Source organism: Paenibacillus sp. FSL F4-0125 (assembly GCF_038008565.1).
In the GTDB taxonomy this organism is placed as follows: domain Bacteria; phylum Bacillota; class Bacilli; order Paenibacillales; family Paenibacillaceae; genus Paenibacillus_AQ.
On the sequence record NZ_JBBOZJ010000001.1, the window covers coordinates 2,018,503 to 2,941,248 of the forward strand.

Genomic DNA, 922,746 nt, shown 5'->3' on the forward strand with positions numbered 1-922,746 from the left:
TTCTATGACGAACGCTGCCACTCGCGGCCGGATACGGTGATGGAGATTTATGTTCCTGTGAAAAAATCGACCTAATCATGTGTAAGGGCAAATGCTGCTCGGTGATGATCGTAACTTCAGGGAATGTTTGGACTTTCGGTCGCTGTTGTCTCTGGATTTATTGATTATTCCTTAGCGGATTAAATCCAGAAACAAAGGCGAAGGCTACGCTCCTACAGTTCCAAACTTCCCCTACGTTACTTTTACCTCAGCAGCATTTGCAAAGTTCAATTATTCGGTCGATACGGGGTGTCGACGTAGAAGGTCCGCAGCGGGTTACACGCTGCGGGCTTTCTCATTTATTTAGCTGAAAATGAATTGATTAGGACAGGATTGACGTTTATCCCCTCCCGTAGTCTAATAGATTAAATAGACGTGTAACTTGATAATCTAGGGGAGTAAACAGATGATTAGAGAAGTGCCTGCATTTCCATGCATTACATACCTCAATTAGGGCTCACAGGGGATACTGCAATTATAAGCTATCTTGTGGTAAGCAATGCCATTAGGAGTAAGGGCATTGGACGGATGCTTGAGGAATATTGCACTGATTTAGCTAGAAAAAGAAACTGTGACCGAATTCAAGTTCATTGTCACTCTAGAAGAACTGATGCGCATAGATTTTATGCCCGTCAAGGATTTACTGAGGCTCCGAAATATTTTTCAAAGATGTTAAATGAATCCGAATAATCAACAGACCAAATAAAGAGCGGCAGACCAGGGACGTACTACGCGTCCAGTCCTGCCGCTTTATTTTTCAAGCAATAGAGCACTATTCACTTATTCCTCTTTTAAATAAACTTCCGCTGTACCTTCTTGCCATCATACGAGAACCGCGCCTTTTTGTCCTCCACGACGGTCTGTAGATGAACGGTCCGTCCCCATAACGAATAGATATGCGGGAGCGTGCGCTCCAAATACTTCAGATCCAGCTCGATACTTTCATAGCGGTGGGTGATAAATAACTCGCCATTCTTCTCGAAGTCGGCATCCTCTATGACCAAGTAAGGTGACCCGCCATTGACGCGGGCAAGAACCAGTTGATCCCGTACATTTTCCCATGCTTTGTCGGTGATTTTCCATTCTGGCCCTTTTTTCTCAAAAACATAAAGATCGAGGTCGTTCACCAGTTCTTTGGAAAGATAGCTTCGGATAAAGGAGGTATCAGATTCCAACTCGCGTACCTCAAATATTTTCTCGCGGTCCCAGCGGCGTTCGATGTCTTCAAAGATTTTCAAACCCAGGTAGTACGGATTCAGGCTTTGCCGTGAGGGCTGTACAACGGAGGAATTCAGTTTAGCGTATTCTACGGTTTCTTCAACGGTTAGATCCAGTTCGCGGACGATACGCTGATGCCAGTAGGAAGCCCAGCCTTCGTTCATGATCTTCGTCTCCATCTGTGGCCAGAAGTAGAGCATTTCATCATGAAGCATCGTCATAATGTCGCGCTGCCAATCCTCCAAGACGGTGGAATATTGCTGGATGAACCAGACAATATCTTTTTCCGGCTCAGGTGGGAACGCACGATTTCCGGATGCTGCTTCCTGTGGTCCAGAATTGCTCTTGTCTAGATTCCATAACTCGTCGTACGGATTAGCTGGTTTGGAGCCTCCCGGAGGGGCGTCTTTGAGTTCTCTCATTTTGGCTTCCAGCAGATGGGTCTTACCTAGCTTGCGCGGCTGAATCAGGCTGGGATCTATATGCTCTTGAATGGCCAGCACGGAATCGATGAAGCGCTCCACTGCATCGGTACCGTAGGTTACTGAATAGCCGGCGATCCGATCCGCTGTAGCCGACATGCTCTCGACCATATCCCGGTTGGACATGGAGAAACGCATATTATTTTTGAAAAAATCACAGTGTGCCAGCACGTGTGCGACGATCAACTTATTCTGAATCAGCGAGTTCCCGTCGAGCAAGAAGGCATAACAAGGGTTGGAGTTAATGACGAGCTCATATATTTTACTCAGCCCGAAATCGTATTGGGATTTCATTTTGTGAAACGTCTTTCCGAAGCTCCAGTGACCAAATCGAGTCGGCATTCCATAAGCACCGAATGTATAAATAATATCGGCAGGGCATATCTCATAGCGCATAGGATAAAAATCCAAGCCAAAGCCAGTAGCTATTTCCGTAATTTCAGCAATCGCCCGCTCCAGCGCATTAATTTCTTCGCTTGGCATGATTCTGTGCTCCCTCCTATAATTCTGTAGATCCAACCTGAATAAACCCTCACGAAATGGGGTTTGGCTTCAAATAGATGGGTCGATCAATGTAGTTCATATTATGTATATGGGTAGGGGAGGGGCAATATGACGGGAGGGAGAATCCGTTATATATCTTTATGATTTTCTCAAGGTGATTCGTAAGTAGCTTGCAGTTATCAAAATACCATCATATTAATTATCGTGGAGAATTATTAATTCGATAGAAGAATAGAATGGTTATGGCGCACGAGTAGTGAAAGGTGGTTGCGATATGACATTAAAATATCCGGAACGTGTTACGGCTTCTATGATTCGAGTATTTAATGGTAATGAAGTCTTATTAATACGTCATTCTACAGAAATTCAATTTGGGGACTCTAAGGAACAGCTTGGTATGGTAGTTATGACTAATCCAGGCAGTTTTGAATTTAATAAAAGTCCAGGATGGAAGGCATTTAAAAATGGAGAAAGTTCAGAAGATGAATTTAAAGCCGTTAATACTCCTGACTTAACCATGCGTAATATTATAAAAGCAATAAGGAGCGGGTACGAAGGATTTTCTGAACCGAATGGGATATTGCGTGTGTACAATCTTTCGAATGTCCGTCAATCTAAAGGTGGGAAGGCAGAAGAATGTCATGATCGAGCTAAGAAAGTCCTAGCCCCTGAGAGACTATACTTGCTGGAGGATTCTATAACTCATTCTCGAGAGGCATTTCTGGATGAGTGCAACAGATCGAGTTTTGTTATTATGGGATTTGTAAACAAAGTATTTGACGAAAAGATGAAGCAGATTATGGATTGGTCAGAACAAATAATACATCAACGAGTATGCGCCGTTGATAATAAAGGACGTTTATCACATCCTAGACGATGGATAACGGAGCCCTACTTAATGAACAAGGCAATTGAGTCATTACAATCGGTATTAAAGGATCGAACGAATGGTTAACATTGACATAACAACAAACACAATAAACCGGCGAGATACATTCTCGACCGGTTATTTTTGTTCTCCAAAATTAAGCACTTCATCGCATGAGTCAGTCTTTGTTGAAAACTGTGTATATTACTTTCTGAAATTTCCATTGACGCAGATTTAGTTTTCGAGGTATATTAATCATTGTTTTAAACGCTGTTTAATTGTATGTCGAGATGAGGAGAGTTCTATGACGAAGGAGAAGATTTTAGACGCAACGCTGCATTTGATTAAGTCCGAAGGGATTGATAGTGTCACTATTCGGATGATTGCTAGTGAAGCTGGCACCAATGTGGCGCTAATTAATTATTATTTCGGGTCGAAAGACAAGCTTATGCATGAAGCGATGAAGACAGTCCTGGAAACATTCCGCTCGGCGTTTGACATATTTGATGTTGTGGAATATCCGCCTATCGAACGGCTGAAACAATTTATTTTGAAGTACGCCTCATTTCTTAATGATTATCCTGATTTGCTCAAGCGAATTCTTGGCCATGATCCACTGTTTGAATCGGTAGCCGAATATGTACATTTTATGAAACAACAAGGGTTCGAAAAATTAAGCGCAGTCATGACAGAAGTGACAGGTGTTACAGATCCAAAGACCGTATTGTTGATGACACAGCATATGTTTGCTGCCATTATGTCACCGTTCACCAAAGTGTCTGCTTCTAAATGTCAGCCGAACAATCACATTCAATCGTCGTTACTCGATATCCCTATATCGATTGAGGAGAGTATCGACTTGTTTTTCGAGCATTATTTTCACAAATATTCAGTCAAAACTTAGAAAGAAGAGGTATCACAATGACATCAAATGCTTCAACAAAACCCCTTACGCAGGAAGGCGACACGTTCTCTCTGAAAGCTATTCTGCCTCCACTGCTTGCGATAATCGTCGGTATGATTATGGTTATTCTGGACAGTACAGTTGTTAACAATGCAGTTCCTAAATTAGTGGAATATTTCAATACTGATCTAAAGACAATTCAATGGGCGATAACGGGTTACACATTGGCACTATCCGCAGTAATTCCGCTTGCCGGTTGGATGACCGATAAATTTGGATCAAAGCGTATTTTCCTTGTAACGATTGTGCTGTTTACGTTAGGGTCTGTTCTGTGCGGCTTAGCCCAATCACCTGAACAACTGATTATTTTCCGTATTATTCAAGGTCTAGGCGGAGGTATGGTTGCACCGATCGGGATGGCAATGGTATTCAAATTAGCTCCGCCTGAACGTCGTGGCTCTATTATGGGTGTTCTTGGAATTCCAATGCTGATGGCGCCAGCTTTTGGTCCTGTAATATCCGGTTATCTTGTCGATTACGTGAGTTGGCACTGGATCTTCATTATCAATTTGCCAATTGGTATTGTGGCCTTCATTTTGGGTAAAAAATACTTACCGAAGACTGAACCGCAGAAGTCAACACATCTTGATATTCTCGGGATGTGTCTTGCTCCGATCGCATTCGCTATGCTTGCTTATGGTGTGAGTGAAGGGGGAGCAGATTGGTCTTCAACAGGTGCTATTACAGGCTTAACAATCGGTGGTATCGCATTAATATTGTTCATAGTGGTAGAGCTTAGACAGAAGTATCCTTTGCTTGAACTGAAGGTGTTTAAATCATCTGATTTCACACGTGGTATTATTCTTACTTGGATCGTACAGATGGCATTGTTTGGCGCTACGCTGATGATTCCGTTGTATTTACAGAATATTAAAGGATATACCGCACTTCATACCGGTTGGATCGTGATGCCGCAAGCGTTGTGCGCCGGTCTTATGATGCCGATTAGTGGCAGGTTGTTTGATAAAATTGGAGCTCGTCCACTAGCGTTCTGTGGGTTGAGTGTTATCGCCATCGCGATGTTTATACTATCAACGGTAAACGTGGATACACCGATTTGGATGGTTATCGTGTCGGTGTGTGTGATGGGGTTAGGGATGGGATCAACGATGATGCCACTTAATACACATGTATTAAACTCAGCTCCACGTCATTTGGTTAGCCGTGTGACACCGTTGACTTCAGCAGCGCAACAGGTTGTCGTATCGTTCGCAGTAACAGGTCTTACAGCTTACCTGACTTCTCATACAAATACTCACATGGCGACAATCGGAAAGACAGGTAATCCACAAACTGCCTTAGTAGCTGGCTTTGGAGATACATTTTTCCTGACCGCTTGTATCGTATGTGTTGGTATTGCTATGTCCCTTATCCTTCGCAAGCCGAAGATACAACAAGTCACAAAGAGTGGCGAAGAGGTAGATCCAGCTATGATGATGGGTCACTAGTTAATAAAAAGCCCCCCAAGAAGGTCACTTTATCTAAAGTGTCTCACTTGAGGGGCATTTCTTTACGGTGTCTTCCTATTCCCGCCAACGATCGAGCTGTTTCTGGATCACCATACGTACTTTATTAATCCCTGCTTCATACAGCTCATGGTTGAATTTCGGGAGAATGGTATCGACATCGACACTGCCTGTCATGAGGCTTGGATAATACTTGCGCCAGACAATCTCAATGTTATCAATTTGCTCGCTTATCTCTGACAGATCGGGCGTAAAGCCCAGTACTTTGGACTCCACAACCTTGGAGTTGTAGATGCGGAATTGTTCCCACTTGTTTAGTGGGTCAGGGTAGCTTCCACCTAATGTACTTAAGATAAACCAGTTTCCCTGAGTGTATTGTATGCCAGTGTAGCCACCGTTCGCCTTGGGAAGCGGATTTCCTTGACTGTCTTTTATCGAACTTAGGACAACCTGACCATTCTGATCCAGTGTATAATGAACGCCTTCAATGCCGTATTGAAATAAGTTACGCAGGTCAGGATCGGTATTCAATAGGTTTAGAAATTTGATGCTCTCCACAGGATGCTTCGTATTTGCCTTCACAACCATCATCCCTCCGCGTACAGCTTCTGTAGTTGCCACCTCGGGTGTTACTGGATTGGTTACAATTTTATACCCCAGATCGTTACTCCAGACGCTCTCAGAGAGTGGACCGCCACTACCAGATTCCCAAAATACCTTTACACCATGTTTCAAGCTTCCTGGTTCTCGCAAAGCGGCGTCTTGATTAATGAACCCTAATTGATAGTAACGTCTTAACGTATCCAATATATGTTTGGCTTCACGGGTTTCGAAGATATTGACCACAGGAGCAGCAGGATCCAGAGATTGGATCATTAATGGGAGTCTGTTGTCCCCTATATATTCGTAGCCGTACATCGCAAAAAAATTGTGTGAGTCTCGATCAAGCTCCATGGGCAAATAATCGGGTTCATTTTTTTGTATCATGCGAAGCAGCGGTTCGAGCGATTCCAGTGTGTTATATTGGTTAACTTTAATATTATATTTTTCTACCAGAGAATCAGGATACATCCAATTCTCGCGTACAGCCAATTCTTTGTTGGTGGGGACGCCGTAGATGAACCCGTCATCCATCTTAGCACCTTTCCAAAATATGGGATCAATAGCGAGGTACATATCTTTGGCTAGATTCATGAAATAGTCATCTAACTTCAGCCATACCCCACGTTTGGCATATTTAGCATAATCCGGAGCAAACGCAATATCAAAAGGACTGTCAGAGGAGATCATTGTATTCATGCGATCAGCATATTCCTGCCAACCAATTTTATTATAGGTTATCGTAATTCCAATTTTTTTCATCAATATCTCGTTAATTTTGTCATTAACTAGAGCAAGATCCTTATCAGGATCACCGATGGTATAATAGATCAGATTTACAACGGGTTCTGTATTAAAGCTCGCAGCGTTCATATTCTGCTTGTTGCAGCCAGTTAACAGTGAAATGAACAGCAGAATAATACCACAGATGAAGCAGCTATATCTATTCATGACACGGCCCCCTAAATCACTTTGCAATATACATCCAGCCTTAACTTTTCATCCGTAAACTTGAGGGAGAGGTACCAAAATGATTTTGAAATTGTGTATAAAAATAATTCAGGTTGTTATAACCAACTGAAAGGGCAATCCAGTGTATTTTCTCATTAGTCGTTTGGATGAGCTCTTGTGCACGATGCATGCGATAGCTCATTAGATACTCTGAGAACTTCATACTTGTTTCTTTAATGAAGATTTGTCCAAGATAGGTACTGTTCATTTGAAAGCGGTCTGCGACGGATTTTAACGAAATATTATGAGCGAATTCTGTTTTAATCATAATTAATATACGATTGACCAGCTTGGATAAGGCATCGTAATGAATCCCCAATACTGGATCAATACTCATAGAGTCCGCATTCACATCTCTAATCGTGCCATGTAAATCTTCGATAATTATTTTTTCAATGACCTCCTGCAGCTTGATTCGGTCCACAGGCTTTAACAGGTAATCCTTCACTCCGCAACGAATGGCTTGCTGGGCATATTGAAAGTCACTATAACCGCTTATAATAATATATTTGGTTGGAAGGTTCACTTCATTTAGCTTTTGGATCGCATCATACCCTAGATTTTTGCCGATACACACATCAATAATAGCAATGTCAGGAATTAGATCTACGGCTTTAAATACAGCATCTTCAGTGGAGTCACTTGTTTCGATTTGTTTGAATCCGTAGTGCTCCCAATCCAGAATACGTTTCATACCTTCCAAAATCTGAGGTTCATCATCCACAATCAAAAGTTTGTACATATCTAATCACCTCTTTTAGAAATCTGTACAGAGATTTTGACACCAGCTTCATCATTGTTTTCAATGCTAATCGAGAAATCCTCTTGATAGAAAAATTGTAACCGGGCATAGACATTATATAATCCAATGCTTTTGGTGGTTTGGTCATTATTACTCGAAAGGGTTCGCCTGATAGCAGTTAGCCGTTCTTCATCGATTCGTACTCCGTTGTCAATGAAATCCAGCCTATAGTAGTTCTCATCTTCCCAGCCTGACACGATAAATAAATTAAATTCTTTATTGATATTAAACCCATGGACAAAGAAATTTTCTGCCAAGGGCTGCATCCAGAACTTCACAGTAGGGAGAGCTAGAATAGAATCTTCAACATCCATTTGATAAAAAAAGTGCTCAGGATATTTAAACTCCATTATTTGGAGGTACTTCCGCAACAGTTCTAGTTCGCTACCAATTGAAATGATATTTTCTTTCTTAACAATTTCTCTATATAACGCTCCCAGCGTTGCAATCGCGTCTGCGGTAGGCTCATTCTGATGAACCAATGCAGTAGATCGAATGACTTCTAAGGTGTTATAAAGAAAATGAGGATTGATTTGATGTTGAAGCGCTTTCATTTCTGCTTCCTGCTGTTTTAGTTTAAGCAAGTATTCGTTCCGAATATATTTGTCTAATTGGTGTATCATATCGTCGACTTCGCGAGCAATCATACCATATTCATTCATACGATAACGTGCAGGCTTATTTGGGGTGAAGTCGGCAGTTTTCGCACGTTTGATTGACTGTATAATACGGTGTAGAAATCGTGAGTCATCACGAAGATTGTAGACTACGAGCAGCAGTACACAGATCATAGCGGTAAAGACGATCATAAAAATATTGAGCAAAACCGTGCTGTGCTGACGTATAAGTGCAGCCAAGTCTACTGTACTAACCAATTGATAATTGTATTTGGTGGATGAAAAGGTAACAAAGAAAATGGGAATATATCCTTTATTTAAGATAAAGCCGTGATTTTTATTATTCGCAACCGCTTGTTGGGTGATTTCATCAGTCATGGATTCATTGTTACCAATAATGAATATCTCCCCGGTAGAGTTAATTACAGCCGCATTACCGAGTTGATAATTATTTACGATACTGAATATTCGCTTGCTGCTGATCTGAAAGCGGATTTCCCCTGCTTCCGTAGCACTTTGATTTAGTTTTTTGTGAGAGACGAAGCCCTTCTGTATACTTTCATCGAAAATTTCGTTAGTATTTGGAACGCCAAACTGGAAGCTAGGAATACCAAAACTATTAAAATAAATAACATTTCCGTAATCCTTAGTATGAACGCTGATTTGGGTTATATCTCCCTGTGCCCAGCTGTATAGATAAGTTTTAGTATCCTCAGGAAAAGAGAGCAGTGCTTGTGATGAATAAGGGCTATTCTCCAATCTTTTAGTCAAATACCCTTCGACGGAAGAGCTCATAAAATAACGGACGTCATTCATCAGATCATGATTGGAATACAATCTTTGCATGTAAGCTTCAATCCGATCGGCATCATTCTGAAAGTTGTTCTCAATACGGGAAAAGGCATTCGCAGCTTCAATCCGCGCGTTACCGATCCATTGATTAACAAGTATAGCGCTGGTCATAGTACCCAGTGTTACCCCGATGGTTACAATAAAAATCAGGTAAGCCCAGAATTTATTGCGATATATCTTAATATGAAAAAAAGAACTCCTCCAAAACCTCATTTGTAATGCCCCCTAAGGTCAGACACATAATATAGAGGAATAAGTCTCTCGTTGCTGTGGTTGAGAGAGCATATAATTCACTGTAAATATATATGAAGCGTACCTTTAGTTCAAATAAATTTTTTAGAGGAGTAAAGGAAAACACATGGTATATCAGCGCTGATATACCATGTGCGTTCGATAAGGGTTACTTAAAGTAATTGTTGATTTGTTCTTGAGCCACTTGCATAATTTTGTCCATTCCGGCATTTTTCAGCTCAGACAGCAATTTAGGGATTACCTTCTCAGGATCAGAAGCGCCTGTGAGCAATTCATATCTATATTTATCATATACTGCTTGGCAGTTCGCAACCTCAGTCTGCAACTCGCCAATATCCAGTGCGAATCCCAATATGCTGGAAGATGCTGCTTGCTCGTTCAATTTTTTTACTTGTTCCCACTGGTCTAGAGGAGCTCCTTTCGTAACCGCAAGATTGAAGAAGGTGCCTTGGGAGTATGCTGCTAAAGGCCAGGTATCGCTGATACGCTCGATTGATTTCTCTCCGTCAATGCTCTTATAATCGACGCCTAATTCACCAAACGCAAGCATATTTCGTAATTTGGGATCTGTATTCACTAATTGCAAATATTTCATAGCTTCCACTTTGTATTTGGAATTTGCCGAGATTACATTCATCGAGCCTTGAATTGTACTAGTTGTATACAAAGGACCAAAAATTTGCGTCATGACGTATTTGTCAATCCCTGCGGTGATTTGCCAGCCAGCTTCTGCACCAGGGAAGGCTTGTGCGGAGAAGAACGCTCTGTATTTGTCGCCTTCAGTTTTAGTTGGTGCATCCGGGTTAACAATACCATCTTTATACCACTGATGCAGCAGCTTTAAGTTAGTCATCACTTCCGGTTGTTCAAACACGGACACGACTTTCCGGGAAGCATCCTCCACGTTAACTCCAATAGGATTGAACCCTAAAGTCATATCATCATAATTGTTTAAAATGCCTGGGAAGCCTTCGCCTTGGATCAACTGCAACGGGTAGAAGCTCTTGCCTTCACCAGCTTTCATATCATGGAAGGGTTTGTCTAAATCTTGCATCGTTTTAATGTTTTGGTAATCGATATTATATTTTTGTACAAGCTTGTCATCGAACACCCAATATTGAGTTAATGAAGAATCCTTATACGTCGGTACAGCGAAATATTTTCCACCAATTTTCACACCATCCCATACTTTGGTAGGGATAGACTTGTAAAGTTCAGGAGCTTCACTTTGTACCAGATCTGTAATGTCAGCGAACGCTCCCATAGCGACCTGTTTACTGTACTTTGTATTGTTGGTAAACATCATATCAAAGGGTTCACCCGTATTCACAATGGTGTTGATTTTTGTATCCCATTCGCCCCAGCTAGCCACCTTAATATCCACTTTGACACCGATTTTCTCAGCGGTGTATTCGTTCATCTGCTCAACTGCTTTACTAAAGTTCTCAGGAACCTGTCCGCCGATCAGCCACCATACCAATGTAGGGATTTCTTTGGTGGTTGGTGCATCAGTAGCCGTCGTACCACTCTCGCTTTCATTGGTTGCTGTGGATGCTGGCTTCGAATTCGAGTTCGAGTTGCCACATGCAGCAAGCAGGGACAGCATTAATGCGAGAATACATAATGTTGAGGCGAACTTGAGGGTGTTCTTCACTTTAACTCCTCCTAGTGTTGAATGATGAAATGTACCGTAGTAAAAGTACGGTTATCTATCATAAACCAAGCTGGGCTTGGCTTATTTCGGAACTAGCCTTTCACTGCGCCAATGGTAAGGCCGGTAATAAAGTATCTCTGGAAGAAGGGATATGCGCAGGCAACAGGCAACACGATGAGAATAGCAACTGCCATGCGGGCAGATTCCTTGGGCATTGTTGCGACAAGCTCAGCGAAGCTGATCCCCATACTTATGGAGTTTCTGGCGAGCGCATCAGCATTGGACATCAAGCTGTTAAGCAGCGCTTGGAGCGAATACAGATTCTGATTATCGATATATAGCATCGATTGAAACCAGTCGTTCCAGTAACCGAAGCAAAGGAACAGTCCAATCGTAGCTAGTACAGGCAATGAGATGGGGAGGATGATTGAGAAGAAGGTGCGAAACTGACTAGCCCCGTCAATTTCAGCAGATTCGGTTAAGCCATCAGGGATTGTGCTCCTAAAAAAGGTTTTACAAATAATAACGTTAAACGATGATACTGCGAGCGGCAGAATGAGTGCCCAAACACTATTTTTGAGTCCCAAGAAGTTTGTGTTGATAAAATAACTGGATACAAGACCACCGTTAAATACCATCGGGATAAATACAACCCAGGTGAGGAAGTTCTTCAGCTTGTAACCAGGACGTGAAATGACGTATCCCATCGTTGTGGTGAGCAGCACGCCAAGTACAGTACCTACGACTGTTACAAGCAGGGATACACCTAGCGCACGCAGAATCATCGTTCCCTGTTTGGCGATATAAGCGTATGCGTCTGCGGAAAGTGCGGTTGGAAGAATGCTGTATCCCGTTTCACGAATATAGGACTCATCGGTAAGCGAGATGGATAACACGACGATCACAGGCACAACGCAGGCAATTGCCATCAGAATAAAAATTAGGGTAAACACAGCATTTATACCGTTACTTGTACGGTTGAATTTCTCCAAGCCAGATTGATAGGTTCTCTTTGCCATTGTCTCACCTCCTAAATCATTGCACTGTCGGAATCAATTTTTTTCACGATCCAGTTGGCACTCAGAATTGTAATACAGCCCAGCATGGATTGGACAAAAGCGGCAGCGGATGCCATTCCTACAGTGGCGGTTTTTAACTGTTTATAAACTAGGACATCAACTGTTGTGGCCACATTGTAGAGGGAGTTGGAGTCGCGCGTGACCTGATAGAATAGTCCGAAATCCGTGTAGAAAATACGACCTACCGACAGGATGAACATCATTACAATGACCAGCTTTAGCATGGGTAAGGTAATGAAGCGTGTCTGCTGCCAGATGGATGCTCCATCAATAACTGCAGCCTCATAATAGGTGCTGTCGATTCCTGTAATGGTTGCGAGATAAATAATCATGCCGTAACCAATGCTCTTCCAGATGTTTAAAAAGATAAGAATGTAGGGCCAATATTGCGGTTCCATATACCAATTCACAGCATCATGTCCAAGGCTGGCAAGAAATTGATTGAGGATGCCTTTATCAAAGCTGAAGAAGGCCCAACCTACAGCAGAGACGACTACCCATGACAGAAAGTAGGGCAGAAACATCATGGTCTGATAAACCTTGCTTGCTTTGCGGCTATGCAGCAGGCTGATCATAATGGCGAACATTACTGGTAACACGATGCCAAGAATAATGAAGATGATGTTATACCCTATCGTGTTGCGAAGAATGATCCAGGCATCATTGGATTTGAATAAGAATTCAAAGTTTTTGAAGCCGACCCAAGAACTATTTAGTACGTTGCTAATAAAGTTGCCGCTTATTTTAAAATTTTTAAAAGCGATAACCATACCGAACATCGGTAAGAAAGAAAATAAGATATACCAGATCAATGTCGGCAAGGCGAGCAGGGTTAACTCGGAATCTTGCTTTCGCCAGTGTATGCGCTTTCTAGATTTGTTCCGTTCAAGTTTAGTGCTCATATCATCCACTCCTTCATGTGTTTCATACATGCTGCCTTTGTAACCGCTTTCCCTAAATTAATTTTATAGAAGTACGATGAGAGGCTTCCAGTTAAGAAACATGATACTTCAGTCAACAAACGTTAGATTCAGGATGAATTTCCTTTAAAAACGCAAAAAAAACATGTGCTATGGAGATTTATACACATTGCCTCTTTGAGCAGCTTTGGCATTGTAATGCAACGGAATTATGGGCGAAAAGCGCAAGAATGACACTCTTCTAGAACATCAACATAGCGGTGAAACGTAAATCATCCCGCAGTACAACACGAAATTCTTGATAAGCGAAAATGACATATTTACGATTTGAGCGATTCTATATAGTGTAAATGTAAGCGCTAGCATTAATGCGATTGATAACAATTCGATAGATAATGATGCTCACTCGATGATCAGAATGTTCTCATCATTACCTATAAGGAGGGGATGTCGCGATGCATGAAACAGGAAGCGTACATATGCGAACTGTGAATTCAGCACCGAAAGAAAAGCGTAAGGGCAGAAACGAGACATGGAAGAAGATTTGTCAGAATTGGGAGCTTTACATTTTTATCGCACCCGCATTCTTTTACTTCCTCATTTTCAGCTATGGACCGATGTATGGGATTCAGATTGCTTTTAAGAACTACATTCCGTCAAAAGGCTATTTTGGCAGTGAATGGGTAGGCTTTGATCATTTCATTCGATTTTTTAACTCGTACTATTTCTGGGATTTGCTGTGGAACACGCTCAGTATTAGCTTGTATGAATTAGCCATTGGATTCCCAATCCCAATTATTCTGGCGCTTGCGTTTAACGAAGTGAAGGATGGCTTCTTCAAGCGACTTGTTCAGACCGTTACGTATGCACCTCATTTCATTTCTGTCGTTGTTATGGCGGGGATGATTATTACCTTCTTGTCTCCATCGAACGGTATGATTATTCATGCCATTGAAGGTTTAGGCTTTAGTGCACCGCAGTTTCTGACAAGTCCTGGTTGGTTTAAGACGATGTATGTATTCTCAGGCGTGTGGCAGAGTGCGGGTTGGGGGACGATTATTTATTTGGCGGCTCTCTCGGGTGTAGACCCAGGCTTGCATGAAGCGGCAATCATTGACGGGGCCACTCGCTTTCAACGTGTTCGCCACATCAATATACCAGCGCTTATACCGACCATGACCATTCTATTAATTTTGAATATGGGTGGCTTGTTAAGTGTAGGTTTTGAGAAAATATTACTTCTGCAAAATTCGTTAAATATGTCAAGCTCTGATGTGATTTCAACCTTTGTCTATCGATCTGGTCTTGTCGATGCGCAATATAGCTTCTCAACAGCTGTTGGTTTATTTAACTCCATTGTCAATTGCATCCTGCTCATTACGGTGAATCAGATTGTCCGCCGTACGAGCGAGAACAGTCTATGGTAGAAGGAGGTTGGAATTTATGGTATCAGGTATAAAGCTATCTAAGCGAGACCGAATATTCCTAATTTGCATCTATACGTATGTGGCAATTGCATTGCTGTTAGTCGCATATCCCATCTTATATATTATTAGCGCATCCATCAGTGATCCGAAGATGGTTGCTTCCGGTGAAATGTGGCTCTTTCCAAAAGGAATTACCTTTAAGGGGTATGAGATTGTATTTCAGAACTCGAAGATTTGGACGGGGTATGGAAATACGATTTTGTATACATTGATAGGCACAACGATTAACTTGGTCGTTACGATGCCAGCGGCATATGCACTCAGTCGTAAGGACTTTGTAGGCCGTGGGTTTTTCATGGGGATGTTCATGGTAACGATGTTCATTGGAGGCGGTCTCGTCCCTACATACATGTTGGTAAAGGGGCTAGGCATGGTCAACACGATGTGGGCACTGGTAATTCCTGGCGCAGCGTCAATCTGGAATATTATCGTCTCTCGTACCTTCTTCGCGAACTCCATTCCAGCTGAGCTTCAAGATGCGGCTCAAATCGATGGCGCGACGAATATTCGATTATTCCTGCGGATTGTTCTCCCGTTATCGATGCCAATTATCGCAGTGATGGCCTTATTCTACGGGGTAGGGCATTGGAACAGCTATTTCGGCGCCATGATCTACCTGAATGATGATGCGAAATATCCGTTGCAGCTTGTGCTTCGTCAGATTCTCGTTCTTCAGGAAATGCAATCTCAAGTAGGTGGCATTATCGATGCGACAGCTGCAGCAGCCCAGAACAACAAGGCGGAAATTGCTTCACTTGTGAAGTATGGGGTCATTATCGTATCTACACTTCCGATTATTGCTGTCTATCCATTCTTGCAACGTTATTTCGTGCAAGGTGTCATGATTGGCTCTGTTAAGGGTTGATCTTAAGATACAAGTAAAAAAGGGGAGGTTTTTGTATGATGAATTATCGTAAAACTGGACTCATGTTGTTATGTCTTTCCATGTCAATTTCTATTTTTACTGCATGTGGATCGAGTAGCGATAAGGGGACGGCAAGCACAGAAAGCTCAGACACAGCCGCAGAGGTTCATAAGACGGGCTTTCCTATCGTGGATAATCCGATTGAGCTGTCTATTATGGCACCGGATGTAGGGCGTCAGGATTGGAACAAGATGCCTGTTATTCAGGAATACGAGAAGATGACGAATATTAAGTTAAAGATTCAAAACGCCCCACAAGACAGCTTTGAGACGAAAAAGAATTTGGTATTTGCAAGCGGTACACTTCCCGATATTTTCTATGCGGCGGATCTAAAAGGATCGGATCAAGTTACCTACGGAAGTCAAGGATTGTTGCTTCCTTTAGAAAAATACATTGATGAGGGCTACGCACCTAATTTAAAAAAAATTCTCGATGCAAATCCGGATATTCGCAAATCAATGACAACACCAGATGGACATATCTATGCACTACGCAATATTCAGCCATCTGCGGTGTGGTATCGTGGACCGATGTGGTATAACGGGAAGTTCTTGAAGAAGTTCGGCATGGAAAACAAATTACCGCAGACAACAGAAGAGCTATACAACTATTTGAAGAAGGTTAAAGAGGAAGATGCGAACGGAAACGGTAAAGACGATGAGGTTCCTCTATCCTCTGTGAAATTAGATGATTTACGGATGTTCTTCCTCGGATTCTGGGGGATGTATAACGAGGATATCTACGTAGATAAGGAGAACAAAGTACACTTTCCACAAGCTGAACCAGCCTACAAAGAATATTTAACCTTCTTGAATCGCTTATGGAACGAGAATTTGCTGGATCATGAAACATTCTCTCAAACCGATGAGCAGAAGAAAGCAAAAGGGAAAAACAATCAAGTGGCCTTATTCTCCGATTATTTCCCATACTTCACGCTTGGTGGTGAACCGAGTGAAGATAACCCGATGATGCAGCCTGTATCTAGTGATATTGCTGGAACACCTGTATACGGCAAGCATCCTGGTATTAACACCATTGGCGGTTTCGCGATTTCAAACACGAACCCGAACCCGGAGGCAAGTATGCGCTGGATTGATTACCAATTTAGCGAAGAAGGGTATTCCTTCTGGGCGTATGGACCAGAAGGTACGTTATTTAAATACAAAGATAAAGCAACAGGCGAGAAAGAATGGCTGCCAGTTCCAGATGGTACGGATCGTGAAGAATACCGCGGTACAATCACGCCAAACTACGGGATTAATACACCAGGTTCCTATGAGAACAGCTATGTTTTAGGTCTTCGTACTAGCTTTGATGACTGGATTGACAAAGAAACAGCTACAAAGCTTACGCCTATTGCAAAGGCTCCCTTCCCATCGGTATTCCTGACGGTAGACCAACAGACGGAAATCAAAACACTCCGTTCCGATTTGGATAAATACGTGAAGGAAATGGAAGCGAAATTCGTTACAGGTGCAGAGCCATTATCCAATTGGGACAAATATATCGCTCAAATGAAAAAAATGGGGTATGAGAAGCTCGAATCAACGTATCAACAAGCATACGATACTTGGGCTGCTAGCAAATAATTTGTGAAGCTTATACATTCTCATATGCTGAAAAACTTCCCGGTCATGCTAGGCATGACCGGGAAGTTATGATAAACCCTAGGCGAGGAAGGATTATACGGTATCGTTAGGCTCAGTATTGGGATGATTATTATTCATCTGTCGATATTGGCCCGGGGTATAACCGGTTTCCTTTTTGAATTTTCGAATAAAGTTTGGTGTGTCGAGGTAGCCGACGCGCTGGATAATATCTTTTAACGGATCACTTGTTATTACGAGCTGTTCCTTGACCTTATCTAATCGTTTTTGCCAAATATATTGGACGAAGTTGATGCCGACCTTATCCTTGAATGAACGACTGAGATGAGAAGGTGAAATCGTAAACGCAGCAGAAACAGATTCAAGGCTAAGTGAATGATCATCATAGTGCTGGTCGATAAAAGCAACGATATGATCCATGAGTGAATGTTCTTCTTTTTTATGCGTCTGCTCTACCTGTGTACAAATCTGAGTGGCTAAACGGTAGAAATTCTGCTCTATAAGATGGACGGGACCATTCATGAAGTGGGGAGAAGCAGACTGCATCATGTTATCCATCTTTAGCTCAGCTGCAGTTTTGAGCATGGTATTCAACAGGTCGAACAGTACGCATCGCATCAGCAGGGTAGATCGTTGTTTATTATCAAGCCCATGGATGGCTGTGTGAATAATTTGTTTGGCGACTTCGTAGTTGCCCTGCTTCAAGCTTTGTGCAAGCTTTAATAGCTCGTTACTAGGGAGTAACACCGTTTGATCATGGGCACTGGATAGCTTTTCAAAATACACGGTGGTTCCAAGCTCGGTTGATTTACGTAATTCGAAGGCGGAGCAAGCCTCAACAAAGGATTGATTAAGCTGCTGAGGGCTCTCATAACATTTGCCTACACCGATCATCGGGTGGATATCCATTATGCCTAACGTATAATCACGGATCGCATCGACGATCTGAACGATTTGTGTTGCGAGTGCCTCATCATCTTCGAGCTGTAAGCTCACAATGAGTGCGAGCTGATCCAATTGTGGGAGCTCTACACCGTATACTTGTGCAGCAAGCGCTGGAAATTTAATATACGCAAGCTTGCGATGTACTTCTTGTCGCGCCTGAAGATGCTGCTGTTCTAAGTCATCCCAGCCCATCATCATGACAAAATGATGACTTTGGTCGAAGTGCAGATGAAAGGTATCGAATATTCCATGCGTCATCATTTGTGCATGTCCATGCTTTAATAGCATGGAGAGAACATGGTTGCGTGCATAGGGCTCTTGGAGATCAACCTTGGAGCTATACTGCTGTAATGTTGTTCGTATATACTCGAGCTCATTTCCGGAGGCCGGTGTATCTGTTTTTTTGTTCGTGAAGCGAACGAGCTCAGCAATCGGAAGATATTGCATCCGAGCGAATAATAGAGCGATGGCCGTTCCTACAATGGCGATCACAATGAATAAAATAATGATGAAGCTCCGAACATTAAGTACGCTACTGAAAAATTGATTACTCGCCATTAAAGTCACATATGACCAGCCATTAACATCCGATGTGACGGAAATAACCGAATGATCTTCATTGTTTATCGATAGATTATGTATGCCGGGTGGAAGCTCTGATAACCGTTGGATATCCTGTTGGCGAGCTGTATCTCCATGGCCACTATAGGATAAAACACGTCCATGATTATCAAAAATATACGTTAATCCTCGATAGTTACCGAGAACGGAATCGATCAGATATGCCAACTCTTTCTCTTTAATGAGGTACATGACAGAAGCATATGGATCTGAGGTGTTGGGAATGATCGGCAGGATATAGGTTAATACAGATTTCTCGAGTGGTGAATTTTGATTCAGCATGTTCGTAAGTCGAATGGATGGAAATTTGGACGTGTTTAAAGCAGTCACAAGTTCATCATTCATCCAGCTTCCAAACTGATAGGAGCTACGAAATACATCCAGGCTATACATGCCATGGTTGGAATAAATATTAGGGTCATGATGATAGTACAGAAATATATCCTCCACAATGGAATTGGAAGATTTGTAGCTATCTAGTGCCGCTATCGCGTCACGACTTTCATAAGGATCCAGTATGCGATAATGAGCGAGACGAGCGTCGTATGACATCCGTGACGCCATATCTCTTAAATCATTCATGCGTCCATCCACCACCGTTTTAATTTGGGTGAGCTGATTAAAGTGAGCATTTTCAATCTCTTTTTGTAAATTATCGGTAGCATTTCGGTAAATGAAAACGATTACAAATATAAGCGGAATAAGAAGGATAAGTAGATACGAACCGGTGAATTTCAGAAACAATTTCGATTTGAAATAGTTATAGTTCAAAGTGTTTTCCCCCTTTTTATGGCGTATACATGGAGATGTTCCTATCAAGCTATGAATACAGCAGGTATAGATCGGCGCTTGAATCCTTATTTATATTCAATAATAGGATGTTTATAGCGGATATTTATTTTTATGTCAAATGTTTTTTTGAAAATATATCATACTAAATCAATAGAATCGCAGCCTCAGAAGAGCTGCATGGAGGTCGTGTAAATGAATGACGCTAATGTTGTCGAGGAGCAAATTGTTGTTGAAGGAGTTCATAATTACAGCACAGAGGAGGATTACGTTAAGCCGGAGGATTCGCAGCTATTAGATCAGCTGGAATGGTTCAAGGATCAGAAGCTGGGCTTGATGATGCACTGGGGACCTTATTCGCAGCTTGGACTTGTTGAATCGTGGGCGCTTAGTGATAAAGATGGAGATTGGTCACGGGACGATATTGATTGGGGGGTTGATTCGACGGAGCTGAAGCGGCAATACTTCGGGCTGAATAAAACATTTAATCCGCTTCGTTTTGAGCCTGAGAAGTGGGCAGAGGTTGCGGCAGAAGGTGGCTTTAAATATTTGAACTTCACAACAAAGCATCACGATGGCTTCTGTATGTGGGACACGAAGACAACAGACTATCGTATCACGGGTAAGGATTGTCCTTTCCATGCACATAAGTACGCGGATATCTGTAAGAACGTATTTGATGCATTTCGGGCCAAGGGACTTGGGATCTCCGCCTATTTCTCCAAAGCGGATTGGCACACACCAACATACTGGGCTCCAGGTATGGGGACGGGGACGTTCATGAATCGAGGTCCTTCGTATCCAACACAAGATTATCCGTGGCTATGGGAGCAATTCGTACAATACACACATGATCAGATCATGGAATTGATGACGAAATATGGTCGGATTGAAATGCTCTGGTTGGATGCGGGGTGGGTATGCCCACAGAATAAAAATAATCCACAGGATATTCGGCTGGGTGAAGTGGTGGAAAAAGCACGTCAGCATCAGCCATGGCTGTTAAGTGCAGACCGCACCGTTGGCGGACCATATGAGAATGTCGTTACGCCAGAGCAAACATTGCCTGAGCATCCAATGCATATCCCGTGGGAGAGCTGTATTACGATGGGGACTGCGTTCTCTTATCGGTATGAGGATCATTACAAGACGACACGTCAATTAATTCATTTGCTCGTTGCAGTTGTAGCCAAAGGTGGTAACCTGGCACTTAATGTCGCACCACAACCAGACGGCCGCTTGTCAAGAGCAGCGATGGATCGGATGAAAGGAATGGGCAGTTGGCTCAAAGTCCATGGTGAGGCGATTTATGGAACACGCATATGTGCGCCATACTCCGTTGGAAATACACATTTCACAAAAAAAGGCGATGTCATCTATGCTATCCATCTGTACTCAAAAGAGCAGGAACTTGTGATCAGTGAGATTTATATTCCACTCGTGCAGGCTTTGACGCAAATAGATCTTGTTGGCGGACAAGAAAATCTAACATTCGAACGAACAACAACGGGATTGATCGTTCATTTACCAGAGAGCGAGCTTACGGGAATTGCCCCAATTGCACATGTATTTCGCATAAAATAACGAGTTGAACTATGGGAGGAAGAGCAGATGCAACAATGGTTTATGGACGCAAAGCTAGGAATTTTCATTCACTATGGGATTTATGCGGTACAAGGCGTTGCAGAATCATGGTCTTTCTATAACGGGAGAATGTCTTATGAGGACTATATGAAGCAATTGAATGGTTTTACAGCCTCTAATTTTGATGCGAAGTATTGGGCAGAGCTGATTGCGAAGTCAGGAGCCAAGTATTCTGTTCTAACGACGAAGCATCATGACGGGATAGCATTATTTGATACGAAGTTCAGTGATTTGAGCGTTATGAAGGCGACACCTGCCAAGAGAGATATTATTAAGGAGTGGTCTGAGGCGATTCGAGATCAGGGTCTTCGCGTAGGGATGTATTACTCCCTCATTGACTGGTCTCATCCTGATTATCCTTCAGTCTATGAGAATGGTGTCGTACCAGATGATTTGAGACATGTAAATCGTTATTCAAGTCCGATGGATGGTGTCCAAGATCCAGAGCGATGGGAGAGATTTTTGGCATTTAACCGCAATCAACTAGGAGAAGTGTTAACAGATTATGGTCAGGTTGATCTGTTATGGTTCGATGGAGATTGGGAACGAAGCGCAGAGCAGTGGGGATTGCCAGCATTTAAAGATTATTTAAAATCATTTAATCCTGACCTTATTATAAACTCACGCTTGCAAGGGTATGGGGATTATAAGACTCCCGAGCAAGGTCTTCCCATTACGCGTCCGGAAGGGCCGTGGGAATTCTGCACGACGATAAATACGTCCTGGGGTTATGTGCATACAGACCACAATTATAAATCATTAAATCAAATGATCCGAATGTTCTGTGACTGTATCAGCATGGGCGGGAATATGCTCTTAGATATTGGGCCCATGGAGGATGGAACGATTGATCCTAGGCAGGAAGCGATCTTGCTCGGATTAGGTGATTGGATACGTACACATGAAGAAGCCATCTTTGGAACACAAGAGGGTATTATGACACGCTACTACCTGGGTGGCAGTACATTGTCTCCAGATAAGAAGAACTTGTACCTCTTCGTTTATGATACGCCGAAGGAGAACATTTGCCTCAAAGGGCTGTGTAATCCAATTAGAAAGATTACGGTGCTTCACTCAGGCAAGGAGCTCACCCATGAAATTCACGGTGGTGTGCCATGGTTTCATATACCAGGTACAACTTGGATTCAGATAACACCTGAAGATATGCATGAACAAGTGACAGTACTAAAATTGGAATTCGATGAAGAAATTGAGATGTACGGCGGTTCAGGCGCAGTTGTAACGCACAACTAAAGTACATTAACGGATAAAGGAGCATTCGTATGGTAAATCGAAGTGGAGTACCAGAGCCACACATTGTTTCATACGCCCCCAAACATTATCTGTGCAGACGAGCGACGGAGTCGCTTGTCTTGGATGGGAAGCTAGATAAGCCCTTTTGGCAGCATGCAGCATGGACAGAAAAGTTTGTTGATATTGAAGGGGATTTGCGTCCGATGCCAGGAAAGGATACGAGGGTAAAGATGCTATGGGATGATGAGTATTTTTACTTTGGTGCAGAGCTGATGGAAGATCAGATCTGGGGAACGCTGACAGAACGTGATTCCGTTATTTTTTACGATAATGATTTTGAGATTTTTATAGATCCAACAGGAGATTCCCATCAATATTACGAGTTTGAGATTAACGCCTTGAACACGGTATGGGACTTACTCCTTGTGAAACCTTATCGTGACGGCGGTCCTCCAATTAACGGTTGGGATATCCAAGGCTTGAAGACGGCTGTTCATATCGAAGGTGAGTTAAATAACCCGCACGCTGACAATCGGAAATGGACGGTTGAAGTTGCAATACCATGGAATAGTTTAAAAGAATGTGCCACGGATCGACGATCACCTTACGCTGGGGAATTTTGGCGTGTTAATTTTTCACGTGTTGAATGGCGGACTGAGGTTGTCGATGGCAAGTATCGTAAGCTTCTTAACCCCGACACAGGGAAACCTTATCCTGAGGATAATTGGGTGTGGTCACCACAAGGAATCATTAATATGCATTATCCAGAACTGTGGGGCTATGTTGTATTCGTGAATGAAGCGGGTCCATATCACTTCGACATCCCTCGGGATGAACATATCAAATGGGAATTACGGAAGCTCTATTATCGTGAGCGGAACTATTATGAAACACACGGCATGTTCACAGCCCATTTTAATGCATTGTGTAAAGAAGATACATGGACCATAGAACCAAACATTGAAACGACGACTAAAACTTTTATTATATCTGCACCAACATCAGATGAGACTTCCCGTCTTTACATTCGCGAGGATGGGTTTCTCTGGAAGGAGTGATCAGATATGGAACAGATTGAACGTAAGTTTCAGGAGAAGATGAGTTTGGCTCAGGCACGTGCAACGCAGTTATTTCAAATCTTTGAACAGGACTTGACTGAAGAAGAAATAGTTGCACTTAAGTATCTCTATGCGTACATGCCAGTGAATGATTTGGCGGATTACAATGGTGAGCTTTTCTTGAATCATGTGAGAACGACACTAAAGATTCGCCGAGAAATGCCATGGCAAGTCCCGGATCATATATTTTTACATTTCGTACTGCCCTACCGTGTTAATACCGAAAACATTGAAGAACACCGCCAAATTCTTCATGAACAATTAGCAGAACGAACTAGTAAGTTGTCCATGACGGAAGCCATTCTGGAGACAAATTACTGGTGTCATGAGGTAGCAACGTATATTGGGAGTGATTTGCGGACGATTTCACCATTATCGATGATTCGAAATACACGCGGTCGTTGCGGTGAAGAATCTACACTAGCTGTGGCAGCCCTTCGAAGTATAGGTATACCTGCGCGTCAAGTGTATACGCCACGTTGGGCACATTGTGATGATAACCACGCATGGGTGGAAGCATGGGCAGACGGTGAATGGTATTTTATTGGGGCTTGTGAGCCGGAAGCCCGTCCTAATCAAGGATGGTTTGGACCTCCAGCGCGTAGAGCAATGTTAATTAACACGCGTATTCTCGCTAATTATCAAGGTCCAGAAGATATTACGCTTGCAGATGAGTGGTTCACTGAAATTAATGTTTTGGAAAATTACGCATCCACGCGGGCAATTACGATTCATGTGAAAGATGAATTCGGACAGTCTGTGCAGGATGCAGAAGTACAGTTCCAAGTGTATAACATGGCGGAATTTTTCCCGATTGCCATCCTTCCTACCAATGCTCAAGGAGAAGCAACTTTCAAAACAGGTCTCGGTGACCTCATGATTCGTGCGGCAAAGGGTGGTACTTGGGGGGAACTGAAAATTTCAGTGGCGGACAGTGAATGCGTTGAGCTTGTACTGAATCAAGAAAATCAGCCCGCTGCAGGAACGATGGCCGATTATGATATGGTTCCACCTCCAGCGTGTGAAGGTGAGGTAATAGAGGAACTGTCTGAAATTCGTATCCAGCGACATAATGAACGTTTGGAGGAAGGGATCTCAATCCGTGCGAAATATGAAGCGACTTTTGTGACAGAAGAAGCAGCGAGGAAGCTCGGGGAAACACTGGGTCTCCCGGAAGATCGTGTATGGGCAGTGCTTCAGAAGGCACGTGGTAACAGTGTAGAGATAGCCGCATTTCTGGAGGCAGCCACATCCGTGTATGGAGAATGGGCTTTACGGTTATTGGAATGTAGTAATGACAAGGATTTAATTGACACATTTATTCCTACCCTTACAGATCATGTGGCTGGTGCGCTTGCTGTACGTGGTGAGCTCACAGAGGAAGTGTTCGTTCCCTACATTCTGCGTCCTCGTGTTCACTACGAGATGATTACACCGTATCGTACATTTTTCCAACAAGCTTTTACTTCGGATAAAGTGGCATTGTTCCGTAAGGACCCAACGAAGCTGGTTCAATTCATAGATGAAACGTGGGATATATGGACAGACCTTCCGAATCTGAAAGGGAAGGGAACGGCAGTGGGTACCTTTGAATTGCGCGTAGGCGATCGAAGTTCCCTGGATATCATGTTCGTATCCATTTGTCGTAGTTTAGGAATCCCAGCGCGAATTCATCCCATTGAATCCAAGCCGCAATTTATGGTGGATCATATTTTCGTGGATGCTCAATTTACCAAAGGCGTTGTTGGAGGCGGGATAGAATTAGCGAATGGCACTCTCATACTTCATCGTGATCAGGGTGCAGGGACAGTCCAACCAACGGCTTCATACTATGAGAATTTCACATTAGCTCGGCTGGAGAACGGTTTTTATAAAACCTTATGTTACCCGCATGGCGCAAATGACCTATATGATACACCACTTGAGGTTGAGCAGGGAGCATACCGTCTGACGACAGGCGTACGATTAAAAGATGGTACTGTGCTTATCAAGTTCACTTATTTTCATATTGCAGAAGGGGAAGAGACGAAGCTGGTCATGAAATATCGTCAATCTACATTGGAAATTCCAGTGTACGGCAAGGTGGAACGACTCAAGCAGCTGACCTCATGGGCGGGAGTAGAACAGACTTTCGCAGATCTTATTGGTGGAAAGGGCGCCTATGTCGCTTGGCTGGAGCCGGAACGAGAGCCTTCAAAGCATTTACTTCGTGAACTCTCTGAGTTGAAGCATGAGTTCAATGCGCTAGGTGCTCCCATCATTCTTATTATTGGTGATAAGCAATGGGCAGCTTCGTTTCATCCCGAGGACTATCCAGATCTTCCTGCAAATGCAGTGTTTGTACGTGATTCAACGTATAATCTATTGCCCGAATTATTTGCATCGTCCCAAGCGAGTGAAGCGGGCTTCCCGCATCTTATCATTGTGGACCGTGAAGATCAGATTCGTTACATGTCATCAGGATATAAGATTGCAGCGAGCAAGGAAGCGATTCAAATCTTAACAAGGGTGTGAAAGGATGGATCAACAGATGATTGTAGCAGGCTACGTGAGTGATTCCAAACTATCTGAGTTACCGGGTGACCACTTGATGAAGTTAACGCATCTCAATGTTGCATTTGGTTATGTGATAGATGATCAGATTACAACAGCACATTTGAAATGCACGAACCAGCTACAAGAGATGAAAGCGATGTATCCGAATCTGACACTGATGCTCTCCGTAGGCGGATGGGGGAATGGGGGCTTCTCTGAGGCTGCCTCTACCGAAGAAGGACGTCAGAAATTTGCAGCGTCGGCTGTGCAAGTGGTAACAGATTTCCCGTTCGATGGAATCGATTTGGATTGGGAATACCCTTGTTACAGTGAAGCGGATATTAAATCGTCGCCGGATGATAAATGCAATTTCACACTGCTATTAAAGGCGATTCGAGATGCACTGGATGTAAAAGGTACAGCGGATAGCAGGCATTACTTGCTTACAATTGCGGCAGGTGCTGATCAGTATTATATTGATGGCACCGAGATGGATCAAGTACAGAAATATTTGGATTTTATACAGCTGATGACCTACGATATGCGTGGCGGTTTCCAGATTCTAACGGGACATCATACGAATTTATTTCATACGACAGGAGATTTGTATCGTATCAGTACAGAGGCATCGGTGAATATGTTCATTCAGGCAGGCGTTCCCCGAGAGAAAATCGTCATTGGCGTGGCGTTCTATTCCCGAATGTGGAAGCAGGTGCCGGATAAGAATCATGGATTTCTACAAATGGCGGGCACAACGGGTGGCTATGGCCCAGAATATACAGAGCTGTTTGCTAATTACATCAATCAGAATGGCTACACACGACATTGGGACGATGAGGCCAAAGCACCGTTTTTATTTAATGGAGACACGTTTATTTCCTACGATGACGTGGATTCGATCACACATAAATGTGAGTATGTCAAACGTGAAAAACTTGCGGGTGCCATGTTCTGGGAATATAGCTGTGATAAGACACACAAGTTGCTTGATGCACTGTATGCAGGCTTATATGAGAGCGTGAAGTAAGCTGCCTGTTCAATTAGTTAAGAAACATGATACTTCAGTCAACAAACGTTAGATTCAGGATAAATTCCCTTTTAATGCGCTTTATTATGATTTAAAGTAGGGGTGCAAGTAGGGTTAGATATCCTGAAAACGTTGTTGCAGATCACAATTGTATACATGGAAGGAGTTTATGAAATGAGCAAAATAATTGGTGAAGCACTATCAAATATTCCTTGGCAGGATAAGCCGAGTGGCTATAACGCTCCAGTGTGGCGGTATACCCATAATCCGATTATTCAGCGAGATGCACAGTTAAACTCGAACAGTATTTTTAATTCCGCGGTGATTCCTTTTGAAGAGGGATATGCAGGGGTATTCCGTTGTGACTCCAGATCTGTAAGTATGGACATATTCGCTGGCTTCAGTCAGGACGGGCTTCAATGGGAGATTAATGAGAATCCGATCCACTTCGAGGGCGACGAATATGTAACAAAGCGGGAGTATCGTTACGATCCACGCGTCTGCAAAATCGAGGATAAATATTATGTTTCTTGGTGTAATGGATACCATGGTCCTACAATTGGTCTCGCATATACGTATGATTTCAAAACCTTTCACCAATTAGAAAACGCTTTCCTGCCATACAACCGGAATGGTGTATTATTTCCGCGCAAAATAAATGGCAAATATGCCATGTTAAGCCGTCCAAGTGATACGGGGCATACACCATTTGGAGATATCTTTTTTAGTGAGAGCCCTGACCTGACGTATTGGGGAAAGCATCGTTACGTGATGGGTACGATCAATTCGGACGCTTCTGCATGGCAATCGAAGAAAATTGGTCCAGGGCCGATCCCAATTGAAACAGATCGTGGATGGTTGTTAATCTATCATGGTGTAATAAATACGTGTAACGGGTTCGTATATCGGATGGGTGTTGCTTTATTAGATTTGCATGAGCCATGGAAGGTGTTAGCACGTTCACGAAATTATATTCTCGGACCTGAGACATTGTATGAGTGTGTAGGAGATGTGCCGAATGTCACCTTCCCTTGCGCAGCACTTTCGGATGGTGATACAGGCCGAATTGCAATTTACTATGGCTGTGCTGATACCGTAACAGGCGTAGCCTTCACAACTGTGGATGAGTTGTTCGACTATATGGATAAGTATCCGCTCCAGAATTAGTAGAGAAGGCGAAGCGTCGTGGCAAGTATAAATAACCATAGGGAGAGATCGCAATGTCCGCCAAAAGACCTTGGAAAATATACGCAATCCATCATTCTCATACAGATATCGGATATACAGAGCGTCAAGAGAAAATTCAGCAATATCATGTCAATTTCATTCGCCAGGTCCTGCATATTTTACGGGAAAGCAAATCGGGACGTCATCCGGAATGGCAAGGCTTTAAGTGGGTCTGTGAGACATTTTGGCCGATCGAAACTTTTCTGAAGCAGGCGACAGAGCAAGAGAAGATAGAGTTCGCTGAAGGTGTGAAACAGGGAGATATCGGCTTGTCGGGGACTTATCTAAATATGACAGAATTAATTGGTAAAGAGCTGTTCCAATCGATGATTACGCGGGTATGTGATTACGGACAGTCCATTGAAATTCCTGTAACATCGGCAATGACAGCAGATATTAACGGTTTCAGCTGGGGGTATGGTCAGGTATTGCTGGATGCTGGGATCCAGAATCTGTCCACCTGTATTCATACACATCATGGAATGTTTCCCTGCTGGAAAAAGCAGCAGCCGTTCTGGTGGGAGATGCCTTCTGGGGACCGCCTGTTGACGTGGAGCGGGGAGCATTATGTGTTCGGAAATGATCTGGGGCTGGTACCTGGCATGGGTGGAAAATATACGATTAAAGATGAATTCGATATGAGCAAAGGCGCGGATTTTGAAATAGCTGAACAACGGATCGGGCGTTATATCGATCGTCTGACAGAGGATGGCTATGCATTTGATTTCTTTCCGGCGATGTTCTCAGGCTTGCCTACGGATAATAACCCGCCAAATGCGGCGGCCATAGAGTTTATCCAACAATGGAACACCAAGCATGGGGACCGGATTTTAATTCAAATGGCAACGCTAGATGACTTCTTTGCAGAAGTCCGTGCCCATGCAGCACAGCACCCGGAAGATATTCCTGTCTATCGCGGAGATTGGCCAGATTGGTGGACGGATGGGGTTGGCTCGACACCAAAGCATGTACAAGTATTCCGTGAGGCGCAGCGGGTGTACCAGAAGGTAAGAAGACTAGATCCTAATTATGACATCATTTCCCCGGAAGCTATTAAGGAAATGGAATATCAATTAACGATGTTCGCTGAGCACACATGGGGCTATCATTCTTCCATTTCGGAGCCTTGGAACCCGTTTGTTCAGGAGCTGGGCTTGCGTAAGGAGGCATTTGCTGCAAATGCGAGCACCGCTGCACATCGCGCATTGTACGAAATCCTTGAAGCCAAGGGAGATGCACTGCTTGCACCGGGTCGGCCGATGAAGTTCAAAATTTGCAATCCTTACAGCTATGTTCAGGAGGATCATGCTCATCTTATTCTTGAGGGTTGGTATTACGAGCAGATTAAAGAAGGGTTTGAGGTGCGTGATTTCAATACAGGTGAGGTGCTCCCATCTCAACTGCGTCTTGCGCATCGCGGGGTTATTGTAACCATTCCGGTGATGCTGGAGCCTCAGGAAGAAAAAGTGCTTCATATCGTAGCGGTTAAGCCAACAATCAAAACCGCATATATGAACGATTATGTGGCATCGGATCGTGTATTGGATTTGGATGTTACGCATGAAGTAAAGGACTTCCATGTGACATCCACATATGCTGAAACACCATTTGTACGTATTGAATGGAAGAAGGGTGAAGGAATCACCTCTTGGAAGGATAAGGAGACTGGACAGGAGCTGCTACGTGCAGACCGAAACCATCATGCATTCACACCGGTATATGATGTTACGCCAGCCACAAAGGTGGTCGAAATGACGGAGGTTCGTCGTCTTATGGGCCGTAATCGGAAAGGTCCGAATGCGATTGTATCTACAGGTGTGTTGACAAGTGCAGAAATTGTTGGACAGGGAGAGCTTTATAGCATGATTCAATTGACCTATGAAGTCTCCGGTTGTGAGCATTATTCCTTATTCTTAACCGTGTATGCGGATCGTCCTCGTGTCGACGTGGCGGTACGGATGCATAAGGAAAGTGTATGGAAGCCTGAGAATTTGTATATTTCACTTCCGTTTGGCGGCGCATTGACAACCTCTACGCAGGAGCTGTGGGTAGATAAGATGGATGCACTAACTCGTCTGCGCAAGGATCAATTACCAGGCAGCTTGGCCGATTATACGGCTGTTGGCGAAGGTGCTGCATACATTTCGGAGGAGCAAGGTATTGTGATTGCGATGCCAGACACTCCGTTGATTCAAGTGGGTGCTTTAGGGCATAAATATCGTCTACTTAATGGCGATGCAAGACTGGAACAGGACCCTGCGCACTTGTACGCCTGGGTGATGAATAACTATTGGGAAACCAACTTTGCAGCTACGCTTGGCGGCTTCTATGAGTTCCGCTATTACATTACATGGGGTGAGAAGTTTAACAGCCCTGAAGTATCGTTCGACATGTGTCGGGGGATGAATGCCGGAATCCTGGCGTGGAGACAATTCTAGTTCATGTGAACGGGAGGAATTGTAAGCTATGAGATATAAAGATTCATCCTTGCCGATTCATGAACGTGCTATAGATTTATTGGCTCAAATGACGCTGGAGGAGAAGATCGGGCAGCTCCTCCAGCCCTTTGGCTGGAAGGCGTATGAGAAATCAGAAGGCAAGATTCAATTGACAGAAGTATTTAAGGAAGCAATTGCAAACGGTGGAGTGGGTTCTTTGTATGGTGTGCTGCGTGCAGATCCTTGGACAGAGGTAACATTGGAAACTGGGTTGTCACCTTTGGAAGGCGCAGAAGTAACGAATCTGATCCAGCAATATGCGATTGAGCATACACGTCTGGGTATTCCGATTCTGCTGGGCGAGGAATGCTCACATGGTCACATGGCGATTGGTAACACCGTCTTTCCCGTACCGCTGGCTATCGGAAGTACATGGAATAGGGAATTATTCCGGCAGATCTGCCAAGCAGTGGCTGCGGAGACTCGCGCTCAAGGAGGGGCAGCAACCTACTCCCCAGTGTTAGATATTGTACGTGATCCGCGTTGGGGCCGAACAGAAGAATGCTTTGGAGAAGATCCATATTTAAATAGTGAAATGGCAGTTGCTGCAGTGAGGGGCTTACAAGGTGATTCATTAAATACAGACCATACGATCCTGGCAACATTAAAGCATTTCGTCGCGTATGGCAGCTCGGATGGTGGTCGTAATGCTGACACCGTACGGATGGGAAAACGCGAGTTAATGGAGAAGGATTTGCTGCCATTCCAGAAGGCAATTGAAGCTGGGGCTAAATCTGTTATGACCGCTTACAATGAGATTGACGGCGCTCCGTGTACTTCGAGTAAAGAGTTATTAACAGAGGTGCTTCGTGAGCAATGGGGCTTTGATGGCTTCGTCATTACGGATTGTGGTGCGATCAGCCAGCTTAAACACGGTCACCAGATTTGTGAGACCGAAGAAGAGGCGGCGAGTCTTGCACTTAAAGCTGGTGTGGATATGGAGATGTCTGGTGAAACCTTTGGCAGATGTCTGATAAGCGCATTGCGGCAACAGCTGATTAACATCACCGATATTGATCTCGCAGTTGAACGGATTCTGCATGTGAAGTTCGAATTAGGATTGTTTGAACGTCCATTTGTTGATCCGGCTACAGCACAGCGGGTCGTTGGACAACAATCGCATTTAGATATGGCGCGACAAGCTGCGCGTGAAGGTATCATTCTTTTAAAGAATCATGCACAGGCTCTACCGCTTTCTCCGTCACTTGGTAAGATTGCTGTTATTGGACCGAACGCCAACAATATATACAATCAATTGGGTGACTATACCTCACCACAGGAGCGTCATCACATCGTTACCGTGTTGGACGGGGTACGTGCTAAATGTGCAGGACATAGCGAAGTGCTGTATGCCCCGGGCTGCCGCGTGAAAGATCCATCGAAAGCAGGCTTTAAGATGGCAATGGAGGTGGCGTCAGCAGCGGATACCATTATTGCAGTTGTCGGGGGATCAAGTGCACGTGATTTCGGTGAAGGCACGATTGATTTGAAGACAGGGGCTGCCGTCATAACGGATCAATTTAGTCTTAGTGATATGGAATGTGGAGAAGGCTTCGATCGTGCAGAGCTGAACTTATGCGGTGTACAGCTTGAGCTGATGCAGGAGCTGCACAGCTTGAACAAAAAACTGATTGTTGTTTATATCAACGGTCGGCCCATTGTCGAGCCTTGGGTAGATGAGCATGCGGATGCTATTTTGGAGGCTTGGTATCCGGGACAGATGGGAGGGCATGCAATTGCTGATATTTTATTCGGAGATTATAACCCATCCGGTCGGCTTACGCTGTCCATTCCGAAGCATCTAGGGCAATTGCCAGTTTACTATAATAAGAAGCGCTCCCGAGGTCACCGCTATCTTGAGGTGGACTTTCATCCACAATATGTATTCGGTTATGGCCTTAGCTATACAAGTTATCAATACGATCAAATTCGCTTGGATCAACCGCAAATAGAGTTGGATGATTGTTGCACTGTATCCGTGGAGGTAACGAATATTGGCGATGTAGCCGGTCATGAGGTGGTTCAACTATATATAAAAGATTGCGCCAGCATGATCACACGCCCGGAGCGAGAGCTAAAAGGATTTCAGAAGATTTATATTGAGCCTGGTGAGAAGCGCAGGGTTCAATTTCATATTACTCCGCAGGAACTGCAGTTTGTCGGTCCTGATTTGCAATGGATGGTTGAGCCCGGCAAATTTGAGATCATGATAGGATCGAATGTAAGCGACACCATTTCAACAAGCTTGGAGGTTGTTTCTCGTAGCTTGAGTTAGTTATCACTGGAGGGTTGTCAATCATGAAAGAGCATCGTTTGCCTACTATTGAAATTAAGAGGTTTCCTCTGCCTCAGATTGTTCAACAAGTAATGAAGGACACTAGTGAACGTCTGGCTGATCGTCCGAAGCTTCGTCAATTGTTCCAAAATTGTTTTCCGAATACGTTAGAAACAACTACTAAGCTGCTGGATGACGGAACAACATTTGTGTTAACTGGAGATATTCCGGCGATGTGGCTGCGTGATTCCGTTGAGCAGGTAATCCACTATGTTCCTTTTGCTAAGGAAGATGCTGAGCTTAGGCGGATTCTAGAAGGCTTAATACGCCGTCATATGTTCTATATTCAGATCGATCCCTATGCGAATGCCTTTAACGAGTCTGCAAATGATTGGCACTGGAATGCAACGGATGTGACAGACAGTTCGCCTTGGGTATGGGAGCGTAAATTTGAGCTGGATTCCATGTGCTTCTCCTTCCGCTTGGCATATCTCTATTGGAAGGAAACCGGGCGTACCGGTATCTTTGATGAAGTATTTCGAACATCACTACTGAAGATGCTGAATGTATGGCAGATTGAACAGGAGCACAAGGAGCAGTCAACCTACCGCTTTCAACGTCACAACGGCATCATGATAGATACTTTACGTAAGAACGGTTTGGGGATGCCGGTAAATAATGTTGGATTAATCTGGTCAGGTTTTCGCCCAAGCGACGATGCGTGTGACTTTCACTTCAATATTCCATCGAATATGTTCGCTGCTGTAACGCTTCGACAATTGCAGGAAATTGCTCAATATGTATATAGAGATTCAAATCTCGTAGCCCGAATGTCGGCCATGGAAGAAGAAATCCGGCATGCCATTGAGCTTTATGGAATTATTGACCATTCTAAATACGGCAAAATGTACGCGTTCGAAACGGATGGTTTCGGTAACCACTTACTGATGGACGATGCAGGTACTCCTAGTTTGATGTCAGCGCCTTATCTAGGTTACTGTGCGCCAGACGATCCGGTATATTTGAATACCCGCAAATTTGCTTTGAGTGAGGATAATCCCTATTTTTTCAAAGGGGAGAAGCTGAGCGGCATTGGCAGTCCGCATACAAGCGCAGGATTCGTATGGCATCTTGCTTACACGATGCAGGGTTTAACGGCAGTTGATCCGCAAGAGATTCTTGAGATGATTGAAATCTGTGAATCGACAGATGCGGGTACTGGTTTTATGCATGAAGGCTTTGATGTTAATGATCCAACTAGCTTTACTCGTGAATGGTTCGCTTGGTCGAACAGCCAGTTCGCACAGCTTGTGTGGAAGGCAATAGAATCAGGCATATTGCCCTAAGGTATAGTTACCATGAGCGGGTTAGAACGCATACAACTGTAGAGGAGTGACAACTATGTTCGAAAATAGACCTACAAACCCCATTCGGTTCATTCAACAAATGAAGCCAGATACAGTTAAGCCTTATGCAAAAGACAGGGAACAGCTAGGTTTTGAGGCAATATTGTCCCCTCTACTTCAACAAGCAGCGCTGAATTCCACTAGTGTTATTCACGTTGCTATTGACGGTACGCACGATGCCCAATATCAGCATGTTCTAGCCAGGCTGATAGATGTATTGGAACAAAAAGGGCATAAGACGGTTTTTATCGGCACCGATAGCTTTATGAAGACAAGCGAAGAGCTTCGTACGTACTTTAAAGAGAATATTTCAGAGGACCGTGCATTGGGTTATTTTTCGGATGCCAAGATTGCAGATTATTTTATTCCAGAAGCACAAGCCAAGATAGACAACTTCAAAGACCGCATTCAATTACCAGTTCACCAAACAACCTTCATCATCACGTTCGGACCAGGGTCCTATTGGCTCGGGAAAGGCAACTTCGATATCACCTACTTTCTGGATTCTGCTGAAATATAATGACGTAATAATCGAGGCTCTTCGCCTCATTGTCATCCATTATGAGCATCCGATCATTCTCTGGAATCGTTGTTAAATGAGACTATAAAATAACCAGTTACCGATCAATTTTCGGTGACTGGTTATTTTGTTAGGGGAGAATTGTTATTATTCTTTAACGATTTAGTAAATCTAAAATTCAGCTATGCTATGACCCTATTAATTCTTTACTTTGAGGGTGTCCAAATGATAGAATACTTAGATTATTTCATATACGGTTTAGAGATTATTATTACAAGGAGTGATTTTTTTGCTAACAAATATAAATCTTGCTGGTGAATGGAAGTTGCAATTGGATGGTAGAAAAGAAGGGTTATCTTTACCGTTTATTGATTCTATGGATTTACCTGGTACGACCTCACATGCTAGAAAAGGTCCTAAAAACGTAAGCGCTCTCGTAGAATCATTGACCGATGAATATTTATTGGAAGGATACGCTTGGTTTTCAAGAGAGATTGATATTCCTATGGAGCTAGTAGAGAAAAACTGTTTTCTTTATTTAGAGCGGACAAGAATGACGAGAGTGTGGATAAATGATGTGCAAATTGGATCAAGTCATAGTCTGAATGCTCCACATCTTTATGATCTGACAGGACATCTATCTTGCGGATCGCAGATCCTTACGATCTGTGTGAATAATACCGATTATCCGACGAAAGGTGGGCATATGACCTCTCCGGATACACAGACCAATTGGAACGGAATTACAGGGAGAATGGAGTTGCAGTTCTTTAGCGAATCTTATCTCAGTGGTATTCAAATTTACCCGAATATCTCGGCACGATCCATAGAAGTTATTGCCGATATGATGGGTGAGGTCAAAGGGAAATTATTCGTTTCCGCCTCAAGCCTGAACTCTGCCAATAAACATGATGTAGCTGAACAAGTATATGACATGCCCGATTCAAAGGTTTCTATTACGTATGATATGGGTCCAGCCGCAATGTTGTGGAGTGAGGCGAAACCGAATCTTTATCAATTAAAGGTTGTATTACAGGGGGAATCAGGTGAGGTTCTTGACCGACAAGAGATCACTTTCGGACTTCGGGAATTTAGAGCGGATGGGGATAAATTCACTATTAATGGGGAGAAAACCTTTCTCCGTGGCAAGCACGATGGACTTATCTTTCCGCTTACAGGTTTTGCTCCAACCGATTTGGAGGACTGGATCAGCGTTCTTAGCATTGCTAAATCATATGGTATCAATCATTATCGTTTTCATACTTGCTGTCCTCCAGAAGCAGCTTTTACAGCAGCAGATATGCTTGGCATATACATGGAGCCAGAGCTGCCGTTCTGGGGGACGATCACAGAGGCGTCAGATGAAGGACATAATCCTGCAGAACAGGAATATTTAATCAAAGAAGGATATGCTATTCTAAAAGCGTTTGGGAATCATCCATCTTTTGTCATGATGTCGCTAGGCAATGAGCTATGGGGAAGCAGGTCTACGATAGATGCTATATTGAAGGCTTATAAGTCATTCGATAATAGAAGATTGTACACGCAAGGTTCGAATAATCATCAATTTATTCCGGAAATATTGGAGCATGATGATTTCTTCTGCGGAGTTCGGTTCTCAAAGGATAGGCTGATTCGGGGTTCCTATGCCATGTGCGATGCACCGCTGGGGAATGTTCAGACCTTAGTACCAAATACACTTTGGGATTATGATGAAATGATTAGCCCTGCGAATCTGGAGGTTAGCAACATCGAATCTAATGAGGCGGGCGATACCATTCAAATTCAGTATGGAACAGAAGCAAAAGATGTGAAGGTTGATGATATAAAGGAAGAATGGATTCCTGAAATACCTGTTATCTCTCATGAGATTGGTCAATATGCGACCTTCCCTAATTTTGATGAAATTCAGAAATATACAGGATCGTTGAAGGCAAAAAACTTCGAGATTTTTCGTAAGCGGTTAGAAGAGAAAGGTATGGGACATTTGGCAGCCAAATTCTTTGAATGTTCTGGCCAGCTGGCGGTTGCTTGCTATAAAGAGGAGCTCGAAGCAGCATTTCGTTCGAAGAAACTCGCTGGATTCCAACTTTTAGATCTTCAAGATTTCAGTGGACAAGGAACTGCGTTGGTAGGCATGTTAGATGCATTTATGGATTCAAAAGGATTAATCGAACCTGACGAATGGCGTACCTTCTGTAACGATGCTGTCCTTATGGCTAGGTTCTCAAGCTATAATTGTGTAGCTGAAGAACAATTTCATGCGCATGTTGAGCTTTCCTGGTTCCGCAATGATCCTCCTGAGCAGTTCGATTTAAAGTGGGAGCTGGCTTATGAGAGTGAAGTATGGTCAGACGGGTCAGTAACTGTGACTGTTCCAAGCAAGTCGAATTATTTGGATTTATGTGATCTGAACATCGGTTTGCCACGCGTTAATAAGATGTGTAAGGTGAATTTGAATCTCAGCATCGTAGGGACGGATGTTCGTAAAACCTATCCACTTTGGATTTATCCGAAGCAAGTAGATGTGGATTTTTCAGATATTCATCATTTTGATTCGCTTACGAGTCAAGCGCTGTCCTTACTGGAGGCGGGTGAGAATGTATTATTGATGCCAAAGCCGGAGCATTTATCTAATGCAATTGAAGGTTATTATTGTACTGATTTCTGGTGTTACCCCATGTTTCGCTCCATATCTGAAAGCATGAACCGCCCAGTGCCAGTTGGAACAATGGGATTAGTGATTGCTAAGGATCATCCGGTGTTCGCAAATTTCCCATCCGATGAATTCTCCACGTATCCTTGGTGGAACATCGTAACGAATGCTAAGTCGATTATTATGGATGGTGTGAGTAAAGACTGGAGTCCAATCGTACAATCGATCGATAATTTTGAACGAAATCATAAATTAGGTTTACTCTTCGAATGTCGTGTTGGCAAGGGGAAGCTACTTATAAGTGCGATAGATGCTGAGAAGGTTTGTGAGGTGCCAGAAGGAAGACAGTTTCTTTCCAGTATCATCACTTACATGAAATCGAATGACTTTAATCCTCAGTATGTATGTGACCCAGCTGAGCTGTTACAGATCATTCGATAACCCATTTTGGAGACGATTTGCAGAAGTTATTTTGAGTCTTACACTAGAGCACAGCTGATTGGTTTTTCAATCGGCTTTTTTGCTATCTAGTTTGAATTTCTATTAATCTCTCAATCTTCCGATACCCCCTTAAGGGATACCCAGCCCCCGTAATTATTGGTATACTTTAACAAATGAATCTACTTATGAAGAGTTTAAGGAGGTTATGATCGATGAGATCGAGCGGAATTCTTTTTATTTTTATAGCACTTGTAATAACCGGTTGCTTTAATCAGCTATCTAATGGAGAAGACAAGTTTACAACAACCATTAATGAACAAGAAGATGTGATAAACAGCCATGGAATGATTGTTAAGAATCTTGAGAAGCTGGATGACTTTATCCAAAATAAAACAGGTACACAGCGAGTGGTTCATTACACAATTGAAGGTGATCCGATCTTTAATGACTTGAAATATACTGACCAAGGGATTGAAATGCGGCATGATAATTCTGAAGATACGTTTGGTAGTCCCCAAGTAACCACATACACTTGTCAGAACCTTGTTAGAAACGAAACGGATAAACTTCTGTCGTATACCTTAACGGGCTGCGAGGGCGAACAAGCAAAGATTGAGCTGCTCCAGATTCCTTTTGACGTAACGAAACAAGATAAGTTTGAGTTTGTTTTAAAGTATGGCGTGAACTTAAAGAATGAGATCAACACCATTGATATGAAGCTAGTGAAAGATCTCCAGAATGGGGAAGTTGCCAGTGTTAACGATTTTGAGCTTACTGAACAGGAACGTGGACAAATCTATAAAGAAATGGTTCTGGCGAATTATTTAGATGAAAAAGAAGTATCTACAGAGTGTAATCGAAAACCTGCTGTAAGTTACGATTTAACGGTTCAGATTAATAGTGGAGAGCGTCATTATCAGTGGACAGAATGCCAAAATACTGAGGATGATGGTCAAATGACTGAATTGGCTCAAGCGATCATTAAGATCGTGCAGGCCGGAAGTATTTATAAGCAACTGCCTGAGGTTAAGGGGCATTACGAATAATTTAAATAAGTTGAACTAAAACATTCTAAAAAGGAAGAGTGGCGGAGGGGAAGTTTGGAACTGCAGGAGCGATAGCGTCCGCCTGAAAGCTTTCCGTAGGAAAGCTCGCTTCGGAAGCATAAGCTCACCGGATTTCAACCGCTATAAGCGGTACAAATCAAGAAATTCTTACGACAACAGCGACCGGAAGTCCAAACATTCACCGCAGTCACGTTTACCTTGAAGAAATACCTTAAGTTTTTAACTAATTTTTATTCTCAGATCATTGGAGGCAGCATTCATGCACCGTATATTATTAATTGAAGATGACGAAGCGATAAGTGAAATGGTTAGGGCCTATTTAGTAAAAGAGGGCTATGAAGTGGAAACAGCGTTTGATGGTGAAGTAGCGGAAAGGACATTCCGTATTAGTAATCCTTTTGATCTTGTATTATTAGATCTCATGCTGCCCAAGCGCAGCGGCACTGACATCCTCCAGACGATCCGTGCGACAAGTCTAGTTCCGGTGTTGATCATGTCAGCCAAGGACAGCGATGTGGATAAAGCACTTGGACTTGGCTTTGGAGCGGATGATTATATAACCAAGCCATTTTCGATGATCGAATTAGCCGCAAGAGTGAAGGCTGCGATACGAAGAGCGGGTTATGCTACACCCACCATCCAAGCGGAAGCTTCGATTCCGGTGAAGCAAAAGATTTCCATTGGTGGCCTGACCGTGGACTTGGATAATTTCTCTGCACTAAAGAACGGGGAAGAAGTGAAGTTAACTTCTAAGGAATTTCATATTCTTAAGCTGTTTGTCACGCATCCGGGTAGAGTCTACACCAAAGCGCAGATTTATGCAAGCGTGTGGGCAGATGATTATTTCGGGGATGAGAACGTTATTAATGTACATATGAGAAGATTACGCGAAAAAATAGAGGATGATCCTTCCCATCCAGAGTACATCAAGACGTTATGGGGGATCGGGTATAAGCTGGGAGAGCAGCTATAATGAGCATGGCGCTTAGTGTGGTCATTGTACTCCTGCTCGTCGTCATTGGATGGCAATATCAGAATTCGCGTAAAGCTTCAAGTGATCTGAAATATATTCATGACAAGCTAAGCAGCATCATGGCTGAAGGTTCACATGAAAGACTGCTGTTATTCAGCAGTAATGTGGAGCTGCAAAGTGTGCTGATCGATCTAAACCGGCTGCTCGATGTTAACCATAAAGGAAGCGTTGAGCGCGTGAAGCTGGAGAAGTCCATGCGTAATATGCTGTCGAATATTTCCCACGATCTTAAGACTCCGCTAACGGTAGTACTCGGTTATATTGAAACGATTCAGCAGGATGAGCATATGCCAGCCGAGGAACGGGAACGCATGATGGATACGATTCACCAAAAAGCGAATGAAGTGATCCGTCTGATGAATAAGTTCTTTGATTTGGCCAAGCTGGAATCGGGGGATCGAGAAATCAATCTTACACGTGTTGAGGCAGGCGAAGTATGCAGACGAAATATTCTTTCCTTCTATGATATCCTTAGCGCCAAGGGCAGTGAGGTGGAAATAGAGATCCCTGATGAGTTACTTTACTTCATGGGGAACGAAGAGGCGCTTGACCGGATCTTGTCCAATTTGTTATCGAATGCGATTGCTTATGGCGATGCCGGAGGTGTATTAGGCTTGAAACTCTATAGTGATAAGAACAAAGTATACATAGATGTTTGGGATCGGGGAAAAGGCATTAGCGAAGCACACCAGGATAAAGTATTCGAACGGCTATATACACTGGAGGATTCGAGAAATCGATCGTATCAAGGCAGCGGTCTGGGTCTGACCATCACCAAAAGATTAACGGAGCAGATGAATGGAACCATTACACTGGTTAGTCAACCGTTTGTGAGAACGGTATTTACCCTTTCTTTTCGCAGATTAAGCTTCTAAGGAATGAAATTATGCACAGCTTAAGATTTTCGTAAGAATCGAGTAATAAAAAAGAAAATTCTGCTGTGTACAATAAGAACTAAGGAAGACGAGACGAAAACAAAGGGGAGCGCGGAAATGACTACAATACTTCGAACAAGAAATTTAACAAAAAACTATCAAGGCAAAGAAGCCGTTAGCAATGTAAACATGAATATTAAACAAGGTGAAATCTATGGCTTTCTTGGACCGAACGGTGCCGGCAAAACAACGGTCATGAAAATGATCACGAACCTCGTTAAACCTACGAGTGGCGAGATTGAATTTTTTAATGAAAAAATGACAAATCATTCTTATGAAATGCTCAAACGGATGGGCTGCATCATTGAATATCCAGTGTTCTATGATAAGCTGACGGCCAAAGAAAATCTGATCCTGCATGGAGAATACATGGGCTATTATGATCCGCAAGCGATTGGTGAAGCACTGGAGCTGGTAAAGCTTACGGGTATTGATAAAAAGCCGGTGAAGCAATTTTCGCTTGGGATGAAGCAGCGGCTTGGTATTGCCAGAGCCTTCATGACGAAACCTGAGCTACTCATTCTGGATGAGCCGATTAATGGATTAGACCCCGTGGGAATCAAAGAGATGCGTGAAGTGTTCCGGATGCTTAGTCGTGAATATGGGATGACGTTACTCGTATCTAGCCACATTTTGGGAGAAATCGAACAGATTGCTGATACTATCGGTGTGATCCGGGAGGGTATACTGGTAGAAGAAGTGGCGATGGATTCCATTCGCGGTCAAAATACAGAATATATCGAAGTGGTGACGAATGAGATTAACAAAGCAGTGTACGTGTTGGAGCACAAGCTTGGCCTCAATAATTTTAAAGTGCTGGATCATATTACAGTCAGAATATATGACGGTGGAATCTCACAACGTGATCTGAATAAGGCGCTAGTGCTGGCAGATGTGGAAATTGAGAGCATCAGCAAGAAACAACATACGCTGGAAGATTATTTTTTACAACTGATCGGGGGTGAAGGCGTTGCTTAAATTAATATCCTTGGAGATTCGGAAGAATAAGCTAAAAACGCTTCTTACAGGCGCATCAATCGTCAATCTTGCTATTCTTGCGTTTATGATTATGGTGTTATTCGTTGATCGAAATGAGAGTGAACCGTCGTTCGCTTCTTATGCAGATATGTTTGAGGGTGTGTTCGTTTTTGTAAAGGCTGCTTATATTATTTTCGCTTCGGTTATTATTAGCAAGCTGGTGATTGATGAGTACAAGAACAACACCATCACTCTTCTCTTCATGTATCCTATCTCACGCAAAAAGCTAATGACCGCGAAAATATTGATAGTGTTCGCCTTCACTTTTGTTGCCATCATCGTGTCTGACATTGTGGTTGGCGCCATCCTAATAGGATTCAATTCCTTTGTAGGGCTTATTCCGGGTGAGTTAGACCTTTCAATGATCAGTTCAGAGTTGATCAAGTTAGGTGCAAACGCATTTTATGCAGCGGGTATCGCTCTAATTCCATTGTACTTTGGGATGAAGAAAAAATCAGTCCCTGCTACCATCGTGTCTGCTGTGTTGGTTACTTCCTTAATTTCAGGTGGATTTGATCAAGCTCGCTTAGGTAATTTAGCGGCGGTGTCGATCTCGCTTGGCTTGTTAGGAGCAGGTATTGCCTATATGGCGATTCGTAATATTGACCATAAAGATATAGCCTAAGACAGTTACAGAAATCCCTCTTAAGAATCTCAGTACGATGTGTAAGTCATCGTGGCTGGATTCTATAGGGGGATTTGGTGTTTATCTGCGACTGAACTAAGTAAATTTGCTATAATGGTCAAAATAGAAGAATTTAAAATTTAAGATAATTTCCGTTCATTTTAGGGTAATGATAATGGATGAGAGAGCCTGAGGTGAAATGAATTGTGGATAAAGACTGGACGTCCATTCTAAAACGATTGCTTTCCGAAGAGAGCGCTTATACATCGTTATACAACCATCATCCTAATGTGATATTTGTTTTGGATCGGCAAGGTCGCTGCGTAGGAACGAATCATACATTCTATCTGGAATCCAGTGCAGATGCATCGGTCCAAGATATAGGTCTGACAGCACTTAAGAGAATATACCTTGTTGATATAGCTGATTTTGAGGCTGCCCTCCAAGGAAGTTCCTCTAGCTTTGAGTTGCAAGATGTGAATGATCCCAAAGCGGATGCCGTGAGGGGGAACTTTATTCCTATAACGATAGATGAGGGAATTGTCGGGGTATTTGCGATCATTCAAGTGGATAACGGCAACTATCATCATTATTCGGAAGGGTTACATGACTGGCTAAATGGATTGGCGGATTCTTTTAAAGCTAAATTATTTGGTAAGGCAGAACTGAAGACAACCTTCAAACCAACTTTTACTGCTGTAGTCGAGGAGGAGCGAGCGAGCCTTATACTGAATTCCGTCTCAGCTGGGATATTCGTACTAGATAATATGGGGCGAACGCTCTTTATTAACCGTGAGGGAGCAGATATGCTGGGTTACCAGCCTATAGAATTGATTGGTATGAAGCTGATGGAATATATTCATCAAATCCAAGGTGATGGCTCACGTTATTCAACTCCTGACTGTCAGATCAGTCTTACAATTGCAGATGGTATTATCCGCAGAAAAGATGATGAGATCTTCTGGCGTAAGGATGGAACCAGCTTTTTTGTGAATTATCGGGTGTCTCCTCTTATGGATGGGGGGATGATTGCAGGTGCGGTTATTGCTTTTAGCGATATCACGAATGCGAAAGAGATCATTCGCGCTAAGGAATCTGCAGAGCAGGCGGCGCAAGCCAAATCTGATTTCTTAGCGATGATGAGTCATGAAATCCGGACACCGATGAATGGAATGATTGGCATGTCAGATCTTTTACTTGAAACGGATCTAGGAGAAGAACAGCGAGGGTATGTCGAGATTTTACGAAGCAGTAGTTACACGCTATTACAGATCTTGAATGACATTCTTGATTTCAGCAAGATGGAAGCGGGAAAAATGCCACTACAATGCGAATCATTTGAGCTTCGAGAGATGATGGCGGGCATCATAGATTTATTTACGCCTAAAGCGGAAGAGAAGAAACTGGCATTACGGTGGTGGGCGGATACGAGTGTTCCCACAACATTACTAGCCGATCCGATCCGTTTGCGGCAGATTATTGTCAATCTGGTAGGCAATGCTCTAAAATTCACAGAATATGGAAGCGTGACGCTATCGGTTAAGAACATTCCACTTTCGGATTCAAAAGAATATTTACTGGAATTCTCGGTACGCGATACAGGTGTAGGGATTGCCGATAATAAACTCAACTTATTGTTTCAATCCTTCTCTCAGCTGCACCCAACCATCAACCGTAAATATGGCGGTACAGGATTAGGACTCGCTATTTGTAAGCAGCTTGTTGAGTTGATGGGTGGGACAATCTTTGTAGAAAGCGAAGAGAATATAGGTTCAACGTTCCGGTTTATGCTACCCTTCATAAAAGAAGAGGCTGAGTTAAAACTAACTTCAAATCAAGAGGGGTAAACACAAATCTCCGGTCCATTGACTTACGAAGTAATGGCCGGAGATTTGTGTGTGATTATTAATCTTGAAGCATATACATAAGTCCTACAGTATGCGGGCCGCAATGGCTGCCAATTACACAGCCAGCATGGAGGGTAGCAATTTCGTTCACTTGAGTTTTTTCTCGTAGTGCTGTCTCCAGATAGCGAGCATCCTCTTCCGCCAAGGTATGGACAACGATGAGCAGCTCTTTATCCATTCGATCGACGTTAACCATGGCGTTCTGGAGCATTTGTTCCACGGCTTTTTCTTTTTTACCACGTATTTTACTAGTTGGTACGATGCTGCCGTCTACAAGTCTAAGAACAGGACGAATTTTGAGCAGGCTACCGATGAAATTCTGCATACCTGAACAGCGTCCACCCATATATAAGTAATCTAGCGTATCCACAACGAATTCAGTTTCTACAAGGCTGCGGCTGCGTTCCAGCATCGCTGCAATCTCAACGGCACTTAGACCTTTTTCAGCGGCTCTGACAGCTTTCATAACGAGAAGAGCAATGCCTCCACACAAAGTCTGTGAATCAATAACCTGTACACGCCCCTCAGGAAATTCCCCAGCAGCCAAAAGTGCATTCTGATATGTAGAGGATAGTGACGAGGAGAGGCTGATATATACAATATCATTTCCACTGCTAATTACGGGTTGAAATGCAGCAATGAAATCTGCAGGCGAAGGTGCTGCCGTTTTGGGCAATACACCACTAGCGGCTACACGGCGATACACTTCCTCGGGTGTAATATCTTCACCATCTTTGTAGGTTCCTTCTTCAAATACTACATAAAGCGGAACGATGCCGATGTTATAAGTATCCTTCCAGTTCTGAGGTAAATCGGAAGTGCTGTCTGAAAATATTTTTACATTAGACATGAATTTCTCCTTCACCGATAATCGGACGACAATCGTCATTATTGAATCACATAATCTATTTATTATACCAAGATTGAGCCGATTCTCAAAATGAAATCGTAGAAATTCTGAAAGAAAAAAAGACTATCCGCAATTCCGGATAGTCTAAGTAAGCATTAATTTTTTTTCATAACCGGTATCCAGATCTCACAGCGATAATCATCTGCATCAGGTCTTCCCGGAAGGTATAACTCAAACTCAGGCCCACCTGAATGCTCGTAGCCTGTGGAAGGGAACCACTCTTGGAAAATACGTGCCCATACCTGCTGGATAGCATCCGGCATCGGCCCAACTGAGGTGAACACTGCCCAACTCGCAGCTGGTATCGTCGTAGAAGCGAATCCCTGAGCATCCGTCTCTAGAGAGGCCTCGACAGCAATCCAATAGGAGAAAGTTTCTTTTTCGTGATTAAAATCTTTACAAATACCAAGGATGTCCTTATCAACACCGATCTCAATTAGTTTATCCGACGTACCATTTGCGTTTGCTTCTATCCACAACTGGGGGATGCGGCGCAGATTCTCCCCATTTTTCGTTGTCATTTCCTCAACAAGTCCGATAACATTAAAGGCGTCTCTTGTCTCAATTCTGTAGTCCATTTCTTTATCTCCCTTCAGTGATAGATGGAAGGAGAGTCTTGGGAAAGCTTTGAGCTCTACCCCTGGCTCCCGCGCAGCGGATGGTGTAATTCCATGTGCCTTGCGGAATGCTTTGGCAAACGATTCGGGAGAGTCATATCCGTATTTTAATGCTACATCTAGCACCTTAACTTTAGAAATAGCTAGTTCCTGTGCCGCCAGAGTTAATCTCCGTTTACGGATATAGTCTTTGACTGATACTCCGGTAAGCATGAAGAACATGCGCTGGAAGTGAAAGGGGGAGGAATAAGCTACCTTTGCTATATCTTCTGTATTAAAGGGTTCCTCCATCTTGCTCTCCATATAATCTAAAGCTTCTTTCATGCGGATAAGCCATTCCAAGTCTGCCATCTCCCTTTGAGTTCATACTATCATGCCACCATTTGCAAATCCTGTTATTCCTTGCTCTCTAATGACAGGTTGCTGGTGGAAGAATGATCTTAACAAAATCATCCTATATAGTATAACTCAGGAAGGTGAAGAGAGTCAGCTTTGTAATCTATACACTCTTGCTTCGTATGGACGTAGGATTTCTATTGTTGATGATTCATCCGGGTAATTTCCAATGATTAATTCAGTAACGTTGCTCAGCTCAGCAGAGAGATCAACGGTTTGAAGGACCTCGCTGAAGTTCAGCAGGATTAGCCATTGCTCATCATCTAAAGTTCTAGTGTAGGCATAGATATTTTCATGGTCAGGTAGGAGTAGCTTATACTCCCCATATACCATAATCGGATTCTCTTTGCGTAAAGCAATTAGCTTTTGGTAGTAGTAGAAGATTGAATCAGAATCCGCTAATGCTTGCTCTACGTTAATGTCTTTGTAGATTGGATTCACTTTGAGCCATGGTTCTCCCTCTGAAAATCCAGCATTAAATGATGCATCCCATTGCATTGGAGTACGGGCATTGTCCCGGCCTTTGATATGGATAGCGTTCAGAATTGTATCATGATCTGCGCCACCCTCCGTAACTTTTTCACGGTACATATTCAGAATTTCGATGTCTTTGTAATCTTCCAGCGTTGTGAACTTTACATTCGTCATTCCAATCTCTTCGCCTTGGTAAATATAGGGGGTGCCTTTAAGTGTATGTAGTAAAGTAGCAAGCATTTTGGCAGATATTACGCGGTACTTCCCATCATCACCAAATCGTGAAACCATGCGCGGCTGGTCATGGTTGTTTAAGTATAGACTATTCCAACCCTTGTCAGACAGACCAACCTGCCATTTATGGAGTATGTCGCGCAGCTTGGTTAATGTCCATGGAGCTACGTCCCATTTGCCTCCAGGGCCGGAATCTACGTCCATATGCTCGAATTGGAATACCATCTGAAGCTCTTCGCGATCTTCGTCGGTGTAAAGAACGGCATCCTCTACCGAAGCTCCTGGCGTTTCCCCGACGGTCATAATATCATAGCCTGAAAGCACCTTTTGGTTCATTTCATGTAAAAACTCATGGACCCGGGGTCCATTCATAAAGTAATCGCCGCCCCAAGCCAGTTCCTCTGGTGCTTGGCCTTCGATTTGAAAGGAAGGTAGACCTTCCGCTTTAGAAATCAAATTAATGACGTCCATCCGCAATCCATCCACACCCTTGTCGAGCCAGAAGGTGATCATCTTGTATAGTTCTTCACGCAGCTTTGGATTGTCCCAGTTGAGATCCGGTTGCTTGCGTGAGAACAGATGTAGATAGTATTCACCGGTAGTTTCATCTAGCTCCCAAGCAGGTCCGCTGAATATGGAGCTCCAATTGTTTGGGCGTTCGCCATTTGGTCCACCTGGACGCCAAATATAGTAATCACGGTACGGATTATCTTTTGACGAACGGGACTCTACGAACCATTGATGTTCATCTGAAGAGTGGTTGATTACAAGGTCCATCATTAGTTTAATGCCACGATCATGAAGTCCGGTCAGTAGTTCTTCCCAGTCTTTTAGCGTACCGAATTCATCCATAATGTCTTCATAATCGCTGATGTCATAACCATTATCATCATTTGGCGATTTATATACAGGTGATAACCAAACTACATCGACACCGAGCTTCTGCAAATAATCCAGACGTGAAATGATGCCTTGCAGATCACCAATACCGTCACCATTGCTGTCTTGAAAGCTGCGTGGATAGATTTGGTAGACCACCGCTTCCTTCCAAAAGGTTCTTTTCATTAATAATCACTCCTTAAATTTAAATAAGGTATCCAATTAGGAAAAAAAAGAGACCCTAAAAAGCAATTTGCTTCAAGGGTCTCTTGTGGTGTCGGTTTATACTGTGACGGAATTGCTGTCTGCAGTGATGCTGCTAAGTCCGTTCACGGTATATTCTTTGTCATAGATAGTAATAGAAGCTGGAATATCAGTTTCGTTCGTAACCGTAACCTGTGCGTCCGAAACGCTTACTTTTAGTCGGGAGCCACGGAACATGATTTTGAAAGAGTACGCTGTCCAGTGACCTGGGTTCGATGGGCTAAGAGTCAGTCGGCCATCATGCACACGTAATCCGCCGAAGCCATGTACGATCGACATCCAAGTACCAGCCATACTAGTGCTGTGTAAGCCGTCTTCGGTATCATTGTTATAGTTATCAAGATCCAGTCTTGAAGTACGCAAGTACATTTCATAAGCCTTATCCTTATATCCTAGTTCGCAGGCTAGAATAGAGTGAATACAAGGAGACAGGGAGGACTCATGAACAGTGATCGGCTCATAAAAGTCGAAATTCCGCTTTTTGGTATCAAGATCGTAACGGTCCCCTAGGAAATATAATCCCTGCAGAACGTCTGCTTGTTTAATGAAACAAGAACGCAGGATACGATCCCATGACCATTTTTGGTTTAGTGGCAGGTTCTCAGGTTCCAGGTCCTTGACTTGAATGATCTCTTTGTCTAGGAAACCATCTTGCTGCAAGAAGATACCCAGTTCTTCATCCGCAGGATAATACATCTTGGCGATGATATCATTCCATTTTGCGGTTTCGCTCTCTTGGAGTCCTAGTTTGTCGACTAGTTCTGCATAGCGTGATGTTTCATTCTTTTTAAGATAATCCAGAGCTTCTAGGGTGTATTCCATCGTCCAGGAAGCCATTCGGTTCGTGTACCAGTTATTATTTACGTTGTTTTCATATTCATTAGGTCCGGTTACTCCAAGCATCACATATTTGTCTTTACGGTGTGCATAATGAACACGTTCTTCCCAGAAGCGGGAGATTTCCACTAGAACTTCAAGGCCGTATTGACCAAGATAAGCTTTGTCTCCAGTGTAGTTCACATAGTTGTAAATCGCATAAGCAATGGCACCGTTACGGTGAATTTCTTCAAATGTAATTTCCCACTCATTGTGGCATTCTTCACCGTTCATTGTAACCATTGGGTACAATGCGCCTTTTGCGAAACCAAGCTTACGAGCATTCTCCTTAGCCTTCTCCAAATGCTTGTAACGGTAAATCAACAGGTTGCGAGCAATAGAGGAGTCTGCTGTACTGAGATAGAAGGGAACGCAATACGCCTCTGTATCCCAGTAAGTGCTGCCGCCGTATTTTTCACCTGTAAAGCCTTTAGGTCCGATGTTCAGACGGTCATCTTCACCATTGTAAGTTTGATTCAGCTGGAAAATATTGAAACGAATCGCTTGCTGTGCTGAAACGTCGCCTTCAATAATGATGTCACTTTCTTTCCATTTCTCTCTCCAAGCGTCTATTTGTTCTTTCAGAAGGGTTACAAAACCTGCTTCCTTAGCAGCTTGCAGAGCAGTTTGAGCGGCATCGACCAATTGTCCAAGACCGTGATTACGGGAGGTAACGTTGGCAACATATTTATAGATGACGATTTGATCGCCAGATTGCACGGATACGTTCATTTTACTGGCTACATATTTCTCTTGTTCAATCGCTTCAGCATCAGCGTTGACCTTCTCACCGTTGACAAGGATATCAAAAGCCATAGCAGAGGTTACATGGAAATCAAGTTTTTTAGTCTTAAGGGTGAGGTGTCCACCTTCAGTACCCGCTTGCTTCTCAACTTCATTCCAGAACTTCTCGTCATAGTTGGAATCCTTGTTCTTCACATCACCGTCGAGATAAGGAGTGATCGTAATGTTGCCTGAGAAATTCACAGGAATGATGGAGTAACGAATAGCACCGATTTCTTGACGAGTCATGCTGACAAACCGGATACTTTCAACTTTAACTTCCTTACCATCTTCAAGTGTGGCAGTGAAGCTGCGGGAAAGCGTACCTTCCTTCATGTTAAGGACACGACGGAAATCGGAAACCGTACATTTTGCCAGGTCTAAAGGAGTTCCTTCAATGTCGATGTTAATACCGATCCAGTTCGTGCTGTTCAGTACTTTTGCAAAATATTCAGGATAGCCGTTTTTCCACCAGCCGACCCGTGTTTTATCAGGATAGTACACGCCAGCCATGTAGCTGCCTTGCAGACTACTTCCACTATATTGTTCTTCAAAATTAGCTCGACCACCCATAAATCCGTTGCCAAGGCTAAATACACTTTCAGAGATTTCTTGTGTCTGTGGATCAAAAGATTCTTCAATAATGGACCATTCATCAATTGTTAAATATTGTTTCACGATAACCGGCTCCTTTAAATATGTTGTGGGGATATATAATGAACTCTATCTCTACTTTGGTGCTTGTGAGTCGCTCCGCTGGCGAAAGGTTGTTCCGATCGCTGTTGTCCCCAGATGCTTAAATTTGAAGAATTAAAGGTGAGCAACTGGGGACAAAGGCGAACGCTAACGTTTCTACACAATCCTTTCGCCATCTCCACTTCAAGCGTACCTCTAGATATACATATTTCATTTATAAGTGGAATGTAGCAGGGCGAATCACATTAACACTTTCAGTTGATTAATGTTCGTTAGAATTTAAGCAAAAGATTTTTTGAGCTGTGGCACACTCATATGAGCGAGCGAAGGAACGACGATGTTTGCAGCATTGAGTGTTTCTGGTGAACCAATTCCAACGCTGAACATTCCAGCACGCGACGCAGCTTCAATTCCTGCTTCTGCATCTTCGAAGACAACACAGTGTTTAGGATCAGCACCTAGTGCTTTGGCTCCTAAAAGAAAAACTTCCGGATCAGGTTTAGCAGCACTAGTGTGTGTGCCATCGATGATCGCATCAAAGTAAGGGGTCAATCCTGTATTATTCAATATCGTCATTGCGTTCTTACTAGCAGAACCGAGGGCAACTTTGATGCCATTCTCACGGCATTCTTTTAGAAAATCAAGCGCACCTGGCAAAATCTCTGAGCTATCCATCTTCGCAATATATTCGACATAACGATTATTCTTTTGTTCCGCAAGCTTAGCTTTCTCTTCTTCATCGATAGTTAGTCCGCCGATTTCCAGCAAAATATTTAATGAGGCAGTTCTGCTGACTCCTTTAAGGCGTTCGTTATCTTGTTCTGTGAAGAGAAACCCCAGGCCATCTGCAAGCTCTTTCCATGCGATATAATGGTATTTGGCAGTATCAACGATAACACCATCCAAATCGAACAAGCAGGCTTTAATTTCCGTCATTGTAGTACCTCCTAAAAAGTTGTGACAGTATCGTGATCCGTTGCTAATCGTATCTGAGTTTTATTTCGATCGTATAAGTTTAGCTTAAGATAGTTAAGTTTATCCTAACCTCACAATCGAATATTCACCCTGAAAAGAACTGGATCAAGAAGATTTAAATGATTTAGCGCAAACGTTTGTACACATTTTCAAAAAATAAATGAAGCGTTTAATCGCTTCACTTATTCATTCGGTTTTGTTCTTAGCATGAGAGTACATAGAAGACTCTCTCACGATCAGGCGATGTGGAATAACAAATCGGTTCGTATAACCAGCATCGTGATTCGGACTCTTGATATTCTGAATAAGTACCTGAGATGCAGTGTATCCAAGATGATAAATTCCGATATCAATGCTACTGATCGGAGGGCTGGATAATTCAGATAATGGAATATTGTTAAAGCTTACAATAGCGAGATCGTCAGGAACTTTGTAGTTCAGTTCATTCAATCCGCGTAAAATTCCGAACGACACCATATCATCCACTGCAACAAGAGCAGTAGGCCGGTTAGGCAAATTCATGAAAAAAGACATCGCTCTATATCCGCTATCCTGTAGAAATTCACCTTCTACAATCCATTCATCACGCATTTCAAGACCGCTATTCAGCAATGCTTTACGGTATCCTGCGAGACGATCGCGAGAAACAATTAGATTCGGCGGTCCACTTACGAAGCCAATACGTTCATGACCCATTGAAATGAGGTGGTTTGTAGCATCATATGCTGCCATCACATTATCGTTATCGACAGATAAAATATTCTCATATCGATCACTTCGGCCTACCAGTACGAATGGGTAATCGTTACTCTCTAGAAAATCAATAACAGCATCATCTGTACGAGAGTAAAGCAGAATAACACCATCTACTCGACGACCCTTTAGAAGTCTTGAAACGGCTTCCAATTCTTCCTTCTCGTTTGCTCCGGAGCTAATTAACACATCGTAGCCGGAACGGCTAGCTTGTGTAACGATCCCCCGGATTAATTCCATAAAAAATAGATTTGAGAACAGCTCTTCAGCTGGTTTAGGAAGACTGAAGCATATGCTGTTTGTAGTTTTCGACACTAGACTCTTAGCCATCATGTTAGGTGTATAGCCCATATCTTCCATAATAGCTTTAACCTTGCGGGAAGTTTCCAGGCTGATTCTGGGGTGATTGGACAATACCCGGGATACCGTGGAGGGAGATACTCCCGCTTTCTTGGCCACATCCTTAATGGTAACTGTCATAGAAACCTCCTTATGGAACCGTTTGCTTTACAAAGTAATATTAATCCATGAGTTCTAAATTGTAAATAGATAAAGTCATTTGGAAGGGCAATATTGCAACTTTTGGAAAGAGTATTAGAAATTTATGTGTAAAATTGTTTGTTTTCACCAAAAAAGAATGAATGATTTAGCTAGATTGATCTTAATATGAATAAAAGATATCCATTTTCTTCGAAAGGAGCAATTCGTAAATGCAAACGTGTGGCTTAAATTTTTTTTGTAACAATTCGATTCGAGGAATGGAATTAGAGAGACTTTCAAAAAATCAGATAAATCCTAATGGGATTACCAGGTTAACTTTTCTTTATTTTTACTTTTGTGAGAAATTGAGTTTGTTCAATACAAAAAAATACTGGTTGACAATACCATAAATACAGCATTAGTATGTAAATCAAAATATAGCAAGCGTTTACATTGGCTGAGTTCGGGTTGAATTCGGTGCACTAAAGAATAGTTTTATGTACTTAGGTTTGTGCAAGGCTTTTTGCAAACGTTTGCACTGATTTCATGGTTTTGTGATGATCTTTTACTTTGATAAGGATGGTGATGCTGTTAATCCGGTTTGACGAGCCGCACACATAGACCTTCTTTAACTACAGAAGGAAGACGCATGATTTCATAACCTCAGAATAATTGGCGGGGTTCGAGAAATTATGTATCCGCTTGCACAAAGGGAATTCATAATCATGGGAGGTTTTACAGAATGAAAATAACTTTATGGGGCAAGAGGGCATTCGCGATCTTCATGATCGTTGCTCTTGTGTTCTCCAGTCTCGGGTTACACCCAGTTAAGGTTTCAGCAGAAACGACTAAGGTAGTTTTGGTCGGAGATTTACAGTCCAAGTTTACATCCACTGGGTCAGAAACTCCTGGAAAGGATTGGGATGAGAAATCAGTAGTCACCCAAATGACATACTCGGAAAATGGTCTGTATACATTTACAGGCAATTTGCCAGCAGGGGAATATAACTACAAGGTTACCCTAAATGATAGCTGGACTGAGAACTATGGATTTTCAAAGTACACAAATCCTCAAGGGAAAAATGATGGGGAGAATATCCACATAAAGCTAGAAACAGATTCGACTGTAACCTTTTATTATAATGATATTACTCATAGAATAGCTGATTCTACGTACTATACGCCAATTGCTGCGGGTAAGCTGCCAAGATTGACAGGAAGCCTGCCAGCAGATGCATTATCCACATTATCAGATCCTGATTTTGATGGTGTGTACAGTACAGTTGTTACTGTGCCGCAGGGAGATTACACCTATAAGGTGTTTGTACCGGGAGCTATAGAATCAGAAGATATGTCTTATCCAGAGACCGATCTGACATTGAGTTTACCGTTAGATCTTAAGGTAACCTTCATGTACAATTCTGCAGATCACAGTGTGAGCGCAGAATATAAAATTCCTACTGGACCAGTAGAGGTTACTCCAGTTCCAGCAGGACACATACGTGTTCACTATAAGGCTAGCGATTACACCGATAAGGGATTGTGGCTGTGGGGTGATGTTGTAACTCCTTCTGTTGATTGGGCTATGGGTGCGACTCCTTTCCCTGATGGGCAAATTGATTCTTTTGGAGTTTACGTTGATGTGCCGATTAAGGATGGGGCTAAGAAAATCTCTTTTATTGCACTTAAACGTGCTAGTGGTGCCAAAGACGGTGGAGACAAGAACTTCTCAATTAACACTCCACAAACTAATGAAGTATGGATCACAGAAGGCTCTGATGTAGTTACGCCTTATGAACCGGTTAAGCTTCCGGAAAATACCGTTCGGATCCACTATATGAGATCTGATACTAATCATGATCAGTATGGATTATGGCTGTGGGATGATGTGTCCACACCTTCGGATACACTTGGTTCTTGGCCGACTCCTGCGACGCCTTTCCAAGTGGATCAAAAGGACAATTTCGGTGCTTATGTCGATGTTCCACTCATAGAGGGTGCCAAGAAAATTGGCTTTATTGTAATGAAGCCTTCGAACGGAGATAAAGACGGGGACAATAAAACCTTCAGCTTGTTAGATCGTTATAATCAGCTGTGGGTTAAAGAAGGAGACAACAATGTATATGTTTCACCGTTTGGTGAAACACCTATCGGTTTAGTTTCCGCAGAAGTGTTATCGACAAGCAAAATACTTCTTGGCTTCACGTTAACTGACGGTTTGGATGCAGCAGTATTAAAGAATGAGATTACCGTTAAAGATAAAGACGGTGCTTCTATTCCTGTGTCTGCTGTAACCATTACTAGCAAAACTTCAATAGAAGTGGATACAGAAGCTTTTGATCTGGATAATGTTCCGCTTAGTATTACTTACTCTGGTAAAACAGTTTCAGCCGTTAGTGGCTGGAGAATGCTTGATGAAATGTACAATTATACAGGAGACGATTTAGGGGCTACGTATAACGCTGACAAAACAGCCACATTAAAATTGTGGGCACCTAAAGCAAGTTCGGTCGTTGTTAATGTATACGATAAAAATGACTCCAACGTGCACGTGGGTAGTGTGGATTTAACGAGCGGAGAGAAGGGAGTATGGTCGGTCAATTTGAAGCCGACTGATTTGACTGGCACAAACACGAATGATGTAAGAGGATTCTTTTATCAATATGAAGTAACGAATGACGGTGTAACCAATAACGTGCTTGATCCTTATGCTAAGTCAATGGCGGTATTTACTGTGGATACCACTGGTGCTGCTGGTGCTGGCGGGGATACAGTTGGTAAAGCGGCTATCGTTGATTTAAGCCAGACGAATCCTGATACTTTTGGTTATGCTGACATTGAAGGTTATGAAAAACGCGAGGACGCTATCATTTACGAAGTTCATGTACGAGACTTTACATCGGATGTGTCGATCGTGGATAGCTTGAGTGGCGAAAGATGGGGCTCTTATAGCGCCTTTGAAAAGAAGCTCGATTATATTAAGTCTCTCGGTGTAACTCATATTCAATTGCTTCCTGTAATGGCTTGGTATTATGGGGACGAAACGAAGATGGGTAATAGAGAAACAGATTATTCCGCTAAAAACAATGAATACAACTGGGGATATGATCCTCACAACTACTTCTCCCCAGATGGTGCTTATTCTCAGCATCCTGCTGATCCTGAAGCGCGAATCAAAGAATTAAAAGGTTTGATTGACGCTGTACATGAAGCTGGAATGGGTGTCATTCTGGATGTAGTGTACACACACATGGCTAAAAAAGAATTTTTAAACGACATCGTACCTAATTATTACGCATTCCAAGATGCAAATGGCAACTTTATCGGAGGCTTCGGAAACAATCTGGCCACCAACCACAAAATGGCTGAGAAATTGATGGTAGATTCCGTGAAATACTGGTTTGAAGAGTACAAGATTGATGGAATGCGCTGGGATATGATGGGCGATGCGACAGCAGAGGCTGTGCAGCATGCTTATGATGCCGCGGCAGAAATTAATCCGAAGGCTCTTTTTATCGGTGAAGGGTGGAGAACATTTGGTGGCGCTGCAGCCGATCCTTCCCTTGCTGGGAAAGGTGCGGATCAGGACTGGATGGACAAAACGGATAGCGTCGGTGTTTTCTCTGATGAATTCCGTAATGAATTGAAATCTGGTTATGGCTCTGAAGGTCAACCTAGATTTATTACCGGCGGTGCGCGTCCAATTACGACAATCTTTAACAATATTAAAGCACAACCATCAAATACGCCCGCTGATGATCCAGGGGATATCGTTCCGTACATCGAAGCGCATGACAACTTGACGCTACATGATGTGATCGCACAAACGATCAAGAAGGATCCTACAATTGCAGAGAATGAGCTTGAAATCCAGAAGCGGATTAGACTTGGCAACATGCTTGTTCTAACCTCTCAAGGAACGGCCTTTATTCATGCAGGCCAGGAATATGGTCGTACTAAGCAGTGGAAGGATACTACGGTTCCTCAGGATAAATACACTGAAATGTTTGATAGCGAAGGTAAATCCTTTGGTTATTTCATTCACGATTCGTATGATTCTTCGGATGCGGTCAACATGTTTGACTGGACGAAAGCAACGGATGAATCACAGTTCCCTGTTCAGAATACGACAAGAAAATATACTTCAGGTCTAATGGAACTGAGAAAGTCTACCGACGCATTCCGATTGGGAGACAAGGATCTGGTAGATTCCAATGTTAACCTAATTCCTGCTCCAGAAATGAAGACAGATGATCTTGTTATTGGTTATTCAAACAAAGCTACAGATGGCACAGGTATCTATTATGTTTTCATGAATGGCGATAGCACAGCTAGAACACTGACCCTTTCAGAGGATTTGACGACTGGTCAGGTGCTTGTCGACAATGATGAAGCAGGTGTTGCTGCGATTCCGGTTGGTCAATGGAGTGGCTTCTCCTTAACAGCAAATTCAATTACCCTAGATCCTTTGACTGCTGTGATTATTAAAAAGGAAGCTGCAGCCGCTGCACTTACTTCTTTGGAGACCGATAGCGCGAGCTACACACTGGCAGCAGGCAAGACGCACAATACCTCTGTTTTTGCGAGATATGATGACAATAGTAGAAGAAATGTTACGCAAGTGGCTACTTACACTTCCAATAAACCTGAAGTGGCTACAGTAAACAATAAAGGTCAAGTGAAAGCAATTGGTAAAGGAACGGCCAAAATTACAGTAACTTATGGTGGGATTTCTACAACTGTAACTGTTAACGTTACTGACAAGCGCTATGTCCAATTTACCTATACTCGTAGTGATAAGGACTATACGGGTTGGAATATCTGGGTTTGGAATACGGGAGTTAAAAATGACCAGATTGATTTTACTACCTTTAAGGATGGTAAAGCGAGTGTTCTAATTGAAGTTGCTGAGAATGCGACAAACATGGGATTCGTCATTCGTAAAGGTCAAGGTGATGATTGGTCACATAAGGATGACTATCCGGATGATCGTACAATTCCATTAACGCCAGGAGAAGGGTTCACTAAAGTGAACGTAACTAGTGGGGTTAAGGAGTTTGATATCAGCCCAAGTATTAGCGGCCCAATTCTAAAAGATGGAACAATCACTTTCTTATACCGCGATGATGCCTTGTTCCGTAATGATAATATGACTGCGATTACAGCTGCTAAAGTAAAAGTGAACGGTAAGTCGTATCCAATGGTTTACGATTCCGCTAAGGAGTGGTTCACTTACACGTTGACTGATTTAGTAGAAGGTACGTATAAGTATACGTTCTTGATCACGAAGAACGGTGTCACTACTGAATTAACGGATCCTAAGAATACGGTGAATGATGAATCTGTTGTTGTGTATCATATTCCTGACGTTTCAATTACGACATCCGTAAGTCCGGAAGCAGTTACATCAAATCAGAATGCGGTTGTAACGATCAATGCATCTTCTTTAGAAGATGTAACGTATTCGGAAGGATATATGGATTTAACTAACCTTGAAGGATCAAGCAAAGTTAAGCTGGATACGGAGCTGATGAAACAGACAGTTGCTGTGAAGGACACGGTGTCAGCGGGGATCAAAAATATTCCGATTACGCTCGTGGACCAGTACGGAAATGCACATAAAGAAAACGCTAAACTCGAGGTAAAAGCGAGAACCTACACAGGTGATAAGCTGGATTTTGATTGGGATGAGGCTCGTATATACTTCGCGCTTACAGACCGCTTCAAAGACGGAGATCCAACAAATAATGAGAATGTAGATAAAGATCAACTGGAAGCATACCACGGTGGTGATTTCCGAGGAATGATCGACAATCTCGATTATTTGCAAGAACTTGGTATTAACACGCTTTGGATTACGCCAATTGTAGATAATATTGATTTTAATAAAGGTGATGGCTTCAAACAATACGGATATCATGGATATTGGGCCAAGGACTTTACAAAGCTTGACGAGCATCTTGGTGATATGGAGACCTTCAAGGAATTGATCGAAAAGGCACATGACAAGGGCATCAAGATCATGGTCGACGTTGTACTCAATCATACGGGCTACGGTTTAAAGGCTGAGGATAAAGAGCCGACGATTACAGCTGAGGATAAAGCACGTTTTGAAGGAATGCTTCGTACGGATGGTGTATCCGCGGATACAGATCCAATCAAAGGCGAGCTTGCAGGATTGCCGGATTTCAAAACGGAAGATCCAGCCGTTCGTGAAAAAATTATTGCTTGGCAAACAGGATGGTTAGATAACGCTCGGACGGAACGTGGAGATACGATTGACTATTTCCGTGTGGATACAGTCAAACATGTAGAAGATACAACTTGGAAAGCATTTAAAAATGCACTGACTTCAATTGATCCAAACTTCAAAATGACCGGTGAATACTTTGGCGGAACCATTGATAGCAATGGTGGAATGCTCGAAACAGGCCAGATGGACGGACTGCTTGATTTTGGATTTAATGATGCTGCGAAAGACTTTACTGATGGTAAAGTTAACAGTGTTGATTCCTATTTGCAGGAACGAGAGTTAAAGATTGATAACACGAAGATGATGGCTCAATTCCTGAGTAGTCATGATGAGGATGGCTTCTTGTCTAATTACGTGGACGGAGATAAAGGCAAGCTGAAAATCGCAGCCGCTCTGCAAATCACAGCCAAGGGACAGCCAGTCATTTACTACGGAGAAGAACTGGGGAAATCGGGCAAAAATGCAGGAGACATGTCTAAAGGTGAGTTCAACGAGAATCGTAAAGATATGCCTTGGGATCAGTTGACTGCAGAGAAACCACTTCATGATCATTATCAGAAGCTGTTAAATATTCGTGCAAAATACTCCAAAGTGTATTCCAAAGGTACGCGCACGAAGCTGGCGGGTTCAGATGATTTAGGTTTTCTAGCTTTCAACAAATATTATGGCAATGAGAATGTTGTGACGGCTATCAACACCAACAACAGTGTAGTATCCGCAACGATTCCTGTACCGTTTGTTCCTAACTCATCTGTAACAGATGAATATAGCGGCAAAACCTACACAGTATCCGCTGATCAAAAAGTAATCATTGATCTACCGAGTAGAGATGATGGTGGAACGGTTATTCTATCTGGAGTATCTAAAGTGACACCAACACCTGGTGGAGCTGTTGTTAACCCTACAACTCCTGCTGATACTCAAGTTATCAGTGAAGACAGTTTGAAAAACGGTAAAGATGGTAAGGTACAAATTGAAATTGCCTCTGGTAAGACATCAATCCTCTTACCATTGCATGCTGCACAAACGTTGGGAACTAATGACTTAGTTCTTAAAGTGGGGGATCTATTAGTTACTATCCCTAACAAACTGTTAAGCACAATACCAAGTTTAGCTTCAGGTGTGGATGCGGATGGTGCTCAAATCCTGTTGGAGCTGAAACCATTGATCCAGTCTGCTACAAAAGCATTAATCGATGGTTTAAACAAAGAGATGGGGACCGTAACTTCGCTTTCCGATGTGTTTGAACTGAGACTTAGCATTCTGAAGAAAGATGGTACTCGGATAGTAGTTAAGAAGTTCGATGAGCCAATTACGATATCGTTTAAGATTAAAGGTCAATCGAATAAAGATCTATTGGGGATTTACTATTTAGGCGATAATGGCGAGCTTGAGTACGTAGGTGGACAGCTCAATGGAGACGTGATATCTACACAAGTCACGCACTTTAGTAAATATGCCGTACTTGAGATTGTTAAGTCGTTCAAGGATGTTCCATCTACTTATTGGGCATTCCACGCCATTCAGTCCCTTGCTGCAAAACAAATTGTTTCAGGGGTTACAACAACCGAGTTTGATCCTAAGAGCAATGTTAGCCGTGCGGAATTTACCGCATTGCTAGTTCGCGCACTTGGTTTAAAGGCAGAAGGGCAGGTTCAATTTACGGATATCAAGTCAGATGCATGGTATTTATCATATGTAGCAACAGCTTCTAAGCTGGGTATTGTGAGTGGTCGCAGCAATGATACATTTGCGCCGAATGCTTCCATTACCCGTGAGGAAATGGCTGTCATGGTGATCCGTGCGCTTGAAGTGAAGTCTGTTAAGAAGATCGAACCTGTAGCGGGTTCAAAGGCGTTTGCAGATGCTTCTAGCATAAGCAAGTGGGCAGACGGCTATGTGAAGGCTGCAGCAGAGCTAGGGTTGCTTCAGGGCAGAGGGAATAATCATTTTGCTCCTAAAGGATGGATGACCCGCGCCGAAAGCGCACAAATTATTTATACGCTAATGAGCAAGTAAAACTGGACTTCGGTGTGCTGATGTTAGTGCACCGAAGTATTAGTAGTTGCTAGTAATATGACAGTCATTCTTATTAAGCTCTAATAGAAAACAGGGTATCTCACAGCTATCATAGCTAGTGAGATACCCTGTTTTTGTTATGTTTAATACGATTGGAGGTATTTGTAACTAAACGATTGCCTTAAGTATAGTGAAACCATAAGCAGGCATCTTCATGATTAGCTTGCCTCTTTCTGCACGCACTGTATCGCCAGTGAACAAGTTCTCCCAATTTTTCTCATCTACGTCAATACGAAACGTCTGAGCAGTCTCTTCACTGTTAATCAGTACAACTATAGTCTCAAGATCTAATCGGCGCTCATAGGCTAGCTTACTGCCTTGTCGACCTGCCTCCAAGAAGGTAAATGTCCCCGTACGAAGTGCTGGTTGCTCATGGCGTATTTGAATGAGCTGGCGATAGAATTCGAATAGATTATGATCCTGCTGTTCAGGGTTCCATTCCATGCATTTACGACAACCTGGATCACCATCACCGTCCATTCCGAACTCGTCGCCATAATAGATACAAGGAGTACCCATAAAGGTGAATTGGAATAGTGAAGCTAATCGCATTTTATTTTTATCCCCTGCAGCCAGCGTAAGCAACCGCGGAGTATCATGACTATCTAACAGATTGAAAGCAACTTCACTTGCTTGCAGTGGGTAGCGCGATAACTGCCGGCCAATAGAATTGGCAAATCCTTCAGCATCAAGGCTTCCATGAACAAAGAAGTCGAGGACGGCATCAGTAAAAGGATAATTCATCACGGCATCAAATTTATCACCTTCCAGCCACGGAGCAGATTCATGCCAGATTTCTCCAAGGATGTAGGCCTCAGGATTAGCGCGCTTCACCACTTTTCGGAATTCACGCCAGAAATCATGATCTACTTCATTGGCCACATCGAGGCGCCAACCATCGATTCCAACTTCTGTGATCCAAAATTCTGCGACCTTCAGCAAGTACTCTTTAACCTCAGGATGTTCTGTATTAAGCTTTGGCATATGTGCTTCAAATGCAAAAGTGTCATAAGTAGGAATGCCGTTTACAACCTGAAGTGGGAATTCACGAATATGGAACCAATCTTTGTAGATGGAGTCTTCTCCCTTTTCCTTAACATCCAAAAACGGAGCGAAAGTGCCACCGGAATGATTAAATACAGCGTCTAACAGCACACGAATACCACGTTTATGGCAGTTATCGACGAGTTTTTTTAACGTTGCAATATCCCCGAAATGCGGATCAACTTGCATATAATCTTCTGTATCGTATTTATGATTAGTAGTTGCAGTGAAAATTGGTGTGAAATAAATAGCATTGATGCCAAGCTCGTTTAGATGATCAAGATGATCGATAACCCCTTGCAGGTCACCGCCAAAAAAATTGGTCGGTGTTGGCTCTTCTCCCCATGGCTGAACATTTTCTGGATCAAGACTAGGGTCGCCATTTGCAAAGCGTTCAGGGAAGATCTGATAGAAAACGGCGTCCTTTACCCAGGCTGGTGGAGTGAATACATCAACGGGGTTAATAAATGGGAACTCGAAGAGCTTGTTTGGACTTTCTGGCCGGTTCGTTTGAAAATCATTTTCGGTCATCCAAATTTTTTCGTCATCTTTTTGCAGTAAGAATCCGTATTTTAATCGGCGATAGATGGGAACCGAGGCACATTCCCAATAATCGAACATTGCATCAGAGGTGAAGAGGGTCATAGGAATTAGCTCTTTCGTGGTGTCCCAAGTGTATTTATCTCCTGCAAAAGCAAATACTTCTGTTAAGTCACCTTTTTTAGCGCGTAGACGCAAGTGAATTGTGCTCTCATTATAGGCATAAGACCAATTTAACCGAGGGCGATGATAGACAGCTTCCAGTAACATGAATAAATCCTCCTAAAGTTTTGTAAGCGATACTTCCCTGACCAGCTTCGGCAAAACTACCTCGAAAGCATACGCTTAGTTTTGTAAGCGATACTTCCCTGACCAGCTTCGGCAAAACTACCTCGAAAGCATACGCTTAGTTTTGTAAGCGATACTTCCCTGACCAGCTTCGGCAAAACTACCTCGAAAGCATACGCTTTTTGTAAGCGATACTTCCCTGACCAGCTTCGGCAAAACTACCTCGAAAGCATACGCTTAGTTTTGTAAGCGATACTTCCCTGACCAGCTTCGGCAAGACTACCTCGAAAGCATACGCTTAGTTTTGTAGGCGATACTTCCCTGACCAGCTTCGGCAAAACTACCTTGAAAGCATACGCTTAGTTTTGTAGGCGATACTTCCCTGTACAATCCACCACAGCGCGTGGGTTTTAGAATGTCGCTATTGTTATTGGTTGCACAAATTCTTATGCAACATGCGCAAAAAATGAGGTAAACTTGCACATAACAAAGAAGGCACAACCGCCGCGAAGTAGCTTGTCCGAGGTTGTACCTTTCATAAGTAACATTGCCTTTTAATTATATAAAACAGGAGGCAGTCAATAGATGCAATGATTCATGTTGGATAGCCTCTTAACGATTTGGATTATAGCATGGAATAAAAGGGCTTTCAATACTCTTGTTCAAACCATTGCACAAATTTTCACTTGAGGATATGAGTGTTTCTACTGCCCGATAATTGTAAATCTACTGGAAAAGTGAATTTGTGGTATATCAGGGGGTAATAAAATAGCAATTCCAATTTTAAACACATGAATAATTGATTAATTAAAAGATATCATGTGAAAAATGGAGATAAATGCCTATAGAGTCTATTTATTAATGAAAAATGGTCAAATATGGTATGTGCAAACGTTTTTAAAAACAAACGATACTGTTGTATGATGTATTCATGAATGAAGCGCTTTCTTGCTCTGCCAAGTGCAGCTAAAGAAGGAGCGGGCTAAAAGAATAACTTTTTTTAGCCTTTCTGAAATCGTTTGCGCAAGTTTCTGCTCTACTATTTTACCATCTTACGCTTTTTTAAAATTGGGAGGGGTTAAAGTAATGAAGTTGAAAAAAATGATGGTTATCACTGCTGCTGTCTCCATGGCACTGTCCGTTACAGCATGTGGTTCGAGCAACAACGGTGGGAATAACGGTAACGCAGCAAAAGCTACTAATGCTGCTAATAACACTGCAGAGACTGCTGCGCCAGAGAGTACAGATGCAGCAGCAGTGACAGATGAGATCGTACCTGAAGAAGGCGCAAGTCTAATTGTATGGGAAAGTAAAGAAGAAAGAGCATTTGCAGATGAGATTGCTAAGGAGTTCACTGCGAAATATAACGTTCCAGTCAAGATTGAAGAGTTGGCACCACCGGATCAAGTAACTAAACTTACTCAGGATGGTCCTTCAGGATTAGCAGCAGATGTTATTCTTATCCCTCATGATAACTTAGGTAAAGCGGCAAGCGCGAGCTTGGTTCTTCCTAACGATGTCTTCGGTGAAGAAACAAAGGCTAACAACACTGAAGCATCAATTATCGGATCTTCGTACGATGGTGAATTGTATGGTTACCCAAGAGCAGCAGAAACATATGCATTGTTCTACAATAAATCACTCGTTAAAGAAGCACCTAAATCATTCGATGATGTACTAGCATTCAGCAAAACATTCACGGATAAATCCAAGAACAAATACGGAATTATGTGGGAAGTAGGAAACTTGTACTTCAACTACATGTTTATCGCTTCCGATGGTGGATACCTCTTCGGTAAGAACGGTACAGATAAAGAAGATATCGGACTTGCTAACGATGGAGCTATTGCAGGACTTAAAGAATTTGTGAAAATGAAAGAAGCATTGCCGATTAAGAGCGGAGATATCAATAGTGATATCAAACGCAGCTTGTTCAACACAGGTGATGTTGCCATGGATATCACAGGTCCTTGGGAGCTTGCAGGTTACAAAGCAGCCCTTGGTGACAATCTAGGTATTGCACCGATCCCTACAGTGAATGGCAAAACATCGATTACATTCTCTGGTATCAAAATTTTCGCAGTAAACTCGTTTACTCAATATCCAAATGCTGCTAAATTGTACGCAAACTTTGCTTCTAGCAAAGACGCACAGCTTTTATTGAACAAATTGGTTGGTTCAGTTCCAACTAACAACGATGCACTTGCTGATCCGCAAATCGTTGACGATCCATTCGTATCCGCATTTGCAGCACAAGCTAAGAGCTCCCAGCCAATGCCTTCCATTCCTGAAATGGGTAACGTATGGAGCCCTGTAAATGCAGCACTCCCAGAAATTTGGGATAAGAATGTAGATCCAAAAGCAGCTATGGATAAAGCCGTTCAACAAATCAAAGATTTGAATAACGGTGCTGCTCAATAAGGATCATAAAACACAGTCTTAATAGCATACAGTGAATCAAGCTGCCCGTCGCATGATTAGCGGAGGGCAGCTTCTTATTTTCACTCGGAGAGGAGAACGGAAGCGAAATGCAGCGACATCGCACGAGGGCCGCAGTACTGTCGACGATTTTCATGGGATTGGGACAAATATATAACCGCCAATTCGTCAAAGGAATCATGTTTTTAGTTGTAGAAGCCGCCGCTGTTTTTTATTTTATCGAGAATCTTGCTAATGCATTATGGGGTATTGTCACACTAGGAGAAAACCCTAGCCGTTTGGTAAAAGTAAAAGGCATCGCTAAGATGGTTGCCGGGGATCACTCGATCTACATTATGATTCAAAGCTTAATTACCATTCTAATTCTTATCATAATAATCCTCGCCTGGTATTTGAACATTAAAGACGCTTATAGGACTGGAGAGAAACGCGATAACGGTCTTCAGGCAAACACCTTTAAACAAAGTGTTCGCTATATACTGGATTACAAGTTCGCTCAGACGTTCTTGGTCTTACCGGGTATTGGTGTTCTATTTTTTACGATCATGCCAATCATCTTTATGATCTTGCTAGCGTTTACGAACTATTCTGCACCTGATCATCTCCCGCCCGCTAAATTGGTTGACTGGGTTGGGTTTCAGACCTTTAAGAATTTATTGGTTCTCAAAACATGGAGCCACACTTTTTATGGCGTATTAACATGGACGATCATTTGGGCAGTTCTTTCAACGATTACTACATATTTCGGAGGACTATTGGTAGCTTTATTAGTGAGCCAAAAGGGTATTCGTTTCAAAGGAATGTGGAGAGTTATTCTGATTGTGCCTTATGCAGTGCCACAGTTAATCTCTTTGCTGCTCATGCGCAATCTATTTAACGGTCAATTTGGCCCTATCAACCAATACCTCGGGTATTTTGGAATGGGCGGTTTACCATGGCTGACAGATCCGTTTTGGGCTAAGGTTACCGTAATTATTGTTAACATGTGGGTTGGTATCCCAGTTTCGATGTTACTTATTATGGGCGTACTGACTACAATCCCTCGGGATATGTATGAAGCAGCTGAGGTGGATGGAGCATCAGGTTATCAGAAGTTCCGTATTGTTACGTTACCGATGGTATTGTTCTCCACAGCACCTACTCTAATTACGCAGTTTGCAGGTAATATTAACAACTTTAATGCGATCTTCCTATTAACAGGTGGTAGTCCTGTAAATGGTGATTATCAATATGCCGGTTCTACGGACTTGCTAGTAACATGGCTGTACAAATTAACACTTGATCAGAATAAAAACAACATGGCTTCGGCAATAGGGATTATTATCTTTATCATTGTTGCATCATTCTCCCTGTACAATTACCGCCGGACGAAATCATTCAAAGAGGAGGATATGATCCAATGAGCAAAAAGGTCGCGAACTTTATTCGCTTAAGTGGTAGTTACATCATCTTGATTGCTTTGTCGATAGCGGCACTCTATCCGGCCCTCTGGATTTTATTTGCTTCTTTCCGGCCTGGTAAATCCCTGTACAGTAAGACGTTTATCCCTGAGCAATTCACCTTCGATCACTACAGAGAATTGTTCACATCACCGAGCTATATGTTTGGGACTTGGTATGCCAATACATTGAAAATAGCCGTGTTCTCCATGCTTATCGGTGTAGTTCTTACCTTGTTAACCAGTTATGCTGTATCCAGATTCCGGTTTAAAGCGCGTAAAACAGCGTTATCCACCGTACTAATCCTTGGTATGTTCCCTGGTTTTATGAGTATGATTGCTATTTATATGCTTCTTAAAGAATTTAATTTGCTGGATACACATATTGCTTTGATTATCGTTTATGCAGCCGGAGCGCCGCTCGGAGGGACATTTATCGCCAAAGGCTTCCTCGACACAATTCCTCGTTCTTTGGATGAGGGCAGCCCGGATAGACGGGGCGAGCAATTTTGGGATATTTATGCGGGTTATTCTTCCGTTGTCACGCCCTATGATCACTTACATGGCACTGACTCAGTTTGTTGGTCCTTGGGTGGATTTCATTTTCGCCAGACTTATTTTGCGGACAAAGGAGAACTGGACGGTCGCAGTCGGCATGTGGGATATGGTCAACACGAACCAAAACACGAACTTCACCTTGTTCTCTGCCGGTGCTGTTCTGATCTCAATCCCGATAATGATATTATTTGTATTCTTACAACGTCTGCTAGTCGATGGATTGACTGCAGGAGCTAGTAAGGGGTAAACGATTTCGCTTCATACTAAAGTATGAATAGGGTACAGCCTTTGTACAGTAATGGGGGGCTGTACCCTTATTCCATGATAGGGAGTGAACTTAATGAAAAAGCTATGGACTCTACAATTTAGATCCGTTGGAATGAAATTGTTCGTTATTCTATTTAGCTCCATAGTGCTCTTGTCTTCTGTACTAGGATTAACTTCATATTATGCTGCCAAAGATATCATTACTGATGAGGTTGCCGCGGCCTCTTCACAGTCTGTGGTTCAAGCGGCGGACAAGCTGGATTTTGTCTTAACAGAATACGAAGCGCTTTCAAGACAGTTTGCTCTCGATTCTGCATTAAAAGGTGATTTGGAAAAAATAAATAGTGGTGAACTTACAACAGTAGCCAAAGTCGCCGCAGAAGATCGGATTCGTAGAAAGCTAGACTTAGTTAAAGGATCAGATGAGCGGATGTATGGTGTCAGACTGGTATCTAAGAGTTTAGAAGAAACGGAATCTTATAAATCTGCAGGTATTAGTGGTCTTCGTAGTGATGAAGGTATTGCTGAAAGACTGAAACAAATTGCAGATGCTAAGGGAGAGCCGGTATGGTTTCCCGTTCGTGAGAAGGGTTTTTTTGATGCTTATACAGAGCCATCTTTAACTATGGGAAGATTGCTTCGGAATCTATTACATCCTGAAGCGGAGTACTACATGCTGATCGAAGTTAAAGGGAAGGCTATGACTGAAATGTTGTCCAATCTTCAGATTGGAATTACCGGTGAGATTCGAATATTGAACACAGATGGTAACATTGTTTATGGTGCGGATAAAGCTAAATTGGGTCAACCCTCTTACATAAAAGTATCAAAAGAGCAAGATGTTGAACAGAATCATTCATTTACAGCAGCCGATGAGAATGGAAGTTCTCAACTTGTCGTTTATCAGCCTTTAACAACTGCGAAGTGGACGCTCATGGGATATGCACCGGTCAGTGATTTTACGAAGTCGGCGGACAAGCTTCTTTATATTACGTTCTCTGTGGTGCTGGCAGCTGCCTTGATAGCACTGTTAATTGGCTATATTCTTGTTCGTTTAGTTGGGCGTCCTCTGGGTAAGCTGGCGATCTTAATGGAAGAGGGCGAGCGAGGAAACCTTCGTGTACGAACGAATTTTAAGGGGAAGGATGAGATTGGACGGCTTGGGCATAGCTTTAACAAAATGATGGAGCAAATTTCTCTGCTTGCAAGCCAGAGTGAGAACTCAGCGGATGAGGTGTTTGGAACTTCTGAACAGTTAGTCAAAGCATCAGGTACAACCTCACTTCATGCCAGAGAGGTTGCATCCGCAACGGGTGAGATTGCAATAGGAGCCGCCAGCCTCGCTGTCGAAGCAGAAAGAAGCCATCATAACGTTGAAGTCATTGGCAGAAAAATGAGCGAAGTGACTGAACTAAATACAGTAATGGACGCCTCAGCGGAGCGTGTTATTGAGGTTAGTGATCAGGGGACAGATCTGATGAAGCTGCTAGTAGAGCAGAGTGAATCTACGGTCGAGATGTTCGACCGAATTCAAGAGAACTCTAGTAAGCTCAGAGAGAGTACCCATTTAATTCGCAGTATTCTTAGTCCTATGATTGCCGTAAATAAGCAGACTAATATTTTGGCTCTGAATGCTACCATAGAAGCGGTAAGAGCCGGTGCGGCAGGCAGAGGTTTTATAGTAATTGCGGATGAAATCAGACAGCTCGCTAACCAATCGAATGAGTCAATTCAATCGGTCTCCAAAATTACGGAAGAGATTGGTCTACACATTGAGAACACGGTTAAAGATATCAATGAGGCCGCTCCAAAGTTCCGTGAACAGATTTCTTCTGTACGGGAGTCATCGACGATATTTGCCAGTGTGAAAGAGGAAATGGAGCACTTCATGGTGCATATTAGTGAATCCTCAGCTTCTATCCATGAACTGATAGCGTTTCAGCGTCAATTAGGTGAATCCATGGCGAGTGTCAGTTCCATTGTGCAGCAGACGACGGCTTCGACTGAGGAGGTAGCTTCTATGTCTTCACAGCAATTTACTGTAAGTGAAGAGCTTGTGGCCTTATCTCAAAAGTTAGAAAGTTTAGCAGCAGATCTAAAGCAATCAATGGTTTCTTTTCAAGTATGAGAATTAGATCCTAATAATAAAAATATAAAACGAGTAACTCTCCTGTATATTGGAGTTTTGCTCGTTTTTTCTTATTTAATCACTTCAAGTAGCTCTTCTTGTCTTAGGAGTAGTTTGAGAGATACACTTGGGTTAACAATTTAATAGAAGAAAGGAGTGATCGATTGACGAATTTGCCTCTAAATCTTAGTGGGAGTCTTTTTCAGCAGGCATTAATTGATGGAGATTATAGTCCTCATTTTTTTGCTTACTATTATAAACAATGGAACAACTACAATATGTCCTACCATCAGCACAATTCAACCGAAATCATGTATCTGATCTCTGGAGGCTGTATCGTGGATGTTCATCCGAGGGCGGGTCAAGAAGAGAGATTTAGGTTAAAGCGGGGAGAATTGATCATCCTCGATGCGAATGTACCGCACAGATTGATTGTCGAGGAAGGGGCACCCTGTCGAATGCTGAATGTAGAGTTTGGATTTATGGAATATACAGGGGTTGCTCCATCGATCGGCAAGCTCGCTCGAGAAGAAAAGGTGCTTGCTGAATGGTTACAGGTTCCCTTTTCCAGTCTAGTCATGACTGATCCAGAGGAACTTTATCATGTTCTAAAAGGACTTGTACTGGAGCTCGATCAAAGTGGCGGGAAAGGTGGAAGTATGGTCGACTTATTGTTCTGTGAGCTTATGCTTCGATTATCTAGCTTGCGTCAGGATCAACTTCATGCCAACCAACAGCCTTCACAGCTCTATGTCAGGCGGAGTATCGAATTTTTGCATCAGAACTATGATCAGAGTATCCAGGTTAAGGATATCGCTGCCGCAGTCAATCTGCATCCAGGATATCTGCATCGTATTTTTAAGGCACATACTGGCCGGACACTCAGTGATTATTTGAATATGCTCCGAATGGAAAAAGCCAAAATGCTGCTGGGACAGAGTGATATTCCGATTGCTGAAATTGCCGATTATGTAGGAATTAGCAGCAGACAATACTTTCATCTCCTCTTCAAAAAATACACCGACTGCACACCTGTAGAATATCGCAATTCTATTGAGCGCCATTCCTGGAGCTATGAAGAGAAGGATCTTCAGTAGAAGATAGGTTAGAATTTTTGACACCTTCCTTCAAAAGAGGTCATGATTCTGGTTACGCTTCCCTCAGTTCAATTGCTACAATGGACAGGAACAACCAATTCATTACCGGAGGATGATCAGGATGTCATTTAAAGTGTCTTTTATAGGGGCAGGAAGCATTGGATTTACCCGTGGATTGTTGAGAGACTTACTAACTGTGCCGGAATTTAAAAATATTGAAGTCTCATTTATGGATATTAATAATCACAATTTGGAGATGGTTACCGAGCTGTGCCAACGTGATATTAAAGAGAATGGATTAGATATTCAAATCCAGGCGACGACGGATCGGAGAGAAGCGCTGAAGGATGCAAAGTACGTATTTTGTACTATTCGAATGGGTGGGCTTGAAGCTTTTGCAACGGATGTAGATATTCCATTGAAATACGGAGTTGATCAGTGCGTAGGGGATACTCTTTGTGCGGGAGGCATTATGTACGGGCAGCGCGGGATTGCGGAAATGCTGAATATTTGCCGTGATATTAGGGAGATGGCTGCGCCGGATGTACTCCTGCTTAACTATTCGAACCCTATGGCGATGCTGACTTGGGCTTGCAACAAATACGGTGGTGTGCGGACTATTGGTCTGTGCCATGGAGTACAGCATGGGCATCAACAAATTGCAGATGTGTATGGTTTGAAGAAATCGGAAGTCGATATTATTTGTGCAGGTATCAATCATCAGACCTGGTATATTTCAGCAAGTCATAAGGGGAAGGATTTGACCGAAGGTCTTCTAGAAGCTTTTGAGAATCATCCGGAATTTAGCCGCACGGAAAAAGTCCGAATCGATATGCTGCGCCGCTTTGGTTATTACAGTACAGAATCCAATGGTCACTTAAGTGAATATGTGCCATGGTACCGTAAACGCAGCGATGAAATTATGGATTGGATTGATCTCGGAAGCTGGATTAACGGTGAGACCGGTGGATATCTGCGTGTCTGCACAGAAGGACGGAATTGGTTCGAAACGGATTTTCCGAATTGGATGAAGGACTCGGCATTGGAATATACGGTGGAGAATCGCGGAGAAGAGCATGGTTCTTTCATTATTGAAGGATTGGAAACGGGCAGAGTGTACAGAGGTCACTTTAACACTGTGAATAATGGCGTAATTTCAAATCTGCCAGATGACGCGATCATTGAAGCACCGGGGTATGTGGATCGGAACGGTATATCGATGCCGCTTGTGGGTGAATTGCCTTTAGGAGCAGCCGCAGTGTGCAACGTTAGTATCTCAGTGCAACGTTTAGCCGTCGAAGCTGCTGTACACGGAGATGACAAGCTACTGCGTCAAGCGTTTATGATGGATCCGTTGGTAGGTGCCGTATGTAATCCAAAAGAAATCTGGCAGATGGTCGATGAGATGCTCGTAGCTGGAGAGCAGTGGTTGCCTCAATACAGCGAAGCTATTGCTAAAGCGAAGGAACGCTTAGCTTCAGGTGAGCTTATTCCAACGAATGCCAACAATGAAGGCGCTGCTCGCCTGAAGGTAAAGACAGTGGACGAGATGATGCAAGACCGGGAAGCAGCGAATAAAAATGCCGGAGAATCTGACAAAGGTAAGGATAGAGAGAAGGTACATTAAGCAGTAGAGTTTTCAGTCACTTGGAATATGACTTCTCCTGCATCTATTTTCTGAGTGGTAATAATAGTATTGTGGAACAGTTTAGGACAATTGAATAGATTTCCATTATGAAAAAAAGCCTCCCTTCCCCAGCTGGGACTGACCCCCGTTTGTGAAACAGGGATCAAAACACCTTACAAGTTTAAGTAGCCAGTCGCCGGAAATCCATCGGTGACTGGTTATTTAGTTTCGCTTGAATTCGAAATGAGTTATAGTAAATGATGTAGTCTCGAATGGTCTTTACAACGATTGCAGTCGTTGTAGATGTGAGATCTTCGAGGTAGAACGTTTCAGACTTTAGGGTGGAATGAAACGATTCAATGGGGGCATTATCAGCGGGCGTTCCTTTACGGGACATGCTCATGGTAATGCCTTTTCCTTTTACAGCTTCCTGGTACGCAAAGGACGTATACACGCTGCCCTGGTCGCTATGCAGCAACATCTTTTCCTGCTTGGGAAGTTGATTTAACGTATCCAACACCAAAGAGGTATCTTGTTTATCTGCTATACTGTAAGCCACAATCTCACCATTGTACAAGTCTAGAATGCTGGAGAAGTACAACAACTTCCCGCCAAATGGCAAATAGGTAATGTCCGTGACGAGTTTTTGCAGAGGTGCTTCTGCATGAAACTGTCGCTTGAGCAGATTTTCAAAGGAGTGTACAGATTGCCCAGTCACCTTTCGTTTTTTCATCCTCACGCGGCACTGAAGCCCCTCACACTGCATGATCCGCTGGACTCGCTTGTGATTTATACTCTGCTCTATCCGAAGGAGCGCCGTGATTTTCCGGTACCCGTAGCGGAATTTATGACGGATGCAAAGCTCCCGGATTTTCTCCACCACTTTGTCTGTATGCTTTGTCTCCACAGCTGCTTTCCAGCGGTAGTAAGTCGTTCTTGCGATTCCGAGCCATCTACAAAGCCTCAGACACCGTCACTTCGTTTCGAATGGATTCGATCCAGGCAATAACGGCCTCTGGTTCCACCTCCTCTCCAACTCCTCGTACTTTTTTAGCAGTTCTAATTGTTGTTTTAAGAATCGGTTCTCTGCCTTTACTCTTTCGAGCTCCGAAGAGTCCTCCGGACCTTTTCCATAGCTGTACTGTTTACCCACCGGCTGCTGCAAACGATGCCGTTCACCATTTCGATTCCATCTCATCCATGTCTTTAGCTGTGTCTTATTCCGTATTCCGAGCTGCTCCATAACCTCTTTCACAGGTACGCCTGCTAATCTCATTTCTATAGCTTTCATCTTTATTTCCACGGGATAACTTACTCTGGTTGCCAATGCAAAAACACCTCCAAGATGATCTCCTTATCTTACGACAAGGTTCCATTCTTTTGAAGGTGTTTTGATTTGTCTCACGTTATGGGGTCAGTCCCAAGCTCGGGAAGGGAGGCTTTTATATGGATAGGTCAATATTCCAATGCTGATGCAAGTTTCCCTAATCAAAAACAAGAATCGTGATCCTCCAGCAATGGAAGGGTGTGATCCAGAAATGCGAAACACAAAGCGTTCGAAACATTGCTTACTCTTCAGTTGCCTAAACGCAATTTCTAGCTCATCTCCTGATATTTTCGGATCCAGAAGACGCTTTTTAGCGATGAATCGCCTTTTATGTGGTTTCGGACTCCAGTGCTATTGCATAGAAAGAGGTTAATTTTTGGTGTTTTGTTCAAGGGAGAGAAACGCCAAAAAACACGGGTGTCCAAAAACCATAAAATGGCTGATGGGACATCCGCGTTTTTGAGTGAAGGAGTTATGAATTAACAACACCCTTTTGACTGAAGAAGGTTTTTAGCGCCTGGTACACTTCTTTTTTGTCTTTGATGACATAATGCATGAACTGTTCGTGCTTCAGATGACGATAAGCAGACATTAATGTGCTGCTGCGGTTGTACTGATTTACTTCGCCGTAGCCGAACATATTGCTCCGTTTAAGCAGTTCTCCAATTAGCTTCACACAACGTTCGTTATCAGAAGTAAGGTTATCGCCATCAGAGAAATGAAACGGATAAATGTTGTACTGCGCTGGCGGGTATCGGCTATCGATAATCTCAATCGCTTTTTGATAAGCTGAGGAACAGATGGTTCCCCCACTCTCACCACGAGTGAAGAAATCATGTTCGCTGACCTCTTTAGCCTCCGTGTGGTGGGCAAGGAAGACAATCTCCACCTTTTCATACTGGCGGCGCAGAAAGCGGGTCATCCAGAAAAAGAAGCTGCGGGCGCAATATTTTTCAAAAGAACCCATCGAACCTGACGTATCCATCATCGCAATAATGACCGCATTCGAGTGAGGCGTTCTAATGTCATCCCATGTTTTGTACCGCAGATCATCAGGACTTATGCTGTGTATTCCAGGATTACCCCTGCTTGCATTACGCCGCAGATTCTCCAGAAGGGTACGTTTCTTATCGATGTTAGACATCATACCTTTTTTACGGATATCGTTGAAGATGATAGATTTAACCTCGATCTCTTCCTTATTCTTTGGCTTCAGATGAGGCAGCTCCATATCTTGAAACAAGATGTCCTCCAGATCCTCCAGATTGACCTCTGCTTCCACAGTATCTTGACCGGGTTGGTCGCCTGCTTTTTCCCCTTTACCGGGCTGTGCCGATTGTGAATCGCGCCCAAGGACATCACCGACCTGACTTTCCCCGTCGCCCTGTCCTACATGCTTTTGCTTACGAAAGTTATAGATGATTCGATACTCATCCAGGCTGCGGATCGGAACCTTTACAATCTGCTTACCGCCTGACAAAATAATATTTTCTTCGGTCACGAGATCCGGCAAATTATCCTTGATAGCTTCTCTGACCTTCTGCTGATGACGTTCCTGATCCTGATGGCCTTTGCGGTGAAGGGACCAGTCTTCTTTTGAGACGACAAAGGAAAAGGGACCAGATGATTGCGACAGGATGACCACCTCCCATGGAATATAAATGTTGATTGAAGGAACTTATGCAAAGTTTGAACTTCTTGGGGTGTAACTAAAGTATATTCATGGGGATGGGGGATATGTGATTTCTTATTCACTGATCTCTTCCACGGTCAATGTATAACTGTTCGACTGGCTCTCGCCAGTGTATTCACGTCCATCCAGATTGAAGAAATATTGAGCGGTTACTAAGCCTTTAAGGAAACGACCCAGAACATGTTCATTTACCCTGACAAAATAATGGATGTTTACAGTAGCAGCAGCTTTGACTGTCCCTAGCGACAAAGTGCCATTAAATGATGATTGGGGATGTGGAATTCCGTCAATCACAATGCTGCTAGGATCCAAAAGACATTCCTCTGGCGTCAGCCGATTAAGGGATACTTCAGCTGGCCAATTTCCACTATTCGTTAGGGAGATCCAGAACTGGACGTGTTCTCCTGCTTCCAGAAGGGTAGGCTTTGCATGTGTTTCGAGAGAAATGACAGGTGTGACTATTAAGGTGGTAACAGTATTGGAGCGGGAGGTTTGTCTTACTGTTCGTCCGTCCGGGAGCACAAAGGTATATTGAACACTGCCATGGTTTTGTACAGCTGCAATGGCATGAATATTTATAGCTGCAGGTATGCTCACTTGAAAGACCACGACCGTAGAAGTTCCGCCTCTTAATGTACCAAGCTGAATGCCATCTGCTGGACGGGCTCCTTTTAGCATCACTCCATTTAAAAGAACGCTATCCCATACAAAAAGAGTACCAGAAGGGATAGCATCCGTTAGGATCGCATTTACGGCCAAGGTTCCGCTGTTGGTTACCGTTAGCTCATATCTTAGGTTGTCACCTGGAGCAGCTGTAACATGATCTACTCTTTTGCTAATACTGACACCTGCCAGAACAAGGGAGACAACCACAGAGTTACTCTCGGTCGTATTTGGATCCTCATCGACGGAATAAGTGACCAATGCACGATTTGTCAGGTCCAAGGATGGAGGGATCTCTGTAACTCGGACGCGAAAGGTAATGTCAATGCTTAAGTCTTTATCCAGTTGACCGATTACTATTCCTTGTGTTGGATCTGATTCTGGATAATAGATTCCACCTGCAATGACACTCCCTGGAATGAATATGGCTCCGTTTGGGATAGAAATCGTAGTGGTGATTTGGTTTAATAGGCTGTTGCCTTCGTTCGTGAGCCGCAATGAATAGGTAACAACATCTCCTATAAAAGAAGTTGGAGTGCTTGCAGACAACGAAGTAGAGAGCTGGTACGAACGTAAAGAAACTAGTAAGGAATTAGAATATAAATCTCCATTAATGATTCTTCCCTCCGGTGTAGTAAAAGAAAAGCGGCCTAGCGCTTTATTTTGCAGCATTAACGAAGAGGGCAATGAAATGATGACGACTTGAAAGGCGATGCTCACTTGACTCTGCGGAGCAATAGAACCTAGCGTTATGCCCGAAGACGGTGTAGCCCCTGGGAGAGGCACACCGTCTCTTAGCACACTGTTGGAAATAAAGGAAACACCCTCTGGCAGAATGTCATACACCGTTAGCGCAGCTTCTGTGTTTCCATTATTAGAAGCTGTAATGGTATACACAAGGGTGTCACCTAATGAGGCATGGAGTTTATCTGTACTCTTCAGCAATGAAAGTACCGGGCCCACGACCGGGGTGTTAACGGTATTGGAATAGACAATGCCGTCAACACCCGCTGCCGAGTTGAAGAGTACCATGGATTGATTGGTTACGACAGGCTGGGTACGTGAGCCGGGAATCATAACGCTACTACCTGAACCTGGAAGGTGATGGTTGAAGAAGCACCAGCAGCAATCGTTCCGATGGCAATACCGGAAGCCGGGCTGCCATTAGGTCGTGGGGTTCCGTCTACAGTGATGCTGCCGGTTACAAACTGGCTGCCTGCTGGGATAGGGTCAATCATGATGACGTTATTGACTGGTGAAATCCCCAAGTTGGTGACAACAATCGTATAGGTGATGATATCGCCGACAACGGCATCCACAGAGGTCGTGCTCTTAACGACACTGACATCCGGAGAAGAGACAGGGATAATAAGGACGTTTGAAAGTGAAGTTCCGGTGAGCAGACGACCATCTGGTGGTGTGAATGAGAAAGTTGATGAAGCTTGATTGACTAATTGCTGCGGTGACGGGAGAGAGGCTACAGTAACCTGAAGGGTTATGGTCACTGTTACCGTGCTTCCCGGAGCAACTGCGCCAATACTTAATCCAGCAGAAGGGTCAGAGCCAGGTTGTGGCACTCCGTTAACTAGCACGCTGTTTGGAACAAAGATAGCTCCGTTAGGAATCGTATCAGTTATAACTACATTTGCAATGAGATTACCGGTGTTCGTTACATTTAGGGAGTAAGTAATCGTATCTCCGACAGTTGCTGCAGTCCTATCCGCGCTTTTGACAACAACGATGATAGGCTGATATACCGGAATAACAAGCGTATTAGAGAAGGAGGATCCCGAGAAGGCTCCAGATGTGAAGCTGACGGATGCTTGATCGGTTAGCGTTGCTGGATTAGGCAGTACATTGACGATAGTGCTAAACGAGATATTGACCGTAACGCCCGGTGCAATTGTGCCCAATGTGATACCATTCGCAGGGTTGGCATTAAGATGTGGGATACCATCAACGAGCACACTGCCAGCGACAAACGAAGAGCCCGCCGGTATGGGATCACTGATGTTTACATTGCTGATATTGGCTATTCCACTATTGGTAACTGTCAGGTTGTAGATAATAGTATCGCCTATAACGGCATCTGTAGCTGGTGATGACTTAGTTACAATAACATTCGGTGAGGATACTGAAATCGTCGACGTGTTGGAATTGATCGAGCTGTTAAATGTCCGGCCATCAGGTAAGGTGTAAGCTAAGGCAACAGATGCTTGGTTAATTAGCTGCTGGCTTGCCGGCAGTGTTGTAATGAGTACTGAGAACATGACAGAAAGTGTTGCACCTGCGGATATCACGCCGAGTGGTATGCCAGCTGCAGGATCCGCTCCCGGAGCTGGGGCGCCTTGAATAAGTACGCTGTTAGGCACAAATGTCGTCCCAGAAGGAATGGTATCACTCAGCGTAGCCAAAGCCCCGTAATTACCTGTATTGGTTACGTTAATTGTGTAGGTAATGGTATCACCGACGGTCGCATGAACTGAATTTGAGCTTTTTGCTGCGGCTAGAATCGGTAAGTAAATAGGTGTTGATACAATATTAGAAAAAGCTACATTAGAGAGTACCCCTGAGGTGAAACTAACTGTTGATTGGTTATTTAGCAGGCCTGAAGGTGGCAATGAGACTGTATTCACTGTGAAGGCTACAGTTATGGTTACGCCTGGTGCTATACTGCCCAAAGTTACCCCTGTGGAAGGGCTAACCCCCGTACGAGGCACTCCATCTACTAGCACACTTCCTGATACAAATGTAGTACCTGCAGGGAGTGCATCCGTGAAGACGGCATTATTCACCGCTTCAATTCCGTTATTGGTAATCGTAACCGTATAGGTAATTGTGTCTCCTACAGTAGTTGATGTGGTAGGTGTAGATTTTACTACAGCTAGATTTGGTGAAGAGACGGGGATGGTAATTGTATTAGATAGGATTAACCCACCAAGTGTGCGGCCGTCAGGCAAAGTGAAGCTATACGCTACTGTACCCTGATTGACCAGCTGCTGAGGAGTGGGGAGTGAAGTGATATCAACGGTGAATATTATTGCAGTTGTAGCACCGGGTGCAATAACTCCAGCTGGAATACCCGTAGAAGGATCTGCTTGCGCTAAGGGGAGTCCATTAATGAGCACACTATTCGGAACGAAGGTAGTGCCGGCTGGAATGTTATCTGTCACTACCAAACTTGCGGGATAATTCCCCGTGTTACTCACGGTCAGGGTGTAGCTGACAGCGTCACCTGTAGTGGCGTTATTCGTACTCGCTGTTTTGACAACAGAGATGTTCGGCTGGTACACAGGGATGGTAACGGTATTGGAAAAAGTCGAACCGGAAAAAACACCTGATGTAAAGGTTACAGATGCTTTATTGATGAGTGTAGCTGTGGGAGGAACAGAAGTGACAGTAACGCTGTATGCAACCAGCGCTGACGCTCCAGGTCCCAAGCTACCAATAGAAATTCCGGAAGAAGGGCTCAGGTTTGGGAAAGGCACTCCGTTCACGGATACGCTACCCGTTACAAAAGCAGCACCTGCTGGTGTTGGATCATTAAGTAATACGCTATTAACAGCTTCTAAGCCGTTATTTGTAATATTTACGTTATAAGTGACCGTATCTCCGATCGCTACGGAAGTCGAGCTTGAGCTTTTGACAACGACGATATTAGGAGCTGAGACTTGCAGTGTGACTGTATTAGATACAGCAGTTCCACTTAAAGGTCTACCGTCAGGTGGGGTAAAGGTAAAGCTTGCAGAAGCTTGATTACTGATTTGTTGTGGTGATGGCAGGGAAACGATGTTAACAGAGAAGCTGACAGGGACACTGGTTCCCGGTGCGACACTTCCTACAGCGATGCCGGTATTGGGTGCTGCACCTGGTTGCGGCATGCCCCCTACAATAACACTGTTAGGATTGAAGACAGTACCAGTTGGAATGTTATCGGTTAAGGTTACATTTGCAGCAAGATTACCTGTATTACTTACAACCACCGTGTAGATGACCGTATCACCTACAACCAGAGCATCGAAATCACCGTCGCCATCTACGGCACTTTTGACTAAGGAGATTTGGGGCTGAATGACGGGTGTGCTAGTAATATTAGATGAAGAAGAACCGGAGAATACACCGGATGTAAAACTGACGGATGACTGATTATTAATCTGTGATGGTATCGGCATTGTTATCCTCACCTCGAATGTTACGGTAGCTGTGGCTCCTGGACCCAGACTACCGATTGGAATACCGGCGGACGGAACTGTTAGTGGCTGGGTAATGCCACCTACAATTACGGTTCCGGGAATAAAAACTACATTCTCAGGCAGAGGATCGCTGAGAATGATGTTGCTTACTGTAGCAATGCTGTTGTTTGTCAATACAGAGGTGAATGTAAGGATATCGCCTGTAACGGCGGTAGCAGCATTCACGCTTTTAACGACACTGACGTTAGGGGCGGAAACAGGGACAGAGAGTGTATTCGACAATACATTTCCTCCGAGTTGACGCCCATCAGGGAGGGTGAAGCTATACGTTGCTGAAGCGGAGTTTAGCAACATCTGTGAAGGAGGTAACGCTGTTATCGTGACTAGAAAGCTCACGGATACACTGTCACCTGGTGCCAATGGGCCTATAGGAATTCCTGTTCCTGGATTGTATCCGGGTAAAGGTGTTCCGCCTATGATTACACTATTAGCGTTAAATACAGCTTGGGGTGGAAGCGTATCAGTCAATAATAGCGTAGTTGCAATATTCCCTGTATTGCTAATGAGGATCGAGTAAGACAAAGTTCCTCCAACGGATGCCTGAGCTGTATTCGCACTTTTGACCATATTAATGATCGGTTGATAAACAGGTGTTACTACCGTGTTCGAGAGTGAGGAACCGGTGAAGGCGCCGGATGTGAAAGAGGCGCTGGCTCTATTTGAAAATTGCGCTGGATTTGGTAAAGAAGATACGTTCACTCTAAAAGAAACGGCTGTAGAGCTGCCTGCCAGAATACTACCGATAGATATTCCTGTACCTGGATTAGCGGCTGGTACAGATGAACCGCCAACAATAACGCTGCCTGCTACAAAAGTGCCTCCAGTAGGAATAGGGTCAGAGACTACGACGTTATTCACAGCTACGCTACTTGTGTTGGACACTATGATTGTGTATGTCAGATTCTCTCCGACAGCGACATCTGCAACGCTTGCGGTTTTACTTAGCGTAACGTTTGGAGCAGAGACAGGGATGCTGACGGTGTTTGATTGGCTAGTTCCGGATAAGGATCTACCGCTTGGTAATTGGTAGGTGTAACTGCTACTGGCTAGATTGTTCAGAACAGGTGGTGAAGGCAGAGATTGGACAGTGACCAGAAATGTTACCGGCAGAACAGTTCCTAAGGCTACTGTACCTAGATTAATACCTGTAAGAGGAGAATCTGTAGGTCGTGCGACTCCGTTTACAGTTACACTACCCGATACAAAGACAGCCCCTGAGGGAATATTGTCGGTTAAGGTTACAACAGCCCCAATATTTCCGGAGTTCTGAACATTTAATGTATAAAGAATATTGCCGCCTACTGTTGCGCTAGCGGTGTTCGAGCTTTTAACAATTTGAATGATGGGTTGATATACCGGAGTCGTAGTCGTGTTGGACAGCGAAATACCAGTAAAGGCTCCTGAACTGTAGGACGCTGTAGACTTGTTTAATAGCTGTGCTGGACTAGGTAATGAGATGACATTGACCTGAAAGGTGACGGTAACTGAACTTCCTGCACCGATTGAACCAACAGTAATACCTGTACCTGGATTTGCAGAGGGTTGTGACGTCCCCGCAACTGTAACACTTCCTGAAACCAGTGAAGTCCCTGTGGGAATGGTATCTGTAAGGATAACGTTATTAACTGCTTCGATCCCGTTGTTGGTGATTACGGAAGTATAAAGGAGTGTGTCGCCAACAGCGACATCAGCAAATCCTGCGCTTTTGACCACGGCAACATTGGGGAGTCTAACTGGAATAGACAATGTATTGGATGTGGCTGATCCAGCTATAATTCGCCCATCTGGTACCTGAAAGGTATAAGCAGCACTTGCTTGGTCGACCAGCTGTGGCGGAGACGGAAGGCTGTTCACTAATACACGGAATTGAACAGTAGAGCTGCCTCCAGCAGCGATCGTCCCGATAGCAATTCCTGTAGCAGGATTTCCAGCGACAGGTGATCCATTGACGGTAAAGCTCCCCGCAACATAAGAGCTTCCTGTAGGAATATTATCTGTAAGTGTTGTTAGCGCACCGATATTTCCGGTGTTAGAGATTTGAAGCGTATAGGTGATTTGATTTCCAACGGTCGCATTTGTAGTATTGGCGGATTTTATAATATTAAGGATGGGTGAATATACGGGTAAAGTTACTGTATTGGATGGGATGACCCCTGTCATGATAGGGCCTCCGGCTACACTTTGAAACGTAAAGGCAGCATTAGCGGTATTAGCGATATTTTGCGGACTTGGTGGTAAAGAAGTGACTTTGGCTTGATATGTAACTGTTATTGAAGTGCTCAAAGCCAATGACCCCAAAGAGATTCCTGCTGTAATGTCAAAGGTGGGCCTTGCGACGCCGGCTACTACAACGCTTCCGGTGACAAAGGTTGATCCTGCTGGCAGCGCATCTGATAAAACGACGCTAGCCGCACTCGCTGTACCAGTATTACTGACAATTACAGTGTAAGTTACCGTATCCCCGACAATAGGTCCGGACACGTTGGCACTTTTAGTAACGTTTATTTTGGGTGCATTAATATCGACTTGTATGGCATTTCCATTGAGCACATACGCATCACCAGAGGTAGTTAATTGTAAGATAGCTGAGGACTGGTTATTTGCAAGTCTGGCCGACACGTCAACATTTGTAATATCCCAACCTTGTCGACCTCCGATGATATTGGTGCCCGGGTTTCCATTTGTTTGATTGCGATTGCCAAAGGTACCTGTGGTATCTAGAACACCTAGATCATTGTTGATCTGTGAAGCGAAGAAGTTGTTGGCAAAGTTATTGGGTCCTGATAAAGCTACGAGCGTAGCTGAGGTAGGACCGAACAATGCCTGGTCTCCCGAACGATTCGCATCACCTTCCTGCGCGCTAAATAGGGCCCTACCTCCAAGTGCGCCTGTAATTGGAGTTGCAAAGCCTGTTATTGTCGTAGAGACGGGTGCTGAAGTTGCCTGTACAAGTATTGCACCTGCCCGTAAGGACATATTACGGAAGGGTAAGGATGTATTTTGATAGATTACACCGAGTGTCCAGCCCGCATGGTTAGCTGTGGAATCACTAGGAATAACGATCGTGCCAACTACACCGCCCGTGGTGTAGGTTCCCGCGCCGCCTTGCGAAATAATACTGGTGACATTGGCAGAACGTACATATGCGGAAGCACCACCTCCCAAATCAACAGTATTACTAGTAGTTGCATCAGGAGTTATGCTGAATGTACTTCCGGCTGGAGTAATCAAAGAGACTGGGTTGTTTATAGCCGCACTGAGATTCACCGTTCCATTAATATAGGTACCGCCCCAAATGAGCTCTGCATATAGTACAGTGCTACCTGACGGTAGGACTAGTATGGCTGATGAACTGTTGCTTGTATAAAGACTAGTAGTTCCATTAGGATAGGTGCCAAATACGGATGAAGTGTTAACAGTGGTAAAACCGCCGATGCTGTCCAGTGTCCCTGGCACTCCGACTGTATCAGAGCGACTAAGTCCAAGTGTGTTGCCTGTAAATGTGATAGCACCGGTCGCATTGATCGTTGCCCGTACGACTAGTGGAATGATTCTCACCTCCTTCGAGGTTAATTTGCTTTTAAAAAAGTGAACCGCCCCATATTCAGGACGGCACAGTTAATACCTGTATGTTAGCCTATGACGTAAATCGGGTATAATTGTATGTCCCATCAATATACTATAGGAAATTTTGTCTAACGTGTGATTTTAACCTGCGTTTCGTAAGAACACGGGGTTCAGCATAATGCCCTCTACTCATCAATTCCAGCTCATGAATGGAAATATCTTCTTTGATTACGGTGAAATGGTACATGATTTCATGCACAACATTGGCTTGAAGCGTCTTTAATATTTCTAGTTCTTCTGTTTCGTAAAGAGGGCTTTCATATGGATATTGATAGAATAGCTCCATCCGTAGCAACCGGTAATCAAACGGTGGCACGGGTATGGGATAGTCTGGAATTTCTGGGCATACTGGACCGGATGGGGGCTGAAAAAAAGACCCTGTAAAATAACGCGGAGTATATTCATCAAACTTCTGCTTGAAGGCAGGATTGGACATATGGGCAAAGCTGTGGGCATAAGGAGCCAGAATACAAACAATGGCTTTGTGGATGCTAATTCTGTGAATTTCCGACATAACCGCGTATAAATCCTCCATATAGGGTAATACACGACTAGCCATTACAAACTCGGCGATATTGTCCGGCAAAGGGATGCCTTGGCTAATGTCACAGACAATATCCACATCGGGACCCGCGATACGATCGATCCCGAGATAACCTGCTTCTTTACTGGATCCGCAGCCGATATCGATTCTCAAGGTTACCACTCCTTAGGGATAAATCAGGCTCAACACTATTGTATTAACCCCGCTTCAGCCTGCATCCGGCGGATGCCTATTAAACAATGGAAGTTATTAATAATTAACGTATTATGAAACCTTAGCAGAGTTGATAACGTTTAAAGGAGTAGGCTTGTGGAAAATGACTTTGAAAACAACAGCTAAACATAGAGGAGGCAGTCAACATGAAAAAACAACGTACCTTACCCGCCATAGCTGCAATCGCAGCATTAACACTAGCCTTAACCGCTTGCGGTGCTACTAATAATTCAGCACAGCCATCTGCAGAACCAACTGCAACAGCTTCTCCAGTACCAACAGAGGAGAGCACAAGCACACCTGTACCTACAGAAAGTACGAGTACAACTGCACCAACAGAGAATCCAAGCACACCAGCACCAAAACCAACTGCAAATCCAGAAGCTAAAGTGCTTAAAGGAACAGGCGTTTACGTCGGACAAATAGATAGTCATTCTGTTGAGATTGAGACTAAAGAAGGTCCTACGGCTTTTGAGATTACAGCTGGAATGGAGAGCGTACTTGAAAAGCTGAATACGGATGATTCCGTAGTTTTTGAATATGTAGAAAAAGCAGTCGAAGGCGATGCTACAGTTAAACAACGTGTGCTTTCAAAGCTGTCACTTGCAAAATAAAAGAACTCATTTGTTTGTGAATAACAAAAAGGCTGTTCCTGATAGATTTCAGGAACAGCCTTTTTATCTTTGATTTTGAAATGAACGTTATAGCGTCCCAGCATTGACTAAGAAAATAGTAATAAGAAGCATAAAGAGTAGGATAATCACACCGTTGATGAGGGTGCCTATAACGCCAAACACCTTACGCCGCTTCCGGATAGAGAGTCCTATAATGCCGATGACAACACCAATTACATTTAGAGCTGAAAGAATAATAACAGTCATTCCGAGAAGCATAATGGACTGCGATGATTCGGCTAGTAGATTCGAGTTCTCGTTAACCATTGAAGAAGCCTTCATAATAATGAAGAGAAAGAGAGCTGCATAACCTAAAATGGTCACTAGGCTGATGATGAAAGAAGCAATACCCGGTCCAGAGTGTTGTAAGTCACGATCTACTTTTTGATACGAAGACTGAGAATCCACTTCTGGTTGACTCGGATAAGGTTGGGGATTTCCTACCTCTGCTGTAGGCACATTAGATTTTGAGAGAGAATTAAGGTCCATGGGTTGCACTCCTTGAGAGATAAGAATGAAATGTTGTTAATATCCACTTTTTCATATAGATGCTAAAAAAGCAACCCCTTATTGTGGCTAATTCGTAAATGGCTGCTGGAAAAAGCAACCGGTAATCGTTTATGATAGAGAAAGTCTAAATTAAGGAGTTGGTATCGGATGCAACGGAAACTTATGGCCTGGGGGGCTTTGCTAGCGATGCTGGCAGTAGGAGTAGGTGCCTTTGGCGCTCATTTATTAAAACCTGTGATCAGTGAAGAATATATGAAGGTATATGAGACAGGTGTACAGTATCACTTGGTACATGCGTTAGGAGTAATCCTGATAGCGCTAGCTGTAGGGCAATGGGGAGAAAGCACCCGGTTACGCTGGGCAGGACGTCTGTTAATAGCAGGAACTATTTTGTTCTCAGGTAGCTTGTATGTTCTGAGTATCTCCGGGATTAAAGTGCTTGGAGCGATTACACCTATTGGTGGCGTATGCTTTATTTTGGGTTGGTTATTCCTAGCCATAGAGGCATTCTCCCGTAAAACTACGCTCTAGACGTTAAGAATGACTAGAAGGATTTGGGCATTGCGTAAAATGAAGGGATCGTAGTAAGTGCAAAGAGGTAGCAGCTCCGTTTTAGGGCTATTGCCTCTTTGATAACTGCAAATAAGCACCCATTCTCACTAAGAGAATGGGTGCTTATTTGCATAAAAGGCATGCGCTTACAGAAATTCGTCAATCTCATTTAGATTAAAGCGGTATACCTGTTTCTCATCCACGTGATAGACACTAATAGAGTTGGCTGCTTCATCAAAATTTAAAATCCGACAGGGCATGGACACTTGTTTCCCGTACCGATTCGCTCGTAAACGTACTAATTGGTTGTTCTGAATGTACTGCCGAATCTTCCCGTATGCATCAGCTGGCGTCTCAATAGCTGACTGCTGTGCAGGCAAATCTGCCTGTTTATCTATCGGTTTATCGAGCTGTCTCTTAGAAGTCTTTGGTGGCAGCTTTAATGAAGTGGGAGGAGCAGAACTTTGATTCAAGGCTATTTTGGCAGAACGAAGCAAGCTGTCAATGGTTCTCCCCAATTCAAGACCGGAGTTAATGTTGAAATCAGTGATTTTGTCATTATTGTTCAACATTTCAAGCAGATACTGCAATGCAAGCGGGTTGGTACGGGCATTAATCAGGATGTCGACATTGAATAAATAGTTGCCGTCTGTGTGTTGTAGTTTCTCGTCCATAGATCCCCCAGCTTTTCGTTTGAACATTTCTTTACAATTATAAGAATGTAAATAAACTATAACATTAAACAAGTAATAATCATATACCTGATACTAGAGAAAATGGGACCAAGGTACTGTGTTTTTTTACGAAAAGCCTAGGACTACCAACCGCACATCAGCAGGGCATGGAGCATACATATACAACGTGGATCGTTAATAAAGGAGGTGCTGCTATTGGTTACCATGGAGCCTATTACCGTAGGTGAACATACGCTGATCGGAGTAGAGGTTAAGCTTCCGAAAACAACGCTGCTCTCAATCAGCACAAGCCGAGGTTATATAATGTGCGGTGCGCTGGATGTTGGCCTGCTCAATGAGAAGCTCAGTGATCGGCAAATTATCGCAGCCCGGGCAGTTGGTGTACGAACGCTGTCACAGCTGTTAGCTGCCCCATTGGAGTCTGTAACCTTAGAAGCGGAGCGTTTAGGTATCGTACCAGGCATGACAGGTGCGGATGCATTGCTTCTTATGGTCTGACTGAACAATCTTACGAAATCTAAACACAAGAGGCCTTGGGCCTCTTGTGTTTTTTTGCAAGGATTAGAATTTTAACGTAATCAGGAGTGTCTTTAGTGTTAATAATCTCAACCGAAGGTTTTATGGAAGGGTTCTCCTTGTTTCGTCATACATGCTAAGGGGTAAATTAAGAATAGACAAGTTACTGCCGGACGAAAGATGAAGTGGACCGGTAAATATAAAGGATAAGGATGGGATCATATCATGGCTAAAGCATCTAATAAAGTAAACACAACTTCACTGGAACAAATTTTGAACCGTCAGGTTGCTAACTTAAATGTATTGTACGTTAAAATTCATAATTTTCATTGGTACGTAAAAGGAGAACAATTCTTCTCACTTCACGTGAAATTTGAGGATCTATATAATGAAGTGACCCTCCAAATGGATGAAGTTGCAGAACGTTTGCTGAGCATCAAAGGAAGTCCCGCTGCGACGATGAAAGAATATTTGGAATTGGCAACGATACAAGAAGCTACTGGAAAAGAGGATACGCGGGGAATGGTCCAGTCACTGATTGAAGACTTCGCAACCATTTCCGAAGAATTGACAGAAGGTATTGAGCTTGCCGAGGAAATTAAGGATCAGCCAACATCTGACATGTTTATAAAAATTCGTGGTGATCTTGAGAAACATCAATGGATGCTGCGTTCTTACCTTAGCTAACGATAAAGCGGATGAAATAAGGCTTCCTGCGGGAGGTCTTATTTTTTGCGTTAGGCCGCTCAAAAATCTGTATGGGTGATTAGCGCTGAAAATAGCGGAATTATGCGGTATATCATAGGGGAAATAAAAAGAGATATTTGTAAAAAAACAGGGTTTGTTATAAAATTGTTGAGAATCATTGATAATCATTGTGATTCAATTTATAATAATTATAATGTGATATAGAATCTAATTGTGCTGGGAATCAGGATCATCCTGTTTCAATACAACTTTTGATTTCGCAAATCGATCAATGGAGGGAATAATATTATGGCAGCAGATTTTGTCATTGAGGGACTTAAAGCGACGATTGAGGGAAAAGAGATTTTGAAGGGGATTAACCTTCAGATGAAAGGTGGCGAAATTCACGCCATCATGGGACCAAACGGTACAGGTAAAAGTACCTTGGCGTCTGCTCTTATGGGTCACCCTAAATATGAAGTAACTGAAGGAACGGCAACACTTGAAGGTGAAGACCTTCTGGAGATGGCGGTTGATGAACGCGCACGTGCAGGTCTATTCCTTGCTATGCAGTATCCGAGTGAAATTTCCGGGGTAACGAACTCCGATTTCTTGCGCTCTGCCATTAATGCCCGTCGTGAAGAGGGAAGCGAAATCTCTTTGATTCGTTTTATCCGTCTTATGGAAGCGAAGATGAAGGAACTGGACATGAATCCTGAGTTTCTACACCGTTACCTGAACGAAGGTTTCTCCGGTGGTGAGAAGAAACGTAACGAAATTCTTCAAATGATGATGCTAGATCCAAAAATCGTGATTCTGGACGAAATTGACTCTGGTCTTGATATTGATGCTTTGAAAATTGTAGCTGAAGGCGTAAACTCCATGCGGAGTGAAGATCGCGGCTTCCTAGTTATTACCCACTATCAACGTCTCTTGAACTACATCAAACCTGACTTTGTACATGTTATGATGCAGGGCAGAATTGTGAAATCCGGCGGTCCTGAGCTTGCACAACGTCTGGAAGCTGAAGGCTATGAGTGGATTAAAGAAGAACTTGGAATTGAAGACGAAACAGTAGGGCAAGAAGCGTAAGAAACGCCAGGAAGGAGGAGAACACTTATGACGACACAGACCATTCTTCCGGTGGATGCCGAGCGCTTGAGCGAATTATCGCATAGTAGCGGCGAACCGGGTTGGCTGAAAGAAAGCCGCTTGAAAGCACTTGAACTGGCAGCTACTCTGACACTGCCTAAATTAGAGAAGACACGGATTGATCGTTGGAATGTGAACAATTATGGTAGCTACAAAGCAAGCGAACCTATTGCTTCACTGAAGGATGCACCTGCTTCCATTTCTTCCTTGATCAAGGATCAGGAAGAAGGCAGTCTGATTATTCAACGTAACTCTGGTGCAGTATATACACGACTGGCTCCAGAGCTTGCAGCACAAGGTGTTATTTTTACCGATTTGCAAACGGCTGTTAAAGAGCACGGAGATTTGGTACAACGTTACTTGCATAAGGCAATTCAGCCTGACGAGCATTCTATCGCTGCGATTCATGCAGCATTGTGGAACGGTGGAGTATTCCTCTATGTTCCTAAGAATGTAGTGGTTGAAACTCCACTTCAGGCGGTGCTCTTAACAGATGATGCGGAAGCTTCATTTGTTCCTCACATTCTGATTGTAGCGGATACTAACAGTTCCCTGACATACGTAGACAACTACGTGTCGGATAAAGAGGAAGCTGGATTGCACAATGGTGCTGTAGAAGTATTCGTGGGTGCAGGTGCTAAAGTTCGTTATGCTACAGTACATCAGCTGGGCGTGGATACAACAGATGTAACTTACCGCCGGGCTGTTGTTGAGAATGACGGAACCATCGAATGGATTGTTGGTGAGATGAACTATGGTGATACAGCAAGTGATACCAAGTCTGTACTCAAAGGCAATGGCTCTAGCTCGGATGCTAAAGTAATTGCTGTAGGTACGGGATCACAGAAACTGAACTACACTACTCAAGCTCAGCATTTCGGCAAAAATACCCCAAGTGACATGATCACTCGTGCGGTTATGCGTGATAATGCTACTTCTATCATTAACGGAATTACCAAGATCGAGAAAGGTGCTACAAGAGCCGACGGTCAGCAAACGGAGAAAGTATTGATGCTGAGTCCAAAAGCCCGTGGTGACGCCAATCCGATCCTGCTGATTGATGAAGATGATGTTACAGCAGGCCATGCCGCTTCCGTAGGTCAGGTCAATCACGAGCAAGTCTTTTACCTGATGTCCCGCGGAATTACACGGCATGATGCAGAAACTCTGATCATCTATGGCTTCTTGGCTCCTGTTGTGTCGCAAATTCCACTAGAGGGACTGCGCAATCAGCTCCAATCTCTTGTGGAAAGGAAGTTAGGTCAATGATTAGCAACGCCATCCGGGAGCAATTTCCCATACTGAACCAAAATGTGAACGGGCATCCACTAGTCTATCTAGACAGTGCTGCTACTTCACAGAAGCCTCGCCAAGTGATTGAGGCGGTCAAGTCGTATTATGAGTGGGATAACGCCAACGTTCACCGTGGCGTTCATACTCTAGGCAGCCGTGCAACAGATGCCTACGAGGGAGCCCGGGAGAAGCTAGCTAAGTTTATTAACGCCCGCAGCACTAAAGAAATTATCTTTACGCGCGGTACGACCACTGCTCTAAATCTTGTAGCCTCTTCTTACGGGCCATCTGCAGTGGGTGAAGGCGACGAAATTGTCATCACTCTGATGGAACATCATAGTAATTTGATTCCTTGGCAGCAGCTAGCTAAGAAGACAGGTGCTACATTAAAATATATACCGTTGCAGCCTGACGGAACGATTACACTTGAAGATGCTGAGAAGACGATTACGGATAAAACCAAGATCGTTGCTATCGCTTATGTATCTAACGTTATGGGAGTTACACATCCGATTAAAGAGCTTGCGGCTATTGCTCATCGTCACGGTGCGGTCATTGTCGTAGACGGTGCACAAAGCACGCCTCATATGAAGGTCGATATGCAAGATCTGGATTGTGATTTCTATGCACTTTCCGGACATAAAATGCTAGCACCGACTGGAATTGGAGCTTTGTACGGCAAAAGAGCACTACTCGAAGCTATGGAGCCTGTTGAGTTTGGTGGCGAAATGATTGATGATGTAGGTCTCTATGAATCAACATGGAAAGAACTCCCTTGGAAGTTTGAGGGAGGTACACCGATCATTGCTGGTGCTGTTGGATTAGGTGCAGCCGTAGATTTCTTACAGGAAATCGGCATGGATGAGATTCACAGCCATGAGAAGAAGCTTGCAGCATACGCAGAGCAGCGTCTATCTGAAATTGATGGTTTGACCATTTATGGTCCCATGAGTCGTGAAGTTGGCGTTGTCACTTTTAATCTGGGTGACGTTCACCCGCATGATGTCGCTACAGTGTTAGATGCGGAGGGCATTGCCATCCGTGCTGGCCATCACTGCTGTCAGCCGCTGATGCGCTGGCTGGAAGCTAGCTCTACAGCACGGGCGAGCTTTTACCTGTATAATACAGAGCAGGATGTAGATCGACTGGTGGACGCTTTAATCAAGACAAAGGAGTACTTCGGCTATGAACTTGGATGACTTGTACAGACGCGTAATTATGGATCATTATAAAAGTCCTCGGAATCGTGGTTCATTTGAAGATGATGCTCTGAAAATTGAACTGAATAACCCAACTTGTGGTGACCGTATTACACTTCAGCTTAAGGTAGAAGATGGAATTGTAAAAGATGCCCGTTATAACGGTGAAGGATGTTCGATCAGTATGTCGTCGGCTTCGATGATGACTGAGGCGATCAAAGGACAGACGGTTGAACGTGCGCTTGAACTAGCCGATAACTTCTCCTTACTGATGAAGGGTGAAGACGTGGATTTTGGAGATTATGAAGATATTGAAGCCCTATCGGGTGTGAATAAATTCCCTGCGCGGATCAAATGCGCTACACTGGCTTGGAACGCGCTTCGTAAAGGAATTGACGAAGAAGAGCAACATAAATAACAGTAGAACAAGGAGGCTGACACCATGGCTAAGAAAGCGCCTGATATGGAAGAATACCAGTACGGGTTCCGTGATGAACATAAGTCGATATTCCAGTCTGGTAAAGGTTTGACGGCCGAAATTGTTAAAGAAATTTCAGCAATCAAAAATGAACCACAGTGGATGCTTGACTTCCGCTTAAAATCTCTAGAGCAATTTTACAAAATGCCGATGCCAAAATGGGGCGGCAACTTGGATGATCTCGATTTCGATGATATCCAGTATTATGTAAGACCTTCCGAGAAGCAAGGAAAGACTTGGGAAGAAGTACCTTCTGAAATTAAAGAAACCTTTGATAAGCTGGGTATCCCAGAAGCGGAACAAAAATTCCTCGCTGGTGTCTCGGCACAATATGAATCTGAGGTTGTATACCACAGCATGCAGAAGAGCCTTGAAGATCAAGGGGTAATTTTTACAGATACCGATACTGCACTTCGTGAACATCCGGAATTGTTCAAGAAGTTCTTCGGAACGATCATTCCACCTGCTGACAACAAGTTTGCTGCACTTAACAGTGCCGTTTGGTCAGGCGGAAGCTTCATCTATGTTCCTAAGGGTGTGAAATGCGAGGTTCCTTTGCAGGCGTACTTCCGTATTAACTCCGAGAACATGGGACAATTTGAGCGTACTTTGATCTTAGCGGACGAAGACAGCTTTGTGCATTATGTAGAAGGATGTACAGCTCCAATCTACAGCACGAACTCCCTGCATAGTGCAGTTGTTGAAATCCTGTGTATGAAGAACGCTCGCGTTCGTTATACTACAATCCAGAACTGGGCTCCAAACATCTACAACCTCGTTACTAAACGTGCGGTTGCAGAAGAGAATGCTACGATGGAATGGGTCGATGGCAACATCGGTTCCAAGCTGACTATGAAATACCCTGCGGTGGTTCTTAAAGGCCGTGGCGCTAAAGGTTCAGTACTGTCCATTGCGGTAGCGGGTAAAAATCAGCATCAGGATGCAGGTGCTAAGATGATTCATCTGGCTCCAGACACAACATCCACTATTGTCTCCAAATCGATCAGTAAGCACGGCGGTAAAGTAACTTATCGTGGTCTTGCTTCCTTCGGCCGTCAGGCAGAAGGTGCGAAATCGAATATCAAATGTGATACGCTCATTTTGGATAACGAATCCACTTCGGATACTATTCCTTACAATGAAATTATGAACGATAACATCGTGCTTGAACACGAAGCGACCGTGTCTAAAGTTTCTGAGGAGCAGTTGTTCTACTTGATGAGCCGCGGCCTCACAGAAGCTGAAGCGACTCAAATGATCGTTATGGGCTTCATCGAGCCGTTCACGAAAGAACTGCCGATGGAATATGCGGTCGAAATGAACCGTTTGATCAAATTCGAAATGGAAGGAAGTATCGGTTAACCTTAATTATCAAGGGGTATCGGCTTCACTCTAATAGTTAATATCAAATACGTATTCGCAGTGGTCTTGAGGCTTTTATGCTCAAGTCACTCGGATACGTATTTTTTTTGTGTCAAAATTTACTCAATGAACAGTAAGCTTATGGAAGCAGCAAGAAATGTCCTGTCCTGGACGGAGGTTAAGATTATAATTAAATCAATCGTTGCAACGAGGAAGTGAAGAAGCTGGGTTATCTAGAATGTTTGCAGGAAACTATTGATTACATCGAAGAAAATCTAAAAGGTCCGATTTCCATTGAGGAATGTGCGCAGCGGTCAGGGTTCTCCAAATTTCACTTTCATCGGATCTTTGGTATCCACCTTGATGTCACTCTAATGGAATATGTTCGCAGGAGACGGTTGGGTTATGCGATGGTTGATGTCATTAATGGCAGAAGAATTCTGGACATTGCGCTGGACTACGGCTATAGCTCAGAGAGGTCATTTAGTAGAGCCTTTCAGCAGGAGTTCGGTCAAGTACCCAGTAGTTGCAGAAATGTAAGATATGCCTTGCCTCCAAAACCGCTGCTAAATGAACAAATAAACCAATTACGCGGAGGAATTAAAGTGGACTATTTAAGTGACGTTACGATAGGCAGCTTGGGCGCAATGAAGGTAGTGAGTGGGGTAAGGGTCAGTGATAATCCTGAAGATGAGGTCATTAACTCTGTCACTGAATGGGCTAAGAAGACTGGAATTAAGACAGATGCAAGACAATTTGGTTTTGATATTCCTGTTAGTGATGAGGATCAAGAGGAAGGGCTACGGGGCTACGAATATTGGGTGGTTGTAGAAGAAAAGCCTGATCACCTTGAATCGGGGCTTAAATTTAAAGATGTTGAGGACTGTAAATATGCAATCCTGCGGATTACCGATCCGATGGTTGACCCTTTTGAGCGTATTCCGTTAGGATGGAAAAAGCTTGCCGGATGGGTAAACAGCAGAGGCTACAAAACCTCTTGTGATCAGGAACGCTTCTGGCTGGAAGAGAAACTGGAGATCGACGGTTCGGTCTACATGGATCTTTATTTTCCAATAGAATAGTTACTGCAGGGGCGCCCAAATGTGACCTACAAGTTAAACACTTTGAAAAAGAGTGTCCTTCTTGTGGGTCATTTGTATTTAATCCAACAAGACCGATTCATTTGGGAATCGGAGGGAATTTTTCTATCGATAGGATTTAATCCAAATTTTATGTAAAAAACCTGATAAAGGCTTTCTTTGAGGGACCTGATCTTGACAAGGATCATGATCTTTCTTAATTCAACAGCATTAAGGAGGAAACTCGAGTATTTTAAGACAATGATGGTCGTTTATCACCTATATATGGGTCTTTTTTCCGAAATAACGGGATAAACGCTCAAATCTACCCTTTGCCGCTTTAAATTAGGGATGATACACTGCTTAAAGTCACTAAAATTGTAAGCGCTAAAAAACAGCTTTACTACGTAAAGCTCTAAGGAGGAGAGATATGGATGTTCTCAGGCAACTGCGAGGCTATTACCGAGAGAAGCTGCACTATTTAATTCTTTCGATTGTATGCTTGGCCGCCGCAACTGCAGTGGGGCTAATTACCCCCAATTTGTTAAGAAGACTGATCGATGATGTAATTGTACCCCTAAAGTTTGATGAGGTACCCGTGTTAGCCCTTAGTGTGTTAGCGGTAGTAATTGTAAAAGCATGTCTGCAATTTGCACATGGTTTTTTTGGAGGACGGTTAGGTAATTTTCTAGCATACCGGCTACGTAACGCTTGTTATGAGAAATTGCAATTTCTATCTTTCCGTTATTATGATACCGCGAAAACAGGAGATCTGATGTCCCGGCTGACCGGGGATTTGGAAGCGATCCGGAACTTTATCGGTTTTGGTTTTGCTCAGCTGCTCAATGTGTTTTTTATGGTGTTTTTTGGTTCAATTATGATGTTCTCGCTTAATTGGCAGCTAACCTTAGTAACTCTGATTACGATGCCAATTCTGGCGTTTATAGCATTAAAATTTGAATCGAAGATTCACCCAGCCTTTCAAGAGATGCGTCTTGCGCTCAGTTCTCTAACAACGGCTGTACAAGAGAATATTACCGGTGTGCGTACAGTTAAATCGTTTGCCAGAGAGGCTCACGAGGTAGAAAAATTCTCACACCGTAATGAACGTTATAAGAATAATCAGATTTTTGCGGCAGAGCTCTGGAGTAAGTTTTTCCCGGCGATGGAGTTTTTAGCTTCAATCAGTGCAGCTATTCTGCTTGGAGTTGGCGGGACGTTAGTTATCAAGGGGAAAATGTCACTAGGTGAACTGGTTGCCTTTTTCAGCTTGATTTGGTATATCATTGGACCGATGTGGGGTCTTGGATTCCATATTAATAACTATACACAGTCCAAGGCATCGGGAGAACGTGTATTAGAAGTACTTAATCAGAATATTGATGTGAAGGATAAAGAGAATGCTCGTGAACTGGTATCTTCAGAGGTTAAGGGGGATGTTGCCTTTAATCACGTGACATTTGCATATGGGAACAAATTGCCTGCGGTTACTGATATTCATTTTGAAGCTAAATCAGGTGAAATTATTGGATTTCTTGGAGGTACAGGTTCAGGTAAATCTACAATTACTCAACTGATGATGCGTGCTTATGATGTAAATGAAGGTAGTATTACGCTGGAAGGCATTGATATTAGAGAATACAATGTGCGCAGCCTGCGGTCACAGATTGCCACTGTATTCCAGGAAACATTCCTGTTCTCCTCGTCCATCCGCAACAATATTTCTTATGGCTTGAAAAATGTAAGCATGGAAGAGATTATCCGTGCTGCGCAGTTGGCTAAGGCGCATGATTTCATTATGGAGATGGAAGACGGGTATGACACTGTAGTGGGCGAACGCGGAATGGGGCTCTCTGGTGGACAGAAGCAGCGGATTGCCATCGCAAGAGCATTGCTTAAGAATCCGCGTATTCTTATTCTCGATGATGCAACTAGTGCCGTCGATATGGAAACAGAGCATGAGATTCAAGCTGGTTTCCAAGAGGTCATGAATGGGCGTACAACACTTATTATCGCCCATCGGATATCCTCCTTGCGGCATGCTGACCAAATCATTGTCATGAATGAAGGTCGTGTTCAGCAGCGTGGTACCCATCAAGAGCTAATTGAAGTTCCGGGTCCATACCAAGATGTATACCGGATACAATATGCTGACTATCTGGCCAGAGCTACCGGAAGAGGGGAGGAGTGAGGCATATGAAACTTGAAGCCAAACAGAACACCGCTACGGGAGCAAAGCGTAAAGCAGCCGAGCAGCAGACACTTGATGAACGTTTCGTGTACAAAGATGATGATGTTATCGACAAAGCGTTTGACTGGAAGCAGTTCACCAGATTATTCAGCTATATGAGGCCTTACGCCAAACAGATGCTTCCACTGGTTTCTATCATGATGATTCTGGGAACCATTACGAAGCTGACCGTTCCTTTCTTGACAAGTTTAGCTATCGACCGTGCCATAGCACCTAAGGTTGGGAATCCCAGCTTAACACTTCTTTATTCGCTTACGGCAGGTGTGATTGTCTTATATCTCATTCAATGGATTGCAGGTGTATACCGAATTAAGTACACGAACATCATTGGACAAAGAGTCATTTATGACTTGCGTTCTGACTTGTTCAAGCATATCCAGAAGCTCTCTTTTAACTTCTTCGATAAACGCCCAGCAGGCTCGGTATTAGTCCGTGTGACGAATGATATCAACTCACTGCAGGATTTGTTCACGAACGGGGTAGTCAATCTAATGATTGACTGTGTGCAGCTTCTTGGAATTACCATAATTCTGTTATTGATTAACTGGAAACTTGGTCTTGCAGTAATGGTTACGGTTCCGATCATGTTCTTTATTTCTACTAAGCTGCGTCAGAAGATTCGGATCGCTTGGCAGGATGTGCGGATGAAGAACTCCAGAATTAATTCACACTTGAATGAATCGATTCAGGGGATCAGAGTCACACAGGCTTATACACAAGAACGTGAAAATATGAATTATTTCGATTTTATGAATACAGACAGTAAAAAGTCCTGGAATAAAGCATCTGCGATGAACCAGGCTTTCGGGCCGATGATCGAGATCACTGGTGGTTTTGGAACGATGATCCTCTTTTGGTTAGGAGCTTATCTGATCCAATCTGGTGAACTAACAGTCGGTATGCTGGTCGCATTCAGCTCTTATGTCAGCAACTTCTGGGACCCGATTAACCGTTTGGGGCAGATGTATAATCAGCTGCTTGTAGCGATGGCTTCCTCGGAACGGATCTTTGAATACTTGGATGAGCAGCCTTCGGTTCAAGATAATCCAGGGGCTAAGCCATTAGACACGATTCGTGGAGATATTAACTTTAATAAGGTTGTCTTTGAATATGAAAAAGGTCGTGCGGCTTTAAAAGGCATCGATCTGGATGTAAAAGCGGGGCAATCGATCGCGCTTGTGGGTCATACTGGCTCAGGGAAAAGTACGATTATTAACCTGATTGGCAGGTTCTATGATATTAAGAGCGGACGAATTACGATTGACGGTGAAGATATCCGTGAAGTCACACTGGACAGTCTGAGAAGGCAGATCGGAATCGTGCTGCAGGATACCTTTATTTTCTCAGGAACGATTCGCGATAATATCCGGTTTGGCCGACTGGATGCTACCGATGAAGAAGTGGAAAATGCTGCAAAAGCAGTAGATGCCCATGACTTTATTATGAAGCTTCCGGGAGGATATGAGACAGAGGTAGAAGAACGCGGCAGCGCCTTGTCCATGGGACAGCGTCAGCTGCTCTCCTTTGCCCGCGCACTATTGGCGAATCCACGGATTCTGATCCTTGATGAAGCTACAGCCAGTATCGATACAGAGACGGAGCTTAAGATTCAGGAGGCACTCAAAATCTTGCTTCAGGGCCGGACCTCCTTTATCGTAGCCCATAGACTATCTACCATCCGCCATGCGGATAAAATCGTCGTTCTGGATCACGGTGAAATCAAAGAAGAAGGAACCCACCGAGAACTGACGTCACGTGATGGTGTGTATAACGGCTTGATAGAAGCGCAATTCCGCTTCCTATAGCTCAGAACAACAGCCCATTCCCTTTGCGAAAGCAAATGAGGAATGGGCTGTTTTATATATCGTAGATTCAATTATTTCGGGCGTTTGGGCAGCCTACCCGTTACACGTAGCTCAAACATTTGGGCACAAATATCCTGATGCCAATGTGTATCCGTTGTTTGTTCTGCTAACAGTATTTCATTCTGTAGTCGGGCCATCTCCCAACAGTAAGTGGCATTCACCTGAAGGCATTGCTGTTGTTCCGTTTCTTCGGAGGCTGTAAGCTGGCGTAGACGACTTAGAGTGAAGAGCTCGGCAAGACGTTCATGGACTGGAAGCATACTCTTTTACCTCCTGGAAATAGTTAAGCCACATATTAGTCTAGCCAAGTAAATTGTAATTCAATCATCCATTGCAGTATCTACAGTAGAAAACATTTCTCCCGCTCACCAAATAATATCTGCTGCACTTTGTGCAACAGTATCAGAAAAATGTGTTTCTAAAGAGTTTCTTATTTTTAATTGCAAAAAATACAACAGAAAAAATCCCCCGAAAAAATGGGGGATCATGGATTAAAAGATAGCTTTGAGGAAGAATGAAGCACCCTAGTCCATGTAAATCTCTACAATCGCAACGTTACGCTCACGGGATAAATCCACGAACATTCCGTCAACCTGTACCAGTGGACGGAAAATATCGACCAGATTGTTCATAATAATTACGCCAATATCACCTGTATTCAGCAACACACGCTTGCCGATGAAGTTGGGCATTAAATGCTGGATAAAGGCTTGAACGGTTTTAGCGCTCAGTTTACCAAAACTTAGATTGTTTATTTCACGCAGGACGGAAATCAGCTCTTGCTTCGACTGATAGACTCGTTTAGAAGTCATCGCACTATAGATATCAGCTACAGCTGCAATTTGTGCATAAGGATGAATATCGGTTTTGGTTAGACCGCTCGGATAGCCAGAGCCATCCTCACGCTCATGATGCTGGAGAGCAGCCAAAGCTGTGTAAGAATCGTCCATGGAATTACGTATGATTTCGTAGCCGTACTTAGTATGTAGTTTAATTTCCTCGAACTCATCTGGCGTTAGCTTACCTGGTTTATTCAACAGGGAGGGTGAAATTCGGCATTTTCCAATATCAATCAAATATCCTGCACGACCAATTTCATAACATTCTTGTTTGGAATAACCAAGCCATATCGCAATATAATAAGAGAGCATGCCTACCTGAAGGGAGTGATTATAGGTATAGTTATCTTCCCGATCCAGCAAAAGCAGGAGGGACACTACATCTTTATGCTTGTCCAAAGTTTGAAGCGAAGGCTGAAGAATGTCGTTCACTACGGATTGGTTGAAGCTTCCTTTTAATAACGCTTCCATATAAAGAGACTCGAAGCCGTCAATCATAGTATCAAAACTAGTGGTCACCGTCTGAATGATTGAAGGTCTGCTGAGGGGGGATACCTCTTCTTCTAACGTCTCGATATCAACATAATCAACTCCAAGCTGCATTAGCTTGGCGATATCATTTATTTGGAGCAGTGATCCCTTTGGTAATACATGTAAACCCCTAGAACTATACGCGTCCGCGTTAAGGTGATTACCAGGTTTTAGATCCGAGACGTGTACTCTCAATGCCTATGCCACCTTTTATCCGATTTTATCCAGAATATCAACAAAGTTCAGATTTTTCAATCAAAAAGGAGAAAAGATTATTTGTGGATTGTATCGTTAGCTTTTGGATCAGAGTTCACCCAATGTTGGCCCGATTCATTAATGTCTTTTTTCCAAACGGGAACCGTCTGTTTCAATCGTTCAATGGCATAACGACTGGCTTCGTAGCAGGTATCGCGATGGGGGGTGGAGACGGCAATGATAACACTTGCTTCCTTTAAACCTACAAGCCCAATGCGGTGAGATATGGCGCAGTTTGCGTCCCAGCGGTTCTTGACCTCTATGCCAATCTCCTCCAGCTTACTTAAGGCCATAGGAATATAAGCTTCATAATGAAGTGCGGTTGTCCGTTGTTCTCCGGTCATTTCACGTGTCGTACCGATAAATAATAAGGATGCACCGTGATTGACGTCAAGAACGGCATCTAGAAGCTTCTCCGCATTTAAAGGCTGGTCCGTTATGATATAGAGACCATCAGTAGTAGTTTCATATATAGTGCCGTTCTCACCCCCGGAAACTGGAGGAATAAGTGCGACTTCGGAAGATGCTGTGATGATAGAATCATCAGGAGCATATTCCCGGTCAATGGCAATTAAAGAAGCCCCGATTTGGGATGCTGCAGCCGGATAAGAGACGGATAGAAGCTCCTTAAGCTTGCCGGCTGTTAAGGGAATCTCAGTCGTTTGGAAGGACAGAGAAGAAGAGCCGATGGTCTCAGCCAGACCCGCGAATAGTCGGATAGTAATATGCATTTTTATTCTCCTCTGATGTATGTTCTGATGTCTTCAATATACCATAATGTGTCTGAAAATGTTATGCTAGGCTCTATAAGATCACGCACCGACTGCTTCATTAAAGAGCAGCTCTAGGGTAGGGGGAATGTAGCTTATGGGGCATGTGCCGCAAAGACTGACCATACTTCATACCAATGATATACATAGCCATTTTGAGATGGTAAGTCCGGTGGCAGCGGAAATATTCGCTCAAAGGGCTGCAGCGGGAGAAGAGCCTGTACTGCTGCTGGATATTGGTGATCATATGGATCGTGCAGCTGTCGAGACAGAAGGCACTATGGGTCAGGCTAACATCGACGTATTAAACTTAACAGGATATGATGCTGTAACCATTGGCAATAATGAGGGGCTTACGTTCTCTCAGGAGATGTTGTCATCCATTTTTTCCGGGTTACAGTGTCCGGTAGTATGCTGTAATTTTGTGGAGTCTTCGACTGGGGAGCCACCAAGCTGGATGCAGCGTCATGCGATCTTGGAGAAGGATGGAATTAGAATAGGAGTGACCGGAGCAACAGCGGCATTTACTTCATTCTATTCCCTTTTGGGCTGGGATGCTTTAGATCCTGAGACAGCACTCCGGGAACAATGCCTGCTTTTAGCACCACAGGTGGATATATTAATCGTTCTATCTCATCTTGGACTTCCTACGGATAAAATGTTGGCAGAGCGGCTAGAGGGCGTTCATGCCATTCTTGGTGGACATACGCATCATCTGTTAGAGGAGCCTATTATGATTAATGGGACTGCTGTATGCGGTGCCGGGAAATTCGGTAGGTATCTCGGGCGTCTTCAATTTGAGCGACTAGATCCTCAGTCTGATTTCAGATTAGTGGCGGGTGAATGTATTCCTATTGACCCCCTTTTGAAGGAGGAGGTTATAGGTCCTGCAGGGGCTATTCATTTGAAGCATGGCCAAGAATCTCTTCAGACGATCGTTGCGATTACTGACCGTGAGCTTCCTTTGAGCTTGCGGGGAGAGTCTCCCTTTGGCAATCTTTTGGCACAAGCTGTACGTAGATTTACAGGAACTAGTCTGTCATTAGTCAACACGGGTCAGTTACTAGGACCATTGCCGGAAGGCGAGGTTACGACTGGGATGCTGCACGCACTATGTCCTTCTCCCATCAATACTTGCATCATTAAGCTGAAGGGTATAGATATTCGGACAGCTTTGGAACAGAGTCTTACAGAGGAGTTTTATAATAAGGTCATTTACGGGTACGGCTTCCGAGGGAATCATCTGGGCAGTTTGGCAGTAGATGGATTAAAAATCTTGTACGATCCACGGATGATACCGTATGATAAGAGTGTTGCAGTTTTTGTCGAAGGAAACCCGCTGGAGGATGAAAGAGAGTATAATGTTGGTACGCTAGACATGTTTACTTTCAGAGCCGGCTATGAGACGATCGCGAATGGGAAGGATGCGTTGTTTCTATTGCCTCATTTTTTGCGCGATCTCTTAAGGATGGAGTTACAGCGTCCAAACAGTCTCGATGAATGCATGCTCACTCGCTGGGAGGCTAAGTCTGAATAAGGCCGACAGCTCATAATCTACACTTATAGACTCCATTTAACAGTGCTAGATCCCAAAAATAGGAGGACGTTATGGACACGATTACAGCTATTATTTTAGCAATTGTCGAAGGGATCACTGAATTTATTCCTGTATCTTCGACCGGACACATGATCTTGACTACGAAGCTATTAGGCTTCGCTGAGCAAGATTCAATTATGAAGACTTATGAAATTGTAATTCAACTAGGGGCGATTTTGGCGATTGCACTTGTTTACCGCAAGCGAGTGCTCAATTTGCTAGGGATTGGACGTAGTAGTTCAGGCAGAGGAGGCGTTATGCCGGCAGCCCGTCTGAACTTAATTCATGTGATTCTTGGAATTGCCCCAGCACTTGCTGTGGCATTTTTTGCCCGCGACTTTATCAAAAGCCTCTTTGGAGCTTCGACTGTACTCTGGGCGCTTGTCGCCGGAGGGATTCTAATGATTGTTGCAGAATGGGTGAACAGACGAAAAATACGTATTACTGCCCACGAACTGGATGATTTGTCTTATGGACAGGCGCTGGCGATTGGATTGTATCAGATTATTTCGGTACTTTGGCCGGGCTTCTCCCGTTCCGGGTCTACGATTTCTGGGGGGATGTTAAGCGGAGTCAGCTATAAGGCTTCTGCGGATTTTTCCTTCCTCATAGCCATTCCTATTATGTGTGCGGCTTCCGGGTATGAACTGCTCGATTCGTATAAAAACTTCACAAGTGAGACGATTGGTTATTTTGTAATTGGATTTCTGATTTCCTTTGTAGTGGCATATTTAGTAGTCATTTTGTTTATGAAATGGATTCAAAAGATTCGATTAACGCATTTCGCGATTTATCGATTTATTCTTGCTGCTGTATTCTGGTTGTTTATTATGCGTTAATGCCCGTGGCATAGATCTGGACACATCTGATTTTCTTTAAGGTACACCTGTCTGAATTTCCAAAGAAACGGTATAGACAAAGCGTGTGACCCAAGGATTTCAATACAGAATAGCATTTTACCGTTAAAGGCAGGAGTGAGTTTAGTGCGTTTAGTATCCGTGAATCAACTTCAAGCAGGCATGAAATTAGGTAAAAAAATATATAATGATGAAGGTCTAACTCTACTCGCGGACGGGGTGGAGCTTACGGATGCATTGATCAAGCGTCTCGCTAGAATTGATATCGGCTATATCTACATAGAGGATTCTGTCACGGACGATATTGTGATTACTGGTATACTCCAGGATGAGACGCGCAATCAAGCCCTAAAGGTGATTCGTAATCAATTTCAGCAAATGTCCGGGAATTCAGGAATTACTAAGGGTCTGTATCATTTGGACAAAAAATTTTCTAGGATCATGGACAACATTTTAGACGATATGTCTTTACAAGAAGATCCGATGATCATGCTGATGGATATGCACACTGCTGATAACTATTTATATGTCCATTCCCTGAATGTCTGTTTGTACACTTTGGTGCTTGGCATTGCTCACGGGTATAGTAAAGAAGAACTTCGGGTAATTGGGCTAGGTGCGCTGCTGCATGATATTGGAAAGACACAAATCCCGATAAAAATCGTACAGAAACCCGGCAGACTTAGTGATGAAGAATTCCGCCATATGCAGGCTCATACTGAGATCGGGTTTCAGATTCTAAAGGAGGAGCCGAATATCCCGCTGCTCGCAGCACATTGTGCCTTGCAGCATCATGAACGCATTGACGGTTCAGGATATCCTCGCGGATTAACTGGACCCCAAATCCATGAATATGCCAAGTGGCTGGGTGTAGCGGACTCCTACGATGCCATGACTTCCAATAGAGTCTACAAAAAGGCTATGCTGCCGCATCAAGCCGTGGAGGCACTTTATGTTGGTTCCGGTACTTTGTATGAGCAGAAGCATTTAGAGTTGTTTAGAGATCGCGTAGCTATCTATCCGCTGGGTCTTACGGTGAAGCTCAGTACGGGGGAAAGCGGGGTTGTGGTCAAAATAGATCCAAGTACGCCTCACAGACCCACCGTACGTGTGATTACGGGTCCTGAAGGAGAGAAAGTCGTACCGTTTGAACGAGATCTGAGTAAAGCCCTCTCCGTTGTTATAGTTGACGTCGCAGAACAAGGTGATTCTCTAGGAACGCCAAATTGATAATTTATAGCAGCGTGGAGAGAAGATTAGGCTTGTCCGAAGATATGTCGGAAGCCTATTTTTCGTCTCGCTGCTTTTATTTTTTTGAAATGTGAAGCGAGTAAAGAGTGCCAGAGAGACATCAAAAGTGCAGTTTTTTTGACTATCGTGGTATGATATAGGGTAAGTCATCGTTCTTTCTTCATGATTTTGGGTTAATAATAGGAATAAGATTTAAAGGAGCTAGTACAAATGAATGTTTTTAGACCATTAACATCTTCACCGAGGGAGCTGTCGCCAAGTTACGATCCATGGGATCCAATCACTTCTCTACGTAAGCATGGCCGCCATGTGCTAACGAGTGTGGAATTCACTGTAACCAATTTATGCAACATGCGTTGTGAGCACTGTGCTGTAGGGGATAGTTTAAGCTCCAAAGAAGGAGAAATGCTACCGCTTAAGAATATGCTGGACCGTTTAGAGGAAGTTGAGCATCTCGAGACCATTAGTATTACGGGCGGTGAGCCCATGTTCCGCGCTGGAACGGTGGATAATGTCATTGTACCATTGTTAAAATACGCCAAGGAGCGGGGAATCAGATCACAAATTAATTCAAATCTGACGATGCCGTATTCCCGTTATGAGAAGCTGCTTCCGTATCTGGATGTTATGCATATTTCATTTAATTATGTGAACGGTGACGATTTTCATGAAGTCGGTTTTGCGAACAGTGGTCATGCGGTTGCCAAGGAAGCCGCTTACCGGCTATATAATACAATGATTGAGAACTCTCGCCAACTAAGTGAGGATGGTATGTTAATTTCTGCGGAAACTATGATTAATTACCGTACCCACACTAAGTTGCCTGAAATTCATAAGCTGATTCTCGACATGGGAGCAAAACGGCATGAGGTTCATCCGATGTACAATTCGAGCTTTGCTTCCGCTCTGCCAGTGTTATCTTTAAATGAAATGCGGACAGCGATCCATTCGTTACTGGACCAGCGTGATCCAGAGGTATGGATGCTATTCGGCACGCTTCCGTTTTTTGCTTGTAGCTTCATTGAGGAAGATCAGAAGTTATTAAGAAGAATGCGTACAGAGAAGAATGTTACACTTCGTAATGATCCGGATGGTCGGAATCGTGTGAACGTAAATATGTTTACTGGAGATGTTTTTGTTACAGATTTCGCTGATATCGCAGCCTTTGGCAACATAGACAACCAAAAACTGGATGATATATTTATCGATTGGCAGACCAAGCATCCGCTGAACCAGAAGGTGAACTGTTACTGCGATGCAGCAGGTTGTTGCGGACCTAATCTGTTAGTAGCGGATATGTATTATCCGGAAGTTGATTTCAAAACTAGAAAAGCGATTAATCTGTAGAAATGAGGCGTTGTTAAAGTGGTGCATACGGAATTTGAAGTAGGGAGATTAATGCTTAATCTTTTGCTTGTTCTGGTGCTCGTATTATTGAACGGTATTTTTGTAGCAGCGGAGTTCTCATTAGTTAAGGTCAGGCAGTCTCGTCTGACCCAACTTGTCAGTGAAGGCAATAAAATGGCTGGATATGCGCTCAAGGTAAATAAGAAGCTGGATTCGTACTTATCTGCCACCCAGTTTGGGATTACACTTGCGTCGCTGGGGTTAGGTTGGGTCGGAGAGCCGGCCATTTCGGAGCTGCTCGTCGAACCGTTAATGTACAAGATGGGAATTACCGATGGTACTCTGATTTCTACCGTTTCTGTTGTTATCGGATTTTCGATTATTACATTTTTACATATTGTACTTGGTGAGCTTGCACCGAAATCACTTGCCATTCAAAGAACAGAAGGGTCCGCTTTATTGCTCTCGGCTCCTCTGATGTTCTTCTATAATTTGTTCATGCCTTTTATTTGGGTACTGAATGCATCGGCGAATGCATTGCTTCGTTTAGTGGGTGTTGAGCCTGCAAATGAGAGTGAGGCCGCCCACTCTGAAGAGGAAATTCGCATCCTGATGAATCAGAGTGCTAAGAGTGGTGTCATTGATAAAGATGAGATGAAGCTGATGGATAACATCTTTGAGTTCTCAGATCTTCTCGCTCGTGAAGTCATGTTGCCTCGTACGGATATGGATGTGCTGTACAGCAATCTTTCGCTCGAAGAAAATATGAAGATTATTACCGAAACGAGACATTCACGTTATCCGGTTGCTTTTGAAGATAAGGACCGTATTATTGGTTTTATTCATATTACCGACCTGTTGTTTGCTCCACCTGAGCAGCAGAATGATCTTACGACGCTGGTACGACCGATCCTTAACGTACCGGAGTCGATGGAGATTAGCCATACTCTGCGATTTATGCAGAAGAACAAAGCTCAGCTAACGCTGGTTGTCGATGAATACGGAGGTACAGCTGGTCTACTGACAGCAGAAGAAATTCTGGAAGAAATCGTAGGCGATCTGCATGACGAATTTGAAGATGAGCGTCCTAGTGTGGAACGCAACGGAGAGTATATTTCTGTTGAAGGCCGGATGTTGATTGAAGATGTTAACGATCTTACAGGTGTAGTGATCGAGGATGATGAAGTGGATTCTATCGGAGGCTGGTTGTTTAAGGAGCTGGAAGGGAATCCAAGCAAGGGAAAACGAGTGAAGGTTGAGGATGTTGTTTTTGAAGTTGAGGAATCGACGAGACTGCGGATTACCAGAATTAATATTCATCATGAACCGCGCGCCGAGGATGAAGAAAACTCTTCAGAACAAGATGAGGATAAAGAATAACCTATTGAAATTTGTAACGTATTGTTCCGGGTGATCAAGGATAAAATGAACTCCTCCTGCTAGAGCTGTATAGCTCATGACAGGGGGAGTTTTTTGTGGACACATAAAGGACATAACGCTCGACTATGCTAATGATTATATATGGTTTGAAAGCGGGGTCTAGATTGAAAAAGAAACTTCTTCTCGTTGAGGATGAAATTCGTATTCGTGAACTGGTGTCTGATTATTTCATACAGAATGATTGGGAAGTCCTTGAAGCGGATAATGGAAGAGATGCATTGGTTTGGTTTGACTCACTGTTGCCGGATCTGCTGATTTTGGATATCATGATGCCTGCTAAGAATGGCTTCGAAGTATGCCGTGAAGTTCGTGAAAAATCAGCTGTACCTATCATTTTGTTAACCGCCAAATCCACAGATGACGACAAAATTTACGGATTTGAATTAGGGGCGGATGATTATGTTACAAAGCCATTTAGTCCAAAGGTGCTGGTAGCCCGGGCAAATGCGCTTATGAAGCGAGTTGAAGGCACCCATCAGCCTGAATCTAGCATAATAAAATTTGGTTCCGCGATGTTTAATACCTTGGCTCATCGTTTAGAGGTAGAAGATGCGGAAGTGGAGCTTACCCCTAAGGAATACGATCTTTTATGGCTATTAATACGAAATAAAGGGATTGTCATTTCAAGGGATACAATCCTTAGCCGGATCTGGGGAATTGAATTTGAAGGAGATTCCAGAGTTGTGGACAGTCACATCAAAAAGCTGCGCAGTAAATTGGGTTATGAATCACGTTTTATTCGTACGGTGATTGGCACAGGGTACATGTTCGAGGAAGAGGTATGAGAAGACGGGGGATTACTTTTAAACTGTTTGTGATGACCGTTATCTTTTTCCTTTGCTTCTATGGCATGGTGATTCTAAGCCAATTGCTGTTATTTGACAATTTCTATCAGAAGCAAAAAGAGCACCGTGTAGAGAAACACCTTAAGAGCTTTGCTGCAAGATATATAAGCGAGCCGTGGGGAAGCACTCGGACCTCCCAGGAGCTCGTTCGGTTTATGCTGCGGAATAAAACACAAATGGTTATTTTGAAGCTGGATGGAAAGATGAATTCGGAAGATCCATTTCATATAAAGTTAATCGATGATGATGGGAAGAGTATGCTTGTCTCTTTATCCCTGTTCATGAATCAGTACGGAGATGCGCTTAGAGCAGCGAACATTAAAGTAGATGATCAGTTGAGCGTTGAAGGCGAACTACTGGATGAAGACGATTCTTCACCCGTTATCCTCTACCCCATAAGTATTACGAAAAAAGGGGGCGGAACAATAGGGGATGCGGAAGAGAGTGGGATGATTCATGCATCTGGTACAGTTGCAGAAATTGTTCTGCCTGATCTGAAAATATGGAATCCACGCCAGGGAATATTGTTTGAGGCGCTAGAGGAATGGTTTCCTTTGACACCGGCGCAGATAGACGACTTCGAAAATTTGAAAATGCAGAAGCAAGACTGGATTGCTCCCTGGAGTGGGAGTCGCAATTCTGTGATTATTTTGCCCCTGAAGCAAAGTACCGGAGAAATAGAATTACTATTCACAGTCACCTCATTACAGGAAGTCAAGGATTCGAACGAGGCATTGCGTTGGTTCTTTTTATATCTGGGAATTGGCGGCATTGTTCTAATTCTGGTTCTTTCTCTCTTTTTTTCAAAAATGGTAACACGCCCGCTTATTAAGTTAAACAACATAGCCAAACGGATGGTTTCTCTGGACTTTACAGGGGACACATCGATTCGGCAGAAGGATGAGTTAGGCAGCCTGTCTAACAGCATGTTCACCTTATCGCTAAGTCTGGATGCTGCTTTACGAGAGTTAAGAGAGGCCAATCAGCAGCTAGTTGAGGATATGGAGCAGAAACAAAGAATGGAGATCATGCAGCAGGACTTTTTTGCCAACGCCTCGCATGAATTGAAGACACCGCTCAGTATTATTAAAGGTTTTGCCGAGGGATTGGAAGACGGCGTTAGTGCAGGCAAACAGGATCACTATATTAAGGTGATTATTGAGGAAGCAGATAAAATGGAGTTTCTTGTTAAAAACATGCTAGATCTAGCGCGGTTGGAGTCGGGCACGATTAAACTTCGGAAAACTTCCTTTATGTTAAGTGAACTGACGGAAAAGGTGACGGACAAGCTGGTTCACTTGCTGAGTGAAAAACATTTGGAGGTCATTATTATTCCTGCAAATGAATTACCGGTCTATGCTGATGTGAACTGGATCGAACAAGTGGTACTAAATTTTATGACCAATGCTATCAGACATGCGGAAGAGAGAAGCTCCATCACCGTTAATATTGAGAGTCATGCCCAGACTATTGTATTCACTATTCAAAATATAGGAGAATCAATTCCTGAAGATCAGCTGGAGCAGATCTGGGAACGGTTCTATCGGTCTGAGCCCTCTCGCAGTCGAATGACGGGCGGTACGGGTCTGGGGCTTTCTATTGCGAAGCGAATACTAGATATGCACGCTTGTGTTTATACAGTGAAAAATACGGAGAAAGGTGTCAGCTTTACTGTGACCTTTGAAAGTTAAGTGAATCATTAAAAATACTATATTGAAAGGGGTGAAATCGTATGAAATTGAATTGGTTGCCTTCAATGTGCACACTTGCAAACTTAGGACTCGGATCCCTATCCTTGTATTTCACGATTCAGGAACGATATAGTCTGGCCTTATTGATGATATTACTCGCAGCAATATGTGATGTATTGGATGGATTACTGGCAAGAATACTGCATTGTACCAGCGAATTCGGTAAACAATTGGACTCATTGGCGGATATTATATCCTTTGGTTTAGCGCCAACCTTCCTTATCTTGTTGTATAAGCTAGAAGATGCTCACTGGATTGGACCTGCAGTTTCGGTTTTCTTTTTGATCTGTGGTGCACTTCGTTTGGCCAGATTTAATCTGTCGGCGCCTTCCAAGGGGTTCGTGGGGATGCCGATTACTGCTGCCGGAGTCATTCTGTCGATGATTTCTTTACTAGATGAACGTATGAAACCAGGTCTGGTCATCGTGTTAATGGCATTACTATCCGTAATGATGGTCAGTCGTATCCCTTTTCCGTCCCTTAAAAAATCCTTCAACAGGAAGTGAAACACCCATGCCTTGGATTATTGAGATCATTTCGCAGTACGGATATTTAGCCATATTTGCTCTTATGGCACTTGGGATTATCGGACTTCCTGTACCTGATGAGGTATTAATGCTGTTTGTAGGTTATTTATCCTCCGTTATGGTTTTGGATTTTTCACTTTCGGTATTGGTTTGTTTCATGGGATCTATCACAGGGATGCTTATCAGCTATACTATTGGTTTAAGACTAGGGCAACCTGTGGTAGAAAAATTCGGCAAGTGGGTGGGGCTTACACCCAAGCGTTTTGCCAGTATGAGAAGATGGTTTTTGCGGTTCGGTAACTGGACTCTTTTTATTGCCTATTTTATTCCCGGTCTGAGGCATGTATCAAGCTATATTTCTGGTATCAGTGCTATGTCTTTCAAAAAATATATACTCATAACGACTGCAGGAGCGCTAACCTGGTCACTTCTTTTTGTTTCCATCGGCTTTTTTGTGGGGGCTAGGTTTTCCTTTTTATAGTCATTGGATGATCAGCATCATTAATCGCAATCGAATGGAGCAAGATCAATGAATGTATTCAAGCGATTCTACGCGAACATAACCACCAGACGCTTTTTAATTCTCGCACTTATCGGGCTGCTGCTGTACAGTGTTCGAGGGATGCTTAATCTGGTGTTGCTGACGTTTTTGATTGCTTTTGTCATGAACAGCTTTCAGATCTTGCTTAGTAAAGGAATTGGTAAATTTGTGAAGGTTAACAGTAAGGTGATTATTGTCATTTTATACCTCGCTTTAATCGCTGTGATTGTACTGGCCCTTGCTAAATATCTTCCAAAAGTATTGGAGCAGATTAAGCAATTAACCATCTTCCTTACCAATCTCAAATCAGACGACCTCCCGCAGAACAAGATTACATTGTATTTGTATGATATGTTCAAGGACCTAAACTATCAGATTTACATCAAAAGAGGCATCGATTATGTGCTGAAGGCTAGCAACTGGGGCGCGACTTTCGTTGTATCGACCATTCTAAGCTTTGTGTTTATTCTCGAGAAGAACCGGATCGTCAGTTTTACTTCTAGGATGAGAGAGAGCCGGATTGCCTGGTTTTATATAGAGCTGGAGTATTTCAGCCGACAATTGATCGTTTCCTTTGGGAAAGTAATTGAAGCGCAAATTCTCATTGCCTTGTTCAATACCTGCCTTACTGTTATTGGCTTATGGTTGCTTAACTTCCCATATTTATTTGCCCTGTCGATCTTGATTTTTTTGCTCAGTCTCATTCCAGTGGTTGGTTTTTTGATTTCACTCATTCCGCTCTTAATCATCGGCTACAATATCGGCGGTCTGACAACAGTCACTTATGTGCTGGCGATCATTGCGGTGTTGCATTTTATCGAAGGCTATTTCTTGAATCCCAAGTTGATGTCCACAAAAATGAATTTGCCGATGTTCTACACCTTCAGCGTGTTATTGTTCTCTGAGCATTATATAGGTGTCTGGGGACTTATTCTTGGCATTCCCATCTTTGTATTTATGTTGGATATCCTTGAGATTAAGCACGAGGATTCTTTCAAGGGAGCGAACCCCTAAGCATAATACTAAAAAAAAGGTCCAATTGAAAAGCTGTTTCCGGTATATTTCCGGGGACAGCTTATTTGTCGTGCAAATTACACGAAAAGTTCAAGCCTAGGGGATTTTTTTGTAAATAACGTTTTATATTGTGTTCTGCTGTCATAAGTTAGCTAAGGAAGCAATGTTCAGATTCTTCAAAGAAGGAACAGGAACAAAGGAGGTACGAAAAGATGGAATCACAGGTACGGAGGTACACCCCCTTTAGGGGCCCGTTTGATCCTTGCCCGCCGGTGCCGTTCAAGACTTATGTAGTTCCACCCAATCAGTTCGTTAATTTTCAGCCGCCAGATTTACCTCAGTTTAGTTTGCAGGAGGCTCTAAGGGTTGGCACGTTATGGCCAGCATTTTACAGCCCGTATGAGTCCAAGTGCAAAGGAGGAGGGAAATAGATTATGGAGGCAAATCCATGCGATCAACGTTATTATGAATTGCTTGAGCAGCTGCAGACTCTTGACTTTGCCTTAGTGGAGTTGAACTTATATCTAAATACTCATCCTGATGATTTGAGAAGTATTGAACAATTTAATCAGCTGACTCAGGAACGTACGAAGCTCGCGAATCAATTCCAGGAATTATATGGTCCGCTGCAGAATTTTGGCAGAGCCTATTCGAAATGTCCGTGGGAATGGAATCAGACGCCTTGGCCTTGGCAGGTGTAAGAAGAGTGCAACTGTAAGGAACTAAATTTCTAGAGGAGGGGAAGTTTCCGAATGTGGATCTACGAAAAAAAACTGCAATATCCGGTACGGGTCGGTAAATGTGATATCCGGATGGCGCGTTATTTAAGTGAGCAATATGGAGGAGCGGATGGCGAGCTCGCCGCAGCCCTGCGCTATATGAATCAAAGATACACGATCCCAGATAAAGTGATTGGCGTTTTGAACGATATTTCTACTGAGGAATTCGCCCATTTGGAAATGATAGCCACTATGATTTATAAGCTGACGAAGGACGCTTCGGTATGCGAGCTAGAGGAAGCTGGGCTCGGTCCACATTTTGCGCAGCATGATCACGCGTTGTTCTATTCGAACTCTGCCGGCGTACCTTTTACAGCAGCCTACATTCAAGCTAAGGGTGACCCGCTGGCTGATCTTTATGAGGACATTGCAGCGGAAGAAAAGGCCCGGGCTACATACCAGTGGCTGATTGACATGACAGATGATGTGGATCTGCAGGATAGCCTTAAGTTCCTGAGGGAGCGGGAGATTATCCATGCGATTCGGTTTAAGGAAGCGGTACAGATTATTATTGATGATCGGAATCAGAAGCGGGTATTTTGAGTGATACTAAAAAAGAGTAAAGCGACCAATAGGTCACTTTACTCTTTTTTAAATGTATACAGGTCACAATCCCTTTATATAGAATGAAAAGAGTCTGCATGTAGTTAAGAGTATGCTCGTATACACCAGCACAAAGAAACCAAATAACCACAAGAATGCTTTAATAAAAGGGATTCAAGCAGATGGATCACCCCAAAGTAAACTAGTAACATGAGCTGTGGTGTTGTAGCTGTTTCAATGATTCTAATCGCATAGCTGTAAAATAGTAGCTCCGCACCAACAACGGAACGGAGCTAAACAAATTTAAGACTTATTCAGACTCTGGTCTTTTTACCTGAAGTGGTGGAGGAATTAACCACCCTTTTTTCTTGCTCAAATTGAGGATTTTAACGCCTATCGCTGCTTTAGTTAGGTGATATTTTGCAAATAATGCACCGATATCTTCTCTGATAGAAAGACCCATAACCTGGCTACAAGCTATCAATCCTGCAGCAGTGTCAGCAGCAATTTTAGCAGCAATCTCGGGATCTGTGAATCGTGCACCTACAGGAATATCCTCAAGCTTGGTTTCGGGTCTATTTGGCATCGTTGGTGCTGAAGCAATCCCGTTATCTGCTAGCAACGTATCACATTCACTAACTTCAAGCTCGGCTTGATCAATTAATGCACCTAATACTTTTTTGAGGTCATTATCGCCGGCATGATACAAGTAAGCTCGGTAACACGAAAGGGCACCCTTTGCTACCATCGAAGCTTGCCATACGCCAAAAATCTCTCCATAATGCATCGGTTCATCCTTGGGGTTGCCACCTAAAATTCCTGTCATAAGAAAGCTCCTTTATATTTAAATTTAAACGTATGTAGTATGCCCATAAATGTTCAGATGTTGCAGTTTTCGTCTGCTTCAAGAAAATAAGAGCTATCCCAAAACTATTAAATAGCTCCTTTGGTTAGCTCTTAATTAACAATCAAAGATAAGTTCATGATTTCCTCCCTGAGAAATTATGCAGAAACTGCTCAGCAGAACAAAATGATATAATGAAGAAACGTGGTTAATGGCATAAATGATCAGATTGTTGATCAGCGAAGGAGAGAGCCTGATTTGAAGAATACTATTATCGAATACTGTTTGAAAAAGAAAGGGGCGACTCAGGAGCATCCGTTTGGACCCACTCCATTGGTCATCAAAGTGGCTGATAAAATGTTCGCACTTATTTTTGAGGAAACAGGGAAGGTTGTTCGCTTAAACTTAAAATGTGACCCGATTATTGCGGAGAACTTAAGAGAGCAGCATGATTGCGTACGACCAGGCTTTCATATGAACAAAAAGCACTGGAATTCAATCATGATCGATGGATCCTTGCCGACGTCGGATGTCTTTGACATGATTGACCATTCCTACGATATGGTTGTCAAAAAGCTTCCTAAAAGCCTCCGAGAAGCTATAGTGGAAATGAATTAATGAATAATCAAATGAAGGATCGTTTTGCCAACCAAAGTATACCCAAGCTTATTTTCTTATTGGCTATTCCTGCCGTTATAGCTCAGCTAATCAATGCCATGTACAGTGTAGTTGATCGGATGTTCCTCGGAAGGATGGAGGAGGGGGGAACGCTAGCCTTATCCGCTATAGGAATTTCTTTTCCGATTATTATGTTGATTTCAGCATTTGCCGCTCTAATCGGAGCTGGAGGGGCTCCCCTAGCGTCCATAAAGATGGGCGAAGGTGAACATAAAAAAGCTGAAGAATTACTAGGAAGTTGTTGTACTATGCTACTAATGGCATCCGTAATCCTGACAGCTTTGTTTCTTATCTTTAAGTCCCCATTCTTAACGTTATTCGGAGCGAGCCACGCTACATTGCCGCTAGCCGACGATTTTTTAAGCATATATCTTATTGGTACTGTGGCAGTGCTTATTTCTTTAGGGTTGAATCCATTTATTGCAGCACAAGGATATGCCAAAACAGCCATGCTCACGGTATGCATTGGTGCGGTTGTGAATATCGTCCTTGACGCCATTTTTATTTTTGAGATGAATATGGGAATTAAGGGAGCAGCATTGGCTACTGTCATTGCACAATTTATTTCAGCTACTTGGGTATTGGGGTTCTTAGTCTCTAAACGAGCTCATCTGCGCTTGCGTCTATCGAACATGCGTATTAAACCTAAAGAAGCCGCTAAGGTACTTGCATTGGGACTATCTCCATTTATTATGATGTCGACCGAAAGTTTAATTCAAATCGTGTTCAACACGTCCTTAGCTAAATTTGGAGGCGATATGTACGTTGCTGCCATGGGGATTATGGGAACACTGATGCAGATCTTTGGGACGTTGTTATCTGGTTTTGCGCAAGGGGCACAACCTATTATTAGCTATAATTATGGAGCTCGCGATTTTGCACGTGTAAAATCCACCATTTTATATTGCAGTGTTTTTTGTGCTGCTTTTGGATTGTCGATGTGGAGCATAGCCATTTTTGTTCCGCAGTTGCCCATTATCATTTTTACTAATAATCCTGAGCTTGTGGCTCTGACTGCTAGATTAATGAAAATATTCTTCCTTGGCACCTGTATTTTTGGTATTCAATTAGCTTTTCAACAAGTATTTATTGCTTTGGGACAAGCACGAGTTTCTATTTTTATCGCGATCTTGCGTAAGATTATCTTGCTTATTCCATTAGTACTTTTGCTCCCGACATTTATTAGCCCGAAAACAGATGCAGTGATTATTGCTGAGCCTATTGCTGATTTTTGTGCGGCACTGACTTGCTGTGTTTTATTTGGACTAACGATAAAGAAACTATTTAAAGATAGATCTGATAACGCTGGGATGGTCTGAAAAAATCTATAATAAACGATCGGAAGCAGATGTTCTGAGGGATGTTACGCTTTCCTATCCTATTACAACAGCCTACATTCAAGCTAAAATCATATTTCAAACAAAAGCCGGCAAGCTTCCCTTAGGAGCTTGCCGGCTTAGTTCGTGATTTACATATATGGAGGCTGGGATGCCCAATTATTTAGCTTACTCTATTCTTTGTAGCAACGAATTGCTGGTTTAGCTCGGAGTAGTTAAGTTCAGCAGTGTGGTTCAAGTTCATATCAGCGATGGACAAGTTCTCCTGTAAGGAGATATATACAGCGAACATACCGGCCGCTTTGATCGCTTCTACCCCGGCGACTGCATCTTCTACCCCGACGCAGAATTGCGGATCTAGCCCAAGCGAGGCCGCGGCGGTCAAGAATACTTCCGGGTCTGGTTTGTTGCGGGCAAGCTTGGCTGCATCTACAATAACTCCGAAATCTTTCTCCATACCTAGAAGACGGATAACTGTAAAGGCATTTTTGCTTGCGGAGGCAATGCCGGTCTTTACGCCGTGGGCCTTCAGCTCGGTGAGTAATTCAGAGATGCCAGGCAGCACATCGGCCGGGGTTACCTGCTGAATGAGCTGCTGATAGAACTCATTTTTGCGGGTCGCCATCTTCTCCATCTCTTCGGGAGAGTAAGTGTGCGGAATTGCTGCTTGTCCAAGCAGCAATTCCAGTGAAGCTATGCGTGATACACCTTTCAGGTTCTCATTGAACTCTCGGGTGAACGGAAGTCCCAGTTCTTTCGCGATCATGCCCCAAGCCTGATAATGATATTCTGCGGTATCCGTAATAACGCCGTCTAGATCAAAGATTACGGCTTGAATTTGAGAGGCTGCATTCATTGTGTTGTGCTCCTTATGAATTAGGCTTGTAGTGCCTGAGTTAACGGTTTATCGTTGCCCAGAGTCACTGATTGGCCGTAGAGAATTAGATCAAGTGCTTCACCCTCTAACAATTCCAGCTCCACGCCTTCCTCGCGAATGGTTACAGCAATGAGACGCCCGCGGAAGGTGAGCCGGAAGTTGTATTTCTGCCAGCCAGTTGGTAGGGACGGAGCGAGCGATAGGCCGTTTTCCTTAAGACGTGTTCCGGCAAAACCGTACACAATGGCCATCCACGTTCCACCCATATTGGCGAGATGTAATCCGTCTTTGGTGTTGCCGTGTGTATTATCGAGATCCAGTCGTGCAGTCTCGATAAAGTAGTTATACGCCTTGTCCTTGTACCCGATTTTCGAGGCCATGATGCTAAATATGCAAGAGGACAGAGAAGAGTCATGGGTAGTGATTTGCTCATAATAATCATACGATTTGCGAATCGTTTCTTGCGACTGCTCGTCTTCCAGCAAGTAATGAGCCAGCACGGTATCCGCTTGCTTGCAGACCTGATAACGGTACAGGGTAAGCGGGTGGTAATGCAGCAGCAGCGGATGTTTCTCCGGTGGTGTATTCTCGAAATCCCAGACTGCTTTGCGTAAAAAAGTATCATCCTGCGGGTTAATGCCTAGCTTCTCATCGTAAGGGAGGAACATGGCATTCGCCGCTTTCATCCAGCTATCCGCTTCCTGTTCAGTAACATGCAGTCGGATACACAGTGCTTGGAAGGCAACCTTGTCATACGCCTGAAGCCGAGCGAAACTGCGGGCGGCCCATTTTAAATTATGTTTGGCCATTACATTGGTGTAATAGTTATTGTTCACCAGACAAGTGTACTCATCTGGACCGGTTACTTCGTCAATGTGGAATTTACCTTCGTAAAAATGACCGATTTCCATCCACAACCGCGCGGTCTCAAATAGCACCTCTGCGCCGTATTGGAGCAAAAAGGCGTCATCTTCTTCCGCCAGAAGATATTGGATATAGCTATAGGCTACATCGGCACTGATATGATATTGGGCTGTGCCGGAAGGGAAGAAGGAGGAACATTCTGTACCTGAGATCGTCCGCCATGGGAACAATGCCCCTTGGGCATGGCCCATTTCTTTAGCTCGTTCCCGTGCTTCCCCCAGCTTGGAGTACCGGTATAACAGGAGCTGCCGGGCCAAATCAGGAGAAGTCATTAGGAACACGGGGAACATATAAATTTCCGTATCCCAGAAATAATGGCCTTCGTATCCTTCTCCGGATAAACCTTTGGCAGAGATGTTGCTATGCGCGTCGCGTCCGGCTGATTGCAGCAGTTGATAAAGGTTGAAACGTATACCCTCCTGAAGCGACAAGTCGTTCTCAATGACTACATCGGAACGCTTCCAGAAGTCAGCCAAATAATGCGCCTGCTGTTCCAGCATGTCTTCAAAGGAGAGGGGCTTCAATGATTCCTGTACCTGAATACCGGTATCCACAAGCATTTGTTCATGTCGTAGTGTATCGGTATAGACATTCCATTTGGTCAGCGATAGTGGCCCAGACAAGGAGGAGGTTGCAGTCACTGTAGCATTGGTTTCTCCTGCCTGAGTTTCAACTTGCCAGTCACCTACCCATTCATGACGGGTGACACAGGAGGTTCGCAGACCCGAAGCCATCGTCTCATTCTCCAAGCATACATATTCACCCCGAGCTTCGCACGCTACTACGCTCAGTCGTTTGGAATGTCCTGCAGCTACACGCGGGTCATTCGGATTCGTATAATTGCTAACATCGCCGTTTACACGGGATACAACTTGGATTGGGCCATTGAAATTGACAGGCTCAACAGTCAGATGAATGGCAAAAAGTTCACGGGTAGTGAAAGAAACGAGTCTCCGGAAATGCAGCTTGAGTTCTTTACCGGAGGGGGATTTCCAGTGGATTTTACGCTCCGAGTATCCCTTGTCCAGATGGAGGTTACGCTCATAGGCGAGGACACTCTCTGCTGTAAGTGCAAATGGCTCCATATCTTCGCCTATATAAATATTTATCCCTTGGGAATCTATAATATTAACCAGCTTTTGCTGGGTACCTGGAAAGGCGAATAGCTTCTCCCCATAGGGAATGTCAATCACATCGTGAAAGGCGTTCAAATATGTTCCGCGGATACTGCGGATTTCTTTATCGGAATACCCTTCTTCAAAATTGCCACGCACGCCCAAATATCCATTCCCCAAAGCAAAAATACTTTCTAAATTCAGCAGGGTATCTGCCGACAATCCCTGATTGGCAATGCTCCAGCTCATGCTTATGTTTCCTCCCTTGATGGTTATGATTTGAATTTTAAGTCTGAAAGGGCTAGAATTATACTAAATTATTTAGGATATTATCAAAATTTTTAGGTGAGGTTAACACATATGGATCAACTTAAAGGACAACATAAACTGCCGGAATATTGGTCCACACGTTCTGTGGATCTGTCAGAGGGATTTGTCCATCCTCCGCTGGATTATGAACATGAGCTTTTGGAAGCAATTCGACTCGGTGACGAGAACCGGGCACTGGAAGCACTGCATAGAATTAACGCAATGGAAGCTGCTACGCTAGCCCGATATCCGCTGCGTTCCAAGAAAAACGCTATGATTGCATCCTGCACCTTGTTTACACGTGCGATTATCCGGGGTGGTGTTGACCCTGAGACAGCTTTTCAGCTGAGTGATACGTTCATTCGTGCGGTGGAAGCTACGACGGAGCTTGAGGCACTTCATCGATACGAATATGAAATGGTCCTGCAATTCATTACAGTGATGCGCCAGCAAAAGGAGAATCTTCACTATTCACATATTGTCAATCTATCCGTATATTTTATACGCGAGCATTTGTTTCAAGATTTGAACCTTAGCCTGATCTCTCGGCATGTCGGTGTGCATCCCAGTTATTTGTCCGACCGCTTCAAGCGTGAAACGGGCATGCCGCTCACGGAATTTATCAACCGGCGTAGAATTGAGGAGTCGCAGTCGATCCTCATTCACACGAATCAGTCTATTTCCGAAATCGCTTTGATGTTTAAATTTTGCAGCCAAAGTTACTATACACAGTTATTTAAAAAATACACGGGCTTGACCCCGAAGCAGTTTCGCCGGGACGGTGGAGCAATTACGAAATGAGAGAAATCGAATCATTAATGATCTCTAAAAGTTGCTGTCCATGCTTCCCTGGTTGGGTACTGGATAGCTCTTTTTACGTTTCAGCTTCAATAGCCAAACTCGCCTTTCTCCGCTATAAATGAGATTATAAATCCACTAAATAAGTAAGAGAGATGATCAGATGGCCATTTATTTGGAATTCCCACGACTTGATAAAGCCTTTCCGTACCGCTGTATTGAGAACGATGGCAGTATATTAACTACACCACATTGGCATAAGGAAATGGAAATTATCTGGATTGTCAAAGGGAAAGTGAACCTTGGAGTAAATGACCAGCCGATGCAGCTAAAAGAAAATGAGTTCGTCTTCATCAAAGGTGGAGATATTCATTATGTGATGGCTTCACCTAAAAGTGAGCGGCTGGTCTTCCAATTTGACCTTAGTTTTTTTCAGGACGTGATGGTTCTGAATAACACACCTTTTTCGCTGGAGGAGCTGTTTGCCTCAATTGAACCGTATTCCACGTACTGGAGACCGGATATTCAGAAGAAAATTGTTCAGTTATTGGATAAGCTTTACCAGGAAGGCAAGGAACAACAGATCGGTTACGCATATGCTATCAAAAGCCTCTTGTGTGAGCTGATCACTGTTATGTATCGCGAAATGGATCATTTTAAGCCGCGAATGGTTACCAATAAGCCTTATTCCCGTGAAATTCTCGAGCAGTTGTCTATGGTCTTCCAGTATGTGGAGAAAAACTATACCCATCCTATCAAACTTTCGGATGCTGCGAAAATTCTAGGCTTCACTCCATCGTATTTCACCAAATTCTTCAAGAAGCATACCGGCAAAACCTTCGTCACCTTTTTGAACGAATACCGGATTGATAAGGCGAAGTGGATTCTCCTCAATGAAGATGATCCTGTGACAGAGATTGCCGGTAAGGTAGGCTTCGGAAGTACGAAGACTTTTTATCGTTTGTTTAAGGAAAGTATTGGTATCGCTCCTCTGCAATATAAAAGCTCAACCATCAAAGTTGCTTTTGGACAGGACCAAATATGAGAACAATTTGACAAAATCAAGGGATTCAATCTCCTCCAGCAAGCCTTATTATAGGCATAGGCAACTAAAGAAAACAGGTTGGTGCTTATAAATGAGAGCATTTACAAACTGTTAGCAACTTGGAGGTTTATTATGAAATTATCCCGAGATTTCCTGTGGGGCGGCGCTATTTCGGCAATACAGACCGAGGGTGCGCATTTGGAGGATGGCAAAGGTCTATCCAATTTTGATGTTCTGCCAATGAATGACCGTCGTTTGAAAGACGTAATGATGGACGAGGATAATATTTTTACAGAAGAGGGCCAACATTATCCGAGCCATACGGGGATTCATTTCCGAGAACATTACAAAGAGGATATCGCCATGCTGGCGGAAATGGGTATCAATGCATTCCGATTCTCTATCTCTTGGCCGCGTTTATTTCCGAATGGGGACGAAGCAACTGCGCTGGAGTCAGGCCTCGCATTTTATGAGAGCATTTTGGACGAGCTTGAGAAACATAACATTGAGCCAGTGATTACTATCAGTCACTTCGATTTGCCGATGCATTTAGTTGAGCATTACGGGGGTTGGGCGAGCCGCCAAGTGGTAGGTTTTTACGTCAACTATGCCAAGACGCTACTTAGCCGATTTGGGCACAGAGTGAAATATTGGATTCCATTCAATGAGATGAATATGGTCCTGCATATCCCTTTTATAGGAGGGGGCTTAACCTTCACAGCGGCTGACAACAAGCTGGAGAAAAAATATCAGGCTGCGCATCATCAGCTTCTAGCTAACGCTCTGACTGTGGAAGCGGGCAAGCAAATGGTTCCGGGTATTCAGTTTGGCTGTATGCTAGCGGCTGGAAAGACCTATCCATATACATGTAAACCGGAGGATGTATTCGCTTCTCTGGAAAGTGACAAACATACACTATTCTTCTCTGATGTGCAGGTATACGGCAAATATCCAAATTATATTGCACCGTATTTTGCCAAGCATAAGATCAACATTCACACGGAACCGGGAGATTTTGAAATTCTGAAGAACAATACCGTAGATTTTGTCTCCTTCAGCTATTACTCAAGTGCTTGTACGGCTGCATCCACGGAAGGACTGGAGACTCGTCGTACAAATGGTTTTGAGACGGTAAAAAATCCTTATCTGCCACCTAGTGGGAGTGTGTGGCAAATAGATCCGATCGGACTTCGTATAACAATGAATCAATTGTATGATCGTTACCGAATTCCGTTGTTTATCGTCGAGAATGGCCTTGGGATCGCTGATGAACCGGATAAGGATTTTCATGTTCAGGATGATTACCGGATTGAATACCTGTCCAATCATTTACGCAACATGAAGGATGCTGTGGAACAGGACGGAGTAGAGTTAATTGGCTATCTGTCATGGGGCTGCATCGACTTGGTTAGTGTAAGTGAGGGCAAAATGTCCAAACGTTACGGATATATTTATGTGGACGCTGATGACTATGGTAACGGTACTTTTAAACGTTATAAAAAGGCCAGTTATCACTGGTATAAAAAAGTGATTGAATCAAATGGGGAGTGCCTCTAGAGAGGTCTCTATATTCGGAAGCTGTGGTCCTCTGGAAGAGGACTAACGGCTCTGTGATTTTCAAAGCACTCGAATGAAAACGGTTAAAGGGGAAGAGCATATGAAAAAAGAATACAAGCAAATTGCTGAACAAATCATACATCTGGTCGGCGGGAAGGAAAATATCATTGATCTGGAACATTGCATGACTCGTTTGCGGTTCCGTTTAAAAGACAATGATAAAGCCGACAAGGAAGCATTGAACCGGTTGGAGGCTGTAGCGGGGGTGAACGTAACGTCCGACCAATATCAGGTTATTATCGGCAATGAAGTAAATGCTGTATATAAAGAAATTATTGATCTTAATGTGCAGAGTGTTGATGACAGCGGTTCCGGTAAGCCTTCGGGGAACGGCAAAACCAAGGGAGTAATAGGCCAGGTCATTGACACGATTACCGGTTGTATGACACCAATGATTCCGGCATTAACGGCTGCAGGGATGATCAAGGTCATTCTGTCACTGTTGACCACCTTCGATCTGATGTCTCCAGAAGCAGACACCTATCGAATCTTGGATATTATCGGAGATGCTGCATTCTATTTCATGCCGATTCTGTTAGCGGTTAGTGCTTCCCGGAAATTCAGAGTGAATACTTCAGTTGCAGTTATCGTCGCTGGTGTTCTACTCCATCCTAACTTCTCTTCCTGGGTGGCTTCCAAGGATCCGATATCCTTCCTAGGAATGACGGTTCCATCTGTTATTTATGCAGCATCAGTCATTCCTGTCCTGCTGACAGTATGGATGATGTCCTATATTGAAAAATATATAGACCGAATCGTTCCTAATATGCTGAAAATTCTGTTGAATCCAACGCTGCTGCTGCTGCTCATCAGCGCACCTTTGGCCCTTATCGTTGTCGGACCGCTGGGGAATTATGCAGGACAAGGACTGGCTTATGTGATCGAATTGATGCAAGGAACGCTCGGTTTTGTCATGGTGGCTCTCCTTGCTGCCGCATTCCCGTTCATTGTTATGACCGGGATGCACCATGCGCTCACACCGATTTTTATCTCTGCCTTCGCAGCTACCGGGCAGGAAGCGTTAATTCTGGTCGCTCAGATTTGTGCGAACCTTGCTCAGGGTGGGGCTACACTAGCCGTTGCCATTCGCTCTAAGAGCAAATCGATGAAGCAATTAGCTTCTGCTTCATGGATTTCTTCAACGATGGGTATCACAGAACCAGCTTTGTATGGTGTAACCTTGAAGTTGAAGAGACCGATGATTGCCGCTGCCATCTCAGCGGGCATCGCGGGCTGCTTCGCTGGGATTGTACATGTTACCTTGTATGTACCGCAGAACAACCTTATGGCACTGCTTGCTTTTTCCGGAGAAAAAGGAACTTCAAACATTATATATGGTGTAATTATGATGGTTGTTTCCTTTGTCGCAGCATTTCTGCTATGCCTCATGCTCGGTTTCAAAGATATAGAGGATGATACACTAGTATCAGCTCCGGAGTCGGGTAACAAGTTCGTGCAGGATTCGATAAACCATGAAGTAAACTTCAATGCTGTAGAAATGGACAAGGGTAATGCTACATTGTTGTCCAGTCCGATGTCAGGTAACGTATTGCTGCTCTCTGCGGTGCCGGATGAGGCGTTCGCAAGTGGGGCGATGGGCAAAGGACTGGCGCTGGAGCCTTCTTCAGGCCAGGTAGCTTCACCTATTGACGGTATAGTTGCTACCCTAGCTAAATCGAAACATGCTATCGCTATTGTAGGCCATGATGGTACAGAAGTATTGATTCATGTGGGTATAGATACGGTTAAGCTGAAAGGGAAATACTTTAACACTCGGGTTCAGCCGGGTGACACGGTGAAGGCAGGCGACATCTTGATGGAAGTTGAACTGGAAAGCATCCGCCGTGAAGGCTTCAGCATTATTACACCGATCATCATCACGAATACGACTGAAACGACAGAAGTCATAAATCAGGCGGGTACTTCTGTGAAGATAAAAGAAAAGTTTGCCTTGGTTACACGTTAATAATAGGAAGTGATAGGGCCGATCCTGTTTTTTAGGATCGGCTCTTTGTTTTGTTACTGGAAGAGGTGCCGCTGCTAAAGTTAATCTTTCCGAATACTTCATACGCGAGCACCTGTTTCAGGATTTGACCTTTAGAGTGATCTCTCGGCATTTTAGTGTGCATTCTAGCGGTTTGTCTGAACCCTAAGAGTTTCACTGGTACAGTAGAGCTATTTTAATTGTATAAAGTACAACTAATATGAGAGAGTAGCTACTGATTCGATAAATAAGTGTAATTTGTACAACTAAAAATCCCGATCACACTCAATTTTCTTCATTTTCTATTAAATAAGTGTACATTGTGCAACTAAATGGGTGTTGACGTCAGATAGAGAAATTATAATTGTATAAAGTGCAACTATGGGGGCTGCCTAGACAGTTAGGACTAATCTAACTTTACATAACCTGCCACGAAGAAAAGATCGATATCCGTTAGGCTTGTAAGATAGATGTTTTAACAATAAGTCTTTAAAGCTATGGTTATCCATTAGGTCGGACTCAACCTTTTGTATCGGGATAAATAAGAGGCTGGCCTGTTGTACGGCTTCCACTTGAGATTGGATCATAACCTCTTGCACGAACTCAATATCTCCAAATAAAGACAAGGGGAGCAGAAGCGCAATAACAAGGATTTCTCTGTCCCCACGCTAGAAGAAACCTTAAAGGGAAATGGCGCGTTTATTGCAAAGGATGGAGAGGTAATTTCGACCATACATTTTGACTCGCAGACTTCGGATAGGATCTTGAAGTTAATCGAAGAATTTGAAGCCACTTATTTGATTGACAGTCACTGGGACTATGCGTATTCGGGTTCCCATGACCATCCCATTCGTAAAAATGTAGATCCAGAGCAACGCGCCAAAAATGTTAGTCTATCTGAGCTGGATGAGATTGTGAAAGTAGTTTTTTTGAGTAGTCTGAACAGGTGGGTAACGGAGAAGAGCAGATTGTTAGAAAAATAATGAAGCTGGCGGAAGGGCTGCGATCTACATTTAGTGCTGATCACTAGCTCAAATGCCATTGTTGCATACACCATACGCGTGGGAATGATGGCTTTAAGTATGAATGGACTATGATTGCGGACTGTATAGTGGCTATTACATGATTTTGCTTCTTTTGGCGGAGTATACGGACTCAGGAGCCGTTATGTGGTTAAAAAGTACTCTTTTCTGCGCAAAAATAACTCAATAACGCCCCGGGAGTCAGCAAGGGATCTTCCTCGGTCAATCGCACAATATCTCATTAGCTCGTTTGCTCGGTGACACTTAACTCAGCAGCTCAATAGCTCGGAGTCCATCAGCTGACCTAGCAAGGATAACGAGAACATAGTTCAATAAAAAACCTGCCATTAAATCGGCAGGTTTTGGCTGTATAAGCTGAAATAAGTGCAACAACTATTAGGTTAGATAAGTTCTTGGCGGCGATGTAAATAACGATAGAGAACACAGCCGGATATGGCGCATATCGCCGCACATAATCCGATAAATCCATAGCCAGCTTGAAGTCCGCGCAGCAAGCCTGTTTGCGTCTCCGCACCGTACAGCCGCTTCACACCTTCGATCACAGCACCTATAGCATAGTTGCCGATTACGCTACCCACTCCCATTAACGTGACTGTAAATGTGATGGCGGTGTCGCTGCCGTGAGGGTACCTTTTTGCGATGAAAGCCATAACGGTAGGATAAATCATCGCAATACCGATCCCTGCTGCGGCGAATAGAAAGGCGAACTTTTCTCCACCCAAAATTGCGGCAAAGGTACACAGGGCAGAGAAGGCTGAAAATATAATGAGCGATAGATTAAATCCAATCTTATCTGTAACCGGTCCCAGCAGGAGTCTTGCTAACGAGAAGCAGAGAAAGAAGGTGGACAGCATTCCAGAAGCTGTAACCGTATCCCACTTGTATGCTTTTTCAAGAAAATTTACGAGCCATCCGCCTACGGCAAGCTCCGATACTACACCGAAGGACAGGATTAGAACCATTAGCCATAAAGCCGGATCACGGACCAGTGATTTTAGTGGAATACGGTCCTCATGCGGAAGATCGTCACCCGGAAACGTACTCCGTAAGGCAAATAGAATAGGGAGTAAAGACAAGCTAAGCATTATTAGATACATTCCACGCCAATCAATTGTATGACCGAATATACTTACCGTCATTAGCCCTGTAGCCAGAAGTGGAGCTAACGTGGAACTAAACCCGTAAAAGAAATGGGATAAGTTCATCATGGTCCCGGTATTTTTAACGAAGATACGTGCTCCCAGAATGGCAAGTCCAATCTCAAGCATTCCGTTTCCGATATACATCAGGAAGTAGGAAGCCGAGAAGAGGGGGTAGCTATGTGAGATGTAAATTAGAACGCCAGAGAATATCATGGATGCGAAAGCAATAATACTGACAGCCTTGATCCCCCACTTGCGAACCAATACAGCTGTAAAAGAACAGGCGATCAAATAACCTAGTGCGTTTAGGGATAGCAGGGTACCTAGCTGCTTTTCATCCAAATTAAAGTCAAACTGAATTCTTGGAATGGCCGGCCCTTTAATATTTTCGGATATCCCAAACACAATAAACCCTAAAAAGATCGTTGCCAATTGCATGGCATAAACCTTATTAAATCCGCCAAAGCGCTTTTTCAACGTGAGAACCTCCAGAATCGGGTATCTTTATTGCTCGGTGTCTCTATAGTACTCTTCTTTAAGTTTTTCCCAGTGTTGTTTATCGTCCTCGGTAATTTCTCTTAGCACTCTGCAAGGATTCCCCACGGCAATTACATTGTCAGGGATATCTTTAGTCACGACTGAACCTGCGCCGATGATTACATTGTTGCCGATATTTACTCCAGGATTGATTACGGCATTTCCGCCAACCCACACATTGTTTCCAATGGTAATCGGTGTACCGAATTCGAGCATACTAATACGAACGTCCGCATCAATGGGATGGCCGGCGGTATACACGCCTACTCTGGGTCCAAAAAGAACATTTTCACCAATCGTTACTTTTGCTACGTCCAGGATAATGCAGTCGAAATTAGCATAAAAGTTATTGCCAACGGTAATATTGCTGCCATAATCACAGCGGAAAGGCGGCTCAATATGCAATGATTTACCGGTAGACTCAAATAATTGCTTAAGTAACTCTACTCTATATTCGCCTTGTTCTTCTGTCGTATTGTTAAATAGACGGGTGAGCATTCTGGATCTTTTGCTATCTTTAGCTAATTCTTCTCCGCCCGCCATGTAAAGCTTTCCTGCAATCATATTCTCTTTGTTTGTTGCCATTCGTAATTCCTCCTGAAGTTCTTGTTGTATTAGCGGCGCTTTTCAACCAGTTGCAACGAATAGGTCAAGCTTTCCAGCGTGATCGCAATTAATCCGTTCATGTAATAATCATCAGGACGATCCAGCACAATTAGATGAGGCATATGCTCGTCTGGAATGAATGCCAGGCAATTTTGATAGATATGTGGTATATCCTCTTGTCTAACTTGTTCGCCTGTGAGCGCTATCGTCTCAGGGTTAATAACTGCCGTCAATGAGGCAATGGTGTGAGCTGCTAAGGGGATAAATGTTTCTGTCTGCCCTAAACGAATGAATTGCTCGTCACGCGAGATTCCAAAAGGTAAAAATGAGACTTCGCCCGCGAATCTAGTATTTCCTTTGTGGATATGCCCGTCGATCATCATCCCTGCACCCGGAAAGGCACCTTTGATAAAGGTCAGCACAACTATGGTTTTGTCCTCTTCGTAATCCTGCTGCTTATAGAATCCGTAAACGGTTAGATTCATGTCATTTTCGACTGTGACTTCAACCTCGTATTTCTCTCTGAGGAGTGATTCTAAGGGAGCATGAATTAAAGTCTTGATATCACAAATATTAATGACACCTTGATGAACCAGTCCCGGGATTCCGATACCAACGGCTTTGATGTTGTTATAGGCTTGAATTAGTGTGCCTACTAAACGATCTATGGTCGTAGCATCAATACTCTCAGCTTTGATATATCCGTCATCGACACGTTGACCAACGGAATTCGTTACTGTATAGGTTAAGGATTGTAGCCCATCTTCAATTTTGGCATAGATGCATGCGATGTAGGAGAAATCAACATTATAGATGAATCTTCGAGCCGGCCGACCTCCATTCGAAGCCTCCAGCTCCGTCTCAATGACTTCACCTGTCTCCATAAGTTCATTCAGAATATTTCCGCAAGTGGCAATACTTAATCCGGTGGCGCTAGAAATCGTTGATTTGGTTCCTTCTTTCATCGACTTTAAGGCTTGCTTGATAAGCTCCTGATTTATCTTTTTAACACGAATGGAATTGTTTGCGATTTGGTTTATTTTTTTCACCTCTAGACTTTCGAAAATAGTTATTAAAAGTGTTATCAATACTATAACTTGGTGTTTTATAAATGTCTATATTAGTTGAACTTTAAATTTTTCTATTAAGGTAATTGTGTGACTGCGGTGAATGCTTGGACTTCCAGCCGCTGTTGTCCCCAGATTTCTTGATTATATACCGTTTTTCACGGTTGAAATCCGGTGACAGTCCACGCTTGCTTATTGAATGTTTTTAAGTTCAAAGTGTCTAGCCAATGATTTTATAATAGTAGAACGTCGCATGTAATTCACCGTTAGCTGATATTGCATAGTTTGGTATACGTCCAGCTTGTATGTAGCCCATTGAAGTATAAAGGAGGTTGGAAGGGTCACCTTCTCTTGTATCAAGCACGATTAAAGACCTGTCTTCCTGCGTAGCTCTTTCCTCAGCTTTTTGCATTAGTGAACGAGCAATACCATTCCGGCGATATTTAGGGTGTGTCATCAGCTTTGCGATTTCGGCTCGATGTGTTCCGTTTGCTTTTGTACTTAAATGTAGTTGTACACTCCCCACGATAATCTCATTCATTGTTGCGACAAAAAGGATCACTTCGGGAGCCAAAACATTGTGCCAGTATAAGGCAGAGTCTGACGCATCTAAGGGTGGTAAAAATCCAATGGAGGCTCCATCCTCCACGACCTGTATAAGTAGCTCTGAAAGCTCATCTATAGATTCTTCAATCGAAAATAGTTGTTCAATGCTTACAATATTATTCATGTTTTTTCCTCCAGCACTTTTAAGTTTAAAAATATAGCGAAATCATAACTGAATACATATAATTTGTATAACGAATTTTATAGATCGTAATCATTAATATTTTGAATCATAGAGGGTGCAATCCATGGACTTATCTCAATTAGAAGCTTTTTTGGCGGTATGCAGAATCCGAAATTTCACCAAGGCCGCAGAACATCTACATATCTCCCAGTCAGCCGTTACCGCAAGAATAAAAGCATTAGAAAACGCCGTGGGCAAGGTGCTCCTTACACGTGATAATCGGAATGTTAGCTTAACGCAAGCAGGGATTTCCTTTGTTCCATATGCTGAGCGGATGCTTCGTTTGTTTGAAGAGAGCAAGGTGACTCTATCCGAAGAACTGGAGAACTATATCATTTTAAGTGGGCCTGGGTCCGTATGGCATTATTATTACCTGGAGCATATTCTTTCATTTAGACGTGATCATCCGAAGGTGGCTATCAAATTCCTAAGTTATATTGATTCCAGTTATATGATTCGTGATCTTTTGCTGGATGGAATTGTACAAATTGCGATTAAATATGACCCGCCGGAACACCCCAAGGTAACCAAACACTTCTTGTTTGACGATGAGATTGTTCTGGTTTCCACGCAATTAAGAGAGACATCTGTACGCAAGGAGGATTTTTTTCAGCGTGAGTATTGTCATTTAGAGTGGGGAGGCCCGTTTCCAGAATGGTTTTCCAGTATAGTTGGACCAGGCTATGTGCCTGCACTTCAGACTGATCACTCGATGATTATGCTGGACATGCTGCTACTAGGAGCAGGCTTTGGATTTCTACCCCGATCTATTGCACAACCGTATCTCGATCAACAGAGGCTATTCCAACTTCAATGTGAGTTAGACATGCCGATCACAAGGGCCTACGCGCTTTATTTAACAGAAAATACCGAAGATATTCGTGTATGGCTTGGGCTGGAGATGCTTGGGGTGGGAAGGTAAGAGAGGAGATAGACGCCTACCGAAGTGCCGATTATACTGAGTAACGTCAGCAAATTATTAGAGTGTCAGGAAGTTGCTTACAGGCGGTTTTTTGAGAGATTTTTGTGAGAGCAGCGGAGTAGAATGGTAGAATTACTCGCTGGTGAGAGGAGCCTGAAGCTTGAGGACGATGAAATATCGTGGAATAGTTGGGATGGGGTTGTTTTTTATGCTTGCCTTCTCCCTATTAGTAAGTATATATTCCCCCACGATTCAGGACCAAGATACCCCGGTTGCGAAGCAGGGCGTACTGGATTTGTCGAGATGGGATTTTGAGAAGCAGGGGATCGTTGATCTGGATGGTGAGTGGGAATTTTATGAAGATGAACTGCTCAGTCCCTCTGAGATTCAGCAACGAATAAATACGAAGGCTTCATATCTATCTGTCCCAGGGACATGGAAGGGTAAGGTCATAGAAGGTGGAATGGACCGTAAAGGGGCTGGCACCTATCGACTTAAGGTGTGGGTCAAAGATTCGGAAGAAATTCTTGGTTTGAAAATCAGGAGTATCCGCATGTCCCAAAAACTGTTTATTAATGGTAGACAAGAAGGGGAGGTCGGATTTCCTTCAACAGATAGTGAGTCATTTAAGCCAGGGAATACTCCATATACGGTATTTTTTCATTCTAATGCTAAAGAAATAGAAATTGTAATACAAGTATCTAACTACAATTTTGTTACGGGTGGGATCGTGAATTCAATCCCGTTGGGAGCACATGCGGATATTACCCAAATGAACAGTATTCAGATTGGCACAGATATTGGAATTATTTTGATACTGGGCATGTTTGGGGCATACCATCTCAGCTTCTATTTCGTAGGGCGTAGAGAAAAGGCCTATTTGCTGAGCGGTTTATATCTGCTTATACTCTCGTTGAACAATTCTCTCTATGGTGAGAAGCTGTTTCAGCAGTTGTTACCCAATTCCCCGTTTGAACAAACTTATAAGATGCTGGAAATAAGCCAGTTTATCGGCTCGATTATCATTATTATGTTTTACTGCTCGGTGGAATCTCGGTTGATGTCAAGGAAGAAGATGCGGATCGTATTGTCTCCATTTGTCCTTTACCTGATATCGGTTTTGGTGCTGCCATATGGTGTACATATTCGTGTGAAATATTTGTTTGTAACGTATCTTGGAATCGTTATGCTGACTATTATCGTCAGAATGATTTATCTATATGTTCGCAGCCAGAGCCAAACGACGGATCGAAAAGAACTGTTTTTGTTCATTGGCGGCGCGATTTCACTTCTGATTTTTTTCTTAGACGTAAGTCTTTATTCTGAAAATATGCTGCGGACCGATTTGGTTGGTAAATGCGGTGTGATTGGTTTTATTGTTTTCTTCAATATTATGTTAGCTGTGCGATTCTCAAACACTTATGACAAGACGGAAACGCTGTCCCGTCAGTTGCTAATCTCTAATCAGCTTAAAGATGAATTTCTAATGAACACTTCGCATGAGATCAAGACTCCGCTGCATGGGATAATGAATATGACATCCTTTTTACTAGAAGATGGTGAGGATAATCTGTATCCGATACAGAAGCAGAACCTTTGGCTAATTAAGGATACTTCTACGAAGTTGTCTATGCTTATTCAAGATTTGATAGATGTCAGCCTTTTGAAGCATGGAGAGTTAAGACTACAGCAGACCGTGGTTGATCTAAGGGTGGCTTCGCAAATTGTATTTGATGTATTGCAGTTTGAGCTTGCGGGGAAATCCGTACGATTAGATAATCAAGTGGATTCTGATGTTTGGGTGCTGGCCGATGATAGTCGGCTAAGACAGGTAATGTACAACCTAGTACACAATGCGATTAAACATACGAATAAAGGATTTATTAAGATAAAAGCATATGTGGAGGGAAATACAGTATCTGTTACCGTGGAGGATTCAGGAACGGGGATATCACCCGATATGCATACCGCCATCTTCGAATATTTTGAACAGGTTGATAAACCGCTTCCGCAAGATGGTTATACAGGAATGGGCGTTGGCCTGTACATTAGCAGGAAACTCATCGAACGGATGGGCGGTGAAATTCGGGTGGATTGGTCTGAGGTCGGCCAAGGCACTCGGATGATCTTCACCTTGCCGAAAATCGAGCGGATCCCAGGCTATCGTGAAGTAGCTGCTACGGGGGCGGGTCAGCACGCATTTTTTGAGCAGACCTCGCTGGATATAGTAGATCAGAGTGGATATACGATCCTAATTGTGGATGATGAAGCCTCTAACATTCACATTCTGCTAAATATTCTAAGACGGCATCATTACAATGTGATTACGGCGTTTTCGGCGACTGAAGCCATGGACAAAATGGAGCAATACCCCAATGTAGATCTAGTCATATTAGATGTCATGATGCCGGGTATTTCAGGGATTGAGCTGTGCCGAACCTTACGTGTGCGTTACTCTATTCTGGATTTACCTATTTTGTTTGCAACAGTAAAAGACGCAAGAGCGGATATTGCGCTTGGCTTCAGGGCTGGGGCGAATGATTATATAACCAAGCCATTTGATGGAGAAACGCTGATTGCGAGAATTCAAACGCTGATTGCAATGAAAACATCGATACAGGAAGCGATACGAAATGAGTATGCTTTTCATCAAGCGCAAATTAAGCCTCATTTTCTGTATAACGCGCTGAGCAGTGTGATCTCTTTCTGTTATACCGATGGAGAGAAAGCCGCCTATCTGTTATCTATGCTAAGTCAGTACATTCGATATATTCTCGATATGGACCGCTCCACTTTAGTTGTTCCTTTGCACCGTGAGTTAGAACTGATTCAAGCCTACGTCGAGATCGAAAAAGCTCGGTTTGGCGAGCGGTTTGATTTTATTTTTCATATGGATGAGGGTCTACGTTCGGTTGAGATCCCTTCCTTATGTATTCAGCCATTTGTTGAAAATGCGATCAGACATGGATTGTTTGAAAAAGAAGGTCAGGGCAAAGTGTCGCTTACGGTTCAAGCAGGTGGTACCTATATGAAAGTTATCATCGAAGATGATGGGGTGGGCATGCCAGATGACTTGTTATACCAATTAACCGGAGACGAGCAGCTGGATGGCAGTATTGGTATCCGTAACATAAGAAAGCGTCTGGGTGCGATACCCGGAGCTACCTTAACCATTCATTCCGAACTTGGGCTCGGGACCAAAGTAACGATGTATTTACCAGCAAGCCTTGGGGGCATGGAGGGAGAAACACGATGATTCGTGTAGTGATTGTTGAGGATGAGAAACCGATTTTGAATTTGATGAAGGTACTGATCGGTCGTAATTCAGATTATACCATTAGCGGGGCCTTTTCTAATCCATTGGAGGCACTGGAGTGTATACCTGATTTACAACCGGACGTTGTGTTTATAGATGTTGAAATGCCAAGGATGAACGGGATTGAGCTGGCAAGCAGAATTCATAAGCTGATGTATCAACCGGAAATTGTATTTACAACCGCCTACAAAAATTATGCACTGGAAGCGTTCGAGGTAAGTGCACTAGATTATATTCTTAAGCCGATCACACCCGAAGCAATCCATAGGGTCACTGAACGACTTGTTAAACGAATGAGACCGGCGGTGATACAAGGGCCTAAGAAAACGGAGCCGATGATCCGCTGTTTCGGTGGATTCGAAGTATGTGATTCAGAAGGGAAGCCTATTCATTTTCGAACACGTAGAGCAGAGGAATTATTCGCCTATTTCCTATGTAATGCAGGCCGTTATATCAGTAAGTGGAAGATAATGGATTTATTGTGGCCGGATATGCAGGATGAGAGAGGGGCATCCAATCTGTATAATACGATATACCTCTTGAAGAAAATGCTGAAGGAAAAGGACTTCGGCATGGAAATCCGCAAAATGAACGATGGTTATATGCTGGAGACCGGAAACGAAAGCTATGATGCGCTTGAGTATCAAAGATTTCATTTAGAAATAGTGGAGGGACAACAGAACACTACGCAAATGGAGCGGCTCAGTATCTTATATCAAGGGCCTCTGCTGGACGGAAAGCCTTATCTATGGAAGATATCGCTGGAGGAAGCGTATTGCAAGTTTTTCACAACATGCACTCGTTTGCTGGTTGACAATGATTGTGCTGCTCAGGACTGGCATAAAGCGGAGCAACGACTAGAAAAGTTCTTAAGCTTATATCCGCTGCATGAAGAAATGAACCAGCAAATGATTGATGTTTATGCCAAACTCGGAAATAAAGAAAAGATTGCACGACTTTATGAGAAATTCGAGGGGGCTTATCGTACTGAGCTGGGGCTGGTCCCTTCAGCAGAGTTTAAAGAGCGTGTAGCTGCATATCTAGACTGAAATATTAATAAAAAGAGAAAGCAGAGGGAAAAATCTCACTGCTTTTTTTGTGTTTTTCGGCATTACCCGACAATTTGTGAGATTTTGGTGAGTTAGGGTTGATATGATTTCCTAAACATGGGAGTAATAAAATACATAGGAAAGAAGTTGAGAATGTGCTTCGATTAGTCAGGTCCAAGAAAGCAATTAGCATTCTATTATTTGTATTACTGGTCAACATATGCTCGTCACTATTTATTAGAGGGGGGGAGTTGGCTTATGCAGGCACTGCTGATAAGGATACGACTTCGGTATTTCAAAAGGCGTATGTTACAAGTTTTTCGAGTGGTGTAGTGGATGTAGTAGATTTAACGAATTTAACGGTGGAAAAGGCGAAGATCAAAGTAGGAACAGAGCCTAACAGTGCCGCCATTAATCCGAATAAGACCCAGGTCTTCGTAACCAACAGAGCGGATGGGACTGTTTCTGTTATAGATCCATCCACTGACACTGTAATTTCAACCATTGCAGTGGGGTCGTTTCCTCATGGCGTTGCATTTAACTCAGACGGCAGTAAAGCTTATGTGGCTAATTACTCCAGTAACTCACTTTCGGTGATCGATACAGCTACTTTGAGCGTGATAAATTCGATATCTGTAAATTCTAACCCAGTCGCAATGGTCGTGATTGGAGAAAAGCTGTACTTATCCTACGATTCTGGCAATGAAGTTTCTTTAATTGATATTAATAGTGATACTGTGATTTCTGGAATTTCATTAGCAAGTTCATCCTATGGCCTGTCAGTAAATTCCGAGGGTTCAAAGATCTACGTAGCAGGTAAAGGGAACAATACCATGGTTGTGATCGATACAGTAACGAATAAAGTGGAGGCTACCATTCCTGTTGGTGTAGCTCCTCACGCAACAGAAGTCAGTCCGGATGGGAATAAGGTTTATGTAGCTAATGCTTTTAGTAATTCGGTTTCTGTTGTCAATGCAATAACGAATCAGGTGGAAGCTACAATTCCTGTTGGTTTTAATCCTTATGTAATTGGCCTTTCCCAAGATGGGAGTCAAGCATTTACGGTTAATTATGGTGCTTCAACTATGAGTGTAATAGACACAACAAAAAATACAGTAATACAAACTATAAATCTCAGCCCAGGACCTTTTATGGTAGGTACCTTCATGGTTCCTGTAGCTGTAGCTGTTAATACAGACCCCGGGAATAGTGGTGGTCCAGAGGATACGGAAGCGCCGATAGTATCCACATATTCTCCTGAAAAAAACGAGCAGAATGTAAAGGTCGACTCAGACCTTACGTTGACCTTTAATGAAGGTGTAAAGGCCGTTTCGGGTAAAAATATATCGATTTGGAAACCACAAGTTACTTCTAATGCCAGTGGTTCCGAATATCCGGAGGTGCTTGCAAACTCTACCAAAATAGAGACGATCGCCGCAGATGATACAAGTAAAGTGACGATTTCGAACAATATTGTAAAAATCAACCCAGCTGCTGACCTTGAATATAAAACGAATTATTTCGTAAAGGTCGACCCGGCTGCGTTTAAGGATTCAGCAGGTAATCTTTATGAGGGATTGAATGGAGAGATAGAGATTCTTGATGGCCAAGTCCATGTGCCGGATGGCTTCACGGCTGCTGAGGTATGGGATTTCAAAACAGGCGCCGGTAGTGATACCACTGCACCTATAGCAACAGAGTTCTCTCCTGCGAAGAAAGAATTGAATGTAGCAACAGATGCTAATTTGACTCTAACTTTCAGTGAAAATGTACATGCGGGTAGGGGGAGATTTATAAGGATTATGGTACCGGGAACAATGTTCTCGGATGGATCATCTAACAATTATACAGAGGCTGTCGAGTTCGAAAAGATTTCCACGAGTGATACTACAAAGGTGACGATTTCAGGCAATAAAGTTACGATCAATCCAGCAAAAAACATGGCAAACAATAAATATTATTATGTGACCATGGATAGTGGAGCTTTCCAAGATACCTTCAATAATGATTATGTTGGGATGGTCACTTCGGTACAGTATATTAATAATGTACTAATGGAGATTGGCACAGCTCCGTGGTATTTCAAAACCGGAGCTCCAGCGGATACACTCGCGCCAACGGCAGTGGGATTGACTCCTGCGAATGATGCCAAGGATGTTCCGGTGAATACCAACCTCGTATTGGCGTTCAGCGAAAATGTCAAGGTGACTGGTAAAACGATCAAGATTCTTAACAAGACAGACGACAGTGTTATAGAGACGATAACAGCAAGTGATCCTACGAAAGTTACGGTATCTGGAGACAAAATAACGATTAAGCCTGCTACAGATTTGGCGTATGGTACTGGGTACTACGTGCAGATTGAAGCTGGAGCCTTTCAAGATATCGCAGGTAATAGCTATGCGGGTATCACTGACAAGACGAAATGGAACTTCACAACAGTGGCGCCAGATGAAACTGCTCCAACAGTAACCGATCTGGCACCTGCTATTAATGCAACAAAAGTACCTCTGAACACGGAACTCACTGTCACATTCAGCGAGAAAGTCAAGGCAGTAGTGGGGGAAGATAAATATATTAGGATCATGTCACCGGGTAGCACTATCACTGCTGAGGATTATTATGATTCTGTTCCCCCCCAAGAGATAGAAGTGATTGGAATTGATGATCCTAATAAAGTAACAATCACAGGAAACGTCGTAAAGATTAAGCAAACCAAACTGAGTTATGGTCAAGAATACTATGTAACGATTGATCAGGGTGCTCTGGAAGACTTGGTAGGTAACCTCTATGAAGGTCTGAATGGTCATGTGCAATATGAGCAGTACGCAGGTCAATCTGGGATAATCAAGAATATAATGGAGAATACATGGATTTTTGAAATGGTATCTAGACCAGACACTACACCCCCAATAATAAAGACGTTTACGCCTGTCAATAACGCGTCAGAGGTTGCGGTCGATACGAACCTTGGGTTGACGTTTAGTGAGAAGGTAGTTCCAGTTGCAGGCAAAAACATCTCGATTCGGAAAACGTCCGATGATAGTGTGGTTGAAACTATCGCAGCTGACGATACGACTAAGATAACGTTATTGGATGGGAAAGCAACTTTTAAGTTGTCGTCCAGCCTGGCAGCCGGAACAGGTTATTACGTGCTGATCGAAGCGGGTGCTTTAAAAGATGAAGCTGGTAATTTGTTTACAGGCATTACTTCCAAAACAGGTTGGAGATTTACTACAGCTGCGGAAATTGCAAAAGGACCTACTGTAATATCGCTATCGCCTGCAGATGAGGCAACAAATGTTGGGGTGGACTCCAGTTTGAAGCTTACATTTAGTGAAGATGTACAAGGAGTAGCAGGCAAAAAGGTAGTACTCAAAAAAGAGCTAGATAATAGCGTGCTTTATACATTCGATATGGGCGATATAACTAGTGTTAGCATCTCAGGCAAAACAGTGACGATCAATCCTTATTTGATGCTGTCAGATCATGACGGAAAATATATGGACTACAATACGAAATATTATGTACAGGTTGATGCCGGAGCAATAAAGGATGCGGAAGGTAACGCTTTTGCAGGGATTTCGGATAAGACCACTTGGAACTTCACGACAGGATTAGCTCCAGAAAAGACAGATCTTACGGTTACAGCATATTTTCCGGTAAAAGGGGCTACGAATGTAGCAGCGGATACAAATTTGAAGCTGACATTCAGCTCAGCTATTCAAGATATGCGGGGTAAAAAAGTTGAAATTCGCAAGAAATCTGACGATAGTGTTGTCTACAAGTTCGAAACAGGTGCTATGGGCGTCAACTTATCGGGTAATAGCGTAACATTTACGCCTGAGGATATAATTCCTGTCAACGGTGTAAATGTAGGTTATTTACAACCAAGTACCCAGTATTATGTCCTTGTTCAGCCTGGTGCATTTAAGGATACAGCCGGCAACATGTATGCAGGGATTACGGATAAAACAACTTGGACGTTTACGTCTGAACCAGATACGGATGGAGATAAAATTCCGGACAGTCTAGATCCGTTCCCAACCGACCCGACAAAGCCGGGTAACGGAGGCGGCGGACTGGATACAGACGGAGATGGTATTCCAGATAGCCTAGATCCAGATGATGATAACGACGGTCTGACCGATGAGCAGGAAATCGTGCTCGGCACAGATCCGAAGAAGGCAGATACGGACGGAGACGGAATGAACGATAAGGATGATCCATTTCCAACAGATGCCGCGAAGCCAGGAACAGTAAATGGTGAGTTAGATACGGATGGAGATGGTATTCCAGATAGCCTAGATCCAGATGATGATAACGATGGTCTGACCGATGAAGAGGAAATCGTGCTTGGAACGAATCCGAAGCATCCTGATACAGATCACGATGGAATCAACGATAAAGACGATCCGTTCCCATTGGATGCGACAAAGCCGGGTAACGGAGGCGGCGAACTGGATACAGACGGAGATGGTATTCCAGACAGTCTAGATCCAGATGATGATAACGATGGTCTGACCGATGAAGAGGAAATCGTGCTTGGAACGAATCCGAAGCATCCCGATAGCGATCACGATGGAATTAACGATAAAGACGATCCGTTCCCATTGGATGCGACAAAGCCGGGTAACGGAGGCGGCGAACTGGATACAGACGGCGATGGTATTCCAGATAGTCTAGATCCAGATGATGATAACGATGGTCTGACCGATGAGCAGGAAATCGTGCTCGGCACAGATCCGAAGAAGGCAGATACGGACGGAGACGGAATGAACGATAAGGATGATCCATTTCCAACAGATGCCGCGAAGCCAGGAACAGTAAATGGTGAGTTAGATACGGATGGAGATGGTATTCCAGATAGCCTAGATCCAGATGATGATAACGATGGTCTGACCGATGAAGAGGAAATCGTGCTTGGAACGAATCCGAAGCATCCCGATAGCGATCACGATGGAATTAACGATAAAGACGATCCGTTCCCATTGGATGCGACAAAGCCGGGTAACGGAGGCGGCGAACTGGATACAGACGGCGATGGTATTCCAGATAGCCTAGATCCAGATGATGATAACGACGGTCTGACCGATGAGCAGGAAATCGTGCTCGGCACAGATCCGAAGAAGGCAGATACCGACGGAGACGGAATGAACGATAAGGATGATCCATTTCCAACAGATGCCGCGAAGCCAGGAGCAGTAAATGGTGAGTTAGATACGGATGGAGATGGTATTCCAGATAGCCTAGATCCAGATGATGATAACGATGGTCTGACGGATGAAGAGGAAATCGTGCTTGGAACGAATCCGAAGCATCCCGATAGCGATCACGATGGAATTAACGATAAAGACGATCCGTTCCCATTGGATGCGACAAAGCCATCCTTAAGTCATCTAATAAATGATTATAATAAGTTGGATATTATCTATGGTGCAGGGGATCATGCGAAGCATGTGACCAAAACGATATATTTGACTGAAAAAGGTACTTCCGGAAACACATCAATCACTTGGGCATCAAGTAAACCTGATGTCGTTAGTACAACGGGTAAGGTAGTTCAGCCTGGACCTGATGAGGGTGATATCGAAGTCACTTTAACCGCAACAATTCTCGACAAAGAGACTGGCGAGAAGCGTACTAAGGTATTTATTATGACTGTTATCAGAATGTCAGATGAAGATGCTGTTAGAGATGCTGCTAAAGAATTAGGGGTAGATAAGGCTTTTAAATTTTCGGATGGAGATACTTGGGAGTCTGTTACAAATGAATTCTTGTTGCTTGGTACAGGAAAACATGGAACGAAGATTACATGGACCTCGACCAATATCGATGTTCTTAAGCTATCCAGCAAAAATGGTGAGGAACAGGGTACCGTAAACAGACCTGAAGAGGGTGACAAGAATGTAATTGTTACCGCTACGATCTCTAAGGGTACCGCTAAAGCTACAAAAAGCTTCCTTCTGGTTGTAACAAACAAAAACATAGTGAAGGAAAAAGAAAATACACGCCAAGAGACCGGTAGAACGGCTGATGTAAAAGCCAACTCAAATGACACGATACACACGGAGAGTCTGAACATACTCAGAACAACGCTCAGCAATCAGATAAAGATTGATACTGTTATCGTTGATCCGTCAAAAGTAGAAAGTCTGACGAATTCTATCAATCCTCAGGATGGAAATATTAATAACCGTACGCTAACTGTTGAGATTAAGCAGCAAGCAGAGGATAAGGCAGATGAGATAGCCATTGAAATTCCTGCTGCAGCGGTTTCGGCACTGGCTGACAGAAATGCGGGTATGAATATCTTTACCGATGAAGGCTCAGTAAGGCTGAGTCAGGAAGCTTTAGAAGACGCAGCAGCTAAGGGTACAGATCTTTATTTCCGAATTGTACCGGTTAAGAACGCTCAAGAGGATCGTGAGGCTAAGAAAGCAGCGAATACTGACCCTAAGGTTACGTTAGCAGCTGCTGGGAATCAGATAAACTTACTGGGTCTGCCAAGAAAGATCGAAACTAACTTTGGCGGATTTAACACAAAGGTTGTTCTCCCATTAAGTGGAATTACGATTCCAACTGAGAATAGACAAGCTTTCCTAGACGCTTTGAAGGTGTTCATCGAACATACAGATGGCACGACAGAGCTGGTAGCAGGAACTATACAATATGAGAACGGTGTAGCAAAAGGGATCCAATTTGAGATTTCAAAGTTCAGTCGTTTTCAAATCGTGAGCTTCTCTGCTCAGTCGAATAATGACAATACGCCGGGAGGAACGAACACGCCTGGTGGCTCTACGATCACTAAGCCTACTAACAATAGTGGCACGGATAAGGAACAGCCTAACAATCCAAATGTAGTTCATGAATCACATAAAGGATATATTTTAGGCTATGCGGACGGCAGATTCAACCCGGAACGAATGATTACCCGTGCGGAAATGGCAACGATTTTGGCAAGGTTATGGGGTAAGAATGAAGCACAAGCTGCCTCAGATTATAAAGATGTGAATACAACTTATTGGGCTTTGCAGTCTATTAGTGTAGTTACAGTACAAGGGTTAATGAAGGGGTATGAAGATGGCAGCTTTAAGCCGAATCAGCTAATTACTCGTGCAGAAATGGCTATCATTGTAGAGCGCTTGCTGGATAAGGCTCAAAGTGGGACCAGCAGCTTTAAAGACATTAGTAGTGGCCATTGGGCAAAAAATGCGATTGATGCGGCCAAAGCAGCTGGGATCATTAACGGATATTTGGATGGAACATTCCGTCCGAATCAGACATTAACTCGTGCAGAAGCTGTTGTGATCATTAACAGACTTTTGGGCAGAGGCCCATTGCTTGGAGCACAGCAGAAGTGGAAAGACGTCAGTGATAAACACTGGGCGTACGGACACATTCAGGAAGCTAGTATGAATCATTCCTTTGAGAAACAGCAAATTGGTGGAGAGCAATACATTCCTGAGGTAAAATAAATGAATCTTTTATAAGTGAAGAAATATTTTTTACAAGAGAATCCCCTTACGCTATACGGTATCTATATACTGTTAGCGGTAAGGGGATTTTTTACGAAGCTTTTCTTTTATATGTTTTTTCTCCTACCAGCTAACTTTCCGAGAACTTCACCGTTATATATACGAAGGGAGGTGCAGGATGAAGCCCGGGCAGCTACATCAGATACTTCAACCCAAAATGCTAGAAATCCAAAAATACTTGATTCGTCTCGGGGCACCTGCAGCCGACGCGGAAGATATCGTACAGGATACGGTGTATAAGGCTCTTTTGTATATCGACTCTATTGATGAGAACAAATTCAGTGCATGGCTATATAAAGTAGCGATCAATCGCTACTATGATCTGTGCCGCCGTAGCAAACGTATAATCATTCCTATTGACTATGTCGATGTGCCGGATATGGAACTTCCGGAGGATCATTTGTTGCTAAAAGAAAAACGGGAAGACATTGACCGCGTGCTTGCAGAACTGCAACCGCTCCATAAACAACTCATTATTATGAAGTATGAACTGGAGTTGTCCTATCAGGAGATTGCAGAGCTCCTCGGAATCACGACAGATACAGTCAAATCGGCATTGTTTCGTGCCCGCAGGCAATTCCAAAAAAAGTACAGAGGTGAAGCGGAATGACAGCACCATGGGAACAAAAGGATGATCAAAACCTTTCAAAAATAATTAAGAAAGCAAAACGAAAAACATTGATTCGTAATATGATTATTTCGCTGATTGTGACTGTTATAGTATTACTCGGCGGCATGCTGGGTATCTCTCAACTGACTAGCTGGTTAGCGATGCGCGGGCTGGATGAGGAGAGGATCATGATGGAAATTAGTAGTCCTAATCTTCATGAGCTGAGAACTGAGCTGGATCTAGGATTTTTATCAGGAAAAGTTGAACTGAGTACTTACAAGGTTGTTGAGGGTGTACCTGTCGTATGGGATACTAAAAAGTTGGATTTTAGTATGAGCAGCCGTTTTTCTCTGCTTAGTAGAGGTTATTCTAGTATAAATGTTCCTGATCCAGTAATGACTAGCCAAAATTATGAATACTACCGCGGATATAACAGTCAAAATGGACAGCGGGAAATGATGTTTTATGTACCTGGAGTAAACTATAACGGAAAGGTGCTGAACGACCTGCCTGCACTCGAACAAATGGATCCCGGTAAGCTGGTAGAGATGGCAGTTTCATTTGATAAAAGCTATACGCAGGCTGAAGTTGAAAACATGCTGCCAACAGAACTGACGCAGACTTGGTATTGGGTAGATACGTATGACAATAAGAAGAAGCTTGAGTTTATTACGAATGACAGTAGCCCGGATAAGTATGCCTTACCGGAATCAGCGAGACAAATATACGGTTACGGTGTCAAATGGGAAGGGTTATTTAAACCAAAACCAGAGGATTTTTTACAATCACTAGCCTATGGGCTTCAGAAGGAGGGCAAGTATTACGGAGAATTCCAGCGAATCTCGAATTATTTGAAAAAGGATAAAGCGGCACCGGATGCCAGTGACGTGCAGCTACTGGGAGTTGTTGTTACTGGGACTGCAAAAGAGCTGCAAAGCCTTAAAGGAAAGCCCTATGTAAATACGGCAGTTCTCGGTGCAGTTGTAGATAAATATTGAATCTGAATAGTATAAATTCTGGGATTCCATAATAATCAGGGAATTCCTCCCTAATAATTCCGAGATATCTGGTCATCTAACTAATAATTAGGGAATTCCTCCCTAAAATTAAGCTGATTTGCTAGAAAACAAGAAATTATCTCGATTATTAGGGAGGAATTCCCTATTTTTGCTCATTTATTCCGAATATCGGCTATTTTCAGGGATTTTTTCCCAAATTACTCTCTAGCATACACCGGATACTATGCAGTTAGAGTATGAATCCGTTGTATGAACCTACGTCCATTTGGCTGACCACAGCTTCATTTCCTTCAAAATTTGATGTAAATCCTCACCTTTTGGAGTTAGAGAATATTCCACTGTTACCGGTACGGTAGGAAAAACATGGCGTTCTAGTACACCGTGTTCCTCTAAATGGCGAAGGGTACTAGTCAACGCACGAGGGCTGACATTAGTGATTTTTCGCTGTAGCGCTCCAAAGCGTTGGGTGCCGTCGAATAACTCTCTTAATACAAGAAAAGCCCATTTTCCGCCCAACACTTCAAGGGTTTTTTCTACATTACATTCAATAGTAAGTGGGGTTTTAGGGATATAATTATTGGTAGATTTAGCTGTTGTCAAGGAATCTCCTCCTGTTTGGGTGCCACTATACTCTTGTATAGTAACTACTCTAGGGATCATATAGTAAACTAAATTTCACTTCTTCCTATTATATACAAACTATTCTAGAATTAATATGTTCGTTAGGCAACCTGCCGAAATCATAACACGGAACTATGGAAAGGAGCAGTTATTATGAAATATCGTAGACTAGGTGGCACAGGCCTAAAAGTTAGCGAGATTAGTTTGGGAAGCTGGCTGACATATGGAGGATACGTAGAAAGAGATAATGCTGTCAAAGCCATTGAAACCGCTTACGACCTAGGCGTGAATTTTTTTGATACGGCTAATGTTTACGAAAAGGGTGCTGCTGAGAAAGTGCTAGGCGAGACCTTGCGGAACTATCCGAGAGAATCCTATGTACTCGCAACTAAAGTATTTGGCGAAATGGGGACGGGGCCAAATGATCGTGGTTTATCCCGTAAACATATTACTGAGCAGTGTCACGCAAGTTTAAAACGTCTCGGCGTAGAATACGTGGATATTATGTATTGCCACCGGTTTGATACGGAAACTCCAATTGAAGAGACCTTACGTGCGCTGGATGATCTGGTTCGTCAAGGCAAGGTATATTATGTCGGTGTAAGTGAGTGGACAGCGGCGCAAATGACGGATGCATTAGCTGTAGCAGACCGCTATTTGCTGGATCATATCGTGGTTAACCAACCGATTTATAATATGTTCGAACGTTATATTGAAAAAGAAATCATTCCCCTCGGCGAGCGCCGCGGCATTGGACAGGTCGTATTTTCTCCATTAGCTCAAGGGCTGCTAACAGGAAAGTATAACGCGGATATCCCTGAAGATAGCCGTGCGGCTAAGCTGGATCGGTTGAAGAAGGCGATTACGGAAGAGAAGATTGAAAAGGTTCGCCAACTAAGCGGGGTAGCTGCGGAGCTGAATATTTCTGTGGGAAATCTGGCTTTGGCTTGGATTTTGCGTCAGCCTAATGTAGCAAGTGCGCTAGTGGGTGCCAGTCGTCCGGAGCAGGTTGAAGAGAATGTTAAGGCTTCGGGAATAGAGCTTTCTGAAGATATTCTGAAGAAAATTGAAGAGATTCTTAACTAGAGATAGATTCATAAAAAAGGAGATATGATCATGGCGAAAGTAGTTGTTACTGGCGGAAGCGGAATGCTTGGTAAATGGGTCGTCCGGCATTTTGTAGAACAAGGGTATGAGGTTGTGAATGTGGATACGCAAAAATCTGCAGATTCCTTGTGCCAAACGATCATTGCTGATTTGAATAACTTAGGTGAAGTGTATGGCGTACTTGCAGGCGCTGATGCAGTTGTACATCTGGCTGCAATCCCAGCCGCAAATATAAAGACGAGTGAAGTCACCTTTCAAAATAATGTAGTATCCACCTATAACATTCTGGAGGCTGCTGCTGGACTGGGCATTCGCAAAGCTGTTATTGCTTCCAGTGAATCCTCATATGGCATCTGTTTTGCGGTTAACCCATTGGGTCCGCAGTATGTGCCTATGGATGAGGAACATCCACAATTACCTGAGGATAGTTACGGTCTATCTAAAGTTGTGAATGAACAGACAGCAGAGATGTTCCAGCGCAGAACGGGTATACAAGTCGTTTCCCTAAGAATCGGAAATGTCTTTGACCCATCGACGTATGAACGTTTCCCTTCCTTCATTCATGATCCCGCGCAGCGCGATCGGATTCTGTGGAGTTATATTGATACACGGGATGTAGCGACAGCTTGCCAATTGGCGATTGAAACGGACGGATTGGGCGCAGTTGCTCTTAATATATGCGCAGATGAGACCAGTATGGCTGTTCCTAGCAGAGAGTTAATGGCCGCACGTTATCCTGAGGTGACGGATTTCCGCCAGCCGCTGGAAGGCCATGAGTCGTTACTCAGCAATGCGAAGGCAAAGAAGCTGTTGAATTGGCAGCCAAAGCACTTATGGCGTGATTACGTTAACGAATAAATAACGATTTCGCCTGAATTCAATCTTCGATGTCGAGTACGCTTCTTGTGATCCTTTGTGATCAAAAGCGGACTTTTTGAACATCCTCTATAAGGAGTGTGTGAAATGAAGGTGTTATTTATCGGTGGTACGGGACTGATTAGCCAGGCTGTATCCCCGCTCGCCGTAGAACAAGGAATAGAGCTGTATTTGTTCAACAGAGGACAAAGAGCCGAATTCGTTCCGGACGGGGCAAAGGTGATTCAAGGTGACATTCGTAATCCGGCGGAGGCTGCCGAAGTATTGCGAGATTACGAATTCGACGTAGTGGTAGACTGGATTGCTTTTACACCGGAACATGTGCAGACAGATATTGACCTGTTTACAGGTAAAACGAAGCAGTACATTTTTATCAGCTCGGCCTCGGCTTATCAGAAGCCACAGCGTAATTATATAATCACAGAAGAGACACCCTTGGAGAATCCTTATTGGGAATACTCGAGAAATAAAATTGCCTGTGAGCAATTATTGATGGAGGCACACAAGAGCAGCGGATTCCCGGTTACAATTGTTCGTCCTTCCCATACTTACGGAAATACAGCCATCCCTGCGGCACTCACGAGTGGTCAGCATCCTTGGTCCTTGATTGATCGTATCCGTCGTGGCTTGCCTTTAGTCATCCATGGAGATGGAACATCTTTGTGGACACTGACGCATAACTCAGATTTTGCCAAAGGGTTCGTTGGATTGCTTGGGCATCCGGAAGCGATTGGGGAGGCCATTCATATTACATCTGACGAGGTATTGAACTGGAATCAGATCTATGCGGCCATTGGGCAAGCGGCAGGTGTGGAGCCGAAAGTGGTTCATATCTCTACAGACTTTATCACAGCCTTCTCTCCTCCGGGGGCGGCGGATGGCTTGATCGGTGATCAAGCGGTAAGCAGTGTTTTTGACAATAGTAAAATCAAACGTCTCGTGCCTGATTTCCAGGCAACAGTTCCTTTCTCTGAAGGGATAAAGCAGTCGGTTACTTGGTTCGAGGCTCATCCTGATCATTGCACGGTTGATGCGGAATGGTCTAAGTTACTGGATTCGTTGATTGAGAAACATGGAGTGGAAGCGAAGCCGCTTTCTTACTTCTCATAAGTGTAGGTCTTTAAAAAGGCGGTCTGTTTCCTTCGGGAGCAGCCGTCTTTTTCTGTAAATAGAAGAGCTTATATGCTGCACAAACATACTATCAATATAGTTCTAGCTTAATAGGCTTACCGTCCTGGTAAGGACTCCGAGGGCGTTTATGTCTTTTATTTTTTCGAGAAACATTCATCGTCTTTAATGGTCGACAACATCGTTTCTTCTTGACTATGTAAGGTTATGGCATGAATCAGCAAATCATGAATATACTCTCACTACCTAAAATTCCGTTAAAAAGGAGTCCTGGCCATGCCAACACATCCCTTTGTCTCGCGTTTTTTTGTAAACTCCGATGCCAGTCGTGAGAAGTTAATTTATGATTTGCCAGAATCCTGGTGGAGCCGTCCCTTTGAATATGAGTGGTGTATTAACTTCATTTCTCCTCATGGGGTTGTGCTGGATGCAGCCTGCGGAATTCCTCATCCCTTGAAATTTTATTTAGCCGGGGTTTGTGCAGAAGTCTATGCTTGCGATATGGACAGCAGGGTGATTTACCGGGAGGACATCTTAGATACGATTACAAATGAGATCGGGGAAAAAGCGGCGAAGCAGGTAATAGCGAGAAGAACAAACAACTTGCATCTTGCTCAGGCCAATCTTGCAGATTTGCCTTATGAGGATGAGAGCTTTGATACTATTTTTTGTATCTCGGTCCTGGAGCATTTGACCTTAGAGGATACGGTGGGTACTTTACGGGAGTTTCACCGAACGTTGAACGAAGAAGGGCTATTGGTATTAACGTTTGATTACCCAACGGTAAACTTAAATCTAATGAATGATCTGCTGCTGCAAGCTGGATTTCAGTATTGGGGGGAGACCGACTTTGAGTTGCCTGCGGATGCTGTATATACAGATTTGTGGGGTGGGTTAAATTGCTTCCGAGCTGTTTTGAAAAAAACAAAGGGATAACAGGTCTTCTTACCCTTAAATTAGTAATCTATTTCCAGTATGCTAGATTAATAGCGAATTTAAATAACATGCTGAGGATAGGAGGCTGTATTTTTGAGATTAGGGTCGAATGTATTGCGCAGAATACTACTCACTACACTTTTGTTATCACTGATCCTCCCTTCGACAATTGCAGCTAGTGCAGCTTCGCCATCGTCAGAACCTATCAAGCTTGCTTTTGCTGGTGATATACTCTTGGACGGTTTTGTAGGCGATCAGATCGCTAAATACGGAGTGAACTTTCCGTTTGCGAAAGTTGCACCTACCTTACAAAAGGCTGATATTGCCTTCGCGAATCTGGAAACGCCAGTGTCTATTCGAGGAAAGGCAGCAGAGAAGACCTTTGCCTTTAGATCCAAACCGGCAGTGCTTGGCGGCTTATCCTATGCTGGGATTGATGGCGTATCTTTGGCTAATAATCATATTCTAGATTTCGGAAAAGACGCCATGCTCGACACGCTGGTGCATCTGGATCGAAACAAGATCGGCCATACAGGAGCAGGCAAAGATGTGGACGAAGCGTTCAAACCGTATACAAAGACGGTAAAGGGGAAGAAGATCGCTATTTTAGGTGTAAGCCGAGTGCTTTCAGGTCCTTCTTGGTATGCCGGTGACAATAAGCCTGGAGCAGCCTCAGCGTACACCTCGCAGCCTATGCTTACGGCTATTCAGAAGATGTCTAAGGAGAATGATTACACGATTGTGTATATTCACTGGAATGAAGAGTTTAAGGATTACCCTGAAAAGTATGCCCGAACGCTAGCCAAACAGATGATTGATAGCGGTGCGGATATCATACTCGGCGCACACAGCCATTGCTTGATGGGTATCGAATACTATAAAAACAAACCCATTTATTATTCACTTGGGAATTTTGTATTTAATCGCTCTACACGTGGTGGAGAGAAGACACTTCACTCGATGCTGGTAAACTTTGAGATTAATGAGGGTAAGGTCACAAGTAAGATTACCCCAGTCAAAATTATTGGTGGACAGCCTAACTTTATGGACGATTCTTACAATAGGAAGACGATTAAATTAATGAATAACCTCTCTTATAATGCAGTGATCGATGCGAATGGTAGGGTTACGGAGAAGTAATTATAATGTTATAGCAGATCGACCAGAGAATACTGGTCGGTTTTTTTATAATTAAATTCAATTAATTCTGTTAAATTTATCCAATATTTGATCTTTCTATTAATTATATGTCATACTTATATTAAATCTGAACGCAGTTGTGTATTAGATTGTCGAAAAAAGTAGATGCATAAAGCATAAATAGTCTGTATTAACTCTACTAGATGTATTATCGCACTAATATACGCCGGAGTGTTTCCGGACTTGATGTATGGGGTAAATGAGGATATCAATAGGGTTACTTCGCAAGCTGATTTGTAATCGCAATGTTGGATATTTATTAATTTCAAGCCTAATAAATTGGATCACCTTACAGCATTTTGTCGAAAGCGTACATATTTTTGTCGAATAATTGTCGATAAATATCATATTTTGTAGAAATAAAATTGACAGGGAAAGAATAGCACTTTAATATTAGAGTATAGCGTAATCATTACTATCACATAGAAGCCTACATAAGCTTTTAGCAAAAATGATTATTAATGTAATTTCAAGGGAGGATGTACGATGATGAAAGCAACAGGCATAGTAAGAAAAGTAGATGAATTGGGACGTATCGTAATTCCTATTGAACTACGTAGAACGATGGGAATTGACATAAAAGACCCGCTCGAGATTTTTGTAGATGGAGAAAAGATTATTCTTAGAAAATACGAACCTACTTGTATCTTCTCCGGAAGCGCAGAGAACCTCATCAATTTCAAAGGTAAAATGGTAAGCAAAGATGTTCTCGATGAGCTGATTTCCAGCTTTGACAGAGTATAATCGATAGATTATACATTTTTGCTAAAAAAGAACCGGTACAGCAAGCACTTTTTGTGCATGCTGCCGGTTCTTTTTTATGATAGCACAACAAAAAAACAGCAAATCCCCTAGAATAATAGGAAACTTACTGCCCACACGATCCTTATTCAGACTCCAGCACACTTTGAATTTTTTGGATAAAGGCTTCATATTGCACAAGGCCCAATTCCATACACAGCTTTTGGTAGGGGGACAATTTGCAATCTAGTTGCTTTAATTTCTGATCAAGATCATCGTACATTGCCTGCTTTTCTATCAATGCTTGCCGAAGTAGATTATCTATGTTCTCTTTATCGGTCTTATCTCCGAAATACAGATGCATAAAAAAGTCTGAACGCAGAACTTCCTTTTCAGCCGGTGTTTGCAAGTAAGCATGGAACTGATCCAAGCCGGCACGGGTAATGGTAAATACATTTTTGTCAGGTTTGCCTTCCTGTCGTATGGATTCTTTGGTGATTAGGTCCAGCTTCTCCATCTTGCTCAGGGTTGGGTAGATGGTGCCGTAGCTGGCATCAAAGAAAAAAGAAAAGTATTCCTCGAAATGCCGTTTTATCTCATAACCCGAATGAGGTTTTTCACTTAATATCCCTAGAATGACATCTTGTATATTCATGAATCGTTGTCTCTCCTTTCTTTCACCTCCTACCATATCACAACTGCATTTCGCTCTCAATTTGAAAAGGCATAACCAAGGAGGCTAACTAAATAATTACGCATTTGCTGGTACGGGCTCTTGTTCTTGCGATAACTGAGTTTCCTTGTGAATGAAGGTTAGGATAATACTTAATCCAGTTATTGCTGCACCAATGCAGAGAAGGTGGAACATATCTTTCCATACACCATCACCTCCGATAACCAGGTCGAGCATGCCATTCACCGCGTAGTAAGCAGGTGAAAAGGGAGCGATCCAGCTATAAAAAGGTGAAAGTACATCACGTGGAATCGTTGCTCCAGAAGCTAACATTTGTATGGAAAGAAGCGCGATATTTAGCCAGGCGCCAGCGTCGCCGAGTAACAGCAGACTGAACTGTGCAAGAATCATGCAGGAGAGAATCACAGTGAATTCGAACAGCCACATGAGCAGAAAGCCATGGTTGGAGTGGATCCCGAGTGAGTTAACCATGATAGTCCCCACTAGAGATGTTAGTACAGCCGTTGCACCCATAATGACAAACCGGGCTGCAAAGCGATTCCATTTACCAAATGGACCCGATAAGTTGGAAGCAGCTTTTTGGAGATTCATGGCGAGTAGCATAGCTCCGGTAAAGGAGGCAGTAACAATCATTAACGGAACCATAGTTTGTGCGAAATTAGTTGTGGGGTTGATGAGTTCAACGTTTGCGGAGATTCGGCTGCTTGCCGCACTTTTGATGATCTCTGCTTGTGTTTGCGGCAGCTTCATAGCTTCGAGGGTTTGGCTTAGTGCTGTATCACTGCTTTGAGTGTTCATGGCAGCCGTGACTTTAAGTGCTACAGTCTGCATAACGTTGGTAACCATTTGCGGATTAGATTCATTTATGAGGTAACGAAGTTCAGTCTTTCCGGATGGATTACTAATCGCTCCGGTGAACCCTTGTGGAATATTGATAATCATGCGGATTTCTCTATGCTCAAGGGCTTCCTTGGCAGCTTTTAGTGGAAGATCCTGTCTGGTTACGAACTGAAGGGACTGGGTAATGCCATCGACTACGGGCTGAGCATTCGCACCATCCTCATTCACAATAGCAATGGGCAACCGATCTACCCGATCAGTTACATGGTCATACCCCGTAATCCAGATTAAGCTGAAAAAAACTTGGAACAACAGAGCGGTTATAATCCCGATGATGGTAGCAGGCTGCTTGAGCAAGCGCATGATTAATGACCGTGACATAGTTATCTCTCCTTTATATTTCAATATGTTATATTACAGATTGAAATATAACATATTGAAATATAAACTACAACAAGAAAAGTGGAGAGCATGGACATTCCGAAGTGGTTTCATATATCATAGGGCTTGTACTGGAAATTTCGTGCAGATGAATGTGCTTACCTGAAGCAAAAGAGAATGGGGAGGAACAACAGATGAGTAATGAGGCACAAGGAACAGAACTGAACGCGGTACACTCGAAGTTGAACAAGCCGGAAGCGATTGTTTTTGATATGGATGGAACACTGTTCCAGACTGAAAGTCTTTTATTACCTGCATATCATAAGATGTTCGATATTTTGCGGGAAGAGGGACTATATGTAGGACCAACGCCACCGGAAGAGCGTATTCTAAGCAGTTTAGGGATGCTGCTGGCAGACATTTGGAAGAAGGTTATGCCTGAAGCAGATGAGGCAGTGCACCGCCGTGCAGATGAGCTGCTATTGCAGCTAGAGATCGAAGGACTTGAAGCAGGAGGGACATTACTGTATCCACAGGTGGTCGAAACACTGACTGCGCTAAAAGAGCGTGGAGTTCGGTTGTTTGTGGCTAGTAATGGGCTGGAGGAGTACATTCACAGTATAGTTGTGGTGCATGAGCTTAAAGAGCTATTCGAAGGATTGTATAGTGCAGGGGGTCAAGGCACTGCGACGAAGACTGAATTGCTACGCATTTTGCTGGACAATCATGGAATTAACAGTGCCTGGATGGTGGGCGATCGCTCGTCCGACGTGGAGGCAGGCAAGGGTAATGGCCAAACCGTCATCGGCTGTGCATATGCAGGCTTTGGGCGTCAGGATGAACTGAAGGGCTCTGATGTAATTATTACCTCCTTCGATGAGTTGATTGAGTTGTACGACAACGCATCGGTTAACGAATAGGAATATCGCGATTTATATTTGGAAAACGAAAAAAGGTAACCCTTAACTAAGCTGAGGGTTGCCTTTATTAATGTTAAGGTTCTAAATGCAGATGCAGGAATAGCTCAAAGCTAAAAAGATATACATAAACAAAGGGGATGTTCCGATAGATCATGGAAAGGGGTTATTCCTATGTGATGATAAGGAATCGAGAAGCATGTTAAAGGAGTATAAAAAATGATAATGAGTTTCCTTTTTATTGCTTTAAGCGCTGCACTTGGAGTAGGCATGTGGTTTTTAGTAATAGGTATAGTCTTTTCTATTGTTGGCGGAGACTTATTTATAGCTACTCATTATGATTCCTTATTTTTTTATATTGCTGTTTTTTTGTTGTGTATCGTGAGCTATCTTTTGTTTATAAAACATCTATTAGAGAAGGACTTACAGCTCTTACTCCATATTTGTGTGGGTACCACTATACTCTTCTTTTTTCTAACGCCTTGGCTCAGCTAATCAAAATCTTCAATATAACGAGTTTTTCTAATATAATTTCCTCAGAACATCAGAAGTCATACAACAACCGCACTTTCTGCATATTGCAGAGAGGCGGTCGTTTTGTTGTTGAGTATCATATTATTCCTCAGTAGTCTTAGCTGAGGCTGGGGCACCTTTATTATTATACAGCCATAACGCATATTCCAAAGGACGCACCAGTGCTTTACGATACGTGTTGCCGTCCCCTGTTCGGGCGAACACTTCACGGGCAGGTTTTGGATTAACCTCCAGCACATAGATTTTTCCTTCTCGATCAATGGCGAGATCTAGTGCAAGCTCACATAAGGCTTCAAAGCTGTCTTCCAGGAAGGCTGCGGCATCAAGTCCTAATCGCTCTGCGGTTTTCATAACCTTATCGGTTTTATCCTGACTACCCAGCCATTCCTTCAGCAGCGTTTCCGCTCGAACGGCATGCCCACCCCCATGAAGATTGGAGGTTACGCTTCGGGCCGCACCGACCCTAGCGGCCATACCGGTCAGTTCCCAGATCCCTTGCCCATTCTTTTGAACGAGCATGCGATAATCATGGAAACGTCCGCCAGGCAGACGCAGCGGGATACCCTGCTGGACGAGAAAACGTCCACCGATACACCATTGTCGAACAATGGAATCCAATCTTGTGGAAGAGACCTTTCGGGGTGGAATAATCCGGCGATCTTGGCGACGGCCTTGAATATCAAAGACCCCTTTACTGTTCTTTACCCGCTCAATTCTAAGGATACCGCGTCCACCTGTACCGCTTGCAGGCTTGACATAGAGCACGGGATTCTGTTTTAACATCCGGTGCAGATCGGCAGAGGATTGATATAGCAAAGTTTCGGGCATATGCTGCCGGAACCGGCTTTTTTGTGAGAATGTTTGATGAATGGTCCATTTGTTGCGCAGAGGACGATTCAGAAACAGCAGATGTTTATAGCGTTCACGGAAACGAAGCAATTGTTGAAAGCGAGCGCTGCGCTGGATACGGCAACGATCATAAATCATGTTCGGGAAGGAACGCCATTTGCGAGACCATTTTCCGCTCTTGGGATCATAGATAAGGGCATGGATTTGCTCTTTGCTGGGATGGACATCCATGGGGGTAAACACAAAAACATCCAAACCGATTCGACTACCCTCAATGATCATTCTCCGGTACACGGCCTTTTCTTCAAGCTGCTTGGCTTCATTGATATACAAAGTGAGAATGCCTAAGACGGGCTCTGGCACAGGAGTTCACCTTCTTGTGGAGAAATGGTAGTACTGATGGTATTCTGCGGTGATCGGATCAATAAAGTTGGCTTGCCAGTAGGGCCACTAGTAAGCGCCACTGCGGCAAGGCCAACATTGAAGCACATTTTCAGACTGGCTGTATTATCGCTGGCAACACTGCATTCCAGGCGGCCTAAGCGCTTTAACTGGGCGGTCATCAGGGCGGTGCCGGTATGCTTATTCCGGTATAAGGGATGCACGGCAACGAGACAGGCTTCTTCCCCGAAACCGGATACGAAGCTTACTCCTGCTAGCTGGCGACCATTTTGACCGCGTACGGTAGCGACAAGCAGCGAGACACCCGGCTCTGACAACTGATCTGGTGTTAACTTGGCCAGTACCTTACAAGCTTGGTTTGTAATGCGCCGCTCTCCGTGCTCTCTTATAAACTCAAGCAGTCCGGTTAGCCGCGATTTCCACTTTTTAGTATCAGTGTCGTAGATGGAGGATATATGCATGCTGTGTCACATCCTTTAATGAATTCTACTTGGCATGTCGTGCTAAGTGCTGGCCATAATGAAAGATTCGCTCCAAAGAAAGCTTGCGAATCGCAGGCTCATCAAATTTCATCGGCCTTGAGTTTGCCTCAAAGAACCAGAGTCCTCCGTTCTCATCTACACCGAGATCCATGGACATCTCCCCGAGCATAGTGTCAGAGGCTCTCTCAATTTGTCTGGCGATTAACAGAGCAGTTGTAGGTACGCTTTTTAGAATGGAGGCGGCTCTTTCGGTTCCAAATGTGCTTTCCAGCATACTGGAGGGCTCCTCAATACTGCCGCCGCGTGGTACATGCGTGGTGATACTGCGGGCACCAGCTAGTCGCGCACCTATGCCGGTCATCGCCCAGCCTCCTCTGCTGTTTTTCTGCAGAAGTACACGCAGATCAAATGGTCGTCCTCGGTGAGTCGCCAGCTCAATGGCCTGCTGTACGATGTAACGCGAGGTACCCTTTTCCTTTCCGATCCGTGCCCAGAGGCGCTCTATAGAGGCGGCTTTGTATGTCACATTTTTTTTGCCGCTTTGAATTTGCAGCCGATAGGGCAAAGTGGTCTCAGCACGGTATTTTAAACGCATAATGCCTTTACCGGCTTTGCCGCTCTCCGGTTTTAGGTAGAGGCTGGTGTGATTATTTAGCATGGCAGTAAGCGTGTTTGCGCTGCGTAGACGTCTGGTTTTTGGAACATGCTTAGAGGTAGCATGTGAGCCTTTCAGCCATTCAAAGAGATTCCATTTATTGAAAAAATACGGATTATAAAGCTTAATGCCTGGATGCTCCAGGCATTGAGCTATTTTGCGTACGACAGCAGGTTTCTCCTCATCCTCACGGGTAGGAATTCGGTTATAGATAATTTGTGGAAGAGGTACAGGAATGCTGTACCATATTTTTCCGTTGGATGATGGGACATATCCGTTCACCATCCGTTCCTCAAGCTTCAAGTCACGGACAGTGACGACGTAGACAAGAAATCCCATTTCCTTGCCTGTGCGAATGATGTCCCGGAAGTTATTGCGGTTGCCATTAAAATGTCTTATTTTGTCGCTGGTTGTCAGTATGGCAATAACGGGTTTTGTTTCATCCGGAATATGCGTGCTCACATCTCATCCCTCCTGCGGAATTTGCTGAGGTATAGACAATGCTCCAGAATGTGCTCGATGGAAGCTTTGCCCTCAGCGCGCAGGGAGGGATGACGGAAGATGGAACGTCCTGGTTTGGCGTTGGCCTCGAACATCCAGATGTCTTCATCCTGATCAATGCCGAGATCAAAGCCGATTTCACCGAGCAAATGACGATGCTGGATTTCTAAGGATTCTGCCAGTTTAATGGCTGTACTCTTCGCACGCTGCAAGACTTCATCTGCTCTGCCGCCGAATACACGCCCGAGCGCCTGCCCAGGTGTAAGCAAAGCCCCCCCATTTTTGAGGTGAGTGGTGACGCTGCCTCGGCCGGCTTTTTTAGCGCCTATGCCGACAACAATCCATTGATTACTCCCGTTTTTATGCATATGGAATCGGAAATCAATGGGGCAGCCATCAATTTCAATCAAACGTATTCCTTGTTGGACGATATAATTCTGCAGGCCTTGACCGTGTCGTGATCGAAGCATACGCATGAGGCTTTCAAAGGTAGTGAAGCGCAGAAGTACGTTTTTACCACCCTTGCGGTAGCGGGCAAAATACCCTTTTTTCGGCAGATAGGTGAGTCGGTAAATCCCGTGACCCAGACTGCCTGCGGAAGGTTTGTAATATACAAAATGGTGGTGATCCAGCATTTCTCTCATTTTTTCGGAAGAGGGATTGCTGTGTGTTTCAGGGACGTAACGGTTTGCAGCCCCGTCATTCTCTAGCAGCCGGTAGATATCGGATTTATTGAAAAAGCTCCAGTTGAAGTAAGGGATTTTCTTGCGCATAAAGCGTTCGCGAAGCTGGTTGATATATGGTGAGGTTTCAGCTCTCCGACTTGGCAGCCGATTGTAGACAACATCAGGGAGCGGAACCATTTTACGCTCGAATTTGCCGCCTGCGGTTAGGAAATAACCATAGACTTGCTCCTGCTGCCAGTTGATATCACGCGGCATAAAGGCAAATATATAACATTTGTTACTGCCTTCCCGCAGCAATTGCTTTATAAAGCCAGTGCGGGAACCGAAGGGTTGATTTGAAGATGCTGGCCCATCAGACAATACACCGACTAAAGGTCCAAGCTGTACCTCGTCGTTTTGCAGATTGCGTAAATAGATACCACCAGATTTCGGAACCTTGATAGCACTCTTTACACCAGTGGCGAGGAATAGATGATTTCCGGCGCGCTTGATGGGCTTGATCATGGTCGGGATGGCATCTTTACCGAGTCTAAGGCGAATGTTCTTTTTCCCGGTTAATTTCAAGCTTTTCATCAGTGCACCTGATACATATACAACTCTTTGGGGCTGCTTAGTGAAATGCACATTGCAAAAAGTGAGACTCATTTATGAATCCTCCTTAGGAACCATTGTTATCATTCTCCCGTTTATAACGGAGCTGTCCGTAGATAGGGATGGTATCCGTCGCTGTGTGAGTAGCAGATGGCGCGCATAAGACAGTGGATTCTCGGCGGCGAGCTTAGCAGCCCGGCGGTCGCCCGTCAGCCGGAATACCGTGCGCCCTGGCTTGGAATTTGCTTCTAGTAAATGAATCCGACCGCTCGAATCAATACCGAAATCTAGGCCGAGTTCTCCAAGCCTACCGCATGCGGCCTCCAGAAGAGGAGGCAAGTATGCAGCTTCTGTAGCAAGCTCCTGCATGATGTCTTTTCCGTCCTGACCATATTCTGCAAGCAAAAAGGGTAAAGGAGGAACCGCAGTTCCACCGCCGTGCAGGTTTGAAGTCAGTGAACCATGATTACCCAGCCGAACGGCCATGCCAGTAAGATCCCAGCGGCCGAGGCCATTCTTTTGCATCAATACACGCACATCGAACGGTTGCCCCTTACGATTAGTTAGGTGCAGATAAGGCTGTATAATATAGCGGCGTGTGCCGATAAATTCATGAATCCAGTTCAGTCCTTCATCCTGCGAGCTGAATACATATTGAAAGGGTGTATTTGTCCCATCACGCCCTCGTACTCTTATGCCTCCTCCAGAGCGTCTGTTCTGCAGTATGGCATGCAATGTACGTTTGCCGTGAGAACCAGCTTTGGGTTTTAGGAAGACCCCGTATTCTCTTTCGGCGAGCATATTGCTTAACTTGCGTGTACCGGTATAAAGAACAGTTTCCGGCAGTAAAATAGCTGCTCTTCGGTTGCGCTTCAAGATCTCGTATACGCCCCATTTATCAGGTAAACCTCTTGACCAAGGTAGTGAGCGGTGAAGGAAAGAGAGTGCAGACGAAGCTTCTTTTCTTTCTTTCGGACTGTTGTAAAAACAACGATTATAAATGATATCCGGTGGTGTAGAGGTCGTATTGTGCCAGCTTCCGTCTTTCCATGTATAACCGGTTATAGATGACCCGTCTGCCGCTACTCCGTCCGGATGAAACACGAGGACTTTAAGATTATATCGCGGAGCTGCACGGCATAAATGACTGCAAAATTCTGGCTCGGCAATCGGAGGATTCCCGTGGCGACGGCCCGTCATAATGCCGAGGAACCCCATAGCTGTTTCAGTCATTGTGTCCTCCTTATAAACCGGCCAAATAGCGGCAATACAGAATCATTTGCTTGACGGACGGTCTGATTTTTTGATCGTTTAGCGGTGTGTTATCGTTCTTGGAAGGTTTGGAGTTAACCTCCAAGAGCCATATTCGTCCGGATTGATCCAGTGCCAGATCGATTCCGAGCTCTCCGAAATGAGCAGGGATAAAGGTTTCTACTCCTCTTGCAATGGCAAGTGCTGCTCTTGGAAGCTGAAGCTGTACGCTATCCTTGGTACCTGGAGGAAGGCTGCTCTTGCTAACGGCTTCACGGACAGTACTGAGACTGCCACCTCTTGCTAGATTGGAGACGAAATGATTGCTCCCAGCGGTACGAGCGACAATGGAGGTAACCCCCCATTTTCCGGTACCATTCTTTTGTACAAGTGCTCGAAAATCTACAGGACGCTTACCGAGCTCCATCAAAGGTAATCCTTGTTGAATCTGGTAGCGCGTTGTCTTCATCTTGGGAGCAACAGACTGGTACAGTTTAGCTAAAGTCGGGTAGCTTTGCTTGCGTGTACCTATAGAGGTAGTAGATAACAAACGGTATCCTCCGCCTTCATCTTTGGAGATTCGGAGAATGCCTTTGCCGAGACTGCCTCGTACAGGCTTTAGAAACACGCTTGGGTATTGGCTACACATCTTCTTTACAACAGCAAAACCGTTTAAAGCATGCGATTCCGGTAAATACCGCTTCAATGAAGGGTCTTGCGCTAAAGCTTCAAATACTTCTGTCTTGTCAAGAAATTTTTCGTTGAAGAAATGCGTTCCATACCGTGATTTTACATCCGCCAAAAAATGCTGTACGCTAGGTTTATTCTCCACCTTTCGCGTCGTTAGCCGATTGTTGATTACATCGGCGATGGGCAGACTCATTTTCCTCCAACCCTCGTTGTATACCCAGCCCTGGATGGCAGTGCTGCTTGTTTCGAGCGCTTCCGGGGTAAAGAAATATACATAGGCGCCTTGTACGTGGCAGGCATTTGTTAATTCTCGACAGAACATGGTAATGGGTCCAAAAAGCCTGTCGAGATTATCTGGATGGTCACGACTGACGAGTACACCTATCAACGGTCCAAGCCGTAAGGTACGACTTACGGAGCTGTAAGAGGCGTTGAGGGTTTGCCGATGTTTCCATCCGGTCCGCCGCGCCAGTCCTTCGCTTACACGCAGGCTGTCGGATTTGGGAGCCGGGATGATGGTAACCTCCTGCCGGAAAGAGCCGAAAGCCAGCTGGAGCGTTCCGTGAGCCGGGATTTTGAGTCTTTTCATGGATCGTTCGCCAAGCATTATAGCGTTTTCCTGCAGGATGCCCGAGTGGACCGTATGGACCGGGATCTTGAATTGGGACATCGTGGATCTCCTTCCGGTAGGCAGCATGATGCCGGCAATTTGGTAGCTAAGGGTTACATATCATTCATCATATGGAGACAGATGACCCTTGGTGATTGACCTACTCTTTAAAAACCTTGCCACATCATTTCATAAGTCTGACCCAAGAAGCGAAACAAGCATGGGATGAATCAATATTTGGAAACTTAAGCGTAAGCTTCCGAGGTGAGTTTTGTACGAAGTAAGCCAGGGAGCGAATGCTAACAAAACTTAAGCGTAAGCTTCCGAAGTGAGTTTTGTACGAAGTAAGCCAGGAAGCGAATGCTAACAAAACTTAAGCGTAAGCTTCCGAGGTGAGTTTTGTACGAAGTAAGCCAGGAAGCGAATGCTAACAAAACTTTTAGGAGGAATTATAATGAGTATTCACGACAAAGCATATGAACTGGCGAAAGCCATTAAAGAAAGCACTGAGGTAGCGGATATCACCAATGCGATGAAACTGGTGGAAACAGATCCAGAAGCCAAAGCAATGCTTGACAACTTCCGCAACGGCCAAATGGAGCTTCAACAACGGATGATGAGCGGAGATATGCCTCCACAGGAAGAAATGGAGAAAATGGAGAAATTATTCGAGGTGCTTAACATGAATCTTGGGATTCGCCGTCTGTTCGATGCAGAACGCCGTCTGAGCGTTGTAATTGAGGATGTAAACAAAATTATTACCGAGAGCTTGTCGCAATTGTATGGCGAATAAACGCTTATTGTAAGCGGGTATTTACTTGGAAAGTTTCATCAACGCAATCTAAAGAGGGTGTTCCCGAAGCCGTTTGGCATTGGAAACACCCTCTTTATTCTTGTGACTAGCGTAGGAGTAAACTAACTAATCCTGCTTACCTTCGATTGCGCAAAGAAGAATACCAGCAGCCAAACCCAGGCGGCGATCAAGCATTCCTTTGGGATCTTCGGAGAAGTCAGCCATAATTTTTGTAACGAATGGGTTGAAGTTCTGTTTGAAGGCCGGAATCGTTGTGTCATCCATCTCGATATTGTATTTCTGAGGGATAATAGAGATAAAGCGGCGGAGTAAAGCCATCGCGGTGCTATCTTCCTTGATTTTTCCGATTTCCTGATCATGACGATCGAGAATCATCCATTCATCTTTCAAAATAGATTTGAGTCCCTTACGGCGCAGTGCACCGATGTGCTCGCCAGTCTCCGTATCATGTACATCATAAGTTGCGCTAAAATCGACTACACTGCGGGCTTTGATTCGCAATAGTTCCTTATTCATGCTCTCGTCCGTATACAGCGCAATATCCTCTTTCAGCTTGAATGCTTTCATTTGTGAATAGAGTACAAGTTGCTCCGTATTATCATAAATATGAAGCTTCGCACCCATGATCGAAAATACCTTTTTTCGAATTATGTATTCGGTATGAGTATAAGTTGTATTCAAGTCTAAATCGCCCCCTAAATGAAATTATCATCTCATATATAAGCTTTGCTAGCTACATAAATGCGTACTATTTTATATTTTTTTGAGTAAAAGTATATTTTTGTGGACTTGTCTCATATTAAGGACTTCAAGTTCATAGAGTAGAGATATAGATTCAATCGAATATCTTGTCTGCGAAGGAGTTGTTAGTAATGAGAAAAAGAAACAAGTTTAAACATGGTGTCTATCTGGTGCTGGCGTTGGCCATGCTTTTGTATGCTCTGCCGAAGTTATCGCTAGCGAATGGGCCTAGTTGGGTATTTGGTTTTGGAGTGATCTGGTCACTTTTCGCCTTTATGGTCATTGCGGCACATCTGCATTTCATTATTGGTGTTGATGAGGAGAAAACCAAGCGTTTAGAAGCTGTGCGAAAAGCAAAACTGGAACAATGGCAATCCAAATGGAATGAAGAAACTAGAGTTACACAAAGATCATAGAAGTGGAGTTGTGTCCTTTAGTGACTAGATTTGAGTTTCAGGGGAAAAGCGCCAGGCTGGCAAAAAGAGGTGCATAAATCCCCTGGAATCCCGGAAAAAGCGCCGAATTAGGGTAAAGAGGTGCATAAATGCCCTAGAATCCCGGAAAAATCGCCGAAATGGCGTAAAGAGGTGCATAAATGCCCTAGATTCCTGGAAAAAGCGCCAAATTAGCGTAAAGAGGTGCATAAATGCCCTAGAATCCCGAAAAAAGCCCACTAGCTAAAGCCAGTGGGCTTTAAGAATCCCCCTGCGAACGCAGGGGGATTAAATTTATCGTGCACCTGTAAAAGGATTGATCTCATCTGAGAGATCTTTTTCAGCTTTCTTTTCTTCTGCAGATATTCGTTTACCAAGAGCCGCGTAGTAGCACACCGCAGGAACGAGAACCGCGAGTATAAAAAGAAATTGCATAAAGTCATCCCCTTTCACCCTTACAGTATAACATATTTTTCCTTTTTTTCTTAAGAGTCTATTCTCTATTGTCTATTGCCTACCCAGTTTGTCTAACAAACGGATTAATTTTTACTGACCGATGACGAGCACTCTACTTCAAATACGTAACTGGCGCTCCCCTGAGGCCATCTCGCTTGGATTATATACAGATGTCTGCCGCTACCTGCTGCGAGTTGAAAGCTGTTGTTATCCACGGAAAGGGCTTCGTCTGGTCGTTCCTCACCAGGAAATGAAGCCATAACCTCTATTTCTTTGGGTACAGATGAGAATTTGAGTTCTACCTGATCGCGGCTGATGGCCTTGGGATGTACCTTCTGTTTGGTAACCAATTGATCGTATGAAGCCATATCTACACACACGCCTTTACCATACTCGTTCCAGCAATAAGAGCCTTGAATGGCATCGAACTGCTCACCGCCAACAGTAACTTGAACGGTAGGGGGCTGTGGGTTAATAGGGTCTGCTGGAGAGTTCTTATCTTCTTTAAGAGTCGTTTGAAACAAGTCCAACAGGTCCTTTTTGCTGGTATCTGAAAGACGATAGTGGCCCATTTGTCCGGATTGAATGAGTAATCCACTGTTACTTTCGCCAATCCAAAAAGAGAATTCATAACTTATGCCATCCTTCATGTTCACAGTGGTTCTGTAATCGCTGGGAGCAATATCTAGTTGTCCTTTATCATATTCAGCAGTAGTTATGGCTTGAACGAATCGTTTGAAGGAGGATGCTTCAGAGATAGTCGCCACTGGATGATCTTTTTCTATTAAATTAATGGAAACTATTTTTTCTGCATTCAGCTCTATTTGATCTGTTTGTTTGACTTCGGTTCCCGTATTTCCACAGCCGACCAGTCCTATGAAAAACAAAATAATGGTAAAAAGTATTAAAGCAAACTTGTTCATATTCGCAATTCTCCTTTACGCATGTTCTAACTCTCAGACTATAAAAAAGAGGAAAAGGTTGCTAAATAAAGGAAGTGTATTTCACGTGAAGTTTATAGCCTCTGCAGAATTATCCCATTTGGCAAAGGAGGTGTTTCAAGCGATTATCAGATCTAATATATTGTAATAACTTCCTTGATTATAGATCGTGTGCGGGCAGTTAAATTCGAATCCGATGCTTATGAATCGGTTGTACTGTGCCATTCTCTCCGTGTATAATGAGTACAGTATAGTACAGATCGGAGTACGGGGGTGTAACAGTTGGAAGGTCAAGGCGATGCAATTACTAAACACGAGCAACTGCTGCAGCATATTGAAAGTCTTAAGGTAGGCTCCAAAATATCTGTTCGTAAGCTTGCAAAAGAAATGTTAGTCAGCGAGGGAACTGCATATCGTGCAGTGAAGGAAGCTGAGAATCTTGGAATTGTCATCACGAAGGAACGGATTGGTACAGTACGTGTAGAAAAAAAGCCTCGTAACATTTCTGAACAGCTGACGTTTGGGGACGTGGTTGATATTGTTGAGGGTCATGTTCTTGGCGGGGCTAGCGGACTGAGTAAGCATCTTCATAAATATGTAATCGGTGCGATGAAGGTCGACGCGATGATTCGTTATATAGACGCAGACAGCCTGCTCATTGTAGGTAACCGTGATGATGTTCACTCTTTGGCGCTAGAGCAAGGTGCAGCAGTTCTCGTTACAGGTGGCTTCGGGACAAGCCGTGAAGTTAAGGCGTTAGCGGACGAGCTGGACCTCCCGATCATTTCATCAAGACATGACACGTTTACTGTGGCATCAATGATTAACCGTGCCATTTTTGATAGATTGATTAAGAAAAAAATCATGCTTGTAGAGGATATTGTCGACAGCAAACCGCGTCTGAATACGTTGAAAATTTCAAGCACCGTCGGTGAGCTGCGGCAAATTTCAGAGGAGACTGGAGAGCAACGTTTTCCCGTTACGGATGAATGGAACCGAGTGATTGGCATTATTGGACGACGTGAAGTAGAGGACCTGACAGAAGGGCAAAGTATTGAAAAGGCTATGGTTCGGAGTCCGGTTACCGCTGCACTGCATACTTCACTAGCCTCAGCTGCGCAGATCATGATGTGGGAAGGCGTCGATTTCCTGCCTATTGTAGACCGTAACCGCAAATTAGTGGGCTCCCTAACTCGTAAAGAAGTGCTGCAAAGTTTGCGAGATGTCCGTAACACTCCACAGCTTGGTGAGACCTTCGATCATCTCATCTGGAACGGTTTTGCGGATGAGCGGGATGAAGAGGGACGATTGTTTTTTCATGGCTTCATTACTCCTCAGATGGCGACTGACCTCGGAACCATTTCTGAAGGTGTTTTGTCTACGCTAATGACGCTCTCAGCGTTTAAGGCTGCTAAGGATATTACAGGAAATGACTATGTCTTAGATAATATGTCTACCTATTTTATCCGGCCGGTACAGATCGAACACGCGATCATTGTAATGCCGAGACTGCTCGAGATTAGTCGCCGTACTTGTAAGCTAGAAATAGAGATCAGCTATTCAGATACCCTGGTAGCGAAAGCTGTTCTAATGCTGCAATCTATTGACCACGGCTAAGACACGACGAGTGATAAACATGCTAAATAGACTGCCCTCGAGGTTGATAATGAGGGTAGTCTATTTTATTCTTGCAATCCTATCAAGACTAAAGCCTAGGCTTTCGACTGATGCTGCTCTTGGCTGCGGCTGTAATAACTATAGCTACGCAGTCCTGAGAAGATGTTGAACACACCGATCAGAAGAAAGGCAGCTTCAACAATAATATTAACGGTGGAGCCGCGAAACAGAAACATGGAAATTAGGGACAGCGTTACGAGCATTGCGCCCAGCATCACATTCATAACGGAGCGTTTTAGCCCCTTAACTCGGGGATTTAAGGCACGGCGAGAGGATAAGCTGTACACAGCGGCACCGATTACAAAGACCACCAGCAGGATAAACAATAAATACTTGATAAATAAAACCATGGACAGCCAGCTCCTTTATCATGTCGTGCAAAAGCCTTGAAGTAATTTCCACTTTTGTCTGTCCATTATTGTATCATACGATTGTTGTTAGTTGCGCTTAAAAGGACTGATTTCCACCCAGATTTGCAAAACGCCTTCCATGACGAGCATCGTCCGGATTTTGACAGAGTATTCCTTCTCACGCACAATGTAAAGTTTACCATCCAGCAGCAGCCTAACCAGTTTACTGTCTGTGTCAATATCGAACATGCTGCGGCCGCGCATCGGTTCCAGATCTGATCGTATTTCGCTAAGTATTAATTTTAAAGTTACGGGGTCAACTGGGTTTGAGCCTTCTGATTGGGCTTTGCTTTCCTCCGATCGAATTTTGATTTCTCTGATTACCGTAGAGGTATTATTATATTTTTTGAGTGTTTTAATATCCTCTTGATATTGCTCGATCTGTACACGCAGGTCTGCATTATTCAGCCATAACACATTATATCCAACATGGTATATGGCGTTGTATATGACGGCTCCCACGACGATCCCTAGCATGAATATAGCGGAAATTTGAGTGAATCTACGAAAACGACTGAATGGTGGAACTCTCACTGGCGTTACCCCCTGCCGCACACCCATTTTACTAGCTCACTGCCCATATGGGCTCCGAGAAAAGCGAAGGCAATATACATGATTTGCTTGATGGCAGGGGAAAGGTTGCCCCCAATCATGTTGCTTTCAATGACCCGTAAAGGATCCATAGTGCCTCCTACAGCGGCGGCAAGTGCCCATATTTTAATCCGGTCTGCTACATCTAGCATCGTTTGCGTCGGTGGTTGCAGGGAGACAACGGCGCCGATTCCACCGACCATAGCTCCGCCAAGTACGATGCCGAAGGCGATAAAGAAATCGAGGATCGCTTTGCTCATGAAAATGCTCATAAAGGCCCCTTCCCGGACGAGGCATCTATAAACGTTGCCTGTCCATGTGCTCTTAATCCATTCTATGGGCGGGTCCCCCTTTAATATGATAAAATAGTTTCATCTTATAGTGCGAGTTCAAAAAGTACGGCTTTCAGCACCGAGAAGATTGAAAGAAGGTAGAAAATGAGGAGCGGAAGCTGCGTGAGCACCGGAAGTTCCGCCTGAATTTAATATTCGATGTCGAGTAAGCTTCTTGGGTTACTTCGTGATCAAAAGCGGACTTTGTGAACAACTATTTATGTTTGATTTTTGTAGTAGAAAGGAAGTGGGATGATGAGCCCTTTCGTGCATTTGCATGTGCACAGCGAATACAGTTTACTGGACGGGGCGGCGCGCATTACCGATCTCGTGCGCCGGGCCGGCGAATACGGCATGAAGTCGCTGGCGCTTACGGATCATGGAGTGATGTATGGGGCGATCCCCTTTTATAAAGCGTGTAAAGAGAATGGAATCAAGCCGATTATCGGCTGTGAAGCTTATTTAACCGCAGGCTCTCGCCGAGAGCGAGGCAGTCGTAAAGATCAGCCGATTTATCACCTGATTCTGCTCGTCAAGAATGAAACCGGCTACAAGAATCTGATGAAGCTGATCTCTATCGGCCATCTGGAAGGCCATCACTATAAACCTCGTATTGATATGGAGGTTCTGGCCGCTCATTCGGAGGGGATCATATGCCTCAGTGCATGTCTAGGCGGCGAAGTGCCGCAGCATCTGTTGCATGGAAGAGATGACGAGGCGCGAAAGGCTGCGCTGCGATATAAGGCGATTTTTGGCGAAGACTTCTACCTGGAGCTTCAAGATCACGGAATTTCCGAGCAAAAGCGAGTGAATCCGAAGCTGATCGCTCTTGCCAAGGCCTGTGAGATCCCACTCGTAGCTACGAATGACGTTCATTATTTAGCTAAGGAAGATGCAGAGGTACAGGATGTTCTGATCTGTATTGGAACAGGTAAAACTGTGGATGATGAGGAACGGCTCAAGATCGGAACAGATCAGTTATTTTTAAAAAGCAGTGAACAGATGGCAGCGTTATTCCCCCATGTGCCTGATGCTATTAGTAACACGCTACTGATCGCAGAAAAATGTAATCTGGAGCTTACCTTCGGTCAACATATTCTGCCTGCTTATTCACCGATTCCGGAAGGTATGGACTCTGCTGCATATTTGCGTGAGCTATGCTTTAGGGGGCTTGAAGAACGATATATTGATACACCACTGTGGGTATCGCCTGAGCAAAGAGAGACTGCTGAGAAGCGTCTTGCCTATGAGCTTGGTGTCATCGAGAGTATGGGATTTAGCGATTATTTTTTAATTGTGTGGGATTTTATCGCTTATTGTCATCGTCAGGGGATTGCTACAGGACCGGGCCGGGGTTCCTCCGCGGGTAGTCTTACAGCTTACTCCCTACGAATCACCGATGTGGATCCGCTTAAGTATAATTTGCTCTTTGAACGTTTCTTAAATCCAGAACGAATCACGATGCCGGATATTGATATCGATTTTAGTGATGAACGCCGTGATGAGGTTATCGCTTATGTGGTGGAGAAATACGGCAAAGAACATGTGGCACAGATTATTACATTTGGAACCATGGCTGCACGGGCTGCGGTTCGTGATGTGGGCAGGGTGCTGAATTTACCTTATAACGAGGTAGACAAAGCTGCCAAGCTCATCCCAGGTCAACTAGGTATCAGCCTTGCTAGAGCGCTTGAGACTACTCCAGATCTTAAAGCGCTATATGACAGTAATCCGAAGATCAAGGGCTTGCTGGATATGGCAATGAAGGTGGAAGGGATGCCTCGGCATGCTTCGACACATGCTGCCGGGGTTGTCATTTCCAAAGGTCCGCTAACTGATGCTGTACCCCTCCAGGAAGGTAACGAAAGTACAGCTTTAACTCAGTACTCTATGGAGCATTTGGAGAGTGTCGGGCTGCTGAAGATGGATTTTCTGGGCTTGCGTACTTTGTCGATTATCGAACGCTGTATGAATTCGATTAAAGAAATGAGTGGCAGTGTTCCGAATTTCAAAACGATACCAGACCATGATCCGCTTACGTATGAAATGCTAGGTGCTGGGGAGACGACTGGGGTCTTCCAATTGGAATCGGCGGGTGTAAGACGTGTGCTGAAGGATTTGAAGCCTAACGGTTTTGAAGATATCGTATCCGTTCTTGCGCTGTATCGTCCGGGTCCAATGGAGTTTATCCCGAAATATATAGCAGGTAAGCATGGTCAGATTGAAGTAGAGTACCCACATTCTGATTTGAAATCTATATTAGCGGATACCTATGGGATTATTGTGTACCAGGAACAGATTATGCAGATTGCTTCGCTTATGGCCGGATTCTCGCTTGGTGAAGCGGATCTGCTCCGCCGAGCGGTCTCTAAGAAGAAACGTGAGACGCTGGATAAGGAACGCAGCCATTTTGTACAGGGGAGCTTGCAGCAAGGATATAACGAAGCGGATGCGAATGCCGTTTATGATATGATTGTAAGGTTTGCCGATTATGGTTTCCCTCGTGCGCATGCGGCGGCTTATGGTGTGCTGGCTTTCCAGACGGCATATCTCAAGGCGCATTATCCGGTGCAGTTTATGGCATCTATGCTGACGGCTGTAATGGGCACCCACCGTAAAGTGGCGGAGTATGTGCTGGACTGCCGCCGCACGGGCATCGGCGTTTTACCGCCGGATGTGAACGAGAGCGGCGTGTTGTTTACCCCAGTTCCAGGGGAAGAAACGGGAACTGGGCATATCCGCTTTGGGCTCGCGGCGATTAAGAATGTCGGCACGTTAGCAGTGGAGAATATTATGTCGGTCCGTAAGGAACGGCCGTTCGACAGTCTGCTCGATTTCTGTCGACGTGTCGATCTGCGGGTCTGCAACAAGCGGGTAGTGGAGTCTTTGCTGCAGGCAGGAGCTTTTGACTGTCTGCCGGGTCATAGAGCCCAACTGCTCGCTATGCTGGACGAGACCGTTGACGCCGCGCTGAAATGGCGCAAGGAGCGGGATGAGCTGCAAATCCAGTTGTTCGACGATTTGGTGGAAACGCCAAACTGGGAGATTCGCTATCCGGATATCCCTAAGTTCACAGTAGGACAGCAGCTGGAGATGGAACGTGAGCTGCTGGGGCTGTATCTATCAGGTCACCCGCTCGACGATAGCGCTGAGCTGCTTGAGGAGCCTGGTATACAGCGGCTGATGGACCTCGGTGAAGCCGCAGATGAGAGTCAGACGGTTACGGCCGGCATGGTCGTATCCGTGAAGGAAATTACGACGAAGCAAGGAAAATCGATGGCCTTCATCGAATGGGAAGATCAGATCGAGCGCTGCGAAGTCGTGCTCTTCCCCGAGGTGTGGAAGCGAAGCCGCAGCTTGATTGCCAAGGGCGCGCTGTTAGCCTTGCGCGCTAAGGTGCAGCAGGAGGACGAAGGCTTCAAGCTGCTGGCCGAGGAAGTGGCGCTGCTCTCCGCGGAGACACTCCGCGGCCTGCTGCAGCGCCGTAGTGCCGCCGCGTCCCGCTCATATAGCGCGGGACGCTCGGCCTCAGCAGGAGCACCGCAGCGCGGCGGCACTCCTGCTTCGCGGGCTAGCGGGGCCGCCACTGGCCCCGCGGGCGGCGCAGCTGCGCCTGCAACACCTGCACCGGCCGCTGCGTCAGCGCCGGTCTCAGGCCAGCGTGTCTTTATCAAGATCACGCCGGCCGCCGAGAATGCTGCGCAGCTGTCGCACTTGAAGGAGCTGCTGCAGAATCATCCAGGCCCAGTAGCGACGATTCTGTTCTACGAACGGGATCAGAAGCTCCTGGCCCTTAGCGATAACTACCGGATCAAGCCTACTCAGGAGCTGTTCGCGGCTATCGAGTCTATGCTGGGAGCAGGTACCGTAAGAATAAAATAAGAACAATTCTATCCTTTTCCGCATACATTAGGAAACCACAGGGCGAATCCCTGGGCGGAAAGGGGAATGACATCATGTCCTATCAAATGGCTGTCGATCTGTTGGAACGTAGAGGCGTATCACTTTCTTCTATTGCTGAGATCGTATATATTTTACAATCTGTTTATTATCCTGGTTTATCCAAGGAAGAATGCCTTTCCAGTGTGAAATCTGTTCTGGGAAAAAGAGAAGTGCAGTACACGTTAATGACGGGGATCGCACTTGATGAACTGGCAGAAAAAAGACTGCTTCCGCAGCCGCTCCAGGCAGTTATGGAGGCGGATGAATCACTTTATGGTGCGGACGAGACTCTAGCCCTTGGTATCACAGGGGTATATGGGATGATCGGACTTACAGGATTTGGGTACTTGGACAAAATAAAGCTTGGAATCATCGGTGAATTGAACGATGATAAGGGGAGTATTCATGTGTTCTTGGATGACCTTGTGGCGGGTATCGCTGCAGCTGCTTCTGCTAGAATTGCTCATCGGCATGAAGGAGCAAAAGTATATCCTATAGTCACGGACACGGAATAAATGACTCGATTTATTTCGATTGAACGAGTTCCTCAGTCTTGCTTCCTTTGCCCTACGCCTGTTGCGGGAAAAAAGAAAACTGTGTTATCATAATTCCATTATACGGGATACGGCTGGGAATTAAGATTGGGGAGGCCTTGCAAGGCATGTGGACGGTAATATATATCGCGCCGACCGCCAAAGTGGCGGATATGATTAAGAGTAAGCTGACTGAAGAAGGTTTTTTAGTAAAATGCCGTCCAATCAATATGTCCAAGCAGCAGTTTGAGATATTGGTTCCTTCGGGTGAACTGGAGGAAGTACAGGAAGTCCTTAATCTTATTCTGCATCCCTGAATTTCTATCAAGAGAAAAGTCATGACAGCGGCAAGCTGCATAACGCAAATAAACGGCTGAAGAGGTGCGGGTGTGTTCAAAGATTTATTTCAGAAGAAACGGAAGTACGCGACTATTCCTTCAGAACGTCTGGAGCGAAGCGGCGAGCCTGCAGAAGGCGAACGCCCCAAACGGGAAATTCCAGAAGGATTAATGAGTAAATGTAATAAATGCGGAACGATCCAGTATAGCAAGGAATTGGAAAAGAATCTAAAGGTATGTCCTACTTGTGGTCATCATTTGCGCTTGAATGCTGTTGAGCGTATTGCTATGACGTTAGACCCAGAGGGCTTTATTGAGTTTGACAGTGAAATGTATTCCATAGATCCGCTGAAATTCCCCGGTTATGCTTCTAAACTGGAGCAGCAGCAACTAAAATCGGGACAAACTGATGCCGTGATTACGGGACAGGGATCTATTGGCGGGCATCCAGTGATCGTAGCTGTGATGAATTTCGAATTTTTCTCCGGCAGTATGGGATCTGTGGTAGGTGAGAAGATTACCCGGGCGATTGAAGAAGCCACGGAGAAGCAGCTTCCACTCCTTATTTTCTCTACTTCAGGCGGAGCGAGAATGCAGGAGAGTATTTTAAGCCTTATGCAAATGGCGAAGACCAGTGCAGCCCTTGCTCGTTTTAATGAGGTGGGCGGCCTTTATATTTCTATAATTACGGATCCGACAACCGGCGGAGTCTCTGCAAGCTTTGCTAGTCTTGGGGATATTATTATTGCAGAGCCTGGAGCGGTATTCGGTTTCGCAGGACGTATAGTCATTGAACAGACGATTCGCCAGAAGCTTCCGGATGATTTTCAGACAGCTGAATTTAATCTGCAGCATGGCTTGATTGATATGGTTGTGCACCGTAAAGAAATGCGCGCTACACTGACCAAAATTTTGGAATTGCATGATGTGAAAGGGGGATTTTAGGTTGGCAGGAGAGTTGCCTTTTGAAATGCCTCTAGTTGAAATGCGCAAGAAAATTGCCGAGCTAAAGCAGTTTGGCGAAGAGAAGGGTATTGATTTTACGGATGAGGTAGCAAGGTTGGAAGAACGGTACCGTGTGCTTGAGGAGGAAGTGTATTCTAATATCTCTCCTTCCCAAAAAATGCATCTAGCCAGACATCAAGGTCGTCCGACTTCACTTGATCTTATGGGACAGATCTTCACAGATTTCATTGAGCTGCACGGAGATCGGATGTTTGGGGATGATCTAGCTATTGTAGGCGGTATCGCGAAGCTGAACGGCGTCCCGGTTACGGTCATTGGCCAGCAACGCGGTAAAGATACGAAAGAAAATATTTTACGCTTTTTCGGCAGTGCACACCCTGAAGGCTTCCGTAAAGCGCTACGTCTGATGCAGCAAGCGGACAAGTTCAAACGTCCCATTATTACCTTCGTGGATACGAAAGGCGCATATCCAGGGAATACAGCTGAGGAAAGAGGCCAGTCTGAAGCGATCGCGCGTAATTTGCGTGAAATGTCTCAGTTTGGTGTTCCTGTCATCTGTGTTGTCATCGGAGAAGGCGGAAGTGGCGGCGCACTAGCACTGGCAGTGGGTAACAGAGTGCTTATGCTGGAGCATGCCATCTATTCTGTAATATCTCCTAACGGGGCTGCTTCGATTCTATGGAAGGATGCTTCGAAGGCTGATCAAGCGGCGGAAGCCATGAAGATAACGGCATCTGATCTGCTTGAAATGGAAGTCATTGAAGAGATTGTTCCTGAGCCAAAAGGCGGCGCACATCGTGATTACGAGGCTACAGCAGCTGCAATTAAGGATGCGTTATGGCGTCACTTGCAGGAGCTGATTTCTCTGAATAGTGCGGAGCTAAAAGAAGATCGTTACCGTAAATTCCGTAAAATCGGTGAGTTTGCTGAAGCCCAGCAGGAGCAGATTTTCCTTGAAGAAGAAGTGGAATCTGAAGTGTAAGAAGGGTGTTACCATTTGCACTTTAAGACATATAACCATACTTAGTGGACCATATTGAATTAAGTGTAAATTATACATTTTATTGGAATTAAAATAATCTCGACGTAATGCCGGGATTATTTTAATTTTTTTTGTGCGTTCAGATAATTCGAGCTCAAATTACATCTAAAAGAGCCTACAACATTGATTTTGTGTCTAAGTTGCAGTAATATTCATAAGGGCGTAGTTAAAGGCACATGTGACAAAGTTCCTATTTAATTAGTTAGCCTTGTAGTAGATTTTGTAGTTGGAAAAAGTGAGACAGAGAGAACGAAAAAACGGAGGAAAACCTAATGCGGAAAAGTAAAATTGTATGTACGATCGGACCTGCGAGTGAATCGTTGGAGAATATCAAAAAATTGATTTTGGCTGGTATGAATGTGGCCCGTTTGAATTTCTCCCACGGCGATTTTGAAGAGCATGGTGCTCGGATTAACACGATCCGTCAAGCATCTAAGGAACTGAACAAAACTGTTGCTATCCTGCTCGATACAAAAGGACCGGAGATTCGCACAGGCAAGTTGGAAGTAGAACCGATTGAACTAGTTCAGGACGAGTACCTGACACTAACTACGGAAGAAATCCTTGGCACCCAAGAACGTATTTCCATCACGTACAGCGAGCTTCCTAATGATGTTCAAGTAGGCTCCACCATCCTTATTGATGACGGTCTAATTGGTTTGACAGTTGTCGACATTCAAGGTACAGAAATCAAGACCCGTATTGTAAACGGTGGTACGATCAAGAGCAAAAAGGGCGTTAACGTACCAGGAGTAAACATCTCCTTGCCGGGTATTACGGAAAAAGACACCAACGATATTCTTTTCGGTATCGAACAGGACATCGATTTTATCGCCGCTTCCTTCGTTCGCAAAGCTAGCGACGTTCAGGAAATTCGTGAGCTGCTTGCGAAAAACAACGCTTCTCACATTCAAATCATTTCCAAAATCGAAAACCAACAAGGTGTTGACAACCTTGATGAAATTTTAGAAGCTTCCGACGGCCTGATGGTTGCTCGTGGTGACCTTGGTGTTGAAATCCCAGCTGAAGATGTACCTTTGGCTCAAAAATTAATGATTCAAAAATGTAACGTTGCTGGCAAACCAGTAATCACAGCTACACAAATGCTGGATTCTATGCAACGTAACCCACGTCCTACTCGCGCTGAAGCAAGTGACGTAGCAAACGCTATTTTCGACGGAACAGATGCAATCATGCTATCCGGAGAAACTGCTGCTGGTAAATATCCAGTAGAATCCGTTCTTACAATGTCCCGTATTGCTGAGAAAGCGGAGTCCGCACTGGATCACCATGAAATTTTCTCGAAACAACAAACTGCACAAGAAACTACAGTTACAGAAGCGATCAGCCAATCCGTTGCAATTTCCGCTTTGGATCTGAACGCTAAGGCTATTCTTTCTTCGACGGTTACAGGTCATACTGCACGCGTTGTTTCCAAATACCGTCCTAAAGCACCAATCATTGCTGTTACGACACAAGAAAGAACTATGCGTCAATTGTCCCTCGTTTGGGGCGTAACACCAGTATTCGGTAAAGTAGCTACTTCCACAGATGAATTGCTTGAAACAGCAATCCAAGGTGGTAAGGATTCCGGTCTGGTTCAAGCTGGCGACCTAGTTGTGATTACTGCAGGAATTCCACTTGGACGTTCCGGTTCCACAAACTTGGTAAAAGTAAGCACAATCGAGTAGCACTCGACTGGCTTTGCCTGATTCGTAGTATATATTTTAAAATATAAGAGCTGTCTCAGATGTAGTGAAAACCTACAAATGAGGCAGCTTTTTTTTACTTGAATCATTCAAACTGTTAGTATATACGTTTGACGCTAAAAGAGTCCCCTCGATGGCTTGGACTGGAAGGAACCGCAACGGTAATGTTATTCTGGACCATGATCCCTCCGTTAGAAAGAGTTAACCTAGGCCTCTTTCCGTTAATTCGACAGCAATTGAAATAGGTTGTACAGACGCGGGCCAGCTTTGCGATGGAACCATCGACCTCGGGAGCCTCGATTATCCATTCGCCGGACGTTTGTGGACCGGTATACCGCTGGAGCGTTCGGAAGGCCCAATTTCGGCTTAAATTTCGGAGTGTGATAGACCATTTTGTGTGGCTTATTTTCGTGATAGTACCCTTCATATGATCTCCCGGGTATACTGGAAAAGAGATTACAGTCTCAGCGTCAGGCAGGATTTCCCACCAGGCGTAGTAACGGGCAATCCCATTTACGAATTCATGACCTGTTCCCGTCTGAATAAGGCTGCTGTTCTTGAATCCGTCGATGCCAATCCATGCAGAGGAATAGGTGGATTTGTAGGTTGGTTTAACGTATGGGACGATCCATTCACCGGAAATGCGGTTGAAAGCGCCTTTTCTGCCAGTAACAGTGTAGCCACTCCAGTTCTTAGATGACCAGCCGAAGGCTGAGCTCTGTTTATTGCTCGCATTAGACTTGTCTGTTAGACAGGGATGATTTACCATGAGAGGATTATGATTTATGCTCAACTTGTCCACCGCCTTTATAGTACTGCTATATTAAATGCGATGATTACATAGGAAGTACGGGTATTCTGTTAAAATATAAAAATATAAAGCTCCATACTTTATGAGCCTATAGTTATCGCTTAAACACATACCGTCCTTATAAGTGGCCGAAGGCATTTATACTTAATTAAGAAGTTAGAGAGGACTTTTAGCACAAATGGAAAAACTATCGAAGCTGCGCGGCTTTTATCTATTTTTAGGATTGGCCGGAGGTTCATTTGGCTCCTATCTTTCGCTGCTCTTGATCCACAATGGACTTAATAGCGGACAGATAGGTATACTAATGGCAACGGGTACTCTAATAGCGATCACCATTCAGCCGATGTGGGGGATTATCTCTGATCGGTATAATCAGACACGTTTAGTACTAATCCTAAGTGTGGCGGTTCCGGCTTTATTAGCCGTCTTTTATCGTTCGGAATATTTCATTGTACTTCTTCTGGTGTATACGTGCTCAACGATCTTCTCCTCTACACAGGCTCCTATAGCCGATTCTTACGCGATATCAGCGGCGAATAGAGCTGGGGCCACTTACGGTAGCATCAGGCTTATGATGAGCATTGGAGCGGCTCTGGGAGCTTATGCAGGAGGGGTATACGTATCCACCTTCTCTGTATCCACGATATGGCTACCGTTTCTCTTCTTTAATCTGATTGCAGTCCTTATTGCGTTTACATTGCCGAAGCAGGCGGAAGAGAATCATATGATGAGGCAATCGTTTACTCAGGGGGTAAGACAACTGCTGGGGAATCGGGTTTTCCTTGCGTTTTTGGGTGGCAGCTTTCTTGTGAACCAGACGATGACTGCATTTGGTACATATTTCGTAATTGCTTTTCAATCGGTTGGAGGGTCTACGCGCTATGCAGGGATTGCGCTCTTTCTCGCATCGGTGACGAATGTGCCTTCCATGCTGTTTGCATCTAAGGTGATTAAGAGGTTAGGTCGTGAGCGGACCTTACTCCTTGGAGCCCTTATTTATGTTTTGCGGTGGGGTATTCAGGTTGCTTTTCCTTATCCATCGGTAATGATCGGAGTGCAAGTGCTGCATGGTCTTTCATTTGGGTTCTTTTATATTGCAGCAGTTGAATATGTATCTCAGATCATGTCTAACGAGATGCAGGCCACTGGCCAAAGTGTATTTAATATGGTGTTCGCAGGTTTTTCTGGCATAGTCGGTAATTTACTGAATGGATTCTTGCTCAATCAAGGCGGGGTAGAAGTGATGAATCTGTCTTGTATGTTGAGCTCTATCGCAGGAGCAATGCTGCTGTTCTATGTTGCCAGAAGCTCTCGGCGCAAATTATCGACGACGCTATCTTCAGGCAGGGCCCAGGCTTAAACGCTTCCCTGTTGCTATGCTGAAAGGAGTATTTATAGATGGAATTAGAACGAGCTGGCTTGCCCAGCCGATGGTATAAGTCGACCCTGCGTGTTCGCTATCAGGAAAGTGATCAGATGGGTGTCGTGTATCATGCGAATTATTTGAACTGGTTTGAGTCTGGTCGTACGGAGATGTTTCGTCAGGTTGGTTTTACTTATCGTGAACTTGAGAAACAAGGTGTCTTACTTCCTGTCACTTCAGCAGATTTGCAATTTAAAAGTCCGGCGCGATATGATGATCTTATCACCGTGTATGCGCGAATGATTACTTTCTCAGCGCTAAGAGTCGTATTTGAGTATCAAGTGCGGAGACTTTCGGAAGAAGAAGGTAGAAATTCAGAAGATTTAGTAGCTACTCTAGGGGAGTTGCGGTCGATGGATCCACCTGGGGAGCTGTTAGTTACCGGCACGACAAGTCATGTTTGGGTGAACCGGGAATGGAGGCCTGCCAGGCTGGATAGAGCCCTTCCAGATCTCTTTCACGCAATAAAAGAGGCGCTGCGGGAAGAAGGGAGTTCAGTATGATTAGAAGCAAATGGTTATGGGCTGGACTATTTATTATTCCTGCTGTGGAATTATTCGGTTTTATCTACGTAGCAGATCAACTTGGAGCATTCAAAACACTGCTGCTTATGCTGACCACTTCGGTAATCGGCCTGCTAATGATGCGTTTTGAAGGTAAGAAGGTGCTTCAGGATAGCAAAACACATATGCAGGAGGGCCGTGTTCCTGGTCGGACGATGCTGGACGGCTTATGTATTTTTTTTGGAGGATTGCTGCTGATATTGCCGGGCTTCGTAACCGATATTGTCGGGTTCACGCTAGTTTTTCCATTGACTCGACCTTTGTACCGTATATTTTTGCTGAAGTGGATTGAAAAGAAGATGAAGAATGGCACCTTCACCTTTTACCGTCGTTAGAATCCTGTTCACAACAATAACAGAGCGGACCCCTGTCATTGATGAAGGGTCCGCTCTGTTTGCTATTTTGCGAAGCGATAATTATGGATTCCTATCTTAATCGGCCGCTAACAATGTAGCTGTGTAAAGCTCGGAATACGCCGGCACGGTTAAAGGCAACGAGGATAACAAGAACAACAGGTCCGATGATTAGCCCTAGCATACCGAATAATTGCAGGCCGGCGAACATGCCAATCAACATGGCAAGGGGATCAAGTCCAATGCTGCTCGCGAGCACTTTTGGCTCAAGCACCTGCCGGGTAATAAGGATAACGGCATAGAGTATGGAGAGTCCGATACCCAGTGCCAGATTGTCCGTCATATAAGAATACAGCGCCCAAGGCAGCATCACAATTCCCACACCGAGATAAGGCAGCAGATCCACAAAGCCAATCATTAAGCCGATAGCAAACGCGGACTTCACACCCAGCAGCAACAGCCCGATCACAACAATGATCGCTGTGATGGAGATCAGGATAACCTGAGCGCGGAGATAACCGGAAAGCGCTCTGCGTAAATCTCTCCAGATATCAGAGACAGGCTTTAGGAATGCTGTTGGCAGCCAGCTTGTGAATTTCTCATTATGACGCTCCCAACTTGTACTAATGAAAAAGGCAGCAAGGACAACCACGATAAGAATTGTACCCATACTGGGAAGTGCGGAGATCAGTTTCAAAATCACATTAAAAAATCCCGTGACCACTTGAGTGACTGCGTATCCTACGGTTTCCGTTGTTCTGCTGATATTGCTGTCAATCGTAGCATGATAGTCAGGATTGTCGCGGTAGAATTGATTAATTTGGTTGATGATATTCTGTAAGCTTGCATTCTGGCCTAAGGACATCAGGAGATCTTTCCATTGGTCGGTGTGGAGATTAAAGGTCTGAAGCAGGACGATTAATTCTTTAACGAGTCTTGTAATCATCGCGGTCAGGACCAGTGCGATTCCACCTATGTAAAATAACAGAGCGAGCGATACCGCCAACCAGCCTGGTAATTTGAAGCCTTTCAGAATAAGCACTAATGGATGCATGATATAGGCGAGCAGCCAAGCGAGCAGCAACGGGTATAACAGCGGAAGCAATAGATAGATTGCCAGCAGGAGGATGGAAGTAGCCAGGACGACCCACAGGCCGCGCAGCAGCCTTTTTAATACCAAACGATCCATACTGAGACCACACCTTCTTCATTCCTGCACATACAGGGGAATAAGAGCTCGTCTTCATATATATTCATAGAACCTATTTAAAGACTAGAATGTGGGATAAATATTAGAATGGGCTGGAATCTCTAAACTGAAATGGCAAAATTGAATCAGGGGTTTAGAAGTTTTTTTCTATCTCTCTGATAAAATCATTTGATGCACTGCAAAGCTTCCACATTGTTCACATAACCGACAAAATCCAGTATGATGAATAAAGATACGAGTATGTTGGTCATGCAGCATTCCTGACAGAAATGTTTTTTTACGCACTTTTTAGATTTTATAATGCTTTAAATTGGAAATGTTTTCATTGAAGTGAAGATTGTTTTTATACCTTGTTGGCAAAGGAGAGATATGCTATGACAGCTACCAAAGGCTTGGAAGGTATCGTTGCAACAACTTCATCCATTAGCTCTATTGTGGATGGTGTACTCACTTACCGCGGTTATGATATTGATGAACTTGCAGAACATGCTACCTTCGAAGAAACAGCTTATTTGTTGTGGTTCGGCAGTCTGCCGACGGCGCCAGAGCTGGAAGCGCTCAAGCGGGATCTCAGTGCTTTTGCTCAGATTCCTGAGCAGGTAATCGAGCAAATGAAGCTCTATCCAAAAGACGCCAACACCATGGCAGCGTTGCGGTCGGCTGTATCAAGCCTGGCTCTCTATGATGAAGCGGCTGACGATATGAGCAGAGAAGCGAACGAGATTAAGGCGGTAAAACTGCAGGCACAACTCCCGACAATTGTGGCGGCACTGTCGCGAATTCGCAAAGGGCTTGAACCAGTGGCTCCGAAAGAAGGCGTTTCTATTGCTGAGAACTTCCTGTATATGCTATGGGGAAAAGAGCCGGACAGCGTATCTGTCAAAGCACTTGATACCGCACTTGTTCTTCATGCGGATCATGAGCTGAATGCTTCGACTTTTGCAGGCAGGGTTACGGTTGCGACATTATCGGATATTTATTCTGGGGTTACCTCCGCTATTGGTGCGCTCAAAGGCCCGCTTCACGGTGGGGCGAATGAAGCCGTTATGAAGATGCTAGAGGAGATCGGAAGTTTGGAAGCGGTTGAACCTTATATCCGTAAGAAGCTGGATAACCGTGAGAAGATCATGGGCTTCGGTCATCGAGTATATAAGAATGGTGATCCACGTGCAAAGCATTTGATGAAAATGTCTTTGGAGCTTGGCACGATGAAGAATGATACTACGCTGTACGATATGTCCGTAAATATTGAGGAATTGATTACCGGCCAAAAGGGACTTAAACCGAATGTTGATTTCTATTCGGCGTCAGTTTATACACAGTTGGGTATTGAACGTGAGCTGTTCACTCCTATCTTTGCAATTAGCCGGACTTCAGGCTGGACTGCACATATTCTGGAGCAATATACGGATAACCGGATTATTCGGCCACGTGCAGAATACACAGGTATGATTGAACAGAAATACGTTCCAGTGGACGAAAGATAGAAGGGCAGCCTTGCAGGCTGCTCCTAATGTTTAGTAGAATGAACCCTAGCAATAGTGTTTTAAATTTTTGATTTAATGATGATGAGAGTTTTGTTCGATGCTTGTCAATGCTATTTAAATCCCACAAAACTTTAGGAGGAATACACTCAAATGTTGAAACTAGAAAAATTCGATCTACCTACAGAAGGCGAACAAATCACGATTAAAGAAGGAAAACTACAAGTTCCTAATCATCCAATCATTCCATTTATCGAGGGTGACGGTACAGGTCGAGATATTTGGAAAGCTTCCAAGCGCGTACTTGATGCAGCGGTAACTAAAGCTTATGGTGGCACTAAACAAATCGCTTGGTACGAAGTATTTGCTGGCGAAAAAGCTTTCAATACATATGGTGAATGGCTGCCAAATGATACGTTGGAAGCAATCCGCGAATATTTTGTAGCGATCAAGGGCCCACTTACTACTCCAATCGGAGGCGGTATTCGTTCATTGAATGTAGCTTTGCGTCAAGAATTGGATTTGTACGTATGTCTGCGTCCAGTTCGTTACTTCCAAGGCGTTCCTTCTCCTGTTAAACGTCCTGAGCTGGTGGATATGGTTATTTTCCGTGAGAATACGGAAGATATTTATGCAGGGATTGAATATCAAGAAGGCTCTGCAGAAGTGAAGAAAGTTATCGAATTCCTGCAAAAAGAGATGGGTGTTAACAAAATCCGTTTCCCTGAAACTTCTGGTATTGGTATCAAACCGGTATCCTCCGAAGGCTCGAAGCGTTTGGTGCGTGCTGCAATTGAATATGCGATCAAGCATGGACGTAAGAGCGTAACGCTTGTTCACAAAGGAAACATCATGAAGTTCACTGAAGGAGCCTTTAAAAACTGGGGTTATGAAGTGGCTGAGCAAGAGTTCGGAGATAAGGTCTTCACTTGGAGTCAATATGATGTGATTAAGGAACGTGATGGTGAGGCTGCCGCTAATGCTGCTCAGAAGGATGCTGAAGCTGCTGGCAAAATCATTATCAAGGATGCTATTGCGGATATCGCACTGCAACAAGTTCTGACTCGTCCAACGGATTTCGATGTTATAGCTACGTTGAACTTGAACGGGGATTACCTGTCCGACGCACTTGCTGCACAAATCGGCGGCATCGGAATCGCTCCTGGAGCGAACATTAACTATATTACTGGCCACGCTATCTTTGAAGCTACCCATGGTACAGCTCCTAAATATGCTGACAAAGACGTTGTGAATCCTGGTTCTGTTATTCTGTCCGGCGTAATGCTCTTGGAGCACTTGGGCTGGCAGGAAGCAGCGGACCTGATTTATAAAGGGATGGAAACGGCTATTAACAATAAGACCGTTACTTATGACTTTGCTCGTCTGATGGAAGGTGCAACTGAGCTGAAATGCTCCGCATTTGCAGACGAAATTATTAACCACCTATAAGTTAGATTTTCCAGATCATATTAGCCTTACCTTTATCATTTCTAGGAGGCGAATCTGTGGCAATCAAGCGTTATAAAATTACAGTGGTAGGCGCCGGTTTTACCGGCGCTACTACAGCTCTTATGTTAGCCCAAAAAGAACTTGGTGACGTTGTGCTGCTCGATATTCCGCAAATGGAGAACCCAACCAAGGGTAAGGCGCTGGACATGCAAGAAGCAGGTCCTGTGCAGAGATTCGACAGTCATATTACCGGGACCTCAAGTTATGAAGATGCTGTAGATTCTGATATTGTAATTATCACTGCAGGGATTGCCCGTAAACCTGGGATGAGCCGCGACGATCTTGTGAATATCAATGCAGAAATTGTTAGGTCGGTATGCGAGAACATAAGACAAGTAGCGCCTGAATCTATCGTGATTATTTTGAGTAATCCTGTAGATGCAATGACTTATGCTGCATTTAAAGCGCTTGGCTTTCCGAAGAATCGCGTTATTGGACAATCCGGCGTGCTGGATACAGCCCGTTATTGCACTTTTATTGCACAAGAGTTGAACGTATCCGTTGAAGATGTACGAGGTTTCGTAATAGGCGGACACGGTAATGATATGGTACCGCTCGTACGTTATTCTAGTGTCGGAGGCATTCCAATTGATACATTGATTCCTGCGAATCGTATCGAGGAGATTGTGAAACGAACACGTGTGGGTGGCGGAGAAATCGTTGACCTTCTAGGAAACGGTAGTGCGTATTATGCGCCTGCAGCCTCTTTGGTTCAAATGACGGAAGCTATCTTAAAGGATAAGAAACGAATCATTCCGGTTATTGCCATGCTTGAAGGCGAATATGGTTATGACAATCTGTTTCTGGGTGTTCCAGCTCTTCTTGGTGCGGAAGGGATTGAGAAGATTTTTGAACTGGAGCTTACGGCTGAGGAGAGAGCGGCTTTGGATAAGTCCGCTGAATCCGTACGCGACGTAACAGCTATATTCTCTGTGTAAATTTGTGTAGAAGTAAGGGGAGGGTCCCAAAGGTCGTGAAACGGCTTAAGGACTCTCTCTTTTATTATCAACAACTTCAAAGAATGATCACCTATGTTACTTTTCTTATTCTATTATTATGGGTATAATTAGATGTAACTATTATCACAGTTAAATTGGAGGAGATATGATATGGATTGGAATGTTTTGTTTTTCTTACATATGATCGGGACACTGGCACTAGGATTTTACCTTGTATTGCCTTTCATCATCGGTCGTGCTGAAAAATTGTCGCCTGCAGCAAAAGAAGGTACACTAAGTGCAGTTACTGGATTTAACCGCTTTGCACAGTACGGTTTGGTAATCCAACTACTTACTGGTGGTTATATGATGACCAAGGGTGAGTATTCTGTAGCATGGATGATTATTATTGTTGTATTGCTACTAGCTATGTTTGCACTTGGCGGTATTATGAGCAAGCCACTGCGCCTTGCGGCTGCTGGAATTCGTGAGAACCGCGATGTTAAAGCAGAAACAGGCAAATTGCGTACACTTAGTGCGCTGCTGTCAGTGTCATTGCTGCTCATGGTATTCTTTATGGTTTTTAACGACATCATTTAATCTGAATCACGATGAGCCCGCTCCCGTAATGGAGAGTGGGTTTTTTTGTGTTCAAATGAACTTCAGATTGTTTGATTCTATCTGCAGCGTGGTAAGAACTTATCGAAAAGTGGTTTGAGAAATTGGGCAAGTACGTATAAACATTAATACTTGAGCCATCCTAAGACAATCAGTTAACTATCAGTGGCTAACGAGAGGAGATAGGGATTATGTCAAACAATAAGCAAGCTACCAAAACCTTACCCCCGCAAGAGCAGCATCATCAGCCAGGAATTGAAAGCGAAATGAAGCCGTTGCCGAAATATGAGCCGGCTAATTATAAAGCAGCAGGTAAGCTGGAGGGTAAGGCGGCGCTTATCACTGGAGGAGACAGTGGAATCGGACGGGCTGTTGCTGTTCTTTTTGCTAAAGAAGGCGCTGATGTAGTGATTTCATATCTGAATGAGCACTCTGATGCAGAGGAAACGAAACGTCAGGTGGAGCAGGAAGGTCGCAAATGTATTCTAATTCCCGGAGATATTGGTGTGGAATCCTTCTGTAAGGATCTAATTAAACATACGGTAGAGGGCCTCGGTAAACTGGATATTCTCATCAATAACGCGGCGGAGCAGCATCCGCAAGCTAAGATTGAAGATATTACTTCCGAGCAGCTAGAGCGTACATTCCGTACGAACATATTTGCGATGTTTTATTTGACCAAAGCGGCTATGCCTCATCTAAAAGCAGGATCTGCTATCATCAATACGACTTCGATTACCGCTTATCGCGGTAGCCCACAATTGCTGGACTATTCTTCAACAAAAGGAGCGATTCTGAGCTTCACACGTTCCTTATCTACGAATCTGGCGGAGCAAGGCATTCGAGTAAATGGTGTTGCTCCGGGTCCAATTTGGACACCGCTTATCCCGTCTACCTTTGATGCGAAGCAGGTTAGCGAGTTCGGGGGTACACAGCCTATGAAGCGTCCGGGACAGCCAGAGGAGCTGGCTCCGGCATATGTATACCTAGCCTCCGATGATTCTAGCTATGTGACTGGACAGGTTATTCATGTAAATGGTGGCGAGGTTGTAAACGGGTAGAGGTTACAGCTTAACTAAGATCTATATATAAAATGCTCTAATTCAGGATTAGCTGAACTAGAGCTTTTTTGTATTGATCTTGGGGTTTAGTTTCCGGCAGAGAGCTCATCCAGCGACATTTCAAAGCTCGGAGCCATATGAGTCAGGAAGTAATCTACTTCCTGTAGTCCGAGCCCGCGCAGCTTCGCAGCTGTTTGCTCTTTCGCCGCTGCAAATTCACGGTTGCCCGCAGCAACCTCCCATACACATTTCAAGTAGGCATCCAGCCTATCGGCTGCTTTAACGTAGCTATGCAGCAGGACGTCCTCCGAATCGGGAGTACTATCTTCTGGCTGCATCAGTTGCTTGTAAATGCCCTGAAGCTCGGAAGGAATCATACCGGTTAAGCGTTCCGAAGCAACTCTTTCCATTTCGCGAAAGCTAGTAAGTAGACGAGGGTTATTGTATTTCACTGGCGTGGCAATGTCACCAGTGAACACTTCGCTGGCATCATGAAACAGGGCCATAGTTGCTGCTCTTTCGGCGTTTAATGAACGCCCATAATGAACATTACCAATGGAACAGAGCATATGTGTGAGCAGGGCAACATGAAAAGAATGCTCAGCAACGTTCTCCGGTGCGGTGCTTCGCATTAGGCTCCAACGCTGAATATATTGAAGCCGATATAAATAGGCGGAAAAATGGTAGTTCAATTTTAAAGTAACCCCTTTCATGCGGTGCTAGGTATGATATTATTATATTAATTGTATCAGACTTTAGATAATCTGGATCTGCTGAGAGGAGCTTGAATGAATATGCAGCATTTTGAAGACAGCGTTTATAATCTAATTGTAGAAACGTCCACGAACTTGCCGGGTGATGTACGCCGGGCGGTCGCCAAGGGACGCGCGCTAGAGGACAGAGCTACCCGGTCAGGTCTTGCTTTAACTACGATTGCTCAAAATATCGGAATGGCTGAGGCACAAGTGTCTCCTATCTGTCAGGATACGGGGATGCCTACATTTATCATTCACACACCTGTAGGAATCAATCAGATTGAGATGAAAAAAGATATTCATAACGCCATCGTACGGGCGACCAAGAACGGCAAGCTTCGTCCTAATTCCGTAGATTCACTAACAGGTGAGAACAGCGGAGATAATTTGGGGGCAGGAACACCAGTTATTCATTTCGAGCAGTGGGAAGAAGATAAAATAGACGTTAGACTTATTTTAAAAGGTGGAGGCTGTGAGAATAAGAATATCCAGTACAGCCTTCCGGCAGAATTAGAAGGATTGGGCAAAGCAGGTCGAGATCTGGACGGAATCCGCAAATGCATTCTTCATGCCGTTTATCAGGCACAAGGGCAAGGCTGTAGTGCTGGTTTTATTGGCGTTGGGATCGGCGGCGACCGCACGACAGGGTATGAGCTGGCTAAGAAGCAGTTGTTCCGTAAAGTGGAGGATGTTAATCCGATAGAGGATCTAAGTAAACTGGAAGATTACATCATGGAGAATGCCAATAAGCTGGGCATAGGAACAATGGGCTTTGGTGGAGAAGTATCGCTGCTTGGTTGTAAGGTCGGCGTTATGAATCGTCTGCCAGCCAGCTTTTTCGTATCTGTTGCGTATAACTGCTGGGCGTTCCGTCGCCAAGGCGTACTGGTTGATCCATCGACCGGCAATATTGAGGAGTGGCTATATGAGAGCGGAACAGGGATCTCGGTGGAGGATGGAAGGGATCAGGCATCCGAATCAGAAGTCCCAGATACAGGAGACAACAATGCAGCTACTGAATCTCGCGAAGTACGTCTGACCACACCGATTAGTGAAGAGGATATCCGGAGTTTACGAGTTGGGGATGTAGTCATTTTATCCGGTGAAATGCATACGGGCCGTGACGCACTGCATAAATATCTAATGGATCATGACGCTCCGGTGGATTTGGACGGTGCCGTGATCTATCACTGTGGTCCTGTAATGATGAAGGACGAGGAAGGCTGGCATGTTAAAGCAGCGGGTCCGACTACTAGTATTCGTGAAGAGCCTTATCAAGGCGATATTATCAAAAAATTTGGAATTCGTGCCGTCATCGGAAAAGGTGGAATGGGTCCAAAAACATTAAAAGCCCTTCAGGAGCATGGGGGCGTATATCTCAATGCAATTGGTGGCGCCGCACAGTATTATGCGGAATGCATCAAGAAAGTAAATGCGGTTGATTTCATGGAATTTGGTATTCCTGAGGCGATGTGGCATTTGGATGTGGAGGGCTTCGCTGCTATAGTAACGATGGATGCCCATGGCAACAGTCTGCACGCAGATGTAGAGAAAGATTCCGCAGCCAAGCTGACCCAGTTCAAAGAGCCTGTGTTTAAATAAGATGATTTACAGCTCGGTAATTAAGGTGTAAAGAGGATGACCTTTAATACCGAGCTTGTCTAAAGGAGGTAGATGAATGGTACCGCATTATATTAGAAATGGTCTTCTGAATGTTACCCCGTATTTTATCGTCGAAGGTGCAGATCGATTGATTGAGTTTGTTGTGAACTGCTTTGATGCTAGAATTAATGATATGCTGCGGAATGATGAAGGAAAGATTAGACATGCCGAGCTGAGAATTGGGGATTCAATCATAGAGGTTTCTGAAGCTAACGAGAAATATTCACCAGTACAGCTCGCGATTCATCTCTATGTAAGAAATGTGGATGAGACCTTTCGTAAGTGCTTGGACGCCGGGGCATCTATCATTGAAGAACCTCTGGACAAGTCTTATGGAGAAAGAGGAGCGGGGATTAGAGATATTCAGGGCAATCAGTGGTTTCTTGCAACCTGCATAGAATGATAACACGATTTTTTACAAAAGTAATACAAAGTAACAGTCCAGAGATGATCAAACTGGGCTGTTATTTTTATATAATCTATTATAGTGGGGATTTGTTTCACGAAAATAGTAGCACTGGTTTTTTGATGAAAATGAAGTTAGGATAAAAGATACAACGATAAAGGGAGAGGCACACTTTAGATGAAACCGTTTCGCGCGCGTCTTACGTTTATACTTATGGCCTTAATCGGCATTTCCATGATTGGCACTGGATTTACGATGGCTCATCTGTTTAAGAGCTCCCATATAGCTGCTCTCGAAGAGAACATGTCCCGGGAAATAAATCTACTCGCTGGTACTTTGGAATTTGTAGATATGGACGGCTCTAATGCAATTTCGTATTATACGGAGCAGGCTGAGCATATCGCCAAGCTTCTAGATTCCCGGATTACTTTTATTAGTAAGTCAGGTAAAGTTTTAGGGGATTCAGAGAAAAATCCGCTGGAGATGGACAATCACTCTGATCGTGAAGAGGAGATTGTTGCGGCAAAAGAGGGGACTGGGCGAGCCATTCGTTACAGCGAAACTTTGGATCGCGAGATGCTTTATGTAGCTGAGCGGGTAACCTCGGATCAGGGTTTTGACGGATACATTCGGGTCTCGATGGGACTTGATGCAGTAACGGAAGGGCTTAATCGTGCTTGGATGATAATGGCTGGGGGTCTAGTTGTTTTATTCCTGTTAGCAACTATTGTTAGCTATAAAGTGGCATCGAGCATGACTTCACCGCTTGAACAAATTACGAGAGTCGCAAGGCGTATAACAGATCTTGATTATGATGCAAGAGTCCACTTGAAGCGCAAAGATGAGGTTGGGCAGCTGGCAACAGCGATTAATGCCATGGCTGACAGTCTTCAGGCTCAGCTTAAGACCATTCGTGATAATGAAGATCTGCTGCAAAGCGTACTGGACAATATGACTGGCGGCATCATAATGATCAATGCGGACGAAGAAATTGCCCTGCTAAACCGGGCTTCGGAGCACATGCTGGATGTTAGCAACAGTGAAATGGCGGGACATTCGTACAAAGAGCTAAAGCGTCATTATGAACTGACTCGTCTGCTTGAAGAAGGGGTATCGAGTAAAGAACCGCTTCATGAAGAACGAAGTATTTACAATCCGAGAGAACGAATTATACGTATGGACGCAGTACCAATGATCCAGGATGGGTCCTACAGAGGGATGCTCTTCCTTCTGCAAGAGGTAACAGAGATACGTCGACTTGAGCGGATGCGGAGTGAATTCGTCGCTAACGTATCCCATGAATTGAAGACGCCGGTTGCTGCTGTTAAAGGTTTTGCCGAGACCTTGCTGGGTGGTGGGGTTAAGGATGAGAAGACAGCCCGTTCCTTTTTACAAATTATTTATGATGAGAACGAACGTTTAAATCGATTAATAGGAGATATTTTAGAATTATCTAAAATCGAATCAAAACGTGTACAGCTCGATTGTTCACCTGTTCATATCATTGAATTTTTTGATTCTGTGCTAGGAACCATCAGCAAAGTGGCCGAGAAGAAGAATATTAGTCTTAATGTTGAGGTTCCTGAGGAGCTGTTCATTGAGGCAGACGAGGATAAACTGCGTCAAATTTTTATGAATTTACTCTCCAATGCGATTAATTACACGCATGAAGGGGGTAGCGTAAAAGTCTATGTTAAGAATATACTGAAGCCAGATGGTTCTGAGAATGTTCAATTTACCGTTACCGATACCGGGATGGGCATTCCCAAAAAGGATCTGCCGCGTATTTTTGAACGGTTTTATCGGGTGGATAAGGCAAGATCCAGAAGCTCCGGCGGAACTGGACTGGGGCTGTCTATTGTGAAGCACTTGGTAGATATGCACCATGGTGTGATTTCGGTAAAAAGTGATTTGGGGATCGGAAGCTCATTTATTATTGAGTTGCCGCTCTTGCAGGAAGAAAAGGTGGATTAGATTTCTGTAAATTCACCTTTCGATTTTACACCAAGTTAACATTATGGTGATATGATTGTTTTGTTGTTGTTTTGTAAAAATCAAACTATATGGAAGACGGGGGAACCTATGGCTCAACGATTGCTTGTCATTGAAGACGAACCGACATTGGCCCGGCTGCTGTCCTATAACTTAACGCAGGAAGGTTACGAGGTGACAGTAGAGGATCATGGTACGGCAGGATATGATCGTGCGACGAGGGAACCTTTTGACTTGATCGTATTAGATCTGATGTTGCCAGGTATGAATGGCATTGACATCCTTGATAAATTGCGTGGACAAGGTATCCGTACACCTATTATTGTATTGACCGCCAAAAATGCGGAAGAAGATGTAGTTAGAGGGTTGAAATCAGGTGCTGATGATTATATCACCAAACCATTCGGCGTCTCCGAACTACTTGCAAGAGTAAGTGCTGTCCTTCGGCGGATTTCTGGACTTGCTGAAGAAGCACCGACAGAAACACCTATCTCTGCTTCTACCATTATTTTAGGTCAATTAGAGATATACCCTGAGAGATATGAAGTCTCCCTCGGTGGGCATAGTATTAACTTGCGGCCTAAAGAGTTCGAAGTACTGTTATATTTGGCGCGTAAGCCAGGGGTTGTGTTGACGAGAGATGATCTCATGAATGCTGTATGGGGCTTTGATTACATTGGTGGACAGCGTACAGTGGACGTACACGTGAGTTCACTCCGTAAAAAGCTTGAGCTAGATCCAGAATCGGTTCATATTGATTCGATTCGAGGCGTAGGCTATAAACTGGTTGTTAATAAAAAGAGAGCTCCGGTCATTTAGGATGACTGGAGTTCTATTTTTTCTATACATTTCATAAATAAGAATAGTTTGGAGTACTAGTTAGCTTCTGGGGAAATACTGTGATGTGAATCCATTCATCTCACTGATTTTACATTGCGTTAACATTTCTCTCCAACTGTATTTACACTAAAAGCTTATCATGGAGATCGAAGATGATGAGAAGGAGACGTAAACACTAATGAAATCCATCATTGACATAGAGAATCTTGATCTCTACTATGAGTCGTTCCACGCACTGAAGAATGTGAATCTGCAAATTCCGGAGAAACAGGTTACCGCTTTTATTGGACCTTCCGGTTGCGGCAAATCCACGTTGCTTCGCACATTGAATCGTATGAATGATATGATTCCTGGCACACGTATAGAAGGAACTGTAAACATCGGTGGCAAAAATATTTATAGTGATGAGGTAGAGGTGGAAAGCCTGCGTAAGCAGGTCGGTATGGTGTTTCAACAGCCGAATCCTTTTCCAAAATCGATTTACGACAACGTAGCTTACGGTCCCCGTCTACACGGCATCCGCTCCAAAAGTGAGCTGGATGAGATCGTAGAAAAAAGCTTGCGTCACTCCGCTCTATGGGAGGAAGTGAAAGATTTTCTGAAGAAATCTGCCCTTAGCTTGTCCGGTGGACAGCAGCAACGGCTGTGTATTGCTAGAGCGCTAGCGGTACAGCCTGATATTTTGCTAATGGATGAGGCAACCTCTGCGCTCGATCCTGTATCCACACTCAAGATTGAAGAGCTTGTTCAGGAACTAAGAAGTGAGTATACAATTGTTATGGTTACTCATAACATGCATCAAGCGGCACGTGTTTCAGGTCGAACCGTGTTTTTCTTGAATGGTGTAATCGTAGAGGCGGCGGACACAGAGGTTCTTTTCTCGACCCCTAAAGATTCCCGTACTGAAGATTATATTTCCGGACGTTTCGGCTGATCAGATTTAAAAGGGTGTTCGTCCCTGGAAATGGCAAGCTGACCATACGTTAATGAGGAGGATCGCTCTTATTATGATTCGCAGAAAAGAATTTGATAAAGACTTAGAAGAGCTGCGCAGTCTGCTGCAGCAGATGGGTGAGCATGTTAAAGATGCTCTTGAAGGTGCAATTAATGCATTACAAAATCTTGATACAGCGCTCGCACAGGAAGTCGTTGAGGCGGATCTACAGTTAAATGCCATGGAAGATAAAATCATGGAAATTGGCTCACGCTTAATTATTACTCAGCAGCCTGTAGCCAAGGATTTGCGACGCATTATCGTTGCCTTCAAAATATCAAGCGATTTGGAACGTATGGGTGATCTGGCGCTTGATGTAGCAAAAGCAACCATGCGTCTTCAAGGACAAACGCTGATTAAGCCACTTGTTGACATTCCTCGTATGGCTGAAATCGTGACAATTATGATCGATGAGGCAATCCAGTCCTATCTGGATGAGAACACTGATCTGGCTTATAAAATGGCACAGGATGATGATCAGGTCGATCAATTGTATGGTTCGATGATTAATGAGTTGTATTCTTATATGGTAACAAAGCCGGAGACAGTATCCCAAGCTATGTTATTGACGCTGGTAGGCCGTTATATCGAACGGATTGGCGATCATGCTACTAACATTGGTGAAAGTGTAGTTTACTTGGTTACCGGTAGTCGTCCAGATTTGAATGAATAGCTTTGATTCAAAAGATGTTTGGTACTTGTCGTAACTGCGGAGAATGCTTGGACTTTCGGCCGCTGCTCCTACAGTTCCAAACCTCTCCTCCATTACTTGCACCATCACATCTTTTGTGTTTTTTAGGTAAATTAAGTAGCCGTCCTTATATTAGGACGGCTACTTGTTGTATAGGCGTTTCTACTTAGACAGGCCATATGTTAAGATGTAAGGAGTAAGCATGATAAAGGCGAGGTGCACTATGGACAAGTTGATACTTATAGATGGAAATAACATTATTTACCGCGCTTTCTTCGCGATGCCCCCGTTAACGAATACAGCAGGGCAACAGACGAACGCGGTGTACGGTTTCACAACGATGCTGCTCCGTTTAATTGAAGAACATAAGCCGACACATATGATTGTTGCATTTGATGCAGGGAAAGTCACATTCCGGCATGAAGGTTATGAGGATTATAAAGGCGGTCGGCAAAAGACACCTCCGGAGCTCTCCGAGCAGTTCCCGCTATTGAAAGAATTGCTCACTAATCTAGGGGTACCGCAGTTTGAAATTGGCAATTATGAGGCCGATGATATTATTGGTACCATTTCTCGCCAAGCCGATGAAGCAGGCCGTCAGGTTATGATCGTGTCGGGAGATAAGGATATGCTCCAATTAGCTTCTGAACACACGACTGTTGCGCTAATCCGTAAAGGAGTCACTGAGGTTGAGCTTTATGGACCGGAACAAATTCGTGAGAAATATGACCTAACCCCAGAGCAGATCATAGACCTTAAAGGACTGATGGGCGATGCGAGTGATAACATTCCGGGAGTTCCCGGTGTGGGTGAAAAAACTGCACTCAAGCTGTTGCATCAATTCGGATCGGTTGAAGGTGTATTAGCGGGAACAGGTGAGCTTAAGGGCAAAATGAAAGAAAAGCTCGAGGCTCATGCAGAAGAGGCTGTAATGAGTAAGAAACTGGCGACCATCTATCGTGAAGTGCCTCTGGAGCATTCGTGGGATGATATGGTCTTTAACGGAATTTCTGCGGATACAGCTGGGCCTGCACTCGCTAAATTGGAGTTCAAATCACTTTTGGAGCGCTTAGATCTAAGTGCCTACACTCCTGTTAATGATGGTGAGGAAGGTGCTGCAGAAGTAGAGGCCGCGACCCTTGATATTACGATCGTTAGTGAAAATGAACTGGAGACGCTGAATGAAGCGCTGCCTAGTATTTCTGCATTACATGTGGAGTCCAATGGGGATAATCCGCATCGTGCTGAGGTAATCGGGGTAGGGTTATCTTCTCTGGAGCGGCACTATTATGTACCGTTTGAATTACTGCAGAATCCAGCTGCTGCGAAGCTGCGCGATTGGTTAGGAAATGAAAAGGCTCCGAAGAGCGGCTATGATCTTCACCGTGCAGATTTGGCGCTCCATTGGCAAGGTATTGCTTTTGCAGGTGCGGCTCATGATGTACAGTTGGCGGCTTATTTGCTGGATCCGACGGAAGCAAATCAGAACTTAAATGATCTAGCTACTAAATACGGCTTACCACGCTTATCTCCAGATGAAGAGGTATTCGGAAAAGGCGCTAAATACAAGATTCCTGAGCTTGAAATCTTAGGGAATCACGTCGCACGTAAGAGTGCTGCGGTTCTCGGGATTGCTCAGAAGCAACAACAGGAGCTTGTCGAGACAGCGATGACCGGACTGTTCGAAGATTTGGAAATGCCTTTATCACGTATTCTCGCGGATATGGAGAAACAAGGAATCGCAGTCAACGAAGAGGATCTTAAAGAGCTAGGTAAAGAATTCGAAGCTCAAATTTCTAAGCTGGTCACTGAAATATACGAATTAAGTGGCACGGAGTTCAATTTGAATTCACCAAAGCAACTGGGTGAAATTTTATTCGTTAAGCTAGGTTTGCCTGTTGTTAAAAAGACGAAGACAGGCTATTCCACCGATGCTGAGGTGCTTGAGAAACTAGCGCCTTATCATGACGTGGTACGTTTGATTTTGCAATATCGCACGATTGCGAAGCTCCAGTCTACATACGTAGAAGGACTTCTTAAAGAAATATCTTCGAAAACAGGAAAGGTGCATACCTTCTATCGGCAGACGATTGCGGCTACCGGACGTCTCAGCAGTCAATATCCGAACCTGCAGAACATTCCTATCCGCCTAGAGGAAGGACGCAAAATCCGTAAGGTGTTCGTTCCGTCCGAACCGGGCTGGTCGATCTTGGCAGCGGACTATTCGCAGATCGAACTGCGAGTATTGGCACATATCTCTGGTGATGAGCGGATGAAGGAAGCTTTTCTCCATGATATGGATATTCACACGAAGACAGCGATGGATGTATTTGGAGTTACCGCCGATCAGGTTGATAGCAACATGCGCCGTGCTGCTAAAGCCGTTAACTTTGGGATCGTGTATGGAATCAGTGATTATGGTCTGTCGCAGAACTTGAATATTCCTCGCAAAGAAGCCGCTCAATTTATTGAGCAGTATTTCGAGGTATACCAAGGTGTACGTCGATATATGGATGATATCGTAGTAGAAGCACGGAAACATGGTTATGTAACCACATTACTGGAACGTCGTCGTTACTTGCCTGAGATTAATGCGAAGAACTTTAATCTACGTTCTTTTGCGGAACGTACGGCAATGAATACACCTATCCAAGGAACTGCCGCTGATATTATTAAGCTGGCGATGGTGCATATGGACAAGGCACTTTACGAGCGCGGGCTAAAGAGCCGTATGCTGCTTCAGGTGCACGATGAGCTTGTATTCGAGGTACCAGAGGATGAAATGGAGCTCATGAAGACGCTTTTGCCGGAAGTGATGGGTGGAGCATTGCAGTTATCTGTGCCGCTTAAAGCAGAGGTAAGTTTTGGCAGCAATTGGTACGAAGCGAAATAGGCTCCCTTTAAGGTGTGTATATCAGCTATAATGTAGTTGAGGTGAAGACATCATGCCGGAATTACCGGAAGTAGAGACAGTCAAGAGAACACTGAATGATTTAGTTAATGGAAAGCAGATAGAGAGTGTAACCGTCCGGCTGGCTCGGATAATTCAGCGACCGGATGATATTCAGGCTTTTGCCAACCTGCTCGCAGGTCATAGCATTGTTAATGTTGAACGAAGAGGGAAGTTTTTGCGCATCGTGCTAGACGGTCTGGTGCTCGTATCTCATTTACGGATGGAGGGCCGTTACGGACTTTTTTCGAAAGATGATCCACTGGACAAGCATACACATGTGATATTCCATTTTACCGACGGCACGGAACTGCGTTATACGGATGTTCGTCAGTTTGGTACGATGCATCTTTTTCAGATTGGTGAAGACCTTCAGCTGCCTCCTCTTAATAAGCTAGGGCAGGAACCACTGGAGCCGTCCTTTACGCCGGAGAAATTTAAGCAGATTGTATCAGGCAAAAGCACAAAAATTAAATCGCTGCTGCTAAATCAGGAATATATCGTCGGCATAGGAAATATTTATGTAGATGAGTCCTTACACCGTGCAGGGATTCATCCAGAAGTCAGCGCTAAGGATCTATCGGATGATCAACTCGATCAACTACATCACGCTATTGTCAGCACGCTGACGGAAGCGGTAAACGCTGGGGGTTCATCTGTAAAATCATATGTGAATGGTCAAGGTGAGAGCGGCACTTATCAACAACAGCTGTTGATTTACGGTCGTAAAGATCAGCCGTGTAACAACTGTGGAACAATGATTGAGAAAACAGTTGTAGGTGGCCGTGGCACGCATTATTGTCCAAGCTGTCAGCGCAAGTCAGAAAACTGAAGATGTAATTAGGTTGGCACCCACTACTTGTCCCGCCCATATACTGTGTGAAGAATGCTTAATAGAGAACGGAAGCTGATTGAAGTATATTGTTCAGTGTTCCGGTTCTTCACAGGAGGGATTGCGGGTGCTCAGCCCATTTTTTTCACTGCTATTACTAGCTTTTGCTTTGAGTTTGGATGGTTTTGGTGTTGGTATTACATATGGACTGCGTAAAATGAAAATACCATTGCTCTCCGTTCTGATTATCTCGCTTTGTTCGGGGGTAGTTATCTGTGTATCTATGCAAGTGGGTGTTCTGCTTGCTAAGGTAGTGTCTCCACATGCAGCTTCTGAGGTTGGCGCTGTTATACTCGTGCTAATGGGTTGTTGGTCGCTCATTCAGATGCTAATGCAGAAAGAGAAGGAACAGACTGGTGAACGTAAAGTAGATCGTGAAGAAAATGTGCTATCCACAGAAGCTAGGGCAGAGATAGCTGTTGATACTGAAGATGTCGCAGAACAGGCTGTCACAGCTCCTGAGCAAGTAAAGTCAGCTGTCTTTTCCCTTGAGCTACGGCGGTTGGGGATTGTTGTACAGATCTTGCGTACACCATCATCTGCGGATATGGATGATTCCGGAAGTATTTCTTCGATGGAAGCGATGCTGCTCGGAATTGCCCTCTCACTAGATGCCTTTGGAGCCGGACTAGGCGCAGCACTACTCGGTTTCAATCCAATATGGACATCACTTACAATTGCTCTGTTTAGTGGTACATTTCTATTGCTGGGCATGAAGACTGGATTAAAATTCGCCGGGAACTACTGGATGAAGCATGCTGCTGCACTACCCGCGTTATTATTAATTACAATGGGAATACTGAAGCTATTATGAGGTGAGTACATGATTATTGGCTTAACCGGAGGCATTGCATCCGGAAAAAGCACGGTGTCCGCACTGCTTGTGAGCAAGGGAGCGAGGCTGGTTGACGCGGATGTGATCGCCAGAGAGGTTATGCTCCCCGGTCATGAGGTGCTGGCTGCGGCTGTGAAACAATTCGGAAGCGAGATCCTCTCTCCGGATGGCACACTGAATAGGGGCAAGCTGGGGGACATTGTATTTCAAGACCCGGCGGCCCTGCAAGCCCTGAACAATCTGACGCATCCCGCAATCCGGCGGGAGATTAAAGAACGTATGAACAGCATGGAGGAAGAAGATCCAAAGAAGTTAACAATTGTGGATATCCCTCTTCTTTTCGAATCAGGACTCGAGAACATGTTCCATGAAATACTGGTGGTCTACGTGCCTCGTGAAGTGCAAATCGCTCGATTAATGGAACGTAACGGACTTTCTTTAGAACAAGCAGAAGCACGCTTAAATGCACAGATGGATATTGAAGCAAAGCGTAACAAAGCGGACTATATCATTGACAACAGTGGCGAACTTGCGCACACTGAGCAACAGGTTGCTGTTCTTTGGGACAGGCTGGGCTTATCATGAAATGGTTACGTAAAAAAAGAGTCCTTCTTCTGTTATTCATTGGTTTTACTGCGATATTGTTTCTGAGTACGAACTGGATGTCCTGGTTTTATCCGATCCATTATAAAGATGAGATCCGTAAGCACAGCGTTACGTACGATATTGACCCATTTCTAGTGGCTTCAATTATCCGAGTGGAAACGAACTTCAAAACTGGACGAGAATCCAAAAAAGGTGCTATAGGTTTAATGCAGCTTATGCCGGATACCGCCAAATGGGCCCTTGAAAAGGCCAAGCTCCCTGATGTATCTATGGAGGAGCTAAAGCATGAACCATCAGCAAATATTGAACTAGGTACCTGGTATCTTTCAACATTATCCCGTCAATTCGAAGGTAAACCTACAGCAGTTATCGCTGCATATAATGCTGGACCGGGTAAAGTTCAAAAATGGCTGGATGAGGGGATCTGGGATGGAACGGATGCTACGATTAAGGATATTCCGTTTGGTGAAACCCGCCATTATGTACAGCGCGTCAACTATTACTATGATCAGTACACGGATATTTACAACGAATTCTAAAACCGTGTTATGTATAAAAAGAAGTACTAAACGATCTTGCGATCGTTTAATACTTCTTCAGTAAGCTTATGTGGACAGGTTATTTGTATTGACCTGCCAATTGTTGTTCTGCCAGGGTTACAAGACGTTTAGTGATGTAACCACCGATCGAACCATTTTCATAAGAAGTTTTATTGCCTTGGTAACCATCTGGGGAAAGCGTGATTCCGAGTTCTTGGGCAACTTCATATTTAAGTTGTTCCAAAGCACCGCGGGAATTTGGAGCTACAAGGTTATTGGAGCTGTTGTTTTGGCTCATTGCTGTTCACCTCCTCTGTTGGTAACTGTATTATGTGCCGGACTTGCCATAATCATTACAACAAATAAACGGTGATTTCTGGAAAAAATGAAATAGCCCTTCAAAAGCCGGATGCTTAACATACCGGGACAAAAAAACATTATGTAATAGGAAGTGATGAAGCTTATGAAATGCCCTTACTGCGATCACACAAATACTAAAGTACTCGACTCGCGACCAGCAAATGAGAATAAGTCCATCCGCCGCAGGCGTGAATGCGAGCGTTGCAGCAAACGGTTTACAACCTTTGAAATGATCGAGGAAACACCGTTAATCGTGATCAAAAAAGACGGCAGCCGTGAGGAATTCAGCCGTGATAAAATACTTCGGGGCTTAATACGTGCCTGTGAGAAACGGCCTGTCTCTGTAGAGCGTCTAGAGAAGATTGTCTCTGAGGTAGAGAAATCCCTGCGAGGCATCGCCGTAGCTGAAGTGGAGAGCCAACAGATCGGTGAACTGGTTATGGAACAGCTCTATCCAGTAGATGAAGTCGCATACGTTCGTTTTGCGTCTGTATACCGTCAGTTCAAGGACATTAACATGTTTATGAAGGAACTGAAGGGTCTGTTATCTAAGAGCACTGGGGATCTGGACAGATTGTAGGGTTGTGGCTAGTCTAATGACTAAAAAAAGTGTTGACAGCGAAGGCGATTTTTTATATTATATAGGAGTCGCCTACGGCGCTTGATTTTGTCAGAATGACTTAAATACACCGAACTTGATTCTAAAATGTGTGATTACATACATCTGAAAATTACGTTTGGGGCCATAGCTCAGCTGGGAGAGCGCATCGCTGGCAGCGATGAGGTCAGGGGTTCGATCCCCCTTGGCTCCACCAAACTTCATATGGACTCTTAGCTCAGTTGGTAGAGCAGTAGACTCTTAATCTATTTGTCCAGGGTTCGAGCCCCTGAGAGTCCATCCTAAAGAAACGGCAGAAATGCCGTTTTTTTGTTGTTTGCAACATGGGGAGGCTTTCAGGTATTACGGGCAGAAATAGACCGCATCCATTACGAGAGGGCGGTCTATTTTTTTGTCTTGAGGCAAGATCCAGTTCTCTCTCCCAGACGGAGGTTATGATAATCCGCATCTCAAGACCAGCAAATGCTTTATCAAGTCAACAATAGACTCTAGTCGGGACGTGCGACTTAGGTTATTATGGAAGCGCAAACATCTCTTCTGGGATGTAATGAAAGCTACAATTTAGCTACAGAGCATAAAGGCAATCTGAACGGAGGATTCGATGGAAAACTGGTTGGGTAAATCGTTAAAGCAGAAGCTGAGCTTGTTATTTATTGTTTCGGTACTGGTACCGGTGTTGTCTCTGGGACTGTTCTCCTATTATATTGCTGAAAGCTTAACGGAGGAGAAAGCGAAGAGCTCCGGCATGAATACGCTTCGGCAAATTGGGGCCTATTTAGAAAATATGGTAAGCGATGTTGAGAATCTATCCCTATTCCTTATCGGCCACCCTGATGTCCAAAGCTATTTGAAAACACCGGAACATGATTTGCTAAAGCAAACCTCGATCGTTAATTTACTTACAACATTATCGATTTCCAAACCATATATCGCCAATGTCATGATCGAATCGAATGAAGATAATAAGCCGTCGGTTTCCTTCAGATCCGTCCTCGAATCAGAATGGACCGATATTCAGAGCGAGTATCCCGGTTATTATGAGGAATATCCCAAGTGGTGGTCTCCGGTGCATCATTTCGTTACGTCGGACGGCAAAGAGGATGTCATTACGATGTCGCGGCCGATTCGCAGCACATCAAAATATTACAAGATCGGCATGCTTAAAATTAGCCTGACACAATCGGTTATCTCTAGCCATTTAAAGCAAGCTGGACTAGAGGGTGAAGGCGTCGCCCTGCTGTTGGACGGACAAAACCGGATATTGGCTGGACCAGAAGGGTACGCGACTAACAAGAGCTTGAACGATTATTTTCCCGGAATAGTTGATTTCAAGAGCAAGTCGGGGTCGTTCGATTACGGAGAAGCAGAGGAGCGGAGTACAGTACTGTACTACCAGATGCCAAATGTTAACTGGAGGCTTGTAGGGATCATTCCGGCAAAAGCTTACAGAGCGCAGAACCAGTATTTTTTAACGTTAACTGCAATTGCAGTCAGCATTTCTATGCTCTTTGTTATAGCGTTCGTCCTTGTACTTATTCAAAAGGTGACGAAACCTTTGTCTGCATTAACGAAGTTTCTTAGGAATTCCAGCCCGGACGAGCCGCTGCCGACGCTGCCCGTCACATCGATCGATGAGGTTGGACAACTGATTATTAGCTATAATCGGATGAGCTCGCGAATTATTAATCTAACCGATGAGGTGAAGCTGAGCGAAGCGTTGAAGAAGGAAGCGGATATGTCGGCGCTTCAAGCGCAGATCAATCCGCATTTTCTATACAATACATTATCGTCAGTCCACTGGATGGCGCTAATGAAGGGAGAAGAAAAAATCGCAGATATGGTCGGTTCATTGAGTGATTTTCTTCGTTTCAGCTTAAATAAAGGACAGGAATATTGTGCAATCAGCCAAGAAATTTTGCATGTAGATCACTATGTGAAGATTCAGTCCATTCGATATCCAGATAAATTTGATTACGAGGCGGATATTCCGACGGAGCTGCTGGATCTGAAAATGCTGAAGCTGCTGCTCCAGCCGCTAATTGAAAATGCGATGATTCATGGTATTTTGAAAAGAGAAGGTAAAGGGAGCATTGTCGTGAAAGCGATGTCAGCGGGAGAGCGTATAACGTTTATCGTTCAGGATGACGGTGTTGGCATGAGCAGGGAAAGATTGGAGCTGCTGAGAGAGAAGATAAACACAAACTTGGGCATTGATCCGCTGAAGAATAATGACTCGGCAGGCAGCAGCTACGGATTGCGCAACGTGCATAATCGGCTACAGCTTCATTATGGGCATGAAGCCGGTTTGCGGATCGAAAGCGTAGAAGGAAGCGGCACTAAAGTTAGTTTTACGATTATACCGCTCCAATCAGAAAACTAATAAGCTGCAATCTTTGTGGGAGAGAAGGAGAATCTGCACATGAAGCTTTTGATAGTAGATGACGAAGTCATTATTAGGACCGGTCTTAGCACGGTAATTAAATGGGAAGAGAATGGCATTGAGCTGCTCGCGCCGGCTGCTTCCGGGGAGGAAGCGCTGATGCGCATTCCGTTAGAGTATCCTGACATCATTTTAACCGATATTCGGATGACGGGTATGACGGGATTGGAATTGTCTCGCGAGGTTAAGCGGGATTTTCCTTACATTGAAATTATTATATTGTCTGGATTCGATGATTTTGCATATGCACAGCAAGCGATGCGGGAAGGAATAAGTGATTATTTGCTTAAAAATAGCCGTCCTGGCGATATTATGACTGCGGTTATGCGCGTGAAGCAGCGTATCGTCAGCAGACGTGAGGCTGATCATCAAGGCGCCATCCATCAAACGGCGTTCCGCTGGAAGCAGCTGGATCGCTTTCTTCGCGGGGATAATCTCCTGACGGAGCGTGAAAGTGAGGAACTGTTGATCTATTATCCTGAGCTGAGGCTCGGATCGGATATGGAGAAGCTAGAGCTATGGCTAGTTACATCTGCATCTCCGCTGACCATGAAGGAGGAGAAGGAAGGGGAAATGAATGAGGCGGCTGCGATGATTAGAGATTCACTTGGCTGCGTCATTCTGGAATGGGAATGTGGATGGCTGCTTATTTTCCGCAGAGGGCAGCCGGGTGCGAAGCGATTGGTTAAGGCGTCGATGGAGCGGGCGGAACGCGTCTATCGCCAGCCTTTTTTTGCCGCATGCGGTGTATGGGCCAGCAACGTGGTAGAACTGAGGGAGTCACTTCGCACCGCCGAACAAACCGCCTCGTACCGCTGGTTGGCAGAGGAAGCAAGAATGCTGGCCTATGAGGATATTAAAGACCGGAAAGGAATGCGGGCTGTTTGTACGGAAGAAGTGGAGAATAAGCTAACCGCCGTCCTGAGAAGCGGGAGCCGAGAAGTCATACAGCAGTGGATTAATGATGAACTGGCGAGCATTAGACAGGATGCGGAAGCGACTCCTTCTTCCGTTCAAGCGTATTTACATTCCTTGATTGTTGGGGGGTACCGCTGGCTAGAGCGTGCAGCAGCATCCGTTGGTCAATCGATGCCGAAGCTTCCACAGCTTGAACAGCTGGACATAAAGCTGCTTACTGCGAATCCAGAAGAAACTTTGCAGCAGATGCTGCTTGCAATCCATGCGCAGTATGAACGGTTAAACGGCAGCAGGAATGAAGCTATTGACCGAACGGTAGCCTATATACGCGAGCATCTTGCAGACAGCTTGTCTTTGGCACAGGTAGCGGCATGCGTACATATGAATCCGAACTATTTTAGCAAGCTGTTTAAACAGGGGACAGGTAAAAACTATATTGAGTATGTAACGGAAGCGAGAATGGAATGGGCTAGCCGTTTGTTGAAGGAAACGCCGGCGAAGGTGAGCGAGATCGCTAAGCGGGTAGGTTACGAGGATATGAAGCATTTTAACCAGCTGTTTAAGCGTTACAGTGGCGAAACGCCTTCGCAATATCGTTCAAGATGAATCGATGAAGGTGAAAATATCCCCCGTAAGGGCTTAATTTTCCCCCCTACGACTTCACGTCTGTCTTATCTATACTAGGGTTATCACTAAAGGGGGAATATATGAATGAAGAAGAGATTTGTGTTTATAACGACAATTATCTTAATGATTGCCCTTTTGGCAACCGCTTGCAACAATAGCGGAAACAAGGAACAGAGCAATGAAGGTAACAAAAGCTCTGAAGAAAAAACGAAAATTTCAATATGGCATAACTTCGCGGGAGACGATCTTCGTGCCAAAGCAGTTAGAGACCTGATCGACAAGTATAAAGAGGAGCATCCGGAGGTTGAGGTAGACGCGCAAGCGATCCCGGTTGACGGTTACCGTCAACGCCTAAGCACAGTGGCTGCAGCAAATGAAATGCCAGACGTATTTTTCGTTTATGCGGGCAGCCAATCCCAAGAGTTCTATGATGCCGGCAAGCTTCAACCGATTACAGAGTTGATGGATAAATACCCAGAATGGAAAAACAATTTCTTGGCAGGGGCATTCGACCGCTATGAGTTTGAAAAAGGACAAATCTTCACAGCGCCGCTCGGGATGTCAGCAACTTCCTTCATGTACTATAACAAAGATCTTTTCGAGAAGCACAGTGTAAAGGTGCCGACTACTTGGGAAGAGATGATGGCTGCAATTAAAACATTCAACGACAACGGCATTACGCCGATTGCCCTCGGCAATAAAGCGCCATGGGTTGCACAATCGACGATTATCGGTTCGTTGGCTGACCGGGTGACAGGCACGGAATGGTTCTTGAAAGCTGCAGCTCAAGATGGAGCATCTTTTACAGATCCTGTGTTCATTGACGCTTTGGGCAAGTACAAAGAGCTCGTTGACAATAAAGCGTTTCAAGATGGCGCAAACAGCATCGACAACACGCAAGCAGAGCAATACTTCATTCAAGGCAAGTCAGCTATGATGATTAACGGCGCATGGTCGCTTACGAATCTTGCAGCATCCGCAACTCCTGAGCAGTTGGCACCTATCGAAGTCACAACAATGCCTGGCATAGAAGGTGGAGCAGGCAAACCGAATACGATTTCCGGTGGTGCAGGCGCTGGCTTCGCGCTTAACAAAAATACAAAAGGCGCACAGAAGCAGGCAGCGCTTGATCTGATCTACGCAGTAAGCGGGCCGGACGGTCAAAAGGCGATCGCAGAAAGCAACTCGATGGTTATGTACAAAGTAGAACTGGATAAATCGAAAGTAAGCCCGCTTTACTTCAAAGCTTATGAATTGGCAGTGAATTCTGAAATTACACCGGTATATGACGCCTATTTATCTGCTGAAGCAGGCGAAGTGATCAACAACGGTCTTCAAGAGCTTATGATGGGCGGTAAACCAGAGGATGTAGCTAAAAAACTGCAGGATGCACAAGCACGTTCGACTAAAAAGTAATCAGACAAAAGCTTGTAAAGGAGGCTGTCGCCATGCCTGCATCATTGCGCAGCAGAAGCTTCGTCATCATGGCGCTGCTTCCTGCACTACTCATCTTTATCATCTTTGCGATCATCCCGATTTTTTGGTCAGCTTACTACGGTTTCTTTGAGTGGAAGGGACTCGGTGCTGCCAAGCTTATCGGGTTGGATAATTATCGAATGATCCTAGAGGATCCTGTATTCTGGAGAGCACTGAAAAATAACCTGATCCTTATTGTCTCGGCAGTAATAGGTCAAGTATCGATCGCATTGCTGCTGTCATTGCTCCTGCTTAAGAATACGATGTTCAATCGGTTGATGCGCTCTGCCGTATTTCTCCCGATGGTGCTGTCTACAGTCGTCGTCGGTCTCATCTGGGGTTACATTTATCACCCGCAAATCGGTTTGTTGAATCAATTATTGGAGACGCTGGGACTGGAATCTTGGACTCGATCTTGGCTAGACGATCCTAAAATCAATATGTTTGCCGTATCGATTCCGATAAACTGGGCAAATATTGGGCCATATCTCATCATTTTCATCGCTGCACTCCAAAATATTTCTTCAGAAATTGATGATGCTTCGAAGATCGACGGGGCGATTGGCTGGAGGAAGCTATTTTTTGTGACGCTCCCGATGATTTGGGGAACAGTTGTTGTAACCATCGTACTGTGCATATCTGGCAGTTTGAAGGCTTTCGACCATGTTATCGTCATGACGCGTGGCGGACCTGCACAATCGACAGAATTGCTCGCCACATATATGTACAATAACACCTTTACGGTATACCGATACGGCTACGGCTCTGCGGTATCCACAATGATTATTCTGATTAGCGCCGTGCTCATTGGCCTAAATCATATCATCACGAAGAGACGCGGGTAATGGGCGGTCGGCTAATGTTAGCCCGGCCGATGAAGGAGTGAATCACTATGCAAGCAATGATAAACGCTCGGTCGGAGAAGATGAGAGGCTCGCTGTGGCGTAAGCCGATTTCCGGAATTGCGAAAATCATCCTGTTATTTTATGCCATAATTACATTGTATCCGCTATACTGGTTAGGAATAAGTGCATTCAAGTCGAATCAGGAATTTTTCAATCGTCCCTATTCCTGGCCGCAGCATTGGCAGTTCGACAATATAACCCGGGCATGGGATCTCGGAAATATGGGCCGGGCAGTGCTCAACTCCACAATTGTTACTCTCTCAGCACTGCTGCTGACCATTGTGCTCGGCATGCTTGCAGCTTATGTGCTTGCCCGGTTCCCATTCAAATTGAGCGGAGCTGTAAAAGGCTTGTTCTTGCTCGGCATGCTCATTCCAATTCATAGCACACTCGTTCCATTGTTTATTTTCATGAACAAGCTCGGGATGCTGAATACGTACTGGTCACTCATCCTGCCTTATACGGCATTTGAATTACCAATTGCAATCTTCCTCGGAATGGCTTACATCGTATCTATTCCGAGAGAAGTAGAGGAAGCGGCGATGATCGACGGCAATGGCTGGTGGGGAATCTTCGGACGCATCATTTTCCCATTGTCCTTGCCGATCGTGGCTACGATTACAATTCTTGCATTTTTGAGGTTTTGGAATGATTTCTCCTTCGCGCTCGTCTTTATCAATTCTCAAGCGTTGAAGACGCTGCCCCTCAGCTTGTCGCTCTTCTCCGACGGATTCGGAACGGACTACAGCTTAACGATGGGCGCGATGTTTATTGCTGCAATACCAACCATCGTCATCTTTTTGATCTTCCAAGAGCAGATTATGAAAGGCATGGTTGCAGGCTCGGTCAAAGGTTAACACCCTTGATCGAGTTTTTAGTGTAATTTTATACATATTTCATTCTTGTGGAGGGATTGACAGTGAAGTTACATTTTATAGGAGAAATGAGCGAGCTTCAATCAGGGCTTCAGTTGCTGCTTGCCGAACTTAAGTCAGAATGGTCGGAGGACGGAATTCCTGTGTTGATAGAACCGTCCTCAGGAAAACTGGAAGTTGGCTATGATGGTAAAAGTGCTTATATTCGTTACAGCGCTAAACATCAATTTTTTCGCGGCTTGGGACTGTTGATTCAGAAGATTAGTGGCGGAGAGCAATTTCAAATTACAGAGCAACAACAATTCGATGCGATAGGTCCGATGTTTGATTTGTCGCGCAATGGAGTGCTAACCGTTGAAAGCTTCAAGTTTATGCTGCGCAAAATGGCGCTGATGGGCTTGAATAGCGTCATGCTCTATTTAGAAGATACTTACGAGATAGAAGACGAGCCTTATTTCGGCTACATGCGCGGCCGTTACTCGGCAGCGGAGTTGAAGGAAATCGACGATTACGCCGATCAATTCGGCATTGAAGCGTTCCCGAGCATTCAGACACTGGCTCATTTGGAGGAGTTTCTAAAATGGGAGCCGGTAAAGGAATATAAAGATACAAAAGGTGCATTGCTGGTTGGAGCAGAGAAGACCGATCGTCTGGTCGAAAATATGATTGACAGCATTAGCGCGCCGTTCCGCAGCCGGAAAATCCACATCGGTATGGATGAAGCGGAAGAGCTTGGACGCGGTAAATTTTTGGATCGCAATGGACATATGAGCCGTTTTGATATTATGACAGATCATCTGGAGCGGGTGCTCGCGGTAACTCGACGCTTAGGGCTAAAACCGATGATGTGGAGCGATATGTTCCTGAAGCTGGCTTCAGCAAATGGTGAAGATTATTACGGCCATGAGACGCAAATCCCAGAGGACATGACGAGCCGCATTCCTAAGGACATAGATATGGTTTACTGGGACTATAACCACGTCGAGGAGAAGGACTACGAAACATTGATCGCCAAACACCGGCCGCTCGGTAATAATCTTATTTTTGCGGGTGCGGTATGGGTGTTCAATACGTTCGGCGTCAATTACGGGCTATCCTTGCCGGCGACGGATGCAGCGCTGACGGTATGCAAGAAGGAAGGCATCCGCGAAGTTTATGCGACGATGTGGGGGGACGACGGAATGGAGAGCAATCCATACATCGCTTTGCTCGGCTTGCAGTTTTATGCGGAACATGCCTATTCAACGTCCACGCCGACTGACGAGACGCTGGCCGAGCGCGTTTGGTTCTGCACCGGCATCGAAGCGGATGCTTACATGGGGCTGAAGTATTTGGACGAGACACCGGGAGCTGCACCGAATAATCAGAAGCAGAGCAATCCGTCTAAGTTTCTGTTGTATCAGGATGTACTGCTGGGGCTGTTCGACAAACAGATTGATGGGTTAGATATGGCGGCTCATTATGAATGGGCGGAAGGCGAAATTGCTAGCCGCAGAAAAGCTGAGGCAGAGCTAGATTACTTGTTCGAGGTGCCGCAAAAGCTTTGTGCGGTGCTGAAGCAGAAGAGTGAAATCGGACTTGAGCTGAAGCGGGCTTATGATAGTGGCGACAAGGCATTGCTTAGGCGGATTGCTGAGAACGCTTTGCCTGAAATCTCACAGGCTGTGCAAAAGCTTAGGGTCGCACACCGGAAGCAATGGCTATCGATGTTCAAACCGTTCGGTTGGGAGGTGCTCGATATTCGTTACGGCGGCGTCATAAGCCGGTTGGATACAGCGAGCATGAGGCTGCTAGAATATGCGGACGGCAAGCTCGAGCGGATTGAGGAGCTGGAGCAGGAACGATTGCTGTATAGCACGACGAACCGTTTCACCGACAAAGGTGCAGGCTGGTGCAGCTATTATTACCGTATGGCGTCGCCTAACGTCTTTTTCCATGTGATCAATCCATTCTAGGTTAAAGAATTATCCTCAAGCAAATAGAAATCCATGGTACTGGGATAAGTTACGTGGTGAAGACTGTAAATGAGTAGATATAAAGAAGGCTGCCGAGACATTCTCGACAGCCTGAGCAGCTCGTGTCTCATAGAGAGCGAGCTGTTTTCTTACTATTCGCTATTCGCATTTGTTCCTTACCTCAGTTTACCAATCCTTTAGCGGATTGTTTTTCTTTCCATACCATTGTAATAACAAGGCCGATAAACATTATGACAGCCGCAAAGAGATACGGATAGTTGATGTTTACATCAAATAATACTCCGCCTAATGCAGGTCCGATGATATTACCAAGGCTAGTATAGGTTGAGTTCATGCCAGCGACAAAGCCTTGCTCTTTTTCAGCAGTTTTTGATAAATAGGTCGTTAATGCTGGACGAAGCAGGTCAAACGCGAGAAAGATGAAGCAGGTTACTAGCAGAACAGTTAAATAGTTATTGATCATGGTGGAGGCTACCGCTAAGGCTACTCCAGCAATTAAGCAGAGTTGAATGAGCTTTTTTTCACCGAGCTTATCTACCATTTTACCGAATAAAAAGACCTGCACAACCACCCCAAAGATTGAGCTTATTGTAATGATGGTTGCAATATCTCGTGGAGTGAAGCCAAATTTATGATCAGAAAACAGACTAAATACAGTTTCATATGCCGATAAGCCAAAGGCGAGGACAAACACTATAATAAACGCAATAATATATGCTGGATGAAACGAGCGTTTCAGATCACTGATAAAGTTGGTGTCTTTTTTAAGTTTACTGATTTCCAAAAGCTGCTCTTTGGACAGTGGCTCTTTCAGAATAAATATCGACGAAATACAAGTGATTAAGGCGAAGCCAGCAGCAAAATAGAATGGAGCACGTATACCTAGTTCAGTAATAAATCCTCCGATTCCTGGGCCAATAATAAAACCGATACTAATGGCGGCAGAAACATAACCCATTGCCTTAGGTCTTTCCTCTACTGAGGTGATATCCGCAACATAGGCAGTGACGGCAGGCATAATGAATGCACCAGCAATCCCTCCAAGAATTCTGGCGATATAAAGAACGGATACATGTGTGCCTAAACCAAAGATTAATTCCGATGCACTGAAGAGTACTAAGCCGATAACGATCATTTTTTTTCTGCCGTAAGTATCAATCCATCGCCCTGCCAGAGGTGACATGAGCAGTTGAGCGAACGCAAATGCTGCTACAAGATACCCCATCGTTTTGCCTGACAAATGCATAATGTTCATAAAGGATGGCATAACAGGGACGATAAGCCCAACACCTAGAAAAACAATGAATATATTACTTAGCAGAATGAGTAAGACTGTTTTTTGTTCTTTCAATGGTTTCTTCATGAAGTAATACCTCTCTTTGTAAAAATCATAGCTGTGAAATACCTCTCCAAAATATGGTCCATGAGGCATTCAATTTTTCATTTAAGCGTGTTTCATTATTTCCATACACAAGCTCTAGCATGATCGAATCTACCACACCCAAGAAGGCAAGAGTAGGGATGGAGGCTGTATCTTCCCTAATGACTTTGGCATCGATCCAAGCTTGGAATTTGCTCTCAAGTACGGGTTGAATCTTTTTCTCCGTGTCGATAACTTCTTCATCAATCGCTGTAGCAAGATGGGGCGGTGGAAAAAAAGAGATACGCAGCCAAAACTTTAACTGCTCGTTCTTTTGAAACATATCAATGACCAATTGCAGATATCCTAATAAATCTGTTTTAGGATTTTGGGTATCTACTTTACTCAAATATTGAAGTTTCGATGAGATTTCTGTCTCTTTGGCATCTTGCAATACTTGCAGGAAAAGATCATCTTTCCCTTTGAAATGAGCATAAAGAGATTGTTTTTTCATCCCGACTTGATCAGCAATTTGAGACAAAGAAGCTCCCTCATACCCATGAGTTGTGAAACATTTCAAAGCGATGTCTTTAATTTCTTTTCTTTTCAAAAAAATCACCTCGATATTAACGAACGTTCGTCAGTTATACTAACAAAATTAATTGTTTTATGCAAATGAAATTTAACTTCAGAGCACAGTAAGGCGGCTAAAATCCATTGAATTCCTTAAGCATTTGGGTAAAGGTTTCAAGCTGCTGATTATCCCATTGCGCTATGCGCTCATAAAATACGAACTCCTTATCCTGCAGCGCATGATAGGTTTTTTGTCGTCCAAGATCTGTGAGCGTAAGAAGGATAGCTCGACGATCCTTAGGAGAGTCTTCCCTTGTAACATACCCTAAATTCTCAAGCTGTTTGAGAAGACGACTGACCGAACTACGATCCATAGCTGTTGCTTCCGCCAAAGCAGAGGCGCTAGTCGGACCATAGGAATATAGCCAACGGACGATATGGAAAGCTGCAGGTTGTATAGAGGAATCGAAAGAGGCAGCAGTTCTGACATTAAGCGCATGCGCGGCGCTAATAAGGGCATTCATTTGTTCACCGAGACTTAGCTCCAGTTGTCCTCTTAACGTATCTTTGCGTTCGACATTCATTGTTTTAACCACCTAACCTAGATTTTTATGAAAAAGTTTCCTATTTTTAATTAGTTGACATATATCAATCATCTGCATATAGTTGACATATATCAATTATATATTTTCGACAATTTGTTGTAAAGGAGAATGAAGATGATGACAGAGCCGATTATTGTAATTACTGGAGCTACAAGCGGGTTGGGACAACGCGTTGCCATTGAAATGGCAACGCGTGGGGCTCATCTTGTTCTCACGGCAAGGAGTAAAAGTCGCGCGGAAGCTACTGAGAAATTGATAAGGGAAAGCGTACCTGCTGCCGAAATAAATTTTTTCTACGGGGATTTATCCTTATTGAGGGATGTCAGCCGTTTAGGGCAAGAAATATCTGATGCATATCCGAAGATAGACGTGTTATTAAATAACGCAGGACTTCATGCTTTTGAACAGAGGATCACTTCTGAAGGTTTATCAGAAATGATGGCCGTGAATTATTTTGCCCCATGGATATTGACTCATACTTTACAGCATCCATTGAAGGCAGCGGGATGTGCGAGAATTATAAATGTAGCTTCTGAAGCTTCACGCAATCATGGAGAACTTAAGCTTCCTGAGGATTTGATAAATACATCAGATTTTTCGGCTAGAGGTTCGTCAGAGATCTATGGAAAAACTAAGCTGCTTAATATCATGTTTACCGCTGAACTTGCTCGCCAATTCAAAGGGACCGGAGTTATTGTTCACGCATTAAATCCTGGTTTTAATGTAACAGGTTTGGGGCGTGAGTTATGGTTTGCACCTATGCTTGAACGGGTATTGAAATTACTTCATATTGGGAATCCACGTAAGGGAGCTGATATCATTATTCGTTTAATGATCGATCCAAAATATCAGGAGACCACAGGGGGATATTTTAATGTTGGAACAGGCAATCCAATAGTGCCCGTACATCCAGGTGGAGATAAGGAAATGGAGAATAAATTATGGAATGATACGCGATTAGTAATACATCAGATAACTCAATGACAAAAGGAGCCGATCCTAAAGTAGAGCTTTCTACAATAGTGTCGGCTCTTTTTTTTTTGAATCAGCTCGTAAGCGATGTCGAAAGATGAAAATAAACTCGGATTTATTTGTGAAGTAATTTCGAATGTGTAACATTCTGGGTACTTTTGTCGCCATGCAGGAAGTAGAACAAATTTAAGGGAATATGTTCTTCAATATTCATGGTGAGGTGGAAGTAAGCGTTTATAAGTTATCTTATAAAGGGGAGGGAACTTATGAGAAAAAATTGGCGGATGTCTAGCACATTAAGGCTTTTTTTTATACTTGTAGTCATTCTGCCGATCATCTTATTCTCCATCATTATTCTAAATATTTATAAGCGAGATATTCTTCAGCAGAATACATCAAGATCTCAGCAAACGGCTCAAGCAATCTCTTATTCCGTTAGTCAGGAAATTAGGAGGTTGACGGGTCTATTTGCTTCGATTGGTATGGACAAGGATGTGATGGCAAAGCTTTATGAAATCAATCAAAAGATCGGAGTCCAGAAACAGCAGGCTTATTATGAGCTAAAGGTGTTAATAGAGAAGTACACGGCATCCATCTCAGGACGTGTGCTGTCGGTGAACTTCCTTTTTAAAGATCATAATTCTTATTCGTACTTAAAGAACTTGAATTTGGATGATTCTTATTTTCGGCAGAAAACGTGGTATGAGCAGGTGCTGAATAATCCCGATAGCGTTCATTTTCTAGGGATGATGCCTAATATTTTATATGGTAACTATAATCCTTACAATATGGTTGCTGCCTTATCTCCAAGTGTAATCAATCCTTTATCCAAGCTAGAAATGATTCTTTTTACCTTTGAAAGCAGTGCTTTTGATCATATTTTGCAGTCACGAGATAATACGGAATCCAGCCTTTACATCATCACAGAGGAAGGTCAAATTATCTCATCTAATACCCTTGCCTCAAGAGGAGGGGAATTCCAAATGCACTGGTTCGAGAATCGTGGGCCAGAGGAAAAAGGATACGTTGTGGATGTTAACGGTGAAGATAGAAATCTGATAACCTACGCTAAGATTGAGCAGACCGGATGGTGGCTTGTGCAGTCTATTCCATACGCTGATCTAACAGCCAATTACCTTAGTGTGAATTATATCGTCTGGGTCTTTGCATTGATGATCATCTTAGCATTTATCCTTGTTTCATTTTACTTTGTATCGAATGTTACTAAACCGCTCAATGAGCTTCTTCGGCAAATGGATCTGGTTACTGAAGGGGATTTAAACGCTAAATTTATGAGAACCGGTAGCCTGGAGCTAATTAAGCTTGGGCATTCTTTTAATCACATGACGGAGCGTATTCAGGATTTGTTGCGTGATCACGAAAGACAAGAAATGGAGAAGAGAATGGCAGAGTTTGCAGCACTTCAGTCGCAGATCAATCCACACTTTTTAATCAATACGCTTAATTCAATCAAGTTTATGGCTTTAATCAGTAAAGCAGATAACATACGGAATATGACACATGCGCTAACTCGTCTTCTGGCTTCTTCTTTTAATCGAGGTGGAATACTGACTAGGATTGATGAGGAAATAGATCATTTAAAGCATTATTTGTATATCATGGAGATTCGTTTTGGTAGACCGATTCAAACGAGATGGGAAGTAGATGAGGATTTAGCGGGTTATTATCTATTGAAATTGCTATTACAACCTATTTTAGAAAACAGTATTATTCATGGACTAAAAAATGTTGACTACCCTGGTATCATTCAGATCATAGTGAGCAAACAAGCGGAAGATCTTCTGATAATCATAGCCGATAATGGTGTAGGTATGTTGGATATGGATGCTCAGGAGTATGACAGTGAGGGGATACGTCATCAGCTTTCTTTCAGTGGTATGGGAAACAGTAATGTTAATAAGCGAATCCAGCTGCATTACGGGACGCGTTACGGTTTAAAGTACGAGAAGAATAAACCTCAGGGTACGATAGTGTCGATAAGACTGCCGTTAATTGACACCCCGGAGGAAGAGATACAGGATCAATGGTTAGGCGAAGGAGGATGAAGAAAAATGCTGCAGAGGATCATAAAAGATCATAGTCCAGAGGGAAAACATCATTCATGTGTGACTTTAGAGGAGGTATGATGGTATAAACTTTTTTTCGAAGGCTGTGATTAGTAAACGTGAAAATAATACTCCGTGTGTCCTTGATTGGGATCATTTCTCTTATTTTTATAGGCGGCTTCTTCTCTTTAAGTAAGTTCATGCCCAAAGGAGGGGCCATAGAACAGGAACAGGGAAAGGTGAATCAGGATCAACCGATTAAAATAAAATTCGGCATGTGGGAAACGAAGACGGATATCAAATTTTGGACGGAAAAGGTAAGAGATTACTCTAAAATTAAGCCCAATGTAACGGTTGAGGTTGAGACGATTCCCGATAATAGCGGTCAGTATTTAAAGGTTCGTTTAGCAGCAAATGATTTACCGGATATTTTTTATCTGAAGCCAGATGACCTGCTCACTTACAAAGCAGTACTTCTTCCGCTGGATGGATTAACCGCAGCAAAAAACAATAAATATCCCGCTAAACTAGATCATTCTATTCTTGGTTTACCTCTTGTATCATTCTCTGAATATGTATACTACCATCCAAGTATATTTCAAGAGGTCGGTGTAGAGATTCCACAAACGATTGATGAATTTATGGACGTAATGATGAAGATTAAAGCGCATGGCAAATATATTCCGATTGCAATTGGCGGGAAAGATGATTGGACGTTCTATCCTTTCACGGAGTTCGGGCCGCCTCTCTTATCCAAGGATGAGAATTATTTATCCTCAATCGCACAGACGAATCGTCCTTTCGGAAAAGGTTCTCCATTCGAGAAGGCAGCAGTGATGATCAAGAAAATAGCAGAGAATGAACTTGCCGGACCCGATGCGCTTAGTATCGGTGTGGATCAGGCTACTCAACTGTTTCAGAATAATAAAGCGGCCATGCTTGCACTGGGTCAGTGGTACCTTAGAGATCATTTGTCCAAAATGAAAGATGATAAAGATTTAGATGCATTCACAATGCCCTGGAGAGAGACAACTTCAGAGCGTTTGCAGGCAATCACTATGCCAGATCAATATATGGCCATTAATAAAAATTCAAACAATACGGAAGAAGTTAAAGCATTCTTGGAATGGGTATTTAGCCGGGATGTATACCAAGTGTATATTAATTATTCGCAAAATTCATCGACAGTGATCAATATCGAATCGTTCCTGCCTTTCTTCAACAATGTTAAAGAGAATCACCCCTTTGAACCGTTTATGTACCTGGGGATCGATGAGAAGTTTGAAAAAGTGAAAAATGCTATCCAGTTCGATGAAAAGAAGGCTGCACAAGAAATATTCTCAGGTGCTGACGTGTCCGATATTCAAAAGAAACTTAATGATGATTGGGAGAGAGCGGTTCAGGCTTTGAAGTAGTCCTATAGATCAATTATGGAGGGATTTATAATGAAATTTAAAGCTCTCATTGTTGATGATGAACCATTAGCTAGGTTAGCCCTTCGGGAGTATATATCCATCGCTTCGAACGATTTTGAGATTGCAGGGGAAGCAGGAGATGGCAAGGAGGCATTAAGTATGCTGAAAAGCCATCCGGATGTGGATCTAGTTCTGGCGGATATTCAGATGCCTAATATGAATGGAGTAGAACTGCTTGAAGCACTAAATAACACTACCTTTTCGAATCAACCGCTAACCATTATGTTAAGTGCGTATGGAGATTATTCTTTTGTAAGGGATTCCTTTGTGCTCGGTGCCTTTGATTACATTGTTAAAGCGAAGTTAGATGAATCCTATATTGCACCGGTCCTGACTAAGACTGTGGATGAATTGAAACGACGGCAGAGCTCCTCAAGATCAGAATCAATCTTAGAGGACGTAGAAACCTCGATCTGTTCAGTTCTGCACCGGCTCTGCTTAGCAGATTCCTTCGAATCAACGAATGATGAGGCAGTTTCTTCTTCGTTGGAGCTTGTGCGAAAGCATATGGGGGAGAAGAATCTGGAGGTTGCGCTTATTAGGTTATCGGATACCGTTCAGTTTGAAGATTCACACCGTATGATTATGCAGACGATTCGAACGGTAACGAACCGCAGTAGAAATGAAGGGATCTGCAAAGTATGCAGATATGATGATAGGCATTATGTTTTGTTCTTCTCTTTTCCAGAGCAATGCAGCATCATTGCCATTCGTAGATTGACAGACATCATCTTGTCTGAAGTTAGCATGAGACTAAAGCAATTCATTAATTTGAAGCTATCTATGGGCATTAGTGATATTGTGGATGGTCATCAGCAGTGGAACCGTTTATTCCGTCAAGCTGAACGATTAGCAGGTTTGAGTTTCTATCAAGGGTACAACCGATTATATTATCCGGAAGCTGAAAGGCGTTCATCTATTAAGGAAAATGATTGGAAGGAAGCATGGTATTTGGGTAGGACCGAAATGCTGAAGTCATTAAGTGATCCGGATTTAACGAAATGGCATGTGGTATATGAACACTGCTGTAACCTGTTGATTCAGCGATACCCTTGTTCTCCTGAGCATATCAAATCAGATGTAGTCGATATGATCTGGGAGGCAAGCGCATTAATTTATCAAAAAGGCGTTTCTTGGGAAAAGCTTCATGATCAACTGCCTTATCCCATTACGGATCATATTTATAAGCAGGAAACCTGGGAGAATACGGTGCATTGGTGCCGACTGTTCTTGGATCAACTGCATCAAAAGCTGCATCCGAAAGACCAACCGAAGGAATCTTTCCTTAGTCCTGTTGTCGCTAAAACGAAGGAACTATTAGAGAAAAACTTTAATGAAGATGTTCATTTGTCGAATATTAGTCAGATTGTCGGTGTAAGCGAGAGCTATTTAAGCAAACAGTTTTCCAAAGAAATAGGTGTTAATTTCATTCAGTTTCTGACGAATCTACGAATCGAGAAGGCTAAAAAGGGGCTGGAGAGCGGAATGAAAATATATGAGGTATCTGAGCAAGTGGGGTACGTTAATCCAGAACATTTCAGTCGTATTTTTAAAAAAATTACAGGAATTAGCCCCTTAGCTTATCGCAGAGAGAAAGAATAACAAAAATAATCAATGTTGAACAAAATAAATCATGTGTATCCGATTTCAAAATCCATATGATAGGGGGGAGTTAAAATTCACGGGTGAAGGGATGTTCTTATGAGACGCAAACGATATACATTCGCACTAATCTGTACGTTATGTTCTTCCTTGTGGTTGAGTACAGTCCATGCTGAAAAAGTCTCTGACTTCGAGATGCAGACATCAGCTACTGAATCTGCTAATTCTACGTTCACCGTTACATTAAAAGGTAAAGATATTCAGGACTTATATGCATACGAGGCTAAATTTAATTTTGACCCGAAAGTACTTGAAATTGTAAAAGCGGAAACGAAGATCAAAGGCTTTTCTGTATCACCAATCGTTAAAAATAACGAAATTACGATAGCCCATACCAAGATCGGAAATGTGAATGGCGAAAAGGGTAACCTGGACATTGCCACGATTACCTTTAAAGCTAAAAAGGCTGGTACAACTGCAGTAAAATGGACCGCATTTAAAGTTCTTGATCGTAATCTGAAAGATCAGGAATTCACCCCGAATCAATCCTCAGTATTCACCAAAATTTTCAGCGATATCGCTGGACATTGGGCGAAGCAAGATATTATGGAAATGGTCACTAAAGGAATTGTTGAAGGTATGGATGCCGACAGCTTTGCCCCGAATAACAACATCACTCGCGCTCAATTCGCAGCTCTTATAGCCAGAGCATTAGATCTTACAGAAGGTTCTGGAAGTAATCCGTTTACGGATGTGAAATCAGGAGTTTGGTATGAAGACACTGTGAAGAAAGCTTATGCAGCCGGAATTATTAGCGGTTTGTCCAAGACGAAGTTTGCTCCGGAAAAAAGCATTACCCGTGAAGAAATGACAACGATGCTGATGCGAGCGAAAGCTTATGCTTCCGGCGTAAAGGTCGATAGTATGGCCTCAGATTCTACTACTGCATTTAAAGATGATAGTAAAATAAGCCCGTGGGCTAAAGCATCGGTGGGATTTGCCTTGAAATCGGGATTAATGAAAGGTAGAACTCAGACTACATTTGCACCAAAAGAATCTGCCACAAGAGCGGAATCAGCTGCTGTGATCAAGCGATTGTTAAATTCTAAGTAAAACAATAAAACATATAATGAGACACCTTCTTCTGGAGGAGGGCTCATTATGGCCTTGTTATGTTAAAAATATACAATTTAAGGAAATATGTGAATTGATATTGTTGATTCTACTTATATTTTAGTGAAAAGAGGTCGTAGAGATGAGAAAACGTTACAAAGCGTTTAGCTTGCTATTGACGTTGTTGCTAGGGGTACAGATTGGTTTGCCGCCGGTAGCCGTATTCGCAGCACAAGAGTCGGACGTGTATTTCAAAGACTACAATGATGGTAATATCAGCGGATGGACACCAGCTAAGGGGACGACCACTTTTTCGGCAGATCAAGGTGCTGTTAAGGCGGTGACACAAGGTGCTGTTATTATTGCAGACCAAGAATCACCTCAGGTTGCCAATGCTGAATATGAGGTGAAGTTAAAATTTAATCAGGCTGCAACACGATTTGGATTGGTCTACCGATTCGTCGATAGTAATAATTACAATGTTATTCAGTATGATGCAGGCACCTGGGGCTGGGATGCAATGAAGGGTGGGGCGGAAACGTATGGCAATATTACAGCCCCTAGTTTTACCTTTGCTGCCGGTCAAGTGTATACTCTCAAATTGCGTTATGAGAAAGATAGCGTGAATTTATCAATTGATGGAAATAACGTGCTTACGACGAGTCTTCCCTCCATATCAACTAGTGCAGGGAAGATTGGACTTCGCAGCTGGTACGACAACAAGACGATATGGATTGACGATGTGAAGGTAGCTCCAATTGTATCGACTGATCCTGTTCCAAAGCCGATTACGATTACAGAAGTCTTAAGCTCGGATACCATGAAGGTTGAAATCGATAAGGAATTCCCGCGGGTTAAACAATATACATGGTTGGACAGCGGTGCTGAAATGTACGGACAGTTAAATGGATTTAATGAATTAAAAATCAACGAGAAATCTTATTTCCCTGTCGCTTCTGGTTTTAGTAAGAAAGCAGCGGATGCTACTCATGGTGAGACTGCAACCTACACGCTTCAGATCCCGGAAATAAAGGTGAACCTCAAAGTTGAAATGGAAGTGCAGGATAACATTCTACATTTCAAGGTGGCCAGCATCGAAGAGAATGGTACCGAAAAAGTGAAGACGATTGGATTCCCTAATCATGATCTCGTCTCTGTAATTGGAACCCAGCCTGCAGCGCAGGAAACGGCTGTTAAGATAACTGGTGGCTGGAACATTGTCCAGGACGAATTTACCGACCTTAAGACAGGGGCAGCAGACGTGAGTGGTGGCCGTACGTATGCATTTGTTAACTCCGACGTCTTAGCTGCGAGTGTAATCACCAATGTAGTAAACGGTTTTGATAAGGTTCGTGTTAAGGTAGGCGATGATACAGCGCTCCATACGAAGAAGGCAACATTATCAGGAGGGTCATGGGTTTATCGTGGGAGTACCGTGCTCGATCCGGAGCCTCTGCCTTGGGCTAAGGTTGTCCTGACTCCAGATGCGAATGGTGACCATGTTGTAGACTGGCAAGATGGAGCTATTGCATATCGTCAGAATACAGAAGCTCCAACAGGCAGTGAAATGATTCGTGACAATATTTCCTATATCAGCATGAACATTGGTTCAACTACAACTTCTCCGTTCTTGCGTGCTTTTGATAATGCGAAGAAAATCTCTAATCTCACGGATGGCTTTGGACAGCTGATTCTGTTCAAAGGATACCAAGCGGAAGGACATGATGACTCTCACCCAGATTACGGCGGTCATATTGGTATTCGTCAGGGTGGTGAGAAGGACTTCAATTATATCTTGAGCGAAGGGAAGAAATACAATATCCGCGGCGGTGTACACATTAACGCAACGGAATACGCACTGGATGCTTTCGGTACTAAAATGGAAAATATGAATCAGCCATTAAGCAAAGGCTGGGGCTGGCTCGATCAGACATTCTATGTAAACAAAACCAAGGACGTGGAATCCGGTGAATTAAAAAGACGTCTGGATATGCTGAAAAGCGATACAGGAGATAACCTTTCCTTCGTATATGTAGATGTATATGACGGTGCCGACTACAATGCGAAGAAACTGGCAGATTATATCAACGGTAACGGCTGGATGCTCGGTACAGAATTTGCTGGACCTCTGTTTGAGCAGGCCTCTTGGGTTCACTGGGGAACGGATCCGGGGTACCCTAACCAAGGCGACGATAGTAAGGTTACCCGTTTCCTACGGAATCAATCGCTGGACGGCTTCTTAACCACTCCTTTGCTGAAAGGGAATAAACAGGTAGGCGTAGGGTACTGGCAGAACAGTGCTCCCTTCTACAGCTACCAATCAACAAGCGCGGCATTCTTCAACCACAATCTACCGACAAAATATATGCAGCATTTTCCGATCATTAAGATGACTGATAACCGCATCGATTTTGAGAAGAATGTTGTAGTTGAACGTAAGCAGGACGGTAAGATCCATTTAAGCAAGGATGGTCGTGAAATCGCCATCATGACAGATAGCAGTAACATTAGTGACAGTACGGTCTTTATTCCATGGAGCCCTGAGACAGAAGATAAAATCTATCACTGGAATCCCGCAGGTGGTCAAACGACTTGGAGTCTTCCAGAATCATGGAGCAACGTAACGACTGCACAGTTATACAAGCTGACAGATTTGGGACGTGAGCATGTTGGCAGTGTAGAAGTAATTGGAGGTAAAGTCACACTTACAGCGCAGCCGGGGATTGGTTATGCCCTGTATAAGACAACTGCTGCGGAAGAGCCGGAAATGGTATGGGGTGAAGGCAGTTCGGTTAAGGACCCGGGCTTTGACAGCCAAACATTCGGTAGCTGGAAGAAATCCTCCACAGCTGCAAGCGATGATCACATTAAATTCGTGAAGAACAGTAACGCCGATGATCAGCTTCAGGTGAAGGGTCCCGGTGATGCAGTAATTCAGCAGGAGATTACCGGACTAACACCTGGCAAGACGTATTCTGCATCGGTCTGGGTGAAAGTGGATGGGAAACGCACCGTGGAAATCGGTGTGAAGCAAGGGGCAGACAAAGTTGTCAATACGCTGGATAACACGGAGCATGGCTTTTTAGCCCAGCAGCACAAATATGTGAGCACGAATTTCCAACGGATTAAGGTTACCTTTGATGCGGTTAGTGAGACAGCCAATTTCTATTTAAATGTAGAAGATGGAAGCTCGACTGTAACCTTTGATGATGTAAGAGTATGGGAAAATCCAACCAAAACTGACGCTGGTAATTCTGTATTGTACGAGGATTTCGAGAACGTGGATGAGGGCTGGGGCCCCTTCGTTTATTCCAAAATAGGTCCTGTCCGTACGCATTTAGTTGAAAAAGGCGACAATCAGATTATGACTTATGTTCTGGATGGTAATTGGTCGCTTAAAACAAATGAAGAAGCAACAGGAGAGTGGCTACGTACATTGCCTCACACGCTCCGAATGAAGGAGGATAACCGCTACCATCTGACCATGGACTACAATTCGGATGAGACGGATATGTACACCGTGGCAGTTCGAGTGAAGGAGAATGGGGTAGTTCGTGATCTGGTTAGTGAGAATTTGATAGAAGGACGTAATACGCTGGATCTGTCTTTTGCAACCGAAGGGGTGAAAGATGCCTATCTGGCCATTATCAAAAACAAGCTGAACAATCAGAAGGAGTTAACCGGTACGCTGGTGGTCGATAACATTCGCGTTGATGATGAAGGTGCGATTGTTCCAGAGGAAGGTGTACTTGTATCGACTATTACTCTATCACCAAATAACATGGATCTGAACAAAGGACAGTCAAGCACCGTTAGCGCTCAGGTTAAACCTGCAAATGCTTATGACCGGACACTGCTCTGGACTTCTGACCATCCGGAAATTGTATCCGTGGATCAGACTGGAAAAGTTACTGCACTTCAAGCCGGTACGGCGGTTATTACTGCTACTGCGAAGGATGCAAGTAAAAAAAGTGCAACAGCGACGATTCATGTGTATATGCCTAACACGCAAATTCCACAATCGCAAATGACTGCAACGGCGAGTAGCTTCCAGCCTGGAGGTGAAGCAAGTCTTGCACTCGATGGAGATATGTCTACAATCTGGCATACGAAATGGACCCCGGCACACTTACCGGAATCCATTACACTGGATCTCGGAGGCAAATATAACATTAATCAATTCAATTATTCACCTAGAGTATCTGGTACCAATGGAACGATTACAAGCTATAACCTGTACACGAGTGTTGACGGAACGAATTTCACACCTATCGCGAATGGAGAATGGAAGAATGATCAGACCACAAAAATGGTTCGCTTTACAGCTGTAGAAGCCACACATTTGAGACTTGAGGCTATAGCAGGTGTGGGTAACTTTGCATCTGCTGCAGAACTTAATGTGTTCAAGACGGAGGATGAGGCAGAAGTAGTAAAAGTCACAGGCGTCACTATGGATAAAGAACGGCTGGAAATTAAAGCAGGCAGCACGGGCGAATTAAACGCTGTGATCCAACCTGAGAATGCCACAAACAAAAATGTGGTTTGGAGCAGCAGTGATGAAGCTGTAGCATCCATTGAACAGCAAGACGGTCATACCCTTGTTAAGGGATTGAAGGCAGGCGAAACCGTAATTACGGCAACAACAGTGGACGGGGGGTTCTCTGCAACCAGCCGGGTTATCGTAACGGAAAAAGACGGTGAATTGAAATCAGCTTCCGATTTAACAGCGCCAAATCAAGTTCAGCCAGGAGAAGTGTTCAAAGTGCAATATGGACTGCGGAATCTGTCTGACCAAATATTTGCGCAGGACATCGCCCTAGAGTATGCCGCGGATGTTATGGATTTCGTTGAGGCGCGATCGTTAATTAGTGGCGTAAGTGTTATTGATTCAATCAACAGCACACCAGGTAAACTTCGCTTTATTGTAGCAAGTGAAGGTGCGGCCCATGGAATTAGTAACAGTGCAGATGTCCTAGAACTAACCTTTAAAGCCAAGGAAGTGAACCAAACGGTCAATGGTGTAATTGCCGTTAAAAGCGCAATCATTTCTGATGATCAGGGCAAGGAAATTTCGGCTTCGATCTCTTCCGTAACTGTAGAGATTGGTAAGAAAGGAACGCAAGGCGACATTAACGGTGACGGCAAAATAACGATCGGTGATTTGGCAATGGTTGCAGCGCAGTATGGCAAGACTACAGCAAGCCCGGATTGGGAGAAAGCGAAGAAAGCGGATATTAACGGTGACGGCAAAGTCGGATTGGAAGATTTGGTTATTGTAGCTCGCAAAATTGTAGAGTAAGCAAGGTCATAGGCCAGGTACATGTGTGAGTAACTAACATGATGTACCTGGTCTTTGTTAAATGTATTTGATTAGTAGGAGGATAAAAGATGAAAAAATGGATATACGCCTTTACAGTTTTTTGTCTAGTGCTTTACTCTACTCCACTACAATTTGCAGCAGCAGCTGAAGCAGTGAACGCTAAACCAAAAGTGATACCCAGTTTACAAGAGTGGACTGGGGGAAGTGGCTCTTTCAAGCTGACAGCCAATTCCAGAATCGTAATCCCCACGAATGATTGTTTATGCCAATTGCCAGCTACTGCGGAGGTCTTTCAAGAGGATCTAAAAGAATTAACCGGATACGATTTGCCGATTGTCCAGAATAAGCCTGCTTCAAAAGGTGACTTTCTGCTTAGGCTCGATAAGTCAGCTGATGAATCAATTGGTAAAGAAGGCTACTACTTTGAAGTTGGCGATTACGTGGAAATCCATGCAAATACCGAGACCGGTGTGTTCTATGGAACAAGAACGGCACTGCAAATTTTGGAGCAAGATTCCGAGAAGTCCAGCATTGTAAAAGGGGTAGCGAAAGATTTCCCTAAGTATGGCGAACGCGGTTTTATGCTCGATGTAGGACGTAAATTTTTCACGATTGATTTCCTTAAGGATTACGCCAAATTTATGTCTTATTACAAAATGAATGATTTCCAGCTTCATCTGAATGACAACGAGATTTTTAAAGATAACAGCAGGGAGCATTGGAACAAATATACGGCTTTCCGTTTAGAAAGTACCAAGTACCCCGAATTAACGGCGAAGGATGGACATTACACCAAACAGGATATGCGTGAGCTGCAGGACATTGCCAAAATCCGTGGCCTTAACATTACGCCGGAAATTGATACTCCAAGTCATGCCCTTTCGTTCACAAAGGTCAGACCAGATCTGGTTAAGGATAATTTACCTGTCGACCATCTGGATATTACACGTCAGGAAACGGTCGATTTCATTAAGGATGTATGGGACGAATATTTAGATGGGGATTGGTTTGATTCGGAAACGGTTCATTTTGGAGGCGATGAATTCGCACCTAATGACCGGACTACTTTTGAGAAGTATCGCGAGTTTCTGAACACGATGAATGAACACATGAAGAGTAAGGGGAAGAAAGCAAGAATGTGGGGCAGCTTGAGTGCATTCCCAGGTACAACGGTTGTTGATAAGGATATTGCTGTAAACGCCTGGAATAACGGATGGCAAGATCCAGTGGCATCGGTGAGAGATGGATTCAAAATTATTAATACGGTTGATTCCACGCTCTACATTGTACCGAAAGCTGGATATTACCATGATTATCTGGATTCACAATGGTTGTTTAATAACTGGGACCCTACGAACTTTGGTGGAAGCAAGAAGCTGCAGGAGGGTGATCCGAACCTGCTCGGTGCGATGTTCGGGACTTGGAACGATATGATGGGCAAGAAAGTCAGTGAGGCGGATGTTCACGACCGTGTGAAGAAAGCGATGCCTGTCCTTGCGGAAAAGATGTGGAGAGGCCAATCCACGGACAGCACATTCACCGAGTTCCAGCAGTTATCAGTGAAGCTAGGCGAGGGTCCTGGAACGAATTTATTACATGAAGTGAATTCGGCCACTGATCTTGTTGTTCATTATCCATTTGAAGACGGGGCGCAGACGGTCTCTGATCAGTCCGGAAATTCTTATGATGCTACATTAGGAAATGGCGTTACGCGAGTGGCTGAAGGAAAGACAGGAAAAAGCGTGCGGTTTGCAGGGGCCACAGATCATATTCAAACACCGCTTTCAATAAAGGGCTTCCCTTGGACGGTCTCCACATGGGTTAAGCTTGATGATCAGCAAGAAGCGGATGAGAAGATTCTGATGGAATCCGAATATGGTGCACTTAAGCTGAAGCAGAAAGGGACACCAAATGCCGGATTCACCCGAGAGGGCTATGATTACAGCTTTAATGCAGCGATTCCGGTTGGGCGGTGGGTACATGTTGCCTTCAGAGGAGACCTAAATGGAACCTCCCTGTATATTGACGGGGATTTAAAAGGTTCTGTTGCTGTAACGACCATGCTACCTGCGGCTATGATCGGCAGTTCATCCAATGCATTCACTGGACTATTGGATGAATTTAAGATTTTTAATCGGGTGCTGTCCGGTAAAGAAATTGCAGAGGATGCAGGATCACCTTCTTGGACGATCAATTTGGCTGCTCACAAAACAGCAGTGGCTTCTTCTGTCGAAGTGCCTCAATTCCCGGCTAGTCTTACTGTGGATGAGATTGATACGGGTGCTTCACGCTGGTCCTCTAAATATACCGACAACGAGTGGATCTATGTTGATTTAGGCCAAAGTACAGACATTAGCAAGGTTATTTTCAAGTGGGAAAGTGCTTATGCCAAAGGCTATAAAGTTCAAGTATCCGATAATGCGGAGAATTGGCGGGACGTTTATACGACTAACGCCGGCGTTGGCGGAGTAGAGATTGTCAAATTCCCAACTGAACAAGCGAGATATGTTCGAATGTTAGGAACGAAGCGAGCGGGAACCTACGGTTACTCCATGTATGAATTTGAAGTCTACGCTCCTAACCCAGATGATCCTGTAGAAGTTCCAGCACCTGTGAGATATTCAGCGAGCTTTGAGAATAACTCACTCAAAGGTTGGGAGCATGTTATCGGTAAAGGTGTCGGACGTATGGAGCTTGTGGAAGCACCTGATCAAGCAGGTGAGCATGCCGTTAAGTTCACCTCGAATAGTGTAAATAATCTGTTTATCGATCAGCAATCTCCGGTCATTGGAGATGGTGAGATCGAGTTTAAGATTACACCGCAGAGTGATGTTATCCGAACGGGTGTTATTTTACGCTATGTCAATAATGACGCTTGGGCATCTATAGGCTTTGATCAAGGGGCTTGGTATTGGGTGAACGCTCAGGATTCCTACGGTTTATTAACCAATGCCCAGGACGCACAATTGAAAAAAGGTAAGACATCGACCGTAAAAGTGAAGTTTGAAGGGAAACATGTAACGCTGATTGTCAATGGAACGACCTATTTTGAGGCAATAATTGCACAGATCCCAACAGATGCAGGGAAAATGGGAGCTAGAGTATTTGGTCCATCAGTTACCGTGTTTGATAATTTTATGTACAGCAATAACGTTCCTGAAGTTCCGGTAACCGGTATCAAGCTGGATAAAGCTGAGCTTTCGATGAAGACCGGAGAAACACAAACGTTAAGCGCGACACTTCAACCGGGAAATGCAACGAATAAACAGGTGAATTGGAGCAGCAGCGATGAAGCTGTTGCGACTGTTCAAGTTCAAGGCGGGAAAGCAGTCGTAACAGCCTTAAAGGCAGGAACTGCTGATATTACTGCAAGTACCGTATCCGGAGGATATAAAGCGGTTAGTAAGATTACAGTGATTAAGGAGACTTCAGGTGAAGCAGCAACAAGCTTAGCTGCTCCTCACACCGTTCCATATGGTCAGAACTTTGACATAACGCTGGGCCTTCACAATGTTACAGAGGCGGTGTATGCCCAAGACATCACGATTGAATTCGACGCTTCGCTAATGGATTATGTATCCGCTAATGCGTTGGTGGACGGTGTCGGTATCCTTGAGACGAAGAATACGGAAGGCATTGTGCGTCTAATTCTGGCTAGCCAAGGTTCCGGCAGTGCGATTAAAGGGGATGTAGATGTGGCTGAGATTACCTTTAAAGCTAAGGCTCTGACAGAACCCCAACCCGGTCGTATTGCTGTAAAGAGTGCAACGCTGGGTGATAGCTTGGGACAGGAAACGAACGCGGTGCTTTCCTCGGTTCAAGTGGACTTTACAACAGCAACGGATCCTGAACCTTCTAAGGATTTGAATGGTGATGGCAAGGTCAGCATCGGCGATCTGGCTATTGTCGCTGCTAACTACGGAAAGACTTCTGCAGACCCAGATTGGGATAAAGCGAAACGTGCAGACATCAATGGTGACGGCAAGATCGATCTGACGGACCTGGTGCTTATAGCTAAAGACATTGTTATTGAATAAAGGTTGTATTATCTCTCTAAATAAATGAAGTGGACGGTGAAAAATCATATGAAACTAAGGCGAGCTATGCTGTGCTTATTATTTATATCCATGATTTCCACGAGCTTTACAGGACTTAAAGCGAATGCGGCCGTCTCGGCAGATTATCCCGAATGGAATAACAATCCGGATGTCTTCCAGATCAACCGTGAACCCGCTCATGCTTCATTCATTCCATATGGTGACGTCAAGTCCGCGCTGAAAGGCGCGGATATGATATCGGCTATGCTGGAGAATCCTTCGCCGTATTATCAATCCTTGAATGGACAATGGAAATTTAACATGGCGAAGAATCCAGCTTCCAGGCCGATAGATTTCTACAAAGAAACTTATGATACAAGCGCATGGGAAGAAATTAAAGTTCCTGGGGATTGGCAGCTCCAGGGACATGATTTTCCTATTTATACGAACGTAACCTATCCTTTCTGGGGGAATGGCAATAGCACAAATGTTCAACCTCCGTATGCTCCAACGGAATACAACCCGGTAGGTTCATATCAGCGGACATTTAAAGTTCCTGATAACTGGGACGGCAGACAGGTATTCCTCTCCTTTCAGGGAGTAGAAAGTGCATTTTATGTCTGGGTAAATGGCCAGAAGGTCGGTTACAGTGAGGATAGCTTTACAGCCAAGGACTTTAACATTACCCCTTATTTGAAAGCAGGAGACAATAAACTGTCGGTTGAGGTGTATCGTTGGTCAGATGGAAGTTGGCTTGAAGATCAGGATTTCCTTCGTCTTAGCGGTATCATTCGGGATGTGTTCATGTATAGCACTCCATCCGTTCAGATCAGAGATTTTACGGTAGTGACTGATTTGGATGCACAGTATAAAGACGCCTCACTGAATGTAAAGGTAGATGTTCGTAATTTAATTGATGCAGCACCGGGTAGTCATACCGTTGAAGCCATGCTATACGATGCGAACGAACAACCTGTGTTTCAAGAGCCAATCACTATGGACGCCAAAGTGAATGGAAAGTCTGAGATGGAGATTAGTGGATCGAAACAAGTGATGAATCCGCTGAAATGGTCAGCCGAGGCTCCGAATCTGTACACTCTTGTCTTTAGCCTGAAAGACTCAAGTGGACGTGTGATCGAAGCTGCTGGAACAAAAGTTGGGTTTAGAGAGTTTGAAATTGAGGTTGAGGAAGGCGGTAGCGGTAAGCAGCAGATGAAGCTGAACGGTAAGCCGATCTTGCTCAAAGGTGTGAATCGTCATGAAACTAGCCCAGACACGGGGCGGACGCTCGATCTGGATCTCATGATTAAAGACATCGAATTAATGAAGCAGTTTAATGTGAATAGTGTGCGGACGTCCCATTATCCGAACCATCCGTTTTGGTATGATCTTGCAAACCGTTATGGCATTTATATTTTGAACGAAGTGAACCTTGAAACGCATGGGGTCTGGAGTTCAGTTCCGACGAATAAACCGGAGTGGTTAGAGAATGTCAAGGATCGTTCTGCGAGTCTGGTCGAGCGCGATAAGAATCATCCATCTGTTCTGATCTGGTCACTTGGTAATGAATCTGGTTCGGGATCTAACTTTATCGCACAATCTGAATACATTCGCAGTTTGGACCCCACTCGGCCAATTCATTATGAGGGTTATAACGATCCGAGAGTTACCGATATGGTCAGCCAGATGTACTCTCCGGTTACGACGGTAGAGACGTATGCGAAAAGCAGTGATCCACGCCCATACATTTTGTGTGAATATGCTCACGCAATGGGGAACAGTGTTGGAAATCTGCAAGAATACTGGGATCTTATACGCAAATATCCGAACTTGCAAGGTGGATATATTTGGGACTGGGTAGATCAAGCGGTTCGGGTAAGTACACCATCCGAGCGAACCTATCTAACAGATGCTACTCATTCCTACGAAGCGGATTATACCGGTGTGATCGCTTCTAATGACGGTGATGTGGTTGGTGTTTTAAACCCTGGTAAAAATTCTGTGCCTTCTGTGACACTACCTAATGAGTCCAAGTTTAATCTTACAGGGCCGTTAACGGTGGAAGCGTGGGTTAAACCGCTTGCGAACATTGCGAACAGCCCGATTGTGGCAAAAGGGGATACACAGTTTGCATTAAAGATGAACGGGAATAACAAGCTTGAATTTTTTGTTTACCGAAACGGTGTATGGACAGCTGCTACTGCGGATTTGCCGACAAATTGGCTGAATAACTGGCATCATCTGGCTGGCACGTATAACGGAACAGATCTGAAGCTTTTTGTAGATGGAAAAGTTGTTGCTACAAAGGCATTTACAGGAAATATCGCAGCAAGCACCTATCCGCTTGCGATCGGTAAAGATACGGAAATGGGTAGGTCTTCTAACATGATGTTTGACAAGGTTCGTATCTACAACAGGGGATTAACCCTTGAAGAGCTGAATGATAATGGACGGACTGCGGATAGCAGCACCGTTCTCTGGATGGATTTTAATTCGGAGGATGCTAAATCAGAGACACTTGAATCGACTGAGTATTTTGCCTACGGTGGAGACTTTGGAGATTCCCCGAATGACGGTAATTTCATGGCGAATGGTCTAATTACAGCTGACCGTGTTGTTCAGCCTGAGCTATGGGAAGTAAAGCAGGTCTATCAAGATATTTTGGTAAAAGCCATGGATTTGAGTGCTGGAACGATCGAGCTTAAAAATGAGTTCTTGTTCACAAATCTCAATGAGTACGAAGGAACCTGGGAAGTTAGAGCGGATAATCAGGTGATTGAAGAGGGAGTTATCGATGCGTCATCCCTGAATGTACCGGGCCTTTCCACGAAACAGGTGACCCTTCCGTATAAGCTGCCTTCCTCTAAGCCTGGTGTGGAGTACTGGATAAATATTAGCTTTAAATTGAAGAAGGACACATTATGGGCGAAAAAAGGGCATGAAATTGCTAAACAGCAGTTTAAACTTCCAGTGGATTCAGACCATTCATCGGCACTTGATCTTTCAACAATGTCGGATTTAAATGTGGATGAAACTACGGAACGTATTAGCGTATCTGCGGAAGATATGCAGATTGTATTTAACAAAACAACAGGCACGCTTGATTCATACCGCTACGATGGGACTGACCTGATTAAGAATGGACCTGTGCCGAATTTCTGGAGAGCCCCGATCGACAATGATAAAGGGAACGGCCATGCGGGCAGAACGGCAACGTGGAAAAATGCAGGGAAGAATAGAACCGTCACACGCGTTGATGTAACCAAAATCGGAGAGAAGGCTGTGCGGATCGATGTTGAAGAAACACTTCCGACATCGACCGTATCTACGTATAAGATCTCTTATACAATTTTTGGCAATGGAGATATCAAGGTAGCCAGCGAATTGAAGCCGGGTGCTGCAAGTCTGCCGGAGATTCCTGAAGTCGGTAATCTCATGACGATTCCGGGGCAGTTTGAGCAGATGTCGTGGTACGGACGCGGTCCACAAGAGAATTATCAGGACCGTAATTCAGGCTCGGATGTTGGTCAATATAGCGGTACAGTTAAAGATCAGTTCTTCCCTTATATTGAGCCTTCAGAAACAGGTAATAAAACGGATGTACGCTGGGTTGCATTGACCAATAACGATGGAGCAGGGCTCATGGCCATTGGAAGTCCTACCATTGAAGCCAATGCTTTGCATCATACACCAGAGGACCTTGACGGTCCAAAACATCCACATGAAGTGCCATATCGAGAAGATATTACACTTCGACTGAATTATAAGCAGATGGGACTCGGAGGAGACAACAGCTGGGGAGCTAAACCTCATGCTCCGTATATGCTTCTAGCTAATAAGACGTATAACTACAGCTATACGCTTAGACCTATTCCGTCTAACACAACCGATCTCATGAGCTTGAGTAAGGGGATCTCCACTGTCCATCTTGTTGGGGGGATTAAAATAGACGGGAAAGCTTTAGCGGGATTTGATCCAGAAAAGACCAGTTATACCTACAATGTGCTTCGTGGCACAACGAAGGTGCCTGTCGTTACGGCTGTAGCTGCAGGTGATAACGTCGTGATTGATATCAAACCGGCTAAAGATCTAACCGGAACAACTGTAGTTACTGCAACCTCTGCCGACGGAAAGACTACTAAAACCTATGAAATTAAGTTTAATGTGGTAGATTACTATCTTAGCGATATGGATTGGAAAAGTGCAACGTCAGGATGGATGACGGTACAGAAGGATAAGAGCGTGGAAGGCCAGCCGATCCGCCTTAAGGGATCCTCTGGAGTCGAAACTTATGAAAAAGGGATGGGTACGCATGCGAACTCAGAAATCATTTATGATCTGAGCGGACAACATTTCAAAACCTTTGAGAGCATCGTCGGGGTTGACCAAGAAATCGGCAGCACGGCTGCTGGTAAGAATACGATCGTGTTCCAGGTGTTCCTTGACGGGAAAAAAGCCTATGACAGTGGATTAATGAGAGCCGCTACACCAGCCAAAGAAGTAAGATTAGACGTTAGTAGTGTCAAGGAATTAAAGCTTGTTGTCTTAGATAACGGTGACGGTAACGAGGAGGACCATGGTGACTGGGCGGACGCCAAGTTGATCAAAGAAGATGAACCAGAGCCAGAACCGGATTCTCATCTTACAGGCCCTGATCAAGTTATAGCTGGTAAGACCTTTGACTTGGTCTACAGCCTCGGCAGTACACCAAAGGAAGCATACGCCCAGGATTTGACTTTCACGTATGATCCAGCTCAGCTCGAGTATATATCTGCCGAAAAAGCGGATGAGAATACGATGATCGTCAATGAATTAAAAACTTCGGGTCAAGTTCGCATCATTCTTGCGAATCCAAAGGGTAGCGAAGCTAAGGGAGACACGTTAAAACTTCGATTTAGTGCGAATGCAGCAGAGAAAGAAGGATCTGCGACGATCAGTCTTGCTAAATTGCAGATTGCCAATGGTCTCGGCGAAGAGAAAGAGCTGCCTGGCGGTTCACATCTAGTAGTGATCAAGAAAGGTTCAACCGTTAATAAAGAAGCTCTTATTAGCCTTATTACCAATGCGCAAAATAAACTAGATGCGGCAGAAGAAGGTACCGAGGAAGGGCAGTATCCAGTTGGATCTAAGGCAGTGCTTCAAGATGCGATTCGTAAAGCTCAAGGCGTAGCTGATGATACCCGTGCTGAACAATCCGAAGTAGATCAGTCGATCCTTGACCTGACTACTGCACTGAGCACATTCTTGGAATCCGTTATTAAACCTTCTGGAGAGATCGGTGATCTTAACGGAGATGGTAAATTCTCGATCGGTGACTTGTCCATTGCTGCAGCTGCCTATGGAAAAACATCAGCTGATTCGGACTGGAGCAAGTTCAAGAAATCCGATGTGAACAAGGACGGTAAGGTAGACATTAGTGATCTAGCATTTATCGCCCAGAAAATACTGCAGTAATAAACTTAGCCCAATGGCAACATGAATCCAAGCGGCAAGACGAGGAATTTAAACTACAGTGAAGGCTGTATCCTGTCTTGCCGTTTCATTTGAATGGAGGGAATGGATTGAGAACCATTTATAATCGCTTTGGTATGTGGATGCTTGCACTCATGATCCTTGTGGTTACAGGACTCATGATTCGCCCGGAAACCGCCCACGGTGCTTCTGTTGGCAACATTTCTGACTTCGTAAAAAAAGATAATAACACGTTTGAGATCACGTCAGGCTCTGACAAGATTAAAGTGATTTTTCAGCGGGAGGATATGTTCCGGATTTGGCTTGGTGTGAATGGGCAATTCAAGGAATTGACAGGAAAAAGCGCGGAAAAGCCGATCGAGCCAATCGTCATCAAGGATGATTTCGGACCCGTTAATGTTAAGTGGTCTGATGAAGGCACGTATTACAAGATGGAAACTGGAAAATTCGTGCTGAGAGCCTACAAAAATCCGTTAAAGTTCGCCATGTACAAAAGTGACAATCAAACGGTGGTGTGGGAAGAATCCGCTAGCTTGAACTATAACGGGCAGTCAGCCTCACAACAGCTAATCCGGGGTGAGGATGAATATTTCTACGGCGGCGGTATGCAGAATGGATTCTTCAATCATCGTGATCGCAAAATTACGATCGCTAACAACTATGGGGATTGGGGAAGCGGCACGGTTTCGAATCCTGCACCATTTTACTTGAGTACTGCAGGGTACGGAGTGCTTCGGAACACTTTTCAAAGCGGTACTTATGATTTTGATTCGACCGTCAAGGTGACGCATAACGAAAATCGGTTTGATGCCTATTATTTCTACGGTGAGACAATGAAAGATATTTTGAACGCTTATACAGATCTTACTGGTAAACCGTCCTTGATTCCTCGTTGGGGTATGGGACTTGGTGATGCGGATTGTTACAACAGAGATCCAGAAAAGACCTCCGATGTTGTTAACCTTATTGCTAAAAAATATCGGGAATATGATATGCCAGGAGCCTGGATTTTACCGAATGATGGATACGGTTGCGGTTATACAGATCTAGGCAACACCGTTGACGAACTACATAAGGAAGGTTTCTATACCGGATTATGGACTCAAAATGGTGTTGATAAAATCGCACAAGAAGTCGGCGTAGAGGGTACAAGGCTCGCTAAACTCGACGTTGCCTGGGTGGGACCTGGATACGATTTCGCCCTGGGTGCCAGCAAACAGGCGTTTACAGGAATTGAAGATAACTCTGATGACAGAGGTTATGTCTGGTCCGTTGGTGGCTGGGCAGGTACCCAGCGATATTCTACCGTATGGTCCGGAGACCAGTCGGGCAACTGGGAATACATTCGATTCCATATCCCGTCGATGATCGGGGCAGGGCTATCTGGAATGCCGTACTCAACCGGTGATATTGATGGGATTTTCGGAGGAAGCGCTAAAACCTATGTAAGAGACTTACAGTGGAAGATCTTCACTCCAATCCTGATGAACATGTCTGGTTGGGCAGCCAAAGATAAGCAGCCTTGGGTATGGGGGGAACCTTATACGAGCTATAACAGAGATGCATTGAAGTTAAGACAGCAATTGACACCATATTTGTATACCTATCTCAATGAGTCTTACGAGTCTGGAGCTCCGATCATGCGGGGAATGATCTATTCATATCCGAATGATCCGAACTCGAAGGGAACGTTAACACAGTATCAATTCATGTCCGGGGAATCATTCCTGGTTGCACCAGTATATACCGACACGACAATGCGAAACGGAATATACCTTCCGAAAGGAAAATGGATCGATTACTGGACAGGAGAAGAACATTACGGTTCAAAAATGCTAGACGAATACAATGCTCCACTGAATCGTTTGCCGCTTCTAGTAAAGGGTGGGGCTATCATCCCGATGTATCCTGAATCGTTAAACGACGGTCAGGTTCCTCCTGATCCAATTACTTATGATATTTATCCTTATAAATCGTCAAGCTTTACAATGTATGAAGATGATGGTACATCGAAGGAGCATCGTACAGGCAAATTTGCAAAAACATTAATAACCTCCACCGCTCCTGAGCAAGGGAGTGGAGATTTGATTATCAAGGTTGGAGCAAGCGTAGGGGATTATAAAGGCAAATTGGAGACACGTAAGAATCAGTTTTCGATCCACATGCCAGATCATCCAGAGGCTGTTTCTGTAGATGGAACATCCTATCTTGAATTGCAGTCCAAAGCAGCATGGGATGGAGCAACAAGTGGCTGGTACTATGCTAAGCAAGATAAAGGCGGCATCCTGTACATTACAACGCCATCCATATCAACGGATAAGGAATTTGTTGTGAAAGTCGCAGGCTTTACAGCAGATACGACTCCACTTGTAGATGCTGTCAAAATTGAGCTGCCTCAGGTGGACACAGACCCAAGTCGTATTCCGCAGGAAGATATGATTGCAACTGCAACGAATGCGGCTTCGGATACGCCAGCAGCTAATGTACTGGATGGCAGCTATGAATCGATATGGCTTTCTTCAGCAAATGCTGGAAGTAAGCAGAGCATCACTATAGACCTGGGGATTAAACAGTATGTGAATAAAGTGAAATACTTGCCAAGACAGTACGGTGGCAAAGACGGCACAATTACAGGTTACAAGCTGTATACGAGCATGGATGGAACTAACTATACGCTCGTAAGCAGTGGACAATGGAATGATGACAAGCTAGAGAAGACGGTGAATTTTGATACAGTAGAAGCTGTTTTTGTGAAACTTGAAGCGATAGAAGCTGTTGGGGGTGTCGTATCTGCTGCAGAGATCAATCTTTATCGTGATCTATCACAGCCTTCACCGACAGCGATACCTAAAAATGAGATGACAGCCTCAGCGAAAAGCTTCCAGCCGGGTGCGGAAGCAGCTAAAGCGATTGATGGGGACCGGAATTCCGTATGGCATACGAAATGGGATGGATCTGATAAGCTCCCGCAATCGATCATTCTCGATTTAGGTAAGGTTCGCAATGTTAGCCAATTCCGGTATGCACCGCGACTGGATGCTGGGAACGGGACGATTACTTCATACAACCTTTACGTCAGCACGGATGGAGAAACATATACGAAGGTATCCAGTGGTACATGGCTCAGAAACAACTTGAAGAAATATATCCTTTTCGATAGTGTTTCCGCCCGCTATGTGAAGCTTGAAGCAGCTGTTGCACTTGGAGGATTCGCTTCGGCTTCGGAGGTTGATGTCTATGAGGCACCGAAGGCTACACCTGAAGTTCGATTAATTTCAGAAGGTAAATCTGCTACAGCGGACAGTGCGGATCAAGCGCATTCGGCTGGCCTCGCTAATGATGGGAATATGGACACATTCTGGTCAGCAGTGGATACGAACAATGGTCATAGTTGGACGGTTGATCTCGGAATGATGCATTCTATTAAATCCTCTGAGGTTTCTTTTGAACAGAGTAACAAGGCTTATCAGTACAAGATTGAAGTTCGGGAGACCGCGAGCTCCAATTGGATTACGGTTACGAATCGAACTGATAATCAGGAAACTGGTACGATTAAAGATACATTTGGAAGCCAAGGTAGATACGCTAGAATTACGATCACCGGACTGCCTGATGCTCAATCAAAGGCTGCTATTCGCGAATTCAAGCTGTTCGGCATCCCGTTGGAAGACGGACAGAAGGTTACTGGTATAAAGCTTGATCGTGAGACACTCTCCCTTAAGGTGCTGGATGCACCGGTTCAATTGAAAGCGATCATTGAGCCTGAGAATGCCAGTAATAAGACTGTTAAGTGGGTAAGCAGTGATCCTGGTGTTGCCAGTGTGGACAGTAAGGGAATGGTCACACCAAAAGGGCAGGGTACGACATCAATTACTGCGACGACGGAAGAAGGCGGTTTTACGGCAACAAGTGTGGTGACGGTTATTGGACAGAGTAATCTAACCGAAATTCCGCAAAGTCAAATGAGTGCAGAAGCTACGAGCTCTCAAGCAGGCACAAATGATCCGAATTTGGCATTGGACGGAGATCCGGATACACATTGGCATACGAAGTGGTTTAACGTTGATCCACTTCCACAGTCTATTACGGTGAATCTGGGTGGAGAGTACACCATCAGCATGCTAGGATATTTACCTCGGCCGGATGAAGGTAATGGCACAATTACTGCTTACAACGTGTACACAAGCACCGATGGTGTGAATTACACGCTCATAACAAGCGGGAACTGGCTGCGAAACAAACAGCTCAAAGAAGTGAATTTCGCTCCGGTGAAAGCGGCTCACATTAAGCTGGAAGCTGTAAAAGGTGTTGGTGAATTCGCATCCGCAGCTGAGATTACGGTGTATCAAGTGCAGCAGGAAACGGATCAAGTGCAAGCCGTATTGAGTGCTGATTCATCCGTTACTTCCGGCAAGCCTTTTGTTGTCCGATATGATGTGAACAATATCTCCGGGAAGGTATTTGCTCAGGACATCACCATTCAGTATGATGCTGACCGCATGGATTATGTGTCCGCTAAATCACTGATCCAAGGTGTTTCGATTGTTGAAGAGTCAACCAAAACGCCTGGAAAGCTTCGTTTGATTATGGCGAGTGAAGGTACGGAACACGGATTAAGCGGAAATCAACAAATTGCCGAGCTGACATTCCAGGCAAAAGGAGTATCGGAGACGGTATCCGTTAATATCAGTGTGTCAGATATACTGCTGGGTGATGAAGACGGAACAGAGACCACAGCCGCACCCGCTACAATCGCTGTAAAAGTGAAACCAGAGCAAACAGGAGTATCAGGTGATCTTAACGGTGACGGAAAAATCAGCATTGGTGACCTGGCTATCGTTGCTGCACACTACGGCAAAGATTCATCAAGTCCTGATTGGCAGCAAGCGAAGCGTGCAGATGTGAATGGTGACGGTAAGATCGATATTACAGATCTCGCTCAATTAGCGAGACAGATCGTAAGTCAATAACACACGCTAACATCCTGAACAAAAATTATAAGCTGAGGTGAGAAGAATTTGAACAGTAGTCGATGGCACAAAAAGGCGGTAATGATGACCATTATCGCCGTGATTTTAAGCTGTGTATCTTTTACGAACCCTGTAGTGAACGCAGATGCATCTGATCCTACGCCTTCAGCTACTTTAGTAGGGAGTAAGAAGGTTGTTGCGCCGAGGGAGTCTTTTACCGTGAAGTATGGGATCATCAGTGTCTCCAATGATGTGTATGCGCAGGACATTACCTTTGAATTTGATCCGGCTGTCATGGAATACATTCCAGATTCCATCCGCTCTCTGCAGGAAGGCGTAATTATTATCAATGAACCATCTACAAGTACTCCCGGTAAGCTACGGGTTCTCTTGGCAAGTTTGGGTAGTCAGTATCCGATTACTAGCGATGCTGAGATTTTTGAACTTGGTTTCAAAGCAGCAGATGTAATACAAGACACAGAGGGAGTTATCCGGCTTACTCAAGCGATAATAAGTGACAGTCAAGGGGAAGAATCCGTGCTCCAACCGGCATCCTTAACCATTCAGATCACAGTGAACACGGAATTATCTATTGACGTGAATGGTGATGGTAAAGTGAGTATTGGTGACTTAGCAATTATCGCAGCAAAGTATGGCATAGATTCGAGCAGTTCGGAGTGGGATGCTGTGAAACGTCTTGACCTCGATAGAAGCGGTAAGATTGATGTTTCTGATTTGGCAATAGTAGCGAAAAAAATAGTTGAACAAGAGTAGTCAAGGCGAGTAGATACATGGTTATCCAAACCAAAGGAGGACTAATATTTTGAAGAAATTCGCAATCATTATTCTTTCGATCCTGATGGTGGCCGTTATGTTTCCATTCAATGCGCTAGCCAATCCAGCAGCACAAGACAAACAGACCGATCCAAGACTTGTGCTTAGAGTAGAGAATAAACAAATTCACAATGCTAATTTTACGAATCTGGATGATAAGGTAGATGCGCTTAAAGCCTTAGATGAAGGGACTATCATTGTCCGGTTCCGCTATACGGGTTCTACGATTATGTCCTTATTCTCTTTAAGTAACAATACGTTGCCGAATGGTCATTTTCATCTATATATCACACCTTCTGCCATCGGTAGTGAGAACCGATATGAAGAGCCTGGGAAGACAGCGTCTAATACCCATGTTAAAGCTGATATTACGGTGAAAGAGAATGAAGTGCATACTGTAGCCATGGTTGTAGATAAAGAAGAAGGTTACAAGTATTTCCTTGATGGGAAACTCGTCAAGCAAGACACAACTACAGCCAAAAAGTTTCTGAATAATATTTATGCACCAAACCGTGCCGAGTTAGGTAGAACAGAGAGAAAATCCGGTTCTAATAACTATCCGTTTAATGGAGAGATTGACTTTGCTGAAGTGTATAACGAACCGCTGGCGGATCAAGATTTGATTGCTGTAACGAGTGTAACAAGTAAGACTCCGGTTCAAAATCCGTTGCCTGAGCAGGCGTTAATCACTGAGCCGTATAGCGTTTATTATCCAGGACTGTACGGATCGAATGCATACCGCATACCGTCACTTTTGTACACCGAGGATGGAACACTGATCGCAGGAATTGATAAGCGGATCAATCATGGAGGAGATTCACCAGCTAATATTGACATGATGGTAAGACGAAGTCTGGATAACGGAAAGACTTGGGAGAGTAATGGGATTCTAATCAACAACTATCCCGGCAACGCCTCAAACATAGACCAGTCCTTACTACAGGATAAGGAAACGAAGCGGATTTTCTCTTTAGTTCTTGGATTTCCCGAGGGTGGAGGATTTCCTACCTCGCAAAGAGGTACCGGATACAAAACGATCGATGGAGAGAAATACTTACTTCTGAAGAATTCGAGCAATCAGGAATTTACCGTTCGGGAGAATGGAGAAGTCTATAACAGTTCAAATGTAAAAACTGCCTACAGAGTGGACGCCTTGAGAAATTTATATGAGAACAATACAAATATCGGAAACATTTTCCTCAGTAATTCGCCGCTTAAACCGCTTGTTACTTCTTATCTTGAGCTGTGGCACAGTGATGATGAGGGGGCAACTTGGGAGGGGCCTGTAACTTTAAACCCTTCTGTGAAGGAAGAATGGATGGTATTTCTAGGGGCAGGTCCGGGTACCGGCATTCAATTAACGGAAGGTCCTCATGCTGGAAGACTGGTGTTTCCCGTGTACTTTACGAATGAGAATAACAGGCAAGCAAGTGCAACCATCTACAGCGATGATCATGGTAAAACATGGCATCGCGGAGAGTCTCCGAATCATGGGCGGGTCGTAGATGGGGTTACCCTTGATGAGAGAACCTTTAATGGTTCTAATAATGAGCTTACAGAAGCGCAAGTAGTAGAGTTGCCAGATGGACAGCTAAAGATGTTCATGCGGAATTATTCAGGGTTTGCCCAAATCGCGACCAGCTTTGATGGTGGAGAGACTTGGGACGCTGAAGTTGTGACAGAACGTGATCTGATTGCTGCCTACTGCCAAATGACGGCGATTCGTTACGATGGTCAGATAGATGGGCAGGAAGCAGTTATCTTCGCAAGCCCTGCTAACTCGACGAGTAGAATTAACGGTACGGTGAAGGTAGGGTTAATTAAGGAAGACGGAACCTACGCAAACGGCAGAACGAAATATAAGTTTGATTGGAAGTATTCCCAGCTGGTCAAAGAAGGCTATTATGCCTATTCAAGTTTATCTAATCTGGGTAATGGTGAAATTGGTCTTTTCTATGAAGGAACGGGTAGTGAAGCCATGAGCTTTATTAAATTCAATATGGAATATCTCAAATGGCAGCGTCAAGGAGAAATTCCAGATCCTAAGTTGAAATCTATCAAGCTTGAATCAGCACAACCGGAAGGGTATGCCGTTAAGGATAAAGTCCAGATTAAAGCTGTCTTTAATCACTATGTCATGCTTAATGGTGATCGGACTTTGAAAGGCAAGATTGGGGATAGAGATGTTGTATTTGAATTGAAGAGTTCAAATGCAGCGGGCACAGAATATGTCTTTGAAGCGGAGTTCCCGGAGCTTACTTCAGGCGAATATCCACTGGCAGCGGGCTTTGGTGCGAATCTGGACATTAGAAATGCTTATGGAATAGCATTAGACACGCAGTCCAGTGAGAATAAGCTAAATTCGGTTATAAAGTCCAAAGCTTCTGGAGAGCTAGGTACTTCAGCAACTCTGACAGGTCCAAAACAAGTGAGCGCTGGTGAAGAATTTAAAGTTCAACTGAACTTAAAACAGATCAAGGATCCTGTATATGCACAAGATATTACAGTTCAATTTAATACAGACATTGTCGATTTCATATCTGGAATGTCATTGGTGGATGGTGTGCAAGTTGTAGAAACCGTAACTACAGCTCCTGGACAGAGCCGTTTTCTCCTCGCCAGCGAGGGTGCAGATCATGGGGTATTAGGTAATACTCAGCTAATGGAGCTAAACTTCAAAGCGAAGCCATTACTCGAAGCTAAGTCCGGTGAAGTTCGGATATCTGATGTAACGATAGGTGATGTAAACGGTATAGAGACGAAGGTTACGGGCTCAGCTTTGACTGTTGAAGTTGCCCCTGAGGATACTGGTCTCACAGGAGATCTTAACGGCGATGGTAAAGTGAGTATCGGTGACTTGGCGATTGCAGCTTCGCACTATGGTAAAGATCAAAACAGTGCAGATTGGCAGACAGCTAAACGTGCAGATCTCAATAATGACGGTAAGATCGATATTATGGATTTAGCAGCAATCGCTCAAAAAATACTGAATTGAGAGAAGGACACCTGAGTTTTTACTCAGGTGTCGTTTTTTTTGTAAAAATATAAGAATATATAAGTTTCACGCTATACATTATCCTTATATTTCTCGCATTAACGCTTACCATCCTTATAAGGACGTAGAAGGCATTAATGCTTGATAAAAAAGGTTCTATAGGACAAAAAGTATCAACTCCACATCAAAAGAGATCATGTGGTTACGTTTTTATAGCCTATATAATGGAAAAGTGTTAATGGAATTACAGTCAGATTTGTAAAATCAAGTGCTTATAGAAGTCGAGCAAGTTTATTCGAGGGGGATAGCCAATGAAAAGCAAGGGTAAAAAGAAAGCGGCATTAAGTCTAGTTATGATGTCCATTGTATTGTCTCTGGCAGGATGTGGCGGGGGGACAAATGGGGCTGAAGCTCCAGCTCCTGAGAAAACAACAGCTGCGACGCAGACTGAGCCAGCGAAGACAGACGAACCCAAGCCCGAAGAGCCAAAAGTTGCGGGAGACCTCGAAATTCAATACTTTGTCGGCGGTTATGGAGACGGTTGGTGGAAAGAAGTCATTGGTGAATTCAAGAAGAAGTACCCAGATGTGAACATTAAAGAATCCGCAGGTTCTCAGATCAACGAGCAAATGAAGCCGCGCTGGATCCAAGGTAATCCACCAGATGTCGTATACATCGATGGAGCAGGTTCGAATGAAACACAAATGGTGCTTGATGACCAATTAATGGATATTACAGATTGGGTTAAAGATGCGAAAAATGTGGATGGCGAAGCGCTTACGAGCAACTTGATCGCACCTCCACAAGATTACAGTGGTAAAAACTATACGATTCCACTCGTATTCGGATCATGGGGAACTTTCTATGATGAAACCCTGTTTACTGAAAAGGGCTGGGATGTTCCAAAAGATTGGGACAGTTTCCTTGCCACTAGTGAAAAAATCAAAGCAGATGGCGTATATCCATACATCCATACCGGCAAATACCCATACTACATCGTAGGAGGGCTCTTAAATACAGGCTTTGTATCTGAGAATGGAGACAATCCGCAAATCTTAAAGGATCAAGAAGCAGCTAAAGAGGGTTCTTTTAAAAATGATGCTGTAGCGAATACTTTGAAAAAGATCGTTGATATGAGAGACAAAGGTTACTTCGATAACGCATCGTTCGGGATGAGCCATACAGACTCCCAAATGCTCTTCCTGCAGCATAAAGATGCAATGATTCCTAACGGCTTGTGGCTCGAAAATGAAATGAAAAAAGATGTGCCAGAAGGCTTCAAATTTGGATTCATACCTTCCGTTATGCAGAAGCCAGGCGGTAAATTTGTAGCGATTCCTTACACTAGTAATATTGCTATTGCAAAGAAGGCTAAAAATCCAGATGCAGCAAAAGCATTTATTGAATTTATCTTTACGAAGCAAGCCGCAGTTCGTTGGGCTGAGCTTACAGGCGCTTTGATGAACGTTAAGGCAGACCTGGAATCTTCAGGCGCAAGTGATGTTGTTAAAACGGCAATGAAGTACTTCAACGGAAGTGACACTATCGTTGCTCCTGTATTTAAATTGGCTGCGGACATTGAGCAGGCAGAGAATGATGCAACCATTGCATTGCTTCAAGGTTCCATTACACCAGATGAATGGATGGATCGTATGGAGAAGGCAGCAGCCAAAATCCGGAAGTAAGTTCAGGACTCTTCTTTCTAAGCAATCAGAGGACATAAGTGCCTCTGATTGTTCTTTCAAATTTAAGGGGAGGATGGCTTACGCCCATGAAGAACAATAAATTGTGGAAACGAAATTTGTTTATTGCGAGTTTCTTGCTGCCTACGTTTGCTATCTTTTGTTTATTCACTATTTATCCGCTGTTTCGAGGCTTATACCTGAGCTTCTTTGATTGGTCAGGCGGTTCCGAATCGATGAATTTTATCGGCATTGATAATTATAGACAATTATTCTCGGATGAGATCATACCAAAAGCCATTTCGAATGATTATTTCTTGATTTTTTGGAAGGTCATCTTAATTATGTTGTTTGCAACGTTTTTCGCTGTATCATTGACCCGTCTAAAATTGAAAGAATACGGATTTTACCGAGTGGTGTTTTTCTTTCCGAATATCATTTCCGTAGCCGTTATCGGTGTATTGTGGAGTTTTATATACAATCCCCGTCTTGGATTCCTGAATGCGTTTATTTCGTTATTTACAGGAAAACCTGTGGAAACGAACTGGTTAGGGGACTCAACTCTCGCAATGTGGTCACTTCTACCTCCTAGTGTATGGGCCGGTATCGGATTCTATATGCTGCTCATCATCGCTTCTATCCTAGGTATTCCTTCCTCTCTATATGAAGCAGCCAGTATCGATGGTGCTGGACAATGGCAACAGTTTACTCGAATTACTTTACCGCTGATCTGGGAACAATTCAAAACCTCTATCATTCACATTGTTATTACAACACTAAACGGCTCCTTTATTATCGTTAAGCTGATGACGGATGGTGGCCCGGATAATCAGACACAAGTGCTTGGTTATTATTTGTATCAGATGGGCTTCAAGCAGTTCCATTTAAGCTATGGGGCAACCATTGGGGTACTGATATTACTGTTATCTTTAATCACCACTTTAATTTTGCAACGTATTCTTCACCGGGAGTCCATTGAAATGTAAGGAGGAAAATACTTTGAACGATAGTCCCGCCAAAAAAACACTTCAGCTGATATCAAAAATTGCAGTTCGATTTTTCCTCATCTTGTGGAGCTTGGTTGTCTTATATCCGGTTCTTTGGACATTCCTGACTTCCTTAAAGGATAATCAGCAGGTTATGCTTGGGAAACCGTGGGATTTTCCATCTATTTTTCGTTTTGAAAACTATACAAATGTGTGGAGCAGAGCAAACTTTGGAGATTACTTTTTAAACTCTATTATAGTAACTGTAGCAAGTACACTGTTGTCGCTTATTATGGCTGCTACAACAGCGTATATATTAGCTCGGTTTACCTTTAAATCTAGAGGCCTGTTTTATTTTGTATACGTTGCTTCGATGATGATTCCAACAACACTCGGATTGATACCGTTGTTCTTTCTTCTCGGAGATATGAATTTGTCGAACTCCTTGGTAGGGCTTACGCTTGTTTATTCCGTCGGAACGATTGGTATCCTGCCGTTCGGTATCTTCTTTCTGGTTGGATTCTACAAGACACTTCCCCGTGAGCTTGAAGAAGCCGCAACAATTGATGGATCTTCACTATACGGCGTTTTCTTCAAGATCATGTTGCCATTATCGAAGCCCGGTTTAATCACGGTAGGAATCATGAATGCTTTAACGGTGTGGAATGAATACATTATGGCCACGGTATTGATCAACGATCCAGCGAAATACACTATTCCTGTAGGAATAGCCATTATGCAAGGTGAAATGCAGTACAGAACGGAATGGGGACCCTTGTTTGCGGGCCTTTCCATTTCTATGATTCCCGTCATTGTGATGTACGTGTTGTATCAACGTCAAATTACGGGTGGGTTAACAGCAGGTGCGTTGAAGGGTTAATTGCTGCTTTTAAACGCTTACCGTCCTTAATGGACGCCGAAGGCATTTTAGCTTGTTATAGGAGGGTTAAGGAAATGCCGAAGAAGATTCTCAGTATCTTCATTACACTTATGATGGTGGCCGGCTTGTTCTCCAGTTTTGCAGCTGCAGCGGATGTAGCCTCTGATCTTCCGCAAAAAGATGCAAAACTAACGAAATCCTATGAAATCTATCCATTACCGCAGCAACAAACCGAAGAAGAGACAATCGTAACCATGACACAAAATGTAAACGTTGTTATTGAAGATTCGATTGACCACCCGACAAGAAAGCTGCTTCAAAAGATACTGGATTCCAAGTCACTTCAGGTTACTGAGTCAGGAGCTTTAGTAGCAGGGAAAACAAATATCTTTTTGGGAACTAGAAATTCATCAGGCTATGTAGACAATTACTTCACTCAGAATATTCCTTATAAAGCGGATAACTTCAATGAGCTGGACGCTTATGTTCTTAACGTTAGCACGAAGCAACAGAATAAAGGTGTTATTGCGATACTGGGTAAAAATACGGATGCAGCTTATTATGGCCTGGCAACGCTGAAGATGATTTTTGATCAAATTCCTGATCTGCAGGTTCGTAATCTCACTATCGAAGATTTCTCTGATACTCGCTCGCGGGGATTTATCGAAGGCTTTTATGGCACACCTTGGTCACATGAAGATCGAATGAGCTTGATGCGTTTCGGTGGAGAGCTGAAGATGAACACTTATATTTTTGCACCTAAAGATGACAAGTACCATAACGCGCAATGGAGAACGCCTTATCCTGCAGCTGAGCTTGCCAAGATCAAAGAACTGGTTGATGTCGGTCATGAATCCAAGACGCAGTTTGTATGGGCGATTCATCCAGGGTTCAATATGATCAATTGGAACAATTATGATGTTGAACTCCAAACCTTACTTGCGAAGCTTGAACAATTGTACAGTGTAGGCGTACGTCAATTTGGACTATTTATGGATGATATCAGTACATCACAATCATTAGTAGATAAAGAAAAACATGTGAAGTTAATTACAGATGTTGCGAATTGGGTTACGTCCAAGAAAGACGTCAAATCATTAATTTATTGTCCTCCATTCTACAATAAAAGCTGGACCGGAACGTCTGGCAGACCTTATCTTGAAGCCTTGAGAAATGTACCTGCGAATGTAGATATTATGTGGACCGGAAACGGCGTTGTTGCCTCTGTTAATGCGGCAGATATGCAGTGGCCGAAAGATGCACATGGAAGAAATCCGTATATGTGGTTAAATTGGCCAGTGAATGACTATAAGGATGCAAGACTGCTGCTCGGTAAAGCAGAAGTACTCATTCCAGGTACACATAATATTTCAGGTGTAGTGTCTAATCCAATGAAGCATGCGGAATTATCTAAGATTGGTATTTTCGCGGTAGCGGATTACACATGGAATGTAGATGATTTTGATCAAGAGGAGAGCTGGCTTGATTCATTTAAGCATATAGCCCCTGAAGTTGCCTCTGAGCTTAATACGATTGCCTATCATTTGAGTGACCCATCGCCTAGCGGTCATGGGCTTGTAGTAGGTGAATCGGAAAATATCAAAGCTGAGCTAGCGCAATTCTTAAGTCAATACTCAAGTAGTCAGCCGATAGAAACGACGGGGAATACATTGATTCAAGAATTTGATCTAGTATTGGACGCCATCGCGTCGTTTAGAGTAAATAACAAGAATGAAAATATGGAAGAGGAAATTGATCCATGGCTAAATAGCTTGCAGAATGTCGTTCTTGCTGACAAATCGGCAGTTCTCTCTGCGATAGCGATCCAGAAAGAGAAGGTTGATCAGGCTTGGGAAGAACTTGCTAAGGCCACAAGCGCATTAAGCTTATCCAAAACATTCAAAATTGAGAAGCTTAATTCTCCAGATGTGACGGTTGAGGCAGGCGCAAAGCGGCTAGTTCCTTTTGCTGAGCAGCTCATCAATAAACTGGATGCTCAGATTTACACTTTGGTGGACCCGGAATATGTTAAGCCTCTAGCTGTCAGCTCTTATGGTTCTCCTTCAGGATTAAATCTGATGGTAGACGGAGATTTAGCAACGAACGTCTATATTCAGACCCTTCAACAGAATGGGGACTGGTATGGCGTTGATTTTGGCAAAACCGTTAAAGTGGAAGAAATAGCGATCACACAAGGTAGAACTGATGCGGATCACGATATATTCCAAAGGGGAATTCTTGAGTATTCCGTGAACGGTCAAGAATGGACCGCAATCGGAGAAGAGCGTTCCGGGTATAAGATTTCTGCTTCCGGGCTCAGTGTGAATGCTAGGATGGTTCGATATCGATTGACTCATGCTGGAATACCTGGAGGTAAGCCTGATTTATGGACGGCAGTTCGTGAGTTTTCCGTCAATGCAAGTAAAGATAAGGTGTCGATCTTCACTGATGTGCCAGAGTTGAAGGATACACCTATTACGGTAGCTGACAATGCTGTGCAATTAACGAACCTGAACGGAATCACACTAAAGCCATCCCAATATGTAGGGATTAATTTGAAATCCATTGAAGAGATTACGCAAGTGGCGTTAGAAGCTTCTAACGGAGAAGTCCGGTTAGAATCCTCCAAGAACGGTGTGGAATGGGAACAGGTTAATGAGGGGAATGGGGCGTTTGCTAGTGCTGCCTATTTCCGGATCATGAATAAGGGAACTGAGAATATCACTGTAGATCTGACAAGGCTCATGATCCAGCTGAATAAATTCTCTCCACCTATGATTACTCATAATTACGGAAGCATTTATGAAGGTTCTATCAACAACGTGTACAATGCATCTTTAGAGAACAAGGTTTGGTTCGGTTCGATTCAATCGAAAGGGAAGTATATTCAGATCGACATGGGCGGTGTGGTGAATGTCCAGAATGTAGCTGTTGTGATTGGAGACGGTGAAGGAGATTTCTTCCGTAAGGGAGATTTACAGCTGTCACTAGACGGACAGACATGGGATACGATCCATACGTTTACTAATCCAAATGATCGGAGTTTGAATTTCCCTGAGCATGAGGTGCCTTACCGTTATAAGCGTGTTCAAGTTGACGGCGGCAAGCAAGCCCGATATGTAAGATTGATTTCAACTGAAACCTATGATGCATGGCTCGCGCTTAATGAAATTTTGGTTAATGAAGGGATTGAAAGACCGGGGACTTCCAATCCGGCAATCCAGGCTGAACCTGCTGGAAACATAGGAAATGAAGCCTTGCTGTCCGTTGACAAAAAGCTCTCCACCTTCTATATGCCAGGTGCTGGGAATACGGGTTCCTTAAATTACAAATTGTCGAAGGATACGAAGGTAAAAGAAGTGATTGTTTTGCAAAATCCATCGGATAATTCAAACGCTGCGGTGTCCGTGCGAGATGCGAGTGGATGGCATAAGGTAGGTAACCTGTTCTCATCTTATAATACATTTGATACCTCCAAGTATAGTAATGTGTTTGAAGTGAAGATTCAGTGGGAGGGTTCGACTAAACCTAAAATCCACGAGATCATTACAGTTAAAAAATCCGGAAATGGTGAGGTTGATCCATCAGGTAAGATGACTTCTGTTCTGTCTGGGGTAGACTCTGTAGCTGGCGGAACAGATTTTCAACTGGCGTTTGGAGTGAAGAGTGTAACAGATGCTGTGTATGCAATGGATGTAACTATGAATTACGATCCTAAGCTGTTGGAATTCAAAGCTGCTACTTCCTTGCGGAGTGGAATTCAGGTGCTTGAAACTGCTAATCACACGCCTGGAAAACTGCGGCTGCTGGTGGTGAGTGAAGGGGCGGACAACGCGATAATTGGCAATCTGCAGCTGTTATCTTTGGATTTTGGGACTAAGACAGTAGCGGAAGCTACAGAGAGTACTATTCAGATTGAAAAAGTGATCGTAGCAGATGCGGAAGGCAAGGAGAGCGAAACCGTTACATCGAGTCATAAGCTCAAGATCACTGCAGAGGAGCCGGAGCCTGGTATTTCTGGTGACATTAATAAAGATGGAAAAGTGTCCATCGGCGACTTGGCGATAGTCGCTGCTAATTATGGCAAAGATACCAGCAGCCCAGATTGGGCTGAGGCTAAACGTGCCGATATCAATAAAGATGGCGTGATTGATTTGAAAGACTTGGCGCTCGTAGCCCGTAAGATAACAGAATGATGTAACAAGGATAAGAAAGCCATGCAAGCTATTGCTTGCATGGCATTTTTTGATTGCTTAGCACTGGACAAGCGCTAGTCTAGCTATGCTCCGCTAATTGCACCTCGAAGCCGTCCGGGTCCAGTATATAAAAGAATCGTAAATGTGGATTGGGTGCGATCGGTCCGCGTGCGACGGGAATGCCATGGCTTTTCAAATGCGCTATGGCGTTGTCGAGCGATTCCACTTCGAAACCAACGGAAACGCCGCATTCTGGCTTTAGAGCCGGGTCGCTGCCCTGAATAAGCTCGATTTTCGGCTGCTCTGCAGTGCCTAACATAACAATCTGTTTTCCTCTACTCTCAAATCTGCGATCCATGGGAAGTCCTAGAATACGGTTATAAAAATCAAGAGAAGCCTCCAGATCGCGCACTCTGAGCGTTATCCAATTCATACTCAACTTCATGATTGTAATGTCCTCCTCTATCAAATTCTACGACAAAGCCGTTTCTTCAAATTATACGCTATCTTATTCCCTAAAAGTTCGTAATATTGAACCTAATTCGCGAAGGAATACATAATTGTTAAACGATTAGTTGAATTTTAAAATGATGATATTGGAATTATATTACTTTTTTTGAATCCAAAATCATTCTGGGAGGTGGTCATAATGAAGCGTAGACTTATTTACGTTCTTACGATCCTAGTAATCGTTCTAAGTTCCTGGTTGTTACTGAATAACCGAGAGAGTAAGAGCGCTTTAGAAAAGGAGGGGAAAGAGGTGGCTAAAGTGAATGCTAATGACAGTAGCACAACAGTGGTTAAAGTTACTGTGAATAACGGACAAATTCCGGTTCAGTACCTGACTCCCGCTTATAAGGTTACAGTGCAAGGAGATATTTTGTATGCGAGTAAGAAGAATGAGACGGATGCTGTTGAACCGCTGAAACTCGATCTGTACGAGCCGTCAGGTGATGATAACAAGAAGAGACCTGTATTTATTTTTATTCACGGTGGGGGTTATACAGGAGGGGATAAGTATGATGCAGCGGACTTTTCTACGGGATTGGCAGAGCGAGGATATGCTGTATTGTCCATCGATTATAGGCTGAAAAAAGATCCGTTTACTAACTTCACCCACACGCTTAATGACGCTTATGAGGATATAAGCGATGTGATTAAATGGATCAACGATAACGCAGAGCTTTACGGAATGGATGCAAGCCGTATTGTGATCGGCGGTGATTCGGCGGGAGGGCATCTAGCCATAAACTTTGTCAATCAATATGTATCAAAGAATCCATCGATCATTAAATCTATATTTTCGATTGTAGATATTTATGGGGGGGATCTGACGACAAGTGCGGATAGCAAGCTGCCGCCAGTCCTCATCATTCATGGAACAATAGACAAACTGGTGCCGTACCAGCAAAGTGTTGAATTGGCTGAACAATTGAAAGAGATAGGAGTGTATCATAATCTACTAACTATGGAAGGTGTCGGACATGATTACAAGAATGAAAAATACATCGATGAGATTATGGAGACGACAACACATTTTCTATGGAATGTCATGAATAGTCCAGCACTTGCAAAGCTGCCGGAGATTTCCGGTATTTCTATTGCTGCTGGAGATGCCTTTAATATTAAGCTGCCTGAGGCCTATCGCAGTCCCTCGAAGGAGCCGATGAACATCGATTTACCGGAGGGTTGGATACTTCGTGATGAGAAGGAAGAAGACAGACTTTGGATTCAGGTGCCGGAAGGCTTGGTGAGAGGAAACGATTCGCTGTTCGTCTCGCGCGGCGAAGATCCTAAAACAGCAATGAGCTTCGCTGTCAATGTCAACGTAATCGATCCGCTTACGGTGAAATATGAGACATTTTATGATGCATCTGCCAAAGAGATAAGGACTCATATGGATGTTACGAATCAGTCTACGAATATTTTCAGCGGTTCAGTGGAAGCCGATTATGAGACAGGACGTTCTACTCAGGGGACATATAGCGCTTCTGTCGAGAATCTAGAACCGGGAAAAAGCGTGCGGCTAGAGATTCCTGAGCTTGCATGGGGACAACGGACACTTAAATCTTTTAATGATATAGGCAATCTATTGCAAACGACTTTAGATTCCTTCAACGCGCTGTTGTTGCCAAAACTCAGTAAGCCCGTTGAAATCAATGGTAACCTATCTGATTGGAGTGATCAGGCTCGCTTTAATGTGAAGGATATCAAGATCAATGGTTGGCGAGGGGAGCAGGATATCAGCGCGACCGGTTTCTTAGCGTGGGATACGGATAGCCTTTATCTAGGGGTAGAAGTTATAGATGACAAGCATGAACAGTCAGCATCGGGTGATGCTATTTGGAGTGGGGACAGCATCCAGATTGGCATTGGCATTGCAAAAACAGATGGAACAGTTCCCTCAGAGTACCATGAACTGGGTGTGGCTAGGGGAAATGCAGGGAATTTACTCAAGTGGCGCTGGCTAACTCCAAGGGGTTTCAATATAAATGATGCGATAGAGCTGAAGTATGCGATAGAACGTTCTGGTTCAACAACCAGCTACGAATTAGCCATCCCGTGGCATGAACTGAGCTACGACATTACACAGGTGAAGCAAGGAATGAAGCTTAAATTTTCGCTGCTGGTTAATGATAATGACGGCGAGGGGCGTAGAGGCTGGTTAGAATACAACAGTGGTATAGGGACTTCGAAGGATGTTAATGCCTTTGGGGATCTGTTTTTGACGGATTGATAGAATCTTTAATAAACGGCAGAGATGCCGTTTATTTATTTTCTCCCCAACTGGTAGGAATTTGTCTATTTTTAAAGTGTCAGATCAATTCGCTAGATGGTATGATAGGATCGGGAGGGAATTTAAAATGACTAATGAGATAACCAATGAGAACGAGGAACCAACAAACGAGAACGAGGAAATAACCAGTGATCCAGAAATGTCTGAGGAGGATATGAATAAGCTAGTGATGGCTGTTCATCATAACGGCCTCGTAGCTTTGAGAGTACACTTTCAAGACGTTGAAGGACAAGTGTTAAATATGGAGGCCTACGGCCCGGTTTTTGTTTTTCACGTAAAGTCTGAGTTAGATCATGTCTATTCTTGCGGATTTTTTCTGCGTGAATTGATTGCAAGATTCCAATCGGGTAAGGATCCTGCAGCATGGATGGCTTCATTCTTTGTTGATCTGATGAAGATTGAGGGAGGCAAAACGCTTCCAAAACCGCCTTCAAGTGAAGAAGAAGCTAAAGCGATTATAGACAATGTATTAGTTCCGCAATGTATTAAAGAAATCACCGAAGAATTTGCGCCGGAGGATGTACATGTCGGCCTAGCTTGGAATGAGAAACTCGGTCCGGTGTTCGAGGCTGGATTTCCAGCAATAACCGATGGGAATAACGTATGCGCGTTCCCACTGCATTTATTGTTAACCCACTTGCAATTGAATCGGGATCCTTCCGAGCTGCTTGTTCAAGGTATGTATAACATCCGTAAAGAACATGGATTGGAGTAAAACAGGCTCTGAGCCCTGGCCATCCATAACCCAAAGAAACGGCAGAAATGCCGTTTCTTTGTTGTATAAAGCAGTAATTTAACTAAAAAGGTTTGAATCAGAAAGCACTTTTGAATTCGCTAGGCGTTAATCCTGTAATAAGTTTAAATACTTTACTGAAATAATATTGATTGTTATAACCAACCATATCTGCGATATCTTTAAACTTGAGATTGGAGGAGGTATCCTTAATCAACAGTTTTGCTTTTTCAATTCTAAGCTGTGTTAGATATTCGATGGGTGCGGAGCCCTTATGTTTCTTAAATTCTCTGCTTAAAAAGGACACATTGAGATTAACCATATCAGCAATATCTGCGATCGCGATTTCATCAGACAAATGATCATTGAAGTAGGTTGCTACCGTCTCTACAATCCATTTGGCGGAACCGGAGGCAGGCTCAGACCCTTGCGCAGAGTAGAAGAATTTATTAAACAGAAACGTAATATTTTTAAGCAAGGCTGGGTAATCTTTGGAGTTTGAGATGACTTCATCAAGTTCCAGATTTAGATCACTATTCACGATATGCTTTTGTAAAGTGGCGTTACAGGCATTATACAAGATTTGAGATAAGCATAACTCAACGTCACTTTGGGTATAATTCTGCTCGTTCCAGGAAGCGAAGTTTGTCTCTAATTCGCAATAAAAGGCTTCTCTTTTTTGATTTTTGATGAAAGAAATGATCTTCTTTGTGTCAAAAGCCTTATCAAGATCGATGGTGGAGTGAGAGTTTAGAGAGAAGTCTTTAACGAACAGAAGGCTAGATTTGGCGAAAATAGCGTTTTTGCCTAAAATCATTCGACTTAGCTGATATTCTAACCTTAGCTTCGATAGATTCTCGACGCTATTGCTTACGGCAAAAGTAAAAAGCTGCTCGTGTGCTTCATACTTTGATAGGAATAAGTTATAAATCTCTGTGAAATCGATTGTAAGCCCTTGTTTATAGCTGAAGACCACAACCATTTCATTCATAGACTCGCCATCAAACACCCAAGCATTATCATATGCTGTATTCATAGGAATAGAAAGAAAGCTTGCCAAATCATTTTTCAGCCAAAAGTCATTGGACGGATTAGATAAGTCTATAGGAAATCTTGAGATGGAACCCGCACAAATGACAAGAATGGAGAAGCATTTATGATTCATTTGCTCATATTTATCGAACGACAGAACAGCTCTTCCTCGAAGTAAATCCGATAATAGCTGTTGTTCCTTAGTGACATTATGGGTGTGAGCTAATTGAGTGACATTTTCTAATACCTCGTTCAAAGCCGCTTGGGTAACAGGTTTTAAGAGGAATTCCCGTACGCCAAGACGCAAAGCCTCTCTAGCATATTCAAAATCGTTATAGCCGCTAATAATAATGAAGAGCGTATCTGGGTGTACTTTCTTTATTTCCGTAATCAATTCCAGACCATCCATTCCAGGCATGCGAATATCGGTGAACACGATCTGAGGCTTTAAGCGAAGACACATCTCTAGTGCGGTTATCCCATCCGTGGCTTCACCAATTACCTGTAAACGAGGGCTAAAGCTTCCGATTTTCTTAACTAGATTTCTTAAAATAGGATGTTTATCTTCCACAACCATGATGGATATCATCATCACTTTACCTCCTCGTCTGACCTCTCCTTGACACCGAAGCAAATCCGGGCACCGTGTTCTCCAACATTGGATACCGTGAAATAGAAATTTTCTCCGAAATGAATGACTAATCGTATAAAGGTGTTCAGCATGCCCATTCCCGAGATTTGAAGATTCTTCAACAGCTTGCCTTCGATAAAATTGGAGCGGTATGCTGTTAGCTTTTGATTCAGATCCTGGAGTACCGTCTGTTCAAATCCTGAACCATTGTCCTGAATTACTAGCTCCCAATCATTTACGGTAGTAAATCGTCCTTTAATTGTAATTTTCCAAGGAGGAAAGCTTTTATCGAACCCGTGATTTATCGCATTTTCCACAAAGGGCTGCAAGGATAATTTCGGGAAATAAAGGATGTTCATAGTGTCAGGAATATCTATTTCATAAAATAAGCTGTTCTCATAATGAAGCTTCATGAGTTCCAGATAATAGATAGAATACTTAATCTCTTCTGCTAACAGCACGTCTGTACCTGAAGAAGAACCGCTGTATCTCATCATCTCTGCAAGTCTTAGACACATATCTTCTGCAATGATAGAACCTGACTCTTCGCAGTGGATGGCAATAACGTTCAGTGTGTTGTATAGAAAATGTGGGTTAATCTGTGCCTGAAGGGCAGAATAGTTGGCCTCAATTTCCCGGATGCGTGACTCATATTCCGTATTAATCGCCTGTTTAAGCTTTTCTATCATCTTCTCAAAAGAGCGGTTCAGCATAATCAGTTCGTTATATTCAAAGTGCTCATTGGGAGTAGGATTCTGGTTGAAGGAGAGGTTGTTTAAGCTCACTGCCCGGACTGTTTTTGTCAGTGCTTTTAACGGCTTCATTAGTTTTCGTATAGCAAAATAGTAGATGATCAGCACAGCAAGTAGGGTTAGAAACCCTATCGTAATGAGAATTGTGCGATAACGTTGAAGATTAGCCTGTAATGAAATCCCATCATCGGCTACGACAGTGGTCCAGCCCAAATAGCCCGAGTTATAGGTGCTTAGCAGCGTTAATTGGTCCTCTTGTTTGAATTTTCCGGAGATAGGAATATGCTCTTGCAATTGTTTGGAAAGCGTTGTCAGCAAGGCTTGATGATGATTGTCTGTTGAGCGATTGTAAGGAAATACAAGCGTTCCATTGTCATCAAAAATATAAACCTGTTTCCCCGACTGCTGATTTTCGATTCTAGTAATGAGCTCCAGGCTCTTATAAGGCAATTGAATTTCTAACATTCCAAAATCTGTAGAATAAGGTGTGCTGAATTTTCTTACAACGGAAATGACGGTTTCTGGCTCAGTTGACCAAACATCTGGATGCGGAGGGAGTGCAGCAAATAGCTTATCTTTGACGAAGAGCTCATTAAGGGAAGATGGCTTGGAATAGGGCATTGGGATGTTCTTGAACAGATGCTCTGTTCTGAAATAAGGAAAGAAAATATCTTTATCTGGCACGAAAACAATGACCTTGTGAAGATCGCTAACCACGTTATAAATCGCATTTAAATTGTGGGCCAGCTTGTTTTGAGAGACTAGATTACTCATGGAATCCGAGGGTACATCGCTGTTTAACTCCACCATGACGTCCAAATTATCTTGGTTATTCGTAAATCCTAACGCTGCATAATCTAGCTGCTTGTACAACGTATCCACTTGGTCTGAGATCTTCTGTGTTGTAGGAATGAGCCCTGCCAGTTCAGTCTGAATTAGCATTGATTTCATGTAAGTATACAAGTAAACCATGGACAGAAGCAGGATTAGAAAGAAGATACCCATAATGGTAACAATGACTTTATTCTGAAATCCAAGTTTACTAAACATACATTATCTCCTCTAAAGGTTAAAATCAAGTGCATCATAACACAAACATTGTAATCAAAAAAGTATAAATCAGATAGTCAGATTTTTATATTTCTTAAATGATCGAATGCGATTACATTAGATTTAACGATTTCGAGCTAGTACGTTGGAATCGAAAAACAGGGGGGTTACAGTATGAAGCAGCTTCAAAAGAAAACATTGTCGGTGTTATTGTTGGGCGCACTCATCCCGGTATTATCAGGTTGCGGAAGCACTTCTTCCAACGCCAACACCAATGCCGCTGCAGCACCTGAAAAGTCTAATGCGGCTGTCACGGCGACGGAAGCACCACAAGAGACAGAAGTGAAATCAGAGCCCGTAACGATCAGTTATCTTGCAGCAGCTAGTCAATTAAACTATGGCGGCATTAAAGATCTAATCGCAAAATGGGAAGCGAAGACCGGCAATAAGGTGGATATTCAAGCGATTCAAGACGATCAATACGACAACCTTGTGAAAGCAAAATTGTCCGGTGGTGGAGATATAGATGTATTCTTCGGGTCTTATCAAAAATATGATGTGCCGAATCAATTGCTGGAAATTAGCGGAGAGGCATTTGAATCTCGTCTGAATGATATCGCACTTCAATCGTTGAAGTATACGGATGAGAAAATTTATGCTTTTCCATCATCGATGGCTTTAGGCTCTTGGGGTGCATTTTACAATAAAAAAGTATTTACAGAACTGGGATTGTCCGCACCTAAAACTACGGAAGAATTCAATAAGGTTCTCGAAGCTATTAAAGCGAGCGGAAAGACACCGATTTATTTTGCAGCTAAAGACGGATGGACCATGCTGCAGCATCGTAATGCTGTAAACGGTATTATTGGCGGCGCTGATCCTGCGGTGTGGGATAAATTAAATAAAAATGAAGTGCAGTGGAAGGATATCCCCGAATTTGTATATCAGTATAAACAGCTCGAAGAGTGGGCGAAAAAAGGGTACTTGAATAAAGATTTGTTGACGGCCACTTACGAAAAGCAACAGCAGGCAATCGTTTCGGGAGATGCTGCAATCATTTTCCAAGGGGACTTTGTAGTTCCTGAACTTTATAAGCTTGACGCTAATGCGGAAATTGCGTTCTTCCCGCTTCCTAATAAAGACGGTTCACAATCGATTGCTTTAAGCGGTGCAACTCATGTGTTCATCTCTAAGAAAAGCAAGCATCCAGAAGAAGCGAAAGATCTGCTCAGATTCCTATCAGATAAAGAACAAGCACAAGCCTATTTAGAGGTTTCTCCGGGTGTAAGTCCATACAAGGATATTGATGTGTCTAACAAGATGACGGAAGCGTTGACGGAAATTCAGAACATCGTTAATGAAGGTAAAATCTCAAAGCATGGCGATGACGCTTATATCATTCCACTCCCTTATGACGACGTTGTCGCGGCATATGCAGAGCTTCTAGTAGGTAGAATCACAGCAGATGGATTCGTTAAAAAGCATGGTGAGGTGTTCTTGAAAAACGCTAAAATCGCAAAAATTCCTGGATTTTAATATAAACGAAATGCTTTTTCTACTGAGAACAGAGAAGAGCTATACCTGCCAAGCGAGGCGGGTATAGCTCTAATAGTGGAAGGATGGAGGACTGCTACGTGCAACAGAACTATAAGAAAAAAAATTATCCGGTAATCTATTTGATTCCTATTCTTCTAATTTTCACTGTGTTTTATGTTTCTCCTGCTATATTGGGACTCCTTTATTCCTTGACGGATGCAAGTATTAAATCTTCAGGGGTTACCTTTGTCGGACTCGAAAACTATAAGCTGCTCTTTAGTGATGGAGCTGATTTTTTCTTCAGTATATGGAATCAATTCAAATTTGCGATCTTAGATGCACTTGGCAAAACAATAATCGGACTGCTGGCAGCACTTCTCTTAAACCGGAGATTTAGAGGAAATCACTTCCTTCGTGCATTGATTTATTTGCCGATTATGTTTGGCACGATTATGGTCGCCATCATCTTTAATTATATTCTCAGCTACGATGGATTCCTCAATGGCTTTTTCGCAGCTGTGGGACTTCATGGCTTGGTCAATGATTGGCTAGGAAGCTTCACGCTAGCTATGTATTCAGTGATTGCTGTCGATGTGTGGGTTGGGGCTGGTTGGTCCATGCTGCTGATTCTTGCGGCGCTGCAATCCGTGCCTAAAGAAGTAATTGAATGTTCTGATATTGACGGAGCGGGAGCATTTACTAAGTTTTTTCAAATTACACTCCCATACATTATGGGGACTTTAAATCTCAGCTTTTTATTAAGCATTATCTCAGGGCTTAAAGCCTTCGATATCATTTATGCGATGACTAGAGGAGGACCGGGTCATGCGACAGAAGTGATGTCCACCTTTCTGGTCAAATCAATGTCATCAGGCTCCATTGGATACCCTGCGGCTATTAGTGTGATTCAGTTCATCATTATTACTGTGGTGGCCATGATTATTACTTATTTTAATAATAGAAAGGAGTCGCAATGATGAGTGTGGCATCGAAGACAGGCAAGGTACTAACTTATATTGCGGCGCTACTCTTAGCTATTATTTACTTGGTTCCTTTTATCCTTATTCTATTAACTTCCATCAAGGATGAGACAGAGTCCAAAATAATGAACTTAAGTCTTCCGAAGACTTATATGTTCGAGAATTTTGCAACAGCATTTACGCAAGGACAGATCTGGCGGGGATTCCTCAATGGTATGTTTGTCTCAACTGTAGTCACGGTCTTAACCGTTCTTCTATGTTCTTACTCCGCTTTCATCATTCAAAGAAATCGAAATGCATTTACTAACTTCACTTATAAGTTTCTACTTACGGGTATGATCGCACCCTTTTCTTTTATTCCTGCGATTAAGCTGCTACAGCTACTGAACATGGGAAACAATTTTTCCGGATTAATTATGGTAGATTTGGCAGGTCAAATCGCTTTCTCCATTTTGATTTATTACAGCTTTATGCAAGGGGTTCCACGGGAGATGGATGAAGCTTCGGTGGTCGATGGTTGTGGTCCGCTGCGAATGTTCTTCCAAGTTATTTTTCCTTTATTGCTGCCGGTGGTCTCGACGAATATCGTGCTTACCTTTACCGCTATATGGAATGATTTCAGCAATGTCTTGTTCCTTGTACCTAAAACATCGATGTGGACGATGCCTATGGGCGTGTTCAATTTCCAACAGCTGTACACCTACAATTACGGACTCGTGTGTGCTTATATAACGATTGCATTGATTCCTGTGCTTATCATCTATCTTGCAGGCCAAAGATACATTATTTCGGGCATGACAACAGGAGCTGTTAAAGGTTAACCATTGCGATTAAGGGAGAGGTTACTTTGAAGAGAATAACTGTAGCATTGATTGGAGCGGGAGGACGGGGTGCTGTAGCTTATGCGCCATATGCACTGAGATATCCGGATGAGATCCAGATTGTCGCCGTTGCTGATCCTGATGTTCAGAGAAGAGAGGGCATCAAGAACTCATTTGATATTAAAGCGCAGAATGCATTTACGACCTGGGAGGATTTACTTTCTGGTGAAAAGCTCGCGGATGCTGTTCTGATCTGTACACAGGATAATATGCACTTTGAACCAACCATTAAAGCATTGGAAATGGGATACCATGTGCTTTTGGAAAAACCGATGTCTAACAACCCAGAAGAGTGTTTTATCATGGGGGAATACGCTAAAAAATACAATAGAATCTTTGCGATCTGCCATGTCTTGCGGTATAACCATTTCTTCATGACCCTAAAGGATCTGCTTGAGGATGGGGAAATCGGAAATCTGATGACGGTGCAGCATCTTGAGAATGTAGGTTATTGGCATCAGGCGCATAGCTTTGTGCGGGGAAACTGGAGAAACGCAGCGGAGTCCAGTCCAATGATTCTGCAGAAATCCTGTCATGATTTAGACATTCTTCTCTGGCTTATTGGAGAAGAATGCAGGAGGGTATCTTCATTTGGCTCGCTTAGCCATTTTACAAAGGAAAATGCACCCGCAGGAGCGCCGTTAAGATGTACAGATGGTTGTCCTGTGAGAGATGAATGCGCCTTTTATGCGCCAAGATTCTATTTAATTGATAAAGAGGATTGGCAAGGAAAGTATTTACGGGCTTATTTGACCAACGATACTAGCTATGAGGGAATTATGACAGCCTTAAGAGAGGGACCGTATGGCCGATGCGTGTATCATTGCGATAATGATGTAGTGGATCATCAGGTAGTAAATCTTGAATTTGCTAATAACGTGACAGCCTCCTTTACAATGACAGCCTTCTCGAATGATAGCGAGCGCATCATCAGATTACAGGGAACTAAGGGTGAGATTAAGGGGCATATGGAAGACAATACAATTGAGATAACGGATTTCGTGTCCGGTCGCAAAAAGCTGATTAAGTTACGTGCCTCCGATACCGGACATGGGGGAGGGGACGAGGGAATTATGAAAGATTTCATTAAGCTAGTACAAAAGGGAAGTGGACAAAACTCTCGATCTTCCGCTGTTGTGTCTGTCCAAAGTCATCTCATGGCTTTTGCCGCGGAAACGTCAAGGCTCGAAAACCGCGTCATTCAAATGCCTGAGTATATAGAATCTCTGAGGCAAAAGGTGACTGTGTAATGTGGAGGAAATTATGACTACCCTAGGACCTGATTCCAGCAATAGATTATGGTATCTACAGCCCGCGGCTAGCTGGGAAGAAGCATTACCCATTGGTAACGGCAAGCTAGGTGGAATGGTGTTTGGCGGAGTCGAATCCGAAAGAATAGATCTGAATGAAGATACACTATGGTCTGGATTCTCCAGAGATCCTAATAATTATGATGCCATCAGACATCTTGCCCGAATAAGAGAGGCAGTCACGCATGGGCGATTTAAAGAGGCAGAAGAGATTGCGGAGCGTCATATGTTAGGGTCTTGGAATGAATCGTATCTTCCTTTAGGGACCCTTCATATTCGACAGCATGGACTTCAAGCTATCGAGCAGTACGAGCGGGAACTAAACCTGAAGACCGGTATTGTATCCAGTTCGTTTTTTTCGGAAGGGATGAGTTACACTCGTGAAGCTTTCGCCAGTGCTCCAGACAAACTTATTGTCCTTAAATACACCAGCGCGGGTAGGAGAGGAAGCCTCTTGTTATCTGTGAAACTGGAAAGCTTGCTCCAGCGTAATGGTCAAATTGTACGAAGTATGGATGATTCATCAGTCGATGTGATGATACAGGGGAATTGCCCAAGTCATGTAGAACCAAACTATGTGGAGGATCATCCTAGCCCCATACTTTATGAAGAAGGCTTGGGACTTCGTTATGCAATTAGTCTGCGTATGACCGTGGATAACGGTAGTATCAATTGGAACGATAATGGAGATTTGGAGATCCGCCAAGCGGATAGTGTAATGATCCTAATATCTGCGGTAACTGATTTTTCTGAAGAAGGGTCGAATTCTTGCACTCCTGAATTGGATTTGAATGCCATAGGCTTGCTCCGATTGAATAAAGGAAGCATGATCACCTATGCGGAGCTGAAGGAACGACATCTTGCAGATATAGGCGAGCTGTTAGAACGCGTTGAGCTGAGGCTTGAAACTACAAGCACTTCTCTCCTGCCAACTGATCTCCGGCTTGAGGCTGTTAAGGACGGGGCAGAGGATCCGGCACTGGCTGCACTGTATTATCATTACGGACGATATTTGCTTATTTCGAGCTCTCGAGAAGGATCTCAGCCCGCGAACCTGCAAGGGATATGGAGTAAGGAGATCAGAGCGCCTTGGGGAAGTAATTGGACGACGAATATTAATATCCAAATGAATTACTGGCATGTGGAAACAGCTAATTTAAGCGAATGTCATAAACCCTTGCTTGCCTGGATTCGTAAGTTGTCATCTAAAGGGAAAAGAACAGCACGCATTCACTATGATTGCAGAGGTTGGGTCGCTCACCACAACGTAGATATTTGGCTGGATACATCTCCCGCAAGCGGGCAGGCTGTCTGGGCGTTATGGCCGATGGCTGGAGCATGGTTATGCAGGCATCTGTGGGAGCACTATTCTTTTAAAGAGGATAGCGTTTATCTGGAGAAGGACGCATATCCCATAATGAAAGAAGCCGCGCTATTCTACTTGGATTGGCTAGTCCCAGATGACAAATCGCCGTTTCTTGTCACTAATCCCTCTACATCACCAGAGAATAAATTTGTCACTAAAGCAGGAGATCCTTGTGCGGTAACGAAAGCATCTACGTTAGATCTTTTACTCATCCGCGAGCTATTCTCGCATTGTATCGACGCATCGGAAATTCTGAATCAGGATGCGAAATTGAGAGTGGAGCTGTTTAATGCTCTATCGAAGCTCTATCCCCTACAAATAGGAAGCGGGGGGCGCCTGCAAGAATGGGCTGAGGATTTTGAAGAATGGGAGCCTGGACATCGGCATTTGTCCCATTTATATGGCTTGTATCCTGGTGATCTACTTCAATATGATAGAGATGTCGAGTTTGTTCAAGCTTGCAGACGATCATTGGAACATCGGCTGGCTAATGGCGGCGGATATACGGGCTGGAGCTGTGCCTGGAGCATGGCATTGTGGGCAAGATTACGGAATGGAGCTGAGTTTCACAAGAGCTGGCTATCGTTACTTCGAACCTCAACCTTTCCTAATCTACTGGATGGGCATCCGTATATGGTGGATACTACCATAGACTATTCTCGCTCAATCTTTCAAATCGATGGTAATTTCGGCACCACTGCCGCTATCGGAGAGCTATTGCTGCATAGTCATGAGGACGAAATTCATCTCTTACCTGCGTTACCGCCGCAATGGCGTGAGGGAAGTGTAAGAGGATTGCGGGCAAGAAGCGGCTTCACCGTGAATATGTCGTGGAGTAATGGGAAGATAACCGAGGTTTCAATGGGGTCTGACAATGGTAGCCTATGCAGAGTACGGTCAGCGATTCCGTTGACAACAGAAGCACTAGATTCTATGTTATGCACAACACGAAATGGCTTCTATAGTTATGAATTTTTTATTCCCGCGGGTGAGGATGTATTTATGAAGGGTGTACTGTACCCATAGGGACTAAGGGGGATTTATAGTGAACATCAGAGCATTGTGTGAAGGGATTAAGCTGGATCCAGCGGCTAGACAGCAGGTTTGTGAGTTTCAGATGAAAGAGGAAGAATATCTTGTTTATAAACAGCATTTTTATTTTGACAGATTTTCTTTTTTTGAATCTGTGAAATCTTCGGAGGGCTATCGAAAGCTGCTATTATATTTATTTGTGAGATTCGCAGTAGATGCTTATGAAGAGTATCGTATTCGTAACATTGAGGATGAGATCTATTACGATACGTTCTCAGATATTCAGATTTGGTGCATGCAATGTCAGCGTGATTACGGTGAATATGGTATTGAAGAATATAATTGGCTGCAAGAGCATGTTCAGCTTCGGTTATTTCGGTTGGGAAGAATGCAATTTCAACCTTTTGCGATGGACCGGGATTTAGTCGTTGACGGTTGTAGAATCTTAACCCATCAAATCGTGCTTAATGTGCACATTCCAGCGGGAGAACCTTTATCAGTTCAAAGTGTGGAGGAGTCCTTTCAGTTAGCTAGAGCTTTTTTTAGAGGGATATCTCCAGTGTTTATTTGTCATTCATGGCTGCTTGATCCGGAATTAAGTCAGATCTTGAACCCGGAATCTAATATTCTTCAGTTTCAAAGTCAGTTTAACATTTATGAGGTCGATAAGAGTTCTAAGGAAGCAGAAGAAAGAATATTTAATAAGCTAAACGAGAGCCCTCATGATTACGAAGAAAATACCCGATTGCAACGGAATGCAAAAAACTTTCTAATTGCTGGAGGGAAGCTAGGAAGTGGTTATGGGATTAAAGTACATAAGTAAGTGTAATGATCTGGATCGAAAATAATATGCATGTGTTGAAATCAAGTTTCAGTAGGTTTTTCGTCAGCCCCCCTAGAATTTCATTCTGAGGGGGGGTTTTTGTTCATAAGGGCTGTTTTTTAACGTTTAATTCGTCGTTGATATTGAATTCTTGTATTGATCACGGTCCCTTTTCTTCTTCTAATTGTTCGGATTAATTTCAATTGAAACAGCGAAAGAGGTGAGATTCTTGTACGAATAATTTTTATTTTACGTTTATAAATGATTCGTCTATTACTTTTTCGTGTGAAGCGCCGCTTAACATAGCTGACTTTCCGTTTTCTTCGTTTTAATTTGGCTTTAAAAGCTCTCCAAGGGGTTAGATTTAGGAATTTGCGATATAGCGCCAACCCTGAGGAATCTTTATTCCAGCATTTTTCATCTCCGGCAAAATGGACAATTTTATTATTGTAGTCATGATCTACGATGGCCATGTTAAATGAATTAAACCGGATATCGAGTGGAAGATAATTTGCTCCAAAAACCGCATTCAGAACATCCTGATCCGGCATGGTGACGTCAGGGAAAGTACGCAAAAAGTTCAGCATCTCTTGGTACCAGTTCGTATTCTGGCGGATATTATTCAAACCAAATAAGATTACTCCAGAATTAAAATAAGTCTCAGGATTTAGCCCTTTGGCGCTTACTATAGGCGCTACCTCCATGATGCCCTGATCCCAGATCGCTCCTAAATATTTGTCGTTTAGCTCAACTTGCCATAGCTCATTAATGTCCATGGTTACCAATACATCACAATCCAGATAAATAATTTTTTCAGCGGGTGTGATCGAAGGAAGAAGTAAGCGGTACATGCATGCCTGTGTCCAAACATCGATGGAGTTAATATTGGCAAGCACCTGAAGCATATCCTCAGGTAAAGTGATCGAATAATAACTTATCGTATGATTATGTTTGGCGATTAACTTGTTGAACTTTCGCTTGTTATTTTCGGTTAAAGAGGCATCATGTAAAATATGAACATGAATTTGGGCACTTGTATGATGAAAAATTGAAGCTAACACAACACCGGCATGCTCGGCATATTGTCCATCCTTATCTTGAAAGGCCAAGGCGATTTCAATCATTTGATTTATCCTCTCTCTTCATAGTGTACGAATGTACCATAGTATACGTTAGCCTTGACGAGAGGATAGAGGCATTACACCTACGATATTCACCCAATTTGATTTTCATATAAAAAAACCAAGCTCTGTACATCAGAACTTGGTTTGTGAGAATACTGTCATTTTTTATTTTCGCAGCTTAATGCGATCTATGTGATGGTCGTTATTTTTAAATAGAATAAGATCTGCGCGATTTCTGGTAGGCAAAATATTGTGTATCAAATTTTCAAAATTGATTTCTTTCCATATTCTTTTCGAGATCTCGATAGATTCTTCTAGTGATAACTGCGCATACTTTTTAAAATAAGATTGCTCATCTTGGAAGGCGGTATCTCTAAGCTTAATAAAACGATCAATATACCATTTCTCTATATTATTCACATCAGCATCCACATAAATTGAAAAATCAAAGAAATCAGATACAAAATAGTTTGGCACACTTTGATTGAGCCTCAAACTAGTCTGAAGAACATTTAATCCTTCAACAATTAGGATGTCCGGGTTCTCGATCGTGATATATTCATCTGGCACAATATCATAAGTTAGATGCGAGTAGACAGGGCTTTGAACACTCGAAACACCAGACTTCACTTTAGTTAAAAATGAAATTAAACTACGTGTGTCGTAGCTTTCAGGAAATCCTTTTTTCTTCATGATTCCACGCTTTTCTAGCTCCGCATTGGGAAGTAAGAACCCGTCAGTTGTAACTAAATCTACTTTTGGATGAGATGGTAGCTGAGAGAGGAGTTTCTGAAGAAGTCTAGCGGTTGTACTCTTGCCAACAGCTACACTTCCGGCGATGCCTATGATAAAAGGACCTTTTTTTAGATCGTTATTAAGAAAGTGATTTATAGATTCTTTATATTTATGAGAGGCTTGAAGCTGCAGATTTATCAATTGGGATAGAGGAAGATAAACCTCATTTACATCCTCAATCGAAATCTTATCGTTAATACTTTGGATATCGCTAAGCTCTTCTTCTGATAATTGGATAGCGGTGAAATCGCTTAGTTTCTTCCAATCCTCACGTAAATAAAGTGTATATGCTGAATTATTCACCATTAAAGTTTCCACATCCCTGGATTTTTTAAAATATAAGAAAGTATAAGTTATGTGCCTATACTTTAAGTCTTATATTTCTCGCATAAACGCTTACCGCCCTTATAAGGACGCCGAAGGCGGTTACGCTTGGAGATTCATCTTTAGGTATTATAACCGTTCATTCGACTGGATTCCATTCATAGCAATCGACATTAGTATGGACATTCTGGAGAATTCATTCAATAAATAGGAAAATGAATTAAAATATATGATTTCAGTGTGATCAATGTTCGTGTGGGTACCAGACGTTGAAGATAAAGCTGGATTATTTAATTTGGAAATGAACAGTGAGAAAGTAGTGCACTTCTATACTTTAATTCCGCTTTATAGGGAAGAGTTAGATTATAAGGTTAAGCATGGTGAGGAAGAACTGCTTAATAGGTTAAACAAGATTGGGGTCACCGATGTTCTGAATCTTACCCGTAAAAATAGCTGTAAGAAGATGTTTGGACTTTTTTGAAAAATAAGAAAAACGGCCGAGGGCCGTTTTTTTCTTATTCTTTGATCCCAAAAGCAATCCAGCGCCCATCAACATCTTCAATAACAAATTCCTTGTTATTATAGTCTGTGTTTGCTAATGTTCGGACAATATTAACGCCAGCGGCTGCAAATTCTTTTTCCAACTGCTCTTGCTGTTTCGTTATAAAATAGGCGTCGTAACCATAGCCATACAATTCTCGATTAGGAATAACCCGTTGTCCTTGGGATTGCGTAAGGATGATCTCTGTATCATCACGATACAGGCAAATATGCGGTTCCTCCGTATCTAAATAGGGCACAGCTTGAAAACTTAAGTACTGACTGTAATAAGCAGCTGTATGCTCAATATCCAGGGTAGGGAAGATACTATGTGATTGTAAAAGCTTTTTGTCCACTTTTAAGTCCATCCTTTCTAAGAAAATAGATATCCATATATTACCTTGCGGCAAAGATTTCAACAATACGCTGAGTTATTATTCCGTAGGAGACATTCATGGTTGACACCATAGATATTGTATAATAATATACATGCATGAGCATGCATTTAATATTCTTTGCTAAAACATGGGTTCAATGTTCATAATAAATTTAGTTTTTTATAAAGAGGAGAGATATCATGAAGGACTTGTTCACCCCGTATGAAATGAAGGATTTGAAATTGAAGAACCGCGTGGTTATGCCTCCGATGTGTCAATATTCAGTGACGAACAAAGATGGGATTGCTACCGATTGGCATTATAATCATTACGTGAGTCGTGCCATTGGAGGCACAGGATTAATTATTATTGAAATGACCGATGTGGAACCAGATGGCCGAATTACTGATTTTGACCTTGGTATTTGGTCTGATGAGCAGATTCCTGCACTGGCTAGAATTGTTGATGCTTGTCATTCCTATGGAGCAAAAGTAGGGATTCAAATTGCGCATGCGGGGCGTAAAGCTGAAGATGCAGCAGTTCCTGTATCCTCATCTGCCGTTCCATTTGATGCTGACTCCAAAACACCGCGTGCCCTAACGACTGAAGAAGTGAAGGGTATGGTTGAGAAGTTCCGGTTGGGTGTGAAGCGTGCAATTCAAGCAGGATTTGATGTTATCGAGCTTCATGGTGCGCACGGCTATCTTATCCATCAGTTCCATTCACCACTAACCAATCAAAGAACAGATGAATATGGCAAGGATTTGACCTTGTTCGGTACCGAGATTATTCGTGCAGCGAAAAGTGAAATGCCTGAAGGAATGCCATTGATTATGCGTATCTCAGCTCAAGAATATGTAGATGGCGGATATGGCATTAAAGAAAGCCTGGCATTTAGTAAAGTGTATAAAGAAGCCGGCGCAGATATTTTCCATATCAGTGCGGGTGGTGAAGGCCCTATCGCTGCGGCTGGTAAGCCAGGAACACATGCGGCGTATCAAGTACCTTTGGCAAGAGAGATTAAATACGGCTTGAATGTTCCGGTGATTGCCGTTGGTAGATTGGATGAACCAGCTCTTGCTAATGCAGTGATTGGAAATGAAGAAGCAGATCTTGTTGCCGTGGGTCGTGGGATGCTAAGAAATCCATATTGGACCTTAGAGGCTGGGGTTGAGCTTCAGAAGGATCCGGGTATTCCTCGGCAGTATGCCTTTGGATTTCCTAGAATTAAAGGATAAGGAATAACGAAAATTATTTATATCATTTGGAGAGGCCGGCTTGTTGGAGAGACGGTCTTTTCTCTTTTTTGGATTAAGCTTGGCACAATGGATGTGGAGTGTAGTACTATTATATAGAAGAAAAATTTCATGAATAGTCATACGCTCGGGAGATGAATAAGATAGATGGACAAAATGAGTAACAACGACCTGATCACGAACTGGTTGACGTTAACACATATACAAATGAATGTGACGAATGAATTAGAAGTTAATTTGCAAGCGAATCATGGATTATCTTTAAAAGAATTTTATTTGCTGTTATTCCTATCAGAAGCCCCGGAGAAAAAGCTGAAATTGCAGAAGCTCGAAGCTATGGTGGGGTTAAGCCAGAGTGCGGTTTCCCGATTGGTTAGCAGGTTTGAAGCCAAGGGCTGTGGAGCGTTAGAGAGAAAAGCATGCGATGATGATCGCAGAAGTATTTATACCTCCTTGACCTCCATTGGTGAAGATAAGCTCATTCGTGCACAAGAAACCTTTAAAGACACGCTAATGACGGCATTCCCGGAAAAAGTTGTGGAACAGCTTCTAGAGCAAATGCTTCGAATGAAGCAACAATCTTGAATCAATACAAAAAATCTCTGTTTTGGTAAATGGATCACATTCTCCATTCCCATACAGAGTTTTTTTGCGTGTGCCGTAATCTATTAAAAGTGTGCCAGCATTCATTAATCCTTCTCTTGCCAGTGCCACTTAGAAAGCTGGTAATAATTATAGCTTTCATTTTCAATCGTAATTTCATCAATTAAATCGAAGTCACATTTTTGTATGACTCTATTAGAGGGTGTATTGTGTACCAGAGCAATAGCGTTTAATACATCGGTAGATGTGTGCTCAAACAAATATTTAATTAATCCCTTGGCAGCTTGTGTAGTATATCCATTGCCACGATGATCCTTAGATATGGCGTACATAATCTCTCTGTTCGGAGCGGGTAATTCATCCTTCATTCCTGTACAGCACCAACCAATAAACTCTCCTGTCTCTTTTAAAATAATGCCTAAACGAAGACGAAGCTCCCCGATGTTTCCATCCGCTGAGACTGCTTGTAGAAACTGTTGGTTTTCTTTTATTTCATAATTTATTAACCAATCTCGCCGTTGTTCTTTAGGAACATTCCAATCGGGCAGAAATTCTATGATTTCAGGCTGCATGGTAAGTGCGTGAAACTCGTCTAAATCCTCCACTATAAACTCTCGTAACAGGATATCTTTGCATTCAATTGTAAAGATATCGCCTTTTGTTGGCTCTAAACCTGCATGGTTATTCATATTCATCTCTCCTTCGTACAACCAAATTCATTTTATCATGAATCATAAGGACGATTTGGTAATCTTTGAGTATAAAAAATAGTTTTCTTTTATTTCACATAAATATTAATTGATTAATATATTAATTGATTATAAAGTGTGTTATTATGTTTCGTATAAAGGGTGAATGACCCGCGAACGGGTCGGTTTTGTTGTAGTAATTAGTAGAATAGTTAGACTTTTATGAATTCTAATACAAAAGATGACAGGTGATCTTCTATGAACAATGACAACAGTAACAAATTTATTAATGGTAATTTGATAGCGCATTATAAGTTTGATAACCCCGATCATGTGGGTCAGGATTGCTCAGGGAATGGGAATGATGGAACCGCTTTAGGGACTAAACTGCCAACTATTCAGACTGTAGCAGGTAGAAGAGCTGTTTCGTTAGCGGGTGGAGAACATGGCACATCCTATATTTCGTTGCCGGACGATCTTCTTAAAGAAGTCAGCGACCAAACGGGTATTACTGTCTCAACTTGGATGCATGTAAGTACTGGTGGGAGCTTATGGGAAAGACTGTTCGATTTCGGCAAAGGCGAGACAGGACCCTATATTTTTTTAACGAGAAATTTCCGGGGAACTTGCTTTGCAGGAGAAGATTTAGTCGCAGATCCTGGGAGATCCTTTGCAGCTGGAGAATGGGTGCATGTCGGCTTTACAGTGACAGGAACAAAAGGTGGAACACTTAGCAGTGCGGGACCTGTAATTTATGTAAATGGTGAGGTCGTTGCAGATGGAATGATCAGTCAGACTTCTAGCGGTACATATGCTAAGTTACGTGCGTGGTTTGCTACATTTGAGGACCAAGTAAATTATAGTAACAATACGATCGGCAAGTCCCAGTACGCTGCAGATGTAGATTTTGGCGGCTCTCTCTCGGACTTCCGTATATATAAAACGGGATTAACGCAGGACGAAATCATTGAGATTATGTGTGAATCTTTGACAGATGAAGAGATCGTTAAGCTTGCAAAAGATAAATACTTAACCTTTACAAGCTCGATCATCACCAAAGATATCGAATTGCCAGCTTCGCTCATGGGTGGAAAAGTTGACGTGTCCTGGGTATCTAGTGATTCTGCTATCATTTCTGATAAGGGTGCCCTGAATAAAGCCGTCCAATCTGCTCAAGGCGTAACGCTTACTGCGGTTTTGAAAAAAGGTAACAGTACAGTAGAAAAGAACTTCACTGTGTCTGTACTCCCAGAAGGTTTGCCACCTTACACCTTAACAATCGATGGAAACCATGAGATTTTGGATGTTAGCGATGTTCTATATGGCCTTTTCTATGAGGATATTAATAATGCGGCAGATGGTGGGATTTATGCAGAGCTAGTGCAGAATCGTTCCTTCGAGTCGTTTGCTTTTGACAGTTATTCGCATGTATGTGGTGTGCATGGGACTTCAACGGGTAGAAATTATACGCCTCTGCATGCTTGGTCTGGTGACACAGACAAAATGACGGTTCACAATTCAGGTGGATTAAACGATTTCTTCGGAATTGAAGATAAAGATATGAACGCCCATTATGTGACAGTGGCGGATGGCGCCACTATTAATAATAGAGGGTTTGCGGATTCCAATCAGCACTGTTCGATGTTTATTAAGAAGGATACTAAGTATAACTTCACGATTTGGGCGAAGGCCGAAGCAGCAGGTACTATCACCCTACAATTGCTCGACAAAGACGGTACAGCTATTAGTGATACTGCGGTAGTTGAGGTGAACGGTGACGGTAACTGGAAGAAATATGGTGTCGATTCTAAGCTTGTATTAACAGGATCTGAAACTGTACTTGGTCAGCTAGCTTTAACTTTTAACGGTGAAATTTCTATTGATATGGTCTCCTTAATGCCGGAAGATGTTTGGGGCGCTGGGGAAGAGGAGCGTTCTGCTACAGCTCATGCTAACTATAAAGGGAATTCGAACTATAGATTGAGAAAAGATTTAGTGAATGCACTCGTTGATCTTCATCCTACATTTTTGCGTTTCCCTGGGGGCTGTATTTCTGAAGGTTCTCACATTTGGGAGAATGTGTACGATTGGAAAGAGTCCGTCAACGATATTGAGCTTCGCAAAGAGAACTATAACGTATGGGGCTACATGATGACCATGGGTCTTGGGTATATGGAGTACTTCCAATTAGCCGAGGATTTGAATGCAACTCCACTGCCAGTTATGGCCTGTGGTGTACTCTGTCAAGCTCGTTCGGATTATGCGAATCCAGCTGGCGGTGCGTTAAGAGATTATTATGTGAAGAACTTTACGGATCTGATTGATTTTGCAATTAGCATGGATTTTGGCAATAACGAGTGGGCCGCTTTGCGTAAAAAGATGGGCCATGAAGCAGCGTTTGACCTGCGTTATTTGGGCGTGGGGAATGAAAACTGGGGTACAGAGTTTTTTGCCAACTTTGAGTATTTCAAAACAACGATTGATGAATATATGGTAAAGAACTACCCTGATCATGAACTGACCATTCTTTCTACGGTTGGAGCACAAGCAGATGATGATGCTTACCAGCAAGGCTGGAAATTCCTAAGCGGAAATCTGCAAGGCTCGGAACAGATCAGCTTTACGGACGGAACATCGAGCATTGAAGAGACGGTTACCTGGTATGAGAAGCAAAAGAACTACATGGATACGATTGCGGACGAGCATTACTATCGTTCCAACGAGTATTTGTTAGAGAATGCGGATCGCTACAATTACTATTACAGAGCCTATAATGAAGACGGCAGCTTGGACGAAGCTGAAACTTCTAAGGTTTTTGTAGGTGAATATGCTTCGACAGATAAAAACACATTGGCAGGAGCAATTGCTGAGGCGGCGATCATGTCCAGCTTCGAGAATAACTCTGATGTGATTAGACTGGCTGCAACGGCACCTTTGTTCAATAAGGTACTGACAGATGGCACTTATAGATGGACACCGGACTGCATTTGGTTTGATGATGAAACCGTTTGGTACACACCGAACTATTATGTTCAACAGCTGTACGCTAAATATCTCGGCACCATAGTGGTTGGCACATCATTTTCGACATATCGCAACGGTGAAAAGGTAGACCTTATTCCTCACGGTGGAATTGAAGTGGCTGCTGGAAAAGCATCTGTGATTGTGAAGCGAGTGAAGGTTACTTCGAATACGGATGGCAGCATTTTGTTCGAACAAGATTTTACACAGCCGCTGCATGAAGCTTGGAAAGTCATTCCTGGCTCTGCAGGATATACGATTGATCCTTCCAAAGGTTTAGTCTTGAAGGCGCAGAATAGCGGGTTGAACGGATTGTATATTCTCAATGACGCGTGGACTAATTATCGAGCTGAGGTTATTGCTGAAAAAGCTTCCGGCGAAGATGGCTTCTATGTAGGCGTAGGTCTGACAGACATCTCACCAGAAAATAAAGACGTAATCGAATATGCGATTGGGTATAATGGCGATGCTACCGGCGTGAAGGTATTCAAGCAAGGGATTGAGGCTTATACGCTCGGGGATTATTCCTCTAGTACCGCAGCCGGTAACCTAAGAGCTAGCTGCTATGAAGAGCTAACGGATCATACGGAATATAGCATCACTGTTAATTATGGTGGAGCAGATGGTAAGCATTTGATTTGCTCTTATACAGATGGCAAGACGACAAGTAAGGTACTTGATTATAAGCTCGAAGCGTACAACAGAGAAGTATACAATTCCGTTACTAAAGATGATAAGCATCTCTACGTGAAGCTTGTGAATGCGGATCGGGTAGAGAAAGCAACGAAGCTTAATCTGAAAGGCTTAAACGTAGCTACTACCGGTAAATGGATTACTTTAACCGGCGATGCTTCGCTGGTTCACACACCTAATGTAAACAGAAAGAATGATGAGAAGGTCATTCCATTTGAAACGGAAATTGTAGTTGATAAAGACACTGCAATTGTAAATTTAGCTGCCCATTCCGTAAATGTGATTGTTCTGGATCTAGTTTAATAGAAAAGATAGCATTCAGCGCGCGCCGATAATACTTCGGCGCGTGTTGTTGTTTAGGAAGGCTTGTAATCGGTTGATGTTTATATAGGGAGAACTGTCCACTTCTTGATGAATCTCTGAATCTAACATACACTGGTGAAAGCACAATCACCTGAATAACTCTCCATCCTGCGATCCTCCCAGAATATTTTTCACCACACTAATGCTTTCATTTCACGAGAATATAGTTCATATCTTGCCCCTATAGGAGGATGATACAATGATGAAATCATTCAAAACGGACTGGAAAGCAAATCTAAAAAATCCGCAGACGATTATGGCTTTGTTTACTTATCGTTATGGAAATTGGGTGTATTATCGGGTGAAAAGTGGCCTGATCCGCAAACCTTTGTGGCTCCTATACCGGATTATGGATGTGCTGTTTGTCCGAATTGTTGCCAATGGAGAGCTTCATGCAGAGGCTCAAATTGGTGACGCGCTTCATTTACCGCATGGGTTAAATGGCATTATTATTAGTCCTAAAGCGGTGATCGGCAACAACGCTACTATTTTTCACCAAGTGACCATTGGGGGGAGAAATAACTTAGGGGAGCCAGTGATTGGCGATAGAGCATTTATCGGAGTAGGTTCTAAGATTCTAGGTCCGATTACACTGGGGAACGATGTTAATATCGGAGCCATGTCTGTTGTGGTTAAGGATGTACCGGATAATGCTTCGGCAGTAGGGATTCCTGCTAGAAATATTTTGCGAAATGAACCTAAACCTGAGAATACAAGATAACTACGAGATGTTCTAGTACATAGGGTATCGCTTTATTTTAAAAAGTTACAGGGTATAATTAAAGCATCCAAGAAATCTTGTAATAACCTTCTAGAGATCGGAGTAATGAAATGAAATATAGCAATTTAGAAGAGTGTGTTAATGATTTAGAGAAACATGGACATTTAGTTCGGATTCGTGAAGAAGTGGACCCTTATCTGGAGATGGCCGCGATTCACTTGAAGGTTTATGAAGCCGGTGGCCCTGCATTATTATTTGAAAATGTAAAAGGCTCGAAATTTCGTGCCGTATCTAACCTCTTTGGAACGATTGAGCGTAGTAAGTTTATCTTTCGGCGTACTTGGAACTCCACACATAACGTAATTGCACTTCGTAACGATCCTATGAAAGCACTTAAGAATCCTTTTAAATATGTAGGGACAGGATTATCCGCGAGAAAAGCATTGCCTATCAAAAAGCCAGGCGGTCTGCCAAGTGGTTTTGAGGAAATTAACATTTCTGATCTTCCGCTGATCACACATTGGCCGGAGGATGGCGGCGCTTTTGTTACCTTGCCGCAAGTGTATTCCGAAGATCCGGACAAGCCGGGCATTATGAATTCCAATCTGGGGATGTACCGTGTTCAATTGAATGGTAATGATTATGAACTCAATAAAGAGGTTGGCATTCATTATCAAATTCACCGCGGTATCGGCGTGCATCAAGAAAGAGCCAATCGAAAAGGTGAACCGCTTAAAGTGAGCTGCTTTATCGGCGGACCTCCAGCGCACACGTTATCTGCTGTAATGCCTTTGCCCGAGGGAATGAGTGAGATGATCGTGGCAGGCTTACTTTCGGGACGTCATTTTAGCTATAGCTATGTAGATGGATATTGTATAAGTAATGATGCGGATTTTGTGATCACAGGGGAAATTCATCCGGGTGAGACGAAGCCGGAAGGACCTTTTGGCGATCATTTAGGCTATTACAGCTTGGTTCACCCTTTCCCAGTCATGAGAGTACATAAAGTGTACGCTAAAAAGAATGCCATTTTCCCCTTTACGGTTGTCGGTAGACCGCCACAAGAGGATACTGCATTTGGTGAGTTAATCCATGAACTAACAGGTGGGGCTATCCGCCAAGAAATCCCGGGCGTTAAAGAAGTTCACGCAGTCGATGCTGCGGGCGTTCATCCCCTTTTATTTGCGATTGGCAGTGAACGTTATACACCTTATCAACAAGTGAAGCAGCCAGCGGAGATTCTTACGATCGCGAATCGGATTCTGGGTACTGGCCAGCTTAGTTTAGCTAAATTCTTGTTTATTACAGCCGAAGAGAAACAACCTATCAGCACACATGATGTTGAGGATTTCTTGAAGTATATCCTAGAGCGCATTAATCTTCGTAGAGATATTCATTTCTATACGAATACAACGATTGATACCCTTGATTATTCCGGTACAGGACTAAACAGCGGAAGTAAGGTGATTTTCGCTGCGGTTGGGGAGAAGAAAAGAGAGCTATGTACAGCGGTTCCTGACATACTTGAACAACTACAGGGATTTGGACCTGCAAAGATGGTGATGCCGGGTCTCGTGGCGCTTCAAGGCTCTAAATTCACCACTTACGCTGAAGCAGCACAGGAAATGAACAAGCTTAGCGAAGCGATTCAAGAACATGGAGCACTCCCATCTTGTCCGATGATTATTGTGTGTGATGATAGCGAGTTCTTAAGTGAAAGAATTGAGAATTTCTTGTGGGCGACGTTCACACGCAGTAATCCTTCTCATGATATTTATGGGGTGAACAGTTCAACGGAGTATAAGCATTGGTCATGTGATAACGTGATTATTGATGCGCGTGTAAAACCTCATCAAGCGCCACCGTTAATTCCTGATCCAGCGGTTCAAAAGCATATTGAACGATTGTTTGCACCTGGCGGCAGCTTAAGCGACAGGGTCTAATCAAAAAAGCGCATCATCCTTCTTGGGAAACCAAGGAGGTTTTTTGCTGTTTAGGAAATGATTTTGCTCATAAAAAAATAAAGAATACATAGGTATTATGGGGTGTGTGGAATATATTTACTATTATTATTGAGGAAGTGTTGTTGTAGTGGAAATTATGGAAACTGAACGTTTATGGATTAGAAGGTTTTCGGCGGAGGATTGGAAAGACCTTTATGATTATTTATCCCAAGAAAATGTGGTGAAATATGAACCTTATTCTGTATTTAATGCAGATCAAGCTCGTACGGAGGCCCTTAGGCGTTCTTCGGACGCTGCCTTTTGGGCAGTTTGTCTCAAATCCAATACAAAACTGATAGGAAATATATATTTCCGGGAGAGTGAGCCAAAAGCTTTTGGGACATGGGAACTTGGTTATGTTTTCAACCCTGAATTTCAGGGAAGCGGATATGCTACAGAGGCTTGCAAGCAATTATTGAGCTATGGCTTTGAGCATCTCAATGTGAGGCGAGTGATTGCGAAATGTAATCCGGAAAATATGCAATCATGGAAACTTCTCGAACGATTAAAGCTGCGGCGGGAAGGTCATTTTATGCAGACAGGTTATTTTAAATATGATAGTAATGGAGATCCAATCTGGCATGACACGTTCTCGTATGGCTTGCTTAGAAGTGAATGGTTAAATAGAGTGGAATAATATTTCGTAGATCAGTTGAAATCTTAGGAAAGATCAAAGTTAAGTGTATATATGTCATGGACTTCTGCCAAGAGGCTTCTTTATACTTTAAAGGGACAAACTGTGCAAGGGCGATGTTTTAAGGACTACAAGCTCCTCTTTAGAGGGAGAATGTCCAGTCACCCGGCAGATGAATTGAAAGCGGTTAAACTCATTCTGTTCTATGCAGAAGGATCATCATAGAAGGTAAGGTAGTTATGCATGATCTTTCGTTGTCCATGCAAGTGTTATGCTTACTTAGACAGATAAAACCAATAAATGATAAGGGTGGGAGTAGGATGCTAAAAAAACAGGGCTTTAATCCATACCTTCCGTCTTGGGAATATCTCCCTGACGGTGAGCCATATGTTTTCGAAGGAAGAGTTTATGTGTATGGATCGCATGACCGTTTTAACGGGCATGCTTTTTGCTTAAATGACTATGTCTGCTGGTCTGCGCCAGAGGATAATCTGGGGGATTGGCAGTATGAGGGTTTAATCTATCAATCAACAGATGACCCACTTAACCCAGATGGAAGCATGTGTCTATACGCTCCCGATGTCAGCATTGGACCCGACGGGAGATACTATCTTTATTATGTACTTGACAAGGTTCCCGTAGTATCGGTGGCAGTTTGCGATAAGCCAAGCGGCAAGTATGAATTCTACGGTTACGTTAAATATGCCGATGGAACACGCCTTGGGGAAAGAGAAGGAGATGAACCGCAGTTTGACCCAGCCGTGCTGACCGAAGGAGAGAACACTTACCTGTATACCGGATTCTGTGCTTTCGGGGATGAATCCAGACACGGTGCAATGGCAATGGTGCTGGGCCCGGATATGCTCACGATTATCGAAGAGCCTGTATTTGTTGCACCGAGTCAGCCTTACAGCAAAGGAAGCGGATTCGAAGGCTATGAGTTCTTTGAGGCCCCTTCCATCCGCAAAAGAGGAGATACCTACTATCTTATCTATTCCTCTATTTCTATGCATGAGCTATGCTATGCGACCAGTAAGCATCCAACCCAAGGCTTTAAGTACCAGGGGGTCATCGTAAGTAATTGCGATCTTCATATTGATACATACAAGCCGGCGGACCAGCCCATGTATTATGGCGGCAATAATCATGGCAGCATTGTGGAGATCAATGGGGACTGGTACATTTTTTATCACCGGCACACCAATGGAACGGCATTTTGCCGGCAGGGCTGTACCGAGAGAATTGATTTCCTCGAGGATGGTACGATTCCCCAGGTGGAGATTACATCCTGCGGTTCGAACGGAGGACCACTCATGGGACGGGGGGAATATCCGGCATACCTGGCTTGTCATTTGTTCTGCAAAGATCAGGAGATGTATACGGGAGGCTTCGGTCGTATTGGAGCATGGATGGACAGCCGGTTTCCGAAGATTACCCAGGACGGCAGAGATGGTGACGAAGAAATCGGTTATATTGCCAATTTGACGGATTCGGCTACCGCCGGGTTTAAATATTTTTCATGCGAGGGAGTCACCAAAGTCAAAATCAAAGTGCGCGGATATTGCCAGGGAGCGTTTGAAGTCAAAACGTCGTGGGACGGACCGGCACTCGGACGTATACCGGTAGACTTTACAAATGTATGGAAGGAATACTCAACTGATGTGGCTATACCTAATGGTGTACAAGCACTGTATTTTACGTATATCGGTAATGGTGCTGCCAATATGGCCTCATTTACTTTGGAATAACATACGGCCTATTTGGAATGTTGATTTCATAGTAGAAGATTAAAGGAGTATACCAATTATGATAGATACTGGATACAGTCAGCGATTGTGGTACAGCCAACCTGCAGGAGAGTGGAACGAGGCTTTACCGATAGGTAACGGGCGGCTCGGTGCCATGTTTTTTGGAGGTACGGCCAAAGAAAAATTGCAGCTAAATGAGGATTCCGTATGGTATGGCGGCCCGCGTAACCGCAATAACGAGGACGCTCTGCCTCATTTGCCCGAGATTCGCAAACTGATTATGGCGGGAAGGTTGGGGGAGGCTGAGGAATTGGCAGCGATGTCGATGGCAGGGCTGCCAGAAGCCCAGCGGCACTATTTGCCGCTGGGTGAATTGCTTCTATCCTTTGGCAACCACGGGCAGACTGCGGAAGACTACACGAGAGAGCTGGATTTGGAACAAGGTGTTGCCCGAATCAAGTACCGAATCGGAGAAGTGAACTATACTCGGGAAATGTTCGCTAGCTTTCCGGATCAGGCCATTGTCATACGTATTGCCACTGACAATAAGGATGGAATGTCCTTAAAGGCGAGATTCACTCGCCATAACTGGAGATATCTGGAGAAAACTAAAAAATGGAAAAATAGCGGTCTTATTATGAGTGGTGATTGCGGCGGAAAAGGGGGCAGCTCTTTTGCCGCTGTCCTGAAGGCAGTCACAGAAGACGGTCTCTGCCGTACCGTTGGGGAGTATTTGCTTGTGGATGGGGCGAGCTCGGTTACAATGCTACTTGCTGCAGGAACTACGTTTCGCCATTCCGATCCGGACCTTTACGCTAAAAGACGGCTGCAAGAACTGAGCCAGGTTCCTTATGAAGAGCTGCTAGCCCGCCATACCGCAGATTACCGCAGCTTGTATGGACGAGTTAAGTTGAAGCTGCCAGAGAATCTGCCTCAGGCTGGATTACCGACCGACAAGCGGCTGAAGCGATTTCAGAAGGGGGAGGAGGACAATGGTCTAATAGTGACCTATTTCCAGTACGGTCGCTATCTCCTAATTTCCTCCAGTCGTCAAGGCTCATTACCCGCAAATCTGCAGGGGATCTGGAATGACAGCTTTACTCCGGCATGGGACAGCAAGTTCACGATCAATATCAATACGCAAATGAATTATTGGCCTGCAGAAATCTGCAACCTGGCTGAATGTCATGAGCCTTTGTTCGATCTGGTAGAGCGGATGAGGGAACCGGGGAGGGTTACGGCCAGGGTCATGTATGGTTGCCAGGGATTCACGGCGCATCACAATACGGATATCTGGGCAGACACGGCGCCGCAGGATACCTATTTGCCGGCGTCTTTTTGGCCGCTGGGTGCCGCCTGGCTGTGCCTGCATTTATGGGAGCATTATCGCTTCAATCAGGACCGCTATTTCCTGGCGCAGGCGTACGAGACAATGAAGGAGGCTGCACAGTTTCTGCTTGATTATTTAATAGAAGATGCCGAAGGCCGACTGATTACGTGCCCTTCCGTCTCTCCTGAGAATACCTACAAGTTGCCTAACGGTGAGTCTGGAGTGCTCTGCGTTGGGGCTTCAATGGATTTTCAAATTATAGAAGCACTGTTTGGCGCATGCATCCGCAGTGCGGAAATTATCGGCGTGGACGAGGCGTTCCGCGAAGAATTAACTGAAGCTCTGGAAAGGCTTCCCGAACCACAAATCGGAAAGTATGGCCAGATTCAGGAGTGGATGGAGGATTATGAAGAGGTGGAGCCGGGACATCGCCACATCTCTCATCTTTTTGCGCTTTATCCCGGCGACGCCTTCAGCTCGGAGAATACGCCGGAATTGGCTGAAGCTGCTCGAACAACACTGGAACGCAGGTTAGCGAACGGTGGTGGCCACACTGGCTGGAGCCGGGCTTGGATTATTAACTTTTGGGCCAGATTAAAGGATCGGGACAAGGCCTATGCCAACGTCCGGGCTCTTTTGCAACATTCTACGCTTCCTAACCTGCTTGACAATCATCCTCCGTTTCAGATTGACGGCAATTTTGGGGGAACGGCAGGCATTGCCGAGATGCTGCTGCAAAGTCATACCGAAGAAATCAAGCTGTTACCTGCATTACCACAAAGCTGGAGTGAGGGAAGCATTAAGGGTCTGCGGGCAAGGGGAGGATATATCCTCGATTTTGCCTGGAAGGAGGGGCTAGTTACTGAAGCGGTTGTGACTTGTACAGTTTCTGGACCTTGCCGTATAGATGCTCCCGGGCTTGCTCCCGTTTCGTTCACAGGACAAGCCGGGTGTTCCTATACATTCATGTCAAAGGGATAAATAGGATGTAAACACTAAGACTGATCAAATGACATTACAATTGAATCAAGCAATCGGAAAAGTGCCACCAAATGGTAATTCTCTGGTTGCAAGTAGATATGGGGCCGATCCGTATGCCTTGGTATTTGGAGACCAGGTGTATCTGAACATGACTAATGATGCGCTGGAGTAGGTGCGGTGGCATTCAGTGCTTCTGTCATAAGCTTAGAGGGCGGCGGGACCATTGAACTGTATCTGGATGACCCGGCAGTTGGCTCGCTGCCAGTTCCGGCTGCGAATGGTCCGGAGCAACCGCTGAAATTAAGGACAGAAATTAGCGGAGCAGTTGGGATTCATGACCTGTATCTGGTATTTAAGGGTAACACGGGGTTTGAATTATTTAAGCTGGACTCATGGAGATTTATGGAGAAATAGAGGAATTCATTCTAAGGGGGAACTACTGTGAGTACCACGACAATAACCAATCCTATCATGTGGGCAGATGTTCCGGATGTTGACGTCATCCGAGTTGGTCCTATATTCTACATGGTTAGCACGAGTATGCATTCCATGCCGGGCTGCCCGATTATGAAATCGGTTAATTTGAAAGATTGGGAACTTGTGAATTACGTATATGATACCTTTGAGGATAACGATGCCCACCGGTTGCTGGACGGTAAAGGTATTTACGGAAAGGGTTCTTGGGCGGCATCGCTCCGTTACAAGGATGGGGTATTTTACGTTTGTTTTTCCTCGAATGACATGGACCGGTTATATATTTACCGCACAGAGGATATTGAACATGGAGTATGGGAGCGTTCGGTGATACCGGGACTTCACCATGACCCTGGTTTGCTATTGGATGACGATAACCGCAATTATGTGATTTACGGTAATGGTGATATCCGTATTAAGGAGCTGAGGGAAGATCTTACAGCAGTGAAGCAAGGTGCAACTGATCAACTGCTGCTAGAAGGCGAACGGGTAGACATGGGTCTGCGCATCGAGGGCTGCCATGCCTACAAGTTGAATGGTTATTATTATTTGTTCTTTATTGAATGGCCGAGGACGGGAAATAAGCGCAGACGTCAAGTCTGCTATCGTTCACGCGAGCTTCTAGGCCCCTATGAACGGAAAATTATTCTGGACGATGATCTGGGCTATTATAATAACGGTGTAGCGCAAGGGGGGCTTGTTGATACACCATCTCAGGACTGGTATGCTGTACTGTTTCAGGATCATGATGCTGTCGGGCGGATTCCTTGCGTGCTTCCTGTGAGATGGGAGAACGATTGGCCTGTCATCGGAGACGACGATGCCTCACTTCGTGCTTTTGAGACCAGGCTTCCAGTTGCGGAGCAGAAGCCGCTTGTAATCAGTGATGAGTTCAACTATGAGACTAATCAGTTGGCTCTGAACTGGCAGTGGAATCATAATCCGGATAATTCGCTATGGTCTGTTACTGAGCGTCCGGGATATCTGCGAATCCGTACGGGTCAAATAGCAGATAGTATCCTGAGGGCGCGTAATACAGTGACACAACGTACGGAAGGACCTTCTTGCAGCGCGGAGACGCTGTTGGTGCTCTCAGGAGTCCAGCCCGGCGACCGTGCAGGAATGGTGGCGCTGCAGAATGAGTATGGTACCGTAGGAATTGCAGTCGATGAGCTAGGACAATTTAGCGTTAATATGTGTGTGAACGACGGTGAAGGTTGCGAGGAGATCGTGGAGAGTATTGTATTCACCAGTCAACAGATCTATCTTAAGATTGATTTCAATTTTGAGGATCGTCTCGATCAGGCAAAATTCTTCTTTTCGGAAGACGGAATAGCCTGGAAGAAGATTGGACGTACGCTCCAAATGAGGTACACGCTGGATCATTTTATGGGGTACAGAATTGGATTGTTCAATTATGCGACCCACAATGCGGGCGGTTATGCCGATTTCGATTACTTTCATTATATTCGACAGCATTAAGCACGGCTTACGGATATGTGCAGGACTTAGGCATTTGAATTGTTACAAACTTTAAAGGGCGGCCATTCTGTGGCCGTCCTTTGCGTACTAATAGTAGAGGCTAGTCCCTATTAATGTCAGTATTGAAAGTGAAGGATACTCTTCCGTTTCTTTGGATAGATCAATTAAAGGTCAGTAAATATCATTGTCTGAGGTTTAGGATTTCTCTATAATTTATATTGTATGTAAGGGAATTTAGACAGTATTCCAAAGGGAATCAATGAAATAAGAGTCTATGCTTATTAGAAATAATCAATTCAGAAGTGAGAGTGTTTATTCCTAGTACCACATTTACGCTAGAATGAATTCCATTAATTTTTAAGTGGATAAAAAAGTAAGCGCTTTTACTGTGAAGGAGGAATAAAGGATGTTAAGAGTAGTGCGTGTTGAAAATGGAATCGTGCAAGGACTGCCGGCGGCTGATCCCCGTATTACCAGCTTCAAGGGAATTCCATTTGCAGCCCCGCCCGTGGGGGAGAACCGCTGGTGTGCACCCCAACCTGCTCAAGACTGGGATGGAATTTTGAAAGCACATGATTTCGCCCCTACTTCCATGCAGGCCCCGACCGTCATAGATGTGAATAATATTTATACCCGTGAATGGGCAGTTGATCCCGATCTTCCAATGGACGAGGACTGTCTATACCTGAATGTCTGGACACCTGCCGTTAGTGCCGATGAGAAGCTTCCTGTTTTTGTATGGTATTTTGGCGGAGGACTTCAGGTCGGCCATACGGCCGAAATGGAGTTTGACGGCGAACGCATTGCCCGCAGGGGGGTTGTCGTTGTAACCGTTAATTACCGCTTGAACGCGTTTGGCTTCCTGTGCCATCCCGAGATTACTGCGGAATCGCCTGAAGCTCCCGCGAATTTCGGACATTTGGATCAGCAGGCAGGCACGCAGTGGGTGAAGCGCAATATCGCTGCTTTTGGCGGAGATCCAGAGCAAATCACAATAGGCGGACAGTCTGCGGGTGGTGGAAGCGTGCTGAGCCAGCTGACCTCCCCTCAGAATGCCGGATTATTTCAGCGGGCCGTTATTATGAGCGGAATCATAACACCTCTGTATCCAAATAATCCGGTACCCCCACGTAGCCTTACTTTTAAGGATGCTGAAGAGGATGGCGCGGCTTTTTTTGAATACTTAGGAGTGTCGAGCTTGAAAGAGGCACGTGAGCTGGATGCAGTCTATCTCCGTGATAAAATACTTGAATACGGAAAGTTCTGGGGAACGGTTGTGGATGAGAAGTATTGTATCGGTAATCCATTTGAGCTCTTTGTGCAGGGACAGCAGCATAAGGTGCCGATTATGCTCGGAAATACAGCCTCCGAGTTCTTCAGTGTTCCTGATGTACGCAGTGTAGAGGAATTCAGAGCCATGGCTGTGGAATTGTTTGGAGGCGAAGCAGAGGAGTACCTTAAGCTATGCGGCGTTGAGTCAGGGAATTTGGAAGAAATAATTAAGAAAGCTTCCGTGAGCCATATTGAATATGCAGCCCGTGTTGCCATCAGGTCAAGCAGCGTCCCAATGTATTATTACAGCTTTGATGCAGAGATTCCGGGCTGGGATAATCCTGGTACCTTTCATTCGGTGGATCTGTGGTTTCATTTCGAGACACTGGCCAAATGCTGGCGGCCCTTTGTCGGCAAACATTATGATCTTGCCCGCCAGATGTGTAATTATCTTGCCTATTTCATTACTTCAGGTAATCCGAATGGCAAGGATTCTACCGGTGATGACATGCCTCTCTGGAATCCCTGTACGCAGGAAGCGCCATATGGAATGGTTTATGCAGACAAGGCAGAATTTGTAGAATCTCCTCCTGGTGAAGTAATGCAATTTCTGGTCGAGCATTATTTCAAGCAGCAGTCTATTTATGTATAAGAGAGGAATGAGCAGAATTGAGCGAGAGTCAGCAGAAATATAAGATGCAAAATACGCCTGAGGGATACGACAAGGAAAGGGAAGGCATTGCCCGGGGTGTGATGCAGACGATAGAGTATCCCTCAACAACGCTAGGTAATACTCGGAAGGCAATGGTCTATACGCCGCCCGGTTATTCCACTGAGAAGGAATACAGCGTTTTGTATTTGCTGCACGGGATTGGTGGAGATGAGAATGAGTGGCACATTCACGGCAAGCCCCAGGTTATTCTAGATAATCTGTATGCTGATCAAATGTTGAAGCCCATGATCGTCGTTCTTCCCAACGGGCGAGCGATGCTGAACGACCGGGCAGAAGGAGATCTATTTGCTTCGGATAAGGTGCAGGCGTTCGAAACATTTGAATCGGATTTGCTACACGATCTCATCCCTTACATTGAAGAAAATTATTCAGTCCTGACTGACCGGATGCACCGTGCTATTGCCGGATTATCCATGGGTGGAGGACAATCCTTGAATATCGGTCTGAACAATCTGGACCGCTTCGCCTGGGTCGGGGCTTTCTCACCGGCACCCAATACGAAGATACCCGAGCTGTTGGTCCCGGAACCGCATAAGACCGCAGAACTGCTCAGTCTGCTCTGGCTATCGTGCGGTGATCTGGATAGCCTGAAGAACGTCAGCGACCGGACACATGCTTATTTGTCACAGCATTCCATGCCGCATATCTGGGTAGAGGAAAATGGCGACCATGATTGGCCGGTCTGGAAGAACGGCTTATATCAGTTCTCCAAGCTCATATTTTAACTCACTGTCCACAGGATACCCGCTGCTTGCAGCCGTATAAGACAAATAGGGACGTTCAAGCAGACCTGATCTGGCTGTTTGGAACGTCCCTTATCTTTGTTGTAGTAACGAATTATTGGCTAGCAACTGCATCCGTACGCAGTTTAACGATTTTTTGTGCTCTTTCTGTATCCATAGCAATGACATCATTCCAACCGAGACCGACCACATCACTCTTCAGCTTATTCCAGAGCTGATCGAATTCTGCTTGATCTTTGGCAAATATCATTTTCCAAGAGGTGTTTTTAACATAGTCAGAGATCTGGCTTCGTTTATTCTTAATATCCGACGAATCTGACCCGAGACTTGTATTGATATTTGGCACAATATCGATCATATTGTTTTTCTGATAGTACTCCGTCGGGGTGCTCGCATTATAAGTATTCTGCCATTCCTTAGTTAGAGTAGTCTTATTGGCCTCGATGGTTGAGCTCCAATAATTGTTGTTGTAAAATTCACCTGTTTCCGGATCTACTACAAAATCGCTCATAATCATAGTATTGATCTTGCTCTGCCCGTCTTGATATCCTCCGCCTCCGTACTGTTCAGGAACGGGGGTATTTTCTTGGAATGCGATTTGTCCTACTTCAGTCAGCTTAAACTTGCCATCAGACATTTTCTCATAATTGAAGCCTTCAAATCCATTGGTATAGTAGCGAAGACCTTCAGGTGATACTAGCCAATCCATGAATTCAATGATTCTTTCAGGATTTTTTGCTTTTGAACCAATAGCAAATACTCTTCCGTTTCCGAAGTAGGCATCGCTATTCTGGATAATGTGGGTATCGGCAATCGGAACGGCAACATTACCGTCACCTTTAGTGCCTCTTTCAATGGTGTTGTAGAAGCCTCTTTGCCAGGAATACCATAAGAGTAGAACCTGTTTATTGGTCAGCTTTTCAGCGACTTTATTCCAATCCTGGGTTGCCGAGTCAGGGTCAACCAGCCCCATCTGATTGGCGTCATAATAGAACTGGAGAATTTTCTTGTACATACTGTTGTCGTCAACGAGCGGAACGATATCGCCTTTTGCATTCAACTGAATGGTTGAGGTTCCGTCCGGCTGCTCATAGCCATACCAGTTGCTTAACCAACGAACGTTTTCCATACTTCCATTATCCCAGTCCTTCCACAGGGTGATCGGAACAATCGCTTTTCCTTCCGGTGTCTTTGGGTATTTCTCCTGCATCTGCTTTAGTGCATTCAGCAGATCTGTCAGATTGTTCAGCTTGGGAGATCCGATTCCCTTGTAGTAATCCCAAGGCATAATCGGACTGGAGTAAGGGATTTCTTCTGAGTATGTTGTTGGGGAAGTGTCTGATACAAAAGTGGGTAAAGCATATATTTTACCTTCAGGATTTATACTTTCGAACGCAGCATTAAAGGGCTTGAAGTGATTGTCCACATATTTGGACAGGTACTCCGTATTTTTGATCCTATCCGTCATATCCATAATCATACCCGCCGGAATTAACTCCTCCAGCTGACTGTTATCAATGATAAGGAGGTCTCCTAAATCTCCCGATGCTGACCTTGTCTTGTACAGCTGATCACCGGCAACCTGTGGAGACAGAATATTTAAGGTAATATTGAACTTATCCTTAATTAGTTTTCCGTACCATCCGGTCTGCTCTCCCTGATAATTTGCTGCGTTGTTAAACACGGTAATCGTCAGCGGCTTGCTATGATCAATTCCTCCACCCGGATCGGAAGTCTCGGTTGCTGTACCTGCATTGTTGGCATTGCTGCTGCATCCGCTGAGTACTGCCGTTCCAAGAAGAAGAGCGGTGCCAAAGATCAGCATAGACTTTCTTGCCAGCTTACTATGTTTATTCATTTACAGCCCCCCAAAAATGATTAATTAATCATATTCGTGCAAATTAACCCTTGACTGCGCCAATGATAATTCCTTTTACAAAAAATCTTTGGAAGATCGGATAAACAAGCAAAATAGGTGCGACAACGATGATAGTAACTGTCATACGAATGGATGTGGTGGTTTGCTTGGTGGATAGACTGGCCATGGCGGTTGATCCGGCATTTTGCAAATTGACCATGGTAGATAGGGAGCTGGCTTGATTGATGTAGTTATACAGAATAAACTGCAAACTATACAATTTGCTGTCCGTAACCAGCAGTAGCGTGTCCTGAAAGGCATTCCACTGGTCCACTGCCGAAAATATAGCGACTGTAGCCAATATCGGTTTGCTGATAGGTAAGATAACCTTGTAAAAGATCGTTATAATCCCGGCACCATCAATGCTGGCTGCCTGCTGCAATTCCTTCGGCGTTGATTCCACAAACGTTTTTACAAGAATGATAAAAAAAGGAGCTACAATAGCCGGCAGAATGTAGGCAAGGAAATTGTTAGTCAGATGCAGGGATCTCATGGTCAAATACCAGGGGATAATGCCGGCATTAAAAAACATCGTAAGAATGGTAAACCGATACCAGAATTTTTTCCCCCACATATCCTCCTGGGCAAACATGAATCCCAAAAAGGCAGAGGCCCCGACTGTCAAAAGTGAGCCTATTACCGTTCTCCCCAAAGAAATGACAAATGCATTCCATAGTCCAGGGATCTTAAATACGTCAATATAATTCTGGAAGTGGATCCCCTTGGGCCAAAACACAATTTCACCCTTGGCGCTGAGATCGTTGGCGCTGATGGTATTAATGATGATCGAGTAAAACGGATATACACAAACAAATGCAAAGAGAGTGAACAGGATATAAATGGTAGTCGAAATCATTTTATCGGTTGTTCTGACCTGCATTTTAGTTCTTCTGGAGAAGTTCCGCTTATTTTCCTTGGCCTTCGGGGGTAGTCCAGTCTGGTTGTCACTCATACAATGCCCTCTCCTCTAAACAATTTGGACAGCCCGTTTACGGAAAAAAGAAGCACAATGCTAATCAGACTTTTCAACATACTGATAGCGACGGAAACGGAATAGCTGCCGCCTCCCATGGCTAGATTGTATACATATAAATCTAATACCTGTATGGACTCTTTGTTGAATGCATTCTGGAAAACAAAGTATTGCTCCAGTCCATTGTTCAGGAAGCTGGCAATCTGGAGCATCAAGAGTACAAAATAGGTCGGCAGCATACTTGGCAAAGTCACATGCCTGATAACCTGCATTTTTGTTGCACCGTCAACATAAGCCGCTTCATACAGAGACTCATCAATGCTCATAATTGCTGCTATATACAAGATGGCCGACCAACCTAGTGATTTCCATGTAATCCATACCCACATAGTAATCCAGACATGGTCCGAGTTCTGAAGTAAGAGTACAGGAGAATCAATAAGTCCCATCTGGCTCAAAAAGCCGTTGACGACGCCTTCACTTGAGAACATAGAAAATGCCAGGGAATATACGAGGACCCAGCTGATAAAGTTTGGAAGAGTGGTTACTGTCTGAATAAATTTGCGAAAACGCACGGCTTTGATCTCAGTCAGGAAAATTGCAAAAAACATGGGAAGCCATGAGAAAAGGATACTCAGCCCGCTTATGCCGAACGTGTTTTTGATGACCTGTAACAGTTGATCAACCTTCACCTGATTTTCTACCAAGGAGCGAAACCACTTGAGACCGACAAAAGGCGCTTGTGATAGCGGGATCGGCGGCATATAGTCAAAGAATGCATAAACCCATCCATAGAGTGGGTAGTATGCAAAAACAGCAAGTAAAACCATAAAAGGCGAGATATAAAGAAATTTTCTAAAAGAATTGCTCCTCATGCTGTGACTGCGCATCTTGTCACTCCTTTTTGTGAAATCAATGCGTTTAAACGACCAACTTTGAGGTCCTCCCCCTTTCATATACTAGACATACTTCAACTTGAAGTTGGCTCCTGATGAATGGTGAATTCTTCAATCCCTTTTATTGATAACGCTTACATAACATAAAACCATAATAAATTAACAGTTCTCTTCAAACAATGACCTATCCTCACCAGTTATTGATCTATTGTTAGATGGAACTTAAAAAAATTAAAATTTATATATTTTGAGACCTAATTTAAATTTTTTCGAACTTCTGAGCAAAAATTCTAAAGGACGCTCTGTCCCGTGAAGAAGAAAAAAAGCTGCCCATTCGCTGACAACAAGTTGTGTATAGCTCTAGCAACATCAATCATTGATGTGTTCGAATAACAACACGGATTGAAGCCACCCGTGGGATGGAACTCATGGAATAGTTTTGAACATGAATTTTAGGATGCTGATTTACTGGCAGAATGATATGGATTCGTGGTCGGGGTGTACGGGGCAGCAACAGCAACTTTATCGGGAGCCAAATTGACGGTTGCAACGATGTGGAGTACAAAACACATTTTTCTTTATGGAGCATGATGGGATTATCCCAGAATTGCAGCGACAATTCCCTTTGATCAATGGTCAGCTTAAAGAAGTCTATATCAACGTCTCCGTCAGTATAGACTATCTTGAGGACAAGTTTTCAAAGAAAAAGTAGTGTGATATTTCTTCACATTTCTCTTTCCGCTTTAACCCCTTGCATACTTCTGGTAGTTTCTCGGCGTATGTCCGGTCAATTGTTTGAATTGCCTGCAGAAATGCTCCACATTTTGATATCCACACCGGGAAGCGACTTCAGCAATGCTTTGAGCATTTTGAATTAAGTATTCTTTTGCCATACGGATTCGGCTGTTGATAACGTCATCCATGCAGGAGATTCCAAACGTTTTTTTGTAGATGTTCTGAAGATAACCAGGACTGATTCGAAGAAAATCCGCCATCTTCGAAACTGTCCAGTAATCGCCCGGGTTAGTTTGAATAGCTGTACGCAGTTTCAGTAGTTTGTAGTATTGAGGTGTAATATCATCTTGGAAGTAGGATTCCCATAGTTTGTTGAACAACGTCCGGAGTAAATAATCGACGGAAGATTCTTTACAATCCCGGTTAAAACTATGCTCGACGACAAGCAATTCAAACAACTTGTGGCAGTAGTCCGGATCACTCAGGGCAAAGGGAACCCCAAGCGGAAGGGGAGATTCCGTAATATAAGGTTCATTGGATTCGAAGCGGATCCAATCATTGATAAAATGATCAGCGCAGGCCCGATAATAGACTTTCTGCAATGGACGATAGAGGATTGCGCTGTGAGCAGGGTATTCCTTGAACCCGCCATTTACCCAGAATTGCGCTGGGGTCTTGGTGATTACAAGAAGCCAGTGATAGCCCACAGGAACATCTATAACAAAATTGCTCGCGTGTGTAGTATTGTACTCAACATAATGAATAAGGGCCATCTTTTCCCCTCCTAGCAAGGATTCCATTATTATAACATAATGAAAAAATAGGATTGAAGAAGAGAAATCCCCATGACTTATCGTCTTGGCTATAGTCTAGAACTGGGCTGCTGAAAATGATCAAGGAGTATACTGACTATCGTCATTATTATACTAATGGTAGTAAAGCCGGTATAAGGTCGAAACGTCTATGCTCAAGGATCTCTTCATAATCGTGAATGAGTCCATCGAAAATGCTCTCCCACGAGCGGTCGAGTGCCAGCTGTCGACCCTCATACCCCATAGCAGCCAGCTTGTGGGGATGCTCTATACTTGCACAAATTTCACGAATAAAAGCATCCGGGGAACGAGGTTCGACAATCATTCCGTTGCGACCGGGCGTGATCAGATCCTTTACCCCGCCTTCATTTACGGCGAGGACAGGCAGCCCCGAAGCCATAGCCTCAAGGACAACATTGCCGAAGGTTTCTGTACTGGAAGGGAAGACGAATAGATCAGCTGAGGCATACAATTGAGTCAGCTCTTCACCGTGCTTATAGCCTGTAAATGTGACATTATGCGGCGCCTGTGTTCTCATCTCTGGGAGAAGGGGACCATCTCCAACGACTAGCCAATGCACCTGAGACTGCATAGACTCAGGCAATTGGTGCATGGCGTGAGCTAGGGTATTGATATCCTTTTCAGGTGCAATCCTTCCCACATATAGAAGCAGTAACGGTGCGGTAATTCCGTAACGATCGCGGACCTGATGGCTGCGTTTTTTCGGAGTATAGAGATTGCAGTCGATGCCCCTAGACCAAAGCTTTAAACGTTGAAAGCCTTGGACTTGGAGGGAATCGAGTGTTTCGTTGGAGGGTGCGAAGGTAGCATCGCAGGACCGATGGAACCACTTCATGTACTTCCAATAGAGTGGGACGATTCTTTTCATCCGGTAATATTCAAGATAGCGGTCAAAATGGGTATGGTAGGAGGCGACATTAGGCAGACCATACTTTCGCGCATAACGCAGGCCGCATAAGCCGATATTGAAAGGAGTTGCCAAATGCAGCAGATCAGGACGAAAAGCTTTTAGTTCTGACTGGATGGAGGACATATTCGGCAGTGCGAGTCTACATTCTGGATATAAGAAAAAGGGGATACTGGTAATGGGACGTATGGGATCGGCATAGCTGTCTTCAGGAGCAGATTTCGGCGAAAATAGCAGATGCTCGATACCTCGCCGGTTCAAATGAGTGGATAAGCGCTGAAGCGTGAGTGAAACACCATTCGTTTGCGGAAGAAATGTGTCTGTAAATAAAGCAAGACGCATAGAACCCCTCCCAGGTACTCTTGATGTCTTGATCATAACAGTCCTTTATTTCATGGAGGTCAAACGGATGTTAAACAGAATATAAAAATCCACGCTTCATGCTACACTTCTTCATATATCCCCTGTAAAAAGGGAATGCTCTCTCCCAAATGTGATTCCGGAGTGCTTTCTAGTATGCCTTGAATATGCGGGCGCTCATATTTCATATAACGAAGAATCGGCTCGAATTCTAGCCATCCCTGACCCACAGGAACGATCTTGATGGCTCCATCCTGCACGATAAAATCTTTTAAGTGAATAATGGCAATTCGATCTCCTAAGAGCTTCAAAGCCTCCGTAATAATAGCTTCTTGATGTAAGTAATTTGTTGGCGACATTAGATTAGCGCAATCCAATATGATCTGAAGATTGTTAGAAGGAATCTCATCCAGCAGTCGGCGAGTTAAGGATGCGGTGTACAGCGGATGATGGAGTCCGGCTTCAATTCCTACCGTCACACCAAAATGCTCGGCCTCTGCCACCATAGCTTTTACCGATGTAATTACCTCTTGAAAAGCCTCTTCTGTAAAATTATCTGTGGTAAACCCAACTCCCACACTTCCGGTTTCCGTTCCAACCAGATTAGCGCCGAAATCTCTGGCCAAGCGCAGATGGGTACTGAACGCGGCTAACGCTTGTGCCCGTTTTTGTGGATCGGTGTCTATAATATTTACATAACAGCCAAGCACCGCAATCTGAATACCTGCTTGCCTAAAGGCATTGCCATAATAACTGGCCGTTCCAGGGCTGATAGCCGTAAGATTAGGGGCACTATCAGGAAAAGACTTCTTAAGTGCAAACTGGATATGAGCGAAATGATAGGACTTAATTTTCTCAATTAACTCATGCAATGGAACTTGTGTGAAATCATGTGCTCGAACACCTAGATGAAGGGGAATGCTCATATGATTAATCGCTCCTATTAGTATTGTTGTTTGTGAGGTGCTAATTTGTCCCAATCAAAGGTAACCCCAGTGCCCTTTTCTTCAGGCGCAATAGCCATCCCATTGTCTTTATTAATCACTAGAGGACGTGTAGTGTATTGATCGATAGGGAAGCTATGCATTTCGAGATAACCTGCATTTGGCATAGCCGCTAACAAACTAACATGTAATTCCTGCATCCCATGTGTAGAGACGGAGAGGTTATAAGCTTGAGTTAAGTGAGCTACCTTTAACCAGCCTGTAATCCCGCCTATATTGGAAGCATCGGGTTGAGGGAAATCCACATGACCATATTGCAGCATGTGATGGAATTCGGTTAAAGTGCGCAAGTTCTCTCCGCCTGCAACGGCCATTCCTGTTTCTTCGGCAATACGTGCATAGCCGGCATAATCCTCCGGAATTGTTGGTTCTTCTAAGAAGAGAATGTCGTATTTCAAAAATTCGCGTGCGGCTTTTATCGCTTTTTCCACACTCCAGCTCATATTCGCATCGACCATAAACGCCACATCTGGACCGATCAATTGGCGTACCGCAGCTACTCGTTCCACATCCTCGGCTAGTGTTTTTTGGCCTAGTTTAATTTTGACAGCCTTCAAACCCATATCTAAATATTTTTGATTGTTTAGGAGGAGCTTTTCTAATGGGAAATTTAAATCAATCGCGCCGCCATAGCATTTGACCACATTACTAGCACCACCCAGAAGTTTGTAGAGTGGTTCATCTGCTTTCTTCGCACGTAAATCCCATAATGCAATGTCACAAGCTGCAATGGCGAAACTAGCCAGACCGCCGCGTGCAACATAATGTATTCCCCAGTTCATCTGCTCCCAGATACTTTCTACACAGCTGGCGTCTTTGCCAATTAAGATATGTGTTAATTCATTCGCAATTAGTGAGCAGATCGCTTTGCCGCCAAATCCGCCAGTATAGGTATAACCTACCCCTTCACGACCGTCATCCGTTCTAATTTTGACAATGGGAACTTCAAAATGAGTATGCAGGCCGTGTTTTGCGTCCTCCATGATTTCTGGCAAAGGGATACGATAGTACTCTGTAATAACTTCTTTAATTAGAGACATCTGTGATCACTCCTTATAAAAGTTGTTGTAAGTTTGATATAGGGGAGGCTGTGTTTTGTTTAAGGGCTTGAACCACAAGTTTAGCAATTTGCTGAGCACCTTCATCTGAAAAATGCGTATCATCCGTAACTCCGTTTGGGTAATTGGGATGTATATTTTCTGGAAAATGCATGAATAATTTCTTGGATTCTTCTTCACCTAATAAACAATAGAGCGCTTGCGAAGCTGCGAAAATATCAAGCAGCGGTGTTTGCGTTTCTTCAGCTACCTGTCTCATGGCTTCGGGATAAGCGCCTACAGCAAGCGGGTCAAGCTGTCCATCTGAAGTAAATCGGCGGCGACTCACAGAGGTTAGCAGAACGGGAATACCTCCTAACTGCCGAGCAGCTTCTATATATTGAGTAAGGTTGCGGCGATATTCAGTGTCGGGATCGGTGTAACGCAAGGGATCTTCTTTTTTCTCATCGTTATGCCCAAATTGAATAAACAGGTAGTCGCCAGCTTTGAAGTCTTTAAGGATGGCATCCAGGCGGCCGTCTGATATAAAAGATTTAGTACTGCGGCCATTAATGGCACGGTTCTCAACTCGAACAGAAGTCCCAAAATAACTTTGCAGGTATTCACCCCAGCCGGTCATTGGTTTTTCTCCAGCGCCCTTAATAGCCGCAGTGGAATCGCCCGCAATAAATAATGTGGGTGTTATAAGTTCTTCTATTTTAGTGTAGTGATGTTCCCTTAACCAATTCGCAGCAAGGGAAAGCCATTGCCGGCAATGAGGATGTTCTTTAGAAAGCCCTAGACCATGCCGTCCCTCTTCAAAGATATGTAGTTCAAATGGAATCCCTTGCTCCGATAGTGCAGATGAGAACAACAGACTGTTCTCTACAGGAACGCTGGCATCATTTGCTGTAGTCCAGATAAAAGTTGGAGGTGTCCGTGAAGTTACCTGTGATTCTGATGAAAAGGAGTGCAGCTCCACTGGGGCTGGATTGTCTCCTAGAAAATGAAGTCGGCTCCCCATGTGGGCATAAGGCGCTTGGAAAGTGATCACTGGGTATCCTAGCAGAAGAAGATCTGGTTTCTCTGCTCTTGTGGTAGAGAAGATAGACGCTAGGTGTCCGCCTGCCGAAAATCCGATCATCCCAACTTTGTTCGAGATTACATTCCAATGTTGTGAGGCGCCCCTAATCCATCTCAGAGCTTCCTCAACATCATTTAACAGTGAAGTGACGCTAAAATCTCCGACCTGATAATCTAATACACCGGCATGAATACCTAGACTGTTCAGCCAATGAGTGACGGGTGCTCCTTCATGTTTAGCTAAATGCTGGTAACCTCCACCAGGCAATACCAATATAAAAGGGCGTGGCTGATCCGTCTCAAGCGGATAAAGGGTAAGTAACGAGGTTTCCGGAGAAAGCTCAGCTTGCTCTGTAGGGTTAGGGTGTAGACGAAAGCTCAACATTTCGTTCCATTTCCTCCTTAAAAGGGTATATGCACACGTTAACATATTTTCAAAAAAAAGAGAGACTCTTTTTTTTGATTTCACCTGAGCAGTATTTATGTCTTTTTTACATCGATTCGTCAAAGGTGGATTTAAGTTTTGTGCCAGCATTGTGCTCCCGGTATTGTCCAGGTGTCATGCCTTCCTGTTTACGGAAAGAGCGAATGAAGTTCTGAGAGTTGTTGTATCTTAATTTGGCTGCAATATCTTTAATGGGCATGTCGGTTTCCTTTAGCCATTTTTTCGCCATTTTAAATCGGTACATCGTTAAATATTCGCTAAAATAGTACTGGGTCTCCTTGCGGAAGACACTGCTGATATAGTTGGCATTATAATGCAGACGTGAAGCACACTCTTCTAAAGTAAGATCGGTATCATAATCATGCTGTATCAAATCGATGATCTTCTCGGAAATGTTGTGGTATTGCGCATTCTGTCTGCTGTTAAAAATCTTGATCATCGGATAAATGACCATGCTCCAGAACCAATCCTCAATCTCCGTCACAGTATGAAGATCATGCAGCTCCTCAAAAATGGAGCCATTGGCATGATAAATTTGATTCAAGCTAATACCGGATTCCTGCATCATAATGAGTAAATTATTGAGCAGGCGCGTCAACGGGATCTGGTACTCCTGCGGTGACAGCTCTTGGGCAAAGATCGATTTAAAGAGCAAATGAATAAGCGCCTTGGCTTTTTCCGTTTCAGCCAGCTTGATAGCATCCAGTAAATCATTTTCTTTATGTGTAGGGTAGTTCAAGTTCAGATAATGTTTACCAGAGTTAATATTTTCGTACTGGATAATGACACCCTTGCCAAGCTTAATCCGATGCTTTAGAGCTTCAAGACCTTCTCTGTAGGCAATGGATAACTTCGGTAAGTCGTGGAAGGGAAGGCTCAGCCCAATACTCACCTGTACTTTGAGGTAATTATTGATTTCTTGTTGAAGCTTCTCCGTAAGTGAATATAGAGTCTTGTGAAAAGACTGAGTATCACAGTTCGGACTCCCCAATAATACGACCACCGCATGGTCCATAATTACAGGAGCCAGTCGTTGTTCAGGGCAGACTAACTCTTCAATCATATTGTGGGCAGCGAATAATAAAAGATTAAGATCTTTTTTCTCATAACTGGAATCTTCGGCAAAATCGATCGACAACGTAATCACAGCCATCGTCTTCCATTCTTCGAGTTGCTTGTGATAGCCGAATTGTTCCAGCTCTTCGAGCAGATCACGCTTCTTAACGTTGCCATGGAAAGCATTGATTAAGAAGAAGGTACGAACCTGCTGGATATGCTGACGGACTTCTTTTTCCAGCTGAGATTTAGATTGAAATAAAGAATGAACCTGTTCTCCGATAATCTGAAATTCATTTGTATGTCTGGATTTGATATCCGTTTTACGTTGGCCCATCTGATTGAGAAGTCTTTCAATAGGTGTGTACATCCGTCTTGATCCGATCCATGCCAAGAGAATGGACAGCAGAAGCATAAAAGTACATACGAATATCGTAAACAGACCGATTTTTTGAGACTCTTTCGTTAAACTTTCCATGGATGTGACCGAAAGATAAACCCAGCCATTCATCTGAGAGCGCATGTAAGTGACAGCGTAATTTTTCTTGTGGATCACGGTTTTGAACTGCCCTGAAAGTTTGGAGGGATTAGCAATGAAAGAATCTTCTGTAAAACCGCCTTCCCTCATAGGCTTCCCGATCAAATTGCGGTCCGGATGGAGCAAGAACCGACCTTCCTTATCCAGAACGATAATATCGTCGAGTGGCTGTACATCAGAATTAATGAAATCTTGAAGACTGCAGACAGGAATATTAGCTAAGGCGAGCCCATACTTTTGCAGCTTATTGGTCGGGAGTTTCTTGATAAGACTAATGCTGTAGTTACAGCCAGTAACGTTGATGCTTTCCTCGCTATAAAATAGGGAGGATGGGTTCAAAATCCACGAGGTATCTTCGGCGATATTCATCAGATTAGAGAGCTGTGCATAGTTCTTGTATTCATCCAAACGATAAACACCCGAATTTTTGATCATCCAATTTTGCTGCTGATTTAATAAGATGACATCTTCCAGCTTCGTATCGAAGGATTGCATATTGCGAATTTCGTTTCTTAAATCATTGTACAAAATGAAATCGGTTTCATTTAAAGGGTTATTTAGTGCTTTTTTTAATACACTGGAGTTGATCACTTGGTTTAATGTTTGATTGACAGTTGTTAACTTATGTTCTACATTTGAGGTGATTTGTAAGATAAGTTCCATTTTACTGTTATTAACGTTTTTTTGAATTTCTTTTGATGATGTGAGATATGAAAAAGAACCGATGAACAACACAGGCAGCGTGCTAATTACAAAGGCAAACATCGTTAGCTTACTTAAAAAGCTTAATGGTCTCACGAGACTCAGCACCTTTACTTATGTAGAAGTAGACACTTGTTCTAAGTGTATGTAACTTGGTAGGAAATAACAATAATCATCTCGCTTCGCGATAATCATTAGCTCTAATTATGCTTATAAAATGTAAAATCTTCAAGCTTTCAGGTAATAATCCTTACAATATCTAGGAGGCCACAAAATGTCTAGAGTATCAATGGATAGAAGGGCAACGATGTATTTCTGTTTATTTGCTTTGCTCGTTTTCTCTTTGTTAAGCGCTTGCAATAATAAGGAGTCTGCCGATTCCGGCCCAAAAGTGTCTCCCCCGAGTATCTCCATTTTGGCGCCCCTTCATTTTCCACAACAGCCTTCGAAAGAGATTATGGCAGAGATCGAAAGGCTGACAGGTGTGAAGCTAGATATAAGGTGGGTTCCAGAGGGTGTCTACACGGATAAGATGAACACGGCGCTAACAACCAATTCCCTCGGAAAGGTCACATTTGTAAAATTCTCAGACTATAATCTGGTGAAAAATGCTATTCGTTCGGATGCCTTTTGGGAGATCGGCCCATACCTTCAGGAGTTCTCCAATCTTAAACAACTGAACCCCGCCATTCTTAAGCAGACTTCTGTAGATAGTAAGGTCTATGGCTTATATACGGAACGCCCCTCATCCAGACAGGGGGTTATTATACGCAAGGATTGGCTCGACAATCTTCATTTAAATAATCCGCAAACACTGGATGAACTATATGAGGTCATGAGACAATTTACATACAATGATCCAGATCAGAATGGCAGACAGGATACCTACGGATTAGTCGATCGAAATGATCTTGTGTATGGGGTATTTAAGACGTTAAGTTCGTATTTTGGCACACCAAATAATTGGAAACTAGAGAATCATCAATTCGTTCCTGAATTTGTGACCGCTGAGTATATGAACACCATGAATTTCATGAAAAAATTATATGATGAGAAAATTATTAATCAGGATTTCGCCTTAACGAGCAAAGAAGTACAACGCGATAAGTTCATTAATGGTATTGCTGGTGTATTTATCGGCAGTATGACAGATGTAAAGCGGCTGTCTATTGAAGCCCAGAATTTGAATCCAAAGGCAGAACTTACATTAATCAATCGGGTCGAAGGGCCTGAAGGATATAAGGTGTGGTCGATACCCAATTATAATGGACTCTATCTCTTCTCCAAAAAAGCCATTGCTACGGAGGATGAACTCCGCCAGGTACTCGAATTCTTTGATCGAACCATGGATAAAGATGTAGCGAATATAATGATGTATGGGTTTGAAGGGCGCCATTATAAGCTTGAGGGAGGAAAAATCATTCTTCCCGAGGAGACTTCGGAGCTGCGGGTGCAAGAAGTAAATCCTTTATATTCTTTGATGATTGCAGATATTAGTAATAAGAACATTATGGAGGTGGCTCAGAAGGAGCAATTGACTTCACTTGCGGATCAGCTAAGTAAAGATAATGAATCTTTTCTGGTCGACGATCCGACTGTGTCTTTAAGCTCTTCTACCTATGATGAAAAGAATGTGGAATTGTCTACAATCATTGTGGACGCTACGTACAATTACATACTAGGCAATATAACCATTGAGGGATTCCAGAAGGAAGTTGAGAAATGGAGAGCCAGCGGAGGAGATCAGATTATTAAGGAATATGGTGAGGCTGAGCTTGGGATAGAGAAGTAAATAGGTTAGTTTGATCCACTGCGGATGACGCGGTGGATTTTTTTGTGTTATCACCATAATCATTTGCTCAGATCCCTTTAAGAACGGCCCTTTATGGGGAAATGATTGTTTTCGTAACTTTGCCGACGATGTAATGTGGGACTCGTAACCAATACAAATTATGGAGGTCAAAATGGTATGAAGAAGAAATCCTTCACCATGTTGTTGACATCACTGTTAGCATTCAGCACATTGCTAGCTGGATGTGGTGGTAACAACAATCAAGCAAGTTCTGAAACTGCAAGTAGTGAGAGCACTGCTAAGCCGGTAGAGACAGAAGCTACTAAAGAAGATGTGAAAGCAGGACCAACAGAAATTAAGATCATGCTTCCATTGAATATTCCAGAGACACCACCAGACACGATTAAGAATGAACTTGAGAAATTGACCAACACGAAGCTGACTTATCAATTTTTCCCGGCTGATACTTATGAAGAAAAACTGAATTCATCTTTTGCTACCGGCTCATTGCCGCAAGTAACATATTTGAAGAATCAGACAACCTTCATTCAAATGAAAGAAGCGATAAAAGACGGACAATTCTGGGAAATTGGTCCACTCTTAAGCGAATACCCGAATTTGAGTAAATTGAAGCCTGAAATTCTGAATAACACAAAAGTGGACGGAAAGCTTTACACCCTATATATCGGCCGCCCGCTTGCACGACAAGGGATCATCTACCGGAAAGACTGGGCAGATAAATTAGGACTTGCTGCACCAGCTAATGTTGATGAATTGTTCGAAATGGCTAAGGCTTTCACTGAACAAGATCCGGATGGCAATGGACAAAAAGATACTACAGGTATTATTGACCGCAATGAATTGACTTATGGTGCTTTTAAAACAGTATCTTCCTGGTTTGGAACACCTAATACATGGGGTGAAATTGACGGTAAGTTAGCGCCTGAATTTACATTCCCGCAGTATATTGAAACGATGGACTTCTTCAAAAAAGCCCGTGATGGCGGATACATTAATCAAGATTTCGCTGCCACCAGCAAAACGGATGCTACAAATATGTTTAAGGCTGGAAAGGGCGGACTCTATATTGGGGGCTCCATGCAAGATATTGATTCCCTCAATAAAGATACCATTAAGAATTTCCCGGATGCCGTCCTGGACGCACACAGTATGGTCGCAAGTCCTGATGGCAAATACGCTCAATGGATGATTCCAGGATATAACAATGTTGTCTTGTTCCCGAAATCTGCTGTGAAGGATGAAGCAGAGCTCAAAAAGATACTTGCTTTCTTTGATCAAATGATGACCCCGGAAGTAGCTAACTTGATGTATTGGGGAATTGAAGGTACTCACTATACTGTTGAAGACGGTAAAGCGAAAGCTACAGATGATAAAGAATTGATTGAACGTGAAGTAAAGGGATATAAGGACAGCGTTATTGGCGAAGCTGAAACCAATGGAATGTACGAGAACTATAATACGCTGCCAGGAAGAATTCATGCGGATCAATTAGTTCTTGAGAATGTCAAGGTGGGTGTAGCAGATCCAACAGCTGCTATGGATTCGCCAACCTATACAGAAAAAGGTGTTGAGCTTCAGCAGATCATTACCGATGCGACTTACAAATATATCTATGGGCAGATCGACAAAGCAGGGTTCGAAAAAGAAGTTGAGAACTGGAAGAATCGTGGCGGAGCAAAGATTATTGAAGAGTATAACGCGTTGTACAAGAAATAAATCATAGTTGAAAAGGTTGTTGATCCTGTTTCAACAACCTTTTCTTTTCCTAACCACATGGAGAAATAAAGAGTTTGAATAAAGAAGGAGAAAGGAAGAGAAGCATGCAGGATGTCGCACAGCCCAGTTCAGCTCCTCAAATGAAGCCTAAGCCTGTAGTTTATAAAAACAGTAGTGAACTAAAGAAACGACTGTGGAGAAATAAATGGCTATATGTCATGCTAACGCCGGGCGTACTGTATTTTATTGTTTTTAAATATTTTCCTATGTACGGATTAATTATTGCATTCCAAGATTATAAGCCTTATCAAGGAATAACAGGCAGTGACTGGGTGGGAATGAAGCATTTCAGTAGGTTGTTCACTGAGCCGGATTTCTTAAATATATTAGTGAACACACTTGTGCTTTTCGGATTAAATATTCTTATCTATTTCCCAATGCCGATTATACTTGCCCTGATGTTAAATGAACTTCAAGGCAGCTTTTTCAAAAGAACCTTTCAGACGATCTTCTATTTGCCCCATTTTTTGTCGTTGGTTATCATCGTCTCCATTTCTTTTGTAATGGTTACGATGGATGGAGGGATTATCAACGAGCTACTTTCTTATTTTGGATTTGAAAAAGTCAATTTCCTGCTTAATCCTGTATGGTTCAGGCCCATGTATATTATTCAGGTGATTTGGAGAGAAGCAGGCTGGGGAACGATTATTTATCTAGCTTCCATAGCTGCCATTGATCCAGGACTTTACGAAGCATCACGTATGGATGGAGCTGGACGACTCAGACAAGTCTGGCATATTACACTTCCAGCGATTAGAGGCGTAATTATCACATTATTTATTCTGAAAATTGGTTCCGTTCTAGATCTTGGATTTGAACATGTGTTTTTGCTTCTTAACTCCATGAATCGAGAAGTTGCGGAAATTATCGATACGTATGTATATACTGCAGGCCTGAGACAGGGGCAGTTTAGTTACAGTACAGCCATTGGATTCTTCAAATCCATTGTCGGCTTGATAATGGTAATGCTGGTGAATAAAGCATCCAAGAAAATGGGAGAAGAAGGCGTTTATTGATAGGTGTTTATTGATATGTTGTAGGAGGAATCGAAATGGTACAAGATAAAACAATCAGTGGCAGAATTTTTTCTGCTATAAACTTTACGCTGCTTGCGATCATTGCTTTAATTACTGTGCTTCCCCTTGTTCACGTTGTAGCAGGCTCTTTCACAACGAGTGCAGAACTAGCCTCTAGTAAATTTGTACTGATTCCAAAGGTATGGAGTTTGGAAGCATACAAGTTTATCTTTTCAACGAATACAATATTTAAAGCCATGGGTGTTTCCATTGGTGTCACGGCAGTGGGTACTTTCCTCAGTTTGTTTATAACTTCTTTGATGGCCTACGCCCTTACCAGAAGAGATCTGGACGGACGTAAAGTGGTTAACTTTATGGTTGTGTTCACCATGCTCTTTCATGGTGGAATGATCCCAACGTTCCTTGTGGTGAAGGAATTAGGACTGATAGATAGCTATGCAGCACTTATTCTTCCTTCAGCAATTAGTGCGTTTAACATGATTATTTTGCGGAACTTCTTCCAAAATATACCTGAAGGTCTGGAGGAGTCAGCCAAAATTGATGGTTGTAACGACTTTGGAATATTATTTCGAATAGTATTACCACTATCCTTACCTGCGTTAGCGACTATCGGATTGTTCTATGCGGTTACGTATTGGAATACCTACATGAATGCGATTCTGTATTTGGATGATAGTTCGAAGTGGCCAATACAGGTTCTGCTCAGACAAATTGTTGTACTTGCCAGCGGCATGGATCACAGCTCTACACTGGATACTGCCGTTCCACCGCCAGACCAAACGATTAAAATGGCTGTTATCGTAGTAGCTACTTTACCAATTGTCTGTGTATATCCATTCATACAAAAGCATTTTGCTAAAGGAGCAATGTTAGGTTCTATGAAGGGCTAACAAGCGTTGAAAGAGAGATTATTCTTTGGAAGGAGCTTGGAGATGACTGCCAGGATACCAACAACACCGATAGAGTGGGCAAAAAAGGCATGCGATTCTTTAATGGATACTTACAGAGCGGGAGAGCTTCCTCCGGCACATCGTTGGCACTACCATCAAGGCGTATTTCTGTGTGGTATGGAGCTGTTGTGGAATGCTTATCAAGAAGACCGCTATATCCAGTATATTCAGGCATACGTAGATGATTTGGTAGATGAATACGGTAACTTTTATTTTGCCCGTGATGAGCTAGATGCCGTTCAAGCCGGACAACTGCTGTTTAACCTTCATAAGCGGACAGGTAAACTTAAGTATCGCATTGCTGCAGAGAAGCTGAGGAATTTATTGCTTACGTTAAACAAAACCTCTGAGGGTGGGTACTGGCATAAGGATAAATATGCTAACCAAATGTGGTTAGACGGGCTTTATATGGCAGGTGTATTCTCGTTAAAATATGCTAATGTCTATGGCGATTCTAGCTTGCGTGATACGGTTCTCCATCAGGAGAAGTTAATGCGCAAGCATATGAAAGATGAGACAACCGGGTTATTATATCATGCTTGGGACGAGAGTCGCCGGATGCCGTGGTCAAACCCGGAGACAGGCTGTTCACCAGAATTCTGGAGCAGATCGTTAGGGTGGTATGGTCTCGCATTGTCGCAATTTCTTGATCTGTTGGCCGTCCATGATCCCGCTCGAACTGGATTATCTTCTACTTTAAGTGAATTCGTTGATGCCCTTATTCGTTATCAAGATCAAGAGAGTGGGCTTTGGTATCAGGTCGTGGACAAGGGGCACGAGCCGGATAATTGGCTGGAGACCTCAGGGTCATGTTTATTTGTCTACACGATTGCCAAAGCCGTGAAGCATGGCATTGTAAGTGATACAGAAATGGCTATAGCTGCAGCGAGAAAAGGCTATGAAGGGTTAACTAGGTTGATTCAGTGGGATGAGAAGGATAGATTAATTTTGCCGGACATCTGTATAGGTACTTCGGCTGGGGATTACGAGAGTTATGTCACTCGACCTAAAGTTAAGAATGATTTACATGGTGTGGGCGCATTGGTAATGGCTTGTGTGGAGATGCAGAGCTTAATTCAAGATTGATATGTTCGTACATTACTAGACAATGACTTGATTCTCTGGGACTGAGAATCAAGTCCTATTATTTTGTGGGAGAAGGTAGTTCTTAAATTTAATAACAATCAGGGGGTTGGGATGAAGAGATCACATTGGGCAATTCACACGGCAGACTCTATCATGGCGAGGACACCAAAGCTCTATGAGGATAAAGGCTACAACGGAAGCTGGACCTATGACTATGGTGTGGTGTTGAATGGATTTGAATGGCTGTGGAAGCAAACTGGCGATGCGAAGTATCTGCAATTCATTCAAGATCATATGGATTACTTTATTCAGGAAGATGGTAGCGTTAAGGGCTATCATTTGGACGAGTACAATATCGATCACATTAATAACGGGAAATTATTATTTACACTATATAAAGAAACCAAGCAGGAAAAATATAAACAAGCGGCTACCTTCTTTAGAAAACAGCTAAAGACACATCCGCGAACCTCGGAAGGCGCTTTTTGGCATAAAAATATTTATCCCTATCAAATCTGGTTGGATGGTCTTTATATGGGTGCTCCTTTTTATTTAGCCTACTTGCTAGCCTTTGAGGAAGGGCAGGGGCTTGAAGATGTGACGAAACAATTTATATTATGTGAGAAGCACACTAAAGACGCAGAAACGGGTCTGCTATATCACGCATGGGATGAACAACGTATTCAGTCTTGGTGTGACCCCGATACAGGGCTATCCCCTAACTTTTGGGCGCGTTCACTTGGCTGGTATCTTATGGCTCTAGTTGATGTTCTAGAGTTATTGCCAAGTGAGCATTCTGATTATCCAGAGCTGGTCCGAATTCTAAATGACACTTTAACTGCTGTGAAGAAATATCAGGATCCTGAATCTGGCGTCTGGTATCAAGTAGTGAATCTAGGGGAACGCAAAGGAAATTATTTAGAAGCTTCTGCTTCCAGCATGATTGTGTACGCTATGGCAAAAGGGATTCGATTAGGCGTGTTAGAGGCTAGTTGGTACGAACCGTTAGACCGCGCCTTCCAAGGACTTATCAGCGAATTTGTACTAGAAACCAAAGAAGGTTGGGTCAATCTAAATAAGAATTGCCAAGTAGCGGGGTTAGGTGGAGTGGACCAAAGAGATGGTACCTTTGCTTATTACATTAGTGAGCCTATTGTCACGAATGACCAAAAAGGTGTGGGTGCTTTCCTGCAAGCCTGTGTGGAATACGAACAATTAAGAGGCTGGATCTGATATAGAATAGGAGTGCTATAGAATGTCCGTATATAATATTGACGATTTTGGTGCGCTTAAGAATAGCGGAATGTTAGCGACAGAAGCGATTGCGCGTGCGATTGAAGCGGCAAGTGAGGCTGGTGGAGGAACTGTTTATGTGCCTGCTGGCACTTACTATACGGGTGCGATTGTTATGAAAAGCAATATTGAATTAAATTTAAATCCAGGAGCGATCCTTTCATTCAGTACGAACCCTGTGAATTACCCTGCGGTGGAATGTAGATGGGAAGGGGTGAAGCAGCAGGTTCATACACCTTGTATTCATGGTAAAGGTTTAGTCAATATATCGATTACCGGAAGCGGAACTATTAATGGTAATGGTAAGGCATGGTGGGATGTATTTCGGAACCGTCGGGAAGAGCTAAAGTACCCCCGTCCGACTTTGATTGGCTTTGATAGCTGTCAGCGGGTAACGATTAAGGATGTCTCGCTGATGAATTCTCCTAGCTGGACCGTTAATCCTGTGGCCTGCTACAATGTGACGATTGATAACCTGTCCATTTTGAACCCGGCTGATTCTCCGAATACAGATGGTATTAATCCAGAATCCTGTACGAATGTGCGGATAAGTAACTGCAATATTGATGTAGGTGATGACTGCATTGCTATCAAAGCAGGAACTGAAGATACGAAAGAACGTATTCCATGCGAGAATATCACGATCACAAACTGTACCATGGTTCATGGGCATGGTGGAGTTGTTCTTGGAAGTGAAATGAGTGGAGATATTCGGAATGTAACCATTAGCAACTGTGTTTTTAAGCAAACCGATCGTGGCATTCGTATGAAATCAAGACGGGGTCGTGGTGGAACTATTGAAGACATTAGGATCAGTAATATTGTAATGGAAGACGTCATTTGTCCATTTACTCTGAATCTATACTATTTCTGTGGGCCGCGCGGGAAAGAAAAATATGTGTGGGATAAAAATCCTTATCCGATCACTGATGAAACGCCATGCTTTAGACGTATCCATTTCGCCAATATTACCGCACGTAATGTTCATGCTGCTGCGGGATTCTTATATGGACTGGCGGAGCAGTATGTATCGGAGATTACTTTTTCAAATATTGATATCTCTATGGCAAGTAATGCGGTTCCCGGGCATCCGGACATGATGACAGGAATCGAGAACATGAACAATCGCGGATTTTTCCTAGGCAATGCAAGGGATGTACAATTCCAACAGGTGACTATCGAGAATCATGAAGGACCTGCTTTTTACATTGAAAATGGCGAAGCCATAGAGATCGTGAATTGTCAGTCCAAGAACACGAAAAAGCCGGAGAAACTAGTAGAACAAGTTACCGTTTCGCCCACAGAACAGAATATGTGTCCGTAAAGGGGGGAAGCCATGGCGCCGGATAAACTGAAGGAACTGTTAGGTGATCTTCCAACGGATAAGCCGATTTCGGTAACTGTAATAAACCAAGAGGAACGGGACGGATATCGCCTCGAATCCCTTTTGCTTGATCTGAATGGATTGGAACGGGTGCCTGCTTATGTTGCTATTCCTTTGGATGGAGAGGGACCGTTTCCGCTGGTTGTCTTTAATCATTCTCATGGGGGGAATTACGCGAATGGACGTAATGAGTTTGTTCGCAGCAGCGCCTATTTGCAACAGCCCTCTTTTGCTAAAGCCCTAACGGAGATGGGGTACGCTGCTTGCTGTATCGATATGTGGGGGTTTAATGAGCGTGGCGGTAAAACTGAGAGTGAGCTAGTGAAGGAAATGCTATGGAAGGGGCAGGTCATGTGGGGCATGATGCTGTATGACAATATTCGAATGCTGGATTACATGTGCCAACGTGAGGATATTGACGCTTCCCGAATCGCAACAATCGGCATGTCCATGGGTGGTTTGATGGCATGGTGGCTGGCTGCATTAGACGAACGGGTCGGAGTGATTGTCGACATCTGTGGTCAAGTAGATGCACATACCCTAATTGCTGTAAGAGGATTAGACCATCATGGCTACTATTCATATGTGCCCGGGTTATTGAAGCATTACACAACGCTCGACATTCAAAAGCGGATCGCTCCCCGCCCACGAATGAGTCTAGTAGGCAGAAACGATCGGTTATGTCCGATTGAAGGTGTTGAGCATCTGGCTCAAGGATTGTCTGAAGCTTACCAAACAGCAGGGAGACCAGAACATTGGCAACCGCTAGTGGGAAGTGGAGGGCATATGGAGACTCTGGAAATGCGGACGTTATGGCAGCAATTTTTGGCGAAGCATCTCTAAAATCCATGGAAGGGAACGGACAACAATGCTAGTAGTGGGCAAAGAATCCTTTTGCGATTATCGCACCATTCAAGAGGCGATAGATTCGCTAGAGGGTGAGCCAACCAGCCAAGCGGTTACGCTCTATATTTTATCCGGCATCTATCAAGAGACAGTTCGGATTTACCGTTCTAATCTTACGGTTATAGGACTTGGCTACGTGGAAATAACCATGAACCATTATGCCAAAGAGCGTGATGAAGCGGGGGAAGAAATCAATACGTTTGCTACTCCAACGTTATTTCTGGGCGGCAGTCATTTGGTATTAGAGAATCTGGTGATAACCAATAGTGCTGGGCAGGGAGAGCGTATTGGGCAGGCATTAGCCGTCTATGCGCATTGCGACCAAACCGTATTCAGAAATTGCATCTTTAAGGGGTATCAGGACACCTTGTTCACCGGACCTTTACCACCTGCTCCACGAGAGCGAAGGGCATTCGGAGGTAATCCGCTGAGAGAACATCACGCCCAGTATCGTCAGTTATACCAGCATTGCTATATAGAAGGAACCATCGATTTTATTTTTGGCGGTGCCACGGCTTATTTCGATCAATGTGAGATTCGCAGTTTACGTCATAATGAGAATCTTTCCGGTTATATAACAGCGGCTTCGACACCCGAGGGACAGTCACATGGCTACATTTTTAAGAATTGCTTCTTAACAGCCGATCCTGATATTGCTCCAGTGTTTCTAGGACGTCCTTGGCGCGAGTACGCGAAGACCGTGTTTGTGGGTTGTCAGATGGGCTTGCATATTCATCCTATGGGCTGGGACAACTGGAATAACGCAGCGAATGAGCAAACCGTTAGTTATCAGGAATATGGCGTGAAGGATGCTGCGTCCCTGAGGAAGAAGCGTGTTCCATGGGCAGATTGCTTTGAGGGTGGGGGAGAAGCGCTGGATAAAGAGTTTGTTTTTGCTGGGACGGACTTTTGGAAGCAAGTACTGTAATGGATTAATCTTTTAAAAAATGAGGCAGTCCTGGACGAGCGTAAAGAGTCCTTGATTGCCGTTTTTATTTCTTTTGTTTTCTTTCAATATAAATCCAAGTGTGATATATCAACCAGAATATCATAGGAACTAATAAAACATAGGGCCTCTGGTGTGCTGGAAGAAAGGAGTATAAAAATAGCCCAATTATTATCGTTGGTAACACTAGAATAAAATACTTTTTCCAATGCATGTTCTTCCCTCCCTTTGGTTTAATGCTTACATCCTTTAAGTGTTAATGCCCTCGTATGTCAAGATCACTTAATGGATAATTACTACTGCCCCAAGTGTAAACAATATAATAGTTAACTAGCTTTTCATCTGCTTTCAATGCTTTGAATTTCAAATCACGATGTTCAATAAAGGAAATGTTATTACTCACTTGCTTTTCAACGATGTAACTCCAATCATTCTTGCGATACTTTCCATAAAAATTATTTAATTGTTCCAAAGTTTGTTCTGATTTGATTAAAATAGCGCCAAAAAATTGCATTCCATTTCCATTCCCCATTAATTTCCCAGCGGATGATAAAGCATCTACCCTTTCCGTTTTATCTGGCAAAGATAATTCCATTAGATTTTTCTTTGTGGAATATGCAATGTAATTGTTAATAAATGGAGTGGATACGATTGGTAAAATGAGAGCAACCACTGCAATGATTAAAATGATTATGAATGTTTTTTTCAAGTTAACCCCTCCCTTTTATCAGAGATCTTCCGAATCTTCCAATACATTCCTGTAGCTGTTAATTCTATTAAAGGTAATGATCCTCCTGCATGCTATAGTAACTTGTAACACCGGTTATATTATCCCAACGAACTACTTTGTAATTATTCCAATCTTATGAGATAATAGAGTTTTTCCGTTGATTCTATTTTTCATGGCATACGTGATATGCCTGATCAAATATTGGAGGTAGGCTTGTTGGCGACACAGTATCCTTTTGAATATGATCGGACCAGACCTTTTATGGAGCAAGTAGGAGAATGGGTCGGAGATGTATTTTATGAAATTCTTCCTGAGGCAGGATTTGAAGTCCGTGATGAACAGATTTACATGGCGTTTCAGGTGGAGCGAGCTTTTGCTGAGAAAAAGACGATTTTTGCTGAGGCAGGGGTCGGTACGGGTAAGACTTTAGTGTATTTGTTATATAGCATTTGTTATGCGCGGTATATGGGTAAACCTGCGATTATCGCTTGTGCAGATGAGTCATTGATCGAGCAGCTTGTGAAACCGGAAGGCGATATTGCCAAGCTTGCGAAGCATCTGAATATGAATATTGATGCCAGACTAGCGAAATCTCCGGATAAGTATATGTGCCTGAAAAAGCTGGATCACGCACGCAACAATGATGATGGGAGCTTGCCGCTGGAGAGTTTATACAGTACTCTACCTGATTTTGTACATTCTCATGCACCGATGCAGCAGTTCCATGCCTATGGCGACCGCAGGGACTATCCGGATTTGAACGATGAGCAATGGAATAAGATCAATTGGGATACGTTTCAGGATTGTTTTACTTGCGATATGCGTCACCGCTGTGGGCAGACGTTGTCCCGTGATCATTACCGGAAATCAAGTGATTTGATCATTTGTTCTCACGATTATTACATGGAGCATGTCTGGACTTATGAAGCGCGTAAACGAGAAGGTCAAATTCCTCTGCTTCCAGAGCATTGTGCCGTTGTTTTTGACGAAGGGCATTTGTTAGAATCTGCCGCCATGAAGGCGTTAGGCTATAAAATGAAGCATGTTGTCTTTGAAGAACTAATCTCTCGTCTGTTACAGAATGAGATTCGTGAAACGCTTGCTGTTCTTATCGATGAAGCGATTATGCAAAGTGAGCAAATGTTTAAACACATTCGTCGTCAATGCCGCACCATTCCTGGATCGGATCGAAAAAGCATTGAGCTAAATGCAACGCTAATCCGTGAGGTGCACCGCATGCGTAGTGTAATTGCTGCTATCGAAGAAGAATTAGTATTCGAAAGTGGACTGTATACGATTGATGAATATCAATTGCGGATTGTGGAAGAACGCTTGGAGACCATAGAGATTGCCTTGAGATTGTTTGAGGATTCAGGTGCATTAATCTGCTGGGCGACAGAAGATAGCGATGGCTTAACGCTGTCGGTAATGCCACGTAATGTTAAGGAAGTACTCCAAGACAGCTTGTTCACGCAAAAAATGCCAATCGTATTCTCTTCGGCTACCTTATCCGTGGATAAATCCTTCCAATACTTGAAGGACAGTCTTGGTATTCAAGATTTCCTGTCTTTCTCTGTAGACTCACCCTATGATTATGAGCATCAGATGAATGTCTATGTACCTGAGCTTCGGAGTGGTGATTTTGCTGAGAAAATGAAGATCTCCCTGAAGCTTATCCAGCAGACAGAAGGAAGAGCCCTGTTGTTATTCCGTACTCGAGAAGAACTTCTGCAGTTCAAGCAGCTCAGCTCGCAGACAGCAGAATCCAGCAAGTATTCTTTCCTCTTTGAAGGAGATCAAGAGATCAGCTATCTAATCTCAGCTTTTCAAAGGGATGAGCATAGTGTTCTTTGTGCGGTAACGCTATGGGAAGGACTAGACATACCAGGACCTTCACTATCTAATGTGATCATTTGGTCACTGCCTTATCCGCCGCTCGACCCTGTATTTATGGCGAAACGAGCGGAGACCTCCAATCCTTTTGAAGAGGTGGATTTGCCGTACATGCTGCTGAGACTTAAACAAGGGATGGGACGTCTGATCAGAACGGGCACGGACCAAGGAATTGTGACGGTGCTTGCGGAAGCCGAAGGACAACATCCGGTTCACGAGTATATAACCTCTGTACTACCGAAGGGTACTAAGCTTCAGACACTGGAAGTGTGAATGTAATATAGGATCACAATCGACGCTCTTTTGGTGAGGCGGATGCTCTGGCATGCTGCTTCTCGAAGGAGCTTTTTTTGCGCTAATTCAAGCATAAGGATTACTAATCTTACAGATAGTATATTGGTATTTAACTTTCGAGCCATGGCGTATTATTGTTGATTCATGGAGGATATACATACCTCCGTCATCTAGAGATTCATACAAGGGGTGTATACGACATGGGGGATTCACAGGGATTATACCAATCGAACCATAAGAAACAGGTTGGTTTTGCGCTTGGCATTGGATTGACCTTAATCATTGCATTAGTCGCAAAGTATTTAGCAGGCTTTCCATTTCTCTCTATTATGGGCCAACTGGTCATTGCCATTTTAATCGGAATTATTTGGCGGGCAACCGTCGGAGTGCCGGGCACGATCACTCAAGGGACTGATTTTTCCAGCAAAAAGCTACTGCGTTTAGGAATTATCCTGCTTGGTATGCGGTTGAATTTAATGGATATCGTAGCTGCGGGGCCAAGAGTATTTCTACTGGCTGTTATCGTGATCGTATTTACGATCTCTGTTGTTTACGGGCTTGCTCGACTGTTCAAGGTTGATAAACGACTCAGTATCTTAACTGCCTGTGGAACAGCGATCTGCGGTGCGGCAGCGGTGGTGGCGATTGCTCCACAAATCAAAGCGAAAGACGACGAAACTGCGATCGGCGCAGCGATAGTCGCTATATTAGGTACAATATTCACGTTGCTCTACACTTTTTTGTACCCTTTGCTAGGCTTATCCGATCTAGGCTACGGTGTATTCTCTGGAGCTACCTTACATGAAATTGCTCACGTCATCGCAGCAGCAGATGCAGGTGGGAATGCAGCAGTAGATATGGCGGTCATCGTTAAATTGACTCGGGTGGCCTTACTTGTTCCTGTGGCTATATTAATTGGGATTTGGACGAATCGCGCAGAAAGAAAAGTTCAGGGAGGTCAGTCTAAAGCCTCGTGGAAAAGTATTCCTATTCCTTGGTTTATTCTCGGTTTCTTACTCGTAAGTGGTGTGAATTCATTAGGGATTGTATCTGCATCAGTGGCAAATGGAATTGTAACGATAGCTTATATGCTAATCGCTATGGCGATGGCTGGACTTGGCTTGAATGTTGATTCGGCGTCATTTAGACGACTGGGGATGAAGTCTTTTGCAGCTGGGCTTATAGGTTCGGTCTTGTTGTCCTTAGTTGGATTTACACTAGTTCACTGGTTTGGACTGGCATGATCTTTTGCATACATTTGAATAGTAAGAAATGAACTACTTCATATCTAAATATTGTCCTTCTGTATATCATTTAATGTGGCTGGGTAGGCATGAAATGGATGGAGGGACATCAGGTGAAATATTGCATAGGGGAATTTGCTTCCATTCTCGGTGTAACTGCAGATACGCTGAGGTTATACGAGAAACATGATATTGTTAGGCCCACTAAAGATAACAGCAATAATTACAGATATTTTAATGACTTAGATGCAAGAGATTTGCTAATGAGTAGATGGTACAGAAGTATGGGAATTCCATTGCCGGAAGTGGCAACGCTGATGAAGGAGTCTTCATTAGAGCAAGTTATGGGTAGGATGCAAGAAACAGAGTCAAATTTAGAAGAAGAGATCAAGCGGAAGACGATGCTGCTAAAAAAGATGAATGAAATTCATAATGAACTCAGAGAATTAGACTCCTCTTTATATACGTGTAAACTTAAACAGCTGCCAGGTATGTATAGACTAAAGCAAACGGATAAGAATGCATTATTAAAAAATGATATTGTAAAAAGCTTAGTCAACACTTGGATGGATCTGCTGCCGTATGCGTTTTATTCTTTTAGAATTGAGGATACAGGCATCTTTTTCAGTGAAAACAATAATTTTAATTATAGCTGGGGCCTTACCTTGCTAGAAGATGAAGCGCAACAATTCGAAATGGATAGCGAAGAGTACGCAGAGTATATTAGCCCAAGTCTTTGTATCTCAGCAACAATATTATGTACGGATGAAAAATATATAACGAAGAACTCCTTGCAGTTCATGTTTGACTATATCGAAGCTAATCATTATTCCATTTCGGGAGATGTGGTTGGAAAATTACTGCTTACTGAAAAAATTGAAGGCCATAATAGATCTTATTTGGAAGTGAATATCCCAATCAAATAGTGACTCTAATTAAACATCTGCTCTTTGGGCAGATGTTTTTCTTCTAGTTGGACAAAAAGTAGACATTGACCTTGGTGTTGCACCAATGTTTATACTTCGGGATATAGCCTGTCAGATGTCGTTGTTGATTAATCATTATCTTTGTGAAAATTATCACGTTATTTGTATCAGGTTATAAGATATTAGACACTGGGGGAGAACAGAAATGCGTAACAGAAAATTCGTCAAGAAAATGCTCATGTTATCTTTTTGTATGGTGCTGATCATTTCCATGCTGAGTGGATGTACGGGAAATGGGGAATCGGCTAAGTCGTCATTGTCCTTTAAAGCTGGTACGTTCACAGGAGAAGCGGAAGGAAAAGAGGGAGTCATTAAAGTAGAAGTAACTATGGATGAGCCAGATAAAATTAAAGATATTAAGATCGTAAGCCAATCGGAAACAGGAGGACTGGGAGATAGTGCACTTGAAAAAATTAAAACACAAATTCTAGAAGGACAAACCTTGGCAGTTGATGCTGTTAGTGGTGCAAGTCTTTCCAGTGAAGCCATGCTTGCCGCTGTGGAAGATGCCGTAACCAAAGGTGGAGGTAATCTTGAAGTTCTCAAAGCCGGAGGTGCAAAAAAAGCTGGTGAAGGGAAAACAGAAAAACTTGAAACCGATGTTGTTGTAGTGGGCGCTGGGGCATCCGGTGTATCTGCGGCTGTTACAGCGGCTGATAAAGGTGCTAAGGTTATTATTATAGAGAAAACGGGTGTCATCGGGGGAGCGAGTAACTTATCCTGGGCAGGTAAGTTCTATAATTCATCCGCTGCTACGAATAATAATCTAAAAGTAAATGTGGAAAAAGAAATAGCGGATTGGATTGTCAACAATCACTGGAGAGTGGATGCAGCTGCGATTAGACAATATGTTACTAAATCCGGTGAAACTTACGATTGGTTAGCCGAAAAAGGATATCAAACTAGCTTCTTGAATTTCTTCGGTGAGCAATTACATGTGCTGCCAGCTTATGAAACACGTGAAGAAACGCTTCGTAAAATGTTATCCGTATCAGTTGAACAAAATGGCGGACAAGTGATCACAGAAACGACTGCCAAAAAGCTGATTACGAATGAAGCTGGTGAAGTTTCAGGAGTAATCGCTGAGAAAGCGGACGGTACAACACTTGAAATCACAGCGAAGAGTGTCGTTATGGCTACAGGTGGTTATGCTGCAAATAAAGAAATGGTAAAAGAGGCGTTTGGTTTCGAAGGGGTTAACGGTGGATTAGGACAAAACGTAGGAGAAGGCCTTAAGATGGCATGGGAAGCTGGAGCCAAGGTGCCTGACAACTTCGGTGGACAAATGCTTCACCAAACATTGGCTAGAGCAACACAAGGTCTCAAAGCACAATATGAACCTTTTGAAGCAAGTTATCCATTAATGTTGACGTATCTTCCGAATTTCATGAATGTAGGTACTTCTGGTGCTCGATTCAGAGATGAAGCGGCGACGTTAACTTCGGTTGCAGCAGCGAATACAAGTGCATTTAATGGTCCGTATCACATGGTTATCGTCTCGAAATCACAACTGGAGGCACTTCAGACCAAGGGGATGAAGGGTGTTCATGCACCAAGTCTTCCAGGAATGCCACCGGAATTCTATGCTGATTTTGCCGATAAATTCACACTAGAGAACCCTTGGACAAATGTCGAGAAAGTATTTGATTCGATGGTGGAGAACGGAAATGGCTTCAAAGGAAACACGATTGAGGAATTAGCTACGAATGCAGGGATGGATGTTGATGTGTTTGTAGAAAATTACAATCGTTATACAGAAGCAACAAAAACTGGTGTAGATGCTGAATTTGGAAAAGCAGCTGAGTATTTAGAACCTATGGGTGAAGAAGGTCCATATTACGCCATCATTGCTGAAATCAATAATCTGGGTTCAGTTGGGGGCTTGCTAGTAAATACAAAATTCCAAGTTCTGAATGATAAACGGACACCAGTAAAAGGATTGTTTGCTGTAGGTCTAGAATCTGAAGGTGTGTTGTTTAATGATACTTATGTTGGAAACGGCGTTGGTATTGGGTACTCCTTTACCTCAGGTCGTCTTGGCGGGGAGAGCGCAGCTAACATTGCATTAGAGAAATCTAAGTAACAAACCATTTCCCGGAAAATAATTGAATATTTTTTATAGACGCAGGGTGGAGAACTCTGCGTCTTTTTTAGCTGGAGATTAGAGCCATTCTTCTTTTAGCAAAGCTTTGAGAAGCTCTACGTTAGCTACTCCAAGCTTGTTGGAAATTTTTTGCTCTAATTCAATTTTGGTGACCATCATTCTTTGATTGCATGCGATTCCCTTCTGGGTAAGAGTGATGTTTTTGTCACGCTGATTTCCTTCGACTTCAACAGCCTCCACGTAGTTACGCGATAATAGTCCTTGAATGCTTTTATGTGTACCCTGCCTGGAAATATTAATAATTCTACTGATTTCCGAGATCGAGAGCATTTGATGTGCCTCAAGAACCGCTAGGATATGCGATTCAGTCTTGTTGATTTGATCCGGGTCTTGGTCGGTCACTATTTTACGTAAGACTAAATGCTTCTCACTAAGTAAATCAATTAGGTTCATTTCTTGCAGATGGTTCTCCATATGAACACTCCTAAATCATAGCTTGTTTATCCAAGTATAAGTCATTTGAACTTATTGTCAACTTGGTTGACTAATTTCAAATTGCTGTGGTATTGTAATCCAAGTTGACAATATAGAGATAAAAGGAGCTTGAAGATGGGAAGAAACAAAAAAGAAGCATTATTATTTACGTCTATCATGTGTGCATTGATGGTGCTGGGGATGAGCATTTACAATGTAGTGTTGATGGAGGGTTGGTCGGATACGGTAGTTAAAGATGTAGTCATCGGCTACGTACCAGCGTTTCTTGTTGCCTTAATTCTGGATGTATTTGTTGTAGGTAAGGTTGCGAAGGGGATTGCGCATAAGTTGGTTGAAGAGAATGATCCGATGATCAAAAAAATTATGTTCATATCCTTTTTTATGGTGACCGGAATGGTGTTGTTTATGTCCTTCTACGGTGCAGTTCTTCATGTAGGGTTCTCCTCAGAACTACCGATGGCTTATCTGTCTGCGATCGGTAAGAATTTCATTGTTGCACTTCCACTGCAAATCTTATTAATCGGGCCGCTTACACGATTTATCTTTGTAAAGATTACTCCAGCTACTGCATAGAGAATATTAACATCACCTTTACGCAAAGCTGGGTCAATCTTAAGCGACACTCTAGTTTCTTGAAAACAAACAAAATGCTCTCTAACTGCCATGATGGGCAGGGGAGAGCATTTTGTTCTATAACCTTCTAAGAGAAGGTCTTAATAGATAGACAGTTCTATGATCTCTTTTTTACAGGTTCCAGCAGATTTAATACATACTGACTTCCGCTGCCTTTTGGACTATCGTTACGGATATGCTCCTCAAGGCATAATCTTGAATCGTGGTCAGCCTGATAATCCAAGTTATTATCCAAATAACTCATTAATGCTTGCCATGAGCCGTAGATATCATCGCTGCTTTCCGTCATTGCATAGAGACCGCCATCGAACCGCATCTCTTTAAGCTGGCTTGGTATTTCTACATTTTCAGGAATGGAGGCACAAAATCCATAGCCATAAGGATTATTCTCGCCACTTGGATGCGGATGTGTATTCCCACCAAATAGACGTGCTGTCCCCAAGAGATGGTTAGCCTCTAACCATTCCGTAACAGGAGCCATTGCTTCATCCTCTGGAGATGTGCTGACTGCAATATTATAGGCAAATCTCATAGGCGGAAGTGTAATGAATCTTACATGGATAGGTGGAGAGTGTTTGATCGTTGTCATAGATAGAACCTCCTCATTCTTATTCGTAACATCTAATGAATTGGATGACTCTTCGTTCAACGCTAATAACAAAAGGTTAGTTATGGGTTCCTCCATACGTGCGGATATTAGTTGTAGGAAGAAACGGATTTCACGATCTTTTTGTGTGAGATCAGATTTCTCCTTATGAATTGAAGCAGATTGCTGAAGGAGTATTTCATATAAGGACTGAACGGACATGCTCTGTAGGACGGTACCGATATCCTTAATACTAATATCAAGTTTTCTTAAAAATGCGGTGATTCGAATAGCGAGTATTGCGTGCTCATCATAAATTCTCCAACCCGAGCTAGCCTCTCGGTGACTTTCAAACAATCCTTGCGCTTCCCAGTGACGCAACGTCCGACTCGTCAGTCCGATTTGCGTAGAAAGCTTATCAATAGTCACAAATCCACTCATAGACAACTCCCGTTCTATAGATTGATAAGGCGCCCTATGGAAATATTTTAGCACTTAACGTTACGTCAATTGCAATAGGGGAGTTATAGCCCGTGTATTCGACATAATTTACAATTCTCATACAAAACTGTGCCCGGTATTTAATGTACAGCTTCTACAATTTAGATATTAGTAAAAAGTACCTATTGCTATATGAGGCTTTATACGGAGGATGATAATGTTGAAGGCTAGGTCTATGCATCTATCAATGAAGTGGAAGTTGATCTTGAGTTTTTCTGCCGTGGTACTATTCTTTCTAGGGGTAGCGCTATACCAAAACTATAAAATCAATCAAGTAGAAATCTCTATGGAAACGCAAAAAATGGAGACGGAAAAAAGAATTACAGTATCCACTATTACTCAACTGCTTCAAGAAATGAACGGTGTGGAGACCTCTCTAGCGGGTTCTAGCGATTTGGAGTTTACTCAACCATTTAAGGACAAACAGACAAAGCTAATGGAAGAATTGGGCAAAGTGAAGTTTGAGGCAGATTCGCCAGCGTCTAAGGAGTTAGAACAATTATACAATCAATTTGGAGGATATACAGGTTATTTTGACGGATTAGTAAATACCATAAAGGACGAGCAGCTTGATCCTATGGCTGTTTTGGAACGGATAGATGAATTACATACGAAGGCATTGGCTATGAATAAGGCTATGCTGGAGACCAATGAGAAACTATATACCGCAGCAGCAGAGAACGCAGAGAAGGCTCAAGATTATTCTTTTGATTTATTAAATCTGACCAGTTCTATGGGAACCTATGCAGCAATACTAGTATTTATTTTCACAATTATTATTGCTGTTATGCTTATACGTTCCTTCTTGAACCCTATAAATAAGCTGCAAGCGGCTCTACGAAAAATTGCTGAAGGAGATTTGCGGCAGCAGATTAATTCGCCATATAACGATGAGTTAGGAAGTCTGAGTCATCATTTTGACCATATGGTATTGCGGGTACGAGAAATGCTTCAGCACACCCAATCTGTTGCTTCTTCGCTCGCGACTTATTCGCACTCGTTTCAACAATCTTCTTCGATTACCGCTCATACGAATCAAGAAATCGTAAGCACAATACAGGAGATCTCTGTAGGTGCTGAGCAGCAAGCCGGACAATCTGAGCAGAGTGCGGGCTTGATTCTGGAATTGGAACGGGAAGTTCATGAGATTACGGAATATACCGAGGTTATGCTCTCGACCAGTCAAACGGCTAATCACAATACTCGAAAAGGTTCCGAGTCCGTCATCGCTTTGCGCGAGGTATCGGAGCATTCACGTGAGTCTGTGAATAAGGTGTATCTTGCACTGACCAAATTGAGCGACCAATCGAAGGATATCTCTAGAATAACTAAATCGATTACAAACATTTCTAACCAGACCAATATTCTCTCTTTAAATGCTGCGATTGAAGCGGCAAGGGCGGGAGCTTATGGGAAGGGCTTTGCTGTCATAGCTGATGAAGTGAGACAATTATCGGATCAGACCAAAGAGTCCTCCGTACATATCAGCCAGATTATAAACGAACTACAAGCCGGGATGGATGAATTCCAGCAATATATGCTGGAGACCAAAGGAAACCTTGAAGAACAGGATCAAAAAGTGGCCGAAACGTTGTCATCTTTTGAAGCGATAGATCAGTCAATCGTTGAGATTAGTAAGCAGATTGGGCAAATTCATGACAAGGTAGATATGACACAGACCATGAATCGTAGACTTGCGGAGTCTGTTCATAACGTGGCGGCTATTGCTGAGGAAACTGCGGCAGGGGTTCAGGAAGTGAATGCCTCTAGCGTGCAACAGGATAATGCAATTCACGATATTGCCCGCCAAGCGGTTGAGATTAATGAGATTTCACAAAAATTATTCAAGGAAATTAACGTCTTCAAGATTAATTCGGATATAGTAGACGAGATTATCGCTGGAGATGACAGTGACTCAACTGGCGATGAAACGGCTGCGCCTGCGGAACAGTCCTATTTGACAATCTCCGCTTAGGGGAAGGTTTGATTGACTGCTCGCCTATCGGGAGCGACTTGATTCACACTAATTCTGTAACGTAAAAAGGTAGCTTAGAGGAGAGATTCTTCTAACTACCTTTTTTGCACGTTAAGTGTATTTAATGCAGCTATTAAAGGATGTGTTTTCCTTATAGAGTGTTTAGATGTACTTCGTGCAGTTATTTTCTCCGGGAAAGACTGTCAGTGGTGTTTAACTAGTTATTAATTGCACTGAATACAACTAAAGTCAAACATAAGCTTTGTTAGTGTGATTTAGTTGTATAGAGTGCAGTTATCTGAAATGCTCGCAGAGGTTTTGTAAAGTGAAAAAGCTACCAACTTCGTAGAAAATATCTACTTAGGGGTAGCTCTTATCGCATAGATGAATCACATCGATGAATGAGTGATGGGGGCTTGTATAGGATGTGCGTTATTCCACGCAAGTTTTGTTCAGGGAGCTAACTAGCTCTGGAAGCCAGTCATTTAGAAGGAGAAACTTGTAGCCCGCGTACTGGGCTTTTGTCGTATCCATAAACCAGGAGTGTTCAATTCCAAATGGCGACATATGCTCGTCATCGGTTTGGTTAAGGATAATGGCTTGCTTGTCTGTTTCTTTTTCAATCATTCTGAGAACATCCTTAACTCTAACCGTACCGTCTGAGCAAGCATTGATCGGTCCTGTCACAGTAGAACAGCAGCCTAACCAATATAGGAAATCAGCAGCTTCATCCGAACGAATAAAGGAGATAAGCGCTTCAGGATTCGGTATGCCGATAGGTAGCCCGTTACGGACATGCTCGATATGAAAATGAAGTCTTCGCGTATAATCATCTATTCCCAGCACAATTGGAAAGCGAACCGCAGCGACTGGGAAGCTAGCCTGCTGCATGAAGACGGCTTCTGCCAGTCTTTTTCCCTCTTGATAGGTGAAATCATTCCGTCCTCCATAGTGTATAGGGTATGTTTCAGGATCAAAATTCTCCTCGGTCAGGGCCTCTTCGCTGAAATCATACACGGATAGACTTGAGGTGAGAATGTAACGTTTTGTTTTACCATCAAAAATCCGGCGTGCCTGATCTGCTTCATCCGGTGAATAACAAATATTATCGAACACGACATCCCACAATGAATCTCTTACCGCCTGAGCGAGCTCGTTCGGTTGGAAACGGTCCGCATGGATCCGGTGAACGCGATCTCCAAAGGAATCGCTAGTTTCTCCGCGTGTCAGTATCGTTACGTCGTTCGCGGAATCCTGTAGCAACCGTTCAACTAATCTTTTTCCAAAAAAGCGCGTGCCGCCTAAAATAAGAATCTTCCTCATAATTTCACTCCTCACCAACTAATGTTAATTTGTAAGTCTAAATGAAGATTGTCGTTTGAATGCTGGAGAATTGTGCTTGAAATCGTTACGAAAAAAGATATGTAAGGGATTTATTGGTTTGATTGTACTTTGTGCAATAGAATTTCAACGATATAGAATAGAATCTGATTCTATTGCACTTTGTACAATCAAAAGATGAGAAATTGCCTTAAAAGCTACTTTTATAACGAATCTATTGCAGATCCTGCAGTAGATTCGTTTTTTAGCGTTGATTTCTTGGATGCTGTTGCACATTTTACAACATCACTAGCTCAAAGCTAAACTCACCCAACTCACCCAACTCACCCAACTCACCCAACTCACCCAACTCACCTATTTCTTCACACACCAAACGCGCACTTTTCAAAACTAATATTTGTTCGGTTATAACATAACGTATCGCATTAAGCTAAGCTACTGTGACATCACTAGATAGCGTTACAAAAGACTAAGCCACCATTCGCATTCCAGGCTCGGCATAATTCCAACCTGTGGAGCTGAATCCGCCAGACTGGAAAGGTTGAACGCTTTGGAAGCTCTGTAAGCTTTGGCTAGACACTGCCAATACAGCTTCCTGGTTTTCATCCGCGAGGACTAATGCGATAAGCTCGGTAATTTTCCCTTGTTCATAGGCAGAAGCAAGGTGATTCAGAGCAATTTGTAGTTCCGTGTCCTGCGGTAAAGAGGGACCGTCGGCTTGAAGAAGCTCTTGCCTTACGGCAGGAAGGGCTTGCCGGGCTCGATGTAGCGCAGCTTTGACGGCTCCTTCCGTGGTGTCGAGCATCTCGGCGGCTTCAATACCGGAGTACTCGAATACATCGCGGAGCAGGAACACCGCTTGCTGTAGGGGAGACAAATGCTTCTGCAAGGCTTGAAACGCAGCCTCAATCTCAAATGAGCCATAACCTGCTGCTTCTTCAGTCTTAGGTTGATCCATTTCCAGTAACCGCGATAACGTGGCTTTACGCCGTGTAATATCTATCCAGGTATTTCTGGCAATCCGCAGAAGCAATGCCTCGGGATTCGGGTGATTCGTTAGCGGGCTGAAATTCGTACGATTTGTATGATCTGTATTGTTGTTCATTTGACTTGTATCGTTCATTGGATGGGTTGGGTTATTTTCATTCGTATCGTTCATTTCGCTCTTCAGCTTCGTATGTTCGGAAGTCTTCAAATAGCCCAGTGCTTTGACCCAAGTATCCTGAGCCAAATCTTCGGCTTCCCATGGGGATTGTGTCAGTGCAAGGCAATACCGCTTCAGCGCCATTTGCAAAGACATGGTATGATTCTCATCCGGTTCATGGCCGGTGCTAAGCTCCTCAAGGCTGATCACACTGCATAACCCCTTTTCCGGTAAAGTGATTTCGGTTACTTCTAATAATAAACGAATGAGCGCTAAATTAAGATACGCAATAATAAAAATAATATTTTGTTCTCTTAACGTATCCTATCCAAAGACTAATCCGTTTACAGGGTAGATTTCAAATAAAATTAACGGATGGAGGTCGTATACACATGGCGTACATTCCTTATGTCATTGAACAAACGAATCAAGGAGAGAGATCTTACGATATTTATTCACGGCTGCTAAAAGACCGGATTGTGTTTGTAGGGGCAGAGATTGAGGATCAATTGGCGAATAGTGTAGTTGCCCAGCTATTGTTCTTATCGGCAGAGGATCCAGATAAAGATATACACATGTATATCAATAGCCCAGGAGGCTCCATAACAGCAGGATTCAGTATTTATGACACGATGCAGCTTATTAAACCGCAGGTAAATACGATTTGCACAGGGATGGCGGCTTCCTTTGGTTCACTTCTATTGTTAGCTGGGGCCAAAGGTAAACGTTATGCGCTGCCAAATAGTGAGATTATGATACATCAGCCGCATGGTGGAGCACAGGGTCAGGCCAGTGATATTGCGATTAGAGCTAAACGGATCTTGAAGCTAAGGGAAGTGCTTGTGCAAATTACAGCGGACCGAACCGGGCAGACGGTGGAAAAGGTACTACAAGATATGGACCGGGATTATTTCATGACAGCTGATGAAGCGGTAGAGTACGGGATTATCGACAAAGTCATCACAAATCTGTAAGTTGAAGGAGTGAAGCGGGTTATGCTGGAAGCTTTGCAGGGCAAAGAGGTAACCATTTATTTTGTAGATGGCTCTAACGCTAGAAAAGGTATTTTGGAAACGGTGAGTGAGAGGTTTATCAAATATCGGACAGAATTCGAAGAGCTATATATTCCCATTACTTCCATCTGTTCTATCACACTGGATAGTAAAGGACGAGAACGTGCACGAGTAGGATTTACACAATAACCATTATCAGATTTAAAAATAGGGTTAGGGGAAGTTTTCCCTAACCCGTACTTTCCCGAATCGCCAAATAATGAGCCACATTGGCATGATGTTGAATACCGGTCTCCCCTTTAATCAACTTGATTAAGGTTCGAGTAGCGGTCATTCCAATCTCCGTTCCGGAGTATTCCACTGAGGACAGCTTGGGCCGAACGACAGAAGCGATAAAGCTATTATCGAATCCGAACACCGCAACATCCTCTGGCACCCGTATACCGTTATCGATCAGGAAATTCATCGCTCCAACAGCCATCCAATCTGTGGAGCAAAAAACCGCAGTAGGCAGTTCCCCGCTATCCTTGATCCGGCGCATTGCGTCGCTTCCATCTTCTACGGCCATTCCACTTTCTACTACCCATTCTTCTCTTAAGGAAATGCCTGCATCCATAAGCGCTTGTTGATAGCCGCGATATCGATCGCCACCCACTGCGTTATCTCCAGATACCCGGATCATGCCGATCTTTCTATGTCCTTTCTGAATCAGATAAGTAACGGCTTCATAGGAAGCGGTAACATTATCCAGATGTACAGAAGGGATCGAATCAATCTGAGATTGTTCTCCAACTAACACGCAAGGTGACCCGGATTTTTGGATAATCTCCAAGTGCTCCTTGCTCGGAACCGAGCCTACATATATATAACCCTCAGTCCCCATATGGTGGAATAAGTTCAAATAATGAAGTTCACTATTCACACTTCCGTCTGTTAATCCGACCAAAACATCATAACCATATAGCTCGGCGAGATCACGTATGCCAATATTGAAATCGTCAAGCACGGTATTACTGTTCTGCGGAATAATGACACCTATCAGAGGTGTATCCGATCTACCTGCATCTGAACCGATGACATTCGGACGGTAATTCATTTGTTTCATGGCTTCCAATACACGCTTACGAACTTCCTCGTTTACCGGTTTGCTGTTGTTGACAACCCTTGATACGGTAGCTATTGAAACGTCAGCCATTTTGGCTATATCTTTAATTTTTACCTTCAAGAATATCACCATAACTTTCCAAGCTTGTATTCGTTCTAGAATATATCGCAAGCATATCATGGATAGCTCCAAGAATCCAAAAGATTGTTATTGACCAGGAAAATAAAAGATCCTATAATGATCGCATAGGAAAATAATTTCCTTGAATAAACCCTAAATAGATAGTTTTTTAGTCGATAATCTTAAGTTTTATTATGAAAATCACTAATTCGTGAATTAAGTAGGAAAATATTTTCCTGAGAGGGTATATGAATACGAAGGAGCTGCATACATTGAACAGAACATGGTGGAAAGAAGCCACAGCGTATCAAATTTACCCACGGAGCTTTATGGACAGCAATGGCGATGGTGTTGGAGATCTGCAGGGGGTCATCTCAAAACTTGATTATTTACAGGACCTTGGCATCAATGTTATTTGGATCTGTCCTATTTATAAATCCCCGAACGATGATAATGGATATGATATTTCAGATTACCAGGATATTATGGCGGAGTTCGGCAGTATGGCTGATTTCGATCAGCTATTAAGCGAGGTTCATGCGCGGGGCATGAAGCTGATTCTGGATCTTGTCATTAACCATACTTCAGACGAACACCCTTGGTTTGTTGAAGCACGTTCAAGCAAGGATAATGCTAAACGTGATTATTATATTTGGAGAGATCCTAAGGACGGAAAGGAACCAAATAACTGGGAGAGTATTTTTAGCGGTTCGGTCTGGGAGTTCGACCCTGCTACAGAGCAATATTTCATGCATGTATTCTCCAAAAGACAGCCTGACCTCAACTGGGAGAATCCTGAAGTACGTCAGGCATTGTACGGTATGGTCAATTGGTGGCTAGATAAAGGGATCGACGGCTTCCGAGTGGATGCTATTTCACATATTAAGAAAATTCCAGGTCTTCCTGATCTGCCAAATCCAGATCATCTTCCATTCGTTTCATCCGGTGCAGGTCATATGAACCGGGAAGGAATTCACGATTTTCTTCAGGAGCTGAAACAGGAAACATTTGATCGTTATGACATTATGACCGTTGGTGAAGCGAGTGGTGTTAGTGTCGATCAAGCGGAAATGTGGGTAGGCGAGGAGCAGGGCAAATTCAATATGATTTTTCAATTCGAGCATTTAGCCCTTTGGAATAAGAGTGTTACGGGTGGCTTGGATGTTCTGCAGCTGAAATCAGCACTTTCCCGTTGGCAAAAAGGTCTTGAAGATAAAGGCTGGAATGCACTCTTTATCGAAAATCACGATCAGCCGCGTTCGGTTTCAACTTGGGGTAATGATGGCCAGTACTGGAAAGAGTCAGCTAAATCACTGGCTACGATGTATTTCTTAATGCAAGGAACACCGTTTATTTTTCAGGGTCAAGAAATTGGGATGACCAATGTAAGATTTGATTCGATGGATGATTATGATGATGTGGCGATGAAGAACCTGTATCGTTTAGAGACAGAAGCCGGAAAATCACATGAAGAAGTCATGGAGGTGATCTGGAAGAACGGTCGCGACAATTCTAGAACGCCAATGCAATGGGATGACTCTGAGAACGCTGGTTTCAGTAGCGGCAAGCCTTGGATGAAGGTCAATCCTAATTTCACGGAGATCAATGTGGAGCGTGCGAAGCAGGACCCTGATTCCATCTATCATCATTATAAAAAGCTAATCGCACTTCGGGCCGCTAATCCTATTACCGTTTATGGAACCTATGATTTGATCCTGCCTGAAGATGAACGAATCTACGCTTATACTCGTACACTTGGCAATGAGAAATTACTGGTCATGTCAAACCTGACTTCAGAGGAAGCACTGTTCGACCTTCCGTTTGATTTGGAATTTGACTCCAGTGAGTTGCTGTTGAATAACTATGAAGTTGACCCTGCCGAGAAGATCGAGACAGTGGCATTACGCCCTTACGAATCTCGTGTGTATATGCTGGTTAACGCACCTGTAGAGCAAGAGGCAATTCTTGAGAGTGTGCCTGCAACAACGGTTTAATTATTTTAAATAAACGCAAGAATGCCCCTCGGCCAATGGCTAAGGGGCATTCTTGCGTTTATTAAATATCAATTATTTGCTCTGTTCGCCATTATCCGTAGCAGATAAATCCGGCCGTTGGAGAATATAACTATTAGACATATTCAGGAGCCGCTGAACGGCATCAAATTGCGTTTGTGTCGAACCGCCCTCAGTTTCAGAGCCATCGATTAGATTATAGTTATTTCCATCATTGTAATCGACACCAGTCAAGTACAAGCTTGTGTCATTAATAAAAGAACCAGTAGGAAGAAAATGTCTAACAGGTAGCAGATTGGTTTGTTGATTCATCAGATCTTCTCCGAAGTGGAGCTGGTCCTTCATAGAAATCCCTAATAGATTAGCTACTGTTGGTAAAATATCAATCTGACCGCCGGTTTGAGTGTACACAGCAGGTTGATCTATGCCTGGGGCATGAACAATGAAAGGAACGTTGAACATATCGGTATATCCATACTCGTGTCCGACCATTTCCTCCATTAATGATTTCTCATTGCCGCTAAGGGAATACAGGGATACACCTTGATGATCTCCGTAAAAGACAATAACACTATCTTCCCATAACCCGCTGGATTTCAGTTGATCTAGAAATTGTCCCATAGCGTAATCCGCATAATTTTGGGCTAAAATATAGTTGCCGACTAAGGTTCCTTCGTACCGTTTAGGCAGCGTCATCTTATATTTTGATTCAGGCATTTTATATGGGTGATGAGCACTCATAGACATGACCATCGCATAAAAAGGGTTGTCTTTAGCATCCATTTTGATTAATTCAGGAACCGTCTTGGCAAATAGTACCTCATCGGAGGATCCGAATGCGATATGATCATCATCTCCATAGAAGGACTGATCGTAATATTTATCAAAGCCTAGCACCTTATATAAGGTTTTGCGGTTCCAGAATTCTACGCTATTGGTGTGAAAGGTGGCCGTGTTGTATCCATTAGCTTTCATCAGCTTGGGCAGGCTTGGAAGTTCCTTAGTCATATAATTGGAGGAAGTGGCTACTTCGTGATGAGGAACATATAGAGAGGTGTTCACTACAAACTCTGCATCCGATGTTGTTCCTTGCCCCGCATTCGTATAGAAGTTATTGAAATAATGTTCACTTGCTATAAGTTTATTTAGATTTGGAGTTACTTCTTGTCCGTCAATGCTTAAACCAAGCAGGAAATTCTGAAAAGATTCCATTTGCACTACAATAAGATTCTTACCTTGAGCCGCTGCCCAATACTTTGGAGAGACTGGCTCCGTAATTCCCTTTGTAGCGTCCACAGACTGCTGAGTAATTTCTTTACTGTCGATCATTTCTTGCTTTTCCGTGGTGTCGGCAAAAATGGTATATACCTCGTAATTGAGAATCCCCATACTCTCTGCCTTTTTATTCTCGTTCATACTTGCGTGATTCGGCCAAACATTAAAGACACAGATTGCAAGAGATACGCTAATGATCCCAAGTAAGGCGATTCGGTTCATGCGTCGGTTCATGCCTCTTTCTTTCCAGATCGCAATATATTTCGGACGGAACATAAAGAACATGAAGACTACAATATCCACAAAAATGAACAAATAGTAAGGATCCAGCAAGGAGTACGTGCTTTCTCCGACCTTGGTTACCTTATCTGCTTGTTCCAAAGCATGGTAAGTAGCAATTACACCGTAATACTTGTAATACATCAGGACGGCAAAATAAATCACTGAAATTAATAAGTTCGCAATCATGTAATACAGAAACTTCCGTTTGGAAGCCATCCACTCAATGAGTCCAAAGACGATAAAGAAGAACGGGATCTCTGTGAGCAGCATGCTCCAATTAGGGCCGTCACTAAAAACCACGAACCAGGCCACTGCGCATTTTAAGAGCAGGATGAAGCTAAAGATTAGAAAGGGCTTATTTTTTATTTGAAAATCTTTTTTCATTCGTTATCATCCTCTCTGGTGCAAAACACACTAAAATTCTGCATAACCCTGTATGTTGTGGGAATCCGTTGCAATATGCCGATGCTTATTATGCTCTTGAAGTTTTCGTGTGTCAAAAGACGGACGAGAGACCTAGAGCGCTGCAACAAGCGATTTATGCCATATAAACAGTTAAAATCAGCTTCAATCCTAAACTACAGGTTAAAAGTGTATAAAATGATTTAAAAAATTACAGTTTCTCGCAACTTTACATAATATTCCACAGTCTAAATAAGAGGGAGTGAATGTAGAGGAGGATTATCCATGGCTCGGCGTCAGTTTATCATGATTGTACTGACCTGCTTACCTCTTTTTTTAAATACGGGATGTAATGAAGGGAAGAAGGCTTCGCCGACGATTCAGTCTTCCATTTGGAAGCCCGAGGTTTTTTTACAAACATTGGATTATAAAGTTCAGAGCCAACCGGATAAATTCTTGGTGGGTGTACCACAGGATTGGGAGGTGAAGCTAGGGGAGTATCCAGAGGGGCTTTACTGGCGATTAGCTAACGTGTTCTCTAAAGATGCCGGTTTTGATTTGACTACACTGAAGGGCAGTGATGTTGAAGCATGGCGGTATTCTTTAGTCGACGGGCTACCTGGTTCGGAGGGACAAAGCGGATTTTCATATCCTTCCAATCTGATTCTGTTAGTACAATCAGGAAATACCGTTGGGGCTTGGCTTGAATTTAATGTTCAAAGCGTCGGTCCTTCCATTAAGAAGCGCAGTCTTACAGATATAACGGGTCTTACATTTGATGAGTGGACGGAGAGAGAGGGGCTGTTTGCTGATGCAGGAGAGAACGGAGACTTGGCTTCATTAGGACATTTCGAACTGTTGGATGCTTTTTTTCAAGCGATTCAGGAGGGTAATCATACCCGTGCCCGTGCATGTTTGAATCCTAATGCCTTACTCACGGCATTGACGGTTAACCGTCAAGCACATCATCTCTATAATTCGGGTTTTGGTGGTGAAAATGCACTCAGTGAAAGTATTGTAGAGGCTAAACCTAACGCTTATAAAGTGATGGATTATGATTCTGGTTCAGAAATTAAAGACATCGGTGATCGCACTACGATAAATGTTGTGGTAGATCTGTACATGAAATCGCTAAATCCTGTGTTCGATACCCCAGATGGTCAGGAGACACGCTTCGCAGTGTTGACCAAACATGCTAACGGCTGGAAGATTGGAGGACTTGGAACGGGGCCGTGAGTTGTTAGATTATCTATTCTTATTAAAAAAGGAGTGATCGCAAGTGTCCAAAAAAGGTTTGATCTCTAAAGTGCGAGTAAGAATGATGTGTAAAACTGTTATTGGGACTGTTATAAGCTTGATTATGCTCTCTCCATTAGTGGTAGCAGCGGATAGTACAGTGAATTTCCCAGATGAAAAGAAGTTATTGTCTGGTATTACAGGGCTGGATGCGGGGGATAGAAGTGCTTATGCCATCACAGCAGATGGAACGGCCTGGGCTTGGGGTGGTGGCTACGGATCTATTGGTAATGGGGCAACGACGCCGGCGTATACTCCAGTCAAAATGCATATCGATCATGTAAAGCAAGTTTCAGGTGGCTACCGTCATAACTTGATATTGAAAGATGATGGAACCGTGTGGGCTGTGGGAGGGAATGAACATGGACAACTTGGCACTGGAACGCAGTCGTTGACGGTTACTGTTGATCCCGTTCAAGTGCAAGGGCTAACCGGTGTGACCTCTGTTTCAGCGGGCGATTCATTTAGCTTAGCGCTTCGAAAAGACGGAACGGTCTGGGCATGGGGAGGCAATGAGCAAGGAGAACTTGGCGACAATTCGGGGAAAAACGGGCTAACACCGATGCAAGTGAAAGGACTACCCTCCATTTTAGCTATAGCTGCAGGTTCGAATAATTCAGTGGCACTTGGGAACGGCGGAGAGGTGTGGGTATGGGGCTCATCTAAAACTAGAGGCATTAAAAAGGATGCGGTTCTAAAGCCTACCCTACTTAAAGGCGGCGGGGAGTATAGAGCTGTTGATACGGATGGGTGGAGTGGAGCAGCTTTGAGATGGGATGGCACCGTTTGGTTATGGAATAATTACACAGATATGAATCCGGGTGGAACTTTACAGCCCATTCAGATTCCAGGACTCACTGATGTCGTATCGATGACAACGGACTCTGCAGTAAAAGCCGATGGAACCGTATGGCAGTGGACAGTTGGCGATAAAAATAAGATGAATGTTAAACAGATTAGTGGTATTCAAAATGCAATTTCGATTACCAGCGGGAACAGAAATCATTATGTGCTCTTAAAAGACGGTCATGTTCTCGCATGGGGAACGAATGAATTTGGACAGACTGGGTTGGGGGTTAGAGATTTTATGATTGACACGCCTCAGCCCGTGAAGAAATCGATTCAGGTGCAGTTGAACAATAATGAAATGGAGTTGACCATGCCTCCATTACTGCTCAACAATTCTACGTACGTTCCGCTAAGAGGAATATTTCAACAAATGGGCGTGAATGTACGTTGGGACGTTCCGGCGAGATCAGTGATTGCCGTGAAGGAATCTACATCTACTACGATAATCTTAAATTCGGTAAGTGGACAAACGACTGTAAATGGAAAAGTAATATCCACAGATCAAAAGCCGGTCTTTATTAATGATAGTGTGTATGTCCCATTAAGACTAATCAGTGAAATGTTAGGCGCTAAAGTGGATTGGGATGCAGAGGCTTATGCTGTTCAAATCCATACGAATTAGATAGGGGATTTTGACATTAAGTATTATTTGTATTAGTCTAACTAATACAAATAATACTTTTTTTGAATGGAAGGATAAAATGATCATTACGCTTGATTTTAAAAGTGATACGCCAATCTATGTACAGCTCCGAAATGAAATCGTGATTGGGATAGGCTCAGGTGAACTGGCGGATGGGGAGAAATTACCGACAGTGCGGCAAATGGCTGAAGATTTAGGTATTAATGCAATGACCGTGAACAAAGCGTACGCGATTTTGAAGAATGAAGGCTTCATATCTATAGATCGCAGGCATGGTGCAACAGTTGCTCCTATAGGGAATGGACATCCAGAGTTTAAGGAGAAGCTGGAAAATGAACTTCGGTTAGTCATTTCGGAGGCTAGTGTAAAAGGGATTGGACGGGAGGAATTTATGCAAATGTGTGCCGGAATCTTTTCATCGGTATCGTTTAAGTCTACATCCATCACGGAATAGGGGGACGCTCAGATGGCTATTTTCTTCTTTTTTATAGCTGTGTTTATTTTTGTGATTATGCTTCTGACGTTTATGAGCACCTTGAAGCCAAAGGACAATCTGTGGTTTGGGGTTAGTCTTCCGGGTTTTGCTCTTGAGGATGAACGTCTGCGCGAACTGCAAATCTCAACTGGGAAGATGTACAAAAAGTATGGATTCTTATTAATTTTATTCTTGATTCCTATCTTATTTTTAAGCTCCTATATATCTCTTTCACTGATCTTTTTTTATGTTTGGACGTGTGCAATGGTGCTTGTGCTTCGAATTCCCTTCATAAAAGCACATCGTGCGGCTACACAGTTGAAGCGGGAGAATGAGTGGTTCGTAGGAGAGAAGCGAATGGTTCGAATAGATACTAAGCTATCCCTGCTTAAAAAGAAAATGAGCCTTTCTTTATACTGGTACATAATTCCTGCCCTGATTGCTGCGTTATCTTTTACGATTCCAGTTCCGGAGGGGATTATTGATATTCTTCGAATGGCTGGTGGCACAGCATTAGGGTTGACTGTGTTTTTCTTTGTTATTGCAGTATCCTTTAATCGAATGAAGCCTAAAGTGTACACGGACAACAGCGAGACCAATATCCTGCTTAATCAAGCTAATCGTAGATATTGGTCCCTGCTATGGTTTGGAATGGCTATAATTAATAGCTGTATCGCTGTAATTACGGTATATGCCCTCCCCTTAAATGGGACAGCTTCAACTATAGTATGGAGTCTGGGTATCTTCTTTTTCTCTGTTGTTCCGGTCCTAGGGATCTTTTACGTCCATTATAAGTTGAAGCAATTTGAAACAACGCTCCTTAAAGGAGAACATGAAATTCTTTATACGGATGATGATGAATATTGGATCAATGGGACAACGTATAATAACCCCAATGATCGTTCTGTTATGGTTCCGAAGCGTCTTGGGATTGGTACTACGATTAATATTGGGACAAAAACGGGTAAGAGTATATATTACGGCCTCTTTGTATTCGTTGCATTGCTGTTGATCGGGACGGGGTGGATGGGCGTCCAGGCTGATTTCTCAACACCTACATTAACTGCAGATGGAAAGGGTACCGTTTCGATTAAATATCCGATGTACAACTACAGCTTCGCTATGAAAGATGTGCAAGAGCTTAAGCTTGTGGACAGTTACCCTTCAGGAGGCCGAAGAACAAATGGCGTAGCGACGGATACGGTAGCTATTGGAAACTTTAAGTTTGAGGAGTATGGAAAGAGTAAAGCGTATCTTGTTAAAAATTCTCCGCCGTATATTGTGATCAAATTACCAGAGGTGTATGTGCTCTACAACGCCAAAGATGCCACTGAGACTGAACGTACTTATGCGGAGCTGCAGAAAGGGAGTGGAATTTTTCATTGAAATTAAAATAAATCGTATGAAGTAGAACCCTCTTGTGATAGAATAATCTAGTTGTCCTAGTTTCCGGAAATTCACTCCATTCCAACGATTTTCATGGAATGTATAGGTGGATAATCGAGGAAATATGAGCATTCAAGAGTATTAACAAGAATCCTTGGAGATTTTACACAATAAACATCATTTTTTGTCGGTTTTTATTGATTTATTCAAAAATATTATGTATAATCAGCCTTGTTGATTTTGCAAATGGAATTTTAGGAGGTTTTTATTTTGGGAAAAGCGTTAATTATTGGCGCTGGCGGTGTTTCCAGTGTTGTTGTTCACAAATGCTGCCAGAACCCGGATGTATTTGAAGAGATCTGCATAGCTAGCAGAACTGTCGCGAAATGTGACGCTCTGAAAGATAAATTAGCCGGAGGCCGCACGAAGATTTCTACTGCTCAGGTCGATGCAGATAATACGGACGAAGTCATTGAACTGATCAAGAGCTTTGAGCCGGATGTCGTTATTAATGTCGCTCTCCCATATCAGGACCTGACAATCATGGATGCGTGCCTGGCAACAGGAGTGCACTATGTGGATACTGCCAACTATGAACCACAAGATACAGCGAAATTTGAATACTCTTGGCAGTGGGCTTATAAAGAAAGATTTGAAAAAGCAGGCCTTACCGCGTTGCTTGGTAGTGGATTTGATCCAGGTGTAACGGGCGTGTTCACAGCTTACGCTCAAAAGCACTATTTTGATGAGATTCATACCATTGATATTGTAGATGCCAATGCTGGTGATCACGGATATCCATTTGCAACAAACTTTAATCCTGAAATCAATATTCGTGAAATTACAGCCAATGGCCGCTATTTCGAGAATGGCGAGTGGATTGAAACTGCACCGCTTTCCGAGAAAAAAGTATATGATCTTCCGGAAATTGGACCAAAGGATATTTATCTTTTGTATCATGAAGAATTGGAATCCTTGGCCGTTAACATCAAGGGTGTGAAGAAGATCCGTTTCTGGATGACCTTCTCGCAGAACTACCTGACGCATTTGAAAGTGCTTGAGAATGTTGGCATGACTTCTATCGAGCCTATCATGTATGAAGGTAAAGAGATCGTTCCTCTACAATTCTTGAAGGCGATTTTGCCGGACCCGGCTTCCTTGGGACCAAGAACAAAAGGTAAAACGAACATTGGATGTATCATCCAAGGAACCAAAGACGGAAAGCCGAAAACTTATTATGTATACAATGTTTGCGATCATGAAGAGTGCTATGCAGAGGTTGGCTCCCAAGCCATTTCCTACACTACAGGCGTTCCTGCAATGATCGGAGCGATGTTAATTATAAAAGGTATCTGGAAGAAACCAGGCGTATTCAACGTTGAAGAGTTCGATCCAGATCCATTCATGGAAGCTTTAAATAAACATGGTCTGCCTTGGCAAGAAGATTTCTCGCCAACGCTGCTGGACTAAGGCGCGAGAAATGGATATTGATATCAGCGCAGTCCCGTCACCATGTTACCTTGTAGATGAAAGATTGCTTACACGTAATCTTGAGATTATGAATTCTGTACAGGAACGCACTGGAGCAAAGATTTTGCTCGCGCAAAAAGGCTTCTCCATGCATTCCTTGTATCCGTTAGTTGGGAAGTACTTGCATGGTGTAACCTCAAGCTCCTTGTTCGAAGCCAGACTTGGTTATGAAAAAATGGGCAAAGAGGTTCATGTATACGCACCAGCTTATATAGATAGTGAGTTTGATGAGCTCCTTGGATACTCCGATCACATTGTGTTCAATTCTTTTGACCAGTGGAATCGATTCAAGGATCGCGTAAAGAGCGCACCGAAGCATATCAGCTGCGGCATTCGAGTGAATCCGGAATATTCCGAGATCGAAGTTCCGCTGTATGATCCGTGCTACAATTATTCCAGAATGGGAGTAACTCTTCCTAACTTCAGACCGGAAGAGCTTGAGGGCATTGATGGACTACACTTCCATACCATGTGCGAACAGAATTCGGATACACTTGAGCGTACGCTCAAGGTAGTCGAAGAGAAGTTCGGACCTTATCTCAAAGGAATGAAATGGCTTAATTTCGGTGGCGGTCATCATATTACACGTCCTGACTATGACCTGGAGACCCTGGTCAAATGCATTCTGCACATGAAAGAGACTTACGGTGTGGAAATCTATCTGGAGCCGGGTGAGGCAGTAGCTCTTAATACCGGATATCTGGTAGCTACCGTTCTCGATGTGATGCATAACGGCATGGACATTGCGATTCTCGATACATCGGCAGAGTGCCATATGCCGGATGTACTGGCTATGCCGTACCGTCCGAACATTATCGATGCTGGACAACCCGGAGAATATCCTTATACGTACAGATTAGGTGGAATGACTTGCCTAGCGGGAGACGTTATCGGAGATTATTCTTTCAAGGAGCCTTTGAAATACGGTGATAGACTCGTATTCCTTGATATGGCCCATTATTCCATGGTGAAGAACCATATGTTTAATGGCGTGAACCTGCCTTCCATTGTTAGTTACAATGAAGAAGAGGGAATCAAAGTAATCAAACAGTTCGCTTTCGAAGATTTCAGCGGACGTTTATCTTAAGATTAAAAAGGTGTCCCGTGATGGGACACCTTTTTTGATTAACTCCTTATTGCATCGTGATGGCGATGCGCTCCTCCTGTGGGAGCCACTCCACATTTGCTCCGAGTTGCTCACTTATAAAGCGAAGTGGCAGATACATCGAACCGTTTACGATGAAGGGTAGTGTAGGAAGATTTACGGTTGTATTGTTCACCATCGTCGCTCCAGTTACACCGTTAATACTGATGGCGAGAGCCGGTTTATCTGTAGCGGCTCGTGTGATCATAATTTGTTTATCTATTGTTTTCGCAGCTGTAATGTTCTCTTTATAGGTAATTGTGGCTCCTAATTTTTCGAACAGCGATCGAAGCGGGACGAAATTTTGTCCGTTTCGAGTAATAACTCCATTTGAGAGTGGGATAGATTCTCCGTTTAAGGAGATTGAAATAGGCTTTTGCACTGGAACGGGCCCGGCATGGCTGAATTCATAGTCGCCATAGCCCAGCTGTGCGTCCTTATTGACACCCCAGCCCCAGAGTGAGCCGTCTTTCTTTTGCATGATGATATGTCGTCCGCCTTTCTTTAGACTACTTACTTCTGTATCGAGAAGTGTGAATTTTGAATCTGCGGGCATCATTTCGTTCTCAATGGAAGTTTGATAGACGTTTCCTTCCCCGGTTAACGCAACAATAGAGCGCTCTACGATGTAAGCATCAACTACATTCTTGATCCCTTTTAGAAGAATCGGTGGTTGTTCATGATAGGTTGTTCCGTCTGAGGAACCTGTAATGGTAGCGCCCCAGAACCATAATTGAGAGGCTCCATCAATGGCTAATAGGCTGTTCTGATTTCCTTTTAAACTTTTAATATTACTGATTCCCTTGAGAGGGGTCGCAGATAGATCTATTGGAGCTCCTTGGTTATTGTAATAATCTTGGACTGGCCAACTCCATATGGAGCCGTCCTTTTTAAGTGCCAGATTGTTTTTGATTTGAATAATATCCGTTAAATTCAGGATGGTTTCGAAGCTTTCGAAGTCATCGCGTGTAGTAGAAACAGTTCCATCTTTCTTTAAGAACACGTAACGTGTCCAGCTCTTATGAAGATCAGACTCATAGTAACCGCCCACAGCGGCCACGTTATCGACGCCGGAAACCGGTGTGAACGCGGAGGTAGTGAGTCCATCGGATGAAAGGGGGGCGCTTAGAATCGTCCCGTCTCCTTTAAGGGCTATCGTTCTATTTCCCGTCATGAATATATCGACCAGATTGTCTAGCTCTTGAACGGGGGTCACTTTAACGGCTTCAGAGTATGCTGATGTTCTCCATTGCCAGACCGAAAGGTCTTTCTTCATTACATATTGGGAACCAAAGTATGCTTGTACCTCATTCAGGTCATGGATTTGCGTAGGGACGGATCGATTACCTCCCCATACCCAAAAGGAACCATCTGTTTTGGTCAGATAATCCGCGCCATACGAAGTGAGGTTGGTAGTAGTGTTTGGGTTCTCTGCAGCTGCAGCTGCGCTTACGTTAGAGGCGAGGCTTAATACTAGAACAGCACTAACCATGCTGAGCCATTTTTTCATAGGAATACCTCTCTTTTCTTTAATAGATAATTTTGATATGTTCACGCTATAATCCATTATCTTACATTTAGACGCTAGAACTACTGGAAAAGTTTCTTCATATTTACCCACTCACAAGAAAGGTTTCATGTGATACAATAATTTAGTCTGTTTTTATAAACATAATAGAAAGTATAAGTTTCACACTATACTTTGTTCTTATATTTCCCGCTTAAACACTTACCGTTCTTGTAAGGACGCCGAAGGCGTTTATGCTTGAATGCTATTGAAAGGTTCGTATCTGAGGAGGAAGTCAGCGTCAATGAAATATGCACCGTTTATTGCAGTAGAAGGCCCAATCGGGGCTGGCAAAACAACATTAGCTTCTATGCTAGCAGAGGAATTAAATTTACCGATCATTAAAGAGATTGTCGATGAGAATCCTTTTCTGGCTAAATTTTATGAGAACATGGACGATTGGAGCTTTCAACTGGAGATGTTTTTCCTTTGTAATCGGTATAAGCAGCTTGAAGATACCGTTACACAGTACATAGATAAAGGGATCCCGGTCATTTCGGATTACCATATTTATAAGAACCTCATCTTTGGAGAACGAACACTGAACGGAACGAAACGTGAGAAGTATCGGCAAATTTATCATGTGCTTACGGATGACCTGCCAAAGCCGAATATCATTCTCTATATTAAAGCCAATTTAGATACGTTATTAACCAGAATTGAAAAACGTGGGCGTCCCTTTGAAGAGGGGATGGATACTGCGTATTTGGAGCAATTAATTAAAGATTATGATGACGCGATGGCCTCTCTTGCCATTCAGGAGCCTTCGACCGTAATTATTACCATTGATGGAAATGCAGTCGATTTCGTGGAGAATCCAGAACACTTCACTGAAATTGTCTCTTATATAAAGGAGCTAATGAAATGAATTCATATCATATCCCGGAAAATGCCATAATTACCGTGGCTGGAACTGTCGGGGTGGGGAAATCCACTTTAACAGGCGCCTTGGCCAAAAGACTTAATTTTCAAACCTCGCTAGAGCAGGTCGATCACAATCCTTATCTCGAAAAGTTCTATCATGATTTTGAGAGATGGAGCTTCCACCTGCAAATCTATTTTCTAGCTGAACGTTTTAAAGAGCAGAAGAAGATGTTCGAACTCGGCGGTGGTTTTGTTCAGGACCGTTCCATCTATGAAGATACCGGTATTTTTGCGAAAATGCATGCAGATCAAGGTACAATGTCCAAAACGGATTATGAAACCTACACTAGCTTGTATGAAGCTATGGTTATGACGCCATACTTCCCGCACCCTGATGTGCTGATTTATATTGAAGGCAGCTTGCCTTCCATCCTGACCCGAATTAATGAACGTGGCCGTGAGATGGAAATTCAAACGGATGTTTCCTACTGGGAGCATATGCATGGCAGATATTCGAAATGGATTAACGAGTTTACGGCTTGCCCAGTGCTTCGTTTGAACATTGATGATTATGATGTAAATGATGAGGCTTCGATGTCTGATATTCTTGTGAAGGTGGGCAATGCGATTCGTAAGCCTGTCGACAAAAAATAATAAAAGATGATTAACAGCGCCTGGAGTTCGGGTGCTGTTTTTTTTATTCAATTTATCCTGTACTGCTGTGCTGTTGGACAGAAATAGAAGAGGGCTTATTTCGCTGGAAGAGTTGAGCTACTGAGATGAAAAGGTCATAATGCATGTATCCCCTTACGTGCTCGTCACAACCAGAGCGTTCGGCATACATTGCTTTTGAAAGATTCGGATGGACCGTTTTTGGATATTAATGTGTAGAAAATACGAAGGAGTGAACGTTTTGGAGTATACAGAGACTCAGGCAGAATTGATTATTGATGCTCAGGCAGAGCTGGGAGAAGGACCGCATTGGGACGCTGAATCCAACCAATTGTACTGGGTAGATATTACGGGCAGGAAGCTTAGAATATATGACAGAGCCACAGGCAGTGAAACCGTCCACTCTTTTGACCTTATGGTCAGCGCAGTTATTCCAACTACTGCCGGTGGCCTTGTTCTGGCTATGGAGAATGGAGTTTATCTCACTTCCCTCGAAGGATCTCCTGTCCAGTTAGCTTCGATTGAAGCAGAGTTTCCACGCAACAGATCAAATGATGCCAAATGCGACCGGCAAGGCCGACTTTGGTTGGGGACAATGAGTATGGACAATGAGCCGAAAGCAGGGGGATTATATGTCCTTGAGCCCGACGGATTTTGTCGCCAAGTGTTGTCTGGCATTGGTATTTCGAACGGTTTGGCGTGGGATTATGCCCAGAGCAGAATGTATTTTATTGATACGCCTACGAGACAGGTGGATGTATTTGACTACGATGAAGTGGCCGGAAAGATCAGTAACCGGAGAGTCGCTTTTCAAATTCCTGATGCTACAGGATCGCCAGATGGAATGACAATAGATAGCGAAGGAATGCTTTGGGTCGCCCATTGGGGCGGGGGTTGTGTCTCACGTTGGGATCCGAATTCGGGGAAGCAAATTGGTCTGGTTCGAGTTCAAGCGCCATTTGTCACCTCATGCACCTTTGGCGGTAGTGATTTAACAGAGCTTTACATTACGACTGCAAGGACAGGACTAAATGAAAAGGAGATCCGTCAGTATCCGCATGCGGGAGGATTGTTTAAGGCTAAGCCGGGTGTGAGTGGTCTGCCGTCAGCGAGCTTTCAGGCTAAGGAGTAGGTGAGTCCCTGTTAGGGACATAAAATTTATATCTACATGCTTGGTAGTGTGGCTGCAGCAAAGAAACAAAGCTGTCCGTGAGTTAAGGAGAGCGCACATTGGGAGTGCGTTCTTTTTTGTGCAGTATGCCAGATTGCGTTCCTCATGATACAATAAGGGACAAGTTTATAAGGATGAGGTGACTTTAATTGAAGTATGATTTCGATCGCGTAATTGACCGCCGTAATACACGTTCTTACAAGTGGGACCAGTCCGAGAAGTTGTTTGGTGAGAAGGATATTATGCCGCTTTGGGTGGCAGACATGGATTTTGAAAGTCCTCCCGCAGTGAAGGAAGCGATTCTGCGCCGCGCAGAACAAGGGGTTTACGGTTACAGTGTACCTAGTGACTCTTATAAAGAATCTATCACGTCGTGGTTCAGAAGACGGCATGATTGGGAAATTAAACCGGAATGGATTTCGGACTCTCCCGGAATTGTAACTTCCTTAAGTCTTTCCGTTGAGCTGTTTACCGAGCCGGGAGACGAGGTTATTTTACAGTCGCCAGTTTATTATCCTTTCTATGATGTCATCAAAATGAATGATCGGAAGGTTGCCAAGAATCCGCTTGTGATCAGAAATGGACGCTTCGAGATGGACTATGAGCAATTGGAAGTTCTGATGCAAGGCGGAGCAAAGCTGCTGCTCTTATGCAGTCCGCATAATCCGGGTGGTCGAGTATGGGAAAGAGAAGAACTGCTGAAGCTTGGTGAACTCTGTCTGCGTTACGGCGTGACTGTAATTTCCGATGAGATTCATTGTGATTTGGCGCTTCCGGGCTATGAGCATATCCCTTTTGCATCCTTATCAGAAGAAATTGCAAATATTACCCTTACCACCCTTGCCGCGACTAAAACCTTCAATCTTCCGGGCATTCAATCTTCTTTTATCGTGTCTTCGAATCCGGAATTGAAGCTTAAGTTTGATCAAAAAATGAAAGCACTGAGCTTACATATGGCTAGCTTCTTCGCTCAAGATGCAGTACAAGCTGCTTATAATGATGGAGAAGAATGGTTGGATGAGCTATTAGAGTACGTTTCAGGTAATGTGGATTATGCGATTAGCTATCTGTCGGAGCATTTGCCACAGGTCCAAGTGATGCAACCGCAAGGCACCTACCTGCTATGGGTAGACTGCCGTGGGCTGAATCTGGATATTGATGGGCTTAAGCAGTTGATGTACAAAGAGGCTAAAGTCGCTTTTAATGAAGGTTCTATTTTTGGAACCGAGGGACAAGGTCATCTGCGGATCAATCTAGCTTGTCCTAGATCTATTCTAGTAGAAGCTTTAGAACGCTTTTGCCGAGCAGCAGCAGCTTATACAACGAAATAACAGATATTTCTGAAGCTTGATGATTCCTTCTAAGGGGATCGTCGAGCTTCTTTATTTTGCAAAAGGGTAAAAAGAATAATAAAATGGAGTCCATTACGTCAAGCAGGAGGACTTCAAATGAAATGGGTAGCTCAGCTTCCGTATTATAAGATACAGCGGGAAATCAAGGATGGAGAACAACGAAGTTTTCCGTGTAATAGGCTAATGTATCTGTACAAAGATAGAATTGTAACTCGTCATCGTGAATTTCCAATAAAAGATATTTTAGATATGTCCTATCGCTCAATGGGGGATACTGGAGGTATGTTCTATCTGCATACGAGTAAGGGCGTATATGCTTATTTGGTAGAGTGTGATCCTGAAAGTTTTATTAATACTTTTAAAGAACAGCTAATGAATAAAATTGAGCGTTCTGATAGGCCGTGATATGATAATCCATACGACATTGCACAAATGGGAGAGAACATAAATGAGTAAAACACGAATTATTATTGATGCAGACACAGGGATTGACGACGCACTGGCAATTCTATATGCCTTGCGTGCTCCAAATGTAATTGTAGAAGGAATTACAACTGTTTTTGGGAATATTGATGTCGAGAAGGCAGCGGACAATTCACTGCGACTGATTGAGCTTGCTAAACCCGATTATGAAATTCCTGTAGCGATCGGAGCATCCAAGGCACTCGTTCGTGAGCATTCAGGTTACGCCACTCATGTGCATGGTGAGAACGGCATTGGTAATGTGGAAATTGCACCATCCAGCCAGCGTCCCATTAGCGAAACTGCATCTGAGTTTATTGTTCGGATGGCTAATGAGAATCCCGGAGAAATTGTATTAGTTACACTGGCACATCTAACCAATCTCTCGATGGCGCTTGATATGGACTCTGGTATTAAGAATACTTTGAAAAAAGTAGTGGTGATGGGCGGTACGATCTTCAATCCCGGCAATAGAACACCGGTTGCGGAAGCGAATATTGCTGGAGACCCGGAAGCTGCTGATCATGTATTTACATCTGGACTTCCCGTTATGATGGTGGGTTTAGACGTTACGCTTAAGACGCGGATCACTCAAGAGCATATTGATTTATTAAATCGTTTTGGGCGTGAAGAAAATAAAGCGATCATTTCGTTTATGGAACAATCGCTTACTCATTATTTTAATTTCTACCGTGAAGCGAACTTTTTGATTAACAGTGCACCGCTGCATGATCCGCTCGCGCTTATGGTTGCGCTGCAACCAGACCTTGTAACTTACAAAGAAATGAATGTTCGTGTGGAGCACAAAGGTGAGTTTACATCGGGAATGGTCGTAGCGGATTTGCGGGCTCAGCCAAAAGTGGGTAGCCCTATACAAGTTGCTGTGGACGTAGATGTTGAACGAGCGGTGGGGACTTTTTTGAGCGTGTTTATGTAGTTTAGTCGACTTTTTCTGATGTGAAAAATAATATCGAAGCTCATAGATGACAATCTATTAATTTTACAATTGGATAATCTTTGGTAAAATGGTAGGAGACATATAAAGAGTTTAAGAGATTACACTTCATATCATGGAAGATGGGAGACTTAACAGTCATGAACAAACGGATTGGTAAATTAGTCTTATGTCTGGCGATTTCGCTAGGCAGCACCACAGCTGTATTCCAAAATACTACACAAGCAGCCCCCGCAGGGGGAGTTAGTATTGTGCTGGATGGTTATGCACTCCCGTTTCCAGTAGAGCCTGTTGTGATGAACGGAACCACGATGGTCCCATTCCGAGCAATATCTGAAGCATTGGGGATCAACGTAGAGTGGAATCAAGCGCTTAAGAAAATTACCGCGACCAAAACGGATACAGCGGGTACTAAAGTGGTAACTTTGACCCTGGGTAGCAAAAATGCAGGCGTAAACGGCGAAGTTGTGAAGCTGGGGGTTGCCCCGCAAACGATCCGCAATAACACGATGATTCCGCTTAGCTTCTTCGGCCAGCAGTTTGGTGCGGGCGTAGCATGGGATCAAGCGACGAAGACCGTCTCAATCACTTCACCAAAGACGGGTATGTATAAGCTTGGTTTCTATGCGCTTAGTTCATACAGCGAAATTTCGTTGCTTTCTAGCTTTGATGCTGTAGCTTTTGGGTGGAGCGGAATTGATAAAACCGGACAATTCACCACGACAGGCACTGACTTTAGATGGCCCCAAGCTGCTGGGGATGTAACTCCAGAGTCTATTATCTCAAATGCAGCAGCAGGGGGCACAGCGCCTTATCTGATGGTCTTTTCGGGTGATACTGCATCCGAGCTGACGAAGAACCTGGAAGATAAAGTGCTTCAAGAGCAGACGATTACAGGAATTGTCGATCTGGCTACACAAAAGGGCTTTCAAGGAGTTACGCTGGATCTTGAGGGACTGGGTTTAACAGGAGATAAAGCAAAGGTGCAAGCCGATTATAATGCTTTTGTGAAGAATCTGTCTCAAAAAGTACACGCAGCAGGTCTTAAGCTTACTGTGATCCTTCATCCATTAAACAGCTCTTATAAAGGTTATGATTACAAGACGCTAGGCAGCCTAGCAGATGATTTGGTCATTATGTCTTATGATTATTTGAAAGAGAAAAAAATTCCAGAGCCGATGAGTTTAGTTGATGAAGGCATCCGGCTTGCACTTCAGCAAGTAAGTAAGGATAAGCTGATTCTGGGTATTTCCGTTTATAGTGAGAATGAAACTTCAGTGAATTCTAAGGTTGGACTTGCCAAACGTTATGGTCTTAAAGGGATTGCGATCTGGCGCGTGGGCTTGATTGGGCAGCCTGTCTGGAATGAGATGGGGAAATCGGTGGAATTGTAAGGAAATGTGATATGAAAAGAAACAGGCTGCCATCTGGCAGCCTGTTTTATTTATACATACCATTCTTTATGGACTCGATGGTGGTGAACATCTGTGAATATACAGATTTAATATTGTGTTCATTTACTTTGTCGTTATAAAGACCGTATCCCCAAAATTTAGAGGCTTCACCAATTTGAAGATAGCCAGTAGCATACATACCAGAACCCGTATCAGAGATGTCCTCATACGAAATGTCTTCGTGCACAAATGGCATATATGACTTTGTGGTCTCCATAAAGAAGAAAGGAATTCCTGCCTTTGTATATACTTTAACATACTTGTTGTCGTCCGCTTCTTGCAGATGCTCCTTCATAATTATTACGGCATCATAATTAGAGGAGAGCTTTGTATAATCTTCTAATTCATCAAAGGAAATACTGGTGAAGCGGATCTGATCTTCTCTTACTTTCGGGACTTCGCCAACAACGCCTACGGATAGGCCTTTTCCTGAGTACAGCGGTGTATCAACCGTATCAGCATTAGATGTACAGCCTGTAACAAATATGAATATTAGGATAATGAGTGCGTTTCGAATGATTCTCCTCATTTTTTGGCTCCTTTCAAGCGTTCTGCATGAGTTGTGTTAGCTTACAATAAAGCATTATACTGGAAAATAATGGTGTGGACCAGTAAATGGGTCATGGACTTCGAACAACATGATTCTGAGGAGGGTTATTTTGCATCCAATTACAGCAATAGAAATCATATTTTCGGTTGTTTTTGTCCTCATTCTATTTGGAGTAGCCTTGTTTTTACCCCATAAGATTAGGAAGCCTAGTTTAATTATAGTATCTTCAATCACTGTACTTTTGTTATTATCCTTCGCTATTCGCCCCTACTGGATTGACTATCAAGTATCCCGAAAAACAGAACAACTCAATCACTATTTGGAGGAGAGATACCCTAATCAAGAATGGGAAATTAGTCGACAAGTAGGTAGACAATATAATCCTTATCATTTACAAGTAAGATTTAAAAACGAAAAAGGTTGGATTTATATTTATTCAGTAGTAAATGAGAAGAAAATTCACCAGAGTGTTTGGATACCACCGGGTGGTAAGTTTTTCGAAGAAGGAAAACATTACGAGAGTTATCAATTGGAGTAATTGCTAAGTAGATGAAATATTGGACTGTTATAAACCTCACATTAACCTATGCCATAAACCTTTATAATCTCTAAGGTTGAACTCTTGAACCAAATTCATTTCTTAAAGGAGGACTTTAGAGTATGAGATATAAAGCATTGGAATTAGACAAACCGCTAAATTATGAGCTGGAAGGCTTAGAAATAGGAGTCACCTCGAACTGTAATTTTCGCTGCGATTATTGTTGTGCTTATAATAGAAATGATGGACAAAGTATCAAAGCCAAAGAGGTCATCCGGATTCTTGAAGAGCTTCCGGGTCTAAAAAGAGTGCGTTTATCAGGTGGCGAGGTCACACTAAAGTTCGATGACTGTGTAGAGATTGTGAACTACTGCTCATCCAGAGGGATTCAGACACAGCTCAATTCTAACGGTAGTCTTTTAAATGCTGAACGGATTGATCAATTGGTCGTTGCCGGATTAACGACGATACATATTTCCTTTAATTTTACTACAGCGGACGCGTTCTCTCGTTATTATAATATTCATCCAAGCATCTATGAGAAAATAAGAGAGAACATTACTTTGTTCGCGGCCACAAGTGTAGATACGGTGCTGGAGACATTATTGTTCAGTGAAACGCAGGATAACATGAAGGAAATTAGTGATCATGTCTATGCTATGGGCGTCAGAACACATGAGATTCAGAACAGTATTATCATGGATCATACCGGCTGGAAATCAATTGCTGCCCGCGAACAATTAAAGAACGCTGTAAGTGAACTGATAGCACAGAAGAAAGAGGATACAATCCTGTATTTCACCTGCATGGACCGCTTTATGGATGCGCTTGGCTTCGAGGAGCAACCGGGCGTTTATTTTCCTCACTGCATAGAGGGCAAGAAACAGCTTCATCTACATGGAAATGGAGATATTTTGATCTCTGAATTATGCCACCCGGTTATTATTGGAAACATTTATCAGGGGACTTCACTGAAGGACTTGTATAGTAACATGCCAGCGCCTTTGGCTCAGTTCCTGGATAAACTGCCATGCCCAGCACTGGACGCATTGTTTCCGCAAGGGGTTTAAACCGTTTAGCGATTCTATAGAAATTACTTCTAGGAGCCAATTTTAATAATTGGTTCCTTTTTGTGTGGTGGATTAATGGAAAGTCCTGTATGATCTCTGTAAGATTATAGAGGCGTTTACCACTTAAATTTGCAGATAAGGATTGTATGACATCCATACATATGGTGTGCGACACATGCTTATGAATATAAGAAATGGACTCATCAAATCCAATGTTGTACTCGAAAAAATCATGCCATTATTAACACCTACTGCCATCGTGGTTGGCGTACTTAATGAAAGCAGACTGCTACCGTTCACAGGTCTTGTTCCTTGGATTTTTGCCTTTATGACATTGATCGGAAGCTTGAAGTCCAATCTCAAGGATCTGCTGGGTGTACTGCTGAAACCACAGAAGCTGATAGTGTTGATGATCATTCTCCATATCGTGATGCCGCTTATCGGCTGGCTCGTTGCAAGTGCTGTCTTTCCAGGAGATCCCTACACTGTGACTGGATTTGTACTGCTGTTCGCAATCCCTACGGGTGTCGTTAGTGTGGTGTGGGTATCCATATATGGAGGGAATATTGCACTGACTTTGGCACTTATTCTGATAGATACACTCTTATCACCGATTGTCGTTCCGGGTACCTTGTATTTGCTCATGGGAGCAAGTGTGGAAATTCAGCTGGGGGAAATGATGAAAGGGCTCCTATGGATGGTTGTCATTCCTTCGGTGGTCGGCATGCTTCTGAATCAATGGACAAAGGGCAAGGTGAATACAGTATGTGGACCGCCGCTTTCCCCGTTTGTAAAGGTTGGATTGTTTATGGTCGTTTCTATTAACGGTGCCAGCATTGCTCGTTATCTAAAACACGCGGATAGTAAATTAGCGATTATTATTGGCGTAACTTTCTTAACGGTAGTTCTTGGATATGTAATCGGAGCCTTGGTATCACGCCGATTCCGCTTTAGCTATGAAGATTCTGTGGCTGTGCAATTTAATTCCGGCATGCGTAATTTAAGCGCGGGGGCTGTGCTCGCAGTAAAATATTTCCCTCCGGCTGTTGCACTCCCTGTCATTTCAGGAATGTTATTTCAACAAATACTCGCCGCAATGTCTGGTCTATTTTTACGGAACAGAACTAAAAGCGCCTTAACGGGTGGTGCAGTCACGCAAGTGGATACAGTTTCCCAGTCAGAACAGCCTATTTCATCACAACGGTAAAACAGGTCTTATTAACTATTCCATAAAAAGTGTCCAAACTTGTAGAACTAGATTTTTTTCATTTATATGCAATAATTCGACATTTTTTGATATTTTCCGTATTTTCGCTTAGTCAATATTCACTAATTTATCATGATATCCGATAGTAATTGTATTATTTACAATTGCTTTGTTCATGAATGAGCAAGTTGTCGGAAGGATGAGAAGCGTATGAAGATTCGCCTTAAGCTATCATTTATGTTGATAGGAGTAACCCTGTTATGTATAACGGTAATGGGAGTATTTACGTATTTGAAGTCAACTCATGCGATTGTGAGTCTTACTGAGAATTCAATGAAGCAGGTCAATACGAATAAAGCACAGACCATATCGTCCATGATTTCGAAAGAGCAGAGAAGTATTGAGCTTATTGCCGGTAGGTCGGAAATTGTCGAATTGCTGCTTCAAGCAGGAAACGGCGGAGTTGCCAAAGGGGATAAGCTTCAGAATGAGGTGAATATCAGCCTTCAGGAAATCGTGGAGGCTGCAGGAAACCTTGAACATGTTTTTGTCAGTGATATGAAGGGCATCGCTGTGGCTGACAGTGACACCAAGCTTATAGGTACGGATTTTAGTGATAGAAATTATACGAAGAAAGTAATGGAGACTGCGGCGCCGGTAATTAGTGAAACGCTGAAATCGAAATCTACTGGAGCTTATGTGGTGGCTTTTGTGCATCCTGTGAAGAGTAACGGGAAGATGATTGGATATGTGGCTTCAGCGGTTTCAGCAGATAGTATGATTAAGTATTTGGCAGATGCAAAAGTAGTAAATACAACGACCTCGTATGCTTATCTTCTCGATGAGAACGGGAATACACTGTATCATCCGGATAAGAAGCAGGTAGGACAACCTGTTGCCAATGACCAAATCATGGCTGTTGTGAAGCGTGTGAAATCCGGTGAAAAAGTGGAAGATAGCCTTCTTAGTTATACATATAATGGTGTGGATAAAAAATCAGCCTATACAGTTATGCCTGAGACCAACTGGTTGCTGGGGCTAACTGCTAATTTAGATGAAATTACGAAGCCAGTGAATGAGATGAGAAACTTTAATCTGGTGTTAGGTGCGGGAAGTTTGATTATAGCATTGCTGATTGCTTTATATTTTGCCCAAAAAATCTCTTCACCGATTGTTAAACTGACAGAGTTGATAAATAGAACGGCAGAGCTGAATTTGACGTATGACGCCCAGTATGAGTATCTGACGAAAAACAAGGATGAAACCGGGACGATCGCCAAAGCAATGCTCCGCACACGTGCTATTCTTCGTGATATGGCTGGCAGTCTAATTACGATCTCAAGCAAAGTGCTAGATAATGCGGAAACGCTTGAGAAGCTGTCCATAGATGTTCGAGAGAATGCACATGACAATTCAGCAACTACACAGCAGCTATCGGCTGGGATGGAGGAGACAGCAGCTTCAACACAAGAGATGACGGCAGCGATTACTGAAATTGATATTAATGTATCCGAGATCTCCAGTAATGTGAAGGAAGGCGCTGAAGTTTCCAAACAGATCAGTGAGCGGGCGATGGTGTTACAAGATGAGGCGTTAGAGTCTACGGATAATGCTAAGCGAGTGTATGAATCTGTTCGTATCGATATGGAAAAAGCAATTGAACAGTCGAATGCGATCTCAGAGATTAATGTACTGGCGGATACGATTCTATCGATTACTAGTCAGACCAATCTGCTTGCTTTAAATGCAGCGATTGAAGCGGCCAGAGCCGGTGAGGCAGGTAGAGGATTTGCTGTTGTAGCTGGTGAAATCCGCAAGCTGGCTGAGAAATCGTCAGAGACAGCGGCTGGAATTCAAGGAGTCGTTTCCGGCGTATACACTTCTGTTGAGTTAATGAAGGAAAATTCAGAGGCGTTACTCGCTTTTATAGACCAGAATGTTCTTGGGGATTATGAGCGCTTAACGGAGGTAAGTCAGCAATATAACAGAGATGCTACTACAGTGAATATGTTGATGAATCAATTCGAGACTGCGGCCGATCATCTAAGTATGGCGGTATCCAGTATATCTATTGCGGTCAATGAAGTGGCTGCTACAGTAAATGAGGGGGCTATCGGTATCCAGGATATTGCGGTAAAAACTGCCGATATCGTAGAGAAAACTTTCCATGAAGTTACGGTGGCTGACGAGAATACCCAAAGTGCCAAGGAGCTACAGGGGCTGGTAGATCGGTTTAAGATCTAAGAAGGATTAAGGGAATCTTTATCTGTCATTCATAAAATATTAAGCTTGCAAGGTTATAGTACATGTATAACCTCCCTTAATATATAACTTGCCCCGCCGGTGATCGGCGGGGTCTTTTTTTGAGCAGTACTTAAGAATGATCCTTATTTAGTGATGAGATAAATAGCTTCTTCCAGCGGAACGATAACCTCTGTTTGTTCTTCCATATCCTTCAGACGTACTTTATCGACACTGGATTCGCTCTCGCCGATCAGTATAACGTAACGGATGTTTTTGGATGAGGCTGTGGCGAGCTGCTTTTTTAATTTTCTTTTACCGGATACGAGAGTGGTTCTTATAGAACAAGCACGCAGCTCGGCTGCTGCAATCAAAGCTTGTGGTAGTGTTTCACCAATCGGAATGACCATAACATTAGCTGCTCTATTTTCTTGGGTAGGTCGTTCTGCTAAGAGTGCCATGATAGACTCCATACCAAAAGACAACCCCACCGTAGGATATTGAATATCCTCTCTTCCTACTAGCTGTCCGATAATTGCGTCATATCTGCCTCCGCCACCCAAGCTAGAGGTAAAGGTCCCTGAAGCATCAAAGATCTCGTAAACTGTTCCTGTGTAGAATGAAAGACCTCGGGATAAGAAAGGATCGAAGCGGCAAGTCTCCTGTAGTCCGATGTCTTGGATTAGATTTTGCAGGACGAGAACCTCTGATGCACCCGGTTGTGTTGTGAGATTGTATCTGTCGCATAACCGCTCAAAGCTTGGATTGTCCATTTCGATAAGTGCTAGAATCGCTGAAATGGTTGCAGATTCAAGCCCTTTGGTGATCAACTCGTTCTCGATTCCGCTAGTGTTGATTTTTTCAAGTTTATCAAGAGTAAGCATAACGGATAGTTGCTCTTCAGCAGGTACGCCAATGGACTCCAGAATCTCACTGAGAAAACGTCGGTTATTCCATTTTAGGATGATAGGGATGCCTAGCTTGCGGAAAGCTTCGGTAGCTAGCTGCATTAGCTCTGCTTCAGCCTCAGGGCCGGAAATGCCGACCACATCGACATCACATTGCAGAAATTCACGCAGACGCCCGCGTTTCACAGGTCCATCTCGGAACACTTTTCCGATCTCATACCGCTTGAAGGGGAACTCTATTCCTGGATTTAAAGCGATCACTTTGGCAAAAGGGATGGTCAGATCATAACGTAACCCCAGTTTGCGGTTGCCTTGATCCGTAAGCTGGTACATTTCTTTGAGAATTTCATCCCCGCCTGCATATTTCGAGGTCAGTAACTCCAATTCATTTAATAGTGTCGTATCCATCGATTCAAAATCATAGAGCTCAAACAAGTCCTGCAGCGTATTTTGAATGTTCTTTCTGAGCGCTTGCTCTTGACCGAAGTAATCATAAGTTCCTTTAATGTTTTGCATCATTAGTAGCTCCTTTGAATTGGCATAGTTTAGAAAATAAAAAAACGCGCAGGACCTCTTGGTCCTGCGCGTGATCTATGCCGCAGGGAGGCCAACGCGAGTAGCGTTAGCCTCCCTGAAAAAATTCAGGAGTGCTAACGCTGTTTGTGATAATAATGAAGTTGATTCAGCATGATTGTATTTGTATTCATCAGAACCAATTCCCTTCGAAATTTTGATTACTGCCGATTATAGCGGAACATTTAGAGTCATGCAAGTAACAATTTATAATAGCTTCGATTTCTTGTGGGCGAAAAGACCAGTTATCAGCTATAATAGGGCTTCGATATTCCTTAAGGAAAGGGAGTTTTTCTACGATGAATGAATCTTTAATTATAGCTCGGACCGAAGATTTTGTTAAAGAACAACTTGGACAAGACACTACGGGTCATGACTGGTGGCATTCCGATAGAGTGCGAAACACCGCTGCTGATATTGCCAAGATCGAGAGCGCAGATGTCTTTGTCTGCACGATGGCCGCCTTGCTGCATGATGTTGCTGACGAGAAGCTTAATCCGTCTAAAGAAGAAGGTTTGCTTAAAGTACGTACTTGGCTTTCTTCAAATCTTACAGATGAGGAACAAATTAATCATATTATGATGATTATTGAGACGATGTCCTTTAGTGGTGGCGGCGGAGAACCGATGCAGACGCTTGAAGGCCAAGTGGTCCAAGATGCCGATCGACTTGATGCGCTTGGTGCGATTGGCATTGCCAGAACCTTTATTTTTTCAGGGGCGAAAGGTCGTCCAGCTTATGATCCGGAAGTGTCCCCAAGAGAGGAATCGCTTCAAAAGGAGTACAGGGATTACAGCAAAGGAACGGCTATCAATCATTTTTATGAGAAGTTATTAAAGTTAAAATTCCTGATGAATACAGCCTATGGGCGCAAGTTATCAGAAGAACGGCATGATTTCATGCTTAATTTTCTGGACCAGTTCTATAAGGAATGGAATCAAGGGAGCCAATAGCTGTTATAATGATAAGTATGCACAAGATGAAGGATCGCGGAGTTTCCGCTTTAACCAGAACAATCGGCATAGAAGAGGTTGAACGATGAGTGAATTGCAATTTAGAGATTATGAGTTAAACGAAGACATTATTAAAGCGCTGGATGTCCTAAAATATGAGACGCCAACAGAAGTTCAAAGCAAAGTGATCCCTGTAGCTCTCCAGCAAAAGGATCTGATCGTTAAATCGCAAACGGGTAGTGGGAAGACGGCAGCTTACGGAATCCCGGTCTGTGATTTGGTGGATTGGGTGGAGAATAAGCCGCAGGCTTTGATTCTAACGCCTACTCGGGAGCTTGCCATGCAAGTGAAAGAGGATATCACCAACATTGGACGATTTAAACGGGTTAAGGCCGTGGCTCTTTTCGGTAAGCAGCCTTTCGCTCCACAAAAAATTGAACTTACCCAAAAAACACATGTTGTCGTAGGTACGCCTGGACGTGTGTTCGACCATATTGAAAGAGGTACGCTTCCGCTAAATCGGATCAAGTATTTGATCATCGACGAAGCAGACGAAATGCTGAGCATGGGGTTCATTGAGCAGATCGAAAAGATCATCAAGCAGCTGCCCCAAGAACGAGTGACTTGTGTTTTCTCCGCGACATTACCGGAAGTGATTAAGAATTTGTGCCGGAAATATATGAGCGATCCAACGGAAATTGAGATTCAAGCAAGTGGTATTACAACCGCTACAATTGAACATGCGTTGATCGAAGTGAGACAAGCTGCCAAATTCTCGCTGCTGAGCGATATTATTACGGTGGAGAATCCGGACAGCTGTATTATCTTTTGCCGTACACAAGAACAGGTGAATGCGGTATTTAGAGGGTTGGCTGATCTGGAATATCCTTGTGATAAGATCCACGGGGGGATGGAGCAGGACGAGCGTTTTGAGGTCATGAATGCTTTTAAAAGAGGGCAGTTCCGTTATCTAATCGCTACAGATGTGGCGGCTAGAGGTATTGATATCGAGAACATCACCCACGTGATTAATTACGATATTCCGCTGGAAAAAGAAAGCTACGTGCACCGTACAGGCAGAACGGCTCGTGCAGGTAAGACAGGTAAAGCAATCACTTTCGTCACTCCGAATGAGCAAAAATGGGTGAAGGAAATCGAGGGCTATATTGGCTTCAGTATCCCACCTATGAAAGCTCCTTCGGATGATGCCGTTGCTTACGCGAAGGAAGCGTTTGAGCAGAAGATTAACAAGCAGCCTGTCCGCAAGAAGGACAAAAGCGAGAGCTTGAACAAAGAGATCATGAAGCTGTACTTCAACGGCGGCAAGAAAAAGAAGCTAAGAGCCGTGGACTTTGTCGGCACAATCGCGAAGCTTGAGGGTATATCTGCAGAAGATATCGGTATAATCTCGATTCAGGACAATGTGACCTACGTGGATATTTTGAACGGTAAAGGTGCAATGGTATTGCAGGCGATGAGAGAGACGACCGTGAAGGGTAAGCAGCTTAAAGTGCATATTGCGAAGAAATAAGTGCGTGAATAGCGATTTATCGCGGATCACCATTCATAAGTGCCGCTATTGAGGCGGTTTATATTAAGAGGGAGTCGTGTTCTTTGCGCGGCTCCTTCTTTCTTTATTTTTTAACAGACTTAAAATAGAGGATTAATCTATCGGTATTCAGAACTGTTACTAAATAAAGAGGTGGTATAGTGAAAAGTGAATTTAAGAACGTTAGAATTCCAGCGATTCTGCAAGTTCTAATGGTTGTATTTTTGCATTTTATAACTATCTATTTTTTGAAGCTGAATACTGAGGGATGGAATGAAGAAATGGTAAGGCAGATGTTCTTAATGTATTCAGCACCAATATTTCTTACATATATGTCTTGCAAGATGGCTTTACAGACGAGGAAGCTTAGGTACAACATTGCATGGTTACTCATCAGCACTTTACCTAGTATGAGAATTCTATTTTACTTAAAAGAATACCAAGGGAAAAAATCTGGGAATCCTGGATTCATTGAATTTGATTTTCCTCAGATAGAGCTTAGTTATCTTTTTCCTGTTAGCTACTTGGGTATCCAATTGATAATGATAATAATATTGTTGGTAATGATATTATCGAAGGAAAAACCAGAAGTTGATTAATATATTTACATAAAATATGGAAATTCGATTTGGGCGTAGATGAAACTAGGTTGTGTTTGAGTGAGCGTTTAGATTTGTATTGTTTGATATTAGGGAAATCCTCCCTAAAAATTGCTGATTTTCACTGGATTTTACGTTTTTTAGGGAAATTCTCCCTATAAATCACCTGAAATCCACTATTATGAGCAAATGGGGTGAATTTAAGGGGAGGAATTCCCTAATTGTTAAATTTGGGGCTGTATTATCAATGAAATTGAGGAGGAATTCCCTAATTCTATCCTCACGTTTCCAAAAGATCACTACTTTATTGGACCATTACTCCCTATAACTCTATAGCCCCATCACACTCTAACTTCCGGGATGCCCAATTTAGCCTCTCATGCTGGAACAAATAAAAAGCAAGCCTAGTCGCCAATAACGTGGAGACTAGGCTTGCTTCATTTAGCTAGGGAGCTAGTTATAACAACATCCCTAAGCGTTATACTGCGCCTGATGCAGACGGCTGTAAATGCCACCTGCTTGGACTAACTCTTCATGGCGGCCTTGCTCGGCGATGCCTTCTTCATTCACGACCATGATCCGGTCGGCGTTCTTTATGGTCGTCAATCGGTGGGCGATGACGAGTGTGGTTCTGCCCACGGACAGATCCGCCAGCGATTGCTGAATCGCTGCTTCCGTTTCAGTGTCAAGCGCAGAAGTAGCTTCATCCAGAATCAGAATCGGTGGATTCTTCAGGAACATGCGGGCGATCGCTAGGCGCTGCTTCTGTCCGCCGGACAGCTTCACACCGCGCTCTCCGATCACCGTATCCATGCCTTCTGGCAGATTCTGAATGAGATCTTCCAGATGGGCACGCCGAGCTGCTTCCCAGATTTCAGGCAGCTTCGCATCGAGCTTTCCGTAAGCGATATTCTCGCGAATCGTACCAGAGAACAAGAACACATCCTGCTGCACAATCCCGATCTGCTTACGCAACGACTCCAGCTTCATGTCACGGATATCGATGCCATCAATGGTGATAGCTCCACCTGTGACATCATAGAAACGAGGGAGCAGGCTGCAAATAGTGGTTTTGCCTGCACCAGAAGGTCCGACAAAGGCAATCGTTTCGCCAGCCTTTACTTGCAAACTAATATTTTGCAGGACCGGACGGTCCTCGTCGTATCCGAAAAAGACATCCTGGAACGTGATATCTCCGCGCAAAGTACTTACCTCAACGGCATCAGGCTTGTCGCTGATATCAGGTTCCGTGTCGATAATCTCAAGATAACGTTTAAAGCCGGCTATTCCTTTTGGATAACTCTCGATAACGGCATTAATCTTCTCGATCGGACGGAAGAAGACATTGGATAATAGAATAAATGCCACAAATTCACCGATTTGGAGCTCGCCATTGATGAAGAACCACGCCCCGCTGATCATCACAAGGATCGTAATAAGGCGGGTCATCATATAGCTGACAGACAAGCTTTTGGCCATAATTTTATAAGCCAGAAGCTTAGTTTTACGGAACATTTGATTATCTACTGCGAATAGCTCCTGTTCATGCTGCTCGTTGGCAAATGATTGCACAACCCGGATTCCGCCGACGTTATCTTCGATACGGGCATTGAAACTACCTACATTTCCAAAAAGCTGGCGGTAGGTGGAAGTCATGTTGCGTCCGAAGTAAATGATCACCCAAGCCATAATTGGAACGATAATAAAAGTAATAATTGCTAGCTTCAGATTAATATCAGCCATTAGGATGAAGGCTCCAACGAGTGTCATGATGGCGATAAACACATCCTCAGGACCGTGATGCGCCACTTCGCCGATATCATTTAAGTCGTTGGTGATACGTCCGATTAGGTGACCTGTTTTATTGTTATCGAAGAATCGGAAGGATAGTTTCTGGATGTGATCAAACATTTTTTTACGCATATCGGTTTCGATGTTAATACCAAGCATGTGACCCCAGTAAGTAACGACATACTGCATCACCGTATTCAAGGCGTAAATAGCTAGAAGTGCGACACAAGCAATAAGAATAAGCGGCCAATCTTGACCCGGGAGCAAATCATCAATAAATTTATTGACAGCTACCGGGAATGCTAGTTCTAGCAGACCTGCAAAAACAGCGCAGGAGAAGTCCAATATAAATAGTTTTTTATATGGACGATAGTAGGAAAAAAAACTTTGAAGCATTCTGTTCACTCTTTTCTATAAAATTATGTATGAGTTCTATTGAAATTGATTCTCAATTGTCCTGATTATATGGATACTAAAGATGTCGTTCGGGTTTGTCAATAATTTGGATATAAAATTACTTAAGGGTTGTAACTTTTATAATAATAGTGGAAGATAGTTCTTAATGCCATGTAATAAATATTTTTATTTTTCTAGCTTAGTCACTTACCGTCCTTATAGGGAGGTCAAAGATGGTTATGCTTGTTGTAATTTAGGAGGATACAGGATGAAAGCATCACAACGAGAAGGAATTATTCAGAATAAAGGCTTAACGGATACCAAATATGATCGCTGGCTGCTAGTGCTGGGAATTGTTTTTATCGCAGCAGCACTTAGGGCGCCTTTTACATCTGTCGGGCCATTGGTTCTAATGATTCAGGATGATTTAGGCTTATCGAATACTTCAGCAGGAGCTATTACCACTCTACCATTGTTGGCTTTTGCCATCTTGTCCCCGTTTGCTCCAAAGCTAGCCCGCCGCTTCGGTTTGGCTAACGTGTTAGTAATTGCCATGGTTATGCTGGCTATGGGGATTTTAATCCGGTCGGGATCTGGAGTAGGTCTGTTGTTCACAGGTACGGCAATACTCGGGCTATCTATTGCAGTATGTAATGTGTTGCTTCCGGGACTTATTAAAGGGAAGTTTCCCCACAAAATCGGATTAATGACAGGTGTCTATACCGTATCTATGAATTTATGCGCAGCAGTCGCTTCAGGAATTAGTGTCCCTCTAGCCAGTAATACTGGATTTGGCTGGAGAGGGACTTTGGCCATATGGTTTATGATTGCAGCGCTAGCAACGTTGTTCTGGATTCCGCAAATGCGCAAGCTTGATCAAGGGACTGGCGCGAGTAATCCGGTCTCTAGCGGTAATATGTGGCGTTCTTCGCTGGCTTGGAAAGTAACGATTTTTATGGGCTTACAGTCACTGCTCTATTATGTCTTTATTGCTTGGTTTTCAGTTCTCCTTGGGGAGCGAGGGATGTCATCAAGCCATGCAGGCTGGTTACTATCACTGATGCAAATGGCGCAGCTGCCGTTTACTTTCTTCGTGCCGCTGTGGGCAGGCCGGATGAAGAATCAACGTATTCTAGTAATAATCACTGCTGTTCTGTATTTCATCGGAATAGGTGGGATCTGGCTGGGTAGCAGTGCCTTAATGGCTGTATGGGCGATATGCTTTGGTATTGCCGGAGGTTTTTCCTTCGGTCTTGTGATGATGTTCTTCAGTCTACGGACCAGAAGTACTCGAGAAGCAGCGGAGCTGTCAGGAATGGCTCAATCTGTAGGTTATGTACTTGCTGCCATGGGACCGGCCTTATTCGGATGGCTGCATGATGTGACGAATAGCTGGACGATGCCGCTGATTTTATTGCTTGCTGCAAGCGTAGTGCTGCTGGTTGTCGGACTTGGCGCTGGTAGCGATCGATATGTGGGAGATAGAAGATAATCATTTATTGAAAGTTGAAAAAGAGTGTATTGGCGCGGAAGCTGCGTCAGTACACTCTTTTTTTGTGACATAGGAAGAATCGCCTTCAGTGTTAGACTCGTTTGTATGCGACAACCCGGATTCTACGATAATCCATCACCCAGCGGTTATCCTGAAATAACGTTGGCTTCAGTTTCTGTTCCATATAAGAGAGGACTTCTTCTCGTTCAGGGGGTGTGAGGACACTTAGGATTCCATTAGCAAAAGTGTTCAACCAGCGCTGGAACCCTTGCTCTCCAGCCTCTAGTGGTGTTGGACGGTCGAAACAAAGGGCGAGGTCTACAGTTAGCCCATGCTGTTCTAGTAGTGTTGTGTATTGTCCGATGCTTGGAAAGTACCAAGGCAGCTGAAGCTTACCGCTACACCCTATAGCGGCAAAAGCGTTTGGAAGTTCAGTAACGATGGAAGCGATATTGCCCAGCCCTCCGAACTCAGCGACAAAACGTCCGCCTGTTCGTAAGCTAGCAGCGATTGAAGCGGCAGCTCCGTTCGCGTCGGTTAACCAGTGTAGAGCAGCATTGCTGAACACAGCATCGACTGGCTGTTCCGCGACATAGCTTTGCCCGTCTGCTAAAATGAATCTTAGCTGGGGATGCTTGTCACGGGCAGTCTGAATCATTTCAGCAGAGGCATCAATCCCTGTTACAGTAGCGCCGCTAGCAGCAATGGTTACCGCTAAGTCGCCAGTTCCGCAACCCCAATCAATAATCTGTTCGCCAAGCTGGGGATGCAAAAGCTCAATCAAAGATGCTCCAAACTTAGACACAAAGGCCATGTCAGTATCGTAGGTTCCGGTGTTCCACTGCTGGTTCATACGTATTCATCCTTTCTGGTTTAGATGGACACTTCTGATGCGCTAGATTCTTTAACTATGTTGTACCATACTGACAACTTATAAGAGAAATATATAAAGTGAATAACACTGATTGGTTATTCCTATAGTGATGTGTTTCAATTTAACGTACTATCAGTCGTATTACACAATACGTAAATAAATATATTGCTTTTTATCTGAAAAAGAAGTATAGTCTTAAATACGGTGATTATTTCACTGGTGTACATAATGTGCGGTCGTGGCGGAATTGGCAGACGCGCACGGTTCAGGTCCGTGTGGTAGCAATATCGTGGAGGTTCGAGTCCTCTCGACCGCATCTAGTTAACAATGAAAAAGCTCTTGAATTTCCCTATATGGAGATTCAGGAGCTTTTTTGTATTAACGTTGTTGGCAAATCAACTTTGTCATCAAGGAGAATGCCAAAAGGCTGGAATAAGGATCGTATCTTGTTCCAACCTGATTTATAGAGACTAACTAAGCTGTTTAGCTTTAGCGTTTTTTAATTTACGGAATACGATGATCAAGAAGATAACACTAAACAAATCAGCAGTTAATGAAAGCAAGCCAGCAGTGCCATTACCATCCGGATTATTGTAAGCAGTCATGAACACTGAGACATCCCAAAGTCCATGTAGCAACATCGCCCAAATTAGACTGCCTGTAAATCTACGGACCAAATAAAAAGTGACTCCGGAAAGAGCGGCCATGCAAACTTGCATGAGGGTAACTGGAATAGCTTGTCCTAGCAGTATGTTTGAGCCGTGTATAAGACCAAAAATTATGCTGCTAAAGATACATACCCAGCCCTCCGATAGCCGAGAGCGCAGTGATGTCAATAGTAAGCCGCGAATCGTTAACTCTTCACAGAAACCTACGAGTAGTCCGAATACAATTAGAATGAAAATGAATTTGCCGTCAAATTGACTGAAATTCGTTGATGAAAAGTTAACAAAGATGCCAATCAGCATAATTAATGGAGAAATAAGCAGCCACTTATAATTCAACCGTTGTTGTGTATTGTCAAATAGTGCAGACCGCCACCATCCGAGCAGGGAGGCTACAATAATTAGTGCAACAGCACCTGCGGCCATTGATGCGATGGCTGAACGGAGCAAGTTATCCGCTGATGCACCAAAGTCTTCATACGATACTCCGGATAATTTTTGGATCGGAATTACAATACATAGATACCCGACTGCGATGAGTAAGCCAATCCAAATTTTTGGTGTAACACGCATTTGACGGTCTGTTTTTTTCATGTTATAACGAACCTTTCTGTTTGTATTGAACAGCTAAATCAATTGAGGGCACGAAATATGTAACTATTTAACTAATCTTAGTTTATAGTTTAGATGAAATTACGTTATGAAAATTTTCAATGTTGTCATATTTTTTCAAAATTATTTTCACTAATTCGTTACCAATTAATGTATTGGATAAAGCCGTCTATAGCATATGCTATTGGCGTTTTTTTTGCGGCCATAATCTTAGCGGAATACATAAAATGGGTATTTTGTATTGACAATTATATCGGCTTCCGTAATAATAATATTACGGTAAACGATATATCGCTAACAGTAATAGAATAACAGTAATAGAATGGAGATGGAATCATGCCTGAAAGCTCAGAAAGAGGAGCTTTAACGGAAGCAGTGTTTTACATTTTATTGTCTCTATATACCGCAATGCACGGATACGCGATTATGCAGAATGTGAAGGCTTTAAGTAATGGTCGAGTGGATCTCGGAGCGGGCACTTTATACGGAGCTATCAACACCCTGCTGGAGAAAAACTGGATAAGATCTGTGGAAGGGGAAGAGGGCTCCCGAAGAAAGGAGTACGAAATTACGGGATTAGGGAAGACGGTGATTCAGGGGGAGCTCATCCGGTTGGAAGAGCTGATTGCCAATGGGAAGAGAATAGCTGGAGGTGAGTCCAAATGATACATGTGGTTCGCAAAATGTTTTGGGATTTTGAGAAGGAAGAACAGTGGCTGAATGAAATATCTGCCAAAGGGCTGGCCCTTACAAACTACACATGGTGCAAATATGTGTTTACTGAAACGCCTAAGAATGAGTATACGTATAGGATTGAGCTTTTAGATAATGTGCCTACTCATCCCGAGAGCATCGCGTACATCAGGTTTTTAGAGGAGAATGGAGTAGAATGTATTAGCAGCTTTGGACGTTGGATCTATCTTAGAAAGAAGTCATCTGAAGGTGCTTTTGATATTTACACGGATCTGGAATCCAAAATAAAACACTTTAAGCGAATTAACACGCTATGGAATTCTGTCATGTGGTTAGAGTTCATTGTTGGTTTAGCGAACATTCTCATTGGGCTAACGAATTATTTCACTTCCTCCAGCAGCATTAGTTTGGTAAATGTTATTCTAGGCGGGCTTTTAATTCTTTTAGGACTTGTTTTTTTAAGAGCTGGCGCACCTATCCGTAAGAAAATTAAAAAGCTTCAGCAAGAGAATTTAATAAGAGAATAGTCCTTATTCTTGTGATATGTATAAACAGCAGGTTTCCTGATTACTCGGGACTTGTTGTTTATTTTTTTGGTCTATGACGATAACGCGCAATCTCATTGCTTTTCACCGGCCTATCATTTAGGACTCAGCTATCAAGCTTAATTACTGAAAAAAAGGTATACTGGAATAGATTACGAAATTGTAATAAAGTTTGTCCCCATCTCAAAAGAGGAGGCTGCACAGGTGTCTGAATTTCTTTTTAAGCAACTATACTTACGGTCTTCTATAGGGGTTGCTGTAGTCTCTCCCAAGGAAGGGACCTTGATTCAATCCAATCCAGCACTTTGCCATATGCTTGGTTACTCTGAAGAAGAGCTTTTGAATCTACATTATTTAGATCTAATTTATCCAGACGATAAGACTAATGATGATCATAACGTTATCCTGAACAAGCTCTTAGCAGATCCTGGGACCGCAATTGAGTTAGAAAGACGGTTCTTATGTAAGGGTGGCGAGATGATCTGGGTAGCACAACATATATTTCTAATTCTTAAGGAGAATGCTAGTGAACCTCTTGTCTTGATTTCGGAACTAACGGATATCACAGACCGAAGGCTTGCCGAAGATAAGATTCAGAAAGATCAGCATTTATATAATTTGATCACCCAAAATACACCGGATATGATTTCTTTTGGCGATCCTGACGGTACATTGCACTACGTCTCTCCTTCAGTAGAGTTGCTGCTAGGATATCCGGCACATGAAATGATTGGCACAAAAAGACCGGAGTATTATCACGTAGATGATGCATTAGAGATGACCCAACACGGAAAGCTCTATTCTGATACGGATGTGTATACACGTAGAGCCCGGCATAAGGACGGACATTATTTGTGGATCGAGAGCAGTTCGCAGGTAGTTCGTGATGAGCAGGGGGAAATCAAGCAGATTTTAACCATCGGCCGCGATATTACACAGCGTAAGAAATATGAGGATATGCTGGCGAAAGCCCAATATCTTGCGAAAATGGGATCTTGGGAATGGGATGCGACAAAAGCACGGTTGACGGTTTCTAGAGAGATGCGCAATATTTTTGGTTTTTCACTGGATGACAGCATTCATTCCTATTTTGATTATAAACGTGTCCTTTCCTGCATTGAGCCCAATGATTTAATCATACTTAAAAAGCTAGTTCGTCATTCTTTAGCCATTGGAACGAATGGTGAAGCTATGGTTCGAATTAAGAGTGCGGATGGAATATTAAAGTTTTTGGATGTGCACTGGGAAGTGATTAAGGATGAAGAAGGAAGAGTGCTACAGATCAGCGGGATTGCCCAGGATGTGACTGAACGTCATCGAATGGAGGAACAGATGCGTGATAGTGAGCAGAATTACCGACTCCTGTCGGAAAATTCAATGGATTTTATTTCACGAAATACAGCGGACGGACACCTCACCTATCTGTATGCATCACCGATTTGCCAGACGATGTTAGGGTATACACCGGAAGAAATGTACGAAACCAGAGGTATAGATTACATACATCCTGAGGACAAGGAGAAGGTAATATCCTATCTTAACAGTTGTATTGAAGGCAAAAAGCTCGAACCTGTATCCTTCCGGTTTCTGTGCAAAGATGGGACCTACATTTGGACGGAGACAACACTACGCTATATTTACTCGGAAATCTTTGGAGGACAAGAGCTGGTGTGTGTAACCCGGGACATTGCGGAACGGGCGCGGCATTTTGAAGAAATAGAGAAGTTAAGTAACGAGCATGCTCTAATATTGAATTCGGTATCTGAAGGTATATTTGGCATGAACCTTGAAGGCGATACGATGTTCATCAATCCTGCGGCGATTACTATGCTGGGATATGATCCAACGGAATGGATGAACAGCAAATTCCATGCGATTCATCAGACTTGGCTGGATAGTGAGCCATTTTCGGGCATTCAGAAGACACTGATACCTTCGCATTTCAATAATCGCTCTTTCGAAGAGAAGGAGGGTGTGTTTTGGAGGCAGGATGGCTCCAGCTTTTTGGTCAGATATCGCATGACACCACTTTTTGATGGGGAAGAGCGAATCGGTGCTGTAGTCGTTTTTCGAGATATTACCGAAGAAAAGGAGATTGTGCGAGCGAAGGAGTCTGCTGAGGAAGCAGATCGGGCGAAATCGGAGTTTCTAGCGATCATGAGTCATGAGCTGCGTACACCGATGAACGGTATTATCGGAATGGCCGACTTACTTTCAGGTACAGAGCTGGATGAAGAGCAGAGCTACTACACACAAATCATTAACAGTAGCGGGGAAGCATTGCTTCATATTTTGAATGAAGTACTCGATTTCAGCAAAATCGAAGCAGGCATGATGACATTAGAACTACAAATGGTGGATTTGCGTGAAGTGATACAGAATGTTAGCGAGCTATTTTATCCAAAGGTCAAAGAGAAAGGCTTATTATTGTCTATCGATATTGCAGCAGATCTTCCATTTGTCATTGTGACGGATGAGTCGAGATTGCGCCAAATTCTCGTAAACCTGGTTGGGAATGCGGTGAAATTTACGGAAAATGGTGAAATCAGTATTTCTGCCAGTCTGGAAGCTTCGCAAAAATCAGGAAATATTATTGTTAAATTCATGGTTAAAGACACGGGGCTGGGGATTCCAGTTGCCAGTCAAGGGTTATTGTTTCAATCGTTCTCGCAATTGCATCCTTCCATCAATCGTAAATACGGCGGAACCGGACTTGGATTGGCCATTAGCAAAAAGCTGGTGGAGCTGCTCGGAGGAACAATTGGCGTAAGAAGTTGTGAGGAGCATGGCTCAGAGTTCTATTTCACAGTGGAGGTCTCATTGCCGAAAGAGGAATGGAATCAGAAGGTTGCACTTCACCCTTCGGCGGATGTAGGCAAAAGCGATAACCCTAAAAGTAAAGGGGATGTTAAGGGGGAATATGGACCCATGTCTATTCTCATCGCTGAAGATCATCCGGTGAATCAGCAACTGATGCAGGCTTATCTAAAGAAGAGGGGCTATGTACCAGACATTGCAACCAATGGCGAGGAAGCGGTTCGCGCTGTGCTGGCCAAGGATTATGATCTCATATTTATGGATGTTCAGATGCCTATTATGGATGGGATCGAGGCAACAGGGATTATACGCGAGAAGCTGGGGCTGTATCCAATTATTATTGCTGCGACTGCCTTTGCCAGAAATGAAGATAAAGAGATGTGTTTGAGTGCCGGAATGCAGGATTTCATCTCCAAGCCTATTTCAATCAAGGAGCTCGACAGGGTATTAAAGGATTGTTCTACACGGATTCGCTAAAGGATGAGGAGTATCATTGACAAAAAGGCGTATGATTTATATATTTGTAATCGTAATTATTACGCATATCAATGTCGATGAAAGGATCCATCCCTTGTTAAAAATGAAGCGTGGCGATTTTGTAATTATTTTTATAGCGCTGTTAGCTGCCGGTTTAATTTACGGAATCAAGTGGTGGGACACCCGCAATGAGCAGTATCAACAAGGAGATTTGAAAGCTATAATTACGGTCGATGGCAAAGAATACAAAACCGTTTCTTTGACTAAGGAAGAGCAAATTATAGATATTCAAACAAAGTTCGGTCACAATACCTTAAAGGTATTTGATTACGGGATCCAAATGACGTATTCTGATGCGCCTCTGCGAATCGCTTTAGAAATGGGGTTTATTTCTAGACCGAAGCAGCAAATCATCTGTATTCCAGCTCGTTTAATGGTTGAAGTATTCAACCCTAACCGGTCTGTGAATGATGAGGATGAGCTGGATGCCATTATTTAGTAAGGCTTAACAGAACTCTGTAGGTCTTTCCATGTGGCTATGGAGTCAGCGCTCGTGTAAATGTAAGGTGTTGTTGGTTGCGCGATCGGTGTAATGGTTTCTGCACGAATTTGCATTATTTCTTGGCCCTTGTATTGCACAACTTGAAGCTTGCCCCGAACCTCTATCCAGGTATCAGTGGGCAAGCTTTTTAGTTTGCCGGAATCAACCAGCATCCCAAATGGAGTGGCATCAGCGGTACAGCACTGGACCAGAAATCTGCCAATGGCAAAAGCATTCACTGGCGTTTCACTGTCATCGCGATATAGAAACCCGGAAACGGAAATTTCTTTGCCTTCAAATTGCTCTTTATACATGTCAATAGCACCAAGTGTTTCGGAGAAAATTGCAGGGTAAACAGGAATAGTAGGCTGTACATAAAGAATCTTGGCCAGCTCTGTGAGCTCCTCATGATAGGGATCAATTGATTCGAATCTAGCGACATTGTTAGTATCGGAGGGCGATGAGGTTAAAGTTATCCCTTTTTTGCTAGCAGCCATACTTCCCAAAGCACGGTCAGGAAGTGCAAATCCAAGCAGCAGCGGAAAAAGAAATAATCCATAAAGCGCTGTACTTTTAAATATGGAATGCGGGAGGCGATGCTCGCAGTCGCATAGAACACTGCCTTTACCAAATAAGGCCTGAATGGCCAAGCTAAGTGCCATAAGTGTCAAAGGAATCGGACATAATTGAACCCAGCGTGCCAGCTTGGGCGCTACATAATAATGCAAAGCGTCTTGCTGCACTAAATGGCCAATATAGAGAGCAAAGGCGAGCAGAATGACCGCCCTTAACAAATAGTGAAATCGGATGCTTCGAGAGTCATTCATGCTCTTCCTCCTATCAGTGCGGAATTTCTATGATTACAGCCATAAGGACATGACTACGGCCCCGATAAATACGCTCGAAAAGATAAGAAAGAACAAATAAAGGGCGAATTTGGTCTTGAACAGGGAGAGTAACATCAATGAATTTTTGAAATCCAGCATCGGTCCGAACACCATAAAAGCTAGCAGTGCACCTGCCGGAAAAGAATGTACAAAGGTGGAAGCAACAAAGGCATCCGAGGTGGAGCAGAGTGAAAGCACAAATGCCAGTCCCATCATGAAAAAATAAGACCCTAGCGGCTTATCTCCGATTGCTGCCAGACTATCTTGAACCATAAACGTTTGGATGGCCGAGGTTAGTAGACAGCCGATAATTAAGTATTTTCCCATCTCAAAAAACTCGTCCGAGGTATGAACAAAGACAGCAGCTAACTTTCCTCCACGTGAATTATTGTGATGCGTGTTATCGGTTTCGCGCTGAACGCTCAGGCGTACAGGGGACTTTTTCACCGTTGCATAGATAATTAGGCCTATAATACAGGCGACAGCAAAGGCTAGACCCATCCGGGCATAGGCCAGTTCGGAGTGGTTACGAAAAGCCGTCAGTGTTGCTCCGTAGACGACAGGATTTAGGATGGGTCCGGATAGAATAAACACAATCGCCACGTAGACAGGCATCCCCTTATGGATTAGCCGGCGGACGAGAGGGATCATTCCGCATTCACATACCGGAAAAATAATTCCAAGCAGGCAAGCGAATAAAATAGCCGGCAACGCCTGCCTTGGAATCCAGCGGGAGATCATTTCATCTGGGATAAAGACTCTAAGCAGGGAGGATAATAAAGCTCCTGCTAACACAAACGGCAAAGCTTCTAGCAAAATCCCGATAAATCCGGTTTTGAACGTGTCAATGTACGCGTTATCCAGAAGTTCCAGCTGATTTGGCACCCATATAAAACCAATGATGATCAAGAAGGAAATCGGTAGAAGCAGCGGCAGTAATTTTAATGGGGATAGGGTAGTCAAGGCGCGAATAAGGCGGTCCACCGATCTGCCAGCAGTTCCTCATCTAAATTAATCCCGATGAATACCACATAAGGCATTCCAGGATAACGTGACGCCTCCCAGTTCGTACGCATACCCGCATATTGGACAAGCTGTACCGGTTCCTGTTCAGACAAAAGGATATGCCCCTTGGCACGGAGCAGGTTGTCACCCCATTCTTGAAAAAAAGCCTCTAGCCGTTCTTTGGAAGGCATGGTAGTCCCTGCTTGAGGTATGGTCATTGTGATGGCAGTCACTTGGGAAAAAGAAGCATGCTGCTCCTCCTGCACTTCTTTAACAGCGGTTCCTCCGTGCTCTGAATTCATTTGCTTCAGAGAGGCGCCTTTAAAGGTCTGGGGCGCTCGTTGCGGAGCAGGCGCGATGATTTTGCGTGGAATGATTCCTGATAATATCGGAGAAAGGTTGATCTCGCTGTAATGGGTATATACGATTTCAGCCTCTGCATTTTGTTTTCGGACACCCTTTTCAATTCGCCATAAGGTTTCAGGTTCTACAAGATCACTCTTATTAACGACAATGAGATCAGCGGTGGACAGTTGCTTGCGAAGAGTACGAACCAGTTGTTTGTCAGAAGAGAGTCTGCTGTTATATTCTAAGGCGTTTTCTGCATCCAATAAGGTAATCGTAAAATGTAATTCGACTCTTTCCTGCAGAGAGGTTTCTTGTAGTGTTTTGGCGATCTCTTCAGGATCTGCGACACCGGTAAGCTCGATATAAATAGCATCAGGGCGCCCTCTTAACAATACCAGCAGGCTGTCTGCCAGATCCTCTTTACGGCTACAGCATACGCACCCGTCCAGCAGTTTAGTCACGGTTGTACCCGTGTGCTCCTGTAGAATATATCCATCCACATCTCTCTTACCAAGCTCATTCATGACTACGCCAGGGTTCAGCCCTCTTACCTTACTCTCTTTCAGCAGGGACAACAGCAGAGTTGTCTTCCCGCTCCCCAGAAACCCGCTCAAAATAATTACTGGTATCTTCATGATCTCCACTCCTGCCTGATTCTCCTGAAATTACAAGAATCATATTTTTATAATTCCATCTATACGTGATTTGTCCACCAGAAAGACCACAAAATTAAGAGAGTTGAAATATTTACAAGACGATAGTTGACAGACTGTGAATAAAACGTGTACGATGTGTTAATCGTAATTATTACGATTTAATTAAAAAGGAGATGGAACCAATGAGAGTAATCATTACTTTAGCATGTACGGAGACAGGAGATCGCAACTATACCACTACCAAGAATAAGCGAAATCATCCAGGTCGTATGGAAATGAAGAAATATTGTCCACGCCTCAAAAGAGTTACCTTACACCGCGAAACCCGGTAAGTGCTATAAGTGCTAAATATAAATGCTAATCAATGATAGGAGTGATCTGAATGAAAAAAATCCCCGTTACTGTGCTAAGTGGTTACTTAGGCTCTGGTAAAACAACGCTGTTGAATCATGTCTTACACAACCGAGAAGGCTTGAAGGTTGCTGTTATCGTGAACGATATGAGTGAAGTGAATGTGGATGCCAATCTGGTGAAGTCCGGAAACACGCTGTCCAGAACTGAAGAGAAATTAGTGGAAATGTCTAACGGTTGTATCTGCTGCACACTCCGCGATGATTTGATTGTTGAAGTGCAAAAGCTGGCTGCTGAGGGCAGGTTTGATTATATCCTGATTGAATCTTCTGGCATTAGTGAGCCTGTGCCGGTAGCCCAGACCTTTACCTATGCGAATCCCGAGCTGGATATCGATTTAACTACGCTTGCTCAATTAGACACGATGGTTACCGTTGTGGATGCGGGCCGATTCTGGCATGACTTCTCTTCTGGTGATAGTCTGATGGATCGCAGTCAAACGGCTGGCGAAGATGATTTTCGCGATATCGTGGATTTGCTTATAGATCAGATCGAAACTTGTGATGTGTTGCTGCTTAATAAATGTGATCTGCTTGAAGAAGAAGAGCTCAACAAGCTTGAAGCTGTGCTCTGCAAACTTCAGCCGACCGCCAAGCTGATCCGTACGGTTAACGGAATGGTAGATCCGAAGGAGATTCTTAATACCGGACGGTTTGATTATGAAAAAACTAGCTTATCTTCCGGTTGGATCACGGAGCTAAATAAGAAGTCTCATACACCTGAGACGGAGGAATACGGAATATCTTCATTTGTCTATCGCCGGAGAACACCATTCCATCCGCAAAGATTAAGCTTGTTCTTCAGTCATTGGCCGGAAGAGGTTGTAAGGGCGAAGGGGATTGTATGGGTTGCCGCAGAAGGTGATCTTGCAGCGAGTATCAGCCAGGCTGGCCCCTCGATTCAGTTCGGACCTGCCGGCTACTGGCTAGCTACAATGCCTGAGGATCAGCAGCTGGAGGTATTGGAAAGCGAACCTGAAATGAAAGCCAAGTGGGACGAGCAGTGGGGCGATCGAATGAATGAAATCGTGTTTATTGGTGTGAGTATGGATCAGGCACAAATTGAAGCCAGATTGGACAGATGTTTACTGACTCTTGAAGAGCTGAAGCAGGATTGGACCACCTTTCACAATCCGCTTCCGTGGCCGGTAGAGGAGCTCCTAGCAGCTACCGAGGAATAGAATCTAAGATGAGATAGCAGGTAGGAAATCCGGAGTCAGGAGATTTAGATTCCGGATTTTTGCTGTGTAATTATAGTGAAATTTGTAAAATTCGGCTATGCTTATAATAGAGCTATGAATTATCATAGAAGGAATATATTTTAATTAATAATAGAGGTGTTGCACATGAGTTATACAAACACTTTCATTCGTGTAGCAGAAGATTGTCCTGAGGAAACAGGAATCCCCCCGATGTCTTGTCGTACACTCCCGCCTGCTCATGTAATTCAGTATGAGCTGCTTATCAATGAACCCTATAAATACAATCATGAAGAGCTTCTGTACGAGGTTCATGTGCGGCATAAACAAATCCCGCAGGAAGTACGAATGAACCGTAAGGAAGAACTATGGAATGAGCTATTTTCCAGAAAACATCCATGCCTGCGGGCCTCTTTACTTCCGAAGCGTTTCGGTTGGGGAGTTCATTACAATGCAGATGGGAAAATAGCACTATACGGCAAGGAGTCCCCTGAATACGACTATTTTACTTCGTATGGTGATGAAGCAGTGAAGCTGCTGCCAGCGATGCGTAATAAGCGGGAACGCGGTTAATAAGGAGGGATACCATGTATAAATCAATAGAGGAAATTACACTCAATACTTGGCCGGCAGAGCAGAGTGTTCTCCTAAACGGCTGGGTACTGCGAACGGCTGCAGGTTATACAAAAAGGGCCAATTCGGTCAATCCATTGTATAGTGCTGAGAGCTCTCTTACCGATCTTACGAACCAAATCAAGCTTGCTGAGCAGTACTATAAGGCTGCGGGATTAAAGCCTGTGTTTAAAATAACACCGTATATTCAGCCAGCGAACCTGGACGAGCTGCTAGCGGATCGCGGATACACAGTTGTTGAGCCATCCTCTGTAAGGCTTCTAGACCTAGAGGATTTAGCTACTCCTGATCATCGACATGAGGTACAAGTTCAGGAGAGCCTGACTGAAGAATGGCTAAATGTCTTCACGAAGCTCTCTGCGCTATCCATTGAGAATCGGAGCACATTAACTAGAATGTTATGTGCTTCGGTCTTGCAGCAGGGCTATGTTCTTTTGTATAAAAATGGTGTTCCTGCCGCTTGCGGTCTGGGTGTTATTCAGAACGGATACATAGGTCTCTTTGATATTATCACGGCTTCCGATCAGCGTAGACAAGGTATGGCGGAGCAATTGCTGCTTGCATTGCTTCACTGGGGTAAGACACAGGGAGCGACAACCGCTTTTTTGCAGGTTGTACAAGCGAATGCTGGTGCTTCGGCTTTGTATGACAAGCTCGGTTTTAAGGAAATATATCCATATTGGTATAGGGTGATGGGCGATTAAAGCAAAGCGAGGCGATGACGTATGTCCGAGTACTGGAACCGGCGGTTCGCTCAGGAAGGAATGATCTGGGGAAGTGAGCCAAGCCCTACGGCTATGGAGGCAAAGACGCTATTTCGTAAGAATAATGTGAGGTCCGTACTTGTACCGGGAGCAGGTTATGGGCGGAATACGAAGGTGTTCTCCAGTGAATTTGAGACCATTGGTATTGAATTAAGCGGGGCCGCACTCGGGCTTGCGGTGGAGTGGGACCCTGCATGCTTTTTTATTTCCGGTTCCGTATTAGACTGCAATCTAGAGACGAAGGTAGATGCTATCTACTGCTATGACTTATTGCATTTATTTCTTTATGAGGATCGCCGTAGGTTGCTTACAAATTGTCTGGAGCAATTGCACCCCGGAGGTCTGCTTTATTTCACTTCTTTTTCCGATGAGGATCCGAATTACGGCTGTGGTGCATGCTTGGAACCTGCGACTTATGAATATAAAAAAGGGAAATTCGCTCATTTTTTTAGTGAAGCTGATTTAAAAAAGCATTTTGAGCATATGGAAATTATAAAAACTGGCACCACTATCGAGACACTTAGAGATCCTCAGGGATCACCCCGTTAATATGTCCTAAGATCTATATTCGCAAGAAAATTACACGAACTTCCCTTGACCTGGTAGCGCCATTTCTTTGAAATTTTTGCATAAATGGGCTAGCTGAATAGATAACTTCTCACCTTCCATAGGCACCCCATGTCCAGAGAGAACGATATGAGGGTTTAGGAGTGCAAGGGTTCGGACTGACTTTTCCGCGTCTTCCCAGTCCGTTGTGAAATAAGAGGGCGGGCCGTGTACAACCTGATGCTGTGTAGCCACTGCGAAAACGGACTCTTGTTTGACTGTAAGAAAGGTGTCACCAGCAATCAGAACCTTATCCTCTGGTCTGAATAGGGAAATATGGCCGGGACTATGACCGGGAGTATGGATCCATTTCCAGCCTTTTGCTCCAGGGACGGTTCTGTCTTCCGGCAACGGCTGTACGGCTGAACCAAGGTCGATGCCGCGATGTGAAAATAATGAGGACACCGTACTCATCAGTCCGCCGCCTACGGCCGGGTCCGCTGGAGGATAGTCCGCTTTACCTGTTAGATAAGGAAGCTCAAGCGGATGAGCATATACGGGTATATTCCATTCCTCAAGAAGCTTTTCTACGCCCCCGATATGGTCAAAATGTCCATGTGTCAGGATAATGGCGACTGGGGGCTTCTCGAACTTCTCTTTAGCAAATTCAATAATCCTATTTGCGTATGAGCTGAGTCCTGTATCTACAATGATCCAGTCCGAATGGGGCTGGCCGATGAATGCGCAATTTACGAACATGGTTCGTAGTCCGATGACACCGGGGGCCACGTCCCAAGTATCGGTGTAGCCTTCAGATAGTATTCCATCAAGTCTCATCTTACGCCTCCTGTTCCGTTCTAAAAGTTTGAAGAAAGTACCTTAACAGTAGTATGACCCTTTTTCAAGAAAAAAATATGGCAAAAAACCCTTCTCCTAATTAAGGAAGAAGGGCTGGCGTTAAACTAATTAAGCGATAGGATCACATTAGAGCGTTCCGCAGTCTGCAAATAGAATATGGCGTGGAATCCGGAAGAAGGTTTCGGCTTTTTCCTGCAGAGCAGGAGTCGGCAGATGGCTGCTGTGCAACCATTTACGGAACGTTCCCGGATGAACCCCTATCCAAATACTTACATCGGTTACGGAAAAATCGTAAACCATACAAAGTCCGGTCAGAATCACATTGCTGCGCGGTGAGCTGGTAATACTTCTTTTCATAAAGCGAGAAGGTGTTGGTTGACATACAATTGGACTTTGACGAATCAGTGTTTCATTAAACAAAATCTGGGGCGGGTACCCAAGCAGGCGGCAGGTCTTGTCAATGTTATTGTTGGAAGGGATACGACCTTCGTATACCCAGGCACTTACACTGCGAGAGGATATACCAAGATCTTCTGCGAGTCGTGAAAGTTTGATATCCTTAGCCATCAATACAGCAAGTAACACACGGTTTCTAATCTGGCTACGCTTTGGACGGCGGAATCTTTTTACACGAACGCCTTGTCCAAGATATTTGCGGTTGATCAGAGACCACGCCTGGATATTATGAGTTTCTTGTTGGTTACTAGGCATAATTCCTCCGATTTTTTAAAAATATACTACAACACTTTCCTGTACATCGGCAATGGTTAATGCTGCTATTTCTGTCATCACTTCTTAAGTTTCTTTCAGAACGCGTAAGCTTATGATATATTTTTAATATCTAATTACAATATTACAACAGGGAGCGAGATAGAATGATCAAGCATATAGTGTTTTTCAAATTGAAGGACCGGTCCGAAGAAAGCGTTGCGGCAACGGTAGCCGTACTGCGAAATATGGAAGGTAAAATCCCGCAGCTCCTTTCGATTGAAGTGGGTGCTGATATCATTCATTCTGATCGATCCTTTGATATTGCGCTTGTTACGGTGGTAGCTTCTCTTGATGATTTACAGGCTTATCAGGTTCATCCGGCGCACAAGGAAGTCATAGCTCATATTAATGAAGTGAAGGAACTTTCAATTGCTGTAGATTACGTAATTTAAGCGATAAACTGATTGAATAGCATCATCATTTTATACCGGAAGCGGTGACAGGAATGCGTGAGCTCGAGTATCCGATGGAAGCGTTAACTTATTTGGTCGTTTTCCTTGCGGCAAGTTTCATTATGTTCTTTTGGCTGAAACGCCGCGGGAAACGCGGTAAGTAGGGATAATGCAGATTTCTCTAACTATTTTGACATGGGGGTATTACTGTGTATTATGTCAACCGCAAACAAATCGAAACCATTCTTGCTCAAATCCCAGATATAACCACGGGTCTTCGGACTGTAGCAGCTTCATGGGATGGCAACACTTTAACCGGACTAATACAAGAACGCTGCCTTCATCTGGCGATAGAGGTGGTAACGGATGTTGGTAGTTGTCTGATTGACGGATTTATTATGCGTGATGCTGGAAGTTATGAGGATATCATTTCAATCATACATGAAGAAAAAGTGCTAGGTAAAAGTGAAATATATGAGAGATTGATAGAGCTTGTTGCGCTCCGTAAGCCGCTCGTGCAGGATTATTTTGCCTGGGAAAGAGAAGCTCTACATCCGCTCACTCCAATCCTTCCAGAGGTGCTAGAGAAATTTGCTGTTGAAGTAGGGAATTATTTGGATCAGGAACTAGGGTCCGGTGTAACGCTATAATAGCATAAGATAGAATCATATAAAATAGGCGATAGCCGTGAAAGAGAGGGGGTTCCTTTATGATGAAGATGGGGCAGGAAAATGGATCGACAAGGCACTTGATTATGACGCTCCTGAAGACGAAAGGACCACTGACCATCGGCGCGCTGGCAGAAGAGTTGGGAATTACAGAGATGGGTGTCCGTCGTCATGTGCTTCAGCTGGAGCAGGAGGGACTTGCTAAGACAAAAGTGGTTCGGCAAGCGATGGGGCGGCCTTTACATATGTACTCTTTAACAGAAAGGTCCGAAGACTATTTTCCAAAAAGCTATCACAATTTGGCTTTGGAGCTTCTGCGTGAATTGGATTATGGCAGTGGATTGGAAGCTGTAAATACATTATTTGAGGGACGCCGTCGGCGGATGCTCACCCAGTATGCTCCGATGATGGAACGCCGGAATTTGGAAGAACGAGTAGCCGAGTTATCGTCGATCCAAAATGCCGGGGGATATATGGCGGAGTGGAACCGTGAAGAAGACGGTTCGTATGTCATAAGAGAATACAACTGCCCGATCCGCCAGGTGGCTACCCAGTATCGCAAAGCTTGTCAATGCGAACATAGCCTATTTGAGGAACTGCTGGATGCTAAGGTTACAAGAAGTGAATGTATGGCAGAAGGTGGACAATGCTGCCGATACGCTATTGCACCCAAAAATGTAACAGACAAAACTTCTGGAAAGTCGTAATAATTAGTCACAAGACAAACTCCTGCTGCTTATGATATAGCAGATATAGGCATTAGCCCGGTAGAGCGGGAAGCAATGAATTTAAAGGAGAGATGAAACGATGAAAAAGGACACTAAAGGTTTGTTGTGGGGAGCTTTAGTCGGAAGTGTGGTTGGATCGGTGACAGCACTTTTGTTCGCACCTAAGCCAGGAAAAGAGCTGCGCAAGGATATTGCGGAAGGAACAGCTGCTGGCATTGAAAAGGTACAGGGAATTGCCGTGCAGGCAGGTGATAAGAGCATCGAGCTGTATGACAAAGCTAAAGATTCTATTGGCCATGTAGTACATGAGGTCCGCGAATGGAGCAAATCATGCTCCGGTGCTGTTGAAGAAGATACAGCTACTGTAGCTGTAAGTGGAATTGCTACTGAAGAAACCATTCAAGAGGCTGCAGTCACTTTGGAAGAGGTCACGGAGTTAGAGGTATCGCCTATAAGTGATGAAGCTGGCAGTGAAGAAGCTAGTCTTGAAGAAGCTCAGTCAGATGACAAGGACAATAACGAAATCGCATAATGAAACAGTGGATGGATTCTTTGGTTTTTACGTTCAAAAAGTACTTATTCTCTTTTATAGAGCCGCTTTTTCGCATTGGGCGGAAGGTGGCTTTTTTATTTCATTCTTATGGACCTGTGAAATGATGGAAAAAGTATTGGCTTGAACTAAGAGTACAAAAGGAGTATTATCTGCAATTGGGGCTGAAAGTCAGGTACATTTTGTTTTCGGCTTACATAAGCTACACAAAACAAGTAGAAGGAAGCGGTGTGTTCGTGCAGCAAGCTATCGCAATATTAGACTCAGGTGTGGGAGGGCTAACAGTTGTCAAAGAAGTGATGAGGCAACTCCCGCGGGAGAAGATCATTTATTTCGGAGACACGGCCCGAGCTCCGTACGGACCCCGTTCGACCGAGGAAGTAACACTGTTTACAGAACAAATTGTAGATTATTTGATCCAGTTTAATCCTAAAATGATTGTTATCGCTTGTAATACCGCAACAGCTGCGGCACTCGATTATATCTCAGCTAAGGTCTCGATCCCTGTCATTGGGGTGATTCATCCCGGAGCCCGTGCTGCAATTAGCGCGACCAAAAGCGGACAGGTCGGCGTGATCGGTACAATTGGAACAATTAGCAGTGGGGCTTATACTAATGCACTGAAGCAGCTGTCTCCATTCGTTGAGGTTGTTAGTCAAGCCTGCCCAGCGCTTGTCCCGCTTGTAGAGCAAGGCATGTTCCGCTCAGAGAAAAGTTATGATATTGTAGAGCAGGCATTGGAAGGCATTAAAGATACTAACATCGATACTTTAATTTTAGGATGCACTCATTATCCATTTCTTGTTGAACCTATTGGAGAGACCATGGGACCGGGAGTCAAACTGATCAGTTCCGCAGATGAGACAGCTCGTGAGATCAGCACGATTTTATATGATAAAGGCAAGCTGTCTATCGGGGACGAAAGTCCAATTCATCAGTTCTTTTGCAGTGGTGATGCTGAAATGTTTCAGAGAATTGCCCGAGACTGGCTTGGAGAACAAATTAGACGTACCCCAGTAGTGTGGCAAGTATCCACGTTATAAGCAGAGCAATGTTGAATTGAATAGGGACAACTCTACGGAGTGTAAGAAAAAAGGCTGGGAAGCACGTTTCCCAGCCTTTTTTCTTGTGATTCATTTCTCCTTCATGCAGGGGAGTGGCACTTGCATACAATAGAGTTAAGTGCTGTTTGCTGCTATTTTTGTATCTACCGTATCAGCAATTAAAGGCCGAGAGGATGAGACCTAATGCGACAATATATTGCAAGCAGGGGAGATACCGTAAGCCGAATTGCCGCCCTGCATGGATTAACCCCTGAGCATGTGATTCAAGGTAATCCATGGGTTGGGAGACAGTCTTATTTATATCCGGGTCAGGTTTTATTTCTGCCGTCTTCACCCCGTAAGAGATATGCGGTGCAAGAAGGGGACGATCTTGAACGAATAATCTCATTATTCCATGTGAGTTTAGATGATTTGGAGAAGCTTAATCCAGGTGTGACCTCAGGACGCTGCTGTACACCGGGAAAAGTGCTCGTCATTCCACCTCCAATTCCAGAGCGAGTGGTGTTCTTGCGTGGAGAGTACGGCCCGGTTGATGTTGAGAACGACATCAGCAGTCTGATTGCACAATATTCTTTTATACAGGCACATCAAATTGGCAACAGTGTGCTTGGCAAGCCAATTCATGTGCTTAAAATAGGTAATGGAAGCCGTCATCTGCATGTTAACGCGGCTCTGCATGCTAATGAATGGCTGACCTCGCCTTGTTTGATGTCGTTTATAGAAGAGTACGCAGCAGCTTATGCTAACGGTTTGGCGTGGAATGGTCATCGTCCAGAGGAATGGTACAATAACTGGACCCTATTGGCTGTTCCCATGGCTAACCCTGACGGCGTGGAATTAGTACAGGAAGGTGTTTTGCCAGGCCACCCGTATTATGCGGATCTTATGAAATGGAACGGGGGACGGCGAAGCTTCCGCCATTGGAAGGCTAATATACGCGGTGTGGATCTCGGGGATCAGTTCCCTGCCCATTGGGATGAGGAACGGGAACGTCGGGGGGTATTCCTACCCTCTCCGCGTGATTACAGTGGTCCTGAGGCACTTAGTGAGCCTGAGGCAGCCGCACTGGCAATACTTGCTGAGGGAGTGCCCGGTGAAGCTGCAGTGTCTTTGCATAGCCAAGGGGGAGAGATCTACTGGAATTACCGGGGTTATGAGCCTCCCGAAAGCCGTGAACTAGCAGCACGGCTGGCCGCTGCGAGCAGCTATCGTGCAGTCGAATTAACGGGCAGCGATGCTGGATATAAGGATTGGTTCATCCAGACCTTCCGCAAACCTGGATTTACAGTAGAGCTAGGGATCGGCAAAAATCCGTTGCCACTGGCAGATTTTGAAGATATGGCACTAGAAACGGGTCTAATTTTGGGAACGATACTATCCAATGTGAAATAATTATGAAACAATTACAGTAAACTTGCGTAAAATAAACCATAGGGTATGGCCGCTGTCGTCACTACAGGTTATCCGCGGCTGTATCCTTTTTTACTTGGGAGGAGGGCCACTATGAAACTGAAAAAACTGCTGTCACTGAAGCAATGGTCTGCCATCTTCAGTAGTTCCTGGCGATATGTAATCTCCCCTAAAGTTGCAGTTGGGGACAAGCTGTTATTCACAATTCCAGTGCTGCTCTACTGGGTGTTGCCAGATTTCATGCCGTTTTTACCGATCGATGATATTGGAGTAACAATGCTCCTGATGGGCTGGTTCGTATCACGGATGGGAAGGAAATACCCGGCACTTCAGGCCGGAAAATGAGGTAGTGAAGTGAGATTTGCCTCGGATTGTGTATCTAATTTGTTAATATAGTTGCTTTTAGATATCAATTACCTTTAAAATAGGTAATTGAGTATTTAATTTAAGTACTAGGAGATGGATAATAGATGAAGGTCAAAATTACCCGCAATGCGGCTAAAGTGATAAAGAAACAAATGGAACTTGAAGGAAACAGCGAGTTGAAGCTTCGCGTAGCGATTACGCATGCTCACGGTGATCATGCTCACTACGGACTGGATTTGGACACGCCTAACGAGAATGATGTTGTAGTGTCGACAGATAAGGAAATCGATGTTATTCTTGATCCGAATCAACCGCTCCTTGATGGTGTGGTCGTTGATTATTTATATCTTCCTGAAGAAGGTTTTGTTATTACTAATCCGTCTAAAGGTAATCACGGCGATCACTAAACGTTTCGCCTTAAATTTGGGACATAAAGAAGGGTTGCTCCATGGCTAACGATATACAAGTGTGCGATGAATGTAATTTTATGAAATTGAAGAGTATCATACCCAAACTGCAAAAGATGGCGCCTGATGCAGAGATCAAGGTCGGCTGTAAGTCGTACTGCGGTCCATGTGGCAAACGGGCCTTTGTATATGTTAATGGTCGTTATGTGAGTGCTCCAACAGAGGAAGAAGTGTTGAAGAAGGTAGAAGCTTTTATCAAGCAACCGGCCGTTCAGAAATAATGCAGAGGTCTTATCCATCAACTTAAAAAGCCCTAAACCCGTGTTGATGACGGAGTTTAGGGCTTTTTTTAATTATAGAACGGAATTTTTATGGCGCGGTTTCTTCTTTTCGGAGCATTTTGATGCCATCGTATTTCATGATATCGTCTGAGATTTGCAGTCGTTGCTTGCTTGTCTCGAACCCGGTACTGCACCCCGCAACATCAATAACTTCGCGGCTATCGAGGCTATAACAGGTACCCTTGTCGAATTGGCCATTTTCACTTGGAAGATAGGATCTCTTCGCATCGGCAAAGGCACCGGTTCGCAGTGTCACAAGTCGCTCTTTGCCGCTGAACAGATTATTACCCATAAGATAATAAGGATCTTGGGAGATCCCCAGCAGATGGAGTAAGGAAGGTGTGAGATCCAATTGACCCGCCGGATTAGAATCAACGACCGAGGCGTTAGTACCCGGGAGATGAATGAGTAATGGAACTTCGTGCATGATTTGATGCATGTCGAGTTTACTTAGGCTTTTGTCAAGAAATCGCTCGTAATAAGAGGTCTCTTGGATGGAATTATCATGATCCCCATAAAAGGCAAGAATCGTATTATCCCACAACCCGCGTTGTTTCATATCACTTACTAATTGCCCTAAAGCTTCATCCGTATAGTGAACAGCCTGCAAATAATCACCAAAGATAGTCCCCTTAAACTCACCAGTATCAAGCCCTTGCTTGTCCGCAGGGAGAGAATAAGGATGATGACTAGATAATGTAGTCAAAAAGGAGTAAAAGGGTTGCTGTATTGATTCTGCTGTATCCATCATATTCAGTGACTGCCTCAGGAACGATTTATCTCCCAATGACCAGCCTAGAGGCTCATCGATCTTGTAGTCTTTTTTACTATAAAAATGGTCATACCCCATCGCCTTATACATGATCTGTCGATTCCAGAAGCTTCCCTCATAGGCATGGAAGGCATTGGTGCTGTAGCCCTTTGACTTCAAAATGGCAGGCAGTGTGTCAAACTGATGATCCGGGTAACGGACAAATACTGAGCCGGAGACCAGCGGATAGAGTGAACCGTTAGAGGCGAAATCCGCATCGGAGGTTCGTCCTTGTGAGGTCTGATGATAGTAATTACTGAAGTAGGTGTTCTCTTTGATAAGCGCATTCAAATTAGGTGTGACCTCTTGTCCATTAATTGAACGACCCACTACAAAATTCATAAAAGCTTCGGCTTGAATCACAATGATGTTGCTTCCGCTGTATTTTCCAAAGCTGTCGTTAAGTGCGCTTTGCTCAGCATTGTGTTCATTGAACCAGAGCTTCATGGAACTGGCTTCCTCCTGTGGAAGCTCGGGCTGAGGGCATAGATGATCTTTGGCATACAAGTAAATATCATAACCGTGAAATCCAATGAGTCCTGTAACGTTATACATCGCCAAGCTCCACCAGTTACCCGTGAACAAACCCTTGGCCTAGGTAGTGGCATAAGAGTGGATAGGGCCAAAGGTCAGAATGCACCCCAGTATCAATGCGACGACACCGTTAGCGCTCCGTTTCAGTACTGTCATTAAGCGTGATGAAGGGCGGGAATGACTTGTACGAGCATAATAGGAAGCCTGCCCATTGTTATAGGTATGGGTGTTCCGGCGGAATAGTACTACGCAAAAGACGTAAACGAGAAACAGCAGCCAATCCGCGAACAAATAGAGATCAGAAGGACGGAGCAGTGCAAAGATACTCCCGCCGAGTGCATCCATCTGTCCGGCTTGAAACAGAACGGGAACGGTGATGAAATCTTGAAAGTATCGGTAGTAGACAATGTCAGAATAAATAAGTAATGTCAGGAGCAAGTTTATGATTATTAGGGCTATGGTTTGACCACGTCGGGGGAGCCATAGCACCCAAAATGACAATAGCATAACTGAACCAAGAGCAATCAGCTTATCTAGACGGTTCATATCAATATTTGGGGCATGCAGCCCGCTGTGAAGAAACATTAGCTTAGCGAGCATAATGCCAAGAAAAAGGATATAACCGATATAACGGGAGCGGACGTTAGGGGTGATTCTATCTGTTAAGGACGAACTGCTCCTCGTAAATGGATCTCGTGACACATTAAAGCCTCCTAACGTTGTAAATGAATAGGTAAGAAGAAACGGACACCGTCCTCTAGTGAGGTAGATGTCCGTTCTTAATTAAAAATATAAGAAAGTATAAGTTTCACACCATACTTCATATCTTATATTTCTCGCATAAATGAAATCCAAATTATTTTGGATTTCTAGGTGGAAGTGGACCCAAGTATTGATAATATTGACACTCAATACGTCCGTTATACAGCTTGCGACGCTTGTCCGCTTTACGGCCGTAATATTGTTCGAATTCCTTATAAGGACTGATGGCAAAGAATGACCAAGTCGGTAGATACAACATCATTTCACCAAATTGGCGAGTCAGCTTCTCCACCTCTTTGTCATTACTGATCCGTTCCCCATATGGAGGGTTGGTGATGATGCAACCATATTCCCCTTGGGGTCTTGCTTTGGCGGCAGCCATCACGGTGAAGGTGATTTCTCCGGACAGGCCGGCGCTTTTAGCGGCAGCTTCAGCGATTTCTATGGCAGCAGGATCAATATCAGTGCCGGTTAGCTGCAACGGATAATCGTCTCGCACGGCATCGAAAGCTTCTTCGCGGGCTTCTTCCCACAGATACTTAGGAATGACTGGCCAATGTTCCGAAGGGAAGGAGCGGCGAAGTCCCGGTGCGATATTCCAAGCGATCATAGCAGCTTCGATCAACAGTGTTCCTGAACCGCAACAAGGATCATATAGCGGTCGGTGGCCATTCCAGCGGCTAAGCTGGATTAGCGCAGCAGCCATCGTTTCCTTCAGTGGCGCTTCGGTTGCTTGTCTGCGATATCCACGTTTGTGAAGTGCAGGTCCAGTAGTGTCTAGTGTAATAAGCGCGATATCATTTAACAAAATCACTTCGATTACATAACGAGGCCCGTTCTCTGGAAACCAGTCCGTATGGTAGGAAAGCTTTAGCTTTTCAACAATAGCTTTTTTGACAATCCCTTGGCAAGCGGGTACACTCGTTAGTTGTGATTTATGGGACCGGCCTTCTACCGGAAATTCTCCATTCTCTGGAATCCAGTCTTCCCAAGGAAGGGCTTTGACACCCTCGAATAATTCATCAAAGGTTTTGGCTGGGAATTGGCCCATTTTTACTAATACGCGGTCCGATGTACGCAGCCATAAATTACAGCGACAGATGTCGATATAATCACCACTGAACAATACACGACCGTTTTCGACCGTGGTCTCATAACCCAGTTCGTTTAATTCGCGCGCTACTACAGCTTCTAATCCCATAGGGGCAGTAGCGATTAATTGTAATTTGCTCAAATACGCTCAACTCCGTTTAACTTGTAGATAAATACAAAAAGCCAGTACAATAAGAAGAAACGACATTGTCGTCCTCTAAAGACGATAAGCGTTTCTCGCAAAAGCATCCATACAAGTATATGGGAATGTGGGACACTTCACAATGCCCGGCATTCCATAAACCATAAAATTTTCCCCGTCATCCCTTAAATCGAGAAAACGGGGGATCATCAAAGGAGAATCTTTATGCTTACACAAGAAGAGTACAGTGAACAACTTTATACCGAGGACGAAATCCTGCTTCAGGTAAAAGAAGCTATCGTCCAAGCGGGTATGCCGGAAGTGTCTGTCGAACCGGGATACGGAAGACTGCTCACCATGCTTGTTAGATTGTCCCGCTCGAAGCGTATTTTGGAGATTGGTGCACTTGGCGGCTACAGCGGGATTTGCTTATCCCGTGGTTTCTCAGCGGGTGGCCGGCTGACCTCACTAGAGCTAAGGGCCGATTATGCTGAACTTGCTCGCCGTAATTTGGAACTGGCCGGATTCGGAGATTCTACGGAGTATAGAATCGGTCCTGCTATGGACAGTCTGAAGGCTCTGGAAGCAGAGGGCGCTAAGTTCGATTTCTTTTTCATTGACGCAGATAAGATTAACTACTCTAATTACTTGGAATATGCCATTAAGCTGGCTAATCCAGGTGCGATTATTGCTGGTGATAATATTTTTCTCCGCGGACGGACGCTAAATACAGATCGAAATGGGCCTGCCATTCTTGCAGTACGGCATTTCAACGAAATGATCGCTACCGATGAACGTCTGATCAGCACTTGTCTGCCAGCCTATGATGGACTGGCGTTGGCAATGGTGAAATAGCAGGAAATTAGCGAAATAGCCGTGGTGGAGTAGCTTTGTATAGCTTAACCCGGACCCATACGGTGTTTAACAGCAACAAGCTTCCGGAGATGATAAACAGTCCCTCAATACCAATATAACCAGATAGAAAGCCGCCTATGATAGCTCCCAGCATATTGCCAAGTGACAATGTGCTGCCGTTGAAGCCGAATGCGCGGCTTTCTTTCCCGTCAGGGGTATAAGACCGGATAAGCGCATTAACGCTGGGCAAAAGGCCGCCCATAAAAATCCCCATGAGAAAACGGACAATGATTAGCTGCCACACGCTAGTAACGAATGCTTGAGGAATCAGGAATAGCGAAGCCCCGATTAACGCGTAGGTCAGAATGCGGTGTGCGCCGACTTTATCACTCAGCTTGCCGAGCAAGGGGGAAGCCAGCATGTTGGAGATCCCTGTAACTGCGCTGACCATTCCGGCTAAAAAGGCTATATTCTCAGCAGGCCCATTTAACTTTTCAACATACAGTGGCAGCAAGGCCATGGGGCTGATCATTGCAAATTGCAGCAAAAAGGTTACACCAAACAGCGCCGGGAGTTGAGGGATCTTGATCAATTCCTTCAAGCCTTCCATTACTGACACCTGTGGCTCTTGTGCCGCTTCTGCACGATCGAATTTCTCTTTAACGAGAAACAGTGCCAGTAGAGAGGCGATGAAGAGCAAGGCGCCAACGACATAAAAGATCGGACGAAATCCGATTAAATCAGCAAGAAAACCACCAATAAGTGGTCCAAGGATGGTACCAGCAACAGAACCCGACTGCATCAGCCCCATCGAAAATCCCATACGTGCTTTCGGAGTAGTACCCGATACGAGTGCGATGGAAGCGGGATTGAAGCCGGAGATTGTACCGTTTAGCAGTCGCAGTAAGAGCAGCTGCATAGGGGATTGTGCGAAGCCCATCAACACCATAACGATAGCCATGCCAAAGCTGGAGCGCAGGAGCATGATTTTACGTCCATATTTGTCAGCAAGTTTTCCCCATAGTGGCTGGAAAATGAAAGAAGTTAAAAAGTTTGCGGCAAAAATAAGGCCCGCCCAAATTCCAATCTCATGCTCACCCTGAACTCCAAGATCCTTGGCGAGATACAAGGTCAGGAACGGTGTGATCATCGTCATTCCGGCATTTACCAAGAATTGTCCGAACCAAAGCACTAAGAGGTTGACCTTCCATGTCTCCCATTTCTTCAAAGTGCTTTCACTTCCTTTCAAAGAATTTCAGAAAATACATGATTCACAGAAAAATAGACATTTTATCAGTATATCATTTTTTTAGCTTCAAAAGTGCAATACATGTCATAGTAATGTCATAGGATTGTCATTCCACGATCTTCGTTTTGCTTGTTACAACCCTTTAAAAAGGGCATAATAGTAAGTATGCCGATCAAGCATAAACGCCATCGGCGTCCTTATTAGGACGGTAAGTGTTTATTTTAAAAAATCTTATAAAATATAATGGAGATCTTATCATGACCTACAACGACACTTTTATCCGCGCCTGCAGAAAGCAGGAAACGGAGCACGTTCCCGTATGGTACATGCGGCAGGCCGGCCGTTATGATCCCGAGTACCGTAAAATCAAGGAAAAGTACTCACTGCTTGAAATCTGTAAACAGCCTGAGTTGGCGGCTGAAGTAACCTTGATGCCTGTGCGCAAGCTAGGTGTGGATGCGGCCATTTTGTATTCTGACATTATGAATCCGGTCGCTTCAATCGGTGTGAAATTTGATATCGTTAAAGATATCGGTCCTGTGATCGAGAATCCGATTCGCTCTGCGGCAGATGTCGAGAGACTGAAGCCTATTGATGTTGAAGGGGATCTCGGACATATTTTGGAAACGATTTCCATTCTCGATAAGGAACTGGATGTGCCTTTGATTACTTTTGCAGGCGCACCGTTTACAATTGCCAGTTATCTGATCGAAGGCAGACCTTCTAAAGGATATATCCGTACTAAAGAGCTAATGTACAGTGAACCTCGTGTCTGGGAAATGCTAATGGACAAGCTCGGTGATATGATCATTACTTACCTCCGCAGTCACGTGCGTAGTGGTGGAAAAGCGTTTCAATTGTTCGACAGCTGGGTCGGTGCCCTTGCGCCACGCGATTTTGAAAAGTATGTGTTACCGACGGTTTCTCGTATTTTTTCCGAATTATCTGATCTTGATGTACCGAAAATATACTTTCCTGGCGTAAGCTCTGGCGAATTGCTACCGAGTCTTACGAAGCTTCAAGCGGATGTAATCGGGGTGGACTGGCGTGTGAGCTTGTCCGAAGGTCGACGCAGAACCGGTGGGAAATTTGCGATTCAAGGCAACCTGGATCCGTATTTACTTACAGCGCCGATGGACGTCTTGAAGGAGCACGCGAAAGCGTTAATTGATGAAGGGGTACAAGAGCCGGGATATATCTTCAATCTGGGTCATGGCTTATTCCCGGAGGCTTCTTTAGAGAAGCTTAGAGAATTAACGGAATATATTCACGAATATTCACAGGAAGTATTGAAAGAATCAGCCAAACTGCGTTCTTAAAAATAGCCTATTAAATCTATAAGGGGATGGAATCCGTGACAGCAAAAATAGGTGTTCTCGTCATGTCGTATGGCACTCCTAAAAGCTTAGAAGACGTTGAAGCATATTACACTCATATTCGGCGAGGTAATCCGCCGACAGCGGAGCAGCTTAAAGAATTAACAGATCGCTATGAAGCGATCGTCGGGGGTGTATTCCCGCTGCGGGAGAACACAGACCGTCAAGTAGCTGCATTACAGGCAGCACTAAACGCGGATAAAGCTGGGGCGGATGTTGAATTTGTCTGCTATCAGGGTTTGAAGCATGCCTATCCGTTTATTGAGGACGGCGTCGAGGCTATGGCGAAGGACGGCATTACCCAAGCGGTTGGTGTTGTGCTTGCCCCTCACTATTCAAGCATGAGCGTGGGTGGCTATATCAAACGTGCTCAGGAAAAGGCTGATGCATGTAAGATCGAGATGGGTTTTGTGGAGAGCTACCATTTGCATCCAGTATTGATTGATGTTCTAAGCCGAAGAGTAACGGCAAAATTGGATCAATATATCGAAGCAGGCGCTACTCGCGATGAGATAAGGGTATTATTTAGCGCGCATAGTCTTCCAGAGCGTATTCTAGCTATGGGCGATCCTTATAAAGATCAACTATTGGAGACCTCAAAGGCTATTGCAGATCAAGCGGGAATAACCAATTGGCAGTTTACGTGGCAAAGCGCAGGACGGACAGCTGAACCATGGCTTGGACCAGATATTCTGGATACACTTCAGCAGCTTAGCAAGGAACAGGTAGAGTATGTTCTAGTGGCACCGATCGGGTTCGTATCCGATCATTTAGAAGTGCTGTATGACCTTGATATCGAGGCAACAGCCGTAGCTTCAGAGCTGGATATGCGTCTTATGCGGATTGAATCATTAAACAGCGATCCTGCGTACATGTCCGTATTGAGCGATGTTGTTCGTACAAGACTGAATCAAATGTCGGCCGGTCAGTCATGACTGGTCCCTCTAGGCGAATTGTTATTATAGGCGGTGGGCTGAGTGGACTCAGCGCCGCCTTTTACATTCGTAAATACTATAAAGAAGCTGGCATGAAACCTGATATTGTACTGCTAGAGAAAGACAAGACACTTGGTGGGAAGATCGAAACATTGCACCGGGATGGATTTGTAATTGAAAAAGGTCCGGATTCATTTTCAGTTAGTAAAACAGAGATGATCGATCTGGCTAAGGAATTGGAGCTGGATCACGAACTGGTGACCACAAATCCTAAGGCGATGAAGACCTATGTATTACAGCGTGACAAGCTTCATCCTATGCCTTCCGGTCTTGTGCTTGGAATTCCTACTGAACTAAAGCCATTTCTATCAAGTGCTCTGGTTTCATTCGGTGGCAAAATACGCGCGCTGATGGACTTGATCCTTCCTCCTAAGCGGAGTAATGACGATGAATCCCTCGGACAGCTGATTGAGCGACGTTTAGGTACTGAAGTAATGGAGAATTTGACCGAACCGCTATTAGCCGGTATGTATGCAGGGGATTTACGCAAAGTCAGCCTACAGGCTACCTTTCCGCAATTTGGAGAAGTAGAGCGGCAGTATGGTGGTCTTATTCGTGGAATCATAAAAGAACAGAATTCCTCCAAGACAAATACGAGCACAAAGAACAGCACTTTTCTGACATTTCGAAAAGGACTACAAAGTCTCGTGCATGGCTTGATTCATGAACTGCATGATGTAGAACAGCGAACTGAAGCTGCGGTGGTCTCTATACAAGCTACAGGAACTAGTGCTTCTCGTTATGAGCTAGAACTGGAAAGTGGCGAACGGCTGCTTGCGGATGAAATATATATCACCACACCAAATTCTTTTGCTGCCGAACTTTTGCGTCCACATGTGGATGTTTCAGCACTCGATGCGGTAAATTATGTATCGGTTGCGAACTTAGTCATGGCCTTCGACAAGAAAGATATCGAAATTGATGATGCTGGAGCAGGTTTTCTTGTGCCACGTAAGGAAGGGCGCAATATTACTGCCTGTACATGGACGTCAACGAAGTGGCCGCATACGAGTCCAGATGATAAAGTACTTATGCGCTGTCATGTAGGCCGTTCCGGAGATGAGCAGAATGTTCAACTTCCAGATGAGGCTCTTACGGAGCTAGTGAGTAAGGATTTACGAGAGATCATGGGCATTACAGCGAAACCTATATTCACGGAAATTACTCGTTCGGAACATTCGATGCCACAGTATCCTGTTGGACATCTTGACAATCTTTCTAAATTCCATAGGGAGCTTGAGACCACACTTCCTGGGCTATATGTCTTTGGAGCTGGATATGATGGAGTGGCAATACCCGATTGTGTTAAGCAGGCTAAGCTTACAGCACAAAGTGCTGCAAAGCGTATATCGAATTAATTGTTCATTTACGGGAGAGTTAGAATTATATAATGAACGGTGAAGCGAAGATTTTTTTGCTTCACCGTTTTTGTTTAATAGAAGAATATACGATTTTAAAATATAAGGAAGTATAAGTTTTACGCTATTTTTTATGTCTTATATTTCTCGTTTAAATACTTACCGTCCTTATAAGGACGGTGAGAGTGTTTATACTTGGCGAACTCTCTTATTTGGAGGAGAAGGTGCTAGATATGCTATAATAGAACCAATTTGAGAGTAGAGGAGATCATAGAATCAATGTATCCGCCGCGATCGCGATCTAGACAGAAGAACAAACATAAGAGCAAACGTAAGCGCAGAACGGCCTGGATTTGGATCAATGCAGGTCTTCTTTTGATGATTACTGTGGCGCTCAGCTATAGTTTTATGGAAGACAAATTTAAGGGGATTTCTGAGCCGCCTCCGGTGGCGCAAGTCACAGCCACACCTACACCCGATATTACTCCTCAGGAGACAGCACCTATTGTAACTACAACGCCAACGCCTGAAGTCACGGAGTCTCCCGTCCCTTCTCCTACGGTGGCGCCTGAGGCCACACCTACACCGAAGCCTGAGAAGGAAGAGAATATTGAAACACAGGCGCCGGAAGCTACTTCGACCCCTTCGCCAGATGAAAGCAGCTCCCAAGTCGCAGACGGTGGTTCTGTGTCTGGACTTCCATCAGATGACCAGGCTTCTGGCAATACAGTGACCTTGAATTTTGGCGGAGATGTTATTTTTTCGGGCAAAGCCGGGGAACTGCTTGAGAAGAAAGGCTACGACTATTCGTATGCCGCGTTAAATGGAATGTTCAAGAAGGATGACCTTACGGTCGTGAATCTGGAGACTCCTGTGACCACGGGTGGGGTTGGCGCCGCTAATAAGCAGTTTGTATTCAAAGGCTCGCCGAAGGCCTTAGATGCTCTTAAGGCAGCCGGAGTGGATGCAGTAAATATGGCGAACAATCATACGCTGGATCAAGGGGAGGAAGGTCTGCGAGACACGCTTAGTCATCTCTCGGAAAGAGGCATTCCTTATGTTGGTGCTGGACTCAACAGTAAAGAAGCTTTCTCGGCGCAATATTTTGAGCGTAAAGGGATTAAGATCGCCTTGCTGGGGTTCACACGTGTGATTCCTGCATCGGATTGGATGGCAGGAAAGAATAAACCGGGGCTTGCTTCAGTTTATGATAGCAGAGAAGGACTTAAAGCGATTGCTGCAGCTAAACAAAAAGCTGATTTGGTTGTCGTAGTTGTCCATTGGGGCAAGGAACGGGTAGAGCAGTTCGATAATATTCAGCAGACCCTAGGACGTAGTTTTGTCGATGCGGGAGCTGATCTTGTCATTGGCGGTCACCCACATGTATTGCAAGGTATAGAGCCATACAAAGGTAAATGGATCGCCTACAGCACTGGTAATTTTATTTTTACGAGATCAACGGTACCTGCCACTTGGGAAACTGCTGTTTTTCAGGCGGAATGCAGTAAAAAAGGGCAATGTTCATTACAACTGAAGCCTATGACTGCTGAGCTAGCTCAGCCCGTGCCTATGAATCAGGTAAACGGACAGCTTTTACTTAAAAAAGTAGAGTCTTTATCTGCTGGTCGAGTTAAGATCGACAGTGACGGTAAAGTCACTCAAGTTACAAAATAGGGTTCCTGGGAGGTCCTTATGATGAACAATTTGTGTGTTGCCCATCGGGGATTTTCCGGTAAAGCACCGGAGAATACATTAGCAGCCATCCGGATGGCCATTGCCATGCCTTTTGTACACTGGATGGAATTGGATGTCCAGCTCTCCAAGGACGGAGTTCCTGTCGTCATTCATGACTTTACGCTGGACCGTACAACCAATGGACATGGTAAGGTGAAGAACATGGATTGGGAACATATCCGGCGTCTTGACGCGGGTAGCTGGAAAGGGCGTTCTTTTCGGGGAGAGCGGGTACCGTCTTTGGAAGAGGTGCTCACATTAGCCTCCGGTAGACTTCGTCTCAATATTGAACTGAAAACAGTAGGCGATATGTATCCTGGCATCGAGCAAAAGGTGACGGATCTCATTTCCTCCAAAGGGTTGCGGGAGGACGTGATTTTGACCTCTTTTGACACAGATGTGTTAAAAAAAATCAAGGAAATAGATCCCCGCTTCCGCACAGGGTTAATCTTTGATTCAAGGTTTGGTAATCCCGCTCGAAGGCTGCATGAACTGGAGTGCTCTCTTCTATCGATCAGCTTTTCGCGTCTGAATCCCAGATTGGCTAAGCTTTTGACGGAGCAAGGTGTGAAGATAATGGCTTGGACCGTGAACAAAGGGAAAGAGATGCGTCGCTTAGCAGACATGCATTCTGATATAATGATCTGTACAAACCGTCCGGATATTTGGGGCGATACATTTCTAAAAGTATAAACAATCCAATTCGATGGGAAAGAGAGCTGATTGTCTGTGTGCGCTGCTGTTAATAATTTATATTGTGTTGGACGGAACTACAAGCTACATGCGGAGGAATTAGGGAATAATATCCCCGTGGAGCCACTCATTTTTTTGAAGCCCTCACATGCGGCGGTTTCCCTCGATAAGGCAGTCATTCAGCTTCCAAAAGATTCAGGCCAGGTTCATTATGAAGGAGAGCTTGTGCTGCGTATCGCCCGCGATTATATACCGGGTATGAGCGTGGAGGATCTGGTGGATGTTATGGCCCTGGGACTGGATTTCACACTGCGTGATGTGCATAATGACCTGCAAAAGAAAGGTCTGCCTTGGACACCGGCTAAAGGCTTTAAGAACGCTGCTCCGCTCACACCATACATTGCGTTTCCTGACAAGGAAGAGCTGGAGGGAACGGATTTCACGGTTTTGAAAAATGGTGTTGAAGTTCAGCGAGGCAATGTCAAGAACATGATCTTTTCGCTCCAAAAAATAGTCGATTTTATCGCTGCGCGTTACGGGCTGGGTAAAGACGATGTGATATTCACGGGAACACCAGCAGGCGTAGGCCCTACCGTATCTGGAGATTCGTTTGAATTGTACTGGGGTGACAAGCTGATGGGGACTTGCCTGATCGGCTAAAAACATCTGTTGGAGATGAATTTATGCTATGGATTATTGGCGCCCTTGGCGCTTTGTTAGTTGCGGGAGCGGCTTATAGGAAACAATCCTTAAGCCTCTCCGGCATGCTTGCCGCGGTAGCTATGGGAACCATTTATTTTGGTGCCGGAAATGCCTTTTGGTTCGGAATATTGTTGGTTTTTTTCATCTCATCAAGCCTCCTTTCTAAGCTTCATCATGACAATAAGGCAGAGCTTGAACTGACTTATGCCAAGACAGGCCGCCGAGATGCTGGGCAGGTCTTTGCTAATGGTGGACTCGGGATGGTTTTCGTTCTACTAAATGCGATTGTTCCGATGGATCTTTGGGAATTTTTATTTATCGGTGTTATGGCAACGGTAACTTCCGATACATGGGCTACGGAGATTGGTACACTCAGCAAAAAGCCGCCTCGGTCTGTTCTGACTGGTAAAATACTTCCGGCAGGTGCCTCGGGTGGCGTATCCAGCCTAGGGACGCTAGCCGCAGCCGCAGGAGGTGCGCTTATTGGTGCTTCCTCATGGCTGCTGCGGATGATATCCGGCATGCCGGATCAATCCTTCCTGTTGCTTACATTGGTTGGACTCGCTGGAGGACTTGTGGGCGCGTTCACGGATTCTATTCTAGGGGCAACCGTGCAGCAGATGAATCGCTGCACGGTATGCGGCCGCGAAGTGGAAAGTACACACCACTGCGGTAAGAAAGTTGAACACGCACGTGGCTGGGAGTGGATGAGCAATGATGCAGTCAATGCTGTTAGCTCTATCGCCGGAGGGGCAATGGCCTTATTGCTTGGGATAATGATTTAAAGGAGGAACCGATGAGCAGCACGTCCAATCATAAACATACGGCCATTCTGGATGCCGCATACGAGCTCTTCGGTTCAGGTGGATTTTACGAAACGAAGATGTCGGAAATTGCGGAGCAGGCTGGGATTGCTAAGGGCACCGTTTATTTATACTTCAAGAGTAAGGAAGAATTATTCATGGCGGTAACGCGCCGGGATTGTGAGGGATTCCTCCAGCAGTTGCAGGAAAAGCTGAAGGCAAGTGATACTTTGGCGGGTAAACTGTCGATTATAGCCAAACATCATCTTTATTATTATTTTGAACGTAAACGACACACGAAGCTTTTTTTTCGCGCACCTAACAATAACCCAGAGCTTGTGGCGTATATGACGCTTTTCATGGAAGAATATATGCAGGCTGTAGTAAAGGTATTGCTGGAGGGCGGAGCGTCCGAGCCTGAGCTTATGGCGCAGTCCTACATAGGGATGTTGGATCGACTAAAGATGGATATTTTGTTCGATCCGTCTTTTAAGGAAGAGGATGCATATAAACGCGCCGGTTTCGCTGCGGGTCTTTTTATTAAAGGGGCCATGGATTACTTGAATTTAGGTCAGGATGTTAGACCGGTGGAATAGCAGTCTAGAGCGGCTACCGGTTTTATGAAAATATAAGGCAAGCGAGGAAATAGCATGAATATTATGACCGTGGAACATCTTTCCAAAAGTTATGGAGAGAAAGTACTCTTTAGTGATGCTTCATTTGGTATGGATGATCGGGATAAAATTGGCTTGATCGGTGTGAATGGAACGGGTAAATCAACATTTTTACGAATTATTGCCGGTCTGGATACCCCAGATGGTGGGCAAATTGCGATTGGAAATAATGTACGAGTACAATATTTGGCACAGAACCCTCCTTATGAGCCGACAAACACGGTACTGCAACAGGTCTTTGCCGGAGATGATCCAGATCTTGCTACCATGCGTGAGTATATGGAGACCATGTCTCGCCTTGAAAAAGAGCCGGGCAATGCAGAACTGGAAGGCAAACTGGTGCGTATTGGGCAGGCTATCGATGCTGCAGGTACTTGGCATTTAGAGAGTGAAGCTAAAAGCGTGCTTACTAAGCTGGGCATAGTGAAGTTCGATGCGCTAATGGATACGCTGTCTGGTGGTCAACGTAAACGTGTAGCACTTGCGGCTGCTCTGATTACGCCATCTGAGCTTCTTATTCTGGATGAGCCTACGAACCATATTGATACGGACTCTGTAGCTTGGTTAGAGCAATACTTACAGAAACGGCGCGGCGCCCTCTTAATGGTAACGCATGATCGTTACTTCCTGGAGCGTGTCGCAAGTGTCATGCTAGAGCTGGACGGAGGGCAGTTATACCGTTATGAGGCCAACTATTCCCGTTTTCTAGAGCTGAAAGCCGACCGTGAAGAGCGTGAAGCCTCTGCAGAGCAAAAACGTAAGAACCTGCTTCGTACGGAGCTTGCTTGGATTCGTCGTGGAGCTAAAGCACGTTCAACGAAACAAAAGGCAAGGATCGACCGTTTTGAGAAGCTGAAGGAAAGTACAGGAAGCAGTTCGAACGGTTCGCTCGATATTTCTGTGGCTTCGACACGATTGGGTCGTAAAATCATTGAAATCAATGAACTGTCGAAATCGCTGGACGGTCGACAGCTGATTAAAGATCTGACCTATATTGCTGTACCACAAGATCGGGTAGGGATTGTAGGCCCGAATGGCAGTGGTAAATCAACACTTCTGAATCTGATTGCTGGTAAGCTGCAGCCGGATAAGGGAGAGGTTCAGCTTGGCGCGACGGTTAAGTTGGGTTACTTTACGCAAGAACATCAGGATATGGACGACAGCATGCGAGCCATTGAATATGTGAAGGAAGAAGCGGAAGTCATTCGTACAGCTGATGGTAGCGTCATTACAGCAGGCCAAATGCTCGAACGCTTCTTGTTCCCTCCTGCGATGCAATGGACGCCGATTTCCAAACTGTCAGGTGGCGAAAAAAGACGCCTGTATCTGCTTCGTGTCTTGATGGGAGCACCAAACGTATTACTGTTGGATGAGCCTACGAACGACTTGGATATCGGAACGTTGGCTGTTTTAGAAGACTATCTGGATGAATTCCCGGGCGTCGTCTTTACAGTATCTCATGACCGTTATTTCCTGGATCGTACGATAGATAAGCTGATCGCTTTTGAAAATGGTGATATCCGGATTCATGTTGGCGATTATACAGAATATGAAGAATGGCTGGCCAAAAATGTTTCTTCACGCAATGCAGAATCAAATAAAGATGACGGAAATGCAAAGCGTAAAGAGACTACGGATACAGTCAATAACACAGCGGCATCCTCAGCTCCCAAGACCAAACTCAAATTCAGCTTTAAGGAACAGCGTGAATATGAGGGGATTGACGAGCAAATCGAGCTTGCAGAGCAGCGCTTGACGGATATTAGTGCGGAGATGGAGGCAGCATTTGCTGACTCTGGGAGACTGCAGGAGCTAGTGGAAGAGCAGCGGCTTGCCGAAGCCGAGCTGGAGCGTCTAATGGAGCGCTGGACCTATCTGAATGAGCTTGCAGAGAAAATCGCTGGTAAGGCATAAAACGGATTGTCCTTGTGTGACAATAAAGGAGGGCTCAGTTTGGAGGATCAACTTATAGAAGCTGTAGCCCTGCGAAATGAAGGTAAAGCTGAAGAAGCTAGAGTGAGGCTGTTAGAGCTATATGAGCAGAATAGTAATGATGCAGAACTTTTGTATCAATTGGCATGGACGCATGATGTACTTGGTTTAGAACGCGAAGCGGTACCCTTTTATGAGAAAAGCTTAGCAGTAGGCTTACCTTCGGAGCAGAGGGTCGGCGCTCTATTGGGACTGGGCAGTACCTTCCGGACACTCGGAGAATATGAGAATTCCAAAGCAATATTGGAGCAGGCCATTCACGAGTACCCAGAGAATAAGGAATTTCCGGTGTTCCTTTCAATGACCATGCACAATCTCGGGGAGCATAGTCTAGCTATGGGGATGTTGCTTAAATTGCTGGCTGAAACCTCAGCGGATGAAGGGATAAGAAGTTATAGTAAGGCCATTTCATATTACTCAGATAAGCTAGAGCAAGTCTGGGATTGAATCTGAGAATGCTAATAAAAAAACAGAGTAGGGTTCTCCAGTTTATTGGAGAATGCCTACTCTGTTTTTTTATGGCGGGGGCTGCCTAACCATATTTTTATTTTGTTCCGTCCACCGCGATCATTTGCACTACAGCACGAGAGTCGCCGGGTAAGATGATCTCATCAGCATTCATCTGAGAGGAGCCGTCTCCATCTAGGAAGATGCCTTCGAGGCCTTCAGCAGGAACGCTCTGTAGGATGGCTGAGCGGAACTCTGCAGCCGTCGAGAGCGTTGGTGTAACGATCAGCCACAGCTTGCCATTATCGTCATACAACATGCCTGAGCGCATTCGTTTCTCATCAGCATAAGGAAGATGTTCTTCGGCGATCGCAGCTTGCCAGAGATCCTCATGCTTCAGATTCATACTAACACCACCTTGTGCAAAATAGTGCTGGCGATCCGAAACGTTCAACTCTTCTCCCGAAGAGACAACCTGTACGGATAAGCTCTGACTGGCACCATCCCAGACTAGGGTTCCGCGTGCATATTTAGCGTTAAACCAGCCGGAACCGTATGCCTTTTTAACCCCGTTAGTGGGGATATCATTCATGATAGCGATAGATAGAAGTGCATCTCCATAGAAGAAGCCTCCATTAATCCCATATGCAAACACTTGCTGAAGGGGGGCACCAGCGGCTCTGAGTTGAACATCTTCTGGCGAAAGTGACATCATATAGAGTTGTACATTTTCTGGACTCACGGTCTCTAAATAAGTGTACGTGTGAGGAAGACCGTCAAAGGGATCTTCCTTGTGATTTCTGGATAACAGGAACATTGATAGTATGGCTGCTGCTATCAAAAGCAGCAGGAGTGAGACAATCAGCCATTGTCTACGTCGCCAGAGCTGCTTTATCTTGCCAGTGCTAGACTCAGTTAGTACCCACATAAGCAGCGAGAAGCTTAGCAGTGTTTACTACAGCTTGCTTATGGGTACGTTCCATGGAGTGGGAGGCATGCACGCCTGGGCCGATCAGTGCAGCACGAATATTATTACCACCTCGAAGGGCAGCGGATGCGTCGGAGCCGTACATTGGATAGATATCAACGGCATAAGGAATCGCGAGTGCTTCTGCCAGCTCAATCAAACGGCCAGTCATAACGTAATCGTAAGGGCCGGAAGAATCTTTTGCACAGATGGACACATCGGTTTCTTTACAGCTAAGATCGTCGCCCATGGCGCCCATATCGACTGCGATCATTTCATTAATCTCACCAGGAATCCAAGCTGTGCCGTGTCCTACTTCTTCATAGTTCGAGATGAGGAAGGAAAGGTTATGGAGCGGCTTCCAGCCTTCGCGCTTCATACTTTCCAGCAGGCCAAGAAGGGCAGCAACGCTTGCTTTGTCATCCAGATGTCGGGATTTGATATACCCGCTAGGCGTAATCACAGCACGTGCATCGAAGGAAATGAAGTCACCAACGGAAATGCCAAGCTTGAGTACATCCTCTTTGGTGGATACAAGCTCATCGATCCGTACTTCCATGTTTTCCTCTGAACGTTTGAATTCACGAGCATCTGGATATACGTGAACTGATGGGTGGCTGGTTAAAATGGTTCCAGTATAGGTTCTGCCGCTGCGGGTATGGATTACGCAGTATTCATTCTCGATGCTATGCATAGTGAAGCCGCCAACAGAGGTCAGTCGCAGAGTACCGTTCGATGTAATGGAGCGAACCATGCCTCCAAGGGTATCTACGTGAGCGCTGATGCCGATTGTACGGGAAGGATCAAGGCCCGGGACGGTTAGAATTACGCCGCCTTTTTCATTCCAGCTTAGTGGTACATTCAATGCTGCCGCTTCTTCTGCTACAAGATTCATGACTTGTGCTGTGAAGCCGCTGGGGCTCGGTGTATCAAGCAGTTTTTTTAGGATTGAAAGTATGTAATCTTCGTTTGGTTGAATGGTAATCATTAGTTAAGTCCTCCTGTTAGGCCATCATTGTCTGTGTTAAAAGAATCTAAAGAAGTGTCGGCATCACGAAGTTTGGTTAGCTCTGCAGTTAGGCTTTTAATTTGTTTTTGTAGTTTGTACTGGCGGAAAATTCCGTAAGAACCCACGATGATTCCACCAATTAACGCGCAGCCCAGAATAACTAGGATCAGCGGTATATTAACTACATCAAAACCGAAATTGACTTGAACGGGATCCACGTTGATGACTGCAAATATGGCTGTTAGCAGCGCAAAGATTAGACCTGCAATTAAAGACCATTGAATTCTCATTGAATTCTTCCTCCTCAGGGGATATAACAGAATAAAATCCCTTGCCCAATTTGGGCAAGGGATTAATGCAATACTAAGCTCTCTGCCTTATTTGGTCAACTGTTCCATTTGAGCGATAACATCTTCGAAGACACTCATCGCTTCGCGAATCGGCTCAGGAGAAGACATATCAACACCAGCTTTAGACAGAATATTAATGGAGTAGTCACTGCCGCCACTCTTCAGGAAGCCGAGGTAACGATCTACCGCAGGCTTGCCTTCTTCAAGAATTTGTTTGGCAAAGCTAGTCGCTGCTGAGAAGCCGGTTGCGTATTTATAAACATAGAAGCTGTTATAGAAATGCGGAATCCGCGCCCATTCCATCTCGATATCCTGATCTACAACCATTTCTTTACCATAGTATTTAACATTCAGGTCATAGTAGATGCTCGAAAGATCTTGTGGAGTAAGCGATTCGCCTTCTTCCACACGCTGATGAATGATTTTCTCGAACTCCGCGAACATTGTCTGCCGGAAGATCGTTGTCCGGAACTGATCTGCATAGTAGGTGAGCAAATACATTTTTTCTTTAGGATCTGTAGACTTTTTGAGTAAATAATCCATTAGCAGCGCCTCGTTAGTAGTAGAAGCAACCTCTGCTAGGAAAATCGTGTATTGCGCATCCCGATAATTCAGAGCGTTATCCGAAAAATACGAGTGTAATGCATGGCCCATCTCATGCGCCAATGTAAACATACTGTTTAAATTATCATTATGGTTCAACAGTACGAAAGGATGCGTACCGTATGGTCCCCAGCTGTAAGCCCCAGACCGTTTATTCTCGTTCTCATAGACATCGATCCATCCGTTGTCGTAACCTTTTTGCAGCACATTCAGATAATCTTCACCGAGCGGTTTGAGACCCTCTTTAGTGATTTTTTTGGCTTCTTCATAGGTGATATCTAATTTATATTCATCAACAAGCGGGGCAAACAGATCATACATATGTAGCTCATCGACACCCAGCAGCTTCTGACGCAGTTTCATATAACGGTGCATCAATGGAAGGCTTTCGTGTATCGTATCTATCAAGTTGGTGTAAACCTCTTTCGGAATGTTATCACCATAGAGTGACATTTCCATTACAGAAGGATACTTGCGAATTCGTGAGTAGAACACATTTTTATTCACATTGGCGCTAAGGGTTGCTGCGATAGTGTTCTTCTGCTTCCGGTAGGTATCGTAGACTGCTTTAAAAGCATTGCGGCGAACCTCACGGTCACTACTTTCGAGAAACTTGATATAGTTGCCATGAGTCAGCTCAACTTCTTTGCCATCCTCATCTTTGATCTTAGGGAATTTCAGATCCGCATTGTTCAGCATACTGAAAATATTCTGAGGCGCTTGAGCTAAATTTCCTACCTGAGCTAGCAGTGCTTCTTCGGCCTTAGAAAGCACATGGGCTTTTTCGCGTTTCATTTCAGTTAAGGTGAATTTATAAGCGGAAAGGTTCGGATCGGCGATGAACTGGTCCAACTTCTCGATAGGCAACGCCAGAATTTCTGGGGTTACAAAAGATAAGGCTTCACCTGCTTCAATACCAAGCTTTTTCGCTTTGGAGGACAAAGCTTGATAGTCAGGATTAGCTGTGTCTTCATCTTGACGCATATGTGCATACACATAAAGTCGTTCAGTTAGGATAGACAGTTTGTCATCCAGCTCAAAACATTTTTTTAGAGCATCCGCGGAATCTAGTGTACCCTGAAAATCCGCAGCTTTTTTGATTAGGGATTTAGCTTCTGCATATTCTGCATCCCAATCCTTCTGAGAAGCAAACACATCCTCAAGCTTCCAACGATTCTCAGCAGGTACTTCGCTTCTCTTCAATAATTGTTCCATAGAAACCCTCCTAGAATGATGAGATGTAGTAGGCATAATCTCCCTCGGCAATACTGTAGATGATAAATCACCCGGTAGCAAGCTGAGCACAAGTAGAAGAGGGATGGACTTGGGTGAAATAGGCATAACGTCCTCCTCTTGAAAGTAGAGTCGGCTTATTATGCCCTGTTAAGTCCTGATTATTAATGTTTAGTCTTCTTTAAAATATATGAAAGTATAAGTTATGCCAATAAGCTATAAATAACAAAGATGAAGGCGAACAGAATCATAATGACAGCAGTTAAGGCCATGCCCCGCTTAAATTGCGGCGGGACACGATCCTTGGTCATAATCAGAACTGCGCCTAGACATAAGACTAGGACAACATAAATCGCGATATTTTCTGTATTCATATTCTGTTATACCTGTTTGAAAGCTGCGATAATATTTTTGTACTCTTCTTCATTATCTTTATAAGATTCTTTGTTGAACCGGTTGTTCACCCACTGCATCATAGCTGGACGACTTAGGAAAGTATGTGTTTCTTCTCCCCATTGATCGGAGATTTCGCGAAGTACGATATAACGTCCTTGAACTTCTACCGTCATCATATTCCATTTGTCTGTTTTGTATATTTCATGTTTTTTGATCATTATCATTACCACCCTGGCGATTTTTGGCTTTTGGCTCAATGATAACGCACAGGAGAAGGGAAAAGCAAATTAAATCACATATTTAAAGGTCTAGACAGATTGATTTGAGTAGAAGATTGCAGTATAATATAGTTATACGCCATATATGGCGGTTATTTTTAGGAGGTTGTTCAATTGAAAGGTACAGTAAAATGGTTTAACGCAGAAAAAGGTTATGGTTTTCTTCAAGTAGAAGGCGGCGAAGATGTATTCGTACACTTCTCAGCAATTCAAGGTGAAGGATTCAAAACTTTGGACGAAGGTCAAGAAGTAGAATTCGATATCACTGATGGTAATCGTGGACCGCAAGCTGAAAACGTAGTAAAATTATAAGAAACGGCAAAGACAGTTAAGCTGTCTGCTATAAATATATAATTTACTTGGCAAGCCCTTGCAAGAGTGGTTACCAAACTATAGAACACAGTTCTTTCGGGAACTGTGTTTTTTTACGTCTATTATTCATCAATTTAAATAGAAAAGGTCTTTGCATTCCCAAGTGAGGGACAGCAAAGACCTTTTCTATATTTTGAGTGTTTAGAAGTGTTCTATTATAGTGAGGCTTTTTTGTTTGTTTTCTCTGAGTAACGTATCGAACCTCGATAGATATCTAATAAATGTTGTCCTAAAAAACCGACCAAGGCAAGGAGGCTGAAGCCAACCGCTACCATATAAAAGGTGAAGCGTCCAGCTTCTTGATAGATCATTCCACCAAATGTACCACTTAGAAGTCCAGCTGCACTTGACCAAACAACCGTGTAGATGGCAAGCCCGGTAGCTCTAAGTCGATCAGGAATAATCCGAGTGATATAACGGACAGATGTTACAAAAAAGACGCCGAATGTCAGACTATGCAAGGCTTGAATCGCGATAATCGAGCCTGGATGATCGGCGAGAGCCATCAGTAGAAAACGAAGAGCATACATGACGCTAGCTAACGCTAGTAAGGGCAGTTCTTTAAATTTGTCTCCGTATCTGCCGAGTATAAATAATACAGGTATTTCACTTAGGGCTGAGGCAAGTAGTGCCCAGCCGATCACTTCCTCGCCAGCACCCAGGTTCTTTAAACTGATGGTGAGAAAGGCTTCGTTCATTCTATGGCCTAGTGCGAGTACAAAGACACAGCCAAAGAACCACAGCACCTCTTTTTGCAAAAGAATATCTTTAAGACCGTGCTCTTTCTTAACAGGTTTGGTAGTAACTGCTTCCTGATCGGGAAGCTCTGGAACAGGTTTTTTGACATCCTTAAGGCCAATTGTAATTAGAAGCGCGATTACTATGATAATAATACATAAGGTTAGACTCCAGGTAGCACCTAAAGCTCTAAGCGCATAACCGACTGTTAAAGCAAAGAAAGAATAGCCCAATGAGCCAAATACACGAATTGTAATGAAGTTTCGTCCGTGCCGCTCCGCAATTTTGATGGCCATTGTATCAGCAAGCGGAAAAACAGGGTAATAGAAGAAGTAGAAAAAGGACAAAATAAGCATAACGGAAGAAAATTCGGTCGCTCTGGCTAATAGAAGTCCGGTTACTAATTGTCCCGCGAGTAAAATAAACATGATTTTTCGAATGGTGCCCAGCTTATCGCTCATCATACTCCAGAAGAGATTGGATAAGATGGAGATGAGGGGTCCGAGGGAATACAAGTAACCCACCTGAGAACTGCTAAACCCCAGATGTGTGTAGAATAATGGAAAGTAGGATACTACAAGAACGCTGGTACCATAAATCGTAAATAGAAAGGAACGAAGCCAATTTTGATCACTGTAAGGGCTTCCGGTCCGTTTTGAAAACATGAAAGTGCACTCCTCTGAAATTGAAATATGCCTAGTATAGCATAAAGCAAAGAAGGGTTATGTGTTTTATTCTTGAATTGCTTTATTTCTGAATCTTTCATAATTTTACGAAAGTGATTTTGTTGTTTGTACAAATACGTCTGATCATATTATAATAAGTGGTGATTTGGATAAGGAGACAACAATGTGGAGGCACTATCATTGAGTGAATTAGAGCAACGCCGTAACCTTAGCCCGCGTGGCCCTATCGGGCTTATGAACAGGGTCTATAAGTACGTGCTGCCTGAAGTGAGAGAAAGTCTCCACTTCTGGCGCCAAGATGCGAATGGGATTCCCGATCCCGAGCTCCGGAAGCAAGCACTTGCCAGCATTGAGACGAAAGAGTTTCATTGCATAGGTGGAGGTATTTATGCCGCCGGCAATTTATCGATGAGACATATACTTATTCCGCTTATTGTTGCTTATCAAACTATCAGTGATTATCTAGATAACTTATGTGATCGCAGTACTTCGCTTGATCCTGCAGATTTCAGGCTGCTGCATCAATCTATGCTGGATGCCATTGATCCAAACGCTGAACCTGTGAATTATTATGCGCTTCGTGATGAACAAAATGACGGTGGATACTTGTATAGGCTGGTTCGAAAATGCCAGGAGATGATCTCACTGCTGCCAGGTTATTCCGCTGCTGCAGCGGAGATTCGTGACTTGGCTGTGCTGTATACAGATTTGCAGGTATATAAGCATATCCGCCCGGAACTCAGGGAAACAGCCCTGAAGGAATGGTGGGAGCAGCAAGGTAGCCGTGCTCCGCATCTGCAATGGAACGAGTTTGCGGCTGCGACGGGCTCTACTTTAGGCGTATTCATGCTTTTTCTATCCGCATGTGATCCGAAGCTAAGCAAGTCTTCTTCGGAATCAATCCGTGCTGCATACTTTCCACATGTGTGCGGATTGCACATTATGCTGGATTATTTGATTGATCAGGAAGAGGACCGAGCAGGCGGTGATCTTAATTTCTGCAATTATTATGAAGACACGGATACCATGTTGAGTCGGATCGCTTCCATGGTTGAGTGGGCCCGCAAGGATGTACGTGAACTGCCGGAGTCATCTATGCATCGTATGGTGATTGAGGGGTTGCTGGCACTTTATTTATCAGATCCGAAAGTTAGCGAACAGCGGGAAGTTCGCACTGTGTCTAAGAGCCTAATGAGAGGAAGTCCGCTTACAAGGCTGTTCTTCTTCGCTAATAGCCGCTGGATACGCAATCGTTTTTTGTAACAAGGCTGCGAAGCTTCACCTATACAACGGATGGGGCATTGCACAACTTTAAGGAGGAACAACAGAATGTCAAAAATCAAAAAAATTGCAGTACTGACTAGTGGTGGAGATTCACAAGGTATGAACGCCGCTGTTCGTGCGGTTGTAAGAAGTGCACTTTATTATGGTATTGAAGTTTTTGGTGTGCAACGTGGTTATCAAGGACTTTTGAATCGCGATATCTTCCCTATGGATCTTCGAAGTGTAGGTGACATTATTCAACGTGGTGGAACCATTCTGCAATCTGCGAGATGTCTGGAGTTCACAAAGCCAGAAGGTCAACAAAAGGGCGCGGATATTCTGAATGAAATGGGCATCGATGGTCTAGTAGTTATCGGTGGCGACGGTTCTTACAAAGGTGCTAATAAACTAAGTAAACTCGGTATTAAGACGATGGCTTTACCGGGAACTATTGATAATGATATTTCCTACACAGACTACACCATTGGGTTTGATACAGCAGTTGGTGTCGTTGTAGATGCCATTAACAAGCTGCGTGACACGATGTCCTCCCATGAGCGTTCTTCCATTGTAGAAGTTATGGGACGTCATTGTGGAGATATCGCGCTACATGCAGGTCTGGCTTCTGGAGCAGAAACAATTCTCGTGCCAGAAATGCCATATGACTTGAATGAAGTTGCGGATCGTATGCGCGACAACTTTGTCAGAGGTAAACGTCACAGTATCGTCATCGTTGCTGAAGGTGTAGGTAAAGGCGAAGATGTGGCCCAAGCGCTGAAAGATCGTCATGCTTCTCTGGATGCACGTGTTACTGTACTTGGACATATTCAACGGGGAGGAACACCAACCCCTGGAGACCGGAACCTTGCTAGCCGTCTTGGTGACTTTGCCGTTCGTAAACTGATTGAAGGTGAGTCTGATAAAGGTTGCGGTATCATCAAGGGTGAACTAACCCTCACAGATATCGATCTTGTAGTAAATACTAAGAAAGACTTTGACGTGGAATTGTACGAGCTTGCATCCCGTCTTTCTCAATAATTAACACACAAAAAAAGGAACAGCTGCGAACTTTGCACTGTTCCTTTTTTGTATTCTTTTGATTTATTAATGATGTGCTTGAGCGTCTGCATATTGTGTAGCATAACGGCGTTGAACTTTAACAAGCCGAGTCAAGAGCAATGTGGCCCCAATCGCAAGGCCGGTGATCAAGCCAATCCAATAACCATATGCACCTAAATCCGTGTAAGTAGCAAGTGCATAGCCAGTAGGAAGCCCTATAACCCAATAAGCTATAAAGCAAATAATGAAGGCTGGGTTAACATCCTTATATCCACGAAGCGCCCCTTGTGTAGGTGTGGCAATCGCATCGGAAATCTGGAAAAAGATCGCATAGATTAAGAAATGCTGAATTAATGAAATGACATCAGGCTCATCAGAGTATAAACCAGCTACATGGTGGCCGGCAAATAAGAGTAGGAGTGCTGTTGCCAGGGAGAGGATAGCCGCAAGTCCAATACCCATTATGGCATATTGACGGGCATCCTTTTGTCTGCCGGATCCTGTCTCGAAGCCGACAAGAATAGTTAGGCTCATACAGATACTAAGCGGAATCATATATAACGTAGTAGCAAAATTAATGGCAGCTTGATGAGCTGCAATTGTTACGGTATCAAACCGGCTCATCAACAAGGTTACAGCAGAGAAGACTGCAGTTTCAAAAAAAATGGAGAAGCCAATAGGTACACCGATCTTGAGTAGATCTTTGAAGCTTTTTGGCGATATAAAGTAGAACTTCCGGAAAATTCTAAGGCTTGCAAAAGGTTCAGCTCGATAAATGAACAGCAGGGCAACGGAAAAGATTACCCAGTAAGTGATTGCTGATGCCACTCCAGCTCCAACACCACCCAATCGAGGGAATCCGAATTTCCCGAAGATCAGTAAGTAGTTTAAACCCACATTGACGGGTAGAGCTATTAGTGTAATCAACATGGATACTCGTGTTTGCCCAAGAGCGTCTATACAACTACGGAGAACCGTATAACCAAACAGCGGAATGATTCCGAAGGAGATCGCACTAAGAAAGCGGAAGGCAACATCTCTTACAGTCGGCTCCAGATTCATAAAATCAAGAATAGGTGACAAGGCGAGGCTGCCGATTAATAAGACGATTACAGAGACGATCAGAGAAAGCCAGATTCCCTGTGTGACTTGATAGGCTACATCCTTATCTTTCTTGCTTCCGATGAGCTGAGAGACAATGGGGGTGATCCCCATAAGAATCCCACTTAAACCCGTTTGAATCGGAATCCAGAGACTGGTTCCTATCGCCACACCTGCCAGATCGGCTGTGCCAAACTTACCGGACATGTTGGTATCAAAGAAGGTTATCGCCGATAAAGCAATCTGTGTAACTAGTATTGGGAATAAAATATGGAAAAATTGTCCTGCTTTTTGTTTTAAAGAGGTGGTTTGTATCATCGTTCTTTGACCTCAGTCTTTGTTTGTTTGTAATAATTACAGTAAAAGTTCCTTTTCTCTCCATTAAAAGACCCGGCAGACGCCGGGCCTTTATCTAAAAATAAGGTTTATATATCATACCTGATTTCAATTATAAACAATAAGGGCGCTATACATTATTTCTCATAATCGACATCGGAGGTATATCGGTTATTGGCGTTCCAAAGCAGAAACTCTTCTACATTTTCATCTTTTAAAGCGCGGATTTGATCTTCCACCTGTTTTTTGCCGTATTTAATATAATGACCTTTTCCGAGCCAGCTTGCTGTAAAGTCTTGAATCCAAGGACGAATAACAGGTTTGTAGCTGCCTAGAGGATCAAGCTTCTTATGCGTATCCACCATGGAGCCTTTAATGGTAGCATATGGATCTAAGTCAGGCTCTTTTACTCCAAACCAACCCGTTGAATAATGGCTTGGATAAACCATTGGGCTGATGACATCCACATTCTTGGATATTTTTACGAAGTCTTGTCCAATCCCTTCAGCAGGGGCAGATGCAGCATATCCAAAAATATCTACGGATACACGAACACCAAGTGGAGCAAGCTCTGCTTTTGCGTATTTTACAAAATTAGAAATGATATCTACGCGAGAATCACTGGTTTTGGTGTATTTAAGTGTATCTGCACGTTTTTCAAAACCTTCAGGAAAGCGCACATAGTCGAATTGAATTTCTTTAAAGCCGAGTTTGACAGCTTCTTTGGCGATATCAACATTGTACTTCCAGACATCTTCATTATATGGATTAACAAAGCTATCGCCGCCTTTATTCTTCCATACTGTGCCGTCTGCGTTAACAAAGGATAATTGCGGGTTCTTTTTGGCAAGTATAGAGTCCTTAAAGACAACAATTCGAGCAATAGGATAAACATCATGTTTATTCAATCTTTCCATCAGTTTGTTGATGTCGCCAATAAATGGCTGCGGATTACCGAGTTTCTGAAGTTCCGGATTATCGGTTTTATACGTGATGTAACCTGCATCATCCTTAATGTCGATGACCATAGAATTTAGTTCCGTCTGATCAAGTAAAGAAAGAAGCTTTTCCATTCGTTCTCCACCGGCGCTGTATGCGGTAACATAGATGCCTTTTACTTTCGGTGCATCCGGCTGAGGATCTGCGTGTAACATACTTTGTGAGTCATTTGGAGCTGGAGTTGCAACATTTGTAGTATTGTTTTGTCCGGCGGCGATGATGGGGGGATTCATGGCGGACTTCAAAACGAGCGCCACTTCAGCGTCATGTTGGTTCTGTTGCACGCCTACACTTCCCAAGGCCATCATCAGTAGAGCCCAGGTGATGTTCATTCGTGTTCTCTCCCTTTATGTACTTTCCCTAAATTATATAAGAACGGCTGCTCCCAAAAAAGAACAATGTTGGCTTAAGCGGGGTCTGAAAAACCATCCTTGTTGTTAATAACCGGGATGCACAGATTCTAAACGTTTTGTTAAAAAGTAAATGCCGCCTCAAATCGGCACCATGGCCGAACCTAAGGCGGCAACTATCAAGACTTATCTTGCGGCTTACTCAATGAAGATACGCAGAATTCTGATGTTCACAGATACTGTAATGGATGATATCCATGGCATCTGCAGGTTCCAGAATACTAAGCCCGTCACGCAGAACGATTACTGAATTTAATTCATCCTGCTTGAGAAACGGCATCATATCAGGATACCACCTCATGACGATTGCTGACAGCTTTACCGTTTCCATTTCCACAAAAATCACCCTTTCCTTTTTCGATAGGTCTGAATGGAATTCAGTATTCATCGGAAAACGAAGTGCTTGGAAAAAAGAGGGGTAAATCTCAATCTTTATGAAATTGTTAGGGTTCTGCGTGATTATAATATATCACAATTCTGTGATTGGTGCATTTTCCAATTCAATACTGTTTATTTCCAAATTTTATCTTTTTCTGAAGGAACCCATAACACCAACTGTCTCGACAATATTTACAAAAGCTTGAGGATCTGTCGTGCGGATAATACGCTGCAGCTCAGCAAGTTCGTAGCGGGTTGTTACTGTCATTAGCATGTCCTTTTCAACAAGAGAATAAGCGCCTTCTGTTTTAATCTTTGTAACACCACGCTGAAGTCCTATTAGATGCTGAAGGAGCTCATCCGTACGATTTGTTACTATATATACGGTTACCTTTAAATGGCTGATGTGAATCATATCCAGTACCTTACCAGTTACGTATATAGATACCATCGATGCAAGAGCTAAATTCCAATTGTTATCAAAATAGGCTGCGGCAAGGATAACGAGACCGTTTAAGCTTACCACCACATTTCCAACCGGGAAATCACGGAATTTAGTGATGATGGATCCCAGGATATCAAAACCGCCGGAGGAACCTCCTGCACGGAAGGAAAATCCACAGCCGATACCTACAAGTACACCGCCAAATACAGAAGACAGCAGCATATCAGTGGCTACCAAATATTCGGGAATGATCGTTAAGAACCAAGTTGTTGCCACAACGGATAACATGCTTAGCATAATAAATCTCCGGCCAAGCTGGAACCAACCAGCTACAAGCAAGGGGATATTAAAGAGCAAGTACAAAAGGCTTATGTTTATTGGTGTAAAGTAACCCACTAACATGGAAAGCCCAGATACTCCTCCACTGAGTAAGCGATGCGGGATTAGAAAAAGATTAAATCCACTGGCAATCAACGCCGCTCCAAAAATCACTGCAATACAATTCCAAATCTGTCTTAACAAGCAAATCCACCTCTATAAATTAATTTAAAATAAACCATGAATGCAATGAAAAGAAAGGAACCCACTGGTATTCCTACTTAGAGTTGTGATATAATGTATAGGATATTCTTGAGTAGAACGTTACAATGGTATTTTTGCATTGCATCGGATGTAAAGCTACAGTTGCTCAGGTACAATGAAGTACCTGATGAAAGGGAGGCTTTTCGTCCCAAAAGCGCTATATCATGCAGAAAAAAGAGCATGATTGGACAGCATATAAATGTGTTTACCGCTACTTAAGAATACAGACAAGCATGTGGAATGTCCACTGTATAGAAGGAGCATGAATAATTTGAAAACATTCGCAGAATTTGGCTTGGAGCCAAGAGTGCTACAAGCAATCACAGAGTTAGGATTTGAGGAGGCAACACCGATACAGGAGCAGTCAATCCCATTGGCATTGACTGGGTCGGATCTGATCGGTCAAGCACAGACTGGTACAGGTAAGACTGCTGCTTTTGGTATCCCCCTCATTTCGAAGATTAATCGTGAAGACGAAAAAATTCTGGCACTTATTATGGCACCAACTCGTGAGTTGGCCATTCAAGTATCAGAAGAAATCGGTAAGCTAAGCCGTTTCAAGGGTCTTCGTTCGTTGGCAATTTATGGCGGACAAGATATTGGTCGCCAAATCCGTGGTCTAAAGAAGAAACCACAAATTATTATTGGTACACCGGGTCGTTTGCTTGACCATATCAACCGTAAAACCATTCGTTTGGATGATGTTCAAACTGTTGTATTGGATGAAGCAGATGAAATGCTGGATATGGGCTTTATGGAAGATATTCAGACAATCCTCAAGCTCGTTCCTGAAGAGCGTCAAACTATGTTGTTCTCGGCTACAATGCCTCCAAACATTCAACGTCTTGCACAGCAATTCTTGAACAACCCGCAACACGTCTCCGTAATTCCGAAACAAATCAGTGCTCCGCTGATTGATCAAGCATATGTTGAAGTACCTGAACGTCAAAAGTTCGAAGCACTTAGTCGTTTGATTGATATGGAATCTCCTGAGCTTGCAATCGTGTTCGGACGTACGAAACGCCGGGTTGATGAGCTTGCAGAAGCTTTGCAAAAACGTGGATACTCTGCTGATGGTTTGCATGGTGACCTGTCTCAGAACCAACGTGATGCTGTAATGCGTAAATTCCGTGATGGCAGCATTGATGTGCTGGTAGCTACTGACGTAGCGGCTCGTGGTTTGGACGTATCCGGTGTTACTCATGTAATTAACTTTGACTTGCCGCAAGATCCAGAAAGCTATGTACACCGTATCGGTCGTACTGGTCGTGCTGGTAAAGAAGGTACAGCTTGGTCTTTCGTTACTCCACGCGAAATGGATCACCTGCATTTGATCGAACGCGTTACACGTCACCGTATTACTCGCAAACCATTGCCAACAATGGCTGAGGCTATCGAAGGTAAACAACGCGTAACAGCTGAACGTTTGCTTGAGATGGTAGAGAGCGGTGAATTGAACGAGTACAAAGGTATTTCTATTCAATTGCTTGAGCAATATGATTCCGTTCAATTGCTGTCAGCTGCAATGAAGCTTCTGACTGGTGATAAGAAGGATTCCACGATTGAATTGACTCCTGAAGATCCAATCCGTGCTAAACGTCGTGGTGGTAAGAACGACATTCGCAGTGGCCGCAAACCTAATGGTGGTTATGGCGGAAACCGTGGTACTTCCGGTGGCAGCACTGGTGGATACCGTGGAAACCGCGACAACAACGGTGGCGGTAGTCGTGGTGGCTACAACAGCGGTGGCAGTAACTATGGTAGCGGCAGTGGCGGTTATGGCGGTGGCTATAAAGGCAATCGTGATAGCGCAGCTAACCGTGATGGTGGAGCGAACCGCAGTGCGGACCGTAAACCCTCTACTCGCCCAAGCAGCACAAGCACACGTCCTGCAAAACGTGAAGATTTCGATAACTAATACTTGATCTGAACCCTAGGGTGATGATTTATCAAGATACAAAGAAGACGAGATGCCGAATAGCGGTTCTCGTCTTCTTTTTGCTGTAATATTAGGGTGTTTATTGAATGATCGGCTTATTTAGACGAAAGTACGAGTGATGATAACGAGCAGGATAAACAATACGAGGATCGTACCGGTGGAAGTCCAGCCGCCGTAGCCAACAGGTGAGGACATACAATAACCTCCTTTAGATTGTGGTGATTTTGGTAATTATTATGATTACAATCCCAATATATGGACTTTGTAAACTTGTTGTATAGACGATAACCTAGAATTCAGAAAGTTGGGCTATGGAAAAGAGGAGGTCAAATGAGGTATAGTTAAGATAAGCAGTATGCAAGAGACAGAGGAGGAAGGGAATTGGAGTTTAAAGGAGCAATGGGCGGCTTATACCGCGTCACAGAATGGATTACACGTATCGCAGCAAGTAATATCTTATGGGCACTATGTTCCGCCCCGTTTTTATTTTTTGGTTTGATGAAGATACTTATGCTAGGGACAAGTTCGGGTGGAGTTAATGAACAGCTCACTTTGAACTGGGCTATGGGGATTCTAGCACCATTTACAGTATTTCCTGCTTCGGCGGCTTTATTTACCGTGGTACGTAAATGGGTTATGGGAAATACAGATGTAGGAACTTTTCGCACATATTTTCAGGGGTATAAAGAGAATTATCTAAAAAGCATGCTCGGAGGAATTATCTATACATTGATGTTCGTTATTATGTACGTCGATGTAACGGTTTACATGACACAAATGCCTAACTTTAGAATTGTTGGTATTTTGATGTTAGTGCTCATGATTATTTTGTCGGTATCCATGTTTAACTTCTTTTCTATTGTTGTTCATTATCAAATGAGCTTTAAGCAAGTAATGACTAACTCGATCTTGCTGACAATTGCACGACCAATTCGTGTGTTCTCAACTTTGATTGCAGCGGGGGTTCTTGCTTATATTGGCCTGAGATATCCAGCGCTGTACATTATCTGTATCCCGACGCTGATTGCGATGGCTGCTTTCTTTAACTTCTATGCTACCTATAATAAATTGCAATTGCAGGTGGAACAGAAGAAACTGAAGGAGCAAGAAGAGGCGGAAGCTGCGTTGAATAATCAAGAGGATGACGACGATGATGATGACGATGACTATGAAGAGAATAATGAGAATAAAGATTTAAAACGTATTTAATAATGGCAAGCATTGAGCGTTGGAAATCGTCAGTAATTTAATTCCAATGTAAAATAAAGCGCATACAGGTTTACTTTTTCGTTAAAACGCAATATAATAATAACAAATCCTGCGATGTTCGTTACGGTTGCTCGTTGTTTTGAACCAATGATAATGTCTTGGGAGATCTACACGAAGCGCAGCTGAACAGCCCTGTCTATATGACCTGGGGAATTCAAAAACGTTTTCTGCGGTCACCCACCTGCTATAGCAGGTTCAGAAGACACTGTAGCCGGACGGCATAAGCGGGTTTTCCATTGTTTAGGCCAAGCGCCTCTGTTTCCCGTGAAAGTTGGGAGCGGGCGCTTTTTTGTATGTCTGGAACAAGGAGAAAGTGAGTAATACCCTTTTGTTCCTGAGACAAGAGTGTTACACTTAGAATAATGAACTTGGGATTTGTAGAGGGGGAAGAATTTTGTCGTTAAAAAGAACCTTGGTTGGTTTATTCCGTAGTCATGATGGAACAAGCGACCGCGCAAAAGATCCGACATTAAAAACGCGTTATTACAATCTTACGAAAGACAAAGCTTGGGAGGAAGTTTCATCAACGCTGAAGAAGGTTCCTGGATTCAAGGTGCTTCATGAAGTGGAGTCAGTAGGTGAGATTACTCTGGAGAAGAGAACGGCATTTGGCCGTACACTGGATATCACTGTCTCAGTGCTTAATACCACGCCTGTACGATGTGGCGTAGATATGTATTCTGCATCTAGAGGATCGCTTGGTGATCTGGGTGCTAATTACCGCGTCATTCAGCGGTTGTATGCGTCTTTGGACAAAAAATTAGGAAAATACAAAGCGGACTAATTTTCAGAGATCCATACAAAACCTTCTTATTTAGGGATAGTATGAATGCGTTTACGCAAACGAGGGCTGCTCTGGATGTTATCGATAAATCTTTCTATTTACAAAAAAAGCGGGAGAAGGATGGACCTTCTTCCGCTTTTTTCAAAATATAAGTAAGTATTGTCGAAACTTACTGTTCTAGAGAATTAGAGCAGACTCTTCACAGCGGCTATAGCATCCTCGTATTTAGGGTGCTCAGTCATTTCACTCAAATATTCAACATAGGTGAGTGTGTTGTTCTTGTCTAGAACAAAAATAGAACGCATATCTAATCGGAATTCTTTGATTAGAACGCCATAAGCTTGTCCGAATGAGGCTGCTTTGTGATCGGATAGTGTAATTACGCGATCGATTCCTGCAGCGCCGCACCAGCGGGCCTGAGCGAATGGTAGATCCATACTTACTGTAAGGATAACTACATCGTCACCTAGCTCTGCAGCTTCGCTGTTGAACCGGCGGGTCTGTGCGTCACATACACCAGTATCAAGAGAAGGGACAACACTGATCAGCTTGATTTTACCGGCATAATCACTAAGAGACACTTCTTCCAGTAGATTCTTACTAAGAACAAAATCAGGGGCGGGATCACCAGCTGTTAGCTTGGGTCCTACGAGAGTGATGGGGTTGCTTTTGAAAGTAGCTACGCCTGTTCTTTCTTGCGTCATATCCTTGTTTTCCTCCTCGAATTGTAATATTGGCTCTTACCGCCACAATAAATTATAATCTTATTTACAGGGAGATGTCCAACGGGGCAAGATATAAATGTAAAGGGATGGGTGTAATGATATTTATTCGGTATGAAAATTGGAAGAGTTACCTGCGGTATTACCCGGTAACATGTCTTCTCATTGTGGCTAACGTGATAATGTTTATCCTCATGACGTTCAATGGAGGATCCACCAATATACAAACGCTTGTTGATTTTGGTGCTATTGTTGATGTTAGTCCATTTAAAGAGGAACTATGGCGCTATGTAGCGGCTATTTTTTTACATAATGGGTTTTCCCATCTATTCTTTAATAGCTTCGCTCTGCTGGTATTTGCACCGCCTCTGGAGCGTCTTCTTGGCTGGTGGCGATATACAATTCTTTACGTGGTAGGTGGAGTTCTTGCGAACGTTCTAACGATTGCAATCAGCAGCCGCTCAGCATTAGAGGTAGGTACGGTGTCGGTAGGTGCTTCTGGAGCGATTTACGCCGTCTATGGGGCATTTTTATACATTGCGGTTATGCAAAGGGCTATGATGGATGAAGGCTCACGAAAGACGTTATACGGATTGCTAATGATCGGGATTATTATGTCGTTTGCAACACCAAATGTAAATTGGGTTGCGCATATCGGAGGCTTGGTTTCTGGCTTTTTCCTATATGGACTTATTATTCGTATATTTAATAAAAGCCTAAGACAGGGGCGATGATGGAGTGGAGCTAAGACAGCTGCAATATTTTCTAAAGGTAGCCCAAAAAGAACATGTAACACGAGCGGCGGAGGAACTTCATGTTGCGCAGTCTGCAGTAAGCCGTCAGATTCATCAGTTAGAGCAAGAGCTTGGAGTTGACTTGTTCATGCAAAAAGGGCGTAATTTGCAGCTTACGCCGGTTGGACAGCTCTTTTGCAAGCGAGTGGATAGTATCCTTAAGGAATTGGAGCATTCAGTTAATGAGGTGCATGAATTTCTGGATCCGGAACGTGGGGAGATTCGCATTGGGTTTCCTCACAGTCTGGGCACGCATCTTATCCCGACAATCGTTGCGGAATTCCGCCAGCACTATCCTCATGTTAAGTTTCGCTTTAAGCAAGGATCTTACCCTTCTTTGATAAAGGATGTATTATCTGGTGAAGTGGATTTAACGTTTATTTCGCCTTTTCCGGAGAATGATGAGCATGTCTCTGGGGATATTGTTATGACCGAGGAGTTATTTGCAATACTTCCGCAGAATCATCATCTGGCAGGAGAGTCTGAGATCCGATTGGAACAGCTTCAAAAGGAAAAGTTTGTTCTGTTCAGTCAAGGTTATTCTCTGAGACCAATCGTTTGGCAAGCGTGCTTGCAGGCGGGATTTCAACCGCAGATTGCATTTGAAGGCGGGGAGACTGATACCATTCGCGGTCTAGTGGCGGCAGGAATGGGTGTAAGCCTTCTTCCGGAGATGGCGTTCTATCAGACCAATCCTCTCCAGCCGGCTCAGGTAAGGGTCGTGGAGCCTGCTGTGACGAGGACGGTTGGTTTGATTTACCGAACAGACAGTAAGTTGCCGCTCGTAGCACGTTCGTTTCGGACTTTTTTGATATCTTATTTTAAAGCTAGACAAAATAATACCCCGGTTGGCTCTTAGCCTTCCGGGGTTTCTTTTTTGTAAGCAGAGTTTAGTATTAGTCGCGGTTACCTAAGAAGACGGTAATCAAACGAAGCAGTTCGAGTAAGGATACTAGCGCCGCGGCAACATACGTTAACGCAGCTGCGTTTAAGACTTTAGCTACTCCGCGTTCTTCTTCGTTACGAATGTAACCTTGTTCTACCATGACTTGACGGGCCCGGTTGCTGGCGTTGAACTCAACTGGCAGTGTCACAAGCTGGAAGGCAACAGCGGCCGAGAAGAAGATAATGCCAAGGCCGACAAGATTAAAGTAACCGAATATGAAACCTGCCATAAGCATGAATGGCGCTATGCCTGATGCAAAATTAACTACTGGGAACATCCGGTGACGTAGTGTTAACATTGGATAACTTACTTTATGCTGAATGGCGTGACCCACTTCGTGACAAGCGACGGAAACTGCCGCGATAGAACTTTCATAATATACAGGTTCTGATAAACGTACAACTCTGTGAATCGGATCATAATGGTCGGAAAGCGTACCTCTTACAGGCTCAATCGGTACATCATGAAGCCCGTTCGCATCGAGCATACGTCTTGCAGCTTCGTATCCTGTCAGACCGTTTAAATTGGCGACCTTGGACCACTTGCTGAATGTTCCTTTAACTCTGAACTGGGCCCATAATGAAAAAATAAAGGCAATAATTACTAATAGATACATAAACATATCTGCATTCCTCCACTGTATTGTAAATATGGTATTTACATTGGCGGTCCTTGCGTAAGCAATAGAAGCCGAATCGCCTCCATGCAGGCTACTCCTTGAGGGAGTAAGTTAGAGAGCGCGCGTCTGGCCTGTCCCGGCTTCAGACCGCTAATGATTGGTTCAAGTGCCTTTACTTCACGTTCTAGCCGCTGCATATGCTGCTCGAGCTCGACTAATTTATCAGATACGTCAGTTTCAGGAGTTGCCTCGTTCCATTTGCTCATCATGGACTTGATTTCTTCCAATGAATACTTGTCATGCTTTAATTGATTAATACGTTCTAAGGTGACCAAGGTTTCATGACTGTATAGTCGGTAATTTTTGGTGCTTCTGGACTCTGGGGAGATTAACCCCAGTTTTGTGTAATAATCAATGGTACGCTCACTGATGTGAGCAGCCTTAGCTAATTCTCCGATTCGATATAGAATCATATCCCCATGCTACCTCGCCTCACTAATCGAATTCGACTGCCCGTAAAGAGTAGTCGTCTCCTGTATTGGTGGTTACTATTATGCTATCTATAATGATAACAAACTGGAAACCATACAGTCAAACGTCATGCTTTCATAAAGTATATGCAATAAAGAGAAGTAAATTCATGAAAGTGATGTGTTGTTTATATACAATACACTCAAACTCCCCGTGATATCAAATTTGGAGTGATAAGTCTAAAGAAGACGCGTAAGGACGTATCCTAACATGATCCGATCCGAACGGATAAAAGTGTAATGAGATAACGCTCGCGAGAAGGAAGTCATCGTAGGTTGCTTCGGGTTGGCATGTGTGGTGAGGAGCACACCCCAGGGGGATAATGAAAAGGAGCTTGGGATTTCGCGGAGTTATGTGTCGCGGATTCAGAAGCAGGTGCTCATGAAGCTGTATCCTGAGTTTTATAGGGCGAAGCGCAGCTATGATGGTGGGTGATCATATACAAGGTTTCTTATAATATTGCCGGTGTTGTGAAGAGGCAATACGAGCGGTTATGAATGGGAGGGTGTTCGAACTTTTTTTCGGTAATTCTGAGGCGTCAAACCGGTCTTATTACGAAAAATAGATGAAAAATAGCTCGCACTTTGAAATCCGCAATTCATCGCTATTTCACTAATCGACCGATTAGTACTCACAACATTTACTCCTGTAAACAGACCCGGCGGTAGCGATGTCATCTAGGGTCACTCTAAGGTCAAAGTTATGACGAATAAATCCCGTCATTTCCAAACGGCAATCCGTGACTGGTCATCATTTATCTGCCCGGGAACCCGCTGTATATGATCTCCGACGTCTGCACAAAGAGAGGCAGCCAGTGAAAGAAGATGTAGTGGCTTGCAAGGAGTGCTGTTCATTTCTTCATAAATCAGATGTAAGGAATGCAGAATTTCCTTTCCCCACGTGCTTTGCGAAGTAATCATAATATAGTCTTCAGTATCAGAATCAAATTTCTCTTCCCAATATACTTTGCCTACATATGTGTTTATTCCGAGTAGTGAAGGGTGGACAGCAACGACAATGAATGTACAATCCAATTTATTGGTGGAAAAACCGTAATGCATACGCTTGCTATTAACGGATATTCCGTAACCTCGTTCAATTAAAACAATTTCTCCATTTACAAAATACTCCATCTCCCCATCTAGCACTAAAATAAATTCCAAGTCCTGATGCCAATGGAATGCTGCTGGTCTGCGCTTATTGTTGTATTCCGAAATCGATAAACTCCACGACGATTGGAGGAATATTTGTTGCTGGAGGGGAATCCAGATTTGGATTTTGGTGTGACACGATTGTAATGTGGGGCATCATATTACCGCTGGGATACATGAGTGCATTTGTGTGGCAACTCTCCCCTCTAACGATATTTATTATCCTCAATTTAGACGAGGTTATTAAAGCTCCGATTGCCTTAATACGTTATCTTAAATATAAATGGCTTAACAATATTACGAGGGACCTCATAATGGAGTAAGTGTCGATGAAGATTCTAATTTACAGAAAAAGAAAGATTAATAAAAACGAAAGGAGATTTTTATGAAAATTGAACATATTGCTATGTATGTACAAGATTTAGAAAGCTGTAGACAATTTTATAGCAAATTTTTTAATGCTAAGTCAAATAGTCAATACCATAATCCCAAAACTGGATTAAGGACCTATTTCCTCACGTTTGAGGGTGGCGCAAGAATGGAGATTATGAGTAGACCGGATATGGTAGAAGGCGTTCATGATCTATTGCGGACGGGCTTAACTCATTTAGCTTTTAGCTTAGGCAGTAGGGAACAAGTAGATCTGCTAACCAAGCAATTGGCGGAAGCGGGGTTTAGAACGTTAAGCGGGCCGCGGACCACTGGTGACGGATATTATGAAAGCTGTATAATTGGGCCAGAGAACATTCAAATTGAACTTACTGTCTAATAATGAATTCTTGATTACATGTAGCTCAAGAAAACTAAAAGAGGTGAAGAATTTGACAGAAGAAGAGCGAATATTCAAAGGGATATTATACAATCCAGGAAACGCAGAACTAAAGCGTAAAAAGCTTCTCGCCCACAATTTGAGTAGTCAATATAGTCGGACATTTGAGGATCAGACAGAGGAACGGGAGGAGATATTGTCACGCTTACTTGATAGCATGGGTGAGCATTGTTTTATCCAGGGTCCTGTGTTTTTTCATTATGGTGTGCATACGAAAATTGGTAATCATTTTTTTGGAAACTATAATCTTACAGTCCAGGATGATGCACAGGTTACGATAGGTGATCATGTTAGTTTTGGGCCTAATGTAACCATCGTTACACCTGTTCACCCATTCGTCGCCTCCGAGCGTAGACAAATGCTTGATCAAAATAGTAATGCTGCGGTATTATGCTACGCTAAACCTGTTAGCATTGGTAACGATGTTTGGCTCTCGGCCAATGTAACTGTATGTGGAGGGGTTACAATTGGTGATCGATGCGTAATAGGTGCAGGTAGTGTCGTGACTCAGGATATCCCAGAAGATTCTTTTGCAGCAGGTGTACCGTGTAAAGTAATCCGTAAAATAACTAACTTGGATAGCATGCGACATAAACCGGACATACTCTCAGATTGCCGTATAATTGAGTAGAGAAGAAATGTAGCAGAATCCATTTGCTTTCTAAAATGTTCATTCAGAGGGCACCCGCGAGGGTGTCCTCTGTTTGTGTACGCCTTGTGGTACCTTCTATTGATTGAAACCCTCAAAAGGGGCGAACCCAAGCTTAGACAAGAACAAAGGTGTCGACTCGTGAGATTGAATCAATGGAAACAGAGGCAAATGCGCGGATCGAGGTACACGAACTAAATTCAAGATCTAAATATTACATCGTATGTCATGTTTATATAGAGAAATGGAGAAGAAATTCAATAAAAAGGTAATATCAGGGGGTGTATTCACGTAGTTATTTCAATGATTATGTGGCTGTATGGGTCTAAAATACTGAGATAGTCCAAGCGTACTATGGAGATTTTGTGTGCTTGATGAAAATAAATTAAAAACATTCCCAAAAATAGTCTTGTCAATTTACCTGACTTCTGATTATAATGACATTAAGAGTTTCACGCTTTGTTAGAAAATATAACATTGGGGAGTGGGGTAAAAATGAAAAAGAAATGGTTGATGATGTTACTGGCCATGATTACACTGATGGTTTATCCGGTAAGTGCTTTTGCGGCAGACGGTCCGACAAACGCAGATTTGCAAATCGGGTTGGACACTGCGTTCACCTTCCTGGCATTCATTTTAGTTTTCTTTATGCAAGCGGGGTTTGCAATGCTTGAAGCAGGTTCAGTTCGGATGAAGAATGCAGGTCACGTAGCCGGTAAGACGGTACTGACACTGGCCATTGCGAGTCTTTGCTTCTGGGCTGTTGGTTTTGGTCTTGGCTTCGGTAACGGTAACGGCTTCTTCGGAACTACAGGCTTCTTGTATGGCGGAGATTCAACAGCATCTTCATTTGAATCACTTGCATTTTCTGATGTTACTTTAAATGTTAAATTCTTGTTCCAAATGGCCTTTGCAGCGGTTTCCTTAGCTATCGTATCTGGAGGTATGGCAGAACGTGCAAAGATTAGTGTGTACATTATATTCGGAATTTTATTCTCAATCGTAATTTATCCTGTCGTAGCGCACTGGGTATGGGGTGGCGGTTGGTTGGCTGAGCTGGGAATGCAAGATTATGCGGGTTCCACGGTTGTCCATCTTACAGGTGCAACTGCAGCGGTAGTAGCGACCATATTGCTTAAGCCACGACTTGGCAAGTTCAATAAAGATGGTAAACCGGTCATTATTCCAGGTCATAACCAAGTATTCACTGTACTAGGTGTGATTATCCTCTGGTTTGGTTGGTTCGGGTTCAATCCAGGTAGTGCTTTGTCCCCGATGGGAGGTTTCTTTGGTCACGTAGCATTAACTACGAATATCGCAGCAGCAGCAGGCGGATTGGCAGCTTTGATTGCTTCTTGGTTGTATTTTGGTAAATCTGATATTCCTGCAATGCTGAATGGTGTTCTAGCTGCGCTGGTTGCAATTACTGGAGCATGCGCTTATGTTGAACCATGGGCAGCAATTATTATTGGATTGGTAGCAGGTGCGTTCACATTCATGACTTCCCAATGGCTGGAACGTGCAGGGCTTGACGATCCGATCTATGCTTTCTCTGTACATGGTATTGCGGGAATGTGGGGGGCGGTTTCCACAGGTCTATTCGCTGTACCGGAGCTGATTACTAAAGGCGGCTTGGTAGGGGAAGCTGGATTGTTCTACGGTGGCGGGTTCCACCAACTGGGTGTTCAAGTACTGGGGGTAGTTGGAACTTTTGCTTTCGTAGCTGTACTTTCTTTCATCATCTTGTATGTAATGAAGGTAACGATCGGACTTCGTGTTACGGAAGAAGAAGAATTGATGGGTCTGGATATCAGTGAGCATGGTACTTACGGATACCCTGAACAAATGAAATTAATCGCTGAATCGGAATCCAAAACCCTTAAACAATAATATTAATCCTCAGACAGGGAGGCGGACCGTGTGGCTTCGATGGAGTTAACAGATGAGTATAATGATGAAAGCTTTAGGACCATCGTCTTAGCCGGTTCGCCACAGGAGCTTAAGGAGAGGCGAATTGCTTGCCAAAGTATTCTTCTTGAACAGTTAAATGTGATTCCAATTGAGGAATGGATGTTTCGTGTGAATACGATGCATGATCTTGTTGCACAGACTGCGGTACTCATATGTGAGGCGCAAATGAAAGAGGCGGGCTATGGCCCGCCTCCCTGTGCTTATTCCTTTATTGTGTTTGGCAGTAGTGGGAGGCAGGAGGCTACGCTTTGGAGTGATCAGGATAATGGACTGATCGTTGACGGTGAGCCGGATGGTGAGAAGAATAGATATTTTGAATTTTTTGGAACGATATTATCCGATCTGCTTGAAGAGGTAGGATATGAGAAATGTGCAGGGAAGGTCATGTGTTCCCAAGGGATGTGGCGGAAGACCTTATCTGAATGGATGGAGCAATTGAAGGAATGGAGAACTCAATTGGAATGGGAGCCTATCCGGTATCTTATCATTTCATCAGATATGCGCCATGTTGCAGGAAGTGCTGAGTTATCAGCGCTGTGGCAAGAGGCTTTTTATGAAGGCTTTGTTGACAACGAAAAGTTGTCCGTTGCCGTTCTTCGTAATACAGTCCGCCATAAAGCGACTTTGAATCTGCTGGGACAGGTGTTGACAGAGCGCTTTGGTGATTATGCAGGTGGATTTGATATTAAGTATGGGGTCTATATTCCATTAGTAAATATTGTTAGACGATTGTCATTATTGCATGGAATTAAAGCTAACTCGACCTTAGAGCGAATTGAAGCCCTTGATAAGCTTCACAAGTATCAACATTTGGATAATATTCGGCGAGCTTTCTTGCTGGCGATGCGGATGCGAGTGAACACACCATTTAGTGTCCAGGATGGACTGTTAATCAGCAGTGATTATGTTGCTGAAAGTGAACTGAAGAATAAGCAGCTGTTGTCTGAGCTGCGAGAAAGTCTGCTGCTTGTTAGACGTCTTCATCGGGCGTTGCAGCGTCAGCTCCGCTCAGCGGAAAGGTGGCGAACATGAGGGAGCCGAACAAAAATGGGGGATTTTGGAATAACCTGAGACAAGGCGGAATGCCGTCGGCGATCGCTTCGATGAAAGGTGGAGAAACGGCTCATCAGACTGCACAGCAAATGGCCTATATCCGATCACTCATGCGTGAAAAGCGTCGTCCTGAGGTGTTGCGTACCCCGCTGTCAGAACTTGAGACTGTTATATTTGACTTAGAGACGACGGGATTCTCTCATCAGCATGGGGATGAAATTATGTCGTTTGGTGCAATTAAGGTTGTTGGAGAGAATATTAAGGAAGATGAATGCTTTTATACCTTGGTGAATTGTCAGACGACTATTCCAGATGATATTACGAGGTTAACAGGGATAACGGAAGAAATGACTGGGTCCGCCCCCTCCTTAATAGATGGTCTTCACAATTTTATGTCCTTTGTCGGGCAAAATGTGCTGGTGGCACATGCAAGCTCTCATGATAAAGCTTTTCTTAATGCTGCGTTATGGAAAACTTCTAAAGTTCAGCTTACACACCGGGTGCTGGATACGATGATGCTTGCACGTTGGCTCGAGCCGCAGCGTAGCAACTATACACTCGACGAGCTATTATATGTCCATGAAATTCCGATTCGTGGACGTCACAATGCATTAGAAGATGCCAAAATGACAGCCCAACTGTGGGTGGCTTATCTTCGAGAAATTTCGGAGCGAGGTCAAGTAGATACTTTAGGTGATTTATATGCTTATTTGAGTAGAACGTGAAGCGGGGCTTGAGTTAATTCAGGGACAGGTGTTCCTTGTTCATTTGAATACCGCTCAATATAAAATCCATTCAGAATTGGAGAGCAACCATCTTTAGTTCTGGGAGAACCGATAAGGTAGATTTTAAATTCAGGCCCTAGTGCTGCTAATCCTTTATAATCAGCGAGCGAGGGTATTGGTTCTGAATTTGGATGGGAATGAAATAAACCGATGAGTGTCGGCTCATTGTAAAGGACATGAATCCACTCTTCAGGGTGGGGAGTAAATGTGTGCAGCGGGTCTGGCGCTACGTTGCGCATAGGTACGTAAGTATCGATGAGCATGCCACCCGCTGCGGCAGCACCCAGCAGGACTCCGCATGCTTCATGCGGATAACTGGACAGCAGGTGCTTCCCCAGCGCTTGCTGTACGGAATGTTTCAGTCTTATAGGCTGAATATTTCCCTGTAATGTTGCCATTTGTTCACCCCTCTCTCTTCATTAGGGTTTCGTCGCTGACGGAACCCTCTTTTTTGTATGAAAATATGTGTACAAGTTTCTTGCTATACAAAAATTTTTATATTTCTTTTTCTCTAAAAAATGGATGGTTTGAAATTGAAGTTAATGAGGGTACAATAGTAGAAAACTATTCCATTTGAAAAGGAACAGATCCCAATGAAAGCAGTAAATAAATTAAATATCACGATAGTGATTCTTATTGTATGCGTAGCAGGGTTTGCGGTGTGGCATAATCGTGAGCCGAAGGCTGTCGCTGTTTTTGAACAGCAAGATGAGCCACCGATGAAAATTGGGCCTAGGGCTGGACTGCTCGCGCCTACATTTTCACTCCAAGGAACGGACGGAACTATCTATGCTGTTAACGGTCCGCGTGAGAAGGCGGTCCTCGTTAACTTCTGGGCATCCTGGTGTGATCCCTGCAAGCAGGAAGCTCCTGAGCTTAATGCCATGGCGGAAAAGTATAAGGATGTTCTAGATATTTACGGTATTAATGTGAGCAGTCAGGATTATAAACCTAATGCAGAACGTTTTATCAAGAAATACGGTCTTGTGTTCCCGGTTATGTTTGATGTGAAAGATGAGGTATATAGCAAATATAACGGAGCTGTATTTCCAACCAACGTGCTTATTGACAAGAATGGAGTCATCTCAGAAATTATTTTGGGCATTCTTAGTCCGGAAGAGCTGGAGAAGAAAATAATCAAGCTTACCGAATCATAAAGGATCTGCACCTAGAATTATAAAAGGCCCCCTTCATTACAGTTGGACTGTTGAAGGGGGTTCTTCGTCATATGAATGCTTATAAACGATATGAATTAATGATTTACCAGACCTCTAGGTTCACTACTTGCAGAATTTTCATTGTCCAGCGAGAGTTGATTCAGAAGTGCGTAACGCATACTGTCAACAAGTGCTTCCCAGCTTGCTTCAATGACGTTACTGGAGACGCCAACCGTACTCCAAGTGTCTGTGAAGTTCTTAGATTCAATCAATACCCGTACCTTCGCCGCAGTCTGATCCTGTTCATCTATTACACGGACTTTATAGTCGGATAGATGCATATCTTTCAACTGCGGGAAGTAAGTCTGCAGCGCTTTACGAAGAGCGTTGTCGAGTGCGTTGACCGGACCGTTACCTTCAGCAGCGGTATAGAGGTTCTCATTGCCCACTTTCAATTTCACGAAGGCTTCAGAGACTACGGGATGCTCTGCGGTTTTTTCGACTAACATCTTGAAGGATTCAAAAGTGAAGGTTTCGTTCATCTCACCGGTAGCTTCCCGAAGAAGAAGCTCCAGTGACGCATCGGCACCTTCAAATTGATAACCTTGATGTTCCATCGTTTTGATCTTTTCGATCACCCGGCGAGCTTGCTCACTGCTTGGGTCCAGATTTAAACCCATATCCTGCGCTTTGGAGAGCACGTTGCTCTGTCCAGCCAGTTCAGAGACCAGGACGCGTTGCTTGTTGCCGACAAGCTCAGGAGCGATGTGCTCATAGGTCCGTGAATCGCGCATGATGGCGGAGACATGGATTCCACCTTTGTGTGCGAAGGCTGCATTTCCAACGTATGGCTGGTTTACCGGCATATTAACATTGGCTACTTCACTGATGTAGCGTGCTGTGTTCGTTAACTGTGGTAATGAATCACCAGGAATACAGTGGTATCCCATTTTGAGCTGAAGGGTAGGGATGATAGAACATAGATTGGCATTGCCGCAACGTTCACCGTACCCATTGATGGTGCCTTGAACTTGCCGTGCTCCAGCTCCGATGGCGCTAAGGGTATTAGCTACCGCCAACTCACAGTCATTGTGAGTGTGAATTCCGAAATTCGCTCCTGGGAGTTGTTGACTCAGAGTTGTAACGGTCTCATGAATTTCAAATGGTAATGTTCCACCGTTGGTATCGCACATCACAAGCCAATCTGCTCCGGCTTCCCGGGCTTTGGACAGAACGGCTGCTGCATATTCAGGGTTGTTCTTGTACCCGTCAAAGAAATGCTCGGCATCAAAAATCACTTCAAGGCCTTGGCGTTTCAAGTAGGATATGGAGTCGCCAATCATGGCGAGATTCTCCTCAAGTGTAGTTTGTAATGCAGTGTGTACATGAAAATCCCAAGATTTTCCGACGAGTGTAGCAGCAGGAACCCCTGCATCAATCATACGTTTTAAATTGTCATCGTGTTCGGCCAAGGAATTCTTCCGCCGAGTGCTGCCGAACGCTGTAATTTTAGCGTTCAAATGAAGCTCCTTGACTCTTTTAAAAAATTCAATGTCTTTATTGTTGCTTCCCGGGATGCCACCTTCAATATAGTGCACACCCAGATCATCGAGCTTCTTGGCAATCTTCAGCTTGTCGTCAGCCGACAGACTGATACCTTCACCTTGGGTGCCGTCGCGTAATGTTGTATCGAAGATGGAGATGGACTTAGACATGAGTGTCCTCCTAAAAGTTTTGTAAGCTTCGTCTTCCGGATTCACTTCGTGCAAAACTCACATCGGAAGCATTGGCAAGGGAAATGAATTTATATATTATAGCATTTTTACGCGGGAATGTAACAAAGAACTTTACAGCTACTAAAGTTGACCTAACCGCAGCGGAGAGGTATTCTAAATTGGACAATAGAGACCCTGAGGATAAGAAGGTAGATATTGTGCAGAATGTTGATCAGTATTATCCAACGAGTGGCAGGGTCATCCTGCATGTGGATATGAATGCTTTTTATTGCTCGGTGCATGAGGCAGAGGACCCGGACCAATTCAGAGGTAAGGCTACTGCAGTTGCAGGTAGTGTTGAATTACGGAAAGGGATCATTGTTACTTGTTCGTATGTCGCCCGCAGATTGGGGATCTCGACGGGTATGCAGGTACAAAAGGCACTTCGGATTTGTCCATCGCTTATCGTTATTAAGCCGGACTTCCATTTATACCGGAAATATTCTAATGCTTTTATGCAGATTGCCTATAGCTATACACCTTTATTGGAAGCAGTGTCGATAGATGAATGTTACTTAGATATCACGGGCTCCAGGCAATTCGGTACTCCTATGGAAATTGCGGAAACTATCCAACGACGTATAATGGAAGAATTGGGTTTGCCGTGCTCTATTGGTATTGCCCCAAATAAGCTGCTGGCGAAGATGGCCTCCGATTTAAAAAAACCAAATGGGATATCGGTACTGCGGCTTCGCGATGTTCCTAAGATTTTATGGGACAAGCCATGTAATGAAATGTTCGGTATAGGTGGAAAAACAGCAGAAAAGCTTCGAAAGCTGGGTATTTACAGTATTGGTCAATTAGCAGCAGCTGATGAGAAAATGCTGGTTGAGAATTTTGGAGTTATGGGCTCATGGCTAAAGCGTGCAGGGAACGGCATCGATCATGGGATAGTAAATCCTGAGCGAGAGCAAAGTAAGTCGATCGGACACACCACCACACTGCCGCGGGATGTCGTTGGCCTTGCTGAGGTACGACCCATTTTGCTGAATTTAAGTGATCAGGTAGCCCGGCGCTTGCGTAAGCAGGGGCTTGTTGCTTCGGGTGTTCAGCTTACCATTCGAACGCCAGATATGAAGACAATTACTCGCTCGCGTCAGCTTGAGGCACCTTCAGAGAGTGGTGAAGATATCTACAAGTCTGTTTGTGATCTCTATGTTCGACATTGGAATGGTGAGAAGCCAGTTCGACTGCTTGGTGTGACATTGCAAGGATTGATCGCTAAAGAGGAATCTGCAATTCAACTGGATTTGTTCGATTACGAACGTCAGCCAAAGAAAGAATCACTGACCAAGGCGATGGATATGCTGCGCAATAAATTTGGTGAAAATGCAGTTTTGACCGCCGGGATGTTAAGCGATGCTCATTCAGCAAGACTTCGTAATCATAAAGAACGTGGTACCTCGCTGCAAAAGGATAACCTGCTATCTGTTGAGCCGGATAATGAGTGACAAGAACGTTCTTTGACGTGTCAAAATATATGCCGTAGATTGCGTCAGAAATGCAAACGTATTGAAAATCAATTGAAATTGTATTCTTTTTATATTAATATGAGAAAAATAAGACGCTGGTTCAACAGCGCAGTATTGCTCAACGGGAGGCAGAGAAAAAATGGCTAAGTACACTTGGGTCGAAAAAGACACTTGTATCGCTTGCGGTGCATGTGGCGCGACGGCTCCTGATATTTTTGATTACGATGATGAAGGTTTGGCGGAAGTTATTTATGAAAATGACGGAAACCACGGTGTGACAGCGATTCCGGATGATTTGTTTGATGATCTCCAAGATTCCTGTGACGGTTGCCCAACCGACTCCATTAAAATTGCGGACGAACCTTTTAACAAAGAAGGTTAATTACTCGATAAAGAGTAACGTACGACACAACATAAAGACATCTCCTTTGAACTTTTTGTTCAGCTAGGGATGTCTTTTTTGCTATGTCTGACCGATATTAATAAGGTAGGAATTATAAATACTCGGAGGTTCCGATGAAGAACTCACAGCACCTCAAAGCATATGTACAGATGCACCCGGATAACAAGATGGCATGGTACTTGCTGGGGAAGGAATACTATAAGAATGGTCAACAAGGAAAAGCCAACTATTGCTTCAATCAGGCTGGTGAAGTGTATGAGGCTTTCGAGCATAGTAAGGTACCTGCTGAAATGCTGCGCGAATACGAAGATGGATTGCTGCAGGTGAGTCGCCAGCGTGAGCGCGGTCAACAAAGATTGAGATACATATCATTGGTGCTAATGCTTCTTATATTGTTAATGGTACCTTCAGCAGTGGCTCCGGGTATTGGTGTTACAGGAGATCATGAAGTGCTTCAAGATGCGTCTGTTTCAGAAGTCAAAGATCTGCCTGATCAAAAAGACGCTGTCCAAGAGCTTGTTATCAAGGCGGGAAAAATGATGTATACGGCGCAAGAGAATAAAGGCGCGGCTTCGCAAGGAAAAGTAATGGCGAAAATGCTAATCCGTAAAGAACCTTTTCAAGCTGCTGCATTAGGGATGGAGCGAGAGGGCAAATGGCTGCTATGGAAAGAAAAGCTTCCACTAAATTTCACGCTGCAAAAGAATGGAAAGGGACGGATGGTGTATCAGTCTTACGATCCTAAGGCATGTGCATGTGAGCCGCCTGAGCAAGGTGAGCTTGCCAAGGATGCAGCAGAGTGGCAGAGTGACCAAGAGGAAATTGCCACACTATGGAGTGCAATGCGGTCTTATCAGAATGATAAAGGTAAGCTTCCTGCTACTTTATCGGAATTAACAGGAACTTTTCCTGAGAACTGGATTGGTGGGACGACAACCGTCATGCAGCGGGAATTCGACCCTCTTAAAGCGGTAGCTAAGACTAAGGTGACACAGGGAGCGACAGAAGCCACTGCGGAGCCTTCAAGCTCAACTAACGAGGGTGTAAGGAGTATACCGACAGCATTAAGTGAAAGTGGAAGTGTTGCGAGTGATATTCCTTTTTTTGATCAGCCGCTAAGAGTCATTGTAGATAAACAAAACCACCGATTGGCCGTTGTCAGCGGTTCTATTATTTTACGGAATTATGCAGTAGGGCTTGGCGGAGATAAGACACCGGAGGGTGAATTCTTCATTACAGATAAAGTAGTGAATCCGAATGGACGAGATGATGGGGATTTTGGTAGCAGAGGGCTTCAGCTTTCAGATAGTAATTATGCGATTCATGGCACGAATGAGCCTGACAGTGTCGGCAAGGATGAATCACTTGGATGTATTCGTATGGGGCGAGAAGATGTGGAGGAGCTATTCGCGCTGATTCCTAAAGGTACAAAAGTAGTGATTAGTAAAGGGGTTCTGCCTGAAAAGCAGATTGTGCCGGCTAAACGCTTCAGCTCTACTGCTAAGCATGATCAGACCAACCCCCACAAAGTATACCACTGGCTGAATTAGTTTCCTGCAACGATAAACAGAACGATGATTAGAAGAATTAGTAAAGTTAAACTGACGCCAATCCACATTAGCGCTTTACGGTTAACTTCTTCTTTCTTTTGCTGCAAAGTTGGTGGTTTACGTTTAGTTGACATACTGGGCATACCTTCTTTCTCTCTTAATCGCTGAATACACCTATATTGTAATGCGTTTACAAGAAAATTACTATACTCAGCGTCATGTACTCTACATACTCGCACTGTAAAATACTTTTCTTTTGTTCAAGAAAAGGCTAAAATTAAGAAGAAACCTACAGAAACGGGTAGACACGTGGATTTGTGAAGTACCCCTTAAGGAGCGAGAACGGTGTTGTATCGTAATTTTGGTAAACCAATTTTCTTTAAGATTGATCCCGAGAAGGCTCACCATCTCGTCATAGGTGGATTGGATAAATCGTCATCAGTGCCAGGCGGAAGCGCTGCGCTGCGTTTAATGTACGGAGTTCCTGAAACGGCGGATTTAGCCGTTGATCTGTTCGGCCAGCATTTTCCGACCCCGGTTGGACTTGCAGCAGGCTTGGATAAAAATGCCGAAGCGGTAGTTGGATTCTCTTCGATCGGGTTCGGATTTATGGAAGTGGGCACGGTTACCCCTAAGGGTCAACCGGGTAATGATAGCCCGCGTTTGTTCCGTCTTCCTTCGGATGAAGCGCTGATTAATCGAATGGGATTTAATAACGAAGGAGCTGATGCTATGGCACAGCGCCTGAAGAAATTAAAGAATCGGAGAATTCCGATAGCAGTTAATATTGGCCGGAATAAGATAACTAGTAATGAAGCGGCTCATGAAGACTATCGTCAATGCATCCGTACGCTTTATCCGTACGGTGATTTTTTTGTGGTCAATATCAGCTCGCCGAATACACCTGGTCTGCGCAGTCTCCAGCATGGCAGTGAATTAGCGTTCCTGTTAGCACAAGTGAAGGAAGAGATGGAGATTCAGCGTAAAGCCACCGGTATTACTAAAAGTTTGTTGGTTAAGATAGCACCAGACGTAAGTGACGAAGAGCTTGAATATATGGTTCAGACACTGACAGAAGCTGGTATGGATGGTATTATTGCTACGAATACTACATTGAACCGTGATGGACTTAGTCATGAAAAGGCTAATGAGACGGGGGGCTTAAGCGGTAAGCCGCTACGCGACCGCTCAACGGAGATCATTCGCAGTATTTATCGCCAGACGGAAGGGAAGATGCCGATTATTGGATCAGGCGGCATTTTCACCAGTCAGGATGCGTATGACAAGATAAGAGCAGGTGCGAGTCTGGTAGAAATTTATACAGCTCTCATCTACGAAGGACCGGAGGTTAACCGCAAATTGCATGCCGGATTACGGCAGCTCTTACGGCGGGATGGATTCAGTCATATCTCTGAAGCAGTGGGCGCTGATCATCACTGAAGGAGACGAAAGGACAGGAGGACGAAGGCGATGGACGGCAGGGACTGGGGAACTTTTTTGCTTCCATATGAACAGACTGTGGAAGAATTGAAAGTTAAATTCAAAACAATGCGTTCGGAGTTGAAGAAAAGAGAGGAATACACGCCGATAGAATTCGTAACTGGTCGTGTAAAGCGGCTGTCAAGCATTCTGGAAAAGGCTAAACGGCTGAATGTGAAGATGGAAGATCTGGAGACGGGGATTGAAGATATTGCAGGAATTCGGATCATGTGCCAATTCGTGGAGGATATCCGCAGAGTGGCCGAATATATCCGGGCCCGTAAGGATCTTGAAGTACTCTATGAGAAGGATTACATCACTAATTATAAAGAGAGCGGCTACCGCAGCTTCCATATGATTATTAAATATCCTGTGCAGACAGCGCTTGGCCAGAAAATTGTGCTCGCGGAGATCCAAATTCGTACGCTAGCTATGAATTTCTGGGCAACCATAGAGCATTCCCTGAATTATAAATATCGGGAAAGTCTACCCGATGAAATGCGTGTTCGACTAAAAACAGCAGCTGAAGCAGCATCGATCCTCGACAGCGAAATGTCCAGTATTCGGGAAGAGATTCTGGAAGCACAGAAGACATTCGAGGAAAATTCGAATATGACCACTCAGATTCTCAAGGCCATTCATCAATTGTATTTCTATCATTTGGTGAATGAAGCAATAGATACGCAGGCTCGCTTTAACGAAATATGGCAGGTTCAGGATATGGAAGCAATGAAGGAGCTTCTGGATCATGTACGGGGACTTCTTTCCGCAGCTAAAAAGGATAGTTTACCGGATGGCTTATGAACCATTGTACTTGGAATACCTAGTGTACTTTAATCGTGACAGGGATTATTTTGAATGTCACGAGGTGCTCGAAGAACTGTGGCTTGCCCAGGACCGAAATCCTTTGTACAAAGCACTTCTCCAAGTAGCGGTAGGGTTATACCATTTTCGCAATCAGAATGTTCGAGGTGCAGCTATTATGCTGAGTGGTGCTTCTTCCAAACTGGAAGAATATCCAGCGGTGACACTCGGTATTAATCTGGCGAAACTCGTGGAAGAAGTGAAAGATTATGTTCGACGCTTAGCATCATATGATGAGCGGCCATTTTCTTATTACGATCTAACCATAGAGATTATTGATCCAAGTCTAGCCGACCAAGTGGAGACTGCAGCTGTAGCTATCACACCGAATAACCCTCAACGACGTGGTCCTCAGAGACCGACATCCTTTCATCGTAAGTAAAAGATCCTCTATATATGAGTATTGTATAAGGGACACCCGTAAGGGTGTTCCTTGAATCTTTAAACACCTAAATTTTTGCAATACTATCAGGAGGACGGCATCATGGCGGCACAATTGCCTAGTTCTTTCAGCGAACGTATGATGGACATGCTGGGAACAGATTATAATCAATTTGCGGATTCTTATAAGGAAACTCCTTACGGAGGCGTCCGTGTTAACACATTGAAAATTTCCGTGGAGAGTTTAAAAGCTCTTTCTACTTTAGGATTGGAACCTATTCCTTGGTGTCCGACTGGATTTTATACAGAGAATGGGGCTAGACCAGGCAAACATCCTCACTACCACGCAGGATTGTATTACATTCAAGAGCCAAGTGCGATGGCACCTGTAGAATTACTTAATGTAGAGCCGGGTGATCGTGTACTTGATTTATGTGCCGCACCTGGGGGGAAATCTACTCAGATTTCGGCCAAGCTGTTAGGGGAAGGATTGCTGGTTAGTAATGATCTTCATCCGGAACGGACTAAAGCCCTAGCCAAAAATCTGGAGCTGTATGGAGTGCGTAATGGTGTTGTACTGAACGAAAGCCCAGATCATATCGCGGCTGCATTTCCATTATTTTTTGACAAAATCTTGATTGATGCTCCCTGCTCTGGTGAAGGGATGTTCCGTAAAGATGAAGACATGGTGAAGCAGTGGGATTCAGGTACACCTGCCAAATATGCTTCCATGCAGCGGGATATTTTACGTTCTGCTGCAACAGCATTGGCACCGGGAGGTACACTTGTCTATTCCACCTGTACCTTTGCCACAGAAGAAAATGAGGAAATTATAGCGGAGTTTATTTCTGAACATCCACAGTTCTCAGTGGTAACGGTAGGTGGTACTGGCTCATTCGCTCCTGGTTACGGAGAACTCTCAGGAACAGCAAGACTGTGGCCGCATAAGGTGAAAGGCGAAGGACATTTCATGGCTGTATTGCAACATGGGGGAACTAAGCGCTCAATGGAGGAACGTGATCACTTAGAGGTCAAGTTAAACGAATCTGCAAGAGCAAGAACTACTACTCCCAAAAATGCAGCACATGTTAAATCATCCAATAAATCAGAAGGAAGACGGGGGAAAGAAGGGAAACCCTCTCACAAAGCTACTGGTGGCGCTGACCGTGGTCGGCAAGTTTCAGGTGACGAGCAGGCTCTGGCTGCGTATGGGAGTTTTGTACGAGATCAGCTTGGCTGGGAACCCCAAGGATATCCTGTTCTGTTCGGGGATCATTTGTACATTTCTCCGCTTCCTAAGGAAAGACTAAATGGATTAAAGACGATTCGTCCGGGATGGTATGTAGGACAAATCCGTAACGGCAGATTTATTCCAGGTCATCCGATGGCTACAGCTTTACATCCGGGAGAAAGCTGCCGAAGTGTCTCACTCTCCAGTACGAATCATGAAGCTATTTCCTATCTTAAAGGAGAGACGTTGTCGATTGCTCAAGAACGTCTCTCTATTAGAATAGGAAGTGCCCAAAAAGGATACGTTCTGGTCTGCATTGACGGTTATAGCGCAGGCTGGGGGAAATGGCAGGATGGCATACTCAAGAACGAATATCCCGCAGGCTGGAGGTGGATGTAACAATGAGCCAATCAGGTAAGCCCGCCAAAAAACAACGATTAGATAAAGTATTGTCCCATATTGGAGTGGGGTCGCGCAGTGATATCCGTAAACAAGCTAAACAAGGCTTAATATTGGTGAACGGGACAGTGGTAAAAGATAGTGGGTACCATGTGGATCCTTATGCCGATAAAATAGAGGTAGGGGGAGAGGTTGTTACCTACCGTGAATTCATATATCTTATGATGAACAAACCCCCGGGTGTCCTGTCAGCTACGGAGGACAAGCGGGATCGGACAGTTTTGGATCTTTTAAAGCATGAATATGCACAGTTTGAACCGTTTCCTGTAGGAAGGCTAGATAAGGATACTGTGGGACTGCTTCTGATCACTAATGATGGGAAGCTTGCCCATGAATTGCTGTCGCCACGTAAGCATGTCCCGAAAACGTACGAGGCAACCATCGAGGGCGATGTAGACGCGGATGATGTCGCGGCTTTTGCAGCAGGGGTGGAGCTGGAAGATGGCTACGTTACTTTACCTGCACACTTAACCATTCTTGGAAGAGAGCGCGGCAGCAAAGTGATTTCTCATATTTCACTTATCATCACTGAGGGGAAATTTCATCAGGTGAAGCGTATGTTTCAGGCGGTAGGCAAAAAAGTCACTTTTCTGAAACGTGTATCTATGGGAGAATTGAAGCTGGATGAAAGTCTGCCGCTTGGAGCTTGTCGGGAACTGACGTCAGAGGAACTGGCACTCTTAGGCGCAGAATCATCTAAAGAATAATATAGAAAAAGAAAGACAAGGATGGTGGAGTATGAGATACAAACTGATTGCACTAGATGTGGACGGTACGCTATTAAATGATGATCACCACTTAAGCTCTGAGAATAAAGAAGCTATTGCTGAGGTTACACGCCTTGGCGGTCAAATCGTATTGTGTACGGGACGCAGTCCGCAGAACTCGATTCCTTTCATGGAGGAAATGGGGCTGTCTGGTTACGTACTAGGTCACAACGGGGCCGCAACGGTACGTGTGAAAGATCGAGAAGTACTGCACCAATACGGTATGGATGCACGTGGTCTTGACCCCTATATTGACTATTGCCGTAAACACAATATTCATTATGATGTGAATACTGCTTTTGATATGTACGTTGATAATGTAGAGAACCTGACAAAAGAAGCTAATTATATGTATGAGCACTTTCGTATTGTGCCAGCAACACTGCCAGCCTGGGAAGATTTCCGTGAGCCGGTTGTTAAGTTTACCGTATTTACACAGCCAGAAATCCTTGACGAAGCTGAGCGTGAATGGCGTACTTGGACCCCTGAATACAACATTTTGCGGAGTGGTGAATTTTTCGTTGATTTGATGCATCCGGAATCCTCTAAAGGTAACGCTTTAAAAAATCTTGCTGTGAAGCTGGGAATACCGCAGGAAGAAGTTCTCTCCATCGGTAATTATTTTAATGACATTTCTATGCTTACTTACGCAGGGATGGGTGTGGCGATGGATAATTCTCCTGTAGAGGTAAAAGCGGCAGCGAATGCTGTAACGGGTTCGAACAACGAGCATGGTGTGCGTGATGCGCTCGTAAAATATTGTTTATCCTAAGATTTTTTGGATTTGTAAAATATGTTTAGGTGCAAAGCATAAAGCGGACTGGAGTCTGTTTTATGCTTTTTTCTGTTGTGAAGGTAATTCAATCTAGTACTCTTTGGTTTGCTAATTTCATATTCTCCTTTAATCTCTATACTTGTTTGATATAATAGATGTTAATTCCAATATTTGGTTGATATATCCTTAGGTGAATTGATGTATGTGTACCCAATTAATTTGCTACCTTTTACTTGTTATGTAATACGAAGGAGGGAAGAGATGAAGAGTGTTTTTTCTTATGTTTTATTAATATTGATTATTTTAATAAGTGGATGCAGCGGTAGTAATCAAGATAGGGTTTTATCGATGAATTATGATTTCGCTGAGCCGTTTAGATTTCCATTTGAAGTGAATGAAGTTCGTACGAAGATAGAACTTGATAATCCATATATACTCCAACAATATATCTTTCATTATAAAAACAAGCAGACCACACAGGAAATTAGGTTGATTCTAAGTAAGGTTATAAATGATCCAGAGAAAGTATCTGAACAAGGTAAACAACCTTATACACTAAAAAACGGAAAACAGGCTTATTACGATGAGGATGAGGCCAGTCAATCTATTTGGTGGGAGAGCAAAGATGGTTTCTTGGCCCGCTTTGTTTATTATATCAACGGAAATCTTGATCTGTTAGGTGATTACAAACTGGATGATTCCGATCTAGTAGACTTAGCTAATCAGGTTCAATAGTATTTATAGAAACACTTCCTTTCATAAAAAAGTCATCATTGAATGGGACGGAAATATAGAAGAAGTTGAATTAAACAGGTAGAACAAATTACGCCATTATTGAGAATAGGATGTGTTAAATGGTTAGAAAGTTTGCGGTTCTTTTACTGAGCTTTTGCTTGATAATGACTACACCGCTTGTTATAGGGACAGCGTCTGCTGACAAATCTATTCAGTTGTTTGTGAATAATGTAAAGGTTGCTGGCGTTCATCCGATCTTAAAGTCTGGTGTTATGTACGTGCCGTATCGCCAATTTTTCTCCGCCATGGGTTATAAGGTATCATTTGATCCCGATACTCGTAAAATCTCAGGGGTCATAAGAGGTGCTGAAATCGAATTCTGGGCTGGTGAGGCTATCATCTACTACGACGGAGTGACTTATTATTTGGATAAAGAGATTCCTGTCCTTAATGGACAAGTGTATATTCCTCTTCGTTTGGTTAGTAACTTAGCGAAATATTCGGTTAGTTATGATCAATCTAAGCTATCCGTGAGCTTGAAACCGTACGGAGAGGGTCAGGACGCTGCTATTCAAGAACTACTTACGAAATACTACGAAACGTTTAGTCCCCGTTTATTAACATCTGATAATCTTAAATTAGGTTATATGAATCTAGAATATGATTATGAAGCTAATCAACCAATCAGTGAAATCACAGTTAAAGACTTCAAAGTGACAATAGATCGGATTGAATACACTTCTGCTAGTGAAGCGAATCTTCAAGTAACTTACATTAAGAACACAGAAGAATTGAATCGAGAAGCTGTGTATCTTTTCGATATTCGATATGAACGAGGACAGTGGAAGATCGCGAATGATAGCTTGATTTTTAATCGTATGGAGCTTCCTGCAGATATTGATAAGAAAGCTGCGGCTATTATGGAGAATCATCAAACCGAGCAGGATGCCGTATTGGCAGATCTAAGAACCTATTACAATGCGTATAACTCCGAAAATCTTGATCTTACTACCCAATATACAGACCCCTCGATTATTAAAGAATGGAATGCTGTTGTGTTCAGTTCGGTGACATGGGAAAGTATGATGAAGGGGCACTTTGCCAATTCTGAATCGAGGTACTTGCTAACCGACGAACGAGTCGTTTACCTAGGAGAAAAGGAAGCTGTCGTCCAAGGGAAACTCGATTGGAGCGATGTTACATACAATGAAGGGGTAGACAATGATAAATACGAAGCTCTTATTTACTTGAAATATGTTAAGGGTCATTGGACTTATAATACTGACACCAGCCTAGACCAGTACTTTGATGAAAGAGAAAACAGCAATTTGAATTAAAATTAAACTGATACCTTTATTGTGAAGATAAATGGAAGATAAGTCGTTTACAGGTAAATATGACCATGCTAAAATTGGCAAAGGGACAAAAGCCTTTCTACAGAAGGAAATGATCGCTAAGCCGCCATAGGGATGTCTTATGGATAGTTCTGAAGGACGTGTAGTCTATTTCGAGCTGTTTTTATTATTCCGACCTATACGGTGTTACATTATCGCAAGGGGCTGAAAGGGGAAGTACATGAAGAGTTTTTTTAAAACAATAGGTACAGGGTTGGCAGCGGGTGCTTTATTGCTGTCCGGAACAATCGGATGGATGTCTAATCCTGAAGTTGTGTCTGCAGCTACGTCAGCAGCAGTCACTGCGGATCAAATGATCAGCAAAGTAACGGCAGCCTCCAAAGCACTAAAGAATTTTCACTTAGATGTGACCAAAAAACAGGATATTCAAAGCGGAGGGGTGCGTATTAGCAACACCAACACACTGAAGCTGGATATCAACCGTCTGCCGAATTTTGCCGCAGCAGGCACCGTCGATAGCAGTCTTTTAAAAACATCTTACAGCCTGTATGCCAATGACAAGGAGTATTACTATCTTGTAGACGGAAGTGAGCTTATCGATGAATCTGAAGACGAGGGTTACGACGATGACGGGGAGCCCATCGATCCCAATGCACAGTATTGGCTTGGACTGGAGAAGGTGGAGTGGGATGCTTTTTACTCGAAAGGTCAATATGATCCTGTTTCCATGCTTGATTCGGTCAAAAGTTATAAAAAATCGATGAAAGTCAACAATGTTGGCGCACAGACGGTCCTACAGTTCACGATAACTGATCCGACAGCAGCTAAGGGAATAATCGCACTCTATGACCAGGAGAATCTCTGGGATGGTGAGAGCGTTCAACCGAAAAGCGTAACTTGGAAATTGTTCGTCAATACTAAGACCTGGCAAACGGAAAAGCTGACAGTCGATCTGAGTTATGTGCTGACCAGTGACGGTGAAAAAGATACATACACCACGAAAATTGAAGCTAAATATTCAAAGAATAACAAAGGTACAGCCATTGTAAAGCCGGCCGAACTAGAATAATAAAGGCATTTCATATCGAGTAAAAAGCGCTGTTCAGTAGAGCAGCGCTTTTTGCTCGATTCTTGACAGTGGCTACCTGAAGTGAGATCAGTAAAAAATAGTTAAATACTTAATTGACCTTCCATTTATTAGGATTTTAGCGCATGCTATTTATGTAATTAATAAACTGAATTAATTTATAAGTACGTGAAATATCATGTTGTAACTATTACATTGACAAGGTATTATGAGTTAGGTGTATATTTACATTTATGAGAATTAATTTCGTTTTTATTTAATATTAGGGGAGTGTGAACAATGTTATCATCCACAGAGCTTAGTAAGCTGCACGAAGTGAATTACAGGGAGGACCGCTTAGAGGCACTTAATCATTTTTATGGGGATCTCTGTGATAAGAAAGTAGCTGATGGTTATATCTATTCTCTAAGTCGTTATGGAAAAATATTTGCTAATGGTGCCGGGGGACGTTTCAGTTACGAAGAAGATAGCACCCAAGAAATGAAAACGGATACAATTTTCCGTATTGCTTCAATTACAAAGCTGTTTACGGCGACGGCGATCTGGCAGCTTGCGGATAATGGTAAGATTTTTATGGGGCAGCCTGTTAGTTCTATTCTACCGGAGTTTGATGCGGATCCTTTTAAGCCGATTACAATTGCCCATTTACTGACTCATACCTCCGGCATTGCACCTGATCATGGCACTATAAGTGATACTTACTATAAAAGTGCTTGGTGGTATATTTATGAATCTGAGGTTGGAAAAGAAAACTGGATTCAAGCTGGACTTTCCTATGGGCTTCATTTTCCAGTAGGGACGCAATGGATGTATTCATCGTTCGGATATGTGATCTTGGGTGCAATTATCGAGAAAATAACGGGTGTTTTTGCAGAAGAATACATAATGGACAACATTGTAAAACCGTTAGGCATGAAAGATACCTTCTTTGTTATACCGCCAGAGAAAGCGAGTAGGATCGCCATTCGTTCGGAAGGGGCCAAGGAATATCTTCAGAAGCTGAAAAACGGGGAATTTACGGATGAGGAACAAAGGTCTGAAGAAGAAATCAAGCTTCCCGGAACTGGTGGGGGTTTATATTCAACAGTTACTGATATACAAAAGTTCGGAATCATGTTGCTTAACCAAGGGGAATACGAAGGTGGTCATATCTTAAGTCGTATGGCTGTTCAAAGAATGACCAAGCGGTTCAATACTGAGAAAATTCCAAACTACGCATGGGGAGATGGAGGATCGGATCGTCCATACGGACTTGGGCCGGACCTTCGATTTAATGTAAGTACTTCTTACTCTGAAGGCACTTATTTTCACGAAGGGGCAGGAGCATGTGCCTTGTTCATTGACCCTATAGAAAAGATGGTTGCCGCTTGGTATCTCCCTTGGCATAAAGGGGTATGGGATGGTAGAGGCGTTTTTGGCACACATAATGTGATCTGGTCCGGACTCGAATAAGAAGTTTGCTATTTTTTATGAAATATCTACAGATAGGCAGGATGTGACTTATGTTTGAGATGATAAAGCACCGCTTTCGCCTTATGAGAGCGGTTGCTTTTGTTACTTATAAGGAATGGAGTGCGTACAGGACGCATTCGATGGTTTCTATTTTTGTAGGTCCTGTGTATTTTTTGGTGCAGTATTATATATGGAGCGCTGTTTATAGTGGGGAATCTTCTATTAACGGAATGTCGCTTTCCCATATGCTCTCTTATTTTTGTGCAACGATGCTGATTAACTATTTGACCATGGATTTTGCCGATTGGAATTTACAAATGCTTATCCGCACGGGGAAGTTCATTACGTTCTCTTTAAGACCGATGAATCATATGTTCTATGCGTTGTCTCAGAAGGCGGGGCATAGGGTACTTGGACTTCTATTTGAATTTATACCCTGCTTTATGATTTTCTTTTTTATTTTTCATATTGATGTTTTGCCTGCAAATTTACTTTATGCAATTCTTTCGATAGCAATGGCTTTTATGATGAATTTTTTTATCCATTATAGTATTGGAATGGTCGCCTTTTGGATGGTACAGTCCTCTAGTATTCGTAACTTTTTTAGTCTTTGCGAGGGAATATTCTCAGGATCGCTGATTCCATTAGTCTTTTTTCCAAAATCCTTACAAATGGCGTCCTTTTTCTTACCGGTTCAGTATACGACCTTTCTTCCAGCAATGGTCTATACGGGTAGTTATACTTTAGCGGATATAACCTTACCCATTCCTCAAGTTTTGTTGCTGCAGCTTATAGCCGTTATGATTGCCGGAGTTATCTGCCGAGGGCTGTATGCGGTCTCGCTCAAGCATTTTACGGGGGTGGGCGCATGAAACGTATGTATCTGATCTATAAAACTTGTATGAAGGCGAATATTGCTTCTGCGATCACTTATCGTGTTAATTTTATACTCAATAGTCTGATTATGCTCATAGGGAACGTCTTGTTTCCCTTGGTCACGGTGTTTATTTACAATTCGAATGCTTCATTTGCAGGATGGACCTTTAAAGAGGCGCTGTTAATTCAATCTGTTTTTATTTTATCTACGGCTTGTGCCGGGATTTTTTTTAACGGTATTATGTGGAATACGATGTCCCATGTGGTGGAGGGAACGCTGGAAGTGGTATTAATTAAACCTACCTCGAGCTTATTTTTACTATTGGCTAGATCTTTTGAATTCGAAAGCATCGGGCTTTTAGGGGGTGGCCTAGTCATGTTCGTCTACGCACTTAGCGGAATTGAAGAGGTGACGTTCAGCTCCTGGTTGTTATTCCTGTTGTTGTTTGGAGCAGGGCTGCTGGTCATGTTTGGGGTGGCACTTATTGTGGCAGCGATTTCCTTCAAATGGGTGGCGAATTCCCGCTTGCCGGAGATGTTTGAGAGTATTAAGTCTTTTGGACGATATCCAGGAACGATTTTTCCAAAAGCAGTCGTAGCCGTGAGTTCTTTTCTGTTTCCGGTTTCGATGATTGCTTACTTTCCAGCCTCTACACTTATTGGACGATGGGAAGCCTATTTCTTTATAGCGATTATCCCGTGTGTGTTATTTGCTGCCTTCGGAATTTGGCTCTATACCTACATGCTTCGTAGTTACAAAAGTGCCGGGGGATGAATTTGTATGAAGGAGAATTACAGTGGACATTATTACCGTCAAGAACTTAACTAAGCAATATGAAACGTATCACCGTGGACAGGATGCAAAAAGTGTATTTAAAAGTCTGTTTCACCGTGAAAAATCGATTATTACCTCTGTAGAGGATCTTTCTTTCAATGTTGGAAAAGGAGAAATCATTGGCATTCTGGGTCCAAATGGTGCGGGGAAATCTACGACTATTAAAATGCTGACAGGCGTTCTCTACCCTACATCGGGAGAAATAAATGTTCTAGGATACAACCCTCATAAGCAGAAAAATCAATATGTTAAACAAATCGGGGTCTTATTTGGACAGAAATCGCAATTAATATGGGATATTCCCCCTTTGGATAGCTTTTATATGAACAAGGAAATTTATGATATTCCTACAAACGACTTTCGTACAAGACTAGATCGATTTGTTAACATGTTTGAGATCGGCGATATTATCACTAAGCCCACGCGCACCCTTTCACTGGGAGAACGAATGAAATGCGAGTTTATTATGGCGATGCTTCATTCACCGCCTGTAGTTTTTTTAGATGAGCCGACGATCGGGCTGGATGTTATAGCTAAACAAAGAATTAGAGAATTCATTAAACAAATGAATCGGGAAGGCACCACATTTATTCTAACGACACATGACTTGGAAGATGTGGAACGTTTGGTTCAAAGAGTACTTATTATTCATCAAGGTAAAAAAGTATATGACGATAAGTTCTCTGAACTTCGACTTCATCTGGGTGCGAAAAAGGTAGTCAGGCTTTCTGCTGCCACAACGATTGGTGAAATTGATCTGCCCGGGACTCTGCTATCGGAAAGAATATCGGATTACGAAGTGGAATTAATGATCGATACCGGGCAATGTAAAATGGGCGAGTTTCTGCATATTCTTAGCGAAAAGGTAGAGATCCTTGATATTTCCATTAAGGAGATTTCTATTGAAAAGATTATCAGCTCCATTTATGAGATGGATATGGGAGAACATATTCAAGCTTGAGAACGGATCATCTGTAGATTTAGATCGAGCATGGACCATAACTTTTCAGTGATCTCTTTTGCAGAACAAGGATTACTATGGGTAAACCACCATTCAATCACTCCGACAGTCGCCGAACTTAAGAATTGCACAGATATATCTTTACTCAGCTCATCTAGATTAAAATTGTTTACTAAAAATTGTACCTTGATCTGCTCATTTATCATTTCTTGTAATTGGTTTCTAAAGGAGACCAGAGCTTTGTTTCTTAATAAAGTTTTATAAAAGAGAGCATTCTCCTCCAATTGTTCCAGCGTGCGGAGCAATGACGTTTTAGAGGGATTGGGTTCGGTTACATCCTCCACTGCGGAGCAGCTTTCAATTAGTTGTTGGAGCTGAGCCTCCAGACATTTATCCATCAGATCGTATTTATCCGCATAATGGGAATAAACCGTTCCGCGGTTTACATCAGCACGCTCTGCGATTTCGTTGATCGTTATTTTTTCAAAATCTTTTTCAGCCATCAGTTGAATTAATGCATTCATGATGGCTGTTTGGTTTTTTTTAATTCTTCTATCCATGGTAATACTCCCTTTTATTAAACAATGTATTGGTTTCTGTTGAAAAATCAACAAAACCGATCAAACTAACGATTGAACCCTACCGGAGATGTGATAATCTAATTTTATCGAACAGTTGATCGAAATTCAACAAATGTCTAAAAAGGGATAGAGGAGTTAAACATGAGAGTATTAGTTTTTGGAGCGGGAGTTTTAGGCAGCTACCTTGCGCATGTTTTAGTGCGTGGGGGGAACGATGTCACAGTGCTTGCCAGAGGGAAACGTGCGGAGCAGTTGACGAAAGACGGACTTGTTCTTCGCCATTATTTTCAATACAAAAACACTGTAGATGCTGTGAAAGTCATCTCAGAGCTTCGATCGGATGATCGCTATGATCTTATTTTTGTTGTTATGAAATACAATGATTTTCCAGCTGTATTACCTATTCTAGCTAAGAATCAGAGTCAGAATATAATTCTTGTGGGGAATAACGGCGATGCCCATGGCATGCAAAAGGATCTTCAGGATATGAGCAGCATGAGAAAAAATATACTCTTCGGGTTTCAGCTTAGTGGAGGCATTCGTGAGGCGAGCGGTCAGGTCATCAGCATAAGGGCTGGAGGGCAAATGGTACTTGGCAGTCTAGACGGTGAGATTCCAATCAAGTCTGTACTGGAAAATGCCTTTAAAAATGTAAAGTATAAGCTAACTTATCATGAGGATATGGATGCTTGGCTTAAAAGTCATATCGTGCCTATAGTGGCTTTGAACTCTCTTAGTTATCTTCACGACGGGGATTTGAAAAAGGTGTCTAAGGATGAGAAGCTGTTAAAACAAGCCATCTCAGTAATGGACGAGGGATTTCAAATTATGGAGAAACTAGGATATACTATCACTCCAGCAGGTCAGGTTAACTTTGTTCGAAAACACAAACAGGGTGTGTATTATGGTCTGAAAATAATTCATAAATTACCGTTTATGAAATTAGTAGACGGTTCTTTCAGCGAAATAGCAGCTTTGTTTGATTCATTCGATAGTTTGAAGCAGCAAGCAAACATTGCGACACCCCATTGGGATCAACTTCAAAAACAAGCGATAACAAAGTTTAATGCAAACAGTTACTAGGTACAGATAAAAAGGCTTCCGATCAATCGGTAGCTTTTTTGCTGAATAGGATTATTCAACAAAAATGGAGGATTGAATGGATGTTTTATTGAAATGTGTATAACAATCTTTTTTTGGGAGGAATAAGATCGATGGCTATATATTTTATAAGGCATGGAATAGATGACGAAGGCTATCGAGGCGGTTGGAGTCAACGTGGACTTGTAGTAGAGGGTTATAGACAAGCCGAACGGCTTGGTCGTTATCTAAAGGAGAATCAATCTAGCTTTAACATCACTCGTATCCTTAGCAGTGATTTACAACGTGCGATAGATACAGCAAATGAGATATCCAAAGAGCTTAGGTTGCCAATTGAACGCAGTCAGTGTTGGAGAGAAACGAACAATGGTGTAATCGCTGGAATGCCCCATGAAATTGCAAATGAACGATATCCGGGTCTCTATTTCTCGGTTTTAAGAATGGATGAGAGGTTCCCAGGAGGAGAAAGTCCACAGGAGTTTTTTACGCGAATAAGGGAAAGTTTCTCGAAGCTTTGTAATGAAATAGAGAGTACTGATCCCACAGGAAATGTAATTGTCGTCACTCATGGTGGCGTGATTAATGTTATATACCATATATTAAAAGGACTAACGTGGACCAATAAAAGCACCCATTTTCCGACTTCATATACTAGTATTCATAAAATAGAATATCACGTAGCTAAGTGGGTAGTTACAACTGAAAATCTTACGGAACATATATCAAGTGATCAGGCTGCTGGTATGGCAAATTAATAAGGTGGTGCATGAGTGAAAATTGATCATCTAGTTGTAAATGTAGATCGTAATGTACACGAAGACCAAACGTTTGTTAAGGCAGTCCAAACGCTTGGTCTTCCATATGAGCCGAAGTGGGGAAAAGGTACAAAGGGGTTTAAAGTATCAAATATATGGATCGGAAATGAATATTTTGAATGGGTTCGAATTAAGAAAAAGGATGGCGGCGGTTGGCTGAAAAGTTGGACGGAGGATTATCTGGGAGGACATCGGGGTCTTATAGGCTTTGCGTTGGATGTAGAAGATATAGATGCTGTATATAAGGAACTTTCAAGTCGAAATATTGAAGCTTCAACACCAGAACCTTTGCGGTTTCGTTGGTTTTTTAATCTGTTAACTAGAACGATGCCATGGAAAAATTCATACATACCGAAATTTGAAGGAGTACCTTTTCAATTCTTTTTACAACAAATGAATGACGAGAAAAGCCTAGCTTTTATGCAGCAATATATGGTTCCAAACAGTAGAGATCAAAATATTCAGGGTATCTCACAAGTAAATATATATGGAGCATGGACTCAAAATGATAAAAAATTGCTTAAAGACATATTCACTGACGTTGTTGTTCAAGATGGAATGATTACTATTTCTTTAGGCTCCCAGAGGATCTGTTGTGTGGAGGCTGAGACTTACAAAGTTGAAGTACTGCTCGATTGCAGAAATGACAAGTACTCCAAAAAGGAACTAGAAATCGGCAATTTATTGATTCGAAATCGTTAATAGGAGATTAAAAATATGGGATTATTGAATACGCTGATCGATCAAGCCAAGAACCCGAGAGGATTCGTGGGGAATATTATGATCAAAATCATGAACCAGGCACATAACAGCATAACAGCGTGGGGGCTCTCAAAAATAGAAATGATGAACAATGCCCCTATTTTGGACATAGGTTGTGGTGGTGGTCAAACTATACATACGCTTGTAAAACAACATAAGCATCAGGAAATCTACGGCGTAGATTATTCCCAGCAAGCTGTGGAGACATCCATTAAAAAAAACAACAAGGCTGTTGCCGCAGGTAGGGTGAAGATCAGTCAGGGAGACGTATCGGCGCTACCGTTTAACGAAAGTTTTTTTGGGACGATCACGGCTATTCAGACGCATTATTTCTGGCCTGATCTTGAACATGATATAAGTGAAGTGTATAGGGTGCTGAAGGCAGGCGGAACGTTTGTCATTATTTCTGAGGTCTATAAAATTAATTATCACATGAAACAATACACAAAGAACGAAGAGATAGATCATTTATTTCGGAAAGCTGGCTTTCAAACGGTAAATATTCACGAGAACAGCAAATGGAAATGTTATGTTGGAAAGAAATAAAGCGGCCGCACCGCCCCAAAAGGACGACACAGCCGCTTTAATTTCACCGTCTATTTAGCCGGATTGGTATTAAACGAACAATGAACGGGAAATGATTACGAGCAAGATAAAGAGTACCAAGATCGCACCAGTTGAAGTGAAGGCTCCTCCATGAAATTCACCCATGATATATTCCTCCTTAACGTATGTCTTATTCCCATTGCTGCGGCGGATGTCGCAGCTTTCTGAGATAATGACATCATATGCCAAAGTGGACTGGATGAACTGGTCTATGGCCTATTGCTCGTCAATATGGGCTTTTAGGATGCGCAGTCCTTTTGGAAGATGATTCTTAAGTTGGCCAGCGCTTGCTTTGCCCCAACTTATCGGCAATCCATCTAAAGTTACTAGTGTCCATCCATGTAATTCCACCGGTACAGGTAAGCTTTCGCCCCGGAGCCAAGCGTGTATTTCCATCCCCCCGCTACTAAGATCAAAACTACGTGTTACATCTGTGTGCTGAATCGCCATCGCGAGGGCGTGAGCAGGTTCAATCCGATTTTTCTTTAAATGGGCAATATGTAGCCCGGCTCGCGGAATACGAAGACCATCCAGCAGCCCCGTATGGAGGTTGCCGCTAAAGGATTCAGGCAGTAGATAAAGAGATTCACCGAACAGCAGAGGGATGCCTTGATATAAGAAACCAGGCAGCTCAACCGCGGCCCAGTCTTGGAATAACTGATATGCATCGCGTACGGAAGAATTGATTTTTGGGTTGTTTTTGCTACGACGTTTATTAGTGCTGCGTTTGGCATCGTCATTAACGTCATTTTCGGTGACACTTTGCTTACGTAGGAGTGCAACAAAGTGGCCTTCGCCTTTTTCTAAATGTGGCCAAAGGCGCTTGTGGGTAAGTAGTTCCATATCGGGGTAGCGATCCGTCAATCGGGCAATGATCTCCTCATTCTCTTGGCGGTTAAAGGTGCAAGTAGAGTAGGCTAGAGTCCCCCCAGGTTTAAGCATAAGGTAGGCGTCTTGTAGAATGTCCCATTGTCTTGCCGCACACATAACTACATGGTCAGGAGACCACTCTGAAACAGCGTTTGGATCTTTTCGAAACATACCTTCTCCTGAGCAAGGGGCATCTAACATAATTCGGTCAAATGCTTGTGGGAAGCGAGAAGATAGCTGTTCTGGCGTTGCACAGGTTACGAGGGTGTTCTTTATGCCTAGACGTTCGACGTTCTCTGCCAAAATTTTTGCGCGTTCCGGATGAATTTCATTAGAGATTAAGAGGCCTTGTCCTTGCATTAATCCAGCGATATGCGTAGTTTTGCCCCCAGGGGCAGCAGCAAGGTCGAGGACGGTTTCGCCGGGTTTAGGTGCCAGCAGTTCGGCTGCGGACATTGCGGAAGGCTCCTGAATATAATATAGTCCGGCAGCATGGTAAGGGTGTCTGCCTGGTCGAGCGGGCTCTTCATAATAATAACCGTCTGGGCACCATGGGATAGGTTTCAGATCAAACTGTAAGACTGTGCGCTCTACTGCGACTTGACCTGAATCTGAGATGCTTTTCAATGGATTAAAGCGAAGTCCCTGCGTTCGTGGTGCTGAATAGCTTTCTAGAAAAGCATTTGCCTCTTGCCCCAGCATTTCTTGTATATATGCGGTGTAAGAGGCAGGCAGCTGTTCTTCCTTCATAGATCATTCTCCTTTTTCTTAGTTGCTGTTTCATGTTTATACCGATAAAATCAAGGTATGGGGAACGTAATCGTACCTGAAATTCTACATATACACAACTATATCATAATTGCCAAGTCTTACTGTACGTAAGGCAATTGTAAAGGGGATGTACCATATGAATTTGCTGCAAGCGCTCTTCTTCCCGCCGGAGCAACCCGGTGGTGTATCATCCATGATCCCTTATCTTCAGGAAAGGTTCCGTTCAAGCCGCTGGGAGATGGATTTGTTTTGGTTACCTAAGCGGATTCGCAACAAGGGACATGAAGAAGTCAAATTCGAGACCTTTGATTGGACCCAGTTTGGGGAAAGTCAAATCGTTCAGAAATATATTCAGACCTATCGTGATTATCTATGGTGGACTAAATTACGAATGAGCAAGACATATGATCTTATCCATTCCCATCATCCAATTGCTGGTTTAGCAATGAAAAAAGTATTTCCAAATACTCCGTTAATTCAAACCTTACATTCCAGTTATGAGCGAGAGCTGATACTGAATGGAGCTATTTCTGATGGTGGTCTGGAGCATCAGTTTCTAGTTTCGCTTTACCGCGAACTTGAGCATGTAAGTGATCAGTTAATGACCGTGTCTCAAGCTTTTGCAGAGTATGTGGCGCCATATATTCAAGATCCTTCTAATATAGGAGTAATCCCGAATGGTTTTGATGAAAAAAGGTTTAAGCCAGTCCCGCATGACAACGCTATACCCCAGCTTGTGACTGTGACACGTCTGGTTCCAGCCAAAGGAATTGACACGTTACTCAAAGCCTGTGCTGAGCTTAAAAATCGCGGTCATGAATATGTACTGCATATTATCGGCGATGGACCTTCCCGTGCGGATTTGGAAAATATGGCTAAACAATTAGGGATTTATAATGAAACGATTTTTTATGGATATACGCTCCATCCGGAAGAATTCATGCCTTTCTTTGATATTTTCGTGCTGCCATCTCGGGCAGAAGCCTTCGGATCAGTGTTTGCAGAAGCGGCGCTTAGCTGCTTGGCTTTAGTTGGGACGAATGTAGGCGGGATACCGGAGCAAATTGAAGATGGTGTGAATGGTCTGCTCGTCAATCCTGATGATGAAATTGCACTTGCTGATGCTTTAGAGAAGGTGATATCCGATCCGGCTTATCGTTATGAGCTTTCTCGTTCAGCTTGGGATAAAGCGAAAAGCTTGTATTCGTTAACTCGTGTCGCTAATGAACTTAAAAAGACATACTTACAGTATCCCTCAGGAACGAAAGGGTGAGCAGCTATGATTCCATTTCGATTTCTACATGCTGCTGACTTACATTTGGATAGCCGTTTTGCCGGGCTGGCGTATATTTCGCCAGCCATTCGTTCTTATTTACGCGAGTCAACCTTCGTCGCCCTAGGGCGGCTTGTCCGCGTTGCGATCCAAGAGGAAGTTGATTTTATTGTCATCAGTGGAGATGTGTATGATGTTTCAGATGCTTCCTTACAGGGTCAGCTGCGATTTCAAGAAGCGCTCAAGGAACTTGGCCAGCACGGGATTCAAGTGTTTCTGATTCATGGTAACCATGATCCACTTGATGGATTGCGTCTGGCAACGGAATTGCCAAAGCATGTTACCGTGTTCGGAGGGGAGAAGCCAGATCATGCCACTGCTTATCGTCGTAAAGATGGTCAAGAAGTAGCTATTGTTAGTGGAATCTCTTATCCGACTGCGAAAGTTACCGACAACACAGCACTGACCTTTTCTCGAAAGCCTGGCAGCCGTCTGTTTCATATTGCTATGCTGCATGGAAATGTAGATGGTGATTTGGTGCACGAGACATATTCTCCTTGTAGCCGTAGGGATCTTATCGAACGGGGTTTTGATTATTGGGCGCTTGGGCATATCCATAAACGCAGTATATTGCATGAGAAACCAGCAATTGTATACCCAGGTAATATACAGGGACGCAGTATTAAGGAAACCGGACCAAAGGGTTGTTATGTTGTGGATGTTGATGAGGCTGGAAGTATTGCGCTCCGGTTTCATGAGCTTGATTATGTTCGCTGGCAGGTACGGGATCTATCCATTGAGGGATTAAGTCATGAAGCAGAATGGATACAAAGGGTGGAGCAGGTGATTGACGAAATCAGGGAGGAACTCCCGGAGCTGATGTCAGTGGTCAGATTTCGTCTGATCGGACGCGGGGACGTACATAAAGTATTAGCTGAAAAAGGAGCGGCAGAGGATCTGCTGTCTGAACTCCAGCGCCGTGAGGCGGTTCGGGCTGAACGTAAAGATTATAAAGGACTTGTCTGGGTGGAAGGATTCGCTGTAGAGTCGGGGTTAGCTATTGACCGTGAACTTTTATTAGAGGAGGATAGCTTTCTTGGAGAAATGCTGCGAATTACAGAGCGTACGGAACATTCAGCAGAAGCGCTTGAAGAATTAATAAACAGTGCGCTTAAGCCGCTCATGGAGAATCAAGAGCTGCGACAGCTGCTCTCGGTGACAAGTCAAGAGGAGAAGTTAAATTGGCTTCGTAGTGCAGCGGAACAGGGAATCACAATGCTCGGTGGAATGGAGGGTGCTCCAGAAGATGAGAATTGAACATTTGCAGATCCATGGCTTCGGACGCTTGCATAACCGAGAGATTGATCTATCGGAAGGCGTTACCATACTCTATGGACGTAATGAAGCAGGAAAAAGCACGACGTTGCAGTTTATTCGCTCCATGCTGTTTGGAATTCCAAGTCGTGGTAACCCTACGGAGAGGTATGAACCTATGCAAGGCGGCTTGCATGGGGGAATACTGAAGGCGCGTGATATGAATGGTGGTCTATGGACCATTCGTCGCCATACCTCTGGTGGTGAGGGCTCAGGAAGAAATGAGAAGCTGAACATCGCGGTTAATTATCCGAATGGAACGACGCAAGAGCTGGGACAAGCTGAAATGGAGCGTCTTTTGCTTGGCGGTATCTCTCGAAGCATGTTCCATCAATTGTTCGCGGTCTCTCTCGATGAACTGCAGGAGCTTGCCGCGCTTCAATCAGAAGAGATGAGCAGCTTTCTCTTTCATGCAGGGATGGGCGGCGGTGGAACGATCATGCGGGCGGAACGCCGATTGGTACAGGAAGCTGAGAAGCTATATAAACCTCGGGGCAAGCTGCAGGAAGCTGCAAAAATCGTTCAGGCTATTGAGAAACTAGAGCGCCAGATGGCGGAGAGCCACTCTTATCTTCCACGTTATAACGGTAATATAGCAGCAATAAAGGTTATGGAATCTGAGCTGGATCAATTGGAACAACAACGTAAGCTTACTGGAGACAAGCTTGTGATGCTTCGCAAAGCTCAAGATGTTCGTGAATTGTGGTTAAAATGGAGCGATGCGCAGCTCGAGCTGCAAGATCTGCCAGTGATAACAACCTTTCCTGAAGATGGAGCGATTCGCTATCAGGCACTTGAAGGTGAAATTCGAAATGCTCTAGGAGCAGTAACTCGTTATGAACGTCTGCAAAGTGAGCTTATGGATGAGCTGGCGCAGAATCCACCGGATGCGTTGTTAATAGCGCAGGGGCCTGCGCTGGAGCGGCTGGATCGCCATCGGAGCAGCTATGAAAACCTGCGAGTAGAAAGACAGCGGCTAGAAGGTGAATTGACCGCGCTGAATGAGCATTTGCAGCGAATTCTGCGAGGCATTGATATCAGCTGGAGCGCGGCAGAGCTGACTGCATTTGCGGGTGCAGCGGCAGATCGTGAGGCTGCACGGAGGTTTGCGGCGGCGTTCGCGAGTTATGATCGCCGCATGGAGGCGGAGGGCGCAGCGCGGCAGACGCTGCGATCCCGCTTGGCCGCTGCCTCAGCTTCGCTGCAGGCAGCAGAACGGGCGTTGGCGCGTGAGCACGCTACCGGCGCCGAATCTTTTGCGCAGCTGGCTCCGCGCAGCGCCCGTGAAGTGCTGCAGCTGTGGGACGAGCTGCAGCAGGCGGCCGAGCGCTGGCGCGAAGCGCAGCTCAGCGAAGGGCCGCAGCGCGCCCCCGGCGCCGGAAGTGACGGCCCTAGCGCGCAGCGCATGGCCGCGCTCTACCGGCGCCTGCTGTGGGCTGGGGCAGCACTAACTGTGCTGCTGCCCACAGCGCTGTGGCTGACCGGTGCTCCGCCGGCCAGCGCAGTGCTCGCGATCGGCCTGCTTGGCGCGGCCGATCTGGCCCTTTGGGCCGGCCTCAGCGGAGCGCGACGGCCGGAAACGTCCCCGCCAGGGCCTGGCGGGGACGCGGGCACAGCCGCAGCCGAGATGCTGCGGCTGCGGGGGCAGCTGCTCTCCGGGGCGGAGCCGGAGAGCGCTACGCCGGGGCGGCGGTCGGCCGCCCCGGGGTCCAGCCCTGACGCAGGCGGGCTGGAAGCCTCCATGAGGGAGCTTCGCAGGCTCATGGAGGCTTGGTCAGCTTGGCGGCAGCGCATTGAACGCTATGCCGCCGAGCGGGATGCCTGCCGCACGGAGCTGGAGACGCTGGCAGGCCAAGAGAAGCTGCTCGCGGAAGAAATGACCCGAGCAGAGACGGCTTTCACGCAAACTGCTGAGCAATATGAAGAGTGGCTGCGTGAGCGCAGATTGCCTGAAGGGTTGTCCCCGGAAGGGCTGCCGGATATCTTCGCAATGGTGGAGCAGGGGAACGAACTGCTGCGCCAAGAGAATAAGCTTTCTCTGCGACTAAAGCAGCTTGAAGCAGAGTGCAACTTGTTCGAGGAGGAGCTGCTTGCTCTCATTTATGAATCAGGTACTGATCCTTTAAACGAGTCTGGCGTAGCGGCAACTAGCTTTGATATGGACGCGCAGGATGGACAACGAAGATCTGCACTAACTTTACTGAGCTGGCTGGAACTTCGAAAAAGAGCTTGGGATGAACTGAAAAAGGATCTGGTTCGACGGGAAAGTATTCAGTCACGGTTACAGGAGCTTCTGGAGGAGCTTAAGGAAAGCCATAGAGTATTAGGTGAACTTAGAGAACAGCGTGAACACCTGTTGCATGAAGGCGGAGCAATAAGCGGGGAGGACTTCTTACGAAGATCGGCTGCTGTACAGCGGCGCAGTGAGCTGAATAAATCCATTCGTCAGTGGGAGTTAGCTATGTTTGGAGGCTGGGAGGATGAGCGAGTTGCCGCCCTGCAGGTAGTATTAGATCATCATGATGCCTCAGCACTTCAAAACGAGCGGATGGCGGCTGAAGAGCTGGCTGAACGGGAGGAAGAAATGTGGAACACCCTGCTGGAGCAACGAGGAAAGCTGCTTCAGGAAAGGGAATACTTGAAAGAGCGTTGTATGGAGGACTCCGTAATTCAGCAATTGGAAGAGCAGAGAGCCGCTCTGCGAATTGTGGCTGATAAATATGCAGTAGCAGCATTAACAGCCGAATTAATTGGAAGAACCCGCCGTATTTATGAACAGGAGAAGCAGCCGCAGGTACTATTGCTTGCATCCGACTATTTCTCCAAGCTGACGGAAGGGGAATACAAGAGAGTTGTTATGACTCTGGGCCATAAAGAGCTAAAAGCTGAACACAAAAATGCTGGACTAATCGACAGCGGACTGCTTAGCCGCGGGACGGCAGAACAGCTGTACCTTTCCATCCGCTTGGCACTGGCAGAGACGATGACTCGGCAAGTATCGCTGCCATTGCTGTTCGATGACCTATTCGTCAACTTTGATGAAGCTCGTCTTCATGCTGCTCTTTCACTGCTTGGTGAACTGTCAATCTCCCGCCAGATTGTAATGATGACTTGTCACAAGCATGTGGCGGCAGCGGCAGCGCGAATCATTCCAACAGCAGCAGTTATTTCCGTGTAACTGGTTTTATGGATACAAGGCTGTTCCCTTTTCCACTCGAACCCGATGAGGAATCGATACGTGGTGGAATAGACCATGGCGTTCGTAGCAGCATGACAGCCCAGACCAAAGATAAAGCTCCGAATATCGGGTAGAACACGGAGAGAAGAGAGCTAAAGCCAAATTGGCTCAGTAAATAACAGACCAACATCAGAATTGGTGTAATTAATGTGGGTTTAACGGGAATTCGTTGTTTTAGCTGCATGGTGACGCCATAAATGTCGGCAACAAAAGTGCTGAAGATCTCCATAAAGATCAGCAGCAAATATATAGTTTGTACTACAGTACCCAGCCGGATGGCGATGTTACCCATAGGGATTTCAAATTGGAGAATCCCAGGCATCTGTGAGCTCATCGCGAAATGCGCGGCGATCAACATAAAGCCGATCCCGGCACCACCTATAATACCGCCCCAGACCAGAGATTTTTCTTCATCTGTGTGACGAGCCATCGGAACTAATACGGCTTGAGCCATACCTAGATTGAAGGCGGTGTAGAGCAGCGGCGACATCCAAGCGCCAAAGATAGATCGATCATTTTCTAGGAATAGGAATCGTTCTGCTCCTGGAATTTGAAACGTATTAAAAATAATGAGGAGTGATAGCGTAAGCATTAGCGGGACAATCAGACTGTTCATTTGCAGAATGCCGGAAATCCCCCGTTTAAGCAGAAAATAAGAACCAACCAACGTTAGTATTAGCCCTGTTTGATAATGAAATCCAAGATGCTCTTGAAAAATAGCTCCAGCCCCTGCAAGCATAATACTGTTGACACCGATCAGGATGACCATCGTGAACAAACTGATGGTGCTTCCGACTTGGTCACCAAAGAGATGACGGTTAAAGTCCTCATAAGATTCTGCTTCTATGCGCCGAGCGATGACCATCATTTTTGTACCCAGCCATATGAACAGTATAGTAGAGAGCAGGATGGTCAGGACTGCCCAGTGTCCGTAACGAGTGAAGAATTTTAATATTTCTTGACCGGTGGCGAATCCGGCTCCTACAATGGTGCCGATATAAGTGAAAGCGATCTGCATTGTTCGGACATGTGATTTCATGGCTGCCCTCCTAATCGTTTTAAGAAGCAAAAGAAAAATCATAAGGAGTGCTATGCAGGATTGCCTTGTGCACTCTATATAGTACAGGTTATGATGAGGATCAGTAGGACATGACTTCCGTGATTCATTTGTACGGAGCGTCTGCGATTATAAAGGGTATTGGAGGTTCAAAATCATGGAAGTATTGAAACAGCGGATTTTGGAGGAAGGTGTCGTCGTTTCGGATGAAGTGCTGAAGCTGGATGCACTGCTGAATCATCAGGTAGATCCGCAGCTTACGATGGAAATGGGACGGGAGTTTGCCGGGAGGTTTGCGGACTGCGGAATTACACGTATTGTGACCGTGGAATCCTCGGGCATTGCCGTGGCATTTGCCACCGCATATGAGTTAAAGGTGCCGTTAGTTTTTGCACGCCGCAAAAAAACGCTCCTAGCAGATCCGGACGCACTTTGTGAAAGAGTTCCTTCGTTTACGAAAGGTATTGTTACCGACATCATGTTGTCTCGCCAATTCATCTCCCCGGAGGATAAAATTCTCTTTATCGATGATATTATTGCTAATGGTGATGCAGCACGCGGGCTGATTAAAATTATTCAACGCTCTGGCGCTGAGCTGGTTGGTCTTGGCGTTGTAGTGGAAAAAAGCTTTCAGGCAGGAGCTCGAACGATCAAGGAGCAGGGGATCCGGTTGGAGTCACTTGTAAGAATAACCTCTCTTAGCGGGGGCACCATTGAATTTGGAGAATAACCCGAATTTGGAATAAGAACATGCCTATTTTTAAACAACTGCTTTTCACCCTATAGATTTTCCTTTATAATAAAATCAGACATAGGGAGGAGGCGTCACAATGGGGAAAGAACCGGTGACTGAGCAATTTTTTATTGATAAATTAACCGAGGCCAAGGATCACTTCGAGCGTGCGCTGGATTGCAAACACACGGAATTCGACGATCTGTATCCCTATATGATTGAACATCCTCAGTTTTTTTGGTACAAACGCTATGTAGCTTGGTCAGAGCTTCTGACAATCAAAGGTTTGTGTGAGGAACTTTCCTTCCCTTGGAGGGAGAAATTCACAACTAACCAAGTGGAGTATCTGGAGCAACGTGTGATGTCCGCTAAAGTTCTTGACTTCTGGTTTGAGAAGAATGAAGCGCTGATATAAGAATGCTTTAGTAGACATGCAATTGGTCAATTGCTTATACGAGACCCAGATGACTTTTCATTTGGGTCTTTTTTCTGGATGAATATAGGATAAGCTATATAGAGGGAGGGATTTATGTTGATTAGCGATGAACAATTGGATGCGTACCGAATTTCCGGTGAGAAAATTCGTGTGGTGCGTGATGGCATAGAAAGTAATGATGTAAAGGGGATTGTTCTGGCTTGGGACGATTCGCAGGTGATGATACGTCGCCAGAATAGACGGGTAGTAAAGCTTGATCGGAATTATCTATTCCAACCCTTCAGCGAACCAAGGAAAGCTCCTGATAATATATAATCTTGGCAGCATAAACAGCTCCTTACCCAAGTGGGTAGGGAGCTGTTCTTTATTTATGGTGGATTATATGGTTAGTGCTAGCTGGGTCTCACTTTCTTCTCTGGAAAGCATGGAGAGCTCTGTGGATAGGCCGAGATATGCGCGCATACGCAGCAGCATCTCTCTACGGAATCCTGGCCATAATATATTCATCTCACCTTGATATCCTCTACAGGTGTACAAGGCCTCGACGCCCCGTTGATCTTGGCGAACGGTTGTGACCTTCAGATCATGTGAGCTCAATTCGCGCGTAACTTCTTGAAGCATTAATGAGGTCTTCTTAGTGGCACCAGACACGAGCTCCATATAAAGCTGAGGGGTCTTAAACAGACCACTCTTACTGATTACACGGCAGTCACGTTCGAACACTTTATGAATAAACGTTAGCAGCAAATAGCTTCTGACAAGGGACATTTCTTCTTTCGTAACCTCTTCATCAACCATGGATGTCTTCAACTTTGTAGTCGCCATTATAAATCACCTCATTTATATTATGCGAACTTTTGTTCTCATTATACCTTATATTCGGAAGTAAAAGCAATAATTATCCATAAAATAATGAATGATTAGAAAAGCTAGAGAATATATTGACGCATTAATCTCAGCATGGTATGATCTATCTTGTGACGCAAGATAGATATGTAGTCATTACGATGTGCGGTCGTGGCGGAATTGGCAGACGCGCACGGTTCAGGTCCGTGTGGTAGCAATACCGTGGAGGTTCGAGTCCTCTCGACCGCATCACTAGAAACTCCCTTGAGAAATCAAGGGAGTTTCTTTTTTGTGAATATAATTAATCCGAGGCAACTGGAGCATAATCGTATCTAGATCGATAAATATCGAATTAAGCCTAATAGGGCATAGGCAAACAGAACTGTTCCAGTACCAATGCCTGTAATTGCACTGTTTGCGACGTTAAGCTTTTTCGATATGAATAGTGATGCGATAGAGACTGCAACAAGAAGTGCTGCTAAAAGGTATAAACTGAAATCATTAAAAACACTATTTAAGCTAATAAAATGAATTCCTACAATAAAGGCAATCCAAGGAGCAACGTAATCATTAAACTTACATTTCAACAATATAGAAGCTCCAGCACCTGCCACAAATAATTCAATATAGACAGAAATTAAATAATTATCAAAAGAGGTCTTGTCATTTAAAACGGAAGGAGCATCCCAGTTCGTTATACTTAAATAGATACCAATCAAGCAGATGAGAAGGGATACACCAGAAGCTATGCCAATATATTTACGCCAGCTGGATCTGGGGTTTTCTTGTGCCCAACCAAACCAACTAAAACTAAACATACCGAATATAGAAACATACATGGCGTAATCCCTCACATAATCCATAAAGGTACCTCCTACACCTACAATATTTAGAATATTCGAGGCAGTGCCTTACACTGTAGACTTCCGAAGCATCCAGAACGATAAGAGTGCATACAAGACCGTCAAAGGCATGGTCCACAAGGCAAGATCAAATGCGGTATGGCTGGCAAACCAATTAAATAGATCTCCCCACCACCGATAATACGTCATTAACAATCCAGCGACACTGTACAGAATAAACATGACTGCCGCGAAAATGAAAAGACCACTTCTACCAAATCTGCGGAAGATACTGGATATAACAAATCCCCAATAAAACATATGCAACATGATCATAAAATAGATCCACAGCTGTTCTAGGACAGTACCATCATTCAAGTATGGTAGGTGAAAATAATGTAGCTGCACACCCCATCCAGGTGTTAAATTGTTTTCTATAACGGATAGCAGGAACAGAAGAAGGGAGAAGCCGGCACTTGTAATAACAGCCATCAAGGAGGTACCGAAGAAATAATCCGTTCTCCGTAGACTTAAGCCTAAGGCAAAGGGGAAAGTCTGCACCAAAATGATGATACCTATGACAAACATATAAATAAAGATAGAGACTAGGCCACCGGTATACATGGGTTCTTGCATGAAAAAAGCTATGATAAGATTAACGAGAAAACTGGACAATAATATGATCCAAGGCATAAATAACCAAAACCATTTATCCTTGTAGTGCATTTTTAATATCCCTGTCATATGGTTCATTGTACTGCCACTTCCTTTCCTTGAGATCTTCTATTTGTAAGATGGACAATTAACTGTTGTAAAGATATGGGGGAGATCTCCAGACCAAGCATCTCAGCACGTGATAGATCTGTTGAGTTTAAGCCGACTACAGTGGCAGAAAGTAATCCGCCAAAAGGTTCACGAGAGATGACATCTTTACTGGAGATGAACTCTTCGACCTTCGCAGTTGCACCAATCACCTTAGCGGCTCGCCCGCGAAGAGCTTCAGCATCCTCATTAATAATAATCTTACCGTTGTCGATAACAATGACATGCTCTAACAATTGACTTACCTCGTCAATCAAATGTGTAGACAAGACAACTGTTCGTGGATATTCTGAATAATCCTCAATCAATCGATCGTAAAACAGGCTTCTTGCTACAGCATCCAGACCTAAATAAGGCTCGTCAAAAATAGTCAGCGGAGCGCGGCTGGCAAGGCCGACTACAATACCCACCGCCGAGAGCATTCCTCTGGACAGCTTCTTTATTCTTCTTTTTAAGGGGAGATTAAAGTCCTTGATTAAGGATTGGGCGTAGTCCCGATCAAAGTTAGGGAAAAATAACGCGGATACCTCTAGAACATCGATAATACGGTACGTATCCGGATACTTTTGGCTTTCCTTAATGAAGCAAATCTGATTGAGTACGCGGTTATTCTCGTAGGGATGTTCTCCAAATACCTTCAAATCACCACTTGTAGCAAATAACTGGGCTGTGATCATGTGCATGATCGTTGTTTTCCCCGCACCATTTCTGCCAAGCAGTCCATAGATTTTATTTTGCTCCAAAGAAAAACTAACGTCTTGGATGACGGTTACCTTTCCATACGACTTGGTTAGCCCCTTGATCTCAACGATTTCATTCATGACCGATTATCTCCCCTCTGAATCATCTTCGTTAATTGATCCAACGTTATTCCTAATTTCTCAGCTTCACGGATCATAGTTACAACATATTGCTCATAAAATTGCTCTTTTCTCTTCTCCATCAATACTGCACGCGCTCCAGAAGCAACAAACATTCCGATACCTCGCTTTTTGTACAATATTCCCTGATCCACTAGCAGATTCACACCTTTCGCAGCCGTTGCCGGATTGATCTGGTAGAAAACAGCAAATTGATTTGTTGAAGGAACCTGTGATTCCTCCAAGAGTGTTTCTTCGATGATGTCATTTTCTATGCGTTCGGCGATCTGCATAAATATCGGTCGTGTATCATCTATTAAGTTTCCCATGTATTCACCGCCATGTTCATTGGTTAGTTAGTTATGTAATTAACCATATATGCAACGAACTTATTTGTCAATCATTTCTAAGTGCATTTTTTTGATTCCTGAGTCCAAATACAGCGAATTAGGCGTATCGGCATAAATAAAAGGCTGAGCGGATTCAATCCGAACAGCCTTTTATTTTAGTGGGATGTCTGCTATGATTTTGTCCTATTAGAAACAGAGAAGGGTGAAACTATGAATGAATATGGTTCGAATTTATTTAAAGGTACTGCGGTGTACTATTCAGAATATCGACCACAGTATCCTTCATCCCTTATTCGGTTCTTGATTCAGCATTTTTCGCTTAACGGAGAGGGTCGTTTACTTGATTTAGGATGTGGTACGGGTCAGTTGGCACTAAGATTCAGTGATTGGTTTGAAGAAATGATAGGTGTAGATACGGAAAGTGAAATGTTGGATGAGGCGAATCGTCTATCAAAAATTCACAGAGTAGGTAACGTTAGTTGGAAGCTGGGTAGAGCAGAAGAGCTGCTGAGCGACTGGGGCTCCTTCCGTCTTACCATTCTCGCCAAAGCGTTTCATTGGATGGATAGGGCGTCCATTCTTGAAATTCTATATCATTGTTTGGACGATAATGGCGGTCTAGCCATTATTGATACTTTTAATGTTGAGCAAGAACCATTATCTTGGCAGCTTAAGGTAAATGAAATAGTGAAACGCTGGTTAGGTAACGAAAGGATAGCAGGAGACAGCACCTATACTCATCCTAAAGAAAGACATGAGGACATTGTTGCGCAATCTAGTTTTAAAGATGTGGAAAGACTGGTTTTACCCAGTTATTCAATCACATGGACCGTGGATTCGATTATTGGTAATTTGTATTCCACATCCTATGCATCTAAGCGATTATTTGGAGATTACATAGAACGATTTGAAGCGGATATGAGATCTTCTTTATTAGAAATTGAACCTACGGGTAAATTTACTGAAGAGTTATCCGTTTCTGTTATCACGGCGTTTAAGCGAGAAATAAAGTATTAAAAAGCAAAATCACAATAAAAATCTCGCATTGATCTCACCACAGCCCGCTGTGTTAGGGGGAAGTTTCAGAGAGAATGTGTTCTTCTTCAGTAGGGCTTTCACTTGCTTTGGAGATAAAGATGGATTTCTCTGCAGCAATTGGGCGATAACACCTGAGACAATAGGTGTTGAGACGCTGGTACCGGACAGCACAAAGTAATCCTTCGCTATCCGCAAGTAAGGAAGTTCACGATCCAGTTTGGATCCGGGAGCACGAAGAGAGATGATTGTTTCACCGGGGGCAACGAGGTCTGGTTTCTTATGCCCTCGCGGTGCAGGACCACGGCTGGAATACCAGGTAATCCGGTCGTCCTTTTGTGTGAGTGTGCGGCGATCATCCACTGCACCGACAGTAATTGCTGAAGGACTAATACCAGGAGATTCGATCGTACTTCGCTTAGGGCCGCTATTTCCTGCCGCTATTACAACTGTAAGGCCGGCTCTAATTGCTTGTTCTACTGCTTGGCATAGTGGGTCATCGGCACAAGTTGAATTGACAGTACCTCCGAATGACATTGAAAGGATACGCAGCTTTAGTCGCTTGCGATTTGCAATGCACCACTCAATTCCTTTAATAATCGTGGAGTCATATCCGTCGCCGTTTTTATCGAGTACTTTAACGCCAACGATTCCAGCCTTTGGAGCAGGGCTTTTGTATTTCCCTTTGCTCATCCACCCATTACCTGCCGCATCCCCTGCAATATGAGTCCCATGACCGTTATCGTCATAGGGTTGTTTTCTATGATTGACGAAATCTTTAAAAGCCACGATGCGGTTACAGGGCTTAATCAGATCAGGGTGTCTATACACGCCTGTATCAAGAATGGCAATGTGGATCCCTTTACCGGTAAGCCCTTGTTTCTTCTGGACGGCGGTAGAACCGATGGAGGGTGTTGCTATATTAAGGGATATTTTTTTGATTCCATCTACATAGATTTTCTCAATCCCATGCCAATCACACATCTGTTTCAGACAATTCATCGAAACTCGTGATGCTACAGAATTAAGTATGGGGAGGTGGTGTTTGATAGGAAAGTCATGTAATTCTAAATGCTTTTGTAATGACTTCAGCTGGGCTGGGGTCATTTTTTGTTTGAATTTGATAATGATAGGAATTTTAGCGGTTGCACCGCGAGGGACTTGAGATTGTTGAATCCTTTTTCTCAGCGCCCTATGGATTTTTAAACCATGTTGTTCTACCCATAATTGTCGACTCATTTCTTAATGGATCACCTCACAAATGCATTATATGCATCACTGATCCAGTAGGTACGAATCTATGAATCTATGAATCTATGAATTAGGAATTAAGTACATTTCTCGCTTAATAGGTAATAGTGAAGTCAAGAATCATAAATCTTGCATCTACTAACGTATCCTAAAAAAGAAAGTAGTGATGCAAATGGTGACCATTAAGAAGCCAGTTAATAGGCAAGCCGCTGTGGCGGCGAGAGCCCTCGCAGCAAAAAGAGTGAAAGCTGCTGCAACGAGAAAGAGACGGAGAATTAAACAGACATTGGATAGATTTATTGTTGTCGCTATTGGTACAAATGCAAGTGGCACACCTAAAGCAACTACAGGCTGGACAGCTTCATTACGAGCAGGCACTACTACAGTAACTGCTGATTTCGACGAATTTGGTGTAGTAAGATTCCCTACAATTACCACCTTAACAACGGTAGCTTATCTGCTTACATTAAGAGATGAGAACGGAGCTACTATCAGAAGTTTTAACGTTCCATCAGACCGTGAGTTTTTTGTGGCTAGATTTTAATTCGAACAAGCCTAGACCATTTTTTCAAAGCAACAGCATGTGTCGATTTTATATCGGCACATGCTGTTTTGCTTACTCTTATATTAATTGGGTCTTTTACGAGTGTCCATACCAAACCACGACTATGATCATGCAGATGTTAATAATACTTGAATCTCATAAACCCACTGAAACATTCCGGTGAAAATGACGGACTGGATGACGAATGGAATCTCCGTGTTGTATTCGGCTTTAGCATGTGCAGCGATATTCTGTATCGTTTCCATTCTCTGCTCCTCCGAGCAATAACCATAGAGATAAATCCCTTCAGGTAATATTGATATGCAGTCGGATTGTTCTGGGTAATTCTCACAAACTACAAAAAAGACAGATGAATTCTCACTAGGCTCTAAAGTAGTCATAATATTTGCACGTAGATCAAAAGCGAATGTATCTTTTGGTTCATCTTCAAGCTGTCGATTCAATGCATCCTGCAGTTGATGGAAACTTTCTAGGTTGGGTTTCTGTAGGGAGTGGATTTTTACGATCGCTCTTTCTCCCAAAGCCTTGGTTGAAAAATGGGTGGGGGATAGAGATACATCGGATAAACAAGCTTGATTTTCATATTGTTTTCGTAAAGCTCTAAGCTGTGATTTTGTCTTATTCAACTGCTTGATTTCCTGTTCAATTTCCTCGTCCTTTGTTTTAAGAAAATTAATAATATAATCGAGATTATCATTCGTAAATACATCTTTAATCTTATGAAGCGGCATATTCTTTTTTTTGCAGAAGTTGATGACATCGAGATAAATAAGCTCTTTATCTGAATAGTAGCGATAACCGGAGGAGGGATCTACTTTTGCAGGCTTCAGCAAGTGGATTCGGTCATAATGGCGTAAGGTTTCGATAGTTGTATCTGCTAGTTTTGCTGTTTCACCAATAGAATAATAGTTGTTCATTGCATTGTTCTCCCGTTGACTCTTGTGTTACCCAAGAGATTATAGTGTTCATTGTACTGATTTTTATCTAAAATTTCAAAACAGTGAATGGAGAATGAGAAGATGAAGACAACAGAACTTGATGTATTAAAAGATCCAATTTCCAAACTATTTCGTGGTTACGCAATCCCCGGGATCGTAGCTTCGCTTTCTATGTGTCTGTACGGAATTATTAACGGAATTATTTTGGGGCGTTTTGTAGGACCTAATGCACTAGCTGCAGTGAATATGGCTTCACCGATTTTTAATATTATTTCCTGTATAGGGATCTTAATTGCCATAGGAGGAAATACATTAACTGCTATTAGCCTAGGAGAGCAGAACAAGAAAAAAGCTAATCACTACTTCAATAATGCTTTTTACGCCCTGCTTATGATTACCGTGGCTATTTTCATAATGGTAGTTTTTTTTCCTCATGTACTGGCTAGAATCGTTGGAGCGAACTCAGTGCTTTTTCCAATGGTTGTTGATTACATACGGACGTTTGGTTTATTTGTCGTGCCTGTAATTTTTAATATTTTACTTGGTATTTCATTGCAATCCATTGGCAAACCTCAGCTTTATATGTTCGGTAATTTACTTAGTGTAGTCTTGAATATTATCTTGGATTTGATTTTTATCTGTGCCTTAGATATGGGGATTACCGGTGCAGCTTTGGCGTCTGGGATCAGTGCAACGGTTGTTTTTATATTATTTTTTTCGAAATTCATCTCAAAGGAAAGCTTTTTAAGAGTAGGTAGATGGAAAGTGGAGTCAAAAGCAATCGGAAGGATGATTTATAATGGCTCCTCAGAGGCGATTACGCAATTCAGTGCAGGTTTTTCTTTTATGATCTTCAACTGGATTTTGATCTCTAAATTTGGTGAAATAGGCGTATCTTCATTTGCGGTAGTTCAGTATATCTCACTAGTAGTTAATGCAGTTATCATGGGCATGTCGAGAGGGTTAGGGGCCATTAGCAGTGTAAATTACGGAGCCAAGGAGTACAGTCGTATATCAGAGCTTATTGCCGTGGCCATTAAAATAGTTACATCGGTTGGTGTGGTTTGTACAGCAATACTGATTATTTTTAAATCCCCCTTAATTTCTCTTTTTGTAAAAGACAATCTTCAGGTCATGAATACATCAAGTGAGATTATCATATTTTATAGCTTTAATTTTATTTTTGTAGGTGCCAATATTATAATCAACGCCTTCTATACGGCCATTAATAATCCCAGAACATCCGCAATTTTGGCAATTTTACGGTATATCTTGCTGATTGGAAATTTCTTTGTCCTCCCTTTAATGTTGGGTAATATCGGTCTATGGCTTTCCTTTGTAGTGGCAGAGATAATCTGTGTCGTGGTAAGCTATGTTTGTTTGAAAAAGACAATGTTAAAGTGGAAATTCAACTAGTCTACAGCAGAATAACAGAGGAGTTTTGAAGTGGCAGCCACTGTGATTTAGACCAGTGTGTTCTCTATCGTATATTTCACTGCTAACTATTATAGGGATGATTATTTTTCTGACCGGAAATTAAAAAGCAAAATCAGAAGAAGGTTCCATAATTAAGAGCCAAGATTTTATAAATGCAGAGGAGATTAACCCGATGTCGCAAGAGCTTGATTTTTCATTAGTAAATACCTATTATCATATTTCTCCGGATGGTGCCGAGAACCCACTGGCTGAAATGCCTGCTACAGATTTCTTTGAAATGGGTCAAGTAAGAGGTTTGATGCAGCAAGCAGGGGAAATCGTTCAGGCACACGGCCTGGAGTTACCTGCATCTTTTTTCGGGACATCACTATGTAATCTTTGTTCTACTTAACTGATTTTTCTGGCGCAATACAATAAGATTCTGGACTTATCCTTGGTGCGTTTAACTTTTCAAATAGAGGCTCACGAGGATCATGTACATTTGGGGTATAAGATTAAGGAGTTACACTATAAAGATGTCCCGGAGAAAGAGCAGGAGTCGATGATCCTGAAGGACTGGGAAGTATTTATTATACATACAGTCACACCTGCCGTAGAAGCCATCGCAGCAGCTGCAGGGGTTAAATCAGCCATGATCTGGCAACAATTTGGCGGTGAAATAGGGATGTTAAGAGAGTTCATCGCTCAGAATGAGACGCGTGAAGAAGTGTTGGAGAGATTTAATCGTAATTTCTTGCTACTATCGGAATCCATCTCACCAGAGCTTTTTCACAGAAATAGAAATCCATTTAAGCATACGATTCGCTATACAGATAATCCGTACCAGGCAGGAGAGCAACTAGCGTTACGTTCTTCCTGCTGTCTCTACTATTGCCGTGAAAATGGCGAAAAGTGTTATGTATGCCCAAGGTTAAAGGAAGAAGAGAGGGAAGAGAAAAGAATGAAAATCCTCGCAACTCTATAAGTAAATTAGGTTTCTTATGCAAAATAACCATATCCCTTGGATGTGGTTATTTTTTTTGAATAACAGAAAGTAAAAGGTTTGCATCATACTTAAGTCTGATATTTTACTAGAAGGATCGTCCTTTTTAAAAGGATGAGAAAGGCGTTTTTGCTAGTTTAAAATTAAAATAAAATGGTTGACACTTGATAATGATAAACATTATCATAGGAGTGGTAGGTGAGAATGAAAATCATTGTCACTAGAAAGAACGTATAATTATACATACTCGGAGGGATAGATTTTGAAGAAATTATTAGTACTTATGGTTGTTGCAGCGCTTACTGCAATGACTGCATGTTCGTCAACCAATACAGCGGACAATCAAACAAAGAATGCAGCAACAACGAATACAACTGCCAAAGAAGCGAATGCAGCGAATACAACAGAAGCAACGAATACAGCGGATACTGGAAAGGAATTCAGTCTGGAGAATGATGGTGTAGATGAAGCATTGTTCAATGAAGCGTTAAGTCAATTCCCGGCCATAGTACCTCAGCGTATTGTTACTACTTCTGTACCCTTAACAGAAATGCTCTACTTGCTTGGAATCACACCAGTGGGTGTGCCAACCTCTACCAATCCAATTCCTGCTGATTTTGAAACGATAGATAAAATTGGTTCACCTATGGCACCGGATCTTGAAGTAGTTACAAAGCTTGAGCCGGACTTGCTGCTGGGAGCGGAATCGCTTCGAAGCACGCTAGATAAGACACTGGAAGGCATGGATTTACAAAAAGCATATCTACGTACAGAATCCTTCGAGGATTTGAAGCTTAGCCTTAAAGTATTAGGCACTTATTTTAACAAAAAAGATGAAATGAATGCGGCTTTGACCAAGATTTTGAATAAAGAAAATGAGCTAAGTAAATTAGCCGAAGGAAAAGAACTACCGAGCGTGATGCTCGTTATTGGTACCTCGGATTCCTTTATGGTGATGAGTGAGAAATCTTATTTAGGTAGTTTGGTGAAGAAGCTTGGTGCAGATAACATTGCTACTTCTGTACTTAACGTTACAGAAACTTACTCCCCAATTAATATGGAGAACATTGTAGCCGCTGACCCAGACGTTATTCTTGTACTCGCTTCAGGTGATCATGGCGCGACAAAGGATAAGTTCAAAAAAGAAATTGAGAAGAACGAAACTTGGACAAAGCTTTCTGCTTACACTAACGATAAAATTTACATGTTAGATTATAGTGTGTTCGGTGTGACTTCGATTATTAATGCAGAGACAGCACTGACTGAAATTGCAAAATACTTCTATGAATAATTAAAGGAGACAGCAAGTGATAAAAATATCCCGCAGCAGAATAGTTGTTATTGTAACGGTTATATCAGCGCTCGTTGCCGCAATTATTGCAATCGGACTTGGCTCTGTATTCATTCCGGTATCAGACATACTCAGCACGATCTTTAGTTCATCGTCTAAGGCGGTGAACGCCACCATCATATGGGATATTCGATTGCCACGCGTATTACTGGCGATGATCATCGGAGCGAATATAGCGATTTCGGGCGCACTGCTGCAAGCTGTGATGGGTAACCCACTTGCTGATCCTGGACTGACGGGTGTAACTAGTGGTGCGGCTGCATGTGTTCTTGTCATAATGCTTGCTGCACCTCAGTATACTCAGTTCATTCCGATAGCTGCTTTTGTTGGTGGACTTATTGCTGCCGGCATTGTATATGCATTAGCGTGGAGACGAACCGGCATTTCGCCGGTTACCATTATTCTATCTGGTGTTGCTGTGAATGCGCTCTGTGGAGGAGTTATTGGACTCTTAACAATCATGTACAGTGATAGACTTCCTGCAGCGGTTCAATGGCTTAACGGCAGCCTTGCAGCAAAAGGGAATAATGCCTTGATGATGGTCCTTCCATATGCCATTGTAGGTTGGATCTTATCGTTTTTCGCGATTCGTAAGGCAAATATCATTCGTCTGGGTGATCAGGTTGCTTCGAATCTGGGTGAAAATGTGAACCAAATTCGTATCCTGCTCTCCTTGCTAGCCGTATTTCTGGCGGCTATTTCTGTAGCAGCCATTGGAATGATCGGATTTGTTGGTCTTGTTGTACCGCATATGGCGAGAATGCTCGTTGGTTCTGATTATAAATATCTTTTGCCGATGAGTATGGCGCTTGGTGCATTGGTACTGTTGATTGCAGATACGGGTGGACGTACGCTATTCGCACCACTAGATATTCCTTCGGGTATCCTAATGGCTGTGATTGGTGGGCCTTATTTCCTATACCTAATGAGAAAGAAGGTGTTCTAACATGTTTACTGTAGATTCCATTTCGATTCGGTATGAGCAGAAAAGCGTGATAAACAACTTCTCTTTTTCCGTAAAAAAAGGTGAAATCGTCTCTATCATAGGACCAAACGGCTCTGGCAAATCAACACTGCTCAAAGCGGTATCACGGCTAATTCCATATCATACGGGTACGGTTACCCTCGATGGTACGGATCTGAAGTCCATGAGCGCCAAACAAGTCGCACGAAAAATGTGCATGCTGAGCCAGAAGAATCAAGCGCCAAGTGATATGACTGTGATCGATCTAGTCTCATATGGCAGGTATCCGCATAAAAAGTGGTTCGAAAGATTGAATCAAGAAGACATGGATATTGTAAAGTGGGCTCTGGAGAAGACACATTTGGTGGAATATAAGGACCGACCTGTAGCTTCATTGTCAGGAGGAGAATCACAACGTGCCTGGATTGCAATGGCTTTAGCGCAGCGGCCTCTGATCATGTTGCTTGACGAACCAACAACGTACTTGGATATTTCACATCAGCATGAAGTGCTTGAGCTCGTTCGTGAGTTGAATCAGGACATGGGGATGACCGTAGTAATGGTTCTGCATGATCTCAATCAAGCTTCTACTTATAGCGATAGCATTGTTGTAGTGCAGGCTGGTGAGAAAGCGATGTACGGCACACCCAATGAAGTCATGACAACAGACATGATCCGGGATATCTACCGAATGGATGCGGAAGTTCAGTATGTGCCTACAGAGAAGAAACCTCGTATTCATTTACTCAGTACCGTTCGATAGATTCATATTGTGATTACATTACATATTCATGGAGGGATTTTTTAATGAAGAAGCCTGTAGATATTGAGAAAAATAAAGAAAACTACTTACAGTTTATTAATAAGCGTAAAAATCTGATTTTGAGTTTAATTGATGATGAAGGTAAGCCTTTCATTAGTTATGCACCTTTTGTAAAGAAAGACGGCAAGCTGTATATCTATATTAGTAAGATTGCAGAGCACTATGGCTATATGGAAAATAATGATTATGTGGACGCCTTCCTGATTGCGGATGAGTCTGAAACCAACAATAAATTTGCAACTGAGCGTGTGCGTTGGAGTTGTACTTCAAGTAATATCGGTAATGATGGACATGAGGATATCTTTGAATTGTTTAATGCGGATCATGGTGAAGCCATGTTGAAATTGCTGCGCGGACTGGATTTTTCACTGTTCGAATTGACCCCTCAGAAGGGGCGTTATGTTGTTGGCTTTGGGTTGGCGTTTGACATCGACGTGGATGCGAATTTGTTCAACCATGTTGTGATTGATAAGAAGAAAGACGAAGAAGCAACCGTACAAGGGAGCAAATAGCCGATGACTATTACTTCAGTACTGCCCATCTGGCAAGCGGTTCAAGAGCGATTTCATAAAATGGTGAAGGCATTGCCGGAAGAGGACTTAAATCTTAAATTAGGGAACTCCACCATCGGAGGTTTGATTTCTCATAATGCCGAGGTAGAATTTATGTTTGCAGAGTGGTTCTTTGGTAAACCTAAACCTCAAGCCGATGATACAGCGTATACTACATTAAGTGAATTGGTGGATCTGCTGTCTGCTTCCAACGAGAATCTGATTGCAGCGATGCGGGAGCTTCCGGAAGATGCTTGGCATGTGAGTGTAGAATCGGCTTTTGGCACATCTACTCCACTTGAAGCAGTAGGTAGACTTATGTATCACACAGGCATTCATGCCGGACAGATTTCTCTGATACAGAAAAATGCGGTTCGAAGTGAAATGTTGTAAAGTAGAAGAATAGAAGGAATGGGAAAACGGCAGAAATGCCGTTTTTTTGTGTGTAAATATGGAGTTTTTAGTTAATTTCGAGTAGTTGTTATCTCTCTTCGGATACTCTCTGGAGTTGTGTATTTGGTATAATATAGGGAATTCCAAGGGGGCGTATATGATGACGGAGTACTTGAGAGGCCAAATGGCCAAAATGGCGAATGTGAATATGGAGACGTTAAGGTATTATGAAGAACTTGGACTGATTAGCACTCCTTTACGTTCGGAAGCCGGATATCGTCTTTATTCTGAAGAAGCGCTTAGTCGACTAACGTTTATACATAATGCTAAGCTATGTGGGTTCACATTAAAGGAAATTAAAAAGGCACTGTTAAAATCGGAAAGCAGCGGCATTAGCATAGATGATTTTGTAAACGTTGTAGATAAAAAAATGGATAAAGTTCGTAACGAAATAGTCAAACAGGAAGTGAAGCTAGCAGCCCTCGAAGATTTAAGAAGAAATTTGCTAGCAGCAGATAAACATCCAGGTGTACAGTCGACGTTAGAAATACTAAAAATGGAATCTTAACTTGACCTTGTAGTCTCCTACAGGCTTTACAATTTGGAAAGAAGAGATCTGTAGGAGGGATTATAGATATGGAAAAAACGAGTATAGAACAGCTTACAATGATCAAAAATTATCTGAACCAAACGAACCGATTTGAAAGTAGGTCTGTAGAGCAAATCCGGCAAGGAATGGCCGAAACGGCTGCGAGCCTGCCAAGTCATTCTGATGTTAAAGTTGAACAGGCTATAATCGGGTCAATGCGTGGAGAGTGGATAATACCTATGCAGCCAGTGCCGCCTCAGCATGAAGTTATCCTTTATTTTCACGGTGGTGGTTTTATTGCGGGCACTTGTGAATTTTATCGGGATTTAGCAACACGAATAGCAAAAGCTAGCGGCATGAAAATTCTAACTATTGAGTATCGCCTTGCGCCCGAGTATCCTTATCCCGCTGCTAATGAAGATTGTATAGAGGCTTATCAGTGGTTGCTTGCGAATGGATATTCTGCCAATGGTATCGTGTTTGGAGGAGACTCTGTTGGAGCCAGCCTTGCGCTAATGACACTGATTAGTTTGAGGAATGAGGGGAGAGAGTTACCAGCGGGTGCCTTTTTAATATCACCTCATACGGATCTTGTTTATCTGGACGGAGAATCTTATCAGAGTCGAGCATTGCTTGATCCGACAGGTAGCTTAGAGGGGAGTAAACGAATACTTAACGCATATGTAGCCACATGCTCAGAGTTGGATCCAATACTATCGCCATTAAGGATGGATTTACAAGGATTACCTGAGTTACTTGTTCAAGTAGGTGATCATGAGGTGCTTTTAAGTGATTCAACGAGGTTGACTGAACGGGCGAAAGCAGCGGGTGTTCAGGTGGAATTGGAAATATGGGAGAATATGTGGAGTGTTTTTCATTTCTTAGCGTACATGCTCCCAGAAGCGCAGCAGGCGATTACGAAGATCGGTAAGTTTGTCAGAGGGAAGCTGGATCAGTGAGAAAATAGATGAAATAATGTACTTTTGCCTTCTTGAGAGATCAGGGAGGTTTTTTTGTTATCGGGGAAGGGATAAACTTCACATCTTTAGGCAAGTTAACGGACTGTATAGCTCTTATTGGCATGTAAGAATGCCGAAAAGGATGTGATTTGGTTTACCAAATACGTACCTAAGTTTAATTTGTGAGAGTCTATACTGACCATGATTTTACGAATGACAAAGTGATGATATTGTCAGTTTGTTTTTGATTGTTATATGCTATGATAATAACCACCAGAGATAGAGCGAGGGGAATATATATGTCGAATGATCTTCCATTATCTAAAGAAAACATTTTGGATGCAGCTGAACAAGTGCTCCGGCGTTTTGGCCCGGATAAGACTTCCGTTGTTGATGTAGCGAGAGTGCTGAAGGTTAGTCATGGTACGCTATATAGACATTTTTCAAGTAAATCTGCTTTACGAGAGGCGGTTACCGAAAGATGGTTGCATTACAATATTTTAGACCCGCTAAAGGTCATTACTGAGCAATTTGATGGGACTGCCAAAGAGCAGCTGCGTTTGTGGCTGGATACTCTAATCCGCAGTAAACGAACCTATGCTGTAGATGATTCCGAAATGTTTGCAATGTACGCCTCCGTAACTTTAGAAGCGGTAGATATGATTACCCAACATGTAGATCAATTAATTGAGCAAATCACACGCATTATTGAAAAAGGTATACAAACCGAGGAGTTTAGAGCGTTGGAATCAAGGGTTACAGCAAGAGCGATTTTTAATGCTACATCACGCTTTCACCATCCAGCTCATGCGAAAGAGTGGCTGGCAGCTAAGATTGATCAGGAATTTAACGCCGTGTGGGATTTGATTCTTTTCGGAATTTCGAAGTAAATGTAACGGCAGCAGCTTGTATTCCATAAAGAGGCCAGTATACAATGGGAGCGAACAAAGGAGGGATGAACTTGTCAATCCAAACCAGCTTCCGCCGAGCCAATGCTATATGTAACCGACATGCTACAAAAATTCAAGGAGCCGGCTTGTCCATAACTATTTTATATTGGGGTTTCATGCCGGCTCATTTCGATAATTCCCTCCACCGCCATTCTTTTTTTGAAGCTTGCTATGTGTTAGATGGAGAGGGGAGCTATTATGAACACGACAGGGAGTATAATTTAGTAAAAGGAACGGCGTTTCTGTCTACGCCTGGCGTATGGCACCAAATTCGAAGCACATCCGGATTGACATTATGCTATGTCGCGTTTGAAATGGATGAATCGCTGACAGAGCCGTTTTATCTCGAAGCGTATCGACAGCTTGCTGAACGAGGAAATAGTGTTGTTAGGGGGGCCAACTTCTCTTTGACAGGACATTTGTGGCAGGCGTTACTAGCTTTGTGTGCAAATTCAGTCTCAACCATTCCGCTAGCCCTGGAACAAGTCGCGTACTCGCTGCTGTTGTCCTTCCCCGAATTGCATGGCTTGACCCTTATCGCGGGTGAAAGTGTTCAACAACCGATTTCTCCAGGGCATGCTTTATTTAGGCAAGCCAAGCGTTTCATTGACGATAATTTAAGCAACGAGCTTACGCTTGCGACCGTCGCGACTCATCTACATATCTCTTCCCGGCATTTAACCCGATTATTTCAGGAGTATCTCAGTCAGTCCTTCGTACATTATATTCAGGAGCGCCGGATGCAGCATGCATCGCAGCTTCTGCTTAATGATTATGTACCCATTAAGGACATTGCGTTACAATGCGGCTTTCAGTCCGTGCATTACTTTACCCGTGTCTTTACCCGCGCGCTTGGCGTATCTCCTGCCAAATTTCGCCGTTCACAATTCTCCGAAGGCCGCTCCGGCAACATTCATTACCCTCCGAAGATGTCCTGATTGTACAAAAATAGTGCTGTTTCCTTTAAAGACGCTGTCCCCAACAATTTATACAATGTGAACATACATTGATTACGAGTTGGGAGGCAGCAGCAATGGAAGTAAGTAAAGTTCGATTTTTTAATTCTGTTCCGGTTAATCCTGTAAAGCTGAAATGCCATGAGGCAGTGCAGTCCGATATTGGGACGGGCTATGAGGCATGGCTACGGCTAATAAAGAACGATTTTAACCAACACAATGCCAAGACATATCATTTAGCCATTGACGGTACCCATGGTGCCGCATTTACGACAATCCTTGAGCAACTGCATGCACTATGTAGCCACAAGAACATTGCTTATATTGAACTGGATAGTATGAGATATATGAAAAGCAGCGCGAAGCTCTTAACGGCGTTTGATCATTATTTGACCGATAACCGCGCCTTTGGATTTATTGCTTCAGATGTCGATTTTAAAGACTACTTCAGACCGCACGCGCAAGCAGAATGGCAGTCTGACGTTGATCAAATTCTTCAGCAATCCTCGGACTCCTTAGGCGGAGATTGCTCCGGTATGATGATTATTACCTATGGACCAGGTGCCGGCTTCCTCTCTTCGGATGCCTCACTATCTATATTTTGTGACATTTCACGGGAGCATCAGCAGCGGCTTCACCGGCAAGGGATGGGTTCGCTGCAATTGGGGAAATGTGTAGATCCAGTAGAGACCTATAAACAAGCATTGTTCCTGGAATGGCCGGTATGGGACCAATACCGTAAGCGCTATCTAAATGATTTTGACTATTACATGGATATGAATGATCCAGATCAGCCGACGTTCCTTACACTTCTTCTGCTGCGTACGATCATGCAAGCAGCGGCGGGGCAGCCGATTCGCGTAAAGCCTTTCTTTGCTCCAGGCATTTGGGGGGGGCAGTATTTGAAGGAACTTTGCGAATTACCGGAAGAGTGGGATAACTGCGCATGGAGCTTTGAGCCGATCGCACCGGAAAATACGATGCTGATTGAAGCATGCGGCCACACGCTGGAGCTACCGTTTCCGCTGCTGCTGTCGGCCCATCCGCTGGAAATTATGGGAGAGCGAAATGTCCGACTGTTCGGAGATTACTTTCCGATCCGCTTCGATTATCTGGATACCATTGGGGGAGATCATCTGTCCTTGCAGGTTCATCCTCGTCAAGCCTATATTGAGGAAACCTTTAACGAGACGATGACCCAGCAGGAGTCATATTACATCATGGAGCAAGAGGAAGAAGCGGCTCCCTTTGTTGCACTTGGCTTTACCGAAGGAATAAACGGAGAGCATTTGCTGGAAGCGGTGGATGACGCCCATGCTTCGCGGATGCCGCTCGCTGTTGAACAATATGTGAATGTGCTGGATGCTCACAAAGGAGATCTATTCCTTATTCCGCCAGGAGCTGTTCATTTCTCGAGTAAAGGCAACCTCGTTCTGGAAATCTCATCTACAACCTGGTGGTTCACCTTCAAGATCTACGATCACCTGCGTCTGGACAAAGATGGCTTGCCGCGGCCCATTAACCGAGACCATGCAAGCTGCAATATGAATGACAGCATCGACACGCGTTATGTTAATGAGCATTTGGTGCGATCTCCTGTCATTTCCCGCGTACAGGGCAGCAGTGTGGAGGAATTGCTAGGAGAGCATGAAGACTTGCTGTTCCAGGTCAAAAGATTAAAGCTGGAGAGTGAATGGCAGGACGATACGAACGGTCAGTTTCTTATGTTCAATCTGGTCGATGGCGATCGTGTTCGCCTTACGCCGTTGAACAATGAGGAGGCTGCTGTGGAATGGGGATATGCAGAGTCCTACATTGTTCCAGCTGCAGTAGGGAAATTTCGGATAGAATCCATTGGTGACTCAACATGCAGCTTAATTGTTGCTCAAGTTTCTCCAAATTGGTATACTCCGCTGCTGCCCCATCATTGGAAGGGTGGTGAAGTGTAATGGAGCCTGGGGTCTTGCTGCATACCGGCTTAATGACGACCCTTGCTATTGATGCTGGAGGAACGTTTTTGAAGGCTGGTGTCCTAAAGAACGGCATTCTCATGCCCGGGATTTCTTTCATTCGACCATCACATTCAAATGGGACCCCGGAACAAATCGTTGGCGGCCTAGTAAATCTTATCCTGGAACTGTCAACCGCCTATAAAGGGCAGCTAGGTATCGAAGAGCGTCCAGCTCCAGCAGGGTTTGTAATCGGACTTGCCTTTCCGGGACCCTTTGAATATGAGTCAGGTATTTCGCGTATTCAGGGACTGAATAAATATGATTCCATTTACGGCCTTAATTTGAAAGCACTGCTGCGGGATGAATTAACTCGGCGCTCAGCGCTAAATTCTGCTTTGCCATGGTTGTCTGAGCTAGCAGCGGCACCTATCCGGCTGGGTAATGATGCTGTTATGTTCTCCTTTGGCGTCAGCAGATTGTTTCCTGAGGACAAAATGATATGCCTTACGCTGGGAACAGGGCTCGGGTCCACTTTTATAGAGAAGCAAAAGGTGGTCTCAGGCAGATCAGGCATACCGTCCTCAGGCATGCTATATGAAGAAACATTTAACGAAGAACGAGTTGATGATGTGCTAGGCAGCAGAGGCATTTTGTCGTTGGCGGATAGCCTTCATGCTCGTTCATGCGATGATACTGTGGAGAATCTGGCTTTAGCTGCCCAATCAGGTGATCCCTCTGCCATCCAGGTATGGGAGATATACGGCCAGCAGCTTGGTCTCATGCTGCGTCCTTATTTCGCTGCCTTTCAGCCCGACAAACTTGTTCTTGGCGGACAAATCGCCAAAAGCAGAGATTTATTTGAAGACAGCTTGCGAAGCGCGCTGATGCCAGAGCAGGTGGTGCTATATTATGAGAACGATGTGCTGGAGCAAGTGTTCTATGGCATTCATCAAATGTTTGACACCTGAAGTCAAACCGGAAGCCTACGTCTCGCTCATGACCAACTACTGGGAGACCCATTTTTATGGATAATGACAAAAATAAATAATTGTCACTTGTCATTTTCTGGCCGTCGGATTATAATCAGACCAACAAGAACGGCAATTGAATAGGGGGAAATTATCATGGATCATCATTTAGCTGGAAGAGTAGCTTTGGTAACAGGTGCCTCGAGAGGTATGGGACGTGAAATTGCTGAGAACTTGGCTTTACATGGTGCGAAAGTAGTTGTTAATTATGCAAATAGTCCAGGCAAGGCAGAGGAAGTTGTGAACGAAATTAAGCAAAAGGGTGGAGAAGCAATTGCTGTGCAAGCGGATATCAGCCAAGTGCGAGAGCTAGAACACTTATTCCAAACTACACTAGAGGCTTATGGACAAATTGATATTCTTGTTAATAACGCAGGCGTTATGATCACAAAGCCGATTGCGAGTATGACAGAGGAAGACTTCGACAAACAGTTTGCCATCAATGTGAAGGGTACCTTCTTTGCTTGCCAGCAAGCTGCTAAACATATGAGTGAGAACGGACGGATTATAAATTTCTCAACATCAGTTACAGGTCAGATGTTTCCAACCTACAGTGTTTATGCGGGGACAAAAGGTGCAGTGGAACAATTCACACGTCAGTTGGCAAAAGAATTCGGACGGAAAGGAATCACCATTAATGCGGTTTCGCCCGGTCCTGTGAATACGGAGCTTTTTACCGTTGGGAAGACAGCTGAAGAAATTGCTAATGTAGGGAATATGAATTCTTTTGGACGCTTGGGTGAGCCTGAGGATATATCAAGTGTGGTGTTGTTTCTAGCCAGTAAGGAATCACAGTGGATTACGGGCCAGACGATTCGTGTAAACGGCGGATTTATTTAAGACCAGATTCTTTAGCATCTTTTTTAATAGCCAGTCTGAAGCAACACTCCTTAGAATAAAAGGATATACAAAAAAGGAGGAGTGAAACCATGACACAGATGATATGCTCGCCGACAAAATATATACAGGGACATGGCGAGATTCTTAAGCTGGGAGATTATTGTTTGAAGCTAGGCGCCAAAAGAGCTTATGTGATTATAGATCCTTTTATTTATTCCGCGTACAAGGTGGATATCTTGCACAGCTTTGAAATTAACAATATTCCTCTTATGTTGCGCGAATTCAAGGGTGAATGCAGCCGTACTCAGGTGGATGAGATGGCGCTAGAACTTGGTCTGAAGGACGTTGAAGTCGTCTTAGGAATCGGTGGCGGCAAGACGCTGGATACAGCAAAAGCGGTAAGTTATATGTCGGAGCTCCCTGTAGTTATTGTACCCACAGTGGCCTCAACGGATGCACCTTGCAGCGCATTATCGGTTTTGTATACGGATGCGGGTGACTTTGATTGCTATCTCCCCTTAAAAAGAAATCCCGACATGGTCATCGCAGATTTAGATATTATTGCTAAAGCTCCTGCAAGATTACTGGTTGCTGGTATGGGTGATGCCTTATCCACCTTCTTCGAAGCAAGAGCTTGCCGGCAATCAGGGGCGATTACTCATGCAGGCGGGACAAGTACAATTGCAGCGTTCTCTTTAGCACGTGCTTGTCTGGACACACTTCTCACTGAGGGCGAATCAGCATTGCAAGATGTTAAGCAAGGAATCACCTCGTCTGCAGTGGAACATATTGTTGAAGCTAATATTTACTTGAGCGGCGTCGGGTTTGAGAGTGGCGGGCTTGCGGCAGCCCATGCCATTCATAACGGACTGACACTGCATGAGGGATGCAGGAATGTGCTACACGGTGAGAAGGTTGCTTTTGCTACAATCGTGCAGTTATTCTTGGAGAAGGCTTCTGACGAAGAGATTGCTCAAGTCATTGATTTCTGCAAAAGAATCGGACTTCCCGTTACCCTTAAGGAGCTAGGGATTCCCGATATTGATAAATTAATGGTGGTGGCAGAGGCCAGCTGCTCCCAGGATAGCCCGATGAAGAATATGCCATTTGAAGTTCAACCTGTGGATGTGCTGGAAGCAATCCTTGCCGCAGACAAGCGCGGGCAATAGCAACAGCTCGATTGTAAATTATTGCGAACCCTCCTCGTACATATTTAACCTTCGTGAACCAAACAATGAGAACAATTGTTTAAGACGAAGGAGGCGTTCCTCTTGATGAAGGACAGTCGAAAGGTTAAAAGTTACTTACTACATTGGATTGCTGTTGCTGCTGTAATGATTACCACAATTATTCCGGCGACGCCGGCTGTCTCTGCTGCCACGTCTAAAGACAACGTTACAAATACGCAGCATGAAGAGAGTGCACCTAAACGTGATAAGGTCGCTATCATCATTGACGACTTCGGCAATGGCATGAAGGGGACTGATGAAATGTTCTCATTACCGATAAAGCTTACTGTAGCCGTCATGCCTTTTTTGCCTACATCCGTGAAGGATGCTACGCGCGCGCATGAACGTGGTGATGATGTCCTGGTACATTTGCCGATGGAGCCGCGTCAAGGTAATCCTAAATGGCTTGGACCAGGAGCCATATTGGCCAAAATGTCCGATGAGGAAGTGCGACAAAAGGTTGAGGCAGCTCTCGATAATGTTCCTTATGCGATCGGGATAAATAACCACATGGGCTCGAAAATTACCGGGGACGAGCGGATTATGGCGGTGATCTTATCTGTATGCAAAGAACGGGGATTGTTTTTTGTAGACAGCAAGACCAACTACCGTTCCGTTGCTGGAAATATGGCTTATCGAATGGGGTTACCACGCGTGGAGAACCATATCTTTTTAGATGACACACATACAGCAAGTCATGTTCTGAAACAAATGGGTCTCGTCAAAGACTTAGCGAAGGATCAACGATTTTGTGTAACCATTGGTCATGTTGGTGTATTTGGGAAAGAGACCGCCGCAGGGATCCGCAGCGGTATTGAGCAGATGAAAGACAATGTTGAGTTTATAGGGATTTCTGATCTGGTTAAAAACGAGATGAAATGGAGCTCCCAACTTAAACTTCCATAAGATAAGCTACAATACCATCAGCGATGGCTTCAGCGATTTGTTGCTGCCCTTTAGGGGTGCACAGTTTTTCGCGGTCGGTCGGACTGCTTACAAAACCCGCCTCAACGATAACCGTTGTGGCGGTTATTTTGTTTAGTAAATAAAAAGGCTTGCCTGGTCTTGGATGAGCCTCGACATCGTAAAGATTGTTTAATTGATGCTGAATGGACTTAGCAAGCATGAAGCTGCGGCCCTCTTGACGGTACAATACAAGTGGACCATGTTTGGATGGGGAGGGTGCCCAGTTAATATGGATGCTTACCACTACAGTAGCAGGTAATGTCTCGGCAAGCTCTTTACGCTGTGCAAGATCGCGCAGATGTCGAGATTTACTACGCAGCCAGCGGTTTTCATCACTAGGGGCATAATCGCCATTGCGGTTTAATGCGACATCAAAGCCATCGCTGCCCAGCAGAAGAAATAATCGACGTGAGATATCTAACGTGATATCTTTTTCAAGAATATTTCCGTAGGAAGTTCCACCATCGATGCCTCCGTGTCCTGCATCAATTAGAATCAATCGGTGTCCATGACCTAATATATGCTGACGGTCATCCTTCATCACGGACTTCTCTGGTGTCGCAGAGGCAAAGGAGCTCCCCATAAACAACAATAATAGTCCTAGGGTTGTTAGAGTGATTCGAAAGCCGCATATAACAGCTGCTGCTCTGGGAAAGGATGGTTTTCTCCAGTTGTTCAAGTGAAACGCCTCCTTGCAAGTGAATAACGTGTCCTGGATTCTTTGTTAGATTGTGCTTTAATAGGTAAACCTATTCGACAAATCAGAAGTCTGTAGTTTAGATCTAACTGGAGTGGTGCACACTAAGAGCATGGAATGGACGCTGATTAATTAATTTCACTTATAATGTAGGGGGTGTTACAATGGCTTCCGGTGGCGATGAGCTTGTAAAGTATATAACGGAGAAGGTAGTCGTATATATTGAGGATCCACGTGCCATACATGCCCGTAGAGCAGCTACGAAGCAGCCGTGGTCACAGAAATGGTTTGGCATGCTTCCGCTTGGGTGGTCAATCTGGCGAAGTAAGTGGGATCATGACAAAAAAGAGTAAATGTTAAATCGCAAATAACCTTCCAGTGCCTTTGTTCATGGGTGGCAGTGGAAGGTTATTTGCATTTGTTATATTAACGATTATATCCGAGTGCTTTGGTAGTTCTGTCTGGCAGCTTATGCAGTGTCCCATTTTTCTGTAATGCAGTGAGTGGTAAGTATCGTTTTCCTTCAGGGCCTGACGCTGCGTATATGGTAAGTGTGTTGTTCTCAGCTTGATTTTGTACATGAGAAGGCTGCCAACTTTGATAGCCTGTAATCATAAAAGGTGCCCCGACAAGATCATTTCGCCCAGCAGCTTGATATGCGATGCTTTCCTTAGGTTTGATTAGAAGCGCAATATTGTCGCCGCTTACTGTGGTGAGTTCAGGAGCGGTCAGCCATAGGATATCTTCATAAGGATCATCTGATCCTCCGCTATTGAAGGCTGATAGCGGTGATACGTCAGGATTAAGATTGGTGATTACATCTGTTGCTGGAGGCTGTTCTTTTAGCACTTCTTCCGCTTTGCTAAGTGTCCAAGGCAAAATTTGTGGCACGGAAGCGTTGATGTAAAACGTCTTTTCGTCAATGGTTATTTTCCAGACCGGCAGAAGTGGTGCATATAAAGCAGTCAGTTTTATTTTTCCTGAAAAAGATGATGTAATGAGACCCTTCTGCACCAAAAACTGGCGCAGATCATTTAAACTGTAGGGGAGTCCGTACGTGCCGGCCCCATATTCACTTAGCATATATCCGCCTGTATCGGTGGCGGAAATGATCATATATCCGATCCTCTCTTCACCCTTCATTACATTAACAAGCCAGCCATGAGTACCTGGACCAAGGGGATAATATTCTATCCCTGCATCCTTCCAGGCTGTAAATGGAGCTTCTGCAGCGAGCTTGTTCAGCGTAGTCTTAGCGAATTCTTGTACCGTAGAGGGGGAAGGTAAAGAACTCATCTTTAGCACAGGGATTGCGTCCTGTGTGACCGACTGGATCACACTCACTCTGGCCAGCGCAAGCGCTGAAGGGGAACCGGAACTGGATATAAACAGTCCAAAGCTTAGAAACAGGAGGAGGCATCCTTGACCCGCAAGTTGTAGCCTCCGCCGCAAACTTATTTTCATGGCGTCGTTCACCTTTCTTTGTTAATAAATGTCAGGAAGTTTTAAGCTTTACTCTATTGTAGTGGACAGGCTATAAAAAGGCTGTTGCTTGCTGTCGCGCCTGAAGGCGGAAGTTCTCTTGTTTTTTTGCCTGCTTTTAGCGAGTAGGGTCGCATTCTATAGACTTCGTAGATGAAACAGTCCATAGGTTATCGCAGAAACTGCAATTTGCGGCTCATATTGCCAAATGGTCTCCTGTCGACGACGGTTATATTGCTCCTGAGTACCTAAACGTTTTTCTTCATCCGGCTCTTTCAGCAGTTCTCCGTAATAAATATCAATGATAGCCAGCTCGATTCTAAGACGCTCACGTGCCTGTTCTGCCCAAGAGTAATCAAGTTCGGCTAGATGAGAGGTAAGATGAGCCTCTAATAAATCTGTAGCGGCTGTAACTGTTAATTCATAAGGCTGAATATGCACGTTTTCCGGTAAACGGGGGGTCATCTCCCGCGAGGATATCTTTGCGTTAAAGTCATCAATAATGGTCCCTTTTGTCAGAGATATTCCAAGATAATGCAGTTCTTCCCGTTTCAAATCACAGCTCATTTCGACTTTATAACAGACACCGAGCCACGGTTCATAGGCTGCAGAGAAAAGTGTATTCCGCTGCCTGCTACCGGGGTCCTCAAATAAGTAAAGGCATTTCCCTTCATCTTGAGCTGCACTCCAAATTTGCTGAAGGCGCTTGCTACCATAAATGATATCTTCACGTCTTATCATGCCAGGTCCAATTCGAGGCAGGGCCGGTACAATCCCGAAGTAGCGGGCAAGGATACTGTCTTCAGGATTTGAGGAAGGGACATGAACCACATTTGATTCAGATGTTTCTGAATTTAAAAGATCTGTGCTAGCCTCAACATCAGCAGTAGCACTCATCACTGGGTCTCCGGTAATTGACTGTTTTAATGCCAGGGTGCTGCGATTTACTGTTGGCGGAACTTCTATAGCTGCCTGGCTGTCGTATTTTTCCGGATCGAATACAAAGGTGAAAGAGAGTGTCTCTGGATCAACTCCAGTACGCTCCACGAACCCCCAATAATAAGGTCGATCTGTAAGCATTCTGTCAGCTCTTGGCGATAGCTTTACAGTTACGTGAATGGGCGATACTTCAATAATGGAGCATTCTGTTGCTTCCAAATAGTCCATAACATGTTTACGTACTTCCTGTGAGGTGAGGGTCATGTCGCAGTCTCACTTTCTTTTTTGATACCCTGAGTTAACTCGCTGAGGGATTCACCGATATGATCTAGCTCATTACGCAGTTCTTCATCGGAGCGGGATTCGAGCATGATTTTGTATAAACTTTTCTCCAGAGATTCTTTCTTCTCAAATCGCTCCAGAATCACATCCAGCCCGCCAATGACCATTTCGAACATATTGATCTTCTCGTGTAGCAGATGCAGAATATGTTCTTCAATCGTGCCCTGCGTGGACAAATTATAGATAACCACGTCATTTTCCTGACCTAACCGATGCACCCGCCCAATCCGCTGTTCTACTCTCATGGGATTCCAAGGCAGATCGAAGTTGATCATATGGTGACAGAACTGCAGGTTAATGCCCTCACCACCCGCCTCAGTAGCGATCATTACTTGAGCACGACCGCGGAAGAGATCCATCATCCAATCTTTTTTGCCGCGATTCATCCCGCCGGAATAAGAAACACACATTAGCCCATGTTCGCGGAAATACTGAAGCAAATATTCTTGAGTCGCACGATACTCCGTAAAGACAATGACCTTTTCATTCATTTCTTGAATGAGAGATAGTGTTGTTTCGGCTTTGGTATTGGTCTTAACCGTACGAAGTGTCTGCAATAGCTCCATCATCCGATCGCGTTTCGGCGAATCGGCGGGCAGCTTCTTGATCAGATTAACTAAAGTGATGAACACAGCATCTCGACTGCTGCATACCTCGCGCTGAAGCGTTACCAAGGAAAGCATGCTGCTAAGATTGCCGCCTGATTCCTGATACTGATCTTTAACAAAAGAAGTGACAGCGTCATATAATACTCTCTCTTCCTGTGAAAGAACTAACGGAATATTACGGACTTTTCGTTTCGTAAAGTTAACTGGACCTTCGCCACGCCGATTGCGGATCATCACCTTCGACAACTCGTCCCTTAGCTGACCTTCATTCTTAGGTTGACGTTTATCAACGACGAAGTTTGAGGCAAAATCGCCCTGATTCCCTAGCTGACCCGGTTTCAGTAAAGTGATCAAATTAAATAGCTCGCCCAGATCATTCTGAACGGGAGTAGCGGTTAGGAGCAGGCAATATTTTTTGCGTAATTGCTGTACAAATAAATAATTGGTTGATTTCTTATTTTTCAGCTTGTGGGCTTCATCAATAATCAACATGTCATATTCATTTTCCAGCAGCATTTCTTTATGTGGATCACGTTTCGCAGTGTCCATAGATGCGACGACAATCGCATTTCCCCAGGAGTATGCTTTTTTCTGTGCAACAGCAGAGATACCAAACTTGGCATTTAGCTCCCGAACCCACTGCAATACGAGGGAAGCGGGTACCAGAATAAGTACCTTAGAGACTAGACCGCGAACAAGATATTCCTTGAGTACAAGTCCTGCTTCAATCGTCTTTCCAAGTCCGACCTCATCTGCAAGAATCGCGCGGCCTGACATCTCAAATAGAACTTTATGCGCGGTATCGAGCTGATGCGGAAGCGGGGATAATCCGGATAAATGCTTCATGCATTGAAGTTCATCGAAGCTTGTTACTAGACCTGTTTGTTCACCTTGAACAGCAAGTTTGGATAGACGGAAGTCTCCCCACGGACCGCCTTTATCCAGTTTGAGTTCTAGATCCTGTAGCCAATTCCGGTCAAAAGAAAGAGGAACAGGCAGTATGGGCGCTGACTTTCCACCTTTGTGAGGTAGAGAATTACGGAATAATTGCGTCATGGTACAGCCTCCTCAGGTGCTAATTCATATCATCATTCGTAGGAGTAGTATGCTCTTAAACAAGAGAATTCATAACCTTCTATTTTTCTTGATAGCCTTTAAAAAAGAGAGTAAAAGCGAGAAAATACCGCAAGTTCTGCGATATTTCAGCTGCTTGACTCTATTTTCGAAAAAGACCTTCGATACAATATGTGGTATAGTTTAAAAGCTGACGCACACAATATATTGTGACAAAAGCATGAAAATGTGATTTTTTCAAAGTGCGTAGCTGCTATTTGTTATTGACAAGATGAACTTCCTACATACACCCGTAAGGTTGAAGATACGTGTAAGGAAGTTTTTGTTGTGGAGCCCACACCATGAAATGGAACTAATATTTACTACATTGCGGGAGGTTTTTCTATTGGGTAAAGTGGAAGGTAAGCAACGCCTGGAAGGGCTAAGTGAAAAAATATTTTTGGATCGTTATGCTTGGAAGGATGCCGACAGCAATAATGCTAAAGTGGGCGATGTTGTACTTGTTCTAACGAAAGATGATCCGAAATTTCCAACGAAGGAAGTCGGAGAGATCGTAGAACGTAACGGCAGAATTGTAACCGTGAAGACGCGCAGCGGCGAACTTGTGAAATCAGATGTTGAGAAGCTGACGCTTAATATAGAAAAAACACCAGAGGAAATGTGGGATCGTCTGTCTTCAGCTATGGCTTCTGTGGAGAAGACACCTGAGCTTCAAGAAGAATGGGCGGGTAAATTCCGTTCGATTCTGGATGATTGGAAGCTCGTACCGGGTGGACGAATTGCGGCTGGTGCTGGCGCTAGTGAGGAACTAACCCTGTTCAACTGTTATGTAATTCCTTCTCCAAAGGATAGCCGCGGCGGTATTATGGAGACGTTGGCTGAAATGACAGAAATAATGGCTCGTGGTGGCGGTGTAGGGATTAACCTATCCTCTCTACGTCCACGTCGTGCAATTGTGAGAGGTGTTAATGGATCTTCTAGTGGTTCTGTATCTTGGGGCGGTCTGTTTAGTTATACCACTGGACTCATTGAACAAGGCGGTAGCCGCCGCGGTGCACTCATGCTCATGATTAATGACTGGCATCCAGATGTAGAGGACTTCATTACGGTGAAGCAAACGATGGGGCAAGTTACGAATGCGAACCTTTCGGTATGTGTGAGCAATAGCTTTATGAAGGCTGTAAAAGAAAATCTGGATTGGGATCTCGTATTCCCGGATACAACTGACCCTGATTATAATGATGTGTGGGATGGCGATCTCGACAAGTGGAAGGCTGCAGGCAAAAACGTTATTCATTATCGCACCGTTAAAGCGCGTGATGTGTGGCGCACCATTATCGAATCCGCTTGGAAATCCGCTGAGCCAGGTGTTGTGTTCATGGAATACTACAATCAAATGTCCAACAGCTGGTATTTCAATCCGATCATTTGTACGAACCCATGTGGGGAGCAAGGTCTGCCAGGCTGGGGAGTCTGCAATTTGTCCGCTGTGAACCTGTCCAAGTTCTACGATGAGAAGAATCATGATGTAGACTGGGAAGATCTCGCAAGAACAACACGTTATTCCGTTCGTTTCTTGGATAATGTCATTGATAAGACCCCTTATCATTTCCCAGAAAATGAAGCGAATCAGAAAAATGAACGCCGTGTGGGTCTCGGAACGATGGGTCTTGCCGAACTGATGATCAAATTGAACATCCGTTACGGTAGCCCGGAATCTTTGGAGTTTCTGGACAAGCTTTACGGCTTTATGGCTCGTGAAGCATACCTTGCATCCGCAGAGATTGCAGGTGAGAAGGGATCCTTCCTAGCTTTTGATACAGAGAAATATTTAATGAGCGGCTTTATGAAAAACATGCTCGAAACGTATCCAGAGGTTGGCGAAGCGATTCGCAAACACGGCATGCGTAACGTTACAGTAATTACACAAGCACCTACAGGCAGCACAGGTACAATGGTAGGTACTTCGACAGGTATTGAGCCTTATTTCGCTTTCAAATATTTCCGTCAAAGTCGTCTTGGGTATGATGAGCAGTTCGTTCCGATCGCCCAAGAATGGCTTGAAGCTCATCCAGGTGAAGAGTTGCCAGATTACTTCGTAACCTCGATGGATTTGTCGGCTAAGGATCACATTCGTGCACAAGCAGCGATTCAACGCTGGGTGGATAGCTCGATTTCTAAGACAGCCAACTGCCCGTCTGACTTCACAGTAGAAGAGACGGCTGAGCTGTATGAAATGGCCTTCGATCTGGGATGCAAAGGCGTTACAATCTATCGTGACGGTAGCCGTGACGTGCAAGTGCTGCAAACCTCTAAGAAGGAAGACGCAGCAGAAGAGGTAGCTCCAGCTCCAGCTGTTGAAGTTACAGCTGCATCTGAAGCAAGTACAAGTGTTGTAGCGGCAAGCCCAGCACCTCAAGCGTCTACTAAAGAGCTGGATAAACAATACAAGAAACGTCCGCAAGTTCTACGCGGTGCAACCTATAAAATCAACACACCTTTCGGTATGGCATATATTACGATCAATGATCTAGATGGTACGCCGGCAGAAATCTTCCTGAATGTGGGTAAAGCAGGCTCAGATGTCTTTGCGATGGCAGAAGCACTTGGACGTGTCTGCTCCTTGTTCCTCCGTTATGGAGATCATGGCGAGAAGGTAGAACTGTTGATTAAACATCTGAAAGGGATCGGTGGGTCAGGCGCTATCGGCTTCGGTGCGAATCGAGTTGAATCTATTGCTGATGCTGTAGCTAAAGCACTAGAAACACACGTGCTGAACAACGCTCAGGATGATCATGTGCCTGCACCTATCGCAGCGACTTTGGAGCTGGAGGATTTCAATGAAGCGTTGAACGCGGAGTTGAAGGCGAGTGTTCCTGCGGCAGCTTCTATTGAAGATGGTCAGGGCGGACATGGCGCGCATAACCATACTTCTGCTTCCCGTGACCTTTGTCCTTCTTGCGGCGGTGCTTCGCTGATTAATATTGAGGGTTGTAAGACTTGCGGAAATTGTGGGTATAGTCGTTGCGGATAAACGGTAGAGCCAATAAATGTTTATGGGAAAACTAGAAATGTGACTATCATAGCTACTAAAAGCAAGCGATCATCGAGAGGAAGTGTTAACCTCTTATCTCAATGGATCGCTTGTTTTTTTTATTTTTGATGATGTTATAAGAAACAAAAGAAAAAAGAATCAAAAATGATAGATAATCATTGAGAGGTATTAACTATATGAGTTTGATAATTAGTGTAATTCAAAAGGAAGTATAATTTAGATACTGTAGAACTACATACAGACTATGATAAAGAATTTATTGAATTTAGTGTAAGAAGAAAAAGAGAAGGTTGGAATTGCGATTTGGTAAGTGAACTCTGTGTTCTGACTAAGCTTTTAAACACAAGGCTGTTTTCGTATAGATTGTTGCTTCTTGACCATACTATTAAAGGGTTGATATAATGCGGTTTAGGAGGCGTTTCAATATGTGGAAAGGTGTTTATGAAGAGTTCAGTGAGTTAACGAAACCAGAGCAAATGGCACTGTTTAACGCTATGAAGCAAGATTTGTTTCCAGATGAACCCGACAAAATTACAAAACTGCTCAAAAGTATTCGTGAAGCACGTTTCGCTTCTGGAATGGCTTGTGTTCATTGTGGGAGTTTGTTAGTTAAGCGAAACGGGAAATACCGCACAAGACAACGCTACCTTTGTAATGATTGTGGGAAATCATTTAATGATATGACGCATACACCATTTTCAGGCTCTCACTACCCTGAAAAATGGGTAAAATACCTTGAACTTATGGTTGAAGGTTATACCTTGCCTAAAATCGCTGAACGACTGAAAATACACATCTCCACTGCGTTTTATTGGAGACATAAAATCTTAAATGCTTTAGGTAGCATTGGTTTCAATCAATTACAAGGCATTGTTGAAAGTGACGAAACCTTCTTTCGTGAGTCTATGAAAGGTCGTGAAATCACGCATAGGAAAGCCAAGAAGCGTGGAGAAAAAGACGAAAAGAGAGGGATTTCTAACCTTAAAATCGCTGTCGTGGTTGCACAAGACCGAAACGGTAGCGTGATTGCTCGTAAAGCAGGCACAGGGCGTGTAAAAGCCGAAGAAATAGACACTGTAATTGGTGCTTATATTCACCCGACTGCTTTGTTATGTACAGATACAGCGACCAACTACAAGAAGTTTGCCAAAATTAAAGGATTACAGCACGAAACAGTTAATGAGCGACAAAAACAACGTGTAAAAAAAGGGATTTACCATATCCAGCACGTTAATAACTTTCACAGCCGTTTAAAAGCTTGGATGGAGCGTTTTCAAGGAGTAGCAACAAAATATTTGGATAACTATCTCTATTGGTTCCGTTGGTTAGAATTGGGGAAAAACTTAGCATTTGAAAATCGAGTAGAGCAAATGCTTATTTCAGCGTGTCAAAAATCCAATTATAGAACTGTTGAAATGATAAGAAGTGCATAATAAAAGACCTCATGCAAGAGGTCTCATTAAATTACTATTGAATTAAATCTCTTAACTTATCAGCGATTTCTTCTCTAATTGTATAGATTGTATGGGTATCTTCTGTTTTCCCCAAGGCACTATCTTGTCCTTTTTCACCTAACCATAAATGAAAACTTTGCTTGTTTTCATTGGTGTAGATGACATCCAAATAATATTCAGGATCAGCCATATTCGGTATACCATCTCTTTTTACAGCAGTTAAAATAACACTTTTAATTGTTTCAATATCTTTATCTTCTTCATAAACGATTGGATTGACTTCTTTAGGCTTAGAAATAACAATTTTTGAAATATCGTCTTTTAAATACAAGTAATATTTGTCTTCTGAATTTATTTCAGATTTATTTGTTTCAGTTTGTTTAGTAGGATTATCTTCGGATTTACATCCAAAAAGAATGACAGATAATAATGTTAAAGATATAAACAGGGTGATTTTTCTCATATTAATACCTCCCAATAGTCTTGTACTAATATTCGAATTAGACGGAGAAAAACCTTTTAAAGTTTCACTCTATTTTATTATATCAGAAAGTTATTAACCATCAACTTTTATTAAAAAACAACAAACTTTACGAAAACAGCCAAACACAAAAACACGCGTACTTGTCTAACACAGGTACGCGTGTTTTGATATTCCACTATGGTAGTTATTATTTTTACATATCTAAATTTTTGAATGCGTAAGGCAATAAATCCCTTAAACTCAGCTCTAAGATTTCTTTTTTCTCATTGGTTAAATAGACAGGCATGTCGGGCAAACAGAATTCCGATAATACTTGTCTGCAGATACTGCATGGCGGCAGAAAATCCATTGTGTCACCTGCTATAGCTATAGCCTGAAAATCACCTTTAGTATAGCCCTTTGTAATAGCTGTGAAGATTGCTGTTCTCTCTGCACAATTAGTAGCACCAAAAGATACATTTTCTACGTTTACTCCATTAATAACATTTCCATCTTTAAGTAATAAGGCTGCTCCAACTGGAAATTTAGAATAAGGGGCATAAGCAGCTTTCTTTGTGTTACGTGCGCTTTCCATTAATTCTTCTTTATTCATAATACTCACCCTTTTTAAATAAGAATGAACCTTTCGGTCCCCTTATCGCCAACTTTAAGGTTGGCAGGACTTCTAATAATATAGTCAGACCAAATGGTTGTCAACATTAAAATCTAGAAGTTCCGCCTCCATGATGTACTACTCGATAAGTTCCAATAGGGAATCATAGCCTTAAGATATAACTAGATATAGTAAATATAAGTTATACATATTAAGCCTGCCATGGTAGCCTTAACTTATAAGAGACGAGTAGAGGAGTTTTTAATTTGGGAGCCGCAGGGAACACATTTAAACAAAAAATATTGAGCAAGAAACCTGGTATTTTAACATATGGGATGACACCACCGAAGGCAAGCCATTCACCAGAAAAGATATCAGAAATTGCACAGAAACAGGTTGAAAGACTTAAAAACGTTGATTTAGATGCTTTAATTCTTTACGACGTCCAGGAGGAAGCAGAAAGAGTTGATCATGAAAGACCTTACCCATACTTACCAACGATTGATCCGGCTATCTATGGTGATAAATACCTAGGACAAGTGGAGGTCCCGAAAATAATTTATCGGTGCGTCGGTAATGATACAAGAGCTTCGTTCGCGGATTGGATTAAGACTGACGAAAGTGAAGACAGATTTTCCGTGTATGTGGGCGCTTCGTCAAGTAAGCAAGAGGTGAAATTGAATTTACCAGATGCTTATAAGCTAAGCAAACTGTTAAATAGTAATTTGAATTTTGGAGGAGTTGTCATTCCTGAAAGACATATAAAAAAGAATGATGAGCATACACGGATTGTTGAAAAGATTAACAATGGGTGCAGCTTTTTTATCACTCAGGCAACTTATAATGTAGAGGCATCAAAGAATTTATTGTCTGATTTATATTATTACAATACAAATAAAGGTTTTGAAATGGTTCCTATTTTATTTAATCTTGCACCATGTGGCACAGCGAAAACATTACAATTTATGAAATGGTTGGGAATCAGTATCCCGGGATGGTTAGAAAACGAGTTGAAATACTCGAACGACATTTTGGATAAATCCATTCAGCTATCTCAAAAAATATTTGAAGAACTATTTGAGTTCGGGCTGGAGAAGGGAATTCCAATTGGATGCAGCATTGAAAGTGTTTCAACAACTAAGATGGAAATTGAAGCATCCATTCAGCTTGCTAAAGATGTAAAGGCATTTCTAGATAAAAAGCTGTTGAGTCTAGAGAGTAGATGATTAATTGTTTTAAGGAGATTGAGCCGGTAATCCTTTCTGTTAAGGGTTACCGTTTTTTTATAAGTTAATAGGGACATAATCATCATCTCAATAGCTTGTCTAGTGCCTTTCTTGCATTATTGTAGCTAAATCCTTCATCAAGGATGGCTATGTCATTGGATAAAATGGATCTTCGGGCGTTACCGCATGCTGTCGGTGGTGAGAAATTCTGTACAAGCTACTAGATTTCGGCTACGATTCTTATATAACAGATTGATTGAATGGATGGTAGAAATATGTATTGTAAACTGTCAGAAGCATCACCAATCACCATCGGACTGCTAGCACATGTTGATGCCGGCAAAACCACCTTCGCAGAGCAGCTCCTATACCATGCTTCCGGAATTAAGACTCGGGGGAGAGTCGATCATCAGGATGCCTTTTTGGATAGTCATGAGATGGAGCGGGCACGGGGGATAACGATTTTTGCTGACCAGGCGGTGATGAAATATAACGAACAATCGTATCAGCTCATTGACACACCGGGGCATGTCGATTTTTCAGCTGAGATGGAGCGCGCTTTACAGGTCATGGATTATGCGGTAGTCATCTTAAGTGCTGTGGAGGGCATTGAAGGGCATACCGAGACGGTCTGGCAATTGCTACAGGAATATGGCATACCCACTTTTATATTTATTAACAAAATAGATCGTACCGGTGCTGACGTCCAGCGTGTGCTAAAAGCGTTAAGGCAGCAATTTTCGCCGGATATGTTGTATTTGGCAAAAGGTCTAGATCAGAGCATGCTGCCTGAAGAGGTCATTACCGCTGTTGCTGAGCGAGATGAAGCCTTGATGGAGGCATATCTCGAAGACAACATTGATCCTGGGCAGGTATTGGCTACGCTGAAACAAATGGTTAAAGAACGGGTGGTCTTTCCCGTTATGAGTGGAGCAGCTCTATTGGATCAGGGGATTGCGGAATGGATGCAGACGATGCAACTACTAATGGAATCGACTTATGAAGTAAACGCAGTATTCGGGGCACGAGTATATAAGGTGCGTCATGAGCTGCAAGGCACGCGACTGACTTTTATGAAGATTTTAGCTGGAAAATTACGGGTACGGGAGGATATCTGCTATAGCACTTCAGAACATGAAGAGTTAAGCCAGAAAATCACTTCTATTCGTATCTATCATGGGGGGAAATATACTTCATGCGATGAAGCCTCCGCGGGACAGCTTGTTGCCGTTACGGGCCTAACCGATGCAGCTATTGGACTGGGTATAGGTAATCATTCAGATCAAGTAGAATCCCGTCTTGTGTCAGCATTGAAATCCAAAGTTGTATTCAATTTGGGGATATCATCCAGAGAAGTGCTACGCTATTTCATGATCCTGCAAGCCGAAGACCCTACGCTGCAAGTGACATGGGAGGACAAGCTGGAGGAGATTCATGTTCATGTGATGGGAATGATCCAGCTAGAGGTACTTCAGCAGGTGGTGTTAGACCGTTTCCAGCTCAAGGTAACGTTCTCAAAGCCAGAGATATTATACAAAGAGACGATCGCAGAGACTGTGATTGGCTGTGGGCATTTCGAACCTCTTAAGCATTATGCAGAGGTGCATCTCCGGCTTGCGCCTGCGAAACGTGGTGAGGGAATTACATATCGCAGTACATGCCATGTTGAGCAGCTCAGCACAGGGTATCAGCATCTCGTCGGTCAGCATTTACTTGAAAAGGACCATCGTGGAGTTCTTACCGGCTCTCCCGTCACCGATCTGCATGTAACGCTTTTAACCGGGGCAGCGCATCAGAAGCACACTCATGGCGGTGATTTTCGGGAGGCGACACTCCGGGCACTGCGGCAGGGATTGGAGCAAGCGAACACTATTTTACTGGAACCCTATTATCAATTCAAAATCAAAGTCGATGCAGAGCTTATCGGACGCGTAATGTCTGATATACAGCTTGCCCATGGTGAATTTGACCCGCCAGAAATACTAGGTGAATCCATGCTTATTCAGGGACGTGCGCCTGTCGCGACGTTCATGCATTATGCAGTAGAGCTTGCTTCATTCACGAAGGGCAAAGGAGCAATCTCGATGAAGTTAGGCGGTTATCAGCCATGTCATAACCCAGAACAGGTCATCGCAAGGATTGGATACGACCGCAGCGCTGATCCTGAGTACACCTCCAGCTCTATGTTCTGTGCAAAGGGAGCGGGATATAGCGTTCCTTGGGATGAAGCGCCTTCGTATATGCATTTGGAGATTCAGGAATAGGAGTGAGAGAGACAGGTATTGCCGCAGTCTTGTGGCATACAGCAGCCGATTACGCGAAGCAGCATCTCTAGGAGTACTTATCTCACCCGGAGGTTGAGCGTATCGTTGTCATTAAGTTAGGCAATTCGAAACATCATGGAAAAAGTGCACAAACCAATCACGGTTTGTGCACTTTTTTTCATGAGAAAGCAGTCTAGGAATTATCCTTCACCCCAATATTTCTTTGTCCCCATTCAACAACGGATTCAATTAAAGGCACTAATTCTTTTCCAGATGAAGTCAGAGAATACTCAACTCTTGGTGGCACTTCGTTATACTGCTCCCGATGAATGATTCCATATTCTATAAGATCCCTCAGTGAGTTGGTTAAGGTAGTCCCTGTTATTCCATGCAGTCTTCTTTTTAACTCGTTATAGCGTATGTTGTCGTTCTCACTAAGAATGGCTAGGATCGGGAGGTTCCACTTTCCGCTGATTACATGGAATGCGAAGGTTGCAGGACATAATTGATCAAGTCTAAATTCGTATTTCATACATAACTCCTGTCCAATAGTATTATAAAAGATACTTAGTATTAAAAATAAACGTACTTGTTTGAATTTGTATTGGTATTATAATACTCCCATACAAAGAACTTCTACAAGAGGGCACTTTCTTTGATTCTCCAGTGAAAGGTGATTTATATATGAATAATTCAAATATGATGTGTGACCTTAAAACCGGTGTCTGTGGGCCAGGGGATGAAGAGCAAATGGAAATGATCGACTTTAATCTACAGTCCCCCAAAATCACACTTTACTATGCAACAGATCCGATCTGTTCCCACTGTTGGGCGCTTGAGCCGGTACTCAATCGTTTTATTCTGCAGTATGGTCAATATTTTAACGTGAAGACGATTATGGGTGGTTTGCTTTCTAGCTGGCAAGGTTTTGCAGATGTCTCCAATGGCATTCAGCAGCCTTCAGATGTTGCGGAGCATTGGAGGGAAGTCGGTTTACATTCACGTATGCCTATCGATGGTTCTTTGTGGAAAAACAATCCGATTCTTTCTTCGTACCCGCCATCTAGAGTATACAAGGTTATACAAAATATATATCCGGGTAAAGAAAATGAGTTTTTGCGTCAGGCAAGAGAAGCTGTATTCGCCTTCAATCAGAATATTGGAGAGGAGCAAACATTAGTTGATATAGTCAACAACATTGGACTAAATGGCGAAAAAATAGTGGCGGATGCTGCTCTTGGATCGGCACAAGATTTGTTAGAGCAGGATTTTGAGTTAGCAGGCAGACTTGGTGTACGTGGATTTCCAACTATTATCATGGTGAATGAAGAGAACAAAGGTGTTAAAATTGTGGGGGCACGATCATTAGAAGCCTATGTCGACGGACTTCAACAAGTTTACAATGGAGATGTAAAAGCTGAAAATGTTCCACTTCTCTCTGAACTTATCAAGGAAGGAAACATTCTGTTCTCCAAGGAAATTGAAGTGTTGTATGATATTGAATCTAGTGATATGGAGTCATTTATAGCCACGGAAATGATAGAGGGGTCATACAGTATTAAGCGTGTTTTAGGTGAATCATACGTTGTATCTTAATTATAATGAAAGAAGCCAGTAACCCAAAGAACTTTGGATTTACTGGCTTCTTTGGTATTCGCGAGGGTGGATTTGAGGTCGCAAGTGATGATCTGGAGAAACCGCTTAAACGTCCAGCAACTCCAGTAAAAGAAGCAATCCAACTAATTGTTAGCGATTTATCCCAAACCGAAAAATAAGCTATAACAACATAAAAAATAGAATTTAATAAATTAAATAGGAGGAGGAAATAATGGAGAATTTGTAACAAGCCCTGTGACAGGGTATAATTTACTTGATATAACTAAGTAATCGTTGCTTAACGACTAATAAAGGGGATTTCAAATGTACAGAACAGTTCAAGATTTTCTAGGTGACTGGGCAAGCGCTTCTGCAGGGACGATTCGCGTTCTTGAATCGCTTACCGATGATAAATTAGATCAGGTAATTGTTGAAGGTCACAACTCATTAGGATGGTTAGGCTGGCATTTAGCGACCTGTCCGATGTTCTTTGGTGGTCAGGTAGGTTTAACGCTTACTCCAGTAGGCAATCCGAAGGAAGTTCCGGCTCATGCGGCTGTGATTGTTGAAGCTTATAAGAATATTGCGGCTAATATTGCTTCTGAGGTAGAGAAGTTAACGGACGAGCAAATGGTTGAGAGTGTTCAGACCTTTGCTGGATTAACGCCTCGTGGTGCTATGCTTAGATCTCTGATCGATCATCAGACACATCATCGTGGTCAAATGACAGTTCTCTTACGTCAAGCAGGTCTTCGTGTACCTGGCGTAATTGGTCCTACTAGAGAAGAACAAGTTCACATGAAATAGTTATTGGTACTTTTCCCTAATGATAGATTGGCGACTAGGGAGGGTACTACGAAAAAATCTCGTTTCCCAGACGTTTGTCTGGGAAACGAGATTTTTTGTTGTGGATGTAGTCCTATCTATTATTGCTAAAGATTGCAACTCCTTTTTAGTGGGGTGCGGCGATCTCAATTAGCCTGCTTCAATTTGGTGCATATATTCTCTGGGAGAGATCCCCGTTATTTTCTTGAAGACCTTACTGAAATAGAAGGCACTTTCATAACCGAGTTTTTGTGAAATTTCGTAAATACGACCTTCTCCCCGTGCCATCATTTCCTTGGCAGCAGTGATTTTGGTCTCCGTGATATATTCCACATAATTGACTTTAGCGACTTTGGAGAACAGATGGCTCAAATAATTTGGACTGAAATTGAAGACATCGGCCACTTGATTCAGTGAAAGCTTAGTGTCGAGATTTCTTTTGATATATTCCTGGACATTTTTGACGATTTGTTCTTTATAGCTTTGTCTTTGACTTGAGAGAATTTCCGAACAGCCGTCACGGAACTGAATCAACCAGCCGGCGATCTCTTCAATTGTATGCATCTGATAGATGGCCCGGTAGCCTTCCGACTCATTTTCGAAGATATGCTCAACAATGTTTTCTCCATCTGCTAGTAGCGAAGTGGCCATATATAGAATATTGCAGGCGGCATCGGTGGCGGATACCAATAAGTCGGGGCGGTCTTCAAAGATTTCAATCATTTTGGAGATGATGGTGTACAAAGCAAGAGTATCTAATTCTTCAAATGCACGGCGGATTTCCGAACGGGATTCGGAGAAATCAAACAACGGATGCTCCTGCTCTAGAGGCTCACCCTCAGCGAAAAAAACAAAGGACCGTTCTTTCACAGCAACCGGCAATGCCTTTCGGGCTGCAAGGTAGCTCTCCCGCAGCAAATAAGGCTCCTCGACCGCAAACCCTATGGCACCAATAATCGTTACATTGAAATAGTTATGTAGTACGGATGCCATGTCGGTAAGTTGTTTCTCAATGGCAGACATCCAGTGACTAGGATTGACTCCGGGGACAGGCAGAGCAACGGCGAAATTGCGCAAGTCAAGACTGGTTACATAGCAAGGATTGATAGAGGCAAGTGTATCCTTTGCCAATTGTACTGTGCTTGAGCATAAAGCGACCAGCTTATCCCCACGGGGCGGGACGGTGTCCGGACCCAGAATCCGGCAGGTACAGACCAGGTAGGCGGGCTCGGAAAAGTCTATCGCCAGATCCTCTTTCTGCAGGAGATACTGGTTCTTATTCTCGAACAGGTTGTTGAACAGGCGAATGAAGAATTTATCACGCTGCGCCTGAAGATTCCCGCGGTGAACAAGCTTAGGGTAGCTTTCCATCGTCTGGTAACTCTCAAGAAAAGAAATCGCCTTTCGAATGGATTCGGCCAGCGCTTCCGGAGTAAGTTCCAGCTTTACTAGATAATCCGTGGCTTGCACCTCTATGGCTACGCGCGCATATTGAAACTCTTCATAACTAGTCAACATAATGAACAACGGAAGTCGACCATATTTTTGGCGTATTGAAGCGGCAACTTCTAAACCGCTCTTTATCGGCATTTTGATATCGCTGATTACGATGTCCGGGCGGAGCGTGTCAATCATTTCTTCTTCTTGGGCACCGTTGTGTGCGATACCAACAATCTCTATATTATACTGCTCCCATTTCAGCATAGACTGCAAGCCGATGCAGACTAGAGCTTCGTCGTCGGCGATTAATAATTTAATCAATTTGACCACATCCTTGATAGATTTGCCAATCTACTCTTTTTGTATAAATGGCAGAAGAATTTTCATTAAGGTATATTGGCCCACTTCACTCTCAATCGAAAGACCGTAATTCTCCCCAAAGGCTAGCCGCAAACGCTCATCTACACTACGGAGTCCAACGTTCTCGAACACGCCCTTAGTTCCATCCTCTGGAGCACACAGAATGGTGGAGATTTGTTCTTCCTTCATGCCTACACCGTTGTCTTCAATCGTAACCAGGATATCGGCAAAGCCACTTTTTTTCACTGTGATGAGAATATCTCCTCTGCCTTTGGGCTCGATGCCATGGAAGATAGCATTCTCAACCAGAGGCTGGAGTGTGAAGCGGGGAATCAGCCCGGAGAGCAGTTCTTCATCTTCGATTTCCTTCACCATCGAGACCGTACTGCCATACCGGTATTTCTGAATCAGAAAATAATCATCGAGCAGGCTTAACTCATCTCTCAGTGGCATCAGCCTCCGGTTGTCTTTGGCGATGCTGCGCAGCAGTCTGGAGAGTGAGGTAGTCATTTCAGCAATGCCGGTAGCATTCTGAATGGTAGCCATCCATTTGATTGAATTCAGTGTGTTGTACAAAAAGTGGGGATTGATCTGACTCTGCAGCATCCGGTACTCTAGCTCCTGTTTCTGCTTCTCATCAGCGAGTCGGCTGTCCATGAGCGCAACAATGTCCTGAGACAGACGGTTGATGCCCCGTCCGACATCACCTAGTTCACTTTTCCATTCGATATTACGGTCCAGCAAGAAATTGCCCTGGGCTATCTTATCTATTCGCTTCTTTAATTTTTCTACCGGAAGACTAATAGTGCGAGTTAAGTACAAGGTAATAATGCCGCTTAAGACGATAACGAGTAAACAAACGCCGAGCATTACTAGAATCCATATATTCGCTTTGGGAGCGAACTGATCATTGGATAAGGTCTGCGACAGAATCACTCCACTGCGTACGGGATAAGAGACCACGATTTGACTTTCTTCATTCTCCAGCTTGATCATGGACAGCTCGGTTTGTGGGCCGACAGGCTTATCATCAGTATAGGCTACAGGTTCATACGGTGTAGTCATTGCAGTTACTTTATCGCCAATGAGTTGATAATGATGATTGCCCAGCGTCAGCAGCATTCGGGAGTTCTTTGGCAGGGAATAACCCTTCAGCTTGTCGGTAATTAAGGAAGTATTGGCGAGTAAGTAGACCGTTCCAATTCGGGCAGCCCCATCTCCGTAAATAGGTAGAACAAACGGAATTCCATTAGTGGTGGAGAGCGGGTCTTTAATCACTTGTTCCCACTGCTCAACAGCATCTTTATTTAGTCCGGGAATTTGACCGATATTGTGTACAGTAAGCGGAATTGAAGTACTGACGGAATTATCCACCTGCAGGAACTTTCCGTTGTTGCCCGTAACAATCAAGCGGCGGACATAGCTATTAGAGCGATTGATCCGAAAATCCTCCTGCATGGAGTTAAAGGCATTAACAGCATCCTTGGCGCTTGCTTTTGGAGAAACAAAATAATCAGTGAGTAATGTATTAGTGGACGAGTTGGTGCTGTTGGTCATCGCCAAAGAGGACAGATTAATCAAATCTTGTTCAATAATATGTGAAACTAGCTGTAGGTTGAACTCGGTCGCCTGGATGGTCGTTTTACGCTGATAATAGGTAATCAATTCATAGCTGAAAAAGGACAGCAGAGCGGCTATTAACAGCGCAAATAGGGTCATGATCAGAATAATACGGCTCTTAATGGTTGATTTTCTTACCGTTGTGAACACTCCTCTACAAAAAACGGAAAAATATAAAGCGTTTACAAAAATATCTTTCAATTCATGTATGTTTAAAGTTAATCTTCTATTTATAATATGCTTAACTGGTTTATCGATATCCATATTAACACCTTAGCATATTCCTGCACTTCCATACAGTGGAAGACAGAGGAGCTGAGAATTTTACATGTTTTAAATAGGATTTTACAGGTTTGAAGCAAGGAGGAAGAGAAGAACAAAGAAAAGTGAATGAACTGAGTTTGAAAATACATGCCAATCCAGAGAGGAAAGTCTTAAACTTTGAAATAGATCGGATGAGCCGATCCGTGTAAACAATCAGAAGGAAAAGGGGATTTTCAAATGAAATTAAAAAGATTCTATGGCATGACTTTAGCCACAATACTTTCCCTAAGTGCGCTAGCCGGATGTTCCGGTAATAACAACAACGAAGGCAGTGCTGCAACAGCTGCTCCAGAAAAGAGTAATTCTGCAAGCGCTTCCGCTGATCCGAAGCAAGAGCCTGTGACCTTGAAATGGGCATTGTGGGATTGGGAAGCCACTGCATACTATCAGCCGTTGATCGATGCCTATAAAGCTGAGCATCCGAATGTAACGATTGACTATGTGGATCTTGGTTCCACTGACTACATGACAATGCTGAGTACACAGTTGTCCGGCGGTGCAGATCTGGATGTCCTTACAATTAAAGATATTCCTGGCTACTCTAACCTCGTGAAACAAAATCATTTAGAGCCGCTCAAGGGCTTCATGGGAGACCAGAACATTGATCCATCCTTATACGGCGGTACTGTAGAACAGATCGAAGTGAACGATGAAGTGTATGCGCTTCCTTTCCGCAGTGATTTCTGGATCGTCTACTACAATAAGGATTTGTTCGACAAAGCAGGAGTGGAGTATCCGAGCAACGATATGACATTCGACCAATATGATGCACTTGCTAGAAAAATGACATCTGGCAGTGGTGCTGAAAAAGTATACGGAGCCCACTACCATACTTGGCGGAGCGCAGTTCAATTGTTCGGTATTCTGGATGGCAAGAACAATGTTGTTGGCGGCAACTACGATTTCCTGAAGCCAACCTATGAACGGATCTTGAAAGAACAGGAAGACGGTATCGTTATGGATTACGCTACACTGAAGACTTCAAGTACGCATTACTCCGGAGTATTCTATAACAATTCCGTTGCGATGATGAACATGGGCAGCTGGTTTATCGCGACTCAAATTGAAAAGGTGAAGAGCGGCGAGTCCCAATCAACCAACTGGGGAATTGTGAAATATCCTCACCCGGATGGTGTGGAAGCCGGTACAACCCTGGGTACAATTACTTCTTTGGCAGTAAATCAGAAATCCAAAAATAAAGAAGCGGCACTTGATTTCATGAACTTTGTGACGGGTGAAAAAGGTGCTAAAGTCATTGCTTCCACCGGAACCATTCCAGCGATTAAAAACGATGAAGTTATCAATTCCATAACATCCATCGACGGTTTCCCTACTGATGAGAACAGCAAAGCAGCACTGACTACTGTTCAGACGTATTTGGAGATGCCAATGCATGAAAAGAGTGCTGACATTGAAGTCATTCTTAACGAAGCCCACGATAATATTATGACCAAAAACGCCTCGATCGACGAAGGTCTGAAGGATATGAATACTCGCGTACAGCAGCTCTTGAATAATTAATCTTAAGAGACTCGGTGAATTCTAAGGGCGGGTGAAAGCCCGCCTTTTATAGCAGACAGTATAGATTTGCTCGAAGCTTTAGAAGGTTTGGAGGAGAGAGAATGCAGAACGAAACCATATTGGGGACAAAAAAGATCCCTAAACGTCATTTGTCAAAAGGTGTCCGGGAAAACCTGGTAGCTTACAGCTTCATTGCGCCGAACTTTATTGGATTTGCCGTGTTTACACTGGTACCCATGTTTTTTGCCTTTATCCTTGCTTTTGTGAAATGGGACGGGGCCAATCCAATGAAGTTTATTGGGCTAGACAATTTCACCCGGCTCATCAAAGATATAACATTTCATAAAGCGTTATGGAATACCATTGTCTACACCATCGGTGTTGTACCGTTCACTATGATTGTAGCGCTAGCACTAGCGATTCTACTTAATCAGAAGATAATGGCTCGTAATTTCATGAGAACCGTATTCTTTTTCCCTTATGTAGCATCCTTAGTAGCTGTTGCTGCTGTATGGAACTTTATCTTCAGCCCTACGATGGGGCCGGTCAACAATATTCTACATACCCTTACCGGTATTCCGCTGGAGGATCTTCCCCGCTGGGCGGCGGATAAACACTGGGCAATGTTCACAGTAATACTGTTCACTGTGTGGAAAAACATGGGTTATTACATGGTCATTTACTTGGCAGGTCTTCAGGGGATTAACCCGGAATTGTATGAGGCTGCTGAGCTAGATGGGGCCAACGCCTGGAGAAGATTCCGTAATGTGACGGTTCCTCAGCTAGCGCCAACATCCTTCTTTGTTCTGATGATTTTGGTCATCAATTCGTTCAAAGTCTACGATATCTTTATCAACCTATTTGCCGGCGCTGATAACCAGTTGAACGATTCTACAAGAGTTATGGTTTATCAAATCTACAATACGGCGTTCCGTTCGCTTGATTACGGATATGCCAGCGCCATGGCCATTGTATTGTTTCTGCTGGTACTTGGCATCACCATCGTCCAGTTCCGCGGCGAGAAGAAATACGGACAATAGGAGGATTCAAAAGATATGGTGGGTACAAATAAAGGAATTAGAATCGGCACGATGGTGCTAGTGTATATTTTGTTGTTTGCGACAGTGCTCTTGATGCTTGTTCCGTATATATGGATGTTATCTTCTTCACTCAAGCTGAACAAGGATGTGTTCTCGTTCCCGATGCAATGGATTCCGGCGAATCCGCGCTGGGAGAATTTCGTGGATATTTGGACCCGTATTCCACTGGATCGATTTATTTATAACACGGCGAAATTATCAATTATCGTAACGATTTTGCAGCTGTTGACTTCAAGCTTTGCTGCCTATGCATTCTCCAAATTGCATTTCAGAGGGAAGAATGTTTTGTTCCTTGGATATATCGCTACGATTGCAATTCCTTGGCAGGCTTATATGGTGCCGCAATTTATCTTGATGCGTTACATGGGACTTAACAATACCCATTTAGCAATCATTCTGCTACAGGCATTCTCGGCTTTTGGAGTATTTCTGATGCGCCAGTTCTATCAAGGAGTCCCAGATGAATTATGCGAGGCGGCACGAATCGATGGCTTGAGCGAATATGGGATTTGGGCGAGAATCATGTTGCCACTATCCAAGCCGGCCTTGTCTACATTGACGATTTTTACCTTTGTTGCTACATGGAACGATTTCTTGGGGCCAATGATTTATTTGACGGATACGAAACTCAAGACCATTCAAATAGGACTAAGAATGTTCATCTCGCAATATTCGGCCGAGTATGGACTGATTATGGCGGCAAGTGTGGTTTCTATTATCCCGGTAGTAATTGTTTTCCTGGCTTTGCAAAAATACTTTGTGCAAGGTGTTGCAGCATCTGGTATTAAAGGCTAGAAAGTATGGAATCTGGCAGTTGCAGTCATCGCATGCTGCCAGTTTTTTTTAGCTTATTAATGAAATGAATGCGCTTTCTTTATGTGTTGCCGAGAGGCGATTTATAGCAAAAGGAGGATTAAAGAATGAATAGAAAACACTCCGTTAGAAAAAAGCTGTTCTCAATGATGATGACCTCTGCACTTGTAGTTGGAATGTTTCCGGCTCTCAAAATGCCGTCTGCATCTGCAGCTACCGTGGATACTTTCTTTGCAGCCGCCTATATGGGGGCGAAGACATCTTCTGGCACTACCTTGCCTGCTAGCATAGACATTGGAGGCCAGTCTGAGACTGTGAAATGGAATATTGGTGAAGATACCTTTGCCGTTCCTTATGACACAGTGACAGTCACGGGTACAGCGAATGGTGTGCCGGTTGTTGCCAGTGTAGAAGTTATTCCATCATCAAGCAATCCATTGATTTACTTTGTGGACAGCGGCAGGGGAGGCGATTCCGTAGGGAATGGTCCTACTACTTCGCCGCTGTATGAAGCAGTCAAAACGTTGTCCGGCAGCGCTTTGCTCAACCAGTTGCCGGATCAGAAATATGTCAGCGGAACGACGGCCTGGGGATTTGATGATTCCATAAACAAGGTGAAGAACTCCAAAGACGGAGGACTTACCGATCCTGCTACTGATCCATCCATATGGACAGTAGGACTTCGTGCCGACCCTGCTAGCAATCATATCGTTTACAAATTAAAAGCGCCTGAAGCAGGGACCTATACACTCAGTAGTGGTTTCCATGATTGGTATGGCAACCGCACTCGGGTAATACAGCCTCAGATCGAGTATAAGGATACAAATGGAGCAACAAAGATGCTCTCGTTTGCACCATTTAATACCAATGTGACACAGCTTATTTCCGGTGAATTCACGATTCCCGGTGATATCGACGCTAGTAGCCCCATGACATTGACCTATGCCTATGTCTCCGGTGAGAAGCCTATCTTGAGCTGGTTCGCCGTTGCCAAGGGAGGGATTCAGAAAGAGATCGAAGATGCTCGGCAGAACGCAGCTTCTATGGTCAAGGTTCTGCTCGACGGCAACGATATTAAAAAGGACAACGTCAACGGCCTCACGTTTAAGGGATTTGGCGTACTAAGTGCCAACAGCACCAGTGCCCTGTTGATGGATTATAAGGCTGAGCATCCGGATGCTTACGCAGAAATGCTGCAGATTCTGTTCGGTGGAGATTATCCCATCATGACACATGTGAAAATCGAGATGGGTAATGACCGCAATAACTCTACCGGTCCAGACCCGGCCACAATGCGTACACCTGATGAAGAAGCCAATGTCACCCGGCATCCCGGTTTCCAGCTTGCGGCAGATGCCAAGGCTACGAATCCGGATCTCAAGGTGAGCATCCTGCGATGGAGTGCTCCGGCCTGGGCGAGCGACAACGATAAAATCTATACCTGGTATAAAAATACCATTCTTGCCGCTTACCGTGAGTATGGCTATATGGTCGACTATGTCAATCCCCATATCAACGAGCATACGCCGGATTTGACGTGGACCAAACAGTACGCCGAACGTGTTAAAACAGATAACGAAGGCTTTGTAAGCCCAGAAGAGCAAACGCTCTATAACCAGATCAAGATTGTGATTTCAGATGAAGTCGGGATCGGATCATTTGGCGGCAGTATGGTAAGCGATGCTTCTTTAAGGGAAGCGGCTCCGATCGCGGGATATCACTATAACACTGACGACGACAGCGCAGGCAATTTCAAGAATCTCGCAGAACAATATGATATTGAAGTATGGAACAGCGAGGCGCAGTCTACCTTCAGTAACTCCGCCTTCCGTCCCAACAATAATGTAAAGGATCCTACAGTGGCAGGAACCGGCATCGGCGGTGTTGGCAGTCCGCTAGAGATGAGCAATACGATTATTAAAGGATTCGTCAATTCCCGCCGGACGCACTTTATTTATCAGCCGGCCATCGGCTCTTTCTACGAAGGCGGTCAATATTCGTTTAAGGAACTACTTAGCGCCCGTGACCCGTGGTCGGGATGGATTCACTATGATGCAGGCCTTGTTGCATTACAGCATTACAGCTGGTTCGCCAATGTGGGCTGGGAGAACGAGGATAATACTGCAGGGATTTGGAGAGCGGTACCTAAGGCTAGCTCTACGGGTGCGACAGGCACCAATCCTGTTAGCGGACGCAACGGCTCTCCTAACTATATGACACTTGCTGCACCTGACAAAAGCGATTTCTCAACCGTTATCGTGAATGACAGTGAGTATGCCAAAACTTATAAGCTTCAGACGTTAAATATGAACTTTGACGGGAATCCATCACTGGAAGTATGGGAGACTCGTGCGGCCGACGCGGGGGAAGCCTTCAACAGTAATTATATGAAATATCTCGGGGATGTAGCTGTTGATGGCAGCGGGGTTTATACCGTTCATGTCAAACCATATTCAACAGTGACTGTGACCACTTTGAAGAACAAGGACAAAGAGGCGTATCAAACACCGTTACCTGTAGAAGGCGAACGCACTGTGCTTGATACCGATGCAACGGGGAGGGTTCAAAATACCGCGGACAATATTCTGTATGCCGATGATTTTGACTATTCCAATCAATCCGTTGTGAAGATCGGAGCAAGCGGGCAGAGTGAGGGTACCCAAAGCTATATAGAATCCCGCGGCGGCTCTAAAAGTGTGATACCGCGCTATACACACGACCGTAACGGTGCATTCGAGGCATATCTTCCGGACGGGTCTGACAACTATGTTCTGCGCCAACAGCTGGATTCGGGAATTATGGGGCTGGGCGGCACTTGGAACGGTGGAGATCCCGTGACGGCTATCGGTGATAACCGATGGACGAATTACAGGGCCAGTGTAGATGTTTCGTTCGAGACGAACAATACGCAGGGCGGAGCCAATTATGCTGCGATTGGCGCACGGTATCAAGGAGGTGGCAGTTCTCACACTATAAACGGCACACCTTATGTGTTGAAATTCTGGTTTGACGGAGGCTGGCAGCTGCTGGTCAATAGTAGTGCAGTAGCGAGTGGTAATGTAGTGAGCGGTTCCGGTGGAGTTAAGCTGGACGGATTTAACGCCGCATATGATGCCTGGCATAACCTTGCCATTCAGGTTGCAGGTGATAAAGTGACTGTCTATCTGGACGAGGTGAAGCTGGCCTCTTATACTGATCCGAACCCTGAATTGTCTGGCCGGGTAGATTTAGCCAGTGGATACTATCATGTTCGCTTCGATAATTTAAAAGTGGAGACGGTTGACGGCTATGCACCATACTATTCCGAATTACTGGATAATCTTGAGATGTTTGACCTAGCTGCTACACCGAGTCCTAAACTGAAATATAGTGGGTCTTGGAGTCATCAAAACGGTGCAGGCATGTATATTTACCAACGTTCCCTCTCTACTACTCAAGGTGCAAATGCTACGATGGAATATTCTTTTGAAGGCACGGGGCTAGATATTCTGGGACCGAATAATGGATCGGCTAAGCTAGAAGTGACCGTTGATGATGAAATTGTCATGCTGTCAGCCGATACCATGGCTTCTAAAGAACTCTACCAAACGTACACCCTTCGCGGACTTAAATATGGACAGCATAACGTTCAGATTAAGGTGTTAAGCGGCACATTGGTTGTGGACGCTGTAGCAGTAGTATCCGGTGAGGTAAAGGGTGCTGTGGATACAGTTGTACTACAAGCAGCGGTAACAGCATCAAAAGAAATTAATAAACTGGATGAATATTCTGAGAGAGATTGGCTGCTTTTTGCAACCGCACAGAACGCCGCCCAGGAAGCATTGGAGAATGCTGCTGACTACAGGCTGGATCAAGAAGGAGCTATACATCTTGCGGGACGTCTGACCTCTGCTCAGAATCAATTGACTACAGGGGATGTACGGGAGCTTATTGCTCCTCAGGATATGGCTACTGCTGTCGGTAAACTGCCGAATCTTCCCGATAAGCTGGAGGCTACTCGTGAAGATGGATCCAAATTGCTTGTGTCCGTGAAATGGAATGTAGACGCAGTTAGCTTTAACACACCGTATGAAAGGGTAGCTGTAACTGGCACTTACGGCAATCTAAAAACCATGGCTTATGTAGAAGTGGTACCAGAAGGTCTCGTATACTTTTTGGATCTCGGTGTCTCAGGGGATGTTGTCACACCACCTTATACGGTGATCAAAAATTTCGCGGGCGATAGTCTTTTAAATAGTACAGCGGATCAGCTGTCAACAGGTACAGTATGGGGCCATACCAATACAGGAGCAACTTATAATCTGAAAGGGCTCGGAGGTGCCGTGGTTATCACGGATAAAACTCAGACAGGTGTCTACAGTTCGAATACAAAGAACACACCTCTGGTCTACACCCTCCCATTAAACGCAGGAAAGTACACGATTACATCGTTCCATCGGGACTGGTGGAATATGAGTAACCGCACGATGGATATTACGCTTAGTTATACTGATGCTGAGGGGAAGACGGTGAACGAAACGGTTAAGACCGGTGTACTCGCAGGTCCTAATGGCATCATGATCAACCATGACTTTACGCTACCTGTGAGCGGTATCGTCAAATATTCGATAAATAACACAAATAGTCAGGCATCTGTGATTAGTTACTTAGCGGTGGCGAAGGACAGGGCCAGCATTGCCAATGAGCAGGCTGTAAATGAGGCTAAGAGCATTATAGAAGGTGCTGCATACAGCGTGCAGAAGGAAACAGCTAACAGCGAGGACGGAGTCCGGACTTGGCTGCTCCAAACAATGAACGGCTTAATCGGGTTTAGTGGTACGGGGGTTACGATGGGGGATATCACTCTATCTTCGTTCCAGGAAGCTACTGATGACACGGCCGGCAGCTTCAGCTTCACAGTATCACTGAACAAGGGTGAGGCTAAGGCAGAAGCTGCGGCCAGCGGAACGATAAAGCTACCGGAGCCAGATATGACGCAGCCGGAGATTACTTTGATAGGTGAAGCCATAGTCAATCTGCAGATCGGTTCTGAATATACGGATGCCGGAGCCACTGCGTATGACGACCAAGACGGTGACATCACAGCTCGCATCTCCACAACGGTCAGCAGTGAAGTGTATGGTTTGACCGAGTTAGATACAAGGAAAGCGGATATCTACACCTTCCATTACAATGTCAGCGATGCTGCAGGCAATTCTGCTGCGGAAGTCACCCGAAAAGTAATCGTATCGGAAGATCCGGATGTACTGAAGCCGGTCATTACACTGCTTGGTGAGTCAACTGTTCAACTGGACAATGGCGCAAGTTATACAGATGCCGGAGCCACAGCAGCAGATGACCGAGATGGTGACATTAGCGAACGAATTATGGCGACAATTACGAAGGATGGAAATCGTACTGAGACGATAGATACCCTATCGGCGGGTACTTATATTTATCATTATAATGTTAGCGATTCCGCGGGAAATATGGCCGTTGAAGTCACAAGAACAGTTACAGTGGGAGAAGCACAGCAACCGCCGACTTCAACACCAACGGTAGAACCAACACCGACAGTTGAGCCAACGGCAAATCCGACACCAACACCTGCACCTGTAGTAACCTCAGGGCCAGTGTCAACAACGGCGCCGACAGCAGTGGTATCGCCGACACCAACGCCGTTGCCGCAGACCACGAGGATTCTTAATAGTGACGATTTCTCAGCTCCGGTTGGAGGAGTAATAACGGTTCAGCTCACTGAAGGTACGGATTCCGTACTATTACCTGAGGGTTTACTAGATATCACAGGAGTGAGCAATCTGCATCTCGTGTGGAATACATTTGCTATCCATCTGACCCCGGAAGCACTGAAGAGTATCCAGGAAAAAGCTGCTCGAGGTCAAACGGATGGAGCACGAATTAAGCTCTCCGCTGTGAAGGTATCAAGAGCTGCCGTAGAACAACTTATGAATAATCCGGCAGTCAACAGTTCACTTCAGTTAACTGCTGCTAGTGACGTAATTAACTTCAGTCTGGAAGTTATTAGTGCAGGCGGCACTGCCGTACAGGTAACCCGTTTTGACAAGCCACTGACGCTTACCTTTACCGTAGATTCGAATGCTAATTCCGGTTTGCTAGGCATCTACTATATAGCGGCGAACGGAGCTCTTGAAGTTATGGGTGGAACGCTAGCTGATGGAAAATGGAGTGCGGAAATAAAGCATTTCAGCCAGTTTGCGGTTCTAGAGTATGACAAGATATTCTCGGATGTCAGTGAAGATAGCTGGGCTAGGGATGTTATTAAGACTATGGCGGCAAAACATATTATCCAAGGTATTTCTGATACCGAGTTTAATCCGCAGGGGAACGTGACAAGAGCACAATTCGCGGTCATGATTGCAAGAGCGTTAGGCTTAGAGGCAGGAAGTCATTCAACGTTTGTTGATGTGGATTCCAAAGCTTGGTATGCCGAAGCCGTTGCAGCTGTAAGCGAAGCTGGCATAGTGCTCGGCCGCAGTTCGGATACATTCGCACCGGACAACAGCATCACCCGCGAGGAAATGGCTGTAATGATCGTTAGGGCTTATGAATTTTCACAAGGCAGCAAAATGAATGATATTTCTGATAGCTCATTCAGTGATTATTCCCAGATTCATGACTGGGCACAGAAATCAGCCAGTTTCGCCGAGCAGGCGGGGCTCATAAAGGGACGCGGAAATAAGCAATTCGCACCTCAAGAGGGGATGACCCGTGCTGAGAGTGCGCAAGTGATCGCCAATCTGCTGAGACATTTGTAAGCTGTTTTTCCATGAACCTGGCAGCTGCATTTAGCGGCTGTCAGGTTTTTTATAAGTTCAGAGAAGGGAATAGAATTGCGAGGCGAAGATTAGTAGCCATATCAGCTTTTTTTGCCGTATTTTCCAGGTGGAATGCCCGTGATGTTCTTGAAAGTACGGATGAAATTTGCATAGTCATTGAAACCGGATAAATAACAGGTATCGGATACGGAGTTCCCGGCGGATAAGAGCTGTTTGGATAACGCGATCTTTTTAAGCAGGACGTACCGGTAGATTGTCCCACCGGTCTGTTGCTTGAACAGGTGACTAAGATAATATTTATCGATGTTTAATTCTCCGGCGATCTGCTCAAGCGACAGATTCAGATGCAGATGGTTATCGATATAGCGCATGGCCGATTGAATATGTGAAGAAATAATGCTGGGTATGGTGGTAACGGTACGGTTATAAAGCTCATTAATAAGGACCAGGATCTGAATCAGATAAGTCAGAGCCAGAACCTCACTTCCGTATTGTGGGTTATCCAAAATTGCAATTAGGCGGTAGGCGAGGGTCGTATACTCTGAAAGCAGTGTTTCATCCATTTGTGCGAGATTTTGCTCCCCGGGCTGACGGTTCTGGAAACAGGCGAGCAGATTTGTGGTTGCAGTGCAGAAGGGATATATAAGTGGAGCTTTGAAATGGATTGTTAAGCGTTCATAAGGTTCTGGAGATAAATTGATGATTTTATGTATTTCGTGATTGTTAAATAAGAGCACATTGCCCCGCTGAAGCGGATAGCTGTACTGATCCACAAATCCGTTCACCGTGCCGCCAAGAAACAGGAAGATTTCGTAGTGGTCATGAATGTGAAAATCTCTGGTGGGTGAGATCGGTGAATTGCCGATGCCCGCCAGTATGTCGCCTTCGAAAGGCTGATAATACTGGGCATGTTTCATTCGGATGGCCCCTTTCAGATTGATAGCAATAAACGCAATAAATGATCATTAATCGCAAAGACATTGCAATAATACAACACTAAACTATAGAAGAAGATTACGCAATAAAACAAGATAGAGCAGGTCAGAACTAGAGTAGTAGGAGAGTCTGTACCTGCTGAATAGACGCAATTGAAAGGGTGGATTCTGTATGACTGGTACGAAACACCGGAAATATTGGCTGGATACGATGTTACAGATCGGGAATCCGGTTCTTGACGCTTTGTCGCAGAGAAAATTAAAGGAACGGCTGCCTGCGGAGTTTCATGGTGATAGGAGCAAGTTTGCGTATTTGGAAGCGTTTGCTAGATTAGCCTGTGGAATGGCCCCATGGCTAGAGCTTGAAGGGCTGGAGGGTGAAGAGGAAAAGCTTAGGACCCATTATGCCGTACTGATGCTGGAATGCATGGATGCCGCTGTCGATCCATCTTCGCCTGACTATATGGATTTTAAGTCCGAAGGCCAACCGCTGGTCGATGCGGCATTCCTCGCCCACGCGTTGGTGCGCGCGCCGAAGCAGCTTGCCGGGCGGCTGAATGCGCGGGTCAAAGTTAATTTAATAACAGCCTTTAAGCAAACGCGCCGGACTGCACCGAGCGGCAGCAACTGGCTACTGTTCAGCGCAATGGTGGAAGCGGCTTTGTATATCCTCAACGATCCTGAATATGACCGGATGCGTGTTGGTTATGCGATTCATATGTTTATGGATTGGTATAAAGGTGATGGCATATACGGTGACGGCAAGGACTTTCACTGGGATTATTACAACAGCTTTGTTATTCAGCCGATGCTGGTGGATGTGGTGACACTCTTTGAACGGGAGTCGGAGCAATATTCCCAATTGCGGCCGTTGATACTGGAACGGGCACAGAGATACGCAACTGTGCTGGAACGGATGATTGCACCGGATGGAACTTATCCCTTTATCGGGCGCTCTATTGTCTACCGTTTTGGTGCGTTTCAGCTGTTGTCGCAGGCGGCGCTCCAGCATTTCCTGGAGGAATCGCTTTCTCCCGCGCAGGTACGCTGCGCCTTGACTGCTGTAATTACACGGACTATGGAATTTCCGGGCAACCTGGATGAGGACGGGTGGCTACGTCCTGGAGTATACGGCTACCAGCCAGAGCTTGCTGAGAGCTATATCAATACGGGCAGTCTCTATTTATGCACATTTGTATTTCTTCCTTTGGGGCTTCTTCCTTCAGATCCTTTCTGGGCAGGAGCAGAATTGAAGTGGACGGCACAAAGGATCGCAGCCGGTGAGGATGTTATGAGAGACCATGCCTTGAGCAATTAGAAGGATCTAAGCTGGTGGGGCAAAAGGAGGAAGAAAGCATGAATAGACAGGAGCTTTTCGGAATGATCGAAAGGATGAAGCCGGTAAATCTGAGCTTGTATTATCCTGATGGAGATTCGGATGTTTTTTGGACACAGGCATCATTATCCGAGCTATTGAAGGAAGATATCTGCGAAATCCGCGCAGAGGCTCAGAGATTAGACGGCCAGCCTATACCGGAGCTGACGGATACGCTTTTTTCAATTTATGCGCGCACGGGTTCGAGGCTGAAATATGAACGGGTCTATTTCGAACGGAGAAGAAGGCTGAACACATATGTATTTATGACCTTGCTTGAGCCGGATAATGTCAGACTTCTGGAGAACCTGGAAAATACACTATGGTCTATATGCGAAGAGTACACTTGGTGCCTACCAGCCCATCTTCCTTCAGATCATAATGCAGAGAATATCGATCAGTTTATTGATCTGTTCTCCTCGGAAACTGCTTTTACACTGAGTGAAATTTCACTACTACTGGGAGAACGACTTCCACAGCTTCTTCGATTTCGAATCAGACATGAAGTAGAGCGGAGAATATTTCGACCATTTATTGAATGTGGTCCTTATGAATGGGAGACTGCAAGGCATAATTGGTCGGCAGTTTGTGCAGGTTCGATTGGGGCAGCTGCCTTGCTGATGTTGGATGATCCTGCTGCGCTAACGGATATCCTGCTGAAGACAGAACGAAGCATGAGTTACTATCTGGAAGGCTTCGGGGATGATGGGGCCTGCCTGGAAGGTCTGAGTTACTGGAACTACGGATTTGGCTATTTTACGTATTACAGCGATCTTCTCCGAGTTAGAAGCGAGGGGAAAGTAGACTGGTTTGCAACAGACAAAGTGCGAAGTATCGCTCAGTTCCAACAAAAAATTTTCATCGGTGGCAATTTTGTCGCCAATTTCTCAGACTCAGAGCCTCAAATTCACATACATATGGGCTTGTCCCATTATTTAGCTGATACCTATCCAGAAGTAGAATGTCCTCCGCCTGTGCTTCGCGCTCCTTACGCTAAGGATCACTGCAGCCGCTGGGCTCCGGCTTTTCGAAATCTCATCTGGAGAAGGACCGGCGATGAGAAACAGGATCAGGATTGGGGAGCCGCCAGTTATTATCTTCCTGATGCGGGATGGCTTGTCTCGCGTTATCAGTCCGGAGGAAGTTCGTTCGGCTTCGCGGCTAAGGGAGGGCATAACGCTGAACCTCATAATCATAATGATCTGGGGCAGTTCATTCTGTTAGGTGAAGGCGAAATCTATGCAGCGGATCTCGGCAGTGGAGAGTATACGGCTGAATATTTTGGGGCTGGCCGTTATCAATATGATTGCAATGGCTCGCAGGGACATTCGGTTCCTATCATCGACGGCCAGTATCAACAGTCTGGCAAGGAGCATAGTGCTACAGTTCTGTATGCGTCGACTGTTCCGGTGAGGGATGAACTGACGCTGGAGCTGTCTCTGGCTTACGAAGTGGAAGAGCTTCAATCTTTTGTCCGTTCTATGGTTTGGTACAAGGAGCAGCGTCCTCGCTTGGAGTTAACGGACGAGTACCGGTTTAACGGTAAGTTAGTGAGCTGGACGGAGCGGTTCGTAACCTGGCGTCGGCCGAAGATCCTTCGTACTGGCGTCGTGTTGCTGCCGGGAACTGAAGTCGGCGGAGTTGAAGTGATCTACGATGCCCAGATTGTAGAGCCAGAGATTACCGCTCGTGAGTACAGGGATCATTTCGGCAGGGAAACGGCCTGGTATACTCTCGACTTTCATTTGCTTCAGCCCGGTGCTGTAGGGAAATTAGCATTCACCTTTCAATTTATATAAATGATGAAGGAACTAGAGAACAATTCGAAGAAGGCGGTGTTTGATATGAATATTACGGAAAACCAAACTTGGCTGGATGAAGCTTGGAGCAAGGCTCTTGAAAAGACAAGATGTAACAGTCGAAAGATCGGCGCAGAATTTCCACATGCAAGTCAAGGGGGGAAATATTTGCTGGAGGCGCCGAATTGGTGGACAGCAGGGTTCTGGCCGGGAATGCTCTGGCAGTTTTATTCTGAGAGCGGGGATGAAAGTCTAAAAATGATCGCGGAGCGCTGCGAAGAGAGACTCGACGAGGTGCTGGATGGCTATGTTAAGCTGGATCACGATTTAGGCTTCATGTGGATTCTTACAAGCGTGGCAAATTACAAGTTGACGGGTAGCGAGGCGTCGCGAATTCGGGCATTAAAAGCGGCCAACTACCTGGCAGCCCGCTTCAATCTGAAAGGACATTATATCCGAGCTTGGAATCCATGGAGTGTAGGGGAAGATAACAGCGGAGTTGCTATTATTGACTGCTGCATGAATACCAGTCTGTTGTTCTGGGCTTCTGAGACATCGGGAGATCCACGCTATCATCATATCGCTGAGGCGCATATGGATACTGTTCTTGAGCATTTTATCCGACCGGACGGCTCCGTGTACCACATCGTCAAATTCAACCCGGAGACGGGTGAAGTCGTGGAAAAGCTTGGCGGGCAAGGTTATTCGCCCGAATCTGCTTGGTCGCGCGGCACGGCTTGGGCCATTTACGGTTTAGCGCTTGCCTATCATCATACGAGCAAGCAGAGCTATCTGGATGCAGCCAAGCAGGTAGCACATTTCTTCTTGACCCGTTTGCCGGAGGATCATGTTCCGCATTGGGATTTCCGCGCGCCCGGTGAAGTCGGCGAAATTCGTGATAGCTCCGCCGGTTCCTGTGCGGCGAGCGGTTTGCTTCTGCTAGCGGACCAGGTGGATGATTCGGAATCCCATGTGTACCGGAACGGGGCTATAAGAATCGTGGAATCGCTCTACAGGAATTATGGCAGTTGGGACAATGCGGATGAGGAAGGGTTGCTGCTTCACGGTACGAGTAACTACCCTGAGAACCGGAATATAGATGTTCCTCTTATCTACGGTGACTTTTTCTATGTCGAAGCACTAGCCCGGATTAAGGCCGCAGGACCGTTCTATTGGGAGTAGGGGGTGATCAGGATGAACACAAATAAGACATCTTTCCGGATTAGCGATAATCCGTTAAAGACTCGGGAGGATCTGGTGATCGCCCTTGAGCAGCTTACGGATCCGCTTCGGCCGCACTACAGCAAAGGTGGCGCAAGGCTTGAAATCGGTAAAACAGGGGCGAGCTATTCGGCAGCAACTGCTGAAATGGAAGGTTTCTCGCGGGTGTTGTGGGGTTTGGTACCCCTGCTCATTGGTGGTGGAGACAGTGAACTCTGGGACATCGTGCTGGATGGCATTCGGCATGGCACTGATCCTTCTCATGAAGAATATTGGGGAGAGGTGAGGGATTACGACCAGCGTTTGGTCGAGATGGCGGTCTTCGGTTTCGCATTAGCAGCCATTCCGGAAAGGATCTGGTCGCCACTTGCTCCGAAGGAGCAGGATCAATTATACCGCTGGCTGAATCAAATAAACGCTCATCCTTGCTATGACTGCAATTGGCTGTTCTTTAACGTTCTAGTCAATGTCGGATTCCGCAAAATCGGTCGTCCCTACGACGAAGGACAGTTAGAGAACAATTTGAAGCGTATGGACGATTTCTATTTGGGCGAGGGCTGGTACAGCGACGGAATTAACGGCCACAGCGATTATTACGTGCCTTTTGCTATTCATTACTATGCGCTGCTGTACGCAAAGCTGATGGAGCAGGAAGACCCCGAACGTTCCCGTGTGTTCAAAGCACGAGCTCGATTGTTTGCTGCCGATTTCATCAGCTGGTTCGCACCCGACGGATCCGCCCTTCCTTATGGGCGCAGTTTGACTTACCGTTTTGCCCAGTCGGCATTTTGGAGCGCCCTTGTCTACGCAGACGTTGAAGGATTCCCTGCTGGTGTGGTAAAAGGTCTGGTGCTGCGGAACCTGCGCTGGTGGTTTAGCCAGCCGATTGTTGACGCCGATGGTGTACTGACCATCGGATACGCTTACCCGAATCTGGTCATGGCGGAGAATTACAATTCTCCCGGATCTCCGTACTGGGCGCTGAAGACTTTCCTGCCGCTGGCTCTCGGCGCAGAGCATCCGTTCTGGAAGGCAGAAGAACTGCCGCTGCCAGTCCTTCCGGATGTCATGATTCAGAAGCCTGCACACCTTGTCATCATCCGCGAGTCTGCTTCCGGTCATGTGGCGGCCTTCAACAGCGGACATTTATATACGAATGAACATACCCACACCTCGGCCAAATACGAAAAATTCGTGTATTCAACAGGCTTTGGCTTCAGCGTGCCCCGCTCCGAATGGGGGCTCTCTCAGGGAGCGTACGATTCTATGCTTGCACTGAGCGAGCACGGAGACAACTTATATCGGGTAAGACGCCAGAATATAGAATCTGAGATTATGGACAACGTGCTTCGCTCTGTCTGGAAGCCGTGGGCCAATGTTGAGGTTCAGACCTGGGTTGTCGCCGGACTTCCTTGGCATATTCGAATGCATCGAGTCGAAACTGGACGGTCACTGGATACTGCGGAGGGGGGATTCGCACTTGGTCATGACAATGAATTCATATCCAAGAGCGATTTGGCTGGTGTGATGGCCTCCACTGCTTGGGGAACCAGTGTAATCAAGGATTTGCTAGGTTGTCGGAAGGGCGAGTTGGTCTGGCCGAACGCCAATACGAATCTGCTTCGCCCTCGGACGGTGCTGCCAATGCTGACGACTACCCTTGAGCCAGGAATTCATTGGCTCGTTTCGGCCGTATATGGTTCCCCTTCAGAGGGGGCTTTAGATATCCAGGCTGATCAAGCTGATGAGGTTCTCAAGCATTCACCTGAGCAAGATTTGAAAGTTAAGTTCAGCGAGGGAACGGTAACCATTGTTACTCATTCTGGGAGAGGAATCGTCCTAAATTTACAATAAGTTGATTGAATTTGCTCATGCTTATTGAAGAATCACTGCAACAGCTCTAAAGCAGAACTACTGCATTAGAGCTGTTGTTTGTATGTCAAATTTTATGGTCTCATCTTTTAATTATTGAGTTTTTTATCAAATGTTTTCTTAGATGGACAATTATGCTATAGTACTCTATCTAGTCATTTACAGAAGTATTGATTTATCAGACGATGGACAAACTGACTTTTGGCAAAACTAGAAATACTGACATCAATAATAAGATAAGAAAGGCAGGAACTCCTTATGGATAGCAGCAGCCTGGTATCGACGACTCTTTCACTTGTTATAATAATAAACATATTGCTCTCTGCTGGTTTTTTATTTTTTGAGAGGAGAGATATTGGTTATACTTGGGCATGGCTTATGCTTTTTTATTTCATTCCCATTTTGGGATTTATTATTTATCTCTTCCTTGGTCGAAACTTAGCTAAGAAAAATTTCTTTGGTCTATCTTCTGAAGAAAGGAAATATCTACAATCCGCTGTAGATCATCAATTAGCTACATTAAACGATCAGCGCGAGGATCATAACCCTTTGCTCACGAAATATGCTGATTTGATCCATATGAACCTTGTTTCATCGAATGCGCTAATGACAACTGACAACGAGATATCTATTTTCAACGATGGTAATCAAAAATTCGATGCTTTGTTTGATGATATTAGACATGCCAAGAAAGAAGTAAATATTCAATATTACATAATCCAGCCTGACGCCTTGGGGAAAAAATTAAGAGATGAATTAACCATAAAAGCCAAAGAAGGCGTAAAAGTGAGGGTTCTTTACGACGAAATCGGCTCCAAGAGACTTTCTCTTAAGTTCTTTAAAGAACTACTTTCTGCTGGTGGAGAAGTGGAGGTGTTCTTTCCATCACTGCTGAGACCGATAAATTTCCGTATGAATAATCGAAATCATAGAAAATTATGTATTATCGATGGAGAAGTCGCTTATATTGGTGGATTTAATGTGGGAAATGAGTATTTAGGTATAGATAAAAAGTTTGGGTATTGGCGGGATACACATTTTAGAATGAAGGGAGATTCCGTTAATCAGATTCAAGGTAGATTTATTCTGGATTGGAAACATGCCCGGAAAAATGAGCGTGTAAGCTTCGATCAATTTTCTTTTAATACGGAAGCCCATGTCGGATCAAGTCCTGTTCAAATTGTGTCTAGTGGACCTAACTCGCTAGTGGAGCATCTTAAAAATATGTACATTAAGCTCATCTTGAATGCCAAACGGAGTGTATATATTCAAACGCCATACTTTATTCCTGATAGCAGTTTTATGGATGCTTGTAAAATTGCACTTCTATCAGGTGTTGATGTCCGGATCATGATCCCTAATAAGCCTGATCATCCTTTTGTTTATTGGGCTACTTGGGCTTATGCTGGGGAATTATTGAAATATGGAGCGAAGATTCTGTTATATGAAAATGGTTTTTTGCATGCTAAGACGATTGTTGTTGATGATGAAGTAGCGTCCGTAGGAACAATGAATATTGATTCCCGGAGCTTTAGACTTAATTTCGAAGTGAATGCGATTGTGTATGATGAGCAAGTTGCTAAACAACTTCAAAAATTGTTTGATGAAGATAGCCAGTTAAGTACAGAGCTTACCCCTGAACGCTATAAAGAAAGATCCTTAATAATCAAATTTAAAGAGGGCATTTCGCGTCTTTTTTCGTCCATCTTATGAACCCCGAAACTATATCCTCCGTACAAAAGGCGAGCTGTAGATTGTGAATTCACAGTTCGCCGCGGTCTATGGATTCTTCTGCGCTTCACACCATACCCTGTTTTGATTTCATGCACTTGAGATTGTATATGCGACCGTATACCTTTGCATATCTGACAATTCGGTCAATCATACGGGTATCTTTTAGCTTAGTAAACGGGCACGGATCGGGAGCCGTATTCACTTCCAAGATCCATGGCTTAAGACGTTGATCTAAGGCAATATCCACACCGATTTCCTGAAGTGCGGGATAGACAGTGCTAAGCTGCCTTGCGGACTTCACTCCAATTTGCTTTAGGGATCGGATCAATATTTTACAATTTTCTGCGCTTGTGTAGCCTTTTAATAATTCCTCAATCGGATAAATTGTTCCTCCTTGACTCCCGTTTGTAACCACTTTGCGAGGATGTGCAACGCGTCCTGCAACCCCTGTTGCTTCCCACCCACCCTTAGAATTACGCTGCACCATTACCCGAATATCAAAGGGGCGTCCATCGTAAACCAACAGCCTGATCCCCTTTTGTACTAAATAGGCCTTTCCTTGAGCCTCTCGTAAGATGGCCCGATAGGCCGTGTCGTAATCAGAAAATTTGTGAACGTGGGTACCGGATTGATAGCTGAATTGTGCGCGTGTGAGTTCAACCCGTATTACGCCCTGTCCTAAAGAGCCGCAGCAAGGCTTAATGTACACCATCTTATATTTTTGTAACATCTCATAGAGGATGTTCTTATCCATTTTTTTCGTAAGCGGGACATGTTTATTTAACTCTTGGTTTCTAACCAGCACCCTTGTCTTCGTCAGCTTATTGGATATACGGCTTATCTGCTTCATCATTGTGGCCCTCCGTCTCAATAGATCCATAGGCTATATTACGAGTATGCCTCCGCTTTTGATTGGGCGAACATCGAACAGTAGAACACACTGAAAGAAATCTACATATAATTGTTGTAGGTATTCATCTATGGGCTGCAGCTTGCGGTCAACAGGAGGCGGCCATCATGCTGCTCGACAAGGACAAATTGCAGGATAAACTGCTTGAAGTAATCGAGGTATTTCCTTGGTATAAGGAGCTGATCGGCGGCGAAAGAACGAATTATAGCTTAGAGAAGCTTCCGCTTATGACATCAACAACACTAGATACCTATTATTATAATCAACCCATTGATCCTTCTTGGATCGTATACAGGACATCGGGCACAAGCACAGGCCGTCGGAAAGCCATACTTTACTCTAAGGAAGACGATAAGCACTATATAAATATTAAAACGAAGCTGTTTGGTGCTCTTATTGCGGGAAGCGGATGCGTTAGAGGTTTGGCGGATATGGGGACTGGGCATGCAGCGAATACTGCGTTGTCCATTTTTGAGGAATTAGGATTGGAACCTCGTTCAATTCCCTTTGAATTGCCGATTGAACAACATATTGAACAGCTTGAAACCTTCAAGCCTGACCTACTGTACACAATGCCTTCCATCCTTGATCATATCGTACATGCTGCTGAGAATCCGCGCGCTTTCGGAATCCGCAAGATTATTCTCGTTGGGGAAATCGCCTCACTAGGGTGGCAACGGAATATAGCCGGACTGTTCGGTCTTGAACCACGCGACATTATAGATACGTATGGCTCCATTGAAATGGGTACGATCGCTTATTATTCCCATGATTTTGACAGGTACATTTTTGCCGATGGAATTTTTGCGGAAGGGATCGGGACACAGGAGATAGGCGAAGAACTAAGTCCACTAAGTAATGACGAAAGTGTTCTTGTTCTTACCTCAACGGTTCGCAAAATGCTGCCAGCTATTCGTTTTGTTACTTATGACGTTATAAGGGACTTTAGATCTGTGATGATAGATGGTGTGGAGAAGCAGAGCTTTAGTTCCATCGTGAAACGAGTAGGCCGGGAACTGAAGCACGGAGAGAAAATCAGCCTGTACGATATCGAGCAGGTTGTTTACCGTCATATAGAAGATGCGATCATCCGGGTCAAAGTAAGGCATAATGCACTGACCGTTTATCTCAAAAGTAAATCTGCGGACAACACCATTGTCCCGAAGATCAGAGAGGAACTTAGAGAATGTATTCCGGAAATCGGCATGATGATTCGAAACCATCTAATGGATGATATTGAGGTCATTATAGTAGGCAAAGACGAGCCGATGGACAGCGGAAAGGTTAAGAACAAAAAGCTATATTACCAGAAAGATAAAGATCGCACAGAGATGGACTTCACTGACGGTATTTTGTCGACTATCGGAAATACACCCTTAATCAAGCTGAAGAGCTTGTTCTATAAAAGTAAGTTTGACGTCTATGCAAAAATGGAGCTGATGAACCCGGGGGGAAGCGCCAAAGATCGTCCCGCCCTACGGATGATCCATGAGGCATGGAAGGAAGGAAAAATAGGTCCGGGAAGTATCATCATTGAATCGAGCTCTGGAAATATGGCGATCAGCTTGGCTATGATTTGCAAATATTTAGGAATGCGTTTTATCAGCGTTATTGATCCTAGAACCACAGAAACGAATCTGCAAATTCTGAAGGCGTTGGATGCCAAAATCGATTATGTCGCCAATCCCGATCCTGTAACAGGCGAGTTTCTTCCTGCTAGGCTGAACCGTGTACAGCAGTTATTGACGGAAATACCGGGCACCTACTGGCCGAATCAGTATGCGAATGCAAATAATTATTTAGCCCATTACCATACGACAATGAAAGAAATCGTGACTGAACTTGAACGAGTGGATTATTTATTTTGCAGTGTTAGTACATGCGGCACCATTCGGGGCCTTGCGGAATACGTAAGAGATCACGGACTTCGGACCAAGATCGTGGCTGTCGATGCAGAGGGAAGCGCGATTTTTGGCGGAAATAAGAGTACACGACGCTTCCCAGGGCTGGGTGCCGGCATCGTGCCACCCTTTTGCAGAACAGATCTAATCGATCGTATCGTACATGTCTCAGATTCCGATATCGTAAAATGTTGCCGGATGTTGGCAAAGGAAGAATCTATTCTGGCAGGCGCATCCTCCGGTGGAATCATTGCCGCCGTGAAGCAGATGGAGCCGGATTTGACCCCGGGAGCTGTCTGCGCTGTCATTCTGCATGATAAGGGAGAGCGCTACCTCGATACTGTATACTCAGACTCATGGATTCAGAGCCAGTTCGGACGGGAGATTTGGACTGAAGGCAGCGATAACGCTGAGTTGTAACAACAAAGAATCTATTTCGCAAGGAGGCGACGGTATGCTGTACTTAAATGATCGAGATATACAATCAGTAGGTGTAGATTGGCCTGCTCTTGTGGAGTCGATAGAAACTGCTGTGGGTATCATCGATTCAGGCGATTATGTGCAGCCGGTAAAGCCGTACCTAAGGTATAAGAATCCACAAAACCGGATTATTGCAATGCCTGCTTACGTAGGGGGAGAGGTGAACACCGCAGGGATAAAGTGGATTTCTAGTTTCCCGGATAATATTCAGGCAGATCTTCCCCGCGCGCATAGCATCATTGTATTGAATGAACCAAGTACAGGTCAGCCTTCAGCCGTCTTGAACTCTCCGCTTCCCAGTATCATAAGGACTGCTTCTCTTAGCGGAGTAATGATCCGTTACTTTTTGCAGGCGCATTCTGTGGAACAGATTCATCTCGGGATTATCGGTTGGGGGCCAATAGGGCAGTATCATTGTCAAATGGTTACGGCTCTGTACGGAGATCGTATCGAGCGTATCCGAATTTTTGATATCAAGGGTGTTGATTTATCAGCGGTCACATCACTTTACAGAGATAGGATGGAAGTGGCAGAGACGTGGACGGACGTTTACCAGCATTCGAATATCTTTATTACTTGTACCGTATCAGAACATCGGTATATCAATCTTCCTCCTGAAAAAGGGAGTCTTCTGCTGAATGTTTCACTGCGTGATTATAAGCCGGAGGCGTTAGCTTTAGTAAAAACCATAATCGTCGACGATTGGGATGAAGTGTGCCGCGAGAATACTGACATCGAACAGCTCCACCTGGAACAAGGACTGACCCGTGCCGACACCCGGATGATTACCGATGTCGTCTTACGCCACAGCCTGGCTGAATTCGGCGAAGATGAACCGATTCTCTTCTGCCCAATGGGGATGGCTGTCTTCGATATCGCTACAGCGGTGTACTATGTGAATAAAGCGAGAGAAACCGGGATAGGAACTGAGCTAGAGTGAGAGCAATTCTGTCCATATGACAGCGATAACCCGCTTATTGAGCGGGTTTTTCCTTATGTTATGTACTAGTATATGGGTTTTATATGAATATGTTTGCAACGTGGATTGCAGTCTATTGTGATTGGTTGATTAAAGCGGCATTGTTTATTTGGCGGTATGTTAGTGGGAAATGGACAAAATTCCAAGCGATACAATATAAACAGCCCCGATGAAGAATAGATCGGGGCTGTCTTGCGACTGGTGGAACTGATTAAAGGGTATAACCGAAGCCCAGTATAGTAAAGCACTTCTCCTGATCTTCGGGCACCATTCTGATTTCTATCTGATGTTCACTGCTAGCTTCGTTTTGATATAGAATTACCGGATTGCAATGTGTCCAGTTGTTCACGTGAGGATCAGCAGTAACTGCAAGGCTGCCGTCTACGAAAATATCCGCCTTGCCGAATTCGCTGCTGCCGGAATCCTTATATACGAGGATGAGATTTCTACTCGTTATTGTCAGCTTGAAGCTCTGTTCCCCTGATGCCCTTGAATGCATCCAATTATGAGGGAATTCCGGAGTGCCGTGAGAGTCGGTATCCATTTCTACCCGCTGCAAATCGGTATCGATCCCCGAAAATCCGCCTACTTCGATCTTACCTGCATCAATATAGTTTTTTCGATCCAGCAGTAGGGTTCCGGCAAAATCATTCCCGATGACCGGGCGTTGATCCAATAAGATCTCATCTTCATTCATTAGTGATTTATGGGTTTCGGTGAATAAATAAGCGAGACAATCAGCCATTACCCGGTGACCCTCATTTGTCGGATGATAGATATCATAGAAAAATTGCCGTTTAGAGATGATGTTGCCTTCGGCTTTACTCAGGCGGAACTGCTCGGATACGGCATCCTTTACACTAACCATAGGAAGATTATAATGTCGGCCAATGGGGGAGAGCCGGTCCTGCAGGTTCCAGTCATTCATAAATACACTGAACAGAAGGATTACGGCTGGCTGATGATCGGCGGAAAGTATTTTTAAGCATAAGCTTTCAAAACAATTGCCCTTCGTTTCATCTCCTTCGTCGTTTACGGCAAATTCCACGACCACGATATCTGGTGTTACGGAACCGTCTCTAAGAATATCTCTTTCATAACGGATGACGCCAAGCTCGGAGGGTGTTCCGCCGACCCCAGCCTTCACAAAATGGATGTTCTCTCCACCATTTGTGCCGAATAAGTCTTTAAATCTTAAATACGATTGATAGGCATAACATTCTGTGTGTATCGGCTTAGCACCGGCTCCTTGAGTAATGGAACCTCCAATATAAGCGATCGTGACTTCCTCGCCCTTTATAGCCTTATTTATGGCAGTTTTTAATCTTTTATTATTGCCAGCGTGCAGCAAGGATTGTGTAATAATCTTTTGGTACTCATTCGATTCAAAAGCAACTGGTGGTTCAAGGATTAGCTCTGGAACAGAATAACCGTCATGCAAATAAAAAATAACACTCGCAATCGCCAGTTCGCCTGCATGATTAAATTCAAAAGCAAATTTTCCGAGCACATCATCTTCTTCAGAACCCGGACAATCTGTTAATCTCAAAATAACCTCTGAACCATCGGCTGGGCAAGGTACACGTAAATAACTGCCGGTTTCATATTTACTAGTTTTGCCCCAGTGCTGCAATAAAAAAGTGACTGGATATTCCTGCGCGTTAGTCCTTCTCACGGATACTCCGATACTGTGGACTAATTTGCGAAAGCCTGCACTGCTCCCCAGAAGCTCCAGAATTGCATCATCTGTGACGCCGCCTATAAATCTGGTCTTGTCGATCAGATAGCTGCCTTCCAGATAAACTTCTTGAGACGGTTTGCCTTCAGCTCTTGCTGTTGCTTCAATTGCTGTTTCATACAGCACAAAAAAGCCGTTTCTACGATCAGCCGGGTCCTTTGGAGCTTTCGGACCTTCAATCTGTTCGCCTGCAATAAATTCGTTATTCTTTTCCATATGGATCATCCTCGCTTTGTAAGGTTCTCTTATTATGGATGCGCTTGCAACTGAAATAATTCTGCTACAGGGGAATACCTGTTAACAGTAACACCAAATATCTGGATTGTTCAACCAATAAACAAAGTTTCGTTTAAAAATTACAAAAACTTGCTAGTTTACACATGGAAGTTGAAATCGCTTACTTATATAATGTGCCTAGTCATATGAAAATAGGATGCTTAAGGGGAGAATAATCATGCCTACGCAGGAATTAAACCTTGTGAAGCAGGGCAAAGCTGCTAAGATTTACTTGGATCCCAAAGGGAAGGATTATGCCGGTTTGCGCCGCGTGGCTCAGTCTTTTGCAGCAGATGTTAAACAGGTAACAGAGGTAGAACCTGAGATATATACACAATTGCAGGAATTGGATGGAACCGTTATAATCGCTGGATCGATCGGCAGTAATGAGCTTATTGATCGTTTAATTGCGGAGGGAACAGTGGATGTGTCCGCCATCCAAGGGAAAAGGGAATGTTATAAAATTCAGGTAGTTGAACGGCCGGCAGTAGGAGTGGACAGAGCGCTCGTCATTGTGGGGAGCGATAAACGCGGGACGATGTACGGGATCTATTCCATCTCTGAAAAAATTGGCGTTAGTCCGTGGGAATATTGGGCAGATGTTGTACCAGAGAAGAAAGCAACTTTGATCCTGTCTGATAACCAGCTACATATGATCTCCAAAGAACCTTCGGTTAAATACAGAGGGATTTTTTTGAATGACGACTGGCCGTCCTTGGGCTCTTGGGTAACTCAAAGATTTGGTGATTTTAATGAAGATTTCTATGACAAGGTGTTTGAACTCATTCTTCGATTAAAGGGGAATTATTTATGGCCAGCGATGTGGAGTGCCGAATTCAGCCTTAACGGTAAAAGCAATCCAATCGCCAATGCCCAGCATGCACAGGAATACGGCATTATAATGGGAACCTCCCATCATGAACCTTTATTTCGGGCAGGCAGTGAATGGCAGAAGGTATACAACGAATATGGAACAAGTAACCTATGGGATTTTGCCCGAAACAAACAGGCCATTACGGATTTCTGGGAAGATGGAATCAAACGGAATATGGTCTTTGACAATTTAATCACATTAGGGATGCGGGGAGAAAGTGATTCTGCGCTGGAGGGCTCCGACCAGGAGAATATTGACCTGTTGAAGGATATCATCCTTACGCAAAAAGACTTATTAAAGAAATATAATCTTGAGCACTCGCCCCAAATTCTAGCCGTATACAAGGAAGTGGAGAAGTATTGGTATGGCACTGCTGAGGTTGAAGGCTTGAAGGACTGGGAAGTCCTGAATGATGTTACGATTCTGCTGGCAGATGATAACTTTGGCAATCTCCGCAAAATCCCAACGGAACACGAACGCGATCGGAGTACAGGGTGGGGGATGTATTATCATTTTGACTATCATGGTGGTCCGCATTCCTATGAATGGTTGAATACGATTCCGCTGGAGAAGGTATGGGAGCAAATGTGTATGGCATTCGACTATGGCATCCGTGATGTATGGATTGTGAATGTCGGGGATTTGAAGCCTATGGAATTGCCCATTTCCTACTTTATGGATTTGGCCTATGACTTTGAAGGTTGGGGTACCGGAGCGATTAATCGGACTGAGGAATATACCAAACGATGGGTAGAGCAGCAGTTCGGATATGCACTGGAACAAGAGACATGCCTGGGCATTGCGCAATTGCTGAGTGATTATACCCGAATGAACGGCCGCCGCAAGCCGGAGATTATTTATCCGTCAACCTTCAGTCCAATCCATTACAATGAGGCACAGAGAGTTCTGGAACAGGCGATTAGGATGGAGAATGCCGCTGACCAATACCTTGCTCTTATTCCTGAATCATTAAAAGATGCGTACTACCAGCTTGTATATTTCCCTGCTACTGCCTCAGCCAATGTGCTCAAAATGCAAATATATGCTGGGCTTAACGAGCTATATACTGGACGAGGCAGTCTATTGGCAAACACTTACGCTACTCTGACTCATGAAGCCATCAATAGGGATAAACACCTGGAGCAGGTTTATAATAACGAAATTTCAGAAGGAAAATGGCAAGGAATGATGAGTTCCCCTCATGTCGGGTATATTCACTGGAATGCAGAAGGGTGGAAATATCCAGAGGTGAGCACGTTGATTCCCGCTAAAGGCTCTATATTGATTGTTGATGTTGAAGGTACGGAGCAAGCGTATGTTGCGGGTACGGCAAAGCTTCCGGTATTTACAAATCTGCAAAAAGAAAACTATTGCATTACAATCAGCAACGGTGGAGAAGCAGGCTTTGAATATCAGGCAAGAAGCAGTGTAGCTTGGGTCAAGCTTGAGAAAACATCGGGTTGGATCAAGGCTGGGGAGAGCTTACAGGTTTCTGTAGATTGGGAAAAGGTTCGCGAGACATCGAAGGGTGAAATTACGATCTCTGGTGCCGGGGGCACCGTTAAGGTGAATGTAGCTGTGGACTGGACTGACATTCAGGATGTGCCAGCGATGACCTTTATCGAGGCGCATAATAGAGTGGCAATTGAAGCGGAGCATACCTCAAGCCGTGTTGCACAATCAGGGGTGGAATGGAAGACCATTGCTAACTATGGGCGTTCTTTATCCTCGGTTAAAATGTTTCCGGATGCTGTATCGTTTGAACAACCGGAGTGTGCACCTTATCTGGAATATCGGGTTTTAGTACAGCAGGCTGCAGATTACAGCTTAACCGCGTACATTGCCCCAACGAACAACCTGTCACAGTCCAGTGGATTAAAATATGCGATAGGCTTCGATGCACAGACGCCAGTGATTACGGATGCTCTACCTACGGATTTTGCGGGCGGCAATCATGATAATGAACCGTGGTGCCGCGCAGTTATGAATAATATCCATACCGTGACCACCATTCATGCTTTAACGAAGGGTATCCATACCCTCCGCTTTTACGGATTGGATGCGGGCCTGGTCCTGCAAAAGCTTGTGTTGTCCGCTGCGGAGCTGCCGTATTCCTATTTGGGCCCAGAGGAGAGCTTCTTTACTAGGGGGACGCACTAATTCATAGTTAGAGCTAATTGAAGGATTGCATCCCCGATTGGTTCAGGGTCCTCCGTTATTTCAAGGCAGATGACGGAGGATAACCCTTGATATTTTTGAAAACATTACTGAAGTAGGCAACATCTTGATAACCACAGTGCTCTGCTACTTCGGACACATTGAAGCCACCTGCCGACAGAATCATCTCGGCATTGTTCACCCGTACTTTATTTATGAATTCTTTATAGGTGGAACCGGTGTTTTGCTTGAACAGCTTACCAAGATATACCGGATTTAAGGCAACCAAATCAGCTAGTTCCTTGATCGTAACTTCCTCCGAATAATGATCCATAATATAGGTCATTACTTTTTGGATTCTCAGATCGATCAGAGGTGTCTCTTGATGGTGGGTTATGCTTAACAGACGATACACGATCAGTTGAAAAATAGCTCTGGCCTTCATTTTATAAAAAGGCTGTTTGCCCATCCATACATGCGAGAAATCTTTGATGTCCGCTAGAATCTCTTTAGTTCTCAAGTTTTTGGTTACGGTCTCAAAGGGGAGCTGCACATGATTGTCCTTCCCCTCCCAGAAGAAATTAAACGCAAAAGAACGCATGGGTGCCTCCTTAAAAGTCTGCGCTTCCCGAATACTTCCGGAAGGTGCATAGAGCATATCACCAGCTTCAACCGTAAATTTCTCCCCATTAATAAAATAGTTCGATTTCCCTTCCACAATGAAGGTAAGGTCATGGAAATCAATTTTGCTCCTCGTTATCTCCCAATCCGGGAAGGATCTGCGGTCGACGAACAAAAAAACATTTGGAACTAGATTCTCATATTTGCCAATGTCCATTTCAGCCATTGCTCCTTCCATATAACTAGAGCCGTACGCCATGCATAATAAAATCCTTGAATTGTCGGTCCGTTGCCCGGTCTTCCTCCGTAACCACACCACCCCGCTGATGCGTAATAATAACAGCTTTTTGTAAATACATGAAATACAGGTGGGTGGATTTCTGCAGAATACCTAGCCACTTATTTTTTTCCTCGGGAGCCACTGCAGTTGCCTCAAGCAGTATAAGCCGTGAATACCAGCCTTCCATAGCTTTCATAAAGTCAGGCAGCTCCGCAGGATTCTTAGAAAGGGTGCTGTAGTAAACTCCAAAAATGGCATCATAGTAAATCAGTGACTCCTGTTGATCTCTCAGCGCCAAATATTTATCCAGAATGTTTTCCAGTGACTGTACCGGCTGTTCAAAATCAAAATCAAACAGCAGCTGTCCAAACATCCGCTCCAGGTTCTCAACATAAATTTGAGCTGCTAATTCTTCTTTGTCCTTATAATGATGATATAAAGTACGCCGGGAGACACCGGCTTCTTCCGCAATCTGAGCCATATCTGTTCGCTCAATACCATGAGCACAGAACAAGCTCAGCGCTGTATCCTTAATGATCTCCCTCGTCATTTGCATCTGCTTTTCACGCAAATTCATTGATTTATATCTCCTGTCTTGTGCAAGTATTTCGCTAATTCTAGCACTATTTCTGAGCTGGCTTCGAAGCCGTGAGGAACTTGCTGCCCACGGAATAGAGTTTCTGATGGTTGACCGCATCACCTAGCCATTTTAGAAGCTTCACGCCATCCTGCTCAGCCTGAAAGAAGGTCTCTCTGGTGGCAAAAGTGTGCGGAGTTGTACCCGTCTTAGCGTTCAGCCCAAAGTCGGTCAGATAGTAATAATAATTAGGTAAAGTGGCAGCCAAAGAAGATACAGATTGCCGCATTTCCTGTGACCATTCATTAATAATGCGTTGATCTCTAGGCCCCTTGTAATCGTTGATATTGTTCTGAAAGTGGATCAGAATCTCGTCAAATACCGAGTAGGATTGCAATATTACCGCATTCGCAGGCAGTAGATGACCGTTCGCTTTAAATGCTGCCCCGATGATATCCGCTTCGGGGGTATACCCAAAGTTCTTAACGAAGTCTGCCTGCCATTCCTTATTCACAACATTTGGCCACTTGTCTGATTTCAGGAAGGAACTGTCTGAATATTGGAAGAGCTCGGAGTCTTTGTAATGAGAGGCGATTTCCGGAGCCCAGAAGGCGGACCCGAATCCACCAGCGCTTTCGCCGGCAATCAGTAGTTTGTCGGGTTTATCTACGTTGGTATATATCCAATCAAGGCTGCTCCGCACATTATTGCTGCCGTTATAACGCATAGTAAAGGTGCTGCCGTCTTCTTTTTTATATTCAACTGTGCGGTTGCCGATATGGAAATCACCTGTCGAATAGGGAAGGTAGACCACATTCCAGCCATGAAAAGGATTGTCAGGGTTATCCGTATCCATCATGCCTCTCAGCAATGTCAGCATATAGAAGGGGATGTTCGGGAAATAGTTGCCCGTATCTCCACCTTTAATGAAGTTCATTAGCTTGATGGGGTGCGCGGCACTTTGGGCATCCCAACTGGCCCCTCCCCCGGAAAAGAAGATGATCCAGTTATTAGTCTCCCCCTTTTTATTCCAGATAAAATACTCTGATCCATCACTTGAAATGACATTTCCGTCCAGCTTGACTTTATTCCACTGGTAAGGCTTCACTTCCGTGATTACGGGGGTGGTGGTCACCGGTCTCTTGATCACAATAGCGCTAATAGCAAGAATAGCAATCAAGGCAAGGCTCAATAATCCAATGCCTGTGAATATCGTAATTTTCCCCATTCTTCTCATATACATCTCTCCCTTAATTGAAGTATACGCTACGTTAACTCATTGCGCAATGTGTATACTTAAAATGCGAAAGAAACAATCATACTCGAAAAACGGGGTGTCCTCGCAGCCTTTTATACATGGCTACAGGGACACCCCGATTTTGTATGTTACTTCATTTAATTAGGATCTACACTTCGATTTCAAATGTTCTAATTTCGTAAGGTTCAAGTACAAAGGTAATGACAGGCTCAGTATGAACCTCACCTTCAGGACGTTCCATTAGATTGCACTCTTGCCATGAAATAATGTTCAAGTCGCTCGTCATATCAATCTGCTGACGGCTTCCGGAATAGTCGTGAACACGAACGATTAATTTGTGTCCATCCTCAGATTTCTTAAGGGCAGATACCATAACCGTATCCGTTGAAAGACGAATCATGGACTTAGCTTCCACTTCAGCTTGCCCTTTGGTGTTACGCAGTGGGTTGTTGATGGACCAGGCTTGACGGACTGTGTCACCCTGTAGCCAATCACCAGTATGCGGCAGGATAGAATACGTGAATGTGTGCTCGCCTTGATCCGCTTCAGGGTCAGGGTGCGTTGCCGATTTGATTAGGGATAAACGCATCACATTATCCTTGATGTCGTAGCCATATTTGCAGTCATTCAGCAAGCTAACGCCATAACCACGATCAGATAAATCTGCCCACTGGTGACCCACAGTCTCGAATCTAGCGTAATCCCAGCTAGTGTTCCAGTGTGTTGGACGCTTAACATTACCGAACTGGATATCATAAGTGGCTTCGGTAGCTCTTATCGCAACAGGGAAGGCTACTTTCATTAGCTGTTTTTTCTCATGCCAGTCTACGTTCGTCACGAAGTCAATACGACGATGCCCAGCGTGTAAGATCATTTGCTGTTTAATCGTGGAATCCATATAGCTCCATGTGAATTGCACAATACAACGCAATGAAGCATTTTCTATGACTTCAATGCTAGTGCAGTCGATCACTTCGCGCATTTTTTGCTGATAGTAGATGTCAATGTCCCAAGCTTCATGTGCTAATGGTTTATCCTCAAACACTTGGAACACATTACCGTGACTTCCATTAGCTAATACTTGACGCTGTTCGTGTTTATCATAGATGGATGACAATTGACCTTGCTCGTTCCACGCTATTTCAAGGTGAGGCGTTGAAATTCCTGATTCATTCAGCTTGAATGGAGAGCTGGATGGCTCAGTAATTACATCCTCTACAAAGGAGATGGTGGTGTATCCGAGAGAAGGAATGTCGGACACTTCAATGATCCAACGGTCACCTTCACGCTGAGCTTGTAATGGTTTACCTTCTGTGTTTATCCAATGTCCTGTTTCCATGCCAGGATCTATAGTAATTTCTACGAGCTCAGTCAATTCCCAAGAAGCATTGTTCCAGATAGTATATTTACCAGCTTCACTTCCGTTCACCAATGCCTTCGTAGATTGTTCCCATACAGATTGCCCAATAGCTTCAGCTTGAGCATATTCAATCGTACTGTCTTCATACACTTCACGAATCGAAGAACCTGGAATAATATCATGGAATTGGTTCCGTAGAATAATTCTCCAGCCTTCATCTAGATCGGTCTGACGATAGTTCGACCAATCTTCAGACAATACACTTTGCAGTGCGTTTAGCCATTCCGCCTCGCGGTATAGCAGTTCCAGCTTGCGGTTCATCCGCTTATTGTAGGCTTGGCTAGTGTACGTGCCACGGTGATATTCTAAGTAAAGCTCACCATCCCACACATGGACATAACGATCTGTATTTGCAACGGTGTCTTGCAGGTTACGGAAGTAATCTCCCGCTGTTCCTGTTTCAATCTTCGGCAGCCCTGGGAGGTCGTTGAGTCTGCGGCGCATCTCTAGCATTTCACGGTTAACCCCGCCGCCGCCATCACCATATCCGTAAGAAAGTAACAGATTACGATTCACTTCTTTATCCCGGTACGTGTCCCAAATGCCTTTTACAGTCTTAGGAATGATGCGGCCATTATAAGTATAGAACCAAGAATCTTCTTCAGACCAAGGCTCTGGCGTTGTAATGAAATGGGTTAATACCTCAGTGCCATCAATTCCGCGCCATTGGAAGGTATCATGTGGCATGCGGTTGTATTGATTCCAGCTAATTTTCGTGGTCATAAACGTATTGATTCCTGATTTTTTTAGAATTTGCGGCAAGGACCAGCTATAGCCAAATACGTCCGGCAGCCATAAATAATCACATTCTACACCAAATTCATTACGCAAGAAGCGAGTGCCATACAGCAATTGACGGACAAGAGACTCACCTGAGGTCAGGTTACAATCTGCCTCTAGCCACATGCCACCGCCAGCTTCCCAGCGTCCTTCAGCTACACGTTCGCGAATCTTCTCATAGATTTCCGGATAATCATTCTTGATGTATTCATAAAGCTGAGGTTGAGTCTGTAAAAAAGTATAGTCCGGGAACATTTCCATCAGACGGAGTACGGTCGAGAAGGAACGCGCACATTTCTCACGGGTATGCTTCAATTGCCATAACCAGGCTACATCAATATGGGTATGACCAATACAGGTAACAGTAACTGGCGAAGACTTCTCCATTTTATTAATTTCATCACGCAAATAATTACGAGCTTCCTCGATGGAAGCGTAGAAGAGCTCTGAACCTGGACGAGACCAGTCAATCAGAAGAAACGAGCGGTCAACTGTACTTAGCAGCTGTGTATACTCTGGTGTTTTGGAATCAAGTACGTTCAGCGTCTCAACTACAGCAAGCGCGGTAAAATAGAAATCATCCGTTGCTTCGTCCAGCCAACAAATTTCAGCCATACGAATGCCATGGGTTTGATCTTTCTTAGGGCCGCCACCTTCTAGTCCCGACCATAACCGGAAGGTCAGTGGAAGCTTCGTACCTACCGTTTCATCCGGCAAGAACACTTCTGTATGATTGGAATCTACACCTTGATAGGGCTTGCCGTTGTAAAAGAACAGGGATTCAAAGCCGGAGTTGTTACCAGCACCCGTCTCGCCAAAATCAAATCGACCCAGTACCCTATGTCCTGCCCAAGAGGCGGGCACATCTATCTGTGTCGTTAGCCATAAATACAAATCGCGGCCTTTCCAGGTATCGCCAACTTGGAGCTTAGACCATTCTCCATCCACAGGTGGTTCCGCTGCAATTTCACCTTGTTCATCAATCATAGAATTGAAAAAAGGAATGTGTATTCGATCCCGGTAACGATATTCGGAAATCTCGTTTAGTTGGGAGTTGAGTTTACGTTTGGTTAGAAACATGAGTAATAGCCCTCCATTATCTTGATGGGGGACGAGGATGATAAGACATATAGGGTGATTACAGGTTTGTTTGGGGGGTAGAAACCAACTATAGACGATTTTTAGCGGGTTGTAAACTCTTGATAGTAAAAAAATAATGCGGGCAGGAAAGATTTACATTCAAAAATGAATGCGCTCCCATTGCACAAAAAGAAAGGTGGTGTTAAGCTTCTAATCCTAAAGGGTCAGATTTTGAAGGAAGGTGAATGGGCTGAATATCAAGAAATTTTATCAAAATCATTTGCGCAAAAAACTGTTCAATAAAATTTTAGCAATCTATTCTTCCATCATCATTATTACGCTCATTGCCTCTTCCATTACCGTTTATAAATACTATGAACAGACGATCACGCGTCAACATGTTGATGCTAATCGTGAGGTATTGGATTACGTGAGTTTATATATGAATCAGCAGTACGAAGGGATCCAATTGGCCATTCAGCAAATTTATAGTGATGCCTCTGTAAGTGAGGATTTATCTTACTTTTTGCAACATGATTATGGAGATTATCTTAAATATCGTTTAGATCAGTTTGCTGAAATTGGGAGCTTTGTACCCCATACGTTCGATACTTATTTCAAAACGTATTTGAATCAAAAAAGCGGCATTTCTGACGTTATCTTATATAGCACTGAAAAAGAATTTTATTATTTATATAAAAATAATACACGACAACTCTACAAGAGAGATATAGATATTTCTGAGCAAAAATCACCCTTACCCAAGAATGGTTGGATTTCGCATGAAAAAAAATTATTACTTAAGGAAATAAGGGAAGACAATAACAATTTGTATACGATGACCAGGGAACTTAAAGATCCGATTTCGTTGAAAACGATAGGTATGCTCATAATTGATTTTGACGCTGAACTTATTTCAAAATGGCTGGGTACGAAAGGCACCGAGAGTAATGGCCAAGTGTTAGTTCTAACACCAAGCGGAGACGTCATATATGATTCCTTAGGCAGGTATATGGGACAGCAGTATCCGCATATCGCTGGTCTTTATTCAGACGGCTGGACAGCATTGGATGGAATATCCAAGGTTAACTTAAATACAACGAATAGCTCAGGTCTTATTGTAGCAGGAATCATTCAGAAGTCGCAGGTCAATAAAGAAATGCTTGTTGTACGAAATTGGATTATCGGGATTACGGCGGCACTAATTGTTGCGGCAATGGCGATTACATACGGAATCATTTTACGTTTCTCTAAAAAAGTGAAGATCATTGTCAAATCTATGAAGCGCTTACAGGAAGGCGACTTAAGCACACGGATTCACCTTAATCGGGAGGATGAATTGCAGCTCATTGCCAACAATTTTAACTATATGTGTGAGCGACTAGAGCTATATATTAATAAAGTTTACATTTCAGAAATTACGCAAAAAAATGCAGAGCTTGTGGCTCTCCAGTCGCAGATTAATCCGCATTTTTTATATAACACGCTTGAAGCTATAAGGATGCGGGCCATCTCGCAAGGTGCGAAGGATGTAGGTCAGATGATTTACATTTTATCGACATTATTCCGAACGATGATCAAGAAGAATATGGTTGTTACCATCGCGGATGAAATTGAATACTGCAATCTGTACCTTGAGTTGTTTCAGATTAGACATCAAGATAAGCTTCAAATCGAGTCGCGGATAAGTCCAGTGGCCATGAATTGTTCTATCGTTAAATTGCTCATCCAGCCGGTGATAGAAAATTATATTGTTCACGGATTCAGGCCCGAACGTTTCGATAACCTAATACGGATTGAAGTTACTGAAGCAGACGGGGAAATTCAAATTGCTATCAGAGATAACGGAAACGGGATTATCCCAAGCAAGCTTACGGAATTACAACAAACGCTTCAAGTCAGTATGCGAATGGATGCACCGCCGTCTTCGCTCGGACTATGCAATGTGAATGAGCGGATTAAACTTTATTACGGGACTGAATATGGGTTAACGATTGCTAGTGAACTAGGTGAAGGAACAACAGTCATCATGAATATACCAGTGGTAAGGGAGAGTACTAAATAATGCACAACATACTTATTGTGGATGATGAACCTCTTATTCTTGAAGGATTACGTTCAGTGATCGAATGGGAAGATTATGGACTTAGAATCGCAGGTCAAGCGGGTAACGGGGAAGAAGCTTTAGAATTTCTGCATCGGCATAACGAAACCATAGACATATTAATTACAGATATTACGATGCCAAAGCTTACGGGTCTTGAGTTGATTCAACAAATCAAGTGTTTTGATTCAAAAATGAGATTTATTATCCTAAGCGGCTATGAGCAATTTGAGTATTTAAAAGCCGGGATGAGTCTAGGTATTGAGAATTATATTCTTAAACCCATTAATATAAAAGAATTGGAATCGACCATCGAACAAATTGTTGAAGTCCTCAATCAAGAGGATGTTGAACAATTTCATGCGAAGGAGGATCAGCAAGTTTTACGGAACAATATTTTGAACCGCTGGGTCACTGGAAACATAGATCGACAGGAGCTTATGCATCGTTCAAAAGTGTTGAATATTTCGCTGGACTGTTCTTTTTTTACGGTGGCTGCGATTCGGCTTATTACGGAGCATGAAGGGGAGGAGGGTCAGCATCAACTGCACCCTAATCAACTTGTGGAAGAATGTTATCGTATCGCTGTGCAGTCCGTATCTAAGCGCGGAACGGTTATTGTATTTATAGACATGGAAGGTGATCTTGTTCTTATTGTTGCGGAGTCAGCTGAAGATGAGAACAAAGAAGAGATGTATTGTATGCTGGAACAAATTCAATCTGAGATTATGCATGAATTAGGAAAGTCTGTCTGGATTACGATAGGAAGTAAGGAATATACGTTTCAAGAAGTGCCACAAAGCTATAACAAAGCGAAGAGTTTATATGTGGATCATCTGATGCTGCCGAGCTACCCGATTATAGATGTGGATAAACTATCGAAGATGATGTTACACGAGGAAAAGCTTGAAATTGATTATGAAGCCTTTACGAAATTGTTGTTATCTGGTGAACGTGAGGCGGCCAATCAATTTATCGCGGAAACCTTCGAAAAGCTATTTGGTTGTGGCATGATCACCCGCATGGATAATTACAACGTGGCGATTGAATTAATGTTGATCGCTAAGAAAATGGAGAAGAACTCTAATTTTAGTGCTGTATTTAATCCTTTGCTACGTATCCATACCATTGAGCAGCTGCTTCATCATGTGCAGGAAAGTGTGAATGAAACGCTGGATCAATTATCGTTAGTGAGTAATGAACTAAGCCCGAATATGAGATATATGGTGGATCAAGTAAGCAAACATTATAGAGAAGAGCTATCTCTGAAGACGCTTAGTCAGCGAATGAATATGCATCCTACTTACTTGGGACAGCTATTTCAGAAGGAGATGGGGCGAAGCTTCTCTGATTATGTAAATCAATTCCGAATTGAAAAAGCAAGACAACTGCTGCTTCAAACTACATTATTAACCAATGAGATTGCAGCTGAAGTAGGGTATTTAGATCCAGCATATTTTTATCGCCAATTCAAAAAATCAGTAGGCATATCTCCAACCGAGCTTCGAAAGATGTATATAAAAGAAAAGTCGTAGCATAAAGGAAATGTTCCCGGGTATCACGTTCAAGTGTTGGGTTCACGAACGTTGGTCACGAGAATGTTTCCTTTTTTTTATGTTTAAATTATTAGGAATTTTAAGCCTCGGAATGGTCGTTTCTCCTGGCGATCTTTAATTTTTACATATCATTCTGGAGTTTTTCAACTTTATGAAACCGCTTTTATAGCGCAGAATTAAAGATAGTTAAAGGGGCAAGGAAATAAGAACGAAAGGGAATTACGGGGATTGTTTGGGGATAGAGAAGGGGGATGTAGAATAGTGTCTGCATTTTTCAAAAGCTTAAATAAGGATAAAGTGCTGTGGTTTATGGTATTACCAGGGACAATATGGTTCCTAATCTTTTGTTACTTACCTATGTTTGGAACGATCATTGCCTTTAAGGATTTCAAGATTCACCGGGATGGATTTTTTGCAAGCGTTTTAAATAGTAAGTGGGTTGGACTTGAAAATTTCAATTTTCTGTTCTCAACAGAAGACGCCTATCTTATTACAAGAAATACGATTCTTTATAACTTGGCTTTGATCTCTCTCGGTCTAGTTCTTGCGGTGGGCATTGCGATCACCTTGAATGAACTTGTGAACAAACGGATGGCCAAAGCGTATCAAACGGCGATGTTTATGCCTTACTTCCTTTCTTGGGTTATTATTAGTTTCTTTACGTTCAGTTTCCTAAGTGTAGATAAAGGGATCTTGAACCAAGTGATTGTGTACTTCGGAGGCGATCCTGTTTCCTGGTATGGGGATACTCGCTTTTGGCCATATATCCTTATTTTCATGGGAATATGGAAATCTATCGGATATTCGAGTGTAGTTTACTTAGCAGCTATAGCGGGGATCGATAAGTCCTACTATGAAGCAGCTATGATTGATGGGGCTAGCAAATGGCAGCAAATTAAGTTTATTACGCTTCCGCTGCTTAAACCTTTAATGGTTACGCTTACTATTCTAGCGATTGGTGGCATTTTTAGATCGGACTTCGGGTTATTCTATCAAATTCCTCGAGATTCCGGTGTTCTATACTCCGTAACGAATGTTATCGATACTTATATTTATCGAAGCATGAGTACGACAGGAAATCTAGGAATGAGTACAGCAGCAGGTTTATATCAATCGATCGTTGGATTTATCATGGTGCTTGTAACGAACTCCATTGTGAGAAAGATCAGCAAAGAAAACGCGATATTCTAGAAAGGAGTCATTGACGTTATGGAAGTATTTAAACGTAAGCATAAGGAAATCGACAACAACGCCATTACTCCTTTTTGGAATGTGGTACTCAATATTGTGATTGGAATCTTCGCCTTTACTTGTGTGTTTCCGTTCTTGTTTGTTATAGCTATTTCTTTTACGGATGAGAAAGTCCTTGCTTTAAATGGATTCAGCTTAATTCCAGAAAAATTTAGTTTGGCGGCGTATCAGTTTGTTTTTAACACAGGTGATCAGTTGTTTCGGTCCTTTGGTGTTACCTTGGTGGTTACTGTACTAGGTACGCTCATTAGTTTGTTTCTAATTACAACTTACGCCTATGTTCTTTCTCGAAGATCATTTCGCTATCGTAATTTCTTCAGCTTCTTTGCCTTCTTTACGATGTTATTCTCAGGCGGAATGGTTCCGAACTATATTGTGGCTACGCAGTTTTTACACTTGTACAACACGATTTGGGCTTTGATCTTACCAATCGCAATGAATGCATTCTTTATTCTAGTAATGCGGACCTTCTTCCAGACCACCGTACCTGACGCGCTAATTGAGGCAGCGAAAATAGACGGTTCAGGGGAGTTCCGGACATTCTTACAAATTGTACTTCCGATCTCTTTGCCGGGGATTGCAACGATTGGACTGTTCTGTACGCTGGGTTATTGGAATGATTGGTTTAATGCGCTGCTGTATATCGATGATGCGAGTCTTGTGCCGCTCCAAGCGATGCTGATGCGAATTCAGAATAATATGGAGTTTGTCATTCAGAACAGTATGCAGATGGGATCAAGCTTTGAGATTGCTGCGACCTTGCCGACAGAAACGGTTCGAATGGCGATGGTTGTACTGGCAACCTTGCCTATAGCACTAGCGTATCCGTTCTTCCAAAAGTATTTTGTACAAGGCTTAACCGTTGGCTCTTTGAAAGAGTAACACTACTAAGATGTATTTATTCGAATCGCTAGTATAGGAAACGATATAAATAAAAAGTAAATTAATCTAAAGGGGGAAAATAGAAATGAAAGCGAAAAAAAGTTTAACGCTCGCTCTTGTAGGAACAATGCTTTTGTCTGGCCTTCTTGCTGGATGTGGTTCGAATAATAATACAAATGCTGCTAAAGAAACAAACAATTCAGCGACAGCGGGGAATTCAGCAGGGAATTCATCGGAATTAAAGCCGTATGAGCTGAAGATGTATTTAATTGGTGGACCTCAAAAGGATCTGGATCTTGTATTAAAAGAGGTTAACAAATATACCAAAGAAAAAATTAATGCGACGTTGAACATTACGATGTTTGATTGGGGTGATTACGATAAGAAGATGCAGGTCATCACCGCTTCTGGTGAGCCTTATGATATTGCCTTTACCTCTTCTTGGACAAATGATTTCCGCCGTAACGCAGCGAACGGTACCTTCTTGGGACTGAATGATCTGCTGGATAAGTATGGAAAGGAAACGAAAGAAGTTTTGGACCCGCGTTTCTTAGAAGGCACTAAGATTAAAGGTGAAATCTATGGTGTTCCTGTAAATAAGGAGCTTGGACAGCAATGGGTATGGCGCTTCAATAAAAAATATGTTGATAAATACAACATGGACATTTCTAATATTCGTACATTGGATGATCTAGAGCCACTTCTTAAAACGATTAAAGAGAATGAGCCTGCGGATATTACACCGCTAGCTGTTCCTAAAGGCTTTAAGCCATTCATGCCATTTGACTATGTACTAGGTGATGAACTGCCTATCGGGGTCTACATGGATTCCACAGATGGCAAGGTTGTTAATATTCTGGAGACACCTGAACTCGCAACATCGTTAGATACGATGCGTAGACTTTACACAGCAGGTTACTTACGCCCAGACGTTGCAACACTTGAAGGTATCGATAACATTAAGACCGGTAAATGGTTTGCCGATCGCGAAATTACACAGCCTTATGCAGAAAAAGGTTGGTCTCGTTCAGCGGGTTATGAAATTGTAACTTCGCCTATGCATGAGCCTTATGTGTATACACAGTCCGCCGCAGGTTCGATGCACGCGATTTCCGTAACCTCAGGTGATCCTGAACGGGCTATGATGTTCTTGAATCTTTTGAACACAGATAAGTACTTACGCAATTTGCTCAACTATGGTATTGAAGGCACTCATTATAAGAAAATTTCCGACAATGTCATTGAAGATCTGCCAGCTATGCAAGATAGCTATGCTATGCCAGGCTTCACGCTTGGAAATATGTTACTGACTTATCTGCATGCTGATGACCCTGCTGATAAATGGGATGCTTTCAAGAAGTTTAATGATTCGTCTAAAGAAGCGCCTACCTTCGGTTTTGCATTTGATCCTACACCTGTAAAAACTGAAGTAGCGGCCATCAACAACGTAACTAAAGAATTTATGCCAGCTCTATACACAGGTTCTGTTGATCCTAAAACATATCTGCCAAAAGCAACCAAGAAATTTAAAGAAGCTGGACTGGAAAAAGTCATTGCTGAAGTTCAAAAGCAGCTTGATGAGTGGAACCAGACAAAGAAATAAGGCTTTGAACTTTACAACACGCCTACGATTAATCACTAAAGGATAGCACAAATAGGATTAGTGGAGACGGGCAGCTATGCTGCCCGTCTCTCTATCTATACTCATTTTTATCAAGAGGAGTGAGGATATGGAACAATTCAAACTGCCAGCCATCTCTATGCCGAAGCTGCCACTGCCACAAGCGATTCAAGAAGTATTAAATGAAGCAGAGGAGGAATTAGCTCATCGGCCTAAACTATTACAGCTCTTCATGAACTGCTTCCCGAATACACTTGAGACAACGACTAAACTCATGGATGATGGAACAACATTCATCATTACTGGTGATATCCCTGCTTCTTGGTTGCGTGACTCTGTGGAACAGGTTATGCACTACGTGCCATTTGCGAAGAATGATCCAGATCTTCAACGTATCATTAGCGGTCTAATTAAACGTCATATTCAGTATATACATATTGATCCGTATGCTAATGCGTTTAATGAAACAGCGAATGACTGGCATTGGAGCACTAGCGATATTACGGAAATGTCCCCTTGTGTGTGGGAACGTAAATTCGAGATCGATTCGCTCTGTTTTTCCATGCGTCTGGCTTATGCCTATTGGAAAGAAACGGGGAAGGCCGATATCTTCGACGCTGGATTTAAGGAAGCAATGGTCAAAATATACAACTTATTTAGAACAGAGCAACGCCATGCTGAATTATCTCCTTACCGCTTTATGCGTAATAACGGGATACCTGAAGATACATTACGCAACAACGGCCTTGGTATGCCTGTTAATTACACGGGTATGGTCTGGTCCGGGTTCCGATCAAGCGATGATGCGTGCGACTTCCATTACAATATCCCGGGGAATATGTTCGCCGTTGTTGCCTTACGTCATATGCAGGAATTCGCAGAATGGGTATTCCGTGATCTTGAATTTCTAAAAGAGCTTAAAGCACTAGAAGCGGACATTGATCATGGAATCAAGCTATATGGTATTTATCGTCATCCGAAATTTGGACCCATCTACGCCTATGAGACCGACGGCTACGGCAACTACTGCTTGATGGATGATGCGGGAACACCGGGACTCATGTCGATTCCTTATCTCGGCTATGTTACGGCAGAGGATAAGATTTATCAGAATACACGCCGATTTGCGCTGAGCAAGGAGAATCCTTTTTACTTTGAAGGAACAGCAGCGAAAGGGATTGGCAGTCCACATACTCCGAAAGATTATATTTGGCATATGGCATTGTCTATGCAAGGTTTGACGGCTTCCTCGAATGAAGAGAAGCTGGAGATGCTTGCGATGCTAGAGGCAACGGATGCGGGGACTGGTTTTATGCATGAAGGATTTCATGTCGATGACCCGAATATATTCACTAGAAAATGGTTCGCCTGGTCCAATAGTCTGTTCTCCCAACTAGTCTATAAATCGATGAAGGAAGGACTACTATGAGCAGGCCTGTAATTATATTCTATGATTCTGATTTTCCAATTTCGAATTCGATTCCTAGCGATGCGATTGTATCCATGCGTGAGTTCGGTACGATTGTGAATGCGAATCAGCTTGCAGCAACGCTTAAGGAAACCGAAGGCGGATGTTTCATTAATCTGCATGCACCCTATTTTCCAAAAGCGGCATGGGTAGACATTCATGGATATTTGCAAAGAGGTGGTGGGCTGATCAGCATCGGAGGTGCTCCCTTCAAACAACCCGTTCGCTGGCAAAATGAACAATGGCATGTGGAAGCGGAGCAGACCTCTTATCATCAAGAGCTATATATTCATGAGGCATTACGTGTTGAGTGTTCTCGCAATCAATCCTTGCTAGCATCGGATGTTATTCCTCTGCTTAAGGGTCAAGAAGCTCTTTTTCTAGCGAGTGCAGAGACATGGAACCTTGTGCCACATACGACGAAGACAAGTGATTTACCCCATCAAATGGGGTCAGCAGGTCCAATGAGCACAAGGATTTACCCGCTTTTGAAGGGAATTACACATGAGGGCCGGGAAACTGCAGCTCCAGTAGTTCTTTGGGAGAATACGATTGGTTTATTTGCAGGCTCACGCTGGCTGTTCGTAAATACGGCTGCAACGGATTCTTTATGGAAGGACGAAGGGCTGTCCGCGATATCCAAGTGGGCTCTCTTCTGCTGCAAGGGTGTTACGGAGATGTGGATTAAGCCCAATTACGCATCTTATGAGTCTGGAGAACGTGCTTCTCTGACACTTCAGATTCAGCAGCTTGAGAGGACAAAAACTTCAATGAGTAATGAAGAGAGATGGAATTTTACAATTCATGTTGAGCATGAATCAGATTCGTCCTTACACTGGTCTCAGGGATTAGAGTTGAAGGCTAATGCTGAGCTTAACATCGTTCGGGTGCCTATTCCATTGGAAATTAGGAGTGGTCTGTTCCAAGTGGTCTGCGAAGCCGAAGCCAGTGATGGTGAGGTGCGCATTCTATGTCAAGGGTTCTGGGGGCATGCCCCTGAACTTCTGGCAGCAGGTGAACCGATAACAAGTGGAAGAGATTATTTCATAAAAAATGGGCGTCCGCTACCTGTTGTGGGGATGACTTATATGACGAGTGATGTGGCTCGTAAATTTCTGTTTCTGCCGAACGTCGGGGTATGGGATCGCGATATGGGTCAGATGCGGAAGGCAGGAATTAACTGGATCCGAACAGGAATCTGGACAGCTTATCGTAATGTGATGCAAGATGACGGTCATGTTTCAGAAGAGGTACTGCGAGCGATAGATGCCTTTATCATGACAGCGAAGAAGCATGATCTGCAGGTAACCTTTACGTTCTTCTCCTTCACACCGGAAACATGGGGAGGGGTAAATCCTTATTTGGACCCACAAAGTGTAGAAGCACAGAAGCGGTTCATTCGTTCTATTGTATCTCGTCATAAAGCGTCTTCGAATGTAGATTGGGATCTTATTAATGAACCGTCAATGTTTGACCCGGCACGTATTTTCTCGGAGGGTCCGAGTTCATGTCATGATCGTTTTGAGCAACAAGCTTTTGTAGAATGGCTTCAACATAGACATGGTGAAATCGAAGTGCTACAGGAACGCTGGAATATGACACCTGCACAGCTTCCGAACTTTGCATCGGCAAGGCTGCCAGAAGCAAAAGAGATAAACTTCGATGTGCAGGATATGCACAGCGCTAAAAGAGGGACGCGTTGGCTTGATTATTGCTTGTTCTCCATGGATATGCATAACCGGTGGGTGAAGCAGTTATATGACTCCATTAAGGAGCAATGTCCAGATCAGATGGTTACGGTTGGGCAGGATGAAGGGCTGGGAGCGCAGCGTCCTTCACCGTTTTTCTATGAAGAAGCGGTAGATTACACCACTGTACATTCCTGGTGGTTTAATGATTATCTGGTGTGGGATGGCATCTTTGCCAAGACGCCTAATAAGCCAAACTTAATTCAAGAGACTGGCGTCATGTATGTAGAAACTCCTGATGGACGAGCCAAACGTTCAGAGCTAGAGCTGCGAAATATTCTTGAACGCAAATATGCCTATGCGTTTGGAACTGCTGGTGCGGGGGCCATACATTGGATCTGGAATACCAACTTCTATATGGATAATGCGAATGAGTCCCATATTGGGGCATTAAGAGCAGATGGAACCGAAAAACCAGAGGCGGATGTCTCCTATGATTTTGGAAAGTTTATAGAAGGCATTCGTGACGTATTTGGAGATAGGAAGCTGGAAGAGATTGCTGTGGTGTATCCGTATTCGAATGATTTCTCTAACCGGAAGCTGGCTTTCGCTGCTACAACAGAGCTTACCCGAATTCTTTCGTATGATCTAAAGATGCCTTTTAGAGGGGCTTCTGAATACCACCTAGATGATTTGGAGAACCATCCTGCGAGGCTTATTATGCTGCCAAGCGCACATAACTTCGATGATGCAGCGATGGAAAGGTTGTTGCACATTGTTGAAGATACAGGTGCGGTATTACTTGTTACTGGCCCACTTGGTATTGATGCTTATTGGCATTCTTCAGAGCGCTTGAACGATATTCTTGGCAAGCGTGAATTGCGTAATGTGCGCCGTGAAGAAGTGCTTAACCTTCAAGGCCAAGAACTTCCTGTCTCCTTCGCTCACCGCCGGATTGCTGAATTATCGAAGGAAATAATGATTCACGAATCTGCTGGAAGCGGAAATTCAATTATAGATTCGGTCATGAACATTCCGCTTGGTAAGGGACGGCTCATCTGGAGCCCAGTCCCAGTTGAAATGAGCAGTCGAAGTGAAACTACATCCGCACTGTACCGCTACGCATTGAATGCTGCTCATGTGGAATGTGATTTTGAATGGATTAACGGAGGAGACTTAGCGGGTATTTATGGACGGAAATTGAGCTTTGATAAAGGGGCTCTCTTCACCTTCGTGTCGGAATATGCGCAGGATGCGAAGATCGAGGTAAAAGATTTAGTTACTGGCCGGACCTACACATTCCTGTTGGAACAGGAACGTTCTGTCCTCTTCGCTACGGATACTAATGGTGATCTGCTAGGCGTGTATCGCCAGCAGGAAGTTGAGATTCATGTATCTTATCCGTATCTACTGCATTAAGTATCTTAGTAGAGAGAATGTATTGCATATAAGGAGGTCTTCACCTTGAAAAGTTCAGATCAATCTATTAAACCTCAGACAGCCCATATCATTTCACATACTCACTGGGACCGGGAATGGTATCTTCCATATGAAAAGCATCATGTACGCCTTGTTAAATTGGTCGATGAATTGCTGGATCGATTGGATGAGGATGGTGAATTTAAAAGTTTTTATCTTGACGGGCAGACGATTATTCTGGAAGATTACCTCCAAGTTCGTCCTGAGAATCAAGAGCGTCTACAGAAACATATAACGGAAGGCCGTCTTCTGATCGGGCCTTGGTATATTCTGCAAGATGCTTTCCTTACGAGCGGAGAAGCAAATGTACGTAATATGCAGATTGGTCATCAGGACTCGAAGCGTTACGGTGAACCTTCTAAGATCGGTTATTTTCCGGACACCTTTGGTCTAGTTGGCCAGACTCCACAATTAATGAAGCAATCGGGGATCAATAATGCCTTTTTTGGAAGAGGGGTAAAGCCGACTGGTTTCAACAATACAGTATCGGACGGAGGATATGAATCTTCCTTCTCCGAGCTGATATGGGAAGGTCCGGATGGATCGAAAGTGCTTGGAATTCTATTTGCGAATTGGTATTCGAACGGAAACGAAGTGCCAGTGAATGAAGCAGAGGCAAAAGAGTTCTGGGAGAAAAAGTTAGCAGATGCACGGAAATTCGCCTCTACGGGCGAGCTGCTATTCATGAACGGCTGCGATCATCAACCAGCTCAACTGAATTTGCCGGAGGCAATTGAAACTGCGAAGCGGCTCTATCCAGATATGGAGTATATTCATTCGAACTTTCCTGATTACCTTAAAGCTGTTGAGGATGTCATGGATCACAACAAATTGTCGACCGTAAAGGGAGAACTGCGGAGCCAACATACGGATGGATGGGGGACGTTAGTGAATACTGCGTCTGCTCGTGTCTATTTGAAACAGATGAATCAGGAAGGGCAAGTCTTGCTTGAAAAGGTGGCCGAGCCACTCGCTTCATTCGCACGTGTATTGGGCAAAGCTTACCCTCATCATCTGTTCACTTATGCCTGGAAGACGCTAATGCAGAATCATCCTCACGACAGCATTTGTGGCTGCAGCGTGGATGAGGTACACCGCGAAATGGTAACCCGGTTTGATAAAAGCCGACATGTAGCAGAGACCATTGTTGAGGATAGCAAGCGCATGATCGCTGAAGCAGTGGATACGACCGGTTTTGCAGCCTATGGAGAAGAAGTGCTTCCCTTAGTAGTCATGAATATGACAGGTTGGACTCGCACGGGTACAGTGAGCGTAGAAATTGATGCGGCACGTCTATATTTGCGAGAGGGCTTCACTCTAGAAGAAACGGCCAGCCTTATGAAGGATATTGACTTAAACGGTTGTGAATTAGTAGACGATCAAGGGAATCCTATTGCATGCCAGATGAAGGATTTAGGTCTTCAGTTTGGCTATGATTTGCCTGACGATAAGTTCCGCCAGCCCTATATGTGTCGCCGAGTAAGACTTACCTTTGAGGCCGCACAAGTTCCGGCACTGGGTCTTCGTGCATATGCGTGGGTTCGCCGTGCAAACGCAGAGTTGCCTATAGCTCCTGAATCTTTGCTTCAAGGGGATCGGGTGCTGGAGAATGAGACCGTCAAAGTAGTGATCCATGATAATGGTTCATTTACGCTGAGTGATAAAGCCAGTGGCATGAACTACCGGGATCTTGGTGTGTATGAGAACACAGGTGATATTGGGAATGAATACATGTATAAACAGCCAGAGGGTGAACAAGCTTTAACGACCAAGGGACTACAGGCGAACATTTGCGTTCTCGAAAATACACCTTATCGAGCATCTGTGGAAATTAAGCATGACTGGGAGATCCCAGCCTCAGCAGATGAGAAGCTGGATGAGGAACAGCGTGCTCTTGTGTACTACCCAGAACGGAAAGCGCAGCGCAGTAGTGACACAGTCATTCTTAAACTTCGTACCGTAATTAGCCTGGAGCGGGGCGGGAAGGGGCTGCATATCGAAACGACGATAGACAATAAAGCCAAAGATCACCGGATTCGTGCGCTGTTCCCGACAGATTTGAATGCCACCAAGCATCATGTGGATTCGATGTTCGAGGTTGCGGAGCGGAATATTGAGCCAGCTGCAGAATGGATGAATCCGAGTAACACGCAGCATCAGCAGGCCTTTGTTGATATCAGTAATGAAAAAGCTGGTCTAACCGTCGCTAACTTTGGATTAAATGAATATGAAGTGCTAAGAGACGGTCGTAACACCATTGCGATTACATTACTCCGTAGCGTGGGTGAATTGGGAGACTGGGGTTTGTTCCCAACTCCAGAAGCGCAGTGTCTCGGAGAGCATGTAGTACGTATGGAGCTCATCCCACACACAGGAGATGGTATAACCTCTGGTGCTTTTGCTGAAGCTTATCAATTCCAGATTCCTTGGGTCGTATGTCAGACTGATGTACATGAAGGACCGATTGCTCCGGTGTATGCTCCATTCGAATGGGAGAGTCAGGAGCTCGCATTTTCCTCTCTGAAAATGAACGAGCAGACTGGAGACCTACTGCTTCGCTGGTACAACATGAGTCAGCAGAGTACCGATCTGACCATCCGTACGACGATTCCGCAGCAGTATTTCTATAAGACGACAATTCTAGAAGAGAAGAGCGAGCCACTCTCCAATGAGGATAAGGGGAGTGTGTCCTTACCAATCGGTCCATGTGAAATTGTAACGATGGGTATTCGGAGATAGAGTTAACTTGTTTTTTCGTATAATTTAAAAAAAAGGACGATATCCAGAGAGTCGAATGACTTTTGAATATCGTCCATTTTAAGTTTTAAGTTTGAGCTTCAAGAAGAAGATTTACTTCGCGTTGATGAACTGAGACGATCAATCTGCTCTTCTAAAACGTTGCTTGCTTTACCTAAAAATTGCGAAATGAGTGCAAGTTCTTCATCCGTATAGGAAGCAGCCAATTTAACCATAGCGGTATGAAGCGGCTGATAGGTGTCAATAACATCCTCTTTATTTTCATACAACGGAACAATAATGACTTTACGCCGATCATTAGGGTCATTTTGTCTGCGAACATAGCCGTTTTTTTCGAGTCGATCTATTAATGCTGTAACGCTGCCTGTGGCAAGTCCAGTTAATTTGGACAGTTCTCCAGCAGTGATAGGTCCCTTTTCACGCAAAATATCCACGGATAAGAAATCATTATTGTATAACCCTAGAGAGGCGGCTACGTTCTGCTGATATACCACCGTTCGGGTACCCAGGCCACGCATGAGTAAGGTGAATTGTTCTTGCTCTGGTGTAGGTTGAGCTTGTTCTTGGCTTGACAAAGAATAACGCCCCTTTTAAAATCTGTATATCTCGTCAATCGAGATATTCGATTATGAAGTTATTAGAAAGTATGTTATTTTACAAATACATTCTATCGAAATTAGTATGCTTTTGCAAAAAGAAAAGTAAAAAGGCAGTATTGTGATTGGATAAATTGAGAGGGGAATCGTTGTGAAAGAAGCTATTGTTATTAAAGGTGCACGAGAGAACAATCTAAAGAATGTCTCGCTCACGATTCCAAAGTATAAGCTAGTTGTCCTGACGGGACCTTCGGGATCAGGAAAATCGACGTTAGCGATGGATACACTTCAGCGGGAATGCCAAAGACAGTATTTGGATTCTATGGGCATGACATCAGATACGATCAGCAAACCGAAGGTCGAGTCCATCGTTGGATTGTCCCCATCCATTAGTGTTGGACAGCATGTTACGAATCGTAATCCACGCTCGACAGTCGGGACTGTAACTGACATCTATACGTTTGTCCGGTTTATTTTTTCTAGATTAGGAGAGAGGGTTTGCCCTTCCTGCAGTGGCAGTATTCCACCTTCTTTTGAAGCGAGGGGGCTACTAATAGAGGAAGACGAGGAAATGGATGGCCAGTCGATGGGCTGTCCGCATTGTGGAGCTGAGCTTGATAAACTTGGCATGTCCCACTTTTCTTTCAATAAGCCGGAAGGGGCTTGTGAAGCTTGTGGTGGACTGGGGTCTGTGGCGACTATTAATGAAGCAGCGGTATTTAATCCTGAGCTTTGCATAAAAGAGGGAGGAGCAGCCTCTCTGAATGGTGTTCATCGGGATATACAGATGAGGATATTAGTAGCGGCGGGAAAACATTTTGGATTTGAGTTTGACCCGGATCTGCCGTTGAAGGACTATAGTGAGATACAGCGTGATTTGTTGTACTACGGCGTGGATAGTGAGGCATTTAAACGTCATTTCCCTAATATTAAGCCAATCCAAGGGACCAAATTTGAAGGCGTTATACCGGGTTTGTGGCGGCGTTATAAGGAGAAGGAAGGGGAATCCGGTGGGCAGGAGAAAGGCGGAGGATTTTTTCATGAGCAGCAATGCCCGGAATGCCTTGGTGCTCGTCTGAAAAAAGAAGTTCGTCTAGTGCAAGTAGCTGGTGCTTCGATAACGGAAGTATCAGATTGGTCATTAAGCGATGTATATGAGTGGACGAAAGGGCTGGAGGCGGCTTTACCTGCTGAAGGACTTCATCTGCTAGAACCGATCTTACATGATATGCCTACTAGACTAAAGCGGATTATCGATGTTGGTCTGGGTTATCTTTCGATGAACCGGCAGACAGTGTCTCTATCAGGTGGGGAAGCACAGCGTCTGCGTCTAGCATCACTGCTGGGTTCAGGGCTGACCGGTGTGTTATACATTCTGGATGAACCGACGACAGGTCTCCATCCTCGGGATACGGTTGGCCTTATTCGTGTGCTTCAGGAGCTGCGGGATCTGGGGAACACCGTGCTCGTTATTGAACATGATATTGAGATGATGCGTGCTGCGGATCATATTATTGATATGGGTCCGGGTGCTGGATTGCATGGTGGAACCGTTGTGGGTGAAGGTAGCTTGGAAGACTTGATGGCAAGTGAGCTTTCAGTTACTGGAGCTTATCTCAGAGAAGAGCGTCTTGAAGCTCCCGGACGTGTTCGCCGGAAAGCGAACGGAAGGCAGATCACCATCCGGCAGGCACAGTACCGGAACATTGATATTCCGAAAGTCTCTATCCCGCTGGGCTGTCTTGTATCGGTAACAGGGGTTTCGGGTTCAGGTAAATCTACACTTATATTTGATATCCTTGCACAAGGAAGTACTAAAGAACATGAGCAAACAGGCTGTAAGGAAATTACGGGTCTAGATGAGGTCGGAAACATGGTGATCTTTGACCAATCACCCATGGGTAGAATGCAGCGTTCGAATGTAGCGACCTATACCGACGTATTTACACATCTGCGTCAGTTATTTGCGGCTTTGCCGGAGGCGAAGAAAAGAAAACTGACCTCCAAACATTTCTCCTTTAATACACCGGGTGGACGGTGCGAAACCTGTCAGGGACTGGGTGTATTGTCCGTAGACATGAACTTTCTGCCTGATCTAGAAGTGAAGTGTCACGACTGCAAAGGCAGAAGGTTTACGGATGAGGTCTTACAGGTGAAATATGATGGTTTCTCTATCTCAGATCTATTGGACATGTCTATACAGGAAAGCTTACCGGTCCTTAACTCGGAGGCCAAAATGGCCGGTATTATTGAGACGTTATGTGAGGTGGGTCTTGGGTACCTTAAATGGGGACAATCTGTCAAAACCTTATCAGGCGGCGAGGGACAACGGATCAGGCTGGCCAAAGAGCTGAGCAAACCATCTAAGAATCACACGCTGTATCTGCTCGACGAACCAACGACAGGTCTTCACCCGTCAGACATCAAGAAACTCCATACCTTATTGAGTAAATTGGTGGATACGGGAAATACGGTTGTTGTTGTGGAGCACAGCCTAGAGCTGATTCGGGAGTCTGACTGGGTGATTGACATTGGCCCTGAAGGGGGAACAGTCGGAGGTAAGCTTGTAGCTGAAGGCACACCGGAGCAGGTCGCAGAAGTGCCGGAATCTTACACGGGGATGTTCTTGAAACGAATTCTGGCTGAAGGGCTTTAATAAAAGAAGGTGAGAACAGACAATGTTCTCACCTTTATTAATTTAAACACATCTTAATAATCTAAAAGGCGTCCATAATCATGCCATTGACCGAACATTTTATTATCTTTAGTATTTGTTATAAATTTATCTAATTTACTCTTAAATAATTCTGGTTGATGTTTATTGCTTTGTATTGTGTCGATACGGACTCTTCTATAAAGAGCTGGAAAGGCTAAGAAATTTTCGTATATTTGCTGTTCCTCTTTTAGCCTTTCTTCTATAACCTTATCGATTAAAAAAGAATCAGGGTCCATATCAGGAAGCACCCTTCTTCCTTCAGCCGTCATTAATCCCAGCTTTTCGAGGCGGCGGACGCGCTCTTTATTCAACTCCGTCCAAGAGCTTCGTTTGCTTCTGGGAGACAGTCGCTGCGCCAGCTCCGTTTCGGAAATTTTCTTTTTCACACCATCGATCCATCCAAAGCACAAACATTCCTCTACCATGTCTAAATATAGCAATGTTTCTGGGTTTGGCGTCATACTTGCGAGTACCCAACAAGATTTTTCAGTCATACAATTCTCCTGCAGCCAACCCCGTAAATCCGCTCTCGTTTTTACTAGAATTAGATTTTCTATCTCCATAATTAAAATACAATGTCCTTCCCAGGCGTGGAGCATATTGCCCATTAGTGATTAAATAGCTTCCGCAGGCACCTGATACCAAAATAAGGAGTAGTCATTCATGGTGGAAGCGTGACCTAACTGACGTAACATAGCAGATATATTACCTCTATGATAAGTCCCGTGATTGACGGCATGCAACACAATTTCTGATAGACGTGTTTGGCGGATTCCGGCGAATGGATTGTCAAGCAGAATGGTTTGCTCCAAATCGGATTGGTTTTGTAACCATTCTTTATATAATTCCGATAGCTGGATAAAGATATTAGCTTATTCATCCACAGAACTTAGAATGCGCATATTTAGCGGGATAGTTTTTTGAAAAGCCTCAGGCATACCAGTGCCTGTTAAAACAAGATACCACATCGTATCAACTGCATAGATATGACTAAGAGCATGAGCGATGGTGGGAAAAGAGCTGTTCACTTCTTGACTCAGCACAGAGGGAGAGAGTTCCCCGATTCTCCCTAAGATGGTATGGTTCGCCCAAGTGTTGTAATTAAACATTTCTACCGGATAATTGGTCATTCGAATGATCTCCTTTTGAGTTGTGATAGGTTATTTTATAGCTGTTGTTAATATAAAAGAAGAAGTATGACAGCAGACTGTCATACTTCTTCATAAAGTTTCAGGGTATTTTGCAGCTGCTTTTTTAAGATACCTCGCAGTGCAAGAGGCTCTAGGACTTCGGCGCCGCTGCCGAAGCTTAGGAGAATTGACCAAAGCCAGCGGGCTTCCAATGGTCTATACACTGGAATGCGCATCGTCATACTTTCATCGGTATGGAATTCCTTATCCATTTGGTGAAACTGATCCAGCGCTTCTGCCAAAGCCTCGGGTCGCACCCGGATTACCACTTCCTCAACCTGATCTATCCTGTTTGAACAATCCGCCTCGACGGGTACCTCATGTTGTGATTGAAAGGTATCTTGAGTCAGAATTAAATTCATCATTCGGGATAACCGGAACTCTCGATATTCCTGACGTGCCCGGCAATAACCATAGATGTACCAGTTGCTATATTTAAAATGAAGCTTTACTGGTTCTAAATCACGGGTTGTGCGTTCATTTTTTACATTGATGTAATCAAAACGGACGATCATTCGTTCCGTAATAGCCGTACGTAAAAGAGAAAGTGCGTCGGGATCCATACGGCGGGTCTCAAAGTCCACAGCTAGACTAGAAGTCTGTTGTTCCGTTCCAATCGTTTGCAACCGTTCAATGGTTCCTTGCGCATGCTCGTCTTCGAACACGGAAGAAAGGCTGTTCAGCACGGTAATCAGAGAAGTGACATCATAAGAACGGAGCAGGCTTTTATCCATTTTATATCCGTCCATGATGCCATACCCGCCTTTAGTTCCCTGATACGATACGACCGGGATACCGGCGGCACAAATGACATCGATATCACTATAGATAGTTCTCTGGGATACTTGAAACTCTTCAGCCAGCTTGGAAGCAGATAAAACTTCGTGGTTCAACAGCTTGTAGATCATAGAGATCAATCGTTCCAATTTCATTTGTGCATTCCCACCCATTAGTCCTTTTCGTGTTACTGCATGATTATATAGCATAGATTTTTTTCATGCTAGTTTTGGGAGTGGGGATTATTGTAGTGACGTACTGGGGACAAATGTGTGAAGCTTACAGAAAATTAGATTGACAAAATATGGATTAAAGAGTTATCTTGTGAATATAAAATAAAATTATTCATAAAACTACCAAAAGCGAGTTGACTTGTATGCCCAAGAAATTCACGGACCAAGAAAAAGAATGGATCAAACATAAATTGTTGACAGAAGGCCGCCGCTGTTTTGAAATACATGGCATTAAGAAAACAAGCGTTGAAGAATTAACGAAAGCTGCCGGGATTGCGCAAGGTTCGTTCTATATGTTTTTTGGATCGAAAGAGGAATTGTTCTATCACATATTGCTTGAAGAGGAACAACGAATTCGTAGTGCAATGTTCGATTCATTTAGCGTTGGCGTACCTTTTGGCAAGGAAGAGATCAGATTATTTTTACTGAAATCTTTCCGCATGATGGAAGAAAGTCCGATCGTACGTCAGATGTTCGTAAGGAGCGAAATGGAGCAGTTATTAAGAAAGTTACCAAATGAGTTGTTGGAGCAAAATTTTACAGAGGATAAAGACTTTTTTGTCCCTTTCATTAAATCCTGGCAGGCTGAAGGAATCATGGCTGGGATCGACCCGGAATTAATCGTGAGTATGATTCGCTCCATAGTCCTTCTGACTCTGCATAAGGAAGAGATTGGGGATGAACGATATCAGGCAACGATAGAGCTTTTGATCGGGGTTCTGGCTGAGGGGATGACTTCCTTGAAGAACAATAAGATTGGGGGAGCATGAAATGATCGAAGTGAAGGAGCTTCATTTTACCTACCCAAAAATAAAGGAACCAACCCTTAGTGGACTGAATTTTTCCATAACTCCAGGAGAAGTATTTGGCTTTCTCGGTCCTTCGGGAGCAGGTAAAAGCACAACACAAAAAATCCTAATAGGCGTCTTAAAGAATTATTTGGGTAGCGTTAAAGTAATGGGCAAAGAAATAAGAAATACCGGACCGGAGTATTTTGAGCAAATAGGGGTAGCTTTTGAGTTTCCAAATTTCTATTCGAAGTTTACTGCGCTGGAAAATTTGCAATTATTTCGGTCTTTGTATTCAGGGAGAACAGCGGAACCAGGACTTCTGTTAGAGCAAGTAAATCTCACAGAAGCGGCTAATCTGAAGGTCTCCCAGCTATCGAAGGGAATGAAGATGAGACTGAATTTCTGCAGAGCACTCTTAAATAACCCACAAATTCTATTTCTGGATGAACCCACTTCCGGGCTGGACCCCGTTAACGCTAAGAGAATGAAGGATTTAATTCTGGAAAAGAAGGCAACCGGAACAACAGTCATCATAACAACACACAATATGCAGGCCGCGGAGGAGCTCTGCGATAGAGTCGCTTTTATTGTAGACGGTCAGATTAAGTTGATTGATTCTCCTCGTGAGCTTAAGCTTCTAAATGGAAAAAAGCGAGTGCGGCTGGAATATCGCCTTCATAATGAAGTTAGAAATGAGGAATTCTCACTTGCTGATATAGGGGAGAACGAATATTTCTTAAAGCTTGTCCGTGAGTATCCAATAGAAACCATTCATTCGCTGGAGGCGTCTTTGGAACAAATATTCATTGACGTTACTGGGAGGCAGTTAACATGAGATTCAGATCTGCGTTTGCCTTTGACATCCGGTTTCAATGGCGGCATGGGTTTTATTGGATCTACATCATTATCTGTACGTTCTATCTGGTATTGCTACATCTTATTCCTAATCATTATCGGGAACAAACGATGCTGTTATTGACCTTTAGCGATCCTAGTGCCTTGGGGCTTATTCTGGCTGGTGGGATTGTGCTGCTGGAAAGAGACCAGGGTGTCCTTGATCCTTTATTCGTTACTCCGATTCGTGTTAGGGAATATTTACTTTCAAAAGCCGGCTCATTATCTGTACTGTCCCTCTTAGCCGCATGGGTTATTCATGCAGCAGCGAGTGGAGTTCCGCAATCCCCGATAGGATTTTCTATTGGAATCATTCTAACGTCAAGCTTTATGACGCTATTGTCGATTGGAGTAGTGGCTCGTTGCCAGACGATTAATGGTTTCATTTTACTCTCACAAGTATTCGTACTACCTTTCATACTGCCGTTACTTGGTTATTTTAAGATATGGAACTCCAATGTTTTTCTATTATTACCTACAGAAGGAACACTTCGCTTGTTGAGTTCGGGAACCTCAGCTATGTCACTTGGCAATTACATGTACTCCATATCGATATTACTGCTCTGGAATGTTGTGATATATGTCTGGGCAAAAAGGTCCTTCGAGCAACATGTAATGATGCGCATAGGCAAGGGAGGAGTCAAGAGATGAAGAAGTATCATACGCTTTTTCTAAGCGATATCCGTCATGCTGGGTTGGACCCGGTGCTTATGGTCGGGATCTTTGCTCCTTTAGCACTTTTAGTCGTCTCAAGATTTGGATTTCCAATAGCAGCAGAGTGGCTTACAAACGGTTATGCTTTCGATTTAAATGAATACAGTAGCTTTGCTGCGATTTTTTTAGTAATGACCTTTCCCATGCTGACCGGTATGATGACAGGTCTTTTAATGCTTGATGAACGTGATGAGAACATCATCTCTTATTACGCGGTTACGCCATTAATGCGTAAGGGGTACATGGTGTATCGTCTAGTTCTTCCATCTGTACTTTGTACACTTCTATCATTGGTGTATTTTGTAGTTTCAGGCTTATCTGACTTCCAATTGGAGCATATATACATTCTTTTATTATTAGCAATTGAAGCCCCTTGCTTTGCTTTATTTCTTGCTTCTTTTGCTGCAAATAAGGTAGAAGGCTTAGCTTTATCTAAGATAGGTGGTTTGTTTATAGCAGGGCCAATCGTAGCGTATTTTATTCCATCACCATGGCAATTCACAGGTGCGTGGATTCCTACGTATTGGCCTGCTAAGTTGTTTTTTGCTATAGAAGATGCTAGTGGTTTTAGTGTGATTGCATGCTTTATGGTGGGGCTTATATTTCATTTGAGTCTTCTGAGTATCTTGGTCAGGATTTATATAAAAAGAATTGATTGAATTATTTACAAATCAGATCCGCAGTCTTGTTTGATAACGCATTAACAGAAATAATAGCGTCATTTTTTTTCACAGGAGGGGTCCAATATTCCTCATTTCCGGGCAGGTCATCAAACCATTCTGCATCCTTAGGGCAATCTAGAATCATGAACTTTCCGTATTCCTGATCTCTGGATTGATGATATTTAAGATAGGCTTTTCCGTTATCAATGGCGAGAATTTCTATCTTTCCGGAGGTGTGTGACATGGATAGGCGTACTCTTTTGCCAAGTCCTGAGGTTCTGGCTTTGGCTTCTTCTACAATTTGATAGACTTGCTCAAGAGGTAATACAAAATCTCGGTTTCCGGCAACGGGACGATTCACGAAGAAGTAGTAAGGTGTTACGCCAGCCCATGAGAGTCGGTCTAGCAATTCTCCCAATATAACGGGATCATCATTGATGCCTTTAAGGACGGGGGTCTGATTTACGACAATTGCCCCAGCGTTGTGGAGGGCTTTAAATGCTTTTTTGGCTTCAGGTGTGATTTCACGAGGATGATTGATATGCGCCATAACATAAATTCGCTTGTCTTCGGTAGAGTAAGTACGAATCAGCTCCAGCAGCTCTTCGTCTTCAGAGATCCGCATCGGATTAAATACGGGAATCTTCGAACCTAATCTGATAATCTTGACATGCTCAATGCTTCTTAAGTTTTCAATAATGGATCTTAGCTTTGGTGTGGAGAGAATTAAACTGTCACCGCCCGTAAGAAGAACGTTGTTAATCTCAGGGTGGTTTGCAATATACTCCAGACCCGGAGAGACATCAGACATCGCTTCTTTCACGTCATTTCGGAACAGGCGTTTACGGAAGCAGTAGCGGCAATAGGCTCCGCAGACCTCGGATACAATCAGTAATGCTGTTGTTTTATACTTGTGCTGACAACCCGGCACCACATAATTCGTGTCTTCATCCGAAGCATCCCAACGTCCATATTCCAGCAGTTCACCTTCGTTAGGGATAACCAGTTTACGAATGGGATCATCTGGATCGTCCCAGTTGATCAAAGACAGATAGTAGTCATTCACACGAAAAACAAATTTGTCCGTGATTTCTTTCAAGTTCTCTTTTTCCAGATCAGACAACATAGCAATTTTGTTAATATCCGTGATGTACTTTACCTTTTGCACTTACATCTCTCCTTTGTCCCTTTGTGTGAGAAAAGAGGAAGCCTTAGTGTCAAAGGCCAATCTACTGCCAGCAGGGTCCAAAAAAACACAAAAAGAGACCCTTAGCAAGGGTCTCTGGTTATGTAAATAACATGAAAAGCAGACCCATCCACTGCTGACGAGGTTAGCTGACGGACTCGGGTAAGATGGTACCCTACATTCTAATGCTCAATGATTCGCCCCAATTAACTGGTTCCCCCGCTTTTCAACTGTAAAAGTTGGAAATTAAGCGTAGGTAAAGTATACCCCATGAAGTTTTGAAAAGTCAAAAGGGAATCCTAGATTCACCTTCAATTACTAGGGGTGCTTCCACTGAGCAGTTTAGGTAGAAGCGTTAGCAGCTTCTCCCGAGTTAACGCATCACTAGAGTTCCATTTGCTTCCGTCGAGCAGATAAACATGTCCCTGACGTACTGCCGGAAGACTTTTCCAAAGTGAACTGTCTAGTAGTCGTTCCATAGCAGCCAGTGAGTCTGGACGCTCAGGAATGAGCATGAAGATGTAATCACCAGTATAGGCAGGCAATCGCGCTGGATCAACTTCAGCGAACCCTAATTCTTCATCCAGTATGGCTTGAATCTCCTCTGTCGGTTGTAGACCACATGGGGCATAAAGCGCTGTGGAGAATCCGGACATTCCCATAGCATACAGATGATTTCCGTGGTCATAGACCAAAGCAGAGGCAGTCTCTCCGGCTTGGAGACTGGTCTCGTAAAGCTGCTGCCACATGGCAGCGTTTTTGATTGTAAATGATTCCAGCCACGCTTCGGCTTCGCGTTGTTTACCGAGCCAGCTGCCTAGTGTTCGCATTCGACTTTCGAGTGGCGCAAAGGAATCAAAGGTGAGTGTCGGGGCGATACCGGAAACGGTCCTATAGGCTCTTTCATCACTATTGGCCAAAATAATCAAATCTGGATTAAGTGAAGCGGTCAGCTGCGGGTCCAGCGGGAAACCAACATTGGCGAGCTTTTTAAGCCGATGTTTATAGACGCTGTTCCGCACGAATGCTTCATCTCCTCCGATGGGCTTCACGCCTAGTGCGAGAAGGTCGCCAAGTGTCTCTCCATGATAGACAATGCGTCTCGCTTGCTCTGGAATCTCCACTTCATGGCCTGTCCAATCTTTGACGGTAAGCTTACGACCTCGCTGATGCGCATATTGTCCGGGGGTAACTCCGGTTTTTTGCCGAAAGCGGCGGCTGAAATAATATTCATCGGAGAAGCCTACCAGTCTGGCGATTTCACGCAGCGGTTCCGTCGATTCCTGCAGGAAGCGCTTGGAATGACTAATGCGCAGATCGGTCAGGTACTCAAGTGGCTTTTTGCCGGTAAGCTGTTGAAAGATCGGTGTATACTGCCAGAACGATATCCCCGCCAGCTCAGCCAACTGCTTCACGCTGATGCTCTCTGTATAATGCTCCTCTATGAATTGTATAGTCATTTCTACGGATTCTGTGGGACTTGGTAGATGCTTGGAAGGATAATTATGCTCAAAAAATAGCAGCATCAATTCCTGGAATTTCAATTGTCGCTTGAATTGCTGCACATCATCGAAGCTATTCTTGTTCAGAAGCAAATCTTCCACAAGACGGAGTACCTTAGTGAACGGGTGGACAATTAATTCGCGTCTGCCTGAAAGTAGTTCGCCAGAATAACGTTCTGGATGCTCTTTTGTATAAATTGCTGAAAAGGTGATGAGATAATAATACATGGTCATTTCCTGATTGCTCGTACTATAGGAGATTCCGGGAGCTAGTAGATAACATTTATCTGTACTCAGCATCACGCTCTGATCATCGAGGTTCAGTTGCCCGTTTCCCCCGGTAAATACGAGAAGGGTGTAGTCATGAGTTGTACGTGATACAGGGCTTGAATCGGCAGCTTGAAGTATCAGTTCGGCATCAATCAGCTGAAACAGCAGGGAGTGGAGCGGGGGGCAGGACGATGATGTTTGCAGCATAGGTTCAGCCTCCGTTCTTTTGGTGAGAATGATTATCAATGAACTTATTGTATATAAAACAAAGAAGCATATCAACAGCTGTTGATATGCTTCTTGAAGTTTTCTATCAGCCGTGTGCTAAACACTCGATCATGGAGGGTTATTTCATATTCAATAGCTGAGGAATCTCGCCGAGCAGCCATTCTCTTGTAGTTGCATCACTGGAGGTCTTCATGATGTCCTGCGTATGGACATATCCATTCTTAACGGCAGGAAGGCTCTTCCAGATAGGGCTCTTTAATAGATTTTCTGTGGATTGTTTTGCTTCCTCCGCAACTGGAGTCAAGATGAATATACGGTCTCCGGCATATTCTTTAAGCACTTCCATAGATACTTCCTGGAAGCCTTTACCTTCATCGAGTATCTTCTGAATAGCTGGAGTTGCCTTGAAGCCATTCTCCCCATAGAGTACCTGTGAAAGTCCAGTCGCCGCCATTATAAACAGTCTGTCTCCCGGATAATAAGTGAAGACCGAAGCTGTCTCACCTTCTTGCATACCAGCAGACTTCAATTGTTTCCACATAGTTTCTTCAGCGGTTTTATATTGGGCTAGCCATGCTTCTGCTTCTGTTGTTTTACCAAGAATTCCACCAATGTCCAGCATACGTTCTTGTAATGGGGCAAAGGTATCAAAAATGATTGTAGGTGCGATTTTGGACAGCTGCTCAAAATCAGCTTCGTCTGTGCCCGCATAGATAATTAGGTCAGGTTGAAGCTCTAATGTTTTCTCCAGATTGATAGGGAAGCCTACATCCTCGACACCCTGTAACTGATCTTCAAAGACCTGGCCTTCACCCATGGATAGAGGATACCCTACCGCTTGTACGCCGAGAGCGAGCAAATCGCCATATGTTTCTCCAGAGTAGATTATTCGCTGTGGTTTCACAGGGATTTCTACAGTATGTCCTATGTAATCCGTGTAGGAGCGGGTAGTCGTTGCGGATTCATTTGCACTGCTGTCGGAGGGCTCCGTTGATGGTGCCGTGCTCGCAGCAGAAGAATTTCCAGTTGCGTTGGTCGTACTATTACCAGAAGATGATTCCTTTGAGTTTCCGCATGCTAGCAGCAATGTACTCATCAAAAAGAGTACGCATAACACAGCGAAGGACTGTCTTGCCTTGTTCATTTTTTATTGCCTCCCTAAAATATATAACGATTACCAATAATGATAATCATTCTCGATTGAATTCATCATAATTTATAGACTCTTTTTACTCAATGGACAAAACATAATTCAGTCATTAGATTTGTACAATCATGCAAAAAGGTGGTGTTTAAAATTTTTTTTGAATTATTTTCAGATGATTGGAAAAATACTCTAAATACCGGGAATGGAGAGAAGAAGGGAGGGCTTGTCTTCATGACAAACATGGAAGGAGAAATCCCTTGAAGCACATAGGATTGTGGTGTTTTTTTGAATCTGATTACTGTTATAGATTAAGTCATTTATGTGATCAAAAAATTCAGGATTGTCCTCATTGATTGTAATCGTTATCATACCGTGGCATGTTATCTACCGCCCTTGACGTCAGTGGAAAGCCTTTGTTATGGTTTTTATAGTCCAACGCAAGCTGAAATGACAATTTGTAGAATTTATAGACGGTTTTGCGTAAGATATTCTAACCAAACATAATACGAGGGAGATGGTTGATTGTGATCAAAGGCATTATTTTTGATTTTGACGGAACGATTATCGACACGGAGACTGCTTGGTACACCGCTTTTAACGAGGCTTATGCTGAATATGGAGTGGATTTGACGCTTGAACAGTACTCCACCTGCATTGGCACAAGCTTAAACAGCTTTAATCCTTATGAGTACTTGATGACTGATCTTAAGCTTGCCATTGATAAAGAGGCTTTCAGTAAGGCTGTTAAACAGAGACATAGCAAACTTATGGAATTGGAAACGATTCGGCCAGGTATACAGCATTATCTGGATTCTGCCAAAAAAGCTGGACTACGCATAGGGCTGGCCTCAAGCTCTTCACTGGAATGGGTGGAGAAATACTTGAATCAATTGGGCATACGCGATTATTTCGAATGTATTCGGACGGCAGATCATGTGGCAAAAGTAAAACCAGATCCAGAGCTATACAACCAAACACTAGCTTGTCTTGGAATCTCCCCTAATGAGGCAGTTGCCATTGAGGATTCACCGAATGGTTCTAAGGCAGCAGCAGCAGCTGGTATCCGTTGTATTGTGACTCCTAATGAGATTACTAATTTCCTTGAATTCGATAAACAGCATCACAAAATAGATAATCTAAGTCTTCTTGATTTTGACCATGTAGTTACTCAGCGTTGCTTCGTATAGAGAAACTGAGAAACAGAGTTAAAATTAAAGGGGGATACCAAATTGAGAGCCGTACATTTCGGAGCGGGCAATATTGGCAGAGGTTTTATTGGACCTATGTTGTCGGACTCCGGTTACAATGTTTGTTTCGTCGGAAGGAATAAGAACAAGATTGCGCAGTTGCAAAATCGCGGACAATACCCCGTTACCTTGGCTAACAAGGATCGGGACAGCTTTATCGTTGATAATGTTACTGCGATCAATCTGAATGATACTGAGAACGTTACTAAAGCTATAGCAGAGGCTGAGATTGTAACCACTGCAGTTGGAATAGCCGCTTTAAAAGATATTGCCGGTACTATTGCGCAGGGAATCGAACGAAGACTTATCAATCACAGGAACCTCAAACCTCTCCATATCATTGCCTGTGAGAACGGTATTGGAAGCAGTCAGAAGTTAAAGAAATCTGTATATCGGCATATGAAGCAATCCTTCAAGGAGCTTGCGGACCGCAATGTCGCTTTTCCAAATGCGATGGTTGATCGGATCGTGCCTGTGCAGAAAAATACAGATTCGCTTGAAATCCTCGTTGAACCCTTCAGTGAGTGGGTGATTCCGCGCAGTGGAATGATTGGTAATTACAACGAAATTAAAGGTGTCCATTATGTGGATTCGCTGGCACCATACCTCGAACGGAAGCTATATACTGTGAATACAGGCCATTGCAGTGCAGCCTATTTCGGATATCTGGAAGGTTATACTAGCATTCAGGAAGCGATGTCTGATCCCGCAATCAGAGCTCGTGTTCGTGGGGTACTCAAGGAAACAGGGACCTTACTGGTACATTTGTATGGCTTCGAGCCCTTAGAACATGCACGGTATATAGAAAAGATGATGGAACGATTCACTAACCCCAACATTAACGATAAAATCACACGTGTCGCCCGATCCCCGCTTCGTAAGCTTTCACCTAATGATCGACTGATAAAACCAGCAATGCTTGCCCATGAACTTGGCTTTGAGACTTCACACCTTGTTTTAGCTATAGCTTCAGCGCTTTATTTTGATTATGAAAAAGATCCAGAAGCCGTAGAGCTACAAGCAGACATCCGAAATCTCGGACTCAGTGAAGTCATTGCGACGCATTTAAAAATCCCCACGGAGCATCCGCTTCATGGTCGTATTATTTTAGAGTACAACACCATGTGTATAAAATATCCCCATTTGAATGGCCAAACCGTCAATTGCAAAACCCCATACTTTTAATATAAATCAGGCGTGACCTCCGGAAATCAGGCAAGAGTAGTGGCGAAATAATAGGAATAAAGGCCGTCACTGATTGGTTTTTTCCAAACAGGACGGCCTTTTCATGTCGTTACTTTAGAGCAAAGTTAAGGTGAAACGGAAAGCATATGGTCGATTAGCCGGCAGAGTGAACTCTTCGTGGGTTGGTGCACCCCAGCTGTCGTCACCCCCAACTCCCATTTGCTTGTAGTTGACTCTCAGTACGGTTTTGTTCGAGACTGGCAATTTATATACGTGATCATGTGCTTCCAATTCCTCGGGTTTCCAAGGCAGAGCATTAATCTCCATAGGGATTACACTATCAAAATAAAGTCCTGATCCGTCGTTGCCATCTGTAATCGAAGCAAATCTGACATCTGTCTTATTGCCACACTCTTGCGGTCTGAGATAAGGGATGAACTGATCACTGACTTTACCCCTATAGCGGCCAAGTGGTGCTCCGGTCTGTCTGTCCCAATAATTCTCATGGGGTCCACGGCCGTACCATGAAAGGGTATCGAGTCTTCCATCCAGCACGAACATCATTCCGAACTCAGGAATTTCTGGAAGATCGCTACTACCCGGATTCAGTTCTTGCAGAATCTCTAATGACCCGTCAGGGCGAATCTCATACTGAACAAGGAGAGTGGAATACGGATTCGTTGGCAAAAGGTAAGTGGTGGCGACGAAACATAGATTTCCTTCGGTTCTATAGGTCATGTTTACTAGGTTCCGTTCATTAGAGGCTTGCTTCCACACTGCACAACGCTTTGGCAATCCATTGCCAAGATCATTATCTGTGACCGCTCTCCAGAAGTTAGGTCTTACAGGCTCAAGCAGATGTTCTTTACCGGAAGCATAGTATGAGCATAGCTCACCAGTTGTTGTATTAAAGTTTAGAGTGAAATTCCCACCCTGTACGGTCAATGCACCTTCATGTTCCTGCACATGTAACGTTCCATCCGTTGTCTTTGGAGCCTGTATCACGATACGCGGGGATAGAATAAACTGTTCCCAAGCGATTTCGTGTTCAGTATCAGCCCAAGAAGTTTCTGAACGCTGAATAAAGGAGAGATTCAGAATAGCTTCATGATCACCTCTATGTGAAATCAGTTCATAAGGGATAGTGCATTCAACGATTCCTCCTGGTGCAGCAGAGATTTGCAGCAAACCTTCTTGCGCAGTTACTCCGTCTAAAGCAACTTCCCATTTAAGTTCGTACTGTTCAATGTCGGTAAATAAAAAGTTATTACGAATCTGAAAGAGACCTTCACGGATATTTAAAGCCGTTACTTTAATATTTTGATAGCATTTTTTGACCTCAAATAGCTTTGGAGTAACCGAACGATCGGCAAAAAGTAATCCGTTTCCGCTAAAGTTTCCATCATGTGGCGACTCACCAAAGTCACCGCCATATGCTAAATATGGGACACCTTCGGATGTTTTGGTTTGGATAGCTTGATCCACCCAATCCCAAATAAAAGCACCTTGAAATACATCGTACTTGTCAAACATATCGGTGTATAGGTGTAGTCCACCGCAAGAATTCCCCATAGCATGACTGTATTCGCAGATGATATAAGGCTTCTGAGGATGACTTAGCGCATATTTTTCAACATCGTGCGGTTTAGCATACATAGTCGACTCTATATCACTAGCTGCTTCCGACTCTCTGCAATGGAAGATCCCTTCATAATGAACAGGTCGTGTTGGGTCAGCTTCTCTGAGATAGTCATGCATGGCGATGAAATTATCGCCGCCGTAGGATTCATTCCCCAGCGACCAGATGATAACCGAAGGATGGTTCTTGTCTCTTTGCATCATGGAGTTGCAACGGTCAATCACATTGGCCCGCCATTCCGGTTTGCTTGCAGGTACATTTCCCTCATGTATTCCTTGTTGCCCATATTGCCAAGTGCCGTGCGTTTCCAGATTAGTTTCATCGATAACATAAAGTCCGTATTCATCACAAAGCTCATACCAAACAGACTGATTCGGGTAGTGAGAGGTCCGAACCGCATTAATATTATGTGTTTTCATCAGTTTGATATCTCGGATCATGTCATCTTTGGATAGCGCACGTCCTGTGTCACAAGAGAACTCGTGCCGGTTAACACCTTTTAGTACAATTCTTTTGCCGTTGATCTTCATAAGTCCGTCTTTGATCACAAAGGTGCGGAATCCGACCTTACAGCTGACGGTTTCAGTAGTGTTTCCGTTGTCGTCAATCATGGAGAGAACTAATGTATACAGATACGGTGTCTCAGCACTCCACTTATATGGATCTTCTACATGCTCAGAAAGCTTGAAATGCTGAATATCCTCTTGATCAAAGGAAGTAACTGCAGATACTGGAGCCTTCCATACAGGCTGATCTTCTTTATTGTATAGCTGCATTTGGAGTGTATAAGGGTTTAGCTTCTGATTAAAGTAATTTTCCACTTTGATATATACGTTTAAATTCGCATGTACGAAATCTTCGTCTAGCACGGTATTAACGAAAAAATCAGCAACATGAACAGAAGGGGCGGTGTACAGATAGACCTCCCGAAAAATACCGCTAAGCCGCCAAAAATCTTGATCCTCCAGCCAACTGGCATCACACCAACGATAGACCTCGACAGCTAGTTTATTATCACCGGCTATTAAATAAGGGGTAATATCGAATTCCGAAGGTGTAAAGGTGTCTTCACAGTAACCGACCCGTTCTCCGTTTACCCATACATAGAAAGCGGATTCAACCCCCTGAAAGCTAAGGTATACAGGTTGACCGTTCCAGGATTCAGGTACAGTAAAGGTTCGTATGTACGAGCCTACTGGATTATATTTTGTCGGAGCAAAAGGTGGCTTGAGATCAGGTTCGGATTCCGCCCAAGGATATCGTACATTCGTATATTGCGGGTAATCATAGCCCTGGAATTGCCAGTGAGAGGGTACAGGAATCGTAGCCCAAGTGCTGCAATCGAAATCCGCTTTATAGAAATCTACGACCCGTTGATCCGGTGTTTCGGAAAAGGAGAACTTCCAAATACCATTGAGCGTTTTGTAATATGGCGAGGCTTCTTTATCCCCTGCCAAGGCTTGCGATAAATGGCTATAAGAAATCATGGAAGCATGGGCATCCAATCGATTTAGTTCAAAAATTTCCGGATTATTATTCCATTCTGGATAACCGTTTGCAGGAGGCTGATAAACAAATTTTGCTCGCATGAGTAAAACTCCTTTATAATAGTGATGTTATTATATTCATATTATAAATTGGAGTAATGTTAAGAGATATAAAAGATTTTTCATCACATATAACAAAATATGAAACGAGTGATTAAATGGATAGCAAAATAATCTTTTGCCAAACGGAAGATACGAATATGCTGCCGCTGTATGCTACAACCATTGGATTTTGGGAGCATCAGGCAGAAACCCTACGGCCCACCGGATTTCCAGATTATCAATTGCATCAGATCCACGAAGGAAAAGGTGAGCTTGTCATTCAGGAGAAACGATATATTGTGGGCGAAGGGGATGTCTTCTTTTTGTTTCCGAATATTACGCATTCGTATGCGCCAATCAGCAGTAAGTGGAAGCTGTCATGGATTTCATTCAATGGTAGAGAGGCCGGTCAAATGCTGCTGTACGCAGGAATCCGTGAATCAGGACCAGCAAGATTGAAGGAGGATAGGTGGCTAAATCCTTTAAAGGAAATGCTCCACTTGCCAGATAGCAATGAACTGGAAACGAATCTGGAACGATCCAAACAACTTTATGCGCTGCTGCTAGATTTAAAAAGAAACCTAGTCTCTCCTCTAAATGAGGCTCTTGAATTGGAGCGAATTAAGCCTGTGCTTCATCATATAGAAAGCAATTTACATAGGACGCTCCCATTAAAGGAGCTTGCGGAGGTAATCGCGGTATCGCCACAATATTTATGCAGGCTTTTTCAAAAAACAATCCATGATCGACCTGTAACCTATATCAACAAGCAGCGTATAAACTTGAGTAAACAACTAATGTTCAATGAACGAGATAAAAAAATGTATGAAATTGCTCAGTTAGTGGGCTTCGAAAATGCCAGCTACTTTTGTCTAGTGTTTAAGCGGTTGACTGGAATGAGTCCAGAGCAATTTAAACAGCTGCATGGTTTGGACTAGAGCCAATAGAGAATGCCTCTAAGCCCTATGATAAACGCTTACTTGTTAGCGTCTAGCACTCCATGATATAGTTTAATTGAGTTCATATGTTGTTTATTTCACGAATTCAATCATTCTTTTGTATAATTAGTATGTTTACCTGAATTCCATACATAGAACCAAATTCACGATCAGATATCCAGTTGAGCATCAGGAAGGAGTCATCAATTTGAATGAGAAATTAAAAGAGGCTTACGAACGTTTGGACTTGCCTGAAGATATTACCCGGGAGGAACTGAATAAAAAGTTTGAATTGCTCTTGAAACGCCGTAAATCAAATTCCTCAGAGACTGAGGCTGCAGCCTATGAAGAAGAGTTTCTAGCTTTCAAAACAATCCTAGACGGCTTGGATCAGAAGGAAATTCAAGAGGCTGAGGACAAGCGGCTAGAGAAATGGGGAGCCTTTTCCGGCATAGCGCGTAAATCGGAGAATTTCTTTAGGCTATACAAAGTCCATACTTTTGTATCTATCATTGTGCTGTTGGTACTAATCTTTGGAGGCAATGCACTTTATAATCAATATCAAGCTAAAAAATATGAAGCTTCACTCCCGCCAGTGGATGTAACTATCATGTTCCTAGGAAACTATGAATCCCAAGATCCATCAGGTAAGGATGAAGAGCTTAAACAAGAGATCGTCAATCGTTATCCAGCTTGGAAGCGGGTAAAGACGGAAGTCGTATACCTTCCCTCCACAGGCGGTGAAGGTGGAGGCGCGTTAGACATGACTTATATCCAGCGCGCGATGGCGATGCTTGCGGCGGATCGTCCGGATATTCTTATTTTGGATGATGCTACTTTTGATTGGATTGGGCAGCAACAAGGACTTAAGAATCTGGAGCCGTTCGTAAAATCAGCTGGACTACCTTTAGATGATATTCGTTTGAAACGTATAAAAAATACGGAGAACGGTGAAGAGTGGATCACTGGCGTAGATATTACAGATACGAAGTTTGCTACAGACCTTCCTATTCATTCTCGGAAGATGATCATCGGGGTGTTTGGAGAAGGTGAAGATAAGAACAAATCAACTGACTTTGTCGAGTTCTTAGTAGGGCAAATGACTGCTAAATAAATAAGAGTATAAATGGATTTGCGTTATAAAAGGCTGATGTTGTATGGATTTTCATACAATATCGGCCTTTTTGTTATTCATTCAAAGTATCTGAATTGACGAATGTGAAGTAAACTCACTATAATGATTTATATAGTTATGAACTAAGTAATATAAATATAAATTAAATTAATTTGACTAGGAGTGATGAGCTAATGAAGATGGAAGGAACTCTGACAATACATACACAGCAGCGTGGTGCAGCATTAGGTGATTTATTCGGGATCTTCTTCGAGGATTTAAATCATGCGGCAGATGGTGGCCTTTATGCTGAGCTGGTTCAGAACCGATCTTTTGAATTCGATCCGATTGATCGAGCGGATTATCATGCGTTGATGGCTTGGGGGCCTGTAGGTCGTGGAGGTGGGAAGACCGTCATCACGGTGGAGGATAGCAATCCCTTGAATGAACGTAATCCACATTATGTAGCCATTGATATTGTGGCTGAAGGTGACGGCGTTGGGCTGATGAATCTTGGATTCAATAGTGGCATTCCTGTAAAAGAAGGCGAGAATTATAAGTTCTCGGTATATGCTCGTCGGGAAACAAGCTTTGATATGCCTCTTACCATAACCATTGAAAGTATAAATGGGACTATTTATGGTGAAGCGAAAATAGCCGTGAATAACTCCGAATGGACTCGATACGAAGCAGTTATTAAGGCTAATGCTACGGATACTAGCTCACGTCTTGTAATCGTTACCAAAGGGAGCGGCAAGGTATATCTGGACATGGTTTCTCTGTTTCCGGAGAAGACCTTTATGAACAGACCTGGGGGCATGCGTGAAGACATTTCACGATTACTAGCCGACTTAAAGCCTAAATTCATGCGGTTTCCGGGAGGCTGTCTGGTGCATGACGGTTCATTGAATCCAGACGACAGAGATTCCATGTACAGATGGAAAAATACAATCGGGGATGTGGCACAAAGGCCGGCAAGGCGGAATAACTGGTCCTATAATCAGACGCTTGGGTTAGGTTATTTTGAATATTTTCAGTTCTGTGAGGATATTGGAGCCAAACCGATTCCCGTAATTCCGGGCGGCTACGATCCACATCATAAACGTATGGTGCCGCTGGACGAATTAACGCCCTGGGTAGAGGATGCACTGGATTTGATCGAATTTGCCAATGGGGATTTATCAACGGAATGGGGAAGTATACGTGCGGAGCTTGGTCACCCGGAACCTTTTGGATTAGAGTATATCGGCATCGGTAATGAAGAGGTAGGCGCACCCTTTTTCGAGCGATATCCTTACTTTCATCAAGCCATTAAAGAGAAATATCCGGAAATCAAGGTCATCAATTCGAGTGGTCCATTCTCAGCAGGTAAGGAATATGATCGGGGCTGGACATCGGCAAAAGAGAATAAGTCTGATTTTGTAGACGAGCATTATTACTGTACACCAGAATGGTTCCTGGCGAATCATCACCGTTATGATGACTTTAAGGCTGATGAACCGAAAGTGTTCTTAGGCGAATATGCTTCATGGGGCAATACGTATTACAACGCGCTGGTGGAGGCGGCTTTTATGACGGGGCTTCAGAATAACGCGCATGCGGTTGGTTTGGCATGTTATGCGCCTATGCTCTGCAATGTGGATTATATCAACTGGAAGCCGGATCTAATCTGGTTTAATAATCATGAGGTGTATGGAACTGCGAACTACTATGTTCAAAAGCTATTCATGAACCATCAAGGAGATCAGCTACTCGAGATAGAAGCGAACGACTTCACAGCACCCGAGGAACGTACAGTTGAAGCGATCACAGGAGCGATTAGCTTGGGCGTGGATGCATCCGCTGCCCGGTTCTCCGAGATCACTTTGGTTAACAATGTTACTGGAGAAGTGAAGTCGTATTCTGATCTGTCAGAAGAGATATCAAATCTCCCGGACCCTGCTCAGAACGGAACGACCAAACGAATATTAGATCTTGGTGAGACGGGGTGGGATAGCTATACCTTGAATTTCAAGGCTACTAGAACCGCAGGGAATAAAGGGTTTGTGTTCTATTTTGGCAAAGCAGATGATCAGAATCATTTGTTATGGGAACTGGGCGGCTGGCAGAATCAGGATTCCATAGTGGCTTCTATCATTAACGGGAGAAACTCAGTTCTGACGCATACGATGTTTTCGGTTGAAACTGACGTAGAATATGATCTGAAGCTAGAAGTATCAGGCAGACATATTCGTTCTTACATTAACGGAGAGCTAATCAATGAAACAGAGGACAAACCTCCGGTCATCGAACCGCTGTATTATACAGCAAGTGTGGAAGCTGCCACAGGGGATATCATTCTTAAGACAGTGAACGTACAAGAGAACAGCGTTTCTGCTGAGATTGTATTAGAAGGGCTGGCAACAAAGGACTTGTCGGTCGAGGTGTATGAACTGTCGGGTTACCAGCTTGAGGACGAAAATAACTTCGAGAATAAGGAGCTTGTCTCCCCTAAGCAAACTAATTTCACAATTGTGGGAAGCACCTTTTCTTATGAGTTTCCAAAGCAATCCGTAACGATTTTTAGAATAAAATAAAACTACAAACGCCCCTCTGAATCTTTAGTGTTACATAGATTCAAGGGGCGTTTATGTGCGCTTGTCTAGCTGTTCACCCGGAGACGGATCACGTTCCAGGATGCTTTTGCGAGAAGGGCCTTCACATGTCCACCTTCAAATGTAGCATTTCCTTGGCTAGGGATTACGTTATGGGGGTTGGATTTGGTATTTACAGCTTTAATCTCTTCATGTTTCAGTACAATATGCTCAATGATGTTAACGGAATTAAAGCTGCGTAGGTCCACGTCCAGTTCAAGTCCCTCGGATAAATGACGATTTACCGCAAAGACAGTAACTTCATTCTGCTCCTCGTTGTATACACTGATGGCTTCCAAGTAAGGCACATCACTAAAATCTTTAGAATCGTATTTAGGGCTGGAGATCAACGGATGAAGCACGGTTCCACGGCCATATAGGGATGCATGCAGATATGGATAATAAGTGGTCTGAAGCCACAGGGGACCGCCATTTTCAGTCATAATAGGGGCAATAACATTAATAAGCTGAGCGATGCAAGCCATCTTTACACGATCCGCATGTTTTAGTAATGTAATGAGACAGCAGCCCACGACCAGTGCATCTTCTAGTGTGTATACATCTTCAAATTCGGGTGGAGCGATCTGCCAATGTTTTTCGGCACGACTGCTACCTTGCGACTTCCACACATTCCATTCATCCAAGGAAAGATTAATTTTCTTCTTGCTCTTTTTCTTAGCTTGAATATAATCACAGGTAGCAGCTACACTGTTGATGAAGTGATCCATATCCATTGAGCGGGCTAGAAAATTAGGAGTATCATCTTCGTTGTTGTTGTAGTAAGTATGCAGTGAGAGGTAGTCTACGTTCTCATAAGAAAGATCTAGCACGGTAGCTTCCCACTCTGCAAAAGTGTCCATACCGCTGCCGGAACTGCCGCATGCTACAAGCTCTAGGGTTGGATCTACCCAGCGCATCGCCTTCGCTGTTTCGTTCGCTAAGCGACCATATTCAGCCGCTGTTTTAGCGCCAATCTGCCAAGGGCCGTCCATTTCATTACCCAGACACCAGGTCTTGAAGGCATGAGGTTCTTTATATCCATGGGAAATTCGCAGGTCACTATAGTAGGATCCGGAAGGATGGTTGCAGTACTCTACTAGGTTTCTAGCTGCGTCAATGCCGCGAGTGCCCAGGTTAACCGCCATCATGACTTCAGAGCCAACGAGTTTAGCCCAATCAGCAAATTCATTAGTGCCCACTTGATTCGGTTCTGTTGTCCACCAAGCTAGTTCTAGGGAATGCTTACGTTCGTTCTTAGGCCCAACACCGTCTTCCCAGTTGTAACCGGATACAAAATTTCCGCCGGGATAACGAATGATAGGCACATTTAGTGCTCGGATAGCTTCAATGGCATCTGCTCGAAAACCATTGAGATCTGCAGTAGGGTGACCTGGATCATAAATACCACCATATACGGCCCTGCCTAAATGCTCGATGAAGGAGCCGTAGATTCGGGTGTCTACTTCTGATAGTTTAAAATCCTTGTCAATAATCATAGTGGATTTAATCGTCATGAATACATATCTCCTTCAAATAGAATTAATATTATTATTAACTGATAAAGCGATTTATGATTACATAGTACTTAGAATAAGATATGATAAGCAATCAAATAATTTAGGATTCGTAAAAATACTAATTCAAAGGCATGGGAGATAACGGAATGCACTTAACTACAGATACTGAATCGCTTCGGGTCTACGAAGCACTAGCAAGTGAAGTCAGGCTAAGGATAATCGAACTACTGGACCGCAAAGAAATGCATATTAAAGAGCTGGCAGCCGAACTCTATCTAAGCAGTGCGATAGTTAGCACCCATGTTGCCAAGCTGCAAAAAGCAGGTCTGATTAGCTCTAAAATGAGACGTGTGGATGGAGGGACATATAAGTACTGTTCATTGTCTACCAACTACCTGCAGATTAAATTATCAGGTTCTCGGGGAATCGCTAGAAAGGTTGTTGAGGTTTCGATTCCTGTAGGACAGTATACTGATGTTCAGGCATCACCTACTTGCGGAATTGCAACTACAGACAAGTTAATCGGATATTATGATGATCCACGTTATTTCCTGGACCCAGAGCGAGTGAACGCTGGTATTTTATGGTTTGCTAAAGGGTATATCGAATATAAGGTTCCTAATTATCTGTTTAAGGATCAGGTCGTGCAGGAGATAGAAATTTCTATGGAGATCGGTTCTGAGGCTCCGCATGTAAATGAGAAATGGCCGTCGGATATTGCTTTTGCTATGAATGGACAGGATTTAGGGAAATGGACAAGTCCAGGAGATTTCGGCCTAACTAGAGGACGATTAACCCCTGCTTGGTGGAATTCAGATGTTAACCAATATGGTTTGCTGAAGGTGCTGCGGATTAATGCAGGTGGAACATTTATAGATGGGCAGCAAATATCAGCGGTGACACTTGATGATGTACTTGTAGAACAGGACCAGTGGACATTTCGTTTAAGTGCAGAGGATAGCGGACGTAGAAGAGGTGGATTAACATTATTCGGGCGTGGATTTGGGAACTATGAGCAAGATATGGTGTTCAGAGTCTATTATGAATAATTCGAAATAGAAAAATAAAAAAAATAAAAAAACATATTGTAATGAAAACGTTTTTATGTTAATTTAGATCTATAAAAACGTTTTTATTCGTAAAGGAAGATTGAATCATTATGGAAAAGGTAACTATTAAAGATGTTGCCAGAGAGGCAGGAGTCTCCATTTCTACGGTCTCTAACGCATTAAATGACGTAGATGTATTAAACCCGGAGACGAAATCACATGTTCTTAAGGTCGCGAAGCAATTAAATTATGTTCCGAACCTAAATGGCAAGCTCCTAAGGAACGGAAAAACTAAAATGCTAGGTTTTTTTACGACGAGTGTATCGGGTCCATACTTCTATAAGCTGGTGGAGTCCATGTCTCGTGAATGTGATCGGTTAGGTTATGGGCTAAATGTATTTGTTACAAAGGATAAACAAGTCATTATGAGCAATATTCTAGGCCGGCGTGTAGATGGTGTCATTATCTACGAAGAAATGAGAATTGATGAAGAAGAAATTGCTGCAATGGTGAAAGATAAGATCAAAGCAGTGTTTCTGGATCGGCCGCTTAAGAATGATACGATGGGAAGTGTGATCTTCGATTCCTTTGAAGCGGGGTACGAAGCAACCAAATATTTAATCAGTCTGGGACACAAGAAAATTGCTTACATATCTGGTGTGGATGAGATGTATGACAGTGTTCAGCGGAAAGAAGGATACTTGGCCGCCTTGCGTCAATATCAGCTTCCAACGAACGAAGAGTATATTATACAAGGATATTTTGAAGAAGAGAGCACCTATAACGCTATTAAGTCTTTAGTTCACTTGAGTCCTGATAAAATACCGGATGCTTTTCTAGCAGGGAATGATTTGAGCGCTATTGGATGTATTCAAGCTTTGAAATCGCATGGATACGAAGTCCCGTTAGAGATAAGCGTTATGGGATTTGACGACATTGATATTGCCCAGTATTTCTCACCGCCATTAACTACAGTAAGAAATCAAATTGCCAGACAAGGTATTCTATCCGTTAATCACCTGGTTCGCATGATTCAGAAGAAGGAACAAGGCGAAATGATGAAATTGACAGGCGAATTGATTGTACGTGGTTCTACTCAAGTGAAGATTGATCGGTACTAATGCTTTCAAGAAGGGCAACAAGAGGGTATCCGATCTTTTTTTAAATATAAGAAAGTATAAGTTTGCACCTATACTTTATTTCTTATATTTCTCGCTTAAACGCATATCGTCTGATAAGGACGCTGAAGGCGTTTATGCTTGATAATTTTATTGCTTTTAGGAGGTTTTTTTTTCGAAGAAATAAAAACGTTTTTATCGTTTTGGGGATCATGATTTGGAGGGGAGAAGAAAAACGTGGATAAATTAGCCGTAGTGCCAGTGAACGGGAAGAATCCAATGAGTAGTAAGAAACCTATGGGACAGAGGGTCAAAGAATTTGTGATTGATTATAAGAGACAATGGGAAATCCAGTCCATGATCATTCCAGGAATTATTTTTATGATTATTTTTTGTTTCATTCCTATTTACGGATTGACGATTGCTTTTAAGAGTTACACAGTAATTGATACGCTCGATTCTGCACCGTGGGTTGGGCTTGATAATTTCAGAATTATTTTATCAGACAAATATTTTTGGGATGCTGTAGTAAATACCTTGGGGATCAGCTTTCTGAAATTAGCCATAGGTTTTATTATTCCTATTATTCTATCCGTTATGATTTACGAGTTGAGCGCTGGACGCTTTAAGAAATTAGTACAAACGATCTCTTATTTACCCCACTTTTTGTCATGGATCGTTCTGGGCGGGATGTTGATTGCTTGGTTCTCTTCATCCGGAATGATTAATGAAATGCTGCTCAATTTAGGAATCATCTCGAAACCGGTAAATATTTTACTCGATGCGAACAAGTATTGGTGGATTGCAACGTTATCGGATATTTGGAAAGAGGCAGGTTGGGGAACGATTTTATACCTAGCCATCATGTCGAAAATTGATCCTACTTATTATGAAGCTGCCAAAATAGATGGGGCCAGTCGTATGAGACAAATTTGGAATATTACCCTCCCTAACATGAAGCCGATTATCAGTTTAAACCTTATTCTGACTGTAAGCGGTTTATTAGGATCGAATCTAGATCAAACCTTGGTCTTGATGAATTCTCAGAACCGTGAAAAAGCAGAAGTAATTAATTCTTATGTGTATCGAATGGGTATGACGCAAGGTGACTTCTCTTATGCAACCGCTGTTGGTTTAGGTGTCTCCATCGTATCAGTGATCCTATTGATTAGTGCCAACAAAGTATCTAGCAAATTAAATGATAATCAATCAGTTCTGTAAAAGGAGGCATTTCTGTGAATCGGACGGTAGCTAAAGAAGATCTCGACAGTCGAATCTTTAATACCATAAACATTATCTTGCTCTGTATTTGTACTGTAATTATCGTTGTTCCTTTATGGAATGTGGTCATATCATCCTTAAGTTCAGGTAAGGCGCTTGCGGAAGGCGGATTTATATTTTGGTCTCCTGAGTTCTCCTTAGAAAATTATCGGGCTGTATTTAAAGACGAGACGATTGGTCTAGCATTCCTGGTCTCAATTGCCAAAACGTTCATCGGTGTCATTACCCACGTATTCTTTTGCGCGATGATCGGTTATGGGTTGAGTAAAAAATACATACGTGGCCGCAAGCTGTACGTTGCCATGGGTGTTGTCACCATGTTCTTCTCGGGTGGTATGATCCCAACGTATTTATTGATTAAGTCACTTGGTCTATTGAACAGCTTTTGGGTTTATATTATCCCGGCCTTGTTCAGTTATTATGATGTGGTTATTCTAATGAACTTCTTTAGAAACGTTCCGGATTCACTTGAAGAGTCAGCCAAAATCGATGGTGCAGGTGACTGGCGTATTTTCCTAAAGATATTTATCCCTCTTTCCATGCCGGCTATGGCTACGATTGCGTTATTTAACGGGGTTGGGCAATGGAATGACTTTATGACCACCAAGTTATACATTACCGATCAAGCACTCTATCCGCTGCAGATGAAGCTCTATGAAATCATCGTTCAGTCTCAAACGCAATCCATGCAAAATGTCGGTGGATCTGCCATTATCGAAACTACGACTAAAGGGGTTCAACTAGCAACAATTGTCATTACAACTTTGCCGATTGTTGTGATGTATCCAATATTACAAAGGTACTTTATTTCAGGAATGATGATGGGGGCGGTTAAAGAATAGAAAGTTAGGAGGTTTTTTTATAGCAAACACTTATGTGCGAAGTGATCCATAGGAAGTGTAGCTAGCACAATTAGATCTACACTTCCTGTACTTACAAAACTTTTTAGGGGGAAACAAGAAATGAACAAAGCATTTGGGAAAAAAGGACTCAAACTTTGTACTGCGCTTATGGCTGTTGTATTGGTATTTACCGGTTGTGGATCGAAGGGGAGTTCTGATAACTCCAGCAAAGAACTGAGCTCCATTGAAGGTCGTTATACGATTGACCCGGAAACACCGGCTTGGAAGCTGGATACAAAAGAAGAGACCACAGATCTTACTTGGTACGTGAATGCAGATTGGTGGAATACTGATTTCGGCAAGGACCTCGTTACAAAGAAAATTAAAGAGGATTTAAATATCAATATTAAATTTATTACTGGGGACGACACGAAGTTAAATACTATTTTTGCTGGTGGCGAAATGCCTGACTTGTTGACTGTACTTGATTCCAACTCTCCTGTGGTACAAAAAGCTTCAACATGGGCGCTGCCTTTGAATGATCTGGCGGATAAATACGATCCTTATTTCAATAAAGTAGCTGCAAAAGATACAATGAACTGGTTCCAATTAGCTGATGGAAAGACTTATGGCTATCCTAACTACTCGAATACACAAAACGATTATGATAGCGGTAACATTCCTGCGAAAACAGCATTTGTCATCCGTAAGGATGTTTACGAAGCGATTGGAAAACCAACCATTGGTACTCCGGAAGAATTCAAGAGTGCTATGCAACAAATCAAAAAGCAGTTCCCAGAAATGATTCCGTTTGGATTTAACTCCATTGGTACAGGTACTGGTTCCTTGGGAGATGTACTACAGGACTTCATCGGCGTACCGATGGAAACTGAGAATGGTGAATTCTACAACCGTAATCTGGATGAGGATTACTTGACTTGGTTAAAAACGTTAAATGAAGTCTACAGAAATGGTGACATCAGTGATGACAGTTTTGCTGATGACGGAACAGGCTTTGAAGAAAAATTAAAATCTGGTAAATATGCAACGCTGCTGCTGGATGGAACGCCTCAACAAAGCGGTAACCTGCAGATCTTCATGACTGGAAATCCAGGCAAAGAATATATCGCTATTGATGGACCGCAAAGCACAGTTGGACATGAGCCAACGTTGAATCAGTCAGGAATTACTGGTTGGATGATCAGTTTCATTACTAAAAAGGCTAAAGACCCTGCTAAAGCCATTCAAGTGTACACGTATTTGCTTAGTGAAGAAGGACAGAAGCTTATGAACTACGGTATTGAAGGAGAGACCTATAAAGTTAACGAGGCCGGTAAAATTGAATTCTTACCTGAAATCAAAGATCTTCAATTGAACAATGCGGATAAATTTAAAAAAGATTACAGGATGGGCGAATTTATGTTCTTCGGACATGACCGTGATAAAGCATTGAGTAATGATGCATTCGCAGAGTCGATTAAACAAATGCAAGAATGGGGCAAAGGAAAGATGAAACCTCACTTCATTCTGGAAAATATCAACCCTGCTCAAGGCACGCCTGAAGCGCGCAGTCTAACTGCAATTGATGCTACTTGGAATACTACTCTTGTAAGTTTAATTCGTTCAAAGGATGATGCTACATTTGAAAGCACTTTGGCTGCTTATAAAACATTCTTGAATGAAAACAACTGGGATAAGATCGTAGAAATTCGTACTGAAAAAATGAAGAATAACAAAGAAAAATTAGGTCTTAAATAAGCAGCAGTCGGACGGGGCCCCTTTGCCGGGGCCTTATCATTACAGGAGTGATCAACACAGCAAGATATATAGAAAAGTGGAGGGAAACAACATGACAAAACTGAAAATTTATCAATCTACAGGGGAGAACGAATTGTTTGTAGAGCAAACACTAGAACAATTAACTCCAATAGCTTCAGATGAGACAGTCACCACTGTAAACCTTGATGAGAATCAAACCTTTCAGGAAATGGATGGGTTCGGGGCATCCTTTACGGATTCATCCGCCTATTTGATTAACCAAGTGCTAGACAATGAACAGAAAAAAGAAGTCATGAGCAAGCTTTTTGATTCCCAAGATGGAATCGGCTTGTCGGTATTAAGAAATCCAATGGGAGCATCGGATTATGCCAGATCTATTTATAGCTATGACGATATGCCTGCACAGGAAACCGATACGGAATTAACTCGGTTCTCCATCGCACACGATGAAGCTGATATTATCCCTTTGTTACAACAAGCACTGGAACTTAACCCTGAGATTAAGCTGATGGCTTCGCCTTGGAGTGCACCAGGCTGGATGAAGACTAGCGGATCGATGATCGCCGGTGAACTTAAACAAGAATATTACCAGGCTTATGCCGATTATTTTGTACGATACATTCAAGCATTTGAAAAGCACGGTCTGCCAACGTATGCAGTAACCCCGCAGAACGAGCCTCTTTTTGAACCAAAGCACTATCCTAGTATGTTAATGTTGCCAGAGGCGCAAAGAGATTTCATTAAAAACTATCTGAAGCCCAGCTTCGTGAAACATAACATTAACACAAAAATTCTCTGCTATGACCACAACTGGGATCGTCCGGATTATCCATTAACCGTGCTGGATTATGCAAAAGATGAAGTAGACGGTGTAGCTTGGCACTGGTATGGTGGGAATGCGTCAGCACAATCAGAGGTTCTGAAAGCTTTTGCAGATAAAGAAGTACACTTTACAGAAGGTTCTGGTGGCGAATGGATTCCTCCGTTTGAACAAGCCTTCTCGAATGTAATGAGAACAGGGATTGATATTCTTAGAAACCATAGTAAATCCTTTGTCTTGTGGAATATGGCCTTAGATGAGAAGAACGGTCCCACTGTACCGGGCTTTGGCAAAAGTACCTGTCGCGGTGTTGTGACGGTCAACCAAGAGACTAAAGAACTTACGTATACGCTGGACTACTATGCTCTGGCACACTTCAGCAAATTCATTCGTCCTAAGGCTGTACGTATTGATGCTTCCACTAACCAAGAAGTAATTCGTTCCGTAGCTTTTAAGAATACAGATCACTCTATTGCGGTTGTTCTGTTCAACGATAGTGAGAAGGATGAGAATGTAACAGTGAGCTTGCAAGGTAAAAAGGATGAGAATGTAACAGTGAGCTTGCAAGGTAAAGAAGATTTATCGTTCCGTTTAGCCTCAAAAAGTGCCTTATCGATTTTAATAAAATAATGTCCATGAAGTGCTCGGATTTTAATTCGAGTACTTTTTTTGTCAAAAAACGCATAAAAAATCAGTGTTCGTAAATCTTAAACGCATCCCTATAGCGAGGAGACATGAGCATTGAACCGAAAGTTTGTACTGACGCTGCTAGTTCTGTGTTTGATGATTACTGGTGGTTCTAGTATTTTTGCTGTTAAAAGTGTGCTACCTGTAAAGAGTGAAACAACCAAATGGGCGGTGGAGCTTCATAAAAGTAAATTGCCTTCTCCACAACCGGAAAAATATAAGAGCTACGAGCTATTAGTCACCAACATAAGTGAAGATACGATGGATGTAACTTTCGAGTTGTATCGACCCGTGCAAGAGCCTCTTCAAGAACAAATCATCTTAACAGATCCATTTAGCTATGATATGAGACCGGATGAAACGGTTAGTTTTAGCCATTTTTTTGTGAAGAATGGGGCTAAAGAATTGGAAGTCGTACTCTCGTGGAATGATCAGAATGGACGAAAGCATAAGCAGAGTTTTAAGTTTACGAATTTTGAATAATGGATCATAGAAACGCTGAATATTACAGGGCATACTCCAATGGAATGTGCCCTTGTTGGTTTGCTCCAACCCTTGTTTTACTCTATAATGTGCTTTATATAATTGCAGTTGAAAGGGGAGATGGGGCATGAGTACAGCTAATCGTGGAGTGAACATCGGACCTCCCCGTTTTAAAATAGCGGTACATTCGATCGTTTGGCTGGCTAAAAGCGGAAGCATCTTGTCTAGTGCAATGATTGCAAGCCAAGTCAATTCACACGCGACCTTTATGCGTAGAGTGATGCAGTCTTTGGCAACTGCCGGAATCGTAGAGTCCAAAGGTGGAAGAGAAGGTGGGTATGTTCTTCTGAAATTTGCCGATGAGATTACATTAGGTGAGATTTATGAGGCAGTTAGTACAACGGTGGAGGAGCCTGAAGTGGATCTGGCGTGTGGAGCAAGTGCCTTACTCGATGTCGAGTTAGAAAGGATTCTCCAGGAGACGGAGCTACGGACGATTGAGTATTTACGTAAATATACGATTGCTAATGTGATGGAGCGGGTAGAGTTTTTTTCTTAATATTTTTATTTAATAATAAAATAGCTGGTTATTTTTTTGGCTACTATAATTAAGTGAGTTGCAGTCAGCAGCACTGCAATTTTATTTTGTAGGTATTGTGCTTAAGGTAAGCACATATAATAACTAGGGGGAACAAACGAAGCGGAGTAGCATAGGTATCCACTGTCTTATAGCAGGGAATTCTTTTGCATTAATATGTGCTTGTCATTGTTGCAAATATATTTTGGGGAGAGATGACAATGAATATTGTAGCCATCGTTTTGCAAAGCTTGCTGGTACTTGCTTTCGTTATGGCAGGATCGGGAAAAGCAGCGGGTTCAAAAATGCATGTGGACAACTTTAAAAAATGGCGTTTACCACAATGGTTTCGGGTGGTAACAGGACTCGTTGAGCTTGTCGCCGCGGCAGCTTTGGTTGTTGGTTACTGGGAGCCGAGTTGGGCAGCGGCAGGAGCACTTTTACTTGGAGTTACTGCTATTGGTGGAGTTCTGACTCATATTCGCGCCAAAGATTCGTTCAAACTATGCTTTCCGATTATTTTGCTTGGTGTGTTAGCTTTTATCGTATTTGTCATCCGTCTTTCCGATCTGAGTGACTTTCCAGGGTTTAATTAATTATACTTGCACCATAAAAAATGGCAGTTCAGTGTTGAATTTCAGCATCTGGACTGCCATTTTATGTTTCTGGAGCTTAAGCCCAGAGTTCTAGCGCTCTAAACGATAGCCACCATGAAATACAGGACCCACATATTCATTGAATGCAAAGCCATTGCGAATGGCTGCGGAGACAAAATCTTTAGCTTTTGCTACAGCTTCATGAACGGACAGACCGTTAGCTAAACCGCCTGTAATAGCAGCGGCGAAGGTACATCCAGCCCCATGATTGTGAGCAGGTTCGATTTTGGCTGTTTGAAATACGGTGTACTCAGCACCGTCGAAGAAGACATCAATCGCTTGATCGCCCCCGAGTGCTTTGCCGCCTTTAACCACGACATTACTTGCTCCGAGCTTATGAATCAGACGAGCAGCTTCTTTCATATCCTCTAGGGTAGAAAGTTTGCCAAGACCTGAAAGAACGCCCGCTTCAAACAGATTTGGTGTAACCACGGTGGCAAGTGGCAGCAGTAAATCACGAATAGCCTCCGCGCTGTCTGGGTTCAAGACTTCATCTTCACCCTTGCAGACCATGACCGGATCAATCACTACATTGGTTTGTAGATTTTCTTTGATCGCTTGCTCAGCAACACGCACAATTTCAACACTTCCCAGCATACCTGTCTTCATGGCATTTACTGGACCACCTGCGAAAATAGTTTTTAGCTGCTCAGCAACAATGGAGGCGTCAATTGGATAAACATTATGGTGCCAACCGTTGTCCGGGTCCATTGTAACGATAGTTGTCAAGGCACTAAAGCCGTAGGTACCATACTCTTCAAATGTTTTTAGATCCGCTTGGATGCCTGCGCCACCACTGGAGTCGCTGCCTGCAATAGTTAGAGTTTTAATAATTTGAGTCATGGTAACGTCCCCTTTATATATGTCTGAATTTATAAACAACGCATTGCTTTGATTATAACAAAAAATAACACCTACGTCTTTCTAAATGCAGAAGCAAACCTTGAAAAAACATTCATCTAGAAATTCCCCATGATTAGTCCGACTTTTCCCCGTTTGGGTCAGCGATGAAGAGCGGTCCATGATGATCTGTAAAAAACTTCATCAGGGTCTCTATTACTTCCTGTTTCGGGGCTGTTTGAGATTGATGTATTTCAATATTGCGGAATAAATAACCCCATTCACCTTTATCGTAATAGGCGGCACCCTCGGCTTGATAGCCGTTTGTTTCTGCTGGAAGTGTATACTGACAGTACGAGCTTCAGCTCCTGCCGATCCTAAAGTATGCTGTTCGCTGAACTTAAGAGGATTATAAATTGTAAATCCCATTTCATTAGCCCATTTGTCTTTGTTCGGAAAATAGGTTCCTATTCCAGTGATAGCACAGCCTACACAACCCCAAGCATTATCTGAATAGTTCATGTTTTGTGCCGGGTTGCTTGGATCCTGAAAGGTAACCCCATACGAACCATTAGCACCAACAACAGCAGTGGCCAGCCATCCAGCAGGTGCAAGCAGAACATAACCTCCACCGATATCAGGTCTATAGACGAGCGTTGCTTCGATTTGGTTTTTCATTTCTTGAGATAAGGCAAAGGTCATTTCAGGAATGGGGGGAACCTCTGTATTTACATTTACGTCGCCACTATCGATATTTATTTGCGCCAGCGTGGTGTGCAATGGAATGCGGATCGGTTCATTATCGGGATCGCTGCTAGGAAAATCGAGCCCATTTTGAGAGACGGTAGGTTCGTTATTTGCTTCATTATTTGTTTGTGCGTCGGTGGATGCGGGTGGAATGGTAGGTGTTCTCCAGTCGAAGCCTTTATATCCAATCAACAGCACAAGTGCCATTACGACGCACAATATTGAAGTTAAGATCCAGCCATTTCTAACGCGTCTTCGTTTTGATTTCATATATCGGTACCTCCTTTGATCTTATTAATATAGACCTAAAAATGAAGTGGAAAGTTTCTTGTGAAAATAAGAAATTATAAGATTCACACTATACATAGCCCTTATTTTCTGAAGTACTTCATTTTCCGCTGGGATAGAAAGGGAGTCCGTTTCATAAACCCTGCATATCAATATAGAAAGAGATTTTAAACAAAACGCTTAGGAGGGCGAGTATGGTCACGATTAGTTTATGTATGATTGTACGAAATGAAGAAAAAAGCTTGCATAGATGTTTATCTAGCGTTGCAAGTCTTGTAGATGAAGTTATTATCGTGGATACAGGCTCGACGGATAAGACAAAAGAGATCGCATTGTCCTTCGGAGCTGTTATTTATGATTTCGAATGGATCGATAACTTTAGTGCCGCGCGTAATTTTGCCTTCAGTAAAGCTACACAGGAATACATTTTGTGGTTGGATGCGGATGATTATATAAAGGAAGCGGATCAGATTCTGTTTAAGAAGCTGAAAGAGATTCTTCCAAAACATATCCATAGTGTAAACATGCAATATAATTTGGCTTTTGACGAGGCGGGAAATGTCACAGCCAGCTTGCGTCGGAACCGGCTTGTTCGCCGGAGCTGTAATTTTCAATGGATTGGCCCTGTACATGAATATCTAGAGGTAAGTGGTCCATCTTTCAGTAGTGATGTCTGTATTACCCACGAGAAGGATAAGGAATATACAGACCGTAATTTGCGGATTTACCAACGTAGAGTAGCAGAAGGTGAAATGTTCTCTCCGAGAGACCAATATTATTATGCAAATGAATTGCGGGATCATGCTTTGAATGAAGAGGCTTGCAAGTACTATGAGATGTTTTTGGCGGGTGGGCAGGGCTGGATAGAAGATAATTTTCAAGCTTGCTTAAGGCTTGCCGAATGCCGGGAAAGGTTAGGGGATAAAGAAGGTGCATTTGAAGCATTATGTAGAACCTTACAGTACGATAAGCCACGTTCAGAATTCTGCTGCCGACTTGGAGCCCTTCTTCTGGAAAAGGGGCAGTTACAGCCAGCGACATATTGGTATGAGCTTGCGATAAATCTGCCGCGAGATAATGATTCGATGGGTATGAAAAACGGGATTTTTTATACTTGGCTGCCGCATCTTCAATTAGCACTCTGTTATGATCGCCTCGGTCAACACGAGTTAGCAAATCGTCATAATGAAACGGCGCTGAGCTTTTATCCGTCTCATCCTAGCATGTTATATAACCGCAATTATTTTATGAATCTGCTTGGCGATAAATATGTTGCTTTTCAAGCTTAACGACGAAAACCACCAGTTGTCATGATTTTGACTCTGGGGGTTTTTGTCGTTAATACACCCTCTTTTAATATGCTGGATTGTATTGCTGTTCCTTTTTATAATCATTGGGAGGAAGACCGACCTCTTGTTTAAACAGCTTGGAGAAATAGGAGTAGTTGTTATAGCCAACCTTGTTCGCGACGGTATAAACTGACATATTTGTAGTTTCTAATAGATGTTTCGATGCTGCGATTCTGACTTGGATGATGTAGCTGCCTAATGAAATACCTGTTTCTCGTTTGAATATTCTTGCCAGATAATCAGGATTGAGGTAGACAACTTCGGCCAAATCATTTCGGGTCAGATCATCTCCATAATGCGAATGAATGTATGCTTTGATTTCTTCTGCGACAGATTTGGTCTGAGCAGCAAAGTCGCGATATTTCATGGCTGTTGTGACTAGATATTTAAGATATTCTTCCATATCCTCGATCGAGTTTAGAGAGTGCATGGATAATTTATCGTTAGTTTTGCCGGAGTATAATTTGTGCGACCGTATCCCTTTAAGGTTGAGAAATGAATAGACTAGCTGAACAATATCTAAGCGGAACAAGCTAAGGACAGAGGTCTCAAGTGTTCTATTGTTCAGCATAACCTTTAAATATTGCGTAACTTCCTCAAGAAACGTAGTGAATTGATTTTGGTTCAGCAGCTCTTCCAAATGGGCAAGATCCGGTGGCGTGTAGCCTGTTTTATTTTGATAGAGATAGGCTTCCACTAAAAAGGTCTGATTTCTGCATCTCGTAATTTCCTCATCCATGCGCAAGGATTGTTTCAGAACATTCCCTACATTATTCAGTTTATCGTATAGACCGATATTGCAGCAGACATCACATTTTAAATAAGGATTCGCCTTTTGAATAAAGGAAGAACATAATTCTTCAAGCAACGGAGTGTCCGGTGTCTGGTTCCATTTTAATAAGGCGATCCAATTATAATCTTTATATTCCAGAATGCTCTCGATAGTAAAGCAAGGACTCTGTAACAATTCGTATAATACGTTCAGCAGCGCAAAATCAAAAAGATCCTTCTCTTCTTTTCCCATACTGCCGTTGTAAGGAAATAAGTTGAAGATCAAAGGCTGCAGAGTGTCGCTCATTTGATAGGAGAGGTTCTGTTCTTCAATGGCATGGGTGATGTCCGCTAATTTAATCGGAAATGATGTGCTTCCACTAACCAGCTTACGCCAAAAATGCTCGAGAATCTTCGCCTGGTTTTTTTGCCAAAAGTAACCGCCTTGAATGGCTTTTTCATTTCTTTGCTGCTCCTTTGCCTGTGTGACCGCCTTGTGGATAATCAGCATCAGCTTATCAAATTCGATGGGCTTCAGAAAATATTCAAAGCTTTGCAATTCGATCGCTTTCTGCGCGTAGTTGAAATCTGCATAATTGGTAAGAAGTATAGTCTGAATGCTATAATTCCCTTCGCGAATCCAGGCCAGTAATTCCAGTCCGCTACCCTGCGGCATTTCAATATCCGAAATCAGAATTTGAATAGAATGCTTTTCTATTATTTCACGTGCCTGTGCGACATTATTTGCTGTATAGACCGTATCAATGTGTAACGATTCCCAGTCTATTCTCTTTTGCAATGCGGCAATAACATAAAAGTCATCATCAACAAGCAGTATATTCATAGTTAGCTCTCCATTCCTTTAGATTTTTTTAGGAAGCTCCGGAAGAGATAAAATTACACTAGCGCCGCCGCTCTCCAAATTGGAAAAGGTGATGGTTGCTCTTTTTAAATAAAGGTATTCAAGTCTTTTAAGCGTATTCATAATGCCGATCTGCGTACCTTTGCTTTGATCCAAGGGCTCTCCAAGATTAAGCTTCTCTAACACTTGCGGTGGAAAACCGGGACCGGTGTCGGTGAGTTGTATAACAAGCATGTCTTCCTCTTCAATCCGTAATCGTCGGACTGTAAGCCTAATTTCTACTTCATATTCTCGTGAAATCGCATATTTAATAGAATTTTCGATGAAGGTTTGCAGCACTAATGGCGGAATTTCCACACAGCTTGCTTGATCCTCTTGCTCGATATTGTAAATAAATGCATCCTGATAACGTTGCTTTTGAATCTCTAGATAGGTTCGGACATGCTCGATTTCATCCTCCAGCCGGACAAAATTTTCGCCGTTTTGAAAAATATAACGAAAGTATTTGGACGTAGACAACGTCATATTCTCAATTTCTTTATACATTTCAATTTGGGCCATGCTATAGATGCTTGTCAGGCAATTCAAGAAAAAGTGGGGCTTGATCTGTAGCTTCATATAATCCAGTTGTATGCGCTGCTTCTCCAGCTCCTGCTCGTACATAGCGATTTTGAAGGTTTTGATTTGTTCAACTAAGTCTTTAAACTGTGTGTTTGCCTGTTCCAGTTCTATAATCTCACTGCTCTTAAAATCTGCGGGCTGCCCTGCCTCATTAATGAAAGCAAGGTTCTCAGAGAAGCTTTGAATCGGGCCCAGTACTCTTTTCTTGAAAAACAGCAGAACGATGCATAAAGTGGAAGTCACAATGAAGAAGAGCAGCATTATAAGCAGCTGAGCAATCATGATTTTTTCGAATATGCCATATTTAATGACCATTTTGGTGCTGAAATTAGTGTCCGAGAAGGCGCTGTTGATTGTTGTACGCGATTGCAAAAGATTAGAGAACCCCCCATCTTCCGTTACCAGCTTGCCGCTGTTCGATATGGGACTTGATAAAGGCTGTTCATTCTCATCCACTAGAGAAACATAACCATTGGCACCCAGATTAATTTGGCGTAGAGGGCGGATCAGGTTATCAGCGGAGATCAACCCAATTAAATACCGATTGTAATAGGGAACGATATTTATTACATAATAGTGGTTGTTTACAAGAATAGGTGTCCATTTGGAGTAAAACTTCTCATACATCTCCTTATCATTAATATAAGAAATAATCTTCGTTTTGAGCATCCTGTAATCCGTATAGGTTACGCTGATCGGCGCACAGTTTAAAAAAAAGTTCTCATTTTTCAAATAATAGAAGAAGTTGTACTCATGTCCGTAGTTTTTTTGCAGCTCGGTAAAGCGCTTATGCAGATTATCATTTGCCTTTAAGAACTCGATGCTGTTGACCCCGTAAGTATTCATCGCAAGCAAGCTCTCATCGTTTCCAAGCGTCCAGCCCATATAGTGATTAATGTAGGCAAAATCATGATTAATACGATTGATGTAGAGTGCCGCTGTATCCTGCAAATTTCGAGTGGACTGCTGATTAACAATGGAAATGGAAGCTATGCTGATCGCTAAATCCAGAATAAGGACTGTGAATGAAACCAACATCATGACTTTAATATAATGACGAATGGGGTAGGTTTTGTGTTCCGCTGTTTTTTTGGTCATAGAATCATTATAAAACCTCTGCATGAAAAAAACATAAGAACTGGCCGGTAATTTACCGCAAAGTCCGGAAAGCACATACAGAAGTCGGAATACTGTTATGAAATCTCTTTAAGCGAAGAGTTTTGATTTTGTGTTTTTTGTAAGCGGATTCAAAGGTCTGGATAACCGTCTTAAAGGGTCCGGAATACGAAAAAATAAGACGTTATGATTAAGCTATTCAGATGAACTTTGATTAATTGAAATGGGGGATTAAGAGGATGAGTCAACACAGTAAGAAAAAGACGGCAAAGAAATGGACGGTGGGTCTGCTGGCGGCGGCTATGGTATTTGGTATTGCTGGCTGCGGCGGAAAAGACGGGAATAATGCTGCGACTAGTGAGACGAGCAGTTACAACAAAGAAGGTCTGCCAATTGTTAATGAGCCTGTAACACTTAAGGTACTGACAGTACGTTGGGGAAGCATGGGCGACACGTTTACGCAGAACCAATGGTTGAAGGATCTAGAAAAAAATACAAATGTCAAAATCGAATGGCAAGTGATGTCCTCTAATGACTGGGCCGAACAGAAGTCCATTCTGCTGGCTAGCGGTACACTCCCGGATATTATTCTAGGAAATCAAACCTTCGGAGATTCCGATATCGTTAATAATCTAAGTTTTTTCCGTCCTTTAGATGATTATATTGAGAAGAATATGCCAAATCTTAAAGCAGCAATGGAAGAAACGCCAGAGTTGAAAAAAATCAGCACATTTCCTGACGGAAAAATCTACTCACTGCCAACAAGACTTCCATCGCGTCCAAAAAGCTCACGTCAGCCTGTAATTAACAAGACCTGGTTGGACAAATTGGGCTTGAAGGTGCCTGAGACGATTGACGAGCTCTATAACGTGCTAAAAGCTTTCAAAGAACAAGATCCGAACGGAAATGGAAAACAAGATGAGATTCCATTTATTGAAATCGGTAATGACTTGATCAGTCCCTTCGGAATTGCCGACTTGAATAACAACAATATGATCATCAAGGACGGAAAAGCGATCTATTTCCCTGTTTCGGAGGAGTTCAAAGAAGGTCTTAAATGGGAAAATAAATTGTATACGGAAGGATTGTTAGATAAAGAGGTATTCACTCAGGATGATACGATGAGATCGGCGAAGTTCCAAAATCCGGATGCTCCAATCGTAGGCTTTACGTATCAGTGGACCCCGGACGCTGTGTTTGGTAAATGGAGCGATCAATATGTGACAATTCCACCGATTGCCGGACCGGATGGTAAGCGTTATACAATCGGTAATCCGATTGGGATGAGTCTTAATCGTAATGAACTGCTGATTACTACTTCTAGTAAGTATCCAGAGGTTGCTGCACGTTGGGCAGATCAGTTCTACACGAACGAAGCGAGCATTCAGAACTTTTGGGGCGCGATTGGAACTGTAATTAAGAAGAATGATGACAGCACCTATACATTGATGGATCCACCAGCTGGAACCAGCGCAGATGCCTGGTACTGGGATCAGTCTCTTCGAGATTTCGGACCGAAATATGTAAGCCCGTCCTTTGAACAGAAAATCGTTCTTAATCCTGAAAGTGGAGATGGACTGAAGCTGCAGCTGGATAAGCTGGGTAGTGAATATGTTACAGAGCCTTTCCCTAACGTTATGTACACCTCCGACGAGTTCGAGGAGCTGCCAACCTTGACCACGGATATCGACGGTTATGTGAATACAATGCGCGCTCAATTTATTAGCAAAGGCGGAATTGACGAAGGCTGGGATGATTATGTCAAACAGCTTAATAAAATGGGGCTTGAAAAATTAGTCAAGATTCGCACAGATGCTTACAGTCGTTATATGAGTGTGAAATAACCTATTCGTCTTTCGAAAAAGGTGCTGCCCTACATAAATTTGTGGGGTAGCATTCTCTATTTTTAATAAGGAGGGGATGTTATGAAATCTGATCCAATTCATTTGAGTCGGAAACTCGGACAAATCAAACAAAACTGGGGTCTTTATCTATTGCTTTTTCCAGCTATAGTTCTGACGTTATTATTCGCGTATAAACCCATGTACGGGGTACTAATTGCCTTCAAGGATTATAGCCCAGCCTTGGGTATAGGCGGCAGCCCGTGGGCCGGATTCAAATACTTCGAGAAGTTCTTTAATTCCTATCAATTTTCTGCCACGATCAAAAATACGCTAATCATCAGTGTGTACAGTCTGATTACGTTTCCGATTCCGATTATACTTGCGCTGATGGTTAACCAGATGAGACCAAACCGTTTTAGACGGTTTTTTCTGACGGTATCCTATATGCCACATTTTATCTCAACCGTAGTTATGGTGGGCTTAATGATGATTCTCTTCTCACCTAGCACCGGACTACTGGGCAATGTATATAGTCTTTTTGGAAAAGAAGCTCCTGATCTAATGGGCTCTGCCGGATTATTCAGCAGTGTGTACGTCTGGTCGGATGTGTGGCAGCATGTCGGCTGGGACAGCATTATCTTTATCGCTGCTCTCTCTGCAGTTGATCCTAGTTTGTACGAGGCTGCAACCGTAGACGGCGCAAGTCGGATGCATAAAATTCGTTACATCGATATTCCGATGCTGATGCCAACAGCGATAACTTTGCTTATCCTGAGGGTCGGGGGACTGCTTGGGGTTGGATTTGAAAAAGTGTATCTAATGCAAAATGACTTAAACATCACCTCAAGTGAAATTCTCTCTACTTATGTCTACAAAATTGGTCTGCTCAGCAGCCAGTATAGCTTTTCGTCAGCGATCAACCTTTTCAACACGGTCATTAATTTTATTTTATTAATCATGGTCAATCAGATTTCTAAAAAATTAAGCGAAAATAGCTTGTGGTAGAAGGGAGGAGCATTGAAATGGGCGTATTAGAGACAGCGACTAAAGGAAATGTAGGAAAAATAAAGAAGAATCGCTCTTCGGATACTATAATGGAAATTGTGATGTATGTAATCTCGGCAATTTTTCTAATCATCCTGATCTATCCGTTGTATTTTATCGTTATTGCTTCGTTCAGTGATCCTTCCGCTGTGGCAGGCGGGCAGGTTTGGTTATTTCCTAAAGGCTTCACCTTCGATGGTTATAAAGAGCTGCTGCGTCATGAAAATATTTGGATCGGCTACTGGAATACCATCCTGTACACGGTGGTTGGGACTGCAATCGGCTTAGTAGTAAATATCTCAGCAGCCTATGCTTTGTCGAGAAAGGACCTTGTGGGGCGGAAATATATTTCGCTGTTTTTCATCTTTACCATGTTCTTTAACGGTGGGTTGATTCCTACTTTTTTAACGGTTCGTGATTTCCATCTCTATGATACTTTCTTAGTTATGGTACTGCCTTTTGCAGTTGGAGTCTTTAATATCATAGTGGCACGAACTTTTTTCCAGACTAGTATTCCGGGCGATTTATGGGAAGCAGCACAGATTGATGGTTGTGGCAATCTCCGATATTTTTCACAGATAGTTCTACCGTTGTCGAAGGCTATTATTGCAGTGTTAGGTTTATGGATTGCTGTAGGTTATTGGAATTCATATTTTAATGCCTTGATTTATTTGAAAAATCCTAATATGTATCCGCTGCAGCTGATCCTGCGAAATATTCTGATTACCAATCAGATGCAGTCTGGTATGGGGACCGGAGAAGCCGCACAAATCGCGTTACGGCTCGCCAATATGATGCGGTATTCGGTGATTATCGTGGCAACTGTTCCAATTATGTGTGTATACCCATTTGTGCAAAAATACTTTAATCAAGGGGTAATGATCGGCGCAGTGAAGGAATAAGTTCTTCTACTTTTCTACTAACATTTGTGAGGGAGCAAGACCGTAATGAAAAAGAAACCCAAAAACAGTATCAATAGAACAATCACCGTCATTCTTCTAGTGACAACGTTGCTTGCTGGCCTTACAGCCTGTAAAGGGGATAAAGGGGTAAACTCTGTTGAATCTGATCCGGGTCAATTTCATAAAGAAGGTTTGCCAATCGTGGATAAGCCCATGACACTGAAGGTTCTAACGGTTCGGTGGGGAAGCATGGGAGATAACTTTATCCAGAATCAATGGCTGAGGGATTTGGAAAAAAATACGAATGTCAAAATCGAATGGCAGGTGATGTCTGCTAATGATTGGAGTGAGCGTAAGTCCATTATGCTGGCAAGCGGTACACTTCCAGATATCATTTTAGGGAGTGAGACCTTCGGAGATTCGGATATCGTCAATAATTTAAGCTTATTCAGGCCGCTTGATGACTATATCGAAAGCTATATGCCTAACCTCAAAGCAGCCATGCTGGAAGAGCCTGAATTGAAAAAAATCAGTACTTTTCCTGACGGGAAAATCTACTCTTTGCCTGCAAGATTACCTTTACGTCCTAAAAGCTCGCGCCAACCCGTGATTAACAAAACTTGGCTGGATAAATTGGGATTGAAGGTTCCCGATACGATAGATGAGTTATACAACGTGCTAAAAGCATTTAAAGAACGCGACCCTAATGGGAATGGAAGGCTGGATGAGATACCAGTTATCGAAGTAAGTAATGATCTCATCAGTCCCTTCGGAATCACGGATCTGAACAATAACTTTATGGTCGTCCAGGATGGAAATGCGGTATATTACCCTGTTTCAGAGGCGTACAAAGAAGGGCTCAAATGGGAGCATAAATTATTTATCGAAGGTTTGCTTGATAAAGAGTTATTCACGCAAGATGAAACGATGAGATCAGCCAAGTTTCTTAATCCGGATGCTCCTATCGTAGGATTCTCGTATCAGTGGACGCCGGATGCCGTGTTTGGCAAATGGAGTGATCAATATATCACGATTCCTCCGATTGCAGGACCGGATGGTAAGCGCTACACCATAGGAAATCCGTATGGAATGAATCTGGAGCGTAACGAGCTGCTAATTTCTACTTCTTGCAAATATCCAGAGATTGCTGCCCGCTGGGCTGACCAGTTCTATATCAATGAAGCAAGTATTCAAAATTTCTGGGGAGCTATAGACACCGTTATTAAGAAAAATATTAACGGTTCTTATACATTGATGGACCCACCGATGGGTACCAGTGCTGATGCCTGGTATTGGGATCAATCACTCCGGGATTTCGGGCCGAAATATGTCAGTCCAGTGTTTGAAAAATTCATCTTTCTAAACCCAAAAACCGGTGATGGACTGAAGCTGCAGCTCGATAAGCTGGGAAGTGATTATACAACACCGCCTTTCCCTGATGTAATGTACACCGCTGAAGAGTTTCAGCTCCTGCCGACTTTGACAACGGACATCGATAGTTACGTCAATACAATGCGTGCTCAGTTTATAATTACAGGTAATATTGACGAGGGCTGGGCTGATTATGTAAGACAGCTGCGGGGAATGGGACTGGATAAGCTGGTTAAAATTCGTACCGATGCTTACAGTCGTTATGTGAATGTAGAATAGAAAGAAGAGAGGGTCACCCGATGGAACATACGATGAAAGAGCCAAATCCTTTGGCGATCTCATTTAAGCTGCAAGCTGAACCATGCGGTAGAGCTGACGCGATCATTCAAGGGGAGCGCTATCGATTCACTGTACTAACTTCGGAGCTTATCCGGATGGAATACAGTGAGGAGGGGTATTTTGAAGATCGGGCGTCGCAGACCGTTGTGAATCGCAATTTTCCTGTTCCGGAATTTCGCGTAATTGATCTGGGAAATAAGCTTGAATTGATAACGGATCGTCTGCATTTAACCTATGATAAGAAGCCCTTCTCCCGGCATGGCCTCAGCATTCGAATAAGAAACGAAGCGGGTCACCTAATGAGTGTCTGGAATTACGGTGATCCAGTGCAAGACTTGAGAGGGACGGCACGTACATTGGATAATGCCGATGGTGCTATTCCACTTGAGCACGGACTTCTCTCGCGTTCCGGGTTTACGTTAGTGGATGACAGCAGCTCTCTTATCCTTGAAGAGGATGGACGGGTTGAACTGCGGTTGCAAGAAGCCCTCGACTTTTATTTTTTTGGTTATGGTCATGATTATTTGAAGTGCTTAAAGGATTTCTATCATCTTTGCGGTCGTACCCCTCTACTACCACGTTATGCTCTTGGCAACTGGTGGAGCCGATATTATCCATATTCAGAAGTAGAATATAAAGCTCTAGTGGAACGGTTTGAAAGTGAGCAAATCCCTTTTTCCGTCGCAGTTATGGATATGGATTGGCATCTTGTCCATATTGATCCACAGTACGGCAGCGGCTGGACGGGCTATACATGGAACAGAGATCTGTTCCCAGACCCGCAGAGGTTTTTATCATGGCTACATGAAAGAGGACTTCGTGTGACGCTCAACGTACATCCAGCTGATGGCGTAAGGGCGTTTGAAGATCCTTATCTGGCTATTGCTGCGGAGTTGGGCTTGGACCCGGAAAAAGGTGATGCTGTGGAATTTGATATCACGGATCCGAAATTTTTACGGGCATACTTTAAGTTTCTGCATCATCCGCTTGAGGATGAAGGTGTGGATTTCTGGTGGATTGATTGGCAGCAGGGGGGAGTGACTAAAGTACCGGGACTAGATCCGCTCTGGATGCTGAACCATTATCACTATCTAGACAGCGGTCGGCGAGGGAACAGGAAGCTTACTTTCTCCCGTTATGCAGGTCTTGGCAGCCATCGTTATCCTGTAGGATTCTCTGGCGATACCATTGTCACTTGGGAATCTCTTGATTTTCAGCCTTACTTCACAGCTAACGCCGCAAACGTCGGTTATGGTTGGTGGAGCCATGATATCGGGGGCCACATGAATGGCTACTTAGACGATGAATTGGCGATACGCTGGGTGCAATTCGGTGTGTTTTCGCCTATTCTGCGGTTACATAGCTCTGCAAGTGCCTTCAACAGTAAAGAGCCATGGCGGTTCAATAAGATTGCCGCGGACGTAATGAAGGATTACCTGCGCTTGCGGCACAGTTTACTTCCCTATTTGTACACAATGAATCGTTATGCCAGCCGCGATAGTCTTCCGCTAGTCCGGCCCATGTATTATCATCATGCGCAGCGGAATGAAGCCTATGAAGTGCCAAATGAATATTTCTTTGGTACTGAAATCATTGTGTGTCCGATTACTCAGCCGGTCAACTCTAAGGTAGGCGTTGCCGAATTTAAGGCTTGGCTGCCTAAAGGAATCTGGATAGATTTCTTTAACGGAAGAGTGTATGACGGTGGAAGAAAACTTTCACTCTATCGTAATCTGGAGAATATTCCTGTATTAGCAAAAGCGGGTGCTATCGTTCCTATGGCGGATCTGACGGAATATACCTCATTAGTGGATAATCCGAGATCTATGGAGGTACGTGTGTTTGCTGGAGGCAGTGGTCATTTTCATCTCTGGGAGGATGAGGGCGATACTGCAGAGGATCGGGATGAGCAATGGTGCGACACGGAAATGATTATGGAGATAGGCGAAAAAGCCAGCTTCAAGATACTCCCTGCTAAGGGAAACACAGAAGTTGTGCCTGAACGACGGTCATGGAAGCTATCCTTTGTCGGCTTTGCGGATACCAAGGTCCAAGTACTCGCTTGCGGCACAGAAATCACAGCAGAAATGGGATACAACGAAGCTACGCATACACTAACGGTTATGATCTCGGATCTAGCGGTTGGCCAATCACTGGAGGTAATGTTCGCAGATGCTAGGATAGCTGTGAATTCAGTTGATGAAGAGGTGTTCAACCTACTGAATCGTGCGCAAATTCTTTTTCAAATGAAAGAACATATTTACCGTGTAATCAAAGAGTCATCAACACCGACGGCAGCATTAAGCGCTCTTACCTCAATGGATCTTGAACATTCGTTGTATGGAGCGTTATGCGAAATACTGACGGCCAGGTTATAACCAATTGTTGTCTCTTAATTAAATTAAGGAGGTTCTCTCTATGCGTTTCGCATAAAGAGAACCTCCTTATCTTTTTACTTTATTAGCAGTGTCTGAATGGCATGAGCCGGAATTATGTTCTCAGCTAAGCTGTCATGGAAGCGAAGCGTGAACGGAAGCTCTTGTTCCGTGCGGTTCATAACGATAACAGCAATAGTACCATCAGGATTACGGAAAGCTGTAGTTTCAAGCTTATCAGTATATTTGGAATGTCCAATGCGTTTAGCACCTGGACGAATATATTTACTGAAATGCCCGATGTAATAGAAGGAGCTCTCAAAAGTAATTTCATCGTTTTTTGTATCCCCGATAATTGGAGCATCGCAGTAGTTACCTACATGGTTAGGTCCGCCTTGCTCGTCCAAAATAATATTCCAGTCGGTCCAGCTCGACATCCAGTTGTTCAGATTACCTATGATATCATGGCCGTAACGTTCACCGGTGTTCCACGAGCCGAGATGAACGCCACCTTCTTGGCAGCCCTCGCTGAAGAACAGCTTTTTATCTGGAAAACGATCATGTACGGCTGATAGGGCTTCGAAGTGATCGCCGGAGTACCAGTGGAAGCAAATTCCCCAAATGTACTTGGAAGCCTCTTGATCTTCAAAAGCAACCTTGGCACGATCATAGACGCGTTCCTTGTTATGATCCCAGATCATAACCTTTACATGAGCCAAGCCGGCTTGTTCCAAGGCTGGTCCTAAGTAATCCCGAACAAAATCCTTCTCTTCTTCGGCGGTATAAAGGCAGGAGTCCCATATTTGAACAGCTTTTGCTTCGTTCTGAACACTAACGGCCCAAATATCAATGCCTTCAGCAGCGTAAGCTTGAATATATTTAACGAACATGTTGGCCCAAGCCTCACGGTATTCAGGCTTAAGAGCTCCGCCTCCGTTCATTTGCCCGTTTGTCTTCATGAATGCTGGAGGACTCCAAGGAGAAGAGAACAGACGGAAATCTTCACCGACAGCTGCTGCAGCATTTTTAATTAGAGGGATAATTGAGTCTTGATCTCTGGAAATATCGAACGAACGCAGCTCAGCATCGCCTTCTTCTACATAAGCATAGTTGCCCAGTGAGAAGTCACAGCTTTGGATATGCGAGCGGCATAAGGTATATCCAATGCCATGCTCAGGATCAAAATAAGCTTTGATGATTTCATTCTGTTTAGCTTCACTTAATTTAGCAATGGTAACAGCAGATGCCTCTGTAAGTGCACCGCCAAAACCTTCAATTTCCTGATACTCCAGATCATCATAGATATTGATGAGCTCTGATTCGACGCCTGACGTATCCGGCAGGAAGATCAGAGGGTCTTTTTCTGTTAAACGGTCGGTAGTTTCTTTTGCTGTTTGAATGACGCGAACGATTTTACTCATAAGGGTTGGTAACCTCCTGTACATATAAATTCTGTCTTTATTATAGAAGGAGATTAACCGTTCTTTGAAGAAACAATATGGCTAAGAACCTCAACAATCTGGTCATCGACTACTAAGAGTAGAGGAGTAATGCTATGGAAACTAATAGTGTCCAAATAAGTCTTTGTGGCTTTATCCGCCATATTCAGCCTTTTAGGCAATTATATCGCAGTGGGCTTGATACCTATATCATCAGGCTGCAAGCAGAAGGGGAATGTGAAGTTCTCATCGATGGAGACATGGTAACCGTGGTGCCTGGTGATCTGTTATTATTTAAGCCCCAGGATATATATGATCTGAGAATCGGTGAAAAGAAAAGCCCTCTAGGACATAGTGTGGACTATTTTGTAATGTGTACAGGAGAATGGGTGGATCACTGGTGGAACCTGCGCGAAAGGCCGAAGAAAGTTAGAATTGCGGATGATGGCAAGCTGCAAAGTATATGGCAACAGCTTGATTTGGAGCATAGAAGACTTGATGGAGGCAGTCCAGAAATTCTTGAAGCGTTATTTAAGGCTTTATGTTTGCTGCTGGATCGGGCGATTGAAGAGGCGCCTGCTTCATCATCGGCCTCGCTTCTACACGGACTCAAAATGAAGAGTTATGTGGAGGAGCATGCTACATCAGAGATCAGGCTAAAGGACGTAGCTGCTCATGCCGGAATTAGTATAACGAGGGCCGTGCATTTATTCAAAATTCAATTTGGCTATTCTATTATGCAATATGCAGGGAAAATTCGGCTTGCTATGGCACTGCGGTTAATGGACAACACTAATTACACTTTAGAGCGAATCGCAGAGGAGACCGGGTTCGGAAGCTACACCTATTTCCACAGGGTATTTCGGGAACGTTATGGGGTGTCGCCGGGCATCTATCGAAAGAGAGAGTAGTATACTCTACGTTTGAGTTAGTCTTTTTTTAAACAAGAAATCTCTAATCGCTTGTTCAAATAATCGCACACTATTTGCCCATGTCCATTTGTGTGAGGATCTTTCGCCCTGTGCAGCTAATTTAGTTCTTAAGTTTGGGTCTCGGATTAAGCGGATGACATCTTCACCAAGCCGATTCTCATACCGATAGGAGAGCAGACAGTTCTTCTCGTGATTTGCGTATTCCATATTTCCACCTGAATAAACACAGACGAGTGCTGCGCCACACCGCATGGCTTCAAGCCCCGGCAAAGAACCTGTATCAAAAATACTAGAACTAACAAAGATATCTGCACCGTTGTAATGGTAACAGAGCTCCTCATCATTCGCTGGGGTGAAGAATCGATATTTTCCGGTGGCTTTTAACTTTTGTAAAGCTTCTGAGCTGTTGAACTCGTCGGGTGGACTAATAAAGTTAATATTCACATAGGGGTATTGTTCTTTTACATCATCGAGCTGCTCTATAAGATAATCTTGCTCCCGGTGCCAAGAGAAGCCTGGTTCTGTTTTTCTTAATATTGCTGTTATATTTAAAGGCTCCTGAAGACTGTGGCGGATTTTCATATTCTTAAAAGAGGAGCTGATACCAACGGGTACAATGTTTCCTGTGATCCCATGATTTAAACGAATCAACTCCTGCTGCCAATGCGATAAAACAATCAGATACTCTGTGACATGATATGAAGGAAACGATAGCGAACTATCCGGTAAAAATGGGGGTTCATAACATAATGATAATCTTACATGAATTCCTTTTCCTTGGTTGCTCGCTGCTTGGGAAGTAGGAACTGTTGTATGAAAATTAGAAACAATCACATCACCTGAGGGATAGTCTTGTTCCTGAAGATCCATATATGCGGAGCGGATTATGGTGGAACGGATATCATAGGAAACAACGCCATCCACAGGCATGAGGATAGTGACCTGATGCCCCATAGCTGTCAGTCCATTGGTGAGCTCTACCAGCATGCGTTGGGCTCCGCCGTGAGATAAGGTCAGAATAGGGAATGTGAGTCTCATTGATAATCCAGTCCCTTCCAAGTTAGGGCTATAATCGTTAAACGCTGTGATTCAATCGTTATGTTTCTTATTGTATTCAACTCGCATAGAAAGGTACCATTTATCTAGTTTAATATTAAAGTAGGGTGAGGGGTGCTTATGAGTGAAATTATTATTAGCATTATTGTTCCATAGAAGCAAGCTTCTTTAGTAAAGCAACGGTATCATTAATCTCTAGATCTTTGATATCTTCTAATGATACGTCGATCATCGGTTTGAATTCTTGGAGTTTGTTCAGGAAAGCTTCGGTATGAAACTGCCCTCCACCAGCCTTTCCGTGGTAAATTGTCCCTCCATTTGGATAGATGTCTTTTAAGTGTGCCAAAATAATTCGGTCCCCGAACAACCTAAAGGAGTCATCGACAATTTGATCCTGAATATCTACTGCGTCACCAATAAAATTGCATGGGTCAAAGACAACACCAATATTGCTTGAGGGGACTTCATCTAGGATGCGGCGCATCTTGTCTGGTGTAGAAAGTGTATGCGTGCAGACTCCCTCCAATCCCAGAAACACCCCCCATTTTTCAGCTTCTTCCGCAAGCTCTTGTACAGTGGCTCTTAATATGTCCCAGCCGATAGCTTCGTAATGGAGCGGATCTTGTGCTTGAAAAGTAGTCAGAGCGCCTGTCTCCGTAGCCACCATAGGTGCTCCGAAATGGCGGGCATATCGAAGATGTTCCTTAAATCGATTGATCTCCGCTCTTCGTATAACAGGGTCCGGATGAATAGGATGGATGTAACTGCCTAACACGCCGATACGTATACCTGCTCTGTCAAAATGTTCGCCAATATAGTTTGCGAGGCCTGGACTTAATTTACCTGTGGAGGTATCGATATCCTGAATAGCTTTGGATAAAGCCAGTTGAACAAAATCGATATCATAATTCTGAAGCGTTGCAGTCAACGATTTGAGGGGTAAACAACCAAATGTATGCGCTAATGTTCCGTATCTGATGGTAATCATCTCCTTATCTAGGATGGGTATGTGTAATTACAAACATAATAGTAGCGCTTTCATCTGGATGCAAGTGATTTATCCTTATCGTCTGTCAGGAAATTGATGATCTCAGTGTTTACTCTATCCGGTTGCTCGTGATTAATCCCGTGTCCCGCATGGGGGATGACTTGGTAATGGAACTTTCCATCTTTTAAAATACCTATGAAGTCCTTCGATTGCTTTAACGCGTGCTCACCGATTAAAAAATAGAGCTTGTCTCTGATTGCAACCGCGGCGTTCTTATCGTATGGATGAAGCTTATGCACAAACATAGCTTGCTGATTATGAGTCCGCATTAAAAGGATCAGATGAGCCGCCAATGCTGGATGGTTATCAAATAAAGGGGAGTTAGGTGCGCTTAACTTCTTTAGAACTTTTAGTAAATTATGATCTGTTGGAATTAGAATCTCCGGGAACATCATCATTAAGGTTTGGATCATGGCTTTGATCGGTGCGGTGACCATTCCGCCCTCCAAACAAACGACACGCTTTACTTTGTCCGGTTGCTTAGTTGCATAATTAAAAGCAATATAGGCGCCGTTGGACACTCCCGCGATATGAAAGACGTCTATACTCAAATGCGCCGCTATTTCATTAATCCATTCTATTTGCTCAAACTTCTGTTTGTTAAAATGCTCGTTAGGGATGCTTTTTCCGGGTCCGCCCAAAGTATCAACTGAGATGCAATAAAAATGCTTCGATAGTTCCTCGATGTTTAAGATCCACATGACCGCCGAATTATCACCCACGCCATGGAACAGTAGTAAGGGGGGATTATTCTTTTGTCCAGCAAGGATACAATGCGTCAGTCCATATGTGGTTGGAACATCAATCTCCTCAAGTGGAGTGGGCCACTGCTCAACTAGCTGCTGATAGGAGTGCCACACTCGTTCTTGCGCTTTTACATTCTTGAAGCTATTTACCATCACAAACCTCCTTATCCAAAATAAAACATCTGTATCTTATGCCAATAAGTATACTATGAGTGTTCGCAAGGCGGAGAGAGAAATAGAAACATTAGTGTGAAAAAGAGGGTGGGAGCAGATAAGTGTACTATGTGCAACTAAAAAGCTACTTTACTCCCACTAATGTGATATAGGTGTACTTTGAGCAACTATATCTCTGGAAATCAGCCGATTCAGCTTGATTGGGGGATTTTAGTTGCACAAAGTACACTTAACGATAGACAGGCGTACTGAAGGTGATATTAGTTGTAGAAAGTGCAATTAGGTAATGCGGAGGGCTCTTTTTTGCGATAGAATTTTTTGATACGGTAAGCAATTTTTATGTTCTAGGGGGGATTATGATGTTAATTGAGCTAAAGGAAGCCAGTTTGTCAGATGGACGCGATATTTTTGAAATGATTATGGAGATAGGCCCTGGGGAGAATGGATTCGTTAACAATGGGTTTGATTTGGCTTACAGTGAATTTCCTGATTTCATCAGAGATCGGATCGCACTATCAAGAGGCGATAATCTCCAACCAAACTATGTCCCGCAAACCAACTATTGGTTATTGATTGACTCTTATCCTGTTGGTGTTGGAAAGCTAAGACATTCTTTAAATGATCAATTAAGAAAATCAGGTGGACACATCGGATATAGCATCAGGCCTAGTGAGCGAGGAAAGGGGTATGGCAAAGTTTTTTTGGCAGAGTTGTTAAAAAAAGCTGCGGATCTGGGGATTGATAAGGTCATGCTGACCTGTGAGCCGAGCAATGTATCTTCGAGAAAGGTCATTGAAGCGAACAGAGGAATACTTAGCCGTATTGAGGATGGAAAATGTAACTACTGGATTAGTCTATGAGTCGGTGTGCTGAATAGTGGAGGTGAAGGAGTTGCTAATTGGCAACTCTTTTTTTGTTTTTGCAATGTAATTTCACTTCATCCAAGGAGGATTCGTCTAAATTGTGAAATAAATTTTAAATTTTGTTGAAAACGCTCTATTCAAACATAAACAAATAGACTAAAATCAAAACAAAGAAAAATAAACAAAAAAATAAACATTCAAAAATGGAGGTATTCACAAATGGTACAAAGTTTATGGGATTCAGCACGGGAAAAAGACATCCAAGGAGGTCTGGATTCACTAGTCTATCGCTCCAATCTGTTGGGTGAAGATCGCAGAGTTTGTAATTTTGGGGGCGGGAATACCTCCAGTAAGACGATAGAATTGGATTTTCGCGGGCGTGAAGTAGAAGTGATGTGGGTGAAGGGGAGCGGCTCGGACCTTGCTACAATGAAAGCAGGCAATTTTACTGGGTTACGTCTTCAGGATATTGCCCCTTTGTTTGATCGGGAGGAAATGCCTGATGAGGAAATGGTGGCTTATCTCGCGAATTGCATGATTGATCCTAAACATCCGCGTGCTTCGATTGAGACACTGCTTCATGCTTTTTTACCATTTAAACATGTAGATCATACGCATCCAGATGCGATTATCAGCTTGTGTTGTGCGCATAACGGTAAAGATATTGCGCGAGAAATTTATGGGGACCGCTTCGTGTGGGTGCCTTACATCCGTCCAGGGTTCACTTTATCTAAAATGATTGCTGAAGGAGTACTTGCTAATCCACAAGCAGAGCTGGTATTGATGGAGAAGCATGGACTGGTAACTTGGGGAGATACACCGGAAGCTTGTTATGCCAAGACGATCTCTATCATTAATGAAGCGGAGCATTACATCGAAGATCGAATGGAAGATGAGAACTTGTTCGGAGGCCGCAAATCGGAAGCACTTTCGGAAGAAGCACGGCGGGCTGTAGCAGCAGCTGTAATGCCACTGATCAGAGGCGCAGTTAGTGATGAGCGTAAAATGATACTGACCCTCGATGATGCAGAGGATGTTCTGCGTTTTGTAGGTGGAGTTAACTCGGAGAAATTATCCAGTGTAGGTGCGGCTTGCCCAGATCATTTGGTTCATACTAAAATGCTGCCACTTTTTGTGGCTTGGGAGCCAAATGCCAGTGACATTGATGGTCTGAAGGCTAAGCTGAACGAAGCGATTACCGCTTATAAAGAGCAGTACAAAGCTTACTTCGACCGCAATAAACATGAGGGAGATGTAATGTTCGAAGCCGCGCCGCGTGTGATTCTGATTCCCGGAGTGGGAATGATCAATACAGGCAAAAGCTGGAGCAACTCCAAGATCAGCGGAGCCTTGTATCACCGGGCAATTGCAGTTATGCGCGGAGCTACCGCACTGGGAGATTTCGTCTCTCTTAGTGAGAATGAATCGTACAACGTGGAATATTGGCCTTTGGAATTATATAAATTATCACTTGCACCAGCAGAAGCAGAATTCTCGCGTAAGGTTGCATTCATTACAGGTGGGGCAGGAGGAATCGGAAGCGAAACCGCTCGCCGTCTAGTGTCCGAAGGGGCGCATGTTGTGCTGGCTGACCTCAATCTAGAGGGTGCACAGAAAATTGCTGCGGAGATTAACGGTAAATACGGTGAGAATCGTGCGTTCGCTGTTAAAATGGATGTAACGCAGGAGGAGCAGGTTACCGCAGCTTATGCGGATACAGCCCTTTTCTATGGAGGGGTTGATATTATTGTGAACAACGCCGGGCTTGCGACCTCCAGTCCTTTTGACGAGACTTCATTAAAAGAGTGGAATTTGAACATTTCCGTATTAGGAACAGGTTATTTCCTCGTTGCACGCGAAGCCTTTAAGGTGATGAAGGAGCAAAAAATCGGTGGTAGTATGGTATTTATCGGCTCCAAGAACTCCATATTTGCTGGAAAAAGCGTATCGGCTTACAGCTCTGCCAAAGCGCTCGAAGCACATTTAGCTCGCTGTATTGCAGCTGAAGGCGGAGAATTCGGCATTCGCGCCAATACCATTTTGCCGGATGCCATTCTACAAGGCTCTGCCATTTGGAATTCGAACTGGCGGAATGAACGCGCGGCTGCTTACGGCATTGAGCCGGATCAACTAGAGGAGCATTATCGTAAACGCACAACACTGCTGGTAAATATTTATCCACGTGATATTGCTGAGGGCGTTGCCTTTTTCGCTTCATCCAAGTCAGAGAAGACTACGGGCTGCATGCTGACGATTGACGGTGGCGTGCCGGCAGCTTTTACTAGATAACAGGAAGATAGAATATAGATAGGGATAACGGAGGGAAGCCATGCTAATTGCAGATAGATATGAAAGAATCGTAGAACTAGTGAATGAACGCGGCAGCATTCGTGTCTCGGAACTAAGTACCTTATGCCAAGTGACGGAGGAGACCATCCGGCGGGATCTTGATCGCTTGGAAAAGGTGGGGAGGCTGCTACGCTCTCACGGGGGTGCAGTCAGTCTGCGTGATCGTCAGCCAGAGACACCATATGCCGAACGTGAAATTATGAATGCAGCGGAGAAGCAGCGGATTGCCCGTGAGGCTGTGTTAATGATAAAGCCAGGAGATCGAATTTTGCTGGATGCCAGTACGACTGCATGGTATATGGCCTCTCTTTTGCCGGATATGCCACTGACTGTACTGACGAACTCTATCAGAGTAGCTGCGGAGTTAAGTGGGAAAGAACGTATAGATGTGATCTCAACAGGGGGGCAGCTGAGCCGCAGATCGATGTCCTTTGTTGGACATTTAGCGGAGCGTTCGCTTGAGTTGTATCACGTGGATAAGATGTTTTTTTCCTGCAAAGGATTTCATCTCGAACGCGGCGCCAGTGAATCGAATGAGCTGCAAGCGATGGTGAAGCGAAAGATGATTGCAATAGCGGAGCAGGTAATCCTACTGTGCGATTCTAGTAAGTTTGGAATTCAAGCGTTTACTCATGTTGCCACGACTAGTGAACTGGATGTTGTGATTACGGATTACAGCCCCGAAACAGAACAGGTAAAGCAGCTACAGGAGCTGAACATCGCAATCACAACCGTGTAGAAAATAGTGTTGCAGGAGGTGAAGATATGAAGGTGTCGATGTTTATTACTTGCATCAGTGATGCTGTGTATCCAAAGGTCGGAGAAGCGATGGCACGTCTGCTTGCTAGATATGGCGTACAGCTGGAATTTCCTGAAGTGCAGACCTGCTGCGGACAGCCAGCGTATAATAGCGGCTATTGGAATGAGGCACGTCAAGCTGCGCTTACGATTTTGCAGGCCTTCGAAGACAGTGATTTTGTCATTGCTCCTTCCGGTTCTTGCACCGGGATGCTTCATCATTACCCGAAACTGTTCCAGGATGATCCGATTAATTTAGCCAAGGCACAGAATTTACAGCTTAAATCCTATGAATTCAGCCAGTTTATGGTGCAAGTGCTTGGCGTAACGGATTTAGGGGCAGTGTTTCCGCATAAAGTTACCTATCATCCTTCCTGTCATGGTACCCGAATTCTAGGAATTCGTGATGAACCAATGCAGCTTATGCAGAATGTGAAGGCGATGGAGCTAGTACCACTACCTTTTGCTGAGGACTGCTGTGGGTTTGGCGGAACCTTTGCCGTAAAAATGTCTCATATCTCCGGGGCGATGGTTGCCGAGAAGTCTGATCATGTGCTGGAGTCAGAAGCAGAGGTCTTAACGGGTCTGGATATGGGCTGCCTCATGAATATTGCTGGGAATTTGCGTTATCGTCATAAGCCTGTCCGAGTCATGCATTTAGCAGAGCTACTGTATGAAGGGGTGATTGGACAATGAGCCAGAATGCCGCTCAGACCAAATCGGAATCGAATCATGTGAAGCCAGCTTCGGTAAAAGAGCGTGCCGACTTGGCGTTGAATAATGATTTTTTGCGTAAGGCGGTCCGCTTCACCACGGAAAGGCTACGTGACGGGAAACAGAAAGCGGCGAACGACCATGGACACTGGGAGGAATGGCGCGAACGTGGGCGGCAAATTCGCCTGCATACGATCGCTCATCTCGATTATTATTTGAATCTATTTGCGGACAATGCAAGAGCGAACGGCACGCATATTCATTTTGCGGCAACAGGTGAAGAGGCAGTGAAGATTGCATTAGAGATTGCGCAGCGGAAACAAGCGGCTTCCGTGGTCAAATCCAAATCGATGGTGACTGAGGAGCTGCATTTGAATTCGGCGCTTGAGTCCATTGACGTGGAGACGATTGAGACAGATCTTGGCGAATATATTATCCAGCTTGCCGGAGAAACTCCGTCTCATATCATTATCCCAGCCATCCATAAGAACCGCTATCAGATTGCTGAGCTGTTGTCCAAGGAGGCAGGGGAGGAGCTTTTGCCTGAGACTACAATCCTTGCAGGATTTGTACGGCGCAAGCTACGGGAGAAATTCCTAGAAGCGGATATTGGGATGACGGGATGCAATTTTGCGATTGCAGAAACAGGTTCCATGGTGCTGTTCGAGAATGAGGGCAATGCTCGCATGGTCACCACCTTGCCGAAGACGCAAATCACTTTGATGGGGATGGAGCGGATTATTCCTTCTTGGAGCGACCTTGAGGTGATGGCTACGTTACTGCCTCGTTCAGCAACTGGCCAGAAGCTAACAGTGTATATGTCCGGTATTTCAGGACCTCGTAGAAAGGATGATGGGGACGGGCCGGAAGAGCAGCATATTATTATCCTTGATAATGGTCGATCTGAGCAGCTTGGCGATCCAGAATTTCAGGAGCTACTGAACTGTATCCGCTGTGGAGCTTGTCTGAATGCCTGCCCTGTCTATCGTCATATTGGCGGTCATGCCTATGGTGGAACTTATAGCGGACCGATCGGAGCGGTGTTGACCCCGGCGCTGAACAAAAATGTAGAGCAGTGGGATGATATCGCAGGTGCATCGAGTCTGTGCGGCGCGTGTTATGAAGCTTGTCCAGTCAAAATCCCACTGCATGATATGCTTATCTATTTACGGCGACGTAAGGTAGAGAGAGGATATGGAGACAAAGCGGAAGGCCTCGGTATGAAAGGTTTTGGTGCGATTATGGCGAAGTCACAGCGATTTAGTAGTGTGATTAAAGTAGGCAGAATCGGACAAAAGCTGCTTGTGAGAGACGGCGGAATTCCATCAAAGCTTGGGCCGCTGAAAGGCTGGAATAACTACCGGATCGCTCCGAAGCTGGCGGATGAATCCTTCCGTGAGAGCTGGAAAGGGCTGCAGAAGGAGTTAGACAAGAACAGTCGAGAGATGGACCCAGCCATTCAGAAGCGAATGGAAGATTTATTAGCGAGGCGGAAGCGGGAAGAGCTGGAAGGAGGAGTCGGGCATGACTGAGGAAACGCACAATGAATGGCTGGAGCGTATGGCAAATGAATCACGTGAGAAGCAGCAGGCATTCATGAATGATATCGCTCGTCGTTTGAAGCGTCCAAGAACGACTATGGCTCCTGTACATCCTTTCCGCGGTGCTCCAGATTATTGGCAAGAATTCCAGTGGAGTCCAGAAGAACGCATCGATCAATTTACTGCGAATTTTCAAAGTGCAGGTGGACATGTGTTTCGCATGGCAACGATGGATGAAGCTAAAGCATTTATTGTCAATAAAGCGAGTGATATGCTTGCCCGTTATATTCTTCGGCAAAATGTAGCTGAGCTTGCGGTACTTCATCTAGAAGAAGAACTTGTAGATACGCAGGTATCTGTCTGGAATACGGATATGCAAGAAGCATGGAAAGCTAGGGCAGCGGAAGCCGATATTGGGATTGTGATCGCGGATTATGCAGTTGCTTATACAGGCTCTATTACAGTGTTATCTTCTGCGGATAAAGGGCGCTCTGTCAGTCTTTTGCCAACCGCATTAATTGCTATCATTCCACTTGAACGGCTGAAGACTCGTCTGGGTGAGGTGCTTATTGATTTTGATGAAGCGGGACAATCGGGTCTCCCCGCAGGTATTCACTTTATCTCTGGACCGAGTCGTTCAGCGGATATTGAGAATGATCTGACGATAGGTGTGCATGGCCCAGGAATCGTATTCGCCTTGCTGGTAGGCTGATGAGGAGATAAGGAGTGTTGTTTAAGAATGAATGCTGGGGCACATAAACAGGGTCAGAATCATATTGCTATTGATATTGGAGCCTCTAGTGGGAGAGTCGTTTGCGGAACCTTGCAAGAACCGGAAGAAACCTTATCATTAACAGAAATTCACCGTTTTAGTAATGGATTCGCTGAGAAGAAGGGTAATCTTTATTGGGACGTCGATTATTTATTTGCTGAAATTGTAAAAGGCTTGCAGAAGGCGAAGTCAAAAGGAATTGAGCATTGTACCGTCGGAATTGATACTTGGGCTGTGGATTACGTACTTCTAGATCAGAAGGGGACACGAATTCATGAAGTTTTTTCTTATCGTGATTCCCGAACGGATAAAGCGGTACAAAGCCTTCATCGCAATATATCAACTGAAAGCGTTTACGAAAAGACGGGGATACAAGTTCTCCCTATTAATACACTGTACCAGCTGTATGTGCATGATCAGGTAGAGCTGGAAGCAGCACATTCCATCCTTTTGGTCCCTGATTATCTCTACTATCGGCTTACGGGACGAAGAATTAGTGAAATCACGAATGCTTCAACCACAGGTCTGCTGAATTTGTATACTCGGGATTATGACGCTGATCTCCTGGCACTACTTGGTCTTTCAAAAGAACAATTTCCACCCTTAACGGAACCTGGTGAACAAATTGGCGGATTGACTGATGACTTGACGGCACGCGGTGATCTTCCAGTTTGTGAGTTCATAGCAGTAGCCACTCATGATACAGCATCGGCTGTACTAGGCGTTCCTGCAAGTAGCGATAGTTGGGGATTTCTCAGTAGTGGTACTTGGTCACTCATCGGGGTGGAGCGGGATTCAGCAATTACAAGTCCAGAGGCGATGGAGCGCAATTATACAAACGAATGGGGAGCCTTCGGCTCGTTTCGTTTTCTTAAGAACATTATGGGGATGTGGCTGATCCAAAAGGTTCGTGAGGAATATGGAGGGCAGTACAGCTTCGGCGAACTGGTAGAATTGGCAGCGCAAGAAATTCCTTTTAGATCCATCATCTACTGCAATGATGAACGATTCATGAATCCATCCAACATGGTTAGCGAGATACAGAGCTATTGTGCGGAAGTCGGACAGGTGGTACCAAAGACACCAGGGGAGATTGCCAGATGTGTGTTTGACAGTCTTGCTCTTTCTTATTATTTCTACGTTCAGGATCTTCAGCTATTGACCGGTGAAAAATGGGAGCGGCTGCATATCGTAGGTGGTGGAGCGAACAACGGATTGCTATGCCAGATTGCGGCCGATTTGCTAGAGATGGAAATTTACGCTGGACCAACGGAATCAACCGCATTAGGTAATGTGGTTATGCAAATGATCAGTATAGGCGCGGTCGCAGATATTAAAGAAGCAAGAGAAATTATATATCGCTCATTTGATGTAACAACTTATCTTCCACAAATGATGGATTCCACCCTGAAAACCGCAGCATTAGCAGAATTTGCTCGGCTACAGGTCGTATAAGAGTAACTAATAAAGTAACCGAGAATATATGGGATGACTATTAGATAGCTATGGATGAGCAAAAGAAGGGTATAAATCCCCCTCATTGAGCTTAAAAAGGGGAAAACGAGTAAAAGAGGTACAAAAATCCCCTACATTGAGCGAAAAAAGCGGAAAACGAGCAAAAGAGGGGTATAAATGCCCCACATTGAGCGCAAAAAGCGGAAAACGAGCAAAAGAGGTGTATAAATCCCCCTCATTGAGCGCAAAAAGCGGAAAACGAGCAAAAGAGGGGTATAAATGCCCCTCATTGAGTGCAAAAAGCGGAAAACGAGCTAAAGAGGTACAAAAATCCCCTACATTGAGTGCAAAAAGCGGAAAACGAACAAAAGAAGGGTATAAATGCCCCTCATTGAGCGTAAAAAGCGGAAAACGAGCAAAAGAGGTGTATAAATCCCCCTCATAGAGCGCAAAAAGCGGAAAACGAGTAAAAGAAGGGTATAAATCCCCCTTATTGAGCGCAAAAAGCGGAAAACGAACAAAAGAGGTGTATAAATGCCCCTCATTGAACGCAAAAAGCGGAAAACGAACTAAAGAGGGGTATAAATCCCCCTAAATGAAATCACTAAGACAAGATCAGGAGGCTCAAGCATGGAGCAGAGTACAGAAAGCTTAAAGAGCATTCAGACGAGCTATAATGAAGCGAAAAAGCTCTACGCACAGCACGGCATTGATGTAGATAAAGTATTAGAACAGCTTGCGGCAATCAAAATTTCATTGCACTGTTGGCAAGGAGACGATGTAAAGGGCTTCATGAATAAGGAAAAGGAACTCAGCGGCGGGATCGCGGTCACGGGCAGTTACCCGGGGCGGGCTAGGAATCCGGAGGAGCTACGGCGTGATTTGGAGCAGGCCTTAGCGCTTATCCCAGGCCGTCATAAAGTTAATCTACATGCTATTTATGCCGATACGAAAGAGACAGTAGATCTTGATGCGCTAGAGCCTAAGCATTTTGAAAGATGGGTGAACTGGGCTAAGGAGCAGGGACTTGGATTAGATTTCAATCCCACTTGCTTCTCTCATGAAAAAGCTAATGATGGCTTCACACTAAGCCACCCGGATCCTGAAATACGCAACTTCTGGATTTCTCATTGCAAGGCTGCACGCCGAATCTCAGAATCTTTCGGGCAGGCGCTAGGTCAGCCTTGTGTGACTAATTTCTGGGTTCCAGATGGATATAAAGATACACCGATCGACCGTCTATCGCCGAGGGTACGACTTCAGCAATCACTGGATGAGATTTTCAGCGAGGAGATCGATCCGCAATATAACATTGATGCAGTAGAAAGTAAGCTGTTTGGAATTGGCTCAGAAAGTTATGTGGTGGGCTCGCATGAATTTTATATGGGGTATGCGCTAAGCCGGGGCAAAGCGTTTTGCTTTGATGCTGGGCATTTCCATCCGACCGAGACCATTTCGAACAAACTATCGTCTTGGCTGCTGTTTGGTGATCAATTGCTGCTGCATGTTAGCCGCCCAGTACGCTGGGATAGTGATCATGTGGTGACAATGGATGATGAACTGCTAGAGATTGCCCGTGAACTAGTTAGAGGTCAATTTCTAGACAGGACTCATATCGGACTTGATTTCTTTGACGGAAGTATTAATCATATTGCTGCTTGGGTGATCGGAACACGGAACACTATCAAAGCCTTGTTACGTGCAATGCTGGAACCGATAGAGCTATTGAAGCAAATTGAACTGGATGGGGATTATACTACGAGACTTGCACTTGTGGAGGAATTGAAATCTTATCCATTCGGAGCTGTTTGGGATTATTATTGTGCGACGCATGGTGTGCCTGTCCGTGAAAGTTGGCTGAGCGATGTGAAGCAATATGAAGTAGAGGTTTTATCGAAGCGATAAAGTAGTTGTAATGGCGGTTACCACACGGTAGCCGCTTTTTATGTTCATGATTCGTACTTATTTGAAAAGGCTTCCGATCTCTGCTATGTTTTATCAAAAAGAGAGAGAGGCGTTACTATGGAGAAATATGGACCGAATCCGAATGCACTCTATCCAAATGAACAGATCAAAAGCATCTGTTACATCAAAAATGTGATTACTAGAAACAATATTCTGGTTGGCGATTATACGTATTATGATGATATAGACGGTCCGGAAAAGTTTGAGGAGCATGTGACGCATCATTATGATTTTATTGGCGATAAGCTTATTATCGGGAAGTTCTGCGCGATTGCCAAAGGCGTTGAATTTATCATGAACGGTGCGAACCATCGAATGAATTCGGTTACGACCTATCCTTTTAATATTATGGCTAATGGGTGGGAGCATGCAGTTCCAGAACTATCAGATCTACCTTATAAAGGAGATACAGTGATCGGTAACGATGTGTGGATTGGGCAGAATGTTACGGTTATGCCTGGTGTACATATTGGAAATGGAGCGGTTATCGCGGCTAATTCAACGGTTGTGAAAGATATCCCGGCTTATAGTGTGGCTGGAGGAAATCCCTGTAAAGTGATTAGACAACGCTTTGATGCTGAATTGATCGAATATCTTGAAGGGATTAAGTGGTGGGATTGGGATGCCGAGCGAATCTTTAATAATCTTGAAGCGTTATGCAGCAGTGATTTGAATAAAATTAAAGAAATCAAATGATATTGTGTAAGTTTCATAGAACAAGCTATAGTTTATTTAAGAGATATATATTATAGCTGAGGGTATACTGACAGTATGTACTTCATATGAACCTTGCGGAGGGACAATTTAATGAAGAAAGATGATGACATGAACACAGCGGAGCTCACAGCAGAGAGGTTTCCATACAGCAAAAAAAATGAGGAATTGGTAACTCGGAATTTTTGGACAAAAACTAAAAAGTTCGCAGGTAAGATTCCATTTACTAAAGATGCTATCGCGATGTATTATTGTGCCGTCGATGCGAAGACCCCTTTGTGGGCAAAAGGAATTGCTTTCGGTGCATTGGCTTATTTTATTTCCCCTATAGATGCGATACCAGATGCGATTCTCGGCCTTGGATTTACAGATGATGCAGCGATCATTGCAGCTGGTATTAAAGCGATATCCGGTCAGGTAACCAACGAACATAAGGAAAAGGCCGAAGCGTTTTTTAATGATGGAAAATAAAAGGTGCAGCTGTGAGCTACACCGTAATATCTGTACCTTCAGGACAGCTTTCTATGGGAAGCTGTTTTGTTTTGTAAACCTCGCCCCAGTCTTTCATGAGTTTAATAATGGGAATGAGTGTCTCACCAAATTCAGTTAACGAGTATTCAACTTTCGGGGGAACCTGATGGTAGACCTCGCGGTGAACAACCCCATCTTCTTCCAGCTCTCTAAGCTGCAGGGTCAGCATACGTTGAGTAATGCCTGGGCAGATTCGGCGGAATTCGTTAAAACGTTTCGTTCCATCGATCAAGTGATAGATAAGAATGCCCTTCCATTTCCCTCCTATAACATCAAGCGTAAATTCCACAGGGCAAGCTTCCTTATTGCTGTTAGGGTAATTTCCAAAGCCACCTTTTCGGTCACGCATTGCCGCTCAACTCCCATGGTATCATTTTGTATACTACATAACATTAATGTGCGTACTTTTAAAGAAGTAATATATATTCTAATATTAAGCATGTGATCGGCAAACAGTCAAATGGTCGTCGATTCTAACCAAGTAAAGGGAGTGTGACTCATGGATACTTTGTCTTTAAACAAGAATGAAATCCTGTCTGCCTACCAGTTCAGACATGCAACTAAAGAATTTGATAGTCATAAAAAAATAAGTGAGTCAGACTTTCAGTTTATTCTAGAAACAGGACGTCTGTCACCAAGTTCATTCGGATTCGAGCCTTGGCGTTTTATCGTAGTACAAAGTCCAGAAATTCGCGAGAAATTACGTGCTTATGCTTGGGGAGCACAAAAGCAATTGCCAACCGCAAGTCATTTTGTATTGATTCTTTCACGTCTTCCTAAAGATATGGCTGCTGATTCAGATTATATTAAAGGGGTCATGGAGCATGTGCAGGAGCTACCTCCAGAAGTGAGGGAAGGGAAAGGTAATATGTACGATAAGTTCTTGAAGGTTGATTTCGGATTGATGGAGAATGAACGTGCAATGTTCGAATGGAGCTGCCGGCAGAGTTATATAGCCCTTGGTAATATGATGACATCAGCGGCTTTAATCGGAATCGATTCTTGCCCAATGGAAGGTTTTGATAAAACAAAGATTGAGCAGCTCCTTGCAGAAGAGGGGATTATGGATGCTGAGCATTTCGGAATCTCCTGTATGGTAGCCTTTGGATATCGTTTAAATGAACCACGTGGCAAAACAAGACAAGTCGCTGAGCAAGTCGTTCAGTGGGTTTAATTAAGCTGGAATCTCATTCTTGAGCTGCATAATGAACAGACCTAACCTGCAAAGTCTCCGGCGTTCTGGAGATCATGCAGGTTATTTTTGTTTATTTCTTACAAGATTCGAAAAGTAATTGAAATTTTCATGAAAACTCTGATACTCTTATTAAGGTGACCTATTTTTAAGCTTTACCGAGTTAATTTAATAATGAAGGGATCCTGCATCATGAAAATCATTCGCATTATTATTCAAGTGTTCGTGCTTTATTTATTCTATTTGGCTGGAGACTTTCTGCAAAAGCAGCTGCATCTCCCCGTTTCTGGGAGTATCGTCGGATTACTGCTGCTCTTTGTTTTATTGTTATTCAAGATCGTACCTGTGAAATGGATTGAAGAGGGTGCAACAACAATATTAGCTTACCTTCCGTTATTTTTTATTCCAGCGACGGCTGGGATCGTGAAGCATATGGATATTTTCAGTGGAAGAGGTTTGCTATTAATCCTGATTCTTATCGTTAGCAGCGTCCTCACAATTGCAGCGGCAGCACATACCAGTCAATGGCTTTCAACCTTGAAAGGCAAGAGCAGAGCGGGCTGGAGCAGCAAGAGCTTAGGCAAAGAGGGGAAGGAAATATAATGTTTTTTATCGCGACAGGAATTGTCCTGCTTAATGTTGCTATTTATTTGATGATGTCCGTAATATATAGACGTTTTCGCTTTCCTGTACTGATTCCCGCGTTAACAGCAACAGCCCTTGTTGTAGCCATACTTTTATATTTTAATATTCCATATGATACATATATGATAGGCGGTCAGTGGATTAATAAGCTGCTCGGTCCAGCTGTTGTAGCGCTAGCTTACCCATTGTATAAGCAACGTAATGTATTAGTGGAGAACCTCCCGGCCATCCTTGGGGGGGCGATTGTAGGTCTGTTATTAGGGATGTTTAGTGGTTTGCTTTTAGCGGCTGGCCTAGGATTCTCTGAAATGTATGTTCTGTCCATATTGCCAAAATCCATCACAACGCCTGTAGCGATACAGATCTCAAATGGTTTAGGTGGGGATTCTTCGCTAACTTCTGTATTTGTAATGATTGCCGGATTTACGGGCGCGATTGGTGGTCCTTTCATCATAAAGCTGTTTAAGATAAGAAGTGAGATCGGCATTGGAATCGGTTTAGGTACTGGCTCTCATGCGCTAGGAACTGCAAAGGCGCTGGAATACGGTGAAAAGTCAGTTTCAATGAGCTCCGTAGCGATGACCGTTTGTGCTATTGTCGGTTCATGTATCGGTCCGCTGGTAGCTTGGATCATGTACCCTTAAATTCATTCATCGTTACTATGTTTGCAAAACACTCCATCGGGTAACTATAACTAAGGAACAAATAAAGCAAAGCACCTGAGGAGGATTTCACATGTCAGATTATTCTCAAGATGAAGCGGAAATCCGCAACAAGGAAAATAAAGACGGCGATTCATTAGCTGAAATTAAGAAGATGGAGAATGGTGTGGACATCGAGCCAGAAGCAGACGATTGGGTAGCCAAGCCTGCAGAGTCCTCGCATCCTGATCCGCTTCCTAACGATTTGGACTAAATGATTCGGAAGACAGGCTGTCCTTCATTGGGCAGTCTGTTTTTCTTGAGATCATTTTAGCAATTATTGTATAATGAATTCAGGTACAACCTCATCAGAGAGTTTTCTCCAAGTTCTTAGTAGCATTTTCGCAAATTTCACAGATCTCAGCCATTCTTGTAGCAGGGAGGAAATGAAATGCGTAGTCGGAATGAGAACAGCCGATATCGGCAAAAACGCGGTGAGGCGCTAGCAGGCAACTTTGAGAAAAAGTATGGTTCAAACTTTGGCGTGCGTAGTGAAATTACGACGGATACGTTAAAGAAACAAGACAACAATCAGCCGCTGATACCGGCTCAGAATCCTGAAGAACAGCTTAAACCATAAGCGTGGAAGGATAGAGAATCCGCTTCACTCTTTATATTTTGTAATGAAGACATAACCCTTGGGTTATGTCTTTTTTGCGTGCATATCTTCTGAAGGATTAAGGCATAATAGGGCCGGATGGATATTTAAGAAAATAATGACAACAAGGAGCGGTGTATAAACATGATGACTTCTATATTTTCTTCAAGCGGAGATACTGCGATGGCAGTGGTGGGTCAGTATTTTTTTTATTTTATGGTCTACTCTTTTTTAGGTTGGGTATTGGAAGGTACATATAACTTATATAGCAATGGAAGCTTTCGCAAAGAGGGGTTTCTAAAAGGTCCCTTTAAGCCCATGTATGGATTCGCACCACTGCTTCTACTGATTGCCAGAGACTTAACTCTGCCTTTCCCGATGTTCCTCCTTCTAGCGTTAGTCATTCCTTCAGCTGTTGAATATATAAGTGGTTGGTTGCTGAAGAGCGTGTTTCAAAAGCAATGGTGGGATTATTCAGAAATGTCTTATCAACTGCAAGGGCATATTTGCCTTCGTTTCTCTCTATATTGGTGGGCGTTATCGGTAGCTTGTGTGTATGGGATTCAGCCATTTATGGAGCGTTTATATTCTCTTGTCCAAAATGTTTGGGCAATTATATTTCCTTTGGCGGGTCTTTACCTTATGGCGGATTTATTGTGGACTTGCTGGAGTCGGTATCGGAGTGAAAAGAGCCCCCAATATCAAGATTAAAATGAGTTCTATATGGACATTGTGAGCATTCTTTTGTGTATGAAGCACAAACATTTCAAGGACAAGCCTCTCAATCTTGCATATCAGTTTTGTGTCGTAAATAATATAGCCATATATTAAATACTAGACGGACTGGTGGAGATAACGATGACAGGGAAGATTCTAGTAAGCGCATGTCTGTTAGGACATAAAGTACGTTATGATAATGGTGATGTGCCGTGTCTAGATGCCCGTTTCCTGAAGTGGTATGAGGAAGGACGTTTTGTCCATATTTGTCCTGAGGTAGTCGGTGGGTTACCAACGCCTCGCCCCGATGCTCAGCGGCAAGGTGAGCGGGTAGTGACGGGTGCAGGTGCAGATGTTACAGAACCCTTTATGAAAGGTGCTCAAGCAACGCTGAAGCTGGCTACAGAACATCAAGTTGCGTTAGCGATTTTGAAACAGGATAGTCCTTCTTGTGGTAGTCTGTATATTTATGATGGAACATTTATGGATACGAAGATGTCAGGAGAAGGTACAACTACGGAGTTATTACGGCAGAATGGGTTTAAGGTGTTCGGTGAAGATCAACTAGATGAAGTGGAGAAAGAACTAGCCCGGATGGATGGGTAAGTCATTCTTAAAGTCATAAATGGAACTCATGCTACATAATGTGTATAAGGGAAACGAAGCAGTGTCCTTGGGAGAGGAATTGCCGTCCGAAGAGCCATCCTTTATTTGGGATTGGAGGCGGACGCAGATGAGTATTGATCAGCTCATTTCATTGCTCGTTCTTGTCATTATGATCGTACAGCTTGCCGGCTACAAAGGGAAACATTAAGTTCAAAGTCTCACCTCATTGTAACTGCTTCCGGACCTCAGAAACTATTGAGCCGTTCGGAAGCTTTTTTTGTTCCACGCTAAGCATATTGCCGAATCTAAAGGATTCCATCACAGAGATGTCTAATATATACATAATGTGGGTTTTTGGGAAGCTGGAGGAAAATAGGATGATGTTCTACTAAACGGTGTGAAAGGATGGATGAATAGCGTGCCGATGTCTGAGTATTATCAGGAGATCCGAGGAAAAGTGGGATCAGAGTTATTAATGATGCCCTCCGTAGCTGCAGTAATAAGAAATAAAGAAGATGATATTCTATTTATTCGCAAACCTGAAGAGTCCTTGTGGGGATTGCCAGCAGGAGCCATCGAGCCAGGGGAACGTCCGGGAAGAACTTTGCGCAGAGAAGTATATGAAGAGACTGGATTAATGGTAAATCCTACTTCCATTCTTGGGGTTTTTGGTGGAGGGAAATATAGATACGAATATAACAATGGAGACCAGGTGGAATATACAGTCATCGTATTTGAGTGTTCTATCATCCGTGGAACACTGAGAGCAATGGATGGAGAAGTCGAAGAATTTAAGTTCTTTAAAGAGAGTGAGCTGCCCGAGATGGCCATTCCCTATCCAGTGGAGATTTTCAAGAAAGACCGTGAGGCAGCAAAAACGATATTTGAATAAGCAGGAGAGGAGTTACTCATGAAGACTTTTATTTATATGATTAGGCACGCAGTATCACCTTTTGTGCTTGGAGATGAAAGGGAACGAGGATTATCTGATAAAGGGCATGAGGATGCTTATAGAATTAAAGAAATATTGGCGGAGGAGGAGATCACACATTTTATCTCCAGTCCTTATAGACGAGCCATAGATACGGTTAAGTATTTGGCTGAGGCTTCGGATCATGAGATTGAGCTATATGAGGAGCTTAGAGAAAGAGCTATCGCAAGCATGGAGTTTGAGATCAGTGAACAAGAATATCTTCAGGGAATACGGACCTCATTCACAGACTTACAATATAAAATGCCGGATGGAGAGAGTACTCAGGAAGCTCAAGAGCGTGCGATTCCAATCATAAAAGAATTGATCCGGCAAAATAAAGGCAGTAAAATCGCACTTGGTACGCACGGGAATATCATGACCATTATCCTGAATTACTTCAATAAAGAGTATGGTTATGAGTTCTTTGAACAGACTTCCAAACCAGATATTTATAAGTTGGAATTTGATGAATTAGAGCTTACTAGTGTGGAACGAATGTGGAATCCCGAAGCGCTGAGTAAATGAGATATTTTATTAAGCTCAATGTATTAAGCGCATTTTATGCCTTTATGTTGTTTGTCGTCATAGGGCTACTAGTGAATATTTATCGAATCAGTAGAATTTCGGGCTTGGAGCTGGGTAAAGTGGATAACTTGCTGCTTATCTTCATGCTTGTATTATTTATATTTTCTTCTATAGGGTTTGTTTGGATTACAAAAAAATATTTGAACGGTAAAAAATCCAAATATTTCACTGCGATCCTGTGGTATCCCTATTTGTTTCTGTTCGTTAATTTATTTGCAATATGGTTCCCAATTACAGAAGCTGCGGATAAACCAGCACCGGTAACTGGACTGATCATAATAGGGGCCATGATTATTTATCCGTTTTATATTGTGATCATTAATATTATCGCAAGCATAAACTTCAAGTCAGACGCTGGATAGAGGATGAAAATGAGAGTTAATGCTCTGAAAGAAAGACTTTTTTATGGATGCATCTGCCTAATTGTTATTGCACTGGGTTTAAGCTCTAGAGTATTCTCGGAACATCTGCCTTTGTTTGTATCGAGACATTTTGGAGACGCACTTTGGGGCAGCATGGTTTACTTTATGTTTCGCGTACTACTAGTGAACAGGAAGCTATGGATTGCTTTTATGTGGAGTCTGATGTTTAGCTTCGGCATAGAATTCAGCCAGCTATATCAAGCGGAGTGGATCAATAGCATCCGGGCCACTGTACTCGGTGGATTAATTCTCGGAAAAGGGTTCCTATGGGTTGACCTTGTTAGATATGGCGTTGGAATTTTACTTTCTTATGGATTGGATCAATACTTTCACCCAAAACAGTATCGAGTAGATAAATAGCTTTCTCATTGGAGATGAACCTACAAATGGTTAATAGTTTGATTGTAGTATGCTTGCTTACAATGATTATTCATACCGCAGAAACCTTATCGTATTCGGTAAGATACGCCGGAGTGAAGCTGAATAAAATAGCTATTGCTTTGTCTCTGACAGGCATTATTGTTCTCGTGTCAAGAACCGCAAACATGATTCAAGCTCCACTGACGGCTAAATTCGTAGACTACGCCAAATTGCATCCTGATTTTCCGCTTATTAATTATTTGAGAATTATTCTGTTAGCTTCATCATTAGGCACTTTAATTGCAATTGCCGTGTTTCCTACCTTTGTGGGTCTTTTTGGTAGAATCATATCTAAGCTTGAGATCGAAGGTTCTATTCCCAAGCTGCTTACGAGCGTAACCATTGGGCAGTTAAAGAATACAAGAAAATACATAAGAAAACCAAAAGTGAATCTATATAACTTCAGATACCTGGGAATTCCTAAACGGTTTATTGTCATGAATGTTTTTGTTACAGCATTCTATACGGTCGGTGTATTGGCTTCTCTGTATGCTGCCAAGTTAGTTCCTGAATTCAGCACTACTGCCTCTCAAGCTTCTGGACTAATTAACGGATTAGCAACCATATTGCTCACCGTATTTATCGACCCGCAGCTTGGTCTTATTACTCATAAGGCTACTGAAAATATAGAATATCGCAACCAGCTTGGAAAAATATATGTCTTCTTGATGGGCTCCAGATTTCTAGGGACATTGCTAGCCCAATTGCTGATCGAGCCCGCAGCCGGATTCATCAGTTTACTGGTAAAACTGATTTAAGGAATGGCGAACCGGTCTACTTATGGAAGCTTAGATTCTGCCGCGCGCAAAGCTAGTGCTATCTTCTGCTCCCAGCTGTAAATATTTTGCTGCATGGCATGAACTCGTATCATTTGATCATAGGATGCTCTCAATTCTGTTGCTGCTATAATCGCATCTCCTTGTTTTACAGCCGATTTGTAGTGTTTATCTGCTTCTGATCGAACTTTCTGTGCTGCAGTGATATTTTTACTCTCGGCGGTAATTTGCTTCTTCAAAGCTGTGATCGGTGCCAGCGCATCTTTGATAGGTTTGAGCTTAGTAGCGGTTTGCTTACGAGCGGTTGCCAACGCGTCTGTCTTTGCCTTGATTTCAGTTCTGGCGATGGTTACCGCAGCCTTGAGCTTATTGCGTCTCAGGTCAAGGAGAGTGGCGGTCTTAAAGTCTTTAGCTTTCTTCGCTGCAGCAGATTGCTTACTGAGTGTACTGTATTGTTCCAGGAGGGGAGCGTGCTTCTTTTGAACAGTTGTGGCTTCAGAAGATAACCGACTCAGCAGAGCCTGATCTGTTGATTCTATGACTGTGTGAATAGATTTCAGTGTTTCATTGTTCTGCTTGCGCAGCATCTGGATTTTTGAGCTATCAGACTTGAGGGCAGCTTGAAGAGAGGTATAATTACCATGGAGACCGTTAATGTCATTTAACGCAGAATCCCAATCTGTACCTGCAGCAGCCATCGGAAGGTTGCTAATGAGGAGAGCTACTACAAGGATGAATTGGACGAACCTTTTAAAACAACTAAATTTGTGAATTATCAATCGTTTCAGCTCCTTAATTAGTTTATGTGTGCAAAAAAGCACCTCCAAGATAGGCATGATTGCCTGTCTTGCGAGGTGCTTCTCCCGCACAGAATATAAATGATGCAATCACTATAACTTGAAATTAATGGATAGTCAACCCTTAAATAGAACATTAGTTTGCTTTTTGGAATAATGAAACATAAGGAGAGTTAAATATGAATTCACATCTAGATCGAATGCAGGATCGAGTGGCCTTAATAACCGGAACCTCTAGTGGATTTGGACTGCTCACAGCCCTCAAACTAGCTGGACAGGGATTCAAAGTTGTAGCAACCATGCGCGATTTGAGTCGTAAAGGTGAGCTCGAACAGCAGGCAGAGCAAGCAGGACTCTTAAAGCAGCTTCATTTCATGACTATGGATGTAACTGATAGTGATTCTATAGAAGCGACTATATCCTCAGTGCATGATACATTTGGAAGAATTGATGTTCTGGTTAATAATGCAGGTTTTGCTATAGGCGGCTTCATAGAAGAGATAACTATGGAGGAATGGCGCCAGCAAATGGAGACGAATTTTTTCGGATTAGTGGCGGTGACAAAAGCTGTGCTGCCAGTGATGCGAGAACAGAGAAGTGGTACGATTATTAACGTGGGGAGCATAAGCGGGTTGTCCGGGTTTCCGGGGTATGCTCCATATGCAGCTTCCAAATTTGCAGTAGAAGGATTCAGTGAAAGTCTGCGTCATGAAATGTCTCCTTATGGAATACGTGTAGTATTAATTGAACCTGGCTCTTTCCGTACCCCGATTTGGGGAAAGGGAATAGGACAAATCCGTCGAAGCGAGAATTCTCCTTACAGAAAACGTCTGGATGCAGTGCTACGATATTCCAAACATACCGCTGAAACTGCACCAGATCCAAGTCAAGTCGCAGATCTTATCGGTCGTATTACTGAAATGAAGTCACCAAGGCTTCGGTACCCTATCGGCAAAGGCACCCGGATCTTGATCTTAGGCAAAACGCTGCTCCCGTGGAAATGGCTGGAGAGAATTATTGCGAAAGAATTGAGGTGATGGAATGGAGCAATCCATAAACTTAACAATCATTAAACTCATTGGATATGTATCCAGTTTGATGACCGTTTTTTTATGGTTTATATTTATATTCATTAATCCTTATGCTGAGGTAACGAATCAATCCAGTATTATAATGAGTATGCTAATGCTGGTGTTGCCGGCCGGATTACTAGCGATAGGCATCTCTTTAAACAGAAGTCTTCTCATGCTCCTCGCCTTTATTTGGAGTTTTCCCTACAGTTTGTATATGTTTTTGACGCCAGGTATCTTCAGATTGTTTGGGGTTACAAGCTTAATGTATTTATTGTGTTTTGTGTTATTTAGAATCATCAAGATCAGACTTTGATAAGAATTGAGGTGTGCCGATGCTAGATTCGTCAGGACTGCATATTTGTTTCGATCCAGCAGGCCGTGAAATTGAAATCCTTGATGTAACTCCAGTTGGTAAAGATAAATACCGCATCGAAGAGACGCCGATTTTTAATCCAGGTGTTACAATGGGTGATATTATACGAGTGAAGGAAGAACAAGGAATCTTTTATTATCAGGAAACGGTACAGAAATCTCATTTTAGAAGGTACGCCTGGCTCCTCAGTAAAGAAGCTGTTGATTCAGCAGCCATTTCTGCTTTTAAACAACGGATCACGGATAATGAAGGGAAATGTGAACAAATCTTTGGTGGTTTGATAGTCATTCATATTCCTAAGAATACTTTGATTGATGTTGATGGGGAAATGAATCGAATCATTGAGCGGTTTGAGAAGTGAAGGTACGTAAATATAAACGAAGTATGAATAAGAAAAAATACTGCGTCATGAAATGCAAGGAAGCTTGCACATGATGCAGCAGCATGGAGAATAGGTGAAACGGTTTAGACAATCTGAGCGATACAATCTATACTTATTTTATTTCTTTCATAAATGTCTTAAAATTTTCGGCGATTTCTTTTGATTTGGTATGGTGCAGATAATGTCCTGTATCAAGTTTTACCAATTTTCCTTGTACGGAATTTTTGACTTGCTCTTCATGCAATGATATCCAATCTTTTAAGAGAGTATCATCCCCTTGTACAAAGAGCAAAAGGGGAATATCCTTTGGAAAAGTTGAATTTAGAGCCCTTTTATAATTAGAAGACCTATGTCCCATTTCATTTAAGTGAGTGTAATTATAAGTGTTTCTAAGCGTAAACAATCTCAATTGTTCTTTAGTTTCATCATCAAACGGCAATCCAGCATAGGGGTTTCCACTTGATTTCAATACCAATCTGCCCAAGCCTGATTTTCTAAGTAGTTTTAATTTTCCTGTTGGTATTTTAACATCTATCCTGTCTTTCGTTGCAATACTGTTATCAATCCCGACAAATGCGCTCACTTCGTTTGGATATTTGTTCACATAATTCATACTGTACATACCGGAAATAGAGTGTGCCATTAGAATATAACGGTCAATCATAAGCTGCTTTACAGCTTCATGTATTTCACTTACAATATTTTCCGTGGTTCGTTCTTTTTCAGTTCTATCACTTAATCCATAACCGAAAGGCTCGATCACGACAACTATGTAAAATGGAGATAGTTCATCTATTAGCAGCTTAAAATCAAGTCCCGGCATAAGGTTGTATTCTAGCTTGGTCCGATTTATTGAAGAAAATATTAGCGACAAAAACAGTCACTAGAAAAAGTACTATTGCGGTAGCTAAAGCCCCTAAGGAAAGAAGTGTAATTCGAAGCGGCTTATTCATCCTTTTTTTCGTAGCTTCTTCCTTTGGTTTCACGCGTATCTTCACCTGTCCTCATCAGTTATTCTGGCTATCCTAAAGACTCGCCAAAGAAAGCTTACCCGATGAAGGTGAACCCTACATGACGACAATATGAACTGAATATGAATGAGCGAAAAAAAGCTGCAGCACCGAACAAAGAGTATATAAAATGAATATGAGGTGAGCGATTATGTTGAAATTTATCAAACAATATTTGCCTAGTATTGCTATCGCAGTGGTCATTTCTTTGTTTGTAAGAACTTATGTTGCTGAAGCCATGAAGGTTCCCACGGGCTCTATGATCCCTACAATTGAAATTAATGACCGACTAATCGTTGAAAAAATGTTATGGATGACCACACTTGATCATGGAGATATCGTTGTGTTTACGCCGCCGGTAGCAGGCGATGAGAATAAAAGATATGTGAAGCGGTTGATAGGGCTACCAGGCGATACCATTGAAATTAAAGATGGAGCACTTTACAGAAACGGAGCGGAGATCAATGAGCCCTATCTTAATGAGCGGATGGACTATACTTTTGGACCCGTTACGGTTCCGGCGGACCATTACTTTTTTCTCGGAGATAACCGGAATATAAGCTATGATGCTCATCTTTGGGCTACTCCTTTTGTAGCGAAGGATCAGTTGATCGGAAAAGTGATCGCGGACTTTAGTATTCCTTTTTAGGTGAAGTCGCAGGGGTCTTTTGAACTAATTATGAGTGTTAATGAGACTTTAACCATATTGTGACTTTGGAAGAATTTAGCTATCCTTAAGGTAAAATATACCTATACATAGGAAGGGTGCTGAATTTTGAAAGCTCATGTCACAGATCTAAAACATGGCGATTGTCTTATGATGGACACTTTCAATAGTGTTGGCCTACATGTGCTCCCGAAGGGGACCATTGTCTACAAAGAAGAAATCACCCTCCTGATGAGACATCGTATCGATTATGTCGATATTGAACCTCGCAGCATAGCGATGGATAATGAAGGGATGAATTTGGAGCAAAGTCTGAATGGGAATTTTGATCTTGTGATCCAAAACTATGAGTCTATTTTTCTAGAAGCACTCAGCAAGGGCAGTTTCACGCAGTCAGATGTAGATCTTACGCTGCAGCCCTTGCTGGAAAAAATGGATGAGCATAAGGATGTAGTGTCCTTATTACTGTTGCTTGAGCGGGAGGACGTTGGTACATACAATCATTCTTTGCAGGTCGGACTGTTATCTTTTTACATAGCGACTTGGTTAGGTTATACCAAAGAAGAACGCTACGAGATTAGCCGGGCTGGGTATCTACACGACATAGGAAAAAGCCAGATCGACCCTTCTATCTTGAATAAGGCAGGAAACTTAACCTCTGAGGAAACGGAAGAACTAAAACGTCATACTACATATGGATACGATATTATTCTTAAATCTATGAATGACGAGAAGACTGCACTGGTGGCGCTTCAGCATCATGAATTTGAGGATGGGACAGGTTATCCTAATATGCTTCGTAAGACGGACCTGCACCCGTATACACTGATCGTGGCTGTCGCTAATGCTTACGTTGGGATGACCTCAACAAGAGCGAATCAACCAAAACAGGGGCTAATAACCGTTCTGCGCAAGGTGCATGAGCTAGGCTTTGGTAAACTGAATGGAAATGCGGTACAAGCTTTGATTGGACATTTATTGCCGAACTTTGTAGGTAAAAATGTTCAGCTTAGCAATGGAGAGCAAGGTACGATTATTATGAATAATCCTTTGGATATTTTTAAGCCGTTAGTGAAAGTAGATGAAACTACGTTTAGGGATTTATCCAAGGAGCGTAATTTGACTGTTGAAGAAGTATTTATTTAATGAATAATTTCGTTACCCAATTAGGCTATCCCCTTGGTCGCTAAGATCGGGAGATAGTCTTTTTGTGTTATAATCGAAACTGGGTTCAAAACCCATAGTAACGAATAGGAGAGTGCTTATCGTGATTATCAAGTTCATTCGTTTGCGTTAAATCGAGGTACAATTCAATGATACCATCATCCATTTATTTTAAAATGTGACCGGTCTTATTTAAGTGTGCAATCTTTGATTACCAAATTCGAATGAAATGAGGATTAACAATGAGCGAAAAGATATTTAAAGTAAACGGTATTGAACTATGTTCGGAGAGTTTTGGAGACTCCAGCAATCCTGCAATATTACTGATTATGGGTGCCACATGTTCTATGGTTTATTGGGATGAGGAGTTTTGTCAACGATTAGCAGATACAGGACGATATGTTATAAGGTATGATAATCGGGATGTGGGACGTTCTGTTGTTTATGAACCTGGGAGTTCCAATTATACAGTGCTTGATATGGCCGATGATGCTGCTGGGTTACTTGACGCTTATAATATAGAACAGGCAAATATCGTTGGGATGTCCTTAGGGGGTATGATTGCACAAGTTCTTGCTATTCGCCATCCTCAGAAAGTTCTAACCTTAACATTGATCGCATCTAGTATTTTTGAATCTGATGATAATGAGCGGAACTTGCCTCCAATGGATGAGAGGATTCTCGCTTTTCATGCGGGTGGAGCTACTCTGGATTGGTCAGATGAAGAAGCGGTAGCAGATTACTTGGTTTCCGGTTCGAGCATACTTTGTGGTTCAAAACATAAATTCGATGAGAAAAGAGCGTATAAACAAGTTAGGATGGAAATAAAACGTGCAAACAACTTACTTAGCATGTTTAATCATGCTCTTCTAACAGGGGTAGATGACTACGAAGGTAAGGCGAAAAATATCGTAGTTTCTACATTAGTTATTCACGGTACAGAAGACAGCGTACTTCCTTTAGAGCATGGCTTGGCGCTTGCCGAAGAAATTCCTAATGTGTCACTACTTACCCTAGAAGGAACGGGTCACGAAGTTCACCCTGATGATTGGGAAACCATAATTAAAGCTATTTCGAATCATACTCTAGGCGGTAAAGCTTAACGAGGTTTAAATAGATAAAAAAGGGTTACAATTCGGTGATGCCGATTGTAGCCCTTTTTCTACTCTTAGGAATTTCCATTACTTTTATTTTCTTTCAATTACTTTCGCGATCAAGGTGCCATCCGATTCAAAGGACAACAATAGATTTTTAACAGCGGTCTTTCCATTCGTAAAGGTAACTGTTACCGTTATATTTTCCTGTGGGAAGTCGGCAGGATTAACAGTGATATCCTCAGCCATTTTCATTGAGACATACCACGGCCTCCATTCCACCCCGAATGACTTATCTCCTAGTTCCTCATAATAATCGGCGGTTACTTTGTTTCCGATCTGTTCATAAGGTCTATAGGAGGGGAGTAACATTACATTGAATCCTGTCGCAGTTTTACTGTTCGCTTTGGCTTTAATATAACTGGGATCTTGATTCTGCATTATGGTGTCTATGTAGAGTAATTCTCCAAGCTTGCTGGTGTAAGTAACGGACTTAATTCCCTTTCCTGATATAGTAAAATAACTGTTGCCCTCTATATAAGTATTGTATGTAGTACTGCCGTCATCCTGTGGTATGGCTTGGTTTCGTTTGAGCATTCCAAAAGGTAATTCGATCTGGGCATCGTCAGCCATCTCAATTCTAATCTCATCAGGAGAGGCAACACGAGGTTCTTCTATCCCTGCTGCGTAAGCGACCATACTAAATGAGGGCTGCTTGGAAGTACCTATAAGGGCAATGCCACCTGCTAACAGGCCTAATGCGAGTGCGGCTGCAGTAGCTGTTAATTTAAGCTTTTTTCGTGTTGATGTTCCTAAGTTTCTCTGAGCAGCAAATTGTTCTTCAAGTTGCTTTTGTAGCAAAAGCTTATGTAGTATTTTATCTTTTTGCGCTGTACTTGGTGTTAGGGTTTCAATGGAATTGTTCAATTGTTCTGTCTTCATGGCATTGACCTCCTATAAGATTGAGCCTTAACCGCTTGCGGCCGTTTCTCAGCTGTGAACGTAATGTACTGTCCTTTAAGCCGAGGAGAAGAGCAATTTCTTTGCTGGAATATCCTTCATAGTAAAAAAGATACAACACAATTTTGTACTTGTTCGGCAGCGCAAGCAGCGACTCTAATGTTTCATCGGAGGTCTGTTCCAGTAACGCAGAAGATTCTGATACTTGCTCAAGGCTCGACCTTTTTCGTTTCCACCAGTATTTTAGGATGTTTTTGCAATGATTTTGGGCGGTTACGATCAGCCATGCTTTTTCATGCTCGTCGTTTGCAAAGGCCGGTGCAGACTGAATCAGCTTCATAAAAACAGACTGAACAGCATCCTCTGTGTCGGATACATTTTTCAGGAACATATAACTGACCCGGTAGATTGTTTCGAAGTGTCTTTGATAGATACCGGTGATTTCCTCATTGGTTCGCGGCAAGGGCTCCTTCATGAGTTCCCTCCTCTCATATATAACACAATGATCACCTTTAAAATGTTGTGCTCTACTTAGGAATTAAATCGTTTCACTAATTTTTCTCTATGCGCAGTAAATGCCTCTTCTAAAGTGATGCCATACAAATCGGCTAACAATGCGATATTTCCTAGCACATCTCCGATTTCCTCAATCAAGTCGTTTCTCAGTTGCTCTGGTGGAGGGGTAGATTCATCTGGACGATCTCTTCCGATTTCATAGGACCGTACTGCCCGTGCAACCTCACCGGTTTCTTCCATAAGAAATCCAACCCTTATAAAAGGACCGTAATCGGCCCAGCCTCTTTGCCCATAAAAGCTTTTTATCCATTTCTGCACTTCATTGATCTCCATATTATGTAGCACTCCTTAATCTTTAACATGATTTATTCACCAACATATAGTATATTAGATGTCGGATATTATCAATATATAGTTTGGGGATGAGGATTTGAAATCAATTTGCGTTTTTGCAGGATCGAATTTAGGGGTACATGAGGAATATAAGGATAAAGCTGTTGAACTTGGAAACTACATGGCGATGAATAATTATCGCTTAATTTACGGGGGGTCAAGGATCGGATTAATGGGTGAAGTCGCCAATGCTGTGTTGAAAGGTGGAGGTGAGGTGATCGGGGTTATGCCTAGAGGGTTGTTTAATGGAGAGATGGTACATAGAGAATTAACGCAGTTGATAGAAGTAGACGATATGCATGGACGTAAAGCAAAAATGGGAGAATTGGCGGATGGTTTTATTGCATTACCCGGTGGTTTTGGGACGTATGAAGAGCTGTTTGAGGTTTTGTGCTGGTCACAAATTGGTATCCATAAGAAACCGGTGGGTGTTCTAAATATCAGGCATTATTTTGACCCTCTGATGAATCTAATTCAACATAGCATTAATGAGGGATTTTCTAATGCTTCACATCTCAGTCTGCTAAACCTATCAGATGAGCCGCTGGAGCTCTTAACGTTACTGGAGGGTTATATTCCCCAGACGCTAGAACAAAAGTGGAAACAGCTTAACTAGAAAAGAGTTCAAGCGTATTCTTAAGACAACATGAGTTTGAAAAAGGGCTGTATGTTAATCTTGCTGTCTTCTCTAAATTAATAAGTGAAATCCACTGAATTTGAATTTCACTAGTGGATTGGCTATGATAAATATAGAGAATCGCTACAAGAGGAGAAATGGATTATGACCCCCGAGAATCAAATTGAACAATTTAAAAAGCTAAAGCACGAGGTTACCCGTTTTATGTTGATTTATAAATTTGCATTGGATGAGATGGAGACGAAGATTGAGATCCTGAAACAGGAGTTTCAATCTCTTCATGATTACAGCCCGATTGAACATACCAAATCACGGATCAAGTCTCCAGAGAGTATTATGAACAAAATGCTGCGCAAAAATGGCGAATTATCACTGAACTCAGTGCGAAATTGTATTAAAGACATTGCTGGTTTGCGGATTACCTGTTCTTTTATCTCAGATATTTATCATGTTAGTGAAATGCTTCAAAAGCAGGACGACTTAACGGTTCTTGAAGTGAAGGATTATATTAAGAATCCCAAGCCTAACGGATATCAAAGTTTGCATTTGCTGATTCAAGTACCAGTATTTATGTCAGATCGTCAGGAGCTAGTGTGCGTTGAGGTACAAATTCGTACCATTGCTATGGATTTCTGGGCAAGTCTCGAACATAAAATTTTCTATAAATATAATAAATCGGTACCAGAGAGTATGACACGTGAGCTGAAAAATGCTGCGGATGCCGCTCATGCCCTTGATCTACAAATGGAGCGGCTGCACCGAGATATAAAGGAAATCAAAGACGATGATGAAGATGATCTTAGCTCCTTCGAGGAGGAGCTTCGCCGTATAGTGGTTCATAATAAGCAATTCACACTTCCAGCTAACTTTATTAAATTGCTTGACGGCAAATAAGCTGTGTTTATTTCCTAGGGTTATCCGTTTCGTTTCGGATTAGCTCTAGGTTTTTTCTTGTATACATCATTGCCAGGGATAACTAAAATAGAGTATTCTCAACTTGAAAGAGAGACTTATAACTTGTAATCATCAGCTTCATCAAATTGATATGAAGGAGAATGAAGATGAGCGAGCGTACACTCCGAACCATTACTGTTAATCAAATTGGATATCCGGTGGATAGCGAAAAGATTGCGGTATTTTCTGGTTCTGGACATGACTTTAGGATCGTTAATGTGGACAGTGGTGATGTAGTATTCGAAGGGGTATCGGGTGCAGAACGGGTTGATGAGGCAAGCGGAGTAACTGTGCATACAGGTGATTTTTCTGAGGTTAGTGCTACAGGTAGATACCGGATTGAGCAGGGTGAGGGGATAGCTTCGGCATCATTTATAATCTCAGATAAACCTTATCATGAGCTTCAACAGGGCTTGCTGAAGGCCTTTTATTATTATCGCTGCGGGGTTGAGTTAACGGAAGAGTATGCTGGAGATTGGAAGCATAAAGCATGTCATACAGCAGAGGGAATTGTATATGGACAAACAGATCTTCGACTGGACTGTTCTGGAGGCTGGCATGATGCAGGTGATTATGGGAAATATAGTGGACCCGGAGCAAAGGCCATCGCTGATCTTTTGCTAGCCTATGAATTATATCCATCCGCTTTTGTAAGCGCTATTCCGATCCCTGAAAGTGACGGGCATACACCAGATATACTGCTGGAATGCAAAGTGGAGCTGGATTGGTTGTTCAAAATGCAGGACCATAGAACAGGTGGAGTCTACCATAAATTAACTACATTGAGCTTCCCCGACCTGGATGTAATGCCTGAGGATGATACAGCGGATCTATTTTTCTCACCGGTATCAGCCACTGCCACCGGAGATTTTGCTGGAGTCATGGCCATGGCTGCAAGAGTGTATGAGCCATTTGACTCAGCTTATGCGAAGAGATGTCTGGCTGCAGCAACACTAGCTTGGGACTGGCTTGTTCAACATCCAGACGCACCCGGCTTCACGAATCCACTTGAAATTAGCACTGGAGAATACGGGGATGGGATCGATAAGGATGAGCGCTATTGGGCAGCAGCAGAGTTATATCGTACGACGGGGAATGAAGAATACCATCAAGCTGTTCTGCAACTAGTAAAGCTAGAATTTCCGAAATACAGTTTAGGCTGGGCAGATATGGGCGGCTATGGGACGCTTGCGTACCTGCTAAAGGGTGAGGAGCAAGCAGACCGAACTTTGTATACATCTTTAAAAAAAGGGCTTATAGCTGAAGCGGAACGTTTAGCAGAAGTGAGTCGTAAGGATGGTTTTAGAATCTCCTTGAAAGAGGTGGATTACATTTGGGGAAGTAACATGCTCGTAATGAATAACGCAATGCTGCTGCTTGCGGCTGAATATTTTAGTGGCGATTCGAGTTTTGCGGTCTGTGCGCTAGATCATTTACACTATCTGATGGGGCGTAATGTACTTGATATCAGTTATGTTACCGGATATGGCGATCGTCCCGTGAAACATCCACACCATCGTCCATCTGTTGGTGATCATGTGGCTGATCCAGTCCCGGGTCTAGTGTCTGGGGGGCCAGATCGTGGGCTCCATGATGAATATGTAGTAGAACATCTGCAAGGCAAACCAGCCGCTCAGTGTTTTGTAGATCACGAACTTAGCTATTCCACGAATGAAGTAACGATCTATTGGAATTCACCGGCAGTGTTCGTTACAGCTCGATTTAATCAATAAATTGAAGGGAAAGGCATGTCTCTTAGAGGAGATGCCTTTCTCTTTTTTTATGTTAAAATGCTATAATACGTGGTGGTATGTAATTTGTACGTGTGGCAATAGGAGGTAAGGCATTGGGCCGTATTTTTGAAATTCAAGGAATTGCAAAACTGAACTGGAAAAGCAGCGAACAGGCTACAAAATATCTATTCTCGGACATCTCCTCAGAAATAACTGAATCGGACCGGATCGCTTTGATCGGCGCCTCAGGTCAAGGTAAAAGCACACTGCTTAGAATAATGGCTCTGTTGGATGCTCCGGATGAAGGGGATATGCTTGTTAATGGCACTTCATTCAAAAGCATGGATTCAAGGCTGTGGAGAATGAAAGTAGGGTTTGTGGCTCAACAAGCGGTTATGTTGCCTGGCAGTGTGGAGGATAACCTAAGAACCGTCAGTAAGCTGCATGACAGACCGTATGACCTTAAACTAGTACAGAGACTATTGGGGCAGCTTGGGCTGGATCAATTGGATTTAAGTAAAAAAGCGGCAGATTGCTCTGGCGGTGAGAAGCAGCGGATATCCCTAATTCGGTCATTGCTGCTACGACCTAATGTTCTATTACTCGATGAAATCACAGCATCACTAGACATTGACAGTACTCAAAGGGTTGAGGATCTGCTAGTACAGTGGCATAAAGAAGAAGGGACTTCAATGATATGGGTGACTCATGACCTTAAACAGGCTAGCCGAATAAGCACTACCACATGGTTTATGGGGAATGGTAAGCTGGAACAACACTTGAGTGAATCTTTTTTTGCTGAATCTGCGGAAGCTTTGGCCAAAAGGTTTATTCGACCGTTAGAAGGAGCGTCATTATTATGAGTTATACTGCACTGAGCTTTACGCTTCTGTTTGTGTTAGGGACGATGTTAGTCTCAGTATGGCAAAAGCTCGGACTGGAAAAAGATATTATTGTAGGCACCATAAGGTCGGCGATTCAATTGCTAGCGGTCGGATATGTGCTGCAATTTATTTTTAAAACTGATCAGATGATCTACGTCATTTTGATTATTATCTTCATGATAAGTGTTGCCGCATGGAATGCAGCGAAAAGAGGGAAAGGACTACATGGATTAGTCTGGAGAATTGGACTTGCGATCGCCTCTATGGAGCTTCTCATGATGGGCATTCTGCTTGGCTTACATATTATTGACGCGACTCCACAATATATCATTCCGATTAGTGGCATGACCATTGGCAGCGCCATGGTTGTCTCGGGGTTGTTCATTAATCACATCAAGCACGAAATACAGCAGAGCAAAGGGGAAATCGAAACCCTGCTGTCACTCGGTGCAACGGTTCCACAGGCGATTCATGAAGTTAGAAAAAGATCTGTGAAATTCAGTATGATCCCAACCATCGACGGAATGAAGACAGTAGGCCTAGTCCAGCTTCCAGGGATGATGACGGGTATGATTATTGCAGGTGCTGATCCAGTAATCGCAGTCCGCTACCAGATTCTGATTGTGTTCTCATTCACCGCTTCTGCGGCCATAACAAGTATACTGCTTAGTGTAATGAGCTACCGGCTCTTTTTCACACCGGACCTACGGCTTAAGCAAACGGTAGAACTATAATAGAATTTTATTTCTCACAAGCGATTCCGTCATTGTCACGGTCGCTTTTTTTGTTGGCATTATAGAGCTCTTTGGATACGTAGGGTTTATATTTTGTTTTGCCGCCCTTGTTCTTAGTTGAACTGGAAAGAGCAACACCGCCTTTGTAATCTTTATTTAATTCTGTGCAGTTCTTGTAAGTTTTGGCTTTGGATTCAGCGTTTACCGTGCTCATGGTACCGATGGATAAAGTGAGTAGCAGCCCTGTTGCTATGCATATACTTATCGTTTTTTTCAAGGGAAACATCTCCTTTGGATGAAAAATTCAAGCTAGTACTTTCGTTTATGCACTAGTCCTAGGAATATAATACTATAGAAATGGCACTTGGGAAGTGGAAAGTGACATAATTATTGTTGTTAAGATACATAGAAATTAGCGATAACGGGGAATAATTAGAATTCAATTCACATGACGTGAAAAGCTTTCTATGAGGTGATTCTGATTAGTAAAAAGAAATTGGCGGCTACCCTGATCGCAGGCGTATTGCTTCTGCCGGGAATCGCAATAGGTGCAGCTGACACCGGAACGGTGTTTCATTCTAATGGAAAGCTGCTCTCAGCCATGCCTTTGCCAGCCCCGGAGTCTAAACGAATCTTATTACCAACTGCATTTCAAGCAGCTGAGTTATACGGGTTCGGTTTACAGCACCGGAATGCATCGATTCAATATTCGATCTTTTCCAAAGAACTCAAAAAGGTTATGTATCCGCAGTTTGTTGAACTGAACTGGGTAACTGGCGTATCCAGCCCATGGATCACAAAATACGAGGTTACTAAAGAAACAGTAATTAACCCAAATTCAGAGGTTATAGAAATGCGCATAGATTCCGCGACCTCAAATGGTCCGGAACCATCCATGCTTCTGACGATCTCACTTGTTAAAGATCATAATAGCTGGGTGATTACCGGCGTGAAGCCGAATCCTTAAAAGTATGGAGAATAGGAAAAGAGCAAGCGTAATAGGGAACATTCCCGTACACTTGCTCTTTTTTATAAGATTCGAAAGCATAAATAATCAGTGTACGCTGGGGGCTATACAAAAAGTATCGCTTCACTCGATCATTGCGGACCGTATCACTCTTATTCTCCTTCAATTCGCATTATTAGAGTAATTTTGGGTGAACAGCTGTATCTGAGTCCGATAGCTTCGCTGATTTGCTATTTTCTAGTCTCTTCCCGCCTTGACCATTAATTCCGCCATCATTTTTGGCTCAGTTCTGACAGTGGTCATATGATCTCCTTTACCCTCGATGAAGCGAAAGACGCCTAAATGACTGGACTGAGTCGGATGAAATCCATATGGACCTTGTGGGATAGCCGTGTCTTCCGTCAGATAAAGATAACTTTTAGGGATTTGGAGACTGTAGAATTTCTTGAGATCTAGCTTTTCGAATAGTGGGGTAGCCGGTTCAGGTGGTGCTTGTTTATAAAAGGCTTGTGCTTGCGCAAGACTTGCAGTGTTGACGAATGTATCCCGAAAGAGCGGGAAAGGGAGTGTGATGGTGTTATTGCCGGATGCGTCTTTAAGCTGTTCAAAGGCTTTAAGCGTATCTGCCGGAAACTGATCCGCCACACTTTGTCCGTCTAGCGGCGCGAAGGCATCGAAGAACACGATCCGTTTGATCCGATCAGGGACTTGCTGGGAAACTGTTTGGATGACTGACCCTCCAAAGCTATGTCCAAGGAGAATAAAATTCTTCAAGTCTTTTTGTTTGATATAGTCGACAACGGACTTTGTGATTTGCTCATGCGTTACGTTATTATTCTTATCCGCACCGTGTCCGGCATATTCCGGCGTGTAGACGGTGTGCCCTAATTTGCGGAGCTCGGCTGCAGTTTCATCCCAAAACCCTGCTGTAGCCCAAGATCCATGGATCAGAACAAAGGTTAATGGAGTCTGTTTGGAAGAGGATTTGTGGTCAGCGGCTGCAACAGTGGAGAGTTGATTCATAGATTGCATGCCCATCATGGTGAAAAGCGTAAAACATAACGCTAAAACTATTTTAGTGTGAATCGATTTCATACTTTGCCTCCTGTGTAGTGTGAGAATTTAACACTATAGAGGGTGCCCCGTTTAACAGTGAAAGATGAATTTTTAATGGAGTCAGTGAATCTCCGGCACCTAGGCATAGGCAAACGCATATCTTGTTGTTAGGGAATTCAAAAAAATATAGTAACAGAAGGGTAGGAATAATCAGTGACTTCATACATGGACTACACGTCCCCAGATACAGAATTTACTTTTGATGTGAACACTAATACTCTCTTTAAAAAGGATGCCAACAACTTTATTAATTTGCTGTCCGTTAAGCAGTTGAACACACTGGAGAATACTTCGCTCCTTGATATTTTTCTTAGTAAATCGAATGTGGTAGAGCCACATTATCATCAAAATGCGGCAGAGCTTGTCTATTGTATCTGCGGTTCAGCGGTAGTGTCCTTAATCAATCCGTTTACAAATGAACTTTTGCATTTCCCAATTTGTCCAGGTCAAGTGGCAAATGTCCCGCAAGGCTGGTGGCATTATGAAGTGGCAACGGTCGATAATACTCATTTGCTCGCGATTTTTGACGCACCTATTCCTGAGGTTATCTTAGGTTCGGATATTCTAAGCAAAACTCCGGCGAATGTATTAGCTCATACTTACTGTTTGAATGAAGCCTTGGTAAAGGAAGCCTTAGCGCCTATTAAACCTGGAACCTTTATCGGCCCACCTGCCGACTGCTGTGAGGAAGATAAAGTAAAGGGAGTTAGCAATATGGCTCCTAATATGGCTCCTAATATGGCTCCAAATATGAATATGCATGCAAATATGAAACCGAACATGCAACCGAACATGCACCCACACATGCATCCGAACATGCAGCCATACGCTCATATGCAAGCTCAACCCATTCCCATCTCTTCACAAATGCCTCCAGCGACGCAAGCATTTAATTACCAGCCTTACCCGATGCAAGGATATTACACGCAAGGCTATGAACAGCACTATCGTCAACAGCCTTATGTACAACAACAACCGAATTATCAATATTCAAATAATCAAGAGTAACTACAAAAGACCTCCCGAGATCATTTCTCGGGAGGTCTACTTGTTATGGCTTAAGAAATACGGACAAGCACTCTTCCTCGTGTGTTTCCTTGCAGAATATCATCCAATGCCTGCGGTAATTCATTTAAGGTTACTTCACGATCTACAAGGTTCTCAAGCTGTGCAGGCTTCAGATCAGTTGCCATCCGTGTCCACACCTTTTCACGAAGCGAAGCAGGGCACTCTACGGAATCAATGCCTAGCAGATTAACTCCCCGAAGAATAAACGGAAGGACAGTAGTCGGAACAGAAGTGCCGCCAGTCAGGCCGCTTGCTGCAACAGAACCTCTGTAAGAGATTTTACTCAAAATCGCGGCAAGTGAGTTACCCCCAACGGAATCTACAGCAGCCTGCCATTGCTGTTTCTCTAAAGGCTTGGTCGAACTGCCAGTAACCTCTTCGCGTGAAATGACTTCTTCCGCACCAAGACCTTTTAGATAGTCATTAGCTTCGGCATTACCAGTACTGGCCACAACGCTATAGCCCTTTGTGCTAAGCATAGCGATAGCAGATCCACCTACACCGCCGGTCGCTCCTGTTACGAGGACTTTACCTTTGTCTGGTACTATGCCGTTGTCCTCCAGTGCTTGAATGGACAAGCCAGCCGTCAGTCCAGCGGTACCATAGATCATAGCTTCTCTTAGTGTAAGTCCTTCCGGGAGCGGGGTGATCCAAGCAGCAGGAATACATGCGTATTCGCTATATCCTCCAAAGTGAGACACGCCAATACCATACCCTGTCGCAATGACTTGCTGTCCTTCTTGAAACCGCTCGTCTGTGGAAGACACTACAATACCAGATAAGTCGATGCCAGGAATAAAAGGGTAGGATCTTAAAATTTTTCCGTTTGGGATACTGGCTAGTCCGTCTTTATAGTTCACACTGGAGTATGCAACTCTAATTACAACTTCTCCTGCGGGTAGTTCTTCTAAGGTAACCGGCTTAACAGCGACGGAGAATGATGATTCTGTTTTGTCGACAACTAGTGCTTGAAATGATTCTGTCATAAGTGTAAGCTCCTTCAACTACGTTATAGGTAAGACATATATATAATATTTATTCTGCCCAGTCAACTTGTCATTGTCTATGATATAACGCAAGTGAGACTCCGTGGATCGCACTTTAATTGTGATTTGTAACATTATAATCAAACTAGATAGAAAGAATCCTGAGCATGACCTATGCAGAAGATTATGATTTGATTATTTTAAGGTGAAAACGGCTTTGTGCCCGTCGCTACCATCCCTGATGTATTTGGTCCTGGTGCCTAAGGGAATACTGTATAAAGAAAAATACTAAGGTGATCTATTCAATAGGATGAAAGTTTGTTTAAATGGTATAGTATAGTGTATTTGAAATCTTAGGATTGTAGAAAGAGAGGCTAATTCATGGCGATTGCAACAACGATGATTGTAAGGCTCGAAATTCGGAAATCGGTTGCTTCTTTTGGTGATGTTGCTTCAGGAATTGCCACTGCTGGCGGAGATATCGTTGCGATTGACGTGATTCGTGCAGGTAAGGACGTAACAACTCGAGATATAACAATAAACGTGCAAGATGCCGCGAATGGAGAAATCATGTCTATACTATCGAAGATGCCAGGGGTCAAAGTAATCAACGTGTCAGATCGAACATTTTTAGCTCATCTAGGCGGGAAGATTGAAATCACACCTAAAATGCCTATCAAGAATCGTGAGGATTTATCGCTGGTGTATACGCCGGGAGTTGCCCGAGTGTGTACGGCAATTGCTGAAGATCCGAACAAAGCCTATTCATTGACGATGAAGCGGAATACTGTAGCTGTCGTTACGGACGGTACGGCTGTGCTTGGACTAGGAGATATTGGTCCGGAAGCGGCTATGCCTGTTATGGAAGGTAAGGCGATGTTGTTCAAACAATTGGCGAACATCGATGCCTTTCCACTATGCTTAAATACCAAAGATCCAGATGAAATCATTAATATTGTAAAAGCAGTATCTCCTGGATTCGGGGGAATAAACTTAGAGGATATCAGTTCTCCGCGCTGTTTCGAGATTGAACGTCGGCTTGCCGAAGAGCTGGATATTCCGGTATTTCATGATGACCAGCATGGTACATCTGTAGTAGTTTTGGCAGGTCTTCTGAATGCTCTTAAAGTAGTAGATAAATCTATTGAAGATGTTCGGATTGTAGTTGTGGGGATAGGTGCAGCAGGGGTATCCATCTGTAATATGCTTCTGGCAGCAGGAGCACGCAAGATCTATGCGGTAGATCGTGAAGGCGTTCTTAGAAAAGATCTTCAGTACGATAATCAGGAATGGCGGAAGCTTGCTGACGCAACGAACCCGGAAGGCATTGAAGGTGGACTGACGGAGGTTATGCAGGGAGCCGATGTCTTTATTGGGGTGTCACGCGGCGGGATTCTATCCGTCGATCATCTCAAGAGCATGGCCAGCGATAACATTGTGTTTGCAATGGCGAATCCGACACCGGAGATTGAACCAGAATTGGCTGAGCCTTTTGTTCGTGTATTAGCGACAGGTAGAAGTGACTATCCGAATCAGATTAACAATGTGCTGTGTTTTCCCGGGATCTTCCGTGGTGCACTGGATTGCAGAGCAAAAACAGTGAATCTTGAAATGAAGCTGGCCGCGGCAAAAGCGATTGCTTCCGTCGTCCATCCGGATGAAGTTAATGAGCAATACGTAATCCCGAGTATTTTTAACGAAAAAGTAGTAGAGCTAGTACGTTTGGCAGTGATCCACGCAGCTATCGCAACAGATGTGGCCCGCCGGATTCCTAAGGATATTGCTAAGGATATGGAATAAAGGTTAACTATAAATGGACTGCTTTGCTTAGTGAGAGAGCAGTCTGTTTTTTTTATACATTGACACATAACTGGGTGTCGTATCATAATTAGGGCTAAAAGTACCTATTCCCATTTTAATAAAGGCACTGATATAATTACTATAATGTATAAGATGAATTAAATAAGTTTGATGCAATGATATGTAGAAAGGGCATCCAAGTGGGTGCCCTTAAATTTTTCCTCTAAAAAGGGTATTTTTCCAAAAAGGGTTAAATTAATTTAGAAGTGGTGAATTCATGAAAGAGTTCTACAGTCAGGTGAATCGGAAAATTTATTATATTGTTATGTTATTAATCATTATTCTTATGATATCTGGATTAATACTATCAACAACAGAGTTAAACGGGATTAATTTTGGATACATTGTACATTTTTTGTGTGTGATGATTCTATCCATTAGTTTATGGATCTATCCTAAGTATGAGACATATACCTTTAGAAAGATAATCATTCTTTTTGGATTTGCTTACTTCTATACTCTTTTCTTTTTATATCCGCAAACTTGGACCACCTATATATTGATTTGTCTTATTCCCGCACTTTCTATTCTATTTTTCGATTTAAAACTGTTCTACTTTTCCTTTATAATAAATGGATTATTAATGGTAATCACTTTTAGTTACGTCATTTTTATTGATAAAGGTGAATTATATACTTATTTACATCATGATATTGTAGGCAACATTATTAATATAATAGCTGTTCAAGCGTTATTATTTTTCATTTTCCATTTATCATTTAAGCGGGTGAAGAAGCAGCAACTGTATTATGAACAATTACAGCAATCCGAGCGGTTAAAGATGGTAGGACAATTAACAGCTGCTGTTGCGCATGAAATTAGAAATCCAGTAACAGTGGTCAGAGGCTTTTTGCAATTGTTTAAAGAGGACACTTCATTTGATGATCCTATGAAAGGTAAGTTCAACTTGATGATTGATGAATTAAACACAGTAGAACAGATAATCTCTCAATTTCTTACCCTTTCAAAACCAAATGGAGATCAAAGACTAGAGAAAGTAGATGTGAAGGAAGTTCTTCAAAGTGTTACAGGTCTGCTTCAATCCTATGCCATGCTGTCTGATAATCAAATCGATATAAAGGTAGAGGAAGATTGCTTTATTTCTATTAATAAAATAGAGTTTAAGCAGTTACTCATTAATATTATAAAAAATGCGCTAGAAGCATCAGATGTTGGGAAATCCGTCTCAGTCACAGCAAATAGAAATAATCATTTTATCGAGATATTGATCATGGATGAAGGCAGTGGAATGTCCGAAGTAGAGATTAAGTCGCTCGGCACACCTTTTTATTCATTAAAAAGTAATGGAACCGGTTTAGGGTTAATGATTTGCTTTAATATTGTAGAAAAATATGATGGGGAAATCTTTTATAATAGCTCTAAAGGTAAGGGGACAACCGTTACTATTCGCTTTTTAGCTACGAATGATCAATAATATTCCAAAAATGAAAAGTTAATTCTGGAGGGAATATATGCGAAGAATTCACATCATGGGTGCATCTGGAGTAGGAACTAGCACATTAGGTCAGCAATTAGCCAAGGTGTTACCTCATATTCAGTTGGATAGTGATGACTATTTCTGGGAGCATAAGTTCACTAAACAGCGCGAAATCAACGATAGATTAACTAGAATTAAGCAGGATTTAGCCCATAAGGAGCCATGGATTCTGAGCGGTGCAGTTTGCGGCTGGGGGGATGGACTTCGATCCTATTTTGACTTGGTCATTTTTTTATGGATTCCGCAGGAGATCCGTTTGAATCGATTAAGAGTTAGAGAATACGAGAGATATGGTGACGAAATTTTACCTGGTGGAAATAAATACGAAGCGAATCAGACTTTTATGGAGTGGGCCGCTTTATATGATACTGCAGGAGTTGAAGTCAGAAGCAAGGTACTACACGAGGAATGGATGTCCGCGTTGAAATGTCCTATTTTACGAATAGAAGGAGATTTAACTCCTCAAGAACGTGTTGAAGTCGTGCTGAATTATTTAAAGTTTATGGAATCAGGAGGAACTCATGATGATTAAGAATCTGGGTACGCTGTTGCTGATTGGGATGTTGTCAGTTCTTCTTGTGGCCTGTAATACAACTACATATAAGCATAATTACACCTTTACAGGTGAAGGAGAAGTATGGTCTGCAGCATATGTTCAAAAGGCTACGGAGAAGTTCATCGATAAAAAGGGTGAAAGACCAGATTATGAAACTTCGCAGCAATCTACATTTGAGCTTAAATATAAAGGAGAACAAACGGATCTGGATAAAATAAAAGATTTTAAATATATCTTCAAGGGAACCTCTGGTGAAGAAAGTAAAACCTTAGAAGATGTTAACGGAGTAAGAAGTGAGTTGAAGTCCGAGAGATCCGGGAGTGGGGCGTACGAGCAGGAGGACTCTATCATTAAGGTAGTAGTGGAGTGGGATGGAAAGAAGGAAGAATTTGATCTGGAGGTTCGTAAATAGTGGAGCATATATGAAAATTGGTTTAGTGAGACATTTTAAAGTGGCGCATCAACCGGTGAGAGGGCGAATGTCAGGAAAACAATTCAACGCGTGGGTTGAGGCGTATAATCAATCTAATATTGAGTCTGGGGTGTTCATTAATTCAGAGCTTGTTTGGGAGGTATGCCTTAGCAGTGATCTTCCTAGAGCTATTCATACGGCGACTCAGATCTACTCAGGCGATATTATCTATACTCAGCAGCTAAGAGAAATCGAGATCGTCGCAGCCTCGCAGACTGAAATTAAGCTACATCATTCGATTTGGTTAGCGCTGGGACGGATCGCTTGGTACATAGGTCATTCCTCGCAGCGTGAGAGTAGAGGGTCAACATTACTTCGCACACAAGCAGTTATTGAGCGCTTAGAACGCGACTTTGGATCATCCAATGTACTAATAGTTACTCATGGCGCTTTTATGAAGGTATTGGCACAACAACTGGCCCTCAGAGGTTATATTGGAAAACGGATATTTTATCCACGGAATGGTGAACTGTATTTGTATGAAAAAGATTCTTAAATTAAAGAAGGCAGGTTGAACATTCATGGTTGTTATTAAAGAAATAGAATGGGAGTCTCTCCATGAACTTGGTGATTTATATCAGGAGTTGATGGATCATCCCTCGGATCCTAATAAATTTGAACAAGTATTTAAAGTGATTAAGGCAGATAGTCGGTACATATTGTTGGGCGCTTTTGTGGATGGGGAGTTAATGGGGTCTTTGATGGGGATTGTCTGTCATGACCTAGTAGGGGATTGCAAACCGTTTATGGTGATTGAGAATGTGGTAGTGTCATCGCGTGCCCGTCGTCAAGGTGTGGGCAAAAAACTGATGCTCGCCATTGAAGAAATGGCTCATGAGAGAGACTGCTTTTATATCATTTTAGTCTCTGGAGAAAAGCGGAAGGAAGCGCATATTTTTTATGAATCCTTAGGGTATAGAGATGAGAAGGTAGAGGGGTACCGGAAACATCTAAGTTCCCATTAAAAGGAGGTTATTGATTTGCAAACATTTTTTCAATATAACTGGTTGGTTCGTGAACAATGGTACGAGTGGTGTGAGAGTATTTCTGAGGAAGAGCTACTTGAGGCACGTATTGGCGGTGTAGGCAGTATATTGAAGACACTCTTCCATATTGTTGATGTGGAGTGGAGCTGGATTCAAGTATTGCAAGGGAAACCGGATTTTCAGGAGGACTTTGAGCTTTACAAATCTTTGCAGCAGGTAAGGATGCTGGATGCGAAGTTCAAGCCCGATGTGGAACCCTTTGTACGGTCTTGGCATGAGGGTTTAGAACGGAATATTTTTGAGGATCACCTGGCGGATGGCCGGATCGTGACGGATACTTGGGGCGAAGTGATGCGCCATGTGATCGCTCATGAGATTCATCATGTCGGACAGTTGTCCGTGTGGGCAAGGGAAATTGGGAAGGAGCCAGTTTCTGCTAATTTGATTGGGAAAGGGCTCCGATGATTCGTGAATCGAATGGGTATTGTGTATATCATGTAGTGCTGTCTGTGGAGAGCAGCGGCGGAAACCACAAATGGCGAAGATCAACCCAGCCTTGACTATTGAAGCTTACGCCTCGGACAGAGGGCAAATAAGCAGTCTGAGTAGGTTTTTCATACAAGATGTACAAATGATGCTCCTCAAGAAGACGGTTCTCGATAATCCTAAAGCTCTCCGATCTAGCTTCAGGATTAGGTTCCCTTGCAATGGTATAGAGCCAGCCTTCAATATCCGCCCGGGTATGCGGTTCTATATGCTGGGAGAGCGTGAGGTATAAATCAAATAAGCGAAGCTGTTCATCCTCGTCGCGAAATAATGAGAAAACAATCAGGTCAGACTCCAGTCGGACCGGGCCTTTGAATTCCTCTGGAGATACAGAAACAACCGTACATGAATAGCCTTGTCGCCCTAGCTTGGTAGCAATAAATTCAGCGTCGCTAGCATATTGCGGAATAGTGGATATTTGCAGCGAGATTTCTTGGCCTTCTATTGAATTTTGCGATACAGATATTGAATCGTCAATTAAACAGGATACAATCTTTGCCCGAAGAAGGGGGTCGCTAAGCGGTCCTTTTTTTTGTGTATTGCAGGTTACAAATTTACGAATGTAGGACTCCGAATGAATCCGGCTCCAAGATGAAGAGTTGGTAGATGAAGGGTTCTGAATCACATGAAAAGCCGAACCTGTATCTGAGGAATCTGTCTCGGTATCCCATGGAACATATAGTATTTCGACCCGATCTAAATGAGCTCTTCCTTGAAAATAATAAGGAAAAACCTCCAGCACACAGGTGTCCTCGTTCATGTCCACAACCTTGAATGGCCCCGTCCCCACCGGTCTGCGACCAAAGTTAGATTCGTCCATTCCTTCTAAATCACGCGGAACAATAGCGGCTCTGCTTGTACACAAAAACGGGAGAAATAGCTCGTTAGGCTGCTTAAGAGTAATTTGTACGGTGGATGGATTTAGTGCGTGAACCTGCTGGATTTCTTTGAAAATATAACTATAGAGCGTCCGCTTAGAGGTTCGCATTAACCGTCCCAAGGAATAGACTACATCTTTGGCAGTCAGTACTTTTCCGTGATGGAACAAGACTTCCTTGCGCAGAAAAAAAGTCCAGATCGTACGGCTTTCATCCACTTCCCAGGCATGAGCAAGACTAGGTACAATCTTATCCCGTTCCCCGCTGCGTCTCACTAGTCCGTCGAAAACATGACTGGAAACAAAGGACTCTGCCAATAGATTCATATGGAGTGGATCGAAGGTGTGCAGTTGCTGGGTGATGGGAAGTCGAAGGGTATCAATCTGTTTATCACTACGTATTTCGGAATGATGCCCAAAATAGGTCAACAGCCAGCCTTGCAATGTATCCTGCAGTGAAGATGAGCTGGCATGGGTTTTGATGCCTTCAATCGCTTTGTGAACATCTTTACGGCTAATGGCCTGCATCATGGATTGCAGTGCAATTTCTTCAGAGGGAACAAGGAACTGTAATAAGGAACGACTTCCCCGTCCTCGCTTAGGTGTCCATTGTACCCATTCGAGCTGTATCATTTTATTCACAATATGCATGGCATTTCGATGTGTACATCCGAAGGTGGATGCTAGTTCATCCATTGTAACTGAGATTTCTGCCGCTCCCCCAAACTGAGAGTGAAGTTTTAAATATTGGTTATGCAGCTTCATGGTTTAGATCCCTTCAGAAAATAGGAAATTATTAATTAATTCTTTCTCTTTTTTTTCTTATTTTATCATTTAGAATAAGGATAAGAAAGTAAGAATATGGGGGTGTTTACCATGACCGATGAAACGGAGCTTAAGCTTAATCGATCACTTTCCGCTTTAATTGTTGCCTTCTTACTGGCGATTGTTCATCAGTTGTTGTTCTACGGAAAGTTGCCGGGGGTATCTTATCCTATTTTTGTTTGTCTGTTTTATGCATATATGCTTTATTACGCTAAAGCTAAACTGCGTAAACTCACCAAATTCAGTTACTTCTGGTTCGGAGCGATTTTTTTACTTTCGTTGACCTATGTATTCTTTCATAATCTATTCTACTTTGGGTTGAACCTGTTAGTAATCCCGGTGCTGATTTTATTACATATGACTTATCTCCTAAGTGATAAACGCCCCTCTTGGAGCAAGTTTAAAGTGCTTTGGGATACACTCGAGCATGTGATTCCACAGAACTTTCGTCACTGGGGTACTGTGTTCAAGGACATCAAAAGTAGCAGTGATCGTAAGGTGAAGGATGAGCGCAAGCAAGTGTTGGGGAAAGTGTTTACCGGGCTTGCGATCTCTTTACCGATTCTGCTTGTTGTGATTACCCTGCTTGCCTCAGCCGATGGCGTGTTTCATCATGTGCTAATCTGGCTGCCGAATATGCTCGATCGGATTTCATTTGGTGAAATTATTGTTCGGACGCTCTGGATATTCCTAATGGGGATGGGATTTTTCGGGTTAGTATGGGGCTTTGTAGATTCGAAGATCTATGACTGGGAGGTGCAGCCTAAGGAGTATGGTCCCGTGCTTGCGCCTCTCACCTTTAAGGTTGACCCAGTAATTATGACGACAATTCTTATAGCCATTAACACGGTATATGTTCTGTTCGTAATCGTGCAGTTTACTTACTTGTTTGGGGCCTGGGAAGGTATTTTACCAGAGGGAAGTTCCTATGCTGATTACGCTCGCAGTGGATTTTTTGAGCTAATTATGGTGACCGCGATTAATTTCATAATTTTAATGCTGGCATTGGGATCGGAAGGAAAGAGGGGCGGGATGCTCCAAAAAGTCATTAATATCCTATTGTATATCTTGGTCGGTTGTTCAACTGTTATGTTATATTCCGCCTTTACTAGACTGACTTTATATGAAGAGGCGTATGGCTATACTACGATTCGATTCCTAGTACATGCTTTTATGATTTTTATGGGCTTGCTGTTGATTCTTGCAGCATTGCGGATAGCTGTTCAGGGTTTGCCACTGGCTAAATGTTATATTGTGCTGGGTATGGTCTCTTATGTTGTAATGAACTATATCGGGATGGACGTTATTATCGCTAATAAGAATATGGAGCGTTATGAGGTAAGCGGTAAGCTGGATGCAAATTATTTGGTGGGCTTATCACCAGAGGTTATTCCTTCACTGATTAAATTCAGCCGTAAGGAAGACGGGATGCTGGATCAATTTTTGAAAAATGAACGCTGGGACGGTGCTCAAAGAGAGCGGAAGTGGCAGTCTTTTAATATCCCGGAATATCGAGCGCAGCGCGAGCTGGAAAAATATTTTGCACAGTAAAGGTTATAAGAAGGTGTGAGGACAGTGAGAAAGAAGCCATTTAATAAGGGCTGGTCATTTATCGTCATTTTTATTACGGTAGGTTTAAGTTATGGGATTTATCATATTTATTTATATAATGCACCAAGGCAAAGTCATTACTCTCGCGTATCCAGCAGCAATCTAGAAACGGAATATCTGGGAGACATTCAGTTGCTTCAGAGCCTCAAATCGCTCACCAAGCCCCCTAAACCCCGTGACGATATTGAACGGTATCAATATTATAATTTGGATAACGAGATAACAGTAGCTACAGCACGTGGTGATGATAAAATCATTCTAATCAGCGTCTATTCCGATCTGAAGATGAACACTGCCAGAGGTATTCATGTCGGGTCATCTGCCGACGAAGTGATTGAAGCTTACGGCTCTTCTTATTATAAAAGAGGGGAACAAGGAGCTGATATTATCGGGTACGTGGATAAAATCAATCATCGGAGTTTAGAATTTTGGTTACAAGATCATAAAGTGAATATGATCCGATATAGTGTGGACTCTATTGTGACGTAAGGTGATGTGAACTTATACTTTCTTATATTTTCAAAAAGGACATATGTCCTTTTTTTTGTGGGGTATTCTAAATTACAATTATTTGAGCAAACAATAGAGGGGGCACCACATGCAAACGATAAATGACCGTGAAGCTGTCCGTGCCTTGGCAGTGAAGAACGGTCTGGACGGAATTTTTAGCCCAATGGTAACTCACAAAATGGAACTGAGACGTTATGCAGATGAAGAGAAGCTGTGCTTGGTTGGTGATCAATTGGAAGGGATGTTCCTTTTGGTCGAAGGCAAGCTTAAAATTCAAACGCTGCTGCCGAATGGAAAATCTATGCTGGTACGTTTTACAAATCCGATGTCTGTGATCGGGGATGTGGAGCTGCTACACCGATTTCCTGTCAAAAACCAGGTAGAGTCCGTTGGAGAGAGCCTGATTCTTTTTGCCGGGAGGAGACTTCTGCTTAGGGAGCTTGAGGAAAATACAGCATTACTGCGTTTTTTAGTTGGAGAGCTTAGCCATAAGCTGCATACGCTTGGCCAAGCCTCTGCGCTTAACCTGTTATACCCAGTAGAGAATCGGTTTGCTAGTTATTTGATGTCTTTATTCGCAGATCATAGCGGAGGACGACGAGTAGAGGAGATTCGGACCTCAAGCCTGATTGAGACAGCTGAGCTGCTAGGAACAAGTTATCGGCATCTTAACCGGATCGTGCGTCGGTTCATTGATGAAGGAATTATTGCAAGGAATCGTGGGCGCTTAAGCGTACTGGATGAAGGAAAGCTGGCAGAGCTGGCGAACGGGAATTTATACGAATAAACAGATGTTTGAAGACCATTATTTCCTGCTTAGGCCGGAAGTAGGGTCTTTTTGTTTTTTTAAGCGAACATTCAGTTTAAATTCAGAGAAGCTTAAGGGAGCAATAGTAGGATAAAAGTACCAAATAGAGGCCTACTATACATATAGAGATGAGGAACAACGATGTTCAGAAATATTCGTGGAAAAATAGTATTGGGATTTACTGTTGTGATTATAGTCTTTCTAGTGGCAATAGCAGGAAACACATTGTTTCAAGGAAAGGCTACGATGCTGACAGATCAGGTCAATCGCAACTGGAACAAGCTGTCGCTTGTTCAGAGATTAACGGATAAAATTCGTACAGCAGATGAGCTAGGGGCTCGTTATGTGATGAGTAACACAGATGCTGAACGGAAATCATATCTGTCTAAGTATGAAGTGACGCTTCCATTAATTGAGAATGCTTTTACAGAGCTGGAGAGTGCTAGATTAAGTGAAGAAGACTTAAAGGGTGTAACGGAACTGAAGGGGAAATGGAATGATTATTTGATCGTTTTAAAGGAAGCCTTCGCGTTAGCCAAGGATGGAAACTTCCCGGAAGCGCAGAAGAAATTCACAAATTTATCTTTAGATTCAATGATTGAATCTCAAATTGTGTTTCAGAATATGCTTATGGAGGAAATACAGATTGGGCAGAGTCAAGCAGAATCCCATCGTAGCAATGCATTAATTACTAGCTTTGGTGTGACCGGATTATCGGTAGCGCTTGCCCTGATCCTTGCGTTAATCATATCAGGACGAATTATTAAACCCCTCCGTGATGTGAACACACAGCTTAGGGAGATTGCAGATGGAGATGCTGATCTAACGCGTAAGTTAAAGGTCCAGTCTAAAGATGAAATCGGAGAACTAGCTTTTAATTTTAATAAAATGACAGAAAATTTGGGATCAATGATTGAACAAGTGAAGTTATCAGCGAATAGTCTTGCGAATTCCTCTACAAATCTTACCTCAGATAGTGGAGTGACAGCAGGTGCCACAGAACGAATATCGGATATTATGGGTGAAGTAGCTTCAGGAACAGCTAAACAGATGAATGATTTACAGACCAATACAATTACAATCTCAGAAATATCGTTAGGAATCGGTCAAATTGCCTCTAGTGTTCAGGATATTTCTGAAGCCTCGCATCGTTCTGCATCGTTTGCTATTGCCGGAGATGAATCACTTCAAGCAGCAGGGCAGCAGATGGAATCCATTAATCGATCCATACAATCTTTGTCACAGCAAGTGCAAGGCTTTGTGAATCGATCACAAGAAATTGGCAGTATTGTTGCTGTCATAAAAGGGATTGCTTCGCAGACGAATATGTTGGCGTTAAATGCGACAATTGAAGCAGCCCGCGCGGGTGAGCAAGGTAGAGGTTTCGCTGTAGTTGCCGATCAAGTTCGTAAACTGGCAGAGCAATCCGCAGAATCTGCGAATCAAATTGCGGAAATGGCGAGAGGAATTCAAAGTGAAGCAGATGATGCCATGAAGGTTATGGTGGGTAGTATGAGTGAAGTTAGAGGAGGCACGGAGATTATTCAGCAGGCTGGACGTTCTTTTGGTGAGATTCGGTTATCTATAGATTCACTGGCCGAACAGGTTCAGGAAGTATCCGGAGCTGTGGAAGAGATCACAGCGGCAACAGAAGAGATTGTGGAATCTCTTCGAAGTGTTACGGAAATTGCAGAAACTACTGCAGCAAGTACACAGCATGTATCGGCCGCATCGCAAGAGCAAATGGCCTCGGTGGAACAAATTGCTTCCTCTGCAAGTGAATTGAACTTAATGGCTCATGGACTACAGGGGTTGGTAGCTAGATTTAATGTATAGTGCGAGCTTCAGAGAGTTAAGAGGGAATTTCCCGCTGCTCTCTGAAGTTTTTTTTGTTTGGTTGAACGTAATATCCCACATACTAAGCATAGAAATCGCCATCGACGTCAACCTACCTATAACTTATATTATTACCATTATTAGTTAGTTAGCGGTCAACCTCTGGATATAGATCGGAGACTTAAAAAGTGAGAGTTAAGGAAACAAGAGGATGACTGGCAGCTAATAATGGTGTGATTGTTAAGTCTCGTCGAAACACTATCAGATCTATTTTAGGAGGCGGATGTCTATAATAATACTATTTTGAAAGCGCATTCTTAATAGCTGCATAGCTTCACAAATCTTTGGGAGGTGGTTTTCTAATGATAGCAGCTTCTAAAAAATTTATGGGTAAACCGACAGTAATGTATTTTTTGATTGTAATCTTATTTGTAGGTCAGTTAGCGTTATACCCCTCAGTGAGTTTAGCTGCGGGGAATTTAGCCCAAGGGAAGAGTATTACTTCAAGCTCATTCGGCGATGTTTATGTAGCAACTAATGCCAATGACGGCAATCAAGGAACATATTGGGAAAGTGTAAGTAACGCATTCCCGCAATGGATTAAAGTGGACTTAGGCGAAGTAAGCAGCGTCAATCAGGTTGTTCTAAAACTGCCGGCGAACTGGGAATCTAGAACCCAAACATTGTCGGTGGAGGGAAGCTCTGATGATTCTATTTACACTAACTTAGCAGCCTCTGCCAATTACACCTTTAATCCAGCAAGCGGTTCTAATACTGTGACCATTAATTTTACAGCTGCGAGTGCTAGATATGTTAAATTGAACTTCACGGCAAATACAGGATGGCCGGCAGCACAGCTATCGGAATTTGAGATTTATGGCAGTACAACTACACTCCCAACGACAGGATATGAAGCGGAGAACGCTGCCTTATCCGGTGGAGCAAAAGTCAATACAGATCATACTGGTTATACCGGAACCGGATTCGTAGATGGCTATTTGACACAAGGAGCAACGACTGCCTTTAGTGTTAATGTTGCCTCTGCTGGAAACTATGATGCCGCCTTAAAATATGCAAATGCTTCAGGGAGCACTAAAACAATAAGTATTTATGTCAATGGGACTAAAATAATGCAATCTTCTCTTTTAAATCTGGCCAACTGGAATACATGGTCCACAAAGGTTGAAACGCTAGCCTTGAATGCTGGTGCTAATACGATTACTTATAAATATGATGCAGGTGATACTGGAAACGTGAATCTGGATAACTTGATCCTTACTCCGTCTTCAGCACCGACACCGACACCGACACCAACAGCAACACCGACACCGACACCAACAGCAACAGCAACACCAACGCCAACACCAACAGCAACAGCAACAGCTACTCCAACACCCGGGGCGGGTTCTAATCTGGCATTGAACAAAAGTATAACTGCGTCCTCTTCAGTCTTTACTTTTGTACAGACGAATGCGAATGACGGGGATGTAACCACTTATTGGGAGGGTGCGGGAGGAAGTTATCCGAACATGTTAACGGTTAACTTGGGTAGCAATGTTGATGTTACATCTGTAGTCCTAAAGCTGAATCCTTCATCGGCTTGGTCCACACGTACTCAAACCATTCAAGTGCTTGGACATAACCAGAATACAACGGCTTTTAGTAGTCTTGTACCCGCTACCGTCTATACCTTTAATCCGGCAAGCGGCAATACAGTGACGATTCCGGTAACGGCTACAGCTAGTGAATTGCAGCTGAAGATCACCACTAACTCTGGTTCAAGTGCTGGACAAATTGCCGAATTTCAGGTAATTGGTACACCATCTGCAAATCCAGATTTGACGGTTACTGGTCTTACATGGACTCCAACATCTCCCATTGAGACGGATGCCATTACTCTTAATGCAACAGTTAAGAATATCGGGACTCTAGCATCTGCTGCAACTAATGTGAATTTTTATTTGGGCACTACACTTGTAGGTACTAGCCCAGTAGGTGCTCTAGCTGCTGGCGCATCAACGAGCGTATCTCTTAATATGGGGGCAAAAGATGCGGCAACCTACTCATTAAGTGCAAAGGTCGATGAGAATAATACCGTTATTGAATCAAATGAGGGAAATAATAGCTTCACTAGCCCGACTTCCCTTGTAGTTGCACCTGTATCGAGTTCTGACCTGGTTGCTTCCTCTGTCAGTTGGACACCTGGAAATCCAGCAGGCGGTAATACTGTAAGCTTTTCTGTTGCCATTAAGAACCAGGGTACAGCAGCTTCCGCGGGTGGGGCGCATAACATAACTCTGACGGTTTTAGATGCTACTACGAATGCGGTAGTTAAAACTCTTACAGGCACCTATAACGGCGTGATATCAAGTGGGGTAACCACAGCACCTGTAGCTCTCGGTAATTGGACAGCAGGAAATGGCAAATATACTGTGAAGAGTGAAATTGCAGTAGATGCTAATGAGCTGCCTGTGAAACGGGCTAATAATATTCAGACGCAATCACTGTTCATTGGCCGAGGAGCGAATATGCCTTACGACATGTATGAGGCTGAGGATGGGGTGATTGGCGGCGGAGCAGTGAAGCTTTCAGCTAACCGGACCATCGGCGATCCTGCAGGTGAGGCTTCAGGCAGAAGAGCAGTCACGCTGAACACCACAGGCAGCTATGTTGAATTCACGACAAAAGCCAGCACGAACACTCTGGTTACTCGTTTCTCAATTCCAGATTCAGCGAGTGGTGACGGCACAAATGCTACGCTTAACATCTATGTTAATGGTGTCTTTAGCAAAGCTATTAACCTAACCTCTAAATATGCATGGTTGTACGGTTCTGAGACAAGTCCTGGCAATTCGCCAAGCGCAGGTTCTCCACGGCATATTTATGATGAAGCTAACATTATGTTTGACAGCACGATTCCGGCAGGAAGTACGATCCGTTTACAAAAGGATAGCGCTAACACCTCTCAATACGCCATTGATTTCATCAGTCTAGAGCAGGTTTCACCGATCGCTAATCCAGATCCGGCTCAATTCACTGTTCCAGCAGGTTTTACGCATCAGGATGTTCAAAATGCGCTTGATAAAGTGCGCATGGACACCACAGGAAATCTAGTAGGTGTGTATTTGCCACCAGGTAACTATCAGACCTCTAACAAGTTTCAGGTCTACGGCAAGGCAGTGAAGGTTATCGGTGCGGGTCCTTGGTATACAAGGTTTATTGCTCCAACTAACCAAGAGAATACCGATGTCGGCTTCCGCGCCAGTGATACAGCCAATGGATCTACCTTTGCGAATTTCGCTTATTTCGGAAACTACACATCACGAATTGACGGTCCTGGTAAAGTATTTGATTTCTCCAATGTGGCGAATATTACGATCGATAACATTTGGACCGAACATCAGGTATGTATGTACTGGGGAGCTAACACGGATAATATGGTGATTAAAAACTCCCGTATCCGTAACACCTTCGCTGACGGCATTAATATGACTAATGGCAGCACGAACAACCTCGTGTCTAATATTGAAGCCCGGGCAACCGGTGATGATAGCTTTGCATTGTTCTCGGCGATTGATTCCGGCGGTGCAGATATGAAGGACAACGTCTACGAGAACCTCACTTCAATCTTGACTTGGCGTGCTGCCGGTGTAGCTGTCTATGGCGGATATGCAAATACCTTCCGTAACATTTATATCGCGGATACGCTTTGCTACTCCGGGATTACGATTAGCTCGTTAGACTTTGGATATCCAATGAATGGCTTCGGAGCTTCACCGACTACGAATTTTGAGAATATTTCTATTGTTCGTGCAGGTGGGCATTTCTGGGGCGCACAGACTTTCCCGGCGATTTGGGTATTCTCGGCCTCGAAGGTCTTCCAAGGTATTCGAGTTAATGATGTGGATATCATTGATCCAACCTATCATGGCATCATGTTCCAGACCAACTATGTAGGTTCCACTCCACAATTCCCAGTAACAGATACCATTTTTAATAACGTTACAATTACCGGTGCACAGAAGAGCGGCGATGCTTTTGATAGCAAATCCGGGGTGGGTATCTGGGTGAATGAAGCTGCTGAGGCAGGTCAAGGTCCAGCCAGAGGCTCAGCAACCTTCAACAATCTGAAGATTACGAACACAGTAACGAATATTAAGAATAATACATCTACCTTTACCATTAACGTGAATCCGTAAGTTGTAGACCAGCATTCAGTTATGATGAAGCCGCCTACCCATAAGTATGGGAGGCGGCTTTTTAAGGTTTTTTAAGTTAGGACTGCAAGTTCCAGAATCGACAGGAGATGCCGCTCAAGTTACAATAATGGGAAGTAAAGAAATGAAGGAGGCTCTAGGATGACACCCCTTGTTGTTAACAATATAACAGAGCTTATTGGGAATACACCGGTTGTGCGGCTGAATCGGCTGACCACACCCCAAGATGCAGAACTATATGTGAAGCTGGAATGCTTCAATCCCAGTGGCAGTGTAAAGGATAGAGCCGCTTATAATCTGATCCTGCAAGCGGAACTAGACGGGCTGCTGAAACCTGGAGGAACCATTATTGAACCGACAAGCGGAAATACAGGCATTGGATTGGCTATGAATGCCGCTGCAAAAGGCTATAAAGCGATTCTTGTCATGCCTGACAATATGACGAAGGAACGAATCAATATTCTAAAAGCTTATGGAGCTGAAGTTGTGTTGACTCCTGCAGCGGAGCGGATGCCGGGGGCTATAGCAAAAGCAATCGAGCTAGCGAAAGAAGTGGCGAATAGCTTTATTCCACAGCAATTCGAGAATAAAGCGAATCCTGACATTCACCGAACAACGACAGCTCTTGAAATTATGGAGCAAATGGAAGGGAAGCTGGACGTGTTCGTTGCATCTTCGGGAACAGGAGGCACAATTACTGGAACTGGGGAAGTGTTGCGTGAGCAGCTTCCGGATATTCGTATTATTGTTGTTGAACCGCAAGGCTCGCCAGTGTTATCCGGTGGAATGCCCGGACCGCATAAGCTGGTTGGAACCAGTCCGGGCTTTATACCCGCCATTCTGAATACAAAGGTCTATGATGAAATTGTTCAAGTTTCGGATGAAGATGCACTGAATACCGTGAGAATGCTGGCAGCACAGGAAGGGATTCTGCTTGGCCCATCAGGTGGCGCCGCAGTATGGACAGCATTGCAGGAAGCACGGCGCCTCGGGGCCGGCAAGCGAGTGCTATGTATTGCACCTGATGCGGGGGAACGTTACCTGAGCATGGGAATATTCTAACTTCGTTTGGAGGAATAAGAATGAATAAGCTCATAGTAAGTTTCTTTATTGTTCTTATGTTGGTGGGTTGTTCTAGCAACAGCTCTTTGACCGGTGATGGGGATCCTGCTGAGTCTGCACCTGAACAAAGTACGGAAACTGTACTGCCTTCTCCAACTCTTCCTCCAAGCGCAGAGCCATTACCGACTCCAAGCAAGCAGAAGACTGATGCTTATCTAGATACTGAGAAGCTGAAGACGAGTTTTGGCTTTGCGGATGCAGAGGGGCGGAATATTCTAGTCACCGGGCATGAACAAGGGCTGGATCAGGAAATGGCACAATTAAATGAAGCCATTGGTGATCAGGGTAAAGTGTTAAAAGTGAAATTTAACAAGTGGCAGGATGGAACAGCGGATAGCAATGGCCGGGAGATGGCGCATAATTTTGTGAATCTGGCGGGTTATCTTTTTACGGTGGAAGAAGCAAGTGCGACCCCGGATGAAACCTATTATTTGACGGATCAAGCAGACTTTAAGGTTGATGCGCTTTTGCCTATTGAATCTATGAAGGGCCAACAAGCTTCCACTGTAGAAGTAAGTGTTCGGCAGCGTATTGTAGATACGAAAAACCGTGAAATTCAGAACATATGGCAGCTTGCAGAGCTGTCTACAGATCGGCAGTTGTATCTTGTTCAATTCGTGAGGCTGGATCAGGATATGTTATTTAGTCTCGTCTGGAAAGAAAAAGATGAATTTACCTTCATGGACTATCCTGCGGTGATTCAAGGGGATGAATATTCAGTCTGGCGGGTGGATGATGGCGGAGAGGTTATGCCTGAAATGTTCTCCATTCTTTTTGCTGCCGAAACCTTAAATGGTCCTCTTCTTGGATTGAATTGGTGGGGATCAGAGGGAGTAAATACTTTTTTTCTGAAAAAAGAAGGAGATTTGTTTAAGGAAATGGACATCCAATATGGACGTTATACTTCTCCAATATAGGTAGGGCTTCACTTAAAAGTAGAAATGATTGGGTGCATCGTGAGATGTATCTTTTTTTTGCTACAATATAAGAAAGCTTGCTTATGATAATATAAATGACAGCATTCACCTTTTAAAATACTTAAATTTGTAACATTAACAGCTCTATATAGCCCGATCGAGTCATGCAGCTGGGATGAGACGGTGATAATGTTAAGCATAAGATGTGCGGGAGGGGACGGCAACGTATAAACGAATAAAGTACATGATCCTGTTACTGCCAACGTTTATGGTAGGAATCTGGGAAGTCGTACGCCATCAGTTTCTAATGCCTTATATTTCAATGGATTTAGGGAACTATTTGACACCGGTTCTCGTGTTTTTAGTCAGTCTTGTATTACTCGTCCCATTGTTCTCTCTTATGGAGAGGAATCAGCGGGAGTTGGAGCAGGAACGTGCACTTAAGGAAGCAATGAAGGCCCGGGAAGGTCTAGCCAAGGAATTGCATGACGGGATGGCGCAATCTTTATTCCTTTTATCTGTCAAAATCGACCGTCTAGAAGCAAACCGCAAGAACGGTGAAGTCAGTGAGGAAAGTGTGAATCAGATTAAAAAGACGGTCCATGAGGTGAACCGTTATGTGCGGCAAGCCATCGCTAATCTGAAGATTCCGGTCTCTGAGCAGAGTTCTTTTTCATTGGAACAGTCGGTAAAAGACCAGCTAGCCCAGATGGCTAATGAGATTATGATCGAAGCCTCGCTCGATTGGAGCCTGGAAGATGATGCGCTCTCCCCTTCGGAAAAATCAGAATTGTTATCCTGTATCCGTGAAGCGATCATTAATGTTCGTAAGCATACACGAGCCGGGCTGGTTTCAATTACTGGCTCTGGCGATGAGAAGAGCTGGAGAGTAGTTGTTGTAGACAACGGAGAAGGATTTCGCCATGATCCATTTGAAGGGAGTGGCAGCTACGGACTTCAGATCATGAAGGAGCGTGTCGAGGGGATGGGATGGAAGCTTAGGCTGATATCTGGTGACACAGGCACCCAGGTTGAAATTACGAAGGGGGATCTCAGTCCATGAGCCGATACCGGGTTTTAGTTGTAGATGATCATGCGCATGCACGTGAAGCGATGTGTGAGATTTTGTCCATGGATGATAGTTTTGAGGTTATTGGTGTGGTGGAGAGTGGTGCTGAGGCGATCGCTTTCACAGCGCAATGGATGCCTGATCTCATTCTAATCGACATTCAGATGCCGGTGATGGACGGGCTAGAGACGACTCGCCGGATCAAGCAGGAATATCCTTATGTCAAAATCGTTATCGTTACGGTATCGGACGAGATTTCCCATCTCCTTGAAGCGCTGAAGCAAGGAGCACAGGGGTATTTGCTAAAGAATCTGGCACCTTCCACCTGGATTCAATATTTGCAGGCTATTGTTAATGAAGAAGCACCGCTTAGTCGGGAGCTGGCTTTTCAAATCTTGAAGGAGTTCACCGTGCCTTCTGTAACAGATGAAGGGGAGTCGTTGACGGCAAGAGAGAAAGAAATTTTAAGCTGTGTATCTTCTGGATCCAAGAACAAGGAGATTGCCGTGAGCTTGGGGATTTCGGAGCATACCGTAAAAAATCATCTGAAGAACATCCTCCAAAAGCTACAACTCCAAAATCGAACACAGCTGACGCGTTATGCCTTGGAGCAAGGGCTTGCTTCGCGTAAACGGGATTTTCCCAAGGAGAAATAGTGGTTTGTTAAATGACGAAATTTATAGGATTACTTATGAGAAGGGGCTAACTATGAACAGATTATCTCGCAAAATAATGACTTTATTCGCACCAGCTGCCGCCACGCTATTGATGTTTGCAGCCGTAGCTAGTGCGCACGTAACTGTGGCACCAGCACAATCCAGTACCGGAGCATGGGAGACGTACACGCTTAAGGTTCCTTCGGAAAAAGATGTGGCAACTGTACAAGTTGATCTGCGCGTTCCAGCAGGTGCAGAGTTTAAACAATATGAGGCTACACCCGGATGGGATGTTACCATTGAAGGGAATAAGGTTAGCTGGATAGCTAATGGTGAGGGCATTCAGAAGGGGCAATTCCAACGCTTTTATTTTACGGCCAAGAACCCTGATGCCGCTGGCGACATTGCATGGGATGCTTATCAGCACTATGCCGATGGAAGCTTGGTGCAATGGTCCGGCGAGGCCGGAACAGAGAATCCACATTCTGTGACCTCAATTGTGCAAGCCGCAGCAGGGGATGAACATTCTCACGGTGCTAGTGCCGTAGGAGATTCCATGAGTATGGAAGAGCACAACGCTATCATGAAAGATGAAGAGAAGTCAAACAGTGTCAACCCAATGGTCTATATCGCAGTCGGGATATCATTACTAGCTTTTTTAATAGCGGCCATTAGTATATTACGTGGGCGGAAAGAGTAAGAAATAGTTGTATTCCGAGATCAGTGTTGGAGATTTTGATAAGAAAAAAGTTTGAGATGAAAACCGAGAACAGTTCCGAGCGAGATATGGAGCTGTTCTCAGTAGTTTGTATGTGTAGATTTGGCAATATGATCTTTAAGACATGAAAGAAGCCACCGTCAATTAACGCCGGTGGCTTCTTTCATGTCTTTTTTGTTGAGAATAATTTCTTGCTTTTCTATAACCGTTTGCGTTTATAGAAGGTTACAAAGATTGCGGTTAGTAGCAGAAGCAGGATTGCGACCCCAGTAGTGATGGCTTCACTCGTGCTGCCTTTTTGCTGCATGGCACCACCGCCACCAAAGTCGCCTCCACCCATACCACCAGGCATGCCGCCACCAAAGCCGCCACCGCCAGGAAAGTTTCCGCCTTCAGGGATAGTTGGACCACCCATGGCACCAGGCTCACCGCCTGCGCCTCCATTAAATCCGCCTTGAGCAGCTTGCCCCTCAGTGTTGTCTTGCCCACCTTGAACGGCCTGCCCGTTGGCGTTGGTCTGTCCACCTTGAGCAGCCTGCCCGTTAGTGTTGGTCTGATCACCCTGAGGCGCTTGACCGCCAGCTGCTGCTGCTTGCGCGTTACTGCCAGGACCTGCACCGGCATCAGGAATAGCGGGTCCGCCCATGGCGCCGGGCTCACCGCCTGCACCCTGAGGCGCCTGCCCATCAGTAGCCGCTTGCCCGCTTACGGCGTTCGGCGCAGTAGCCCCATCAACAGTGGTTGTGTTCTCGGTCCCCGTGCCAGCCACTTGCCCGTTACTCGCGGCGTTCGCGCCTTGCCCAGCACCAGTGGCACCTGCAGCTGCACCATTTCTAGCGCCACCGCCAAAGCCGCCACCCATACCACTTCCCGATCCGTCACCGGAGGAAGGGATGGTGCCATCGAGCTGCTGCTGGATTTTTTTCGCCATATTCGACATGAAGGTCTTAACAGATTTAATCCCTTCTTCATATTGCTCGAAGGTGTAGAAAGCTGAAGGATCCGCTTTGACATAGCTGGAAATCATCATGTCCAGCTGGTCCATCCGAGTTTGGAACGTGTCGTCCGCTAGATAACCATTAATCATCTCGCTGACAATCTCGTGATATTTCGCTTTATATTCGTCATTAGCCAGCAGCTTGGCAATCAGTGGCCGTTCTGCCAGTGTGCCTTGAGTAGGCTCATCAATCAGTACATCTGCGCTGCCCAAGCCGCCAAAAGCCATATTATAATCCCACGGCAGGATCGAGAAGACCCCATCGTCTTCATATAAGTAATAATTTTGCTTATTACCACCTAGATAACTGTCCATATTAGCTGTTACCGCATTTAGAGCGATATACTTCAGCGATTCCTCTACGTCGATGTATTTTTCATAATCGGTGCCGTTATTAAGCTCATTCAGCATATCGATCAGAATATCATCGTTGGATTTATCCGACTTCATTACCAGTCCAGTATAGAGAGATGGATCATCACCAAGCCAAGTCAAGTCACTGCCTTGACCAGTCATTACTCCTTTATAAAGTGCACCGTAAGAGTTCCCAAAGTTACGTTCCAGATAAGCGTCGCTGATCTGTTCCACCGCGAGGTAGAAGCCCTTCAGTTCATCGTTGACGTACACATTGACGAAGGAGTATTTCGGCGTAGGGAGTCCGACACTCTCAGCGAGCTCATAGGTTAGGAATTCACGCATATAAGAAGCATCGCTGTAATTGTTATTCAGGTTGATCTTAGTGATGCCGAATAAATTCTGGTTTACATATTCATCAAAAGAGATTTTGAAGCTGTAGCGATCAGAATCTGTCATCTGTACTACACTTCTGAGGCTAAGATTTCCTTTGGTTCGAACGGCTACGTTATCGAATTTGATCCCGTTATACTCTACAGAAGCCATTTTGTATTCTTCAGCACTGGCATTGTCCAGCATGTCCTGAAAATCGTCCGGGTCCAGGGTGATTTTGACATCCACGACCTTATCTTTAGGAAATACCTGCTCGTCTAGATTTTTTTCATCGCTCGAAATAACCTTCTCCTGATTATCAGATGTTGACTCGTTTGTTGCAGATGGACTTGCGTTCTGGCATCCAGCTACAGCGATGACCAGCAGCAGGCAACAAAGACTCAGCATGATAGACTTACCTCTTGCTTTCATCTGGGGCACCGCCTTTCATCATATTGTGTTTAGGATACATAATCGCCGCTATAGCTGATTAGAAGTGCATTTTTGACACCCTTAAGGTTGGAAACTGTGTTGACAAAGCCACCTACTTTATCATCCAGACGAAGCTCCAGTGTCAATTCGATATTGTTTGCAGATACTGTTTTTTGCTTCACATTATAGCGTTTTACTGACTTGGTGATATGGTTGTGTACTTCGCGTTCACTTTCATCACCATCACAGTTAATGACTAGCAAGTATGGAGTTTCGATAGAAGAATGTTTGATGAACAGGAACAGAATTAGACCGATGATGATTGAACCAACAATTGCTAAAGTGAAGAAGCCTGCTCCGGTTACGATGCCTGCGACTGCTGCCCAGAACAAAAAGATCAAATCAGTTGGATCTTTAATAGGCGTTCTGAAACGAACGATAGACAATGCACCGACCATACCGAGGGACAGCACAAGGTTAGAGTTGATCGCGATAATAACAGTGGCAGTAATCATGGTCATGCCCATGAGCGAGACGTTGAAGCTTTTGGAATATAACACTCCGCTAAAAACACGTTTGTAGAGAAGATAGATGAAATATCCGATTAGGAAAGCTACCCCTAAGGTGATGAGCATCTTCGAGATGCTTATGTCGGATACAAAGTTGTCGATCACCGAGCTTTTAATAATATCTGTAAAAGTATTTGTGGTTGTATCTGTTGTTGCGGTTGCTGCTAGCGTTGCTAGTGATGTATTCATAATCAATAATCCTCCCAAGTGTTGGTTTTTAAGAATTTGCGGCAGATTACATATTTTGAAGCGGACTGTCTGTTCAGCCCTTCTAACTGCAGCGCAATTTTAATGTACTCCGGAATGTACTCATCGAATTTCACTTCAAAAATAATGAAGTTCTCATCAATCGCTCGAATCGGATGTAAATCCTTATCAAAAATATCCGTTGAATGCAGACCGGTACGTAATTCCTTATCGAACGTAATCCGCACGTTACCGTTGTGACAAACATAAGGCTCGCGAACGTAATCCACGATGACCTTTGGCCGCAGTAGGTTGTGACGCATCTGATTGTATAGTTCCATGAACAGCGGACTGTCCGGGACATTCAGGACCTCATAGTTGCCTGCCATGATCTCGTCGTACATTTGACGGGTCAGCAGCTCTTTGGTTTTGGCGATATAATCATCCATTTTGATTTTTTTCTCAAAGTGAATAATGTTGTCTTGAATGTTGTAGATGCGAATACGATATTTGGCGCGTTCTCTGAGACCACCGAGTTTGTCGGCAAGCGCCGAGTTGTTGATGTCGTCAAAATATAAACTGCGAATATGATATTCCCCACTCTCATTGGCGTGCTCGTCTGTATCAATCAAGCTCTGCAATCGCTGGCGCAATATAAGATATTGATGATAGTTAATGAAGAATTTCAGCTCATGCCGGAATTGAAGTTTGTTACTCATTTTCCCACCTCGTTTCTATCTCTTTCTCTGACGTTGGTTGACCTTCTTGCACAACTAATTCTAGGAGACAGACCTTATGCTTAACTTAAAATAGACTGAATGTTAGCTGAATGTTTTACACTGCGTTAACAAAAGTATGGAGGTATAGATTTGACTTCTGACTTTCTGGAAGGCTATCTTAGTTAGAAGACTAGAGAGAGAAATGAAGGAGGAGCCGTGATGAAAGACTATAAATTCGCCATTATCCTAGGGCTAGTAGTGATTGTATTGATCTTGGTGGCTGTTGGGATGGAGTGGTCCAAATCCGGGAGCTCCGCAAAATCATCAACCCCGTATGATCTTGTTACCACCTTTAAAGGAGATGCTGGAACGAGACGTGCTTTCACTTGGTATACTAACGATTCCAATACTTCAGGAGTTCTGGAGTTGGTCAAGGGACGGAGTTCTTCTTTTGCAAATTCGGATGTATTAAGGGTAGAAGCAGATAGTAGCTCAATAAAAACAGACAATGGTACAAGAGGTGTTCATAAAGCGGAGGTTACGGGACTTGAGCCTGGGACGATGTATTCTTACAGAGTGGGTAGCGGTGTTGAGGGGGAATGGAGTACAGTTTCCGAATTCACCACGGAAGAGAGAGGACTAGACAGTGCTACATTTATCAACGTTACGGATTCCCAAGGGGAAAGTGCGAATGATTTTAAACTGTGGGGGAAGACATTGAGCAAAGCTTTTCAGACCTTTCCAGAGGCCAAGTTTATTGTTCATAATGGTGACTTGACGGAGAACCCGGAGGATTCGGCGGGCTGGGATCAATTTTTTGGGGACGTGCAAAGCTTGATTTCTGGGATACCCTTAATGCCTGTTACAGGAAATCATGATGAGGTGGATGGAGATGCGACAGACTTTACTTCCCATTTCAACCTGCCTGATAACGGGGCAAAGGGTTCTATTGCAGGCACTTCTTATTCTTTCGATTATGGTCCTGTGCATGTATCTGTATTGAATACGGAGAGTAATTTAAAAAAGCAAGCCGAGTGGCTGAAGCAAGATTTAAAGGGCACGGATAAGGAATGGAAGATCGTTGCGATGCACCGTCCGGCATACGGGGGGAATTCATATAAGAAGGTTGAAGATTGGACGGATATTTTTGACGTGTATGAGGTTGATTTGGTACTGCAGGGTCATAATCATGAGTACTCCAGATCCTACCCGTTACGGGCTGGAAAAATCATTCCTGAAGGTGAGAATCCGGTAGGTGCTAAAAAAGGTACGGTATATGTTGTAACCAATGCTTCTGGTGGAAAGTTTAATGAGAAAAAAGAAGATCAGTTCTATCATGCAGTACATTTTCAAAACTACAAGCAAATGTTCGCGGGGATTAGTGTTGCCGGTAATACTTTGACCTATCAGGCTTATGATGTGGATGGGAAGATGTTGGATGAATTTGTGCTCACGCATTAAGCAATAGCAGCTTTCTTCGCCCTTAGGGTGGAGAAGGCTTTTTTGAGATTCTTTTGATTTGAGGAGCTATTCCTAAGTTGGTTTTGAGAGCAAACGTGAGTGGGAAGATGGCTGTGTTTGTGAAATGTAATCTGTAGTGTGAAAATGGTACGATTTTTAAAGACAAACTTCATAAAAATACAACCATTTTCTCTCGATAATGAAAAACATTACCATTATAATGAAAGCGTTATCAGTAAATTTTAATTAGTCATGTTTAGGGGGGAGGGAAGAAGCAGGGATACAGAGTAGGAGGAAAGCAAAAGCAAACCAATAAAATTGTAGGAGGCGTAAAACGTGATTCGTAATCGTATCCGAAAAACTGGATTGTTAATCCTGCTTGGCGCGATGGTAGGCTCTTTATTCTCTGCATTCCCAGCTACTACTCATGCGGCCGCAAGTGAACCTTACAATTGGAAGAGCGTTGTAACGGGAGCAGGCGGTGGCTTTGTACCCGGTATTATTTTTAATCAGTCCGAACCCAATTTAATCTATGCCAGAACAGATATCGGGGGTGCCTATCGCTGGAATCAGGCTACATCTAGCTGGACTTCAATTAGTGACTCCGTGGGCTGGGTCGATTGGAATAAAAATGGTGTAGATGCCCTTGCTACAGATCCTATTGATCCGAACAAAGTGTATATGGCAACAGGTACTTATACTAACTCCTGGGATAATAACGGTCAGATTATGCGCTCTAATGACCGGGGTAACACTTGGCAAACCACTCCACTGCCTTTTAAAGTAGGTGGGAATATGCCGGGCCGATCTGCGGGTGAACGCCTTGTGATCGACCCGAATAAGAATAATATTTTATTCTTCGGAGCAAGAAGTGGTAATGGGCTCTGGAAAAGTACCGACTCCGGTGTTACTTGGACGAAGGTAACCTCCTTTACGAATGTAGGAACATATATTCAGAATCCGACATTGGATTATGGAAATGATCTCGTCGGCTTATCCTGGATTACATTCGATAAAAGTACAGGAACGCTTGGCAATGCGACTCAAACGATATATGTAGGGGTTGCCGATACAGCAAGCAGCGTATATAGGAGCACTGACGGAGGCGCGACTTGGACAGCTCTGGCTGGACAACCTACAGGATACTTGCCACATCATGGCGTGCTTTCCTCTACAGGTGATCTGTATATAACTTATAGCAATGGTGTAGGTCCTTATGACGGAAGTAAAGGTGAAGTTTGGAAATTCAATAAAACAAGCGGTGCATGGACGAACATCAGCCCTTCAACCGGAACGGATAATTGGTTTGGCTTCGGTGGTTTGGCGGTGGATGCTCAGAATCCTAACACAGTGATGGTATCCAGTTTAAACGCTTGGTGGCCTGATGAAGTAATTTTCCGCAGTACGAACGGTGGTGCAACATGGAGCCGAATTTGGGATTGGGGTAATTATCCAGAACGAACTTATAAGTTCAGTATGGATATCACAGCAGCACCTTGGCTCGATCATGGAACGACTTCGACCTCTCTTGATCCATCACCAAAACTGGGCTGGATGATGGGCGACCTGGAAATTGATCCTTTCGACTCTAACCGGATGATGTATGGTACGGGTGCCACCATTTATGGCTCAAACAATTTGACCTCATGGGATACCGGAGGTAAGGTAAATATCTCTGTTATGGCAAAAGGTGTGGAGGAAACTGCAGTATTAGGCCTGATAAGCCCGCCAACTGGAACGTCCCATTTGATCACTGCGCTTGGTGACGTATCCGGTTTCCGGCATGAGGATTTGTCGGTTGCTCCAACTAAATTCCAGACCAGTCCTTCATGGGCAACAACGATGAGTATTGATTATGCTGAGCTGAGTCCCTCCTACATGGTTCGGGTAGGCAGTGCGGATAAAGAAAAATCCCCAAGCATGAAGTCTATCGGTATCTCTAATGATGGTGGAGTGAACTGGTACATGCCAAATTCCGAACCTTCCAATGGAACCAAAACAACGGTGGGGCATGGACAAGTAGCTGTATCTGCGAGTGGTAACTCCATTCTGTGGAGCACCTCGGATATTGGTGTGTACTACTCCAAAACTTCAGGTAATTCTTGGACAGCAAGCGCCGGTTTACCTGCTGGAGCAAAAGTAGCATCTGATCGAGTGAATGCAAACAAATTCTACGGATTCTTTGCTGGAGTCTTCTATGTTAGTGTGGATGGCGGAGCTACATTTACGGCCACTTCAGCTTCAGGGTTCCCAACCAATGATGTGGCTGGATTACAGCCGAATGAAGCTCAGATCAGCATGAAGGCAGTACCAGGCATTGAAGGCGACATCTGGTTTGCTGGAGGAAACACGACAGAGAATAAATATGGTCTGTGGCACTCCACGAACTCTGGTGCAAGCTTTACGAAATTAACAAATGTACAAGAAGCTGATCTGATCGGTTATGGAAAGGCTGCGCCGGGTCAAACTTACATGGCGCTGTACACGGTAGCGAAGATTGATGGCGTGCGGGGTGTCTTCCGTTCTGATGATGTTGGCACAACATGGGTTCGTATTAATGACGATGCCCACCAATATGCCAAAATCAATATGGCGATTACTGGTGACCCAAGAATTTATGGACGTGTGTATCTAGGAACGAATGGCCGAGGTACCTTGTATGCAGATCCTGTGAATGCACCCGTTACAGGATCAACCATTACGCCGACAACAGCAAGCTTTGATAAGAAAACAGCAAATCAAGCAGACGTTGCAGTAACCCTCACGCTTAATGGAAATACACTGAGCGTGATCAAGAACGGAACAGCAACATTGGTTGCTGGGACAGATTACACGGTCAGCGGATCGACTGTGACGATTAAGAAGTCTTATCTAGCTACACAAGCGGTTGGAACAACCACGCTGACGTTCAGCTTTAGCGCGGGAGCTACGCAATCCTTAACGATTACGGTATCGGATACAACAACACCCGTATCCAACTCCACAATAACGCCGACAGCAGCAAGCTTTGATAAGAAAACAGCAAATCAAGCAGACGTTGCAGTAACCCTCACGCTTAATGGAAATACACTGAGCGCGATCAAGAACGGAACAGCAACATTGGTTGCTGGGACAGATTACACGGTCAGCGGATCGACTGTGACGATTAAGAAGTCTTATCTAGCTACACAAGCGGTTGGAACAACCACGCTGACGTTCAGCTTTAGCGCGGGAGATACGCAATCCTTAACGATTGCGGTATCGGATACAACAACACCCGTATCCAACTCCACAATAACGCCGACAACAGCAAGCTTCGATAAGAAAACAGCGAATCAAGCAGACGTTGCAGTAACGCTGACGTTGAACGGAAATACGCTGAGCACGATCAAAAATGGAACAGCCAATCTCGTAGCGGGAACAGATTATGTGATCAGCGGATCGACTGTAACGATTAAAAAGTCGTATCTGGCAACGCAAGCAGTAGGGACGACCACATTGACTTTTGAGTTTAGTGCAGGGGCCACACAATCCATGGTTGTCACCATTTCAGATACGACTGTAGCTCCGTCAGCAGCACTAAAGGTACAGATGTATAACGGATCATTGTCTGCTTCCGGAAATACGTTGAATCCAAAGTTCAAGCTGGTGAACACGAGCACAAGCGCAGTTACGCTCTCTGATGTGAAATTAAGATACTATTACACAATTGATGAAGAAAAGCCGCAAAGCTTCTTCTGTGATTGGTCGCAGGTCGGAAGCGAGAATGTAACCGGAACGTTTATGAAGCTGCCAACCGCTAAGTCGGATGCGGATTATTATTTGGAGGTCGGATTCACAAGTGCAGCGGATACACTTGCTGCTGGTGCAAGTATCGATATTCAGGTGCGTGTGTCTAAAAATGACTGGACGAATTACACTCAAACCGGTGATTACTCCTTTAATGCGGTGGATACCAATTATGTGGAGTGGACCAAAGCGCCAGCTTACGTCTCAGGAAATCTGATTTGGGGTAGTGAACCTAACTAATCTATCTTTTAAATCATTTGAGCAAAGACCGAACAAGTTATTCCTTGTTCGGTCTTTGCGTTTCATTGAACCTTGAACATGCATTAATTAGTTCTCCAAATAAAGTAACACCTTGCCAGTGCTGTTTCTATTTTCAACGAATTGATGTACTAAGGATGCTTCGCTTAAAGGGAATCTTGCACTAATTTTAATGTCTAGCTGTCCATTTTCTAACAAACGGAAGATTTGAACGGCTGTGTCTTTTAAAATTTCAGGAATTTCTTTTCTTATAGTTATAACGTTTGACCACTATCTACCGTGATGATCTGTCCGGTCATTGCTTCCTGTTCCAGTGTTGCGCAGACGAATTGAGCGATATCCTCAGTGGATGAAATACGCCGGAGCAGTAAATTAGGCGCTAATTTATGCATTTGTTCTTCTCGACCAGACCACCATCTGGTAGCAACAGCTCCCGGAGCGACACAGTTAACTCTAATATTAGGAGCCAGGGCGTGGGCTAAAGATTTCGTAAGACCATGAACAGCAGCTTTGGAGACCGCATAAGGAAGGGAAGAGCCTAAGCCGGTTTGTCCGGCGATACTGCCGAGATTGACGATGGCGCCTGACGTACTTTTGTTCATATACGGCGCCACTGCTCTGGCGCAGAAGAACATGCCTTTCACATTTACATCATAGAGTTCATCCCATACCTCTTCCGTAGCTTTTTCCAGATCACCTAGCGCAATATGTTTAGTAATACTGGCGTTATTCACCAGCAGATCTACCGTACCAAAATGCTGAATGATCAAATCGACCATACTCCGTACTTCCTGATCCTTAGAAATATCAGCTTGTACTGCTATGGCTTGCCCCCCTTGATTAACAATCATATTCACCGTTTCTTTGGCCTCTACCTCGGATTTAGAATAGTTCACTGCCACACGGGCTCCGCGTCGGGCTAATTCCAAGCCTACAGCCTTGCCAATTCCAGTACCTCCACCAGTTACTAATGCTACTTTATTGTTAAGATCCATCTCATTCACTCCTTAGGTTGGCATATGTGTTTGATATAGAGTATTCTATAGTGATTATTGGATTCCGTATAATTGAATTAAATGAAGGTTTGGTTCAATTTATTTGAACTGAATGGCGGGGGTACTAGAATGGATCTAAAAACAATAAAAACCTTTCAAACCATCGTGATTTCAGGAAGCTTTAACCGTGCAGCAGAAGAATTGAAATATGCCCAATCGACTGTTACGATGCAAATGCAGAGGCTTGAATCCGATTTAGGCTGTCAACTGCTTGAGCGTGGAAAACAAATTAGCTTAACCGATGCGGGTAGATTGTTTTATGAACAGAGCTTACATATTGTTAAGGATATGGAGCGGCTACAGAGTCAGTTGGCTGATTTAAAAATAGGCGAGGCTGGCAACGTCCGCATAGGGGTAACGGATCCTACGGCGAGCTATCGGTTGCCGCAGCTGTTAAGTAGTTTTATGACGCGGTTTCCGAAAATAAAAGTTTCCGTGGAGATTGCGGGAACCGGAGCGCTCAGTGAACTACTTTTGCGAGGCGAAATTGATATGGCAGTTTGTTCCGGACCAGAGCTGGGTAAGGAACTTTATTTTGAACCCTTATTTGCAGAGGAATTTGTGTTACTTATGCCAGAAGCGCATCCCCTTGCTTCCAAGGAGATTATCACGCCAGAGGATTTACGGGATCATCGATTACTTATAACGGCAGTGAACTGTCCTTATCGCAAAAAATTAGAAAGTGTGCTGCAGGAATCAGGTGGAGCACCATTAGATACTATGGAGATTGGTAGCATGACGGCTCTGAAATATTTTGTGGAAAGTGGTTTAGGTGTCGCTCTTGTCCCTGAAATTGTGCTGAAACCGGCACCTGCAGGAACGGTGGTGCGGAAGCTGGAGGGAAGGGTGATTGATATGACCTGCGGTATCCTGTGTAAACTTTCGGATTATCCGCACAAGCTTGCGAGCTCCAGATTGTATCATTTTTTAAAGCAGGAATTAACCTCGACAAGGATATTTTGAATTTTAAACGAATTGTATGTATTAGGAAAAAATAGAAAGGGCGGTGCTTGATGTTTTTAAGGAGAAAATTCAGTTTCTGGTTTTCGATTATTAGTATCATCATCTGTCTGTGCGATTATTTGGGGATCGAGATCGCAAACATCATTCTTGTACGACTTAATCCCATTGTAGATACGCTGATTTTTACGAAGCCCTTTGCAAACTGGATGGTTGATGTTAATAATACAGAATGGGCTGCCAGCAGTATATTAATTAGCGTCAGATTTCCCACGTATCTCATTCATTTTGGAACGTTCCTAATTTTAGGACTTCTTATAGATTATCTTATTCATATATTTAAACAGAAGTAAAAAGTGAGCCTATTAGCCGAGATGAGGAAAGGTGAGATGAGATGAGCGGAGCAGAGGGAAAGCTTGAGTTGGAGAGGATTGTTTTTATAGGAAGGACCTTTGAGGAATATTTGCAGATGTTCAATTTGAAAGAGGCGGATCTTGTGGGCGGGCGGATTTTGGACTGTCCTGCGGGTGCCTGCTCTTTTACAGCGATATCGAATCAGCTCGGGAGTGAGGTAACGGCTGCTGATATTGCTTATTATTACTCTACGGATGAGCTTGCAAACAAAGGTATTCAAGATATCGAGCATGCTATGTCTGAACTGGAAAAGGTACAAGGTAACTTTGTGTGGGACTACTTCGAGTCTATAGCGGATCTTACACAAGCGAGGAATAGGGCTTTGAACGATAACATCAATGATCGGAGACAAACACCGGAGCGATATGTTCCTGTGGTTTTACCTGATCTGCCGTTTAATGATGAGGCTTTTGATCTGACGTTGTCTGCACACTTCCTGTTTATGTATAGTGATCGGCTGGACTATGATTTTCATCTAAGGACCGTTAATGAACTTATGCGGGTGACGAGGGGAGAGCTTCGTATTTTCCCTCTAGTTGATCTGTCTTGCAAAAGATATGAGCATTTAGATCGCCTTATCGTTGAGATGGTTCACCAAGGTTTCGCTGTGGAGGAGATGGAGGTTCCTTATGAATTTCAAAAAGGGGCAAATCAGATGCTAAGCATTAGAAGAATGATGCCATAAGATAATAGATAGCTATAGTTTGTTAAAATAAAAACGAGGGCATCCCTAAGCCGTTTTCATCGCTTGGGAGACACCCTCGTTTTTAAATATGCCCTATAAAAAAATTACGCCATTTTCTCTTTACGTTCTGCTACAAAACAAGCAATACCAAGTACCAGACCGAGTCCTACCAGAACCGCACCGACCCATGGCAGCGAAGTAATCGCCAGATGAGAAATGACCCATCCACCAATGAAGGCACCTGTTGCGTTTCCGAGATTCCCTGCGGAGTGGCTGGTTGTAGAAGCAAGTGCAGGAGCGGCTTGGGCCAGACTCATGATTCGTATTTGTAATCCTGGCATGACCGCGAAGGACACCATACCCCAGAAGAATATTGTGATTACCGCAGCTACTGGACTATGCATTGTGAAGGAAAAGATCGTAAGAATGACACTAACCGCGAAATAAAGACCCACGATAGAAGGCATCAGCTTCCAATCTGCAAGCTTTCCGCCAACGATATTCCCGATGGTTACACCACAGCCGAAGAGAACTAGAATCCATGTCACACTATGCTCGGCAAAGCCGGTAACCTCCATAAGCAGTGGAGCTATATAAGTGAATACCGTGAACAAACTGGCGTTACCAAGTGCACCGATCAGTAAGAATAGAAGCAATTTAGGATTAGCTAGCGCAGAAATTTGTTGGATTACACTAGCAGGTTTGTCTTGTTTAATCTTTGGAATGAAAATAAGAATGCCGATTAGCGCAGCGACTCCCATGACTGCAATCGCAGCAAATGAGGCGCGCCAGCCCATACTTTGCCCAATAAATGTTCCTAGAGGAACACCGACGATATTAGCAATCGTTAGACCAGCCATCATAATGGATACGGCTCCGGCCCGCCTATTGGGCTTGACCAGATTAGAAGCGATCACTGCCCCAACGCCAAAGAAAGTCCCATGTGTTAAAGCTGTAATGATACGAGCTACCATAAGAACAGCATAGTTTGGAGCAAATACAGAGATTCCGTTGCCTAGAATAAATAATACCATGAGCAGGCATAACAGTTTCTTTTGCGGGATTCGTTGTGTAAGGATGGTTAGGATAGGCGCACCGACGGCTACCCCAAGGGCATACATCGTGATAAGCTGGCCTGCAGTTGAAATACTAACCTGTAAATCCTTGGCTACATTTGGTAAAATACCCATGATGACAAATTCAGTCATTCCAATCGCAAAAGCGCCTACCGTAAGCGAAAGAATAGAGATGGGGAAAGGTTCTTTGCGTGTTTTTTCCACACGGGCTGGTTCCTTGTTGAGGTTTGGAATTGCGTTCATGGTGCCGATGTTCAACCTTTCTTCTGTCTGTAATGAAGCTCCACCCTTATTAAGATGATAGATCCGACATGTAGTACTGCTTTATATTATTTAGTTTTCTGAAAATATTTTCAAGAGAAATATTTATTTCAAATATTTTTCATTTTAAATCATCATTGAAGGGATGGATTATTCATGCTGGTTGAAGGCCAAGTCCGAGTATTCGAATTACCGGAAATGAAGCTGGTAGGTTTAAGTATTACTTCTTCTTTTGTAGGACACGATCCGGAAAGAGTAGAGGCGATGAAGCAAGAATTTAATAGAAGAAAAGATGAAATCAGCCATATCATTCACGCTGAACGTTATCTTAGCCCACATTTTTCTACCGAAAATTTATTTACTTATATGATCTGTATGGAAGTGGAGGAGCTCACAAATGTTCCTGAGGGCATGCTTGGTTTTGCGATCCCGGCTCATCAGTATGCTCATGTAAAATCCAAAGGTGATCCCTATGAGGTTCTTCATAATTATGTGAGGAATAATGATTTGCAGAGTAATGATCGTGCTTTGGCTATAGAAATCTACCAGTTTGCTAATCCTACGTGGCCTGATGAGGTTGATGTGTACATTCCATTGCGATGAGAAATAATTATAAGCAAGCAGCTTTAATGGCGCTCCAGCACTTTGATCTCGATTGGACGCAGATTCGTTTCAATCAACGATCGGACACTTGCACTTTTGTAATAGAGACTAATAAAGAGGGAACTTTCTTGCTGCGTCTTCACTCGGGGAGGTCAAAAGAGGAAATTAACTCTGAAATCGCATGGCTGGAGCTTTTGAAGTGCAAAATGGATGTACCTCTGCCAAAAGGCGTTCATGATCGCACAGGATCTGTCACGTTCAAAGTGGAGCAAGGTAATGGGGATGGCGTATATGCATCGTTAATGCGCTGGGTTGAAGGTGAACATGCGAATGAAGGACTTAATGAAGAACAAATTTATAAAGAAGGTGTATTATTAGCGAAGCTACATAAAGCGGCGCAAGAGCTTGAGTTACCCCCAGGCTTTAATCGTCCTGTTTGGGATGAACATAGTTTTAGAAAAGCAATGCTCCGTTTAAAACTGCACTACCATAGTTTTCTTACAGAGGATGAGTTCGTGCTGTATCATTCTGCGGCTGAGAAATTATACGTCTGGTTAAGCAAGCAGCATAAATATAAGAACAGAAGGACTTATGGGGTCATCCATGGTGATTTACATCAAGGGAATATCATCTTTAAAGAGGGGGAACCTCGACCGATTGATTTTGGAAGATGTGGCTGGGGATATTATCTTTATGACGTGGCACACACCATACTAGGACTGTATCCCTTACAAAGAGAGCTGGTCATTAAGGGCTACGAGAGCATTGGTAAGCTTGATGGGGAGTGGTTGCAGACTTTAGAGCATTTTACGGTCATGGTCATGATCGAGAATTATTGCCATCACGCACCCGACCCTAGAGAAACCGAGGGACTGAAAGAAGAACAACCGTATGCACTGGCGATTCTAAGGAATTATCTGAAGGGAGATCCCATTCTTTTTAATACAATTGAGATTTAACGTATAAAAATAGGGCCTCTTTGGGGAATTTATATAAAGTTCCCTAAGGAGGCTGTTTTGATGAAAAAAAGCTGGATTGCTCCTCTTCTTATCGCAGTTTTGCTCTTGCTGGGGCAACCACCTTGCTCCGCTAATGGGTTGGTTCAATCGCAAGCCGAGGCTCCGTCCAGATCTGATTTGGGACCGAAGCTTCCAGATCAGGATTCGCGCGAACTCATGTTTCAAGACATGTTAATGACATTCCTATCACCCTATATTGACAAAAAAATCGCTGAAATTTATGCGCCACTTTTGAGAGAATCGCCAATGGTTTATCCTTACTTTGTGGATGTGACTGAGGTGAAGCGGATCAATGGTTTTCGTGGGTTTGATTTCTTGATTACACTTAACGTATATCCTACAGTAGGTCCACATATTTCAGTTGGAGAAGATACCATGACTTTTAGAATTTCTTCTGGCCCTAAGGTAAAGCTTGAATCGTTCAGGCATCTAAAAGACCCCAATAAGTCAGACTTCCCGCCAAATTATCAGAATATCTTAAGATAGTGCGGTTGCAAGGTAAGATATTATTTTCATGAGTAGGGAGTTCTGGGATAAAGATGATCGGAGCTGTAGGGAAGGGAGTCTTTGGGAGATGGTGAGTGAGAGGAAATAAGTGCTTAGTCGCTTTTAGTTGCAGAGAATACACTTACATCGCTCTGGCAGCACAATGTATAAATATAGATGTATAAAGTGCAATTCACACACTCCGATCTTGGGGTGTTTTTTTGTGTTTCGAATGATGGTGGAATAATGGCGATTATGATATTATGAAAATAGCAGATATATTGATTTAGGTTACTAAAATCAAAAAAAGAAGGTGCGAGGGAATGAGTGATCATAAATTCGAAGATGAGGAAAAAGTCAAAGTAGGTATAGCTACAAAAGACGGGCAATTAGGGTTTCTTTTTACAAGGGGAGGTCTTCGGGAAGGAGCAGGCAGAAAAAGCACCGGCATAACTAAAAAGGTATCTTTGACGTTATCTGAGGACGTTTGGCAGGAGATAGAGCAGGCTTGTGAGGAACAGAACGCATCTCGCTCCCAAGTATTTCGGAACATTATTGAGGCGCATTTTGTAAAGGAATCTAAGGAGAGTTAGGTGAAGTCTTTGCTAATCCATGTATCAAAAGATTCTCTTAGTACCGCATTACAGGCAGTATCAAAAGCCATATCCACGAATAGCTCCTCACGTGTTCTATCTGGAATACTTATTCAGGCGCAAACTCAGGGGCTGATAATAACAGCGAGCAATATAAGAATGACCATTGAATATAAGCTCCCTGTGAAGAGGGATTTGGTGGTTGTACACAACACAGGTGAGATCGTAGTTCCCGCGCGTTATTTTTATGAAATCATTCGTAAGCTTGATCCTGGACTTATTAGGCTGAAAATCGCAGAGTCATTGATGCTAAACATTCAATCTGGGAACACTCAATTTCGTTTATGTGGAATGGATGCGGCAGAGTTTCCGAGAATCCAATACATAGATCATCCAAACATTCAAAGGATAAGTATGAATAACACTCTCTTGAAGCAAATATTTAAAAGAGTGGTTTTTGCGGTCTCTTCATCGGAAACCAGACCTGTGCTCACAGGAGTATCCCTTCAAATTGATAGGCGAAATATTCGTGTAGTTGCCACTGATGGCATCCGTCTCGCCCAGCATGTTGTTGAAAGCGTAGAAGATTACGGTGCAATTCCTTTGGATGTTGTAATTCCGGGCAGCACCCTTGAGGATCTTTTAAAAATATTAAACGATGATGCAGGCAGCAGCACCGAATTAGAAATAGGGTCCAAGCAAATCAGATTTATTTCTAATGGATTGAGGGTTCAGTCTGCCCTTCTAGAAGGAACCTATCCCTCTGTCAATAATTTAATCCCGAAAGCGTACCTTTCCGAAGTGATTGTTAAGACAGAACGTTTGTTGCATGTGGTTGAGCGTATTTCTATATTGGCTGGTGAGAGTGTTATGCTGAGCGTACTTCCTTCTCACATGCTAAGTTTAGTGTCCAAGACTGCAGAAATTGGGGATGTAAAGGAAGAGATTCCTTTAGAGTATCTAGAAGGTGATCATTTTCGAGCAGCATTTAACGGAAAGTATTTCCGGGACATCCTTCGGGCGATTGATAGTGAGACGCTTAGAATCAGGTTCGCGGGCAAAGAAAGGCCGCTGGTGATCCTGCCTGTAGACGCATCTTCGTCCACACTTTTTTTAATTACTCCTGTGAGGACGCGCGATTGAGGATATGATTATGCACAATAATTGAGTAGATTTGGGTGAATAGCTGCAACTGAGTCCGAATTAGCCTAAACCCACTTCAACTTCACAGCTTTCTTTGCTGGGGATGAGGTATATTTGCTCTGGGAGGGGATGGCATGCATACTGCGAGGACGGCTATATTTTATTTCTCAGGTACTGGTAATACAGAAATTATTGCCAAAAAGTTTGCTGAAGCCTTAAGAAGTAGCGGACAGAGCGTAGATATATTCAGAATGGAGGAAGTTCTGAAAGGCACTCGTTCTGTCGAATACAAAACCTATGACCTTATTGGTATAGGTCATCCGGTCCTAGGTTTTGGCGCATCCGGATTTGTTGAACGTTTTGTAGAACAGCTACCTGATGGTAATGGAACGCCGGCTTTTGTATTTAAGACAGCCTCTTCTCCACATTATATTAATAACGGTGCTTCGAATACTGTACTTCGTTATTTACGTAAGAAGGGATTTACACCTTTCCACAATTCCATTTTGGCGATGCCATGCAATTTTTATATAAAATATGATGATAGATTGAATAAGCAGTTATATCAGGTCGCTCAGCGTAAGGTGAAGTTATTTGCAGAGGAAATCATGAATCGGATTCCACGGAACCTGCGGATTCATCCTGTGTTAGAGAGAGTTCTGAGAACAGTATATTATTGTGAGGAACATCAAGGGGGGAAATACTTCGCCAAAGGATTGCGAACAACAGACTCTTGCACACGATGTTTGAAATGCGTTAGAAGCTGTCCAACTTCTAATATTAGCAATAGCGCAGATGGGATTATATTCGGTCAAAATTGCTTATTATGTATGCGTTGTGTTTATTCTTGTCCTCAGAAGGCGATCCAAGCGACACGGCTTAAGGCCAGCGTTGTAGATCCCTATACTGGAGGTTCAAAACTTCATAATCTAATGAAGGATTCTGAGAATGATGGACGGTTTATAACTCCAAAGTCCAAGGGTTATTACAAGCATTTTATTAAATACTTGGAGGATTGAATGATGAATCTGTTTAAGATAGGATCGAAACCGCTGGGGATAGAGCTGATGGCTGCATTTTTGGAGGATAATTATGTGAGTATCGGCTACCCGGGAATAGGGGATTTGGAGAACATCAGTATAGAGGAGCTGCGTGAACGGTTGCTTCGTACTTATCAATACAGTGAGCTGGAGCTTACAGAACATTTGCAAGCCATTCACCTGTTCGTAAATACAATGCAGGATGGCGATTATGTGCTGGTGTGTGATGGAGACTGGGTACATCTAGGTGATCTTGGCGATTATTTTTACAACGAATTATATGATACGCCAGACAATGGCACATGCCATCGAAGAGGTGTAACTTGGCTGAATAGTCTTCCGATAATCGACTTAAACGCAGAAGTGAAAGAGTTTCTTAGCGATAGTGGATTAGCTGAGCAGTATAAGGGGCCAATGCCTAGCGCTCGTGTGGATCTGTGGATTAAAGGTTCTTATGCTTCAGAGCAAGCGGTGAATCATCAAGTGCTTGTGGATGAAGAGACACTCTCTATTGCGCTCGGTATTTTGAAGAAAGCTCTAGTCAGTAAGGATGTCGAACGACGGGAACGAGCAGCGATTGCAATTCTTCAGTATGCTAAGCAGTGAAGAAAGGTTTCAGATCCACAGCCTCATTAAAAAGCGCTCCATCCGTTATTCAAACCTCGGATGGAACGCTTTTGTCATAATATTGTTATGCTTCTATAATGCTCAGATAAATTCAACGAATTCATTGACCGGTTTACGATAGCCGCGTGGTCTGATTTTATGTTTCTTGTCTTTGCCGATAGTGATCAGCATAACAGGTACCATATGATCGGGAAGATTTAAAGTGGATTGAATGGCCTCCGGATCAAAGCCGATCATCGGGCAGGTATCCCAGCCTTTATCTTTGGCAATCAGCATGAAGTGCATGGCAGACAGAGAAGCATTCCGTATAGCTTCATCTCTTTGAAAAGCATCATTTCCTGAATAAGCATTGTTAATCGTTTCTATCTCTGCATCATAATCCTCTTGGCTCATCGCCCCTAAAGCTTTGAGTCCTCCGTAAATTTCTGGAGCCTTCAGATAAGCATTCTTATCTCCGAGTACCACAATTACCGCTGAGGAAGAGTGTATTTTATATTGACCGTAAGCCGCCTTACGAATCTCTTCTTTTAAATTCTCATCAGAAACGACTTTATAGTTTGTATGTTGAAGATTATAAGCCGATGGTGCCAATCTGGCGTAAGAGAACATTTCCTCTAGTTCATTCTGAGGGATCTTCACCCCTTCAACAAAATTCATCGCAGACCTACGGGATTCAATCAAATCTGTAAAAGTGCTCATGAGTTATTCCTCCATATGTGTATGTATTTGCTTTTTAATTATAAACAAGTGACATTTATAAATAAACTAACTATTTGTTACTAACTCAAAATATCACAGTTAAATATTTTCGTCAATGATTAAATTCTCACTTCATGTAGCTTAAGCCTTCTAAGTACTTGGAGTGTATGAAGAATAAATACTATGTTGTAAAATATTAGGATGTAAATTAGGATATTAGGATATGAAAAATGCTTTTATTAATGAAAGGGTGGGAATGTTGAACGATACTAGAGAGCAGTTGATCATAGACCTGCAAAGAATTGAAGAGAACGATTATAAGCTTAGAAGTGGAGAGCAACTAAGGGATTATGTGAAGCTGATGCTTGAGTACATAGGAGATCCACAGCCAGAGCTGCGAGATGATTTGATCTATTCCACCTTCTACAAATGGATGAACGAGAAAAAATGGTTTAGTGATGTAGAGCTTCGTGAACTTCTCTTGATTCTCCTTGACGAGCAGCATTTGTTCTATCACATTGGCAGCAAAGAGGATCAGGCTGTGTTCACAAGAACGTTTTCTGTGCTGGTCGTTGCACTTATTCTTCAGCGGCATAGGGAAAAGGCTTTTTTAGATAGCGCTGAGTTTACAAATGTGAAGGAAGCTCTGATTAGATATTATGAGGAAGAACAGGATTTACGAGGATTTATGCAAGAAGAAGGCTGGGCGCATGCTGCAGCGCATGGTGCAGATGCCTTGGATGAACTGGTACTGTGCTCGGAGAGTGATGCTGCAATCAGGGAAGAGGTTCTGGCAATCATCCAAAGAATGCTTTACAACGATCATCAGTACATATTTAACGATGAAGAAGATGAACGGATGGCTACGATTGTAGCTACAATCATAGATCATCATTTACTTCCACAGCTGTCAATTGTCGACTGGGTCAGCAGCTTGGAGCAATGTGGAGGGTGGCCAAGAAGTCGCAACAAGTATGTTGCTCGTGTGAATACAAAGAATTTCCTTCGTTCTCTTTACTTTAGGTTGCTTCCAACAATGCAAAATCAGGATATGGTGAACGCTTTATTGAAGGCGGAGATGAAATTAAATGAATTTACACAATAAGTATTTAATCACCTAAGCGTATATAAATAATATTGGAAATTTTAATCAATCGATTTTAATGTAATAAAAATCACAAAACTTTAGAAAAATTCAAAAACTTTGTGACATTTATAACTTGATAAGTGCTATAATAGAAATATGGCGTTAAAAGTTATTATTTTTTATTACTATTAAGCAGCAAAGCTTATTTGCAGAGGAGATTCGGATATGTCAGAAACAATCACTCAAACAACCCCTGAACAAGAATCACCAAAATTAGCTGTTACTCAAGAACAAATGAATGTTCTTGAGCAGCTATTGAAGCCTGAAGTTCAGGAATCGTTAACTGTCTTAGTGGAACAGTTGCCAAAATTAACAGAGCTTGTCGGCGTGCTCACAAAGTCATATGACTTTGTTCAAACTGTCGCTGCGGATGAAGTCTTGAAAAGTGATACGGTAAGTGCAATTAAAGAGCTTGCTGAACCTGTGGTGCATTCTGCGAAGAATATGGCAGCTACAGTGATCGAAGCGCAAGATCGTGCGAATGAAAGTAGCGATGTGATCGGTGTATTTGGTCTAATGAAGATGATGAAAGATCCACAAGCACAGAAGCTTTTCCGTTTTGTAAATGCTTATCTTCAAGTTGCCGGCGAACGCAGTCAGCAGAAATAATATTTTTTATATCTCATTCGTAAGGACGGAGGAAACATCATGTCTAAACATATTGTCATTCTAGGAGCAGGTTATGGTGGTTTACTAAGCGCCTTAACTGTACGCAAGTACCTAAAGAAAGACGAAGCTAAAATTACAGTCGTTAATCAATATCCTACTCATCAAATTATTACAGAATTGCATCGTCTTGCAGCGGGTAGTGTTGCAGAAGGTGCTGTTGCTATGCCACTAGCTAAGCTTTTTGCAGGTAAAGATATCGACCTGAAAATTGCAAAGGTTAATTCTTTTTCTGTTGAAAACAAACAAATTACACTATCTGATGGTGTGACATTATCCTACGATGCTTTGGTTGTGGGTCTTGGAAGCACAACCGCTTATTTTGGCATTCCAGGTCTTGAGCAATACAGCATGGTCTTGAAATCTGCAGCGGATGCTAACAGAATTCATCGTCACATTGATGAACGTATCCGTGAATATGCAAAGTCTAAAAATCCAGCGGATGCAAGCATTCTAATCGGCGGCGGCGGCTTAACAGGTGTTGAACTGGTTGGTGAAATTGCTGATGTGTTGCCAACACTCACTAAGAAATATGGTGTGGATCCTAAAGAAATTAAACTGATGCTGGTTGAAGCAGGTCCTAAGATTCTTCCGGTATTGCCAGATGCACTGATCGAACGCGCAGTGGCAAGCTTAGAAAAACGTGGTGTACAATTCTTGACAGGTCTACCTGTTACGAATGTAGCAGATAATGTAATTGACTTGAAAGACGGTCAAAAAATTGTTGCTAACACATTTGTATGGACGGGCGGCGTGCAAGGAAATCCACTGATTGGTGAGTCCGGTCTTGAAGTGAACCGTGGTCGTGCAACGGTAAATGAATTCCTGCAATCCACCTCACACAAAGACGTATTCGTTGCTGGGGACAGCGCCGTTGTCTTTGCTGAGGATGGTCGTCCATATCCACCTACTGCACAAATCGCTTGGCAAATGGGTGAATTGATCGGGTACAATCTTTATGCGTACTTGAAGGACAAATCTTTTGAATCCTTTAGTCCGATCAACTCTGGTACCCTTGCGAGCTTAGGCCGTAAAGACGGTGTGGCCATCGTTGGTGCAAGCTCTACTCCTCTAAAAGGATTACCAGCAACCTTGATGAAGGAAGCCAGTAATATTCGTTACTTGTCCCACATTAAAGGATTGTTTAGCTTAGCTTATTAATTTATGATTGGAAAACCTGCTCTGAATTGAGCAGGTTTTTTTGTTGATCTCTAGTGGTTTCTACCATGAATTGTAAACGTTATCCTAGTACGCAGTATTCGTTTTTGCTATAATAGATTGGCTAATATTAACAAAGGGAAATAGAGGAGGATTACGTGATGTTATTCCGGCAAAACGATGTCATTCTGTTTCAAGGCGACAGCATAACGGATTGGGGTCGTAATTATGAAGATGCTTCATCGCTTGGTGTAGGTTATGCATTGATGATCGCCGCTCGTCTGGGGCATTTATATCCTGAGAAGAACCTTACATTCTATAATCGCGGAATTAGCGGCAACCGTGCTGTGGATTTGCAGGAACGCTGGGATAAGGATTGCCTGAATCTAAAGCCGACTTGGGTGTCCATATATATTGGTATTAACGACACTTGGCGCCGCTTTGATTCTGGTCAGGAAACAACGCCTGAACAATTTGAAGCTGCGTATCGTGACCTGATCGAACGCACGCAGCATTCGCTCGCTGCTAAATTAGTCTTAATAGAGCCATTCGTGTTGCCTGTTCCTGAAGATCGTAAAACTTGGCGCCAGGATCTGGACCCGAAAATTCACATTGTACGGGAACTGGCGCGTGAATATGGTGCATTGCTTGTTCCACTGGATGGTCTGTTTGCTGCGGCATCTGTGAAAGCAGAACCTGCTTATTGGGCTCCGGATGGAGTACATCCATCACCTGCAGGCCATGCCCTTATTGCAGATGCTTGGCTTAAGACGGTAGGAGCAACCGATAAAGCTTAAGGGTCTGATCGTATTTCTAAATAATTCACTTGATTCTATAAGACTAGAACCACTCATTAAAGGAGCAGGTTATAGTCTTTTTTTATAACTGCTAGGAAAGTCGTTTCGTTATATTTATTGACACTGTTATAATTGGGTTATGTTTCTTTTATTGGAGGCGGTTCGTATTCGGCGTTTATTGTGTGTTGTATCTTTGTTAGTAGTTACGCTGTTAAGCGGATGTAAGAATGATGTGGGCTTCATCAATGCTAGGTGGATCACCGGAGTATCATTAACCCCTGTAATATCAAGTGATCAGAATCAAGCTGACCATTCAGAACATTCCGAGACCCTTATGCTGAAGGACTCTACTCTGATTAAGACGCTTGCGGAGGCTATGAACAAGAGTAATAAATTATCGGGGGAGCTGGATTGGGCTCCTGAATTTAAAATGGAACTTGTTTATGGTGATGGCTACTCGAAGGATTATTACATAGCAATAGGTGATGAACTCGGCTATAAAGGGGTATTTACTACAGCTGAGAATGGTGGTCAGGGCTACTCTATTCCGGTGAAGAATTCGGACCAATTAAGGAAACTCATTTTTGGGACAGTAGATCAGGCGAACATAGAACAGACGGAGTCGCTGGAGTCTTCTGTTAAGGTTACAGGGCCAGTAACGATATCACATAATGACCTCTCTCCGGTAACTGCTAGAGCCGAATTTTTGAATCTGCAGCTTTTAGATGGAACCTACAGTGAGGATTGGACAACATCAGGTCCGTTGATGGGAAGAAATTGGAGCGGCCGATTTGGGCTTGCGCTTATAGACGATCAAGGGAGAACTTTGAATAGTTTTCCGCTCAGTGAACATTTTGAGGATCCCATAATATTTAATGATTTTTTTCAAATTCAGTTTGAGGACTATAATGGCGACGGCGATCCTGATTTTACTTTGGGGCAGTACGGGTCTAGTAACGGTTACTTCTACAAGTTGTTTACGCTTAGAAAAAATAACGTTATAGAGGAACTACCAATCCAATCCGGTTCTGATTTATTTATCAGCAGTCCTAAGGGGTATTCGATAAAGCTTGATAAAGTGGATGACCATAGCTTCAAGAGAAGTTATTACGATAATGCAGCGGGTAAACAGCTCGAAGATATTTTTCAGTGGAATGGAAGTGCATTTCAGAAGGTAGATAAGTGATTCATACCAGAAGTGAGAGGAATGTGTGATAGATGACGAGTGATACCATACAAGATTTAGAAGGACTAAAAGCCATAGGAAAAGTGGTAGGACATACCATCGCCGAGATGAAAAAGAAAGTTACTCCCGGCATGACTACAGCAGAGCTTGATAAGATTGGAGCTGGCATTCTAGCGGAATTCGGAGCATCCTCAGCCCCGATGAAAACGTATAATTTTCCAGGCAGCACCTGCATCAGTGTAAATGAAGAGGTTGCTCATGGGATTCCTGGTCCTAGAGTGATTAATGCCGGTGATTTGATCAATATTGATGTATCTGCTGAGTTGAATGGTTATTATGGGGACGCGGGGGTTTCTTTTCAATTGCCACCCTACAATGAGGATATTTTACGTCTGTGCCGGAGTACTGAGGAAACTATGATGAGCGTAATCAATCATCTGAGAGCTGGGATGAAGGTCAATGAGATTGGCAGAATGATGGAGCTCGAAGCTCGGAAACGCGGCTATAGAGTGGTTCGTAATCTGTGCAGCCACGGGATTGGCAAATCACTGCATGAGAAGCCATTTGAAATCTTACCTTTCTATAATCCTAGAGTGACTACAGTGTTAAAAGAGGGACAGGTGATTACCGTTGAACCTTTCCTCTCTACTGGAGCAGATTACGTGGAGCAGCAGTCGGATGGATGGACACTGAGCGTTGTAGACAATGGCCGGGTAGCGCAGTTTGAGCATACGATTATCGTGACGAAAGGTGAGCCTATTATCCTAACCAAACCATAAAGAGGAGAGTGCGAGTGTGAAAATCGCCTTTATACTTTTTGACGGGATTACGTTCTTAGATTTTGCGGGGTTCTATGATGTTATTTATCGATTAGGGCCATTTGAAATCGGAAAAGGGTTGTCGTGGGATATATGTGCAGCTTCGGAAGAAGTGACGGATGAGTTAGGATTCACTGTGAAAGCTGGGAAAGTGCTGCCTGAGCTTTCGGAGTATGACATGATATTTGTACCTGGAGGGATGGGGACACGGAAACTCCGTTATGATGAAGCTTTTGTCTCATGGATTGCGGGTGCCCGCAATGTTCCTTATAAGGTGTCGGTCTGCACTGGATCACTGCTGCTTGGGGCTGCGGGGTTGTTAGAGGGGAAAAAAGCCACTACCCATCCATCTGCCTATGATTTACTAAGACCCTATTGTGAAGAAGTTGTGGAGACCCGTATTGTACATGATGGAAATGTAATTACAGGCGGTGGAGTTTCGACTTCTATTGATCTAGGTTTATATCTGATTTCATCTTTGGCTGGTGAATCAGCAATGAATTCGGTGAAGAAGCAGATTGATTATCCGTATGAGATGCAGGGGATCGTTCGAATCTGAAGATAGATACCGGAGGGACCAGAGATGGCTGGACAAAAAATGACGGTTATGCTGTTTCAGCAATGGGTAAGCGATAAGGAACAGTGGGTACAGCTTAGAGATTTACTGATGAAGGAGAGCAACCTTCCCGGGCAACGAGTAAATTTGGAGCTCTCAGGAGATTTTGCCAAACATTTTGCCCATCCTAAACTAACAGAAACAGACTGGGAGTTTCTTAATTCCTGGGCTAATCTTACTGAGGCAGAAGCTGGGGTGAATGATCCCCGTGAGTTTCTGCCGTTTTGTGCGGTTAGAGCGCTGGGTGCTTATTACAGCTACGCTAATGAAGAACAGAAAATTACGATACAGAGCATTATTAAGACAGCTATGAACGACTCCAGATGGAGGATGCGTGAAGCGTCTGCTATGGCGCTGCAAAGTATAGGGGAGGTTGGTTTTGCCCTCGTCAGGCAGCTGATCGACATGTGGGAGGAGGGCGCGAACGGGCTTGAACAAAGAGCGTTTGTAGCAGCGTTAGCGCATCCTCCTCTTTTAAAAAAGAAAGAGAATACGCTTTATTGTCTTCAGTTGGCTACTCGAATCATGGAAAATATGGGTAGTGGGGAAGTGCAATATGAGGACGCTGAGCATTTTCGTGTATTATCTAAGGGGCTTGAATACAGCTTAAGTGTATTTGTGGCGAGTGAACCTGAAGCGGGTTTTGCCATGCTGGAGAACTTCGCTAAGAGCCCTGATAACCGAATTATTAAGATTGTGAAGAGTAATCTTGGTAAGTCACGTTTGAGTAAGAAGTATGCTCTACAGGTTGCTGAGATCCTCAAGAGTTTGACAATACAGGAGAGGACATGAGGATCAGCTTTCCATTGGAATTATGAAGTATAGTTTTACATGCATTTAACATGCCACATACGCTTAAGTGATATAACAGAAAGAACTAGGTGAAAAGGTGGCTGTTAGATGAAACTAAGTAAAGAGGAAAAATCATGGATTCTTTATGACTGTGGAAATTCTGCGTATTCGATGGCGGTTACAACGGCATTACTGCCCATTGTTTTTGGAATGTTTACGAATGTGAACAGCAGTATGGATTTGGGGTATTTTAATTCCATTGCGAGTATTTTGGTGGCGATCTTAAGCCCGATTTTAGGGACGATGGCAGATTACAAGGATAAGAAGAAACGCTTCTTCATATTTTTCTCATTGATCGGTGTGATAGCTACAGCTTCACTGGCTTTCGTTGCGCCTGCAAGCGGACAATGGCAGCTATTGATTGTATTTTATATTTTGTCGGTGATAGGTTTTGCGGGAGCTAATATTTTTTATGATTCTTTTTTGGTGGATGTAACCACGGACGAAAGAATGGATAAGGTATCTTCAAAAGGTTTTGCTTTTGGATATATCGCCAGTGTCATTCCTTTTGGTATCAGTCTACTGCTGATTCTGTTCATGGGGATGGATAAATCGATTGGTTATCAGATTGGATTTATAATCACTGCCCTTTGGTGGGGACTGCTGACCATGCCTATGATCAAGGATGTGCAGCAAAGATATTACATAGAACCTGAACCCAAACCGATCATTAATAGCTTTAAAAGATTGGGAGACACGTTTAAAAATGTAAGACAGCATAAAGTAGTATTTGTATTCTTGATCGCCTATTTTCTCTATATTGATGGGGTAGATACGATTATTAAAATGGTAGTGCCATATGCCACATCGGTACTGGGTGCGGATGCTTTTGATACTTTTACTTTACTGGGGATCTTATTAGTTATCCAGATCATCGCATTTCCGTGTGCTATCCTGTATGGTAATCTCGCCAAAAAATACTCAGCTAGAACGATGATCATCGTGGGGATTTTTACATATATCATTTCCTGTATCGCGGCTTACTTTATTACTTCAGTGTGGCATATATTTATTCTGGGAGCGCTAATTGGTTCCGCCCAGGGAGGGATTCAAGCACTCAGCAGATCTTATTATGCGAAGATTATTCCTAAGGAAAAATCCAATGAATTCTTTGGTTTTTACAATATCTTTGGTAAGTTTGCGGCGATTGTTGGTCCAGCTGTAATGTCATTAACAACTACCCTAACAGGCAGCGCTAAATTTAGTATTTTATCGATTATCCCGCTATTCATTATTGGATTCTTCGTATTTATAACTTTACCTAAAGAGCAGCTGGAACAAGATGAACCGAAGGGACTTATCCTATGAAGTCGAGCAAAGAACAAACGGCAATGGCCAAACATCTGATCGTCATCTCTTACGATGCCTTTTCAGAAGATCAATGGAAAATGGCCAGCCGTCTTCCAAACCTATCGAAATTGATTAAGAACGGAGCGCATAGTAATCAATTAAAAAGTGTATATCCCACGCTCACTTATGTGGTGCACACTACGATAGCAACCGGTGTATATCCAGATAAGCATGGCATCCACCATAACAATCCATTTCAGCCGTTTGTGAAGGAAAAGGAGCAAAGCTGGTTCTGGTTCAGAAATGCGATAAAGGTGCCCACGATTTACGATGCTGCGCGCGAGCATAACATGAGTACCGCTGGAATTCTCTGGCCAGTATCAGGGAAATCCTCAATCCAATACAATATCCCTGAAATCAGAGCTATCAAAAAAGAAAATCAAGCACTGAAGGTGTTAAAAAGCGGGAGCCCATTATATTGTATAGAGATGGAGTTGAAATACGGACGGCTTCGAAAAGGGATTGAGCAGCCCTATCTGGATGACTTCACGACAAAGTGTGCGATAGAAACGATTAAGCGTAAAAAACCTAATCTTCTGATGATGCATTTGATTGATCTGGATGACGCCAAGCATATTTACGGCACTGACAGCGATGAAGTGAAGCAGGTAATCACACGCATGGATAAACGGCTAGGCGATATTATGCAAGCAGTGGATGAAGCCGGGATAAAGGATGACACAGTTTTTTTAGTTTTGGGTGACCATGGCCAGTTCAATGTTAGATACAAAGTGCATTTGAACAACCTTTTGCAGGAAAAAGGGCTGATCTATGAAGAAAATGGTGAGATGAAGTGGAGAGCTTACTTTCAGTGTGGGGGCGGAGCCGCTTATCTACATATCAAACAAGGTGATGAAGAAGCTGAACAATTAGCATTAGCTGCGATTCGGGAGGATATGAAAGATGACGCTTCCGGCATAGAGGAATTGTATGCAAGAGAGGAGCTGGATCATCTACATGTGGGCCAATCTACTAGGTATATGCTTGAAGCTAAGAAAGGCTATTGTTTCGATGAAAGCATGGATGAACCAACCATTGTTGATTTGAATAAACAAGGAATTAAATATGCTACTCATGGCTACTCTCCCGAAAAAGAGGATTACAGATGCAACTTGGTGATCTCAGGGACTAAGGTGAAAAGTGATTTTCCCATAGGGGATCTCAAAATGGTAGATATAGCTCCTACGATGGCAAAGATTTTAGGAATTGACTTTAATCCTTGTGACGGAAGACCTTTAGATGAAATTTTCGTTTACTAAAGCAAGCTGTGAGAAAAACATTCATTATTTACTAAATAACGCGTTGGTAGAGAAGATTCGTCTCTTGCCAGCGCGTTCTTTGTTTACCTAGAAGGAGAAGGGCTTGTACTTGGTATAGATTAAATATAGATAAAGTCGGAATACTTACTAGAACAAGATCCATATACAATGGAATTAAAATGTATTGTGAGGAAGAGGGGAATTGGATATGGATGCTGATATTAGACAAAAAATTTTAAATAAAAATGACAGACTTATTAGTATGGTTATTGAACGTGCTAAGAGAGATTTTCCTGATGACATTGCAATCATTGGGCTTACAGGTTCTTTCAGTACCGGAGATTTTCATGAAAAAAGCGATCTTGATCTAATCATAATTAATAATACAGCCCAAGGCTGGGGGATATCTTCGTGTTTTATTCTGGAGGATGTTGGATACGACATCTATTGTACGCCATGGGAAACAAGGATAGAAGATCAAGCGAATCTTGAGAGCCCAATGATTTCGTGTCTGATTGATTTAGAACTGTTATATTGTGCGAAACCCGAATATCTGGAAAAGCTAAATTTATATAAACAGAGAGCGCTCGATGCTTTGGCAAAGCCTATAGGGAGTGAATGTATTAGCAGAGCGAAAAAGAATTTAGACATAGCAAAACAAGAATATACGAATACATTACTTTCTGAAGAGATCGGAGCAGTGAGGTATGCTTCATGCGAAGTAGTGTACAATTTGGTAAATGCTTTAACACATTTGAACAATACCTATTTTAAACGGGGACTTAAGAGATATCTGGAGGAAATAGCTACATATCGTTACATTCCTGATGATTTTGAAATGAAATATATGGCTGTGATCGATGCGAAGACTGTCGTTGAAATCAGAAGCGCATCATATAGATTTTTAGAAAGCGTCAATGATTTATATAATAAAATGTATAAGGATTTTGTGATTCAGCCTGTCCCAACCTATGATAATCTTGGCGGGACCTTTGAGGAACTGTGGTGTAACAGCCGTAATAAGGTTATAGCAAGTGTAGAATTAAAGGATAAATCTTATGCTTATTATGCAGCGATGGGCATACAAAATTTTCTTGATGAAATGACAGAATCAAGGGGAACCCCAAAGTTTGATCTTATGCAGTATTTTGATTCAGATCATCTGCATTTATTTAAAGAGCAGTTCCTGCAGGTCATGGATGAATATCTGGAAGAATATAATAAGGTGGGAAGGAAAGTTGACCGATACGATACTTTTGAGGAATTATATAACAAATATATGAGGGTATAGCTGATTTAGCGGATAGTGAAGATTACCAGATTACGAATTTTCGTAGTCTGGTTTTTTCATTTTTTATGGAACGATAAGATTATTTTAAGTCATATGGGTAGAATAATAGATATCATACTAGTGGCGTCTGATTTGCCAAAGTGGTGACATTTATTATAGACTATTTTTTGTCGGCTTTTGTCCAGTGAATATTGTTCACTTGCAGTGATATAAAAAACTAATTTGAAGCGGGGAAATGGAATGCATGGAATGAGACAGCATCAAAAATCAAATAAGCTGAAGATATTTTCAAAAGTCATATTAATTATTATAGGGGCACTAATTACTTCATATGGTCTGGAATCGGTATTAATACCCAACAATGTCTCAGATGGTGGTGTAACAGGGCTGAGTATCGTTGGTTCACAGCTGTTTGGATTGCCATTAGGACTGTTAATTGTTCTAATTAACATCCCTTTTGTTTGGCTAGGATATAAGCAAATTGGTAAAAGCTTTGCTGTTTATTCCATTATCGGTATTGCCTCACTTGCCATTGGTACAAGCCTTATGCACCATGTGCCAACAATTATTGAAGGAGATACATTGTTAATTACTGTTGTCGGCGGGATTATCATCGGTTTTGGTATGGGGTTAGCGTTACGTAATGGCGGGGCGTTAGATGGGATAGATATGTTGGCCGTATTACTTTCAAGAAAAATACCTTTTGGGACTAGTGATCTGATCTTGTTCCTAAACATGTTTGTCTTTATTGTTGTTTCAACAGCGTTTGGTCTACAAGGGGCGATTTTATCCGCACTTGCTTATTTTATTGCTTCTAAAGTGATTCATATTGTTGAAGAAGGATTGAGTGGTTCTAAAACCTTTAAAATCATTACAGTTCAACCGGAAATCATGGTAGAGACGATTCGTGACCGATTGGGTCGTGGGGCAACCTATACAGATGCTTATGGCGGCTACTCTAATGAACAATTCAAAGAAATCACCTGTGTAATTAACCGTCTGGAAGAAAGCAAAATAAAAGATATCATTCATGAAATTGACCCTAACGCTTTTGTTGTAGTATATGATGTAGCAGAAGTTAAGGGCGGTAATTTCAAGAAGCACAATATTCATTAATTGCGATCTTGAAGCTTTATCTCCTCAAGTGTTTGACAAATGCATAGAATGTAACTATTATTGTTGCATCTGAATAATGCACTTGTTACTAGCACGTCAGTAAGGCAGAAGGAGAGATTTCCAATGAACATCAGCACCCGATTTGCAGTAGCTATTCATATATTAACGTTAATCGACAGTAATAAAGAGGGCAAAAGCACCTCGGAGTGGATAGCTGGTAGCGTGAACACAAACCCTGTAGTTATCCGCCGGCTAACGAGTATGCTGCAAAAAGCAGGGCTGGTAACCGCCCGCCCGGGAGTCGCAGGAGCTTCGCTTTCACGTAGCAGCGCTGAGATTACACTACTTCAGATTTATAAGGCAGTAAACGCGGTGGAAGAGGATTCATTGTTCTCGGTTCATGAGCACCCTAACCCGGAATGTCCGGTCGGCAAAAATATTGCAAGCGCCATTGTACCCGTATTCTCGAACGCGCAAAAGGCGATGGAGAATGTCCTTCAGGAGGTTACTTTGGAGCAGATTGTGAATGAAATACCGGAAATATAATTACTCCATATCTCAACGTAGGATGAAGACCACAACATGTGCTAACGTGATTGTGGTCTTTTTTTTGCAGAGACTAAGGGGTTTTATAAAAAATAGAAAAGAGGCTGATTTTTTTGAATACTACTATGGTTGATGTCTTAAAGGGTCAGTTTGAGCCAACGTTAGAGATGCTTACTCGATTAGTAGAAGAATGTCCTGATGAGCTTTGGTTTGACAGACAAACGAACTATTGGAAGCATATCTTTCATGCCATTACGGGGATTCAATTTTGGTTTAGAGAAGGAAGTGAAGTATTTCACGTACCTACCTTAAATAAAGATATCACACCTGATTTGGATAAGGAATGTACGGAGGATCCGACGAAAGCGGAAATGGGTGCTTATGTGCAAGAAATGATAGAAAAGGCTCACTCTTTTATAGAACCATTAAACGACCAGTCTATTTTCGAACCTTGTGACGTATATAACGAATTCACTAAGGCTGATGTTATTCTAATGCAGATCAGGCACATCCAACATCATGTCGGTTATTGCAATCATATTTTAAATTCTCATAAACATAAGGCTGTTCAATGGCTTGGTTAGGGGACTAATGACTCAAAGAAGGGAAGTAAGACATAATTATAGAATCTGTATTTAGAAGGTAGGTAACAAAAGATAGAGGGTATAATACAATCTATATAGTTTACAAAGCTGAAGTGGAAAAATGAACGGAGGATCTACAGTGGAACAAATCGCATTAATCTCAGATATACATGGAAATATCCCGGCTTTGACAGCCGTACTGGATGATATTAAGCAACGTGGAATTAGCAGGATATTTTGCCTGGGAGATATTGTTGGAAAAGGGCCGAATTCAGATCTAGCCGTTGATATCATTAAAAACAATTGTGAAATCAGTGTTATGGGAAACTGGGATGATTTAATGAATCAGGATGTTGATTTTGAAATGGCCCGGTGGAGCCGGAAATTGTTAGGGAAAGAACGTCTTGCTTATTTGGGTACATTACCGTTCTCGATTGAGTTTATGATGAGTGGTAAGTTTATCCGGTTATTTCATGCTTCGCCGCGAAGCTACTATGAACGGATTCAGCCTTGGGACGATTACGAGAAACGACTGTCTATGTTTGGTTGTTCCGAACTGTGCCAGGAGAAGCGACAAGCGGATATCGTTGGTTATGGGGACATTCATAATGCTTTTATTCAACATATAGAAGGGAAGACATTATTTAATGTAGGCAGCGTGGGGAATCCTCTGGATGTCACTCAGGCATCTTATGTGATTTTGGAGGGGGAGTATGGAGGAGTGACAGGAGCTTCTTTGAACATACAATTTGTAAGAGTCCCTTATGATATTGAGTTGGCCATTCAACAAGCCGTAGACGCGGTTATGCCAGCTACAGAGCCATATATACGAGAGCTTAGAACTGCGCAATACAGGGGAAATGTGCGGGGATAGAAATACCAAAAAAGTAACGGAGGGAACAAATTGAAGCTTAGTCACGTATTTGAGCATTTCCCTACTTTAGAAACTGAACACTTAACACTAAAAAAGATTGAAGTTAGTAACCTCGAAGAGGTATTTGGAATTTATAGCAATGATCAAGTGTTTGAGTACTGTGGTATTATTCCGAAGCATAATAAAGATACAGTGAAAAATATGATTGGACATTTTGAGCGGGATTTTAACAAAGGGGTAAGAGTGAAGTGGGGGATTTTCCGCAAAAATAATCCGTACATATTGCTAGGTATCATCGAAGCAATGGATTTTAATCAAAAAGTGGATATGGTTACGATTGGGTATTTTTTAGCGGAATCTTATTGGGGAAAAGGGATTGCAACTCAGGCGATTCAAGCAGTGAAAAAATATTTATTTGAAACTGCAGAGGTCAATCGAATCCAAGCAGAGGTCATGCCTTTTAATGAGCGGTCCAAGCGGGTGCTCCTAAAAAGTGGCTTTATGAAAGAGGGAACGTTAAGGCAAGCTCATGTATGGTCAGGTAAAGGTCTCGTTGATTTGGAGATTTACAGCATCCTAGCAGAGGAATACGGAAAGGGAGAAGGCGGATCCTAGTGAAAGTAGGGGAGATTATGGGGACTATCGTGGTCATAGGTGGGGGAGAACTAATCGATTTAGAAACGCTAGAAATGGATCGTGAAGTTGTGAAGTTAACCCAAAAAGCTAATCCGAAAGCATTATTTATTCCAACAGCTAGTAGTGATGCTCCAGGTTATTGTGATACGTTCAACAAAGTGTACGGCGAGATTCTAGGCTGTGAGACAAGTCATTTATTACTTGTGAGCCAAACCTATACCCATGAAGAAATCGTTGAGCTAATTACGTCTGCTGATCTGATTTATGTTGGTGGAGGCAATACCCGAAAAATGCTGGAGATTTGGAACAATACCGGTGTGGCTGCTCTTCTAAAAGATGCTTACACCTCTGGGACCGTATTAGCAGGGCTGAGTGCAGGTTCCATTTGCTGGTTTGAATATGGGCATAGTGACTCTGAAGCGTTCGACGACCAAGGGGAATGGCAGTATATTAAACTTGAAGCAATGGGTATTCTGCCTGGTATTCATTGTCCGCATTATAATGAGGATATTCGGGTTGAGGATTTTTCGCGTATGGTTAAAGGTGGAGGGTTGCCTGGCATCGCAGTGGATAATAACTGTGCCATCATCTACAAGGATCATGAATTTAAGGTGATGTCGACCAGAGAAGAAGCCAAAGCCTACCGTGTGATGGACACCGAGCAAGGGGTTGTCGTTACGGAAATCGAAGAACATCTAAGCTTCAGACCTCTTAAAGAACTGTATAGTGCGCTATGATTATTTTTGAGCAGCAAGAGATCGGGCTAAGAACACTCGAACCGGGTGATGCTGGATTGCTTATGAAATGGCTCTCAGATCCTGTTGTACTGGAATTTTACGAAGGTCGTGATCGACCGCATGATCTGGAGTTGGTTAGTAAGCATTTTTATGAGGATCGAGATGAAGTCACGCGGTGTATTGTGCAATATAGGGAGCAGGATATAGGATACCTCCAGTTCTATCTGATTGATAAAGAAGAAGTGGAGGAATACGGTTATACAGAATTTAAAGGTGAAATATTCGGGATGGACCAGTTCATTGGTGAGGCGGAGTGGTGGAATCAAGGCATAGGCTCGCAGCTCATCAAAAAAACAGTTAACTATCTTATTGAAAACAAACAGGCTGATAAAATCGTAATGGACCCGCAAGCTTGGAATAAGAGAGCGCTGAGGGTGTATGAGAAAAGTGGCTTTGTAAAGAAGAAATACCTTGAGAAGCATGAAATGCATGAAGGAGAATTAAGAGATTGTTGGTTGATTGAATATGAGGAGTAGAGAGGAGGAGGCCATGAAAACAAATCAGATTTATATCGTCCTAGCGAGTTTTATTCTAGGGATTTCATTTATTATTGGATGTTCATTTATTAATGGCCATAAAGAAACGAAAGTCGATCAAGAACAGACTCCATCGATAACAACAGCGGATAAGCTGCTTATGGATATTAAAGAGACGGCCTTATACTTGAATTTGACTGAAGCTCAGGTGATGAATATTATTACAACGGAGCATAATAGTTTAAAGCTTGGGTCTTTTCCTGGTACTCCCTTTCCTTTTATAAATTTAGACAATAAATATCTTTTTAACAAAGACTTATTATCAAAATGGGTTGCGGAAGCCTCCTTAAATAGGAGAGTTTATCTGAACGGACAAACAAAATAAGGTTTTACTCGGATAAGGAAGGTGCGCTCTATTAAACTACTGTTCGTCTGCAGCCAGAATCGTTGGCGGAGTCTAACTGCAGAGAAGATATTTCAAGGAATCGACGGTCACGAAGTAAGATCTGCTGGAACAGAGGATCAAGCCAGAATCAAACTTTCTGCGGGGCATGTGGGCTGGGCGGATGTTATTTTTGTGATGGAGAAGAAACATCTTCGAAGAATTCAAGATAAATTTAGAGACATTGTAATCGGCAAACGAATAATTTGTCTGAATATATCAGATGATTATAAGTATATGGATGAAGACTTAATTGGACTTCTGGAGTCCAGTGTGTCTGAATATTTACTGAAATAGCTCTTCTAAGGATGTTATGAATCATGTTTGGCTGTGAATCAGTCGGCATGATTTTTTTATTGGTAATTGACAAACATATAGAATGTAACTATACTAAAGATAGTTAATTTGTAACTGAATAAGTTACAGGATATTGGGAGGAAACATTATGACAACTAAAACAACACTTCATCCGGACGTAGCAATTGGTCTGGTGCAAATTAGGGTAAGTAATTTAGAGCGTTCGCTCACTTTTTATAAGAACGTTGTGGGACTAAGTGTCTTGCGGCAATCTGGCCGTGAGGTAGAAATGACTGCTGATGGCCAAAATGTGTTATTGATTCTGCGGGAGATTGAGAATGCAAGGGTGCTTCGCCCGAACTCTGTGGCTGGACTGTATCATTTTGCCATCCTTGTTCCGGATCGTCCGAGCTTGGGACTTGTTGTTCGCAACTTGATTGCTTCAGGGATTGAAGTAGGTCAGGGGGATCATTTGGTGAGTGAAGCACTGTACATTCAGGATCCAGACAACAATGGAATCGAAATTTATCGAGATCGTCCTAAGGATACATGGAAGTATGATGCAGAAGGTCACGTAGTGATGACAACGGATCCGGTAGATGTAGATGGATTGTTGGCAGCTTCTGAAGGTTTACAATGGAACGGGTTGCCTGCTGGAACAGTGATCGGCCATGTGCACTTTCATGTAGGTAATTTAACTAAGGCGAAGGAGTTCTACGTTGGTTTGCTTGGATTTGATCTAGTAGCTAATTATGGCAGTGCGGCAATGTTCATCTCCGCAGGTGGGTATCATCACCATATTGGGTTGAATATTTGGGCGGGGCAAGGTGCGCCTGCGGCTCCTGCTGATGCAGTAGGAATTGATTATTTCACCTTACTTTTCCCGAATGAAGAGGAACGTGCGGCTGTCGTTGAGCGTGTTCAGCAGGCTGGCTACACTGTTGTGGAAGAGAACGGGGACCCTACATTCAAAGATCCTTGGAACATTGGGATCAGACTCATCGTGAAGAGTCGCATGAAATAACTAATCTTTGGAAAAATAAACCTTTATATGGATAAAAAGAACTATTCATCCTCGTCCATTTATTTTATAATATTTGGAAATAGATGGTCGGAAGGGTGAAGGTTGTTGGAATCATTCAAAATGGCGTATGTGATCCTTTGTCACAAAAATTCTGAACAGATCAATATGCTAATCGATAGTTTAACTAGTGAATCCGTCGAGTTTTTCCTGCATGTCGATCAGAAAAGTGATATTGAAGCTGACATTACCCATCGTAATGATATCCATTTTGTGAAAGAGTCTATTGATGTTCAGTGGGGACATTACAGTCAGATTGAATGCATTTTGAAGTGTTTTGCGCTGATCAAACAACATGGGAAGTTCAGTTATATTCACATTATAAGTGGTCAGGATATGCCCCTTGCTTCCAATGAAGTTATTCTTGATTTCTTTAAGGAGAATCAGGGGGATGAATTTGTGAAGTATCTCCAATTACCTAACGTTTCTGAAACGTGGGGGTGTTATGAGCGGGTATCGGTTTATTATCCTAGATTCCTGATCTCAAGAACCAGACGTATGGCAGCTATTAGAATGAGGTATATTAAGTTAGTAATGAGTGTTCCGTTCCTGCAAAGAAGGTTGGATGCTCTCCCAAAAGCACTATACAAAGGCTCGAACTGGATGTCCATTACAGGTGGATGTATGGAATACATCATGGAGTTCATTTCTACTACTCCGGAGTATGTTAGATTTTTTAAGAACTCACTATGTGGTGATGAAATCTTCTTCCATACGATTATTTTGAATAGTACTTTTAAGAGCAATGTACGGAGTGAAATTAAGAGGTATACAGACTGGGAAACAGGACCGGATTATCCTCGAACGTTAACGTTAGAAGATTATGAACGGATCACTCGTACCGCTGGTACAGAATGCTTTTGGGGTAGAAAGTTTGATCTGGATATCGATAGAACCATCGTTCAGAATCTCCTTAATATAAATTCTAAAATAAAAATATCGTAAACACATACAGGAGGACAAGCTTATGAAAATCGCAGTTGTTGGAGCAAGTGGAAAAGCCGGAAGCCGAATCACTCAGGAAGCACTAGATAGAGGCCATGAAGTTACAGCCATTGTACGGGATGCATCGAAAGTTACAACTAAGAAGGCAAAAGTTATTGAAAAGGATGTGTTTGCACTTACCGCTGAAGATTTAAAGGGTTTTGATGTGGTGGTAAATGCTTTTGGAGCACCGTTTGGACAAGAGCATCTGCATGTGGATGCCGGCAATGTGCTTATTGAAGCGTTGAAGGATGCCCCTAACACAAGATTGATTGTAGTTGGAGGTGCGGGAAGTCTATATGTAGATGAAGCTAAGACCCTTAAAGTGGTAGATACCCCTGATTTCCCTGATTTTATCAAGCCAACAGCTACGAATCAAGGGAAGAACCTGGAGATTCTGCAAGGTACAGACTCCTTGTCTTGGACTTTCGTTAGCCCATCCGCTAATTTTGCAATAGGGACAAGAACGGGGTCTTACGTGAAAGGTAAAGATAATCTGCTTGTGAATTCCAAGGGTGAGAGCTATGTCAGCTATGAAGATTATGCGATTGCTATTGTAGATGAGATTGAACAACCACAGCATATTCGCGAGCGCTTTACAGTTGTTTCGGAATCTTAAGTGAGTATAACGAGTAGGGATCAACTATGAATAAGAAGGCAGAGCCATCCGGGCTCTGCCTTCTTGTATATACTTATTCTTTTTCTTCAGCAATTTCAGCCATTCGTTTCTTTGCATCACCGCGATAAATCCCGCCATGATAGCAAATGACCTTCTCAATCTCATACTCAGAAAACTTAGCCAGAGAGGATAAGGCTAACTTCATGTCAGGCGTTGCCGAAGGAGTGGGCCCGTGCAGCTCACCGTCTTGAACCGTTAGTGCATCCGCGGCAATCAGCGTACGGCTATTATGATGGTACAGACTCAGATGCCCGGGGCTATGTCCTGGTGTATGAATAATTGTAATTCCCCCGGCAAGAGGCAGCATTTCCCCATCCATTAAGGTTTGATCTACTCTTCCCTTAGGGGGATGGGATAACACAGATAGGAAAGCGTGGCGCCATTCCTCTGGTACATGAGGGGGGATCATGGCTTCTGCCGCTGCCAAAGCTTCAGGGGTATGTTTAAGGAGCATCCGTTCTCCTTCAATATAAGGCTTTTCGATTTCATGAGCCAGAACAGTAAGGCTTAGGCTTTCATCTGATAACAGGGCAGGTAAGCTCCCGATATGATCTAAATCTTGATGTGTGATAATTACGGTACGTAGTTGTTTCCAAGGTACGTGGGCTTCTTTTAGAGCGTCTTTGAATTTGGGGAGCAGGCCCGGAAATCCAGTGTCGACGAGTACAGCTGAATTTTGATCCCAGAGCAATGTGGGGTAAATGGTGTCACTGCCACCCATAACCTGTGCTGTAATCTCTAACATTTCTATTCCACTAGCAATATGCATAAGATCCCTCCATGATTGGTAATAAGAGCGATGCCGTTAGGCTAATGCATATAATACTCAAAATAAATTATGATTTCAATAGTGTAATTTATTATTATAACATATAAAAATATTTTTGTCAATATACATTTGATGTATTTTTTGTGGAGTTTCTAGATGAAAATGATCTTTAGGATCGCCTTACGCTTGATTTTGCCCTCAACTAAAAATTTACGATATAATAATCAAATAAAAAATGGGAGCTGATGTGGTTTGGAGACTTTTCTAGTTGTACTCGTCCTACTGGGGCTTATCGCAATATCCAATATCATAAACCGATTCATTCCCTCTGTACCGATACCATTAATTCAGATTGGTCTGGGTGTAATGGCTGTGTTAATGCCTATGGGAATACATATGACACTGGAACCGGAGCTGTTCTTCGTGTTATTCATTGCTCCGCTTTTGTTTAATGATGGGAAACGAACACCAAGAAATGAATTATGGAACTTACGTGGTCCGATATTAATGCTGGCACTGGGTTTGGTTTTTGCCACGGTGCTTATTGCTGGTTATTCGATTAACTGGATGATCCCAACGATTCCGCTAGCGGCTGCATTTGCTCTGGGAGCAATCTTATCGCCGACAGATGCAGTCGCAGTCAGCGCAATCGCTGGAAGGGTACATCTTCCGAAGAGTATTCATCGTATTCTAGAGGGTGAATCATTAATGAATGATGCCTCTGGGCTTGTTGCCTTTAATTTCGCCATTGCCGCAGCAGTTACGGGTGTGTTTTCTTTACCTAAAGCCTCCATTAGCTTTGTAGTTATAGCTGTAGGCGGGTTGATTGTCGGGGCATTATTGGCTTTTCTTCTGATTCGGCTAAGTGTAATTATTCGCAGGCTGGGGATGGAGGATATCACGGTGCATGTGCTGCTGCAGATCCTAACCCCTTTTATTATCTATCTGATCAGTGAAGAGATAGGGGTATCTGGCATTTTAGCAGTGGTTGCAGGAGGGATTATTCATGCGGTGGAGAAGGACCGTGCCGTATCTCCGCAGTATAAGCTGCAACTGGTATCCGCCAGTACATGGTCTGTTCTACTCTATATATTGAACGGTCTGGTCTTCCTTATTCTTGGTTTATCTATTCCAGACGTTATTGAAGTAATCTACCGTGATACGGCCGTGGATAATCTTATGGTCGTTGGTTATGTATTAGCCATTACTGTGCTGCTGTTTGTACTAAGGTTTGTATGGGTGTATGTCTTCTCTTTAGTGGGATCTCGTCTGCGAAAAATAGATAAATCGTCTGTTAAGTCACTATTAATCCTCACCATTTCAGGAGTGCGTGGAGCGGTTACCTTAGCGGGTGCTTTTTCGATTCCTTTTGTTCTAGGGGATGGATCGCCATTTCCTGAGCGCGATTTAATCATCTTTATCGCTGCAGGTGTTATTCTAATGTCGCTGCTGATTGCCAGTATCTTTTTGCCAATTCTAGCAGGTAAAGAAGAGCCGGTTGCCGAATCAGGTGATACAGGAGCTGAGCAGGCGGCCAAATCTAAGGTTATTGCTGCCGGTATAACCATGCTGCAAAGTATGATGACAGAAGAGAGCAAGGAATCCGCATTGCCAGCTTTGAGTGAATTTAGAGATAAGGTTTATAGTCTAAACCGTGAGGACCAAGCGAATGATCCAGCACTCGAGGACTTCCGCCGCTTGGGGGTTGAAGCAAGGATTGTAGGTCTGCAAGCCGAGCGCAAAGAGCTGAACCAATTGCTAGAGAACAATGAGATTCCCGCCTCAGTTGCTCAGAAGCTGGAAGAATTCCTGGATCATAGTGAAGTCTTTCTAGCTAGGAGTCTGAATTCTCAAATTAGAATATCGATTACCGAGATTAGACGGCTGTTTGCGGGGATGTTCTCAGGACAGAATGAAGGGGAAGTTAGCCGACAAATACTGCAACAGGCTGAATGTGCAAGAGAAGCGAAAATTTCCATGGCCCAAGCAGCTATAGCTGCTGTTAATGCGAGTAAGAACGAGAATAACCGAAAAGCAGTCGAGAAGATTGCAAGCAGTTATGAGCAGCTAATCTCACGTCTAGAGCAGGGGAAAGGCTGGACTAAGGATGGTCTTGTGGATGATCAAAAGCTTGAAATGAAGCTGAAAGCCATTCAAGAACAGCGGGATAAGGTGCAGCAAATGTACCAGGATGGAACCATTAACCGCAAGCTCGCCGGCAAGTTACGCAAGTTCGTAGATCATTTGGAGATATCGATTTGGGAGGATTAGCTGTGTTAAACAAAGTAGTGGGAGAAAGCTTGTTATTTACTGAAATTCGTGAAGAACATCTGGCAGATGTACTTGATATTTATAACTACTATGTGCTGAATACCACGGTATCTTTTCACACGGAGCCCTTAGGTTTGGATGAAATGCGTCAATCCGTGATGAATGATGATCCGCGATTCAAATCGTATGTGATTTTATCCTGGGATAATATCATTCAGGGTTATGTACTGATTGCTAGACATAAGAACAAACCGGCTTATGATACCTCTGGGGAGATCAGTGTGTATTTGAAACCGGCTTGTGTGGGTAATAGAATAGGACAGCATGCCTTACGCTTTATTGAAAAGAAGGCTGTCGAGCTGGATTTTCATGTATTAGTAGCTACTGTATGCGCAGAGAATGAACGCAGTCGCCAGCTTTTTTTATCTAATGGATATGAGCAATGCGCCTACTTTAAGGAGATTGGCTGTAAATTTGGTCGAAAATTAGATATCGCCAGCTATCAGAAAATCTTAGGAGGAATTCAGATATGAAACTCGCGGAAGCGTTAGTGAATCGGAGTGATCTTACCCGTAAAATCGCGCAGCTAAAGCAGCGCCTGGAGCGAGTCGTTAAAGTTCAAGAGGGTGAGGAGCCGGCTGAACAGCCAGAGGTTCTTTTACAGGAGTTAGAAAGAGCTGTGAATGAACAGACGATTTTGATCCGAGCGATTAATCGAACGAATTCATCTGTAGCTTTCAATGAGAACTGGAGTATTGCCGATGCGCTAGCGGAACGGGATAAAATGCTACAGCTGCGGAAGCTACTTAGCGATTTGCTTGAACAGGCTTCCATTACTCAGGATCGTTATAGCCGCTCAGAGGTTCGTTTTCAGAGAACGGTGGATGTCGTTCAGATTCAGAAGCAGATGGACGATCTATCGAAGTCTTACCGTGAGTTGGATTTTAAGATTCAAGAGAAGAACTGGACGGTATCCTTAACTATACCGCAATAAGAAATACCACAGCAGAAGGTAACTGGTCTTCATAAAGGTGAGCGCAACCCGCCAACAGGGGAAGTTGGAAAATTGACAGATGCCGGGCCATATCTGACCAAATGATAATTTAGCCCCGTACTGTAACAAATGTAAAGTGTACCTATTAATGTAACTACCAAGCGCTGATTTATGGAAGAACGGTGAGGGCGGGGACGGGGATATTTTACTGTGGTTTAGCTTTTTCATAACATGAAGTGAGTCTATTAGGATAGGTATATTTGTCATATATAATGTGAAATAATGTCGAATAATGTTGAAATAAAATGAATAAAATTTGCATGAACGGCCTGTTTTGCCTATATTAACGCTTGTTATCCTGTATAATTTACGAATATGCGGATTACTTAACCGCTGTTCAATTTTCAAGTTGATTATTCAGGATGAGCGTGTGATTCACTGGTCTGAAATTCGTGGCCCTTGTCTCCTCATTCATTCTACTATTCCCTTTATGAAAGAGAGAAGTGACAAGTGACCATGAAATCAATTGCCTGGGTAACCGACAGTACAAGTATAATAGATCCGGAATTCGCCAAGAACAATCATGTGTATATTATTCCGTTACGAATTATTATTAACAACGAATGTTATAAAGAAAATATAGATATTACAATCGATGACTTCTATGAGAAAATGCGTCAGCATGAAAAGGTAGGCAGTTCACAGCCTCCAATCGGTGAGTTTATCGAGCTATACGAACGGTTGAAGGAAGAATACGATGAAATTATCGCTGTACATCTATCGTCAGAACTCAGTGGCACCTACAATGCTTCGATGCAAGGCGCCGAAATAGCGGAGGCCAATGTAATTGGAATTGATGCCAAGGTTGGCGCTTATCCGATCAGAGAAATGATCATGCGCGGTATACATTGGCAGAAAAAGGGTCTTTCTGGACTGGAAATTAAAGCGAAGATTGAAAATATTATTCAGAATATGTCCTTTTACTTAATTCCTGCGAGCTTGACACAGCTTCATCGCAGTGGACGTGTTTCTGGATCACAATTTGTACTTAGTCAATTGCTGCGCATAAACCTGCTTCTTCGTTTTGACGAAGGGAAGGTCGTTGTTGTGGAGAAGATTCGCACGATGAAGAAGACGCAACAGACGCTTTTGGATATATTTAAACAGGATGTAGGACTTGTTAGTGATGTATGTATCATGCATTCTAATAATTTAGAGATGGCACTTAAGCTGGAAGAGGACATCAAAGTGATGGCCCCCGACTTACGTACAGAGATTATGACATATATTCCTGCTGTGGCTGTTCATGCGGGTGAAGGTACTGTAGGGCTGTCCTGGATCAAGAACACTAGCATCAATAGTATTCATCCGGATGTTACACCCGCAGCCTTTCCGGAAGCAGCACTTGTATAGAGATGGAATCAAGTATAGTGTGAAACTTATACTTTCTTATATTTGAATAAAGAAATCGCTCCTTGGGAGATGGATGGGTGACCACCATTGTACCAAAGGGCGATTTCTTTTTGTTAAAAATATGTTGTTATTTGATTGCACGGCGCCGGAACATTTGTCCAATTACATCACTTAGCACGAGTCCAGCTGCAATGGCTCCAGAGAGCATTAATGCCCGAACAGCGATTTCTACAGCCAGAGTATAGTCCTCTTCCACAAATTTACGCATAGCATCGTAAGCGAGACCACCCGGAACAAGCGGGATAATACCACCTACACTAAAAATAATAACCGGCATTTTGAAGGATCGCGCAAAAAATTGGCTGACGATGCCCACTATTACACTAGCTGCAAACGTAGCTACAACAGGTCCGAACTCTACATTAAGAAGCACATACACCATCCAGCCCACCATTCCGGCAAAACCACACTGTAGTAGTGAGCGCTTAGGCGCATTAAATAGAATACAGAAGGTTGCCGCGGCGATAAAACTGGTTATAAGTTGCAAAATCATGAAGGGCTAACCTCTTTCACATGGATATTAAAATAGTGATAGTACAAGCCCGATACCTGTACCGATCGCAAATGCAGTTAGAAAGGCATCGGCTCCCTTGGATATGCCTGAGACAAGATGACCGGCCATCAGATCACGAACGGCATTAGTAATGAGTAGTCCGGGAACTAGAGGCATAACGGAGCCGATAATGATTTTGTCCATCTCTTGACCAATTCCCAGCTTTACAGAACAGAAGGCTAGAAGTCCGATCAGGAAGGAAGCAGAAAACTCTGCGAAGAATTTAGTCTGCACTAAATGATGCAGATAAATGACCGCAGCGAAGCCTAGTCCGGAAATCGGCAAGGCGGGGAGAGCATCCCACAAACTGCCTTTAAACATAACGGTGAAGCAAGCACCCGTAAGGGCTGCTGCTAAGATCTGCAGCCATACGGGATAGACAGGTGAGGCTTCATCGACTTCTCCTAATTTTGCACGGGCTTCCTCAGCTGTAATCTGACGTTCGCTTAGACGCCGAGAAATGTCATTGACCTCCGATACCTTCTGAAGATCTGTTGTTCGTTCCGCAATCCTGTATAACTTAACAGGCTCTATTCTATTTGTGGTGAACATAATTACGGTTGGTGTCACATAACTGTGTGCTCCCGGGAACCCGAGAGATCCAGCCATTCGCGTCATCGTATCTTCAACTCTGGATGTTTCTGCACCATTCTGCAGCATGATCTTGCCAGCAAGAAGACAGAGATCAACGATTTCATAATAGGTAGTGTTACTCGTACTATCCAACTTCTCCGATCCTCCCCTGGAATGTTATATCTATAATTCCACATATCCGATTGTCGCCTTATTGATTGAAAATATCAAGCCTAAAATAGTATTACCATGAATAAATCTCATACTTAAAATGCTCGAAAAAGATACAATTTAGAAGAGTTGGCATTACATCCAGTTCCTACCAATTGTACGTGCATAAAATATAGTGAATAGGACAGGTTGGGCTTGTCTTATATTTTTGCAGGTATAAAGGAGGAGTGATCATGACTTTCGGCATTGGAATAACAACCTTTGTCTTCATAATGGCTATGCTAGTTATTTTTATGAGACCGGGAGGCATTAATGAAGCATGGCCAGCATCAATCGGGGCCGGGATTTTATTGTTAACGGGAATTGTGTCTGGTAGTGATATTGCTGATATTATCGGGAAAATAGGTGGGGCGTCTATCACTATTATGGCCACCATCGTCATGGCGGTAATACTAGAAAGTTTCGGTTTTTTTAACTGGGCGGCTGCACGACTTGTGATTTTGTCAAAAAGATCGGGACATCGTTTATATTGGTATATTCAATTATTATGCTTTTTGATGACTCTTTTATTCAATAATGACGGAAGTATCTTGATCACGACTCCAATCTTAATATTACTCCTAAGAAATCTTCATCTAAAACCTCATCAAATGATTCCTTATCTATTAAGCGGAGCTTTAATTGCAACAGCTTCAAGTGCCCCTATCGGAGTAAGTAATATTGTTAACTTAATAGCTTTGAAAATTGTTCATATGAGTCTTTATATGCATACGGCAATGATGTTTGTACCTGCAACGCTTGGCTTACTATTTATGTCAGGCTTGATGTACTTTGTACTGAGAAAGAGATTTCCTGTAGTTTTGCCCGCGGTAACCGATGATATTGAGGAACGATTCTTCTACAAAGATTTCCATCCCTTAAAAGGTAGAATCTCAGTTGAAACTAAAAAGAAGCGTACCGTATTTATGTTAAAAGTACTCTTGTTTGTTTTTATCTTACGTTGTCTTCTTTTCGTGGCTTCTTACTTTGCTATCCCTGTTGAATGGGTTGCTGTATTTGGGTCTTCCGTTTTACTCATGTGGAGATGGTATTTCCTGGGAACGACTCCTGTCGATATTCTTAAAAAAGTCCCTTGGCATATTTTGATCTTTGCGTTTTCCATGTACGTGATTATTTACGGTCTTCACAATACCGGACTTACAGCAATGCTTGTGGCCGTATGCAAACCTATAGTTTCTCAGGGACTTTTTCAAGCAAGCTTTATTATGGGTGGATTGGTTTCAATTCTATCAAACTTTTTTAATAACCATCCTGCTTTAATGATAGGCACGATTACCTTAACAGAAATGGGCCTTGATCCTATCACATTAAAAACGATCTATCTTGCCAATATTATTGGTAGTGATATGGGTTCATTGTTACTTCCCATTGGCACACTGGCCTCTTTGATATGGATGCATATCTTAAGACAAAATAAAATTAAAATTAAATGGAAGGATTATTTGAAAGTCACAATTATCGTCATTCCATTAACAACCATTTTGACTTTATTTCTATTATATTATTGGGTCCAGCTTATTTTCACTTGAGTTGTTCAGAAGGTGGAAGAACTTCAATCGCCATAGAGAGGTCTTGAGCGATTGAAGTTATCTTCCTGTAACAACGTTAATTTTTAGGAGTAGTTACCGTTTGAATATGCTCGATCATAGAAAATAGACTCTCACCATTGGGTGAGACAAGCTCGATCATTGGAGCCTGAACAGTTTTTAATAATCCGACTTTATGGGACTGATCGGCCAGATCTAGCATAATGAAATGACCTTCCATTTTTTTAAGCTGTTGAATGAAGGTATGCTCTGGTGGAATAGCAGCCTGGTTTGTATGAAGTGCTTCTGGTTTTAAAGCGTAAGGTGCAATTTCAGCGGGATAAGGGTGCAAGTATTTCAGGTGTTTCAAATGAACGAGTATTGTGCCGAAAACAGGGGAAAAGAAGACAAAATAATCGGATAAAATGTTCTGAATATAACCATAAAGGCTATGAACTCCTAAAACGTAGATTTCTGTGAAGCTCCCCTTTGCATTTTCTATTATGGATTGAAGTGAAAGTGGTGCTCCGCTAGAAGCTGTAGAGAGAGGAAGAGTCAGTGGAAGATTATCATGTGGCTCTGGGAGTGCTTCCACATTATCTCGTACCAACTTAACATGTGCCATCGGAAGGTAGAGGTAGTTATCCTGGTTCTTAATAACAATGATATCTTGGCCAATCTCGATCAATACGCCTTCCAAAGGCTGGGACGTTCCTGAAATCATTACAGAAATTCTTTTTCCTAAAAGATTATTCATCAAATTCATGAGAATCTCTCCTTTATTGTAGGTGAGGATAATCTAAATATATGTTCCGGAGATATAAAAGTAGTGGTTGTTTTAACTACTTATTTAAATAATAGTTATACAACTAGTCGCAAATTTATAGAAACGAATACTATGTATTATCTCAACTGGAAGGGAGTCAAAGAGGATGAAACATGTAGATTTGCGAATTGATCAGCAAGCTGGCGTAGGGCAGGGTTACTTTGTTAACGAGGTTTTTCCTGGGGTTAATGCTTTAATAGAAGTGAAAAATGAGGGTAAGAGTGTTCTGCAGCTTATCGTGACTCGTTACGATGCTCCAACTATTACTACTGATGTTCCTCCACATTCTGAATTTGCAATAGAGATTGGTAACATTCAAACCATTGGTATTTTTGTTCCTGGTGCCCCAAATACGGAAAGAGGTAAAGGACGTTTAATTATCATTCCTAATTTCTCTAACATCAATCTCGTATAATTCATAGTAAAGAGATTTTTAACAATGATTAAATCTTTGGAAAATATCGCATCCCTGTCTGGATTATGGGATGCGATATTTTGGTTATTCTAGATAAGTAGAGAGAGAGCTTTCGCTCATTTATAGTGTCCGCCGATCTTTCCAGACCTGTCCTTAAGCTGCCCGGCGTCTGTGAAAGAAGCTGCCCGTCCAATGATCGTCTCCCCGTATTTATTTTTGAGAGCATCGGTGGCCCGCTCGAGTTCACGATAGCGAGGGCGAGACTCAAATAGCGTTAGCTGGTACTGGCTTTCGTCAGATAGATTGGACAAGCTTAAGTGAATTCTGCGTACAGGCTGGCCGTCCCAGTGTAGCTTAAAGAGCGAAAGAGCAGCCTCATATACTAACAGGGTGGCATTCGTAGGGTCACTCATTGTAGTCTGTCTTGAGAAGCCTGTTGGGTCATCAAAGCTGGCACCTTGGCAGCCGACAGACACGACTGCACCATGTACTTTCAATTTGCGGCAACGTCTACATACAAGCTCAGACAGCTCTAGGATGATGGTCTTGATATCTTGCAGCTTATAGTAATCCCGTGGCAGCGTCATTTGGTGCCCAACACTTTTGGGTGCGACTTCATAGGTGCTTGGGCTCACGGGGCTGTCATCGATTCCATTGGCTATCCGCCAATATAGCTCGGCATCGATATCACATTTTTTGTGGAATTTCTCCCGCATGCGCCATTTTAGCTCGCTTAACGGCATCTGTGCCAAATGGCCAATCGTTGTGATACCCATACTCTGGAAGTGAGCAGACATGCGGCGGCCTACCATGAATAGCTCGCTAATGGGGAGGGGCCAGAGTACATCGGGAAGTTGTTCTTTAGTGAGGGTGAATATACCCTCTTTGTTCTTCTTGGCCCACAGGTCGCAGGCCATTTTGGCGGTAACCTTGGAGTATCCAATGCCAATGCGCGCACGTACGCCTGTATTTCTGAGAATTAGATCTTGAATGGCGGTGGCAATCTCGCTTGGGCTGCCAAATAAACTGAGGCTACCGCTGACATCTATAAACTGCTCATCGATGGAATAGGGTTCTACCTGGTCACTAAATTTGCGCAGAATGTCTGTGATTTGAGAGGAGACGTCGATATATTGCTGCATATGCGGTCTGACTACGATGACCTCAGGGCATTTCGCCAGTGCTTCCTTCAACGTCTCGGCAGTAGTAATGCCAAAAGATTTGGCTATAGGACAGGCAGCGAGTACAATACCGCTCCGTCGAGCGGGGTCTCCGGCGACGATAAGTGGCTTGTTGCTGTACTGCGGATTAGAGGCTTTCTCCACGGAGGCATAGAAGCTTTGGCAATCGGATAGCATAATGACACGCTCTTTATTCATAGGTTCACACGCTCCAGGTGAGGTAGAAATACGTTAGATGTTTTCTTATTATTATAATACGAACATATGATCGTGTATATTCATATTTATTTCCATTATTTTGTTTCGAGTGTGCACAGACCTGTAGCCACCCCTCCAGAGACAATCGTGAGGATGGAGTGGAAGAAGGTTTCTTTAGAAATCAGGAGTCCCCCAGCGCCGATAATCATAAAGTCAGTTAAAAAGATGATAACTCCAAGGTTGAGCGGTACATACTTTTTAATAAATTGAGCAAGCAGATCGGTTCCACCCGTACTTGCTTTAAACCGCAGCATAATTCCAAGTCCTGTTCCCATCAAAAAACCGCCAATAATGGCGCTAGAAACGGAACCAAACTCAAAATAATACAGAAAGTAATATTGAAAAGGACCAAGAAGTTCGATTAGAAATGATGAGATCAATAGACCGAGTACACTGTTGTAAAAGATATCGCGTTCCTTTAACCAAGCGAGTAGGAAGATAGGGAAGCTGCAGAGAATTATAGCTACGCCAATTTTAGCGTCGGATAAATAATTGATAATGAGGGCTATCCCTATTATTCCCCCATCCAGGATTTTATATGGGACGAGAAAAAAATTAGTTCCCGAAGCAATGAGTAAGCTTCCTAAAAGAATGATTAGGTATCTTAATGGCCGCATATTTAACATCTCCACATTAAAGGCATGTCTATAAATATGCTTGTCACTTCCAAAAAATTGCAGTTGAACAAAAAAACCTGATCAGAAATCAGGCTTAGAAAATCTAATGTTACATAGTATGTGAGGGATAGGGGATCTAATGCTCAATAGATACCAAGTAAAAGTGACTAATGCAATAGAGTCCGAAACGTACAATAGATACCAGTACACGAGACCAAGTAGAAGCTACCAAGTTCATAAGACCAAGTAGTCCGCTTAACGGGAGTAACGCTTGCGGAAGCGAAGCGGAGAGATTCCGATCTGCTGAGCAAACCGACGCGAGAAGTAGGCGGTGCTCTCGAAGCCGGTACGTTCTGCGATTCCGGCTATAGAGATCTCTGTCTTGAGCAGCAACAGCTTGGCTTGTTCCAAACGATAGTCTGTTAAATACTCCATTGGAGTCAGTCCGTAAACCCGTTTCATGCAGCGAGCAAGGTAGTTATAGTGAAAATGCAGCACATCCGCCAGTGAGGTATTGGAAAGAGGCTCCGCATAATGATTGCGGATATAAGTCTCCGTCTGCTCGGCGATTTCCACCGCATGACTTTCTGAAGTATCATGCTGTGCTAGATCCATCATCCGCAGCATTTCTTCAAATATACGTTGCTGCTGCCAAACTGCGCTGGAACGCCGACCCGTAGACAGCTGCAATAGCATCTGGGCTTGTCCGCTCCGTTCAAAGGGGTCAGGAAGGGGACCAAACTGTGGCACGCGAATGGTATATGGATGAGTAAGAAACTGCCGAAAATGTGTTTCACGGTTAATATACACGGGTTCGCCCTCAGAGCTAGACCAATCTGCATGGGTATGAAAATGAATCCATATGAATGAAGTGATCTCTTCGCACGGCTTAACGGAATAATGATAGCGATCGGGCAGCAGTAGCAGTGTATGGCCAGCCGAAACCTCCCATTGATTACGCTCTTCGCCGATAAATAGACAGCCTTGTTCTACAATCAGCAGATCAAATACCCCAATATGGCTTCTATTCGGATGCTGATCTCCGGGTTGATAAACGGTGTGATTGCATTCTAGAAAATAAGGAAATGGCGGGGCAGCGAAATGTATAAATGATGGACCCACTGTGTAATTTATCGCTCCTTTCTATATTCGCTCAAACTTAAATCAAACTTCGAAAGTGAAGTGTGAAATAGTACAAAAAAGGGGTTGCTTCTGATCGTATTTTTTATCTATTCTACCCTCTATAATTATAATTAGCGAGTATGAAATAAGGCTGAGGGGAAGATGAGAATGAACAAAATTATACAAGATCAGCAAGTAGCAAAAGATCAAACGGTTAACATTAAGGATGATTTCTGGGGCGGGTATATTCGGCTGGTTCAGGATGTTGTAATTCCGTATCAATATGAGGCCTTGCACGATAGAGCACCGGGGGCTGAGCCCAGTCATGCCATTGCTAACTTTGAGATTGCTGCGGGCCGAAAGACGGGGGAGTTTTATGGCTGGGTATTTCAAGACAGTGATGTGGCCAAGTGGCTGGAGGCCGTAGGTTATTCTTTAAGCATTAAACGTGATTCCGATCTGGAGCGTCAAGCGGATGAAGTGATTGACCTCGTTGGCGAAGCACAGCAGGAGGATGGATACTTAAATACTTATTTTACGATAAAAGAACCGGGGAAACGCTGGACCAATCTGAACGATTGTCACGAGTTGTACTGCGCGGGACATTTCATTGAGGCCGCTGTTTCTTACTATGAAGCTACCGGAAAAAGAAAACTGCTCGACATCATGTGCCGAATGGTTGATCATATCGATTCTGTGTTTGGCCCAGATGAAGGTAAAATGCGGGGCTATGATGGACATCAGGAGATTGAACTCGCACTCGTTAAGTTGTACCGGCTTACAGGTGAGGAACGATATTTGAAGCTCAGCAGCTTTTTTATTAATGAGCGAGGACAACAACCAAACTTTTTAAAGGAACAATGGGATAATCTGGGGAATATTAATTTTTTCACGGGTCAGAAGGAGAATTTAGATTTAAAATATTACCAGAGCCATCTTCCGGTAAGAGAGCAGGAAGTGGCTGTAGGGCATGCTGTGCGTGCGGTTTATATGTATACTGCTATGGCAGATCTAGCTGCTATTACAGGAGATGCTACACTTCGTGAAGCGTGCGAGAGACTGTGGAATAACATAACTAACAAGCAAATGTATATTACTGGCGGGATCGGTTCTACGCATCGAGGTGAGGCGTTCACCTTCGACTATGATTTGCCTAACGATTCGGTGTACGCAGAGACCTGTGCCTCTATTGGATTGATCTTTTTTGCACAGCGTATGCTGAGAATATCGCCGGATGCACGTTATGGCGATGTTATGGAGCGGGCACTTTATAACAATGTGCTGGGCTCGATGGCACAGGATGGCAAGCACTATTTTTATGTGAATCCACTGGAAGTATGGCCACAGGCATGCAGCTGCAACCCGGATAAACATCATGTGAAGTCTGAGCGTCAAGGTTGGTTTGGCTGTGCCTGCTGTCCTCCGAATGTGGCGCGTCTGCTGACTTCGCTCAATCAATACATTTACACGGTTCATGGGGATACACTCTACACGAATTTGTATATTGGCAGTGAGCTGACAACTAAGCTGGGTGGAGCGGAGGTTACAATTCAGCAAGAGAGTAACTATCCATGGAAGGGTACAGTCTCGATGAAGATTAATCCGGCAGTGGAAGCGGAGTTTGGCATTGCATTGCGGATTCCGTCGTGGAGTCAAGGGATGGAGATCAGAGTCAATGGTGAAGCCTTGAATACAGCTGAGAACATTGAACAGGGGTACCTCGTTATTCGGAGAGAGTGGAGAGCCGGAGATGTCATCGAAATGCATGACCCAATGGAGGCACATCGCGTCTATGCTCATCCAAATTTGCGTGCCGATGCTCAAAAGGTAACGATTCAACGCGGGCCGCTTGTGTATTGTCTTGAAAGTATCGATAATGGTGAGCCTTTAAGCTCTATTTCTTTAAAAGAAGATGGTGAACTTACGGCGGTGTTCAATGAGACTTTGCTTGGCGGCGCGGTTGTTGTCGGGGCAGACGGACTGCGTATTGATCAAGAGGGCTGGAGTGGAGGACTTTACAGCAGAGAGAAAGCACCCCTTCAACCGGTTAAGGTTAAGGCTGTTCCATATTACTTATGGGGGAATCGTGGCAGTGGTGAAATGAAGGTGTGGATTCCTGAAGCCAGTGTTTAAGGTATAGGATAGACATAGACTTCGGGGAAGGGTTACTGTTTAGCAATCGGGGCAGCTGGATTATTCAGCCTGTCCTTTTTTTGATTAAGATGTACGGTGACGCTCGTCGCCCCTATGTCCAGCCATTTTAATCTATTCTTACGCTCGGATTCATACGCCTTAATACTCCCAACACCATTCCATCCACGCTGTTCACCAAATCAGAGGAATCTGTATTTAGATAGCTGGGATTTGCGCTTTATTGTATGCTATATTTGATTGATCGGGACAAGGTAGCTGATTATTTTACAGAAAATATTGGAGGCATCACAATGAGCAAACGTTATCGAATTACAAGAGCTATGCAGAATGATGGAGATTCAGTACAAACCATATCTTTAGAAGAGTGTAAGCAATATTTCGCGTCCAAACCTGATTTCACCTATACATCAGTTTATACAGTAGTAGGCGCCACTACGATGTCGATTGAGGGAGAATTCTTTATGTGGAGCTTTGGCGATGCTACAATCCCGTTTAGGTATTATGAAGGCGATATTTACGTTTCTGGCAGCAATGAAGCTGTGATCCCGAGAATGCTTGAGGTTGCGAGTGATTTAAGAGCAGATATTATGGAAGGGTAAAAAATGACCCCTGAAGGGTTAAGGGGTCATCTAGTGTTATTTATAGATCCGCCCAATCGTTCAAGCGAACGGTTGAGCGGATTTTTTTTAACCCAGTTCTACAACTACTTGGTGTACAGCACCGTCTCCAACAGGAGCGATGATGTTACCTTCTACAGCTACGCCATCCAAAGTAAGACTAGCTACACCTTTAGATACATGGTTCGGGTTCTTGATCTGAATCACATAAGTATCTCCACGGAAGACACGTGTGATTTCAAAGCTGTCCCACTCTGTAGGAATACAAGGATCGATCTTCAGACCATTGAAATCGGCTTGAATACCAAGGATAGATTGTGTAATTGCTACATAGTTCCAAGCAGCAGTGCCAGTCAACCAGGAGTTTTTAGCTTCCCCGTGACGAACGGCATCTTTACCTGCGATCATTTGGGAGTAGACATAAGGCTCTGTGCGGTGAATTTCGCTGATATCCTCCAAATAAGCCGGAGCAATTTTAGCGTAAATTTCAAACGCTCTGTCGCCATGTCCAAGTACCGTTTCAGCGATCATGATCCAAGGGTTGTTGTGGCAGAAAATACCGGCATTTTCTTTGTAGCCCGGAGGGTAAGTAGAAATTTCACCCAAATTCAGATAGTACTTGGAATATGGTGGTTGTTGCAAGACGATACCGTATTTAGTGTCCAAATGTTCTTGAACGGAAGACAGGGCTTTTTCAGCTTGACCATCTTCTACACCGATACCAGCCATAACACAGATTCCTTGTGGCTCGATGAAGATTTTACCTTCTTCGTTTTCTTTGGAACCGATCTTGTCGCCATAGTGGTCATAAGCGCGTAGGAACCAGTCGCCATCGAAGCCGTGAGTCAGTGTGATTTCACGCATGTTGTCAATTTTAGCTTCGGCATCCACAGCTACATCGTCAAGTCCACGCATCCGGCAGATTTCAGCATAGTCCGGTCCAACGAAGACGAACAGACCTGCGATAAATACGGATTCCGCTACGCGACCTTCGATGTTGGCGGTGGTTTGGAAAGATTCACCTGGCTCTGTAGAGAAGCAATTCAGGTTCAAGCAGTCATTCCAGTCCGCACGGCCGATCAGGGGCAAGCCATGAGGTCCGAGATTGTTAGTTACATGCTCGAAAGAGCGTTTCAAGTGCTCGAACAGAGTAGCCGTGTTATCCGGGTTGCTGTCAAAAGGAACCTGCTCATCGAGAATCGAAGTGTCGCCAGTTTCTTTAATGTAAGCAGCCGTTCCTAGGATCAACCAAAGCGGATCATCGTTAAAGCCGGTGCCGACTTCGTTGTTACCTTTTTTGGTGAGCGGTTGGTACTGGTGATACGCACTGCCATCTTCAAATTGTGTAGCCGCGATATCGAGAATACGTTCTTTAGCACGTTCAGGGATTTGGTGCACAAATCCAAGCAAGTCTTGGTTGGAATCACGGAAGCCCATACCACGGCCAATACCGGATTCAAAGTAAGAAGCGGAACGGGACATATTGAAGGTAACCATACATTGATATGGATTCCAGATGTTAACCATGCGATCCAGTTTCTCGTCGCCGCTTTGGATTTGATATTTAGACAGCAGGTTATCCCAGTGAGCAGCAAGTGCGGCAAGTGCAGCATCTACTTGAGCGTCTGTAGCAAATTGTGCGATCATCGCTTCTGCTGGTTTTTTGTTGATTACGTTCAGGGATTCCCATTTATCTTCTTCAGGGTTCTCGATGTAGCCGAGTACAAAGATGAAGCTTTGTTCTTCGCCTGGTTCAAGTGTAATGTTCAGTGCGTGTGATCCGATAGGGGACCAGCCGCTAGCTACGGAGTTAGTAGGTTCACCTGCAACTACAGCTTGCGGGCTTTCCAGACCGTTGTACATGCCTACGAAGGCTTCACGGTCAGTATCGAAACCAGCGATTTCTTTATTTACGGAGTAGAAAGCATAGTGATTTCTGCGCTCACGGTATTCGGTTTTGTGATAGATAACGGAATCCTTCACTTCAACTTCACCGGTGCTGAGATTGCGTTGGAAGTTGGTCATATCATCTTGTGCATTCCAGAGACAGAACTCTGCAAAAGAGAACAGTTTCACGGATTTTTTAGCGGAGCCAGTGTTCTTCACTACAAGACGGTGTACTTCAGCATTATGACCCATAGGTACAAAAGCAAGCTGGTTCACAGAGATACCATTGCGTTCGCCAGTAATGGAAGTGTAGCCAAGACCATGACGGCATTCGTAGAAGTCTAGATCACGTTTTACCGGCATCCAGCCTGGGGTCCAGAAATCACCATCGTCATAAAGATAGTAGTAGCGACCGCCAGTATCCAATGGGATATTGTTATAACGGTAACGGGTCAATCTTCTGAGACGAGCGTCTCTGTAGAAGGTGTATCCACCAGCTGTATTAGAAATAAGTCCGAAAAATTGCTCATTACCAAGGTAGTTAATCCAAGGGTAAGGTGTTTTAGGTGTGTTAATTACATACTCTTTACGAGTGTCGTCAAAGGTACCGAATTTCATGTGAGAAAGTCTCCTTTCGATTGTGAACGCGCGTTTATAAATTTCAGAAAAAATTCCCTCGAGGGAAGGGAGTTTTCGCAATGGTTTTCAAGCAGGATAACTAAAGCAGTAGTTTCGATACCGAATCATAGCAGCTTCACAGAAAAATATGTAGATTTCTTCAGCGAAGGATGATCTTAAGCTACTTCTTCGGTGGTTGACAGGAATCTCTCTCCACTAAACGAGCTGGAAAGCTGATCGTACTAAACGTCGGCTGCTGTGAATCACACAGCTCGATTACCTTCTCCACTGCGGCCTTGGACATTTCATAGATCGGCAAGCGTACAGAGGTCAGCTTAGGCTGAATACGAGATGCTAACTGAATGTCATCAAATCCGGCAATGGAGATATCCTCGGGGATAATAATTCCATACTCAGAGAACGCTTCCATCGCTGATATAGCCATGTCATCGTTGGAGGAGAAGAAGGCTGTTGGCAATGGCTCGCCAGAAGCGAGAAGCTTCTTAACCTCTTCGTAAGCGGTCTCCTTCAGAAAATCACCCTTAAGGATAAATTTCTCATTCATAGGCAGGCCATGCTTCTTCAGCGTATCCTCATAGGCAGTATAACGCTCTCGACCAGAGTACGTATTCATTTGCCCACAGATGATGCCGATCTCTTGATGACCTTGAGAGATCAAATATTCAATCGCTTCTGTGGTGCCCTCGTAATCCTTGGAGTTCACAATAGCCAGATGATTGCGATCTAGGTGCTCCGACATAATCTCAGAAATATCATAATCAATTAATACGAGAGGAGAGTCTAGCCCTACCATTTCTCGGACAATATTAATATCCTTCTGAGTGCCGACAATGATACCGCCGTCAATCCGTTTCTGAAGAAAAGCTTGCTTTACCTTGATAAAATCGTCGGGAGAGTAAACCGTATGAATCAGTACATAACATCCGCGGGCATTCGAGGTGTCGACTACGGCATCAACGAATGGAGCAAAGTAATTGTTCTGATAAATTCGGGTGGTATTCTCCTTCTCGTTCATACTGATGGCGAAGAGTCCGATCGTATCGGTCTTCTTACCGGCTAAAGCCCTTGCAAAGCTGTTCGGTTCGTACTGATGTTGCTCAATCACCCGCAGCACCTTGGCACGGGTCTCTTCAGGGACGTTGGAATAGTTGTTGATCACGCGGGATACCGTGCTTCGGGAAACCCCGGCCAACTTAGCTATATCTTCGCTGCGCATGTTTCCCCTCTTTTCATAAACGCGCGTTTATGAGTTTATTGTAAGCGAAAGCATTATAGAAATCAATCGTAAATAAAAAGAAATTTGAGAAGGCGGGAAGAAACTAGTTAATAGTTTGTATAAGATTTTTACGGAGAAAGTGCATTGAAAGCTATAAAAGTCATGCTACTATTGTGATAATGATTATTGAGAATGATAATCAATGAAAATATAGCATTGGAGTGAAGGGATAATGACAAGATGGGGTCGGAAGTTTTTGTGGGCTGCAGTACTTATTATGGCATTGACCGTGCTGGCGGCGTGCGGAACGAACAATACTGCAAAAGATAACGTTGCTAAAACAGAGAATGCAGGGGAATCAACCTCTGCTAGCAACAGCAAGCCAACAGAAGGAAGTGGAAATGCCCAAGAAGAGGGTGCAACTCGGACGATTACAGGGGAATTTGGGGATGTAGAGATTCCAGTTAGCCCTAAACGGGTGGCCGGGATCTATGTTGAAGACTATTTGAAGGCATTGGGTATTACCCCTGTGGTGCAGTGGTATCATCCAAGCTGGGGCAAACAGGATTATTTAAATCTGGATGTGCCAGAATTTGATATCACCGGAAGCATGGAGGTGTTGCTGGAAAAAGACCCCGATTTGATCATTGCGGACGGAGGCGCTGATGCGGCGAGGTATGAACAGTATTCCAAGGTAGCACCAACCTATCGTCTCCCAGAAGCGGTGCTGCAGGACTCAAGACAAGTGCTTACAGCCATTGCTGATGCGCTCGGGATTCCGGAGAAGGCTGAGGCTGTGCTCACCGAGTATGATCAGAAAGTGGCAGATGGAAAAGCTAAATTGCAGCAGGCTCTGGGCCAGGAGAAGGTGGCTGTGATTCGGCTTAATGTAGCGGATAAGACCTTTGCTTTGTTCGGTGTTAAAAACCGTTTTATCGGTGTGGTTTATTCTCAATTTGGCCTGACACCCGTGCCTATGGCTGCAGAAATGACCGAATATCAATCTATTATTTCCGAAGAGCTTATTCCTCAGCTCGAAGCGGATCATATCATCGTATTCCCTGACAATGGGGGCTGGGATACTGAAGGAAATCAGGAAGCGATCCAAATTCTTGATGGGCCGCTGTGGAAGAGCCTGCCCGCAGTGAAGAACGGGAATGTTTATAGAATAGAACGTTCCCACTGGCAGACGGGTGCCATCACGGCCAATTCGATGAAGCTTGATGACCTGCTGGAAGCTATGGTTAAGTAACCAGAAGCCAACATAAGAAATAGTACTTTGAAGGTCTATCAGCACCCTTGATAGACCTTCTTTTTTGTTTTAAACTGAAATGAATGAAAATGGTTCTCAATTGGGAGTGGGAGAATGGCAAAGGATTTGCAAGACAGCAATAGAAGGAAGCTATTCTATAGCTTGATAAATATAGAAACCCAATCCCTGTCAGGAAGCAGACAGAGTGAGGTGTTTCAGGATCACACCCTAATCATTGTATCGGAGGGACAGGGGTTTGTTGAGGCTGAGATGAGGCAGTTTCCACTGGAAAAAGGTGCGGGGTTCTTATTCGAACCAGGGCTATTAAGCAAAATCCATGCCGAAGAGCGTGGACTTAGCTTTTATCGGCTTACTTTTGAAATCATCGAAACCGGGGAAAACAGACAGAGTGAAATAGAAGGAAGAACTAAAGAGGACATCCTTCGATCTGGTTTGCTAAGCTGTAAACCCTTTTCACAATGTAAATTACTGCTAGAGGCTATCTGTCATAGCCGTAGAAGCGCAGATGAGATCGAATGGTTCGCAGGCCATACGCGCTTTCAGGAGCTGCTACTGCTAATCATGCGTGCAAATTCCTCTGTCGTTCAGATCACAGCTGATCATGAGGCCATACAGCGTTCCATTCACTATATGGAGGAGCATTATAACCAAGCCGTAACCGTTGATCAGTTGGCTGAAGTTGCAGGCATTACACGTGCACGCTACACACAAACTTTTAAAGAAGTGACAGGGCGGATTCCCTTGGAGCATTTAAACGGGCTTCGTATTGAAAGAGCGCAGCAGCAGCTACTGCTAACGAATGACCGTATGCATGATATCGCATTATCCGTCGGATATAGTAATGAGTATTATTTTAATCGGCGTTTTAAAAGATCGGTTGGTGTTACTCCCGGCCAATACAGAAGCTTCCATCAGGAGGGACTGAGGGTGTTTGCTCCTTTTTTGGAAGATTATTTATTGGCTCTTGATATTACTCCTGTGGCGCAATATTCTCACGCCGAGTGGGGGAAACAAGAGTACCTGGCTCTCCATAATGTGCCTGCGGTAGATATTTCGACTCGTAATTGGCAGGAGCTCTCCCAGTATACGCCCGAATTGATCTTGCTGGATAATGGCTTTCATCGTTGGCATCTGGAGGAGTGCAGCCGGATCGCTCCGTTGTTCAAGCTGCCTGTTCATCAAGAGGATTGGCGTGCCACATTGTATTCCGCAGCAGCGGTCTTTGGCAGAACGGAACGTGTCCAGGAAGTGATCGGCAATTATGAATATCAGGCACAGCAAGCCAAGCAGTTACTTACCCGTTCCGTCCATAGTCAGACCATAGCTTGTTTAAGAATCTCAGTCTACGGAATCACTCTCTATGGATGTGAGCATTTGGGGTATACAGGAAGCGTGCTTCATCATGATTTGGGTTTGCAGCCCCATAGCTTGGTTCGGAAGTTGACCCGTGGAAAGAATCGGGTAAACCTGACAAAAGAAGAGCTTGCAAATCTGACTGCGGATCATTTGTTCATTACTTTTGATCGGCTTGAAGGAGGAGGACGGGAACTGCTGGATACACAACTCTGGCGCAGCTTGCCTGCTGTGCGTAACGGCTGCGTATATGAGGTGGATTTCATGGCTTGGATGAATTATGGTGTATTGTCGCATCAGCGCAAGATTGAGGATGTGCTAAAAGCGTTAGGTTAAATTAGAAGCTGGACCATAAGAAGAATAGGACAACAAGTGCCACTATACTGCTGACACGGGTCATTAGCAAATAAGCCTCACTCGGCTCAATATTACCTTTCACCATCCAACCATATCTCATGTACCATCCGAATCGTGGAAAAAAGATGTTAAGCAGTGCTAACAGCACAAAGAGGAACATAAAAAAGCCCATGATTTATCACTCCTTTATGTAATGTATACGCGAGACTGTATGGAGGGTGCCCAGCTCAGTGTGAGTTTCCATATATTTATTTAAACTTAGGCAATATAGACTGATAAAAAATGAAAATTGCTTAAGGAGATGATAAATCGTATGGAGCATACAGGACTTTTTTTCGGAGGGGGAGTAGGTGTTATGTTCTTTTTAATTTGGCTTATATCTATTGGATTGGGGATCTACTTGTTCGTCCTGCTAGTAAAATTGGCACGTAGAGGAATAGTGGCTTTAGATTTATACATCTACGCTAAAAATCGTGAAATACGTACTCGTTATGAGTCGGTTCAAGACAGGTCAGAGGAAATTTAAGGCCATTAAATGATTAATGATACTTAGAGTATGAGATACCCTAGCCACCTTAACAGGTAGTTGGGGTATTTTTTGTGGAAATATTCAGGACTATGCTATCGATGGGGTATGTTTAGCGGTGTACTGTTGTGTTTACATAAAAAAGAGTTCGAAAAATAAAAAACGTATTTCCAAAGAAAAGGAGGAATTGATCGATGTCTAACCAATATACGATGCAAGATCCTACCACTCAGTACACCAAGGCTGGACCTGAATTTCAACAGCAGCAACAAGAGCCGGGGCTCCAGAAGAAGATGAATCCCGTTCCAGATACAGGTGAAGATACCTATCAAGGCACCGGACGTCTGACTGGACGTAAAGCGATAGTTACCGGGGCGGACAGTGGTATAGGTCGTGCTGTTGCGATTGCTTTTGCTCGTGAAGGCGCAGATGTTGTTCTATCCTACATGCCAGAGGAAGAAGCGGATGCAAAGCAGGTTCTCAAGCTGGTGCAGGAAGCAGGACGTACCGCAATCGCCATCCCGGGCGATCTGAAAGATGAGGAATACTGTGAACAGCTCATCGATACTGCGGTTAAGCAGCTAGGTGGGATTGATATATTAGCTAATATCGCGGGCAAACAGCAATTCGTCTCAGACATCGCTGATCTTACTACGAAGCATTTTGACGATACATTTAAGACGAATGTGTATGCCATGTTCTGGCTGTGCAAAGCGGCAGTGAAGCATATGCAGCCGGGTAGCACCATCATCAACACTTCTTCCATTCAAGCCTATAAGCCCTCGCCGATTCTGTTGGACTATGCGACGACCAAGGCTGCAATCAATACATTCAGTAAATCACTCGCTCAGCAAGTTGCCCATAAGGGGATTCGAGTTAATGTAGTGGCGCCAGGTCCCGTGTGGACACCTCTTCAGGTAGTGGGTGGGCAACCAGAGGAAGTGCTGAAAGAGTTCGGTGCGAGCACACCACTTGGTCGTCAAGGACAGCCTGCAGAGATGGCTCCGGCATATGTATTTCTTGCCAGCCAAGAATCGAGCTATGTCAGCGGCGAGACACTGAATGCTAACGGTGGAACTCCAACTCCATAAAATGCTCGCGGAATATTGATATTGTAAATATAAGCGAATCTTACAAGAGTGCCTTGCTAATTTCAACAGTGGGGTGCTTTTGTTTTTGTGCAGAGAAAGGAGTATTATAGAATTTGAGACTTTTTCTCCCATTAAATTCTTGGAATATGATCTACGACTGGTTAAGATTGTCGAATACATAGGTTTCCTGCGATTACCCGAGAAATATTTGAGTTGATACTAGATTAGAGTTTAGTGTAGACCATAGAAAGAACTAGGAGCTGTAATATGCGTAAAAAGAAACTGGCAATACTCATCATTTCCTTTGCTCTAATCATGGCGTGTTTTCCATCAGGTGCAGTCTTTGCGGAGAAAGGAAACGGAGCTGGAATGGATAGCGAAGCCAAGGAGAAGCTGATGGAAAAGTATGACCTTGTAGAGCCTGAACCCGCAAATCCATCATCACATTGGAGTCAAAATGATGTTGGAGTCAGTAACCCTATTGCTATATTTATAAGTATCAGTAGAATGTATCTGAATCCATATGTATTTGTAGCGCAAGAAATGATTGATTATTTGCTCGAAAAAACTAATGGTTTTTAATCGCAAAAGTATTAATACGGTGAAAACACAAAAAAATTATACTTGAAAGTGAACTCTTGTACTTCAGAATAGAAAGTACTAAGAGAATTAAAACATAATCATTTACATATAGGGGGCGCCGTGAAGAAAAACATCGTTATTTTATGCCTTGCATTTGCTTTAAATGGGCTTTTATCTTCTCACTCCCTGGCTTTTGAGAGTTCTTATGAAGGAACAATTAAAATGAAGAAACCATTTAGGGCATGGCAGGGTGTGGGATCTAATGGGAAGACCGTGTATGTCACCTCAGATCGTTCGGAGAAGTTCACCCTTTCGAATACAATTTCTGTATATGATCTTGATGGCAATTATATAAAGGAGTTAAAAAGAGCATACACCGGAACGGACAAGCATTATCGGTTTATGTCATTTGGTGATTGTTATGTTTCTAGTGGTTTTTTATATGCCACTGTTTATAATTTTAATTCAGCACCACCAGAGAATGAGCGAATTAGTAGAATAGTCAAGTATAGCTTGGCGGATTTAAAACAAGTCCATGTATTCGATATCGGTGATGGAACGGCAGAATCGTTAGCGAAATTTAAAGGATTTTTCTGGATAGTATATCATGACAAAAATGAGATTAGAAAATTTGATGCCCATTTCAGACTGCAAAAAAGATACCCACTTTCAGGAATATTTGGAGATGAAGGTGGATATCAAGGCATTTTTTTTGATGGGGATAATCTTTATGCAAATCTACATGGCTCAAATAAATTTGGGGAGAAGTATGCTCAGGGGTTAGATAAGTATCATTTTGATGGTGATTCTTTCAAGTTTATAGAGAGGATTAAACCACCTACCTATGGGAGTGGACAAGGTGTAGAGAAGGTCGGAGATTCGATTTTCTGGGTAGATCGCCCTGGTAATCGAATCATTATTCAAAAATTATAAAAACGTATCAGTGCAAAAAGGAGCTGTTTCCAGCTCCTATAGTCGTTGATTTATTCTGGCATTATCCAAACAATCTCGCAAATACGCACAAAAAATCTTCTGCCTCGTGTATCTAAAGCTACATGGTCTGGTTTAACATCAGCGACACAACCGCTGATTCCACCACGTGTGGTTTCAAGGACAACTTGTTTGCCCATTACGCTCTTTAGAGTTTCTACGACATATGCATCAACAGGGTAGACTATAACGGATTGAGGCATTTGGTTCATTTGATGCATTTGAAAATTATTCAATAGATTACCTCCCAGTATTTTATACGCTATTCTATGCACCCGCCCAATTAATGTTCTAGGCAGTTTATTATGTAGTCATATACAACAAAAATGACCCGGAAGAGGGCCATTTTTATTCTGATTTTAAAGGTTAGTTAATTGTATATCTTTCAAAATATAATCCCAGCTATCATAATCGTTCATATCATCAGGAACTTCTAACACACAAACATTATCAATATCCCATTTGATTTCTCGTATCGATGTTAATTCACGAACGGGATTAAGGATAAGAACAGTAAATTCGTTCGGCTTTAATATATCAGACAAAATCGCTTGTAGCTCTACAGCCTGTTCATATGTGGCAGACCATCTAATGAATAAGGTTTTTTTACTGTTGATTAACTTGTCCCAAAATCTTTTAATTCGTAAATCTAGCTTCGCTTTATATGATGGGTAGGTCGTTGACCAATGTTTACCCATGGTGATTGGAAAATCATGTACAGAGATGATGTTATAAAATATATCGCGAATAAAATAGGATTGTACTAAAGTATCCTTGTTCTCATTAGGATAGACAGGTAATCCATCCTCCAGAAAAAAATGTGTATCTGCAAGTATTTGCAGGTTTATTAATCCCATGAAGTTTTCAAATCTGTTCTTAAAGAGTCTATTAACATCAGCCAATGAATAAGAAACCATCCAATCAAGTGGCATAGAGAATTTCCTCAAGTTATTTCTTTGCATATTTATAGCAGGAGCACAAGACATACCTAAGCTTACTATTAAATCATAGCTCTCTTTTACATCTTGTAATTTCATGGAGTCACCTAATTTCCATCTGGAAAATATTAATGTCGTTGTAACAGCAAATAACCGCTAATTCTTGAAGTTTTTTTACGAAACACCACTCTAAAACCAACATCGTTGTCTAATAAACAAGCTAAGGCGGTGTCAAGTAACCCATTGGGTCTCAAGCTAGGTCTACAAGGCTCGGCATTTCCAATGATGCGGACAGAAATTATTCTACGTGCAGAGCCGCGAACTAAAGGATTTCTGCTCCAAGTGATCAATACTAAATCAGGTTGACGCGTCGCCATTCTGATCTACCCCTTTCTATTAAGCTTCTCTATATTAAATGCACAATAGATTTTAATGTGCTAAACAGAAGCGGAGTGCTATTTTGATCAGCAGTGAGAATTAAAGAGTTGTACTTGTTTAATTTAGGTTTTCAGAATACAATAAAGTAAATTTATGGATGTTCGAATGGCGTAAACGTAGATGACCACAAGGGAGCATATATTCATAACATCGTACGACTGAGCAAGTATTTGATCAATGATCAAATACTTTTTTATTTTCGTTTATAAGAAGCTAAATAAGGGGGACACGATGAAGATAGGGAAACCGATTAGAAAGAAGGTATACGGATTTATTTTGCAAGACAATGAAGTTGGAGAAAAGACCTTATTAGTTTATCTTAATGAACCAGAAGTACCCTTTAGATTAGTAGGTGGTAATTTAAATGCCGGGGAAACAGAAGAAGAAGCCTTATTCAGGGAAATTCAAGAAGAAAATGGACTTAAACAATTTAAATTAGTAAAGAAAATAGGAACACAATATTATTATAAGGATTATATAGATGCAAATGTTGAAAGACATGACTACCTTCTGATTCCAGTAACAAGATTGCCTGAAAAGTGGAGATTCACTGGAGAGGGTGAAGGAGAGGACTGTGGAACTGTTTTTAACTACCAGTGGATAAAACAAGATGAAATATACTTATTAGATAAAGAATTTAGAGAATATATGTCGGGAAAATACATACAAGAATTGTTCGGCAATGGATAGGAGGTAACTATCATGTCCATTAGATGATCCTTACTCTGAGGTGATAGATATGAATAATCGTAAAATCTTCTCTTTTCTTCCTTTGATCATTTTTTTATTTATAATATGGTACCTTTTGATGGCAGGTACATCTGCTGTTGTTAATGTAGTGTCAGTAGATAAAAGAGAAATAGTAGTACAAAATATGAGCGGTGATCAAACTACAGTCACAATCCCAAAAGGAATATTTAAGTTGATTAATATAAATGAGGAGTACTTTGTTTCCTATAATAGTAGAATAGGGCAAAAACCTTTTTTAACTTCAATAGAACCAAGTGCTAAATGATTATTGGAAGCAGATTTAACAATAGAACTTATGAATGAAACGGCTGATATATAAAGCATAAAGTTGGTGAGATTACTTTGCGTGTAGTTAAGCATATCATGTTATGGTTTGTTTCGACGATTGTATTCACCTTGGCCACTTTTGGATTAGAGCTATGGGAAGGAAATAAAATCAGCACGACTGAATACTATGGGTTTCAAAATATAGGGTTTGTTTTTATTTTCTTAGCATTTCTTTTTTCAGCCGTTCTTTACCCAATTATAATTTTTCCTTTCTCTTGGGTTGTTCGAATGATTGCAAATCCTTTGATTACCCGCATAATGATATTGCTTCTGAGTGGTATCGGGGGATATGTTTTCTTTTACAAGGCATACGATGAACGCTTTATACAGGATTATCATTTGAATAGTAGTATAGCCATTATCCTTTTTGGTATTGCCGGTTCCATTTATGTCTTGGTAGATTATTATCTTGATCAGAGGAGTTGAATATATGAGCTATTTTGAAAGAGTTAATAAAATATCAAACATTTTATTTTGTGTTTTTGGATTGTTTTTTATTATGACTATAATTTTCTTTTCTACTAGCAGCTTCTCAGAAATCTTGCGTTATAATTTCACAAATGACTTAAGAGGAGCAATGATTACAGTCATTTGTTTTATGATCTCTTTATTTTCACTTGTCCTGGGCATTACTTTGAAATGTCTTGTAAAAGACTCTGATGAAACGATCCAGCTTATTGCCACAAGAATAAAGTAGTTGTTGAAATTTCAGCATGTATAACAAATCCCTGCAACATTTGCTTATGATGAAACCATTATATTGGATATTCGTATTCCTATAAAATGATGTTGAAAGGTCGTGTGCGTGATGGATAACGGGTATTTTGTTGGATGGGGTACATTAGCATTAATAAATGCTGGGTTAGCACAAGGTAAAAATAGGAGTGGATTAAACTGGTTTTTAATTTCTTTACTTTGTGGCCCATTGGCTACATTTTTCCTTGTAATATCGAGTAAGCTGCAAATTCATTAGCCCATTATATTTCGGGAGGGGATTTTTTGCTGAAAGCACTAAGGCTGTTCGGTATTCTATTTAGTGCAGCAACAATCATTCTGGCAATACTATTTTTCCGCGGTCAGGATCAAGCGATCATGTCTTGGACAATGATGGGGATGTGTGGAGCTCTGATTTTTAATGGAGGAGCTACCTATATTAAAACTAAAGATAAAATGGCTGCTCTATCTTCGATTGTTGGGATGGTACTCTTAATATTCTCGCTTACTAAATTTCCATTTTAATAAAATACCCCATCAACCTATAAGGGACTGACCCCATAACGTGAGACAAATCAAAACACCTTCAAAAGAATGGAACCTTGTCGTAAGATAAGGAGATCATCTTGGAGGTGTTTTTGCATTGGCAACCAGAGTAAGTTATCCCGTGGAAATAAAGATGAAAGCTATAGAAATGAGATTAGCAGGCGTACCTGTGAAAGAGGTTATGGAGCAGCTCGGAATACGGAATAAGACACAGCTAAAGACATGGATGAGATGGAATCGAAATGGTGAACGGCATCGTTTGCAGCAGCCGGTGGGTAAACAGTACAGCTATGGAAAAGGTCCGGAGGACTCTTCGGAGCTCGAAAGAGTAAAGGCAGAGAACCGATTCTTAAAACAACAATTAGAACTGCTAAAAAAGTACGAGGAGTTGGAGAGGAGGTGGAACCAGAGGCCGTTATTGCCTGGATCGAATCCATTCGAAACGAAGTGACGGTGTCTGAGGCTTGTAGATGGCTCGGAATCGCAAGAACGACTTACTACCGCTGGAAAGCAGCTGTGGAGACAAAGCATACAGACAAAGTGGTGGAGAAAATCCGGGAGCTTTGCATCCGTCATAAATTCCGCTACGGGTACCGGAAAATCACGGCGCTCCTTCGGATAGAGCAGAGTATAAATCACAAGCGAGTCCAGCGGATCATGCAGTGTGAGGGGCTTCAGTGCCGCGTGAGGATGAAAAAACGAAAGGTGACTGGGCAATCTGTACACTCCTTTGAAAATCTGCTCAAGCGACAGTTTCATGCAGAAGCACCTCTGCAAAAACTCGTCACGGACATTACCTATTTGCCATTTGGCGGGAAGATGTTGTACTTCTCCAGCATTCTAGACTTGTACAATGGTGAGATTGTGGCTTACAGTATAGCAGATAAACAAGATACCTCTTTGGTGTTGGATACATTAAATCAACTTCCCAAGCAGGAAAAGATGTTGCTGCATAGCGACCAGGGCAGCGTGTATACGTCCTTTGCGTACCAGGAAGCTGTAAAAGGAAAAGGCATTACCATGAGCATGTCCCGTAAAGGAACGCCCGCTGATAATGCCCCCATTGAATCGTTTCATTCCACCCTAAAGTCTGAAACGTTCTACCTCGAAGATCTCACATCTACAACGACTGCAATCGTTGTAGAGACCATTCGAGACTACATCATTTACTATAACTCATTTCGAATTCAAGCGAAACTAAATAACCAGTCACCGATGGATTTCCGGCGACTGGCTACTTAAACTTGTAAGGTGTTTTGATCCCTGTCTCACAAACGGGGGTCAGTCCCAATTCGTATCACAGGGGTTTTTAATAGAATTATAAGTGAATAAAAAACAAAAAAAGCCTTGAAATTCAAGGCTTTTCGATATAGGACGGATGGGGTTCGAACCCATGACCCCTACCCTGTCAAGATAGTGCTCTCCCGCTGAGCTACCGTCCTGCGACGAATTTCATAATACCATACGATAGAGTAGGAAGGCAATTCTTTTTTTACAATCTATAGGGATGATAGTTTACATAGTCTTTAAAATAATAAGAAAAGGGGATGCCCCTGACATCCCCTCGCACCGTCTCAGATAAAGAACGGGAGTAGAAATATATCGCTTATTCCGAAAAAAGGGATGCGTCGTGGAAAGAAGCGGCGTCTTGGAAAAAAGCCAGGCCGAAAGCCGAATTGTCTATACGCCGATTCATGTGTAGGCATTCCGTTTAAACGTTCTATCATTTCGTTGCTGGGAACCGCAAGAGTAACATAGTTTTGATCTACATGGGCAATAAAGCCATCAAAGGACTGACCGTCAGTCGTTGTAATACCAACGTATTTGTTCATACAATTCCAACTGACCTGTTGATGTAAATTTGCATTTGTATCCATAAATAACCTCCTCAATTGAATAACCCTGATAACAGTCTATGGTTCGTAGCCTATAACGTTCACGGCGTTAGCCTATCGGGTAACCATAAAATTCGGGTTATTTTGTGTGTGGTGGTAGTGTATTGGAGCGGAATCACTTTCTTCCCTTGAATAATAGTAAAAATTATCCATTATCTGTTTGTTTGACGCTGAAACGATTCTAAAAGTTGCGCCGTATATTTAGCCAAATGCTTTTTTATGGAAATACTCCTTAAGCGCTTATGATAAAATGGATAGTAATGTACAGCCGTTGGATAAAAATTGAAAGAAAAAGGAGCTTGAGATCTTGCCGCAAAATGAGCAGAAAAAGAATTCTTCCACGCCATGGAAATGGTTGGGGGGCGGGACGGCGATGCTCCTGTTTAAAGGAAAGGCGATTTTGTCCCTTCTGAAAATAGGTAAAATAGCCGGGCCGCTAATTTCGATGATAATTTCGATATGGGCGTATGCGTTGATATATCCGTGGGGGTTTGCCGTGGGTTTTGTTCTGCTCTTGCTAGTCCATGAATTAGGGCATGTAATAGCAGCTAAACGAATCGGGCTTCCAGTTAGCGCTCCACTGTTTATACCGTTTTTGGGAGCATTAATCACAATGAAAAAACAACCGCTGGATGCGAAGACGGAAGCTTATATTGCTTTTGGAGGTCCGATTTTGGGAACCGTTGGGGCTACAGCCGTTTTTGGGGCGGCTTATTACATGGATAGTCCGCTACTCTATTCCTTGGCTTATATAGGTTTTTTGCTTAATCTGATTAACCTGCTGCCGATTCACCCGCTTGACGGTGGCCGTATTGCTACTGCGGTTACGCGTTGGCTGTGGCTTGTGGGACTCGTGGGCGGTTTAGGCATCATCATATATATGCGTTCGATCTTATTCTTTATAATTTGGGCGTTATTTGCTTACGATCTGTATAACAAATATGTTAAGAGACGTTCTAACAATCGTATTTATTCTGTAACGAAGGGTTTCTTAATTCCAGTAGAGCCACTTAGAGATGCAGGCTACATGATTCCAGGGTCAGAGCATAGAAGAGATTTACCTTTTACAACCTACAGTGATTTGGATAGACAGCAGTATGTAGGGGTGCGATGGGATCAACTAAACTACATTGGTAGAGCTACACTTCCTCAGCAATGCATAATTGAAAAGGTGCGTATCTCGCAGCTGGAGCCTGTGACCCTAGAGAATGGGATGCATCTTAAGATGAATTGCGATATTAGCTATACGGTCTACGAGAATGATAAGTATTACGATGTGCCAGCCAGCTCACGCTGGAAATATGGCATCGCTTATTTTGTAATAGCTGGTTTTTTGGCAGGGATGATGTACATGGTTCATGTCATTGGAAATGTGAATCTTTAAGGATTAGAATCAGAGAATGAAGTTCTTCAATGGTTTATAAAACTCTTGAACCGTCAAAGCTGTAAAGAGAATAACCGCAGTTGAACGGTGAAAGGAGTATGACCATGCCTAAAATTATGAAATGGGAAGTCGGCGTTTGTCTGTTGTTACTGATGGTTTTGGTAGGTTGCTCCGAGACCAAGCCAACAAAAGTCATGGAAATCAATGAGATGACGAATCTAGATGGAAAACCTAAAGGTCAGTACCCTCCATTATCGCCAGTGATGCAAGACACATACAATCGTTCGATTCCTGAAGAAGTCTATACTGTAGATTAGAGCAGAGACAGAAGACGGTTTCTCATGCTCAGGCTTTTCTTTCTAGTCAAATTTTTATATAATAGACAACTATCGTTGGATACATAGAGAGAGGAGTTTGCGACTAACATGGCGGCAGAAATCTTACGGGTTACTACAGAGGAACAGCTTCGGATGGGGCTGGATATTCGTACTAAAGTATTTGTAGAGGAACAAATGGTACCGGTTGAGGAAGAAATTGATGAATACGATGTTATCGGTCCGAATGCGCACCATATTCTGATTATAGATGAAGGAGTGCCTGTCGCTACAGGAAGATTGATTTACTACAAAGCAGGTACAGCCAAAATGCAGCGTATCGCCGTGCTGAAAGATTATCGAGTTAAAGGATACGGACGTGTTCTGTTGCTGGCTATGGAAGAGCTTGCTCGGGAACTTGGACTGGAAGCTTCGATTCTTGATGCACAATGTCAAGCTGAGAATTTCTACAAGAAGCTAGGATATGAAGTGATTTCTACGGAACCTTTTTATGACGCAGGCATTCTACATGTACGGATGCAGAAAACTCTTTAAAATTAGCGCACATAATTTACCGTTCCATGAAGCAAGCTAGGATGTGCCTTATGATGGCAAATTCTACTGCAAGGGGCGAACTAAAGTGCCAAATAACGAACGCGAAAGTTTCGTAGCCGTACAGAAAAATGGAGATGGAGATCTAACCAGTTTCCAGACCTCCACAGGACGTGTCTTGGCGTATGATCAAGCGCTTCAAGAAGTACAGGCCGGAAATATTGCCGGAGTGAATGCTTTTAAAGGTAAAGACGGGGAGACTTATATTCGCGGCGACGCGGATGGGGATCCAACCAACAATTTGGATAATCTTCCGACATTCTCATAGTTCAAAAGGTAAAGACCGTACTAACGTCCTTGGACGTCAATGTACGGTCTTTTTTTATATAATAGTCAAAGTTTATAAATTAGATGCTGCTCTATAAACTCCATCTCTCCTGTAAGTCCGACGAATTGCGGTTGTTCATCACTGTAATGCATGAGCTTGATGATACGTCGAACATCCTCGGGTAAAGACAATAACTCCTCCAGCGTGGTGTGAACAACTCCTGATCCACCAAGCTGACAGTCATGCAGAATCATTCGGATGCCGCGCTCACGCACAAGGTTTATAAGTAGATCCGGTTGAAAAGTCATATCCGCACTGTAGAAAATCTCGTTATTTATTAAAAGAGAATAGCTATCTTTACCGGGAATATGCGGTGTATGTATGGTCTCGAGCGAAAGAGAAGGAGCAAGCTTGTACGTAATTCCGGGTTTCATAGTTGTAACCTCGAAGATATCGGTAAGAGAAGCTACTGCATCTTGTTGATATAATCCACCCTTTAATGTGTTGTTCCATAGAGGCTCAACAAGCGTCTCAGGCAAAAGTAATCTCATCTTTTCCCCGTAGACGTGTTTTAGGGTTAGCGCTAGCTCTTCCAGACCTCCAACATGATCCGCATGAATATGCGTAATTAGAGTAGCATTTACGTCCCGGAAAGATTTTCCAATGGTATGCATGGCAAGCGGAGCTGTAATCCCGCAATCAATCAGTAGGGTATAATTATCCGCTAGTAGCAAGCCATTATTGTTAAAATAGTTTTTTGCAAAAGCATTGCCGGTTCCTAGCATTTGTAGGCTCAGACTCATAAGAAAGTACCCTCCTGAAATCACTGATGGCTAAATATATCAACTTTGAACAAATCCATAATATCATTTTTCACAAGATGAATGAAATATTTACCTACAATTAGCGCAACTTGCTGAGACAAAGTAAGTATACATTAACAGTATGAATTATTTGGAGGGTTTCAAATGAATAGATGGAAAAAAATAACTTTATGCGTGTTTGCTTTTTCCTTAATGGGCGGTTCATTATTGTTCGCCGATTCCGTTAATCAGAAAATCAGGGTTTGGAACAACGGGAAGGAAATTGTGGACGGCGGTTATTTAATTGATGGGAAAACGTATATTCCCGCTAGAGAAGCAGGCGGGCTTGTGAGTTGGGATGGTTCTGGGAAAGTCTCGATTCTTAAGCCTAATGTTCATATTGTTCTTTTTAAGGATAATACGGTCTTTGGTAACGTTAACGTTGGCAAGCTCAAGATTAAGATATTAACCCAAGTAGATAGCTTAACAGAAGAAGTTTCAGCTGTGAAAGTAGCCATAACGGACCCATCTGGTAATGTTAAGGATATTCAGTCGCAGGAGCTTGAAGGCTCGAAGAAGGATAATTTCTGGTTTCCAACCTCGGAGTTTACGTATGATTTTAAAGAAACCGGGAAATATCGGGTGGGCTTTTATATGAAATCTTCGAAAAATGCAGATTATGTTCTTGTGTCAGAGAAGGTAATTACGGCTCTCAATTGAGTGTTCTAAATTGACCTGAACTAATCTAACGTGGTACGATACCAGATGTAGGATAATACAATTCAAAGTGAGGTATTACAATGAGCGATCACAAACATGAGCATGGTGAAGCATGCGGTTGCGGGCATGATCACGACCATGAGCACGAGGAGTTTGTGCTGACCTTGACGAACGAGCAGGGCGAAGATGTAGAAATGGTGCTTGTAGAAACGTTCGACATAGGCGAGAAATTATACGCTCTGTTGTTAGAGCGCGAGAATCCAGAAGCAGACGGCATTATTCTGCGTATGGAAGAAGAAGACGAAGAAATGGTATTGTACAATATCGAAGATGAAGAAGAATGGAAAGCTGTTGAAGAAGCTTACAACAATCTGCTTGCTCAGCAAGAATAGATTTTAGCGACTAAATTAAGCTGTTCTATTGTGTATATGACAGTTGATGTTTATATACAGAAACCCGATACTTATTATGGTATCGGGTTTTTGTATAAATGAATGAAGTTTTTTAGGAAAATGATGGATCTTAGGATATAGGATCGGCTTCTACAATCACTTTTATGTTAGTGATGCTGCGGTCTTCAGGACCTTTAACCGGAAGGCCAATCTCCACATGGTCAATAATATAATCGATGTTATCCTGAGTGATTACTTCGCCAGGGAGAAGAATAGGAATTCCCGGCGGATATACATATATAAATTCTGCAATAATGTAGCCAGCAGATTCACGGAATGGAACTAACTGCGTATCCGCATAAAAAGCGTCTCTTGGAATCAGAGCAAGCTGCGGAATTTCTGGAACCTGAACCTTAAGCTCGTAAATTTCACCCTTGCTATAATGAATAGCGGACAACACCCGAAGTGCAGCTAATAATTTATCTACTGATTCTTGGGTATCACCTGGGGTAATAAGGCAAAGAATATTATACATGTCGCTTAGTTCTACTTCGATGTTGTACTTCTCGCGCAACCAGTTTTCGGTTTCGTATCCTGTGATCCCTAAATGGCGCACATGAATGTTGAGCTTAGTTGGGTCATGATCAAATGTGGCTTCTGTCCCAAGGATTTCTTTTCCAAAGCTGTACAGGCCTTCGATCGTATTGATCGTTTCGCGTGCATAGTTGGACAATCGAATGGTTCTTTCCGCCATTTCATGACCGTTCAGCGCGAGATTACGTCTTGATGTATCCAAGGACGCTAATAAAATATATGAGGTGGATGTTGTAGTCAGCATGCTCATTATGGTCTGTACCCGTTGCGGGTTAATCAGACCCGTCTTAGCATTTAGATTCAGTACCGAGCTTTGCGTCATGGAGCCGCCAAGTTTATGCACACTTGTGGCAGCTATGTCCGCTCCGGCCTGCATGGCCGATACCGGCAGATCCTCGTGAAAATGAATCAGTACTCCATGTGCCTCGTCCACCAATACGGGTACACCGTAACGGTGAGCCAGGTCGACAATCGAACGCAGGTCGGCGCATACACCGAAGTACGTGGGATTGATTACTAGAACTCCTTTGGCGTCTGGATGACGCCTTAACGCTCGTTCCAGCGAACTGGTCGTTATGCCGTGATCTATCCCGAGATTCTCATCCTGAACAGGCGAGACAAACACAGGCTTGGCTCCGGAGAAGATAATGGCCGACATTACAGATTTATGAATGTTACGCGGCACAATTATTTTATCACCCGGTGAGCAGACAGAGAGGATCATCGTCATGATGGCATTGCTCGTGCCCTGTACGCTAAAATACGTATAGTCGGCGCCGAAAGCCTTCGCAGCCAGCTTCTGAGCCTCCTGGATTACGCCAGTGGGCTGATGTAGATCATCAAGCGGTGCGATGTTGATTAGATCGATGGATAGAGCGTTATCGCCGATAAACTCACGGAATTCGGCATCGGTTCCTAGCCCCTTCTTATGCCCCGGAATATGAAATTGAACGGGATTGCCGGCGGCATGCTTTTTTAAAGCTGTGAAGAGGGGAGTACGGTGTTGATTCATTTAATGCTGTCACAACCTTTCGCGAATATTAAAATTTAAGGCAAGCATCAGTATAACAAAACAATCTACAGAATACTAGGATTTGGATGTGATAGAATGTCCACGAAAACCGTGCAACGTACACATATCAGTCTGACATCACCATTTATTATGGAGATGTGGGTAATTATTTTTTTAGTTGAATTTGTGAAAGGGTCGCTTCTTGTCGCTTTGTTACCCGTGTATATGGAGAATATTTTGGGTCTATCTGTGACGGTAGTAGGTTTTGCCTTTGCACTCCAGTATTTGGGTGATAATCTATTCCGCAGTCCTTCTGGCTGGGTTATGGAGCGCATAGGATTTCGCTGGACCATGACAAGTGCCTTGTTGTTGATCCTAGTAGCTGTTGGCATGATAATATATGCTAAAACAGCAGTTACGTTATCGATTGCTTGTCTTATTCTTGGGATCGGGACATCCCCGCTTTGGCCTTGTGTGATGACAGGGATCACCGAATTGGCGGGATCTACTAAAAGCGGCAGCAGCGGGGCAGCTATGGGTGCTGTCGAGATGGCCTCGCTGGCAGGTACGGGAATCGGTCCGATTGTAGTGAATTTTTTGATGGATCATGGAGGACAAAGCTATCGTGTAGCCTTTTTGGTCTTGCTTGGTTGTGCAGCTGTTGTAGTTGTAGTGGCCCTATTTCTACCTAAGAGAATTTCGCCAAGTGGAACTCATGCCGTTGTAAGGGACATGCAGGGGCTCGGTGGAGTTATTGAGCGTAAAAAGATTAGTCCGTTAGAAAGTATAAAAAGAACACTGCATCAGGTTAAGACGACGCTTAAGGTCAGTCGATGGTTATATCCCGCTTTATTTCTTCAGGCTTTTGCCATAGGCTTGATGACCCCTGTAGTTACTTTGTTTGCACGCACAGAGCTTCATGTTAGTCCAAATCAGTTTAGTCTTCTTCTGATTGCAGGCGGGGGGATTACGGTGCTTACTCTGATTCCAGCAGGTAAGCTGGTGGATCGAATTGGAACAACTGTGTTTCTGAATATCGGCTTTTTGCTCGCGGCCTTTTCCCTTGCTCTGTTCTCACAAGTCCGCTGGCTGCCGCTTGCCTTTATCGCGGTGGCTTTGGTCGGTATAAGCTACGCGCTTATTCTCCCGGCTTGGAATGCCTTTCTAGCCAAGCAAGTCCCTAAAGGGGAACGAGGGACTGTATGGGGGCTATTCTTGACGTTGCAAGGCTCTGGGATGGTGGCAGGTCCGGTACTATCAGGGAGACTATGGGACCATGTAGGTCATGGCGTCCCGTTCCTAGTAAGTGCAATTGTAATGCTGATGCTCTTCGGGCTGCATTTGCTCATTGTGCACAGAACGAAGCTGAAATTTAATCCGAGTTGATCTGAAATTTGAAAAGCCGCTGACAACCTGGGAATTAGGTTGTCAGCGGCTTTTTTTAGGAATTAAAAAGACATTCGGTATAATGTCAAACAATAATATGTGAATGATAATGCCCCAAAAGGACCGAAAGGAATAAAAAATTCCGATTAGCGTTTGGAGAATGTCTGTTGGGGGTAAAAATAGTCAATAAACCAAGTTACCTCTACATAAACTGAAGTATAAAATAAGACTAAGACGAACGCAAAAAAGTAATGATTACTTGAAGAGGTCCGGCAGCCATAAATACTCTGAAATGGAACGAATGGTGTTGATTTTGCAGATGTGGAGCAGTTAGGGGGGAGTGCCGTGAACAAAAACGACGAGGTGGAGTATTGTAACCTGGAGCTGCGTTTCGACAGACAGCATATCCAGGACCTGATCAAGGATTTGATTCAAAAAGGTTATTCCCTATATTGGAGCGAGAACGATCAGGTCTTTGTAATTTCAGTCCGTACCGGCCGTAAATTGGTGAAATTACGTTTTCAAAGGATCAAAGACGGTTATAAACTGGTGGGTGACTATATGATTCGTGATGCTCGCTTGTCTGAATGGATGGAGAAATTAATTGGGGACATGCGGGGCCATGCCATTGTAAAACGTTTCCGAGACCGTCAGATTATTATTGAAAATATTTTGTTCGGCGAAGTGATACGTCTTGTCGAAATCTCGGGTTATCAGCAGCGAGTCTTATACCAGAAGGGTCCTATGCTCACCGATGAGGAGCTGACCAAGCTCTATTTTTCTGTTGAAGGGGAAGAACGGATTCGCCAGCGTAGGATTGAAGTGGATGAGCAGCTGGATCGATTAAATGATGCACTTAAGGCAGAGGATACGGTTCGCGCGGACAAATGCCGAGCTCAGCTTACCTTTTTGACGAAGGAATTGTATACGTTAGAATGGTAAACAAAGTGTCGGGCAAATGTTGCTTAGGGGCACCCCGAACTTCGGGGTGTCTTAGATTTGTGTGAGAACTTGCAGACAGGGGTTCACTTCTGGCGCTAAAAACGTTAAAATAGTCATTGTGATCATTTTCAGGTTGGCAATGGTTTTGTCTATGAATTTGATCTCTCTTCGCAGGGCAGGCTTTGCTGTCTCTGATAAAGGGTGGTATTCTTATACTGCGAGAAATGGATTTCCCAAAAATATAGGGTGCAAAGGGTGGAGGACCAGATGGCAAAACAACAAATCGGCGTTATTGGCTTGGCGGTAATGGGCAAGAATTTGGCTCTAAATATCGAAAGCAAAGGTTTTTCCGTATCCGTGTTTAACCGCTCACCGGAGAAGACACATGATCTTCTTGCTGAGGCGGAAGGTAAAAACCTCGTAGGCACATTTTCCGTTGAGGAATTTGTAGCTTCGCTGGAAACACCACGCAAAATTCTGATCATGGTTCAAGCTGGTAAAGCTACTGATGCTACCATCGAGCAACTGTTGCCGCATCTTGATCAAGGCGACATTATTATCGACGGAGGAAATGCTTATTTCCCTGATACGGTTCGTCGCAGTAAATATCTGGAAGAAAAAGGCTTCCGCTTTGTCGGAACTGGGGTTTCTGGCGGTGAAGAAGGAGCTCTTAAAGGTCCTTCCATTATGCCTGGCGGTCAAGAAAGCGCGTATAAGCTAGTAGAACCAATCCTAACTGCAATCTCAGCTAAAGTTAACGGTGAGCCTTGCTGTACATATATCGGACCAGACGGTGCGGGACACTATGTTAAAATGGTGCACAACGGTATCGAATATGGTGATATGCAATTGATCTGTGAAGCTTATCAGCTGCTCAAAGACGTACTAGGTCTGGATGCAAAAGAACTTCACAACATTTTTAAAGAGTGGAATAGCGGTGAGCTCGACAGCTACCTGATCGAGATTACTACAGATATTTTTGCTCAGTATGACGAAGAAACTGGTAAACCAATGGTTGACGTGATCCTTGATTCCGCTGGCCAAAAGGGAACTGGTAAATGGACAAGCCAAAGCTCACTGGATCTTGGCGTACCTTTGTCCATGATCACTGAATCCGTATTCTCACGCTTCTTGTCTGCAATGAAGGATGAGCGCGTAGAAGCAAGCAAAGTGCTTAACGGACCAGAAACTACGCCATTTGATGGCGACAAAGCTGAATTCATCGAGAACGTGCGTAAAGCATTGTTCGCAAGTAAAATCGTATCCTATGCTCAAGGTTTCGCTCAACTGCGCGTAGCTTCCGACGAATACGGTTGGGATCTGAAATATGGCGAGTTGGCTAAAATTTGGCGTGGAGGCTGCATTATCCGTTCCCGTTTCCTACAAAACATCACAGATGCTTACGAGAACAATGCAGACCTTAAAAACCTATTGCTTGATCCTTTCTTCAAGGATGTTATGGACAATTATCAATCCGCATGGCGTAAAGTTATCGCTTCAGCTGTAACGATGGGTGTTCCAGTACCTGGTTTCTCCAGCGCATTGGCTTACTATGATAGCTATCGTACAGAAAGACTGCCTGCGAACCTGCTACAGGCTCAACGTGATTACTTCGGCGCTCACACGTTCAAACGTGTAGACAAAGAAGGCGTCTTCCACCACAACTGGATGTCAGCAGAATAATCTAGTCTGTTACGGTAATAAGCAAAAACGTTCTCGGCGTCCTATAGGGCGGTAAGCGTTTATGTGAGAAAGTGGCCCGAATTGCTTCACCAGAAATGGGAGGCTTTCGGGCCTTTTTTGTTGAAAATATGATGTGTATTTACTATGTGAAGCAGATTGTCTAATGTTTTGACCCTGTGTTATGATATGACAAATATCGCGGTTGGAGGATAGACATGACTGGGGATACAGAAGAATATAAAAAGTTGAACGAAGAGCAAAGAAATAAGAACATTATTTTAGTAGGGATGATGGCAACAGGGAAGTCAACAGTAGGTGCTATTTTAGCTAGGGAACTAGGCTATGAGCTGGTTGATTTAGATCATGTCATTACTGAAACTGAAGGCAGAAGCATTGCGGAAATCTTCGCAGAAGATGGCGAGGAATACTTTCGAAGTGTGGAAACAGCGGTTCTAAAACGTATGCTAGAGTCCGAGAATAAATTAATATCCACAGGTGGAGGCGCAGTATTGGCGCCGGGGAATACAGCGTTAATGCTGAGTAAAGGGCATGTGGTTGCGCTGACGGCAACGGAAGAAGAGATTATTGCCCGCGTTAGTGGAGATCAGAATCGTCCGCTGCTCGCCGGCAATGCAGAAGAACGGGTTAGACGGATTATGGAAGACCGCCATGATGCTTACCTGTTCGCGCATTACACGGTCGATACAACGGGACTGACTGCGGCAGAAGTGTCGCAACATATTTTAATGCATTACCGCGGTTGAGCTTTTAAGAGAGTGTTTCATTCCATTCAATCATACCGCCGCTTAAATTTGTAGCATTAATGCCAAACTGTTGTAGATATTCGCATACACGCTGGCTTCGTGCACCAGAACGGCAAATAAAGATTACTTTAGCATCGCTTGGAATATCCTCTGTGCGATGTGGAATTTCTCCCATGGGGATATGCTGTGCACCGGGAATCATCCCGAAGGCAACCTCTTCGTCTTCACGAACGTCGATGAGTACAAGGTCTTCCCCTGTCTCTAGACACTGCCGCAATTCTTGCGGTGTGATTTGTGGAACATTATGCATGGTTGTGACCTCTTTTCATGAGAAGAATGGTTTAATGATAACACAAGCATGGATTACCCTGTCAAACAAGCACTACATACTACTATATCTACTAAGGAGAGTTTATATTATGGACGTTATTGTTAGGCCAACGCCATCTCTGCAGGGGGAATTCGGAGCCCTCTCTTCCAAAAACTATACCACTCGTTATTTACTTGTTGCCGCATTGTCAGAAGGTGTAAGTACGATTTATCATCCGGCACATAGTGAAGACAGCGATGCCATCCGTCGTTGTATTGCAGATTTGGGAGCTGTACTCACAGAAGATGATGAGAAAATTGTGATTCAAGGCTTTGGACGTAAACCGAAGGATGTTAAGGAACTTAATGTGGGGAATGCTGGAGCAGTATTACGTTTTCTAATGGCTGTGGCTGCGCTAAGCCCTGAGGTTACATTTGTAAATACGTATCCTGACTCATTGGGCAAACGTCCGCATGACGATCTGATCGTGTCTCTAGAACAGCTTGGTGTGAAGGTAGAGCATAACGAAGGAAAACTGCCGATCACGATCCGTGGAGGTAAACCTGTTGGGGGTAAAATTACAGTTTCCGGTGCAGTCAGCTCCCAATTCTTAAGCGCTCTTCTGTTCCTGACACCATTGCTTGAAGAAGATAGTGAAATTATTGTCCTTGATGATTTGAAATCGAAGGTTGTCGTAGGTCAGACGTTAGAAGTATTGGAGCAGGCGGGAATTGTGGTTCATGCGGCGGATGATTACATGTCCTTTAAAGTGCCGGGTCGTCAAGCCTATGCGGCTAAGACTTATACGGTTCAAGGTGACTATCCTGGCTCCGCGGCTATTCTTGCGGCGGCGGCTGTTACAAAGTCGGATGTTAAGGTTCATCGACTTGTGGAACAGAGTAAACAGGGAGAAAGAGCCATTGTTGATGTACTGCGTATGATGGAAGTACCTCTTACTCATAATGAGGGAACGGTACACGTACAAGGGAACGGTGTTCTGAAAGCCGTTGAATTCGACGGTGATGCTGCAACCGATGCAGTGCTGGCTATGGTAGCTGCTGCTGTATTTGCTGAAGGTACTTCGCGATTCTATAACGTTGAGAATCTGCGATATAAGGAATGTGATCGTATAACTGATTACTTGGCAGAGTTGACTCGTGCAGGAGCCAATGTTGAGGAACGCCGCGATGAAATTATTGTTCACGGCATGCCGGAAGGTGTCGAAGGTGGTGTGACCATCAACGCACATTACGACCACCGTGTAATTATGGCTTTGTCAGTAGTAGGTTTACGAGCGCGTAAACCACTATTGATCAAGGATGCTCACCATGTCGCTAAGTCGTATCCGCAATACTTTGATCACCTGCGTGCGCTTGGTGCGAATGTGGAGTGGGTACAATAGAAGTAAGGGAGCTAGCGAAACTAGCTTCGTCTTCAGTGAAGTAAATCAGGACCATAAAGTGTAACTATGGAAAGGGGCACTAAGTATGAGCTTTGAGAATCCAAGCCGGGAGCAGATCGGAGATATCCTTGCTTCTGCCGGTAATATTGCTGTTGTTGGCCTGTCTGACAAAACAGACCGTACCTCCTATATGGTTGCGGGTGCTATGCAAAGTCGGGGATATCGGATTATCCCTGTAAACCCTTTGGTTGACGGTGAAATACTGGGAGAGAAGTGCTATCATACGTTAGCAGAAATTCCAGAGCCGGTGGACATTGTCAATGTGTTCCGTCGTAGCGAACACTGTGCTAAGGTCGCACAGGAAGCCGCTGACATCGGCGCACGTGTGCTCTGGCTGCAGCAGGGAATTATCAGTCAGGAAGCCGCTGAAATCGCCGCTGAGCACGGTATGACGGCGATTATGGACCGCTGCATCAAGGTCGAGGAAGCGATCACGATGCATGGTCGTAGTCGGGCGTAAGTTCGATCAGAGAGTGTAGTCGAAGTCTGTGCAATTTCTAATGCAAATCACTAACTGAACTTGTTATACTGAAGTCAGACGAAGAACGTCCTTTATCCGCATGGTTTGCGGTGAAGGGCGTTTTTTCATTTTTATAGGGGAGGATACCATAATGGAATTTGAAGAAGCACATGGTATGTTCATTAATAAGCACTTGACTGAAAGATCAGGAGAAAGAAGAGGGAGGCTGGTTAGAGGGCATAATTATGCTGAGAAGCTGTTCTTGCAGAATGTATGGTGGTCATTGTTTGAGAGTCTCGATGATTTGCATCCAGAATACGAAGTTTACGACTGGAACCGTAAATCTCAGTTCCTGGACTTCGCTTTTCTTCCGCAGAGCGGCAGCAGTCTCGGGATTGAGTGCGACGGGTTTCAAAGCCATGTGAAGGACATGGACCGCGAGAGATTCAACTATGCAGTGAATCGGGACACTTTTCTGACCGGAATGGGGTGGAAAATGATTCATTTTTCTGTTGATGATCTCCAGCACCGCCCCGAGGTGTGCCGGATGCTATTGCAATTAGTGTTGGCACCTCATTTGGCGCGTAAATCTGCAAGCGTGGATATTTTATCCGAGGAGAAGGAGGTTCTTCGGTTGGCTTGGCGACTGGGTAGGGCGATCCGTCCGAAGGATGTGATCATGCATTTCAGTATTAACTTTCGTACGGCGCGCAGATTGCTACACTCGTTGAGTGAGAAAGGGCTGCTAAAGCCTGTAATTACAGGAGAACGGGTTCGACAATATGAAGTGAAAGCTATGCGACCAGATCAAATATGGTAGGAGTGGGAGAATAATTGCACTATATACAACTATATCAGACGTATAATTGCACTCTGATGGTTTAGTTGCACTTTGTACACTTATAATTCATCAAAGGTGAGGATAAAGATAAATTCATCAAAAATAATTGCACAAAGTACATTTATACAGCTCATAGTGTTTCTGAGACTGAAATAGCTGCAAAAAGTACAATTAACTTCGTTTTTGCTCGGCACAGGGACTGGAGGAGAGATCTAAGGAGGCACTGAAGGAGGTGCAAAAGAGGGGATAGAAAGGGGGAGAAGGAGATACAGAAGTAGGCGCAGAAGTAGGGACGGAATGAGAAGCAGTAGCAGCCCAAAAACAGCAAATAATTCTTCGTTCAGGCACTTTTCTTAAATTTTAAAATAGCCGGACGTGCAACGGTTTTAACCGAATGTAAGATGGTTTACTCAAAACCTTTGGCGAATTGTGAGTTAAGATACGGCTTTCCTATGTGATTTTATAGTGGAGTAAGAGAATATTTTTAAAAAAATAGCCTGTTTTTTTCTTCAGTTTATTTTGACAAAAACACCCGCAGCGCGTACCATTCAATATAGAAAGAAAGGAGAGGGTAGCCTTGAATTGGCTCGGATCATTGCAGCAATTGGGCAGAGCCATAATGCTTCCTACCATGGTACTGCCGGCGGCAGCCATTTTGCTTAGTTTGGGCAGCTTACCTTGGTCTGCATGGGGACTTTCTTCGGTATCCGAAGTGGCTACATACGCTGGGCAGGGAATCTTTTATTTTATGCCTTATTTGTTTGCTGTGGGTGTAGCATGGGGATTATCCAATCAAGCTGGAACGGCGGGTCTTGCAGCGTTGGCTGGGATGTTCACTTACGACCGGATTGTTACCCATATGGGAGACGGGCTTGTACAACCTGCAACACTTATCGGAATTTTGCTGGGTATAGTCGCCGGTATCGCTCAAAACCGGTTTAAAAATATCAAGCTTCCAGAGGCGATCCAGTTTTTTGGAGGGTCGCGTTTTGTTTTGCTGTTCATGGGATTGTTTTCGGCTGGCTTTGCATGGGTGATGTTAGGGATATCTCCACTGCTGCAAAGAGGACTGGATGATCTTTTTCAAGGAATATTGCAGACGGGCGGATTTGGCGTTTTTATTTATGGGGTACTATATAGAGTACTGACAGCCTTCGGTCTTCACCATATTCTTAATAATGTGTTTTGGTTTCAGTTTGGAAACTTTACAACTCCTGATGGTAGTACTGTCGTTCAGGGGGATTTGCCACGTTTTTTTGCAGGCGATCCTACAGCGGGCATTTTTATGGCAGGTTTGTTTCCGATCATGATGTTCGCACTGCCAGCCATTGCTTTTGCAATTATTCAGGAAGCGCGCGAGGATTTGAAGCCTAAGATTAAAAAGACTTTCATGCGAGCCGCTTTGGTTTGTTTTCTAACTGGGGTTTCGGAGCAGATCGAATTCGCGTTTTTGTTTGCTTCTCCGTATTTATTCGCGTTACATACTGTAATGTCCGGTCTCGCTATGGTGCTGACCTACATGCTTGGAATTCACCACGGGTTCTCTTATTCAGCAGGAGCCATTGACTTCTTTTTAAATTTGCATCTGTCGCAGAGGGCTTGGCTTTTGATTCCGATCGGCATTGGTTATGGGATTGTATATTATAATTTGTTCCGCTGGGCGATTCGCCGTTTTCAGATCCCGACACCAGGACGTGAAGAAGGTTCGGAACTCGGGGATTGGGCAGGTAACATCCCTTATCAGGCACCGCTAATCTTAGAGGCGCTAGGTGGTAAGGAGAATATTGTACAAGTGCAGTCCTGTATCACTCGTTTGCGACTTACCGTCCATAATGATCGATTTATTGATACGGGGGCGCTTAAAGGTCTTGGTTCTGCCGGGATTATCAAGCTCGGTGGCGGTAATGTTCAGGTAGTATTTGGTACGTATTCAGAGCTGATCCGCGAGGAGATCAACAAGCTGATGCTTCGAGATTTGCCGCAGGTGCTGTTCAGTTCTCCGATGCAGGGTAGAATGATGCCCATTGAGGAAGTGCCGGACCACATCTTTGCAGCGAAGCTGGTGGGTGATGGAGTTGCATTTTTGCCGGAAAAAGGGGAGCTTACTTCGCCTGTATTCGGGAAGGTTATGCACGTCTACCCTACAATGCATGCCGTCGGTATTGCTACGCCGGAAGGGCTGGAGGTACTTATGCATATAGGGATCGATACTTCGCAGCTTAAAGGGCCATTTGAGGCGGTTGTAAAAGAGGGTGACAGCGTGGAGCCAGGTCAATTGCTGGTTAAATTCGACCTCGCTTATTTGCGTGAGCATGCGGCTTCTCTGGCTACACCAATGGTGATAACGAATCCTGATCGAGTAAAATCATGGAGCTACGCTCCATTTAAAAATGTTAAAAAGGGGCAATCTTCAGTAATGTCCGTAGTCTTACATGAAAGTAACGTTGGAGGGATAGAAGGATGATACAAGGCATAGGCGCAGCAGCAGGTGTAGCTATCGGGAAGGCCTTTGTCTTACCGAACTGGGAGTGGAGCTTACCAGACACACAAGTGAACCCAGTGGATCTAGCTAAGGAGTTTGAGCGTTTATACGAAGGTATCCGTACCTCTAAGGACGAAATTGAATTCATCAAAAAGGAATTCAGAGAAGTGGTCGGTCCAGAGGAATCCAGCATTTTTGATGCTCATCTGGCGATATTGGATGATCCGGTGTTCATGAGTGAAATCCGGGGGATTATAGAACGCCAATATAAGGCGGCGGAAGTGGCTGTTAAGGAAGCGATTGATCATTTTGTAGCGATGTTTGATTTGCTAGATGATGAATACATGAAGGAACGGGCGGTCGATATCAAGGATGTCGGAAATCGTCTATTAAAGCATCTTTTAGGTGCTCCTGAGGTTACGTTGCCATCCGATACACAGCCGTATATTCTCGTAGCGAAGGAGTTGTCTCCTTCCCAGTTAGCTCACTTGAACCCAACTTATGTTCTAGGTATTGTTACTATGATGGGCGGTAAAACCTCGCATTCCTCCATTATGGCTCGTGCGCTGGGCATTCCGCTCGTAGCAGGTTTGGAGAATAATTTGTCTAATCCTATTCAGACCGGTGATATGCTCGTGATAGACGGCGACACCGGATCTGTGCAAATTCATCCTGATGAGGTAACAATCAATGAATATGTTTCTCTTCGGAATAAGCAGCATAAAAAGAAAGAACAATTGGAATTGCTTGCTACTGTCGATGCCGTCACAAAAGATGGTGTTAACCTGCGGTTAGCCGGTAATATCAGCTCTGTTAAAGAACTGAATTTAGCGCTCAAGTATGGAGCTGAAGGTGTAGGTCTATTCCGCACAGAGTTTCTTTATATGGATCGCAGTTCTTTCCCGACTGAGGATGAACAATTCGAAGTGTATAAACAGGTGGTCGAGAAGGTAGGCAGCAATATGGTTGTGATCCGTTCGCTGGATATAGGCGGGGACAAGCATCTGGATTACTTCCAGCTGCCAGAAGAACAGAATCCGTTCCTTGGCTATCGTGCTATTCGAATCAGCTTGAATCGACAAGATATGTTCAAAACTCAACTAACCGCCATTTTGCGGGCGAGTGCATATGGGAATGTAAAGCTAATGTTCCCAATGATATCTTCCGTAGAAGAAGTACAGGCAGCAAAAGCTGTATTGGAAGAAGTGAAGGCTGAACTGGAGCTGCGGGGCATCCCGTTTAATCGGAATATTCCAGTCGGAATTATGATTGAAGTTCCAGCTGCGGTTATGATTGCGGATTTACTGGCTGAGGAAGTTGATTTCTTCAGTATCGGTACGAACGATTTGGTACAATATGTATTAGCTGTAGACCGTATGAATGAACAAATTGCGCATATGTATCATCCATATCATCCAGCGGTTCTGCGCATGATTCGTATGACTGTAGAAGCAGCACGTAATGCAAAAATAGATATAAGCGTATGTGGTGAAATGGCGGCGGATGAGCGTTCTTTGCCACTTTGGCTGGAGCTAGGGATTAGTGATCTTAGCATGTCGCCACAGGCGCTGCTGAAGGTTAAACACCGTACCCTGAATACACTGGCTATAGATGCTACAAGGGTTGCAAAAGCTTGCTTCCATCATCGTACAAGCTCGGAGACAGAGGAAATCCTAACTGCTTACGCACAGAAAAGCGGTATATCGCTTGGAACGAGCGTGGAAACAAAGGAGAAAGCTTCTTCATAGTTATCAAGCGTAACATCATCAAGTCCACATCAAGGTTCGGCATTCTTGCCGGGCCTTTTTCTTTTGTACCAGATCATTTGTAAAAAAAACAAAACCGTTTGCGCTTCGGCGCAGTCTATACATAGAGCGAGTTGCACAGGAATGATTTTTACGTGAAGGCTAGGGGGGAGGACAGAACAAGCATGGAACACATTATGAATGACGAAATGGAAATTGTCGCTACGGATGAAGACATATTTTATGAGCTGGTAGCTGAGCAGAAAAGAAAGCTATACAGCATTGCTTACAGCTATTTGCGAAACGAGGCAGATTCGTTGGAGGTTCTACAAGAGGCAACCTGCCGCGCATGGATTAAACGTAAAAGTTTGAAGGACTCAGAGCGTTTTGCTCCTTGGTTAACACGTATTCTGATCAATTGCTGTAACGATGAGTTGAAGCGCAGAAAGAGGAATACAGTCACAGAAGTTGATCGAAGCGATATAGGGATTATGGAGATGAAAAGCGACCGCAGATTGGACATGGAACATGCGCTGGAAGGAGTAAAGCCAAAGTATCGCCAGGTGCTTGTACTCAAATATTACAAGGATATGACCCTTGCAGAAATTGCGGAGGTGCTCGATAAGCCGGAGGGAACCGTGAAGACATGGCTGAGCAAAGGTCTGAAACAACTGCGTGACAGAATGAAACGGAAAGGGGATCTATTTTATGGCTGAGTCTGAAGGAAAGCTGCTTAACGATTATTTTCAGAGAATCGATGTCGAGGCTGAGGAAATCCCGGAAGTTAAACTGGACGCCGCGATTCGCAGGGGGATGCAGTTAGGTAACCGAAAAGGGTCGTCTTTTAGAAAAAGATATACTGTTGTTGCGTTGGCGGTCCTAGCTATCGCCTTATTGATTATTGTCCCTTGGGCAAATCAGATGACCAATCCAGTACGTGCGCAATTACCTCCAAAAAGCTGGGGGCAGCTTGAAGTGTTTAGACCCATTATTGCTAATAATCTGACGATAACATCAGCACTTGATGCGGGCATAATGAAGGAAGTGAATATTTCTTCAGCTGAGGTGGATGGAATAAAGTGGACGGTTAACGGAATCATCGCTGATCGAAGAGGCATTGCTCTGCTCTATACGATTCAGAATAATACAGATCAGAAAATGCAACTTATGGGCCTGTCTCTGAAAAAAAATTCAGAGGATAATTACGACCTCACAGGATATAGCGGGTTTAGCAATTCTAATGCACAAGAGGCAGGTTCTCCTGGGACGACTCGTATGTTAGAACAAATCGTCTGGAATAAATATCGAGATGATCTGACAGATGAGTTGAATATTACATTATCGCTATATCCAGTATCCAAGGACCCTTCTGGGTCGAGCAGTGATATAAAAAAGCTAATTGTTAACATTCCATTGGAAGCTAATAACAATTATTTTAAGGGAGAAATTATTGATCTGAAGGAGAGTCTAGCTATTGCCGGACAGAAAATCAAAATGGATAATGTCTATATTGGACCTACTGGAATTTATATGCGGGAAAACTTTGATGGAGATAATACAATGAGAATTTTTAATATGCTTTCACCTAAACTGGTCATCGGGAAGGGGGATCACCAAGAGGACTTAATGTGGGCTAGTGGGATGAATAATTATCACAATGACAATATGAGACCTGATGAACCAATCAAATTAGAAATTGAAGGGATCTCAGCACTGGATAAATCTAAGGTGGAGCTTGTGATTAACACGGAAACCCAGCAGATCTTGCAGGCACCAGATAACAATTTAACGATTTCAAAGCGGATGGAGAACGAAGAGCAGGGGATTTTGGTATTGGATTACTTTATCCCTAAAGAAGATAAGGAGGCGCTTGGCGGCAGCGGTTTTTCATTGGACGATAATTTTGTGGATAGTACTGGAAGCGGGCATTGGCTGGGAAGGGTCAAAGATGGCTACTCGGGATATAAAGAATTTAACGAAGGTACTAAAGGAACTACAATAACCTTTTTCTTTAACGTAGGCAAAGAAAAGCTACCTCAACCCTTGACCTTCAAATTTAATTCTTATCCAACCGTAATCAACGAGAAGGCGTCCTTAAGAATTAAGTGAGCAGCCTAGATGTCGAACGAATCAAATCAAAAGCCCTGTTCTTCACAGCATTGTGAGAAACAGGGCTTGTTTTATTTTTAACCAATAGATGCGTATTGTACTTTATTCCCCAGCAAGTGCATCACAAAAGGCTTTGCCATAAGGCGGAAGATCCGGCGGGCGACGAGCGGAGATGATATGTCCATCCGTTACCACTGCTTCATCCTTCCATATAGCTCCGGCATTCTCCATGTCATCCCGGATGCCCGGTGTGGAGGTGACGGTTACACCTTCCAGAATTTTAGCAGAAATTAATACCCAACCTGCGTGGCAGATCTGTCCAATTGGTTTTTTAGCCGCATTAAAATCCTTTACGAGCTTTAGAACGGCACTGTATCTACGGATTTTATCCGGAGCCCAGCCTCCAGGAACTAGAATGCCATCATAATCAGCAGCGTTTAAATCATCCCAGGAGTACTCTGCTTTTGCTGGTACACCATATTTGCCGATGTACGTCTTATCTTTTTCCAAACCTGCCAAGTGAACCTCAGCACCTTCTTCTCTCACTCGGTACACGGGATACCAGAGCTCCAAATCTTCAAATTCATCGTCTACGAGTGCAATGACCTTTTTGCCAGCTAGTCTCATTTTGTTAAGCTCCTTTCGTACCACATGATCTTTCATATTCTATCAAATTTAAAATACGAAGTCATCTGGAGAGTTGTAAATAATAGACGAATTGCCAATTTAATCATTATATGCAATTAAGGAGGGTTTTAATCGAGGGAAGTCGAATATAGAAATTGAAAAGTCATACTTTGTACTTATTTTATTTCTTGCAAGAGGTGTAGTAGATGTATACAGATAATTTAATGGAGAAGTTGTGCAATTGTGGTGGCCTCATGACCTTACATATGCATTCATTAATTTTTAATACGAAGGTGAAGATTACACATGTTCCTGTTTATACTTGTCCGAAATGTACCAGTTATGAGCCAATGTCGTTTATTAAAGCGGATCTAGGAAGGTTAGTGAAGGAACTGAGCGCGGATGTGCCAAGACAGGATTTTTCGTTTACAGAAAGAAATGAATTAGCTAGTGTCCTAAAAGAATCTTTGACAGAGGTTATTGTCGGGGGATTTCATGAATTAGAGGTGGTTATCCGAGAGACAATTCAGGCTAGAGTGGATGTGCTGCTCGATTTATATCGATTAGCTGAAAGGCTCACGGACCAGAATTGGATGGAAGATACTAGTCGAAGATTGTCTCAATTAACGTTCCAAACGACCAAAAACGCAAATTATTAAAACATTCTGTGAAAATAATGAAAAACTTTCACGGAATGTTGGATTTTTCACTCACTTTTTGTTACGATAGATAGAAGTTACATGATTGTGCTCGTGAATAGGGAAACCTTCACTAGTCATAAATTGTAATTTAGGGTTACGTCTTCATCCTTGAAAGAAATTTTGAAAGGAAAATGAAGCGTTATCATTGCACAATTGTACAAAGTGTCGTATCATATTTTTAATTAGTCGAACGATAAAATTTATCGCAATGGAGAGAGTAATTTGACGGTAACCATTTACGATGTAGCGCGAGAAGCAGGCGTATCTATGGCTACGGTATCACGGGTTGTGAATAATAACCCTAACGTGAAACCGCAGACCCGGAAGAAAGTTTTTGAAGCGATTGAGCGTTTGGGATATCGTCCCAATGCCGTGGCGAGAGGACTTGCCAGTAAGAAAACGACAACCGTTGGGGTTGTCATCCCTGATATTTCAAACTCGATTTTTGCAGAAATTGCACGCGGGATTGAAGATATCGCGAACATGTATCATTACAATATCATATTGTGTAACGCGGATAAGCGCAAAGAAAAGGAAATCCGTGTCATCAATACGCTTTTGGAGAAACAGGTCGATGGTCTGCTCTTCATGGGTGGTACGGTAACTGATGAACATATCCAAGCTTTCCAGACTTCTGCAGTTCCAATTGTCCTATGTGCTACACGGGATGAGAAGGGGACTTATCCTTCCGTTGACATCGATCATGAAACCGCTGCTTTTGATGCAGTGAATACTCTGATTCGTCACGGTCACCGTGAAATCGCAATGATCAGTGGTACACTTCAGGATCCTGCGAATGGATATGCACGTTTCCATGGTTATAAGAAGGCACTTGAACAGGCTGGAATCGAGTATCAAGAAGACTTGGTGCGTATCGGTAACTACCGCTATGAATCTGGTGTCGAAGCCATGAAGTATTTCCTTGGACTCAAGAAGAAGCCAACCGCTATTTTTGCTGCAACAGACGAGATGGCTATTGGTGCGATTCACAGTATTCAGGATGAAGGCCTGAAGGTACCGGATGACTTCTCCATTATTAGTGTGGATAACATCCGTATGGCTTCGATGGTTCGTCCATTGTTGACAACTGTAGCCCAGCCTATGTATGACCTAGGTGCGGTAGCAATGAGACTTTTGACGAAACTCATGAAGAAAGAGACGGTTGAGAATCCGCGGGTTATCCTGCCTCATGAAACGATTCTCCGATTGTCTGTTAATCATCTGAATAAGTAATTTAAGAACTAAACAGTTATTCCGTAGAAAGCTCCTTTTGGAGCTTTTTATGTTTTTTACAGCGAAAATCATCGAAGGAGGCGTTAGTTTTGTATGAAATTATCGGATTAATTGGTGCGATGGATGAAGAGATTAAGCTGCTGCTAGAAGGAATGGAGAATAAAGAGACTAAGGTCAAAGCAGGAATACATTATTACATAGGAGATTTATTAGGAAAGTCAGTAGTGCTTTGTAAATCCGGTGTTGGCAAAGTGAATGCAGCAGCTACGACACAAATTCTGATTGATTCCTTTGGTGTATCACGTGTGTTGTTTACTGGCGTAGCTGGAGCTGTGCATCCTGAATTGAATATTGGAGATATCGTAATATCGTCTACTTGTGTCCAGCATGATGTGGATGCAACGGCACTTGGTTTCTCAAGAGGTGAAATTCCTTATCAGGAAAATTCCGTCTTTCAGGCAGATCCTGCACTGGTACTCCTTGCTGAGAGAGCGTGTAACAAGCTAGGTCAAAAGTACTTGGTCGGCAAGGTGCTTTCAGGTGATCAATTCATTTCTAACGTGGAGATTGTGGCCAAATTAAGAGAGGAGTTAGACGGAGCATGCGTGGAGATGGAAGGAGCGGCGGTTGCACAAGTCTGTGTGATGAACGCCACTCCCTTTGTCATAATTCGTTCGATGTCTGACAAATCTGATGGGTCTGCAAATGTTAATTTTAAGGAATTCACGGTAGAAGCCTCAGGGCGCTCACATGCCATATTAGAATATATGTTGCAGCACCTCTGATTTTAGTACATAAAGCGCTGTCTAAAACGTACCCTGTCGAAGGTCTCCTGTGAGGACATAGGCACCTCTTGTCCAATACGTACCATTAGACAGTTGGCTGGATGGGAGCAGATTTCAGGATCGTCTGTAGCATACCAAACCATATTTACAGTTTTCATTAATCGCTCCATCATTTGACGATAAGCCCATACATCAAGCCCACTTCCTTTTAAATCCCAGTGCCAATAATACTCAGTTGTAAAGACAATACAATTCTCCAATTGCTCCTGCTCAAAAGCAGTGGAAATCAGCAGCCGGCCAAGTCCGGCTCCCCTGTAATCATTACTAACCTCAATGGCCCCAAGCTCAATTAGATCCATCATTCCACCCTGTGACCAAAGCTCCATTTCATCCGGATAATGAAAGGTGACATAACCTACGATAGTGCCGTTCTCTACAGCTGTAATAATACGTCCTTCTGGCAGGCTAGCAATCTCTACGAGAGCTTCTTGCTGTTCTATTGGCTTGCGGAAGGCATCGAGATCAAGGTGCATGTGGAGGGCTTCTAGGTCCTCTGGAGACCGGGGACCGCTTACTGTAATTGTTCTACCTTTATATGAAAGCGTATGGGAAACAGGGATTTTACGATGCTCCATAGCCGTGCTCCTTTCAGATCATAAAATATGGAATGTAAACGTTTGCTATGTTATACTAATTCAGACATAAAAAATTCACATTCATTGCATTGACATCATTATCTAAGAGAAGAGTCTTACCCTTAAAGCTTAAATCAAACGAGTGAGGGAGGCAAGAGTGATGGGTCAAGTCCATAGCGAAATTTTGCCGGGCCGTGTACAGAGCTCCAATATGTCTGATTACACCCAGGCAGTAGCCGATTTTAAGTGGGAGGATGTTGAACGTAACTTCTCATGGTATGACACTGGCAAAGTAAATATGGCACATGAAGCAGTGGATCGCCACGTTCAAGAAGGACGGGGAGCGGCAACGGCCCTGCTCTACAGTGATGCGGTGCGGGATGAATCCTATACATTTGCCGATCTGCAGGAACGGTCGAACCGGTTCGGAAATGTATTGCGTAAATATGGTATCGGTAAGGGAGATCGGGTATTTATTTTTATGCCTCGTCAACCGGAACTATATTTTAGTTTACTAGGCATTTTGAAGATTGGGGCAATAGCAGGCCCTCTGTTCGAAGCCTTCATGGAGACAGCAGTCAAAGACCGGCTGGAGGATAGCGGTGCCGTTGCTTTGGTTACTACGCCTGAACTACTTCATCGTGTAAAGCGAGATGAGCTTCCGAATTTACGTCATATTTTTTTAGTAGGTGGTACCACTGATATCGAGCAAGGTAACTTAGGTTTCACTGAGGAGATGGCTAACGCATCTTCTGAGCTCGAATTGGAATGGCTTGACCTGGACGATGGCCTCATAATGCATTATACATCTGGTTCTACGGGAAAACCTAAAGGCGTTTACCATGTACAAAGAGCTATGATTCAACATTATTATACAGGTAGAGTGGTGCTGGATCTACGTCCAGATGATATTTACTGGTGTACAGCAGATCCGGGCTGGGTGACGGGAACATCTTACGGAATATTTTCTCCATGGTTAAATGGGGTAACGAATGTCGTAAGAGGGGGGCGTTTCAGCCCTCAGGATTGGTATAAGACGATTGAACGAAATAAGGTTAGCATTTGGTACAGCGCACCGACAGCATTTCGTATGTTGATGGGTGCAGGAGAGAGTTCAATTCAAGGTATTGATTTGAGCAGTCTGCGACATGTCCTGTCAGTTGGTGAGCCGTTAAATCCTGAAGTGGTGCGGTGGGGTGATAAGTTTTACAATCAGCGCATTCATGATACTTGGTGGATGACAGAGACGGGGGCACAACTGATCTGCAACTATCCTGGAATGGATATTAAACCAGGTTCAATGGGGCGTCCGTTACCAGGCATTGAAGCGGCGATTCTTGATGATCGAGGCAATGTTCTTCCGCCATTCTCTATGGGGAATCTTGCGATACGGACACCCTGGCCATCCATGATGAACTCGATCTGGAACAATCAGACGAAATATGAGGAGTATTTCCGTATTCCTGGTTGGTACATTTCTGGTGATTCCGCTTATATGGATGAGGATGGATATTTCTGGTTCCAAGGACGGATTGATGACGTTATCAATTCTTCTGGAGAGCGTATTGGACCATTTGAAGTAGAGAGTAAATTAGTAGAGCATCCAGCTGTAGCTGAAGCGGGCGTAATTGGTAAACCAGACCTCGTGCGTGGGGAAATTATTAAGGCTTTCATCTCGCTGAGAGAAGGTTACATTCCTACGGCTGCTCTCAAAGAGGAGATCGCGGCATTTGTTAAAGCTGGATTGTCTGCACATGCTGCTCCGAGAGAAATCGAATTTAAGGATAAACTCCCTAAGACAAGATCTGGTAAAATCATGCGGCGTGTATTAAAGGCTTGGGAGCTTCATCTCCCGACTGGCGATTTATCAACGATAGAGGACTAGAATGGATTATAAAAAACACCGTTCCCTGATGGATTCAAGGGAACGGTGTTTTGCTGTGTGAAGTTATTTTGTTGACTACAGGTTAATGGTTTCCATTCGTACTGCCGGCTGTGCCACTATTACTGTTTCCATTGCCGCTACCTTCGCCAGATGGTAATGATGTAGGAGTCGGTAGAATGGTTCCTGGAACCTCAATATCCTCTCCTGGTACACTCTCAGAGTCTGTAGGAGGCGTTGTCTCCGGTCCTTGATCAGGATTTGGCGTTGCTTCCGGAGTTGGTGTAGTGCCTCCAGCAACGCTACCAGAAGCGGTCTCATTACCTGCGACATCAACAGCGGTAACATAGAAAGTTGCATTGGCACTCGCAGGTGTTCCTGGCGAGAATTCCTTGCTCTCGTCAGCCATAATTACAGCTTGCTTCTGGAAAGACCCACCGTTTAAAGAACGGTATAAGCGGTATCCTACTACATCTGGAGAGCCGCTTGGGGAGAAGGTGATCACAGCTTTACCGGTGCTGTATGAGACACTAACATTTCCAGGAGCAGTAGGGGCTGCGCCATCATCCACGCGTGGATCGACTTCAGTAGGGAAATCTGTCTTAGCATCGGCTGGCATATAATACTCCAACGATTTATGCTCCTTCATCTTAGGAAAGGCTGCCAAAAGTTCCTTAACTAATTCATGGATCGGTTTATCACGTTTTACTACGATTTTTTCTTTCAGGAAATCCTCCGGTGTACCTTCGAGCGGGATATAATTAACGCCATTGTAAGTAATATATTTGGCTTTGGATATCCCGTCGTCGCTCTCTTTAGGCACATATTTCGCATTGAAAAGATCTGTTGTGAATTTGTCAGTCAGAGCCGTTGGCAGTTTACCGCTATAGGCGGAAACTGTCTTTTTGATGATTCCCTCAGGTTGTGTGAATTTGTCAGTAACAAACAAGTCTGGCTGCTTATCAATCACAGCATTCATGACTTTAGCCCATAAGGTCTGTGCTTGTCGTTTTTGTGTATCTCCCGAAAGGGTATTGATTTGTTCTTTATAACCGACCCACATGCCAAGTGTGACATCAGGGGTGTAGCCCATGAACCAGACATCTCCATAGTTCTGAGTGGAACCAGTCTTACCTACAATCGGAATGTCTTTAAAGTGTTTATAATCTCTTCTCACTGTACTTGCAGTACCTTCTGTGATTACTGTCCGCAGCATATCAGTCATCAGATAAGCAGTTTGCTCAGAGAATACTTGTTCAGGGTTAACCTTGTGCTGATAAACGATCTTGCCTTCCGAATCCACAATCTTCTCGATCATGTAAGCATCATTAAATGCTCCCTGATTGCCGATGGCGGAATAGGCATTGGTTAATTCTTCAACGGATGTACCGTACCGAAGACCACCTATTACCCCTGTCTGCGCTCTGTAATCATCTTCGGTAAGGGTAGTAATCCCTAGCTTTTTAGTAAAGGCCCAAGCATCCTCAATTCCGACTTTCTCGTTAAACAGTTTAAGTGCCGGCAGGTTGAGGGATTTATTAAGTGCATAACGAGCCGTAACTAAGCCTTGATAGCGGTTGTTAGCATTTTTAGGGATATGGAAGCCTTTTCCGCCATCCTTCAAAATGATTGGAGCATCATCCAAGATGCCGGCAGGTTGAATCAGTCCTGCATCCAAGGCAGGTAAGTAAGCTGAAATCGGCTTCATTGTTGACCCGGGTTGCCGGACCATTTGGGTTGCATAGTTCATTTGCTCGATGTTAAAATCGCGACCCTCAATCATGCCGAGAATGGCTCCGGTCTTGTTGTCGATCATTATGCCAGCCGTCTGTTCGATACCTTTTGTTTTGCTGTCCTTGGTGAAATTACTACTATCTTCGGAAATACTGTGCATTGCACTGTATACTTTCTTGTCAATCGTGGTATAGACTCGGTAACCACCAGTCATTAACTGTTGTCGTGCTTCCTCAAGAAGTACGACATTATCACTAGAGCTAGCAGTATCAGTTGTACCGTTTTTCTCTTCATTTAGTGACAAAAGAATCTCAGCTGCTTTACGCTCCGTTTCCATCATCAGGTATGGATATGTAGCATAGGCTTTCTTAGTGTGAGGAGCGAGAGAACTTTTAATATCAAATTTGAGTGCTTCATCATATTGGGAGGTAGTGATCTTGTTCTCCTCAAGCATACGACGCAGTACAAGCTGTTGACGGTCTATAGCTCTCTTGAATGCCTTTTCATTGAATTCTCCAATGCCATTGAATGCCGAATAAGCGGATGGAAGCTGTGGAAGGCCGGCCAAATACGCCGCTTGGGCAATATTCAACTTGTCTAGATCATCTAGACCGAATATACCTTTGGATGCAGCTTTAATCCCAAATACGTTGTAGCCATTCGAGCCATTACCAAACGGAACCTTGTTCAGATAAGCCGTTAGAATCTCTTGCTTGGTCAAGAAGCGCTCCAGTCTTAGCGAGAGCAGAATTTCTTTTGCTTTGCGATCTTCCGTTCGATCCAGATTGAGGAATACACGTCTTGCGAGCTGTTGAGTAAGTGTGCTGCCTCCGGTTTGAACGGATTCATTTAATAGCTTTTGCTTGACGGCACGTAAGGTGCCTTTGAAATCCACGCCATTATGCTCATTGAAATTATTGTCCTCTATAGCGAGAACTGCATCAATAATAATCTGGGGGATGTCGTTGTATTGAATGAGCCTTCGGTCTTCTTCAGTACGAAGCTGGCCGATTGGTGCGCCGTCACGGAAGTATGCGAATCCGGTGATAGCATTTTGTCCGACTTGCTGTTGAATCATTTCCTCGGAGCGAACAGGTTCATCCTTCACCATGGAAGTGACATACCCTGCTGCTGCACCACCGACGAACAGAATGCCTATTATGCCAAGAATAAACATCCACTTTACTACAGAACCAAACCTGCTGAGCCCGGATCTGCGGGGTGAAGGCTTCTTTACGTTTTTTTTCTTGTTCTCTTGAACCATCGACGATAATTCCTCCTTTTAACGGAATTATTATAGCACAAATTGACGATTTTGAATGCAGTCGGAGTGTTCATTACCTAATAGAATAACAAAAAGCCTCCGGATAAATCCGGAGGCTTTGGTCATACTCGCTATAAGCGAGATATTAACGGTTGTAGAACTCGACGATTTGTTTCTCATCGATATCCTGGGAAAGCTCGGAACGTTCTGGCAAACGAATATATTTACCTTCGAAAGATCCTTCAGCATATTCCAGGTAAGCTGGAAGGTGGGAACGGTTAGCAAGAGCTTCTTTGATGGAAGCCATGCTTTGGCTTCTTTCGCGAAGACCGATAACGTCGCCCAAGCTTACACGGTAAGAAGCGATGTCGACTTTTTTGCCGTTAACAGTTACGTGTCCGTGGGATACCAACTGACGTGCACCAGCACGGGAGTTAGCAAATCCAAGACGGTAAACTAGGTTGTCCAAGCGGCTTTCAAGCAAGAACATGAAGTTTTCGCCCGCAAGACCTGGAAGCTTTTGTGCTTTAGTGAAGAGAGTTTTGAATTGTTTCTCTCCCAAACCATACATGTGACGCAGTTTTTGTTTTTCCAAAAGCTGCATTCCGTAGTTACTTACTTTTCTGCGTTGGTTAGCTCCGTGTTGTCCTGGAGGAAAAGGGCGTTTTAAGTCTTTTCCTGTACCGCTAAGGGAAATGCCCAGACGGCGGCTGAGTTTGAATTTAGGTCCGGTGTAACGTGCCATGTTATAGTAGACTCCTTTATAATTGAAATTTCAGGGTAGGGCCTATTTGCGCCGCATTTCGTATCCGTGATTAGCATTAATGGCTTCCACACTGCCAGGGAAGTTCAGCCGCTGCCCTGGCAGTAACGAAATGCGTGAGGGTGACACAACGTTACGCCCAAGTAAGACTTGTTACAGTCTTGTTCAACAATAAATATTATATGAATACAATATATAAAGTCAAGCGATTATTAAAAGATTTTTTGTCAATCTTTGTCGATAGTTCTTTGGTCCTAAAAAAAAGTCCCGGAAATGATGAAAATATAATGCAATACACAAAGAAAGAGAGTAAAATATAGTTAATTAGTAGTTACTAGGGAAGATAGTTTTCTTAATCGAGATGCAAAGGGGATCTTCGTTATGTCAGAGCAGAAAGCATACGTCCATAAAGACAGCCGTATGCTGTTACAGGACAACATAAACGTTAGTAGAGATTCCGAAGATCCCACCGCCTGGCTTAGGGAAACGGAAATAGTAACGCATGACTTCCCTTATCTAGCAAATCTGATTGCAGACAGTTTCAATGAATGGTTTAGTGGGCTCGATGTCCTTCCATTCTCCAGATCTTGGGAATGGTCTGTGCTTAATTTTGAAGGTAAGTATTTAAGCAGCATACGCGATCAACAAGAACTATGGAGACAAAAGTGGGAACAGGCAGCAGCTTCTAGCTTGTTTTCAAGAACAATCTCTGCTGTTGAGTTGACCGTAGAAGGTAAGGATCTGAGCTTTTTTACCATACCGCTATTCACTCGCGTCGATAATGAACTCTTTGCATTTTTGGGCTGTTCTATGCCTACGCAACAATATGAAATGGGTGGACGAGATACCGCAGAAGCAATGTCGCTGCATTACCGTACCTGTTTCTATCATAAGTTTGAACATATATTTGTTGCAGATCTTGCAAGCACCCATATTCATGCTGAACGTGAAAGCAATCGTCGTTCTTTGTTATTTCAGATTGTCCAGCGGATGCATGACAACATAGATGTGAATGCCGTACTTTCGGAAGTCATTGATAGCATCTCTGCGATGTATCCGGGAGCGAGGCTTGAGCTGTTTATGTCTCAAGACCACCGCAGCACGCATCCGCAGGTCAAACCCTTACCATTCCACATGTCCAGTGATGATGTTTGTGCCAGGGCGTTTAAGGATGGACGCGTTGCACTGCACACAAGTGACGAGGATCACCGTAATGTAGAGATTGGTCTTCCGTTAGGTGGCAAGCAGGGGGTTTATGGAGTATTCCATATGGTTATGGATAATCCAATCTTTCCAGATGTTGATTTACGGTTTCTTTCAATGGTGGCCGATACAGCAGGAACTGCTTTTGAGAATGCCAAGCTATATGAGCGATCCAATCAGCTGATCCGTGAGCTCCGCATGAGTAATGAGCTTACCCAACGTCTGAATCAAAGCTTGCGTTTAGGTGATATTTTTCAATTTGCGTTTGAAGAGCTGCTTGAAATGTTTGGTGCAGATTACTGCTGTATCTTACATATGAATGAGGAAAAGGGCGGGTTAGAGGTTATTGCCTGCAACCATCCCTCTTTACAGAATGAAATTTTAGAAGTAGGGGCAGGCTTAGGTGGTAAGGTATATTCCACTGGAGAATCACTGATCATGTCTGACTACATAGATAATCCTAAGACAACTTCCCGACTAATGAATGCTACCGGTTCGCAGTCGCTGATCGCTACACCTCTTAGTGTGGGTGGTGAAATACGGGGTGCAATTATGTTAGCACATCGTGATGCACATTATTTTTCATATGATAATTATAGACTGCTGCAAGCGATGGCGGGGCATATTGGTCTAGCGGTAGGTAATGCCAGGCTACACGCTGAAGTCAGACGACTTGCGAACAGAGACAGCCTAACTGGACTTTATGCTCGACATTATTTGGACGAAGAGATAAAAGAAAGACAGTCTACAGACTTCTGCGGTAGTTTAATAGTTGTGGATATTGACCAGTTCAAGATTGTGAATGATACCTACGGTCATCAAAAAGGAGATAAGATTCTAAAAGAGGTCAGTGAAATCGTGAAATCCTCTATCCGTCAAGGTGATATTGCTGCTAGATGGGGAGGAGAGGAGCTATCCGTTTATTTACCGTTAATGGGAGTGGAACAGGCGGGTTATGTAGCCGAACGTATACGCAAACGCGTCATGGAAGAAACTGAACCTAGTGTAACTGTATCCTGCGGAATAGCGGAATGGAGTTGGATGGACGATCGAGTAAGCGTCGAGTCATTGTTTTATCGAGCGGATATGGCGCTGTATAAAGCTAAGAATAATGGTCGTAACCAAGTTGTCTTTGATATTAAAGAGAATGATAACCATACTAAGAACCCTTGAGGCTCACCTCAGGGGTTCTTTTTTTATATACCGGTTATTCAGGCTCTAATAGCGGTATAAGGCTTGCAGGAAGAGAGAACCCTATACGTGGGTTGCAAAAGCAAAATACTCCGAGAAAGGCCTGAGGACCGTGAGAAAGCTATTATTACTTAAGGGTGGAGTCCCTCTAATTCTTACTCTGTACTGTATTTTATGCAGCGGCTGCAGCGTCATAAGAGACAAACCAGCGAAAGAAGATTTAAGTTTGGCGTTGGCAGGGATGGCTGGAAGTGATGAGGTAGCTTTTGAAGGGGCGAATATGCTTACAAGAGGGGGAACGACGGTTCCTGAATCCTTATTGTTCTACGGAGGCACAGTGGAGGATCATAAAAAAGTGAAGCTATATACACTTCTTCCAGATAAATCCTCTCCTCAAAAAACAACTGCTAAAGGTGTTAAAGATTTAAAGAGTAGTACGTATGCTTTGAAACCCTACTACAGTCAGCTGGAGAAAAAAGAAGGCAGATGGGAGCTTCTGACTACTGAAAATTCTTCAGAAGAGGGAAACCCTTTACCTGCGCTTAATCCGCTGAAACAACTCGAAGAGCTTGACGCCATGGAGAAAAATGTAACCGAAGAGGCTGGGGCAGGCAGAGGGACAAGTGTGCTGCGAATCGAATTGACGCCTTCAGAGGCAAGAAAGCGGTTGTCTGTTGAACTGGAGAAAGAAATGCAGAACCTTCGACCTAAAGGTCTTGAATCTGCTGAGAACAGTACAGCAGCTGATCAGGCAGTCGCGAAAGCTTTGGAGAAGCTGTGGCAAAAGAAAAATAATGAATTACAGGAAAAGCTCAAACAGGCTAATGTAGAAACGGTCTACCACCTAACAATCGATAAGAAGCATAATCTGCCCAGAAGGCTTACCTTGAATCGAAAAGTAAGCTATTCCGGTGAAACGACGAATAAATCTGACAATGAAACTTATGTGTCTAAGGTCGATTTTACAGGCTACCGTTGATCTTTACATTGTTTTGCAGGTCTTGCGCTCGATAAAGGGCGTGCTACAATAGAACGGCATGCTTATTTTCAGACAGAGGAAGGAAGAGTACACAATGAAGGATCCCAGAATTCAAAAACTGGCAGCAAATCTTGTAGGTTATTCCGTAGATGTCCAGCCAGGCGAGAACGTGCTTGTAGAAATGATTGGAAGCGAAAGAGATTTAATTAAAGCTGTTGTAGAGGAAATCGGCAAGGCCGGCGGTCATGCTTTTGTGCAGTTGACAGATCGTACAGTCCTACGCAGCATGCTTAAATATGCAACACGTGAGAGTCTTCAGACATGGGCTGAAATTGACTTGAACCGGATGAAGCAAATGGATTGTTATATCGGCATCCGTGCAGGCGAGAATGTAAATGACCTGTCCGATGTTCCGGAAGAAAATATGAAATTGTATAATTCTTTGTATTCCCATCCAGTGCATAGTGAACAACGCGTGAAGCATACGAAGTGGGTAGTATTACGTTATCCCAATGCGAGTATGGCTCAGCTTGCAAATATTAGTACAGAAGCATTTGAGGACTTTTATTTCGAAGTATGTAATTTAGATTATGCCAAAATGGACAAGGCTCAGGATGCATTGGCCGATCTTATGCGCAGAACAGATAAGGTACATATTTCGGGTCATGGAACAGATCTTAAGTTCTCTATCAAAGGAATCGGTGCAGAGAAATGTTCTGGTCAAAAAAATATCCCGGATGGCGAGGTTTACAGCGCCCCTGTTCGTGATTCTGTAAATGGAACGATCAGCTATAATGCGCCATCTGTATATAACGGAGTAACCTTCGAAAATATCAAATTCAAATTCGAGAACGGGAAAATTGTTGAAGCAACCAGCAACGACTCCGCTCGTTTGAACGAAATCCTGAATTCAGATGACGGCGCACGTCATATCGGTGAATTTGCCATAGGCTTTAACCCGTACATCTTGCACCCTATGAATGATATTCTGTTCGATGAGAAAATTGCAGGCAGCCTGCACTTTACACCGGGGCAAGCTTATGATGTTACAGATAACGGAAATCGTTCCTCCATTCACTGGGATCTTGTATTAATCCAACGTCCAGATTATGGCGGAGGAGAGATTTATTTTGACGATATATTGATCCGTAAGGATGGAATCTTCGTGTTACCAGAACTAGAAGGTCTGAATCCTGAAAACTTGAAATAAAAATGTAAAAGTACGAAAACACCTTGCACAAGTAAGCGGATTCAAGGTATCATAAGAATGGATTACAAAGACTTATGTTTCATAATCAAGTTGCGGAGGGATTTCTATGTCCAGTAACAATGCGGCAATCGTTGATATTGCTCAAACGGCAGGTCAGTTCAACTCTTCTATCGTTCTTCAAGCGGACAACAAGTACATTGATGTTAAGAGTATCCTTGGTTTGTTCACGACTTTGGTATCAAGCCAAAGCTACGAGCTTCATGTTCACGGAACAGATGCAGAAGAAGCTAAGAAGGCAATGAGTGAAGTTTTTGCTAAACACGGTTTGAACTTTACAGTTGTAGCTGAGTAATAGTTGTATGTAAAGACGTCCTACCGATTTACGGTGGGGCGTTTTTTCTAGAAATAGATGCGGAATTAACTCCGTCCCTTATAAATAACTTAGCTGCTTCTTTCAAATAAATGGTTAGTATAAACAGAATTGTTGTATTGATATCCGATTTCGACTAATATTAAGTAAAATAGTAAAAGCAGCTTAACTTTTGGACATGGGGGGGAAGAGGCATGACTTCGTCGGAATTACAGGAACAGTTTAATCTTAAAGCGATCAATCTTCTACAAGAAGATGCCGATAAAATTCAGCAACTTATTGAAGTGCAGATGGAAAATCTGGCAACACGCTACTGCCCTCTCTATGAGGAAGTGCTGGATACCCAAATGTACGGTTTCTCAAGAGAGGTCGATTTTGCGGTTAGAGCAGGTTTGGTGCCAGAGATTACCGGTAAAATGGTGCTGAGTAAGCTGGAGCGGAATTTAGCAGTACTCTATGAGGCATTGAATAACAAAGCAAAAGAAGAATAATTTCGATTTTAAAGTATTCATAGAAACGCACATGAGGACAGATCGTCTCTCATGTGCGTTTTTTTTTGAAAAGATTAAGATGTTTAGGGAAGTATTTATACTAGATAAAAGGAGACGCCCAGAATGAGGTAGACCGTTAACAGTAAGAGACCCTCATACCAGTTGGTCGAACCATCCTGAGTTATCGATTTGGCAATGAATACGGCGACACCAATGGCGACAATTTCGATCGTAGTAAACACAATGTCCATAGTATCACCCATGAAATAACTGGCGAAGATAAGTACAGGTGCTACGAATAGTGCTATTTGAAGACTGCTACCTACGGCTATTTCTACTGCTGCACCGATTTTGTTCTTCATAGCAAGCATAATGGCTGCGCTATGTTCTGCGGCATTACCGATGATTGCCACTAGAAAGGCACCTACAAACAGTTCGCTAAATCCAAAGCGCTCAGTTAATGTTTCTAGCGTTCCTACCAGCCACTCACTAACAAAGGCTACCATCACGGTTGCAACCAGCAGATATAGGATGGATCTGTTTCTAGACCAAGCAGGTGCATGTTCAGTTGCTGATTCATCCTTACCGGCTTCTGTAACGTCCTCTAAATGTTTCTTGTGCGTTATCATGGAGAAGATTAGCCAAGCCATGTAAGAGGCGATGAGCAGTCCGGCAACGATTAAACTGAGTACGTCTGTATCTTTTTCAGTTATGGAATGGGTATTGAAGAACATAGCCGGAACAAATAAGGCGATAACCGCTACGATCATTAGGGAACCGTTCATACCAGCAAGGGTTACGTTGAAATTCTGCACTTTGAACTTCATCCCGCCAGCGAAAATACTTAAACCTAGGACGAGCAGCAAATTGCCTATAATGGAACCGGTAAGACTGGCTTTTACCATGTCGAACAGTCCTTCCTTAACCAGGAAAAAGGCAATGATTAGCTCTGCGGCATTACCGAAGGTAGCATTTAGGAAGCCGCCTAACCGTTGTCCGGCATAATGAGCCACACTTTCTGTGGCACGGCCCAGAAACCCAGCCACAAACACAACGGCTACTGCAGAGAGAACGAACTGAAGCGTGTGGTCCCAATCTGCATAATGTCCTATGGCACTAAGGATAAAGGTGATAGCCAGCAAAGCTGGTGAAATCCATTTTTTCAATGTAAAGTACACTCCAATCTATGTATTCAGGATCAATTCATAATCAATATACCCAAATTATTCCTAAGTGTAAACGAGAAAGCGAGAAACTGATTTGCTTTTTAGCCTGTTTAGGAATTACAATAATTGATAATGAGTTAAGGGGGGATATGGCATGGCAGAACAACTTCAATTGGAAATGGGAAATATACGAATTTCAAATGACGTCGTCTCGAAAATTGCCGGATTGGCTGCCTTGGAGACTCCAGGTATTGCAGCCATGTCAGGTGGCCTATCAGAGGGCTGGGCGAAGCGTCTTAGTGGTAAGAACGTCCAAAAGGGCGTTACCGTTGAAGTGGGACAGCTAGAAGCAGCAGTAGACCTGCGTATTATAGTTCTCTATGAAACTCCGATACATGAAGTGTGCCGGATGCTTCAACAGAACGTACGCGAAGCTGTGGAGAGCATGACTGGACTTCATATTGTTGAAGTGAATGTCAAAGTTGAAGGCGTAGCCTTTAAGAACGATGAAATTGCTTAATGCAAAAAAGCTTGTACACAAAAAAGCAGTCCAAGATATTTAACTTGGACTGCTTTTTTATATATTCCATCACATCCGGATTTATGAATCTCACCGGGAACGAACTTGTCTAACTGTAGTTACAGATTTCGTTACTTCCTCTTTAGCTGGAAGATTAGTTTCTCTGGAAATACTCAGAATAATTCCCATGGACAGCATGCTCACGAGAAGTGAAGAGCCGCCATAGCTGATAAATGGTAAAGTTACTCCGGTAAGCGGAATCGTCTTCGTTACACCGCCAATATTGACAAAGGCCTGAATGGCTATGAGACCCATAATCCCAATACCGACAAGTGTGCCAAAGGGGTCCTTGCACCTTAATGAGATTAAAATCCCTCGCCAGATAAAATACAGATATAACATCAAAAATAATGCTGTACCTACAAAGCCGAACTCTTCACCAATCACGGGGAAAATAAAGTCCGTATACGGGTATTTAAGATAATCGAGCTTTTGAATGCTTTTGCCAAATCCAGAGCCGCTGACTCCACCTTGTCCAAGAGCGGTCAAAGACTGAATAATATTATACCCTTCACCCTCAGCATCCTGATAGGGATCTATGAAAGCTTGAATACGACCTTTTCTGTAGTCCTGATTGGCGGCTACTTTGTCAGTTGCAGGGGAAAGGGAATCAATCGCTGCTTTAGCCCCCATAACAATTCCTACTCCGAGCACCAAGAGTGCAATAGAGCCTAAGATATGCTTCATGCTGGCACCGCCTGCATAAATGACAAGTCCACTGGTAGCTACTAGAATAAGGCATGATCCCAAATCTGGCTGCATCATAATAAGTCCGGCAACAATACCCACAATGACCATTACAGGGATATATCCTGTACGGAAATCTCTAAACCGTTCACCTTTTTTGGTAATGAGCGCGGAGAGATACAGGATAATCGATATTTTGGCTAGTTCGGTAGGTTGGATCCCTAGCTTCCCGATACTTAACCAGCTCTTAGCGCCATTGATTCTTTCAGAGAAGGCTACAATTAGCAGGAGAATAACGGTGATGATGAAGATAGGGACATACCACTTCTTGAATTTACTGTAGGGAATATTCATGGCTGTAAACATAACAACAATTCCAAGTACGATCCAGATCATTTGGCGTTTCATGAAATATAGAGGGTCATTACCGAACTTCGAGCTCGCTAAAGTCAAACTGGAGCTAGCACTGAAGACCATGACTAGACCGAAACCCACAAGTAGTAGTGTTAAGATAAGTAGTTGGAAATCGGGTGTTCCTCTTTTGGGCAGGCTGACATTTTGTTTCGTCTTTCCCTTTCTGTTACTCAAGCCTCCAACAGCTGCTTTAATTCGAGAATCCGAGTAGCAGCAGTGTCCAATACTGGTTTAGGGACCGGAGAGTCATACTCCAGACCATGGGGGAATGTTGCTTTCCCTAAGTATACGGCTTCAATTGCAAGTACGGCATCAGCCTTCTCTAGCTTCCCCTCGACAGCGCGAGTGTTGATGCGTAGAAAGTATTCGCCACCATCCTGTGGGTCTTCAATTTTGCAGTCGTAAGTGGCACGATAGTATTCCCATTGCCAGCGGATAAAGCCAGCCTTTGTAGCACTCTCGTCCAGATAGAGAAGATCACTCTTCAATCCTACGAGGCCCGTGTTCTCAAAAATCATAGCACGCATATCCCCCTTATGAAGTATAATGATGAATTCATGATCCGTTTGCTGATGTTCTACCTCATGATAGTATGTTTCTAAACGTTGTGCAAGAGTAGGTACCTCCTAACGATACCCAGTTTTTTGCGTTTCTGCTACAATAAAAGAATTATAGCCGTGTGATGCTAGATCAAAGTGAACAGGACTGCTGTCGCATGCTATTGATGCGGGTTTATGAAGAAGGGGATGGAAAACGTATGAAGAGCTTAGCGGTTGATTCGCTCATGCCGGAGATCGTGGAATGGAGACGCCATTTACACCGTCATCCGGAGTTGTCTTTTCATGAAAAGGAAACATCGGCATTTATAGCAAACAAGTTAGCAGAATTCGGTATTGAGGTTAGAAGAAGCACAACAGGGTATGGTGTAACAGGTATATTGCGAGGACAACGGCCGGGGAAAACGGTAGTCCTTCGCGCGGATATGGATGCACTACCTATTAAAGAGGAAAACAAGAATGACTACGTTTCGCAAAATGAAGGGGTTATGCATGCCTGTGGGCATGATGGACATACTTCAATCCTGCTGGGTGTAGCCTCTTACTATAGCAGCCGCCTTGATGAGATCGAAGGGGAGCTGCGTTTTCTTTTTCAACCTGCGGAGGAAGTCTGTCCTGGCGGTGCACAGGGGATGATTGCTGAAGGCGTATTGGAAGGGGCGGATGCAATATATGGTCTACATTTGTGGACCCCGCTGCCAATGGGAACTGTCGGCAGTGCACCAGGACCGCTTATGGCATCTGCAGATGAATTTTTTATTGATATCATCGGTAAAGGTGGTCACGGCGGCATGCCTAACCGCACGATTGACAGTATTGTGGCAGGGGCGGCACTTGTGACTCAGCTCCAGAGCATCGTAAGCCGCTCTGTGAACCCGCTGGAGCCCGCTGTTCTCAGTGTAGGAACCATTCAAGGGGGATTCGCCCAGAATGTCATTGCTGAGCATTGCCGGATTACAGGAACCGTGCGGGCATTCGACGAGGAGACCCGCCATCTGATCCGCAGCAGGATCGAAGAAATGACAGTTTCAATTGCTGGTGCATACGGTGCAGAAGCTAAGATAGACTATGTCATGGGTTATCCACCACTCGTAAATCATGAAGGTGAATACCAGCGTTTTTCTGAGGTGGCACCAGGAGCATTTGGGGAGCCCGTTCAGGTGATTGTGATGGAAAAGCTGATGCCAGCCGAGGATTTTGCCTATTATGTTAAAGAGATTCCTGGCTGCTTTATGTTCGTAGGTGCTGGGAATCCAGATAAAGATGCAGTCTACCCGCATCATCATAGTAAATTTGATTTTGACGAAGATGCTATGCTGCATGGGATGAAATTGTTGATCGCTATGGCTAATTCCTGTTTGGAAGAGAAGATAATCGTATAATTTCGTTTCATAGAGGAGAACCTATTCCATAACATGGAGATCATGATTAGGAGGGTTCGTTCTTGAAGACAGTGAAAGAAGTTATGACGATGGAGCCTGTGACAGTCACATTACAGGATAATGTGTATGAAGTCGCTGTTAAGATGAGAGACAATGACACCGGATTTATTCCTGTAATCAATGATGAAGAAGATAAGACTCTGCTCGGAGTAATTACAGATCGTGATCTTGTGATTAGAGGTTATGCGGCTAAGCACCCTGGATCAACTTCTGTAGAAAAGGTGATGAGTAGAGAAATTCAGACCGTCTCAGAAGATACTTCTGTAGATGAGGCTGCAGAACTGATGTCGAACTGGCAAATTCGCAGATTAGCCGTGACCAGTGGCCAGAAGCTGATTGGTGTTGTTTCCATCGGCGACTTGGCGGTGCGCAACATTTTTGCGGATGAGGCTGGAGAAGCTCTTCATGATATTTCGCAGCAGCATTTACATTAAATAGTTTGATAGGGAAGCTCATGACCGTTATACGGGGATGAGCTTTTTCCTGTTCAAATATAAGAGAATAATGAAATGAATGATTGCGGAGGTGACGTTATGAACGAAACAGGGGCTTGCATTGTGCGCAGGGATCGGACGATTCTACTGGAATGCGCACATCCTGGTTTTGAGAAGGCGAGGAAGGAGCTAGGAACCTTTGCAGAGCTTGTAAAGAGTCCTCCGGCTTACCACACCTATAGAATCACTCCATTATCACTATGGAATGCTGCAGCGCTAAATTATACAGCTGAGGCAATTATCTCAAGTCTGCATCATCTCGCACGCTGGGGTGTTCCTGCAGGGCTGGAGGAAGAGATCGGAACGCTTCTCTCAAGGTATGGGAAGCTCACCCTTCACGGTCAGGAGACTTCGAATGAGATCATTACGCTTAGGGCTGAGACAGCTGAGATTCTGAGTGGACTAGTTAATGAATCAGGTCTAAAGGAGTTAGGTTTGCAGAGAATAAATCCACTAGAAAGCTCATGCCGTGCAGAGAATAGAGGGCTTTTAAAGCAAGAGCTGATGAGACTAGGCTATCCTGTACTGGATTATGCGGGTTACCATGTCGGACAAGCGCTAAGCTTGGCGTGGAAGGAGTCTCACAATCACGCAAAGGATGGAGCGAAAGGTGAAACTTTTGGACTGCGTGAATATCAGCAGGAGGCCGTTCAGATGTTTCAAGGCATAGAAGGGCAGGGAGGCAGCGGGGTAGTTGTACTGCCTTGCGGAGCGGGTAAGACGGTAGTGGGATTAGCCGTTCTTGAAAGTCTACAATGCGAAACACTGATCTTAACTTCAAATACGACTTCTGTAAGACAATGGGTAGATGAGCTGCTTGAGCGAACCGATTTGGATGATGAGTCTATTGGTGAATATTCCGGTGAAAAAAGAGAAGTGCGGCCTGTTACTATAGCTACCTATCAGATACTAACGCACCGTCAATCCAAAGGCGGCCCTTTTCTGCATATGAAGCTGTTCAACGAACGCAACTGGGGTTTGATTATTTATGATGAGGTCCATCTGCTTCCAGCTCCAGTCTTCCGGGCTACAGCAGATATTCAGGCTACTAGAAGACTAGGTCTCACTGCAACTCTGGTTAGAGAAGACGGGAAGGAAGGGGACGTATTCTCATTGATCGGGCCAAAGCGTTACGACATGCCTTGGAAGGAGCTGGAGCAGCAGGGCTGGATTGCAGAGGTTGATTGTGTCGAGATGATCGTACCGATGTGTTCTGGGTTAAGGCAGAAATACTTGTATGCGGAAGCGAAAGAGAAATTTCGTATGGCCTCATGCAATCCTGCCAAAGTTGAGGTTGTAATTGAGCTTTTAAAAGCCCATCAGGGATCATCAGTTCTGGTTATCGGACAGTATCTTGATCAATTAACGGAATTGGCGGATAAGTTAGATGCACCGTTGATTACTGGCAAAACGAAGCAGCGAGAAAGAGATGAGTTGTATGAAGCTTTTAACGAGGGAATAATACAGGTGCTTGTTGTCTCTAAAGTAGCGAATTTTGCGGTGAATTTGCCAGATGCGTCGATTGCTATTGAGGTTTCAGGAGCTTTTGGATCCAGGCAGGAGGAGGCCCAGCGTTTAGGACGAATCTTGCGTCCAAAAGCTGGTGAGAATAAAGCATACTTCTATTCGCTGGTATCTGAAGATAGTCGGGAGCAGGATTTCGCTATGCGCCGCCGGATGTTTTTGACAGAACAGGGCTATGAATATGTCGTTAAAATGGTGCCGAGCGGAAAGGAGCGAACGATCCATTGAACCAGCTATCAGCAGAAGCATTAGAGGTCTTAAAGCGATTATGTGCTGCTTATGCAGCCCAACCCTTTGACGAAGGGAAAGAAGAGCGTTTGCGCCCAACGGCGCTCTGCCGTGCCGAACAAAAGCTTGCAATGAATGAACTGCGACGTGCGGGGCTGTTAACTGCGAGGCATAAAATATTGGGTGAGAAGCTGTACCAGATACCGGTTGAACAACTATTAGCGCTAGAACAAGAATTCTTCCCGCACCAACCAAAGTTTGTTGAGGGTTATTCAGTGAATCTATCCATGGAGGCAGGTGCTGGACTGGCAGTAGATCTGTTTCGGGCATTACAGTTCATTACACGGGAAGGCCTACCACTGACCGCTAAGGGAATCATTCATAAAAAAAATCTACACCGCTTAGCGGCTCAGCTTTCCTTTCAGGAAAAACATTTACTGGGGCTCACTATGGTCACTCCTTCGGATGAATTGAATGTTTTGTCAGCCACTCTAGTAGTAGACATCATGTTGTGTCTTGGGCTTATTACCAGACTGAAATCAGGTTATAGACTTAACAAGGATATGCTGGAACGTTGGTTGCAGCTTCCTGAGACAAGGATGACAGACATCCTGTATGGGATTGTTATTCATCGTTGTGGAAGCATTGGGCCTGCTGATCAGCATTTTCGTTATTTGATATCCGGCAAAGCTTTTGTACCAGAGAAATGGACAGCGCTGCCTGAGCTACTGGACTGGATGACTGATATGAATCTAACCGGAACGGTCACCCGAGATGAGCTGGAACAATCAAGCTTGCGCTGGCTTCAATGTTTAACAGGCTTTGGGTGGTGTGAATTGGGGTGCACATCTGAGGGTATCCAGTGTTTTCGCTGGACTGCTGTAAAACCGATGCTGATGAAAGGTAACGAGTCCGTCAATAATTCTGAGATAGAGAATTCGAATGAGATGTTTATTGTACAGCCCGATTTTGAAGTCCTGATTCCACCGGAGGTGTCCTATACCGTTCGCTGGATTTTAGCTGGATGCGCTGAACTGCTGCAAACGGATACGATGTGGAGCTTCCGACTGACTCGTGAGATGCTTGTAAATGCATCAGAGCGAGGGATGCCTCCACAAGAGACGATAGCTTGGATTAGAGATCATGCACTGGGTGGTCTGCCATCTGTGGTGGAGCTTTCTTTAGAGCAATGGGGAAAAAGCATTGGCCGAACATCACTGTCGGAGGTCATCCTGTTGACTTGCCAGACGGAAGAGGATGGCGCGGTTATCGCAGCTCATCCGCGTCTGCACGATAGCCTTAAGCGTATCGGTCCGCTTCATTTCCTAGTATCTCCAGAGTCTGTGGAGCAGATGCGTAAGGAATTGTTTTTAGCAGGATTGGCTCCTACCAGGATGATTGGAGGACGTGAGGAGGAGGACACGGACACTGTTTGGACTTCGTTTAATCAAGTAGCAGAAACCGAGCAAGAGTTGTATTCACTCCCAGTACTAACTTCTGAACTAAGGCTACTCCACCGCGGTAATCCCTTTTTAAACCTACCTGTTATTTCTCCTGAGCAGGAGGAGGATAACTTATTAGATGGGGATAATGTACCCCAGATCTGGAGCAAGGAATGGCGACATTATCATAGCTCAACCGCTCAGAAAGTAATGGAGCAGGGGTTGAAATGGGGCATTAAGGTACGTTTTTCCTTGAAGGATCAAATGTTAGATTTCATCCCCTCCAGAATAAAAGGAAATCCTTGGAAAGTGGAGGGACATCTCTTATATAACGATGGTGAAACGGTTGAAGAAATAGAGCTGACCCCTGAGGACTGGAAGGAAATGAAGTTAGTTATTCCCAAAAGGCGAAGAAATTCCTCTTCTGCTGAAGCGAGTGATTATGTTATGATAGAAAAGTCTACTGAATTCGGTAGAACATTAACGTAGAAAAGAGCTGAGTTCATGAGCGTAGCGGAATTAAATACGGTCGATATGGCTGAAGTGCTGACATACGCCTATGAATTAGGCGATATGATTAATCAATCCGCCGAGGTGTCGGATTACTTATACTGGAAAGGACGGGTTGATACGAACCCGGAAATTCAGGCCATGGTCAAACGACTTCAAGCTAAGAAGGAGTTGTTTGAAGAAACACAACGATTCGGACATTTTCATCCGAACTATCATTCAGCGAAGGATGAGGTTTCAGCAGTAGAAGCGGAACTGGAGCAGTTCGAAGAGGTTGTTCGTTTCAAGCTGGCAGAGAAGACACTTGACGACATTCTGCACTCCATGTCGGAAGCGATTGCTTTTTCAGTATCGGATAGCATTAAAGTACCAAGTAATGATCCTTCCCCTAAAGGTGGATGCGGCAGCGGGGGAAAATGCTCCTGCGGATAAGCTTCCTTTAGGATTTAGAGAGAGAAAGGCGGTTAAGCTTATGTTTGCGGAACGGACAGGATACATCATTTGGGTAAGTGACGTTAAAGCGGCACGTAACCTTGAGAAATACGGAACATTACATTATGTTTCTCGGAAAATGCATTACGCAGTGATGTATGTAAATGCAGAACGTGCCGAGGAAGTTATGAAGAATGTCCGCAGACTCTCCTACGTTCGTAAGATCGAAAGATCCTATCGTAACGAAATTAAGACAGAGTATACCAGTAATGGGCCGGACAAGTCCCGTAATTACGGTATGTAATTTTTGGAGATGAACAGGCGCTTAAGCAGCGCCTGTTTTTTTATGCGCAGATCTAGAGTAAACGCGGCTTCTCCTGTGGTCTGAACTTGTACAACTTTCAGCAATGAGGTAAGATGACAACATTAAGTACATACAAAGACCCTTATGGTGGAGTGTGATGATGATGCGCAACAAAGGGACGGATTGGCCCAGCACTTACGAGCCCTTCCACATCATGCTGAACGACTACAGGGTCGCTGACATCGTTATAACAAATCATGCGAAGAGTCGTTATTTGGACCGGATCAGTAAAGGTGTAAGCAATGACGAAGAGGTCGCCGCATGGATGTGGCAGTGCCTGATGCAGAATCGGCTCAAGCCTTTTTCAGACAGTGATTTTAACGCGTATTTAATTGACGATGACTCTGTAGTAATCGCTGAGTTCACGGAATTGACAGGAGAAAAAGATATTTCAGGTCAGCCATTATATTCTATGATCATCGTTTCGTTTCTTGGAAGAATCTCTTCAACACCACAATTGAGAGATTTAAAGACTTACTTTTCGCTGCTGCGCAATTCCCGCCGCACTAAGCTAACGAAGAAGAAGCGTAAACGCAAATAGTGTATAAAGTTCGGACTGAAGGCATGCAGCGGTGGCTGCATGTCCTTTTTAAAAATATAAGAAAGCATAAGTTTCATATCATACATAATCCTTAAGTTTCTTCTAAAGACAGCACAAGGAGTTGCAGCACATGAACTTTCATCAGTTACATATCTTTTATACGGTCTCAGAACGAGGGAGCTTCTCAGCGGCGGCGCAGACACTACATATGACTCAACCAGCAGTGACCATGCAAGTACAGGCGCTAGAGGATTATTTTGGAACTAAGCTCTTTAATCGTTCTACCAAAAAAATCATGCTCTCCGAAGCAGGGCATACCCTAATGCCATACGCGCTGCGCAGCATTCAATTGATGCGTGAGACAGATCAAGCGATGTCGGCGTTTACGCATATGCTGGAGGGACGTCTGCAGCTTGGGGCAAGCCTTACCATTGGGGAGTATGTGCTGCCGCGGCTGTTAGGTCCTTTTGGAAAGCAATATCCGAACATTTCAATTATGATGAAAGTCATGAATACCTCGCAAATTATGGAGGAAATCCTAAAGCATCAGTTGAATTTCGGTTTAATTGAAGCGCCGGTGACACATCCTGATATGGTGATTGAGCCGGTGATGGGGGATGAACTGAAGTTGATTGTACCCCATGATCATCCACTTGCAGAGCAGCAGGAGGTTACTCTGGAAGATGTGCTTCAGCACCCTTTCGTATTGCGTGAACAGGGCTCAGGAACGCGGCGTGTGATGGAAGAGCAGCTGTTCTCGAAGGGGCTTGATCCGGGAGCCATGAAAATAGTGATGGAGCTTGGTAGCACGGGTGCTGTGAAGTCGGCAGTGGAGGCTGGACTTGGAATAACAATTATCTCAACCTCTTCTGTTAAGCATGAGGTGGCGCTTGGACTTTTGAAAATCGTGAATATCTCGGATGCCTCCTTTAAAAGACAGTTCTACGCCATTCATTTAAAATCGACACTGCTGCCGATTTCTGCAGTGACATTCTTGACTTTTTTACGTGAGCATTCGAATGATAATTAAAGCTTGTATGGCTAAAAAACGGAAACTTAGAAACTAGCGTTAGAGGTGATAGAGATGGAGAATGGAACTAGACTGGATGAACTGAAGGGCGACGGATCGGAGCATGTTAACGTCGGTCGATGCGATCTCCACACGCATACTCAAGCCTCGGATGGCATTCAGCCACCGGAGGAAAATGTATGTCTCGCTAAAGAGAAGGGCTTAACCGCTGTTGCCATTACGGATCATGACACGGTGGCCGGTGTGAAGGAAGGCTGCGAAGCAGGAGAGAAGTACGGAATTACTGTTGTACCGGGTGTAGAGATCAGCACTCGTGCTGGTGGTAAAGATATTCATGTTCTTGGTTACTACGTAGATCCAACAAATGAATTGTTTCTATCCCGCTTGGAAGGGCTAAGGGATACTCGGGCAGTAAGGAATGAAGCGATAATCTCTAAGCTACGTGGGCTAGGAATTAAGATAACACTGGAGGCAGTGGTCGCGGGGATTGGGCGGGAACTGAAGCCTGATGAAAGTATTGGCCGGCCACATATTGCTGATGAGCTGGTTCGTCTTGGAGTCGCTACAGATATGAGAGATGCCTTTAGCAAATTTTTAGCCGAAGGAGCAGCAGCCTACGTGTCCCCTCCGCGAATCACGCCCGAGGAAGCCTGTGATTGGATTATCGAGGCCGGTGGCTCTCCAGTATTGGCGCATCCAGTACTATACGGTGACGATCAGTTGGTGCGAGGGATATTGAAGCAGGGTGCTTTTAAAGGGATTGAGGCCTATCATTCGGATCACAAGTCCACTGATTCAGAGCGTTACCTAACCATGGCTGAAGAATATGGCTTGATTGTAACCGGTGGCTCGGATTTTCATGGTGCCCGTCAAGGCGTTATCTTTCATGGAGATATCGGTAGTGTTACGGTTCCTGTAAATGTGCTGGAACAGTTGAAGAATTTAATAAGTAATTAGAGGTCATGAACTCATGCAAAATATGAAAACCGGCTGTCATCCATACAAGGACGACAACCGGTTTTTTTTATGATTTAGCTTCTTAACGTATTAGGGAGACTCTTAATACGATCCTCATCCGGTGTGACAAACAACGTCTTCTGATGATCGTAGATCACAAATCCGGGTTTGGAACCACTCGGTTTACGTACATGGCGGATCAGTGTGCAATCGACAGGCACACTGCTTGATTGCTTCGCTTGACTGAAATAAGCAGCAAGCTGGGCGGCTTCTTCTAATGTGGCATCTCCAAACTCCTCACTTCGGATGACCACATGAGAACCAGGGATATCCTTGGTATGCAGCCATGTGTCATTAGGCGAAGCTAGTCGATTGGTGACGTATTCGTTCTGTAAATTGTTTTTTCCGACATAAATGTCGATGCCTTCTGAAGAGGTGAAGACTTGCAATGTAGGTCTGGTTGCTTTTTTCTTCTTCTTACCCTTTTTGCTTCGGTCACGTAGGTATCCTTGGCTTACAAGTTCGTCACGGATTTCCTCTATGTCATTCAATGAAGCATGGGCAAGCTGCTGGAGTAAACTTTCCATGTAGGAAATTTCCTCATGTGTCTTAATCAACTGCTCATTAATAACAAGAAGGCTGTTCTTATACTTGTTGTACTTTTTAAAATAACGTTGTGCGTTATCTGATGGGCTTAATAAAGGGTCAAGCGGGATGACCATTTCAGCCTGATTTTCGTCATAATAATTGACCAATGAGGCTTCTTTATCTCCTTTGGACACGGCATGTAACGATGCGAATAACAATTCACCCCAAATGCGATAACGATCTGCGTCTTGAGCTTCGTCTAGATCCTTCTGAAGATTGGCGAGCTTCTTTACGTTTTTGCTTCGTTCGTTGCTTAGGAAACGGATCAAATCACTTACCCGTTGCTTCACCGTATCACGTTCGGCTTTATCCCCGTAATAATCCTCCATACACTCGCTGATCGAGTTATATTGCTTCGCATGTTCACCCAATAGGGTTAACGGAATCGCGGAAAAAATCATTTTCCCTTTTGCATTCGCACCTGAAACAGGAGAGAATTCGCAATTATGCACAGGTCCCATTACAGACTGGAAGGCGACCCATAACTTTGTTGGGAATTCTGCTGTGGATTCCTGTGTATCGCCTGTTTCTAGGTCATTTCTGAGGCGAAGAGCGATCTCTCCTGCAACAAGTGGACTCATTCCACTGAAGGCATGCACCATCCAGCCAACGGGATCAGCAGATGGAGAGGGACCACCTGATCCGTCTGGTTTCTGCTCAACTTCTTCTTTTGTAATCAGATTAGCGAGCTCACCTTCTATGATTTCTTCTGGTTCGGTCTCATTCTCATCTTCTTTCAGTAGAGCGGCTTCTTCAGCTGCTGAGATCAAATGTAGAAATTGTTCTTTGTCGATTTCCAGAGGGTTGAGCTTGTGTTGCTGAGGAGGCTCTGTGTAAGCGACTCCGGGCATTACGATCCGGTAGCTACTGATTGATGGAGTAACGTGATGAATGCCGTCTATGATCGTTCCAGTGCTGAGATCTGTAAGGATGATATTACTATGACGTCCCATGAGCTCTATGATGATCTTTTTGGCAGAGACGTCTCCAAGCTCATCTCTAGTCCTAACATTTATGTGAATAATTCGTTCCATGCCTACCTGAGCGATACTCTCGATTATCCCGCCTTCACAATGCTTACGCATGAGCATGCAGAACATAGGTGCTTCTGAAGGATTTATGCTGTTTCTTTCTGTAAGATGCAGACGGGGATATGTCGGATTAGCGGAGAGTAATAGCTTGCCACCGCCGCCGGCGCCCCGTAGGTTGAAGATAAGATCGTGGTTGTTCGGTTGATATATTTTGCCTATGCGTGCACCGATGAATGATTGCAGTTCGTGCACGATAGCTCGTGTAACTATGCCGTCTAATGCCATGATAAAGCTCTCCTGTCGACGTGAAATGAATTTCTATAATTCTATAAATATAAGAAAGTATAAGTTGTACACCATACTTTAGGTCTTATATTCTTCGCTTAAACGCTTACCGCCCTTATTAGAACACCGAAGACGTTAAAGCTTACCTCTCTATGATGCCATACTTTGGGACATTCGTGCAAAAGGGGAATTAGATAGGCGGTGATATTATTGGACGACCTTGAATACACTTGGTCATGAACAGGTGGAAAAGCTGTGCGCCGCCGGAAGTCAAGAAACGACCGGGAGGGAAAGAAAAGTCATGGAACAAAACAGTTGGCACCGGCTCGGTGCAGAAGAGCTGCAGAAAATGTTCAATGTCCATCCGAGGACGGGCCTCAGTGGAGAGGATGCCGCGGAGCGACGGAAGCAAAATGGGTATAACGAGCTGTCCGAAGGAAAGACCGTATCCCCGTTTACCCTGCTGTTGAACCAGTTTAAGGATTTCATGGTGCTTGTGCTTATGGGTGCGACGCTCGTATCCGGTTTGCTTGGCGAATATTTGGATGCCATCACGATCATCGCGATTATCCTTTTAAACGGAGCCCTTGGGTTTGTTCAAGAGTTCCGCGCCGAACGTTCGCTAAGAGCTTTAAAGCAGCTCTCCGCACCTTCTGCCAAAGTTCTGCGTGGAGGGAATAGCGAGGTCATTCCAGCAAAAATGTTAGTGCCAGGTGATATTGTCTTGCTGGAGAGTGGTGATCGAATACCCGCGGATATACGATGGCTGGATTGCAGTTCTCTATATGTGGAGGAATCCGCGCTAACTGGGGAATCGCTGCCTGTCTCGAAGCATTCGGATGTGATCCGCGCGGAGGAGATTCCGCTCGGCGATCAGAAGAATCTTGGATTCATGGGCACAATGGTAACCAGGGGTACTGGTAAAGCTATCGTAATTCGAACGGGTATGGACACTGAGATGGGTAAGATTGCAGACCTGATCCAGAATACAGAATCTCAGGAAACTCCGCTTCAGCATCGTCTCGAGCAGCTAGGGAAAATTTTGATCTATGTATCACTAGGTTTAACTATTGTGGTTGTAGCAGCCGGTATTTTACATGGACAGCCTGCCACAGCTATGTTCTTGGCTGGGGTGAGCTTGGCGGTCGCTGCAATTCCCGAAGGGCTTCCGGCCATAGTAACCATTGCACTTGCACTGGGCGTGCAGAGGATGATCAAACGTAAGGCTATCGTTCGTAAATTACCTTCAGTGGAAACCTTGGGCTGCGCATCCGTCATTTGTTCCGACAAGACGGGAACATTGACTCAGAACAAAATGACAGTTACCCGATTATGGACGGGTGGACGTGGGCTTGAAGTAACAGGTGAAGGGTATGCGCCGAACGGACAGGTTCTAGAGAAAGGTAAACCGGTAGATCTCAAAAATGATCAAAGTTTAAGACGGATGCTACAGGTGGGTGCTTTGTGCAGTAATGCAGAGATCATCGAGACCTTTCCGACTGAAGTACGGGGTAAGCGTAAAGGGAAGGATAAGGACATCGTAGTTGATAAGTCATCTGACAGCTCATCCATCTGGGAGCTTAAAGGAGATCCGACCGAAGGAGCCCTCGTGGCACTTTCAGGGAAGATGGGTTTGACTGCCCAGACACTAGCTGTAACATATTCCCGTGAGAAGGAATTTCCATTCGATTCTGAGCGGAAGTTAATGTCAGTTATCATTGGTCATCCCGGAGGACGGATGGTATGTACGAAAGGTGCACCTGATGTTCTGCTTAATCGCTGTTCATATATGCTCTGGGAGGGCGGTGTTGTGCCTTTAACGCCAACATTGCGGCAGAAAGTACTCGATGCTAATGAGCAAATGGCATCAGGTGCTCTTCGTGTCCTAGGTATGGCTTATCGTGATATTCGTCCAAGTGAAAAAATGGACAGTGAAAAGGATGCGGAATCCCAGCTCGTTTTTATCGGATTGGCAGGGATGATTGATCCGCCGCGGCGTGAAGTCCGCGATGCCATTAGCGTCACACGTCGAGCAGGAATTAAGACTGTAATGATTACAGGGGACCACGGAACAACTGCAGAAGCCATTGCGCATCAATTAGGAATTCTGCAACGTGGAGGCACGGTACTAACAGGGGCTCAACTAACTCGGATGGATGATGATGAGCTGGATAAAGTATCAGACAATGTGTATGTATTCGCCCGCGTATCTCCTGAGCATAAGCTTCGTATCGTGAAATCCTTGCAGCGTCGTGGTCATGTAGTGGCTATGACCGGGGACGGAGTCAATGACGCTCCAGCCATTAAAGCGGCAGATATAGGAATATCTATGGGGATCACTGGTACAGATGTGACCAAGGAAGCCTCTTCTCTAGTCCTAGGGGACGACAATTTCTCAACCATTGTTGCTGCCATTGAAGAGGGTAGAAACATTTATGAGAACATTCGTAAATTCATTCGATATCTACTAGCATCAAATGTGGGAGAGATCTTGACGATGTTCTTCGCTATGATGCTTGGTCTGCCTCTGCCACTCGTGCCTATCCAAATCTTATGGGTGAATCTGGTGACAGACGGACTGCCAGCGATGGCGCTTGGTGTTGACCAACCCGAAAAGGATTTGATGGAGCATAAACCGCGTGGGGCGAAGGAAAATATTTTTGCCCGCCGTTTAGGGTGGAAGATCATAAGCCGTGGATTCTTAATCGGTTTATGTACGTTAGGTGCATTTTGGCTAACCTTACGTGTGGCACCAGAGAATCCAGCGCAGCTGATTCGAGCTCAGTCCGTAGCTTTTGCGACACTCGTTATGGCGCAGTTGATTCATGTCTTCGATTGCCGCAGTTCACGTTCGGTGTTCCATCGAAATCCGTTTCAGAATAAGTACCTGGTTCTTGCTGTATTGTCATCCGTGATTCTGATGCTGGCTGTGATGTATATTCCGTTTCTACAACCTGTCTTCAAAACAGTGCCGCTTAATTTCCGTGAGTGGTGCCTTGTATTTGTAACAGCGGGGATTCCGACCTTCCTGATGGGCGCTGGCAGTGTTTGGGGTGGAAAACGTAATCGTGGTCGTAGCGGAAGCAATTCGATGATAAAAAGTACAAAAATTTCGGCATAAAGTTAATAGTATTGCTCCATTCCTAAAGGTATACTTGTTGCAGTTAACAGCTCGTATACTTGTGAAGGGCTACATTACACAGAATATTAAGCTTAAGCGATTGCTAACATAACATAACCTTTAGGAGTGGACTTTCAATGGAATTCACAAAAATGCACGGGCTCGGCAATGACTTTATCGTAGTTTTTGGCGAGCAAGAACTACCAAGCAATGCAGCAGAGCTTGCTGTAACTCTATGCAATCGGTTCTTCGGAATTGGCGCGGACGGACTTGTATACATCCTACCGTCTGAACGTGGTGATTACATGATGCGAATTATGAATTCTGATGGTTCGGAGGCGGAGCAGTGCGGAAATGCTATCCGCTGTGTATCTAAATATGTATATGATCATGGCCTTGTAAACTCCGAGCAGATAGTAATTGAAACGATTGGTGCCGGAGAGCAAAAGGTTACCTTGAATGTGAAAGACGGTGTGGTGGAAACTGTAACGGTTGATATGGGCGAACCTATATTGTCCGGTCTTCAAATTCCGGTAGCTATTGATGCAGAACCAGTACTCTCAGAGTCGATTGAATCGGACGGAACCGAATTTAAGTTTACAGCAGTATCAATGGGTAATCCTCATTGCGTTATTTATGTAGACGATGCCGTATCTTTTGACCTTGCGACATGGGGACCTAAGTTAGAAGTACATCCGTTGTTCCCAAGAAAGGTAAACGTCGAGTTCGCAACGGTTCTGGATCGAGGTAGAGTAGATATGCGGGTATGGGAACGTGGGGCTGGACCCACACTTGCTTGTGGGACTGGAGCTTGCGCAACCTTAGTGTCTTCAGTGCTGAATGGCCTGACAGATCGAGCGGCTTGGATTAGTCTAAAGGGTGGCGATCTCTTCATTGAATGGAATGAAGATGATAACCATGTGTATATGACAGGTCCTGCTGAGGTTGCATTCACAGGTAGTGTAGTGCTATAAAAAATAATGATTCGAATCGTATTACTGAATAAAGGGCAATTCAAGAGCTCATTCTTGGATTGCTTTTTTTTGTTTCGATGTTGTGCTGCATTTCAATCCGAATAATGGAAGACCTAACCGAAAATAATAGTCTTAATTATGAGAAAGAGGTGAACTTGCTGAACATGAAAGGATGGAATAAAAGAAATAAGTCCGGCAATGACCTGCAAGGGAATCCTTCACAGTCAGGCAGACTAACAATAAATCTTACGCAGTCGATAGAACATATAATTACTGAGCTAGGTGATAGTCCTGATCTCAAAATAAGACAGGTAAAGCTAGGTGAACACAGTCCTGTCCATGCAGCGGCTCTTCATCTTAGTGGTTTGGTTCAACCGGAGGCCGTTGACGAATTTATTGTCGGTTCTTTGCTCGGTGTTACTAATGAGATGTTAAACGAGCAAATCCCTACCTCAGGAAATGTGATGGATTTTATACTGAATCGTACCCTAGAAATTGGTGATGCTAAGATACAGGACGAATGGAAAGAAATTCTGCTGGCAATTCTTTCGGGAGATACGGTGATTTTAATTGAGGGATATACCAGTGCGATTGTGTGTGATACCCAAGGCGGGGAGACACGTTCGGTCACTGAGCCTACTTCTCAGCTTGTTGTTCGGGGACCCAAGGACAGCTTTGTGGAATCGCTTGCCACGAATATTTCCTTAATCCGTCGAAGACTAAAAACTCCTAATTTAAGATTGGAGTATATGAGAATTGGTGAGGTATCTCAGACGATTGTGGCGTTGATGTTCATTAAAGGCATTGTTGACGAAAAGCTGGTCGATGAAGTGAGGAAACGGCTGGGAGAGATTAAGATCGATGCGATTCTGGAATCCGGTTATATCGAAGAGCTGATTCAGGATAAAACCTTCACTCCATTTCCAACAATCAATAACAGTGAGCGACCAGATGTCGCGGCGTCAAATCTTTTAGAGGGAAGAATAGTACTTGTTGTAGATGGAACTCCCTTTATATTGATTTTGCCGGCCGTTTTCACACTTTTTTTTCAATCCTCATCGGATTATGCTGAAAGGTTCGATATCTCATTTTTTATGCTGCTTATCCGGTATATCAGCTTTATAGTTCTAATCTTGGGACCTTCTATCTATATAGCATTAACCACGTTTCACTATGAAATGATCCCAACAACCTTATTAATCAACCTGTTATCGCAACGAGAAAATGTTCCATTTCCGGCTTTTGTGGAGGCGATATTAATGGAGGGGGCGTTTGAAATTATCAGAGAAGCTGGAGTGCGAATGCCCCGTGCGGTGGGGCAAACCGTATCCGTTGTGGGTGCTTTGATTCTGGGGCAGGCTGTGGTAGAGGCTGGGATCATCACGCCGGTTATGGTTATTGTTGTGGCACTAACAGGTATTGCGAGTTTTGCAATTCCCTCCTATAACATGGCAATTTCAGGGCGGATTATTCGATTTGCTTTTTTGATACTTGCAGGTATGTTTGGATTTTACGGCATTACACTTGGCTTAATCGTACTGGTTGCACATATGAACAGTCTGCGTTCATTTGGTATCCCTTACTTGTCACCCGTAGTTCCTCTATCGGTGAAGAGGCAAAAAGATACCTTTTTAAGGTTACCTGTATGGATTCATAATAAGGGACGTTCTACTTCTCCCGGTGAACACGGGGATAGTCCGGCGGGTGAGAAAATTAACACTGGACATGAAGCTAACCTTTCACCTGTCATCAATGGGATAGACGATGGTGGGGGTTCTAATAAGAAAGGAGCTTCTGATGAAAGTTAAAGGGAATGTTCTAATTCGTTCTGCGTGGCCTCTTATACTGCTTCTCGTGCTCACTGGCTGCTGGGACAGCGTTGAATTAAACAGAAGAGCGATTGTTACAGGTGTGGCCGTTGATAGAGGCTCTACGGAGGAGGAAAAATATGTCCTTACCTTTCAAGTCATTATTGCAGACGAAATTTCAGGAGAAAATGCCAGAGGGACCTCACCTGTTGCAGTTTATAAAGGCAAAGGTCGCAGCATGTTTGAAGCATTGGCTGACGGCTCCCGTCAGACCGCCCGCTTTTTGTCACTTGGTCATATTCGAGTAGTCGTAATTTCGGAAAAATTTGCCCGTGAAGGAATCAAGGACATTATGGATGTATTGGAAAGAGAAAGTGAAACGAGATTAACCAGTCTTCTCTTTATATCTAAGAGACAACCAGCAAGCGAAAGTATGACTACGATGACTGTTTTCGGAAGAATTCCAGCGAATGATTTGGTGGAAAAGCTTGAGACGACCTCCAAACAGTTTGGCTACAATTACCGAATGGAGGTAGATGATGTCGTACGCGGGATTCAAATTCCTAGTGGGGGGCCGATGATTAATGGGGTCGAAGTTACTGGTGATGTGGAGCGAAGAGACTCGAATGAAAATATTAAAACGATCAAACCGAAGGCTGCGCTGCGGGTTACAGAGCTGGCTGTTTTTAAAAATGACAAACTGATCGGGTGGCTACACGGAGATCAAGCCATTGGGTCCGCCCTGTTAAAAAATAAAATCACACAAGTGCCTGCAGTGGTTGCTATCGGTAAGAACGAATATGTGTCTTTTAATGTGTATCTCTCGCAGGTTCAAGTCAAGGTGAACGCAAAAGATGCAGAGCATCCAATATTTACCATAAACATTACTCAACAAGCAGGTTTAAAAGAGTCGCCCAATAATTTGAATCTGAGGGACCCCAATGTGTTAAATGATCTGTCCAGGCTTATGGAGAAGCATACACGAGATCAAGTATGGGAAGCGATAAATGAATCAAGAGCGCTAAAGAGTGACTATTTGGGTTTTGGAGAAGTGGTAGAACGTGAGAATCCTCGTGGATGGAAAAAAGTCAAAGATCATTGGGAGGATATATTTGCGACCTGTGAGATTAAGATTGATGAGGATGTCGTGATTAGGCATACCGATATGCGAAGCGATTCTTTTCAGGTCAATAAGAAATAACGTTTAAGGAGGAGCGGGTATGAATAAAGGCAGTATAAAAATTGGTGTATTCCAAATCTTCTCCTTAACATTGTTGTTCGAGCTTGGGACAGCTTTGGTGGTGAATCTAGGGATGGAAGCGGGAAAAGATGCATGGATTTCCATTATGATCGGTGATTTTATTGGAGTGGCTGTTTTCGCGGGATATACCTTTCTCTATCGAAAGTTTCCTGATTTACCGCTAACGGCTTATGTCCGAAAGGTACTAGGCAGATATTTGGGATCGGTAATAGCGTTAGGTTACATCATCCTATTTCTGAATTTAGCGGGAAGGGATTTGCGAGATGGCAGCACCATGCTTGTTATGGCAACCATGCATCGGACTCCGTTATTCATTATAGCCATGCTGATGGTCTTATCAAGCGCTTATGTATTGCATAAGGGAATAGAGGTATTAGCCAGAACTTCGATGGTTTTCTTAACGCTTGTATTAATGATAGGTCTTTTTTGCTCGATGATGCTGATGTTTTCGGGTTCAATTAATCTCCATTTTCTTCAGCCCGTTTTCGAGAATGGATTCGAGCCCATCCTCGCCTCTGTAGTCAAACAAAATTATATGTTTCCTTTTGGTGAAATGGTCTGTTTTACTATGCTGATGCCTTATCTTGATAACGCAAAAAAAGGGCCCTGGATCATTGCAACGGGTATATTTGTATCAGGCATACTATTGAGTCTGACTATGGTCTTAAACATATCTGTTCTTGGATCTGATATTGTTAAAAGATCGCTACTTCCGCTGATGCCTACGATTAGTAAGATTTCTATTTCTGATTTTGTTCAACGGCTAGATATTTTAGTTGTTATGGTGCTTATCATTGGTGTTTTTTTTAAAATGGCAGTTTTTTTTGCAGCAGCCCTGATAGGTATATCAGAGTTATTTAAAATTCCTTATCGGAGGATGGTCTATCCGACAGCTTTGATTATCTTGTTTAGTTCTATGCTGGATGCACGAAGCTTCACCGAGCATATAGATGAGGGTGGGAAACTGCTGTATACGGTGTATCCCTTCTTTATGGTGTTAATCCCGCTGATCCTTATCCTTGTTACAGCGGTAAAGAGTCACTTTTCAGCTCCGCGTTCAGGTTGACGTCCGGTCTTCCAGGCCAGAATATCAGGACCAATCAGACATAACAGCAAGATGATGGCCGCGGTTTTCTCAGAGGCAGTGTATAGTAAGTAATTTAGAATGTACCGGATGTTGCCCACTCCATAACCAAATAGCCAATCCCCCAAATACAGATATGATAAACACAAAATGCTTAAGAGTAGGATAATTGCGTATTTTCGGATCAGAAGTTTTCTAGTTTTTTTCTTCACTGGATTTGCTCCTTTTCGTCAATTTAACGTTAGTATGAAGCTTTTAATACCCGATCATGCATACCCGGACCGGGTGTCTGATTGCTTTTCTTTTGAAAGCTTATCATCCATACCGATTTATGATACATTAGTATGAAACTAGTGAGTCAGGGGAGGATTTTGCAGTGAAGCCGGATCTACGTTCCGCATGGGGAAACAAAGTATTGGTCGGAGACGGAGCGATGGGTACCTATTTATATCAGAAGGGTTTCCCTGTCGGCATTTCCTACGAAGAATTAAATTTGACCTCTCCAGGGGTTATCGAAGATGTACATCGCAGCTATATAGATGCAGGGGCAGTGCTGCTAGAAAGCAACACCTTCTCAGCGAATTTTGACAGGCTGTCCAAATATGGTTTGGAGTCCAAGGTTGAAGAAATTAATCGTGCCGGAGTAAGAATCGCTCGTAAAGCTGCTGGAGATACTGGTTATGTATTAGGTGCTGTAGGCTCCATTCGCGCCGGTAAGCGTGCAAATCTCTCATCAACAGAGTTGAAGAAGTATTTTACGCAGCAGATCACAGCATTGTTAGAAGAAGAAGTAGACGGTATTATGCTAGAAACCTTCTACGATGTCGAGGAACTTCACCTTGCACTAAGAACTGTACGTAAACATAGTACTCTCCCAGTCATTTGCCAATTTGCTGTCGATGAATCAGCTCGTACGTTGGATGGACTGACGCTGCCAGAGGCTTTTCGCATTCTTGAAGGTGACGGAGCAGATATCATCGGATTTAACTGTAATACGGGTCCAAATGGAATTAAGAGAGCGCTGAAAGCTGTACAGGGCAATCTGGTTCTACCGACCTCGGTCTATCCGAATGCAGGTGTTGCCGATTATGTAGACGGAGAATACCGGTATGGGGCTTCACCGGAATATTTCGGGCAGATGGCAGTAACTTTTGCAGAAATGGGTTGCAGAATTATCGGCGGCTGCTGTGGTACTACACCGCAGCATATTGCTGAAATTTCTTCCGCATTAAAAGGTTACGAACCTCAGCCACTTCCAAAACCGTCGCTTGTGACGGTGGAACGTGCATCGCTGCAAGAGCATTTTGGTGAAGATGAGGGAAGAGATGGCAGAGAGCCGAACCTGGTTGATTTAGTAAAAGAACGCCACACGGTTATCGTTGAGCTGGATCCTCCCCGTGATTTGGATATCGCCAAGTTTATGCAGGGTGCAGAAGCGCTGAGAAGAGCGGGTGCGGATGCGTTGACACTCGCCGATAACTCACTGGCTGTTACACGGATGAGCAATATGGCTTTAGGACATTTGGTGCACGCTAAAACTGGACTTCGTCCGCTGGTGCATGTTGCTTGTCGGGACCGTAATCTGATCGGTACTCAATCGCATTTGATGGGTTTTGATGCGCTTGGCATTGATCATGTGTTGGCGGTGACTGGAGACCCCGCAAAATTCGGAGATCTTCCTGGCTCAAGTTCGGTTTATGATTTAACCTCTTTTGAGATTATTCGAATGATTAAGCAATTGAATGATGGCATTTCCTTCTCTGGTAAACCTTTGAAGCAGAAAGCGAATTTTGTAATCGGTGCTGCCTTTAACCCGAACGTTAAACATTTAGATAAGGCTATACAGCGACTGGAGAAGAAAATTGCCTCTGGTGCGGATTATATTATGACCCAGCCAGTCTATGATCAGGAACTTATCGTGAAGATCGCAGAGGCCACTGCACATCTGGAAATCCCCGTGTTTATTGGTGTGATGCCACTGGCTAGTGGACGTAATGCAGAATTCCTTCATAATGAGGTTCCAGGCATTCAGCTTACCGATGAAGTCCGGAATCGCATGAAAGGACTTGAAGGGGAAGCAGGAAGAGCTGAAGGTGTCGCCATCGCTAAGGAGCTGCTAGATGTGGCTACAGCTCATTTCAATGGGATCTATTTGATGACACCGTTCATGTTCTATGATATGAGTGCACAGCTGATGGAGTATGTATGGGAGAAATCAGGACGTAAATTATCCCCCTTGTTTCGCTAGTAATAATCAATTACAATAGTGTAATGGATGTGATTCCGTTGTCATTTAGCATGACCGGATACGGTCAATCGTCCCTGCAATTCGGCGGCTACAAGATTATGTTCGAAGTGAAATCGGTGAATCACCGGTACTGCGAAGTTGTACTGCGGATGCCCCGGGATTGGACGGGTTATGAGGATGTGCTGAGAAGAAAGGTTCAACAGCACGTCAAACGGGGAAGGATAGATGTTACCATCAATAGAGAGCATGATGAGTCGTCTTCTGGACCGGTTCTGAATCGCTCTGCTGTCATGACTTATCTTAAGGCAGCAGATCAGCTTAAGAACGAGTATGGTTTGTCCGGTGAGTTGACTCTTCGTGATATACTTTCTATACCCGGTATTATGGAAAGCAAAGATGAGGCTGCGGGTGCCGTGTCCGCGGCCTTAGAAGACTACTCTGAAATGTTGGAGACGGGACTTGAGCAGAGTTTGCAGTCTCTGCTGGAGATGCGCGCCCGTGAAGGCAGTTTTCTAGTCGCTGATCTTGAACAGCGTCTCACCTATCTTGAGACCATGCATGCTGAAATGGTTGAACTTGCTCCTGTTGTAGTCATTGAATATCGTGACAAGCTACGTCACCGATTGAATGAGCTGAATGATGGGACGTTCGCTTTTGATGAGCATAAATTCGGGATGGAAATCGCTATTTTTGCTGATCGCTGTAATATTGATGAAGAGTTGACCCGGTTGTATAGTCATTTCGAACAATGCAGAACCCTCCTGAAGGGGAAAGGGCCGGTAGGACGCAAGCTGGATTTTCTCATTCAGGAGATGAACCGGGAGACGAATACAATCGGGTCGAAATGCAATCATTTAACTCTCGTGGGTCTTGTGCTAGACATGAAAGCAGAGCTAGAGAAGATTCGTGAACAAGCGGCAAACATAGAGTAGCCGGGAACAGGTAATAGCATAGAACTTTATGGGGGGAACTACCGGAACATGGCAATCAAACTTATCAACATTGGCTTTGGAAATATTGTGTCCGCCAATCGCATTATTTCCATCGTCAGTCCGGAATCTGCACCAATCAAACGTATTATCCAGGAGGCTCGTGATCGACATATGTTGATCGACGCCACCTATGGCCGACGGACTCGTGCCGTAATCATTACAGATAGTGATCATGTCATTTTGTCGGCTGTACAGCCGGAGACTGTGGCGCATCGCTTATCCAGTAAAGATGACGACAACGACGAATAACAACTAAATGGAGTGTATTATGTCAAAAGGATTGCTCATCATATTATCCGGACCTTCCGGCGTAGGTAAAGGTACTGTATGTACTGCGCTACGTCCGAAGATGCCCGAACTTGTCTACTCAGTATCAGCTACTACTCGCAGTCCGCGTGCGGGTGAGGAAGACGGTGTGAACTATTTTTTCAAAAGCAAAGAGCAGTTTGCGGCTATGATAGAAGCCGATCAACTGCTTGAATATGCGGAGTACGTAGGTAATTTTTACGGTACTCCACGTGATTTTGTAGAGAGAACTCTCAATAGCGGCAAAGACATTATTCTCGAAATTGAGGTTCAGGGAGCTCTCAAAGTCAAAGAGAAATTTCCTGAAGGTATTTTTGTGTTCCTTCTTCCACCTTCTATGGACGAGTTGAAGGACCGCATACGCGGACGGGGTACGGAACATCCAGATGTGATCGATCACCGCATGACCGTAGCGGAGGATGAGATAAATCTAATGCAGCATTATGATTATGCTGTTGTGAATGATGAGATTGATCTGGCTTGTAAGAGAATAGAAAGCATTATTATCGCCGAACATTGTAAAGTCAGATAATGTATGCTGAAAGATTAAATGTATTACCAGTAAACTATGAAGAGGTGTCCCTGTGCTATATCCATCCATTGATGAAATGATGACCAAGGTTGACAGTAAGTATTCGCTCGTTGTAGCCGCAGCACGTCGTGCTAGACAATTGCGTGAGGGTGGTAAGACAGATGTGAAGAACCCTAGATCGCATAAATTTGTCGGTGTTGCTCTTGAAGAAATTTACGAAGATCGCATTACGCTTACCCGCGGTGAAGAGTAGTCGCAAGCCTGTTTAGATATTCCCTTTTGTAGAAACGGATACCGCCTAGTTGTAATTAGGCGATGCCGTTTCTTCTTGGGTTATGGAGCATTTATGAATCTTTAATGAATGATGATAGCCCAAAACCGGGCTGTTTCTGACAACCGGAAGGTTGTTATTTTTTTCTCAAAATATAAGAAATAAAGTAGTAGATCATTCGTTGTAAGAGTAGGAAACAGGGGGGAGATCATGTTGAAGAGCTTGAAGGGGAAGACTATTTTACTTGGGATTACAGGAGGTATTGCGGCCTACAAAGCAGCGTCCCTGACCAGTAAGCTTGTCCAAAAAGGAGCCGAGGTTCATGTCATTATGACAGCTTCGGCAAAGCAGTTCATTACAGAATTAACTCTACAGTCACTGTCGAAGCAACGAGTTTATAGTGATACATTCCAGGAACGTGACCCATCTTCCATCTCGCATATTGATTTGGCCGATTCAGCGGATCTTGTAATAGTAGCGCCAGCAACTGCGAATATGATTGCCAAGATGGCGCATGGAATTGCGGATGATATGTTATCTACTACGTTACTCGCTACTACTGCACCTGTAATGGTGGCACCAGCTATGAATGTCCATATGTATCAGCATCCCGCTGTACTTAGCAATTTGGACACCCTCGCTAAACGTGGTATTCAGTTTATTGAGCCTGGGGAAGGTTTGCTGGCATGCGGTTACGTAGGCAAAGGCCGTTTAGAGGAGCCTGAGACAATCATAAGTTATGTGGAGGATTTTTTTGCATTGCAAGAAAGTGCGAAGTCTAGTCCACTCAAGGGTAAAAAGATTGTCATCACAGCTGGCGGTACAGTAGAACGGATTGATCCGGTACGCTATATCTCCAATGATTCCTCTGGTAAAATGGGGTTTGCTGTGGCACATGCTGCACGTGCTATGGGGGCAGATGTTACCTTGATTGCTGCGCGAACAGATGAAGCGCCTCCGCAGGACCCGGATATTTCTGTTATTCGTGTTCAATCCGCACAAGAAATGTATGAAGCAGTTACTGCCCATTGGGATAGCTGCGATATCATGATTAAGGCAGCGGCTGTATCGGATTACCGTCCGAAGCACAGCGAGCAATCCAAAATTAAAAAAAGTGGAGATACGCTGACTCTTGAGCTTATAAAAACAACGGATATCCTCGAAACGCTAGGTAAAAACAAGGATAAGCAGTTCTTGATCGGCTTTGCAGCGGAGACGGGAAACACAGAATTTTATGCAAAGGACAAGCTGGTCCGCAAAAACTGCGATCTCATCGTTGCTAACAACGTAGCGGCTGCAGGAGCCGGATTTGGATCGGATACGAATATTGTATCGATTTATGATGCAGATGGATTGGTGCTTGAATTGCCACAATTGTCTAAGGATGAGGTCGCACGCCGTTTGCTGACACTCGTGGCAGAGCGCATTTCTGGAGCTTCATTATAATGGATATTGCCAAGGTCATTGTGGATGTGCCTGTACGCAGCACTGACCGGCCATTTGATTATAGTATTCCAGAATCACTAAAATTATGGATTGAAGTGGGCAGCCGAGTAGCAGTCCCGTTTGGACACCGTACGGTGCAAGGGTTTGTTGTTTCGTTAGAGTCAGGAGAAACAGTAGTGAATCCTGCGCTTAAGCCTATTCAAGAAGTCCTTGATCTGCTTCCACCGTTATCCCCTGAATTAGTTGAGTTAGCAGACTGGATGAGTAAAAGATATGCCTGCAGACGAATTTCTGCCCTTCAAGCGATGCTGCCCACCGCTCTTAAGGGGAAGGCAGAACGACTGATTTCATTAGGAGTTGTAGAAGAAGAGACAGCATTCCCTGATGATGAATTATTCCCTATGTTTGCTGAGACAGAGAATGAGGAACGACTAATCACTGAATTTATTGGACGTAATGGCGAAGTTTCCATGAAGCAACTTACCCGTGCGTTTCCGGAGGCTGCGGAAACAGTGAAGTTCATGCTGCGGCGCGGAGTTCTTGTAGAGAGCCAATCAATCAAAGATAAAATGGGCAAGAAAAAGCTGAAAGCGGTAGATCTGGCGATAGGTATTACGGCTGCTCGTGAGGCGCTGAGTAAGTTTCCTAAAAAATCTGCGCGACAGAAGGAAGTGCTAAGCTTTCTAATCGAAAGAGAAGCTACACTCCCTATGGCGCTTAAGGAAGTCTTGTCAGCCCTTCAAGTTACAGCAAGTACAGTAAAGGGTTTAGAGGAAAAAGGCTTCATCGAAATCAGCGAGATTGAAGTCTATCGCGACCCTTATCAAGGACGTGACTTTAAGCCTACTACGCCTCTGCCACTTACAGCAGAGCAAGAGATTGTATACACTCGAATTTCACGGACACTAGAAGAGCAACTACATGAAGTATTTCTGGTACATGGCGTTACGGGGAGCGGTAAGACAGAAATCTACTTACAATGTATCAAACGTTGTTTGGATCAGGGCAGACAGGCCGTAGTGCTCGTTCCAGAAATTGCATTAACACCGCAGATGGTGGAACGTTTTAAAGGGCGTTTTGGAAGTGGTGTTGCGGTAATGCATAGCCGATTGTCTGTAGGTGAGCGTTACGATGAGTGGCGCAAAATCCGCGAAGGAAAGGCTACGGTTGCCGTTGGTGCCCGATCAGCAGTGTTTGCTCCGTTCTCTAACCTGGGTTTGATTATTATGGATGAAGAACATGAGACCTCATATAAGCAGGAGGAAAATCCGAAATATCATGCCCGTGATGCTGCGATTCGCAGAGCCGAGCAGTGTGGGGCAGCCGTGATTTTAGGCTCCGCCACGCCTTCGTTAGAAAGCTATCATGCGGCCAGAGCACAGAGTGATATTCATTTTTCACCAGTACTTTTAGAAATGCCTACTCGCGCACTTGGCAACGAGCTTCCCAAGGTGAATGTAGTGGATATGCGGGAAGAGCTTAAAGAAGGTAATCGCTCCATGTTTAGTCGGAAGCTGCATTCTGCACTGGCTGAAAGACTGGAACGTGGAGAACAGACGGTGTTATTGCTTAACCGCAGAGGCTTCTCAACGTTTGTCATGTGCCGAAGTTGCGGATATGTGGCAGGTTGCCCGGAGTGTGATATTTCGTTAACGTATCATAGCCGCAGTGACAATTTGCGTTGTCATTATTGTGGTCATGCCGAGCCAGCACCTAAGCTTTGTCCAGAGTGCGCAAGTGAGCATATCCGATTCTTCGGAACAGGAACTCAGCGAGTGGAAGAAGAGCTTGGCAAGTTGTTTCCTGGTATACGGGTGATTCGTATGGATGTGGATACTACGACAGAAAAGGGTTCGCATGAGAAATTACTCAACCAATTCAGAGACAAAAAAGCGGATGTTCTGCTAGGCACACAGATGGTAGCGAAGGGATTGGATTTTCCCGACGTAACTCTTGTTGGTGTAATAACTGCAGATTCAGCGTTGAACTTGCCCGATTTTCGTGCAGCGGAAAAGACCTTCCAATTGCTTACACAAGTTGCTGGAAGAGCAGGCCGGCATCAGCTTCCGGGTGAGGTAGTTGTTCAGTCCTATACACCGGAGCATTATTCTATTGTTCATGCTAGCGGGCATGACTATCTCTCTTTTGTAAGGGAGGAGTTAAAGCATCGTAGAGGGCTACATTATCCACCTTATTGCAGATTGATACTGGTTACATTATCCCATGAGCAATTACCGCTATTACTCCGGATGGCAGAGAATTACGTTATGAATCTTCAGGGGAAGGCCAGACAGCTTAGATGGTATGGGAGTCTGGATAAGTTAACTACCGATGTACTCGATCTGTTAGGTCCAGTAGCTTCACCAATCCCTCGCTTGAAGGGTAGATATAGATTCCAGTGTATGATAAAATGGCGCGGCGTCATCGATGTGATTGGGCTTGTTCGGCAAGTGGCTGAGGAGCTGGAGGATTCTGTTCGGGATACAGGGCTCCAAATCAGCATTGATGTAGATCCGCAAATGTTGATGTAAATCGTTATCATGTTACAATGTAAAAAAAGAGCTAGATCAATAAACTCTAAATATAGAGATGTACAGAACGGGAAGGTGTTTGTAATGGCGATACGTATGATCGTTAAGGAACCGGATGAAGTGTTGCACAAAATAGCAAAAGAAGTAACTGTAGTTACACCTAATGTCAAAAAATTGTTAGATGATATGGCTGATACGATGTATGACGCTGAAGGTGTTGGGCTAGCAGCTCCACAAGTTGGTATTTTGAAGCGCCTAATTGTGGTGGATGCAGATGAAGAGCACGGGCTGATCAAAATGATTAATCCGGAAATCATCGGTACAGAAGGGGAGCAGCTAGGACCTGAAGGATGTCTTAGTATTCCCGGATTGAACGGTGATGTACGCCGTGCAGAGACAGTAACCGTACGTGGTCTTAACCGTGAGGGAAAAGAAATTACCATTACCGGCAGTGGTTTACTTGCTCGGGCTTTTCAACATGAAATTGACCATCTGAACGGAGTACTGTTTACCGATATCGCTGAAAAAGTATACGAGATGACAGCTGAACGCAATGAGACTGAGGAGTGAGGATATGAAGATTGTATTCATGGGAACCCCAGCCTTTGCGGTACCAAGCTTGCAAATGCTGATGGATGAAGGCTATGAAGTTGTAGTAGTCGTCACCCAACCAGATCGACCGCAAGGACGTAAAAAGATCTTGGCTCCTTCACCAGTTAAAGAAGCCGCATTATCTCTCGGTTTACCTGTGCTCCAGCCTGAACGGATGCGCAAACCCGAGGCTGTTGCAGAGTTAGCTGCATATGAGCCTGACCTGATAGTTACAGCTGCTTATGGTCAAATTTTGCCTAAAGCTGTATTGGATTTGCCGCGTAATGGTTGTGTGAATGTTCATGGTTCACTACTTCCTAAATACCGGGGGGGCGCACCGATTCAACGGAGTATCATTAACGGTGAGAAGGTGACCGGCGTTACTTTGATGTATATGGCTGAAGGACTTGACACTGGAGATATGATCTCGCGCGTCGAGGTGGCTATCGAGGATGAGGATACTTCCGGCACGATGTTCGAGAAGTTGAGCCTTGCTGGACGTGACCTCTTGAAGTCTGAAATGCCGCGATTAGTAAGCGGTCGTGTTCAAGCGACTCCTCAAGACGATAGTCAAGCAACTTTTGCACCTAACCTAAATCGTGAGGATGAGCGTTTGGATTGGAACGCTGGTTCTCGTGATAGCTATAATAGAATCCGTGGGCTGGTTCCTTTTTCAGGTGCGTTTACACTCTGGAATGGAGAGACCTTTAAAGTTTGGTCTTCAAAAATTCCCACTGAACAGAAATCAACTGACAGTGCGCCAGGAACGGTGCTTTCGGTTACTGAACAAGGTGTCGAGGTTAAGACTGGAGACGGAAGTCTGCTGCTAACTACTGTTCAGCCTGCTGGTAAGAAAGCTATGAGTGCTGCGGACTTTAGCCGTGGCGGTGTCATGAAACCAGGGACGGTGCTAGGTTGAGCGCGGGCGGTAAAAAGGGCGGTGCCGGAAACAAAGGTAAAGCTAATACAGCCTCTGCCCGGGATATCGCACTCGATATTCTGGTAAAGGTCGAACAGCAAGGTGCATACAGCAACCTACTCTTGAACAGCAGTCTGCAGAAGTCTGCTCTTAGCAGAGAAGATGCTGGACTAGTTACTGAGCTTGTCTATGGCACCATCTCTCGTATGAACACACTTGATTATGTGCTAGAGGAATTTGTTAGCAAAGGGATCGCTAAATTGCAGCCTTGGGTGCGTAATTTATTGCGACTAAGCTTATATCAAATTATGTATCTGGACCGCATCCCGTCTCATGCAGCTGTAAACGAGGCTGTTAATATAGCTAAGAAAAAGGGCCATCAAGGAATCTCGGGTATGGTTAATGGCGTGCTTCGTAGTGTGCTTCGAGCTGGAGATCTACCGGTTATACCTGATGAATTGAGCCCGGCGAAACGGATATCCATTCAGTATTCCCATCCTTTATGGTTAGTGGAGCGCTGGATTACTGAGTATGGTGTTGACACTGCGGAAGCTATTTGCACCGCTAATAATGAGCCACCTGCTGTCAGTGTACGTGTAAATACAACGATGATTAACCGTGAAGCGCTACTGAGTCAGATGGTTGAACAAGGTCTGCAAGCTTCTGCTTCTGAAGTTAGTCCATATGGTATTGTTGTAAAAGCCGGCGGTAATCTCGCTCTTTCTTCTTGGTATCGGGATGGATTTATATCTGTTCAGGATGAAAGCTCCATGCTTGTAGCTGAAGCTGTTGCACCTGAGCCTGGAATGCGAGTTCTTGATTGCTGTGCCGCACCTGGGGGCAAAACAGCGCATATGGGCGAGCTGATGAAAGATGAAGGGTCTATTCTTGCTAACGATCTGCATCCGCATAAAGCTAAGCTTATCTCGGATCAAGCTGCGCGACTAGGTCTCGAAAGTGTAGTAACAGGCAGTGCAGATGCGCTGGAGCTAGAGCATACCTTAGAGCATCATTCCTTCGATAGAATTCTATTGGACGCTCCTTGCTCTGGGCTTGGGGTAATCCGCCGTAAGCCAGATCTCAAATGGCGTAAGCAGCCTGAGGATGTTACAAGCGTAGCGTCACTACAAGGTCAGCTCCTGCAATCGGTCTCCAAACTGTTGAAGCCGGGTGGGGTTCTGGTTTATAGTACCTGTACGACTGAACAAGCGGAAAACCGTGAAGTTGTAGCTGCCTTTTTGAAGCAGAATCCTGATTTCACTTCTATAACGTTTGCTTCCGCGTTATGGGATAGATTGGAAGGTACCGCGCTGGCTGAAGGTGAGGGAATTCAATTATTGCCGCATCATTATGGCAGCGACGGATTCTATATCTCTAAGCTTCAAAGAGTCTTGTAATATAGTAAATTTACTGACAATTGTTGTATCTTTTGCCCGCCGGGCTACCGTACGGCGGGCTATTTCTTTTACCGTCTCTGAAATTTGTGTTAAAATAGGAAGAATGAGAAATAATACGCATATCCTTATGAAAGAACAGGTGCTAATAATAATGAAACCTTTAATATATGATTTTTCTTTAGAAGAGTTACAGCAGTGGGCGAAAGATAACGGTGAGCCTGCTTTTCGTGGTGGACAGATTTTTGATTGGTTGTATGTAAAACGTGTAAGTGACTTCGAAGCCATGAGCAATTTGTCTAAAGGACTTCGTCAGAAGCTTAATGAGCAATTCTCCATTGCAGCGCTCACTGAGATTACTAAAATGGAATCGAAAGATGGAACAGTAAAATTCCTGTTTGGATTGCATGATGATCATGCAATTGAGACTGTTATCATGAAACATAATTACGGTAATAGCGTCTGTGTAACTACCCAAGTAGGCTGCCGAATCGGTTGTACATTCTGCGCCTCTACGCTTGGTGGGTTGAAGAGAGATTTGACTGCGGGTGAAATTGTAGCGCAAGTGGTACGTTCCCAACAGATCTTGGATGCGCGCGGCGAACGTGTCAGCAGTATTGTTATCATGGGTACTGGCGAGCCGTTTGAGAACTATGATGCAACCATGAGATTCTTGCGTCTTATGATTCATGAGAAAGGCCTGAATATCGGACAACGGCATATTACTGTTTCCACTAGCGGTATTGTGCCGAGCATTTATAAATTTGCAGAAGAAGATACACAGATAAATTTGGCAATTTCGATTCATGCACCTAACGATAAACTTCGTTCAAAGCTAATGCCGGTTAACCGCCGCTTTCCGTTTGATGATGTGATTGAATCTTTACGTTATTATCAAGCTAAGACGGGACGACGTGTCAGCTTTGAGTATGCTTTGATCGGTGGGGTGAACGATCAGCCGGAGCATGCTGAGGAATTAGCTGGTGTGCTTAAAAACATGCTGTGCCACGTCAATTTGATTCCAGTAAACCACGTGCCAGAGCGGAAATATGTACGTACTTCACGCAATGATATCTTTGAGTTTCAACGTATTTTGGCTGACAACGGTGTGAATGTTACCATTCGCCGTGAACAAGGCCATGATATCGCGGCCGCATGCGGACAGCTGCGCGCCAAACATATGGAGTTGGGGTGAGGATATTTGATCAGAACAGTTCATGCCAGCGATATTGGCCGAGTGCGCTCTGTCAATGAGGATTCGGTCTGGATCGGCACGACGCGCCACGGTTATACACTCGGCATAATTGCCGATGGGATGGGTGGACATCAGGCTGGTGAAACCGCGAGCAGGCTCGCTTTGGAGACGATGAGGAATACCCTAGAGGGGCTCCTGCCTGAGCTTCAAGACGAAGCCCTGCGTGATGCGTTATCAGCTGCTATTTTGGAAGCTAATAGCACTGTTTTTAAGGAGGCTTCCAGCGACGATAAGTATCATAATATGGGTACCACTGTCGTTGCTGCCTTGATGAATGGCTCAAGTGGTTATATTGGCCATATCGGGGACAGCAGAGCCTATTTAATAAAGGACAGTGCAGCAGTTCAATTAACCGAGGATCACACGCTAGTCAATGAGCTGTTCAAGAACGGTCAGATCAGTGTGGAGGAATTAGATAATCATCCGCGACGTAATGTGCTGACGAGAGCACTTGGAACAGATGCGGAGGTGGTAGCTGATTTAACTCCTGTTACTCTGCTACCCGGGGAACTTTTGCTTCTGTGCAGTGATGGTTTAAGTAATTTTGTTACCAATGAGCATTTGGGCAAGGTAGCGGGTATACATGAGATACCGTTAGAGGAAAGAGCGGACCGCTTACTTCAGTTGGCACTGCTTGCTGGCGGCGGCGATAATATTAGCGTCGCTTTGTTAGAACATCATGGAGAGGCCGCTGTGCCCGAAACAAAGGAGTGGGATTGATGATCGGTCACGAACTGGGCGGCCGTTACCAAGTCATCGAACGGATCGGCGGAGGTGGAATGGCGCTCGTCTATAGAGCACATGACATTCTTTTAAACCGAAACGTCGCCATTAAAGTATTGCGCAATCAATTTGTACATGATGAGGAATTTATCCGCCGTTTTAGGCGGGAGGCGCAATCAGCTGCATCATTGTCTCATCCGAATGTTGTTAGTATTTATGATGTAGGACAAGAAGACGAAATTCATTATATTGTCATGGAATATATTGAGGGCAAGAATCTTAATGAAATTATTAAAGAACGAGCGCCATTACAAGTTGACGAATCCGTACGGATCGCTTCACAAATCTGTGATGCCCTCGATCACGCTCATCAGAATCAAATTATTCATCGGGATATTAAACCACATAATATATTGATTGGGCGCAATGGCCGGGTGAAGGTAACGGATTTCGGTATTGCTCGTGCGGTTACATCTACAACCATTACTCAGACAGGATCTGTAGTGGGCTCCGTGCATTATTTCTCACCAGAGCATGCAAAAGGTGTATCTACAGGAGAGAAGTCCGATCTCTATTCATTAGGGATTGTACTCTATCAAATGCTTACAGGAAGTCTTCCATTCTTAGGGGAGAGTCCGATTAGCGTAGCTCTAAAACATCTTCAAGAAGAGTTTGAAGAGCCAAGGCTCTTGAATCCACTTATCCCGCAAAGCGTCGAGAATGTAATTCTGAGATCGATGCGTAAGAATCCGGAGGAGCGCTATCAGTCTGCAAAGCAAATGCTGCAGGATTTAGAAACCTGCTTGTTGCCTGAGCGGCGTAGTGAAGCCAAGGTTCTTTTTAACGACGAAGAAGACGAGGATCGAACACGGGTGATACCGGCGATTAAACCGATCCAAAGAAGCAATGGAAATCGTAATCATCGCCACGACCGGATGGATAATGATGAAGATGATGATTATGATGATGATCCGGTGCCTGTGAAAAAAGGTAAGAAACAATGGGCAAAACCTGCATTATGGATTGGTTTAACTTTAGTGTTACTGCTGGCTATGGCCAGTCTCGTGTGGTACGTTAAATCTCAATTAGTTGTTCCTGAAGTATCGGTTCCATACGTGGTCGGTAAACAGCTGGAACAAGCGAAGACTGAACTTGAGGATTTGGGGCTTGAGGTTGCTGATCCTATACTGTATGACTACAGTCCGAATTTCGAAGAGAATGTGGTCATGAAGCAAAGTAGGGAAAAGGACGCCAAAGTGAAAAAGGGAGCCTCCCTAATTCTAACTGTGAATACGGCGAAACCTTTAACTAAGATGCCAGATGTAACGAATTACACTTTCGACGAAGCGGTTAAAATGCTGATGGCTAAGGGTGTACCCCAGACTCAAATTAAGAATGAACCTCTCTTCGATGAAAATACGGCGGTGGGTAAGGTTGTAAAATCAGACCCAGCCCTTGACAGCGAGTTTGATCCTGAGACGGTTTCAATCATCCTCTACGTCAGCAAAGGGGAAGAAAGTGTCACGATGCCAGATCTCATCGGTATGACGGAGAGTGAAGCAAAGGCAGCCCTCGAAGCCGCTAAGCTGGTACTTGGTGATGTAAAAGAAGAATCCAGCTTCACGGTTGAAGAAGGTAAAGTAACGAAGACTTGGGCTTATGAAAAAGGTATCCCTGTTCCTCCTGGAACTGCGATTACGATTTACTTAAGTACAGGTTATCCACCTGAAGCCCTGAATTATACCTTTAATGTGCCGGTAGCTCCTGCACAGGACGGGAAAAAGAGCAAAATTAGGATTGAGTATGTAGATGCGCGGAATAATGGAGAGAAACAGGATTGGGGAACGCGTACCATTGGAAAGAGTCAAGTATTGTCCGTTAATTTGGTGCTTGCTCCGAATAAAGATGGTTCTGTTATTGTTACCCGGGACGGTGTGCTTTTAGACACTTATGTGATTCCATATATTGATGCGAAGAATGGCACGGTGCAAGAACCTGAACCACCAACGGTTCCCACCCCGCAGCCGACTGAGACACCAATAGAACCGACTCCTACTGCTGAACCGACCATTGAACCAGAGATCCTGCCTCCAAGTTCAGACAACGAAGGTTCTACTAATACTGGATCAGCCAATCAGACGGGATTCCTTACTAACAGTTCACTGAATAATGAATCGACCAATAATGGCAACAACAAGAACAAGAACAATAATAAAAATAATGATAAGCACAATAATAAAAACAACAATAAATCTAAAGATAAAAGCGATAACTAATCAGGGTAGAAGTGCTTGAACAGTTATAGCAGCGAAGTGACCCGGGGATTTCAAACTTGGGTCATTTTCGCAAAATCAGGAGAGGAAGGCTCACTATGTATGCCTGAAGGAATAATAGTAAAGGCGTTAAGCGGGTATTATTACGTAAAACCGCTTCGTGAAGGGTTAATAGCGGCAGAGGAAGATTCTGTCCAATGCAGAGGAAGAGGCATACTTAAGAAAAAGGGGATCGCTCCCCTTGTGGGTGATCGCGTGATCTATATGCTGACTGAGCATGGAGAAGGGATGGTGGATGAGCTTCTTCCAAGAGAATCTGAGCTAATCCGTCCACCTGTAGCGAATGTAAGTCTTGCCGTTCTGCTATTTTCTGTGCGGGAGCCTGATATGAACCTGAACCTATTGGACAAGTTTCTGGTTCATATTGAGCATTCAGGACTAGAACCCTTAATTGTTCTGACCAAACAGGATTTGGCTAATGATGATGGTGAAGCTACTAAGTATGTTAAAGAGCTCTATGAGGACATTGGTTATGAAGTGATGGTTACAAGCTCGCTTACAGGAGCAGGCAGTGATGAACTAAGAAAGCGACTTACGGGCGGCATCAGTGTATTTGCGGGTCAATCCGGGGTAGGAAAGTCGACCTTATTGAATCGTATTGTTCCAGGTCTTAAGCTGGAGACAGGCGAGATCAGTCTACGGCTAGGCCGTGGCCGTCATACTACTCGGCATGTAGAACTGATGGATATTGGCGGGGGCGGCTTTGTGGCGGATACCCCTGGTTTTAGTCAGCTTGATTTTCTTGAGCTTGGTGTTGAAGAGCTCTCTACTTGTTTCCGTGAATTTGCCAACTACGCAGGAGATTGTAAATTCCGTGGTTGTAGTCATCAGCATGAACCAGGCTGTCGAGTCATCGAGGCATGGAAAGCTGGGAAAATCGCCGATAGCCGGTACGAGCATTACAAATTATTTTTTAATGAAATGAAAGATAAAAAGCGGAGGTACTAAGTCATGATACGAATAGCACCATCTATATTGTCAGCCGATTTCGCAAGTTTAGGCTCAGAGGTTGCAGAAGCTGAGATCAGTGGTGGAGATTGGATCCACGTGGATGTAATGGACGGTCATTTTGTTCCGAATATAACGCTTGGTCCACCCATCGTAAAAGCAGTCTCGGTACATACCAAGCTTCCACTTGATGTTCATTTGATGATTGAGTCTCCAGAACGATATATTTCTGATTTTGCTGCCGCAGGCGCTAGTGTAATCACTGTACATGCTGAGGCATGCGTTCATTTACACCGTGTGGTGCATCAGATCAAGGAATTGGGTCTTAAGGCAGGAGTAGCTATTAATCCAGGCACTCCGGCATCAGCGGTGCGTGAGGTGCTTGAGGATGTGGATATGGTTCTCGTGATGACCGTCAATCCAGGCTTTGGAGGTCAAGCATTTATTCCTAACACTTTGCGCAAAATCACTCAAATTAGAGAATGGGCAAATGAAGTCAATCCGAATTTGCTTATTGAAGTTGACGGTGGCGTTTCGGAAGCTACAGCGCCATTGGTTGTCAGTGCAGGGGCAGATGTTTTGGTTGCAGGAAATGCAGTTTTTGGCCGGAGTGATCGTGCTGCAGCCATCCTTGAAATTCGTGAAGCAGCGGAAGCGGCACTTCGTTAAAAAAAATAGGCTGTTACGACTAAAGGTATAGGCCAAGTCCTTGACGCATAAATATGGTTACATGAGCAGAAATCTCATGTAGCCTTTTTTGTTTTGGCAGGGAGGACTGCAGTACGTTAACGATAGAACAAGAAGAAAGTCTCCTGCGTACGGCATGAATTGATGGGAGGGTAAACCATGAAATTTTACACGTTTAAGCTGCCTAGGTTTTTAGGAGGTTTTGTTAAAGCGATTTTGAACACATTTCAGAAGAGTTGAGCTTGAAACAGAACAGCAAACATGAAAAAAAGCACCTTACAAATGTAAAGGGTGCTTTTTGCTTCATATGAGTGATCGCTCGGTCTTTAAAATTGCAAAAGACTAAACGCGTTCAACTTTACCGGCTTTCAAAGCACGGGTGCTGACGTACACGCGTTTTGGTTTACCGTTCACGAGGATACGGACCTTCTGAACGTTAACTCCCCAAGAACGACGGTTGCGGTTATTGGCGTGAGACACGTGGTTGCCGCTGCTCGGTTTCTTGCCTGTTACTGCACATTTGCGGGACATAGATTACACCTCCTTATTCCTAACACCTGCATAAACAATACTTATCTATAATATCACAGCAAATTTTGCTACGTCAACCGATTCAAAAACATTTATTTCTTTTAATACTTATAGTACAATGTAAATTAGTGCATTATGTCCTGTTAATCATAGAATGATTAGGCATGAAGTTAGGAAGGGGAATTCTCAATTGAGTAAGCGTTCTATAAACGGAACAGATTTTACCGCTATGGTATTGGCTGGAGCGGATAAGCTGCAACAGCATGCAGAACACGTCAATTCCCTAAATGTTTTTCCGGTTCCAGACGGAGATACCGGAACAAACATGAATTTGACGATGACCGCAGGTGCGAATGAATTGAAGAAAAATAATACTACGTCTGTTGGTCAATGTGCAGGTGTACTCTCAAAGGGCTTATTAATGGGCGCTCGGGGGAACTCCGGTGTTATTTTGTCCCAGTTGTTCAGAGGTTTTAGCAGATCTGCAGCTCAACATGATGAGCTGAACACACAGCAATTCGCTGCTGCACTGCAAAACGGAGTGGACGCAGCCTATAAAGCGGTTGTGAAGCCTGTAGAGGGAACTATTCTTACAGTGGCTAAAGAGGCTGCTAGACATGCTGTCTACTTTGCTCGCCGAACCACGGATGTTACAGAGCTTATGACAGAGGTATTGGCCAAAGCAAAAGAAGCCTTAGCCTATACACCTGAACAATTGCCTGTCTTGAAGCAAGTCGGTGTAGTAGATTCTGGCGGTCAAGGTCTGGTCTACATTTATGAAGGGTTTCATCAACATCTAACGAGCGGAAGCTCCAGTGTGTCTGAACCTGTAAAAGGACAACCTCAGGCACCAGTTGTGCCAGCATCTATACCGGTGTTAAAGAAACCTGAAAGTGAACTGTCTTCTGTACAGTCTTCTGCGCAATCTCAGCTTTCTACAGAGGACATAGAATTTCTATATGATATGGAGTTCTTCATTAATCGTCAGTTAGGCGGCAACGTGAGAACGGATTTTGATGAGGAAACCTTTAGGAAAGCGTTGTCAGTAAATGGTGATTCCATCATTGTAATTTCGGACGATGAAACAATTAAAGTGCATGTGCATTCCAAGTCTCCAGGTGAAGTCTTGAATCTGGCACTCCTCTATGGGGAGATTACGCAGATTCACATTCTTAACATGCGTGAGCAACACCGTGACTTGCTAACCGCAGGCATGGATATTGCACCTATGCCAGATGTTTTTGCTGATATGCCGGATGAGAAGAGTCGAGTACATTCATCTCCAGCTGAACCACCGGCAGATGATTTAGCCCCTTACGGCTTCATCGCAGTATCATCAGGCGCTGGGATTGCCGATATTTTCAAGAGCCTCGGTGTGGACGTTGTCCTTGCTGGAGGTCAGACTATGAATCCTAGTACAGAGGATTTCGTGAACGCGATCTCTTCTATATCTGCAAAGCATGTTTACATTCTTCCTAATAACTCCAACATTGTGCTTGCCGCTCAGCAAGCTAAAGATCTCTTGGAGGGCGAACGTGAGATTACAGTCATTCCAAGTAAAAGCATTCCTCAAGGCATTGCTGCAGCCTTCGCATTCCAAGAAGAGGATTCCGTGGAGACTAATTCAGGGAATATGCTAGAAGCAATTACTCATGTTAAATCTGGACAAGTAACGAATGCTGTCCGTGACACAAGCTTCGATGATCTGGAGATTAAATCCGGACAATTTATCGGAATTTCTAACTCCAAAATTGTCGCGGCCGCAGATGATCTCTTGGCTGCAAGTCAGGCACTGCTGTCCAATATGCTTGAGAATGGTGATGAAATTGTTACGATCCTTATTGGAGCTGAGACCGATTCTGAGGTCACAGATTCATTAAGTGAGTGGCTGGAAGCGACTTACCCTAATGTGGAAGTAGAGATTCATGAGGGTGGCCAACCCCTTTATTATTATCTTTTCTCCGTAGAGCCATAGATAGTTGCTGAGGGCTCTATAATTGATCAAGGGCAACCTGTTAATTACGTAGTTGGCAAAATTATAGTATGGGGGAGATAATCCATGAATCGTACCATCATCGTCACCGACAGCACATCTGATATCCCGCCAGCAATGGCGGAAACGTATGGCATTGAGGTCGTCCCTTTGACCTTAATGTTCGGCGAAGAGGCTTTCCGGGACAATCTGGATATGACTCCGGAGCAGTTCTATGAGCGCCTTCCCCGCTCGTCACAGTTGCCGACAACTTCTCAACCTTCACCGGTTGAATACATGAATGTGTACCGTGATATTCTGGTACGTTATCCGGGAAGTCCTATTCTTTCGTTTCATATTTCTTCAGGACTGAGCGGTACGTACCAATCTGCACTTTTAGCTAAATCGATGTTGGAGGAAGAGGGAGAAGGAATCACAGTGGTTGATTCTCTCTCCGCTTCTTACGGTTTTGGATTTATGGTGGTGGAAGCCGCCAGATTGGCTGCAGAGGACAAGAGTCCAGAAGAGATTCTTGAAGCTGTAGAGAGTTTACGCCAATCGCGCAAGCTTTACTTCTTGGTAGATACACTTGAATATTTACAAAAAGGCGGGAGAATTGGAAAAGCCTCGGCCATTCTGGGAACGCTTCTTAATATTAAACCGATCCTGTCTATTGATGCAGAAGGAATAATTTATGCAGTGGAGAAAGTTAGAGGCCGTAAGAAGGCAATTGCCCGTATGATTGAACTGTTCAAGAAGGATATTCAAGGCGTAGACAAAATCAATGTGGCCGTGGGTCATACGGCTGAACCGGCTTCCGGTGAAGAGTTCTTGCAAGAGCTGTCAGGACACTTCACATTAGAAGAGAAAGTGCTGACGAACGTTGGCCCTGTCGTGGGTAGCCATGTCGGAAACGGTACGTTAGCTGTATTCATTTGGCCTGCAAAATGAGGGATGGATATGACACTGTCATTAAATCAAATTGAAGTAAAAAACATAACTGGCGTGAGTGCTCAAAAGCAAAGCGAGCTTCACGCCTTTGGCGTCTTTACGGTAAAGGATTTGTTAGAATATTATCCGTTCCGTTACGAGGATTATCGACCACGATCGCTGAGTGAAACCAAACATGGGGATAAAGTGACTACAGAGGCTAAAGTGATCGGTATTCCTGTGCTGCAGCGTTTTGGAGGCAAATCACGACTAAGTTGTAAAATGGTTGCGGAGCCTTGGATGTTCACAGCAACATGGTTTAATCGTCATTACGTGCGAGAGCAGCTTACTGTGGGGAGAGAAATTGTACTCACAGGTAAATGGGACCAGAAGCGAAATCAAATTACAGTGACGGATTATGAATTCCCTGATCGCGGGGAAGGGAAGACGGGAACACTGCAGCCTGTTTATTCTGTCGGTGGCAAGATCACGCAGTCTTGGATCCGGAAAAGCATTAATCAGGCACTTCAGCAATATGGAGATCTAATTCCCGAAATACTACCGCATTCTATTATGCGGCAATATGATTTTATGCCCCGTAAACGGGCGATTGCTACCATTCATAGGCCAGAGGACACACGTGAAGGTCAGCAGGGACGCCGCAGGATGGTGTATGAGGAGTTATTTCTGTTCCAGTTGAAGATGCAGGCATTCCGGGTACTCAATCGCGGTAGGATGGATGGTGTAGTTCATACTGTGGATAACGCAACCGTTCGTCAGTTTGTTCGCAGCTTACCTTTTGAGCTTACAGATGCTCAGAAACGTGTGGAGCTGGAGATTTTACATGACCTGCGATCGCCATATTGTATGAATCGTCTGCTACAAGGTGATGTGGGTTCTGGTAAAACGGTGCTAGCGGCCGTGGCGCTTTTTGCTACCGTACGATCCGGTTTTCAGGGGGCGCTTATGGTGCCTACTGAGATATTAGCGGAGCAGCATATGCGCTCTCTCACAAAGATGTTTGAGCCGTTTGGGATTACGGTTGGACTCTTGACGGGTAGTGTAACTGGACGGAAACGTAAAGAATTGCTAGCTTCTCTTCAAATGGGGATGCTCGATATCGTTGTAGGTACGCATGCTTTGATTCAGGAGGATGTATTTTTCCGTGATCTGGGTCTCGTAGTAACGGATGAGCAGCATCGGTTTGGTGTAAACCAGCGAGGTGTATTGCGGCGTAAAGGATATAATCCGGATGTACTTACGATGACTGCAACGCCTATTCCGCGTACACTTGCGATTTCAGTTTTTGGAGATATGGATGTTTCTACTCTATCGGAAAGACCGAAAGGCCGAGTGCCAATAACCAGTTATTGGGTCAAGCATGATCTCATGGATCGTGTCTTGAATCTGATTAAGCGTGAAATAGAGCTGGGACGCCAAGCTTATCTAATCTGTCCGCTCATTGAAGAATCGGAAAAACTGGATGTGCAAAATGCAATTGATTTGCATATTCAGATGAGCCAAGCTTTTCCTAACTATAAAGTTGGTCTCTTGCATGGGAAAATGTCTCCTGCTGAAAAAGATGAAGTGATGAGAGCATTCTATAATAATGAATTGCAGCTCCTAGTGTCCACAACAGTTGTAGAGGTGGGCGTAGACGTTCCTAATGCCACACTGATGATTATTATGGATGCAGACCGGTTCGGATTATCTCAGCTACACCAGCTGCGTGGACGGGTTGGTAGAGGGCAGCATGCCTCTTATTGCGTACTGGTAGCTGATCCGAAATCTGAAATCGGGCGTGAACGAATGACAGCGATGACCGATACAGATGATGGATTTGAGATTTCTCGGAGAGATTTGGAGCTGCGAGGTCCTGGTGACTTTTTTGGAACCAAGCAGAGTGGATTACCGGAGTTCCGCCTGGCGGATATGACGGCTGACTTTGAAGTGCTGGAGCAGGCGCGTGATGATGTGGCTGAACTGCTTAAGGATGAGAAGTTCTGGACATCTCCTGAATATGCTCCGCTACGGCTTTATTTACAAGGTGAGCAAATATTCCAAGGGGAATTAATTGACTAAGTAGGCACATCTAACACCTCAGCCTCATATACTGTGAAAGATTGGATATGACGGGAGGTGCTACACTTGGGTTATCAACAATTCGGAATTAGCCCTCAGCTCGTGGAACGCATCAAGCTGAAGATGAAAAATTCGACTGTCAAAGATCGTATCAAAAATATGATTAACGGCATCTCGAAACAGGAGTTACAGGACCCGGCGGTTGTCCGCAGGCTGGTACGGAATGCGTCAGGTGTACTGAGCGAGAAATTGACCTCGACGCAGGAAGACCAAATTGTGAAATTTATAATCGCTCAGAAAATTGATCCGAACAACACCTTCCATTTGATCCGTTTGTGGGGAATGTTCCGTTAGAAAAGTCACTAACGAGTATAGGGTGGATTTGAGGTTGATCCCCAGCTTACTAAAAGAGAGAAGCTGTCTCAAAAGTAGTGAATGCTACTTATGGGCAGTTTCTTTTTTTGCTGCTAAAGTCTTGAGAGTAATTAGGGAAAAGCTCCCTGAAAATACCCGATAATTGCTCGAAATGAATTAAATCAGGGAATTTCTCCCTATAAATCGGATTAATATCTATAAATACCACCAAATTAGGTGAATTATAGGGAGGAATTCCCTAATTATTGATCTGTTGAGCAATAATGACTGAATTATAGGGAGATTTTCCCTAATTGTTTATGAGAGCCTGATCCGGTATCCAAGCCCAGCCTAAAACATAAAAAGAAGCGCTTCTCAGGTTATTGGGAAGCGCTTCTTCACTTACGCGGCTCTTAGAATAATAAAGGCTGTCTTCGAACAAAGAAGATAAACTTATCGAATAGCTCTATTTGTTATTAGTGCTGGTTAACCTGTCTTGGATCACCAATAGCTGATTTGAACACAATTTGGCTGTCGGGATCACAATCAAGGACGATCGTCCGCAGCTGATGTTCTTCCATTCTGTTGATCAGACAGAATAATGTACTAAGCTCTCCATTCTCCCCTGAGCCTTCAGCAAGCCCAACTTCTCGACCTAGTGAAGCTTCGAGCGCTTCTTGGATATCCATACAATGACTGCTGGTAATCCATGCAGCCCGAGAAGCGGATAACCCTCGGAGTGAGAATCTCACACCTTCGAAGGCTAATAAGTAAGCAAGAATGGAATACATTGCTTGCTCCCAGCCAAATAACGTGCCTGCAATAAGCAAGATAGCACAGTTCAGAATCATGATGACGATTTCGGTTGACTTTGGCGGTCCGCCACTCAGAAGTGAATATCCTTGGTCACTGGCATATTTGTTCACACCACCAAATCGGACAGATATTCCGATACCAAGCCCTAAACAGATCCCGCCTGCCATTGCAGCAGGTAAAGGATCGCTAATGACTGCAGGGAAACGGTGAAGAGCAAGTGAAGCAATGGTCAAGCAAGTTAATCCGAGAACGGTATACAGGGCAAAGCGAACATTGACTTGTTTTCGAGACATAAATATAAAAGGGAGATTGAATAAAAACAGAAATAATCCAAGCTGCATTTCAGTGGTATGAGCGAATAATGCTGATAAACCTGTGATTCCTCCAACCACAAGCCCATGTGGTATAAGAAATAATTCTAATCCTACAGCGGCAAGTAGTGCTCCCGCAATAACAGTGAGAACTCGTAATATAGAATTGTTTCGTAGCTGTTGATGTTGCTTTGTCTTGATTTTCAATTTTTTCCCTCCTTTAACAGGGGAAACAACTTTATTCATGTTTGCATGGTACGTCAGTCTTTTTGGACATTTTTGCAGCATATCGTTTCTCGAATTTGAATATTATATCCAATATTTTATAATACATATAGATTCCTTCGTTAGAAGGGGGCCGAAGATAGCAAGAAGTACATACATAGCTCAAATAGCGGTAGAATAGCCGGTAATCCGCCTGCTTTATCCAAATTGGCCATAGTAATCGAAAAATAGCTATGTGAGACTATACTTAAACCGATAAAAGGTGAAGCATGCGGGCTGAGACCGGCACTGCGTCCGGCTAACAAGCCTGCGACAAAGTTCCTGATTAGTGTAACAATGACTGCTGCGATAGAGTAACAGAGCGCCTCACCACCCAAGGTGAGTGGATCTATTGTCAGTCCGAAGCTAAAGAAGAAGATAGTCCCAGAGAAATCACAATAAATGTAGTCGTTTAATATTCACGAAATGAGAAGTGAATTTTAGCACGTACAGCCGCAGTCGAAGCATGAATTTATAAATTACCGGACGAAATATAATTGAAAGGAAAGGGAGCATTGCGGTTAATGCTATGGAGCGCTGTCCCCATTGTTCAATTATTTTGATAGCTCCAATTTGTGGAATGATTTTGGGAGCTGTCCGCACAGGAGGTATAGATTTGCGTTCATAGTGTTCAATTTCGGGAGTTGTATGTTCTTGTTTTGTAGTCGTTAAGCTTCCAGACCAAGTGATTGGAAATGAGGAAATCAAACCCAAAACTAAAAAGATCCGAAGAAGCCAAAGTAAGGACATACGCGCTATATATTGCACTAAAATAACACCTCCCAACTGCATGTAGTATAAAAAGCATAACATACCTTTTTACATGAATCCAAATTTTTTGTGAAAAATATTCTTTAAAAGGAAAAGAAAATAAGAAACTGACGGGGATAATTGAAGTAATTCGCAGTAAATATATCTTTTATTATCAAGTTTAAGTCAGCAGGGATAAATTTGAGCAAATCGCGGGATTTTAACGGTTTTTTCTAGCGCAGTCCTATATGATCATTCTATTCGAAAAATGCATTGATTTGTGAGCAGCGACCAGTTATTTTGTTACGTTCCAGCTTGATGAAGGCAATCGTTTGGAGCTACATGTAATAGAGCTTGAAGTCTGAACTACCGAATTTCTAAAATTGTACATAACGTTCTAGAATCACCATGCCTTTTTTGGGTAAGACTCATATGAGAGGTTTTACCAGAATCTCAATCCCGGAAGGAGGCAATGGTCTTGAATTCAAATGAACCAAAATCGCAGGGGCAGGTTCCTTTTCATACACTGAGCGAGGAAGAAGTGCTCAAAAGGCTGGAAACTCGGAAAGATGGCTTGTCTTCCGGTGAAGCCGCTAAACTTCAGGAGAAGTATGGGAAGAACGTACTTCAAGAGGCAAAGACCAAATCACTGTTAGGAAAATTTATTGAGCAGTTTAAAAATGTCATGATCTTTATTTTGCTCGTGGCAGCTGTATTGTCTGGGATTTTGGGAGAATGGACAGATACAATCATTATTTTGTTAGTAGTAGTCCTGAATGCGGTGCTTGGCGTTATTCAGGAAAATAAAGCAGAGCAAGCTTTAGATGCCCTAAAAAGTATGTCCTCTCCGCATGCCAGGGTGCGGCGTGGAGGTCAGGTCTCTGAAATTAAAAGTGAAGACCTCGTACCAGGGGATATCGTATTACTGGAAGCTGGAAACGTGGTTCCGGCAGATATTAGGCTGTTAGAAGCTGCTTCTTTGAAAACAGAGGAGGCCGCATTAACCGGAGAATCATTACCTTCAGAAAAGAAGGTAGGTGTGCTTGAGGGAAGCGATATTGTTATCGGGGATCGTACCAATATGGCTTATATGAGCAGTAATGTAACTTACGGTAGAGCGGTTGGTGTAGTCACATCTACAGGAATGCAGACTGAAGTCGGCAGGATCGCCGGATTTATCTCGGAAGAAGAGAATGATATCACACCGCTGCAAAAGAAACTGGACGAACTAGGAAAATACTTTACTTTTATTATTCTTGGTGTTTGTGTAGTCATCTTTGCCGTCGGTATATTTGAGGGTAGAGAGCTTCTTGATATGCTTCTGACCTCAATCTCACTTGCAGTAGCGGCGATTCCTGAAGGGCTGCCAGCCATTGTTACCATTATCTTAGCCCTCGGAGTGCAGCGGATGGCTAAACGTAAAGCGATCATTCGCAAGCTCCCCGCTGTAGAGACGCTCGGAAGCACCGAAATTATATGCTCTGACAAGACCGGAACATTGACACTGAACAAGATGACTGTCGAAAAAGTGCATGTCAATGGAACTACGAAAGAAGCAGCAGAAGGGCTTGAGGGGACGCTAGGCGGCGAACTTTTACTTCAGGCCATGACGCTTTGTAATGATTCCAGTATTGACGAAGGGAAGTCTCCTAAGGATTCTGGAGGGAATGAAGGAGCCAAGGACACGCAAACCAAGAGTGGTAAAGCGATTATTGGCGATCCCACGGAAACTGCATTAGTGGATTACGCACTCAGTATTGGTACTGACAAAAGGGATTTAGAAAAGAAATTCCCGCGTAAAAACGAACTGCCATTTGACTCCGATCGCAAGCTGATGACGACGATTCATGAAGTTGAAAATGGACGTTATCGTGTATTAACGAAAGGTGCTCCAGATGTACTTTTATCCAAATGCAGCCATATTCTTGTGGATGGAGAAATCGTCCTTTTTAAAGAGGAACATTCACGACAAATCATGGAAAGTAATAAAATGCTTGCGAACGATGCACTCCGGGTTTTGGCATTTGCTTACAGAGATGAAGAGCAGCTACCGTCCAATATCTCACCGGATACTACAGAGAAAGAACTAGTATTTATCGGTTTAGTCGGTATGATTGATCCGCCGCGTGAGGAAGTGCGGGATGCGGTAGCCATCTGTCGAAAAGCAGGGATAAGACCTGTAATGATTACAGGAGATCATCGAGATACAGCAGCGGCCATAGCCAAAAGATTAGGGATTATCGAAGATGAAACAGGTGTATTAACTGGTAGTGAGCTGGATAAATTTAGTGAAGAGGAATTTGCTGAGAAAGTCACTGATTATTCGGTTTATGCACGGGTATCTCCTGAACATAAAGTCCGGATTGTGAAGGCGTGGAGAAAAAAAGGAAAGATTGTTGCCATGACTGGTGATGGAGTGAATGATGCTCCTGCGCTTAAGTCATCAGATATCGGTGTGGGAATGGGAATCACGGGAACAGATGTGGCTAAGGGCGTCTCCGACATGGTGCTCGCAGATGATAACTTCACGACCATAGTTGTTGCTGTTGAAGAAGGACGGAAAGTATATAGCAATATCCGTAAGGCAATCCAGTTCCTGCTCTCCGCCAATCTTGGTGAGGTTCTTACGCTATTCATTGCGACAATGATCGGTTGGCGTATTCTCGAGCCGATTCATATTCTGTGGATTAATCTTGTTACTGACACCCTACCTGCGCTTGCCCTAGGGCTTGAAAAAGCGGGGGACGATCTGATGTCGAAAAAACCACGAAAAGCGAGCAGCAGTATCTTTGCTGGTGGTGTGGGAATCGGGATCATCTACCAGGGTATATTAGAGGCTGCGCTTACACTGCTCGTGTACCAATGGGCACATACGCATTACAATGAGGGTATTGCGGTTACGATGGCATTCGCCACATTAGGATTACTGCAAATTTCTCATGCGTTTAACGTCAGATCCAATACGAAATCGCTGTTTCAGATTGGCTGGTTCAGCAACCGGTATATGCTGTGGGCATCACTGATCTCTACATTAATGTTGGTGCTGGTAATCATCATCCCTGGACTGAATGATTGGTTTGGTGTCTCGCATTTAAGCGGATCACAGTGGGGAATCGTAGTTGCTGCAGCATTGGCGATTATATTGATCGTAGAGCTTGTAAAACTGTTTGTACGTTTAAGCGGTAAAGGGAAGAACTGGGACTAAAAATCCCACTTTTTGTTGCAACAAAGAAAGCCTGAACCCTCCAGAACGGAGGATTCAGGCTTTCTCAATATGTGGCCTTTTGGCTGTTAATGTGGGTTACAGAATGCGCTGCATATGCAGGATTACGTTGCTCCAATACCCTGTGTCGAGATCACTGATCTGAACCCCGGGATCTCCCCATGTGTGAATGAATTTCCCATCTCCAATGTAAATACCGACATGCCCAGGGATAGCGTCACTTTCAAAGCGACCTGGGACAGTGAAGAAGATCAGATCGCCCACATCTAGCGCACTGCGTTGAACGCGATTACCTAAATTATCTTGATCCTTGGCTAGGCGTGGTAAGTTTACTCCGAATTTTTTGAATACATGCCTTGTAAAAGAAGAGCAATCAAATTTCTTGGTTTCTTCATAAGGTCCGGTGCCGAATTCATAAGGCACACCCAAGAATTTTTTGGCATAAGAAACTAATTCCTTCTTGTCAGCTTCAGAAATACTTTGGATGCGAATGGGTTTAGATCCATTCTTTGTTTTAGCAGATGGTGATTTTATAATACTTTCATGATCGGTCGGTGTGGCAATGTTGATTTCCCCAGACTGTGGATTCCAACCCACTTCCGTTTGAAGAAATTTAGATAATGCTAAAGGTGTGATATAGATTTGTCCTTCTTGTCGTCTAGGTGCCTGCGGTAGTGTGATTTTTTCACCTAAGGAGAAAACCTGAGTAGAGCCAGGACGTAGCATATACATAACATCACTGTAGCCAATCTTGGTGTATCCTCCATGAGTAGCATCATCTTTCATTCGATATCCGAGTGAAGCAATTGCAGGTTTGAGTGGAATCCAGTACTTTCCTTGAGCATCTGTGATGGATGACTTTTCATAATAACTAGAGGCTTGCATGCCATCAGGTGTTACAGCGTTTATCTTGGGTTTTTGTGATTGTGATGAGTAACTACACGCAGTACTTGATAAAACAACAGCAAGCAATACAGTAGCAGTGGACAGTATTTTTTTGTGGTTACCAGGCATATGACACGCTCCATATTCAAACTGTAGGTTAAGTTTGTGCAGGGGGCTTTTTTTTATGTAATGCGGCTCAAGGCAATCACTGTAAGACACAACCAAGTCCTTCCTATATTGGTGAGTAATGCGCTATGAAATTTGTAATCTATGGAAGTTGGATAAGTGATTGACGGATAAACAACCTCCATATAATATAGGTTTAATAGATTTCTATCATTATTGTGAGGTACGTGTAAGCTTATGCTTTAATGCTTTTATTGATAAAAGTGATAATGCTGAGTCGCTCACTTTGATGCACGCGTTAATAATCTAATGAAATGGGGTACTTTAATGAAAAAGAGAAACATTTTGGCGGGTTTAAGCTTATGCTTCATGCTGGTAGCTGCTGGCTGTGGTAACAATAATGCTGCAGTAGACTCAGGCAATGCAACAAACACCGGAAATACGTCAACAAATGCTGGAACCGCAGATTCTAAAACTTACAAAATCGCAATTTCGCAATATGTAGAACATCCGTCACTTGATGCTACACGCGAAGGAATTCTCGCTGCTTTGAAGGATGCAGGACTTGTTGAAGGAGAGAACTTGAAGGTTGATCTTGAGAATGCTCAAGCTGACCAAGCGAATAACTTGTCAATTGCTCAAAAGATTGCAGCAGACACGAATGATTTGGTATTGGCGATTGCGACACCTTCCGCTCAATCCGTTGTTCAAGCGCTCAGCAAATCAAGTAAGGATACTCCGATTCTGTTCGCAGCGGTGACTGATCCTATCGATGCAAAAATCGTTACTGATCTTGAGCATCCTGGTGGCAATGTCTCTGGTGTATCTGATACGAATCCTGAAGCTATCAATAGATTAATGCAATTCATCGCTACTCAATTTCCTAATGTGAAGAAGCTCGGCATTGTTATCAATGAAGGTGAACCGAATGCTGTAATTATGGCGGATATTGCCAAGAAAGAGCTGGATAAACATGGTATTGAACTTGTGAAGGCAGCTATCACGAATACTTCTGAAGTTAAGCAAGCTGCTGAGTCACTTGCTGGTCGTGTAGATGCATTCTACATTACTTTGGATAACACTGTAGTGAGTGCCGTGGATACCATTATTCAAACGGCTAATGATAAGAAAATTCCGTTCTTCTCCAGTGATCGAGATACCGTTGAAAAAGGCGCATTTGCTACCGTGGGCTTCAAATACTTCGATCATGGTTACCAAGTTGGACAAATGGCAGTGGATATTCTGAAAAATGGTAAAAAACCAGGAGATATGAAAGTAACAATGCAAGAAAAACTCGATCTTATCCTAAACCTCAAAGCTGCTGCTGCACAAGGCATAGAAGTAACAGATGCAATGAAAGCAGAAGTAGCCGATCAAGCTAACAATATTATTCAATAAGACATTATATTGGGGCGATTCCGTAAGGACGCCCCTTGCCGCTTGAAGGAGGAAAACTTCTATGTATGATTCAATGCTTGGGGCCGTGGAAATGGGTCTGCTTTACGCATTTATGGCTTTAGGGGTATATATTACTTTTCGCATTTTGGATTTTCCTGATTTGACTGTCGATGGTAGCTTTACTACAGGCGGTGCCATTGCCGCTGTTATGATTACTAATTGCTATGCACCGTGGTTGGCCACACTCGCTGCTATTGCTGGTGGGATGTTGGCAGGAATGTGTACGGGTCTACTACATACGAAAGGCAAGATTAATGGATTGTTATCCGGGATTCTAATGATGATTGCACTTTATTCCATTAATTTGCGAATATTTGGCGGTAAGCCTAACTGGTCACTAATGGGTGATACTACGTTGTTCTCGTCCATTAATCCACTTCTTGTTCTTCCTTTTGTTGTTCTATTTGTGAAAATCCTAATGGATTTATTCTTGCGTACGGATCTTGGGCTTGCTTTGAGGGCTACCGGAGATAATGCAAGAATGATCCGCAGTCTGGGTGTAAACACGGATAATACAACCATTCTCGGTGTCAGTCTATCTAATGGAATGGTGGCACTCTCGGGTGCGCTGATTACTCAGTATTCTACTTTTGCGGATTCCTCAATGGGCATAGGGATGATTGTTATCGGCTTAGCTTCGGTAATCATAGGTGAAGCTATTTTCGGGGCTGGAAATGTGTTCCGTGCAACTTTGGCAGTTGTTCTGGGGTCTATTGTTTACCGAATCGTAGTTGCGCTGGCTTTGTATGTTCCATGGTTGAGACCTTCGGATCTTAAACTGATCACAGCAATTATCGTTATTTTCGCACTTGTATTCCCATCGATTCAGCGTTTCTTGAAGCAGAAGAATTTAGCGCGTAAGCGTTCAGTGGAATTAGCTGAACAAGCGCTTAGCAGCAAGAGAGGGGGCACTATCGATGCTTAAGCTTGATAACGTATCTAAGCTGTTCAATCCTGGGACTCCAGATGAGAAGATTGCGCTGCTCGGTATTGATTTGGAGCTTCGCCCCGGCGATTTTGTCACCATTATTGGCAGCAACGGCGCAGGTAAATCTACACTCATGAATATCATTTCTGGTGTAATGAAGCCGGATCTCGGTTCAGTTAGCATTGAAGGGAATTCTATAAGCCATTTAGCAGAGTATCAGCGTAGTCGCTGGATCGGACGTGTTTTTCAGGATCCTATGGCAGGTACGGCTCCACGGATGACGATTGAAGAGAATTTAGCGATGGCATATAAAAGAGGAAAGAACAGAGGATTATCCTTCGGTGTAAATACAGTGAGACGGGCGAAGTTTCGCGAGGAGTTAAGCCGGCTCGGGATCGGATTGGAGAACCGTCTACGGGCTAAGGTGGGGTTATTATCCGGCGGGGAAAGACAAGCGCTGAGTTTGCTAATGGCGACCTTCACCCAACCGCAGATTTTGCTACTAGATGAACATACAGCTGCACTTGATCCTTCACGTGCGGAGCTGATTACTAAACTGACAGAGTCAATTGTCCGCGAGATGAAGCTTACTACACTTATGGTTACCCATAACATGGAGCAGGCAATTCGCCTTGGGAATCGTCTTATCATGATGGATAAGGGATGTATTATCCTTGATATTGACGAAACACGCAAACAGGATCTTACGGTAGAACGCTTACTGGGAGAATTTGAGACCATCAGTGGTCATAAACTGGCTGATGATCGAATGGTGCTTGGTTAGTTTTTTATAAATGTGACATAGGCTCATGATAAGGGCTTAAAGTGAAGTCTGAGTTTGGATTTCACTTTAAGTCCTTTTTGTTGCAATTTTTCCCAAAGGCTTCAATATCATTTATGATAGGATAGAGTGATGATAAATAATACTTCCCATAATAAGGGTTTGGAGTGAATTGGAGGATGCTTATGTTTTGGAAGAATGTCAGCGCTTACAGAGGTTCGGGTATTTTTAATAAAATGATATTGATCATTTCCTTTTTACTGCTGCTGTCCTTTCTATTCTCTTTAACCGTGCTGCAGTATGTTTATCGAATTTATGACAAGCAAATCTATGAAAAGGCATCCGAAGTGCTGGGGATGTCATCGATCAGTATAGAAAGTACTTTAAGAGAGTTGGAACAACTTTCTTTTAACGTGGTCTCTGATGAGCAAATACAGGAATGCCTTCGTCAGTTGCAGGATGATCCTCAGCCGTATGAAAGACAGGTTCTACATAACAAGATCATTAACAGGTTAGTTGCCTTTGCAGGAGCTGAGAAATATGTCTATTCTATGATGCTGTTGGATACGAATGGCGGTGCTATGACCGCAGGAAATCGTGAGGGTGTATCACAGGATCTTCAGGATCAATTAAAACCTCTGGCTAAGGAAGCTGGGGGTAGCATAGTGTGGTATCCCCAAGGAAATAAAAATTCACTCTTGGCTGTTCGGCAGATTAAATCTTACACAGGGTCAACCTTTACGCTGGCCGATCTAGGGACGTTAGTTATCCGTATTCGAATTGATCGCATTATAGCCGATAGCACAAGTAATACTTCGGATGGCGATCAGTTGATTGTTGTTGATGCGATGTCAGGGCAGGCGGTTTATCCTCAAGCTCCAATATTACTGCCAACGGAGCTTAAGGAGGAAACGGAACGTTCTGAGCTCTATCGGACAGCCAAGTATGAAGAAGGAACTTATTTTATCACGAAGACTAAATCATCTTATATGGAATGGATGTATATCAATGCCACCCCATTCAATGAGATGTTCAAACATATTACTTTTGTTAAAAAACTGGTCGTCATCATTTTCGCGCTCATACTATTAATTGGACTGCTCTTAGGTTATCGATTAGCTCGAAGTATTGTTCGTCCGATTTCAAAGCTGACTAAAAAAATGAAACAAATCGAAAAAGGAGATCTGGATAATCTGGAGGAACAATCTCTAGGTGTAGTTTCGCAAACTGCGCAGGACGAAGTAAGTCAGCTTAACCGTACCTTTAAAATGATGATCCGCAGAATTAGAGAACTCATCGATGAGAATTACGCGAAGCAGCTCATTATTAGAGAGACCGAGCTCAAAGCACTGCAGGCACAGATTAATCCGCATTTTTTATACAATACTCTTGAATCGATCAATTGGTTAGCGAAGATGAACAAGCAGGCGAAAATATCTGAAATGGTTGAGGCTCTTGGGTACTTGTTTCGCAGTTCGATCGGTCTTAAAGACCCTTTGATTACGATTGAAAAAGAGCTTACTATCGTGCGTAATTATGTCATTATCCAAAAAACACGGTTTGACGATAGACTTGATTTCCGGATGGATTTTCCTGAGCATTTACATGACGCTTTAATCCCGAAGCTGACACTTCAGCCATTGATCGAGAATGCGATCCGATATGCATTAGAACCTAATATTGAACCCTGTACTATTTCTATAACCGTGAGTGAGGAGGAGCATGGACTTGATATTCGTGTTAGTGATAATGGGCCGGGAATGAGTGCGGAGTTCATCAAAGATTTGCAGCAGGGTAGAATCAAGACACGTGGCGAAGGCATAGGGTTAGCGAACATCGCAGAGCGTATTCAAATCGTGTTTGGTTCAGAATGGGGTACAGTGATTGAAAGTGAGCCAGGCCAAGGAACGATAATACATGTACGTATACCTTATTTAAAAGGAGTGCTAGAGAATGTATAAGTTACTGCTGGTTGATGATGAACGGTTGATACTAGAAGGCATATCGCAGGTAGTAGACTGGGCACAGGCAGGAACTGAGCTGGCGGGTACGGCGCGAAACGGGATAGAAGCCTTGGAGAAAATAGAGGAGCTTCGTCCTGACATAGTGATCACTGATATTTCTATGCCCGGTTTGGATGGACTAAGCTTGGTACAGAAATGTAGTGAACGATTTCCTGAGTTGAAGTTCGTTATGTTGACGGGGTATAAGGATTTTGACTACGCCTGTATCGCTATGCAGCACGGCGTGAAACATTACTTGCTAAAGCCTTGCAACGAAAATCAAATTCATGATGCACTAATTGAACTGGTAGCAGAGCTCGATGAACGAAAGGGCCGGACAGATTTTGTAAATGACATGAAACAACGGTTTACCAAAGTTCTACCACATGTGAAGGAACAATTTTTGAAGGAATGGATCTCTAACAAAACATACGGAAGTCAAGATCTAGAGTACTATCAGGAGCTGCTAGGTATCGAATTAAATGACAAAATGGTGCGTTTGATCTTGTTCAGACTGGAAGGTTCTTATGAATATGAACAACTTTTTGCTTTGCAAAATATTGCACAGGATATGCTTCAAGAAACGCTACTTAGTACAAGAATAGGCGGATTTATTCTGACACTAATGGAAGTCAAAGGAGAGACCGCGCTGAATAGTACATTGCTTGAGCGAATTTCAGAAGTAAGGAAAATGTTCTACAAGTTTTACAAAGTCGATGTAACCATTGCGATTAGTGACGCGGACTTCATGATACATTCACGCCGATTGTATCGTCAGACCCTGCAGTACCTTAACCACTGTTTTTATATGGAAGAGGGAGGTCTGATCACAGGTAGTGATCTTCCTAGTGATGAACTAAGCGGAAGAAATGATATCGAACTAGACGAAGAGCAAATCTGTCTGCTGATTAAGGCGGGCGAACAAAGTGCAGTAGAGTTAGAATTAGAGCGCTTATTTAACCTGCTTGCTGAACAGCGTGTGGATATAAATGTAACGCGATCTTATGTTTTGCAATTGTATTCTGCGATGATACGGTTAGCCGTCCCTGTAGAAAGAAATAACTTTACTTCAAGTTTGGCAGAATTAGCAGAGATCAGGACTTTAGGCGGCCTTAAAGCCTATGTAAAAGATGCGGCGGTTCGTCTGACAGCGATGTACGATCGTCATTTCCGCTGTCGCCAATCCTTAATCGTAGATAAAATGTTCAAAATAATTGCGGATGATTATAAGAATGCGGAGCTGTCACTTAGCTCAGTCGCTGCTGAGATGTTATATATGAATCCTGATTATCTTGGGAAAATATTTAAGAAAATCACAGGGGAGAAGTTCTCTAATTACGTTACCAATTACCGGATTACTAAAGCATCGGAACACATTTTACATAGTGGTGATGTAAGAGTATTTGAACTCGCTGAAATGTTCGGCTTTGGTGGAAATGCACAGTATTTCAGTCAAGTGTTCAAAAAAGTAACTGGGCAGACACCCACTGAATTTATGAAACCCTCACAAGGGAACTGATTATTGAACAAACAAGACGGTTTTTTGTATTCATAAATCACTAAATATTTGAGAAAATTTAACCATGAAAGCGCTACCTAAAGGGATCAGAGCCTTTACACTATTATAGGAAAAGGGGACATGAATTTGAAAAAGAGATTCGCTTTACTAGCCGTACCATTGTTGCTGTCATCTATATTAGCGGGTTGTGGTGGAGGTAACAACAATAACAGCGCTGCCGCTACGGACTCAGCTACAAATGCTCCTTCGGAAACGAAGCCTGCAGCTACGACCTCAGCAGAACCTGTAACCCTGCGTATTGCTTGGTGGGGTGGAGATACACGACATTCTTATACACAACAAGTGATTGATATGTATGAAGCCAAATACCCGAATGTAACGATTGAACCAGAATATGCGTCCTTTGATGATTACTGGAAAAAACTTGCTCCGCAAGCAGCAGCAAATAGACTTCCTGATATCGTTCAAATGGATATTTCTTATATTAATCAATATGGATCTAACGGACAGCTTGAAGATTTGAAGCCTTATTTGAACTCTCAGATACAAGTCGGCGATGTGAATGAGAACGTACTTAGTACCGGGGTGATCAATGAGAAGCAATATGGAATTCCACTAGGTGTTAACGTACTTGGTTTTCAATATGATCCAGAATTGCTAAAGAAGGCAGGAGTGGATTCTATTCCAGAGAACTGGACTTGGGATCAATACAAAGAAATTGCTGCTAAAGCTAAATCGGCTGGACTATACATCGACGGTTCCATGGCAGCTGACGTATTCTTCAACTATTATCTGCGCACAAAAGGGCTGGCGTTATATAACAATGATGGTTCAGCGCTTGGATATGAGGACGATGCTTTATTCACTGACTTTTTCGGAATGCTGTCTGGTTTAATTAAAGATGGTGCGGTTCCAACCCAAGACAAACTGAGCCAAAACAAAGGCGTTATCGAAGAGTCGGATATTGTTAAAGGTACAGGTATCGGTGTATGGCAATGGTCGAACCAATATGTTGCTTTGCAAATCGCTGTAAATCGTCCTATGGCGCTGGCACAAATGCCTGGTCCAGATATGGAAAAAGGTCTTTATATGCAGCCAAGTATGTACTGGTCGGTTACTTCTAATTCCAAAGTGAAGGAAGAAGCAGCGAAGTTCGTTGATTTCTGGATTAATGATCCTGAAGCCAATAACCTAATCAAAGGTGAACGTGGTGTGCCAATTTCAAGTAAGATTAAGGAATCTGTTTCTTCACAATTAACGGATTCTGGTAAACAAGTATTCAAGTTCGTTGCTGACATGGAGCCTACTACTTCTCCAATGAGTCCGCCAGTGGGATCGCCAGAGGTGGTAGCACTCCTTACAGACCTTGCTGAACAAATGAACTTTGGCAAAATTGACCCAGCAGCTGCAGCAGCGCAGTTCCGAAAAGAAGCGAACGCCATTCTCTCCAGCCGGTAGTAGTAAAGTAACAAATAACTATACTGCGTCTAACATGGGAAACGGCATGCCATTTGGTTAGGCGGCAGCCCGTTTCCCTTATTATTCTAAAAAGGAGTTGGAGACCCTTGGCATCCACGAATCCCCTTCCTTCGAATCCGCTGGCTTTTAAGAAAAAGAAGCTAACAGGCCGGAGTTTGCGAAGCAACCTTACAGGATATGCCTTCATCAGTCCGTTCGTCATTGGTTTTCTTTGTTTCACACTGATTCCGATGATCATTTCTCTTTATCTTTCTTTTACTAAATATAATTTATTCGCTCCACCTAAATGGATCGGATTTGATAACTACATCAAAATGTTCTCGAATGACCCGAAATATTTACATTCACTTAAGGTGACGCTGCTTTATGTATTTATTGGTGTGCCTTTACGGCTCACCTTTGCATTATTTGTGGCTATGATCCTAAATACAAAATCGCGTATGATCGGAGCCTATCGTACAACTTATTATTTACCTTCTATTATAGGTGGCAGTGTGGCGGTATCCATTATGTGGCGTAATATTTTTAGTGATACTGGAATTATTAATGGCATGCTCGGTTTTTTCGGCCTTGGTCCAGTAAGCTGGTTCGGTAATCCGAGCGCTGCGCTTATTATGTTGATTACCTTATCCGTGTGGCAGTTTGGTTCATCCATGTTGATTTTTCTGGCAGGTCTAAAAAATATTCCTGGTGAAATGTACGAGGCAGCTAGTGTAGATGGAGCAGGTTTTTTCAGAAAGTTTTTTAAAATTACAATGCCCCTCCTAAGCTCAGTTATTCTGTTCAATCTAGTCATGCAGACGATCAGTGCATTTATGACCTTTGTTCCAGCTTATATTATCTCTAAAGGTGAAGGCGGACCAATGGACGGTACGATGTTGTATTCTCTATATCTATTCCGTCAGGCCTTTATGTTCAATAACATGGGTTATGCTTCGGCTATGGCGTGGGTGATGTTGTTGCTAGTCGGCATCATGACCGGAATTTTGTTCAAGACATCCAAATCGTGGGTCTTCTACGAATCGGAAGGAGGAAAATAATCCATGGCGAAAATGAAACTGAAATGGCCGCTGTATCATATTCTTATCGGTGGCCTCGCTATCATTATGCTGTATCCGATTTTGTGGATGATCATGAGCTCTTTTAAAGAGAGCCGGCTTGTATTTGTTACCGCTCAGCAGCTTCTTCCCGATCCTTGGGTATGGGGGAATTATGCTAAAGGCTGGGAAGGGATTGCAGGATACTCCTTTGGTGTCTTTATAAAGAATTCATTAATTATCGTCGTTGTAGCCACTCTAGGAGCGGTGGTTTCTTCTTCACTGGTAGCCTTCGGATTTGCACGTAATAAGTTTGTAGGGCATGGCTTATGGTTCGGTATCATGATGATGACGCTTATGCTTCCTTCAGATGTAGTGCTTGTCCCGCAATATATTATTTATGCAAAATTGGAATGGCTCGATAGTATCAAGCCGATCGTGGTTCCACAGTTCTTCGGAGTTCCGTTTTTTATTTTCCTAATGCTGCAGTTTATTCGGACAATTCCTGTTGAACTTGACGAAGCGGCTACAATTGATGGTTGCGGGAAATTTGGTCTGTACTTCAGAATTATTCTCCCACTCATCCGTCCATCTATGGCTACTGCAGCGATCTTTTCCTTCTATTGGCGCTGGGAAGACCTGCTTGGGCCAGTGTTGTACCTGAACTCTCCATCTAAATATACAGTTTCTATGGGACTAAAAATGTTCCTCGACAGTGAGTCCGTGTCCAACTGGGGACCCATGTTCGCCATGTCCGTTCTTAGCTTGGCACCCGTCATGATTATTTTCTTTATCTTCCAAAAGCAGATTGTAGAAGGAATCAGCACCAGTGGTTTGAAAGGATAATTTCTCTAATGAAGAAAGGTGCGGCTGAATTTGGATAGCTATCATTTTGACTTTGGGATTAAAGATACAGAGCCTGGCTACACCAAAATTCGGCCGGATACAAGGTACACTCCGGAGACGAGATTTGGGTTTACTTCAGACTCGACAGTATTCGGGCGCTCCAGAGGAGGATCAGATACATTAAGAAGTGATTTCTGCATTCCGCAGAGAGCTGTCCTCCTATTGGATATTCCTGATGGGATTTACCGTATATCATTGTTACTCGGTGATGCTTTAGCCGATACCAGTACAGTGATTCGAGCGGGTGATGGTAAGTACGTATTAGATACTTTGAACGTCCCGGCAGGTCAATATGTACGAGAATCATTTGCGATGCGAATCATGGGTGGTCAGCTAAAGCTCACGTTCTCGGGTGCTGCACCCCGAATAAATGCAATGGACATTGAGCCTGATAACGAACCACTCATCTTATATTTGGCCGGTGATTCTACGGTAACCGATCAAGGAGAAGCAGGTTATCCTTATGCTGGCTGGGGGCAGTTACTGCCACGCTGCTTCAAAGCAGGACTTGTTGTGGATAATCGGGCTATTTCTGGACGTAGCTCCAAGAGCTTTATTGAGGAAGGGCATTTGGATAACCTTGCCGCAGCTATCAGACCTAGAGATTATATGTTCATTCAATTTGGACATAACGATTCCAAGGGTGATGATCTAAGACACACCGACCCCTTTACTACATATAAAGAGTATTTGCTAAGGATGATTACAGTTGCAAGGGAAGCGGGAGCCTACCCGGTATTGGTGACCGCTGTACATAGGCGGAGATTTGATATTAATGAAGCAATCGTAGACACCCATGGGGATTATTTAGTAGCTATGCGGGAGCTCTCAGAGACTGAGCAGATCCCTCTGATCGATTTGGCAGAGAAGAGTCGTAAGCTTTTTGAAACCTATGGAGTGGAAGGAACGAAGGATCTGTTCATGTGGAGCTATCCCGGAGAATATATCTTGCATCCAGTTGGCGTACAGGACAACACGCATTTTCAGATTCTAGGTGCAAGACTTCTAGCTGAACTAATTATTGAAGGTATTCGTGAAGCCGGATTAAATGATCTCATGATTCATCTTCGGCAGGGAGAATAAACACACCCTTGAGAAAAGTAAATATCTGTCGATTCAACTTCTGTATGCGAGGTTAAGGTTAGGGAAAGAACTTAACTGTAAGGCTTGCATGACAAGAAGGAGGATATTTAGACATGGCAGATAAGAAGCTGGAAGGCAAGGTAGCAATTGTAACAGGAGGAGGTTCCGGTATTGGACGAGCGACCGTGCTTGAGTTCGCTCGAAACGGGGCCAAAGTTGTATTACTAGATAGAACGGTTGAGAACGCAGAAAAGGTTAGAAAACAAGTAGAGAAAGAAGGCGGAGAAGCTCTCGTAATAGAATGCGACGTTGCTGAACCCCCGCAAGTGGAAGCAGCAATAAACAAGGCGGCCGCGAAATGGGGGCGTCTTGATATTGTTTTTGCTAACGCAGGGATCAATGGAGCCATGACGCCCATTGAAACGATGGATATTGAATCTTGGGATCAGACCATTCATATTAATTTGCGTGGAACCTTCGCGACTGTTAAATATGCGATACCGCATCTAAAAGATAGCGGGGGCAGCATCCTGATTAACAGCTCCATTAACGGAAACCGTGTATTTTCCAACGTCGGTTTTTCCGCATACAGTACGACAAAGGCAGGCCAGGTTGCTTTTATGAAAATGGCAGCATTAGAACTGGCACAATTTCAAATTCGCGTAAATGCGATCTGTCCCGGGGCTATAAAAACCAATATAGATGACAACACTTTTCCATCCGAAGATCTCAAAGAGGTAAAGATCCCTGTTGAATTTCCAGAGGGGGATCAACCGCTGGAGGAAGGACCTGGGCGTCCTGATCAAGTTGCAAAGCTGGCACTTTTTCTGGCATCCGAGGATTCAGATCATATTACAGGAACTGAGATCTATTGTGACGGTGCAGAATCGTTGCTCCATGGTTAAATTTTCGTAAATCATCTCTTCCATTAAAACGGATTCTATCCTCTTTGTTATGCGGGATCAAATTGATCGTGAACGCATATACATTGAGGATAGGAATGCCGTTTTTTTGATGTAAAATAAAGCTAATCATTATCTCTGTTTTCCGTTATAATGGAGTATCTCTGGGAAAGGAGAATAAACGATGGATTTTCATATTGAATCATTAATTAAGCTATTAGTGGCCATGCTGTTCGGGCTGTTCATCGGGATTGACCGACAGATCAAGCAGAAACCGCTGGGGATTCGGACCAGTATGGTCATAAGTATCGCCTCTTGTCTTGTAACAGTAGTGTCTATTCATGCCTTTGATAAGTTTGCAGGACCAGAGCATCCGAATATGGATCCGATGCGACTGGCTGCACAGATTGTCAGTGGGATAGGGTTCTTGGGTGCTGGTGTTATATTACGAAGAGGCGGAGATGCGATATCAGGTCTCACTTCGGCAGCACTTATCTGGACAGCTTCTGGAATTGGTATAGCTGTGGGCGCAGGCTTCTATATTGAAGCAGCCTATGCGGTTATTCTTCTGATGTTTGCGGTGAATTTGGTTCCTCATTTAATTCGTTCCATTGGTCCTGAAGTACTTAATAAGCACGAAGTTTCGGTTAGAATCATCATGGAAGCCAATTTTGTGCTTACTGAAGTGATCCAAAAAATCGAGCGGCCTCAAGTTAGTACTCAACGTAGTACTAGAAGTCCATCCCGGGCGATCCGCAGAATGAAAATTAAGGATTTGGAAGATGGAAGACAAATGATCGATATGGTGATTTCAGCACCGGACAAAGATTATGCAACAGAGATCTATTATGATGTGAAGAAAATTGATCATGTCATGAGCGTTGAAGTGGAACAGCTGTAAAAAAGGGCATGTCACGTCATGACCAGATGTGGTAATCTATCAAGTAGAGACAATTATAAGACACTGGAAGGGAGAACACATTATTATGTCTATCACAGCATATGAAGGGCAATATGAAGGAGAAGCAGCCATCTGGTTGAAAGCTGGCCGTTATGAGGCAGCTATACTACCAGGTATCGGCGGCAATTTGATCTGTTTCCGAGATACCGAAAACGGTTACCGGTTCTTGCATGAACCGGGCGCTGAGGAAATGGAAGCCTTCAAGGCAAGTCCAGGCATCCATGGTATTCCTGTATTATTTCCTCCGAATCGTTATGAAGATGGTAAATTTCCATGGAATGGTCAAACTTATCAACTCCCAGTAAATGAAGTCGCAACGGGCAACCATTTACACGGATTTTTACATACGGCAGCTTGGGAAGTGGAAGAGTTTGGTAGCGGTAAGACGGAAAGCTTCGTAACCGTATTCATCAAAGTGGATGAGAATCATCCTTCTTATCAATATTTGCCGTTTAAATACACAATGAAACTACGTTATACCCTTGGTGAAGGTGGCTTATCTCAACAGGTGCAAGTGCACAATGATGGTGATGATGTGATGCCTTGCTTGCTGGCATTCCATACCGCAATTAATGCACCATTCGCACCGGGTAGCACTCCACAAGATTATCTTGTAAAAGCTACCATCGGTAATCGCTGGGAATTGAATGACCGTATGCTTCCGACTGGGAAATTCCAAGAGCTGGAGCCGGGAGAAACTCAGCTTCGTGATGAAGGTGTCAATCCTTATTTCGCTTCGATGGACAACCATTACACGGCTGTTGCTCAGAACGGACGTAACCGGATGGAGCTTACCGACAGCAAAGCTGGTGTAACTTTAGTTTATGATGTAGGGACTTCGTACAAGCAGTGGATGATCTGGAATAATGGTGCTTCTGAACAGTTCTTCTGCCCTGAACCGCAAATCAACCTGGTGAATGCGCCAATGGTAGATCTGCCAGCAGATGAGATCGGCTTGTTCAGCCTCAAACCAGGCGAATATTGGGAAGAAAGCGGTCGTCTGTATGTGAAATAGCATGATCGTGAATCATCAGATGTGATAAAGAAAGGGCAGTCTAATCGTAGTTTTCTACGAATAGACTGCCCTTTAACCTTTGAATTAGGAGCTGGACTTTATTTTTTGCTAGCTATTTCTTTATTAATCTGCTCGATAATATCTAGTATACTCTTGGAGCCAAGATCTCCTTCGCCGTGTTTTCTTACGGATACATTGCCAGAGTTCTTCTCATTCTCACCAAGTACGAGCATATAAGGAGCTTTTTCCAGCTGAGCTTCACGAATTTTGTATCCTAGCTTCTCATTTCGGATATCAACCTCTACACGAATCCCAGCTTGTTCTAAAGATTGCTTCACATGAAATGCATAATCAATGTAGTTCTCAGAGACGGGCAATAACTTCGCTTGAACCGGTGCCAGCCATAGCGGGAATGCTCCGGCATAATGCTCCGTAATAATCCCCATAAAACGATCAATCGACCCATAAACAGCGCGATGAATTACGACCGGGCGGTGCTTAAGATTATCTTCCCCGATGTAAGTAAGATCGAATTTCTCTGGCATTTGCCAATCTAGTTGGATGGTTCCACATTGCCAGCTTCGTTTTAGCGCATCTAAGATATGAAAATCAATCTTAGGTCCGTAGAACGCGCCATCACCTTCATTCACACGATACTCGATCCCGAGATTGTTTAATACATTTTGCAGAGATTGTTCAGCCTGATCCCATAATTCTTCAGATCCCATATAATCTGTCGGACGAGTCGATAATTCAATACTATACTCAAAGCCAAACACTCCATAAATATGGTCAATCAGTGAGATTACCCGGCTTATTTCATCCTCAATTTGCTCTGGTAAAACGAAGAGGTGGGCATCATCCTGACAGAAAGTGCGAACTCTCATCATCCCGTTAAGTGCGCCAGAATATTCGTGGCGATGTACTTGACCGAATTCCGCAATACGGATAGGCAGCTCTCGGTAGGAATGCAGATTATTTTTGTAGATCAACATATGCCCCGGGCAGTTCATCGGTTTAAGTGCAAATGTTGTTTCGTCTACATTTGTGAAGTACATATTGTCTTTGTAGTGATCCCAGTGCCCGGATTGTTCCCAAAGCCGATTGTTCATCATCAGCGGTGTACGAACTTCATCGTACTCTCTCTGTCTTTGTAATTCACGGGCAAAGTTTTCAAGCTCTGTACGGATTGTCATTCCTTTGGGAAGATAGAAGGGCATACCTGGTGCTTCTTCAGAGAACATGAACAATTCCAGTTCCTTGCCGAGCTTACGGTGATCACGTTTTTTAGCTTCTTCAAGAAAGAGCAAGTGGTCTTCAAGCTGAGCTTTCTTAGGAAAAGCAGTTCCGTAAATGCGTTGCAGCATTTTATTATTGGAATCTCCACGCCAGTAGGCTCCAGCTACATTTAACAGCTTAAAGGCTTTGACCAAGCCAGTAGAGGGAAGATGTGGACCTCGGCATAGATCCGAGAATTCACCTTGATCATAAATAGATAATACTGTGTCTTCCGGCAGATCACGAATAAGCTCCAGCTTTAAAGGTTCATTCATCTCTTCAAAAACCTTGATTGCTTCTGTGCGTGAAACGACACGGCGGACGATCGGGTGATTCTCTTGAATAATTCTCGCCATCTCTTGTTCGATTGCAACAAGGTCATCCGTGGATAAAGGTGACTCAATGTCAATGTCATAATAGAAGCCGTCTTCGATTACTGGCCCTATGCCAAGCCGGACACCCGTATCTCCATATATACGTTTTATGGCTTGCGCCATGATATGTGCTGTACTGTGTCTATAAATTTCCAGGCCGTCTTTGCTATCCAACGTAACAATTTCGAGCTGGCAATCATGTTCGATCGGTTGGTTTAAGTCAACGGATCTGCCATCAATTTTTCCAGCTACAGCACTTTTTTTCAGACTGGTACTTATGGCACCTGCTGCTTCTTTAATCGTCGTTCCTTGCAGTACCTCTCTAATTGTTCCGTTTTGCAGTGTTACCTTGATCTCCATGATTGTTAGCCTCCATTTCTCAAAAATTGTTAGTGGTGAACGCAAAAAAACGCATCTCTCCCAGAAAGGGACGAGTGCGTTCAGCTCGTGGTTCCACCCTAATTCGACCTATCACAAGGATAGGACCTCATTGGTATCCGATATCGGGGATAAATCGGTGTCACATACTACCGCGAAATTTGGATCAACGGATTCAGCGCCACAGCTACAAAGGGGTAACTTCACAATCGTTTACTGGAGAAGCTTTCAGCCTGGACCTCTCTCTCTGGACAGTTCGTATAGGAAATCATGTCTTTGATCATTGCCATATGATGTTGCTCGTTCATAGTACTCAATTGCACACCATAAAGTCAAGAGGGAAAAACCCAGAAGTAGAGGATCTTTTTATGATCTTTTTATTTATGGTCATCATTTGCGTATTGGCAAAGGAGATGAAGTACTCATTGGCGAAAGTATGATATAAACCCATTTTAGGAGGTTTGATATGCAGATTCTCGCTATGCTGACTATGCTAATCGACCATATTGGCTATATCTTTTTTCCAGAGGATATTGCTTGGAGATATGTAGGGAGAATAGCCTTTCCCATTTACTGTTACGGACTTGTGCAGGGACATATCCATACATCATCCAGACCAAAATATTTGTTCCGACTGCTCATAATCGCTATTATTGCTCAGATTCCATACAATTTTGCAATTAATCCTGGTGGATGGAATGTTGTATTTACACTTCTGTTATCGGCAATCGTTTTGGTTATTTTGGATAAGCTTCCCACTCTATGGCTTGGTATACCTGTTGTCATTGGGGCTATCGCGTTAATGGATTATTTCCCTATAGACTATAATGCGTATGGTCTGCTATTAGTATTAATCTTCCGTTATACGAAGTCATACTGGCTTGTCGGAGCTCATTTAGCACTGAATGTATTCTATATGTTCTATAATTTTTGGACAGTGCAAATGCTTAGTATTATACCTACGCTGTTGATTGCTTTGACGCCTGCTCTGTGGGGATATTTAGAGCGTCACCGGGTGCCACGCTGGGTGTGGTGGTCTTTTTATCCAGCACATTTATTGATTTTGGGCATATTCAAGGGTCTAATTTACAATGATTGGCTTTCTATTGAATGGCGAAGTTTGTTGAATTTATAGTATTTTTACAATAATTCATACTTTGATTTACAAATGTTACCTTTGCTGAGATAATGGATTGATTTCAAAAAAATCTTAAAAAAGGAGACTTGCTATGAGGAGAATGAAAGCTAAGGCAAAATGGTTTATTCCTTTTGTCGCACTGCTGCTTGTTCTGGCCGGTTGTCAATCGGTTGGAGGTTTCGATGTTAATAAGGCATTGATCGGGGATGTCGATGTTAAATCATCAGAATCCAGCATGACGTTTTCTATGAACGCTGAGCCTTCAGAAGGAATTAGCGCAGAAGATAAGGAAATGGTCGATCTCATAAATTCTTTTTCCGTGAGTATCAGTAATGCAAAGTTACAAGAGAATGGTAATGTATCTGCAAATGGAACGATCGGCTATAAACAATTGAATATTCCTTTCGCATTGTTTATGGACAAACAAACTTTAGTCTTTACTGTTGAAGGAGCAAAACAACCGTTTTACTTCCCAATTCAAGGCTATGATGAGATTTTTGCTGAAGTCGGTTTGGATCTGACTAAAGCTGAGGATCTTAGTAAGCTGCTAACGAAGTTTGTGGTGAAGAATCTTCCGAATCCAAGCGCAATTAGCGTAACACCAGTTAGTGAGGCTGTGTATGGTCAGCAAGTGAATATGACGAAGTTACATACCGAAGTGACGGGTGATGAGCTTCCAGCTTTGTTAAAAGGATTCCTGAAATCGATCTCTAAAGATACTGAAGGCTTTACAGAATTGGTTGGTGGTCTGTACGACTATCTGTACCCAGTGATCAAAGCTATGGACGAAAAAGGCTCCGGTGATTTGCGGAATCTTGGTTTTGGAGATATCCCTTTAGATGATAAAGAAGCAGTAGTTACCGTACTTCATGATGCAGCAAAATTGGCTGTCGATGCGGTACTTCTGGTATATGACAATCAACTGGATAGTCTTTACAAATCCACCCCTGAGCTTAAGACAGTGCTGAGTAAGGATACGAAGCTTGCAGTCGACATTTTTGTTGATAGCAGTCTACATGTTCGTAAACAGAATGTTGATCTGAAAGTGGCACTTCCAGGTACTGAAGATATGCCGTTAAAGAGTTTCTCCCTTAAGGCTTCCAGTCAGGTTTGGAACATTGGTGGTGCTGTAACCGCAGATCCAATCAGTACAAAAGGGGCACTTGATGTTTCTTCCGGTAGTTTAACGCCTGCAGAGACTTTGAACAATTTCGACCCGAATTCTAACGTTTATCGTATATTGAAAGACGATCTTGGTATCACCAAGAGAACGATTGTCATCGAGCCTGACGACGAATATTATTATCCGATCGTAGACAATTATACGACCTACATTCCACTGCGATACCTGGCAGAAGATTTAGATGCTACTGTGGAATGGGATACAGTCAATCGTGCCATTATCGTAACGGATGGTGTGTACGGTGATAAGCTGGTATTCAAAATCGGTTCTTCCGAAGCAGTAATTAACGGTGAAAAAGTGAAGCTTGCTGAGCCTGTATTTGTTGACGAATATGGTGATGCCTATGTATCACTGCGTGTGCTTGCTGAAGCACTTCATGCTTCTGTGTATGTAGATGATGAGGGTTGGATTACTATTACTCGGAAATAGTTGTTCGATCTTCATCAATCAAATAACACATCCAAACCCAGCTTCTTATTTCGCAGAAATGCGAGTGGGAGCTGGGTTTTTTTATATAGAACATGCCATTCTTTTATTGCTTCGTTAAAACCACCTCTAAGTCGACATTACTTAACGCTTTTTCTTCAGCCATACTTTGAACATAACCTCCCAAGAAACCGTCCTGCTGTCCCTCCCAAAGCCTGTAGCCCGGCAACGCTTTAATATCTTTAGCGAATGTACCCGCAGTTCCTGCGAAGTATCGTACATTCAACATGGACATTACCTTCGCCATGGATTCTTTTTCAGCTTCTGTGAAAGGACTTTCCTTAAGACTATCCATAGCTTTGTCATAGGAGTTAGAAGCAAAGGCTTCTTCGGCATATGCTTTGAAGTTTAAGAGATTGTGATCTGTAATCTGGTTAGCTTCAGCCCAACCTTCAACGTTTAAGGCTGCTGTTTTATAATTTACGGCCCGCGTGACGGGATCGAAGGTCATGGCACCATATTGATGTGGATTGACGGCCATTGCACTCGTAGCGATATCAAAGATTGGCATTTGTTCAGTGGATTCTGTGTCTTGATTCGTGTCTGCTGGATCTACTTGAATGTCCTGCATATGAATATGTCCTGAAAGGACTAGATTCAGCCCATTCTTCCGTAGGGATTGTATAGCTTCCTGACTGTTATTAAGCTTAAATCCTGAAACAGACATAGAAGTATGGCTAAGTAAGTTATGGTGCATCACCGTAATCACTGAAGCGTGTTCTTTGGCTGCAAGCTTAACGGATTCGTCCATCCATGAAAGAGTAGAGGAAGCAATACGTCCATCCGTCTGAGGGAATCCGTATTTCAGATTATTAAGATATTGGCTGCTGTCTATCATGAGAATCCATAAGTTGGGGGCGGCCTTGACGATATAGCTTAATGATTCCTTATCACGTGATACAGCCTCTTTGTAGCCGAAATCCGCATACATTTTGACGAAGTCTTTGTCCGTAATTGAATCCGTAAGGAGCTGTTTATCGCCGCTGAAGGATCTAGCCCAAGGATTGAATATGTCGTGATTGCCAGGAATGACATAAACAGAGGTTCCTTGTTGTTCAATTCGTTTTAACTTTTCGGTTAACTTTTGATGGCTGCTGCGTTCCCCATTATTAGTTAAATCACCACTGAGGATGATAAACGCAGGCTTTTTCTGTTCAGCTTCATAGACCATAGCTTCAGCCATTTCATCACTGTAAGGCAGCATTTTCCCGTCACCGCCCGTGACATAGGTCTGAAAAGCCTGACCACCGTCCTGAAGATCCTTATCTAAAAAGTGAGTATCTGTAGCTACCCAGAAAGATACAGGTTTAAGTTCAGTCTGATCAAGTTCTACAGCATTTAAATTAGACGATTTTGTGTCTTTACAGCCAGTAAGCGCCAAGCTAAGGCAAAGGAGCATCATACAAGAGAATATGACCGTTTTTTTATGTAGGATGAGCGCTTTATCTGTTGTGAATTTCATATAAATAACCTTCCTTCTGTACTTTTGCTGCACTATTGTAGCTTATTTTCAGCAGTTATGTATATCGGAAAAGTGAAGAGGAGATGTTACTTACCGGGAGCCTTTTATATCCGACAATATTAGTTGTGAATAAATGTTGTGTTTTTAGAAAAAAAGGTGATAAGATGTACAAAAGTAAGTTACTTAAATAAATGGAGGTAGTTATTTTATGTCTAACAATTTTCTAGAAGCGGTTAAAGGAAGACGTTCTATTTATGCTATTAGCAAAGAATCCACGGTAACAGATGCTCAAATTATTGAAATCGTTGAACAAGCGGTTTTGCATAGCCCTACATCATTCAACTCCCAAAGCTCCAGAGCGGTTGTTCTTTTAGGTGAACAGCATGATAAATTATGGGATATCACGACAGAAACTTTGCGCAAAATCGTTCCAGCTGAACAATTTGAAGGAACAGCGCAAAAACTAGCATCTTTCAAAGCAGGATACGGTTCCGTATTGTTCTTTGAAGACCAAGCGGTAGTGAAGAACCTTCAAGAAAGCTTTGCATTGTATGCGGAGAACTTCCCAGTTTGGTCCAACCAATCTTCAGGCATTCTGCAATTCGTAGTATGGACTGCACTTTCTGAAGTAGGTTTAGGCGCATCCCTGCAGCACTATAACCCACTGATTGATGACGAAGTGAAAGAAGCATGGGGCATCCCGCAAGAATGGAAGCTGATTGCACAATTGCCGTTTGGTAAGACAGTAACTCCAGCAGGTGAGAAACAATTCCAACCGATTGAAGATCGCGTTAAAGTCTTTAAATAAGCTTAAAAGAGTGTTTAAAACCTTCTTGACCTGGCTAAGTGAAGTATATAGCAGGTTAAGGAGGTTTTTGTATGCCGTGGAACAAAGATGATTATCCAGATTCACTGAAGAACTTCACAGCACCAGTTCGTAATAAAGCGATAGATATTGCTAATGCACTGCTAGAAGATGGATATGAAGAGGGAAGGGCGATCTCTATTGCTACCTCGCAAGCGAAAGAGTGGGGAGAGAACCGTGATAAGCAGATTCGAAAAAAAGGACACTAATCAGTTCGGAAATTGGTACAAAAAAAGCAGGACAGCGTCTTATAACGCTTGTCCTGCTTTTTACTGTCGTATTATTTAGCGGATTCAGTTCCTGCTTCTGCGCTTGCAGATGGTTCAGGAGAAGCTGTTGCTTCTTTTTTGGCATCCGTAAGTGAATTTGTGATTTTAGCTTTTGCAGTTGTATCTGACAACCAAGAAGTGGAAAGGGTGGAAACCTTTTGAGACACAAGCGTCTTTTTGATTTCATCTTTCTTTTCTTCCAAGGTGTAGTTTTTAGCATCTTTGTGGTCGGTTACTTTAATGATGTGATAACCATAATCGGATTTCACAGCATCACTTGTTTCCCCAACTTTAAGCTTAAATGCTACATCAGAGAATTCAGCTACCATATCTCCACGTTTGAAGAAGTCTAGATCTCCGCCATTATCTTTGGAACCAGTGTCCGAAGATTTTTCTTTGGCTAGTTCAGCGAAATCTGCTCCATCTTTCAATTGCTTCAGAATTGCATCAGCTTCTTCTTTAGTCTCAACGAGAATGTGGGAAGCACGAACTTGTTCTTCTTCGTTGAAAGAAGCTTTATTTGCATCATAATATTCCTTGATTTCTTCATCGGTTACAGTTACTTGCGGCTCAAGAATCTTACGCAGTTTAACTTGCAGTGGCATTTGCTTCTTCAAGTCATCAACGGTCATTGAGCTTTGTTGCAATGCAGCATTAAATGCAGCTTCTCCGCCGAATTGAGCTTTAAGATCTTCTAATTCAGCATTGATGTCTTCATCAGTAACGGTTACGTTAGCTTTTTTAGCTTCTTGATCAACGAGTTCTGTAGTAATCATAGCTTGCAGCGTGCTTTCTCCACCAGCTTCGATCAATTTATCATAAAGTTGTTCTTTAGTAATGTTAGTTCCGTTAACGGTAGCAACAGCTGTGTTGCTGTCGTCCTTTTGGAACGGAGGCTTAATCAGTACAATGATAAGTGCCGCAGCCAGAACCACCGAGGCAATCATCCAGCCCTTGTTACCTTTAGGAGAAACTGGTGGAGCAGGTGGGGTTGTATTGTTGTTACTGCCGACTTTGTTCATTACCGGAATACTTTCTTGTTTTACTGTATTCACAGGTTCTTCAGCAGCTACGACCTCCACTTCATTTACTTCATTGGTATTCTCGGAAGTGTTCAACTCTTCCTCCGTAGTACCGTTGTTTTCTAAGTTCTCATTTCCATTCAGATCTTTTTTGTCCATTATGAGTAATGACTCCCTTCAATATAGGTGTTGCTTGTCTATTAACAACTTTAACAGAAATCCTGATCCTAAACCTTAAGAAAGTATAAAAAAAGATAGGATCTTTTTAAGTTTCTATTAATAAAAAGCAAAAAGCCGGAATTGGCATCGGTAACATGCCCTTCCGGCTTATGGGAATAAGATGTTTACTTCAGTCCTTTCAATAGATGACGAATACTTTCTTGCTTCCGTCTTGGGACACGAACGTTTTTAGCGAATAGTCCCTTTTCTCCGAAATAAATGCAGTCGTCTTCGATAGAACTGATCTTGTTCAGATTGACATAACAGCCACCGTACACATGATAGTAAGTTGAATTGGATAACAATCGTTTTAATTGCTCGGCAGTCATTCTCTTTTTTATGTTGTAGTTTCTGCCGTGAAAAATGACCAAATCATGGTCTCCGACCTTAAAGAACAGAATGTCTGTTTCCACCTCGAAGTCCTCGTATACATTTCTGGCTTCCAGCAGGATGCTACTCATTCATGTTCCCCCTTTGTACTTAATAAAAGACTAATGTTAGCGCTTTCATTATAACACACTCCCTAATCCTTGGAAAGCCTTATTTTTGAACTATTTGTCACACTTTTTACTTTATAGTTTGTCATTAACGTTTAAAAACTGTAAATTATATAATAGCAATACTTTGAAGGAGGAATATAGTGATGGAAAAGCAGACTAAGTTATTGCTGTTTACGGGTTCTTATGCAAGTGCCACGGAAAGCGGTGTGCAGGTATTTGAATTCGATGGCGAAGCAGGAGGTACGTTAAAATTAATCGACTTGGTTCAGGGCTTAACTAACCCTACCTTTGTTAATGTGGATGCTACAGCGCTGCGTTTATATGCCATAGGAGAAAAGCCGAATGGTGAGGGTGGAAAAGAGGGCGAAGTCGTTACCTTTGCAATCGATGCTAAGCGTGGGAAATTGAGCGAATTGAACCGAATAGCCACAATGCCTGCTTCAGGTAATGGCCAAACGACCACATGTCATATTTCTAGAGACCTAAACAATGAATATGTTGTTGTATGTAGTTATCATGGTGGCACTGTAGGCTTGATTACATTAGATGAAGAAAAAGTTGCTAGTCAACTTTCGGATGTCGCCATTCATTCCGGCCACGGTCAACATCCTGAACGTCAGGATCGCCCGCATCCCCATTCAGCTATCTTCAGTCCGGACGGGCAGTATCTGTTTGTTTCTGATCTTGGCCTGGATCTCATTCGGTCCTACAGAATCAACAGAGATTTGAACAAACTAGAAGTTCACGCTGATACGGTGCTTCATCCGGGAGCGGGACCTCGTCATTTTACTTTTCATCCAGATGGAAAGTCAGCTTATGTAATAAACGAAGTGGATTCCACGATAACATCGTTTACATATGACAGTGCTACAGGTACTCTTCACACTGTAGATACAGTTTCTACTTTGCCTGAGGATTTTAAGGAAGAGAATACTTGTGCCGAAATTGCTACTTCAATAGATGGAAAATATCTTTACGCATCTAACCGTGGAGCAGATAATATCGCAGTATTTGCGGTGGATCCCGCTACTGCCAAGCTTACATTAATTGAATATGTATCCACTCGTGGAGGGCATCCTCGACACTTCTCTTTAACTCCGGATGGGGCTTATCTGATTGTTGCGAATCGTGACGCTAATAACTTGGTTGTATTCTCTATTGAAGCAGCTAGTGGTCGTCTCGTATTTACTGGAAATACAGCCGAGGTATCTAAGCCGGTATGTGTGAAGCCTGTGATTTTCCCTGTATAAAAGAAGCTCATTAACAAGAGTGAATTAGACAATTTAAGAAAATAATAAAGGGAACACCGGAAATGTTGTCCGGTGTTCCCTTTATTATTGAAAAGAGGATGAAGAAATGAAATGAGCTTGTGAGCTATTTGAGTGAGACGGGCTTAAGAGGTACAATAGTGGATACTGCAGATTTAAATAGCACATTCTGTCTGCCATCACCTTGACCCTGTAAAGTGATTGTGAATGCATCATACGAGGTTACGACGCCTTGCATTTTCACACCATTCGTTGTGAAAATCGTCACGGGCACCTTTGTGGAAATAAACTGGTTCAACAAACGTTCCTGTAATTTTAGACTCTCCACTTTGGCAGCACTCCATCTTTTTGTATATTTATTTCTCTATAATTATAGCACGGGTTAGAGCTTCACTGGAAATGCGATCGACAGGCACAAAATTAGACACGGAGGTATTTATGCTTTATTATCAGAACTGGTCTAGAGGTTTTCGTTATTTTATAGGGTTTGCTGCTTGTTTCGTCGTTATTGCGATTCTAGTTCATATGAATAAGGTATCATCATTTGATAACTATATGATTCATTTGGTTCAATCCGCTGAATCACCTGGGCTGACCTCCTTTGCGAAAGGATTATCTCTGATTGGTTCCTCTAAGGTAGCGATTGGAATATCTATCGGTACGATGGCTCTGCTCTATTTTCTGCTGAAACATCGGCTTGAGCTAATTCTATTCCTATGGGTTGGACTAGGCTCACAGCTATTGAATACACTTATGAAGTTGTGGTTTCAAAGGGAACGCCCGAATTTCCATCGTATTGTCCAAGAGATTGGGTATAGTTTCCCAAGTGGACACTCTATGGCAGCCTTCTCCTTGTATGGGGTAATTGCCTATTTACTGTGGCGGCATTTGCCGCGAAGAAGTGAACGGATCCTGTTAATAATGTTTGCAGTATTCATGATCGTAGGCATTGGCTGGAGTCGTATTTATTTGGGAGTCCATTATCCTAGCGACGTTATTGGAGGTTTTGCTGCGAGTGGCGCATGGCTGATGTTATCCGTCGGTCTATTTGAAGCCTACAAAAAACGGATATCTTCATAAGGAATGGAGATACCCGTCGATTAGTTAAGGATTCAGTGGGATATTTTAAGGGTTCATCACATGATGTTCCGAAGATTTTCGATCCTGGAAATGACCCATTTTACCTATTTTTTTCTTCAGCATAGAAGGAAGTCCAGCCTTTAGCTTTTGGGCTTCTTCTTTCGTGAGCCGTCCCTCGGTGATGGCTTGATCCAGCCGCTTACTTGCGGATTCGCTGAGCTTCTGAATATATTGCTCCTCTGTCCAGCCTTTTTTCTCACGGGCTAGCTCGGGGAGGGTTTTGCCTGATTTAAGGCTATTGATTAGCTCTGTTCGATCCATCTCAAGCAGCTTGGCTGTTTCGAAAATAATGAAATGTCCGCCGGCTCTGAATTTCCCGTCTTTCCCTGGAGGGGGTCTATGACCTTTTTCCAAGGGTCCAGAATCAGGTGCAGCGGAAGTTACATTCTCAGCTGACGCATGCCCAATAGGAGCAAGAGCTGAAGACAGACTGAGGAAAAGAACCGCTGTAATAGTCGCGAATTTTTTGATGTTGTTATTCATTCACTCACCTCGTATGTTATATGTGATAGGGACTTACTTGAATTAGTATTCCCTGAAAGCTGAAAGAATCATGAGTGAGAGCTTAAATGATCTTAAAATTCATCAACTCTAGGCTTGGGTAATTAGAGGAATGAGGGATTAACAGATGTCCATATTGCAGAGTGGGCCAATTTTTAGGGGGGATATTTTTGGCTTTTGGAGCTCGCATATTTAAAACAGGAATGGCAGTCACGCTTGCCTTGTATCTAGCCGAACTGCTACATTTCCCATCTTCTGTGGGCGCTGCAATCGCAGCAATTTTCGCTATGCAGCCATCGATTTATCGCTCTTGGCGTTATTTTCTTGATCAGCTGACAACGACTACTATGGGCGCGATACTCGCTCTTCTGGGAGGAATGCTGTTATCTAATAGTCCAATTGCGGTTGGGTTAGTCTGTATTCTTGTCATAATGATCAGTATGAAAATTAACCGAGCGGATACAATTAGCCTGACGCTAGTCACAGTTATCACAGTGATGGAGGCTTCTGGAGAATGGCAGTTCGCACTGAATCGTTTCTTATTAACATTGACAGGGATTGTTTCTGCATTTCTAATCAATATTATAGTAGTTCCTCCGAAACCACGTAAACAGTACATCAAGCAGATTGAGAACGTCTTTGCCAGCCTATCCTTGCTGCTAAGAACGGCAGTATCTCATGAGATGAAGGAAAGTGTGTTTCGTGATGAAAAGCTTGCACTGGAGTCGTCCATTAAATCTTTAGCGGATAAGTATGCTTTGTTTGAAGAGGAGCAGAAACAGCTAAAGCGGGCGAAGTACAGTCAGACTAGACAGATGGTTGTCTATAAGAACTTGTTATCATCTTTACAAAAAGGCTTCGATGTTCTTGAGGCTGTGGACCGGCATTATTTTCAAGCGGATCGAAGCGAAGAGACTGATGCATTGTTTGACAGCCATTTGGAGCAGTTAATCAAATATCATCAACTGATCTTGTTGAAATTTGAAGATAAACTTAAACCGAACACCAATGAATCAGAACCCTTGGGAGACGAGAATGATGGATTTTTGAATTCAACGATCCTAGGGTATAATGCGGAGAAAATAGGTCAACTACGTTTGTATGTTGTAGCCGCAGCTATTTACGATTACGGGTATCAATTAGAACGCCTGGATAAAGTGGCAGATCAAATGAATCGTATAGCGACTGAGGAAAAAGAAACGGATCGTGAAGCATAAAACATAACCTTTTGATGTGCAACATATAAGCTTAAGGATTATGTTCAGAGTGAAACTAGTACTTCTTATTTTTATTAACAAATCCGGTCCCAGAGGGGCCGGATTCATCTATTAAGAGTATCCTCACTTGAAATATCAACCTTCCAAAAGGGGATGAAATGTAGTGGAGAATCATGAAATTGAATGGAAAGAAGAACAGCAGCGAGTTGACGGAGTGACCAAGCTTTTGTCTGCCCATATCCGGCGTTTATCAGAGGAGCTCGGACTCCATCGTAGTGATGTGGTGGATATGCGGAAAGACTTCTGGGAAGAGGTAACGGTAAACTTCAGTAGTCCAGATGATTTAGGGGAAACTTCAACAAGTCTTCGCCAACAATCCCAAATCTTGAATGAACGCGAACGCCATCATTTACAGTCAAGCAAGGCACTGAAAAAATATAAAAAGCTGGTCGTCTCTCCATACTTTGGGCGTATTGACTTTACAGAAGCACCAAATGGAGAAACTGAAAAGATATATCTAGGAATTGGATCTTTGATGGAGGATGATGGCACGTTCTTGATCTATGACTGGCGGGCACCCATATCGAGCTTATATTATGACGGAGCACCTGGTCCCGCAGCTTATGAAACGCCTGGTGGACTAGTTTCAGGCACAATGAATCTTAAGCGACAATTTGTGATAGCTGATGGTGTTATTGAAGTGATGTTTGATACTGGTGTTACGATCGGTGACGAGCTTTTGCAGCAGGTGCTTAGCCATAGTGCCGATGATCGAATGAAGAGTATTGTAGCTACCATTCAGAAAGAGCAAAATGCGATTATCCGTAACGATAAAAGCCGGATGCTGGTTGTACAGGGTGCAGCAGGGAGCGGGAAAACCTCAGCTGCACTGCAACGGGTAGCTTATCTTTTGTATAAATACCGTGAAGTTCTGCAGGCAGATCAAATGCTTTTGTTCTCGCCAAACCCACTGTTTAATAGCTATGTATCTACCGTACTCCCAGAGCTAGGTGAAGAAAATATGCAGCAAACCACCTTCCAGATGTATTTGGAGCACCGTCTGGGACATGAATTTCAGCTTGAAGATATCTTTAGTCAAACAGAAAGCCTATTGAATGCCCCTGACGGCCCTGAGGTGGCTATACGCAGAGAAGGCATCGCTTATAAATCATCCGTACCTTTTCTCGATGCGATTCGTCGATATGCTACGATGCTTGAGCATGAGGGCATGATGTTCAAACCCTTAATGTTTCAAGGAAGAGCAGTCGTCAGTAAGGAAGAGATGGAACGTCACTTCTATGCTTATGATCCAGCCATTAAGCTAGCGAACCGTGTAGACCTGATGACACGTTGGCTGCTGAAGAAGATCGCTGATTTTAGTCATGAGGAAAGAAATGCTTCATGGGTGGAAGATCAAATTGAGCTATTGGACTCCAGTGATTATCATCGTGCTTATCAGATGTTGCGACGTAAGAAGAAAGCTACGCAGGATAGCTTTGATGATTTTGATACGGAAAAAGAAGTGTTATCCCGGTATGTAGTCAGCCAACGCTTAAAACCACTGCGCGGGTGGACTAAACGAGGCCGTTTTGTGGATGTTAAGGGGTTGTACAGTACGCTGTTTACTGATCGTGAGCTTATGGAACGTCTAAATGGTGTTAATTCTCTACCGGAAATCTGGGATGAGATCTGTGAGCAAACGCTAAAATCTATCGCAGTGAACGAGCTGGCTTATGAAGATGCGACTCCATTCCTGTATTTAAAGGAGCTAAGCCAAGGCTTCCGTACCAACACGTTGATTCGTCATGTGATTGTGGATGAAGTACAAGACTACTCCCCTTTCCAATTAGAGTTCATGCGCCGTTTATTTCCAAGGGCTAAAATGACCGTATTGGGTGATCTGAATCAGGCGATTTATGCACAAGGTGAAGTGCTAGGCGATTTGTCTAGTTTAGTTAGCATCTATGGTGAAGAAAATACAGAAGTGATCTCATTAACCCGTAGCTACCGCTCCACTTATGAGATTGTGGAATTTACCCGGGCAATGATTCCTGGCGGGGAACGTATTGTGCCGTTTAATCGACGCGGAGAAGAACCTCAATTAAATGTAGTATCTAGCGAGGATGAGCTTCTAAATGCAGTTGAAATGGATATCCGGAATTTGCAATCAAAGGGGTATCATTATGTGGCTGTCATCTGTAAAACAGCAGAGGAAAGCGCACGGGTTCATGATGAACTACATAGTAAGCTACCGGTAAGGCTCGTTACGAAGGAAACACCGAATTTCCAGAAGGGAACACTGGTGCTGCCTGCTTACTTAGCCAAAGGTGTGGAGTTTGATGCTGTTATCATCTACGATGGTTCAGCTGAACGATATGGCAGAGAAAGTGAGCGTAAATTGTTCTATACAGCTTGCACTAGGGCCATGCACTTGCTTCATATTTTTAGTCTGGGGGAACCGAACCGATTCCTTCCAACCATAAACGCGAAGACCATGATTGCAAATTCACTGTAAAGCATAATCTTCTAAACTTAAGATCGTCCTTTCGCTTTGGCGGGGGACGGTCTTTTTGTATGGATGAATAAAGAGGGATGAACAAACCACAATATAGAGAGTCGCAAACAATGCAAAGGTGGTCAGTTCATGAAGGAAAGAAAATGGGATCTGTTTGCACTAGCATCCATTCCACTTATTATGACCCTCGGTAACTCCATGTTGTTGCCTATTTTGCCGCAGATTTCTAAAGAACTCGGCATTAGCTCTTTTCAGGTGAGTATGCTGATTACTGTCTATGGATTGATGGCTATTGTGATGATCCCTATTGCAGGTTACCTGTCTGATACGTATGGACGAAAAAAGGTGATTCTTCCGAGCCTGATCATTGCTGCTATTGGTGGTATCATCTGTGTGGTGGCGGCTTGGCTTATGAAGGGCATTAGTGCCTATTGGGTCATTTTGGCCGGTCGTTTGTTACAAGGCATAGGTGCGGCCGGTGCTTTTCCGATTGTGCTGCCCTTTGTTGGTGATTTGTTCAAGAAAGAAGAGGATGTAAGCAAAAGTCTGGGAATCATTGAGACCTCTAATACGTTTGGTAAAGTACTCAGCCCGATTCTTGGCGCTTATCTCGGTTTATGGCTCTGGTTCGCACCTTTTATCGCAATTCCTGTTCTATGTCTAATCTCATTTGGCTTAGTTTTGTTTCTGGTTCGAAAGCCGGAAGCAAAGGAGCAGCCTGAGAAACAGAGTATACGAGAATTTTTAAATGGAATTGTGAGCATTTTGCGTAAAAAGGGACGATGGCTGTATGCTATTTTTGCCATAGGTGGTATCTGTATGTTTGTGACCTTTGGCGTTCAATTCTATTTATCAGAGATACTGGAATCTAAGTATAAAATGCATGGGGCGATGAAGGGGTATGTACTGGCGGTCCCGTTAGCCTTGTTATGTTTGTCCTCGTATGGAACAGGAAAGATTATTGGTCAGAACAAAACGCTAATGAAATGGCTTGGCTTTGGGGGGATGGTATTACTAACTGCAGCAATGATCTTTGCAGGGTTCAATAAAGACATTTATTTCTTAGTTGGATTTATGAGTTTAGGCTGTGTTGGAATTGGGAGTGTTCTGCCTTGCATGGATGCATTGATAACAGAAGGGATTGAAAAGGAGAATAGTGGAACTATAACCTCTCTCTATAGCAGTATGCGGTTCATCGGGGTATCATTGGGGCCGCCGGTGGTATCGCTGCTGATGAGCAGTGGACATTGGGTATTATTCGCTTTGATGGCTACAGTTGGCGCTATCGGTGGTTTGCTGACCTTATTTGCAGTTACGCCAAGCAAAGGAAGCAAGGGGGAATCCGGTGTGAAAGGAACGGAGAAGATCAATCCCCGCCTTTTGGCAAAGCGTGTTCGTCAGACTTCGGCAATGTCCATTGATGGAAAAAAGAGCTATCCTTAAGCTACGTTTCCATAGCTTCTGGGATAGCCCTCTTGATAAAAGAATAAAAGACTCTTCTTATGCCTGTGGTACGGATTCCCAATCCTTCAGGAAGCGTTCAATACCGTTATCTGTCAGCGGATGCTTCCAGAGGGTTGGCAGAAGCGAACCTGGGATGGTAGCAATGTGAGCGCCAGCAAGCGCTGCTTGCTCTACATGTGCAATATTACGAATGGATGCTGCAATAATTTCGGAAGTCATACCGTAGTTGGTCAGGATAGTCTTTAGATCCTTGATCAGCTTCATTCCGTCAACACCGATATCATCCAGACGTCCTACAAAAGGAGAGATATAAGTTGCGCCTGCTTTTGCAGCCATCAAGCCTTGAGCCGCTGAGAAGACAAGCGTTACGTTAGTTTTGATACCTTTTTTAGTAAGCTCATAACAAGCTTCCAAGCCATCTTCAGTCATAGGGAGTTTAATGACAACGTTTGGAGCCCATTCAGCAATTTCGTAAGCCTCTTTCAGCATTTCTTCTGCTGTCAAACCGATAACTTCTGCGCTAACAGGACCTGGAACGATGGCTACGATTTCTTTGATAACATCTTTAAACAATCTTCCTTCTTTAGCGATGAGCGACGGGTTAGTCGTTACGCCATCCACTAATCCGAGGCGAGTAATACGTTTGATCTCTTCAATATTTCCGGTGTCCAAGAAAAACTTCATTTTAAGTTTCCTCCCTTGATTTCCATATGGATTGACAAACAATATTCATATTTTCATTATGAGACATGTCAAACGAAGTTTCAACTGTTATTTTGAATATTTCAAAATAACTTTATAGATTGAGGGTCTTTTACTCTTGTTAAATCGAAGATAATATAAGATTGGTCTATGCATCTATTCATGATAATATATAATCGGTATTGTTATTATGGCGTATTGGGTGGGACGTGATGAAATGTACTCGGTATTAGTTATTTTGCTTGTGCTCGTGTTGTCAGTTGCCGGATTCTTGGCCTATCAGAACAGCAAGTTGGTATCTAATCAGAAAAAATTAGGAACTTTATCACGGAATCCTGCACGAATGTATTCTATTTTTGACCAATCTTGCACTGCTAGTGTGGAAGATCCAGATGTAATTCCTTTAATTCAATACACAGTTTTTGTGGAGTCCAGTGGACATGTAGTTGTGAATAAGCCTTTGGCTATCATTAATCTATGTAGAGTTAGCGCGGGTAAAGGGGAATTAGTTCTGGCTGATGTCGAACGTAATGTGCTAGAGTACATTAAATCGGCAGCTCCCTCGGATTCATTCATTGCGCATAAAGCTTACTTACATAGGGCTGCTAACCACGCTGAAAAAGAGATGATCCTAAATTTAGAGGATGTAGTGAAATTACAATATACATAAGGCAGAATGAAGATTATTGATTTTTTCGGCTGCAAGAAGGATAATACGAAATTGGATACAAGAAATGAGGGAAATAGAGTGCCGCCCGTTACAGAAGTGAATTTTGAAGTGGTTGACCCAGAGAATGCTGATTTAAGAGAGCTTATTACGTTTCTGGATGAGGAACTGAAGATGCGTTATCCGCACGAGACGATCTATGTCGTCGATTTCGAGGATCCCAAAGTAAAAGAAATGACTTTCGTAGTCGCCTACTTGAACGGTAAACCAGTGGGTTGCGGCGGGCTTCGTCCATTGGATTATATCGGCACTGAGAAGGCTGCGATGGAGTTGAAGCGTTTTTATGTAGATTCTTGTTATCGCAAAATGGGCATAGCTACTAATATGCTGTTATTCCTTGAGGCACAGGCAATTGCTGCCGGCTTTAGGGAGATCCGATTGGAGACTGGAATCAAACAGCCTGAAGCGATTGCGCTTTACGTCAAACACGGCTACCAACCGATAGATTTGTTTGGACCCTATATCGGTGATCCGGATAGTCTCTGTTACGGCAAAATATTGGATGTCGGTGCTTAACCGGAATCCTACTGAATTATGGGAATTTCAAGTTTACTATAAATCTTTATAACGGATAACATGGGGGTATTTATATGAGCATCAATGTTAAACAATTAGCAGCAGAAAAAGCAGTAGAATACGTAGAAGATGGAATGAAGGTAGGTCTGGGTACGGGATCAACTGCTTACTGGGCGATCCGTAAGCTTGGCGAACGCGTCAGTGAAGGTCTAAAGATTACCGCAGTTGCTACTTCACGCGCTTCCGAGGAACAAGCACGAGAGCTAGGGATTCCACTGGTAGCTTTTGGTGATATTGATAGTCTGGACCTGACCATTGACGGAGCGGACGAGCTGGACAACAGCTTGCAACTAATTAAAGGCGGCGGCGGCGCTTTGCTTCGTGAAAAGATTGTAGCTAGTAATAGTACTCGGATGATCGTGATTGCCGATGAGGGTAAAGTTGTAAGCACGCTAGGCAAATTTCCACTGCCAGTGGAAATCGTTCCTTTCGCCTGGGAGTGGACAGTGGCGGAGCTTGCTAAACTGGGTTGCCAACCCGAGTTGCGCCGTAACGGAGAAGAGTTGTACAAGACGGATAATGGCAACTACATAGCGGACTGCCGATTTGAAGAGATAGAATCTGCGCCAAAGCTTGCATTGACCATCCAAAGTATCCCGGGTGTTGTAGATCACGGCCTATTTATTGGAATTGCAGCGATGGCTATTGTCGGTAAACATGACGGAAGCATCGAAATAATAGAAGCTCAATCTAAGAATTGATTAACCGCAGACTTAGAGAAACTAGCCGTTCATGGCCGCTAAAAGGATTGACACGGGTAGTACTAACTCTGTATAGTGCTACTGTTATCTATTGGATGTTTCTCGGATTTGGACGTGAAGTTCACACTGGAGGTCCTCTTCAGTACAATCTGGTTCCATTACGTACGGTGTCACTTTATTTCAACTTGGATAACGGGTTATCACTGATCAACCGGCTAGTGAATCTGCTAGGAAATGTTGTAGTTTTTATTCCATTTGGTTTTCTTTGGCCATTAGTAAAGACACGTCCGATTTCTTGGCTTAGGATCTCGTTATATGCTGTCCCTTGCATACTGCTTTTGGAGTGCTTGCAAACGCTGCTGCATGTGGGAAGCTTCGATATTGATGATTTACTATTAAACATGCTAGGTGTGTGGATAGGCTACGGATTGTTTCGAGTGATTAGCTTTAAAAGTAACAAAGAAGGAGAAATGTGAAGAATGTTGATTGATCTTAAACCCCTCATTGGTACACCTGAGGTGAATGAGCTATTGACCTATGCGGTCATTGATGATCCGAGTGCCCTACAGCAGACCTCGTCTGAGTATAGCGAACAAGCCGGGCTTAAACTATACGGGTGGGAAGAGGAAGAATTACTGCTTGGTCTCGTGGGCTTTGAAGAAACAGAAGATGGCTCTTTGGATATTCGGCATATTGCTGTATTGCCAGAGAACAGAGGAAAAGGTTATGCACGGGGGATGATTCTGGAGCTGCTTACTACGCGGCAGCCGCGTTATCTTGTAGCAGAAACAGAGGATGAGATCGCTGCAGATTTCTACCGTAGTCTTGGGTTCATGGTGTACAGTCTCGGTGAAAATGCAGCAGGTATTGAGACGCTGAGATGTGTCTATGAAGTGGATGAGATAGAGGATGAGGAATAAAAAATATGTAGAAGACATAAAATGGCAGGTCGAGATGAAATCTCGGCCTGTTTTTTTGTTGTGCAGATCATAAATGATTCAGCAGCATTGTAAGTTGACTTTTGAAAAAAATGGGATTATAGTTTGACAATGAAACTGTTCTACAGTCGAACTATATTTTTGGAGGTAGGAAGCTTTGGAGGATGAGGTTCAGCATTGGATTAACCGTTATATGGATGCATACATGATGGTGACAAGACAAGTAGCGGCAAGAATTAAGGATAGTATTGCTGCGGATACAACGAATGATCAGTACCAAATTCTGCGTCTGATTAATGCTCAGGAACAATGTACGTCTACATATCTAGCAGAAACCTTTTGCGTGGGTAAAAGCTCCATTACAGCGATAATTAACAGACTGGTGCAAGCGGGCATTATCGAGCGAACCCGAGACGAGAACGATCGTCGTCAGGTGTATTTATCGATGTCTGAGCATGGCAAAAGAGTATTTGAAGCAGCAGAGTCTCAAGTACATGAAGTGGTGGCCCCGTATTTGTTTCATTTTGAAAAGAAGGATATTGAGATGTTCATCATGATGTTTGAGAAACTGGCGAATTTAATTCAGAATGACAATGGAGGGAAGAGCCAATGAAGACGATTTTAAAAGCAAGATGGGCGGTCATCGCAATCTGGCTCGCTGTAGCGGTTGTGCTAATGATGACGGCCCCATCGTTCTCAGATCTTGTCCGTGAGAAGGGGCAGGTTACGGTTCCAGAGGGATACCCTTCATCAAGAGCAGCAGAAATCATGAAGGAAGCGGCAAGTGACAAGGGTGGCGAATCACTCCATCAGGTAGCTCTTGTATTCAATAACCCGAAGGGGATCGGAGCAGAAGAAACAGGAAGTATTCAACAAGGCGTTGAGAAGCTGGCTGCGAATAAGGAAGTTCTACAGTTAGATTCCATCACCGATCCTTTTTCACAAAGTGAGCTTAAGGATACGCTGATTGCCAAAGATGGCAAGACCATTATGGTGGCGTTGTCCGTAAAAGGTGAAGGAGAGGCTGTTACTGCGCTGCCAGATAAAGTGGATGAATTGCTTACAGATGTTAAAGCAGATCATTATTTGACCAGTGAAGGTCTCATTACAGAAGATATGATCGCAAGCTCAGAAGCAGGGCTAAAGAAGTCGGAGTATATTACAGTTGTATTTATTCTACTTATTCTATTCGTCGTTTTTCGTTCGTTTGTAGCGCCTTTTGTACCGCTGCTGACAGTAGGTCTCAGCTATATTGTATCCCAGTCTGTCGTGGCTTTTTTGGTAGATCGTTATGATTTTCCTTTATCTACGTTTACTCAAATCTTTATGGTCGCCGTCATGTTCGGGATTGGTACGGATTATTGTATTCTGCTGATCAGCCGTTTTAAGGAAGAAATGATGACCGCAGAAGATACCAAAAGTGCTATTATTGCAACTTATCGTAAAGCTGGAGGAACGGTTTTCTATTCAGGCTTAGCGGTGTTCGTAGGTTTTGTAGCGATTGGATTATCGAAATTCATTCTTTATCGTTCAGCAGTAGCTGTTGCAGTTGGAATTGCAGTTATGCTATTGGCACTTGTGACGATTGTTCCATTCTTCATGGCGGTGCTTGGCAAAAAGCTATTCTGGCCTTCCCGTGGCAAGCTGGAGCATAGTGAGAGCCGGATTTGGGGCTGGGCAGGTTCATTTTCTTTAAAAAGACCGTGGGCCGCTCTTCTAATTGTTGCAGTAATCGTAGCCCCCTTCTTACTCACCTATAGCGGTAAGCTGTCCTTTAACAGCTTGGAGGAAATCGGCTCGGAATATGCTTCGGTAAAAGGGTTCAATATTATTTCGGAGAGCTTCGGACCAGGGGAATCAATGCCTGGCAAGATCGTAATCAAGAATGATGATCGCATGGACAATTCAGAATACCTGGGCCTTGCGGAGAAAATCAGCCGTGAGCTGGAAAAAGTGGATAGCGTAAAATCTGTTCGCAGCATGTCACGTCCAACAGGTGAGCTGATTAGTGATTTCTTGATTCCTAATCAGGTTGGTACACTTTCTGATGGATTGGATCAGAGTAACGATGGACTGACCAAGATCCAAACCGGATTGTCTGAAGCAAGTAAACAGCTTAGCGATAATGCTCCTAAACTGACAGAGGCTGTTGCGGGAAGTGCTAAACTGACAGAAGGCACAGCAGACCTCAAAGACGGAATCGTTGCTTTAGGCACCGGGCTAGCCCGGATTGAGAGCGGGATAAAGAGTGGCTCAGCGGGTGCCGGAGAAATCAAAGCCGGTCTTCAGCAGGCAGCAACAAGTGCTAAACAGTTAGCAGATGCTAATACGAAGTTACTTGAGGGCTATAAAAAAATCGGCGGCGGCTTAACCCAGCTGGATGAAGGACTAGGACAGCTTCCGAAGCAGCTACAAGGCGTTGCAGAGGCATTAAAAGGCCTGGACGGTTCCTTCGCTGGCTTAGAGAGCAGTTATCCGGAAATTGTTCAGGATGTAAATTATTTGACGATCAAAGGCACAGTAGCACAAAGTGGTACGGGTGTAGCGCAGCTAGCAGCCGGTCTTGGTCAGGTTTCAGAACAGCTTAAAGGTGCAGCTACTGGCTTAAATGAAGCTAATGCCGGTTATGCCAAAGCTGCGGCTGGGCAAACCGCGCTCGCGCAAGGTTTAGCTAAGCTTGTAGCTGGAATCGGTCAACTGCAATCTGGACTCGATCAGGCGGCAGCAGGTCAAGGGCAGATCGTAGATAAGATTCCATCTATCACAAGTGGTCTTGATCAATTGCAAGGCGGACAGAAGCAGTTAGCGGACGGCTTTGGTGAATTGACAGGGCAAATTGGAGCCTTAACCACTGGACTAAGCGATAGTGCTGATGGATTGAAGCAAATTACTAGCGGTCTGGGCTCTGCACAAGAATACTTGAATCAGATTCAAGCGGCTAAGGATGAAGAGCTGAGCGGATTCTTTGTACCAGCTGAGGCACTTAAAGCTGAAGGTATAAAGCAGGTATTTGATACGTACTTGTCTGATGACCGTAAGGTGATGACATTGGACGTGGTATTCACCGAGAATCCTTACAGCTCAGAGGCTATAGATAGTGTGGGTGATATTCAAGCAGCAGTAGATCGTGCAGTAAAAGGAACGAAGCTTGAAAATGCTGAAACAGCTATTAGCGGGGTTACAAGCAGTCAAAGCGATTTGCGGAATATTTCTAATGAAGACTACTCGCGTACAGTAATCTTAATGTTGAGCGGTATTTTCATCATATTAGTGTTACTGCTTCGTTCAATCGTAATGCCGATATACCTTATTATTTCACTTTTGATCACTTACTTTTCAGCGTTGGGTGTTACGGAGGCTATTTTCGTTAATCTACTGCACTATGAGGGGATTACCTGGACGACGCCATTCTTTAGTTTTGTTATGCTGATTGCACTAGGTGTGGATTATAGCATTTTCTTAATGGCCCGGTTTAACGAAAATAAAACTTGGGATGTAAAAGAAGCGATTCTACACGCCATGCGCAATATGGGTACAGTTATCCTTTCTGCTGTAGTTATTTTGGGAGGGACCTTCGCTTCGATGTATCCTTCAGGGGTACTGTCGATGATGCAGATTGCAACAGTGGTGCTCGTGGGATTGGCCTTGTATGCTCTAATATTCTTGCCATTCTTTGTCCCTGTTATGGTACGGATCTTTGGTCGAGGAAATTGGTGGCCATTCTCAGTTAAAGAGAGCGGAGAAGCTAACAAACAGGATTTAAATATGTAAATGGGGACTATATCCCATTTATGAAAATCAGAAGTCATAACAAGTTTTTTTTTGCAGCCAGTCACCGATCAATGAATCGGTGACTGGCTTTATTTGAGTAGAATGAATCGCTTCGATGGGGCATTATTAGCGGGGAGAACTACTAATCCGTTCAATTGTCATGGGTCTTTTATCCATTGTTGTCTGGTTCTTTAGGTTATTGTTATTATGTTTTCGGAAAATTATAATAACTCTGGATTCGTTTTCAAGGTCTCCAAATTACAACTAGAATGCGAGATGATGAATGATGAAAGTAAACATGAAGATCAGCAGTATCGCAAAGATGGTTGCTCCATTTGTTATTACAGCTGGGGTTATTGCCGGAGTAGGACTTATTATCGATACCGATAAAGCATTTGGACACGGTTATGTATCCGAACCTGCAAGTCGTGCGAAGCTTGGTGCAGCGAATAATGTGGGTTCTGTTCAATATGAGCCGCAGAGTCTAGAGGCACCAAAGGGCTTCCCATTGGCGGGTCCTGCGGACGGGAAGATAGCATCAGCGGGTGGCATGTTCGGAGGAATTCTGGATCAACAAACAAGTGATCGCTGGATTAAACATGATATGGTCGGCGGATTAAATGACATCACTTGGTATATTACAGCACAACATAGAACAACAAAATGGCATTACTATATTACGAAAAAAGGTTGGAATCCTAATGCACCGATTAAACGTTCTGATTTAGAGCTTATTGGAACTTTTGAGAATGGCGGTAAACAGCCTGAGCGTTCTGTGACACATAAAGTAAATGTCCCAACTGACCGCAGTGGATATCATGTTATTTTGGCGGTGTGGGATATTGATGATACTGCGAATGCCTTCTACCAAGTGATTGATGTGAATCTAAAAAACGGTGATTTAGGACCTGGGGTACAACCAGACACAGAGAAGCCGTCGACGGTAACAGGGTTACACACGATGAGTGTAGAATCGGACACTGTAGACCTTATGTGGGATGCTGCAACAGATAACGTAGGCGTAGATCATTACTTGATTTACCGCGGTGAGAACATTGGTAATGCGAAACAAGTTGGTATTTCCTCAACAACGAGCTATAAAGACATAACTGTAGGATCCGACAAAATCTATATATATTACATTGTAGCAGTGGATCGTGCAGGAAACACGTCAGGTTCAAGTAATAGTATTGTTGTTAGCACACCAAACCCGGAAGAGGTTATCCCCCCAGTGGAAACACCAGATACTGTGAAGCCTTCGATGGTTGAGGGGCTGCATACCATGTCAGTGAAACACAATAGTGTTAATCTAATGTGGAACGCTGCCCAAGATAATGTAGGGGTTGATCATTATGTTGTATATCGGGATGGTGTTAAACTGACCCAAACCAAGGAAACTTCCTTTACGGATTTAACGGTACAAGCTTCCACTACGTACAATTATTATGTGAGAGCTGTAGACGCTGCTGGTAATATTTCAGACAAGAGCTCTTTGTATACAGTCACAACCCTTGTGAAACCCATATTACCAGATGTAGCAGCTTGGAATGCATCCGGGTTGTATATTGTTGGAACAAAAGTTGAATACAAGGGTAACCTTTATGAAGCTCGAGTGACATTTAGAAGTTATGGTGATAACAACTGGAATCCGGAGTCGGCATTATCACTCTGGAAATTAGTAACGAAATAACGAATAACATCAATACACCGTTTAATTTCAAATAGATTATAAAAAAACGGAAATCATTTCTGGTCATTAGAAATGGTTTCCGTATTTTTTAGGTTAAGAAGCCTTTAAAGTTTATTTCATCTTGGCGAAAAAGCTGCGTAACGCCCAACCGCGTTCTTGCCGTTTTTTATATTTCGGCAGTGAACGATAAACAGCGGTGGATTCTTCGAACGCTCGTTTCGCATCTTCTGATCTGCCAAGTGCTTTATACATAGAGCCGGCTAGATAATACGCCTCAGAGGAAGAAGACTGGATTTCTTGATACTGAGTAACGTAACGTAATGCTTTATCATGATCCGTATGGCGAAAAGTTTCAGCTAACCAAAGATAAGGCTGTCCATATCGGGCCTTACTGTTGATCTCCAGACCTCGAAGCATCTGTGCTTCGCCTTCCTCCAAAGCGCCCAGCTTTAGATTCACATGTCCAAGCTCTACCCAATATTCAGCAGATTGTTCATAACGGTCCTCGATTTGGAGTAGGAGATCCTTTGATTCCCTGTATTTTTTACGTTCAGCCAAACTCCGAGCTAAATCAAATTTGGATGAGACATCATTAGGATTCAAAGAAATGGTTGTACGCAGCTTGGAAATTTGACGCATTCTTTTGAAGGGCTTTGTAATACTGGGGAAGATGCCCACATATCGTCGATCCAAGAAATATAAGATAAGAAGCAGGATGAATATAGCCAGAAAAGGGTTGCCCACTAATCTGAAGAGCAGTAAAACACCAATAAATTTAAGCATAACTTCCCTCCATAATCATTTGGTTCCGGTATTGCGATTGAAAAGACTAGATCTAAAGCAGCGTAATTATAACATAAATCAAAGCAATCTGAATCCCGGGATTTAAAAATAATACAACTTTGAACAGCTTTATACCGTCTTAGTGTAAGATGAATAATAATTACAATAATATCATAAGAAGGGAAAAACAAGATGAACTTATTTGCAAGGAAGATACGACTGTTTAGTTTGGTTGTTTGTTCTGCTTTAATGGCTACAGTGTCAGTTCCACAAGCGAATGCAGCTCCATCATCTGCTAAGCTGAGCGGAATTAAGGAGATTGTTGCTGCGCCTGGTTTTTGGGGTGGCAGCTCCTTTGCATTGGGAAAGGACGGAACCGTTTGGGCCTGGGGAAGTAATATGTTTGGACAGTTTGCGAATGGAACAGCAGGACCAGAGGGATGGACGATTACTCCACACAGTATCGCAGCGCTTGAACATACGAAGCAGCTAGAGATCGGTGGGGCTTATTTTGTAGCGTTGAAGGAAGATGGAACGGTTACGGCTTGGGGAGATTATCAGTACAAGAGTGCAGCGGAAGCTGGAAATGGGGCAAGCTCCAAACATCATAGGGTTATGCTGCCTCAGGTGATCTCGGGGATGACGGATGTAGTTAGTGTAACCTCAGGACTATACAATACTTTAGCTTTGAAAAAGGATGGGAGCGTACTCCAGTGGAGTCCTCCAGACGCTTCTGATGTAGGATACACAGAGCTGCCTGCTGCCACGAAGGTGCAGGGCTTAAGTGAGGTAAAGTGGATCGGGAACAGTATGTATCAGGCCGCGATTCGAACTAACGGTACCCTGTGGACTTGGAGCGCTAACCCGCAAATAGAAAATACACAAGCGGTGAAGAAACCGACCGCAGTTAAGGATTTATACCATGTGAAGTCCGTTTCAATGAGTGATCGGAGTATACTGGCTTTAACCGAAAGTGGAAGCGTCTGGGGAACGATTGACAGCAATAATTATAATGAAATCACAATGAAGAAGATGCCAGGTCTTTCGAATATTGTATCCGTTCAGACGAAAAATGGATTCAATCTTGCTGCTAATAAAAAAGGGGAATACTGGGTATGGGAAGCTGGTACCTTAATGCAGGGTCTGCAAAAGATCACAGCCTTAAAACAGATCTCTAAACTTACGCTGGATTTAGGCGGCTTTGCAGCGGTTAAGAAAGATGGCACCGTGTGGACATGGAGTACTACTAATGTAACCGACAGCAAATGGGTCTTCACTCAGCCAAAGCAAATTAAAGGCTTGAGCAATCCGGTTTCTTTTGCTAGCGGTGAGAATAGTAAGTATGCAGTCTTGAAGGATGGAACTGCCGTGGCTTGGGGGACGAATATGTTCGGACAACTCGGAATTAGCGCAGTTGATTCACGTCCTTTTACTTTATCTCCTATTTTGAAACCTGTTACGGTAATTGTTGATGGGAAGAAAATCGACTCCGTACAGTCTGCTATTTTTATAGATGGAAGTGTAAAAGTACCGATTAGGGAAGTGGCGGAAAGTCTTGGCTACACACTCTCATGGGAGGGAGAAATGACGCTCTGGAAAGAAGGGAAGAAAATCACTTTTAAAGAGGGAGCCATTAAAGTAAGTTACACTTCACTTGTTCCAGCGGCAGCTTTGGCTAAGGTACTAGGTGTTACTGCTGAGTGGAATAGTACATTGTACCAATTAACGTTACATACAAAAAGATGACTTTCATTTAACACTTTATTTATTTTATTGATGTACAATAAGTGAATTAATCTGTATTGAACCATAATAACCAGTCTGGAGTGATAGGTATGGCTTTTACAGTATGTGTGTTCGCCGGATCGAATCCAGGTCTTAACTCAGAATATACGGAAATGGCTAGAGAATTGGGTTATCATATAGCTGCACAAGGATGTAGGCTGGTTTACGGAGGTTCAAGAAATGGCCTTATGGGACAGGTGGCGGACGGAGTGTTGGCAAATGGTGGTGAAGTCGTCGGTATCATGCCCGTGGATCTTTTTAAAGATGAAATCAGGCATTCTGGGCTGACGAATTTGATTGAGGTTTCTAGTATGCATGAACGTAAGGCGATAATGAGCGGTATGGCCGATGCATTTATTGCCCTGCCGGGTGGTCTTGGAACCTTTGATGAGTTATTTGAGATCCTATGCTGGATGCAGATTGGGATTCATCAGAAGCCTATTGGACTGCTGAATATTAGAGGCTATTTTAATCCGCTGCTAGCCATGATCTCTCATAGTGTAAGTGAAGGGTTTGCTCCAAAAAATGCGTTGGAAATGTTAGATATGAACTCTGATCCCGAATATTTGCTTGAACTGATGAGAGGTCAAGTTGATCATAGTAATAAAGGGAATGGGAACGCTAGATTTCCTTCACAGCGTTAGATTCTAGGCTTCCACTGCTATTGGGAGCAAATGAACGGTTTACACAATAAGGACGCAAACACTTAACGGTGATTGCGTCCTTATTGTTATTTTTTTTAAAAATCATTCATTAATAGGGGGAAGGTTTATGATTCAAAAATTAGGTTTTGCGATTGACGACCGTTTGTTAATTATTAATGCCGACGATTTTGGAATAACTAAAGGAACTAATGAAGCTATTGTTAACTTATTTGAAGAAAAAGCTATAACATCCACATCTATTATGATCCCTTGCCCAGACTCAAATGAAGCAATGGAGATTGTCAATAGTAAAGGGATAAAGAATATTGGAATTCATCTAACTTTAACAAGCGGTGAGAAACATCTGTATCAACCAGTATTCAAAGAAAGAAATTTAAATAGTTTAATTACGGCGGAAGGATATTTTCATCAAGATGCCACTCTTCTGGAAAGAAACGCTGCTGCTAATGAGGTTAAATTAGAGATGGAATCGCAGATCCAAAGTGCAATTGTACAAGGCATTGATCCAACTCATCTGGATAGTCATGGTGGAAGCATTATGGGGTTATTCACAGGGCGAGATTTTATAGAAATAACATTTGATTTATGTGAAAAGTACCAACTACCCTTTAATTTACCTAGTAGGATCTTAGACCAACCATTTTTAAATAATGATCAATTGAGATTGTTTCAAAAAAGAATTTCTTCAGCAAAAGAGAGGGGGATTTTATTAATCGATGATATAGTTTCTCTTCCATATTGTTTTAACCCCACTGCTGAGTACAGCAAAATGAAAAGGAGATTAACTGATCTATTAAAGAATCTAAAACCTGGAGTATCCCAGTTAACTATACATCCTTCTAAAAAAACAGAGCAGTTAATAGCGATAACGGAATGTTATACAGAAAGAGAATTGGAGTATCTTCTTCTAAATGATATTGAGATTAAGCAAGTGATTAATAATGAGCAAATCAAACTTATTTCGTGGAGAGACCTTCGTGATTTACAAAGAGGTATTTAGCGCTTAGCAAAAAGGGATCATTTAAATTTATTTAAACAGAAAGTCATAAAAGTGATTAAACTTTGGAGAAGCTGGGTAAGTAACCATATGCAATTAAGCGAAAATAGAAATTTCAGGAACGACACGGAAGGAGGTTGGAATTCAATGAATGTGATGGTACATAATCTTATGGCTTACAATCATCAGTTTTTTAGACCTCAGCCCGTGGTCAATCCTAAGCAAGAGAGATCTAATAAGAAGAAGCAGAGTTTTCAGGAAGTCTTAGATGAGAAAATGAAAGTGTATGGCAAATACAGAATCATTAAGTAAAAAGCTACTACATATGTCTGTTGAAAAAAGCCGGAATGCAGTGATCTTAGGGTCACTGCATTCCGGCTTTTTTTAGGGTCTAACCTCAAAAAATTGGCAGTTCTTACGGGAGTAGTAAGTCAGATCACTAACTCTGGACTGAATAACGACATCGAAATCAGTGAAGCGGACAACGGTTGCTCCTGAATTCACCAAATGATCGTCCTGAAAGACTCGGACAGGTAATTTTCGGTCAACGGCTTCTTGGAAATCACTGTCTGTAAACAGCGGGCGGTTTATCGGCATAGATATTAAACTCCTTTTGATCATGTAATGAAGTTAGAAATAAAAATAGTATACCTGTGGAAGCAAGAGAAATCCAACATAAGTGATGATAATGAACAATTTATGAGTAACACATTTGGACAAAATTCTATGCGCCCACTTCAGACATAACATAGTTATGACTGTACTAAGGGGGTTTAAATATGCACTGGCTTTCCATCATTATTATTGGTCTGGCTTCAAATTTGGATAACTTAGGAATAGGCGTTTCCTTTGGCGCACGGTCCACAAGAATTACCCCATTTTCAAATCTGATCATTGCTATTCTGTCGATGCTGGCTACATATATCTCAATAACCTCAGGTGAGTATGTGTCAGGATATTTTTCTGAAGCGAATGGAAATGCCATCGGTGGCTGCTTGATTCTGTTTATGGGAATCTGGAGCATTAGAGCGGTGTATAAGAAACCAACTTCAAGTGTAAGCATGGATATAGAGAGTAACGTCCTCAGCACATCTTCTACACATAATGGCTATCGTCATGTATTAAGATGGCAAGAATCGGTGTGGTTGGGTGTGGCGCTGGCTATCAATTGTATTGCTACAGGCTTTGGAGCAGGGATCAGCGGCGTGAACGCAACATTCACAGCGATCTCAGTGGGTGCCTTTTCGTTTATCACTGTGGCTGCCGGAATGAAAATCGGGAATCGAATGTCCAAAACTTGGCTAGGCAAACATTCTGATCTTATCGGTGGATTGTTATTAGTAGGCATAGGTCTGTATGAAATATTTATTTAAGGAGGACCTGAGGTCAAAGATACGAAGTAAATGTTAAGACCACATTCTAGTGGATGTGGTCTGTTAGCTGTAGCGGACATATTCGTAGTCTCTTAACAATGTCCTACCCTGGTGGGGAAAACAAATTTTATGGTAATGAACTTTGAGTCCTCTTATGAGGGCTTTTTTATTGAATCAGAAATATTTCCACCATAAATCGGAAGTTTGCCTCCTCAAAAAAAGAATATAAACCCTGTAGACTAAATCTTGTAAGAGAAACCTTTGAAAGGGGTACAGGGGAATGAATAAAGTAAAACACTTGGCGCTTTCGTTAGTCGCTATCATGCTCGTAGGTTCACTGGCAGCATGCGGAGGCAACAACGCCGAGAACAACGCATCAAATAAAAATACAGGTAACAACGCAGCAAGCACAAGTGAACCAACAAAAGATGAGGGTACTGAGCCTGCTGAGAAAATCGAACTCTCTTTCTGGACACTCGGGAACGTGAATTATGAGGATCTAGCGAAGGAGTACACGAAGGAACATCCTAACGTTACGATCAAGGTTCAAAATACGGGTGACCAAACGGCTCATCATAATAATTTGACCACAGCATTGTCTGCTGGATCGGGAGCACCTGATATTTTCCAACTTGAAATCGGTTTCATGGAGCGTTTTATCAATGCACAGGATAAATTCTATAACCTGAATGATCTTGGTGCTAAAGATATTCAAGCGAACTATTTGGATTGGAAATGGAAACAAGCCTCTTCAGTAGATGGCAGCTTCCAATTGGGTTTACCTACAGATATCGGTCCGACCGTTGTTTATTACAGAACAGATTTGGCGGAAGCAGCAGGATTACCAAGTGACCCGGAAGGATTCGGCGGGGCCATTGATACTTGGGACAAGTTCGCTGCTGTAGCCAAAGCATTTAAAGAAAAGACAGGTAAGCCTTTTGTAGATCTTACAGATCTTACCTTTAACGCATTGCGTGACCAATCCGCGGATGAAATCTACTTCAGCAAAGCGGATGGCAGCTTTATCGGAGACACCAACCCGCAAGTTCGCAAAGCTTATGATTTTACGGTTAAAGGTATCCAAGAAGGTTGGATCAGCAATCTAATGCTCTGGTCTCCAGAATGGGGCCAAGGAATGAACGATGGATCTTTTGCAGTCGTCATGGGACCGGCTTGGATGGCGGGAAATGTTAAGAGTAATGCTCCAGATACTACTGGAAAATGGAAAATCGCACAGCTTCCTGAAGGTGCTGGTAACTGGGGTGGTTCGTTCCTGACACTGCCTAAAGAGGGCAAACACTCGAAAGAAGCTTATGATTTCATCGCTTGGATGGATAACAAGGATAATCAACTGGAATCATTCAAGACAAAAGGGCTGATGCCTTCCATTCCTGCCCTGTACGAAGATCCTGCATTCGTAGATTTCAAGGATGAATTCTTCGGTGGTCAACAAACCGCAGTTGAATTTGGTAAAGCAGCTAATCGTGTAAAACCTGTGTACTACGGTCCACTTCATGACCAAACCGATACCTTCTTCAAAAATGCACTGAAAAACGTGTTGGAGAAAAAGGCTGATCCGGCCAAAGAGTGGGATGAAGCTGTTAAACAAGCGAAGAAACTAGCTGAACGCAGCTAAGACTTCCAACAGAAAGAGTGCAATGTCTGAAAGGTCCGGATTCATGGAGAACAGCATTCTCTGTGAATTCGGATTTAATTATTAGAATTTATTAGTTTCACGCAATACTTCATAAACGTTTACCGTCCTAATAAGGACGCCGAAGACGTTTTTGCTTGATACGTTCGATTACCTGGAGGTGTGACATGGCACAACCTGTTATCTCGAGTCCGCATGCCGAGAGCAAACGCCCGTTTTTAACTGAACAAAGAAGGAGCCGCATCACTGCGTATACTTTCATTTCTCCTTTTTTTATTCTGTTCTCGATATTTGGACTATATCCGATCTTCTTTACGATCTACCTCTCATTCTTTAAATGGGACGCCTTGAACCCTATGAAATTCGTAGGGATGAAAAACTATGAACTGGTCACAAGTGATCCTACCTTTTGGATTTCTTTTAGCAACACCTTAATAATGGGGCTGCTCGGAACGGTTCCGCAGATCCTATTGGCGCTTTTGATTGCCGTTTTGTTGAATTCAGGAATGACTCGGTTTAAGAAAACATTCCGGGTACTCTTTTTCATGCCGAATATTACGTCTATCGTTGCAGTTACCCTGGTGTTTAGTACGTTGTTTGGGAACAACGGAATGATCAACTGGATACTTAACGGACTAGGGCTTGATAGTATGGCCTTCAACTCTGGCTGGTGGGGAGTCAAAATCGCGATCTCAACCATGGTGATGTGGCGCTGGACAGGGTACAATGCCATTATTTTTCTATCAGGACTTCAAAGTATTCCTACAGATCTATATGAAGCGGCTCGAATTGATGGGGCGAACAGAAGACAACAATTCACCTTCATTACAATGCCACTTCTGAAACCTTTTATCGTATTCGTCACTTTACTGTCGACCATAGGTGCCTTGCAGTTGTTTACTGAGCCTTATGTATTCCTGGGCCAATCAGGTACGGGATCTACTCGTCAGGAAGGTATTACTATGGTTACTTATTTGTACAGCGAGGCATTCCGCAATGGATTCTTCGGTACGGCGGCGGCTACAGCAGTTCTGCTATTTGTGGTCACGATTATATTCTCTGTCCTTAATATGCTGGTCTCAAGCCGCATGGGTGGAGATACAGGAGGGGGTAAAGCGTGAGTACAGTGCGTCTATTTAAAAAAGATCCGGATGATCTTGGGATTTTCGGAAAAGTTGGATTTTATCTCCTACTGATTCTTGGTGCGCTCGTGTCCATCTTTCCTTTTTACTGGATGTTTGTGGTTGGCACAAACGATAGGGGTGCAGTCTTCCATGTTCCACCTTTGCTTACGGTTGGGAACCAGTTTTTTGACAATTTCCAGCGGGTACTAGATAAAACAGATTTCTTTCAAGCGCTAGGTAACTCATTATTCGTCTCGTCCATGGTAACCATCTCGGTCGTATTTTTCTGTACACTGGCTGGTTATGCTTTTGCTAAATATGAATTCCCGTTTAAAAATATTCTGTTCTACTTTGTAATTGCCACTTTATTTGTACCCCAGCAGCTTGGTGTGTTACCTACTTACGTTATTATGGCCAAGCTCCACTGGATCGACTCTTTCAAGGCGCTGATTGTTCCGGCTATGGTTAATGCCTTCGGGATTTTTTGGATGCGGCAGTACATTTCTACAGCTGTACATACGGAACTGATCGAAGCTGGACGGATCGATGGCGGGGGACATTTCCGGATCTTCTGGAACATTGCCATTCCAGTCATTACACCAGCTATGGCTACACTAGGCATACTGAATTTTATGACCGTATGGAATGATTTCTTTTGGCCTTTGGTTGTGTTAAAGAATCAAGAGCATTTTACGATACAAATCGCGCTCCAGCAGTTATTCTCCAATCGCGACGGTCTGGATTATGGAATGATTATGTCAGCTACGTTTACGGCAACCTTGCCGCTGCTGATCGTATTCCTGTTATTTAGTCGCTGGGTGATTGCGGGACTTACTTCAGGAGCTATCAAGAGCTGATCTTACTTTTTGTCTTTACAAGGGAATAGGCGGTTTCGTGAAGAATACTAGAGGACAGAGACAGCTGGGGGAAGGGGAATACCATGAAGCTCCGCCGTAAAATCTTGTTCGCTATTATTCTTCTCGTCTTTATTCCGGTGATACTAATGGGGATCGTAACATACGTTAATTTTTCTAACGCTATGGAGAAAAAATCAAGTAACTTCTACTGGGTTTCATTGCTCGAAACAGATCGAAAGCTCAAATTTGCACTTAGTGAAATCTCCTCAATCACAAATGCTGCGATCACACAACCGGTTATTCAACAATCGCTTAAGCAGACTAACTTTGTGCTCACCTATGACCGCAAGCAGGAACTCAACAATTTACTCATTAATCATCCGATGATTACTTCATTTAGTTTATATAGTAAAGATCGGCTGCTTTATCAATACAATGCGCCGATGTCTTTTGAGGAGATGAAGAAGCAGAGTTGGTTTAATGCGATGGAAAGCGCTGAGGGGCGCCCTGTATGGTCTGGCCCCGGAGAGAATGGTTCGGCATTATCCGGTCACCCGGTACTAGTACAAGCCAGAGTGATTAAAGATTATTATTCTCTTGAAGATATCGGCTATTTGGTCGTTAATGTTAAACCTGATTTACTGGATCAGATTTTTTGGGAAGCAGCAACTCTGAAGAAGGGTGATATTTTACTAGTGAACAAGCTAGGGAATATCGTTTTTAACAAATCCGGTGAACATATTGGGCAGCGCACCGAGTTCCCTTTTTTAGAAAATGATTATGCCAAGGAACAAAACTATTACATCGACAACTATCAGGGGGAAAAATCACTCATCACTTTCCTTCCTTCACATAATAAAGACTGGTATTTGGCAGCGATTACACCGATGAATCTAATCTCTTCGGAATCTATATCGATTCGTAACATTGCGATTATTTTGGGTACGGTTTCATTGTTATCCGCTATTTTATTTGACCGATATTTTGTAAGAAGACTCGTTTATAGCATTAACAGCGCGGTCAACGGGATGAAGCGGGTGAAGCAGGGGATTTTTACACCTATCACTACACGATACCGTGCGGACGATGAAAGTGATTTGTTGATTGATGGTTTTAACCGGATGAGTACACAGATCAACGAGTTGATTGAGCAGGTGCAGACGGAGCAGGGCCGGAAGAAGGAAGCAGAAATGAAGGCATTAATGGCGCAAATTAATCCTCATTTTATTTATAATTCACTCGAATCAATTAATTCGATGGCTGTGCTGCAAGGTAATAAAGACATTAGTAAAATGGTCATTTCACTCGGCAAGCTGCTGCGAATCAGTATTAGTCAGAATCAAGAGCTGATACCGCTGCAAATGGAGTTCGAGCATGTTCGCCATTATCTGGATATTCAGAAGTTCCGTTTTGAAGATAAATTCTCATACATTATAAATCTTTCGGAAGGTCTTAGAACGTTTATGACTCAAAAGCTGATCGTTCAGCCCATTGTAGAGAATGCATTGTATCATGCGATTGAGCCGATGGAGGACCCTGGAATCATTGAAATCACAGCCTATGAAATGGGTACGGATATGATCATTATCGTAAAAGATAACGGCCCGGGATTCGACTTAGCGAAAATGATGAATCTATGGGATAACGAGGGAAGCGGACATAAAAAATACAGTGATAGCGGTGTAGGGCTTAAGAATGTACATGAACGCCTGAATATCCGATTTGGCAGCCCATACGGCTTACTTGTGTGTTCTTCCCCTGGATTTGGTTCGACGATTCGAATCCGAATTCCAAAAATACTGCCATAATCGATCATCAGATGGAAATAGGGGGAGTTTGACATGAAATGGGTGTTGAAGTGGGGCTGGATGTGGATTTATCTAGTGCTGATAACTGGCGCTGTTTTATTTATTACTTTAGGAGATCACGAACCGATTGAAGATAATTCACCAGAAAAAATAACGCTGACTTTCCGTCATTTCTGGATTAAAGAGCATGATCGGCCACTGCTGGCTATCTTTGAAGAGATTGTGGATAAATACCAAATTGCACATCCGAATGTGAAGGTTAATTTTGAAGGACTTGACCAGACGATACACCGTGAGCAAAAGCTGAAAAGCGAGATGGTTACAGGCACGCCACCTGATATGTTTGTCTTATTTGGCGGAGCTGAAATAGAACCATATGTGCGCTCTAATCGCCTGGTTGATCTGACTGATTTTGTACGAGAGAACGGTCTATCCAATCAATTTAAGGATCTGCATCTATGGACCTTTAATAACCATATTTATGGATTGCCCATCGAAGGGAATGCTGAACCGCTATACTTCAATAAAACTATATTCAACAAACTTGGTCTCGAGGCGCCTACAACGCTTCAAGAACTCGATAATGTCATACTGAAGCTCAAGGACGGAGGATACATTCCGTTTGCACTCGGGAACGAGGATCGTTGGCCTGCCGGGATTTTTGCACATTATTTAATGGATCGTTATGCTGGTTCCGAATTGATCCAGAAGCTGATCACAGGTGAAGATCAAGCCAGCTTTCAGAATGAGTCTTATTTAAAAGCGTTTGAGCATTTGGAGCAATGGATAAAAGAGGGTGCTTTTAGTCCCCAGTCTAATGATCTATCGACAGAAAATGCAGTCGGTTTGTATACAAGCGGCAAGGCTGCGATGTATTTAAACGGGAACTGGGATATCAATTTATTTTCTGGTAGTGCGGCTCCAGCTGATTTTCAGAATGAGGTAGGTGTTATTCCATTTCCTGCCTTGAAGCAAGGCGAGGAGCCTTCAATTGCGGGAGGCTACACTATAGGCATTGGTCTTTCATCCGAATTAAATGGAGCTAAACGGGAAGCCGCTTTGGATCTTTTGAAGGCTTTTTACACACAGGAAATTCAGACTCGAATTGTATATGAGGGACTAAGAATTCCGTCTATTCGTATTGCATTTGATCCGGAGAAGACCGGTCCGGTATTCGCGCAAGTGATGGATATGATGGAAGAGAACCGCAAAAGCTTTGTGCCTTACGATAATGTGTTATCACCTGAGGTTAAGAAAACGTTCCTAAGTGTCATCGAAAAAATGATTAACGAAGAAATGTCTGCGGATCAAGCCTTAAAGCAAGTGCAGGGATCATCGTTGCAATACTGGAATCTGATCCAAAACTCAAATGTTCAATAAGCATGGAGGTGCTGAAATGGATGAGATACAAGAGAAATATAAAGTACTTCTCGTAGATGATGAGCCGATTATTCTTCGTAGTCTTAAGGTGGCTATTCCATGGGATGATCTGCAGATGGAGATTGTGGGAGAGGCTCGAAATGGAGAATTGGCCCTCCGCCTAATAGATGAAATTACGCCGCATATTATAATTAGCGATATCCGCATGCCTGTGATTGACGGCATCACTTTGATGAAGGAAGTATTACCAAGGAATTCTAAGCTGGTATTTATTTTTATAAGTGGATATGGGGAGTTCGAATATGCGAGAGAAGCTTTGCGTCAAGGAGCCTTTGATTATTTACTGAAACCCATCGATCATGACGAACTGGTTGAAATGCTGCACCGAGCGAAAATGAGGCTGGATGAGCAAAAAGAGAACGATCAGATGATTCATTCCGTGCAGATGCTATCTGTGCTCGCTCGTGAACGGATGTTTGCTGAAATCACGTTGGGAAATGCAAGGCCGCTGGAGCACCTGAAATGGCTGGAGAACAGTGAACTTGAGAGCGGATATTTTATGGCGGTTGTTCAATTGGATGATTATTCTGTGCTTACCGGGCAGTGGAGTGTGGAAGAAAAACGACTGTGGCTGTTTGCAATCCGTAATATTGTTGAAGAGTGGTCGCTGGAGCATGGCGTGCTTACGGTCTTCCCTTTTCATAACGGAGAGTGGGTTTTGCTCTTTCCTGGATCTTTAAGTGCGAGTAGAAGAGAACTTGGTGAACAATTGATTTCTGGGATCAAAAGGTACTCCAAGCTAAGCTGCTCTGTAGGAATCAGTCGCTGTACACAAGGTATTGATCAATTAAGTACGGTATATCCTTTGGCTGCGAAGGCTTTGTATCAACGTTTCTATTCTGGTCTTGCTGGGGTGTTTATAGATGAGGAAACAACATTTCCAGGCAATAAAGAAGTAAAGTATCCTAAAGAACTGGAGACCTCACTGATAGAGAGCATTCGTACTTTAAATAGAAACCGAATGTCATCTTTGTTCGATGATATGGCACTATATATTGAAGCGCAAGTCATTCCTAAAGAGATTGCAGAACGTCTTCTTGTGGAGTTGGTTGTTGTGCTATACAGGCATTTTGAACATTTGAATCTAAACTCGGATTGGTCTTTACATGGATTACTAAGCAAGCTGCACCATTTCGGTACCTTGAGTGAAATGATATCTGCTCTGAAGGAAGAATTTGTGGAGCGATTGGATCAAGGAAGTAAACCCGTGAATCGAGAGGACACACGCAGCACCATCGAGAAGACGAAACGTTACATCGAGAGTAATTACCATATGGACTTAAGTATTGAAGAAGTATCGGAACTTGCCGATCTTAGTGTCAGTCATTTTTGTACTTTATTCAAACAACTCACAGGCTATACCTTCTTGGAGTATGTGACTCATTGTCGAATGGAGAAGGCGAAGTATATTTTGCAGAGCAGTAATGTAAAGGTGTATCAAATCGCTCCGCTTGTTGGTTATCAGGACCCAAGATATTTTACTCAGGTCTTTAAGAAAGCTAGTGGTCAGACACCTACGGAATATCGAGAAGAGCATACGAGGCAAGTTAATTAACGAAAAAGCACATGGATATATAGTAAAAGGGGGAAATTCAGGGCATAAGTATGACATTTATCATACTCTTCACTTGATGTTTATGACTTATAGGATGACGCTTCATCTTCTATACTGAGATTAGATGAAAAGATCCTTAGCCAGACACATCAAGGAGGAAACGATAAAAGATGACTACAAAACAGACATCACAGCTCTCCAGTCTTAAAAAGAGTGTAGCCCCTTACGAAAAAAACGACCGCAATGCGAGCATAAGACAGCTCATTAATACTTTAGGGCCACTTGTGCTGTTATGGGGCGGAGCTTATTTCTCTTTATCCGTTTCCTACTGGCTTACCCTTTTGTTGGCCATTCCTGCAGCAGGATTTGTAATTCGAACTTTTATTATTTTCCATGACTGTACACATGGTTCGTTCTTTAAGAATCGTAGAGCGAATGACATTATCGGAACGATCACAGGTGTATTAACGCTTGTTCCCTATCGGCAGTGGAAGCATAGTCATTCCATTCATCACGCCAGCTCCAGCAACCTCGATAAAAGAGGGATCGGTGATATATGGATTATGACTGTCGACGAATATGAAGCAGCTTCATTCTGGAAACGTCTGTATTACCGGATTTACCGTAATCCGATCGTGATGTTCGGAATTGGACCTATTGCTGTGTTTATGATTCAGTATCGCTTTAATGCTAAAGGCGCTAGACGTAAAGAACGGATGAATACCTATTTAACAAACGTATCTATTGCAGCGCTCTATGCTTTGCTTATATGGGCGATCGGCTGGCAAGCCTTTATCATGGTGCAATTGCCAATAGCTTTTGTATCCGGCTTTCTCGGAATATGGTTGTTCTATGTGCAGCATCAGTTCGAGGATTCTTACTTCGAGAATGAATCGGAGTGGAGCTATGTTATGGCTGCAGTAGAGGGAAGCTCATATTACAAGCTACCTAAGCTATTGCAATGGATTACAGGGAACATCGGGTTCCACCATGTCCATCATTTAAGTCCAAAGGTACCCAACTATAATTTAGAAAAAGCACATAATGCTACGCCACCATTGCAAAAAGCGACGACTATAACACTTAGTTCTAGCCTGAAGGCTCTACACTTCCGTCTTTGGGATGAAGAGAATAAGAGCTTCATCAGCTTTAAACAGATGAAGTCGAGACTAAACAAACCTAAGGTAGCAGCAGAAGTCTTGCAAGTTCATAAGACTAGACTCCAAGGCGAATAATAACTATCGGTTCGAACAAAATAGGAGTACAGAGAAAGGTTAGAGCCGGAGATATTATTCGTGGCTCTAATCTTTTTCTATTTTGGATAGTGGATCAACAGATTTTCACTGAATTTGTGCTAGAATAAGGAGAGTAATGTATGGTAAAAAGGAGAGCGGTCATGCAAAAGTGGCATCATATTTTTCATAAAAGCACAGGTCTATCCCCTTATGTATGGGTCGTTTTTTACATTCTACCGTTTTATTTTATATTTCGCTCCTCCTCTACCTATCAAGTCGTTTCGGGAATCTTGATGATTGCTGTATTTTTTGTATGTTATGTACTTTCTTTTGTTTCTAAAGGCTGGCTGGTGTATTTCTGGACGAGTGTTCAAATTATAGTGTCTATAACGATGACTCTTTTGTTCGGATATATGTATTTTGCGCTTTTCCTAGCCTTTTTTATTGGGAACATACAGAATCGAGTAGGTTTCTTCACGCTGTATTCTATCCATCTGTTAACTACTATCATTACAATCAATTATGAGCTGCTTTCGCGTAATTCAGTGTTTATTAGTCAACTTCCGTTCGTGCTTGTAAGTATGATTGCAGTGATTCTACTTCCAATAAGTACCTATAACCGAAATAATCAAGGTAAGTTACAAGATCAATTGGAAGATGCGAATAAGCGGATCTCCGAACTCGTTAAGATTGAAGAACGCCAACGGATTTCGCGGGATCTTCATGATACTTTAGGTCAGAAGCTCTCTTTAATTGGTCTTAAGAGTGACTTGGCGGGGAAGCTAATTGATTCAAATCCTACGCAAGCTAAAGCTGAGATTGATGATGTACGACAGACAGCGAGAAGTGCGCTGAAAGAGGTTCGGGAAATGGTTACGCGAATGCGAGGCATTCGGCTTGAAGATGAACTTATCCATATTCAGCAGTTTCTTGCAGCTGCTGAGATTGATTTTATTTTGGAGGGGAATCCGAAGCTAACAAACACCTCATTGATTACGGAGAATGTCCTCAGCATGTGTATAAAGGAAGCTGTCACTAATGTTGTGAAGCACAGTGGGGCAAAGTCTTGCTCTATTCTAATTGAACCCTCACGGACGGATCTAGTCATTAAAGTGAAAGATGATGGGACCGGTATACCTGGGAATGATCTTTATTTTAAAGGTCATGGGCTGCAAGGCATGAGAGAGCGTCTTGAATTCGTAAATGGCTGTATGGACATCGTGAGAGATAGCGGGACTACAATTGTAATTAAAGTACCCAATGCATTCAAACATCAGGAACAGGAGGTCATCCTATAATGATTAAAATTGTAATCGCTGAGGATCAACGAATGCTCCTTGGGGCGCTGGCTTCTTTACTCGATTTAGAAGAGGATATGAAGGTCGTAGGCCGAGCAAGCAATGGGGAAGAAGCTGTAGCTATGGTTCAGCAGCTTAAACCGGATATCTGTATTATGGATATTGAGATGCCGGCGATGAGCGGTCTTGACGCTGCAGAAGCCCTGAAGAATAGCGGCTGCAAAACGATGATATTAACGACCTTTGCTCGGGCGGGATATTTCGAACGTGCGCTCAAGGCGGGGGTTCACGCTTATTTACTGAAGGACAGCCCTAGTGAAGAGCTGGCCCTTTCTATCCGGAATGTAATGACAGGCAGACGTATGTATGCACCAGAGCTGATGGATGAAGCTTACAGCGGTGAAGTGAATCCATTGACTCAGCGGGAGAAGGAAGTGCTCGGACTGATCGCTGATGGTAAAAATACGAAAGAAATTGCCAGTGAGCTGTACATTACCACCGGTACAGTACGGAATTACATTTCGGTTATTCTTGATAAGCTAGACGTAGGGAATCGGATTGAAGCGATCACTCGATTTAAGGAAAAAGGCTGGTTTAAATGAATATCTTAAATTTTTTAATGTTATTTTGATGTTAACACTCGCCAAATGTTCTCCAGCCGTATATCATTAATTATCGGCCTATTATTCACTAATAGGACAGTTAATCAAAAGGAAGTGTATTTTCTGATGTCAAGAAAGCTAAGAGCCGGGATAGTTGGCGGCACAGGAATGGTAGGTCAGCGTTTTATTGCCCTTCTAGAGAATCATCCTTGGTTTGAAGTAACTACGATTGCTGCCAGTGCTAGATCTGCTGGGAAAACGTATGAAGAATCGGCCAAGGGCAGATGGAAGCTATCCACACCAATGCCTGAGAACGTGAAGAATATTATGGTCCAAGATGCTTCTAAGGTAGAAGAAGTAGCTGCGGACGTGGATTTGATCTTTTGCGCAGTAGACATGAAGAAAGAGGAGATTAAAGCGCTCGAGGAGGCTTATGCTCGTACGGGTACTCCAGTAATCTCTAATAACTCAGCGCATCGCTGGACGCCTGACGTGCCTATGGTTATTCCTGAAATTAACCCGGAGCATCTTGAGGTTATAGCGCAGCAAAGAAAACGTCTGGGAACAGAGACCGGGTTCATTGCTGTTAAACCTAACTGCTCCATTCAAAGTTATGTGCCTGCACTTCATGCACTTAAAGAATTCAACCCGTCCAAAGTTGTAGTTACAACCTACCAAGCGATTTCCGGTGCAGGTAAGACTTTTGCTGACTGGCCTGAAATGCTGGACAACGTGATTCCTTACATTGGTGGGGAGGAAGAGAAGAGCGAGCAGGAGCCTTTACGGATCTGGGGAAGTGTTCAAGAGGACGGCATCGTAAAAAGTGAAGCGCCAACCATTACTTCGCAGTGTATTCGTGTGCCTGTAGCCGATGGTCATATGGCTGCTGTATTTGTTTCTTTTGAGAAGAAACCATCTAAAGAAGAGATTCTGAACCTCTGGAATAGCTTCAAAGGACGCCCTCAAGAGCTTGAGCTGCCTAGCGCACCTAAACAGTTCATTACCTATTTCGAAGAGGAGAACCGTCCTCAGACCAAACTGGATCGTGATATCGAGAATGGAATGGGCGTATCAACAGGCAGACTTCGGGAAGATGCCATCTATGATTACAAGTTCGTAGGTCTCTCCCATAACACCTTGCGCGGAGCTGCTGGCGGGGCTGTATTGATTGCTGAGCTTCTGAAAGCAGAAGGTTATATTCAGCCTAAATAAGATATACAGGCTCTAAAACGGTTCTGAAATAGATACCTCATCAAAGCTTAGTCTTTGGTGGGGTGTTTTTTATTGAACGCATTTGGTGAAATAAGTTAGGAAGGAGCTGATATATTTGTATAAATATTTATTAGCTTTTATATTATTACCGTTAATACTATTCAATAGCGGATGCACATCATCAACTCAAGAAGTACAAGAGTATGGAGTGTCTTCCATTAATGAGGGAATTCCTATTCCGAAAAATGCTAAAGAAATCGAAGTGACGACAACTTCCAATAACCCCAATATAAAAATAGGAGTAAAGTATGAATTGAAAAATATAGGGGGAGAACTAGGTCTGTATCCACCTGAAAGCTATCTCAATAAATTAAGGGATTCAGGGTGGGTGGAGTTGAAGGATAAGCGTTTGGGGCATGTGCAATTTTTCGAAAAAGAGGATACCGTAATTGCCATTGAAATACACGAAGATACCTTTAGTATTTATGAAATGAATAAAGATGCTTAAACAGAAACAAGAAGAGTGTGGTAAGATAGGTTAAGTGTATAAACTATACGAATTCTGAATGACTGACGGAGTGATATGATGGGTGCAAAAAGTAAAGGTGGCGGCACGGGCAGAGGTACGGGGAGTAAAGGCTGGACACGCTGGAACAAAACAGCAAAACCAGTTAAACCTGCAAAAGGTGCCCCAACCACGGGTCCAGGCGCTAAAGATGCAAATGGAAGCAAGGGCAATAACGTGAAAAAAAGTGGAAGCACGAAATAGCTCCCTTAAACTAGGTTATTCCTGAAAGTTAACATCTGATTTTGATCGTTAAAATCAGGTGTTTTTTTATGGATATAAGCAAGTGTCAGTATCAGATGGAAAGTAGGATCATTAGTGAGAATTGATAAATATATAAGCGAAACAGGCTTCTGTTCCAGAAGGGAAACGAAACGATTAATTGCTGCAGGCCGGATCAGTGTGAATGGCGTTGTCTGTGAGGCAAATATTCTTATAGAGCCAGAAGACATCGTATGGATTGATGGAGAGCCCATAACAACCAGCAAAGGGGAGCCGGTATATCTCGCTCTGAACAAGCCGATCGGTATCACCTGTACAGCTGCCCCAAATGTAGCAGGGAATATTATAGATTTTGTAGGATATCCTTCAAGGATTTTTGCGATCGGGAGATTAGATAAAAACTCGGAAGGCCTCATTCTGTTAACCAACGATGGAGATATCGTAAACAAAATGATGCGTTCCGAGAATGGACACGAAAAAGAGTATGTAGTTCATGTTGACAAGCCGATAACGCCAGAGTTCGTAAATGCAATGTCTAGTGGTGTAGACATTCTTGGCGTTACAACTAAACCTTGCGAGGTCTTTCGGACCGCGGAATGTCAGTTTAGAATTATCCTAACTCAAGGCCTTAATCTGCAAATACGCAGAATGTGCAAGGAGTTAGGATATAGAGTACTTAAACTAGAGCGAATAAGAATCATGAATATAACGATTGATGGTTTGGAGCGAGGACAGTGGCGTCCTTTGAGCGGTGAAGAGCTAAGTGAGCTTATGTCCCGCTTAAATTAACTTCGTGAATAAATCCTCTGGCTGCTAAGGCGATGTCTTCAGCGCCTGCAATCGCTGAGATCACGGAGATACCGTCCGCACCTGCAGCTAATACCGGAGCTGCATTGTGCACCGTGATGCCTCCTATACCGACCAAAGGAATCGTAATGCCGCTGTTTCTTATTTCCTCAATAACTAATGTGCCTCGAACGGCTTGGGCATCGTCTTTGGAAGAGGTAGGATAAACAGGTCCAATGCCTAGATAATCGGCTCCATCTGCTATGGCCTGCTGCGCTTCGCTGAGCGAATGAGCGGACACACCAATGATCTTATCTTCTCCAAGCAGTTGCCTAATCGCTAGGGCAGGGGTGTCCTCTTGTCCTACATGAATGCCGTCCGCATCAAGGGCGATGGCTAGATCAATATCGTCATTAACGATAAAAGGCACTCCGTTAGCACGACATATTTTTTGGAGCCGTCTTCCTAAATTAAATCTAACCTCTGCAGTTAATGCCCCGGTACCTTTTTCACGAAATTGAAACATCGTTATGCCTCCAGCGACGGCTTCTTTTAGTACTTTGGCTGGGGCTATCTGACAATTCACGCTACCCATAATGAAATAGACTTTTAATAAATCCCGTAGTTGATCACTGTCTATTCGCTTCAAGGTTCATCCCTCGCAATCTATTCTGATAAGCAAAATGATTTGTCGGACCATGTCCAGCCCCTATGCCCAGCTCGTCTTCAATCGCAGCTTGTATAAAAGCCTTTGCTATGTTTATAGCTTCAGGAACAGATTTACCCTTAGCAAGCTCGGCAGTAACTGCTGCTGAAAAAGTACAGCCTGTACCATGTGTGTGCCTGGTCTGAATTCGTTCACTCTCCATAAAGATGAACTCGTGACCATCATATAGGAGATCTACAACAGCTTTAGTCGCGGTATCATGCCCACCTTTTAGCACTACATAACTAGAGCCCATGGCATGGATGATTGTGGCCGCTTCTTTACGATCGTCGATTGTACTGATGCTCATGTTCGTAATCATTTCAGCCTCTGGAATATTAGGCGTCGTCACTAAGGCTAGCGGGAGAAGATGTTTGATTAAGGACTGGACAGCTTCTTGTTGTAGGAGTGTAGAACCGCCTTTAGCAACCATGACTGGATCAACTACAAGATTACGCCAGCCGTATTGCTGGACCTTCTCTGCTGCGACTCGAATGATGTCACTATTAAAAAGCATCCCTGTCTTCACAGCATCGGGCTTCAGATCAAGCCCAATGGAATCAAGCTGCTGAGTAATAGCTTGCAGTGATAACGGAAATACGCCTTGAACACCTAATGTGTTCTGGGCTGTCACAGCTGTTAGTGCGGACATGCCGTATACAGCAAGTTCTTGAAAGGTTTTTAGATCTGCCTGAATCCCTGCTCCGCCGCCGCTATCCGAGCCGGCTATGGTTAAAGCTTTGGATATCATGATTACGTTCACTCCTTTGTATGTCGTTATCTGAGTTGCTTGATTATTGATTTCTCTTTATACGTTTCAGGTGTGACCAAACTCAATTGATTAAGGAACTCCATTTGAAAGCTCCCCGGACCTTTGCCAGTAGTTAGTTCAGCGGAAATTTCAGCAGCTACTCCATAGAATGAGATGGCTTCCACTGCGGCCGCAAGAGATGCCCCTTCACTTACCGCTAGAAATGCCCCGACTACTGCACTAAGCAGACATCCGGTTCCCGTTACTTTCGTTAGAATAGGGTGACCGTTGCTAGTAATGTAGGTGTTAACTCCATTGGTGATAACATCGTCTTTTCCGGTGATGATAACTACACAACCTAACTTCCGCGCGGCAGTCTCAGCTAAGACGACTACATCGCCATCCCCTTCGCCTGCATCCACCCCTTTAATAGACCAGCTTTCACCAATTACATTGGCAACTTCAGCCACATTCCCACGCAGAGCGGTAATTTGCATCTCATTCACTAGCTTTTGAGTGACAGCTGTTCTATATGAAGTTGCTCCCGCACCTACTGGATCAAGAACTAAGGGAACCCCGTGCTTATTCGCAGATTGTCCTGCGAGCACCATGGATTGAATGGCATAGTCATTCAGTGTGCCGATATTTAGTACTACTGCAGCTGAAAATGCGGCGATATCCACCACTTCTTCGTGAGCATCCGCCATAAAGGGTGAGGCACCGAGCGCCAAAAGCCCGTTTGCTGAGAAGTTGGCTACGACGATATTGGTGATATTGTGGACCAGTGGATTGGATTCCCGTACTTTGGATAGATAACTCATGATATTTCCTCCTCAAGTTTAATGAGCAAATAGCTAATGGTTAAAGATTGATAAAAGCATCCTCAGCCTTGATGTCGGTAGACAGTAAATCATTGTCGGATAGCCACTGTCGTACCTTTTCCCAAGACGTTGGCTCTTGATAACCAAAATTTTGGTCACCTGCATTCATTAGAGGCAGAAGAATCTCCATGCTCTTTTCTTCTATTTCCTTATCTAGTGGAGAGGTCGCATCTTCGTGTGCAAGCAGTAACTTTAACGCTTTTTCCGGGTTATCCTGTACAAATTGTTGTCCTTTTGTAATGGCGCTTAGAAACTTTTTGAAGTAGGACTCAGAATTTTGTACCCCTTGCTCGCTGGCGACAAGGACTAGCTCGTAATAATCGGGTACTCCGAAGTCTGTGGGATTAAACGAGTGAACGGGATGCCCTTCTTTTTCGAGAATTAATTGTTCGTGGTTAATGAACCCGCCAATAATGGCATCTACCTGCCCGGTCGCAATGGCTGGAATAAGGTCGAAGCCTACATCGATTAGTTTACTGGCGTTAGGGTCACCCCCGTCGTTCTGGATCATTGTACGAATCATGGCTTCATAAAGTGGGATGGAAGAATACCCAATTTGTTTACCTGTAAGGTCTTTAGGACTTTGGATATCTCCGGACTGAGGCACCATTAAATGATTAAGCGGATGCCTTACAATCGCTGCAATCGAACGTACTGGAATCTTCTCACTACGTGCCATAAGCACCTGAGGCTGATAACTAAGCGCTAAATCAACTTGATTCGCTGCTACAAGCTTTAGTGCATCATTGGTGTCTGCCGGCATTTGGATCTCTACATCCAGACCTTCCTCTTGGAAATAACCATTTTGCTCAGCCGCATATAAAAATGAGTGAACGGCATTGGGATACCAATCGAGCATGATTGTCAGCTTGTGCGTTTGTTTGTTTTCGCTATTTGAAGAATTACTTACTTTGGATGTATTTCCGCAGCTGCTTAAGATTAGGACAAAACTGATGAGATATAAGGGTATAAGCCATTTTTTTTGAATGATTAATGTATTCATCGATTAGATCCTCTTTTCTTTAAAAAAAATGCTTCTAGCAGAGCTATCATCAGAAACAGCGTCACACCGAGCGCGGACAACAGAAATACTGCGGCGAACATTTCGTCACTTTGCATATTCCCAGCCATTCTTCGGCTAAAGTAACCGAGTCCTTTGCTGCCGCCGAGCCATTCGCCGATGGTTGCTCCAATTACACAGTACACAATGGATAGCTTTAGTCCTGAGAAAAAAGAGGGCAGCGCCAGCGGGATTTGTGTTTTTGTAAGCAGTTGCCAGCGGTTTGCACCAAAGGTTAATAATAAATCCTTATATGCCTGACCACTTGTACGAAGCCCATCATATGTACTCACAACGACTGGAAAAAAAGCAGTCAGAAAAACTACAGCGACTTTGCTCCACAGCGTATATCCGAACCACATAATAAAAATGGGGGATAGCGCAATTAATGGGATCGTTTGACTGATAATAAGGAAAGGATAGATGGCCTTTTCAAGCGGTCGAAATAAGAACATTCCAGTACCCAGCAATGCACCACAGAAAACCGAAAGTACAAAACCTACTAATATTTCCTGCAGCGTCGCCAATAAATGCTGTCCGAGTAATTGCTTATGCTCGATCAATGCGATACCTATTGCAGAAGGAGCAGGGAGGATAAAAGCTGGAATCCAGTGAAGACGAACAGCAGATTCCCAGATCGCAACAACGAACAACACTAGTAAAATGAAGGGGCCATAATTGTCTAGTTGTTTTTTAAAAGGCATGGGCTGCATACAGTCTCCGCTCCAACTCTTCCCGCAATGCTGTAAAACGGGGTTCATAGTTCATTTTGTAATGTCTTGGCCTCGGCAAATCAACAACGATCTCCTGTAATTCGCTATGTGCGCCTCCAGACATTAAATAAATCCGATCGCTTAGTAATAGTGCTTCTTCGAGATCATGGGTGATGAGCATCACTGTTTGGTTCAGTTCATCCCAAAGCTCTAACAACCAACGGTGTATCTCACGTTTGGTCATAGCGTCGAGCGCTCCAAACGGTTCATCTAGCAGCATAAGACTGCCACCGCCGCCAGCTACTAGCGTGCGCAGAAATGCGACCCGCTGTTTCATACCACCGGATAGCTCATGAGGGTATGCCTTCTCAACATCAACTAAACCGAAGCGTGACAGCAGGTCTCGAATGTGTGAAATTGTCTGTTGTTTAGTGGACCTTGGCTTAATTTCCCAGGGTAAAAGGCAGTTGTCGAGCACCGTTCTCCATGGTAATAGCAAATCCTGCTGCGGCATGTATGCGATCTGACCTAAGCGAGTAGATGCCGCTGGCCGACCTGAATGAATCATTATTTTTCCATGAGTGGGTTCTAGCAAGCCTGCTATGGTTTTGAAAAGCGTGCTTTTTCCGCATCCGCTAGCCCCGATAACAGCGACAAACTCGCCTTGCTTAATATCCATGGTTAAGTTTGCAAATACAGGGAGCTGTTTAGACTCAGGAAAAGAGTAGGCTAAGTCTTGAATGGATAGGATTGTCGTGATGATCGAACCTCCTAAAAGTTTTGTATAGCATAGCTTCTTGAGGAAGTTCGTACAAAACTCGCAACGAAAGCATATGCCTAAGTTTTGTATAGCATAGCTTCTTGAGGAACTTCGTACAAAACTCGCAACGAAAGCATATACCTAAGTTTTGTATTTAAAAGTAAACAAATAAAGACCCATTCATTTCCGGAGGGAAACAAATGGGTCAAAAAGTTCATTCTGCATAGGAAGACTAAAAAATGCATGGGATGAAAATTCTGCTCCACTTCCCTCCGCTGGTATGATCCAGATCAGGTTCCAAGGGTCCGAAGCTTAAAGCTCCGTCTCAGTCGGCCGACTCCCCTAGTGAAATAACAGGTCCATATTTAATTTGTTTATAAATATACCATAACTTTCTGAGATGTAAAGAGAGGATATTATGAAGAATTATTATAAGAATGGGCAATATAAGGGTAAAGAGAGGGGATTCTATAATGAAAAAACTCAGTTTAACTATTCTAATGGTGTTAACCGTGGTGTTTGTAGCGGGGTGCGGCAATAATTCGAATACCGATACTTCCAAGAACTCTTCAGCTGGAACGAATGGCGGAACTGCTGCAACTGCGAAAAATAGCTTGGAAGCTGTTAAAGCGAGCGGCAAATTACGGATAGGAACCGAAGGAACCTATGCACCCTTTACGTATCACGATGCATCGGGAAAACTGACTGGTTTTGACGTAGAAATTGCAGAGGAAGTAGCAAAGCGTCTCGGTGTTGACCCTGAATTTTCTGAGACACAGTGGGACGGTCTCTTTGCCGGATTGGACGCTAAGCGGTTTGATGTTATTTTTAACGAAGTATCCATTAATGAAGAGCGTAAAGCGAAATATGATTTCTCTGAGCCATACATCGTATCTAAAGCGGTATTGATTGTGAGTGAAAACAATGAGGATATTAAAGCATTTGCGGATCTTAAGGGTAAAAAATCAGGACAATCTCTGACCAGTAATCTATCCGAAATCGCCCGTGAGAACGGTGCTGAAATCGTTGCTGTAGACGGCTTCAATCAAGCGGTGGATTTACTGACCTCAGGCCGCATTGATGCAACGGTAAATGATGGATTGTCTTATCTGGACCTGAAAAAGCAGAAGTCTGAAGTGAAAATTAAAGTGGTGGATGAGATTCCTAATGGTTCGGAAAGTGCCGCTGTATTCCTAAAAGGAAACGACGACTTGGTAAAGGCAGTTAGTGATGCAATTATTGAAATGAAGAGCGATGGAACTTATTTAAAGATTTCTGAGAAATACTTTGGTGCTGACGTTTCAAAATAATTCAAGGTTTCAGATGCTAAACTAGCCTGGAGCTAAAAAGGATGTCTGAAAATGGATGACCGCAAAATACAAATTTTTTTAGATTCACTGCTACCCCTGTTAAAAGCGGGGGTGGCTTTTACCATTCCTTTAGCATTGATATCCTTTGTACTGGGACTGATAATAGCGATTTTAACTGCACTGGCTCGTCTATCCCCATGGGTACTTCCGATGCTAATCGCTCGTTTTTATGTATGGGTCATTCGCGGAACCCCATTGTTAGTACAATTATTTATTATTTTCTATGGTTTGCCCGCAGTTGGCATTGTACTAGACCCATTTATAGCCGCGACCATTGGGTTTACACTTAGTGTTGGGGCTTATTCATCTGAAATTGTACGTGCTGCTATCCTGTCGATACATAAAGGTCAGTGGGAAGCGGCCTTCTCCGTTGGGATGACTCGTGCGCAAGCGCTTCGACGCATTATTCTTCCACAAGCTGCCCGTGTCTCTATACCGCCGTTATCGAATTCCTTCATTAGCTTGGTCAAAGACACTTCTCTGGCAGCGACCATTACTTATACGGAGATGTTTAGAACAGCACAGCAGGTTGCTTCCACCACCTATGAGCCACTGTTGATCTACTGCGAAGCAGGGTTGTTCTACTTACTATTTTGCTCAGTGTTGTCAGCACTGCAAAATTACTTGGAGAAACGACTGAGTCGTTTCTCTGCGAGCTAAAGGAGGGACTATGATGATTGAAATACTTAATTTGCATAAATCCTTCGGTGAGCTGCAGGTATTAAAGGGTCTTGATCTCAGGATGGAACTTGGTAAGGTTCTGGTCATTATAGGCCCATCAGGCTCTGGCAAAACAACGCTTTTACGCTGTTTTAATCTGCTTGAAGTCCCTGATCAAGGAAGCTTATCACTCAGCGATATTAAAATTAATTTCTCGGAAAACAAGAAAATCCCGCAGAAGTCCATTTTGGCGTTACGTCAAAAAACAGGAATGGTCTTTCAATCCTATAATCTTTTTCCGCATATGACTGCACTTGGCAATGTGATGGAGGGACAAGTGACTGTTCAGAAACGATCCAAGGATGAAGCACGCGGACGTGCCCTTCAGTTGTTAAGTAAAGTAGGTTTGGCAGACAAAGCGGATGCTTATCCGCACCAACTGTCAGGTGGTCAGCAGCAACGGGTTGCCATCGCTCGTGCTATGGCAGTAGATCCAGAGGTGCTATTGTTCGATGAACCCACCTCGGCGCTCGATCCTGAGTTGGTGGGGGAAGTGCTTAAAGTTATTAAACAGTTGGCAGCAGAAGGAATGACAATGGTGATTGTGACTCATGAAATGAAATTTGCTGCCGATGTGGCTGACCGGATCATTCTGATGGATGGAGGCTATATTCTGGAGCAAGGGGCTCCGCAAGAAGTCCTTGAGCACCCGAAACATCCTCGTGCGCTGCAATTTCTGAATAGAATTAGTGGTGAAGAAGGATAGAAGAAGATCAACACGCAAAAAAAGCAGTTCAGGTTTATACCTGCGCTGCTTTTTCGAATTGATTAGGATTTAATACCGGTCTTAAGAAATTCCAAAGCGTTATAGAGCATAATGGCAGCTTCGGCACGCGTAATTTCGCTCTTCGGATTAAACTTCCCGTTAGCGTCTAAGCTATTGATCTTGTATTTAAGCGATCGTTGAACACTGCCTTGATAGGTAGGGCTGAGCGCAGAATCGTCAGCGATATCTACTGGCACAATATTTATCATTGGCAGATTACCAATGCCTTCGACTCCTTGTACTAAGTAATTCGTGAACTCTTCTTTGCTCATTGTTTTGGTAGGATCAATATCTTTGGGAAGCTTGACATGGTTGTAGTAAGCATTGATAAACGCTTCAGCATACCATGCATTATCTTTGACTTTAGTGAACAAGCCGCTGGCAATAGGTGCTTTGTTGAAATCAATGGCCGCAAGGCTAAGCTGGAGACCCCCTGAGATGAATTGAATTCCTTGAGCTGTTGTTACTTTGGAGCTAGGCACGAATTGGGATTCGCTAACCCCTTTAATTAAGCCTTGATTCTTTAAAGAAATGATCTTTTCTTTACCGTTTATGTTATCAATATCCTTAAAGGTATTTCCGGCTGCAAATATTTGGCCACCCAAAGAGAAGGAGAGAATGGTAACAGTTGTAATCGCGGCTAACGTTCTTTTTTTCATATGCATGGTCATTTCACCTCGTTGTATGGATAGGCCTCGTGGCCGCTATCAAATAATTAAACGCAGAAAAATATGGAAAGGTTGCGGTCAAACCTATATAATTTCACGAAAAAGTAGAATTTGGCAGAAAAATAGGCAGGAATGAATGAAAGAACTTTGGATAAGAGAGCTAGAATGTTATAATGATGTCAGGCTCTATTCATTCGTGATTATTTTTGATATGATTATATCGTAACGATTACTATTTACGTTTAATATTTTGATGCATAAATGGGTGCGTCTCAGTGGATACGGATGTTAAATCATTCCGGGAAGGTAGGAGATCAAATGGATCAAATTTCAAATATCAGTCAGCTGTTTGCGGCGCAAAAGTATAAATTAACGCCCCAGCGTGAAGCTATAGTGAAAATATTGCTCGACAATGAGAAAGATCATCTTAGTGTAGAAGAAGTATATATGCTTGTTAAGAACAGCTATCCGCATTTAGGGCTGGCAACGGTATACCGTACACTTGAGCTCTTATGCGAGCTTCACATTGTTGAAAAGATGAATTTCGGAGATGGAGTTGCTCGATACGATCTGCGCGGGAACGATCATTCCCACATGCATCATCATTTGATATGCAGCGTGTGCGGCAGGTTGGAGGAAATTAAGGATGACTGGCTGGTGGAGCTGGAGAAAAGAGTGGAACGTGAATATGGCTTTAACGTCACGGATCACCGTCTTGATTTCAAAGGTACTTATGGCACATGTAAACGAGCAGGCTGCAAAAAAGAAAAAGCAAACAAAGCGGTCTCTTAAGCCGCTGTCTAACTAAAAGAAGAAGCTGTCTCAGAAGTAGTAAATACTGCTTATGGGCAGCTTCTTTTTCGGAAAGTGATATGAATGGAAATGGGGAAAACCTCCCTATAAATCGGCGAAATATCTATATGTCACAACAAATCAGTTGAATTATAGGGAGATATTCCTTAATTTGCACGCAAACAGCGCTTCTTAAAAACCGGAGAAGCGCTACAGTGCGTTTTAAACAGTTAAAGGAGATCCTACTTATGGGAAAGCCTATGTCATTTTTATTAGCTTCGAGTGGGCACGAAGGATTTAATCCATGTTCCAAAGCTTCCAGGGTTACGGCTTTGCACGAGGATCACACCTTCACCGCGGAATCGGCAGACGAGCGCTTCACCACTGGTTAAACTGTTTAACCAGCCAGAGGCTGCTTTTTCTACCTTGTAGTCCATATAATCTGGCCAAGCGACAAGATGCCCATTGTCAATAATCATCTCTTCACCAGGTGCTAAGTTAATGGCGTGGATGGCTCCGAAGGAGGACAGGAATACAGTTCCTCTACCACTGATTTCTACAATGAAGAAGCCCTCACCAGAGAAGAGACCGCGCGTTAAATTTTGCATTTTGGTATTGACTTGAATGCCTTCCGTTCCGGCTAAGAAACCATCCTTTTGAACTAACAACTTATATGAACCATCTAATTCGATAGCTTGGATATCACCCAAGGATCCAGGAGACAGTAGTACCTCACTTTGACCACGGATAGCTCTGAGCTCCTGAAAGAAGAACTTTTCTCCGCTCAGCATTCTTCCCAGACCTCGCATAACTCCGCCATCAGCGGTTCCTTTTAATTCGACGTTGGGAGACATTGCAACCATAGCGCCCATTTCAGCTTTAACGCTTTCGCCTGGATCCAGATATACCTTCAGCATTGCAAATGCACCTTCGTACAAAACATCATATCTCATCACTAAAACCTCCGAATCTATTTAAATAAGTTAGAACACTAGCAGTGATCTCATTGTAACGGATTTCCTGCTGCGCTCATAGTCTGAATTATGTTAAAATATAGTTGTCTTATAGTTCACCAATGAATAGGAGAGTGGTGCCACATGGCACGAACCAAAACACAAAAAGCCTTGTTAAAGGCAGAGCGCTCAGGCACCTGGTGCGCAGCTCAAAGTCGAAGATCCAATAGGGATTATGGCGCCATTTCACAGCATGTACGATTAACGCCGAGTAAGCAACAGCAACTGAATAAGAATAAACACAAGGAGCGGATCTTCCAAGATGATGCTCCTTTTCATTTGGCAATTTGATAAGGTGATATAACTAAGAATATACTGATAGAAGACATAGATGGATAGGAGATATGTAACTAATGAAACAAAACAAATATGACGATACGAATTTCTTCTCAGCGTATAAACAAATGCCACGTTCCATTGGGGGACTTGAAGCCGCAGGAGAATGGCATGTACTAAAGTCACTCCTCCCAGATTTACATAATAAAAGTGTTCTTGATTTAGGCTGCGGATTTGGCTGGCACTGTTTGTATGCACGTGAGCAGCAGGCAAGTTCAGTCATTGGCATAGATATCTCTGAAAAAATGCTTCAAGAAGCGCGTGAAAAAACAAACGACCCAGCAATCTCTTATATCCAGATGCCGATTGAGGATATTGATTTTGCAAGCGAACAATTTGATGTGGTCATTAGTTCACTGGCCTTTCATTATATCGAGTCCTTTGAAGCTATTTGCCGTAAGGTACATACTTACCTAAAGCCAGGCGGCAGTTTTATTTTTTCAGTGGAACATCCCATCTTTACTTCTCGAAATGAACAAGACTGGTATGTGGATGACCAAGAAAAACGTCTACATTGGCCTGTCGATTATTATCAGTCTGAGGGATTGCGTGAGACCACTTTCTTAACAGAAAATGTGATTAAGTATCACCGCACCATCTCAACCTATTTCAATGACTTGATTGAAGCCGGGTTTGCTATCAAAGCAGTTAGAGAGCCTAAGCCTTCAGATGAAATGAAAAACGATCCGTGGATGAAGGACGAGGATCGAAGACCAATGTTCCTAATTATTTCAGCTGAAAAACAATAATCTCACCAACTAGAGTTTTGTATGAGTATTGAAGCAAGGGCTATCCCTGAAGTAGTTTATCTACTAAAAGGGACAGCCCTGTTTTCATTTATGCGGTGTATCTTTAATCATACTTGTGCTCTGCTGTGTACACGGTACTGTCTAGGCGACATGCCGAATCGACTTCGGAATACGCGGTGAAAATAAGTGTAATTTGCAAAACCACAGGTTTCGGCTACTTGCTCCAGCGGCATTGGACTGAAGGTTATTCGTTCTCTCGCCATCTCTAACCGGACATCATTTACATATTTAATAATGCTGGTACCGAAGGCTTCCTTAAACAAATGAACGGCACGGGAGACAGATATATCTACATGCGCTGCAACATCCTCCAAGAGAAAAGGCAAGGTTGCATGTTCCTCTACATATTGCTTCATGCGGTAAGCTAAGTAACCTTTTGGTGAAATGGCTGGCTGATCTGTAATGAGGCGGTCGATTTCCATACATAGGATTTGTAAATAACAGGCGGATATCGCTGGTGAGAAATCCGAAAGACGTCTATGCTCAAGAATCAGCTGGCGAAACAAGCCAAGAAAATTCTCACTTAAAGGCACACTTAAGAGTGAGGGTCTCTGAGCACGTTCCCACCATTCAGCAATCCATGTTCCTTCACAAAAAATATGATAATCTCCGCTTTCAATCCGCGGCTTACCTACAGGATACTCTTCCTTATCAATGATTAAATAATAAGGATCATTAGGAGCGAAGAGCATGATATCGCCGCTCTCCACAGGAGTCATCACACCGTCGATCATTGCTCGGCTTCGACCCTCTGTTTGCAGACGAATTAAATAGTTCTGATTTCCATGACTATGGGACATATGAAAAGGTTTGCGGTGAAAAGAAAATCCGGCGGATAATACGTGGCAGGTAGTTGATTGAGTCATGGTTCCTCCTTGATGTTCAGAAATGATAATCAGATTGTTCATGTTTTAATCATATTATTCATTTTATTATATACGCTTTCATATTACTATGTACCTAAGCAATAAAGAAAGAAATCGACCATCTACGCTATACGGAGTCGATATTAGCTATGCAAACAAGAATGGCAGTTAAAGGAAACTAATGGGAATCAGATTAGTCAATTCTGCAACAGCATTATTGTTCAAGTGATTGCTGCTATTGATCTCTTTGGGGACGAGCAGCGGAAAGAAGTTTAAACGAATTAGTAAGCTAACCCTAAACCCATTGGAGTGATAAGAACATGCTGAAGATAGGTCTGCAATTGTACACACTTAGAGAAGAACTGGAACAGGATTTCGAAGGAACACTGCGCAAGGTGGCAGCCCTTGGATATAAAGGTGTAGAGTTTTTTCACTTTTTCGGTCGTACTGCAGCAGAAGTTAAACAATTGCTAAATGAGCTTGGATTGGTCGCGCTCGGCGCACATCGTCCTTATGACGCATTGTTGAATGATACAGAAGCAGAGATTTCTTACAATCTTGAGATTGGAAATCCTCATTTGATTGTTCCTTATCTGTCAGAAGAACAACGTAACTATGAAGAAGTTGCCGCGAACCTGAAGATTATTGGAGAAAAATGCAAAGCGGGCGGAGCGGTTCTTCTGTATCACAATCATGATTTCGAATTAACGGATAAATATGGGGATAGTGACCGAACTGCTTTTGATGGATTGTTTGAAGAGGTGCCGGCTGACCTGCTGCAAGTGGAAATGGATACTTGCTGGGTACATCATGCGGGCTATGATGCGGTTGAATATATCAACAAGTACGCAGGTCGACTGCCGATCATCCATCTGAAGGATCTGAAGAAACACGAAGACGGTTCACCAGAAACGGTTGTACTAGGTGAAGGTGAAGTGAACCTTACTGCAATTTTAGATGCAGCTGTTCAGGCAAATGTGGAGTGGGCAGTAGTAGAACAGGATTTCTGCAGTCGTTCACCATTAGAAAGTGTAGAAGATAGTTTGAAATGGGTAAAAGCATACGCAAATCAAGGAGGAAAAGTTCATGTCTAATAAGTTGAGAATTGCTATTGTAGGTTGCGGTGGGATCGCAAATGGAAAACATATGCCAAGTTTGTCACGTCAGAAGGATGCTGAAATGGTAGCTTTCTGCGATATCGTTGAAGAACGTGCTCAGGAAGCAGCTAAGACCTATGGTGCTGAGGGTGCTGCTGTTTACACAGATTACACTGAGCTATTGAAAGCTGGCGGTTTTGATATTGTTCATGTTTGCACACCGAATGACAGTCACTCCGTGATTACTATTGCTGCATTGGAAGCAGGTAACCATGTAATGTGCGAGAAACCAATGGCTAAAACCACTGCCCAAGCACAAGAAATGTTGGACGCTGCGAAGCGTACGGGGATGAAGTTGTCTGTCGCTTACCAGAACCGTTATCGTTCGGATAGTGAATACCTTAAAGCACTCTGCGAAAACGGCGAACTAGGTGATATCTATTATGCAAAAGCAATTGCCCTTCGTCGTCGTGCGGTTCCTACTTGGGGCGTGTTCCTGGATGAAGAAAAGCAAGGCGGCGGCCCACTGATCGATATCGGTACGCATGCACTTGATCTTACTTTATGGATGATGGATAATTATAAACCACGCAGTGTTATGGGTTCGTCTTTCCATAAGCTGAGTAACCGAAAGAACGCTGGAAATGCCTTTGGTCCATGGGATCCTGAGCAATTTAAGGTAGAAGATTCAGCTTTTGGATTTATTACCATGGAAAATGGTGCTACAATTGTACTTGAATCCAGCTGGGCACTAAATGTATCTGAGTATCGAGAAGCTCAAACGCTTCTTGCAGGTACAGAAGGTGGTGCAGATATGAAGGATGGTCTGCGCCTAAACGGTGACCGTGGTGGACGTCTGTATGAGACCAAAGTAGACTTGTCTGCTGGTGGAGTAGCGTTCTTTGATGGAGGACAGGAAAATGAATCTGATCGTGAAGCTCGCTTGTGGCTTGAGGCGGTTAGAGAAGACAAGGAACCTGTAGTTAAACCTGAGCAGGCCCTCGTTGTTACTCAAATCTTGGAAGCTATTTATGAATCTTCACGTACAGGTCGCGCTGTGTATTTTGACGGCACATCAGATAATTAATAGAGAATCAGGAGTGGAAGTCATGAGCTCAAACATACATTCCGTAGTCATCGTTGGCTTTGGAGGAATGGGGAAATATCACGCAGAATTAATTAAGGAGAATAATTCCTTAGAAGTGGCAGGAACATACGACGTACTTGAAGCACGTCGTACGGACTCCATCAAAGCTGGCTACAAGGTATATGAAAGTTATGAAGAAGTATTAGCAGATCCTTCAGTTGAGATCGTTCTTATTGCTACACCAAATGATGTGCACAAAGAAATTGCAGTACGTGCGCTCCAAGCCGGAAAACATGTTATTTGTGAGAAGCCGGTGGCTATGTCGAAGGAAGAGCTTCAAGAAATGCTGGCCGCTGCGGATGCAGCAGGACGTGTGTTCATGGTTCACCAGAATAGACGTTGGGATGAAGATTTCTTAACGATCAAGAAAATGTATGATCAAGAGACAATCGGCTCGTTGTTCCAGATTGAATCCCGTGTACATGGAGCGAATGGTATTCCTGGGGACTGGCGTCATGTCAAGGCACAAGGTGGAGGTATGCTGCTGGATTGGGGCGTTCATTTATTGGACCAGCTTTTATTTATGATCGACAGCAAAGTTACCAGTGTGAGCAGCAGCCTGAGCTTTATTCTAGGCAATGATGTAGATGATGGTTTTGAAGCCATCCTACAATTTGAAAATGGGATAAAAGCTATCGTTGAGGTTGGTACAACCAACTTCATCACATTGCCTAGATGGTATGTGAAGGGTATTGAAGGCACGGGCATTATCGAGGATTGGTCTTTAACAGGTCGTTTAGTCACTAGAAACACTGAAGGTGAAAAGATCGAACCTAAGCCTATTCGTGCAGGTGTTGGATTAACTAAAACGATGGCACCTCCTTCTGAAGGGGCTACCATTACAGAAGCTTTACCTCAACCAGCCGATATAGGTTCTAGCTTCTATGACAATTTCGCAGCCGTAATTGAGGGTACAGCCGAACCAATCGTTAAGAATGCCGAAGTAATGCGTGTTCAGAATTTGATTGAGGCTATTTTTGAATCTGCTGAGAAGAATCAAGTGCTGAAAGACTTCGATATGTATGGTGAAGGTAAGTAAACTATTTGCAAAAGAGGTGACTTACATTGAAACTTGGAGTATTTATGGTCTTGTTTGGCGGTCGTAAGCTAGAGGATGCTCTTGATTATGTAGTGTCCAAAGGACTAAAGGCGGTAGAGATTGGTACAGGAGGTAATCCCGGTAACAGTCACTGCAATCCTAAGATGCTTCTCGAGAATGAGACAGCATTGAAAGAATTTAAACATGCTGTGGAATCCCGTGGATTGACGATCAGTGCACTGAGCTGTCACGGAAATCCGCTACACCCACAAAAAGAGCTTGCTCAGAAGGATCATGAGGACTTTGTGAACTCGGTCAAATTGGCGCAGAAACTAGGCATTCCAGTCGTTAATACGTTCTCTGGATGCCCAGGTGATCATGAGGGTGCCAAGTACCCGAACTGGCCGGTAGCACCATGGCCAAATGATTATCAAGAAATTCTGGATTGGCAATGGGAGAATAAAGTGATTCCTTACTGGACCGAATGGGGAGCTTTTGCCGCAGAGCACGATGTGAAAGTCGGTCTTGAGCTCCATGGCGGATTCTCCGTACACACACCTGGTACACTTCTGCGCTTGAGAGAAGCTGCGGGTGAGGTTATCGGAGCTAACCTTGATCCGAGTCATATGTGGTGGCAAGGAATTGATCCGGTACAGGCGATTCATATTTTGGGCCGCCAAGGTGCGATCCATCATTTCCATGCTAAAGATACTGTTATTGATCCGGTTAATGTTAATATGCATGGCTTAACAGATATGCAATCCTATACCAAAATGCTTGACCGTGCATGGCAATTCCGTTCGGTCGGCTTTGGACATGATCTTAAGACTTGGGCTGACATTATAAGTGCTCTTCGTTTAGTCGGTTATGATTATGTAGTTAGTATTGAGCATGAAGATGGACTGATGTCTGTAGAAGAAGGCTTCTCCAAAGCTGTAAGTAATCTTCAACAAGTATTGATTGAGGAGCCACTAACAGAAATGTGGTGGGTTTAAAATCAATTGTATAGACATAAGAAATGACGTGCGCAAGCACGTCATTTTTCCTGTATTAATGATCTGAATTTTAAACCTAAAAATTGGAGGACGAGCATGCAGCCGATAAAAATACAGAGAGAACATAAACTTCAGATTACATCCAGTATTCAGGATTATTTTGATACGGAGCTATCTAGCGAAATTGGTCAATTAGCAAGTGAGAATCTTCTGGATTTTATGCTCAAAGAACTCTCACCTTATATTTACAACCAAGCACTGGCAGACGCCCGTAAAGTGATTGAACAAAAGATGATTTCTGTAGAAGAAGAATTGTATGCACTTGAGCAACCATTAACACTTGGCAAAAGATAGTCCGAACAAGATGTTGTTTACCGCAGATTGGTAATCGTTACGTCTGGATCAGTCTCTGCTTCGTAATCTACACCTTCAGTCTCGAAACCAAATAACTGGAAGAACTCCTGTTTGTAGCTTTCTAGATCTGTTAATTCATAGATGTTGTCTGTACTGAGTTCATCCCAGATTTGACTCACTTGATGCTGTACAGCCGGAGACAGCTCCCAGTCGTCTATTCGGATACGGCCTTCTTCGTCCACAGGAGTTCCTTCGACTGCGTAGAGACGTTCTGTGAATAAGCGATAGGTTTGTTCAATACAACCTTCATGAAGCCCTTTTTCTTTCATGACTTTGTATAGCGCAGAAGTGTAGAGAGGGACGACAGGAATTGCCGAGCTAGACTGTGTGACAAGACCTTTCGTAACCGCTACATAGGCCCGACCGCCAATACTAGATAGTTCTTCGTTAAGCGTATGTGCTGTGGATTCGAGATGATCTTTTGCACGTCCAATCGTTCCTTTACGATAAACGGATTGGGTGATTTCTGGTCCGATATAAGAGAAAGCGATTGTGGTGGCATGATCGGCCAAAGCGCCGGCTTGCTGGAGTGCTTCAATCCAAAGCTGCCAATCGTCACCACCCATGACACGAATGGTATCATCGATTTCCTTCTCGGCTGCAGGCTCGATAGAAATTTGGCTGACCTCACCCGTATGAAAGTTTACGGTTTTATTCGTGTAGGTATCTCCTATAGGTTTAATTACGGAGTTATAAACTTCACCAGTTACAGGATCTGTTCGGCGAGCTGAAGCAACGCTGTAGATGACGAGATCAACTTGTCCCAACTCACTGCGGATCAGTTGTATAGTTCTTTCCTTCGTCTCCTTGGAGAAGGCATCACCAGTTACACTGAAGGATTGAAGCCCGGCTTTCTCTGCAAGCTCTTCAAAAGCTGCTGAATTGTACCATCCAGCAGACGCTGTACGGGCTCCGTTGCTGCTGCTCTGACGGTAGACGCCTATTGTGCTAGCTCCAGCCCCAAAGGCGGCTGTAATCCGTGAGGCGAGGCCGTATCCTGTAGAGGCACCAATGACAAGCACCTTGCGCGGTCCTTTAATCTCGGGTTGTGTCTGAATATATTCGATTTGCCGCTCTACTTGACGAGCGCATCCTTGCGGATGTGCGGTAGTACAGATAAAGCCGCGTGTTCTAGGTTTGATAATCATGATAATGGTTTCCTCTCTTTCATGAAAAGCAGGCTAATGATACTCGGTAGTTCTAATTTTAACAATTTTCATTCAAATGGAGAAGGCTTGTTTATTGTGTGTAACTTATTTCTTAATGGTGGTGAGACCTTGGAAAGTTTTACTAAAACGAAAATATCAACAGAGCAACAGAATGATCTGGTCGGTGCCGCTTTTGGAAGTCATGTGAGCATTGATCGAAGTACCGAGCTGACGGGAGGTTATTTTAACGCAGCCTATGATCTTCTTTTATCAGACGGAAGAGCTATGATTCTTAAGATAGCGCCATCCGATGAAACAGACACCCTAAGTTATGAGCACGATATTATGGCTGTCGAGGTTGCGGCAATGCGATTGATGAAGTCAAAAGGAACAGTACCTGTGCCTGAGGTATACGCTTATGATAACAGTAAAAAATTGATTTCGAGTGAGTTTTTTTTCATGGAGAAAATAATTGGTCAGCCCTATAATGAGATTAAGGAAGAACTAAGTCCGCAGCAGAGAATAAGTATTGAGACAGAGTTAGGTCATTATTGTCAGTTAATTAATGAGATTCATGGTGAACGTTTCGGATTATATAGTGCGTCCACACCAGTAAAGGGAACTTCATGGCGGGAAACATTTCAGCTTTTGATAACGAACTTGCTTGAAGATGTACGTCGTTTAAAGGCAGAGATGCCCGTTCCGATTGAAACCATTGAGGCAGGGATCATTAGCCGCTTACATGTTATGGATGTAGTCACTGAGCCTCGTCTTGTACACTGGGACTTATGGGATGGCAATGTATTCGTGCGAGAGGGCCGCATTGTTGCATTGATTGATTGGGAACGGGCACTTTGGGGCGATCCGCTTATGGAGTATTATTTTCGCTATATAGAGAATTCAGAGCATTTTTGCAGAGGTTACGGAAATAGCTTCGACAACCCGAATGAATGTGCCCGCAAAAAACTCTACGATTTATATATCGACTTAATTTACTTTATCGAGTGTTATTCGCGTAACTACGATAGCCAAGGTCACTTTAAGTGGGCGCATGATAATTTGCTGGAGGGCTGGAAGAGATTCATGGCTTAACACAATTTTGACACATTTACAGCGTAGAAGAGAAGGAGGAAGAGCGGGAGGAGAGGGACGCTAGTGTTTGAATGGCTGAGTGTACATATTAATGAAGTGAGTTTGCTGTGGCTGCTGCCGATACTATTTATGTTTCACGATTTTGAAGAAATTTTAGTTATCGAAGCTTGGAGTGGCAAATATGGAACGAGAGTCGAAGCAGCTATACCACCGTTTATGCGCAAAATGTATACCTCGATGATGCACATGACTACACGTAACTTTGCTTTGGATGTATTATTCGTGTATATTTTGATAGTGGCAGTAACCTGCTTTGCAGTTTTCTTTTCATACTATTTATTGTATTTGGCTGTTCTTGCAGTGTTCTTCTTCCATGTATTTACTCATCTAGGACAGACTATTTATTTGAAAATGTATACACCTGGAGTTGTTACAGCAGTACTAGTAGTTCTTCCTTATTCTCTTTATGCGTATTATCGACTGTTGGATGACGGCGTGGTATCTATTGCAGATATCGGGCTGTCCTTGGTAGTTGTACTTCTTTTACTTCCACCTTTGATGTGGTTGCTTGTGAAGAATAGAACACGAAATAAACAGAACTAGTACTAAAGTCTGCTGCTAGACGTATTTTTTTCAGAAAAATCTTGACTAGAACCCTTAAAACTAGATAAAATAATACTTATTGCTTACAACATGCTGAGAATCATTATCATAATTGACGAGGAAATGAGAGGGTGACAAGATGGAGCGCCTTTTAGAGGTAAAAGACTTAGCGATATCATTCAAAACACACGGTGGAGAGGTACAAGCGATCCGTGGTGTTAGCTTCCATGTAGATAAAGGTGAAACTCTAGCGATTGTTGGGGAGTCAGGTTCCGGTAAAAGTGTAACCTCACAAGCGGTTATGAAGCTAGTTCCTACACCACCAGGAGAATATAAACGCGGACAGATTCTGTTTGATGGACAAGATTTAATTGGCAAGACTGAGAAGCAAATGCAGAAAATTCGTGGTAAAGAGATCGGTATGATTTTTCAGGATCCAATGACCTCATTGAATCCAATGATGAAGGTCGGCAGACAAATTACTGAAGTGCTTCTCAAACACGAGAACATCTCCAAGGCTGATGCGAATAAACGTGGGGTTGAGCTTCTCAATCTTGTAGGTATTCCATCACCGGAACGCCGCTTTAATCAATATCCACATGAATTCAGTGGTGGTATGCGTCAACGTGTTGTTATTGCAATGGCACTTGCTGCGAACCCTAAGCTTCTGATTGCGGATGAGCCGACTACAGCGCTTGACGTAACGATTCAAGCACAAATCCTTGATTTGATGAAGGAATTGCAGAAGAAGATTGATACGGCTATTATTTTTATCACCCATGATCTCGGGGTTGTAGCAAGAATGGCAGATCGTGTAGCAGTAATGTATGCTGGACAAATAGTCGAAATGGGAACAGCGGAAGAGATCTTCTACGATCCAAGACACCCATACACTTGGGGCTTGCTGGCTTCCATGCCAAGTTTGGAGAGCAAAGGATCTTTGCTTACAGCGATTCCGGGTACACCACCCGATCTGATCAAACCGCCTAAGGGTGATGCTTTCGCACTACGTAGCACTTACGCTATGCAGATTGACATGGAGAAAGAGCCGCCTATGTATAAAGTTTCAGATACACATATGGTGAAGTCATGGCTGCTGCATCCGATGGCTCCTAAGGTTGAGCCGCCGGAAGTTGTTAAGAAGAGACAACGTGTGCTTAAGAACACTTATCCAGAGCCTGTTTTAGTGGAAAATAACGCTTAATAAGCGGTTAACTTATTAGAATTTAAATTAATAACGTCAGGCCATTTCGATGGCTTGGCGTTTTTTTATGTCCAAAAGTTCACTATTATTTAAATAAATATGAATTAATACGTGTTTACTTAAATAAAAGGATAGACTATTGCACGTTTTCGTTTCAAAATGAAAAGGCATACATAGGGGGTATAACGATGAGAAAAGCCATTATGACTACAATGATTAGCGTTTCATTATTAGCAGTAACAGCGTGTAATGACAATTCAGCTAGTTCCAGCAATACAAATCACGTAACTGACTCTGCGCAGCCTGTCTTCAAAAATGTATCTGTACATGATCCGTCGATCATTATGGCAGATAATAAATACTATGTGTTTGGTTCTCATTTAGCATCTGCTAAATCAAATGATCTGATGTCTTGGTCTCAGCTGTCCTCAGGAGTGGTAGCAGGAAATGTACTCATTCCTAATGTTAAAGAGGAGTTTGCTGAAGCATTAGAATGGGCACAGACGGATACCTTATGGGCACCGGATGTTATCCAATTGGCGGACGGTAAATATTATATGTATTACAATGCTTGTAAAGGGGATTCCCCGTTGTCTGCACTCGGCATAGCCGTGTCGGATAATATTGAAGGACCCTATAAGAATAAGGGCGTCATTCTGAAGTCAGGTATGATGGGCATGGGTGATGATGGAGAAATGTATGATGCCACTCAAAAGCCAAATGTAGTAGACCCGGATGTGTTCTTTGATAAAGAAGGGAAGCTGTGGATGGTCTACGGTTCTTATTCCGGTGGTATTTTCATTATGGAACTAGATGCTAATACAGGCTTCCCGCTGCCGGATCAAGGCTATGGCAAAAAGCTTCTGGGTGCGAATCATGCTCGGATAGAAGCCCCATATATGCTGTATAGTCCGGAAACGGATTACTACTATCTGTTCCTATCATATGGAGGGTTGGCAGCAGATGGTGGCTATAACATCCGTGTAGCTCGCTCAAAGGCGCCTGATGGACCATTCGAAGATTCTCAGGGTCAGGATATGATTCATGCACAAGGATCGCCTACGGTATTGTTCGATGATCCTGCATATGCGCCTTACGGAATGAAGCTTATGGGGAATTTCGAATTCCTGAATACGGATGATGAGCTGCCAGTGAGTGGAGAAGGATATGTATCACCAGGTCATAACTCTGCATTTTATGATGAAGAGAATGGCAAGTATTATCTGATCTTCCATACACGGTTCCCAAATCGTGGTGAAAAGCATGAGGTGAGAGTTCATCAGATGTTTATGAATAGTGAGGGGTGGCCAGTTGTAGCCCCACACCGTTATGGAGGAGAGAACATTGAGAAATACACGAAAGAGCAAATTTCAGGTGAATACAAATATGTGAACCATAACAAAGAGATAACGGCTGATATCGTGCAGTCAGAACTGATTGAATTGACTAAGAGCGGAAAGATTAAAGGAGCGGTTAAAGGAAAGTGGAAGCTTATCGATGATCATACGGCTGAACTTACTATTGACGGTGCTACTTATTATGGGGTGTTCCTGAGAGAGTGGAATGAAGCTACTGCCAGTAACGTTATGACGTTTACTGCAGTTTCCAAAGAGGGGATCTCTATTTGGGGGAGCCATGTATCTGCAATGGAATAATAGAATTTTATAAAAAATAGGAAGTGGAAACGGGGTTCCAATTAGTCCTGACGACTAAGCTGGAACCCCGTTTTGTGGATGAATGGTCAGTCTTCAAACTTCCGAATCACAATGACAGCATTATGCCCGCCGAAACCAAAGGAGTTAGACATGCCTATAGTAAGATCGGTTTTTCTAGCCATGTTCGGGACATAATCAAGATCACAAATGGAATCTTTGACCTCCTGATTAATGGTAGGGGGGATGATTCCTTCTTGAATGCTCTTAATTAGGGCGATGGCTTCTAGACCACCGGCCGCCCCTAAGGCATGTCCAGTCATGGACTTATTAGCGGTTACGGGGATCTGGTAGGCTTGATCGCCGAATAACTTCTTTATCGCAAGGGTCTCGGAGCGGTCACCTACTACTGTACTAGTGGCATGGGCGCTGATTACATCCACCTCCTCCGGCTGGAGATTGGCTTCATTCAGTGCCAATTTCATTGCTTGATAAGCACCGATTCCTTCTGGATGCGTGGCGACCATATGGTAAGCATCAGAGCTGGCACCATAGCCGATAACTTCTCCGTGGATCTTGGCATTTCTACGCTTAGCGTGAGAAAGTGATTCTAGAATAACTATTCCACCGCCTTCACCGATAACAAATCCATCACGCTCCCCGTCAAAGGGGCGACTCGCCTTAACAGGCTCCTCATTTCGAGTGGATAAGGAGGTGGCATTGCCGAAACTGGCTAAGGATATTTCAGTAATGGCTGCTTCTGAACCACCAGCAATTACAATGTCGGCACCTCCGTAACGGATTAACCGGAAGGCCTCACCGATCGCCGTATTCCCAATAGAACACGCAGTTACTGGAGACATTGTAGGTCCCATGGCGCCTAATTTAATGCTGATCATCGCTGCAGCCATATTAGAGATCATCATGGGAATTAATGTGGGACTTACCCGATCCGGTCCACGATCTTTAAGCACGCTCCCTTGCTCCATCAAGGTCTGAATTCCACCAACGCCTGATCCTACGTAAACTCCGAGGCGCTCCTTGTCAATCTTATCAAGCTGTAGACCGGAATGTGTCCATGCATCTTCAGCGGCGGCGAGGGCGAACTGACTAAATCTATCCATTCTGCGAGCTTCTTTACGACCGAATCTGGCTTCTGCATCGAAGTCATGCACGATTCCCGCGATTTTGGTCTTAAAGTTAGAAGTATCAAATGAAGTGATTGGGGATATACCCGACTCACCAGAAACTAGACGATCCCAGAATTGCTCTATTGTATTTCCAAGGGGCGAGATTAAGCCCATCCCTGTAATAACTACGCGCTCCATAGTGAACCTCCTCAACTAGTGTATATAGGTATTTTTCCACTAATTTTATCCTATTACAAGTTATCGTTTATCCTAGTATAATTTGTACTATACTAATGATTGCAACAGAGAGGAGAGAAAGCGTATGGGTAATCAGACGAGATTACAGGCATTATCAGATTTCTTAAAAGCACGTCGTGCAGCGATCTCACCCGGCTCTGTTGGATTGCCAGAAGGTACACGCAGGAGAACGCCTGGGCTTCGAAGGGAAGAAGTTGCACAACTAGCGGGGGTAAGCAGTACCTGGTATACGTGGCTAGAGCAGGGTAGGGATATTAAAGTATCTTCGTCCGTTCTAGATTGTATTGCAACAGCTCTAAAGCTGACTCCTGATGAGCGGAAGTATCTTTTTGCACTGGCATTAGAGACTGGAACAGGAAACGTTCTATTTCAGCAAGAAGAATCCTCTGTAATCAGTCCTTCTCTACAGAAGATTTTACAGGAGCTTAAGACCTGTCCCACGATTATTTCAGACCGACGTTGCGGGATTGTAGGTTGGAATGAGGCGGCAGCACATGTGTTTCTTGATTTCTCCAAGCTGCCCATTGAGGAGAGAAACATGATTCGGTTGTTATTTGTTCGCAAGGAGTTCAGACGTTTAGCTGTAAATTGGGAACAATTCGTAAGCGGTTATCTATCCATCTTCAGAGCTTATTACGGACAATATGTTGAGGATCGCTGGTACGATGAATTTATAGAGGAATTAAAGGGACTACACCCAGCGTTTAATGAAATGTGGGAACAAAGCCGTGTAAGCTCAGCTCCGGATGTCCTACTGGAGTTCAGACATGCCAAAGCTGGGAAAATGTTATTTCATTTAACCTCGCTACAGGTTCAAGGCAGCACAGATTTACGCTGTAGTATTTATACACCTGCCGCTGATTCGAATACTGAAATCAAGCTGAAGCAGCTTATGGAGCAGCATAAAGAATGACCAAGTTCCAGCCTGCAAGGTTTTCTTAAAGGCTAATACGCTTACTCATAGAAAACGAGAGTGTCCGCCAGCCATTTACGTGGCTAAGGACACTCCCGTTTAAACATTGGAAGATTAATTAGTGGTTATATTCTTTTTATTGCCGGTTTTCTTTCCATAGATTCGGAACAATATTAATCCAAACAGCATGCCGATAAATGACATCACGGATATGGTTAAGTAAAGGGCCTTACCGCCGAAGGCTTCATATAAGGCTCCTCCAGCATAAGAAGCGAGAATGCCTGATACCCCGAAGAACAATAGCGCCAGTACTGTTTGACCCGTAGCCCGCCACTCCTCAGGCACAATACTATACAGATACTGAATAGCTGCGGAGTAGAATACTGGAAAGGTAAGGATTTGTAGTATCTGTAGATAAGCTAGCAAATGCGGATCAGTAATCCAAGCGGAAATAAAGAATCGAAGAAAATAAAAGGCTCCGGAAATCGAAATAATGATCAGCTCTTTTCCTTTGCGAAGCCACCAAAAGCTTAAAGCAAAGACAATAATCTCACTCATTGCGGCGATAAAGAACGATTGACCTATTAATTCAGGACTGCCACCAAGCTCACGGATATAAACACCGAGGAAGGTATCGTTCATTCGCGCAGGAACGGAGCTGATAAAGATAAGCACTAGAAACAACAGCGTTTCTTTGTTGCTTAGAAAATGCTTTAAGCTGTCAAGAGTAACCGGTTTACCCGTGACTGGAGCATCAGGCATAAACCAGCTGACGATGAAGCTTGTAAGGCTAATACCAACGAACAGCATGGCCATCCCATGAGAGCCGAAGTAACTCAGCACATAACCTGTGAGCAAGGCCATTACACCGTACCCTAAGGCGCCGTATGTGCGTATCGACCCATAGCTAATTCCAGCTGCTTCGGAGACCCGGAAATTCAAGCTTTCAGCTAGCGGATCGATAGGCATCAAGAAGAAATATAGCAGCATAGCAAAAAGAATAAGTCCCACATAGCTATTGGAATCGAATAAAAAGTATCCCGTCACCGCAGAGCATAACAACAGAACTAAAAGTACCTTACGGATCGTTCTTGTTTTGTCGCTGATCATCCCCCATAAGGGTTGAGCAATAATGGTAACAAAACCTCCAGTACCAATAATGAATCCAATTTGCGCCGGATTTAAACCTTGTTCTCCTAGATAGACTGGCAGAAAAGGAATGAACATCGCCAGCAATGCAAAATACAAAAAGTTAAATCCTCGTAATAGTGTTGGTGCCTTCATAAGTTTCTTTACCTCACGTATTAAATATTATTTAGATAGAGTTAATTTTGTTATTGTAACATGGATGGTGAATGATTAGGATATAAAACTATGATAAACTGAGAATAATTAAAGCAAAATGCAAGGAGAAAAGTCGATGATCAAGCTGGTATCATGGAATGTTAATGGCCTTCGGGCATGTGTCAAAAAAGGGTTTAATGACTATTTCAAAGAAGTAGATGCTGATATCTTCTGTGTTCAAGAGACAAAGCTTCAGGAAGGGCAAATTACACTGGAGCATGGTGAAGAATACGATCAATACTGGAATTACGCAGTGAAGAAGGGCTATTCCGGTACGGCTATATTTACTAAAATCAAGCCGATCTCTGCAAGATATGGAATGGAAGAAGATGAGGAAGCAGAAGGTCGGATCATAACATTAGAGTTCGAACATTTTTATCTGGTCAACGTCTATACGCCTAATGCCAAACGAGATCTGTCTCGATTGGATTACAGAATGGAATGGGAGGACCGTTTCCGAATATATCTCTTAGAACTGGACAAGCGTAAACCGGTAGTTGTCTGTGGAGACCTAAACGTAGCCCATGAGGATATCGATATCAAGAATGCAAAAGCTAACCGTGGGAACTCTGGTTTTACAGATGAAGAGAGAGGCAAAATGAGTACGCTGCTAGAATCGGGCTTCATTGATACGTTCAGATATCTCCACCCGGAGCTAGAGGGAGTGTATTCATGGTGGTCTTATATGCCGAAGGTGAGAGAGCGGAATGTGGGTTGGCGGATTGATTATTTCTTAGCTTCTTCTAGACTTGCGCCTAATGTACTTGATGCTCAAATCGATTGTCAGATCATGGGCAGTGATCATTGCCCTGTCATTTTGAAGCTTGCAGATTTTTGAGACCAAAATAAAATGATTGAAGGCCGCTAAGTTCCTGTGTAAGGAAAAGCGGCCTTTATTTTATGGGTATGAATACTAAATTCTGCCAATCATATCATCGAATTCAAGCGGACCCATGTTCACATTAATCTTCGATTTAAGCAATAACATGTTCTCTAATATTTTAATCTCAAGAGTGATATAGAAGGGCATTTCAACAAACAGCAAGGACAACTGAAGTTGATCTTCTGCTAACCAAGTAAAGCTGGACATAATCCGGTTCATGGAAGGCTCAAGGATTAGCGCAAAGCTTTCGAGCCATTGTCCTCGGCCTAATCGAATAACATTGCTCTCACCAAGCTTACTTATTAAAGTAACCTCAGCGTCTTCATTGTTGAAGGAGATCGAGAAGGTAGCTAGTGAAAATTGGTTGTTTTCGAGTGTATAGGTCATACCATTTATTTGATCTTCCAGAATGGAGGAATGTTGCAATTGTGGAGGATTTATCGATAAATTCTTTAATTGGTCTACCAAGGCTGCAGATGAAGACTGATCTTCAGGAAGAGGTGCATCCTTCATATTAGGCAGTAGATGCTCCCACACTGCATTTAATATTCCTTCTGTGCTAGATGATGCGCTTGTAATAGCTATTACAGCGTCTTGGCCTGGTAGAACAATACAGAGTTGTCCGAATGCGCCATCTGCCCGGTAGGCTCCATGCTGGCATCTCCAGAATTGATAACCATATCCGCGCGCCCAGTCATGATCGCCTTCGCCGTTCGAGATGTGTTTGGAAGTGGCCTCATCTATCCACTCTTCAGGTAGAAGACGCTGATTATTCCAGATGCCTTTCTGTAAGAAGAGCTGGCCGAATTTAGCGATATCCTCTGTGGTTATGTTTAAACCGTATCCGCCAATGTTAATTCCACGGGGACAGGATTCCCAAGTGGCACTACGGATACCAAGAGGCGTGAAGAGACGTGGTTCTAAGTATTCAAGCAGCGTTTGTCCGGTGACCTTTTGAAGAATCGCAGATAGCATGTAAGTAGCGCCGGTATTATAGAGAAAATGCGTTCCAGGTTCTTTTTCTACAGGGACCGTGAAGAAGGCTTTCACCCAATTCCCGTCCGCACTTTGTTTAAGGGGATCCATCGTGTCCACGACTTGTCCTGTACCCATCATCAATAGATGCTTAATGCTCATTTTGGATAAATAGCTTGTAATCTCATCAGGTGCATCCTCAGGAAAGAACGAAATAACCGAATCATCAAGAGTGATGAGTTTCTCTGTCACAGCAAAACCGATAGCAGTTGAAGTGAAGCTTTTGCTCAGGGAAAAAAGCATATGCGGAAGGTCGGGCTTATAAGGAGACCACCAGCCTTCCGAGATTACATATCCATGACGAAGGAGCATAAAGCTATGCAGACCTAAGCTTTGCGTCTCGACTGAATCAATAAAGCTGGATATTGCGGCTGAGGAAATGCCCTGCTCTTCTGGAAGACTTCTAGACAACTGCAAGCTACTTGTAGTTTCCATTCATTCATCTCCTAAATTTTGATAATTGTTATCTTCCTATTCTATAATAAATTCCATTGTATAAATACTATATAAAAGGGAGGATTTTCAATCCTCTAAAGAGCTGCTGTTGGAGGCATCGGTATGCAATCTTTTCTCAGGCCATGAAATAACATGCGAGGTTCGGCTTAATTTCTCATAGATTAGCTGGTCATCTTTTTTGAATACCTTAATGATTAAATGAATAAAGAAAGCTAAATCGACCAGTAGAACAAAGAGATAAGCTACCGTTCTCAATGGTGAAGATAGAAGCCCCGTCACATCAGAATCGATAACAATAGCGTGAAGTCCAAGGATTACCCAATATAACAGACCATATCGGATCATAAGCGCCCAGAAAGAAGCCCGATTACCTCTGTTCGTTACCCGAATCCGTACAATCCATTTGCCTAAGGTCCGCCCACCGGTGAAAGCTGGAATCAGGATGAAGTACATCCCTGTTACAATCCAGAAAGCACTTTTAATATCGAATCCATAAAGTACACCAAACCCAATGATCCACACCATACTATCGATGAAAAAAGCAATCCCTCTGCGGGTATAGGAGACTCTTTTGGCAGAACGATCGATATTCGTATCCAATTGTTCTATGCGTGGTAGTAACCCGTTTATCCAGATAGCAATTCGGAATCCAAAGATCCCTCCCAGCGTGTTGGTAATAAGATCATCGACATCAAATAGACGGTAGGGATGATCAAAAAAGCCGTAGATGCCTGTAACCTGAGTGACCTCAAAAGATAACGAAAGCATGAAAGACAAGAGAATACACATTCCCCAGCGCGTTCGAAAATAGTAGCCCAGAAACAATCCGAACGGAACAGTTAAGGCGATGTTAAAAATAACCTGTAAAAAAGCGGGCTCACGCAGTAAAGACCAATACGTTGAAATCTGATCAGGTATGATCTTAGAGCCGTCTATAATATCTTGTATGAACTGAAGAGGGATGAGCTGCATGATACTCCCTGAAGGCGCCATATTATGTCTTGAGGAAGGCATCGGAAGCAAAACGAGAAAATAAGCGTTCATCAGATAGAGCAAGAGTAAGTATAGGATTAAAGCTCTAAGCTTATGAATGTAGCCGTGTCTGCGGTATTGAACGATTAGAAAAGGGAGTGTGAAGATCAATGCCGCTATAGGAAACATCATAAAGGCATACGAAATTGGGAAAAAGTAAGAATGAAACATAAGTCACCTGCCGAATCATTGTTTTTGTGGATGAAAGGAGTCTGCTGCAAACTAGCGTTCCCGGCTCATTATAAAATTTTATGATAGGGAACTCAACTTATTTATTTAGCGCTTCCGGCATACATATGTTTATAGAGGAGCGTGAAGTGATGGAGAAAAAGGTGCAGCAGTATTATCGTCTGAAGCAAAAACAAAAGGAAATCGAAAAAGAACTGGGGGAGCTTCGCCAGGAAATTCTAAGCTATTGTAGTGAGCAGGGGGCAACCGAGACTGAAATTGGAAGCTACAAGGTGAAGCTAGTGATGCAGAACCGCAAAGAATATGATGATCTGAAGCTTTATGAAACCTTATCAGACCCTGAAGTGTGGCGTATGCTCTCTAAATCAGACCCAGCGAAGGTAGCAAGTTTGACCAAGCTTAACGTAATCTCTGAAGACAAGATTATGCATACCTATTCTTTAAAGACCGTAACTTTGCTGCAGGTGGATAAAAAATAAGGATTTTACGTGAGCGGTTCCCTTCATGGGGGCCGCTTTCTTATAACGAATCGCAACTCTTAGCATTTTGCGTTAAAATAAGAAGTGAAGCTGACCGTCTGCTGTTAAGGAGCTCCGGTGCTTTGGTGCGACAGTAAAGCAACCATAGAGATGGAGGAAGAGAATTCATGAAAGATTTTGATGTCATGTTAGAGAAATATGCGAACCTGGTTGTAAAGGTTGGGGTAAATGTACAGCCTGGACAAGTCTTAATGGTGCATGCGCCTATTGAAACTGCTGAGCTTACTCGCTTGATTGTAGGTAAAGCCTATGAAGCAGGTGCTAAATATGTAATTGTAGATTGGGACGATGAAGCGACTACACGGATTCGTTATGAAAAAGCTCCGGAAGATTCCTTTGATTATTATCCACAGTGGCAAGCAGAAATGATGGAGAAGTTTGCGGAAGAGAACGGCGCCATCTTACATATTAAAGTACCTGATCCGGAATTGTTCAATGGTATTGATTCTTCTAAAGTATCAAGAGCAGTTAAAGCAGCAGCTGTTGCTCGCAAAAACTACTCTAAATATACCCGCAATAGCAAAATCAGCTGGTCTCTCGTTAAGGCTCCAACGCGTGCTTGGGCAAACAAGGTGTTTGCCGATCTCCCTGAGGAAGATCGAGTAGAAGCGATGTGGGAAGCTGTATTCCAGATGAATCGTGTAGGTAGCGAGGATCCTGTTGCCGCGTGGAGAGAACATATCGGTCAATTAAAAGAGAGTCAGGATAGAATGAACGCTAAGCGTTATAAAAGCCTGCATTACCGTGCACCGGGAACGGATTTGCATGTGGAGCTTCCGGAAGGTCATCTATGGCGCGGAGGCGGTGGGGAGAATGATAAAGGTGTGTATTTCGTGGCAAATATGCCAACCGAAGAAATCTATTCGATGCCCCATCGTACAGGTGTGAATGGTACAGTTAGAAGTACACTCCCTTTGAATCTGAATGGACGTTTGGTAGAAGGTATTTCATTCACCTTTAAAGATGGAAAAGTAGTTGCATATGAAGCAGAATCCGGACGTGAGCATCTGACTTCGCTGCTGGCAACGGATGAAGGTGCATCCTATTTAGGAGAAGTGGCTTTAGTGCAGCATGATTCTCCAATCTCTCGTTTGAACCGAATTTTCTACAATACAGGGATTGATGAGAATGCCTCCTGCCATTTCGCGATGGGAAGTGCCTATCCTGTCAATATTGAAGGCGGCACAAAGCTTACGAATGAAGAGCTTGTGGCAAGAGGTGCTAATGTCAGTTTAACGCATGTCGATTTCATGATCGGTTCGGCAGAACTGGATATTGATGGAGAACTGGCGGATGGCACGATTGAACCGGTATTCCGTAAAGGGAATTGGGTGCTGTAAGTGAAAATAAGGCCGTAATGATCCCTTTGGGGGAGGGTTACGGCCTTTTCTTTTGAGAATATTTATAAATTTATTACAGCGTTTATTTCGCGCAAAGCGTCTTCCAGATCTTCGCCTCTTTTATTCATGCGGTTTGCTAGCTGCTTACAATCATCAAGTTGTTGCTCTGTTAGCGGTCCTGCAAAATGCAGCGCTTCTATATAGTAATAAATGAAGTAATAATTCTCAATTTCAATGTTCTCCAAATCTATTAAGGGATTTAAACGTTGGATGCATTCCTGAGCCAGTGCATTTCCAAGATGCTCCATTTGTATGAACACTTCTAGGTCAGACTTCCCGTAAATATATGGAATCGTGTCACTGTAGCTGCTAAGAACCGCGTCGGACCAATAATCTAAATATTCAGTGACTGAGAAATGTTGATTCTGCAACATCAGCTCTCGAAATTGTAAATCTTTTGCATAATCAAATGGGAAAATCTTTGCGAATAAAGCAGGTTCAATGGTTTTTGGCATCACAATACTGTAATCTACGTCATTGTTCCCTGTGGAGGCAAAGGCAATAAAGTCTTCAGTTGTATTTAATGACTGAAGCTCACCCTCAGTGATCAAACGCTGCATTGCTTTTAGCGTCAGCAGATAATACCCCGTTTTAATAATCCCTGCTTCAAAGGCAATGATAGGTTGATCCTCCGTGTTAAAGAGAAAATCTTCTTCTGGATAAGTTGTCAGATCTGCTAGTTGGGTAAAATAATTCACGATCATATCGTCTTCGAGCCATAAGTGGTACCGAAAATCCCCCTGATTATATTTCAACCAGTTTATTGAACGTTCATCTCGATCCTTTGGATTTCTCTCTAAAGCCCGCTGGAAGCCTTCAAGGGTATTTAGGTAAATGTTGATGTTATAGAACTCATCAGCTTGAAGATTAAAAACATAGACATCTTTATTGTCAGGTCCACTCGCGAAAGAAGAAATGACTGCTTTACAGTTCTTAACGAGAGTATTTACAAAACTTTCAGCTGTAACAATTTCGATATGATTAGGTTTAGTGGGACTAAATTTTGCTCTGTTTCCATCATATAAAAGATAGTAACCATCTTGGTGGAACGGAGTTCTCTCTTCAAGCACACGTCCAAGCTGTGAATAAAATGTATTCATGTCCATTCTTCTTTCTACTATGATTTAAATGAATGATTCGACAATTTCTTCTTTTTTCCTCTAAGAGCCGCTGTCCAATGTGACGCTGGATGATGAAGAGTCAATAATTGTTTCTAAAAAAACGCCAGAGCTCTCTCCAATAGAGAGTCCAGCGTTTTTTTATTGCCCATACGGATCAGATTATTTTGAGAAATAATTAAGGCCCATGGCCTCGCGTACTTCGGACATCGTTTCTTGAGCAATGTTACGGGCACGTTTAGTTCCGGATAATAAGATATCCTCAACAACCTTGGGTCTGGCTGCATAATAGGAGCGCCGCTCACGCATCGGTTCAATTAACTGGTCTAGAGCTGTCGTGATAAGCTGCTTACAGGCAGAACAACTTATACAGCCATTTTCGCAGCTCTCGCGAATTTCTGTGGCGCCGTGGGAACGAAAAGCGCGATGATAAGCATAAATGGGACAAATATCTGGATGCCCAGGATCATTTTTATGAACACGGGCTGGATCAGTTGTGGCTTTGCGGATTTTGAAGGTGATCTCTTCCTTCGTGGAGTCCAGCTCGATGGCATTACCTAGGCTTTTGCTCATTTTTGCATTGCCGTCTGTTCCCACTAGTCTTGGGGTATCGCTGATAAGCGCTCTGGGCTCCACAAGGATAGGGCTGTACAGCTCGTTAAATCTACGTACGATTTTGCGGCTCAACTCCAGATGGGGAAGCTGGTCTTCTCCTACAGGAATAATCGTCGCTTTACAAAAGGTTATATCGGCAGTCTGGCTTACTGGATACCCAAGAAAACCATAGTATAGTTCATCTAAGCTGGAATTTTTCGATTCGGCTTTAATGGTAGGATTGTGCCGCAACGAATTTACAGTGACGAACATGGAGAACAGAACAGTCAGTTCGGCAATCTCTGGAATCATCGATTGAATGAATATTGTGGCTTTATCCGGATGTATACCCGCCGATAAATAGTCCAGTGTGATTTCATTCAAGTTTTGACCCAGTAGTTGAGGCTGATCAAAGTGAGTCGTTAGGGCTTGAATATCTGCTAGAAACACAAAAGTATCATATTGCTCCTGTAGAGCCACTCGGTTCTGCAAGCTGCCCACGTAATGGCCGAGATGGAGCTTTCCGGTCACTCGATCTCCAGTTAATACACGTTCTTTTATCATTTAAATTCCTCCTGTTTTGTCGCTTTTGATTAACATTGAATCGCCACCACCAGCCATCATCCATGGCCATCACCTCCTTAAATGACAAAAAAACCTCATCCAATAAGGACGAAGTTGTCGTGGTACCACCTTAATTAATCGCGCCACCAAGTTTCGTTAGTATTACGATCTTCTCTTACCTGTACGGAGAGTGTTAAGAACAATCTAGATACAGGTCCCTTGATAACGGCGGGAACCCCGGCTTCTCCTACAGCATCTAAGTAAGATGGTTCGGAAGAGCAACTCTAAAGGCCATTCGATCAGACGCTGGACACCGGTTCGCAGCAACCACCGGCTCTCTGAAGTCCATGTACATTTGTCTACTTACCCTTTTTCAGCGTTGTTCATGATATTTGGGTAATTGTAATTCTGATAAGTGAGTTTGTCAATAGGTGGAAATTAGAGGATGATATTCGAAGTATCTAGGTTTTATAATCTAGTAAAAGTATAACTTAAATGTATATAATCATCAGGAATTAAGTCCAATCTATCATTGCGGATTCACAATATACTATTCTATAACCTTGAAATGGAGTGATTAAGAATGGCGACAATTATAAGTTATGGGTCACAGGCAAAAATCCCGTTAGACCCGTTTACTACAGCTATAACGGTTGCAGGGATTCCTGGAGCTGGAGCGGGTCTAGCCACAGCGCAAGTAAATATTAGTCCGGCTAATCCGGCCTCTTTCTCCAGCAGAGTCGAGTTAAATGGTAGTTTTAGTCTTACTGCACTTGCTAACAGCCAATTTCTTGTTTTAATCCGACGTGCTGGAGTCGATATTTATAGATCCTTTTTTCGTTTTACTACAACTACTGATATTCAATTAAATGTTCAGTGGGTTGATGGTCCTTATATTGGGATCCACAACTATGAATTGGTAATTCAAAATGATAGCAACTTGCCTATCAATCTATTTGGACCCATATCATTCACAGCAACTGCTATAGGTGGAGACGGCGTAATTTAAGCTACGGGACAGTTAAATCGATCTGATTTAGCTGCCCTTTTTTTCATGGGCGTATAATTAAAACCTCAACTTTTGCAGCATAAATATCAAACAAACCCCAACCATTAAGGAAGGGGTTCTTAGAAGATTGAAGTTATGGTTTCTCTCTTTATTTATTTAAAATGTTATCCTCTAAAACAGCATACTTATCACCGTACTGCTTAATGATATGTTGTTCTCCCCAGTTACAGAGCGAAGTTAAAATGTCGCTTAGACTATTACCATATTCACTTAGCTCATATTCCACTTTTGGTGGAACCTGATTGTATACGATCCGGTTGATGATTCCATCGGCTTCCAACTCTCGAAGCTGTTGTGTTAACATTTTTTGAGTAATCCCCGGCATCAATTGTTTTAATTCTGATGTGCGTTTTTTACCATGAGTTAAATGACAGAGAATCACACACTTCCATTTTCCTCCAATAACTTCGAGTGTGGCCTCAACGGAAATATTGTATTTTTTCTTAATCGTTGTCATAATATCCTCCAATGCATAGGTACTTTTTAGTGCCTATGGTACTTTTAAGTGCGTACTATTGATTATGTCCTATTTTATCTATCATAACATTTATCGTTCATTTTTTATAGAATGTTATAATCTTAAAGTGCTCAGCCTCAAAAAAAGTTAATACAAATAAAACCGTTTCGATACGCTCCCCGTCTTAATCTATGAGAGGTTTAGGAGAGGGGGCTAAGGAAGGATATGTCAATGACTAATGCAGAAATGAAGAAAGTAACGGTTCTTGATACTCGGAGCGAGACGGATTTCTACGATTCCATATTGGTACATAGAGAACAACTGTACAGTATAGCTTATAGCTATTTACGTAACCGGAATGATGCGCTTGAAGCGATGCAGGAAATGACTTGCCGCGCTTGGATTAAAAGAAAAACATTAAAGGATCCCAAAGCATTCAAATCATGGATCATTCGGATCCTGATTTATGTCTGCATAGATGAACAAAGACGCAGAAAACGTTCCATGCCGCTTGTAGATGAGAGAATGGGGGAGCAAATTACGCATATTGGCTATCATCGAATGGAAATGCTGTGGGCACTCGAACAGGTTAAGCCCAAGTATCGCCATGTGCTGTTACTTAAATACTACAATGATATGACCTTGAGCGAGATAGCGAACATTCTGGATAAACCTGAGGGAACGGTCAAGACGTGGCAGCATAAAGGATTAAAGCAGTTAAGAACGATCATTAAGAATCGGGGTGATTGGAACAATGAGTAGCCAGGAGGAGCTTGCCATGTTAATCGATGCCGAAAGGATCCCGCAGGAGCACAAAATGGAGAGTGCCGCCGCACAAATCTATGCCATACAAGCAGGACTCGAGCTAGGTAAGAAACGCGGTAAAAATTTAATGTTCGCAAAAAGCGCGATGGCTGTTCTGACTGCTGCAATGATGGTCGCAGGATTACTATTCTTCAATCCATCCCAACTGCTGCCTCAACAAGCCTCTACTAGTATTGATTCAAGTGATTGGGGTGTACTGGAACCTTTTAAGAAATTGGCTGATGCTGATGTTGATGCCCTTACGTTAGAATCTGCTATTCGAAATGATTATGTGCAAATCGTCAATAAAAGCGCTGAGAAAGACGGGTATAAAATCACTCTGAATGCAGTGATCGCTGACGAAAATAAAATTATGCTGCTGTATACAGGGACTTCAAGTGGTGGTCAGGAAATTTACAACGTAAATAGTGTGTGGCTGACAGATGCTGCAGGACAAAGCGTTGTGGATAAAAATGGGAATAGAAGTGGGATGGGTTTACATGCTGAGGATAGTATTTATAAATGGCTCGGAAAAACTATCTATTCACTAGATAAGAATAAAGCATTTCCAAAAGAGGTTGTGGCCAATTTTCAGATCGCTTCAGTGGATCCCGGCATGCTAGCAAAACCGAATACGGGAACGAATCTAGCTGATATGCGTTATTCTGATCGTTTAAAGGTGAGCTTCTCTATCGATTCAAAATTCTGGGAGCAGAAGACGGAGACAATAGTTCTTAATCAGCCGTTTATGATTGACGGGAATAAAGTGAATCTTGCACAGGTAGAGCTGTCTCCGTTAAGTATAGTAGTCAAATATACGCTAAGTGAGGATTTAAAAACTAATTGGGAGATCAGAAATGAGTTATTTGGAAAGACTCCTAGTGAGTTGACATCGCGAGTTGGGAAGCGTGAATTGAAAAATAACTCGATTGGCGGAAGTGGCAGTGAGGATGGATTTATAAGCAACTTTAGCAGCAACGTATTGGATCATCCGAAATCCATTCGATTGAAGCTCAATGCGGGACCTGATCGCGAGAAGGATGCGTATATTGATATACTGAAAAAATGAGCAATAGATATGAGCTAAATGTACAAAAATATGTATATGAATTCGCTATACAGACAAAAGGCCGCTAACGGCGGCCTTTTTTTGACCGGCAATATGATTTTGAAGTCCTCTTTTTAAATAGTGCTATAATAGCTCTTTGAGTGTTTTGAGATGAATTCTGATCTAGATAAACTAGGGGTGGTAGATTTGAGCGTAATCCGTATGGAGAACGTAACTAAGAAATACGAGAATACATTGATTTTTCGAGATATTTATTTTCGAGTTAGCAAGGGCGAACGGATTGGATTAATCGGACGAAATGGTGCGGGGAAGTCAACTGTGTTTAAACTGATGATGGGAAAAGAGGAGCCTACAGCGGGAAAAGTGGAGTTAGATCCTAACGTAAAGATCAGCTACTTCTCTCAATTCTCTGAGCTTTCCGGGTCCTTGTCTGTTCAGCAAGAGTTAGAGTTGTGCTTCGAGCAGGTAGCGCTCATCGAACAAGAGCTTAACCAAATCGGGGAACAGCTTGGGCAAGTGACAGATGATGATCAGATGAATACTCTTTTAGAGCGACAAGCGGCGCTTTTTGAACAAATGGACCATTTGGATGGCTGGAATGTATCCGTCGAAATCAACACTGTTCTGACTAAATTGGGCTTCAATGAAAGATCACGGCATCAACCTGTTGATGAGCTGTCTGGAGGCTGGAGAAACCGCGCAGCACTGGCTAAAGTCTTAATAGAAATGCCTGATGTCGTATTGCTTGATGAGCCTACTAACTTTTTAGATATCGAAGGGATCGTATGGCTGGAGCAGTGGCTGCACCGTTTTAATGGCGCGATGATTCTAATCTCTCATGACCGGCAATTTATTGACAGAGTAGTTACGCGGACGATAGAAATCGAGAATTATCATTTTCAGGAATATGAAGGCAACTACACCGATTATGTCCGGAAAAAGAAGATGCGTAAAAAGGTGCTTGTCCGACAGTTTGAGTGGGAGGAAGAGCTTCTGCTTATGGAGTCGGAGGCTATTGAAGCCCGCGGGAACAAAAAGTCCTCCAAGGATCGCCTGTCACGTAAGCTGACAGATATGAAAAAGCGTGTGGAGCCTCATCCAGTGAACGTTTTGATCACCGATATCTACAGCAATTTACGTTTTCCGGACAAGCTTGTTGAAGTCAAAGGAATTGGACAGAGCTATGACGGTCGGACGATATTCCAGAACATAAGCTTTGATATTCAAAAGGAAGATCGGATAGCTATTGTGGGGCCTAACGGCAGCGGGAAGTCGACACTCATAAAGGTATTGACTGGGCAAGAGGAGCCTGAGACGGGTGGTGTGACTTGGGAACGTGGGGTCAGCTACGCGTATTTTAATCGAATGTGGGATGAACTTGATCCTAAGGATACTGTCAGTCATGCCGTAAATGTATATGGGCTGGGGCTCGATGCTCCCCGAAAAAAAGTGAATAAATTCTTATCGATGCTGCAATTCTCGGAAATGGATTTAAACAAAACGATCGGCAGTCTGTCGGGAGGGCAGCAGGCCAGAGTAGCGTTAGCGAAATGCCTTCTCTCTGGCGCGGCTGTCATTATTTTGGATGAGCCAACCAATCATTTAGATTTAACAAGTATTCAGGTGATGGAACAAGCACTCATCCATTTTCCTGGAGCTGTTGTTACTGTTAGTCATGACCGCTTTTTCATCGATAAAATAGCAACAAAAATGCTTACTTTCGATCCTCAAATAGGAATCATTGAGCAAGATGTCTAGGATTTTGCTGGGAGTCGGATGATCACAGTCGTTCCTTCTCCTACTTGACTGGTGATTTCAATCCCATACGATTCACCAAAATGAAATTGAATACGATCATGAACATTTTTTATACCAATATGATCTTCATCCAAGGTATCTGATGGTTGAGAGAGACGGAAACGTAACTGTTTAAGTTTCTCTTCATC

General features: G+C 43.5%; 793 protein-coding genes, 5 tRNA genes, 1 other RNA gene, 8 pseudogenes, 2 riboswitches and 1 other annotated feature (2 of these 810 cut by a window edge). Of the genes and pseudogenes, 575 read left to right on the forward strand and 232 right to left on the reverse strand.

Annotated elements, in window-relative coordinates:
* Together NST74_RS08740 and NST74_RS29960 are read left to right on the forward strand one after the other, a co-directional pair.
* Positions 1–75 carry the end of an AraC family transcriptional regulator gene (locus tag NST74_RS08740; protein WP_341111542.1) on the forward strand. Its footprint begins 822 nt before the window's first position, so the window shows 75 of its 897 coding nt (coding positions 823–897); its start codon lies off the left edge, out of view; its stop codon occupies positions 73–75.
* 396 nt (positions 76–471) lie between these two features.
* The gene (locus NST74_RS29960) at positions 472–729 is read left to right on the forward strand and encodes a GNAT family N-acetyltransferase (RefSeq protein ID WP_149645844.1); all 258 of its coding nucleotides are present in this window, start codon (positions 472–474) and stop codon (positions 727–729) included.
* A gap of 101 nt (positions 730–830) precedes the next feature.
* Here the strand turns inward: NST74_RS29960 and NST74_RS08745 are convergent, their stop codons facing one another.
* On the reverse strand, positions 831–2,222 hold the full coding sequence (locus NST74_RS08745; protein ID WP_341111544.1) for a SpoVR family protein: 1,392 nt from the start codon (positions 2,220–2,222) through the stop codon (positions 831–833).
* Between the two features lie 295 nt (positions 2,223–2,517).
* Between NST74_RS08745 and NST74_RS08750 the strand changes: the two genes are divergently transcribed.
* The 3 genes from NST74_RS08750 (at position 2,518) to NST74_RS08760 (ending at position 5,523) form a co-directional block, all read left to right on the forward strand.
* On the forward strand, positions 2,518–3,198 hold the full coding sequence (locus NST74_RS08750) for a hypothetical protein (protein ID WP_341111545.1): 681 nt from the start codon (positions 2,518–2,520) through the stop codon (positions 3,196–3,198).
* 217 nt (positions 3,199–3,415) lie between these two features.
* Entirely contained in the window at positions 3,416–4,015 is a 600-nt protein-coding gene (locus tag NST74_RS08755) for a TetR/AcrR family transcriptional regulator (protein ID WP_341111548.1), read from the forward strand.
* A gap of 17 nt (positions 4,016–4,032) precedes the next feature.
* On the forward strand, positions 4,033–5,523 hold the full coding sequence (locus tag NST74_RS08760; RefSeq protein ID WP_341111550.1) for a DHA2 family efflux MFS transporter permease subunit: 1,491 nt from the start codon (positions 4,033–4,035) through the stop codon (positions 5,521–5,523).
* Between the two features lie 75 nt (positions 5,524–5,598).
* Here the strand turns inward: NST74_RS08760 and NST74_RS08765 are convergent, their stop codons facing one another.
* The 6 genes from NST74_RS08765 to NST74_RS08790 form a co-directional block, all read right to left on the reverse strand.
* Positions 5,599–7,092 (reverse strand): ABC transporter substrate-binding protein, encoded by a 1,494-nt coding sequence (locus NST74_RS08765; RefSeq protein ID WP_341111552.1) that lies wholly within the window; start codon positions 7,090–7,092, stop codon positions 5,599–5,601.
* Between the two features lie 40 nt (positions 7,093–7,132).
* Positions 7,133–7,894 (reverse strand): response regulator transcription factor, encoded by a 762-nt coding sequence (locus NST74_RS08770; RefSeq protein ID WP_076121812.1) that lies wholly within the window; start codon positions 7,892–7,894, stop codon positions 7,133–7,135.
* Positions 7,895–7,896: 2 nt separating this feature from the next.
* The gene (locus tag NST74_RS08775; protein WP_341111553.1) at positions 7,897–9,636 is read right to left on the reverse strand and encodes a sensor histidine kinase; all 1,740 of its coding nucleotides are present in this window, start codon (positions 9,634–9,636) and stop codon (positions 7,897–7,899) included.
* Between the two features lie 187 nt (positions 9,637–9,823).
* Positions 9,824–11,329, reverse strand: coding sequence for an ABC transporter substrate-binding protein (locus NST74_RS08780; RefSeq protein WP_042125767.1), 1,506 nt, complete (start codon positions 11,327–11,329; stop codon positions 9,824–9,826).
* Between the two features lie 92 nt (positions 11,330–11,421).
* Positions 11,422–12,348: a carbohydrate ABC transporter permease gene (locus NST74_RS08785; protein ID WP_341111556.1), complete on the reverse strand. Its 927-nt coding sequence runs from the start codon at positions 12,346–12,348 to the stop codon at positions 11,422–11,424.
* Positions 12,349–12,359: 11 nt separating this feature from the next.
* Complete coding sequence (locus NST74_RS08790; RefSeq protein WP_339289992.1) at positions 12,360–13,310, reverse strand: ABC transporter permease; 951 nt, start codon at positions 13,308–13,310, stop codon at positions 12,360–12,362.
* A 497-nt stretch (positions 13,311–13,807) separates the two neighbouring features.
* On the opposite strand from NST74_RS08790, the gene NST74_RS08795 reads away from it, so the two are divergent.
* The 3 genes from NST74_RS08795 to NST74_RS08805 are packed head-to-tail and all read left to right on the forward strand — an operon-like array spanning position 13,808 to position 17,329.
* The gene (locus NST74_RS08795) at positions 13,808–14,755 is read left to right on the forward strand and encodes an ABC transporter permease (RefSeq protein ID WP_339291294.1); all 948 of its coding nucleotides are present in this window, start codon (positions 13,808–13,810) and stop codon (positions 14,753–14,755) included.
* 16 nt (positions 14,756–14,771) lie between these two features.
* A complete protein-coding gene (locus NST74_RS08800; protein WP_042125774.1) occupies positions 14,772–15,680 on the forward strand; it encodes a carbohydrate ABC transporter permease in 909 nt (302 codons plus the stop codon).
* A gap of 35 nt (positions 15,681–15,715) precedes the next feature.
* A complete protein-coding gene (locus NST74_RS08805; RefSeq protein ID WP_341111558.1) occupies positions 15,716–17,329 on the forward strand; it encodes an extracellular solute-binding protein in 1,614 nt (537 codons plus the stop codon).
* Positions 17,330–17,422: 93 nt separating this feature from the next.
* Here the strand turns inward: NST74_RS08805 and NST74_RS08810 are convergent, their stop codons facing one another.
* A complete protein-coding gene (locus tag NST74_RS08810) occupies positions 17,423–19,684 on the reverse strand; it encodes a helix-turn-helix domain-containing protein (RefSeq protein WP_341111559.1) in 2,262 nt (753 codons plus the stop codon).
* A gap of 213 nt (positions 19,685–19,897) precedes the next feature.
* On the opposite strand from NST74_RS08810, the gene NST74_RS08815 reads away from it, so the two are divergent.
* The 17 genes from NST74_RS08815 to NST74_RS08895 all read left to right on the forward strand — a co-directional run bounded on the left by NST74_RS08815 (position 19,898) and on the right by NST74_RS08895 (position 44,848).
* A complete protein-coding gene (locus NST74_RS08815; RefSeq protein WP_341111562.1) occupies positions 19,898–21,286 on the forward strand; it encodes an alpha-L-fucosidase in 1,389 nt (462 codons plus the stop codon).
* Positions 21,287–21,313: 27 nt separating this feature from the next.
* Positions 21,314–22,600 (forward strand): alpha-L-fucosidase, encoded by a 1,287-nt coding sequence (locus NST74_RS08820; protein WP_341111563.1) that lies wholly within the window; start codon positions 21,314–21,316, stop codon positions 22,598–22,600.
* 29 nt (positions 22,601–22,629) lie between these two features.
* On the forward strand, positions 22,630–23,658 hold the full coding sequence (locus NST74_RS08825; protein ID WP_341111566.1) for a carbohydrate-binding family 9-like protein: 1,029 nt from the start codon (positions 22,630–22,632) through the stop codon (positions 23,656–23,658).
* Between the two features lie 6 nt (positions 23,659–23,664).
* Positions 23,665–26,232 carry a transglutaminase domain-containing protein gene (locus tag NST74_RS08830; protein WP_341111567.1) on the forward strand — a complete coding sequence of 856 codons (2,568 nt, stop codon included), beginning with the start codon at positions 23,665–23,667 and terminating at the stop codon, positions 26,230–26,232.
* A gap of 4 nt (positions 26,233–26,236) precedes the next feature.
* Positions 26,237–27,280 (forward strand): glycoside hydrolase family 18 protein, encoded by a 1,044-nt coding sequence (locus NST74_RS08835; RefSeq protein WP_341111569.1) that lies wholly within the window; start codon positions 26,237–26,239, stop codon positions 27,278–27,280.
* A 174-nt stretch (positions 27,281–27,454) separates the two neighbouring features.
* Positions 27,455–28,447 carry a glycoside hydrolase family 130 protein gene (locus NST74_RS08840; protein WP_341111571.1) on the forward strand — a complete coding sequence of 331 codons (993 nt, stop codon included), beginning with the start codon at positions 27,455–27,457 and terminating at the stop codon, positions 28,445–28,447.
* Positions 28,448–28,500: 53 nt separating this feature from the next.
* The gene (locus tag NST74_RS08845; protein ID WP_341111573.1) at positions 28,501–30,945 is read left to right on the forward strand and encodes a glycoside hydrolase family 38 N-terminal domain-containing protein; all 2,445 of its coding nucleotides are present in this window, start codon (positions 28,501–28,503) and stop codon (positions 30,943–30,945) included.
* 28 nt (positions 30,946–30,973) lie between these two features.
* Positions 30,974–33,280 carry a glycoside hydrolase family 3 N-terminal domain-containing protein gene (locus tag NST74_RS08850; RefSeq protein WP_341111575.1) on the forward strand — a complete coding sequence of 769 codons (2,307 nt, stop codon included), beginning with the start codon at positions 30,974–30,976 and terminating at the stop codon, positions 33,278–33,280.
* A gap of 23 nt (positions 33,281–33,303) precedes the next feature.
* Complete coding sequence (locus tag NST74_RS08855) at positions 33,304–34,626, forward strand: glycoside hydrolase family 125 protein (protein ID WP_341111576.1); 1,323 nt, start codon at positions 33,304–33,306, stop codon at positions 34,624–34,626.
* 55 nt (positions 34,627–34,681) lie between these two features.
* Complete coding sequence (locus tag NST74_RS08860; RefSeq protein ID WP_341111577.1) at positions 34,682–35,206, forward strand: hypothetical protein; 525 nt, start codon at positions 34,682–34,684, stop codon at positions 35,204–35,206.
* A gap of 280 nt (positions 35,207–35,486) precedes the next feature.
* Positions 35,487–38,303, forward strand: coding sequence for a glycoside hydrolase family 2 TIM barrel-domain containing protein (locus NST74_RS08865; RefSeq protein WP_445668135.1), 2,817 nt, complete (start codon positions 35,487–35,489; stop codon positions 38,301–38,303).
* Between the two features lie 212 nt (positions 38,304–38,515).
* Positions 38,516–39,349: a DUF4362 domain-containing protein gene (locus NST74_RS08870; protein WP_341111580.1), complete on the forward strand. Its 834-nt coding sequence runs from the start codon at positions 38,516–38,518 to the stop codon at positions 39,347–39,349.
* 280 nt (positions 39,350–39,629) lie between these two features.
* On the forward strand, positions 39,630–40,343 hold the full coding sequence (locus tag NST74_RS08875) for a response regulator transcription factor (protein WP_341111582.1): 714 nt from the start codon (positions 39,630–39,632) through the stop codon (positions 40,341–40,343).
* Positions 40,343–41,278, forward strand: a complete 936-nt coding sequence (locus NST74_RS08880) for a sensor histidine kinase (protein WP_341111584.1) — start codon at positions 40,343–40,345, stop codon at positions 41,276–41,278. The genes NST74_RS08875 and NST74_RS08880 overlap by 1 nt, the downstream gene beginning before the upstream one ends.
* 117 nt (positions 41,279–41,395) lie before the next feature.
* The gene (locus NST74_RS08885) at positions 41,396–42,316 is read left to right on the forward strand and encodes an ABC transporter ATP-binding protein (protein ID WP_341111585.1); all 921 of its coding nucleotides are present in this window, start codon (positions 41,396–41,398) and stop codon (positions 42,314–42,316) included.
* Positions 42,300–43,001 carry an ABC transporter permease gene (locus NST74_RS08890; RefSeq protein ID WP_341111586.1) on the forward strand — a complete coding sequence of 234 codons (702 nt, stop codon included), beginning with the start codon at positions 42,300–42,302 and terminating at the stop codon, positions 42,999–43,001. Before NST74_RS08885 ends, NST74_RS08890 begins: the two co-directional genes overlap by 17 nt.
* 206 nt (positions 43,002–43,207) lie before the next feature.
* On the forward strand, positions 43,208–44,848 hold the full coding sequence (locus NST74_RS08895) for a PAS domain-containing sensor histidine kinase (RefSeq protein WP_341111588.1): 1,641 nt from the start codon (positions 43,208–43,210) through the stop codon (positions 44,846–44,848).
* Positions 44,849–44,906: 58 nt separating this feature from the next.
* Here NST74_RS08895 and NST74_RS08900 read toward each other — a convergent pair whose 3' ends face one another.
* From NST74_RS08900 to NST74_RS08925, 6 genes are all read right to left on the reverse strand, one after another.
* On the reverse strand, positions 44,907–45,758 hold the full coding sequence (locus NST74_RS08900) for a DegV family protein (protein ID WP_042125815.1): 852 nt from the start codon (positions 45,756–45,758) through the stop codon (positions 44,907–44,909).
* 155 nt (positions 45,759–45,913) lie between these two features.
* Positions 45,914–46,777: an AraC family transcriptional regulator gene (locus NST74_RS08905; protein WP_341111589.1), complete on the reverse strand. Its 864-nt coding sequence runs from the start codon at positions 46,775–46,777 to the stop codon at positions 45,914–45,916.
* A gap of 144 nt (positions 46,778–46,921) precedes the next feature.
* Positions 46,922–48,604: a glycoside hydrolase family 13 protein gene (locus tag NST74_RS08910; protein WP_341111590.1), complete on the reverse strand. Its 1,683-nt coding sequence runs from the start codon at positions 48,602–48,604 to the stop codon at positions 46,922–46,924.
* A gap of 96 nt (positions 48,605–48,700) precedes the next feature.
* Positions 48,701–51,019 carry a glycoside hydrolase family 65 protein gene (locus tag NST74_RS08915; protein ID WP_341111591.1) on the reverse strand — a complete coding sequence of 773 codons (2,319 nt, stop codon included), beginning with the start codon at positions 51,017–51,019 and terminating at the stop codon, positions 48,701–48,703.
* Positions 51,020–51,316: 297 nt separating this feature from the next.
* Positions 51,317–51,973, reverse strand: coding sequence for a beta-phosphoglucomutase (gene pgmB, locus NST74_RS08920; protein WP_042125822.1), 657 nt, complete (start codon positions 51,971–51,973; stop codon positions 51,317–51,319).
* A 225-nt stretch (positions 51,974–52,198) separates the two neighbouring features.
* Positions 52,199–53,245: a LacI family DNA-binding transcriptional regulator gene (locus NST74_RS08925; RefSeq protein WP_339290024.1), complete on the reverse strand. Its 1,047-nt coding sequence runs from the start codon at positions 53,243–53,245 to the stop codon at positions 52,199–52,201.
* 742 nt (positions 53,246–53,987) lie between these two features.
* Here NST74_RS08925 and NST74_RS08930 point away from each other — a divergent pair.
* Positions 53,988–61,517: a pullulanase gene (locus NST74_RS08930; protein WP_341111592.1), complete on the forward strand. Its 7,530-nt coding sequence runs from the start codon at positions 53,988–53,990 to the stop codon at positions 61,515–61,517.
* A gap of 168 nt (positions 61,518–61,685) precedes the next feature.
* Here NST74_RS08930 and NST74_RS08935 read toward each other — a convergent pair whose 3' ends face one another.
* Positions 61,686–63,431 carry an alpha-glycosidase gene (locus NST74_RS08935; RefSeq protein ID WP_341111594.1) on the reverse strand — a complete coding sequence of 582 codons (1,746 nt, stop codon included), beginning with the start codon at positions 63,429–63,431 and terminating at the stop codon, positions 61,686–61,688.
* A gap of 1,104 nt (positions 63,432–64,535) precedes the next feature.
* Between NST74_RS08935 and NST74_RS08940 the strand changes: the two genes are divergently transcribed.
* The 6 genes and pseudogenes from NST74_RS08940 to NST74_RS08965 all read left to right on the forward strand — a co-directional run bounded on the left by NST74_RS08940 (position 64,536) and on the right by NST74_RS08965 (position 73,003).
* Complete coding sequence (locus NST74_RS08940; protein WP_341111596.1) at positions 64,536–65,870, forward strand: sugar ABC transporter substrate-binding protein; 1,335 nt, start codon at positions 64,536–64,538, stop codon at positions 65,868–65,870.
* A 107-nt stretch (positions 65,871–65,977) separates the two neighbouring features.
* Positions 65,978–67,291: a carbohydrate ABC transporter permease gene (locus NST74_RS08945; protein ID WP_076117491.1), complete on the forward strand. Its 1,314-nt coding sequence runs from the start codon at positions 65,978–65,980 to the stop codon at positions 67,289–67,291.
* Positions 67,288–68,131 (forward strand): annotated as a pseudogene (locus NST74_RS08950) (sugar ABC transporter permease). The gene NST74_RS08945 and the pseudogene NST74_RS08950 overlap by 4 nt, the downstream one beginning before the upstream one ends.
* Positions 68,132–68,224: 93 nt before the next feature.
* The gene (locus NST74_RS08955; protein ID WP_341111597.1) at positions 68,225–70,279 is read left to right on the forward strand and encodes a methyl-accepting chemotaxis protein; all 2,055 of its coding nucleotides are present in this window, start codon (positions 68,225–68,227) and stop codon (positions 70,277–70,279) included.
* A 173-nt stretch (positions 70,280–70,452) separates the two neighbouring features.
* Complete coding sequence (locus NST74_RS08960; RefSeq protein ID WP_341115856.1) at positions 70,453–71,376, forward strand: helix-turn-helix transcriptional regulator; 924 nt, start codon at positions 70,453–70,455, stop codon at positions 71,374–71,376.
* Between the two features lie 121 nt (positions 71,377–71,497).
* A complete protein-coding gene (locus tag NST74_RS08965) occupies positions 71,498–73,003 on the forward strand; it encodes an alpha-glucosidase/alpha-galactosidase (RefSeq protein WP_341111598.1) in 1,506 nt (501 codons plus the stop codon).
* A 181-nt stretch (positions 73,004–73,184) separates the two neighbouring features.
* Here NST74_RS08965 and NST74_RS08970 read toward each other — a convergent pair.
* From NST74_RS08970 to NST74_RS08990, 5 genes and pseudogenes are all read right to left on the reverse strand, one after another.
* Positions 73,185–74,330, reverse strand: a pseudogene (locus NST74_RS08970) (IS3 family transposase).
* Positions 74,331–74,802: 472 nt separating this feature from the next.
* The gene (gene yhbH / locus NST74_RS08975) at positions 74,803–75,966 is read right to left on the reverse strand and encodes a sporulation protein YhbH (RefSeq protein ID WP_076121114.1); all 1,164 of its coding nucleotides are present in this window, start codon (positions 75,964–75,966) and stop codon (positions 74,803–74,805) included.
* 111 nt (positions 75,967–76,077) lie between these two features.
* The gene (locus NST74_RS08980; RefSeq protein ID WP_341111600.1) at positions 76,078–77,763 is read right to left on the reverse strand and encodes a hypothetical protein; all 1,686 of its coding nucleotides are present in this window, start codon (positions 77,761–77,763) and stop codon (positions 76,078–76,080) included.
* Positions 77,760–84,497 (reverse strand): DUF7507 domain-containing protein, encoded by a 6,738-nt coding sequence (locus NST74_RS08985; protein ID WP_341111601.1) that lies wholly within the window; start codon positions 84,495–84,497, stop codon positions 77,760–77,762. Before NST74_RS08985 ends, NST74_RS08980 begins: the two co-directional genes overlap by 4 nt.
* 121 nt (positions 84,498–84,618) lie before the next feature.
* Positions 84,619–85,263, reverse strand: coding sequence for a hypothetical protein (locus NST74_RS08990; protein WP_341111602.1), 645 nt, complete (start codon positions 85,261–85,263; stop codon positions 84,619–84,621).
* Positions 85,264–85,469: 206 nt separating this feature from the next.
* Here NST74_RS08990 and NST74_RS08995 point away from each other — a divergent pair, with 206 nt between their 5' ends.
* Entirely contained in the window at positions 85,470–85,937 is a 468-nt protein-coding gene (locus NST74_RS08995; protein WP_042132001.1) for a hypothetical protein, read from the forward strand.
* A gap of 87 nt (positions 85,938–86,024) precedes the next feature.
* Here the strand turns inward: NST74_RS08995 and NST74_RS09000 are convergent, their stop codons facing one another.
* A complete protein-coding gene (locus NST74_RS09000) occupies positions 86,025–86,486 on the reverse strand; it encodes a hypothetical protein (protein WP_341111605.1) in 462 nt (153 codons plus the stop codon).
* A 168-nt stretch (positions 86,487–86,654) separates the two neighbouring features.
* Between NST74_RS09000 and NST74_RS09005 the strand changes: the two genes are divergently transcribed.
* On the forward strand, positions 86,655–87,038 hold the full coding sequence (locus tag NST74_RS09005; protein WP_341111607.1) for a DUF423 domain-containing protein: 384 nt from the start codon (positions 86,655–86,657) through the stop codon (positions 87,036–87,038).
* 167 nt (positions 87,039–87,205) lie between these two features.
* Here NST74_RS09005 and NST74_RS09010 read toward each other — a convergent pair whose 3' ends face one another.
* Positions 87,206–87,733 (reverse strand): hypothetical protein, encoded by a 528-nt coding sequence (locus NST74_RS09010; protein ID WP_341111608.1) that lies wholly within the window; start codon positions 87,731–87,733, stop codon positions 87,206–87,208.
* Positions 87,734–87,949: 216 nt separating this feature from the next.
* Between NST74_RS09010 and NST74_RS09015 the strand changes: the two genes are divergently transcribed.
* The 10 genes from NST74_RS09015 (at position 87,950) to NST74_RS09060 (ending at position 99,576) form a co-directional block, all read left to right on the forward strand.
* A complete protein-coding gene (locus NST74_RS09015) occupies positions 87,950–88,252 on the forward strand; it encodes a YunC family protein (RefSeq protein ID WP_341111609.1) in 303 nt (100 codons plus the stop codon).
* 243 nt (positions 88,253–88,495) lie between these two features.
* Positions 88,496–88,957, forward strand: a complete 462-nt coding sequence (locus NST74_RS09020) for a Dps family protein (RefSeq protein WP_042125852.1) — start codon at positions 88,496–88,498, stop codon at positions 88,955–88,957.
* Positions 88,958–89,266: 309 nt separating this feature from the next.
* Positions 89,267–90,049: a Fe-S cluster assembly ATPase SufC gene (gene sufC / locus NST74_RS09025; RefSeq protein WP_042125854.1), complete on the forward strand. Its 783-nt coding sequence runs from the start codon at positions 89,267–89,269 to the stop codon at positions 90,047–90,049.
* Between the two features lie 27 nt (positions 90,050–90,076).
* Positions 90,077–91,378 carry a Fe-S cluster assembly protein SufD gene (gene sufD / locus NST74_RS09030; protein ID WP_341111612.1) on the forward strand — a complete coding sequence of 434 codons (1,302 nt, stop codon included), beginning with the start codon at positions 90,077–90,079 and terminating at the stop codon, positions 91,376–91,378.
* Positions 91,375–92,601 (forward strand): cysteine desulfurase, encoded by a 1,227-nt coding sequence (locus NST74_RS09035; RefSeq protein WP_042125858.1) that lies wholly within the window; start codon positions 91,375–91,377, stop codon positions 92,599–92,601. The genes sufD and NST74_RS09035 overlap by 4 nt, the downstream gene beginning before the upstream one ends.
* Positions 92,588–93,019: a Fe-S cluster assembly sulfur transfer protein SufU gene (gene sufU, locus NST74_RS09040; RefSeq protein WP_036684339.1), complete on the forward strand. Its 432-nt coding sequence runs from the start codon at positions 92,588–92,590 to the stop codon at positions 93,017–93,019. The genes NST74_RS09035 and sufU overlap by 14 nt, the downstream gene beginning before the upstream one ends.
* Before the next feature lie 24 nt (positions 93,020–93,043).
* Positions 93,044–94,441, forward strand: a complete 1,398-nt coding sequence (gene sufB / locus NST74_RS09045) for a Fe-S cluster assembly protein SufB (protein ID WP_042125862.1) — start codon at positions 93,044–93,046, stop codon at positions 94,439–94,441.
* A 215-nt stretch (positions 94,442–94,656) separates the two neighbouring features.
* Complete coding sequence (locus tag NST74_RS09050; protein WP_341111613.1) at positions 94,657–95,523, forward strand: helix-turn-helix domain-containing protein; 867 nt, start codon at positions 94,657–94,659, stop codon at positions 95,521–95,523.
* A 427-nt stretch (positions 95,524–95,950) separates the two neighbouring features.
* Positions 95,951–97,711: an ABC transporter ATP-binding protein gene (locus NST74_RS09055; RefSeq protein WP_341111614.1), complete on the forward strand. Its 1,761-nt coding sequence runs from the start codon at positions 95,951–95,953 to the stop codon at positions 97,709–97,711.
* Between the two features lie 5 nt (positions 97,712–97,716).
* Positions 97,717–99,576, forward strand: coding sequence for an ABC transporter ATP-binding protein (locus tag NST74_RS09060; RefSeq protein ID WP_341111615.1), 1,860 nt, complete (start codon positions 97,717–97,719; stop codon positions 99,574–99,576).
* A gap of 71 nt (positions 99,577–99,647) precedes the next feature.
* Here the strand turns inward: NST74_RS09060 and NST74_RS09065 are convergent, their stop codons facing one another.
* The 3 genes from NST74_RS09065 to NST74_RS09075 all read right to left on the reverse strand — a co-directional run bounded on the left by NST74_RS09065 (position 99,648) and on the right by NST74_RS09075 (position 101,992).
* Positions 99,648–99,896, reverse strand: a complete 249-nt coding sequence (locus NST74_RS09065) for a DUF7667 family protein (RefSeq protein WP_042125867.1) — start codon at positions 99,894–99,896, stop codon at positions 99,648–99,650.
* A gap of 264 nt (positions 99,897–100,160) precedes the next feature.
* Complete coding sequence (locus tag NST74_RS09070) at positions 100,161–101,201, reverse strand: HD-GYP domain-containing protein (protein ID WP_341111618.1); 1,041 nt, start codon at positions 101,199–101,201, stop codon at positions 100,161–100,163.
* A 77-nt stretch (positions 101,202–101,278) separates the two neighbouring features.
* Entirely contained in the window at positions 101,279–101,992 is a 714-nt protein-coding gene (locus NST74_RS09075; protein ID WP_341111619.1) for a molybdenum cofactor biosynthesis protein, read from the reverse strand.
* Positions 101,993–102,128: 136 nt separating this feature from the next.
* On the opposite strand from NST74_RS09075, the gene NST74_RS09080 reads away from it, so the two are divergent.
* The 13 genes from NST74_RS09080 to NST74_RS09140 all read left to right on the forward strand — a co-directional run bounded on the left by NST74_RS09080 (position 102,129) and on the right by NST74_RS09140 (position 114,523).
* Positions 102,129–103,568 carry a bifunctional metallophosphatase/5'-nucleotidase gene (locus NST74_RS09080; RefSeq protein ID WP_341111620.1) on the forward strand — a complete coding sequence of 480 codons (1,440 nt, stop codon included), beginning with the start codon at positions 102,129–102,131 and terminating at the stop codon, positions 103,566–103,568.
* Positions 103,569–103,639: 71 nt separating this feature from the next.
* On the forward strand, positions 103,640–104,467 hold the full coding sequence (locus NST74_RS09085; RefSeq protein ID WP_042125875.1) for an undecaprenyl-diphosphate phosphatase: 828 nt from the start codon (positions 103,640–103,642) through the stop codon (positions 104,465–104,467).
* Positions 104,468–104,611: 144 nt separating this feature from the next.
* On the forward strand, positions 104,612–105,715 hold the full coding sequence (locus tag NST74_RS09090) for an HD-GYP domain-containing protein (protein WP_341111621.1): 1,104 nt from the start codon (positions 104,612–104,614) through the stop codon (positions 105,713–105,715).
* 231 nt (positions 105,716–105,946) lie between these two features.
* On the forward strand, positions 105,947–107,083 hold the full coding sequence (gene yfkAB, locus NST74_RS09095; RefSeq protein WP_341111622.1) for a radical SAM/CxCxxxxC motif protein YfkAB: 1,137 nt from the start codon (positions 105,947–105,949) through the stop codon (positions 107,081–107,083).
* Positions 107,084–107,134: 51 nt separating this feature from the next.
* Entirely contained in the window at positions 107,135–108,463 is a 1,329-nt protein-coding gene (locus NST74_RS09100) for a hemolysin family protein (RefSeq protein WP_341115857.1), read from the forward strand.
* Positions 108,464–108,627: 164 nt separating this feature from the next.
* Positions 108,628–109,308, forward strand: coding sequence for a response regulator transcription factor (locus tag NST74_RS09105; protein WP_341111623.1), 681 nt, complete (start codon positions 108,628–108,630; stop codon positions 109,306–109,308).
* Complete coding sequence (locus NST74_RS09110) at positions 109,305–111,059, forward strand: sensor histidine kinase (protein WP_341111624.1); 1,755 nt, start codon at positions 109,305–109,307, stop codon at positions 111,057–111,059. Before NST74_RS09105 ends, NST74_RS09110 begins: the two co-directional genes overlap by 4 nt.
* Before the next feature lie 41 nt (positions 111,060–111,100).
* The gene (gene pssA / locus NST74_RS09115; RefSeq protein ID WP_341111625.1) at positions 111,101–111,625 is read left to right on the forward strand and encodes a CDP-diacylglycerol--serine O-phosphatidyltransferase; all 525 of its coding nucleotides are present in this window, start codon (positions 111,101–111,103) and stop codon (positions 111,623–111,625) included.
* A gap of 7 nt (positions 111,626–111,632) precedes the next feature.
* Positions 111,633–112,127, forward strand: a complete 495-nt coding sequence (locus tag NST74_RS09120) for a DedA family protein (protein ID WP_341111626.1) — start codon at positions 111,633–111,635, stop codon at positions 112,125–112,127.
* Between the two features lie 48 nt (positions 112,128–112,175).
* Positions 112,176–113,201: an AI-2E family transporter gene (locus NST74_RS09125; protein ID WP_341111627.1), complete on the forward strand. Its 1,026-nt coding sequence runs from the start codon at positions 112,176–112,178 to the stop codon at positions 113,199–113,201.
* 212 nt (positions 113,202–113,413) lie between these two features.
* Complete coding sequence (locus NST74_RS09130) at positions 113,414–113,632, forward strand: spore coat associated protein CotJA (protein WP_042125890.1); 219 nt, start codon at positions 113,414–113,416, stop codon at positions 113,630–113,632.
* Positions 113,633–113,635: 3 nt separating this feature from the next.
* Positions 113,636–113,902 carry a spore coat protein CotJB gene (locus NST74_RS09135; RefSeq protein WP_094870385.1) on the forward strand — a complete coding sequence of 89 codons (267 nt, stop codon included), beginning with the start codon at positions 113,636–113,638 and terminating at the stop codon, positions 113,900–113,902.
* A gap of 51 nt (positions 113,903–113,953) precedes the next feature.
* Positions 113,954–114,523, forward strand: coding sequence for a manganese catalase family protein (locus NST74_RS09140; protein ID WP_042125896.1), 570 nt, complete (start codon positions 113,954–113,956; stop codon positions 114,521–114,523).
* Positions 114,524–114,634: 111 nt separating this feature from the next.
* On the opposite strand, the pseudogene NST74_RS09145 reads toward NST74_RS09140, so the two are convergent.
* Both NST74_RS09145 and NST74_RS09150 read right to left on the reverse strand, forming a co-directional pair.
* A pseudogene (locus NST74_RS09145) lies at positions 114,635–114,735 on the reverse strand (LysE family transporter); the annotation flags it as partial.
* A gap of 98 nt (positions 114,736–114,833) precedes the next feature.
* Positions 114,834–115,349, reverse strand: a complete 516-nt coding sequence (locus tag NST74_RS09150) for a DUF3231 family protein (RefSeq protein WP_341111629.1) — start codon at positions 115,347–115,349, stop codon at positions 114,834–114,836.
* 276 nt (positions 115,350–115,625) lie between these two features.
* Between NST74_RS09150 and NST74_RS09155 the strand changes: the two genes are divergently transcribed.
* Together NST74_RS09155 and NST74_RS09160 are read left to right on the forward strand one after the other, a co-directional pair.
* A complete protein-coding gene (locus NST74_RS09155) occupies positions 115,626–115,985 on the forward strand; it encodes an MmcQ/YjbR family DNA-binding protein (RefSeq protein ID WP_341111630.1) in 360 nt (119 codons plus the stop codon).
* The gene (locus tag NST74_RS09160) at positions 115,985–117,364 is read left to right on the forward strand and encodes an MATE family efflux transporter (protein WP_341111631.1); all 1,380 of its coding nucleotides are present in this window, start codon (positions 115,985–115,987) and stop codon (positions 117,362–117,364) included. Before NST74_RS09155 ends, NST74_RS09160 begins: the two co-directional genes overlap by 1 nt.
* 181 nt (positions 117,365–117,545) lie before the next feature.
* Here the strand turns inward: NST74_RS09160 and pgmB (NST74_RS09165) are convergent, their stop codons facing one another.
* A complete protein-coding gene (pgmB, locus tag NST74_RS09165) occupies positions 117,546–118,238 on the reverse strand; it encodes a beta-phosphoglucomutase (RefSeq protein ID WP_341111632.1) in 693 nt (230 codons plus the stop codon).
* A gap of 20 nt (positions 118,239–118,258) precedes the next feature.
* Complete coding sequence (locus NST74_RS09170) at positions 118,259–120,547, reverse strand: glycoside hydrolase family 65 protein (protein WP_341111633.1); 2,289 nt, start codon at positions 120,545–120,547, stop codon at positions 118,259–118,261.
* A 111-nt stretch (positions 120,548–120,658) separates the two neighbouring features.
* Between NST74_RS09170 and NST74_RS09175 the strand changes: the two genes are divergently transcribed.
* The 5 genes from NST74_RS09175 (at position 120,659) to NST74_RS09195 (ending at position 127,034) form a co-directional block, all read left to right on the forward strand.
* Positions 120,659–121,408: an AraC family transcriptional regulator gene (locus tag NST74_RS09175; RefSeq protein WP_042125904.1), complete on the forward strand. Its 750-nt coding sequence runs from the start codon at positions 120,659–120,661 to the stop codon at positions 121,406–121,408.
* Positions 121,409–121,568: 160 nt separating this feature from the next.
* Positions 121,569–122,450 carry an AraC family transcriptional regulator gene (locus tag NST74_RS09180; RefSeq protein WP_341111635.1) on the forward strand — a complete coding sequence of 294 codons (882 nt, stop codon included), beginning with the start codon at positions 121,569–121,571 and terminating at the stop codon, positions 122,448–122,450.
* A 132-nt stretch (positions 122,451–122,582) separates the two neighbouring features.
* Positions 122,583–124,007: a 6-phospho-beta-glucosidase gene (locus NST74_RS09185; RefSeq protein ID WP_341111636.1), complete on the forward strand. Its 1,425-nt coding sequence runs from the start codon at positions 122,583–122,585 to the stop codon at positions 124,005–124,007.
* Positions 124,008–124,107: 100 nt separating this feature from the next.
* Positions 124,108–126,033 carry a beta-glucoside-specific PTS transporter subunit IIABC gene (locus NST74_RS09190; protein WP_341111637.1) on the forward strand — a complete coding sequence of 642 codons (1,926 nt, stop codon included), beginning with the start codon at positions 124,108–124,110 and terminating at the stop codon, positions 126,031–126,033.
* Positions 126,034–126,815: 782 nt separating this feature from the next.
* Positions 126,816–127,034, forward strand: a complete 219-nt coding sequence (locus tag NST74_RS09195; protein ID WP_341111638.1) for a hypothetical protein — start codon at positions 126,816–126,818, stop codon at positions 127,032–127,034.
* A gap of 440 nt (positions 127,035–127,474) precedes the next feature.
* Here NST74_RS09195 and NST74_RS09200 read toward each other — a convergent pair whose 3' ends face one another.
* The 4 genes from NST74_RS09200 to NST74_RS09215 form a co-directional block, all read right to left on the reverse strand.
* On the reverse strand, positions 127,475–128,674 hold the full coding sequence (locus NST74_RS09200) for an MFS transporter (protein WP_341115858.1): 1,200 nt from the start codon (positions 128,672–128,674) through the stop codon (positions 127,475–127,477).
* Positions 128,675–128,740: 66 nt separating this feature from the next.
* Positions 128,741–129,358 carry a sugar O-acetyltransferase gene (locus NST74_RS09205; RefSeq protein ID WP_341111639.1) on the reverse strand — a complete coding sequence of 206 codons (618 nt, stop codon included), beginning with the start codon at positions 129,356–129,358 and terminating at the stop codon, positions 128,741–128,743.
* A gap of 29 nt (positions 129,359–129,387) precedes the next feature.
* On the reverse strand, positions 129,388–130,344 hold the full coding sequence (locus NST74_RS09210; RefSeq protein WP_341111640.1) for an ROK family protein: 957 nt from the start codon (positions 130,342–130,344) through the stop codon (positions 129,388–129,390).
* Between the two features lie 322 nt (positions 130,345–130,666).
* The gene (locus NST74_RS09215; RefSeq protein WP_341111641.1) at positions 130,667–131,176 is read right to left on the reverse strand and encodes a GNAT family N-acetyltransferase; all 510 of its coding nucleotides are present in this window, start codon (positions 131,174–131,176) and stop codon (positions 130,667–130,669) included.
* A gap of 124 nt (positions 131,177–131,300) precedes the next feature.
* Between NST74_RS09215 and NST74_RS09220 the strand changes: the two genes are divergently transcribed.
* The 6 genes from NST74_RS09220 to NST74_RS09245 all read left to right on the forward strand — a co-directional run bounded on the left by NST74_RS09220 (position 131,301) and on the right by NST74_RS09245 (position 145,669).
* Positions 131,301–132,158 carry a LysR family transcriptional regulator gene (locus NST74_RS09220; RefSeq protein ID WP_341111644.1) on the forward strand — a complete coding sequence of 286 codons (858 nt, stop codon included), beginning with the start codon at positions 131,301–131,303 and terminating at the stop codon, positions 132,156–132,158.
* Positions 132,159–132,327: 169 nt separating this feature from the next.
* A complete protein-coding gene (locus tag NST74_RS09225) occupies positions 132,328–135,414 on the forward strand; it encodes a sensor histidine kinase (RefSeq protein WP_341115859.1) in 3,087 nt (1,028 codons plus the stop codon).
* Positions 135,411–136,523: a response regulator gene (locus tag NST74_RS09230; RefSeq protein ID WP_341111646.1), complete on the forward strand. Its 1,113-nt coding sequence runs from the start codon at positions 135,411–135,413 to the stop codon at positions 136,521–136,523. The genes NST74_RS09225 and NST74_RS09230 overlap by 4 nt, the downstream gene beginning before the upstream one ends.
* Before the next feature lie 251 nt (positions 136,524–136,774).
* Entirely contained in the window at positions 136,775–144,001 is a 7,227-nt protein-coding gene (locus NST74_RS09235; protein WP_341111647.1) for an Ig-like domain-containing protein, read from the forward strand.
* Positions 144,002–144,179: 178 nt separating this feature from the next.
* Positions 144,180–144,671: an RNA polymerase sigma factor gene (locus tag NST74_RS09240; RefSeq protein WP_076121092.1), complete on the forward strand. Its 492-nt coding sequence runs from the start codon at positions 144,180–144,182 to the stop codon at positions 144,669–144,671.
* Positions 144,668–145,669, forward strand: a complete 1,002-nt coding sequence (locus NST74_RS09245) for an anti-sigma factor (protein WP_341111648.1) — start codon at positions 144,668–144,670, stop codon at positions 145,667–145,669. Before NST74_RS09240 ends, NST74_RS09245 begins: the two co-directional genes overlap by 4 nt.
* A gap of 276 nt (positions 145,670–145,945) precedes the next feature.
* Here NST74_RS09245 and NST74_RS09250 read toward each other — a convergent pair whose 3' ends face one another.
* Positions 145,946–146,290 (reverse strand): winged helix-turn-helix transcriptional regulator, encoded by a 345-nt coding sequence (locus NST74_RS09250; protein WP_042125921.1) that lies wholly within the window; start codon positions 146,288–146,290, stop codon positions 145,946–145,948.
* Positions 146,291–146,464: 174 nt separating this feature from the next.
* Here NST74_RS09250 and NST74_RS09255 point away from each other — a divergent pair, with 174 nt between their 5' ends.
* The 6 genes from NST74_RS09255 (at position 146,465) to NST74_RS09280 (ending at position 152,302) form a co-directional block, all read left to right on the forward strand.
* Positions 146,465–147,397 carry an aldo/keto reductase family protein gene (locus NST74_RS09255; protein ID WP_341111649.1) on the forward strand — a complete coding sequence of 311 codons (933 nt, stop codon included), beginning with the start codon at positions 146,465–146,467 and terminating at the stop codon, positions 147,395–147,397.
* A 30-nt stretch (positions 147,398–147,427) separates the two neighbouring features.
* Positions 147,428–148,276: an NAD-dependent epimerase/dehydratase family protein gene (locus NST74_RS09260; protein ID WP_341111650.1), complete on the forward strand. Its 849-nt coding sequence runs from the start codon at positions 147,428–147,430 to the stop codon at positions 148,274–148,276.
* Positions 148,277–148,381: 105 nt separating this feature from the next.
* Positions 148,382–149,404: an SDR family oxidoreductase gene (locus NST74_RS09265; protein ID WP_341111651.1), complete on the forward strand. Its 1,023-nt coding sequence runs from the start codon at positions 148,382–148,384 to the stop codon at positions 149,402–149,404.
* A gap of 294 nt (positions 149,405–149,698) precedes the next feature.
* The gene (locus tag NST74_RS09270; protein ID WP_042125929.1) at positions 149,699–150,358 is read left to right on the forward strand and encodes a class I SAM-dependent methyltransferase; all 660 of its coding nucleotides are present in this window, start codon (positions 149,699–149,701) and stop codon (positions 150,356–150,358) included.
* Between the two features lie 141 nt (positions 150,359–150,499).
* Complete coding sequence (locus NST74_RS09275) at positions 150,500–151,498, forward strand: CapA family protein (RefSeq protein WP_445668183.1); 999 nt, start codon at positions 150,500–150,502, stop codon at positions 151,496–151,498.
* A 546-nt stretch (positions 151,499–152,044) separates the two neighbouring features.
* A complete protein-coding gene (locus tag NST74_RS09280; protein ID WP_042125931.1) occupies positions 152,045–152,302 on the forward strand; it encodes an AbrB/MazE/SpoVT family DNA-binding domain-containing protein in 258 nt (85 codons plus the stop codon).
* A 142-nt stretch (positions 152,303–152,444) separates the two neighbouring features.
* Here NST74_RS09280 and NST74_RS09285 read toward each other — a convergent pair whose 3' ends face one another.
* Complete coding sequence (locus NST74_RS09285; protein WP_341111654.1) at positions 152,445–152,954, reverse strand: PadR family transcriptional regulator; 510 nt, start codon at positions 152,952–152,954, stop codon at positions 152,445–152,447.
* 96 nt (positions 152,955–153,050) lie between these two features.
* The gene (locus NST74_RS09290) at positions 153,051–154,214 is read right to left on the reverse strand and encodes a YhgE/Pip domain-containing protein (protein ID WP_341111655.1); all 1,164 of its coding nucleotides are present in this window, start codon (positions 154,212–154,214) and stop codon (positions 153,051–153,053) included.
* Between the two features lie 194 nt (positions 154,215–154,408).
* Between NST74_RS09290 and NST74_RS09295 the strand changes: the two genes are divergently transcribed.
* A complete protein-coding gene (locus NST74_RS09295; protein WP_341111656.1) occupies positions 154,409–155,134 on the forward strand; it encodes an HAD family hydrolase in 726 nt (241 codons plus the stop codon).
* Positions 155,135–155,746: 612 nt separating this feature from the next.
* Here NST74_RS09295 and NST74_RS09300 read toward each other — a convergent pair.
* Genes NST74_RS09300 through NST74_RS09325 form a run of 6 tightly spaced genes read right to left on the reverse strand, consistent with a single transcriptional unit; the run spans position 155,747 to position 162,442 of the window.
* Positions 155,747–156,877: a YheC/YheD family endospore coat-associated protein gene (locus NST74_RS09300; protein ID WP_341111657.1), complete on the reverse strand. Its 1,131-nt coding sequence runs from the start codon at positions 156,875–156,877 to the stop codon at positions 155,747–155,749.
* On the reverse strand, positions 156,859–157,377 hold the full coding sequence (locus tag NST74_RS09305) for an N-acetyltransferase (protein WP_341111658.1): 519 nt from the start codon (positions 157,375–157,377) through the stop codon (positions 156,859–156,861). The genes NST74_RS09300 and NST74_RS09305 overlap by 19 nt, the downstream gene beginning before the upstream one ends.
* A 25-nt stretch (positions 157,378–157,402) precedes the next feature.
* Entirely contained in the window at positions 157,403–158,515 is a 1,113-nt protein-coding gene (locus NST74_RS09310) for a YheC/YheD family endospore coat-associated protein (RefSeq protein WP_076121529.1), read from the reverse strand.
* Positions 158,512–159,885, reverse strand: a complete 1,374-nt coding sequence (locus tag NST74_RS09315) for a YheC/YheD family endospore coat-associated protein (protein ID WP_341111659.1) — start codon at positions 159,883–159,885, stop codon at positions 158,512–158,514. The genes NST74_RS09310 and NST74_RS09315 overlap by 4 nt, the downstream gene beginning before the upstream one ends.
* Positions 159,886–161,064 carry a YheC/YheD family endospore coat-associated protein gene (locus NST74_RS09320; protein ID WP_341111661.1) on the reverse strand — a complete coding sequence of 393 codons (1,179 nt, stop codon included), beginning with the start codon at positions 161,062–161,064 and terminating at the stop codon, positions 159,886–159,888.
* A 10-nt stretch (positions 161,065–161,074) separates the two neighbouring features.
* The gene (locus NST74_RS09325; protein ID WP_341111662.1) at positions 161,075–162,442 is read right to left on the reverse strand and encodes a YheC/YheD family endospore coat-associated protein; all 1,368 of its coding nucleotides are present in this window, start codon (positions 162,440–162,442) and stop codon (positions 161,075–161,077) included.
* Positions 162,443–162,836: 394 nt separating this feature from the next.
* On the opposite strand from NST74_RS09325, the gene NST74_RS09330 reads away from it, so the two are divergent.
* Positions 162,837–163,175, forward strand: a complete 339-nt coding sequence (locus NST74_RS09330; RefSeq protein ID WP_341111663.1) for a YlbF family regulator — start codon at positions 162,837–162,839, stop codon at positions 163,173–163,175.
* 126 nt (positions 163,176–163,301) lie between these two features.
* On the opposite strand, the gene NST74_RS09335 is transcribed toward NST74_RS09330, so the two are convergent.
* Positions 163,302–163,877 carry a hypothetical protein gene (locus NST74_RS09335; RefSeq protein ID WP_042125952.1) on the reverse strand — a complete coding sequence of 192 codons (576 nt, stop codon included), beginning with the start codon at positions 163,875–163,877 and terminating at the stop codon, positions 163,302–163,304.
* Between the two features lie 191 nt (positions 163,878–164,068).
* On the opposite strand from NST74_RS09335, the gene NST74_RS09340 reads away from it, so the two are divergent.
* Positions 164,069–164,353, forward strand: coding sequence for a hypothetical protein (locus NST74_RS09340; protein ID WP_042125953.1), 285 nt, complete (start codon positions 164,069–164,071; stop codon positions 164,351–164,353).
* Positions 164,354–164,665: 312 nt separating this feature from the next.
* On the opposite strand, the gene NST74_RS09345 is transcribed toward NST74_RS09340, so the two are convergent.
* Entirely contained in the window at positions 164,666–164,806 is a 141-nt protein-coding gene (locus NST74_RS09345) for a hypothetical protein (RefSeq protein WP_341111664.1), read from the reverse strand.
* 104 nt (positions 164,807–164,910) lie between these two features.
* The gene (locus NST74_RS09350) at positions 164,911–165,750 is read right to left on the reverse strand and encodes a hypothetical protein (protein ID WP_341111666.1); all 840 of its coding nucleotides are present in this window, start codon (positions 165,748–165,750) and stop codon (positions 164,911–164,913) included.
* A gap of 300 nt (positions 165,751–166,050) precedes the next feature.
* On the opposite strand from NST74_RS09350, the gene NST74_RS09355 reads away from it, so the two are divergent.
* Positions 166,051–167,385, forward strand: coding sequence for a DRTGG domain-containing protein (locus tag NST74_RS09355; protein WP_042125955.1), 1,335 nt, complete (start codon positions 166,051–166,053; stop codon positions 167,383–167,385).
* A gap of 95 nt (positions 167,386–167,480) precedes the next feature.
* Here NST74_RS09355 and NST74_RS09360 read toward each other — a convergent pair whose 3' ends face one another.
* The 3 genes from NST74_RS09360 to NST74_RS09370 all read right to left on the reverse strand — a co-directional run bounded on the left by NST74_RS09360 (position 167,481) and on the right by NST74_RS09370 (position 168,718).
* On the reverse strand, positions 167,481–167,795 hold the full coding sequence (locus NST74_RS09360) for a YtpI family protein (RefSeq protein WP_042125957.1): 315 nt from the start codon (positions 167,793–167,795) through the stop codon (positions 167,481–167,483).
* 87 nt (positions 167,796–167,882) lie between these two features.
* Positions 167,883–168,389 (reverse strand): DUF4044 domain-containing protein, encoded by a 507-nt coding sequence (locus NST74_RS09365; protein ID WP_042125959.1) that lies wholly within the window; start codon positions 168,387–168,389, stop codon positions 167,883–167,885.
* A gap of 5 nt (positions 168,390–168,394) precedes the next feature.
* Positions 168,395–168,718, reverse strand: a complete 324-nt coding sequence (locus NST74_RS09370; RefSeq protein WP_042125960.1) for a YtrH family sporulation protein — start codon at positions 168,716–168,718, stop codon at positions 168,395–168,397.
* A 315-nt stretch (positions 168,719–169,033) separates the two neighbouring features.
* On the opposite strand from NST74_RS09370, the gene NST74_RS09375 reads away from it, so the two are divergent.
* The 6 genes from NST74_RS09375 (at position 169,034) to pyk (ending at position 177,290) form a co-directional block, all read left to right on the forward strand.
* The gene (locus NST74_RS09375) at positions 169,034–172,660 is read left to right on the forward strand and encodes a DNA polymerase III subunit alpha (RefSeq protein WP_341115860.1); all 3,627 of its coding nucleotides are present in this window, start codon (positions 169,034–169,036) and stop codon (positions 172,658–172,660) included.
* Positions 172,661–172,734: 74 nt separating this feature from the next.
* The gene (locus tag NST74_RS09380; RefSeq protein ID WP_042125964.1) at positions 172,735–173,235 is read left to right on the forward strand and encodes a phosphatidylglycerophosphatase A family protein; all 501 of its coding nucleotides are present in this window, start codon (positions 172,735–172,737) and stop codon (positions 173,233–173,235) included.
* Positions 173,236–173,381: 146 nt separating this feature from the next.
* Positions 173,382–173,570 (forward strand): hypothetical protein, encoded by a 189-nt coding sequence (locus NST74_RS09385; protein WP_042125966.1) that lies wholly within the window; start codon positions 173,382–173,384, stop codon positions 173,568–173,570.
* Positions 173,571–173,642: 72 nt separating this feature from the next.
* Positions 173,643–174,536: an acetyl-CoA carboxylase, carboxyltransferase subunit beta gene (gene accD / locus NST74_RS09390; protein WP_076121509.1), complete on the forward strand. Its 894-nt coding sequence runs from the start codon at positions 173,643–173,645 to the stop codon at positions 174,534–174,536.
* A 1-nt stretch (position 174,537) separates the two neighbouring features.
* Entirely contained in the window at positions 174,538–175,539 is a 1,002-nt protein-coding gene (locus tag NST74_RS09395; protein ID WP_076121507.1) for an acetyl-CoA carboxylase carboxyltransferase subunit alpha, read from the forward strand.
* A 332-nt stretch (positions 175,540–175,871) separates the two neighbouring features.
* Entirely contained in the window at positions 175,872–177,290 is a 1,419-nt protein-coding gene (pyk, locus tag NST74_RS09400; RefSeq protein ID WP_341111672.1) for a pyruvate kinase, read from the forward strand.
* Positions 177,291–177,405: 115 nt separating this feature from the next.
* Here the strand turns inward: pyk and NST74_RS09405 are convergent, their stop codons facing one another.
* Positions 177,406–178,101 (reverse strand): G1 family glutamic endopeptidase, encoded by a 696-nt coding sequence (locus NST74_RS09405; protein WP_341111675.1) that lies wholly within the window; start codon positions 178,099–178,101, stop codon positions 177,406–177,408.
* 196 nt (positions 178,102–178,297) lie between these two features.
* Here NST74_RS09405 and NST74_RS09410 point away from each other — a divergent pair, with 196 nt between their 5' ends.
* The 3 genes from NST74_RS09410 to NST74_RS09420 are packed head-to-tail and all read left to right on the forward strand — an operon-like array spanning position 178,298 to position 180,440.
* Positions 178,298–179,479 (forward strand): MFS transporter, encoded by a 1,182-nt coding sequence (locus tag NST74_RS09410; RefSeq protein WP_341111679.1) that lies wholly within the window; start codon positions 178,298–178,300, stop codon positions 179,477–179,479.
* A gap of 38 nt (positions 179,480–179,517) precedes the next feature.
* A complete protein-coding gene (locus NST74_RS09415; protein WP_341111681.1) occupies positions 179,518–180,045 on the forward strand; it encodes an acyl-CoA thioesterase in 528 nt (175 codons plus the stop codon).
* On the forward strand, positions 180,042–180,440 hold the full coding sequence (locus NST74_RS09420) for an FxsA family protein (protein WP_042125981.1): 399 nt from the start codon (positions 180,042–180,044) through the stop codon (positions 180,438–180,440). Before NST74_RS09415 ends, NST74_RS09420 begins: the two co-directional genes overlap by 4 nt.
* A gap of 91 nt (positions 180,441–180,531) precedes the next feature.
* On the opposite strand, the gene ytvI is transcribed toward NST74_RS09420, so the two are convergent.
* Positions 180,532–181,647, reverse strand: coding sequence for a sporulation integral membrane protein YtvI (ytvI, locus tag NST74_RS09425; protein ID WP_341111682.1), 1,116 nt, complete (start codon positions 181,645–181,647; stop codon positions 180,532–180,534).
* 395 nt (positions 181,648–182,042) lie between these two features.
* On the opposite strand from ytvI, the gene citZ reads away from it, so the two are divergent.
* From citZ to NST74_RS09450, 5 genes are all read left to right on the forward strand, one after another.
* Entirely contained in the window at positions 182,043–183,155 is a 1,113-nt protein-coding gene (gene citZ, locus NST74_RS09430; protein ID WP_042125985.1) for a citrate synthase, read from the forward strand.
* A 150-nt stretch (positions 183,156–183,305) separates the two neighbouring features.
* Positions 183,306–184,601, forward strand: coding sequence for an NADP-dependent isocitrate dehydrogenase (gene icd, locus NST74_RS09435; protein ID WP_076121500.1), 1,296 nt, complete (start codon positions 183,306–183,308; stop codon positions 184,599–184,601).
* A gap of 56 nt (positions 184,602–184,657) precedes the next feature.
* Positions 184,658–185,599 (forward strand): malate dehydrogenase, encoded by a 942-nt coding sequence (mdh, locus tag NST74_RS09440; protein WP_341111683.1) that lies wholly within the window; start codon positions 184,658–184,660, stop codon positions 185,597–185,599.
* Between the two features lie 171 nt (positions 185,600–185,770).
* Positions 185,771–186,199: a hypothetical protein gene (locus NST74_RS09445; RefSeq protein ID WP_060624537.1), complete on the forward strand. Its 429-nt coding sequence runs from the start codon at positions 185,771–185,773 to the stop codon at positions 186,197–186,199.
* Between the two features lie 209 nt (positions 186,200–186,408).
* A complete protein-coding gene (locus NST74_RS09450) occupies positions 186,409–187,278 on the forward strand; it encodes an SDR family oxidoreductase (protein WP_341111684.1) in 870 nt (289 codons plus the stop codon).
* Between the two features lie 86 nt (positions 187,279–187,364).
* Here the strand turns inward: NST74_RS09450 and yfbR are convergent, their stop codons facing one another.
* Positions 187,365–187,970 carry a 5'-deoxynucleotidase gene (gene yfbR / locus NST74_RS09455; protein ID WP_156114765.1) on the reverse strand — a complete coding sequence of 202 codons (606 nt, stop codon included), beginning with the start codon at positions 187,968–187,970 and terminating at the stop codon, positions 187,365–187,367.
* Between the two features lie 102 nt (positions 187,971–188,072).
* Between yfbR and NST74_RS09460 the strand changes: the two genes are divergently transcribed.
* From NST74_RS09460 to NST74_RS09510, 11 genes are all read left to right on the forward strand, one after another.
* Positions 188,073–189,635 (forward strand): fumarate hydratase, encoded by a 1,563-nt coding sequence (locus NST74_RS09460; RefSeq protein WP_341115861.1) that lies wholly within the window; start codon positions 188,073–188,075, stop codon positions 189,633–189,635.
* A 76-nt stretch (positions 189,636–189,711) separates the two neighbouring features.
* Positions 189,712–190,098, forward strand: coding sequence for a VOC family protein (locus tag NST74_RS09465; RefSeq protein ID WP_042125994.1), 387 nt, complete (start codon positions 189,712–189,714; stop codon positions 190,096–190,098).
* A gap of 180 nt (positions 190,099–190,278) precedes the next feature.
* Positions 190,279–192,075, forward strand: a complete 1,797-nt coding sequence (pnpS, locus tag NST74_RS09470; RefSeq protein WP_341111686.1) for a two-component system histidine kinase PnpS — start codon at positions 190,279–190,281, stop codon at positions 192,073–192,075.
* Between the two features lie 108 nt (positions 192,076–192,183).
* Positions 192,184–192,912 (forward strand): response regulator transcription factor, encoded by a 729-nt coding sequence (locus NST74_RS09475; RefSeq protein ID WP_042125998.1) that lies wholly within the window; start codon positions 192,184–192,186, stop codon positions 192,910–192,912.
* A gap of 199 nt (positions 192,913–193,111) precedes the next feature.
* A complete protein-coding gene (gene pstB, locus NST74_RS09480; protein WP_234541056.1) occupies positions 193,112–193,867 on the forward strand; it encodes a phosphate ABC transporter ATP-binding protein PstB in 756 nt (251 codons plus the stop codon).
* Positions 193,868–193,940: 73 nt separating this feature from the next.
* A complete protein-coding gene (phoU, locus tag NST74_RS09485; protein ID WP_341111687.1) occupies positions 193,941–194,600 on the forward strand; it encodes a phosphate signaling complex protein PhoU in 660 nt (219 codons plus the stop codon).
* Between the two features lie 241 nt (positions 194,601–194,841).
* A complete protein-coding gene (gene polA / locus NST74_RS09490) occupies positions 194,842–197,511 on the forward strand; it encodes a DNA polymerase I (RefSeq protein ID WP_341111688.1) in 2,670 nt (889 codons plus the stop codon).
* A gap of 52 nt (positions 197,512–197,563) precedes the next feature.
* Positions 197,564–198,400: a DNA-formamidopyrimidine glycosylase gene (gene mutM, locus NST74_RS09495; protein ID WP_339290100.1), complete on the forward strand. Its 837-nt coding sequence runs from the start codon at positions 197,564–197,566 to the stop codon at positions 198,398–198,400.
* A 127-nt stretch (positions 198,401–198,527) separates the two neighbouring features.
* Positions 198,528–199,274 (forward strand): manganese efflux pump, encoded by a 747-nt coding sequence (locus NST74_RS09500; protein ID WP_076119995.1) that lies wholly within the window; start codon positions 198,528–198,530, stop codon positions 199,272–199,274.
* A gap of 9 nt (positions 199,275–199,283) precedes the next feature.
* Entirely contained in the window at positions 199,284–199,880 is a 597-nt protein-coding gene (coaE, locus tag NST74_RS09505) for a dephospho-CoA kinase (protein ID WP_341111690.1), read from the forward strand.
* A complete protein-coding gene (locus NST74_RS09510) occupies positions 199,877–200,440 on the forward strand; it encodes a lytic transglycosylase domain-containing protein (RefSeq protein WP_042126010.1) in 564 nt (187 codons plus the stop codon). The genes coaE and NST74_RS09510 overlap by 4 nt, the downstream gene beginning before the upstream one ends.
* Positions 200,441–200,519: 79 nt before the next feature.
* Here NST74_RS09510 and NST74_RS09515 read toward each other — a convergent pair whose 3' ends face one another.
* The gene (locus NST74_RS09515) at positions 200,520–200,738 is read right to left on the reverse strand and encodes an alpha/beta-type small acid-soluble spore protein (protein WP_042126012.1); all 219 of its coding nucleotides are present in this window, start codon (positions 200,736–200,738) and stop codon (positions 200,520–200,522) included.
* 165 nt (positions 200,739–200,903) lie between these two features.
* Here NST74_RS09515 and nrdR point away from each other — a divergent pair, with 165 nt between their 5' ends.
* The 9 genes from nrdR (at position 200,904) to NST74_RS09560 (ending at position 210,615) form a co-directional block, all read left to right on the forward strand.
* The gene (gene nrdR / locus NST74_RS09520; RefSeq protein ID WP_042126015.1) at positions 200,904–201,380 is read left to right on the forward strand and encodes a transcriptional regulator NrdR; all 477 of its coding nucleotides are present in this window, start codon (positions 200,904–200,906) and stop codon (positions 201,378–201,380) included.
* Between the two features lie 159 nt (positions 201,381–201,539).
* Positions 201,540–201,615: transfer RNA gene (locus tag NST74_RS09525), tRNA-Ala, on the forward strand.
* A 10-nt stretch (positions 201,616–201,625) separates the two neighbouring features.
* Positions 201,626–201,698, forward strand: a tRNA-Lys gene (locus tag NST74_RS09530).
* A gap of 322 nt (positions 201,699–202,020) precedes the next feature.
* Positions 202,021–203,799: a sensor histidine kinase gene (locus NST74_RS09535; RefSeq protein ID WP_341111692.1), complete on the forward strand. Its 1,779-nt coding sequence runs from the start codon at positions 202,021–202,023 to the stop codon at positions 203,797–203,799.
* Positions 203,800–203,838: 39 nt separating this feature from the next.
* Positions 203,839–205,383, forward strand: a complete 1,545-nt coding sequence (locus NST74_RS09540; protein WP_341111694.1) for a response regulator transcription factor — start codon at positions 203,839–203,841, stop codon at positions 205,381–205,383.
* Between the two features lie 105 nt (positions 205,384–205,488).
* The gene (locus tag NST74_RS09545; protein ID WP_341111695.1) at positions 205,489–206,820 is read left to right on the forward strand and encodes an extracellular solute-binding protein; all 1,332 of its coding nucleotides are present in this window, start codon (positions 205,489–205,491) and stop codon (positions 206,818–206,820) included.
* Between the two features lie 32 nt (positions 206,821–206,852).
* Positions 206,853–207,725 (forward strand): carbohydrate ABC transporter permease, encoded by an 873-nt coding sequence (locus tag NST74_RS09550; RefSeq protein ID WP_339290110.1) that lies wholly within the window; start codon positions 206,853–206,855, stop codon positions 207,723–207,725.
* Between the two features lie 56 nt (positions 207,726–207,781).
* Complete coding sequence (locus NST74_RS09555) at positions 207,782–208,642, forward strand: carbohydrate ABC transporter permease (protein WP_375105376.1); 861 nt, start codon at positions 207,782–207,784, stop codon at positions 208,640–208,642.
* A 62-nt stretch (positions 208,643–208,704) separates the two neighbouring features.
* Entirely contained in the window at positions 208,705–210,615 is a 1,911-nt protein-coding gene (locus tag NST74_RS09560) for a beta-N-acetylhexosaminidase (RefSeq protein WP_341111698.1), read from the forward strand.
* Between the two features lie 181 nt (positions 210,616–210,796).
* Here NST74_RS09560 and NST74_RS09565 read toward each other — a convergent pair whose 3' ends face one another.
* The 3 genes from NST74_RS09565 to NST74_RS09575 form a co-directional block, all read right to left on the reverse strand.
* Positions 210,797–211,999 (reverse strand): MFS transporter, encoded by a 1,203-nt coding sequence (locus tag NST74_RS09565; protein WP_042126032.1) that lies wholly within the window; start codon positions 211,997–211,999, stop codon positions 210,797–210,799.
* A gap of 25 nt (positions 212,000–212,024) precedes the next feature.
* A complete protein-coding gene (locus NST74_RS09570) occupies positions 212,025–212,606 on the reverse strand; it encodes a TetR/AcrR family transcriptional regulator (RefSeq protein WP_341111699.1) in 582 nt (193 codons plus the stop codon).
* 97 nt (positions 212,607–212,703) lie between these two features.
* Complete coding sequence (locus NST74_RS09575) at positions 212,704–213,153, reverse strand: MarR family winged helix-turn-helix transcriptional regulator (protein ID WP_042126035.1); 450 nt, start codon at positions 213,151–213,153, stop codon at positions 212,704–212,706.
* 135 nt (positions 213,154–213,288) lie between these two features.
* On the opposite strand from NST74_RS09575, the gene NST74_RS09580 reads away from it, so the two are divergent.
* The 15 genes from NST74_RS09580 (at position 213,289) to NST74_RS09650 (ending at position 251,774) form a co-directional block, all read left to right on the forward strand.
* Positions 213,289–214,158, forward strand: a complete 870-nt coding sequence (locus NST74_RS09580; protein WP_341115862.1) for an SDR family NAD(P)-dependent oxidoreductase — start codon at positions 213,289–213,291, stop codon at positions 214,156–214,158.
* A gap of 254 nt (positions 214,159–214,412) precedes the next feature.
* Positions 214,413–216,212, forward strand: a complete 1,800-nt coding sequence (locus NST74_RS09585; RefSeq protein ID WP_081954046.1) for a cache domain-containing sensor histidine kinase — start codon at positions 214,413–214,415, stop codon at positions 216,210–216,212.
* A 200-nt stretch (positions 216,213–216,412) separates the two neighbouring features.
* Entirely contained in the window at positions 216,413–217,627 is a 1,215-nt protein-coding gene (locus tag NST74_RS09590; protein ID WP_341111702.1) for an ABC transporter substrate-binding protein, read from the forward strand.
* Positions 217,628–217,657: 30 nt separating this feature from the next.
* Positions 217,658–219,289 carry a response regulator transcription factor gene (locus tag NST74_RS09595; protein WP_341111703.1) on the forward strand — a complete coding sequence of 544 codons (1,632 nt, stop codon included), beginning with the start codon at positions 217,658–217,660 and terminating at the stop codon, positions 219,287–219,289.
* A 99-nt stretch (positions 219,290–219,388) separates the two neighbouring features.
* On the forward strand, positions 219,389–220,402 hold the full coding sequence (locus NST74_RS09600) for an S-layer homology domain-containing protein (RefSeq protein WP_341111704.1): 1,014 nt from the start codon (positions 219,389–219,391) through the stop codon (positions 220,400–220,402).
* 142 nt (positions 220,403–220,544) lie between these two features.
* Positions 220,545–225,701: an endo-alpha-N-acetylgalactosaminidase family protein gene (locus NST74_RS09605; protein WP_341111705.1), complete on the forward strand. Its 5,157-nt coding sequence runs from the start codon at positions 220,545–220,547 to the stop codon at positions 225,699–225,701.
* 89 nt (positions 225,702–225,790) lie between these two features.
* Complete coding sequence (locus NST74_RS09610; protein WP_341111707.1) at positions 225,791–229,759, forward strand: family 20 glycosylhydrolase; 3,969 nt, start codon at positions 225,791–225,793, stop codon at positions 229,757–229,759.
* Between the two features lie 90 nt (positions 229,760–229,849).
* Complete coding sequence (locus tag NST74_RS09615) at positions 229,850–235,213, forward strand: glycoside hydrolase family 2 TIM barrel-domain containing protein (RefSeq protein ID WP_341111709.1); 5,364 nt, start codon at positions 229,850–229,852, stop codon at positions 235,211–235,213.
* A 107-nt stretch (positions 235,214–235,320) separates the two neighbouring features.
* Positions 235,321–240,201, forward strand: a complete 4,881-nt coding sequence (locus NST74_RS09620) for a discoidin domain-containing protein (RefSeq protein ID WP_341111710.1) — start codon at positions 235,321–235,323, stop codon at positions 240,199–240,201.
* 48 nt (positions 240,202–240,249) lie between these two features.
* Entirely contained in the window at positions 240,250–240,975 is a 726-nt protein-coding gene (locus tag NST74_RS09625) for a cohesin domain-containing protein (protein WP_341111713.1), read from the forward strand.
* A 49-nt stretch (positions 240,976–241,024) separates the two neighbouring features.
* Complete coding sequence (locus tag NST74_RS09630) at positions 241,025–244,030, forward strand: sialidase domain-containing protein (RefSeq protein ID WP_341111714.1); 3,006 nt, start codon at positions 241,025–241,027, stop codon at positions 244,028–244,030.
* Between the two features lie 311 nt (positions 244,031–244,341).
* Complete coding sequence (locus tag NST74_RS09635; protein ID WP_341111715.1) at positions 244,342–245,715, forward strand: extracellular solute-binding protein; 1,374 nt, start codon at positions 244,342–244,344, stop codon at positions 245,713–245,715.
* An 86-nt stretch (positions 245,716–245,801) separates the two neighbouring features.
* Positions 245,802–246,698: a carbohydrate ABC transporter permease gene (locus tag NST74_RS09640; protein WP_341111716.1), complete on the forward strand. Its 897-nt coding sequence runs from the start codon at positions 245,802–245,804 to the stop codon at positions 246,696–246,698.
* A gap of 13 nt (positions 246,699–246,711) precedes the next feature.
* Positions 246,712–247,578, forward strand: coding sequence for a carbohydrate ABC transporter permease (locus NST74_RS09645; protein ID WP_341111717.1), 867 nt, complete (start codon positions 246,712–246,714; stop codon positions 247,576–247,578).
* Positions 247,579–247,652: 74 nt separating this feature from the next.
* A complete protein-coding gene (locus NST74_RS09650; RefSeq protein ID WP_341111718.1) occupies positions 247,653–251,774 on the forward strand; it encodes a beta-N-acetylglucosaminidase domain-containing protein in 4,122 nt (1,373 codons plus the stop codon).
* 79 nt (positions 251,775–251,853) lie between these two features.
* Here the strand turns inward: NST74_RS09650 and NST74_RS09655 are convergent, their stop codons facing one another.
* Entirely contained in the window at positions 251,854–252,219 is a 366-nt protein-coding gene (locus tag NST74_RS09655) for a VOC family protein (RefSeq protein WP_052414542.1), read from the reverse strand.
* Between the two features lie 204 nt (positions 252,220–252,423).
* Between NST74_RS09655 and NST74_RS09660 the strand changes: the two genes are divergently transcribed.
* Together NST74_RS09660 and NST74_RS09665 are read left to right on the forward strand one after the other, a co-directional pair.
* Positions 252,424–254,511: an alpha/beta hydrolase fold domain-containing protein gene (locus NST74_RS09660; protein WP_341111721.1), complete on the forward strand. Its 2,088-nt coding sequence runs from the start codon at positions 252,424–252,426 to the stop codon at positions 254,509–254,511.
* Positions 254,512–254,638: 127 nt separating this feature from the next.
* Positions 254,639–255,286: a hypothetical protein gene (locus NST74_RS09665; RefSeq protein ID WP_042126066.1), complete on the forward strand. Its 648-nt coding sequence runs from the start codon at positions 254,639–254,641 to the stop codon at positions 255,284–255,286.
* A 97-nt stretch (positions 255,287–255,383) separates the two neighbouring features.
* Here NST74_RS09665 and NST74_RS09670 read toward each other — a convergent pair whose 3' ends face one another.
* Both NST74_RS09670 and NST74_RS09675 read right to left on the reverse strand, forming a co-directional pair.
* Entirely contained in the window at positions 255,384–256,928 is a 1,545-nt protein-coding gene (locus NST74_RS09670) for a response regulator transcription factor (RefSeq protein ID WP_341111722.1), read from the reverse strand.
* Positions 256,928–258,769 carry a cache domain-containing sensor histidine kinase gene (locus tag NST74_RS09675; protein ID WP_341111723.1) on the reverse strand — a complete coding sequence of 614 codons (1,842 nt, stop codon included), beginning with the start codon at positions 258,767–258,769 and terminating at the stop codon, positions 256,928–256,930. Before NST74_RS09675 ends, NST74_RS09670 begins: the two co-directional genes overlap by 1 nt.
* 174 nt (positions 258,770–258,943) lie before the next feature.
* Between NST74_RS09675 and NST74_RS09680 the strand changes: the two genes are divergently transcribed.
* The 6 genes from NST74_RS09680 (at position 258,944) to NST74_RS09705 (ending at position 266,697) form a co-directional block, all read left to right on the forward strand.
* Entirely contained in the window at positions 258,944–260,305 is a 1,362-nt protein-coding gene (locus tag NST74_RS09680; RefSeq protein WP_341111725.1) for an ABC transporter substrate-binding protein, read from the forward strand.
* A gap of 98 nt (positions 260,306–260,403) precedes the next feature.
* A complete protein-coding gene (locus tag NST74_RS09685) occupies positions 260,404–261,282 on the forward strand; it encodes a carbohydrate ABC transporter permease (RefSeq protein ID WP_341111726.1) in 879 nt (292 codons plus the stop codon).
* The gene (locus NST74_RS09690; RefSeq protein WP_081954048.1) at positions 261,279–262,106 is read left to right on the forward strand and encodes an ABC transporter permease subunit; all 828 of its coding nucleotides are present in this window, start codon (positions 261,279–261,281) and stop codon (positions 262,104–262,106) included. Before NST74_RS09685 ends, NST74_RS09690 begins: the two co-directional genes overlap by 4 nt.
* A 26-nt stretch (positions 262,107–262,132) precedes the next feature.
* Positions 262,133–263,416: a Gfo/Idh/MocA family protein gene (locus NST74_RS09695; RefSeq protein WP_341111727.1), complete on the forward strand. Its 1,284-nt coding sequence runs from the start codon at positions 262,133–262,135 to the stop codon at positions 263,414–263,416.
* Between the two features lie 13 nt (positions 263,417–263,429).
* Positions 263,430–265,868 carry a glycoside hydrolase family 95 protein gene (locus NST74_RS09700; protein ID WP_341111729.1) on the forward strand — a complete coding sequence of 813 codons (2,439 nt, stop codon included), beginning with the start codon at positions 263,430–263,432 and terminating at the stop codon, positions 265,866–265,868.
* A gap of 19 nt (positions 265,869–265,887) precedes the next feature.
* Positions 265,888–266,697 (forward strand): acyltransferase domain-containing protein, encoded by an 810-nt coding sequence (locus NST74_RS09705; protein ID WP_341111731.1) that lies wholly within the window; start codon positions 265,888–265,890, stop codon positions 266,695–266,697.
* A 119-nt stretch (positions 266,698–266,816) separates the two neighbouring features.
* On the opposite strand, the gene NST74_RS09710 is transcribed toward NST74_RS09705, so the two are convergent.
* Positions 266,817–267,821: a glycosyltransferase family 8 protein gene (locus NST74_RS09710; RefSeq protein ID WP_341111732.1), complete on the reverse strand. Its 1,005-nt coding sequence runs from the start codon at positions 267,819–267,821 to the stop codon at positions 266,817–266,819.
* Between the two features lie 165 nt (positions 267,822–267,986).
* Positions 267,987–268,922 carry a type I pantothenate kinase gene (gene coaA, locus NST74_RS09715; protein ID WP_341111733.1) on the reverse strand — a complete coding sequence of 312 codons (936 nt, stop codon included), beginning with the start codon at positions 268,920–268,922 and terminating at the stop codon, positions 267,987–267,989.
* 265 nt (positions 268,923–269,187) lie between these two features.
* Between coaA and NST74_RS09720 the strand changes: the two genes are divergently transcribed.
* Positions 269,188–269,421: a suppressor of fused domain protein gene (locus tag NST74_RS09720; RefSeq protein ID WP_341111734.1), complete on the forward strand. Its 234-nt coding sequence runs from the start codon at positions 269,188–269,190 to the stop codon at positions 269,419–269,421.
* A gap of 34 nt (positions 269,422–269,455) precedes the next feature.
* On the opposite strand, the gene NST74_RS09725 is transcribed toward NST74_RS09720, so the two are convergent.
* Positions 269,456–269,848 carry a VOC family protein gene (locus NST74_RS09725; protein ID WP_341111735.1) on the reverse strand — a complete coding sequence of 131 codons (393 nt, stop codon included), beginning with the start codon at positions 269,846–269,848 and terminating at the stop codon, positions 269,456–269,458.
* 209 nt (positions 269,849–270,057) lie between these two features.
* Between NST74_RS09725 and NST74_RS09730 the strand changes: the two genes are divergently transcribed.
* Together NST74_RS09730 and NST74_RS09735 are read left to right on the forward strand one after the other, a co-directional pair.
* Positions 270,058–271,095, forward strand: a complete 1,038-nt coding sequence (locus tag NST74_RS09730) for an NADH:flavin oxidoreductase/NADH oxidase (RefSeq protein ID WP_341111738.1) — start codon at positions 270,058–270,060, stop codon at positions 271,093–271,095.
* Between the two features lie 165 nt (positions 271,096–271,260).
* Positions 271,261–271,698: a MarR family winged helix-turn-helix transcriptional regulator gene (locus NST74_RS09735; protein WP_341111739.1), complete on the forward strand. Its 438-nt coding sequence runs from the start codon at positions 271,261–271,263 to the stop codon at positions 271,696–271,698.
* Positions 271,699–271,802: 104 nt separating this feature from the next.
* Here the strand turns inward: NST74_RS09735 and NST74_RS09740 are convergent, their stop codons facing one another.
* On the reverse strand, positions 271,803–272,405 hold the full coding sequence (locus tag NST74_RS09740) for a GNAT family N-acetyltransferase (protein WP_341111740.1): 603 nt from the start codon (positions 272,403–272,405) through the stop codon (positions 271,803–271,805).
* A gap of 258 nt (positions 272,406–272,663) precedes the next feature.
* Here NST74_RS09740 and NST74_RS09745 point away from each other — a divergent pair, with 258 nt between their 5' ends.
* The 10 genes from NST74_RS09745 (at position 272,664) to NST74_RS09790 (ending at position 288,585) form a co-directional block, all read left to right on the forward strand.
* Positions 272,664–276,422 (forward strand): alpha-L-arabinofuranosidase C-terminal domain-containing protein, encoded by a 3,759-nt coding sequence (locus tag NST74_RS09745; RefSeq protein ID WP_341111741.1) that lies wholly within the window; start codon positions 272,664–272,666, stop codon positions 276,420–276,422.
* A 259-nt stretch (positions 276,423–276,681) separates the two neighbouring features.
* On the forward strand, positions 276,682–277,203 hold the full coding sequence (locus tag NST74_RS09750; protein ID WP_341111742.1) for a serine O-acetyltransferase: 522 nt from the start codon (positions 276,682–276,684) through the stop codon (positions 277,201–277,203).
* Positions 277,204–277,313: 110 nt separating this feature from the next.
* Positions 277,314–279,146, forward strand: coding sequence for a UbiD family decarboxylase (locus tag NST74_RS09755; protein ID WP_341111743.1), 1,833 nt, complete (start codon positions 277,314–277,316; stop codon positions 279,144–279,146).
* 157 nt (positions 279,147–279,303) lie between these two features.
* Positions 279,304–279,843, forward strand: a complete 540-nt coding sequence (locus NST74_RS09760) for a GNAT family N-acetyltransferase (protein WP_341111744.1) — start codon at positions 279,304–279,306, stop codon at positions 279,841–279,843.
* Positions 279,844–280,160: 317 nt separating this feature from the next.
* A complete protein-coding gene (locus NST74_RS09765) occupies positions 280,161–281,588 on the forward strand; it encodes a family 43 glycosylhydrolase (protein ID WP_341111745.1) in 1,428 nt (475 codons plus the stop codon).
* Between the two features lie 58 nt (positions 281,589–281,646).
* The gene (locus tag NST74_RS09770; protein WP_341111748.1) at positions 281,647–283,899 is read left to right on the forward strand and encodes a glycoside hydrolase family 95 protein; all 2,253 of its coding nucleotides are present in this window, start codon (positions 281,647–281,649) and stop codon (positions 283,897–283,899) included.
* Positions 283,900–284,076: 177 nt separating this feature from the next.
* Positions 284,077–284,313, forward strand: a complete 237-nt coding sequence (locus NST74_RS09775; protein WP_341111751.1) for a carbohydrate-binding protein — start codon at positions 284,077–284,079, stop codon at positions 284,311–284,313.
* A gap of 27 nt (positions 284,314–284,340) precedes the next feature.
* Positions 284,341–285,855 (forward strand): glycoside hydrolase family 43 protein, encoded by a 1,515-nt coding sequence (locus NST74_RS09780; RefSeq protein WP_341111753.1) that lies wholly within the window; start codon positions 284,341–284,343, stop codon positions 285,853–285,855.
* Positions 285,856–286,261: 406 nt separating this feature from the next.
* The gene (locus tag NST74_RS09785; protein ID WP_341111754.1) at positions 286,262–287,779 is read left to right on the forward strand and encodes a carboxylesterase/lipase family protein; all 1,518 of its coding nucleotides are present in this window, start codon (positions 286,262–286,264) and stop codon (positions 287,777–287,779) included.
* A 17-nt stretch (positions 287,780–287,796) separates the two neighbouring features.
* Positions 287,797–288,585, forward strand: a complete 789-nt coding sequence (locus tag NST74_RS09790) for an alpha/beta hydrolase (protein WP_341111756.1) — start codon at positions 287,797–287,799, stop codon at positions 288,583–288,585.
* Positions 288,586–288,697: 112 nt separating this feature from the next.
* Here NST74_RS09790 and NST74_RS09795 read toward each other — a convergent pair whose 3' ends face one another.
* From NST74_RS09795 to NST74_RS09835, 9 genes are all read right to left on the reverse strand, one after another.
* Positions 288,698–290,461, reverse strand: coding sequence for an extracellular solute-binding protein (locus NST74_RS09795; RefSeq protein WP_341111757.1), 1,764 nt, complete (start codon positions 290,459–290,461; stop codon positions 288,698–288,700).
* A gap of 43 nt (positions 290,462–290,504) precedes the next feature.
* Positions 290,505–291,473 carry a carbohydrate ABC transporter permease gene (locus tag NST74_RS09800; RefSeq protein WP_341111758.1) on the reverse strand — a complete coding sequence of 323 codons (969 nt, stop codon included), beginning with the start codon at positions 291,471–291,473 and terminating at the stop codon, positions 290,505–290,507.
* Complete coding sequence (locus tag NST74_RS09805) at positions 291,470–292,201, reverse strand: ABC transporter permease subunit (protein ID WP_341111759.1); 732 nt, start codon at positions 292,199–292,201, stop codon at positions 291,470–291,472. The genes NST74_RS09800 and NST74_RS09805 overlap by 4 nt, the downstream gene beginning before the upstream one ends.
* A gap of 932 nt (positions 292,202–293,133) precedes the next feature.
* A complete protein-coding gene (locus tag NST74_RS09810) occupies positions 293,134–293,898 on the reverse strand; it encodes a helix-turn-helix transcriptional regulator (protein WP_341111761.1) in 765 nt (254 codons plus the stop codon).
* Between the two features lie 148 nt (positions 293,899–294,046).
* The gene (locus NST74_RS09815; RefSeq protein WP_341111762.1) at positions 294,047–295,207 is read right to left on the reverse strand and encodes a glycosyltransferase family 4 protein; all 1,161 of its coding nucleotides are present in this window, start codon (positions 295,205–295,207) and stop codon (positions 294,047–294,049) included.
* Positions 295,208–295,308: 101 nt separating this feature from the next.
* Positions 295,309–296,151, reverse strand: a complete 843-nt coding sequence (locus NST74_RS09820) for a sugar phosphate isomerase/epimerase family protein (protein ID WP_341111765.1) — start codon at positions 296,149–296,151, stop codon at positions 295,309–295,311.
* A gap of 17 nt (positions 296,152–296,168) precedes the next feature.
* Positions 296,169–297,269, reverse strand: a complete 1,101-nt coding sequence (locus tag NST74_RS09825; RefSeq protein WP_341111766.1) for a mandelate racemase/muconate lactonizing enzyme family protein — start codon at positions 297,267–297,269, stop codon at positions 296,169–296,171.
* A 13-nt stretch (positions 297,270–297,282) separates the two neighbouring features.
* On the reverse strand, positions 297,283–298,734 hold the full coding sequence (locus tag NST74_RS09830) for a GDSL-type esterase/lipase family protein (RefSeq protein WP_341111767.1): 1,452 nt from the start codon (positions 298,732–298,734) through the stop codon (positions 297,283–297,285).
* Positions 298,735–298,840: 106 nt separating this feature from the next.
* Positions 298,841–301,186: an AraC family transcriptional regulator gene (locus tag NST74_RS09835; RefSeq protein WP_341111768.1), complete on the reverse strand. Its 2,346-nt coding sequence runs from the start codon at positions 301,184–301,186 to the stop codon at positions 298,841–298,843.
* A gap of 178 nt (positions 301,187–301,364) precedes the next feature.
* Between NST74_RS09835 and NST74_RS09840 the strand changes: the two genes are divergently transcribed.
* The 9 genes from NST74_RS09840 (at position 301,365) to NST74_RS09880 (ending at position 312,263) form a co-directional block, all read left to right on the forward strand.
* Positions 301,365–302,882 (forward strand): extracellular solute-binding protein, encoded by a 1,518-nt coding sequence (locus tag NST74_RS09840; protein ID WP_341111770.1) that lies wholly within the window; start codon positions 301,365–301,367, stop codon positions 302,880–302,882.
* Between the two features lie 177 nt (positions 302,883–303,059).
* On the forward strand, positions 303,060–304,619 hold the full coding sequence (locus NST74_RS09845; RefSeq protein ID WP_341111774.1) for an extracellular solute-binding protein: 1,560 nt from the start codon (positions 303,060–303,062) through the stop codon (positions 304,617–304,619).
* A gap of 104 nt (positions 304,620–304,723) precedes the next feature.
* Entirely contained in the window at positions 304,724–305,695 is a 972-nt protein-coding gene (locus NST74_RS09850; protein WP_341111776.1) for an ABC transporter permease, read from the forward strand.
* Positions 305,696–305,730: 35 nt separating this feature from the next.
* Entirely contained in the window at positions 305,731–306,606 is an 876-nt protein-coding gene (locus NST74_RS09855) for a carbohydrate ABC transporter permease (protein WP_341111778.1), read from the forward strand.
* Positions 306,607–306,648: 42 nt separating this feature from the next.
* Positions 306,649–307,752 carry a glycoside hydrolase family 88/105 protein gene (locus NST74_RS09860; protein WP_341111780.1) on the forward strand — a complete coding sequence of 368 codons (1,104 nt, stop codon included), beginning with the start codon at positions 306,649–306,651 and terminating at the stop codon, positions 307,750–307,752.
* A gap of 111 nt (positions 307,753–307,863) precedes the next feature.
* The gene (locus tag NST74_RS09865; RefSeq protein WP_341111781.1) at positions 307,864–308,985 is read left to right on the forward strand and encodes a glycoside hydrolase family 88/105 protein; all 1,122 of its coding nucleotides are present in this window, start codon (positions 307,864–307,866) and stop codon (positions 308,983–308,985) included.
* 22 nt (positions 308,986–309,007) lie between these two features.
* Positions 309,008–310,369, forward strand: a complete 1,362-nt coding sequence (locus NST74_RS09870) for a glycoside hydrolase family 28 protein (protein ID WP_341111783.1) — start codon at positions 309,008–309,010, stop codon at positions 310,367–310,369.
* 12 nt (positions 310,370–310,381) lie between these two features.
* The gene (locus tag NST74_RS09875; RefSeq protein WP_341111784.1) at positions 310,382–311,272 is read left to right on the forward strand and encodes a dienelactone hydrolase family protein; all 891 of its coding nucleotides are present in this window, start codon (positions 310,382–310,384) and stop codon (positions 311,270–311,272) included.
* A 25-nt stretch (positions 311,273–311,297) separates the two neighbouring features.
* Positions 311,298–312,263 (forward strand): pectinesterase family protein, encoded by a 966-nt coding sequence (locus NST74_RS09880; RefSeq protein ID WP_341111786.1) that lies wholly within the window; start codon positions 311,298–311,300, stop codon positions 312,261–312,263.
* 274 nt (positions 312,264–312,537) lie between these two features.
* On the opposite strand, the gene NST74_RS09885 is transcribed toward NST74_RS09880, so the two are convergent.
* A complete protein-coding gene (locus NST74_RS09885) occupies positions 312,538–312,990 on the reverse strand; it encodes a hypothetical protein (protein WP_341111789.1) in 453 nt (150 codons plus the stop codon).
* A 282-nt stretch (positions 312,991–313,272) separates the two neighbouring features.
* Between NST74_RS09885 and NST74_RS09890 the strand changes: the two genes are divergently transcribed.
* The 4 genes from NST74_RS09890 (at position 313,273) to NST74_RS09905 (ending at position 319,511) form a co-directional block, all read left to right on the forward strand.
* Entirely contained in the window at positions 313,273–315,177 is a 1,905-nt protein-coding gene (locus tag NST74_RS09890) for an ATP-dependent DNA helicase (RefSeq protein ID WP_341115863.1), read from the forward strand.
* A gap of 221 nt (positions 315,178–315,398) precedes the next feature.
* Positions 315,399–316,442, forward strand: a complete 1,044-nt coding sequence (locus tag NST74_RS09895) for a YeiH family protein (RefSeq protein WP_341111792.1) — start codon at positions 315,399–315,401, stop codon at positions 316,440–316,442.
* A gap of 113 nt (positions 316,443–316,555) precedes the next feature.
* Entirely contained in the window at positions 316,556–317,368 is an 813-nt protein-coding gene (locus NST74_RS09900) for a MerR family transcriptional regulator (RefSeq protein ID WP_341111796.1), read from the forward strand.
* A 205-nt stretch (positions 317,369–317,573) separates the two neighbouring features.
* On the forward strand, positions 317,574–319,511 hold the full coding sequence (locus NST74_RS09905; protein WP_341111798.1) for an FAD-binding protein: 1,938 nt from the start codon (positions 317,574–317,576) through the stop codon (positions 319,509–319,511).
* A gap of 78 nt (positions 319,512–319,589) precedes the next feature.
* Here the strand turns inward: NST74_RS09905 and NST74_RS09910 are convergent, their stop codons facing one another.
* Positions 319,590–320,006, reverse strand: a complete 417-nt coding sequence (locus NST74_RS09910; protein WP_341111800.1) for a MarR family winged helix-turn-helix transcriptional regulator — start codon at positions 320,004–320,006, stop codon at positions 319,590–319,592.
* A gap of 135 nt (positions 320,007–320,141) precedes the next feature.
* Here NST74_RS09910 and NST74_RS09915 point away from each other — a divergent pair, with 135 nt between their 5' ends.
* Positions 320,142–320,600, forward strand: a complete 459-nt coding sequence (locus tag NST74_RS09915) for a DUF2798 domain-containing protein (protein ID WP_341111802.1) — start codon at positions 320,142–320,144, stop codon at positions 320,598–320,600.
* A 157-nt stretch (positions 320,601–320,757) separates the two neighbouring features.
* Here the strand turns inward: NST74_RS09915 and NST74_RS09920 are convergent, their stop codons facing one another.
* On the reverse strand, positions 320,758–321,687 hold the full coding sequence (locus NST74_RS09920) for a MerR family transcriptional regulator (protein WP_341111803.1): 930 nt from the start codon (positions 321,685–321,687) through the stop codon (positions 320,758–320,760).
* 247 nt (positions 321,688–321,934) lie between these two features.
* Here NST74_RS09920 and NST74_RS09925 point away from each other — a divergent pair, with 247 nt between their 5' ends.
* Entirely contained in the window at positions 321,935–323,722 is a 1,788-nt protein-coding gene (locus tag NST74_RS09925) for a methyl-accepting chemotaxis protein (RefSeq protein WP_341111805.1), read from the forward strand.
* A gap of 432 nt (positions 323,723–324,154) precedes the next feature.
* On the opposite strand, the gene NST74_RS09930 is transcribed toward NST74_RS09925, so the two are convergent.
* Both NST74_RS09930 and NST74_RS09935 read right to left on the reverse strand, forming a co-directional pair.
* Entirely contained in the window at positions 324,155–325,045 is an 891-nt protein-coding gene (locus NST74_RS09930; protein WP_341111807.1) for an NAD-dependent epimerase/dehydratase family protein, read from the reverse strand.
* Between the two features lie 487 nt (positions 325,046–325,532).
* Positions 325,533–326,363, reverse strand: a complete 831-nt coding sequence (locus tag NST74_RS09935; RefSeq protein ID WP_341115864.1) for an RNA polymerase sigma factor — start codon at positions 326,361–326,363, stop codon at positions 325,533–325,535.
* A gap of 236 nt (positions 326,364–326,599) precedes the next feature.
* Between NST74_RS09935 and clpP the strand changes: the two genes are divergently transcribed.
* Both clpP and NST74_RS09945 read left to right on the forward strand, forming a co-directional pair.
* On the forward strand, positions 326,600–327,181 hold the full coding sequence (clpP, locus tag NST74_RS09940) for an ATP-dependent Clp endopeptidase proteolytic subunit ClpP (RefSeq protein WP_042126154.1): 582 nt from the start codon (positions 326,600–326,602) through the stop codon (positions 327,179–327,181).
* A gap of 21 nt (positions 327,182–327,202) precedes the next feature.
* Positions 327,203–327,409, forward strand: a complete 207-nt coding sequence (locus NST74_RS09945; RefSeq protein ID WP_341111810.1) for a hypothetical protein — start codon at positions 327,203–327,205, stop codon at positions 327,407–327,409.
* A 40-nt stretch (positions 327,410–327,449) separates the two neighbouring features.
* Here the strand turns inward: NST74_RS09945 and NST74_RS09950 are convergent, their stop codons facing one another.
* Complete coding sequence (locus NST74_RS09950; protein ID WP_341111811.1) at positions 327,450–328,457, reverse strand: LacI family DNA-binding transcriptional regulator; 1,008 nt, start codon at positions 328,455–328,457, stop codon at positions 327,450–327,452.
* Between the two features lie 260 nt (positions 328,458–328,717).
* Between NST74_RS09950 and NST74_RS09955 the strand changes: the two genes are divergently transcribed.
* On the forward strand, positions 328,718–330,439 hold the full coding sequence (locus tag NST74_RS09955) for a glycoside hydrolase family 13 protein (protein ID WP_341111813.1): 1,722 nt from the start codon (positions 328,718–328,720) through the stop codon (positions 330,437–330,439).
* Positions 330,440–330,511: 72 nt separating this feature from the next.
* Here the strand turns inward: NST74_RS09955 and NST74_RS09960 are convergent, their stop codons facing one another.
* On the reverse strand, positions 330,512–332,398 hold the full coding sequence (locus NST74_RS09960) for an LTA synthase family protein (protein WP_341111814.1): 1,887 nt from the start codon (positions 332,396–332,398) through the stop codon (positions 330,512–330,514).
* A gap of 303 nt (positions 332,399–332,701) precedes the next feature.
* On the opposite strand from NST74_RS09960, the gene NST74_RS09965 reads away from it, so the two are divergent.
* From NST74_RS09965 to nspC, 6 genes are all read left to right on the forward strand, one after another.
* Positions 332,702–333,652, forward strand: a complete 951-nt coding sequence (locus NST74_RS09965) for a DUF4830 domain-containing protein (protein WP_341111815.1) — start codon at positions 332,702–332,704, stop codon at positions 333,650–333,652.
* 43 nt (positions 333,653–333,695) lie between these two features.
* Positions 333,696–335,183 carry a stalk domain-containing protein gene (locus tag NST74_RS09970; RefSeq protein ID WP_341111816.1) on the forward strand — a complete coding sequence of 496 codons (1,488 nt, stop codon included), beginning with the start codon at positions 333,696–333,698 and terminating at the stop codon, positions 335,181–335,183.
* Positions 335,184–335,262: 79 nt separating this feature from the next.
* Positions 335,263–335,658 (forward strand): GntR family transcriptional regulator, encoded by a 396-nt coding sequence (locus NST74_RS09975; protein WP_042126163.1) that lies wholly within the window; start codon positions 335,263–335,265, stop codon positions 335,656–335,658.
* A 12-nt stretch (positions 335,659–335,670) separates the two neighbouring features.
* Positions 335,671–337,065 (forward strand): DUF5808 domain-containing protein, encoded by a 1,395-nt coding sequence (locus tag NST74_RS09980; protein ID WP_341111818.1) that lies wholly within the window; start codon positions 335,671–335,673, stop codon positions 337,063–337,065.
* A 270-nt stretch (positions 337,066–337,335) separates the two neighbouring features.
* Positions 337,336–338,535 (forward strand): saccharopine dehydrogenase family protein, encoded by a 1,200-nt coding sequence (locus NST74_RS09985; RefSeq protein WP_042126167.1) that lies wholly within the window; start codon positions 337,336–337,338, stop codon positions 338,533–338,535.
* Positions 338,536–338,545: 10 nt separating this feature from the next.
* The gene (nspC, locus tag NST74_RS09990; RefSeq protein ID WP_042126170.1) at positions 338,546–339,682 is read left to right on the forward strand and encodes a carboxynorspermidine decarboxylase; all 1,137 of its coding nucleotides are present in this window, start codon (positions 338,546–338,548) and stop codon (positions 339,680–339,682) included.
* A 46-nt stretch (positions 339,683–339,728) separates the two neighbouring features.
* On the opposite strand, the gene NST74_RS09995 is transcribed toward nspC, so the two are convergent.
* Positions 339,729–341,249 (reverse strand): stalk domain-containing protein, encoded by a 1,521-nt coding sequence (locus NST74_RS09995; RefSeq protein WP_341111821.1) that lies wholly within the window; start codon positions 341,247–341,249, stop codon positions 339,729–339,731.
* A gap of 301 nt (positions 341,250–341,550) precedes the next feature.
* Between NST74_RS09995 and NST74_RS10000 the strand changes: the two genes are divergently transcribed.
* The 7 genes from NST74_RS10000 (at position 341,551) to NST74_RS10030 (ending at position 348,176) form a co-directional block, all read left to right on the forward strand.
* Positions 341,551–342,174, forward strand: coding sequence for a deoxynucleoside kinase (locus tag NST74_RS10000; RefSeq protein ID WP_341111822.1), 624 nt, complete (start codon positions 341,551–341,553; stop codon positions 342,172–342,174).
* Complete coding sequence (locus tag NST74_RS10005) at positions 342,171–342,824, forward strand: deoxynucleoside kinase (RefSeq protein WP_339290192.1); 654 nt, start codon at positions 342,171–342,173, stop codon at positions 342,822–342,824. Before NST74_RS10000 ends, NST74_RS10005 begins: the two co-directional genes overlap by 4 nt.
* A 259-nt stretch (positions 342,825–343,083) precedes the next feature.
* Positions 343,084–343,974: an SMP-30/gluconolactonase/LRE family protein gene (locus NST74_RS10010; protein ID WP_341111823.1), complete on the forward strand. Its 891-nt coding sequence runs from the start codon at positions 343,084–343,086 to the stop codon at positions 343,972–343,974.
* A gap of 188 nt (positions 343,975–344,162) precedes the next feature.
* Entirely contained in the window at positions 344,163–345,344 is a 1,182-nt protein-coding gene (locus NST74_RS10015) for a MalY/PatB family protein (RefSeq protein ID WP_341111825.1), read from the forward strand.
* 117 nt (positions 345,345–345,461) lie between these two features.
* The gene (locus tag NST74_RS10020; RefSeq protein ID WP_341111827.1) at positions 345,462–345,770 is read left to right on the forward strand and encodes a hypothetical protein; all 309 of its coding nucleotides are present in this window, start codon (positions 345,462–345,464) and stop codon (positions 345,768–345,770) included.
* A gap of 43 nt (positions 345,771–345,813) precedes the next feature.
* Positions 345,814–346,764 carry a nucleoside hydrolase gene (locus tag NST74_RS10025; RefSeq protein WP_341111829.1) on the forward strand — a complete coding sequence of 317 codons (951 nt, stop codon included), beginning with the start codon at positions 345,814–345,816 and terminating at the stop codon, positions 346,762–346,764.
* 158 nt (positions 346,765–346,922) lie between these two features.
* On the forward strand, positions 346,923–348,176 hold the full coding sequence (locus NST74_RS10030; RefSeq protein WP_341111831.1) for a stalk domain-containing protein: 1,254 nt from the start codon (positions 346,923–346,925) through the stop codon (positions 348,174–348,176).
* 46 nt (positions 348,177–348,222) lie between these two features.
* On the opposite strand, the gene NST74_RS10035 is transcribed toward NST74_RS10030, so the two are convergent.
* Positions 348,223–348,765 carry a hypothetical protein gene (locus tag NST74_RS10035; protein ID WP_341111832.1) on the reverse strand — a complete coding sequence of 181 codons (543 nt, stop codon included), beginning with the start codon at positions 348,763–348,765 and terminating at the stop codon, positions 348,223–348,225.
* A gap of 130 nt (positions 348,766–348,895) precedes the next feature.
* Here NST74_RS10035 and NST74_RS10040 point away from each other — a divergent pair, with 130 nt between their 5' ends.
* From NST74_RS10040 to NST74_RS10055, 4 genes are all read left to right on the forward strand, one after another.
* Positions 348,896–349,324: a hypothetical protein gene (locus tag NST74_RS10040; protein WP_042126217.1), complete on the forward strand. Its 429-nt coding sequence runs from the start codon at positions 348,896–348,898 to the stop codon at positions 349,322–349,324.
* Positions 349,325–349,446: 122 nt separating this feature from the next.
* On the forward strand, positions 349,447–350,394 hold the full coding sequence (locus NST74_RS10045) for a radical SAM protein (RefSeq protein ID WP_341111835.1): 948 nt from the start codon (positions 349,447–349,449) through the stop codon (positions 350,392–350,394).
* Positions 350,395–350,569: 175 nt separating this feature from the next.
* Positions 350,570–351,601 (forward strand): bile acid:sodium symporter family protein, encoded by a 1,032-nt coding sequence (locus tag NST74_RS10050; protein WP_341111838.1) that lies wholly within the window; start codon positions 350,570–350,572, stop codon positions 351,599–351,601.
* 210 nt (positions 351,602–351,811) lie between these two features.
* Complete coding sequence (locus tag NST74_RS10055; protein ID WP_341111840.1) at positions 351,812–353,845, forward strand: methyl-accepting chemotaxis protein; 2,034 nt, start codon at positions 351,812–351,814, stop codon at positions 353,843–353,845.
* 143 nt (positions 353,846–353,988) lie between these two features.
* Here the strand turns inward: NST74_RS10055 and NST74_RS10060 are convergent, their stop codons facing one another.
* Complete coding sequence (locus tag NST74_RS10060) at positions 353,989–355,266, reverse strand: histidine--tRNA ligase (RefSeq protein WP_445668184.1); 1,278 nt, start codon at positions 355,264–355,266, stop codon at positions 353,989–353,991.
* A 356-nt stretch (positions 355,267–355,622) separates the two neighbouring features.
* Here NST74_RS10060 and NST74_RS10065 point away from each other — a divergent pair, with 356 nt between their 5' ends.
* The 3 genes from NST74_RS10065 (at position 355,623) to NST74_RS10075 (ending at position 358,424) form a co-directional block, all read left to right on the forward strand.
* On the forward strand, positions 355,623–356,276 hold the full coding sequence (locus tag NST74_RS10065; RefSeq protein WP_341111843.1) for an HD domain-containing protein: 654 nt from the start codon (positions 355,623–355,625) through the stop codon (positions 356,274–356,276).
* An 85-nt stretch (positions 356,277–356,361) separates the two neighbouring features.
* Positions 356,362–357,807 (forward strand): DEAD/DEAH box helicase, encoded by a 1,446-nt coding sequence (locus NST74_RS10070; RefSeq protein ID WP_341111844.1) that lies wholly within the window; start codon positions 356,362–356,364, stop codon positions 357,805–357,807.
* Positions 357,808–357,986: 179 nt separating this feature from the next.
* Positions 357,987–358,424 (forward strand): hypothetical protein, encoded by a 438-nt coding sequence (locus NST74_RS10075; RefSeq protein ID WP_341111846.1) that lies wholly within the window; start codon positions 357,987–357,989, stop codon positions 358,422–358,424.
* A gap of 471 nt (positions 358,425–358,895) precedes the next feature.
* Here the strand turns inward: NST74_RS10075 and NST74_RS10080 are convergent, their stop codons facing one another.
* A complete protein-coding gene (locus NST74_RS10080) occupies positions 358,896–360,611 on the reverse strand; it encodes an ABC transporter ATP-binding protein (protein ID WP_341111848.1) in 1,716 nt (571 codons plus the stop codon).
* 268 nt (positions 360,612–360,879) lie between these two features.
* Here NST74_RS10080 and NST74_RS10085 point away from each other — a divergent pair, with 268 nt between their 5' ends.
* Positions 360,880–362,103, forward strand: coding sequence for a CynX/NimT family MFS transporter (locus tag NST74_RS10085; RefSeq protein WP_341111849.1), 1,224 nt, complete (start codon positions 360,880–360,882; stop codon positions 362,101–362,103).
* 91 nt (positions 362,104–362,194) lie between these two features.
* Here NST74_RS10085 and NST74_RS10090 read toward each other — a convergent pair whose 3' ends face one another.
* The gene (locus tag NST74_RS10090) at positions 362,195–362,956 is read right to left on the reverse strand and encodes a class I SAM-dependent methyltransferase (RefSeq protein ID WP_341111850.1); all 762 of its coding nucleotides are present in this window, start codon (positions 362,954–362,956) and stop codon (positions 362,195–362,197) included.
* Positions 362,957–363,209: 253 nt separating this feature from the next.
* On the opposite strand from NST74_RS10090, the gene NST74_RS10095 reads away from it, so the two are divergent.
* Positions 363,210–363,293: transfer RNA gene (locus tag NST74_RS10095), tRNA-Leu, on the forward strand.
* A gap of 154 nt (positions 363,294–363,447) precedes the next feature.
* Here the strand turns inward: NST74_RS10095 and NST74_RS10100 are convergent.
* Positions 363,448–364,236 (reverse strand): CPBP family intramembrane glutamic endopeptidase, encoded by a 789-nt coding sequence (locus NST74_RS10100; protein ID WP_341111851.1) that lies wholly within the window; start codon positions 364,234–364,236, stop codon positions 363,448–363,450.
* A 354-nt stretch (positions 364,237–364,590) separates the two neighbouring features.
* Between NST74_RS10100 and NST74_RS10105 the strand changes: the two genes are divergently transcribed.
* From NST74_RS10105 to NST74_RS10120, 4 genes are all read left to right on the forward strand, one after another.
* Positions 364,591–364,920 carry a PadR family transcriptional regulator gene (locus NST74_RS10105; protein WP_341111852.1) on the forward strand — a complete coding sequence of 110 codons (330 nt, stop codon included), beginning with the start codon at positions 364,591–364,593 and terminating at the stop codon, positions 364,918–364,920.
* Positions 364,917–365,474 carry a DUF2812 domain-containing protein gene (locus tag NST74_RS10110; protein WP_341111853.1) on the forward strand — a complete coding sequence of 186 codons (558 nt, stop codon included), beginning with the start codon at positions 364,917–364,919 and terminating at the stop codon, positions 365,472–365,474. The genes NST74_RS10105 and NST74_RS10110 overlap by 4 nt, the downstream gene beginning before the upstream one ends.
* A gap of 222 nt (positions 365,475–365,696) precedes the next feature.
* The gene (locus NST74_RS10115; RefSeq protein ID WP_341111854.1) at positions 365,697–368,786 is read left to right on the forward strand and encodes a PAS domain S-box protein; all 3,090 of its coding nucleotides are present in this window, start codon (positions 365,697–365,699) and stop codon (positions 368,784–368,786) included.
* A 16-nt stretch (positions 368,787–368,802) separates the two neighbouring features.
* A complete protein-coding gene (locus NST74_RS10120) occupies positions 368,803–369,285 on the forward strand; it encodes a NusG domain II-containing protein (protein WP_341111855.1) in 483 nt (160 codons plus the stop codon).
* On the opposite strand, the gene NST74_RS10125 is transcribed toward NST74_RS10120, so the two are convergent.
* From NST74_RS10125 to NST74_RS10135, 3 genes are read right to left on the reverse strand one after another with little or no spacing between them, the layout of a single operon-like run.
* Positions 369,282–370,154 (reverse strand): TIGR03943 family putative permease subunit, encoded by an 873-nt coding sequence (locus NST74_RS10125; protein ID WP_341111856.1) that lies wholly within the window; start codon positions 370,152–370,154, stop codon positions 369,282–369,284. The two genes, NST74_RS10120 and NST74_RS10125, sit on opposite strands and share 4 nt — an antisense overlap.
* Before the next feature lie 33 nt (positions 370,155–370,187).
* Positions 370,188–371,177, reverse strand: coding sequence for a permease (locus NST74_RS10130; protein ID WP_076120062.1), 990 nt, complete (start codon positions 371,175–371,177; stop codon positions 370,188–370,190).
* The gene (locus NST74_RS10135) at positions 371,174–372,202 is read right to left on the reverse strand and encodes a CobW family GTP-binding protein (RefSeq protein WP_341111857.1); all 1,029 of its coding nucleotides are present in this window, start codon (positions 372,200–372,202) and stop codon (positions 371,174–371,176) included. The genes NST74_RS10130 and NST74_RS10135 overlap by 4 nt, the downstream gene beginning before the upstream one ends.
* Positions 372,203–372,405: 203 nt before the next feature.
* On the opposite strand from NST74_RS10135, the gene rpmG reads away from it, so the two are divergent.
* The 5 genes from rpmG (at position 372,406) to NST74_RS10160 (ending at position 375,778) form a co-directional block, all read left to right on the forward strand.
* Positions 372,406–372,555, forward strand: a complete 150-nt coding sequence (gene rpmG, locus NST74_RS10140; protein ID WP_076098468.1) for a 50S ribosomal protein L33 — start codon at positions 372,406–372,408, stop codon at positions 372,553–372,555.
* Between the two features lie 50 nt (positions 372,556–372,605).
* On the forward strand, positions 372,606–373,814 hold the full coding sequence (locus tag NST74_RS10145) for a GTP-binding protein (RefSeq protein WP_341111858.1): 1,209 nt from the start codon (positions 372,606–372,608) through the stop codon (positions 373,812–373,814).
* Positions 373,815–373,979: 165 nt separating this feature from the next.
* Positions 373,980–374,405 (forward strand): DUF6157 family protein, encoded by a 426-nt coding sequence (locus NST74_RS10150; RefSeq protein WP_341111859.1) that lies wholly within the window; start codon positions 373,980–373,982, stop codon positions 374,403–374,405.
* 14 nt (positions 374,406–374,419) lie between these two features.
* Entirely contained in the window at positions 374,420–375,169 is a 750-nt protein-coding gene (locus NST74_RS10155) for a GNAT family N-acetyltransferase (protein WP_341111860.1), read from the forward strand.
* Positions 375,170–375,190: 21 nt separating this feature from the next.
* Entirely contained in the window at positions 375,191–375,778 is a 588-nt protein-coding gene (locus tag NST74_RS10160; protein ID WP_341111861.1) for a class I SAM-dependent methyltransferase, read from the forward strand.
* Positions 375,779–375,808: 30 nt separating this feature from the next.
* Here NST74_RS10160 and NST74_RS10165 read toward each other — a convergent pair whose 3' ends face one another.
* Positions 375,809–376,612, reverse strand: a complete 804-nt coding sequence (locus NST74_RS10165) for an MBL fold metallo-hydrolase (RefSeq protein ID WP_341111862.1) — start codon at positions 376,610–376,612, stop codon at positions 375,809–375,811.
* Between the two features lie 147 nt (positions 376,613–376,759).
* Positions 376,760–377,344 (reverse strand): helix-turn-helix domain-containing protein, encoded by a 585-nt coding sequence (locus NST74_RS10170; protein ID WP_341111864.1) that lies wholly within the window; start codon positions 377,342–377,344, stop codon positions 376,760–376,762.
* 164 nt (positions 377,345–377,508) lie between these two features.
* On the opposite strand from NST74_RS10170, the gene NST74_RS10175 reads away from it, so the two are divergent.
* The 9 genes from NST74_RS10175 to NST74_RS10215 all read left to right on the forward strand — a co-directional run bounded on the left by NST74_RS10175 (position 377,509) and on the right by NST74_RS10215 (position 383,270).
* Positions 377,509–377,796 (forward strand): Dabb family protein, encoded by a 288-nt coding sequence (locus NST74_RS10175; RefSeq protein ID WP_042126253.1) that lies wholly within the window; start codon positions 377,509–377,511, stop codon positions 377,794–377,796.
* Between the two features lie 209 nt (positions 377,797–378,005).
* Positions 378,006–378,446, forward strand: coding sequence for a DUF86 domain-containing protein (locus NST74_RS10180; protein ID WP_042126255.1), 441 nt, complete (start codon positions 378,006–378,008; stop codon positions 378,444–378,446).
* A 59-nt stretch (positions 378,447–378,505) separates the two neighbouring features.
* The gene (locus NST74_RS10185) at positions 378,506–379,171 is read left to right on the forward strand and encodes a helix-turn-helix transcriptional regulator (protein ID WP_341111866.1); all 666 of its coding nucleotides are present in this window, start codon (positions 378,506–378,508) and stop codon (positions 379,169–379,171) included.
* A 100-nt stretch (positions 379,172–379,271) separates the two neighbouring features.
* Entirely contained in the window at positions 379,272–379,724 is a 453-nt protein-coding gene (locus tag NST74_RS10190; protein ID WP_341111867.1) for a YtxH domain-containing protein, read from the forward strand.
* Between the two features lie 254 nt (positions 379,725–379,978).
* The gene (racE, locus tag NST74_RS10195) at positions 379,979–380,785 is read left to right on the forward strand and encodes a glutamate racemase (RefSeq protein ID WP_341115865.1); all 807 of its coding nucleotides are present in this window, start codon (positions 379,979–379,981) and stop codon (positions 380,783–380,785) included.
* A gap of 204 nt (positions 380,786–380,989) precedes the next feature.
* Positions 380,990–382,198: a M14 family metallopeptidase gene (locus NST74_RS10200; protein ID WP_341111868.1), complete on the forward strand. Its 1,209-nt coding sequence runs from the start codon at positions 380,990–380,992 to the stop codon at positions 382,196–382,198.
* A gap of 111 nt (positions 382,199–382,309) precedes the next feature.
* Positions 382,310–382,561, forward strand: coding sequence for a hypothetical protein (locus NST74_RS10205; protein WP_042126261.1), 252 nt, complete (start codon positions 382,310–382,312; stop codon positions 382,559–382,561).
* Between the two features lie 125 nt (positions 382,562–382,686).
* Entirely contained in the window at positions 382,687–382,989 is a 303-nt protein-coding gene (locus NST74_RS10210) for a HesB/IscA family protein (protein ID WP_042126263.1), read from the forward strand.
* 41 nt (positions 382,990–383,030) lie between these two features.
* The gene (locus NST74_RS10215) at positions 383,031–383,270 is read left to right on the forward strand and encodes a DUF1450 domain-containing protein (protein ID WP_042126265.1); all 240 of its coding nucleotides are present in this window, start codon (positions 383,031–383,033) and stop codon (positions 383,268–383,270) included.
* An 88-nt stretch (positions 383,271–383,358) separates the two neighbouring features.
* Here the strand turns inward: NST74_RS10215 and NST74_RS10220 are convergent, their stop codons facing one another.
* From NST74_RS10220 to NST74_RS10230, 3 genes are all read right to left on the reverse strand, one after another.
* Positions 383,359–384,696: an LTA synthase family protein gene (locus tag NST74_RS10220; RefSeq protein ID WP_341111870.1), complete on the reverse strand. Its 1,338-nt coding sequence runs from the start codon at positions 384,694–384,696 to the stop codon at positions 383,359–383,361.
* Between the two features lie 39 nt (positions 384,697–384,735).
* Positions 384,736–385,377 carry a hypothetical protein gene (locus NST74_RS10225; RefSeq protein WP_341111871.1) on the reverse strand — a complete coding sequence of 214 codons (642 nt, stop codon included), beginning with the start codon at positions 385,375–385,377 and terminating at the stop codon, positions 384,736–384,738.
* 154 nt (positions 385,378–385,531) lie between these two features.
* Complete coding sequence (locus NST74_RS10230; protein ID WP_042126269.1) at positions 385,532–386,671, reverse strand: THUMP domain-containing class I SAM-dependent RNA methyltransferase; 1,140 nt, start codon at positions 386,669–386,671, stop codon at positions 385,532–385,534.
* Between the two features lie 225 nt (positions 386,672–386,896).
* Between NST74_RS10230 and NST74_RS10235 the strand changes: the two genes are divergently transcribed.
* On the forward strand, positions 386,897–387,526 hold the full coding sequence (locus NST74_RS10235; RefSeq protein WP_341111873.1) for an O-methyltransferase: 630 nt from the start codon (positions 386,897–386,899) through the stop codon (positions 387,524–387,526).
* Between the two features lie 7 nt (positions 387,527–387,533).
* Here NST74_RS10235 and NST74_RS10240 read toward each other — a convergent pair whose 3' ends face one another.
* Entirely contained in the window at positions 387,534–388,754 is a 1,221-nt protein-coding gene (locus tag NST74_RS10240) for an MFS transporter (protein WP_042126273.1), read from the reverse strand.
* A 278-nt stretch (positions 388,755–389,032) separates the two neighbouring features.
* Between NST74_RS10240 and hemE the strand changes: the two genes are divergently transcribed.
* The 10 genes from hemE to NST74_RS10290 all read left to right on the forward strand — a co-directional run bounded on the left by hemE (position 389,033) and on the right by NST74_RS10290 (position 399,549).
* Positions 389,033–390,094, forward strand: a complete 1,062-nt coding sequence (gene hemE / locus NST74_RS10245) for a uroporphyrinogen decarboxylase (protein ID WP_341111874.1) — start codon at positions 389,033–389,035, stop codon at positions 390,092–390,094.
* Positions 390,095–390,129: 35 nt separating this feature from the next.
* On the forward strand, positions 390,130–391,086 hold the full coding sequence (gene hemH, locus NST74_RS10250; protein WP_341111876.1) for a ferrochelatase: 957 nt from the start codon (positions 390,130–390,132) through the stop codon (positions 391,084–391,086).
* Positions 391,083–392,504 carry a protoporphyrinogen oxidase gene (gene hemG, locus NST74_RS10255; protein ID WP_341111877.1) on the forward strand — a complete coding sequence of 474 codons (1,422 nt, stop codon included), beginning with the start codon at positions 391,083–391,085 and terminating at the stop codon, positions 392,502–392,504. Before hemH ends, hemG begins: the two co-directional genes overlap by 4 nt.
* A 279-nt stretch (positions 392,505–392,783) precedes the next feature.
* Positions 392,784–394,178 (forward strand): CapA family protein, encoded by a 1,395-nt coding sequence (locus NST74_RS10260; RefSeq protein ID WP_341111879.1) that lies wholly within the window; start codon positions 392,784–392,786, stop codon positions 394,176–394,178.
* A 21-nt stretch (positions 394,179–394,199) separates the two neighbouring features.
* The gene (locus NST74_RS10265; protein WP_076121858.1) at positions 394,200–394,931 is read left to right on the forward strand and encodes a glycerophosphodiester phosphodiesterase; all 732 of its coding nucleotides are present in this window, start codon (positions 394,200–394,202) and stop codon (positions 394,929–394,931) included.
* A 36-nt stretch (positions 394,932–394,967) separates the two neighbouring features.
* Positions 394,968–395,591 (forward strand): fumarylacetoacetate hydrolase family protein, encoded by a 624-nt coding sequence (locus NST74_RS10270; RefSeq protein WP_341115866.1) that lies wholly within the window; start codon positions 394,968–394,970, stop codon positions 395,589–395,591.
* 23 nt (positions 395,592–395,614) lie between these two features.
* Positions 395,615–396,418 (forward strand): DUF92 domain-containing protein, encoded by an 804-nt coding sequence (locus tag NST74_RS10275; protein WP_341111881.1) that lies wholly within the window; start codon positions 395,615–395,617, stop codon positions 396,416–396,418.
* 11 nt (positions 396,419–396,429) lie between these two features.
* Positions 396,430–397,032, forward strand: a complete 603-nt coding sequence (locus NST74_RS10280) for a TetR/AcrR family transcriptional regulator (protein WP_341111882.1) — start codon at positions 396,430–396,432, stop codon at positions 397,030–397,032.
* Positions 397,033–397,086: 54 nt separating this feature from the next.
* Positions 397,087–399,024, forward strand: a complete 1,938-nt coding sequence (locus NST74_RS10285) for an ABC-F family ATP-binding cassette domain-containing protein (protein WP_341111883.1) — start codon at positions 397,087–397,089, stop codon at positions 399,022–399,024.
* A gap of 39 nt (positions 399,025–399,063) precedes the next feature.
* Positions 399,064–399,549: a tetratricopeptide repeat protein gene (locus NST74_RS10290; protein ID WP_341111884.1), complete on the forward strand. Its 486-nt coding sequence runs from the start codon at positions 399,064–399,066 to the stop codon at positions 399,547–399,549.
* Between the two features lie 97 nt (positions 399,550–399,646).
* Here NST74_RS10290 and NST74_RS10295 read toward each other — a convergent pair whose 3' ends face one another.
* The 6 genes from NST74_RS10295 to NST74_RS10320 all read right to left on the reverse strand — a co-directional run bounded on the left by NST74_RS10295 (position 399,647) and on the right by NST74_RS10320 (position 404,325).
* A complete protein-coding gene (locus NST74_RS10295; RefSeq protein WP_341111885.1) occupies positions 399,647–400,477 on the reverse strand; it encodes a hypothetical protein in 831 nt (276 codons plus the stop codon).
* A complete protein-coding gene (locus NST74_RS10300) occupies positions 400,461–401,501 on the reverse strand; it encodes a M42 family metallopeptidase (protein ID WP_076119727.1) in 1,041 nt (346 codons plus the stop codon). The genes NST74_RS10295 and NST74_RS10300 overlap by 17 nt, the downstream gene beginning before the upstream one ends.
* Positions 401,502–401,503: 2 nt before the next feature.
* Positions 401,504–401,815 carry a LapA family protein gene (locus NST74_RS10305; protein ID WP_042126298.1) on the reverse strand — a complete coding sequence of 104 codons (312 nt, stop codon included), beginning with the start codon at positions 401,813–401,815 and terminating at the stop codon, positions 401,504–401,506.
* Positions 401,816–401,902: 87 nt separating this feature from the next.
* Positions 401,903–403,693: an oligoendopeptidase F gene (pepF, locus tag NST74_RS10310; protein WP_076119719.1), complete on the reverse strand. Its 1,791-nt coding sequence runs from the start codon at positions 403,691–403,693 to the stop codon at positions 401,903–401,905.
* 221 nt (positions 403,694–403,914) lie between these two features.
* Complete coding sequence (locus NST74_RS10315) at positions 403,915–404,085, reverse strand: hypothetical protein (protein WP_167348490.1); 171 nt, start codon at positions 404,083–404,085, stop codon at positions 403,915–403,917.
* Between the two features lie 6 nt (positions 404,086–404,091).
* A complete protein-coding gene (locus tag NST74_RS10320; RefSeq protein WP_036689271.1) occupies positions 404,092–404,325 on the reverse strand; it encodes a hypothetical protein in 234 nt (77 codons plus the stop codon).
* A 174-nt stretch (positions 404,326–404,499) separates the two neighbouring features.
* Between NST74_RS10320 and NST74_RS10325 the strand changes: the two genes are divergently transcribed.
* Positions 404,500–404,697, forward strand: coding sequence for a cold shock domain-containing protein (locus NST74_RS10325; protein ID WP_042126303.1), 198 nt, complete (start codon positions 404,500–404,502; stop codon positions 404,695–404,697).
* 215 nt (positions 404,698–404,912) lie between these two features.
* On the opposite strand, the gene NST74_RS10330 is transcribed toward NST74_RS10325, so the two are convergent.
* The gene (locus NST74_RS10330; RefSeq protein WP_341111886.1) at positions 404,913–406,160 is read right to left on the reverse strand and encodes an MFS transporter; all 1,248 of its coding nucleotides are present in this window, start codon (positions 406,158–406,160) and stop codon (positions 404,913–404,915) included.
* A 201-nt stretch (positions 406,161–406,361) separates the two neighbouring features.
* On the opposite strand from NST74_RS10330, the gene NST74_RS10335 reads away from it, so the two are divergent.
* Entirely contained in the window at positions 406,362–407,444 is a 1,083-nt protein-coding gene (locus tag NST74_RS10335; protein ID WP_341111887.1) for a tetraprenyl-beta-curcumene synthase family protein, read from the forward strand.
* 66 nt (positions 407,445–407,510) lie between these two features.
* Positions 407,511–408,482, forward strand: a complete 972-nt coding sequence (pfkA, locus tag NST74_RS10340; protein WP_042126307.1) for a 6-phosphofructokinase — start codon at positions 407,511–407,513, stop codon at positions 408,480–408,482.
* A gap of 66 nt (positions 408,483–408,548) precedes the next feature.
* On the opposite strand, the gene NST74_RS10345 is transcribed toward pfkA, so the two are convergent.
* From NST74_RS10345 to NST74_RS10360, 4 genes are all read right to left on the reverse strand, one after another.
* Positions 408,549–409,922, reverse strand: a complete 1,374-nt coding sequence (locus NST74_RS10345) for an MATE family efflux transporter (RefSeq protein WP_341111888.1) — start codon at positions 409,920–409,922, stop codon at positions 408,549–408,551.
* A gap of 155 nt (positions 409,923–410,077) precedes the next feature.
* A complete protein-coding gene (locus NST74_RS10350; RefSeq protein WP_341111889.1) occupies positions 410,078–411,271 on the reverse strand; it encodes a putative glycoside hydrolase in 1,194 nt (397 codons plus the stop codon).
* 220 nt (positions 411,272–411,491) lie between these two features.
* Positions 411,492–411,680: a hypothetical protein gene (locus NST74_RS10355; protein WP_175374354.1), complete on the reverse strand. Its 189-nt coding sequence runs from the start codon at positions 411,678–411,680 to the stop codon at positions 411,492–411,494.
* Between the two features lie 192 nt (positions 411,681–411,872).
* Complete coding sequence (locus tag NST74_RS10360) at positions 411,873–412,694, reverse strand: YitT family protein (RefSeq protein ID WP_341111890.1); 822 nt, start codon at positions 412,692–412,694, stop codon at positions 411,873–411,875.
* Positions 412,695–413,025: 331 nt separating this feature from the next.
* On the opposite strand from NST74_RS10360, the gene NST74_RS10365 reads away from it, so the two are divergent.
* Positions 413,026–414,672: a DEAD/DEAH box helicase gene (locus NST74_RS10365; protein ID WP_042126314.1), complete on the forward strand. Its 1,647-nt coding sequence runs from the start codon at positions 413,026–413,028 to the stop codon at positions 414,670–414,672.
* 120 nt (positions 414,673–414,792) lie between these two features.
* On the opposite strand, the gene NST74_RS10370 is transcribed toward NST74_RS10365, so the two are convergent.
* Positions 414,793–414,888: a hypothetical protein gene (locus tag NST74_RS10370; protein WP_042126316.1), complete on the reverse strand. Its 96-nt coding sequence runs from the start codon at positions 414,886–414,888 to the stop codon at positions 414,793–414,795.
* A 186-nt stretch (positions 414,889–415,074) separates the two neighbouring features.
* On the opposite strand from NST74_RS10370, the gene NST74_RS10375 reads away from it, so the two are divergent.
* The 3 genes from NST74_RS10375 to NST74_RS10385 all read left to right on the forward strand — a co-directional run bounded on the left by NST74_RS10375 (position 415,075) and on the right by NST74_RS10385 (position 416,746).
* Entirely contained in the window at positions 415,075–415,902 is an 828-nt protein-coding gene (locus NST74_RS10375) for a YesL family protein (RefSeq protein ID WP_042126318.1), read from the forward strand.
* Between the two features lie 103 nt (positions 415,903–416,005).
* Positions 416,006–416,197, forward strand: a non-coding RNA gene (gene ssrS, locus NST74_RS10380) — 6S RNA.
* A gap of 159 nt (positions 416,198–416,356) precedes the next feature.
* A complete protein-coding gene (locus NST74_RS10385) occupies positions 416,357–416,746 on the forward strand; it encodes a DUF1499 domain-containing protein (RefSeq protein ID WP_036689295.1) in 390 nt (129 codons plus the stop codon).
* Positions 416,747–416,931: 185 nt separating this feature from the next.
* Here NST74_RS10385 and tpx read toward each other — a convergent pair whose 3' ends face one another.
* Complete coding sequence (gene tpx, locus NST74_RS10390) at positions 416,932–417,450, reverse strand: thiol peroxidase (RefSeq protein WP_042126320.1); 519 nt, start codon at positions 417,448–417,450, stop codon at positions 416,932–416,934.
* 116 nt (positions 417,451–417,566) lie between these two features.
* Between tpx and NST74_RS10395 the strand changes: the two genes are divergently transcribed.
* Positions 417,567–418,202 (forward strand): rhomboid family intramembrane serine protease, encoded by a 636-nt coding sequence (locus NST74_RS10395; protein WP_042132050.1) that lies wholly within the window; start codon positions 417,567–417,569, stop codon positions 418,200–418,202.
* 4 nt (positions 418,203–418,206) lie between these two features.
* Complete coding sequence (locus NST74_RS10400) at positions 418,207–419,121, forward strand: LysR family transcriptional regulator (protein ID WP_042126322.1); 915 nt, start codon at positions 418,207–418,209, stop codon at positions 419,119–419,121.
* A gap of 37 nt (positions 419,122–419,158) precedes the next feature.
* Here NST74_RS10400 and NST74_RS10405 read toward each other — a convergent pair whose 3' ends face one another.
* Positions 419,159–419,830 carry a zinc metallopeptidase gene (locus NST74_RS10405; protein ID WP_042126324.1) on the reverse strand — a complete coding sequence of 224 codons (672 nt, stop codon included), beginning with the start codon at positions 419,828–419,830 and terminating at the stop codon, positions 419,159–419,161.
* A 35-nt stretch (positions 419,831–419,865) separates the two neighbouring features.
* A complete protein-coding gene (locus NST74_RS10410; protein WP_341111892.1) occupies positions 419,866–420,300 on the reverse strand; it encodes a MerR family transcriptional regulator in 435 nt (144 codons plus the stop codon).
* A 310-nt stretch (positions 420,301–420,610) separates the two neighbouring features.
* Here NST74_RS10410 and NST74_RS10415 point away from each other — a divergent pair.
* Positions 420,611–420,793: pseudogene (locus tag NST74_RS10415) on the forward strand (RNA polymerase subunit sigma-70); the annotation flags it as partial.
* Positions 420,794–420,849: 56 nt separating this feature from the next.
* Here the strand turns inward: NST74_RS10415 and NST74_RS29965 are convergent.
* A complete protein-coding gene (locus NST74_RS29965; protein WP_445668136.1) occupies positions 420,850–421,035 on the reverse strand; it encodes a helix-turn-helix domain-containing protein in 186 nt (61 codons plus the stop codon).
* A gap of 42 nt (positions 421,036–421,077) precedes the next feature.
* Positions 421,078–421,521 carry a hypothetical protein gene (locus NST74_RS10420; RefSeq protein ID WP_341111893.1) on the reverse strand — a complete coding sequence of 148 codons (444 nt, stop codon included), beginning with the start codon at positions 421,519–421,521 and terminating at the stop codon, positions 421,078–421,080.
* Positions 421,522–421,894: 373 nt separating this feature from the next.
* On the opposite strand from NST74_RS10420, the gene NST74_RS10425 reads away from it, so the two are divergent.
* The 5 genes from NST74_RS10425 (at position 421,895) to NST74_RS10445 (ending at position 426,736) form a co-directional block, all read left to right on the forward strand.
* Positions 421,895–422,278 carry a VOC family protein gene (locus NST74_RS10425; protein WP_341111894.1) on the forward strand — a complete coding sequence of 128 codons (384 nt, stop codon included), beginning with the start codon at positions 421,895–421,897 and terminating at the stop codon, positions 422,276–422,278.
* A 43-nt stretch (positions 422,279–422,321) separates the two neighbouring features.
* Positions 422,322–422,969, forward strand: coding sequence for a sugar O-acetyltransferase (locus NST74_RS10430; RefSeq protein WP_341111895.1), 648 nt, complete (start codon positions 422,322–422,324; stop codon positions 422,967–422,969).
* 513 nt (positions 422,970–423,482) lie between these two features.
* A complete protein-coding gene (locus NST74_RS10435) occupies positions 423,483–424,877 on the forward strand; it encodes an ammonium transporter (protein ID WP_042126336.1) in 1,395 nt (464 codons plus the stop codon).
* Between the two features lie 39 nt (positions 424,878–424,916).
* Positions 424,917–425,990: a DUF294 nucleotidyltransferase-like domain-containing protein gene (locus NST74_RS10440; RefSeq protein WP_341115867.1), complete on the forward strand. Its 1,074-nt coding sequence runs from the start codon at positions 424,917–424,919 to the stop codon at positions 425,988–425,990.
* Positions 425,987–426,736 (forward strand): exonuclease domain-containing protein, encoded by a 750-nt coding sequence (locus NST74_RS10445; RefSeq protein ID WP_341111896.1) that lies wholly within the window; start codon positions 425,987–425,989, stop codon positions 426,734–426,736. Before NST74_RS10440 ends, NST74_RS10445 begins: the two co-directional genes overlap by 4 nt.
* On the opposite strand, the gene NST74_RS10450 is transcribed toward NST74_RS10445, so the two are convergent.
* Positions 426,718–427,194 carry a M67 family metallopeptidase gene (locus tag NST74_RS10450; RefSeq protein ID WP_341111897.1) on the reverse strand — a complete coding sequence of 159 codons (477 nt, stop codon included), beginning with the start codon at positions 427,192–427,194 and terminating at the stop codon, positions 426,718–426,720. The two genes, NST74_RS10445 and NST74_RS10450, sit on opposite strands and share 19 nt — an antisense overlap.
* A gap of 195 nt (positions 427,195–427,389) precedes the next feature.
* Here NST74_RS10450 and NST74_RS10455 point away from each other — a divergent pair, with 195 nt between their 5' ends.
* Positions 427,390–427,953, forward strand: a complete 564-nt coding sequence (locus NST74_RS10455; protein WP_341111898.1) for a TlpA family protein disulfide reductase — start codon at positions 427,390–427,392, stop codon at positions 427,951–427,953.
* Positions 427,954–428,048: 95 nt separating this feature from the next.
* Here the strand turns inward: NST74_RS10455 and cimA are convergent, their stop codons facing one another.
* Positions 428,049–429,668, reverse strand: coding sequence for a citramalate synthase (gene cimA / locus NST74_RS10460; protein WP_341111899.1), 1,620 nt, complete (start codon positions 429,666–429,668; stop codon positions 428,049–428,051).
* A 179-nt stretch (positions 429,669–429,847) separates the two neighbouring features.
* On the opposite strand from cimA, the gene NST74_RS10465 reads away from it, so the two are divergent.
* The 3 genes from NST74_RS10465 (at position 429,848) to NST74_RS10475 (ending at position 433,153) form a co-directional block, all read left to right on the forward strand.
* Positions 429,848–431,179 (forward strand): DNA polymerase IV, encoded by a 1,332-nt coding sequence (locus tag NST74_RS10465; protein WP_375102551.1) that lies wholly within the window; start codon positions 429,848–429,850, stop codon positions 431,177–431,179.
* 160 nt (positions 431,180–431,339) lie between these two features.
* Positions 431,340–431,582, forward strand: coding sequence for a ferredoxin (locus NST74_RS10470; RefSeq protein ID WP_042126345.1), 243 nt, complete (start codon positions 431,340–431,342; stop codon positions 431,580–431,582).
* Positions 431,583–431,716: 134 nt separating this feature from the next.
* Positions 431,717–433,153, forward strand: coding sequence for a L,D-transpeptidase (locus tag NST74_RS10475; RefSeq protein WP_341111900.1), 1,437 nt, complete (start codon positions 431,717–431,719; stop codon positions 433,151–433,153).
* Here the strand turns inward: NST74_RS10475 and NST74_RS10480 are convergent.
* Positions 433,150–433,287, reverse strand: a complete 138-nt coding sequence (locus NST74_RS10480) for a hypothetical protein (protein ID WP_167348489.1) — start codon at positions 433,285–433,287, stop codon at positions 433,150–433,152. The genes NST74_RS10475 and NST74_RS10480 overlap by 4 nt on opposite strands.
* Before the next feature lie 211 nt (positions 433,288–433,498).
* On the opposite strand from NST74_RS10480, the gene NST74_RS10485 reads away from it, so the two are divergent.
* The 13 genes from NST74_RS10485 (at position 433,499) to NST74_RS10545 (ending at position 446,410) form a co-directional block, all read left to right on the forward strand.
* Entirely contained in the window at positions 433,499–434,593 is a 1,095-nt protein-coding gene (locus NST74_RS10485; RefSeq protein ID WP_042126349.1) for a quinone-dependent dihydroorotate dehydrogenase, read from the forward strand.
* A 30-nt stretch (positions 434,594–434,623) separates the two neighbouring features.
* Entirely contained in the window at positions 434,624–435,436 is an 813-nt protein-coding gene (locus NST74_RS10490; RefSeq protein WP_042126350.1) for a GTP pyrophosphokinase, read from the forward strand.
* Positions 435,426–435,878: a DUF309 domain-containing protein gene (locus tag NST74_RS10495; protein WP_341111902.1), complete on the forward strand. Its 453-nt coding sequence runs from the start codon at positions 435,426–435,428 to the stop codon at positions 435,876–435,878. Before NST74_RS10490 ends, NST74_RS10495 begins: the two co-directional genes overlap by 11 nt.
* Positions 435,879–435,980: 102 nt before the next feature.
* Positions 435,981–437,507 carry an RsmB/NOP family class I SAM-dependent RNA methyltransferase gene (locus tag NST74_RS10500; protein WP_341111903.1) on the forward strand — a complete coding sequence of 509 codons (1,527 nt, stop codon included), beginning with the start codon at positions 435,981–435,983 and terminating at the stop codon, positions 437,505–437,507.
* 2 nt (positions 437,508–437,509) lie between these two features.
* The gene (locus NST74_RS10505) at positions 437,510–438,274 is read left to right on the forward strand and encodes a pseudouridine synthase (protein WP_341111904.1); all 765 of its coding nucleotides are present in this window, start codon (positions 437,510–437,512) and stop codon (positions 438,272–438,274) included.
* 31 nt (positions 438,275–438,305) lie between these two features.
* On the forward strand, positions 438,306–439,106 hold the full coding sequence (locus NST74_RS10510) for a Cof-type HAD-IIB family hydrolase (protein ID WP_341111905.1): 801 nt from the start codon (positions 438,306–438,308) through the stop codon (positions 439,104–439,106).
* A gap of 264 nt (positions 439,107–439,370) precedes the next feature.
* Positions 439,371–439,844 (forward strand): hypothetical protein, encoded by a 474-nt coding sequence (locus NST74_RS10515; protein WP_341111906.1) that lies wholly within the window; start codon positions 439,371–439,373, stop codon positions 439,842–439,844.
* Positions 439,845–439,963: 119 nt separating this feature from the next.
* Positions 439,964–441,181, forward strand: coding sequence for a copper amine oxidase N-terminal domain-containing protein (locus tag NST74_RS10520; RefSeq protein ID WP_341111907.1), 1,218 nt, complete (start codon positions 439,964–439,966; stop codon positions 441,179–441,181).
* 238 nt (positions 441,182–441,419) lie between these two features.
* A complete protein-coding gene (locus NST74_RS10525) occupies positions 441,420–442,268 on the forward strand; it encodes a DUF6612 family protein (RefSeq protein WP_341111908.1) in 849 nt (282 codons plus the stop codon).
* Positions 442,269–442,565: 297 nt separating this feature from the next.
* Entirely contained in the window at positions 442,566–443,738 is a 1,173-nt protein-coding gene (locus NST74_RS10530; protein WP_341111909.1) for a serine hydrolase domain-containing protein, read from the forward strand.
* A 50-nt stretch (positions 443,739–443,788) separates the two neighbouring features.
* Entirely contained in the window at positions 443,789–444,610 is an 822-nt protein-coding gene (locus NST74_RS10535) for an ABC transporter permease (RefSeq protein WP_341111911.1), read from the forward strand.
* Positions 444,607–445,389 carry an ABC transporter permease gene (locus tag NST74_RS10540; protein WP_339290306.1) on the forward strand — a complete coding sequence of 261 codons (783 nt, stop codon included), beginning with the start codon at positions 444,607–444,609 and terminating at the stop codon, positions 445,387–445,389. The genes NST74_RS10535 and NST74_RS10540 overlap by 4 nt, the downstream gene beginning before the upstream one ends.
* Before the next feature lie 22 nt (positions 445,390–445,411).
* Positions 445,412–446,410 (forward strand): ABC transporter ATP-binding protein, encoded by a 999-nt coding sequence (locus NST74_RS10545; protein WP_341111912.1) that lies wholly within the window; start codon positions 445,412–445,414, stop codon positions 446,408–446,410.
* Here NST74_RS10545 and NST74_RS10550 read toward each other — a convergent pair.
* On the reverse strand, positions 446,401–446,970 hold the full coding sequence (locus NST74_RS10550) for a TetR/AcrR family transcriptional regulator (protein WP_341111913.1): 570 nt from the start codon (positions 446,968–446,970) through the stop codon (positions 446,401–446,403). The genes NST74_RS10545 and NST74_RS10550 overlap by 10 nt on opposite strands.
* A gap of 162 nt (positions 446,971–447,132) precedes the next feature.
* Here NST74_RS10550 and NST74_RS10555 point away from each other — a divergent pair, with 162 nt between their 5' ends.
* The 4 genes from NST74_RS10555 to NST74_RS10570 all read left to right on the forward strand — a co-directional run bounded on the left by NST74_RS10555 (position 447,133) and on the right by NST74_RS10570 (position 450,215).
* A complete protein-coding gene (locus tag NST74_RS10555) occupies positions 447,133–448,074 on the forward strand; it encodes a ketopantoate reductase family protein (protein ID WP_341111914.1) in 942 nt (313 codons plus the stop codon).
* A gap of 131 nt (positions 448,075–448,205) precedes the next feature.
* Positions 448,206–448,847, forward strand: coding sequence for a histidine phosphatase family protein (locus NST74_RS10560; RefSeq protein WP_341111915.1), 642 nt, complete (start codon positions 448,206–448,208; stop codon positions 448,845–448,847).
* 15 nt (positions 448,848–448,862) lie between these two features.
* On the forward strand, positions 448,863–449,609 hold the full coding sequence (locus NST74_RS10565; protein ID WP_341111917.1) for a VOC family protein: 747 nt from the start codon (positions 448,863–448,865) through the stop codon (positions 449,607–449,609).
* Between the two features lie 15 nt (positions 449,610–449,624).
* On the forward strand, positions 449,625–450,215 hold the full coding sequence (locus NST74_RS10570) for a class I SAM-dependent methyltransferase (RefSeq protein WP_341111918.1): 591 nt from the start codon (positions 449,625–449,627) through the stop codon (positions 450,213–450,215).
* A gap of 69 nt (positions 450,216–450,284) precedes the next feature.
* Here NST74_RS10570 and NST74_RS10575 read toward each other — a convergent pair whose 3' ends face one another.
* Positions 450,285–450,380 carry a sporulation protein YjcZ gene (locus NST74_RS10575; protein ID WP_197069771.1) on the reverse strand — a complete coding sequence of 32 codons (96 nt, stop codon included), beginning with the start codon at positions 450,378–450,380 and terminating at the stop codon, positions 450,285–450,287.
* Between the two features lie 111 nt (positions 450,381–450,491).
* On the reverse strand, positions 450,492–451,895 hold the full coding sequence (locus NST74_RS10580) for an RsmB/NOP family class I SAM-dependent RNA methyltransferase (protein ID WP_341111920.1): 1,404 nt from the start codon (positions 451,893–451,895) through the stop codon (positions 450,492–450,494).
* A gap of 157 nt (positions 451,896–452,052) precedes the next feature.
* Here NST74_RS10580 and NST74_RS10585 point away from each other — a divergent pair, with 157 nt between their 5' ends.
* From NST74_RS10585 to NST74_RS10595, 3 genes are read left to right on the forward strand one after another with little or no spacing between them, the layout of a single operon-like run.
* Positions 452,053–453,189 carry a glycosyltransferase family 4 protein gene (locus NST74_RS10585; RefSeq protein ID WP_341111921.1) on the forward strand — a complete coding sequence of 379 codons (1,137 nt, stop codon included), beginning with the start codon at positions 452,053–452,055 and terminating at the stop codon, positions 453,187–453,189.
* 6 nt (positions 453,190–453,195) lie between these two features.
* Positions 453,196–454,506, forward strand: a complete 1,311-nt coding sequence (locus NST74_RS10590; protein WP_341111923.1) for a metallophosphoesterase family protein — start codon at positions 453,196–453,198, stop codon at positions 454,504–454,506.
* Positions 454,496–457,741, forward strand: coding sequence for an AAA family ATPase (locus tag NST74_RS10595; protein WP_341111925.1), 3,246 nt, complete (start codon positions 454,496–454,498; stop codon positions 457,739–457,741). Before NST74_RS10590 ends, NST74_RS10595 begins: the two co-directional genes overlap by 11 nt.
* Here the strand turns inward: NST74_RS10595 and NST74_RS10600 are convergent.
* Positions 457,728–458,840, reverse strand: a complete 1,113-nt coding sequence (locus tag NST74_RS10600; RefSeq protein WP_341111926.1) for a YkvI family membrane protein — start codon at positions 458,838–458,840, stop codon at positions 457,728–457,730. The genes NST74_RS10595 and NST74_RS10600 overlap by 14 nt on opposite strands.
* Before the next feature lie 175 nt (positions 458,841–459,015).
* Between NST74_RS10600 and NST74_RS10605 the strand changes: the two genes are divergently transcribed.
* From NST74_RS10605 to NST74_RS10615, 3 genes are all read left to right on the forward strand, one after another.
* Positions 459,016–459,588 (forward strand): xanthine phosphoribosyltransferase, encoded by a 573-nt coding sequence (locus NST74_RS10605; RefSeq protein WP_042126391.1) that lies wholly within the window; start codon positions 459,016–459,018, stop codon positions 459,586–459,588.
* A gap of 100 nt (positions 459,589–459,688) precedes the next feature.
* Positions 459,689–460,006, forward strand: coding sequence for a hypothetical protein (locus tag NST74_RS10610; protein ID WP_036689410.1), 318 nt, complete (start codon positions 459,689–459,691; stop codon positions 460,004–460,006).
* A gap of 117 nt (positions 460,007–460,123) precedes the next feature.
* Positions 460,124–460,342 carry a hypothetical protein gene (locus NST74_RS10615; RefSeq protein WP_042126394.1) on the forward strand — a complete coding sequence of 73 codons (219 nt, stop codon included), beginning with the start codon at positions 460,124–460,126 and terminating at the stop codon, positions 460,340–460,342.
* Between the two features lie 63 nt (positions 460,343–460,405).
* On the opposite strand, the gene NST74_RS10620 is transcribed toward NST74_RS10615, so the two are convergent.
* The gene (locus NST74_RS10620) at positions 460,406–460,852 is read right to left on the reverse strand and encodes a hypothetical protein (RefSeq protein WP_339290322.1); all 447 of its coding nucleotides are present in this window, start codon (positions 460,850–460,852) and stop codon (positions 460,406–460,408) included.
* Between the two features lie 186 nt (positions 460,853–461,038).
* On the opposite strand from NST74_RS10620, the gene NST74_RS10625 reads away from it, so the two are divergent.
* Positions 461,039–461,122: transfer RNA gene (locus tag NST74_RS10625), tRNA-Leu, on the forward strand.
* A gap of 83 nt (positions 461,123–461,205) precedes the next feature.
* Here NST74_RS10625 and NST74_RS10630 read toward each other — a convergent pair.
* The 4 genes from NST74_RS10630 to NST74_RS10645 are packed head-to-tail and all read right to left on the reverse strand — an operon-like array spanning position 461,206 to position 463,726.
* Complete coding sequence (locus NST74_RS10630; RefSeq protein ID WP_341111927.1) at positions 461,206–461,736, reverse strand: hypothetical protein; 531 nt, start codon at positions 461,734–461,736, stop codon at positions 461,206–461,208.
* A 48-nt stretch (positions 461,737–461,784) separates the two neighbouring features.
* Positions 461,785–462,468 (reverse strand): hypothetical protein, encoded by a 684-nt coding sequence (locus tag NST74_RS10635; protein ID WP_042126401.1) that lies wholly within the window; start codon positions 462,466–462,468, stop codon positions 461,785–461,787.
* The gene (locus NST74_RS10640) at positions 462,465–463,358 is read right to left on the reverse strand and encodes an ABC transporter ATP-binding protein (protein WP_341111928.1); all 894 of its coding nucleotides are present in this window, start codon (positions 463,356–463,358) and stop codon (positions 462,465–462,467) included. The genes NST74_RS10635 and NST74_RS10640 overlap by 4 nt, the downstream gene beginning before the upstream one ends.
* Positions 463,355–463,726 carry a GntR family transcriptional regulator gene (locus NST74_RS10645; RefSeq protein WP_341111930.1) on the reverse strand — a complete coding sequence of 124 codons (372 nt, stop codon included), beginning with the start codon at positions 463,724–463,726 and terminating at the stop codon, positions 463,355–463,357. Before NST74_RS10645 ends, NST74_RS10640 begins: the two co-directional genes overlap by 4 nt.
* A gap of 231 nt (positions 463,727–463,957) precedes the next feature.
* Between NST74_RS10645 and NST74_RS10650 the strand changes: the two genes are divergently transcribed.
* Positions 463,958–464,764, forward strand: coding sequence for a class I SAM-dependent methyltransferase (locus NST74_RS10650; RefSeq protein ID WP_341111932.1), 807 nt, complete (start codon positions 463,958–463,960; stop codon positions 464,762–464,764).
* Positions 464,765–464,773: 9 nt separating this feature from the next.
* Here the strand turns inward: NST74_RS10650 and NST74_RS10655 are convergent, their stop codons facing one another.
* Positions 464,774–465,784: a S8 family peptidase gene (locus NST74_RS10655; RefSeq protein ID WP_341111933.1), complete on the reverse strand. Its 1,011-nt coding sequence runs from the start codon at positions 465,782–465,784 to the stop codon at positions 464,774–464,776.
* 412 nt (positions 465,785–466,196) lie between these two features.
* On the opposite strand from NST74_RS10655, the gene NST74_RS10660 reads away from it, so the two are divergent.
* The gene (locus NST74_RS10660; protein WP_341111934.1) at positions 466,197–466,577 is read left to right on the forward strand and encodes a hypothetical protein; all 381 of its coding nucleotides are present in this window, start codon (positions 466,197–466,199) and stop codon (positions 466,575–466,577) included.
* A gap of 128 nt (positions 466,578–466,705) precedes the next feature.
* On the opposite strand, the gene NST74_RS10665 is transcribed toward NST74_RS10660, so the two are convergent.
* Positions 466,706–467,515, reverse strand: coding sequence for a MerR family transcriptional regulator (locus NST74_RS10665; protein ID WP_341111936.1), 810 nt, complete (start codon positions 467,513–467,515; stop codon positions 466,706–466,708).
* Positions 467,516–467,617: 102 nt separating this feature from the next.
* On the opposite strand from NST74_RS10665, the gene NST74_RS10670 reads away from it, so the two are divergent.
* The 17 genes from NST74_RS10670 to NST74_RS10750 all read left to right on the forward strand — a co-directional run bounded on the left by NST74_RS10670 (position 467,618) and on the right by NST74_RS10750 (position 483,446).
* Entirely contained in the window at positions 467,618–468,952 is a 1,335-nt protein-coding gene (locus tag NST74_RS10670) for an MATE family efflux transporter (protein WP_341111937.1), read from the forward strand.
* A 193-nt stretch (positions 468,953–469,145) separates the two neighbouring features.
* Entirely contained in the window at positions 469,146–469,364 is a 219-nt protein-coding gene (locus NST74_RS10675; protein ID WP_341111938.1) for a hypothetical protein, read from the forward strand.
* A 90-nt stretch (positions 469,365–469,454) separates the two neighbouring features.
* Positions 469,455–469,937: a hypothetical protein gene (locus NST74_RS10680; protein WP_341111939.1), complete on the forward strand. Its 483-nt coding sequence runs from the start codon at positions 469,455–469,457 to the stop codon at positions 469,935–469,937.
* A gap of 280 nt (positions 469,938–470,217) precedes the next feature.
* Complete coding sequence (locus tag NST74_RS10685) at positions 470,218–471,246, forward strand: ABC transporter substrate-binding protein (RefSeq protein ID WP_341111942.1); 1,029 nt, start codon at positions 470,218–470,220, stop codon at positions 471,244–471,246.
* Positions 471,247–471,262: 16 nt separating this feature from the next.
* Positions 471,263–472,252, forward strand: a complete 990-nt coding sequence (locus tag NST74_RS10690; RefSeq protein WP_341111943.1) for a FecCD family ABC transporter permease — start codon at positions 471,263–471,265, stop codon at positions 472,250–472,252.
* 1 nt (position 472,253) lies between these two features.
* The gene (locus NST74_RS10695) at positions 472,254–473,033 is read left to right on the forward strand and encodes an ABC transporter ATP-binding protein (protein WP_341111944.1); all 780 of its coding nucleotides are present in this window, start codon (positions 472,254–472,256) and stop codon (positions 473,031–473,033) included.
* Positions 473,034–473,077: 44 nt separating this feature from the next.
* A complete protein-coding gene (locus tag NST74_RS10700) occupies positions 473,078–473,605 on the forward strand; it encodes a HugZ family pyridoxamine 5'-phosphate oxidase (protein ID WP_341111945.1) in 528 nt (175 codons plus the stop codon).
* A gap of 3 nt (positions 473,606–473,608) precedes the next feature.
* Positions 473,609–474,037 (forward strand): DinB family protein, encoded by a 429-nt coding sequence (locus NST74_RS10705; protein ID WP_341111946.1) that lies wholly within the window; start codon positions 473,609–473,611, stop codon positions 474,035–474,037.
* A gap of 157 nt (positions 474,038–474,194) precedes the next feature.
* Positions 474,195–474,605 (forward strand): MerR family transcriptional regulator, encoded by a 411-nt coding sequence (locus NST74_RS10710; RefSeq protein ID WP_341111947.1) that lies wholly within the window; start codon positions 474,195–474,197, stop codon positions 474,603–474,605.
* Positions 474,606–474,673: 68 nt separating this feature from the next.
* A complete protein-coding gene (locus NST74_RS10715) occupies positions 474,674–475,585 on the forward strand; it encodes an alpha/beta hydrolase (protein WP_341111948.1) in 912 nt (303 codons plus the stop codon).
* Positions 475,586–475,884: 299 nt separating this feature from the next.
* A complete protein-coding gene (locus NST74_RS10720; RefSeq protein WP_341111949.1) occupies positions 475,885–476,475 on the forward strand; it encodes a TetR family transcriptional regulator in 591 nt (196 codons plus the stop codon).
* Positions 476,476–476,540: 65 nt separating this feature from the next.
* The gene (locus NST74_RS10725; RefSeq protein WP_341111951.1) at positions 476,541–477,473 is read left to right on the forward strand and encodes an AraC family transcriptional regulator; all 933 of its coding nucleotides are present in this window, start codon (positions 476,541–476,543) and stop codon (positions 477,471–477,473) included.
* A 95-nt stretch (positions 477,474–477,568) separates the two neighbouring features.
* A complete protein-coding gene (locus NST74_RS10730) occupies positions 477,569–479,440 on the forward strand; it encodes a class I mannose-6-phosphate isomerase (protein ID WP_341111952.1) in 1,872 nt (623 codons plus the stop codon).
* On the forward strand, positions 479,440–480,411 hold the full coding sequence (locus tag NST74_RS10735; protein WP_341111953.1) for an ROK family protein: 972 nt from the start codon (positions 479,440–479,442) through the stop codon (positions 480,409–480,411). Before NST74_RS10730 ends, NST74_RS10735 begins: the two co-directional genes overlap by 1 nt.
* A gap of 156 nt (positions 480,412–480,567) precedes the next feature.
* Positions 480,568–481,311 (forward strand): SDR family oxidoreductase, encoded by a 744-nt coding sequence (locus tag NST74_RS10740; RefSeq protein WP_341111954.1) that lies wholly within the window; start codon positions 480,568–480,570, stop codon positions 481,309–481,311.
* Positions 481,312–481,400: 89 nt separating this feature from the next.
* A complete protein-coding gene (locus NST74_RS10745) occupies positions 481,401–482,480 on the forward strand; it encodes a glycerol dehydrogenase (RefSeq protein ID WP_341111955.1) in 1,080 nt (359 codons plus the stop codon).
* A 105-nt stretch (positions 482,481–482,585) separates the two neighbouring features.
* Positions 482,586–483,446, forward strand: a complete 861-nt coding sequence (locus tag NST74_RS10750) for a divergent polysaccharide deacetylase family protein (RefSeq protein WP_341111956.1) — start codon at positions 482,586–482,588, stop codon at positions 483,444–483,446.
* Here NST74_RS10750 and NST74_RS10755 read toward each other — a convergent pair.
* Positions 483,433–484,185 carry an N-acetylmuramoyl-L-alanine amidase family protein gene (locus NST74_RS10755; protein ID WP_341111957.1) on the reverse strand — a complete coding sequence of 251 codons (753 nt, stop codon included), beginning with the start codon at positions 484,183–484,185 and terminating at the stop codon, positions 483,433–483,435. The genes NST74_RS10750 and NST74_RS10755 overlap by 14 nt on opposite strands.
* Positions 484,186–484,367: 182 nt before the next feature.
* Between NST74_RS10755 and NST74_RS10760 the strand changes: the two genes are divergently transcribed.
* The gene (locus NST74_RS10760; protein ID WP_042126425.1) at positions 484,368–484,556 is read left to right on the forward strand and encodes a YqzE family protein; all 189 of its coding nucleotides are present in this window, start codon (positions 484,368–484,370) and stop codon (positions 484,554–484,556) included.
* A 73-nt stretch (positions 484,557–484,629) separates the two neighbouring features.
* Here the strand turns inward: NST74_RS10760 and NST74_RS10765 are convergent, their stop codons facing one another.
* The 3 genes from NST74_RS10765 to NST74_RS10775 form a co-directional block, all read right to left on the reverse strand.
* Positions 484,630–485,667: a hypothetical protein gene (locus tag NST74_RS10765; RefSeq protein WP_341111959.1), complete on the reverse strand. Its 1,038-nt coding sequence runs from the start codon at positions 485,665–485,667 to the stop codon at positions 484,630–484,632.
* A 156-nt stretch (positions 485,668–485,823) separates the two neighbouring features.
* Positions 485,824–486,888: a YqhG family protein gene (locus NST74_RS10770; RefSeq protein WP_042126429.1), complete on the reverse strand. Its 1,065-nt coding sequence runs from the start codon at positions 486,886–486,888 to the stop codon at positions 485,824–485,826.
* Positions 486,885–488,630: a DEAD/DEAH box helicase gene (locus NST74_RS10775; protein WP_341111962.1), complete on the reverse strand. Its 1,746-nt coding sequence runs from the start codon at positions 488,628–488,630 to the stop codon at positions 486,885–486,887. Before NST74_RS10775 ends, NST74_RS10770 begins: the two co-directional genes overlap by 4 nt.
* Before the next feature lie 364 nt (positions 488,631–488,994).
* On the opposite strand from NST74_RS10775, the gene NST74_RS10780 reads away from it, so the two are divergent.
* Together NST74_RS10780 and NST74_RS10785 are read left to right on the forward strand one after the other, a co-directional pair.
* Positions 488,995–491,682: an adenosylcobalamin-dependent ribonucleoside-diphosphate reductase gene (locus NST74_RS10780; protein WP_341111964.1), complete on the forward strand. Its 2,688-nt coding sequence runs from the start codon at positions 488,995–488,997 to the stop codon at positions 491,680–491,682.
* A gap of 446 nt (positions 491,683–492,128) precedes the next feature.
* Positions 492,129–493,136, forward strand: a complete 1,008-nt coding sequence (locus tag NST74_RS10785; protein ID WP_341111965.1) for an IS1595 family transposase — start codon at positions 492,129–492,131, stop codon at positions 493,134–493,136.
* Positions 493,137–493,170: 34 nt separating this feature from the next.
* Here NST74_RS10785 and NST74_RS10790 read toward each other — a convergent pair whose 3' ends face one another.
* Positions 493,171–493,620, reverse strand: a complete 450-nt coding sequence (locus NST74_RS10790) for a hypothetical protein (RefSeq protein ID WP_341111966.1) — start codon at positions 493,618–493,620, stop codon at positions 493,171–493,173.
* A gap of 214 nt (positions 493,621–493,834) precedes the next feature.
* Positions 493,835–494,233 carry a cytidine deaminase gene (locus NST74_RS10795; protein ID WP_341111967.1) on the reverse strand — a complete coding sequence of 133 codons (399 nt, stop codon included), beginning with the start codon at positions 494,231–494,233 and terminating at the stop codon, positions 493,835–493,837.
* Between the two features lie 266 nt (positions 494,234–494,499).
* Between NST74_RS10795 and NST74_RS10800 the strand changes: the two genes are divergently transcribed.
* Entirely contained in the window at positions 494,500–495,459 is a 960-nt protein-coding gene (locus NST74_RS10800) for a methylenetetrahydrofolate reductase (protein ID WP_341111969.1), read from the forward strand.
* 275 nt (positions 495,460–495,734) lie between these two features.
* Entirely contained in the window at positions 495,735–497,723 is a 1,989-nt protein-coding gene (locus NST74_RS10805) for a translation factor GTPase family protein (protein ID WP_341111970.1), read from the forward strand.
* A gap of 193 nt (positions 497,724–497,916) precedes the next feature.
* Here the strand turns inward: NST74_RS10805 and NST74_RS10810 are convergent, their stop codons facing one another.
* The gene (locus NST74_RS10810; RefSeq protein ID WP_042126439.1) at positions 497,917–498,255 is read right to left on the reverse strand and encodes a winged helix-turn-helix transcriptional regulator; all 339 of its coding nucleotides are present in this window, start codon (positions 498,253–498,255) and stop codon (positions 497,917–497,919) included.
* 152 nt (positions 498,256–498,407) lie between these two features.
* Here NST74_RS10810 and NST74_RS10815 point away from each other — a divergent pair, with 152 nt between their 5' ends.
* From NST74_RS10815 to NST74_RS10825, 3 genes are all read left to right on the forward strand, one after another.
* Positions 498,408–499,319 (forward strand): DsbA family oxidoreductase, encoded by a 912-nt coding sequence (locus NST74_RS10815; RefSeq protein WP_445668185.1) that lies wholly within the window; start codon positions 498,408–498,410, stop codon positions 499,317–499,319.
* Between the two features lie 5 nt (positions 499,320–499,324).
* Positions 499,325–499,498, forward strand: a complete 174-nt coding sequence (locus NST74_RS10820; protein ID WP_341111975.1) for a hypothetical protein — start codon at positions 499,325–499,327, stop codon at positions 499,496–499,498.
* A gap of 145 nt (positions 499,499–499,643) precedes the next feature.
* Complete coding sequence (locus NST74_RS10825; RefSeq protein WP_341111976.1) at positions 499,644–500,126, forward strand: DinB family protein; 483 nt, start codon at positions 499,644–499,646, stop codon at positions 500,124–500,126.
* 168 nt (positions 500,127–500,294) lie between these two features.
* Here the strand turns inward: NST74_RS10825 and NST74_RS10830 are convergent, their stop codons facing one another.
* Both NST74_RS10830 and NST74_RS10835 read right to left on the reverse strand, forming a co-directional pair.
* Entirely contained in the window at positions 500,295–501,905 is a 1,611-nt protein-coding gene (locus NST74_RS10830; RefSeq protein ID WP_341111977.1) for a response regulator, read from the reverse strand.
* 30 nt (positions 501,906–501,935) lie between these two features.
* On the reverse strand, positions 501,936–503,828 hold the full coding sequence (locus NST74_RS10835) for a sensor histidine kinase (RefSeq protein WP_341111979.1): 1,893 nt from the start codon (positions 503,826–503,828) through the stop codon (positions 501,936–501,938).
* A gap of 237 nt (positions 503,829–504,065) precedes the next feature.
* Here NST74_RS10835 and NST74_RS10840 point away from each other — a divergent pair, with 237 nt between their 5' ends.
* From NST74_RS10840 to NST74_RS10855, 4 genes are all read left to right on the forward strand, one after another.
* The gene (locus NST74_RS10840) at positions 504,066–505,409 is read left to right on the forward strand and encodes an ABC transporter substrate-binding protein (RefSeq protein ID WP_341111980.1); all 1,344 of its coding nucleotides are present in this window, start codon (positions 504,066–504,068) and stop codon (positions 505,407–505,409) included.
* A gap of 101 nt (positions 505,410–505,510) precedes the next feature.
* Positions 505,511–506,449, forward strand: a complete 939-nt coding sequence (locus NST74_RS10845; RefSeq protein ID WP_042126448.1) for a carbohydrate ABC transporter permease — start codon at positions 505,511–505,513, stop codon at positions 506,447–506,449.
* Positions 506,450–506,464: 15 nt separating this feature from the next.
* On the forward strand, positions 506,465–507,304 hold the full coding sequence (locus NST74_RS10850; protein ID WP_341111981.1) for a carbohydrate ABC transporter permease: 840 nt from the start codon (positions 506,465–506,467) through the stop codon (positions 507,302–507,304).
* A gap of 125 nt (positions 507,305–507,429) precedes the next feature.
* Positions 507,430–514,098 (forward strand): S-layer homology domain-containing protein, encoded by a 6,669-nt coding sequence (locus NST74_RS10855; RefSeq protein WP_341111982.1) that lies wholly within the window; start codon positions 507,430–507,432, stop codon positions 514,096–514,098.
* 101 nt (positions 514,099–514,199) lie between these two features.
* Here NST74_RS10855 and NST74_RS10860 read toward each other — a convergent pair whose 3' ends face one another.
* Entirely contained in the window at positions 514,200–515,036 is an 837-nt protein-coding gene (locus tag NST74_RS10860) for a helix-turn-helix domain-containing protein (RefSeq protein WP_052414558.1), read from the reverse strand.
* A gap of 190 nt (positions 515,037–515,226) precedes the next feature.
* Between NST74_RS10860 and NST74_RS10865 the strand changes: the two genes are divergently transcribed.
* From NST74_RS10865 to cls, 5 genes are all read left to right on the forward strand, one after another.
* Positions 515,227–516,372, forward strand: coding sequence for a DUF2264 domain-containing protein (locus NST74_RS10865; protein ID WP_341111983.1), 1,146 nt, complete (start codon positions 515,227–515,229; stop codon positions 516,370–516,372).
* 38 nt (positions 516,373–516,410) lie between these two features.
* On the forward strand, positions 516,411–518,228 hold the full coding sequence (locus tag NST74_RS10870; protein WP_341111984.1) for a hypothetical protein: 1,818 nt from the start codon (positions 516,411–516,413) through the stop codon (positions 518,226–518,228).
* 45 nt (positions 518,229–518,273) lie between these two features.
* Positions 518,274–519,410: a glycoside hydrolase family 88 protein gene (locus NST74_RS10875; protein WP_341115868.1), complete on the forward strand. Its 1,137-nt coding sequence runs from the start codon at positions 518,274–518,276 to the stop codon at positions 519,408–519,410.
* A gap of 12 nt (positions 519,411–519,422) precedes the next feature.
* Positions 519,423–521,303 carry a DUF2264 domain-containing protein gene (locus NST74_RS10880; protein ID WP_341111985.1) on the forward strand — a complete coding sequence of 627 codons (1,881 nt, stop codon included), beginning with the start codon at positions 519,423–519,425 and terminating at the stop codon, positions 521,301–521,303.
* 276 nt (positions 521,304–521,579) lie between these two features.
* Positions 521,580–523,034, forward strand: coding sequence for a cardiolipin synthase (gene cls / locus NST74_RS10885; protein ID WP_341111986.1), 1,455 nt, complete (start codon positions 521,580–521,582; stop codon positions 523,032–523,034).
* An 85-nt stretch (positions 523,035–523,119) separates the two neighbouring features.
* Here cls and NST74_RS10890 read toward each other — a convergent pair whose 3' ends face one another.
* Complete coding sequence (locus NST74_RS10890; protein WP_341111988.1) at positions 523,120–523,908, reverse strand: YheC/YheD family protein; 789 nt, start codon at positions 523,906–523,908, stop codon at positions 523,120–523,122.
* A 59-nt stretch (positions 523,909–523,967) separates the two neighbouring features.
* Between NST74_RS10890 and sbnA the strand changes: the two genes are divergently transcribed.
* Positions 523,968–526,286, forward strand: a complete 2,319-nt coding sequence (gene sbnA / locus NST74_RS10895; protein WP_341111990.1) for a 2,3-diaminopropionate biosynthesis protein SbnA — start codon at positions 523,968–523,970, stop codon at positions 526,284–526,286.
* Positions 526,287–526,320: 34 nt separating this feature from the next.
* Positions 526,321–527,286, forward strand: coding sequence for a 2,3-diaminopropionate biosynthesis protein SbnB (locus tag NST74_RS10900; RefSeq protein ID WP_341111992.1), 966 nt, complete (start codon positions 526,321–526,323; stop codon positions 527,284–527,286).
* A gap of 250 nt (positions 527,287–527,536) precedes the next feature.
* Here NST74_RS10900 and NST74_RS10905 read toward each other — a convergent pair whose 3' ends face one another.
* The gene (locus NST74_RS10905; RefSeq protein WP_341111993.1) at positions 527,537–529,279 is read right to left on the reverse strand and encodes an SGNH/GDSL hydrolase family protein; all 1,743 of its coding nucleotides are present in this window, start codon (positions 529,277–529,279) and stop codon (positions 527,537–527,539) included.
* Positions 529,280–529,517: 238 nt separating this feature from the next.
* Between NST74_RS10905 and NST74_RS10910 the strand changes: the two genes are divergently transcribed.
* Positions 529,518–532,373, forward strand: coding sequence for a glycosyl hydrolase 115 family protein (locus NST74_RS10910; protein WP_341111995.1), 2,856 nt, complete (start codon positions 529,518–529,520; stop codon positions 532,371–532,373).
* 55 nt (positions 532,374–532,428) lie between these two features.
* Here the strand turns inward: NST74_RS10910 and NST74_RS10915 are convergent, their stop codons facing one another.
* The 4 genes from NST74_RS10915 to NST74_RS10930 form a co-directional block, all read right to left on the reverse strand.
* Positions 532,429–533,250 carry an AraC family transcriptional regulator gene (locus tag NST74_RS10915; RefSeq protein ID WP_445668137.1) on the reverse strand — a complete coding sequence of 274 codons (822 nt, stop codon included), beginning with the start codon at positions 533,248–533,250 and terminating at the stop codon, positions 532,429–532,431.
* The gene (locus NST74_RS10920) at positions 533,234–533,848 is read right to left on the reverse strand and encodes a TetR/AcrR family transcriptional regulator (protein ID WP_341111997.1); all 615 of its coding nucleotides are present in this window, start codon (positions 533,846–533,848) and stop codon (positions 533,234–533,236) included. Before NST74_RS10920 ends, NST74_RS10915 begins: the two co-directional genes overlap by 17 nt.
* A gap of 46 nt (positions 533,849–533,894) precedes the next feature.
* The gene (locus NST74_RS10925) at positions 533,895–535,085 is read right to left on the reverse strand and encodes a pectin acetylesterase-family hydrolase (protein WP_341112000.1); all 1,191 of its coding nucleotides are present in this window, start codon (positions 535,083–535,085) and stop codon (positions 533,895–533,897) included.
* Positions 535,086–535,254: 169 nt separating this feature from the next.
* The gene (locus NST74_RS10930; protein WP_341112003.1) at positions 535,255–538,386 is read right to left on the reverse strand and encodes an alpha-mannosidase; all 3,132 of its coding nucleotides are present in this window, start codon (positions 538,384–538,386) and stop codon (positions 535,255–535,257) included.
* Positions 538,387–538,627: 241 nt separating this feature from the next.
* Between NST74_RS10930 and NST74_RS10935 the strand changes: the two genes are divergently transcribed.
* From NST74_RS10935 to NST74_RS10970, 8 genes are all read left to right on the forward strand, one after another.
* A complete protein-coding gene (locus NST74_RS10935; RefSeq protein ID WP_341112005.1) occupies positions 538,628–540,451 on the forward strand; it encodes a sensor histidine kinase in 1,824 nt (607 codons plus the stop codon).
* A complete protein-coding gene (locus NST74_RS10940) occupies positions 540,451–542,025 on the forward strand; it encodes a response regulator transcription factor (protein WP_341112007.1) in 1,575 nt (524 codons plus the stop codon). Before NST74_RS10935 ends, NST74_RS10940 begins: the two co-directional genes overlap by 1 nt.
* A gap of 330 nt (positions 542,026–542,355) precedes the next feature.
* Positions 542,356–543,237, forward strand: a complete 882-nt coding sequence (locus NST74_RS10945) for an ABC transporter permease (RefSeq protein WP_042132076.1) — start codon at positions 542,356–542,358, stop codon at positions 543,235–543,237.
* An 18-nt stretch (positions 543,238–543,255) separates the two neighbouring features.
* Entirely contained in the window at positions 543,256–544,179 is a 924-nt protein-coding gene (locus tag NST74_RS10950) for a carbohydrate ABC transporter permease (RefSeq protein WP_042126475.1), read from the forward strand.
* Between the two features lie 85 nt (positions 544,180–544,264).
* Positions 544,265–545,782 carry an ABC transporter substrate-binding protein gene (locus NST74_RS10955; protein WP_341112010.1) on the forward strand — a complete coding sequence of 506 codons (1,518 nt, stop codon included), beginning with the start codon at positions 544,265–544,267 and terminating at the stop codon, positions 545,780–545,782.
* A 127-nt stretch (positions 545,783–545,909) separates the two neighbouring features.
* Positions 545,910–547,229 (forward strand): glycoside hydrolase family 125 protein, encoded by a 1,320-nt coding sequence (locus tag NST74_RS10960; protein ID WP_341112012.1) that lies wholly within the window; start codon positions 545,910–545,912, stop codon positions 547,227–547,229.
* Positions 547,226–550,375, forward strand: a complete 3,150-nt coding sequence (locus NST74_RS10965) for a beta-galactosidase (protein WP_341112013.1) — start codon at positions 547,226–547,228, stop codon at positions 550,373–550,375. Before NST74_RS10960 ends, NST74_RS10965 begins: the two co-directional genes overlap by 4 nt.
* A gap of 45 nt (positions 550,376–550,420) precedes the next feature.
* The gene (locus NST74_RS10970) at positions 550,421–553,174 is read left to right on the forward strand and encodes an alpha-mannosidase (protein WP_341112015.1); all 2,754 of its coding nucleotides are present in this window, start codon (positions 550,421–550,423) and stop codon (positions 553,172–553,174) included.
* Positions 553,175–553,272: 98 nt separating this feature from the next.
* On the opposite strand, the gene NST74_RS10975 is transcribed toward NST74_RS10970, so the two are convergent.
* Positions 553,273–553,710: a MarR family transcriptional regulator gene (locus tag NST74_RS10975; RefSeq protein WP_170880226.1), complete on the reverse strand. Its 438-nt coding sequence runs from the start codon at positions 553,708–553,710 to the stop codon at positions 553,273–553,275.
* A 229-nt stretch (positions 553,711–553,939) separates the two neighbouring features.
* On the opposite strand from NST74_RS10975, the gene uvrA reads away from it, so the two are divergent.
* Positions 553,940–556,444, forward strand: a complete 2,505-nt coding sequence (gene uvrA, locus NST74_RS10980) for an excinuclease ABC subunit UvrA (protein ID WP_341112017.1) — start codon at positions 553,940–553,942, stop codon at positions 556,442–556,444.
* Between the two features lie 53 nt (positions 556,445–556,497).
* Here uvrA and NST74_RS10985 read toward each other — a convergent pair whose 3' ends face one another.
* The 3 genes and pseudogenes from NST74_RS10985 to NST74_RS10995 form a co-directional block, all read right to left on the reverse strand.
* Positions 556,498–557,067: a YdeI/OmpD-associated family protein gene (locus tag NST74_RS10985; RefSeq protein WP_341115870.1), complete on the reverse strand. Its 570-nt coding sequence runs from the start codon at positions 557,065–557,067 to the stop codon at positions 556,498–556,500.
* 51 nt (positions 557,068–557,118) lie between these two features.
* Positions 557,119–557,634 (reverse strand): annotated as a pseudogene (locus tag NST74_RS10990) (DinB family protein).
* An 80-nt stretch (positions 557,635–557,714) separates the two neighbouring features.
* Positions 557,715–558,626 carry a helix-turn-helix transcriptional regulator gene (locus NST74_RS10995; RefSeq protein WP_341112019.1) on the reverse strand — a complete coding sequence of 304 codons (912 nt, stop codon included), beginning with the start codon at positions 558,624–558,626 and terminating at the stop codon, positions 557,715–557,717.
* A gap of 221 nt (positions 558,627–558,847) precedes the next feature.
* Between NST74_RS10995 and NST74_RS11000 the strand changes: the two genes are divergently transcribed.
* The 4 genes from NST74_RS11000 to NST74_RS11015 are packed head-to-tail and all read left to right on the forward strand — an operon-like array spanning position 558,848 to position 561,762.
* The gene (locus NST74_RS11000; protein WP_341112020.1) at positions 558,848–559,474 is read left to right on the forward strand and encodes a TetR/AcrR family transcriptional regulator; all 627 of its coding nucleotides are present in this window, start codon (positions 558,848–558,850) and stop codon (positions 559,472–559,474) included.
* Position 559,475: 1 nt separating this feature from the next.
* Positions 559,476–560,330, forward strand: a complete 855-nt coding sequence (locus NST74_RS11005) for an ABC transporter ATP-binding protein (RefSeq protein ID WP_341112022.1) — start codon at positions 559,476–559,478, stop codon at positions 560,328–560,330.
* Positions 560,327–561,040 (forward strand): fluoroquinolone export ABC transporter permease subunit, encoded by a 714-nt coding sequence (locus NST74_RS11010; protein WP_341112023.1) that lies wholly within the window; start codon positions 560,327–560,329, stop codon positions 561,038–561,040. The genes NST74_RS11005 and NST74_RS11010 overlap by 4 nt, the downstream gene beginning before the upstream one ends.
* Entirely contained in the window at positions 561,037–561,762 is a 726-nt protein-coding gene (locus tag NST74_RS11015; RefSeq protein WP_341112024.1) for a hypothetical protein, read from the forward strand. The genes NST74_RS11010 and NST74_RS11015 overlap by 4 nt, the downstream gene beginning before the upstream one ends.
* 1 nt (position 561,763) lies before the next feature.
* Here NST74_RS11015 and NST74_RS11020 read toward each other — a convergent pair whose 3' ends face one another.
* The 3 genes from NST74_RS11020 to NST74_RS11030 form a co-directional block, all read right to left on the reverse strand.
* Complete coding sequence (locus NST74_RS11020) at positions 561,764–562,933, reverse strand: KamA family radical SAM protein (RefSeq protein WP_339290407.1); 1,170 nt, start codon at positions 562,931–562,933, stop codon at positions 561,764–561,766.
* Between the two features lie 137 nt (positions 562,934–563,070).
* Positions 563,071–563,214: riboswitch (cyclic di-AMP (ydaO/yuaA leader) on the reverse strand.
* Positions 563,215–563,262: 48 nt separating this feature from the next.
* Positions 563,263–564,930, reverse strand: coding sequence for an AraC family transcriptional regulator (locus NST74_RS11025; protein WP_341112027.1), 1,668 nt, complete (start codon positions 564,928–564,930; stop codon positions 563,263–563,265).
* A gap of 139 nt (positions 564,931–565,069) precedes the next feature.
* Positions 565,070–566,095 carry an ABC transporter substrate-binding protein gene (locus NST74_RS11030; protein WP_341112029.1) on the reverse strand — a complete coding sequence of 342 codons (1,026 nt, stop codon included), beginning with the start codon at positions 566,093–566,095 and terminating at the stop codon, positions 565,070–565,072.
* A gap of 527 nt (positions 566,096–566,622) precedes the next feature.
* Between NST74_RS11030 and NST74_RS11035 the strand changes: the two genes are divergently transcribed.
* A complete protein-coding gene (locus NST74_RS11035) occupies positions 566,623–567,285 on the forward strand; it encodes an HAD family hydrolase (protein ID WP_341112031.1) in 663 nt (220 codons plus the stop codon).
* A 42-nt stretch (positions 567,286–567,327) separates the two neighbouring features.
* A complete protein-coding gene (locus NST74_RS11040; RefSeq protein WP_341112032.1) occupies positions 567,328–568,530 on the forward strand; it encodes a mannitol-1-phosphate 5-dehydrogenase in 1,203 nt (400 codons plus the stop codon).
* Between the two features lie 114 nt (positions 568,531–568,644).
* On the opposite strand, the gene NST74_RS11045 is transcribed toward NST74_RS11040, so the two are convergent.
* On the reverse strand, positions 568,645–571,758 hold the full coding sequence (locus tag NST74_RS11045; RefSeq protein ID WP_341112033.1) for a glycoside hydrolase family 2 TIM barrel-domain containing protein: 3,114 nt from the start codon (positions 571,756–571,758) through the stop codon (positions 568,645–568,647).
* Between the two features lie 116 nt (positions 571,759–571,874).
* Here NST74_RS11045 and NST74_RS11050 point away from each other — a divergent pair, with 116 nt between their 5' ends.
* From NST74_RS11050 to NST74_RS11060, 3 genes are all read left to right on the forward strand, one after another.
* Positions 571,875–572,696 (forward strand): AraC family transcriptional regulator, encoded by an 822-nt coding sequence (locus NST74_RS11050; protein WP_341112034.1) that lies wholly within the window; start codon positions 571,875–571,877, stop codon positions 572,694–572,696.
* A gap of 208 nt (positions 572,697–572,904) precedes the next feature.
* Positions 572,905–573,810 (forward strand): hypothetical protein, encoded by a 906-nt coding sequence (locus NST74_RS11055; RefSeq protein WP_341112035.1) that lies wholly within the window; start codon positions 572,905–572,907, stop codon positions 573,808–573,810.
* A 194-nt stretch (positions 573,811–574,004) separates the two neighbouring features.
* Positions 574,005–576,386, forward strand: coding sequence for an alpha-L-arabinofuranosidase C-terminal domain-containing protein (locus tag NST74_RS11060; protein ID WP_341112036.1), 2,382 nt, complete (start codon positions 574,005–574,007; stop codon positions 576,384–576,386).
* Positions 576,387–576,451: 65 nt separating this feature from the next.
* On the opposite strand, the gene arfA is transcribed toward NST74_RS11060, so the two are convergent.
* Positions 576,452–577,957 carry an arabinosylfuranosidase ArfA gene (gene arfA, locus NST74_RS11065; protein WP_341112038.1) on the reverse strand — a complete coding sequence of 502 codons (1,506 nt, stop codon included), beginning with the start codon at positions 577,955–577,957 and terminating at the stop codon, positions 576,452–576,454.
* A 149-nt stretch (positions 577,958–578,106) separates the two neighbouring features.
* Between arfA and NST74_RS11070 the strand changes: the two genes are divergently transcribed.
* From NST74_RS11070 to NST74_RS11110, 9 genes are all read left to right on the forward strand, one after another.
* Complete coding sequence (locus NST74_RS11070; protein WP_341112039.1) at positions 578,107–579,009, forward strand: ArsR/SmtB family transcription factor; 903 nt, start codon at positions 578,107–578,109, stop codon at positions 579,007–579,009.
* 110 nt (positions 579,010–579,119) lie between these two features.
* Positions 579,120–580,130 (forward strand): LacI family DNA-binding transcriptional regulator, encoded by a 1,011-nt coding sequence (locus NST74_RS11075; protein WP_042126523.1) that lies wholly within the window; start codon positions 579,120–579,122, stop codon positions 580,128–580,130.
* A gap of 276 nt (positions 580,131–580,406) precedes the next feature.
* Positions 580,407–581,348 (forward strand): ABC transporter permease, encoded by a 942-nt coding sequence (locus tag NST74_RS11080; RefSeq protein ID WP_341115871.1) that lies wholly within the window; start codon positions 580,407–580,409, stop codon positions 581,346–581,348.
* Positions 581,349–581,362: 14 nt separating this feature from the next.
* Positions 581,363–582,250 carry a carbohydrate ABC transporter permease gene (locus NST74_RS11085; protein ID WP_042126526.1) on the forward strand — a complete coding sequence of 296 codons (888 nt, stop codon included), beginning with the start codon at positions 581,363–581,365 and terminating at the stop codon, positions 582,248–582,250.
* 120 nt (positions 582,251–582,370) lie between these two features.
* Positions 582,371–584,008, forward strand: coding sequence for a sugar ABC transporter substrate-binding protein (locus tag NST74_RS11090; protein WP_042126527.1), 1,638 nt, complete (start codon positions 582,371–582,373; stop codon positions 584,006–584,008).
* A 91-nt stretch (positions 584,009–584,099) separates the two neighbouring features.
* Positions 584,100–585,479: a glycoside hydrolase family 30 protein gene (locus NST74_RS11095; protein WP_341112042.1), complete on the forward strand. Its 1,380-nt coding sequence runs from the start codon at positions 584,100–584,102 to the stop codon at positions 585,477–585,479.
* A 111-nt stretch (positions 585,480–585,590) separates the two neighbouring features.
* Positions 585,591–586,019: a hypothetical protein gene (locus NST74_RS11100; protein ID WP_341112043.1), complete on the forward strand. Its 429-nt coding sequence runs from the start codon at positions 585,591–585,593 to the stop codon at positions 586,017–586,019.
* Between the two features lie 127 nt (positions 586,020–586,146).
* A complete protein-coding gene (locus tag NST74_RS11105) occupies positions 586,147–586,578 on the forward strand; it encodes an RrF2 family transcriptional regulator (RefSeq protein WP_341112046.1) in 432 nt (143 codons plus the stop codon).
* A gap of 239 nt (positions 586,579–586,817) precedes the next feature.
* Positions 586,818–587,192 carry a DoxX family protein gene (locus NST74_RS11110; RefSeq protein WP_341112048.1) on the forward strand — a complete coding sequence of 125 codons (375 nt, stop codon included), beginning with the start codon at positions 586,818–586,820 and terminating at the stop codon, positions 587,190–587,192.
* A 90-nt stretch (positions 587,193–587,282) separates the two neighbouring features.
* Here the strand turns inward: NST74_RS11110 and thiD (NST74_RS11115) are convergent, their stop codons facing one another.
* Together thiD (NST74_RS11115) and NST74_RS11120 are read right to left on the reverse strand one after the other, a co-directional pair.
* Positions 587,283–588,095: a bifunctional hydroxymethylpyrimidine kinase/phosphomethylpyrimidine kinase gene (gene thiD / locus NST74_RS11115; protein ID WP_042187061.1), complete on the reverse strand. Its 813-nt coding sequence runs from the start codon at positions 588,093–588,095 to the stop codon at positions 587,283–587,285.
* Between the two features lie 213 nt (positions 588,096–588,308).
* Positions 588,309–589,109 (reverse strand): DUF4850 domain-containing protein, encoded by an 801-nt coding sequence (locus NST74_RS11120; RefSeq protein ID WP_341112050.1) that lies wholly within the window; start codon positions 589,107–589,109, stop codon positions 588,309–588,311.
* Positions 589,110–589,321: 212 nt separating this feature from the next.
* Between NST74_RS11120 and NST74_RS11125 the strand changes: the two genes are divergently transcribed.
* Positions 589,322–590,416, forward strand: coding sequence for a glycosyltransferase family 2 protein (locus NST74_RS11125; protein ID WP_341112051.1), 1,095 nt, complete (start codon positions 589,322–589,324; stop codon positions 590,414–590,416).
* Positions 590,417–590,480: 64 nt separating this feature from the next.
* Here NST74_RS11125 and NST74_RS11130 read toward each other — a convergent pair whose 3' ends face one another.
* The gene (locus tag NST74_RS11130) at positions 590,481–592,091 is read right to left on the reverse strand and encodes a response regulator transcription factor (RefSeq protein WP_341112052.1); all 1,611 of its coding nucleotides are present in this window, start codon (positions 592,089–592,091) and stop codon (positions 590,481–590,483) included.
* 18 nt (positions 592,092–592,109) lie between these two features.
* Entirely contained in the window at positions 592,110–593,852 is a 1,743-nt protein-coding gene (locus tag NST74_RS11135; protein ID WP_341112054.1) for a sensor histidine kinase, read from the reverse strand.
* A 233-nt stretch (positions 593,853–594,085) separates the two neighbouring features.
* Between NST74_RS11135 and NST74_RS11140 the strand changes: the two genes are divergently transcribed.
* From NST74_RS11140 to NST74_RS11160, 5 genes are all read left to right on the forward strand, one after another.
* Positions 594,086–595,690 carry an extracellular solute-binding protein gene (locus NST74_RS11140; RefSeq protein ID WP_341112056.1) on the forward strand — a complete coding sequence of 535 codons (1,605 nt, stop codon included), beginning with the start codon at positions 594,086–594,088 and terminating at the stop codon, positions 595,688–595,690.
* A gap of 81 nt (positions 595,691–595,771) precedes the next feature.
* Positions 595,772–596,695, forward strand: a complete 924-nt coding sequence (locus NST74_RS11145; protein ID WP_341112057.1) for an ABC transporter permease — start codon at positions 595,772–595,774, stop codon at positions 596,693–596,695.
* 17 nt (positions 596,696–596,712) lie between these two features.
* Positions 596,713–597,636, forward strand: coding sequence for a carbohydrate ABC transporter permease (locus tag NST74_RS11150; protein ID WP_341112058.1), 924 nt, complete (start codon positions 596,713–596,715; stop codon positions 597,634–597,636).
* A 45-nt stretch (positions 597,637–597,681) separates the two neighbouring features.
* Positions 597,682–599,286 carry an extracellular solute-binding protein gene (locus tag NST74_RS11155; protein WP_341112059.1) on the forward strand — a complete coding sequence of 535 codons (1,605 nt, stop codon included), beginning with the start codon at positions 597,682–597,684 and terminating at the stop codon, positions 599,284–599,286.
* 20 nt (positions 599,287–599,306) lie between these two features.
* The gene (locus tag NST74_RS11160; RefSeq protein WP_341112060.1) at positions 599,307–601,724 is read left to right on the forward strand and encodes a glycoside hydrolase family 31 protein; all 2,418 of its coding nucleotides are present in this window, start codon (positions 599,307–599,309) and stop codon (positions 601,722–601,724) included.
* Between the two features lie 74 nt (positions 601,725–601,798).
* Here the strand turns inward: NST74_RS11160 and NST74_RS11165 are convergent, their stop codons facing one another.
* Positions 601,799–603,142, reverse strand: a complete 1,344-nt coding sequence (locus tag NST74_RS11165; RefSeq protein WP_341112061.1) for a glycoside hydrolase family 30 protein — start codon at positions 603,140–603,142, stop codon at positions 601,799–601,801.
* 134 nt (positions 603,143–603,276) lie between these two features.
* Between NST74_RS11165 and NST74_RS11170 the strand changes: the two genes are divergently transcribed.
* Positions 603,277–604,071 (forward strand): AraC family transcriptional regulator, encoded by a 795-nt coding sequence (locus NST74_RS11170; protein ID WP_341112062.1) that lies wholly within the window; start codon positions 603,277–603,279, stop codon positions 604,069–604,071.
* 6 nt (positions 604,072–604,077) lie between these two features.
* Here NST74_RS11170 and NST74_RS11175 read toward each other — a convergent pair whose 3' ends face one another.
* From NST74_RS11175 to NST74_RS11185, 3 genes are all read right to left on the reverse strand, one after another.
* Positions 604,078–605,130, reverse strand: a complete 1,053-nt coding sequence (locus NST74_RS11175) for a glycosyltransferase family 4 protein (protein WP_341112063.1) — start codon at positions 605,128–605,130, stop codon at positions 604,078–604,080.
* Between the two features lie 160 nt (positions 605,131–605,290).
* Positions 605,291–606,076, reverse strand: coding sequence for a sugar phosphate isomerase/epimerase family protein (locus NST74_RS11180; protein ID WP_341112065.1), 786 nt, complete (start codon positions 606,074–606,076; stop codon positions 605,291–605,293).
* 110 nt (positions 606,077–606,186) lie between these two features.
* The gene (locus NST74_RS11185) at positions 606,187–607,095 is read right to left on the reverse strand and encodes an alpha/beta fold hydrolase (protein WP_341112066.1); all 909 of its coding nucleotides are present in this window, start codon (positions 607,093–607,095) and stop codon (positions 606,187–606,189) included.
* Between the two features lie 377 nt (positions 607,096–607,472).
* On the opposite strand from NST74_RS11185, the gene NST74_RS11190 reads away from it, so the two are divergent.
* The 11 genes from NST74_RS11190 to NST74_RS11240 all read left to right on the forward strand — a co-directional run bounded on the left by NST74_RS11190 (position 607,473) and on the right by NST74_RS11240 (position 618,758).
* Complete coding sequence (locus NST74_RS11190) at positions 607,473–607,976, forward strand: GNAT family N-acetyltransferase (protein ID WP_341112068.1); 504 nt, start codon at positions 607,473–607,475, stop codon at positions 607,974–607,976.
* 222 nt (positions 607,977–608,198) lie between these two features.
* Positions 608,199–610,268, forward strand: a complete 2,070-nt coding sequence (locus NST74_RS11195) for a bifunctional aldolase/short-chain dehydrogenase (RefSeq protein WP_341112069.1) — start codon at positions 608,199–608,201, stop codon at positions 610,266–610,268.
* Positions 610,269–610,308: 40 nt separating this feature from the next.
* Complete coding sequence (locus NST74_RS11200) at positions 610,309–611,067, forward strand: DeoR/GlpR family DNA-binding transcription regulator (RefSeq protein ID WP_341112070.1); 759 nt, start codon at positions 610,309–610,311, stop codon at positions 611,065–611,067.
* Between the two features lie 26 nt (positions 611,068–611,093).
* Positions 611,094–611,822 (forward strand): (Fe-S)-binding protein, encoded by a 729-nt coding sequence (locus tag NST74_RS11205; RefSeq protein WP_341112071.1) that lies wholly within the window; start codon positions 611,094–611,096, stop codon positions 611,820–611,822.
* The gene (locus NST74_RS11210) at positions 611,819–613,372 is read left to right on the forward strand and encodes a LutB/LldF family L-lactate oxidation iron-sulfur protein (RefSeq protein ID WP_341112072.1); all 1,554 of its coding nucleotides are present in this window, start codon (positions 611,819–611,821) and stop codon (positions 613,370–613,372) included. Before NST74_RS11205 ends, NST74_RS11210 begins: the two co-directional genes overlap by 4 nt.
* The gene (locus NST74_RS11215; protein ID WP_341112073.1) at positions 613,365–614,093 is read left to right on the forward strand and encodes a LutC/YkgG family protein; all 729 of its coding nucleotides are present in this window, start codon (positions 613,365–613,367) and stop codon (positions 614,091–614,093) included. The genes NST74_RS11210 and NST74_RS11215 overlap by 8 nt, the downstream gene beginning before the upstream one ends.
* Before the next feature lie 27 nt (positions 614,094–614,120).
* Positions 614,121–615,608: a rhamnulokinase gene (gene rhaB / locus NST74_RS11220; protein ID WP_341112075.1), complete on the forward strand. Its 1,488-nt coding sequence runs from the start codon at positions 614,121–614,123 to the stop codon at positions 615,606–615,608.
* 136 nt (positions 615,609–615,744) lie between these two features.
* A complete protein-coding gene (locus NST74_RS11225) occupies positions 615,745–616,053 on the forward strand; it encodes a hypothetical protein (protein WP_341112076.1) in 309 nt (102 codons plus the stop codon).
* 185 nt (positions 616,054–616,238) lie between these two features.
* On the forward strand, positions 616,239–617,513 hold the full coding sequence (gene rhaA, locus NST74_RS11230) for an L-rhamnose isomerase (protein WP_341112077.1): 1,275 nt from the start codon (positions 616,239–616,241) through the stop codon (positions 617,511–617,513).
* A gap of 117 nt (positions 617,514–617,630) precedes the next feature.
* On the forward strand, positions 617,631–618,269 hold the full coding sequence (locus tag NST74_RS11235) for a Vat family streptogramin A O-acetyltransferase (protein WP_341112079.1): 639 nt from the start codon (positions 617,631–617,633) through the stop codon (positions 618,267–618,269).
* Positions 618,270–618,380: 111 nt separating this feature from the next.
* Positions 618,381–618,758 (forward strand): YkvA family protein, encoded by a 378-nt coding sequence (locus NST74_RS11240; protein ID WP_042126581.1) that lies wholly within the window; start codon positions 618,381–618,383, stop codon positions 618,756–618,758.
* Between the two features lie 16 nt (positions 618,759–618,774).
* On the opposite strand, the gene NST74_RS11245 is transcribed toward NST74_RS11240, so the two are convergent.
* Positions 618,775–619,167: a winged helix-turn-helix transcriptional regulator gene (locus NST74_RS11245; RefSeq protein ID WP_341112080.1), complete on the reverse strand. Its 393-nt coding sequence runs from the start codon at positions 619,165–619,167 to the stop codon at positions 618,775–618,777.
* Between the two features lie 150 nt (positions 619,168–619,317).
* Here NST74_RS11245 and NST74_RS11250 point away from each other — a divergent pair, with 150 nt between their 5' ends.
* The 13 genes from NST74_RS11250 to NST74_RS11310 all read left to right on the forward strand — a co-directional run bounded on the left by NST74_RS11250 (position 619,318) and on the right by NST74_RS11310 (position 626,435).
* A complete protein-coding gene (locus NST74_RS11250) occupies positions 619,318–619,992 on the forward strand; it encodes an NAD(P)H-dependent oxidoreductase (protein ID WP_341112081.1) in 675 nt (224 codons plus the stop codon).
* 210 nt (positions 619,993–620,202) lie between these two features.
* Positions 620,203–620,613 carry a CidA/LrgA family holin-like protein gene (locus tag NST74_RS11255; RefSeq protein ID WP_042126587.1) on the forward strand — a complete coding sequence of 137 codons (411 nt, stop codon included), beginning with the start codon at positions 620,203–620,205 and terminating at the stop codon, positions 620,611–620,613.
* Positions 620,613–621,299, forward strand: a complete 687-nt coding sequence (locus NST74_RS11260; protein WP_042126588.1) for an LrgB family protein — start codon at positions 620,613–620,615, stop codon at positions 621,297–621,299. Before NST74_RS11255 ends, NST74_RS11260 begins: the two co-directional genes overlap by 1 nt.
* A gap of 91 nt (positions 621,300–621,390) precedes the next feature.
* A complete protein-coding gene (locus NST74_RS11265; protein WP_042126589.1) occupies positions 621,391–621,570 on the forward strand; it encodes a hypothetical protein in 180 nt (59 codons plus the stop codon).
* A gap of 177 nt (positions 621,571–621,747) precedes the next feature.
* Positions 621,748–621,936: a hypothetical protein gene (locus tag NST74_RS11270; protein WP_042126591.1), complete on the forward strand. Its 189-nt coding sequence runs from the start codon at positions 621,748–621,750 to the stop codon at positions 621,934–621,936.
* A 162-nt stretch (positions 621,937–622,098) separates the two neighbouring features.
* Positions 622,099–622,665 (forward strand): putative ABC transporter permease, encoded by a 567-nt coding sequence (locus NST74_RS11275; protein ID WP_341112085.1) that lies wholly within the window; start codon positions 622,099–622,101, stop codon positions 622,663–622,665.
* Positions 622,666–622,812: 147 nt separating this feature from the next.
* Positions 622,813–623,277, forward strand: a complete 465-nt coding sequence (locus NST74_RS11280) for a DUF523 domain-containing protein (protein WP_341112088.1) — start codon at positions 622,813–622,815, stop codon at positions 623,275–623,277.
* Between the two features lie 19 nt (positions 623,278–623,296).
* Entirely contained in the window at positions 623,297–623,485 is a 189-nt protein-coding gene (locus tag NST74_RS11285) for a hypothetical protein (protein ID WP_156114777.1), read from the forward strand.
* A 210-nt stretch (positions 623,486–623,695) separates the two neighbouring features.
* Complete coding sequence (locus NST74_RS11290) at positions 623,696–624,169, forward strand: NUDIX domain-containing protein (protein ID WP_042132081.1); 474 nt, start codon at positions 623,696–623,698, stop codon at positions 624,167–624,169.
* Positions 624,170–624,187: 18 nt separating this feature from the next.
* Positions 624,188–624,775: a histidine phosphatase family protein gene (locus tag NST74_RS11295; protein WP_341112089.1), complete on the forward strand. Its 588-nt coding sequence runs from the start codon at positions 624,188–624,190 to the stop codon at positions 624,773–624,775.
* Positions 624,772–625,197: a hypothetical protein gene (locus NST74_RS11300; RefSeq protein ID WP_341112090.1), complete on the forward strand. Its 426-nt coding sequence runs from the start codon at positions 624,772–624,774 to the stop codon at positions 625,195–625,197. Before NST74_RS11295 ends, NST74_RS11300 begins: the two co-directional genes overlap by 4 nt.
* A 9-nt stretch (positions 625,198–625,206) precedes the next feature.
* The gene (locus tag NST74_RS11305) at positions 625,207–625,617 is read left to right on the forward strand and encodes a ribosomal maturation YjgA family protein (RefSeq protein ID WP_341112091.1); all 411 of its coding nucleotides are present in this window, start codon (positions 625,207–625,209) and stop codon (positions 625,615–625,617) included.
* Between the two features lie 26 nt (positions 625,618–625,643).
* The gene (locus NST74_RS11310; RefSeq protein ID WP_341112092.1) at positions 625,644–626,435 is read left to right on the forward strand and encodes a lipid II flippase Amj family protein; all 792 of its coding nucleotides are present in this window, start codon (positions 625,644–625,646) and stop codon (positions 626,433–626,435) included.
* Positions 626,436–626,455: 20 nt separating this feature from the next.
* Here NST74_RS11310 and NST74_RS11315 read toward each other — a convergent pair whose 3' ends face one another.
* Positions 626,456–627,232 (reverse strand): hypothetical protein, encoded by a 777-nt coding sequence (locus NST74_RS11315; RefSeq protein WP_341112093.1) that lies wholly within the window; start codon positions 627,230–627,232, stop codon positions 626,456–626,458.
* A gap of 197 nt (positions 627,233–627,429) precedes the next feature.
* On the opposite strand from NST74_RS11315, the gene NST74_RS11320 reads away from it, so the two are divergent.
* Together NST74_RS11320 and NST74_RS11325 are read left to right on the forward strand one after the other, a co-directional pair.
* Positions 627,430–628,287 carry an SDR family oxidoreductase gene (locus tag NST74_RS11320; protein WP_341112094.1) on the forward strand — a complete coding sequence of 286 codons (858 nt, stop codon included), beginning with the start codon at positions 627,430–627,432 and terminating at the stop codon, positions 628,285–628,287.
* Positions 628,288–628,655: 368 nt separating this feature from the next.
* The gene (locus NST74_RS11325; protein WP_341112095.1) at positions 628,656–629,057 is read left to right on the forward strand and encodes a DUF4265 domain-containing protein; all 402 of its coding nucleotides are present in this window, start codon (positions 628,656–628,658) and stop codon (positions 629,055–629,057) included.
* Positions 629,058–629,190: 133 nt separating this feature from the next.
* On the opposite strand, the pseudogene NST74_RS11330 reads toward NST74_RS11325, so the two are convergent.
* Positions 629,191–630,031 (reverse strand): annotated as a pseudogene (locus tag NST74_RS11330) (alpha/beta hydrolase).
* Positions 630,032–630,239: 208 nt separating this feature from the next.
* Between NST74_RS11330 and lepB the strand changes: the two are divergent.
* The 3 genes from lepB (at position 630,240) to NST74_RS11345 (ending at position 633,022) form a co-directional block, all read left to right on the forward strand.
* Positions 630,240–630,737, forward strand: coding sequence for a signal peptidase I (gene lepB / locus NST74_RS11335; RefSeq protein WP_341112096.1), 498 nt, complete (start codon positions 630,240–630,242; stop codon positions 630,735–630,737).
* 126 nt (positions 630,738–630,863) lie between these two features.
* Positions 630,864–631,901: an HD-GYP domain-containing protein gene (locus tag NST74_RS11340; RefSeq protein ID WP_042126607.1), complete on the forward strand. Its 1,038-nt coding sequence runs from the start codon at positions 630,864–630,866 to the stop codon at positions 631,899–631,901.
* 260 nt (positions 631,902–632,161) lie between these two features.
* The gene (locus NST74_RS11345) at positions 632,162–633,022 is read left to right on the forward strand and encodes an alpha/beta fold hydrolase (protein ID WP_341112097.1); all 861 of its coding nucleotides are present in this window, start codon (positions 632,162–632,164) and stop codon (positions 633,020–633,022) included.
* 84 nt (positions 633,023–633,106) lie between these two features.
* Here the strand turns inward: NST74_RS11345 and NST74_RS11350 are convergent, their stop codons facing one another.
* From NST74_RS11350 to NST74_RS11360, 3 genes are read right to left on the reverse strand one after another with little or no spacing between them, the layout of a single operon-like run.
* Positions 633,107–633,955, reverse strand: a complete 849-nt coding sequence (locus tag NST74_RS11350) for a hypothetical protein (RefSeq protein ID WP_341112098.1) — start codon at positions 633,953–633,955, stop codon at positions 633,107–633,109.
* Positions 633,924–634,448 (reverse strand): RNA polymerase sigma factor, encoded by a 525-nt coding sequence (locus NST74_RS11355; RefSeq protein ID WP_341112099.1) that lies wholly within the window; start codon positions 634,446–634,448, stop codon positions 633,924–633,926. Before NST74_RS11355 ends, NST74_RS11350 begins: the two co-directional genes overlap by 32 nt.
* Before the next feature lie 56 nt (positions 634,449–634,504).
* Positions 634,505–634,822: a MazG-like family protein gene (locus tag NST74_RS11360; protein ID WP_341112100.1), complete on the reverse strand. Its 318-nt coding sequence runs from the start codon at positions 634,820–634,822 to the stop codon at positions 634,505–634,507.
* 97 nt (positions 634,823–634,919) lie between these two features.
* Here NST74_RS11360 and NST74_RS11365 point away from each other — a divergent pair, with 97 nt between their 5' ends.
* The 5 genes from NST74_RS11365 to NST74_RS11385 all read left to right on the forward strand — a co-directional run bounded on the left by NST74_RS11365 (position 634,920) and on the right by NST74_RS11385 (position 639,824).
* A complete protein-coding gene (locus NST74_RS11365; protein WP_341112101.1) occupies positions 634,920–635,498 on the forward strand; it encodes an LOG family protein in 579 nt (192 codons plus the stop codon).
* A 165-nt stretch (positions 635,499–635,663) separates the two neighbouring features.
* Positions 635,664–636,413 (forward strand): GTP pyrophosphokinase, encoded by a 750-nt coding sequence (locus tag NST74_RS11370; RefSeq protein ID WP_042126617.1) that lies wholly within the window; start codon positions 635,664–635,666, stop codon positions 636,411–636,413.
* 167 nt (positions 636,414–636,580) lie between these two features.
* Positions 636,581–638,206: a glycoside hydrolase family 9 protein gene (locus NST74_RS11375; protein WP_341112102.1), complete on the forward strand. Its 1,626-nt coding sequence runs from the start codon at positions 636,581–636,583 to the stop codon at positions 638,204–638,206.
* Positions 638,207–638,319: 113 nt separating this feature from the next.
* A complete protein-coding gene (locus NST74_RS11380) occupies positions 638,320–639,069 on the forward strand; it encodes an ABC transporter ATP-binding protein (protein WP_341112104.1) in 750 nt (249 codons plus the stop codon).
* Positions 639,066–639,824, forward strand: a complete 759-nt coding sequence (locus tag NST74_RS11385) for an ABC transporter permease (RefSeq protein ID WP_341112106.1) — start codon at positions 639,066–639,068, stop codon at positions 639,822–639,824. Before NST74_RS11380 ends, NST74_RS11385 begins: the two co-directional genes overlap by 4 nt.
* 7 nt (positions 639,825–639,831) lie before the next feature.
* On the opposite strand, the gene NST74_RS11390 is transcribed toward NST74_RS11385, so the two are convergent.
* Positions 639,832–640,038 carry an excalibur calcium-binding domain-containing protein gene (locus tag NST74_RS11390; RefSeq protein ID WP_231574261.1) on the reverse strand — a complete coding sequence of 69 codons (207 nt, stop codon included), beginning with the start codon at positions 640,036–640,038 and terminating at the stop codon, positions 639,832–639,834.
* A 258-nt stretch (positions 640,039–640,296) separates the two neighbouring features.
* On the opposite strand from NST74_RS11390, the gene NST74_RS11395 reads away from it, so the two are divergent.
* On the forward strand, positions 640,297–640,791 hold the full coding sequence (locus NST74_RS11395) for a hypothetical protein (RefSeq protein ID WP_341112107.1): 495 nt from the start codon (positions 640,297–640,299) through the stop codon (positions 640,789–640,791).
* A gap of 237 nt (positions 640,792–641,028) precedes the next feature.
* Here the strand turns inward: NST74_RS11395 and NST74_RS11400 are convergent, their stop codons facing one another.
* Complete coding sequence (locus NST74_RS11400) at positions 641,029–641,886, reverse strand: alpha/beta hydrolase (RefSeq protein WP_341112108.1); 858 nt, start codon at positions 641,884–641,886, stop codon at positions 641,029–641,031.
* A gap of 174 nt (positions 641,887–642,060) precedes the next feature.
* Here NST74_RS11400 and NST74_RS11405 point away from each other — a divergent pair.
* A pseudogene (locus NST74_RS11405) lies at positions 642,061–642,648 on the forward strand (cupin domain-containing protein); the annotation flags it as partial.
* Between the two features lie 317 nt (positions 642,649–642,965).
* Here the strand turns inward: NST74_RS11405 and NST74_RS11410 are convergent.
* Positions 642,966–643,961: an acrylyl-CoA reductase family protein gene (locus NST74_RS11410; RefSeq protein WP_341112109.1), complete on the reverse strand. Its 996-nt coding sequence runs from the start codon at positions 643,959–643,961 to the stop codon at positions 642,966–642,968.
* Between the two features lie 381 nt (positions 643,962–644,342).
* Here NST74_RS11410 and NST74_RS11415 point away from each other — a divergent pair, with 381 nt between their 5' ends.
* The 7 genes from NST74_RS11415 to NST74_RS11445 all read left to right on the forward strand — a co-directional run bounded on the left by NST74_RS11415 (position 644,343) and on the right by NST74_RS11445 (position 649,798).
* A complete protein-coding gene (locus tag NST74_RS11415) occupies positions 644,343–645,761 on the forward strand; it encodes an NAD-dependent malic enzyme (protein WP_341112110.1) in 1,419 nt (472 codons plus the stop codon).
* Between the two features lie 277 nt (positions 645,762–646,038).
* The gene (locus NST74_RS11420; protein WP_341112113.1) at positions 646,039–647,256 is read left to right on the forward strand and encodes a HAMP domain-containing sensor histidine kinase; all 1,218 of its coding nucleotides are present in this window, start codon (positions 646,039–646,041) and stop codon (positions 647,254–647,256) included.
* 37 nt (positions 647,257–647,293) lie between these two features.
* Positions 647,294–647,851, forward strand: coding sequence for an ATP-binding protein (locus tag NST74_RS11425; RefSeq protein ID WP_341112114.1), 558 nt, complete (start codon positions 647,294–647,296; stop codon positions 647,849–647,851).
* Positions 647,841–648,287, forward strand: a complete 447-nt coding sequence (locus NST74_RS11430; protein ID WP_341112116.1) for a hypothetical protein — start codon at positions 647,841–647,843, stop codon at positions 648,285–648,287. The genes NST74_RS11425 and NST74_RS11430 overlap by 11 nt, the downstream gene beginning before the upstream one ends.
* Positions 648,288–648,312: 25 nt before the next feature.
* Complete coding sequence (locus NST74_RS11435; RefSeq protein ID WP_341112118.1) at positions 648,313–648,843, forward strand: histidine phosphatase family protein; 531 nt, start codon at positions 648,313–648,315, stop codon at positions 648,841–648,843.
* A 25-nt stretch (positions 648,844–648,868) separates the two neighbouring features.
* Entirely contained in the window at positions 648,869–649,312 is a 444-nt protein-coding gene (locus tag NST74_RS11440; protein WP_341112120.1) for a GNAT family N-acetyltransferase, read from the forward strand.
* A 15-nt stretch (positions 649,313–649,327) separates the two neighbouring features.
* Entirely contained in the window at positions 649,328–649,798 is a 471-nt protein-coding gene (locus NST74_RS11445; protein ID WP_341112121.1) for a DinB family protein, read from the forward strand.
* Between the two features lie 28 nt (positions 649,799–649,826).
* On the opposite strand, the gene NST74_RS11450 is transcribed toward NST74_RS11445, so the two are convergent.
* A complete protein-coding gene (locus NST74_RS11450; RefSeq protein ID WP_341112123.1) occupies positions 649,827–651,521 on the reverse strand; it encodes an ABC transporter substrate-binding protein in 1,695 nt (564 codons plus the stop codon).
* A 111-nt stretch (positions 651,522–651,632) separates the two neighbouring features.
* Here NST74_RS11450 and NST74_RS11455 point away from each other — a divergent pair, with 111 nt between their 5' ends.
* From NST74_RS11455 to NST74_RS11500, 10 genes are all read left to right on the forward strand, one after another.
* Positions 651,633–653,132, forward strand: coding sequence for a DUF4153 domain-containing protein (locus NST74_RS11455; RefSeq protein ID WP_341112125.1), 1,500 nt, complete (start codon positions 651,633–651,635; stop codon positions 653,130–653,132).
* Between the two features lie 24 nt (positions 653,133–653,156).
* The gene (locus NST74_RS11460) at positions 653,157–653,681 is read left to right on the forward strand and encodes a hypothetical protein (RefSeq protein WP_341112127.1); all 525 of its coding nucleotides are present in this window, start codon (positions 653,157–653,159) and stop codon (positions 653,679–653,681) included.
* Between the two features lie 109 nt (positions 653,682–653,790).
* Entirely contained in the window at positions 653,791–654,489 is a 699-nt protein-coding gene (locus NST74_RS11465; RefSeq protein ID WP_341112129.1) for a Crp/Fnr family transcriptional regulator, read from the forward strand.
* Between the two features lie 162 nt (positions 654,490–654,651).
* The gene (locus NST74_RS11470) at positions 654,652–656,346 is read left to right on the forward strand and encodes a methyl-accepting chemotaxis protein (protein ID WP_341112130.1); all 1,695 of its coding nucleotides are present in this window, start codon (positions 654,652–654,654) and stop codon (positions 656,344–656,346) included.
* Positions 656,347–656,708: 362 nt separating this feature from the next.
* On the forward strand, positions 656,709–660,545 hold the full coding sequence (locus tag NST74_RS11475; protein ID WP_341112131.1) for a galactose-binding domain-containing protein: 3,837 nt from the start codon (positions 656,709–656,711) through the stop codon (positions 660,543–660,545).
* Between the two features lie 159 nt (positions 660,546–660,704).
* Positions 660,705–661,625 carry a cysteine synthase A gene (gene cysK, locus NST74_RS11480; RefSeq protein WP_341112133.1) on the forward strand — a complete coding sequence of 307 codons (921 nt, stop codon included), beginning with the start codon at positions 660,705–660,707 and terminating at the stop codon, positions 661,623–661,625.
* A gap of 20 nt (positions 661,626–661,645) precedes the next feature.
* Positions 661,646–662,602 carry a hypothetical protein gene (locus NST74_RS11485; RefSeq protein ID WP_341112134.1) on the forward strand — a complete coding sequence of 319 codons (957 nt, stop codon included), beginning with the start codon at positions 661,646–661,648 and terminating at the stop codon, positions 662,600–662,602.
* A gap of 244 nt (positions 662,603–662,846) precedes the next feature.
* Positions 662,847–663,665: a sensor histidine kinase gene (locus tag NST74_RS11490; protein ID WP_341112135.1), complete on the forward strand. Its 819-nt coding sequence runs from the start codon at positions 662,847–662,849 to the stop codon at positions 663,663–663,665.
* Complete coding sequence (locus NST74_RS11495) at positions 663,662–664,327, forward strand: response regulator transcription factor (RefSeq protein ID WP_341112136.1); 666 nt, start codon at positions 663,662–663,664, stop codon at positions 664,325–664,327. Before NST74_RS11490 ends, NST74_RS11495 begins: the two co-directional genes overlap by 4 nt.
* 52 nt (positions 664,328–664,379) lie before the next feature.
* A complete protein-coding gene (locus tag NST74_RS11500; protein ID WP_341112137.1) occupies positions 664,380–665,027 on the forward strand; it encodes a YcnI family copper-binding membrane protein in 648 nt (215 codons plus the stop codon).
* Between the two features lie 217 nt (positions 665,028–665,244).
* Here NST74_RS11500 and NST74_RS11505 read toward each other — a convergent pair whose 3' ends face one another.
* The 3 genes from NST74_RS11505 to NST74_RS11515 are packed head-to-tail and all read right to left on the reverse strand — an operon-like array spanning position 665,245 to position 668,674.
* Positions 665,245–667,200 (reverse strand): CotH kinase family protein, encoded by a 1,956-nt coding sequence (locus tag NST74_RS11505; RefSeq protein ID WP_341112139.1) that lies wholly within the window; start codon positions 667,198–667,200, stop codon positions 665,245–665,247.
* A 29-nt stretch (positions 667,201–667,229) separates the two neighbouring features.
* A complete protein-coding gene (locus NST74_RS11510) occupies positions 667,230–667,958 on the reverse strand; it encodes a DUF4956 domain-containing protein (protein ID WP_341112141.1) in 729 nt (242 codons plus the stop codon).
* Between the two features lie 2 nt (positions 667,959–667,960).
* On the reverse strand, positions 667,961–668,674 hold the full coding sequence (locus NST74_RS11515) for a polyphosphate polymerase domain-containing protein (protein ID WP_341112142.1): 714 nt from the start codon (positions 668,672–668,674) through the stop codon (positions 667,961–667,963).
* Between the two features lie 219 nt (positions 668,675–668,893).
* Here NST74_RS11515 and NST74_RS11520 point away from each other — a divergent pair, with 219 nt between their 5' ends.
* From NST74_RS11520 to NST74_RS29970, 3 genes and pseudogenes are all read left to right on the forward strand, one after another.
* A complete protein-coding gene (locus NST74_RS11520) occupies positions 668,894–670,135 on the forward strand; it encodes a purple acid phosphatase family protein (RefSeq protein WP_341112143.1) in 1,242 nt (413 codons plus the stop codon).
* Positions 670,136–670,522: 387 nt separating this feature from the next.
* Positions 670,523–673,357 (forward strand): annotated as a pseudogene (locus NST74_RS11525) (X2-like carbohydrate binding domain-containing protein); the annotation flags it as partial.
* Between the two features lie 51 nt (positions 673,358–673,408).
* The gene (locus NST74_RS29970) at positions 673,409–674,143 is read left to right on the forward strand and encodes a X2-like carbohydrate binding domain-containing protein (RefSeq protein ID WP_445668186.1); all 735 of its coding nucleotides are present in this window, start codon (positions 673,409–673,411) and stop codon (positions 674,141–674,143) included.
* An 87-nt stretch (positions 674,144–674,230) separates the two neighbouring features.
* Here the strand turns inward: NST74_RS29970 and NST74_RS29975 are convergent, their stop codons facing one another.
* Both NST74_RS29975 and NST74_RS11530 read right to left on the reverse strand, forming a co-directional pair.
* Positions 674,231–674,419 carry a zinc-binding dehydrogenase gene (locus NST74_RS29975; protein ID WP_445668187.1) on the reverse strand — a complete coding sequence of 63 codons (189 nt, stop codon included), beginning with the start codon at positions 674,417–674,419 and terminating at the stop codon, positions 674,231–674,233.
* Positions 674,416–675,156 (reverse strand): SDR family NAD(P)-dependent oxidoreductase, encoded by a 741-nt coding sequence (locus tag NST74_RS11530; RefSeq protein ID WP_341112144.1) that lies wholly within the window; start codon positions 675,154–675,156, stop codon positions 674,416–674,418. The genes NST74_RS29975 and NST74_RS11530 overlap by 4 nt, the downstream gene beginning before the upstream one ends.
* Positions 675,157–675,285: 129 nt before the next feature.
* Here NST74_RS11530 and NST74_RS11535 point away from each other — a divergent pair, with 129 nt between their 5' ends.
* Positions 675,286–676,179 carry a LysR family transcriptional regulator gene (locus tag NST74_RS11535; RefSeq protein ID WP_341112145.1) on the forward strand — a complete coding sequence of 298 codons (894 nt, stop codon included), beginning with the start codon at positions 675,286–675,288 and terminating at the stop codon, positions 676,177–676,179.
* Between the two features lie 115 nt (positions 676,180–676,294).
* Here NST74_RS11535 and NST74_RS11540 read toward each other — a convergent pair whose 3' ends face one another.
* Complete coding sequence (locus NST74_RS11540) at positions 676,295–676,459, reverse strand: hypothetical protein (protein ID WP_341112146.1); 165 nt, start codon at positions 676,457–676,459, stop codon at positions 676,295–676,297.
* Between the two features lie 111 nt (positions 676,460–676,570).
* On the opposite strand from NST74_RS11540, the gene NST74_RS11545 reads away from it, so the two are divergent.
* Complete coding sequence (locus NST74_RS11545; RefSeq protein ID WP_341112147.1) at positions 676,571–677,275, forward strand: SAM-dependent methyltransferase; 705 nt, start codon at positions 676,571–676,573, stop codon at positions 677,273–677,275.
* Between the two features lie 104 nt (positions 677,276–677,379).
* Here the strand turns inward: NST74_RS11545 and NST74_RS11550 are convergent, their stop codons facing one another.
* On the reverse strand, positions 677,380–678,594 hold the full coding sequence (locus NST74_RS11550; protein WP_341112148.1) for an MFS transporter: 1,215 nt from the start codon (positions 678,592–678,594) through the stop codon (positions 677,380–677,382).
* 174 nt (positions 678,595–678,768) lie between these two features.
* Here NST74_RS11550 and NST74_RS11555 point away from each other — a divergent pair, with 174 nt between their 5' ends.
* The 7 genes from NST74_RS11555 to NST74_RS11585 all read left to right on the forward strand — a co-directional run bounded on the left by NST74_RS11555 (position 678,769) and on the right by NST74_RS11585 (position 684,102).
* Positions 678,769–679,215, forward strand: a complete 447-nt coding sequence (locus NST74_RS11555; RefSeq protein ID WP_341112149.1) for a GyrI-like domain-containing protein — start codon at positions 678,769–678,771, stop codon at positions 679,213–679,215.
* A complete protein-coding gene (locus NST74_RS11560) occupies positions 679,212–680,174 on the forward strand; it encodes a phosphotransferase enzyme family protein (protein WP_341112150.1) in 963 nt (320 codons plus the stop codon). The genes NST74_RS11555 and NST74_RS11560 overlap by 4 nt, the downstream gene beginning before the upstream one ends.
* Before the next feature lie 60 nt (positions 680,175–680,234).
* Positions 680,235–680,720: a DUF3888 domain-containing protein gene (locus tag NST74_RS11565; RefSeq protein ID WP_341112152.1), complete on the forward strand. Its 486-nt coding sequence runs from the start codon at positions 680,235–680,237 to the stop codon at positions 680,718–680,720.
* A 323-nt stretch (positions 680,721–681,043) separates the two neighbouring features.
* On the forward strand, positions 681,044–681,313 hold the full coding sequence (locus tag NST74_RS11570; RefSeq protein ID WP_341112154.1) for a hypothetical protein: 270 nt from the start codon (positions 681,044–681,046) through the stop codon (positions 681,311–681,313).
* A complete protein-coding gene (gene dnaN / locus NST74_RS11575) occupies positions 681,314–682,456 on the forward strand; it encodes a DNA polymerase III subunit beta (protein ID WP_341112155.1) in 1,143 nt (380 codons plus the stop codon).
* Between the two features lie 134 nt (positions 682,457–682,590).
* Positions 682,591–683,475, forward strand: coding sequence for an EFR1 family ferrodoxin (locus NST74_RS11580; RefSeq protein WP_341112157.1), 885 nt, complete (start codon positions 682,591–682,593; stop codon positions 683,473–683,475).
* Positions 683,476–684,102 (forward strand): hypothetical protein, encoded by a 627-nt coding sequence (locus tag NST74_RS11585; RefSeq protein WP_341112159.1) that lies wholly within the window; start codon positions 683,476–683,478, stop codon positions 684,100–684,102.
* 102 nt (positions 684,103–684,204) lie between these two features.
* Here the strand turns inward: NST74_RS11585 and NST74_RS11590 are convergent, their stop codons facing one another.
* Positions 684,205–684,822: a nitroreductase family protein gene (locus NST74_RS11590; protein WP_042126687.1), complete on the reverse strand. Its 618-nt coding sequence runs from the start codon at positions 684,820–684,822 to the stop codon at positions 684,205–684,207.
* 259 nt (positions 684,823–685,081) lie between these two features.
* Here NST74_RS11590 and NST74_RS11595 point away from each other — a divergent pair, with 259 nt between their 5' ends.
* The 23 genes from NST74_RS11595 to NST74_RS11705 all read left to right on the forward strand — a co-directional run bounded on the left by NST74_RS11595 (position 685,082) and on the right by NST74_RS11705 (position 704,414).
* Positions 685,082–685,927 (forward strand): DUF2785 domain-containing protein, encoded by an 846-nt coding sequence (locus NST74_RS11595; RefSeq protein ID WP_445668188.1) that lies wholly within the window; start codon positions 685,082–685,084, stop codon positions 685,925–685,927.
* A 207-nt stretch (positions 685,928–686,134) separates the two neighbouring features.
* On the forward strand, positions 686,135–686,578 hold the full coding sequence (locus NST74_RS11600; RefSeq protein ID WP_076117762.1) for a DUF1641 domain-containing protein: 444 nt from the start codon (positions 686,135–686,137) through the stop codon (positions 686,576–686,578).
* A 39-nt stretch (positions 686,579–686,617) separates the two neighbouring features.
* Positions 686,618–687,796 carry an NAD(P)/FAD-dependent oxidoreductase gene (locus NST74_RS11605; protein ID WP_042126690.1) on the forward strand — a complete coding sequence of 393 codons (1,179 nt, stop codon included), beginning with the start codon at positions 686,618–686,620 and terminating at the stop codon, positions 687,794–687,796.
* A 158-nt stretch (positions 687,797–687,954) separates the two neighbouring features.
* On the forward strand, positions 687,955–688,590 hold the full coding sequence (locus tag NST74_RS11610) for an SGNH/GDSL hydrolase family protein (RefSeq protein WP_341112164.1): 636 nt from the start codon (positions 687,955–687,957) through the stop codon (positions 688,588–688,590).
* Between the two features lie 193 nt (positions 688,591–688,783).
* Positions 688,784–689,776, forward strand: coding sequence for a hypothetical protein (locus NST74_RS11615; protein WP_341112166.1), 993 nt, complete (start codon positions 688,784–688,786; stop codon positions 689,774–689,776).
* A 32-nt stretch (positions 689,777–689,808) separates the two neighbouring features.
* Positions 689,809–690,555, forward strand: a complete 747-nt coding sequence (gene map / locus NST74_RS11620; protein WP_042126696.1) for a type I methionyl aminopeptidase — start codon at positions 689,809–689,811, stop codon at positions 690,553–690,555.
* Between the two features lie 16 nt (positions 690,556–690,571).
* The gene (locus NST74_RS11625; protein WP_341112169.1) at positions 690,572–691,153 is read left to right on the forward strand and encodes a DJ-1/PfpI family protein; all 582 of its coding nucleotides are present in this window, start codon (positions 690,572–690,574) and stop codon (positions 691,151–691,153) included.
* Between the two features lie 24 nt (positions 691,154–691,177).
* A complete protein-coding gene (locus NST74_RS11630) occupies positions 691,178–692,002 on the forward strand; it encodes a hypothetical protein (RefSeq protein WP_341112171.1) in 825 nt (274 codons plus the stop codon).
* 108 nt (positions 692,003–692,110) lie between these two features.
* On the forward strand, positions 692,111–693,370 hold the full coding sequence (locus NST74_RS11635) for an MFS transporter (protein ID WP_341112172.1): 1,260 nt from the start codon (positions 692,111–692,113) through the stop codon (positions 693,368–693,370).
* On the forward strand, positions 693,367–694,671 hold the full coding sequence (locus NST74_RS11640; protein ID WP_341112173.1) for an alkaline phosphatase family protein: 1,305 nt from the start codon (positions 693,367–693,369) through the stop codon (positions 694,669–694,671). Before NST74_RS11635 ends, NST74_RS11640 begins: the two co-directional genes overlap by 4 nt.
* A gap of 208 nt (positions 694,672–694,879) precedes the next feature.
* Positions 694,880–695,962 (forward strand): nucleotidyltransferase domain-containing protein, encoded by a 1,083-nt coding sequence (locus NST74_RS11645; RefSeq protein ID WP_341112174.1) that lies wholly within the window; start codon positions 694,880–694,882, stop codon positions 695,960–695,962.
* A 240-nt stretch (positions 695,963–696,202) separates the two neighbouring features.
* Positions 696,203–697,078 (forward strand): YitT family protein, encoded by an 876-nt coding sequence (locus NST74_RS11650; protein ID WP_197069775.1) that lies wholly within the window; start codon positions 696,203–696,205, stop codon positions 697,076–697,078.
* Positions 697,079–697,201: 123 nt separating this feature from the next.
* Entirely contained in the window at positions 697,202–697,624 is a 423-nt protein-coding gene (locus tag NST74_RS11655; protein WP_341112175.1) for an Rrf2 family transcriptional regulator, read from the forward strand.
* A gap of 113 nt (positions 697,625–697,737) precedes the next feature.
* Entirely contained in the window at positions 697,738–698,208 is a 471-nt protein-coding gene (locus NST74_RS11660) for a DinB family protein (RefSeq protein ID WP_341112176.1), read from the forward strand.
* A gap of 139 nt (positions 698,209–698,347) precedes the next feature.
* Positions 698,348–699,082 carry a metallophosphoesterase family protein gene (locus NST74_RS11665; protein ID WP_341112177.1) on the forward strand — a complete coding sequence of 245 codons (735 nt, stop codon included), beginning with the start codon at positions 698,348–698,350 and terminating at the stop codon, positions 699,080–699,082.
* 30 nt (positions 699,083–699,112) lie between these two features.
* The gene (locus NST74_RS11670) at positions 699,113–699,697 is read left to right on the forward strand and encodes a GNAT family N-acetyltransferase (RefSeq protein WP_076117746.1); all 585 of its coding nucleotides are present in this window, start codon (positions 699,113–699,115) and stop codon (positions 699,695–699,697) included.
* Between the two features lie 17 nt (positions 699,698–699,714).
* Entirely contained in the window at positions 699,715–700,455 is a 741-nt protein-coding gene (locus NST74_RS11675) for a Type 1 glutamine amidotransferase-like domain-containing protein (RefSeq protein WP_341112179.1), read from the forward strand.
* Entirely contained in the window at positions 700,452–700,991 is a 540-nt protein-coding gene (locus NST74_RS11680; RefSeq protein ID WP_341112180.1) for a GNAT family N-acetyltransferase, read from the forward strand. Before NST74_RS11675 ends, NST74_RS11680 begins: the two co-directional genes overlap by 4 nt.
* Positions 700,992–701,004: 13 nt before the next feature.
* Positions 701,005–701,376 carry a hypothetical protein gene (locus NST74_RS11685; RefSeq protein ID WP_341112181.1) on the forward strand — a complete coding sequence of 124 codons (372 nt, stop codon included), beginning with the start codon at positions 701,005–701,007 and terminating at the stop codon, positions 701,374–701,376.
* Positions 701,377–701,406: 30 nt separating this feature from the next.
* Positions 701,407–701,730, forward strand: coding sequence for a low molecular weight protein tyrosine phosphatase family protein (locus NST74_RS11690; protein WP_341115873.1), 324 nt, complete (start codon positions 701,407–701,409; stop codon positions 701,728–701,730).
* A gap of 148 nt (positions 701,731–701,878) precedes the next feature.
* Positions 701,879–702,754, forward strand: a complete 876-nt coding sequence (locus NST74_RS11695; protein ID WP_341112183.1) for a VOC family protein — start codon at positions 701,879–701,881, stop codon at positions 702,752–702,754.
* A 120-nt stretch (positions 702,755–702,874) separates the two neighbouring features.
* A complete protein-coding gene (locus NST74_RS11700) occupies positions 702,875–703,756 on the forward strand; it encodes a beta-1,6-N-acetylglucosaminyltransferase (RefSeq protein WP_341112185.1) in 882 nt (293 codons plus the stop codon).
* 22 nt (positions 703,757–703,778) lie between these two features.
* Positions 703,779–704,414: an NAD(P)-dependent oxidoreductase gene (locus NST74_RS11705; protein ID WP_341112186.1), complete on the forward strand. Its 636-nt coding sequence runs from the start codon at positions 703,779–703,781 to the stop codon at positions 704,412–704,414.
* Positions 704,415–704,487: 73 nt separating this feature from the next.
* On the opposite strand, the gene NST74_RS11710 is transcribed toward NST74_RS11705, so the two are convergent.
* Positions 704,488–705,243, reverse strand: a complete 756-nt coding sequence (locus NST74_RS11710; protein ID WP_341112188.1) for an MBL fold metallo-hydrolase — start codon at positions 705,241–705,243, stop codon at positions 704,488–704,490.
* A 252-nt stretch (positions 705,244–705,495) separates the two neighbouring features.
* Between NST74_RS11710 and NST74_RS11715 the strand changes: the two genes are divergently transcribed.
* From NST74_RS11715 to NST74_RS11730, 4 genes are all read left to right on the forward strand, one after another.
* Positions 705,496–707,514: a Na+/H+ antiporter gene (locus tag NST74_RS11715; protein ID WP_341112189.1), complete on the forward strand. Its 2,019-nt coding sequence runs from the start codon at positions 705,496–705,498 to the stop codon at positions 707,512–707,514.
* A 2-nt stretch (positions 707,515–707,516) separates the two neighbouring features.
* A complete protein-coding gene (locus NST74_RS11720) occupies positions 707,517–708,047 on the forward strand; it encodes a GNAT family N-acetyltransferase (RefSeq protein ID WP_341112190.1) in 531 nt (176 codons plus the stop codon).
* A complete protein-coding gene (locus NST74_RS11725) occupies positions 708,044–708,508 on the forward strand; it encodes a DIP1984 family protein (RefSeq protein WP_042126725.1) in 465 nt (154 codons plus the stop codon). The genes NST74_RS11720 and NST74_RS11725 overlap by 4 nt, the downstream gene beginning before the upstream one ends.
* Before the next feature lie 516 nt (positions 708,509–709,024).
* Complete coding sequence (locus tag NST74_RS11730; RefSeq protein WP_341112191.1) at positions 709,025–709,921, forward strand: DegV family protein; 897 nt, start codon at positions 709,025–709,027, stop codon at positions 709,919–709,921.
* Positions 709,922–710,048: 127 nt separating this feature from the next.
* Here the strand turns inward: NST74_RS11730 and NST74_RS11735 are convergent, their stop codons facing one another.
* Complete coding sequence (locus NST74_RS11735; protein ID WP_042126727.1) at positions 710,049–710,474, reverse strand: threonine/serine exporter family protein; 426 nt, start codon at positions 710,472–710,474, stop codon at positions 710,049–710,051.
* A gap of 27 nt (positions 710,475–710,501) precedes the next feature.
* Positions 710,502–711,260 carry a threonine/serine exporter family protein gene (locus NST74_RS11740; protein ID WP_341112193.1) on the reverse strand — a complete coding sequence of 253 codons (759 nt, stop codon included), beginning with the start codon at positions 711,258–711,260 and terminating at the stop codon, positions 710,502–710,504.
* Positions 711,261–711,511: 251 nt separating this feature from the next.
* Here NST74_RS11740 and NST74_RS11745 point away from each other — a divergent pair, with 251 nt between their 5' ends.
* Positions 711,512–712,867, forward strand: coding sequence for an arsenic transporter (locus NST74_RS11745; RefSeq protein ID WP_341112194.1), 1,356 nt, complete (start codon positions 711,512–711,514; stop codon positions 712,865–712,867).
* A 76-nt stretch (positions 712,868–712,943) separates the two neighbouring features.
* On the opposite strand, the gene NST74_RS11750 is transcribed toward NST74_RS11745, so the two are convergent.
* Complete coding sequence (locus NST74_RS11750) at positions 712,944–713,630, reverse strand: DUF2642 domain-containing protein (RefSeq protein WP_341112196.1); 687 nt, start codon at positions 713,628–713,630, stop codon at positions 712,944–712,946.
* A gap of 166 nt (positions 713,631–713,796) precedes the next feature.
* On the opposite strand from NST74_RS11750, the gene NST74_RS11755 reads away from it, so the two are divergent.
* Positions 713,797–714,105 carry a hypothetical protein gene (locus tag NST74_RS11755; RefSeq protein ID WP_341112197.1) on the forward strand — a complete coding sequence of 103 codons (309 nt, stop codon included), beginning with the start codon at positions 713,797–713,799 and terminating at the stop codon, positions 714,103–714,105.
* A gap of 116 nt (positions 714,106–714,221) precedes the next feature.
* On the opposite strand, the gene NST74_RS11760 is transcribed toward NST74_RS11755, so the two are convergent.
* The 3 genes from NST74_RS11760 to NST74_RS11770 all read right to left on the reverse strand — a co-directional run bounded on the left by NST74_RS11760 (position 714,222) and on the right by NST74_RS11770 (position 717,283).
* Positions 714,222–715,484 (reverse strand): DNA polymerase IV, encoded by a 1,263-nt coding sequence (locus NST74_RS11760; RefSeq protein ID WP_341112198.1) that lies wholly within the window; start codon positions 715,482–715,484, stop codon positions 714,222–714,224.
* Between the two features lie 95 nt (positions 715,485–715,579).
* Complete coding sequence (locus tag NST74_RS11765) at positions 715,580–716,170, reverse strand: YitT family protein (RefSeq protein WP_341115874.1); 591 nt, start codon at positions 716,168–716,170, stop codon at positions 715,580–715,582.
* 246 nt (positions 716,171–716,416) lie between these two features.
* Entirely contained in the window at positions 716,417–717,283 is an 867-nt protein-coding gene (locus tag NST74_RS11770) for a helix-turn-helix transcriptional regulator (protein WP_341112199.1), read from the reverse strand.
* Between the two features lie 168 nt (positions 717,284–717,451).
* Here NST74_RS11770 and NST74_RS11775 point away from each other — a divergent pair, with 168 nt between their 5' ends.
* Together NST74_RS11775 and NST74_RS11780 are read left to right on the forward strand one after the other, a co-directional pair.
* Positions 717,452–719,416: a glycoside hydrolase family 127 protein gene (locus NST74_RS11775; protein ID WP_341112201.1), complete on the forward strand. Its 1,965-nt coding sequence runs from the start codon at positions 717,452–717,454 to the stop codon at positions 719,414–719,416.
* A 311-nt stretch (positions 719,417–719,727) separates the two neighbouring features.
* Complete coding sequence (locus tag NST74_RS11780) at positions 719,728–720,036, forward strand: hypothetical protein (protein ID WP_341112204.1); 309 nt, start codon at positions 719,728–719,730, stop codon at positions 720,034–720,036.
* Between the two features lie 87 nt (positions 720,037–720,123).
* On the opposite strand, the gene NST74_RS11785 is transcribed toward NST74_RS11780, so the two are convergent.
* Together NST74_RS11785 and NST74_RS11790 are read right to left on the reverse strand one after the other, a co-directional pair.
* Complete coding sequence (locus NST74_RS11785; RefSeq protein ID WP_042126742.1) at positions 720,124–722,559, reverse strand: GH36-type glycosyl hydrolase domain-containing protein; 2,436 nt, start codon at positions 722,557–722,559, stop codon at positions 720,124–720,126.
* 181 nt (positions 722,560–722,740) lie between these two features.
* Complete coding sequence (locus NST74_RS11790) at positions 722,741–723,796, reverse strand: LacI family DNA-binding transcriptional regulator (RefSeq protein WP_341112206.1); 1,056 nt, start codon at positions 723,794–723,796, stop codon at positions 722,741–722,743.
* 232 nt (positions 723,797–724,028) lie between these two features.
* On the opposite strand from NST74_RS11790, the gene NST74_RS11795 reads away from it, so the two are divergent.
* Together NST74_RS11795 and NST74_RS11800 are read left to right on the forward strand one after the other, a co-directional pair.
* Positions 724,029–725,048, forward strand: a complete 1,020-nt coding sequence (locus NST74_RS11795; protein WP_341112207.1) for an ABC transporter substrate-binding protein — start codon at positions 724,029–724,031, stop codon at positions 725,046–725,048.
* Between the two features lie 114 nt (positions 725,049–725,162).
* Positions 725,163–726,758 carry a helix-turn-helix domain-containing protein gene (locus NST74_RS11800; RefSeq protein WP_341112208.1) on the forward strand — a complete coding sequence of 532 codons (1,596 nt, stop codon included), beginning with the start codon at positions 725,163–725,165 and terminating at the stop codon, positions 726,756–726,758.
* A 1-nt stretch (position 726,759) separates the two neighbouring features.
* Here NST74_RS11800 and NST74_RS11805 read toward each other — a convergent pair whose 3' ends face one another.
* Positions 726,760–726,951, reverse strand: a complete 192-nt coding sequence (locus tag NST74_RS11805; RefSeq protein WP_341112209.1) for a DUF6199 family natural product biosynthesis protein — start codon at positions 726,949–726,951, stop codon at positions 726,760–726,762.
* A gap of 183 nt (positions 726,952–727,134) precedes the next feature.
* Here NST74_RS11805 and NST74_RS11810 point away from each other — a divergent pair, with 183 nt between their 5' ends.
* The 4 genes from NST74_RS11810 to NST74_RS11825 all read left to right on the forward strand — a co-directional run bounded on the left by NST74_RS11810 (position 727,135) and on the right by NST74_RS11825 (position 729,911).
* Positions 727,135–727,305 carry a hypothetical protein gene (locus NST74_RS11810; protein ID WP_341112210.1) on the forward strand — a complete coding sequence of 57 codons (171 nt, stop codon included), beginning with the start codon at positions 727,135–727,137 and terminating at the stop codon, positions 727,303–727,305.
* 194 nt (positions 727,306–727,499) lie between these two features.
* Positions 727,500–728,396: an SDR family oxidoreductase gene (locus tag NST74_RS11815; protein WP_341112211.1), complete on the forward strand. Its 897-nt coding sequence runs from the start codon at positions 727,500–727,502 to the stop codon at positions 728,394–728,396.
* Positions 728,397–728,663: 267 nt separating this feature from the next.
* Positions 728,664–728,978, forward strand: coding sequence for a hypothetical protein (locus NST74_RS11820; RefSeq protein ID WP_341112212.1), 315 nt, complete (start codon positions 728,664–728,666; stop codon positions 728,976–728,978).
* A gap of 120 nt (positions 728,979–729,098) precedes the next feature.
* Positions 729,099–729,911: a hypothetical protein gene (locus NST74_RS11825; RefSeq protein WP_341112213.1), complete on the forward strand. Its 813-nt coding sequence runs from the start codon at positions 729,099–729,101 to the stop codon at positions 729,909–729,911.
* 50 nt (positions 729,912–729,961) lie between these two features.
* Here the strand turns inward: NST74_RS11825 and NST74_RS11830 are convergent, their stop codons facing one another.
* Both NST74_RS11830 and NST74_RS11835 read right to left on the reverse strand, forming a co-directional pair.
* Positions 729,962–730,189 (reverse strand): DUF2642 domain-containing protein, encoded by a 228-nt coding sequence (locus NST74_RS11830; protein ID WP_081389756.1) that lies wholly within the window; start codon positions 730,187–730,189, stop codon positions 729,962–729,964.
* A gap of 138 nt (positions 730,190–730,327) precedes the next feature.
* The gene (locus NST74_RS11835; RefSeq protein WP_341112214.1) at positions 730,328–731,005 is read right to left on the reverse strand and encodes a DUF1796 family putative cysteine peptidase; all 678 of its coding nucleotides are present in this window, start codon (positions 731,003–731,005) and stop codon (positions 730,328–730,330) included.
* A 105-nt stretch (positions 731,006–731,110) separates the two neighbouring features.
* On the opposite strand from NST74_RS11835, the gene NST74_RS11840 reads away from it, so the two are divergent.
* From NST74_RS11840 to NST74_RS11865, 6 genes are all read left to right on the forward strand, one after another.
* Complete coding sequence (locus tag NST74_RS11840; RefSeq protein WP_170880239.1) at positions 731,111–731,272, forward strand: hypothetical protein; 162 nt, start codon at positions 731,111–731,113, stop codon at positions 731,270–731,272.
* A 303-nt stretch (positions 731,273–731,575) separates the two neighbouring features.
* Entirely contained in the window at positions 731,576–732,034 is a 459-nt protein-coding gene (locus NST74_RS11845) for an NUDIX domain-containing protein (protein WP_341112216.1), read from the forward strand.
* Between the two features lie 49 nt (positions 732,035–732,083).
* Positions 732,084–732,359: a hypothetical protein gene (locus NST74_RS11850; RefSeq protein WP_042187280.1), complete on the forward strand. Its 276-nt coding sequence runs from the start codon at positions 732,084–732,086 to the stop codon at positions 732,357–732,359.
* 77 nt (positions 732,360–732,436) lie between these two features.
* Positions 732,437–732,847 carry a hypothetical protein gene (locus tag NST74_RS11855; RefSeq protein WP_341112217.1) on the forward strand — a complete coding sequence of 137 codons (411 nt, stop codon included), beginning with the start codon at positions 732,437–732,439 and terminating at the stop codon, positions 732,845–732,847.
* 573 nt (positions 732,848–733,420) lie between these two features.
* Positions 733,421–733,660 (forward strand): hypothetical protein, encoded by a 240-nt coding sequence (locus NST74_RS11860; protein ID WP_341112218.1) that lies wholly within the window; start codon positions 733,421–733,423, stop codon positions 733,658–733,660.
* Positions 733,661–733,778: 118 nt separating this feature from the next.
* A protein-coding gene (locus NST74_RS11865; protein ID WP_139328661.1) for an IS3 family transposase occupies positions 733,779–734,923 on the forward strand; the annotation gives its coding sequence in 2 pieces (ribosomal slippage) (positions 733,779–734,067 and positions 734,067–734,923; 1,146 coding nt in all).
* Positions 734,924–735,051: 128 nt separating this feature from the next.
* On the opposite strand, the gene NST74_RS11870 is transcribed toward NST74_RS11865, so the two are convergent.
* A tRNA-Val gene (locus NST74_RS11870) sits at positions 735,052–735,123 on the reverse strand.
* Positions 735,124–735,255: 132 nt separating this feature from the next.
* On the reverse strand, positions 735,256–735,558 hold the full coding sequence (locus tag NST74_RS11875; protein WP_042126772.1) for a hypothetical protein: 303 nt from the start codon (positions 735,556–735,558) through the stop codon (positions 735,256–735,258).
* A gap of 325 nt (positions 735,559–735,883) precedes the next feature.
* On the opposite strand from NST74_RS11875, the gene NST74_RS11880 reads away from it, so the two are divergent.
* From NST74_RS11880 to NST74_RS11895, 4 genes are all read left to right on the forward strand, one after another.
* On the forward strand, positions 735,884–736,960 hold the full coding sequence (locus NST74_RS11880; protein WP_341112219.1) for a site-2 protease family protein: 1,077 nt from the start codon (positions 735,884–735,886) through the stop codon (positions 736,958–736,960).
* Positions 736,961–737,064: 104 nt separating this feature from the next.
* Positions 737,065–737,277 carry a hypothetical protein gene (locus NST74_RS11885; protein ID WP_341112221.1) on the forward strand — a complete coding sequence of 71 codons (213 nt, stop codon included), beginning with the start codon at positions 737,065–737,067 and terminating at the stop codon, positions 737,275–737,277.
* A 108-nt stretch (positions 737,278–737,385) separates the two neighbouring features.
* Positions 737,386–737,829 (forward strand): GNAT family N-acetyltransferase, encoded by a 444-nt coding sequence (locus tag NST74_RS11890; RefSeq protein ID WP_042126779.1) that lies wholly within the window; start codon positions 737,386–737,388, stop codon positions 737,827–737,829.
* 85 nt (positions 737,830–737,914) lie between these two features.
* A complete protein-coding gene (locus tag NST74_RS11895; protein WP_036686113.1) occupies positions 737,915–738,154 on the forward strand; it encodes a DUF3892 domain-containing protein in 240 nt (79 codons plus the stop codon).
* Positions 738,155–738,219: 65 nt separating this feature from the next.
* Here NST74_RS11895 and NST74_RS11900 read toward each other — a convergent pair whose 3' ends face one another.
* Positions 738,220–738,957 (reverse strand): MBL fold metallo-hydrolase, encoded by a 738-nt coding sequence (locus tag NST74_RS11900; RefSeq protein ID WP_341112223.1) that lies wholly within the window; start codon positions 738,955–738,957, stop codon positions 738,220–738,222.
* Positions 738,958–739,122: 165 nt separating this feature from the next.
* On the opposite strand from NST74_RS11900, the gene NST74_RS11905 reads away from it, so the two are divergent.
* Together NST74_RS11905 and NST74_RS11910 are read left to right on the forward strand one after the other, a co-directional pair.
* Positions 739,123–739,677, forward strand: coding sequence for a hypothetical protein (locus tag NST74_RS11905; protein ID WP_042126785.1), 555 nt, complete (start codon positions 739,123–739,125; stop codon positions 739,675–739,677).
* An 80-nt stretch (positions 739,678–739,757) separates the two neighbouring features.
* Positions 739,758–740,069 (forward strand): DUF1292 domain-containing protein, encoded by a 312-nt coding sequence (locus tag NST74_RS11910; RefSeq protein WP_036686118.1) that lies wholly within the window; start codon positions 739,758–739,760, stop codon positions 740,067–740,069.
* Positions 740,070–740,199: 130 nt separating this feature from the next.
* On the opposite strand, the gene NST74_RS11915 is transcribed toward NST74_RS11910, so the two are convergent.
* The gene (locus tag NST74_RS11915) at positions 740,200–741,675 is read right to left on the reverse strand and encodes an aminotransferase class I/II-fold pyridoxal phosphate-dependent enzyme (protein ID WP_042126789.1); all 1,476 of its coding nucleotides are present in this window, start codon (positions 741,673–741,675) and stop codon (positions 740,200–740,202) included.
* 96 nt (positions 741,676–741,771) lie between these two features.
* Between NST74_RS11915 and NST74_RS11920 the strand changes: the two genes are divergently transcribed.
* From NST74_RS11920 to NST74_RS11935, 4 genes are all read left to right on the forward strand, one after another.
* The gene (locus tag NST74_RS11920) at positions 741,772–743,061 is read left to right on the forward strand and encodes an MFS transporter (protein WP_341112225.1); all 1,290 of its coding nucleotides are present in this window, start codon (positions 741,772–741,774) and stop codon (positions 743,059–743,061) included.
* Positions 743,062–743,406: 345 nt separating this feature from the next.
* The gene (locus NST74_RS11925) at positions 743,407–744,003 is read left to right on the forward strand and encodes a hypothetical protein (protein WP_341112226.1); all 597 of its coding nucleotides are present in this window, start codon (positions 743,407–743,409) and stop codon (positions 744,001–744,003) included.
* Positions 744,004–744,270: 267 nt separating this feature from the next.
* Positions 744,271–745,686, forward strand: a complete 1,416-nt coding sequence (gndA, locus tag NST74_RS11930) for an NADP-dependent phosphogluconate dehydrogenase (protein WP_076117650.1) — start codon at positions 744,271–744,273, stop codon at positions 745,684–745,686.
* A 215-nt stretch (positions 745,687–745,901) separates the two neighbouring features.
* Positions 745,902–746,450 (forward strand): shikimate kinase, encoded by a 549-nt coding sequence (locus tag NST74_RS11935; RefSeq protein WP_042126797.1) that lies wholly within the window; start codon positions 745,902–745,904, stop codon positions 746,448–746,450.
* Between the two features lie 4 nt (positions 746,451–746,454).
* Here NST74_RS11935 and NST74_RS11940 read toward each other — a convergent pair whose 3' ends face one another.
* Entirely contained in the window at positions 746,455–746,760 is a 306-nt protein-coding gene (locus tag NST74_RS11940) for a rhodanese-like domain-containing protein (protein WP_042126799.1), read from the reverse strand.
* A 109-nt stretch (positions 746,761–746,869) separates the two neighbouring features.
* On the opposite strand from NST74_RS11940, the gene aroA reads away from it, so the two are divergent.
* From aroA to NST74_RS11975, 7 genes are all read left to right on the forward strand, one after another.
* A complete protein-coding gene (gene aroA, locus NST74_RS11945; protein ID WP_076117649.1) occupies positions 746,870–748,162 on the forward strand; it encodes a 3-phosphoshikimate 1-carboxyvinyltransferase in 1,293 nt (430 codons plus the stop codon).
* A gap of 85 nt (positions 748,163–748,247) precedes the next feature.
* Positions 748,248–748,682: a CoA-binding protein gene (locus NST74_RS11950; RefSeq protein ID WP_042126802.1), complete on the forward strand. Its 435-nt coding sequence runs from the start codon at positions 748,248–748,250 to the stop codon at positions 748,680–748,682.
* A gap of 151 nt (positions 748,683–748,833) precedes the next feature.
* Positions 748,834–749,502, forward strand: coding sequence for a hypothetical protein (locus tag NST74_RS11955; RefSeq protein WP_341112227.1), 669 nt, complete (start codon positions 748,834–748,836; stop codon positions 749,500–749,502).
* Positions 749,503–750,100: 598 nt separating this feature from the next.
* Positions 750,101–751,987 carry a glucose PTS transporter subunit IIA gene (locus tag NST74_RS11960; RefSeq protein WP_341112228.1) on the forward strand — a complete coding sequence of 629 codons (1,887 nt, stop codon included), beginning with the start codon at positions 750,101–750,103 and terminating at the stop codon, positions 751,985–751,987.
* Positions 751,984–753,753: a phosphoenolpyruvate--protein phosphotransferase gene (gene ptsP, locus NST74_RS11965; protein ID WP_341112229.1), complete on the forward strand. Its 1,770-nt coding sequence runs from the start codon at positions 751,984–751,986 to the stop codon at positions 753,751–753,753. Before NST74_RS11960 ends, ptsP begins: the two co-directional genes overlap by 4 nt.
* 182 nt (positions 753,754–753,935) lie before the next feature.
* Positions 753,936–754,466, forward strand: coding sequence for a sigma-70 family RNA polymerase sigma factor (locus NST74_RS11970; protein ID WP_341112230.1), 531 nt, complete (start codon positions 753,936–753,938; stop codon positions 754,464–754,466).
* Positions 754,459–755,859 carry a DUF4179 domain-containing protein gene (locus NST74_RS11975; protein ID WP_341112231.1) on the forward strand — a complete coding sequence of 467 codons (1,401 nt, stop codon included), beginning with the start codon at positions 754,459–754,461 and terminating at the stop codon, positions 755,857–755,859. Before NST74_RS11970 ends, NST74_RS11975 begins: the two co-directional genes overlap by 8 nt.
* A 102-nt stretch (positions 755,860–755,961) precedes the next feature.
* On the opposite strand, the gene NST74_RS11980 is transcribed toward NST74_RS11975, so the two are convergent.
* A complete protein-coding gene (locus tag NST74_RS11980) occupies positions 755,962–756,486 on the reverse strand; it encodes a type 1 glutamine amidotransferase domain-containing protein (RefSeq protein WP_341112233.1) in 525 nt (174 codons plus the stop codon).
* A 206-nt stretch (positions 756,487–756,692) separates the two neighbouring features.
* Between NST74_RS11980 and NST74_RS11985 the strand changes: the two genes are divergently transcribed.
* From NST74_RS11985 to NST74_RS11995, 3 genes are all read left to right on the forward strand, one after another.
* Entirely contained in the window at positions 756,693–757,145 is a 453-nt protein-coding gene (locus tag NST74_RS11985) for a hypothetical protein (RefSeq protein ID WP_341112234.1), read from the forward strand.
* A gap of 264 nt (positions 757,146–757,409) precedes the next feature.
* Positions 757,410–758,420: a catabolite control protein A gene (gene ccpA, locus NST74_RS11990; RefSeq protein WP_036686140.1), complete on the forward strand. Its 1,011-nt coding sequence runs from the start codon at positions 757,410–757,412 to the stop codon at positions 758,418–758,420.
* Between the two features lie 89 nt (positions 758,421–758,509).
* On the forward strand, positions 758,510–759,205 hold the full coding sequence (locus NST74_RS11995; RefSeq protein ID WP_341112235.1) for a 5'-methylthioadenosine/adenosylhomocysteine nucleosidase: 696 nt from the start codon (positions 758,510–758,512) through the stop codon (positions 759,203–759,205).
* A 2-nt stretch (positions 759,206–759,207) separates the two neighbouring features.
* On the opposite strand, the gene NST74_RS12000 is transcribed toward NST74_RS11995, so the two are convergent.
* Complete coding sequence (locus NST74_RS12000; protein ID WP_341112236.1) at positions 759,208–759,840, reverse strand: GNAT family N-acetyltransferase; 633 nt, start codon at positions 759,838–759,840, stop codon at positions 759,208–759,210.
* Positions 759,841–760,000: 160 nt separating this feature from the next.
* Between NST74_RS12000 and acsA the strand changes: the two genes are divergently transcribed.
* Positions 760,001–761,725: an acetate--CoA ligase gene (gene acsA, locus NST74_RS12005; RefSeq protein WP_042126819.1), complete on the forward strand. Its 1,725-nt coding sequence runs from the start codon at positions 760,001–760,003 to the stop codon at positions 761,723–761,725.
* Positions 761,726–761,807: 82 nt separating this feature from the next.
* On the opposite strand, the gene NST74_RS12010 is transcribed toward acsA, so the two are convergent.
* Both NST74_RS12010 and rpsD read right to left on the reverse strand, forming a co-directional pair.
* Positions 761,808–764,720, reverse strand: a complete 2,913-nt coding sequence (locus NST74_RS12010) for a transglycosylase domain-containing protein (RefSeq protein ID WP_341112238.1) — start codon at positions 764,718–764,720, stop codon at positions 761,808–761,810.
* 145 nt (positions 764,721–764,865) lie between these two features.
* Complete coding sequence (gene rpsD, locus NST74_RS12015; protein ID WP_042126823.1) at positions 764,866–765,465, reverse strand: 30S ribosomal protein S4; 600 nt, start codon at positions 765,463–765,465, stop codon at positions 764,866–764,868.
* A gap of 399 nt (positions 765,466–765,864) precedes the next feature.
* Between rpsD and NST74_RS12020 the strand changes: the two genes are divergently transcribed.
* The 5 genes from NST74_RS12020 to NST74_RS12040 all read left to right on the forward strand — a co-directional run bounded on the left by NST74_RS12020 (position 765,865) and on the right by NST74_RS12040 (position 770,927).
* Positions 765,865–767,859 carry a sensor domain-containing diguanylate cyclase gene (locus NST74_RS12020; protein ID WP_341112239.1) on the forward strand — a complete coding sequence of 665 codons (1,995 nt, stop codon included), beginning with the start codon at positions 765,865–765,867 and terminating at the stop codon, positions 767,857–767,859.
* 130 nt (positions 767,860–767,989) lie between these two features.
* Positions 767,990–768,856 carry a hypothetical protein gene (locus tag NST74_RS12025; protein WP_341112240.1) on the forward strand — a complete coding sequence of 289 codons (867 nt, stop codon included), beginning with the start codon at positions 767,990–767,992 and terminating at the stop codon, positions 768,854–768,856.
* Between the two features lie 94 nt (positions 768,857–768,950).
* Entirely contained in the window at positions 768,951–770,066 is a 1,116-nt protein-coding gene (locus tag NST74_RS12030; protein ID WP_341112241.1) for an aminopeptidase, read from the forward strand.
* 106 nt (positions 770,067–770,172) lie between these two features.
* Positions 770,173–770,418: an HPr family phosphocarrier protein gene (locus tag NST74_RS12035; protein WP_042126831.1), complete on the forward strand. Its 246-nt coding sequence runs from the start codon at positions 770,173–770,175 to the stop codon at positions 770,416–770,418.
* A gap of 212 nt (positions 770,419–770,630) precedes the next feature.
* The gene (locus tag NST74_RS12040) at positions 770,631–770,927 is read left to right on the forward strand and encodes a YlaN family protein (RefSeq protein ID WP_042126833.1); all 297 of its coding nucleotides are present in this window, start codon (positions 770,631–770,633) and stop codon (positions 770,925–770,927) included.
* Positions 770,928–771,022: 95 nt separating this feature from the next.
* Here NST74_RS12040 and cax read toward each other — a convergent pair whose 3' ends face one another.
* Positions 771,023–772,093, reverse strand: coding sequence for a calcium/proton exchanger (gene cax / locus NST74_RS12045; protein ID WP_042126835.1), 1,071 nt, complete (start codon positions 772,091–772,093; stop codon positions 771,023–771,025).
* A 154-nt stretch (positions 772,094–772,247) separates the two neighbouring features.
* On the opposite strand from cax, the gene NST74_RS12050 reads away from it, so the two are divergent.
* Positions 772,248–772,613: an Asp23/Gls24 family envelope stress response protein gene (locus tag NST74_RS12050; RefSeq protein WP_042126837.1), complete on the forward strand. Its 366-nt coding sequence runs from the start codon at positions 772,248–772,250 to the stop codon at positions 772,611–772,613.
* Between the two features lie 90 nt (positions 772,614–772,703).
* On the opposite strand, the gene ftsW is transcribed toward NST74_RS12050, so the two are convergent.
* Both ftsW and NST74_RS12060 read right to left on the reverse strand, forming a co-directional pair.
* Complete coding sequence (ftsW, locus tag NST74_RS12055) at positions 772,704–773,948, reverse strand: putative lipid II flippase FtsW (RefSeq protein WP_042126839.1); 1,245 nt, start codon at positions 773,946–773,948, stop codon at positions 772,704–772,706.
* Entirely contained in the window at positions 773,945–774,292 is a 348-nt protein-coding gene (locus NST74_RS12060; protein ID WP_042187352.1) for a YugN family protein, read from the reverse strand. The genes ftsW and NST74_RS12060 overlap by 4 nt, the downstream gene beginning before the upstream one ends.
* A 239-nt stretch (positions 774,293–774,531) precedes the next feature.
* Here NST74_RS12060 and NST74_RS12065 point away from each other — a divergent pair, with 239 nt between their 5' ends.
* The 9 genes from NST74_RS12065 to NST74_RS12105 all read left to right on the forward strand — a co-directional run bounded on the left by NST74_RS12065 (position 774,532) and on the right by NST74_RS12105 (position 783,295).
* Positions 774,532–775,713, forward strand: a complete 1,182-nt coding sequence (locus NST74_RS12065; protein WP_341115875.1) for a M20 family metallopeptidase — start codon at positions 774,532–774,534, stop codon at positions 775,711–775,713.
* 62 nt (positions 775,714–775,775) lie between these two features.
* The gene (locus tag NST74_RS12070; RefSeq protein ID WP_341112243.1) at positions 775,776–776,207 is read left to right on the forward strand and encodes a CBS domain-containing protein; all 432 of its coding nucleotides are present in this window, start codon (positions 775,776–775,778) and stop codon (positions 776,205–776,207) included.
* 99 nt (positions 776,208–776,306) lie between these two features.
* A complete protein-coding gene (locus NST74_RS12075; protein ID WP_341112245.1) occupies positions 776,307–778,019 on the forward strand; it encodes a DNA repair helicase XPB in 1,713 nt (570 codons plus the stop codon).
* Positions 778,016–779,950: a helicase-associated domain-containing protein gene (locus NST74_RS12080; protein WP_341112246.1), complete on the forward strand. Its 1,935-nt coding sequence runs from the start codon at positions 778,016–778,018 to the stop codon at positions 779,948–779,950. Before NST74_RS12075 ends, NST74_RS12080 begins: the two co-directional genes overlap by 4 nt.
* 15 nt (positions 779,951–779,965) lie before the next feature.
* Positions 779,966–780,403, forward strand: a complete 438-nt coding sequence (locus NST74_RS12085; protein ID WP_042126851.1) for a YlbF family regulator — start codon at positions 779,966–779,968, stop codon at positions 780,401–780,403.
* 40 nt (positions 780,404–780,443) lie between these two features.
* Positions 780,444–780,707 carry a YlbG family protein gene (locus NST74_RS12090; protein WP_042126853.1) on the forward strand — a complete coding sequence of 88 codons (264 nt, stop codon included), beginning with the start codon at positions 780,444–780,446 and terminating at the stop codon, positions 780,705–780,707.
* Between the two features lie 163 nt (positions 780,708–780,870).
* Entirely contained in the window at positions 780,871–781,308 is a 438-nt protein-coding gene (locus NST74_RS12095; RefSeq protein ID WP_042132104.1) for a hypothetical protein, read from the forward strand.
* A 130-nt stretch (positions 781,309–781,438) separates the two neighbouring features.
* Positions 781,439–782,338 (forward strand): selenium metabolism-associated LysR family transcriptional regulator, encoded by a 900-nt coding sequence (locus NST74_RS12100; RefSeq protein WP_341112247.1) that lies wholly within the window; start codon positions 781,439–781,441, stop codon positions 782,336–782,338.
* Positions 782,339–782,392: 54 nt separating this feature from the next.
* Positions 782,393–783,295: a PHP domain-containing protein gene (locus tag NST74_RS12105; RefSeq protein ID WP_341112248.1), complete on the forward strand. Its 903-nt coding sequence runs from the start codon at positions 782,393–782,395 to the stop codon at positions 783,293–783,295.
* Positions 783,296–783,369: 74 nt separating this feature from the next.
* On the opposite strand, the gene NST74_RS12110 is transcribed toward NST74_RS12105, so the two are convergent.
* On the reverse strand, positions 783,370–785,259 hold the full coding sequence (locus tag NST74_RS12110; protein ID WP_341112249.1) for an Rqc2 family fibronectin-binding protein: 1,890 nt from the start codon (positions 785,257–785,259) through the stop codon (positions 783,370–783,372).
* A 301-nt stretch (positions 785,260–785,560) separates the two neighbouring features.
* On the opposite strand from NST74_RS12110, the gene NST74_RS12115 reads away from it, so the two are divergent.
* The 5 genes from NST74_RS12115 (at position 785,561) to NST74_RS12135 (ending at position 793,489) form a co-directional block, all read left to right on the forward strand.
* Positions 785,561–788,380: a calcium-translocating P-type ATPase, SERCA-type gene (locus NST74_RS12115; RefSeq protein WP_341112250.1), complete on the forward strand. Its 2,820-nt coding sequence runs from the start codon at positions 785,561–785,563 to the stop codon at positions 788,378–788,380.
* Positions 788,381–788,517: 137 nt separating this feature from the next.
* Entirely contained in the window at positions 788,518–789,354 is an 837-nt protein-coding gene (gene dapF, locus NST74_RS12120; protein ID WP_341112251.1) for a diaminopimelate epimerase, read from the forward strand.
* A 164-nt stretch (positions 789,355–789,518) separates the two neighbouring features.
* Positions 789,519–791,162, forward strand: a complete 1,644-nt coding sequence (locus NST74_RS12125) for a spore germination protein (protein WP_341112253.1) — start codon at positions 789,519–789,521, stop codon at positions 791,160–791,162.
* Positions 791,152–792,363: a Ger(x)C family spore germination protein gene (locus NST74_RS12130; RefSeq protein ID WP_341112254.1), complete on the forward strand. Its 1,212-nt coding sequence runs from the start codon at positions 791,152–791,154 to the stop codon at positions 792,361–792,363. The genes NST74_RS12125 and NST74_RS12130 overlap by 11 nt, the downstream gene beginning before the upstream one ends.
* Positions 792,364–792,382: 19 nt before the next feature.
* Entirely contained in the window at positions 792,383–793,489 is a 1,107-nt protein-coding gene (locus NST74_RS12135) for a GerAB/ArcD/ProY family transporter (RefSeq protein WP_341112257.1), read from the forward strand.
* On the opposite strand, the gene NST74_RS12140 is transcribed toward NST74_RS12135, so the two are convergent.
* Positions 793,462–793,719 carry a hypothetical protein gene (locus tag NST74_RS12140; protein ID WP_341112258.1) on the reverse strand — a complete coding sequence of 86 codons (258 nt, stop codon included), beginning with the start codon at positions 793,717–793,719 and terminating at the stop codon, positions 793,462–793,464. The two genes, NST74_RS12135 and NST74_RS12140, sit on opposite strands and share 28 nt — an antisense overlap.
* 164 nt (positions 793,720–793,883) lie before the next feature.
* On the opposite strand from NST74_RS12140, the gene NST74_RS12145 reads away from it, so the two are divergent.
* From NST74_RS12145 to spoVM, 16 genes are all read left to right on the forward strand, one after another.
* Complete coding sequence (locus tag NST74_RS12145) at positions 793,884–795,755, forward strand: bifunctional homocysteine S-methyltransferase/methylenetetrahydrofolate reductase (protein ID WP_341112259.1); 1,872 nt, start codon at positions 793,884–793,886, stop codon at positions 795,753–795,755.
* A gap of 38 nt (positions 795,756–795,793) precedes the next feature.
* Positions 795,794–796,687: a YicC/YloC family endoribonuclease gene (locus tag NST74_RS12150; protein ID WP_042126872.1), complete on the forward strand. Its 894-nt coding sequence runs from the start codon at positions 795,794–795,796 to the stop codon at positions 796,685–796,687.
* A gap of 48 nt (positions 796,688–796,735) precedes the next feature.
* A complete protein-coding gene (remA, locus tag NST74_RS12155) occupies positions 796,736–796,996 on the forward strand; it encodes an extracellular matrix/biofilm regulator RemA (protein ID WP_006209218.1) in 261 nt (86 codons plus the stop codon).
* Between the two features lie 19 nt (positions 796,997–797,015).
* The gene (gmk, locus tag NST74_RS12160) at positions 797,016–797,585 is read left to right on the forward strand and encodes a guanylate kinase (protein ID WP_042126879.1); all 570 of its coding nucleotides are present in this window, start codon (positions 797,016–797,018) and stop codon (positions 797,583–797,585) included.
* Positions 797,586–797,637: 52 nt separating this feature from the next.
* A complete protein-coding gene (rpoZ, locus tag NST74_RS12165) occupies positions 797,638–797,838 on the forward strand; it encodes a DNA-directed RNA polymerase subunit omega (RefSeq protein WP_036686188.1) in 201 nt (66 codons plus the stop codon).
* Between the two features lie 228 nt (positions 797,839–798,066).
* Positions 798,067–799,302, forward strand: coding sequence for a bifunctional phosphopantothenoylcysteine decarboxylase/phosphopantothenate--cysteine ligase CoaBC (gene coaBC / locus NST74_RS12170; protein ID WP_341112261.1), 1,236 nt, complete (start codon positions 798,067–798,069; stop codon positions 799,300–799,302).
* On the forward strand, positions 799,302–801,833 hold the full coding sequence (gene priA / locus NST74_RS12175; RefSeq protein WP_341112262.1) for a primosomal protein N': 2,532 nt from the start codon (positions 799,302–799,304) through the stop codon (positions 801,831–801,833). The genes coaBC and priA overlap by 1 nt, the downstream gene beginning before the upstream one ends.
* An 84-nt stretch (positions 801,834–801,917) precedes the next feature.
* Entirely contained in the window at positions 801,918–802,403 is a 486-nt protein-coding gene (gene def / locus NST74_RS12180) for a peptide deformylase (RefSeq protein ID WP_042126884.1), read from the forward strand.
* A 4-nt stretch (positions 802,404–802,407) separates the two neighbouring features.
* Positions 802,408–803,343 (forward strand): methionyl-tRNA formyltransferase, encoded by a 936-nt coding sequence (gene fmt / locus NST74_RS12185; RefSeq protein ID WP_341112263.1) that lies wholly within the window; start codon positions 802,408–802,410, stop codon positions 803,341–803,343.
* The gene (rsmB, locus tag NST74_RS12190; protein ID WP_341112264.1) at positions 803,340–804,740 is read left to right on the forward strand and encodes a 16S rRNA (cytosine(967)-C(5))-methyltransferase RsmB; all 1,401 of its coding nucleotides are present in this window, start codon (positions 803,340–803,342) and stop codon (positions 804,738–804,740) included. The genes fmt and rsmB overlap by 4 nt, the downstream gene beginning before the upstream one ends.
* 151 nt (positions 804,741–804,891) lie before the next feature.
* Positions 804,892–805,932 (forward strand): 23S rRNA (adenine(2503)-C(2))-methyltransferase RlmN, encoded by a 1,041-nt coding sequence (gene rlmN, locus NST74_RS12195; protein WP_341112266.1) that lies wholly within the window; start codon positions 804,892–804,894, stop codon positions 805,930–805,932.
* Between the two features lie 6 nt (positions 805,933–805,938).
* Positions 805,939–806,712 carry a Stp1/IreP family PP2C-type Ser/Thr phosphatase gene (locus tag NST74_RS12200; protein ID WP_042126889.1) on the forward strand — a complete coding sequence of 258 codons (774 nt, stop codon included), beginning with the start codon at positions 805,939–805,941 and terminating at the stop codon, positions 806,710–806,712.
* Positions 806,712–808,991, forward strand: coding sequence for a Stk1 family PASTA domain-containing Ser/Thr kinase (pknB, locus tag NST74_RS12205; protein WP_341112267.1), 2,280 nt, complete (start codon positions 806,712–806,714; stop codon positions 808,989–808,991). The genes NST74_RS12200 and pknB overlap by 1 nt, the downstream gene beginning before the upstream one ends.
* 99 nt (positions 808,992–809,090) lie before the next feature.
* Positions 809,091–809,996, forward strand: a complete 906-nt coding sequence (gene rsgA, locus NST74_RS12210; protein WP_076117609.1) for a ribosome small subunit-dependent GTPase A — start codon at positions 809,091–809,093, stop codon at positions 809,994–809,996.
* Positions 809,997–809,999: 3 nt separating this feature from the next.
* Positions 810,000–810,665: a ribulose-phosphate 3-epimerase gene (gene rpe / locus NST74_RS12215; RefSeq protein WP_042126895.1), complete on the forward strand. Its 666-nt coding sequence runs from the start codon at positions 810,000–810,002 to the stop codon at positions 810,663–810,665.
* 177 nt (positions 810,666–810,842) lie between these two features.
* A complete protein-coding gene (gene spoVM / locus NST74_RS12220; protein WP_020431362.1) occupies positions 810,843–810,923 on the forward strand; it encodes a stage V sporulation protein SpoVM in 81 nt (26 codons plus the stop codon).
* Between the two features lie 102 nt (positions 810,924–811,025).
* On the opposite strand, the gene rpmB is transcribed toward spoVM, so the two are convergent.
* Positions 811,026–811,214, reverse strand: coding sequence for a 50S ribosomal protein L28 (gene rpmB, locus NST74_RS12225; protein ID WP_036686205.1), 189 nt, complete (start codon positions 811,212–811,214; stop codon positions 811,026–811,028).
* A gap of 190 nt (positions 811,215–811,404) precedes the next feature.
* Here rpmB and NST74_RS12230 point away from each other — a divergent pair, with 190 nt between their 5' ends.
* The 4 genes from NST74_RS12230 to NST74_RS12245 all read left to right on the forward strand — a co-directional run bounded on the left by NST74_RS12230 (position 811,405) and on the right by NST74_RS12245 (position 816,552).
* Complete coding sequence (locus tag NST74_RS12230; protein ID WP_341112268.1) at positions 811,405–813,189, forward strand: DAK2 domain-containing protein; 1,785 nt, start codon at positions 811,405–811,407, stop codon at positions 813,187–813,189.
* Positions 813,190–813,273: 84 nt separating this feature from the next.
* The gene (locus NST74_RS12235; protein ID WP_042126899.1) at positions 813,274–814,137 is read left to right on the forward strand and encodes a DegV family protein; all 864 of its coding nucleotides are present in this window, start codon (positions 813,274–813,276) and stop codon (positions 814,135–814,137) included.
* A 9-nt stretch (positions 814,138–814,146) separates the two neighbouring features.
* Complete coding sequence (recG, locus tag NST74_RS12240) at positions 814,147–816,198, forward strand: ATP-dependent DNA helicase RecG (protein WP_042126901.1); 2,052 nt, start codon at positions 814,147–814,149, stop codon at positions 816,196–816,198.
* Between the two features lie 66 nt (positions 816,199–816,264).
* Positions 816,265–816,552 carry a stage VI sporulation protein F gene (locus NST74_RS12245; protein ID WP_042126904.1) on the forward strand — a complete coding sequence of 96 codons (288 nt, stop codon included), beginning with the start codon at positions 816,265–816,267 and terminating at the stop codon, positions 816,550–816,552.
* Between the two features lie 476 nt (positions 816,553–817,028).
* Here the strand turns inward: NST74_RS12245 and NST74_RS12250 are convergent, their stop codons facing one another.
* Positions 817,029–817,886 (reverse strand): YitT family protein, encoded by an 858-nt coding sequence (locus tag NST74_RS12250; RefSeq protein ID WP_341112269.1) that lies wholly within the window; start codon positions 817,884–817,886, stop codon positions 817,029–817,031.
* A gap of 140 nt (positions 817,887–818,026) precedes the next feature.
* Positions 818,027–818,281, reverse strand: a complete 255-nt coding sequence (locus tag NST74_RS12255; RefSeq protein ID WP_341112270.1) for a hypothetical protein — start codon at positions 818,279–818,281, stop codon at positions 818,027–818,029.
* An 890-nt stretch (positions 818,282–819,171) separates the two neighbouring features.
* Between NST74_RS12255 and NST74_RS12260 the strand changes: the two genes are divergently transcribed.
* Positions 819,172–821,898, forward strand: a complete 2,727-nt coding sequence (locus tag NST74_RS12260) for a calcium-translocating P-type ATPase, SERCA-type (RefSeq protein WP_341112271.1) — start codon at positions 819,172–819,174, stop codon at positions 821,896–821,898.
* Between the two features lie 96 nt (positions 821,899–821,994).
* Here the strand turns inward: NST74_RS12260 and NST74_RS12265 are convergent, their stop codons facing one another.
* Positions 821,995–822,930 (reverse strand): C40 family peptidase, encoded by a 936-nt coding sequence (locus NST74_RS12265; protein WP_341112272.1) that lies wholly within the window; start codon positions 822,928–822,930, stop codon positions 821,995–821,997.
* Between the two features lie 324 nt (positions 822,931–823,254).
* Between NST74_RS12265 and NST74_RS12270 the strand changes: the two genes are divergently transcribed.
* The 12 genes from NST74_RS12270 to NST74_RS12325 all read left to right on the forward strand — a co-directional run bounded on the left by NST74_RS12270 (position 823,255) and on the right by NST74_RS12325 (position 836,999).
* Entirely contained in the window at positions 823,255–824,325 is a 1,071-nt protein-coding gene (locus NST74_RS12270) for an ABC transporter substrate-binding protein (RefSeq protein ID WP_341112273.1), read from the forward strand.
* A gap of 61 nt (positions 824,326–824,386) precedes the next feature.
* Positions 824,387–825,310, forward strand: a complete 924-nt coding sequence (locus NST74_RS12275; RefSeq protein WP_341112274.1) for an ABC transporter permease — start codon at positions 824,387–824,389, stop codon at positions 825,308–825,310.
* Entirely contained in the window at positions 825,303–826,097 is a 795-nt protein-coding gene (locus tag NST74_RS12280) for an ABC transporter ATP-binding protein (protein WP_341112275.1), read from the forward strand. The genes NST74_RS12275 and NST74_RS12280 overlap by 8 nt, the downstream gene beginning before the upstream one ends.
* Positions 826,098–826,279: 182 nt before the next feature.
* Positions 826,280–828,055, forward strand: a complete 1,776-nt coding sequence (locus NST74_RS12285) for a sensor histidine kinase (RefSeq protein WP_341112276.1) — start codon at positions 826,280–826,282, stop codon at positions 828,053–828,055.
* Entirely contained in the window at positions 828,048–829,616 is a 1,569-nt protein-coding gene (locus NST74_RS12290) for a response regulator transcription factor (RefSeq protein WP_341112277.1), read from the forward strand. The genes NST74_RS12285 and NST74_RS12290 overlap by 8 nt, the downstream gene beginning before the upstream one ends.
* Positions 829,617–829,736: 120 nt before the next feature.
* Complete coding sequence (locus NST74_RS12295) at positions 829,737–831,074, forward strand: extracellular solute-binding protein (protein ID WP_341112280.1); 1,338 nt, start codon at positions 829,737–829,739, stop codon at positions 831,072–831,074.
* Positions 831,075–831,214: 140 nt separating this feature from the next.
* Positions 831,215–832,135: a carbohydrate ABC transporter permease gene (locus NST74_RS12300; RefSeq protein WP_042132108.1), complete on the forward strand. Its 921-nt coding sequence runs from the start codon at positions 831,215–831,217 to the stop codon at positions 832,133–832,135.
* 3 nt (positions 832,136–832,138) lie between these two features.
* Positions 832,139–832,978 (forward strand): carbohydrate ABC transporter permease, encoded by an 840-nt coding sequence (locus NST74_RS12305; protein ID WP_042126927.1) that lies wholly within the window; start codon positions 832,139–832,141, stop codon positions 832,976–832,978.
* A 30-nt stretch (positions 832,979–833,008) separates the two neighbouring features.
* Positions 833,009–834,121 carry a rhamnogalacturonan acetylesterase gene (locus tag NST74_RS12310; protein ID WP_341112282.1) on the forward strand — a complete coding sequence of 371 codons (1,113 nt, stop codon included), beginning with the start codon at positions 833,009–833,011 and terminating at the stop codon, positions 834,119–834,121.
* Between the two features lie 113 nt (positions 834,122–834,234).
* Positions 834,235–835,026: an SDR family oxidoreductase gene (locus NST74_RS12315; protein WP_042126931.1), complete on the forward strand. Its 792-nt coding sequence runs from the start codon at positions 834,235–834,237 to the stop codon at positions 835,024–835,026.
* A gap of 181 nt (positions 835,027–835,207) precedes the next feature.
* A complete protein-coding gene (locus tag NST74_RS12320) occupies positions 835,208–835,924 on the forward strand; it encodes an MgtC/SapB family protein (RefSeq protein WP_042126933.1) in 717 nt (238 codons plus the stop codon).
* A gap of 85 nt (positions 835,925–836,009) precedes the next feature.
* Positions 836,010–836,999, forward strand: a complete 990-nt coding sequence (locus tag NST74_RS12325) for an aldose 1-epimerase (protein ID WP_341112283.1) — start codon at positions 836,010–836,012, stop codon at positions 836,997–836,999.
* A gap of 98 nt (positions 837,000–837,097) precedes the next feature.
* Here NST74_RS12325 and thrS read toward each other — a convergent pair whose 3' ends face one another.
* Entirely contained in the window at positions 837,098–839,011 is a 1,914-nt protein-coding gene (thrS, locus tag NST74_RS12330) for a threonine--tRNA ligase (RefSeq protein WP_341112284.1), read from the reverse strand.
* 484 nt (positions 839,012–839,495) lie between these two features.
* On the opposite strand from thrS, the gene NST74_RS12335 reads away from it, so the two are divergent.
* Together NST74_RS12335 and NST74_RS12340 are read left to right on the forward strand one after the other, a co-directional pair.
* Complete coding sequence (locus NST74_RS12335; protein WP_042126939.1) at positions 839,496–840,164, forward strand: TraX family protein; 669 nt, start codon at positions 839,496–839,498, stop codon at positions 840,162–840,164.
* A 94-nt stretch (positions 840,165–840,258) separates the two neighbouring features.
* Complete coding sequence (locus NST74_RS12340) at positions 840,259–841,779, forward strand: copper amine oxidase N-terminal domain-containing protein (RefSeq protein WP_341112285.1); 1,521 nt, start codon at positions 840,259–840,261, stop codon at positions 841,777–841,779.
* A 103-nt stretch (positions 841,780–841,882) separates the two neighbouring features.
* On the opposite strand, the gene NST74_RS12345 is transcribed toward NST74_RS12340, so the two are convergent.
* Positions 841,883–843,298 (reverse strand): metallophosphoesterase, encoded by a 1,416-nt coding sequence (locus NST74_RS12345; RefSeq protein ID WP_341112286.1) that lies wholly within the window; start codon positions 843,296–843,298, stop codon positions 841,883–841,885.
* 208 nt (positions 843,299–843,506) lie between these two features.
* Here NST74_RS12345 and NST74_RS12350 point away from each other — a divergent pair, with 208 nt between their 5' ends.
* Both NST74_RS12350 and NST74_RS12355 read left to right on the forward strand, forming a co-directional pair.
* Positions 843,507–844,106 (forward strand): nitroreductase family protein, encoded by a 600-nt coding sequence (locus NST74_RS12350; protein ID WP_341112287.1) that lies wholly within the window; start codon positions 843,507–843,509, stop codon positions 844,104–844,106.
* A 71-nt stretch (positions 844,107–844,177) separates the two neighbouring features.
* On the forward strand, positions 844,178–844,372 hold the full coding sequence (locus NST74_RS12355) for a hypothetical protein (protein ID WP_042126943.1): 195 nt from the start codon (positions 844,178–844,180) through the stop codon (positions 844,370–844,372).
* Positions 844,373–844,443: 71 nt separating this feature from the next.
* Here the strand turns inward: NST74_RS12355 and NST74_RS12360 are convergent, their stop codons facing one another.
* Together NST74_RS12360 and NST74_RS12365 are read right to left on the reverse strand one after the other, a co-directional pair.
* Positions 844,444–845,613, reverse strand: a complete 1,170-nt coding sequence (locus NST74_RS12360; protein ID WP_341112289.1) for a peptidylprolyl isomerase — start codon at positions 845,611–845,613, stop codon at positions 844,444–844,446.
* Between the two features lie 185 nt (positions 845,614–845,798).
* Positions 845,799–846,134 carry a hypothetical protein gene (locus NST74_RS12365; protein ID WP_042126947.1) on the reverse strand — a complete coding sequence of 112 codons (336 nt, stop codon included), beginning with the start codon at positions 846,132–846,134 and terminating at the stop codon, positions 845,799–845,801.
* Between the two features lie 182 nt (positions 846,135–846,316).
* On the opposite strand from NST74_RS12365, the gene NST74_RS12370 reads away from it, so the two are divergent.
* Positions 846,317–847,423: a lactonase family protein gene (locus tag NST74_RS12370; protein ID WP_341112290.1), complete on the forward strand. Its 1,107-nt coding sequence runs from the start codon at positions 846,317–846,319 to the stop codon at positions 847,421–847,423.
* A 124-nt stretch (positions 847,424–847,547) separates the two neighbouring features.
* Here NST74_RS12370 and hfq read toward each other — a convergent pair whose 3' ends face one another.
* Positions 847,548–847,769, reverse strand: a complete 222-nt coding sequence (gene hfq / locus NST74_RS12375) for an RNA chaperone Hfq (protein WP_042126951.1) — start codon at positions 847,767–847,769, stop codon at positions 847,548–847,550.
* A 110-nt stretch (positions 847,770–847,879) separates the two neighbouring features.
* Between hfq and NST74_RS12380 the strand changes: the two genes are divergently transcribed.
* Positions 847,880–848,521 carry a phosphatase PAP2 family protein gene (locus NST74_RS12380; RefSeq protein WP_052414577.1) on the forward strand — a complete coding sequence of 214 codons (642 nt, stop codon included), beginning with the start codon at positions 847,880–847,882 and terminating at the stop codon, positions 848,519–848,521.
* Between the two features lie 45 nt (positions 848,522–848,566).
* Here the strand turns inward: NST74_RS12380 and NST74_RS12385 are convergent, their stop codons facing one another.
* On the reverse strand, positions 848,567–849,064 hold the full coding sequence (locus NST74_RS12385) for a hypothetical protein (RefSeq protein WP_052414578.1): 498 nt from the start codon (positions 849,062–849,064) through the stop codon (positions 848,567–848,569).
* 188 nt (positions 849,065–849,252) lie between these two features.
* Between NST74_RS12385 and NST74_RS12390 the strand changes: the two genes are divergently transcribed.
* From NST74_RS12390 to NST74_RS12400, 3 genes are all read left to right on the forward strand, one after another.
* Positions 849,253–850,299 carry an FUSC family protein gene (locus tag NST74_RS12390; RefSeq protein WP_042126955.1) on the forward strand — a complete coding sequence of 349 codons (1,047 nt, stop codon included), beginning with the start codon at positions 849,253–849,255 and terminating at the stop codon, positions 850,297–850,299.
* A gap of 163 nt (positions 850,300–850,462) precedes the next feature.
* Positions 850,463–852,814 carry an RNA polymerase recycling motor HelD gene (gene helD, locus NST74_RS12395; RefSeq protein WP_341112295.1) on the forward strand — a complete coding sequence of 784 codons (2,352 nt, stop codon included), beginning with the start codon at positions 850,463–850,465 and terminating at the stop codon, positions 852,812–852,814.
* Between the two features lie 129 nt (positions 852,815–852,943).
* Positions 852,944–854,257, forward strand: a complete 1,314-nt coding sequence (locus NST74_RS12400) for an MFS transporter (protein ID WP_341112296.1) — start codon at positions 852,944–852,946, stop codon at positions 854,255–854,257.
* 57 nt (positions 854,258–854,314) lie between these two features.
* On the opposite strand, the gene fsa is transcribed toward NST74_RS12400, so the two are convergent.
* The gene (fsa, locus tag NST74_RS12405) at positions 854,315–854,962 is read right to left on the reverse strand and encodes a fructose-6-phosphate aldolase (protein ID WP_042126959.1); all 648 of its coding nucleotides are present in this window, start codon (positions 854,960–854,962) and stop codon (positions 854,315–854,317) included.
* Between the two features lie 208 nt (positions 854,963–855,170).
* Between fsa and NST74_RS12410 the strand changes: the two genes are divergently transcribed.
* The 8 genes from NST74_RS12410 (at position 855,171) to NST74_RS12445 (ending at position 863,383) form a co-directional block, all read left to right on the forward strand.
* Positions 855,171–855,650 carry a hypothetical protein gene (locus tag NST74_RS12410; protein ID WP_341112298.1) on the forward strand — a complete coding sequence of 160 codons (480 nt, stop codon included), beginning with the start codon at positions 855,171–855,173 and terminating at the stop codon, positions 855,648–855,650.
* A 6-nt stretch (positions 855,651–855,656) separates the two neighbouring features.
* Complete coding sequence (locus tag NST74_RS12415) at positions 855,657–856,223, forward strand: GNAT family N-acetyltransferase (protein ID WP_341112301.1); 567 nt, start codon at positions 855,657–855,659, stop codon at positions 856,221–856,223.
* An 80-nt stretch (positions 856,224–856,303) separates the two neighbouring features.
* Positions 856,304–856,984 (forward strand): ribose-5-phosphate isomerase RpiA, encoded by a 681-nt coding sequence (gene rpiA / locus NST74_RS12420; RefSeq protein WP_139328475.1) that lies wholly within the window; start codon positions 856,304–856,306, stop codon positions 856,982–856,984.
* A complete protein-coding gene (locus tag NST74_RS12425; RefSeq protein WP_341112303.1) occupies positions 856,981–857,460 on the forward strand; it encodes a VanZ family protein in 480 nt (159 codons plus the stop codon). The genes rpiA and NST74_RS12425 overlap by 4 nt, the downstream gene beginning before the upstream one ends.
* A 3-nt stretch (positions 857,461–857,463) precedes the next feature.
* The gene (locus NST74_RS12430) at positions 857,464–857,904 is read left to right on the forward strand and encodes a GNAT family N-acetyltransferase (RefSeq protein ID WP_339290706.1); all 441 of its coding nucleotides are present in this window, start codon (positions 857,464–857,466) and stop codon (positions 857,902–857,904) included.
* Positions 857,905–858,079: 175 nt separating this feature from the next.
* On the forward strand, positions 858,080–858,535 hold the full coding sequence (locus NST74_RS12435; protein WP_042126966.1) for a MarR family winged helix-turn-helix transcriptional regulator: 456 nt from the start codon (positions 858,080–858,082) through the stop codon (positions 858,533–858,535).
* Positions 858,532–861,693 carry an MMPL family transporter gene (locus NST74_RS12440; RefSeq protein WP_341112304.1) on the forward strand — a complete coding sequence of 1,054 codons (3,162 nt, stop codon included), beginning with the start codon at positions 858,532–858,534 and terminating at the stop codon, positions 861,691–861,693. Before NST74_RS12435 ends, NST74_RS12440 begins: the two co-directional genes overlap by 4 nt.
* Positions 861,694–861,976: 283 nt before the next feature.
* The gene (locus NST74_RS12445; protein WP_341112305.1) at positions 861,977–863,383 is read left to right on the forward strand and encodes a lytic polysaccharide monooxygenase; all 1,407 of its coding nucleotides are present in this window, start codon (positions 861,977–861,979) and stop codon (positions 863,381–863,383) included.
* Between the two features lie 111 nt (positions 863,384–863,494).
* Here the strand turns inward: NST74_RS12445 and NST74_RS12450 are convergent, their stop codons facing one another.
* Positions 863,495–864,166 carry a tetratricopeptide repeat protein gene (locus NST74_RS12450; RefSeq protein ID WP_341112306.1) on the reverse strand — a complete coding sequence of 224 codons (672 nt, stop codon included), beginning with the start codon at positions 864,164–864,166 and terminating at the stop codon, positions 863,495–863,497.
* Between the two features lie 249 nt (positions 864,167–864,415).
* Here NST74_RS12450 and NST74_RS12455 point away from each other — a divergent pair, with 249 nt between their 5' ends.
* The 4 genes from NST74_RS12455 to NST74_RS12470 all read left to right on the forward strand — a co-directional run bounded on the left by NST74_RS12455 (position 864,416) and on the right by NST74_RS12470 (position 867,925).
* Positions 864,416–865,912, forward strand: a complete 1,497-nt coding sequence (locus tag NST74_RS12455) for a stalk domain-containing protein (RefSeq protein WP_341112307.1) — start codon at positions 864,416–864,418, stop codon at positions 865,910–865,912.
* Positions 865,913–866,001: 89 nt separating this feature from the next.
* The gene (locus NST74_RS12460) at positions 866,002–866,595 is read left to right on the forward strand and encodes an LOG family protein (protein ID WP_341112308.1); all 594 of its coding nucleotides are present in this window, start codon (positions 866,002–866,004) and stop codon (positions 866,593–866,595) included.
* 127 nt (positions 866,596–866,722) lie between these two features.
* The gene (locus NST74_RS12465; RefSeq protein ID WP_341112309.1) at positions 866,723–867,616 is read left to right on the forward strand and encodes a polysaccharide deacetylase family protein; all 894 of its coding nucleotides are present in this window, start codon (positions 866,723–866,725) and stop codon (positions 867,614–867,616) included.
* Between the two features lie 144 nt (positions 867,617–867,760).
* Positions 867,761–867,925, forward strand: coding sequence for a hypothetical protein (locus NST74_RS12470; protein WP_170880233.1), 165 nt, complete (start codon positions 867,761–867,763; stop codon positions 867,923–867,925).
* 72 nt (positions 867,926–867,997) lie between these two features.
* On the opposite strand, the gene NST74_RS12475 is transcribed toward NST74_RS12470, so the two are convergent.
* Positions 867,998–868,210 carry a hypothetical protein gene (locus NST74_RS12475; protein WP_341112310.1) on the reverse strand — a complete coding sequence of 71 codons (213 nt, stop codon included), beginning with the start codon at positions 868,208–868,210 and terminating at the stop codon, positions 867,998–868,000.
* 182 nt (positions 868,211–868,392) lie between these two features.
* On the opposite strand from NST74_RS12475, the gene NST74_RS12480 reads away from it, so the two are divergent.
* The 14 genes from NST74_RS12480 (at position 868,393) to NST74_RS12545 (ending at position 883,347) form a co-directional block, all read left to right on the forward strand.
* Positions 868,393–868,986 carry a manganese efflux pump gene (locus NST74_RS12480; protein WP_341112311.1) on the forward strand — a complete coding sequence of 198 codons (594 nt, stop codon included), beginning with the start codon at positions 868,393–868,395 and terminating at the stop codon, positions 868,984–868,986.
* 280 nt (positions 868,987–869,266) lie between these two features.
* On the forward strand, positions 869,267–870,622 hold the full coding sequence (locus tag NST74_RS12485; RefSeq protein WP_341112312.1) for an ABC transporter substrate-binding protein: 1,356 nt from the start codon (positions 869,267–869,269) through the stop codon (positions 870,620–870,622).
* A 185-nt stretch (positions 870,623–870,807) separates the two neighbouring features.
* Positions 870,808–871,761: a carbohydrate ABC transporter permease gene (locus NST74_RS12490; protein ID WP_341112313.1), complete on the forward strand. Its 954-nt coding sequence runs from the start codon at positions 870,808–870,810 to the stop codon at positions 871,759–871,761.
* Positions 871,758–872,621, forward strand: a complete 864-nt coding sequence (locus NST74_RS12495) for a carbohydrate ABC transporter permease (RefSeq protein ID WP_341112314.1) — start codon at positions 871,758–871,760, stop codon at positions 872,619–872,621. The genes NST74_RS12490 and NST74_RS12495 overlap by 4 nt, the downstream gene beginning before the upstream one ends.
* A gap of 83 nt (positions 872,622–872,704) precedes the next feature.
* Complete coding sequence (locus NST74_RS12500) at positions 872,705–874,429, forward strand: cache domain-containing sensor histidine kinase (RefSeq protein WP_341112316.1); 1,725 nt, start codon at positions 872,705–872,707, stop codon at positions 874,427–874,429.
* A 33-nt stretch (positions 874,430–874,462) separates the two neighbouring features.
* Positions 874,463–875,809, forward strand: a complete 1,347-nt coding sequence (locus tag NST74_RS12505; protein ID WP_341112317.1) for an ABC transporter substrate-binding protein — start codon at positions 874,463–874,465, stop codon at positions 875,807–875,809.
* Positions 875,810–875,825: 16 nt separating this feature from the next.
* Positions 875,826–877,424 (forward strand): response regulator, encoded by a 1,599-nt coding sequence (locus NST74_RS12510; protein WP_341112319.1) that lies wholly within the window; start codon positions 875,826–875,828, stop codon positions 877,422–877,424.
* 170 nt (positions 877,425–877,594) lie between these two features.
* Positions 877,595–878,659: a fatty acid desaturase gene (locus tag NST74_RS12515; RefSeq protein ID WP_042126991.1), complete on the forward strand. Its 1,065-nt coding sequence runs from the start codon at positions 877,595–877,597 to the stop codon at positions 878,657–878,659.
* A 161-nt stretch (positions 878,660–878,820) separates the two neighbouring features.
* On the forward strand, positions 878,821–879,957 hold the full coding sequence (locus tag NST74_RS12520) for a sensor histidine kinase (RefSeq protein ID WP_341115876.1): 1,137 nt from the start codon (positions 878,821–878,823) through the stop codon (positions 879,955–879,957).
* A complete protein-coding gene (locus NST74_RS12525; RefSeq protein ID WP_341112320.1) occupies positions 879,957–880,559 on the forward strand; it encodes a response regulator transcription factor in 603 nt (200 codons plus the stop codon). The genes NST74_RS12520 and NST74_RS12525 overlap by 1 nt, the downstream gene beginning before the upstream one ends.
* A 126-nt stretch (positions 880,560–880,685) precedes the next feature.
* Complete coding sequence (asd, locus tag NST74_RS12530; protein WP_341112321.1) at positions 880,686–881,771, forward strand: aspartate-semialdehyde dehydrogenase; 1,086 nt, start codon at positions 880,686–880,688, stop codon at positions 881,769–881,771.
* Positions 881,772–881,886: 115 nt separating this feature from the next.
* On the forward strand, positions 881,887–882,279 hold the full coding sequence (locus tag NST74_RS12535; protein ID WP_341112323.1) for a hypothetical protein: 393 nt from the start codon (positions 881,887–881,889) through the stop codon (positions 882,277–882,279).
* A 78-nt stretch (positions 882,280–882,357) separates the two neighbouring features.
* Positions 882,358–882,540: a DUF3934 family protein gene (locus NST74_RS12540; protein WP_042127002.1), complete on the forward strand. Its 183-nt coding sequence runs from the start codon at positions 882,358–882,360 to the stop codon at positions 882,538–882,540.
* 114 nt (positions 882,541–882,654) lie between these two features.
* On the forward strand, positions 882,655–883,347 hold the full coding sequence (locus tag NST74_RS12545) for a pseudouridine synthase (RefSeq protein WP_341112324.1): 693 nt from the start codon (positions 882,655–882,657) through the stop codon (positions 883,345–883,347).
* Here NST74_RS12545 and thiE read toward each other — a convergent pair.
* Genes thiE through NST74_RS12575 form a run of 6 tightly spaced genes read right to left on the reverse strand, consistent with a single transcriptional unit; the run spans position 883,328 to position 888,134 of the window.
* Entirely contained in the window at positions 883,328–883,984 is a 657-nt protein-coding gene (gene thiE / locus NST74_RS12550) for a thiamine phosphate synthase (RefSeq protein ID WP_341115877.1), read from the reverse strand. The genes NST74_RS12545 and thiE overlap by 20 nt on opposite strands.
* Positions 883,974–884,801, reverse strand: a complete 828-nt coding sequence (gene thiD, locus NST74_RS12555) for a bifunctional hydroxymethylpyrimidine kinase/phosphomethylpyrimidine kinase (RefSeq protein ID WP_341112325.1) — start codon at positions 884,799–884,801, stop codon at positions 883,974–883,976. The genes thiE and thiD (NST74_RS12555) overlap by 11 nt, the downstream gene beginning before the upstream one ends.
* Before the next feature lie 26 nt (positions 884,802–884,827).
* Positions 884,828–885,622 carry a hydroxyethylthiazole kinase gene (gene thiM / locus NST74_RS12560; RefSeq protein WP_076117553.1) on the reverse strand — a complete coding sequence of 265 codons (795 nt, stop codon included), beginning with the start codon at positions 885,620–885,622 and terminating at the stop codon, positions 884,828–884,830.
* Positions 885,623–885,662: 40 nt separating this feature from the next.
* Complete coding sequence (locus NST74_RS12565; RefSeq protein WP_341112327.1) at positions 885,663–886,685, reverse strand: ABC transporter substrate-binding protein; 1,023 nt, start codon at positions 886,683–886,685, stop codon at positions 885,663–885,665.
* Positions 886,682–887,446: an ABC transporter permease gene (locus NST74_RS12570; RefSeq protein WP_341115878.1), complete on the reverse strand. Its 765-nt coding sequence runs from the start codon at positions 887,444–887,446 to the stop codon at positions 886,682–886,684. The genes NST74_RS12565 and NST74_RS12570 overlap by 4 nt, the downstream gene beginning before the upstream one ends.
* Positions 887,436–888,134 carry an ABC transporter ATP-binding protein gene (locus tag NST74_RS12575; protein ID WP_341112328.1) on the reverse strand — a complete coding sequence of 233 codons (699 nt, stop codon included), beginning with the start codon at positions 888,132–888,134 and terminating at the stop codon, positions 887,436–887,438. Before NST74_RS12575 ends, NST74_RS12570 begins: the two co-directional genes overlap by 11 nt.
* Positions 888,135–888,465: 331 nt before the next feature.
* Positions 888,466–888,569, reverse strand: a riboswitch (TPP riboswitch).
* Between the two features lie 119 nt (positions 888,570–888,688).
* On the opposite strand from NST74_RS12575, the gene NST74_RS12580 reads away from it, so the two are divergent.
* The 3 genes from NST74_RS12580 to NST74_RS12590 are packed head-to-tail and all read left to right on the forward strand — an operon-like array spanning position 888,689 to position 891,011.
* Entirely contained in the window at positions 888,689–889,525 is an 837-nt protein-coding gene (locus NST74_RS12580) for an amino acid ABC transporter substrate-binding protein (protein WP_341112329.1), read from the forward strand.
* Between the two features lie 51 nt (positions 889,526–889,576).
* On the forward strand, positions 889,577–890,245 hold the full coding sequence (locus NST74_RS12585; protein ID WP_341112331.1) for an amino acid ABC transporter permease: 669 nt from the start codon (positions 889,577–889,579) through the stop codon (positions 890,243–890,245).
* A 13-nt stretch (positions 890,246–890,258) separates the two neighbouring features.
* On the forward strand, positions 890,259–891,011 hold the full coding sequence (locus NST74_RS12590) for an amino acid ABC transporter ATP-binding protein (protein ID WP_341115879.1): 753 nt from the start codon (positions 890,259–890,261) through the stop codon (positions 891,009–891,011).
* A gap of 62 nt (positions 891,012–891,073) precedes the next feature.
* Here the strand turns inward: NST74_RS12590 and NST74_RS12595 are convergent, their stop codons facing one another.
* Positions 891,074–891,736 carry an S-layer homology domain-containing protein gene (locus NST74_RS12595; RefSeq protein ID WP_341112332.1) on the reverse strand — a complete coding sequence of 221 codons (663 nt, stop codon included), beginning with the start codon at positions 891,734–891,736 and terminating at the stop codon, positions 891,074–891,076.
* A 321-nt stretch (positions 891,737–892,057) separates the two neighbouring features.
* On the opposite strand from NST74_RS12595, the gene NST74_RS12600 reads away from it, so the two are divergent.
* Positions 892,058–892,531: a Fur family transcriptional regulator gene (locus NST74_RS12600; RefSeq protein ID WP_341112333.1), complete on the forward strand. Its 474-nt coding sequence runs from the start codon at positions 892,058–892,060 to the stop codon at positions 892,529–892,531.
* A 272-nt stretch (positions 892,532–892,803) separates the two neighbouring features.
* On the opposite strand, the gene NST74_RS12605 is transcribed toward NST74_RS12600, so the two are convergent.
* Entirely contained in the window at positions 892,804–893,484 is a 681-nt protein-coding gene (locus NST74_RS12605) for a TIGR00266 family protein (protein WP_042127023.1), read from the reverse strand.
* A 144-nt stretch (positions 893,485–893,628) separates the two neighbouring features.
* Between NST74_RS12605 and NST74_RS12610 the strand changes: the two genes are divergently transcribed.
* Positions 893,629–893,835: a hypothetical protein gene (locus NST74_RS12610; RefSeq protein ID WP_341112335.1), complete on the forward strand. Its 207-nt coding sequence runs from the start codon at positions 893,629–893,631 to the stop codon at positions 893,833–893,835.
* Between the two features lie 62 nt (positions 893,836–893,897).
* Positions 893,898–894,629: a class I SAM-dependent methyltransferase gene (locus NST74_RS12615; protein WP_341112336.1), complete on the forward strand. Its 732-nt coding sequence runs from the start codon at positions 893,898–893,900 to the stop codon at positions 894,627–894,629.
* A gap of 107 nt (positions 894,630–894,736) precedes the next feature.
* On the opposite strand, the gene NST74_RS12620 is transcribed toward NST74_RS12615, so the two are convergent.
* Positions 894,737–895,555: an AraC family transcriptional regulator gene (locus NST74_RS12620; protein ID WP_042127028.1), complete on the reverse strand. Its 819-nt coding sequence runs from the start codon at positions 895,553–895,555 to the stop codon at positions 894,737–894,739.
* Between the two features lie 320 nt (positions 895,556–895,875).
* On the opposite strand from NST74_RS12620, the gene NST74_RS12625 reads away from it, so the two are divergent.
* The 5 genes from NST74_RS12625 to NST74_RS12645 all read left to right on the forward strand — a co-directional run bounded on the left by NST74_RS12625 (position 895,876) and on the right by NST74_RS12645 (position 900,187).
* A complete protein-coding gene (locus NST74_RS12625) occupies positions 895,876–896,649 on the forward strand; it encodes a sugar phosphate isomerase/epimerase family protein (RefSeq protein WP_042127031.1) in 774 nt (257 codons plus the stop codon).
* Positions 896,642–897,739: a Gfo/Idh/MocA family protein gene (locus tag NST74_RS12630; RefSeq protein WP_042127033.1), complete on the forward strand. Its 1,098-nt coding sequence runs from the start codon at positions 896,642–896,644 to the stop codon at positions 897,737–897,739. The genes NST74_RS12625 and NST74_RS12630 overlap by 8 nt, the downstream gene beginning before the upstream one ends.
* Positions 897,740–897,761: 22 nt before the next feature.
* Positions 897,762–898,838, forward strand: coding sequence for a Gfo/Idh/MocA family protein (locus NST74_RS12635; protein ID WP_341112339.1), 1,077 nt, complete (start codon positions 897,762–897,764; stop codon positions 898,836–898,838).
* 26 nt (positions 898,839–898,864) lie between these two features.
* Positions 898,865–899,833 carry a sugar phosphate isomerase/epimerase family protein gene (locus NST74_RS12640; protein WP_042127036.1) on the forward strand — a complete coding sequence of 323 codons (969 nt, stop codon included), beginning with the start codon at positions 898,865–898,867 and terminating at the stop codon, positions 899,831–899,833.
* 96 nt (positions 899,834–899,929) lie between these two features.
* Positions 899,930–900,187, forward strand: coding sequence for a DUF2164 domain-containing protein (locus NST74_RS12645; RefSeq protein ID WP_042127038.1), 258 nt, complete (start codon positions 899,930–899,932; stop codon positions 900,185–900,187).
* A gap of 17 nt (positions 900,188–900,204) precedes the next feature.
* Here NST74_RS12645 and fabV read toward each other — a convergent pair whose 3' ends face one another.
* Positions 900,205–901,395 (reverse strand): enoyl-ACP reductase FabV, encoded by a 1,191-nt coding sequence (fabV, locus tag NST74_RS12650; protein WP_042127041.1) that lies wholly within the window; start codon positions 901,393–901,395, stop codon positions 900,205–900,207.
* Between the two features lie 129 nt (positions 901,396–901,524).
* Between fabV and NST74_RS12655 the strand changes: the two genes are divergently transcribed.
* From NST74_RS12655 to NST74_RS12670, 4 genes are all read left to right on the forward strand, one after another.
* Positions 901,525–902,487: a phosphotransferase family protein gene (locus NST74_RS12655; RefSeq protein WP_341112343.1), complete on the forward strand. Its 963-nt coding sequence runs from the start codon at positions 901,525–901,527 to the stop codon at positions 902,485–902,487.
* 63 nt (positions 902,488–902,550) lie between these two features.
* Positions 902,551–903,090 carry an HXXEE domain-containing protein gene (locus NST74_RS12660; RefSeq protein ID WP_341112345.1) on the forward strand — a complete coding sequence of 180 codons (540 nt, stop codon included), beginning with the start codon at positions 902,551–902,553 and terminating at the stop codon, positions 903,088–903,090.
* Positions 903,091–903,229: 139 nt separating this feature from the next.
* Entirely contained in the window at positions 903,230–904,294 is a 1,065-nt protein-coding gene (locus NST74_RS12665; RefSeq protein WP_341112346.1) for an ABC transporter ATP-binding protein, read from the forward strand.
* Positions 904,295–904,482: 188 nt separating this feature from the next.
* Positions 904,483–905,949: a glycoside hydrolase family 43 protein gene (locus NST74_RS12670; RefSeq protein WP_341112347.1), complete on the forward strand. Its 1,467-nt coding sequence runs from the start codon at positions 904,483–904,485 to the stop codon at positions 905,947–905,949.
* A gap of 86 nt (positions 905,950–906,035) precedes the next feature.
* On the opposite strand, the gene fabF is transcribed toward NST74_RS12670, so the two are convergent.
* On the reverse strand, positions 906,036–907,274 hold the full coding sequence (fabF, locus tag NST74_RS12675; protein WP_341112348.1) for a beta-ketoacyl-ACP synthase II: 1,239 nt from the start codon (positions 907,272–907,274) through the stop codon (positions 906,036–906,038).
* A gap of 124 nt (positions 907,275–907,398) precedes the next feature.
* Here fabF and NST74_RS12680 point away from each other — a divergent pair, with 124 nt between their 5' ends.
* Entirely contained in the window at positions 907,399–908,247 is an 849-nt protein-coding gene (locus NST74_RS12680) for a helix-turn-helix transcriptional regulator (RefSeq protein ID WP_341112349.1), read from the forward strand.
* A 114-nt stretch (positions 908,248–908,361) separates the two neighbouring features.
* Here NST74_RS12680 and NST74_RS12685 read toward each other — a convergent pair whose 3' ends face one another.
* Positions 908,362–909,531 (reverse strand): MFS transporter, encoded by a 1,170-nt coding sequence (locus NST74_RS12685; protein ID WP_341112350.1) that lies wholly within the window; start codon positions 909,529–909,531, stop codon positions 908,362–908,364.
* 139 nt (positions 909,532–909,670) lie between these two features.
* Here NST74_RS12685 and NST74_RS12690 point away from each other — a divergent pair, with 139 nt between their 5' ends.
* Positions 909,671–910,429, forward strand: coding sequence for an exodeoxyribonuclease III (locus NST74_RS12690; protein ID WP_341115880.1), 759 nt, complete (start codon positions 909,671–909,673; stop codon positions 910,427–910,429).
* Between the two features lie 75 nt (positions 910,430–910,504).
* Here NST74_RS12690 and NST74_RS12695 read toward each other — a convergent pair whose 3' ends face one another.
* Positions 910,505–911,944 carry a serine hydrolase domain-containing protein gene (locus NST74_RS12695; protein WP_341112352.1) on the reverse strand — a complete coding sequence of 480 codons (1,440 nt, stop codon included), beginning with the start codon at positions 911,942–911,944 and terminating at the stop codon, positions 910,505–910,507.
* 87 nt (positions 911,945–912,031) lie between these two features.
* Complete coding sequence (locus NST74_RS12700; RefSeq protein WP_341112353.1) at positions 912,032–913,129, reverse strand: VanZ family protein; 1,098 nt, start codon at positions 913,127–913,129, stop codon at positions 912,032–912,034.
* A 188-nt stretch (positions 913,130–913,317) separates the two neighbouring features.
* On the opposite strand from NST74_RS12700, the gene NST74_RS12705 reads away from it, so the two are divergent.
* Complete coding sequence (locus NST74_RS12705; RefSeq protein ID WP_042127055.1) at positions 913,318–913,665, forward strand: hypothetical protein; 348 nt, start codon at positions 913,318–913,320, stop codon at positions 913,663–913,665.
* Positions 913,666–913,832: 167 nt separating this feature from the next.
* Positions 913,833–915,065 carry an aminopeptidase gene (locus NST74_RS12710; RefSeq protein WP_341112354.1) on the forward strand — a complete coding sequence of 411 codons (1,233 nt, stop codon included), beginning with the start codon at positions 913,833–913,835 and terminating at the stop codon, positions 915,063–915,065.
* Positions 915,066–915,127: 62 nt separating this feature from the next.
* On the opposite strand, the gene NST74_RS12715 is transcribed toward NST74_RS12710, so the two are convergent.
* Both NST74_RS12715 and trpS read right to left on the reverse strand, forming a co-directional pair.
* A complete protein-coding gene (locus NST74_RS12715; RefSeq protein ID WP_341112355.1) occupies positions 915,128–916,225 on the reverse strand; it encodes a DUF4303 domain-containing protein in 1,098 nt (365 codons plus the stop codon).
* Positions 916,226–916,405: 180 nt separating this feature from the next.
* On the reverse strand, positions 916,406–917,401 hold the full coding sequence (gene trpS / locus NST74_RS12720; protein ID WP_341112356.1) for a tryptophan--tRNA ligase: 996 nt from the start codon (positions 917,399–917,401) through the stop codon (positions 916,406–916,408).
* A 101-nt stretch (positions 917,402–917,502) separates the two neighbouring features.
* Positions 917,503–917,787 (reverse strand) — a binding site (T-box leader).
* A gap of 197 nt (positions 917,788–917,984) precedes the next feature.
* On the opposite strand from trpS, the gene NST74_RS12725 reads away from it, so the two are divergent.
* Positions 917,985–918,410: a hypothetical protein gene (locus NST74_RS12725; protein WP_042127063.1), complete on the forward strand. Its 426-nt coding sequence runs from the start codon at positions 917,985–917,987 to the stop codon at positions 918,408–918,410.
* Positions 918,411–918,558: 148 nt separating this feature from the next.
* Here NST74_RS12725 and NST74_RS12730 read toward each other — a convergent pair whose 3' ends face one another.
* Positions 918,559–918,927, reverse strand: a complete 369-nt coding sequence (locus NST74_RS12730; protein ID WP_042127064.1) for a winged helix-turn-helix transcriptional regulator — start codon at positions 918,925–918,927, stop codon at positions 918,559–918,561.
* Positions 918,928–919,152: 225 nt separating this feature from the next.
* Here NST74_RS12730 and NST74_RS12735 point away from each other — a divergent pair, with 225 nt between their 5' ends.
* From NST74_RS12735 to NST74_RS12745, 3 genes are all read left to right on the forward strand, one after another.
* A complete protein-coding gene (locus tag NST74_RS12735; protein ID WP_081954069.1) occupies positions 919,153–919,689 on the forward strand; it encodes a sigma-70 family RNA polymerase sigma factor in 537 nt (178 codons plus the stop codon).
* Positions 919,682–920,800 carry a DUF4179 domain-containing protein gene (locus tag NST74_RS12740; protein ID WP_341112358.1) on the forward strand — a complete coding sequence of 373 codons (1,119 nt, stop codon included), beginning with the start codon at positions 919,682–919,684 and terminating at the stop codon, positions 920,798–920,800. The genes NST74_RS12735 and NST74_RS12740 overlap by 8 nt, the downstream gene beginning before the upstream one ends.
* Positions 920,801–920,986: 186 nt before the next feature.
* Positions 920,987–922,558, forward strand: coding sequence for an ABC-F family ATP-binding cassette domain-containing protein (locus tag NST74_RS12745; protein WP_341112360.1), 1,572 nt, complete (start codon positions 920,987–920,989; stop codon positions 922,556–922,558).
* Here NST74_RS12745 and NST74_RS12750 read toward each other — a convergent pair.
* A protein-coding gene (locus NST74_RS12750; RefSeq protein WP_341112361.1) for a cache domain-containing sensor histidine kinase crosses the window boundary here: on the reverse strand, positions 922,555–922,746 show its 3' portion. Its footprint extends 1,584 nt past the window's final position; the window shows 192 of its 1,776 coding nt (coding positions 1,585–1,776); the start codon falls outside the window, past its right edge; the stop codon is at positions 922,555–922,557. The two genes, NST74_RS12745 and NST74_RS12750, sit on opposite strands and share 4 nt — an antisense overlap.

Coding starts and splice junctions, on each gene's coding strand:
- NST74_RS29960 (WP_149645844.1), top strand. CDS start 472: ATGCATTACATACCTCAATTAGGGCTCACAGGGGATACTGCAATTATA.
- NST74_RS08745 (WP_341111544.1), bottom strand. CDS start 2,222: ATGCCAAGCGAAGAAATTAATGCGCTGGAGCGGGCGATTGCTGAAATT.
- NST74_RS08750 (WP_341111545.1), top strand. CDS start 2,518: ATGACATTAAAATATCCGGAACGTGTTACGGCTTCTATGATTCGAGTA.
- NST74_RS08755 (WP_341111548.1), top strand. CDS start 3,416: ATGACGAAGGAGAAGATTTTAGACGCAACGCTGCATTTGATTAAGTCC.
- NST74_RS08760 (WP_341111550.1), top strand. CDS start 4,033: ATGACATCAAATGCTTCAACAAAACCCCTTACGCAGGAAGGCGACACG.
- NST74_RS08765 (WP_341111552.1), bottom strand. CDS start 7,092: ATGAATAGATATAGCTGCTTCATCTGTGGTATTATTCTGCTGTTCATT.
- NST74_RS08770 (WP_076121812.1), bottom strand. CDS start 7,894: ATGTACAAACTTTTGATTGTGGATGATGAACCTCAGATTTTGGAAGGT.
- NST74_RS08775 (WP_341111553.1), bottom strand. CDS start 9,636: ATGAGGTTTTGGAGGAGTTCTTTTTTTCATATTAAGATATATCGCAAT.
- NST74_RS08785 (WP_341111556.1), bottom strand. CDS start 12,348: ATGGCAAAGAGAACCTATCAATCTGGCTTGGAGAAATTCAACCGTACA.
- NST74_RS08790 (WP_339289992.1), bottom strand. CDS start 13,310: ATGAGCACTAAACTTGAACGGAACAAATCTAGAAAGCGCATACACTGG.
- NST74_RS08795 (WP_339291294.1), top strand. CDS start 13,808: ATGCGAACTGTGAATTCAGCACCGAAAGAAAAGCGTAAGGGCAGAAAC.
- NST74_RS08800 (WP_042125774.1), top strand. CDS start 14,772: ATGGTATCAGGTATAAAGCTATCTAAGCGAGACCGAATATTCCTAATT.
- NST74_RS08805 (WP_341111558.1), top strand. CDS start 15,716: ATGATGAATTATCGTAAAACTGGACTCATGTTGTTATGTCTTTCCATG.
- NST74_RS08815 (WP_341111562.1), top strand. CDS start 19,898: ATGAATGACGCTAATGTTGTCGAGGAGCAAATTGTTGTTGAAGGAGTT.
- NST74_RS08820 (WP_341111563.1), top strand. CDS start 21,314: ATGCAACAATGGTTTATGGACGCAAAGCTAGGAATTTTCATTCACTAT.
- NST74_RS08825 (WP_341111566.1), top strand. CDS start 22,630: ATGGTAAATCGAAGTGGAGTACCAGAGCCACACATTGTTTCATACGCC.
- NST74_RS08830 (WP_341111567.1), top strand. CDS start 23,665: ATGGAACAGATTGAACGTAAGTTTCAGGAGAAGATGAGTTTGGCTCAG.
- NST74_RS08835 (WP_341111569.1), top strand. CDS start 26,237: ATGGATCAACAGATGATTGTAGCAGGCTACGTGAGTGATTCCAAACTA.
- NST74_RS08840 (WP_341111571.1), top strand. CDS start 27,455: ATGAGCAAAATAATTGGTGAAGCACTATCAAATATTCCTTGGCAGGAT.
- NST74_RS08845 (WP_341111573.1), top strand. CDS start 28,501: ATGTCCGCCAAAAGACCTTGGAAAATATACGCAATCCATCATTCTCAT.
- NST74_RS08850 (WP_341111575.1), top strand. CDS start 30,974: ATGAGATATAAAGATTCATCCTTGCCGATTCATGAACGTGCTATAGAT.
- NST74_RS08855 (WP_341111576.1), top strand. CDS start 33,304: ATGAAAGAGCATCGTTTGCCTACTATTGAAATTAAGAGGTTTCCTCTG.
- NST74_RS08860 (WP_341111577.1), top strand. CDS start 34,682: ATGTTCGAAAATAGACCTACAAACCCCATTCGGTTCATTCAACAAATG.
- NST74_RS08870 (WP_341111580.1), top strand. CDS start 38,516: ATGAGATCGAGCGGAATTCTTTTTATTTTTATAGCACTTGTAATAACC.
- NST74_RS08875 (WP_341111582.1), top strand. CDS start 39,630: ATGCACCGTATATTATTAATTGAAGATGACGAAGCGATAAGTGAAATG.
- NST74_RS08880 (WP_341111584.1), top strand. CDS start 40,343: ATGAGCATGGCGCTTAGTGTGGTCATTGTACTCCTGCTCGTCGTCATT.
- NST74_RS08885 (WP_341111585.1), top strand. CDS start 41,396: ATGACTACAATACTTCGAACAAGAAATTTAACAAAAAACTATCAAGGC.
- NST74_RS08900 (WP_042125815.1), bottom strand. CDS start 45,758: ATGTCTAATGTAAAAATATTTTCAGACAGCACTTCCGATTTACCTCAG.
- NST74_RS08910 (WP_341111590.1), bottom strand. CDS start 48,604: ATGAAAAGAACCTTTTGGAAGGAAGCGGTGGTCTACCAAATCTATCCA.
- pgmB (WP_042125822.1), bottom strand. CDS start 51,973: ATGACGGAAATTAAAGCCTGCTTGTTCGATTTGGATGGTGTTATCGTT.
- NST74_RS08925 (WP_339290024.1), bottom strand. CDS start 53,245: ATGACAGTTACCATTAAGGATGTGGCCAAGAAAGCGGGAGTATCTCCC.
- NST74_RS08930 (WP_341111592.1), top strand. CDS start 53,988: ATGAAAATAACTTTATGGGGCAAGAGGGCATTCGCGATCTTCATGATC.
- NST74_RS08935 (WP_341111594.1), bottom strand. CDS start 63,431: ATGTTACTGGAAGCTGTCTATCATCGCCCTCGGTTAAATTGGTCTTAT.
- NST74_RS08940 (WP_341111596.1), top strand. CDS start 64,536: ATGAAGTTGAAAAAAATGATGGTTATCACTGCTGCTGTCTCCATGGCA.
- NST74_RS08945 (WP_076117491.1), top strand. CDS start 65,978: ATGCAGCGACATCGCACGAGGGCCGCAGTACTGTCGACGATTTTCATG.
- NST74_RS08955 (WP_341111597.1), top strand. CDS start 68,225: ATGAAAAAGCTATGGACTCTACAATTTAGATCCGTTGGAATGAAATTG.
- NST74_RS08965 (WP_341111598.1), top strand. CDS start 71,498: ATGTCATTTAAAGTGTCTTTTATAGGGGCAGGAAGCATTGGATTTACC.
- NST74_RS08980 (WP_341111600.1), bottom strand. CDS start 77,763: ATGATTCCCGGCTCACGTACCCAGCCTGTCGTAACCAATCAATCCATG.
- NST74_RS08995 (WP_042132001.1), top strand. CDS start 85,470: ATGAAAAAACAACGTACCTTACCCGCCATAGCTGCAATCGCAGCATTA.
- NST74_RS09000 (WP_341111605.1), bottom strand. CDS start 86,486: ATGGACCTTAATTCTCTCTCAAAATCTAATGTGCCTACAGCAGAGGTA.
- NST74_RS09005 (WP_341111607.1), top strand. CDS start 86,655: ATGCAACGGAAACTTATGGCCTGGGGGGCTTTGCTAGCGATGCTGGCA.
- NST74_RS09010 (WP_341111608.1), bottom strand. CDS start 87,733: ATGGACGAGAAACTACAACACACAGACGGCAACTATTTATTCAATGTC.
- NST74_RS09020 (WP_042125852.1), top strand. CDS start 88,496: ATGGCTAAAGCATCTAATAAAGTAAACACAACTTCACTGGAACAAATT.
- sufC (WP_042125854.1), top strand. CDS start 89,267: ATGGCAGCAGATTTTGTCATTGAGGGACTTAAAGCGACGATTGAGGGA.
- sufD (WP_341111612.1), top strand. CDS start 90,077: ATGACGACACAGACCATTCTTCCGGTGGATGCCGAGCGCTTGAGCGAA.
- NST74_RS09035 (WP_042125858.1), top strand. CDS start 91,375: ATGATTAGCAACGCCATCCGGGAGCAATTTCCCATACTGAACCAAAAT.
- sufU (WP_036684339.1), top strand. CDS start 92,588: ATGAACTTGGATGACTTGTACAGACGCGTAATTATGGATCATTATAAA.
- sufB (WP_042125862.1), top strand. CDS start 93,044: ATGGCTAAGAAAGCGCCTGATATGGAAGAATACCAGTACGGGTTCCGT.
- NST74_RS09055 (WP_341111614.1), top strand. CDS start 95,951: ATGGATGTTCTCAGGCAACTGCGAGGCTATTACCGAGAGAAGCTGCAC.
- NST74_RS09060 (WP_341111615.1), top strand. CDS start 97,717: ATGAAACTTGAAGCCAAACAGAACACCGCTACGGGAGCAAAGCGTAAA.
- NST74_RS09065 (WP_042125867.1), bottom strand. CDS start 99,896: ATGCTTCCAGTCCATGAACGTCTTGCCGAGCTCTTCACTCTAAGTCGT.
- NST74_RS09075 (WP_341111619.1), bottom strand. CDS start 101,992: ATGCATATTACTATCCGACTATTCGCGGGTCTGGCTGAGACCATCGGC.
- NST74_RS09080 (WP_341111620.1), top strand. CDS start 102,129: ATGGGGCATGTGCCGCAAAGACTGACCATACTTCATACCAATGATATA.
- NST74_RS09085 (WP_042125875.1), top strand. CDS start 103,640: ATGGACACGATTACAGCTATTATTTTAGCAATTGTCGAAGGGATCACT.
- yfkAB (WP_341111622.1), top strand. CDS start 105,947: ATGAATGTTTTTAGACCATTAACATCTTCACCGAGGGAGCTGTCGCCA.
- NST74_RS09100 (WP_341115857.1), top strand. CDS start 107,135: ATGCTTAATCTTTTGCTTGTTCTGGTGCTCGTATTATTGAACGGTATT.
- NST74_RS09110 (WP_341111624.1), top strand. CDS start 109,305: ATGAGAAGACGGGGGATTACTTTTAAACTGTTTGTGATGACCGTTATC.
- pssA (WP_341111625.1), top strand. CDS start 111,101: ATGAAATTGAATTGGTTGCCTTCAATGTGCACACTTGCAAACTTAGGA.
- NST74_RS09120 (WP_341111626.1), top strand. CDS start 111,633: ATGCCTTGGATTATTGAGATCATTTCGCAGTACGGATATTTAGCCATA.
- NST74_RS09125 (WP_341111627.1), top strand. CDS start 112,176: ATGAATGTATTCAAGCGATTCTACGCGAACATAACCACCAGACGCTTT.
- NST74_RS09130 (WP_042125890.1), top strand. CDS start 113,414: ATGGAATCACAGGTACGGAGGTACACCCCCTTTAGGGGCCCGTTTGAT.
- NST74_RS09135 (WP_094870385.1), top strand. CDS start 113,636: ATGGAGGCAAATCCATGCGATCAACGTTATTATGAATTGCTTGAGCAG.
- NST74_RS09140 (WP_042125896.1), top strand. CDS start 113,954: ATGTGGATCTACGAAAAAAAACTGCAATATCCGGTACGGGTCGGTAAA.
- NST74_RS09150 (WP_341111629.1), bottom strand. CDS start 115,349: ATGACAGGAATTTTAGGTGGCAACCCCAAGGATGAACCGATGCATTAT.
- NST74_RS09160 (WP_341111631.1), top strand. CDS start 115,985: ATGAATAATCAAATGAAGGATCGTTTTGCCAACCAAAGTATACCCAAG.
- pgmB (WP_341111632.1), bottom strand. CDS start 118,238: ATGAATGCAGCCTCTCAAATTCAAGCCGTAATCTTTGATCTAGACGGC.
- NST74_RS09170 (WP_341111633.1), bottom strand. CDS start 120,547: ATGAGCTGGAGCATTGCCAATCAGGGATTGTCGGCAGATACCCTGCTG.
- NST74_RS09175 (WP_042125904.1), top strand. CDS start 120,659: ATGGATCAACTTAAAGGACAACATAAACTGCCGGAATATTGGTCCACA.
- NST74_RS09180 (WP_341111635.1), top strand. CDS start 121,569: ATGGCCATTTATTTGGAATTCCCACGACTTGATAAAGCCTTTCCGTAC.
- NST74_RS09185 (WP_341111636.1), top strand. CDS start 122,583: ATGAAATTATCCCGAGATTTCCTGTGGGGCGGCGCTATTTCGGCAATA.
- NST74_RS09190 (WP_341111637.1), top strand. CDS start 124,108: ATGAAAAAAGAATACAAGCAAATTGCTGAACAAATCATACATCTGGTC.
- NST74_RS09200 (WP_341115858.1), bottom strand. CDS start 128,674: ATGCAATTGGCAACGATCTTTTTAGGGTTTATTGTGTTTGGGATATCC.
- NST74_RS09205 (WP_341111639.1), bottom strand. CDS start 129,358: ATGGCAACAAACAAAGAGAATATGATTGCAGGAAAGCTTTACATGGCG.
- NST74_RS09210 (WP_341111640.1), bottom strand. CDS start 130,344: ATGAAAGAAGGAACCAAATCAACGATTTCTAGCGCCACCGGATTAAGT.
- NST74_RS09215 (WP_341111641.1), bottom strand. CDS start 131,176: ATGAATAATATTGTAAGCATTGAACAACTATTTTCGATTGAAGAATCT.
- NST74_RS09220 (WP_341111644.1), top strand. CDS start 131,301: ATGGACTTATCTCAATTAGAAGCTTTTTTGGCGGTATGCAGAATCCGA.
- NST74_RS09225 (WP_341115859.1), top strand. CDS start 132,328: ATGAAATATCGTGGAATAGTTGGGATGGGGTTGTTTTTTATGCTTGCC.
- NST74_RS09230 (WP_341111646.1), top strand. CDS start 135,411: ATGATTCGTGTAGTGATTGTTGAGGATGAGAAACCGATTTTGAATTTG.
- NST74_RS09240 (WP_076121092.1), top strand. CDS start 144,180: ATGAAGCCCGGGCAGCTACATCAGATACTTCAACCCAAAATGCTAGAA.
- NST74_RS09245 (WP_341111648.1), top strand. CDS start 144,668: ATGACAGCACCATGGGAACAAAAGGATGATCAAAACCTTTCAAAAATA.
- NST74_RS09255 (WP_341111649.1), top strand. CDS start 146,465: ATGAAATATCGTAGACTAGGTGGCACAGGCCTAAAAGTTAGCGAGATT.
- NST74_RS09260 (WP_341111650.1), top strand. CDS start 147,428: ATGGCGAAAGTAGTTGTTACTGGCGGAAGCGGAATGCTTGGTAAATGG.
- NST74_RS09265 (WP_341111651.1), top strand. CDS start 148,382: ATGAAGGTGTTATTTATCGGTGGTACGGGACTGATTAGCCAGGCTGTA.
- NST74_RS09270 (WP_042125929.1), top strand. CDS start 149,699: ATGCCAACACATCCCTTTGTCTCGCGTTTTTTTGTAAACTCCGATGCC.
- NST74_RS09280 (WP_042125931.1), top strand. CDS start 152,045: ATGATGAAAGCAACAGGCATAGTAAGAAAAGTAGATGAATTGGGACGT.
- NST74_RS09285 (WP_341111654.1), bottom strand. CDS start 152,954: ATGAATATACAAGATGTCATTCTAGGGATATTAAGTGAAAAACCTCAT.
- NST74_RS09290 (WP_341111655.1), bottom strand. CDS start 154,214: ATGTCACGGTCATTAATCATGCGCTTGCTCAAGCAGCCTGCTACCATC.
- NST74_RS09295 (WP_341111656.1), top strand. CDS start 154,409: ATGAGTAATGAGGCACAAGGAACAGAACTGAACGCGGTACACTCGAAG.
- NST74_RS09305 (WP_341111658.1), bottom strand. CDS start 157,377: ATGCATATATCCTCCATCTACGACACTGATACTAAAAAGTGGAAATCG.
- NST74_RS09315 (WP_341111659.1), bottom strand. CDS start 159,885: ATGAGTCTCACTTTTTGCAATGTGCATTTCACTAAGCAGCCCCAAAGA.
- NST74_RS09320 (WP_341111661.1), bottom strand. CDS start 161,064: ATGACTGAAACAGCTATGGGGTTCCTCGGCATTATGACGGGCCGTCGC.
- NST74_RS09325 (WP_341111662.1), bottom strand. CDS start 162,442: ATGTCCCAATTCAAGATCCCGGTCCATACGGTCCACTCGGGCATCCTG.
- NST74_RS09330 (WP_341111663.1), top strand. CDS start 162,837: ATGAGTATTCACGACAAAGCATATGAACTGGCGAAAGCCATTAAAGAA.
- NST74_RS09340 (WP_042125953.1), top strand. CDS start 164,069: ATGAGAAAAAGAAACAAGTTTAAACATGGTGTCTATCTGGTGCTGGCG.
- NST74_RS09345 (WP_341111664.1), bottom strand. CDS start 164,806: ATGCAATTTCTTTTTATACTCGCGGTTCTCGTTCCTGCGGTGTGCTAC.
- NST74_RS09350 (WP_341111666.1), bottom strand. CDS start 165,750: ATGAACAAGTTTGCTTTAATACTTTTTACCATTATTTTGTTTTTCATA.
- NST74_RS09360 (WP_042125957.1), bottom strand. CDS start 167,795: ATGGTTTTATTTATCAAGTATTTATTGTTTATCCTGCTGGTGGTCTTT.
- NST74_RS09370 (WP_042125960.1), bottom strand. CDS start 168,718: ATGAGCATTTTCATGAGCAAAGCGATCCTCGATTTCTTTATCGCCTTC.
- NST74_RS09375 (WP_341115860.1), top strand. CDS start 169,034: ATGAGCCCTTTCGTGCATTTGCATGTGCACAGCGAATACAGTTTACTG.
- NST74_RS09380 (WP_042125964.1), top strand. CDS start 172,735: ATGTCCTATCAAATGGCTGTCGATCTGTTGGAACGTAGAGGCGTATCA.
- NST74_RS09385 (WP_042125966.1), top strand. CDS start 173,382: ATGTGGACGGTAATATATATCGCGCCGACCGCCAAAGTGGCGGATATG.
- pyk (WP_341111672.1), top strand. CDS start 175,872: ATGCGGAAAAGTAAAATTGTATGTACGATCGGACCTGCGAGTGAATCG.
- NST74_RS09410 (WP_341111679.1), top strand. CDS start 178,298: ATGGAAAAACTATCGAAGCTGCGCGGCTTTTATCTATTTTTAGGATTG.
- NST74_RS09415 (WP_341111681.1), top strand. CDS start 179,518: ATGGAATTAGAACGAGCTGGCTTGCCCAGCCGATGGTATAAGTCGACC.
- NST74_RS09420 (WP_042125981.1), top strand. CDS start 180,042: ATGATTAGAAGCAAATGGTTATGGGCTGGACTATTTATTATTCCTGCT.
- ytvI (WP_341111682.1), bottom strand. CDS start 181,647: ATGGATCGTTTGGTATTAAAAAGGCTGCTGCGCGGCCTGTGGGTCGTC.
- citZ (WP_042125985.1), top strand. CDS start 182,043: ATGACAGCTACCAAAGGCTTGGAAGGTATCGTTGCAACAACTTCATCC.
- icd (WP_076121500.1), top strand. CDS start 183,306: ATGTTGAAACTAGAAAAATTCGATCTACCTACAGAAGGCGAACAAATC.
- NST74_RS09445 (WP_060624537.1), top strand. CDS start 185,771: ATGGATTGGAATGTTTTGTTTTTCTTACATATGATCGGGACACTGGCA.
- NST74_RS09450 (WP_341111684.1), top strand. CDS start 186,409: ATGTCAAACAATAAGCAAGCTACCAAAACCTTACCCCCGCAAGAGCAG.
- NST74_RS09460 (WP_341115861.1), top strand. CDS start 188,073: ATGCAGCATTTTGAAGACAGCGTTTATAATCTAATTGTAGAAACGTCC.
- NST74_RS09465 (WP_042125994.1), top strand. CDS start 189,712: ATGGTACCGCATTATATTAGAAATGGTCTTCTGAATGTTACCCCGTAT.
- pnpS (WP_341111686.1), top strand. CDS start 190,279: ATGAAACCGTTTCGCGCGCGTCTTACGTTTATACTTATGGCCTTAATC.
- NST74_RS09475 (WP_042125998.1), top strand. CDS start 192,184: ATGGCTCAACGATTGCTTGTCATTGAAGACGAACCGACATTGGCCCGG.
- pstB (WP_234541056.1), top strand. CDS start 193,112: ATGAAATCCATCATTGACATAGAGAATCTTGATCTCTACTATGAGTCG.
- phoU (WP_341111687.1), top strand. CDS start 193,941: ATGATTCGCAGAAAAGAATTTGATAAAGACTTAGAAGAGCTGCGCAGT.
- polA (WP_341111688.1), top strand. CDS start 194,842: ATGGACAAGTTGATACTTATAGATGGAAATAACATTATTTACCGCGCT.
- mutM (WP_339290100.1), top strand. CDS start 197,564: ATGCCGGAATTACCGGAAGTAGAGACAGTCAAGAGAACACTGAATGAT.
- coaE (WP_341111690.1), top strand. CDS start 199,284: ATGATTATTGGCTTAACCGGAGGCATTGCATCCGGAAAAAGCACGGTG.
- NST74_RS09510 (WP_042126010.1), top strand. CDS start 199,877: ATGAAATGGTTACGTAAAAAAAGAGTCCTTCTTCTGTTATTCATTGGT.
- NST74_RS09515 (WP_042126012.1), bottom strand. CDS start 200,738: ATGAGCCAAAACAACAGCTCCAATAACCTTGTAGCTCCAAATTCCCGC.
- nrdR (WP_042126015.1), top strand. CDS start 200,904: ATGAAATGCCCTTACTGCGATCACACAAATACTAAAGTACTCGACTCG.
- NST74_RS09535 (WP_341111692.1), top strand. CDS start 202,021: ATGGAAAACTGGTTGGGTAAATCGTTAAAGCAGAAGCTGAGCTTGTTA.
- NST74_RS09540 (WP_341111694.1), top strand. CDS start 203,839: ATGAAGCTTTTGATAGTAGATGACGAAGTCATTATTAGGACCGGTCTT.
- NST74_RS09545 (WP_341111695.1), top strand. CDS start 205,489: ATGAAGAAGAGATTTGTGTTTATAACGACAATTATCTTAATGATTGCC.
- NST74_RS09550 (WP_339290110.1), top strand. CDS start 206,853: ATGCCTGCATCATTGCGCAGCAGAAGCTTCGTCATCATGGCGCTGCTT.
- NST74_RS09555 (WP_375105376.1), top strand. CDS start 207,782: ATGATAAACGCTCGGTCGGAGAAGATGAGAGGCTCGCTGTGGCGTAAG.
- NST74_RS09565 (WP_042126032.1), bottom strand. CDS start 211,999: ATGAAGAAACCATTGAAAGAACAAAAAACAGTCTTACTCATTCTGCTA.
- NST74_RS09575 (WP_042126035.1), bottom strand. CDS start 213,153: ATGAATGTCGAACGCAAAGATACGTTAAGAGGACAACTGGAGCTAAGT.
- NST74_RS09580 (WP_341115862.1), top strand. CDS start 213,289: ATGATGACAGAGCCGATTATTGTAATTACTGGAGCTACAAGCGGGTTG.
- NST74_RS09585 (WP_081954046.1), top strand. CDS start 214,413: ATGAGAAAAAATTGGCGGATGTCTAGCACATTAAGGCTTTTTTTTATA.
- NST74_RS09590 (WP_341111702.1), top strand. CDS start 216,413: ATGCCCAAAGGAGGGGCCATAGAACAGGAACAGGGAAAGGTGAATCAG.
- NST74_RS09595 (WP_341111703.1), top strand. CDS start 217,658: ATGAAATTTAAAGCTCTCATTGTTGATGATGAACCATTAGCTAGGTTA.
- NST74_RS09600 (WP_341111704.1), top strand. CDS start 219,389: ATGAGACGCAAACGATATACATTCGCACTAATCTGTACGTTATGTTCT.
- NST74_RS09605 (WP_341111705.1), top strand. CDS start 220,545: ATGAGAAAACGTTACAAAGCGTTTAGCTTGCTATTGACGTTGTTGCTA.
- NST74_RS09610 (WP_341111707.1), top strand. CDS start 225,791: ATGAAAAAATGGATATACGCCTTTACAGTTTTTTGTCTAGTGCTTTAC.
- NST74_RS09615 (WP_341111709.1), top strand. CDS start 229,850: ATGATTTCCACGAGCTTTACAGGACTTAAAGCGAATGCGGCCGTCTCG.
- NST74_RS09635 (WP_341111715.1), top strand. CDS start 244,342: ATGAAAAGCAAGGGTAAAAAGAAAGCGGCATTAAGTCTAGTTATGATG.
- NST74_RS09640 (WP_341111716.1), top strand. CDS start 245,802: ATGAAGAACAATAAATTGTGGAAACGAAATTTGTTTATTGCGAGTTTC.
- NST74_RS09650 (WP_341111718.1), top strand. CDS start 247,653: ATGCCGAAGAAGATTCTCAGTATCTTCATTACACTTATGATGGTGGCC.
- NST74_RS09655 (WP_052414542.1), bottom strand. CDS start 252,219: ATGAAGTTGAGTATGAATTGGATAACGCTCAGAGTGCGCGATCTGGAG.
- NST74_RS09660 (WP_341111721.1), top strand. CDS start 252,424: ATGAAGCGTAGACTTATTTACGTTCTTACGATCCTAGTAATCGTTCTA.
- NST74_RS09665 (WP_042126066.1), top strand. CDS start 254,639: ATGACTAATGAGATAACCAATGAGAACGAGGAACCAACAAACGAGAAC.
- NST74_RS09670 (WP_341111722.1), bottom strand. CDS start 256,928: ATGATGATATCCATCATGGTTGTGGAAGATAAACATCCTATTTTAAGA.
- NST74_RS09675 (WP_341111723.1), bottom strand. CDS start 258,769: ATGTTTAGTAAACTTGGATTTCAGAATAAAGTCATTGTTACCATTATG.
- NST74_RS09680 (WP_341111725.1), top strand. CDS start 258,944: ATGAAGCAGCTTCAAAAGAAAACATTGTCGGTGTTATTGTTGGGCGCA.
- NST74_RS09690 (WP_081954048.1), top strand. CDS start 261,279: ATGATGAGTGTGGCATCGAAGACAGGCAAGGTACTAACTTATATTGCG.
- NST74_RS09700 (WP_341111729.1), top strand. CDS start 263,430: ATGACTACCCTAGGACCTGATTCCAGCAATAGATTATGGTATCTACAG.
- NST74_RS09710 (WP_341111732.1), bottom strand. CDS start 267,821: ATGATTGAAATCGCCTTGGCCTTTCAAGATAAGGATGGACAATATGCC.
- coaA (WP_341111733.1), bottom strand. CDS start 268,922: ATGGTGAATAATTCAGCATATACACTTTATTTACGTGAGGATTGGAAG.
- NST74_RS09720 (WP_341111734.1), top strand. CDS start 269,188: ATGTTCGTGTGGGTACCAGACGTTGAAGATAAAGCTGGATTATTTAAT.
- NST74_RS09725 (WP_341111735.1), bottom strand. CDS start 269,848: ATGGACTTAAAAGTGGACAAAAAGCTTTTACAATCACATAGTATCTTC.
- NST74_RS09730 (WP_341111738.1), top strand. CDS start 270,058: ATGAAGGACTTGTTCACCCCGTATGAAATGAAGGATTTGAAATTGAAG.
- NST74_RS09735 (WP_341111739.1), top strand. CDS start 271,261: ATGGACAAAATGAGTAACAACGACCTGATCACGAACTGGTTGACGTTA.
- NST74_RS09740 (WP_341111740.1), bottom strand. CDS start 272,405: ATGAATAACCATGCAGGTTTAGAGCCAACAAAAGGCGATATCTTTACA.
- NST74_RS09745 (WP_341111741.1), top strand. CDS start 272,664: ATGAACAATGACAACAGTAACAAATTTATTAATGGTAATTTGATAGCG.
- NST74_RS09750 (WP_341111742.1), top strand. CDS start 276,682: ATGATGAAATCATTCAAAACGGACTGGAAAGCAAATCTAAAAAATCCG.
- NST74_RS09755 (WP_341111743.1), top strand. CDS start 277,314: ATGAAATATAGCAATTTAGAAGAGTGTGTTAATGATTTAGAGAAACAT.
- NST74_RS09760 (WP_341111744.1), top strand. CDS start 279,304: ATGGAAACTGAACGTTTATGGATTAGAAGGTTTTCGGCGGAGGATTGG.
- NST74_RS09765 (WP_341111745.1), top strand. CDS start 280,161: ATGCTAAAAAAACAGGGCTTTAATCCATACCTTCCGTCTTGGGAATAT.
- NST74_RS09770 (WP_341111748.1), top strand. CDS start 281,647: ATGATAGATACTGGATACAGTCAGCGATTGTGGTACAGCCAACCTGCA.
- NST74_RS09785 (WP_341111754.1), top strand. CDS start 286,262: ATGTTAAGAGTAGTGCGTGTTGAAAATGGAATCGTGCAAGGACTGCCG.
- NST74_RS09795 (WP_341111757.1), bottom strand. CDS start 290,461: ATGAATAAACATAGTAAGCTGGCAAGAAAGTCTATGCTGATCTTTGGC.
- NST74_RS09800 (WP_341111758.1), bottom strand. CDS start 291,473: ATGAGTGACAACCAGACTGGACTACCCCCGAAGGCCAAGGAAAATAAG.
- NST74_RS09810 (WP_341111761.1), bottom strand. CDS start 293,898: ATGGCCCTTATTCATTATGTTGAGTACAATACTACACACGCGAGCAAT.
- NST74_RS09815 (WP_341111762.1), bottom strand. CDS start 295,207: ATGCGTCTTGCTTTATTTACAGACACATTTCTTCCGCAAACGAATGGT.
- NST74_RS09820 (WP_341111765.1), bottom strand. CDS start 296,151: ATGAGCATTCCCCTTCATCTAGGTGTTCGAGCACATGATTTCACACAA.
- NST74_RS09825 (WP_341111766.1), bottom strand. CDS start 297,269: ATGTCTCTAATTAAAGAAGTTATTACAGAGTACTATCGTATCCCTTTG.
- NST74_RS09830 (WP_341111767.1), bottom strand. CDS start 298,734: ATGTTGAGCTTTCGTCTACACCCTAACCCTACAGAGCAAGCTGAGCTT.
- NST74_RS09840 (WP_341111770.1), top strand. CDS start 301,365: ATGTCTAGAGTATCAATGGATAGAAGGGCAACGATGTATTTCTGTTTA.
- NST74_RS09845 (WP_341111774.1), top strand. CDS start 303,060: ATGAAGAAGAAATCCTTCACCATGTTGTTGACATCACTGTTAGCATTC.
- NST74_RS09850 (WP_341111776.1), top strand. CDS start 304,724: ATGCAGGATGTCGCACAGCCCAGTTCAGCTCCTCAAATGAAGCCTAAG.
- NST74_RS09855 (WP_341111778.1), top strand. CDS start 305,731: ATGGTACAAGATAAAACAATCAGTGGCAGAATTTTTTCTGCTATAAAC.
- NST74_RS09860 (WP_341111780.1), top strand. CDS start 306,649: ATGACTGCCAGGATACCAACAACACCGATAGAGTGGGCAAAAAAGGCA.
- NST74_RS09865 (WP_341111781.1), top strand. CDS start 307,864: ATGAAGAGATCACATTGGGCAATTCACACGGCAGACTCTATCATGGCG.
- NST74_RS09870 (WP_341111783.1), top strand. CDS start 309,008: ATGTCCGTATATAATATTGACGATTTTGGTGCGCTTAAGAATAGCGGA.
- NST74_RS09875 (WP_341111784.1), top strand. CDS start 310,382: ATGGCGCCGGATAAACTGAAGGAACTGTTAGGTGATCTTCCAACGGAT.
- NST74_RS09880 (WP_341111786.1), top strand. CDS start 311,298: ATGCTAGTAGTGGGCAAAGAATCCTTTTGCGATTATCGCACCATTCAA.
- NST74_RS09890 (WP_341115863.1), top strand. CDS start 313,273: ATGGAGCAAGTAGGAGAATGGGTCGGAGATGTATTTTATGAAATTCTT.
- NST74_RS09895 (WP_341111792.1), top strand. CDS start 315,399: ATGGGGGATTCACAGGGATTATACCAATCGAACCATAAGAAACAGGTT.
- NST74_RS09905 (WP_341111798.1), top strand. CDS start 317,574: ATGCGTAACAGAAAATTCGTCAAGAAAATGCTCATGTTATCTTTTTGT.
- NST74_RS09910 (WP_341111800.1), bottom strand. CDS start 320,006: ATGGAGAACCATCTGCAAGAAATGAACCTAATTGATTTACTTAGTGAG.
- NST74_RS09915 (WP_341111802.1), top strand. CDS start 320,142: ATGGGAAGAAACAAAAAAGAAGCATTATTATTTACGTCTATCATGTGT.
- NST74_RS09920 (WP_341111803.1), bottom strand. CDS start 321,687: ATGAGTGGATTTGTGACTATTGATAAGCTTTCTACGCAAATCGGACTG.
- NST74_RS09925 (WP_341111805.1), top strand. CDS start 321,935: ATGAAGTGGAAGTTGATCTTGAGTTTTTCTGCCGTGGTACTATTCTTT.
- NST74_RS09930 (WP_341111807.1), bottom strand. CDS start 325,045: ATGAGGAAGATTCTTATTTTAGGCGGCACGCGCTTTTTTGGAAAAAGA.
- NST74_RS09935 (WP_341115864.1), bottom strand. CDS start 326,363: ATGTCTTTGCAAATGGCGCTGAAGCGGTATTGCCTTGCACTGACACAA.
- clpP (WP_042126154.1), top strand. CDS start 326,600: ATGGCGTACATTCCTTATGTCATTGAACAAACGAATCAAGGAGAGAGA.
- NST74_RS09945 (WP_341111810.1), top strand. CDS start 327,203: ATGCTGGAAGCTTTGCAGGGCAAAGAGGTAACCATTTATTTTGTAGAT.
- NST74_RS09950 (WP_341111811.1), bottom strand. CDS start 328,457: ATGGTGATATTCTTGAAGGTAAAAATTAAAGATATAGCCAAAATGGCT.
- NST74_RS09960 (WP_341111814.1), bottom strand. CDS start 332,398: ATGAAAAAAGATTTTCAAATAAAAAATAAGCCCTTTCTAATCTTTAGC.
- NST74_RS09965 (WP_341111815.1), top strand. CDS start 332,702: ATGGCTCGGCGTCAGTTTATCATGATTGTACTGACCTGCTTACCTCTT.
- NST74_RS09975 (WP_042126163.1), top strand. CDS start 335,263: ATGATCATTACGCTTGATTTTAAAAGTGATACGCCAATCTATGTACAG.
- NST74_RS09980 (WP_341111818.1), top strand. CDS start 335,671: ATGGCTATTTTCTTCTTTTTTATAGCTGTGTTTATTTTTGTGATTATG.
- nspC (WP_042126170.1), top strand. CDS start 338,546: ATGGATATTGATATCAGCGCAGTCCCGTCACCATGTTACCTTGTAGAT.
- NST74_RS09995 (WP_341111821.1), bottom strand. CDS start 341,249: ATGAAAAAATGGCTCAGCATGGTTAGTGCTGTTCTAGTATTAAGCCTC.
- NST74_RS10000 (WP_341111822.1), top strand. CDS start 341,551: ATGAAATATGCACCGTTTATTGCAGTAGAAGGCCCAATCGGGGCTGGC.
- NST74_RS10005 (WP_339290192.1), top strand. CDS start 342,171: ATGAATTCATATCATATCCCGGAAAATGCCATAATTACCGTGGCTGGA.
- NST74_RS10020 (WP_341111827.1), top strand. CDS start 345,462: ATGAAATGGGTAGCTCAGCTTCCGTATTATAAGATACAGCGGGAAATC.
- NST74_RS10025 (WP_341111829.1), top strand. CDS start 345,814: ATGAGTAAAACACGAATTATTATTGATGCAGACACAGGGATTGACGAC.
- NST74_RS10030 (WP_341111831.1), top strand. CDS start 346,923: ATGAACAAACGGATTGGTAAATTAGTCTTATGTCTGGCGATTTCGCTA.
- NST74_RS10035 (WP_341111832.1), bottom strand. CDS start 348,765: ATGAGGAGAATCATTCGAAACGCACTCATTATCCTAATATTCATATTT.
- NST74_RS10045 (WP_341111835.1), top strand. CDS start 349,447: ATGAGATATAAAGCATTGGAATTAGACAAACCGCTAAATTATGAGCTG.
- NST74_RS10050 (WP_341111838.1), top strand. CDS start 350,570: ATGCTTATGAATATAAGAAATGGACTCATCAAATCCAATGTTGTACTC.
- NST74_RS10055 (WP_341111840.1), top strand. CDS start 351,812: ATGAAGATTCGCCTTAAGCTATCATTTATGTTGATAGGAGTAACCCTG.
- NST74_RS10060 (WP_445668184.1), bottom strand. CDS start 355,266: ATGCAAAACATTAAAGGAACTTATGATTACTTCGGTCAAGAGCAAGCG.
- NST74_RS10065 (WP_341111843.1), top strand. CDS start 355,623: ATGAATGAATCTTTAATTATAGCTCGGACCGAAGATTTTGTTAAAGAA.
- NST74_RS10070 (WP_341111844.1), top strand. CDS start 356,362: ATGAGTGAATTGCAATTTAGAGATTATGAGTTAAACGAAGACATTATT.
- NST74_RS10080 (WP_341111848.1), bottom strand. CDS start 360,611: ATGCTTCAAAGTTTTTTTTCCTACTATCGTCCATATAAAAAACTATTT.
- NST74_RS10085 (WP_341111849.1), top strand. CDS start 360,880: ATGAAAGCATCACAACGAGAAGGAATTATTCAGAATAAAGGCTTAACG.
- NST74_RS10090 (WP_341111850.1), bottom strand. CDS start 362,956: ATGAACCAGCAGTGGAACACCGGAACCTACGATACTGACATGGCCTTT.
- NST74_RS10100 (WP_341111851.1), bottom strand. CDS start 364,236: ATGAAAAAAACAGACCGTCAAATGCGTGTTACACCAAAAATTTGGATT.
- NST74_RS10105 (WP_341111852.1), top strand. CDS start 364,591: ATGCCTGAAAGCTCAGAAAGAGGAGCTTTAACGGAAGCAGTGTTTTAC.
- NST74_RS10110 (WP_341111853.1), top strand. CDS start 364,917: ATGATACATGTGGTTCGCAAAATGTTTTGGGATTTTGAGAAGGAAGAA.
- NST74_RS10125 (WP_341111856.1), bottom strand. CDS start 370,154: ATGAATGACTCTCGAAGCATCCGATTTCACTATTTGTTAAGGGCGGTC.
- NST74_RS10135 (WP_341111857.1), bottom strand. CDS start 372,202: ATGAAGATACCAGTAATTATTTTGAGCGGGTTTCTGGGGAGCGGGAAG.
- rpmG (WP_076098468.1), top strand. CDS start 372,406: ATGAGAGTAATCATTACTTTAGCATGTACGGAGACAGGAGATCGCAAC.
- NST74_RS10145 (WP_341111858.1), top strand. CDS start 372,606: ATGAAAAAAATCCCCGTTACTGTGCTAAGTGGTTACTTAGGCTCTGGT.
- NST74_RS10150 (WP_341111859.1), top strand. CDS start 373,980: ATGAGTTATACAAACACTTTCATTCGTGTAGCAGAAGATTGTCCTGAG.
- NST74_RS10155 (WP_341111860.1), top strand. CDS start 374,420: ATGTATAAATCAATAGAGGAAATTACACTCAATACTTGGCCGGCAGAG.
- NST74_RS10160 (WP_341111861.1), top strand. CDS start 375,191: ATGTCCGAGTACTGGAACCGGCGGTTCGCTCAGGAAGGAATGATCTGG.
- NST74_RS10165 (WP_341111862.1), bottom strand. CDS start 376,612: ATGAGACTTGATGGAATACTATCTGAAGGCTACACCGATACTTGGGAC.
- NST74_RS10170 (WP_341111864.1), bottom strand. CDS start 377,344: ATGCCTAGTAACCAACAAGAAACTCATAATATCCAGGCGTGGTCTCTG.
- NST74_RS10175 (WP_042126253.1), top strand. CDS start 377,509: ATGATCAAGCATATAGTGTTTTTCAAATTGAAGGACCGGTCCGAAGAA.
- NST74_RS10185 (WP_341111866.1), top strand. CDS start 378,506: ATGATGAAGATGGGGCAGGAAAATGGATCGACAAGGCACTTGATTATG.
- NST74_RS10190 (WP_341111867.1), top strand. CDS start 379,272: ATGAAAAAGGACACTAAAGGTTTGTTGTGGGGAGCTTTAGTCGGAAGT.
- NST74_RS10200 (WP_341111868.1), top strand. CDS start 380,990: ATGCGACAATATATTGCAAGCAGGGGAGATACCGTAAGCCGAATTGCC.
- NST74_RS10205 (WP_042126261.1), top strand. CDS start 382,310: ATGAAACTGAAAAAACTGCTGTCACTGAAGCAATGGTCTGCCATCTTC.
- NST74_RS10210 (WP_042126263.1), top strand. CDS start 382,687: ATGAAGGTCAAAATTACCCGCAATGCGGCTAAAGTGATAAAGAAACAA.
- NST74_RS10215 (WP_042126265.1), top strand. CDS start 383,031: ATGGCTAACGATATACAAGTGTGCGATGAATGTAATTTTATGAAATTG.
- NST74_RS10220 (WP_341111870.1), bottom strand. CDS start 384,696: ATGTATAACGTTACAGGACTCATTGGATTTCACGGTTATGATATTTAC.
- NST74_RS10235 (WP_341111873.1), top strand. CDS start 386,897: ATGCTTACACAAGAAGAGTACAGTGAACAACTTTATACCGAGGACGAA.
- hemE (WP_341111874.1), top strand. CDS start 389,033: ATGACCTACAACGACACTTTTATCCGCGCCTGCAGAAAGCAGGAAACG.
- hemG (WP_341111877.1), top strand. CDS start 391,083: ATGACTGGTCCCTCTAGGCGAATTGTTATTATAGGCGGTGGGCTGAGT.
- NST74_RS10260 (WP_341111879.1), top strand. CDS start 392,784: ATGTATCCGCCGCGATCGCGATCTAGACAGAAGAACAAACATAAGAGC.
- NST74_RS10265 (WP_076121858.1), top strand. CDS start 394,200: ATGAACAATTTGTGTGTTGCCCATCGGGGATTTTCCGGTAAAGCACCG.
- NST74_RS10275 (WP_341111881.1), top strand. CDS start 395,615: ATGCTATGGATTATTGGCGCCCTTGGCGCTTTGTTAGTTGCGGGAGCG.
- NST74_RS10280 (WP_341111882.1), top strand. CDS start 396,430: ATGAGCAGCACGTCCAATCATAAACATACGGCCATTCTGGATGCCGCA.
- NST74_RS10285 (WP_341111883.1), top strand. CDS start 397,087: ATGAATATTATGACCGTGGAACATCTTTCCAAAAGTTATGGAGAGAAA.
- NST74_RS10295 (WP_341111885.1), bottom strand. CDS start 400,477: ATGTGGGTACTAACTGAGTCTAGCACTGGCAAGATAAAGCAGCTCTGG.
- NST74_RS10305 (WP_042126298.1), bottom strand. CDS start 401,815: ATGAGAATTCAATGGTCTTTAATTGCAGGTCTAATCTTTGCGCTGCTA.
- pepF (WP_076119719.1), bottom strand. CDS start 403,693: ATGGAACAATTATTGAAGAGAAGCGAAGTACCTGCTGAGAATCGTTGG.
- NST74_RS10315 (WP_167348490.1), bottom strand. CDS start 404,085: ATGAATACAGAAAATATCGCGATTTATGTTGTCCTAGTCTTATGTCTA.
- NST74_RS10320 (WP_036689271.1), bottom strand. CDS start 404,325: ATGATCAAAAAACATGAAATATACAAAACAGACAAATGGAATATGATG.
- NST74_RS10330 (WP_341111886.1), bottom strand. CDS start 406,160: ATGTTTTCAAAACGGACCGGAAGCCCTTACAGTGATCAAAATTGGCTT.
- pfkA (WP_042126307.1), top strand. CDS start 407,511: ATGTCAAAAATCAAAAAAATTGCAGTACTGACTAGTGGTGGAGATTCA.
- NST74_RS10345 (WP_341111888.1), bottom strand. CDS start 409,922: ATGATACAAACCACCTCTTTAAAACAAAAAGCAGGACAATTTTTCCAT.
- NST74_RS10350 (WP_341111889.1), bottom strand. CDS start 411,271: ATGAACATCACCTGGGCTCTACTGATGATGGCCTTGGGAAGTGTAGGC.
- NST74_RS10355 (WP_175374354.1), bottom strand. CDS start 411,680: ATGGAAACGGTAAAGCTGTCAGCAATCGTCATGAGGTGGTATCCTGAT.
- NST74_RS10370 (WP_042126316.1), bottom strand. CDS start 414,888: ATGTCCTCACCTGTTGGCTACGGCGGCTGGACTTCCACCGGTACGATC.
- tpx (WP_042126320.1), bottom strand. CDS start 417,450: ATGACGCAAGAAAGAACAGGCGTAGCTACTTTCAAAAGCAACCCCATC.
- NST74_RS10395 (WP_042132050.1), top strand. CDS start 417,567: ATGATATTTATTCGGTATGAAAATTGGAAGAGTTACCTGCGGTATTAC.
- NST74_RS10405 (WP_042126324.1), bottom strand. CDS start 419,830: ATGTTTATGTATCTATTAGTAATTATTGCCTTTATTTTTTCATTATGG.
- NST74_RS10410 (WP_341111892.1), bottom strand. CDS start 420,300: ATGATTCTATATCGAATCGGAGAATTAGCTAAGGCTGCTCACATCAGT.
- NST74_RS29965 (WP_445668136.1), bottom strand. CDS start 421,035: ATGACATCGCTACCGCCGGGTCTGTTTACAGGAGTAAATGTTGTGAGT.
- NST74_RS10425 (WP_341111894.1), top strand. CDS start 421,895: ATGAAAATTGAACATATTGCTATGTATGTACAAGATTTAGAAAGCTGT.
- NST74_RS10435 (WP_042126336.1), top strand. CDS start 423,483: ATGAAAAAGAAATGGTTGATGATGTTACTGGCCATGATTACACTGATG.
- NST74_RS10440 (WP_341115867.1), top strand. CDS start 424,917: ATGGAGTTAACAGATGAGTATAATGATGAAAGCTTTAGGACCATCGTC.
- NST74_RS10445 (WP_341111896.1), top strand. CDS start 425,987: ATGAGGGAGCCGAACAAAAATGGGGGATTTTGGAATAACCTGAGACAA.
- NST74_RS10450 (WP_341111897.1), bottom strand. CDS start 427,194: ATGGCAACATTACAGGGAAATATTCAGCCTATAAGACTGAAACATTCC.
- NST74_RS10455 (WP_341111898.1), top strand. CDS start 427,390: ATGAAAGCAGTAAATAAATTAAATATCACGATAGTGATTCTTATTGTA.
- cimA (WP_341111899.1), bottom strand. CDS start 429,668: ATGTCTAAGTCCATCTCCATCTTCGATACAACATTACGCGACGGCACC.
- NST74_RS10470 (WP_042126345.1), top strand. CDS start 431,340: ATGGCTAAGTACACTTGGGTCGAAAAAGACACTTGTATCGCTTGCGGT.
- NST74_RS10475 (WP_341111900.1), top strand. CDS start 431,717: ATGAAGAACTCACAGCACCTCAAAGCATATGTACAGATGCACCCGGAT.
- NST74_RS10480 (WP_167348489.1), bottom strand. CDS start 433,287: ATGTCAACTAAACGTAAACCACCAACTTTGCAGCAAAAGAAAGAAGAA.
- NST74_RS10490 (WP_042126350.1), top strand. CDS start 434,624: ATGGACGGCAGGGACTGGGGAACTTTTTTGCTTCCATATGAACAGACT.
- NST74_RS10495 (WP_341111902.1), top strand. CDS start 435,426: ATGGCTTATGAACCATTGTACTTGGAATACCTAGTGTACTTTAATCGT.
- NST74_RS10500 (WP_341111903.1), top strand. CDS start 435,981: ATGGCGGCACAATTGCCTAGTTCTTTCAGCGAACGTATGATGGACATG.
- NST74_RS10505 (WP_341111904.1), top strand. CDS start 437,510: ATGAGCCAATCAGGTAAGCCCGCCAAAAAACAACGATTAGATAAAGTA.
- NST74_RS10510 (WP_341111905.1), top strand. CDS start 438,306: ATGAGATACAAACTGATTGCACTAGATGTGGACGGTACGCTATTAAAT.
- NST74_RS10515 (WP_341111906.1), top strand. CDS start 439,371: ATGAAGAGTGTTTTTTCTTATGTTTTATTAATATTGATTATTTTAATA.
- NST74_RS10520 (WP_341111907.1), top strand. CDS start 439,964: ATGGTTAGAAAGTTTGCGGTTCTTTTACTGAGCTTTTGCTTGATAATG.
- NST74_RS10525 (WP_341111908.1), top strand. CDS start 441,420: ATGAAGAGTTTTTTTAAAACAATAGGTACAGGGTTGGCAGCGGGTGCT.
- NST74_RS10530 (WP_341111909.1), top strand. CDS start 442,566: ATGTTATCATCCACAGAGCTTAGTAAGCTGCACGAAGTGAATTACAGG.
- NST74_RS10535 (WP_341111911.1), top strand. CDS start 443,789: ATGTTTGAGATGATAAAGCACCGCTTTCGCCTTATGAGAGCGGTTGCT.
- NST74_RS10540 (WP_339290306.1), top strand. CDS start 444,607: ATGAAACGTATGTATCTGATCTATAAAACTTGTATGAAGGCGAATATT.
- NST74_RS10550 (WP_341111913.1), bottom strand. CDS start 446,970: ATGGATAGAAGAATTAAAAAAAACCAAACAGCCATCATGAATGCATTA.
- NST74_RS10555 (WP_341111914.1), top strand. CDS start 447,133: ATGAGAGTATTAGTTTTTGGAGCGGGAGTTTTAGGCAGCTACCTTGCG.
- NST74_RS10560 (WP_341111915.1), top strand. CDS start 448,206: ATGGCTATATATTTTATAAGGCATGGAATAGATGACGAAGGCTATCGA.
- NST74_RS10570 (WP_341111918.1), top strand. CDS start 449,625: ATGGGATTATTGAATACGCTGATCGATCAAGCCAAGAACCCGAGAGGA.
- NST74_RS10575 (WP_197069771.1), bottom strand. CDS start 450,380: ATGGGTGAATTTCATGGAGGAGCCTTCACTTCAACTGGTGCGATCTTG.
- NST74_RS10580 (WP_341111920.1), bottom strand. CDS start 451,895: ATGAAGGAAGAACAGCTGCCTGCCTCTTACACCGCATATATACAAGAA.
- NST74_RS10585 (WP_341111921.1), top strand. CDS start 452,053: ATGAATTTGCTGCAAGCGCTCTTCTTCCCGCCGGAGCAACCCGGTGGT.
- NST74_RS10590 (WP_341111923.1), top strand. CDS start 453,196: ATGATTCCATTTCGATTTCTACATGCTGCTGACTTACATTTGGATAGC.
- NST74_RS10595 (WP_341111925.1), top strand. CDS start 454,496: ATGAGAATTGAACATTTGCAGATCCATGGCTTCGGACGCTTGCATAAC.
- NST74_RS10600 (WP_341111926.1), bottom strand. CDS start 458,840: ATGAAATCACATGTCCGAACAATGCAGATCGCTTTCACTTATATCGGC.
- NST74_RS10605 (WP_042126391.1), top strand. CDS start 459,016: ATGGAAGTATTGAAACAGCGGATTTTGGAGGAAGGTGTCGTCGTTTCG.
- NST74_RS10610 (WP_036689410.1), top strand. CDS start 459,689: ATGGGGAAAGAACCGGTGACTGAGCAATTTTTTATTGATAAATTAACC.
- NST74_RS10620 (WP_339290322.1), bottom strand. CDS start 460,852: ATGGCGACTACAAAGTTGAAGACATCCATGGTTGATGAAGAGGTTACG.
- NST74_RS10630 (WP_341111927.1), bottom strand. CDS start 461,736: ATGGATTATGTGAGGGATTACGCCATGTATGTTTCTATATTCGGTATG.
- NST74_RS10635 (WP_042126401.1), bottom strand. CDS start 462,468: ATGAACCATATGACAGGGATATTAAAAATGCACTACAAGGATAAATGG.
- NST74_RS10640 (WP_341111928.1), bottom strand. CDS start 463,358: ATGAATGAAATCGTTGAGATCAAGGGGCTAACCAAGTCGTATGGAAAG.
- NST74_RS10645 (WP_341111930.1), bottom strand. CDS start 463,726: ATGGGAAACTTAATAGATGATACACGACCGATATTTATGCAGATCGCC.
- NST74_RS10650 (WP_341111932.1), top strand. CDS start 463,958: ATGAATGAATATGGTTCGAATTTATTTAAAGGTACTGCGGTGTACTAT.
- NST74_RS10655 (WP_341111933.1), bottom strand. CDS start 465,784: ATGAATTGTCTGAAACAGATGTGTGATTGGCATGGGATTGAGAAAATC.
- NST74_RS10665 (WP_341111936.1), bottom strand. CDS start 467,515: ATGAACAACTATTATTCTATTGGTGAAACAGCAAAACTAGCAGATACA.
- NST74_RS10670 (WP_341111937.1), top strand. CDS start 467,618: ATGAAGACAACAGAACTTGATGTATTAAAAGATCCAATTTCCAAACTA.
- NST74_RS10675 (WP_341111938.1), top strand. CDS start 469,146: ATGTCGCAAGAGCTTGATTTTTCATTAGTAAATACCTATTATCATATT.
- NST74_RS10695 (WP_341111944.1), top strand. CDS start 472,254: ATGTTTACTGTAGATTCCATTTCGATTCGGTATGAGCAGAAAAGCGTG.
- NST74_RS10700 (WP_341111945.1), top strand. CDS start 473,078: ATGAAGAAGCCTGTAGATATTGAGAAAAATAAAGAAAACTACTTACAG.
- NST74_RS10705 (WP_341111946.1), top strand. CDS start 473,609: ATGACTATTACTTCAGTACTGCCCATCTGGCAAGCGGTTCAAGAGCGA.
- NST74_RS10710 (WP_341111947.1), top strand. CDS start 474,195: ATGATGACGGAGTACTTGAGAGGCCAAATGGCCAAAATGGCGAATGTG.
- NST74_RS10715 (WP_341111948.1), top strand. CDS start 474,674: ATGGAAAAAACGAGTATAGAACAGCTTACAATGATCAAAAATTATCTG.
- NST74_RS10720 (WP_341111949.1), top strand. CDS start 475,885: ATGTCGAATGATCTTCCATTATCTAAAGAAAACATTTTGGATGCAGCT.
- NST74_RS10725 (WP_341111951.1), top strand. CDS start 476,541: ATGAACTTGTCAATCCAAACCAGCTTCCGCCGAGCCAATGCTATATGT.
- NST74_RS10730 (WP_341111952.1), top strand. CDS start 477,569: ATGGAAGTAAGTAAAGTTCGATTTTTTAATTCTGTTCCGGTTAATCCT.
- NST74_RS10735 (WP_341111953.1), top strand. CDS start 479,440: ATGGAGCCTGGGGTCTTGCTGCATACCGGCTTAATGACGACCCTTGCT.
- NST74_RS10740 (WP_341111954.1), top strand. CDS start 480,568: ATGGATCATCATTTAGCTGGAAGAGTAGCTTTGGTAACAGGTGCCTCG.
- NST74_RS10745 (WP_341111955.1), top strand. CDS start 481,401: ATGACACAGATGATATGCTCGCCGACAAAATATATACAGGGACATGGC.
- NST74_RS10750 (WP_341111956.1), top strand. CDS start 482,586: ATGAAGGACAGTCGAAAGGTTAAAAGTTACTTACTACATTGGATTGCT.
- NST74_RS10760 (WP_042126425.1), top strand. CDS start 484,368: ATGGCTTCCGGTGGCGATGAGCTTGTAAAGTATATAACGGAGAAGGTA.
- NST74_RS10765 (WP_341111959.1), bottom strand. CDS start 485,667: ATGAAAATAAGTTTGCGGCGGAGGCTACAACTTGCGGGTCAAGGATGC.
- NST74_RS10770 (WP_042126429.1), bottom strand. CDS start 486,888: ATGACCCTCACCTCACAGGAAGTACGTAAACATGTTATGGACTATTTG.
- NST74_RS10775 (WP_341111962.1), bottom strand. CDS start 488,630: ATGACGCAATTATTCCGTAATTCTCTACCTCACAAAGGTGGAAAGTCA.
- NST74_RS10780 (WP_341111964.1), top strand. CDS start 488,995: ATGGAACTAATATTTACTACATTGCGGGAGGTTTTTCTATTGGGTAAA.
- NST74_RS10785 (WP_341111965.1), top strand. CDS start 492,129: ATGTGGAAAGGTGTTTATGAAGAGTTCAGTGAGTTAACGAAACCAGAG.
- NST74_RS10790 (WP_341111966.1), bottom strand. CDS start 493,620: ATGAGAAAAATCACCCTGTTTATATCTTTAACATTATTATCTGTCATT.
- NST74_RS10795 (WP_341111967.1), bottom strand. CDS start 494,233: ATGAATAAAGAAGAATTAATGGAAAGCGCACGTAACACAAAGAAAGCT.
- NST74_RS10805 (WP_341111970.1), top strand. CDS start 495,735: ATGTATTGTAAACTGTCAGAAGCATCACCAATCACCATCGGACTGCTA.
- NST74_RS10810 (WP_042126439.1), bottom strand. CDS start 498,255: ATGAAATACGAATTTAGACTTGATCAATTATGTCCTGCAACCTTCGCA.
- NST74_RS10815 (WP_445668185.1), top strand. CDS start 498,408: ATGAATAATTCAAATATGATGTGTGACCTTAAAACCGGTGTCTGTGGG.
- NST74_RS10820 (WP_341111975.1), top strand. CDS start 499,325: ATGAAAGAAGCCAGTAACCCAAAGAACTTTGGATTTACTGGCTTCTTT.
- NST74_RS10825 (WP_341111976.1), top strand. CDS start 499,644: ATGTACAGAACAGTTCAAGATTTTCTAGGTGACTGGGCAAGCGCTTCT.
- NST74_RS10835 (WP_341111979.1), bottom strand. CDS start 503,828: ATGGATATCGATAAACCAGTTAAGCATATTATAAATAGAAGATTAACT.
- NST74_RS10840 (WP_341111980.1), top strand. CDS start 504,066: ATGAAATTAAAAAGATTCTATGGCATGACTTTAGCCACAATACTTTCC.
- NST74_RS10845 (WP_042126448.1), top strand. CDS start 505,511: ATGCAGAACGAAACCATATTGGGGACAAAAAAGATCCCTAAACGTCAT.
- NST74_RS10850 (WP_341111981.1), top strand. CDS start 506,465: ATGGTGGGTACAAATAAAGGAATTAGAATCGGCACGATGGTGCTAGTG.
- NST74_RS10855 (WP_341111982.1), top strand. CDS start 507,430: ATGAATAGAAAACACTCCGTTAGAAAAAAGCTGTTCTCAATGATGATG.
- NST74_RS10860 (WP_052414558.1), bottom strand. CDS start 515,036: ATGAAACATGCCCAGTATTATCAGCCTTTCGAAGGCGACATACTGGCG.
- NST74_RS10865 (WP_341111983.1), top strand. CDS start 515,227: ATGACTGGTACGAAACACCGGAAATATTGGCTGGATACGATGTTACAG.
- NST74_RS10870 (WP_341111984.1), top strand. CDS start 516,411: ATGAATAGACAGGAGCTTTTCGGAATGATCGAAAGGATGAAGCCGGTA.
- NST74_RS10875 (WP_341115868.1), top strand. CDS start 518,274: ATGAATATTACGGAAAACCAAACTTGGCTGGATGAAGCTTGGAGCAAG.
- NST74_RS10880 (WP_341111985.1), top strand. CDS start 519,423: ATGAACACAAATAAGACATCTTTCCGGATTAGCGATAATCCGTTAAAG.
- cls (WP_341111986.1), top strand. CDS start 521,580: ATGGATAGCAGCAGCCTGGTATCGACGACTCTTTCACTTGTTATAATA.
- NST74_RS10890 (WP_341111988.1), bottom strand. CDS start 523,908: ATGATGAAGCAGATAAGCCGTATATCCAATAAGCTGACGAAGACAAGG.
- NST74_RS10900 (WP_341111992.1), top strand. CDS start 526,321: ATGCTGTACTTAAATGATCGAGATATACAATCAGTAGGTGTAGATTGG.
- NST74_RS10905 (WP_341111993.1), bottom strand. CDS start 529,279: ATGGAAAAGAATAACGAATTTATTGCAGGCGAACAGATTGAAGGTCCG.
- NST74_RS10910 (WP_341111995.1), top strand. CDS start 529,518: ATGCCTACGCAGGAATTAAACCTTGTGAAGCAGGGCAAAGCTGCTAAG.
- NST74_RS10915 (WP_445668137.1), bottom strand. CDS start 533,250: ATGGCGTACGGCTCTAGTTATATGGAAGGAGCAATGGCTGAAATGGAC.
- NST74_RS10920 (WP_341111997.1), bottom strand. CDS start 533,848: ATGAATTTGCGTGAAAAGCAGATGCAAATGACGAGGGAGATCATTAAG.
- NST74_RS10925 (WP_341112000.1), bottom strand. CDS start 535,085: ATGAGAAGAATGGGGAAAATTACGATATTCACAGGCATTGGATTATTG.
- NST74_RS10930 (WP_341112003.1), bottom strand. CDS start 538,386: ATGTTTCTAACCAAACGTAAACTCAACTCCCAACTAAACGAGATTTCC.
- NST74_RS10940 (WP_341112007.1), top strand. CDS start 540,451: ATGCACAACATACTTATTGTGGATGATGAACCTCTTATTCTTGAAGGA.
- NST74_RS10945 (WP_042132076.1), top strand. CDS start 542,356: ATGGTATTACCAGGGACAATATGGTTCCTAATCTTTTGTTACTTACCT.
- NST74_RS10950 (WP_042126475.1), top strand. CDS start 543,256: ATGGAAGTATTTAAACGTAAGCATAAGGAAATCGACAACAACGCCATT.
- NST74_RS10955 (WP_341112010.1), top strand. CDS start 544,265: ATGAAAGCGAAAAAAAGTTTAACGCTCGCTCTTGTAGGAACAATGCTT.
- NST74_RS10960 (WP_341112012.1), top strand. CDS start 545,910: ATGGAACAATTCAAACTGCCAGCCATCTCTATGCCGAAGCTGCCACTG.
- NST74_RS10965 (WP_341112013.1), top strand. CDS start 547,226: ATGAGCAGGCCTGTAATTATATTCTATGATTCTGATTTTCCAATTTCG.
- NST74_RS10975 (WP_170880226.1), bottom strand. CDS start 553,710: ATGCGTGGCCTGGGTACCCGAACGGTGGTATATCAGCAGAACGTAGCC.
- NST74_RS10985 (WP_341115870.1), bottom strand. CDS start 557,067: ATGGAGATAGAAAATCTAATTCTAGTAAAAACGAGAGCGGATTTACGG.
- NST74_RS10995 (WP_341112019.1), bottom strand. CDS start 558,626: ATGAAATTGGAACGATTGATCTCTATGATCTACAAGCTGTTGAACCAC.
- NST74_RS11000 (WP_341112020.1), top strand. CDS start 558,848: ATGCCCAAGAAATTCACGGACCAAGAAAAAGAATGGATCAAACATAAA.
- NST74_RS11005 (WP_341112022.1), top strand. CDS start 559,476: ATGATCGAAGTGAAGGAGCTTCATTTTACCTACCCAAAAATAAAGGAA.
- NST74_RS11010 (WP_341112023.1), top strand. CDS start 560,327: ATGAGATTCAGATCTGCGTTTGCCTTTGACATCCGGTTTCAATGGCGG.
- NST74_RS11015 (WP_341112024.1), top strand. CDS start 561,037: ATGAAGAAGTATCATACGCTTTTTCTAAGCGATATCCGTCATGCTGGG.
- NST74_RS11025 (WP_341112027.1), bottom strand. CDS start 564,930: ATGCTGCAAACATCATCGTCCTGCCCCCCGCTCCACTCCCTGCTGTTT.
- NST74_RS11030 (WP_341112029.1), bottom strand. CDS start 566,095: ATGAACAAGGCAAGACAGTCCTTCGCTGTGTTATGCGTACTCTTTTTG.
- NST74_RS11045 (WP_341112033.1), bottom strand. CDS start 571,758: ATGCGAGCAAAATTTGTTTATCAGCCTCCTGCAAACGGTTATCCAGAA.
- NST74_RS11050 (WP_341112034.1), top strand. CDS start 571,875: ATGGATAGCAAAATAATCTTTTGCCAAACGGAAGATACGAATATGCTG.
- NST74_RS11060 (WP_341112036.1), top strand. CDS start 574,005: ATGAAGATGGAAGGAACTCTGACAATACATACACAGCAGCGTGGTGCA.
- arfA (WP_341112038.1), bottom strand. CDS start 577,957: ATGACGATTAAATCCACTATGATTATTGACAAGGATTTTAAACTATCA.
- NST74_RS11070 (WP_341112039.1), top strand. CDS start 578,107: ATGCACTTAACTACAGATACTGAATCGCTTCGGGTCTACGAAGCACTA.
- NST74_RS11075 (WP_042126523.1), top strand. CDS start 579,120: ATGGAAAAGGTAACTATTAAAGATGTTGCCAGAGAGGCAGGAGTCTCC.
- NST74_RS11080 (WP_341115871.1), top strand. CDS start 580,407: ATGAGTAGTAAGAAACCTATGGGACAGAGGGTCAAAGAATTTGTGATT.
- NST74_RS11090 (WP_042126527.1), top strand. CDS start 582,371: ATGAACAAAGCATTTGGGAAAAAAGGACTCAAACTTTGTACTGCGCTT.
- NST74_RS11095 (WP_341112042.1), top strand. CDS start 584,100: ATGACAAAACTGAAAATTTATCAATCTACAGGGGAGAACGAATTGTTT.
- NST74_RS11105 (WP_341112046.1), top strand. CDS start 586,147: ATGAGTACAGCTAATCGTGGAGTGAACATCGGACCTCCCCGTTTTAAA.
- NST74_RS11110 (WP_341112048.1), top strand. CDS start 586,818: ATGAATATTGTAGCCATCGTTTTGCAAAGCTTGCTGGTACTTGCTTTC.
- thiD (WP_042187061.1), bottom strand. CDS start 588,095: ATGACTCAAATTATTAAAACTCTAACTATTGCAGGCAGCGACTCCAGT.
- NST74_RS11120 (WP_341112050.1), bottom strand. CDS start 589,109: ATGAAATCAAAACGAAGACGCGTTAGAAATGGCTGGATCTTAACTTCA.
- NST74_RS11125 (WP_341112051.1), top strand. CDS start 589,322: ATGGTCACGATTAGTTTATGTATGATTGTACGAAATGAAGAAAAAAGC.
- NST74_RS11130 (WP_341112052.1), bottom strand. CDS start 592,091: ATGAATATACTGCTTGTTGATGATGACTTTTATGTTATTGCCGCATTG.
- NST74_RS11135 (WP_341112054.1), bottom strand. CDS start 593,852: ATGCAGAGGTTTTATAATGATTCTATGACCAAAAAAACAGCGGAACAC.
- NST74_RS11140 (WP_341112056.1), top strand. CDS start 594,086: ATGAGTCAACACAGTAAGAAAAAGACGGCAAAGAAATGGACGGTGGGT.
- NST74_RS11145 (WP_341112057.1), top strand. CDS start 595,772: ATGAAATCTGATCCAATTCATTTGAGTCGGAAACTCGGACAAATCAAA.
- NST74_RS11150 (WP_341112058.1), top strand. CDS start 596,713: ATGGGCGTATTAGAGACAGCGACTAAAGGAAATGTAGGAAAAATAAAG.
- NST74_RS11155 (WP_341112059.1), top strand. CDS start 597,682: ATGAAAAAGAAACCCAAAAACAGTATCAATAGAACAATCACCGTCATT.
- NST74_RS11160 (WP_341112060.1), top strand. CDS start 599,307: ATGGAACATACGATGAAAGAGCCAAATCCTTTGGCGATCTCATTTAAG.
- NST74_RS11165 (WP_341112061.1), bottom strand. CDS start 603,142: ATGAGTAAAATCGTTCGCGTCATTCAAACAGCAAAAGAAACTACCGAC.
- NST74_RS11170 (WP_341112062.1), top strand. CDS start 603,277: ATGGAAACTAATAGTGTCCAAATAAGTCTTTGTGGCTTTATCCGCCAT.
- NST74_RS11175 (WP_341112063.1), bottom strand. CDS start 605,130: ATGAGACTCACATTCCCTATTCTGACCTTATCTCACGGCGGAGCCCAA.
- NST74_RS11185 (WP_341112066.1), bottom strand. CDS start 607,095: ATGGTAAATAGCTTCAAGAATGTAAAAGCGCAAGAACGAGTGTGGCAC.
- NST74_RS11190 (WP_341112068.1), top strand. CDS start 607,473: ATGATGTTAATTGAGCTAAAGGAAGCCAGTTTGTCAGATGGACGCGAT.
- NST74_RS11195 (WP_341112069.1), top strand. CDS start 608,199: ATGGTACAAAGTTTATGGGATTCAGCACGGGAAAAAGACATCCAAGGA.
- NST74_RS11200 (WP_341112070.1), top strand. CDS start 610,309: ATGCTAATTGCAGATAGATATGAAAGAATCGTAGAACTAGTGAATGAA.
- NST74_RS11205 (WP_341112071.1), top strand. CDS start 611,094: ATGAAGGTGTCGATGTTTATTACTTGCATCAGTGATGCTGTGTATCCA.
- NST74_RS11210 (WP_341112072.1), top strand. CDS start 611,819: ATGAGCCAGAATGCCGCTCAGACCAAATCGGAATCGAATCATGTGAAG.
- NST74_RS11215 (WP_341112073.1), top strand. CDS start 613,365: ATGACTGAGGAAACGCACAATGAATGGCTGGAGCGTATGGCAAATGAA.
- rhaB (WP_341112075.1), top strand. CDS start 614,121: ATGAATGCTGGGGCACATAAACAGGGTCAGAATCATATTGCTATTGAT.
- rhaA (WP_341112077.1), top strand. CDS start 616,239: ATGGAGCAGAGTACAGAAAGCTTAAAGAGCATTCAGACGAGCTATAAT.
- NST74_RS11235 (WP_341112079.1), top strand. CDS start 617,631: ATGGAGAAATATGGACCGAATCCGAATGCACTCTATCCAAATGAACAG.
- NST74_RS11240 (WP_042126581.1), top strand. CDS start 618,381: ATGAAGAAAGATGATGACATGAACACAGCGGAGCTCACAGCAGAGAGG.
- NST74_RS11245 (WP_341112080.1), bottom strand. CDS start 619,167: ATGCGTGACCGAAAAGGTGGCTTTGGAAATTACCCTAACAGCAATAAG.
- NST74_RS11250 (WP_341112081.1), top strand. CDS start 619,318: ATGGATACTTTGTCTTTAAACAAGAATGAAATCCTGTCTGCCTACCAG.
- NST74_RS11255 (WP_042126587.1), top strand. CDS start 620,203: ATGAAAATCATTCGCATTATTATTCAAGTGTTCGTGCTTTATTTATTC.
- NST74_RS11260 (WP_042126588.1), top strand. CDS start 620,613: ATGTTTTTTATCGCGACAGGAATTGTCCTGCTTAATGTTGCTATTTAT.
- NST74_RS11265 (WP_042126589.1), top strand. CDS start 621,391: ATGTCAGATTATTCTCAAGATGAAGCGGAAATCCGCAACAAGGAAAAT.
- NST74_RS11270 (WP_042126591.1), top strand. CDS start 621,748: ATGCGTAGTCGGAATGAGAACAGCCGATATCGGCAAAAACGCGGTGAG.
- NST74_RS11275 (WP_341112085.1), top strand. CDS start 622,099: ATGATGACTTCTATATTTTCTTCAAGCGGAGATACTGCGATGGCAGTG.
- NST74_RS11280 (WP_341112088.1), top strand. CDS start 622,813: ATGACAGGGAAGATTCTAGTAAGCGCATGTCTGTTAGGACATAAAGTA.
- NST74_RS11285 (WP_156114777.1), top strand. CDS start 623,297: ATGGAACTCATGCTACATAATGTGTATAAGGGAAACGAAGCAGTGTCC.
- NST74_RS11295 (WP_341112089.1), top strand. CDS start 624,188: ATGAAGACTTTTATTTATATGATTAGGCACGCAGTATCACCTTTTGTG.
- NST74_RS11300 (WP_341112090.1), top strand. CDS start 624,772: ATGAGATATTTTATTAAGCTCAATGTATTAAGCGCATTTTATGCCTTT.
- NST74_RS11305 (WP_341112091.1), top strand. CDS start 625,207: ATGAGAGTTAATGCTCTGAAAGAAAGACTTTTTTATGGATGCATCTGC.
- NST74_RS11310 (WP_341112092.1), top strand. CDS start 625,644: ATGGTTAATAGTTTGATTGTAGTATGCTTGCTTACAATGATTATTCAT.
- NST74_RS11320 (WP_341112094.1), top strand. CDS start 627,430: ATGAATTCACATCTAGATCGAATGCAGGATCGAGTGGCCTTAATAACC.
- NST74_RS11325 (WP_341112095.1), top strand. CDS start 628,656: ATGCTAGATTCGTCAGGACTGCATATTTGTTTCGATCCAGCAGGCCGT.
- lepB (WP_341112096.1), top strand. CDS start 630,240: ATGTTGAAATTTATCAAACAATATTTGCCTAGTATTGCTATCGCAGTG.
- NST74_RS11345 (WP_341112097.1), top strand. CDS start 632,162: ATGAGCGAAAAGATATTTAAAGTAAACGGTATTGAACTATGTTCGGAG.
- NST74_RS11350 (WP_341112098.1), bottom strand. CDS start 633,955: ATGAAGACAGAACAATTGAACAATTCCATTGAAACCCTAACACCAAGT.
- NST74_RS11355 (WP_341112099.1), bottom strand. CDS start 634,448: ATGAAGGAGCCCTTGCCGCGAACCAATGAGGAAATCACCGGTATCTAT.
- NST74_RS11360 (WP_341112100.1), bottom strand. CDS start 634,822: ATGGAGATCAATGAAGTGCAGAAATGGATAAAAAGCTTTTATGGGCAA.
- NST74_RS11370 (WP_042126617.1), top strand. CDS start 635,664: ATGACCCCCGAGAATCAAATTGAACAATTTAAAAAGCTAAAGCACGAG.
- NST74_RS11375 (WP_341112102.1), top strand. CDS start 636,581: ATGAGCGAGCGTACACTCCGAACCATTACTGTTAATCAAATTGGATAT.
- NST74_RS11385 (WP_341112106.1), top strand. CDS start 639,066: ATGAGTTATACTGCACTGAGCTTTACGCTTCTGTTTGTGTTAGGGACG.
- NST74_RS11390 (WP_231574261.1), bottom strand. CDS start 640,038: ATGAGCACGGTAAACGCTGAATCCAAAGCCAAAACTTACAAGAACTGC.
- NST74_RS11400 (WP_341112108.1), bottom strand. CDS start 641,886: ATGAAATCGATTCACACTAAAATAGTTTTAGCGTTATGTTTTACGCTT.
- NST74_RS11410 (WP_341112109.1), bottom strand. CDS start 643,961: ATGACAGAATCATTTCAAGCACTAGTTGTCGACAAAACAGAATCATCA.
- NST74_RS11415 (WP_341112110.1), top strand. CDS start 644,343: ATGGCGATTGCAACAACGATGATTGTAAGGCTCGAAATTCGGAAATCG.
- NST74_RS11420 (WP_341112113.1), top strand. CDS start 646,039: ATGAAAGAGTTCTACAGTCAGGTGAATCGGAAAATTTATTATATTGTT.
- NST74_RS11425 (WP_341112114.1), top strand. CDS start 647,294: ATGCGAAGAATTCACATCATGGGTGCATCTGGAGTAGGAACTAGCACA.
- NST74_RS11430 (WP_341112116.1), top strand. CDS start 647,841: ATGATGATTAAGAATCTGGGTACGCTGTTGCTGATTGGGATGTTGTCA.
- NST74_RS11440 (WP_341112120.1), top strand. CDS start 648,869: ATGGTTGTTATTAAAGAAATAGAATGGGAGTCTCTCCATGAACTTGGT.
- NST74_RS11450 (WP_341112123.1), bottom strand. CDS start 651,521: ATGAAGCTGCATAACCAATATTTAAAACTTCACTCTCAGTTTGGGGGA.
- NST74_RS11455 (WP_341112125.1), top strand. CDS start 651,633: ATGACCGATGAAACGGAGCTTAAGCTTAATCGATCACTTTCCGCTTTA.
- NST74_RS11465 (WP_341112129.1), top strand. CDS start 653,791: ATGCAAACGATAAATGACCGTGAAGCTGTCCGTGCCTTGGCAGTGAAG.
- NST74_RS11470 (WP_341112130.1), top strand. CDS start 654,652: ATGTTCAGAAATATTCGTGGAAAAATAGTATTGGGATTTACTGTTGTG.
- NST74_RS11475 (WP_341112131.1), top strand. CDS start 656,709: ATGATAGCAGCTTCTAAAAAATTTATGGGTAAACCGACAGTAATGTAT.
- cysK (WP_341112133.1), top strand. CDS start 660,705: ATGACACCCCTTGTTGTTAACAATATAACAGAGCTTATTGGGAATACA.
- NST74_RS11485 (WP_341112134.1), top strand. CDS start 661,646: ATGAATAAGCTCATAGTAAGTTTCTTTATTGTTCTTATGTTGGTGGGT.
- NST74_RS11490 (WP_341112135.1), top strand. CDS start 662,847: ATGATCCTGTTACTGCCAACGTTTATGGTAGGAATCTGGGAAGTCGTA.
- NST74_RS11495 (WP_341112136.1), top strand. CDS start 663,662: ATGAGCCGATACCGGGTTTTAGTTGTAGATGATCATGCGCATGCACGT.
- NST74_RS11500 (WP_341112137.1), top strand. CDS start 664,380: ATGAACAGATTATCTCGCAAAATAATGACTTTATTCGCACCAGCTGCC.
- NST74_RS11505 (WP_341112139.1), bottom strand. CDS start 667,200: ATGAAAGCAAGAGGTAAGTCTATCATGCTGAGTCTTTGTTGCCTGCTG.
- NST74_RS11510 (WP_341112141.1), bottom strand. CDS start 667,958: ATGAATACATCACTAGCAACGCTAGCAGCAACCGCAACAACAGATACA.
- NST74_RS11515 (WP_341112142.1), bottom strand. CDS start 668,674: ATGAGTAACAAACTTCAATTCCGGCATGAGCTGAAATTCTTCATTAAC.
- NST74_RS11520 (WP_341112143.1), top strand. CDS start 668,894: ATGAAAGACTATAAATTCGCCATTATCCTAGGGCTAGTAGTGATTGTA.
- NST74_RS11530 (WP_341112144.1), bottom strand. CDS start 675,156: ATGGATCTTAACAATAAAGTAGCATTAGTAACTGGTGGAGGTACTGGA.
- NST74_RS11535 (WP_341112145.1), top strand. CDS start 675,286: ATGGATCTAAAAACAATAAAAACCTTTCAAACCATCGTGATTTCAGGA.
- NST74_RS11540 (WP_341112146.1), bottom strand. CDS start 676,459: ATGAGATACGTGGGAAATCTGACGCTAATTAATATACTGCTGGCAGCC.
- NST74_RS11545 (WP_341112147.1), top strand. CDS start 676,571: ATGAGCGGAGCAGAGGGAAAGCTTGAGTTGGAGAGGATTGTTTTTATA.
- NST74_RS11550 (WP_341112148.1), bottom strand. CDS start 678,594: ATGAACGCAATTCCAAACCTCAACAAGGAACCAGCCCGTGTGGAAAAA.
- NST74_RS11555 (WP_341112149.1), top strand. CDS start 678,769: ATGCTGGTTGAAGGCCAAGTCCGAGTATTCGAATTACCGGAAATGAAG.
- NST74_RS11560 (WP_341112150.1), top strand. CDS start 679,212: ATGAGAAATAATTATAAGCAAGCAGCTTTAATGGCGCTCCAGCACTTT.
- NST74_RS11565 (WP_341112152.1), top strand. CDS start 680,235: ATGAAAAAAAGCTGGATTGCTCCTCTTCTTATCGCAGTTTTGCTCTTG.
- NST74_RS11570 (WP_341112154.1), top strand. CDS start 681,044: ATGAGTGATCATAAATTCGAAGATGAGGAAAAAGTCAAAGTAGGTATA.
- NST74_RS11580 (WP_341112157.1), top strand. CDS start 682,591: ATGCATACTGCGAGGACGGCTATATTTTATTTCTCAGGTACTGGTAAT.
- NST74_RS11585 (WP_341112159.1), top strand. CDS start 683,476: ATGATGAATCTGTTTAAGATAGGATCGAAACCGCTGGGGATAGAGCTG.
- NST74_RS11590 (WP_042126687.1), bottom strand. CDS start 684,822: ATGAGCACTTTTACAGATTTGATTGAATCCCGTAGGTCTGCGATGAAT.
- NST74_RS11600 (WP_076117762.1), top strand. CDS start 686,135: ATGTCAGAAACAATCACTCAAACAACCCCTGAACAAGAATCACCAAAA.
- NST74_RS11605 (WP_042126690.1), top strand. CDS start 686,618: ATGTCTAAACATATTGTCATTCTAGGAGCAGGTTATGGTGGTTTACTA.
- NST74_RS11610 (WP_341112164.1), top strand. CDS start 687,955: ATGTTATTCCGGCAAAACGATGTCATTCTGTTTCAAGGCGACAGCATA.
- map (WP_042126696.1), top strand. CDS start 689,809: ATGACGAGTGATACCATACAAGATTTAGAAGGACTAAAAGCCATAGGA.
- NST74_RS11630 (WP_341112171.1), top strand. CDS start 691,178: ATGGCTGGACAAAAAATGACGGTTATGCTGTTTCAGCAATGGGTAAGC.
- NST74_RS11635 (WP_341112172.1), top strand. CDS start 692,111: ATGAAACTAAGTAAAGAGGAAAAATCATGGATTCTTTATGACTGTGGA.
- NST74_RS11640 (WP_341112173.1), top strand. CDS start 693,367: ATGAAGTCGAGCAAAGAACAAACGGCAATGGCCAAACATCTGATCGTC.
- NST74_RS11645 (WP_341112174.1), top strand. CDS start 694,880: ATGGATGCTGATATTAGACAAAAAATTTTAAATAAAAATGACAGACTT.
- NST74_RS11650 (WP_197069775.1), top strand. CDS start 696,203: ATGCATGGAATGAGACAGCATCAAAAATCAAATAAGCTGAAGATATTT.
- NST74_RS11655 (WP_341112175.1), top strand. CDS start 697,202: ATGAACATCAGCACCCGATTTGCAGTAGCTATTCATATATTAACGTTA.
- NST74_RS11675 (WP_341112179.1), top strand. CDS start 699,715: ATGGGGACTATCGTGGTCATAGGTGGGGGAGAACTAATCGATTTAGAA.
- NST74_RS11680 (WP_341112180.1), top strand. CDS start 700,452: ATGATTATTTTTGAGCAGCAAGAGATCGGGCTAAGAACACTCGAACCG.
- NST74_RS11685 (WP_341112181.1), top strand. CDS start 701,005: ATGAAAACAAATCAGATTTATATCGTCCTAGCGAGTTTTATTCTAGGG.
- NST74_RS11695 (WP_341112183.1), top strand. CDS start 701,879: ATGACAACTAAAACAACACTTCATCCGGACGTAGCAATTGGTCTGGTG.
- NST74_RS11700 (WP_341112185.1), top strand. CDS start 702,875: ATGGCGTATGTGATCCTTTGTCACAAAAATTCTGAACAGATCAATATG.
- NST74_RS11705 (WP_341112186.1), top strand. CDS start 703,779: ATGAAAATCGCAGTTGTTGGAGCAAGTGGAAAAGCCGGAAGCCGAATC.
- NST74_RS11710 (WP_341112188.1), bottom strand. CDS start 705,243: ATGCATATTGCTAGTGGAATAGAAATGTTAGAGATTACAGCACAGGTT.
- NST74_RS11725 (WP_042126725.1), top strand. CDS start 708,044: ATGAAACTCGCGGAAGCGTTAGTGAATCGGAGTGATCTTACCCGTAAA.
- NST74_RS11730 (WP_341112191.1), top strand. CDS start 709,025: ATGAAATCAATTGCCTGGGTAACCGACAGTACAAGTATAATAGATCCG.
- NST74_RS11735 (WP_042126727.1), bottom strand. CDS start 710,474: ATGATTTTGCAACTTATAACCAGTTTTATCGCCGCGGCAACCTTCTGT.
- NST74_RS11745 (WP_341112194.1), top strand. CDS start 711,512: ATGACTTTCGGCATTGGAATAACAACCTTTGTCTTCATAATGGCTATG.
- NST74_RS11750 (WP_341112196.1), bottom strand. CDS start 713,630: ATGAATTTGATGAATAATCTTTTAGGAAAAAGAATTTCTGTAATGATT.
- NST74_RS11755 (WP_341112197.1), top strand. CDS start 713,797: ATGAAACATGTAGATTTGCGAATTGATCAGCAAGCTGGCGTAGGGCAG.
- NST74_RS11760 (WP_341112198.1), bottom strand. CDS start 715,484: ATGAATAAAGAGCGTGTCATTATGCTATCCGATTGCCAAAGCTTCTAT.
- NST74_RS11765 (WP_341115874.1), bottom strand. CDS start 716,170: ATGTTAAATATGCGGCCATTAAGATACCTAATCATTCTTTTAGGAAGC.
- NST74_RS11775 (WP_341112201.1), top strand. CDS start 717,452: ATGAACAAAATTATACAAGATCAGCAAGTAGCAAAAGATCAAACGGTT.
- NST74_RS11780 (WP_341112204.1), top strand. CDS start 719,728: ATGAGCAAACGTTATCGAATTACAAGAGCTATGCAGAATGATGGAGAT.
- NST74_RS11785 (WP_042126742.1), bottom strand. CDS start 722,559: ATGAAATTCGGTACCTTTGACGACACTCGTAAAGAGTATGTAATTAAC.
- NST74_RS11790 (WP_341112206.1), bottom strand. CDS start 723,796: ATGCGCAGCGAAGATATAGCTAAGTTGGCCGGGGTTTCCCGAAGCACG.
- NST74_RS11795 (WP_341112207.1), top strand. CDS start 724,029: ATGACAAGATGGGGTCGGAAGTTTTTGTGGGCTGCAGTACTTATTATG.
- NST74_RS11800 (WP_341112208.1), top strand. CDS start 725,163: ATGGCAAAGGATTTGCAAGACAGCAATAGAAGGAAGCTATTCTATAGC.
- NST74_RS11805 (WP_341112209.1), bottom strand. CDS start 726,951: ATGGGCTTTTTTATGTTCCTCTTTGTGCTGTTAGCACTGCTTAACATC.
- NST74_RS11810 (WP_341112210.1), top strand. CDS start 727,135: ATGTTCTTTTTAATTTGGCTTATATCTATTGGATTGGGGATCTACTTG.
- NST74_RS11815 (WP_341112211.1), top strand. CDS start 727,500: ATGTCTAACCAATATACGATGCAAGATCCTACCACTCAGTACACCAAG.
- NST74_RS11820 (WP_341112212.1), top strand. CDS start 728,664: ATGCGTAAAAAGAAACTGGCAATACTCATCATTTCCTTTGCTCTAATC.
- NST74_RS11830 (WP_081389756.1), bottom strand. CDS start 730,189: ATGCATCAAATGAACCAAATGCCTCAATCCGTTATAGTCTACCCTGTT.
- NST74_RS11835 (WP_341112214.1), bottom strand. CDS start 731,005: ATGAAATTACAAGATGTAAAAGAGAGCTATGATTTAATAGTAAGCTTA.
- NST74_RS11845 (WP_341112216.1), top strand. CDS start 731,576: ATGAAGATAGGGAAACCGATTAGAAAGAAGGTATACGGATTTATTTTG.
- NST74_RS11850 (WP_042187280.1), top strand. CDS start 732,084: ATGAATAATCGTAAAATCTTCTCTTTTCTTCCTTTGATCATTTTTTTA.
- NST74_RS11875 (WP_042126772.1), bottom strand. CDS start 735,558: ATGGATACAAATGCAAATTTACATCAACAGGTCAGTTGGAATTGTATG.
- NST74_RS11885 (WP_341112221.1), top strand. CDS start 737,065: ATGCCTAAAATTATGAAATGGGAAGTCGGCGTTTGTCTGTTGTTACTG.
- NST74_RS11890 (WP_042126779.1), top strand. CDS start 737,386: ATGGCGGCAGAAATCTTACGGGTTACTACAGAGGAACAGCTTCGGATG.
- NST74_RS11900 (WP_341112223.1), bottom strand. CDS start 738,957: ATGAGTCTGAGCCTACAAATGCTAGGAACCGGCAATGCTTTTGCAAAA.
- NST74_RS11905 (WP_042126785.1), top strand. CDS start 739,123: ATGAATAGATGGAAAAAAATAACTTTATGCGTGTTTGCTTTTTCCTTA.
- NST74_RS11910 (WP_036686118.1), top strand. CDS start 739,758: ATGAGCGATCACAAACATGAGCATGGTGAAGCATGCGGTTGCGGGCAT.
- NST74_RS11915 (WP_042126789.1), bottom strand. CDS start 741,675: ATGAATCAACACCGTACTCCCCTCTTCACAGCTTTAAAAAAGCATGCC.
- NST74_RS11920 (WP_341112225.1), top strand. CDS start 741,772: ATGTCCACGAAAACCGTGCAACGTACACATATCAGTCTGACATCACCA.
- gndA (WP_076117650.1), top strand. CDS start 744,271: ATGGCAAAACAACAAATCGGCGTTATTGGCTTGGCGGTAATGGGCAAG.
- NST74_RS11935 (WP_042126797.1), top strand. CDS start 745,902: ATGACTGGGGATACAGAAGAATATAAAAAGTTGAACGAAGAGCAAAGA.
- NST74_RS11940 (WP_042126799.1), bottom strand. CDS start 746,760: ATGCATAATGTTCCACAAATCACACCGCAAGAATTGCGGCAGTGTCTA.
- aroA (WP_076117649.1), top strand. CDS start 746,870: ATGGACGTTATTGTTAGGCCAACGCCATCTCTGCAGGGGGAATTCGGA.
- NST74_RS11950 (WP_042126802.1), top strand. CDS start 748,248: ATGAGCTTTGAGAATCCAAGCCGGGAGCAGATCGGAGATATCCTTGCT.
- NST74_RS11955 (WP_341112227.1), top strand. CDS start 748,834: ATGGAATTTGAAGAAGCACATGGTATGTTCATTAATAAGCACTTGACT.
- ptsP (WP_341112229.1), top strand. CDS start 751,984: ATGATACAAGGCATAGGCGCAGCAGCAGGTGTAGCTATCGGGAAGGCC.
- NST74_RS11970 (WP_341112230.1), top strand. CDS start 753,936: ATGGAACACATTATGAATGACGAAATGGAAATTGTCGCTACGGATGAA.
- NST74_RS11975 (WP_341112231.1), top strand. CDS start 754,459: ATGGCTGAGTCTGAAGGAAAGCTGCTTAACGATTATTTTCAGAGAATC.
- NST74_RS11980 (WP_341112233.1), bottom strand. CDS start 756,486: ATGAGACTAGCTGGCAAAAAGGTCATTGCACTCGTAGACGATGAATTT.
- NST74_RS11985 (WP_341112234.1), top strand. CDS start 756,693: ATGTATACAGATAATTTAATGGAGAAGTTGTGCAATTGTGGTGGCCTC.
- NST74_RS12000 (WP_341112236.1), bottom strand. CDS start 759,840: ATGGAGCATCGTAAAATCCCTGTTTCCCATACGCTTTCATATAAAGGT.
- acsA (WP_042126819.1), top strand. CDS start 760,001: ATGGGTCAAGTCCATAGCGAAATTTTGCCGGGCCGTGTACAGAGCTCC.
- NST74_RS12010 (WP_341112238.1), bottom strand. CDS start 764,720: ATGGTTCAAGAGAACAAGAAAAAAAACGTAAAGAAGCCTTCACCCCGC.
- rpsD (WP_042126823.1), bottom strand. CDS start 765,465: ATGGCACGTTACACCGGACCTAAATTCAAACTCAGCCGCCGTCTGGGC.
- NST74_RS12020 (WP_341112239.1), top strand. CDS start 765,865: ATGTCAGAGCAGAAAGCATACGTCCATAAAGACAGCCGTATGCTGTTA.
- NST74_RS12030 (WP_341112241.1), top strand. CDS start 768,951: ATGAAGGATCCCAGAATTCAAAAACTGGCAGCAAATCTTGTAGGTTAT.
- NST74_RS12035 (WP_042126831.1), top strand. CDS start 770,173: ATGTCCAGTAACAATGCGGCAATCGTTGATATTGCTCAAACGGCAGGT.
- NST74_RS12040 (WP_042126833.1), top strand. CDS start 770,631: ATGACTTCGTCGGAATTACAGGAACAGTTTAATCTTAAAGCGATCAAT.
- NST74_RS12050 (WP_042126837.1), top strand. CDS start 772,248: ATGGCAGAACAACTTCAATTGGAAATGGGAAATATACGAATTTCAAAT.
- NST74_RS12060 (WP_042187352.1), bottom strand. CDS start 774,292: ATGATTTTTGAGAACACGGGCCTCGTAGGATTGAAGAGTGATCTTCTC.
- NST74_RS12065 (WP_341115875.1), top strand. CDS start 774,532: ATGAAGAGCTTAGCGGTTGATTCGCTCATGCCGGAGATCGTGGAATGG.
- NST74_RS12075 (WP_341112245.1), top strand. CDS start 776,307: ATGAACGAAACAGGGGCTTGCATTGTGCGCAGGGATCGGACGATTCTA.
- NST74_RS12085 (WP_042126851.1), top strand. CDS start 779,966: ATGAGCGTAGCGGAATTAAATACGGTCGATATGGCTGAAGTGCTGACA.
- NST74_RS12090 (WP_042126853.1), top strand. CDS start 780,444: ATGTTTGCGGAACGGACAGGATACATCATTTGGGTAAGTGACGTTAAA.
- NST74_RS12095 (WP_042132104.1), top strand. CDS start 780,871: ATGCGCAACAAAGGGACGGATTGGCCCAGCACTTACGAGCCCTTCCAC.
- NST74_RS12100 (WP_341112247.1), top strand. CDS start 781,439: ATGAACTTTCATCAGTTACATATCTTTTATACGGTCTCAGAACGAGGG.
- NST74_RS12105 (WP_341112248.1), top strand. CDS start 782,393: ATGGAGAATGGAACTAGACTGGATGAACTGAAGGGCGACGGATCGGAG.
- NST74_RS12110 (WP_341112249.1), bottom strand. CDS start 785,259: ATGGCATTAGACGGCATAGTTACACGAGCTATCGTGCACGAACTGCAA.
- NST74_RS12115 (WP_341112250.1), top strand. CDS start 785,561: ATGGAACAAAACAGTTGGCACCGGCTCGGTGCAGAAGAGCTGCAGAAA.
- dapF (WP_341112251.1), top strand. CDS start 788,518: ATGGAATTCACAAAAATGCACGGGCTCGGCAATGACTTTATCGTAGTT.
- NST74_RS12125 (WP_341112253.1), top strand. CDS start 789,519: ATGAAAGGATGGAATAAAAGAAATAAGTCCGGCAATGACCTGCAAGGG.
- NST74_RS12130 (WP_341112254.1), top strand. CDS start 791,152: ATGAAAGTTAAAGGGAATGTTCTAATTCGTTCTGCGTGGCCTCTTATA.
- NST74_RS12135 (WP_341112257.1), top strand. CDS start 792,383: ATGAATAAAGGCAGTATAAAAATTGGTGTATTCCAAATCTTCTCCTTA.
- remA (WP_006209218.1), top strand. CDS start 796,736: ATGGCAATCAAACTTATCAACATTGGCTTTGGAAATATTGTGTCCGCC.
- gmk (WP_042126879.1), top strand. CDS start 797,016: ATGTCAAAAGGATTGCTCATCATATTATCCGGACCTTCCGGCGTAGGT.
- coaBC (WP_341112261.1), top strand. CDS start 798,067: ATGTTGAAGAGCTTGAAGGGGAAGACTATTTTACTTGGGATTACAGGA.
- priA (WP_341112262.1), top strand. CDS start 799,302: ATGGATATTGCCAAGGTCATTGTGGATGTGCCTGTACGCAGCACTGAC.
- def (WP_042126884.1), top strand. CDS start 801,918: ATGGCGATACGTATGATCGTTAAGGAACCGGATGAAGTGTTGCACAAA.
- fmt (WP_341112263.1), top strand. CDS start 802,408: ATGAAGATTGTATTCATGGGAACCCCAGCCTTTGCGGTACCAAGCTTG.
- rlmN (WP_341112266.1), top strand. CDS start 804,892: ATGAAACCTTTAATATATGATTTTTCTTTAGAAGAGTTACAGCAGTGG.
- pknB (WP_341112267.1), top strand. CDS start 806,712: ATGATCGGTCACGAACTGGGCGGCCGTTACCAAGTCATCGAACGGATC.
- rsgA (WP_076117609.1), top strand. CDS start 809,091: ATGCCTGAAGGAATAATAGTAAAGGCGTTAAGCGGGTATTATTACGTA.
- rpe (WP_042126895.1), top strand. CDS start 810,000: ATGATACGAATAGCACCATCTATATTGTCAGCCGATTTCGCAAGTTTA.
- spoVM (WP_020431362.1), top strand. CDS start 810,843: ATGAAATTTTACACGTTTAAGCTGCCTAGGTTTTTAGGAGGTTTTGTT.
- rpmB (WP_036686205.1), bottom strand. CDS start 811,214: ATGTCCCGCAAATGTGCAGTAACAGGCAAGAAACCGAGCAGCGGCAAC.
- NST74_RS12235 (WP_042126899.1), top strand. CDS start 813,274: ATGAATCGTACCATCATCGTCACCGACAGCACATCTGATATCCCGCCA.
- recG (WP_042126901.1), top strand. CDS start 814,147: ATGACACTGTCATTAAATCAAATTGAAGTAAAAAACATAACTGGCGTG.
- NST74_RS12265 (WP_341112272.1), bottom strand. CDS start 822,930: ATGCCTGGTAACCACAAAAAAATACTGTCCACTGCTACTGTATTGCTT.
- NST74_RS12270 (WP_341112273.1), top strand. CDS start 823,255: ATGAAAAAGAGAAACATTTTGGCGGGTTTAAGCTTATGCTTCATGCTG.
- NST74_RS12275 (WP_341112274.1), top strand. CDS start 824,387: ATGTATGATTCAATGCTTGGGGCCGTGGAAATGGGTCTGCTTTACGCA.
- NST74_RS12280 (WP_341112275.1), top strand. CDS start 825,303: ATGCTTAAGCTTGATAACGTATCTAAGCTGTTCAATCCTGGGACTCCA.
- NST74_RS12285 (WP_341112276.1), top strand. CDS start 826,280: ATGTTTTGGAAGAATGTCAGCGCTTACAGAGGTTCGGGTATTTTTAAT.
- NST74_RS12290 (WP_341112277.1), top strand. CDS start 828,048: ATGTATAAGTTACTGCTGGTTGATGATGAACGGTTGATACTAGAAGGC.
- NST74_RS12295 (WP_341112280.1), top strand. CDS start 829,737: ATGAATTTGAAAAAGAGATTCGCTTTACTAGCCGTACCATTGTTGCTG.
- NST74_RS12305 (WP_042126927.1), top strand. CDS start 832,139: ATGGCGAAAATGAAACTGAAATGGCCGCTGTATCATATTCTTATCGGT.
- NST74_RS12315 (WP_042126931.1), top strand. CDS start 834,235: ATGGCAGATAAGAAGCTGGAAGGCAAGGTAGCAATTGTAACAGGAGGA.
- NST74_RS12320 (WP_042126933.1), top strand. CDS start 835,208: ATGGATTTTCATATTGAATCATTAATTAAGCTATTAGTGGCCATGCTG.
- NST74_RS12325 (WP_341112283.1), top strand. CDS start 836,010: ATGTCTATCACAGCATATGAAGGGCAATATGAAGGAGAAGCAGCCATC.
- thrS (WP_341112284.1), bottom strand. CDS start 839,011: ATGGAGATCAAGGTAACACTGCAAAACGGAACAATTAGAGAGGTACTG.
- NST74_RS12335 (WP_042126939.1), top strand. CDS start 839,496: ATGCAGATTCTCGCTATGCTGACTATGCTAATCGACCATATTGGCTAT.
- NST74_RS12340 (WP_341112285.1), top strand. CDS start 840,259: ATGAGGAGAATGAAAGCTAAGGCAAAATGGTTTATTCCTTTTGTCGCA.
- NST74_RS12345 (WP_341112286.1), bottom strand. CDS start 843,298: ATGAAATTCACAACAGATAAAGCGCTCATCCTACATAAAAAAACGGTC.
- NST74_RS12350 (WP_341112287.1), top strand. CDS start 843,507: ATGTCTAACAATTTTCTAGAAGCGGTTAAAGGAAGACGTTCTATTTAT.
- NST74_RS12355 (WP_042126943.1), top strand. CDS start 844,178: ATGCCGTGGAACAAAGATGATTATCCAGATTCACTGAAGAACTTCACA.
- NST74_RS12360 (WP_341112289.1), bottom strand. CDS start 845,613: ATGGACAAAAAAGATCTGAATGGAAATGAGAACTTAGAAAACAACGGT.
- NST74_RS12365 (WP_042126947.1), bottom strand. CDS start 846,134: ATGAGTAGCATCCTGCTGGAAGCCAGAAATGTATACGAGGACTTCGAG.
- NST74_RS12370 (WP_341112290.1), top strand. CDS start 846,317: ATGGAAAAGCAGACTAAGTTATTGCTGTTTACGGGTTCTTATGCAAGT.
- NST74_RS12380 (WP_052414577.1), top strand. CDS start 847,880: ATGCTTTATTATCAGAACTGGTCTAGAGGTTTTCGTTATTTTATAGGG.
- NST74_RS12385 (WP_052414578.1), bottom strand. CDS start 849,064: ATGAATAACAACATCAAAAAATTCGCGACTATTACAGCGGTTCTTTTC.
- NST74_RS12400 (WP_341112296.1), top strand. CDS start 852,944: ATGAAGGAAAGAAAATGGGATCTGTTTGCACTAGCATCCATTCCACTT.
- fsa (WP_042126959.1), bottom strand. CDS start 854,962: ATGAAGTTTTTCTTGGACACCGGAAATATTGAAGAGATCAAACGTATT.
- NST74_RS12410 (WP_341112298.1), top strand. CDS start 855,171: ATGGCGTATTGGGTGGGACGTGATGAAATGTACTCGGTATTAGTTATT.
- NST74_RS12415 (WP_341112301.1), top strand. CDS start 855,657: ATGAAGATTATTGATTTTTTCGGCTGCAAGAAGGATAATACGAAATTG.
- NST74_RS12430 (WP_339290706.1), top strand. CDS start 857,464: ATGTTGATTGATCTTAAACCCCTCATTGGTACACCTGAGGTGAATGAG.
- NST74_RS12440 (WP_341112304.1), top strand. CDS start 858,532: ATGAAGACGATTTTAAAAGCAAGATGGGCGGTCATCGCAATCTGGCTC.
- NST74_RS12445 (WP_341112305.1), top strand. CDS start 861,977: ATGATGAAAGTAAACATGAAGATCAGCAGTATCGCAAAGATGGTTGCT.
- NST74_RS12450 (WP_341112306.1), bottom strand. CDS start 864,166: ATGCTTAAATTTATTGGTGTTTTACTGCTCTTCAGATTAGTGGGCAAC.
- NST74_RS12455 (WP_341112307.1), top strand. CDS start 864,416: ATGGCTACAGTGTCAGTTCCACAAGCGAATGCAGCTCCATCATCTGCT.
- NST74_RS12460 (WP_341112308.1), top strand. CDS start 866,002: ATGGCTTTTACAGTATGTGTGTTCGCCGGATCGAATCCAGGTCTTAAC.
- NST74_RS12465 (WP_341112309.1), top strand. CDS start 866,723: ATGATTCAAAAATTAGGTTTTGCGATTGACGACCGTTTGTTAATTATT.
- NST74_RS12470 (WP_170880233.1), top strand. CDS start 867,761: ATGAATGTGATGGTACATAATCTTATGGCTTACAATCATCAGTTTTTT.
- NST74_RS12475 (WP_341112310.1), bottom strand. CDS start 868,210: ATGCCGATAAACCGCCCGCTGTTTACAGACAGTGATTTCCAAGAAGCC.
- NST74_RS12480 (WP_341112311.1), top strand. CDS start 868,393: ATGCACTGGCTTTCCATCATTATTATTGGTCTGGCTTCAAATTTGGAT.
- NST74_RS12485 (WP_341112312.1), top strand. CDS start 869,267: ATGAATAAAGTAAAACACTTGGCGCTTTCGTTAGTCGCTATCATGCTC.
- NST74_RS12490 (WP_341112313.1), top strand. CDS start 870,808: ATGGCACAACCTGTTATCTCGAGTCCGCATGCCGAGAGCAAACGCCCG.
- NST74_RS12500 (WP_341112316.1), top strand. CDS start 872,705: ATGAAGCTCCGCCGTAAAATCTTGTTCGCTATTATTCTTCTCGTCTTT.
- NST74_RS12505 (WP_341112317.1), top strand. CDS start 874,463: ATGAAATGGGTGTTGAAGTGGGGCTGGATGTGGATTTATCTAGTGCTG.
- NST74_RS12510 (WP_341112319.1), top strand. CDS start 875,826: ATGGATGAGATACAAGAGAAATATAAAGTACTTCTCGTAGATGATGAG.
- NST74_RS12515 (WP_042126991.1), top strand. CDS start 877,595: ATGACTACAAAACAGACATCACAGCTCTCCAGTCTTAAAAAGAGTGTA.
- NST74_RS12520 (WP_341115876.1), top strand. CDS start 878,821: ATGCAAAAGTGGCATCATATTTTTCATAAAAGCACAGGTCTATCCCCT.
- NST74_RS12525 (WP_341112320.1), top strand. CDS start 879,957: ATGATTAAAATTGTAATCGCTGAGGATCAACGAATGCTCCTTGGGGCG.
- asd (WP_341112321.1), top strand. CDS start 880,686: ATGTCAAGAAAGCTAAGAGCCGGGATAGTTGGCGGCACAGGAATGGTA.
- NST74_RS12540 (WP_042127002.1), top strand. CDS start 882,358: ATGGGTGCAAAAAGTAAAGGTGGCGGCACGGGCAGAGGTACGGGGAGT.
- thiD (WP_341112325.1), bottom strand. CDS start 884,801: ATGATATCCAAAGCTTTAACCATAGCCGGCTCGGATAGCGGCGGCGGA.
- thiM (WP_076117553.1), bottom strand. CDS start 885,622: ATGAGTTATCTATCCAAAGTACGGGAATCCAATCCACTGGTCCACAAT.
- NST74_RS12565 (WP_341112327.1), bottom strand. CDS start 886,685: ATGAATACATTAATCATTCAAAAAAAATGGCTTATACCCTTATATCTC.
- NST74_RS12570 (WP_341115878.1), bottom strand. CDS start 887,446: ATGCCTTTTAAAAAACAACTAGACAATTATGGCCCCTTCATTTTACTA.
- NST74_RS12575 (WP_341112328.1), bottom strand. CDS start 888,134: ATGGATATTAAGCAAGGCGAGTTTGTCGCTGTTATCGGGGCTAGCGGA.
- NST74_RS12580 (WP_341112329.1), top strand. CDS start 888,689: ATGAAAAAACTCAGTTTAACTATTCTAATGGTGTTAACCGTGGTGTTT.
- NST74_RS12585 (WP_341112331.1), top strand. CDS start 889,577: ATGGATGACCGCAAAATACAAATTTTTTTAGATTCACTGCTACCCCTG.
- NST74_RS12590 (WP_341115879.1), top strand. CDS start 890,259: ATGATTGAAATACTTAATTTGCATAAATCCTTCGGTGAGCTGCAGGTA.
- NST74_RS12595 (WP_341112332.1), bottom strand. CDS start 891,736: ATGCATATGAAAAAAAGAACGTTAGCCGCGATTACAACTGTTACCATT.
- NST74_RS12600 (WP_341112333.1), top strand. CDS start 892,058: ATGGATCAAATTTCAAATATCAGTCAGCTGTTTGCGGCGCAAAAGTAT.
- NST74_RS12605 (WP_042127023.1), bottom strand. CDS start 893,484: ATGAGATATGATGTTTTGTACGAAGGTGCATTTGCAATGCTGAAGGTA.
- NST74_RS12610 (WP_341112335.1), top strand. CDS start 893,629: ATGGCACGAACCAAAACACAAAAAGCCTTGTTAAAGGCAGAGCGCTCA.
- NST74_RS12615 (WP_341112336.1), top strand. CDS start 893,898: ATGAAACAAAACAAATATGACGATACGAATTTCTTCTCAGCGTATAAA.
- NST74_RS12620 (WP_042127028.1), bottom strand. CDS start 895,555: ATGACTCAATCAACTACCTGCCACGTATTATCCGCCGGATTTTCTTTT.
- NST74_RS12625 (WP_042127031.1), top strand. CDS start 895,876: ATGCTGAAGATAGGTCTGCAATTGTACACACTTAGAGAAGAACTGGAA.
- NST74_RS12630 (WP_042127033.1), top strand. CDS start 896,642: ATGTCTAATAAGTTGAGAATTGCTATTGTAGGTTGCGGTGGGATCGCA.
- NST74_RS12635 (WP_341112339.1), top strand. CDS start 897,762: ATGAGCTCAAACATACATTCCGTAGTCATCGTTGGCTTTGGAGGAATG.
- NST74_RS12645 (WP_042127038.1), top strand. CDS start 899,930: ATGCAGCCGATAAAAATACAGAGAGAACATAAACTTCAGATTACATCC.
- fabV (WP_042127041.1), bottom strand. CDS start 901,395: ATGATTATCAAACCTAGAACACGCGGCTTTATCTGTACTACCGCACAT.
- NST74_RS12665 (WP_341112346.1), top strand. CDS start 903,230: ATGGAGCGCCTTTTAGAGGTAAAAGACTTAGCGATATCATTCAAAACA.
- NST74_RS12670 (WP_341112347.1), top strand. CDS start 904,483: ATGAGAAAAGCCATTATGACTACAATGATTAGCGTTTCATTATTAGCA.
- fabF (WP_341112348.1), bottom strand. CDS start 907,274: ATGGAGCGCGTAGTTATTACAGGGATGGGCTTAATCTCGCCCCTTGGA.
- NST74_RS12680 (WP_341112349.1), top strand. CDS start 907,399: ATGGGTAATCAGACGAGATTACAGGCATTATCAGATTTCTTAAAAGCA.
- NST74_RS12685 (WP_341112350.1), bottom strand. CDS start 909,531: ATGAAGGCACCAACACTATTACGAGGATTTAACTTTTTGTATTTTGCA.
- NST74_RS12695 (WP_341112352.1), bottom strand. CDS start 911,944: ATGGAAACTACAAGTAGCTTGCAGTTGTCTAGAAGTCTTCCAGAAGAG.
- NST74_RS12700 (WP_341112353.1), bottom strand. CDS start 913,129: ATGATGTTTCCTATAGCGGCATTGATCTTCACACTCCCTTTTCTAATC.
- NST74_RS12705 (WP_042127055.1), top strand. CDS start 913,318: ATGGAGAAAAAGGTGCAGCAGTATTATCGTCTGAAGCAAAAACAAAAG.
- NST74_RS12710 (WP_341112354.1), top strand. CDS start 913,833: ATGAAAGATTTTGATGTCATGTTAGAGAAATATGCGAACCTGGTTGTA.
- NST74_RS12715 (WP_341112355.1), bottom strand. CDS start 916,225: ATGAATACATTTTATTCACAGCTTGGACGTGTGCTTGAAGAGAGAACT.
- trpS (WP_341112356.1), bottom strand. CDS start 917,401: ATGATAAAAGAACGTGTATTAACTGGAGATCGAGTGACCGGAAAGCTC.
- NST74_RS12725 (WP_042127063.1), top strand. CDS start 917,985: ATGGCGACAATTATAAGTTATGGGTCACAGGCAAAAATCCCGTTAGAC.
- NST74_RS12730 (WP_042127064.1), bottom strand. CDS start 918,927: ATGACAACGATTAAGAAAAAATACAATATTTCCGTTGAGGCCACACTC.
- NST74_RS12735 (WP_081954069.1), top strand. CDS start 919,153: ATGTCAATGACTAATGCAGAAATGAAGAAAGTAACGGTTCTTGATACT.
- NST74_RS12740 (WP_341112358.1), top strand. CDS start 919,682: ATGAGTAGCCAGGAGGAGCTTGCCATGTTAATCGATGCCGAAAGGATC.